Annotated in this window: 875 protein-coding genes, 10 tRNA genes, 7 pseudogenes and 1 riboswitch (2 of these 893 cut by a window edge); of the genes and pseudogenes, 457 read left to right on the top strand and 435 right to left on the bottom strand. The window is 65.5% G+C overall.

Annotated elements, in window-relative coordinates:
- Positions 1 to 283, top strand: partial view of an alpha,alpha-trehalase TreF gene (treF, locus tag M0208_RS07745; RefSeq protein ID WP_258891138.1) — the end only. 1,358 nt of this gene lie to the left of the window's left edge; only the last 283 of its 1,641 coding nucleotides appear in the window; its start codon lies beyond the left edge, outside the window; the stop codon is at positions 281 to 283.
- Here the strand turns inward: treF and M0208_RS07740 are convergent, their stop codons facing one another.
- Together M0208_RS07740 and M0208_RS07735 are read right to left on the bottom strand one after the other, a co-directional pair.
- A complete protein-coding gene (locus M0208_RS07740) occupies positions 284 to 1,567 on the bottom strand; it encodes a cytochrome P450 (RefSeq protein ID WP_258891137.1) in 1,284 nt (427 codons plus the stop codon).
- Positions 1,568 to 1,606: 39 nt separating this feature from the next.
- Positions 1,607 to 4,993 carry an error-prone DNA polymerase gene (locus M0208_RS07735; RefSeq protein ID WP_258891136.1) on the bottom strand — a complete coding sequence of 1,129 codons (3,387 nt, stop codon included), beginning with the start codon at positions 4,991 to 4,993 and terminating at the stop codon, positions 1,607 to 1,609.
- A gap of 44 nt (positions 4,994 to 5,037) precedes the next feature.
- Here M0208_RS07735 and M0208_RS07730 point away from each other — a divergent pair, with 44 nt between their 5' ends.
- Both M0208_RS07730 and M0208_RS07725 read left to right on the top strand, forming a co-directional pair.
- Positions 5,038 to 5,328 (top strand): type II toxin-antitoxin system Phd/YefM family antitoxin, encoded by a 291-nt coding sequence (locus tag M0208_RS07730; protein ID WP_258891135.1) that lies wholly within the window; start codon positions 5,038 to 5,040, stop codon positions 5,326 to 5,328.
- Positions 5,328 to 5,732, top strand: coding sequence for a type II toxin-antitoxin system VapC family toxin (locus M0208_RS07725; RefSeq protein ID WP_258891134.1), 405 nt, complete (start codon positions 5,328 to 5,330; stop codon positions 5,730 to 5,732). The genes M0208_RS07730 and M0208_RS07725 overlap by 1 nt, the downstream gene beginning before the upstream one ends.
- Before the next feature lie 5 nt (positions 5,733 to 5,737).
- On the opposite strand, the gene M0208_RS07720 is transcribed toward M0208_RS07725, so the two are convergent.
- Positions 5,738 to 7,738 carry a DNA polymerase Y family protein gene (locus tag M0208_RS07720; RefSeq protein ID WP_258891133.1) on the bottom strand — a complete coding sequence of 667 codons (2,001 nt, stop codon included), beginning with the start codon at positions 7,736 to 7,738 and terminating at the stop codon, positions 5,738 to 5,740.
- Positions 7,653 to 8,408, bottom strand: a complete 756-nt coding sequence (locus M0208_RS07715; protein WP_258891132.1) for an ImuA family protein — start codon at positions 8,406 to 8,408, stop codon at positions 7,653 to 7,655. Before M0208_RS07715 ends, M0208_RS07720 begins: the two co-directional genes overlap by 86 nt.
- Positions 8,409 to 8,723: 315 nt before the next feature.
- Between M0208_RS07715 and M0208_RS07710 the strand changes: the two genes are divergently transcribed.
- Entirely contained in the window at positions 8,724 to 9,044 is a 321-nt protein-coding gene (locus M0208_RS07710) for a hypothetical protein (RefSeq protein WP_258891131.1), read from the top strand.
- A 43-nt stretch (positions 9,045 to 9,087) separates the two neighbouring features.
- Here the strand turns inward: M0208_RS07710 and M0208_RS07705 are convergent, their stop codons facing one another.
- On the bottom strand, positions 9,088 to 9,384 hold the full coding sequence (locus tag M0208_RS07705) for a hypothetical protein (RefSeq protein WP_258891130.1): 297 nt from the start codon (positions 9,382 to 9,384) through the stop codon (positions 9,088 to 9,090).
- 258 nt (positions 9,385 to 9,642) lie between these two features.
- Between M0208_RS07705 and M0208_RS07700 the strand changes: the two genes are divergently transcribed.
- From M0208_RS07700 to M0208_RS18475, 6 genes are all read left to right on the top strand, one after another.
- Positions 9,643 to 10,926: a 3-methyl-2-oxobutanoate dehydrogenase (2-methylpropanoyl-transferring) subunit alpha gene (locus M0208_RS07700; protein ID WP_258891129.1), complete on the top strand. Its 1,284-nt coding sequence runs from the start codon at positions 9,643 to 9,645 to the stop codon at positions 10,924 to 10,926.
- Positions 10,927 to 10,967: 41 nt separating this feature from the next.
- Entirely contained in the window at positions 10,968 to 11,972 is a 1,005-nt protein-coding gene (locus M0208_RS07695; protein ID WP_258893193.1) for an alpha-ketoacid dehydrogenase subunit beta, read from the top strand.
- Between the two features lie 6 nt (positions 11,973 to 11,978).
- The gene (locus M0208_RS07690) at positions 11,979 to 13,346 is read left to right on the top strand and encodes a dihydrolipoamide acetyltransferase family protein (RefSeq protein WP_258891128.1); all 1,368 of its coding nucleotides are present in this window, start codon (positions 11,979 to 11,981) and stop codon (positions 13,344 to 13,346) included.
- A gap of 157 nt (positions 13,347 to 13,503) precedes the next feature.
- Entirely contained in the window at positions 13,504 to 13,713 is a 210-nt protein-coding gene (locus tag M0208_RS07685; protein WP_258893192.1) for a cold-shock protein, read from the top strand.
- A 75-nt stretch (positions 13,714 to 13,788) separates the two neighbouring features.
- Positions 13,789 to 14,010 (top strand): hypothetical protein, encoded by a 222-nt coding sequence (locus M0208_RS07680; RefSeq protein ID WP_258891127.1) that lies wholly within the window; start codon positions 13,789 to 13,791, stop codon positions 14,008 to 14,010.
- A gap of 549 nt (positions 14,011 to 14,559) precedes the next feature.
- Positions 14,560 to 15,114 (top strand): hypothetical protein, encoded by a 555-nt coding sequence (locus M0208_RS18475; protein ID WP_309546990.1) that lies wholly within the window; start codon positions 14,560 to 14,562, stop codon positions 15,112 to 15,114.
- A 6-nt stretch (positions 15,115 to 15,120) separates the two neighbouring features.
- Here the strand turns inward: M0208_RS18475 and M0208_RS07670 are convergent, their stop codons facing one another.
- The 5 genes from M0208_RS07670 to M0208_RS07650 all read right to left on the bottom strand — a co-directional run bounded on the left by M0208_RS07670 (position 15,121) and on the right by M0208_RS07650 (position 19,290).
- Complete coding sequence (locus tag M0208_RS07670) at positions 15,121 to 15,267, bottom strand: lmo0937 family membrane protein (RefSeq protein ID WP_258891126.1); 147 nt, start codon at positions 15,265 to 15,267, stop codon at positions 15,121 to 15,123.
- A gap of 179 nt (positions 15,268 to 15,446) precedes the next feature.
- A complete protein-coding gene (locus tag M0208_RS07665; protein ID WP_258891125.1) occupies positions 15,447 to 16,643 on the bottom strand; it encodes an acetyl-CoA C-acyltransferase in 1,197 nt (398 codons plus the stop codon).
- Positions 16,644 to 16,655: 12 nt separating this feature from the next.
- Positions 16,656 to 17,219 (bottom strand): alpha/beta hydrolase-fold protein, encoded by a 564-nt coding sequence (locus M0208_RS07660; RefSeq protein ID WP_408988141.1) that lies wholly within the window; start codon positions 17,217 to 17,219, stop codon positions 16,656 to 16,658.
- Positions 17,220 to 17,484: 265 nt separating this feature from the next.
- Positions 17,485 to 18,177 carry an NTP transferase domain-containing protein gene (locus M0208_RS07655; RefSeq protein WP_258891123.1) on the bottom strand — a complete coding sequence of 231 codons (693 nt, stop codon included), beginning with the start codon at positions 18,175 to 18,177 and terminating at the stop codon, positions 17,485 to 17,487.
- A gap of 6 nt (positions 18,178 to 18,183) precedes the next feature.
- Complete coding sequence (locus M0208_RS07650) at positions 18,184 to 19,290, bottom strand: inositol-3-phosphate synthase (RefSeq protein ID WP_258891122.1); 1,107 nt, start codon at positions 19,288 to 19,290, stop codon at positions 18,184 to 18,186.
- A 122-nt stretch (positions 19,291 to 19,412) separates the two neighbouring features.
- On the opposite strand from M0208_RS07650, the gene M0208_RS07645 reads away from it, so the two are divergent.
- Both M0208_RS07645 and M0208_RS07640 read left to right on the top strand, forming a co-directional pair.
- Complete coding sequence (locus tag M0208_RS07645) at positions 19,413 to 20,285, top strand: CDP-alcohol phosphatidyltransferase family protein (protein WP_258891121.1); 873 nt, start codon at positions 19,413 to 19,415, stop codon at positions 20,283 to 20,285.
- 57 nt (positions 20,286 to 20,342) lie between these two features.
- Positions 20,343 to 20,873: a superoxide dismutase family protein gene (locus M0208_RS07640; protein ID WP_258891120.1), complete on the top strand. Its 531-nt coding sequence runs from the start codon at positions 20,343 to 20,345 to the stop codon at positions 20,871 to 20,873.
- Positions 20,874 to 20,891: 18 nt separating this feature from the next.
- On the opposite strand, the gene M0208_RS07635 is transcribed toward M0208_RS07640, so the two are convergent.
- Positions 20,892 to 22,457, bottom strand: a complete 1,566-nt coding sequence (locus M0208_RS07635) for an MFS transporter (RefSeq protein ID WP_258891119.1) — start codon at positions 22,455 to 22,457, stop codon at positions 20,892 to 20,894.
- Positions 22,458 to 22,500: 43 nt separating this feature from the next.
- On the bottom strand, positions 22,501 to 23,043 hold the full coding sequence (thpR, locus tag M0208_RS07630) for an RNA 2',3'-cyclic phosphodiesterase (protein ID WP_258891118.1): 543 nt from the start codon (positions 23,041 to 23,043) through the stop codon (positions 22,501 to 22,503).
- A 124-nt stretch (positions 23,044 to 23,167) separates the two neighbouring features.
- Here thpR and M0208_RS07625 point away from each other — a divergent pair, with 124 nt between their 5' ends.
- From M0208_RS07625 to M0208_RS07610, 4 genes are all read left to right on the top strand, one after another.
- On the top strand, positions 23,168 to 23,917 hold the full coding sequence (locus M0208_RS07625; RefSeq protein WP_258891117.1) for a Bax inhibitor-1/YccA family protein: 750 nt from the start codon (positions 23,168 to 23,170) through the stop codon (positions 23,915 to 23,917).
- 74 nt (positions 23,918 to 23,991) lie between these two features.
- Positions 23,992 to 24,771 (top strand): transglutaminase family protein, encoded by a 780-nt coding sequence (locus M0208_RS07620; RefSeq protein WP_258891116.1) that lies wholly within the window; start codon positions 23,992 to 23,994, stop codon positions 24,769 to 24,771.
- A gap of 60 nt (positions 24,772 to 24,831) precedes the next feature.
- Entirely contained in the window at positions 24,832 to 25,104 is a 273-nt protein-coding gene (locus M0208_RS07615) for a hypothetical protein (RefSeq protein ID WP_309546989.1), read from the top strand.
- 189 nt (positions 25,105 to 25,293) lie between these two features.
- On the top strand, positions 25,294 to 25,845 hold the full coding sequence (locus tag M0208_RS07610) for a hypothetical protein (protein ID WP_258891115.1): 552 nt from the start codon (positions 25,294 to 25,296) through the stop codon (positions 25,843 to 25,845).
- Here the strand turns inward: M0208_RS07610 and M0208_RS07605 are convergent.
- The 4 genes from M0208_RS07605 to M0208_RS07590 all read right to left on the bottom strand — a co-directional run bounded on the left by M0208_RS07605 (position 25,842) and on the right by M0208_RS07590 (position 27,798).
- Positions 25,842 to 26,570, bottom strand: a complete 729-nt coding sequence (locus tag M0208_RS07605) for an extensin family protein (protein ID WP_258891114.1) — start codon at positions 26,568 to 26,570, stop codon at positions 25,842 to 25,844. The genes M0208_RS07610 and M0208_RS07605 overlap by 4 nt on opposite strands.
- On the bottom strand, positions 26,570 to 27,328 hold the full coding sequence (locus M0208_RS07600; RefSeq protein WP_258891113.1) for an NUDIX domain-containing protein: 759 nt from the start codon (positions 27,326 to 27,328) through the stop codon (positions 26,570 to 26,572). The genes M0208_RS07605 and M0208_RS07600 overlap by 1 nt, the downstream gene beginning before the upstream one ends.
- A 31-nt stretch (positions 27,329 to 27,359) precedes the next feature.
- Positions 27,360 to 27,650 (bottom strand): putative quinol monooxygenase, encoded by a 291-nt coding sequence (locus tag M0208_RS07595; RefSeq protein WP_258891112.1) that lies wholly within the window; start codon positions 27,648 to 27,650, stop codon positions 27,360 to 27,362.
- 72 nt (positions 27,651 to 27,722) lie between these two features.
- Positions 27,723 to 27,798 (bottom strand) — tRNA-Ala (locus M0208_RS07590).
- 242 nt (positions 27,799 to 28,040) lie between these two features.
- Between M0208_RS07590 and M0208_RS07585 the strand changes: the two genes are divergently transcribed.
- Both M0208_RS07585 and M0208_RS07580 read left to right on the top strand, forming a co-directional pair.
- Complete coding sequence (locus M0208_RS07585; RefSeq protein WP_258891111.1) at positions 28,041 to 28,943, top strand: DUF2171 domain-containing protein; 903 nt, start codon at positions 28,041 to 28,043, stop codon at positions 28,941 to 28,943.
- Positions 28,944 to 29,074: 131 nt separating this feature from the next.
- Positions 29,075 to 30,061 (top strand): NADP-dependent oxidoreductase, encoded by a 987-nt coding sequence (locus M0208_RS07580; RefSeq protein WP_258891110.1) that lies wholly within the window; start codon positions 29,075 to 29,077, stop codon positions 30,059 to 30,061.
- A 2-nt stretch (positions 30,062 to 30,063) separates the two neighbouring features.
- Here M0208_RS07580 and M0208_RS07575 read toward each other — a convergent pair whose 3' ends face one another.
- Positions 30,064 to 30,537 (bottom strand): NUDIX domain-containing protein, encoded by a 474-nt coding sequence (locus M0208_RS07575; RefSeq protein WP_258893190.1) that lies wholly within the window; start codon positions 30,535 to 30,537, stop codon positions 30,064 to 30,066.
- A gap of 7 nt (positions 30,538 to 30,544) precedes the next feature.
- Positions 30,545 to 31,450 carry a neutral zinc metallopeptidase gene (locus M0208_RS07570; RefSeq protein WP_258891109.1) on the bottom strand — a complete coding sequence of 302 codons (906 nt, stop codon included), beginning with the start codon at positions 31,448 to 31,450 and terminating at the stop codon, positions 30,545 to 30,547.
- 108 nt (positions 31,451 to 31,558) lie between these two features.
- Here M0208_RS07570 and M0208_RS07565 point away from each other — a divergent pair, with 108 nt between their 5' ends.
- The 3 genes from M0208_RS07565 to M0208_RS07555 are packed head-to-tail and all read left to right on the top strand — an operon-like array spanning position 31,559 to position 34,184.
- A complete protein-coding gene (locus tag M0208_RS07565; protein ID WP_258891108.1) occupies positions 31,559 to 32,695 on the top strand; it encodes a patatin-like phospholipase family protein in 1,137 nt (378 codons plus the stop codon).
- 25 nt (positions 32,696 to 32,720) lie between these two features.
- A complete protein-coding gene (locus M0208_RS07560) occupies positions 32,721 to 33,506 on the top strand; it encodes a 3-hydroxybutyrate dehydrogenase (protein WP_258891107.1) in 786 nt (261 codons plus the stop codon).
- Between the two features lie 45 nt (positions 33,507 to 33,551).
- A complete protein-coding gene (locus tag M0208_RS07555; protein WP_258891106.1) occupies positions 33,552 to 34,184 on the top strand; it encodes a DUF4893 domain-containing protein in 633 nt (210 codons plus the stop codon).
- On the opposite strand, the gene M0208_RS07550 is transcribed toward M0208_RS07555, so the two are convergent.
- Together M0208_RS07550 and M0208_RS07545 are read right to left on the bottom strand one after the other, a co-directional pair.
- The gene (locus M0208_RS07550; protein ID WP_258891105.1) at positions 34,177 to 34,764 is read right to left on the bottom strand and encodes a hypothetical protein; all 588 of its coding nucleotides are present in this window, start codon (positions 34,762 to 34,764) and stop codon (positions 34,177 to 34,179) included. The genes M0208_RS07555 and M0208_RS07550 overlap by 8 nt on opposite strands.
- Positions 34,765 to 34,777: 13 nt before the next feature.
- On the bottom strand, positions 34,778 to 35,731 hold the full coding sequence (locus M0208_RS07545) for a cation diffusion facilitator family transporter (RefSeq protein WP_258891104.1): 954 nt from the start codon (positions 35,729 to 35,731) through the stop codon (positions 34,778 to 34,780).
- Between the two features lie 61 nt (positions 35,732 to 35,792).
- Here M0208_RS07545 and M0208_RS07540 point away from each other — a divergent pair, with 61 nt between their 5' ends.
- Both M0208_RS07540 and M0208_RS07535 read left to right on the top strand, forming a co-directional pair.
- Positions 35,793 to 36,041: an AbrB/MazE/SpoVT family DNA-binding domain-containing protein gene (locus M0208_RS07540; protein ID WP_258891103.1), complete on the top strand. Its 249-nt coding sequence runs from the start codon at positions 35,793 to 35,795 to the stop codon at positions 36,039 to 36,041.
- Between the two features lie 2 nt (positions 36,042 to 36,043).
- Positions 36,044 to 36,427, top strand: a complete 384-nt coding sequence (locus M0208_RS07535; RefSeq protein WP_408988084.1) for a type II toxin-antitoxin system death-on-curing family toxin — start codon at positions 36,044 to 36,046, stop codon at positions 36,425 to 36,427.
- Positions 36,428 to 36,589: 162 nt separating this feature from the next.
- Here the strand turns inward: M0208_RS07535 and M0208_RS07530 are convergent, their stop codons facing one another.
- Positions 36,590 to 38,185: an isocitrate lyase gene (locus M0208_RS07530; protein WP_258891102.1), complete on the bottom strand. Its 1,596-nt coding sequence runs from the start codon at positions 38,183 to 38,185 to the stop codon at positions 36,590 to 36,592.
- A gap of 34 nt (positions 38,186 to 38,219) precedes the next feature.
- Positions 38,220 to 38,375, bottom strand: a complete 156-nt coding sequence (locus tag M0208_RS07525) for a hypothetical protein (protein WP_258891101.1) — start codon at positions 38,373 to 38,375, stop codon at positions 38,220 to 38,222.
- 191 nt (positions 38,376 to 38,566) lie between these two features.
- Here M0208_RS07525 and M0208_RS07520 point away from each other — a divergent pair, with 191 nt between their 5' ends.
- On the top strand, positions 38,567 to 39,967 hold the full coding sequence (locus M0208_RS07520) for a short-chain fatty acyl-CoA regulator family protein (protein WP_258891100.1): 1,401 nt from the start codon (positions 38,567 to 38,569) through the stop codon (positions 39,965 to 39,967).
- Here the strand turns inward: M0208_RS07520 and M0208_RS07515 are convergent.
- Positions 39,964 to 40,713 carry an RES family NAD+ phosphorylase gene (locus tag M0208_RS07515; protein ID WP_258891099.1) on the bottom strand — a complete coding sequence of 250 codons (750 nt, stop codon included), beginning with the start codon at positions 40,711 to 40,713 and terminating at the stop codon, positions 39,964 to 39,966. The genes M0208_RS07520 and M0208_RS07515 overlap by 4 nt on opposite strands.
- A complete protein-coding gene (locus M0208_RS07510; RefSeq protein ID WP_258891098.1) occupies positions 40,685 to 41,062 on the bottom strand; it encodes an MbcA/ParS/Xre antitoxin family protein in 378 nt (125 codons plus the stop codon). The genes M0208_RS07515 and M0208_RS07510 overlap by 29 nt, the downstream gene beginning before the upstream one ends.
- A gap of 187 nt (positions 41,063 to 41,249) precedes the next feature.
- Between M0208_RS07510 and M0208_RS07505 the strand changes: the two genes are divergently transcribed.
- The 3 genes from M0208_RS07505 (at position 41,250) to M0208_RS07495 (ending at position 47,554) form a co-directional block, all read left to right on the top strand.
- Positions 41,250 to 45,812, top strand: coding sequence for a Calx-beta domain-containing protein (locus M0208_RS07505; RefSeq protein WP_258891097.1), 4,563 nt, complete (start codon positions 41,250 to 41,252; stop codon positions 45,810 to 45,812).
- A gap of 332 nt (positions 45,813 to 46,144) precedes the next feature.
- Positions 46,145 to 46,795 (top strand): opacity protein, encoded by a 651-nt coding sequence (locus M0208_RS07500; RefSeq protein ID WP_258891096.1) that lies wholly within the window; start codon positions 46,145 to 46,147, stop codon positions 46,793 to 46,795.
- A 345-nt stretch (positions 46,796 to 47,140) separates the two neighbouring features.
- Positions 47,141 to 47,554: a biopolymer transporter ExbD gene (locus M0208_RS07495; protein WP_258891095.1), complete on the top strand. Its 414-nt coding sequence runs from the start codon at positions 47,141 to 47,143 to the stop codon at positions 47,552 to 47,554.
- 12 nt (positions 47,555 to 47,566) lie between these two features.
- Here M0208_RS07495 and M0208_RS07490 read toward each other — a convergent pair whose 3' ends face one another.
- From M0208_RS07490 to M0208_RS07460, 7 genes are all read right to left on the bottom strand, one after another.
- Positions 47,567 to 47,974, bottom strand: a complete 408-nt coding sequence (locus M0208_RS07490; protein ID WP_258891094.1) for a type II toxin-antitoxin system VapC family toxin — start codon at positions 47,972 to 47,974, stop codon at positions 47,567 to 47,569.
- A complete protein-coding gene (locus M0208_RS07485; RefSeq protein WP_258891093.1) occupies positions 47,971 to 49,056 on the bottom strand; it encodes a hypothetical protein in 1,086 nt (361 codons plus the stop codon). The genes M0208_RS07490 and M0208_RS07485 overlap by 4 nt, the downstream gene beginning before the upstream one ends.
- A gap of 2 nt (positions 49,057 to 49,058) precedes the next feature.
- Positions 49,059 to 49,778: an MT-A70 family methyltransferase gene (locus tag M0208_RS07480; RefSeq protein ID WP_258891092.1), complete on the bottom strand. Its 720-nt coding sequence runs from the start codon at positions 49,776 to 49,778 to the stop codon at positions 49,059 to 49,061.
- A gap of 105 nt (positions 49,779 to 49,883) precedes the next feature.
- Positions 49,884 to 50,945 carry a ribonucleotide-diphosphate reductase subunit beta gene (locus M0208_RS07475; RefSeq protein WP_258891091.1) on the bottom strand — a complete coding sequence of 354 codons (1,062 nt, stop codon included), beginning with the start codon at positions 50,943 to 50,945 and terminating at the stop codon, positions 49,884 to 49,886.
- Positions 50,946 to 50,970: 25 nt separating this feature from the next.
- Positions 50,971 to 51,486 (bottom strand): hypothetical protein, encoded by a 516-nt coding sequence (locus M0208_RS07470; protein ID WP_258891090.1) that lies wholly within the window; start codon positions 51,484 to 51,486, stop codon positions 50,971 to 50,973.
- A complete protein-coding gene (locus tag M0208_RS07465; RefSeq protein WP_258891089.1) occupies positions 51,462 to 51,662 on the bottom strand; it encodes a hypothetical protein in 201 nt (66 codons plus the stop codon). Before M0208_RS07465 ends, M0208_RS07470 begins: the two co-directional genes overlap by 25 nt.
- Entirely contained in the window at positions 51,659 to 51,970 is a 312-nt protein-coding gene (locus M0208_RS07460) for a hypothetical protein (RefSeq protein ID WP_258893188.1), read from the bottom strand. The genes M0208_RS07465 and M0208_RS07460 overlap by 4 nt, the downstream gene beginning before the upstream one ends.
- Before the next feature lie 155 nt (positions 51,971 to 52,125).
- On the opposite strand from M0208_RS07460, the gene M0208_RS07455 reads away from it, so the two are divergent.
- Entirely contained in the window at positions 52,126 to 52,368 is a 243-nt protein-coding gene (locus M0208_RS07455) for a DUF2171 domain-containing protein (protein ID WP_258891088.1), read from the top strand.
- A gap of 564 nt (positions 52,369 to 52,932) precedes the next feature.
- Here the strand turns inward: M0208_RS07455 and M0208_RS07450 are convergent.
- Positions 52,933 to 56,709: a CHAT domain-containing protein gene (locus tag M0208_RS07450; protein ID WP_258891087.1), complete on the bottom strand. Its 3,777-nt coding sequence runs from the start codon at positions 56,707 to 56,709 to the stop codon at positions 52,933 to 52,935.
- 327 nt (positions 56,710 to 57,036) lie between these two features.
- Between M0208_RS07450 and M0208_RS07445 the strand changes: the two genes are divergently transcribed.
- From M0208_RS07445 to M0208_RS07435, 3 genes are read left to right on the top strand one after another with little or no spacing between them, the layout of a single operon-like run.
- A complete protein-coding gene (locus M0208_RS07445) occupies positions 57,037 to 57,405 on the top strand; it encodes a hypothetical protein (RefSeq protein ID WP_258891086.1) in 369 nt (122 codons plus the stop codon).
- On the top strand, positions 57,398 to 58,870 hold the full coding sequence (locus tag M0208_RS07440; protein WP_258891085.1) for a GMC family oxidoreductase N-terminal domain-containing protein: 1,473 nt from the start codon (positions 57,398 to 57,400) through the stop codon (positions 58,868 to 58,870). The genes M0208_RS07445 and M0208_RS07440 overlap by 8 nt, the downstream gene beginning before the upstream one ends.
- Positions 58,871 to 58,899: 29 nt before the next feature.
- Positions 58,900 to 59,934 (top strand): NAD(P)-dependent oxidoreductase, encoded by a 1,035-nt coding sequence (locus M0208_RS07435; RefSeq protein WP_258891084.1) that lies wholly within the window; start codon positions 58,900 to 58,902, stop codon positions 59,932 to 59,934.
- Here the strand turns inward: M0208_RS07435 and M0208_RS07430 are convergent.
- From M0208_RS07430 to M0208_RS07395, 8 genes are all read right to left on the bottom strand, one after another.
- Complete coding sequence (locus M0208_RS07430) at positions 59,918 to 60,658, bottom strand: HAD family hydrolase (RefSeq protein ID WP_258891083.1); 741 nt, start codon at positions 60,656 to 60,658, stop codon at positions 59,918 to 59,920. The two genes, M0208_RS07435 and M0208_RS07430, sit on opposite strands and share 17 nt — an antisense overlap.
- Positions 60,659 to 60,670: 12 nt before the next feature.
- Positions 60,671 to 61,663, bottom strand: coding sequence for a UbiA family prenyltransferase (locus tag M0208_RS07425; protein ID WP_258891082.1), 993 nt, complete (start codon positions 61,661 to 61,663; stop codon positions 60,671 to 60,673).
- Between the two features lie 2 nt (positions 61,664 to 61,665).
- Positions 61,666 to 63,252: a glycosyltransferase family 39 protein gene (locus tag M0208_RS07420; RefSeq protein ID WP_258891081.1), complete on the bottom strand. Its 1,587-nt coding sequence runs from the start codon at positions 63,250 to 63,252 to the stop codon at positions 61,666 to 61,668.
- A gap of 311 nt (positions 63,253 to 63,563) precedes the next feature.
- Complete coding sequence (locus tag M0208_RS07415; protein ID WP_258891080.1) at positions 63,564 to 65,480, bottom strand: ribonucleoside-diphosphate reductase subunit alpha; 1,917 nt, start codon at positions 65,478 to 65,480, stop codon at positions 63,564 to 63,566.
- A gap of 549 nt (positions 65,481 to 66,029) precedes the next feature.
- Complete coding sequence (locus M0208_RS07410; RefSeq protein WP_258891079.1) at positions 66,030 to 66,815, bottom strand: MipA/OmpV family protein; 786 nt, start codon at positions 66,813 to 66,815, stop codon at positions 66,030 to 66,032.
- Between the two features lie 56 nt (positions 66,816 to 66,871).
- The gene (locus M0208_RS07405) at positions 66,872 to 67,588 is read right to left on the bottom strand and encodes a haloacid dehalogenase type II (protein ID WP_258891078.1); all 717 of its coding nucleotides are present in this window, start codon (positions 67,586 to 67,588) and stop codon (positions 66,872 to 66,874) included.
- The gene (locus M0208_RS07400; RefSeq protein ID WP_258891077.1) at positions 67,585 to 69,105 is read right to left on the bottom strand and encodes a S10 family peptidase; all 1,521 of its coding nucleotides are present in this window, start codon (positions 69,103 to 69,105) and stop codon (positions 67,585 to 67,587) included. Before M0208_RS07400 ends, M0208_RS07405 begins: the two co-directional genes overlap by 4 nt.
- Before the next feature lie 47 nt (positions 69,106 to 69,152).
- Positions 69,153 to 71,789 carry an EAL domain-containing protein gene (locus tag M0208_RS07395; protein WP_258891076.1) on the bottom strand — a complete coding sequence of 879 codons (2,637 nt, stop codon included), beginning with the start codon at positions 71,787 to 71,789 and terminating at the stop codon, positions 69,153 to 69,155.
- A gap of 102 nt (positions 71,790 to 71,891) precedes the next feature.
- Here M0208_RS07395 and M0208_RS07390 point away from each other — a divergent pair, with 102 nt between their 5' ends.
- Genes M0208_RS07390 through M0208_RS07365 form a run of 6 tightly spaced genes read left to right on the top strand, consistent with a single transcriptional unit; the run spans position 71,892 to position 76,424 of the window.
- Entirely contained in the window at positions 71,892 to 73,415 is a 1,524-nt protein-coding gene (locus M0208_RS07390) for a fumarate hydratase (RefSeq protein WP_258891075.1), read from the top strand.
- Positions 73,412 to 73,669, top strand: a complete 258-nt coding sequence (locus M0208_RS07385) for a type II toxin-antitoxin system HicA family toxin (RefSeq protein WP_258891074.1) — start codon at positions 73,412 to 73,414, stop codon at positions 73,667 to 73,669. Before M0208_RS07390 ends, M0208_RS07385 begins: the two co-directional genes overlap by 4 nt.
- Positions 73,666 to 73,896, top strand: a complete 231-nt coding sequence (locus M0208_RS07380; protein ID WP_258891073.1) for a type II toxin-antitoxin system HicB family antitoxin — start codon at positions 73,666 to 73,668, stop codon at positions 73,894 to 73,896. Before M0208_RS07385 ends, M0208_RS07380 begins: the two co-directional genes overlap by 4 nt.
- 31 nt (positions 73,897 to 73,927) lie before the next feature.
- The gene (locus tag M0208_RS07375; RefSeq protein WP_258891072.1) at positions 73,928 to 74,563 is read left to right on the top strand and encodes a DUF969 domain-containing protein; all 636 of its coding nucleotides are present in this window, start codon (positions 73,928 to 73,930) and stop codon (positions 74,561 to 74,563) included.
- Positions 74,560 to 75,465: a DUF979 domain-containing protein gene (locus M0208_RS07370; protein WP_258891071.1), complete on the top strand. Its 906-nt coding sequence runs from the start codon at positions 74,560 to 74,562 to the stop codon at positions 75,463 to 75,465. The genes M0208_RS07375 and M0208_RS07370 overlap by 4 nt, the downstream gene beginning before the upstream one ends.
- Complete coding sequence (locus M0208_RS07365; protein ID WP_258891070.1) at positions 75,462 to 76,424, top strand: DUF2891 domain-containing protein; 963 nt, start codon at positions 75,462 to 75,464, stop codon at positions 76,422 to 76,424. The genes M0208_RS07370 and M0208_RS07365 overlap by 4 nt, the downstream gene beginning before the upstream one ends.
- On the opposite strand, the gene M0208_RS07360 is transcribed toward M0208_RS07365, so the two are convergent.
- On the bottom strand, positions 76,421 to 76,726 hold the full coding sequence (locus M0208_RS07360) for a hypothetical protein (RefSeq protein ID WP_258891069.1): 306 nt from the start codon (positions 76,724 to 76,726) through the stop codon (positions 76,421 to 76,423). The genes M0208_RS07365 and M0208_RS07360 overlap by 4 nt on opposite strands.
- A gap of 150 nt (positions 76,727 to 76,876) precedes the next feature.
- On the opposite strand from M0208_RS07360, the gene M0208_RS07355 reads away from it, so the two are divergent.
- From M0208_RS07355 to M0208_RS07310, 10 genes are all read left to right on the top strand, one after another.
- Positions 76,877 to 78,283 carry a cytochrome ubiquinol oxidase subunit I gene (locus M0208_RS07355; RefSeq protein ID WP_258891068.1) on the top strand — a complete coding sequence of 469 codons (1,407 nt, stop codon included), beginning with the start codon at positions 76,877 to 76,879 and terminating at the stop codon, positions 78,281 to 78,283.
- A 4-nt stretch (positions 78,284 to 78,287) separates the two neighbouring features.
- A complete protein-coding gene (gene cydB, locus M0208_RS07350; RefSeq protein WP_258891067.1) occupies positions 78,288 to 79,295 on the top strand; it encodes a cytochrome d ubiquinol oxidase subunit II in 1,008 nt (335 codons plus the stop codon).
- Positions 79,252 to 79,404: a DUF2474 domain-containing protein gene (locus tag M0208_RS07345; RefSeq protein WP_408988140.1), complete on the top strand. Its 153-nt coding sequence runs from the start codon at positions 79,252 to 79,254 to the stop codon at positions 79,402 to 79,404. The genes cydB and M0208_RS07345 overlap by 44 nt, the downstream gene beginning before the upstream one ends.
- Positions 79,405 to 79,539: 135 nt before the next feature.
- Positions 79,540 to 80,388 (top strand): TorF family putative porin, encoded by an 849-nt coding sequence (locus tag M0208_RS07340; protein ID WP_258891066.1) that lies wholly within the window; start codon positions 79,540 to 79,542, stop codon positions 80,386 to 80,388.
- Between the two features lie 124 nt (positions 80,389 to 80,512).
- A complete protein-coding gene (kdpF, locus tag M0208_RS07335; protein ID WP_258891065.1) occupies positions 80,513 to 80,602 on the top strand; it encodes a K(+)-transporting ATPase subunit F in 90 nt (29 codons plus the stop codon).
- Positions 80,603 to 80,615: 13 nt separating this feature from the next.
- Positions 80,616 to 82,319, top strand: coding sequence for a potassium-transporting ATPase subunit KdpA (gene kdpA / locus M0208_RS07330; protein ID WP_258891064.1), 1,704 nt, complete (start codon positions 80,616 to 80,618; stop codon positions 82,317 to 82,319).
- Positions 82,320 to 82,335: 16 nt separating this feature from the next.
- Positions 82,336 to 84,372: a potassium-transporting ATPase subunit KdpB gene (gene kdpB, locus M0208_RS07325; protein WP_258891063.1), complete on the top strand. Its 2,037-nt coding sequence runs from the start codon at positions 82,336 to 82,338 to the stop codon at positions 84,370 to 84,372.
- A gap of 127 nt (positions 84,373 to 84,499) precedes the next feature.
- Positions 84,500 to 85,081, top strand: a complete 582-nt coding sequence (gene kdpC / locus M0208_RS07320) for a potassium-transporting ATPase subunit KdpC (protein WP_258891062.1) — start codon at positions 84,500 to 84,502, stop codon at positions 85,079 to 85,081.
- Complete coding sequence (locus tag M0208_RS07315) at positions 85,078 to 87,738, top strand: sensor histidine kinase KdpD (RefSeq protein WP_258891061.1); 2,661 nt, start codon at positions 85,078 to 85,080, stop codon at positions 87,736 to 87,738. Before kdpC ends, M0208_RS07315 begins: the two co-directional genes overlap by 4 nt.
- Positions 87,735 to 88,424 carry a response regulator gene (locus tag M0208_RS07310; RefSeq protein ID WP_258891060.1) on the top strand — a complete coding sequence of 230 codons (690 nt, stop codon included), beginning with the start codon at positions 87,735 to 87,737 and terminating at the stop codon, positions 88,422 to 88,424. Before M0208_RS07315 ends, M0208_RS07310 begins: the two co-directional genes overlap by 4 nt.
- Before the next feature lie 114 nt (positions 88,425 to 88,538).
- Here the strand turns inward: M0208_RS07310 and M0208_RS07305 are convergent, their stop codons facing one another.
- Complete coding sequence (locus M0208_RS07305; RefSeq protein ID WP_258891059.1) at positions 88,539 to 89,708, bottom strand: alpha-hydroxy-acid oxidizing protein; 1,170 nt, start codon at positions 89,706 to 89,708, stop codon at positions 88,539 to 88,541.
- A 100-nt stretch (positions 89,709 to 89,808) separates the two neighbouring features.
- On the opposite strand from M0208_RS07305, the gene M0208_RS07300 reads away from it, so the two are divergent.
- From M0208_RS07300 to M0208_RS07275, 6 genes are all read left to right on the top strand, one after another.
- Positions 89,809 to 90,033 (top strand): DUF1272 domain-containing protein, encoded by a 225-nt coding sequence (locus tag M0208_RS07300; protein WP_258891058.1) that lies wholly within the window; start codon positions 89,809 to 89,811, stop codon positions 90,031 to 90,033.
- Positions 90,030 to 91,181 (top strand): bifunctional hydroxymethylpyrimidine kinase/phosphomethylpyrimidine kinase, encoded by a 1,152-nt coding sequence (gene thiD, locus M0208_RS07295; RefSeq protein WP_258891057.1) that lies wholly within the window; start codon positions 90,030 to 90,032, stop codon positions 91,179 to 91,181. Before M0208_RS07300 ends, thiD begins: the two co-directional genes overlap by 4 nt.
- Entirely contained in the window at positions 91,169 to 91,765 is a 597-nt protein-coding gene (locus M0208_RS07290) for a ribonuclease HII (protein ID WP_258891056.1), read from the top strand. The genes thiD and M0208_RS07290 overlap by 13 nt, the downstream gene beginning before the upstream one ends.
- A gap of 176 nt (positions 91,766 to 91,941) precedes the next feature.
- Positions 91,942 to 93,072: a site-specific DNA-methyltransferase gene (locus tag M0208_RS07285; RefSeq protein ID WP_309546988.1), complete on the top strand. Its 1,131-nt coding sequence runs from the start codon at positions 91,942 to 91,944 to the stop codon at positions 93,070 to 93,072.
- Positions 93,073 to 93,223: 151 nt separating this feature from the next.
- Positions 93,224 to 94,288: a dihydropteroate synthase gene (gene folP, locus M0208_RS07280; protein WP_258891055.1), complete on the top strand. Its 1,065-nt coding sequence runs from the start codon at positions 93,224 to 93,226 to the stop codon at positions 94,286 to 94,288.
- Positions 94,285 to 95,169, top strand: coding sequence for a bestrophin family protein (locus M0208_RS07275; RefSeq protein WP_258891054.1), 885 nt, complete (start codon positions 94,285 to 94,287; stop codon positions 95,167 to 95,169). The genes folP and M0208_RS07275 overlap by 4 nt, the downstream gene beginning before the upstream one ends.
- 179 nt (positions 95,170 to 95,348) lie before the next feature.
- Here the strand turns inward: M0208_RS07275 and M0208_RS07270 are convergent, their stop codons facing one another.
- Both M0208_RS07270 and M0208_RS07265 read right to left on the bottom strand, forming a co-directional pair.
- Complete coding sequence (locus M0208_RS07270) at positions 95,349 to 96,092, bottom strand: SDR family NAD(P)-dependent oxidoreductase (RefSeq protein ID WP_258891053.1); 744 nt, start codon at positions 96,090 to 96,092, stop codon at positions 95,349 to 95,351.
- A gap of 19 nt (positions 96,093 to 96,111) precedes the next feature.
- On the bottom strand, positions 96,112 to 97,533 hold the full coding sequence (locus M0208_RS07265) for a sigma-54 dependent transcriptional regulator (protein ID WP_258891052.1): 1,422 nt from the start codon (positions 97,531 to 97,533) through the stop codon (positions 96,112 to 96,114).
- 138 nt (positions 97,534 to 97,671) lie between these two features.
- Here M0208_RS07265 and M0208_RS07260 point away from each other — a divergent pair, with 138 nt between their 5' ends.
- From M0208_RS07260 to M0208_RS07225, 8 genes are all read left to right on the top strand, one after another.
- A complete protein-coding gene (locus M0208_RS07260; protein ID WP_258891051.1) occupies positions 97,672 to 97,806 on the top strand; it encodes an aa3-type cytochrome c oxidase subunit IV in 135 nt (44 codons plus the stop codon).
- A 4-nt stretch (positions 97,807 to 97,810) separates the two neighbouring features.
- A complete protein-coding gene (locus M0208_RS07255; protein ID WP_258891050.1) occupies positions 97,811 to 98,932 on the top strand; it encodes an NAD(P) transhydrogenase subunit alpha in 1,122 nt (373 codons plus the stop codon).
- A gap of 30 nt (positions 98,933 to 98,962) precedes the next feature.
- Entirely contained in the window at positions 98,963 to 99,181 is a 219-nt protein-coding gene (locus M0208_RS07250) for a type II toxin-antitoxin system HicA family toxin (protein WP_258891049.1), read from the top strand.
- On the top strand, positions 99,178 to 99,393 hold the full coding sequence (locus M0208_RS07245; RefSeq protein WP_258891048.1) for a type II toxin-antitoxin system HicB family antitoxin: 216 nt from the start codon (positions 99,178 to 99,180) through the stop codon (positions 99,391 to 99,393). Before M0208_RS07250 ends, M0208_RS07245 begins: the two co-directional genes overlap by 4 nt.
- A 27-nt stretch (positions 99,394 to 99,420) precedes the next feature.
- Entirely contained in the window at positions 99,421 to 99,720 is a 300-nt protein-coding gene (locus M0208_RS07240; RefSeq protein WP_258891047.1) for an NAD(P) transhydrogenase subunit alpha, read from the top strand.
- 39 nt (positions 99,721 to 99,759) lie between these two features.
- A complete protein-coding gene (locus tag M0208_RS07235) occupies positions 99,760 to 101,226 on the top strand; it encodes an NAD(P)(+) transhydrogenase (Re/Si-specific) subunit beta (RefSeq protein WP_258891046.1) in 1,467 nt (488 codons plus the stop codon).
- Between the two features lie 127 nt (positions 101,227 to 101,353).
- The gene (locus tag M0208_RS07230) at positions 101,354 to 102,268 is read left to right on the top strand and encodes a hypothetical protein (RefSeq protein WP_258891045.1); all 915 of its coding nucleotides are present in this window, start codon (positions 101,354 to 101,356) and stop codon (positions 102,266 to 102,268) included.
- 41 nt (positions 102,269 to 102,309) lie between these two features.
- Positions 102,310 to 102,385: transfer RNA gene (locus M0208_RS07225), tRNA-Val, on the top strand.
- On the opposite strand, the gene M0208_RS07220 is transcribed toward M0208_RS07225, so the two are convergent.
- The gene (locus tag M0208_RS07220; protein ID WP_258891044.1) at positions 102,386 to 102,949 is read right to left on the bottom strand and encodes a helix-turn-helix domain-containing protein; all 564 of its coding nucleotides are present in this window, start codon (positions 102,947 to 102,949) and stop codon (positions 102,386 to 102,388) included.
- 91 nt (positions 102,950 to 103,040) lie between these two features.
- Here M0208_RS07220 and M0208_RS07215 point away from each other — a divergent pair, with 91 nt between their 5' ends.
- Genes M0208_RS07215 through M0208_RS07200 form a run of 4 tightly spaced genes read left to right on the top strand, consistent with a single transcriptional unit; the run spans position 103,041 to position 105,779 of the window.
- Positions 103,041 to 103,502, top strand: a complete 462-nt coding sequence (locus tag M0208_RS07215; protein WP_258891043.1) for a DUF6456 domain-containing protein — start codon at positions 103,041 to 103,043, stop codon at positions 103,500 to 103,502.
- A gap of 9 nt (positions 103,503 to 103,511) precedes the next feature.
- Positions 103,512 to 104,453, top strand: a complete 942-nt coding sequence (dapF, locus tag M0208_RS07210) for a diaminopimelate epimerase (RefSeq protein WP_258891042.1) — start codon at positions 103,512 to 103,514, stop codon at positions 104,451 to 104,453.
- 10 nt (positions 104,454 to 104,463) lie between these two features.
- Complete coding sequence (gene fdhD, locus M0208_RS07205; protein WP_258891041.1) at positions 104,464 to 105,240, top strand: formate dehydrogenase accessory sulfurtransferase FdhD; 777 nt, start codon at positions 104,464 to 104,466, stop codon at positions 105,238 to 105,240.
- A complete protein-coding gene (locus tag M0208_RS07200; protein WP_258891040.1) occupies positions 105,237 to 105,779 on the top strand; it encodes a molybdenum cofactor guanylyltransferase in 543 nt (180 codons plus the stop codon). Before fdhD ends, M0208_RS07200 begins: the two co-directional genes overlap by 4 nt.
- Here the strand turns inward: M0208_RS07200 and M0208_RS07195 are convergent.
- On the bottom strand, positions 105,740 to 106,498 hold the full coding sequence (locus M0208_RS07195; RefSeq protein WP_258891039.1) for an N-formylglutamate amidohydrolase: 759 nt from the start codon (positions 106,496 to 106,498) through the stop codon (positions 105,740 to 105,742). The genes M0208_RS07200 and M0208_RS07195 overlap by 40 nt on opposite strands.
- A gap of 26 nt (positions 106,499 to 106,524) precedes the next feature.
- Here M0208_RS07195 and M0208_RS07190 point away from each other — a divergent pair, with 26 nt between their 5' ends.
- Positions 106,525 to 107,430, top strand: coding sequence for a transglutaminase family protein (locus tag M0208_RS07190; RefSeq protein ID WP_258891038.1), 906 nt, complete (start codon positions 106,525 to 106,527; stop codon positions 107,428 to 107,430).
- A 13-nt stretch (positions 107,431 to 107,443) separates the two neighbouring features.
- On the top strand, positions 107,444 to 108,262 hold the full coding sequence (locus M0208_RS07185) for a transglutaminase family protein (protein ID WP_258891037.1): 819 nt from the start codon (positions 107,444 to 107,446) through the stop codon (positions 108,260 to 108,262).
- 135 nt (positions 108,263 to 108,397) lie between these two features.
- On the opposite strand, the gene M0208_RS07180 is transcribed toward M0208_RS07185, so the two are convergent.
- The 3 genes from M0208_RS07180 to M0208_RS07170 form a co-directional block, all read right to left on the bottom strand.
- Positions 108,398 to 108,700 (bottom strand): hypothetical protein, encoded by a 303-nt coding sequence (locus M0208_RS07180; RefSeq protein WP_258891036.1) that lies wholly within the window; start codon positions 108,698 to 108,700, stop codon positions 108,398 to 108,400.
- 21 nt (positions 108,701 to 108,721) lie between these two features.
- Entirely contained in the window at positions 108,722 to 110,236 is a 1,515-nt protein-coding gene (locus M0208_RS07175; RefSeq protein WP_258891035.1) for a murein L,D-transpeptidase, read from the bottom strand.
- A 121-nt stretch (positions 110,237 to 110,357) separates the two neighbouring features.
- A complete protein-coding gene (locus tag M0208_RS07170; protein WP_258891034.1) occupies positions 110,358 to 110,999 on the bottom strand; it encodes a L,D-transpeptidase family protein in 642 nt (213 codons plus the stop codon).
- Positions 111,000 to 111,157: 158 nt separating this feature from the next.
- On the opposite strand from M0208_RS07170, the gene M0208_RS07165 reads away from it, so the two are divergent.
- Positions 111,158 to 111,415, top strand: coding sequence for a hypothetical protein (locus M0208_RS07165; RefSeq protein WP_258891033.1), 258 nt, complete (start codon positions 111,158 to 111,160; stop codon positions 111,413 to 111,415).
- Here M0208_RS07165 and M0208_RS07160 read toward each other — a convergent pair whose 3' ends face one another.
- From M0208_RS07160 to M0208_RS07150, 3 genes are read right to left on the bottom strand one after another with little or no spacing between them, the layout of a single operon-like run.
- Complete coding sequence (locus M0208_RS07160; protein WP_258891032.1) at positions 111,416 to 112,363, bottom strand: aldo/keto reductase; 948 nt, start codon at positions 112,361 to 112,363, stop codon at positions 111,416 to 111,418.
- Positions 112,360 to 112,515: a hypothetical protein gene (locus M0208_RS07155; RefSeq protein ID WP_258891031.1), complete on the bottom strand. Its 156-nt coding sequence runs from the start codon at positions 112,513 to 112,515 to the stop codon at positions 112,360 to 112,362. The genes M0208_RS07160 and M0208_RS07155 overlap by 4 nt, the downstream gene beginning before the upstream one ends.
- Before the next feature lie 36 nt (positions 112,516 to 112,551).
- Positions 112,552 to 112,875 (bottom strand): hypothetical protein, encoded by a 324-nt coding sequence (locus M0208_RS07150; RefSeq protein WP_258891030.1) that lies wholly within the window; start codon positions 112,873 to 112,875, stop codon positions 112,552 to 112,554.
- A gap of 259 nt (positions 112,876 to 113,134) precedes the next feature.
- Between M0208_RS07150 and M0208_RS07145 the strand changes: the two genes are divergently transcribed.
- From M0208_RS07145 to metH, 4 genes are all read left to right on the top strand, one after another.
- Positions 113,135 to 114,094, top strand: a complete 960-nt coding sequence (locus tag M0208_RS07145) for a metalloregulator ArsR/SmtB family transcription factor (protein WP_258891029.1) — start codon at positions 113,135 to 113,137, stop codon at positions 114,092 to 114,094.
- Entirely contained in the window at positions 114,091 to 115,032 is a 942-nt protein-coding gene (metF, locus tag M0208_RS07140; RefSeq protein ID WP_258891028.1) for a methylenetetrahydrofolate reductase [NAD(P)H], read from the top strand. The genes M0208_RS07145 and metF overlap by 4 nt, the downstream gene beginning before the upstream one ends.
- Before the next feature lie 10 nt (positions 115,033 to 115,042).
- Positions 115,043 to 116,089, top strand: a complete 1,047-nt coding sequence (locus M0208_RS07135; RefSeq protein ID WP_258891027.1) for a homocysteine S-methyltransferase family protein — start codon at positions 115,043 to 115,045, stop codon at positions 116,087 to 116,089.
- 134 nt (positions 116,090 to 116,223) lie between these two features.
- Entirely contained in the window at positions 116,224 to 118,875 is a 2,652-nt protein-coding gene (metH, locus tag M0208_RS07130) for a methionine synthase (protein WP_258893185.1), read from the top strand.
- A 12-nt stretch (positions 118,876 to 118,887) separates the two neighbouring features.
- On the opposite strand, the gene M0208_RS07125 is transcribed toward metH, so the two are convergent.
- The 5 genes from M0208_RS07125 to M0208_RS07105 form a co-directional block, all read right to left on the bottom strand.
- Positions 118,888 to 119,838, bottom strand: coding sequence for a homocysteine S-methyltransferase family protein (locus M0208_RS07125; RefSeq protein ID WP_258891026.1), 951 nt, complete (start codon positions 119,836 to 119,838; stop codon positions 118,888 to 118,890).
- 347 nt (positions 119,839 to 120,185) lie between these two features.
- Entirely contained in the window at positions 120,186 to 120,794 is a 609-nt protein-coding gene (locus M0208_RS07120; protein ID WP_258891025.1) for a flavodoxin family protein, read from the bottom strand.
- A gap of 37 nt (positions 120,795 to 120,831) precedes the next feature.
- A complete protein-coding gene (locus tag M0208_RS07115; protein WP_258891024.1) occupies positions 120,832 to 122,130 on the bottom strand; it encodes a M20/M25/M40 family metallo-hydrolase in 1,299 nt (432 codons plus the stop codon).
- A gap of 176 nt (positions 122,131 to 122,306) precedes the next feature.
- Positions 122,307 to 123,719, bottom strand: coding sequence for a type I glutamate--ammonia ligase (glnA, locus tag M0208_RS07110; protein ID WP_258891023.1), 1,413 nt, complete (start codon positions 123,717 to 123,719; stop codon positions 122,307 to 122,309).
- Positions 123,720 to 123,764: 45 nt separating this feature from the next.
- Positions 123,765 to 124,103 (bottom strand): P-II family nitrogen regulator, encoded by a 339-nt coding sequence (locus tag M0208_RS07105; protein WP_258891022.1) that lies wholly within the window; start codon positions 124,101 to 124,103, stop codon positions 123,765 to 123,767.
- Between the two features lie 325 nt (positions 124,104 to 124,428).
- Between M0208_RS07105 and M0208_RS07100 the strand changes: the two genes are divergently transcribed.
- Both M0208_RS07100 and M0208_RS18555 read left to right on the top strand, forming a co-directional pair.
- Positions 124,429 to 124,950, top strand: a complete 522-nt coding sequence (locus tag M0208_RS07100; RefSeq protein WP_258891021.1) for a hemerythrin domain-containing protein — start codon at positions 124,429 to 124,431, stop codon at positions 124,948 to 124,950.
- Between the two features lie 337 nt (positions 124,951 to 125,287).
- Positions 125,288 to 125,431, top strand: a complete 144-nt coding sequence (locus M0208_RS18555; RefSeq protein WP_408988083.1) for a type II toxin-antitoxin system HicA family toxin — start codon at positions 125,288 to 125,290, stop codon at positions 125,429 to 125,431.
- Positions 125,432 to 125,511: 80 nt separating this feature from the next.
- On the opposite strand, the gene M0208_RS07095 is transcribed toward M0208_RS18555, so the two are convergent.
- Together M0208_RS07095 and map are read right to left on the bottom strand one after the other, a co-directional pair.
- Complete coding sequence (locus M0208_RS07095) at positions 125,512 to 127,674, bottom strand: PQQ-dependent dehydrogenase, methanol/ethanol family (RefSeq protein WP_258891020.1); 2,163 nt, start codon at positions 127,672 to 127,674, stop codon at positions 125,512 to 125,514.
- An 85-nt stretch (positions 127,675 to 127,759) separates the two neighbouring features.
- The gene (gene map / locus M0208_RS07090) at positions 127,760 to 128,584 is read right to left on the bottom strand and encodes a type I methionyl aminopeptidase (protein WP_258891019.1); all 825 of its coding nucleotides are present in this window, start codon (positions 128,582 to 128,584) and stop codon (positions 127,760 to 127,762) included.
- 51 nt (positions 128,585 to 128,635) lie between these two features.
- On the opposite strand from map, the gene M0208_RS07085 reads away from it, so the two are divergent.
- From M0208_RS07085 to M0208_RS07060, 6 genes are all read left to right on the top strand, one after another.
- Positions 128,636 to 129,394 (top strand): molybdopterin-binding protein, encoded by a 759-nt coding sequence (locus M0208_RS07085; protein WP_258891018.1) that lies wholly within the window; start codon positions 128,636 to 128,638, stop codon positions 129,392 to 129,394.
- Between the two features lie 55 nt (positions 129,395 to 129,449).
- Positions 129,450 to 132,449, top strand: a complete 3,000-nt coding sequence (gene ileS, locus M0208_RS07080; RefSeq protein WP_258891017.1) for an isoleucine--tRNA ligase — start codon at positions 129,450 to 129,452, stop codon at positions 132,447 to 132,449.
- On the top strand, positions 132,446 to 132,973 hold the full coding sequence (lspA, locus tag M0208_RS07075) for a signal peptidase II (protein WP_258891016.1): 528 nt from the start codon (positions 132,446 to 132,448) through the stop codon (positions 132,971 to 132,973). The genes ileS and lspA overlap by 4 nt, the downstream gene beginning before the upstream one ends.
- Positions 132,966 to 133,457: a DUF3035 domain-containing protein gene (locus tag M0208_RS07070; RefSeq protein WP_309546987.1), complete on the top strand. Its 492-nt coding sequence runs from the start codon at positions 132,966 to 132,968 to the stop codon at positions 133,455 to 133,457. The genes lspA and M0208_RS07070 overlap by 8 nt, the downstream gene beginning before the upstream one ends.
- A gap of 211 nt (positions 133,458 to 133,668) precedes the next feature.
- Positions 133,669 to 134,610 (top strand): nitronate monooxygenase family protein, encoded by a 942-nt coding sequence (locus M0208_RS07065; RefSeq protein WP_258891015.1) that lies wholly within the window; start codon positions 133,669 to 133,671, stop codon positions 134,608 to 134,610.
- Positions 134,603 to 135,391: an enoyl-CoA hydratase/isomerase family protein gene (locus tag M0208_RS07060; RefSeq protein ID WP_258891014.1), complete on the top strand. Its 789-nt coding sequence runs from the start codon at positions 134,603 to 134,605 to the stop codon at positions 135,389 to 135,391. The genes M0208_RS07065 and M0208_RS07060 overlap by 8 nt, the downstream gene beginning before the upstream one ends.
- A gap of 129 nt (positions 135,392 to 135,520) precedes the next feature.
- Here M0208_RS07060 and M0208_RS07055 read toward each other — a convergent pair whose 3' ends face one another.
- Positions 135,521 to 135,799: a chorismate mutase gene (locus M0208_RS07055; RefSeq protein ID WP_258891013.1), complete on the bottom strand. Its 279-nt coding sequence runs from the start codon at positions 135,797 to 135,799 to the stop codon at positions 135,521 to 135,523.
- 67 nt (positions 135,800 to 135,866) lie between these two features.
- On the opposite strand from M0208_RS07055, the gene M0208_RS07050 reads away from it, so the two are divergent.
- Positions 135,867 to 136,877, top strand: a complete 1,011-nt coding sequence (locus M0208_RS07050) for a polyprenyl synthetase family protein (protein WP_258891012.1) — start codon at positions 135,867 to 135,869, stop codon at positions 136,875 to 136,877.
- 402 nt (positions 136,878 to 137,279) lie between these two features.
- On the opposite strand, the gene M0208_RS07045 is transcribed toward M0208_RS07050, so the two are convergent.
- Positions 137,280 to 138,275: a phosphatase PAP2 family protein gene (locus M0208_RS07045; protein ID WP_258891011.1), complete on the bottom strand. Its 996-nt coding sequence runs from the start codon at positions 138,273 to 138,275 to the stop codon at positions 137,280 to 137,282.
- 380 nt (positions 138,276 to 138,655) lie between these two features.
- Here M0208_RS07045 and M0208_RS07040 point away from each other — a divergent pair, with 380 nt between their 5' ends.
- Positions 138,656 to 138,892, top strand: a complete 237-nt coding sequence (locus M0208_RS07040) for a hypothetical protein (RefSeq protein ID WP_258891010.1) — start codon at positions 138,656 to 138,658, stop codon at positions 138,890 to 138,892.
- Positions 138,893 to 138,950: 58 nt separating this feature from the next.
- Here M0208_RS07040 and M0208_RS07035 read toward each other — a convergent pair whose 3' ends face one another.
- The 3 genes from M0208_RS07035 to M0208_RS07025 are packed head-to-tail and all read right to left on the bottom strand — an operon-like array spanning position 138,951 to position 142,598.
- Positions 138,951 to 139,883, bottom strand: a complete 933-nt coding sequence (locus tag M0208_RS07035; RefSeq protein WP_258891009.1) for a cation diffusion facilitator family transporter — start codon at positions 139,881 to 139,883, stop codon at positions 138,951 to 138,953.
- Positions 139,883 to 141,544 (bottom strand): DNA repair protein RecN, encoded by a 1,662-nt coding sequence (recN, locus tag M0208_RS07030; protein WP_258891008.1) that lies wholly within the window; start codon positions 141,542 to 141,544, stop codon positions 139,883 to 139,885. Before recN ends, M0208_RS07035 begins: the two co-directional genes overlap by 1 nt.
- A gap of 58 nt (positions 141,545 to 141,602) precedes the next feature.
- On the bottom strand, positions 141,603 to 142,598 hold the full coding sequence (locus tag M0208_RS07025) for an outer membrane protein assembly factor BamD (protein WP_258891007.1): 996 nt from the start codon (positions 142,596 to 142,598) through the stop codon (positions 141,603 to 141,605).
- A 114-nt stretch (positions 142,599 to 142,712) separates the two neighbouring features.
- Here M0208_RS07025 and M0208_RS07020 point away from each other — a divergent pair, with 114 nt between their 5' ends.
- Entirely contained in the window at positions 142,713 to 143,540 is an 828-nt protein-coding gene (locus M0208_RS07020) for a class I mannose-6-phosphate isomerase (protein WP_258891006.1), read from the top strand.
- Between the two features lie 97 nt (positions 143,541 to 143,637).
- Here M0208_RS07020 and M0208_RS07015 read toward each other — a convergent pair whose 3' ends face one another.
- Positions 143,638 to 144,105, bottom strand: a complete 468-nt coding sequence (locus M0208_RS07015) for an OsmC family protein (RefSeq protein WP_258891005.1) — start codon at positions 144,103 to 144,105, stop codon at positions 143,638 to 143,640.
- A gap of 41 nt (positions 144,106 to 144,146) precedes the next feature.
- Here M0208_RS07015 and M0208_RS07010 point away from each other — a divergent pair, with 41 nt between their 5' ends.
- Complete coding sequence (locus M0208_RS07010; protein WP_258891004.1) at positions 144,147 to 145,373, top strand: glycosyltransferase; 1,227 nt, start codon at positions 144,147 to 144,149, stop codon at positions 145,371 to 145,373.
- Between the two features lie 53 nt (positions 145,374 to 145,426).
- On the opposite strand, the gene M0208_RS07005 is transcribed toward M0208_RS07010, so the two are convergent.
- The 4 genes from M0208_RS07005 to yajC are packed head-to-tail and all read right to left on the bottom strand — an operon-like array spanning position 145,427 to position 148,726.
- A complete protein-coding gene (locus M0208_RS07005; RefSeq protein ID WP_258891003.1) occupies positions 145,427 to 145,795 on the bottom strand; it encodes an Mth938-like domain-containing protein in 369 nt (122 codons plus the stop codon).
- A gap of 4 nt (positions 145,796 to 145,799) precedes the next feature.
- Positions 145,800 to 146,768 (bottom strand): protein translocase subunit SecF, encoded by a 969-nt coding sequence (gene secF / locus M0208_RS07000; RefSeq protein ID WP_258891002.1) that lies wholly within the window; start codon positions 146,766 to 146,768, stop codon positions 145,800 to 145,802.
- 13 nt (positions 146,769 to 146,781) lie between these two features.
- Positions 146,782 to 148,383, bottom strand: coding sequence for a protein translocase subunit SecD (secD, locus tag M0208_RS06995; protein ID WP_258891001.1), 1,602 nt, complete (start codon positions 148,381 to 148,383; stop codon positions 146,782 to 146,784).
- A 1-nt stretch (position 148,384) separates the two neighbouring features.
- Positions 148,385 to 148,726 carry a preprotein translocase subunit YajC gene (yajC, locus tag M0208_RS06990; RefSeq protein WP_258893184.1) on the bottom strand — a complete coding sequence of 114 codons (342 nt, stop codon included), beginning with the start codon at positions 148,724 to 148,726 and terminating at the stop codon, positions 148,385 to 148,387.
- A gap of 135 nt (positions 148,727 to 148,861) precedes the next feature.
- Here yajC and M0208_RS06985 point away from each other — a divergent pair, with 135 nt between their 5' ends.
- The 4 genes from M0208_RS06985 to M0208_RS06970 all read left to right on the top strand — a co-directional run bounded on the left by M0208_RS06985 (position 148,862) and on the right by M0208_RS06970 (position 151,298).
- Positions 148,862 to 149,173: a putative quinol monooxygenase gene (locus tag M0208_RS06985; RefSeq protein ID WP_258891000.1), complete on the top strand. Its 312-nt coding sequence runs from the start codon at positions 148,862 to 148,864 to the stop codon at positions 149,171 to 149,173.
- Positions 149,174 to 149,252: 79 nt separating this feature from the next.
- Positions 149,253 to 149,329: transfer RNA gene (locus M0208_RS06980), tRNA-Pro, on the top strand.
- 58 nt (positions 149,330 to 149,387) lie between these two features.
- Positions 149,388 to 150,167 (top strand): metallophosphoesterase, encoded by a 780-nt coding sequence (locus M0208_RS06975; protein WP_258890999.1) that lies wholly within the window; start codon positions 149,388 to 149,390, stop codon positions 150,165 to 150,167.
- Positions 150,168 to 150,353: 186 nt separating this feature from the next.
- Positions 150,354 to 151,298: a hypothetical protein gene (locus tag M0208_RS06970; protein WP_258890998.1), complete on the top strand. Its 945-nt coding sequence runs from the start codon at positions 150,354 to 150,356 to the stop codon at positions 151,296 to 151,298.
- Between the two features lie 126 nt (positions 151,299 to 151,424).
- Here the strand turns inward: M0208_RS06970 and rpoC are convergent, their stop codons facing one another.
- A complete protein-coding gene (rpoC, locus tag M0208_RS06965; RefSeq protein ID WP_258890997.1) occupies positions 151,425 to 155,729 on the bottom strand; it encodes a DNA-directed RNA polymerase subunit beta' in 4,305 nt (1,434 codons plus the stop codon).
- A 79-nt stretch (positions 155,730 to 155,808) separates the two neighbouring features.
- Positions 155,809 to 159,990 carry a DNA-directed RNA polymerase subunit beta gene (gene rpoB, locus M0208_RS06960; protein ID WP_258890996.1) on the bottom strand — a complete coding sequence of 1,394 codons (4,182 nt, stop codon included), beginning with the start codon at positions 159,988 to 159,990 and terminating at the stop codon, positions 155,809 to 155,811.
- A 260-nt stretch (positions 159,991 to 160,250) separates the two neighbouring features.
- Between rpoB and M0208_RS06955 the strand changes: the two genes are divergently transcribed.
- Positions 160,251 to 161,555 carry a hypothetical protein gene (locus M0208_RS06955; RefSeq protein ID WP_258890995.1) on the top strand — a complete coding sequence of 435 codons (1,305 nt, stop codon included), beginning with the start codon at positions 160,251 to 160,253 and terminating at the stop codon, positions 161,553 to 161,555.
- A 131-nt stretch (positions 161,556 to 161,686) separates the two neighbouring features.
- Complete coding sequence (locus tag M0208_RS06950; protein ID WP_258890994.1) at positions 161,687 to 163,624, top strand: CocE/NonD family hydrolase; 1,938 nt, start codon at positions 161,687 to 161,689, stop codon at positions 163,622 to 163,624.
- 102 nt (positions 163,625 to 163,726) lie between these two features.
- Here the strand turns inward: M0208_RS06950 and M0208_RS06945 are convergent, their stop codons facing one another.
- A complete protein-coding gene (locus M0208_RS06945; RefSeq protein ID WP_258890993.1) occupies positions 163,727 to 164,083 on the bottom strand; it encodes a hypothetical protein in 357 nt (118 codons plus the stop codon).
- On the opposite strand from M0208_RS06945, the gene M0208_RS06940 reads away from it, so the two are divergent.
- On the top strand, positions 164,082 to 164,849 hold the full coding sequence (locus M0208_RS06940; protein ID WP_258890992.1) for a hypothetical protein: 768 nt from the start codon (positions 164,082 to 164,084) through the stop codon (positions 164,847 to 164,849). The genes M0208_RS06945 and M0208_RS06940 overlap by 2 nt on opposite strands.
- Positions 164,850 to 165,126: 277 nt before the next feature.
- Here the strand turns inward: M0208_RS06940 and rplL are convergent, their stop codons facing one another.
- Together rplL and rplJ are read right to left on the bottom strand one after the other, a co-directional pair.
- Positions 165,127 to 165,504 carry a 50S ribosomal protein L7/L12 gene (gene rplL, locus M0208_RS06935; protein WP_258890991.1) on the bottom strand — a complete coding sequence of 126 codons (378 nt, stop codon included), beginning with the start codon at positions 165,502 to 165,504 and terminating at the stop codon, positions 165,127 to 165,129.
- 60 nt (positions 165,505 to 165,564) lie between these two features.
- Entirely contained in the window at positions 165,565 to 166,080 is a 516-nt protein-coding gene (gene rplJ, locus M0208_RS06930; RefSeq protein ID WP_258890990.1) for a 50S ribosomal protein L10, read from the bottom strand.
- Between the two features lie 400 nt (positions 166,081 to 166,480).
- Between rplJ and M0208_RS06925 the strand changes: the two genes are divergently transcribed.
- Positions 166,481 to 168,946, top strand: coding sequence for a PhoX family phosphatase (locus tag M0208_RS06925; RefSeq protein WP_258890989.1), 2,466 nt, complete (start codon positions 166,481 to 166,483; stop codon positions 168,944 to 168,946).
- Between the two features lie 36 nt (positions 168,947 to 168,982).
- On the opposite strand, the gene M0208_RS06920 is transcribed toward M0208_RS06925, so the two are convergent.
- The 6 genes from M0208_RS06920 to rplK form a co-directional block, all read right to left on the bottom strand.
- Complete coding sequence (locus M0208_RS06920) at positions 168,983 to 169,435, bottom strand: YaiI/YqxD family protein (RefSeq protein WP_258890988.1); 453 nt, start codon at positions 169,433 to 169,435, stop codon at positions 168,983 to 168,985.
- Entirely contained in the window at positions 169,432 to 171,189 is a 1,758-nt protein-coding gene (locus M0208_RS06915; protein ID WP_258890987.1) for a DEAD/DEAH box helicase, read from the bottom strand. The genes M0208_RS06920 and M0208_RS06915 overlap by 4 nt, the downstream gene beginning before the upstream one ends.
- Positions 171,190 to 171,332: 143 nt before the next feature.
- Positions 171,333 to 173,909 (bottom strand): HWE histidine kinase domain-containing protein, encoded by a 2,577-nt coding sequence (locus M0208_RS06910; protein ID WP_258890986.1) that lies wholly within the window; start codon positions 173,907 to 173,909, stop codon positions 171,333 to 171,335.
- A 2-nt stretch (positions 173,910 to 173,911) separates the two neighbouring features.
- Complete coding sequence (locus tag M0208_RS06905) at positions 173,912 to 174,460, bottom strand: biliverdin-producing heme oxygenase (RefSeq protein WP_258890985.1); 549 nt, start codon at positions 174,458 to 174,460, stop codon at positions 173,912 to 173,914.
- A 208-nt stretch (positions 174,461 to 174,668) separates the two neighbouring features.
- A complete protein-coding gene (rplA, locus tag M0208_RS06900; protein WP_258890984.1) occupies positions 174,669 to 175,361 on the bottom strand; it encodes a 50S ribosomal protein L1 in 693 nt (230 codons plus the stop codon).
- Between the two features lie 4 nt (positions 175,362 to 175,365).
- Positions 175,366 to 175,797 carry a 50S ribosomal protein L11 gene (rplK, locus tag M0208_RS06895; RefSeq protein WP_231028459.1) on the bottom strand — a complete coding sequence of 144 codons (432 nt, stop codon included), beginning with the start codon at positions 175,795 to 175,797 and terminating at the stop codon, positions 175,366 to 175,368.
- A gap of 277 nt (positions 175,798 to 176,074) precedes the next feature.
- On the opposite strand from rplK, the gene M0208_RS06890 reads away from it, so the two are divergent.
- The 5 genes from M0208_RS06890 (at position 176,075) to M0208_RS06870 (ending at position 178,187) form a co-directional block, all read left to right on the top strand.
- Positions 176,075 to 176,548 carry a helix-turn-helix transcriptional regulator gene (locus tag M0208_RS06890; protein ID WP_258890983.1) on the top strand — a complete coding sequence of 158 codons (474 nt, stop codon included), beginning with the start codon at positions 176,075 to 176,077 and terminating at the stop codon, positions 176,546 to 176,548.
- A 40-nt stretch (positions 176,549 to 176,588) separates the two neighbouring features.
- Positions 176,589 to 176,954, top strand: coding sequence for a hypothetical protein (locus tag M0208_RS06885; protein WP_258890982.1), 366 nt, complete (start codon positions 176,589 to 176,591; stop codon positions 176,952 to 176,954).
- Positions 176,955 to 177,032: 78 nt separating this feature from the next.
- A complete protein-coding gene (locus M0208_RS06880) occupies positions 177,033 to 177,449 on the top strand; it encodes a hypothetical protein (RefSeq protein ID WP_258890981.1) in 417 nt (138 codons plus the stop codon).
- A gap of 46 nt (positions 177,450 to 177,495) precedes the next feature.
- The gene (locus M0208_RS06875) at positions 177,496 to 177,960 is read left to right on the top strand and encodes a MarR family winged helix-turn-helix transcriptional regulator (protein ID WP_258890980.1); all 465 of its coding nucleotides are present in this window, start codon (positions 177,496 to 177,498) and stop codon (positions 177,958 to 177,960) included.
- Between the two features lie 29 nt (positions 177,961 to 177,989).
- Positions 177,990 to 178,187: a hypothetical protein gene (locus M0208_RS06870; RefSeq protein ID WP_258890979.1), complete on the top strand. Its 198-nt coding sequence runs from the start codon at positions 177,990 to 177,992 to the stop codon at positions 178,185 to 178,187.
- Between the two features lie 87 nt (positions 178,188 to 178,274).
- On the opposite strand, the gene M0208_RS06865 is transcribed toward M0208_RS06870, so the two are convergent.
- The 7 genes from M0208_RS06865 to M0208_RS06835 form a co-directional block, all read right to left on the bottom strand.
- Positions 178,275 to 178,496: a type II toxin-antitoxin system VapB family antitoxin gene (locus M0208_RS06865; RefSeq protein ID WP_258890978.1), complete on the bottom strand. Its 222-nt coding sequence runs from the start codon at positions 178,494 to 178,496 to the stop codon at positions 178,275 to 178,277.
- A gap of 185 nt (positions 178,497 to 178,681) precedes the next feature.
- Positions 178,682 to 179,218 carry a transcription termination/antitermination protein NusG gene (nusG, locus tag M0208_RS06860; protein WP_258890977.1) on the bottom strand — a complete coding sequence of 179 codons (537 nt, stop codon included), beginning with the start codon at positions 179,216 to 179,218 and terminating at the stop codon, positions 178,682 to 178,684.
- Positions 179,219 to 179,235: 17 nt separating this feature from the next.
- Positions 179,236 to 179,433, bottom strand: coding sequence for a preprotein translocase subunit SecE (secE, locus tag M0208_RS06855; RefSeq protein ID WP_258890976.1), 198 nt, complete (start codon positions 179,431 to 179,433; stop codon positions 179,236 to 179,238).
- A gap of 154 nt (positions 179,434 to 179,587) precedes the next feature.
- Positions 179,588 to 179,959 (bottom strand): hypothetical protein, encoded by a 372-nt coding sequence (locus M0208_RS06850; protein WP_258890975.1) that lies wholly within the window; start codon positions 179,957 to 179,959, stop codon positions 179,588 to 179,590.
- Positions 179,960 to 180,087: 128 nt separating this feature from the next.
- A tRNA-Trp gene (locus tag M0208_RS06845) sits at positions 180,088 to 180,164 on the bottom strand.
- A gap of 36 nt (positions 180,165 to 180,200) precedes the next feature.
- Entirely contained in the window at positions 180,201 to 182,555 is a 2,355-nt protein-coding gene (locus M0208_RS06840; RefSeq protein ID WP_258890974.1) for a bifunctional diguanylate cyclase/phosphodiesterase, read from the bottom strand.
- Positions 182,556 to 182,776: 221 nt separating this feature from the next.
- Positions 182,777 to 184,513 carry a fatty acyl-AMP ligase gene (locus M0208_RS06835; RefSeq protein ID WP_258890973.1) on the bottom strand — a complete coding sequence of 579 codons (1,737 nt, stop codon included), beginning with the start codon at positions 184,511 to 184,513 and terminating at the stop codon, positions 182,777 to 182,779.
- Positions 184,514 to 184,621: 108 nt separating this feature from the next.
- Here M0208_RS06835 and M0208_RS06830 point away from each other — a divergent pair, with 108 nt between their 5' ends.
- From M0208_RS06830 to M0208_RS06810, 5 genes and pseudogenes are all read left to right on the top strand, one after another.
- On the top strand, positions 184,622 to 185,161 hold the full coding sequence (locus tag M0208_RS06830; protein WP_258890972.1) for a regulatory protein RecX: 540 nt from the start codon (positions 184,622 to 184,624) through the stop codon (positions 185,159 to 185,161).
- A 147-nt stretch (positions 185,162 to 185,308) separates the two neighbouring features.
- A complete protein-coding gene (locus M0208_RS06825) occupies positions 185,309 to 185,818 on the top strand; it encodes a cold-shock protein (RefSeq protein ID WP_258893183.1) in 510 nt (169 codons plus the stop codon).
- Between the two features lie 2 nt (positions 185,819 to 185,820).
- Positions 185,821 to 186,309: a DUF192 domain-containing protein gene (locus M0208_RS06820; protein WP_258890971.1), complete on the top strand. Its 489-nt coding sequence runs from the start codon at positions 185,821 to 185,823 to the stop codon at positions 186,307 to 186,309.
- Positions 186,310 to 186,389: 80 nt separating this feature from the next.
- A complete protein-coding gene (locus M0208_RS06815; RefSeq protein WP_258890970.1) occupies positions 186,390 to 186,782 on the top strand; it encodes an NADH:ubiquinone oxidoreductase subunit NDUFA12 in 393 nt (130 codons plus the stop codon).
- Positions 186,783 to 186,976: 194 nt separating this feature from the next.
- A pseudogene (locus tag M0208_RS06810) lies at positions 186,977 to 187,210 on the top strand (DUF2155 domain-containing protein); the annotation flags it as partial.
- 35 nt (positions 187,211 to 187,245) lie between these two features.
- Here the strand turns inward: M0208_RS06810 and aat are convergent.
- A complete protein-coding gene (gene aat, locus M0208_RS06805) occupies positions 187,246 to 187,944 on the bottom strand; it encodes a leucyl/phenylalanyl-tRNA--protein transferase (RefSeq protein ID WP_258890969.1) in 699 nt (232 codons plus the stop codon).
- 23 nt (positions 187,945 to 187,967) lie between these two features.
- Positions 187,968 to 188,678: a ParA family protein gene (locus M0208_RS06800; protein ID WP_258890968.1), complete on the bottom strand. Its 711-nt coding sequence runs from the start codon at positions 188,676 to 188,678 to the stop codon at positions 187,968 to 187,970.
- A gap of 138 nt (positions 188,679 to 188,816) precedes the next feature.
- On the opposite strand from M0208_RS06800, the gene M0208_RS06795 reads away from it, so the two are divergent.
- Complete coding sequence (locus M0208_RS06795; RefSeq protein ID WP_258890967.1) at positions 188,817 to 189,095, top strand: DUF1294 domain-containing protein; 279 nt, start codon at positions 188,817 to 188,819, stop codon at positions 189,093 to 189,095.
- Between the two features lie 6 nt (positions 189,096 to 189,101).
- On the opposite strand, the gene M0208_RS06790 is transcribed toward M0208_RS06795, so the two are convergent.
- Positions 189,102 to 190,559 carry an ATP-binding protein gene (locus M0208_RS06790; RefSeq protein WP_258890966.1) on the bottom strand — a complete coding sequence of 486 codons (1,458 nt, stop codon included), beginning with the start codon at positions 190,557 to 190,559 and terminating at the stop codon, positions 189,102 to 189,104.
- Positions 190,560 to 190,658: 99 nt separating this feature from the next.
- Here M0208_RS06790 and M0208_RS06785 point away from each other — a divergent pair, with 99 nt between their 5' ends.
- Together M0208_RS06785 and ruvC are read left to right on the top strand one after the other, a co-directional pair.
- Positions 190,659 to 191,402, top strand: coding sequence for a YebC/PmpR family DNA-binding transcriptional regulator (locus M0208_RS06785; protein WP_258890965.1), 744 nt, complete (start codon positions 190,659 to 190,661; stop codon positions 191,400 to 191,402).
- 244 nt (positions 191,403 to 191,646) lie between these two features.
- Positions 191,647 to 192,135: a crossover junction endodeoxyribonuclease RuvC gene (ruvC, locus tag M0208_RS06780; protein ID WP_258890964.1), complete on the top strand. Its 489-nt coding sequence runs from the start codon at positions 191,647 to 191,649 to the stop codon at positions 192,133 to 192,135.
- Here the strand turns inward: ruvC and M0208_RS06775 are convergent.
- Positions 192,132 to 192,839, bottom strand: coding sequence for a folate-binding protein YgfZ (locus tag M0208_RS06775; RefSeq protein ID WP_258890963.1), 708 nt, complete (start codon positions 192,837 to 192,839; stop codon positions 192,132 to 192,134). The two genes, ruvC and M0208_RS06775, sit on opposite strands and share 4 nt — an antisense overlap.
- 52 nt (positions 192,840 to 192,891) lie before the next feature.
- Between M0208_RS06775 and M0208_RS06770 the strand changes: the two genes are divergently transcribed.
- Positions 192,892 to 194,217 (top strand): dihydroorotase, encoded by a 1,326-nt coding sequence (locus tag M0208_RS06770; RefSeq protein ID WP_258890962.1) that lies wholly within the window; start codon positions 192,892 to 192,894, stop codon positions 194,215 to 194,217.
- On the opposite strand, the gene M0208_RS06765 is transcribed toward M0208_RS06770, so the two are convergent.
- Positions 194,218 to 195,141 carry a Gfo/Idh/MocA family protein gene (locus M0208_RS06765; protein ID WP_258890961.1) on the bottom strand — a complete coding sequence of 308 codons (924 nt, stop codon included), beginning with the start codon at positions 195,139 to 195,141 and terminating at the stop codon, positions 194,218 to 194,220.
- Between the two features lie 85 nt (positions 195,142 to 195,226).
- Between M0208_RS06765 and M0208_RS06760 the strand changes: the two genes are divergently transcribed.
- On the top strand, positions 195,227 to 197,044 hold the full coding sequence (locus M0208_RS06760; protein WP_258890960.1) for an IlvD/Edd family dehydratase: 1,818 nt from the start codon (positions 195,227 to 195,229) through the stop codon (positions 197,042 to 197,044).
- Complete coding sequence (locus M0208_RS06755; RefSeq protein WP_258890959.1) at positions 197,045 to 197,893, top strand: SMP-30/gluconolactonase/LRE family protein; 849 nt, start codon at positions 197,045 to 197,047, stop codon at positions 197,891 to 197,893.
- Between the two features lie 50 nt (positions 197,894 to 197,943).
- Here M0208_RS06755 and M0208_RS06750 read toward each other — a convergent pair whose 3' ends face one another.
- Positions 197,944 to 198,204 (bottom strand): hypothetical protein, encoded by a 261-nt coding sequence (locus M0208_RS06750; protein WP_258890958.1) that lies wholly within the window; start codon positions 198,202 to 198,204, stop codon positions 197,944 to 197,946.
- A 185-nt stretch (positions 198,205 to 198,389) separates the two neighbouring features.
- Entirely contained in the window at positions 198,390 to 199,115 is a 726-nt protein-coding gene (locus M0208_RS06745; RefSeq protein WP_258893182.1) for a FadR/GntR family transcriptional regulator, read from the bottom strand.
- A 114-nt stretch (positions 199,116 to 199,229) separates the two neighbouring features.
- Between M0208_RS06745 and M0208_RS06740 the strand changes: the two genes are divergently transcribed.
- Together M0208_RS06740 and M0208_RS06735 are read left to right on the top strand one after the other, a co-directional pair.
- A complete protein-coding gene (locus tag M0208_RS06740; RefSeq protein WP_258890957.1) occupies positions 199,230 to 200,114 on the top strand; it encodes a 2-dehydro-3-deoxygalactonokinase in 885 nt (294 codons plus the stop codon).
- Entirely contained in the window at positions 200,111 to 200,749 is a 639-nt protein-coding gene (locus tag M0208_RS06735; RefSeq protein WP_258890956.1) for a 2-dehydro-3-deoxy-6-phosphogalactonate aldolase, read from the top strand. The genes M0208_RS06740 and M0208_RS06735 overlap by 4 nt, the downstream gene beginning before the upstream one ends.
- On the opposite strand, the gene M0208_RS06730 is transcribed toward M0208_RS06735, so the two are convergent.
- The 5 genes from M0208_RS06730 to M0208_RS06710 all read right to left on the bottom strand — a co-directional run bounded on the left by M0208_RS06730 (position 200,727) and on the right by M0208_RS06710 (position 208,076).
- A complete protein-coding gene (locus tag M0208_RS06730; RefSeq protein ID WP_258890955.1) occupies positions 200,727 to 203,234 on the bottom strand; it encodes an ABC transporter permease in 2,508 nt (835 codons plus the stop codon). The two genes, M0208_RS06735 and M0208_RS06730, sit on opposite strands and share 23 nt — an antisense overlap.
- A gap of 10 nt (positions 203,235 to 203,244) precedes the next feature.
- On the bottom strand, positions 203,245 to 205,716 hold the full coding sequence (locus M0208_RS06725; RefSeq protein ID WP_258890954.1) for an ABC transporter permease: 2,472 nt from the start codon (positions 205,714 to 205,716) through the stop codon (positions 203,245 to 203,247).
- A gap of 127 nt (positions 205,717 to 205,843) precedes the next feature.
- Positions 205,844 to 206,524, bottom strand: coding sequence for an ABC transporter ATP-binding protein (locus M0208_RS06720; RefSeq protein WP_258890953.1), 681 nt, complete (start codon positions 206,522 to 206,524; stop codon positions 205,844 to 205,846).
- Between the two features lie 11 nt (positions 206,525 to 206,535).
- A complete protein-coding gene (locus M0208_RS06715) occupies positions 206,536 to 207,852 on the bottom strand; it encodes an efflux RND transporter periplasmic adaptor subunit (protein ID WP_258890952.1) in 1,317 nt (438 codons plus the stop codon).
- Entirely contained in the window at positions 207,852 to 208,076 is a 225-nt protein-coding gene (locus tag M0208_RS06710; protein WP_258890951.1) for a hypothetical protein, read from the bottom strand. The genes M0208_RS06715 and M0208_RS06710 overlap by 1 nt, the downstream gene beginning before the upstream one ends.
- Before the next feature lie 148 nt (positions 208,077 to 208,224).
- On the opposite strand from M0208_RS06710, the gene M0208_RS06705 reads away from it, so the two are divergent.
- From M0208_RS06705 to mtnP, 3 genes are read left to right on the top strand one after another with little or no spacing between them, the layout of a single operon-like run.
- Positions 208,225 to 209,592 carry a sigma-54 dependent transcriptional regulator gene (locus M0208_RS06705; RefSeq protein WP_258893181.1) on the top strand — a complete coding sequence of 456 codons (1,368 nt, stop codon included), beginning with the start codon at positions 208,225 to 208,227 and terminating at the stop codon, positions 209,590 to 209,592.
- Positions 209,582 to 210,901 (top strand): PAS domain-containing sensor histidine kinase, encoded by a 1,320-nt coding sequence (locus M0208_RS06700; protein ID WP_258890950.1) that lies wholly within the window; start codon positions 209,582 to 209,584, stop codon positions 210,899 to 210,901. Before M0208_RS06705 ends, M0208_RS06700 begins: the two co-directional genes overlap by 11 nt.
- Entirely contained in the window at positions 210,898 to 211,773 is an 876-nt protein-coding gene (gene mtnP / locus M0208_RS06695) for an S-methyl-5'-thioadenosine phosphorylase (protein ID WP_258890949.1), read from the top strand. The genes M0208_RS06700 and mtnP overlap by 4 nt, the downstream gene beginning before the upstream one ends.
- Before the next feature lie 373 nt (positions 211,774 to 212,146).
- Here mtnP and cas2 read toward each other — a convergent pair whose 3' ends face one another.
- The 7 genes and pseudogenes from cas2 to M0208_RS06660 all read right to left on the bottom strand — a co-directional run bounded on the left by cas2 (position 212,147) and on the right by M0208_RS06660 (position 216,076).
- Positions 212,147 to 212,488 carry a CRISPR-associated endonuclease Cas2 gene (cas2, locus tag M0208_RS06690; RefSeq protein WP_258890948.1) on the bottom strand — a complete coding sequence of 114 codons (342 nt, stop codon included), beginning with the start codon at positions 212,486 to 212,488 and terminating at the stop codon, positions 212,147 to 212,149.
- Positions 212,485 to 213,426 (bottom strand): type II CRISPR-associated endonuclease Cas1, encoded by a 942-nt coding sequence (gene cas1, locus M0208_RS06685; protein WP_258890947.1) that lies wholly within the window; start codon positions 213,424 to 213,426, stop codon positions 212,485 to 212,487. Before cas1 ends, cas2 begins: the two co-directional genes overlap by 4 nt.
- Positions 213,427 to 213,457: 31 nt before the next feature.
- Positions 213,458 to 214,381, bottom strand: a pseudogene (cas9, locus tag M0208_RS18550) (type II CRISPR RNA-guided endonuclease Cas9); the annotation flags it as partial.
- 226 nt (positions 214,382 to 214,607) lie between these two features.
- The gene (locus tag M0208_RS18545; protein ID WP_408988139.1) at positions 214,608 to 215,135 is read right to left on the bottom strand and encodes a helix-turn-helix domain-containing protein; all 528 of its coding nucleotides are present in this window, start codon (positions 215,133 to 215,135) and stop codon (positions 214,608 to 214,610) included.
- 283 nt (positions 215,136 to 215,418) lie between these two features.
- The gene (locus tag M0208_RS06670) at positions 215,419 to 215,559 is read right to left on the bottom strand and encodes a hypothetical protein (protein ID WP_258890944.1); all 141 of its coding nucleotides are present in this window, start codon (positions 215,557 to 215,559) and stop codon (positions 215,419 to 215,421) included.
- Between the two features lie 13 nt (positions 215,560 to 215,572).
- The gene (locus tag M0208_RS06665) at positions 215,573 to 215,803 is read right to left on the bottom strand and encodes a DDE-type integrase/transposase/recombinase (RefSeq protein ID WP_258890943.1); all 231 of its coding nucleotides are present in this window, start codon (positions 215,801 to 215,803) and stop codon (positions 215,573 to 215,575) included.
- A gap of 81 nt (positions 215,804 to 215,884) precedes the next feature.
- The gene (locus M0208_RS06660; protein WP_258890942.1) at positions 215,885 to 216,076 is read right to left on the bottom strand and encodes a transposase; all 192 of its coding nucleotides are present in this window, start codon (positions 216,074 to 216,076) and stop codon (positions 215,885 to 215,887) included.
- Positions 216,077 to 216,333: 257 nt separating this feature from the next.
- Here M0208_RS06660 and M0208_RS06655 point away from each other — a divergent pair, with 257 nt between their 5' ends.
- The 8 genes from M0208_RS06655 (at position 216,334) to M0208_RS06620 (ending at position 234,841) form a co-directional block, all read left to right on the top strand.
- Complete coding sequence (locus M0208_RS06655) at positions 216,334 to 219,390, top strand: hypothetical protein (protein ID WP_258890941.1); 3,057 nt, start codon at positions 216,334 to 216,336, stop codon at positions 219,388 to 219,390.
- Positions 219,387 to 222,881: a DUF6603 domain-containing protein gene (locus tag M0208_RS06650; protein ID WP_258890940.1), complete on the top strand. Its 3,495-nt coding sequence runs from the start codon at positions 219,387 to 219,389 to the stop codon at positions 222,879 to 222,881. The genes M0208_RS06655 and M0208_RS06650 overlap by 4 nt, the downstream gene beginning before the upstream one ends.
- Positions 222,878 to 225,670: a hypothetical protein gene (locus tag M0208_RS06645; RefSeq protein WP_258890939.1), complete on the top strand. Its 2,793-nt coding sequence runs from the start codon at positions 222,878 to 222,880 to the stop codon at positions 225,668 to 225,670. The genes M0208_RS06650 and M0208_RS06645 overlap by 4 nt, the downstream gene beginning before the upstream one ends.
- Complete coding sequence (locus M0208_RS06640; protein ID WP_258890938.1) at positions 225,667 to 229,839, top strand: hypothetical protein; 4,173 nt, start codon at positions 225,667 to 225,669, stop codon at positions 229,837 to 229,839. The genes M0208_RS06645 and M0208_RS06640 overlap by 4 nt, the downstream gene beginning before the upstream one ends.
- 1 nt (position 229,840) lies before the next feature.
- The gene (locus M0208_RS06635) at positions 229,841 to 231,571 is read left to right on the top strand and encodes a hypothetical protein (RefSeq protein WP_258890937.1); all 1,731 of its coding nucleotides are present in this window, start codon (positions 229,841 to 229,843) and stop codon (positions 231,569 to 231,571) included.
- A gap of 575 nt (positions 231,572 to 232,146) precedes the next feature.
- A complete protein-coding gene (locus tag M0208_RS06630; RefSeq protein WP_258890936.1) occupies positions 232,147 to 233,349 on the top strand; it encodes an FAD-dependent oxidoreductase in 1,203 nt (400 codons plus the stop codon).
- Between the two features lie 405 nt (positions 233,350 to 233,754).
- Positions 233,755 to 234,222: a hypothetical protein gene (locus tag M0208_RS06625; RefSeq protein WP_258890935.1), complete on the top strand. Its 468-nt coding sequence runs from the start codon at positions 233,755 to 233,757 to the stop codon at positions 234,220 to 234,222.
- Between the two features lie 298 nt (positions 234,223 to 234,520).
- On the top strand, positions 234,521 to 234,841 hold the full coding sequence (locus M0208_RS06620) for a DUF1905 domain-containing protein (RefSeq protein WP_258890934.1): 321 nt from the start codon (positions 234,521 to 234,523) through the stop codon (positions 234,839 to 234,841).
- Positions 234,842 to 235,094: 253 nt separating this feature from the next.
- Here M0208_RS06620 and M0208_RS06615 read toward each other — a convergent pair whose 3' ends face one another.
- Complete coding sequence (locus M0208_RS06615; protein WP_258890933.1) at positions 235,095 to 235,520, bottom strand: hypothetical protein; 426 nt, start codon at positions 235,518 to 235,520, stop codon at positions 235,095 to 235,097.
- Positions 235,521 to 235,877: 357 nt separating this feature from the next.
- Between M0208_RS06615 and M0208_RS06610 the strand changes: the two genes are divergently transcribed.
- From M0208_RS06610 to M0208_RS06590, 5 genes are all read left to right on the top strand, one after another.
- Positions 235,878 to 236,333: a DUF4126 domain-containing protein gene (locus M0208_RS06610; protein ID WP_258890932.1), complete on the top strand. Its 456-nt coding sequence runs from the start codon at positions 235,878 to 235,880 to the stop codon at positions 236,331 to 236,333.
- The gene (locus M0208_RS06605) at positions 236,330 to 237,712 is read left to right on the top strand and encodes an FAD-containing oxidoreductase (protein ID WP_258890931.1); all 1,383 of its coding nucleotides are present in this window, start codon (positions 236,330 to 236,332) and stop codon (positions 237,710 to 237,712) included. Before M0208_RS06610 ends, M0208_RS06605 begins: the two co-directional genes overlap by 4 nt.
- The gene (locus M0208_RS06600) at positions 237,709 to 239,367 is read left to right on the top strand and encodes an FAD-dependent oxidoreductase (RefSeq protein WP_258890930.1); all 1,659 of its coding nucleotides are present in this window, start codon (positions 237,709 to 237,711) and stop codon (positions 239,365 to 239,367) included. Before M0208_RS06605 ends, M0208_RS06600 begins: the two co-directional genes overlap by 4 nt.
- 38 nt (positions 239,368 to 239,405) lie before the next feature.
- Positions 239,406 to 239,690, top strand: a complete 285-nt coding sequence (locus M0208_RS06595) for a UBP-type zinc finger domain-containing protein (protein WP_258890929.1) — start codon at positions 239,406 to 239,408, stop codon at positions 239,688 to 239,690.
- 244 nt (positions 239,691 to 239,934) lie between these two features.
- Complete coding sequence (locus tag M0208_RS06590; RefSeq protein WP_258890928.1) at positions 239,935 to 240,813, top strand: alpha/beta fold hydrolase; 879 nt, start codon at positions 239,935 to 239,937, stop codon at positions 240,811 to 240,813.
- Positions 240,814 to 240,984: 171 nt separating this feature from the next.
- On the opposite strand, the gene M0208_RS06585 is transcribed toward M0208_RS06590, so the two are convergent.
- Positions 240,985 to 241,401 carry a hypothetical protein gene (locus tag M0208_RS06585; protein WP_258890927.1) on the bottom strand — a complete coding sequence of 139 codons (417 nt, stop codon included), beginning with the start codon at positions 241,399 to 241,401 and terminating at the stop codon, positions 240,985 to 240,987.
- Entirely contained in the window at positions 241,373 to 241,840 is a 468-nt protein-coding gene (locus M0208_RS06580) for an alpha/beta fold hydrolase (RefSeq protein ID WP_258890926.1), read from the bottom strand. Before M0208_RS06580 ends, M0208_RS06585 begins: the two co-directional genes overlap by 29 nt.
- Positions 241,841 to 242,200: 360 nt before the next feature.
- Here M0208_RS06580 and M0208_RS06575 point away from each other — a divergent pair, with 360 nt between their 5' ends.
- The 17 genes and pseudogenes from M0208_RS06575 to M0208_RS06495 all read left to right on the top strand — a co-directional run bounded on the left by M0208_RS06575 (position 242,201) and on the right by M0208_RS06495 (position 263,192).
- On the top strand, positions 242,201 to 242,812 hold the full coding sequence (locus tag M0208_RS06575; RefSeq protein ID WP_258890925.1) for a TetR/AcrR family transcriptional regulator: 612 nt from the start codon (positions 242,201 to 242,203) through the stop codon (positions 242,810 to 242,812).
- A gap of 321 nt (positions 242,813 to 243,133) precedes the next feature.
- Positions 243,134 to 243,544: a hypothetical protein gene (locus M0208_RS06570; protein ID WP_258890924.1), complete on the top strand. Its 411-nt coding sequence runs from the start codon at positions 243,134 to 243,136 to the stop codon at positions 243,542 to 243,544.
- On the top strand, positions 243,541 to 244,803 hold the full coding sequence (locus M0208_RS06565) for an efflux RND transporter periplasmic adaptor subunit (protein ID WP_258890923.1): 1,263 nt from the start codon (positions 243,541 to 243,543) through the stop codon (positions 244,801 to 244,803). Before M0208_RS06570 ends, M0208_RS06565 begins: the two co-directional genes overlap by 4 nt.
- Positions 244,804 to 244,866: 63 nt before the next feature.
- Positions 244,867 to 248,040, top strand: a complete 3,174-nt coding sequence (locus tag M0208_RS06560; protein ID WP_258890922.1) for an efflux RND transporter permease subunit — start codon at positions 244,867 to 244,869, stop codon at positions 248,038 to 248,040.
- Between the two features lie 10 nt (positions 248,041 to 248,050).
- The gene (locus M0208_RS06555) at positions 248,051 to 249,454 is read left to right on the top strand and encodes an efflux transporter outer membrane subunit (protein ID WP_258890921.1); all 1,404 of its coding nucleotides are present in this window, start codon (positions 248,051 to 248,053) and stop codon (positions 249,452 to 249,454) included.
- A gap of 294 nt (positions 249,455 to 249,748) precedes the next feature.
- Positions 249,749 to 250,842, top strand: a pseudogene (locus tag M0208_RS06550) (VirB4 family type IV secretion/conjugal transfer ATPase); the annotation flags it as partial.
- On the top strand, positions 250,842 to 251,669 hold the full coding sequence (locus M0208_RS06545; protein ID WP_258890920.1) for a type IV secretion system protein: 828 nt from the start codon (positions 250,842 to 250,844) through the stop codon (positions 251,667 to 251,669). The pseudogene M0208_RS06550 and the gene M0208_RS06545, both read left to right, overlap by 1 nt.
- Positions 251,663 to 252,976 carry a TrbI/VirB10 family protein gene (locus tag M0208_RS06540; protein WP_258890919.1) on the top strand — a complete coding sequence of 438 codons (1,314 nt, stop codon included), beginning with the start codon at positions 251,663 to 251,665 and terminating at the stop codon, positions 252,974 to 252,976. Before M0208_RS06545 ends, M0208_RS06540 begins: the two co-directional genes overlap by 7 nt.
- Before the next feature lie 19 nt (positions 252,977 to 252,995).
- Positions 252,996 to 253,973: a P-type DNA transfer ATPase VirB11 gene (gene virB11, locus M0208_RS06535; RefSeq protein ID WP_309546985.1), complete on the top strand. Its 978-nt coding sequence runs from the start codon at positions 252,996 to 252,998 to the stop codon at positions 253,971 to 253,973.
- 630 nt (positions 253,974 to 254,603) lie between these two features.
- A complete protein-coding gene (locus M0208_RS06530) occupies positions 254,604 to 254,933 on the top strand; it encodes a hypothetical protein (protein ID WP_258890917.1) in 330 nt (109 codons plus the stop codon).
- A 5-nt stretch (positions 254,934 to 254,938) separates the two neighbouring features.
- On the top strand, positions 254,939 to 255,145 hold the full coding sequence (locus tag M0208_RS06525) for a DUF3489 domain-containing protein (RefSeq protein ID WP_258890916.1): 207 nt from the start codon (positions 254,939 to 254,941) through the stop codon (positions 255,143 to 255,145).
- A gap of 2 nt (positions 255,146 to 255,147) precedes the next feature.
- Positions 255,148 to 255,576: a DUF2924 domain-containing protein gene (locus tag M0208_RS06520; RefSeq protein WP_258890915.1), complete on the top strand. Its 429-nt coding sequence runs from the start codon at positions 255,148 to 255,150 to the stop codon at positions 255,574 to 255,576.
- The gene (locus M0208_RS06515) at positions 255,573 to 257,240 is read left to right on the top strand and encodes a recombinase family protein (RefSeq protein WP_258890914.1); all 1,668 of its coding nucleotides are present in this window, start codon (positions 255,573 to 255,575) and stop codon (positions 257,238 to 257,240) included. The genes M0208_RS06520 and M0208_RS06515 overlap by 4 nt, the downstream gene beginning before the upstream one ends.
- 391 nt (positions 257,241 to 257,631) lie before the next feature.
- Positions 257,632 to 257,895, top strand: a complete 264-nt coding sequence (locus M0208_RS06510) for a DksA/TraR family C4-type zinc finger protein (protein WP_258890913.1) — start codon at positions 257,632 to 257,634, stop codon at positions 257,893 to 257,895.
- Positions 257,896 to 257,975: 80 nt separating this feature from the next.
- Complete coding sequence (locus M0208_RS06505) at positions 257,976 to 258,464, top strand: globin domain-containing protein (RefSeq protein ID WP_258890912.1); 489 nt, start codon at positions 257,976 to 257,978, stop codon at positions 258,462 to 258,464.
- A 719-nt stretch (positions 258,465 to 259,183) separates the two neighbouring features.
- Complete coding sequence (locus tag M0208_RS06500) at positions 259,184 to 260,662, top strand: ATPase domain-containing protein (RefSeq protein WP_258890911.1); 1,479 nt, start codon at positions 259,184 to 259,186, stop codon at positions 260,660 to 260,662.
- 7 nt (positions 260,663 to 260,669) lie between these two features.
- Positions 260,670 to 263,192 carry an ATP-binding protein gene (locus M0208_RS06495; protein WP_258890910.1) on the top strand — a complete coding sequence of 841 codons (2,523 nt, stop codon included), beginning with the start codon at positions 260,670 to 260,672 and terminating at the stop codon, positions 263,190 to 263,192.
- A 462-nt stretch (positions 263,193 to 263,654) separates the two neighbouring features.
- Here M0208_RS06495 and M0208_RS06490 read toward each other — a convergent pair whose 3' ends face one another.
- From M0208_RS06490 to bamE (M0208_RS06460), 7 genes are all read right to left on the bottom strand, one after another.
- Positions 263,655 to 264,098: a hypothetical protein gene (locus tag M0208_RS06490; RefSeq protein ID WP_258890909.1), complete on the bottom strand. Its 444-nt coding sequence runs from the start codon at positions 264,096 to 264,098 to the stop codon at positions 263,655 to 263,657.
- Between the two features lie 85 nt (positions 264,099 to 264,183).
- On the bottom strand, positions 264,184 to 265,410 hold the full coding sequence (locus M0208_RS06485) for an RNA polymerase sigma factor (protein ID WP_258890908.1): 1,227 nt from the start codon (positions 265,408 to 265,410) through the stop codon (positions 264,184 to 264,186).
- Complete coding sequence (locus tag M0208_RS06480; protein WP_258890907.1) at positions 265,410 to 265,769, bottom strand: YciI family protein; 360 nt, start codon at positions 265,767 to 265,769, stop codon at positions 265,410 to 265,412. The genes M0208_RS06485 and M0208_RS06480 overlap by 1 nt, the downstream gene beginning before the upstream one ends.
- A 77-nt stretch (positions 265,770 to 265,846) precedes the next feature.
- Entirely contained in the window at positions 265,847 to 266,719 is an 873-nt protein-coding gene (locus tag M0208_RS06475) for an alpha/beta fold hydrolase (protein WP_258890906.1), read from the bottom strand.
- A 354-nt stretch (positions 266,720 to 267,073) separates the two neighbouring features.
- Complete coding sequence (locus tag M0208_RS06470) at positions 267,074 to 267,268, bottom strand: hypothetical protein (RefSeq protein WP_258890905.1); 195 nt, start codon at positions 267,266 to 267,268, stop codon at positions 267,074 to 267,076.
- Positions 267,269 to 267,359: 91 nt separating this feature from the next.
- The gene (locus tag M0208_RS06465; protein ID WP_258890904.1) at positions 267,360 to 267,761 is read right to left on the bottom strand and encodes a hypothetical protein; all 402 of its coding nucleotides are present in this window, start codon (positions 267,759 to 267,761) and stop codon (positions 267,360 to 267,362) included.
- Between the two features lie 3 nt (positions 267,762 to 267,764).
- On the bottom strand, positions 267,765 to 268,076 hold the full coding sequence (gene bamE, locus M0208_RS06460; protein WP_258890903.1) for an outer membrane protein assembly factor BamE: 312 nt from the start codon (positions 268,074 to 268,076) through the stop codon (positions 267,765 to 267,767).
- Positions 268,077 to 268,180: 104 nt separating this feature from the next.
- Between bamE (M0208_RS06460) and M0208_RS06455 the strand changes: the two genes are divergently transcribed.
- A complete protein-coding gene (locus M0208_RS06455; RefSeq protein ID WP_258890902.1) occupies positions 268,181 to 268,414 on the top strand; it encodes a helix-turn-helix domain-containing protein in 234 nt (77 codons plus the stop codon).
- Between the two features lie 10 nt (positions 268,415 to 268,424).
- Here the strand turns inward: M0208_RS06455 and terL are convergent, their stop codons facing one another.
- The 9 genes from terL to M0208_RS06410 form a co-directional block, all read right to left on the bottom strand.
- Positions 268,425 to 269,879: a phage terminase large subunit gene (gene terL, locus M0208_RS06450; protein ID WP_258890901.1), complete on the bottom strand. Its 1,455-nt coding sequence runs from the start codon at positions 269,877 to 269,879 to the stop codon at positions 268,425 to 268,427.
- Positions 269,876 to 270,250, bottom strand: a complete 375-nt coding sequence (locus M0208_RS06445) for a DUF5681 domain-containing protein (protein ID WP_258890900.1) — start codon at positions 270,248 to 270,250, stop codon at positions 269,876 to 269,878. The genes terL and M0208_RS06445 overlap by 4 nt, the downstream gene beginning before the upstream one ends.
- Positions 270,247 to 271,632 (bottom strand): DNA methyltransferase, encoded by a 1,386-nt coding sequence (locus tag M0208_RS06440; protein WP_258890899.1) that lies wholly within the window; start codon positions 271,630 to 271,632, stop codon positions 270,247 to 270,249. Before M0208_RS06440 ends, M0208_RS06445 begins: the two co-directional genes overlap by 4 nt.
- Positions 271,633 to 272,537: 905 nt before the next feature.
- Positions 272,538 to 272,759 (bottom strand): AlpA family transcriptional regulator, encoded by a 222-nt coding sequence (locus M0208_RS06435; RefSeq protein ID WP_258890898.1) that lies wholly within the window; start codon positions 272,757 to 272,759, stop codon positions 272,538 to 272,540.
- The gene (locus M0208_RS06430) at positions 272,756 to 272,974 is read right to left on the bottom strand and encodes a DUF2274 domain-containing protein (protein WP_258890897.1); all 219 of its coding nucleotides are present in this window, start codon (positions 272,972 to 272,974) and stop codon (positions 272,756 to 272,758) included. The genes M0208_RS06435 and M0208_RS06430 overlap by 4 nt, the downstream gene beginning before the upstream one ends.
- 1 nt (position 272,975) lies before the next feature.
- Entirely contained in the window at positions 272,976 to 274,178 is a 1,203-nt protein-coding gene (locus tag M0208_RS06425) for a TrbI/VirB10 family protein (RefSeq protein ID WP_258890896.1), read from the bottom strand.
- Positions 274,175 to 275,104, bottom strand: coding sequence for a P-type conjugative transfer protein TrbG (gene trbG, locus M0208_RS06420; RefSeq protein WP_258890895.1), 930 nt, complete (start codon positions 275,102 to 275,104; stop codon positions 274,175 to 274,177). The genes M0208_RS06425 and trbG (M0208_RS06420) overlap by 4 nt, the downstream gene beginning before the upstream one ends.
- Entirely contained in the window at positions 275,101 to 275,913 is an 813-nt protein-coding gene (gene trbF, locus M0208_RS06415) for a conjugal transfer protein TrbF (RefSeq protein ID WP_258890894.1), read from the bottom strand. The genes trbG (M0208_RS06420) and trbF (M0208_RS06415) overlap by 4 nt, the downstream gene beginning before the upstream one ends.
- Positions 275,913 to 276,359: a hypothetical protein gene (locus M0208_RS06410; protein WP_258890893.1), complete on the bottom strand. Its 447-nt coding sequence runs from the start codon at positions 276,357 to 276,359 to the stop codon at positions 275,913 to 275,915. The genes trbF (M0208_RS06415) and M0208_RS06410 overlap by 1 nt, the downstream gene beginning before the upstream one ends.
- 50 nt (positions 276,360 to 276,409) lie before the next feature.
- Here M0208_RS06410 and M0208_RS06405 point away from each other — a divergent pair, with 50 nt between their 5' ends.
- Positions 276,410 to 276,541: a hypothetical protein gene (locus M0208_RS06405; protein WP_258890892.1), complete on the top strand. Its 132-nt coding sequence runs from the start codon at positions 276,410 to 276,412 to the stop codon at positions 276,539 to 276,541.
- A 299-nt stretch (positions 276,542 to 276,840) separates the two neighbouring features.
- On the opposite strand, the gene M0208_RS06400 is transcribed toward M0208_RS06405, so the two are convergent.
- The 9 genes and pseudogenes from M0208_RS06400 to M0208_RS18540 form a co-directional block, all read right to left on the bottom strand.
- Positions 276,841 to 278,613: a ParB/RepB/Spo0J family partition protein gene (locus M0208_RS06400; protein WP_258890891.1), complete on the bottom strand. Its 1,773-nt coding sequence runs from the start codon at positions 278,611 to 278,613 to the stop codon at positions 276,841 to 276,843.
- A 93-nt stretch (positions 278,614 to 278,706) separates the two neighbouring features.
- Positions 278,707 to 279,177, bottom strand: a complete 471-nt coding sequence (locus M0208_RS06395) for a DUF2958 domain-containing protein (protein ID WP_258890890.1) — start codon at positions 279,175 to 279,177, stop codon at positions 278,707 to 278,709.
- On the bottom strand, positions 279,174 to 280,139 hold the full coding sequence (locus M0208_RS06390; RefSeq protein ID WP_258890889.1) for an ArdC family protein: 966 nt from the start codon (positions 280,137 to 280,139) through the stop codon (positions 279,174 to 279,176). Before M0208_RS06390 ends, M0208_RS06395 begins: the two co-directional genes overlap by 4 nt.
- A 165-nt stretch (positions 280,140 to 280,304) precedes the next feature.
- Positions 280,305 to 280,541: a hypothetical protein gene (locus M0208_RS06385; protein WP_258890888.1), complete on the bottom strand. Its 237-nt coding sequence runs from the start codon at positions 280,539 to 280,541 to the stop codon at positions 280,305 to 280,307.
- A gap of 50 nt (positions 280,542 to 280,591) precedes the next feature.
- The gene (locus tag M0208_RS06380; RefSeq protein ID WP_258890887.1) at positions 280,592 to 280,807 is read right to left on the bottom strand and encodes a hypothetical protein; all 216 of its coding nucleotides are present in this window, start codon (positions 280,805 to 280,807) and stop codon (positions 280,592 to 280,594) included.
- Positions 280,808 to 280,891: 84 nt separating this feature from the next.
- Entirely contained in the window at positions 280,892 to 281,200 is a 309-nt protein-coding gene (locus M0208_RS06375; protein WP_258890886.1) for a hypothetical protein, read from the bottom strand.
- Positions 281,201 to 281,348: 148 nt separating this feature from the next.
- Positions 281,349 to 281,657 (bottom strand): HU family DNA-binding protein, encoded by a 309-nt coding sequence (locus tag M0208_RS06370; RefSeq protein ID WP_258890885.1) that lies wholly within the window; start codon positions 281,655 to 281,657, stop codon positions 281,349 to 281,351.
- 340 nt (positions 281,658 to 281,997) lie between these two features.
- The gene (locus M0208_RS06365; RefSeq protein ID WP_258890884.1) at positions 281,998 to 282,534 is read right to left on the bottom strand and encodes a DNA -binding domain-containing protein; all 537 of its coding nucleotides are present in this window, start codon (positions 282,532 to 282,534) and stop codon (positions 281,998 to 282,000) included.
- A gap of 46 nt (positions 282,535 to 282,580) precedes the next feature.
- Positions 282,581 to 282,751, bottom strand: a pseudogene (locus tag M0208_RS18540) (transcriptional regulator domain-containing protein); the annotation flags it as partial.
- Positions 282,752 to 282,783: 32 nt separating this feature from the next.
- On the opposite strand from M0208_RS18540, the gene M0208_RS06360 reads away from it, so the two are divergent.
- From M0208_RS06360 to M0208_RS06315, 10 genes are all read left to right on the top strand, one after another.
- Positions 282,784 to 283,197 carry a hypothetical protein gene (locus M0208_RS06360; protein WP_258890883.1) on the top strand — a complete coding sequence of 138 codons (414 nt, stop codon included), beginning with the start codon at positions 282,784 to 282,786 and terminating at the stop codon, positions 283,195 to 283,197.
- Complete coding sequence (locus M0208_RS06355) at positions 283,194 to 283,391, top strand: JAB domain-containing protein (RefSeq protein WP_309547031.1); 198 nt, start codon at positions 283,194 to 283,196, stop codon at positions 283,389 to 283,391. Before M0208_RS06360 ends, M0208_RS06355 begins: the two co-directional genes overlap by 4 nt.
- A complete protein-coding gene (locus tag M0208_RS06350) occupies positions 283,391 to 283,636 on the top strand; it encodes a hypothetical protein (RefSeq protein WP_258890882.1) in 246 nt (81 codons plus the stop codon). Before M0208_RS06355 ends, M0208_RS06350 begins: the two co-directional genes overlap by 1 nt.
- Positions 283,637 to 283,716: 80 nt before the next feature.
- On the top strand, positions 283,717 to 284,352 hold the full coding sequence (locus M0208_RS06345; RefSeq protein WP_258890881.1) for a hypothetical protein: 636 nt from the start codon (positions 283,717 to 283,719) through the stop codon (positions 284,350 to 284,352).
- 25 nt (positions 284,353 to 284,377) lie between these two features.
- Positions 284,378 to 284,788, top strand: a complete 411-nt coding sequence (locus M0208_RS06340; protein WP_258890880.1) for a hypothetical protein — start codon at positions 284,378 to 284,380, stop codon at positions 284,786 to 284,788.
- 11 nt (positions 284,789 to 284,799) lie between these two features.
- The gene (locus tag M0208_RS06335; protein WP_258890879.1) at positions 284,800 to 285,366 is read left to right on the top strand and encodes a hypothetical protein; all 567 of its coding nucleotides are present in this window, start codon (positions 284,800 to 284,802) and stop codon (positions 285,364 to 285,366) included.
- Between the two features lie 263 nt (positions 285,367 to 285,629).
- Positions 285,630 to 286,247 carry an RNA polymerase sigma factor gene (locus M0208_RS06330; protein WP_258890878.1) on the top strand — a complete coding sequence of 206 codons (618 nt, stop codon included), beginning with the start codon at positions 285,630 to 285,632 and terminating at the stop codon, positions 286,245 to 286,247.
- A complete protein-coding gene (locus M0208_RS06325) occupies positions 286,244 to 287,233 on the top strand; it encodes a FecR domain-containing protein (RefSeq protein WP_258890877.1) in 990 nt (329 codons plus the stop codon). The genes M0208_RS06330 and M0208_RS06325 overlap by 4 nt, the downstream gene beginning before the upstream one ends.
- Positions 287,234 to 287,312: 79 nt before the next feature.
- Positions 287,313 to 289,865, top strand: a complete 2,553-nt coding sequence (locus M0208_RS06320; RefSeq protein WP_258890876.1) for a TonB-dependent receptor — start codon at positions 287,313 to 287,315, stop codon at positions 289,863 to 289,865.
- Positions 289,865 to 292,054 carry an Atxe2 family lasso peptide isopeptidase gene (locus tag M0208_RS06315; RefSeq protein ID WP_258890875.1) on the top strand — a complete coding sequence of 730 codons (2,190 nt, stop codon included), beginning with the start codon at positions 289,865 to 289,867 and terminating at the stop codon, positions 292,052 to 292,054. The genes M0208_RS06320 and M0208_RS06315 overlap by 1 nt, the downstream gene beginning before the upstream one ends.
- Here the strand turns inward: M0208_RS06315 and M0208_RS06310 are convergent.
- From M0208_RS06310 to M0208_RS06265, 10 genes are all read right to left on the bottom strand, one after another.
- Complete coding sequence (locus M0208_RS06310; protein ID WP_258890874.1) at positions 291,940 to 293,733, bottom strand: asparagine synthase-related protein; 1,794 nt, start codon at positions 293,731 to 293,733, stop codon at positions 291,940 to 291,942. The two genes, M0208_RS06315 and M0208_RS06310, sit on opposite strands and share 115 nt — an antisense overlap.
- Entirely contained in the window at positions 293,730 to 294,362 is a 633-nt protein-coding gene (locus M0208_RS06305) for a lasso peptide biosynthesis B2 protein (RefSeq protein ID WP_258890873.1), read from the bottom strand. The genes M0208_RS06310 and M0208_RS06305 overlap by 4 nt, the downstream gene beginning before the upstream one ends.
- 68 nt (positions 294,363 to 294,430) lie before the next feature.
- Positions 294,431 to 294,559, bottom strand: coding sequence for a benenodin family lasso peptide (locus M0208_RS06300; RefSeq protein WP_258890872.1), 129 nt, complete (start codon positions 294,557 to 294,559; stop codon positions 294,431 to 294,433).
- 249 nt (positions 294,560 to 294,808) lie between these two features.
- Complete coding sequence (locus M0208_RS06295) at positions 294,809 to 295,045, bottom strand: hypothetical protein (RefSeq protein WP_258890871.1); 237 nt, start codon at positions 295,043 to 295,045, stop codon at positions 294,809 to 294,811.
- A gap of 269 nt (positions 295,046 to 295,314) precedes the next feature.
- The gene (locus tag M0208_RS06290; protein ID WP_258890870.1) at positions 295,315 to 295,758 is read right to left on the bottom strand and encodes a MarR family transcriptional regulator; all 444 of its coding nucleotides are present in this window, start codon (positions 295,756 to 295,758) and stop codon (positions 295,315 to 295,317) included.
- A 343-nt stretch (positions 295,759 to 296,101) separates the two neighbouring features.
- Positions 296,102 to 296,524, bottom strand: coding sequence for a hypothetical protein (locus M0208_RS06285; protein WP_258890869.1), 423 nt, complete (start codon positions 296,522 to 296,524; stop codon positions 296,102 to 296,104).
- A 31-nt stretch (positions 296,525 to 296,555) separates the two neighbouring features.
- Complete coding sequence (locus tag M0208_RS06280) at positions 296,556 to 296,879, bottom strand: hypothetical protein (protein WP_258890868.1); 324 nt, start codon at positions 296,877 to 296,879, stop codon at positions 296,556 to 296,558.
- 42 nt (positions 296,880 to 296,921) lie between these two features.
- Positions 296,922 to 297,392 (bottom strand): LuxR C-terminal-related transcriptional regulator, encoded by a 471-nt coding sequence (locus tag M0208_RS06275; RefSeq protein ID WP_258890867.1) that lies wholly within the window; start codon positions 297,390 to 297,392, stop codon positions 296,922 to 296,924.
- Positions 297,393 to 297,469: 77 nt separating this feature from the next.
- Positions 297,470 to 298,150, bottom strand: a complete 681-nt coding sequence (locus tag M0208_RS06270) for a GntR family transcriptional regulator (protein WP_258890866.1) — start codon at positions 298,148 to 298,150, stop codon at positions 297,470 to 297,472.
- A 295-nt stretch (positions 298,151 to 298,445) separates the two neighbouring features.
- Entirely contained in the window at positions 298,446 to 298,931 is a 486-nt protein-coding gene (locus M0208_RS06265) for a hypothetical protein (protein ID WP_258890865.1), read from the bottom strand.
- Positions 298,932 to 299,624: 693 nt separating this feature from the next.
- On the opposite strand from M0208_RS06265, the gene M0208_RS06260 reads away from it, so the two are divergent.
- The 7 genes from M0208_RS06260 (at position 299,625) to M0208_RS06230 (ending at position 307,385) form a co-directional block, all read left to right on the top strand.
- Entirely contained in the window at positions 299,625 to 300,356 is a 732-nt protein-coding gene (locus M0208_RS06260; RefSeq protein WP_258890864.1) for an ImuA family protein, read from the top strand.
- Positions 300,277 to 301,827 carry a DNA polymerase Y family protein gene (locus M0208_RS06255; RefSeq protein ID WP_258890863.1) on the top strand — a complete coding sequence of 517 codons (1,551 nt, stop codon included), beginning with the start codon at positions 300,277 to 300,279 and terminating at the stop codon, positions 301,825 to 301,827. Before M0208_RS06260 ends, M0208_RS06255 begins: the two co-directional genes overlap by 80 nt.
- 31 nt (positions 301,828 to 301,858) lie before the next feature.
- Positions 301,859 to 305,191 (top strand): error-prone DNA polymerase, encoded by a 3,333-nt coding sequence (locus M0208_RS06250; RefSeq protein WP_258890862.1) that lies wholly within the window; start codon positions 301,859 to 301,861, stop codon positions 305,189 to 305,191.
- Positions 305,192 to 305,256: 65 nt separating this feature from the next.
- Entirely contained in the window at positions 305,257 to 305,706 is a 450-nt protein-coding gene (locus M0208_RS06245) for a hypothetical protein (RefSeq protein WP_258890861.1), read from the top strand.
- Between the two features lie 13 nt (positions 305,707 to 305,719).
- The gene (locus M0208_RS06240; protein WP_258890860.1) at positions 305,720 to 306,037 is read left to right on the top strand and encodes a hypothetical protein; all 318 of its coding nucleotides are present in this window, start codon (positions 305,720 to 305,722) and stop codon (positions 306,035 to 306,037) included.
- Positions 306,034 to 306,690, top strand: a complete 657-nt coding sequence (locus tag M0208_RS06235) for an SOS response-associated peptidase family protein (RefSeq protein WP_258890859.1) — start codon at positions 306,034 to 306,036, stop codon at positions 306,688 to 306,690. Before M0208_RS06240 ends, M0208_RS06235 begins: the two co-directional genes overlap by 4 nt.
- 38 nt (positions 306,691 to 306,728) lie before the next feature.
- Complete coding sequence (locus tag M0208_RS06230; protein WP_258890858.1) at positions 306,729 to 307,385, top strand: SOS response-associated peptidase; 657 nt, start codon at positions 306,729 to 306,731, stop codon at positions 307,383 to 307,385.
- Positions 307,386 to 307,651: 266 nt separating this feature from the next.
- Here M0208_RS06230 and M0208_RS06225 read toward each other — a convergent pair whose 3' ends face one another.
- Positions 307,652 to 308,137, bottom strand: coding sequence for a BLUF domain-containing protein (locus tag M0208_RS06225; protein ID WP_258890857.1), 486 nt, complete (start codon positions 308,135 to 308,137; stop codon positions 307,652 to 307,654).
- A gap of 342 nt (positions 308,138 to 308,479) precedes the next feature.
- Between M0208_RS06225 and M0208_RS06220 the strand changes: the two genes are divergently transcribed.
- The 3 genes from M0208_RS06220 (at position 308,480) to M0208_RS06210 (ending at position 311,005) form a co-directional block, all read left to right on the top strand.
- Entirely contained in the window at positions 308,480 to 308,746 is a 267-nt protein-coding gene (locus M0208_RS06220; protein WP_258890856.1) for a hypothetical protein, read from the top strand.
- A gap of 39 nt (positions 308,747 to 308,785) precedes the next feature.
- A complete protein-coding gene (locus M0208_RS06215; RefSeq protein ID WP_408988138.1) occupies positions 308,786 to 309,397 on the top strand; it encodes an alpha/beta fold hydrolase in 612 nt (203 codons plus the stop codon).
- Positions 309,398 to 309,718: 321 nt separating this feature from the next.
- The gene (locus M0208_RS06210; RefSeq protein WP_258890855.1) at positions 309,719 to 311,005 is read left to right on the top strand and encodes a serine hydrolase; all 1,287 of its coding nucleotides are present in this window, start codon (positions 309,719 to 309,721) and stop codon (positions 311,003 to 311,005) included.
- A 272-nt stretch (positions 311,006 to 311,277) separates the two neighbouring features.
- Here the strand turns inward: M0208_RS06210 and M0208_RS06205 are convergent, their stop codons facing one another.
- From M0208_RS06205 to M0208_RS06195, 3 genes are all read right to left on the bottom strand, one after another.
- A complete protein-coding gene (locus M0208_RS06205; protein WP_258890854.1) occupies positions 311,278 to 313,188 on the bottom strand; it encodes a calcium-binding protein in 1,911 nt (636 codons plus the stop codon).
- Positions 313,189 to 314,226: 1,038 nt separating this feature from the next.
- The gene (locus tag M0208_RS06200) at positions 314,227 to 317,199 is read right to left on the bottom strand and encodes a TonB-dependent siderophore receptor (protein ID WP_258890853.1); all 2,973 of its coding nucleotides are present in this window, start codon (positions 317,197 to 317,199) and stop codon (positions 314,227 to 314,229) included.
- A 97-nt stretch (positions 317,200 to 317,296) separates the two neighbouring features.
- Positions 317,297 to 317,824 carry a TonB family protein gene (locus tag M0208_RS06195; RefSeq protein ID WP_258890852.1) on the bottom strand — a complete coding sequence of 176 codons (528 nt, stop codon included), beginning with the start codon at positions 317,822 to 317,824 and terminating at the stop codon, positions 317,297 to 317,299.
- Between the two features lie 479 nt (positions 317,825 to 318,303).
- Between M0208_RS06195 and M0208_RS06190 the strand changes: the two genes are divergently transcribed.
- Together M0208_RS06190 and M0208_RS06185 are read left to right on the top strand one after the other, a co-directional pair.
- Positions 318,304 to 319,365, top strand: coding sequence for a sensor histidine kinase (locus M0208_RS06190; protein WP_258890851.1), 1,062 nt, complete (start codon positions 318,304 to 318,306; stop codon positions 319,363 to 319,365).
- Positions 319,366 to 320,160: a LytTR family DNA-binding domain-containing protein gene (locus tag M0208_RS06185; RefSeq protein WP_258890850.1), complete on the top strand. Its 795-nt coding sequence runs from the start codon at positions 319,366 to 319,368 to the stop codon at positions 320,158 to 320,160.
- 125 nt (positions 320,161 to 320,285) lie between these two features.
- On the opposite strand, the gene M0208_RS06180 is transcribed toward M0208_RS06185, so the two are convergent.
- From M0208_RS06180 to M0208_RS06130, 11 genes are all read right to left on the bottom strand, one after another.
- Positions 320,286 to 320,639: a hypothetical protein gene (locus M0208_RS06180; protein WP_258890849.1), complete on the bottom strand. Its 354-nt coding sequence runs from the start codon at positions 320,637 to 320,639 to the stop codon at positions 320,286 to 320,288.
- Between the two features lie 801 nt (positions 320,640 to 321,440).
- A complete protein-coding gene (locus tag M0208_RS18535) occupies positions 321,441 to 321,692 on the bottom strand; it encodes a DUF6894 family protein (RefSeq protein WP_408988082.1) in 252 nt (83 codons plus the stop codon).
- A complete protein-coding gene (locus M0208_RS06170) occupies positions 321,664 to 322,038 on the bottom strand; it encodes a hypothetical protein (RefSeq protein ID WP_258890847.1) in 375 nt (124 codons plus the stop codon). Before M0208_RS06170 ends, M0208_RS18535 begins: the two co-directional genes overlap by 29 nt.
- Positions 322,039 to 322,191: 153 nt before the next feature.
- On the bottom strand, positions 322,192 to 323,088 hold the full coding sequence (locus tag M0208_RS06165; protein ID WP_258890846.1) for an SDR family oxidoreductase: 897 nt from the start codon (positions 323,086 to 323,088) through the stop codon (positions 322,192 to 322,194).
- Positions 323,089 to 323,238: 150 nt separating this feature from the next.
- Positions 323,239 to 324,075: a glycosyltransferase family 2 protein gene (locus M0208_RS06160; protein ID WP_258890845.1), complete on the bottom strand. Its 837-nt coding sequence runs from the start codon at positions 324,073 to 324,075 to the stop codon at positions 323,239 to 323,241.
- Positions 324,072 to 324,668, bottom strand: coding sequence for a nodulation S family protein (locus tag M0208_RS06155; protein WP_258890844.1), 597 nt, complete (start codon positions 324,666 to 324,668; stop codon positions 324,072 to 324,074). The genes M0208_RS06160 and M0208_RS06155 overlap by 4 nt, the downstream gene beginning before the upstream one ends.
- The gene (locus tag M0208_RS06150; protein ID WP_258890843.1) at positions 324,658 to 325,335 is read right to left on the bottom strand and encodes a PIG-L deacetylase family protein; all 678 of its coding nucleotides are present in this window, start codon (positions 325,333 to 325,335) and stop codon (positions 324,658 to 324,660) included. The genes M0208_RS06155 and M0208_RS06150 overlap by 11 nt, the downstream gene beginning before the upstream one ends.
- The gene (locus tag M0208_RS06145) at positions 325,329 to 326,429 is read right to left on the bottom strand and encodes an acyl-CoA dehydrogenase family protein (RefSeq protein ID WP_258890842.1); all 1,101 of its coding nucleotides are present in this window, start codon (positions 326,427 to 326,429) and stop codon (positions 325,329 to 325,331) included. Before M0208_RS06145 ends, M0208_RS06150 begins: the two co-directional genes overlap by 7 nt.
- Entirely contained in the window at positions 326,426 to 327,457 is a 1,032-nt protein-coding gene (locus M0208_RS06140) for a glycosyltransferase (RefSeq protein ID WP_258890841.1), read from the bottom strand. The genes M0208_RS06145 and M0208_RS06140 overlap by 4 nt, the downstream gene beginning before the upstream one ends.
- A complete protein-coding gene (locus M0208_RS06135) occupies positions 327,454 to 328,365 on the bottom strand; it encodes a glycosyltransferase family 2 protein (RefSeq protein ID WP_258890840.1) in 912 nt (303 codons plus the stop codon). Before M0208_RS06135 ends, M0208_RS06140 begins: the two co-directional genes overlap by 4 nt.
- A complete protein-coding gene (locus M0208_RS06130) occupies positions 328,362 to 329,480 on the bottom strand; it encodes a glycosyltransferase family 4 protein (RefSeq protein ID WP_258890839.1) in 1,119 nt (372 codons plus the stop codon). The genes M0208_RS06135 and M0208_RS06130 overlap by 4 nt, the downstream gene beginning before the upstream one ends.
- A 210-nt stretch (positions 329,481 to 329,690) precedes the next feature.
- On the opposite strand from M0208_RS06130, the gene M0208_RS06125 reads away from it, so the two are divergent.
- The 10 genes from M0208_RS06125 (at position 329,691) to M0208_RS06075 (ending at position 338,263) form a co-directional block, all read left to right on the top strand.
- Positions 329,691 to 330,296: a Dps family protein gene (locus M0208_RS06125; protein WP_258890838.1), complete on the top strand. Its 606-nt coding sequence runs from the start codon at positions 329,691 to 329,693 to the stop codon at positions 330,294 to 330,296.
- Between the two features lie 231 nt (positions 330,297 to 330,527).
- A complete protein-coding gene (locus tag M0208_RS06120) occupies positions 330,528 to 330,947 on the top strand; it encodes a hypothetical protein (RefSeq protein ID WP_258890837.1) in 420 nt (139 codons plus the stop codon).
- Positions 330,948 to 330,985: 38 nt separating this feature from the next.
- Positions 330,986 to 331,867: a cation transporter gene (locus M0208_RS06115; RefSeq protein WP_258890836.1), complete on the top strand. Its 882-nt coding sequence runs from the start codon at positions 330,986 to 330,988 to the stop codon at positions 331,865 to 331,867.
- Positions 331,868 to 331,966: 99 nt separating this feature from the next.
- Positions 331,967 to 333,190, top strand: a complete 1,224-nt coding sequence (locus tag M0208_RS06110; protein WP_258890835.1) for a PHB depolymerase family esterase — start codon at positions 331,967 to 331,969, stop codon at positions 333,188 to 333,190.
- Between the two features lie 93 nt (positions 333,191 to 333,283).
- On the top strand, positions 333,284 to 333,859 hold the full coding sequence (locus M0208_RS06105) for an SRPBCC family protein (RefSeq protein WP_258890834.1): 576 nt from the start codon (positions 333,284 to 333,286) through the stop codon (positions 333,857 to 333,859).
- Entirely contained in the window at positions 333,856 to 335,043 is a 1,188-nt protein-coding gene (locus M0208_RS06100; protein ID WP_258890833.1) for a zinc-dependent alcohol dehydrogenase, read from the top strand. Before M0208_RS06105 ends, M0208_RS06100 begins: the two co-directional genes overlap by 4 nt.
- A gap of 11 nt (positions 335,044 to 335,054) precedes the next feature.
- Positions 335,055 to 335,840, top strand: coding sequence for an SDR family oxidoreductase (locus M0208_RS06095; RefSeq protein ID WP_258890832.1), 786 nt, complete (start codon positions 335,055 to 335,057; stop codon positions 335,838 to 335,840).
- 342 nt (positions 335,841 to 336,182) lie between these two features.
- Positions 336,183 to 337,283 (top strand): spore photoproduct lyase family protein, encoded by a 1,101-nt coding sequence (locus M0208_RS06085; RefSeq protein ID WP_258890831.1) that lies wholly within the window; start codon positions 336,183 to 336,185, stop codon positions 337,281 to 337,283.
- A gap of 101 nt (positions 337,284 to 337,384) precedes the next feature.
- Positions 337,385 to 337,888 carry a ferritin-like domain-containing protein gene (locus M0208_RS06080; protein ID WP_258890830.1) on the top strand — a complete coding sequence of 168 codons (504 nt, stop codon included), beginning with the start codon at positions 337,385 to 337,387 and terminating at the stop codon, positions 337,886 to 337,888.
- Positions 337,889 to 337,945: 57 nt separating this feature from the next.
- Entirely contained in the window at positions 337,946 to 338,263 is a 318-nt protein-coding gene (locus M0208_RS06075; protein ID WP_258890829.1) for a hypothetical protein, read from the top strand.
- A 55-nt stretch (positions 338,264 to 338,318) separates the two neighbouring features.
- On the opposite strand, the gene M0208_RS06070 is transcribed toward M0208_RS06075, so the two are convergent.
- From M0208_RS06070 to M0208_RS06055, 4 genes are all read right to left on the bottom strand, one after another.
- A complete protein-coding gene (locus tag M0208_RS06070) occupies positions 338,319 to 339,323 on the bottom strand; it encodes an SDR family oxidoreductase (protein WP_258890828.1) in 1,005 nt (334 codons plus the stop codon).
- Positions 339,324 to 339,368: 45 nt separating this feature from the next.
- The gene (locus M0208_RS06065) at positions 339,369 to 339,866 is read right to left on the bottom strand and encodes a DUF3429 domain-containing protein (protein ID WP_258890827.1); all 498 of its coding nucleotides are present in this window, start codon (positions 339,864 to 339,866) and stop codon (positions 339,369 to 339,371) included.
- Positions 339,863 to 340,216: a DUF4440 domain-containing protein gene (locus M0208_RS06060; protein WP_258890826.1), complete on the bottom strand. Its 354-nt coding sequence runs from the start codon at positions 340,214 to 340,216 to the stop codon at positions 339,863 to 339,865. Before M0208_RS06060 ends, M0208_RS06065 begins: the two co-directional genes overlap by 4 nt.
- Positions 340,217 to 340,299: 83 nt before the next feature.
- Positions 340,300 to 340,560, bottom strand: coding sequence for a DksA/TraR family C4-type zinc finger protein (locus M0208_RS06055; protein WP_258890825.1), 261 nt, complete (start codon positions 340,558 to 340,560; stop codon positions 340,300 to 340,302).
- Between the two features lie 158 nt (positions 340,561 to 340,718).
- Between M0208_RS06055 and M0208_RS06050 the strand changes: the two genes are divergently transcribed.
- Positions 340,719 to 341,450, top strand: coding sequence for a Crp/Fnr family transcriptional regulator (locus M0208_RS06050; protein WP_258890824.1), 732 nt, complete (start codon positions 340,719 to 340,721; stop codon positions 341,448 to 341,450).
- Positions 341,451 to 341,833: 383 nt separating this feature from the next.
- Here M0208_RS06050 and M0208_RS06045 read toward each other — a convergent pair whose 3' ends face one another.
- Positions 341,834 to 342,055: a hypothetical protein gene (locus M0208_RS06045; RefSeq protein WP_258890823.1), complete on the bottom strand. Its 222-nt coding sequence runs from the start codon at positions 342,053 to 342,055 to the stop codon at positions 341,834 to 341,836.
- A 228-nt stretch (positions 342,056 to 342,283) separates the two neighbouring features.
- Between M0208_RS06045 and M0208_RS06040 the strand changes: the two genes are divergently transcribed.
- Together M0208_RS06040 and M0208_RS06035 are read left to right on the top strand one after the other, a co-directional pair.
- Entirely contained in the window at positions 342,284 to 342,814 is a 531-nt protein-coding gene (locus M0208_RS06040) for a PRC-barrel domain-containing protein (RefSeq protein WP_258890822.1), read from the top strand.
- The gene (locus tag M0208_RS06035; RefSeq protein ID WP_258890821.1) at positions 342,811 to 345,930 is read left to right on the top strand and encodes a helicase-related protein; all 3,120 of its coding nucleotides are present in this window, start codon (positions 342,811 to 342,813) and stop codon (positions 345,928 to 345,930) included. The genes M0208_RS06040 and M0208_RS06035 overlap by 4 nt, the downstream gene beginning before the upstream one ends.
- Before the next feature lie 86 nt (positions 345,931 to 346,016).
- Here the strand turns inward: M0208_RS06035 and M0208_RS06030 are convergent, their stop codons facing one another.
- Together M0208_RS06030 and M0208_RS06025 are read right to left on the bottom strand one after the other, a co-directional pair.
- Positions 346,017 to 347,288, bottom strand: a complete 1,272-nt coding sequence (locus tag M0208_RS06030) for a phage integrase central domain-containing protein (RefSeq protein WP_258890820.1) — start codon at positions 347,286 to 347,288, stop codon at positions 346,017 to 346,019.
- Between the two features lie 181 nt (positions 347,289 to 347,469).
- Positions 347,470 to 347,560, bottom strand: a tRNA-Ser gene (locus tag M0208_RS06025).
- 111 nt (positions 347,561 to 347,671) lie between these two features.
- On the opposite strand from M0208_RS06025, the gene M0208_RS06020 reads away from it, so the two are divergent.
- Positions 347,672 to 348,583 carry a peptidylprolyl isomerase gene (locus M0208_RS06020; protein WP_258890819.1) on the top strand — a complete coding sequence of 304 codons (912 nt, stop codon included), beginning with the start codon at positions 347,672 to 347,674 and terminating at the stop codon, positions 348,581 to 348,583.
- 349 nt (positions 348,584 to 348,932) lie between these two features.
- Here the strand turns inward: M0208_RS06020 and M0208_RS06015 are convergent, their stop codons facing one another.
- The 7 genes from M0208_RS06015 to M0208_RS05985 all read right to left on the bottom strand — a co-directional run bounded on the left by M0208_RS06015 (position 348,933) and on the right by M0208_RS05985 (position 358,244).
- Positions 348,933 to 349,514, bottom strand: a complete 582-nt coding sequence (locus M0208_RS06015; RefSeq protein WP_258890818.1) for an ABC-type transport auxiliary lipoprotein family protein — start codon at positions 349,512 to 349,514, stop codon at positions 348,933 to 348,935.
- 8 nt (positions 349,515 to 349,522) lie between these two features.
- Positions 349,523 to 350,488 carry an MlaD family protein gene (locus tag M0208_RS06010; protein WP_258890817.1) on the bottom strand — a complete coding sequence of 322 codons (966 nt, stop codon included), beginning with the start codon at positions 350,486 to 350,488 and terminating at the stop codon, positions 349,523 to 349,525.
- Positions 350,489 to 351,349, bottom strand: a complete 861-nt coding sequence (locus M0208_RS06005) for an ABC transporter ATP-binding protein (protein WP_258890816.1) — start codon at positions 351,347 to 351,349, stop codon at positions 350,489 to 350,491.
- Positions 351,349 to 352,455 carry an ABC transporter permease gene (locus M0208_RS06000; protein WP_258890815.1) on the bottom strand — a complete coding sequence of 369 codons (1,107 nt, stop codon included), beginning with the start codon at positions 352,453 to 352,455 and terminating at the stop codon, positions 351,349 to 351,351. The genes M0208_RS06005 and M0208_RS06000 overlap by 1 nt, the downstream gene beginning before the upstream one ends.
- 67 nt (positions 352,456 to 352,522) lie before the next feature.
- Entirely contained in the window at positions 352,523 to 353,728 is a 1,206-nt protein-coding gene (locus M0208_RS05995; RefSeq protein ID WP_258893179.1) for a DUF445 domain-containing protein, read from the bottom strand.
- 118 nt (positions 353,729 to 353,846) lie between these two features.
- Complete coding sequence (locus tag M0208_RS05990) at positions 353,847 to 357,062, bottom strand: efflux RND transporter permease subunit (RefSeq protein ID WP_258890814.1); 3,216 nt, start codon at positions 357,060 to 357,062, stop codon at positions 353,847 to 353,849.
- Positions 357,063 to 357,068: 6 nt separating this feature from the next.
- Entirely contained in the window at positions 357,069 to 358,244 is a 1,176-nt protein-coding gene (locus M0208_RS05985) for an efflux RND transporter periplasmic adaptor subunit (protein WP_258890813.1), read from the bottom strand.
- A 227-nt stretch (positions 358,245 to 358,471) separates the two neighbouring features.
- Here M0208_RS05985 and M0208_RS05980 point away from each other — a divergent pair, with 227 nt between their 5' ends.
- Positions 358,472 to 359,200, top strand: a complete 729-nt coding sequence (locus M0208_RS05980; RefSeq protein WP_258890812.1) for an SIMPL domain-containing protein — start codon at positions 358,472 to 358,474, stop codon at positions 359,198 to 359,200.
- A 69-nt stretch (positions 359,201 to 359,269) separates the two neighbouring features.
- Here M0208_RS05980 and M0208_RS05975 read toward each other — a convergent pair whose 3' ends face one another.
- The 3 genes from M0208_RS05975 to M0208_RS05965 form a co-directional block, all read right to left on the bottom strand.
- Positions 359,270 to 359,542: a GlsB/YeaQ/YmgE family stress response membrane protein gene (locus M0208_RS05975; RefSeq protein ID WP_258890811.1), complete on the bottom strand. Its 273-nt coding sequence runs from the start codon at positions 359,540 to 359,542 to the stop codon at positions 359,270 to 359,272.
- Between the two features lie 90 nt (positions 359,543 to 359,632).
- Positions 359,633 to 359,932, bottom strand: a complete 300-nt coding sequence (locus M0208_RS05970) for a DUF1153 domain-containing protein (RefSeq protein WP_258890810.1) — start codon at positions 359,930 to 359,932, stop codon at positions 359,633 to 359,635.
- Between the two features lie 105 nt (positions 359,933 to 360,037).
- Positions 360,038 to 360,232 (bottom strand): hypothetical protein, encoded by a 195-nt coding sequence (locus tag M0208_RS05965; protein WP_258890809.1) that lies wholly within the window; start codon positions 360,230 to 360,232, stop codon positions 360,038 to 360,040.
- Positions 360,233 to 360,404: 172 nt separating this feature from the next.
- Between M0208_RS05965 and mnmA the strand changes: the two genes are divergently transcribed.
- Positions 360,405 to 361,508, top strand: a complete 1,104-nt coding sequence (gene mnmA / locus M0208_RS05960) for a tRNA 2-thiouridine(34) synthase MnmA (RefSeq protein WP_258890808.1) — start codon at positions 360,405 to 360,407, stop codon at positions 361,506 to 361,508.
- Positions 361,505 to 361,765, top strand: a complete 261-nt coding sequence (locus M0208_RS05955) for a UvrB/UvrC motif-containing protein (protein ID WP_258890807.1) — start codon at positions 361,505 to 361,507, stop codon at positions 361,763 to 361,765. Before mnmA ends, M0208_RS05955 begins: the two co-directional genes overlap by 4 nt.
- 143 nt (positions 361,766 to 361,908) lie before the next feature.
- Here M0208_RS05955 and M0208_RS05950 read toward each other — a convergent pair whose 3' ends face one another.
- The 3 genes from M0208_RS05950 to pdxH are packed head-to-tail and all read right to left on the bottom strand — an operon-like array spanning position 361,909 to position 364,234.
- On the bottom strand, positions 361,909 to 362,703 hold the full coding sequence (locus tag M0208_RS05950) for a PhzF family phenazine biosynthesis protein (RefSeq protein WP_258890806.1): 795 nt from the start codon (positions 362,701 to 362,703) through the stop codon (positions 361,909 to 361,911).
- Positions 362,700 to 363,647 carry a cation diffusion facilitator family transporter gene (locus M0208_RS05945; protein WP_258890805.1) on the bottom strand — a complete coding sequence of 316 codons (948 nt, stop codon included), beginning with the start codon at positions 363,645 to 363,647 and terminating at the stop codon, positions 362,700 to 362,702. The genes M0208_RS05950 and M0208_RS05945 overlap by 4 nt, the downstream gene beginning before the upstream one ends.
- Positions 363,644 to 364,234 carry a pyridoxamine 5'-phosphate oxidase gene (pdxH, locus tag M0208_RS05940; RefSeq protein WP_258890804.1) on the bottom strand — a complete coding sequence of 197 codons (591 nt, stop codon included), beginning with the start codon at positions 364,232 to 364,234 and terminating at the stop codon, positions 363,644 to 363,646. The genes M0208_RS05945 and pdxH overlap by 4 nt, the downstream gene beginning before the upstream one ends.
- Before the next feature lie 84 nt (positions 364,235 to 364,318).
- Here pdxH and M0208_RS05935 point away from each other — a divergent pair, with 84 nt between their 5' ends.
- The 13 genes from M0208_RS05935 (at position 364,319) to M0208_RS05875 (ending at position 376,814) form a co-directional block, all read left to right on the top strand.
- Positions 364,319 to 364,570, top strand: coding sequence for a type II toxin-antitoxin system ParD family antitoxin (locus M0208_RS05935; protein ID WP_258890803.1), 252 nt, complete (start codon positions 364,319 to 364,321; stop codon positions 364,568 to 364,570).
- On the top strand, positions 364,558 to 364,848 hold the full coding sequence (locus M0208_RS05930) for a type II toxin-antitoxin system RelE/ParE family toxin (RefSeq protein WP_258890802.1): 291 nt from the start codon (positions 364,558 to 364,560) through the stop codon (positions 364,846 to 364,848). The genes M0208_RS05935 and M0208_RS05930 overlap by 13 nt, the downstream gene beginning before the upstream one ends.
- Positions 364,849 to 364,912: 64 nt before the next feature.
- A complete protein-coding gene (locus tag M0208_RS05925; protein ID WP_258890801.1) occupies positions 364,913 to 365,800 on the top strand; it encodes a Ku protein in 888 nt (295 codons plus the stop codon).
- 106 nt (positions 365,801 to 365,906) lie between these two features.
- Positions 365,907 to 368,396: a DNA ligase D gene (ligD, locus tag M0208_RS05920; RefSeq protein ID WP_258890800.1), complete on the top strand. Its 2,490-nt coding sequence runs from the start codon at positions 365,907 to 365,909 to the stop codon at positions 368,394 to 368,396.
- 167 nt (positions 368,397 to 368,563) lie between these two features.
- Positions 368,564 to 371,041 (top strand): circularly permuted type 2 ATP-grasp protein, encoded by a 2,478-nt coding sequence (locus tag M0208_RS05915; RefSeq protein WP_258890799.1) that lies wholly within the window; start codon positions 368,564 to 368,566, stop codon positions 371,039 to 371,041.
- Complete coding sequence (locus M0208_RS05910) at positions 371,038 to 371,928, top strand: transglutaminase family protein (protein WP_258890798.1); 891 nt, start codon at positions 371,038 to 371,040, stop codon at positions 371,926 to 371,928. The genes M0208_RS05915 and M0208_RS05910 overlap by 4 nt, the downstream gene beginning before the upstream one ends.
- A gap of 56 nt (positions 371,929 to 371,984) precedes the next feature.
- On the top strand, positions 371,985 to 372,923 hold the full coding sequence (locus M0208_RS05905; RefSeq protein ID WP_258890797.1) for a DnaJ C-terminal domain-containing protein: 939 nt from the start codon (positions 371,985 to 371,987) through the stop codon (positions 372,921 to 372,923).
- A gap of 5 nt (positions 372,924 to 372,928) precedes the next feature.
- On the top strand, positions 372,929 to 373,906 hold the full coding sequence (locus M0208_RS05900) for a YihY/virulence factor BrkB family protein (RefSeq protein ID WP_408988081.1): 978 nt from the start codon (positions 372,929 to 372,931) through the stop codon (positions 373,904 to 373,906).
- 28 nt (positions 373,907 to 373,934) lie between these two features.
- Entirely contained in the window at positions 373,935 to 374,738 is an 804-nt protein-coding gene (gene fabI, locus M0208_RS05895; RefSeq protein ID WP_309546984.1) for an enoyl-ACP reductase FabI, read from the top strand.
- Complete coding sequence (locus M0208_RS05890) at positions 374,735 to 375,133, top strand: hypothetical protein (RefSeq protein ID WP_258890796.1); 399 nt, start codon at positions 374,735 to 374,737, stop codon at positions 375,131 to 375,133. The genes fabI and M0208_RS05890 overlap by 4 nt, the downstream gene beginning before the upstream one ends.
- Complete coding sequence (gene aroC, locus M0208_RS05885; protein WP_258890795.1) at positions 375,130 to 376,197, top strand: chorismate synthase; 1,068 nt, start codon at positions 375,130 to 375,132, stop codon at positions 376,195 to 376,197. Before M0208_RS05890 ends, aroC begins: the two co-directional genes overlap by 4 nt.
- Before the next feature lie 83 nt (positions 376,198 to 376,280).
- Positions 376,281 to 376,604 (top strand): hypothetical protein, encoded by a 324-nt coding sequence (locus M0208_RS05880; protein WP_258890794.1) that lies wholly within the window; start codon positions 376,281 to 376,283, stop codon positions 376,602 to 376,604.
- A gap of 18 nt (positions 376,605 to 376,622) precedes the next feature.
- A complete protein-coding gene (locus M0208_RS05875; protein WP_258890793.1) occupies positions 376,623 to 376,814 on the top strand; it encodes a hypothetical protein in 192 nt (63 codons plus the stop codon).
- 9 nt (positions 376,815 to 376,823) lie between these two features.
- Here the strand turns inward: M0208_RS05875 and M0208_RS05870 are convergent, their stop codons facing one another.
- The 5 genes from M0208_RS05870 to M0208_RS05850 all read right to left on the bottom strand — a co-directional run bounded on the left by M0208_RS05870 (position 376,824) and on the right by M0208_RS05850 (position 382,671).
- A complete protein-coding gene (locus M0208_RS05870; RefSeq protein ID WP_258890792.1) occupies positions 376,824 to 378,113 on the bottom strand; it encodes an adenylosuccinate synthase in 1,290 nt (429 codons plus the stop codon).
- A gap of 156 nt (positions 378,114 to 378,269) precedes the next feature.
- Positions 378,270 to 379,358 (bottom strand): ATP phosphoribosyltransferase regulatory subunit, encoded by a 1,089-nt coding sequence (locus M0208_RS05865; RefSeq protein WP_258890791.1) that lies wholly within the window; start codon positions 379,356 to 379,358, stop codon positions 378,270 to 378,272.
- Complete coding sequence (locus M0208_RS05860; protein WP_258890790.1) at positions 379,355 to 379,753, bottom strand: endonuclease domain-containing protein; 399 nt, start codon at positions 379,751 to 379,753, stop codon at positions 379,355 to 379,357. Before M0208_RS05860 ends, M0208_RS05865 begins: the two co-directional genes overlap by 4 nt.
- A 46-nt stretch (positions 379,754 to 379,799) precedes the next feature.
- Positions 379,800 to 381,377, bottom strand: a complete 1,578-nt coding sequence (gene serA, locus M0208_RS05855) for a phosphoglycerate dehydrogenase (protein ID WP_258890789.1) — start codon at positions 381,375 to 381,377, stop codon at positions 379,800 to 379,802.
- 112 nt (positions 381,378 to 381,489) lie between these two features.
- Entirely contained in the window at positions 381,490 to 382,671 is a 1,182-nt protein-coding gene (locus tag M0208_RS05850) for a phosphoserine transaminase (RefSeq protein ID WP_258890788.1), read from the bottom strand.
- A gap of 245 nt (positions 382,672 to 382,916) precedes the next feature.
- Here M0208_RS05850 and M0208_RS05845 point away from each other — a divergent pair, with 245 nt between their 5' ends.
- Together M0208_RS05845 and M0208_RS05840 are read left to right on the top strand one after the other, a co-directional pair.
- Positions 382,917 to 383,537 (top strand): extensin family protein, encoded by a 621-nt coding sequence (locus M0208_RS05845; RefSeq protein WP_309546983.1) that lies wholly within the window; start codon positions 382,917 to 382,919, stop codon positions 383,535 to 383,537.
- Positions 383,538 to 383,547: 10 nt separating this feature from the next.
- Positions 383,548 to 384,435: an LOG family protein gene (locus M0208_RS05840; protein WP_258890787.1), complete on the top strand. Its 888-nt coding sequence runs from the start codon at positions 383,548 to 383,550 to the stop codon at positions 384,433 to 384,435.
- 128 nt (positions 384,436 to 384,563) lie between these two features.
- Here the strand turns inward: M0208_RS05840 and M0208_RS05835 are convergent, their stop codons facing one another.
- Positions 384,564 to 385,262, bottom strand: coding sequence for a cytochrome c family protein (locus M0208_RS05835; protein WP_258890786.1), 699 nt, complete (start codon positions 385,260 to 385,262; stop codon positions 384,564 to 384,566).
- Positions 385,263 to 385,369: 107 nt separating this feature from the next.
- Between M0208_RS05835 and M0208_RS05830 the strand changes: the two genes are divergently transcribed.
- Positions 385,370 to 386,260, top strand: a complete 891-nt coding sequence (locus M0208_RS05830) for a prephenate dehydratase (RefSeq protein ID WP_258890785.1) — start codon at positions 385,370 to 385,372, stop codon at positions 386,258 to 386,260.
- Positions 386,261 to 386,321: 61 nt separating this feature from the next.
- Entirely contained in the window at positions 386,322 to 388,433 is a 2,112-nt protein-coding gene (locus M0208_RS05825) for a S9 family peptidase (RefSeq protein WP_258890784.1), read from the top strand.
- Positions 388,434 to 388,559: 126 nt separating this feature from the next.
- On the opposite strand, the gene ubiA is transcribed toward M0208_RS05825, so the two are convergent.
- Positions 388,560 to 389,411: a 4-hydroxybenzoate octaprenyltransferase gene (gene ubiA / locus M0208_RS05820; RefSeq protein ID WP_258893175.1), complete on the bottom strand. Its 852-nt coding sequence runs from the start codon at positions 389,409 to 389,411 to the stop codon at positions 388,560 to 388,562.
- A 131-nt stretch (positions 389,412 to 389,542) separates the two neighbouring features.
- On the opposite strand from ubiA, the gene M0208_RS05815 reads away from it, so the two are divergent.
- Genes M0208_RS05815 through M0208_RS05795 form a run of 5 tightly spaced genes read left to right on the top strand, consistent with a single transcriptional unit; the run spans position 389,543 to position 392,771 of the window.
- On the top strand, positions 389,543 to 389,950 hold the full coding sequence (locus tag M0208_RS05815; protein ID WP_258890783.1) for a DUF2147 domain-containing protein: 408 nt from the start codon (positions 389,543 to 389,545) through the stop codon (positions 389,948 to 389,950).
- 38 nt (positions 389,951 to 389,988) lie between these two features.
- Positions 389,989 to 390,111 (top strand): hypothetical protein, encoded by a 123-nt coding sequence (locus tag M0208_RS05810; protein WP_258890782.1) that lies wholly within the window; start codon positions 389,989 to 389,991, stop codon positions 390,109 to 390,111.
- 13 nt (positions 390,112 to 390,124) lie between these two features.
- Positions 390,125 to 390,862: a 16S rRNA (uracil(1498)-N(3))-methyltransferase gene (locus M0208_RS05805; protein ID WP_258890781.1), complete on the top strand. Its 738-nt coding sequence runs from the start codon at positions 390,125 to 390,127 to the stop codon at positions 390,860 to 390,862.
- 4 nt (positions 390,863 to 390,866) lie between these two features.
- A complete protein-coding gene (locus M0208_RS05800) occupies positions 390,867 to 391,364 on the top strand; it encodes a topology modulation protein (RefSeq protein WP_258890780.1) in 498 nt (165 codons plus the stop codon).
- A gap of 33 nt (positions 391,365 to 391,397) precedes the next feature.
- Positions 391,398 to 392,771, top strand: coding sequence for a glutamate--cysteine ligase (locus M0208_RS05795; protein WP_258890779.1), 1,374 nt, complete (start codon positions 391,398 to 391,400; stop codon positions 392,769 to 392,771).
- A gap of 121 nt (positions 392,772 to 392,892) precedes the next feature.
- Here the strand turns inward: M0208_RS05795 and M0208_RS05790 are convergent, their stop codons facing one another.
- Positions 392,893 to 394,101: an isoprenylcysteine carboxylmethyltransferase family protein gene (locus M0208_RS05790; RefSeq protein ID WP_258893174.1), complete on the bottom strand. Its 1,209-nt coding sequence runs from the start codon at positions 394,099 to 394,101 to the stop codon at positions 392,893 to 392,895.
- Positions 394,102 to 394,237: 136 nt separating this feature from the next.
- Here M0208_RS05790 and M0208_RS05785 point away from each other — a divergent pair, with 136 nt between their 5' ends.
- Positions 394,238 to 395,149, top strand: coding sequence for an alpha/beta fold hydrolase (locus tag M0208_RS05785; protein WP_258890778.1), 912 nt, complete (start codon positions 394,238 to 394,240; stop codon positions 395,147 to 395,149).
- Positions 395,150 to 395,283: 134 nt separating this feature from the next.
- On the opposite strand, the gene M0208_RS05780 is transcribed toward M0208_RS05785, so the two are convergent.
- From M0208_RS05780 to M0208_RS05765, 4 genes are all read right to left on the bottom strand, one after another.
- Positions 395,284 to 396,390, bottom strand: a complete 1,107-nt coding sequence (locus tag M0208_RS05780; RefSeq protein ID WP_258890777.1) for a DUF3667 domain-containing protein — start codon at positions 396,388 to 396,390, stop codon at positions 395,284 to 395,286.
- 62 nt (positions 396,391 to 396,452) lie between these two features.
- On the bottom strand, positions 396,453 to 397,700 hold the full coding sequence (locus M0208_RS05775; RefSeq protein WP_258890776.1) for a cytochrome P450: 1,248 nt from the start codon (positions 397,698 to 397,700) through the stop codon (positions 396,453 to 396,455).
- 55 nt (positions 397,701 to 397,755) lie between these two features.
- A complete protein-coding gene (locus M0208_RS05770) occupies positions 397,756 to 399,006 on the bottom strand; it encodes an ABC transporter permease (protein WP_258890775.1) in 1,251 nt (416 codons plus the stop codon).
- Positions 399,003 to 399,926 (bottom strand): ABC transporter ATP-binding protein, encoded by a 924-nt coding sequence (locus M0208_RS05765; protein WP_408988080.1) that lies wholly within the window; start codon positions 399,924 to 399,926, stop codon positions 399,003 to 399,005. Before M0208_RS05765 ends, M0208_RS05770 begins: the two co-directional genes overlap by 4 nt.
- Before the next feature lie 61 nt (positions 399,927 to 399,987).
- On the opposite strand from M0208_RS05765, the gene queG reads away from it, so the two are divergent.
- Positions 399,988 to 401,148 (top strand): tRNA epoxyqueuosine(34) reductase QueG, encoded by a 1,161-nt coding sequence (queG, locus tag M0208_RS05760; RefSeq protein ID WP_258890773.1) that lies wholly within the window; start codon positions 399,988 to 399,990, stop codon positions 401,146 to 401,148.
- 1 nt (position 401,149) lies between these two features.
- Here queG and M0208_RS05755 read toward each other — a convergent pair whose 3' ends face one another.
- Together M0208_RS05755 and M0208_RS05750 are read right to left on the bottom strand one after the other, a co-directional pair.
- Positions 401,150 to 401,518 carry a hypothetical protein gene (locus M0208_RS05755; RefSeq protein ID WP_258890772.1) on the bottom strand — a complete coding sequence of 123 codons (369 nt, stop codon included), beginning with the start codon at positions 401,516 to 401,518 and terminating at the stop codon, positions 401,150 to 401,152.
- Positions 401,515 to 402,183: an EI24 domain-containing protein gene (locus M0208_RS05750; RefSeq protein ID WP_258890771.1), complete on the bottom strand. Its 669-nt coding sequence runs from the start codon at positions 402,181 to 402,183 to the stop codon at positions 401,515 to 401,517. The genes M0208_RS05755 and M0208_RS05750 overlap by 4 nt, the downstream gene beginning before the upstream one ends.
- A gap of 92 nt (positions 402,184 to 402,275) precedes the next feature.
- Here M0208_RS05750 and M0208_RS05745 point away from each other — a divergent pair, with 92 nt between their 5' ends.
- Genes M0208_RS05745 through M0208_RS05735 form a run of 3 tightly spaced genes read left to right on the top strand, consistent with a single transcriptional unit; the run spans position 402,276 to position 406,006 of the window.
- Positions 402,276 to 403,274, top strand: coding sequence for an adenosine kinase (locus M0208_RS05745; RefSeq protein ID WP_258890770.1), 999 nt, complete (start codon positions 402,276 to 402,278; stop codon positions 403,272 to 403,274).
- Entirely contained in the window at positions 403,267 to 405,714 is a 2,448-nt protein-coding gene (gene hrpB / locus M0208_RS05740; protein ID WP_258890769.1) for an ATP-dependent helicase HrpB, read from the top strand. Before M0208_RS05745 ends, hrpB begins: the two co-directional genes overlap by 8 nt.
- A gap of 10 nt (positions 405,715 to 405,724) precedes the next feature.
- Entirely contained in the window at positions 405,725 to 406,006 is a 282-nt protein-coding gene (locus M0208_RS05735; protein WP_258890768.1) for an ETC complex I subunit, read from the top strand.
- A gap of 123 nt (positions 406,007 to 406,129) precedes the next feature.
- Here M0208_RS05735 and M0208_RS05730 read toward each other — a convergent pair whose 3' ends face one another.
- From M0208_RS05730 to M0208_RS05715, 4 genes are all read right to left on the bottom strand, one after another.
- Positions 406,130 to 406,666 (bottom strand): NUDIX hydrolase, encoded by a 537-nt coding sequence (locus M0208_RS05730; protein WP_258890767.1) that lies wholly within the window; start codon positions 406,664 to 406,666, stop codon positions 406,130 to 406,132.
- The gene (locus M0208_RS05725) at positions 406,663 to 407,331 is read right to left on the bottom strand and encodes a TPM domain-containing protein (RefSeq protein WP_258890766.1); all 669 of its coding nucleotides are present in this window, start codon (positions 407,329 to 407,331) and stop codon (positions 406,663 to 406,665) included. Before M0208_RS05725 ends, M0208_RS05730 begins: the two co-directional genes overlap by 4 nt.
- A complete protein-coding gene (locus M0208_RS05720) occupies positions 407,331 to 408,179 on the bottom strand; it encodes a YgcG family protein (RefSeq protein ID WP_258890765.1) in 849 nt (282 codons plus the stop codon). Before M0208_RS05720 ends, M0208_RS05725 begins: the two co-directional genes overlap by 1 nt.
- Positions 408,180 to 408,270: 91 nt before the next feature.
- On the bottom strand, positions 408,271 to 408,852 hold the full coding sequence (locus M0208_RS05715; RefSeq protein ID WP_258890764.1) for a LemA family protein: 582 nt from the start codon (positions 408,850 to 408,852) through the stop codon (positions 408,271 to 408,273).
- 112 nt (positions 408,853 to 408,964) lie between these two features.
- Between M0208_RS05715 and mscL the strand changes: the two genes are divergently transcribed.
- Positions 408,965 to 409,393: a large conductance mechanosensitive channel protein MscL gene (gene mscL / locus M0208_RS05710; protein WP_258890763.1), complete on the top strand. Its 429-nt coding sequence runs from the start codon at positions 408,965 to 408,967 to the stop codon at positions 409,391 to 409,393.
- 11 nt (positions 409,394 to 409,404) lie between these two features.
- Here mscL and M0208_RS05705 read toward each other — a convergent pair whose 3' ends face one another.
- The 12 genes from M0208_RS05705 to M0208_RS05650 are packed head-to-tail and all read right to left on the bottom strand — an operon-like array spanning position 409,405 to position 420,380.
- Positions 409,405 to 410,052, bottom strand: coding sequence for a hypothetical protein (locus M0208_RS05705; RefSeq protein ID WP_258890762.1), 648 nt, complete (start codon positions 410,050 to 410,052; stop codon positions 409,405 to 409,407).
- Positions 410,049 to 410,510 carry a hypothetical protein gene (locus M0208_RS05700; RefSeq protein WP_258890761.1) on the bottom strand — a complete coding sequence of 154 codons (462 nt, stop codon included), beginning with the start codon at positions 410,508 to 410,510 and terminating at the stop codon, positions 410,049 to 410,051. The genes M0208_RS05705 and M0208_RS05700 overlap by 4 nt, the downstream gene beginning before the upstream one ends.
- Positions 410,507 to 411,853, bottom strand: a complete 1,347-nt coding sequence (locus M0208_RS05695) for a FliI/YscN family ATPase (protein WP_258890760.1) — start codon at positions 411,851 to 411,853, stop codon at positions 410,507 to 410,509. Before M0208_RS05695 ends, M0208_RS05700 begins: the two co-directional genes overlap by 4 nt.
- Positions 411,850 to 412,455 carry a FliH/SctL family protein gene (locus M0208_RS05690; protein WP_258890759.1) on the bottom strand — a complete coding sequence of 202 codons (606 nt, stop codon included), beginning with the start codon at positions 412,453 to 412,455 and terminating at the stop codon, positions 411,850 to 411,852. The genes M0208_RS05695 and M0208_RS05690 overlap by 4 nt, the downstream gene beginning before the upstream one ends.
- Complete coding sequence (locus M0208_RS05685) at positions 412,452 to 412,961, bottom strand: hypothetical protein (protein ID WP_258890758.1); 510 nt, start codon at positions 412,959 to 412,961, stop codon at positions 412,452 to 412,454. The genes M0208_RS05690 and M0208_RS05685 overlap by 4 nt, the downstream gene beginning before the upstream one ends.
- Positions 412,958 to 413,752 (bottom strand): type III secretion system inner membrane ring lipoprotein SctJ, encoded by a 795-nt coding sequence (sctJ, locus tag M0208_RS05680; RefSeq protein ID WP_258890757.1) that lies wholly within the window; start codon positions 413,750 to 413,752, stop codon positions 412,958 to 412,960. The genes M0208_RS05685 and sctJ overlap by 4 nt, the downstream gene beginning before the upstream one ends.
- Positions 413,749 to 414,147: a hypothetical protein gene (locus M0208_RS05675; RefSeq protein ID WP_258890756.1), complete on the bottom strand. Its 399-nt coding sequence runs from the start codon at positions 414,145 to 414,147 to the stop codon at positions 413,749 to 413,751. The genes sctJ and M0208_RS05675 overlap by 4 nt, the downstream gene beginning before the upstream one ends.
- Positions 414,148 to 414,174: 27 nt before the next feature.
- A complete protein-coding gene (locus M0208_RS05670; protein WP_258890755.1) occupies positions 414,175 to 414,486 on the bottom strand; it encodes a hypothetical protein in 312 nt (103 codons plus the stop codon).
- Positions 414,487 to 414,524: 38 nt separating this feature from the next.
- Positions 414,525 to 415,640 (bottom strand): hypothetical protein, encoded by a 1,116-nt coding sequence (locus tag M0208_RS05665; RefSeq protein WP_258890754.1) that lies wholly within the window; start codon positions 415,638 to 415,640, stop codon positions 414,525 to 414,527.
- The gene (gene sctC / locus M0208_RS05660) at positions 415,637 to 417,649 is read right to left on the bottom strand and encodes a type III secretion system outer membrane ring subunit SctC (RefSeq protein ID WP_258890753.1); all 2,013 of its coding nucleotides are present in this window, start codon (positions 417,647 to 417,649) and stop codon (positions 415,637 to 415,639) included. The genes M0208_RS05665 and sctC overlap by 4 nt, the downstream gene beginning before the upstream one ends.
- A 12-nt stretch (positions 417,650 to 417,661) precedes the next feature.
- Positions 417,662 to 419,650 carry a flagellar biosynthesis protein FlhA gene (locus tag M0208_RS05655; RefSeq protein WP_258890752.1) on the bottom strand — a complete coding sequence of 663 codons (1,989 nt, stop codon included), beginning with the start codon at positions 419,648 to 419,650 and terminating at the stop codon, positions 417,662 to 417,664.
- A 10-nt stretch (positions 419,651 to 419,660) separates the two neighbouring features.
- Positions 419,661 to 420,380, bottom strand: a complete 720-nt coding sequence (locus M0208_RS05650; RefSeq protein WP_258890751.1) for a lytic transglycosylase domain-containing protein — start codon at positions 420,378 to 420,380, stop codon at positions 419,661 to 419,663.
- 489 nt (positions 420,381 to 420,869) lie between these two features.
- On the opposite strand from M0208_RS05650, the gene sctU reads away from it, so the two are divergent.
- Genes sctU through M0208_RS05615 form a run of 7 tightly spaced genes read left to right on the top strand, consistent with a single transcriptional unit; the run spans position 420,870 to position 425,451 of the window.
- Positions 420,870 to 422,021: a type III secretion system export apparatus subunit SctU gene (gene sctU, locus M0208_RS05645; protein ID WP_258890750.1), complete on the top strand. Its 1,152-nt coding sequence runs from the start codon at positions 420,870 to 420,872 to the stop codon at positions 422,019 to 422,021.
- A complete protein-coding gene (gene fliO, locus M0208_RS05640) occupies positions 422,022 to 422,345 on the top strand; it encodes a flagellar biosynthetic protein FliO (protein WP_258890749.1) in 324 nt (107 codons plus the stop codon).
- Positions 422,342 to 423,346 carry a FliM/FliN family flagellar motor switch protein gene (locus M0208_RS05635; protein WP_258890748.1) on the top strand — a complete coding sequence of 335 codons (1,005 nt, stop codon included), beginning with the start codon at positions 422,342 to 422,344 and terminating at the stop codon, positions 423,344 to 423,346. The genes fliO and M0208_RS05635 overlap by 4 nt, the downstream gene beginning before the upstream one ends.
- 5 nt (positions 423,347 to 423,351) lie before the next feature.
- Positions 423,352 to 424,038 carry a type III secretion system export apparatus subunit SctR gene (gene sctR, locus M0208_RS05630; RefSeq protein ID WP_258890747.1) on the top strand — a complete coding sequence of 229 codons (687 nt, stop codon included), beginning with the start codon at positions 423,352 to 423,354 and terminating at the stop codon, positions 424,036 to 424,038.
- A gap of 15 nt (positions 424,039 to 424,053) precedes the next feature.
- Entirely contained in the window at positions 424,054 to 424,323 is a 270-nt protein-coding gene (gene sctS / locus M0208_RS05625; protein WP_258890746.1) for a type III secretion system export apparatus subunit SctS, read from the top strand.
- Between the two features lie 7 nt (positions 424,324 to 424,330).
- Positions 424,331 to 425,107, top strand: a complete 777-nt coding sequence (gene sctT / locus M0208_RS05620) for a type III secretion system export apparatus subunit SctT (protein ID WP_258890745.1) — start codon at positions 424,331 to 424,333, stop codon at positions 425,105 to 425,107.
- Positions 425,104 to 425,451 carry a helix-turn-helix transcriptional regulator gene (locus M0208_RS05615; protein WP_258890744.1) on the top strand — a complete coding sequence of 116 codons (348 nt, stop codon included), beginning with the start codon at positions 425,104 to 425,106 and terminating at the stop codon, positions 425,449 to 425,451. Before sctT ends, M0208_RS05615 begins: the two co-directional genes overlap by 4 nt.
- A gap of 4 nt (positions 425,452 to 425,455) precedes the next feature.
- Here the strand turns inward: M0208_RS05615 and M0208_RS05610 are convergent, their stop codons facing one another.
- Together M0208_RS05610 and M0208_RS05605 are read right to left on the bottom strand one after the other, a co-directional pair.
- Complete coding sequence (locus M0208_RS05610) at positions 425,456 to 425,749, bottom strand: hypothetical protein (RefSeq protein ID WP_258890743.1); 294 nt, start codon at positions 425,747 to 425,749, stop codon at positions 425,456 to 425,458.
- 113 nt (positions 425,750 to 425,862) lie between these two features.
- On the bottom strand, positions 425,863 to 426,498 hold the full coding sequence (locus M0208_RS05605; RefSeq protein WP_258890742.1) for a hypothetical protein: 636 nt from the start codon (positions 426,496 to 426,498) through the stop codon (positions 425,863 to 425,865).
- 201 nt (positions 426,499 to 426,699) lie between these two features.
- Here M0208_RS05605 and M0208_RS05600 point away from each other — a divergent pair, with 201 nt between their 5' ends.
- The 5 genes from M0208_RS05600 (at position 426,700) to M0208_RS05580 (ending at position 430,230) form a co-directional block, all read left to right on the top strand.
- Positions 426,700 to 426,924 (top strand): hypothetical protein, encoded by a 225-nt coding sequence (locus M0208_RS05600; protein WP_258890741.1) that lies wholly within the window; start codon positions 426,700 to 426,702, stop codon positions 426,922 to 426,924.
- A gap of 88 nt (positions 426,925 to 427,012) precedes the next feature.
- A complete protein-coding gene (locus M0208_RS05595; RefSeq protein ID WP_258890740.1) occupies positions 427,013 to 427,522 on the top strand; it encodes a hypothetical protein in 510 nt (169 codons plus the stop codon).
- Between the two features lie 76 nt (positions 427,523 to 427,598).
- Positions 427,599 to 428,450 carry a hypothetical protein gene (locus tag M0208_RS05590; RefSeq protein ID WP_258890739.1) on the top strand — a complete coding sequence of 284 codons (852 nt, stop codon included), beginning with the start codon at positions 427,599 to 427,601 and terminating at the stop codon, positions 428,448 to 428,450.
- A gap of 74 nt (positions 428,451 to 428,524) precedes the next feature.
- The gene (locus M0208_RS05585) at positions 428,525 to 429,844 is read left to right on the top strand and encodes a phage tail tip lysozyme (protein ID WP_258890738.1); all 1,320 of its coding nucleotides are present in this window, start codon (positions 428,525 to 428,527) and stop codon (positions 429,842 to 429,844) included.
- On the top strand, positions 429,841 to 430,230 hold the full coding sequence (locus M0208_RS05580) for a hypothetical protein (RefSeq protein ID WP_258890737.1): 390 nt from the start codon (positions 429,841 to 429,843) through the stop codon (positions 430,228 to 430,230). The genes M0208_RS05585 and M0208_RS05580 overlap by 4 nt, the downstream gene beginning before the upstream one ends.
- A gap of 58 nt (positions 430,231 to 430,288) precedes the next feature.
- Here M0208_RS05580 and M0208_RS05575 read toward each other — a convergent pair whose 3' ends face one another.
- Positions 430,289 to 430,681 carry a hypothetical protein gene (locus tag M0208_RS05575; RefSeq protein WP_258890736.1) on the bottom strand — a complete coding sequence of 131 codons (393 nt, stop codon included), beginning with the start codon at positions 430,679 to 430,681 and terminating at the stop codon, positions 430,289 to 430,291.
- Positions 430,682 to 430,752: 71 nt separating this feature from the next.
- Here M0208_RS05575 and M0208_RS05570 point away from each other — a divergent pair, with 71 nt between their 5' ends.
- Complete coding sequence (locus tag M0208_RS05570) at positions 430,753 to 432,039, top strand: F390 synthetase-related protein (protein WP_258893173.1); 1,287 nt, start codon at positions 430,753 to 430,755, stop codon at positions 432,037 to 432,039.
- On the opposite strand, the gene M0208_RS05565 is transcribed toward M0208_RS05570, so the two are convergent.
- The 6 genes from M0208_RS05565 to M0208_RS05540 are packed head-to-tail and all read right to left on the bottom strand — an operon-like array spanning position 432,015 to position 437,898.
- Positions 432,015 to 432,992 (bottom strand): aromatic ring-hydroxylating dioxygenase subunit alpha, encoded by a 978-nt coding sequence (locus tag M0208_RS05565; protein ID WP_258890735.1) that lies wholly within the window; start codon positions 432,990 to 432,992, stop codon positions 432,015 to 432,017. The genes M0208_RS05570 and M0208_RS05565 overlap by 25 nt on opposite strands.
- Positions 432,989 to 434,101 carry a GNAT family N-acetyltransferase gene (locus M0208_RS05560; protein WP_258890734.1) on the bottom strand — a complete coding sequence of 371 codons (1,113 nt, stop codon included), beginning with the start codon at positions 434,099 to 434,101 and terminating at the stop codon, positions 432,989 to 432,991. Before M0208_RS05560 ends, M0208_RS05565 begins: the two co-directional genes overlap by 4 nt.
- Positions 434,098 to 435,219 (bottom strand): hypothetical protein, encoded by a 1,122-nt coding sequence (locus tag M0208_RS05555; protein ID WP_258890733.1) that lies wholly within the window; start codon positions 435,217 to 435,219, stop codon positions 434,098 to 434,100. Before M0208_RS05555 ends, M0208_RS05560 begins: the two co-directional genes overlap by 4 nt.
- Positions 435,216 to 436,046: an MBL fold metallo-hydrolase gene (locus M0208_RS05550; RefSeq protein WP_258890732.1), complete on the bottom strand. Its 831-nt coding sequence runs from the start codon at positions 436,044 to 436,046 to the stop codon at positions 435,216 to 435,218. The genes M0208_RS05555 and M0208_RS05550 overlap by 4 nt, the downstream gene beginning before the upstream one ends.
- Positions 436,034 to 436,984 (bottom strand): NAD(P)-dependent oxidoreductase, encoded by a 951-nt coding sequence (locus tag M0208_RS05545; protein WP_258890731.1) that lies wholly within the window; start codon positions 436,982 to 436,984, stop codon positions 436,034 to 436,036. The genes M0208_RS05550 and M0208_RS05545 overlap by 13 nt, the downstream gene beginning before the upstream one ends.
- Entirely contained in the window at positions 436,981 to 437,898 is a 918-nt protein-coding gene (locus tag M0208_RS05540; protein WP_258890730.1) for a 3-oxoacyl-[acyl-carrier-protein] synthase III C-terminal domain-containing protein, read from the bottom strand. The genes M0208_RS05545 and M0208_RS05540 overlap by 4 nt, the downstream gene beginning before the upstream one ends.
- A gap of 122 nt (positions 437,899 to 438,020) precedes the next feature.
- Between M0208_RS05540 and M0208_RS05535 the strand changes: the two genes are divergently transcribed.
- Both M0208_RS05535 and M0208_RS05530 read left to right on the top strand, forming a co-directional pair.
- Positions 438,021 to 439,688: a hypothetical protein gene (locus M0208_RS05535; protein WP_258890729.1), complete on the top strand. Its 1,668-nt coding sequence runs from the start codon at positions 438,021 to 438,023 to the stop codon at positions 439,686 to 439,688.
- A gap of 63 nt (positions 439,689 to 439,751) precedes the next feature.
- Positions 439,752 to 440,501 carry an ankyrin repeat domain-containing protein gene (locus tag M0208_RS05530; RefSeq protein ID WP_258890728.1) on the top strand — a complete coding sequence of 250 codons (750 nt, stop codon included), beginning with the start codon at positions 439,752 to 439,754 and terminating at the stop codon, positions 440,499 to 440,501.
- 160 nt (positions 440,502 to 440,661) lie between these two features.
- On the opposite strand, the gene M0208_RS05525 is transcribed toward M0208_RS05530, so the two are convergent.
- The 5 genes from M0208_RS05525 to M0208_RS05505 all read right to left on the bottom strand — a co-directional run bounded on the left by M0208_RS05525 (position 440,662) and on the right by M0208_RS05505 (position 443,114).
- Positions 440,662 to 440,738 (bottom strand) — tRNA-Arg (locus tag M0208_RS05525).
- A gap of 53 nt (positions 440,739 to 440,791) precedes the next feature.
- Complete coding sequence (locus M0208_RS05520; RefSeq protein ID WP_258890727.1) at positions 440,792 to 441,163, bottom strand: hypothetical protein; 372 nt, start codon at positions 441,161 to 441,163, stop codon at positions 440,792 to 440,794.
- Between the two features lie 2 nt (positions 441,164 to 441,165).
- Positions 441,166 to 441,828 (bottom strand): endonuclease III, encoded by a 663-nt coding sequence (gene nth, locus M0208_RS05515; protein ID WP_258890726.1) that lies wholly within the window; start codon positions 441,826 to 441,828, stop codon positions 441,166 to 441,168.
- Complete coding sequence (gene dapB, locus M0208_RS05510; protein ID WP_258890725.1) at positions 441,825 to 442,553, bottom strand: 4-hydroxy-tetrahydrodipicolinate reductase; 729 nt, start codon at positions 442,551 to 442,553, stop codon at positions 441,825 to 441,827. The genes nth and dapB overlap by 4 nt, the downstream gene beginning before the upstream one ends.
- Before the next feature lie 213 nt (positions 442,554 to 442,766).
- Entirely contained in the window at positions 442,767 to 443,114 is a 348-nt protein-coding gene (locus tag M0208_RS05505) for a VOC family protein (protein ID WP_258890724.1), read from the bottom strand.
- A 66-nt stretch (positions 443,115 to 443,180) separates the two neighbouring features.
- On the opposite strand from M0208_RS05505, the gene M0208_RS05500 reads away from it, so the two are divergent.
- On the top strand, positions 443,181 to 443,882 hold the full coding sequence (locus tag M0208_RS05500) for an NAD-dependent deacylase (protein WP_258890723.1): 702 nt from the start codon (positions 443,181 to 443,183) through the stop codon (positions 443,880 to 443,882).
- Positions 443,883 to 444,058: 176 nt separating this feature from the next.
- On the opposite strand, the gene era is transcribed toward M0208_RS05500, so the two are convergent.
- From era to lepB, 3 genes are read right to left on the bottom strand one after another with little or no spacing between them, the layout of a single operon-like run.
- On the bottom strand, positions 444,059 to 444,949 hold the full coding sequence (gene era, locus M0208_RS05495) for a GTPase Era (RefSeq protein WP_258890722.1): 891 nt from the start codon (positions 444,947 to 444,949) through the stop codon (positions 444,059 to 444,061).
- Positions 444,946 to 445,707, bottom strand: a complete 762-nt coding sequence (gene rnc / locus M0208_RS05490) for a ribonuclease III (RefSeq protein WP_258890721.1) — start codon at positions 445,705 to 445,707, stop codon at positions 444,946 to 444,948. Before rnc ends, era begins: the two co-directional genes overlap by 4 nt.
- Positions 445,644 to 446,465, bottom strand: coding sequence for a signal peptidase I (lepB, locus tag M0208_RS05485; RefSeq protein ID WP_258890720.1), 822 nt, complete (start codon positions 446,463 to 446,465; stop codon positions 445,644 to 445,646). The genes rnc and lepB overlap by 64 nt, the downstream gene beginning before the upstream one ends.
- Positions 446,466 to 446,574: 109 nt before the next feature.
- On the opposite strand from lepB, the gene pgi reads away from it, so the two are divergent.
- From pgi to M0208_RS05470, 3 genes are all read left to right on the top strand, one after another.
- A complete protein-coding gene (gene pgi, locus M0208_RS05480; protein WP_258893172.1) occupies positions 446,575 to 448,071 on the top strand; it encodes a glucose-6-phosphate isomerase in 1,497 nt (498 codons plus the stop codon).
- Entirely contained in the window at positions 448,071 to 449,420 is a 1,350-nt protein-coding gene (gor, locus tag M0208_RS05475) for a glutathione-disulfide reductase (protein ID WP_258890719.1), read from the top strand. The genes pgi and gor overlap by 1 nt, the downstream gene beginning before the upstream one ends.
- A 308-nt stretch (positions 449,421 to 449,728) precedes the next feature.
- Positions 449,729 to 450,019, top strand: a complete 291-nt coding sequence (locus tag M0208_RS05470; RefSeq protein WP_258890718.1) for a hypothetical protein — start codon at positions 449,729 to 449,731, stop codon at positions 450,017 to 450,019.
- A gap of 535 nt (positions 450,020 to 450,554) precedes the next feature.
- On the opposite strand, the gene M0208_RS05465 is transcribed toward M0208_RS05470, so the two are convergent.
- The 3 genes from M0208_RS05465 to M0208_RS05455 all read right to left on the bottom strand — a co-directional run bounded on the left by M0208_RS05465 (position 450,555) and on the right by M0208_RS05455 (position 451,780).
- The gene (locus M0208_RS05465; protein WP_258893171.1) at positions 450,555 to 450,965 is read right to left on the bottom strand and encodes a vgr related protein; all 411 of its coding nucleotides are present in this window, start codon (positions 450,963 to 450,965) and stop codon (positions 450,555 to 450,557) included.
- Between the two features lie 67 nt (positions 450,966 to 451,032).
- On the bottom strand, positions 451,033 to 451,326 hold the full coding sequence (locus M0208_RS05460) for a hypothetical protein (RefSeq protein ID WP_258890717.1): 294 nt from the start codon (positions 451,324 to 451,326) through the stop codon (positions 451,033 to 451,035).
- A gap of 10 nt (positions 451,327 to 451,336) precedes the next feature.
- Positions 451,337 to 451,780, bottom strand: coding sequence for a copper chaperone PCu(A)C (locus tag M0208_RS05455; protein ID WP_258890716.1), 444 nt, complete (start codon positions 451,778 to 451,780; stop codon positions 451,337 to 451,339).
- Positions 451,781 to 451,940: 160 nt separating this feature from the next.
- Here M0208_RS05455 and dnaK point away from each other — a divergent pair, with 160 nt between their 5' ends.
- Entirely contained in the window at positions 451,941 to 453,848 is a 1,908-nt protein-coding gene (gene dnaK, locus M0208_RS05450) for a molecular chaperone DnaK (RefSeq protein ID WP_258890715.1), read from the top strand.
- Between the two features lie 149 nt (positions 453,849 to 453,997).
- Complete coding sequence (gene dnaJ / locus M0208_RS05445; RefSeq protein ID WP_258890714.1) at positions 453,998 to 455,113, top strand: molecular chaperone DnaJ; 1,116 nt, start codon at positions 453,998 to 454,000, stop codon at positions 455,111 to 455,113.
- A 171-nt stretch (positions 455,114 to 455,284) separates the two neighbouring features.
- Here the strand turns inward: dnaJ and M0208_RS05440 are convergent, their stop codons facing one another.
- The 4 genes from M0208_RS05440 to M0208_RS05425 form a co-directional block, all read right to left on the bottom strand.
- Complete coding sequence (locus tag M0208_RS05440; RefSeq protein WP_258890713.1) at positions 455,285 to 456,055, bottom strand: SDR family oxidoreductase; 771 nt, start codon at positions 456,053 to 456,055, stop codon at positions 455,285 to 455,287.
- A gap of 120 nt (positions 456,056 to 456,175) precedes the next feature.
- Positions 456,176 to 457,366 (bottom strand): acyl-CoA dehydrogenase family protein, encoded by a 1,191-nt coding sequence (locus tag M0208_RS05435; protein WP_258890712.1) that lies wholly within the window; start codon positions 457,364 to 457,366, stop codon positions 456,176 to 456,178.
- Positions 457,363 to 458,478, bottom strand: coding sequence for an acyl-CoA dehydrogenase family protein (locus tag M0208_RS05430; RefSeq protein WP_258890711.1), 1,116 nt, complete (start codon positions 458,476 to 458,478; stop codon positions 457,363 to 457,365). Before M0208_RS05430 ends, M0208_RS05435 begins: the two co-directional genes overlap by 4 nt.
- Positions 458,475 to 459,812, bottom strand: a complete 1,338-nt coding sequence (locus M0208_RS05425) for an NAD(P)/FAD-dependent oxidoreductase (RefSeq protein WP_258890710.1) — start codon at positions 459,810 to 459,812, stop codon at positions 458,475 to 458,477. Before M0208_RS05425 ends, M0208_RS05430 begins: the two co-directional genes overlap by 4 nt.
- 109 nt (positions 459,813 to 459,921) lie before the next feature.
- On the opposite strand from M0208_RS05425, the gene M0208_RS05420 reads away from it, so the two are divergent.
- Both M0208_RS05420 and M0208_RS05415 read left to right on the top strand, forming a co-directional pair.
- The gene (locus M0208_RS05420; RefSeq protein WP_258890709.1) at positions 459,922 to 461,259 is read left to right on the top strand and encodes an amidohydrolase; all 1,338 of its coding nucleotides are present in this window, start codon (positions 459,922 to 459,924) and stop codon (positions 461,257 to 461,259) included.
- A 34-nt stretch (positions 461,260 to 461,293) separates the two neighbouring features.
- Positions 461,294 to 461,680, top strand: a complete 387-nt coding sequence (locus tag M0208_RS05415; protein WP_258890708.1) for a VOC family protein — start codon at positions 461,294 to 461,296, stop codon at positions 461,678 to 461,680.
- A gap of 8 nt (positions 461,681 to 461,688) precedes the next feature.
- Here M0208_RS05415 and M0208_RS05410 read toward each other — a convergent pair whose 3' ends face one another.
- Genes M0208_RS05410 through M0208_RS05400 form a run of 3 tightly spaced genes read right to left on the bottom strand, consistent with a single transcriptional unit; the run spans position 461,689 to position 464,397 of the window.
- The gene (locus M0208_RS05410; protein WP_258890707.1) at positions 461,689 to 462,645 is read right to left on the bottom strand and encodes an endonuclease/exonuclease/phosphatase family protein; all 957 of its coding nucleotides are present in this window, start codon (positions 462,643 to 462,645) and stop codon (positions 461,689 to 461,691) included.
- A 55-nt stretch (positions 462,646 to 462,700) separates the two neighbouring features.
- Positions 462,701 to 463,936 (bottom strand): MBL fold metallo-hydrolase, encoded by a 1,236-nt coding sequence (locus tag M0208_RS05405; RefSeq protein ID WP_258890706.1) that lies wholly within the window; start codon positions 463,934 to 463,936, stop codon positions 462,701 to 462,703.
- 11 nt (positions 463,937 to 463,947) lie between these two features.
- Positions 463,948 to 464,397 (bottom strand): DUF2721 domain-containing protein, encoded by a 450-nt coding sequence (locus M0208_RS05400; RefSeq protein WP_258893170.1) that lies wholly within the window; start codon positions 464,395 to 464,397, stop codon positions 463,948 to 463,950.
- 81 nt (positions 464,398 to 464,478) lie between these two features.
- On the opposite strand from M0208_RS05400, the gene M0208_RS05395 reads away from it, so the two are divergent.
- The gene (locus M0208_RS05395; protein ID WP_258890705.1) at positions 464,479 to 465,585 is read left to right on the top strand and encodes a GNAT family N-acetyltransferase; all 1,107 of its coding nucleotides are present in this window, start codon (positions 464,479 to 464,481) and stop codon (positions 465,583 to 465,585) included.
- Here M0208_RS05395 and M0208_RS05390 read toward each other — a convergent pair.
- Positions 465,582 to 466,238: a TetR/AcrR family transcriptional regulator gene (locus M0208_RS05390; protein WP_258890704.1), complete on the bottom strand. Its 657-nt coding sequence runs from the start codon at positions 466,236 to 466,238 to the stop codon at positions 465,582 to 465,584. The two genes, M0208_RS05395 and M0208_RS05390, sit on opposite strands and share 4 nt — an antisense overlap.
- Positions 466,239 to 466,333: 95 nt before the next feature.
- On the opposite strand from M0208_RS05390, the gene M0208_RS05385 reads away from it, so the two are divergent.
- Complete coding sequence (locus M0208_RS05385) at positions 466,334 to 467,389, top strand: phosphotransferase family protein (RefSeq protein WP_258890703.1); 1,056 nt, start codon at positions 466,334 to 466,336, stop codon at positions 467,387 to 467,389.
- Here M0208_RS05385 and M0208_RS05380 read toward each other — a convergent pair whose 3' ends face one another.
- The 5 genes from M0208_RS05380 to M0208_RS05360 form a co-directional block, all read right to left on the bottom strand.
- Positions 467,390 to 468,790, bottom strand: coding sequence for a trehalose-6-phosphate synthase (locus tag M0208_RS05380; protein WP_258890702.1), 1,401 nt, complete (start codon positions 468,788 to 468,790; stop codon positions 467,390 to 467,392). It lies immediately after the preceding gene.
- Positions 468,772 to 470,553, bottom strand: a complete 1,782-nt coding sequence (locus M0208_RS05375; protein ID WP_258890701.1) for a glycoside hydrolase family 15 protein — start codon at positions 470,551 to 470,553, stop codon at positions 468,772 to 468,774. The genes M0208_RS05380 and M0208_RS05375 overlap by 19 nt, the downstream gene beginning before the upstream one ends.
- On the bottom strand, positions 470,550 to 471,272 hold the full coding sequence (gene otsB / locus M0208_RS05370; RefSeq protein WP_258890700.1) for a trehalose-phosphatase: 723 nt from the start codon (positions 471,270 to 471,272) through the stop codon (positions 470,550 to 470,552). The genes M0208_RS05375 and otsB overlap by 4 nt, the downstream gene beginning before the upstream one ends.
- 102 nt (positions 471,273 to 471,374) lie before the next feature.
- Positions 471,375 to 473,186: a DUF885 family protein gene (locus M0208_RS05365; protein ID WP_258890699.1), complete on the bottom strand. Its 1,812-nt coding sequence runs from the start codon at positions 473,184 to 473,186 to the stop codon at positions 471,375 to 471,377.
- Between the two features lie 116 nt (positions 473,187 to 473,302).
- The gene (locus tag M0208_RS05360; protein ID WP_258890698.1) at positions 473,303 to 475,534 is read right to left on the bottom strand and encodes a TonB-dependent siderophore receptor; all 2,232 of its coding nucleotides are present in this window, start codon (positions 475,532 to 475,534) and stop codon (positions 473,303 to 473,305) included.
- A gap of 66 nt (positions 475,535 to 475,600) precedes the next feature.
- Here M0208_RS05360 and M0208_RS05355 point away from each other — a divergent pair, with 66 nt between their 5' ends.
- The 4 genes from M0208_RS05355 to paoC all read left to right on the top strand — a co-directional run bounded on the left by M0208_RS05355 (position 475,601) and on the right by paoC (position 480,535).
- Positions 475,601 to 476,659 carry a phytase gene (locus M0208_RS05355; protein WP_258890697.1) on the top strand — a complete coding sequence of 353 codons (1,059 nt, stop codon included), beginning with the start codon at positions 475,601 to 475,603 and terminating at the stop codon, positions 476,657 to 476,659.
- Between the two features lie 92 nt (positions 476,660 to 476,751).
- Positions 476,752 to 477,390 (top strand): aldehyde dehydrogenase iron-sulfur subunit PaoA, encoded by a 639-nt coding sequence (gene paoA, locus M0208_RS05350; RefSeq protein WP_258890696.1) that lies wholly within the window; start codon positions 476,752 to 476,754, stop codon positions 477,388 to 477,390.
- Positions 477,387 to 478,334, top strand: a complete 948-nt coding sequence (locus M0208_RS05345; protein ID WP_258890695.1) for a xanthine dehydrogenase family protein subunit M — start codon at positions 477,387 to 477,389, stop codon at positions 478,332 to 478,334. Before paoA ends, M0208_RS05345 begins: the two co-directional genes overlap by 4 nt.
- Positions 478,331 to 480,535, top strand: a complete 2,205-nt coding sequence (paoC, locus tag M0208_RS05340) for an aldehyde oxidoreductase molybdenum-binding subunit PaoC (RefSeq protein ID WP_258890694.1) — start codon at positions 478,331 to 478,333, stop codon at positions 480,533 to 480,535. The genes M0208_RS05345 and paoC overlap by 4 nt, the downstream gene beginning before the upstream one ends.
- A 128-nt stretch (positions 480,536 to 480,663) precedes the next feature.
- Here the strand turns inward: paoC and M0208_RS05335 are convergent, their stop codons facing one another.
- The gene (locus tag M0208_RS05335) at positions 480,664 to 481,527 is read right to left on the bottom strand and encodes a lysophospholipase (protein ID WP_258890693.1); all 864 of its coding nucleotides are present in this window, start codon (positions 481,525 to 481,527) and stop codon (positions 480,664 to 480,666) included.
- Positions 481,528 to 481,631: 104 nt separating this feature from the next.
- Here M0208_RS05335 and M0208_RS05330 point away from each other — a divergent pair, with 104 nt between their 5' ends.
- Positions 481,632 to 482,459: an acyl-CoA thioesterase II gene (locus M0208_RS05330; RefSeq protein ID WP_258890692.1), complete on the top strand. Its 828-nt coding sequence runs from the start codon at positions 481,632 to 481,634 to the stop codon at positions 482,457 to 482,459.
- A 234-nt stretch (positions 482,460 to 482,693) separates the two neighbouring features.
- On the opposite strand, the gene M0208_RS05325 is transcribed toward M0208_RS05330, so the two are convergent.
- Positions 482,694 to 483,149 (bottom strand): very short patch repair endonuclease, encoded by a 456-nt coding sequence (locus tag M0208_RS05325; RefSeq protein ID WP_258890691.1) that lies wholly within the window; start codon positions 483,147 to 483,149, stop codon positions 482,694 to 482,696.
- 142 nt (positions 483,150 to 483,291) lie between these two features.
- Between M0208_RS05325 and M0208_RS05320 the strand changes: the two genes are divergently transcribed.
- Positions 483,292 to 485,622 (top strand): sensor histidine kinase, encoded by a 2,331-nt coding sequence (locus M0208_RS05320; RefSeq protein WP_258890690.1) that lies wholly within the window; start codon positions 483,292 to 483,294, stop codon positions 485,620 to 485,622.
- Positions 485,619 to 486,572 carry a response regulator gene (locus tag M0208_RS05315; RefSeq protein ID WP_258890689.1) on the top strand — a complete coding sequence of 318 codons (954 nt, stop codon included), beginning with the start codon at positions 485,619 to 485,621 and terminating at the stop codon, positions 486,570 to 486,572. The genes M0208_RS05320 and M0208_RS05315 overlap by 4 nt, the downstream gene beginning before the upstream one ends.
- A gap of 9 nt (positions 486,573 to 486,581) precedes the next feature.
- Here M0208_RS05315 and M0208_RS05310 read toward each other — a convergent pair.
- A pseudogene (locus M0208_RS05310) lies at positions 486,582 to 487,781 on the bottom strand (DNA cytosine methyltransferase); the annotation flags it as partial.
- An 848-nt stretch (positions 487,782 to 488,629) separates the two neighbouring features.
- Between M0208_RS05310 and M0208_RS05305 the strand changes: the two are divergent.
- The gene (locus tag M0208_RS05305; protein WP_258890688.1) at positions 488,630 to 490,696 is read left to right on the top strand and encodes a ParB/Srx family N-terminal domain-containing protein; all 2,067 of its coding nucleotides are present in this window, start codon (positions 488,630 to 488,632) and stop codon (positions 490,694 to 490,696) included.
- Positions 490,697 to 490,838: 142 nt separating this feature from the next.
- Here M0208_RS05305 and M0208_RS05300 read toward each other — a convergent pair whose 3' ends face one another.
- A complete protein-coding gene (locus M0208_RS05300; RefSeq protein WP_258890687.1) occupies positions 490,839 to 491,162 on the bottom strand; it encodes a YnfA family protein in 324 nt (107 codons plus the stop codon).
- A 121-nt stretch (positions 491,163 to 491,283) separates the two neighbouring features.
- The gene (locus M0208_RS05295; protein WP_258890686.1) at positions 491,284 to 491,586 is read right to left on the bottom strand and encodes a hypothetical protein; all 303 of its coding nucleotides are present in this window, start codon (positions 491,584 to 491,586) and stop codon (positions 491,284 to 491,286) included.
- A gap of 44 nt (positions 491,587 to 491,630) precedes the next feature.
- Between M0208_RS05295 and M0208_RS05290 the strand changes: the two genes are divergently transcribed.
- Entirely contained in the window at positions 491,631 to 491,951 is a 321-nt protein-coding gene (locus M0208_RS05290; RefSeq protein WP_258890685.1) for a DUF736 domain-containing protein, read from the top strand.
- 124 nt (positions 491,952 to 492,075) lie between these two features.
- Here M0208_RS05290 and M0208_RS05285 read toward each other — a convergent pair whose 3' ends face one another.
- Positions 492,076 to 492,510 carry a MerR family transcriptional regulator gene (locus tag M0208_RS05285; protein WP_408988079.1) on the bottom strand — a complete coding sequence of 145 codons (435 nt, stop codon included), beginning with the start codon at positions 492,508 to 492,510 and terminating at the stop codon, positions 492,076 to 492,078.
- A gap of 26 nt (positions 492,511 to 492,536) precedes the next feature.
- On the opposite strand from M0208_RS05285, the pseudogene M0208_RS05280 reads away from it, so the two are divergent.
- A pseudogene (locus M0208_RS05280) lies at positions 492,537 to 492,803 on the top strand (efflux RND transporter permease subunit); the annotation flags it as partial.
- Positions 492,804 to 492,842: 39 nt separating this feature from the next.
- Here M0208_RS05280 and M0208_RS05275 read toward each other — a convergent pair.
- Entirely contained in the window at positions 492,843 to 493,505 is a 663-nt protein-coding gene (locus M0208_RS05275) for a cation transporter (protein ID WP_258890683.1), read from the bottom strand.
- 221 nt (positions 493,506 to 493,726) lie between these two features.
- Positions 493,727 to 494,671 carry a hypothetical protein gene (locus tag M0208_RS05270; RefSeq protein ID WP_258890682.1) on the bottom strand — a complete coding sequence of 315 codons (945 nt, stop codon included), beginning with the start codon at positions 494,669 to 494,671 and terminating at the stop codon, positions 493,727 to 493,729.
- A gap of 86 nt (positions 494,672 to 494,757) precedes the next feature.
- Here M0208_RS05270 and M0208_RS05265 point away from each other — a divergent pair, with 86 nt between their 5' ends.
- Entirely contained in the window at positions 494,758 to 495,006 is a 249-nt protein-coding gene (locus M0208_RS05265; RefSeq protein WP_258890681.1) for a hypothetical protein, read from the top strand.
- On the opposite strand, the gene M0208_RS05260 is transcribed toward M0208_RS05265, so the two are convergent.
- Together M0208_RS05260 and M0208_RS05255 are read right to left on the bottom strand one after the other, a co-directional pair.
- On the bottom strand, positions 495,003 to 495,740 hold the full coding sequence (locus M0208_RS05260; protein ID WP_258890680.1) for a hypothetical protein: 738 nt from the start codon (positions 495,738 to 495,740) through the stop codon (positions 495,003 to 495,005). The genes M0208_RS05265 and M0208_RS05260 overlap by 4 nt on opposite strands.
- Before the next feature lie 3 nt (positions 495,741 to 495,743).
- Positions 495,744 to 497,030 (bottom strand): hypothetical protein, encoded by a 1,287-nt coding sequence (locus tag M0208_RS05255; protein WP_258890679.1) that lies wholly within the window; start codon positions 497,028 to 497,030, stop codon positions 495,744 to 495,746.
- A 151-nt stretch (positions 497,031 to 497,181) separates the two neighbouring features.
- Here M0208_RS05255 and M0208_RS05250 point away from each other — a divergent pair, with 151 nt between their 5' ends.
- Positions 497,182 to 497,841 (top strand): TetR/AcrR family transcriptional regulator, encoded by a 660-nt coding sequence (locus tag M0208_RS05250; protein WP_258890678.1) that lies wholly within the window; start codon positions 497,182 to 497,184, stop codon positions 497,839 to 497,841.
- A gap of 88 nt (positions 497,842 to 497,929) precedes the next feature.
- Here the strand turns inward: M0208_RS05250 and M0208_RS05245 are convergent, their stop codons facing one another.
- Entirely contained in the window at positions 497,930 to 498,598 is a 669-nt protein-coding gene (locus M0208_RS05245) for a hypothetical protein (RefSeq protein WP_258890677.1), read from the bottom strand.
- Positions 498,599 to 499,342: 744 nt separating this feature from the next.
- On the opposite strand from M0208_RS05245, the gene M0208_RS05240 reads away from it, so the two are divergent.
- Entirely contained in the window at positions 499,343 to 500,185 is an 843-nt protein-coding gene (locus M0208_RS05240; RefSeq protein WP_258890676.1) for a DUF932 domain-containing protein, read from the top strand.
- A gap of 166 nt (positions 500,186 to 500,351) precedes the next feature.
- Here M0208_RS05240 and M0208_RS05235 read toward each other — a convergent pair whose 3' ends face one another.
- On the bottom strand, positions 500,352 to 500,579 hold the full coding sequence (locus M0208_RS05235) for a helix-turn-helix domain-containing protein (protein WP_258890675.1): 228 nt from the start codon (positions 500,577 to 500,579) through the stop codon (positions 500,352 to 500,354).
- A gap of 169 nt (positions 500,580 to 500,748) precedes the next feature.
- Between M0208_RS05235 and M0208_RS05230 the strand changes: the two genes are divergently transcribed.
- The 11 genes from M0208_RS05230 (at position 500,749) to M0208_RS05180 (ending at position 509,094) form a co-directional block, all read left to right on the top strand.
- Complete coding sequence (locus tag M0208_RS05230) at positions 500,749 to 501,021, top strand: DUF2285 domain-containing protein (protein ID WP_258890674.1); 273 nt, start codon at positions 500,749 to 500,751, stop codon at positions 501,019 to 501,021.
- Positions 500,997 to 501,386 (top strand): transcriptional regulator domain-containing protein, encoded by a 390-nt coding sequence (locus M0208_RS18470; protein ID WP_309546982.1) that lies wholly within the window; start codon positions 500,997 to 500,999, stop codon positions 501,384 to 501,386. Before M0208_RS05230 ends, M0208_RS18470 begins: the two co-directional genes overlap by 25 nt.
- Positions 501,268 to 501,948 (top strand): DUF2285 domain-containing protein, encoded by a 681-nt coding sequence (locus tag M0208_RS05220; protein ID WP_408988137.1) that lies wholly within the window; start codon positions 501,268 to 501,270, stop codon positions 501,946 to 501,948. The genes M0208_RS18470 and M0208_RS05220 overlap by 119 nt, the downstream gene beginning before the upstream one ends.
- Positions 501,949 to 502,078: 130 nt before the next feature.
- On the top strand, positions 502,079 to 502,345 hold the full coding sequence (locus tag M0208_RS05215) for an AlpA family transcriptional regulator (RefSeq protein WP_015459426.1): 267 nt from the start codon (positions 502,079 to 502,081) through the stop codon (positions 502,343 to 502,345).
- Entirely contained in the window at positions 502,342 to 502,848 is a 507-nt protein-coding gene (locus M0208_RS05210; protein ID WP_258890671.1) for a DUF2840 domain-containing protein, read from the top strand. The genes M0208_RS05215 and M0208_RS05210 overlap by 4 nt, the downstream gene beginning before the upstream one ends.
- Positions 502,845 to 503,390, top strand: coding sequence for a S26 family signal peptidase (locus M0208_RS05205; RefSeq protein WP_258890670.1), 546 nt, complete (start codon positions 502,845 to 502,847; stop codon positions 503,388 to 503,390). Before M0208_RS05210 ends, M0208_RS05205 begins: the two co-directional genes overlap by 4 nt.
- Before the next feature lie 36 nt (positions 503,391 to 503,426).
- Positions 503,427 to 503,759 (top strand): DUF736 domain-containing protein, encoded by a 333-nt coding sequence (locus M0208_RS05200; RefSeq protein ID WP_258890669.1) that lies wholly within the window; start codon positions 503,427 to 503,429, stop codon positions 503,757 to 503,759.
- Between the two features lie 151 nt (positions 503,760 to 503,910).
- Positions 503,911 to 504,675 carry a lytic transglycosylase domain-containing protein gene (locus tag M0208_RS05195; RefSeq protein WP_408988136.1) on the top strand — a complete coding sequence of 255 codons (765 nt, stop codon included), beginning with the start codon at positions 503,911 to 503,913 and terminating at the stop codon, positions 504,673 to 504,675.
- Between the two features lie 235 nt (positions 504,676 to 504,910).
- The gene (locus tag M0208_RS05190) at positions 504,911 to 506,671 is read left to right on the top strand and encodes a DUF3363 domain-containing protein (protein WP_258890667.1); all 1,761 of its coding nucleotides are present in this window, start codon (positions 504,911 to 504,913) and stop codon (positions 506,669 to 506,671) included.
- A gap of 14 nt (positions 506,672 to 506,685) precedes the next feature.
- Entirely contained in the window at positions 506,686 to 508,659 is a 1,974-nt protein-coding gene (locus M0208_RS05185) for a conjugal transfer protein TraG (protein WP_258890666.1), read from the top strand.
- A 9-nt stretch (positions 508,660 to 508,668) separates the two neighbouring features.
- The gene (locus M0208_RS05180) at positions 508,669 to 509,094 is read left to right on the top strand and encodes a CopG family transcriptional regulator (RefSeq protein WP_258890665.1); all 426 of its coding nucleotides are present in this window, start codon (positions 508,669 to 508,671) and stop codon (positions 509,092 to 509,094) included.
- A 227-nt stretch (positions 509,095 to 509,321) separates the two neighbouring features.
- Here the strand turns inward: M0208_RS05180 and M0208_RS05175 are convergent, their stop codons facing one another.
- From M0208_RS05175 to M0208_RS05135, 9 genes are all read right to left on the bottom strand, one after another.
- Positions 509,322 to 509,714 carry a hypothetical protein gene (locus M0208_RS05175; RefSeq protein ID WP_258890664.1) on the bottom strand — a complete coding sequence of 131 codons (393 nt, stop codon included), beginning with the start codon at positions 509,712 to 509,714 and terminating at the stop codon, positions 509,322 to 509,324.
- A gap of 205 nt (positions 509,715 to 509,919) precedes the next feature.
- Entirely contained in the window at positions 509,920 to 510,066 is a 147-nt protein-coding gene (locus M0208_RS05170) for a hypothetical protein (RefSeq protein ID WP_258890663.1), read from the bottom strand.
- A gap of 135 nt (positions 510,067 to 510,201) precedes the next feature.
- The gene (locus M0208_RS05165) at positions 510,202 to 510,546 is read right to left on the bottom strand and encodes a hypothetical protein (protein ID WP_258890662.1); all 345 of its coding nucleotides are present in this window, start codon (positions 510,544 to 510,546) and stop codon (positions 510,202 to 510,204) included.
- 14 nt (positions 510,547 to 510,560) lie between these two features.
- Positions 510,561 to 510,728 (bottom strand): hypothetical protein, encoded by a 168-nt coding sequence (locus M0208_RS05160; RefSeq protein WP_258890661.1) that lies wholly within the window; start codon positions 510,726 to 510,728, stop codon positions 510,561 to 510,563.
- A 3-nt stretch (positions 510,729 to 510,731) separates the two neighbouring features.
- The gene (locus M0208_RS05155) at positions 510,732 to 511,127 is read right to left on the bottom strand and encodes a RidA family protein (protein WP_258890660.1); all 396 of its coding nucleotides are present in this window, start codon (positions 511,125 to 511,127) and stop codon (positions 510,732 to 510,734) included.
- A gap of 94 nt (positions 511,128 to 511,221) precedes the next feature.
- Complete coding sequence (locus tag M0208_RS05150; RefSeq protein WP_258890659.1) at positions 511,222 to 512,115, bottom strand: pirin family protein; 894 nt, start codon at positions 512,113 to 512,115, stop codon at positions 511,222 to 511,224.
- 37 nt (positions 512,116 to 512,152) lie between these two features.
- Entirely contained in the window at positions 512,153 to 512,983 is an 831-nt protein-coding gene (locus M0208_RS05145; RefSeq protein WP_258890658.1) for an alpha/beta fold hydrolase, read from the bottom strand.
- Positions 512,980 to 513,741 (bottom strand): MoaF-related domain-containing protein, encoded by a 762-nt coding sequence (locus M0208_RS05140; protein ID WP_258890657.1) that lies wholly within the window; start codon positions 513,739 to 513,741, stop codon positions 512,980 to 512,982. The genes M0208_RS05145 and M0208_RS05140 overlap by 4 nt, the downstream gene beginning before the upstream one ends.
- 186 nt (positions 513,742 to 513,927) lie before the next feature.
- Positions 513,928 to 514,533, bottom strand: coding sequence for a hydrolase (locus M0208_RS05135; RefSeq protein ID WP_258890656.1), 606 nt, complete (start codon positions 514,531 to 514,533; stop codon positions 513,928 to 513,930).
- A 195-nt stretch (positions 514,534 to 514,728) separates the two neighbouring features.
- Between M0208_RS05135 and M0208_RS05130 the strand changes: the two genes are divergently transcribed.
- The 12 genes from M0208_RS05130 (at position 514,729) to M0208_RS05075 (ending at position 525,520) form a co-directional block, all read left to right on the top strand.
- Positions 514,729 to 515,622 carry a LysR family transcriptional regulator gene (locus tag M0208_RS05130; RefSeq protein WP_258890655.1) on the top strand — a complete coding sequence of 298 codons (894 nt, stop codon included), beginning with the start codon at positions 514,729 to 514,731 and terminating at the stop codon, positions 515,620 to 515,622.
- Between the two features lie 311 nt (positions 515,623 to 515,933).
- Positions 515,934 to 516,920, top strand: a complete 987-nt coding sequence (gene trbB, locus M0208_RS05125) for a P-type conjugative transfer ATPase TrbB (RefSeq protein WP_258890654.1) — start codon at positions 515,934 to 515,936, stop codon at positions 516,918 to 516,920.
- Positions 516,917 to 517,249, top strand: a complete 333-nt coding sequence (locus tag M0208_RS05120; protein ID WP_258890653.1) for a TrbC/VirB2 family protein — start codon at positions 516,917 to 516,919, stop codon at positions 517,247 to 517,249. Before trbB ends, M0208_RS05120 begins: the two co-directional genes overlap by 4 nt.
- Entirely contained in the window at positions 517,249 to 517,521 is a 273-nt protein-coding gene (locus tag M0208_RS05115) for a VirB3 family type IV secretion system protein (RefSeq protein WP_258890652.1), read from the top strand. Before M0208_RS05120 ends, M0208_RS05115 begins: the two co-directional genes overlap by 1 nt.
- Positions 517,518 to 520,007 carry a conjugal transfer protein TrbE gene (gene trbE / locus M0208_RS05110; protein WP_258890651.1) on the top strand — a complete coding sequence of 830 codons (2,490 nt, stop codon included), beginning with the start codon at positions 517,518 to 517,520 and terminating at the stop codon, positions 520,005 to 520,007. The genes M0208_RS05115 and trbE overlap by 4 nt, the downstream gene beginning before the upstream one ends.
- On the top strand, positions 520,004 to 520,762 hold the full coding sequence (gene trbJ / locus M0208_RS05105; RefSeq protein ID WP_258890650.1) for a P-type conjugative transfer protein TrbJ: 759 nt from the start codon (positions 520,004 to 520,006) through the stop codon (positions 520,760 to 520,762). Before trbE ends, trbJ begins: the two co-directional genes overlap by 4 nt.
- 5 nt (positions 520,763 to 520,767) lie before the next feature.
- A complete protein-coding gene (gene trbK-alt / locus M0208_RS05100; RefSeq protein ID WP_258890649.1) occupies positions 520,768 to 521,070 on the top strand; it encodes a putative entry exclusion protein TrbK-alt in 303 nt (100 codons plus the stop codon).
- A gap of 1 nt (position 521,071) precedes the next feature.
- A complete protein-coding gene (gene trbL / locus M0208_RS05095; protein WP_258890648.1) occupies positions 521,072 to 522,382 on the top strand; it encodes a P-type conjugative transfer protein TrbL in 1,311 nt (436 codons plus the stop codon).
- A 3-nt stretch (positions 522,383 to 522,385) separates the two neighbouring features.
- Positions 522,386 to 523,069, top strand: a complete 684-nt coding sequence (gene trbF / locus M0208_RS05090; RefSeq protein ID WP_258890647.1) for a conjugal transfer protein TrbF — start codon at positions 522,386 to 522,388, stop codon at positions 523,067 to 523,069.
- On the top strand, positions 523,066 to 524,082 hold the full coding sequence (gene trbG / locus M0208_RS05085) for a P-type conjugative transfer protein TrbG (RefSeq protein ID WP_258890646.1): 1,017 nt from the start codon (positions 523,066 to 523,068) through the stop codon (positions 524,080 to 524,082). Before trbF (M0208_RS05090) ends, trbG (M0208_RS05085) begins: the two co-directional genes overlap by 4 nt.
- Positions 524,079 to 525,299, top strand: coding sequence for a TrbI/VirB10 family protein (locus M0208_RS05080; protein ID WP_258890645.1), 1,221 nt, complete (start codon positions 524,079 to 524,081; stop codon positions 525,297 to 525,299). Before trbG (M0208_RS05085) ends, M0208_RS05080 begins: the two co-directional genes overlap by 4 nt.
- A complete protein-coding gene (locus M0208_RS05075; protein ID WP_258890644.1) occupies positions 525,296 to 525,520 on the top strand; it encodes a DUF2274 domain-containing protein in 225 nt (74 codons plus the stop codon). The genes M0208_RS05080 and M0208_RS05075 overlap by 4 nt, the downstream gene beginning before the upstream one ends.
- Before the next feature lie 15 nt (positions 525,521 to 525,535).
- On the opposite strand, the gene M0208_RS05070 is transcribed toward M0208_RS05075, so the two are convergent.
- The 4 genes from M0208_RS05070 to M0208_RS05055 form a co-directional block, all read right to left on the bottom strand.
- A complete protein-coding gene (locus tag M0208_RS05070; protein WP_258890643.1) occupies positions 525,536 to 525,844 on the bottom strand; it encodes a hypothetical protein in 309 nt (102 codons plus the stop codon).
- A 31-nt stretch (positions 525,845 to 525,875) separates the two neighbouring features.
- Positions 525,876 to 526,799 carry a LysR family transcriptional regulator gene (locus M0208_RS05065; RefSeq protein ID WP_258890642.1) on the bottom strand — a complete coding sequence of 308 codons (924 nt, stop codon included), beginning with the start codon at positions 526,797 to 526,799 and terminating at the stop codon, positions 525,876 to 525,878.
- Between the two features lie 156 nt (positions 526,800 to 526,955).
- Entirely contained in the window at positions 526,956 to 527,363 is a 408-nt protein-coding gene (locus M0208_RS05060; RefSeq protein ID WP_258890641.1) for a hypothetical protein, read from the bottom strand.
- A 10-nt stretch (positions 527,364 to 527,373) separates the two neighbouring features.
- On the bottom strand, positions 527,374 to 528,045 hold the full coding sequence (locus M0208_RS05055; RefSeq protein WP_258890640.1) for a hydrolase: 672 nt from the start codon (positions 528,043 to 528,045) through the stop codon (positions 527,374 to 527,376).
- Between the two features lie 136 nt (positions 528,046 to 528,181).
- Between M0208_RS05055 and M0208_RS05050 the strand changes: the two genes are divergently transcribed.
- Positions 528,182 to 529,096, top strand: coding sequence for a LysR family transcriptional regulator (locus tag M0208_RS05050; RefSeq protein ID WP_258890639.1), 915 nt, complete (start codon positions 528,182 to 528,184; stop codon positions 529,094 to 529,096).
- Positions 529,097 to 529,224: 128 nt separating this feature from the next.
- A complete protein-coding gene (locus tag M0208_RS05045) occupies positions 529,225 to 530,652 on the top strand; it encodes an alginate export family protein (RefSeq protein WP_258890638.1) in 1,428 nt (475 codons plus the stop codon).
- A 3-nt stretch (positions 530,653 to 530,655) separates the two neighbouring features.
- Here the strand turns inward: M0208_RS05045 and M0208_RS05040 are convergent, their stop codons facing one another.
- From M0208_RS05040 to M0208_RS05030, 3 genes are read right to left on the bottom strand one after another with little or no spacing between them, the layout of a single operon-like run.
- Entirely contained in the window at positions 530,656 to 531,231 is a 576-nt protein-coding gene (locus M0208_RS05040; protein ID WP_258890637.1) for a TMEM175 family protein, read from the bottom strand.
- Positions 531,228 to 531,989, bottom strand: a complete 762-nt coding sequence (locus M0208_RS05035; RefSeq protein WP_258890636.1) for a hypothetical protein — start codon at positions 531,987 to 531,989, stop codon at positions 531,228 to 531,230. Before M0208_RS05035 ends, M0208_RS05040 begins: the two co-directional genes overlap by 4 nt.
- Entirely contained in the window at positions 531,986 to 533,218 is a 1,233-nt protein-coding gene (locus M0208_RS05030; RefSeq protein WP_258890635.1) for a hypothetical protein, read from the bottom strand. Before M0208_RS05030 ends, M0208_RS05035 begins: the two co-directional genes overlap by 4 nt.
- Before the next feature lie 152 nt (positions 533,219 to 533,370).
- Between M0208_RS05030 and M0208_RS05025 the strand changes: the two genes are divergently transcribed.
- The gene (locus M0208_RS05025; RefSeq protein ID WP_258890634.1) at positions 533,371 to 534,222 is read left to right on the top strand and encodes a pirin family protein; all 852 of its coding nucleotides are present in this window, start codon (positions 533,371 to 533,373) and stop codon (positions 534,220 to 534,222) included.
- Between the two features lie 55 nt (positions 534,223 to 534,277).
- On the opposite strand, the gene M0208_RS05020 is transcribed toward M0208_RS05025, so the two are convergent.
- The 11 genes from M0208_RS05020 to lnt form a co-directional block, all read right to left on the bottom strand.
- Positions 534,278 to 535,234, bottom strand: coding sequence for a DUF5996 family protein (locus M0208_RS05020; protein ID WP_258890633.1), 957 nt, complete (start codon positions 535,232 to 535,234; stop codon positions 534,278 to 534,280).
- Positions 535,231 to 536,175 carry a glutathione S-transferase family protein gene (locus tag M0208_RS05015; RefSeq protein WP_258890632.1) on the bottom strand — a complete coding sequence of 315 codons (945 nt, stop codon included), beginning with the start codon at positions 536,173 to 536,175 and terminating at the stop codon, positions 535,231 to 535,233. The genes M0208_RS05020 and M0208_RS05015 overlap by 4 nt, the downstream gene beginning before the upstream one ends.
- A 26-nt stretch (positions 536,176 to 536,201) precedes the next feature.
- Positions 536,202 to 536,840 (bottom strand): CDGSH iron-sulfur domain-containing protein, encoded by a 639-nt coding sequence (locus M0208_RS05010; protein WP_258890631.1) that lies wholly within the window; start codon positions 536,838 to 536,840, stop codon positions 536,202 to 536,204.
- Positions 536,841 to 536,870: 30 nt separating this feature from the next.
- Positions 536,871 to 537,881: a hypothetical protein gene (locus M0208_RS05005; RefSeq protein ID WP_258890630.1), complete on the bottom strand. Its 1,011-nt coding sequence runs from the start codon at positions 537,879 to 537,881 to the stop codon at positions 536,871 to 536,873.
- Positions 537,878 to 538,798 carry a LysR family transcriptional regulator gene (locus M0208_RS05000; RefSeq protein ID WP_258890629.1) on the bottom strand — a complete coding sequence of 307 codons (921 nt, stop codon included), beginning with the start codon at positions 538,796 to 538,798 and terminating at the stop codon, positions 537,878 to 537,880. Before M0208_RS05000 ends, M0208_RS05005 begins: the two co-directional genes overlap by 4 nt.
- Positions 538,791 to 540,383, bottom strand: coding sequence for an MFS transporter (locus M0208_RS04995; RefSeq protein WP_258890628.1), 1,593 nt, complete (start codon positions 540,381 to 540,383; stop codon positions 538,791 to 538,793). The genes M0208_RS05000 and M0208_RS04995 overlap by 8 nt, the downstream gene beginning before the upstream one ends.
- Before the next feature lies 1 nt (position 540,384).
- Positions 540,385 to 541,011 carry a glutathione S-transferase family protein gene (locus tag M0208_RS04990; RefSeq protein WP_258890627.1) on the bottom strand — a complete coding sequence of 209 codons (627 nt, stop codon included), beginning with the start codon at positions 541,009 to 541,011 and terminating at the stop codon, positions 540,385 to 540,387.
- 321 nt (positions 541,012 to 541,332) lie between these two features.
- Positions 541,333 to 542,541 carry an integrase family protein gene (locus M0208_RS04985; RefSeq protein ID WP_258890626.1) on the bottom strand — a complete coding sequence of 403 codons (1,209 nt, stop codon included), beginning with the start codon at positions 542,539 to 542,541 and terminating at the stop codon, positions 541,333 to 541,335.
- Between the two features lie 128 nt (positions 542,542 to 542,669).
- Positions 542,670 to 543,350, bottom strand: a complete 681-nt coding sequence (locus tag M0208_RS04980; RefSeq protein WP_258890625.1) for a tRNA (guanosine(46)-N(7))-methyltransferase TrmB — start codon at positions 543,348 to 543,350, stop codon at positions 542,670 to 542,672.
- Positions 543,351 to 543,981: 631 nt separating this feature from the next.
- Positions 543,982 to 545,205 (bottom strand): methionine adenosyltransferase, encoded by a 1,224-nt coding sequence (gene metK / locus M0208_RS04975; RefSeq protein ID WP_258890624.1) that lies wholly within the window; start codon positions 545,203 to 545,205, stop codon positions 543,982 to 543,984.
- 41 nt (positions 545,206 to 545,246) lie between these two features.
- Positions 545,247 to 546,824 carry an apolipoprotein N-acyltransferase gene (lnt, locus tag M0208_RS04970; protein ID WP_258890623.1) on the bottom strand — a complete coding sequence of 526 codons (1,578 nt, stop codon included), beginning with the start codon at positions 546,822 to 546,824 and terminating at the stop codon, positions 545,247 to 545,249.
- Positions 546,825 to 546,990: 166 nt separating this feature from the next.
- Between lnt and M0208_RS04965 the strand changes: the two genes are divergently transcribed.
- Positions 546,991 to 547,422: a VOC family protein gene (locus tag M0208_RS04965; RefSeq protein WP_258890622.1), complete on the top strand. Its 432-nt coding sequence runs from the start codon at positions 546,991 to 546,993 to the stop codon at positions 547,420 to 547,422.
- Entirely contained in the window at positions 547,419 to 547,721 is a 303-nt protein-coding gene (locus M0208_RS04960) for a polyhydroxyalkanoic acid system family protein (protein WP_258890621.1), read from the top strand. The genes M0208_RS04965 and M0208_RS04960 overlap by 4 nt, the downstream gene beginning before the upstream one ends.
- Positions 547,722 to 547,847: 126 nt before the next feature.
- On the opposite strand, the gene M0208_RS04955 is transcribed toward M0208_RS04960, so the two are convergent.
- The 16 genes from M0208_RS04955 to M0208_RS04880 all read right to left on the bottom strand — a co-directional run bounded on the left by M0208_RS04955 (position 547,848) and on the right by M0208_RS04880 (position 563,894).
- A complete protein-coding gene (locus M0208_RS04955; protein WP_258890620.1) occupies positions 547,848 to 549,191 on the bottom strand; it encodes a sorbosone dehydrogenase family protein in 1,344 nt (447 codons plus the stop codon).
- Positions 549,192 to 549,309: 118 nt separating this feature from the next.
- Positions 549,310 to 551,529 carry a catalase/peroxidase HPI gene (katG, locus tag M0208_RS04950; protein ID WP_309546980.1) on the bottom strand — a complete coding sequence of 740 codons (2,220 nt, stop codon included), beginning with the start codon at positions 551,527 to 551,529 and terminating at the stop codon, positions 549,310 to 549,312.
- Positions 551,530 to 551,647: 118 nt separating this feature from the next.
- Positions 551,648 to 552,553, bottom strand: coding sequence for a hemolysin family protein (locus tag M0208_RS04945; RefSeq protein WP_258890619.1), 906 nt, complete (start codon positions 552,551 to 552,553; stop codon positions 551,648 to 551,650).
- Position 552,554: 1 nt separating this feature from the next.
- Positions 552,555 to 553,061: an rRNA maturation RNase YbeY gene (ybeY, locus tag M0208_RS04940; RefSeq protein ID WP_258890618.1), complete on the bottom strand. Its 507-nt coding sequence runs from the start codon at positions 553,059 to 553,061 to the stop codon at positions 552,555 to 552,557.
- Positions 553,058 to 553,468 (bottom strand): type II toxin-antitoxin system VapC family toxin, encoded by a 411-nt coding sequence (locus tag M0208_RS04935; protein ID WP_258890617.1) that lies wholly within the window; start codon positions 553,466 to 553,468, stop codon positions 553,058 to 553,060. Before M0208_RS04935 ends, ybeY begins: the two co-directional genes overlap by 4 nt.
- The gene (locus M0208_RS04930) at positions 553,465 to 553,755 is read right to left on the bottom strand and encodes a hypothetical protein (protein ID WP_258890616.1); all 291 of its coding nucleotides are present in this window, start codon (positions 553,753 to 553,755) and stop codon (positions 553,465 to 553,467) included. The genes M0208_RS04935 and M0208_RS04930 overlap by 4 nt, the downstream gene beginning before the upstream one ends.
- On the bottom strand, positions 553,752 to 554,750 hold the full coding sequence (locus M0208_RS04925) for a PhoH family protein (protein WP_258890615.1): 999 nt from the start codon (positions 554,748 to 554,750) through the stop codon (positions 553,752 to 553,754). The genes M0208_RS04930 and M0208_RS04925 overlap by 4 nt, the downstream gene beginning before the upstream one ends.
- 287 nt (positions 554,751 to 555,037) lie before the next feature.
- Positions 555,038 to 557,428, bottom strand: a complete 2,391-nt coding sequence (locus M0208_RS04920; RefSeq protein ID WP_258890614.1) for a M10 family metallopeptidase C-terminal domain-containing protein — start codon at positions 557,426 to 557,428, stop codon at positions 555,038 to 555,040.
- Positions 557,429 to 557,620: 192 nt separating this feature from the next.
- Positions 557,621 to 558,940, bottom strand: coding sequence for a tRNA (N6-isopentenyl adenosine(37)-C2)-methylthiotransferase MiaB (gene miaB, locus M0208_RS04915; RefSeq protein ID WP_258890613.1), 1,320 nt, complete (start codon positions 558,938 to 558,940; stop codon positions 557,621 to 557,623).
- Positions 558,941 to 558,979: 39 nt separating this feature from the next.
- Positions 558,980 to 559,756, bottom strand: coding sequence for a 1-acyl-sn-glycerol-3-phosphate acyltransferase (locus tag M0208_RS04910; RefSeq protein WP_258890612.1), 777 nt, complete (start codon positions 559,754 to 559,756; stop codon positions 558,980 to 558,982).
- A 104-nt stretch (positions 559,757 to 559,860) separates the two neighbouring features.
- Positions 559,861 to 560,283: a Fur family transcriptional regulator gene (locus tag M0208_RS04905; protein WP_258890611.1), complete on the bottom strand. Its 423-nt coding sequence runs from the start codon at positions 560,281 to 560,283 to the stop codon at positions 559,861 to 559,863.
- A gap of 66 nt (positions 560,284 to 560,349) precedes the next feature.
- Positions 560,350 to 560,934: a GNAT family N-acetyltransferase gene (locus tag M0208_RS04900; RefSeq protein ID WP_258893168.1), complete on the bottom strand. Its 585-nt coding sequence runs from the start codon at positions 560,932 to 560,934 to the stop codon at positions 560,350 to 560,352.
- A complete protein-coding gene (gene tsaB, locus M0208_RS04895) occupies positions 560,823 to 561,455 on the bottom strand; it encodes a tRNA (adenosine(37)-N6)-threonylcarbamoyltransferase complex dimerization subunit type 1 TsaB (RefSeq protein ID WP_258890610.1) in 633 nt (210 codons plus the stop codon). The genes M0208_RS04900 and tsaB overlap by 112 nt, the downstream gene beginning before the upstream one ends.
- Positions 561,456 to 561,566: 111 nt before the next feature.
- The gene (locus tag M0208_RS04890) at positions 561,567 to 562,160 is read right to left on the bottom strand and encodes a malonic semialdehyde reductase (RefSeq protein WP_258890609.1); all 594 of its coding nucleotides are present in this window, start codon (positions 562,158 to 562,160) and stop codon (positions 561,567 to 561,569) included.
- A gap of 37 nt (positions 562,161 to 562,197) precedes the next feature.
- Positions 562,198 to 562,770, bottom strand: a complete 573-nt coding sequence (locus M0208_RS04885; protein ID WP_258893167.1) for a NifU family protein — start codon at positions 562,768 to 562,770, stop codon at positions 562,198 to 562,200.
- A 206-nt stretch (positions 562,771 to 562,976) separates the two neighbouring features.
- Positions 562,977 to 563,894 (bottom strand): aspartyl/asparaginyl beta-hydroxylase domain-containing protein, encoded by a 918-nt coding sequence (locus M0208_RS04880; protein WP_258890608.1) that lies wholly within the window; start codon positions 563,892 to 563,894, stop codon positions 562,977 to 562,979.
- A 137-nt stretch (positions 563,895 to 564,031) separates the two neighbouring features.
- Here M0208_RS04880 and M0208_RS04875 point away from each other — a divergent pair, with 137 nt between their 5' ends.
- A complete protein-coding gene (locus M0208_RS04875) occupies positions 564,032 to 566,962 on the top strand; it encodes a pitrilysin family protein (protein ID WP_258890607.1) in 2,931 nt (976 codons plus the stop codon).
- Positions 566,959 to 567,588, top strand: coding sequence for a hypothetical protein (locus M0208_RS04870; RefSeq protein WP_258890606.1), 630 nt, complete (start codon positions 566,959 to 566,961; stop codon positions 567,586 to 567,588). Before M0208_RS04875 ends, M0208_RS04870 begins: the two co-directional genes overlap by 4 nt.
- A gap of 11 nt (positions 567,589 to 567,599) precedes the next feature.
- Here the strand turns inward: M0208_RS04870 and M0208_RS04865 are convergent, their stop codons facing one another.
- From M0208_RS04865 to M0208_RS04855, 3 genes are all read right to left on the bottom strand, one after another.
- Entirely contained in the window at positions 567,600 to 569,378 is a 1,779-nt protein-coding gene (locus tag M0208_RS04865) for a long-chain fatty acid--CoA ligase (protein ID WP_258890605.1), read from the bottom strand.
- A 152-nt stretch (positions 569,379 to 569,530) separates the two neighbouring features.
- Positions 569,531 to 571,216, bottom strand: a complete 1,686-nt coding sequence (gene ggt, locus M0208_RS04860) for a gamma-glutamyltransferase (protein WP_258890604.1) — start codon at positions 571,214 to 571,216, stop codon at positions 569,531 to 569,533.
- Between the two features lie 45 nt (positions 571,217 to 571,261).
- The gene (locus tag M0208_RS04855) at positions 571,262 to 572,290 is read right to left on the bottom strand and encodes a quinone-dependent dihydroorotate dehydrogenase (protein ID WP_258890603.1); all 1,029 of its coding nucleotides are present in this window, start codon (positions 572,288 to 572,290) and stop codon (positions 571,262 to 571,264) included.
- A gap of 406 nt (positions 572,291 to 572,696) precedes the next feature.
- Between M0208_RS04855 and M0208_RS04850 the strand changes: the two genes are divergently transcribed.
- The 15 genes from M0208_RS04850 to glgX all read left to right on the top strand — a co-directional run bounded on the left by M0208_RS04850 (position 572,697) and on the right by glgX (position 591,061).
- Positions 572,697 to 573,413, top strand: coding sequence for an AraC family transcriptional regulator (locus M0208_RS04850; protein WP_258890602.1), 717 nt, complete (start codon positions 572,697 to 572,699; stop codon positions 573,411 to 573,413).
- A 211-nt stretch (positions 573,414 to 573,624) separates the two neighbouring features.
- A complete protein-coding gene (locus M0208_RS04845) occupies positions 573,625 to 574,068 on the top strand; it encodes an SUF system Fe-S cluster assembly regulator (RefSeq protein ID WP_258890601.1) in 444 nt (147 codons plus the stop codon).
- The gene (gene sufB / locus M0208_RS04840) at positions 574,068 to 575,540 is read left to right on the top strand and encodes a Fe-S cluster assembly protein SufB (protein WP_258890600.1); all 1,473 of its coding nucleotides are present in this window, start codon (positions 574,068 to 574,070) and stop codon (positions 575,538 to 575,540) included. Before M0208_RS04845 ends, sufB begins: the two co-directional genes overlap by 1 nt.
- Positions 575,541 to 575,626: 86 nt before the next feature.
- The gene (locus M0208_RS04835; protein WP_258890599.1) at positions 575,627 to 576,019 is read left to right on the top strand and encodes an endonuclease domain-containing protein; all 393 of its coding nucleotides are present in this window, start codon (positions 575,627 to 575,629) and stop codon (positions 576,017 to 576,019) included.
- 2 nt (positions 576,020 to 576,021) lie between these two features.
- Positions 576,022 to 576,765: a Fe-S cluster assembly ATPase SufC gene (sufC, locus tag M0208_RS04830; RefSeq protein WP_258893166.1), complete on the top strand. Its 744-nt coding sequence runs from the start codon at positions 576,022 to 576,024 to the stop codon at positions 576,763 to 576,765.
- A gap of 136 nt (positions 576,766 to 576,901) precedes the next feature.
- Positions 576,902 to 577,987 (top strand): SufD family Fe-S cluster assembly protein, encoded by a 1,086-nt coding sequence (locus tag M0208_RS04825; protein ID WP_258890598.1) that lies wholly within the window; start codon positions 576,902 to 576,904, stop codon positions 577,985 to 577,987.
- Entirely contained in the window at positions 577,984 to 579,219 is a 1,236-nt protein-coding gene (locus tag M0208_RS04820; RefSeq protein WP_408988078.1) for an aminotransferase class V-fold PLP-dependent enzyme, read from the top strand. Before M0208_RS04825 ends, M0208_RS04820 begins: the two co-directional genes overlap by 4 nt.
- Positions 579,216 to 579,674: an SUF system Fe-S cluster assembly protein gene (locus tag M0208_RS04815; protein WP_258890597.1), complete on the top strand. Its 459-nt coding sequence runs from the start codon at positions 579,216 to 579,218 to the stop codon at positions 579,672 to 579,674. Before M0208_RS04820 ends, M0208_RS04815 begins: the two co-directional genes overlap by 4 nt.
- Positions 579,674 to 580,027: an iron-sulfur cluster assembly accessory protein gene (locus tag M0208_RS04810; protein ID WP_258890596.1), complete on the top strand. Its 354-nt coding sequence runs from the start codon at positions 579,674 to 579,676 to the stop codon at positions 580,025 to 580,027. The genes M0208_RS04815 and M0208_RS04810 overlap by 1 nt, the downstream gene beginning before the upstream one ends.
- A gap of 89 nt (positions 580,028 to 580,116) precedes the next feature.
- Complete coding sequence (locus M0208_RS04805) at positions 580,117 to 582,549, top strand: glycogen/starch/alpha-glucan phosphorylase (protein ID WP_258890595.1); 2,433 nt, start codon at positions 580,117 to 580,119, stop codon at positions 582,547 to 582,549.
- A complete protein-coding gene (gene glgB / locus M0208_RS04800) occupies positions 582,546 to 584,699 on the top strand; it encodes a 1,4-alpha-glucan branching protein GlgB (protein WP_258890594.1) in 2,154 nt (717 codons plus the stop codon). Before M0208_RS04805 ends, glgB begins: the two co-directional genes overlap by 4 nt.
- 22 nt (positions 584,700 to 584,721) lie before the next feature.
- A complete protein-coding gene (glgC, locus tag M0208_RS04795) occupies positions 584,722 to 585,981 on the top strand; it encodes a glucose-1-phosphate adenylyltransferase (protein ID WP_258890593.1) in 1,260 nt (419 codons plus the stop codon).
- Positions 585,982 to 586,138: 157 nt separating this feature from the next.
- Entirely contained in the window at positions 586,139 to 587,575 is a 1,437-nt protein-coding gene (glgA, locus tag M0208_RS04790) for a glycogen synthase GlgA (protein ID WP_258890592.1), read from the top strand.
- Positions 587,572 to 589,188 (top strand): alpha-D-glucose phosphate-specific phosphoglucomutase, encoded by a 1,617-nt coding sequence (locus M0208_RS04785; protein WP_258890591.1) that lies wholly within the window; start codon positions 587,572 to 587,574, stop codon positions 589,186 to 589,188. Before glgA ends, M0208_RS04785 begins: the two co-directional genes overlap by 4 nt.
- A gap of 130 nt (positions 589,189 to 589,318) precedes the next feature.
- On the top strand, positions 589,319 to 591,061 hold the full coding sequence (gene glgX, locus M0208_RS04780; protein ID WP_258890590.1) for a glycogen debranching protein GlgX: 1,743 nt from the start codon (positions 589,319 to 589,321) through the stop codon (positions 591,059 to 591,061).
- Here glgX and M0208_RS04775 read toward each other — a convergent pair.
- From M0208_RS04775 to M0208_RS04745, 7 genes are all read right to left on the bottom strand, one after another.
- A complete protein-coding gene (locus tag M0208_RS04775) occupies positions 591,058 to 591,768 on the bottom strand; it encodes an HAD-IA family hydrolase (RefSeq protein WP_258890589.1) in 711 nt (236 codons plus the stop codon). The two genes, glgX and M0208_RS04775, sit on opposite strands and share 4 nt — an antisense overlap.
- A 10-nt stretch (positions 591,769 to 591,778) precedes the next feature.
- A complete protein-coding gene (gene cbbX / locus M0208_RS04770) occupies positions 591,779 to 592,660 on the bottom strand; it encodes a CbbX protein (protein ID WP_258890588.1) in 882 nt (293 codons plus the stop codon).
- A 129-nt stretch (positions 592,661 to 592,789) separates the two neighbouring features.
- Positions 592,790 to 593,212, bottom strand: coding sequence for a ribulose bisphosphate carboxylase small subunit (locus M0208_RS04765; RefSeq protein WP_258890587.1), 423 nt, complete (start codon positions 593,210 to 593,212; stop codon positions 592,790 to 592,792).
- 11 nt (positions 593,213 to 593,223) lie between these two features.
- Entirely contained in the window at positions 593,224 to 594,678 is a 1,455-nt protein-coding gene (locus M0208_RS04760) for a ribulose-bisphosphate carboxylase large subunit (RefSeq protein ID WP_258890586.1), read from the bottom strand.
- Positions 594,679 to 594,689: 11 nt separating this feature from the next.
- Complete coding sequence (gene fba, locus M0208_RS04755; protein WP_258890585.1) at positions 594,690 to 595,769, bottom strand: class II fructose-bisphosphate aldolase; 1,080 nt, start codon at positions 595,767 to 595,769, stop codon at positions 594,690 to 594,692.
- A 12-nt stretch (positions 595,770 to 595,781) separates the two neighbouring features.
- Positions 595,782 to 596,654: a phosphoribulokinase gene (locus M0208_RS04750; protein ID WP_258890584.1), complete on the bottom strand. Its 873-nt coding sequence runs from the start codon at positions 596,652 to 596,654 to the stop codon at positions 595,782 to 595,784.
- Positions 596,654 to 597,703, bottom strand: coding sequence for a class 1 fructose-bisphosphatase (locus M0208_RS04745; RefSeq protein WP_258890583.1), 1,050 nt, complete (start codon positions 597,701 to 597,703; stop codon positions 596,654 to 596,656). The genes M0208_RS04750 and M0208_RS04745 overlap by 1 nt, the downstream gene beginning before the upstream one ends.
- A 117-nt stretch (positions 597,704 to 597,820) precedes the next feature.
- On the opposite strand from M0208_RS04745, the gene M0208_RS04740 reads away from it, so the two are divergent.
- Entirely contained in the window at positions 597,821 to 598,747 is a 927-nt protein-coding gene (locus M0208_RS04740) for a LysR family transcriptional regulator (RefSeq protein WP_258890582.1), read from the top strand.
- 18 nt (positions 598,748 to 598,765) lie between these two features.
- Here the strand turns inward: M0208_RS04740 and M0208_RS04735 are convergent, their stop codons facing one another.
- Both M0208_RS04735 and M0208_RS04730 read right to left on the bottom strand, forming a co-directional pair.
- Positions 598,766 to 599,887 carry a glycosyltransferase family 4 protein gene (locus tag M0208_RS04735; RefSeq protein WP_258890581.1) on the bottom strand — a complete coding sequence of 374 codons (1,122 nt, stop codon included), beginning with the start codon at positions 599,885 to 599,887 and terminating at the stop codon, positions 598,766 to 598,768.
- Positions 599,888 to 600,051: 164 nt separating this feature from the next.
- Positions 600,052 to 601,488 carry an FAD-dependent oxidoreductase gene (locus M0208_RS04730; protein WP_258890580.1) on the bottom strand — a complete coding sequence of 479 codons (1,437 nt, stop codon included), beginning with the start codon at positions 601,486 to 601,488 and terminating at the stop codon, positions 600,052 to 600,054.
- Positions 601,489 to 601,708: 220 nt separating this feature from the next.
- Here M0208_RS04730 and M0208_RS04725 point away from each other — a divergent pair, with 220 nt between their 5' ends.
- Complete coding sequence (locus M0208_RS04725) at positions 601,709 to 602,785, top strand: hypothetical protein (protein ID WP_258890579.1); 1,077 nt, start codon at positions 601,709 to 601,711, stop codon at positions 602,783 to 602,785.
- On the opposite strand, the gene M0208_RS04720 is transcribed toward M0208_RS04725, so the two are convergent.
- From M0208_RS04720 to rph, 3 genes are all read right to left on the bottom strand, one after another.
- Positions 602,751 to 602,824: transfer RNA gene (locus M0208_RS04720), tRNA-Gly, on the bottom strand. The genes M0208_RS04725 and M0208_RS04720 overlap by 35 nt on opposite strands.
- Positions 602,825 to 602,974: 150 nt before the next feature.
- Complete coding sequence (gene rdgB, locus M0208_RS04715) at positions 602,975 to 603,601, bottom strand: RdgB/HAM1 family non-canonical purine NTP pyrophosphatase (protein WP_258890578.1); 627 nt, start codon at positions 603,599 to 603,601, stop codon at positions 602,975 to 602,977.
- Complete coding sequence (gene rph / locus M0208_RS04710) at positions 603,598 to 604,311, bottom strand: ribonuclease PH (RefSeq protein ID WP_258890577.1); 714 nt, start codon at positions 604,309 to 604,311, stop codon at positions 603,598 to 603,600. The genes rdgB and rph overlap by 4 nt, the downstream gene beginning before the upstream one ends.
- Positions 604,312 to 604,407: 96 nt before the next feature.
- Here rph and hrcA point away from each other — a divergent pair, with 96 nt between their 5' ends.
- Genes hrcA through M0208_RS04685 form a run of 5 tightly spaced genes read left to right on the top strand, consistent with a single transcriptional unit; the run spans position 604,408 to position 607,864 of the window.
- The gene (gene hrcA / locus M0208_RS04705) at positions 604,408 to 605,451 is read left to right on the top strand and encodes a heat-inducible transcriptional repressor HrcA (RefSeq protein ID WP_258890576.1); all 1,044 of its coding nucleotides are present in this window, start codon (positions 604,408 to 604,410) and stop codon (positions 605,449 to 605,451) included.
- A 32-nt stretch (positions 605,452 to 605,483) separates the two neighbouring features.
- A complete protein-coding gene (grpE, locus tag M0208_RS04700) occupies positions 605,484 to 606,017 on the top strand; it encodes a nucleotide exchange factor GrpE (protein ID WP_258890575.1) in 534 nt (177 codons plus the stop codon).
- On the top strand, positions 606,018 to 606,236 hold the full coding sequence (locus M0208_RS04695) for a hypothetical protein (protein ID WP_258890574.1): 219 nt from the start codon (positions 606,018 to 606,020) through the stop codon (positions 606,234 to 606,236).
- Between the two features lie 18 nt (positions 606,237 to 606,254).
- Complete coding sequence (locus M0208_RS04690) at positions 606,255 to 607,478, top strand: threonine synthase (protein WP_258890573.1); 1,224 nt, start codon at positions 606,255 to 606,257, stop codon at positions 607,476 to 607,478.
- Positions 607,479 to 607,522: 44 nt separating this feature from the next.
- Complete coding sequence (locus M0208_RS04685; RefSeq protein ID WP_258890572.1) at positions 607,523 to 607,864, top strand: hypothetical protein; 342 nt, start codon at positions 607,523 to 607,525, stop codon at positions 607,862 to 607,864.
- A 161-nt stretch (positions 607,865 to 608,025) separates the two neighbouring features.
- Here the strand turns inward: M0208_RS04685 and M0208_RS04680 are convergent, their stop codons facing one another.
- From M0208_RS04680 to M0208_RS04660, 5 genes are all read right to left on the bottom strand, one after another.
- The gene (locus tag M0208_RS04680) at positions 608,026 to 609,981 is read right to left on the bottom strand and encodes an acetyl/propionyl/methylcrotonyl-CoA carboxylase subunit alpha (protein WP_258890571.1); all 1,956 of its coding nucleotides are present in this window, start codon (positions 609,979 to 609,981) and stop codon (positions 608,026 to 608,028) included.
- A 144-nt stretch (positions 609,982 to 610,125) separates the two neighbouring features.
- Positions 610,126 to 610,602 (bottom strand): nuclear transport factor 2 family protein, encoded by a 477-nt coding sequence (locus M0208_RS04675; protein ID WP_258890570.1) that lies wholly within the window; start codon positions 610,600 to 610,602, stop codon positions 610,126 to 610,128.
- Between the two features lie 10 nt (positions 610,603 to 610,612).
- Positions 610,613 to 610,963, bottom strand: a complete 351-nt coding sequence (locus M0208_RS04670) for an endonuclease domain-containing protein (RefSeq protein WP_258890569.1) — start codon at positions 610,961 to 610,963, stop codon at positions 610,613 to 610,615.
- A gap of 137 nt (positions 610,964 to 611,100) precedes the next feature.
- Positions 611,101 to 612,702 carry a carboxyl transferase domain-containing protein gene (locus M0208_RS04665; RefSeq protein ID WP_258890568.1) on the bottom strand — a complete coding sequence of 534 codons (1,602 nt, stop codon included), beginning with the start codon at positions 612,700 to 612,702 and terminating at the stop codon, positions 611,101 to 611,103.
- Positions 612,703 to 612,848: 146 nt separating this feature from the next.
- Complete coding sequence (locus M0208_RS04660) at positions 612,849 to 613,970, bottom strand: isovaleryl-CoA dehydrogenase (RefSeq protein ID WP_258893164.1); 1,122 nt, start codon at positions 613,968 to 613,970, stop codon at positions 612,849 to 612,851.
- Between the two features lie 110 nt (positions 613,971 to 614,080).
- Here M0208_RS04660 and M0208_RS04655 point away from each other — a divergent pair, with 110 nt between their 5' ends.
- Entirely contained in the window at positions 614,081 to 615,481 is a 1,401-nt protein-coding gene (locus M0208_RS04655) for an amino acid permease (RefSeq protein WP_258890567.1), read from the top strand.
- Between the two features lie 36 nt (positions 615,482 to 615,517).
- On the opposite strand, the gene acnA is transcribed toward M0208_RS04655, so the two are convergent.
- Positions 615,518 to 618,205, bottom strand: coding sequence for an aconitate hydratase AcnA (acnA, locus tag M0208_RS04650; RefSeq protein WP_258890566.1), 2,688 nt, complete (start codon positions 618,203 to 618,205; stop codon positions 615,518 to 615,520).
- A gap of 316 nt (positions 618,206 to 618,521) precedes the next feature.
- On the opposite strand from acnA, the gene M0208_RS04645 reads away from it, so the two are divergent.
- The 8 genes from M0208_RS04645 to M0208_RS04610 all read left to right on the top strand — a co-directional run bounded on the left by M0208_RS04645 (position 618,522) and on the right by M0208_RS04610 (position 626,933).
- Positions 618,522 to 619,412, top strand: coding sequence for a sulfotransferase domain-containing protein (locus M0208_RS04645; protein WP_258890565.1), 891 nt, complete (start codon positions 618,522 to 618,524; stop codon positions 619,410 to 619,412).
- 9 nt (positions 619,413 to 619,421) lie between these two features.
- A complete protein-coding gene (locus M0208_RS04640; RefSeq protein WP_258890564.1) occupies positions 619,422 to 620,765 on the top strand; it encodes a lipopolysaccharide biosynthesis protein in 1,344 nt (447 codons plus the stop codon).
- Positions 620,766 to 621,041: 276 nt separating this feature from the next.
- Positions 621,042 to 621,758, top strand: coding sequence for a DUF2490 domain-containing protein (locus M0208_RS04635; protein ID WP_258890563.1), 717 nt, complete (start codon positions 621,042 to 621,044; stop codon positions 621,756 to 621,758).
- Positions 621,759 to 621,867: 109 nt separating this feature from the next.
- Positions 621,868 to 622,437 (top strand): hypothetical protein, encoded by a 570-nt coding sequence (locus M0208_RS04630; RefSeq protein ID WP_258890562.1) that lies wholly within the window; start codon positions 621,868 to 621,870, stop codon positions 622,435 to 622,437.
- Entirely contained in the window at positions 622,434 to 623,483 is a 1,050-nt protein-coding gene (locus tag M0208_RS04625; protein WP_258890561.1) for an OmpA family protein, read from the top strand. The genes M0208_RS04630 and M0208_RS04625 overlap by 4 nt, the downstream gene beginning before the upstream one ends.
- Positions 623,480 to 624,643, top strand: coding sequence for a serine hydrolase (locus M0208_RS04620; RefSeq protein ID WP_258890560.1), 1,164 nt, complete (start codon positions 623,480 to 623,482; stop codon positions 624,641 to 624,643). The genes M0208_RS04625 and M0208_RS04620 overlap by 4 nt, the downstream gene beginning before the upstream one ends.
- Before the next feature lie 287 nt (positions 624,644 to 624,930).
- Positions 624,931 to 626,157 carry an NAD(P)/FAD-dependent oxidoreductase gene (locus M0208_RS04615; protein WP_258890559.1) on the top strand — a complete coding sequence of 409 codons (1,227 nt, stop codon included), beginning with the start codon at positions 624,931 to 624,933 and terminating at the stop codon, positions 626,155 to 626,157.
- On the top strand, positions 626,154 to 626,933 hold the full coding sequence (locus tag M0208_RS04610) for an SDR family NAD(P)-dependent oxidoreductase (RefSeq protein ID WP_258890558.1): 780 nt from the start codon (positions 626,154 to 626,156) through the stop codon (positions 626,931 to 626,933). Before M0208_RS04615 ends, M0208_RS04610 begins: the two co-directional genes overlap by 4 nt.
- 15 nt (positions 626,934 to 626,948) lie before the next feature.
- Here the strand turns inward: M0208_RS04610 and M0208_RS04605 are convergent, their stop codons facing one another.
- The 3 genes from M0208_RS04605 to M0208_RS04595 all read right to left on the bottom strand — a co-directional run bounded on the left by M0208_RS04605 (position 626,949) and on the right by M0208_RS04595 (position 631,479).
- A complete protein-coding gene (locus M0208_RS04605; protein WP_258890557.1) occupies positions 626,949 to 627,560 on the bottom strand; it encodes a glutathione S-transferase family protein in 612 nt (203 codons plus the stop codon).
- Positions 627,561 to 627,621: 61 nt separating this feature from the next.
- A complete protein-coding gene (locus M0208_RS04600) occupies positions 627,622 to 629,382 on the bottom strand; it encodes a diguanylate cyclase (RefSeq protein ID WP_258890556.1) in 1,761 nt (586 codons plus the stop codon).
- Between the two features lie 48 nt (positions 629,383 to 629,430).
- Positions 629,431 to 631,479, bottom strand: a complete 2,049-nt coding sequence (locus M0208_RS04595) for an NAD(+) synthase (protein ID WP_408988077.1) — start codon at positions 631,477 to 631,479, stop codon at positions 629,431 to 629,433.
- Between the two features lie 92 nt (positions 631,480 to 631,571).
- On the opposite strand from M0208_RS04595, the gene M0208_RS04590 reads away from it, so the two are divergent.
- Positions 631,572 to 634,442, top strand: coding sequence for a PAS domain S-box protein (locus M0208_RS04590; RefSeq protein ID WP_258890554.1), 2,871 nt, complete (start codon positions 631,572 to 631,574; stop codon positions 634,440 to 634,442).
- On the opposite strand, the gene M0208_RS04585 is transcribed toward M0208_RS04590, so the two are convergent.
- The 8 genes from M0208_RS04585 to M0208_RS04550 form a co-directional block, all read right to left on the bottom strand.
- Positions 634,439 to 635,740: an ectonucleotide pyrophosphatase/phosphodiesterase gene (locus tag M0208_RS04585; protein ID WP_258890553.1), complete on the bottom strand. Its 1,302-nt coding sequence runs from the start codon at positions 635,738 to 635,740 to the stop codon at positions 634,439 to 634,441. The two genes, M0208_RS04590 and M0208_RS04585, sit on opposite strands and share 4 nt — an antisense overlap.
- Before the next feature lie 60 nt (positions 635,741 to 635,800).
- On the bottom strand, positions 635,801 to 636,463 hold the full coding sequence (locus M0208_RS04580; RefSeq protein WP_258890552.1) for a glutathione S-transferase family protein: 663 nt from the start codon (positions 636,461 to 636,463) through the stop codon (positions 635,801 to 635,803).
- Positions 636,464 to 636,502: 39 nt separating this feature from the next.
- Positions 636,503 to 637,603: a redox-regulated ATPase YchF gene (gene ychF, locus M0208_RS04575; protein ID WP_258890551.1), complete on the bottom strand. Its 1,101-nt coding sequence runs from the start codon at positions 637,601 to 637,603 to the stop codon at positions 636,503 to 636,505.
- A gap of 82 nt (positions 637,604 to 637,685) precedes the next feature.
- Entirely contained in the window at positions 637,686 to 639,569 is a 1,884-nt protein-coding gene (locus M0208_RS04570; protein WP_258890550.1) for a hypothetical protein, read from the bottom strand.
- A 237-nt stretch (positions 639,570 to 639,806) separates the two neighbouring features.
- On the bottom strand, positions 639,807 to 640,388 hold the full coding sequence (locus M0208_RS04565) for a TIGR02466 family protein (protein ID WP_258890549.1): 582 nt from the start codon (positions 640,386 to 640,388) through the stop codon (positions 639,807 to 639,809).
- 1 nt (position 640,389) lies between these two features.
- The gene (pth, locus tag M0208_RS04560; protein ID WP_258890548.1) at positions 640,390 to 640,962 is read right to left on the bottom strand and encodes an aminoacyl-tRNA hydrolase; all 573 of its coding nucleotides are present in this window, start codon (positions 640,960 to 640,962) and stop codon (positions 640,390 to 640,392) included.
- Between the two features lie 140 nt (positions 640,963 to 641,102).
- Positions 641,103 to 641,807, bottom strand: a complete 705-nt coding sequence (locus tag M0208_RS04555; protein ID WP_258890547.1) for a 50S ribosomal protein L25/general stress protein Ctc — start codon at positions 641,805 to 641,807, stop codon at positions 641,103 to 641,105.
- A gap of 235 nt (positions 641,808 to 642,042) precedes the next feature.
- Positions 642,043 to 642,939 carry a TraB/GumN family protein gene (locus tag M0208_RS04550; protein WP_258890546.1) on the bottom strand — a complete coding sequence of 299 codons (897 nt, stop codon included), beginning with the start codon at positions 642,937 to 642,939 and terminating at the stop codon, positions 642,043 to 642,045.
- A 139-nt stretch (positions 642,940 to 643,078) separates the two neighbouring features.
- Between M0208_RS04550 and M0208_RS04545 the strand changes: the two genes are divergently transcribed.
- The 3 genes from M0208_RS04545 to ppdK all read left to right on the top strand — a co-directional run bounded on the left by M0208_RS04545 (position 643,079) and on the right by ppdK (position 649,248).
- Positions 643,079 to 643,918, top strand: a complete 840-nt coding sequence (locus M0208_RS04545; protein ID WP_258890545.1) for a glycine--tRNA ligase subunit alpha — start codon at positions 643,079 to 643,081, stop codon at positions 643,916 to 643,918.
- Between the two features lie 139 nt (positions 643,919 to 644,057).
- Positions 644,058 to 646,511 (top strand): glycine--tRNA ligase subunit beta, encoded by a 2,454-nt coding sequence (gene glyS, locus M0208_RS04540; RefSeq protein ID WP_258890544.1) that lies wholly within the window; start codon positions 644,058 to 644,060, stop codon positions 646,509 to 646,511.
- 70 nt (positions 646,512 to 646,581) lie between these two features.
- Positions 646,582 to 649,248 (top strand): pyruvate, phosphate dikinase, encoded by a 2,667-nt coding sequence (gene ppdK, locus M0208_RS04535; protein WP_258890543.1) that lies wholly within the window; start codon positions 646,582 to 646,584, stop codon positions 649,246 to 649,248.
- Between the two features lie 7 nt (positions 649,249 to 649,255).
- Here ppdK and M0208_RS04530 read toward each other — a convergent pair whose 3' ends face one another.
- The 8 genes from M0208_RS04530 to M0208_RS04495 all read right to left on the bottom strand — a co-directional run bounded on the left by M0208_RS04530 (position 649,256) and on the right by M0208_RS04495 (position 656,927).
- Positions 649,256 to 649,663 (bottom strand): hypothetical protein, encoded by a 408-nt coding sequence (locus M0208_RS04530; RefSeq protein WP_258890542.1) that lies wholly within the window; start codon positions 649,661 to 649,663, stop codon positions 649,256 to 649,258.
- Positions 649,664 to 649,763: 100 nt separating this feature from the next.
- Positions 649,764 to 650,765 (bottom strand): type II secretion system F family protein, encoded by a 1,002-nt coding sequence (locus M0208_RS04525; protein ID WP_258890541.1) that lies wholly within the window; start codon positions 650,763 to 650,765, stop codon positions 649,764 to 649,766.
- A 4-nt stretch (positions 650,766 to 650,769) separates the two neighbouring features.
- Positions 650,770 to 651,747, bottom strand: coding sequence for a type II secretion system F family protein (locus M0208_RS04520; RefSeq protein ID WP_258890540.1), 978 nt, complete (start codon positions 651,745 to 651,747; stop codon positions 650,770 to 650,772).
- Positions 651,748 to 651,800: 53 nt separating this feature from the next.
- Positions 651,801 to 653,081 (bottom strand): pilus assembly protein CpaE, encoded by a 1,281-nt coding sequence (locus M0208_RS04515; protein WP_258890539.1) that lies wholly within the window; start codon positions 653,079 to 653,081, stop codon positions 651,801 to 651,803.
- A gap of 1 nt (position 653,082) precedes the next feature.
- Positions 653,083 to 653,739, bottom strand: a complete 657-nt coding sequence (locus M0208_RS04510) for a CpaD family pilus assembly protein (RefSeq protein ID WP_258890538.1) — start codon at positions 653,737 to 653,739, stop codon at positions 653,083 to 653,085.
- The gene (locus M0208_RS04505; RefSeq protein WP_258890537.1) at positions 653,739 to 655,352 is read right to left on the bottom strand and encodes a type II and III secretion system protein family protein; all 1,614 of its coding nucleotides are present in this window, start codon (positions 655,350 to 655,352) and stop codon (positions 653,739 to 653,741) included. Before M0208_RS04505 ends, M0208_RS04510 begins: the two co-directional genes overlap by 1 nt.
- 1 nt (position 655,353) lies before the next feature.
- Positions 655,354 to 656,400: a Flp pilus assembly protein CpaB gene (cpaB, locus tag M0208_RS04500; protein ID WP_258890536.1), complete on the bottom strand. Its 1,047-nt coding sequence runs from the start codon at positions 656,398 to 656,400 to the stop codon at positions 655,354 to 655,356.
- Positions 656,401 to 656,453: 53 nt separating this feature from the next.
- Positions 656,454 to 656,927: a prepilin peptidase gene (locus M0208_RS04495; RefSeq protein ID WP_258890535.1), complete on the bottom strand. Its 474-nt coding sequence runs from the start codon at positions 656,925 to 656,927 to the stop codon at positions 656,454 to 656,456.
- 52 nt (positions 656,928 to 656,979) lie between these two features.
- Here M0208_RS04495 and M0208_RS04490 point away from each other — a divergent pair, with 52 nt between their 5' ends.
- Genes M0208_RS04490 through M0208_RS04480 form a run of 3 tightly spaced genes read left to right on the top strand, consistent with a single transcriptional unit; the run spans position 656,980 to position 659,192 of the window.
- On the top strand, positions 656,980 to 657,915 hold the full coding sequence (locus M0208_RS04490) for an alpha/beta fold hydrolase (RefSeq protein WP_258890534.1): 936 nt from the start codon (positions 656,980 to 656,982) through the stop codon (positions 657,913 to 657,915).
- Complete coding sequence (locus M0208_RS04485) at positions 657,912 to 659,003, top strand: FAD-binding oxidoreductase (RefSeq protein ID WP_258890533.1); 1,092 nt, start codon at positions 657,912 to 657,914, stop codon at positions 659,001 to 659,003. Before M0208_RS04490 ends, M0208_RS04485 begins: the two co-directional genes overlap by 4 nt.
- A gap of 15 nt (positions 659,004 to 659,018) precedes the next feature.
- A complete protein-coding gene (locus M0208_RS04480; protein ID WP_258890532.1) occupies positions 659,019 to 659,192 on the top strand; it encodes a DUF1508 domain-containing protein in 174 nt (57 codons plus the stop codon).
- A gap of 1 nt (position 659,193) precedes the next feature.
- Here M0208_RS04480 and rnhA read toward each other — a convergent pair whose 3' ends face one another.
- From rnhA to ispH, 3 genes are all read right to left on the bottom strand, one after another.
- Positions 659,194 to 659,646, bottom strand: a complete 453-nt coding sequence (rnhA, locus tag M0208_RS04475; protein WP_258890531.1) for a ribonuclease HI — start codon at positions 659,644 to 659,646, stop codon at positions 659,194 to 659,196.
- Entirely contained in the window at positions 659,643 to 660,596 is a 954-nt protein-coding gene (gene thrB, locus M0208_RS04470; protein ID WP_258890530.1) for a homoserine kinase, read from the bottom strand. The genes rnhA and thrB overlap by 4 nt, the downstream gene beginning before the upstream one ends.
- A gap of 178 nt (positions 660,597 to 660,774) precedes the next feature.
- On the bottom strand, positions 660,775 to 661,725 hold the full coding sequence (gene ispH / locus M0208_RS04465; protein WP_258890529.1) for a 4-hydroxy-3-methylbut-2-enyl diphosphate reductase: 951 nt from the start codon (positions 661,723 to 661,725) through the stop codon (positions 660,775 to 660,777).
- A gap of 109 nt (positions 661,726 to 661,834) precedes the next feature.
- On the opposite strand from ispH, the gene M0208_RS04460 reads away from it, so the two are divergent.
- The 5 genes from M0208_RS04460 (at position 661,835) to gcvPB (ending at position 667,333) form a co-directional block, all read left to right on the top strand.
- The gene (locus M0208_RS04460) at positions 661,835 to 662,479 is read left to right on the top strand and encodes a hypothetical protein (RefSeq protein WP_258890528.1); all 645 of its coding nucleotides are present in this window, start codon (positions 661,835 to 661,837) and stop codon (positions 662,477 to 662,479) included.
- 80 nt (positions 662,480 to 662,559) lie between these two features.
- A riboswitch (glycine riboswitch) is annotated at positions 662,560 to 662,662 on the top strand.
- A gap of 153 nt (positions 662,663 to 662,815) precedes the next feature.
- On the top strand, positions 662,816 to 664,000 hold the full coding sequence (gene gcvT, locus M0208_RS04455; protein WP_258890527.1) for a glycine cleavage system aminomethyltransferase GcvT: 1,185 nt from the start codon (positions 662,816 to 662,818) through the stop codon (positions 663,998 to 664,000).
- 1 nt (position 664,001) lies between these two features.
- Entirely contained in the window at positions 664,002 to 664,373 is a 372-nt protein-coding gene (gene gcvH, locus M0208_RS04450) for a glycine cleavage system protein GcvH (protein ID WP_258890526.1), read from the top strand.
- A 27-nt stretch (positions 664,374 to 664,400) separates the two neighbouring features.
- Complete coding sequence (gene gcvPA / locus M0208_RS04445; RefSeq protein WP_258890525.1) at positions 664,401 to 665,759, top strand: aminomethyl-transferring glycine dehydrogenase subunit GcvPA; 1,359 nt, start codon at positions 664,401 to 664,403, stop codon at positions 665,757 to 665,759.
- Complete coding sequence (gcvPB, locus tag M0208_RS04440; RefSeq protein WP_258890524.1) at positions 665,756 to 667,333, top strand: aminomethyl-transferring glycine dehydrogenase subunit GcvPB; 1,578 nt, start codon at positions 665,756 to 665,758, stop codon at positions 667,331 to 667,333. Before gcvPA ends, gcvPB begins: the two co-directional genes overlap by 4 nt.
- 2 nt (positions 667,334 to 667,335) lie before the next feature.
- Here gcvPB and M0208_RS04435 read toward each other — a convergent pair whose 3' ends face one another.
- Both M0208_RS04435 and M0208_RS04430 read right to left on the bottom strand, forming a co-directional pair.
- The gene (locus tag M0208_RS04435; protein WP_258890523.1) at positions 667,336 to 669,078 is read right to left on the bottom strand and encodes a DUF885 family protein; all 1,743 of its coding nucleotides are present in this window, start codon (positions 669,076 to 669,078) and stop codon (positions 667,336 to 667,338) included.
- Between the two features lie 31 nt (positions 669,079 to 669,109).
- Complete coding sequence (locus M0208_RS04430; protein WP_258890522.1) at positions 669,110 to 670,036, bottom strand: DMT family transporter; 927 nt, start codon at positions 670,034 to 670,036, stop codon at positions 669,110 to 669,112.
- Positions 670,037 to 670,095: 59 nt separating this feature from the next.
- On the opposite strand from M0208_RS04430, the gene M0208_RS04425 reads away from it, so the two are divergent.
- From M0208_RS04425 to M0208_RS04415, 3 genes are read left to right on the top strand one after another with little or no spacing between them, the layout of a single operon-like run.
- Positions 670,096 to 671,640, top strand: coding sequence for a proline--tRNA ligase (locus M0208_RS04425; RefSeq protein ID WP_258890521.1), 1,545 nt, complete (start codon positions 670,096 to 670,098; stop codon positions 671,638 to 671,640).
- Positions 671,640 to 672,065, top strand: coding sequence for a hotdog fold thioesterase (locus M0208_RS04420; protein ID WP_258890520.1), 426 nt, complete (start codon positions 671,640 to 671,642; stop codon positions 672,063 to 672,065). Before M0208_RS04425 ends, M0208_RS04420 begins: the two co-directional genes overlap by 1 nt.
- Positions 672,055 to 673,095, top strand: coding sequence for a TrkA family potassium uptake protein (locus M0208_RS04415; protein ID WP_258890519.1), 1,041 nt, complete (start codon positions 672,055 to 672,057; stop codon positions 673,093 to 673,095). Before M0208_RS04420 ends, M0208_RS04415 begins: the two co-directional genes overlap by 11 nt.
- A 9-nt stretch (positions 673,096 to 673,104) precedes the next feature.
- On the opposite strand, the gene M0208_RS04410 is transcribed toward M0208_RS04415, so the two are convergent.
- Both M0208_RS04410 and glpD read right to left on the bottom strand, forming a co-directional pair.
- The gene (locus M0208_RS04410; RefSeq protein WP_258890518.1) at positions 673,105 to 673,512 is read right to left on the bottom strand and encodes a lysozyme inhibitor LprI family protein; all 408 of its coding nucleotides are present in this window, start codon (positions 673,510 to 673,512) and stop codon (positions 673,105 to 673,107) included.
- 18 nt (positions 673,513 to 673,530) lie between these two features.
- Positions 673,531 to 675,012 carry a glycerol-3-phosphate dehydrogenase gene (gene glpD, locus M0208_RS04405; protein WP_258890517.1) on the bottom strand — a complete coding sequence of 494 codons (1,482 nt, stop codon included), beginning with the start codon at positions 675,010 to 675,012 and terminating at the stop codon, positions 673,531 to 673,533.
- A gap of 53 nt (positions 675,013 to 675,065) precedes the next feature.
- Here glpD and M0208_RS04400 point away from each other — a divergent pair, with 53 nt between their 5' ends.
- The 10 genes from M0208_RS04400 (at position 675,066) to M0208_RS04355 (ending at position 684,239) form a co-directional block, all read left to right on the top strand.
- Entirely contained in the window at positions 675,066 to 677,270 is a 2,205-nt protein-coding gene (locus tag M0208_RS04400) for a ribonuclease R family protein (protein WP_258890516.1), read from the top strand.
- Positions 677,267 to 678,097, top strand: coding sequence for a subclass B3 metallo-beta-lactamase (gene bla, locus M0208_RS04395; RefSeq protein WP_258890515.1), 831 nt, complete (start codon positions 677,267 to 677,269; stop codon positions 678,095 to 678,097). Before M0208_RS04400 ends, bla begins: the two co-directional genes overlap by 4 nt.
- Entirely contained in the window at positions 678,094 to 678,501 is a 408-nt protein-coding gene (locus M0208_RS04390) for a GNAT family acetyltransferase (RefSeq protein ID WP_258890514.1), read from the top strand. The genes bla and M0208_RS04390 overlap by 4 nt, the downstream gene beginning before the upstream one ends.
- A gap of 6 nt (positions 678,502 to 678,507) precedes the next feature.
- Positions 678,508 to 678,849 (top strand): ArsC family reductase, encoded by a 342-nt coding sequence (locus M0208_RS04385; protein WP_258890513.1) that lies wholly within the window; start codon positions 678,508 to 678,510, stop codon positions 678,847 to 678,849.
- A gap of 42 nt (positions 678,850 to 678,891) precedes the next feature.
- The gene (locus M0208_RS04380; protein WP_258890512.1) at positions 678,892 to 679,332 is read left to right on the top strand and encodes a hypothetical protein; all 441 of its coding nucleotides are present in this window, start codon (positions 678,892 to 678,894) and stop codon (positions 679,330 to 679,332) included.
- A 24-nt stretch (positions 679,333 to 679,356) separates the two neighbouring features.
- Positions 679,357 to 680,217, top strand: coding sequence for a 3-methyl-2-oxobutanoate hydroxymethyltransferase (gene panB, locus M0208_RS04375; protein WP_258890511.1), 861 nt, complete (start codon positions 679,357 to 679,359; stop codon positions 680,215 to 680,217).
- 78 nt (positions 680,218 to 680,295) lie between these two features.
- Positions 680,296 to 680,997: a tetratricopeptide repeat protein gene (locus M0208_RS04370; protein ID WP_258890510.1), complete on the top strand. Its 702-nt coding sequence runs from the start codon at positions 680,296 to 680,298 to the stop codon at positions 680,995 to 680,997.
- On the top strand, positions 680,997 to 682,319 hold the full coding sequence (locus M0208_RS04365; RefSeq protein ID WP_258890509.1) for a PQQ-binding-like beta-propeller repeat protein: 1,323 nt from the start codon (positions 680,997 to 680,999) through the stop codon (positions 682,317 to 682,319). Before M0208_RS04370 ends, M0208_RS04365 begins: the two co-directional genes overlap by 1 nt.
- A gap of 32 nt (positions 682,320 to 682,351) precedes the next feature.
- Complete coding sequence (der, locus tag M0208_RS04360; protein ID WP_258890508.1) at positions 682,352 to 683,719, top strand: ribosome biogenesis GTPase Der; 1,368 nt, start codon at positions 682,352 to 682,354, stop codon at positions 683,717 to 683,719.
- Positions 683,720 to 683,801: 82 nt separating this feature from the next.
- Entirely contained in the window at positions 683,802 to 684,239 is a 438-nt protein-coding gene (locus M0208_RS04355) for an Hpt domain-containing protein (RefSeq protein WP_258890507.1), read from the top strand.
- Between the two features lie 16 nt (positions 684,240 to 684,255).
- Here M0208_RS04355 and bfr read toward each other — a convergent pair whose 3' ends face one another.
- From bfr to M0208_RS04335, 4 genes are all read right to left on the bottom strand, one after another.
- Positions 684,256 to 684,750, bottom strand: coding sequence for a bacterioferritin (bfr, locus tag M0208_RS04350; protein ID WP_258890506.1), 495 nt, complete (start codon positions 684,748 to 684,750; stop codon positions 684,256 to 684,258).
- 103 nt (positions 684,751 to 684,853) lie between these two features.
- Complete coding sequence (locus tag M0208_RS04345) at positions 684,854 to 685,024, bottom strand: bacterioferritin-associated ferredoxin (protein WP_258890505.1); 171 nt, start codon at positions 685,022 to 685,024, stop codon at positions 684,854 to 684,856.
- Positions 685,025 to 685,099: 75 nt separating this feature from the next.
- On the bottom strand, positions 685,100 to 686,311 hold the full coding sequence (locus M0208_RS04340) for a DUF418 domain-containing protein (RefSeq protein WP_258890504.1): 1,212 nt from the start codon (positions 686,309 to 686,311) through the stop codon (positions 685,100 to 685,102).
- A gap of 371 nt (positions 686,312 to 686,682) precedes the next feature.
- Positions 686,683 to 687,489: a class I SAM-dependent methyltransferase gene (locus M0208_RS04335; protein WP_258890503.1), complete on the bottom strand. Its 807-nt coding sequence runs from the start codon at positions 687,487 to 687,489 to the stop codon at positions 686,683 to 686,685.
- Between the two features lie 41 nt (positions 687,490 to 687,530).
- Here M0208_RS04335 and M0208_RS04330 point away from each other — a divergent pair, with 41 nt between their 5' ends.
- A complete protein-coding gene (locus M0208_RS04330) occupies positions 687,531 to 687,725 on the top strand; it encodes a hypothetical protein (protein WP_258890502.1) in 195 nt (64 codons plus the stop codon).
- Here the strand turns inward: M0208_RS04330 and M0208_RS04325 are convergent.
- Positions 687,719 to 688,879, bottom strand: a complete 1,161-nt coding sequence (locus M0208_RS04325) for an aspartyl protease family protein (protein ID WP_258890501.1) — start codon at positions 688,877 to 688,879, stop codon at positions 687,719 to 687,721. The two genes, M0208_RS04330 and M0208_RS04325, sit on opposite strands and share 7 nt — an antisense overlap.
- Before the next feature lie 75 nt (positions 688,880 to 688,954).
- On the opposite strand from M0208_RS04325, the gene M0208_RS04320 reads away from it, so the two are divergent.
- Positions 688,955 to 689,620: a hypothetical protein gene (locus M0208_RS04320; RefSeq protein WP_258890500.1), complete on the top strand. Its 666-nt coding sequence runs from the start codon at positions 688,955 to 688,957 to the stop codon at positions 689,618 to 689,620.
- 184 nt (positions 689,621 to 689,804) lie between these two features.
- On the opposite strand, the gene M0208_RS04315 is transcribed toward M0208_RS04320, so the two are convergent.
- A complete protein-coding gene (locus tag M0208_RS04315) occupies positions 689,805 to 691,340 on the bottom strand; it encodes a CpaF family protein (RefSeq protein ID WP_258890499.1) in 1,536 nt (511 codons plus the stop codon).
- A gap of 258 nt (positions 691,341 to 691,598) precedes the next feature.
- On the opposite strand from M0208_RS04315, the gene M0208_RS04310 reads away from it, so the two are divergent.
- The 4 genes from M0208_RS04310 (at position 691,599) to M0208_RS04295 (ending at position 695,603) form a co-directional block, all read left to right on the top strand.
- Positions 691,599 to 692,708, top strand: a complete 1,110-nt coding sequence (locus M0208_RS04310; RefSeq protein WP_258890498.1) for an RcnB family protein — start codon at positions 691,599 to 691,601, stop codon at positions 692,706 to 692,708.
- Positions 692,709 to 692,863: 155 nt separating this feature from the next.
- Entirely contained in the window at positions 692,864 to 693,331 is a 468-nt protein-coding gene (locus M0208_RS04305; RefSeq protein WP_258890497.1) for an MAPEG family protein, read from the top strand.
- A complete protein-coding gene (locus tag M0208_RS04300; RefSeq protein ID WP_258890496.1) occupies positions 693,331 to 694,605 on the top strand; it encodes an amidohydrolase family protein in 1,275 nt (424 codons plus the stop codon). Before M0208_RS04305 ends, M0208_RS04300 begins: the two co-directional genes overlap by 1 nt.
- Positions 694,605 to 695,603 (top strand): alpha/beta fold hydrolase, encoded by a 999-nt coding sequence (locus M0208_RS04295; protein WP_258890495.1) that lies wholly within the window; start codon positions 694,605 to 694,607, stop codon positions 695,601 to 695,603. The genes M0208_RS04300 and M0208_RS04295 overlap by 1 nt, the downstream gene beginning before the upstream one ends.
- On the opposite strand, the gene M0208_RS04290 is transcribed toward M0208_RS04295, so the two are convergent.
- The gene (locus M0208_RS04290; protein ID WP_258890494.1) at positions 695,600 to 696,742 is read right to left on the bottom strand and encodes a hypothetical protein; all 1,143 of its coding nucleotides are present in this window, start codon (positions 696,740 to 696,742) and stop codon (positions 695,600 to 695,602) included. The two genes, M0208_RS04295 and M0208_RS04290, sit on opposite strands and share 4 nt — an antisense overlap.
- 249 nt (positions 696,743 to 696,991) lie before the next feature.
- Here M0208_RS04290 and rpsL point away from each other — a divergent pair, with 249 nt between their 5' ends.
- From rpsL to M0208_RS04105, 37 genes are all read left to right on the top strand, one after another.
- The gene (rpsL, locus tag M0208_RS04285; protein ID WP_176495415.1) at positions 696,992 to 697,363 is read left to right on the top strand and encodes a 30S ribosomal protein S12; all 372 of its coding nucleotides are present in this window, start codon (positions 696,992 to 696,994) and stop codon (positions 697,361 to 697,363) included.
- A gap of 50 nt (positions 697,364 to 697,413) precedes the next feature.
- The gene (rpsG, locus tag M0208_RS04280; RefSeq protein WP_258890493.1) at positions 697,414 to 697,884 is read left to right on the top strand and encodes a 30S ribosomal protein S7; all 471 of its coding nucleotides are present in this window, start codon (positions 697,414 to 697,416) and stop codon (positions 697,882 to 697,884) included.
- A gap of 99 nt (positions 697,885 to 697,983) precedes the next feature.
- On the top strand, positions 697,984 to 700,080 hold the full coding sequence (gene fusA, locus M0208_RS04275) for an elongation factor G (RefSeq protein ID WP_258890492.1): 2,097 nt from the start codon (positions 697,984 to 697,986) through the stop codon (positions 700,078 to 700,080).
- A 107-nt stretch (positions 700,081 to 700,187) separates the two neighbouring features.
- Entirely contained in the window at positions 700,188 to 701,381 is a 1,194-nt protein-coding gene (gene tuf, locus M0208_RS04270; RefSeq protein WP_258890491.1) for an elongation factor Tu, read from the top strand.
- Positions 701,382 to 701,646: 265 nt separating this feature from the next.
- Entirely contained in the window at positions 701,647 to 701,955 is a 309-nt protein-coding gene (gene rpsJ, locus M0208_RS04265) for a 30S ribosomal protein S10 (protein ID WP_258890490.1), read from the top strand.
- Positions 701,956 to 702,160: 205 nt separating this feature from the next.
- Positions 702,161 to 702,913: a 50S ribosomal protein L3 gene (gene rplC, locus M0208_RS04260; protein WP_258890489.1), complete on the top strand. Its 753-nt coding sequence runs from the start codon at positions 702,161 to 702,163 to the stop codon at positions 702,911 to 702,913.
- Between the two features lie 2 nt (positions 702,914 to 702,915).
- Positions 702,916 to 703,545, top strand: coding sequence for a 50S ribosomal protein L4 (rplD, locus tag M0208_RS04255; protein ID WP_258890488.1), 630 nt, complete (start codon positions 702,916 to 702,918; stop codon positions 703,543 to 703,545).
- A complete protein-coding gene (locus M0208_RS04250; protein WP_258890487.1) occupies positions 703,538 to 703,855 on the top strand; it encodes a 50S ribosomal protein L23 in 318 nt (105 codons plus the stop codon). Before rplD ends, M0208_RS04250 begins: the two co-directional genes overlap by 8 nt.
- 1 nt (position 703,856) lies before the next feature.
- Entirely contained in the window at positions 703,857 to 704,708 is an 852-nt protein-coding gene (rplB, locus tag M0208_RS04245; protein WP_258890486.1) for a 50S ribosomal protein L2, read from the top strand.
- 1 nt (position 704,709) lies between these two features.
- Positions 704,710 to 704,985: a 30S ribosomal protein S19 gene (gene rpsS / locus M0208_RS04240; RefSeq protein WP_258890485.1), complete on the top strand. Its 276-nt coding sequence runs from the start codon at positions 704,710 to 704,712 to the stop codon at positions 704,983 to 704,985.
- Complete coding sequence (gene rplV / locus M0208_RS04235) at positions 704,985 to 705,362, top strand: 50S ribosomal protein L22 (protein WP_258890484.1); 378 nt, start codon at positions 704,985 to 704,987, stop codon at positions 705,360 to 705,362. The genes rpsS and rplV overlap by 1 nt, the downstream gene beginning before the upstream one ends.
- A complete protein-coding gene (gene rpsC / locus M0208_RS04230; protein ID WP_258890483.1) occupies positions 705,362 to 706,072 on the top strand; it encodes a 30S ribosomal protein S3 in 711 nt (236 codons plus the stop codon). The genes rplV and rpsC overlap by 1 nt, the downstream gene beginning before the upstream one ends.
- Before the next feature lie 3 nt (positions 706,073 to 706,075).
- Entirely contained in the window at positions 706,076 to 706,510 is a 435-nt protein-coding gene (gene rplP / locus M0208_RS04225) for a 50S ribosomal protein L16 (RefSeq protein WP_258890482.1), read from the top strand.
- A gap of 1 nt (position 706,511) precedes the next feature.
- Entirely contained in the window at positions 706,512 to 706,715 is a 204-nt protein-coding gene (gene rpmC / locus M0208_RS04220) for a 50S ribosomal protein L29 (protein WP_258890481.1), read from the top strand.
- 10 nt (positions 706,716 to 706,725) lie between these two features.
- Positions 706,726 to 707,016, top strand: coding sequence for a 30S ribosomal protein S17 (gene rpsQ, locus M0208_RS04215; protein WP_258890480.1), 291 nt, complete (start codon positions 706,726 to 706,728; stop codon positions 707,014 to 707,016).
- A 71-nt stretch (positions 707,017 to 707,087) separates the two neighbouring features.
- On the top strand, positions 707,088 to 707,456 hold the full coding sequence (gene rplN / locus M0208_RS04210; protein ID WP_258890479.1) for a 50S ribosomal protein L14: 369 nt from the start codon (positions 707,088 to 707,090) through the stop codon (positions 707,454 to 707,456).
- Complete coding sequence (gene rplX, locus M0208_RS04205; RefSeq protein ID WP_258890478.1) at positions 707,456 to 707,773, top strand: 50S ribosomal protein L24; 318 nt, start codon at positions 707,456 to 707,458, stop codon at positions 707,771 to 707,773. Before rplN ends, rplX begins: the two co-directional genes overlap by 1 nt.
- The gene (gene rplE / locus M0208_RS04200; RefSeq protein WP_258890477.1) at positions 707,766 to 708,347 is read left to right on the top strand and encodes a 50S ribosomal protein L5; all 582 of its coding nucleotides are present in this window, start codon (positions 707,766 to 707,768) and stop codon (positions 708,345 to 708,347) included. The genes rplX and rplE overlap by 8 nt, the downstream gene beginning before the upstream one ends.
- A 41-nt stretch (positions 708,348 to 708,388) precedes the next feature.
- Entirely contained in the window at positions 708,389 to 708,694 is a 306-nt protein-coding gene (gene rpsN, locus M0208_RS04195; protein ID WP_258890476.1) for a 30S ribosomal protein S14, read from the top strand.
- A gap of 10 nt (positions 708,695 to 708,704) precedes the next feature.
- The gene (gene rpsH / locus M0208_RS04190; RefSeq protein ID WP_258890475.1) at positions 708,705 to 709,100 is read left to right on the top strand and encodes a 30S ribosomal protein S8; all 396 of its coding nucleotides are present in this window, start codon (positions 708,705 to 708,707) and stop codon (positions 709,098 to 709,100) included.
- A complete protein-coding gene (rplF, locus tag M0208_RS04185; RefSeq protein ID WP_258890474.1) occupies positions 709,100 to 709,633 on the top strand; it encodes a 50S ribosomal protein L6 in 534 nt (177 codons plus the stop codon). Before rpsH ends, rplF begins: the two co-directional genes overlap by 1 nt.
- Entirely contained in the window at positions 709,630 to 709,986 is a 357-nt protein-coding gene (gene rplR / locus M0208_RS04180; protein ID WP_258890473.1) for a 50S ribosomal protein L18, read from the top strand. Before rplF ends, rplR begins: the two co-directional genes overlap by 4 nt.
- A 3-nt stretch (positions 709,987 to 709,989) precedes the next feature.
- Positions 709,990 to 710,787, top strand: coding sequence for a 30S ribosomal protein S5 (gene rpsE, locus M0208_RS04175; RefSeq protein ID WP_258890472.1), 798 nt, complete (start codon positions 709,990 to 709,992; stop codon positions 710,785 to 710,787).
- Positions 710,788 to 710,792: 5 nt separating this feature from the next.
- Entirely contained in the window at positions 710,793 to 710,969 is a 177-nt protein-coding gene (gene rpmD, locus M0208_RS04170) for a 50S ribosomal protein L30 (protein ID WP_258890471.1), read from the top strand.
- 99 nt (positions 710,970 to 711,068) lie between these two features.
- The gene (rplO, locus tag M0208_RS04165) at positions 711,069 to 711,611 is read left to right on the top strand and encodes a 50S ribosomal protein L15 (protein WP_258890470.1); all 543 of its coding nucleotides are present in this window, start codon (positions 711,069 to 711,071) and stop codon (positions 711,609 to 711,611) included.
- A 217-nt stretch (positions 711,612 to 711,828) separates the two neighbouring features.
- Entirely contained in the window at positions 711,829 to 713,193 is a 1,365-nt protein-coding gene (gene secY, locus M0208_RS04160; protein WP_258890469.1) for a preprotein translocase subunit SecY, read from the top strand.
- Between the two features lie 32 nt (positions 713,194 to 713,225).
- Entirely contained in the window at positions 713,226 to 713,873 is a 648-nt protein-coding gene (locus M0208_RS04155; RefSeq protein WP_258893163.1) for an adenylate kinase, read from the top strand.
- A gap of 51 nt (positions 713,874 to 713,924) precedes the next feature.
- Positions 713,925 to 714,470, top strand: coding sequence for an SRPBCC family protein (locus tag M0208_RS04150; protein WP_258890468.1), 546 nt, complete (start codon positions 713,925 to 713,927; stop codon positions 714,468 to 714,470).
- A gap of 110 nt (positions 714,471 to 714,580) precedes the next feature.
- Entirely contained in the window at positions 714,581 to 714,742 is a 162-nt protein-coding gene (locus tag M0208_RS04145) for a hypothetical protein (protein ID WP_258890467.1), read from the top strand.
- Positions 714,743 to 714,997: 255 nt separating this feature from the next.
- Positions 714,998 to 715,366, top strand: coding sequence for a 30S ribosomal protein S13 (rpsM, locus tag M0208_RS04140; protein WP_258890466.1), 369 nt, complete (start codon positions 714,998 to 715,000; stop codon positions 715,364 to 715,366).
- 112 nt (positions 715,367 to 715,478) lie between these two features.
- Entirely contained in the window at positions 715,479 to 715,868 is a 390-nt protein-coding gene (rpsK, locus tag M0208_RS04135; protein WP_258890465.1) for a 30S ribosomal protein S11, read from the top strand.
- Between the two features lie 101 nt (positions 715,869 to 715,969).
- Positions 715,970 to 717,031, top strand: coding sequence for a DNA-directed RNA polymerase subunit alpha (locus M0208_RS04130; protein ID WP_258890464.1), 1,062 nt, complete (start codon positions 715,970 to 715,972; stop codon positions 717,029 to 717,031).
- A gap of 112 nt (positions 717,032 to 717,143) precedes the next feature.
- Positions 717,144 to 717,566, top strand: coding sequence for a 50S ribosomal protein L17 (gene rplQ / locus M0208_RS04125; protein WP_258890463.1), 423 nt, complete (start codon positions 717,144 to 717,146; stop codon positions 717,564 to 717,566).
- A 374-nt stretch (positions 717,567 to 717,940) separates the two neighbouring features.
- Positions 717,941 to 718,360: a hypothetical protein gene (locus M0208_RS04120; RefSeq protein ID WP_258890462.1), complete on the top strand. Its 420-nt coding sequence runs from the start codon at positions 717,941 to 717,943 to the stop codon at positions 718,358 to 718,360.
- A gap of 269 nt (positions 718,361 to 718,629) precedes the next feature.
- Complete coding sequence (guaA, locus tag M0208_RS04115) at positions 718,630 to 720,183, top strand: glutamine-hydrolyzing GMP synthase (protein WP_258890461.1); 1,554 nt, start codon at positions 718,630 to 718,632, stop codon at positions 720,181 to 720,183.
- 178 nt (positions 720,184 to 720,361) lie between these two features.
- Complete coding sequence (locus tag M0208_RS04110; RefSeq protein WP_258890460.1) at positions 720,362 to 728,410, top strand: autotransporter outer membrane beta-barrel domain-containing protein; 8,049 nt, start codon at positions 720,362 to 720,364, stop codon at positions 728,408 to 728,410.
- 327 nt (positions 728,411 to 728,737) lie between these two features.
- Positions 728,738 to 729,904, top strand: a complete 1,167-nt coding sequence (locus M0208_RS04105) for a hypothetical protein (protein WP_258890459.1) — start codon at positions 728,738 to 728,740, stop codon at positions 729,902 to 729,904.
- A gap of 5 nt (positions 729,905 to 729,909) precedes the next feature.
- Here M0208_RS04105 and M0208_RS04100 read toward each other — a convergent pair whose 3' ends face one another.
- Complete coding sequence (locus M0208_RS04100) at positions 729,910 to 731,361, bottom strand: lipopolysaccharide biosynthesis protein (protein ID WP_258890458.1); 1,452 nt, start codon at positions 731,359 to 731,361, stop codon at positions 729,910 to 729,912.
- 180 nt (positions 731,362 to 731,541) lie between these two features.
- On the opposite strand from M0208_RS04100, the gene M0208_RS04095 reads away from it, so the two are divergent.
- Positions 731,542 to 732,357, top strand: coding sequence for a glycoside hydrolase family 16 protein (locus M0208_RS04095; protein ID WP_258890457.1), 816 nt, complete (start codon positions 731,542 to 731,544; stop codon positions 732,355 to 732,357).
- On the opposite strand, the gene M0208_RS04090 is transcribed toward M0208_RS04095, so the two are convergent.
- Together M0208_RS04090 and M0208_RS04085 are read right to left on the bottom strand one after the other, a co-directional pair.
- The gene (locus M0208_RS04090; RefSeq protein WP_258890456.1) at positions 732,354 to 733,574 is read right to left on the bottom strand and encodes an MFS transporter; all 1,221 of its coding nucleotides are present in this window, start codon (positions 733,572 to 733,574) and stop codon (positions 732,354 to 732,356) included. The two genes, M0208_RS04095 and M0208_RS04090, sit on opposite strands and share 4 nt — an antisense overlap.
- A 44-nt stretch (positions 733,575 to 733,618) precedes the next feature.
- On the bottom strand, positions 733,619 to 735,865 hold the full coding sequence (locus M0208_RS04085) for a beta-glucosidase (protein ID WP_258890455.1): 2,247 nt from the start codon (positions 735,863 to 735,865) through the stop codon (positions 733,619 to 733,621).
- Positions 735,866 to 736,059: 194 nt separating this feature from the next.
- Between M0208_RS04085 and M0208_RS04080 the strand changes: the two genes are divergently transcribed.
- The 6 genes from M0208_RS04080 (at position 736,060) to M0208_RS04055 (ending at position 745,021) form a co-directional block, all read left to right on the top strand.
- Positions 736,060 to 739,098 carry a TonB-dependent receptor gene (locus M0208_RS04080; protein ID WP_258890454.1) on the top strand — a complete coding sequence of 1,013 codons (3,039 nt, stop codon included), beginning with the start codon at positions 736,060 to 736,062 and terminating at the stop codon, positions 739,096 to 739,098.
- A gap of 87 nt (positions 739,099 to 739,185) precedes the next feature.
- Complete coding sequence (locus M0208_RS04075) at positions 739,186 to 740,724, top strand: tryptophan halogenase family protein (protein ID WP_258890453.1); 1,539 nt, start codon at positions 739,186 to 739,188, stop codon at positions 740,722 to 740,724.
- On the top strand, positions 740,721 to 741,437 hold the full coding sequence (locus M0208_RS04070) for a SapC family protein (RefSeq protein ID WP_258890452.1): 717 nt from the start codon (positions 740,721 to 740,723) through the stop codon (positions 741,435 to 741,437). Before M0208_RS04075 ends, M0208_RS04070 begins: the two co-directional genes overlap by 4 nt.
- Entirely contained in the window at positions 741,430 to 742,461 is a 1,032-nt protein-coding gene (locus M0208_RS04065) for a cupin-like domain-containing protein (protein WP_258890451.1), read from the top strand. Before M0208_RS04070 ends, M0208_RS04065 begins: the two co-directional genes overlap by 8 nt.
- Entirely contained in the window at positions 742,458 to 743,960 is a 1,503-nt protein-coding gene (locus M0208_RS04060; RefSeq protein ID WP_258890450.1) for a tryptophan halogenase family protein, read from the top strand. Before M0208_RS04065 ends, M0208_RS04060 begins: the two co-directional genes overlap by 4 nt.
- A gap of 8 nt (positions 743,961 to 743,968) precedes the next feature.
- Positions 743,969 to 745,021: a LacI family DNA-binding transcriptional regulator gene (locus tag M0208_RS04055; protein WP_258890449.1), complete on the top strand. Its 1,053-nt coding sequence runs from the start codon at positions 743,969 to 743,971 to the stop codon at positions 745,019 to 745,021.
- 25 nt (positions 745,022 to 745,046) lie between these two features.
- Here the strand turns inward: M0208_RS04055 and M0208_RS04050 are convergent, their stop codons facing one another.
- From M0208_RS04050 to M0208_RS04010, 9 genes are all read right to left on the bottom strand, one after another.
- The gene (locus M0208_RS04050) at positions 745,047 to 746,867 is read right to left on the bottom strand and encodes a family 43 glycosylhydrolase (protein ID WP_258890448.1); all 1,821 of its coding nucleotides are present in this window, start codon (positions 746,865 to 746,867) and stop codon (positions 745,047 to 745,049) included.
- Positions 746,868 to 747,542 (bottom strand): DUF6445 family protein, encoded by a 675-nt coding sequence (locus M0208_RS04045; RefSeq protein WP_258890447.1) that lies wholly within the window; start codon positions 747,540 to 747,542, stop codon positions 746,868 to 746,870.
- 60 nt (positions 747,543 to 747,602) lie between these two features.
- Positions 747,603 to 750,605 carry a TonB-dependent receptor domain-containing protein gene (locus M0208_RS04040; RefSeq protein ID WP_258890446.1) on the bottom strand — a complete coding sequence of 1,001 codons (3,003 nt, stop codon included), beginning with the start codon at positions 750,603 to 750,605 and terminating at the stop codon, positions 747,603 to 747,605.
- A 199-nt stretch (positions 750,606 to 750,804) separates the two neighbouring features.
- A complete protein-coding gene (locus tag M0208_RS04035) occupies positions 750,805 to 752,331 on the bottom strand; it encodes a tryptophan halogenase family protein (RefSeq protein WP_258890445.1) in 1,527 nt (508 codons plus the stop codon).
- Between the two features lie 413 nt (positions 752,332 to 752,744).
- On the bottom strand, positions 752,745 to 753,425 hold the full coding sequence (locus M0208_RS04030) for a TetR/AcrR family transcriptional regulator (protein ID WP_258890444.1): 681 nt from the start codon (positions 753,423 to 753,425) through the stop codon (positions 752,745 to 752,747).
- Between the two features lie 46 nt (positions 753,426 to 753,471).
- Positions 753,472 to 755,118 (bottom strand): long-chain-fatty-acid--CoA ligase, encoded by a 1,647-nt coding sequence (locus tag M0208_RS04025; RefSeq protein ID WP_258890443.1) that lies wholly within the window; start codon positions 755,116 to 755,118, stop codon positions 753,472 to 753,474.
- A complete protein-coding gene (locus M0208_RS04020; protein WP_258890442.1) occupies positions 755,115 to 756,134 on the bottom strand; it encodes a phosphotransferase family protein in 1,020 nt (339 codons plus the stop codon). The genes M0208_RS04025 and M0208_RS04020 overlap by 4 nt, the downstream gene beginning before the upstream one ends.
- Complete coding sequence (locus M0208_RS04015) at positions 756,122 to 756,862, bottom strand: SDR family NAD(P)-dependent oxidoreductase (RefSeq protein ID WP_258890441.1); 741 nt, start codon at positions 756,860 to 756,862, stop codon at positions 756,122 to 756,124. The genes M0208_RS04020 and M0208_RS04015 overlap by 13 nt, the downstream gene beginning before the upstream one ends.
- A gap of 1 nt (position 756,863) precedes the next feature.
- A complete protein-coding gene (locus tag M0208_RS04010; protein WP_258890440.1) occupies positions 756,864 to 759,092 on the bottom strand; it encodes a TonB-dependent receptor in 2,229 nt (742 codons plus the stop codon).
- A gap of 253 nt (positions 759,093 to 759,345) precedes the next feature.
- Here M0208_RS04010 and M0208_RS04005 point away from each other — a divergent pair, with 253 nt between their 5' ends.
- The 7 genes from M0208_RS04005 (at position 759,346) to M0208_RS03975 (ending at position 766,464) form a co-directional block, all read left to right on the top strand.
- Positions 759,346 to 760,113 carry an SDR family oxidoreductase gene (locus M0208_RS04005; protein ID WP_258890439.1) on the top strand — a complete coding sequence of 256 codons (768 nt, stop codon included), beginning with the start codon at positions 759,346 to 759,348 and terminating at the stop codon, positions 760,111 to 760,113.
- Positions 760,114 to 760,197: 84 nt separating this feature from the next.
- Positions 760,198 to 760,950 carry an SDR family NAD(P)-dependent oxidoreductase gene (locus tag M0208_RS04000; RefSeq protein WP_258890438.1) on the top strand — a complete coding sequence of 251 codons (753 nt, stop codon included), beginning with the start codon at positions 760,198 to 760,200 and terminating at the stop codon, positions 760,948 to 760,950.
- 40 nt (positions 760,951 to 760,990) lie between these two features.
- Positions 760,991 to 762,298: an acyl-CoA dehydrogenase family protein gene (locus tag M0208_RS03995; RefSeq protein WP_258890437.1), complete on the top strand. Its 1,308-nt coding sequence runs from the start codon at positions 760,991 to 760,993 to the stop codon at positions 762,296 to 762,298.
- Complete coding sequence (locus tag M0208_RS03990; RefSeq protein ID WP_258890436.1) at positions 762,295 to 762,756, top strand: nuclear transport factor 2 family protein; 462 nt, start codon at positions 762,295 to 762,297, stop codon at positions 762,754 to 762,756. The genes M0208_RS03995 and M0208_RS03990 overlap by 4 nt, the downstream gene beginning before the upstream one ends.
- A 40-nt stretch (positions 762,757 to 762,796) precedes the next feature.
- On the top strand, positions 762,797 to 763,603 hold the full coding sequence (locus M0208_RS03985) for an alpha/beta fold hydrolase (RefSeq protein ID WP_258890435.1): 807 nt from the start codon (positions 762,797 to 762,799) through the stop codon (positions 763,601 to 763,603).
- Between the two features lie 24 nt (positions 763,604 to 763,627).
- Positions 763,628 to 764,731: an NADH:flavin oxidoreductase gene (locus M0208_RS03980; protein ID WP_258890434.1), complete on the top strand. Its 1,104-nt coding sequence runs from the start codon at positions 763,628 to 763,630 to the stop codon at positions 764,729 to 764,731.
- A 56-nt stretch (positions 764,732 to 764,787) separates the two neighbouring features.
- Complete coding sequence (locus M0208_RS03975) at positions 764,788 to 766,464, top strand: NAD(P)/FAD-dependent oxidoreductase (protein ID WP_258890433.1); 1,677 nt, start codon at positions 764,788 to 764,790, stop codon at positions 766,462 to 766,464.
- Between the two features lie 24 nt (positions 766,465 to 766,488).
- Here the strand turns inward: M0208_RS03975 and M0208_RS03970 are convergent, their stop codons facing one another.
- Positions 766,489 to 767,061 (bottom strand): phosphatase PAP2 family protein, encoded by a 573-nt coding sequence (locus M0208_RS03970; protein ID WP_258890432.1) that lies wholly within the window; start codon positions 767,059 to 767,061, stop codon positions 766,489 to 766,491.
- A 174-nt stretch (positions 767,062 to 767,235) separates the two neighbouring features.
- On the opposite strand from M0208_RS03970, the gene M0208_RS03965 reads away from it, so the two are divergent.
- The gene (locus M0208_RS03965) at positions 767,236 to 768,456 is read left to right on the top strand and encodes a hypothetical protein (RefSeq protein ID WP_258890431.1); all 1,221 of its coding nucleotides are present in this window, start codon (positions 767,236 to 767,238) and stop codon (positions 768,454 to 768,456) included.
- 3 nt (positions 768,457 to 768,459) lie between these two features.
- Here M0208_RS03965 and M0208_RS03960 read toward each other — a convergent pair whose 3' ends face one another.
- The 8 genes from M0208_RS03960 to M0208_RS03925 all read right to left on the bottom strand — a co-directional run bounded on the left by M0208_RS03960 (position 768,460) and on the right by M0208_RS03925 (position 775,829).
- Positions 768,460 to 768,987 carry a hypothetical protein gene (locus tag M0208_RS03960; protein WP_258890430.1) on the bottom strand — a complete coding sequence of 176 codons (528 nt, stop codon included), beginning with the start codon at positions 768,985 to 768,987 and terminating at the stop codon, positions 768,460 to 768,462.
- Entirely contained in the window at positions 768,984 to 770,057 is a 1,074-nt protein-coding gene (locus M0208_RS03955; RefSeq protein ID WP_258890429.1) for an NAD-dependent epimerase/dehydratase family protein, read from the bottom strand. Before M0208_RS03955 ends, M0208_RS03960 begins: the two co-directional genes overlap by 4 nt.
- Positions 770,054 to 772,144 (bottom strand): DUF362 domain-containing protein, encoded by a 2,091-nt coding sequence (locus M0208_RS03950; protein ID WP_258890428.1) that lies wholly within the window; start codon positions 772,142 to 772,144, stop codon positions 770,054 to 770,056. Before M0208_RS03950 ends, M0208_RS03955 begins: the two co-directional genes overlap by 4 nt.
- Before the next feature lie 6 nt (positions 772,145 to 772,150).
- Entirely contained in the window at positions 772,151 to 772,768 is a 618-nt protein-coding gene (locus M0208_RS03945) for a hypothetical protein (RefSeq protein ID WP_258890427.1), read from the bottom strand.
- Position 772,769: 1 nt separating this feature from the next.
- Positions 772,770 to 773,357 carry a hypothetical protein gene (locus tag M0208_RS03940; protein WP_258890426.1) on the bottom strand — a complete coding sequence of 196 codons (588 nt, stop codon included), beginning with the start codon at positions 773,355 to 773,357 and terminating at the stop codon, positions 772,770 to 772,772.
- A complete protein-coding gene (locus M0208_RS03935; RefSeq protein WP_258890425.1) occupies positions 773,354 to 774,130 on the bottom strand; it encodes a hypothetical protein in 777 nt (258 codons plus the stop codon). Before M0208_RS03935 ends, M0208_RS03940 begins: the two co-directional genes overlap by 4 nt.
- A 12-nt stretch (positions 774,131 to 774,142) precedes the next feature.
- Positions 774,143 to 774,652, bottom strand: a complete 510-nt coding sequence (locus M0208_RS03930) for a hypothetical protein (RefSeq protein ID WP_258890424.1) — start codon at positions 774,650 to 774,652, stop codon at positions 774,143 to 774,145.
- Between the two features lie 73 nt (positions 774,653 to 774,725).
- Positions 774,726 to 775,829: a Gfo/Idh/MocA family protein gene (locus tag M0208_RS03925; RefSeq protein ID WP_258890423.1), complete on the bottom strand. Its 1,104-nt coding sequence runs from the start codon at positions 775,827 to 775,829 to the stop codon at positions 774,726 to 774,728.
- Between the two features lie 298 nt (positions 775,830 to 776,127).
- On the opposite strand from M0208_RS03925, the gene M0208_RS03920 reads away from it, so the two are divergent.
- Positions 776,128 to 779,202, top strand: coding sequence for a TonB-dependent receptor (locus M0208_RS03920; protein ID WP_258890422.1), 3,075 nt, complete (start codon positions 776,128 to 776,130; stop codon positions 779,200 to 779,202).
- A 149-nt stretch (positions 779,203 to 779,351) separates the two neighbouring features.
- Here M0208_RS03920 and M0208_RS03915 read toward each other — a convergent pair whose 3' ends face one another.
- The gene (locus M0208_RS03915; RefSeq protein ID WP_258890421.1) at positions 779,352 to 780,266 is read right to left on the bottom strand and encodes a sugar kinase; all 915 of its coding nucleotides are present in this window, start codon (positions 780,264 to 780,266) and stop codon (positions 779,352 to 779,354) included.
- Between the two features lie 174 nt (positions 780,267 to 780,440).
- Between M0208_RS03915 and uxuA the strand changes: the two genes are divergently transcribed.
- Genes uxuA through M0208_RS03895 form a run of 4 tightly spaced genes read left to right on the top strand, consistent with a single transcriptional unit; the run spans position 780,441 to position 785,774 of the window.
- A complete protein-coding gene (gene uxuA / locus M0208_RS03910) occupies positions 780,441 to 781,625 on the top strand; it encodes a mannonate dehydratase (protein WP_258890420.1) in 1,185 nt (394 codons plus the stop codon).
- A gap of 2 nt (positions 781,626 to 781,627) precedes the next feature.
- Complete coding sequence (gene uxaC, locus M0208_RS03905; RefSeq protein ID WP_258890419.1) at positions 781,628 to 783,037, top strand: glucuronate isomerase; 1,410 nt, start codon at positions 781,628 to 781,630, stop codon at positions 783,035 to 783,037.
- Positions 783,034 to 784,419, top strand: coding sequence for a mannitol dehydrogenase family protein (locus tag M0208_RS03900; RefSeq protein WP_258890418.1), 1,386 nt, complete (start codon positions 783,034 to 783,036; stop codon positions 784,417 to 784,419). The genes uxaC and M0208_RS03900 overlap by 4 nt, the downstream gene beginning before the upstream one ends.
- A gap of 50 nt (positions 784,420 to 784,469) precedes the next feature.
- On the top strand, positions 784,470 to 785,774 hold the full coding sequence (locus M0208_RS03895; protein WP_408988135.1) for an MFS transporter: 1,305 nt from the start codon (positions 784,470 to 784,472) through the stop codon (positions 785,772 to 785,774).
- 148 nt (positions 785,775 to 785,922) lie between these two features.
- Here M0208_RS03895 and M0208_RS03890 read toward each other — a convergent pair whose 3' ends face one another.
- Genes M0208_RS03890 through M0208_RS03875 form a run of 4 tightly spaced genes read right to left on the bottom strand, consistent with a single transcriptional unit; the run spans position 785,923 to position 790,775 of the window.
- Positions 785,923 to 787,182 (bottom strand): Gfo/Idh/MocA family protein, encoded by a 1,260-nt coding sequence (locus tag M0208_RS03890; RefSeq protein WP_258890417.1) that lies wholly within the window; start codon positions 787,180 to 787,182, stop codon positions 785,923 to 785,925.
- Positions 787,163 to 787,984 carry an FAD:protein FMN transferase gene (locus M0208_RS03885; protein ID WP_258890416.1) on the bottom strand — a complete coding sequence of 274 codons (822 nt, stop codon included), beginning with the start codon at positions 787,982 to 787,984 and terminating at the stop codon, positions 787,163 to 787,165. The genes M0208_RS03890 and M0208_RS03885 overlap by 20 nt, the downstream gene beginning before the upstream one ends.
- A 38-nt stretch (positions 787,985 to 788,022) precedes the next feature.
- Positions 788,023 to 789,342, bottom strand: a complete 1,320-nt coding sequence (locus M0208_RS03880) for a Gfo/Idh/MocA family protein (protein ID WP_258890415.1) — start codon at positions 789,340 to 789,342, stop codon at positions 788,023 to 788,025.
- 14 nt (positions 789,343 to 789,356) lie between these two features.
- Positions 789,357 to 790,775: a DUF1080 domain-containing protein gene (locus M0208_RS03875; protein ID WP_258890414.1), complete on the bottom strand. Its 1,419-nt coding sequence runs from the start codon at positions 790,773 to 790,775 to the stop codon at positions 789,357 to 789,359.
- Positions 790,776 to 790,784: 9 nt separating this feature from the next.
- On the opposite strand from M0208_RS03875, the gene M0208_RS03870 reads away from it, so the two are divergent.
- Positions 790,785 to 791,765, top strand: a complete 981-nt coding sequence (locus tag M0208_RS03870; RefSeq protein ID WP_309546978.1) for a FadR/GntR family transcriptional regulator — start codon at positions 790,785 to 790,787, stop codon at positions 791,763 to 791,765.
- 432 nt (positions 791,766 to 792,197) lie between these two features.
- Here the strand turns inward: M0208_RS03870 and M0208_RS03865 are convergent, their stop codons facing one another.
- Entirely contained in the window at positions 792,198 to 792,680 is a 483-nt protein-coding gene (locus M0208_RS03865) for a carbamoyltransferase N-terminal domain-containing protein (protein ID WP_258890413.1), read from the bottom strand.
- Between M0208_RS03865 and M0208_RS18530 the strand changes: the two genes are divergently transcribed.
- Positions 792,640 to 792,942, top strand: coding sequence for a DUF2147 domain-containing protein (locus tag M0208_RS18530; protein ID WP_408988076.1), 303 nt, complete (start codon positions 792,640 to 792,642; stop codon positions 792,940 to 792,942). The genes M0208_RS03865 and M0208_RS18530 overlap by 41 nt on opposite strands.
- Here M0208_RS18530 and M0208_RS03860 read toward each other — a convergent pair.
- Together M0208_RS03860 and M0208_RS03855 are read right to left on the bottom strand one after the other, a co-directional pair.
- Positions 792,888 to 793,451, bottom strand: coding sequence for an OsmC family protein (locus tag M0208_RS03860; RefSeq protein WP_258890412.1), 564 nt, complete (start codon positions 793,449 to 793,451; stop codon positions 792,888 to 792,890). The two genes, M0208_RS18530 and M0208_RS03860, sit on opposite strands and share 55 nt — an antisense overlap.
- Positions 793,452 to 793,474: 23 nt before the next feature.
- Positions 793,475 to 794,380 (bottom strand): diiron oxygenase, encoded by a 906-nt coding sequence (locus tag M0208_RS03855; protein WP_258890411.1) that lies wholly within the window; start codon positions 794,378 to 794,380, stop codon positions 793,475 to 793,477.
- Between the two features lie 307 nt (positions 794,381 to 794,687).
- On the opposite strand from M0208_RS03855, the gene M0208_RS03850 reads away from it, so the two are divergent.
- A complete protein-coding gene (locus M0208_RS03850) occupies positions 794,688 to 796,511 on the top strand; it encodes an alpha/beta fold hydrolase (protein ID WP_258890410.1) in 1,824 nt (607 codons plus the stop codon).
- Positions 796,512 to 796,645: 134 nt separating this feature from the next.
- Here M0208_RS03850 and M0208_RS03845 read toward each other — a convergent pair whose 3' ends face one another.
- The 4 genes from M0208_RS03845 to M0208_RS03835 are packed head-to-tail and all read right to left on the bottom strand — an operon-like array spanning position 796,646 to position 800,511.
- A complete protein-coding gene (locus tag M0208_RS03845) occupies positions 796,646 to 799,003 on the bottom strand; it encodes a TonB-dependent receptor (RefSeq protein WP_258890409.1) in 2,358 nt (785 codons plus the stop codon).
- On the bottom strand, positions 798,990 to 799,958 hold the full coding sequence (locus tag M0208_RS03840; RefSeq protein WP_258890408.1) for a FecR domain-containing protein: 969 nt from the start codon (positions 799,956 to 799,958) through the stop codon (positions 798,990 to 798,992). The genes M0208_RS03845 and M0208_RS03840 overlap by 14 nt, the downstream gene beginning before the upstream one ends.
- Positions 799,959 to 799,973: 15 nt before the next feature.
- On the bottom strand, positions 799,974 to 800,129 hold the full coding sequence (locus tag M0208_RS18525) for a sigma factor-like helix-turn-helix DNA-binding protein (protein ID WP_408988075.1): 156 nt from the start codon (positions 800,127 to 800,129) through the stop codon (positions 799,974 to 799,976).
- Entirely contained in the window at positions 800,116 to 800,511 is a 396-nt protein-coding gene (locus M0208_RS03835; RefSeq protein ID WP_258890407.1) for an RNA polymerase sigma factor, read from the bottom strand. The genes M0208_RS18525 and M0208_RS03835 overlap by 14 nt, the downstream gene beginning before the upstream one ends.
- Before the next feature lie 354 nt (positions 800,512 to 800,865).
- Here M0208_RS03835 and M0208_RS03830 point away from each other — a divergent pair, with 354 nt between their 5' ends.
- Entirely contained in the window at positions 800,866 to 802,269 is a 1,404-nt protein-coding gene (locus tag M0208_RS03830) for a hypothetical protein (RefSeq protein WP_258890406.1), read from the top strand.
- Between the two features lie 105 nt (positions 802,270 to 802,374).
- On the opposite strand, the gene M0208_RS03825 is transcribed toward M0208_RS03830, so the two are convergent.
- Together M0208_RS03825 and M0208_RS03820 are read right to left on the bottom strand one after the other, a co-directional pair.
- The gene (locus M0208_RS03825) at positions 802,375 to 803,904 is read right to left on the bottom strand and encodes a class I adenylate-forming enzyme family protein (RefSeq protein WP_258890405.1); all 1,530 of its coding nucleotides are present in this window, start codon (positions 803,902 to 803,904) and stop codon (positions 802,375 to 802,377) included.
- A complete protein-coding gene (locus M0208_RS03820; protein ID WP_258890404.1) occupies positions 803,894 to 804,775 on the bottom strand; it encodes an amidohydrolase family protein in 882 nt (293 codons plus the stop codon). Before M0208_RS03820 ends, M0208_RS03825 begins: the two co-directional genes overlap by 11 nt.
- A gap of 152 nt (positions 804,776 to 804,927) precedes the next feature.
- On the opposite strand from M0208_RS03820, the gene M0208_RS03815 reads away from it, so the two are divergent.
- The 7 genes from M0208_RS03815 (at position 804,928) to M0208_RS03785 (ending at position 812,186) form a co-directional block, all read left to right on the top strand.
- Positions 804,928 to 807,180 (top strand): TonB-dependent receptor, encoded by a 2,253-nt coding sequence (locus M0208_RS03815; protein ID WP_258890403.1) that lies wholly within the window; start codon positions 804,928 to 804,930, stop codon positions 807,178 to 807,180.
- On the top strand, positions 807,180 to 807,995 hold the full coding sequence (locus M0208_RS03810) for an alpha/beta fold hydrolase (RefSeq protein ID WP_258890402.1): 816 nt from the start codon (positions 807,180 to 807,182) through the stop codon (positions 807,993 to 807,995). The genes M0208_RS03815 and M0208_RS03810 overlap by 1 nt, the downstream gene beginning before the upstream one ends.
- A 2-nt stretch (positions 807,996 to 807,997) precedes the next feature.
- Positions 807,998 to 808,636 (top strand): DUF1330 domain-containing protein, encoded by a 639-nt coding sequence (locus tag M0208_RS03805; RefSeq protein ID WP_258890401.1) that lies wholly within the window; start codon positions 807,998 to 808,000, stop codon positions 808,634 to 808,636.
- Positions 808,633 to 810,654, top strand: coding sequence for a dehydrogenase E1 component subunit alpha/beta (locus M0208_RS03800; protein WP_258890400.1), 2,022 nt, complete (start codon positions 808,633 to 808,635; stop codon positions 810,652 to 810,654). Before M0208_RS03805 ends, M0208_RS03800 begins: the two co-directional genes overlap by 4 nt.
- Positions 810,654 to 810,890: a biotin/lipoyl-containing protein gene (locus M0208_RS03795; protein WP_258890399.1), complete on the top strand. Its 237-nt coding sequence runs from the start codon at positions 810,654 to 810,656 to the stop codon at positions 810,888 to 810,890. The genes M0208_RS03800 and M0208_RS03795 overlap by 1 nt, the downstream gene beginning before the upstream one ends.
- A 44-nt stretch (positions 810,891 to 810,934) precedes the next feature.
- Positions 810,935 to 811,690: a helix-turn-helix domain-containing protein gene (locus M0208_RS03790; protein ID WP_258890398.1), complete on the top strand. Its 756-nt coding sequence runs from the start codon at positions 810,935 to 810,937 to the stop codon at positions 811,688 to 811,690.
- 94 nt (positions 811,691 to 811,784) lie between these two features.
- Entirely contained in the window at positions 811,785 to 812,186 is a 402-nt protein-coding gene (locus M0208_RS03785) for a hypothetical protein (RefSeq protein ID WP_258890397.1), read from the top strand.
- A gap of 36 nt (positions 812,187 to 812,222) precedes the next feature.
- Here the strand turns inward: M0208_RS03785 and M0208_RS03780 are convergent, their stop codons facing one another.
- The 4 genes from M0208_RS03780 to M0208_RS03765 all read right to left on the bottom strand — a co-directional run bounded on the left by M0208_RS03780 (position 812,223) and on the right by M0208_RS03765 (position 816,577).
- The gene (locus M0208_RS03780) at positions 812,223 to 814,451 is read right to left on the bottom strand and encodes a glycoside hydrolase family 36 protein (RefSeq protein WP_258890396.1); all 2,229 of its coding nucleotides are present in this window, start codon (positions 814,449 to 814,451) and stop codon (positions 812,223 to 812,225) included.
- A gap of 388 nt (positions 814,452 to 814,839) precedes the next feature.
- Entirely contained in the window at positions 814,840 to 815,265 is a 426-nt protein-coding gene (locus M0208_RS03775; protein ID WP_258890395.1) for an isoprenylcysteine carboxylmethyltransferase family protein, read from the bottom strand.
- A gap of 80 nt (positions 815,266 to 815,345) precedes the next feature.
- Positions 815,346 to 816,449, bottom strand: a complete 1,104-nt coding sequence (locus M0208_RS03770) for an NmrA family NAD(P)-binding protein (RefSeq protein ID WP_258890394.1) — start codon at positions 816,447 to 816,449, stop codon at positions 815,346 to 815,348.
- A gap of 2 nt (positions 816,450 to 816,451) precedes the next feature.
- Positions 816,452 to 816,577, bottom strand: coding sequence for a hypothetical protein (locus M0208_RS03765; protein WP_258890393.1), 126 nt, complete (start codon positions 816,575 to 816,577; stop codon positions 816,452 to 816,454).
- Between the two features lie 147 nt (positions 816,578 to 816,724).
- Here M0208_RS03765 and M0208_RS03760 point away from each other — a divergent pair, with 147 nt between their 5' ends.
- Positions 816,725 to 817,291, top strand: coding sequence for a TetR/AcrR family transcriptional regulator (locus M0208_RS03760; protein ID WP_258890392.1), 567 nt, complete (start codon positions 816,725 to 816,727; stop codon positions 817,289 to 817,291).
- Between the two features lie 10 nt (positions 817,292 to 817,301).
- Here the strand turns inward: M0208_RS03760 and M0208_RS03755 are convergent, their stop codons facing one another.
- The gene (locus tag M0208_RS03755; RefSeq protein ID WP_258890391.1) at positions 817,302 to 818,723 is read right to left on the bottom strand and encodes an efflux transporter outer membrane subunit; all 1,422 of its coding nucleotides are present in this window, start codon (positions 818,721 to 818,723) and stop codon (positions 817,302 to 817,304) included.
- Positions 818,724 to 818,771: 48 nt separating this feature from the next.
- Here M0208_RS03755 and M0208_RS03750 point away from each other — a divergent pair, with 48 nt between their 5' ends.
- From M0208_RS03750 to M0208_RS03735, 4 genes are all read left to right on the top strand, one after another.
- Positions 818,772 to 819,395: a TetR/AcrR family transcriptional regulator gene (locus M0208_RS03750; RefSeq protein WP_258890390.1), complete on the top strand. Its 624-nt coding sequence runs from the start codon at positions 818,772 to 818,774 to the stop codon at positions 819,393 to 819,395.
- An 84-nt stretch (positions 819,396 to 819,479) separates the two neighbouring features.
- Complete coding sequence (locus M0208_RS03745; protein ID WP_258890389.1) at positions 819,480 to 820,550, top strand: efflux RND transporter periplasmic adaptor subunit; 1,071 nt, start codon at positions 819,480 to 819,482, stop codon at positions 820,548 to 820,550.
- Positions 820,547 to 823,660 carry an efflux RND transporter permease subunit gene (locus M0208_RS03740; protein WP_258890388.1) on the top strand — a complete coding sequence of 1,038 codons (3,114 nt, stop codon included), beginning with the start codon at positions 820,547 to 820,549 and terminating at the stop codon, positions 823,658 to 823,660. The genes M0208_RS03745 and M0208_RS03740 overlap by 4 nt, the downstream gene beginning before the upstream one ends.
- Before the next feature lie 124 nt (positions 823,661 to 823,784).
- A complete protein-coding gene (locus M0208_RS03735) occupies positions 823,785 to 824,072 on the top strand; it encodes a hypothetical protein (RefSeq protein ID WP_258890387.1) in 288 nt (95 codons plus the stop codon).
- A gap of 322 nt (positions 824,073 to 824,394) precedes the next feature.
- On the opposite strand, the gene M0208_RS18520 is transcribed toward M0208_RS03735, so the two are convergent.
- From M0208_RS18520 to M0208_RS03715, 5 genes are all read right to left on the bottom strand, one after another.
- A complete protein-coding gene (locus M0208_RS18520) occupies positions 824,395 to 824,592 on the bottom strand; it encodes a DUF6538 domain-containing protein (protein ID WP_408988074.1) in 198 nt (65 codons plus the stop codon).
- A 422-nt stretch (positions 824,593 to 825,014) separates the two neighbouring features.
- Complete coding sequence (locus M0208_RS03730) at positions 825,015 to 825,908, bottom strand: plasmid partitioning protein RepB C-terminal domain-containing protein (RefSeq protein ID WP_258890386.1); 894 nt, start codon at positions 825,906 to 825,908, stop codon at positions 825,015 to 825,017.
- Positions 825,905 to 826,798 carry a plasmid partitioning protein RepB C-terminal domain-containing protein gene (locus M0208_RS03725; protein ID WP_258890385.1) on the bottom strand — a complete coding sequence of 298 codons (894 nt, stop codon included), beginning with the start codon at positions 826,796 to 826,798 and terminating at the stop codon, positions 825,905 to 825,907. The genes M0208_RS03730 and M0208_RS03725 overlap by 4 nt, the downstream gene beginning before the upstream one ends.
- Positions 826,795 to 828,366, bottom strand: coding sequence for a recombinase family protein (locus tag M0208_RS03720; RefSeq protein ID WP_258890384.1), 1,572 nt, complete (start codon positions 828,364 to 828,366; stop codon positions 826,795 to 826,797). Before M0208_RS03720 ends, M0208_RS03725 begins: the two co-directional genes overlap by 4 nt.
- 965 nt (positions 828,367 to 829,331) lie before the next feature.
- Positions 829,332 to 829,481 (bottom strand): hypothetical protein, encoded by a 150-nt coding sequence (locus M0208_RS03715; RefSeq protein ID WP_258890383.1) that lies wholly within the window; start codon positions 829,479 to 829,481, stop codon positions 829,332 to 829,334.
- Positions 829,482 to 829,872: 391 nt separating this feature from the next.
- Here M0208_RS03715 and M0208_RS03710 point away from each other — a divergent pair, with 391 nt between their 5' ends.
- From M0208_RS03710 to M0208_RS03700, 3 genes are all read left to right on the top strand, one after another.
- A complete protein-coding gene (locus M0208_RS03710) occupies positions 829,873 to 830,535 on the top strand; it encodes a uracil-DNA glycosylase family protein (RefSeq protein WP_258890382.1) in 663 nt (220 codons plus the stop codon).
- On the top strand, positions 830,532 to 831,989 hold the full coding sequence (locus M0208_RS03705) for a hypothetical protein (protein WP_258890381.1): 1,458 nt from the start codon (positions 830,532 to 830,534) through the stop codon (positions 831,987 to 831,989). The genes M0208_RS03710 and M0208_RS03705 overlap by 4 nt, the downstream gene beginning before the upstream one ends.
- 90 nt (positions 831,990 to 832,079) lie before the next feature.
- Complete coding sequence (locus tag M0208_RS03700; RefSeq protein WP_258890380.1) at positions 832,080 to 832,271, top strand: DUF6771 family protein; 192 nt, start codon at positions 832,080 to 832,082, stop codon at positions 832,269 to 832,271.
- Positions 832,272 to 832,526: 255 nt separating this feature from the next.
- Here the strand turns inward: M0208_RS03700 and M0208_RS03695 are convergent, their stop codons facing one another.
- The 4 genes from M0208_RS03695 to M0208_RS03680 all read right to left on the bottom strand — a co-directional run bounded on the left by M0208_RS03695 (position 832,527) and on the right by M0208_RS03680 (position 835,436).
- Positions 832,527 to 832,940: a hypothetical protein gene (locus M0208_RS03695; protein ID WP_258890379.1), complete on the bottom strand. Its 414-nt coding sequence runs from the start codon at positions 832,938 to 832,940 to the stop codon at positions 832,527 to 832,529.
- Positions 832,941 to 833,334: 394 nt separating this feature from the next.
- The gene (locus tag M0208_RS03690) at positions 833,335 to 834,132 is read right to left on the bottom strand and encodes a site-specific integrase (RefSeq protein ID WP_258890378.1); all 798 of its coding nucleotides are present in this window, start codon (positions 834,130 to 834,132) and stop codon (positions 833,335 to 833,337) included.
- Positions 834,133 to 834,153: 21 nt separating this feature from the next.
- A complete protein-coding gene (locus M0208_RS03685; RefSeq protein WP_258890377.1) occupies positions 834,154 to 834,504 on the bottom strand; it encodes an Arm DNA-binding domain-containing protein in 351 nt (116 codons plus the stop codon).
- 284 nt (positions 834,505 to 834,788) lie between these two features.
- Complete coding sequence (locus M0208_RS03680) at positions 834,789 to 835,436, bottom strand: hypothetical protein (RefSeq protein ID WP_258890376.1); 648 nt, start codon at positions 835,434 to 835,436, stop codon at positions 834,789 to 834,791.
- Positions 835,437 to 835,462: 26 nt separating this feature from the next.
- Between M0208_RS03680 and M0208_RS03675 the strand changes: the two genes are divergently transcribed.
- Together M0208_RS03675 and M0208_RS03670 are read left to right on the top strand one after the other, a co-directional pair.
- Positions 835,463 to 836,413 carry a DUF262 domain-containing protein gene (locus M0208_RS03675; RefSeq protein WP_258890375.1) on the top strand — a complete coding sequence of 317 codons (951 nt, stop codon included), beginning with the start codon at positions 835,463 to 835,465 and terminating at the stop codon, positions 836,411 to 836,413.
- Between the two features lie 62 nt (positions 836,414 to 836,475).
- Positions 836,476 to 837,066 (top strand): hypothetical protein, encoded by a 591-nt coding sequence (locus M0208_RS03670; protein WP_258890374.1) that lies wholly within the window; start codon positions 836,476 to 836,478, stop codon positions 837,064 to 837,066.
- 251 nt (positions 837,067 to 837,317) lie between these two features.
- On the opposite strand, the gene M0208_RS03665 is transcribed toward M0208_RS03670, so the two are convergent.
- Positions 837,318 to 837,393: transfer RNA gene (locus tag M0208_RS03665), tRNA-Thr, on the bottom strand.
- A gap of 154 nt (positions 837,394 to 837,547) precedes the next feature.
- Between M0208_RS03665 and M0208_RS03660 the strand changes: the two genes are divergently transcribed.
- Entirely contained in the window at positions 837,548 to 838,801 is a 1,254-nt protein-coding gene (locus M0208_RS03660) for a hypothetical protein (RefSeq protein ID WP_258890373.1), read from the top strand.
- Between the two features lie 72 nt (positions 838,802 to 838,873).
- A complete protein-coding gene (locus tag M0208_RS03655) occupies positions 838,874 to 843,496 on the top strand; it encodes an NAD-glutamate dehydrogenase (protein WP_258890372.1) in 4,623 nt (1,540 codons plus the stop codon).
- Positions 843,497 to 843,634: 138 nt separating this feature from the next.
- On the opposite strand, the gene M0208_RS03650 is transcribed toward M0208_RS03655, so the two are convergent.
- The 6 genes from M0208_RS03650 to cobT all read right to left on the bottom strand — a co-directional run bounded on the left by M0208_RS03650 (position 843,635) and on the right by cobT (position 851,304).
- On the bottom strand, positions 843,635 to 844,771 hold the full coding sequence (locus M0208_RS03650) for a PepSY domain-containing protein (protein WP_258890371.1): 1,137 nt from the start codon (positions 844,769 to 844,771) through the stop codon (positions 843,635 to 843,637).
- 210 nt (positions 844,772 to 844,981) lie between these two features.
- Positions 844,982 to 845,665: a Fe2+-dependent dioxygenase gene (locus tag M0208_RS03645; protein WP_258890370.1), complete on the bottom strand. Its 684-nt coding sequence runs from the start codon at positions 845,663 to 845,665 to the stop codon at positions 844,982 to 844,984.
- Between the two features lie 19 nt (positions 845,666 to 845,684).
- Positions 845,685 to 848,132: a TonB-dependent siderophore receptor gene (locus M0208_RS03640; protein WP_258890369.1), complete on the bottom strand. Its 2,448-nt coding sequence runs from the start codon at positions 848,130 to 848,132 to the stop codon at positions 845,685 to 845,687.
- Between the two features lie 54 nt (positions 848,133 to 848,186).
- Complete coding sequence (locus M0208_RS03635; RefSeq protein WP_258890368.1) at positions 848,187 to 849,194, bottom strand: bifunctional helix-turn-helix transcriptional regulator/GNAT family N-acetyltransferase; 1,008 nt, start codon at positions 849,192 to 849,194, stop codon at positions 848,187 to 848,189.
- A gap of 32 nt (positions 849,195 to 849,226) precedes the next feature.
- The gene (locus M0208_RS03630; RefSeq protein ID WP_258890367.1) at positions 849,227 to 849,475 is read right to left on the bottom strand and encodes a ribbon-helix-helix domain-containing protein; all 249 of its coding nucleotides are present in this window, start codon (positions 849,473 to 849,475) and stop codon (positions 849,227 to 849,229) included.
- Positions 849,472 to 851,304, bottom strand: coding sequence for a cobaltochelatase subunit CobT (gene cobT / locus M0208_RS03625; protein ID WP_258890366.1), 1,833 nt, complete (start codon positions 851,302 to 851,304; stop codon positions 849,472 to 849,474). Before cobT ends, M0208_RS03630 begins: the two co-directional genes overlap by 4 nt.
- A 127-nt stretch (positions 851,305 to 851,431) precedes the next feature.
- On the opposite strand from cobT, the gene M0208_RS03620 reads away from it, so the two are divergent.
- Together M0208_RS03620 and M0208_RS03615 are read left to right on the top strand one after the other, a co-directional pair.
- A complete protein-coding gene (locus M0208_RS03620; RefSeq protein ID WP_258890365.1) occupies positions 851,432 to 852,379 on the top strand; it encodes a hypothetical protein in 948 nt (315 codons plus the stop codon).
- A complete protein-coding gene (locus tag M0208_RS03615) occupies positions 852,339 to 852,746 on the top strand; it encodes a hypothetical protein (protein WP_258890364.1) in 408 nt (135 codons plus the stop codon). Before M0208_RS03620 ends, M0208_RS03615 begins: the two co-directional genes overlap by 41 nt.
- Positions 852,747 to 852,759: 13 nt before the next feature.
- Here the strand turns inward: M0208_RS03615 and cobS are convergent, their stop codons facing one another.
- Together cobS and M0208_RS03605 are read right to left on the bottom strand one after the other, a co-directional pair.
- Positions 852,760 to 853,764: a cobaltochelatase subunit CobS gene (gene cobS / locus M0208_RS03610; protein ID WP_258890363.1), complete on the bottom strand. Its 1,005-nt coding sequence runs from the start codon at positions 853,762 to 853,764 to the stop codon at positions 852,760 to 852,762.
- 62 nt (positions 853,765 to 853,826) lie between these two features.
- Positions 853,827 to 854,519: a helix-turn-helix domain-containing protein gene (locus M0208_RS03605; protein ID WP_258890362.1), complete on the bottom strand. Its 693-nt coding sequence runs from the start codon at positions 854,517 to 854,519 to the stop codon at positions 853,827 to 853,829.
- 65 nt (positions 854,520 to 854,584) lie between these two features.
- Between M0208_RS03605 and M0208_RS03600 the strand changes: the two genes are divergently transcribed.
- The 8 genes and pseudogenes from M0208_RS03600 (at position 854,585) to M0208_RS03565 (ending at position 859,013) form a co-directional block, all read left to right on the top strand.
- The gene (locus M0208_RS03600) at positions 854,585 to 855,022 is read left to right on the top strand and encodes a VOC family protein (RefSeq protein ID WP_258890361.1); all 438 of its coding nucleotides are present in this window, start codon (positions 854,585 to 854,587) and stop codon (positions 855,020 to 855,022) included.
- 107 nt (positions 855,023 to 855,129) lie between these two features.
- Positions 855,130 to 855,834, top strand: coding sequence for a glutathione S-transferase family protein (locus M0208_RS03595; RefSeq protein ID WP_258890360.1), 705 nt, complete (start codon positions 855,130 to 855,132; stop codon positions 855,832 to 855,834).
- Positions 855,831 to 856,124, top strand: a pseudogene (locus tag M0208_RS03590) (DUF1428 domain-containing protein); the annotation flags it as partial. The gene M0208_RS03595 and the pseudogene M0208_RS03590, both read left to right, overlap by 4 nt.
- A gap of 18 nt (positions 856,125 to 856,142) precedes the next feature.
- Positions 856,143 to 856,556: a DUF1428 domain-containing protein gene (locus tag M0208_RS03585; protein WP_309547030.1), complete on the top strand. Its 414-nt coding sequence runs from the start codon at positions 856,143 to 856,145 to the stop codon at positions 856,554 to 856,556.
- Position 856,557: 1 nt separating this feature from the next.
- Positions 856,558 to 857,340: a VOC family protein gene (locus tag M0208_RS03580; RefSeq protein ID WP_258890359.1), complete on the top strand. Its 783-nt coding sequence runs from the start codon at positions 856,558 to 856,560 to the stop codon at positions 857,338 to 857,340.
- Between the two features lie 11 nt (positions 857,341 to 857,351).
- Positions 857,352 to 857,849, top strand: a complete 498-nt coding sequence (locus tag M0208_RS03575) for a VOC family protein (RefSeq protein ID WP_258890358.1) — start codon at positions 857,352 to 857,354, stop codon at positions 857,847 to 857,849.
- Complete coding sequence (locus tag M0208_RS03570; RefSeq protein ID WP_258890357.1) at positions 857,846 to 858,328, top strand: SRPBCC domain-containing protein; 483 nt, start codon at positions 857,846 to 857,848, stop codon at positions 858,326 to 858,328. The genes M0208_RS03575 and M0208_RS03570 overlap by 4 nt, the downstream gene beginning before the upstream one ends.
- Complete coding sequence (locus M0208_RS03565) at positions 858,321 to 859,013, top strand: dihydrofolate reductase family protein (protein ID WP_258890356.1); 693 nt, start codon at positions 858,321 to 858,323, stop codon at positions 859,011 to 859,013. The genes M0208_RS03570 and M0208_RS03565 overlap by 8 nt, the downstream gene beginning before the upstream one ends.
- On the opposite strand, the gene M0208_RS03560 is transcribed toward M0208_RS03565, so the two are convergent.
- Positions 859,010 to 859,603: a J domain-containing protein gene (locus M0208_RS03560; protein ID WP_258890355.1), complete on the bottom strand. Its 594-nt coding sequence runs from the start codon at positions 859,601 to 859,603 to the stop codon at positions 859,010 to 859,012. The two genes, M0208_RS03565 and M0208_RS03560, sit on opposite strands and share 4 nt — an antisense overlap.
- 44 nt (positions 859,604 to 859,647) lie before the next feature.
- Between M0208_RS03560 and M0208_RS03555 the strand changes: the two genes are divergently transcribed.
- From M0208_RS03555 to M0208_RS03535, 5 genes are all read left to right on the top strand, one after another.
- The gene (locus tag M0208_RS03555) at positions 859,648 to 859,938 is read left to right on the top strand and encodes a BolA family transcriptional regulator (protein ID WP_258890354.1); all 291 of its coding nucleotides are present in this window, start codon (positions 859,648 to 859,650) and stop codon (positions 859,936 to 859,938) included.
- Positions 859,935 to 860,642: a glutathione S-transferase gene (locus M0208_RS03550; protein ID WP_258890353.1), complete on the top strand. Its 708-nt coding sequence runs from the start codon at positions 859,935 to 859,937 to the stop codon at positions 860,640 to 860,642. The genes M0208_RS03555 and M0208_RS03550 overlap by 4 nt, the downstream gene beginning before the upstream one ends.
- Complete coding sequence (locus tag M0208_RS03545) at positions 860,639 to 861,082, top strand: NUDIX hydrolase (RefSeq protein ID WP_258890352.1); 444 nt, start codon at positions 860,639 to 860,641, stop codon at positions 861,080 to 861,082. The genes M0208_RS03550 and M0208_RS03545 overlap by 4 nt, the downstream gene beginning before the upstream one ends.
- Positions 861,069 to 861,971, top strand: coding sequence for a pirin family protein (locus M0208_RS03540; protein ID WP_258890351.1), 903 nt, complete (start codon positions 861,069 to 861,071; stop codon positions 861,969 to 861,971). The genes M0208_RS03545 and M0208_RS03540 overlap by 14 nt, the downstream gene beginning before the upstream one ends.
- A gap of 67 nt (positions 861,972 to 862,038) precedes the next feature.
- A complete protein-coding gene (locus M0208_RS03535; RefSeq protein WP_258890350.1) occupies positions 862,039 to 862,554 on the top strand; it encodes a DUF2141 domain-containing protein in 516 nt (171 codons plus the stop codon).
- Positions 862,555 to 862,668: 114 nt separating this feature from the next.
- Here M0208_RS03535 and odhB read toward each other — a convergent pair whose 3' ends face one another.
- From odhB to M0208_RS03470, 13 genes are all read right to left on the bottom strand, one after another.
- Positions 862,669 to 863,892: a 2-oxoglutarate dehydrogenase complex dihydrolipoyllysine-residue succinyltransferase gene (gene odhB / locus M0208_RS03530; protein WP_258890349.1), complete on the bottom strand. Its 1,224-nt coding sequence runs from the start codon at positions 863,890 to 863,892 to the stop codon at positions 862,669 to 862,671.
- A gap of 47 nt (positions 863,893 to 863,939) precedes the next feature.
- A complete protein-coding gene (locus tag M0208_RS03525; RefSeq protein WP_258890348.1) occupies positions 863,940 to 866,909 on the bottom strand; it encodes a 2-oxoglutarate dehydrogenase E1 component in 2,970 nt (989 codons plus the stop codon).
- Between the two features lie 76 nt (positions 866,910 to 866,985).
- Positions 866,986 to 867,870 carry a succinate--CoA ligase subunit alpha gene (gene sucD / locus M0208_RS03520; RefSeq protein ID WP_258890347.1) on the bottom strand — a complete coding sequence of 295 codons (885 nt, stop codon included), beginning with the start codon at positions 867,868 to 867,870 and terminating at the stop codon, positions 866,986 to 866,988.
- On the bottom strand, positions 867,870 to 868,460 hold the full coding sequence (locus M0208_RS03515; RefSeq protein WP_258890346.1) for a hypothetical protein: 591 nt from the start codon (positions 868,458 to 868,460) through the stop codon (positions 867,870 to 867,872). Before M0208_RS03515 ends, sucD begins: the two co-directional genes overlap by 1 nt.
- A gap of 10 nt (positions 868,461 to 868,470) precedes the next feature.
- Positions 868,471 to 869,433 (bottom strand): malate dehydrogenase, encoded by a 963-nt coding sequence (mdh, locus tag M0208_RS03510; RefSeq protein ID WP_258890345.1) that lies wholly within the window; start codon positions 869,431 to 869,433, stop codon positions 868,471 to 868,473.
- Positions 869,434 to 869,574: 141 nt separating this feature from the next.
- Positions 869,575 to 869,850 (bottom strand): outer membrane protein assembly factor BamE, encoded by a 276-nt coding sequence (gene bamE / locus M0208_RS03505; RefSeq protein WP_258890344.1) that lies wholly within the window; start codon positions 869,848 to 869,850, stop codon positions 869,575 to 869,577.
- Positions 869,851 to 869,915: 65 nt separating this feature from the next.
- Complete coding sequence (locus M0208_RS03500; protein WP_258890343.1) at positions 869,916 to 870,701, bottom strand: DUF6973 domain-containing protein; 786 nt, start codon at positions 870,699 to 870,701, stop codon at positions 869,916 to 869,918.
- 69 nt (positions 870,702 to 870,770) lie between these two features.
- Positions 870,771 to 871,880, bottom strand: coding sequence for a cell division protein ZapE (gene zapE / locus M0208_RS03495; protein WP_258890342.1), 1,110 nt, complete (start codon positions 871,878 to 871,880; stop codon positions 870,771 to 870,773).
- A 1-nt stretch (position 871,881) separates the two neighbouring features.
- Positions 871,882 to 872,331 (bottom strand): PaaI family thioesterase, encoded by a 450-nt coding sequence (locus M0208_RS03490; RefSeq protein ID WP_309546977.1) that lies wholly within the window; start codon positions 872,329 to 872,331, stop codon positions 871,882 to 871,884.
- The gene (locus tag M0208_RS03485; protein WP_258890341.1) at positions 872,328 to 873,110 is read right to left on the bottom strand and encodes a succinate dehydrogenase iron-sulfur subunit; all 783 of its coding nucleotides are present in this window, start codon (positions 873,108 to 873,110) and stop codon (positions 872,328 to 872,330) included. Before M0208_RS03485 ends, M0208_RS03490 begins: the two co-directional genes overlap by 4 nt.
- A gap of 8 nt (positions 873,111 to 873,118) precedes the next feature.
- Positions 873,119 to 874,510, bottom strand: a complete 1,392-nt coding sequence (creD, locus tag M0208_RS03480; protein ID WP_258890340.1) for a cell envelope integrity protein CreD — start codon at positions 874,508 to 874,510, stop codon at positions 873,119 to 873,121.
- 213 nt (positions 874,511 to 874,723) lie between these two features.
- A complete protein-coding gene (locus M0208_RS03475; protein ID WP_258890339.1) occupies positions 874,724 to 875,350 on the bottom strand; it encodes a ClpP family protease in 627 nt (208 codons plus the stop codon).
- A 36-nt stretch (positions 875,351 to 875,386) separates the two neighbouring features.
- Positions 875,387 to 876,355, bottom strand: a complete 969-nt coding sequence (locus M0208_RS03470; RefSeq protein WP_258890338.1) for a C13 family peptidase — start codon at positions 876,353 to 876,355, stop codon at positions 875,387 to 875,389.
- Between the two features lie 103 nt (positions 876,356 to 876,458).
- Here M0208_RS03470 and M0208_RS03465 point away from each other — a divergent pair, with 103 nt between their 5' ends.
- From M0208_RS03465 to M0208_RS03455, 3 genes are read left to right on the top strand one after another with little or no spacing between them, the layout of a single operon-like run.
- Positions 876,459 to 877,055 (top strand): 2-hydroxychromene-2-carboxylate isomerase, encoded by a 597-nt coding sequence (locus M0208_RS03465; RefSeq protein ID WP_258890337.1) that lies wholly within the window; start codon positions 876,459 to 876,461, stop codon positions 877,053 to 877,055.
- 28 nt (positions 877,056 to 877,083) lie between these two features.
- Positions 877,084 to 877,350: a hypothetical protein gene (locus M0208_RS03460; protein ID WP_258890336.1), complete on the top strand. Its 267-nt coding sequence runs from the start codon at positions 877,084 to 877,086 to the stop codon at positions 877,348 to 877,350.
- Positions 877,344 to 877,664: a type II toxin-antitoxin system PemK/MazF family toxin gene (locus M0208_RS03455; RefSeq protein WP_258890335.1), complete on the top strand. Its 321-nt coding sequence runs from the start codon at positions 877,344 to 877,346 to the stop codon at positions 877,662 to 877,664. Before M0208_RS03460 ends, M0208_RS03455 begins: the two co-directional genes overlap by 7 nt.
- A gap of 264 nt (positions 877,665 to 877,928) precedes the next feature.
- Here the strand turns inward: M0208_RS03455 and sdhA are convergent, their stop codons facing one another.
- Genes sdhA through sdhC form a run of 3 tightly spaced genes read right to left on the bottom strand, consistent with a single transcriptional unit; the run spans position 877,929 to position 880,554 of the window.
- Positions 877,929 to 879,731 (bottom strand): succinate dehydrogenase flavoprotein subunit, encoded by a 1,803-nt coding sequence (gene sdhA, locus M0208_RS03450; RefSeq protein ID WP_258890334.1) that lies wholly within the window; start codon positions 879,729 to 879,731, stop codon positions 877,929 to 877,931.
- Positions 879,731 to 880,114: a succinate dehydrogenase, hydrophobic membrane anchor protein gene (gene sdhD / locus M0208_RS03445; RefSeq protein WP_258890333.1), complete on the bottom strand. Its 384-nt coding sequence runs from the start codon at positions 880,112 to 880,114 to the stop codon at positions 879,731 to 879,733. Before sdhD ends, sdhA begins: the two co-directional genes overlap by 1 nt.
- Positions 880,114 to 880,554 carry a succinate dehydrogenase, cytochrome b556 subunit gene (gene sdhC, locus M0208_RS03440; protein ID WP_408988134.1) on the bottom strand — a complete coding sequence of 147 codons (441 nt, stop codon included), beginning with the start codon at positions 880,552 to 880,554 and terminating at the stop codon, positions 880,114 to 880,116. Before sdhC ends, sdhD begins: the two co-directional genes overlap by 1 nt.
- A gap of 172 nt (positions 880,555 to 880,726) precedes the next feature.
- Between sdhC and M0208_RS03435 the strand changes: the two genes are divergently transcribed.
- Genes M0208_RS03435 through M0208_RS03420 form a run of 4 tightly spaced genes read left to right on the top strand, consistent with a single transcriptional unit; the run spans position 880,727 to position 885,220 of the window.
- The gene (locus M0208_RS03435) at positions 880,727 to 882,070 is read left to right on the top strand and encodes a methyl-accepting chemotaxis protein (protein ID WP_258893158.1); all 1,344 of its coding nucleotides are present in this window, start codon (positions 880,727 to 880,729) and stop codon (positions 882,068 to 882,070) included.
- 50 nt (positions 882,071 to 882,120) lie between these two features.
- Positions 882,121 to 883,491: a methyl-accepting chemotaxis protein gene (locus tag M0208_RS03430; RefSeq protein ID WP_258890331.1), complete on the top strand. Its 1,371-nt coding sequence runs from the start codon at positions 882,121 to 882,123 to the stop codon at positions 883,489 to 883,491.
- Between the two features lie 27 nt (positions 883,492 to 883,518).
- Positions 883,519 to 884,214: an SDR family NAD(P)-dependent oxidoreductase gene (locus tag M0208_RS03425; protein ID WP_258890330.1), complete on the top strand. Its 696-nt coding sequence runs from the start codon at positions 883,519 to 883,521 to the stop codon at positions 884,212 to 884,214.
- A complete protein-coding gene (locus tag M0208_RS03420; protein WP_258890329.1) occupies positions 884,204 to 885,220 on the top strand; it encodes a 50S ribosomal protein L11 methyltransferase in 1,017 nt (338 codons plus the stop codon). The genes M0208_RS03425 and M0208_RS03420 overlap by 11 nt, the downstream gene beginning before the upstream one ends.
- Positions 885,221 to 885,223: 3 nt before the next feature.
- Here M0208_RS03420 and phhA read toward each other — a convergent pair whose 3' ends face one another.
- Complete coding sequence (gene phhA / locus M0208_RS03415) at positions 885,224 to 886,087, bottom strand: phenylalanine 4-monooxygenase (protein WP_258890328.1); 864 nt, start codon at positions 886,085 to 886,087, stop codon at positions 885,224 to 885,226.
- A gap of 35 nt (positions 886,088 to 886,122) precedes the next feature.
- Between phhA and M0208_RS03410 the strand changes: the two genes are divergently transcribed.
- From M0208_RS03410 to hutC, 4 genes are read left to right on the top strand one after another with little or no spacing between them, the layout of a single operon-like run.
- The gene (locus M0208_RS03410; RefSeq protein WP_258890327.1) at positions 886,123 to 886,776 is read left to right on the top strand and encodes a TIGR02117 family protein; all 654 of its coding nucleotides are present in this window, start codon (positions 886,123 to 886,125) and stop codon (positions 886,774 to 886,776) included.
- A 21-nt stretch (positions 886,777 to 886,797) separates the two neighbouring features.
- Positions 886,798 to 888,486, top strand: coding sequence for a copper resistance system multicopper oxidase (locus M0208_RS03405; protein WP_258890326.1), 1,689 nt, complete (start codon positions 886,798 to 886,800; stop codon positions 888,484 to 888,486).
- Positions 888,483 to 889,382, top strand: a complete 900-nt coding sequence (locus tag M0208_RS03400) for a copper resistance protein B (protein WP_258890325.1) — start codon at positions 888,483 to 888,485, stop codon at positions 889,380 to 889,382. Before M0208_RS03405 ends, M0208_RS03400 begins: the two co-directional genes overlap by 4 nt.
- Positions 889,373 to 890,086, top strand: coding sequence for a histidine utilization repressor (gene hutC, locus M0208_RS03395; RefSeq protein ID WP_258890324.1), 714 nt, complete (start codon positions 889,373 to 889,375; stop codon positions 890,084 to 890,086). The genes M0208_RS03400 and hutC overlap by 10 nt, the downstream gene beginning before the upstream one ends.
- On the opposite strand, the gene M0208_RS03390 is transcribed toward hutC, so the two are convergent.
- Complete coding sequence (locus tag M0208_RS03390; RefSeq protein ID WP_258893157.1) at positions 890,076 to 891,422, bottom strand: formimidoylglutamate deiminase; 1,347 nt, start codon at positions 891,420 to 891,422, stop codon at positions 890,076 to 890,078. The two genes, hutC and M0208_RS03390, sit on opposite strands and share 11 nt — an antisense overlap.
- A 64-nt stretch (positions 891,423 to 891,486) precedes the next feature.
- Between M0208_RS03390 and hutI the strand changes: the two genes are divergently transcribed.
- The 5 genes from hutI to M0208_RS03365 all read left to right on the top strand — a co-directional run bounded on the left by hutI (position 891,487) and on the right by M0208_RS03365 (position 896,772).
- Positions 891,487 to 892,692, top strand: coding sequence for an imidazolonepropionase (hutI, locus tag M0208_RS03385; RefSeq protein WP_258890323.1), 1,206 nt, complete (start codon positions 891,487 to 891,489; stop codon positions 892,690 to 892,692).
- Positions 892,689 to 894,212, top strand: coding sequence for a histidine ammonia-lyase (hutH, locus tag M0208_RS03380; protein ID WP_258890322.1), 1,524 nt, complete (start codon positions 892,689 to 892,691; stop codon positions 894,210 to 894,212). The genes hutI and hutH overlap by 4 nt, the downstream gene beginning before the upstream one ends.
- Positions 894,209 to 894,994 carry an N-formylglutamate deformylase gene (gene hutG, locus M0208_RS03375; RefSeq protein ID WP_258890321.1) on the top strand — a complete coding sequence of 262 codons (786 nt, stop codon included), beginning with the start codon at positions 894,209 to 894,211 and terminating at the stop codon, positions 894,992 to 894,994. The genes hutH and hutG overlap by 4 nt, the downstream gene beginning before the upstream one ends.
- Positions 894,991 to 896,646, top strand: coding sequence for a urocanate hydratase (hutU, locus tag M0208_RS03370; protein ID WP_258890320.1), 1,656 nt, complete (start codon positions 894,991 to 894,993; stop codon positions 896,644 to 896,646). The genes hutG and hutU overlap by 4 nt, the downstream gene beginning before the upstream one ends.
- A gap of 52 nt (positions 896,647 to 896,698) precedes the next feature.
- A tRNA-Gly gene (locus tag M0208_RS03365) sits at positions 896,699 to 896,772 on the top strand.
- A gap of 25 nt (positions 896,773 to 896,797) precedes the next feature.
- Here the strand turns inward: M0208_RS03365 and M0208_RS03360 are convergent.
- Together M0208_RS03360 and M0208_RS03355 are read right to left on the bottom strand one after the other, a co-directional pair.
- The gene (locus M0208_RS03360) at positions 896,798 to 897,346 is read right to left on the bottom strand and encodes a tetratricopeptide repeat protein (RefSeq protein WP_258890319.1); all 549 of its coding nucleotides are present in this window, start codon (positions 897,344 to 897,346) and stop codon (positions 896,798 to 896,800) included.
- A 143-nt stretch (positions 897,347 to 897,489) separates the two neighbouring features.
- Positions 897,490 to 897,575 (bottom strand) — tRNA-Tyr (locus M0208_RS03355).
- 153 nt (positions 897,576 to 897,728) lie between these two features.
- Here M0208_RS03355 and M0208_RS03350 point away from each other — a divergent pair.
- On the top strand, positions 897,729 to 899,327 hold the full coding sequence (locus M0208_RS03350) for a M20/M25/M40 family metallo-hydrolase (RefSeq protein WP_258890318.1): 1,599 nt from the start codon (positions 897,729 to 897,731) through the stop codon (positions 899,325 to 899,327).
- The gene (gene rlmB, locus M0208_RS03345) at positions 899,327 to 900,085 is read left to right on the top strand and encodes a 23S rRNA (guanosine(2251)-2'-O)-methyltransferase RlmB (protein ID WP_258890317.1); all 759 of its coding nucleotides are present in this window, start codon (positions 899,327 to 899,329) and stop codon (positions 900,083 to 900,085) included. Before M0208_RS03350 ends, rlmB begins: the two co-directional genes overlap by 1 nt.
- Before the next feature lie 281 nt (positions 900,086 to 900,366).
- Here rlmB and M0208_RS03340 read toward each other — a convergent pair whose 3' ends face one another.
- Positions 900,367 to 900,684 carry a 2Fe-2S iron-sulfur cluster-binding protein gene (locus M0208_RS03340; protein ID WP_258890316.1) on the bottom strand — a complete coding sequence of 106 codons (318 nt, stop codon included), beginning with the start codon at positions 900,682 to 900,684 and terminating at the stop codon, positions 900,367 to 900,369.
- 78 nt (positions 900,685 to 900,762) lie between these two features.
- Here M0208_RS03340 and M0208_RS03335 point away from each other — a divergent pair, with 78 nt between their 5' ends.
- Positions 900,763 to 901,392 (top strand): DNA-3-methyladenine glycosylase, encoded by a 630-nt coding sequence (locus M0208_RS03335; protein WP_258890315.1) that lies wholly within the window; start codon positions 900,763 to 900,765, stop codon positions 901,390 to 901,392.
- Positions 901,393 to 901,536: 144 nt separating this feature from the next.
- Here M0208_RS03335 and M0208_RS03330 read toward each other — a convergent pair whose 3' ends face one another.
- Genes M0208_RS03330 through M0208_RS03315 form a run of 4 tightly spaced genes read right to left on the bottom strand, consistent with a single transcriptional unit; the run spans position 901,537 to position 904,756 of the window.
- On the bottom strand, positions 901,537 to 901,953 hold the full coding sequence (locus M0208_RS03330; protein ID WP_258890314.1) for a DUF2147 domain-containing protein: 417 nt from the start codon (positions 901,951 to 901,953) through the stop codon (positions 901,537 to 901,539).
- A 49-nt stretch (positions 901,954 to 902,002) separates the two neighbouring features.
- Positions 902,003 to 902,782: a tyrosine-protein phosphatase gene (locus tag M0208_RS03325; RefSeq protein ID WP_258890313.1), complete on the bottom strand. Its 780-nt coding sequence runs from the start codon at positions 902,780 to 902,782 to the stop codon at positions 902,003 to 902,005.
- Between the two features lie 55 nt (positions 902,783 to 902,837).
- Positions 902,838 to 903,536, bottom strand: a complete 699-nt coding sequence (locus M0208_RS03320; protein ID WP_258890312.1) for a hypothetical protein — start codon at positions 903,534 to 903,536, stop codon at positions 902,838 to 902,840.
- On the bottom strand, positions 903,533 to 904,756 hold the full coding sequence (locus M0208_RS03315; RefSeq protein ID WP_258890311.1) for a toxic anion resistance protein: 1,224 nt from the start codon (positions 904,754 to 904,756) through the stop codon (positions 903,533 to 903,535). Before M0208_RS03315 ends, M0208_RS03320 begins: the two co-directional genes overlap by 4 nt.
- 196 nt (positions 904,757 to 904,952) lie before the next feature.
- Here M0208_RS03315 and M0208_RS03310 point away from each other — a divergent pair, with 196 nt between their 5' ends.
- A protein-coding gene (locus M0208_RS03310) for a TonB-dependent receptor (RefSeq protein WP_258890310.1) crosses the window boundary here: on the top strand, positions 904,953 to 905,136 show its start. 2,186 nt of this gene lie beyond the right edge of the window; 184 of the gene's 2,370 nt are visible here — the first part of the coding sequence; its start codon is at positions 904,953 to 904,955; the stop codon falls past the right edge of the window.

Here is a 905,136-nt window from a genome sequence, read left to right as displayed (position 1 = left end):
CGACACCGGGCAGCAATGGGACAAGCCCAACGGCTGGGCGCCGCTGCAATGGGTCGCCGCCGATGGCCTGCGGCGTTACGGCCGCGACGATCTGGCGCAGCAGATCGCGTCGCGCTTCGTCGCCACCGCCGAGCGCGAATATCGCGCGTCGGGCAAATTGCTCGAGAAATACGACGTCGAACGCAGCCGCGCGGGTAGCGGCGGGGAATATCCGACACAGGACGGCTTTGGCTGGACCAACGGCGTGATCCGCGCCTTTCAGGAGCGCTATGCGATTCGTTGACTAAGAACGAGCGCGGTAACGGATCGGCATCCGCTTCATGCCCGATACGAAGCTCGATCGTGTCCACGCCGGTTCGCCGGTCAGTTCGAACCCCTCGAACCGCGCGAACAATTCCTCGAACAGGATGCGAATTTCCATCTTGGCGAGATGCTGCCCCAGGCACAGATGCGGGCCGTAGCCGAACGCAAGATGCTTGCGCGCCTCCGCCCGGTCGACGCGAAAGGCGAAGGGATCGGCGAACACCGCTTCGTCTCGGTTCGCCGACGGATAGGCCATCACCAGCCCGTCGCCAGCCTTGATCTTCACCCCCGCCACCTCGGTGTCGCGGGCGGCAGTGCGGAAGAAATGCTTCACCGGCGACGACCAGCGGATGAATTCGTCGACCGCGTTCGGCAGCAGCGACGGATCGGCGCGCAGTTTCGCCATCTCGTCCGGGTTGCGGATCAGCTCCAGCATTCCCGCCGACGACGACGAACTGGTGGTGTCGTGTCCGGCCGCCGCGATGATGAGGTAATAGCTCATCGCCTCCAGATTGCGCATCGGCGATCCGTCGGTCAGCGTCGCATTCGCGATGATCGTCGATACGTCGTCGCGGGGATTGGTCTTGCGGTCGTCGGTGATCCGGTCGCACCAGGCGTTGAACTCCGCGATCGTCGCGAACAGCCCCCCGACGTTCTCGGGCCGCATCGTGTCGGGATCCTGCGCGCCAAACACCTCCTGCGTGATCTTCATCAGGAACTTCTCGTCCTCGGGCGGCGCACCGAGCGTCATCATGATGACCCGCAGCGGAAACCAGATCGCGACGTCGGCGGCGAAATCGCACTCGCCACCCAGCGCCGCCATATGGTCGACGCTCTGCCGCGCAAGCGTGCGGATCTGATCCTCCAGCCGCCGCATGTGCTTCGCCGAGAAATACCCCTGCGTCATGCTGCGAAAGTGCCGGTGGTCGGGATTGTCCATGCTGACCAGGTTGCGCGTCAGTTTGTCGCTGCCGCCGGTCATCGCCTTCACCCGTTCCTCGTCGGCGATCGACGACAGGGTCAGCCGCGGGTCGTTCAGGAACGTGTCGGTATCGAGCTCGACGCGGATGATGTCGGCGTGGCGCGCGACGGTCCAGAACGGGCGATATCCCGCGGGTTCGCACCAATAGACCGGGGCCTCATCCCGCAACGTCTTGAAGATCGCGTGATAGCGTTCCTCATGCGCATAGCTGTCCGGATCGACGATCGCGGCGTCGAATGCGGCCTTATCGGACGGGTCCGGGACGAGTGCTGCTGCGGCCATGACGCTCTCCTGTACGGGCAGACTAAGTCATGCGCTTTATCAATGGAAGTCGTGGCTGCGGATCGGGATCACGTCCTCAGGCCGTTCGCGGAAATGGTAGTCGGTGCGGCCTTTCGGACGCCAGCCCGCATCGCCGCGATCGGGCGCGCCAGGATGCGTCGCGCTATCGCCGGGGGAGGTCATTCGGGGAAGATCGATGTCGCCGACCTGCCTGAGCAGCGGCGTCAGATCGGTGATGAGGTCGGCGATCACATGGATCACGATCCCCTCCTTCTGCACGCGGCCCTTGATGCTGACCATCGCGGCGGACATGACGGTGCGGCGCTGCGCCTCGAACCGGTCGGGCCACAGGATGCCGTTGGCGATGCCGGTCTCGTCCTCGATCGTGATGAACAGAATGCCCTTCGCCGAGCCGGGGCGCTGCCGTACCAGGATGATCCCGGCGACCTCGACGTGCCGCCCGTCCTCGGTGGTGGAGAGATCACCACAGCGGGTCATCCGTCGCCGCGTCAGTTCGCCGCGCAGGAAGCTTAGCGGATGTGCGCGCAGCGTCAGTTGCGTCGCGCGGTAATCCTCCACCACCTCGCGCCCCGCGGTCAGGGCCTTCAACGTGACCGACGGCTCCCGCCGCTCGATCGTCGCGAGTAACGGGAGCGGCGTTTCGCCCAACCCCTTGATCGCCCAGAGCGCCTGCCGCCGGTCGAGCCCGAGCGCATGAAACGCATCGGCAGTCGCCAGTTTCTCCAGCGCGGCGAGCGGCACGCCCGATCGCCGCCAGACGTCCTCGATCGAGATGAACCGCCGCTCCTCGCGCGCGACGAGGATGCGGCCGGCGTGATCGGCGGACAGCCCGGTGACGATGCGCATCCCCAGCCGGAGGGACAATGTGCACGCTTTATTGTTCTTACGATCGTCATCCCGGCAAAGGCGGGGATCCATCGTCGCTGCACTATCGATCCCATTACTGATGACGTGATTATGGATCCCCGCTTTCGCGGGGATGACGGGGTCGGACGACAGCAATTTGGTATCCCATTCGCTCTCCAGCGCGCACACCGGCCGCACGTCGACGCCGTGGTCGCGCGCATCGCGGACGATCTGCGCAGGTGCGTAGAACCCCATCGGTTGCGCGTTCAGCAGCGCGGCGCAGAATATGTCGGGGTGGTGGCATTTCATCCAGCATGAAGCGTAGGCGATCTTGGCGAAGCTGGCCGCGTGGCTTTCGGGAAAGCCATAGCTGCCGAACCCCTCGATCTGCTTCACCAGCCGTTCGGCGAAATCCTGTACGATGCCGTTGTTCAGCATACCGGCGATCAGCGGCTTCTGAAACTTGCCGACGCCGCCGGTCATTTTGAACGTCGCCATCGCGCGGCGCAGTCCGTCGGCCTGGAGAGGGGAAAACCCGGCCCCAAGAATGGCGACCTGCATCGCTTGTTCCTGAAACAGCGGCACGCCCAACGTCTTCTTCAATACCGCGCGCAGTTTCGGGCTGGGATATTCGATTGCGACCTTTCCTTCGCGCTGCTGTTCTCGGCGTTTGAGATAGGGATGGACCATGTCGCCTTGGATCGGACCGGGACGTACGATCGCTACCTGGATTGCGATGTCGTAGAAATTCTCGGGTCGCATCCGCGGCAGCATCGACATCTGCGCGCGGCTTTCGATCTGAAACACCCCCAATGTATCGGCGCGACAGATCATCTCGAACGTTGGCTTGTCGTCGCGCTGGAGGATGTTCGCGTCGAGCGTGATGTGTTGGTTCTTGTGCTGCGCGAGCAGATCGAACGCGCGTCGCATGCAGCCGAGCATTCCGAGGCCGAGAATATCGACCTTCATGAAGCCGAGTTCCTCGATATCGAGCTTCTCCCACTCGACGACGCGCCGATCGACCATCGCGGCGGGTTCGATCGGCACCAGATGATCGAGCCGGTCGCGGGTGAGTACGAAACCACCGGGATGCTGCGAAAGATGCCGCGGCGTGCCGAGCAATTGCTTCGCCAGATCCAGCGTCAGCGCCAGACGCCGTTCGCTGCGGTCGAGATTGAGTGCGGCCACGTGCGCGTCGGGCACGCCTTCGTTCGACCAGCCCCACACCTGACCAGCGAGCGCGCTCGTCACATCTTCTGAAATGCCGAGCGCCTTGCCGACTTCGCGTACCGCGCCGCGCGTGCGAAAGCGACTGACGACCGCGGTCAGCGCGGCGTGATCGCGGCCGTAGGTGTCGTAGATCCACTGGATCACTTCTTCCCGGCGTTCGTGTTCGAAATCGATATCGATGTCGGGCGGCTCGTTGCGCTGGCCGGAGACGAAGCGTTCGAACAGCAATTCGTGCTTCACCGGATCGATCGATGTGACCTTCAGCACATAGCAAATGAGCGAATTGGCCGCCGATCCGCGACCCTGGCAAAGAATTTTCTGGCTGCGCGCATATTCGACGATCGAGTGGACCGTCAGGAAATAGGGCGCGTAGGAAAGCCTGTGGACGAGCTTCAGTTCCTTGTGGAGCAAGCGGCGGTAGGCGCGCGGTTTGCCGCCAGCGAACAGCTTTTTCAACGCGTCCCACGCCATCCGTTCCAGCGCACGCTGTGGCGTCTGGCGGGTCATCACGCGCTCGTCGGGATATTGATAGTCGAGTTCGCGAAGCGAGAAGGTGCAGCGCTCGACGATCGCTTCGGTCGCGGTGATCGCTTCCGGATGGTGGCGGAAGCGGCGCGCCATTTCGCGCGGACTTTGCAGATGACGATCGAAACTTCGTTCGCGGCGATGTCCGAGGTCGTCGATCGTGCATTTCTGCCGGATTGCCGTGACGACGTCCTGCAGCATCCGTTGGTCGGGCGAATGATAGAGCACGTCGCAGGTGGCGAGTGGGGTCAGTCCGAAACGTTGTGCAGCTTCGTCTAGGCGATGGAGTCGCAGGGCTTCACCCGAACGGCGATAATGTGTCATGCAGACGTGACCGCGCCGACCGAAAACGTCGGCCATCCATCGTAGAGGGCGATCTTGCGTGCAGATGTCGCGGAGGTCTGGGACGAGCGCCGCGACCAGGCCGTCGGCGTGCGCGGCGACGTCCTCCCAGTGGAGGAAGCATTGGCCCTTCTCGCCGTGCTGCGGATCGGCGCGCGCCTTGCCGAGCGTGAGGAGGCGGGTGAGGCGGCTCCAGGCCGCGCGGTCCTCCGGCCATACGAGCAATGAGGTGCCATCGACGAGGTCGAGGCGGCAGCCTGCGACCATCCGCATCGGTGTGCCCTGCGCGCTGATCTGCTCCGCGGCGACGAGGCCGCGGACGACGCCCGCGACCGAATTGCGATCGACGATGCCGAGCGCGGGGATGCCGAGTTTGGCGGCGGTCTCGAACAGATCCTGTGGGGCCGACGCGCCGCGCAGGAACGAGAAATGAGTCGTGACCTGGAGCTCGCTGTACTTCACGGCCCGAAATGACTATGTGAGATGGTCAGTTGAAAGGATGGATCATGGGCAAGATGGTTCCGGCGACCGAATTCAAGGCAAAATGCCTTGGACTGATCGACGAGATGGAGCGCAACGGTGAATCGTTGACAATAACGCGGCGCGGGAAAGCGTCGATCACGCTTATGGCGCAACGCGAGCAAGCGCCGCGCATCGCCAGCATCTTCGGTTGTATGAAGGGCACGTTCACCGTGCACGGGAATCTCGACGAACCGATCGATCCTGATTGGGAAGCGAAATGGGAAGCGAAGTGGGACGAGCGCGGCTTGCCCGCACCGCCAGGTGATCAGCGCTGATGATCCTGCTCGACACGCAGGTTTTGGTCTGGCTGGTCGGTGATGATCGGCGGCTGGGCAGAGAGGCAAGATCATCGATCAAACGCGATACTGAGCGCAGGGTGTCGGCGATGGTTTCATGGGAAATCGCGATGCTGGTCGACAAGGGACGGTTTACGCTGGAAATGCCGCTTGGCTCCTGGCTCGATACGAGCATTCGTAGCGTCGGCGCATACGAGGCCGCAGTGACGGGCGCGATGGCGCGCGATGCAGGTAGTCTGCCGGGAAGAATTCACGGTGATCCGTGTGATCGCATCATGATCGCGACGGCGCGGGCGTTGTCCTGTGCGCTTGTCACTTCCGATGAAAAGATTCTCCATTATGCCGCGCAAGGGCATTTGACGGCGATCGACGCGCGGCGCTGAACGTATCACCCGAACGCGCCGTGGATGAACCAGGTCAGGTCGCCGGTTTCGGGGCGCATGCCGTCGCCGCGGCGGAACAGCCAGAAGCGGCGGCCGGTGGCGTTTTCGACCGCGAAATAGTCGCGCACTGCGTCGCGCTCGGCGGTGCTGCGCCACCATTCGCCGGTGATCCGTTCCGGGCCATCGGCGCGCACGACCTCATGACGCACGCCGCGCCAGGTGAAGCGGCGCGGGGGCTGATCGGGTAACTCCGCCATCACATGGTCGATCCGCTCGGGGCGGCGAAGCAGCCGGGCGGGGCGTGGCCAGCGCGGGTGCCAGGGGTGATCGGCGGGGCGATCGTCGAGGCGGCGGACGTCGTGCAGCCTGAGCACGAGGGCGTCGCGGTCGGGCGGGTCGAGCGGCGGAAGCGGCGCAACGCTGCGTTCGGGCACGTCGCTTTCGACCGGACGGTGCCGCCATAGCCGGGCGGGGCCGATGCGGTTGGCGAGCGTGTCGACCAGCGGGGCGAGATCGGGGGCGTGGTCCTTTGCCAGTTGCGCGCCGAAGGGTTCGGCCCCGAGCGGGTCGGCGCGGCGGACGTGGAGCGCCAGCGCGTCGATGCCGTAGCCGGGGTCGACCTCTTCGATGCGGCGCGCGATCAGGCGCAGGATGTGGGGCGCGTCGCGAGTCGGGCGGGCGAGGCCGATGCGGAGCGTCTGCGTGGTCGAATCGACGCGTTCGGCGACGAACAGGATCGTGCGGGCGCCTTGACCGGTTTTCGCGAGGGCGAGCGTCAGGTCGGTGACAAGACCGGCCAGCCAGTGGCCGATCGCGTCCGCCGTGGCAATCGGTTCGGCGAAGCGGCGCTCGACGTGGATCGCGGTCGGCGGGACGACGGGATCGAGCGGTTCGGCCGCGGCGCCGGTCGCCTGATCGAGCCGCTGTACGATCGCGCGGCCGAAGCGCTGGACGAGCGGGGCGCGGGGAATGGCCAGCAGCTCGCCGATCGTGTCGACGCCGAGCCGGGCGAGCAGGTTGGTAGCGGTGGGGTCAAGGCGGAGCGCGGCGACGGGGAGCGGAGCGAGGTGGGGGAGGTGTTCTCGCGCGCCAATCAAACAAACGCCGTCATTCCTGCGCAAGCGGGAACCCATGGCGGAGTGGCTGTTAGGAAGCACGTCGGTGGTATTGTCGGCGGCCGCGGGCCGTGGGTTCCCGCTTGCGCGGGAATGACGTTGGGCAGGGAAACGCGCGAACGCCCAGGCCGCGCCGGTGGTGTCGGCCACCGCGATCCGGGCGCGGACGCCTGCCCGCGCCAATAACCGCACGATCCGGCGCGCCATCTTTTCCTCGCCGCCGTGGAGGTGCGCGACCCCGGTCAGGTCGAGTAACAGGCCGTCGTCGTCGGAGATCGCGACCACCGGGCACCAGCGGCGGGCCAGCGTGGTGGCCAGGCGTTCAAGGTCGGCGCGGTCGCCCTCAGGGTCGGCATCGTGCACGATCAGGCCCGGGACCGACGCGCGCGCCTGGGTCAGCGCCATGCCGGGGATCAGGCCCAGCGCACGCGCGGCGGGGCTGGCGGCGGCGATCTCAATGCGGCTGCCGATCTTTTGCGCGGTAACGAGCGCGGCGGGGTTGGCGGCCACCGGTGATCTGGGCGTTGCCGGGGCGGCATGTGTAGCGGGCGAGACCCAGCCGCTCGCCTTGTTGCCGTCGTCGCCGGGCAGGCGCTTGAACGGTATGCCGGCGGCCTCGCTGCGCCGCCCGAGTTCGCGCATCGGGGGGCGTTGGTGTGCGGGGAGCGATTCGATCTGGCGCGCCACCTCCGCCCGCGCCCATTTGGCGCCGGGACGCCAGCCGGTGTTGCGCGGGGCATCGCACTGCGCTGCGCGTTCGGCGGCCGCGCTGGCTTCGAGCGCGGCGAGGTCCACGGGCGGCCGGTCAGGCGGCGGCGCGTGGCGTCGCCCGGCCCGCAGCACGCGATCGATCGACCAGTGCGGCAGGTAGAGCGAGGCGACCCGTTTCATCGGCAGCCTCCAGCGTGAGTTCGAAGGGATCGCCGCCGCGCTGGCGGACGAGGTTCAAGGCCCAGCGCGCGCGGCCGATGCCCTCGACGGGGAGCGGCGACGACGGGGCCGACGCGACGCGCCAGCGGGTGATCGCGGCCGACGGCACGCCGAACGGGTCGGCGCCTTCACGCGCATGGCGTTTCATCAGCAAAGCGATCGTGCGGCCGCCCTCCGCGGCGAGCTGCAGGCGGCGGGTGGAGGCGGTCGCGGCGCGCTTCGCCTCGCCGATTACCGCGCCGAGGCCACGGTGGCGCAGGCCTTCTTCCATCAACGCCAGCAGCTCGGCATCGTCGGCCGCCTCGGCATAGATCACGCGTTCGGGCGACAGGCCCGATTGATAGAGGCCGGGCGCGAACAGGTCGCGGCGGCGCACGACCCACAATACTGGTCCCCAGGCGCGCGCCGCGATCCCGGCCATGAACAACGTAGCCGACGCATCGTCGCCGGGATCGGGGGTGGCGGCGGCGATCTCGTGCAGCGCATCGAGCCTGAGGCCGCCGCTGGCGAGCCGCTGGTCGAGCGCGGAAACCCCGAACGGCAGCGTCTCGCGACGCTTGTGTCCGTCGCCCTCGATGGCGCGCAGCGTCTCGCGAAGTTCCTGTATGACGCCGGGGTGGGACACTGACACGGGTGGGCACGACTCGGGCTGGGGGACGATTGTTCCTACTTTGTTCCTATCGTGGCGGGAGTCAATCGCTATCCCAATGTTGAGAATGTTGAGACGATGGCGGGTTGTCGGGCCGGTCGCGCCGCGCAGCCGGATGCGGCCAAAGTTCACACAAGTTCACACGAAACGCGCCTTCCGGATGATGCTGACCGGCGATGTGAAAGAGCGTGATGTCTAGGCGTCTCGGGGGAGATAACATGGGTGCCGGTCTGTAGGAAAGCGCGCGTCTGATAACGCCTACTTGCGGACATTCGTTGGCTGGACAATGTTCCCGCCATGAGCCTGATCACACCCGGTCGCATACATGGCGTCATCGCTGCGCTTGCACTTCTCGCTTTCTTCGTGGTTCCGCCACAAATTGAGCTACACGGCACTGCTTGTAGTGTTTTGTCGTTTGCGCAAACCGGTTGCGAAGTTGGTGTGCGGGGCGTGTTTCGTGGAGCAATTCTATACTGCCTTATCGCGGGGTATCTAACCAGTCGCATCTTAGGTCGCGAGCCCGTTGTGGTAGCGAGAATTGCGCCCGTCATCGCTTGCGCCGCCGTCATTCTCTTCGCACTGCCGCTTTGGATCGGGCTGCGTGCTGCTTTCTGGTGATCGCCGGAATGTCCGCCTCCCACCAATAACCGGCATCCCCGCGCTACGCTCCTGCCGAGCGCCAGGCGTCGTCGCTCCAGGCGCGGATCGATGCGGCTTCGGCGGTGATCGCGGCCATTCCAATGTGGCGGTAGTGGCTGTTCCAGATCAGGGCGTCGACCAGCAGGAAACCGATGGCGGCGATCAGGAGCCAGGTGATGAGGCCAGGTCCTTCGCGCTGTTCGGGGGCCTTGATCGACTCCGCGGCGAGGCGGCGGTCAGTTCCGCTGCGGCGGTCGGGGCCGCGATATTGTGCGCGGTTGTCGGCGATACGGCGATCGGTGGCTTGTCTGGGCGTCATGGTCAGTGACTTTCGAAAGCTTTGTGGGCTTACGGTAGCAGGGTGGGGTTAATGCCGGGTGTGTGGTGGGGAGTTCATCACGTCGGGCCGGACACGGGAGTAAATCCCGTGTCGTCGGTCGCGGCTTTGGCCGCGCCGGCCGGGCCGGGTTCTGCGCGGCGCTTGCCGCGCTGAACCCGGCCCTAGTCATATCACTTGAAACTTTCTAACAGGCTCCCTCGCGTTTACCGGACCCCTTCGAGTCCATCTGGAGAGAGCATGGCCGCGGACACCCGCACCAATCTGCAACCGCTGTCGCTGCACGTGCCGGAGCCGAAGTTCCGCCCCGGCGATGCGGTCGATTTCGCGGCGGTCGACGTGCCGCCTGCCGGGTCCGCGCGGCGGCCCGATACTGCGGATGCGGCGAGCGGGTTCACCGATCTGGCCTATACGCTCGTCCGCGTGCTGGATGACGACGGGCGGGCGGTGGGGCCGTGGGATCCCAAGCTCAGCCCCGATCGGCTGCGTGCGATGTTGCGGCACATGGCGCTGGTGCGCGCGTTCGACGAACGAATGTTCCGCGCGCAGCGGCAGGGCAAGACCAGCTTCTACATGAAATGCACCGGCGAGGAGGCGGTGGCGGTGGCGGCGGCCTATGCGCTGGACCGCGACGACATGTGCTTCCCGTCCTATCGGCAGCAGGGCCTGCTGATCGCGCGCGACTGGTCGATGGTCGACATGATGAACCAGATCTATTCGAACAAGGGCGACCGGCTGCAGGGCAAGCAATTGCCGATCATGTATTCGGTGAAGGAGGCCGGGTTCTTCTCGATCTCGGGCAATCTGGCGACGCAATATCCGCAGGCGGTGGGCTGGGCGATGGCCAGCGCGGCGAAAGGCGATACGCGGATTTCGGCGGTGTGGTGCGGGGAGGGTTCCACCGCGGAGGGGGATTTCCATTCCGCTTGCACGTTTGCATCTGTCTATCGTGCGCCGGTGATCATGAACGTGGTCAACAACCAGTGGGCGATCAGCAGCTTTTCGGGCTTTGCGGGGGCGGAGGCGACGACCTTTGCGGCGCGGGCGGTGGGCTATGGCATCGCCGGCCTCAGGGTCGACGGGAACGATGCGCTGGCGGTCTATGCCGCGACCTTGTGGGCGGCCGAGCGCGCGCGGACCAATGCCGGGCCGACGTTGATTGAGCATTTCACGTACCGCGCGGAGGGGCATTCGACCTCGGACGATCCGGGGCAGTATCGCTCGGCGGGGGAGCCGAATGCGTGGCCGCTGGGCGATCCGATCCGGCGGTTGAAGGATCATTTGATTGCTCTCCGCGAATGGGACGAGGAGCGGCACGTCGCGCAGGACAAGGAGCTCGCCGAGGCGGTGAAGGCGGCGCAGAAGGAGGCCGAGAAGAACGGCATCCTGGGGCACGGGCTGCACCAGCCGCTGGATACGCTGTTCGACGGCGTGTTCGAGGAGATGCCGTGGCATCTTCGCGAGCAGCAGGCGCAAATGCTGGCCGAAGAGACCGCGAGCGGTCGGCCGTGGGACCGGAAGTGAGCGTGATGGCCGAAGCGGGCGAGGCGGGCGAAACCACCCGCATGAACATGATCCAGGCGATCAATTCCGCGATGGACGTCGTCATGGCGCGCGATCCGGACGTGATCGTGATGGGCGAGGACGTCGGCTATTTCGGCGGCGTGTTCCGCGCGACCGCCGGGCTGCAGGCGAAATACGGCAAGCGGCGCGTGTTCGACACGCCGATCACCGAATGCGGCATCATCGGCGTCGCGGTCGGGATGGGGGCGTATGGCCTCAGGCCGGTGCCCGAAATCCAGTTTGCCGACTACATCTACCCGGCGCTCGACCAGCTTGTGTCGGAGGCGGCGCGGTTGCGGTATCGGTCCGCGGGGGAGTTCACGTCGCCGATCACGGTGCGTTCGCCGTTCGGGGGCGGCATCTTCGGCGGGCAGACGCACAGCCAGTCGCCCGAGGGCATCTTCACGCATATCTCGGGCGTGAAGACCGTCATTCCCGCGACGCCGTATGACGCGAAGGGGCTGCTGATCGCGGCGATCGAGGATAACGATCCGACGATCTTCTTCGAACCCAAGCGCATCTACAACGGGCCGTTCGATGGGTATTGGGACAAGCCGACGCAGAACTGGTCGCAGCACCCGGCCGGTGAGGTGCCGACCGGTTACTACAAGATCGAACTGGGCAAGGCGAAGGTGGTTCGCGCGGGCGAAGCGCTAACGATCCTGGCGTACGGGACGATGGTGCATGTCTGCCTGGCGGTGATCGCCGAGGCGGGCGTGGATGCCGAGGTCATCGACCTGCGCACGTTGGTGCCGCTCGACATCGAGACGATCGAGGCGTCGGTGAAGAAGACCGGGCGCTGCATGATCGTGCACGAGGCGACGCGGACGTCGGGCTTCGGATCGGAGCTGTCGGCGATCGTGCAAGAGCGGTGCTTCTATCACCTGGAGGCGCCGATCGAGCGCGTGACGGGCTTCGACACGCCGTATCCGCACAGCCTGGAATGGGCGTATTTTCCGGGGCCGGTGCGGATCGGCGAGGCGCTGAAAAAGATTCTGAAGGACTGATTGTCGATGGCGCGTTTCACTTTCAAGCTGCCGGATATCGGCGAGGGCATTTCCGAGGCCGAGATCGTCGCGTGGCACGTGGCGGTCGGCGACCGGGTCGAGGAAGATCAGCAGATCGCCGACATGATGACCGACAAGGCGACGGTCGAAATGGAATCACCGGTGTCGGGGACGGTCGTCGAGCTGGCGGGCGAGGTCGGCGATCAGGTGTCGATCGGCGCGGCGCTGGTGGTGATCGAAACCGATGCGGCGGACGTGTCGGCAGAGGAGGCGCCTGCGCTGGGGGCGGTTTCGGGCGGGGTGAAGGCTGCACCCGCAAGCGCTGCGCAGGCCGAGACGGCGGAGCAATATGAGGCGGAGAATCCGGGGGTTGAGGATGCTCAAGTCCTCCCCGGAACGGGGAGGGGGACCGCCGACGAAGTCGGTGGTGGAGGGGCAGCCACAGGCGATGGCCCCGTTGGGCTGCCCCTCCACCGTCCTGCGGCCGGTCCCCCTCCCCGTGCCGGGGAGGATTTTAAGGCACTCGCCTCGCCCGCCGTGCGCGCTCGCGCGGCGGACCTTGGCGTCGACTTGTCGCAAGTAAAGTCCGACTCCGACCGCATCCGGCACGCCGATCTTGACGCATTCCTGCGTTATGGTTCGGGGCAGGGCTACCACGCGCCCCACGCCAGCCGCGCGCGCGACGACGAGCAGGTCAAGGTCATCGGGATGCGGCGGCGCATTGCGGAGAACATGGCGGCGTCGAAGCGCAATATCCCGCATTTCACCTATGTCGACGAAATCGACGTGACCGCGCTGGAGGCGATGCGCGCCGACCTGAACGCGAATCGCGGGGGGCGGCCGAAGCTGACGATGCTGCCGCTGCTGATCGTCGCGATCTGCCGCACGTTGCCCGAATTCCCGATGCTCAATGCGCGGTATGACGACGAGGCGGGCGTGGTGACGCGGTCGGGCCGCGTCCATCTCGGCATGGCGACGCAGACCGATGCGGGGCTGACCGTGCCGGTGATTCGCGATGCGCAGGATAGGAACGTCTGGCAGCTCGCGACCGAGATTACCCGGCTGGCCGAGGCGGCGCGGGCGAACAAGCTGGCGCCGACCGAGATGGGCGGGGGGACGATCACCGTCACGTCGCTGGGGCCGCTGGGTGGCGTGGCGACGACGCCGGTCATCAACCGGCCAGAGGTCGCGATCATCGGGCCGAACAAGATTGTCGAGCGTCCGGTGTTTCAGGGTGACGACATCGTGCGTGCAAAGCTGATGAACCTGTCGATCAGCTGCGACCACCGCGTGGTCGATGGTTGGGACGCGGCAAGCTACGTCCAGGCGCTGCGCAAGTATCTGGAAACGCCGGTGCTGTTGTTCGCGGATTGAGGTGGAGGTTGCGGTTTCGGGTCCGCGCGCCTATATACACCTTGCAAGAGTCGCATATCGACGGGCTACGGGCGCTTTGCGGCTCCTTCTTCCTTCTTTCCCTGCACCACTGCACCCGGTGGCCGACATTCGGCCGCCGATCGAGAAGGAATTCAATATGGCTACCGGCACCGTCAAGTTTTTCAACGCCGACAAGGGCTATGGCTTCATCTCGCCGGATGGCGGCGGGAACGACGCGTTCGTGCACATCAGCGCTGTAGAGCGTGCGGGCATGATCACGCTGAGCGAGAACCAGCGCCTGACCTACGAACTCGAAGAAGATCGTCGCGGCAAGATGGCTGCGGTGAATCTCTCGGCGGCTGACTAAGCCTGCCACATGACGGCGGCTCCTGAAAAGGGGCCGCCGTTTTACTTTTGTCCCCAGCTTTCAGGAGTATCGCACATGGCCGACGACGCCCATTTCTACCGGGTCCGCGCGGATGCCGAGCGTGCGAATGCCGAAGCTGCGACGCTGGACAACGTGCGCGAACGCGCCGATCGCGCCGCACGGTCGTGGGAAGCGATGGCGGTACGCGCCGAACGCACCCGCGTGATGCGCGAAACCCGCGAGGCCGCAACGATCGCGGCGCGCGAACATGCCTCGGACGAAGCCGTCAGCGGCTGAACCACGCCCGACGCACGCTTCGCGTCGTTAGATCGTCATGCGTAAATCCGGATTGTCGTTGCGAGGAGCGTAGCGACGAAGCAATCCAGGGTGGTGGGCGAAACACTGGATTGCTTCGCTACGCTCGCAACGACGATGTGCTACATTTAAAGCAACCCGCTATAAAGCCAGACTAGGTTGCCGCGTCGCGCTCCACGCTTCAGAGCGCGCGCATGACCGATCAAACCCGTAGCGGCCTGTTCCTCGGCATCGGCGCGTATGCGCTGTGGGGAATCCTGCCGCTGTATCTCAGACTGTTGAACGGCGTTCCGACATTGCAGGTGCTGGCGCACCGCGTGGTGTGGTCGTTGCTGCTGCTCGGCATCGTCGTAATTGTGGCGAAGCGGGTCGGCAGTATCCGGGCGGCGGCGCGGGGGCGGACGTTGCTGCTGCTGGCTGCCAGCGCAACGCTGATCGCGGTCAATTGGCTGGTCTATATCTGGGCGGTGCAGAACGCGCACGTACTGGAGGCGAGCCTAGGCTATTTCATTCATCAATCCTCTGGTCAACGTGGCGCTGGGCATGGCGGTGCTGGGCGAGCGCATCCGGCGCTGGCAGGCGATCGCGGTGGGAATCGCGGCGGCCGGAGTCGCGGTGATGGCGTTCGCGGGCGGCGGGGCGATCTGGATTTCGCTGTCGCTGGCGGTCAGTTTCGGGCTGTACGGGCTGATCCGCAAAATCGTCGCAATCGACGCGCTTGGCGGGCTGACGATCGAGACCTTGCTGCTAGCGCCGCTGTGCCTGGCGGTGATCGTTTACGCGGGCGCGAGCGGGGACGGCGCGTTCGGGCAGACGCGTGGCCTCGACGCCTTGCTGGTGCTGGCGGGCGCGGTCACCGCCGCGCCGTTGCTGATGTTCGCCGCGGCGGCGCGGAAGCTGCGCTACGCGACAATGGGCCTGCTGCAGTACATTGCGCCGACGCTGCAGTTCCTGCAGGCGGTATTGCTGTTCGGCGAGGTCGTGCGGCCGGTGCATATCGTCACCTTCGGCCTGATCTGGGCCGGATGTGCGCTCTATGCGTGGGATAGCCTGCGCGCGAACCGCACGCCTGTCTTCGCCGTCTGATCGGCGTCAGACCCCGCGGCGGCCGGTGAACAGTTGGTACAGGCCGACGATTAGCGCGATCACGAGCAGGATGTGGATCAAACCGCCAGCGACGTGAAGGCCGAAGCCGAGCAGCCACAGGACGAGCAGGATGACGACGACGGTCCACAACATGGTGATGCTCCGGTATTGATTTCGCTTATAGAACGATGATCGTACCGGGGGCGTTCCGTTGTCGCGCAACATTTTGTTACATGGGCGCGACGCGGCAAAGCCGCGTCGTCGGACGGCGCTTGAGCGCCGCCGGCCGGTCGCGTAGCCGCGGGCTCGATCGAGCTTTGCTCGACCTTGCGCTACGCGACCTCAAACAATCCCGCCGCGCCCATTCCGCCCGCGGTGCACATCGACACCACGACATAGCGCACGCCGCGCTTGCGGCCTTCGATCAGCGCGTGGCCGACCAGGCGGCTGCCGGTCATGCCGAACGGGTGGCCGACCGCGATCGCGCCGCCGTTGACGTTGTATTTCGCGGGATCGATGCCGAGGTGATCGCGGCAATAGAGGCATTGCGACGCGAACGCCTCGTTCAATTCCCACAGGCCGATGTCGCCGACCGACAGCCCGGCGCGGTCGAGCAGCTTGGGGATCGCGAAGACCGGGCCGATGCCCATTTCGTCGGGCTCGCACCCCGCCGCCTGGAAACCGCGATAGATGCCGAGGATTTCCTTGCCCTCGGCCTTTGCTGTCGCATGGTCCATGACGATCTGCGCCGCCGCGCCGTCGGATAGCTGGCTGGCGTTGCCCGCGGTGATGTTGCTGCCGGGGCCGGTGAATTCACCGCCCGCCCAGACCGTCTTCAGGCCGCGCAGGCCCTCCAGTGTAGTGCCCGCGCGGATGCCTTCGTCCTGCGCTATGGTGATGGTTTCGACGCCGGTCTGCGCTCCGCTTTTGTCGAACAGCGCCTTTTCGACGGTGATGGAGGCGATTTCCTCGGCGAACGCGCCCTTCGCCAACCCTTCGGCGGCGCGCTGCTGGCTCATCGCGGCATATTCGTCCTGGCGCTCGCGGCTGATGCCGTAGCGGTCGGCGACGATCTCGGCGGTTTCGATCATCGGGATGTAGGCGGCGGGGACTTTTTCCGTGACGCTCTTATTGACGTAGCGCGGCGCGTCCTTCGTCACCGTGAAGCTGATCGATTCCATGCCGCCTGCGAGCGCGACGTCGATGTCACCCGCGATGATCGAGCGCGCGGCGAGCGCGACGGCGGTAAGGCCCGAGCCGCATTTGCGGTCGAGCGTGAAGGCGGGGACCGAATGCGGGAGCGCGCCCGCAAAGATGGCCATGCGCCCGGCGTTGCCGCCCTGCGTGCCGAACTGGCCGCCGACGCCCCAGAACACGTCGTCGATCCGCGCGGGATCGATCCCGGCGCGTTCGACCGCGGCGTTCATGACGTGGCCCGCGAGCACCGGCGCTTCGGTCGCGTTGAAGGCGCCGCGATAGGCCTTGCCGATGGCGGTACGGGCGGTGGCGACGATGGCGGCTTCGCGCATTTTCGAGTTCTCCTATTGTTTCGGGGCGGGCGTAGCGCGGCGCTGTTCGAGGAACCAGCGGTAGAGCGCGTCGCCGCGGTACGACTGGTCCCAGCTATTGTGATTGGTCGCCGGGAAGATCGTCAGCACGGGCTGTGCGGTCAGGCCGGGGCATTGCCGGATCGCCTCGACCATCGCGAAGCTGCCGATCGGGCGGACGATATCGTCGTTGTCGCCGTGGAACGCCCACACAGGCATATCCTTCAGGCGACAGGCGATGGCGGAGTTTCCCGTGCCCGCGACGGGGGCGACCGCGGCGAACAGATCGGGGCGCTCGGCCGCCCAGCGCCACGCGGCGTGCCCGCCGCGGCTGAGGCCGGTCAGGTAGATGCGGTTAGGGTCGACGCGGTAGTCCTTGCGGACCTGTTGCAACAGGCGGCCAAGTTTCGCGGTGTCCCAGTCGCCGTCAGCTTCCAGCAACGGCGAGACGAGGATGAAGGGGAAGCCGGGATGCGTCGCGACGATTTCGGGCGGGCCGTGGAGCTTCACCTTCTCGACATCCGCGCCACGTTCGCCTGAGCCGTGTAAGAAGATCATCAGCGGCCACGCCTGTTTGCTGGCGGAATAGCCTTTGGGGATGAAGAGTTGGTACGGGTAATTGCCGGGCGTGACGGGGGCCTGCGGGGTCTGGCCCTCGACGACGCGGTCGGCGGCGAGGGTCGGAGCGGCGAGCAGGGCGAGGGCGGTCAGGAACCAGCGCATTGTACCTCCATCGGCGGTGAGGGTGCTATTGCGGGATGCGAAGATCGGGACAAGGTAAAGCTTGCACTCCTCCCCGTGCCGGGGAGGATTTAGCAGGTCGTCAGGCCAGCGCTTCTTCCGCCTGCGCCAGCGCCTTGGGGTCGTCGACGTCGAGCCACCAGGCGTCGCCGATGTCGACGGTGCGTGCGCCGCCGGTTGCGGCCAGCGCCTCGACCCCGGCGGAGATCGAGCCTGCGCCGCCGTCGGCGATCGAGCGGCGGAGTGCGTCGTGGAAGTTGCCGTCGACCTTAAACACGCCGCAATCGAACGCGTCGTAGTCGGGCAAATGCTTGCCGATGGCGACGATGCGGTCGCCATCGGTACGAACACGCGTGACGTCGTCCATGTCGACGAGCGGATTGTCGAGGCGGCGGTCGATCGCCAGCGTCAACGCCGCGTGGGGTGCAGCGATCGTGGCGGCGACGATCGCGGGGTCGAACAGGTGATCGGCCATCATTAGCAGGTGCGGTGCGGGGCCGAGCGCGTCGGCACCGGTCAGCACCGAATGCCCGTTAGCCAGGCTCCAGTCGGGGGTTCGGACGCAGGTGATCGAGGGGTCCAGCACCGCCAGATGCGCGGTCAGACGGTCGCCCTCATGCCCCGTTACGACGACGAAGCCGGTCGCGCCGCCCGCGCGCGCAGCCGCGATCACGCGGTCGATCAGCGCGACGCCGTCGACCAACGTCAGCGGCTTGCTGGGCGAAACCTCGCGCAGCCGGCTGCCATAGCCGGCTGCGACGATCAGTGCTTTCACGTAAGCTTACTCGGCGGCGAGCCGGGCGTCGCCGTGGATGAAGTCGTCGGTCATCTGCGCCGCGACGTCATCGGTATATTGCAGCGGCGGGTGCTTGCAGAAGAACGCCGACGGACCGTTCAGCGCGCCCGACACGCCGCGTTCCATCGCGACCTTCACGCAGCGGATCGCATCGACGACGACCGCGGCCGAATTCGGGCTGTCCTCGACCGACAGGCGCAGTTCGAGGTTCATCGGCACGTCGCCGAACAGATTGCCCTCGAGCCGAAGGAAGCAGAGCTTGTTGTCGTGCAGCCACGGGATGTAGTCCGACGGGCCGACGTGGATGTTCTCGTCCGCCAGCCGCTCGGCGATCACCGCCTGCACGGCTTCGGTCTTCGATTCTTTCTTGCTCGCGAGCCGCTGACGGTCGAGCATGTTCATGAAGTCGGTGTTGCCGCCCGTGTTCAGCTGATAGGTGTGATCGATCGTCACGCCGCGCTGGCCGAACAGGTTGCTGAGCACGCGGTGGACGATCGTCGCGCCGACCTGCGCCTTCACGTCGTCGCCGATGATCGGCAGTCCGGCATCGGCGAAACGCTTTTCCCATTCCGGGCGGCTGGCGATGAACACCGGCATGCAATTGACGACGCCGACGCCCGCCTCGAGCGCGCATTCCATGTAGAATTCGGTCGCTTCCTGGCTGCCGACGGGCAGGAAGTTGACGAGGATTTCCGCGCCGGATTCACGGATCGCGGCGACGATCTCGGCGCGCGACGCGTCGCGCGTCTCGTCGATCTCGAACCCGCGGTCGTTAGCGGCGGTCAGCATGTGCGGCGCGACGCCGTCGAGCTTCGCGCCCATCTTCACGATCGTGCCGGTCTTCGGCACGTCGGCGTGGAACACCTTCGTGCAATTGGGCTTGGCGAAGATCGCCTCGCCCAGATCGAGGCCGACCTTGCGGGAATCGACGTCGAACGCGGCCACGAAATCCAGGTCGGCGACCTTGTACCCGCCGATATCCTCATGGATAAGACCGTGAGAATTATTGCTGCCGGCGTAATGATATTTGCCCTGCACGAGGCTGCTCGCGCAATTGCCCACACCGATAACCGCAACCTTGATCGTCGTCATTGAACCCCACTTGCCGGACGTGTCCGACGGATGACATTTGAATTGCGGTGTCGTGACAGATGCGCGACGCCTGTCAAGCGAACGCATCGGGTGGTATACGCGCAGCAAGGGGACAAAGACGCGTGGCGACGATCGAATTGACGGCGGGTGTGACGGGAAAGCCGCGCGAATTGCAGGGCTTCCTGAACCGCATCGTTTACCATCCGGCGGCGAGACGGCTGGCCGCATTGCTCGCGCCGACTCCGGTGACGCCGAACATGGTGTCGGTCGCAGGGGCGGCGATGGTGGTCGCGGCGGGGATTCTGTACGCGATCGTCGGGGGCGCGCTGGGGATTGCGCTGGGGTTCGCGCTGCATGTGGCGTGGCACGTCGTCGACGGGGCCGATGGCGATCTGGCGCGGATGACCGGGCGCGCGTCGCCGATCGGCGAGGTGGTCGATGGGCTGTGCGACTATGGCGGGCATCTGGTGCTGTACCTGCTGCTGGGTGCGTTGCTCGACGATACTTTTGGCTGGGTGGCGTGGGTGCTGGCGGTGGGCGCGGGTCTGTCGCGGGTGGTCCAATCGGTGTTCGCCGAAAGCTCGCGCCGGACGTATCAATGGTGGGCGTACGGCGTGTCGTGGCTTGGACAGAACCGTGCCGCGCAGGGCGGGATCGGCGCTGCAGGGCGGCTGTACGTGTGGATCTCCGAAGCGGTGACCGGGCCGACGCAGCGCGTGAACGCGCTGGTGGCGAGCGCGGAGCATGACCCGATCGAGCGGCGGCGGATCGCAATGCTTGCGCGCGAGGCGGGTCGATCGACCCTGCCGCTGCAACAGGCGCTGGGGGCGAATCCCCGGACGATCATCCTGGGCGTCAGCATGATCGCGGGCAGCCCTTTGTGGTTCTTCCTGGTCGAGATCGTCGTCCTGAACGCGGTGCTGACGGTGGCGTTCCTGCAGCAGGCGGCGAGTTGTCGGCGGCTGGTCGGCCTGATCGCGCGCGGGCGCGAATGAGCAGCGGAACCTGAGCCCGTCTTTCGGGTTCGTCGATCCATAACAGGAGGATATGCGATGCGGACGATCATGCTGATGGGTCTTGGCGCGCTCGCGCTGGCGGGCTGTAACGAGGACAAGATCGAAACCGGCGCGCCGGTGGCGGGCGGCGCGAAGGCGGTTGCGATGCTGAAGACGGCGGCCGGTGTGGATGTCGGGCGCGCGACCGCGACCGAAGTGGCGGGCGGCCTGCGCTTCACGATCGATGCGAAGGCGATGCCCGCGGGGACGCACGGCGCGCACGTCCACATGGTCGGACGCTGCGACGGACCGGGCTTCGAAAGTGCAGGCGGGCACTGGAACCCGACGAGCATGAAGCACGGGTCGATGAACCCGCAGGGTCCGCATGAGGGCGACCTGCCGAACCTGATCATCGACAGCGGCGGGCGCGGGACGATCGGCGCGACCATTCCGAACGCTACGATGGCCGGGCTGATGGATGCCGACGGCGCGGCGATGGTGGTGCACGCTCAGGCCGACGATCTGATGACCGATCCGTCGGGGAACAGCGGCGCGCGGATCGCGTGCGGGGTGTTTCAGCCGTCGTGAGGTGAGTTGGGGAGCCGGTTAGATCGGCTCCCCGGCGGCGCGCGCGCGGGCTTCGCGCGTCGCCTCGGCCTTCGGGACCAGTCTGTAGGCGGCGATCCCCGCGGCGAGGGTGATCGGGACCGACAGCAGCAACGAGAGCATGCCTGTCGATAGGCTGCCGCTGAGCGTCGACACGCGGCCCGCGAGATACGGGCCGAGCGCAAGGCCAAGCAACGTCGTGCCGATGAAAAAGGTTGCGGTAGCGGTGCCACGCATCCGTGGCAGCACCAGATCCTGAGTCGTGGCCGCGGCGCTGCCGAGCGCGAGGCTGGCGGTGAACTGGGCGAGGAACAGGCAGACGTAGAGCGTCACGGGCGACGTCGTGGTGAAGCCCAGGATCACGAACGGCACCGGCACGACCGCGCCGAGGATGACCATGATCAGACGTCCGGCGGGGTTGGTCTTGCGTAGCCGATCGCCCACGATGCCGCCGACCGTGACACCCAGGAAACCCGACAATGCGCCGCTGCTGCCGATGATGAGGCCCGCCTCTGCAGGCGACACGCCCAGCACGCGCATCGCATAGGGCGCCGCCCAGAAACCCGAGGCGTAGCTGACAAAGGCGTTCAGGCCATAAGCGACGACGGTGCACAGGAACGCCGGGGTTGCGATGATCAGCGCGAAGGTCGGCGGATCGCGGCGCTTCAGCGTGCTGCCCCAGGAGAAGACGGCGTACACGCCGAGGCCGACCGCGGTCCATTGCGTGATCGGTTCGCCGATCGAGACGAGAAACGCGACCGCGGCCACGACCAGTCCCGCGGCGAGCAGGTTGATCGCGATGCCGCGCGGCCCGCCGCGGATCGCGCCGATCAGGGTCAGCGGTGGGATGATGGTGATGAGGTCTTCGACGAAGGCGCGGAACGGGGCGGGGTGTGGTTCCTGATGAAGACCCTCCGATTGCCCCCGGATCGGCTCGCGCAGGGTTGCAATCCACAAAGCGAGCAGCAGGCCGGGAATGCCTACCGCCATGAATGCGGCCTGCCAGCCGACCAGCCCCAATGGTCCGCCTCCAGGGTAGGCCGCGTTCCAGCGCTGCACGACGAGGCCGCCGACGAACAAAGACGCGCCGCCGCCGACGTACAGCCCGGCGGAATAGATCGACAGTGCGGTTGCGCGCAGCCGTTTCGGGAACCAGTCGGAGATCAACGAATAGGCCGCGGGGCTGGCGGTCGCTTCGCCAATGCCGACACCGATGCGCGCGGCGGCGAGGTGCCCGCCGGTTTTCGACAGCCCGGAAAGCGCGGTCATCGTGGACCAGAGCGCGAGGCCTGCGGTCATCAGCCGGACGCGGTGCCAATTGTCCGCCAGCCGCCCGAGTGGGATGCCGAACAGCGAATAGAATACGCCGAACGCGGTGCCGTAAAGAAAGCCGAGATCCTCGTCCTTCAAGTTCAGGTCGCGCTTGATGTCCTCGGCCAGGATCGAGATCACCTGCCGGTCGACGAAATTGAGGATATAGACCAGGAACAGGATCGACAGGACGTACCAGGCGTAGCCGGTGGCCCTGTAGTCGTCGCCGCTCGCATTGTGTGCGTTGCTGGCCATATCCGCTCCCTGACGCCTTACCGGCCCTGCGCCTAACAGAGCTTCAGCCGAGCGGCCAGCGGGCGATCGCGTCGTACCGCGCACCTTCGCGGCCGAGGTGGCTTTCGTAGAGGATCAGATGGGGAAGGGTGAACGGTTCGCTGTTGAGCGACGCGTGATCGGCGACCCAGCGTTCGATCGCGGGACCGTGGCCCATGCTGCGGGGCAGCCGGGCGAGTGTGATGTGCGGCAGATAGGCGCGGCGCTCGGGGTCGAGACCGACCCGGACCAGCGCCTGATCGACCTTGCGGTGGAGTGCGGCGAGCGCGTCGCCGGGTGTGACCGCCGCCCAGAGCGTGTCGGTGCGCCCGCGTTGGTCGAAGCGACCGACACCGGCGATGCGCACCGTCGGGACGGGAGCGACGATCGATGCCAGGACGGCGGCGACGTCCTCCGCCACCGGCCGCTCGATCGCGCCGATGAAGCGCAGGGTGAGATGAAGTTGATCATCGTCCTGCCAGCGCGCGCCCGGCACGCCGCCCATCGTCGCGGTCAGAGTCTCGCGGATAACGGGCGGGGGACGGAGGGCTATGAACAGGCGGTGCATGGAGTTCTTTTGTAACGAAGATTTGCTGGACCAGGGCAAGCGGCGGGTTCGCTTGAAAAATAGCCCATCGCGGGCGATATTGCGACGCATCCGGCATGAAGCCGGGTGAAGGAGCGAATTCAAGATGGCAAACTGGTCCGACCCTCGGCCGAGCGCGACCGCCTTCGGGGCGAGCGTTCCGGGCACGCGCGGGGCCGCGTTCGATGCCGGCCTGCGCAAGTATATGCTTTCGGTGTACAATTACATGGCGTCGGGCGTGCTGCTGACGGGTATCGTCGCGCTGCTGTTCGCCAGCGGCGGCGTCGATTCGATGGCTGCGCAGGTGTTCATGGCGCCGGGCATTCTGAAGTACGTCATCATGTTCTCGCCGTTGGCGTTCATCATGGTGCTGAGCTTCGGCATCAACAAGCTGTCGACCGGCGCGGCGCAGGCGATCTTCTGGGCGTTCGCGGCCGTGATGGGCCTGTCGATGTCGACGATCTTCCTGCGCTATACGGGGTCGTCGATCGCGATCACGTTCTTCGCAACCTCGGTCGCGTTCCTGTCGCTGAGCATCTACGGTTACACCACGAAGCGTAACCTGCAGGCGTTCGGCACGTTCCTGATCATGGGCGTCGTCGGCCTGATCGTCGCGTCGCTGCTGAACCTGTGGTTCCAGTCGAGCGCGTTCTCGCTGGTGATCAGCGCGATCGGCGTGCTTCTGTTCGCAGGCCTGACCGCGTACGACACGCAGCGGATCAAGGGGATGTACGATTACGTCCAGGGCACCGACATGATGGGCAAGGCCGTCATCATGGGCGCGCTGTCGCTGTACCTCGATTTCGTGAACATGTTCCAGTTCCTGCTGGCGTTCATGGGCGGCAGCCGCGATTAAGCGATAACCCTGAACGAACGTGTCGGGGCTCGGCGGGACAACCCGCCGGGCCCCTTCTTTTTTGGAATTGCCCGATGCGCCTGTCGATCGACGTTCTGCTCGACTACGGATTTGCCGCGCCCGCCGACGTGCTGTTGCAGATCGAGGTAGCGGCGTCGTGGGATCAGCGGCTCGAATCGCAGTCGCTGGTGATCCATTCGGACAATCCGATCCGCGCTGTGCCGGGCGATGGCGGGATCGGGCAAAGGTGCTGGGCGCGCGGCGAGGGGCGGCTGGTGGCGGAGTATCGCGCGGTCGTCGCGATTAACCGACCGCGCGTGCGGCTGGACGGCTATGGCGCGACGCCGGTGCGAGACCTGCCGGGGCCGGTCGTGTCGTACCTGTTGCCCAGCCGATATTGCGAATCCGACCGGCTGGAGAATTTCGTCGGCCAGACGTTCACGGGGCTGACGGGCGGCGCGATGGCGGCGGCGCTGGCCGATTGGGTGCGCGAGAACATCGCCTATGAGATGGGCGCGAGCGATCCGCGCACCGGCGCGATGGAAACCTTTGCCGAGCGCCGCGGCGTGTGCCGCGATTTCGCGCATCTGCTGGTCGCGATGGCGCGGGCGGCTGAAATCCCCGCGCGCTGCGTGTCGGCCTATTCGCCCGGCGTCCAGCCGCCCGATTTCCATGCCGTCGCCGAATTGTGGCTCGACGGCGCATGGCGCCTGATCGACGCGACCGACATGGGCGGCTGCGGCGACATCGCGCGCGTGTGTGTCGGGCGCGACGCGACCGACATCGCGTTCATGACCGTGTTCGGGGCGGCGGAAATGCATCGGCAGCGCGTGACGGTGACGGCGTTGGATTGAGCGGAACGCGGCGCGCAGGCGTTCGTTCTGCCACCGTATCAAGCGTTGGGAGAGGCGAACATGAGCGCGATTGACGACAATATTGATGACCGGGCATTGGACAGCCTTTCCGTAGCCCCGGCAGCCGAGGGCCACGCGAGTGACGCAGGGCGTGACAAGTCGATCGCGCGACGGCTGGAGAAGCATCCCGAAAGCAAGGATGCGCGGCTGGACAATGCGCTGGATGAATCGATGGACGCATCCGATCCTCCCGCCAGCACGCAGCCCGGCCGCGACGAGCCCGCACCATCGTCGGGTTACGACGAGGAAGCGGAGCGGCAGCAGGACAGTTGAATATTGTTGCGCAAACGCATCACCTGATTTGCTTTCCTGTCGCGCAATCTCGCTTCATCGCATTGTATGTTGCGGCGCGTCATGATCTCTGACTCTATGTGAACGCCGGGCATCGCGGCGTTAAGGGGCGCGTTAACCATATTGGCGCATGATGCCTTGGCTCGGAATTGTCCGGGGCGGGGTGTTGCTATGGGTGCCAAGATGAAGCCGGCCGATGGCGCGATGACATTGGCCGAGATGAAGGAATTCGCAGGGTTCGCCGCGGCGACGCAGCGCTATATCCGGCGCAGCCTGGACGTGGGTCTGGAACGCGAGGACGCGATGGTGCGCTGGTCGCGCGACGTGGTCGAAGCGGCCAGCATCCGCGCGCAGGCCCGGCATTACGCCAGGCTCGACGAGATTCGCGCGATCGTTCCCGATGACAGCGGGCTGGACGCGATCGAGCCGTTCCTGGCTCCGCTGGTCACGATCAGCGCGTTCGATCTGGGGCAGGGGCGCATCACGCATTTCTCGGCGTACCGCTTCCTGTACGAACGGCTGATCGGCGCGTCGGTGCGGCCGTGGCTGCCGGGCGCGTTCTGCGCGGCGGCGGCCTTGCCGCACCTGCATCCCGAAGCGCGGCGGAAATTGCTGCAGTCGATCAGCGAGGCGGCGGCGACTGCATCGGGCTGGTCGTCACGGCAACCGGTATTCTATCCGCACTGGGTGGAGAAGGTCGGCGCGGACGCGCTGCCGAACTAACGGCACGCGCGCCAGCCCATCGCGCCGCGGTTCGCCTGATCGAGGTGGAGGTGATCGCGGTGCGCGGCGTTGTAGTCGGGCGACAGCGTGGTGGCGAACACGTCGCACCCGCCGTCGCGGACGTCACGGAGGAACGACGCTTTCGGGCCGGTGTCGGACCAGTCTTTCAAGACGCTGATCCGTTTGCCATCCGATAGGCGAAAGCCCGCAACGTCGATCGCGTCGGCGGTGGCGTGCTGGCTGAAGTCGCCCGACGAACGGCCGTACAGGCGACGGCAATTGTAGCTGCCGAGATGGTCGATCGTCGTAACGCGCGCGCCGAAATGGCGCTGGGCGGCGGGTTGAACGATGTGCCATTCCCACAATGCCAACGCCGCCGCGACCGGGCAGGCGACGCCGAGGTTCGCGGGTGCGAAGCCGATCCGGCGCGCCCCACCGGCGGCGAAGCGCACGCCGTCGCTATAGCCGCACTGGCCTTCGGTCACGGCCGGCAGGACGGTGTAGTCGATCCCGGCCTTATCCATCAGCGACCGGCATGTCGCGAAATCGTCGCCCAGCGCGGCGAGTTTGCGCCCGGTGAACATGCCGATCGGTTCGCCGAGATCGAGCGCGGTCCACGGCAAATCCTGCGGTCGCCCGCGGGCGACGCTCCACAGGAACAGGGCGATCGCGGCGATCAGCACGAGCGCGACGAGCCAGCCCGTCGCGCGCCGGATGCGCCTCATCAGCCGCGCATGGCGCTCGAGATCGCCTCCGATGTGACCGGATAGCCTGCATCATCGGGAATGCAGAGGTGCTGCGCGCCGTCGCGGTCCTCCGCCCACGGCGTGATCGTCACGACCGGCGTCGCCTCGGCGTGCGCGACGGCATCAGCAAAGCTGTCGAACTGTGCGAGCCGTTCGAGATTGCGGCGCGTCGGGAAGATGATCGCCAGCTTGCCCGCATCGGCATCATCCAGGATTTTTTGCGCGGTCGCCCAGACCAGCCGTACGTTCTCGGTTTCGTCGACGGTGGCGCACGGCGCGCCGGCGGGCAGCTGTGCGAGATAGAAGCGCGTGTCGAAGATGCGCATATGCGCGTGCGCCGGACGCCAGCGCGCGAATGGGGTCAGCGCGTTCAAGTTCAGCATCGCGCCCGCGTCGGCCAGCGCCTGCGCGAACGGAGCGCCGTCGTGCAGCGCCGCGCGAAGGGCGATCAGCGTGTCGGCGGTCGGCATTTCGGCCAGACCGATCGGCAGCCCAGCCTCCTCGATCGTCTCTCGCACCGCCGCTATCCGCGCGGCTGTTTCGTCAGTACCGCCGTGAAGTTCGGCGAGCGCATGATCGCCGGGATCGATCCGCCCGCCGGGAAACACCATCGCGCCGCCCGCGAACACCATCGCCTTCGCGCGTTCGACCATCAGCAATTCGGGCGGGCCGTCTGCGCATTCGCGGAAGATCACCAGCGTGGCGGCGGGAATCGGATCGGGCAGCGTCTCAGTCATGCGACTTACCGTAGCGGCGGCGGCGCTGCTGTCACGCACTCGCGACCGGATAGATGTCGGGTCCGGTCGATGCGGCGGCGTGCGCGCGGATCGCGGCGATGAACGCGCCCGATGCGGGAACGCGGAAATGCGCCTCCAGCGCAGCCCGGTCGCGCCAGCGTTCGAGGAAGATCAGCCGCAGCGGATCGTCGCAGTCGACCGCCACCTCATGACTGATGCAGCCGTCCTCCGTGCGCGATCGGTGGGTGTGATCGATCGCCGCGGCGCGCAGCAGGTCGAAGGTATCTGCGCGCGAGGTGACTGTGCCGATGACGATAATCATGCCTGAACCCCTATGGTTGGCAGGTATCATCGCGGCGCATTGCGCGGCGTCAATGGCGGGAAAATGGAGGGCTGGTGGAGCCGAAGGGAATCGAACCCTTGACCTCTGCAGTGCGATTGCAGCGCTCTCCCATCTGAGCTACGGCCCCGCCCTCCGCCCGGTTTCGACCGGCAAATCCGCCATTAGCGAGCCTGCAGAAGCGATGCAACAGCGTCGTTTGCAGATGCAAAACCGCCTCTGCGACCAGTCGCGCGGATGGTGCGACGAAGGTCCGATGCGGTTCCGTAACGATCGGAACCAACACGCTTTTCATTGCTTCTTTGGCGTATCGGCGAGCGGGCCGACAGAGCCTGGCACGTCGTTCGCAGCAGGAACGAAGGAGCAATGGTGATGGGTTACGAACGCTATCCGCGCGGTAACAATCCGCAGGGCGACCGCTACGACCGTGATGATTATGGCCGCGACGATCGTGGCGCGCGCTACGACCGCGAATATCGCGACCAAGGCCGCGCGCCATATGGCCAGCGCGAATATGGCAATGCCGGTTACGCGCAGCGCGATCGGTTCGGGCAGCGGGGGCGCGATGATTATCGTACCGCTTATGGTCAGCACCGCGATCGCGGCGAGCAGGATCGCTTTGCTTACGGTCAGGAACGTGGCCGCGACTACGGCCGCCAGCCGCAGGGTTATGATTACGATGAACGCGGGTTCTTTGCGCGCGCCGGAGACGAGGTGCGCTCTTGGTTTGGGGACGATGAGGCCGAACGGCGGCGTGAGGCCGATCTGCGCTATGACGATCGCGGTTACGACGCGCGTTCCGGCGCCGATCGCGATTCGGATTATCATGGCTGGCGGCGCGGGCAGATCGCGGCGCTCGACCGTGACTATGACGAATATCGCCGCGAAAACCGGTCGAAGTTCGAAAACGAATTCGCGACGTGGCGCACCACGCGTCAGGGCCAGCGCGATCAGTTGGGCAAGGTCGAGGAGCATATGGATGTCGTCGGGTCGGACGGCAGCCACGTCGGGACGGTCGATAAGGTGCGCGGTGACCGCATCCTGCTTACCAAGAGCGACGCCGACGCCGGCGGACGGCACCATTCGATTCCGTGCGGCTGGATCGCGGCGGTCGACGCCAAGGTGACGCTGGCGAAGACCGCCGATGAAGCGAAGAAGCATTGGAAGGACGAGGAGCGCAAGCAGGCGCTTTTCGGCGATCGTGACGACGGTGCCGCCGATCGTGGCGATGCGCAGGGGCGGATGCTGAACCGCAGCTTCTCCGGCACCTATTGACGGAATCGCGCCGCTTACCTCCCTCCGAGCGGGCGCGGCGAGGCCCCGGACGGCGACGTCCGGGGCCTTTGCTTTTGCGCGCGACTCGGCCATACCGCGCGCTCGAAAACCAATCCAAGGGAGAGTCGAATATGCCGCGTGCATGGAGCCTGAAGGCGCGTCCGCAGGGAATGCCGAAACATACCGACTTCGCGATCGTCGAATCGGCGTCGCAGCCGCTGGGCGACGGCGAGGTGCGGATCGCGAACAGCTGGTTGTCGGTCGACCCGTACATGCGCGGGCGGATGAACGACGTGAAAAGCTATGTCCCGCCATTCGCGCTTGGTGAGGCGATGCAGGGCGGCGCGGTCGGCGAAGTCGTGGAGAGCAACGTGCCGGACATGCCGGTTGGGACCAAGGTGCTGCACATGCTCGGCTGGCGCGACGAAGCGGTGCTTCCCGCGGCGCAGGTGCAGAAATTGCCCGATCTGGGGGCCGACGATCAGGCTTTTCTCGGGCAGCTGGGGATGCCGGGGATGACCGCGTATTTCGGGTTGCTTGAGGTTGCGGGCGCGAAGGCCGGCGACACGGTGTTTGTCTCCGCCGCCGCCGGCGCGGTCGGATCGACCGTCGTTCAGATCGCCAAGGCCAAGGGCATGACCGTGATCGGCTCCGCCGGCGGCGCGGAGAAATGCGACTGGGTGAAGTCGCTCGGCGCGGATGCGGTCGTCGATTACAAGGCGGGATCGGCCGCCAAGGGACTGATGGCGGCGGCTCCGAACGGCATCGACGTCTATTTCGACAATGTCGGCGGCGAGCATCTCGATGCGGCGCTGTTGGCGGCGAACATGCACGCACGGTTTGCGATCTGCGGAATGATCGACATCTACAACGACGGGCAGGCGCAGGAATTGCGCTATCTGGCCAAGGTGATCGGCGCGCGGCTGCGCATCCAGGGCTTCATCGTCAGCGATTTCATGGACCGTGCGGCGGAGTTCTATGCCGACATGGGCAAGATGATGGCGGCCGGGCAATTGCAGCGGCAGGAGACGGTCCATGAGGGGCTGGATGCGATGCCCGACGCGTTCATGGGATTGTTCACCGGCGGCAATACGGGGAAGATGCTGGTCAAGGTCTAAGGCTACCAGTCGCCCGCGCCGACGCTGTCTGACCGATACTCGGCGAGTCGGCGGCGGGTCGCGGGCGACGTGTCGGGCGGCGGCGCACCGATCGTGAACCATTCTACGGCGGCGATTTCGCGCGGGTCTGCGATCCGGACCGCGCGCGCCGCCGCTTCATCGAGACGGACGATATAAACCAGCACGTTATCGTCGCGGCCTTCGCCGGCTGCGTGATAGGCACCGAGGATGCGTTCAGTGCTGTAATGGTCAATCCCGAGTTCTTCCCGCAGTTCACGGGCGAGCGCGGCGGGATAGCCTTCGTCGCGATCGACCCCGCCGCCGGGGAGATACCAAAGGTCGGTGTAGGTGTGGCGGACCAGCGCGATACGGCCGTCCGGATCGACAACAATAGCGCGCACGCCCAGGGTTCGTGCGCCGGTCAATCGCAACAACCGGCGGCGCACGGGCGCGAGCACCCGGTACGCCGACGCCATCGCCACGTCAGACCGCGCCCTTCAGCGTGTCGCACACCGCGGGATCGCCGCTTTGCAGGCCGCGCTGGAGCCATTCCTGGCGCTGCGCCGATGATCCGTGGGTGAAGCTGTCGGGGACGACGCGGCCCTGCGATTCCTTTTGCAGCGTGTCGTCGCCGATCGCCTGCGCGGCGGTCATGCCTTCCTCCAGGTCGCCCGGATCGAGCCGGGTGCGGTTCTGCGCCGCCCACACGCCGGCGTAGCAATCGGCTTGCAGCTCCAGCCGGACCGACAGCGCATTGCCCTCGGCTTCGGTCGCGCGCGCCTGGGCGCGGCGGACCTGATCGGACGCGCCGGTCAGCGTCTGGATATGATGGCCGAATTCGTGCGCCATGACGTAATTCTGCGCGAAATCGCCGCTCGCGCGGAATTTGGTTTCGAGCTCGCGGAAGAACGAGGTATCGAGATAGATGCCCTGATCGGACGGGCAATAGAACGGCCCCATCGCAGATTGCGCCGCGCCGCATCCCGACTGGCCCATGCCGCTGTAGAAGACGAGTTTGGGCGCAGTGAAGCGCTGGCCCGATTTGGCGAACAGCACCTCCCACGTGTTGTCGGCTGAGCTGAACGCGTTGCACGCCGCGCGGCTCGACGCGTCGACCGCGCACGCGCTGGTCGCACCGCTGCCTTCGCCCGAGCGCTGACCGGTTTGCGTGGTGGGTGCGCCGCCGCCGCCGAACATGCTGCCGATATTGCCGAGCCCGCCGAACACCGCGAGCAGGATCAGCACGACGACGATCCCGCCGCATCCGAAGCGGCTGCCGATCATCGGCAGCAGGCCGAGCAGCAGGCCGCCCCCGCCTCCACCGCCGCCGAAGCTCTGGCCGCGCTGGTCCTCGACATTGATGTTCGGATCGAAATCGTCGAGGCGCATCGCACTGGTCCCTTTTCGTTACTCGTCCGGCATGAATGCGCGAAACGATGCGGCGGTTGCAACCTGTGTGGTTGATCGTGCGCGCCGGGCGGCGCATGGGAGCGCGCGATGGCAGATGTCGAACCGAAGGTACGCCGCCGCGCGAAGGCGATTCCACTTCCCGATCAGGTCGCATTGGTGCTGCAGGGCGGCGGCGCGCTGGGCAGTTATCAGGGCGGCGTGATCGAGGCGCTGTCCGACGCGGGAATCGAGCCGGATTGGGTCGCGGGCATCTCGATCGGCGCGATCAACGCCGCGATCGTCGCCGGAAACCCGCCCGAACGCCGCGTCGCGCGGTTGCGGGAGTTCTGGGACCAGACGACTAGCTGGCTGCCGAGCTTCCCGATCCTGCCGGACGACCGGGTGCGCGAATTCGTCCACGAATGGTCTGCAGGATTTGTCGCGCTGGCGGGCGTGCCGGGGTTCTTCGGCCCGCGTTTCGTGCCGCCGATGCTGGCGGTGCCGGGATCGTGCGAGGCGCTGAGTTTTTATGATTCGACACAGTTGAAGGGCACGCTCGATCGGCTGGTCGACTGGGATCTGGTCAACGACGGGCCGGTCAGGCTGTCGGTCGGCGCGGTCGATATCGAGAGCGGGAACTTCCGCTATTTCGACAGCGCCGACGAACGGCTCGACGCGCGGCACGTCATGGCGTCGGGCGCATTGCCGCCGGGCCTGCCGCCGGTCGAGATCGACGGACGCTGGTATTGGGATGGGGGATTGGTGTCGAACACGCCGCTGCAGCACGTGCTGGATCACCAGCGCGAGGGGATGCTGGTGTTCCAGGTCGATCTGTTCGCCGCCGCGGCCGATTTCCCGCACACGATCATGGACGTGATGGCGCGGGAAAAGGAGATCCGTTTCTCCAGCCGGACGCGGCAGGTGACCGATCAGTTGATGCGGTTGCGCACGGAACGCGAACTGGTGCGGAAGGTGCTGGCCAAGCTGCCCGACGCGTTGCGCAACGATGGCGACGTGCGCGCGCTGACCGCGATGGCGGCGGAGCAGCCAGTCAGCCTCGTCCACCTGATCTATCGCGCCAACGCCTGGGAAGGCGGATCGCGCGACTATGAATTCTCGCACCGAACGATGCGCGAACACTGGGTCGCGGGGCAGGCCGCGGTCGAGGCGACGATGGAGAATGCCGAGATCGTCGCGGAGAACGTCCTGACCGGGCGTACCGCTGCGTTCGACCTGGCGCGCTGATCTAGCACATTACGAGGAGTTGCAGATGTTCCTGAAGGGCAAGACCGCGATGGTCACCGGTTCCACCTCCGGCATCGGGCTCGCCTACGCCAAGGCGTTTGCGGCCGAGGGTGCCGCGGTCGTCATCAACGGTTTTGGCGATGCCGACGCGATCGAGCAGGAACGCGCGGCGTTGGCCGAGACGAGCGGTGCGGGCGCGCTGTACGATGCCGCCGACATGACCAAGCCCGAGGCGATCGCGGCGATGGTCGCGCGCTGCCATGCCGAACTGGGCGGGCCGGACATAATCGTCAACAATGCGGGCATCCAGCACGTCAGCCCGATCGACGAGTTCCCGATCGATAAGTGGGACGCGATTCTGGCGATCAACCTGACCAGCGCGTTTCACATGATGCGCGCCGCGATTCCGTTGATGAAGACCAAGAAATGGGGGCGGATCATATCGACCGCCTCGGCGCACAGCCTGGTCGCGAGCCCCAACAAATCGGCCTATGTCGCGGCCAAGCATGGCATCGCGGGGCTGACCAAGACGGCGGCGCTGGAGGTTGCGACCGACGGCATCACAGTCAATTGCATCTCGCCAGGTTATGTCTGGACGCCGCTGGTCGAGAACCAGATCCCCGACACGATGAAGGCGCGCGGGCTGACGCGCGAGCAGGTGATGAACGACGTGCTGTTGTCCGCGCAGCCGACCAAGCAATTCGTGACCCCCGAACAGGTCGCGGCGTTCGCGCTGTTCCTGTGCCGTGACGAAGCGGCATCGATCACCGGCGCAAACCTGAGCATGGACGGCGGCTGGACCGCGGCGTGATGCGGGTATAGCTTGGTCGCATAACAGAACGGGATCGCGGTTTTCATGAGGATGTTCTGCGCGCTGGCGCTGATCGCCGGCGGCGTCATGTCCGGATGTGGCGGCGGCGGCGATCGGCCTGCGACAGTAGCGACGGCTGCTGCGCCGCTCGACTGGCGCAAGGTTGCGACACCGGCGGATCGCGACCGGTTGCGCGACTGGCGCACCGCGTGGGTCGACGCCTTCGACCGTGCAAAGCAGGATGGCGCGGCGCAGCAGATTGCGGCGCAGGGGGCGTTGTTTGCGCCCGACCGGTCGCTGGCCGGGCCGGTGCCGCCCGCGGGCGACTATCGCTGCCGCGTGTTCAAGCTGGGGTCGAAGGGGAAGGGGCCGGATTTTGTCACCTATCCGCCGTTCGCATGCCGGGTCGACGATGAGGGCGGGGTGTCGGGGTTTCACAAGACCGGCGGGTCACAGCGGCCGGTCGGGCTGATCTTCGACGCCGACAGCGGGCGTGCGGTATTCCTGGGCACGATGGTGATCGGGGACGAGGTGCGCGCGATGGAATATGGCATGGACGCGTCGCGTGACATGGCGGGCTTCGTCGAACGGGTCGGCGCGGCGCGGTGGCGGATGGTGCTTCCCTATCCGCGCTTCGAATCGACGCTCGACGTGGTGGAGATCGTCCCGGTCAGTTGACCGCGGCGGCGACTGCAGGGGCGAGCGGCGGCAGGGTGGCGAGATATTCCTTGCCGTGGCGGTCTATTACGGTGACCTGCGTGGCGTTGGCGGCGGCGACCGCCTTCAAATAGGACCGCGGTTTCTTCATCAGCTTTGGAAAATCCAGCGTACGCAGCCCGGCGCGACGCGCGGCCTCCGCAACGAAATGGACGCAGTTGCGCGTGTTCATCCGGTAGGTCGGATCGCCCTTCACCGCATCCCATTCGTCGACCAGCGCCCGGATCGAGGTATATTGCGCGTCGGTCAGCACCAACGCGAATTGCGCGTCGCTGCCGTTCATATAGCCGGGCTTGGCGATGTCGATGCGGCCCTTCACCGGCCCCCACAGGATCGCGGGGCTGATCGACTGCGGCGTGAAGCCGTAGTTCAGGTCGACCGGCGCGCCGCCCGCGTCGGGCGTGCCGCGCAGCGTGAAGAAGGCGTGCGGGAAACTGTTGCCGAGCTCGTGGCTCCAGAAAGTGATCGTAACCGCGGCCTGTGCGGGAATGGCGACGATCAGGAACAGCAGCGCCGACAGGCTGGCAAGGATATGCGACATGCGCGCGATCATGTCACGCAGGCGGCGTCGTCTCAACCACGAGCGTCGCATTCTCGCGCTTTTCCGGACGGATGTAGATCGACACGAGCGTCGGTTCGGCGGCCTTTAGTTGCGTTTCGATCTGCTCGATCAGCGTTTCGGCATCGCCCATTGTCAAATCGTCGGCGAAATCGGCGCTGATTGCGGCGAAAACGCTTTCCGGCCCGGTGTGGATCGTGCGGACGTGGTTCACCGATGTGACGCCGGGGCTGGCGGCGACGATCGCGCGGACGCGCTCGATGACGGCGGGATCGGCGCGCTCGCCGATCAGCAGTCCCTTCGCCTCGCGCGCCAGCAGCACCGCGACGACGCCCAGCACGCCGCCGATGACGATCGAGGCGATACCGTCGATCCGGCCGTCGTCGAACTGGTGGCTCGCCCAGACGCCGATACCCGCGACGACCAGCCCGACCAGCGCCGCCGAATCCTCGAACAGCACGATGAACCCGGTCGGGTCTTTCGACCGCCGCACCGCTTGCCACCAGCTTTCAGGGCCCTTGGTGCGGGCGAAGGCGCGCATCGCGATGACCCATGACGTGCCCTCCAGCGCAAAGGCGACGGCGAGGACGATGTAGTTGATCGTCGGGTCGAACAGCGGCTCGGGTTCGACGACGTGCAGATATCCTTCGTAGATTGAGACGACCGCGCCGACCCCGAAGATCAGGATCGCGACGACGAAACTCCAGAAATAGAGTTCGCGCGCGTAGCCGAACGGGTGGATCTTGTCCGCCGGTCGCTTCGCGCGGTGCTGACCCCATAGCAGCAGAACCTGATTGAAGCTGTCGACGACCGAATGGACGCCCTCGGTCAGCATCGCCGACGATCCGGTGATCCCCGCGGCAATGAACTTGGCGACCGCGATGCCGAGATTCGCGAGCAGCGCGGCGACGATGACGATGGTGGATTCGCGCTGCGCGGGTTGGGGCATCGGTTCATCTAAGCCCTTGTGTCGCATTGAGCTAACCGCCAACTAATGTTATAACAAGTGTATGAACGCACCCTTCCTCAAACCGCCTCGCGCGCTCAAGGTCATCAAGGTCGGCAATTCGCTGGGCGTGATCCTGCCGAAGGAGGTGCTCGCCAAGCTCGGCGTCGAGATGGGCGATGCGCTCGATCTGGTCGATGAGCCAGACGGTTTTCGCGTACGGCGGCATGATGCCGTATTTGCCGAGCAGATGAAGGTTGCGCGCGAGGTGATGAAACGGCGTCGCGACGCGCTGGCCGAACTCGCCAAATAATCGTGAATTGGATTTGGGTCGAGGTGGACGTCGCACTTGCAGCGCATGACGAGCAGCTGTCCGAACATGGCGGCGCTGCCGGGCTGCGGGACCGTTCAATGCTGGAAAGCGCGATGGCGCGGCCGCAGAATCTGGTGGCGTATGGCGAGCCGGACGTGGCGGACCTTGCGGCGAGCTATGCGTTCGGGATAGCGAAGAACCATCCGTTCGTCGACGGCAACAAGCGGACCGCGCTGGTCGTCAGCGAAACCTTTCTGGCGCTGAACGGATATGCGCTGAATTGCGATGACGTGGCGATGGTCGTGACGTTCCTGTCGCTTGCGGCGGGGGAAATGACGGTCGACGAGCTTGTGGGGTGGTTCAGGGCGCACATCGTTCGCGGCTGATGGGGAAATGCCCGCCGGTGGTTTGAACCACCGGCGGGCACCTTTCCTCCCCAGGAACTTTGGCCGGTAGCGACCCGGCATAGCCGTGTCGTCGGTCGGGGCTTTCGCCCCGCCGGCCGGGCGTGATGCGGGCGTGCCGCAGCGTCTGCTGCGGCTACTGCATCACGCCGCGAACTGATTCATCGTGTTGTGCGTGCCGCCGGCCTTCAGCGCCGCCTCGCCCGCGAAATATTCCTTGTGATCGTCACCGATGTCGCTGCCTGACATGTTCTGGTGCTTCACGCAGGCGATGCCTTCGCGGATTTCCTTGCGCTGGACGCCCTTCACGTAGCCGAGCATCCCCGCGTCGCCGAAATACTCCTTCGCGAGATTGTCGGTCGACAGCGCCGCGGTGTGATAGGTCGGCAGCGTGATGAGGTGGTGGAAGATGCCCGCCCGCGCCGCCGCGTCTTTCTGGAAGGTGCGGATGCGTTCGTCGGCTTCGTCGCCGAGCACGGTGCCGTCATAGTCGACGCTCATTAACCGCGCCCGGTCATAGGCCGACACGTCCTGACCCGCCTGTTGCCATGCGTCAAACACCTGCTGGCGGAAATTCAGCGTCCAGTTGAAGCTGGGGCTGTTGTTGTACACCAGCTTGGCGTTCGGGATGACCTCGCGGATACGGTCGACCATCGACGCGATCTGTTCGATGTGCGGCTTTTCGGTTTCGATCCACAACAGGTCCGCGCCGTTCTGCAGCGAGGCGATGCAGTCCATGACGCAGCGATCCGCGCCGGTGCCTTCGCGGAACTGGAACAGGTTCGACGGCAGGCGCTTCGGCCGCAGCAATTTGCCGTCGCGGTTGAGAATCACGTCGCCGTTGCGCGCGGTCGCCGGATCGATCTCCTCGCAATCGAGATAGCTGTTGTATTGATCGCCGAGGTCGCCCGGCTCCTTGCTGACCGCGATCTGCTTGGTCAGGCCCGCGCCGAGAGAATCGGTGCGCGTGACGATGATGCCGTCCTCGACGCCCAATTCCAGGAACGCGTAGCGGCAGGCGCGGACCTTCGCGAGGAAGTCCTCGTGCGGGACGGTGACCTTGCCGTCCTGATGCCCGCATTGTTTTTCGTCGCTGACCTGGTTCTCGATCTGCAGCGCGCAGGCACCCGCCTCGATCATCTTGCGCGCCAGCAGGTACGTCGCCTCGGCATTACCGAACCCGGCGTCGATATCGGCGATGATCGGCACGACGTGGGTTTCGTGACTGTCGATCGCGTTCAGCAGGCGTTGCGCCTCGACCTCGTTCCCGGCGTCGCGCGCGGCGTCGAGTTCGCGGAACATCATGCCCAGTTCGCGCGCATCAGCCTGGCGCAGGAACGTGTAGAGCTCCTCGATCAGCGCGGGAACGCTGGTCTTTTCGTGCATCGACTGGTCCGGCAAAGGACCGAAATCGGAGCGCAGCGCGGCGACCATCCAGCCGGACAGGTACAGATAGCGACCTTTTGTCGTGCCGAAATGCTTCTTGATGCTGATCATCTTCTGCTGGCCGATGAAGCCGTGCCAGCAGCCGAGCGACTGGGTATACGCGGCCGGATCGGCGTCGTAAGCGGCCATGTCGCGGCGCATGATCGCGGCGGTGTAGCGCGCGATGTCGAGTCCGGTCTGGAAGCGGTTCTGCAACCGCATACGCGCGACGGCCTCGGCATCGATGCCGTCCCATGTGCCGTTTTGGCTCTGGATCAGCTGGCCGATCGTGGTGCTGTGGTCTTGATAGGTCATCGAAAACGCCCCCGGAAAGTCGAAAGAGGTTGGCTCAGCCGAGGCGGCCGAGGCGGTGGTACAGGTTCGAGAATTTGGCCGAACGCGGTTCGTCGGCAATTTTCTTGATGTAGTCGCCGACCGCCTCCTTCATCAGCTCGAAATCTTCGGTGGAGAAGACGGCGCGGCTGCGTTGCGGGGTCGGGTCCATGTGATTTCCTGTCGATAACAATACAGATGATGATCCTAAAGAGCGCACCGAACGCCTTGCGACAATGCGCTATTCCGTCATCATAGTGTCACAGGGTATCATCGACTGGCTCTGTCAGATGTAGCTATGTCAATTATTGACAACGCTCATCGCGCGGCGCTTTATCGGTTCGGAACCGGAGGGAGCGCGGCATGGCCGATCGCAAATTGATGGCGGGTCACGTCGTACGGCGATTGCGACGGCAGCAAGGGCTGACGCAGGCCGGCATGGCCGAAACGCTGGCGATTTCGCCGAGCTATCTCAATCTGATCGAGCGCAACCAGCGGCCTTTGACCGCCGCGTTGCTGGTGAAACTGGCCGAGACGTTCGACTTCGATCCGCGCGCGCTGGCCGCGGGGGAGCCCGGCGGCGGTGCGGCGGCGGTGCGGCGGCGGCTGGCCGATCCGTTGTTTGCCGATCTGGAGATCGACCGCAACGAGGTGGAGGAATGGCTGGCCGCCGCGCCCGGCGGGGCCGAGGCGTTCGCGCGCGCCTTCGATCGTATGTTGGCGGGTGGCGGGGCGGCGTTGGTGGCGGATGATCCGGTCGCGCCGGTGCGACGCGAGATCGAGCGCTGGCGCAATCATTTCGCCGATCTCGATGCGGCGGCGGAGACGCTGGCGGACGAACTGCGGCTGGGGGCGGGCGACCTGTACGGCGCGATCGCCGAGCGCCTGCGGGTGAAGCACAGCCTGACGATCCGCGTGCTGCCGGTGGAGGTGATGCCGGACATGCTGCGGCGATTGGACCTGCACGCGCGACAATTGCAGTTGAGCGAGTTGCTCGACCCGGCAAGCCGCACCTTCGCCGCTGCATTCCAGTTGGCGCAGATCGAAGCGCGCGGCGAGATCGAGGCGCTGGCGCTCGGTGCCGGGTTCGCCGATCGTGCGTCCGACCGGCTGTATCGCCGCCACCTGTCGAGCTATTTCGCGGCCGCGGTGATGATGCCCTATGCGCGCTTCCTGCGCGCGTGCGAGGCGACGGGGTATGACATCGAACTGCTCCAGCGGCGGTTCGGCGCAGGGTTCGAACAGGTCGCGCACCGGCTGACGACGTTGCAGCGCGTCGGGGCGCGGGGGTTGCCGTTCTTCATGATTCGCATCGACCGCGCCGGGCAATCGTCGAAGCGTTATGCGGGCGCGAGCGGCGCGGCGCTGGTGGAGGCGGACGGACGGTGTCCGTTGTGGCATCTGCACCGCGCATTCGACCGGCCGGGCAGTCTGGTGGTGCAGTTGGTCGAGATCGAGGGCGTCGGAAGCGATACGGGCGCGCGCTGGCTGACGATGGCGCGGACGGTCAACCCGCAAGGTCGGCGCTACGGCGCGGTAGCGGCGGAGTTTGCGATCGGGATCGGGGTGGCGGCGGAGCTGGCGGGGAGCGTCGCGGCTGCGCGTGGGTTCGACTTGAGCGGCGTGGTGATGCCGATCGGGCTTGGCTGCCGCGCCTGCGTCCGCCCCGATTGCCCGCAGCGCGCCGCCGCCCCCGCGGGCCGCGCACTGACCGTCAACGAACGCGAACGCCGAATGACCGCGCTGACCTTTGCAGGGGATTAGGGCGGCGAAAGTCCGAAGGTCGCGAAAGTGAAGGCGTACCGCTCGTTCGACGGGAAGGCAGCGAAGGCGGTGAGTTGCCCCGCCTCGTAGCGGAAGTGCCACGTCTGCTCGATCGTCGGGGCCGCGCTGGCGAAGACGGCGGGATCGAGCAGGGCCAGGTTCGCGCGGTGATCGGGGTCGCGCACCGATGCGTAGCGGATCGCTTGCGCTGCGATCGCCCGGGCGCAGGCCGCGAAGTCCTGACATGCGGCGTAATCGGCGGGGTCGGTCCACAGCGCGCGCTGCACGTCGAACGGCGGCGCGGTGAGATCGAGCGCGCGATCGACCGCGACAGGCACGGTGAAGGCGGAATGCTCTACGACCGTGCTGGGTGGCCGAAATCCGGGCGAGCGCGAGAAGAACAGCAGCCGCCAATACGCCGTTTCGGCTATCGCGGTGGCGATATCTTCGGCCGCGTAGAAGATACCGGGGCGTTCGGTCGCGCGGCGAAACCGTGACGGCTTCGCATGACCATAGCGAAACGGCGTCGCGAGTAGATAGTGCAGCCCGCGGGCGGCGTGCGGCATCACCGGCTTCACCTCTTCGACCAGATTTTCCAGCAGCGCCTGATCTTCGCGCGTCGCGGCGAGGCGGTTGGTCGAGATGCGGTGCTGCGCTTCGACCAGCCGCGAGACCGGCCCGGCGTAGGCACGGAAATCGGCAGCGGTCGGGACCGAGTCAGACCTGCGCGCGGTGGTCGTCGACATAGTTCGCCACCGCGTCCAGCCCGCGGATCGACCGGATCAGGTCGATCGGCCGTCCGTCGAGGTCGAGATTGGGACTGTGCAGCCATGACGTGGACGCGGCGTCGTCACTGCCCATCAGCGCATCCAGGCTGCGGAACAGGCGGATCAGATATTGCCCCAGCTCGAATGCCTTGCTCGAACGATCGAGTTCGAAACCGCCCGACCGCAACCGAGAGGCGGTTGCGGGCGAAAGTCCGAGGATCGCGCCGAGTTGCGCGTTGGTCAGTTTCCAGCAGGTGGCGACGCGCGACACCGCTGCAGTCAGCACGCGGTTTTCATCGTTTCCCTGCCATGCCTGAACCGTCGCCATCGCGTTCTCCAGAATGAAATAGATTGAATGCGATTATAGGAATGACGCGAGAGTCTGACAAGTCAGCGTCGGTGATGCAATCAGCGTGTCACACAGCCCCCCTAGGCGCAATTCGGATGATCTGGCGAGCGGCGTGGCGCTTGATTCCTGCCTTCACCTGCGCGAGCATTTTCTTCGGGGATTTCCAATGGCGGCCAATATCTTCTTCAACGAAATCCATTACGATAACGCGGGCGGCGATGTCGGCGAAGGGTTCGAGCTGGCGGGGATCGCCGGGACCGACCTGACCGGCTGGCGCGTCGTATTCTACAACGGCAGCGGCGGGGCGAGCTACGACCAGATCAATCTGTCGGGGATCATTCCCGACAGCCAAAACGGTTTCGGCACCTTGTCTTTCCTGCGCGCGGGGCTTCAGAACGGATCGCCCGACGGCATCGCGCTGGTCGACGCGGCGGGCGTGGTCGTGCAGTTCCTGTCGTATGAAGGCGTGATGACGGCGACCAACGGCCCGGCCGCGGGGCTGACCAGCACCGATATCGGCGTGATCGAGAACGGCAGCGACGCGGTCGGCTTCACGCTGCAATTGAAGGGTAGCGGGACGCAGGCGAGCGATTTCACCTGGGCCGCGCCGTCGGCTGGCAGCTTCGGGGCGGTGAATGCGGGGCAGGCGTTCGGCACGGTCGCGGCGGCCAACGGCACCCTGTCAGTGGCCGATGCTTCGGTGACCGAGGGCGATGCCGGGACGCGCGACCTGGTGTTCACCGTCAGCCGTACCGACGGCAGCGTCGGCGTGGTGTCGGCGACGTGGACGGTCGCGCTCGGCAGCGCCAGCGCCACCGATCTCGCGGCGGCTGCGGCCCTGTCGGGAACGGTCAGCTTCGCCGATGGCGCGACGACCGCCGAAATCCGCGTCCCCGTGCAGGGCGATGCGGTGTTCGAGGCCGACGAGACGCTGACCGTGACGCTCTCCGCCGCGACCGGCGGCGCGGCGCTGGGCGATGCGGTCGCGACCGGCACGATCCTGAACGACGATATCGCGCCGCCTGCTCCGATCGCGAACGTCTTCATCAACGAAATCCACTACGACAATGTGAGCGTCGATGCGGGCGAGGCGATCGAGGTTGCTGGCACTGCGGGCACCGACCTGACCGGCTGGTCGCTGGTGCTGTACAATGGCAACGGCGGCGCAGCGTACAAGACGATCGCCTTGTCGGGCACGATCGACGACGAACAGAACGGCTATGGCGCGCTGTCATTCGCGGCGGCCGACATCCAGAACGGCGCGCCCGACGGCATCGCATTGGTCGATGCGGCGGGCCGGGTGGTGCAGTTCCTGTCGTATGAGGGCGCGTTCGTCGCGACGAGCGGCGCGGCGACCGGCCTGACCAGCAATGACATCGGCGTCGCCGAAGAACCCGTTCCCGCCGCAGGTTTCTCGCTGCAACTGACGGGCAGCGGCGCGAGCGCGGCGGACTTCATCTGGACGACGGCGAGCGACGACAGTTTCGGGACGGTCAACGCCGGGCAGAGCTTCCTGTCGCCGACCGGCACCGGCGTGCTGCGGATCGCGGATGCGAGTGTGGTCGAGGACGACGCGGGGACGATCAATCTGGTGGTCACGGTGTTCCGCGCGGGCGGGTCCGCGCTGGCGGCGACGGTCGATTATGCGGTGACGCTGGACGGCACCGCCGATGCGGCGGACCTGTCGCCCGGCGCGGTGCTCAATGGCACGCTCAGCTTCGCGGCGGGTGAGACGAGCAAGCAGATCATCATTCCGGTAGCGGGTGATCTGGTCGGCGAAGGTAATGAGACGCTGACCGTGACGCTTGGCGCGACCACCGGCGACGTGGTGATCGAAGACGGTCAGGCGACCGCCACGATCGTCAACGACGATCCCGTCACGCTGTCGATCGGCGCTATTCAGGGCGCGGGCCACACGTCGGCGTTCGTGAACCAGATCGTGCTGACGACCGGCATCGTGACCGCGGTCGACAGCAACGGCTTCTACCTTCAGTCCGCGACCGGCGACGGCGATGCGGCGACTTCTGACGGCATCTTCGTCTTCACCGGGGCAGCGCCGAGCGTGCTGGCGGGCGATGCGATCGCGGTGCGCGGGACGGTCGGCGAGTTCACCGGCGGCGCGGGCGGGCTGTCGGTGACGCAGATCGGCGCGCCGACGATCACGGTCGAGAGCAGCGGCAATGCGCTGCCCGCCGCGGTGCTGATCGGGGCGGGCGGGCTGCTGCCGCCGACCGACACGATCGACGACGACGGCTTCACCAGCTTTGATCCCACCACCGACGGCATCGATTTCTGGGAATCGCTGGAGGGGATGCGCGTCACGATCGACGCGCCGCAGGTAGTGTCGAACACGACCAATTTCGGTGAGACCGACGTCGTCGCCTCGCTGGGCGTCGGCGCGACCGGCGTCAACGACCGCGGCGGAATCACGATCTCCGACGGCGACTATAACCCTGAGAAAATCCAGATCGACGACGACAGCGCGATCTTCGCGGGCTTTACGCCGGGCTATTCGATCGGCGACCAGTTGAGCAGCGTCACCGGCGTGCTCAATTACTCGTTCAATTACTACGAGGTGCTGGTGACCGAGGCGGTCACGGTGACCAAGGACGTGACGCTGGAGCGCGAGGCGACTACGCTGTCGGGCGACGCCAACAATCTGTCGATCGCGACCTACAATGTCGAGAACCTCGATCCGGGCGACAACAAGTTCGACGTTTTGGCAGGCAACATCGTCTACAGCCTCGGCGCACCCGATATCGTCGCGCTGCAGGAAATTCAGGACGCGGACGGCGCGGGGACGGGCAGCGACCTTTCGGGAACGGTCACCGCGCAGGGGCTGATCGACGCGATCTTCGCCGAATCGGGCAAGCATTACGCGTATGTCGAGGTCGCGCCGAGTGCGCCGAACACGACCGGCGGTGAGCCGGGCGGCAATATCCGTAACGGCTACCTCTACAACATCGACCGCGTTTCCTATGTCGAGGGTAGCGCCGAGCTGATCGCGGGATCGGCCTATGCCGGCAGCCGCAGTCCGCTGGTCGCGCAGTTCGGCTTTGCCGGGCAGACGATCACCGCGATCAACGTCCACTTCACCTCGCGCGGCGGCAGCGATCCGTTGTGGGGCGATACGCAGCCGCCGGCCAATGCGGGCGACGCCGCGCGCACCGCGCAGGCGGCGGGGGTGAAGGCGTATATCCAAGATCAACTCGCGACCGATCCGTCGCTGAACGTCGCGGTGCTGGGCGACTGGAACGGCTTCTATTTCGAGGATGCGCAGACCCAGCTGACCGATCCGGCCAAGGGCGGCGTGCTGACGAACCTCAACAGCCTGCTGCCCGAGGAAGAACGCTACAGTTATATGTTCGAGGGCAATGCGCAGGCGCTCGACAACATCCTGGTCACTGGCGGACTGGTCGGCGGCGCGCAGTTCGACGCGGTGCATATCAATGCACAGTTCGGGGCCGCTGGCCGCGCGACCGATCATGATCCGCAGCTTGCATTGCTGCGGCTGGGCGCGGCGCCGACCGATGTGGTCATCAGCAACGCCAGCGTCGCGGAGAATCTGGCGGCGGGCGCGGTGGTCGGAACGGTGTCGGCAACCGATACCGCGAACGACACGCTGACCTACGCTCTGATCGACGATGCGGGTGGCCTGTTCGCGATCGACGCCGCGACGGGTGTGGTCACGACGACCGGGATGCTCGATTTCGAGGCGTTGGCCGCCGCCTATGCGATCACCGCACGCGCGACCGACAGCGGCGGGCTGAGCACCGACAAGGCGTTCACGATCTTCGTGACCGACGTCAATGAGGCACCGGTCGCGCAGGGTGATCAGGTCGCGGTGAACGAGGATGCGACGACCGGCAATCTGTGGGGAACGTTGCTCGCCAACGACAGCGACCCCGACGCCGGGCAGACGCTGGCGATCAGCGCGGTCGACACGACCGGTACGCTCGGCAGCCTGCAGTTCGATCCCACGACGCAGACGCTGCGCTACGTCGCGGACAATGACGCGTTCGATGCGCTCGCGCCCGGTGCGACCGCGACCGATCGCTTCACTTACACCGTGACCGACGGGGCCGGTCTGACGAGCACCGCGACGGTCGACCTGACCGTGACCGGCGTCGCGGACGGCGTGACGAAATACGCGCCGTTGTTCGGCGGGACGGTGACCGGCACCGCGGGCGAGGATACGCTGCGCGGGCTGCTGGGCAACGACACGCTGAACGGACTGGGCGGGCATGATCTGCTGATCGGTGGCCTTGGTCGCGACAAGCTAAATGGCGGCGATGGCAACGACGTCCTGTTCGGCGATCTGGGCGACGACACCCTGTCGGGCGGCGCGGGGAAGGACGTGCTGTTCGGGGGCCTCGGCAACGATACGCTCTCGGGCGGGACCGGGGCCGACATGTTCCATTTCGGGCGGTTCGACGGCAGCGACACGATCACCGATTTCGATACGGCGCTCGATCGGATCATCCTGGACGACGGGATTTCGTTGCAGCGTACGAAGGTGCAGGACGTCAACCGCGACGGCGCGGCCGACCTGACGCTGACGTTCAGCCAGGGCACGTCGATGACGTTGCTGGGTGTGAACAACGCCGCCGCGGTCAAGTTCGCCGCGCCCGATTTCTATTCGGACCATCAGCCCGGCCTCGGCGGCCTGTTCGACACGATCGGCGATTTCCTGGGCCAGCGGCTGGCCGAGGTTCATGCCTGGCCATGAGGTAAACGAGCCGCGTTTAACGCCTGCCGCGCGCGGATGAGCGGCGGTAGGTCACGCCCTTTACGTGGCGTGTTCCGGCGATCGACGCCGCATTGATGGTCGCAATGCGGCGCTTTCCCCACGCCGCCTTATCCTCGCCACGGTTCGTTCACAGCAGTGACAGGAACCGTGACGGATCGGCAACAGCCTTGGATTTCTGCGGAAAATTGCCATGCCGCGGTGCAACAAACAGCGTGCCCTACCTATTTAGCAAGTCCCCGGACCGGCCGGACAGTCGCCACAGAACGGCCAGAGCCGCGCGGCCGGGGATGATGACAATAAAGGTAGATTTCATGCGCAAGTTCCCCCTCGTCCTCGCCGCTGCGGCGACATTCGTCGCCGCTCCCGCCTTCGCGCAGGACGCCAGCTATCCCGCGACGCCCGCCCCGGCCGAAACCTCGACCGACATGCAGACCGCATCGCCCGACACCGCGACCGCACCCGATGGCACGCGCGCGTTCGGCATCGATCCGTACGTTGGCATCATGGGCGGCTGGGAGCAGTTCGACAGCGAGCCGAACCCTGCGGGAATCGCGGGCGGCACGCGCGGCAACAAGCTGAACGGCAGCCTGGTGCAGGGCGTCGCGGGCTTCAACGTGCCGCTCGGCCCGGTGTTCGTCGGTGCGGAAGGCAATGTCGCCAAGGGCATTTCGGGCGACATCGACTGGGAATATGGTGCAGCCGGCCGGTTCGGCCTGCGCGCGGGCGAGAGCGGCCTGTTCTATGGCAAGGTCGGATATCAGTGGGTGAACTTCGCCAAGCGCGCGGACAAGACGCGTGACTTCGACGACATCACGTACGGCGTCGGTTTCGAGGTCGGTCCGAAGGACATCGGCCTGCAGGGCCTGACCGGCAACGCGGGCTTCCGCCTGCGCGGCGAAGTGTCGACCTTCGGCAGCGCGCACAGCTTCCGCCCGATGTTGGGTATCGTGACGCACTTCTGATCGGTCGCCCGATCGGGTTGCACGAGGGGCGGGGCCAGCGATGGCCTCGCCCCTTTTTTCGTGCCGCGAATATTGAGAATGTTGAGACGATAGCGCGTTTTTTGCGGCTCCGGCGGGGCAAAGGTTCCGAAGGTTCCGGGAAACGGTGTTTTCGGCCGCGCTGGAGCGGGGCGGCGGTTGGAGGGGATCGGCGCGGCGAGGGGCGGCGGTGGTCATCGGAACGACCACATCACAGGTTTTCCAACATTTCCAGTGCGGTGGTGCGGTCGCCGTCCGGACGCGGGCCGCTTGACAAGATCGCGGGGTCGTGACGGTATGTTGTCACATCACAAGGGAGAGTGAGCCATGCGCCGTTACGCCTCCACCCATGCCGCGACTTTCGACGAACCGCTGGGCAGCATCAACATCACCCCGCTGATCGACGTCCTGCTGGTGCTGCTGGTGATGATCATCCTGACCATCCCGATCATGGCGCACGAGGTGCCGATCGACCTGCCGCAGCCGGGTCCGAAGGCGGGCGTGCCGCAGGTAGTCCACCGGCTGGCGATCGCGCGCAGCGGCGCGGTGTCGCTCGACGGGCGCGCGGTGACGGGCGGAGAACTGCCGGGGTTGCTGGCGGCGGTGCGCGCGGACCGGCAATCGGTGCTGGTGATGAAGACCGACCCGGAGGCGCGCTACGAACGCTTCGTCGAAACGATCGCGGTGGTGAAGCGCGCGGGCATCACGCGGCTGGGGTTCGAGGGGGAGCGGGGGGAGTGAGGACGGGTACGTCTATTTTTGCGGCGTAATTAGCTCGACAGTGGGAAAGTAAGCGCGAACCTTCTGCGGATCTCTGGTTAACAGAGGTGCCCGCTCGGTGTCAGCTAGCGCGCCTATGAAAAAATCCGGAAGGACGTTTGTCTTTGTGCCTTTACTTTGCCGATATCGCAAATAGGCTTTTCCTGCGCGAAACAACACTTGGTTGGAGTATCCGCAGCGAACAAAGGAAAACTGGTTCAGGGCTTCATCGGCATGTTCCTCCGTATCCAGCGCAATCGAGAATTCACTATATACTGCGTCAGATACTATGACAGGGCCCGACACTCGGGCTTTCTCGATCTGCGTCAGGCTCCACGCATGGTGTTCAGAGTTCGCCTCCAAAAGATCAATCAATACGCTGGTGTCGACGTATGTTGTCATTCGCCCCTCGTCAATTTGATAAGTTCGTCGCTTGAAATCTGTGGTTTAATGCCTAGCTCATCTAGAGAGCGAAGAGCGTTCTCGGTTTGAGACTTTATATATGCCTCAATGTCAAAATCATCTAAATTCTCCGCATCGAGGAGTTCAAAACCGGCGGAATATTTAGCCAAGATCTTACATATTCTGGGTATCGCATTTCGTGCGGTCGGGTTTGTCGGATGAAATACACCTACAGTGCCAAGTTCGGTTGGTTCGTTCGGTATCAGGCCGGGAACTAGCAATCTTTCCCGATCCTGCACCGCCTCTTCGACAAACCGTGACCTTCCGCCGCACACCGCGTAAAGGCTCGTAAAGTAGCTCGTGGCAATGTCCTTCGCGATACTACGCTTTCCACCAAGAGCGCCAAAGCCGCTTCTCATCAACTCGCCCATCAAAGCAGCGTCTGCCAGTTTTCCGGTGCTGATCTGATCTGGGCGAACGGTGCGGTCGAGCGCGAGAAATAAAGCGCTCAGCCACCATCGTTCTGGCTTTGGCGAGCGATAGTCGCCGAGGCGGCCAATTTTGTATAAATAATTCAGGTTAGTTGCTAATTTTCGGGTTGTTTGACCAACGTAGCGATTATCGTCCGACACAAATCGTTCAATATCATCAGCTGAAATCCGTGTTGTGTCCCACTCAAAAGTTGGTCCAACACGGTCGGCGATATAGTGGTAAGCCCAGAGAGCTGGTCGTCCTTGAAAAGGTGTAGCACTTTTCCAGCGCCCTACATTGCTAAAATTAAACGCAAATAAGGCAAGCCTGTCAAAATGCGCACTATGACGAAAATTGAGTGCCTGAAAAACTAATTCATCGACTACGACAAAATCGACACCAGATCTTACTTCATTGTAAAGAAAGAAATTTAGAGCAATATAGTCCGGTCGGCCGTAATGACGCACGCGCTCGCGAAATTTAGCCCGCGGTACGTCGAATATGTCATCAGCGAAACCTGCCCTTATCATCTCATGCAAAACTTTAAGGCCGTGGCTTTCCGGACCCCAGCTAAAATTCTTAGTGAAGCTACCTGGGTGCCATTCCTCCATCGTTAGTCAAAGTCCGCAATTCTTCGTTCTTCAGTACTATTGTGGGCGTATGTTTTCCAAGTCGGTTCGTAATTATCATCCGCCTGATCACCCCAAACGGTCCAGTTCCGACGCGTCCCACGGCTAAACATTTCAAGCCTTGGCTTGAAGCTGCAATCTTCGATGATCTTATATTGCTCGTCTGGTTTGCGACTATGCTCGCGCTTTCGCGTTTGCATCATGTTGACCTGACTTCTACCTGGTGCAAGTGTACGAGCGTTTTTTCCTCGGACACCGAACAGCAGGATTTCGGTGACGTTACGGAAGTAAAATCCTACGCCGCGTCCGTCCGAACCTCCGTCTTTTCGCACCTTGTGCCAGACAATGTTTGAAATATAGCGAAAGCCCCATGCGTCCATTACGCGCAGTCCATCGGGCAACAATGCGTTTGGAACCCACAGATACAGGTGAGCGGGATCTGCCGCGATGTCCGCAACCGGCAACGCGCAAATTTCGTCGAGCTTCATCGTACCATAGCGATTAAGCCTTTTATGTTCGGGGGCGATTTTGCCGGTGCGGTTCTGAAACTGCCACGGCGGATCGGCCAAGATAGTCCCGAACTTCTTCTTACCCGCGGTTGCTAGGAGGTCGACGACCGGGGAGATGTGACCTTCTGGATCGAGCATTTTGTCACCTACGACCAGTTTCGACTGGGGAATACGTTCGCTTTTGGTTCTGGTCAACCGGCATGGGCAAAGCCTATGCCGTCGGTCGGCGCTGTAGCGCCGCCGTCCGGACGTGCCGCGGATTCGCTTCGATTTAGCTGCCCTAAATCGTCGCGCGGCACGTCACTCCGCCGCAACCCCAGCCCGCGAGAACATATCCCCGCCCGCATCCCCCGCATCCTCATTCGCCGCGGGCTTCCCCACCTTCGCCTTCTGGCGCTTGTCGAACGAATCCCACACGTCGTTCCACTGACCCTTGGTCGCGGCCTTCGAATATTCGGTCGCGCGTTGTTCGAAGAAATTGGCGTGCTCCACGCCGTTCAGCATCGGGGCGAGCCACGGGAGGGGGTGTTCGTCGATCATGTAGATCGGCTTCAGCCCCAGTTGGTTCAGCCGCCAGTCGGCGATGAAGCGGATGTACTTCTTGATCTCCTTGGGAGTCATGCCGTTGACCGGACCCATTTCGAACGCGAGGTCGATGAAATTGTCCTCCAGCCGGATCGTCGTCTGGCACACGTCGGCGATGTCGTCCTTCACCGCCTTGGTCAGGCACTGGCGCTCCTGGCAGAAGGTGTGGAACATCTTGATGATGCCTTCGCAGTGCAGGCTTTCGTCGCGGATCGACCAGGTGACGATCTGTCCCATGCCCTTCATCTTGTTGAAGCGCGGGAAGTTCATCAGCATCGCGAAGCTGGCGAATAGCTGAACGCCTTCGGTGAAGCCGCCGAACATGGCGAGCGTGCGGGCGATGTCCTCGTCATTGTCGACGCCGAAATTCTGCATGTAATCATGCTTTTCCTTCATCTCGGCATATTCGAGGAAGGCGCCATATTCACTTTCGGGCATCCCGATCGTGTCGAGCAGATGGCTGTAGGCGGCGATGTGGACCGTCTCCATGTTGCTGAACGCGGTCAGCATCATCTTGATCTCGGTCGGCTTGAACACGCGGCCGTATTTCTCGTGGTAGCAATCCTGCACCTCGACGTCGGCCTGGGTGAAGAAGCGGAAGATTTGCGTGAGCAGATTGCGTTCGTGGTCGCTGAGCTTCTGCGCCCAATCACGGCAATCCTCGCCCAGCGGCACCTCTTCGGGAAGCCAGTGGAGCTGCTGCTGACGCTTCCAGAATTCGAACGCCCAGGGGTATTCGAACGGCTTGTACTGCTTGGAGGCTTGGAGGAGGGACATGAGTGAAATCCAGTACAATAATGAATTACAAAAATGCAGAAACTATTGATGCATGATTTGCTGCAAGAGATATTACTCTTTCGTAAAAAGAAGCTTTATCTTGCTTCGGAGCTTGTTCAAAACTCTTTATCGCCTCTAATATATTTCCTATTTCTTTATAAGATGCGCCATTATTTTTTAGATCACTGATAAGTTTCTTGGATTCGGCGAAATCTCTAGAAAAGCCAGATCCATTTGAATTTGAGTGAAGATTCTTTATGCTAACGTTTGAATTTCCGGTAATGCTAACGCCGTCACCATAATTCTCGTCAGTAAATATGTCCTCCATGTGAATAATAGCATCACCACTTATCGAGAGACCGCTCATTGCTACATTAGAATGAGGGTATTTTGAAATAGATATACCGTTTCCCCCGGAACCAATCACGCGCAAATTCTTGAAAACAACTCTTCTCTGATTAAAGGACATTGAAAATCCCCTCAATTGATAATCACAGAACAAATGAGAAATATTCTTCAGCCGTCCGTACTCCACCGCCACATCGCGGCGGCGGAGAAGGCTAGGACGACGCCGAGCGACAGCGCCATGATGCCGACCATTCGGAAGACATAGACCTTCGCCGGACCCGCGGGCCGCGCGAGCGCTAGCAGCAGGCCCGCGCCGAGCAGGCTGAACACCGCCGCGACCGCGAACATGATCGTGATCTGCCAGCTCATCGGCGGACGGTCCGGTTGACGTACACCGTACGGGTGCTGCGTGCGCCGACGCCGAGGAACACGATGCCGACGAAATAGCCGAAATCATACCAGCCGCCGTTGTTGGGCACGGCATAGATCGCGTAATCGGGGAAGAACAGCGACAGTCCCCAGGCGACGGGGAAGATGAAGCCGTGCCACAGGCCCAGCAGGAAGCCGGGCGTGCCCGGCGTATGCGCGACCGCGCTCGACGCCTGTGTTGCGCAGGCGGTGAGGAGGAGCAACGCACCGGCGGCGCCTCCCTTCGTCGTCCCCGCGAAAGCCGGGATCCATCGCCGCCACTGCCCGCGTGCAGTGATCGCGGGTGATGGGTTCCCGCTTTCGCGGGCATGACGGACTTGACGATCGGTCACGCCGCCGCGCTCCATGCATCCAAACCGAGAGTGTGTCGTTTCATTGCCGCATCAACGCATGGAGACGCGAAATGGCCGACACGAGTGGAATCCGCGAACATATGGAAGTCATCGGCGCCGACGGCGTCCATGTCGGGACCGTCGACAAGATCGAGGGCGACCGCATCAAGCTGACGAAGAAGGACAGTGGGCAGGGTAGTCACGAAGGGCATCACCATTTCATTTCGACCGGACTGGTCGCCGAGGTAGAAGGCGACAAGGTGCGGCTGTCCGCCAACGCCGACGTCGCCGTGACGTTCGAGGAGGAAGCGTAAGAGGCCGGGACGGACGTGCGCATCAGGCATCTTCCGAGTGAAGAAACTGCGTGCGCACGACCGTGCGGCGGCCCGGGCGGGTTAGCGGCCGCACCTCATCGGCGAGACGCGGCGGCGCCGCCCGAAGGCGGCGTTATGGATGCAGGCTCCGAAGCCAGAATAGCCATGTTCACTCCCCCGAATTGAGCCCCCGAATCGATCCGTCGCGCGACGTTCCGACGCCGTTTGCGGCGTTCCGGCCGCAACAGCCGTACTCGCCGATTCTCTACGATATTACCGCGCCGTTAGCTACCTGTTTCTTGCCGCGAGACGCATTCTGGCATGGTGCGAATTTCCCACAAATTGGGTCGTACCGCGTGACGCGGCACAACATCCGGTATCTGGCGGCGATCAGCGCGCGCGACCGGCGAGGCGTGAGAATGACCTTTCACCCCCGCGCAATCGCACCCCGGCGAGCGACCATTACGCCGCAAATCCGGTACTGCAAGCGCGGTGTCGCCGAACGGACACCGGCTTCCTCCGTTGCTCGCGCACGGCTGGCTTTTCGATGGCGGATTCGGCCGATCAGGACGCCATCCGCCACCGGGCCAGTTCGTCCTGCTCCCGCTCGCGCACGCTCGCGAAACCATGCACCAGATAGCGCATGAAGCGATGTTCGTTCCCCGCGTCGACATTCTGGTGCGCCGCCACCATGCCGTCGTAGAGATAGTCCTCGCACGCCAGGACGGAGAACCGGTTTCGCGTCGCGAGGACGCCCGACACCAGCGCGGCGGTCCAGGCGAGGTCGTCCGGCGACGCCCGTTCCACCGCGTCGAGGATCGCGATCCCGCGCGCGCCGAGCGCAGCCAGCCGCTCGGGAATCTCCTTGTATGCGCTCTCCCACGGCACCGCTTCGAGTTCCGCAAGGACCGAGGCCACCTCCGCATCGAAGCCGAGCACCTGCCGCCGCCACGGTTCGCCGCCGACGATTATCCTGTCGCTGGCGATATCGTCGATCAGCGCGGCAAGGGTTCCGGCCTGGCCCTCGGCCACATCCGCGGCCAGGAAGGTGGTGGCCTGATGCGACCAGAGCCACCAGGCCAGCGCGGTGATCATCGGCCGGGCGACGTCGAAGTCCGCATCCCCGATCGCGCCGATCGCGATGAGTTTGCGCGTCACGATCTCAGCATAGTCGCTCGCCTCCGCGGTGTCCTCGAAACGGTTGGGATGGCCTGCGATCACGGCGTTCCACAATATGTCGTCGGCGTCCTCCTCGACATCGCGCGGTTCGACCGGGCGGAACTCCATCTCCTGCGCCTGTTCGACCGCCAGCTTGACGTCGAAGAATGCGTCCACGCTGCCCGAATCGTCCGGGGGACCGTGGTGCTGCAATTCGAGCCCGCGCGCCGCCAGATCGTCTCGGCGCAGCGCCGAGCGCAACCGGGTGAGGGCCTGCGTCCAGCCGAAATTGTCGTTGTCGACGGCGTCGAGATGGGCGATCGCGTCGGCCATCCACGGCTTCATGTTGCGGTCGTCCTGCATGTCCATCGCGAACGAGGCGCGTATATAGCGGAGCATCGCCATGGCGCAGGGATGGTGCAGTTCGTCCGCGAGTTCGATCGCGTGGCCGATCGCGTCCATCCGGCACTCATACGGTTCGTCGGCGGTGACCTTGGCGAAACCGTTGACGAGATCGAGCGCGGCGGCCTCACGCCGTCCGCCGGTGAGGATCGAGTCGATCAGAGACTCGTCGTTCAGCGCCGCAAGCCGCGCATCGTCGTCCCGCCCGTCGAAATAGGCGTCGAGAAACGCGCCCACGGCGTCGGCCCCCTCCGCGGCCCCGCTTCCGAAGGCGCAATGATCGGCATCCCCGAAGAGGATGACGCTGGAAACAAGCGCGGGATGCCATTTTTCGGACACGCGCCGTCGTGCCGACAGGAGCGCCTGGCCCACGTTAAGCCCGAGCGCCTGGTCGTAGAATGCGAGTGCGACATCGGCGGATACCTCGTCCAGCACCGACCCGGTGTTCGCCATCACGGCGGGCGCGCCCAGTTCGGCGAGGGTAAAGGCCAGACCGCGCGCCTGCCCACCGCCGACATAGCGCGTGCGGCCGAGATCGCAGGTGCTGAGGTAGACGAACGGCATTGATCGCCGCGGCCGTGCGAGCAGATCGTCCACGGTCAGCCGGTCCTTTGGCGACAGCACGAGAAATTCGGTGCCCACCGCCTGCTCGCCATGCGCTGCGATATGGAGCGCATCGACCCACGGCAGGCGATCGATCACGAAATCGGCGGCTAGCCGTTCTTCCGGGATATCTGGCGCATCGATGCCGTGCGCGCGGAGCAGGTCTCCGACGCTCGCGCGTTCCGCTTCCGCGGCTGGCAACGGACGATCCGGATCGCCGTGCGGGGCGGCCAGAACGAGCGCCCGGCCGACCGACGGACGCGCGATGCGCGTGTCGAACGCCCGTGCGAGTTGCTTGAGCGATCCGTGCCTGACGACCACCGCCGAGGCGAGCAGATAGGCGTTCCCGTCGTGGATCATCTCCCACGGTTCGGACGCGTCCGAACCGCGGAAATCGGGCGCGAGGTGAAGGACTTCGGCCGCGGCGATCGCTTCGCGAACCGCCGTCGGCAATGCCCACCAGGCCGCCTCGGCCGGTTGGCGGACGGGGTCGAAAGTCTCACCGCCCGCCGAGAGTTCCTCCGGCGCGCCATCGACCGCGTCCGCCAGATCCGCGAACGCCGCGCTCAGCGCCGCGTCCTTTGGCTCCACCTGGATGCCGCGTTCGGTGACGAGGATGAAGAAGCCGGTCTCCGGCGTCGCGTCGTGCGAGATCACCGCCACCGCGCCGGCGCGCCCGGCGATTCCCTCCGCGGCGCGGGACAGCGTGTTTCCCAGGCGCGCGAAGCCCGCGCACAGTTCCTCGTTCGGTCCGTCGAGGGGCAGGTCTTTCGTCAGCCCGAGCGCCGACGGCAGGTCGACGACGCGCAACAGGTCTAGCAGGACCGACAGGGTCTGCAGGTCTTGTTCGGTCTCGATCCGTTGCTGCGCCAAACGGCGGCCGGCGACGGCGGCGATCAGCGGATCGAACTGGCTGCGATAGCGCAGGTCGTGCAGCGCCTCCGGGTCCGCGCGCCACGCCGCTTCGAACACCAGCAGGAACATATCGCTCATCGAGTCCGCGAAATCCTGATCTGCGTCTCCGACCGCCAGTTGCCGCGCGAACTCCCCGATCGCGAGCGCCTGGCCGACGGCGGACGCGGCCTGCCCGAGTATCTGGCCGACCGTCGCGTGGAGCAGCGCGACGGACCCGGCCGCGTCGCCGATCCGCGCCATGCTGTTCGCCTTTGCGATCCGGGTGACCAGCGCCCACAAGGCCACCATCGCGGGATCGGCCTGCACCTGGCTCAATTGCGTCAGCGAGGACCGCAGCGCCGGATCGAGGCCCTCCAGCATCGCGGCGGATCGCGCCATCACCTTGGCCGGGGCGTCCGTCGCCGCCTGCGTAAGGAACGCCCCGAATTCTTCTCCGCGTTCCGGATCGAGCCTCGACAGAGCTGGCAGCACGAGGATCGGATTGACCGCGGTCGCCAGGCCGTGGCGATCGATCGCGTCCCTCATCGTCGCCAATCCGTCGGCATCGGCCGCATTCGGATCGGTCCGGAAAGCCCCGAGCAGCGCCCGGACAAAGCTGTCGTCGAATTGCTGAAGCGCCATTGCCGCGATGCCGTCGCCGTGGCCGTCGAGCGTGCCGTCGTCGGCGGGACCGAATATCTGGTTGGTCCATGCGGTTGCGATCGTCGCGCGCGCCGACTCATTCTGCATCAACGGCGAGAGGAGGGAATCCGCCGCGCGGAAATCGGGGAGCGCCAGAATGTCCTCTCGTCCGTATTCCTGCAGTTCCGCGCGCAACAGAAAGGCGCGCGCCAGCAGGAATTGCGCCAGGAGATCTTCGTGCGGCGCGTCCCCCAGCCGCCGGATCGCCCGCCCGATGCTGTCGAGACCCGGCAGGCGCTCACCACCCAGTTTTCGCGTCTCGGCCATGAAGATATGCAGCAGCGCGGCGGGGGCGGGCACCGGCCGCAGTTCGGGCGCGACAAGATCGGCGTCCAGTCCGGAGCGTACCGCATCGGCGATGATCGCGGGCCAGCCGGCATTCCAGTTCGCCATGACGAACCGCACCGCCAGCTGCCGCGTCTCCGCCGCATAGGTCGAGTCGCGCTCGAGCATGTGGGCAAGCGCACGCGCCGCCCGGGCGAGCGCGTCCCTGTCCCGCCTGCCGGAGTGGAGAAATTCACCGAGCGCGGCGAAATGCTGGTCGACCCAGACGCGCGCCGCGCGGTTCCCGGGATATCGCATGACGCCACTTCCCTGAGGCCCGACCATCGTCCGATCCTGCGATTCGCATTATACTATGGATTTCCGTGGTGGCGAACGGGCGGACACGGCGAACAGGCGAACCAACAACGCGAGGAGGCCGCTACTATCAGGAATTGCCACCGACGCCCCTGAAGTGCCGTTCCACCTATTCCGATGCGCCACCGAACCGATCCTGCCCCCATTGCGGGCCGCCACCAAAGTCACGAACATGGCCGCTACTCGCAAGGACACCGCGATGGCCGTATGTCCCCCCACCGATCCGACAGCCCGGCGATCGCGCCCCTTCGGTTGTCTTCACACGTCGCGATGCTGCTGAACTTCGAACGCACCATCGCTGCGTTCGCCGACACCAAAGTACGGCAGCGGCGGGCGGGCGCCGAAAGCGCGCCGGGCGAAGCCGACGCGGTCGCGCAGTTCCTGATCGCGGTGCATGGACGCTTGCCCGATTATCTGCGGACGCCGTTCCACATCCTGACCCTGGTCTTCGACGCATGGTCGATCCCGCTTTCGGGCCAGCCGTTCCACAAGCTCGATCCGGCCCGGCGCGCCGCGCAGGTACGGGCATGGGAGGGGTCGCGGCTGGAGGTGCGGCGGCGTCTGATGGAGTTCTACGGCTCGCTCGCGCTGTTCGGGCTGTACTCCGAACTCTACGGCCGGGACTATCAATATGACTGATGCGAATGGCCCCGGCGCTGTCGGGTCGCGCCTGACCGCGGACGTGGTGGTCATCGGATCGGGTCCGGGGGGGGCGGTGACCGCGACACTATGCGCCGAGGCGGGCAAGTCGGTGTTGCTGGTCGAGGAGGGCGAGGATCTGCCGCTGGAATCCGCGCCGCATTTCTCGCGCGAGGAGATCATCCAGAAATACCGCAACGCCGGGATCAACATCGGGCTCGGCAAGGCCAAGCTCGCCTATGTCGAGGGGCGGTGCGTCGGCGGCGGGAGCGAAATCAATCGTGGCCTGTATCACCGCATCCCGGACTATGTGCTGGAAGGCTGGCGATCGCGTTTCGACGTCGCCGACCTGTCGCCGGAGGGCCTTGTCGCCCATTTCGACGCCTGCGAGGCCACCGCCCGGGTGGAATATCTGCCGGGCGAGGCGCCGCTGATCTCAACCCGGTTGCATGACGGCGCGATCAGCCTGGGATGGAATTCGATCGAGGTTCCCCGCCTTTATGCCTATGCCGATCAACGCAACGACGGCGCGCCTGGACGCAAGCAGTCTATGTCGGCGACCTTCGTGCCGCGCTTTCGCGACGCGGGCGGGCGATTGATCTCAAGCACGCTGATCAAGAGCGTGTCGCGCACGAACGGAAAATGGACCGTCCGGGGCAGCCACACCCCCGCCGGGCAGTCGGCCCGGGCGATCGAACTCTGCGCGACGACGGTGTTCGTGGCGTGCGGCGCGGTGCAGACGCCGGTGCTGCTGCGGCGGTCGGGAATCAAGCGCAATGTCGGCAACTCGCTGCGTTTCCACCCGATGTTGAAGGTGGTCGCGGAGTTCGACGAGGAGGTGAACCTTCCCGGCGAACTGGAGCCGGTCCACCAGATCAAGGAATTCGATCCGCGCTTCAGCATGGGATGTTCGATGAGCAAGCGACCCGCGCTGGCGATGGCGATGGCGGCGCATCCGGAGCGCATTTCCGAGGTTGACCGCAACTGGCGGCGGATGGCGATCTACTACGTTCAGAGCACCGGCGGCGTTGGGACCGTCCGGTGCCTGCCGGGATTTCGCGATCCGCTCGTCAGGGTCAGCCTGACCCCCGCCGATTTGGACGAACTCGCCGATGGGCTGCGGCGGCTGGCCGAGGTGCTGTTCGCGGCGGGCGCGGTGAAGGTGTATCCGAGCATCCCCGGTTACCCGATCCTCCGGTCGCCCGCCGACATCGGGACGCTGCCCGCAACGCTGTCGCCCGCACAGGCCAACGCCACCGCGCTTCACCTGTTCTCGTCCTGCCCGATGGGCGAGAACGAGGCGCTGTGCGCCGCCGATTCGTACGGCAAGGTGCATGGCGGCGACGGGCTGTACATCGCGGATTCGTCGCTGTTGTGCGGGCCGACGGTGGTCAATCCGCAGGGCACGGTGATGGCGATCGCGCACCGCAACGCGCTGAAGGCCATCAGCGACGGCTTTCGTTAGCTGAAGCGCGGCATGATCGGGAGGGGAATGTGAGACATTTGATCACCGGGGGCTCCGGGTTCATCGGTAACCTGACCGCGCGCCGCCTGCGCGAGCGCGGCGACGAGGTACGCATCCTGGACATCTGGGAGGATTCATCGCGTCCCGCGGACATCCGGTTCTTCAACAGTTCGGTGCTGGACCGCGATGGCGTGGCGGCAGCGATGGAGGGGGTGGACATGGTCCACCACAATGCCGCCCTGGTGGCGCAAACCGACGCCGGCAAAGAATATTGGAACGTGAACGTCGAAGGTACGAGGATCGTGACCGAAGAGGCGGCCAAGGCGGGCGTGTCGCGGCTGGTGCACGTCAGCTCGACTGCGGCCTACGGCATCCCCCCCAAGGGGGCGATCACCGCGGACACGCCGCTGCGCCCGGTCGAACCCTATGGCAAATCGAAGCTGGCGGGCGAGCAGATCGCGGAAGAATTGTGTGAAAAGAACGGCATCTCGCTCATCACCATCCGGCCGCGCGCCACGCTCGGCGCGGGGCGTCTGGGCATATTCCAGATCCTGTTCGAATGGATCAAGGACAACCGCAACGTTTATGTGATCGGCAGCGGCGACATCAAGTTCCAGTTCGTTCATGCTCACGACCTGATGGATTTCTATATGCTGGCGATGGATGCCGGGAAGTGCGGCACCTACAATGTCGGCACCGACGATTTCGGCACGTTGCGCGGCGATCTGGAGGGGCTGATCGATCATGCGCGAAGCCGGTCGAAGGTCAGGAGCCTGCCCGAAGCGCTGACCATCAACACGCTGCGCGCGCTGCACGCGCTGCGTGTCTCGCCGCTCGTGCCGTGGCATTATCTTACCTATCACAAGGAATGTTATTTCGATGTCGCGCCGCTGCTCGAACTCGGCTGGCGACCACGATATTCCAATGCGCTGATGCTGCGGGAGAGCTATGATTCCTACGTGGCGGGCGTCGATCGCGCGCCGGTGGTGGGCGCGGTCGCGGGCTCTCCGCATCGGTCGCCGCTCGGGCAGGGCGCGCTGTGGATCGTCAAGCAGTTTTCGTGACGCCCAGCGGGCCGACGCCGCGGGGCGGCGCGCCGAGCAGCGGGCGGAACAGCGCGTCGCCGAACGATCCGAAACAGTCGACGCCGGCGTGCGGACGGCGCGACAGGATCAGCGCGCGCATCCCGGCCCGCGCCGCCACCGCTCCATCGCGATCCACACGATCGCCGATCAGCACCGCGCGCCGCGGATCGACCTCGGCCAGCCGCATCAGCTTGTCGAGGCCGGTCGTATCGGGCTTCAGCCTGGCCACATCGGGATCGGTCGCGGCGACGATGAAATCGGCGCGCAGGCCAAGCGCGGCGAGTTTGTCCGCGGCGGGATAGTCGGACAGGATCCCGATCCTTCGGCCGGTGCGGGCGATCGCGCCGAACAATTGCTCGATCCCGGGCCGCCGGCAGGCTGCTAGGTAAGGCAACGGGCGCTGTTCCATCCATTCGGCAACCAATGCGCGCACCCTGGCCGCCTCGCATCCGCGCCGCGCGGCGGGAATTTCATACTGAGTCGAAAGGAAGTCGCCCGCCTGCGTATCGGCCAGCATCTCGCGGGTATGGCGAAACGCGCGCAGCGTCAGCACCGTGTCGAGGCTTCGGTCGCGGGCGCTCGCGCGGAGGAGTTCCATCAGCATCCGCGCGCGCAGTTTCTTCTGGTCGTACAGCGTCCCATCCATGTCGAAGACGACCAGATCGATTTCGTCCCAATCGAGCGAAGCGTTGAAGGACGGCATGGCCCGGAGCGATCAATTGAGCCGGATCAGATAGGGCGTGGAGAGTTGTTCGAGATCGGGAACGTCGATGAAGGTCGCGAGCACCACCGTGAGCACCGCCAGACCCGTCGCCGCCACCAGCCGTTTCGACCGGAACAGCCGTTCGGGCCGCTGCGCCACCGACCCCTGCCGGAACGCCAGCCACAGATAGATTGCGAACAACGCCGCGATGAAGGGAAAGGCCAGGATATATTCGACGCGGTATTTGATGAGGAAGACCGCCATGAAGAAGGCGGAAAGCATCGCGTAGAAGAAGCATGATACGGTGAGGTTCTCGCTCGTGTATTTCCGGAACGACTTGCGGTAGAGATGCAGCGTCTCGACGCCCTGTCCGGCGACGACGTCGCGATATTCGGACAGGCGCTTCGCCCCCATCAGAAATGCTCCGCCCGACCAGTAAGCGAGCAACAGGCTGCTGGGGGGCAATGTCGCCGGAACCACCATCGCCCAGCCCAATATCAGGCGGATCGGGTTGTTCACCGATTCGCTGATTACATCGAGAAAGACCCGATCCTTCGTCCGGATCGGCGAGACATTGTACAGGATGCCCGACAATACGAACATCGCCGAGGCGACGAAGAACATCCCGCCCAGCGGATAGGCCAGCGCAAGGCCGGACAGCGCCAGCACAGCATATTCCAAGTACACTAGCGCCGGTGAGAGCGCCCTGTGTACGGCGGTGCGTTGCGATTTGACCGGGTGGAACGCGTCGAACGATCGATCCAGCCATTCGTTTATCGTGTAGTTTGCCGACGCGATCAGCACCGCGCTGGCGAAACCCAGCAAGATCGACAGCGCCGAGAAATTATCCAGCGCCGGATTGAAGACGAATGCCAGCACCAGACCGGGTATGATGAAGACGTGCTTCGTCATGTGATCGAAGCGCGCGATCGCTATGTAGTCCTTGAAAGACGCGCGTTCAAGCGGGGCCGCGGAGGGCGGGGCGGCGAGTTCGTTCGCGTTCATTGCTATCCCCCCTGCGGTCGATTGTCCGGCGGTGGCGCTTGTCCCGCGCGCGGCGGGGACGCCGGTCCGTAGATCCGGCCGTCGGGTTCGCGCCGGATCAGCGCGGGGCGGAGCGCGCGGACGACCTCCGCCTCGGTCATCGTGTAGAAGCGCCAGTCCACGCCATCTAGGAAGACGATGTATCCGTTGCCCGCGGCCAGGCTGCGGCGCATCCTCTCGATGACGTCGCGCACCGTGTTGGCGGGGTCTTCGCGACCGGTTCGCGGATGGGTCTTCATCGGGATGAAGGCGGTCTTTCGCGGGGTGAGGTAATTCAGCGCGTCCGGCGCGTTGCTGAAGATCACGGCGTCGGCGGGCAGCGCGGCGACCGCGCCGACGACCGGCGAACTCGTCCATTCGACCCCCGAATAGCCGATGCCGCGGACGTAATTCTCGCGGGTGCGGTCGGTGGTCCGGACCAGATGGCTGGCGATGACCAGCGTCGCCAGAACCGCTAGCGTCCAGAGGACCAGCCGGTTCGGGTGCGTCGACGACCAGGACGCAGCGGCGCAGATGCCGACGATCGTCAGCGCGATGTAGAGCGGCAGCACGTAGCGGCCATCGAAGGTGAGATTGGCTTCGATGCTGATCGCAAGAACCATGAACGGGATGTACGCGGCGACGAACAGCGCCCAGATCACGGGAATCGCCTGATCGCCCGGGCTGTCGCCGCTCGCGACTGTGCCCAGCACCCTTCGACCGTGTCGGACGGCCAGCCACCCGACGACGCCGGTGACGCCGAAAAGAAACGCGATGCGCGCCGCTGCGGGGATCTGTCCCGGCAGCAGGAAGGTGGAAAGTGCTTCCACACCGCCCCACCAGACCGAGAAATCGGCATTGCCGTTGAACGCGAATGCGCGCCCGGTGGATCGCCCGGTGGTCAGTTCGCTGACGATGGCCCAGCCAAGGAAGATGACGCCGCTGACCACGGCGAGCACGCCGATGTCGATGAACCGGCGGCGGAGCGCACGGCGCGGATCGAACAGCAGGACCGCGGCCATCGCGATCGCCATCGGCGCGGCGGTGAAGCGCACCAGCATCGCCAGCCCAAGCGCCAAGCCGCACGCCAGCAACCAGCCGTTTCTCCCGCTTTCGAGGTACTCGAGAAACGACAGCACGACGACGAGCAGCGCGAACAGGAATACCGCTTCCGACATGGCGACCGCGTGCAGGCCGACGAATTGCGGCGACAGGACGATCAGCGCGGTGCCGGCAGCGGCGTAGGCGGGCTTGCCCGCGCCGCGGAGCAAGGTGCTCCATAACAGCCATGTGTTGGCCGCGACGAACACCAGCGCCAGCGCCCTCGCGCCACTGAGAAAGGACGTGCCCGACGCCCTGATCAGATCGAGCAGCCATGTGTAGAGCGGAGCGTCGTAGGACATCGGCCCCAGCCGCATGTAGCGGGTGGTGTCGGGCAACACGCCGATGCCGCGATGGGTATTGAGCAGGAAGATGACGATGGATGCGGAAACGAACAATATCCCGATCATCCAGGTCGAGAGCCTGACGCCTGTTCCAGCCCTGACCCCGAGTATCCCGGCTTCCGCCATCGGCCCGCTCCCGAAGGACGTAGGAATTCGACGACCCAGATTGTCCGTTGTGACCCGCCCGCATCCGTCGGAACCGCGCGGCGAACCGCGCACGTCCCTAAGGTACCGTCCTGGAACTAGGTCGGATTAACCGTCTTCAGACACTGCTCTTGTGGATTAGCGGATGACTATTTCTGGGTGTCATCGATCGCGCCGGAACGCAGTGCGGCCCGTACCGACCCGGATGTCGGTACGGTTCATGCGAAATGGCGGGCGGATCGTGGATCGCCCGCCAGCCTCGCGGCCGGTCTAGGTTCTGGCGGCGCGTCCCGTCACTGACACGCCAGGCATTCGTCGTAATCGGTGGTCGCGAATTCGTATTTCGGCTTGTCGATCGTATTGTCCGCCTCGACTCCGCCGGCGAACCCGGCGCGCTGGACCGATTTCGAGCGGAGGTAATAGAGCGACTTGATGCCCAGTTCCCACGCGCGGAAGTGGAGCATCAGGAGATCCCATTTCTCGACATCGGCGGGGATGAACAGGTTCAGCGACTGCGCCTGATCGATGTACGGCGTGCGATCGCCCGCCAGTTCGAGCAACCAGCGCTGGTCGATCTCGAAGCTGGTCTTGTAGCAATCCTTTTCTTCCGGCGTGAGGAAGTCGAGGTGCTGGACGCTGCCGCCCATCTCGAGGATCGAATTCCATACGGCGTCGGAATTCTTGCTCTTTTCCTTGAGCAGTTTCTCCAGATACGGATTCTTGACGCTGAACGAGCCCGACAGCGTCTTGTGCGTGTAGATGTTCGCCGGGATCGGCTCGATGCACGCGCTGGTGCCGCCGCAGATGATGCTGATCGAGGCGGTCGGGGCGATCGCCATCTTGCAGCTGAACCGCTCCATCGCGCCGGTGTCGGCGGCGTCGGGGCAGGGGCCGCGTTCGATCGCGAGCTGCATCGAGGCCTCGTCGGCCTGCGCCTTGATGTGCTTGAACATCCGAAGGTTCCACGACTTCGCCATCGCGCCCTCGAACGGCAGGCCGCGCGCCTGGAGGAAGGAGTGGAAACCCATGACGCCGAGGCCGACCGAGCGTTCGCGGCTTGCCGAATAGGCGGCGCGCTCCATGCCCGGTTCGTGACGGTCGATGTAATCCTGCAGGACATTATCGAGGAAGCGCATCACGTCCTCGATGAAGCCCTTTTCGTCCTTCCACTCGTCCCAGGTTTCCAGGTTGAGCGACGAGAGGCAGCACACTGCGGTGCGATCGTTGCCGAGATGGTCGCGGCCCGTGGGCAGCGTGATCTCGCTGCACAGGTTCGAGGTCGACACCTTCAGGCCCAGCTCGCGGTGATGCTTGGGCATGTTCGAATTCACATGGTCGGCGAAGACGATGTAGGGCTCGCCGGTCTGGAGCCGGGTCTCGACCAGCTTCTGGAACAGCGAGCGCGCGTCGAGCGTGGCGCGGATCGCATTGTCCTTGGGACTACGCAGATGCCATTCGTCGCCGTTGCGCACCGCCTCCATGAACGCGTCGGTGATGAGTACGCCGTGGTGCAGGTTCAGCGCCTTGCGGTTGAAGTCGCCCGACGGTTTGCGGATTTCGAGGAATTCCTCGATCTCGGGGTGGTTGATGTCGAGATAGACCGCGGCCGACCCACGGCGCAGCGACCCCTGGCTGATCGCCAGCGTCAGCGAATCCATCACGCGGACGAACGGGATGATGCCGCTGGTCTTGCCGTTGAGGCCGACCGGCTCGCCGATGCCACGGACGTTGCCCCAATAGGTGCCGATCCCGCCACCGCGCGACGCGAGCCAGACATTCTCGTTCCAGGTGTCGACGATGCCGTTCAGGCTGTCGGGGACGGAGTTCAGATAGCAGCTGATCGGCAGGCCGCGCCCGGTGCCGCCGTTCGACAGTACCGGCGTCGCGGGCATGAACCACAATTTCGATATGTAATCGTACAGCCGCTGCGCGTGCGCGGCATCGTCGGCATAGGCCGAGGCGACGCGGACGAAGAGATCCTGATAGGTCTCGCCCGGCAGCAGATAGCGGTCGTTCAGCGTGTCCTTGCCGAAATCGGTCAGCAGCGCGTCGCGCGAATGATCGACATCGACCGGGTAGGGGGTCGCGATTCGCTTCGATCCCACGCCTTCGCCGGCGTTCGTTCCGGGGGTAGCGGAACCAGTGCCGCTGTCGCTGGCCGTTAGTGCGTCGGTTGCCATATTCGCCTCGTTCGCGTCCCTGAAGTCCATCGTCTCGCTCCCCCGCCGTGCCCGGCTACGTTCCCGGTCCGTTCGAATCGGGGGCGAACCCCCATCCTATACGAGGCGCATCCATCGGGTGAGAACAAAATGCGCCCGCACCCTCACCGAAAGGGCGCAAAAAGGCATTGCCGCGATATAGGGTCGCGACGGTTGTTCTACCAGCGATTGGGTTCGCCCCCGAACTCAACCCCAACAGATTGTGCCAAAGTGTCGGGGGCCGCAAGACGGTAAATGATGGGTTGACGCCACGGTTCGTCGCATCGGTGATTCGTTTCGTCGTGGTGAAAATTCACGACGCGCGGACTTCCGCCGCGTTCAGAGAATACAAGGGAACGGGCCGGGAACAAAAATATTTTGGAGCGCGCGAGGTGCGTCCATGCACGACACCTACTCCTCCCCTGCAAGGGGAGGTGGCAGCGCGCAGCGCTGACGGAGGGGTGTTACCCTATAGAGAGGTCGACACCCCTCCGGCGCTACGCGCCACCTCCCCTTGCAGGGGAGGATTAAACGTAAGTGCGAACTTGAACGAGTTCGACTCTAATCGCGGACCGCGCCGAAGGTGTAGCTGAGGGCGATGCCGCCCGACACCTGGTTGCGCGAACCGAAACGGCGGACGACGGGCGAATCGCCCGCGTCCTCAACCAGCCGGTCGTATTTCACAAAGCCAAGCGCGCCGATGCGTGGCGTGAACTGATACATCAGGGCGGTGGTGGCGCCGGCCGCTTGCAGGCCGCCATCGGGGCGATACGCGGGCAGACCGGCCGCTGCGGCATCGGCAGGCGCGATGCCGAAATAGGCGCGCTGATAACGGCCGTCGGTCAACGTCACGCGCGGCCCGATCGAGAAAACCCAATTGTCGCCGTCGCGCGCGATATAGTCCGCGCTGAGGTTCGCGACGAAACCGTCATGTCCGCTGACAGCCTGCCGCGCCTCGGCCCGCACACGCACCGCGGGGATAAGCTGATATTGCGCATAACCGCCGAGTTCGACGCCGAAACCGACCTTCGGCAGCGCGCCGTCGGTGTCCTTGCGCGAACGCTTTCCTTCGAAGCCGAGCGATCCACCGGCCGAAAAGCCGTTCGCCGACACCAGTTTCAGATTGAAGCTTTCGTCCGGCGCTTCGAACGCGAACGGATCGTCGCCACGGGCGCGCGCGACCGAGATGTAGGGAGACAGGGTAACGCTCGACGATCCCGGATAGTCGGGCGAGAGCTGCGGTCCCAGGATGACGCGAGTCCGACGCGGGCTATCGTCGTCCTGTGCGTGCGCGGGTGCAGCGGACACGATGACGAGCGATGCGGCGGCGAGAGCGAGGATTTTCATACGCTTGCCGCTATCGCGATCGGGCCGTCGCCGCCAGCGATTTTCGACATCCGCGGTCAGCAATCCATCGCGTCCGCCAGTTGTTCCAGGCTGTCGACGGCGTACTCCCAATCCTGTGCCTGATCCGCGTCGGGTGCGACGCGGCCACCATATTCCTGCGGCCGGTGGATGAAGGCGGTTTGCAGGCCGCAGGCGCGGGCGGCGGCAAGGTCGCTGTGGTGCGCAGCGACCAGACACAGATCGGACGGCGCGATCTGCAGGATGTCCGCCATCCGCGTATAGGCGGGCAGGGCAGGTTTGTAGGCGCGCGTCACCTCCGCGCCCATGATCGCATCCCATGGCAAGCCACCGCGTCGCGCCATCTCCAGAATCAATGCGATGTTGCCGTTGGAGAGCGTGACGATCGGGAAGCGCGATTTGAGGCGGGTGAGGCCGGGGACCGAGTCGGACCACGGATCGAGCCGCCGCCATGCGTGCGACCAGTCGGTGAGGGTTTGGTCGTCGAGCGTCGCCGGGTCGATGTCGTAGTGGCGGAGCAGGTCTTCGAGCATTTCGCGGTGGAGCGTGTCGAGGATGATGAAGCCGCGATCGCCGTTGTTGACGCTTTCCATCGCGGGGACGTAGCGACGACGCCAGCCGTCGGCGAAGCGATGCGGGTCGAGGTCGGAGCGACCGAGTCGCGCAAGGAACGGCGCGGATTCGCGCGCGATGCTGGTGCGCCAGTCGACCACCGTGCCGAAGACGTCGAAGGCGAGGACTTTGGGAAATGTCACCTTGCGCGGATGAACGCGCGGATGTCGGCGGAGAGTTTGCGCAGATCGTTTTCGCGGACGTACATCATGTGCCCGGCATTGTAATAATGCCACTGGATGCGCCCGTCGTTGGGGATACCGGTGCGATTCAGCGAATATTCCGCGCCGAAGAACGGCGTCGCGAAATCGTAATAGCCTTGCCCCGCGAACACGCGTAGCCCGCTGTTCTCCCGCATGGCGCGGCCGATGTACGGTGCGACGTTCAAATAACCTTCGCCGCCGCGCGGGCCGCCGATCTTCCAGTCCCAGTCGCGCACCCCACCGATCGAGGAATAGACGAGGTCGGGGGAGTATTTCAGCCCCTCACGGCTCCACTGGTTCATCGCCGCGGTGTACGCGCCGTCGATCGCATAGAAGCTGGGGTCGTTGTCGGGCTCCTCCCCGGCATTGTCGTAATCCTTGCCGGTGTAGCGCGTGTCGAGGCGGCCGATCGTCAGGCCGCGGTCGCGCAGCAGTTCCTTGTAGAAGCGGCCCGGCGACAGGCGCAGGTCGGCGCGATCGAGATAGGCTTCCGATACGCCGGTGAACCGCGCGAGTTGCGGACGGATCGCGGCGCGTTCCCCCGGCGTGATCGCGTTCCCTTTCAGCAACGCCGACGCATAGGGGCCGATCGCGAACGCCTTCGCCTCTGCGACGAACTGTTCGACCGTGGCGGGCTTGTTCGGCACCTTGTCATGATACCAGGCGGTCGCCGCCATCGACGGCAGGTTGGTGACATAGCCGAGTTCGTTGCCCGGCGAATCCGCGGCGGCGGAGAAATCGAGGATCGACGAGATCAGGATGATCCCGTTGATCGCGACATCGGTGTAGCTGCCTTCCAGTTCGTTGATGACCGCGGCCGAGCGCGTTGTGCCATAGCTTTCGCCGCCGATGAACTTCGGCGCGTTCCAGCGGCCGTTGGCGTCGAGCCACAGCCGGATGAACTGCGCCATCGATTTCGCGTCCTTGGTGACGCCCCAATAATCCTTCGGGTCTTTTTTGCCGAGCGCGCGGGAAAAGCCGGTGCCGACGGGGTCGATGAAGACGAGGTCGGTCACGTCGAGCAGGGATTCGGTATTGTCGATGATCGGATAGGGCGGCGCGCCGTCGTCCTTCGCGTCCGACGGGATGACCACGCGCTTCGGCCCGAACGCGCCCATGTGCAGCCATAGCGATCCCGAACCCGGACCACCGTTCCACAGGAAAGTGACGGGGCGTTTGGGATCGACCGCGCCGTCCTTGACGTAACTGTACGAGGTGATCGCGGCGAGCGGCTTGCCGTCCTTGTCCTTCAGATACGTCTCGCCCGCGGTCGCGCGGTAGCTGATCCGCGCGCCGCCGAAATTGCCGCTATGCTTCGTGACCGACACGACGGGAGGCGGGATCGGTGCGTCGGCCGCCTTTTCGCTTTTCGCCGCAGGCTTGTCGTCGGCGTCCTGCGCCAGCGCCGCGGTCGAGAGCAGCAGCGCGGGCAGCGCGAGCGCGGCGGTCAGTTTCATCGGATGCGTCCCCGGATTTAGATTGTATCCGGCCGGGGGTAGGCCAATCACCCCGCCCGGCGCAACGCCTTGGGCGGGGCGTTCAACCGTTCCAGGTTAAAGCCTTCGGCGAACTCCAGACCCGCCTTGCCATCCCTGGTCCAGCGGACCGTGGCGGGGAACAACTGGCTGTCGATCAGCTCGATCAATACGTCGACGCCGATCGCCTCGTCAGGGAAATCGACGCCGTCGATCATCGCGCCCGACGACGATATGTTGCGGATGCGGACCTCGCCCGTTTCGTCACCGATCGCGATCCGGGCCGAGCGCAGCATCGTCGTGCGCTGTCCCCGGCTGACCTTGTACCCGATCGCGCTGGCCTTGCCGCCCGCTGCCGCCAGTTGATCGAGCACATCGGCGGCGCGTGCGGGGCGGCCATAGACGTAGCCCTGGATGTGGCTGCACCCCAAACTGCGGATCAGCGCGATCTCATCCTGCTGTTCGACCCCCTCGGCGGTGGTCTCCATGTAGAGCGTGTCGGCGAGCGTCACGATCGCCTTGATGATCGCGGCGTTGCGGTTGCCGGGCTGGATCGCATCGCGCACGAAGCTCTGGTCGATCTTGATCTTGTCGAACGGCGCCTTTTTCAGATAGCCGAGGCTTGAATAGCCGGTGCCGAAATCGTCCAGCGCCAGCCGGACCCCGATGCCCTTCAACGCCGCGAACATCGCATCCGTCGCGTCGCCGTCGTTCAGGAACACGCCTTCGGTGATCTCCAGTTCTAGCCGCGACGCGGATATTCCGGCGGCGGCGATCGCGTTGGTGACGATCGCGGGCAGCGAGGTGTGCGCGAACTGGATCGGCGAGACGTTGACCGCGACCCGCACGTGGTCGGGCCAGGTCGCCGCCTCGGCGCAGGCGGTGCGGAGCGCCCATTCGCCGATTGCGCCGATCAGTCCGCATTCCTCGGCGACCGAGATGAAGTCGGCCGGGCTGACGCTGCCGCGCGTCGGGTGATCCCAGCGCAGCAACGCCTCGTATCCCACGATCCGTTCGTCGGCGGTCGACACGACCGGCTGATAAGCGAGGTGGAACTGGTTGCCGGCCAGCGCGGCGCGCAGATCGTCCTCCAGCCGTTTGCGATGCTGCGCGCCGGCGAGCAATTCGTCGCGGTAGAAGCGGTGGACGCCGCGCCCATCCCCCTTCGCCGCATAGAGCGCGAGGTCGGCGTTGCGAACGAGCGATTCGGCATCGTCGCCATGTTCGGGCGCGATCGCAACGCCGATCGAGCAGCCGATCGTGACCGGCGCGCCTTCGATCACATATGGTTGCGACAGCGCCGCGATGATCGAGCGCGCGAGCTGGCCCAGCCGGTCGCGATGGCCCTCGCGCGGAACCAGCACCTGGAATTCATCGCCGCCCAGCCGCCCGACCAGCCCCGCGTCGCCGACCGTCCGCTGCAACCGCTGCGCGACCTGCTTCAGCAGTTCGTCCCCGATATGATGGCCGAGCGTGTCGTTGACCGCCTTGAACCGGTCCAGATCGAGCAGGAACAGCGCGGTCATCCCGCGCGCGGCGTTGGCGGGCGACAGCGTCTGATCGATCGACAGCCGCATCCGCTGACGATTGGCGAGGCCGGTCAGGCTGTCGAACAGCGCGAGGCGGGTGATCTCCGCCTCCTGCCGGCGCTTCTCGGTCAGGTCGCAGCCCGAACCGATGAAGCCCTGAAACCGGCCGCGTTCGTCGAGCACCGGGCGGCCGGAGATCGACCACCAGCGATCGGGCGCGCCGTCGAACGCCGCGCGGACCGAATAATCCGCAAAACCGGTGCGCGACGACAAGTGGAAGGTCAGCGTGCGTTCGGTTTCGTGGAGGGTCGAATCGACGCGGAAGACGTTGCTCAGCCGTTCGCCGATCGGCTCCACGCCTAGCCCGGCGATCTCTCGCGCCACCTTCGCGGAAAGATAGGTCAGGTGGCCGAAGCGGTCACTTTGCCAGAACCAGCCGTTGCCGTGCGCCTCATATTCGCCGACCAGCCGCGTCGCGAGCCTTCCGGCATCCACGGCGCTCCTTCGCCTGGCGATTAGCAGCCGGTCGCGCGCGGCAACGCGCCCGATGCCTGCAGCAAGTGCACCCGCCAGCGTCAGGGCCAGCGCCGCTGCGACGCCGAAGCCGGTGGTTGCCGGAACCATCAACGCCAGCGCGGTCGAAAACGCGAGCGATGCCGCGCGTACCGCATGAAGCGCGATCGCGACGATCACGATCGCGCCGAACGCCGCCACCGCGCCGCTCAAGCGGAACTCTGCGTTCGGCAGATCGTGCGCGGCGCTCAACGCCAATGACAGAAGGATGCCGAGTACGGCCGAAAGTGCGGCAAGCGTCGAATTGCGGTGATGGCTGGGCCATTCGCGCAACTTCGGTAGGGTGACGACCGCCCAGATCGCAAGTCCGATCAGCGCAATCGGCACGCCGACTAGTATGATGTCTTGCGCCAGCATCGCCGATTGCGAGAGCGCCGTGGCCAGGAAGATCGACGGTCCAACTAACAATGTCAGCGCCGCGACCGGCCAGAGCGAGGCGACCTCGCCCAGCGCGGCGTCACGCGCGTCGACGATCGCTTCGTCGTGATCCGCGATCAGGCCGAGCGCGTCCGCCAGCCCCCGCGGCGACGTGATCGTGTGGACGCTGCGGCGGACAATTCCCATCCGCGGTGTCTAGCGCCGCCGCCGTTCGCGATTGGTTAGCGCCAATCCCTAATTCGTCTTTACGAATTGATGCGGGGCGCGGGCTGCGGCAAGGGTGCGGCCATGACGACGATGATCCGGCAAGCCGATGTGATCGAGAGCGTGGCCGACGCGCTCCAGTTCATCAGTTACTATCACCCGATGGATTATATCCGTGCGCTGGGCGAGGCTTACGAGGCCGAGCAAGGCCCGGCCGCGAAGGACGCGATCGCGCAGATCCTGACCAATAGCAGGATGTGTGCGGAGGGGCATCGCCCGATCTGCCAGGATACCGGAATCGTCAACGTGTTCGTTAAATGGGGCATGGATTGCCGGTTGGACGACACCAGCCGGTCGCTGCAGGAGATCGTCGACGACGGCGTGCGCCGCGCGTACTTGCATCCCGAGAACAAATTGCGCGCGTCGGTGCTGGCCGACCCGGCCTTCACGCGGCGCAATACGAAGGACAATACGCCGTGCGTGCTGCACGTCGAGATGGTGCCGGGGGCGACCGTCAGCATCGACGTCGCGGCGAAGGGTGGCGGGTCGGAGAATAAGTCCAAGTTCAAGATGATGAACCCCAGCGATTCGATCGTCGACTGGGTGCTGGAGATGCTGCCGCAGATGGGGGCGGGCTGGTGTCCGCCGGGGATGCTGGGGATCGGCATCGGCGGCACCGCGGAGCATTGCGTGCTGCTGGCGAAACAGGCGCTGATGGAGCCGATCGACATGGGCCCGCTGAAGGCCCGCGGGCCGCGCAATGACATCGAGGCGCTCAGGATCGAGATTTTCGACAAGGTCAACGCGTTGGGGATTGGCGCGCAGGGGCTGGGCGGTCTGTCCACGATCCTCGACGTGAAGATCAAGGATGCGCCGTGTCATGCGGCGGGCAAACCCGTCGCCATGATCCCGAACTGCGCCGCGACGCGTCATGCGCATTTTACGTTGGACGGGTCCGGCCCGGCGTATCTCGAAGCGCCGAAGCTGGACGAATGGCCCGACGTGAACTGGACGCCCGACAAGGCCGCGATCCGCGTCGATCTCGACACGTTGACGCCGGAGGTGGTGCAGGGCTGGAAGCAGGGCGACCGGCTGCTGCTGAATGGCAAGATGCTGACCGGGCGCGACGCGGCGCACAAGCGGATCAAGGACATGCTGGACGCGGGCGATTCCCTGCCGGTCGCGTTCAAGGGCCGTGTGATCTATTATGTCGGCCCGGTCGATCCGGTCGGCGAGGAGGTGGTGGGGCCGGCCGGCCCCACCACCGCGACGCGGATGGATAAGTTCACGCGCATGATGCTGGATCAGGGTCTGCTGGCGATGGTCGGGAAGGCCGAACGCGGCGCGGATGCGACGAAGGCCATCGCGGAGGGCAAATCGGCGTATCTGATGGCGGTCGGCGGCGCGGCGTATCTGGTGGCGCGTGCGATCAAGGGATCGAAGGTCGTCGGCTTTGCCGACCTTGGGATGGAGGCGATCTACGAGTTCGAGGTGTCGGATTTCCCCGTGACGGTCGCGGTGGATAGCGAGGGCAACAACGTCCACCAGCTCGCGCCATTGGTGTGGCGGGACAAGATCGCAAAGGAACGGCTGTTGGCCCCGGCATGACGCGGATTGCAAAGCTCTACGATCGGCTGGCGTCCGGCAGCGCGATCAGTTTCGATGAGTTCGAGCGATTGCTGCGCGCATTTGGGTTCGTTCTTGGTCGCACAAGCGGCAGTCATCGCATCTACAAGCGAACTGACGTTCATGATCGGATCGTGGTTCAGCCAAAAGGTAAGGCCGCCAAACCCTATCAGCTGCGGCAGTTCCTTGATATCATCGAGTCCAACGGCCTGACGCTGGACGGGAACGACGAATGACCCCGCGCTATCATATCAACGTATTTTGGTCGTCCGAGGATGATTGCTGGATCGCGGACGTGCCGGACCTTCGGTATTGCAGTGCGCACGGCACGACGCCTGACGAGGCGGTCGTGGAGGCGCAGGTCGCGATAAACCTGTATCTGGAAAGTCTCGCCGCCCACGGCGATCCCATCCCCGAACCGCGCTATCGCCCCGCGATCTACGCTGCCCGCGCCGCCGCTTGAGCATCCGTCGATCCGCTAATCTTTCGCGCTGATGCTGGTACTGCTCGGCATCGCGGTCATCGCGCTCGGGTTTTTGCTGCGGTTCAATCCGATGCTGGTGATCGCGGTGTCGGCGCTGGTGACGGGGCTGGCGGTGGGGCTCGATCCGCTGGCGATCCTGGCGGCGTTCGGGAAGGCGTTCAACGATACGCGCTACGTCACCGCGATATATATCGTGCTGCCGGTGATCGGGCTGCTCGAACGGCACGGGTTGCAGACACGCGCGCGGGCGTTGATCGCCGGGTTGAAGGGCGCGACGACGGGGCGGTTGCTGATCGCATATCTGGCGTTCCGACAGATCACCGCCGCGCTGGGCCTTACATCGGTCGCGGGACACGCGCAGACCGTTCGCCCACTGATCGCGCCGATGGCGGAGGCGGCGAGCGATGGCGCTGATCCGGAGCGCATCAAGGCGATGGCCGCGGCGACCGACAATATCGGGCTGTTCTTCGGCGAGGACATCTTCATCGCGATCGGATCGATCCTGCTGATGAAGGGCGTGCTTGAGGGGTATGGCATCGTGCTGGAGCCGCTGCAGCTGTCGGTCTGGGCGATCCCGACCGCGATCGCGGCGTTCCTCATCCACGGGTTCCGGCTGTGGCTGCTCGATCGCAGGCTGAAACGATGATCGGGCTTAACTTCGTCTATCTGGTAGCGGGGCTGACCTTTATCGCGTTCGCGGTGCTGAGCGTGCGCGATCGGCGCTGGTCGAACGCCTTGTTCTACGCGCTGATCGCGGCGAGCTTCCTGGTCGGCGATCGTCTGGGCGATATCGGTAACGGGATACTGGTGCTCGCGTTGGTCGCGATTGCGGCGACCGGACAGATGCGGCGGAGTACGCCAGAGGCGTCGCCGGAGCGGCTGCGTGGAAACCTGATCTTCGTGCCCGCGCTGATCATCCCTGCGACCGCCTTGCTGGGGACGCTGGCGTTCAAGGAACTGCCGGGGCTGGTCGATCCGAAGCAGGCGACGCTGGTGGCGCTCACGCTAGGCGTGCTGCTGGCGATCATGTTCTGCTACGTCTGGCTGCGGCCCGGCGTCACCGCGCCGTTCGCGGCGGGGCGGCGGTTGATGGATGATGTCGGCTGGGCGGCGGCGCTGCCGCAGATGCTGGCGAGCCTCGGCGCGGTGTTCGCGCTGGCTGGCGTGGGCGAGGTCGTCGGACGGGTGATCGGCGTGGCGATTCCGGAGGGCAGCGTCGTCGGCGCGGTGATCGCGTACGGCGTCGGGATGGCGCTGTTCACGATCGTGATGGGCAACGCCTTTGCGGCGTTTCCGGTGATGGCGGCGGCGGTCGGGATACCGCTCTTGGTGCAGGCATATGGCGCTGACCCGGCGCCGGTGGCGGCGGTGGGGATGCTCGCGGGGTTCTGCGGGACGCTGATGACGCCGATGGCGGCGAACTTCAATCTGGTGCCTGCGGTGCTGCTGGAACTGAAAGACCCGAACGGCGTGATCCGCGCGCAGATCCCGACCGCGCTGCCGCTGCTGGTGTTCAACATCGCCTTGTTGTGGTGGGTCGTCGCATGAAGTTGACCGGGGAAATGGCGGCGGGTTTCGCGCGGTTGACGCTGTCGCACATCGGGCAGCGTTATCCGTTCAAACTGGATCAGGTGCTGACCGGGCCAGACGATTTGGTCGAGCCGCACGTGCTGCACCCGATCTTCCACGGCAGCTTCGACTGGCATAGCTGCGTGCATGGATGGTGGCAGTTGCTCACGATCGCGCGGCTATTTCCGGGGCTGCCCGAGGCCGCTGAAATACGCGCGCGGGCGGATGAGATGCTGGTTGTGGAGAAGGTCGTCGGCGAACTGTCGTATCTGTCGCGGCCGGGGGCGGCGGGGTTCGAGCGGCCCTATGGCTGGGCATGGGCGGTGGCATTGCATGGCGAGGCGGCGCGGCATGACGCGGGGTGGGGCGCGGCGCTGGAGCCGTTGGCGCGGGCGTTCGCCGCGCGGTTTGCGGCGCATCTGCCGAAGCTGACCTATCCGATCCGCGTCGGGACTCACTTCAACACCGCGTTTGCGCTGGTCCTCGCGCGGGACTGGGCGGTCGAGCATGACTTGGCATTGGCCGCGCTGATCGACGACCGGTCGCGCGACTGGTTCGGGGCGGACCGCGGGTGTCAGGCGTGGGAGCCGGGCGGGGACGAATTCCTGTCGCCCGCATTGTGCGAGACATTGCTGATGCGGCGCGTGCTGGGGAGCGGGTTTGGCGACTGGTTCGCGGCGTTCCTGCCCGGCTTGGCTCACGGGAAGCCAACGACGCTGTTTACGCCCGCCACGGTATCGGACCGCAGCGACGGGAAGATCGCGCATCTCGACGGGTTGAACCTCAGCCGGGCTTGGTGCTGGCGCGGGTTGCGGTTGGACGAACCGTGGGCCGAGGCGGCGGCGGAGCGGCATCTGGCGGCCAGCCTGCCGCATCTGGCGGACGATTACATGGGCACGCATTGGCTGGCGACGTTTGCGCTGCTGGCGCTGATTTAATTTACCGTCGTCGGAAAGCCGGTCGGCGGCCGCAATCCTTCCCGCTCCGACGCCGGAACCGGCGCGCTCGGATCGGGGCGGAAGGCGTCGGGCGCGCGGTTCGTGCCGGGCCGGGCGGCGTCGAACGACAGATCCGACGCTTCGTGCTCCGCGTTGGCGGGACTCAGCGCTTCCTTTATGCGGCCGCGGAACAGCGTGCCGATGGCTAGTGCAGCGGTGCCGATCAGCGCGGCGCCGATCGTGCGGTTGCGGATATGGTGATCGGCCTTGAAGCGGCCGTGGCTATCGCGGGCGGGTTCCATGCGCGGTTCAACGATTTCGCCCGCGCGGTGTTCCCATGAGCGATGCGCCTGCAGGTGGTGCACCTGCAATTATTGCACTCCAAAATCGGGCCGCGAGCGCCTAGAGATTGGTCGGCGGAGCGTTCGTCCGTCGACCCCACGGGAACGACCATGTTCGACACCCTCGATCCGGTGCTGCTGGCGCGCATCCAGTTCGGCTTCACCGTCAGCTTCCATTTCATTTTCCCGTCCTTTTCGATCGGGTTGGCGAGCTATCTCGCGGTCCTCGAAGCGCTATGGCTGAAGACGGGCAAGGAACTGTACCTCGACCTGTTCAAATATTGGGTGAAGATCTTCGCCGTCGCATTCGCGATGGGCGTCGTGTCGGGCATCGTGATGAGTTACCAGTTCGGCACCAACTGGTCGGTGTTTTCGACCAAGGCCGGACCCGTCATCGGCCCGCTGATGGCCTATGAGGTGCTGACCGCCTTCTTCCTGGAGGCCGGATTCCTGGGCGTGATGCTGTTCGGGATGAGGAAGGTCGGGAAGGGCCTGCACTTCGCCGCGACGTTGATGGTCGCGCTCGGCACGTTCATCTCCGCGTTCTGGATCCTCAGCGTGAACAGCTGGATGCAGACGCCGACGGGGTTCTCGATGAACGCCAAGGGCCAGTTCCTGCCGTCGGGGCCGTGGCTGGACATCATCTTCAACCCGAGTTTCCCGTATCGTCTGGTCCACACCGTGATCGCCGCGTACCTGACGACCGCGCTGGTGGTCGGTGCGGTCGGCGCATTCCACCTGCTGCGCGACGCCAGCAAGCCGCACGCGCGAAAAATGTTCTCTATGGCGATGTGGATGGCGGCCTTGGTTGCGCCGGTGCAGATTTTCGCGGGCGACGAACACGGCCTCAACACGCTGAAGCATCAGCCCGCGAAGGTGATGGCGATGGAGGGGCATTTCGACAGTCACCCGGACGGCGCGCCGCTGATCCTGTTCGGTCTGCCCAATCAGGCCGAGAAGCGTGTCGATTATGCGGTCGAAATCCCGAAGCTGTCGTCGTTGATCCTGAAGCATGATCTGGACGCGCCGCTCGCTGGGCTCGACACGATCCCCGACGATCGCGAGCCGCCAGTGGCGGTGGTGTTCTGGTCGTTCCGGGTGATGGTGGGGATCGGCTTTGCGATCCTTGGCCTCGGGCTGTGGAGCCTGTTCGCGCGCGTCCGCGGCAAGCTGTACGACTGGCCGTGGCTGCACCGCGCGGCGCTGACGATGGGACCGGCCGGGTTCGTCGCGGTGATCGCGGGCTGGATCACGACCGAGGTCGGGCGGCAGCCGTTCACGGTTTACGGCCATCTGCTGACCGCGCAGTCGCATTCGCCACTCGCCGCGCCCGCGGTGGCGGCATCGCTGACCGCGTTCGTTTTGGTCTATTTCGCGGTGTTCGGGGCGGGCACGTGGTACATACTGAAGCTGATGAGCGCGCCAGCTCATCCTGGCGAGAGCGAGCCCGACGCAACGCCGACGCGGACCGCTGGTATCACTCCTGCGCCCGCGCGCAACCAGCCGGCGAGGGCCTGATCCGATGGGAGTCGATGTCGACCTGACCGTGGTGTGGGCGTTCATCATCGCCTTTTCGGTGTTCCTGTACGTCGTGATGGACGGGTTCGATCTGGGCATCGGCATCCTGTTCCCGGTGTTCGACGTAGGGGAGGAGCGCGATCAGGCGATGAATTCGATCGCGCCGGTGTGGGACGGGAACGAGACGTGGCTGGTGCTGGGGGGCGGCGGGCTGTTCGCCGCATTTCCGCTGGCCTACGGCGTGATCCTGACCGCGACCTATCCGCTGATCATCGCGATGCTGCTGGGGCTGGTGTTCCGCGGCGTCGCGTTCGAGTTCCGCTGGCGCGACCCGCGCCACCGCGTATTGTGGGATGCGGCGTTCACCGGCGGTTCGTTCCTGGCGGCGTTCGCGCAGGGCGTGACGCTGGGCGCGTTGCTGCAGGGGGTGAAGGTGGTCGATCAGGCCTATGTCGGCGGGTGGCTGGATTGGCTGTCGCCGTTCTCGATCCTGACCGGGCTGGGCGTGGTGGCGGGCTATGCGCTGCTCGGCGCGACGTGGATGATCTGGCGGATCGAGGGCCGCGCGCAGGAACATGCGAAGCGGCTGGCGCTCTATGCGGGAATCGCGACATTGGTGGCGATCGTCGCGGTCAGCGCGGCGACGCCGTTCCTGCAATTCGAATATTGGAAGCGCTGGTTCGCGATGCCGGGCGTGCTGGCCACCGCGCAGGTGCCGTTGCTGACGGCAATCGTCGCCTTCCTGTTCTTCCGCAAGCTGAAGGCGGGGTCTGAATGGGCCCCGTTCGCGCTGGCGCTTACCTTGTTCGGGCTGTGCTTCGCGGGGCTGGGGGTCAGCATCTTCCCCTATATCGTCCCTGACCAGATCACGATCTGGGACGCCGCCGCGCCGGAGAAGAGCCAGATATTCATGCTGGTCGGCACCGCGTTCATCATGCCGCTGATCCTGGCTTACACCGCCTGGGCCTATTGGGTGTTCCGCGGCAAGGTCGGGCTGGACGGTTATCACTGAGGAAGCGCCCCTGTGGCGGCGGCTGGCGTGGCTGGCCGCGATCTGGGCGATGAGCGTCGCGGCGCTGGGCGCGGTCGCATGGGTGATCCGCACGTGGCTGATGGGGTGAGTTGACGCCTTTCATTCCTCCCCGTGCCGGGGAGGAATTACACTATGCAAATGCTATGCGGATCGGGCGCGTTCGCTCTCGAAGCGAAACGCGAAACACGCCTAATCGGCCATCCTCACCGTTTGAGGATTCCCCATGAAGTCCGTCGTTCTCGCGACCGCCCTGTCGGGCATGGTCGCCGTTTCCGCTCCCGCTTATGCACAGGACACCGCGCCGCCCTCGCCCGTAACCGTTACCGGATCGGTCGCGATCGCGTCCGACTACCGGTTCCGCGGCGTGTCGCAGTCCGACAAGGAAATGGCGATCCAGGGCGGCATCACGCTGACCCACGAAAGCGGCCTGTACGCGGGCGTGTGGGGATCGAACCTGTCGGGTTGGGGCACGTTCGGCGGCGCGAACATGGAACTGGACCTGATCGGCGGGTACAAGGCGAAGTTGGCCGACAACGCCACGCTCGACGTCGGCCTGGTCTGGTACATGTATCCCGGCGGCGCGGACAAAACCGATTTCGCCGAACCCTATATCAAGCTGACCGGCACCACGGGTCCGCTGACGCTGACCGCGGGCGTGGCCTATGCCCCCGCGCAGCAGGCGCTGGGCAATTGGTATTTCACCGGGGCCGATGCCGCCGCCGGCATCTATAACGATCCGGGCGACAAGGAGGACAACCTCTACGTTTCGGGCGACGGCGCGCTGGCGATCGCGGGGACGCCGCTGACCGCCAAGGCGCATATCGGCTATTCGGACGGCAATCCGGGGCTCGGCCCCAACGCCACCAGCGTCGCGCCGACCGGCAAATACGCCGATTGGTCGCTGGGCGTCGACGCCACGTACAAGAATCTGACGGTGAACGTGTCCTATGTCGACACCGACATCAGCGCGCGCGACGCGGCGCGCATCCAGCCCAGCTTTTCCAAGGGGCAGGACGGCGTCGGGTCGATCGCCAACGGCGCGGTGGTCGCGTCGCTGACCGCTGCCTTCTGAATCATCGTCTGAACAGGGAACCGGAACCATGCAGGATATTCTCTGGATCGGCGTGATCCTCGGGCTGTTCGCCCTGACGCTCGCCTACGTCCGATTGTGCGACAACGCTTGAGGGAATGAAATCATGACCTTCGACATGTGGCTCGCGGCGCTGACCGCTTTCGGCCTTCTCGCCTATCTCGTGGTGGTGCTGATCCGCCCCGAGCGTTTCTAGAAAGACGCATTCGATGACCATCCAGGGCTGGATCCTGATCCTCGGCTTCGTCGCCATCTTGCTGGCGCTGACGAAGCCGGTGGGGACGTGGCTGTTCGCACTCTATGAGGGGCGGCGAACGCCGCTCCATGTCGTCCTTGGGCCGGTCGAACGCGGCTTCTACAAACTGGCGGGGATCGATCCGAACGCCGAGCAGAGCTGGCGGCGGTATGCGGTTCACATGCTGCTGTTCAACGTCGTGCTGCTGCTGTTCACCTATGCGGTGCTGCGGTTGCAGGGCGTGTTGCCGGGCAATCCGCAGGGGCTGGCGGGCGTGCCCGATCATCTGGCGTTCAACACCGCGGTCAGCTTCACCACCAACACCAACTGGCAGAGCTATGGCGGGGAATCGACGATGTCGAACCTCAGCCAGATGCTCGGCCTGACGATCCACAATTTCATGTCGGCGGCGACCGGCATTGCGCTGGCCTTCGCACTGTTCCGCGGCTTTGCGCGGCGTGAGGCGAAAGCGATCGGCAATTTCTGGGCCGATGCGACGCGCATCACCTTGTATCTGCTGCTGCCGGTGTGCGTGATCTACACGATCTTCCTGATCGCCAGCGGCGTGCCGCAGACGATGGCGGGGGCGATCGACGTCAACACGCTGGAAGGCATGAAGCAGTCGATCCTGCTCGGGCCGGTCGCGAGCCAGGAAGCGATCAAGATGCTCGGCACCAACGGTGGCGGCTTCTTCAACGCGAACTCTGCGCATCCGTTCGAGAACCCGACCGCGCTGACGAACCTGATCCAGATGCTGTCGATCTTCACGATCGGCTTTGCCCTGACGTGGACCTTCGGCAAGGCGGTCGGCAACACGCGGCAGGGCTGGGCGATCCTCTCGGCGATGATCATCCTGTTCGTCGCGGGCGTGACCGTGACCTATTGGCAGGAAGCTGCAGGCAACCCGATCCTCCACAATCTCGGCGTCGCCGGGGGCAATATGGAGGGCAAGGAAGTCCGCTTCGGCATAGCCGCATCGGCGCTGTTCTCGGTGGTCACCACCGCCGCATCGTGCGGCGCGGTGAATGCGATGCACGACAGCTTCACCGCACTGGGCGGCATGATCCCGCTGTTCAACATTCAGTTGGGCGAAGTCGTCATCGGCGGCGTCGGCGCTGGCATCTACGGCTTCCTGCTGTTCGCGATCCTGGCGGTGTTCGTCGCCGGGCTGATGGTCGGGCGCACCCCGGAATATGTCGGCAAGAAGATCGAGAGCCGCGAGGTGAAGCTTGCGGTGCTGGCGATCGCCGTCCTGCCGCTCATCATCCTCGGCTTCTCCGCGATCAGCGCGGTGCTGCCCGCCGGGCTGGCGGGGCCGCTCAACAAAGGGCCGCACGGGTTCAGCGAGATCCTGTACGCCTTCACCAGCGCGGTCGGGAACAACGGGTCGGCCTTTGCGGGTCTGACCGCCAACACGCCGTATTACAATTCGCTGCTGGGTATCGCGATGTGGGTCGGGCGCTTCTTCATCATCGTACCGATGTTGGCGATCGCCGGTTCGCTCGCCGCGAAGAAGTACACGCCACCCAGTGCCGGGTCGTTCCCGACGACGGGCGGACTGTGGGTCGGGCTGCTTGTCGGCATCGTCCTGATCCTGGGCGGCCTGACCTTCCTGCCGAGCCTCGCGCTCGGACCCATCGCCGATCATCTTGCGATGATCAGCGGCCAACTTTCGTAAATCGGAGCGCCTGGACATGGCCCGCACAGCGACCGCGTCGCTCTTTACCGCCGATCTGATCCTGCCTGCGATCAGTGACGCCTTCCGTAAACTTTCGCCCCGGCAGCTGATCCGAAATCCGGTGATGTTCGTCACCGCTTGCGTCGCATTGCTGATGACGATCCTGCTCGGCATCGGCAGCCCGACGCTGACCGTCGGCTTCCAGCTGCAACTGGTCGTATGGCTGTGGCTGACGGTGCTGTTCGGCACCTTCGCCGAGGCGATTGCCGAGGGCCGCGGCAAGGCGCAGGCGGCAAGCCTGCGCGGCACCAAAGCCGAGTTGCGCGCGAAGCTGCTGACCGGGGTCGGCGACACGTGGGAGCTGGCCCCCGCCAGCCGCCTGTCGGTCGGCGACGTCGTTCTGGTCGAAACGGGCGACCTGATCCCGTCCGACGGCGAGGTGATCGAGGGCGTCGCCAGCGTAAACGAAGCCGCGATCACCGGCGAGAGCGCGCCTGTGATCCGTGAAGCGGGTGGCGATCGATCTGCGGTGACCGCGGGCACGCGCGTCATCTCCGACCAGATCAAGGTCCGCGTGACGGTGGAGCCGGGCCAGGGCTTCCTCGACCGCATGATCGCGCTCGTCGAAGGCGCGGAACGGCAGAAGACCCCGAACGAGGTCGCGCTGACGATCCTGCTCGTCGGCCTGACGATCATCTTCCTGATCGCGGTCGGCACGATCCCCGGTTTCGCGACCTATGCCGGGGGTGACGTGCCCGTGGCGATGCTGGCGGCGTTGCTCATCACGCTGATCCCGACGACGATCGCGGCGTTGCTGTCGGCGATCGGTATCGCGGGGATGGACCGGCTGGTGCGTTTCAACGTGCTCGCCAAGTCCGGTCGCGCGGTGGAGGCGGCGGGCGATATCGACGTGCTGCTGCTCGACAAGACCGGGACGATCACAATCGGCGACCGGCAGGCGAGCGAATTCCGCCACGTCGCCGGATCGAGCGACAGCGAACTGGCCGAGGCGGCGTTGCTCGCCAGTCTCGCCGACGAAACGCCCGAGGGCCGATCGATCGTCGTGCTGGCGCGCGAGAAGTTCGGCGTCACCACCGCGGCATTGCCCGACGGCGCGGAAGTGATCCCGTTCACCGCGCAGACCCGCATCTCGGGCGTGCAGATCGGCGGTTCTTTGGTCCAGAAGGGCGCGGTCGATTCGATCCTGCGCGCCAATCCCGGCGTCGGCGAAACCGCCGCGGCGACCGAACTGCGCCGCATCACCGACGAGATCGCACGCGCCGGCGGCACCCCGCTGGCGGTGGCGAAGGACGGCCGGTTACTCGGCGCGATCTTCCTGAAGGACGTGGTGAAGGCGGGCATCCGCGAACGCTTCGGCGAACTCCGCGCGATGGGCATCCGGACGGTGATGATCACCGGCGACAACCCGCTGACCGCCGCGGCGATCGCGGCCGAGGCGGGGGTCGACGATTTCCTCGCGCAGGCGACGCCCGAGGACAAGCTGGAGCTGATCCGCAAGGAGCAGCAGGGCGGCAAGCTGGTCGCGATGTGCGGCGACGGCACCAACGATGCGCCCGCGCTGGCGCAGGCGGACGTCGGCGTCGCGATGAACACCGGCACGCAGGCCGCGCGCGAGGCGGGCAACATGGTCGACCTCGACAGCGATCCGACCAAGCTGATCGAGGTGGTGGGGCTCGGCAAGCAATTGCTGATGACCCGCGGCGCGCTGACGACCTTCTCGGTCGCGAACGACGTGGCGAAGTATTTCGCGATCATCCCGGCGATCTTCGTCGCGCTGTATCCGGGTCTCGGCGTGCTGAACGTGATGGGTCTGGCGACGCCGCAATCGGCGATCCTGAGCGCGATCATCTTCAACGCGCTGATCATCCCGGCGCTGGTGCCGCTGGCGCTGAAGGGCGTGACGTACCGGCCGATGGGGGCGGGGCCTTTGCTGGCTCGCAACCTCGGAATCTACGGGCTGGGCGGGCTGGTGGCGCCGTTCGTGGGGATCAAGATCATCGACCTGCTGGTGTCCGGAGTAGGGTTGGCATGATCTCGCTTAAGCACCTCCCCGGCGAAGGCCGGGGCCCAGTCGCACCGTCCCATCGGGCGACAGCCCGCCAGTCGCGACTGCAACCCAACCGGGCCCCGGCGTTCGCCGGGGTGGAAGGAAACTGACGATGAGCTCCGACTTCACCTCCGCCGTGCGCCCCGCGATCGTCATGACGATCCTGTTCGCACTCCTGCTCGGGATCGGCTATCCGCTGGCCATGACCGGTATCGGACAGGCGATCTTTCCCGGCGCAGCGAATGGCAGTCTGGTGCGCGACGGCGACCGCGTGATCGGGTCGACCGTCATCGGGCAGGCGTTCGTCTCGGACCGCTACTTCCAGACCCGGCCGTCGGCCGCGGGCAAGGGCTATGACGGGCTTGCCTCGTCGGGCTCCAACCTCGGCCCCGCGAGCCAGGCGCTGACCGACCGCGTGAAGCCCGATGTCGAAAAGCGTCGCGCCGAAGGTGTGACCGGGCCGCTCCCCGCCGACCTCGCCACCGCGTCCGGCTCCGGCCTCGATCCCGATCTGTCGCCCGCCGCCGCATTGGTGCAGGCCGCCCGCGTCGCCCGCGTCCGCGGATTGCCCGAGGCGCGCGTCCGCGCGCTGGTCGAGCAGTCGGTCGAAACGCCGCTGTTCGGCATCCTCGGCGAACCGCGCGTCAACGTGTTCGAACTCAACCGCGCGCTCGATCGACTGAGTAAGGGTTGAGCGACCGCGACCGACCATCGCCCGAGGCCTTTCTGCGCGCCGCCGCGCAGGAAGGTCGCGGGCGGCTGAAGATATTCCTCGGCGCCGCGCCCGGCGTCGGCAAGACCTACGAAATGCTCTCCGAAGGCTCGGCGCGCCGCCGTGCCGGGATCGACGTGGTGGTCGGTGTGGTCGAGACGCACGGCCGCGCCGAGACCGCCGCGCTGACCGTCGGGCTGGAGACGATCCCGCGCGTCCAGATCGAGCACCGCGGCCATGCGCTGGGCGAAATGGACATCGATGCGCTGCTGGAACGCGCGCCCGCGCTCGCCCTGGTCGACGAACTCGCGCATACCAACGCGCCGGGCAGCCGTCACCCGAAACGCTGGCAGGACGTCGAGGAACTGCTCGCGGCGGGGATCGACGTCTTCTCCACCGTCAACATCCAGCACATCGAGAGCCTGAACGACGTCGTCGCCAGCTTCACCCGCGTCCGCGTCCGCGAAACGGTGCCCGATCATGTGCTGGAGATGGCCGAAATCGAGGTCGTCGACATCCCGCCCGACGAGTTGATCGAGCGGCTGAAGGACGGCAAGGTCTATCTGCCCGAGGAGGCGACGCGCGCGCTGGCGCATTTCTTCTCCAAATCGAACCTGTCGGCATTGCGCGAACTGGCGCTGAGGCGGGCAGCGCAGGCGGTCGATGCGCGGATGCTCGACGAACTGCGCGCGGGTGGGCTGGGGGGCACGTGGGCGGGGGCCGAGCGGATCGCGGTGGCGGTCAGCGAGCTGCCCGGCGCGGACGGGCTGGTGCGCGCCGCCAAGCGCATGGCGGACGCGCAGCGCAGCCCGTGGACCGCGGTGCATGTCGAAACGCCCCGCTCGCGCGCGCTGGGGGCGGAGGATCACGCGCGGATCGCGACGGTGATGAATCTGGCGACGCAGCTTGGCGGCGAGGTTGCGACCGTCCCCGCGGTGTCGGTGCTCGAAGGGCTGAAAACCCATACGCTGGAAGCGCGCGTGACGCAGCTGATCGTCGGGAAATCGGTGCGCTCGCGCTGGTTCGAGCTGCGCCACGGATCGGTCGTCGACCGGCTGGTGCGCGAGACGCCGGGCGTCGCGGTCCACGTCCTGCCGTTCGATGCGCCTGCGCGCGCTCCGGTCCGGCGACGCAAGTCCGCCGTCGAATGGGGCAGCCGGTCGGGCTATCTGTGGACGCTGGCGATGGTCGCGGGCGTCACGGCGGGCGGAAGCGCGCTGTCGCATTTGCTCGACCTCGGCAACGTCGCCTTGCTCTATCTGCTGCCGGTGATGGTCGGCGCGAGCCTGTTCGGCCTGCGCACCGGATTGTTCGCAGGTCTTGCGTCCAGCCTGGCGTACAATTTTTTCTTCCTGCCGCCGGTGGGGACATTCTCGATCAACAATCCCGAGAATGTCGTGTCGGTGTTCGTGCTGCTGGGCGTGGCGATCGCGACCAGCCAGTTGACCTCGCGAGTGCGCGCGCAGGCCGATCTGGCGGCGTCGAGCGCGCGATCGAATGCGGCGCTCGCGGGCTTCCTGCGGCGGCTGGTGCCGATCGACGACCGGGTGGAGGCGGCGGGGGTGATCTGCGGGGAGATCGGGCGGACCTTCGCCGTGCGCACCGTGCTGCTGGAGGCGGGCGCGACCGGCCTGACCGTGCTTGCCGCGCGCGACGCCGACGTGCGGATGGAGCCGATCGAGCTGGCGGCGGCGCAATGGGTGCAGGACACCGGCCAGCCCGCCGGTCGCGACACCGCGACGCTGACCGCGTCCGACTGGCAGTTCCGCCCGCTGGGGGCCGAGGGGAAGCCGATTGCCGTGCTGGGGATCGCGCGCGAGGAGGGCGGCGACCCGCTGCGCGCGGACCAGTTGCCGCTGCTGATGGGGCTGATTGACCAGGCATCGTTGGCGCTGGAACGCCTGCGGCTGGCGGAGGAGATGCGCGATGTGGATGCGGTGCGCGAGCGTGACCGGCTGCGTGCGGCGTTGCTGTCGTCGGTCGGCCACGATCTGCGCACGCCGTTGACGGCGATCCTCGCGGCCACGGCGGAATGGCGCCGCGCCCCCGCGCCCGAACTGGTCGACACCGTCGCGCAGGAGGCGTTGCGGCTCGACCGGTTCGTCGCGAATTTACTCGACATGGCGCGGGTCGAGGCGGGGGCGATCCGGCTGAACGTGGAGGCGATCGATCTGACCGACGCGATCGGCGCGGCGGTGCATGACGCGCGCGTCGCGCTGGGCGGACATCCGGTGACGCTGGAGGTGCCACCGAACCTGCCGCTGGTGCGCGTCGACGCGCAGCTATTCCATCATTGCCTGCTCAACCTGCTCGACAATGCCGGGCGCTACGGCGATCCGGGCACGCCGGTCACGATCCGCGGGGCGCGGACCAGCAATGGCATCGATCTGGCGGTGCTCGACGAAGGGCCGGGCTTGCCCGCAGAAGGCGGCGGCGCGGTGTTCGACACGTTCCGGCGGTTGCGCGGGTCGGATCGCACGGCGGGCGGGACGGGGCTTGGGCTGGCGATCGTGAAGGGATTTGCGGAGGCGATGGGATTGAGCGTGGCGGCGGCGAACCGGAGCGACGTGCAGGGCGCGCGGCTGAGCCTGATCTTTCCCGATGCGTTGCTGGTGCGTGAGCGCGAGGAGGAGGCATGAGCGGGCACCGCGTGCTGGTGGTCGACGACGAAGTGGCGATCCGGCGGCTGTTGCGCAGCGCGTTGACGCGGGTCGGGTATGAGGTGGTCGAGGCGACGAACGCGCGCGAGGCGCTGGACGTCGCCGCGGCCGAGCGGCCCGCGGTGATCCTGCTCGATCTCGGCCTGCCCGATCGCGACGGGCTGGAACTGGTCACGCTGCTGAAGCGGTCGGGCGAGGCGGCGGTGCTGGTCGTGTCGGCGCGCGAGGATACCGAGGACAAGGTCGCCGCGCTCGATCTCGGTGCGGACGACTATGTGACCAAGCCGTTCGATACCGAAGAACTGCTGGCGCGGGTGCGCACTGCATTGCGCCACGCGGTTGCGCCGTCGTCGGGCGAGGCGGTCGTGAAAGCGGGTGCGCTGACGTTCGATCTGGTCGAACGGCGCGTGACGCGCGGCGGCGAGGACGTGCGGCTGACGCGCAAGGAATTCGCGGTGCTGGCGGTGCTCGTCCGGGCAGGCGGCCGCGTCGTGACTCATCCCAAGATGCTCGAGGCCGGATGGCCCGACGTCCACGACCGCCACGTCGAATACCTCCGCATCGTGATGCGCAACCTGCGGCAGAAACTGGAGGAAGACCCCTCGCAACCGGTGGTGCTGACGAACGAACTGGGCGTCGGTTACCGGCTGGTGATCGATCCGTAGAAATCCTCCCCTGCACGGGGAGGTGGCAGGCGAAGCCTGACGGAGGGGTGTCACCCTCTCGACAGCGCGATACCCCTCCGGCGCTGCGCGCCACCTCCCCTTGCAGGGGAGGATTTATCTTTGGCGCACGGCCCCCGCCGCGCGCACCGCGGCGACGCTGGGATAGCCGTTGACCGCCATCAGCAAATCCGCCTCCGCCAGGATGCAGCGAAGGACATGCGCCGCGCCCTCCGCGCCGCCCAACGCGAGGCCGTAGCTGTACGGCCGCCCGATGCCGACCGCGCGTGCGCCGATCGCCAGCGCCTTTACGACATCCGTGCCAGACCGGATTCCGCTGTCGAACAGCACCGGCACGTCGCCCGCGCTCGCGACGACGTCCGGCAGCATGTCGATCGCGGCGATTCCGCCGTTCGCCTGCCGCCCCCCGTGGTTCGAACAATAAATCGCATCCGCGCCGTGATCCACCGCGCGCCGCGCATCGTCGCCGTGGCAGATGCCCTTTAGCACGATCGGCAGCTTCGTAATCGATTTCAGCCACGCCATGTCGTCCCACGTCAGCACCTTGCCGAACGTCGCGCCCCACGTGCCGATCGCGGCGGCGAGGTCTTCCGATGGTGGCTTGGCCAGCATCTTGCGAAACACCGGATCGACGAAATAATTGGTCAGCACATGCCCGCGCAGTTGCGGGAAATTGGCGGTGTTCAGGTCGCGCGGCCGCCAGCCGGTGACCCAGGTGTCGAGCGTCACGACGATCGCCTTATAGCCCGCCGCCTCGGCGCGCCCGACCAGGCTCTCGGCCAGCGCCTTGTCCTTCGGCGTATAGAGCTGGAAGAACGCCGGGGTATCGCCGCATGCCGAATACACATCCTCCAGCGGATCGTTCGACAGCGTCGAGGCGCACAGCGGCACGCCGGTCACGGCGGACGCACGCGCGGCGGCCAGGTCGCCGTGCTGGTCCTGCGTACACATTCCCGTCACGCCGATCGGGGCCATGAAGATCGGGGTCGGCAGCTTCATCCCGAACAGTTCGATCGACAAATCGCGCTGGCGGCAATCGACCATCATCCGCGGCACCATCCCCCAGTCCGAAAAGGCGGCGGCGTTGCGGCGCTGGGTATGTTCGTCGCCGCACCCGCCCTGCACGTAGCTGAGCGTGCCCGGCGGCAGCGCGGCGCAGGCGCGCGCCTCCAGCGTGGCGAAATCGACCGGGATCGTCGGCACGACGCCCGACAGGCCCGCGCCGTAGATCTGGTTCTGGAGATCGCCGTAATGGGGCATCCGCATCCTCTCTTTCGTGGTTGCCCCTCTGTCCGATGCGGGCGCGCGGCTGTCGAGTCCCGCCTGTCCGCTTTCATCACGGCTGCGCGTGCCCTAAACAACGATCATGCTGGACATGCGCCCCGACTGCGAACGCTGCGGCGTCGATCTGCCCGCCGATGATGCGGGCGCGTTCATCTGTTCGTTCGAATGCACGTTCTGCGCGGATTGCGCCGATGCGCTGGATGACCATTGCCCGAACTGCGGCGGCGAATTGCTCGATCGACCGGCACGGGTGGGGGATGCGCTGAAGCGGCATCCGGCGTCGACGACGCGACACTTCAAGCGGTGACGCCCAAGAGAAAAGTGGGGCGCATCCTGATTGTCGCCGGATCGGATTCCGGCGGCGGCGCGGGCATCCAGGCCGACATCAAGACCGTCACGATGCTGGGCGGCCACGCGATGACCGCCATCACCGCGATTACGGCGCAGAATACGCTGGGTGTTCAGACGGTGCATCCGGTACCGACCGACATGGTCGTCGCGCAGATGCGATCGTGCATCGACGACATCGGCGTCGATGCGGTGAAGATCGGCATGATCGGATCCGCCGCGACCGCGCATGCGGTGGCGGATGTGCTGGAGGGATTGGATGTGCCGATCGTCTTCGATCCCGTCATGGTGGCGACGTCGGGTTCGGTGCTCGCCGACGCCGACACGATCGCGGCGTTCGGTCGCCTGATCGCGCTTGCCACCGTTATTGCGCCAAACCTACCCGAACTTGCGGCGTTGGGCGGCGAAGATGCGGTTCGCGCCACCGGCGCGGCGTTGCTGGTCAAAGGCGGGCACGGCGTCGGCGAGTTGATCGAGGACCGCCTGATCGCCGCCGATGGTGTCGAGACACGCTGGTCGTCGCCGCGCATCGATACGCCGCATACGCACGGTACAGGCTGCACGCTCGCCAGCGCGATTGCGGAGGGGCTAGGGCGCGGCCTTGCTTTGCGGGCCGCGATCGATCGTGCGCGATTGTTCGTGCGGATGGCGCTGCACGAAGCGCCGGGGCTGGGCGGGGGGCATGGGCCGATGGGGCATCAGGAAGTGCGGCTTGATTGCAACCTTGGCGGCGCGACGCTCAACCAGATCACTTTGCCTGCGACCGACCACGCCGCATCGTTCGCCTTTTACCGTGCGCTCGGCCTGATGCCGATCGTCGACAGCGAGGGGCGTTATGCACGGTTCGAAAGCGCAGGTGGGACAACACTGTCGATCGAGACGGCGGAAGAGATTGGGGGGCGGCCCGTCGTGTTCCTCGAATGCGGCGACTTGGACCGCGCGGTCTTGGCCGCGCGCGCCGCCGGGATCACGGTCGACGACCCGGTCGATCAATCGTGGGGCTGGCGCGAGGCGCGGTTGTTCGATCCTGCGGGCAACGCGCTCTGTCTCTACACCGCTGGCGAGAATCGCCGCTTCCCGCCATGGCGTCTTCGATGCCCGGACTGAAACACGAACGCCTGTATCTCGCGCCGGTGGCTGGCGTGGACGAGGCGGGGCGGGGGCCGCTGGCCGGGCCGGTGGTCGCGGCGGCGGTGATATTGCCTGCGCGGGGACATCCGCGAGGGATCGACGATTCGAAGAAATTACCTGCCGCCGAACGCGCGCGGCTGTGCGCGCGGATCACCGATTGCGCGCAGGTCGGCGTCGGGATCGTCGAGCCGGGGGAGATCGATACGCTCAACATCTTCTGGGCGACGATGAAGGCGATGACGCTGGCGGTGGAGGCTTTAGGCTGCGCGCCGGGGCACGTGCTGGTCGACGGCAACCGCCTGCCGCGCTGGGGCTTCGCCGCGACCGCGATCGTCGGAGGGGATGTGGTATGCCGCTCGATCGCCGCCGCATCGATCGTCGCGAAGCACACGCGCGACACGATCATGATCGCCGCAGCGGAGGCGCATCCCGAGTACGGCTGGCATTCGAACAAGGGCTATGGCGCGCCCGATCATCTGCGCGCGCTGCGCGAATATGGGCCGACGCCGCTGCACCGGCGCAGCTTCGCGCCGGTCGCCCAACTGGTTCTGCAATTGTGAGTCTTTCGCGCCACACCACCACCGGTTGAGTCACGCCGCTGAGCGGGACTCAACATCTGGGCGGGGCCGCGGAATGTTCCGCCGCGTTAACCGTTTCGTAACCGAAGCCGTTAACCAATGTTTGCTTGACGGATTCCGCCCTGTCCGCATTTTCGGATGACAACACGGGGGACTGCATGGGGGTTATCGAGAAAATCGCGCCGCGGCGCGCGAGGGTGGTGGAGTCTCCGCCCGCGCTCCCGCTCGACCAGATCCTGCAGGGCGATTGCATCGCAGCGATGCGCGCATTGCCCGCGAAGTCGGTCGACATGATCTTCGCCGATCCGCCATATAACCTTCAGCTCGGCGGCGACCTCAACCGGCCGGACGGCAGCCATGTCGATGCGGTGACCGACGATTGGGACAAGTTCGACAGCTTGGCGGTTTATGACAAATTCACCCGCGCGTGGCTGGCCGAGGCGCGGCGCATCCTTAAGGACGACGGCACGCTCTGGGTGATCGGCAGCTATCACAACATCTTCAAGGTCGGCTCGGCGATTCAGGATCTGGGATACTGGATCCTGAACGACATCATCTGGCGGAAAGCTAACCCGATGCCGAATTTCCGCGGCACGCGCTTCACCAACGCGCATGAGACGCTGATCTGGGCGTCGACCGGCGAGAAGGCGAAATACACCTTCAACTATCGCAGCATGAAGACGCTGAACGACGAACTGCAGATGCGCAGCGACTGGGAATTCCCGATCTGCGGCGGGCAGGAACGGTTGAAGAAGGACGGCCACAAGGTCCATCCGACGCAGAAGCCCGAGGCGCTGATCTACCGCATCCTGCTGGCCTGCACGAAGCCGGGCGACGTGGTGCTCGATCCGTTCTTCGGCACGGGCACGACCGGCGCGGTGGCGAAGCGGCTCGGGCGGCGCTGGATCGGGATCGAGCGCGAAGGTAATTATATCGATGCCGCCAAGGAGCGGATCGCCGCCGCTTTGCCGCTTGACGAAAGCGCGCTGGCGACGATGCAGTCGCCGCGCTCGCAGCCGAAGGTCGCGTTCGGGGTGCTGGTCGAGAACGGCTATCTGATGCCGGGCGCGGTGCTGACCGATGCGAAGCGCCGGTTCCGCGCGACGGTGCGGGCGGATGGCTCGTTGCTCAGCCTGTGCGGGGCGACCGGATCGATCCACAAACTGGGCGCGACGCTGCAGGGCGCGCCCGCGTGCAACGGGTGGAGCTTCTGGCACCACGAGGCGGCGGGGGCGCTGACGCCGATCGACAGTCTGCGGCAGACGTATCTGCTGGCGACGCAGCCGTAGAACGAGGGGCCTCGCTCATTCCAAATCCGTCATCCCCGCGAAGGCGGGGATCCATAATCACGACGTCCTGCGATAGAACCGCTAGTCCGGCGACTATGGATCCCCGCCTTCGCGGGGATGACGGTGGTTTTGTGTGTAAGGTGGAATACGAATGACCCTCCACCTCCGTCCCACGCAGTTCGTCGATACGCCGATGACCCTCCCCGACGGCGCGGTCGCGCGGCTCGCCGGGGGGATGCAGTGGTTTGCGGCTTATGAGGTCATTGAAGACAACCAGCGGCGGACGGTGTCGGTCGCCGATGTCGCTTCTCTTGGCGACCGCGCCGAGGCGCTCCACACCCGCATCACGGCCCCGCGTCCGCCGTTGACGCTCGGCGGGCGCACCCTGCGGTTCGATCAGCCGCAGGTGGCCGGTATCCTCAACGTCACGCCCGACAGTTTCTCCGATGGCGGCGCGCATTATGACGACCCCGCCGCCGCCGCAGGCGCGGGGGCGGATATGGCGGCGGCGGGGGCGGCGCTGATCGATGTCGGGGGCGAATCGACGCGGCCCGGCGCGCCGCTCGTCTGGGAAGAGGATGAGGCGAAGCGCGTCGCGCCCGTCGTCGAACGGCTGGCGGCGGGCGGCGCGCTGGTGTCGATCGATACCCGAAAAGCGCTGGTGATGGAGCGGGCGCTCGCCGCCGGGGCGGCCATCGTCAACGACGTGTCCGCGCTGTTGTGGGATGCGCGCGCGTTGGCGGTGGTGGCGGATGCGGATTGCCCGGTGATCCTGATGCACTCGCCCGATCCGGCGAGCGGCCCGCATGGCGGAATCGGGTATCGCGACGTGGCGATCGAGGTGCTCGACTGGCTCGAGGCGCGGGTCGACGCGGTCGTCGCGGGCGGGGTCGACGCCAAGCGGATCATCGTCGATCCGGGCATCGGTTTCGGCAAGTCGCTGAACGACAATCTCGCGCTGCTGAACGCGTTGCCGCTGTTCCACGGGCTTGGCTGCCCGATCATGCTGGGCGCGAGCCGCAAGCGGCTGATCGGCGCGCTGTCGAACGAAGCCCCCGCCGCCGACCGGCTCGGCGGATCGATCGCGCTGGCGCTGAAGGGAGCGGAGGCCGGAGTGCAGTTGCTGCGCGTCCACGACGTCGCCGAAAGCGTGCAGGCGCTACGCGTGTGGCGCGGGCTAAGGGATCGCGCGCTGGTCGGAGGAAATTCGGCATGATCGTCGGTTCGTCGCCACGCCTCAGCCAGATCATCCGCGAGGTGTGGAAGCCGCTGGCGATCCTGTTCGTGTGGGATGTCGCGGTCACGGTCACCTACTTCGTGCTGCCGTTCAAGGCGCCGTCACTGCCGCTGACATTATTCGGTTCGGCGCTGGCGCTGTTCCTCGGTTTTCGCGACACGTCGGCCTATCAGCGCTGGTGGGAAGGACGCGTGCTGTGGGGCGCGATGATCAACGCCTCGCGCAGCCTTTCGCGCGAGGTGCGCAATTTCCTGCCGGGTGACGAGATGCGCGACCTGCGGCGGTCGATCGTGCTGCGGCAGATCGCTTATGTGAACGCGCTACGCTGCCAGTTGCGCCGACAGCCGGTGCAGGAGGAAGTGCTGCGCTTCCTGTCGGGCGGGGAGGCGGAACCGGCGCTGAAGCGGAGCAATATCGCCAATGGCCTGCTCGACGGCGCGGGGCGGCGGATCGACGATGCGCGGCGACGCGGCTGGATCGACACGATCTTGCAGGCGCGGATGGAATCGACCCTGGTCGATATCGCGAACGCGCAGGGCGGGATGGAGCGGCTGAAGAACACGCCGCTGCCGAACCAGTACCGCTTCTTCCCGACGTTCTTCACGCATCTGTTCTGCGTGTTGCTGCCGATCGGGCTGGTCGAGACGCTGGGCTTTGCGACGCCGCTCGGCTCGACGATCGCGGGGCTGATGTTCCTGGCGGTGCTGCAGATCGGCGAGGATCTGGTCGATCCGTTTTCCAACACCGTCCACGACGTGCCGCTGACCGCGATGTGCCGGACGATCGAAATCGACCTGCTCCAGTCGATCGGGGACGATGCGCCCGAACCGGTGGTGCCGGTGAAGGGCGTGTTGTGGTGAGATACGTTTGAAAATTCGCGAAAGAGCGAATTTCATGCGGTGCCAGCCCGCTCCCCCTCGGGGCCCCCGCAAAGTAATACTTTGCGGGGATGCCCCTCCCGACCTCCCAGCAGGATACCGTGTGGGAGGCCGGGAGGGGGAGCGGGCTGGCACCGCCTCATCGGCGTGAGCCGATCAGGCTAAAGCGTATAACCCCCATCGCTGACCAGCACGCTGCCGGTGATCGTCGCCGCGGCGTCGGACAGCAGGAAGGCGATCTGCTGGGCGATTTCCTCCGCCTTCGCATAGCGGCCCATCGGGGTGGCCATCGCGGCGAGTTCGGCGAAGGCTGCGTCGCGGCCGATCGCGGCGGCGCGGTCCGCGAACATCGGCACGGCGTCCCATACCGGCGTCTCGACCCCGGCGGGCGCGATCGCGTTGACGCGGATGTGCGGCGCGGCTTCCTTAGCGGCGATCTTCGCCAGCTGGATCGCCGCGGCCTTCGACGCGCCGTACGCCGCGACGCCTGGTTCGGGTTTGATCCCCGCGGCCGACGCGACCACGACGATCGCGCCGCTTTGCATCGCGCGCATCGCGGCGCGCAGGGTCAGGAATGCGCCGTCGAGATTGACCGACAGGATGCGTCGCCACTCCTCGAACGCCAGATCGGGGATCGCGCCCGCGCCCGCGACGCCCGCATTGACCACCGCCGCGTCGATCCCCGCGAGCCGCGGCGCGGCGGCGTCCCAATAGGCTTCATCGCGCACGTCGCCCGGCAACAGGTCGATCGTGCAGGGAAGGTCGATCCGCGCGAGCGCGTCGGCGTCCGCATCGGCCAGGATCAGCCGCTTCGCTCCCTGCGCCGCGAAATGCTGTGCGGTCGCCAGCCCGATGCCCGAGGCGGCGCCGGTGATCAGTGCGGTGCGGTGATGAAACGTCTGCATCCAGACGCTTTGCCGCGGGTCAGGCGGCGTTGTCGATCCCGAGTTCGCCAAGCTTGCGGTAGAGCGTCGACCGTCCGATGCCGAGGCGGCGGGCGACCTCCGTCATGCGGCCGCGATAGTGACCAATCGCCAGACGGATGACGTCGGCCTCGATCTCCTCCAGCGCGCGCAGATTGCCGTCCTCGCGGAACAGCGTGACGCCGCCGGACGTCGCCATCTGCGCGGTCACGGGCAAGCGCGTGACGCGGCCGCTGAGACTGGCGATCTGCGGGAAATCGAGCCGCGTCAGCGCGTCGCCCTCACACAGCACCGCGGCGCGGAACAGCGCGTTCTGGAGCTGGCGGACGTTGCCGGGCCAGTCGTATTCGACCAGCAACGCCAGCGCATCGTCGGTGATGCCCAATTGCCGCAGCCCGGGCTGGCGCGCGATGCGGGCGAGCAGGTGGCGGGCGAGCGCCGGTATGTCGCCGGTCCGTTCGCGCAAGGGCGGGATCGTCACCTGGACGACGTTCAGGCGGTAATACAGGTCTTCGCGGAAGCGCCCGGCCTCCACCTCGTCCAGCAGCTTTTTGTTGGTGGCGGCGATGACGCGCACGTCGACTTGCCGGGGATGCCGCGCGCCGATCGGCTGGACGTCGCCCGATTGCAGCAACCGCAGCAGCTTCACCTGCGCGTCGAGCGGCATCTCGCCGATCTCGTCGAGAAACAACGTGCCGCCGTCGGCGTCGCAGAATTTACCGATCTTGCGCTCGAACGCGCCGGTGAATGCGCCGCGTTCGTGGCCGAACAATTCGCTTTCGACCAGATTCGCCGGGATCGCCCCGCAATTGACCGAGATCATCGCCTTCTTGGCGCGGGGAGAGGCGGCGTGGACCGCCTCGGCGATCACCTCCTTGCCGACGCCGCTTTCGCCCTCGATCAGCACCGCGATGCGCGCGCGCGCGGCCTTGGCGGCGATGGCGAGCGCGGCGCGGAAATCGGGGGAGCTGCCGACGATCTCGTCAAACGCGAGCAACGCCGGGATCTTCTCGGTCAACGGACGGAGTTCGCCCGCGTTGGTGCCGGCGATCGCGGCGTCCAGCGCCTGCAGCAGCCGTTCGGGGGCCAGCGGCTTGACCAGGAAATCGGTCGCGCCCGCCCGCATTGCGTCGACCGCAGCCGCAACCGACCCGTTCGCGGTCAGCATCATGATCGGCAGCGCGGGGCGGCGCGCGCGCAGTTCGGCGATCAGCGCCGCGGCGTCCGAATCGGTCCCCCAATGGTCGAGCATGATCGCATCCAGCTGCATCCCGTCCTGCGTGCCCAGCATCGCGATCGCCATTTCATGATCCGTCGCGAATATCGAACGCCATCCGCCGCGCGCGGCCAGCGCCGCCACCAGCCGCCGCTGCGCAGGCTCCTCATCGATCAGCATCAGCAGGCGCTGCCCGTTGCGCGTCATTGTCGTTCCTGTCCCGGTCCCAGACGACGGCATAGCGCGTGCAGGTAAAGGCCCGCTTAAGCAGCGCAGAAGCGGCTTGAGGGTAAGCGGCCTCCCGGATAAGGATCGCTGCGATATCGACACGCGAAGAGGATCGAAATGGCCGACGAAACCGTCAAACGCGATGACATGAAGGCGCATCTGTCGACCTACGCCAGCATCATGAACCTGCTGAAATGGGGCACGCTGGGCTGCGCGATCGTCGCCGCCATCGTGATCTGGCTGATCGCCTGACCGCATGAAGATCGCCGTCCTCAAGGAGAATGTCGACGGCGAACAGCGGGTATCCGCCACGCCGGAGACGGTGAAGAAGTTCATCGCGCTCGGCGCGACGCTGGCGGTGGAGGCGGGGGCGGGCGAAAGCGCCTCGATCGCCGATCAGGCCTATGCCGATGCAGGCGCGAGCGTGGGGGACCGCGCGACGACGCTTTCCGGGGCGGAGATCATCCTCGGCGTGCAGGGGCCTGACGCCGCGTCGCTGGGCGGCGCTGCGCCGGGCGCGTGGCTGGTCGCAGGGCTGAACCCGTTCGGGGAGCGCGCCCGCGTCGATGGCTATGCAAGCGCGGGACTTGAGGCGCTGGCGATGGAATTCATGCCGCGCATCACGCGCGCGCAGTCGATGGACATCCTGTCCTCGCAGTCGAATCTGAGCGGGTACAAGGCGGTGCTGGACGCCGCGGCCGAATATGGCCGCGCCTTTCCGATGATGATGACCGCGGCGGGCACGGTCAGCGCGGCCAAGGCGTTCGTGATGGGCGTCGGCGTCGCGGGCCTGCAGGCGATCGCCACCGCGCGGCGGCTGGGCGCGCAGGTCTCCGCCACCGACGTGCGGTCCGCGACGAAGGAGCAGATCCAGTCGCTCGGCGCGAAACCGGTCTTCGTCGAGAATGTGAAGGGGATCGAGGGCGAGGGCTCGGGCGGTTACGCGGGCGAGATGAGCCCCGAATATCAGGCCGCGCAGGCCGAACTGGTGTCGGCGCACATCGCCAAGCAGGACATCGTCATCACGACAGCTTTGATCCCCGGCCGCGCCGCGCCGCGGCTGATCTCCGACGCGCAGATTGCGACGATGCGGCCGGGCAGCGTGATCGTCGATCTCGCGGTGGAGCAGGGCGGCAACGTCGAGGGTGCGGTGGCGGGCGAAATCGTCGTGCGCCACGGCGTGAAGATCGTCGGCCACCGCAACGTGCCGTCACGGCTGGCGGCGGATGCGAGCGCGTTGTTCGCGCGGAACCTGTATAATTTCCTGTCGACCTTCTGGGACAAGGATGCCGGGCGACCGGTGCTGGACGAGGAGATCGGCGACGCGGTGCGGCTGACCAAGGGTGGCGCGGTCGTGAACGCGCGGCTGTTGGGATAGGTGGCGGGTGCGGACAAGCTCCTCGCTGCGATGCGCGCCAATCCGCGGGACTGGCGGATCGGCGATGTCGAGCGGCTGTGCAGCGGGTTCGGCGTCGCTTGCACGCCGCCGCGCAAGGGGTCACATTACAAGGTGTCGCACCGGTCGATGCCGATGATCCTGACGATCCCGGCGCATCGCCCGATCAAACCGGTCTATATCCGCGAACTGGTCGCGTTCGTGGACGCCGTTCGGGAGTCTGAAGCATGAAACCGCAGGATTATGAGGTCGACATCGCGCCCTTGTCCGCGGCTGACGGCGGCGGGTTTGCAGCGATCGTGCCGGAGTTACCGGGATGCCGTTCCGACGGCGAAACGCCGCATGAGGCGCTGACCAATGCCTATGACGCGATCGCTTGCTGGATCGAGGCGGCGGAGGAAATGGGTCGCGCGGTGCCGCAGCCGCGACGCGCAGCGGCCTGACGCGGCCGGATATTCCAAGGGGGAAACATGGACTTCATCGCGATCCTGTCGATCTTCGTCATGGCCTGTTTCGTGGGCTATTACGTCGTGTGGTCGGTCACGCCCGCGCTGCACACGCCGCTGATGGCGGTGACCAACGCGATTTCCAGCGTCATCATCGTCGGGGCGCTGATCGCTTCCGCTGCGGCGGGGAGCGACAGTGCGAAGTGGCTCGGGCTGCTCGCGGTCGTGCTGGCCAGCGTCAACATCTTCGGCGGTTTCGCGGTCACGCACCGGATGCTGGCGATGTACAAGAAAAAGGATCGGCCGGTTCCGGCGAAGCACTAAGGCGCGCGGACGGAACGGGCTGAGGCAATCGGGGGCAGGATGGAACATACGACCGCAGTGAATCCGTGGGTGGCGCTGGCGTATCTGGTCGCCGGGGTGTGCTTCATCCTCGCGCTGCGCGGGCTGTCGTCGCCGGTGTCGAGTCAGCGCGGCAATCGTTTCGGCATGATCGGCATGGGGATCGCGGTCATCACCACGCTGGTGACGCACATTCCCGGTACGACGACGTTGATCGGTGACGGTGCCGGATTTGCTTTCCAGCTTGATACGATCACGCTCCTCCAAGTTATCGCCGCCATCGGTATCGGCGCTGCAATCGGCATCGTGACCGCGCGGCGGATTGCGATGACCGATATGCCGCAGTTGGTCGCCGCCTTCCACTCGCTGGTCGGGTTGGCGGCGGTGCTCGTCGGGGTCGCCGCATATCAAAATCCGGAAGCTTTCGGCATCCTCGGCGCGAACGGCGAAATCCTGACCGTCAGCCGCATCGAAATGGGTCTGGGCGTCGCGATCGGTGCGATCACCTTTTCCGGTTCGGTCATCGCGTTCCTGAAGTTGAACGGCAACATGGGCGGTGCGCCGATCATGCTGCCGGGGCGGCACGTCATCAATCTGGGCGTGCTCGCGGGCATCCTCGGGCTGATCGCGTATTTCACGCTCGACCAGAGCCCTTGGGTGTTCTGGACCGTCACCGCGCTCAGCTTCGCGATCGGTTTCCTGCTGATCATCCCGATCGGCGGGGCGGACATGCCGGTCGTCGTGTCGATGCTGAACAGCTATTCGGGCTGGGCTGCGGCCGCGATGGGCTTCACGCTGCACAACACCGCGATGATCATCACCGGCGCGCTGGTCGGATCGTCGGGCGCGATCCTCAGCTACATCATGTGCCGCGCGATGAACCGCAGTTTCATCAGCGTGATCGCGGGCGGCTTCGGCGCGGTCGCCGACGCCAGCGGCGGCGAGGCGAAGGAACAACGCCCGTGGAAGCGCGGCTCGGCCGAGGATGCGGCATTCCTGCTGAGCCAGGCCGAACAGGTCATCATCGTGCCCGGTTACGGCATGGCGGTGGCGCAGGCGCAGCATGTCCTGCGCGAGATGGGCGATAAATTGAAGGACCACGGCGTCCGCGTGAAATATGCCATCCACCCCGTCGCGGGGCGGATGCCGGGGCATATGAACGTGCTGCTGGCCGAAGCGAACGTGCCGTATGACGACGTGTTCGAGCTGGAGGACATCAACAGCGAATTCGCGCAGACCGACGTCGCCTTCGTCATCGGTGCGAACGACGTGACCAATCCGGCGGCGAAGACCGACAAGACCTCCCCCATTTACGGGATGCCCGTGCTGGACGTGGAAAAGGCGAAGACCGTGCTGTTCATCAAACGCTCGATGGGCGGCGTCGGTTATGCCGGGGTCGACAACGACGTCTTCTACATGGACAACACCATGATGCTGCTGGCCGACGCGAAGAAGATGGTCGAGGAAATCGTCAAATCGCTCGATTGACCGGGAACGGATTGGGGCGTTCACCGCTGTGGCGACAAGCCTCCGGAATGGAGCGACAACGCTCGCACCATTCCGGTTTCGTGCGCAGTTTGCGGTAATCGGGAGAAACAGGATCGCTACCGAAGCCATGATCGATCATGCGCACATGCGGGCCGCGATGCTCGCCGCGGTCGTCGCGCCATCCGCGGCGATGACCAATGCCGTCGGATATTGCGGCGGACGGCTGTCGGTGGTCGGCTGGGATCAGGTGGTCGACCGGATGGATCAGCAGGCGCACGATCCGATCATCCTGCTCGATGCGCAGGGGGTTTCCGACGAGATACTCGCGTCGACGCTCTACCGGATCGACGCCATCGCGACCGCGCGGCGATTGAACATCGTGGCCGCGCTGTCCGAATCGCAGATCGATATCGTCAGCGCCGGCCTGGTCGGTCGCGACGTGCAATTGCTGTGCACGCCGGGCGAGGCGGATTGGGTCGGTGCGCTGACGATCGCGTGGATCGCGGACGATCGCGTGGCGTTGCACGACCCGTTGCGGGAGGGCGAAGCGGAGCGGCTGGCGCGGCTGAACGAGGAAGTGGCGCGGATCGCCGAAGTGCTCGCGCGCCTCAGCCGCCGCGACGATGCGCCGCGGTCGAGCCCCGGCACCGTCACCGATGTCCGAGCGGGATTTACGGGGCGGCCCGCGCTGTCCGACATTGCCGCCGAGGACGTGCGGAAGATCATCCGCGCGCGGCGGCTGCGCGACCGTTTCTTTGGCGAAGGCCTGTTCGAGGATCCGGCATGGGACATGATCCTGGACCTGTATGCCGCGCATCTGGCGCGGGCGCAGGTTTCGGTTTCCAGCCTGTGCATTGCCGCTGCAGTTGCGCCGACCACCGCGCTGCGCTGGATCGCCAAGCTGACCGACGCGGGATTGTTCGAACGTCAACCCGATCCTTTCGATCGCCGCCGTGCGTTCATGGCGCTGTCGCCGCGCGCGCTGGACGCGATGCATCGCTACGTGCTGGCGACGCGCGACGCTGGCCTGCCGGTCGCTTGAGGGTTGCAGCGACGGCGCAGCGGTGGCATCGGGCGTGCCGGGGGCGCTTAGCTCAGTTGGTAGAGCATCTCGTTTACACCGAGAGGGTCGGCGGTTCGAGCCCGTCAGCGCCCACCATCACAATCCCCGGATCAGCCTGACCGCCTGCGCCAGCCACGGCGCGTCGGCGATCACCTGTTGCCGCGCGCCGGGACCGGGCGGGAGCAGGTTCAGTTTCGTCCCCTCCAGCGCGATCAGCCGGCCGAAGGCGAAGCGGCCCGCCGGGCGCGGCACCAGCACGTCGCGGTTGAGCGCGGCGGCGAAGGCATCGGGGGCGAGGCGCGCGCACCACAATTCGTCGCCCGCGCGGTAATCGCCGACGCTGGCGGAGACGACCACCGCGATCAGGCCGGGCGCGGGCGTGGGGGCGATCACCGTCGCGGCGCGGCGTGGCGCATGAGCGCCGTCGGGACCGAGCAGGGCGGCGACCGCGATGTCGGGGCGGTCGGGCAGGGTCACCAGATCGGCCGCGGTGACGCCCAGCGCGCCCGCGATCCGGTTGAGCCACGCGACCGACACGCCCCGCGTGCCCGTCTCCAGCCGCCCGATCTGTTGCGCGGTGGTCGGCGGGTCGCACGCTTTGGCGACCTCTTCCAGCGTCAGGCCGCGCGCGCGGCGCACTTCACGGATGGCGGTAATCATATGCACTCCACAAGAACCGTATCGGTTAAATAACTTTCCTACAATCGTGCCGCTATGGCAACCCTGCTTGCGACTCGAACGGGAGAGAGCGATGCGGGAACTGGTGGAGCGCGGGATCGACGCCCAGGGTGTGATTTCGGCGAAGGGTGTGCGGGGACGCAGCGTGACGGTGAACCTGGCCGAATCGCCGCTCGGCTGGTTGCGGTCGCGCGGACTGGTCGACGCGCGGCAGTTCGAGGCCGGGGAGCGGTTGCGGGGCGATTATGAAAGGGCGTCGATCGCCCCACGCGTCACGATGAGCTGGACCGCGCGGGTGGACGGCGGCGGCGGCGACGGCCTGACGCCGGGTGAGGCGCAGGTTGCGGCCAAGCGCCGCTTCGACGCGGCGATCGCGGCGACCGGACCGGGACTGAGCGACGTGCTGTGGCGCGTGGTCTGCGCGGGGGAGGGATTGCCTGCGGCCGAAAAGGAGCTCGGCTGGCCTGCGCGATCGGGGCGAGTGGTGCTCGGCCTCGCGCTCGATCGGCTGGCGGATCATTACGGGCTGCGCTAGTTCGCTGCGATGCGGTTCGACATCATCAAATGCCACGGATCGGGCAACGATTTCCCGTTGGTCGACGCGCGCGGGATCGACCTGGCCGACGACGAGTGGGCGGTCGTCGCGCGCGCGCTGGCGGACCGGCGCGGGTGTGTCGGCGGCGACGGGCTGCTGGCGCTGACCGGCGATCTGGGTTTCCGGATGTGGAACAGCGACGGATCTGAGGCGGAGACGTGTCTGAACGGCGTGCGATGCGTCGCGCGGCTGGCGTTCGAGCGTTTGGGGATCGACGCCGCGACGCTCAGGCTGCGCACGTCGGCGGTGGCGGTCACGCGTGCGGCCGACATCGCGCCGGGCGTCTACACCATCCGCGAAACCGCCGGACCCGCGACGCGCGACGTCACAGCCTGGCCGCTGACGGGCGAAGGCGCGGAGATCGTCGAGCGGCCGATCGCACAGCTTTCGTCCTCGCGCCCCTTCACAGCCGTGGCGATCCCGAACCCGCATCTGATCGCGTTCGTCGACTCGATCGACGAGGCTGAGCTAATTGGGATCGGCTTGGCGTGCGAGGCCGCGCCCGGCTGGCTGCCGAACCGCGCCAACGTGTCGTTCGTGCAGGTGCTGGACGCGGAGGCATTGTTCGTCCGCACGCATGAACGCGGCGTCGGGCTGACCGACAGTTGCGGCAGCGCGATGGCGGCGTCGGCGCACGCCGCGGCGCTGACCGGGCGGATCGGCTGGGGGCGGGAGGTGACCGTCCGCAACCGCGGCGGCATGATCCGCGCGCGCGCCGATGCCGATGGCATGGTCACGCTGAACGGCAATGCGACGTTCGAATGGGACGGCGCGGTCAGCGTCGATCTGGCGACCGGCATCGCGGGCGACCTGACGATCGCGCGCTGGCGCAACGATGAGATCGCGGCCTGGGCTGCGGTAGTGGACGAACGGTCCGCTGCGGCGTGCTGATGCGCCCGGCATGACCGGCGCGCGCGACTTCGGTTTCGTCCGACGCGCGGCCGATGGGACGACCGCGCCGATCGATCGTGCGGTCGCGGTGGAGATGCCGGTCGCGATCGAGTTCAACGGCATCGGTTATGCGGTGCTGATGGCGACGCCGCAGCATTTGGAAGATCTGGCGTTCGGTTTCGCCCTATCGGAGCGGTTGATCGACCGCGCGGGGGACGTGCTGGACGTGGTGGCGCATCCGGCCGCTGCCGGGGTCATCGTGCGCGTCACGCTGGCGAAGCGGGTCGCTGGCCGGATCGCCGATCGCGTGCGGCACCGGGCGTCCGAATCGTCGTGCGGATTGTGCGGGATCGAAAATCTTGAGCAGGCGCTGCGGCCGTTGCCGCGCGCCGTACGGACGTGGGCTGGCGACGAGGATGCACCGTTCCGCGCGCTAGCTGCGCTGGACGCGCTGCAACCGTTGGGAGAGGCGACGCGCGCGGTTCACGGCGCGGCGGCGTGTGCGGCGGACGGCGCACCGTGGCTGGTCCGCGAGGACGTCGGGCGGCACAATGCGTTCGACAAGCTGATCGGCGCGATGCTGCGGCGCGGGCAGGACTGGGACTGCGGATTCGCGCTCCTGACGTCGCGTTGTTCGTATGAACTGGTGGAGAAGGCGGTGCTATCGGGCTGTCCGATGCTGGCGACAATCTCCGCCCCGACGACGCTGGCGATCGAGCGCGCGGCGGCGGCGGGGCTGCGCTTGCGCGTGCTGGTGCGCGGCGATGCGTTGCTGGCGATTCCATGAGGACGCTCGGTGCGATACTGGCCGGCGGACGATCCCGGCGCTTCGGCAGCGACAAGGCGGTGGCGCTGCTGGATGGCGTGGCGCTGATCGGGCGGGTGATCGCGGCGCTGGGGCCGCAGGTCGATGCTCTGGTCGTGTGCGGGCGGACGATCGACGGGTATGATTGTGTCGCCGATCGGCCCGGTCCCGATCTCGGGCCGCTCGGCGGGCTGAGCGCGGCGCTGCACTACGCGCGCGCGAACGGGTTCGATCGGGTCGTCAGCGCGCCATGCGACGCGCCGTTTCTGCCCGTCGATCTGGTCGCGCGGTTGGCCGAGCCGCCCTGCTACGTCGCGGCGATGCCGGTGATCGGATTGTGGCCATCCAGCCTTTCGGAGACGCTCGACCGGCACCTCGCGACCGCGGATGACCGCTCGATGCGAAGCTGGGCGGTGATCGCTGGCGTGCGCTCGGTCGACCTCGGCGCGCTCGACAACGTGAATACGCCCGCCGATCTCGATCAACTGGCCAGCGCGGTGCGCAGCGCGTCCTCGATATAGGTCGCCCAGCGTTCGATCCCCGCCGCGTCGCCAAGCAGATCCTGCCGCACCTCGATCTCGACATAGGGCCGCGCCGGATAGGCGTGGCGCGGGATGGTGTAGTCGATCGAATCCATCCGGTACGGTTCGTTGTCGCCGACGGTCGGCGACGGGTCGGCCTGCAGCGCGCGCAGAAACGCGTGCGCGAAACGCGTGTCGCCGCGGTCGTGCAGCACCCCGATCTGCCACGGGCGTGCCTCTCCGCGCATCGCGGGCGTGAAGCTGTGCAGTGCGACCAGCACCGTTTCCCGCCCCGCCGCATCCCGCGCCGCCAGCCCATCGCCGATCGCGCGATGATACGGCTCGTGGATCGCCGCGACCCGCTTGGCCTTCGCCGCATCGTCGAGCGCCTGATTGCCGGGGATGCGCGTCCCGTCGCTGACCTCCGGCATCGCATCGATCGCATCCGGCGCGCGGTTGCAGTCGATCACCAGCCGCGAATACACCTGATGCACGAACGCCGCATCCATCCGCGCCGCCAGCACTTCGCCCAAGCCCGCGATGCCGATGTCCCAGCCGATGTGCTGCGCCAATTCCGCGTCGGACAATCCCAGCGACCCTAATACGCCCGGCACCAGATTTCCCGCATGATCGCCGATCAGGAGGAACGGGGAGGCCCCGTGCGGGTTGGTGATGCGAACCGGCGCGGGATCGTCCTGCTTCAGCATTTGGTTCCTCATCTCCATCGTGCAACACGGGAGCCACGATGCCGCTCCTTACCCTATCGCACGTCACGACCTATACGTATCGCCAGCCGGTTTCGTTCGGCGAGCACCGGATCATGGTCCGCCCGCGCGAGAGTTATGACCAGCATCTGATCGACGCGACGCTGACGATCGATCCCGAACCCGCCGACATCCGCTGGTTGCAGGACGTGTTCGGCAATTCGGTCGCCATCGCCACGTTCGATCGGCGCGCGAAGCAGCTGACGTTCGATAGCAAGATCAGGCTCCGCCACGAACCGGCCGAATTGCAGCACGTCGATATCGAAGAATATGCGCGGGTCTATCCGTTCACCTATTCGTCGGAGGAGATGCCCGACCTGCTGCGCTCGATCGAGCGCCAGCATCACGATCCGCTGCGCCGGATCGATGAATGGGCGCGGCGGTTCCTGAACACCAGCGGCCCGACCGACACGCTCGGCATCCTGTCGGACATGACCAAGGCGATCCGGCGCGAATTCACCTATGTCGCGCGGGCAGAAAAGGGCACGCAATCGCCGATCGAGACGCTGGAGCGGCGCAAGGGCACGTGCCGCGACTATGCGATGCTGATGATCGAGGCGGCGCGGGCGCTGGGCTTTGCGGCGCGCTTCGTCTCAGGCTACGTTTATTCGCCCAGCGCGCGCGAACGGCGCACCGGCGGGGGGAATACGCACGCCTGGGTGCGGGTATATCTGCCGGGATCGGGCTGGGTCGAATTCGATCCGACCAACGGCATCGTCGGCAACCGCGGGCTGATCCGCGTGGCGATCGTGCGCGATATTTATCAGGCGGTGCCGATTTCGGGAACCTGGAGCGGTTTCCCGGGTAGTTTCATCGACATGGACGTGGCCGTCGACGTGACGGTCGACGATGCGGTGGCGGCGCGGCCCCGGTCGGTGTCGGCGTAGGGAGTAAGAAGCGATGTTGATCCGCGCCGGTTACGACATCCGCTACGAAACCGACGTGCCGACGCCGATGATGGCGATGCTCAGCCTGCATCCCTCGCGCAGCAAGGATCTGCGCACGCAGCACCGCATCGTCACCACGCCCGACGTGCCGATGTACGATTATCTCGACGCTTTCGGGAACGTCTGTACCCGGATCACGGTGCCGGAGGGCGGGCTGACGCTCAGTTGCGATTTCACGATCGAAGATTCGGGCGAGCCCGACCGGATCACGCGCGACGCCGCCCAGCATCCGGTGCAGGATTTGCCCAACGACATTCTCGTGTACCTGCTCGGCAGCCGGTATTGCGAGACCGACCGGCTTTCGGAAACCGCGTGGAGCCTGTTCGGGCATATCGCGGGTGGGTGGGACAAGGTGCAGGCGATCGTCGACTTCGCCCACGATCATGTCGAATTCGGTTACCACCATGCGCGCCCGACCAAGACCGCGTGGGACGCGTACCAGGAAAAGCAGGGCGTGTGCCGCGATTTCGCGCATCTGGCGATCACATTGTGCCGCTGCATGAACATCCCGGCGCGGTACTGCACTGGATATCTGGGCGACATCGGCATTCCGCCGGTCGACGCGCCGATGGATTTCTCGGCGTGGTTCGACGTGTATCTGGGCGGCGAGTGGCATGTGTTCGACGCGCGCCACAATCGTCCGCGGATCGGGCGGCTGTTGATGGCGCGGGGCCGCGATGCGACGGATACCGCGCTGACGACGACGTTCGGCCCGGCACGGCTGGTCGGGTTCGACGTGCATACCGATGAGGTGGCGGAGACTTCAGGCTGAGGGCGCTCCCGTAATCCTCCCCTATAAGGGGAGGTGGCGCGCGTAGCGCGACGGAGGGGTGACACCCTCTCGATAGCGCGATACCCCTCCGTCAGGCTTCGCCTGCCACCTCCCCTTGCAGGGGAGGATTTTGAGCTATCGCTGCTCGGCGGCGTCCGCAGGCTGTTCCTGATCGCGGTTGGCGCGGGCGGTCATGCCGGTGGCCGAGGCGTCGTCGAGCATCTGTTCGTCGGGCGCGGCGGCGGCCTCCGGCGGCAGCGTCTCGGTCGGGCTGGGGGTGGGCGACGGGCTTGGCTCGGGCGTCGGCTCGGCCACGACCGGCGGCGGCGTGGGGGCGAGTTCTTCCACGTTGGTGTCCGCGGGCGGATTGTCGGTCTTACCGCCCGAACAGGCGGAAAGGGTCAGCGCGACGGCGGCGAGGCTCAGGATCGTCTTCATGTAATGCCCCTTAGCGGCCGATCAGCGCGCCGCCAATGTCTGTACCGCGGATCGCGCCTCGATCTTGCCCGCCAGCGTCCCGTCCCATTTGTACGGATCGTCGCGGAAGCTGACCTGTCCCGCGGCGTTGGCGAAGGCGGTCCAGTAGAGCAGGTACACCGCGACCGGCGTCGCCATCTTCGCGCGCACCGTCTTGCCCGCGGCGACGGTCTCGTCGATCGCCTCGGGCGTCCATTCGGGCGTGGTGCGCATCAGCAGCTTGGCGAGATCGGCGGGTTTCTCCAGCCGCACGCAGCCGTGGCTGGCCAGCCGGTCGAAGCGCGAGAAGCCGCTCTGCGCGGGCGTATCGTGCAGATACACCGCGAACGCATTGTCGAAGTCGAACTTGTACCGTCCCAGCGCGCTGCGTTCGGACGATTGCTGCAACCGCTTGCCACCGCCGCCGGTATCGATCACGCGAAAGCCGTTGCGCCGGAGATAGCCGGGGTTGGCGCGTTCCTTCGGCCACAATTCCTTCGTCGCGATCGACGTCGGCACGTTCCACGGCGGATTCAGCACCACGCTGTGGATCGCGGACACCAGCATCGGCGTCTCGTCACCCGGACGGCCGGTGACCGCCTTCATCGACTGGATCGGTTGGTCGCCGTCGAACACGGTCAGCACCGCGGCGGCGATGTTCACCTGCACGCGGTCCTTTTCCAGCTGCTGCGGCAGCCAGCGCCAGCGTTCCATGTTCGCCATAATCTGCCGGATGCGCGCCTCGACCGGCACGTTCAGCGCGGTGATCGTCTGCGGACCGACCTGACCTGCGGGATTCAGGCCATAGCGACGCTGCGCGCGGCGCACCGCGTCGAGCAGCGCCTGGTCGAACTTGTCGCCGGTCGCGGGGAGGGCGGTGTCCTCGACCGCGAGCCGCTTGCGCAATGCCCCGGTGGCCGCGCTGCTGCTGCCGAACTTCAGCGCGGTCCCAACCGCCAGCGGCGCCCAGCCGCCGGCCGCGGCGATCTTGCGATAATTCGCCAGGCCCGCGACGAGCGTGTCGTAGCCGGCATAGGGTGGTGGAAGCGACGCGACCCATGCCGCGAGCCGATCGCGCCTAACCGCGTCGGTGAAGCCGGGCAGCGGATCGTAGACTTGCGGTCTGATGCCCCAGTCGCGCTGGAAATCTGCGGTGTCGAGCCGCCCGACATGGACCGCGTGCGCATGATCCAGCGCCGCGCGGACCAGCGCATCGCCGACCGGCGGCGGGGTGGTGGCGGCGCGCTCCCGCAGCCCCTGCGCCAGCGAATCGCGCGCGATCAGTTCGGCGAGCTGCGTCGCCTGCGTTTCGCTCAGCGTCGGCAACGGCGCGGCGGGGGGAACGATCTGCACCGGGACGGGCGCAGGCGCGATCGGCGGCGGCGTCACCACGGTGGGCACGGGCGCGGGCAGGGGTGGCGGCGTGACCTGCGCCGATACCGGCAGCGCGGTCACGATCAGCGTGACGGCCAGCACGCCGCTGATGATCCGGTCCGGCGAAACATTGCGCGACGTCATGACGATACCCTTCGAGCCGATAACCCGGCTCGCTTTGCATCAGCCAATGAAGCCGTGCGATGAACCGCTCGCCGCGCTGCCTATGCCGGTCGTCGATGCGCTGCAAGCGGCGCGGCACACATCACGCCGCGGTGATCGGCTTTCCGACGTCCAGCTTCTCGCCGCGCGTCACGATCACCTTGTCGCCCAGCTTGACCGCGGCGAAAAGTTTCTTCGCGAACGGCTTCGGCACGCCGATGCAGCCGTGCGTCATATACCCGTCCTCCACCTCGCTCGCATGGATCGAGATGCCGTCGTTGGTCAGCCGCAGCATGTACGGCATCGGCGCGTGATAGATGTTGGAGACGTGATCAGCGTCCTTCTGCGTGATCGGATAAACGCCCAGCGGGGTCGGCTTCGCATCCGCCCCGAACAGGATCGCCGCCGCACCGATCTCATGCCCGTCGCGGAACACGCTCAGCACCTGCGCGGCGAGGTCGACCGTGATGACGATCGTGCCCTTGCCCGGCGCGGCGCTCTCATCCCAATGCGCGTCGCCCATCTTCAGCGGGCCGTCGATCGGCAGGATGCTCTTGACCGCATAGGCCGCTGGATCGGTTGCAGGCGCGGCTGGTGTCGATTGATCAGACTTGAGGGGCGGAACGGCCTGACTGGCCAGCACCCGCCGCCCGCCCGAAAGAACCGTCGCGGCCGTGGCGAGCGTCCCCCATGCGGCGAGAAACCCGGCCATCGCCATCGCGGGAATGCGGAATCGCGGTGCCATGACGCACGTCATCGCATGAATTGGTTGCGCGCGGGTGAATGTGACCGGCCCTCGCATTGAACGCGTATCGGCCCTATATCGGTTTCATCGCATTGCTTCAGCCAGCATCGGTGCGACTGAGAGATACGCGCGCTCCCGCTATAGTCGAGGAGCCATGCATGGCCGATACGCAGACCGCCGCCAATCAGAACGTCCCTGCCCCGTCGCGCGCGATGAACGTCGACGCCGCGCGCGCCGACGTGATCGCGATGTGCGCGAAACATAAAGCGACGATCAGCACGATCGAGGATCTGATGTCCGGCGGAACGCGCGTCGTACTGATGAACGGCACCGATGCAGCGGTGATCCGCAAGGCATTCGGCAAGAAGGTGATCGCCGGAGAAGTCGTGCGGACCCGCTGGGTCCGCAACGGGTAACTAAGCCCCCGCGTCGGTCAACCGCGCCAGTTGATCGTCGCTCAGGTCGAGCGTCATTGCGGGCAACAGTTCCTCGATCTGTTTCGCGCTGGTGGCGCTGGCGATCGGCGCGGTGACGCCGGGTTGCGCGATCAGCCACGCCAGCGCGATCTGCGCCAGCGTCGCACCGGTTTCGGCGGCCACGCTGTCCATCGCGTCCAGTACCGCCTTGCCCTCGCCCTCCAGCAAATCGCCCATCCGGCCGCCGCGGACGCTCTTCGAAAGATCGTCGCGCGTGCGGTACTTGCCGGTCAGGAAGCCCGAGGCGAGTCCGTAATAGGGCACGACGCCGATGTTTTCGATGACGCAATAATCCTGCAATTCACCCTCGAACTTGTGGCGGCTGACCAGATTATATTCGGGCTGGAGCACGTGATAGCGCGGCATGCCGGCAGCCTTCGCCGCGTCGTTGGCCGATTTCAGCCGTGCGGCGTGGAAATTGGACGCGCCGATCACGCGCACCTTGCCCGCGTCGACCAACCGGCCGAACGCTTCCAACGCGGCGTCCTGCGGCGTATCGTCATCGTCTTGGTGCGCGAAATACAGGTCGATCCGGTCGGTGCCCAGCCGCTTCAGCGAAGCCTCGCACGCTGCGGCGATCCGCGCGGGCGCGAGCTTCTCGCCGCCTTCGCCCGGCAGCATTCCAACCTTGGTCGCGATCTGGACCGCATCGCGTTGGCCGCTGACCTTCAGCCATTCGCCGATCATCGTCTCAGATTCGCCGCCCTTATGTCCTGGCACCCACGCCGAATAGACGTCGGCGGTGTCGATCATCGTCCCGCCGCCCGCCACGAACGCGTCCAGCACGGCGAAACTTGCGTCGCGGTCGGCGGTCCAGCCGAACACGTTGCCGCCCAGCACCAAAGGTGCGATTTCGAGGTCGGTCGAACCCAGGCGGCGGTTGGTCATTCGACGTCGCTTTCGTTCAGAGCGGCGGCGGAGACGCTGTTCGCATCGAGCATCGCCGCTGCATCGTTCAATTGCTGCTGCTCATCGGCGGTGATCGCGCCGGGCGCATCCGGTTCGGCCGAACAGGCCGCCAGGAAAAGGAGGGACGCCATCAGCGCCCCTCCCACAGGTCGGACAAGCGACAAGGCTTAGTCCTTCAGCTTTTCGCCCGTATCTTTCAGCGCTTCGCCGGTGGCGTCGGCTGCGCGATCGGTGCCGTTGGCGATCGCCGCACCGGTGCGATCCGCACCGCGTTCGATCTTGTCGCCAGCGTTGTCCAGCGTCGCTTCGGCCGAACCGAGCGCACGGTCGCTGGCGGCTTCGACGTCACGCGCCGCTTCGCTGGTCGTCGCGCTGACATCCGAACCAACCGCATTCGCGGCCTCGGCGCTCTCGTTCTGGGCCTTCTGGCTGCACGCCGAAAGGCCTGCAGCAGCAACCAGCGCAAGGCCGGCGGTCACGAAAAACTTCATCGATACTCTCCCTGTCGATACCACGCGGACGATTAGGTCCGGCGCGCATCAACGCTAGCCGGGTCGATTTGGGTCCGCAACGTGTGGTTTGACGCCCTCTCGGGCGTGAGTCGGTGCCAGCCCGCACCCCCACCCGACCACCCATCAGGATACCGTGTGGGTGGTCGGGTGGGGGTGCGGGCTGGCACCGACTATCGGCGTGAGCCGATCAAACACACCACATTGACCTCATATAAAGATATCTTTATATGTTGCTTCGATGACCGTCGCCCTCGACATCTTTCGTGCACTCGCCGATTCCTCGCGGCTCCGGATCCTGCGCTTGCTGCGCTCGATGGAGCTGTCGGTCGGCGAACTCGCGCAGGTGCTGGGGCAGAGCCAGCCGCGCGTGTCGCGGCATGTGAAGATCCTGTGCGACGCGGGACTTGCCGAACGCCGCAAGGAAGGCAGCTGGGTGTTCGTGGCGCTGGGCGCGGAGGCGCTGGTCGCGCCCGTCGCCGATGCGCTCGATCGCTGGGATGTGGCCGCGCCCGATCGCGAAGCAGGGACGGACGCGGCGCGGCTGGCCGCGGTGCGCGCCGATCGCGCGGCGTCGGCGGCGCAGTGGTTCGAGGCGAAGGCCACCGAATGGGACGCGATCCGCTCGCTCCACATCGCCGAAAGCGAGGTCGAGGCGGCGATGAGCGATGTGCTCGGGAGCGCGCCGCTCGGCCGGCTGATCGACATCGGCACCGGCACCGGCCGCATGATCGAATTGTTCGCGCCGCACGCGCAGACCGCGCTAGGGATCGATCGCTCGTCCGAAATGCTGCGTCTGGCGCGTGCGAAAATCGGCGAGCGCGGGCTCGACAATGCCGAGTTGCGGCAGGCCGATCTGTATGCGCTGCCGATGGCGGACGGTGATGCCGACGTGGCGATCATCCACCACGTGCTGCATTTCGCGCAGCAACCCGGCGCGGCGATCGTCGAGGCGGCGCGCGTCCTGCGGCCCGGCGGGCGACTGTTGATCGCCGATTTCGCAGCCCACGACCGCGAGGAACTCCGCACGCGCGATGCGCACGCGCGGCTGGGGTTCTCGGACGCGCAGATCGAGGGCTGGTTCGCCGCCGCCGGGCTGACGTGCGCGCGCACCGAGACGCTGGAGGGCGGCGAACTGACCGTGAAATTGTGGCTCGGCCGGAAAATCGGCGCGGCCCTGCATGAGGTGAAGGCGGCATGAGCTTCTCGATCAATCAGCTCGAAGAGGCGCGCCGCGCGCTCGACGCGCCGCTCTACGCCGACGTGGCGGGCGACATCGCGGTCAGCTTCGAATTCTTTCCGCCCAAGACCGAGAAGATGGAGGCGACGCTGTGGGATTCGGTCGCGACGCTCAGCCCGCTCGGGCCGCGCTTCGTGTCGGTCACGTACGGCGCGGGCGGATCGACCCGCGAGCGCACCCACGCGACGGTGGCGCGGATCGCCCGCGAAACCGATATCCCCGCCGCCGCGCATCTGACCTGTGTCGAGGCGACGCGCGAAGAAATCGATCAAGTCGCGCAGGAATATTGGGCCGCGGGCGTGCGGCACATCGTCGCGCTGCGCGGCGATCCGCCGGTCGCGGGCGCGCGCTATCAGGCGCACCCCGGCGGCTATGAAAACGCCGCGGCACTGGTCGCGGGGCTGAAGCGGCTGCATCCGTTCGAGATTTCGGTCTCGGCCTATCCCGAATGCCATCCCGATTCGGCCAATGCCGCGGCCGATCTCGACAATCTGAAGCGTAAACTGGATGCAGGCGCGAGCCGCGCGATCACGCAATTCTTCCATCAGCCCGACACGTTCTTCCGCTACCGCGATCAGGTCGCGGCCGCGGGGATCGACGCCGAAATCGTGCCGGGGATCATGCCCGTGACGAACTTCGCCGCGGTGAAACGGATGAGCGCGATGTGCGGCACCGCCGTGCCCGACTGGATGGAGCGGCTGTTCGCCGGACTCGAGGATCATGCCGAGGCGCGCCAACTGGTCGCCGCGACGCTGGCCGCCGAACTGTGCCGGAAACTGTACGCCGGCGGCGTGAAGACCTTCCACTTCTACACCCTCAACCGCGCCGAACTGAGCTTCGCGATCTGCCACATGCTCGGCGTTCGGGCGAAGGCTGCGGCACAGGCTGAAGCTGCTTGAGGATCATCAGATGACAGCACGCGAACGACTGAACGCCGAAGCCACGAAGCGCATCCTGATCACCGATGGCGCGTTCGGGACCGAGATTCAGAACTGGAAGCTGGCCGAGGCCGACTATGCCGGCGATCTGGGCCTCAGCCACGATCAGAAGGGTAACAACGACATCCTAGCGCTGACCAGGCCCGAGGTGCCCGAGGCGATCACGCGCGCGTATCTGGAGGCGGGGTCGGACATCGTGTCGACCAACACGTTCAGCGCCAACGTCATCAGCCAGGCCGATTACGGGGCGGAAGCCCTGGTCGCGGACATCAACATCGCCTCCGCGCAGATCGCCCGACGCTTGGCGGATGAATATGCGGCGAAGGACGGCCGTCCGCGCTTCGTCGCAGGGGCGATCGGGCCGACCAACAAGACGTTGTCGCTGTCACCCGACGTCAACGATCCGGGTTTTCGCGAGATCACGTTCGACTATTTGAAGGACGTGTACCGCCAGCAGACTGACGCGTTGGTCGCGGGCGGGGTGGACTTCATCCTGATCGAGACGGTGTTCGACACGCTGAACGCGAAGGCGGGCGTGATGGCCGCGATCGAGGCGGCGAACGACCTGGGCCGCGACCTGCCGATCATGCTGTCGATGACGCTGACCGATCTGTCGGGGCGCAATTTGTCTGGCCACACGGTGGAGGCGTTCTGGCATGCGGTGCGGCACGCGAAGCCGGTGACGATCGGGCTGAACTGTTCGTTCGGCGCGGAACAGCTCCGTCCGCACGTGAAGGTGCTGAGCGATATCTGCGACACGCTCATCATGATCTATCCCAATGCCGGTCTGCCCAACGAGCTAGGTGAATATGACGAGATGCCGGATACGACCGCGGGGCTGGTCGGCGAATGGGCCGATGCGCATCAGGTCAACGTGCTCGGCGGCTGCTGCGGGTCAACGCCCGCGCATATCGCGGCGATGGCGGCGCGGGTGAAGGGCGTGGCGCCACGGCAGGTGGTGACGCCCGCGGTGCGCACGCGGTTGGCCGGGCTGGAACCGTTCACGATGGCGGCGTGATCCTTCTCCCTCTCCCCCTCCGGGGAGAGGGTGCCGAGCGAAGCGAAGGCGGGAGAGGGGCCTGTCACCAGCGATACGGACTGCCCCTCTCCCCGACCCTCTCCCCAGAAGGGGAGAGGGAGAAGAAAGTGCCAATGACCCAATCCTCCACCAGTTTCGTCAACATCGGTGAACGCACCAACGTCACCGGCTCGGCCGCGTTCAAGAAGCTCATCATGGCGGGCGACTACACCCGCGCGGTCGAGGTCGCGCGGCAGCAGGTGGAGAACGGCGCGCAGGTCGTCGACGTCAACATGGACGAAGGCCTGCTCGATTCCGAAGAGGCGATGGTTACGTTCCTGAAGCTGATCGCCGCCGAACCCGACATCGCGCGCGTGCCGTTCATGATCGACAGTTCTAAGTGGAGCGTGATCGAGGCGGGGCTGAAATGCGTCAGCGGCAAGCCGATCGTCAATTCGATCAGCATGAAGGAGGGGGAGGACGCCTTCCTCCACCACGCGCGGCTGTGCATGGCCTATGGCGCGGCGGTCGTTGTGATGGCGTTCGACGAGGTGGGGCAGGCGGACACCCGCGAACGGAAAGTCGAAATCTGCGCGCGCGCCTATGACCTGCTGACCGGCATCGGCTTCCCGCCCGAGGACATCATCTTCGATCCCAACATCTTCGCGGTCGCGACGGGGATCGAGGAGCATAACAATTACGCGGTCGATTTCATCGAGGCGTGCAAGGACATCAAGGCGCGATTGCCGCACGTCCATATTTCCGGCGGCCTCTCGAACCTCAGCTTCAGCTTCCGCGGCAACGAACCGGTGCGGAAAGCCATGCACAGCGTGTTCCTGTACCACGCGATCCCCGCGGGGCTGGACATGGCGATCGTCAACGCGGGCCAGCTTGACGTGTACGATACGATCGACCCCGAATTGCGCATCGCGTGCGAGGACGTGGTGCTCAACCGTGATCCCGAGGCGGGCGACCGGCTGGTCGCGCTCGCCGAAGAGTATCGCGGGACCGATGCGGTGGCGGAGAAGGCTGCGGCCGAATGGCGCAGCCTGGATGTCGGCAAACGGCTGGAATATGCGCTGGTCAAGGGCATCGATGCGCACGTCGTCGAGGATACCGAGGAATGCCGTCTGCTCTACGCGCGCCCGATCGAGGTGATCGAAGGCCCGCTGATGGACGGGATGAACGTCGTCGGCGACCTGTTCGGCAGCGGCAAGATGTTCCTGCCGCAGGTCGTCAAATCCGCGCGCGTGATGAAGAAGGCGGTCGCGCACCTGCTGCCCTTCATCGAGGCGTCGAAAGAGCCGGGCGCGAAGGGCAAGGGCAAGATCGTGATGGCGACCGTGAAGGGCGACGTCCACGATATCGGCAAGAACATCGTCGGCGTCGTCCTGCAGTGCAACGGCTTCGACGTGGTCGACCTGGGCGTGATGGTGCCGTGGTCGAAGATACTGGAGGCGGCGAACGAGAATGACGCCGACATGATCGGGCTGTCGGGACTCATCACGCCGTCGCTGGACGAGATGGTGACGGTCGCGGAAGAGATGAAGCGCGCGGGCATGACGATGCCGCTGCTGATCGGCGGCGCAACGACGTCGAAGGTGCATACCGCGCTGCGCATTTCGCCCGCTTATGACGGGCCGATCGTGCATGTGCTCGACGCGAGCCGCGCGGTCGGCGTGGCGACGACATTGGTCAGCGACACCGGGCGCGACGCCTATGTCGCGGGGATCGCCGACGATTACGAAAAGGTCCGCGTCGCGCGTGCGAACAAGGGCCAGAACGACCTGCTACCGCTGGCCAAGGCGCGCGCGAACCCGTTCGTCGCCGACATGGCGCTGAAGCCGCCCGCGCCGTTGAAGCCCGGCGTGCACGTCTTCCGCGACTGGGATCTCAGCGACCTGCGCGAGCTGATCGACTGGACCCCGTTCTTCCGCGCGTGGGAACTGGCCGGCAATTATCCCGCGATCCTCGACGATGCGGTCGTCGGCGAAAGCGCGACGTCGCTGTTCGCCGACGCGACCGCGATGCTCGACCGGATCGTCGCCGAGAAATGGCTGACCGCCCGCGGCGTCGCGGGGCTGTGGAGTTGCGCGCGGCACGACGACGACGTGATCGTCGACCTGCAGGGCGACTTCAACGCGGAGGAACTGCGCGGGCTCGATCACCTCAATCTGGTCGAGGGCACCGACGTCATCCGCCTGCCGTTCCTGCGCCAGCAGATCGCCAAGCGCGAAGGCCGCGCGAACATGTGTCTCGCCGATTTCGTCGACCCGAAGGGCGACTGGATCGGCGGATTCGCAGTGTCGATCCACGGCATCGAACCGCATCTGGCGCGGTTCAAGGCGGGAATCGACGATTACAGCGACATCCTGCTGAAGGCGCTGGCCGACCGCCTGGCCGAGGCCTTCGCCGAACGCCTGCACCAGCACGTCCGGCAGGAACTATGGGGCTATGCCCCCGACGAACAACTGACCAACGAAGCGCTGATCCGCGAGCAATATCGCGGCATCCGCCCCGCGCCGGGCTATCCCGCGTGTCCCGAGCACAGTTTAAAGACCCAGTTGTTCGAAATGCTCGACGCGCACCACGCCACCGGCGCGACGCTGACCGAAAGCTTCGCGATGCTCCCGACCGCGGCGGTCAGCGGCTTCTACTTCGGACATCCGCAGGCCGAATATTTCGGTGTCGCGCGCATCGGCGAGGATCAGGTGGCGGACTATGCCACGCGGCGCGGCGTGGATGTGGCGCAGGCGACGCGGTGGTTGCGGCCCAATCTGGACTAACGCCTGATCGCTTCACTCATTTGTCACGGCGGGGCCAAGGCAGGCTTCGGCGATCGCGGTGACGTGGCGCAGGTCGGTCCCACAGCAGCCGCCCAATATCGTGATCGTCGGAACGCGGCGGCAGAGGTCGCCATATTGCGCCGCCAGTTCCGCGGGGTCGCCGATATCGAGTTCGGTCATCGCATCGAGTTCGGCATGGCTGCACCGCGACGCATTGGCGCGCACGCCGCGGATGCGGGCCGTCCATGCCATGTCGGGCTCCAGCACCGATGCGAAATGCGTCGGATGCGCGCAATTGATCATGTAATAAGCGGGATAGGCCGCAGTCGCGTCATCGACGGCCTTCACCGCATCGGCCAACCTGTCGCCGGTGGGCAGCGCGCCATCGGTTTCGACCGTGAAACTGATCGCGACCGGCGATCCCAATTCCTGTGCCGCGCGGGTAAGACCGATCGCTTCGGGCACGTTGGTCATCGTGATACCTGACAGCATATTCGCACCCGCGGCGACCAGTACGCCTGCCTGATGCCGATGATAAAGCTCAGCCTCGTCGACACGCATGATCCGGCCAGGATCGTATCCGTCACCGCGCGGTCCGATGCAGCCGCTCACCACGATGTGCGGCACCGCCGAGCGCCAGGTATCGCGCAGCCGGACGAGCATCTGCACGGCTTCATGATTTAGCCGGTCGAGTTCAGGGTCGGTAAGGCCAAGCGGCCCGGCCCAATCGGGGCTGGCCCGCCAGGTCGCACTTTCGAGGATCACCCCGATAAGCATCCGCTCGGCCAGCTTCAGGAATCCGGTAAAATAATCCTCCAGCGCCCGCCGACCATCCTCGGTCCTGAGCAACACCACCGACGCGAAATGCGGCAGGTCGATGCCCCTGTTGAACAATATGTCCGTCTCAAGACCCGCATCGGTCAGGAACGGGTGATAGAGTTGGGGAAGTCCTGCATTGCTCATCATATGGTCCGGACCCTCGGCGGCATGGCGACTCGAAAGGTAATGGCGGACATTCAAGATACGCGAGCAGTCGGGGCCGGGGAAGTTCACGAAGGTACGCGCTGCTGAAGCAAACATGCGCCCGGAACATTGTTACCAAGGGCGGAAGCCGTGATCACGTTTTCCTACACGATGCCGATCTGCTAAAGGTCGCTCGCTGTTTCTCATCGCTGGATCGTCGCAAGCCGTAATCGCGCTCGATGCGAGTGCGCAATGCGTTCTAGGACTAACCTTAGCCTAACCTTCCGCAATTTTGCGTGTCGTTACCATCCCCCTCCAAGACCATTTCCGCTTGTGATCGCCAAACCTCACCCCGCGCCCGGCAACGGCTCCGCCTTGAGCAATTTCGCCAGATGCGCCGCGTTCGTCGCGACCATGCTCGCGGTCTTCGTCACTTTCTCTGGCGTCTTCTCCAAATCCTTGAAATCGACCGACCCCATCGCCTCACCGACCCAGTAACACGCGGCGACCGGCGGGATCGTCCAACCCGTGTCGTTAAGTGACTGAAATATCTGCGCCGAGGACCAGTGCGCGCCGTCCTCGTTGCCGACGATCGCGGCGACCGCGACCTTGCCGTAGCTCGGCATCCGGCCTTCGTCGTCGGTTTCGTCGAGGAACGCGTCCATCCGTTCCAGCACGCGTTTGCCGATGCTGCCGAGTTGCCCCATCCAGATCGGGCCGCCGAAGATCAATATGTCGTGGGCGAGGATTTTCTTGCGGATCGCGGGCCACGCGTCGCCGTCGCCTTCGTCGCTGGTGACGCCGGGCTTTACATCGTGTTCGGCAATGCGGATCGTTTCGGTGACCTCGACGCCGACCTTGGCGAAGGCCTTTTCCAGCACGGCGATCATCGCGTCGGTCGATGATTCGCCCTTGGCCTTGAGCGTGCAATTGATTGCGATCGCCTTGATCGGCATTATTTCTCTCCGGGCTGGAATGCCCCCGAGAGACGCGTCAGCGCGGGCGCAGTTCCTTGGACAGGCGGCTGATCAGCACCGCGCTGCGCAACGCCTGCCGCGGCAGGCTGGTCAGGTCGACCCACTCGCCCTCCGCATGCGCACCCCCGCCGCTCGCCCCCATCCCGCCCATCGTATCGGCGTCGGCCGCGACGAAGCTGGAATCCGCAGCCCCGCGCTTCGCCGGATCGTATTCGCTCATTTCAGGCAGCCCGAGATCGCGGTTCGCGACGTTCAGCTTGGCGAGCAACGCGCGGTTCGCGGCGGTCGGCGGCATCGAGGGATAACCGTCGAAGAACGCGAGTCTGGCATCGGTGCTGGGCAGATGCTTCGCGACGATCGCCGCCATCTTCGCCTTCGCGCCCGCATCCTGCTCCGGTGTAAGCCCGCGCAGGTCGCCGCGCGCCACCGCCCGCGCCGCGACGATGTTGGTCTTGCCGGTCACAGTCGCATTGACGCCCGCCTCGTCCAGCGCCGCCGGTGTGCCGCCCGCGATCACCCCGACATTGTAGGTCAGATTCGGCTCGGGCAACTCGCGGCGGAAATCGTCGATGATGCGGGCGAGTTCGTAGATTGCGCCGTAACCAAGCGTCTCGCCGAAGATGCCGCTCGAATGGCCGGTCTTGCCGCTCGCGACGATCTCCCAGCTGTTGGAACTGCGCCGTGCGGTCGTGCCGAAATCCTTGCCGCCTTCGGTCGCGACATTCTCATATTCCAGCGCGACGTCGGCCCATTTGCCCGCCGCGACCAGATCGCGCCGCGCCACATCCTGCGGCGTGCCGGTCTTCTCCTCGTCGCCGGTCAGCATGACCTTGATGTCGGCGGCCTTGAGCGTCCCAGCCGCTTGCATGGCGCGCAGGGTGGCGACGATCACCACTAGCCCGCCCTTGTCGTCCCCCACGCCGGGGCCGATGGCGCGCGTGCCCTCGCGCTTGAAGCCGGTGAACGGGCTGTCGGGCTCGAACACGGTGTCGAGGTGGCCGATCAGCAGCACGCGTTTGCCGCGCCCGTTCCCTTCATGCGTCGCGACGATATGCCCCGCGCGGCCGGTCGCCTTCATGTCGATCCATTCGACCGTGAAGCCGAGCGGTTCGAGCTCGGCGCGCATCATGTCGCCGACCTTCGTGACGCCCGCGATGTTCAGCGAACCGCTGTTCTGGGTGACGAGTTTCTCGAGGAGGGCTTCGTGGCGGGGGGCTTCGGCGGTGACGGTCGACTGCATGCGGGATTCGGGTGGGGTGAGTTTCGCGACGGCGGGGGTGGCGAGAATGAGGGCGGCGAGGGAGAGGAGGCGCATTGGGGGAGGCTAGCGCGGGAACGGGAAAAGTAAAACGGGCGCCGGTGGTCCCGACGCCCGCTTGTTCTGGTCAACGCCGCGGCAAAGCCGCGTCGGTCGGGGCTTTAGCCCCGCCGGCCGACAGCGGCTGTGCCGCCGGACTTCGTCGGCGGCAGTGGCGCGGGCGTGGCCGCGCCTCAGCCGCTGTAGTACATATCATACTCAACCGGGCTAGGCGTCATCTCCCACCGAGCGACCTCCGCCCGCTTGATCTCGACATAGGCCGCGATCTGGTCGGAGGAGAACACGTCACCCTTCAACAGGAAGTCGTGATCCGCCTCCAGGCAGTCCAACGCCTCACGCAGCGAACCCGATACGGTCGGCACTTCGGCCAGTTCGGCGGGGGGCAGGTCGTACAAATTCTTGTCCATCGCTTCGCCGGGGTGGAGCTTGTTGAGGATGCCATCCATCCCCGCCATCATCAGCGCGGCGTAGGCGAGATACGGATTCGCCAGCGCATCGGGGAAACGCACCTCGACGCGCTTCGCCTTCGGGCCGGTGCCGTAGGGGATGCGGCACGAGGCGGAACGGTTGCGCGCCGAATAGGCGAGCAGCACCGGCGCTTCGTAACCGGGGACGAGCCGCTTGTAGCTGTTGGTCGACGGGTTGGTGAAGGCGTTGACCGCCTTCGCGTGCTTGATAATGCCGCCGATGAAATACAGGCACATGTCGGACAGGCCCGCGTAACCGTTGCCCGCGAACAATGGCGTCTTGCCGTTCCAGATCGAGAAATGCGTGTGCATCCCCGAACCGTTGTCCTCCTTGATCGGCTTCGGCATGAACGTCGCGGTCTTGCCGTAGGCGTGCGCGACCTGATGCACGACGTATTTGTAGATCTGCATCCGGTCGGCGGTGGTGGTCAGCGTGCCGAAGGTCAGGCCCAACTCATGCTGCGCGGCGGCGACCTCATGGTGATGCTTGTCGCACGGAAGGCCCATCTCGATCATGGTCGAGACCATCTCGCCGCGGATGTCGACCGCGCTGTCGACCGGGGCGACCGGGAAGTAACCACCCTTCGCACGCGGGCGGTGGGCGAGGTTTCCACCCTCATATTCGCGGCCCGAATTGCCCGGCAGCTCGATGTCGTCGATCTTGTAGTAACTGGTCGAATAGCTGTTTTCGAACCGGACGTCGTCGAACATGAAGAATTCGGCTTCCGGCCCGACATACACCGTGTCGCCGACGCCGGTGGTCTTCAGATAGGCCTCGGCGCGCTTCGCGGTCGACCGCGGATCGCGCGCGTAGAGTTCGCCGGTCGAGGGTTCGACGATGTCGCAGATCACGATCAGCATCGGGGTCGCCGAAAACGGATCGGTGTAGACCGCGTCCAGATCGGGCTTCAGCACCATGTCGGATTCGTTGATCGCCTTCCAGCCCTCGATCGAGGAACCGTCGAACATCAGTCCGTCGGTGAATTCGTCCTCGCCCATCAGCCCGGCGACCATCGTCAGATGCTGCCACTTGCCCTTGGGATCGGTGAAGCGCAGGTCGATCCACTCGATCTCCTCGTCCTTGATCTTCTTCAGGACGGATGCGGCCGTATTCGCCATGTTATTTAGTTCCCTAGCTGTATGTATTGAGTGAAGGGCGTAAAATCAGATCGCGTCTTCGTTGCGCTCGCCGGTGCGGATGCGCAGCGCGGTTTCGACGGGCATGACGAAGATCTTGCCGTCGCCGATGCGGCCGGTCTGCGCGGCTGCGGCGATCGCCTCGACCACGCGGTCGACCAGGCCGTCCTCGACGACCACTTCCAGTTTCACCTTGGGGAGGAAATCGACGACATATTCGGCCCCGCGATAGAGCTCGGTATGCCCCTTCTGACGGCCGAAGCCCTTCGCCTCGGTCACGGTGATTCCGGAGACGCCGACCTCGTGCAGCGCCTCCTTCACCTCGTCCAGCTTGAACGGCTTGATGATCGCTTCGATCTTCTTCACGCGTGTGTGTCCACCCCGGTATGACCCTCGCCCGTGCGTCGAGCTTGCACTGAACGTGCCAGTCGGCGCGCGCGAGGGCAAGTGCGGGACTCGTCCGTGTGAGCGGGTCAACGACTGCCTAACGATTGGGCAGCGGGATTGAGTGTGCCGGTTTGTGGGGCACATCGCAGATGCTGCGCCGACATGCCGCCTCCGCCCGTTACGGCACTGATCCAGATCAGCGAAACAGCCCAGGAACAAATGCCCGCTCCCGCAGGTTGAGCGAGTTCGAGAAAATCCTTTCCAAAAAAGCAGATAGGCCAGCCCGATGTCCATGCTCGACCAGATGATCGCCGCCGTGACTCCGCCGGAAAGCGACGCAGACCGCGCCGAGGCGCGTGCCAAGGCGCAGGCGACGGCTACCCCCGGTGGATGGTTCGCGATGATCCTGGATCATCATGTGCTGCTCGAAGATGCGTTCGCGGCGACCAAGGCCGCCGGAGACGCGAGCGCGCGGACTGCGGCGCTGAAGCGACTGGGCGTGATCCTGACCGGTCACGCCATCGCCGAGGAAGCGGTGATCTATCCGGGGCTCGGCGAGGCCGGTGAGAAGGGTCATGCCGAGCTGGGCTATAACGAGCAGGTCATGGTCAAGATGCAGATGGCGATGCTCGAGAAACTCGACCCGATGAGCCAGGATTTCCTCGACAAGCTCGAACATATCCGCGGCGCGGTCGCGCACCATATGTACCAGGAGGAAGGTACTTGGTTCGTCGAACTGAGCGAACAAGCGCCAGCTGCCGACCAAGCCATGATTACGAAACGGTATCAGGAAGAATGGTCGCGCTACGTTGGTGCAGAAGCCTGACACGGCGCCAATATGGAGCGTCGCGCACCCGGCGAGAGGGAGCACCGCGGTTCGCTTGGGCGGGACATCCTCTTTCCTCGGGTTGGCTCAGAAGAGCGCTGGCCGAGCAAGCATATGCTTTAGACTAGAAGGGTGATTTCTATGCAGGTCACAGCGGACTCAATCCGGCGGTAGAAGGGGGTTCACCGCACTAAACCCCAAACCGGCTGTGTCAGCGAAGGAGAAACGATCGAAGAGGCGGTTGCTAACCTGCTCGAAGCAGTGGTGCTGTATCTGGAGAAACTTCTGATCGAGATCGTCGGGCCACCCGTGGTGACCGGTTTCTCGATCGGCATAGATGCATGACTATCCGGTTCTGTCGGGCTCGGAAATCGTACGGGCGCTGGAACGGCTAGGCTTTGTAAAAGTGCGGCAGCGCGGCAGCCAAGTTGTGCTGCGTCACGGTGGCGCTGGCTGCGTGTGCCACTGCACCGCGAGGTGAAGCGTGGCACGCTTGGCGGCATCGTGAGGCAGGCAGGAGTGACGCCCGAGGCGTTTTTGGACGCGCTGCGGCGCTACGCTTCATCGCGGTGCCCTTTGCCCGCCGCCCAGATTCTGCTGCGCCCAGTTCGCCTCGTCGATCACGTACAGCCGCACCAGTTGCGCCTGTTCGGGCGTCATCACCTTGGCGAAGCTGACCATGCCGTTCTTCGCCAGCGCGCCGTCGATCAGGATTGATTTCCACGCATCCGCGTCCCCCAGCGTCGCCGAGCGCTGCAGGTTCGGCAGCACGCCGCCGCCGCCCGCGCTCGCGCCGTGGCAGACCTGACAATAGCGGCCGAACAGCAATTGCCCTTCACCGATCTGCGCAGACGTGCCGGTCGAGGCGGGTAGGGCGACCGGGGATGAATCCTGCGGGGTGGTCGCGGGCAATTTGCCCTTCGCGGCCAGCTTGAAGACGATCAGCCGCGGCACGTTCGGCACGTCGCGCGCTGCGCCGATCGCATAGCCGATCGACAGCGGCAGCGCGCCGCCACGCCCGGCGAGGATCGCGATATATTGCTCGCCGTTCACCAGATACGTCGCCGCGCCCGCCATCACGCCGGTCCCGACTGGATAGCTGAACAACTGCTTCCCGGTGTCGGCGGCATAAGCGCGGAACTCGCCCAGCGCGGTGCCCTGAAACACCAGATTGCCCGCGGTGGTCATCGTCCCGCCGTTCCACGCGACCGGATGCTTCACCACCCAGCGCGGTTTATTGGCGACCGGATCCCACGCCACCAGCGATCCCGTCGCGCCTGCGGTCGCGGCCTTCACGGTCGCGGCGTCGCGCGGATACATCGCGTTGCCCAGATCCTGCCCGACGTTGAACCCGATCGGCTTGGCGGCATCGAGCGCGGAGGAGGGGTTGAGGTATCCGGCGCCGACCTGTTGCGCGGGGATGTACGCCAGCCCGGTCTTCGGGTTGAAGCTCATCGGCTGCCAGTTGTGCGCGGCGATCGCGCTGGGGATCGCCACGAACGGCTTGCCGGTCTTGTAGAAGCGCGCCTCGGGATGTTCGATCGGGCGGCCGCTGGAAATATCGTAGCCGCTGGCCCAGTTCACGACGTCGATGAACTTCCCCGCGTTGATCAGCTTTCCGTTGGTCCGGTCGACGACGTAGAAAAAGCCGTTTTTCGGCGCCTGCATCAGCACTTTGCGCGGCTTCCCGTCGATCGTCAGCGTCGCCAGATTGATCGGCTGCGTCGCGGTGAAATCCCACGTTTCGCCCGGCGTCTCCTGATAATGCCAGACATATGCTCCGGTTTCCGGCTTCAGCGCGACGACCGAGGACAGGAACAGATTGTCGCCCTGACCCTCGCTGCGCAGCCCGTGATTCCATGGGCTCCCGTTGCCGACGCCGAGGTACAATTGGTCGAGTTCGGCGTCATAGACGATCGAATCCCATACGGTCCCGCCGCCGCCCGACTGCTTCCACTGGCCGTTCTTCGACCAGGTCGGCGAAACCTTCGCCATCGCCGCGTCGGACGCTTCGCCGTCCTTCGCGCCGGTCGGGTTGGGGACGGTGTAGAAGCGCCATTTCTTCTTGCCCGTCGCCGCGTCATACGCGGTGACGTAGCCGCGCACGCCGAATTCCGCGCCGCCGTTGCCGATGATGACCATGTCCTTCACCACGCGCGGGGCGCCGGTGATCGTGTAGGGCTTGGCATTATCGGTGGTCTGCACCGACCAGTCGGGCTTGCCGCTGTCCGCGTTCAGCGCGATCAGGCGGCCGTCGATCGTCCCGGCATACAGCCGCCCCTTCCACGCCGCGACGCCGCGGTTGACGACGTCGCAGCACGCCTGCGCCCCCTTGTCCTTCGACACGCCGGGGTCGTATTCCCACAGCTTCTTACCCGACGCGGCGTCGAACGCGAACACCTTCGACCACGGGCCGGTGACGAACAACTTGCCGTCGATCACGACCGGCGTCGCCTCCTGCCCGCGCGCATCGGGCATGTCGGCGTACCAGGCGACGCCAAGCTGGTTGACGTTCCCGGCGTTGACCTTGGTCAGCGGGGAGAAGCGTTGTTCCTGGTAATTATACCCGGTCATCGCCCAGTCGCTGCCGTCGCCGCCGGTGGTCAGCAGCGCGCCGTCGACCTTCGCCACGCCGGTCTTTCCCGCCTTTTGCGCATCGTCGCCGACGAAGTTGACGCTGCACCCCGCGAGAAGCGCCGCCAGCAGCGCCGAACCGATCCGCATAACCCTCTCCCCGCCCCGCTTGCCGGATGCGCGGGGCAATCGTGACGCAGAGCGCGGTGGAAGGGAAGGGGGTAAGCCGCTCCGATTAATAAGGCGGCTTGTCGAACCCGCCGGGCGACGCGGTGAATATCTCGCAGCCGTCTTCGGTGATGCCGATCGAATGTTCGAACTGCGCCGATAGCGACCGGTCGCGCGTCACCGCCGTCCAGCCGTCGTCGAGCAGCTTCACGTCGGGCCGCCCGATGTTGATCATCGGTTCGATCGTGAAAATCATGCCGGGCTTCAACTCCGGTCCGGTGCCGGGACGGCCGACATGGACGACTTCCGGCGCGTCATGGAACAGGCGTCCCAGGCCATGCCCGCAGAAATCGCGCACCACGCCGAACCGGTGAGCCTCGGCATGGCGCTGGATCGCGTTCGCCACGTCGCCCATGTGGTTGCCGGGCCGCGCCTGCTCGATGCCGAGCATCAGGCATTCGTAGGTTACTTCGACCAGCCGCTTCGCCTTCAACGGCACGTCGCCGATCAGGTACATCCGCGACGAATCGCCGTGCCAGCCGTCCAGGATCGGCGTTACGTCGACGTTGACGATATCGCCCGACCGAAGCGGCTTGTCGCTCGGGATGCCGTGGCACACGACGTGGTTGATCGAGATGCAGGTCGAATGCGTGTAGCCGCGATAGCCGAGCGTCGCGGGGATGCCGCCGTTCGCTTTTACGAAATCGAAGATCATCCGGTCGATCTCGGCGGTCGTCACGCCGGGGATCATGTGCGGGACGATCATGTCGAGCGTCGCGGCGGCGAGCTGCCCCGCCTTCATCATGCCGTCGAACGCATCGCGGCCGTGGAGCTTGATGGCGCCGGTCCGCCCCATGGGCGCGTCGCTGGTGACGGTTACGTAATCGGTCATGGAGGTGGATATAACGTAGCGGGGCGGATTTTGCGAGGCTATGCGGAACCTATGCAGCACGAACGCATCTGGACCGCCGCGCTGATCGTGATCGGCGATGAAATCCTGTCGGGCCGCACGCAGGACAAGAACGTGTCGCAGATCGCCTTGTGGCTGAACGTGCAGGGCATCCGGCTGGCCGAGGTGCGTGTGGTGCCCGACATGCAGGACGCGATCGTCGAGGCGGTGAATGCCCTGCGCGCGCGGAACGACTACCTCTTCACCACCGGCGGAATCGGCCCGACGCACGACGACATCACGGTCGATGCGATCGCCGCCGCGCTGGGCGTCGGCGTTGAACATCACCCGAAAGCGGTCGCGGTGCTGGAGCGATATTACGCGACCCGCGGCGGCGCGACCGAGGCGCGGCTGCGGATGGCGCGCGTGCCGGAGGGCGCGGACCTGATCGAGAACCGCATGTCGGGCGCGCCGGGCATCCGCATCGGCAACATCTTCGTCATGGCGGGCGTGCCTCACATCACCGCCGGGATGCTCGACGCGCTGACCGGCACGCTAGAGGGCGGCCGCCCGGTGGTGTCGCGGACGATCGGCTGTTGGGTCGCAGAGAGCGAGGTCGCGGATCTGTTGGGCGCGGTGGAGAAGGCGCATGCCGGGGTGGCGATCGGCAGCTATCCGTTCTTCCGCGAGGGGCGGACGGGGGCGAATTTCGTCGTGCGCTCGCCCGATGCGGGATTGGCGGATGCGTGCGTCGCGGCGCTAACCGCGGCGCTGGGGGACAAGGGGTATCAGGTGGTAGCGGAGGGGATCTGACTTCGGGCGCGCCATAGTGACGCCCGCGCATTCCCGCGCTAATGCCCGCGCACCCATGACCGACAGCACCGAACAGAAGCGCGATTACCGCGACACCGTCTTCCTGCCGAAGACCGACTTCCCGATGAAGGCCGGCCTTGCCGCCAAGGAACCCGCGATCCTCGATCGCTGGGCGAACATCGGCGTGTACGATCGCCTGCGCGAACAGCGCGCGGGCAAGCGGCGCTACATCCTCCACGACGGCCCGCCCTACGCCAATGGCGACATCCACATGGGCCATGCGATGAACAAGGTGCTGAAGGACATCATCGTCCGGTCGCGCACGCTGATGGGATATGACGCGCCCTACGTCCCCGGCTGGGACTGCCACGGCCTGCCGATCGAATGGAAGGTCGAGGAAGCGTATCGCGCGAAGAAGCTGAACAAGGACGACGTCCCCGTCGCGCAATTCCGCGCCGAATGCCGCGCTTATGCCGAAAAATGGGTCGCGGTGCAGCGCGCCGAGTTCGAGCGGCTGGGCGTGATGGGCGACTGGGCCGACCCGTATCTGACGATGAAATACGACGCCGAGGCGACGATCGTCGGCGAATTGCTGAAGTTTGCGGAGAGCGGGCAGCTGTATCGCGGCGCGAAGCCGGTGATGTGGTCGCCCGTGGAAAAAACCGCGCTGGCCGAGGCCGAGGTCGAATATGAGGACGTGGTGTCGACCCAGATTGACGTCGCGTTCGAGATTGTGGATGCGCCGAATGCGCCCGAACTGGTCGGCGCGCACGCGGTGATCTGGACGACCACGCCGTGGACGATCCCGGTGAACCAGGCGCTGAGCTATGGGCCGGAGGTTGAGTACGTCGTTGTCGAGGCGAGTTGGGGTCTCGAACTGACAGACGCTTCGTTCGAGAACGGTGCCAACGTCATCAACAAACGGCTATTGATCGCGGAGGCGCTTTTGCCTTCCGTGGCTAACCGCCTGGGCTTTACCAGCAGCACGGAATCGTGGCGTGGCAAGGGTTCCGACCTCGCCGGAGCAACCGCGCGTCACCCGATGCATCACTTCGGCGGGTTCTTCGCGAAACCCCGCCCGTTCCTGCCCGGCGATTTCGTCACAACCGATGCGGGCACGGGCCTCGTTCACATGGCGCCCGACCACGGCGAGGATGATTTCCTGTTGTGCAAGGCGTACGGGATCGATCCGGTGTTCGCGGTCGATGGGGCGGGGATGTTTCGCGGCGACTGGGCGTGGCTCGGCGGGCAGGGGTCGGTCATCAACAAGAAGTTCGTCGCCAGCGACGGGCCGATCTGTTCAAATTTGCGCGCGGCGGGGGCGTTGCTCGCGGCGAGTGACGATTTCAAACACAGCTATCCGCATTCGTGGCGGTCGAAGGCGAAGGTGATCTTTCGCGCTACGCCGCAGTGGTTCATTCCGATGGACGCTCCTGCTCCCCCCTCCCCTTCAGGGGAGGGGCCGGGGGTGGGGTGTCTCAGTCTCACCGAGACCGACGCGCCCGTGGAGAGACCCCACCCCAACCCCTCCCCTGAAGGGGAGGGGCTTACGCTAGGCCACGCCCAGGGCAACGCCGCCACCCTCCGCGAAATCGCGCTCGACGCGATCGAGCGGACGACTTGGGTGCCCGCGCGCGCGGAAAACCGCATCCGATCGATGGTGGAGGGCCGCCCGGACTGGGTCATTAGCCGCCAGCGCGCATGGGGGGTGCCGATTGCGCTCTACGTCCACCGCGCGACCGGCCAGTATCTCAACGACAGCGCGGTCAACGACCGGATCGTCGCGGCCTTCCAGGCGGGCGGGGCGGATGCGTGGTTCACCGCGGACCATCAGGCGCTACTGGGCGACAAATACGACCTCGCCGACTACGAACCGCAGAACGACATTCTCGACGTGTGGTTCGACAGCGGCTCCACCCACGCCTTCGTGATCGAACAGCGTTACGGCGAGGGCGTCCGTGCGGACCTCTATGTCGAAGGGTCCGACCAGCATCGCGGCTGGTTCCAGTCGTCGTTGCTCGAATCCGCCGGCACCCGCGGGCGCGCTCCGTATGATGCGGTGCTGACGCACGGCTTCGCGCTGGACGACAAGGGGCGGAAGATGTCCAAGTCGCTCGGCAACGTCGTCGATCCGCTGAAGATCATCGGCGAGAGCGGCGCGGACATCCTGCGCATGTGGGTCGCCTCGACCGATTATTTCGAGGATGTGCGGATCGGCAAGGAGGTGCTGAGCACCGCGTCCGACGCGTATCGCAAATTGCGCAACACGTTCCGCTATCTGCTCGGCGCGCTCGACGGGTTTTCGGAGGCCGAGCGCGTGGCCATCGCGGAGATGCCCGAGCTGGAGCGGTACGTCCTGCACCTGCTCCACGCGCTCGACCGCGACCTGCGCGACGCGGCGGAGAAGTATGAGTTCAACCGCTACAACCGGCTGCTTACCGATTTCGCGAACGAGGATCTGTCGGCGTTCTTCTTCGATATCCGCAAGGATTCGCTTTATTGCGACGCGCCAACAGACGCGAAGCGCCGCGCGTACCGGACCGTCCTCGACACGCTGTTCCACGCGTTGGTCCGCTACGCCGCGCCGGTGTTGTGCTTTACTGCGGAAGAGGTCTGGCAGGCGCGGTATCCGAGCGACGACCAGTCGGTGCATTTCCTGACGTGGCCGGATCAGGTCGGGAGCGCGGATCAGGCGCTGGCGACAAAATGGGATCGCGTTCGAGAGTATCGATCCGCGGTAACTGAAGCCATCGAGCCATTGCGGCGTGACAAACTTGTTCGCTCAAGTCTTGAAGCCGACGTTTTCATGGACGTAGATGGACATGATCAGGTGGAATTACTTCAATCGGTAGACTTCGCAGAAATCGCGATCCTGTCCAGCATTCGGATGGATGCGAACGTGAGCTCCGGCGATTTCCACGCTGATCCGCGCACTAAAGCATCGATAAGCGTGACGACGACTCGATTTTCGAAATGTGGCCGCTGCTGGCGGCACCTGCCCGAAGTGACCGAAGACGGCGCCCTCTGCGCGCGCTGTGAGAGCGTGGTCCCATGAAGCGCGCTATTCCAACGGTCGGCCTCACCGTCGCGGTCGGTTTGTTCATCGCCGATCAGCTGACGAAATGGATCGTCACCGGGCCGCTCGGGATCGACTATCTCGGCGCGTACCGCGAGATCACGTCGTTCTTCGACCTGCGCTTCGTGCAGAACATCGGCGTCTCGCTGGGCCTGCTGCGCGCCGAGAGCGACATCGCGCGCTGGGCCTTGGTCGCAATGACCGGGGCGATCGCGATCGGCGTGTGCGTGTGGATGTGGCGCGAATCGAACCGCGCGGATCAGGTCGCGCTCGGCTGCGTGCTGGGCGGGGCGCTGGGGAATATCGTCGACCGGGTGCGGTTCGGCTATGTCGTCGACTTCGCCGATCTGCACATCGGGGAATGGCGGCCGTTTTTGGTCTTCAATGTCGCCGACGCGGCGATTACGATAGGCGTGCTCATCCTGCTGGTCCGCGCATTGCTGATCCGCGAGAAGCCGGGCAAGGCGTCGGCAAATGAGCCTGTGGAGAAATTCAATGCGTAAGTTCGTGATTGCCGGGGCCGGAATCGCCGCGCTCGTGACGCTGGCCGGTTGTGGCAAGAGCGGTTTCGACCGTGCGCGTCCCGACGAATTCGCGGTCGCGCGGCAGCCCTCGCTGATCATCCCGCCCGATTTCGCGCTGGTCCCGCCGACGCCCGGCGCGGCGCGGACGCAGCAGACCAACACGCAGGGCCAGACGCTGGAGGCGCTGTTCGGCGGCGCGCCGCGTAATGCTGCAGAGGCGGCGACGGTCCAGGCGGCGGGCGGCGATTCGGCCGACGCCGGCATCCGCAGCCAGGCGGGCGATCCCGACACCAACGTCGTCGACAAGGGCCAGACGACCCGCGACATCGTCGCTGCGCCGGAAGGCGACGGCCAGGACGCTCGGGCGGCAGCGAATACGGGTGCGAATGCGCCTGCGCCTGCCGCTGCGACACAACAGCCTGCGCCGAGCCCGAGCCCGACCCCGCCCGCTACGCCGAAGTAAGCCGATCCTCCCCGGTACGGGGAGGTGGCGCGCCGAAGGCGCGACGGAGGGGGCTTTCCGCGAGCGGAACCCTTGCGGCCCGCCCCCTCCACCAGCTTCGCTGGTCCCCCTCCCCGTGCCGGGGAGAATCGGGTAAGTCGATCGACTGAATCGGCTTCCCTTCATCCCCCCGCCATGCCACTCCCGCGTCAACCAAACGGGGAGAGGCTGGATGGCGCTACGCACGCGCATCACCGATATGCTGGGGATCGAAAAGCCGATCATCCAGGCCGCGATGGGCTGGATCGCGCGGTCGCGATTGTCGTCCGCGGTGTCGAACGCGGGCGGGATGGGGATCATCGAAACGTCCTCGGGCGAACTCGACGCGGTGCGCGAAGAGATCGTCAAGATGCGGACCCTCACTGACAAACCGTTCGGCGTGAACGTCGCCCAGGCCTTCGTGCGCGACCCTGCGATCGTCCAGTTCGTGATCGATCAGGGCGTGAAGTTCGTCACCACCTCGGCCGGCGATCCGATGAAATATACCCGCATGCTGAAGGATGCGGGGCTGACTGTTTTCCACGTCGTCCCCAACCTCGCAGGAGCCTTGCGCGCGGTCGAGGCGGGGGTGGACGGCCTGATCGTCGAGGGCGGCGAGGGCGGGGGGTTCAAGAACCCGAAGGACGTGTCGACGATGGTGCTGGTGCCGCAGGTCGTCGCCGCGGTCGACGTGCCGGTTGTCGCGGCGGGCGGGATCATGGACGGCGCGTCGATGGCGGCGGCGTTCGCGCTGGGCGCGGAGGGCGTGCTGATGGGCACGCGCATCCTGTCCTCGGCCGAATGTCCGGTGCACGATAACTGGAAGCAGGCGATCATCGATGCCGATGCGACCGACACCGTGTTCCTCAACCGCAGCGGCCCCGGTCCGGCGCTCCGCGCGCTGCGGACCGAACGCACGACCCGGATCGAGAAAGAAGGATCGCCCAGCATCTTCGGCGAGTTCGCCGATACGCAGGCGGTGTATTTCGGCGGTGATCTGGAGGCCGGAATCGCGTTGACCGGACAAGTCGCGGGGCGGATCGACGCGGTGAAGCCGGTCGCGCAGATATTCGACGAGACGATGGCCGAATATGAAGCGGTCGTCGCGCGCATGGCGGGAGGATTGCATGGCTGACATCCGGTACGAGGTATCCGAACAGGTCGCGACGCTGACGCTCGACCGGCCGGAGCGGATGAATACGATTTCGGGGCCGATGCTCGACGAATTGTCGGAAAAGCTGCTGCGTGCGGGCGACGACCCGGCGGTGCGGGTGATCGTGCTGACCGGGACGGGCCGTGCGTTCTGCGCCGGGCTGGACCTGAATCAGGCGACGAAGGGTGAGGGGATCGGATCGTCCAGCGCGGCGTCACCCGCCACGATCGACCTGCGCAAAGCCCCGCCGACGGTGCTGGCCGCGCTCGACAAGCCGGTGATCTGTGCGCTGAACGGGTCGGCCGCGGGCTACGGGATGGACCTCGCACTCGGCTGCGACATTCGCGTGATGGCCGATGGGGCGAAGCTGGCCGCGGCGTTCGTGAAGCGCGGGATCGTGCCCGAATCGGGCGGCACGTGGTTTCTGCCGCGGATGCTGGGGTGGGCGAAGGCGGCGGAGATCATCTTCACCGGCCGCACGTTGCTTGCGGCTGATTGCGTGGCGGAGGGCTTGGTCAACGTCGTCGTGCCTGCTGATCAGGTGGCCGAGACGGCGCGCACGATGGCGTTGGAGATCGCCGCGAATGCGCCGCTGGCGGTGCAGGCGGCGAAGCGGATGATGCGAATGGGGATGGACGAGACGTTCGAGACGCACGTCCAGCATGTGTATCTGCAACTGCTCCCGTTGTTCCAGACGCAGGATTTCCGCGAGGGGATGATGAGCTTTCTGGAGAAGCGGGAAGCGCGGTTCGTGGGACGCTAAATCCTCCCCGGTACGGGGAGGTGGCAGCGCGAAGCGCTGACGGAGGGGTGTCACCCTCTCGATAGCGCTACACCCCTCCGTCAGGCCTTCGGCCCGCCACCTCCCCTTGCAGGGGAGGATTAGCGCGATCTAACCCCGCAACCGCTCATGGTGCCGGATCACCTCATCAATGATGAAGCGCAGGAATTTCTCGCTGAACTCCGGGTCCAGTTCGGCCTCCTCGGCCAGCCGCCGCAGCCGCGCGATCTGCGCGTCCTCCCGGCCCGGATCGGCGGCGGGCATGCCCGACTCCGCCTTGTGCCGTCCCACCGCCTGCGTCACCTTGAACCGTTCCGCCAGCAGGCAGACGAGCGCGGCGTCGATATTGTCGATGCTCTTCCGGTAACCCCGCAAAACGTCGTCCGGCATATGGTTGGCTCCCACGGTCGCTGCGGGACTTGCGTTGGACAAGGGGCGGGGCCAAAGCAAGCCGCAGATGACCGCCACCATCCACCGCCTAAATAACCGGGCACCGTCGCTCGAGCCGATGATCCAGCTTGTCGCGGGCGACATGAACCTGGTCAACGCTGCGATCCTGAACCGGATGCAGTCCGAAATCCCGCTGATTCCGGAGCTTGCCGGGCATCTGATCGCGGGCGGAGGGAAGCGGCTGCGCCCGATGCTGACGCTGGCGAGCGCGCGGTTGCTCGGCTATTCGGGGACGCGCCACCACCGGCTGGCCGCCGCGGTCGAATTCATCCATACCGCGACCTTGCTGCACGACGACGTGGTCGACGGCAGCGACCTGCGCCGCGGAAAGCGCACCGCCAACATCATCTGGGGCAATCCGGCGAGCGTGCTGGTCGGCGATTTCCTGTTCTCGCGGTCGTTTGAGCTGATGGTCGAGGACGGGAGTCTCAAGGTGCTGAAGATCCTGTCGAACGCCTCCGCGGTGATCGCGGAGGGCGAGGTGAACCAGCTGACCGCGGTGCGCCGGATCGACACCGGCGAGGACCGCTATCTCGACATCATCAACGCCAAGACCGCGGCGCTGTTCGCGGCGGCGTGCAAGATCGCCGCGGTGGTGGCGGAGCGGCCGGACAGCGAGGAAGCCGCGCTCGACGCCTATGGCCGCAATCTGGGGATCGCGTTCCAGCTGGTCGACGACGCGATCGACTACACGTCGGACGCGGGCACGATGGGCAAGGACGCGGGCGACGATTTCCGCGAGGGCAAGATGACGCTGCCGGTGATCCTGGCGTACGCGCGGGGATCGGAGGTCGACCGCAAGTTCTGGAAGGACGCGGTCGAGGGGCGGCGTGATTCGGACGAGGACTTCGCGCACGCGATTGGGCTGGTGCAGGCAAGCCGAGCCGTCGACGACACGATGGCCCGCGCGCGCCACTACGGCCAGCGCGCGATCGATGCGCTGGGCGTGTTCGGCGGCGGCAAGGCGAAGGACGCGATGGTCGAAGCGGTCGAGTTCGCGGTGGCGCGGGCCTATTGAGCCGCTGCGCGGCCCAACAGGCCCGCGGGGCCGACGGGTCGGCGAACGGCCGACCCGTCCGACGACGGCTTCGCCGTCGGCGTGTTTCCGGCGGAAGGTTAGGCTAAGGTTAGGCCAAGAACGCGTTTTCTCGCGCTTCCAACCCTTCCCCTAAAGCGGAGGGGCTTTGCGTGCATCTGACCGTCACGACCCGCGAATGTTGAGAATGTTGAGACGCTGGCGCTGTTTTCGTCGCGAATGTTGAGAGCACCGATCGGCGCGCTCACGTGGAAGGTAATCGACGAAGTGAAAGAGCGTTCGGCAGTCGGCGAGTCCTACCAGATCGGAACCATGTAGGAAAATGCAACGACCGGCGCGATTGCATCCGCGTCACTCGGCTCCCGTGGGTCCGTAGTCCGACGATCACACGTGCTTTCTTCGCCTTTGCCACCCTGCCCATAGCCATGGTGATTTACGGCCTGTCGATTCTGCTCGCGGCCGCGCCGGAACATCCAATGGCCGGTCGCTGACTTTGATCGCCGCGACCGCAAGCAAGAGGCCGGCCGCGGTATCGACCAGATAGTGGCTGCCGACGGTCGGGGTGCTGGCGACCATCGCTACGTTCAGCACGACGAACGGCGCGGCGACGGGGCGGGGGAGCGCCAGCGCGGCCCAGCCCAGCAACACCGCGCCCGCGGTGTGAAAGCTGGGAAAGGCGACCAGACCGGTCAAATTCGCCGCACCGATCGTGGAGAGCGATCCGTCGCGCAGTCCCGCCAGCACCTGCGGCGCATGCCAGCCGGGGGCGGCGGCGGTCAGCAGGTCGCTGGACGCCGGGGTGAAGCCGAAATGCACGTAGGGGCCAAGCGCCGCGACGAACGGAAAGATCGCCGCGCAGACGATCAGCGCGAAGGTCCAGCCGAACACCAGACGCGACAACCGCTCGGTGCGGCCGGTGGCGGCAAGCAACGCGACCAGCACGAAGGGCTGCCACCCCAGCGTGCCGTACGCGCCGCGCAGCAACGACGACAGCGTGGGCTGGCTCTCCATCCAGCGGTGCAGTGCGGGCCAGGCGGCGCCGAACAACAGAGTGTCGGCGCGCGCGAGGGCGGCGTCCTGCAACGGCAAGGCGCTGGTCGCGAACAATGCGGTAAGCACCGCCGTCGCGACGCTGCCCGCGAGCATCACGACACTGGCGTCGATACCCGCAGCAATGCGTCCAAAGCCGCGCCCGCGCGCCAGAAACGCGATCGCCAGCGCAAACGTCGCGACCGCGGCCACGGGGTTGAGGTCGGTCCCGTCATAGCCGAAGCTCAGCCACCAGCCGAGTGCCAGTGCGACCGCGTACATCGCCCCGACCAACCGCCAGGCGGCGGCGTGCGGCATGCGCTGGCCAGTGATGGGTGGAAGCGGCGGCATGATCGGTCGCGTTATGCCGCGATAGGGTTAAGGGTGGCTTTCGGCGCGGGGCGGCGTGATCGGCCGTACGGCGTGCCAAAGTTCACACAAGTTCACACGGTATGTGACCTCGGAGCGTTGTTCGCGCCCGACCAAGGCCCGCCAATGTCGAGAGCGCCGATCGACGTGCTCGCGCGGAAGGGATCGACGAAGTGAAAGAACGTTCGATAGCCAGCCAGCCCTAACCTAACAGGGTCGCATCGTGTAGGAAAACGTGATGACGGCTTTCGCCCACTTGCGGATACTCGACTTGAAGGGGCGCACTCCTGAAACTTGCCGTTGACCGCCGTAGCCTGCGGGACGCACTATGCCGACTGGACGCGCGTTAAAGGGCAATTGTGGTGTCACAAACCTACGACGGCTTCGGACGTGAAACAGACGAAATGGGGCACATCAAGGACCCCGCCGAGCGCTATCAGGTATTCATGCTAGGGCTTTACGACATGCTCGCCGATGCTGGCGACTACGGCTACTCACCGGACGCTTGTCAGATGCTGGATCAAGCTCGCTTAGCCTTCATGGATGAGTTCGAGGCGCGTCACCCCGGTTACGGAAAAGGCCGAGCCGTGTGGCGCTGATTGCCTAATTCTCCCGATAGCTGCCGGTCCGTTTTCCACCAACATCGGCCATAGTCCCTCAGCCCGCTCCAACCCCACACCCCGCCCCATCCGTCTCCACCTGCAACGTCGCGTGGCCGATCGCGAAGCGGGCGTGGAGCATTGCCTGTGCTTCGTTCAGAAACGCGTCGCCGGGATGGCCGGCGGGCATCAGGAGGTGGGCGGTCAGGACGGGTTCGGTGGTGGACATTGGCCAGATGTGGAGGTGGTGGACGCGGGCGACGCCCGGAAGCTCCCCCAGCGCCGCCAGCACCGCGTCGTAATCGATCCCGCGCGGGACGGCGTTGAGCGCCATTTCGGTCGTTTCGCGGAGCAGGCCCCAGGTCTGCCAGAAGATCAGTGCGGCGATGACCAGGCTGACGACGGGGTCGATCCAGCCCGCGCCGGTCGCCCAGATCGCGATGCCTGCGACGACGACCCCCGCCGACACCGCTGCGTCGGCGGCCATGTGTAGGTATGCGCCGCGGATGTTGACGTCGCCCTTGCGCCCGCGCGCGAACATCAGCGCGGTGGCGGTGTTCACCAGGATGCCGATCGCGGCGATGGCGGAGACGGTCAGGCCGGGGATGGCGGCGGGCTGCCAGAAGCGCTGCACCGATTCGAGCACGATCGCGCCGAGCGCGACCAGCAACAGCAACGCATTGGCGAGCGCGGCGAGGATCGTCGAGCTTTTCAGGCCGTAGGTAAAGCGCTTCGACGGGCGCTTGCGCGCCAGCGTCGCGCCGCCCCATGCGACCGCTAAGCCGAGCACGTCGGACAAATTATGCCCCGCATCGGCCAGCAGCGCGACCGACCCGATCCACAGCCCCGCGCCGCCCTCGACCAGCACATAGGCAAGGTTCAGCGCGATGCCGATCGCGAAGGCGCGGTCCCAGCGTGCAGGGGCGTGGGAATGGCCGTGCGCGTGGCCGTGGTCATGCCCGTGCGCGTGGGTGTGCGCGTGCCCGCTCATCAGACGGTCTCCAGCAGGCGGTTGGCCTGCGCGCGGGCTTCGTCGGTGATCGACGCGCCCGACAGCATCCGCGCGATCTCTTCGCGGCGTTCGGCCACGCCCAGCGAACGGACGCCGGTGCGGGTGACGATGCCGTCGTGGCTCTTGGCGATCAGCAGATGCGCGCTCCCTCGCGCGGCGACCTGCGGGCTGTGCGTGACGACCAGCAACTGCGCGCGGGTCGCCAGCCGCGCGAGGCGTTCGCCGATCGCGGAGGCGACCGCGCCGCCGACGCCGCGGTCGATCTCGTCGAAGATCATCGTCGCCGCCCCGCCCTGTTCGGCCAGCGCGACCTTCAGCGCGAGGATGAAGCGCGACAATTCGCCGCCGCTGGCGATCTTCGTCAGCGGCGCGAACGGCGCGCCGGGGTTGGTCGAGATTTCGAATTCCACGCGGTCGCGGCCGGATGCGCCCCAGCCGTCCTCCGATGTCGGCGCGATGGCGGTGCGGAAACGTGCGGCATCCAGCTTCAGCGGCTTCAGTTCGCCCGCCACCGCGGCGTCGAGCCGTGCGGCGGCGGCGGTGCGCGCCTCGGTTAATGTAGTGGCGGCCTTGGTATAAGCAGCGCGCGTCGCAGCGACCTTCGCCTCCAGCGCGGCGATGCCTTCCTCGCCCGCGTCGAGCCGTTCGAGCTTGCCGCGCAGGTCGGCCGCCAGGTCCGCCAGATCGTCGGGCTGGACGCGGTGTTTGCGCGCCATCGCGCGCAGCTCGAACAGCCGCGTCTCGTCGTCGTCGAGCGCGTTGGGATCGAAGGCGAGCGCGTGGCGCGCCTCGATCAACCGCTCCTCCGCCACCGCGCCCTCGATCACCGCGCGGTCGACCGCGGCGAGCGCATCGGCGAGCGCCGCATGATCCGGCCCGATCCGATCGAGGATGCGCGCCGCCTGCCGCAAATGCGACAGCGCCCCGTCCGACCCCTCCAGATGCGCCTCCACCGCGCGCAGATCATCGGCGATCTTTTCGGATCGCTGCATCAGGCGGCGGCGGTCGGCGAGCGTTTCCTCTTCGCCGGGTTCGGGGGCGAGCTTGCCGAGCTCGGCGACCGCGTGTTCGAGCCATTCGCGGTCGCGCGCGGCGGTGTCGATTTCCGCGCGCGCCGTGGCCAAAGCGCCCTCCGCAGCGCGGAACGCGGTCCATGCCGTCGTGGTCGCGCTGGTGTCGATCCGCCCGAACGCGTCGAGCAACGCGCGATGGCCGGCGGGCGCGAGCAATCCGCGGTCGTCATGCTGGCCGTGGATCTCCACCAAATGGCGGCCCAATTCGCGGAGCAGCGCGGCGGAGGCGGGCTGATCGTTGACGAACCCGCGGCTGCCGCCGTCGGCCTTCACCAGCCGCCGGATCATCAGCGGCTCGCCGGGTTCGCGCTCCAGCCCGTTTTCCTCCAGCAACGCCCATGCGGGGGAGGCGTCGGGCAGGTCGAAGCTGGCGGTTACAGCTGCCTGCGTCGCACCGTGCCGCACCAGTCCGCTGTCGCCGCGCGCGCCGAGCGCCAGGCCAAGCGCATCGAGCAGGATCGATTTTCCCGCGCCGGTTTCGCCCGTCAGCACGCCCAGACCGGCGTGGAAATCGAGGTCCAGCGCCTCGATCAGGACGACGTCGCGAATGGCCAGCGCGGTCAGCATCGCGTTCGCCTAGCCGATTTTCGGAACGAGCGACACGTTTTGTTCCGTTGGGTGTACCCTAGCCGTTGGGCGAACCCGGTGGCGTGCCGGTCGGGGTCGTGGGTCTGGGGGTCGTGCCCGTGTTCGTGCCGCCAGCGCCGCCGCTGGTCGTCGCGGGCGTCGGCGCGCCCGGCGCATCGGCGGCGGGGGTGGGCGTGTCGGTGGTGCCGGGGATCGAGGTTGCGGGGCGGGTGCCGACCGGGATCACAGGCTGGCCCGGCGGCAGCGGGGCGATCGCCGTCACCGGATATTCGCGCATCAGTTTGTACGCGCGTTCGTACCAGTCGGTTTCGGGATAGTTCGCGCCGAGCACCGCCGCTGCCTTTTCCGCCTCGGGCCGCACGCCCAATGCGAGGTACGTCTCGGTCAGCCGCATCAGCGCCTCGGGCGTGTGCGTCGTCGTCTGGTAATTGTCGATGACCTTGCGGTAGCGCAGCGTCGCGGCGAGCCACTGGCCGCGGCGGCCGTAGAAACGCCCAACCTCCATCTCCTTGCCCGCCAGATGATCGCGCACCAGGTCTGTCTTCAGCCGCGCATCGGCGGCGTAGCGTGAATTGGGATAGCGGCGGACCAGTTCGCCCAGCGCATCCTGCGCCTGCGTCGTGATCTTCTGATCGCGGGTCACGTCGCTGATCTGTTCGTAATAACTGAGCGCGATGAGGTAATAAGCATAAGGCGCGTCGCGGTTGCCGGGATGGACCGACAGGAAGCGCTGCGCCGACTGGATCGATTCGGTGTAATCGCGGTTGAGGTAGTAACTGAACGCGCCCATCAGCTGCGCGCGGCGCGCCCAGACCGAATAGGGATGCTGGCGCTCGACCTCGTCGAACAATGCCGCCGCCTGCTTGTACTGACCCTTGTCGAGCCGTTCCTTCGCCGCGGTGTAGAGCGTACCCACGTCGCGCGCGACATAGGGCAGGTCGCCCTTGGCCGAATTGCGGGCGCAACCCGCGATCGGGAGCGCGAGGGCGGCGATCAGCGAGATCGCGAGCGGGCGGAACATGGTGGTACGCATCGAAGGCGCTCTTAGCGCAGACGCGCATATCGTAACAATGGCCTTCGCAACCGCAACCGACGCGTGCGGACAGCGTTTCGTCTGCTCGCTTCCTCGCATCGGACACGCACCGCCATGACCGCCACCTTGCTGACCACGAAACGCGTCGAAAAGCCGTGGGGCCGGCATACGCTGTATCCCGGCTTCCCCGATCCTGCGCCCGATGCCGAGCCGATCGGCGAAGTGTGGTTCGAGGCGCCGAAGGGCGTGCGCGATCCCGATTTGCTCATCAAATACCTGTTCACCAGCGAAAAACTGTCGGTGCAGGATCATCCGTCGGATGCCGAGGCGCAGAAACGCGGGCTGCCGCGCGGCAAGGACGAATGCTGGCTGATCCTGGACGCAGAACCCGATTCGACGATCGCGATCGGTCCCAAGGTGACGATGACCGCGGACGAATTGCGCGAATCGGCGCTGGACGGGTCGATCGAGGACAAGCTCGACTGGAAAAGCGTGAAGGCGGGTGAATTCTATTATTCGCATTCGGGCGTGATCCATGCGATCGGCGCGGGGCTGACCGTGATCGAGGTGCAGCAGAATTCGGACACGACGTACCGGCTGTACGATTACGGCCGCCCGCGCGAACTGCATCTGGACGACGGCGTCGCGGTGGCGGACCTGGAGCCGTGGGTCGCCCCGCCGATGCCGGGCGAAGTGAGCGAAGGCCGTACGATTTTGGTGGAAGGGCCGAAATTCGTGCTGGAGCGCTGGGGCGGCGGCACGCGTGACGTGGTGCTGCCCGAGGGCGTCGACGGCTGGCTGGTGCCGGTGAAGGGCGCGGGCACGATCGGCGGGATCGGCTGGATCGCCGGGCAATGCGTGCTGATCGACGGGACCGAGACGCTGGAGGCCGACGCGGGCAGCGATCTGTTGTTCGCGTATCCGGGTGATACGCGGATTTAGGAGCACCACCTCCGTTCGTGCTGAGCGAAGTCGAAGCACATGAGTCCCATGCCCTTCGACTTCGCTCAGGGCGAACGGGTTAGGTGCGCACGCGGATTTAGTTTTCCTCATACGTCGCCGCATAGTCGACTGGGAAATTCACCGATCGCGCGATGAAGCAGACGGCGTGGATGCGGTCGTGGATCGCGTCGGCTGTGGTCAGGTCGGTGCCGGCGGGCATGACGATGTGGGGTTTGAGCGTTGCGCGGAGGAAGCGGCCGGCGCCGTCGGGGGTGGTTTCCCCGACGCCGACGGGATCGTCGCGGTAGGATTGGACCGCGATCCCGGCTTCGCTGGCGAGGTGCAGATACCACAGCATGTGGCAGGCGGAGAGCGAGGACAGCAGCAGGTCTTCGGGGTTGGGCAGCGCCGGATCGCCGCCGAGCAGCGGATCGTTCGAGCAATGGATCGGCGGTTTGCCGGGTGTCGCGATCGTCCATGTGCGGTCGTAGGCGCGGTAGGCGCTGGTCCCGGTTCCGCGATTGCCGGTCCATTCAATGCGCGCGGTGTAGTTGTGCTGTGCCATCCGTACGGTCTTAACGAACGCGCGTTATAGCGCGAGCGGATATGCTGCGTGTGCTGACCTTGTCGACCCTGTTCCCCGATGTGACGCGGCCCAATTTCGGGGTGTTCGTCGAGCGGCAGACATTGGGGCTGGCGGCGCATCCCGATGTCGCGCTGACCGTCGTCGCGCCGGTCGGGCTGCCGCCGCGGCCGCTGTCCCGCCATGCGCATTATCACGGGCTGGCGGGGTTACCGGCGCGCGAGACGTGGAAGGGCCTGGACGTGCATCGTCCGCGGTTTCTGTCGGTGCCGGGGACGGGGGGGCGGTTTCATGCGGCGGCGCTGGCGCGCGCGGTGCGGCCGATCCTGACCGCGACGCCGGTCGATGTGATCGACGCGTCGTTCTTCTTTCCCGATGGGCCAGCGGCGGTGGCGTTGGGGCAGGAACTGGGCGTACCGGTGTCGATCAAGGCGCGCGGGGCGGATATCCATCATTGGGCGCGCGCGGCGGCGACTGCGGGGCAGGTGCGTGGCGCGGGGATGGCGGCGGACGGATTGCTGGCGGTGAGCGCGGCGATGCGCGACGACATGGCGGCGCTCGGCATCCCGGCGGAGAAGGTGCTGGCGCATCATACCGGGGTCGATCTCGATCGGTTCGCGCCGGTCGATCGGGTCGCGGCGAAGGCGGCGCTCGGGGTGACGGGGCCGCTGGTCGTGTCGGTCGGCGCGCTGATCCCGCGCAAGGGGCATGATCTGGTGATCGATGCCGTGGCGGGGCTGCCCGGCGTGACCTTGCTGATCGCGGGCGAGGGGGCTGAGCGGGAGGCGCTGGAGGCGCGGATCGCGCGGCTGGGACTGGCGGAGCGGGTGCGGTTGCTGGGGGCGGTGCCGCATGGGGAACTGCCCGCGTTGATCGGCGGGGCGGACGTGATGGCGCTGGCTTCTTCGTCCGAGGGGCTGGCGAATGCGTGGGTCGAGGCGCTGGCGTGCGGGACGCCGGTGGTGATTTCCGATGCGGGCGGGGCGCGCGAGGTGGTGACCGGGCGGGATGCCGGGCGGATCGTGGCGCGGGAGGCGGCGGCTGTTGCGGCCGGGATTGCGGAGGTGCTGGCCGATCCGCCGGGGCAGGGGGCGGTTCGGGCCGGTGCCGAGCGGTTTACATGGGAGGCGAATACGACGGCGTTGTATGCGCATTTGAAGGGGTTGGTTGAGATGCGGGGAACCCATCTAAATCCTCCCCTGCAAGGGGAGGTGGCGCGCAGCGCCGGAGGGGTATCGCCCTCTCGATAGCGTGTCACCCCTCCGTCAGGCTGCGCCTGCCACCTCCCCTTGCAGGGGAGGATTTATAGCAGCGGATACAGCGCCGCCGCCACCATCCGGCCTTCACCGCGCAGGACGGCCCAGGCGCGGGCGGCGGCGCGGCTGTCCATCGGATCGATGCCGATGTTCTTCGCCTCCAGCGCCCTCACCAGAGCGCGGGGCGGGCGGGCTAGGGTCGCGCCGGTGCCGAGCAGGATGAACTCAGGGCTTGAGCCGAGCAACGGCTCCAAGTCGTCGATCGTCAGCGCCTCCAGCGGCGGCGGGATCCACGAATCCGCGCGCGTCGGGGTCATCAGCAGCGCGGGGTAGTAACCGTCGTCGATGCGGAAACCGTTCGGCCCGATCGCGGCGATGATCGGGCCGTCGGTACGTCCCGCGCGATCCATCCGCATCGGATCAGCGCTCGGTACGCGGCCCGACGCGTTCGGCACCTGCGATCCCGCTGGCTTTCGCTCCCTCGGGCTGCGCGCGCAGGCCGAGCGTGATCAGCAGCGAGGACGAGACGTAGATCGATGAATAGGTGCCAACGACGATGCCCAGCGTCATCGCCGCGGTGAAGCCGCGCAGGACGTGCCCGCCGAGGAACAGCAGCGCCAGCAGCGCGAGCAGGATCGTGACCGAGGTCATCACGGTGCGCGGCAGCGTCTCGTTCACCGACAGGTTGATGATCTCGCGCATCTCCATCTTGCGGTAACGGCGCATGTTCTCGCGGATACGGTCGTCGATGACGATCTTGTCGTTGATCGAATAGCCGATGATGGTCAGCACCGCGGCGACGATGTTGAGGTCGAATTCGAACTGCGTCAGCGCGAAGAAACCGAGCGTCATCAACAGATCGTGGACGATGGCGACAATCGTCGACACGCCGAACTGCCATTCGAAGCGGAAGATCGCGAACAGGCCGATGCCGAGCACGGCCAGGACGACGGCGAGGATGCCGTTGCGGATCAGCTCGCCCGATACCTTGCCCGACACGGTCGAGTAGCGGAGGAACGTCGCGCCGGGGAATTCGCGGTTGAGCGCGGTTTCGACCTTCTTCACCGCGGCGTTGGTCGCGCCCTCGTCGCCGCCCGACTGGACGGGCAGGCGGATCGTGACCTGGTTGGCGACGCCGAACTGCTGCAGCGCAGCCTCGCCCACGCCCTGCGAATCGACGACGGCGCGCACGCGGTCGAGATCGGGGGGCGTGGCGAAGCGTTCCTCGATCATCAGCCCGCCTTCGAAATCGACGCCGAAGTTCAGGCCCTTGTACACCGTCAGGCCGACCGCGAGGACGGTCAGCAGCAGGGTCAGGCCGAACGCCCAGCCACGCAGCCGGACGAAATCGATGTTGGTGTCGTCGGGGACGAGTTTCAGGAGTTTCATGGTTCCGCTCGCCTCAGATATTGATCGTCTTGGGCTTGGCGCGGCGCAGCCAGCCCGCGACGAGCATCCGGGTGAAGGTCACCGCGGTGAACACGCTGGTCGCGATGCCGATCAGCAGGACGACAGCGAACCCCTTTACCGGGCCGGAGCCCAGCAGGAACATGATGATGCCCGAAATCGCGTGCGTCACGTTCGCCTCGAAGATCGTCCGGCTCGCTTCCTTGTAGCCCAGTTCGACCGACTGGACGATGCTGCGCCCACGGCGATGTTCTTCGCGGATGCGTTCGTTGATCAGCACGTTGCAGTCGACCGCGGTGCCGATCGTCAGGATGAACCCCGCGATCCCCGGCAACGTCAGCGTCCCGTTGATCAGCGACAATACGCCCAGAATGACGAAGACGTTGATGACGACCGCGAGGTTCGCATAGATGCCGAACCGCCCGTAGGTGACGAGCATGAACGCGACGACCAACGCGACCGCGACCGACGAGGCGAGGATGCCCGCGCGGATCGAGTCGGCACCCAGATCGGGGCCGACGGTCGATTCCTCCACCACCTTCAATGCGATCGGCAGCTTGCCCGAGCGGAGCGCGATGGCGAGTTCGTTCGCGCTTTGCGTCGTGAAGCTGCCGCTGATCGACGCGCGTCCGCCCAGGATCGGTTCGTTGATGTTGGGGGCGGAAATGACGCTGTTGTCGAGGATGATCGCGAACGGCTTGTTCGTATTCTCCTGCGTCACACGCGCGAAACGCCTGCCGCCCTGGCTGTCGAAGGTGATCGCGACCTGCGGCTCGTTCGTCTGTTGGTCGAATTCCTGCCGCGCATCGGTCAGCTGGTCGCCCGAGATGATCGTTGATCGCTTGACCGCGATGAACGGCACGCCCGACGGATTACCCGGATAGGGCAGTATCTGACTGCCGATCGGGGGACGGTTGCTGGTCAACTGCTCCGTCGTCGCGGTCTCGTCGACCAGCTTGAATTCGAGCTTCGCGGTCTTGCCGAGCAAGTCCTTCAGCGCCTGCGGGTTCTGGAGGCCGGGCACCTGCACGACGATGCGGTCGGTGCCCTGCCGCACGATCGTCGGTTCGCGCGTGCCGAGTTCGTCGATGCGGCGGCGGACGACTTCGGTCGCGTCGCCCATCGCGGTGTCGATCGCCTGCGTGATCCCCGCGCTGGTCGGGGTCAGGACGAAGCGGCTGGTGTCGACCACCGCAATGTCCCATTGGCGCTGCCCCGTCATGCCGGCGCCGGTGCCGGTGATCGACAACAGGCGTTCGCGCGCAGCATCGACCTGTGACGGATCACGCAGCAGGAACGACAGGCGGCCACCACGCGTGGAAATGTCGCCGATCTCGATCCGCGGATTCTGGCGGCGCATCTCGGTCGAAACCTGTTCGCGCATCGCCTCGATCCGGCTCGCGGCGACATCGTCGGTCTCGGCCTCGAGCAGCAGGTAGCTGCCGCCCGCCAGATCGAGCCCCAGATTGATCCGCGGCACCTTGAAGCCGAGATTGTCGGTCAGCCGGGCGGGCAGCAGGCTGGGGATCGCGAGCGCCACCAGCACCGCGAGAAATCCCCAGATCCAGACGACCTTCCAGCGCGGGAAGTCGAGCATCTCAGTCGTTCGCCGGTTTGGAACCGAGCGGCGTGATCTCGGACAGCGTCATCTTCACGACCTTCACGCGGGTATTCGGCGCGATCTCGACCTCGACGAACTTGTCCTCGACCTTGGTCACCTTGCCGAGCAGGCCGCCCGCGGTGACGACGCTGTCGCCCTTCTTCACCGCCGCGACCGACGCCTGCAGCGCCTTCATGCGGCGTTGCTGCGGGCGGATCATCAGGAAGTAGAAGACCACGAAGACGAGGAAGAGCGGCGCGAGGCTGAGGAACGACGAAAGTCCGCTCGACTGGGCGGCGGCGCCACCCGCGGCCTGCGCGTAAGCTGGGGAAATCACGATGCGACACCTTGCAACGATAGGGGCACGGACGCCGGAGAGACGTCCGTGTGAAGCGTGCGCCGCTACCATCCATGCGGGGTTGGCGCAACACGCGGCGCGCGGCTAAGCCGGGTGTGTTAGTGGAGAGGAAGACGCATGACGATTCTGGTGATGGGGCACGTGAAGCTGGCCAAGGGCGAGGGGGAGCGTGCGCGTCCAATCCTGACCGAGCATATGGCGGCGGTGGCGCAGGAGGAGGGGTGCGAGGAATATACCTTTTCCTTCGACGCGACCGACCCCGATCTGGTGCGTGTCGCCGAGCGGTGGACCTCGGCCGAGGCGCTGGCGGCGCACGGCCAAGCCGATCATCAGAAGGCGTTCGGACGTCGATTGCGCGAGTTTACGGTCGAATCGTCGAAGGTCGATGCGTGGGACGGGCAATTCTGGCGCAACCTGATCGGCGGCTAGTCGGGCTTGCGTCGCGGGCGCAGGGCGCGTAACGCGCCTCCCTCGGGACGTGAGGCCAATGGCGTCGCGTTCCGCCGGTCGGGGCGTAGCGCAGCCTGGTAGCGCATCACACTGGGGGTGTGGGGGTCGCAGGTTCGAATCCTGTCGCCCCGACCAATTTTTTCCGTAAAGGCGCGCGCATGGACCATATCGGGGCTGGCGCGTTGGTGTGCCGATGAAACTCTTCCATGTCAGCGATGTGCATTTCGGCGCCGAAGACCCCGCCGCAATCGCGTGGTTCGCCGATCTCGTCGCGAAGGAACGTCCTGACGCCGTCATCATGACCGGCGACCTGACGATGCGCGCGCGGGCGCACGAATTCGACGCGGGGGGCAAATGGCTCCGCGCGCTGAAGGTGCCGGTCACGATCGAGGTCGGCAATCACGACATTCCCTACTACTGGGATCCGCTGCGGCGCTTTCTCAGCCCCTACAAACGCTATGGCGCGGCCGAACGGATGATCGAACAGCCGCTCGACCTGCCGGGCGTTTCGATCATCCCGCTGAAGACCACCGCGCGCGCGCAGTGGCGTTGGAACTGGTCCAAGGGAAAGGTCAGCCCAAAGGCGCTGCAACGCGCGCTCGACCTGATCGCCGATGCGCCGAAGGACAATCTGATCTTCGTCGCGGGGCATCATCCGCTGATCGACGGCGGCGCGAAGGGCACGGCGAAGACGAAAAACGGCGACGAGGCGCTGGCCGCCCTTGCCGATGCGGGTGCGCACGCAATCCTCTCAGGCCACGTCCACGACCCCTTCGACATCGCGATCACGCGGACGGGGTGGACCGTGCGGCTGATCGGCGCGGGCACCTTGTCCAAGCGCATTCGGCACTCGCCGCCGGCGTTCAACGAGATTCGGGTGGACGGCGGGCGCTTCGAGACGTTGGTGCGGACCCTATCGGACGAGCCGAAGCACCACATCAGCGAGACGGTGGAGGCGGGGGCGACGGGGTAGGGAAAGATTGCTCGTAACTTCGTTGCCGCCCTTGCGGCATGGTGCGCCTATTCTGTTTGCGATGGATCTGAGGACGAAGATCGATACTTAAGCCTGTCCGACATATGCTGCTATTGGTAGTGGGAAGGGATGCTCGCACTCCTTCACAATAAGACGGTGCAATCGCTTAGCGGATGGGTCGGTCTCTTGACGGCCGCGTTTGCGTTGCTGGGCAAATTAACCCCCCAATGGCTGGGCGCACTAACGTGGCCCCAAGCAATTGTGATTGGCATCGCGGGCGCCTTTACCGCGACGTTCGTGTTCGCACTCGCTCTAGCGATCGGAGCTTACGGTTTTAGGCTTCTTCGACCGATTCAGATGGCCGCGCCCGGTCAAGCAGAGGCGACTAGTGGACGGTACGATGAAGCGCATCTTATCGCCCGCGTGAACGAACTCGCACGCTTGGTCCGCGCCGTGATCGATGACTACCAGCGAATGAGTGCGGTGGAGGCTCGATTTAATGACGCACTAGATGGGCTCAAAGCGGCAGTGCAAATCGAGTTTAGGGAGGTACGCGCGGATATTATTGTGATTGAGCGCAAAGCCAACGAGTCAATCGATTTGACGGAAAAAGTCGAGCAAGTCCGTGTAGATGGAGCTACAAACCGTAAAGATTTAGATCGGATAGAACGGCTTCAAAAAGATGAACGCGAGCGTCGCCTTGGTTCTTTCCATGCGATCGGCACGCGAGAGCGCCTGACTGACTTGGAAACTGCTATCGTGCAGGACGCGGCAGATCTTTATGACCAACTTAAGACGGGTGAAATCTACGATGATTCTAAGTGGCAGCAATGGGAAAATATACACGCCCATTGGAAGTCGGTACTTGATGAATGGCTAAATTCTGCGACATGGTATGGCCTAGCAGTTAAAGAGCGAACTCTCTTTGTTGATGATGAAAAGTACGGTCTAGATTGGTCGGTGTCCGAAACGCAATTCCCGAGCGCAGAGGCAGTTCGTCGTTTCAAGAAGTTCCGAATCATTCATGCGCAATGGGAATCTGTTGTGCCAAGCGTCAAATCTGGTTTGCAAAGCGTAGCTTACAACGGCTTAACTGATTTGGAGGCAAGAAGTGGTCGGCCAGCGGGATGACGCTAGAACGTGTCTTGATAAACTGCTTTAGGTAAAGGCCCTCCCGTGCTGGGGAGCAATTAGAAAAAGCCCCGCCGGATCGCTCCGGCGGGGCTTTGTCATCTCAGGCCTGCACTAACGCAAGGATCACTCCTTGATCAGATACTCGCCCGCGGCTTCGTCGCTGCCGTCGCCCGAGGGGACGACGGTGGCCAGCGGGTCGTCGCCGGTGCCTTGTTCGTCACGGACCGACCGAGCGGCTTCCGCTTCGCGTTCTTCGGCCGCGCTGTTGGCGGTCGCGACCGAGGCGGCGAGCATCGCCTCCTGCAACTTGCGCTGCTGGACGCGGAGAGCCGCGTCGCGTGACGATGCCGCCACGCGCAGGCGGTTCAGACCCGCGCCGGTGCCCGCCGGGATCAGGCGGCCGACGATCACGTTCTCCTTCAGGCCCATCAGCGTGTCCTGCTTGCCCTGGACCGCCGCCTCGGTGAGGACGCGGGTGGTTTCCTGGAACGATGCCGCCGAGATGAAACTGCGGGTCTGCAGCGACGCCTTGGTGATGCCCAGCAGGATCGGCTTGCCCTGTGCAGGCGTCTCTTTCTTGCCGAGCTTGGCGTTCACTTCGTCCATCTCGTTGCGGTCGAGCTGTTCGCCCACCAGCAACGTCGTGTCGCCGCTTTCGATGATCTCGACCTTTTGCAGCATCTGACGAACGATCGTCTCGATGTGCTTGTCGTTGATCTTCACGCCCTGCAGACGATAGACTTCCTGGATTTCCGACACGAGATATTCGGCCAGCGGCTCGATCCCCATGACTTCCAGAATGTCGTGCGGATCGGGCGAACCGCCGATCAGATTGTCGCCGCGCTTGACGTAGTCGCCTTCCTGAACGTCGATCACCTTCGACTTCGGGACCAGATATTCCACGACCTCGCCGCCGTCCTCGGGCTGAATCCCGATCTTGCGCTTGGCCTTGTAATCCTTTCCGAACACGACCCGGCCGGAGACCTTTGCGATGATCGCATTCTCCTTCGGCTTGCGCGCCTCGAACAGCTCCGCGACGCGCGGCAGACCGCCCGTGATATCGCGGGTCTTGGCCGATTCACGCGCCACGCGGGCGACGACGTCGCCGGCCTGGACCGTGCTGTTGTCCTCGACCGAGAGCACCGCGCCCGATGCGAGCATGTAGCGCGCGGTTTCGCCCGAACCCTCGTCGAGCAGGGTGATGCGCGGACGCAGATCCTCCTTCGACTTGGTCGTCGCGCGATATTCGATCACCACGCGCTGGGCGATGCCGGTGGCTTCGTCGGTGACTTCGGTGAGCGTCTTGCCCTCGATCAGATCCTGATACTTCACCGTGCCGCCGGTTTCGGTGATGACCGGCATGGTGAACGGATCCCATTCGGCCATCCGGTCGCCCTTGGTGACGATGTGGCCATCATCGAACAGGACGTACGCACCGTAAGGGATACGATCGACCGACAGTTCGCGGCCGTCCATGTCGCGGATGACCATCTCGCCCGAACGGGACAGCACGACGCGACGGCCGCGCTGGTCCTCGATCACGCGCAGGTCGCGGAACTCGACCGTGCCGTCGGCATGCGCCTCCAGATTGGACTGTTCGTTCAGCTGCGCCGCGCCGCCGATGTGGAACGTCCGCATCGTCAGCTGCGTACCCGGCTCGCCGATCGACTGCGCCGCGATCACGCCGACCGCCTCGCCGATGTTCACCGGCGTACCGCGGGCGAGGTCACGCCCGTAGCATTTGCCGCACACGCCGATCTTGCTTTCGCACACCAGCGGCGAACGGATCTTCATCCCCTGCACGCCGGTCGCTTCGATCTGCACGACCATCGGCTCGTCGAGGAGCGTCCCCGACGGGATGAGGACCGCGTTGGTCTTCGGATCGACCACGTCCTCCGCGGTCGTGCGACCGAGGATACGTTCGCCGAGCGAAGCGATGACGGTGCCGCCCTGGACGATCGCCTTCATCTCCAGCGCGCGTTCGGTGCCGCAATCCTCCTCGATGATGACGCAATCCTGCGACACGTCGACGAGGCGGCGGGTGAGGTAGCCCGAGTTGGCGGTCTTCAACGCCGTATCCGCGAGGCCCTTGCGCGCGCCGTGGGTGGAGTTGAAATATTCAAGGACGGTCAGGCCTTCCTTGAAGTTCGAGATGATCGGCGTCTCGATGATCTCGCCCGACGGCTTGGCCATCAGCCCGCGCATACCCGCAAGCTGCTTGATTTGCGCCTGCGAGCCACGCGCACCGGAGTGCGCCATCATGTAGATCGAGTTGATCGGCTTCTCGCGACCCTTGTTCGGGCCGTCCTCGTATTTCTTGACCGCCTTGATCTCGTTCATCATCGAATTGGCGACCTTGTCGCCGCAGCTCGACCAGGCGTCGATGACCTTGTTGTACTTCTCCTGGTGCGTGATCAGGCCGTCCTGATACTGCTGTTCGAAGTCCTTGACCGTGTTGCGCGTGTCGTCGACCAGCGCGACCTTGTCGCCCGGAATGATCATGTCGTCCTTGCCGAACGAGATGCCGGCCTTGAACGCGTGCCGGAAGCCCAGCGCCATGATCGCATCGGCGAACAGCACGGTCTCCTTCTGCCCGGTGTGACGATAGACCTCGTCGATCACGTCGCCGACGTCCTTCTTCGTCAGCAGGCGGTTGACGGTGTCGAACGGCACCTTGCTGGACTGCGGCAGGCATTCGCCTAGCAGCATACGGCCCGGCGTCGTCTCGAAACGCTTCATATACTGCTTACCGGCTTCGTCGGTCTGCGGCACGCGGCTGATGATCTTTGTGTGCAGCGTCACCGCACCCGCGTTCAGCGCCTGATGCACCTCCGACATGTCGGAAATCAGCATCCCCTCGCCGGGTTCGCCTTCCTTCAGCATCGACAGATAATACAGGCCCAGCACCATGTCCTGCGACGGCACAATGATCGGCTTGCCGTTGGCGGGCGACAGGATGTTGTTGGTCGACATCATCAGCACGCGCGCTTCCAGCTGCGCTTCGAGCGACAGCGGAACGTGGACGGCCATCTGATCGCCGTCGAAGTCGGCGTTGAACGCCGAGCAGACGAGCGGGTGAAGCTGGATCGCCTTGCCCTCGATCAGGACCGGCTCGAACGCCTGGATGCCGAGACGGTGGAGAGTCGGTGCGCGGTTCAGCATCACGGGATGCTCGCGGATCACCTCGTCCAGGATGTCCCAGACTTCCTTGCGCTCCTTCTCGACCCACTTCTTCGCCTGCTTCAGCGTCATGCTGAGGCCCTTGGCGTCGAGGCGCGCGTAGATGAACGGCTTGAACAGCTCGAGCGCCATCTTCTTCGGCAGGCCGCACTGGTGCAGCTTCAGTTCCGGACCGGTCACGATGACCGAACGGCCCGAATAATCGACGCGCTTGCCGAGCAGATTCTGGCGGAAGCGGCCCTGCTTGCCTTTCAGCATATCGGACAGCGACTTCAGCGGACGCTTGTTGGCGCCGGTGATCGTGCGACCGCGACGGCCGTTGTCGAACAGCGCGTCGACCGCCTCCTGCAACATGCGCTTTTCGTTGCGGACGATGATGTCCGGCGCGCGCAGCTCCATCAGCCGCTTCAGGCGGTTGTTGCGGTTGATGACGCGGCGATACAGATCGTTCAGATCCGACGTCGCGAAGCGGCCGCCGTCCAGCGGCACCAGCGGGCGCAGCTCGGGCGGGATGACCGGCACGACTTCCAGGATCATCCACTCCGGGCGGTTGCCGGAGTCGATGAAGCTTTCGACGACCTTCAGCCGCTTGATGATCTTCTTGGGCTTCAGTTCGGACTTGGTGACCGCCAGCTCTTCCAGCAGATCCTTTCGCTCGCCCTCAAGGTCGAGCGATTCGAGCATGATGCGCACCGCTTCAGCGCCGATTCCAGCCGAGAACGCGTCCTCGCCATATTCGTCCTGCGCCTCGAGGAGCTCGTCCTCGGTCATCAGCTGATACTTTTCGAGCGGGGTCAGGCCCGGCTCGATCACGATATACGCCTCGAAATACAGCACGCGCTCGAGCTGCTTCAGCTGCATGTCGAGCAGCAGGCCGATGCGGCTCGGCAGCGACTTCAGGAACCAGATGTGCGCGACCGGAGCGGCCAGCTCGATATGGCCCATCCGCTCACGGCGGACCTTCGAGACGGTGACCTCGACGCCGCACTTCTCGCAGACGATGCCCTTGTACTTCATGCGCTTGTACTTGCCGCACAGGCATTCGTAATCCTTGATCGGACCGAAGATGCGCGCGCAGAACAGGCCGTCACGCTCGGGCTTGAACGTGCGATAGTTGATGGTTTCGGGCTTTTTGATCTCGCCGAACGACCACGACCGGATCTTGTCCGGGGACGCGATGCCGATCTGGATCTGGTCGAAGGTCTCCGGCTTGGCCACCGGATTGGCGAAGTTGGTCAGTTCGTTCATTTCAAATCCTCGGAAGAGGGAAATTTATTAGCCGGGGCAGGAGAGGCCTCTGCCTTCGGGAGGCAGAGGCCGATCACCCTTATTGCGCCGCGATCTGTACGCCGTCGGAATCGAAGCCCAGTTCGGCGGTCTTCAGTTCCACGTTCAGGCCCAGCGAGCGCATTTCCTTGACGAGCACGTTGAAGCTCTCCGGAATGCCGGCCTCGAACGTGTCGTCGCCCTTGACGATCGCCTCATAGACCTTGGTGCGGCCGACCACGTCGTCGGACTTCACCGTCAGCATTTCCTGCAAGGTATACGCCGCGCCGTAGGCCTGGAGTGCCCAGACCTCCATCTCGCCGAAGCGCTGTCCGCCGAACTGCGCCTTGCCGCCCAGCGGCTGCTGGGTGACGAGCGAGTACGGCCCGATCGAACGCGCGTGGATCTTGTCGTCGACCAGATGGTGCAGCTTCAGCATGTAGATGATGCCGACGGTCACCTGACGGTCGAACTTGTCCCCGGTGCGCCCGTCGTACAGGTCCGACTGACCCGACGTGTCGAGCCCCGCCAGCGCCAGCATGTCGGACACGTCGGCTTCGTGCGCGCCGTCGAACACCGGCGTGCCCATCGGGATGCCCGGCGACAGGTTCTTGGCCAGCTCGATGATCTCCTGACCATCGCGCGCATCGATATCCGCGGCGTAATGGTCGCCGTAGATTTCGTGCAGCCGCGCCTTCACCGCCTCGGGCATCGCGCCCGCCTTGGCGTCCGGATTGGCGTCGCGCCACTCCTCCAGCGCGCGCCCGACCTGGTGCCCCAGTTCGCGCGCGGCCCAGCCGAGGTGGGTTTCGAAGATCTGCCCGACGTTCATGCGGCTCGGCACGCCCAGCGGGTTCAGCACCAGATCGACCGGCGTTCCGTCGGCCAGGAACGGCATGTCCTCGGCCGGCAGGATGCGGCTGATGACGCCCTTGTTGCCGTGACGGCCGGCCATCTTGTCGCCCGGCTGCAGCTTGCGCTTCACCGCGACGAAGACCTTGACCATCTTCAGCACGCCCGGCGGCAGCTCGTCGCCGCGCTCCAGCTTCTCGCGCCGATCGTGGAACTTGTCCGTGATCAGCTTGGCGGCGTCGTCATATTGCTGCTTCACCGCTTCCAGGTTCGACTGCATGGCGTCGTCGGCGACCGCGAACTTCCACCATTCGTGGCGGTCGACGCTTTCGAGCATCTCGGAATCGATGACCGCGCCCTTCTTCGGGCCGTTCTTCGGCACCGCGGTAGCGGTCTGGCCGAGGAGCATTTCGCGCAGGCGGCTCCAGGTCGCGCGGTTCAGGATCGAACGCTCGTCGTCCGAATCCTTCTTCAGCCGCTCGATCTCCTCGCGCTCGATCGCCATCGCGCGCTCGTCTTTGTCGATGCCGTGACGGTTGAAGACGCGCACGTCGACGACCGTTCCCGACACGCCCGGCGGCAGACGCAGCGACGTGTCGCGCACGTCCGACGCCTTTTCGCCGAAGATGGCGCGGAGCAGCTTTTCCTCCGGCGTCATTGGCGATTCACCCTTGGGGGTGATCTTGCCGGCCAGGATGTCGCCCGGCTCCACTTCGGCGCCGATGTAGACGATGCCCGCTTCGTCGAGGTTGCGCAGCGCTTCCTCGCCGACGTTCGGGATGTCGCGGGTGATGTCCTCCGGCCCGAGCTTCGTGTCGCGGGCCATCACCTCGAACTCGTCGATGTGGATCGACGTAAACACGTCGTCCTTCACGATCCGCTCGCTGATGAGGATCGAATCCTCGTAGTTATACCCGTTCCACGGCATGAACGCGACGAGCGCATTGCGCCCCAGCGCCAGCTCGCCGAACTCGGTCGAAGGACCGTCGGCGATCACGTCGCCCACTTCCACGACGTCGCCGACCTTCACCAGCGGACGCTGGTTGATGCAGGTCGACTGGTTCGAGCGCTGGAACTTCATCAGCGTGTAGATGTCGACGCCCGACTTGCCGGCGTCGACTTCGCCGGTCGCCCGGATCACGATACGCGCCGCGTCGACCTGATCGACGATGCCCGCGCGCTTCGCGCCAATCGCCGCACCCGAATCGCGTGCGACGGTTTCTTCCATGCCGGTGCCGACGAACGGCGCCTCGGCGCGCACCAGCGGCACGGCCTGACGCTGCATGTTCGATCCCATCAGCGCGCGGTTGGCGTCATCGTTTTCCAGGAACGGAATGAGCGACGCCGCGACCGAGACGAGCTGCTTGGGGCTGACGTCCATCAGCGTGATGTTGTCGGGCAGCGCCATCAGGAAATCGCCCGCCTGACGCGACGACACCAGTTCTTCGGTGAAGCCGTTGTCGGCGTCTAGCTCGGCGTTGGCCTGCGCGATCGTGTGCTTGGCCTCCTCCATCGCCGACAGATACACCACGTCGTCGGTGACCTTGTGGTCGACGACCTTGCGGTACGGCGTCTCGATGAAACCGTATTTGTTGACGCGGCTGAAGCTGGCGAGCGAGTTGATCAGGCCGATGTTAGGGCCTTCCGGCGTCTCGATCGGGCAGATGCGGCCGTAGTGCGTCGGATGGACGTCGCGGACTTCGAAGCCCGCGCGTTCGCGCGTCAGACCACCCGGTCCAAGCGCCGACACGCGACGCTTGTGCGTCACTTCGGAGAGCGGGTTGGTCTGATCCATGAACTGCGACAGCTGCGACGAGCCGAAGAATTCACGCACCGCGGCGACAGCTGGCTTCGCGTTGATCAGGTCGTTCGGCATCACGGTCGACACGTCGACCGACGACATGCGCTCCTTGACCGCACGCTCCATGCGCAACAGCCCGACGCGATACTGGTTCTCCAGCAGCTCGCCGACCGACCGCACACGACGATTGCCGAGGTTGTCGATATCGTCGATCTCGCCCTTGCCGTCCTTCAGGCCGACCAGCGTCTTGATGACCGCCAGCAGATCCTCGGTGCGCAGCGTCGTGACGGTGTCCTCGGCGTCGAGGTCGAGGCGCATGTTGAGCTTCACGCGACCCACTGCCGACAGGTCGTAGCGATCGGGATCGAAGAACAGGCCCGCGAACAGCGATTCCGCGGTTTCCAGCGTCGGGGGTTCGCCGGGGCGCATGACGCGGTAGATGTCGCTGAGCGCCTGTTCGCGCTCCTCGGCCTTGTCCGCCTTCAGCGTGTTGCGAATCCACGGACCGGTCGACACGTGATCGATGTCGAGCAGTTCGATCCGCTCGATCCCCGCCTTGTCGAGCAGTTCCAGGTTCTCGGCGGTGATTTCGTCACCCGCCTCGACATAGATCTGGCCGGTCTTTTCGTTGATCAGATCGTACGCGCTGTAGCGGCCGAAGATCTCTTCGGTCGGAATCAGCAGGTCGGTCAGGCCGTCCTTCGCCGCCTTGTTCGCGGCGCGCGGGGAAATCTTCTGACCAGCCGGGAAGATCACTTCGCCCGACTTGGCATCGACGATGTCGAACAGCGGCTTCTGGGCGCGCCAATTCTCCGCCGCGAAGGGGATTTCCCAGCCGCCCTGGCCGCGCACATAGGTCACGCGGTTGTAGAATTCGTTCAGGATCTGCTCGCCGGTCAGGCCGAGCGCGAACAGCAGCGCCGTCACCGGCAGCTTGCGCTTGCGGTCGATGCGGACGTTGACGATGTCCTTCGCGTCGAACTCGAAATCGAGCCACGAACCGCGATACGGGATCACGCGCGCCGCGAACAGGAACTTGCCCGACGCGTGCGTCTTGCCGCGGTCATGGTCGAACAGGACGCCAGGCGAGCGGTGCATCTGCGAAACGATGACGCGTTCGGTGCCGTTGATGAAGAACGTGCCGTTCTCGGTCATGAGCGGCATGTCGCCCATGTACACGTCCTGCTCCTTGATATCGAGCACCGAGCGGGTTTCCGTATCGGGATCCACCTCGAACACGATCAGGCGCAGCGTAACGCGCATCGGGGCGGCGTAGGTGATGCCGCGCTGACGGCATTCCTCGACGTCGAACTTCGGCGGTTCCAGCTCGTAATTGACGAAATCGAGCTCGGCGGTGCCGGCGAAATCGCGGATCGGGAACACGCTGCGCAGCGTCTTTTCGAGGCCCGAGACATAGCCGATCGACTGATCGGAGCGCAGGAACTGTTCGTAGGATTCGCGCTGAACCTCGATCAGGTTCGGCATCTGCACCACTTCGTGGATGTTGCCGAACACTTTGCGGATGCGCCGCTTTGCGGTGCCGCTTTCAGCGCGCCGCCCTGCGGTGCTGTCGATCGCCTTGGTCGCCATGTAGCTATCAGCCCTCGTCAAATATCACGGGCGCATAAAGCGACGCAAAAAGGCCGCACGTCGATTCCGGGAACGGATGACGGCAGCCTGATAGCGTCGTGAAACCACCAGTCCCAATTCGTACGACACGCTGCGCGACGGCGCGTCATTTCCCGAAACTGTGGTGAGGGACGCGATATAGGAGCCGTGTTGGAAAGCGTCAACCGCCCCCCAAGGCTCTGAACGCGGAACCGTTTCACCATATTCGTTGTTGAGGCGATATGAAACAGGAGAGACTTCCCGTCCGCGCCGCCCTGATGCTGTCAGCCGCCGCGCTCGTTTCCACCCCCGTCTTGGCGCAAGTCGCCGCACCTGCGGAGCAGGCGGCGCCGGTCACCCCGCCGCCGGTCACCGCCACCGCACCGCCGCCGTCGACGGGTTCGGGCGAAAGCGCCACGCCGGTGAATCCCGAAGCCGCCGCGCAGGCCGCTGCCGAGGACGCCGAGCGGCGCCCCCAGGCTCGGTCCGCCCGCCGGGCCGCGATCACGCCGAGCGGCGCGGTCAGGCGCACCAACGCGCCGTCAAACCCGGAACCAGCGCCGCCTCCGCCACCCCCGCCGCCCCCTCCGCCGCCCGAGGCCCAGAACGTGCCGGCGCAGACCCCGCCTGTCCCCGTCGAGGATCCGAATGCGGTTACTGAGGTTGGCAACACGACCGCGGCGGCCGAGCAGCCGCAGGAACAGGCCGCCGAGCCGACTCCGGCCGCCGAACCCGGCCCGCCGATGTGGCCGCTGGCGTTGCTGGCGCTGCTGATCGTCGTCGGTGGCGTGTGGTTCCTGATGGCGCGCCGTCGCAAGGCCGCGGTGGAGGACGAATGGGCGACCCCACCGCTCGCCGCCGAACCGGTGGTGCATCGCGAACCGGTGATCGAGCGTCCGATCGTGCAGGAGCCGATTCGCTCCGCTCCGGTCGCTCCGGTCGTTGCAGCCGCGGCGGTGGCCCCGATCGCTGCGGACGTCAGCGATGTGGCGCCGGTCGCCGCTGAAGATGCGTCGATCGAAACCGCGCACAAGGACGACGTCGCCGCGCTGACCGCCGCCGACACGGTCGGCGACCGTCCGTGGCTGGAATTCGCGATGCGTCCGGTCCGTGCCGGCACCAGTGCGGACGAAGCGCTCGTCGAGATCGAACTGACCGTCGCCAATGCGGGCAACATGGTGGCGGAGGATGTCCGCATCTCGACTTTCATGCTTCCTGCGGGAAATGACGGCGACCTCGATCAGATGCTGGTCAAGGGCGACGATACCGTTACGCCGCAGACGATCGCGGCGGGCGAGGGGACGCGCGTCGACGCGACGCTCGCCATGACCCGCGCTTCGCTTCCCGAGGGCGGTACGTTCCAGCCGGTGGTGGTCGCCGATGCGCGCTATCGCCTGCCGGACGGCAGCGAGGGCCGCACCTCCGCGGCATTCCTGGTCGGTGGTCTGGCCGAGGACGGCACGACGATCCAGCCGATCGACCTGGAAGGACGTCTGCTTCGCGAGGACGTGAGCGCGCAACTCTACCGCGACCCCGTCCGCATCTGATCCGAACCGGGGAGCGATACGCGACCCGGGAAAGCCCGTCCCTGAAAAGGGGCGGGCCTTTTCGTTTGTTGATCGCAGCCACATGACGGGCGTAAGCGATTGCGCTTGCTGTTCCGAAGGGTCGTGTCCTGATGCGTAAGACGTTCCTGCTCACCTGCGCCGCGCTGATCGCGGTCGTGCCCGTTTCTGGACCCGTCGCCGCGCAACAGGCATCTGCACTTGCGGGCGACATCCCCGCGAAGTTCACGCCCCCGACCGACGCCTACGACTATGTGAAGCGCGAGGTGATGATCCCGATGCGCGACGGGGTGAAGCTGCACACCGTCATCATCGTGCCGAAGAATGCGACGAACGCCCCGATCCTGCTGACCCGCACGCCATACAATGCCAGCGGGCGCGTCAGCCGCATGGACAGCCCGCACATGATCTCCGCGCTGCCACAGGCCGACGAACCGTTCGTGCGCGCGGGCTACATCCGCATCTTCCAGGACATTCGCGGCAAATACGGGTCGGAGGGTGACTACGTCGTCACACGCCCGGTCGTCGGCCCGCTGAACCCGACGAAGACCGACCACACCACCGACGCGTACGACACGATCGACTGGCTGGTGAAGAAGGCGAACCTGCCCGAAAGCAACGGCCGCGTCGGGATGCTCGGATCGAGCTACGAAGGTTTCACCGTCGTCATGGCGCTGCTCAACCCGCACCCCGCGCTGAAGGTGACCGCACCCGAAAGCCCGATGATCGACGGCTGGATGGGCGACGACTGGTTCCACTATGGCGCGTTCCGGCTGGCCAACATCGGCTGGCTCGGTTCGCAGACCGGCTACAAGGGCGAGGGCAAGGAGCCGCCGTCGGGCATCTACGACGATTACGAACAGTTCCGCCGCGTGGGCTCTGCCGGGGATTGGGCGAAGAAATCAGGCTACGACCAGCTGCCGTACTGGCGGCGGTTCCAGTCGCACCCGGCGTACGATTCCTTCTGGCAGGGGCAGGCGCTCGACAAGCTGCTCGCCGCGAACCCGTCGAATGTCCCGACGATGTGGGAACAGGGGCTGTGGGACCAGGAGGATATGTACGGCGCGATCACCACGTGGGAGGCGCTGAAGGCGAAAGGCAAGGGGGCCAGCAACTTCCTCGTCATGGGGCCGTGGCGGCATAGCGGGGCGAATTACGACGGATCGGCGCTGGGCGATTTGAAGTTCGACGGCGACACCGGGGCGCAGTGGCGCGAACAATATCTGTTCCCGTTCTTCGACCAGTATCTGCGCGATGGCCGCCCCGCGTTCACGCCGCCGCAGGCGCTGATCTACAACACCGGCGAGAATCATTGGGACAAATTGTCCAACTGGCCGCTCGCCTGTGAGACGGGCTGCGACGCGCCGTTGAAGCCGATCTACCTACAGGCCGAGGGCGGTCTCGGTTTCGGCACCAGCGCGAAGGGCGGCGACAGTTATGTCGCCGATCCCGCCAAGCCCGTCCCGCATCTGTCGCGCCCGGTGAATTTCGGCGACGGCCGCTGGGGTGCATGGCTGGTCAGCGATCAGCGCCACGCCGACGGCCGCCCCGACGTGATGACGTACCAGACCCCGCCGCTGACCGAGGCGGTGCGCGTATCGGGCGCGCCGATCGCGGACATCTTTGCGAAGACGACCGGCAGCGACGGCGATTTCGTCGTGAAGGTGATCGACGTCTATCCGGACGAGGTCGCGAACACGCCGAAGATGGGCGGATACCAGCTCGCCGTCAGCCTTGACATCTTCCGCGGCCGGTATCGCAACAGTTTCGAAAAACCGACCGCGATCCCCGCGGGCAAGACGCAGCGCTACAAATTCCGTCTGCCGACCGTGAACCATGTGTTCCAGCCCGGCCACCGCATCATGGTGCAGGTGCAGTCGTCGCTGTTCCCGCTCTACGATCGCAATCCGCAGACCTTCGTGCCGAACATCTTCCTCGCCAAACCGCAGGACTATCGCAAGGCGACGGTCACGCTGGAGCGTGGCGGGGCTGCGGCGAGCGCGGTGTGGCTGCCGGTCGTCGCGACCGGTCAGCCGCAGGCGAAGCCTTGACGGTCGGACCGGGTTGGGCTTGGCGTCGGTGATGCGTAACGTGAATTTCGCGCGGCTGGTGGGCGGCGTCTGTCTTGCGGCTCTTTCATTGCCGGTTGCCGCTCAGGATGCGCCGGGGACGATTCCGGGGCTCGGCAATTTCAGCCTGCCCGCGTCGCAGCCCACCCCGACGCCGACCCCCACGCCCGGCCCGCCGCCGCTGGTGCCGCCGGTCTCGGTAACCCCGAGCGTTACACCGCGGCCGACGCCGACGCCGACGCCCCGGCCGAGCCCCAGCGCCGCGGCGATCACGCTGCCGACGTTGCGGCCGAGCGCAACCCCGACGCCGCGCGCGCCGGTCGCGAGACGCGCACCATTGCCCGCCGCTACTGTGCCAGCGACGGCTCCGACCCCGGCTGAAGCCTCAGCCGTTGCGCCTGCTGAAATCGCACCGGCTCCAGTCGAGACGCCTGCGGCCATGCCGACCGCTGCAACGACGCCGCCACCGGAAGGCGGGTTTCCCATCTGGCTGATTCCCGCCGCGCTGGTCGGTATGGCGGTGTTGATCGGCGGCGTGATGTTCCTTCGCCGCCGCCGCGCCGAGGACGCGTGGGAAGAGCCGGTCGTCTACGTCGCGCCGAAGCCGGAACCCGAACCGCTGCCACCCGCAATGCCGGAAGCTCCAACCCCGGCCGCCGCATCAGCTCCGCGCTTTCTAACGCCGCCCCCGCCGTCCGCCCCGGTGGTGCTGCCGTCGTCGCTGACGATCGAAGCGCCGAGCGTCCGGCGCGCCGGGATCAACCTGATCACCGCCACCGCCGATGTCTCGGTCGTGCTGCGCAACGATGGCGCGGAGCCGCTGCGCAACATCCGCGTCGAAATCCGCCTGACCAGCGCGCAGCCGGGCCAGGACGCCGCGCTCGCCGCCCTGTTCAGCGGGCCGATCGAACGCCTGTTCACGCCCGCATTCGATCTCGTGCCGGGCGCGGAAAAGACCGTCCGCACGCTCAGCACGATGGCGCGCGACGCGATCACCGTGCTGCAGGCGGGGGAACGTCCGATGTTCGTCCCCGTCGTCGCGGTCCGCGCGATCGAGTCTGGCCCCGATGGCGAACGCCAGGCGATGGCGGCGTATGCGCTGGGCGTCGAACGTGCGGGGTCGGAGAAGCTCGGGCCGTTCTGGCTGGATCAGCCGCCGCGGATGTACGACAACATCGGGGTGCGGCCGCACGCGGTGCGGCGGTAGGCACTACCGAAATCCTCCCCTGCAAGGGGAGGTGGCGCGCAGCGCCGGAGGGGTGTCACCCCTATTGATAGCGCAACACCCCTCCGTCAGGCTTCGCCTGCCACCTCCCCTTGCAGGGGAGGATCAGATGAAAAAAGGGCGGCCCCGTTGCTGGGACCGCCCTTTTTCTTGGCGGTGATCGGCGAAGCCGATCACGTCGGTCGCGGGCTTTCGCCTGCGCCGGCCGGCCTTGCGGGTCTCGCGGACTGGCGTTGCCAGCCCGCGTGCCCGCTGCGGCTTACTTGATCTCGACGGTTGCGCCGGCGGCTTCCAGCTGCGCCTTGATCTTCTCGGCCTCTTCCTTGTTGACGCCTTCCTTGACGGCCTTGGGAGCCGATTCGACCAGCGTCTTGGCTTCGGTCAGGCCGAGCGCGGTGATCGCACGGACTTCCTTGATGACGTTGATCTTCTTGCCGCCGTCGCCGGTCAGGATCACGTCGAACTCGGTCTGCTCTTCAGCTGCCGGAGCGGCTGCGCCGCCGCCGCCAGCCGCAGGTGCTGCAACCGCTGCTGCGGCCGAAACGCCCCACTTCTCTTCGAGCATCTTCGACAGCTCGGCGGCTTCGAGGACGGTCAGTGCGCTCAGGCTGTCAACCAGCGCGTTTAGGTCTGCCATGTGTATTCTCCATTCGTATCGATAAGTTCAAATGCGGTTGTCCCTAGGGACAAGCTGCAATCAGGCTGCTTCCTTCTCGGCATAGGCCGAAAGCACGCGCGCGAGTTGCGCCGCGGGGGCCTGCGTGATCGTGGCGATCTTCGTGGCGGGCGCCACGAGGAGACCGACGATCTTGGCACGCAGTTCGTCCAGCGACGGCAGAGTGGCGAGCGCCTTCACGCCCTCCACGTCGAGCGCGGTCGCGCCCATCGCCCCACCCACGATTTCGAACTTGTCGTTCGTCTTCGCGAATTCGACCGCAACCTTGGCGGCTGCGACCGGGTCGGTCGAGGTTGCGAGGCCGATCGGGCCGGTCAGCATGTCGCTGATCGATCCATAGTCGGTCCCGTCGAGCGCGATCCTGGCAAGCTTGTTCTTCGAGACCTTGTAGCTGGCGCCGGCGTCACGCATCTTGTTCCGCAGCACAGTGGACTGTGCGACGGTCAGGCCGAGGTTGCGGGTGACGACCACCACGCCAACTTCGGCAAAGTTACGATTCAGCTCGGCGACGGCCGCGGTCTTCTGCGCACGATCCATGCCATTCTCCACGTTTTGAGATCACCGCGGGGCGGCGATCCCGGTTACAAACCGGACGCACGAAACCGTGCCTCCGGGTGTCCAGCGATGGGGAATGGCTTGCCGATACGAATCGGCGAACGGACGCCCGTCGAAACGAGCGCGCGAAATCCTGTCCCCGTCTCGGCGGGAAATTAAGCGACGGCAAACCCGGCGCACCCACTGTCTCGGACGGCGTTCGCCAACCCAAGGGCGGGCGAACAAGCGCGGGTCATTAGCGGATTGTGCGCAAAGGTCAACCGAAGTCACGAGTCTCCGAACCGTCACGTCACTGCCATCGGACTGCCACGCGCACGCAACGCAGGCGTCACGCGCACCCGCCACAGCTTGCCCAACGACGGACCGGATACCGGGGGGCAATATGACGATTCTCGACGCGACGCTCAGCTATGACGATGGCGATATCGACACCAACCGAAGCAGCAATCCGCACCTGAACGACATGATCTCGTCGCGTTATTCGCGCCGCCAAACGCTGATGGGCGGGTTGACCGCGATGACGACCGCGGCGTTTGGCGGCGTGCTGCTGGCGGGTTGCGGCGACGACGGGCAGGGGCCGCAGGCGGTCACGGTGTCGGCCGGGCAGACGCTAAACACCACCGCGGGCAAGACCGTGACGCTGACGGGCATCGCCAGCACGAACGCCACGACGGTCGGCTGGACGCAGGTCAGCGGCCCGGCGGTGACCCTGGCAAACGCCAACACCGCTAACGCCAGCTTCACTGCACCCGCCGTGGCAGCGAGCACCGCTTTCGTGTTCCGCTTCACCGGCACCAGTCCTGACGGCCCGAGCCAGTTTGCCGATACGACGGTGACGATCGCGCCCGCGACGCTCGATTTCGCGGCAGTGGCGAAGAACCGCAACGACATCGTCACGGTGCCCGCGGGCTATTCGGTGACCGTCCTGTATCGCCTCGGCGATCCGATCGCCGCAGGCGTCAGCGCGTACGCCAACGACGGCCGCGACGACACTTTCTTTAAGCGGGCGGGCGATCACCATGACGGAATGAGTTTCTTCGGCCTCGCCGCCAGCGGCAATACGCCCGATTCGAACAACAGCCGCGGCGTGCTAGTGCTCAACCACGAGAACATCACACAAGGGTATCTCCACGCCAACGGGCCGACTGCGGGCGTGCGTCCCGCGGCGGAGGCGTTGAAGGAGATCGAATGCCACGGCGTTTCGGTGATCGAGGTCACGCGCGGCTCGGGCGGCTGGACCTACAACCAGACCTCGGCGCTCAACCGCCGCGTCACGCCGAATACGGTGATGGCGTTCAGCGGCCCGGTGCGTGGAGCCGCGGGACTGCGCACGGCCTATTCGGCGGACGCGACCGCGGGCCGCGGCACGATCAATAACTGTGCGAACGGCTACCTCCCGTGGCGCACCTATGCGACCAACGAGGAGAATTGGGCGGGCTATTTCCGCCGCGACGTGGGCGACGCCGCGGTCCGCACCGCTGCGGGCAACGCAAAGCAGAACGTCAGCCTGGCGCGATATGGCATCCCCGAGGCGCGCACCGGCAATTACGGCTGGTCGACCGCGGTTGCGACGACCGCGGGCGACACGACCTTCCGCCGCTGGAACGCCACCGCCGACGCGACGCTCGCCGCCGACGGTACCGCCGATTTCCGCAACGAGCCGTTCCAGTTCGGCTGGGTGGTGGAGATCGATCCCTATGACCCCGCCTCTACGCCGCGCAAGCGCACTGCGCTCGGCCGGATGAACCACGAGGGCTGCGAACCCGGCCGCACGATCGCGGGCGTGAAACCGGCGTTCTACATGGGCGACGACGCGCAGAACGAATATATCTACAAGTTTGTCTCCGCCACGCCGTGGTCGGCGGCAGACGCCAGCGCGAGCGACCGACTTGCGACCGGCGACAAATACCTCAATTCCGGCACGCTCTACGTCGCCAGGTTCGCCGCCGACGGGACGGGCACGTGGCTCCCGCTGGTCTTCGGGCAGGGGCCGCTGACGGCTGCGAATGCGGCCTATGCCTTTGCGGACCAGGCCGACGTGCTGATCAACGCGCGACTGGCGGGCGATGCGCTGGGCGCGACGCGGATGGATCGTCCGGAATGGACCGCGGTCAATCCGGCGAACGGCGAGATGTATTGTACGCTGACCAACAACAGTTCGCGTACGGTGGCGAACACCGATGCCGCCAACCCGCGCGCCTATGTCGATCCGAAGGTCACCAGCGGCGCGACGACCGGCAACGCCAACGGTCACATCATCCGCATCCGCGAAGCGGGCGACACGACCGAGGCGCTCAGCTTCACCTGGGATGTGTACGCCTTCGGTTCGGGCTCGGACCTGGATGCGACCAACATCAACCTGTCGGGGCTGGACGCGAGCAACGATTTCTCCTCACCCGACGGCCTGTGGTTCAGCCTGCCAAGCAACGTCGGCGGGCAAAGCGCGCCGATCATGTGGATCCAAACCGACGACGGCGCGTACACCGACGTCACCAACTGCATGATGCTGGCCGCCATACCCGGCCGCGTCGGCGATGGGGGCACCAAGGCCATCACCAACACGATCGGCGGCGCGACCGGGACCGCCACCGCGCGTGTCGGCAAGGCACCGGGCGCGACGCTGAAGCGCTTCCTGGTCGGCCCGAAGGAATGCGAGATCACCGGCATCACCTCGACGCCGGACGGCAAATCGCTCTTCATCAACATCCAGCATCCCGGTGAAGGCGGCAGCCCGGCGAACATCACGTCGAGCTGGCCGGCGTCGCAATCGGGCCAGGCCGGCACCAGCCGTCCACGCTCCGCGACGATCGTGATTACCAAGGACGACGGCGGGATCGTGGGGCTTTGATGCGATAGGCCGCCAGCGCCATAAGGCGCTGGCGGCCTATCGCAGCCGCACCAGCGCGGTATCCAGCGCCTGCAGGAACCGGGACCGGTCAGCCTTTCTGAACGCCGCAGGTCCGCCAAGCTGATCCCCGCCAGCGCGCAGATCGGCCATGATAGCGCGCGTCGCGATCGCGGCGCCGATCGACGCCGTCGTGAACTCGCGGCCGGTCGAAGACAATACGATCGCGCCCGCCTTCAGGCAGCGATCGGCGAGCAATATGTCCGCGGTCACTACTATCGTTCCCGGCCCGGCCTGTTCGGCGATCCAGTCGTCCGCGGCGTCGAACGCGTCGCTCACCACCTGCCGCGTCACCAACGGATGCACGGGGATGCGGAAATGGCTGTTCGCGACGATGACGACCGGCACCTCCAGCCGCCACGCCACGCGGTAGATCTCGTCCTTGACCGGGCAGGCGTCGGCGTCGACCAGGATGCGGCGCGAGACGTTCATCCCCGCGGACGGGCACCCTGTGGCCGGGGACCACGCGGCGCGCCGGTGGGCTTGGCGCGATAGGGGGCTTTGCGCGGTCCGGCGTGCGGACGCTCACCGCCGCCGCCATTGGCGCGGGTCAGCGGTGCGGGAGCACCCTGCATCGGTTCGATCATCACGCCATTCTCGTCCTCGCCCTCGGCATTGGCGGTCGCCTTCACCGCTGCTGCAAAGCGCGCGGCGATCGCGCGGGGAATCTGGAACTGCGTTTCGGTCTGGCCGATGCGGATCGCGCCGATCTCGTTTTTGGTCACGTGCCCGCGACGACAGATTAGCGGCAGCACCCAGCGCGGATCGGCATTCTGCCGCCGGCCGATGTTCATGCGGAACCACGCGATGTCGTCGAAGCCGGGACGATGCGCGCCGCGCTCGGCCTGCGGCGCGCCTGCACCCTGGCCCTGCGCAGGCGACCGGTCGATCATCTCCTCCGGCGCAGGCATCGACGCACGGTGCGCATGGACCAGTGCTGCGGCGATCTCCTGCGGGGTCTTCTGCGCTAACAACTGCTCGGCCAGCGCGGCGTCGTCCTCGTCGATCTCTACCGGCGCGAGCAACGTCGCCAGCAACCGTTCGCGGTCCTTCGCGCGAATATCTTCCGCAGTCGGCACACCCGCCCATTCCGCCGCGATCTTCGCCCCGCGCAGCATCCCCTCGACCCGGCGACGGCGTGGATAGGGGACGATCAGCACCGCCGTGCCCTTCTTGCCCGCCCGCCCGGTACGGCCCGAACGATGCTGCAACACCTCGGCATCGCGCGGCATCTCGACATGGACGACCAGTGAGAGGCTAGGCAGATCGATCCCGCGCGAGGCGACGTCGGTCGCCACGCATACGCGCGCGCGCCGGTCACGCAACGCCTGCAACGCCGCATTGCGTTCGTTCTGGCTATGCTCGCCCGACAGCGCCACCGCGCCGAAGCCACGCTCGACGAGACTCGCGTGCAGATGCCGCACATTGTCGCGCGTTGCGCAGAACAGCATCGCGGTTTCCGCCTCGTAGAAGCGCAGCAAATTGATGACCGCGTGCTCGATGTCGGACGGCGCGACGGTCACCGCACGATAGGTGATGTCGCCATGCCCGCGATCCTCGCCAACGGTCGAAATGCGCAGCGCATCGCGCTGATACGTCCGGGCCAGCCGCACGATCGGCTGCGGCATCGTGGCGGAGAACAGCATCGTGCGCCGTTCCTTCGGCGTCGCGTCGAGCAACGTCTCCAGATCCTCGCGGAAGCCCATGTCGAGCATCTCGTCGGCCTCATCGAGCACCGCGACCCTCAGCGACGACAGATCAAGCGCACCGCGCTCCAGATGATCCTTCAACCGCCCCGGCGTGCCGACGACGATATGCGTGCCCTGGCTCAGCGAACGCCGCTCGCGGCTGGCGTCCATCCCGCCAACGCACGTCGCGATCCGCGCGCCTGCGCCCGCGTATAGCCACGCCAGCTCCTTCGCGACCTGCAACGCCAGTTCGCGCGTCGGTGCGATCACCAGCGCCATCGGCAGTCCCGGCGGCGGCGCGCCACCACCGGTCAGCAGTTCGTCGCCCATCGCCAGTCCGAACGCGACGGTCTTGCCCGAACCGGTCTGCGCCGACACCAACAGGTCGCGGCCGTGCGCATCGTCGGCGATGACCGCCGACTGGACGGGGGTGAAATCGGTATAGCCACGCGCGGACAGCGCCTCGCCGAGCGAGGGGGGCAAAGTATCAAAGGACATGGGTATCTCAACAGCTCTGAGCGGGCGGGCTCTGGGGGGCGGCACAGTGCGCAACCACAAGCGCGAGGCACCACAAGTAAGTCTCCCTAGCGGAATGGCCGCGAAAAGGGAAGTGCAGCGTTAGCGGGTGACGCGGCGATCGGCTATCCAACCTCTTCCCGCATCCCCAGCAGCTCCTCGATCGCGCGCGCGACGTTTTCCAGCGTATAGGGCTTCTGCACCACCGTACGCCCGCGGTGGTCTATCGGCAGTTGCGCCTGTTCGCCATATCCGGTTGCGAACAGGAACGGCACGTTCAGGTCCATCAGCCGGTCCGCGATCGCGAAACTGTTGCGGTCGCCTAGGTTGATGTCGAGCATCGCGACGGTGGGGCGCTGGTTTTCGATCGCATCCAGCGCTGCGTCCACCGTGGCGGCGGTCGCGATCGTCTCCGCGCCCAATCGCGTAATGATGTCCTCCGCATCCAGCGCGATGATCAGGCTGTCCTCGACCAGCAGGACGTCGCGCCCCGCCAGCATCCGCGGCGGCGGCGTTTGCGGGTGCCCCTTCGCTGGCCGGGGATATTTGATCGCGGGGCCGGTGACATTGCGCGCTTCGGACACGTGGCGCGCAGGAATGCGGAATTGCGCCTCGACGCCGTCTGGATTGTACTCGACGTTCGCCGATCCGCCGAGATCATAGGGCACTGACCGGTCGATGATCGTCGTGCCGAATCCCTTGCGCGTCGGCGCCTTCACCGGCGGGCCGCCATGTTCGCACCATGTCAGCACCAGATCGCCCGCCGGATTGCGTTCCCAGCTGATCTTCACATGCCCGCCGGGCACCGACAGGCTGCCGTATTTGGTCGAATTGGTGACCAGTTCGTGCACCACCAGCGCCATCGTCGAATAGGCTTGTGGGTTCAGCATCACCGGCACGCCTTCGGACACCACGCGCTCGCGCTCGTCGACGAATGCCGCGGCTTCGGCGTCGATCAGCGCCTGCATCGGGGCCGGCCCCCAGTGATCGTCGGTAATCTGGTTGTGCGCGCGCGCCAGCGAATGGATGCGCCCGTCGACGACCTTGACGAAATCTTTCACTGCCGGCTCGCTCGGCTGCGACTGGCGGATCAGCCCGCGGATTACGCCCAGGATGTTGCGCACGCGGTGGTTCAACTCGGCGATCAGCAATTCCTGCCGTGCGCTCGCCTGCTGGCGCTCGGCCGACGCCTCGTCCGCCAGCCGCAACACGACCTCGATCAGCGTCGCGCGCAACGTTTCGGCGACGCGTAGTTCGGACGCGGTGAACGGCAGCGATCGGCCCTGCACCAGTTCCTTCCATTCGGCGAAGCTTTCGCGCGGGGTCAGCCGCGGGCCATTCGGGCCATAATCGACCGGCTTGTGCGGATCGCCCGCCCAGCGCACCGACCGGACCAATTCGGACCGGAACAGCACGACGTAATCGCGCGGGGAGCGCGAAATCGGGATCGCCAGCATCCCTGCGGCGGACTCCGCGAAACTCTCAGCCCCCGGCACGATCGATGCGATATTGTCGGTCGCATAGACCTTGCCCGCCGCGGTGCCATTCAGCGCGCGGATGATGCGGCGGAAATCTTCGGTCGGTGGCGTCACACCCGAAAAGGCGTAATTGCCCGCGATCCACACGCCGACGCCGTCGGCCGCGATCGCGTGCGTCAGGATGTCGCCCAGCCAGTCCGGATCCTTCAGCAGCGTCTCGTCCGACGCGACCGCACCCAGCAACTGATCCGAGATATCGCGCGCGCGCCGTTCGAATTCGACCGTCGCCTGCCGTTCACGGCTTTCCAGCCGCATCGCGAACATCTGCGCGAACAATTCGCTCACCGATCGCCGTTCGAAGCTCGGGCAATGCGCCGAATAATGGTGGCAGGCGAACAGCCCCCACAATTTCCCCTCGACCAGGATCGAGATCGACAGCGACGCGCCGACGCCCATGTTCTTCAGATATTCGATGTGAATGGGCGATACCGCCCGCAGCAGCGACAATGAAAGGTCCAGCGGCTGGCCCGCCTCGTTGCGCGCGGGGACGATCGGCACCGGTACGGCGTTCACGTCGGCGATGATTCGCAGCAGGTTGCGCTTGTACAGTTCGCGCGCCTGTACCGGAATGTCGCTGGCGGGATAGCGCAGCCCCATGAACTTGCCGATGCCGGGCTTGGCGGCTTCGGCCACGACTTCGCCCGATCCGTCGGCGGCGAAGCGATAGACCATCACGCGATCGAACCCGATCAGCGCGCGCACCTGTCGTGCGCCTTCGCGGAAAAACGTCGGCATGTCCTCGCATTGGTCCAGCCGGGTGATCATCGACCGCACCATGCCGGTCGCGTCGCCATGTTCGCCCGACGACGGTTCGGCCTCGATCACCACTTGCCCGCCCGAAAGGTGGATCGCGACGTCGAACGGCGTTCCGCCCGCAATCAACACGCAATCGAACAGCCGCTCGATCGCATCCGCCCCGCGCAGCATCGCCGCCCGGTTTCGCAAGTCGTGGATCGCCGACCCGGCGAAGACCTCGCCGATCGGTGCGCCGATCAGCTCGTCGGGCGTCTTGCCGACGAACGTGGCGACGTTTGCCGACGCGCGGGCGATCATCCAGTCCGCGGTCAGCGCCAGCAGGAATCCGATCGGCTGGATCGCGCCCAGGATATGGATCGGTTCGCGATCGCAATTGGTCAGGTCGACCGGCCCGAAGTCGTTTGCCAAGCTTATGTCACCTTCAGGAATTGTCGCGCCTTGCGCTCGAATAACGTGAAAACCTGCGCTGCCGCGTTGATCGCGATCAGTCGCGCGGCGTCGGTGTCCAGCCGCTCGTCCAGCACAGCCATCAGCCGCCGCCACGCCGCCGAATCGCTTGCGCCCAGAAACGCCGTCGGGAAATCCGCGGGCACCGATCGCTTCAACAGCGCACCGCCCAGCCGCGACCCTTCCAGCACATAGACCGCGCCCAGCATCGCCGCTGGGTCGTCGAACGCCAACGTTGCATCGGATTCAGGTGAGGTCCGCCCCAGCGCAGCCAGATCGGCGCGCAATAATGCCCCCCGCTCGCGCGCTGCCCAATCGGGCAGAATCCCCGCGATGCCGCCCTTGGCCAGCGCCTCCTCCACCGGCAGATGCGCCGCGGCCTGCGCCATCAGGAAGCACCCGTAGTGATCGCGGTCGGCCAGGTTCGCGCTGGAAAACGCCGCGTCGACCCGTTCGTGATGATCGGATGTGGCGGCCCGCAACGCCGACCGCGCACTGACGCTGGCACTCATGCCTTGCGTCCTATCGCGTTTCACCAGCGACTCCAATCACAAGAAAAGGGCCGGGATCGCTCCCGGCCCTCGATCAGTCTCGTCGGCCACGGGACGGGAGTAAATCCAGTCCCCGTCGGTCGCGGCTGGCCGCGCCGGCCGGCCTGTCGCGTGCTTCGCTCCGGCGAAGCACCGGCGCGTAGCGTGCCGCTACGCGCCTCGCTCGGGCTTACGCGCCCACCACCTCGGCGGTATCGACCTTGATCCCGGCACCCATCGTGCTGGAGATCGCGACCTTCTTGACGTACTTGCCCTTTGCACCCGACGGCTTGGCCTTCACGACCGCGTCGACCAGCGCATCGAAGTTGCGGCGCAGTTCTTCCGCGGGGAAGCTCGCCTTGCCGATGCCCGAATGGATGATCCCGGCCTTTTCGACGCGATATTCGACCTGGCCGCCCTTGGCGTCCTTGACCGCCTGCGCGACGTTCATCGTGACCGTGCCCAGCTTAGGGTTCGGCATCAGGCCCTTCGGACCCAGCACCTTGCCCAGCCGCCCGACGACGCCCATCATGTCCGGGGTCGCGATGCAGCGGTCGAACTCGATCTTGCCGCCCTGGATGATCTCCATCAGGTCTTCGGCGCCGACCACGTCAGCCCCGGCCTCACGCGCCTCGTCGGCCTTCGCACCCTTCGCGAACACGCCGACGCGGACGGTCTTACCCGTACCGGCCGGGAGCGTCACCACGCCGCGGACCATCTGGTCGGCGTGACGCGGATCGACGCCCAGGTTCAGCGCGACTTCGATCGTCTCGTCGAACTTGCTCGTCGCGCCCGACTTCGCCAGCGCGATCGCCTCGTCGATGCCGTGCAGCTTTTCGCGGTCGACCGTGATCGCCTTCTGCTTCTTGCTCAAATTAGCCATGATCTCAGCCCTCCACCACTTCGAGGCCCATCGCGCGGGCGGAGCCTTCGATGATCTTGGTCGCAGCCTCGATGTCGTTGGCGTTCAGATCCTTCATCTTCGCGGTCGCGATTTCGCTGAGCTGCGAACGCTTGATCTTTCCAGCGCTCACCTTGCCCGGTTCCTTGGAACCCGACTTCAGGTTCGCGGCCTTCTTGATCAGATACGTCGCGGGCGGCGTCTTCGTCTCGAAGCTGAACGAACGATCGGCATAGACAGTGATGACGGTCGGCAGCGGCGTGCCCTTTTCCTGATCACCGGTCGACGCGTTGAACGCCTTGCAGAATTCCATGATGTTCACGCCGCGCTGACCCAGCGCGGGGCCGATCGGGGGTGAAGGATTGGCGGCGCCGGCGGGCACCTGCAGCTTGATATAGCCGGTAATCTTTTTGGCCACTGTCACTCACTCTCTAGTTGGGCTCTGAGCGCAACAGCGCCCCGCCCGGTTCAAGTTTAGCGGTTCAGACGATCGCGAACGATCTCCCGCGGGGGTTTTCCAACGGATGTGGAAGGTGGCGCGCATAGCGGATGCGCGTGCGCCTTGCAATGTGGGAAATCCCGTCCCTGCGCAGCGATGTGCCCATTCGCCAATCGCGGAGGTTTTTGAAGGACAAGCCGCTCTAAACGTTAACCAGCAATTGAGCCATTGCGCGGTGTCGTTCACTGTCGGGAGCATGGACGACACCCGATTCGACGCGCTGAGTCCCAGGCATCGCGATTGCCTGAGGCTGGTGCGCGCACGGATGCGGACGAAGGAGATCGCGCTCGAACTGTCGATCGCGCCATCGACGATCGACGGCTATATCGCCGAAGCGGTCCGCATAATCGGCGCGCGCGACCGGCGCGAAGCCGCGATGCTGCTGGAGCAGCACGAAGCGAAACTGACCCCCGATCAATCAGGGGGTCAGTCTTCCCGGGTAGCACCGGCCCCGGTTCCCCCCGCACCAATCGATCCGCCGGATGAGGTGGCCGACTGGCGGTCCAGCCTTCCAATCCGACGGAAGGGTGCGCGCTACAATGACCTGAGCATGGCGAAACGAATGGCGTGGATCGTCGGCCTTGCCCTCCTGATGCTGATCGCATTCGGGCAACTGACCTCCGGGCTCAAGGTCGCGAGCGATCTCATCGGCGCACGCGGAGACCAGTGATCGATTACCCGGTCCCGGACCGGGCAGAGGGGTTCTTTCAATGTCCATCGTTCAAACCGTCAATTCGGTGTCGCCTTCCGACAATGTCGCTCGTCTGCTGCACGAACTGGAACATCACATCGATCAGGCGCTCGCGTGCAGCGGCGACCTCGCCGCGGCCATTCCGCGCGCGCGTCTCGACGAGAAGCTGTCGGCCGTCGTCGGGCAGCCAATCATCGCCTATGTCGCAAAGGCGATCATGGCGATCGGCGAAGCGCGCGGGAACGTCGTGCAGTCGCACCTTCACCTGGAGCGCGTCGCCCGTTCCGAAGGCATCGACGTTCGCGCCTGGGGCGAAGAACGGCCGAAGCCGGCCAATCCTGCCTTCATCGGTGCGGACGGCAGCCACCTCAGCGTCGCCGCTTGAACAGCGCCGACCCGGCCCGATGCCTTTCGTCGACATTGGGCCGGGTCGGTGACCCTGATCCTGGTTTTCAATCTAATCTTGGTGGTCTCATGCGGCTTCGCCTTTTGGAAGGGCGGCGCGCCCGAACGGTGGGCGGCTCTCGCCTACTGCCTCGCCGCGCTCGTCACCTATATAATTCCGACGCGGTTCTGGACGGCGTTCGAGTCCCTGGACGCGCCGCTGCTGGCGATCGACATCGCGATGCTGGCGATGCTGGTCGCGCTGACCGCGCGGGCGAACCGCTACTGGCCGATCTGGGCCGCGGCGCTTCAACTCGTTCTTGTGACCGTCCATCTGGCGAAGGCCTACAGTCCGACCATTCTTCCGGTCGTGTATTTCGCGGTGTCGTCGCGCATCGCGTACGTCATGCTCGTGTTGCTGGTCGTGGGCACGGTTCGCCACATCCAGCGGGTCCGGCGGTTCGGCGACGACCCGAACTGGACACCCGTAAACTAGGCCAGGCCGGCAAGCTGGGCCGGACCCAGAAGCTGGGCACGACCTCGTGACCGCGCCATCGCTCAGCCGGGCGGAACTCGACCTGTTGCCCGCGTCCATCAAGGGCATGCTGAAGACGGTCGAAGCGGCGAACGGCAACGGGACGGCCTCGGCCATGCGATTCGAGGAAGCGCGTTGTCTGGCGGCGGTGAAGCGGGAGATCGCGCTGCGCCGCCGGCGCGGGCTGGTGTTCGCCGACGCGCCGGGACTGTTCGCCGAACCGGCGTGGGACATCCTGTTGTCGCTGTACGTCGCGCGAAACGAGAAGCGCCGCTGCTCGGTGACGTCAGTCGCGCCTTCGGCCGGCATACCGTATACGACGCTGCTTCGGTGCCTCAGCGTTCTCGCATCTGCGGAGCTTGTCAGCCGGTCCGGCGACGCGGTGGATCGTCGGCGATCGAATCTGGACATCACGGACCGCGGCCACGATCTGATCGTGCGGTGTTTCTCGGAGCAAACAAAAAGTTTGTGATCGGATGAAGTCCCGGCATAGTTTCGCGGATGGACGCAAAACCACCCGACAGAGATTCGCTGGCGCTGCAGGTTCGCGCCGCTTTGACGACCGCCGACGCACTGCGCATGGCGGATGTCGCGCTGTACCTGAACGAAGCGCTGGTGATCCTGGACGGCGTGGGCGACGCGGGCGAGGCAGGCGACGGCCTCTTGATCTGCGATCAATCGGACGAAGAGGCCGCGTAACGGAACCAGCCGGTTGGGCGGATCTTCCAGCCCTTGGCATAACCGGCGCGCCGGTATGCAGGCGAGTGATGACCGCAAGTTTCCGGCTCAGCTCGGCAGATGCGCCGCTATACCAAGGCTCTGCGCCGCCGCCGTCAATCGCGTGTCGCGCGTCCAAAGCGTTGTACCCGGCATCAACATCGTGCTGGCCAGCAGATGTGCGTCGACATAGCCGATGCCGGTGCCGAACAGCGCGGTCTTCTCGGTGATGCCAGTGTGGTCCTGCGCCTTCGCGACGAGATCGTCGTCGAGCGCGATTGTTGTGCGCATGGTTAGGCTCCGTGATGAGGCACGGAATACGGCATCGGGTGATGCTGTTGTCGATGCTTTGAGGCAACTGAGGGAGAACGCGGGCAAAGCCCTCGTATCTCGTCGGACGGGTTCGCATGCTGCGACCCGCCGACCGGTCTGGCCCGTCTCGCGCCTAGCTTCGCTACGCGCGCGCATGCTGCGACCTACTTGCTGCGCTCGACCTGCTCGAAATCCAATTCCACCGGCGTCGCGCGCCCGAAGATGGACACCGAAACCTTGACCTTCGCCTTGTCGAAATCGAGTTCCTCGACCGTGCCGTTGAAGCTGGCGAAGGGGCCGTCCAGCACCTTGACCGCGTCGCCGATCTCGTAGTCGACCTTGATCTGCGCCTTGGGCGCGGCCGCCGCCTCTTCCTTGCTGTTCAGCATGCGGGATGCTTCGGCGTCGCTGACCGCCTGGGGCTTGCCCATGCTGCCGAGGAAGCCGGTGACCTTTGGCGTGTTCTTGACCAGGTGATAGACTTGGTCGGTCATTTCCAGCTTGGCGAGGACGTAACCGGGCATGAACTTGCGTTCGACCGCGATCTTCTTGCCGCGGCGCGCCTCGGTCACGGTTTCGGTCGGAACCTCGATCTGCTCGACCAGCGTGTCGAGGCCCATGCGCGTCGCCTCCGCCATGATGGCGTCGCGCACCTTGCCCTCGAAACCCGAGTAAGCGTGGATGATGTACCAGCGGGCCATGCGTGTCGTTTCCTGAACTATTGGGCCAGGCGCACGAGCGCCTTGACGATCGCGTCGAACACCGAATCGACGCCGAGGAAGAAGATCGCGAGGATCGTGGTCATGATGACGACCATCACGCCGGTCATCCATGTTTCCTTGAAGCTCGGCCACACGACCTTCCTGGTCTCGGCGCGAACCTGCTGGATGAATTCTACCGGGGACGTCTTCGCCACGTGTCTTCGCCTTGAGTTGTCGTGCCCGTGCCAGACATGGAACCGCCACCGCTTTCCCTGCGAGAGTGGGAAACCGGCGTGCCCTTCCGTGCTGTCGGATGGCGTGCGCAGATAGCGCCGTCGCGGGGGGAACACAAGTGGGCGCGGGCGGCGGCTACTTCCATTCCGCTGGTTGCAGCACGCCGTCCTTGTTCTTGTCGGCCAGCGCGAAGCGTTCAGTGACCGACTGTTCCAGCTCGGCGCGGGTGACGCGCTGATCCTCATCGGCGTCCATACGCTTGAACTGCTTGCGATAGCGCGGCGGCAGCGTCGCGAGGTCGACCACATTATCGCTTTCGGGATCGCGCTGCGCAAAACTGTCGCGCTGTCCCTGCCTGAATTGCTCGATCGACAGCGACTCCTTCGTGGGGGCCGCCGCGGTTTTGCGCGTGGGAGAGGGGGAGGCGGCGGCGTCGGGCGCCGTTGTTTGCTCCGAACACCCCGCCAGCGCCAGCGCCGCCCACAGGGCAAGCCACGCCTTCGTCATCGCACCGCTCTCCGCCTTCTTTATTCGCGGGAGAGTAGCGCGAAGCGAACGTCAGGCGATTGCGAAATGTGGGTAGCGGCGGTCGCGATGGAGGTGGGTGGACCGGCGCAGAACCTGGGACTGCAGCATGGCAGGGGAGCTCGGACTCGAACCGAGGGCCTTCGGTTTTGGAGACCGACGCTCTAACCAACTGAGCTACACCCCTACGTGGCGAGCGCTCTGACAATTGCCCCCGAAAGTGTCAAGCCGCGCGGGCGTCGGGGCGGTGTTGCTGCGCCAGGCCGCGCGCCTCCTCAACGGGGAGCGGTCGGCCGAAATAATAGCCCTGGATCTTGCTGCAGCCGAGTTCGCGGATCATCGCCAGTTCGGTTTCGGTCTCCACCCCTTCGGCGATCGTCGCCATACCGAGGCTGCGGGCGAGCGCGACGACCGCGCAGATGATCGCCTTCGCCTCGCGTCCACCCTTCGACGCGGCGGTGACGAAGCTGCGGTCGATCTTGATCGAGGAGAACCGCGTGCGGCTGAGGTAGCCGAGGCTGGAATAACCGGTGCCGAAGTCGTCGAGGCTTAGGCGGACACCCATATCGAGGATACGCTCCAACACCTTTACGGCGCCGGTGCCCTCGCGCATGAACACGCTTTCGGTCACCTCAAGCTCGAGGCGGCTGGCGGACAGGCGGTTGGACGACAGCGCCTGTGTCACGACGGTCACGAAATTGGGGTTGTGAAGCTGTTCGGGCGAGACGTTCACCGCGATGCGGATGTCGTCGGGCCAGCGCGCCGCCTCTTCGCAAGCGGTGCGCACGACCCATTCGCCGATCGGCCCGATCAACCGTGCCTCCTCCGCCAGCGGCACGAATTTCGCCGGGCTGACCGATCCGAACTGCGGGCTGGTCCAGCGCAGCAAAGCCTCGAATCCGACGAGCGCGCCGGTGACGGCATCGACGACGGGCTGATAATTGAGGTGCATTTCGCCGTTTTCGAGCGCGCTGCGCAGCGCGATTTCGAGCACGCGGCGTTCCTCCGCATCGGCGTGGAGTTGCTGTTCGTAGGCGTGGAACACCCCGCCGCCCGCGTCCTTCGAGCGATAGAGCGCCAGGTCGGCCGAGCGAACCAGGGTCTCGGCGGTGCGGCCGTCGCGCGGCGACACCGCGATGCCGAGCGACGCGCCGATCCACAGCGTATGCTGGTCGATCTCATAGGGCTGCGAAAGCTTTTCGATGATGGTGCGCGCCAGCCCTTCGACCCGTTGGCTGTCGGTCGCGTCGCGCACCACGACCGCAAATTCGTCGCCGCCGAGCCGGCCGATCAGTTCGTTGTCGGTAACGAGTTGCGCGAGGCGTTCCGATACGCGACCGAGCAGCCGGTCCCCGATCGGGTGGCCGAGCGTGTCGTTGACCGCCTTGAACCGGTCCAGATCGATCATCATGAAGGCGCAGCGCGAGCCCCATTTCCCGGCCTCGCCCATCGCGCGTTCCAGCGCTTCGTTGACGTGCAGCCGGTTGGGTAGGCCGGTGAGCGTATCGAAACGGGCCATGCGGTTGATCTTGTCGGCCGACGCGCGCTGTTCGGTGACGTCGGAACCGACCCCGCGGAACCCGACGAACGCCCCGCGATCGTCGACCCGCGGGGAGGCCGTGAGTTCCCACCAGCGTTGTTCGCCGCGCGCCGCGACGGGCATCGCCAGGTCGCGGAAACTTTCCCGTTTCTTCAGCTTGTTGGCAAGCGTGCGCAGCCCCGCCGCGAAATTGCCGGCCTCCCACGCCGGCCCGGCGAGCGCCTGCAGCAGCGGCAGGCCCTCCAGCGTGGCGGATTCCACCCCCAGCGCATGGGCGAAACGCGCGTTGACCCGGACGATGCGGCGCTGCGCATCGGTTTCCCAAAGCCAGTCCGCGCCATGATCCTCGAACTCGCCAAGCAGCAGGCTGACGGTTTCGTCGCGCTCCGACAGCGACAGTTCGGACCCGCGCAGCAGGACCAGCGCGCGCGCGCGCGTCACGCAGGCGACGATCAGCAATGTCGCGAACAGCAAGGTCGCGGCGGCCGGGACATAGACCTCGTGCAGCACGAGCGGGACCGTGACGGCGAGCGCGACGCCGCCGATGAAGGCGACTGCGGCGAGCACGAGCGAGGCCATCGCCACCGCCGCGGCGGTCATCAGCACCGACAGCACCATCCACAGGCCGAGTGCGGTTTCGGGATCGGCGGTGGCCCCGAACAGCAACGGCGGCACGCTCCAGACGGCGGCGAGCGCAATCCCCTCCAGCGCGGTGTCGCGCAATTCCGTCAGCGCGGCGTATCCCGCCTCCAGATGTCGGGTGCGCAGCCGCTTGATCGTAATGACGACCGCAACCAGCGCGACCGCGCCGCCCCATACGCCCAACTGCCACAGCGGGACGCGTGCGGCGAACAGCATCGCGACGATCGCCGCGCCCACGACGTTGGCGGCGAGCATGAACAAGGCGAGCTGCCGTCCGGCGTATAATTGCGTCGCACGGATGCGCGACCAGCGGGCGGGATCGTCGTCTTCCCGCAGCCCGAGCAGCGGCCCGAGCGGAACGGCGGGGTGGCGAACGGCGGTTTGAGCGATGGTCACGTCGCGATGTTAGCGCGAAGGCGGTTTCGCAATCGTTTCGGGGCAAGATTGCGGAAGGATTAAGATGAGCGATCGATCCCCGTCTTGCGGAGGAGGATTGATTGTCGTGGCCTCTATCGCTCGGTTCGACGCCACGCCGTCGGACGTGACCGGCGTTGCCGGTCTCGCCGCCCGCCTTGGCGAGACATGGGATTGCTTGCGCAATCCCATGTCGCCCGCAGCTACGCTGCGATATCGTACGGCTTGATGTCGCCGCTGAGGTACAGGTTGCGCGCCTTGGCGCGGCTGAGCTTGCCCGATGAGGTGCGGGGCAGCGTGCGCGGCGGGATCAGTTCGATGACGCAGTTCATGCCGGTCACCGAACGCACGCGGTCACGGATTTCGTCGTGCAGGCGGCGGCGCTCGGCGTCGTCCGAGGTGCGGCACTGGACGAGGACGGCGGGGGTTTCCTCGCCGCCCGGCGTGGTGATCGCGAAGGCGGCGATGTCGCCCTGCTTGAAGCCGGGAAGCTGCTCCACCGCCCATTCGATGTCCTGCGGCCAGTGGTTGCGGCCGTTGACGATGATCATGTCCTTGGCGCGGCCGACGATGTAGATGTAACCGTCGCTGAGATATCCCATGTCGCCGGTGTCTAGCCATCCGTCGACGAGACAGGCGTCGGTCGCGGTTTCGTCGCGGAAATAGCCGACCATCACCGACGGACCCGTGCACCAGACCTTGCCGATCGCACGTTCGGGAAGCGGCGTGCCGTCTTCTTCGCGGATCTGGATCGTCATGTCGCGAACCGGCTTTCCGCAATTGACGATCGCGCGGTAGCGTTGCGGGCGATCCTGTCCGGCGGGGACGCCCGACAATTGCGTTTCCTCGACCAGCTCGACTCGGATGCCCTCGCCCGGCGGCATGATCGAGACGGCCAGCGTCGCCTCGGCGAGGCCGTAGCTCGGCAGAAAGGCGCTGGCCTTGAACCCGGCGTCGGCGAAGGCGTCGACGAAACCCTGCATCACGTCGGGGCGGATCATGTCGGCGCCGTTGCCCGCGAGCCGCCAGCGCGACAGATCGAACCGGGCCGAGGCCTTCGTCACGCTCGACATGCGGCGCGAGCAGATGTCGTAGCCGAAGGTCGGCGAATAGCTGATCGAGGTGCCGGTATTGCGGCTGATCATGTCGAGCCACGCGAGCGGGCGGCGCGCGAAATCCTCCGTCTTCAGATAATCGGTCGAAACCTGATTGGCGATCGGCGACAGGAAACAGCCGACAAGGCCCATGTCGTGATACCACGGCAGCCAGGAGATGCACCGGTCGCTGTCGATCAATTCCATCCCGTGGCTGTGCGCCGCGAGGTTGTTGAGCAAGGCGTGGTGCGTGATTGCGACGCCGTGCGGAAAGCGTGTCGAGCCGCTGGAATATTGCAGATACGCGATGTCGTCGCCGGTCGCCTGCGGCAGCGCGACTTCCGGCGCGGGCCGAGCGAGCAGGTCGGCCCAGTCGACGCCCTTCGTTCCCGCGATTTCCGCCGCGGTCCCCGCCATTTCCGCGAGTTCTGGCGGATAGATCAGCATCACCGGATCACAGCTGGAAAGTTGAACGCGAAGCTGATCGATATACGAATCCTTGCCGCCGAAAGACGTGGGCAGCGGCAGCGGCACGGGCCAGGCCCCGGCGTAGATCGTGCCGAAGAACAGCGCCGCGAATTCGGCGCTGGTTTCGGCGACCAGCGCAACGCGATCCTCGGGCTGTACGCCCGTCGCGATCAGGCGGTAGGCCGCGGCTTTCGCATCGCGCTGCAGTTCGGCGAACGCATAGGGTCGCGTCAGCGCGCCGCGCGCATCGTGGAAATTAAGACCGCGCGCGCCTTGCGCCGCATAGTCGAGCGCTTCGCCCAGCGTCGCGAAATCGGCGAAGCGGCGCGGGAGCGCGTCCTCGGTCGGCGTGGGCGTGGTCGGTGAATCGATCGTCATGGTCGTCGTGCCTTGAGTGCGATGCGACAAGCGCACCTTCGGTTACTGACGGCTCTGCGAGGCTTGCGCGTTCAAATTCGGTTGCGACTGTGGCAACAACATGGCGCGATGTCCCGAAATACCTCCCCCGAACGCGCCCGAACCGTGCCGCCGCTCGATTCGGCGGCGCTGGACCGGCTGGCGCTGCGCTATGTCGAGCGGTTCGCGACGACGCGGGGCAAGCTGACCGACTATCTCAAGCGGAAAATTCGCGAACGGGGCTGGGACGGCCCGGCGGGCGATCCGGCGGCGGTGGCGGAGCGGATGGCGGGGCTGGGTTACGTCGACGATCGCGCCTTTGCGGAGGCGCGTGCGCGGTCGCTGGCGCGGCGTGGGTATGGGCAACGCCGCGTGGTGGAGGCGTTGCGCCATGCGCGGGTCGGGGCGGAGGATTCCGTAGCGGCGCTGGCCACCGACGACGAGGCTGCGCTGACGGTCGCGCTGGCGTTTGCGCGGCGGCGGAGGATCGGTCCGTATGCGGCGACGGTCCCCGACGATCGCGACCGGCAGCGTCAGCTCGGCGCGATGCTGCGTGCGGGGCACGATTTCACATTGTCGCGGCGAATTGTCGAGACGCCGCCCGGTGGCGATGTGGAAAGCCACGGTTGAGCCGCCGCGATGTTTTGAATGTTGTGCGGCGCGGCAACCGTGCTAGCGTGAATTATCCGGGGGAATGTGGATTACGTGCGTACCGACCCGCCTGAAAACGCGGCCGACCGCGACGATACGACCGTCGATGGCGCGGGCGTCGACGGGATGCGCGTGGCGGGCTCGCTCAAGTGGTTCGACGTCACCCGCGGGTTCGGCTTCCTGGTGCCCGACGCGGAGTTCGAAGGTGCCAATCTGGGCGACGTGCTGATCCATTTCAGCGTGCTGCAGCCGCTGGGCCGCCGCAGTCTGCCCGAGGGAACCCGGATCGAGGCGATCGCGGTCTTGCGCGAGCGCGGCTATCAGGCGCGCGAGATCCTGACGATCGACACTTCCACCGCGATCGAGGTCGCGCCGGTGCGCGCGATCGACCGGATCGATCCGGTCGCGCTGATCGACGATGCGGGTGAGTGGGAGCCGGTCACGGTCAAATGGTTCAACCGGCTGAAGGGTTATGGTTTCCTGGTGCGCGACGCCGCGCCGGGCGATATATTCGTGCATATGGAAACGCTGCGCCGCGCCGATATCGGTGAGGTAGAGCCGGACCAGCGGCTGCGCGCGCGCGTAGTCGAAGGCCGCAAGGGGCCGTTGGCGGTGAGCGTTTCGCTGGAGGATTAACGATGAGATTGCGGATTCTGGCGGCGGCGGCGCTCATCGCGCTGACGCCTGCGTGCACCGGGGGCGACGCGGTGGCGTCGACCGGCAACGAAGCTGCGACCGCGGCGAAGGCGGGGTTGGCGAAGGTGACGATCGCCAGCACGAACGGCGCGCACGTCTTCAAGGTCGAGATCGCGAAGACGCCCGAGGAGCAGTCGCGCGGGCTGATGTATCGCACCAACATCCCGAAGGATGCGGGGATGCTGTTCGCGCCGTATCCGGCCGAAGGCGGGGGGCCGCGTGAGGCGAGTTTCTGGATGAAGAATACGCCGAGCACGCTCGACATCATCTTCATCCGCGCGGACAAAACGATCGCCCGGATCGCGGAGAATACGGTGCCGTTTTCCGAAACGCCGGTGCCGTCGGGCGAACCGGTGGCGGCGGTGCTGGAGATCAACGGCGGGCTGTCGGCGGAACTGGGCATCGCCGAGGGCGATCGGGTTAATTGGTAAAACTCCTCCCCGTGCCGGGGAGGAATTGAGGCGATCAACGATTGAAGCCCGTACGGCGACCCGCTAAGCGCGGCCCCACGATGGGCATCAATCTCAATCCTTTCACCTGGTGGAACGGGGCTACGATCGGCACCTGGTTCGGCCTGCGCGGCAAGACGATCGTCGGCGAGGATGCGCTCGGCAACGTCTATTGGCAGGGCGGGCGCGACACCGCGGGCAATCCGCGGCGCTGGGTGATCTATAACGGCCCGAACGATTCGAGCCGCGTCTCGCCCGAATGGTTCAGCTGGCTGCATCATCAGGTCGACGACGTGCCCGACAAGTCCTTGCCGCCGCAGCGGCGCTGGGAGAAACCGGCGCTGGCCAACATGACGGGCAGCGCGCTCGCCTATCGCCCGGCAGGCGCGATGGAGAAGGGTGGACGCCGCGCGGGCGCGACCGGGGATTACGAAGCGTGGACGCCCGAGGGGTGAAACGCACGCTGGCCGCCGGCGTCGCCGCCGCCGCGATCCTGGGTGTCGGCGTATGGCAGTTCGGAGCCGACGCTGCACCGAAGGGCGCCGTCACGACGAGCCGCGCCGTGCCCGCGCCGCGTCCGCCGCAGGACGACGGCAATGTGGTGACGGTAGACGGCGAAGGCGAGACGCTCGATTCCGGCACGACGCCGATGGGTGAGCGCGTGGCGATCGTCGGGCTGCTCAACAAGCGCAATGGGGTCAGCCGCGACGTGACGCTGAAGCCGGGGCAGGCGATGCGCGTCGGCGACACCGTCGTGCGGCTGCGTGCGTGCGAACAAACCGCGCCATGGGAGGTCGAGCAGCTTACCGGCGCGTTCGTCCAGCTCGACGTGCGTGCAGTCGATCAGAAATGGCGGCGGGTGTTTTCGGGCTGGCTGTACAAGGAACGCCCGGCGCTGAACGTCGTCCAGCACCCTGTCTATGACGTGTGGGCCAAGAGCTGCACGATGGCTTTCCCCGCCAAGGGGCCGGACACCGACGTGCTCGCCGCGCCATCCACCGCCCGGAAATCCGCCCCGCCAGCGGCCCAATCGGGTCCGGCGGAGGAGCCCGAGGCGGATAACCCCGAGAGCGAATCGGCCAGCAACGCCATATAATCGGCGCGCGCGATCTCGACCGCACCGAGCGAGGCGAGGTGATCGGTCATGAACTGGCAGTCCAGCAGCGTGAACCCGCCGACCCGCAGCCGTGCGACGAGCGCGGCGAGCGCGACCTTCGACGCGTCGGTCGCGCGGCTGACCATGCTTTCGCCGAAGAACGCGCGGCCGAGCGCGAGGCCGTAGAGTCCCCCGGCCAGACGGTCGCCGTCCCAGCATTCGATCGAATGCGCATGGCCGGCGGTGTGGAGGCGGCGGAAGACCTGTTCGATCGAGGCGTTGATCCAGGTTTCGGGCCGGTCGCTCGCGCTTTCGGCGCAAAGCTGAAGGATGTCGCCGAACGCGCGGTCGGCGGTGATGCGGAAGCGATCCGACAGCAACGTCTTGCGGAGCGATTTCGAGAGGTGGAACCCATCGAGCGGCAGGATCGCGCGCTGGCGTGGCTCGACCCAATAGACGCCCGGCGCGTCCCGCCCGTCGGCCATCGGAAACACCCCGACCGAATACGCGCCCAGCACCATCGCCGGATCGAGCGGGTCGAAGGCTAGGAAGCGAGACGTTGCTCGATCCTCCGCCAGATGTCCGCGAACGCCGCCGCAGCGGGCGAGCGCGCGGCGATATCGCCGACCGCGCGGTGAGTGGCCGCGGCGGATTCGATCACGCTGGCCATCGGGATCACCGGCCAGTCGGGGCGGCGGGCGAGAGCCTCGGCGTGCAGCTTGCGGCGGCGATCGACCATCGCGTGGACCGGCATCGTCGGGGTGCGCCCGCCGAGATGACGCAACACCTCGTCATAGGCGCGCTCGGCGAGCGGGGAGGGGACGACGGGGATGACGATCAGATCGGCGGCGCGCGCGACCTGATCCGCGGTTTCGGTAAGGCCGGGGGGGCAATCGAGGATCACGCGGTCATAGTCGCCGAGCGACGCAATCAGTTTCTGCAGCCGCTTCTTCTTGTCCATCTCGCGGAACAGGTGATCCAGTTCGCGCAGCGACGCATCGGCGGGCAGCAGGTCGAGCCGTTCGACACCGGTCGGGCGGATCAGTTTGCTGGGCGCGACATCGCGTGAGAACATCGCATGCGCCTTTTCGCGCGGCGGTGTGACGCCCAGCATCCACCCCGAGGCGGCCTGCGGATCGAGATCCCACAACAACGTCCGCCGCGCCGATCGCACCGCCGCCGTCCATGCCAGATTGACCGCTAGCGTCGTCTTCCCGACGCCGCCTTTCAGACTGTAGATCGCGATCGTCGTCATGGGCAAAGGCTAGTAGGCGCGTTGGGGCGGGTAAAGGCGGCGGGCGATAAAAAGCGGCGACTGCGACCGGATTGATATCACGGCTTTCCGCAATTGGCGGCAACGGGTGCTTAACGCATCCGGTGCGACACCGCCGGAATGCTATGGTTGCTCGCCCTGCTGTCACTCATCGGCATCAATGCGGCTGCCGTCGCGGCATTCGCCATCGACAAGCGGCGCGCGATCGAAGGCGAATGGCGGATCGCGGAATCGACGCTGCTGACGCTGGCGCTGATCGGTGGAAGTCCCGGCGCCCTGTGGGCGCGGGCGCGGTTTCGGCACAAGACGCGCAAGCAGCCGTTCGCGACACAGCTGGACCTGATTGCGATGATACAATCCGGACTTGTGTTCGGATTGGCAGCGGCGTTTTTGATCTGAGCGGGTTCAGGCTGCTTCCGACGCCGCCGTTGTCCAGCCCAGCCGCGGGATGGTGATCGAGCGTTTGCCGGACAGGTCGGTGCGGCACACGAACAGGTTGCGGCTTTCGATGTAGGTCACCAGACGCCGCACGCGGCCGAGCGAGCTGGTACCGTAGGTCTCGGCGATCGCGGCGTCGGGCGGGCAGGGATCGCCGTCGCGCGCGGCCTTCGCGACCAGCAGGAACGCGCCGAGCATGTCGTCGGGCAATGCGCTGGCCAGCGTCAGCGCCTCGGTCCATGCGGGATCGGACACGTCGAATACGCCGGCGCGCGCGCAACTCAGGCGGCGCGCGAAGCCTGACAAATCGAGCGCGGGGCGGGGGAGGCCGGCCATGCGGCAGCGGACCTGAAAATCCTGGAACAGCACCGATGCCGGACGCAATCGCGCCTCCGCATCGGACACGATCGCGCGCAGCACGTCGGCGTAGATCGCCTCCACCTCCTCGTCCGATCGCGCGGGCTCATTGGTCGCGGGGGCCGGGGCGGGGCGCGACAGGTCGGCGATCAGTTCGTCGGCGGGCACGCGGCGCGGGCGCGGGTCGAAGGTCATCGGCAGCGTCGGGGCGTCCTCGACCGCTACGAACAGCAATTCCTGCAGGTCGGGCCGCGGTGCGGACGGGAGCGGGGTGAGTTTGGGCGAACCGCTGCGCGTGCTGGTTTCGACCGCGCCGATCTTCACGGTCAGCGGGCGGCGGCTGATCGCGGGGCCGAGCGCGAGGAAGGTGCCGCGCGCGAGGTCGCGGATCGCCTCGGCCTGACGCCGTTCCATGCCAAGCAAGTCGGCGGCGCGCGCCATGTCGATGTCGAGGAAGGTGCGGCCCATCAGGAAGTTGGACGCTTCTGCCGCGACGTTCTTGGCGAGTTTCGCTAGCCGCTGCGTCGCGATCACGCCCGCGAGGCCGCGTTTGCGGCCGCGGCACATCAGGTTCGTCATCGCGCCGAGCGACGCGCGGCGCACCTCCTCGGTCACGTCCCCGCCGGTGGTGGGGGCGAATAGCTGTGCCTCGTCCACCACCACCAGCGCCGGGTACCAATGTTCACGCGGCGCATCGAACAGCGCCGACAGGAAGGCGGCGGCGCAGCGCATCTGGCTCTCCGCCTCCAAGCCCTCGAGGCTCAATACGGCCGACGCGCGGTGTTCGCGCAGGCGGCCCGCGAGCCGCGCGATCTCGCGTTCGCTATAGTGGGTCGCCTCGATCACGACATGGCCGTAGACGGGACCGAGGGTTACGAAATCGCCCTCGGGGTCGATCACGATCTGCTGCACCTGCCCCGCGGATCGTTCGAGCAGGCGGCGCAGCAGGTGCGACTTTCCCGACCCCGAATTGCCCTGCACGAGCAAGCGGGTGGCGAGCAGTTCCTCTAGGTCGATAGGGACCGGCGCGCCTGAAGAATCAGCGCCCATGTCCACCTGGATCGTCATGGGGCAGCGTTTGGCCGATCGATGGGGGGTGGCGCAAGGGTTGATGGATGGGGCGAGGCGCGCCTAAGAGCCACGGCATAATCCCCCGCAGAGGCGACCATGGCAGGCCATTCCAAGTTCAAGAACATCATGCACCGCAAGGGTGCGCAGGATAAGAAGCGTTCTGGCGCGTTCTCCAAGCTCAGCCGCGAAATCACCGTCGCGGCGAAGATGGGCCTGCCCGATCCCGACATGAACCCGCGGCTGCGCGCCGCGGTGAACGCGGCCAAGGCGCAGTCGGTGCCGAAGGACAATATCCAGCGCGCGATCGACAAGGCGAGCAAGGGCGATACCGAGAATTACGAGGAAATCCGCTATGAGGGGTTCGGCCCCGGCGGCGTCTCGCTGATCATCGAGGCGCTGACCGACAACCGGAACCGCACCGCAACGAACGTGCGTACCGCAGTGTCGAAGAACGGCGGCAATTTGGGGGCGAGCGGATCGGTCAGCCATGCGTTCGATCGCGTCGGGCTGATCAACTATCCGGCGGGTGCGGGGGATGCCGAGAAGGTGTTCGAGGCGGCGCTGGAGGCTGGCGCGGAGGATGTGACGTCGGGCGAGGACGGCCACGAGATCTGGACTGCGGTGGGCGATCTGCACGAAGTCGCCAAGGCGCTGGAGCCGGTGCTGGGCGAAGCCGAGGGCGCGAAGCTCGCGTGGCGGCCGCAGACGATGGTCGAGGTGGAGGAAGGCGACGCCGCGACGTTGTTCAAGCTGATCGACGCGCTGGACGACGACGACGACGTGCAGACCGTGTGGGGGAATTACGATGTCTCCGACGCGGTGATGGAGAAACTGGGCTGATCTTGGTTCACGCGAAGGCGCGAAGGCGCGAAGACCTTTGTTCGCGCAGAGGCGCGGAGACGCAGAGAGGATTCGTTTCGTTCTTCTACTGCGCGTCAGCGCAAACACTTGATCCTTGGGCTGCCGCAGGGAATTTGTTCTCGCTGACGCGAGGCAGCAGTCCTGAGCGATACGCCTCCGCGTCTCTGCGCCTCTGCGCGAACAAATCTTCCTTCTTTGCGCCATCGTGCCATCGCGTGAACCAATGATCATTCTCGGCCTCGACCCCGGTCTCGGGACCACCGGCTGGGGCGTGATCCGGGCCGAGGGCAACCGGCTGTCGCACGTCGCCAACGGGCGGTTGAAGACCGACAGCGCGGCGACGCTGGCGCGGCGGTTGTCGCATCTCGATGCGATGCTGGCCGCGCTGATCGTCGATCATGCACCCGACGCCGCTGCGGTCGAGGAGGTGTTCGTCAACGCCAATCCGCAATCGACGCTGAAGCTGGGGCAGGCGCGAGGCGTCGTGCTGTTGTCGGTCGCGCGCGCGGGGATCGAGCCGGGCGAATATGCCGCGCGGCTGGTGAAGAAGGCGGTCGTCGGCGTGGGCAACGCGGAGAAGGCGCAGGTCCATGCAATGGTGGCGCGGTTGCTGCCCGGCGTGAAGATCGACGGGCCGGATGCGGCGGATGCGCTGGCGGTGGCGATCTGCCACGCGCATCATCTGGCGAGCGCGCGGCGCGGAGTGGGTTAGGCGGCAAGCGCGATGCCTAGCCAGTCGGGGACGATCGCGTCGCCCAGCGCCTCCACGCGGCGGTGTTCGACCATGAGGTGCAGGTCGGGATATGTCGTGCGCGTGCGGTCGCCCGGCTCGCCCAGCGGGGCGACGACCAGGCGGCGGTTGACCTTTGCGCGATGGTGCATTCGCGCGGTGTTTTCCTGTCCGACGTAGCAGCCCTTGGCGAAGCTGACCCCGTTCAGTTCGCGGGCGTTGCATTCGAGCCAGAGCGTTTCGCCCGCTCCAAGTTCCGCGACGCCTTCGGTCACGCCGAGCGCCAGACGGTGCGCCAGCCATCCTTCGGCGGGGTCGGACGGTGCGGCGATCCAGCGTTGGCCGAGCGCGGCCAGCCGCGGGTCGGGCACGCCTGTGTCGCCATCCTTCGACCAATGCACCGCCAGCGTTTCGTCGCGCGCGATGACGATCGGCCGACGGAGGCGGTACATCGACAACCGCCGCGCCAGCGCCTCGGCCTGCGCGGCCTCGCAATCGATCAGGATATCGTCGCCGTCGTCCCACAGGATGAAGTCGAACAGCGCCTTGCCCTGCGGGGTGAGCAGCCCGTTCCACGACGGAAACGGCCCGTTCGCGTCGTTCGTGACGAGGCCCTGGAGGAAGCCGCGCAGGTCCTCGCCCGACAAGCGGAGGACGGCGCGGTCGGCGAGCGTGGTTGCATTCATGCGCGCAAGGTAGGAGTGAGGCGGCCGACTGTCATCCCGTTCGGAGATCGATGTGGCGACCTGTGATCTGAAGCTGACCGGCGGCACGGTCCACACTCCCGGCGGGCCGGTGACGGCGGACGTGGGCGTCAGCGGCGGGCGGATTGTCGCGATCGGCGGCGTCGGCGACGCGGGACGGACGATCGACTGCACGGGCCTGGATATCCTGCCCGGCGTGATCGACACGCAGGTGCATTTCCGCGAGCCGGGGCTGGTCCACAAGGAAGACCTGGAGACCGGCAGCGTCGCGGCGGTGATGGGCGGCGTGACCGCGGTATTCGAGATGCCGAACACCAAACCCAATACTGATTCGGCCGCCGCCATTCAGGACAAATTGGACCGCGCGAAGGACCGGATGTGGTGCGATCACGCCTTCTATGTCGGCGCGACGAACCACAATGCGCGCGATCTGGCCGAGCTGGAGCGGTTGCCGGGGACGGCGGGGGTGAAGATTTTCATGGGCGCGTCGACCGGCGATCTGTTGGTCAGCGAGGATGCGCGGCTGGCCGAGGTGCTGGCCTCGGGGCATCGCCGGGTGGCGATCCATGCCGAGGACGAGGAGCGGATGAACGCGCGGCTCGATCATCGGATCGACGGTGATGCTGCGTCGCATCCGGTGTGGCGCGACGACGAAAGCGCGATTCTGGCGACGCGGCGTATTCTGGCGCTGGCGCGGTCGGCGCGGCGGCGGGTGCATGTGCTGCACGTGACGACGCCGGCGGAACTCGAACTGCTCGGGCGGAACAAGGATATCGCGAGTTGCGAGGTGACCCCGCAGCATCTGACTTTGGCGGGGGAGGAGGCCTATCCGCGGCTGGGCACGCTGGCGCAGATGAATCCGCCGATCCGGTCGGGCGCGCACCGCGACGGGCTGTGGCATTGGTTGAACCAGGGTGTGCCCGACGTGATCGGCAGCGATCACGCGCCGCATACGCTGGAGGAAAAGGGAAAGCCCTATCCGGCGAGCCCTAGCGGGATGCCCGGCGTGCAGACGTTGCTGCCGTTGCTGCTGACGCATGTCGCGGAGGGGCGGCTGACGCTGCAGCGCGTGATCGAGCTGACCAGCGCGGGCGCGCAGCGGATCTTCGGGATCGTGGGGAAGGGGCGGATCGTCGCCGGATACGACGCCGATTTCACGATCGTCGACCTGAAGAAGCGCTGGGAGGTGACCGACGACTGGCTCGCCTCGCGCAGCGGCTGGTCGCCGTTCACGGGCATGACGCTGACGGGCAAGGCGATCGGGACGATCGTGCGCGGGCGCGTGGCGATGTGGGAGGATACGCTGGGGGAGGCGGCGGACGGGCAACCGATCCGGTTCGAGGCGGTGGAGTTCGGGTAACTACCAGTCGAACAGTGGTGCGGACGTTCGATCGCCTATGCGCAGCGCATCGGTGACGAGGCGGAGCGGGGCGGTGTCCACGTCGCTCTCCCCGCGCGCGATGAGGTCGGCGAACTGGCGGTAGAGGCGGATATATTCCTGATCCGCGCCGCGTGTCATCCGCCCATCCACGGCGAGCACATTGCCGCCTTCGCGCAGCGTCAGCACCCCGCCGTTGGTGTCGACGACGATGTCCCATGTCTGCTCGCCGGATTGCAGGAAATCGAAATCCGCCGCGACCGTCGCGGCACCGGCGGTCATCGCCAGCGTCGCGGCGATCGGCGATGCGCGATCCTCCGGTATCGCCAGTCGTGCGGCGTCGATCGTCAACGGGTCGGGCAGCAGCGCGGTGACGATCGACAGCGCGTTGATGCCCGGATCGAACACGCCGAACCCGTCCGGCCCAAGAATCCAGTCCTGACCGGGATGCCAGCGGCGGATATCTTCCTTCCACGTCACCGTCACCCGATCGATCCGCTTGCCGCGCAGCCATTCGCGCGCGGGCGCGACGCCGCTTGCTTCGCGCGAATGCCAGGTGGCGAACAGCGACACCCCGGCGTTCGCGGCACGGGTCGCCAACGTCTCGACGTCGGCAACGGTCGCTGCGGGCGGCTTTTCCATCATGACGTGCAGTCCCGCGTCGATCGCGGCGGCGACGATCGGCGCGCGCACGCCGGGCGGGGTGCAGATCGATACCGCATCGACCGAGTGCGCAGCGAGCAACGCCTCGAGCGTCGCGAAATTCGGCGCACCGTCGACGCCGCGGTATGGGTCGACCGTCGCGAGCAGCGCGAAGTCGGGATTGTCCGCAAGCGCGGGCAGATGCTGGTCGCGCGCGATCTTGCCGACGCCGACCAGCGCAATCCGGATCGCATCGTTGCGCATCAAGCGTCCTTTTATATGATAATTGTCTTTGTAGCAGCGCGACGCTGCGCTATCAATCGGTCGTAATCTGATCGGGAGGGGTGACATGGTCGACGGAGCGGACGGGTCCGCAGGGCGCGCGCGCCATGAAACCGGCCTTCGTTCGCGCGCCTGGTTCGACGATCCTTCCAACCCCGACATGACCGCTTTGTATGTCGAGCGGTATCTGAATTACGGGCTGAGCCTGGAAGAACTGCAGTCCGATCGGCCGATCATCGGCATCGCGCAGACCGGCAGCGACCTTGCGCCGTGCAACCGCCACCACATCGTGCTGGCGCAGCGCGTGAAGGAGGGAATCCGCGATGCGGGGGGCATCCCGATCGAATTTCCGATCCATCCGATCCAGGAGACGGGGAAGCGGCCGACCGCGGGGCTGGACCGTAACCTCGCGTACCTCGGGCTGGTCGAGGTGCTGTACGGCTATCCGATCGACGGCGTGGTGCTGACGATCGGCTGCGACAAGACGACGCCGGCGTGTCTGATGGCGGCGGCGACGGTGAACATTCCGGCGATCGCTTTGTCGGTCGGACCGATGCTCAACGGCAATTACCAGGGGCAGCGGACAGGATCGGGGACGATCATCTGGAAGGCGCGCGAGCTGCTGGCGGCGGGGGAGATCGACTATCGCGGCTTCATCGAACTGGTCGCGTCGTCCGCCCCGTCGACCGGTTTCTGCAACACGATGGGCACCGCGACGACGATGAATTCGCTGTGCGAGGCGCTGGGGATGTCGCTGCCCGGATCGGCCGCGATCCCCGCGCCGCACCGCGACCGTCAGCAATGCGCGTGGGAGACGGGGCGGACGATCGTCGAGATGGTCCGCGCCGACCGCAAGCCGTCGGACGTGCTGACGCGCACCGCCTTCCTCAACGCGATCCGGGTCAATTCGGCGATCGGCGGGTCGACCAACGCGCCGATCCACCTGAACGCGATCGCGCGGCATGTCGGGGTCGAACTGACGCTGGCCGACTGGGAGAGCCACGGCGCGGACGTGCCGTTCATCGTCAACCTGCAGCCCGCGGGCGAATATCTGGGTGAGGACTTCTATCGCGCCGGCGGGGTGCCCGCGGTGATGGGGCAGTTGCTCGACGCCGACATGATCGACGGTAGTGCGCTGACGGCGAACGGGCGGACGGTGGCGGAGAATGTCGCGGGGCAGGCGTCGCGTGATGACGATGTGATCCGTCCGCTCGATCGGCCGTTGAAGGACAATGCGGGCCTGACGGTGCTGCGCGGCAATCTGTTCGACGCGGCGGTGATGAAATTGTCGGTGATTTCGGACCAGTTCCGCGCGATGTATCTGAGCGATCCCGACGATCCGGATGCGTTCACCGGCACCGCGATCGTATTCGATGGGCCGGAGGATTATCATGCGCGGATCGACGATCCGGCGAGCGGGATCGACGACCGGTCGATCCTGATCATGCGCGGCGCGGGGCCGATCGGCTATCCGGGTGGGGCGGAGGTGGTGAACATGCGCCCGCCCGCGGCGCTGATCCGGGCCGGTATCCACGCGCTGCCGTGCCTGGGCGACGGGCGGCAATCGGGGACGAGCGGGTCGCCATCGATCCTGAATGCGAGTCCCGAGGCGGCGGTCGGCGGGGGTCTGGCTCTGGTGCGCACCGGGGATCGCATCCGCATCGACCTGAACACCAACCGCGCCGACATGCTGGTCGACGACGAGGAAATCGCGCGGCGGCGATCAGCGCTGGCGGAGACGCCCTATGATGGTCCCGCATCACAAACGCCGTGGCAGGAAATCCACCGTGAAATTACCGGGCAGTTCGATACCGGCGCGGTGATCGAGAGCGCGGTCAAGTATCAGCGCATCGCCGAGAAGGGGCTGCCGAGGGATAGTCACTAGATGGTGCGGGTAATTCCGGGCAGCGGGCGGTCGATCCTGGGCGAGGGGCCGTTGTGGTCGGCGCGCGAGAATGCGGTGTTCTGGGTCGATATCCTGGGCAAGCGCGTGAACCGCCTGTCGCTGGCCGATGATGCGGTGACGGGATGGGATATGCCCGAGCCGATCGGCTGGGTGATCGAGCGCGAACGCGGCGGCTTCATCGCCGGTTTGGCGAGCGGGTTCGTCGAGCTTGATCTGGACCCGCTGGCGATCCGGCCGATCGTCGATCCCGAGCCGGACGTCGCGACCAACCGCATGAACGATGCGAAGGCCGATGCGATGGGGCGCATCTGGGCGGGGACGATGCCGTTCAGTTGCGAGGGCGACAGCGGGGCGTTCTACCGGCTCGATCCCAACCGTAGCTGCACGCGTGTAGATGGACCCTATTGCATCCCAAACGGCCCGGCGATCGCGCCTGATGCCGACATGATGTTCCACACCGATAGCGCGCGGCGGACGATCTATCGGATGGCGATCAACGACGATGAAAGCCTCGGCGCGCGCGCAACGCATATCGTGTTTCCGCCCGAATGGGGCAGCCCCGACGGCATGACGCTCGACGCCGACGGGCATTTGTGGGTCGCGCATTGGGGGACGGGCAGAGTCAGCCGCTTCGACGCGGATGGTGAGCGCGAGCGTTCTGTCGCACTGCCCGCATCGCAGATCACCAGCATGACCTTTGCGGGACCGGCGCTGGACCGGATGTTCGTCACCTCCGCGGCCGACGGCGTGGATGAGGCGAACGCAGGCGCGTTGTTCGAGGTGGATCCGGGGTGCAGGGGGCTGCCGACGCAGCAGTTCGGGGGCTAGTTTCAAGACCCGCCCGCCAGTGAAGGCGGGCGGGGTAGCATCACCCGACTTTAGTTGCTGTCGGAATCGTCGTCTTCTTTGTCGCTGATCAAGAGCACCGCAGCGGCGGCGATGCCGACAAGGATAGCGCCGGCGGCGATCGGACCGATGCCGGAGCCTGCGAGGCGATTCGACTTGCCCGCAGGCGTACCGGCGCGGGTCGCCGACGACAACGACAGCTTGCTGGCAGGATTTGCAGTAGCGGCGCTCGCCGCGATCGGAGCGGCGGTCAAGGCGAAGACCGAGGCGCCCAGAATGATGGATTTAAGCATGGAGATACTCCCGAATTTGGTTCCGCGACATAGTGCCACGAGCCACCCAACGCCTCAGAACTGATTTCTATTCCCGTCGGTTCCGATAAATATCCGATCCGATCATTAGTTTTTCCAACGGCAACATTCGGAGAACCGGTCATTTCACGGCAAAGGCGCGCCATCCCGTTTCCGGGTACTGGCCTTCACTCCGCCGCGATCAGTTCCAGCACATCGCCGATGATACGGCGCATCGCCACCCGCGCGCCTTCCACGTCGCGGGCTTCGATGGCGTCGGCGACGGCGGCGTGGTCCTCGACGTTGGCGCTGCGGCCCTTGATGCGATTGGTGAAGCGGATCGAGGTGCGCAATGCGGTCGCGACGACCATCTGGAACTGGGCGTAGAACGGGTTGTGCGAGGCGCGCAGGATTGCGACGTGGAAGGCGATGTCGGCGTCGAGCGGGTCGCCGTCGCCGTCCTCCGCCGCCTCCATCCGTTCGAGCCCGGCGCGGATTGCGGCCATGTCGGCTTCGGTGTGGAACGTCGCCGCCAGCGCCGCCGCCTCGGGTTCGATCGCGATGCGCAACTGGTTGAAATGGCGCAGCAGTTCGACCGAGAATTTGCGTTCGAGCAGCCAGCGCAGCACGTCGGTGTCGAACAAATTCCAGTTGCCCGCGGGTTGCACCACGGTGCCCTGTCGCGGGCGCGCGCTGACGAGCCCCTTGGCGGTCAGCATTTTCACCGCCTCTCGCGTGACCGACCTGCTGACGCCATGCGCCTTGGCGATCTCCGCCTCGGTCGGGAAGGGGCGCTGTTCGTAGCGTCCGGTGACGATCGCGCGACCCAGCGTGTCGAGCATCCCGTGCGTCAGGTTGCGGCCCAGTTCGCTGCGGTTGCCCGCGGTTTCCGTGTCGATCGCCTCGCTCACCATCGCGCCGTTCTGACGCAGGCCGCGCTTACTGTCACGCGCCAACCGCGGGTGGACAGCGATATTTTATCGTATAAATGAACGCATAGTTCGAACGGATGATGGGGAGACGCGCCGATGGCCGATCCGGCGGGAGCGCATGATCCGTTCATCGCGGTCGATTGGGGAACCACGAACCGCCGCGCGTTCCTGATCGAGGGCGGCGCGGTGGTGCGCACCGAGCGCGACGATCGCGGCGCGGCGGTGGTGGAGGATTTTCCGGCCGAGGTCGCGGGGCTGCGAGCGCGGCTGGGCGATTTGCCGATGCTGCTGGCGGGCATGGTCGGATCGAACATCGGCTGGCGTGCGGTGCCCTATATCGCTGCGCCCGCGGGACTTGCGGTGCTGGCCGCGGCGCTGGAGCCGATCGACGGGCGCACTGCGATCGTGCCGGGGCTGTCGTGCCGCGACGGCGGGCGCGCCGACGTGATGCGCGGCGAGGAGGTGCAGTTGTTAGGGGCGGTCGCGGCGGGGATGGTGCCGGCGGATTCCTTGCTGTGTCAGCCGGGCACGCATTGCAAATGGGCGGTGCTGGAGCGCGGCGAGATCGTGCGGTTCACCACCGCGATGACGGGGGAGTTGTTCTCCCTGCTGCGCGCGCACGGGCTGCTCGCGCGGCAGATTGGCGGTGCGGTAAACGACGGTGCGGCGTTTCGCGAGGGCGTTACCGAGGGTGCGCGCCGTGATCTGGCCGCCAGCCTGTTCGGCATCCGCGCGAGCGGCCTGCTGGGCTTGCGCGATGACGCCGATGCGGCGGCCTATGCCAGCGGGTTGTTGATCGGCGCGGACGTTGCGGCGCGGATCGACGAGGCGGCCGCGCGCACGGTTCATCTGCTCGCCGACCCTGCGCTCGGCGCGCTGTACGCCGCCGCGATCGAGACGCTGGGCGGGTCCGCTACGATCGTCGACAGCCATGCCGCATTCGTCGCGGGCATCACGCGTATCCGGGAGCTATCCGCATGACCCATCTCGCCGCCTTCGACGCCGCTTTTGCCAAATGTCCGCTGATCGCAATCCTGCGCGGCGTGCGGCCGGGCGAGGTCGAGGCGATCGGCGAGGCGCTGGTCGATGCGGGCTTCGCGATCATCGAGGTTCCGCTGAATTCTCCCGATCCGCTCGACAGCATCGCGCGGCTGGCGACGCGTTTCGCGGGGCGCGCGGTGATCGGCGCGGGGACGGTGCTGCGGGTGGAGGACGTGGCGGCTGTGGAGGCGGCGGGCGGCACGTTGATTATTGCGCCCAACGCCAATCCGCGCGTCATCGGCGAAGCGGCGGCGCGTGGACTGGTGGCCCTTCCCGGTATCGCCACCCCGACCGAAGCCTTCGCCGCGCTGGACGCGGGCGCGGCGGCGCTGAAACTGTTTCCGGCCGAGGGGGCGAGCCCCGCGACGCTGAAGGCGATGCGCGCGGTGCTGCCGACGGGGACGCGCGTCCTGCCGGTCGGCGGGATTGCCGCCGAGGGCCTTGGACCGTGGCGCGCGGCGGGAGCGGCCGGTTTCGGCCTAGGCTCCGCGCTCTATGCGCCCGGCCTGTCGCCCGCTGCGGTGGCGGAGCGGGCGGCCGCGTTCGTCCGCGCTATTCGTAGCGCAGCGCCCTGATCGGGCTGGTCCGCGCGACGCGATAGGCGTGGGCGGAGATGGTGCCGATCGCGATGACCAGCGCCAGCGCCCCCGCCAGCAGGAACGGCGTCGGGGTCAGCGCGATGCGCGTGTCGAAGCCGTTGAGCCAGCCGCGCATCAGCCACCACGCCGCGGGCCACGCGATCACATTCGCCAGGATCACCGGCTGGCTGAACTGCCAGACGAGCAATCGCACGATGTCTCGCGTGCGGGCGCCCAGCACCTTGCGGATGCCGATCTCCTTCGTGCGGCGTTCGGCGGTGAACGCGGCGAGGCCGAACAGCCCGAGGCAGCCGATCACGATCGCCAGCAACGCGAAACCGGCGAAGATGCGCGCGCGGGCGGCGTCGGCGGCGTAGAGCTTTCCCACGATGTCCTCGCTGAAGCGGCCGTCATAGGGGACGTCGGGGAACAGGCGTTTCCACAGCCCTTCGATCCGGATGTTGACCGCGGCGGGATCGGCGCTCTGGTAGCGCACCAGCAGCGCGCCGTGCCCGGTCGATTCGTAGCGGAAGGCGATCGGGTCGAGCGGGTCGCGGATCGAGCGGAAGCGGGCGTCGGCGACCACGCCGATGATCGTCGTCGGCATGACGCCGCCGAAGTCCGCGTCCACGGTGGTCAGCACCTGTTTGCCGATCGCGTCCTGCGGGCTCTTGAAGCCCAGCCGCTTCACCGCGAGTTCGTTGATGACGACGTTGATCCCGCGCGCGACCAAAGCGCGTTCGGCGGCGGGCTCCTGCGGGAAGGGGGTGGTGGAATCGTCGGCCGGGCGATTGCGGTCGAAGGTCCGCCCGGCGAGCAGGCGGATGCCCATCGTCTTGAAGAAATCGGTGTCGACCGAATAGCTGCCGATCGTGACCGGCTCGCTGCTGCCCGGTATCTGCACGCCGTTGTTGGTGTTGTTGCGCGTGGCGATGCCGATCCCGGTGCGGCCGACCGACACGACGCCGTCGGTGCGCCGCAGTTCGTTGATGAAGGTGTCGATCATCGGCCAGGTCTGACGCCGTGCGATACCCTCGATTTGGATCAGGCCGTGGCGTTGATAACCGGGGTCCGACGTGCGCGCGAAGACGGTTTGCGCATAGATCACCGCGGTGCAGATGATCAACGCGATCGACACCGCGAATTGGCCGACGACCAGCACGTTGCGCAGCCGCCCGGACCCTTGCGCGTCGCTGGCGGACTTGTTCGCCTTCAGTACGGTGGCGGGCTGGAAGCGCGAGAGGAAGAACGCGGGGTATGCGCCCGCCGCGATGCCGACCACCAGCACGAGCGCGACGATCGGCAGCAATGCGCCGCCTGCGCCGAGATAGTCCAGTTTCAGGTCGGCCTGCAGGAAATTCGCGACATAGGGAAGGGCGAGTTCGACCACCGCGAGCGCGATGATCATCGCGACGGCGGCGATCAGCAATGCCTCGCACAGGAACTGCACGATCAGTTGGCGGCGGCTGGCGCCCAGTACCTTGCGCAACGCCACTTCACGCGCGCGCTGGCTGGCGCGGGCGGTGGCGAGGTTGGTGAAATTGACGCACGCCATGCCGAGGATCAGCAGCGCGATGACCGCGAACGTGACGATCGAGCGCTTGTCGTTGCCCGGCGTCATCGCGCCGTCCTGCGCCTTGCCCAGGTGGATGTCGCGGATGTTGACGAGCGCATAGTCGCTCTCGTCGCCCTGATTGTAGCGTTGCGTGCCGGCGATCTCGTCCCGGATGTTGCGCTTTTCGAACGCAGGCATCTGCGCGTTCAGTTGCGCCACGTCGGCGCCGGGCTTCAGGCGGAGATAGACCCAGCCCGATTGCCAGCCCCAGTTGGTCAGGAACTGCGGCTGTTCGGCGTTGTATGCGGCCATGTCGATCTGCGCGACGAACGTGACCTTCATGTGCGACTGGCGCGTCGGGCCATCGAGCACGCCGGTGACCGTGAAATCCATCTGCTTGCCGCGGCTGACGAGCGTCAGCGTCTTGCCCATCGCGGCGGCGGGGGCGCCGAAGAAGCGCGTGGCTTCATTGGTGCTGAGCACGACCTGACCCGGACGCGACAGCGCGGTCGCGGAATTTCCGATCAGGAAGGGGAGGCGGACGATGTCGAACAAATTGCCGTCGACGAACTGACCGTCCTCGATCGCATAGGCCTGACCGTCCTTCAGCGCGGTCGGACCGACGCCCATCGAATAGACGGCCTTTTCGATCTGCGGGAAATCCTTTTCGAGCGCGGCCTTGCTGACATAGGCCGCCATCTGGAGATTGCCCTCCTCGCCGGTCTGACGATCGCGGTAATAGGTCTGGAACTGATACGCGTTCTCTGCGCCGGGGAGTTGTTTGTCGAAGCCCGTTTCGTAGCGCACGAACAACAGGATCAGCAGGCACGCGGCCATGCCGATCGCGAGGCCGAGGATGTTGATCGCCGCATAGGTGCGGTTCTTCATCAGGGCGCGGACGCCGACGGTCAGGTAATTGCGCCACATGGTCAGGCTCCTATTCGTAGCGGAGGGCGTGGATCGGGTTCAGGCGGGCGACGCGCAGCGCATGTCCGGCGACAGTCGCCAGCGCGATGGCGAGCGCCAGCAGCCCGGCGAGCGCGAAGGGCGTCGGCGTCAGCGCGATGCGCGCGTCGAAGGTGTTCAGCCAGTCGCGCATCGCCCACCACGCCACCGGCCACGCGATCAGGTTGGCGACGACGACGGGCTTCGAGAATTGCCACGCCAGCAGCCGGACGATGTCGCGCACCTTCGCGCCCAGCACCTTGCGAATGCCGATCTCCTTCGTCCGGCGCTGCGTGGCGAAAGCGGCCAGACCATAAAGGCCTAGGCAGGCGATCAGGATCGCGAGCGCAGCGAAGGTCGCGAACAGCGCGCCGCGTGCGCGTTCGGCGGCGTAGGTTTCGCCGACGATGTCCTCGGCAAAGCGGCCCTCGAACGGGATTTCCGGCTCGAAGCGTCGCCATACCTTGCCGATCCCCGCCATCACCTCGGCCGGGCGGGCGGCGGCGTAGCGGACGATGACCTGGCTCGTCTGGGCCGTGTCATAGACATAGACAATCGGTTCGATCTCGTCGCGCGGGGTGCGGATGCGCGTATCCTCGACCACGCCGACAACCGTCGCGGGGATGAGCGCGGCGTCGATCGACACCTCGATCGGCATATTCACCGCGGCACCCAGATCGGCATGTCCCAGCAACCGTGCGGCGGCGCGGTTGACCACGACGTTGATCGCGCGGACGGAGACCAGTGCGCCTTCGGCATCGCGTTCGACCCGGTCGCCGGCGAACCGGTCGGCAAGGCCGCGGCCCGCCAGCAGGCGCATTCCCATCGTATCGAAGAAGGCGCTGTCGATCGCATAGCGGCCGAAATTGAGATCGGAGCCACCGCGATACCGGACCGTTACGTTCGACTTGTTGGTCGCCGCCAGCGCCAGATTGGTTCGTCCCGCCGCCACGACGCCGGGGATCGCCAGCAATTGCGGCCGCGCCGCGTCGAATTCACTGCTACTGCCGGCAAAGCGCCACGCCGAATCGACCTGGATCAGCCCGTCGCGACGATAGCCCGGATCGGTCGTCGCGATGAAGCGCGTCTGCGACCAGATCACCCAGGTGCTGGCGATCAGCCCGATCGCGATGGCGAATTGCAGCACGACCAGCGCGGCGCGCAGCCGCCCGCTGCCGGGCGTTTCGGCCGCGGCGCGGTTGGCGCGCAGCACGGTCGCGGGGCGGAAGCGGCTGAGCAGGATCGCGGGATACAGGCCGCCGGCGAGCGCCGTCACCGCGAACAGCGCGAGCGCCGGAAGCATGATCCCGTGCGCGCCGAGATAGGAGAATTGCAGGTCGGCGCCGGTCCACGCCGCCACCCAGGGCGTGGCGAGTTCGAAGATCGTGCAGGCCAGCAGCATCGCCAGTCCGCTCATCAGCACGGTCTCTCCGAACAGCTGCGCGATGATCTGCCGCCGCGATGCGCCAAGCACCTTGCGCAGTGCGATTTCCCTCGCCCGCCCGGTCGCGCGTGCGGTCGTCAGGTTGACGAAATTCATCACCGCCATGCCGAGGATGAGCATCGCGACGACCGCGAACGTCGCCAGGGTGCGTGGATCGCCGCCCGGCGTCAGCGCGCCCTGCTGCGCCGCGCCCAGATGGACGCCGGTGATCGGCATGAGTTTCAGGGCGAGGATATCGGCTTGCGACGACAGCCTTCCGCCGACGTTCTGCGGCGCGATCACGCGCTTCTCCCACGCGGGTAACGCAGCGTTGATCGCGGCGGCGTCGGCACCGCGCCGCAGCTTCAAATAGTGGTGCTGACTCATCGCGCCCCAGCCCTTTTCGGATTCGGGCCATGTCGCGAACTGGCTCTGGTCGTTGCGGAACAGCAGGTTCAGCTTCAGCGTCGAGTTCTTCGGCAGATCGCGCAGCACGCCGGTCACGCGGTAATCGCGCTTGCCCTCCCCGGCGCCCAGACTCATCGTCCGCCCGAGCGCTTTGGTCGTGCCGAACTGCCGCAGCGCCTCGGTCTGGGTCAGCACGATCGCATTGGTGTCGGGCAGCGCGGTCGCGCCCGATCCTTCGACAAAGGGAAGCGAAAAGATGCTGAAGAACGTCGGGTCGACCGTCGCCGACGGGATGAACACCGGGACACCGCCGCGCGTCGTCACGGTTGGGCCGGTGCGCACGACGGTGATCGCCTCGACCTGCGGGAAGCCGCCCGGCAGCGTGTCGCGGATGGGGAAGGGGCTGGACTGCGACCGCGTGACCGGCTGTCCCGGCTCATTCCACGTCGCCTGCACCTGATAGACGCGGTCGCTGTCGGGCAGCCAGCTATCGTAGCTGCGTTCGTAACGGATGTAGTTCAGGATCAGCAGGCACCCCGCCAGCCCCAGCGCGAGCCCGCCGATATTGATGACGGCATAGGCGCGATTCTGCGCCAGAAGGCGGAGCGCGAGGGTCAGGTTATTGCGCCACATGGTCATGATCCCTGTGCGTTCCTGTTCCCGATAACTACCGTCCGTCGTTGCGAGCGCAGCGAAGCAATCCAGTGTCCGGCACGCTGCGCTGGATTGGTTCGCTGCGCTCGCAACGACGGATCGGTGCTCAAGCCGCCCGCCGCCGTTCCTGGAGGATGTGGCCGTCGAGCATGTTGACGACGCGGGTGGCGAAGTCGGCGTGGGCGGGGGAGTGGGTGACCATCACGATCGTCGATCCTTCCGCGTTCAGGTTTTGCAGCATCCGCATCACGTCTTCGCCGTGTGCGGTGTCGAGGTTGCCGGTCGGTTCGTCGGCCAGGATCAGCTTGGGGCTGGCGACGAGCGCGCGAGCGACCGCGACGCGTTGCTGCTGACCACCCGACAATTGGCTGGGGCGGTGGCGGGCGCGGTGCGCGATGCCGACGCGGTCCATCACCTCGTCGGTGCGGCGCTTGCGGTCGGCAGCCGACACGTCGTGGTACAGCAGCGCAAGTTCGATGTTTTCGCGCACCGACAGTTCGTCGACCAGATTGAAGCTCTGGAAGATGAAGCCGATCGACGCCTTTCGCACGTCGGCCAGTTGCGCTTCGCCCAGCCCGGCGACTTCCTGACCGTCGAACGAGTACGAGCCGCTGGAGGGTGAATCGAGCATCCCCATCAAGTTCAGCAGGGTCGATTTGCCGCAGCCCGACGGTCCCATGATCGCGACGAATTCGCCGTCGGCGATGTCCAAGTCGATCGCGTCGAGCGCGGTCGTTTCGACGGTGTCGGTGCGGTAGACCCGCGAGAGCGCACGCATCTGGAGCATTTGTGGTCCTTTCATGAGGTCGCGAGGTCGAGCCGGTCCTTGTCGGCGAAACCGGTGTAGGGGGAGGTGACGACGCGTTCGTTGTTGTCGAGCCCGTCGAGCACCTCGATCGAATCGGCGTTGCGGCGGCCGAGACGGACCTGGCGTTTCACCGCGCTGTGGCCGTCGGGGGCGAGCACGAAGACCCAGTTGCCGCCGGTTTCGTTGTAGAAAGCGCCGTTCGGAATGAGCTTCGCAGGCTGCGCGTCGCCGAGCGTCAGTTTCGCCTGCAAGGTCTGCCCGCGCTGGAGATCGGCGGGTTCGCCCTGCGTGAAGTGCAGGTCGACCTGGAACTGGCCATTCTGCACCTGCGGATAGATTTTGGCGACCTTTGCGGCATAGGTCTTCGTGCCGACCGTGACAGTCGCCTTCTGGCCCAATTGGACGCGGCCGAGGTAGAATTCGTCGACTCCGCTCATCAGTTTGTTGCGGCCGGGGCTGTCGATCTGTCCGACGCGTTCTCCGCGCGCGAGCGACTGGCCGACCTGGATGCTGAAGCCCGACAATTGCCCGGCGACCGGCGCGCGCAGGTTCAGCGCCTCCAGATTGGCGCGTGCGAGGCCGAGGCTGGCGCGCATCGACTGGCTCGAGGCGCGGGTCTGCGCGAGCTGGCTCGATTGCAGGCGTTCGTCGGTGGCGCGGCTGCGTTCGAGTACCGCGAGGCGGCGGCGTTCGTAGTCGTAGGCGTCGCGCGTGTCGTCGAACTGGCGGCCGGCGACGAAGCCGCGTGCGGCGAGCGGGCGTTCGCGCTCGAATTGCCGCCGCATCTTCGTCGCAGCGAGTCCGGCCTCCAGCAGCGAGCGTTCGTTGGCGAGGCGGGTCTGCGCCAGCGCCAGTTCCTGGCTGCGCATGTTGTTGATCTGCTGTTCGACCTCGGTCTGGCGGGCGAGGGTGGAGAGTTGCAGTTCGGCGTTCGACAGCACCGCGATCAGCTGACCCTTGGCGAGCGATGCGCCGTCCTCCGCCACGACCTCCTCGACGCGGCCGCCTTCGATCGCGTCGAGATAGACGGTCAGCAGAGGGGTGACGCGCGCACGCAAGGGTACGAAATCCTCGAACACGCCTTGCTTAACGGGCGAGATCGTCAGGCGGTCGGCGGGGATGGTCTGCGACCCGGCGCTGGGCGCGAACCACCAGAAGGCGGCGATCAGCAGCATCAGCAGCGCGACGCCACCTACGATCTTCGTGCGCAACGGCAGGCTGCGCCTGGTGACGACGCGGTCCATGCCGCTGCCGCTGATCGCGGCGCCGCCCGCCGCCGGTTCGGTTTTCAGGCGCAGCACGCTCATCAGGCGATGCTGCCGATCGACAAAGTCAGCCCGGCTGGCTGTGCATTATCGGACACGAATGTCCGGAATCGGACAGGGCCGGTTTCCAGCAGGACCGAAATGCGCGCGGTGGTCAGCTCGACCTTCGCCTTCGGACCAGGCGACAGCATCGCGGTCAACGCGATCGCGGCGGCGATCACCGCCAGCGCCGTGCGCCTGCTCGCCCTGATATCGCGGTCCGCCATCACTCGTCTCCCACCGGGTTTTGCCCTTGTGCCAGATACTCAGCAGGAAGCGTGCCAGAGCGAGAAGCTTGTCGACTACAGTTGTTTTCGTTATTGGCACGGTTATTGATTGTCCGATTCCGGACAGTGATTGTACGAAAGCGAACAGATGGGTGCGGGGGCGGAATTCGATCTGTGTCTGGTGGTCGATGACGATCAGGACATTCTGACCTCGATCAGGCTGTTGTTGCGCGGACTGTTTCGCGAGGTCGTGACGCTGACCGATCCGGCGGATGCCGCCGCGGTGGTGGCGACGCGGCGGCCCGACGTAGCGCTGCTCGACGCGAATTACGGGCGTGGCGCGACCGATGCGAGCGAGGGACTGGCGCTGCTCGATGCGTTGCTGGCGGCCGACCCCGATTTGATCGTGGTGATGATCACCGCGCACGCCGGGGTGAAGGTGGCGGTGGAGGCGATGAAGCGCGGCGCGACCGATTTCGTGTCGAAGCCGTGGGACAATGCGCGGCTGCTGGCGACGGTGCGCACCGCCGCGGCGCTCCGCCGGTCGAAGCGGGGCACGCCGCCGCCTGTGCCCGCGGCGGGGGGATCGCCGCTGATCGGCGCGTCGCCCGCGATGGCGCGGGTGCATTCGCTGGTCGAGCGCGCCGGGCCGACCGACGCCAACGTGCTGGTGCTGGGCGAGAATGGCACCGGGAAGGAACTCGTCGCGCGCGCGCTGCACGCGCATTCTAGGCGCGCGGGAAAGCCGATGCAGACCGTCGATCTGGGCGCGATCGCCACCGAACTGATCGATTCGGAGCTGTTCGGCCATGTGAAGGGCGCGTTCACCGATGCACGCAGCGACCGCGTGGGGCGAATCCAGGCCGCGAACGGCGGGACATTGTTCCTCGACGAGATTGCGAACCTGCCGCTGCATCTGCAGCCCAAATTGCTGACCGTGCTGGAACAAAGGCAGGTGACGCCGGTCGGCGCGAACAAGCCCGTGCCGGTCGATATCCGCGTGATCGCAGCGACCAACATGACGCCCGCGATGCTGCGCGACGACCGCCATTTCCGGCAGGATTTGCTGTTCCGGCTGAACACGGTCGAGATCGAGTTGCCCCCACTTCGTGAGCGGCGCGAGGATGTGGCGGCGCTGATCGACCATTACCTCGATCATTATGCGCGCCGTTACGACCGCCCCGCGCCGCGATTGACCGCGGAGGCGCTGGCGGCGCTGACTGCGCACGACTGGCCGGGGAACGTGCGGGCGCTGCGTCATGCGATCGAGCGCGCGGTGATCCTGGGGGGCGACACCCCGCTCGGCCCGGACGATTTTCCGATCGGCGCGCCGTCGCCGCGGATCGCGACGGCGGCGGTGGTGACGCCGCCGGTCGACTATAACCTCGACCGGGTCGAGCGGCGGCTGGTCGAGGAAGCGCTGAAGAAGCACGGCTACAACATCTCCGCCACCGCGACCGAACTGGGCGTTTCGCGCGCCGCGCTCTATCGGCGAATGGAGAAGCATGGGCTTTGATCGGCGCTTCACGCTGGTCCTGATCGCATGGATCGCAGCGATTTTCGGGGCGCTGCTCGGCTTCTCGCTGGCGCTCGAAACGCCCGGGCTGGCGGCGGTGCGGATTGTCGCGGGGTTGCTGGTGGCGGGCGCGGGGGCGGGGCTGTGGCGGCATGTGACGCGGACCAATCGGACGCTCGCGCGCTTCATCGAGGCGCAGCAGCACGGCGACTTCGCGACGCGCTTCGATGCACGCGGCGGGGCAGGATTTGCGGCGCTGGGCGTGGCGCTGAACGGCGCGATCGAGCGGTTGCGGCGCGAACGCGAAACCGGCCTGCAGGAGTTGCGGTTTCTGGAGGCGCTGGTCGACGACCTGCCCGTCGCATTGCTGACGATCGACGACCCGCACGGCGTGCGGCTGGCGAACAAGGCCGCCCGACGTCTGTTCGCAGGTTGCGAGGGCGTACGCCCGGACGATTTCGCGATATTTGGCGCGACCTTTGCGGCGCGGCTGGCCGACACGACGCGCGATGGGGCCGAACTGGTCATCCTGCGGCTGCCGGGCGGCCCGCACCGCGCGATCCTTCGCGCGGCGACGCTGGTGCGGCTCGGCGCGCGGGTGCGCGCGATCACGGTCGAGCCGGTGCAGGGTACGCTGGACGCGGTGGAAATCGCCGCTCAAACCGATCTGGTGCGCGTCCTGACGCACGAGATCCTCAATTCGCTGACCCCGGTCACGTCGTTGTCGGCGACCGCCGCGGCGATGTTGGAGGGCGATACGGCTGATGTAACCGCGGCGCGCGAGGCGGTGGCGACGATGGCGCGGCGGACTGCGGGGCTGCACAGCTTCATAAACAGCTATCGCGCGGTGTCCGCCGCGCCCGAGGTGCGGCTGCAGCATTTCGCCGCCGCGCCGTTCGCCGAGGAACTGGCGCGGCTGATCCGCGTCGACTGGCCCGACCTGACGCTAAGTACTTCGATCGACGACGGCCTGCTGCTGCGCGCCGACCCCGATCTGCTGGCGCAGGCGCTGATCAACCTGCTGCGCAACGCCGCGCAGGCCGCCGGGCCGAGGCCCGATGCGCAGGTGATGCTCTCGATCACGGCGCGGGAGGATGCGGTGACGATCCTGGTCGAGGACAACGGCCCCGGCGTACCGGAAGCGTTGCGGCGCGACGTGTTCCTGCCGTTCTTCAGCACGCGCAGCGACGGCAATGGCGTGGGGCTGAACCTGGTGCGGCAGATCGTCGTCGCACATGGCTGGTCGATTGACGTGGTCGACCGTGCAGGCGGTGGCGCGTGCTTCAGGATTGCAGGGGACAGACCGTGACGAGCGAATGGACGATCGGGATCATCGGCGGGTCGGGCCTGTACGCGATCGACGCGCTGGAGGAGGCGGAATGGCGCGCGGTCGCAACACCGTGGGGTGATCCGTCGGATGCGATCCTGCACGGCCGGATCGGCGGGGTCGCGGTGCGTTTCCTGCCGCGTCATGGCCGCGGCCACCGCATCCCGCCGGGCGAGGTCAACACGCGCGCCAATATCGATGCGCTGAAACGCTGCGGCTGCACCGACATCCTCGCGATTTCGTCGATCGGGTCGCTGCGCGAGGAGCTTGCGCCGGGGCGGTTCGTCGTCGTCGACCAGTTCATCGACCGGACCGTGCAGCGTCCGGCGAGCTTTTTCGGCACCGGCATGGTCGCGCATGTCTCGATGGCCGAACCCGTGTGCCCGCGCCTGTCGGGCTTCGCGGCGGTAGCGATTCGCGACGCGGGCGGGGTGGCGGCGACCGGCGCGACCTATCTGGCAATGGAGGGGCCGCAATTCTCAACCCGCGCCGAAAGCCTGTTGTTCCGGCAGTGGGGCGCGGACGTGATCGGCATGACCGCGATGCCGGAGGCGCGGTTGGCGCGCGAGGCGGAGTTGCCCTACGCCTTGGTCGGGATGGTCACCGATTACGATTGCTGGCGCGACGCGGCGGCATTCGTCGAGGTGAGCGAGGTCATCGCGCAGATGGGCGCGAACGGCGCGGTCGCGCGGCGGCTGGTGCAGGCGTTCGTCGCGTCGTTGCCGGTCGAACGGACCGCGTCGCCGCTCGACACGGTGCTGGATCACGCGCTGATCACCGATCCCGCGGCGCGCGATCCCGTGGTATTGGCCCGGCTCGATGCTGTTGCGGGGCGCGTTTTGCGCCGTAGTTGAATTGGGCGGTTACAGTCCTGAGATTTCTAAATAATACGAGTTTTTTCAAGTAAAAAATATCGCTGTAAGTAATTATAATTTTATTCTACTTGTAAACCACACGATTTTTTGTTCTACAAAATAACTTGAATTTACTGCTGTTGGCTTGCGATTTCTGAACTGCCGGGCCTCTCCAGTGACGTGATGCGGCGATCGAGGCGTTGCTGTTGGCCTGCGATTTCTGAACTGCTAGGCCTCCACGTCTCGGACATCGCAGCCCGCGCCGGTTGCTGTTGGCCTGCGATTTCTGAACTGCTAGGCCGGATGTGGCTTCAACTCGTTCAACTTGAACGAAAAAACGCCACATTCGGTCCGGTAGAAACGGCGCGCCGAATCAGAACAACGCCAGCTGATCCGGATTTTTTCTTGGCCGCTTGCGACGTTGGCTGGAGAAGCGGACGATGTTTTCATACTGCTTGTCCGTGAATGTGAGGACGTGGATCTCACCCTTTTCGGGCAGATTGCGTTCGATTCGCTTGATGTGCGAATCGTAGCTTTCCCGGCCGTTGCAGAACCTGGCATACACCGAAAACTGACTCATCTCGAATCCCTGGTCTAGCAGGAACTCGCGAAATTTGGTCGCCTCGCGCGATTGCTGTTTGGTGCCGACGGGCAAGTCGAACATCACGAAAATCCACATCAACCGGTAGCCGCTGAGGTGCGCGCCATCGCTCATTCGTCCCCTGACGATCCTGGGAACGGATCGAGCGGGCGGGTCAGCGCAGCCCATTCCATCAGTGTGGGCGGGACGAACAGCGCCAGATCGGATGTATTCATTTCGAAACTACGGGCGAGCGACTGCGCCAGCCGCTGCGCCGCGACGGAAACAGGCGACATCTCGGCTCCGATGCGGACATCGAACGCAATCAGCCGGGCGAAACGGCGCTTGATTTCGGGATCGAGCGCCTCGACACCCTGGCCGAGCATCGCGACAACCAGCGCGTCGACGAGCGGGCGGAACGGCTCGACCAGATCATCCGCCAGCGCGAAGGCGTTGCCGCGATTGGCGTGGAAGATGCCGATCGTCGGATGCAATCCCGCGGCGATGACCGCCCGCGCGACGGTCGCGCGCATCACCGCATAACCGTAATTGAGCAACGCGTTGGCCCCGGCCGCATCGCGATCACGGCGGAAATCGGGCCCCATCAGCGCGGGCCAGTAGCGGCGTGCCGCCTGCGCCTCGAGATTGTCTGGATCGCCCGATCGCACCCGCCGGGCGATCAGGTCGAACGCGGTGGCCCCGGGGGCATCGTGGAAGGCGAGCAGCGCGCCCTGCATCGCGATCTTGGCCATCACGACGCGCCGCCACAGCTGCTTGGCGAGCGGCTTCCCCGCATCCCACTGCGCGCGCATCCGCCCGCCCTGTGCGTGAAAGCCCTCAATCGGCAACGTGACCGCGACGGGGTGGTGGTGCGTGTTGCAGAACACGATTGGGCTGCCGCGCTCGGCCAGCGCGGCGACGAGGTTGCCGGTCCATGTGCAGCCATGCGCGTGGAGAATGACCGCGTGGACGTCGTCCAGCGCGACGCGGCCGACCTCTTCGCGATCCTTCGCTACGATCAGGAAGCCGCGATAGGCAGAGAGGTGCAGCAACGACCGCGGCGTCGATCGCATGGTGGCGGTGATCGAGCCGGTTCTTGGGCGCGTTGCTGTGTTTATTTTCTACCGCAGGATAGTTGTGGTCGAGCAATATGTCGTTCAGGCCCCACAATCGCCGCAGCATCGCTGTCATCCGACCGGGGATGACATAGACGCTGCCCTCTTCCTTGGTCGCGTACAGGCTGCCGAGATAGCGCCCGGCCAGACGTGCCAGGTATTGCGTGTCGGTCAGTTGCCGCGCCAGGAAGCCGCCGTCCTTCTCCACGCGCGCCATCGCATCGGGGCCGAAGCGCCATTGCTTGGATTTGTGCAGCCGCGCGACCTGCTCAGAAATCGTTTCCCAACGGTCCTCGTCGTGACCCCACTTCTCGTACGGCGTGCGGTTGCCCTGGGGGTAAAAATCATACTCCTGAGATTGGCTTCCCATGCGGACACGAGCACTCTCATTGGAGTCCAGTCGCGTCTTCAGAAAAGCGCCAAGAGTCCTCTTCCTTTCGTCGGGAATGGCCTTCTCCATCTCGACGTCCAGCTTCTTGCTTGCGCTAGCGATCTTGCCGTCCTCGCCATCGGCGACTTTGCGTTCGGCCTTGCGGTTCGATTTGAATCCGCGCCGCTGGTTGAGGTGAAACAATGCGCGGCCGATCTCGTGCGGGGTCAGCGCCGCGTCGAGCGCCTTGGCGCGCAGCACATACGGATCGAGCGCGGCGACCAGCTTCGCCTCGTCGGCATCGGCGGGCATCAGGCTGTGCGCGATCAGCGCCTCCAGAAACGCCGAGCGCCGTCCGATATACCGATCCCGCCGCCGCCGCGCCGCGCGCGCCTCGCGACGATCGACCGCCAGCGACGTGCCGGACTGCGGATCGCGCCCGTCGGAAAAGATGCGCACGCCGATGTCGACGATTCGCGTATCGTCCTCGGTCAGGCACCACCCGATGCTGTTCGTGCCGATATCCAGACCAAGCCGCCGCATACGTCCCCCAATTTTTCTTTTTGTTCGATCAGGCAGATACGTGTCGGATCACTCCGAAAGCAATTGACTTCCGGTCCGTTTCGGCAGATTGTAATGAAGTTCAGAAATCGCAGGCCGGCTGTTAACAAGCAGTTTGACTGCACCAAATAAGGGCCAAGCTACGGCCTCGCCTTTTTTGTTTCTGGCGTTTTCGCTCCATAATCGCCGCTCCAAATCGTGATGTCGTTCAACGGCTGATGCGCCGCATACCGCCGTGGAGCGATCGGCCGCCGGATCGGCGAGACACGGCCGGCGAAACCGCGCGGTCGGCGATCGTCATCCCCCGAAATGTTCGCGGATGTAGGTTGCGGTTTCGCGCGGCGTGTTCCTGGGTCGAATTGCCCGATCGTACGAAGAAGCGTTCGGCGGAGACGTTACGCGCGTCCCTTGTGCTCACGAACACATGCGAGGGCGATCGATCGATGTCGATCCGGCACACGGCCGCATCGTCGTGTTCGGGAAAACTGATGCGGATTGGCGCGGCGCGATAAGCCTGTCCGAAATGATTCGTGACCAGGTTCGTCAGGTGCAACTGCATCTTGTCGCGATTGCCGCCAAGGCAGTCATAGTCACGCTCCAGCCCGGTGATCGCGCCATCGTCCGCAACGCCGATCAGCAACGTTCCGCCGACACGGTTGGCGAACCCGGCCAGCGTCTTGATCGCGACGTCCTCCAGCTTCTTGTTCTGGACACCCGCAGCAACATCCCACCGCAGCGTTTCCTTGAATTCGAGCCGTTCGTGTTCGCCCTCGGCGATCAGCGTCGCCAGTGGCGATGGCGGTTTGATCGGCGGTGCGGCGACCGGGGCCTCGCGCCGGTAACCAGCACCCCGTTCCTGCGATCGATCCAGCCCTTTTCGATCGACGCGGTGACGATGTCACCGATCAGCTTACGCAACTGGCTGCTGGTCGCCTTGAACCCGATCGCGCGCGAAGGTGCTGTCAGTCTAATGCGAACCGCTCTCCCCATGATGCACGTCGGGCTATGGGGGCAGGGGGCTAGCTCGCGATGATCTGCCACTCCGCCAAGGCGGCGGAGCGTCGTTCCTTGTAGGTCTTTCGGTCGACAAGATGGCGTTCGAGGCTGAAGTGATTGTGGAGGTTGGCGTGGACCGAGGCGAACTTCTGTAGCGAGCCCATTCGCCTAACCGGTTCATCGCGCGCTCTCGTCGTCGAAACGGCAGGTGGCTATTTTCCACCCTGTTGTTGGCCCAGCGGCCGATCTCCTGTTTCTTGCGGCAACCAGCTCATCCATTGCCGCGCCGTAGCTCCGCAGCCCGTCGGTGGTGATCTTCTCGGGCGAGCCGTGACGCTTCAGCGCCTTTTTTATGAAGGCGAGTGCTGCTGCCTTATCGCGGGTCTTGCTGACGAAGCTTTCGAGCACCTCGCCCTCGTGATCGACCGCTCGCTACAGATACACCATCTCGCCGTTCAGCTTCACGTACATTTCATCGAGATGCTACCGCTAGTGGCGGAATCCGCGCATGCGGCTGACCCGCTGCCGCCGGATCTCGCTCGAGAACATCGGACCGAACCTGTTCCACCACATCCGCACGGTCTCATGGCAGATGTCGATACCGCGCTCGAATAGCAGGTCTTCGACATTCCGTAGCGACAGCGGGAAGCGCACGTACATCAGCACCACCAGCCGGATCACCTCTGGCGACGGATTGAGTAGCGAAACGGACTATCGGGCTTGCGCGGGCGGGGCATCCTCCAGCGCTAGCGAGCGCAGCTTACCAAGCGGTGCATTTGGGCTGACAAAGCCCCTCCGGCCAACCCGACGCGGTTTGCGGACTATGGGCGGCGTTAGTCGCTATTTTATAGCGGCTTTCGCTTCATTTGGCTGCGGGAGTGACAAAATAGGCCACATACTGCATATATAGGCCGACGTTGTGGCGTGAGGGATGCGCCATGGAACTGCCGCTTGTCCTTGCCGGACCGATACTCCGCCGGGTTGATCCGGGGTTGGTCGCCGTATGGATGGCGTTCAGCGAGCCGGTTGAGCTAATCCTGCGCGTGTGGGAGGGCCGGGTCGCTTTCGACACGACCAACGACGTGTTCGCAAGCAGCGATGGTCCGCACGATCCCTCAGCGCCGCCCCCGCGGCCTGGCACCAAGGCGGTTCGCGTCGGCGAGCGCCTTTACCTGGGGATGGTGACCGCGCGAATCCCGCCGGCGTCGGGCAAGAGCTTTCAGCCCAATCTGCTCTATTCGTATGACGTGCGAGTCATCAAGCTTCCTCCCGGGGGCGTTCCGCCCGCCGCAGGCGAGCCGGTACGCGGTCTGGGCGAACTCGGGATGCTCGAAACCCGGATAACGAGCGGCGTCGAGGTCCCGCCGCTTGGCTACGCCGACCGAATGCTGCCAAGCTTTGCATTGCCCCCGTCAGAGCTGGATGATTTGCGCATCGCATACGGATCGTGTCGCCGGCCACTGTACGACGATGGCGACGCGCTGGCGTGGATCGACGGGCTGCTGATATCGAGCGTTGGCGATCCGCGCGGGCGCGTTCACCAGCTGTTTCTCGGTGGCGACCAAATCTATGCCGACGACGTCGGTCGGCTGATGATGCCGCACGTCATCGACCTGGGCGTCCGATTGATCGGGCGCGATGGCCCTGACGGCCCGGCGATCGAGCGGATCAAGGTCGGCCAGGTCATGAAGAAGACTGCCGCGACGGTTGATCCCGAGACGCCTTGGACGGCCTACACTGCCGAGACCGCCACCGAAACCGCCGCGGCGGGCGACCTTCCCGCGGGCTCCGAACACTTCCCGCCAGGCAACCGTCTGAAGTTGACCCAGCACAGCGCCCAGTTCACCAGCGGCGATGGCGACAATCACCTGATTTCGTTCGGTGAGTTTGCCGCGCTCTACCTGATGGTATGGAGCCCCGCGTGCTGGGGTGAGACGGTGACCGGGGCGGAAGTCCAGACGTTCGATCCGGCGTCTTCGACTTCATTGACGTGGCTCAAGAAAGACGAAGAGTTTGGAGAAAAGGACCGTATTGTCCTTGTCGACCCGCAATTCCCCGAGCCCGACTTTCGCGACATTCGCGTTCAGGACATCGCGCGCCCGGAGCCCGGGATCGAAAATTCCGGTCTCGCGAATCCCAAATATCCCGAGCGCATCCCCGAACACCTCTTCGGTCCGCCCGACCCGCTTCCCAAAGCGCTTTCCGCCGAAGACGCCAGGAAAAAAGAAGAGGAGGACAAAAAGAGAAGGCCCGACGCCAAGGCCCGGACGATCCGTGCGCGGCGCGACAGTCACCGGGTTCATCGCGACTTCCTGCTCGGACTCGGCAAGGTTCAGCGGGTGTTGGCCAACGTCCCAACCTACATGATCTTCGACGATCACGATGTGACCGATGATCTGTTTCTCAATCCGCTGTGGCGCCGCCGCGTGCTGGGTTCGCCGCTCGGCCAGGTCATCCTGACCAACGCCATGCTCGCCTATGCGCTGTTCCAGGACTGGGGCAATGATCCGCGCCGCTACGACCAGGCTACCGACGCCGATCATCCCAATCTCGGCAAACAACTCCCGGGTGACCTTTTGGTCCGCGCGCCCGCCTATTTCGCTGAAGGCCAAAGCACCGGACCCGACCCTGCCGTCTTCGGTGAACTTGCCGCGATGTTCGGTCACGACATCGATAATCAACCAGACCTCGACGGCCGTTTTCGCACGGGCAAGCCGCCGCTGACCTGGCATTTCAGCGTCGACGGGCCGAAGCATCAGGTGGTCGCGCTCGACAACCGTACGCGCCGTTCGTTTGCGTCCGAAATCGGCCCGCCGGGGAACGTCTCGCCCGAAGCACTGGTCGACCAGCTGCCGCAACGCCCGCTCGAAGCGGGCCGCGAAGTGCTGATCGTGATTGCGCCGCTGCAAGTGATCGGCCCCGGCGTGCTCGACGAACTGGTGTCGCCCGCAATCTATCGCATCTTCGATGCAGCAAAGTCGAAAGATTTTGCCGGCCAACAGGTCAGCGGTTCGCGCCAGATGCCCGGCACTAATCCCGACGCGCTCGAGACCTGGGCACTCGAGCCGCTGGCATTCGAGCATCTCCTCAAACGCCTCGCCGAGTTCCAGCGCGTGGTGCTGCTCTCGGGCGACGTCCACAATTCGACCGGCAACGTGATGAGCTATTGGCGCGGCACGGCGCAGCGTCCCGCGCGGATCGCCCAATTCACGTCGAGTGGCTTCAAGAACGTGATGCCGGTCTACCTTCGCGCGCTCGACCGCAGCGCGATGCTGCTGCAAGAACTGCTGCGGGCGAAGATCGGGGTCGAGCGCTTCGGGTGGGATCGCCCGGCCGACGAACTCGTGCTGCTGCCAGAGGGGCGAAGCACCGACGATCTCGTTGCGGCTACCCGCGCCAAGCTGCTGCGCAGTCCGGTGCTGCTGCCCGCGCACGGCTGGCTTGATGACAACCGGCCCGACATCGACATTCCGCGCCTCGAATTGAGCAGCCGCCTGAACCCGGCCAAACCGCCCGACTGGCGTTGGCGAGTGCAACCCCTGCTCGACGAGCGCGCCGATCGCGACATACTCGACGACCCCCAATTCGAGAAGCATCGGCCGCCGCCGATCCAGGCCAAGGCGATCGACGATGCGGCGATCGAGGCGCAACTGGCCGATCCCATGGAGGTTCTCGCCGCGCTGCAGACGATTTCGGACCGCCACCAGGCCGCGCTCGGACGGATGCGCAACGCGCGGCAGATGCTGTTCCGCTCGAACTTCGGGATTTGCCGTTTCGAGACCGAAGACGGAGCAATTTCGGCGGTCCATGAGGTCTATACCGAGGGTATCGATCCTGAGACCCGGCTGCGGGTGATGGATAGATACATGGTCCAGAAGGCGCCGCTCGGTCCGCCCAAGGACGCACCACCGCGCGCGGACGATGAGCCGCCTCCCGCTCGGCTGCGCGTCGCGGCGATCGAGCCGGTGCCGGTCCCGGCAGCGCCGCAGCCATGAGCGAGCGCCCGCTCCTCCAGCGCCTGGCAGGGCTGGTGGCGGATCTGGCAGGCGACGTGGCCGACTTCGCCGCACCGGAAGTCCGCGAAGCGGTGCTCGCCGACCTTGGGGGCAGGCCAGACACAGAGGGCACCGTGGTGCTGCCGCCCGCAGTGCTTGACGCGGTGAAGAGCTATCGCGACGCGGTCGACCCGGACGCCCAGGCCGACGCCGAAGCCATTGCCAACATCGCGGTCCTGCTGGGTACGATCATCGACCAAATCGAGGCTTGGGACGCCGGCTGGGCGGCGCGAGGCGAAGCGTTCGCGCACAGCCTGTTGGACCTGGTCGGGAGCAACTACGTGCGGCGCAAGAGTCCGCGATTGTTCCTCGTGCTTCAGGCGATCGTCACCGCGATCGAACTGACCGATACCCACGGGCCGGGCGCGCGGGGCGAGGCGCAGCGCTCCTACGCGCGCTTCTGGAATGCCATGAAAATCATCTTCAAGTTCGTGTGGAATCCCGGCCGGACGCTCGACGACCTCGACGACCTCGACGACCTCGACGATACGGCCGCGGGCGCGAGCGGAAGCACGCTCGTCACTGACCGCGACAAGAGTTTCCTGGTGGTTGACGGCGCGCTCCGCGGACTGGTCGCCGCGATCGCGGTGTACGACCAGACCAAAGACAGCAGCGAGCATCGCCAGAACATCCTGGGTGACGTCATTGTCGGCTGGGATGCGGCTGCGCTCGATGTCGATTCCCTGGTGCGGCCCACCGCCGCCGACGTCGTTTCGGGACGGATGGTGTCGGCCGAAATCGTCCGCGCAGCCGACGCGGATGAGGAAAAGGTCCGACTTAGTTGGCTATACTTGCCGCGCCGTCTCGGCGTCCCGCCGCGTCCCCATCAGCTGTTTCTGGCGCTCGGCGGCGAGATGGCGATCGACCAGGCGATCAATCCCGACCGAGACGACGGCGAGCCGGAGTGGCGTTTCCGTGTCGACGTCCGCAGCGATGCCGCCGCCGCTTGGCTGATCTCGGGCACCGATTCGCAAGCGACCGCGACCGCGGTGACGTCGCAAGTCGCGGTCAGCTGGACCGTCATCCCCAACGAAGCGGGCGTTTCCTACACCCTCCACACCTGGCCCAAGCGCCTCGGCATGCGGATCGAGTTTGGACCGCTTGCCGCCGCGCTGACCTTGTCCGGGGGCGGCGCGCGATTTCTGGTCCGCGCCGACCGTTCGGCGCTCGTCATCGATGGCGAGAGCCGCGATTCGTTCATCCGCAAGCTGCTCGGCGGCAAGCCGTTCCGCTATCCGTTCGGGTTCGCGCTCGGGTATGATTCGCAGCTCGGCTTCATCCATGAAATCCACAAGGCGTCGAGCACCGATGCGGCGGGTGCCGAACCGCCGTTCGACTCCTCCGGTCCGGCGGGCCCGCCCGACCTGGCGATGACCCTGCCACTGGGCGGCGGCGACACGCTCGGTTTTCTCAACATCCACGAAATCATCCTGCGCCTGGCGTACAGCGACGCCACCGCCCCTCAGACCGGCTGGGCGATCGCCGCGGGCGTGCTGGTCACCTTCAGCACTACGCTCGGCCCCGTTTACCTGCGCATCGACCGCCTCGGCCTGGGCGCGACCGTCGACACAATAACCCCATCGGCGGAGCGCAACTTGCGTCTGGTCCAGGCCGGGTTCGACGCCGCTGCGCCGCAAGGCATCGCGATCCAGCTCGATACCGGGCCGATCAGCGGCGGGGGTACGATCCAGCACGATCCCGCTACCGGCGACTATGTTGGCGCGCTGGTGCTCCGGCTGGGCAAGACGATCGCGCTGAGCTGCATCGGGCTGGCCTCGACCAAGGACCGCGAGGGCAATCCCGAATCCTCGCTGATCCTGATCGGCACGGTCGAGCATCTCGATCTGCATGCCGGCCCGATCGTATTCGACGGTTTCGGCCTGCTCTATGCCGCCGACCGGCGGGTCGACGAGACCGCGATCCGCGCCGCGCTGCCCACCGGGCAGCTGCGCCACATCCTGTTCCCCGCCGATCCGGTTAAGCACTTGCCCGAACTGACTAGTGCGCTGCGAACGTTCTTTCCGGTCCAGCACGGCGTCCACTGCTACGGCATTCTTGTGAAGCTGTATTTCGGCGCGGGCCGTCCGCTGATCCGCGCCGACCTCGCGCTACTGCTCGAGCGCGATTCGACCGCAGACAAGTCACGGTTGATTCTGCTCGGACGGATTTCATCCGAGCTGCCTCAGGACAAGAACGCGATTCTGCGCCTCAACCTCGACGCGATCGGGGTGTTCGACCTTGATACCAAGGAAGTCGCGGCCGACGCGGTGCTTTACGAATCCAAGCTCTGCGGGCGCTTCGTGTTGACCGGCGCCGCTGCCTTCCGGCGCAAGTCCGGCGAAGGGTTCGCGCTGGCGGTGGGCGGCTTCAACCCCCGCTTCCAGCCGCCGAGCGGGTTTCCGATGCTGCCGCGGATTACGATCGCGCTGACTGCGGGCGATAATCCCAAGCTGATCGTCGAGGCCTATTTCGCACTGACCTCGAACACGCTTCAGTTCGGCGCCCGCGCCTCGCTTTATGCTTCCGCTTACGGCTTCAGTCTTGAAGGCTACGTCGGCTTCGACGTGCTGATCCAGCTGTGGCCACCGCATTTCATCGCCGACTTCCGCGCCGGGGTGCAGCTTAAGCGGGGTAGCCGCAACCTGTTCAAGGTCGATGTCCGCGGCGAGCTCGAAGGTCCGATCCCGCTGCGGCTGGCAGGGAAGGCGACCTTCGGGATCCTCTGGTGGGACTATACCGTCGGGTTCGACAAGACGCTGATCGGCGGCTCGAACAGTGTCGTGACCGAGGCTCTCGACGTACTCGCCGAAGTTGTCGTGCGGCTGTCGCTAGTGGCCAGCTGGCGGGCCGAGCCGCTGCCGCTCGCCGCGCAGATCGTCAGCGTGCGGACCGGCGCAGGCGCGGCTGACACGCTGCTGATCCATCCGCTCGGGCGGTTGGAAGTGCGCCAAGGGGTGGTGCCGCTCAACCTTGATCGCGACATCGACCGAGTCGGCGCGTTCGTGCCCACGGGCGCGGCACGCCGCTTTGCCATCACCGCCGCCGCCGTCGGCGGCGGAGCGGCAGGCACCGAACCGGTTTTCGATGACTTCGCGGACGGGCAGTTCTTCGACATGACCGACGCCGAGCGCCTCGCCGCGCCCGGTTTCGTGCGGCGCGAGGCCGGGGTCGCGTTCGGTCTCGACAGCTATCGCACCGATGCCGCCGCGGCGGTGACCTCACCGTTCGGGTACGACGAGATCGTCGTCAACGACAACGGCGAGCCGGTGTTCGTGGGCGATCCCGAGCCGTTGCCGCCCCGGGTCTTCGAGCTGGCTTTCCGGGTCGGCGCCGCAGCGCGCGCGGCGACCCGGACCGGGCGCGCGGGACGCTATGCCGAGGCGGTGCTGGCCGATGCGCCGCGGCTCGAACCGTTGCGGCGGCGGGCATGAGCGACCCCGCGCTCGTCTTCCTGCCGTGGGTCGCGCGCGGCGGTGCGATCGCACTACCCCCGGACCCGAGCGGCGGCCATCCCGCCAGCCGGGTGACGGCGACCGCCGAGGTCACGCTCAACGACACCGCGAAGGCGAGCATCCCGGTGCAGTTGATGGGGCCGGGCGAGGTCGTCGGACTCGTCCACCAGCAGGTTATCCGCACCGAGCCGGCTCCGGGTGTGCGCACGTTCGAATCGAACTATCTCGCAGGAATCGAATTCGACGAGCCGGCGCTGCCGTGGCTCTTCACCCCCGCTTCGGCCAACGCCGCCAGGCTGCGCCCTTGGCTGTGCCTGGTGGTAGTAAAGGCGGGACCCGGCATCCGGCTCGACGTGCCGGGGACGGGAACCTTGCCGGTGCTGCGTATCGGGCCGCCCGCTTTGCCCGAGGAAGAACTGCCCGACCTCGCGGACTCGTGGGCCTGGGCGCACGGGCAAGTCGCACCGCAGGGGGCCGAGGGCATCGCCGCCGCGCTCGGCGGCGATCCGGCGCGCAATCTCTCGCGGCTGGTCTGCGGGCGGCTTCTCGCCGCGCAGACCGAATACCTGGCCTGCGTCGTGCCCACGTTCGAAGCGGGACGGCTGGCCGGACTGGGGCGGGATCCAGGCGCCGCCGAAGGCCCGGCGTGGAAACGCGCGGACGGCATGGGGCCGGTCGAGTTACCAGTCTACTATCACTGGCGCTTCGGCACCGGAGTGGAAGGCGATTTCCAGGCGCTGGCGCTGAAAATCCGTGGCCGTTTGCCCGAAACGGGGTTCGGCTCGCGCCTGATCGACCTGTCGAACGCCGGCGTCGGCCTGTCCGGGATCGATGGCGCGCACGTGCGGCTTGGCGGCGCGTTGCGCCCGCTCGATACCGCGCCCGAGGCGTGGAGCGATCCCGCGCTCGCGCCGCGCTTCGCATCCGCTCTGATCGGAATTCTTAACGCGCCGGATCATGCGCCCGCCACCAGCCCGCTGCTCGCGCCGCCGCGCTACGGGGCGGCATACCGGCCGACGGCGGGATCCGCGTTGGGGTCGGCCGACTCCACTGGATGGTATGAACAGCTCAACGTTAACCCCGCCAACCGCATGGCCGCCGCGCTCGGCGTCCGGATCGTCCAGCGCGATCAGGAGGTGCTCGTCGCCTCGGCTTGGGATCAGACTGCGGACATGCGCCCTGCGACCGCGCTGGCGCAGCTGGCCGACGTCGGGATCGCGATCGCACAACGGATCCACCAGCGTCACCTGGAGCCGCTGGCGCCCGAAGCCGGTATGTTCGTGGTCGCCCCGTTATTGCGCCGGCTTGCGCCCGGAAGCGCGCCGGGCGAGACGGCGCTCGCCGCGATGCTCGGCGATGGTGGGCTCGCGGCGCGCGGTTTGAGCCCGGCGATCCGCCGTGCAGCCCGAATTCGCGGCCCGGCGATGCGCCGCGCGGCGCGCGGTGCGGACGGACCCCCGGCGCTCGCACTCGCAACCCGCGTCGCGACGATCGTCGGGGCACGCCGGGCGCGCATCGACGTCGGTCCCCTCGGCACTTTCGAGGTGCTCGGCACAGGCGCCCCCTCTGCGCTCGAGGGCGCGTGGGCGCTGATCCGCCCTGAATCCTTCGGCGCCGCGCCGCAGCAGCCGGAGTTCTCCATCCGTCCACCCGATCTTCAAGGCACGGGTCTGCGGCCGGAGGTCATTGACCCGGTGACCGTCGCTACCGGTGCGCGCGCGATCGGTAGGGCCCGAGCGCGGATGCTGGCGGCGATGCGCGCACGCCTGCCCGGCGGAATAGATCCGCCGGACCCGCCCGACCCGCCTGATCCGCCGGATCCTCCGCTCCCTCACCCCCGCCCACGCGACAGCATAGACGCGAAAGCTTTTCGAGCGCTCGCGCCCGCCCACCTCGCCAAATTCCTCGCGCTTCCCGCGCCAAGCGGCCCAGCCACCGCGATTGTCGATATCACCGCCGCCTTCCATCAGGTGGTGGCAATGGCGGCGCCGCGCGCAACATTTACTGCCGCGCTAGGCAGTGTGCTGACAGTCTCTCAAGGTGCAGACGGCAGCGGTGAAAGCCCGGGCGAGCCGGCTCCGCCGATCCCAGCCGTGCTGAGCCCGCGCTTTGCCGCGCCAATGGCGAACGCGCTCGCCGAGTTTGGCCAGGAGTGGCTGTTGCCCGGGCTCGATGGCGTCCCCGCCAACACTGCGCTGGCGCTGGTCACCAACTCGGCGTTCGTCCAGGCCTATATGATCGGGCTCAATCACGAATTCGGCCGCGAGCTCCTGTGGCGCGAGTTTCCGGCGCCGCTCGACGCGACCTTCTTCGACCGCTTCTGGGACAGCGCGGTCGATCCGGACGCGCCACCCGATCTCGAACCGCTCGCCGCGCGCGGGGATCGCGCGCTCGACGACGATGCGGCGCCCGGCGATCAATTCGTGCTGTTGCTGCGCTCCGAACTGCTCCGCCGCTTTCCCGACGCCATCGTCAGTGCGAAGAAGGGCAGTGAAGTCCGCACGCCGGCGTTTACCGGAGCGCTGGACCCCGACGTGCGCTATTTCGGCTTTCCGATCCCGGAAAGCGAAGCCGCGGAGTGGTCGATCGTGATCGCCGAACAGCCCAGCGCGCCGCGGTTCGGCTTCGAAGTCGGCGAAGCGCCTTCGGGGGTTAGCCATGCTCCGGCGCCCGATGCGACCTCTGCGGCGCTCGCCGAACGGCTGCGCCAACGTCCGGCGCGGATCACGATTCCGGTGCGGGTGCTGATGCGGAAAGACCCGTCATGAGCGAAGCGCCGATCGATCTCGGCCCGCTGATCGCAGATGGCGGCGCGAGCAACCCCGCCTCGGCGTTACTCTTGGCCGCGGCCGGCGACCCGCTGCTGCTGTTGCCCGTTCGCCTCGAGACCCGCTTCGCCGAGAGCGCGACGGGGGAGACCGAGCTGCTGGTGCGGGTCTATCCCGACCAACTTCACGTCGATGCCCACGATCCCAGGCTGACGCCCGGCGAAGCGGCGGCGGGCGAGGCGTTCTGGCTCGCCGACTGGCGCGCCGGCAGCGATCCCGAGCGACGCAGGCGGGCGTGGCAGGCGCTCGCCGGGCGGCTCGATCCGGCGCGCGCCGGTTGGGTGGCGCGGGCGACTCAGCCGACCAACGCGGCTGCGCGGCCCGACCAGGCCGTCGCCGACGGCGATCCCCCCGCGGTCGAGCCCGTTTTCCCCGCCGTCACGCTGAGCGAGCGCGCAGCCACCCCGGCCGCCCGCCTGCTTCCGGCGGCATGGACCGCGACCGCCTTCGCCGGCGGCGGGATCGCCGTCGTCGCCACCGGCAAGCCGATTGCGTCCGACCCCGCGGTCGGGCCGAATCTCGATGCCCCGCTGGTCGATCCGGCGAGTGAGGCCGACCCCGACAGCGAAGTGGCCGCGGTCGACGAGGGCATGAACTGGCTGGTCGACTTCGCTGAAGCCGAAAGGATCGGCATGGCCCTGCGCCTCAACGTTGCGGGTCCGGTCGACCTGCTGCTGGTCGCGGGCGTCCGCGACGGCGGGGCCGACGCCGGTGCGGCGGGCCTTGCCACGCTGCTCGATGCGCAGCGCTTCACCGCCGGGCTCGGCTTCGTCGCCGCCGGAACACCGACCAACAACGCCAGCGAAACGTCCTCGGGATGGTCGAGCGCGGAACCCGGCAAGCTAGGCGCGCTGGCGGGCAGTGCCGCGGACGGGTCGGCGGCGGCGATCACCGCGCGCGCGCTCGGCATCGGCGACGCTCACCTGATTGGGCTTCCCGGCGGCGAGCGCGACGTCGGCGAGACGCTGGCGGTCGCGGTGGCGCGGACCCTTTGGCCCGCGACCTGGGGCTATTGGCTGACCCAGTTCGTCGGGATTGGGGCGGGCGGGTTGCGGGCGGAGGATTGCGAGTGGGCGCGCGACCATGCCGAGCGCTTCGTGCGCCCCGGCGGCCCGCTGCCTGTGGTCCGGATCGGGCGCCAGCCGTACGGCGTGCTCCCGGTGACCGCGTTGACCCGGTTTATTGGCGAGCCCCGCGAGACCCGGCTGGCGGCGATCGTCGCCGGGCTGATCGGGGCGGGCTGGCGGCCCGCGCTGGGCAAAGTCGCGCGGATCGGGCGCGGCGACGCCGCTAGCGACCTGCTCGATGTGCTGCGCTCGGACGCGGTGTCGAGCGCGGTGACCCTGCGCCGCGCCTTCGGGCCGACGTTCGCCGCGAGCGCGCTCGACTTTCTCGGCCGGGCAGTGCCCGCAGAAGACTGGCTGGCGATGGCGCGGCGGACCCGCGCGCTGACCGCGGCGGCGGGCGTGCCCGCGGAGATTTTCGCCGCGCTTACGCTGTACGAGCCGACCGGATGGCCGCTCGACCTGCCGCTGGTCGGCGAGAACCATGCCGCAGTGCTCGCCGATATGCTCGCCGCCGATGTCGACACGCTCGCCGCCGCCGCAGCGGAGCGGCCGGCATCGGTGCTCGCCGCGCTGGTCCGCCAAAGCCTGCTCCGCGAGCACGCCGCCGCTGCCGAGCGCCTGATCGTCGACCCCGCCGTCGCGGCTTCAAGCGACAGCGAGGTCTTCGGGTTCGCCGCCGGGCCGCTGGGATGGGCCGCGCAGCGCGACCGCGATGTCGGCGGCGCGACGGTTCGCGCGCGGCTGGCGGCTGGCATCGACCCGGCGCGGGCGGAGATCGAGGCGTTCCTGGCCGCGGCGCGCACGGTCGCGGCGGCGAGCGTCGATCAGCTCGGTTCCGCCGTCGCCGGCACGCTCGATGCCGCGTCGCACCGGATCGACGCCTGGGCAACCTCATTGGCGACGCGTCGGCTCGCAGCCTTGCGCGACGGAACCCCGACCGGCGTGATGGTCGGGGGATACGGCTGGGTCGAGGGGTTGCGTCCCGATCCCGCGGAGCCGGTCGGCGAGCCGGTTGCCGGAGAGCCGGGCACGTTGCTGCGCGCCGCGGACGACCCCGGCTTCCTCCACGCTCCGTCGATTCATCAGGCTCAGGTCGCGGCGATGCTGCGCAACGTCCATCTCGCGCACGGCGGGGGCGCGAACGATCCGTTTGCGATCTCGATCACGTCGCAACGGGTGCGGCTGGCGCAACGCATCTTCGACGGCGTCCGCGCCGGACGCAGTCTTGGCACGGTGCTCGGCTATCTGGTCGAGCGTGACTTGCACGAACGCGGGCTCGATGCCGCGGTCGACAACGCCCGCGATGTCGCCCCGCTCCCCGGCCATGAAACGCTGCCACCGGCAGCGCGGCGGCTCGACGGACTGAAGCTGCACGAGCTTTGGGCGGACAGCGAAGAACACGCGATCGATCATCTCGTGACCAACATCCCGGGCCAGGAAGCGCGCGACAGAGCGAAAGGCGTGCTGCGCCGGTTGAACGTGGCGGTCGATGCCGCCGCTGACTTGCTGCAGGCCGAGCAGGTCCATCACTTCGCCCGCGGCAACATGGCCGCCGCGGTCAACACGCTGGGCGACATCGACCGCGGACTGACGCCGCCTCCCGAGCTCGACTTCGTCCGCACGCCGCGCAGCGGCATCACCGTCACTCACCGCGTCGCGATCCTGCTCGCGCCCGATGCTACGCCGGCCGGGGGCTGGGCCGAAGCGGCGGCATCGCCACGCGCGCAAGCGGAACCGGCGCTCGACGCGTGGCTGGCGCGCTGCCTCGGCCCGGTCGAGGGCAAGGATCTCCACCTTATCGACGGCGACGGTGCCGAGCAGGCGGTGCCGCTGACCGGCCTCGGGCTTACCGCCTCGGACTTCGTCCGCCTTGCCGGGGGTGGCGAGGCGGGGTTTGCGGAACTCGGGGCGCGGGCAGCCCGCGCGGCGCCGTCGCCCGAGCGGTTCGGGCGCCCGCGGCTGGGCGGCGGCCGCGACTTGCCAGACCTGCTCGAGCTGGGCCGGTCGCTGAGCCTGCTGCTGGGCGTCGCCAGGCCGCTCGACGGTGCGCGGCTCCAGCCACCGCACGCCGATCCGTCGGCCGGGATCGACCTCAACGAACTCGCCGCGCGGGCCGCGCAGGTGGAGCAGGCGATTCGCTCGACCCTTGCTGCGCTCGACGCGGCGTTGGCGGGCACCGACGCGGCGGCGGTCGACTCCGCGCTCGCCGCGAGCTGGGACTTCGCGGTGGGCGATCTCGCGGTCCCGGCAGTGCGCGACGGGCCGTCGCTGCGCGGCGCCGCCGAACGTGCCCGCGCCGCGCTCGCCGCACGGCTTCCCGAAAGCGGCGCGGCGGCGCCTTCGTCCGCCGACGGCCCCGAGCCGCTTATCCAGCGCGCGCAGGCGCTGCTCGGGCCGGGTGCGGTGGTGCTTCCCCGCTTCGTCGTGGTCGATGCCGCCACGCTTGTCGCGTCGCGCGACGACCCCGCGCTGGCCGGAGAAGAGCCGCTGGTCGCCGAGACCTGGCTGACCCGGCTCGAGCGCGTCCGCGAGCCGCTGATGCGTCTCGGCATCGCGCTGCGCGAAGCCGAGACGATGGGCGGCGCGCCGCTCGCGCTGAGCCTCGCGCAAGTGCCGTTCAAGAGCGGCGACGCCTGGAACGGCCGCCCGGCGCCAGTCTATGTCGACGGCGCCGCCTCGCTGGTGCTGGTGAACGGCGAGGTCCTGGCCCCCGCCCAGCCGCTCGCCGGGCTGCTGATCGACGAATTCACCGAGTTCGTGCCCTCGCCCAGCGAAACCACCGGCATCGCATTCCGTTTCGAGCCGCCGCAGGCGATGGCCCCGCAAGCGCTGCTTCTCGCGGTGCCGCCGGTGATCGGCGAGGCATGGACGGTCGCAGGGCTCAACCAGGTGCTGCTTGAAACGCTCGAGCTGGCGCGGCTGCGGGCGCTCGATCCCGAAGACCTCGATCTGGTCCGTCAGTTCCTGCCCGCGACAGTCCTGCCGTTCAACACCGACGGCGATGTCCCCTCGACCAGCCCCAACGCGCTGAGCGGAGCATAGGATGGCATCGATCACGACTTTCTCCCGCCTTGAGCCGCAGCCGCTCCGGAGCGACCTTGCGGCGGGGGCGGCGGCGCCGGTGCACGACCCGCTGTGGCTGCTCGCGCGGCAATGGCAAGTCGGCGAGTTCGCAGGGCACGACGGCGGCAATCCGATCGTCGCCCGCTGGCGCGGGGTCGCAGCCCCGCCGACACGCTTCGTCGCCGGGCCGATCCCGCCCAATACCGCATTGAGCGCCCCGCGCTTCGCCCCCGACGCGGCGCCGCTGGAAGCGATCATCGAGCGCGTCACCGTGCCGCTCACGCCCGAAACCGAAAGCCCCGCGGGGCTGCGGCTGGCGATCGATGCCGGACGGCACTTCCTCGCCCTGCTGGCGCGCCAGCGGACGTCGCAGGATTACCGCGCGGACTTCGTCGCCCGCTACGCGCTCGAACACGTGCCAGAGGCGCAGCTGGCCGTACTCGATTCGGCAACCGCCTCTTACGCCCGCCTGCACGCCGGGCGGAGTCCCGACGGCCGCCGGCTGCTGGCCGAACTCGCCGGCCGTGACGTGCCCCGGATCGACCGGGCAATCGATCCGGGGGACATCGCAGAGGTCAGGGAAGCATCCGCTTTCTGGCGCAAGTGGCTGGGGGCGCTATTTCACTACGCTGATCCCGAAGCCGCGTGCTGGCAGCCGGCGCGCTTCGAATACACCGCCTCGCTGGCCGGGCGGCGCTCGCCCGACCAATTCGGCGAGTCCACGCTCACCGCGCATCGCTATGACCGCGACACAGTCGACTGGTACGAATTCGACGTCAACGGCGAGGTCAATCTCGGCACCCAGCCCGCCGAGGCGGGGGCGGCGGTGACGCGCACCGTCGTCCCGGCGCCGGTGACCGCGCCTGGCCTCCCCGCGACGCGCTTCTGGGAGTTCGAGGACGGCCGCCTAAACATCGCCGCTATCCACCCAGCCAGCACCGATCTCGCGCAGGTCCTGCTCGTCGAGACGCTCAGCGGCTACGGCAACGACTGGTACGTGATCGGCGTCGACCTCCCGGTCGGGCGGCTGATCGCCTCGTCCTCGCTGGTCGTTGTCGACACGTTCGGGGCGAAGACCCTGCTGCAGCCCGCGGGCGTGAACGGTACGAGCCGCTGGGGTCTGTTCCGCCACGCGATGCCGGCCGACAGCGACGAGGCCGAAGGCGCGGCGATCAGCAACCTCCTGTACCTTGCGCCGCGGCTCGCCCAGCCGCTGATCGGCCCGGTCGTCGAGCAAGTCACGTTGACCCGCGACGAGCAGGCCAACATCGCCTGGGCGATCGAGCAGATGCGCGAATCGCCGCTGCAAGCCGGCGTGCCGCTGTCCGACGCCCGCCCGGCGGAGTTGACCGGCGACCCGCAGGCCCCGCCGCAATATCGGCTCTTCCGCCACATGCCGCCGCAATGGGTGCCGCTCCTGCCGATTCGCGCCGGTCCTGATGAGCAGATCATGCTGGCTCGCGGTTCGGTCAGCGACGAAGCTGGCGGCGGGCAGCCGGTGGGCAGCGTGACCGCGATCCTGGCGGGCGACGGCAGCGGCGCGCTGCTTATCCCGGAAGAAGAAGTGCCCGACGACGGCCTGGTGGTGCAGCGCCATTACCAGGCGGCGCGGTGGAGCGATGGCACGCTCCACGTCTGGGCGGCCTATCGTGCGCGGCCTGCGGGGTCGCTGCCATCAGCCAATTTGCGGTTCGACACCGTCGGCGTATGAGTGTCTGGCTTTCTCCATTTAGCGTTCACTGAACAAACTTTACATGCGATTTTGCGAGGATTCACTCACGCAATACTAGTCTATGGTATCAACTGCTATTCGGAAACGGCGGCCGAATGAATGGCCCCTGCAGCGTTGCTTATTTTGGAAGCATGCCAGCGAGTTCCTGACCATGTTCGCTCGTTCGCAGCAACGGTATCCGTGACGGCAATATGTCTGCTCTTTTGCAAGCTTCGCCGTCCGAATGGCCGCGCAGTCCGTTCTGGCCGTCAAGCGCAGTCATCGACCATCTGCGGTTTCGAACAACCTCATCAGTTTGCGTGAATAGACGGCCGCTGTCGCGAGGCGCCGATCGGACGTGAGTGCCCGAGTATGCGTCCAATAAGTCAGGTCTTGAACTGTTCGAAGGCTCCCGATCGCCGGGGTGGCCTGAATCAATACGAGCGGAAAGTTGGCGGGTCGGCTCGATCGAAGCTCGTCAATTTCGACGACATCGGCAGGTTGGAGCGTTGGCGGAACCACGATATTATAACCGTCGGTGCCGCCATTGTCCGCGCCGACGCAAGGGGAGCGGTATGACTGTCGAGCCTGTCCAGCTGTGCATCGTTGGCGGTGGTCCGGCAGGAATTATGGCAGGTTACCTCTTTGCACGCGCGGGCGTGCGTACGCTCGTGCTGGAGAAGCACGACGACTTTCTCCGCGATTTCCGCGGCGACACCGTTCATCCCTCGACGCTCGACCTATTTGGGGAGCTCGGCCTGCTGGAACGTCTGCTCGCGCGTCCGCACGCGAAGGTAGAAACGGTGTCAGCCGTGCTCGGCGGCCGAACCTATCGCATCGCAAATTTCAACCGCCTACCGCCGCCCGGCCGGTTCATCGCGATGATGCCGCAATGGGAGTTCCTTGACTTCCTGGCCGGCGAGGCAGCGGCTCTGACTGCATTTACCCTGCAGATGGGGAGCGCCGCGACGGAGCTGGTCCGGCGCGACGGCCGGGTCGCTGGCGTACGTACGGCGACGGGCGACACGATCCGTGCTGACTACTTGATCGCCGCCGATGGGCGAGGCTCGCTCCTGCGGCAGGCGGCGGATCTTCCGCTCCAAGATCTCGGCGCACCGATCGACGTCTTCTGGTTCCGCGTGCCGAAACAGCTGACTGCCGAGAATCGCACCCAAGGCTTTATCGATCACGGGCATATGGTGGTCGTGATCGACCGCGGTGATTACTACCAATGCGCGCGGGTGATTGGAAAGGGCGAGGCGGACGCCGTTCGCGCCGCCGGTATTGAGCGCTTCCGCTCCGACGTTGTCGCGACCGCGCCGGTGCTCGCCGACGCCATGGATACGGTCACCTCTTTTGACGACGTGAAGCTACTCAGTGTCTCGCTTGACCGGCTAAGGCGTTGGCACACGCCTGGGCTGCTGGCGATCGGCGACGCGGCGCACGCCATGTCACCGGTCGGCGGCGTAGGCATTAACCTGGCGATCCAGGACGCGGTCGCTGCGGCCAACTTCCTCGCCGCGCCGCTCGCGGCCGGCCTGCCGGTCGACGCGCTTGCGGCCAAGGTGCAACAGCGCCGGATGCTGCCGACCCGGTTCATCCAGGGGTTACAGCACGCTGTCCACGAGCGGGTCATCGGCGCGGCCTTTCGCAACCAGACGCCTCGCGCCGGCGCGCTGCTCCGGCTGGTGAGCAGGGTGCCGGCACTCCAGTCGATCCCGGCCCGCATCCTCGGACTGGGCTTCCGGCGCGAGTACATCCGCTCACCGGTAGCGTAGGAAGCGTTCCCGTTTGTTCCGTCCGCCGTGTCCGACGGAATACCCATATGAACGGGCGTCTGCTTCGGTGAACCCGCCGATCAGTGCTGAATGTCCAGATGTGGATCCTCAGGACACCTTTCGCGATTTAACCGGGCGTCCCAAGCGCAAATAGAAAACGGCTGCTGCCACGTCCCATCAAATGCGATCCAAACCAATTTTGGGCACGCGCCAACGGTGGTGGCCGAACGGGCCGACTGCCGAACGACCTCTCAATCAGAAAAATGTGACCTCGCGCTATTCACGCGCAGCGCGAACTTTTCACGATCTCTTCACGCTCTCTGTCCGCCTGCGCTCACGCGCCCAGGCGCAGAAGTGACTTGTCCGATGAACAACGTTGGAAGCGAAACTCGAAGGGACAGGGACATGAAGCAAATCGTTATCGGCCTAATGAGCGGACTGGTCACTGCGACACTGCTGTTCGCCAGTACGTCGGTCAACGCCAGCCCGGACCGGCTCCAGGGTTGGGTGAAGGCCACCAACAAGAAGATCGAAAGCCGGATGGTCTATCCGTCCAACGGCGAAAGCGGGATTGTCGTCGCGACGTTCCAGCGTAGTCAGGATGGCCGGCCCGTCGCGATCTCGATCCGTTCGGCTAGCCCGACGATGGCGCGCGCCGCACGGCTGACGCTTAACAGGATCCACGATCTGGCGCCGCTGCCAGCGGGGTACGAAGGACGGCGTATCCGGATGCAATTGCTGATCGGAGATTCGATAGCAGCCGTCGATTATTACGCACAACGCAAGGAGTTGCTGGCGGCGGCGAAACAGAACAACGTGCAGCTCGCGGCGCGACTGCAACCGGTGCAGGTCGCGGCCACCCGACCGCGGTGACGAATACCGGACGTTCCAAGGGGGCGGGGGGGGTGGCAACGCTGCCCTCGCTTTGCCGCGTAGGGCGACACTTTCGTGATGGCATCGCCGGTCCCGGCTTAATAGACCATCACGAATTGCTTCGGGAAAATACTCTTGGAACCGCGATGAACGAAAGCCCGGTTTTGGAAGCTGCATGAGGGTAGATGAACGGCCGAGAATGGGTCGCAACCGCCAGCTTCCGCCCGTTAGGCAACGACCGGCACCCGCCCCGTCCGCAACGCTTGCTTCATTGCGCCGCTCAGATGATCATTGCCACATGCATGCCGGAGCCGCTCCTCTCCTAGACATCGTGTTCGAGGCGGCGGTAATTGAGTGGCGTGGGCCCGCTCCCTTCTACTTCGTCGCCATACCTTCCGAGCATCTCGGTGAGGTAAGCTATGCCGCGCGTGAGGCGAGCTACGGCTGGGGCTGCGTTCCGGTCACGGCCAGTATCGCCAGCGCATCGTTCGAAACCTCGCTTTTCCCGAAGGACGGCGGCTATCTGCTACCGCTGAGGGCTGCGGTGCGGGTGCAGGCCGGTATCGCGCCCGGCGATAACGTTTGCGTTCGCATGCGCATCGCCCGCGTCGGTGCCTAACGGTCAGGCCGGGAGGAGCGGCTGTGGCATCAACAAACCGCATGAACGAGTGACCGAAATTGGGAAGCCGATAGGATGCCGTAAACGTCTTCTCCTGGGTCTCATTCGCCTCTCGCAAAGGTAATTCGGACGGTGTCTGATGCCCGGCAGCAGCTCGCCGCTGAAAACGATATCACCGCGACGGCTGGTATGGCGATCAGCGGGATGGCGGGTCGAGACTTCTGATGGGGACAATACGCAAGTAAGGCGACGCCTAGTTGTTGCTGGCAAGCGCGTCGAGTAGCGGAGTTAGTGCAGCGTCCAACCGCTTTGCGGTGCGCTTCAGCTCCACGGCCTGCGCCGCCGCTCCGCCCGCAACTGCCCCCGCCTTGGCGAGCGCTTGACGGGAATCGTGATGAAAATGCTCTTCGAACCGCGGATCGTCCCGCTGTGCCAGGTCGCGCAGCGTATCATCCGGGCGGATGTGAGCGTCGGGCGCAACCAGTGGTCCCGCCGGTCCAACCCGCGTATCGAGCAATATCCCGATTAAATGTGTGAGTGCGCGTGCGCCTGCATCCTGTAGAAGCGGGTTCTGGAGCGCGGCAGCAGCCTGCCGGGGCGTTAAGCGGACGGACTGGTGAGGATGGGCCATAGCAGGCGACGCGACAGCGAGCAGGGCGGCCGCAAAGGCGATACGCATCATAACCTCCATTGACTCAAACCGGTCTGCGAAAAAAACCACCATTGAGATCTGAGAAAATATATCCTTTCGCGCGCAATCACAATGGAATGTCTTGTCTGGACCGCTCGCCCAGTCTTGCGTTGTCGTAACAACTGAGGAGGCGGGCGGACGAGACCGTAGAGGTCTAGGCGACCTGAACGAGCGTCCGGTGTCAGGAAATGAACGAGGGTGCTGGAACCGCGGCTTATGGGTCTTCTCGACGATAATTGGGTCATCTTACTGAGGCGTGGTGGGTGCTCACAGGTTGGCAGACCGTTGACGGCGATATCGCGCCGTGAAACGCTCAGATCTTGAGCAGCATCGGGAAGACGGCAGATGATCTTTCTCGCACTCGTCATCGGCATCGTTGCTGGATTGAGAGCGATGATGGCGCCTACCACCGTCGCCTGGGGTGCCGCACGCGGGCATCTGGGTATCGACGACAGCTGGCTCACCTTTCTTGGCTGGCGCTATACGCCGTGGATTCTCACGCTGCTGGCGATCGGTGAATTGATTACGGATCAGTTGCCCTCGACGCCAAGCCGCAAGGTGCCGGTTCAGTTCGGGGCGCGTCTTCTAAGCGGTGGCGTTTCCGGCGCTGCGATCGGGTACGGCACCGGATCCTGGCTGCTCGGGCTGGCGCTGGGGCTGATCGGCGCGGTGATCGGAACGCTCGGCGGCGCGGCGGTGCGCGCGCGTCTGGCCGCCGCTTTCGACCGCGACTCTCCGGCGGCGTTCGTCGAGGATGCCGTGGCGATCGTCGCCGCCGTGCTTATCTATACCGCGCTGTGACGCGCGCGTTCGATGCGATCATCGTCGGCGCGGGGCAGGCCGGGCCACCACTTGCAGCCCGGTTGACCGGCGCAGGCATGACGGTCGCGCTGATCGAGCGGCATCTGGTTGGCGGCACCTGCGTCAACACGGGATGCATGCCTACCAAGACGATGGTCGCCAGCGCCTATGCCGCGCAACTGGCGCGGCGCGCAGGCGATTTCGGGGTGCGGGTGGGTGATGTCAGCGTCGATATGAAGGCCGTCACGGAACGCGCGCGCGGCGTAACGCTGAATGCCCGTACGGGCGGCGAGCAATCGCTCGAAACGATGAAGAGACTAACCTTCCTGCGCGGTCATGCCCGCTTCACCAGCCCCTGCGTCATCGCGGTCGGCGAGCAGGAGCTTACCGCGCCGCGCATCTTCCTCAATGTCGGGGGCCGCGCGAGCGTTCCCGATATGCCTTGCGTTGGCACGGTACCACATCTCGACAACACCGACATGGTCGCCATTCAAACGACGCCCGAGCATCTGGTGGTGGTCGGGGGCAGCTATGTCGGCCTCGAATTCGCGCAGATGTTTCGTCGCTTCGGCGCAGAAGTGACGATCGTCGAACGCAACGATCGGCTGATCGCACGCGAGGATCCGGAGATTTCCGACGCCATCGGCGGGATACTCGAAGGCGAGGGCATTGCCGTCCGTACCGGCGCGGAGTGCATCGCCTTCGCCGCGCATGACCGCGGCGTGGCAGTGTCGGTCGATTGCCGCGACGGCGAGCCGTCTGTGGTGGGCAGTCACGTTCTGCTCGCGGTCGGCCGACGCCCCAACACCGAAGATCTCGGCCTCGACCGCGCCGGTATCGCAACCGACGCGCGCGGTTACATTGTCGTCGACAATATGTTGCAGACGAGCATGCCGGGCGTCTGGGCGCTGGGCGATTGCAACGGTCGCGGCGCCTTCACGCATACCGCCTATAACGATTTCGAAATCGTCGCAGCGAACCTGCTCGACGGCGCGCACCGAACGCTGGCCGAGCGCATTCCCGGTTATGCGCTTTACACCGATCCGCCGCTTGGCCGCGTTGGCATGACCGAAGCCGAAGCGGTTGCATCGGGCAAGCGCGTGCTCGTTGCCAGCCGTCCCATGACCAAGGTCGGCCGTGCCATCGAAAAGGGCGAGACGAACGGCCTGATGAAGGTCGTCGTCGATGCGGATACGCAACGCATCTTGGGCGCGGCGATCCTCGGCACCGGCGGCGACGAGGCGATCCACGGCGTGCTCGACATGATCAATGCCAACCAGTCGATCGATACGCTGCGCTGGGCGGTGCCGATCCACCCGACCGTCTCCGAACTGATCCCGACCTTGCTCGGCGACCTCGCCCCGGCCGCCACGTCGTGAGCACGCTCGACACGCGGCGGGATCAGATGTTCCCCGTGCTTGATCCGGCACAAGTGGGAACAGCGAAACGCTTCGCCAGCGGTCCAGCGCAGCACTTCGCGCCAAATTCACAGATCTATGCGATCGGCGAAAAGGAAGCGCCCGCCTGGCTCGTGCTCGAGGGTACGATCGACGTCATCCGTCGCGACGGGCTGTCGCACGAGGCTTTGATCACCACGCACGGTCCGAGCCAGCTGTCCGGCGAAGTCAATCAGCTCGCCGGCCGGCCCTCGTTGGCGGCCGGCAGGGCCGGGCCTGACGGATGCACCGCACTCCCGTTTGACGCCGCGCACCTGCGCGCCTTGATGATCGGTTCGGCCGATGTTGGCGAGATCATCATGCGCGCGTTGATCCTGCGGCGCGTCGGGCTGATCGAGGAAGGTGGGTCGGGCTCGATACTCGTCGGCGTGCCGGGCAGTCGCGACCTGACGCGCATTCAGGGCTTCCTCAGCCGCAGTGGCTATCCATTCCTCGTCCTCGACGCCGCATCGAATGAGGAGGGTCGCGCGCTGGTCGAACGACTCGGCGTTGCACCGGATGATCTGCCGCTGATGGTCTGTCCCAACGGCACAATCCTCAAGCGGCCCAGCGATGTCGAGGTGGCCGCCTGCCTCGGCATGACCGCCGACCTCGATCCGGACAAGCGGTACGATGTCGCGATCGTCGGCGCAGGGCCGGCCGGGCTTGCCGCGGCGGTCTATGCGGCGTCCGAGGGGCTGTCGACAATCGTTCTCGATGAACGCGCCATGGGCGGGCAAGCCGGAGCCTCGGCGCGCATCGAGAATTATCTTGGTTTTCCGACCGGCATTTCCGGTCAGGCGCTCGCCGGCCGGGCCTTCAACCAGGCACTCAAGTTCGGTGCCGAGATGGCGATCCCGCTCACGGTGTCACAACTTGTTTGCGACACGCCGGACGCGTCGCTCGCCCTCGACACCGCCAGTGGACGAGTGTGCGCGCGCACCGTCGTTGTCGCTTCCGGCGCCCGCTATCGACGCCCGCAGGTGCCCGATATCGACCTTTTTGAAGGTGCCGGCATTTCCTATTGGGCCTCCGCCATCGAGGCGAGACTATGCGCGGGAGAAGAGGTGGCGTTGGTCGGCGGCGGCAATTCGGCCGGTCAGGCGATCGTGTTTCTCGCACCGAAAGTTAAGCGCCTGCATGTCGTGGTCCGCCGACCGCTCTCGGCGACGATGTCGCGCTATCTGATCGATCGGATCGCGGCGTTGCCAAATGTTGAACTTCACGTCGGTGCCGAAATCGCAGCGCTGGAGGGCGATCGTGAGAGCGGGCTCACCGCCGCGGTGTTCCGCCAACTTTCCAATCGTGTCTCCAGTCATCATGCGATGCGCCATCTCTTCCTTTTCATTGGTGCTGATCCCAACGCCGGGTGGCTACAGGGTTGCGTCGAAACCGACGCCAAGGGTTTCGTGCTGACCGGGCAAGCATGCGCCGGTGACGCAAGGCAGACCAAGCGCACTACGCTGCCGCTCGAAACCAGTCGTGCGGGCGTATTCGCCATCGGCGATGTCCGCGCGGGATCGACGAAGCGCGTTGCTGCCGCCGTCGGCGAAGGTGCGGCGGTTATCGCGCAAGTCCATCTGGCGCTCGCGGGCTGACAGTCAGAGAGGAGAGCATCATGCAAGGCTGCTGTCACTTGGAAGCGATCGACGATGTCATCCCAAGCGCGCGGGGGTGCGAGGAGTGCCTGCGGATTGGCAGCCGCTGGCTGCATTTGCGGCTCTGCCGTATCTGCGGCCACGTGGGCTGCTGCGATGATTCGCCGCATCGGCACGCCACAGCGCATTTCCACGCGACCGCGCACCCCATCATCGAAGGCTACGACCCGCCGGAAGGCTGGGGCTGGTGCTACGTCGACGAAATGGTCGTCGAACTTCCCGACCAGACTCGCCAAATCGGGCCGATCCCGCGATATTTCTGAAGGAGCCCGACTGCCTAAGAATTTTCATCTCGGCGACGGTGATGAACGGACGGATTGTTGGACGCCGGCGGTCAGCCGCGCTGTTCCCTCATCGCGAAGGCGCGGGATTTCTGGTATGAGATTTCGGTCTTCGCGACCGACTCCGACGCGTTTTCCGGACCCCTGTCATCGCCCGTCATCGGCTTCGGTCAGCAGACGCAGTGTCGGCCCTGTCGGTCGGCTTCCCTCATGGAAGGGCATCGCCATGACAACGATCACCACCAGAGATGGCACACAGTTGTTCTACAAGGACTGGGGTTCCCGGTCCGCTCAGCCGATCATGTTCCACCATGGCTGGCCGCTCAGCGCCGACGACTGGGATAACCAGATGCTGTTCTTCGTGGAGCACGGCTACCGCGTGGTCGCGCATGATCGGCGTGGCCACGGCCGATCCAGCCAGACGTCGGAGGGCAATGAGATGGACACATATGCCGCCGATGTCGCTGAACTCGTCGCGGCGCTAGATCTGCGGAACGCGGTTCATATTGGCCACTCGACCGGCGGCGGCGAAGTGGCGCGCTACGTCGCCCGGGCCGAGCCAGGGCGCGTCGCCAAGGCGGTGCTGATCGACGCAGTGCCACCGATCATGCTCAAGACGGACGCCAACCCGGGCGGCACGCCGATGGAGGCGTTCGACGGCTACCGCGCAGCCGTCGCGTCCAACCGTGCCCAGGCCTATATCGATGTGCCGGCTGGCCCCTTCTATGGTTTTAATCGACCGGGCGCGAAGGTCAGCCAGGGGATCATCGACAATTGGTGGCGGCAGGGCATGATGGGCAGCGCGAAGGCCCAATATGAGTGCATCAAGGCTTTCTCCGAGACGGACTTCACTGAGGATCTGAGGGCCATCGCGGTGCCGGTGCTGGTGATGCATAGCGAGGACGATCAGATCGTGCCCTATGCGGACTCGGCACCGTTGACGGTCAGTCTGCTGCGCAACGGTACACTCAAGACCTATGCCGATCTGCCGCACGGATTGTGTGCGACTCATCCCGACATCGTGAATCCGGACCTTCTTTCGTTCATTCGCGAGGACGACGCGCAATCACGCGATGAAACGATGACGATGCATATCATGGCATGATGCGTTGCGGGCTCGACCGCGAGGTCGAGCCCGTTTCGATTGCCGTACGGTCAGCGTGAAGTACGAGGCAAAGTCATTTCGTCTTGTCCAAAAATGATCGCACCATCGTCACCGTCGCGGTAGGATTCTCCTCCATGATCCAGTGACCAGAGTTCGGAATGACGCCTTCAGTTACGTCGCTGGTTCAGTTACGTCGCTGGCCGCGGCGCGCATCACCGTCGCCATCATCGGGCCGAACGACTTCTCCCCGCCGATCGCGAGCACCGGCATCGAAAGCTTTCCTTTTGCCGCCAGGAACGCCCGGTTGTCGATCGCGTCCTGGTCGGTCGCGTCCTGGTCGAACGCGGCAAACTGCGCGAACCCCGCATGCATGGCCCCCGGCATCGCATAGAGCTTCGCATAGTGTTCCCGCGATCCTTCAGTGAAGTGCGTCGGCGTCGCCGAAAATTCGTTCCAGAAGCGATCGAGGTATATACGTTCGCGCCCTGCTACGAGCCGCTCCATGTCCGGTCCGCCAAACCGGAAATGCCAGAGCAGCGAATTTTTTGAGAATCTCTTCCTACGGGCCGACGCCGGGAACGGGCGCATCGATGAGCACAAAACGGCGCACGCGTTCGGGATGCAACGCTGCGAAAGCAAACCCCACCATGTTGCCGATGTCGTGGGTGACAAGATCAGCCCGCCGGATTTTTAGCCGGTCAAGCACGTCGACTATATCACCGGCCTGTGTTTTCTTGTCGAACCCGCTCACCGGCTTGGAAGACAAGCCAAGATCGCGGAGGTCTGGAACGACTACGGTGTGATCGCGCATCAGGTCGGCGGCCATCGGTGCCCACATGTCGCCCGTTTCGCCATAGCCGTGAAGCAGCACGACCGCCGGTCCCTTGCCACCGACCCGGACGTGAATCGTCGCGCCGTTGGTCGCGATTTCCTCCGCATGAAAGCTGGCGGGAAATGGGGGGACCTGTGCTGCGGTGGGAACCGCGACAGATAAAATAGCGGAGACGACGCAAATGAGACCGCGCATCACCGACTTCCCCTCAGCCGCAAATATCCCGCATTGAGTACCAGAATTTCAAGCATTCCAAAAAGGATCTTCGGGTTCGTGGTTCGGGCGAGGGTTTCAGCCGAAAACGGCGGTCCGCTATCGGCTAAATCAAGCCAAAAGCGAAACATGAATGAACGTCCGGTTCCGAGAACCGTACAGTTGCGGCTGAATGTCCATCCCTGGATCCAATCGGTTAGAACTTGATCCTTACGATGGTTTCTGATCGCCGGGATCACCTGAATTAACTCGCGCCAAGGTGGCTCGTTGACGAATCAATCAATTCAGAACAAATCTGTGCACGCTTGCCATTTTTTCCAGCGGACTTATATACCGTCCGTTATGGAAACTGCCGTCCTTCCTGCCCCCAAGGGGCGTCCGCGCGAATTCTGCGTCGATGCGGCGCTGGCGGCGGCATTGGGCGTGTTCTGGTCGAAGGGCTATGAAGGCGCGTCGATGACGGATCTGACGTGCGCGATGGGCATCACCAAGCCCAGTCTTTACGCCGCATTCGGCAACAAGGAAGCGTTGTTTCACAGGGCGCTCGACCTCTACGAGGCCGAAAAGCTGGCCTATACGCGCGAGGCGCTAGAGCAGCCGACGGCGCGCGCGGTCGCGGAATATTTCATGCGCGGCGCGGTGGATGCCCAGACGAGCAGTTGCGATCCCAAGGGCTGCCTGGGCGTGATCAGTACGAACGCGTGCGGCGTCGAGGCCGAATCGATTCGTGCCGATGTCATTGTGCGTCGCGCCTCGTCGCAGGCGGCGCTGGTGGAGCGGTTCGAGCGCGCCAAGCGCGAGGGCGATCTGCCTGACCATGTCGATGTGCAGAGCCTGACCGCCTATCTCTACGCGATACTGCAGGGGATGGCGGTGCAGGCGGGGTCGGGGGCGACACGCGCAGATTTGGAGCGGGTCGTCGACATGAGCCTGCTCGGGTGGCCCGGCCGTTAAGGTCAGCCGATAAAAAATACTACCGCTCGGTACAAAAGACCTTGACGCGACGCAGCATGATTTCTATACCAGTCAGTATAGAAGATGGGGCGTCGCAGCGGCGACCCGGCTGAAGGAACCCGCGATGCGCTATCATTGTCAGATCGAGGCCAGACCCGCCCCCTGATTGCAGGGCGCATTCGACAGTCCAGTAACAATTAGCGACCCGCGGGCTCACGCTTGTGTGAGGCCGCACCAATGCGCTCGCCCGCCACGTTCCACCGACGGCACCCGTGCCGCCGATCGGATCACTGCGCCGCGCCACCAGCATGAGGGAATATCATGGCCTATATCGATTTCGCGAGCGAGACCGGCGGTCTGTCCGGCGCAGCGTCGACATTGCCGGTTATCCTGCCGCGCCACGATCCGCTTCCCGACGAGGAGATTGGGCTCGGCGCGCTGGAATGGGCGGTCGTCGCGATTGCGCGGAACGATCGGCTGTCCTCGCTGCGGCAGCCCGGCCGAATGGCGATGGCGCTCGGCACGGTGTTCGGCGCGAAGCACAATCCGCGGCTGGCCGATCCGAAGCTGGAGGCGCTGCGGCGGATGGCGGTGCTGAGCTGGCATTATGGATACACCGTGCCCTCGAGCGAACTTCGCGCCTTCACGTCGGCCGGTTTCACGACCGATCAATATGAAACCCTGCTCGCCAGCATCGGCTCGGCGCGCATCAATCGAAAGCCGCGTCGATGAACATGCTTTCCAGAATAGAAGCAGCGCCGGTCACGGTGGATGCTTCGCCACGCCCGCGCCGCCCGCTGTGGCAACGCGCCGGGCTGGTCGTCGTGCCGATCGCGGTGATCGCCGCCAGCGGGATCTTCATCGATCGCGACGGACCGGCGGTCGCCGCACCGCCGCCGCCGACGGTGACGGTCGCGTCGCCTCTGGTCCGCTCGGTCAACGAATGGGACGATTATGTCGGCCGGTTCGAGGCCAGCAAGTCGGTCGAGGTGCGCCCGCGCATCTCGGGCGCGGTCACCGCGATCCACTTCACCGACGGCGCGATTGTGCAGAAGGGGCAGTTGCTCTTCACCATCGATCCGCGCCCGTACACCGCGGCGCTGGCCGAGGCGCGTGCGGGGCTGGCGAGCGCGCAGAGCGATCTCGCGCTGGCCCGCGCCAACCTCGATCGCGCCAACCGGCTGGTCGCGGACGATGCGGTCTCGAAAAGCGATGTCGACCAGCTGACCGCGCGTTTGCGTGCGGCAAGCGCGTCGCTGGCCGCGGCGCAGGCGCGGGTGCGCGCACGGTCGCTCGACGTCGAGTTCACGCAGATTCGCGCGCCGATCGGCGGGCGGGTCTCGGACCGGCGCATCGACGCAGGCAATCTGGTCGCGGCGGGTGACACCAACGGCACATTGCTGACGACGATCAACGCGCTCGACCCGATCTACTTCACGTTCGACGGGTCGGAGGCGCTGTTCCTGAAGACGAAACGCGCCCAGCAATCGGGCGCGGTCGCGTCTCCGGTCGAGGTGAAGCTGCAGGACGAGGGCGATTATCGCTGGAACGGGCGGCTCGATTTCACCGACAATGCGCTCGATCCGCGATCGGGCACGATCCGCGGCCGCGCAGTGCTGGCCAATCCCAAGCTGTTCCTGACGCCGGGCATGTTCGGCAACATGCGGCTGTCGAGCGGCGGGACGAGCAGCGCGCTGCTGGTGCCCGATGCGGCGATCCAGACTGATCAGGCGCGCAAGACCGTGCTGACCGTGGCGCGCGACGGCACCGTCGCCGCGAAGCCGGTGCAGCTCGGCCCGGTCGTTGACGGCCTGCGTATCGTGAAGACCGGCCTTGCCGCGGGTGACCGCGTGGTGATCAGCGGCACGCAGATGGCGATGCCGGGCGCCAAGGTGACGACGCGCATCGGCCGGATCGCGCCGATGAATGCCGCCGTCGCGCCCCCCGGCGGCGCGCCGACGATCGGCGAAGCGACCTTCGCCGCGCGGTAACGCGTACCGACAATATCCGGCGATCCGTCGGCTCCGTTTCATCCTCTTTTCGGGGAGCATATCATGCGCCTGTCGCGCTTCTTCATCACGCGTCCGATCTTCGCCGGCGTCATCGCCGTCGTGATCACCATCGTCGGCGCGCTCGCTTACTGGGGCCTGCCGGTGTCGCAATATCCCGACATCGTGCCCCCGACCGTCACCGTAACCGCGACCTATCCCGGCGCGTCGGCGGAAACGGTCGCGGAGACGGTCGCCGCGCCAATCGAGCAGGAGATCAACGGCGTCGACAACATGCTCTACCAGAGCAGTCAGTCGACCGGCGACGGCGTCGTCACGATCACGGTCACGTTCAAGATCGGCACCGATCTGGATGCCGCGCAGGTGCTGGTGCAGAACCGCGTGGCGATCGCGGTCCCGCGCCTGCCGACCGACGTGCAGCGGCTGGGCGTGGTGACGCGCAAGACCTCGCCCGACTTCCTGATGGTCGTGAACCTGATCTCGCCCGACAATTCGCTCGATCGCGGCTACATCTCCAACTACGCGCTGACGCAGGTACGCGACCGGCTCGCCCGGATCGACGGCGTGGGCGACGTACGGCTGTTCGGCGCGCGCGATTATTCGATGCGGGTGTGGGTCGATCCCGGCCGCGCCGCGTCAATGAACCTGACCGCGGGCGAGATCGTCGCGGCGTTGCGTGCGCAGAACGTGCAGGTCGCCGCGGGAACGCTCGGCCAGCCGCCGTACAATCAGGGCAATGCATTCCAGCTGAACGTCGAGACGCAGGGGCGGCTGACCGATCCGGCGCAATTCGGCAACGTCATCGTCCGCACCGATCCCGATGGGCGGCAGGTCCGCGTGCGCGATGTCGCACGCGTCGAGCTGGGCGCAGCGGACTATAACTCCAACACCTATCTGTCGGGTAAACCGACTGTGATCGCCGCCGTGTTCCAGCGCCCCGGCTCCAACGCGCTCGCCGCCGCCGAAAAGGTCAGCGCCGAGATGGAGGCGATGTCGAAATCCTTCCCCAAGGGCCTCGATTATCGCGTCATCTACAACCCGACCGAGTTCATCGCGCAATCGGTCGATGCGGTGATCGAGACCCTGTTTGAGGCGATGATCCTGGTCGTCCTCGTCATCCTGGTTTTCCTGCAAAAATGGCGCGCCGCGATCATCCCGATCGTTGCGATCCCGGTGTCGCTGGTCGGCACGTTCGCGGTGCTGGCGGCGGTCGGTTATTCGCTCAACACCTTGTCACTGTTCGGGCTGGTGCTGGCGATCGGCATCGTCGTCGACGACGCGATCGTCGTGGTCGAGAATGTCGAGCGCAATCTGGCGCGGGGCTTGTCCCCGTTACAGGCGGCGCAAACCTCGATGGACGAAGTGTCGGGCGCGTTGGTCGCGATCGTGCTGGTGTTGTGCGCGGTGTTCGTGCCGACGTTGTTCCTTACCGGACTGTCCGGCGCCTTCTATCAGCAATTCGCGGTGACGATCGCGACCGCGACGGTGATCTCGCTGATCGTGTCGCTGACGCTGTCGCCCGCGCTCGCCGCGATCCTGTTGCGCGCGCATGAATCGGAGGCGTCGGGCAATCGCGTGCAGCGTGCGTTCCGTGCCGCAGGTGATCGCTTCAACCGCGCATTCGAGCGGCTGAGCGATGGTTATGCGCGGCTCACCGCGCGGCTGGTCGCACGGCCGAAGCGGATGATGGTCGTCTATGCCGGTCTGATCGCGGCGACCGGCGCTTTGTTCTGGGCCACGCCGACCGGCTTCATCCCGGCGCAGGACCAGGGCTATTTCCTGACCGTCGTGCAGCTTCCCGCGGGCGCTTCGGTCGAACGCACCGACGCCGTGGTGCAGAAGGTCGCCAAGCGCATCCTGCCGCTGGCGGGCGTAAAGGGCGCGGTGATGCTGGCGGGTTTCGACGGCCCGTCGCAGACGCTCGCGCCCAATGCCGCCGCGGCGTACATCCCGCTCAAATCGTTCGAGGAGCGCGGGAAGCTCGGCGTCACCTTCGCCGGGATCATGGAGGAGGCGCGCAAGGCGACCGCCGACATCGACGACGCACGTATCCTCGTCATCCCGCCGCCGTTGATCCAGGGCATCGGCTCGGCTGGCGGCTACCGCATGATCGTGCAGGACCGTCAGGGCGGGAGCTATCAGCAACTCGGCGCCGAAACCGCCAAGCTGATCGCCAAGGCGAACCAGACCGATGGCCTCGCGCAGGTCTTCACGTTCTTCGACACCGCCACCCCGCGTGTCTTCGCCGATATCGATCGCGCGAAGGCCGATCTGCTGGGCGTACCGCCGGAGCGGGTGTTCGAGGCGTTGCAGGTCTATCTCGGCAGCGCATTCGTCAACGACTTCAACCTGCTCGGCCGCACGTACCGCGTCACCGCACAGGCCGACGCACCGTTCCGCGCGACGACCGCCGACATCGCGAACTTGAAAACGCGGTCGAATTCGGGCGCGATGGTGCCGATCGGGTCGGTCTCGACGTTCCAGGACCGGACCGGGCCGTACCGCGTGACGCGCTACAATCTGTTCCCCGCGGTCGAGGTCGATGGCGATACCGCGCCGGGCTATTCGTCGGGCCGGTCGCTGGTGGCGATGGAGAAGCTGGCCGCGGATACGTTGCCCAAGGGTTACGGCAGCGAATGGACCGGCATCGCGTTTCAGGAGAAAGCGGCGGGCAGCACGGCGGCGATTGTCTTCGCGCTGGCGGTGGTATTCGTCTTCCTGGTGCTGGCGGCGCAATATGAAAGCATCGTCCTGCCGCTGTCGATCATCCTGATCGTGCCGATGTGCTTGCTCGCCGCGATGGTCGGCGTGAATCTGCGGGGCATGGACAATAATGTCCTGACGCAGATCGGGCTGGTCGTGCTGATCGCGCTCGCCGCCAAGAACGCGATCCTCGTGGTCGAGTTCGCCAAGCAGGCGGAAGAACAGGACGGCCTGTCCCCGGTCGAGGCGGCGGTGCGCGCCGCGCAGGACCGGCTGCGGCCGATCCTGATGACCAGCTTCGCCTTCGTGCTCGGCACGGTGCCGTTGCTGATCGCGACCGGGGCGGGGGCGGAACTGAGGCAGGCGCTGGGCACTGCGGTGTTCTTCGGGATGCTCGGGGTGACCGGGTTCGGCCTGCTGTTCACGCCGACCTTCTACGTCGTCTGTCGCGCGCTGGGTGATCGGCTGCAACGCCGGCGCCCGCGTCCCGACGCACACCTTCAGCCTGCAGAATAAGGAGGATATCATGCCTCGTTTCCTGATCGCTTCCGTGTCCGCGCTGGCGCTCGCCGCCTGCGCCACGGGGCCGGACTATGTCGCGCCCAAGCCTCCGCAAAGCGCGTCCGCCGCGTTCATCTCGACCAGCCCGGCGGCGACCCTCGCCGCGCCCGCGGAGGATTGGTGGCAGCTCTATCGTGATCCGGTGCTCGATGGCCTGATCGGCGATGCGCTGGCGGCCAACACCGACATCCGCGTCGCGGTCGCGCGGCTGGCGAAGGCGCGCGCCGCGTTGCGCGAGGTGCGCAACGACCGCACGCCGCAGGCCAATCTCGGCGCGAGCGCGACCTACGGCCGCTATTCCGCGATCCAGACCCCGCCTGGCGCGAACCGCGAGGACTGGACGGTCGATACCGGCCTCGACGTGTCGTATGAGGTCGACCTGTTCGGCCGCATCAGCCGCGGTGTCGAAGCGGCACTTGCGGATGTGGGGGCAGCGGATGCCGACGCCGATGCGGTGCGCGTCTCGATCGTCGCCGAAACCACCCGCGCCTATGCCGATGCGGCCGCCGCCGCCGAACGGCTGGCAGTGGCGCAGCGCATCGTCGAACTGCTCGATCGATCGCTGAAGGTGACGCAGCGGCGGGTCGAGGTGGGGATGACCACCCCGCTCGACAGCGCGCGGATCGCCGCGTTGCGCAACCAGCGGCAGGCCGATGTGCCGTCGATCGCGGCCGAGCGGCAGGCGGCGCTGTTCCGGCTGGCGATGCTGACCGGGCGTACGCCGCAGGATCTGCCGGCCATCGCGGCCGAGCGCGGCACGACGCTGCGGCTCGATCAGCCGATCCCGGTCGGCGATGGTGCGGCGCTGCTCGCGCGCCGCCCCGACGTGCGCGCGGCCGAGCGCCAGTTGGCCGCCGCGACCGCGCGGATCGGTGTCGCGACCGCCGATCTCTATCCGCGCATCACGCTGGGCGGATCGATCGGGTCGACCGGCACGGGGCTCGGCAATCTGTTCGGCGGCGGGCCGCTCAACTGGCTGCTTGGGCCGTTGCTGAACTGGAACCTCAATCAGGGCAAGGCGCGCGCGCGGATCGCCGGGGCGGAGGCTGACAGCCAAGCCGCGCTCGCCACGTTCGACGGGACCGTGCTGACCGCGCTGGAGGAGACCGAAACCGCGCTGTCCAATTATGCCAAGGCGCTCGATCGCCGCACCGCGCTGCAGGCTGCGCGCGACCAGGCGGCGGTGGCGGCGCGGATCACGCGCGCGCAGCAACGCGAGGGGCAGATCGACAGTCTGGCGCAGCTCGACGCGGAGCGCACCTTCGCCGATACCGAAGCCACGCTCGCGTTGGCCGACGCGCAAATCGCCCGAGCCCAGATCGACCTGTTTCGCGCGCTTGGTGGTAATTGGCGTGGGGCGCAAACCTAAGAACCCGTTCGATGATATCAGAAATAGACCCGACGCCTGCTCGAATGATCCAGCCTGCAGTTCCTGACGATCATGCTTCGTCGGGTCGGCTACGCCTATGCCGACCTCTCGCCATGTGGCTTACACACGCCGACTTGCTGACAAGATATGGCTCCTAACGCGAGCAGATACACCCGCTGAGGTCACTCGCGAACTTAAAGCGCATTGGGCCGACGCGCGGACCTGACCCTTCGCATCGCGAAGGCGACTTACCCTGCGTGAACTAAGCGCTCCAGCCACTCATCGAGCATTTGGACCGCGGCGGGGCCGTACTTCTTCAACTTCCACCAGGGCGACCTCGGCAACTTCACCGTCATCGGCCCGTCGGACTCGGGCAAGACCGTCGTGGTCAACTTTCTGCTTGCGCAGGCGCGCAAATACGATCCGCGCATCGTATTCTTCGACAAGGATCGCGGTGCCGAACTGTTCATCCGGTCGATCGGCGGCCGCTACGATGTGCTGCGGCCGGGAACATCGTCGGGCCTCAACCCGCTCCAGCTCGACGACACACCCGCCAACCGCCAGTTCCTGATCGACTGGCTGGCGCTGCTCGCCGGCAGCGCGGATGTTGAAGAACTCGGGCAGATCAAGGACGCGATCGACGCCAGCTTCGCGCAGCCGCGCGAGTTTCGTCGCCTGCGCCACATCGTCGAACTCTTCCGCGGCGGGCACCGCCCGCACGCGAGCGATTTCTGGTCGCGGTTGCGGCCGTGGTAGGGCGACGGCGAGCGTGCGTGGCTGTTCGATAGCGCCGAGGACCGCACCGATCTCGCCGAGCGCTCGGTCGGGTTCGACATGACCAACATCCTCGACGATCCCGCGGTGCGGACCCCGGCGATGATGTACCTGTTCCACCGCGTCGAGGAACGGCTCGACGGCAGTCCTGCGATCATCGTCGTCGACGAAGGCTGGAAGGCGCTCGACGACGATGTGTTCGTGCGCCGGATCAAGGATTGGGAAAAGACGATCCGCAAGCGCAACGGGATCGTCGGTTTCGCCACGCAAAGCGCGCAGGACGCGCTGGAGAGCCGTATCGCAAGCGCGATCATCGAGCAGGCCGCGACGCAGATTTTCATGGCCAACCCGAAGGCGCGCGCCGAGGATTATGTGAACGGGTTTGGCCTGACCCCGCATGAGTTCGAACTGATCCGTTCCCTGACAGCGCGCGCTGCTTCCTGATCAAGCACGGCAACGAAAGCGTGGTCGCGCGACTCAACCTCAGCGGTGAACATGAACTGCTGACGATCCTGTCGGGGCGCGAGCGCACCGTCCGCCTGCTCGACGAGATCCGCGCCGAGCACGGCGAGGCGCCCGAAGCGTGGTACGACACGCTGATGGAACGCGCCTGATGCCCGCCGCCTGTCAGGCGATCCCCAGTCCCGAGACGTTCGCACCGGGCATGATCGCGTTTCTCGACTGCCAGGCGCAGACGCTAGGCGCGCAAGGCTATCAGGCGCTCGCCGCCCCCGGATCGACCGCGTCTATCCTGCTGACCGGCATGATCACGCTGCTGATCGCGGTGATCGGCTATCGCATGTTGCTTGGCCACGTGCCCACGATCCGCGACGGCGTGCTGACGTTCGTCAAGATTGGCGTCGTCCTGGTGCTCGCTACCAGCTGGCCAGCGTATCAGATTCTCATCTACGACGTGATCCTGCGCTCGCCGGCGGAGGTCGCCGCAAGCATCGGCGGCGCGAGCGGGTTGCAGGGTACGACGGGCGGCCTCGCGTCGCGGCTAGATGGGGTCGACCAGGCGCTCAAAACGCTGGCGATCGCTGGGGTTGTCGCGCCGCCGCTTGGGGCCGACGGCACGCCGCAGATACCGTCGGTCGCACCGTCGCCGTTTCTCGGGTTCGACAGCTTTGCGCTCGGCTGGTCGCGCGTGGGGTTCCTGGTCGGCACGCTGGCCTCGTTAGCGATCGTGCGGATCATCGCGGGGCTGTTGCTTGCGCTGGGGCCAGTGTTCGCGGTGTTCCTGCTGTTCGATGGCACGCGCGGTCTGTTCGAGGGTTGGCTGCGCGGGTTGATGGGAGCCGCGCTGGCGGCGCTCGCGATCTCGATCGTACTCGGGGTCGAGCTTGCTTTTTTCGAACCGTGGCTGTCGACTCTGCTCGCGCGGCGCGCGTCCGATCTCGACATCATCGGCGCGCCGCACAGTTGCTCGCGGCGATGCTGATCTTCGGCATCGCGCTGTTCGCGACCCTGTTCGCGCTCGCCAGGGTCGCGATGAGCTTGCGCATCCCGAGCTGGCATTTTGGCGGGGCGGAAGTGTCAGAACGATCGCACGCGCCTAGCGTCGGTCAGCCAGCACACGTTGTCGCACCACCGCCGGTCGAGAGCCGCTCGCGCGCCGCCGCCGTCGCCGACGCGGTCGCGATCAGCCAACGAAGGGAAGAAATGATCGCATCTGGATCGACCACAGCGAGTAGCGGAGGCGGCCGCTATATCAGTCCTGCTCAAGCAATATTAGTTACTGGAAGGGGGTCTTCAACGGCCGTGGCATCACCGCGGCGCACCAGCTACCGCGTCTCGGATGGACGACGGCGGGCGCTGACCGCGCCTGCGGTTGTCGCCCTTACGGTCCAACGGGCGCCTTTCGAGGCACCGCCGCCCTTGTACATTCCGCCCGAGCCGAGGTTTGTGTCGCCGCCTGTGATTGAATCGGCGGCACTGCCGCAAGCGGTACCTCTACCGCGGGAGCCACGCCAGCAGACCGTTGTCCCGACCATTCAGCAACAACCGCTACAACGCGTGGACTATGCTCAACCGCCGATTGTCGAGCGGCCGCAACGGACTGGTGGTGGCGCGACGTTAGTGCTCGACACATCGCAGCCGCGATCGGGAGCCGCAGATGGCGAACCAACGGCCGCGGCCAGCCCCTTGTCCGAGAACAACGCGAACGCCAGCCGAACACGTGCAGGTACGATCGCCAACCGCACGATGACGGTGCCGCAGGGAACGATCGTCCCCGCGGTTCTCGAAACCGCGTTTAACTCGACCCGCGCTGGTTTTGCGCGCGCGCTCGTTCAGCGCGATGTGCACGGGCTTGACGGCAGGCGAGTGCTGATCCCACGCGGTAGCCGCCTGATTGGCGAGTATCGCTCCGACGCGGCCGCCGGGCAAAAGCGCGCGCTGATCAACTGGACGCGGTTGATCCGTCCCGATGGCGCAACGATCGCGATCGGATCACCAGCGACCGATCCAGTCGGCATCGGCGGGATCAAAGCCAAGGTCGACAGCCACTTTTTCGCGCGGTTCGGCGGCGCGATACTCCAGTCGGTGCTCGACGTCGGGGTTAATCTAGCGTCGCGGTCGGTGGATAGCCCGGTGATCGTCGCGCTCCCCGGATCGGTCCAGGGCACGACCGCCACGATAACCCGCCAGACCGACATCCCGCCGACTCTGAGCGTTCGCCAAGGTACGAGCGTCAGCGTGTTCGTCGCGCGCGATCTCGACTTTACTGAGGTCGAGAGCAGGCGGTGACGCAGACCGCCGTCGACGAATGGGTGTATCTGCGCAGCTGCCTTGCACCCCTTTCTGCCTGCGCTCGGGCGGAGCGATGTCACCGACATATACGTCAACCGGCCCGGCGAAATGTGGCTGGAGACGCTTTGGCGGGGCGACCGAGCGGCATGAGATCGCGGAACTAGACGAAACGACATTGCTGCGGCTCGCGCGGCAGGTCGCATCATACAATCATCAGGGCATCAGTCGCGAACACCCGTTGTTGTCGGCGGGTCTGCCCGACGGGTCACGGATCCAGGTTGTCGCGGCTCCGGCGACCCGCGGGCCCATGGCATTGGCGATCCGCAAGCACGTCTCGACGAACCTGACGCTCGAGCACTATATTACCTCAGGATCGTTCGACGATGTACAAACGCAATCCTCTGCGACGCAGCCGATTGTCGAGGCAGTCGCGAAACTGGTCGACCGCGGCGAAATCGCCGAGGGGCTCCGCCAGGCGGTTCGTGGGCGGCTTAACGTCCTCATCTCGGGCGGGACGTCGACTGGCAAGACGACGTTCCTCAACGCCCTGATCGGTGAGATTCCTGCGCAGGAACGCCTGATCCTGATCGAGGACACCGCCGAGCTCCGACTGCAGCATACTAACGCGATCGGTCTTCTGGCAGCGAGGAGCGCGCTGGGCGAGGCCGATGTTACCACAAACGACCTAGTGTCCGCATCGCTGCGGATGCGGCCCGATCGCATCATCCTCGGCGAGCTGCGCGGGCGCGAGGCGTTCGCGTTTCTTCGCGCGGTCAATACGGGTCATCCCGGATCGATGACCACGATCCACGCTGACAGCGTCGATGGGGCGGTCGAGCAGCTAGCGCTGTTAATCCTGGAGGGCGGAACAACGCTGAGCCGTGCCGATATCGCGCGCTATGTCGGGGTCACGATCGACGTGTTCGTTCAACTTGCGCGCGATGAGCATGGGCGGAGAGTGTCAGAATGTCGCGTCGGCGTACCTGATCGGTAATGCTATCGTAGCGCACCGCTGATTATTGACTTGGAATCTCAGCGCCCCAGAGCGATTACCTCCGACGCCGACTTCGGCCCGCGCTTCTGTGGCGCAAGTGTGCGGGTGCGCGCTGCGAGATTGGAAATCCACGCGGCGTAACTGATCGGCCGATGTCGCGCGCGGCCGTGATCGGCGTGCAAGGATCGCCCGGGACCGTCAAGACCACGACCGTGCTCGCCGCCTACGGTACTGTCAGACTAAGCCGGATATGGTTCGTTCCGCCCGTTTGGCCGCTTCCGCGCGCCGAAGCATGAGAACGATAATGCGTCGCGTCGAGAACGAAGTGCCATTTTCTGCCGCTAAAGGCGTCAACTAACCAACTTGGAGAATGGCGGTGCATTTGGTTTGACAGCACCCTCCTTGGTTTCGGCAGGCGGGATGTGCCGATGCGTTCGAGCAGCCGACGATGGTAGAACCAGTCAATCTGCATCCGATCCGCCCATTTCATTCGACTTCGCTGCAACAGCAAGCATTGGTGCTGGTGTGAACGGGGCCGCGAACAGCGCGGCTCCTGCCCCGGCCGGGTGATCGGCGGGGCTCTGGGTGGTGGGGCCGACGATGGTGTTGGTCCCGCTCCGGAGACCATTCATGGCCAAGAATCTCAAACTCACTGACCTCCAGCTGATCCTGCTATCGGCCGCCGCCGCGCGCGACGATGGCAATGTGTTTCCGCTGAAGGACTGCATCAGGGACAAGACCGCCGAGGTGGCAAAGGCGATCACCCCGCTACTCAAGCATGCGCTTGTGGTCGAACAGCCTGAGACCGTTCTGGTCCGCGTCTGGCGCGAGGACAGCGATCAGCGGATCGGCCTCGCCATCACCGATGCGGGGCGCGGCCTGATCGACAACGCCGGACCGGATGTGCCGAAGACCACGCGATCATCGTCGAGAGCTCACCGCTGGTCACGGTCAGCGTGACGAGCGTGCTGCGCAGCGGCAGCAAGATTGAGCAAGTTATCGAACTGCTGCGCCGCGACAAAGGCGCAACCCCGATCGAGCTGATCGAAGCGACCGGCTGGATGGCGCATACCATGCGTGCGGCGCTCACCGGGCTGCGCAAGAAGGGGCATCAGATCGAGCGCAGCAAACGCGACGAGACGACCTGCTATCGCATCATCGCGGTGGTGTAAGCATGACGATCGCACAGAATAAGCTCGATGTCAGCCTGGCGGCGCTGGCGACCATGTCGTCGGCGCAGCTGCGCGCGCAGTGGGTCAGCGTCACCGGTCAGGTCGTCCCGAAGGTCAGCCCGGCGATGCTGCGGCTGGCGCTCGGCTGGGAGATCCAGGCCAAGATGTTCGGCGGACACAGCCGGGCGACGTTCGGCAAGCTGACGCAGCTGGCGGCGGCCAGCACGAGAACCTCGCCCGCGGTGCCCGGCATGCGGCTGGTCCGCGAATGGAACGGCGTCGTGCACATCGTGACAGTCGGCGAGGACCGGGTGATCCGCTGGAATGACCGCGACTGGAACAGCCTGAGCGAGGTCGCGCGCGCGATCACCGGCACGCGCTGGTCGGGCCCAGCGTTCTTCGGGCTGAAGCAGAAGGTAAAGGCGGCATGAAGCGGGTCCGCTGCGCGATCTACACGCGCAAATCGAGTGAGGAGGGGTTGGAGCAGGACTTCAACAGCTTGGATGCGCAGCGCGAAGCGTGCGCCGCCTATGTGCTGAGCCAGGCGTCCGAAGGCTGGACGCTGCTCCCCGAGATTTATGACGATGGCGGCATCTCGGGCGGTACGCTCGAGCGCCCCGCGCTCCAGCGGTTGCTCGCCGATGTCGCAGGCGGGCGGATCGACACGATCGTGGTCTACAAGGTCGACCGGCTGACCCGCTCGCTGCTCGACTTCTCGAAGCTGGTCGAAGCGTTTGATGCGGCGGGCACCAGCTTCGTCAGCGTCACCCAGTCGTTCAACACCACGACCAGCATGGGACGGCTGACGCTCAACATGCTCTTGAGCTTTGCGCAGTTCGAGCGCGAGGTCACCGCCGAGCGGATCAGGGACAAGATCGCGGCCTCGAAGGCGAAGGGCATGTGGATGGGCGGCACGCCGCCACTTGGCTACCGGCCGGACGGGCGCAGCCTTGCCATCGTCGAGGAGCATGCCGCGATCGTGCGCGACATCTTTGCGCGCTACATCGCGACCGGCAACGTCCGGCTGGTCGCCGAGCAGCTGGCACGAGAAGGGATCGGCGCACCGGTGCGCACGCGGATCGGTAGCGGCAAGGCGTTCGGCGGGGTCGTGTTCACGCGCGGGCAGATCCATGCGTTCCTCAAATGCCCCGCCTATGTCAGCGAGGTCCATCACAACGGGCACGTCTATCCTGCCCTGCATACAGCGATCATCGATCGCGCGACCTGGGACGCTGTTCAGCACCGGCTTGACACGCATGTCCGCGGCGAGCGGCGCGCTGCCCGCGCGGCAAGCCCGAGCCTGCTTGCCGGGTTGATCGTCGATGCAGCCGGGGTTCCGCTGATCGCGACCCATGCCTGCAAAGGCAAGGTGCGATACCGCTACTACGTCAGCCGTGCCGTGCATCACGGGGGCGGTGATAACGAAGCGGGGGTTCGGATCCCCGCGCTCGAGATCGAGACCGCGGTCGCACGGACGATCTCACGCGCGTTCGATGATCCGCTGGCGCTGGCGGCGACCCTCGGGCTCATAGTCCGCCCGGCGGACATCCATCCGCTTACCAAACGCAGCGTGGATGTAGCCCGGCATGCCGCGAAGAGCGACCGGGCCGTGCTGCGCGCGATGATTGCGCGGGTCCGAATTCACGACGACGCGGTCGAGATCGACCTCGCGACCGCAGCGGTCGCGGCGCACTTGCAGCTGAGCGCAGGTAGCGAGGCGCTCGCGGTCACCACATTGCACTCGGCGCTGCGGCTGACCCGCACCGGCGGCGCGGTGCGGCTGGTGCAGGCCAATGGGTGCGCGCCTGCCGCGGTCGTCGACGTGTCGCTGATCGGGCTGGTTATCAAGGCCCGGCGTTGGTGGGGCGTGCTTCGCGAGGGCGAACTGGGGCTTGTGGAACTTGCCGCGAAGGAGAGGATCAGCTCGTCCTATCTGACCCGTGTGCTGCGGCTGGCGTTCCTTAGCCCCGCGGTGGTCGATGCGATTCTCGCGGGCGCACTGCGGACCGGAGTATCGGCGCGCACGGTAACGCTGGACACGATTATCCCGGCGTGTTGGCAGCAGCAGCGAATGCTCCTGCTGCCGGCGGCATAATACCAGTTCCGCGCGTTATGACTTGGGCGACAATGCGGAATTGCACTGCTGCGATGGCCGGGCGCTAGCCGGGTCCGCTGCTGCTATTGCCGCGCAATCCATAATCAGCTTGCAGGACCGTATCGCTGCGCCGGGTGTTAGGGTAAGCGCCATCCCGCGCGGCCCATCAAGGATCACCAATCCGGCCTCCGTATTCACGCGAAACGCGTCGTCATGAATTTCCATCGTCGGAGCACTCGGTCTTGGGTTGGGTGATGTCCCGATAAACGCGCAGGATTGGGCTTCGTCCCTTTCCCGGTACGCCAGACGTACTGACCCAAATCAGTCCATCGGGTCGAGCCCAGTTGCGCGCTTGATACAAGATGGTCACGACATGAGCAGGAGCGAACCAGTGGCGAGTGGCTGGGCTGGCGATGGCGCCGTGCAGGATCAGATTGAGGACACGGTCTCGGATGCCGTGATGGCCGCGCGCTTACGAATGCCGACCGGCCTCGGCACACCGTATTGCGTCATGTGCGGTGAGGATATTCCAGAACCCCGTCGCCAAGCCCTTCCGGGGGCCAGAACCTGCATTGGTTGCCAAGCGTCTCAGGACGCTGATCGGCGGGCTGGAGGGATCAACCGCCGGGCCAGCAAGGATAGCCAGCTTCGTTAGGAGTTAGGAATACCGCTAGACATGGCGATTGATTAATGATGGCAGTCTCCGACCATCAAGGTCGAGGGCGATCAGGCCGCTTGCGCACATCGCTGGCACTGAAACTTTCCTACATCGCGCAGTCCTGGAGGGTTATGCGACAAGAACAGGTTGAATTGATCCGGCGGAGTTTCGAGATGGTTTTGCGCGCAGGGGATCAGGCGTCCCTCGCGTTCTATAACCGGCTGTTCGAGCTCGCACCCGAAACCCGAAGCCTCTTCAAGGACGACATAGCAGAGCAGGGACGCCTGCTGATCGCCGCGCTCGCCAGGATCGTAACTGGCCTTAGCCACCAACAGGATGTTCTTCCCGCACTTCGGGAGTTAGCCGTTCGTCACGTCGCCTACGGCGCGAGAGCGGAGCACTATCCGATGGTTGGAGATGCATTGCTCTGGATGATCGACCGCATCTCAAGCCCGGAGGTCGATCTGCCAACGCGGGAGGCTTGGCGGGCTGCTTACGATCTGGTGGCCCGGGCGATGATCGAGGCGGCACACGGGAGCGCCGAACACGATCGACGGGCGATCTAGCCACGGCCGCGCAGGCGACGGCAAAAAAGGCCCGGCCATTTCTGACCGGGCCAGGAGAAACCCATGCTCTGGGTCGGCACTTACAATCGCGGGGACCCATCGTTCCGTAATTTACTGAATAAAGATGCTCGCTGATCGGCTCAGGCCTTAGCAGCGAGGCAGGCTCTCGGTGAACGCACAGAAATTTCTGATCTTGCGGGCTCCTGAAGCCGAAGCGGCCGCGACATACGATGTAGCGCAAACAGAAGCGCGCGACGACGATACCCGCTGGGTAAATTAGCGCATGCTGCCTATGCGGCGAGCCGTCAGGATTGTGGGAGTAGATGATTACTCTTGCTGATAACAAATGAAATTGCCGCGCGTTAGATTCTGATGGCGAGCACGCGAAACTTTTCCAAGCTATCGCAGTCCCGGGCTGGATCGAGCGGGCCGCGGGCGAAAGACGATTGGCGGCGGCGATTGGTGGATGCGGACCAGCCGACTTCAAGCGCTCAGATGGTCTGAGCGGCCGCTCGTCCATCGAATCCAGGGCCGCAGCGGCGCGCTTCATTTCAGTCGTACCGCATCGACGAAACATCGACTGAGCGCGCCGCTGGTCGCGATCAACCGGCTGTGTTTGCTATTGTCCTAAGGACAGTTCTGACATTCGTCGATTGACGCGAGGCAAGGCTTTGACGAAGCCGAGCTGATACGAGTTTGTCGTGAAGAGGCGGGGATTGATGACGAACCACACGACCGGCGTTGCTGGGCTGGACGAAATACTCGCTGGCGGCCTCTCGGAAGGGCGCCTGTTTTTGATCGAAGGTAGTCCCGGAACAGGCAAGACCACGCTTGCCAGCCAGTTCCTGCTGGCAGGAGCCGAAGCGGGCGAAAAGGGTCTCTACATCACGCTTTCCGAAACCGAGGAAGAGTTGCGCGACGGCGCTGCATCGCATGGCTGGACGTTCGGTGAGGGCTTCGAGGTGTTCGAACTCGTGCCGCCGGAAAGCCTGCTCGATGATCAGCAGCAGCAGAGCTTGCTCTACTCGTCAGATCTCGAACTTGGCGAGACGACCAAGCGCATATTTGAAGCGTTCGAGCGGGTGAAGCCGTCTCGCGTTGTGCTCGACAGCCTGTCGGAAATCCGACTGCTGGCGCAAAGTTCGCTGCGGTATCGCCGCCAGATCCTCGCCCTGAAGCATTACTTCTCGCATCACGAGGCGACCGTGCTGATGCTCGACGACCTCACCGCCGATGTGCTCGACAAGACCGTGCACAGCGTCGCGCATGCGGTCATTCGCCTCGAGGAACTATCGCCCAATTACGGCGCCGAACGTCGGCGGATGCGCGTGCTCAAATACCGAGGTCGCCGCTTCCGCGGAGGCTTTCATGACTTCGTGATCGACACCGGAGGTATTCGGGTCTTCCCTCGACTCGTTTCATCCGAACACCACACCAAGTTCAGGCGTGAGACGGTCCCAATCAATAACCCGGAGATAAACGGGCTGCTCGGGGGTGGATTCGAACGTGGCGCAAGTACGCTGATCCTCGGGCCAGCCGGTACGGGCAAGTCGTTGCTGACCCTGACCTTCGTCCAATCGGCCATCGAGCGTGGCGAAACCGCGGCGATGTTCGTTTTCGACGAGGAACTGGGTCTTCTGTTCGAGCGCTCGAAGGGGCTTGGCATCGACCTGCAAGCGATGGTGGACTCCGGCAAACTCGTGATCGAACAGATCGACGCAGCTGAACTAACCCCCGGCGAATTTTCCGAACGGGTCCGGGTTCGCGTCGAGAAGAATGGCGCACGTACGGTCGTGGTCGACAGCCTCAATGGCTACCAGGCGGCCATGCCCGAAGAACAGGCGCTGATCCTGCACATGCACGAGCTGCTGCAGTATCTGAACAGGCAAGGCGTCACGACCTTCCTGACGGTCGCCCAGCACGGCCTCGTCGGCGACATGAAATCGCCGGTTGATGTGACTTACCTTGCCGATACGGTGATCCTGCTGCGCTATTTCGAGGCCTTGGGTCGGGTCCGTCGCGCGATTTCGATCGTTAAGAAGCGGACGAGCGCACACGAGGACACCATAAGGGAATTCATGATCGGCGGGAATGGCATCACGCTGGGCGAACCACTCACCGGCTTCCAAGGCATCCTGCGTGGCGTGCCCGACCTGGTGGGGGACGCGTCCGGGCTTCTCGACATGAAAAAAGCGTGATGTCGTTTTGAACCGCACAAGTTCGGAAGGCGCCATCATCCTAGCGCCGCACGGTCGCGATGCCGCCGTCGCCGAGGCGATGCTGCGAGAAGCTGGTTTGGATGCGGCGGCAGCTGCGGATGTACCGTCGCTCGCAAAGGCGTTGCGCGACGGTGCCGGGTTCGCCATCGTCACGGAGGAAGCGATGCGCGGAGCCGATCTGCGCGAGCTTGCCGCTTTCCTGGCGGACCAAGCCGAATGGTCCGACTTTCCGTTCATCGTGCTCACCGCCCGTGGCGGCGGACTGGAGCGCAATCCCGGTGCCGTGCGGCTGCTTGAGACACTGGGAAATGTCACCTTTCTCGAACGACCATTCCATCCGACGACGCTGATCAGCCTGGCCCGTGCTGCACGACGCGCGCGTTTGCGTCAGTACGAAGCGCGCGCCCGACTGGAAGACATTCGGGAGGGGCAGCAGCGGATGCGCGTGGCGCTCAGCGCTGGCGGACTTGGAGCATGGTCGCTCGAGCTTCAGAATACGACACTAGCAGCATCTCCGGAGTGCAAAGCGCATTACGGGCGCAACGGCACCGACTCGTTCAGCTATGAAGAGCTGCTTGATGCCGTCCACCCGGACGATCGCGCGCGGATGAGGGCAGCGGTGCAACGCTCGCTCGAATCAAGCGCGGACTACGATATTGAGTATCGCTGCGTCTGGCCGGACGGATCAACGCACTGGGTGCAGGTCAACGGCCGACTGGAGTATAGCGTCGCTGGACGACCGCTACGCATGGTCGGGGTATCGCGAGATATCACGGCACGGCACCGGACCGAAAGCCGCCGAGCCGCCTTGTTGGCACTCGGTGATGGATTGCGTCAAACGCTCGACCCCGAGGCGATGTCGTTCATCGCTGCCGAGATTCTCGGCAAAACCTTCGGCGTGAGCCGATCCGGGTACGGGATCATCGATCCGGTGGCGGAAACCATCACGGTCGAGCGCGACTGGAACAAGCCGGGGACCGATAGCCTGGCCGGGGTTCTCAACTTTCGCGATTATGGATCGTACATAGAGGACTTGAAGCGCGGCGACGTTGTTGCGATCGCCGATGCGCGAACCGATCCGCGCACCGTCGACGGTGCCGCGGGTTTGGAAGGCATTCATGCCCGTGCATTCATCAACATGCCGGTGGTCGATCATGGCGATTTCGTCGCCCTGCTCTATCTCAACGATAGGAATGCTCGCGAATGGAGCGCGGACGATCTGACGTTTGTTCGCGACGTGGCGGACCGGACCCAAGCCGCCATTGAGCGGCGCTACGCCGAAAATTCACTTGCCGAACTAGCGGAGTCGCTTGAACGACAGGTCGAGGAACGAACGCGCGAAAGTGAGGAGGCGCAAGAGCAGCTTCGTCAGGCGCAGAAGATGGAGGCGGTCGGTCAGCTGACCGGCGGCCTGGCCCACGACTTCAATAATCTTCTGACCGGGATCTCGGGCGGCCTCGAGCTGATCAAGCTCCGCGTCGATCAAGGCCGCTCCGGAGAGATCGGCAAATATCTCGAGATGGCGCATTCTGCGACGAAGCGCGCCGCTGCGCTCACGCACCGTCTCTTGGCCTTTTCGCGCAGACAGACGCTCGACCCGAAGCCGACCGGGATCAATCGGCTGATCACAAGTATGGACGAATTTCTGCGCAGGTCAGTTGGTCCAGCGATCGAGCTGGAAGTCGTCGGCGCGGCCGGCCTGTGGACGACGCTGATCGATCCCAACCAGCTTGAGAACGCCCTGCTCAATCTGTGCATTAACGCGCGCGACGCGATGCCTGACGGCGGCCGGATCACGATCGAAACAGCGAACAAATGGCTTGATGAGAAGGTGGCGCGCGAGCGCGACGTGCCCGCAGGCCAGTATGTCGCGCTGTCGGTCACGGACACCGGCACGGGTATGTCACCCGATACGATCAGTCGTGCCTTCGATCCGTTCTACACGACGAAGCCGCTCGGTGAGGGCACCGGGCTTGGCCTCTCGATGATCTACGGGTTCGTTCGGCAATCGGGCGGGCAGGTCCGCATCTATTCCGAGGTTGGGCAGGGCACGACGATGACGCTCTATTTCCCGCGTGCCTATGCGGACGACGAGACGGAGCACAATCGTGAGGGGCGGCTCGCGGACTTGCCGTCGGCCGATGGCGAGACGGTGCTGGTCGTGGATGACGAGCCGGCCGTACGGGCGCTGATCACCGACGTGCTTGGCGATCTCGGTTACAAAACCATCGAAGCGTGCGACGGACCCGAGGGGCTGGCGTTGCTTAAGTCGCGATCGGCGATTGAGCTGCTTGTGACCGACGTCGGGTTGCCAAAGGGCATGAACGGGCGCCAACTTGCTGACGCGGCCCGCGTCGATCGACCCAGCTTGAAGGTGCTTTTCATCACCGGGTATGCCGAAAACGCGGTGATCGGCAATGGTCAGCTCGAACCCGGGATGCATGTCCTCACCAAGCCGTTTGCTATGGATGCGCTGGCAAATCGGGTTCGCGAGTTGATCGCAAACTAAGTTCGGTTGCACTCGGCACTCGTTGGCGGCTGTGCGCCTTCAATCCCAGCCATTCGACGGGTCAAGCCGCCGTTCGTTCAGGCGTCGTCGTCGGCCACGATTTTGGGGAAGCTGCCTGTCCGCTTTCGGGCATTCATACGCGCAAGCGGACGATCGTTCATCAGGCAAGCAGCGACCGCTTTGCGCCTCATTTTCAGACGTTCAGGCTAACCTCGGCGAAGCCCGAAACCTGCCGTCTGTTGATCCGGCCCGAATTGTCGACGGGAACGACCGACATTAGGACATTTATGTCAGGCGGCTATCAGGATCCCCGCAGCGGATAGCTGCCGCTTGCTACGCCGCGAGCTGTCCCGAAAACGATCGAGAAGCGGGAAAGCGTACCTATTCTCGAAACCCGTCCCGCAGGATGAAACGGGGAAAGCAGCCTACGAAGTTTGGTGTCGCGATCCCCGCCTCCGCGGATCATGCGAGCAGCGCGTGCTGGCGCGCCACGATACTCGCCCCAGACAGGCCGAGGGCGATCACCACCACCACGATCAGGATCGCCATCTGGCCATCGATCGCCTCGAACACCCCATAAACATAGTCACCTTCGAACAGTGCGACGTAGCCGGCCAGCGACGCGGCCAGCACCGTCACTGCAGCGGCGCGGCGCAGACCCAGCAGGACGCTGCCAATAAGGCCGCCGATGCTACCAAGCGCGAAGGCCAGCTTCATCCAGAGTGGGAGGCCGTAGTAGAGGTCCGCCGCCGGGGCGCTCATCCCCTTCATCATCAGGCTCTCGTTCGTCTGCGTGACGAAGTCGGCGAGTTGCACGATGCCGAAAGCGTTCCAAGCGACGCCCAGACTCGCCACGATCAGCAGCCATGCGGGCGCCTTGCCGCGTTCGATCGCACTCTGGTTCATGTCGGTCCTCCATCGTTGACGTAGCGATGTGCGGCGGGCGCACGTCGTTTCGACAGCGGGGAAGATGATCGCACGACTATTCTCGCTAACCGTCTCGATATCCCTCCGTCAGCAGGAAGCGGCGGATGCCGTTATCGCTGCTTAGACCCGCGGCACGGGATGCCGCCTCGCGAGCGGCAGACGCCTGTCCGCTCAGCCACAGGATCCGCGCGCGCGCCGCCCACCACGGCTGATAGGTCTCCGCGCCGCCGATTGCGTCCAACTGCGATAGCGCCGCGTCGGTATCGCCGTTTTCCGCCACCGTGACGGCGCGTGCGACGAGGACGCCGGTAGTGGGGGCGAACCGAGACAGCAGGTCGTAGAGCCGCACAAGCGGGGCTTGCAGGCGCTCTCCGGTCATGCGCTGCTCCGCGTGGAGCGACTGGATCGCGGCCTCGGTCTGGAAACGGCCCGGCCTTGCCGCGCCGGCGGCGGCGCGGAGGGTCGCCTCGCCTTCCACAATCATCTCGCGCGACCACAAGGTCACGTCCTGATTGCGCAGCGCGATGAAACCGCCGTCGGGACTGCGCCGGGCCAGCCGCCGCGCCTCGCAGTGGAGCATCATCGCCAGCAAGCCGAGCGCCTCCGGTTGATCGGGTGCCAGCTGCACCGTCAGCCGCGCGAGCCAGATTGACTCGTCGGCGAGGCCCGCCAGCTTCGGGTCAGCGCCGGCCACGTCGTCCCAAGCCGTGCCGTAGGCCGCGTAAATCGCGGAGAGCACCGCCGACAGCCGCTGCGGAATGTCCGCCATTTCCGGAATGGTGAAGGCGATGCCGGCGTCACGGATGCGGCGCTTGGCGCGCACCAGACGCTGACCCATCGCGGCGGGCGCTACGAGGAAGCTTGCGGCGATCCGTGCGGCGTCGAGGCCGAGCACGGCCTGGAGCATCAGCGGGGCCTGGGCGTCCGCCGCGATCGCCGGATGCGTGCACGCGAACATCAGCTTCAGCCGGTCGTCGCCATAGTCGTCAGCCGTCGCGTCGGCCCGTTCATCCTCCAGCATCCTGACCACCGCCGTGTTGCGGTCTGCGGTGTGGTGCCGTGCCGACGCGTGGCTGGCGCTCCGCCGGGCCACGGTCAGCAGCCAGCCGACCGGATTGGCCGGCACGCCGTCCCGCGGCCACTGCGCAATGGCGGCGGCGAACGCGTCGGCCAGCGCGTCCTCCGCCGCGGCGATGTCGCGGGTACGCGCGGCAAGGATCGCCAGCAGCTTGCCGTAGGAGTCGCGGGCCGCGAGCGTCGCCCGTTCGACGGCGTCGCAGGCCGCGTCCATCAGGCGGCAGGCGGCGGCAGCACCGGGCGAATCTCGACCGAGCCCGCCGTCACGCACGGCGCACGCGCCGCCCATTCGAGCGCGGCGTCGAGGTCCGGTGCATCGAGGATAACGTAGCCGCCCAGCATCTCCTTGGTATCGGCGAACGGTCCGTCGACGACGTGGCGCGTACCGTTCTCGACGCGCAGCGTGGTCGTGACCTCCGGCGGCTGCAGCCCGTTGCCGCTGACCATCGCCCCGGATTGCGCCAGCGCACCCATATAGGCATTCCAGCCGCCCCAATACGCCTCGGCCTGCGCAGGGTCAGAGCGCTTGCCCAGTTCCTCGGGAGTCTCGTTGAACAGCAGCATGTAGTGCATCGGAATTGCCTTTCGCCTGATGATGTCCGTCTGTCGACGGACTGTCGATGGGTGAGCGTGATTGCACGTGCTCATCGTCATGTGCGGCAGGGTGGGTGTGTTTCGACAGGATTCAGATTTCGGCGCGGATCACGTCGATGACAGCCGCGGGTCGTTCGAGGTCGGGACACGCCTTGGTGTCGTCGATCAGCGTGAAGGGGATTTTCGGCCTCAGCGCGGCGAGCCTGCGTCCCGTCGCCACGCCAACCTGCGTTTCGCGCGCGCCTCAGCAACGGCGCGATGTCGTATCGCAGGCTGCCGTTGGCGAAGGGTAGCGCCGACCATGCGGCATTCTCTCGGCGGGCGTTGAACAGGAAGGCGTCGACGATCCGGCGGGTGACGAGGGCCGGGTCCGCAAACCCTTCCTGTCGCAGCCATCCGCCGATGAACGCGCGCCGGTGGAACAACAGCCGGTAGAAAGTGAAGCCCGCCGCCGGTCCGGCGAACGGCGTAATGGTCGTGCGCGCCAGCGGCCCGAACGCATCCTCGCCGAAGTCCTTACCGCTCGATGGCGTCAGCAGGACCAGCCTGGCGAACAGGTCGGGCCGGCGCTCCGCCAGCGCCAGCGCAAACCCGGCCGCCAGCGACTGGGCGATGACGATCGCCGGGGTGCCGAGGTCGTCGAGCAATGCTTCCAGTGACGCGACATAATCGTCGAACAGAATGAAGCGCGACGGGTGGTCGGAGGCGCCCCAGCCGACCCAGTCGGGCACGACGACGCGGTGTGTGCCGGCAAAAGCCGCCGCGACGAAGATCCAGGTCCAGGACGATGCGCCACCTCCGATACCGTGGAGGAAGACCAGGGGCACGCCGTCACCGGACTCGTAGACAACACTGCCGCCGGGCGGTGTCGGCAGCGTCTGTGACGTGAACCCCGCCGCGAGCGGCTGGGTATCGATGTGACGGCTCATGTCTGCAACGGATTGGGGCACAGCGTGGATCAAGGCGGGCTTCGGCTCGGCGGCGACTTCGTGGTTAGGAGGTTGAGTACGGGCGCCGGGCCCCCTTAGCTGCTTAAGCCTCCTGCACGGCGTGGAATCCCTGTCTGAGCACGTCATTTAACGGGAACGGCTGCCTCCACGCCCACGTGGGCTATCGAGCGCACAGCTGCGGCGTTCAACTGCGTAAAGTTGGCCTTAAAATTGAATTTAGTGGGTCGGCCGATCAAACCCCGAGTAACCGCCCTGACGCAAAATCCGCGTCGCCACAAAGTAGCGTTTTGAGAGGTTGACGACGTCACCTTAGGTGGTTCTTTGTTCGATCAATCAGTGATCCCATCGTCGTAATACAACCGCGGCTGCTTCAGCTAGCCTAACGATATCGCCACCCGCGATCGCAAGCTGGGTAATCCGCTCATGGGTCTGAACTAAATCGCGCACTAACGCTGTTTCGATTGTATCTTCCATGATCATACCGGCGAGCGTGCACAGTCGGTCGATCGTTTCGTGCGCATGGTCCATATCACCTCCGCGGCCAGGAGCCGCCACCCGGAATGGAAGTCCATATCCAGCTTTTGCTGGAACGGAATTAGAGGCGTCAAAAGCCATATTATCAGCAGGACCGTCGCCAAAGCTCCGTCATTGCTTCGGTGCCGATCTCGCCCTCGACTGTCACGGTGCCACCAGCCACAAATCGCTGCGTACCGGCCATGCCACCAAATCCATTTCTTGCATTCACTTTACCGCACACGACGGACGGGCTGTTTCCAGCAGCCGGAACGACGCGCACGTCGCTAAATTCAGCCGATGACGGATCACGCAGGTGCTGCTTCACCAGAGTCTCAGCAGCCGCCCGGTAGATAGCAGTGCTGGGTACGCCAGGCTGATCGGCCGCGCTCCGGCGCGAGCAGGTAGAGAACCCGATCAGCACTAGCAAGAGCAGAATTGCAACGATTACCAGGCGCGCTTTAATGGCGTCGCCGGGGGGCGGAGGTGCTGGATCAAGAGTTGCCATCGCCTACCGGATCTCAGTGTTCGTCTGGCTGACCAGGCCGATGTATTTCCCGTCGGCACTAAATATCAGCAGCACCGAACGCGCTCGGGCGGTGCCGAGCATCGTTCCACGAGAATGAACCCACATTAGCTGCTGGCGCCCGTCAGGCAGGCTGGCGGTGGTCGTCGGGCGACCCAGCCGCGCGACCACCTCCGCCTTCGCCATCCCAGGTGTCAGCTGATCCACCACGGCCGGGTCATAATCCGGCCCCATCGATACGCAGGCGCCGAGCGTGGCTGCCAGCCCGATCGTGATAATCTTCCCGAACTTTCGCATCTGCGCTCCTTAATGTCGTCGATCAGTGACACAGGTGATGCTTGGCGACGCCAGGAAGTCAACGAGAATGTCTCTGATCGTCTGTAGATGGATCGTCGACATCGATGTCTGTCGCTGGCGTGGATATTCGCCAGCGCCTCGCGACCAATATGAAGCGGCTTCGCATCGAGCGGGGGTGGTCGCAGGAGCGCTACGCATTCGAGGCCGGCATACACCGAACCTACGTATCCGATCTCGAACGCGCTGCGCGGAACCCTTCGCTCACCATTCTTGATCGACTTGCCGTGCCGCTGGGCGTACCAGCGTCACAGCTTATCGAGGCGATCCCCGAGGAATGAGTGCGGCCCGTTAAAGATACCGGAGGCCGAGCAAGAGATCCGTCAGCGTTTCGGGTGTGGGGTCCTCCACGAGGTCGAGGCCGTGGTAGATGAATCCAGTTTGCCCTCGATCTCGCGACCAATTGAGATACTGGCTAACGCTGTCAGCCTGATCGTCATGACGGGCGTTAGGAAACTGCAGCAGTTCTCGCTCTAAGTCGGTCAGCCAGGCAGCGTCGAGCGGAAACACCACTTGGCCCTTTTCGAAATAATAACTGGCTGACGAGAAGCGTGTTTCTTTGTCGCCTTTAGGACGCAGTTCCGTGGGGTAGATATGTTGCGCGCGGAGGTAGGCGTTCAGGTTCGAGCCGGAGCCCTGCGCTTCGACCAGCGTGAAGTCGGGTCGAAACCGCTCGTTTAGCATGATCGCGTCGTCGACGAGCTGCGGCAGATCCTTCTTCACCCGGTGCACATGGAGCAAATAATGGCTGTCATGCTGCTCGCTCCACACAGTCGCTACCGAAAAATCCGCCTCGGGCACGCCCTTGATTGCGGTGTCCCACGAAATCGTCACGCGCCTTTCGCCGCGCGGCGGTACCGTGGTGTAGCGCGGCATGCCGGCGAGTTTCAGATTATTGCCTTTGTCCGGGACCGGGTCCTGCTGCATTTGCGCTGCAAATCCGTGCGCCGAATATAGCGCACGCGTCTCATCAATAACCTCCGCCGGTTCGTGTTCTGGGTGAAGCAGATCACCTTCCCGGCGATGGTGGATTCGCCCATGCCAAAGCTCATAGTCTTCGTCGCGGGGCGCAACGGCGGGCAGAATCAGGCGCTCGAACCGCGGCTGATCCATGAGAAATCCGGTCAGATCGTCCTCGTGCAATCGCTGCATGACAAGCACGATTTTACCATTTGCCTTGTCGTCGAGCCGGCTGTGAAGCGATTCGCGGTAAAGCCGGATCGCCTTTTGACGCGCCACTGGCGAAGTGATTTCGTTAGCCGGCAGCGGATCGTCGATAATGATATAGTTGCCACCATGACCGGTTAACCCCGCCTCGAGCGACGAGGCCTTACGCCCGCCCCCAGCGGTGGTCTCCATTGCGTCCTCAGCTGTCTTACTGAGTACGGTGTCGGGAAATATGTGGCGGTACCAATCGCTCTCCATCACTCGCCGACATTCGCGGCCGAACCGGTTAGCCAGATCGGCCGAGTGCGACACACATAGGAATTTCGCGCCGGGATCGTGCCCCAAGACGAACGCGGGGAGCGCGACCGACGTAAGCATCGACTTAAGCCCCCTGGGAGGAGCGTTGATAATCTGACGCTTGACCGTTCCACGGCGCACTTTCTCCAGACACCAGGTCATCGATTCGATGCTCCAATTGTCCTTGAACTCCTCGGACGGGTTGAGCGTCTGGAACACGCGCGTGTTAAACGCGTGGAAGTCGGCGCGCAGGACGGCGTTGACGACTTGAGTATCAGTCATTTTTCAGGTGTTCCTTTCATACGGCGCGCGAGGAAGGCGGCGATGATCGCCTCGTCGTCTGCGTCGGCCGGGGAAGTTGCGGGGTCTGCGGTCTCGTCGACGGGCAGCCGCACGAGCAGCTGGAGTAGCTGCGCGACCGCGCGTGCGTCCCCCTTGATCGAACGTGCGACTAATCCTCTTATGAGCGCACGTTGTTTGGTGAGCCTAAGTGGTCGGCCACCCTCGGTGACCTGCACGGTCGCGGCCATCTCCTCCGCGAGGTCAGTTACGAGATTGCGCTGCCCCTTCTTGCGGCCGCTCGGATTGCCGCTCTGCCCTTTCGACCACTTCGTGTGGTCGGGCGGGCTCTTGTATCCGACCTTCTTCGTCATAGCCCCGCCACCGCTTGATCGAGGCGGAGCGCGCCGCGCTCGGTCATGACCTCGGCAAACGTCCGGCCGTCACCGTTCAGCGTTGCCGCCCTGCCTGTGAACCGTTCCCAGCGGCGGACCGCGGTATCGACATAAAGCGGGTCAAGCTCGATCGCGGCTGCCCGCCGCCGCGTGCGTTCGGCAGCGATGATGGTGGTACCCGAGCCAGCGAATGCGTCGAGCACCAGACCGCCGCGGTTTGAACAATCGCGGATCGCGTCGGCGACTAGCGACACCGGCTTGACCGTCGGATGGCTCGCGAGTTCCTCGTTGCGCTGGCGCCCGAAGCTGTTCAACCCCGGGTAGCGCCAAACATTCGTCCGGTAACGGCCGAATTTACCGAGCTGCACATTATTTATGTGCGGCGCGTTGCCCTTCTTGAACACGAAAACTAGTTCATGTTCGGAGCGGTACAGGGATCCCATCCCCCCCGAGCCCTTAACCCATACGCACATATTCTTGAGCTCGTCGTAGGCCGAACCGCCTGCTTCGAGCAGCTCGCCGATATGGCGGAAGTCCATGCACACGTAGTGGATCGAACCATCACGGCTGAACTTAGCCATCAGTCCGAGCGCTGTGCTTAAGAAGTTGGTGAACTCCCGCGACGACATTTCGCCCGCGGCCATGGCGAACTCACGGTGGCGCACTCTCCCCAAACCGCTCACATTCTTATCGATTGGGACATTGTAAGGCGGATCAGAAAAAATCAGGTCGGCTAGCTCGTTGCCGAGCAGCTGGGAAAAGCTTCCCGCCGACAATGCGTCGCCGCAAAGCAGGCGATGGTCGCCAAGCATCCACAGATCGCCGACGGATGATACCGCGGCCGCATTCGGGTCGATCGGTTCCACCACGTCCGCCGGGTCGGGGGCGCTACTGCGGCTTGTGGTCGCCGACTGATCGAGTAACAGGTCGATCTCCGCAGTCTCGAACCCGGTCAGCTCAACGTTAAAGTCGAGCATTTCCAGGTCGGCCAAGGTCGCAGACAATATTTCGAGGTCGAACGTCGACATGTCACCGATCTTGTTATCGGCGATCGCGAGCGCCATTCGTGCTGTGTTAGTCAAACCATCGATTTTGACGCACGGCACCCGCTCGAGCGGCACCGATGCGGCCGCCTCGAGCCGCGCATGCCCAGCAATCACCTGCTGTTTTTCATCGATTAGAAGTGGGTTGGTGAAGCCGAACTCGCGGATATTGGCCGCAAGCAGCGTGATTTGCTTTTTGGAGTGTTTGCGGGCATTTTTCGGGTCGGGCGTGAGCGCCGCAACTGGCAGATACTCGATCTTCAAAAATCGCTCAGCGCGTCTCACATGCGGTGTTTTTTTTGCTATCAATTGGGCCATCTGAAATCCCTCGGATCGGCCAAACAAAAGCGTCGGCCGATACCTTTCAATTTTTATCGGGCGGATCGCAGAGCCGATGCTCCTGGCCCACGGGGATTGAGTTAACCGGCCGGTGTTTTTTCGACTTTCGCGTGCGGGTTAAAACGCGCCGCGACGTCGAGTTGAAGTTGCCTGCTCCGATGTGTCGATTGCGTGCAGCGGCTAGAAAAATTCCCTGCTCGACTCCATGCATCAAGTGCGCAGAATTACCGGCCTACGGGGGATCGTATCGTCGCGGTGTGTCCGCGGCGCATGCTCGCTCGCAAGTTTCCCTGCAGGTTACCCTGCACGCACGGATTTTCGCGCGCTGACTGCGTAGTTTTGCCCGGGGATTTGACGCCGCGGAGAGCGGCTTGTGGATTCGGTACTGGCTGCAAGGGCCGTAGAGAACGCGGACTAAAGCGGTCCCGTTTGGTCGGCGGAGAAATTCTCTGTGCTACCATTCAACGTGGAAAAGCCGCGGAACTGCGCCCAATTCAGCGAATTCTCGCTAGGCGCGACAAATGTGCTGACCAGCTGGCGGAGCGGGAGGGATTCGAACTAATCAGCTAAACGACTAATTTGCCGCGTTTCTGATCTATCCCAATTTCCGCGATACCTCGGAATGTACCTCGTCAACCTTTCCGCCTGAAAACCGTTACTTGTCGGCTCAGTTCGGTTCCCGGTCTGGTAATCGAACCCACGATACAAAGCAAGTGCGGAAGCACCTAAACCGCGGCGATTCATCACGCGCCGGGGCCTTGAAAACATGGGGCGTTGTACGGGCTCAAATCCATGACAATGCTACGGAGTAAGTCATTCTCTTTGGCTGCCGCGGAAAGTCTGGCGGGATGTTGCCGTCGACTAAAGCGAACCGGAAGCGATGATCAAACCTTGCGCTTTTTTCCTTCGAAGCCGTCTTTCACATCATCGATCCAAGCGACAACCTCCAGATTGCTCCATCGCGAAGCGGACGGCGAAATTTTATAGGGCGCTGGAAACTTGCCCTCAAGGATCAGCCGGTAGATCATCGACTTGCCTAGGCCGACGCGTCGCTTGACCTCGTCGAGTTTAACGAAGCGATCGGGAAGTTCTGGGTCGACACTCATTTTCTGGTCGATCGGTTGCGAGCGAAGGCGCGATCGCTCTCAAGGAATGCCGCAAGCATCGCGGGCACCAGTTCGACGATCGGTTCCTCGACGCCGTAAATCTCAGCGTAGATCGCGGCATAGCTTTGCAGGGCGGCTTGTAGGTCAGGCGTTATCGTCAACGAGATCTTGACCGGAGTGCGGTCTGGCAGTTTTCCAAGCTTTAGTTCGGGCATGTCAGCCTCCGACGCCGCGCCACGGCGCAAAAATGAGATCCTTGTGGACGACGAGCCGAACGGTCGCGCCGGGCCGGATCGTGATCGTCGGTTGGATGTCGAGATTGCGCGACGTGAGCTGCTCGCCGGCGCGCGACACATTCTGCTGGGTGGATTCGCGGATCGCCTGGACGAGATCGCTCTCGCCCGTGACCGTCAGCTCGGACCCGACTCCGAGCACCGTGGCCAGCGCGACACCCTTGAGCAGCGCCCAGGTGTGGAAATCGACCTTGTCCTGCAGGCCGGCGTAGCCCGAAGCATCGGTTGCCGGGACATTGTCGATCCGAAGCGAGCTGCCGTCGGGCATTATGATCCGTTGCCACACGATGAGCGCACGCTTCTGCCCGAAGGCGACCACGCTGTCGTACCTGCCGATCAGCCGCGATCCCTGTGGAATGAGCAGGGTGCGTCCCGTCGGGCTATCGAACACCTGGCTCGTCACCTGTGCCGTCACCAGTCCTGGAAGATCGGACCGCAGGCCGGTGATCAGGCTAGCCGCGATCACGCTGCCCGCCGACAGCAGATATGGCGACGGGGCTGCCGCCAGCGCGTGCGGATTGATGTCCCCGGAGCGATCGAGCGTGCCGACGAACTGGGCCTTGCGCCCCTGGTCATTCGGGTCCCGGCCGGGGTCGATGGCTTGGCCCGATGCCTCGGCCGCCGGGATCGTCGGCGTTGCCGCCGCGTCGGCTACGCCAGTCGGTGATGTGGCGGTGCGGCCTCGCACCAACACCCCCGATTGGCGAGCGGCCCTCAACTCCGAAAGCCGGCGCTCCCGTTCTTGCGCCGCCGACTGGCCCGACGGATCATTGGCGGTGCCGGTCTCCATCGCCATTCGGCGCTGGCTTTCGAGGATCGGCCTGCCCAGGTCACCGGGGAGCGGTGGGCCGAGTTTCGGAGTATCGCCATAGGTTGCCGGCAAGCTGTTCAGGGTGTCGGTCGATGGACGGTTGCTCGGCTCGGACAGTTCCGGGCGGTCTGAGATCGAGCGGAAGACGCGTGGTTTCAGCGCGATCCATGCGACGACGACCAGACTGACGGACCCGAGCGCGGCGACGGCGATAATCACGCCGCGACGGAAGCGGATCGCGCGTGCGGGTTTGGTCCGGATGGCCAACGTCTCGGGATCGAGTTTCAGCGCAGGGGAGGCGGGTACGTCGCTCATGAGCGCTTTCCCTTTCGCGAGGGGGTGCCGTCACCGATGCGCGCAATACGGACGATCTGCTGCTTCCTGGTGCCAAGCCTGAGCTCGGCCACGTCGAAGATTCGATCGACGATGTAGAACCGGCCGCGGACACGGTAATTGACCAACTCGGCGTCGCCGGTCGGCCCGACGACGAACAGGGGCGGCGCATCGCCGACGGCGATGCTGACGGGGAACTCGACAAACGTCTGCCGGCCATCGTCGAACGCACGAAGCGGCCGCCACGCAGCTGCGTCGCCACTGATCGCGTAGTTGAAATGAAGGCTGTCGACCGCCAGTCCTTCGGAAACAGGGGCCGCTGCCGCGGCCTGGTCGGCAGCCCGGCGCAGGGCGATCAGCTGGTCGGCTGGGTATGTCCATGACAGGGCAGCCATCGCGGTGCGCGACGTTGCGGTGAGTTGGAGGTGGTAGCTCCGCCGATCCGTCGTGACGACGAGGTTGGTCGCGAGGCCGGAGGTGAACGGCTTCACCAGGACGTGCGTCCGCTTGTCCGCGCCGGTGCCGCTCGTCGTGTCGCCGATGACCCACCGGACTGTATCGCCGGCCGCCACCGCCACAAGATTCTCGCCGGGCTGCAAGGCAATGTCGGTGACGGCGCCGGGCGCGGTGTAGACTTGGTAGATCGTGCCGTCGCTGAACGGGAATACCTGGACCGCATTCACGAAGCCCTGTGCCAGCGGCTCCAGCGTGGCTGCACGATTGGCAGCAGCGACACGCGCCACCACCGGGTTGACGCGCTTGCGGGCGATCGCTCGCCGAGTTGGCTGCTTCGGCGCTGGCGATGCCGTGGCAACGGCAATCGGCTCAGACGATGGCTGAGACCTGGTTTGAGCCGGCGCTGACGTCGCGACTATCGCGAGGGCGGACACTGCGAGAACGAGCTTCATGGGCGTGACTCCTGGGCAGGCTGTGTGGGAGCAGCGAGATTGGGATCGAGGGGAGAGTCGAGCGGCAGGCCTGCCGGGGCCGGCGGAGGAGGAGTAGGCGGCGGCGCCAGGCGCGACTGTGCTGGAGGATCGAGTTCCCGGCTCCAGTCCACAGCATCGACATAGATGCCAAGGGGGTTCTTCCGGAGCGTGTCCGCATCGGTGGGGGCCCGCATCACGACGGTCAGGATCGCCGTCCAGCGCTGCGTCCCGGCCTGCGCACCGCGTTCATAGGCGGTTTCGGTCCATTTGACCTGGAAGGACCGGTCCGACGCGCGCACCACGCTTGTAACCTGAACCGACACCGTCCGCTCGCCGATATTGGCGAAGGGATCGGCGGTTCGGGCATAGTCGCCGAGAAACTGTGCGCCGCGCTTGGTGGTGAAATCATACGCTTCGAGCCAGTTTTGGCGAACCAGCACCGGATCGAGCGATCGGCCGCGGACGTTCGCGATGAAGCGCGAGAGATGCCATGTGATCTGCGAGTCAGTGGGACGATAGCCGGCTTGCGCTTCCGAGACGGCGCGCGCCTCGCCCAGCCGGTCGACCTCCACGACATAGGGCGTGATGCGGCTCTGCACCGATTGCCACACGAGAGCTGACGAGAGACCGCCGGTAAGCGCAAGGCACCCGAACGCCATCAGGCGCCAGTTGCGCGCTTGCACGCGGGCGGAGCCGATCCGATCGTCCCAGACTTGGCCGGCACGCTGATACGGCGTCTCCGGCTCCGGGGTTTGTCCGTAACGCTGGACGGCGCGCTTGAAGATCATCAGTCGTCCCTTTCCTTGATGTCGGGGGTGGCGGAGGCGCCGCCACGATCGCCTTGCTGCACGGCGTGCAGAGCGACCTGGCGGTGATGTCGGGCGGTCTGTTGGCCACGCATCGCTCGTGCCCAGGCGGGGGCACCGTCGGCGTTGCCGGATGGTGATGGTTCAGCCCGGCCGCCACGGTTGAGGGCATTCCAGGCCGCAGCCCGCCCGTGCGAAGCGGCTTCGCCCAGGCCGAGCGCGCCGGAGGCACGCTCGCGGGCGGCATTGCCGACGGCGCGCGCCACGCCGCCAAGGCCAGCCGGCATCGTCGGTGATGACGCGGTGTCCTTGCCAAACGTGTAGGCAGTCGACGCTGCCGATCCCATCGCGGTGCCGGCCCGCACCGCACCGAGTGCCGCACCGCCGAGCGCTCGCGCCCCGCCAACGGCTGCGCCGCCGGCAAGCATTGTGATCCCGGCCGCGCCGACGGTCGAATATTCGGTTCGAGGGCGCGCCGATGTGGCGAAGCTACGTGCCGCAGGCGCGTGCGCTGCTCGCGTCGATCCGTTCAGCAGCGCCCGCGGGCAGCGACGCCGAGCGTTGGCGCACGATGATCGAGGCCGCGCTCGCCGACGGCGACGGCAGCTAGGTCCGCTGGTTGCGATGATCGGTATGTGAGTGCATCCCGCTGGTCTGGCGGGGCGGCGCGCTGGCGCGCCGGATCGCCTGCCGCATGGCCGTGCGCCCAGCGGGCGCACGGCCATGCGGCGCGATTTTTTCCGACCGATGTCGGGCGGGGCACGACGCCGCCGCGCGCGTCGACACGGGCGACGACCACGCGAAGCTGGCGAAGTTCTCCCGTGGGAGAACGCTCCGGCGAGGGCGGAAGGCTCGGGTGGACAGCGCGTAGCACGGTCCACCCGATAACCCCCGCCCGCTTGCGGTCGCTCACGCGGCTTGCGCAAACGGCTCCTGCCCGGCGTCGGGGTCCGGCGCTGGGGGCCGCGCCGCTTCGACCTTTGCGTGGGCGGCGACGGTGGCGACGCCACCGCGCGCGGTATAGGCCGACGCCGGGAAACCCAGCCATCTGGGCACCCAGCGTTCGACCTTGGTCCGCCCGTCGCTGCCGTCGAGATGATCGCGCACGATGCGCTTCAAGGTCTTGGTCTTCTCGCCGATATTGGCGGCAGCGACCGTCTCGCCCGCGACCTCGGCGACGATCCGGGTCAACACTTCCTTGTCGCGGATCAGGTCGAAGAACGCCGGTTCGGCCTGCCACCAGTCGGCCATGTCCACGTCGATCTGCGTCCCGAGCGCGGCAACGGCAGCGCTGCCGCTCGCCAGTGTCTCGCCCATGACGACCGTGATGATCTCCATGAGAATGGCGTCGGGAAGGTCGATCAGGCGCAGGAAGATGGCCGCGACGCCGTCGTCGTCGCCGTTGCCGCCGGTGACGGTCGGCTCCTCGGGCGAGAAGTCGAGCACCGCCAGCACCGCGCGGCGGCGCTCGTCGAACACCGTCTTGCCGCGACACGTCTCCACGCTTTCGCGCACCTCGTCGTTGCGGGTCGCTTGCGGTTCGGGCGACACGCGCCACAGCTGCGATCCGCCGATCGCGTGCGCCACCAGCATTCGCAGCGCGATGCCCGGATGCCCGAACAATGCGGCGCGGACGGCGGCGTGACGATGCAGGTCGAGATAGGTCTGCATGGTCGCGGTGACTTCGGGCCGCGCGGGTTTGGCGGGGTCCGGGCCGTCGCCGCGCGCGGCGCGCCGGGCCTCATTGGCGGAGAGATAGCCTTCGTGGAAGACGACCTCGCCGGTCGAACGTACATCGACATAGACGCGTCCGCCCTTGCGCTTGCCCGCCTTCTCATACTCCCACGAATGGAAGTGCTCGGATGGCGGCACGACCACGACATCGCTCCAGCCTTCCGCGAGGTAGGTTGCGCGGCGCGCCGCGATGGCGTCGTTCTGCGCGGTCCAGAACGCATCGGCGTCCGCGAAATAGCGGTCGTCGCCGAACAGGTCGGAGACGACCCCGCCCGTGAACGTATCCACGTCGAACAGCGCGAACCGCGCCGGAATCGACTGCCCGCCGAACAGCCATGCCTTCAACTGGTGTCCGGTCGGCACGTAGCCATCGGGGTCGTCGAACAGCGCCAGCCAGCTGCGTTGCTGGCTCTTGCTGGCGAGCGTCAGGTGGCGGACGGTCGCGCGGTCGATCTTGTCCGCCGCGTAGAGGTTGCGGATGCGCGGCAGCAGATTGCCGAGCGCGAGCACGCGGCGGATGGCGAGCGCGGGCAGCCCGAACGTCTCGGATATCTCCTCGGGGGTGCGCCCCTCCTTCACCAGCCGGGTGAACGTCTCCCACTGCGTCACCTCGTCGGCGTCGAGCCTGGCCAAGTTCTCGATCAGCGACGCCTCGATCGCGGTCGCATCGTCGTTCTCGTCGAGGATCGCGCAGGGCAGTGCATCGCCGACCGGAAGGCCTTGGGCCGTCCGCTCGCCGTGTACCAGTTGGGCGGCGTGGAAGCGCCGCCGCCCGGCGACGATCTCGTAGCGGTCGGGCGCGCCGTTGGCGCGGACGATCAGCGGCTGGAGGATGCCGCGCTTGCGGACGGTCGGCAGAATGTCGGATACGTCGGGTGCCTTCTTCGCATAGCGCATGTTGGCCTTGCTGACCGACAGCTTGCCAAGCGGGATGAAGTCTAGTTTCATGGTATCAGCTCCTTCGTGAGCGCCGGTCCCGGTCGAGAGTGGATTCGCGGGCGGGACCGGTCGGTGATGGCGGCGGAGCGCGCCGCCCGCGCGTCAACCGCCATCCGGGCCGCCCGAACGGTACGGAAGGTCTTGCGTGCTGCTGATCTCCTGCGACGGGTCCGGGCCGGGCGGCGATCCGCCTTGGGTGGCGCGGCGCAACAGGGTTTCGGCCCACAGGATCGAACCGGCGCGACGCGCCGACGCGACCCAGACCGAAAGCGCGACGGTGCTGGCAAACGTCAGGTCGCGCTCGATCCCGAGGCCGAACGGCAGGCGCACCGCGGCGATCTCGGACAGGCTGAAGCAGTCCAGTTCGGGGCAGCCGAAGCCGAGGTCGGCCAGCCCGAACAGCGTGTCGCCATCCTCGGCCAGTGCGGTCGCCAGCCACGTCGCCGCGCCGAGCGGATTGAACAGCTTGACCACCGGCGGCGGGTCGAAGCGCCGTCCCTGTTCGTCACAGGCGCGGCGCGCCATGCCGTTGGCGCGGAGCGTAAGGCGCAGGTCGGGGGGCAGGAGAATCATGCCGCGATCCTCCCGTCCATGCGCGCGGCCTGCGCTTCGCCGTGACGCGCCAGCAGCCAGTCGGCGGCCTTGGTCGCGGCGCTCGCGGCGCGGAAGATCGCGCGATTGTCCTCGCGCAAGACGTCGAGCCACGACGCGATATAATCGGCGTGGCGCACGGTCGGCACGATGCCGAGCGCGGCGCAGAGGAAGGCCGATCCCATTTCGGCGATCAGTTCCTCGCGCGCATAGTCCTTGCTGCCGAAGCCGCTCTTCAAGTCTCGGTTGAGGCGCTTCGCGTGGCCGGTGGCATGGGTCAGTTCGTGCAGGCAGGTCCGGTAATAATTCACCTGCTCGAAAAAGGCCGGCTGGGGCGGCACCTGAACGACATCGAGCGAGGGGACATAAAAGGCGCGTGTCCCGCCGATGCGGAAGTCGACCCCCGAGGCGGCGATCACTTCTTCGGCGACGGGGACGATCTCGCGTTCGGGGAGGGGCGCGGGATCGGACGCAAGTCCTTCGCGCAAGCCCTCGCATTGTGCGACATTGAAGACGGTGAAGCGCTTGAGGAACGGCACCGCCTTGGCGGCGTCGCCCTCGCGCGCGGCGCGCTCCTTCTCGGCCTCGGGGGTGAAACGATCGGCATAGACGACGCCTTGCCCGTGCTCGCCCTTACGGACCCGCCCGCCCGCGGCCTGCGCCTGCGCGAAGGTCAGCCACGATTGCGAGGGCCAGCCGTGCGCGATGACCGCGCCCCACAGGATCAGGATATTGACGCCCGAGTAAGCGCGTGCGGTGAGCGCGTTGCGCGGGAGGCCGGGTGCGGCGCCGCCCGCCATTCCCCACGGCTGGACCCACGGCACGCGCCCGGCCTCGAGGTCGGCAATGATCTGGGCGGTGACTTCGTCGTAGAGGCTGGGCCGGTCGGCCTGTTGCCTGTCCCTGCGCGTCTGCCGCGCGCGCGTCCTCCGTTCTTTCGCCATCGCTCGCCTCCACCGCCGCCCAAAAACCCGAGCCTCCCCCGGAAGCGGGGGTGGGCGGCAAGCAGCGACCGGAAAGGCCCGCACGCGGCGGGCAGCACCCGAAGGGGCGGAACGCGAGTGGAGCAGCCGCGCCGCAGGCGCGGCTTGCAGCCCGCCAAGGCGGGCCTAGGAGGAAGCGCCGCCCACTCCCGCGCCACCGGGAGAGGCCACCACCAGCGCCGCCGCGCAAGCGGCGACCGTAAGGCTCGCGCCAGCGATCGTCACCGCCAGGCCGAGACCCGCCGGGGGCTCGGCGGCGAGCACGCTGACGGGCGAGCCGTAGAGCGCGGTCGCGCCATGGCGCGAGGAGCCATGTGCCAGCACCGGTTGATCATAATATTGGTCGAAAGCTGCGACGGTCACTGCGCCGCGTTCGATCCGAGATGCTTGTCAGCCCGCCGAGCGGGGGGCGATCAGGCGTGACGGTCGCTTTTCACGGTATGCACGGGCGGACCCTGACATGCCCTGACCTTGACCAGCGCGTCGGCGTAACGTTCGGCCAGACTCAAATGGACGCGCGCGATCGCCGGATCGGTGCACCTGGCGGCCGCGGCGCGCTCGACCGCTTCGCGCCGCTCGTAATATTCAAACCTGTCCCAGTCCGGCATGGCGACGCCTGTTCTGCTCACCGCGATTGGCGTATCCTACGCCCGTTGGCGGCGGTCTTGAAGACGACAAGGGGCTGTTCCGGCGAAAACCACCAATTACCGAGTTCAACCGATGCCGTACGGTGGACGGACATCGTATCGGACCCGCGAGAAGACCACCGGGTCCGACCAGTTACCGCTATCGACCGACCCGGTCATGGTCTCGATCACGCCATCGCCGACGGCGCGCACGACGCACGTCTGCTCGCCCAGCAGGATCCGGTAGCCGCCATCGTCGGCGGCGCAATAGGATCCGACCGGAATGCCAACGGCGCTCAGGACGACGCCGTCGGCAAACGAGTAGACGTGGTTGTCAGGACCGATTGGCTCCTCGCCGACCAGCATACGCCAGTCTCCCGCAATGCGATCGGTCATCGACCGAATCCGAACAAGGCGGCGCTGGCGATCGCTGCGAGCGCAACCACAGACAAGAAGCGACGGAGGATTTTCCATCCAAGCCGAGCCTTGCGGTCTGCATCGATCGCGTGACGCCAGTCGCCGTACAGCTTTTCGCCCGCACGCGTCATGCGGTCGCGCCAGGTTGCGCAACGTCGGCCCGAAGCGCTTGTCCGCGCCGGAAGAAGACCAGGCTGCGCGACGGCAAATCGAGCGGGTCGCCGGACCTGGAACTCTTCGTCGTGCGCGCGGTGCTTGACCGGACCGGGAAGGCGCCAAAGCCGCGACGCTCGACGCGGCCTCCCTTCGCGAGGTGGGCGATCGTCGCCTCGAACACGAACTTGACCGCGTCGTCGGCCACACGTGCGTCGCCCACATCGGCGGTCACGCTCGCGATCAGGTCCGACCTCACCATGATGCGCGGCGTGCGGGTCATCGACAATTCTCGAACGGGGGGGCACTTCGCCACGCAATACCGCAGAGATTGATCGTGGCACGTCCGCTGCCGTCGGGCCGTCCTCGTCGCGCGCGCCGTGCGTCTACGATCGAACGGGTGCGGAATGCGTACGCCATGTTCCGACGGTAGCTGCAACGCGCCGGCGTGCAAGCATGAGATAATGGTCGGGGCAGACCGAACTCACCACCGTGCGCGGAAAAAAGCCATTTGACCGTCACGCCAAGGCGCGGTGGCGAGGGCATCGGCAATGCGTGGATGTTGGAGACCATCATCGACACGGGGGTGTCCACGGCTACCCACGACCCGACTATGTCCGAGGTCAGGTTAAACAGCCAAGCACCCCGGCGGGACCGAGCGCCAGGAGTCGTCGCGCGAGCACGACCCGTCGACGAATTGCGGACTTGTGATGCTCGCCGTCACCGGGCCAATCCCCGGAACGGTGGCCGTCAGCGGAGAGGCCACCGGCGATGCCCGCCAGGCTCGCGCCCTGCGCCAGCGCGTCGGCGATCCGCAACGCCTCGATGAGACGGGGGAGGCGACGGTCGGGCGGGGGCGGCCGGCGGCCCGGATCGCGCATGCCGCCAAGTCGAAGCAGGCGGTCGAGCGACGCCAGCTGACGCGGCGTGCAGGCCGCAAGCTCGACGTGGGCACGGAGATCGGCGGGGCCATGCAATACTGTTCCAGCGATCACATCGAGCCGCAACAAACCACCCGGCAGGTGGATGGCGACATGCTCGGTCCCGTCGTTGTCGACCACGACGTCGAAGCGATGCCGTGTCAGGTCGAACGAGGCCCTTGGGCGGGGTCTCGCGGTCACCGACAGGACGCCGGGATCGATCGCGGCGGTCCAGACCACGCGCGCACGGTCGAATGGTTGCGTACCGGATTCGGCGAAAATGCAACCCCCAATGCGCAGCGAACGCAGGCGCGGCGGACAGGAGAGCGCCCTTGATCGTCGCACCAGGGGCGACCGGGAAGGCCGGGTGGCGCCTGGCGACTTCCCACGCGAGCGCAGGTCGTCCGGCAGCCAGCAGGCGGTGATAGTCGCTCCCGGACCGCCAGTCGTATTGCACGTCGCGACTACGATCGGCGGCATGCAGAGGCCGTGGCCGTCGTCCGAGGGCTGGCGGCGCGCGCGTCGCCGGCGAAGGCACGCGACGATCGCGTCGGCAAGGTGCTCCGGGAGCAACGGAGAGGCCCGCGTCGATCGCCCGGACTGGTTGTGACCAGCGCTACCGGCACCGATCGTCTGCACCCTAAACCCTCGTCCATGGAAGTTCTCTCTGAGCGGACCGAGCAACACTGCTCCTCGCAGGAGAAGACCAGCGCCGGAAACCGGCCTCAACCGATTGGCGTCCTTCTCCGGCTGGCACGCGATTTTCACGCGATGAGCGCGATCGCCGGAGCGCAAGTCGCGATGATTGCTGCGGTTGACGATGCATTCTGTGATTTCGTGCGATCTTGCGAGCGGCCGCGGCGGTGTTCGGCGCAGAAGTACCGGTTCCACAGTGACGTCTGAGCGTTCGGTTTCAACGGTGCGACCGGAGCCTCGTCCACAACCACCCGAGCGGTGACCCGTCGCGGAGCAGATCCGACATCGAAATGACCCGTGCAGGCATTAATGCGCGAAAACGACTGGGGATCTGCGGACACGAGCACATCATGATTGGCGCGAGCGGCAACGTCAGTCTGCCATCGCGGGGTTTGATTTGATGCGCAACGCGGCGCGGCATGCCGACGATCGCGTCGAGTCGCTGATCGTCTGTATCCTTGCGCTGCCCACGCCTCTGATCCGCAGGCTCGCGCATCAAGTCAGCGATCAACTTGATTACCTTGATGGCGATTCTGAATTTGAGGACGACGGAGACGCCGAAGCACTCGACGAGCGTGAACCGAATGATGTGCATTGTCGGGAAGCGTTGCGCGGCGTCGATCGGGTTAGCGCAGCAGGACGTTGACAAGGTACGGAATTACTCGTCTCTGATGCCATCGGTCATGGGGATGGCCGAATCAGAAGGGGGCTTCAATGTACAGGGTCGTGATCGCGCTTTCGGGCGCGCTTTTGGTTGCGCCGGCGATCGCGGGCGCGCAGGTGGTTCCGGTGACGCCGACCGCCGCGCCGATCGTCGTCGGGGCGCCGGTGCAGGATGTTCTGCGTAGCGGAACGTCGGTTTCGCTGACGATGAGCGAACCGCTGACCACCAAAGGCAAGAAGCTGCGCGTCGGCCAGCGGTTCCAGATGGCGGTCGCGGAGCCGGTCATGGTCAACGGCCAGATCGTTATCCCTGCGGGGAGTCCAGCCACCGGCGAAGTGACCGAAGTGCGCAACAAGGGCATGTGGGGCAAATCCGGGGCCATCAACGCGCGCGTTCTCTACGTCCGTGCCAACGGCCGACAGATCCGCCTGAGCGGACAGCTAGATGACAAAGGTAAGACCGGGACCGCCGGCGTCATCGGCGCCGTCGCGCTGCTTCCGATTGCCGGTTTCTTCACTACAGGGACGAGCGCGGCCATTCCGCTCGGTGCGCCGGTGACGGCGTTTGTCGATGAGGATCTGCCGGTCGCCTTCGCCGGTGGTGCGCCCGCGCCGATGAATGTTCCGATCGCGGCTCCCGCACCCGTCGCGGTATCCGCCCCAGCGCTCACGCCGGCAGCGGCGATCGTCAAGAAGTAATGATCCGCAACGAAAGGCATTCGCAATGAAAATGATGATGGTCGCACTGCTGGCGGCAGCCTGCGTAAGCGCGGCTTCCGCTCAGACCGCTCCCGCTTCCACACCGGTGGCGCCCACGCAAACCTCGCTTGTCAACGAAGATGTAGGCGTCCCGGTGTTTCCATACGACATCACCGATCGGCCGTACAAAGTGCTGGGCGAGGTAAAGGCCGGGGTCCGCAAGGCGACGATGTTCAGCAAGTCACCGTCACAGGAGAAAATCTACCGCGAGCTGTGGGAACGCGGTCAGAAGCTCGGTGCGGACGCGGTCATCAAGGCGAACTACGGCAACGCGCACGTCACCGCGGTAAGCTGGGGCAAGACGAATGCCACCGGGACGGCGATCAAGTTTCTCGCACCAGGTGAGGTCGCTCCGGCCACCCCGCCGACCCGGTGACCTCCGGTCGATTGAGGACCTTTCGTCCGGCGTCGGCGGCTGCCGCGCTGCTTGCATTGTGCGCGGGCACGACGTTGGCGGCGCAGCCGGTGGCGACGAATCTTATTGTTGCGCGCCCCCAAACGATTCTGCTGACCGCTCAGACCCCGGTCGAACTGATGGTCACGAAGGAAGTGACGGGGCGAACAGCAAAGCCAGGCGAGCGGTTCAAGCTGCGGGTCAACAAGGCGGTCGTCGTCGATGGCGCAACCATCGTGCCGATCGGCGCGACCGCCTGGGGCGAAGTGCTCGCGTCCAGCGGCACAGGGATTGCCGGCGGCAAAGGGCGCCTCAGCTCTCGCCTTCTATACATCGATGCCCCGGGCGGTCGGATCGAAGTGTCGGGAACGCAAGGGCATGAAGGCGACGGCAATACTGCTGGCGTCGTGCTCGGCGTACTGAGCTTCGGCGTCCTCGGGCTGCTCAGCAAGGGCACCGACGCCCGGCTGAAGGCTGGTGATCTTTTGACCGGCTACGTCGTCGGGGATCATTCCTACACGCCCGACGGCGTTCTCATCGCCGCAGTCCCGCACGGCTGACTTGCAATCTTGTCGAGCCGCGAGCGCTAGTCGGCGCAAAAGATAAAATGCGACTGATTGATGCGCCTTGCTTCTTCGCGCCATAAACGAAGGTGACCGCTATTGCAGCGAGCCATGCGATACGGCACCATGACGACAGGCCAAGGCGTCGTCTCGCTGCGATAGCCTCGGCTTGGCAATTCACTCGCGCCCGACCTTGAGGGTCTGGCGGCAGCTCCGGGCATCTGGCGCAGGCCAGGCAGGCCCGCCGACGCGGAAACGCGGTGCGTGCCAGCACCGCTTTATGCGCGAGTGATGTATGTTTCCAGGCTTCACGCCCGAGAGCGGCCAAGGCAACGATTGCCGTATCGACCGTGGTTGACGGTGCAAACCGGGCCCGCGTGCCGCGCGCCACGACTTGGCTTTCAGACCTGTTCCGCGCGGAGCAGCCGCGATTGGCGCGGTATCTTCGTCGGCGGATCCATGATGCCGACGAGGCGGCGGACCTGTTGCAGGAGGCCTTCGCCAGGCTCGCGTCGGTCCGGCACCCGATCCCGCTGCGGCGACCCGAAGCGTATCTGCAACGCATCGTCCGAAACCTCATTGTCGATCGCACGCGTCGCCGCGGTCCGCGCGGCCTTGATCACGTCGCGCTCGACGATTGCACGTTGCCAATCGTGCCGCCCGAACAGGAACATGCGATCAAGGCGCAAGACCTGATGCGTTGCTATCGTGCCGCGCTCGATGGCCTGACCCCCCGCACCCGCGAGGTATTTCTGCTGCACCGCGTTGAAGAAACCACGTACGTCGATATCGCTCGCAGGCTGGGTATCTCCGTCGCTACGGTTGAATATCATATGACGCGCGCACTGATCCATCTCGACGAGGCGCTCGGGGAATGAGCGAAGACACGAATCCGTCAGTCGGGCGTAGCCAGCTGCGCGCGGAGGCCGCGGCATGGTTCGCGCGCATGCGCGGTCCGGAAGCCGGACTCCACCACGTCGCGTTCGAGCAATGGCTGGCTCGCGGTGCGCTCCATCGCCGCGCCTATAACCGGATCTCGGAGATATTTTCGGCCGGAAAGCTGCTAAAGGAGCCGCCCGCACCATCGAAGCGATGGTCAACTCCCCTTTTGATTGGCGCTGCGCTTCTGCTGGCGGCGGGACTGGCGCTTGCCACGATCGTCCGGACCCTGCCGTACGAACCGGCCGCCCGAGCGTCTGACGACGGCGCCCAGTTCGTGAGCGTCACCGGACAGTTGCGCCGTATCGCGCTCAGCGACGGCTCGATCGTTACGCTGGACAGCGACAGCCTTGTTACCGTGCGGTTCGATGCCGGAACCCGACTGCTTCAGCTCGAACGCGGCCGCGCGCGGTTCGACGTGAAGCACGAGCGGCGGCGGTTCGTCGTCATTGCCGGCGATACGCGCGTCACGGCGCGCGGAACGGTCTTCGACGTAAGGTTCCGTACGCCCGATGCGATCGATGTCGATCTGCTGCGCGGCGCGGTTGAGGTGGTGCGAACGCCCGTCGAGAAAAGCGCTGCGGCGCGCGTGGATCGCATAGTGCTGCAAGCCGGGCAGACGATCGCAAGCCGCGCCGACGGCACGCTGTCGCCGCCCGCGCCCCGGCTCGAGGCGCCGTCCTGGACATCGCGGCTCCTGGCGTTCGATCGCACGCCGCTCGCAGACGTGATGGCGCAGGCGAACCGCTACAGCGTCGACAAAATCGTCGCCAGCGACGGCGAGATTGCAGCGCTGAGGCTGTCCGGCACGCTGCGCGTCGGCGAGACAGGGCAACTGGCGGAGCGGTTGGCCACGCTCTTCGACCTCGATGTCGACACGCGCGCGCCGGGCCGCATCGTCCTGCGTCGTCGCACGCAAAAATAAATCGTTCGAACCCCTAGGGTGGCCGTGGATCGTCGCGTCGATCTCCCAAGACGCCAATCATGGCGCAGGGGAGGTTCAAATGAAAAAGCGGCTCTTGGCGACCGGTTGTCTGCTCGCGATGACGATCGGGCTGGGCGGTCGGGCGTGTGCGCAGACCAACGCGAAGACGGTCGCCTTCGCGCTTGAGCCGCAAGATCTCGATCGCGCGCTCGTCGAGGTCGGAAGGGCGACAGGCCGGGAGATCATCGTCGCAGCCGACGCGGCCAGCGGTAAACGCGCCCCGCGACTTGTTGGCCGGCTATCCGCAGACGACGCCATCCGCCGTCTGATCGCGGGGACTGATTTGATCGCTGAATTCCGCGACGACGTCGTGCTGATCCGCGCGGCGGCCACTGCCGGTGCTGGCGCGGCCGCCACCAGCGATGTCGTCGTGACGGGTACGCGGATTCGCGGCGGCGTGTCGGCGTCCCCGCTGAAAGTGCTCAGCGCAAGGCAGATTCGCGATGCCGGGCAAAGCGATCTGGGCGAGGTAGCGCGCAGCCTTCCGCAGAACTTCAACGGCGGCCAGAATCCTGAGGTTGGCGTTGGCGCGCCGGGCGACAATCAGAACCTCGACGCGGCATCCAGCCTGAACCTGCGTGGTCTCGGGGGCGATGCGACGCTGACGTTGCTCAACGGCCACCGCCTTGCCTATGACGGCGCGGCCCAGGCGATCGACATTTCCACGATCCCGCTGGCGGCGGTCGAGCGGATCGAGATCGTGCCCGACGGCGCCTCGGCGCTCTATGGATCGGACGCGGTCGGTGGCGTCGCGAACGTCATCCTCAAGCGCGATTTTCGCGGCTTCGAGACGAGCGCGCGGATTGACGTGCCGACGGAGGGCGGCGGGACCGAGCAGCAATATAATGCGACGGCCGGGACGGTCTGGCGCGGCGGGGGCGTGCTTGCGACGTACAACTTCAATCAAAGCGATCAGATAACCGCCGGACAACGCAATATTACGCAGCGCCTCGCGCCCACGACGACGCTGCTGCGCGAGCAACATCATCACAGCGCGCTCGTCAACTTTCATCAGAAGGTCGCGCACAACGTGACCTTTGAGCTCGATGGTCTGTATTCCCATCGGCGTTCGTTCGGGACGACGCCGTTTACGCTCGATGGCGATTCCAGGGACTTTGGTGTGGAAAGCTACAGTCGCACGGAGTCCTATTCGATCGCGCCAAGGCTTATCGTCGATCTCGGCGAGGCGTGGCAGGCGACACTGCAAGGGGTCTATGCGCGCACCAACGTTGCCTATGAGAGCCTTTACTACTCCTCAGGGACCGTGTTTCTCCAGTTCTCCGGATGCGCGTGCAACCGCCTGGCAACGGTCGAAGCGAGCGCCGAGGGCGCCTTGTTCGCCTTGCCCGGCGGAGAGGCGCGTCTTGCGTTCGGCGGCGGCATCCGGAACGCCGCCTATCACTATACGCGGCTCGGAAGCGCGGACTTCGATCGCGAACGCCACACGGTGTTCGGCTATGGCGAACTATCGCTGCCGCTGGTATCGGCCAGCAATGCGACGACCGGCCTCCGCCAGCTCTCGCTAAGCGTCGCCGGACGTTACGAGAAATACGGCGGCCCAAGCGGTGTTCTCAGCCCGAAACTTGGTATCGTCTACGCGCCGAGCGATGGCATCGACGTGAAAGCTACCTGGGGTCGATCGTTCAAGGCACCGACGCTCAACCAGCAATATTCCCCAAGTTTCTTCAATCTCATCAATGCCAGCGATCTCGGGTTCGTCACCTTTCCGCCGCCATCGACGATCGCGATCGTCGATGGTGGCAGCGCTACCCTCAGGCCAGAACGCGCAAGGACATGGTCGGCGACGATCGACTTCCACCCCGTGGCAGCGCCGGGCGCACGGTTCAGCATTGGCTATTTCAACGTCGACTTTACCGACAGGGTCCAGTTGCCGATCGACAGCCTGTTCGGCTCACTCGGCAACCCGATCTACGCTGCGTTCATCCTGGCGTCGCCGAGCGTGACGCAGGTCAATGACGCCATCGCGGCGACGAGCGCCGGTTTGCAGAACCAGACCGGCAGGCCCTTCGATCCGGCGGAAGTGGTCGCGATCGTCGATCAACGCTACCGCAACGTCGCTCGCGAGAAGGCCTCGGGCGTCGATGTCGCGGCCAGCTATACGCACCAGATGGAGGGCGGCCGGTCGATCGCGGTGACGATCGATGCGAGCCATCTGACGAGCAGCCGCGTCCTTATTCCCGGGCTTTCGCCGGTGCAGCTGGCGGGCAGGATATTCTACCCGCCGCGATTTCGCGGTCGTGGCGGCCTGACGTGGACGAGTCCGCGGCTGACGCTCGCGGGTTATGTGAACTACGTCGGCGAAGTCGATGATCGACGCGCTGCCACGCCGCGGTCGGTGTCCGGTCAAACAACGGTCGACGTGGCGCTCCGCGCCCGGCTCGCGGAGCAAGGTTGGCTGAGCGGCACCGAATTGGCGCTGTCGGTCCGCAATGCGCTCAATGATCTGCCCTCTGCGATCAACACCGGGTTCGCTTATGCGACGCCCTACGATTCTACCAATTATTCGGCGGTCGGTCGCGTCATCGGCGTTCAGCTCACGCGGCGATTCTGATGATGCGGACGTTGTTAGGACGTTTCGGCGCGCGTCTTGCCTTCGCGCTCGCCGCTGGCGCGTTCGCCTCGATGGCTGGGACAGCCCACGCGTGCTCGCCGTTTTCGCCTGCCAGCCGATCCGCGGGCGGCGCGGCAGTAACGCCCGGCGATCTCGTGGCGTTGCGCGATGTCGGCCAGAGCGACGCCAGCCAGACACAGGGGACTGCTTTCGGCATCTCGCCCGACGGTTCGCGGATCGCGCTTTTGGTCCGGCGTGGCGATGTCGCAAGCAACACCTACTGCCAGGCCCTCGTCGTTGTCACGATCGGATCAGCTGGAGGACCGAAGATCATCGAGGTCGACGCGCAGCCGGTCGGATGGGCACCGAATACGCGAGGATGGGCGATACCGAACGGCGCCTTTCGACCCAATCCTCCCAAATGGTCGCCGGACGGCCGTCTGGTGGCCTTCCTGAAGCCCGTCGCGGGCAAGCAACAGGTGCTGGCGATCGATCTCGCGAGCCGCGCGGCGAAGCTCGCGACCGCGGCGGCGGGCGGCGTGGACGATTTCGCCTGGACGCCAAGCGGAACCGCGATCGTCTACGCAACCAGGCCGGGGCTTCCGGCCCACGAAGCGGCGGTCAAAAAGGAGGCGCGAACCGGCTTTCACTATGACGATCGGATCTCGCCGATGTTCGCGCTGCGGCCGATGATACCGAGCAACCTCGGCATCGCCTATCGCGTCGAGTCTGTTGGTCAAGCCGACGAACGATCGGCAACCGCGACCGAGCGAGCGCTGGTCGATCCAGAAACAGTCCCCGGTCGGCCGGCCGGTGCCTTCGCCTTTGCAGCGGATGGGTCCGGTCGCCGGGCCGCGCTGATGGCGAGCGACCCGGAGCGCTTCTGGTTTTCGGCGCGGATTCTAATCAGGGAAAACAACAGCATTGCCGAAAAATGCTTGCACCCGACCTGCAGAGGCCTGCTTTTCAACGTATGGTTGACGGATGGTGCCGTCATCTACCTGCGGCGTGAGGGATGGGCAGACAGCCTGACGGCGATCTACCGGTGGCAGGCAGGGCAGGTGCCTCGGAGACTGTTCGCCACCGAGGACGCGTTGACGGGCTGCACGATGACCGAATCGCGTCTGGTTTGCGGTCGCGAAGCATCGCGTCAGCCGCGTCGTCTCTGGACGCTGGATACCGTGACCGGGGCGCAGGATATTATCTTCGACCCTAACCCCGGATTTACTGGCCACCGCCTCGCCCGGGTCGAGCGTCTGCGCTGGCAAAGCCTTGGTGGTGCCGAGGGCTACGGTGATCTTGTCGTGCCGGGCGGACCGCCCCCGACGCAAGGCTTTCCGATGATCGTGGTCCAGTATCGAACGCGGGGATTTCTACGCGGCGGGGTCGGGGACGAATATCCCATCTTTGCGCTGGCGGCGCGCGGTTTTGCGGTGCTGAGCCTCGAGGAAGCCAGCTTCGACCGCTATGTAGCGAGCGATCCGGCGACCAGAGTCACCGCGCAATCGTATCGCGCCGCAGAACGGGACAATGGCGAGCGCCGTCTGCAGCAAGCAAATCTCGAAGCGGGCGTCGCCGCTGCACGCGGCAGGGTCAGGATCGATATGGCCCGGCTCGGCGCGACCGGTATTAGCGATGCGGCATCGAGCGCCGTCTACGCGCTTGCGACCAGCAATCTCTTCAGCGTTGCGGCGCTTGGAACGCCGGTGATCGACCCAACGGTCTTGGCGTTGGGCGGGCATTCGCTGCAGCGGCAGTTTCGTGAGCTGGGCTATCCCCCGTTCGCCGGCGATCAAGGCGCGTTCTACCGGCCAATCGCAATGGTCCCGAATGCCGAGCGCTTCCGCGTGCCGATGTTGTTTCAATGGTCCGCGACTGAATATCTCGGCGGCATGGTATCGATGGCGGCGCTCGAGGAAGCGCGCGTGCCGGTCGACCTGTATATCTATCCCGGCGAATACCACGTGAAGTCGCAACCCGCGCACCGGCTTGCGGTCTACGAACGCAATCTCGACTGGTTCGACTTCTGGCTCAACAATCGGGAAACTGCCGATCCAGAAAAGCGCGAACAATATCAGCGCTGGCGCGCGCTTCGCGACCAGGCTTGCGCAGCGACACCGTTGGCACGGATAGCGCTCCAGCTCTGCAACCAGGCTTCCACGTCGACGAGTGCTGACAGCCGGGGATAGTGCGTTGCTCGGAGCGGCCCTTCATGCTCCAGCGCCGACGTTACCGCTTTTCGATCGATCAGCCCGTGTGCGGCCAGCTGCCCCTCGAGCAGCATCTCGCGGATGGTGTCATGGTGAGCGGTCATCACCTGAATTTCGAACGCGTCTGGACCGCCCTTGCTTGTCCGGTCGATAACCATTCCGGGCAAATGGTCCCGGAACGCGGCGCGCGCGACCGCGCGATTGACACCCCCCTCGCACCATATCCATGTCGGCACGCGTAGACAGACTTCCATCACCTGCTGCGACATGAGCGGAGCGACGACCGGCACGCGACGCTCCGGTTCGATTGCCTCAAGATAATTCTGTATCCTGATGAGCGCGGCGACATGCGCGCGCTTGCCAGGCAGTGTCCTCGGCGGGACAGCGTCGAACCATGGGTGGTCTGACCACGGATCGGCCAGCGCCAGGGCATCACTCGTGAGGAAGCCTGCATCGCGGTGCCAACGGTAGCGGCCGTGTTCGATCAACATTTTGCGGAGCGCGGCGCGTTTGACGCGGCCGTTCGAGACCTTCGTCAACCGCGCGACATCGCCAAGCGTAGCACGGCTCGACCGTCCGGGACCGCGAACAAGCAGGCTGTCCAGATACGGTGTGCACGACGTCAGGTAACAGAACACATTGTCGCCGCCGCCGCCATGGAACAGCGCGTCGGCGCCGCAGTCGACCGATGCGTTGCGCCAGATGTGATCGATTGCCTGTCCGAAGAGCCGTGCCGTGGGGCGCGGAAGACGAGCGGCATTTGATCGGCGCGGGTCGATCGTGTCGATGTGAAGCGATCGTTCGATCAGCGGCACGGCGCAATAGTCGGCAGCCGCACGCGCGTACTGCCGTTCGTCGCCGATCGGCTCGTCGGTCATGATCGTCACGGCGGCGATTGTGTGCGCCTGTGCGGCCGCCAGAACGATTGACGAGTCCAATCCGCCGGACAGGCTGACCAGCGATCGTGGATAGCGCCTGCACCAACCGGCAACCGTATTGAGTGTCGCGCGACGGACAAGTTCGATCGCGTCCTCACGTTCGTCGATCCTCAGTTCCGGCACCGTGAATCGCCACGGTTGCCAGATCGGATCGACACGGGTCTCACTCGGGCGCACGACGAGCCGCTCGCCGGGCATCAGCTCGCACAGGCCGGCAAGACAGGTTTGGCGGTTGCGGCGTTCGGGCCATAACAGATGGCCGACGACGGTCGTCCAGTCGAAGTCGACCCTTCGGTAGTTATCGATCCAATCCCGGGGCTGAGAGGTGGCGACGGTTACGCCGCCGTATTCGGACCAATAACAAGGCACTTCGCCCGACGGATCGCGGATGATCGAGACGCCACCATCGGGATCGGAGATGATGGCGACGAATCCGCCCCAGAACTGCGCAAGAAGCGAAGCGCCCCCGCTGTCATGTGCCGTGGCGCTCGCCGGTCGATCGATGGTCGCGACTGCCTCTCGCCCCGACCGATCAAACATGGTGCCTATGGCGACGCCATCGCCACCCATCATCGCGACGATGTCGGTTGGCGCGGTAGTCAACACCAACAGACCAGGCCGGTCGACAGCGACTTGATAGCCAGGCCTCACGCGTTTCCGCTCTTCCGCAAGCGCGTCGCTTCCATCCGGCGACATGATCGCAATGTAGTCGGTGGTCATGGGAGAATGACAATCGGGGTGAACGGCGCAATCCGATCGATATCGTCGTTCAGGATGCAGTCTCCCGTCTGGACCCAACAATGGGCTTCGAACGGGCTCGTCTTGACGCCGATCACCAACTGGACGTCGCAGCCCCTGGCGCGAGCGCACCGTACGAGCGCAAGCGAGCGCGTCAGGCACGCGTCGGCGGCGCTGAGATGCTGATCGAGCCAGCGTTGCGCAGCAATAACGCGCGCCAAATCGTTCTCATGCGCATGACGGCGGCGGCGCATCCGAGTAATGCGGGCGAGCGTGCGCTCCAACCCGACAACCCGAAGCAACACCGACGCTTTCGCGCGCTCCAGAATCGCATCGAGCCGGTCGCGCAACCTCAACTTTGACATTGGGAGCGCCGCGCTGTTGTCGGCTCGTGGCCGCCAGTGTGATGGGGCCGCCATCATGGCCAGGAAGACATCGCGTCGTGCGATAACACCCGTCGCCTCGGCCAAGCGATGCCGAGCGTCGATCCCGATGTCCAAGCCGTCCAGCAGGTCAATCAGACTCTGGTTTTCCCGATCTGGCAAAGCAAAGTAGCGATCCGCCTCTTGGTCGAGAAAAATCGCGTGACCGCGCGTGATGGCGAGCGACAATATTCTGGGCGGGGGGTGGGGCATCCGTCGTGGCCTTGGGCGCGCCGAAAAACGACGCGCCCGTTCGGTCAGTCGGTCGAGAGGCCGGTGCCCACCTTCAGGCCGGCGACATCACGCTCGATGAACCCCGCGCCCTTGGTCTCGCGGCTGGCCCGGCCGAGATCGACGATCCGTCGGCTTTCGTTCGTGCGCTTCATGACTAAGTCCTTCTGCTCAAACGTCGCAGGGATGCGACACGAGCAACGTCCGCGCTTTTGCGACGATCACAAAGCCGATACGCTGTCAATTCGGCCCTAAATCAGTCATGGAAAGTAGACATTGCAGGCAGCAATAAGATTTTTCATTTACACGAAGTGTTAAAACGTTGCGGCTTTTGTAATTTCGATACGTTCCGCCACGTTGCTCGACCGTCCGACCGAGCAACGCAACAAGTTACGGGCGCGCAACTAATTTCTGCGCTCCGAATGCAGGATGATCTCGAAGGCAAAGATCGTCGCCGCATCGGCCTGATCGGGCAACTCTCCAAGCCGCCGCCCATTTTGATCGATCAACGTGAAACGGTGGCCGGGTGGGGCTCGATGGTCGATGCGAACGGTCGCACCCAATGTTGCGAGATCTCCGTTCAGCGCCTCGACGAACTCGACAAACAGCCTGTCTTCAACCCGCTGCATCTTGTTCTCCACCGCCCGTGCCCAGCCGGCGACGTGAGCTTGAGCCCGCGTCGACGCTGAGAACCGGGTGTTGGAAACCTAAGACTAGCAAAGGCGCGAACGCCTTTAGGCCGGGTGGCCCTGGACATACACGTCCGCCACCCGGTCGCCTCGAAGCTCCGGCTCTAGTCTTGGGGTTTCCACGCCCCACGCCCCGCTAGGGACGCGCGGACACCATAGTCGATCGTAGTGCTGCAACGCAATCAGGCGGCTGGCGGTGGCGTGGTATCCGTCAGCATCAGTCAGCCCTTCAGGACCTGCCATTGCCGCAACAGACCACCAATTCGCTCGAATAGATCGCAGGACAGGCGCACGAACGTGCGGCGGCCATCATGCGGATCTCGCTCCGCAACAAGATCGCCGTCGCGAACGAGCCGGCGGATTCGTCGGAGCGCCGTGCTTTGGGAAACGTTGGCGGCGACGATCAGGCTCGATGTTGCGACTTTCTCGCCATGTACCTGCGCTGAAAACAGGTCGAGCATGATATCCCAGCTGGGGTCGGCGAAATGATGTGCACCGAGCACATCCTCGCGCTTGCGCCTCTGACGAAGAATCCAGGTCGCCAAAGCAGCCTCCGCAAGAAAGCGCGAGCGGAGATTATCGGACAACTGCCCATTTCTGGAGTCATCGAGGGTCACGGTCGTGGAAACACTCGGCGGTCTCGCGCGCGAGAACAGGGCGCGCATCGTACCGCGCGCGGCTGACCGAGCGAGGACACCGATGCTGTCGCGGTCGCTACGGCGGTGGTGCAAGCATGGCCCTTACTCGGCGGCAATCCGAACTGGCGCATCGGCGGGTCGATCTACCGACCCACGGGCGTGGCGAGACATCGCCAAGACGAGCGACTTACGCTGTTTCCGATGTTGGCTTCAGCTGGCGGGTGTGCCCACCGGTCCATCCTCCACTGAAGAGAGTGCGCTTGCATCGAGTGCCGCGAAGCGCTGGCGTGCAATGTCGTGAAGAGGGTGGATGCTGCAATACCGCATCGGTAGTTGACGGTGGTCCACTTGGAGAATATTGTCGGCGGGTTCAGCTCATTTGCGACCGCCGTCGCCAGTGGCGCCATGACCCGACCGTCAGCAGCACAAGGCCAGGGTCGGCGGTCATCGCGCTGTTCGCGAGATAGACCGTGACATTCGTATCCGTGTTGAGCGCGCGTGCTACATGGGCGATCACCGAGTAAGCATGCAATGCGGTCAACCATATCGGCCAGTACCTGTCCGAACGCAGCGCGACCCGGCCCAAGCCGACAAGCAGCAGGACGTCGGTCGCAAACAACGCAGGCTCAAAGTTCGCGAAGTGCGCGAGCGGCTGCCATGCGACGAGTTTGGAGAAGCAGGTCGCGGCAAGGAGCATCCCCGCGACCTGCTTTTCGGGTCGGCCCCCGATCAGGAATGCTGTGGATACCGCAGTGGCAAGCAGCGAGTAGAAGACCACTACATGCGTCGGCATCATCCGGATCGATGGCCCATCTTCGTGGCAGTCACGCGCCAGCGGGCATCTTGGGACAGTCCCATTGATCGCCATACATCCTTTCCGCGTCGACATTTGTCTTCAAGAATTCAAGGCAGTCCGCGTGCAGCGTCACCGTGTCGCCGCGCAACTGTCCGAGCTGGACGCCGAGGTCCAAGTTGCGCTTCAACAGCCCGTGCCCCTGTGCTGCGGCAAGTCCGGCGCGTCCCCGCGCGTCCAACATCGCCAGTGTTACGCTGGCATTGTCGGCGATGGCGCGGTCGATCTGATCCTCCATTGATCGTAGCGGATGGCGCGGTGCCGCCAGATGGGCGATCTTCAAGCTAGTCTTCATCGACGATCCCTTCGGTACGATTTTCCAGCCCATTCGGAGGGATCACCGAAGCAGACGCTCCATCGGTTTCACATAGACCGTGTAGATCGCGACCGCGATGGCGACGCCGACGACCAGCGTCACCAAGAGCGCGACAATCCACAGCAGCCGGGCGTGAGCCGGGAGGCTGTTCGGTGCCCCGTCGATCGGGCGCAGCGGCAGAAAGCCGTCGCTTTTGGCGGCGTCATCCCGTCTCTGCGGTTCCGGTGGTACGATCAGTTCGGGAGGAATTTCAGGTACCGAAGGTCGATACCTCGAATTTCGAGAGGGGTCTTCAAATCTGGCTAAAGCGTCCGCGGCAGCGCGACGCCCGGGCGCACCAAGGATCTGAACTGCCTCGGTCAGGTAGGTGTTCACGGAATTCTCGCTCAGCGACAACTCGCGCGCGATCTCCTTTAGCCGGAACCGCTCGCGGTAGAGCCTGAGGACTTTGCGATGGCGCTCGGCAAGGAGTGGAAGCTGACTATCGTCCATGACTGGTATCTGGCGCGAATTACCGCACAATGACAGACACAAGGGCGTTCAAGGCGCGCACCGCCACCTGCCCGATCTCATTCGTCTGAGGCCACGATGTGCTTGCGTGCCGCTAGCCAGGCGAGTTGTGCGGCGTGGGCCATGCGCCGGCGGTGGTAGGCTCTGAGGCAACGTCGCAAGCTCGCGGCAGAGCCGGAAGTCATCGCGGCGCGCATCGTCTCAATCTCAACGGCGACATCAGGAAAAATTTCCTGTTCGACGAGACGGAACGCTGCCAGTCGCTCGCCGAGGCGACTTAATATCGCAGCAAATTCGGTATTCCCGGGTGCTCGCGCGATGGCATCAAACAATTCGTCGTAGTCGCCATCCTCGTCCCAGACTTGGGGTGCCTGGATGTTGGCGATCGTTTCCGGTGGTGCCCAATCGATCGCGAGCAGCAGGAGACGGGCGTGTACTTCGAGGAGGGCCCGCAGGTGAACTTCCGAGATCAGCAGCGGGCGCATGCCGCCGCGCGGGTGAGATTCTAGCAGTCCTTCGCCGAGCAATCGCATCGCCGCTTCTCGGACGGGTGTCGGCGACACCTCGAACTCGTGAGCGATTTTCGCAATATCCAACCTTGCATGTGACTCGATTGCTCCGTCGACGAGCGCGGCCTTCAGCCGCACGTAAACCGCCTCGCTCGTGCCGCCTCCCTGCGTCATTGCATCGCCCTTTGATGCCGAACTGTCGCCGATCTCGGCGCGGCGGCCGCGCGCCAACCCAGGTAGGTTTGTCGGCGCAGCTTAATGGGCGCGAGAACCCCGCGGCACGCAAGCACAATTGGTTTCGAATTGATCCTTTTCCTGAACGGACGGTCGCCTCGACCACCTCGTAAGGTCGTCTACGGGCGAGATGCTGCGATGGGTTGGCAGCCCTGAACTTTTGCTAAATCAGCTTCTACTTGCGGTGGACTGATCACTTACCCGCGTAATCTCAGGTGTAGCCGCCCACGTCGAAAAGGGCGGCAGTCGGGATACGCGAGGACGTCTTTTGTCGCTGATGCTGCGTCCAAATTTAGGCGTGTTCATGCCGACGGCCTGTCGGGTCGAAGTCGCCAAGCTTTTCCTCACGTTCGATCAGATCGGTGATGTGATGAGCCACGCGCTGTGCGACGAATCGAGCGGCCTGCGGACCCCACCGAGGATCGATCCTGTCGCTGTTGCCGCCAAGCGCCTGATCGAGTGCGTCCGGTAGCGCGTTGACGAATGTTTCCAGGAAAGCTGCAAGGCCGGACAATGCCCATTCGCTCGCCAGGTCCTGCCGACCGTAAAGTGCGAGCGTTAGTGCGCCGCGCGCAGGCAGGCCCGCCGCATCGAGCAACGCCAGCGCCTCGCTGGACGTCATGCCGCGCGAGCCACGCAATGCTCGCGAGATCTGATCCTTGCTGAGGCCCGCTCGCGGTACGAGGTCGCGTTGACGCTTACCGGACCGGGTGATGAGCATCGTCACGACCTGACGAAGCGTGTCGAGGTCGTGATCGGGGAGCGGATTGAGTGGCACGGTCAACCTCCATCCTATTCTTTCGAGCGTACAAGACGCACTGAAGAGAGTAGGGAAGTCACCAAATGTTGGAGCGATGATTGGTGCCAAATTGACCGCGACATGGCCGGGCGTTTCGCGTGCCACCGAAATGTGCGAGTAAGTTCAACATCTCAACACCGTTTGGGCGATTTCGCGGCGTCAAAGGCGACTCCGGCTAGTGGATATTTCTAATATTCGCGACGAATATAGCGGAAATAGCGAAGGTGATATGCGCGGCGTTGCGCTCGCGCACGCACCTTTGGTCTTCTTCAACGCTTGAAAGTTGGCATGCCGCTGTTCGCGGACGGCTGAGGCATCGCGTCACTCCGTGATCGCAAACGGCCCGGCAAGCGGTTGGCCGGGGCACTGAAGGTAGCTACGGTGGTCGCCGGTCCGGATGACGCGACGGCCGGGTCAGGATGATCCCGCCGACCCAAACCCAGATCGGCAAGGCTGCGATTGGCGAGGACGGCAGGACAACAGACAGAACGAAAAAGGTCGATCGAAAATCGGGCGTTGCCGACGAAAAATAATTGCTGCGCCGAAATCGCGCCGTTTCCGCCTTGCGGTGACTTCTCGGTGTCCGACGGGCCGCGATGATCGGATTGACATCGATGTGCCGTTCGGAACAAAAAAGGAACGAATCAACCGTTCCTGAGTCTGTCCGATGCCATGCACCATGTCACTATCCTCGCTGAACTGCGCGCTCGCATCGCCGTGGTCGAGGGGCCGCAGACGCATCGTGCGGCCATTCCGTTCGGAGTCGAGATGCTCGACCAGCGGCTCCCCGGCGGCGGTCTTGCGACGGGCGCTCTGCACGAGGTGGCAGGGAGTCCCGAACTGGCCGACGATGCGAGTGCGACGATCTTTCTCGCTGGAATCCTCGCACGCACCGAGGGGCCCGTCTTCTGGTGCCTGCGCTGGCGCGACCTGTTCGCGCCGGCGCTGCATCTCGCCGGACTTCATCCGGACCGCGTGATTCACGTCGAGGCGGGCAGCGACTCGGGCGTCCTGCTCGCGATGGAGGAATGCCTGCGGCACGCCGGCATCGCCGGCGTCGTTGGCGAGGTCACCAAATATCCGACCACCGCCTCCAAACGGCTCCAGCTGGCGGCGGAAGGATCGGGTGTCACCGCCTTCGTCTTCCGCCGCGCGTCGAAGATCGAGGTCGCGGCCGAAGGCACGGCGGCGGTCACCCGCTGGCGCATCACCGCCGCGCCGAGCGAAGCGCTCGGCATCCCGAGCCTCGGCCGGCCGCGCTGGCAGGTCGCTCTCGAACGCGTGCGGGGCGGCGAGCCGCGGCAATGGATCGTGGAGGGATGCGATGCGCAGGGTCGTATCGGTCTATCTACCGCACTGGTCGACCGACCGGTTGCGGCGGAAGACCGCCAAGCCGCCGCCTGACGCGCGCGCGCCGTCCGCGCCGCTGGTGACCGCGCTGGCCGAGCATGGCCGACGCGTCGTCGCCACCACCGACGCGGCGGCGCGGGCGCTCGGCATCGCGCCCGGCATGACCATCACCAAGGCGCGATCGTTCACCCGCGAACTGGACGTGATCGACGCCGACCCCGCCGCTGATCTCGACGGCCTGCGCCGACTCGCGCTGTGGGCCGGGCAGCGGTACGCACCCATTGTCGCGCCCGATCCGCCCGACGGGTTCTGGCTCGACGTAACCGGCTGCGCCTCGCTGTTCGACACCGAACGCGCGCTGATCAAGGATCTGCATCGCCGGATCGCGGGGTTCGGACTTGCGGTGCAGATTGCCGTCGCGGACACGGCCGGTTGCGCCCACGCGGTCGCGCGGCATGTGCCGGCCGGGCGGCCGATTACGATCGAGCCGGGCGACCACCGCAAGGCGATCGCCTTGCTGCCGATCGCGGCGCTTCGCGTCGACGTCGGCTTGGTCGATGGGCTGCGCAAGCTGGGCTTCGAACGGATCGAGCAACTGATCGGCACCCCGCGCGCGCCGCTCGCCAAGCGGTTCGGACGGACGCTTCACCGTCGCCTCGACCAAGCGCTCGGGTTCGTCCCCGAGCCGATCGAGGCGATCTTTCCCGAGTACCTCCCGTGCTGCCGACGGGGGTTCATGGAGCCGCTCGTGACCGCCGAAGCATTTGGTCAGGTGATCGCCGATCTGGCCAGTGACATCGCCGAGCAGCTCGTTTGCATCAGCAAGGGCGCGCGGCGTCTCGACTGCTATTTCCACCGTGTCGATGGGCACAATCAGGCGATCCGGATCGGCACCGCCGCGCCATCACGCGACGCCGCCCACCTCGCCAAACTGCTTGCCGCGAAGATCGAGACGATTGATCCGGGCCTCGGCATCGAAGCGATGACCCTCGTCGCGCCGCTTGTCGAGACGCTGGGCGCCCTGCAGGGCGAAGGTCTAGAAAGCGTGGCCAAGCGCGGCCCCGACCTCGCCGGGCTGGTCGATGCACTCGCCAACCGGTTCGGTCAGGGCCGCCTGTACCGCACGATCCCGCAGGCAAGCGCGATGCCCGAACGCTCGATCGCGCGCGCGCCCGCACTGTGCGTCCCCGGGGGCGCGACATGGCACGACGATCTGCCACGCCCGAGCCGGATGCTGAACCCACCCGAGGCGATCGACGTGACTGCGATGCTGCCCGACCATCCTCCTGCGATGTTCGTGTGGCGCGGGAAACGGTTCCGCGTCGCGCAGGCCGATGGCCCGGAGCGGCTGTACGGCGAATGGTGGCGCGACGCCGGGATCGAGATCGACCGCCCCTATACCGTTCGCGACTATTTCCAGGTCGAGACCATCAGCGGAGGCCGCTACTGGTTGTTCCGGCTCGGCGACGGTGAAAATGCGGCGACCGGCGCGATGCGCTGGTTCGTCCACGGTGCGTTCGCGTGACGAGACAACTGCGGATGGGTGTAGCGATGTGATGTGTGCGGAACGCGATGACGACGGCGCATCTCGGTACGTCGAACTGCAGGTCACAACCCATTTCAGTTTCCTGCGCGGCGCCTCGTCGCCCGAGGAACTGTTCGCCGCGGCCGCGGTGCTCGGTCTCCCCGCGCTCGGGATCGTCGATCGCAATTCGGTCGCCGGGATCGTCCGCGCATGGGATGCCGAGAAGACCACCGGCGTGCGCGCGATCGTCGGCTGCCGGCTCGACCTGACGGACGGCACCGCGCTGCTGATCTATCCGACGAGCCGGACCGCCTATAGCGGGATGTGCCGGTTGCTCAGCGTCGGCAAGGGCCGGGCCGGCAAGGGCGCGTGTCACCTGGGTTGGGACGACGTTTCGGAATGGAGCGATGGGCTGATCGCGATGCTGGCGCCCGATCGCGCCGACGCCGCCACCGAGGCGGCGGTCGCCAGGACTAGGCGCATCTTCGGGGATCGCGCCTATCTCGCATTGGCGATCCGGCGTCATCCACGCGACGCCGTCCGGCTGCGCGATCTGGCGGCGATCGCGGCGGCGGCGCGGGTGCCGACCGTCGCGACCGGCGATATCCTCTACCATGCGCCCGACCGCAGGCTATTGCAGGACGTCGTCACCTGCATTCGCGGGAAATGCACGATCGACCAGCTCGGCGACCGGCGCGAACGCGTCGCCGACCGGCATCTCAAACCTGCGGCGGAAATGGCGCGGCTGTTCCGGCGTTATCTGAAGGATACCAGCCCGGTGGCGCGCAGCGTCGAGCTGGCCGCGCGCTGCACGTTCAGCCTCGAGGAGCTGAAGTACCAATATCCCGACGAAACGCGCGTGCCCGGCCGCACCCCGCAACAGGAACTCGAGCGGCTGACTTGGGCCAAGGCGCCCGAGCGTTATCCCGAGGGTCTCGACGGTAAGGTGCGCGCTCAGCTCGAACACGAACTGCGGCTGATCGCCCAACTCGACTATGCGCCCTATTTCCTGACCGTCCACGCGATCGTCGCGTTCGCGCGCAGCCGCGACATTCTGTGCCAAGGCCGCGGCTCGGCGGCCAATTCGGCGGTCTGCTACGTGCTCGGCGTCACCTCGATCGACCCGGTCCGGTCGGAATTGCTGTTCGAGCGGTTCGTCTCGGCCGAGCGCCGCGAGCCGCCCGACATCGACGTCGATTTCGAGCACGAGCGCCGCGAGGAAGTGATCCAGTGGATCTACGAGACCTATGGCCGCACGCGCTCGGCGCTGACCGCGGTCGTCACCCGCTACCGCGCGCGCGGGGCGGTGCGCGAGGTCGGCAAAGCGCTGGGACTGAGCGAGGACGCGACCGCCGGCCTCGCGTCCTCGGTCTGGGGCTGGAGCCGCGAGGGCGTCGAGGAGAAGCATGCCGTCGAACTCAACATGGACCTCGGCGACCGCCGCCTGGCGCTCACGCTCGATCTGGCGCGGCAGTTGATCAACACGCCGCGGCATCTGTCGCAGCATCCCGGCGGGTTCGTACTGACCCGCGACCGGCTGGACGAGCTGGTGCCGATCGAGCCCGCCGCGATGGAAGATCGCCAGGTCATCGAATGGGACAAGGACGATATCGACGCGCTGGGCTTTATGAAGGTCGATGTGCTCGCACTCGGCATGCTGTCGTGCATGCGCCGCGCCTTCGAGTTTCTCGAAACCGACAAGGGTCTGAAGGTCGATCTCGCGACGATACCGGCCGAAGACCCGGCGACCTATGCGATGATCCGCAAGGCTGACACGCTGGGCGTGTTCCAGATCGAGAGCCGCGCGCAGATGGCGTCGATCCCGTTGATGGCGCCGCGCACCTTCTACGACCTCGTCATCCAGGTCGCGATCGTCCGGCCCGGCCCGATTCAGGGCGACATGGTCCATCCCTACCGCCGCCGGCGCAACGGCCAGGAGGAAGTGACCTATCCAACCCCGGAGCTGCGCCGCGTGCTCGAGAAGACGCTCGGCGTGCCCCTCTTTCAAGAGCAGGCGATGCGGGTCGCGATCGAATGCGCTGGCTTTACCGCCAGTGAAGCCGATCTGCTGCGCCGCGCGATGGCGACCTTCAAGCTGACCGGCGGCGTCTCGCATTTCCGCGACAAGCTGATCGAAGGCATGGTCGCGCGCGGGTACGAGCGCGCGTTCGCCGAGAAGACGTTCAAGCAGATCGAGGGATTCGGCTCCTACGGCTTTCCCGAAAGCCACGCCGCGAGCTTCGCGCTGATCGCCTACGCTTCGTCGTGGATGAAATGCCATCATCCCGACGCTTTCTGCGCGGCGCTGCTCAACGCGCAGCCAATGGGCTTCTACGCGCCGGCGCAGATCGTCCGCGATGCCCGCAACCACGGCGTCGACGTGCGGCCGATCGACGTCAATGCGAGCCGCTGGGATTGCACGCTGGAAGACACCGGTGGGTCCTACAAGGCGGTGCGGCTCGGGCTGCGGATGGCGCGCGACCTGGCCAACGCCGATGCGGCCGCGATCGTCACGGCGCGCGGCGACGATCCGTACACGTCGGTCGAGGAAATCCAGCGCCGCGCCGGAGTCGGTCGCGGCGCGCTCGACCGGATCAGCGATGCCGATGGGTTCGGCTCGCTCGGCGCGGGCCGGCGCGCCGGGCTATGGGACGTGAAGGGGTTGGGCGATGCCGCTCTGCCGCTGTTCGCCGCGGCGGACACGCGCGACGGTCGGCTGCGGCAGGAGGCGATCGAGCCGACGGTGATGCTGGCGCCGATGGGCGAAGGGGCCGAAGTGGTCGAGGATTATCGCGCATCGGGCCTGAGCCTGCGGGCACACCCGCTTGCGTTCCTGCGTGACGAACTGACGGCGCGCCGCATGATTACGTGCGCGGAACTCCATTCGGTCAGGGACGGTCGCTATGTCGAACTCGCCGGGATCGTCCTCCTTCGCCAGAAGCCCGGCTCGGCCAAGGGGGTGATGTTCATCACGTTGGAGGACGAAACCGAGGTCGCCAATCTCGTCGTCTGGACCAAGATTTTCGAGGCCAACCGCCGCACCGTATTGGCTGCATCGATGATGGGGGTGCGCGGCCAAGTGCAGCGCGAGGGCGAGGTCATCCATGTGATCGCCCGACGGCTCGACGATCTGTCGCCGTTGCTGGCCAGCGTCGGCGGACGGGCGGACGTCGCCAATATTTATCGCATGGCGCGCGCCGACGGCGCGAAGAATGGCGGCGGTCCCGATTACCGTGACCCCGCGGAACGACCGCTCGGCAAGGGGCCGCGCGACATCTATATTCCCGATCTCCGGCTGGGGTCGGGCATCATTCCGGGCCAGCCGACCGAGGGGATCAAGGTCAAGCCGCGCGACTTCCGTTGATCAGACTTTTGTTTGTTCGTCATTTGTTCTATAAAGCAGTCGACTCGACGGTGCTGGAGTGCTTCGTGGGAAAGATCGACGACATGCGTCATTGGCTTGCTGCCGAGACTTCAGACGAGGAACGCGCCGCGATCGAGCGGCGGGTGAATCCGCCCGGCGGCGGGCTTGCCGCCCTGAATGTGGTCGCAATTACCGGTCTGCAGATGCGCGCCGCGATCGAAGCTATCCAGCATGTCCCGGTGCGCAGCGATGCCGACGTCGTCGACCACGCACGCATCCTGCGCGCGTTCGCGCAGGAATATGGTTTTTCGGAAGACGCCGGAGCTGCCTTCCACGCCCGCGCGATCGCGATGGACACATGGTGCCACCGCCATGATCCATTTGGCCAGACCGATGTCGCCGCCTTCTTCGAAGCCGGCGCGACCTGTCCGCTGATCGAGACCGATGAGGGCGTGGTGTTCGATCCACAGATATTTGGCGATCTCATCGTCTTTATCGCCGAGTTGCCGTTTTAGAGAGGAATGCGAGTTGAGCCGGCTGTGGGACACGCCTGAATTCTGGGCCCGTGCCGAGGCTGACGAGGTGCTGCGCGATTATCCGGACACCGACACGCGTGCGCTCGCCGATATGTTCGAGCGGACGCGCAGCGGGTACGACGGCGATCCCGATCTCGCCCGCGCTATCGTCGGTGAGCTGCGCCGCCGTGCTGATGCCGGTATCCGGTTCTGGCCCATCGGCCCGTCGTTGGTCCCGCCGCACCCAACAACGCCGCTACACGACGGCGCGGCGACGGCTCGTGATCGGTCGCTGTCGAGTTGCGGCAGTTCCGCCGGGTTGCCGCGATGACCCGATTGTATTCGCTGGCGGCGTGCCTGGCGGATATCGAAGCGCAATTCGGTGCGGGTGGAAGCGACATCGTCGTTCCGACCGAAACGATCGAAGGCGATCCGGGATTGGTCGTGCTGGAGCGCGACGGCCGGCGGCTGCTCAAGTCGATGAGCTGGGGATTTCCACGATTGACCAGCGAAATGCGGCTGCGCGGCGATCCGCCCGGCCGAATCGGCTTGGTCGCCGACCTCACCAATCCGATGTGGGACAAGCTCGTCGTCGATCCGCGCTACCGCTGTCTGATCCCGCTCACCGATTTCGCTAATCCCCACGGCGATCCCGGTGCGAAGAAGCGCAGCTGGTTCTCAGTAAAGGGCGAGCAGCTGCTCGCCTGGGCGGGCTTTTGCCGCAACACTCTGGAATTTGGGCCGGTCTATACCGGCATGACGATGACCGCCAACGCGGTGGTCGAACCGTACAACGACCGGATGCCCGTTCTGCTCGGTCCTGCCGAATACGACCGTTGGCTGCACGGCGCGATCCAGGACGTCATCGGTTTCCAGTTCCGGCCTCCGGTCGGCGCGGACCGGATGACGATCAAGCACACCGACGATCTTTGGAAAAGCGGCAAGGTGCCGCCCAGTTTCCTGCCCCAGCCGACGATGCTCTGACGGGATGCGGCGCCGACGTTTCGTGATAAGCTCTCTCGATGTGCAACCTATACACCGTCCGTAAGAGCGCCGCCGAAGTCGCCGCGCATTTCGGCGTGTCGGCGCCGGACCAGCAATTCAACGCACCCGAAGAAAGCTATCCTGGTTCACCTGGCCTCGTGATCCGGGAGCAGGACGGCGTTCGGGTTCTGCAGTCCATGACCTGGGGCTTTCCGCTGCGCCTGAAAGGCATGAAGCCGGACTCGAAACCCAAGCCCGTCAATAATATCGCCGATGTCCGCAAGAATATGTGGATCGGACTCGCCCGCAAGGCCGAATGGCGATGCCTGATTCCTGTGACCGGCTTTGCCGAGGCCGAGGGACCGAAGGGGGCGAAGACACGCACCTGGTTTAGCGTTAAGGGTCAGGCCATTTTTGCTTGGGCCGGGCTATGGAGACAGAGCGCGGAATGGGGCGACGTGTATTCGGGCGTCATGACCAACTGCAACGAAGCGATCCGGCCGGTCCACAACCGGATGCCGGTGCTGTTGCAGCCTGACGAATATGATCAATGGCTGCGCGGGGAATTCGACGATGTGCTGGCTTTTCAGGAGCGGTGTTTTCCCGATGCTCTGATCGTGATGGAGCGGACATCCGAGCTTTGGTCGAAGCGGCCTGCAACCTCAGCGAATGTCGGAGTGAATTTGTTCGGTTAGTTGGCTCGATTTGGGGGAGAGTTTGGACGACCGCCACCCTGCAATTTTGGGTGGCCAAACACGGAAAGCGGACCTTCGTTCAGCGAGCTATCGGAGCCCAAAAGACCCAAATCCGGCCGTTCATGCTTCCTTTGCAGAGCCCCGCTTCGGACGCTCATTCGGGAGGCTCTTCCGCACGTCCACGCGGCAACAGCAGTCAATTGAGCCGTGAAAACTATGGTCCTTCCAGTGCCTAGGCTCGGGGGCGGATCGGCTCAAACTGACAGTTACTGATCTGATTGGCTGCGCCCCAACGACTGTAGCGGCCCCGAAGCGAGGTGCTTGAGAATACGCCTCAGTGCAGCGGCGTTGTGTTCGTCTTCAGCGCTCCCGAGCGCGTCCTGCAGTACCGCGCGGATGTCGTCGGCTTCTACCCGCTCCATCTCCCAATTGGGATACAGCCGCTCCCGCTTGCCCTCGCTGCGATCCAACGCGACGACATCGTAATGGCGCGGGTCGCGGTGCAAACTCGCGATCAGATTCTCTATTTGGGCGGGTGCTCCTTCGATCCATTGAAAGAAAACGCCGCTGCCAAAGACCAGAACGCCGGTGATGGCATGGGTGAGATTGCTGCGTTGAGCTAGCTCGACAATACGGCCAACCTCTTGGTCGTCAGCGCCGTCGGCGGCACGACTGCAGTAGAAGAAGGTGGCAAGCACGGGAGCGGGATCATTTAAATCAGCGCCACGTGGAAAACCGATTTCGTCGAGCATGGGAGGGCTTGCCTTGTCTAAACCGGGGCAGGACATACCGCCCGGTAAGTGAAGGTTAAGTTAGAGCATCGATCTTATTCGCGTAAGGATGCATTGAATCACCGCTCCTCTCAGACGAGCGCTAACTGCATTCAAACACCAGCCGCGCAACGGCTTCTATCGGCCGACCCCTGTGACGGTCCTTACCACCAAAAAGACCCAAACACGGCCGCTCATCGCCGATTGCCGGGTCCCCAACTTCAAACACCTGTTCATACTGCCAATGTGTACAAACGGCCGAAAAATGGCAGTTTGGACAGTCACTTCGTGGGGTTGTATTGGCTCCGTATGTTCTGCTCAGATATGAAGCCAAGCGTTGGCGCGACCTCGATCACGGCCGCGCCAGAGGCGCGTGTGGATGCGAACGACTTCGTCGTCATCGACGTGGAAATCGCCTGTTCCCGCGTCAGCAGCATATGCCAGATCGCCATCGTCGGTTTCCGAAATGGGCAGATCACGTTCGAATACGAGGCGCTGATCGACCCGTCGGCGATGGGCGAAGGCTTTCCGTTGCTGCAACCAGCGGTTTGGTTTCACCAGATCGACGACGTTTGGGATTCGGTCGCCTAGGGGCATTGGACCACCGAGGCGGTACGGCATCACCGGCTTATTCGTAGCCATCTGCGTGGCGTCGGTCGATCGGACCACGAACCACCACGGTGGACGTTCGACGCGCTTCTCAAAGATTTTGCCGCAGTGGTCGATCAGTCGGGCGTCGACCGGTTCGATATCCTGGGCCTGTCGCACGGCGCGCTGGTCGCAGTTGCCTATGCCGCCCGGCAGCCCGACCGCGTCCGAAAACTCGTGCTGTACGGCGGTTATGCCGCAGGGTTCGAAGTGCGCGGCGATCCCGAAGAAATCAAGCGCCGCAAGTCGCTGCTCAACATGGGTCGTATCTACCGCGACGGTAACCGTGAGGTGTTCGGCCGCATGCTTGGCGCACTGTACTGGCCCGGCGCGCGCGACACGATGATTGATTGGTTCAGCCAGCGTTTGAGCACGATCATGGGCCTGAACGAGTCGCTTCAGGAGGTCTTTCGCTCGCTCGATCTGCGTGAGGAATTGGGCTGGATCACCGCCGAAACTCTTGTCGCGCACAGTCTCGGTGACCGGATCATACCGCACTCATGCGCCGAAGAGATGGCGACACCGATCCCGCGCGCAGAACTAATGTCGCTGGAAAGTGGAGATCATATGCTTTTGGCATATGAGCCTGAATAGCTGAATTTTGCAGGCAATTTGCACAGTAGCATTTCGTCGCCATAGTCATTCAGCCGTCGATCGCGTTATTAGCCTGCGGTCACCGAAACTCGGAGTCGCCGAGATCGTTCTGTGAGAAATAATCGGAAGAATGTCGTTGTTGGACTAGGTTTTGGCGTCTCCGTGGTCTGTCACCGATCATCGACTTCGCGTTGGCGTTTTGATCCCGCGGCTTGCGGCCTACGGGCTTGCGGTCTCGCTGACCGGCCAAACTGGATTCGCGCAACCTTCCAAGCGACACACAATCCCGCTAACCGCGTAAGAAGGCGTTGAGGGTCGTTCATGAAATCACTGCTTCTGTGCGTTGCGGCGTTTGTTCTGGCGATTCCGTCCGCTACGCACGCTGACGCTCCGACGGGTGCCACAGCGGTGTCGAGCAAATTTCGGATCGATAAGGCGCGAATCGATCGAGCGCTTGCCGACATGGTGTCCAGCGGGCGTGCCGTGGGCGTCTCCGCCCTGCTTTGGGAGGACGGCCGCGAGGTCTATTTCGGAACCGCGGGTCGAGCCGATCGCGAGGCCCAACGCCCCATGCGACGCGATACGCTGGTCCAGATATATTCCATGACCAAGCCGGTCACCGGTGTCGCTTTAATGAAGCTGTGGGAGCAGGGAAGATTCAGACTCGACGATCCGCTTGCGCTCTATCTGCCCGAATTCGGTCAGACCAAAGTGTTCGCGGGCGTCGATGCGGCGGGCAAACCAGTCTTGCGGGCACCAGATCGTTCCATCCTGATTCGCGACATCCTTCGACACACCGCTGGCTTCGGCTACGGCGCTGGAGAAGATTATCCTGGGATGGAATGGTCGCGGTTCGACCCCTTGAAAGCCGATCATGATCTGGCCGAGTTCGGCCGCCGGCTTGCCAAGGTGCCATTGCTTTTCGATCCAGGTCGACGGTGGCACTACAGTGCCGCAGTAGATGTGCAGGCTCTTCTTGTTGAAAAACTCACGGGAGTTCCGTTCGAGAGCTACGTCCGCCAGCAAATCTTCGCGCCGCTTGGCATGAGGGAAAGCGCATGGACGCAACCCGAAAATCGCTTCCCCAGACTTGCCGCACTGTATGAAAAAAGCTCGGATGGAAAACTTCAGCGAGTATCCGAGCAGGAGCAGCGCGGCCTGAATTTTACTTCGGACCGAAAGCTCACGATGGGCGGCGCCGGGATAGTCTCGTCGGCCGACGACTATATGCGCTTTGCGCGCATGCTGTTGAACAACGGCAGCCTCGACGGCGTGCGCATACTCAAGCCATCGACCGTAAAGCTTATGGCTACCGATCAGCTCGACCCCCTCGTTACGGAACGCTCGTGGTTGCCCAGCAAGGGCAACGGAGGGTTCGGTATCGACTTTTTCGTCCGCACCGGTCAGCCGAGAGTCGCGAGCGAAAACCGAGGTGCTCTCGGCGAGTATTTTTGGGACGGAAGGGCCTCGACGCTATTCTGGGTTGATCCCGTAAACAATCTCACCGCAGTCTTCCTCGTACAGGTCTTCCCCTTTGACGGTACGCTCCATCGAGACTTCCGGCGCGCGGTGTACGGCGACTCCTATCTCGGGCCGAAGGGCGACTGACTGCTCGTGGCTGATTGGTCCGGTTCAATCTCGGATTGGCTGGGAAATCAACGCCTGCCGAGAACGCGAAGTGCGGTCGCTCCCGCAGCCGCGCAGCGCGCCAACGATCCGACCCCGGCGAGATCGGCCTCGCCACATCACTCGTCTTCATCTGACGAGCTAACGTACCACCGGCATCGTTTCTGGGAGCGCAAGTCAACGGGCATCCATTATTGCCTGAATTGGCTCGGCCCACACTCTCGGCGAAGCATGATTGCTCACGCCGCGATCGCTTAAAATAAAATATCCGACGCGCTAAAAGCCGTGACGTTCATTACTGTGATGACGCCGCCATTGAAATGCAGCTCGGCATTGCCATCAACATAAAAGATCTGAAGCCCGCCATTGGTAGGGTCGGCAGCTTCGGTCGCTCGTAAATCGATCACATCATCATTGTCGGGACGTTGCCCGAAGTCCCAGATGACGTCTGAGCCGGACAACCCGGTAAACACGAAGCGGTCGTTGCCCCCACCGCCCCATAGCTCGTCATTGCCGTCGCCTCCATCGAGCTTATCATCGCCATTCGCTGCTGCCACGCCAGCTCCCGAACCGCCATCGCCATACAGTTTGTCGGCACCACGTCCGCCCAGCAATATGTCGTTCCCGCCCCGTCCGCCCGCGGTAATTGTGACCGCATCACCATATAAGGTGTCGTCGCCATCACCGCCGAACAGGCGGTCGTTTGCACCCCGGCTGCCCGCCGAGATGACACCGACGTCGCCGTAAAGGGTATCGTCCCCGAGCTCGCCGTAGATCGCATCGCTCTGCCAGCCGCCAAACACTCTGTCGTCACCCCCGCCGCCGTAGAGCGCGTCTTCGCCCTTGTCGCCGAACACCAGGTCCGCGCCAAAACCCGCAAAGATCGCGTCGACGCCCTTTTCGCCGCTGATCTGGTCGTCGCCGAATCCGCCGGTCAACTGATCATTGCCGCCGGTTCCCTTGATCTTCTCCGCTGGCGGCGCGCCGTCCGCCGCAAAGAGCTGAACTTTGATCCCGCCATCAGAGCCCAGATCGGCCTCGTCGCCGGTCCAGGCGACCGCAAAGCGATCGCCGCCCAAGCTCGTAACGCTCGGATCTCCGCTGTTTATAACGGAGGGCGCGTTGACCTGAAACTCTTCGTCGAACCGCGCGCCATCCGCGTCGAACACCTGTGCGCGGATTGTCGACGCAGGTGCGGGTACGCCAGGCGCCTCGGCCCCATTTTGCCAAACAATGACAAATCGTCCGCCAGAAAGCGCGGCTACATCGGGGTTGAACTGATCGGCGGCGATCCCGGTGTTGACGGTGAAGGCGTCTGTTACCGCCTGGCCTCCGACGTCGAAAATTCGGGCCTTAACATCCGCGCCGGGGTCGCTGACCGGATCGTCCCCAAACGTGCCATCGCACCACACGACGACGAAATTGCCATTCGATAGCTGGGTGATGGAGGAATCCGGTTGGCCGCCCTTGGCATCGCCGATCTCAAAGGTCACGCCGCCTGTCCCATCGCGCCGAAGGATTTGTGCGTAGAAGGCAGGCGTACCGCCTTCCATGGCGTCCGCTTCGTCCCGGTAGCCAAACCACGTCACGACAAAATCCGTGTCGGATAGTGTCGCCACCGCCTTGGTGTCGACGCCGCTGTCCCAACCGTAGGAAAAGCGCGATTGGACCACGCCGGTGGAAAACCGCACTTCGCCCTCGCCGCTGGATTCGCCGCCCCAAACGGTCACGACGCCGCCGTCCCTAAAGGACGCAACCTCGGGGACGCGGTGATAATAGTCATATTCTGTAAAGAGCTCAGGCCCCGTCGCCTTTCCGTTTGCATCAAGATATTGAGTGTTCACCGACGTGCCCGGCAGGCTATTTTCCTCGCCGCTGCTATAGGCGATCGCGAATCCGCCATCGGCACGCGCCGTCACTGATGGACTGAACTGGGAGTCGGTGGTGAGTTTGTTGACTCGAAACTCGTTGGCGATCACCTGCCCGGGCAAGAGCGCGCGCGCCTGTATCTCGAAATCGAGATTGTCCAAACCACCCGATCTGAACTCGCTGCGCCAAGTTACGACAAAGCCGCCATCGGCGGCGCCTCCGATGTCAGGCGTGTCCTGAATACCGAAGGTGTTGCCAATGTTGACAAGGAACTCGCTGCCAATTCTGAACGGCATTTAGCTCACTCCTATTTTTCGCTACGCCAAAAGGCGTTCGGTAAGCGGGCGCATGCGCTGGCCGGAACGACTCGGTATCGCAATCGTGTCGGTGTTGGCAGATCGACCAAGGTACGAATGAGCCGCGCTGCGCGCTTTTTGCGATCAATCAGTGGTCGGGGCGTAAGACTTACCCTGCATCGTCAGGTTGGTGATCGCGTGCCGGGGCTACACCGTTTGGACTGGAGAGTTTGATCGATAGCAGATTGAAAGCCAAACGCTTTGGGACCGGACGCTTGATATTAACGTCATCTCGGCCGTTCTTTCTAACTCCCGGGCGCTTCCTCTCAAGCACCAGCACACTGGCCACGCAAAGGCCAAATATCCCGCCTGCAACTGTCGTCGTCAAAGCCCCGGCCACACGTCTGAAGTAGTGCTTGCCGAACAGCGAGTTAGTTGCATGGAGATGAAAACGTGCTTTTGGAAGTACGCTTGCTAGACGAATCGATTATAGCATCCTCGTTCGCGGTCGGGCAGTTCCCCCTTTTCTCGCAAGTCATGGAGCTGAAACAAGCAAATCGGCGGGCGAAGGTGGGGATGGAGGTTGAGTATGCAGGAGATTTTGGGTCCAAGATGAAACACGGGTTTAAGCCGCGTATGGGTCCCCAGCATTAATCCAGAATATTCAGTTTCTGCGCTTCTTCGTACAGTCGCGTAAACAATGCCCACATTCGACCCGTACAGTTTGCGAGTTTTTATGGGCCACGGGAGTCCGCTTTGAGCAAGCCGACGAGCGGTCTTGCTCCAGAACGAGCCAGTTGTTGGCATTCAGCGCCGTCGTGCGGCTTCCCGAAACCGGACGCTCATTCAGGCTCTGATTTCGACTCGGTTTGGCCCTCAGCCGCCCTTCTGTTTTGAGGGCGAAGTCTGCAAACAAGTAGCCGTAGATTTCGAAGCCGAAGCGCCGCTCAAGTCCGTCTCAATGAGACATCCGCCAAGAAATCGGCTGGGACTTCCTTGCTTGGCGAGGTTGTCGAGACAACACGCTAGGCGACTTTCCTAGTTCGACGAAATCTGCACCTTGGCGCCGGCGTAGATGAATCGTCCGACGCCTGACACCGGATAGAACAGGCTGGCGAAATCCGGTTGCTGGTCGAATACATTATTGGCACCGACGTAGAAGGTGAAGCGATCACCCGCGTCGACGCTGACCTGCACGTCATGCTCCCACCGCGGCTTGATGTAGAAATATTGTGGGTCAACGTAATCCGGGTCGCCGCCGCTGGTGGTGCGTTCGAAACGCAGCGTCCTGCCGAAATAATTGAGGCCGTAGTTCACCGTGAGCGGTCCATTGGTCCACGTCGCGTCGAGGTTGACCAGCCATTTCGGGGCCGCTCCGCCGTTGGTCGTGAGCGACTGGTTGCGTTCATTGGTCGGCGTCGCGCCGGGCGACCCGATGAATGTCAGCCGATCGAGATAGCCGCCGACCGCACGCAGGTTGAAGGTGCCGATATCACCGATGGTGAAGCGGTAGTTGAGGTTGAGATCGATACCGCGGGTCCGGAAATCTGCGACATTCTGCGGGATCAGCGTGAAGTTCGTGATCCGGCCCGGCGTCGCGCCGCCGACCGCACGGGTCAGGCCGGGGCAGAATTGATTGTCGAGTGTCGCCTGATCGACGCACAGTTCGGACAGCCGTTGCGCGGTGACCGTCGTAATCGCGTTGGCAAGCTTAATGTCATAACCGTCGATCGACGCCGACAGACCGGGCAGGAACCGCGGGCGCAGCACGATGCCGACCGTCTTGGTCTTCGCCGTTTCCTCGATCAGATCGGTGTTGCCAGCCTGATTGCCGGCCACCGAAGCCGAATTCGGGTCGACAAACGTCACCGGGTCGGCCCCGGCGGCGGTCAGCAGCGCCGCGCAATTGGCGGTGCGGCTAGGCGCACCGTTGTTGATGTTGGCGATGTCGCACGGATCGTTGATGAACTGGAACGTCTGGTTCGCCGGGTTGAACAGCTCGCCGATGTTCGGCGCACGCACCGCTTCCGCATAGGTGCCGCGAAAGCTGATGTCGGGGATCGGCGACCACCGGGCGTCGACCTTCCACGTCGTCGTGCGGCCGATCGTGCTGTAATCGGAAAAGCGGATCGCCGCCCCGAAGGCGAGTTCGTCGGCGAACGGCACGTGCTTCAGCAGCGGCGCGTTCAGCTCTGCGAAGATTTCCTTCACGTCGAAATGGCCGCGGGACGGGCTCAGGACATTGTTGAAGGTGAAGCCCGCGGTATCCTCCGGCGCGGGGGTCGAACGGCTGGCCTCGCGACGATATTCCGCGCCGATCGCGAAGCTGACCGGGCCACCGGGCAGCGCGAAGAGTTCGCCGAAATCGCCGCTGATCGATCCCGACAAGACGTGTTGCGTCAGCCGCGATCGCGCGGTGCTGGTGGTCGTGACGAAGGCGACCGCAGCGGGACTCGGCGATCCCTCGCCGAACAGGTTGAGCGACACACAGCCGCTGTTCGGACCGGGCGTGAACGATCCGAAATTGGTGATCCCCGGATTGGCGAAGGGCTGGCCGGGAAGCGCGGTCGGGTCAAGGTTCGACCGGCAGGTGACCGCCCCCGTCGCCGGATTGACCACCGCATCGACCGCCGAATAGAAGCGGTCGTTGAAGCGATTACCCAGCTGGTTGTTGTTTACCTTCGTTTCGCCATGAACATAGCTGACCTCGAACCGCGCGTGATCGGTGACCTTGCCGTCGAACCCGACGACCGAGCGGATCGTCCGGCGGGTAATATCCTCACCGCGAGTGCCGAGATCGAAATTGTCGCGGTTGACCAGCACGCCCTCGTTCGCGATCGCGATGTCGCGCAGCGAAGCGGGCAGATACGGGTTGTCGGGCTGGATCAGCACCGAAAAATCGAATGTCGGCTGGCTGATCGAAAAACTCTTCGTGTGGACATATTTGCCCTCCACGAAGAAGTTCACCGCTGGCGTGATCGAGACATGGCCGAGGGCGTTGACCGAATGACGCTCGATCGACGGCAGCAGATCGCCGATATAGTCTGCGCGCGGCGTTCCCGACCCGCCCTGCTGAAAGAATGGCGGGGCGAAGCGCCCCGGATCCCACGGTGATCCATCGAAGTTGAAATCGGGGACCCCGTCAAAATCGCTGTCGATGCCGCCACCCCGCGCGCTGTCGAAGAAGCGGACGTCGGTCAGCGGAATGTTGTCGGGAACGTTGGGATCGTCATCAGGATCATCGGGATTATTCTGGAAGGTCGTACGATTGCGGCTCAGGTTGCGCGTGCGCCTTTGCGAGTCGAGCCGGTCCTCCTTGCTGTATTCGTAGTTGAGCGCGATGTTGCCCGTGTCTCCAACGAAGTTGCGCCCCACGGTGATCGAGGCGAAGCGTTTGCCCGCGTCGCCGCGTTCCGAAATTCCGGCCTGCGCACGCGCGGTGATCCCGTCGAAATTGCGCTTCAGAACGAAATTGACGACCCCGGTCACCGCATCCGCGCCATAGATTGCGGACGCGCCGCCGGTCACGATGTCGACGCGGTCGATCAGGTCGACCGGAATGGTGTTGACGTCGACGTCCGCACCGCCCGGTACGGCGGCAACATGGCGGCGACCGTTGACTAGCACCAGCGTGCGGTTCGTGCCGAGGTTGCGCAGGTTCAGCAGGTTGATCCCGGTCGTGCCAATCCCGGCGTTCGAGCCAGCATTCGCGTTGCTGTCGGACGACCCGATCAGCGCGGGCGTCTGGGTCAAAAAATCGGTGATGTTGGTCTTGCCCGACTGGTCGATCTGCGCCGCGCCGAACGACTGGATCGGATTGGGCAATTCATAATCCGGACGCGTGATGCGCGTGCCCGTCACGATGATGTCGGACGTTTCGTAATCCGGGGCCGCCGCTACAGCGCCGATCTGATCCAGGGCCTGATCCGGAATTGTCTGGGCAAGGCAGACGGTGGCAAGCGCAACGCTCGCCACTGAACTGCCGAGCATGATCGCCGAAGCCCTTGGCATCTTCAATCGCCCCCATTCAAAACGCACTGGCGCCCCCCTGCACGCACTGCCTGCCGGTGAACGGGGCGACCTGCGGCCGTCCCCGCCAACCGCGCCATCACCCCACCGGTGGCATCAGGCTCACCCCCATCGCAACCTGTGCGCTCCGGTTGCCGAACCACGCGTTTCGTCGGTCGGCGTCATCGCGGATCGCGGCGACCTGCCGATCATAGCTGCTCTGATCTTTCGCGAAGAGCAGCACCGCCTGATAGCGTTGCCCGTGATCCAGCCCTTCGGCGAGCGGATGCAGCGTCGGAATCTGCTTCACCGCGCGCAGCGCCGCATTGTCGATTTCGCGGAAACCCGACGAATCCCGCAGCGTTACCGCGGTAGGTTTTCCGTTGTCGCCGCACAAAAAGCTGACGCGCACAACCCCTTCGCGCGGTGTCGCGCGGGTCAGATAGCTCGGATAGTTCATCCGACTTTCGAGTACGTTCGTCATGCGCTTCGACCATTGTGGAAAGGTCATCCGCTCGCCGACGATGACGATTGATTTGTTCTGTTGGGATTTGTCCTGTGGTTTCGCCTGTGTCGGCGTCGCCGCCAGCATTCCACAACCAATGGCGAGATATAGCGCGATTTTCATGGCACATTCCCCAAGCCCGGCGTCGATCTCGCGATACGCACAAGGAGCAATGCCCTGGGTCATCATCGCGCTCTCGGTCGACTGAAGCGCTCCCGTCGATCGCCGATGGAAGTCGCATCGCCGCTTGTACGCCCCGAAACCATCATTGCGACCGAAGTGCTGCGACCTTCCTATAATTTGCACCGAACGACACGACCACGATGAACGACCTTTTTAGTGTTATGGATTGATAATACACCTTAGCCCGTTGCCGAGTTCGGTCCCCGTTTGATCACGGTCGAGACTCGAACGGATCGTTTGACCGCATATACGGGTCGTTCGTAGCGGCGCGGCGCGTCGGCAGACCGAGTGCGGCGCTCCGCAGCATCGCGCGCCGCCGATCGAATAGATGGGCCATTGTGTCCGGTGCGTCCTGCACCTTGTCCGACACGTTGCCGGATACGTCTTTTTGTCTCATCTTTGGGAACATGATCATACAGATGATCAGAACGCGCATGTCGGCGTCGGCCGGTACGACCTGGACGATCCTGCTGTTCTGGATCGCCCAATATAGCCTGCTGACGGCGCAGCAGATGCTGATGGAACCCAAGGACGACGCTTCCTATCTCTTGCCGCGCGCCTGTGTAACACTGATTGGGATAACGTTATCTTTCGTGATCGCCGCCGTGCTGCGACGGTATCGGAACGTCGCGCCGCGCGGGCAGATCGTCGTCACCGTGATCGCCGCATTGCTCGCGTGCGTGCTCCATGCCGCGGGCAACTTCGCGATCTTCGATCTGTTCATGCGCGACGTGAATCGAATGGAGGCCGATCTTGCGAGCTATTTCATGGCGGTCATACAGTGGTTTTGGTGCTATGCGGCGCTGTCGGGATTGCTGCTGGTCCTGTCGTACAGCTTCCAGGCTGGCCAACGCGATCGTCGCATCGCGCAACTGCGGCACGAGGCGGATACAGCGCAGATGCGCGCGCTCCGGTATCAGCTTAACCCGCACTTCATGTTCAACACGCTGAATTCGGTGGCGGCGCTGATCGGGCGACCCGACGCGCGCGCCGCCGAAGCAATGGTCGAAAACCTCGCCGATTTCCTGCGCGCGTCGCTCTCGCTCGATCCGCAGGACGACATCGCGCTGGCGCGTGAGATCGAACTGCAATCGCTCTACCTCGGTATCGAATCGGTTCGCTTCGCCGAACGATTGCGGATCGAAATCCAGGTGAGCGAGGATGCGGGTCGCGGACTGGTGCCGAGCCTGATCCTTCAGCCACTGGTCGAAAACGTCCTGAAATACGCGGTATCACCCAGCATGTGTCCGGTCATTCTGGTCATTGCGGCGCGGGTGGAGGCGGGGTTCCTGAAGATCGCGGTGCGTAACAGTGCCGGCGACGGCGTCCCGCGCAGTCCGCGCGGCACCGGCGTCGGTCTCGCCAACGTAGAAGCACGCCTGGTCGCCCGCTTCGGTGACGCCGCGGTATTTCGGCCCTACAAGGGTCGCGACGGCGGCTTCACGGTGGATTTGTCGATGCCTTATGTGGTGGCGGCATAGATGCTTCGCGCGGTGCTGTGCGACGACGAGTCGCTGGCGCTACACCGGCTCGTCGACATGCTCGGACGGTTGCCCGACATCGCGGTCGTGGCGCTCGCCGACAATGGCCAGGCCGCGCTGGCCGCGATTGTGGAGCATCGGCCCGATGTCGTCTTCATCGATATCGAAATGCCCGCGCTGGACGGGTTTGACGTCGTCGAGCAGCTCGCCAGGGATGGCGTCACGGCACCGCTGATCGTGTTTGTGACCGCCTATCCGCAGTTCGCGGCACACGCCTTCGACAGTGGGGCGATCGATTTTCTGACGAAGCCGGTGCGGCTGGGCCGGTTGGAAAAGACGCTCGCACGGGTCGGACGCGCGATCGAGGATCGCACCGCGCAGGAGCGGCTGCATGAGATCGCGGGCCAGCTCGAACAGCTGCGCGACGAGCGCGAAACCCACGCGCACCGCAGCCGGTATCTGTGGGTATTGCGACGCGGGGAGATGGTGCGGGTCGATCTCGATGCGCTGCTGTGGGTGCAGGCGGAAGGCGAATATGTGCGGCTCCATCTGGCGGAGACCAATCATCTCCACCGCGAACCGATCGGGACGCTGCTCAACCGGCTCGACCCAACGCGCTATGTCCGTATCCACCGGTCCTACATCGTCGATCGCGACCGCGTGGTCGCGGTGCGCCGCCGCGCCACGGGTAGCTATCTGGTGCGGATCGTGAGTGGCGAGGAGTTCCCGGTCGGTCGCAGCTATCGTGCCGAAGCGAGGGCGATGATCGCGGGCGCGCAGCAAGCGGACGGCTGATAGCGCGCTTGGACGCTTCAGCTTGAACATTGAGCCATGACGGCTTTTTTGGGCCGGGCGAATCGAGCCGATCGCCAGCACCGGAACGACGGCAGGTGTGGTTAGCGGTCATCGGCCGATCTGAGCTAATCCAGCGTTTGATCGGTCGGCGGTGACAACGCACGCAGACTCTCTATCTCGCGAGCAGTTCGCTCGGCCGGGTCAGTTGCAATCGCCTCCAAGGTTGTTACCCGCTCTTGAAGCCAAGTAACGAGCGTGCGGAGACGTTCGTTCTCGTCGTCAACTGTCTTGAGCGTGACCACGGGTTTTGCCTGCGTATCAACGAAAAGCTCGACAAATCCACAAACTGTGCAGCGCTTGGAAGTCAGATTGGCGGACTTCGCGCCTAGACCCATCATCACTTTCCAGAAGCCGGGCTCTCCATCCATCCATTTCACTCGCCCGCCGGTATCTGGGAGAAATGGGAAGCCCTCGGTCATTCGCCCGCGGCACTTGGGACAGTCCGCCATGCCAAAACTCCGTCACTAGCGCTTGAAGCGAATAGTGCACTTCCCGACAGCAAAAGAGCAAGGGTAATGAACGTCATAAACCGGGCGCTCGCTGCCCGACCAGCTCTTAATAAGCGGAACGGCGGCTATCGACACCTCGCCCGCCAAAAGCGGACCGACGGCAAATTCCTAACGTCGGTCATTCCGGCGGCCGTCCCGAACGACATGAACAAATGGCGTGTTTCATGATCGCCGATCAGGGCGAACAGCGAATTATAGGGCGCGTAGCTGCCGCTGCGGTCGGGCTGAACGAACGGCTAGACGAGCTCCGTCGCCTCTTAGCAAGGGACAGGCTCGTTTCCACCAAAGCGACCTTTAGACTTGCGAGTCAGTCGCTCGCAATTCCGCGTTCCGTTCGACACAGAACTCTTTTATTGGTCGGCCGGGCTCCTCAACGTTCCGGATCACACGTTGAGGGCAAGCAGCGTTGGTATCGCGGGTGATGCGATTGATCTCGATTCGGAACCTGAAAGGTGACGATTGCCAATTATCAGGCAGACGTTGCGTTCAGACGACCCGTCTGGCTGCAACAGATCTTCGGTTGGTCGCGCAGGATGAATTTAGCCGACGATTATTGAACATATCAGGCCACGTCGCGGTCAGCGTAATCCACATCATCAGGAGTCGAAAACCTTGGTTAGCGAGAGGACTTGCGCGCCGATGCGGTGATGCGGGTGTCCTTTGCGACGGTACCACCGCCAGAATGGAGACGTAGCGATGGCGCAATTGGTGTCAATTCGGGATAAACCCGGTAACGGCCACCGCGTCGCTGAACCTTACGACCATGACAGATACGTCGTGCTCGTCACAAACCTCGATGTGGCACGACAGGCAGAGTTTTCCCTTCCTGATCTCCGAACACATGATGTCGCGCGCTGCTACTACTGCGGCGGACCGCACGCCATCGAGATCGGCGCGTTCAATACCGTCCTCATCGGAAACGACGTGACCGCACTCATGTAGATGAAAATAAAAGCGAGCCATGTGCACTCAGCGTGTAGAGGCAGTAAAATATCCGTGTGTTAACATCGATCAACGGAATAAATGCTATCTCGACCGATTGCGAAGATGCTTTATCGATATCGGGCAGCCAGACCATGTCGCTGCGTCGGGTCCTGCATCCTTTCGCCCGAAAAAGCGCGGCGGTAGCTAGGTTTAAATAAAACCACGCATGTGTTGAAGACATCGGCGAAAGCTGGTCGTGGCGGACCAACGCTACGCGCGAGGTGCGGCACAAGGCGCTGCAGGTGGCGCAAACGCGTGTGCAAACCGCCTTGAACCGACTGACGCCGAAAGATGAAAACATGACCAACGAGCTCGCATCGGCCATTCAAAGAGCAGGATTATAGCGGTATCATGAAGCGACGTAGCACGCGTAGTCGGGCTCGGTGCGCGCGGTCCAAGATCAATCCTGCGCAATCCCTAATAGCCGACCCGCTTCAATAAGCCGGCCGACGGATGGACGGACGGCCTAAGATTTCGGTCATATTACGCCCGTTCCACCGTTTGCGCCGAACACGCTGCCGGTGGTGAAGCTGTTGCCCTGCTCCGCGAGCGTCACGTACAGTCCGGCGAGTTCGGCTGGCTGCCCAGCGCGGCCAAGCGCCGTATCTTGCCCAAATTCCGGCAATTTCTCCTGAAATTGTCCGCCCGACACCTGAAGCGGCGTCCATACCGGCCCCGGCGCGACGGCGTTCACCCGTATGCCCTTTTCCGCGAGCTGCTTGGCCAAGCCCTTGGTGAATATCTCGATCGCCCCCTTGGTCGTGGCGTAATCGAGCAGTTCGGGGACCGGATTGAAGCTGTTCACGCTGGCGGTATTGATGATCGTTCCGCCCCGGGGCATCGTCTCCGCAGCGCGCTTCGATAGATAAAACATCGCGTAGATATTGGTCTTCATCGTCCGATCGAACTGCTCGTCGGTGATATCAGCGATGGATTTCTGCGCCTGCTGGTAGCCGGCATTGATGACTAGGATATCGAGCCCGCCCAGCTGCGCCTCGGCATCGCCGATCAGTTTCCGGCAGAATGTCGCATCGGTCAGATCGCCAGGCAGCTGGATGAGGTCGAGACCCTGCTTTTCCAAAACAACCTTCAGATCATCCGCATCGGGTTGCTCGTCAGGATGATAGTTGATCGCGACCGTCGCTCCTTCGCGCGCGAAGGCGATGGCCGCGGCACGGCCGATGCCGGAATCGCCACCCGTCACCAGCGCCTTGCGGCCCGTCAGCCGACCAGTGCCTTCGTAACTCTCTTCGCCGCAATCGGGCACGGGGTTCATGTCGCGCTGCAGGCCCGGCCAGGGTTGTGGCTGCTCGGCGAAGCCGTCGCTGTGATATTTGTCCTGCGGATCGATCAGCGTCTCGGTCAGGTCGGTCATGGCGCGCTCCTTTGATGAGAGGATAATCGACGAGCGACAGGTAGGTTTCGCGCGAGAAGAATTGTCTTCGATCCGCCGCTGTTGGCGGGCTCTCTCAGCCGACAATATGACGCCCGATAATAGACCTCGGCACGCTTCGACATGGACGTTTCAGGAGCGACGGGCCTGCTCGATCTCGTCGCGCGTAGGTACTCGCAGCACCGAAAGCTCGTTATCGTCGAGCGCGACCAGTCCGACCCTTTCAAATTCTGCCAGCCATCCTTCCATCGGCCACACGCCCCATTGCGAGCGAAACTGCCGAGCGTTGCGGACGATGTCGTCAAAGTGCTGGAGCGGCGGATCAAACACCGCGTGATGCTGGTGGCAGGCGACCGCGCCGCCGACAAACAGCAACGGCACCTTCGCCGCATTGGCGCGAAAGCCAAAGTCCGTGTCCTCCGCGCCATAGCCGGTGAACCGCTCGTCGAACCCGCCCAGCGCCTCGAACCGAGCACGACGAACTGCGAAAGCAACCGACCAGAAAAGGCCGGGATTGGGTTCGCGCCGGATGCCGGTGGCTGGGAACATGCGCGCCGGATGCGGTTGGCCCGCGTCGAGCAACGTGGCGTCGGTCCAGCTGCCGCGCGTGTCGTCAGGGCCGAGATAGCGAACATCAGCGCAGATCAACGCATCGTGGTCGACGAGCGCGGCGTGCAGCGTCGCCAGACAATCGGTGAGAGGAATGCAATCGACATCGAGGAACAGCAAATGCTCTCCATTCGCGACGGCGGCAGCTCGGTTGCGCGCCACCGCCAACGGCAGGCCTTCTGTCTCCAGCCGTATCATACTGATCGGAAAATCGGTCGATGGCGGCGCGAGCCACACATCGCTCATGTCCACGACTACCAGTTCGTCGGGGCGGCGCGACGAACGCCGCAGTCCTTCGACCAGATTGTCAAAATGCGCTTGGCGGTTGCGAACGATCGTCAGTACGCTGAGATCGGTCATCGGCGTGCCCATAGGTCAAGCCGGTAACGGTCTGCGCGTTCGGCGCGGGCGACGGTTATCGCATCGCCGAGCAGGCGCTGCAATTTGGACGTCGCCCCGTCGCCGCTCTGCGGATAATCGGTTTCTTCGGTGAAATGGACCAGCAGGATGCGCCCGCCGGCGGCGACGTGGTCCCGCAGCCATTCGCCACACTCCGCCAAGTCCTCGTCGCTCCAATAATAGGCCACTTCGGACAGCACGACGAGGTCAAGCATAGTGATCGTCGGCGTCTGAAGTGGAAACGTCATCCGTTCAAAACGAACCTGCGGCAGTGCGGCGCACCGCTTGCGCGCCGCTTCGATCGCCGCAGCAGCGATATCGATCGCGAGCAGATCGGTGCATAGCGGCGCCAGCTTCCGCGTCAGCACCCCATGCGCGCAGCCAATCTCCAGCGCCGACGCATAGCAACGGTCCGCGAGCACCGCGATCGTCCGCGCGAACTTCGCCGCCTCGTAATCGCTGCTGGCGAGGGACCACGGATCGTCGTTTCCAGCAAAAATGCCGTCGAAATAAGCGGCGTCGAGACTACGGCTAGGGAGACGATCAATGGACATGGTGCGCTCCGTTCAGGTGGAGGACGTCGGTCGCGGGCATCCGCCATGCGGCGCGCGCGACGCGAAAGCCGGGGCCGAACGCCGCGCTGGTCTGGCTGCGATGCGCCATCAGGGCGTGGCGGCGCATGCCCGGCGGCATCGCGCACGTCCGCAGCGTCCGGCGCGCATGGCGCAGCGCCGGGTCGCTCCACACCCGGTACTCGAACAGCGCTACCGATCGCCGCGCGGCGCGCACCGCTGCGCTGGCGATCGCCTGGAATGCCGCATGGTCGCAATGCCGCTCCTCCGCGCCAGTGACCGCCACCGCATCGACCCGGCGCGACCGGATCAGCGCCGCCAGCGCGCGGACGGTCGAGCGCCACGCCGCGCTGTCCGGGCGATGCGGATGCGCGTCGGGCCAGCCGAGAAAGACCGGCGTCGCCGCGACGCCCAACCGGCGCATCGCCAGCCCCGCCTCTCGCCGCCGCAACCGCGCGAGCCGCCCGCCGCCGCCGGGATGCGACGCCGCGCCGTCGGTAAGATAGACGATTCCCGCCAGCCGCCCCGCCGCCGCGGTTTCCGCGACCAGCGCCCCCGCGCCCAGCGTCTCGTCATCGGCATGCGGTGCCAGCACCAGCCACCGGGCGGTGGCAAAACGGCTTTTCGCCAGCGATTGCGCGATCACCATAATGGATCGTCGCCCCAGCAATCGCGATCGATCCAGTCGCGCACCGCGGCGTCGCGAACCTGGTCCGGTCCGGCCTGACGCAGATACAGGCTGAGGTCGCGGATGATCTTGTCGACGCGCTGCCCCGCGAACGCGCTGCGGGTGCCGATCAGGCGCGTGGCATATTCCATCGCGTCCAGACCGGCGCGCTCGACCACGCCGCGCGTCATCCGCGCGAACGACGCCGCGTCGCAATCCTCGCGCGCGGCGCGGATCGCGGCTTCGCGCACCCACAGCCACCCGGTGCGCGTCGCGACGATGGCATGACCGAAGGCGGCGCGTGTCAGCGGATCGGACCGCGCCTTATCGCTCAGCATCGCACGCGTTTCGGCGAGCAGCGCCTCGATCCCGCCAAGCTGTACCGCGGTGAAGCGCCAGGCGCCGCTGGTGAAGCGTGGCTCGCGATCGTAGTCGCCCGGCGCGCCCAACAGCGCGCGGTCGTCGATCGGATAACCGGTCAGGTCGTACAGCCCGCTCATGCTGGCGCGCATCCCGCGCACGCGCCATCCGCTCGCGTCGGTGCGCGTCGCATCGTCGGCGGCGACGATGGCGAGCCGCCGGTCGCCCGTCGCGGGCCGGACGGTGATGACGGCATAGGCGATGCCGCCCGCACCGCTGGCGAAACTCTTCGCGCCGTGCAGCCTGCGCCCGGCCGCATCCTCGACCAGCGCGACGCCCGGCGCGGGTTCGGTCGCCCACACGCCGAACACCGCATCCCGGTCCAGCGCATCCGCCAGCCACGCATTCTGGTCCGGCGTCGCATACCAGTCGAACAGCGCCAGCGCGTTGACGTGGCCCTCGAACAGTCGTCCGACGCTCAGGTCGCCGCGACCGACGCGGCGCAACGCGTCGAACATCGCGCGATGCCGCGCGTCCGCATCGGCGAACGCCTCTCCTGCCGCCGCCACCGGCGCGAACCGCCGCAGCAATCCAGCGCGCGCCAGCACCGCGATGCTGTCGGCGGGATAGGCGGGCACGTCGTCATACCCGGTGCCGAGCCGCGCAAGATCGGCAACCAAAGGATCGTCATGTAACGGCACCAAAGGTCCAGTCATGCGCGACCGCCGTCGGCGAGCGAGATCAGATAGTCGGCGGCATGTTCGGCACCATTCGGATCGTCCAGCGCCGCCGCGGCGGCAGGGTCGATCCGCTCCGCGGCGGCGATCAGCGCGCGCCAGTCCGCAGTTCCAACATCATCGCACGCCACCGCTGCACCCGCCGCGACCAGACCGCGCGCATTCGATCGCTGCTCATCGAACGGGCGCGGCTCGGGGATGCACACGAACGGTCGGCGCGCGGCGATCACGATGCCGAGGACGCCGTTGCCCGCGCTGCCGATCACGACGCCTGCGCGCGCGATCCGCGCCGCCGCATCGTCGACCCAGCCAAGGATCGTCAGGTTCTCCGGCGCATTGGCGATGCCCCGACACGCGCCGATGACGCTCCACCGGCGATCGGGCAGCGCCCGCGCCGCCCGCGCCCAGTCCGCACCATCGGTCGACGATCCGCCCGCGCCGACGACGACCAGCACCGATCCCTTATCGATCGTCGCCGCAGCGGGCCGGGTCACGATACCCGGACGATACGCCGTCTTGTCCCTTACCCATCCCGGCGTCGCCGGATCGTCCAGCGCCGCGGCGAACGGCGCGACGATACCGGTCGCGGCGCGGAACGCCTGCAGATGCGGCACATCGTCGCGCCGGCCGCCAAGTCGCACGCAGACCGTCGACACCGAGGCGAGCCGCGCCAGCATTGCGATGTCGCACGACACGTCGACTACCATCAGCGCGGGTCGCGCGTCGGCAATCCACGCGGTGATCGCAGCGACGCGGCGTCGAATGCCGCCGTGATCGATGGGCGCGTAGTGCAACGCCTCGGGCCGGCTCGCATCGCCATCCGCGCCGTCGAACGCGGTATCGATCCGGTCGTCGGGAAGGTCGACGAACGGGTGCGGTCCGGTGCGTCCGGAGAGGTCCGTCCCCAACAGCGTGAAACGACCCGCGGCCCGGTCGGCGATTGCCAGCGCGCGCGCGCGATGCCCCACGCCGTGATGATGGACATAATAGCCGATCGGTCGATTCATCGCGGCAGTTCGATATCCGCGGGCATCGACGGCAGCCGTTCCTCGCGCGCCAGCATCGCAGCGACGCCGGTGCGCGCACGCTCGTCGCGCCTCCACGTTGCGCGCCGTCGCCAGTGATCAAATCCAGTCACCCGCGGCACCTCGCCGTGCGCGATCGTGTCGGACAGCTGCGCCATCGCCATCGCCATCCCCCCAGCCGCGCGCCCCACGGTCCGCGCCGAAACGCGGGTCCAGACCGCCATCGGGTGCGCCAGACGCCCGCCCGCTGCGACCGCCGCGATTACCAGAGCGCGATCCTCGCCACACGCGATCGCGGGGACGCCGCCCGCCGCTTGATACAGCACGGCGTCGATCGCAAGACTCGCGCCGGTGTGATCGCCGTGCCGCGGCGGCGGATCATGCGGGGACGGGTCGATCGCATCCTCGATGGCGCGCACCGCGGCCCAGTAACGATCGTACCGCGCCCGCATCGCCACGACATCGGGCGCGATCGGCTCCGCGTCGTCGAGCACGATCCGTCCACCGACGATGTCCGCCCCCTCGGCGATCGCCGCCAGGTTGGCCGCGATCCAGTCGCTCGGCGGACGGCAATCCGCATCGGTCGACAGCAATACCCCGCGCCCCTCGACCAGCATTAACCCCGCATCCATCGCGCGCCGTCGCGCTGTTCCCACATGGGCCACGTCGAGCGCCAGGGCGCACTCGTCGATCCGCACATCCAGTCGCGGCGCGTGGCGCGCGGAGACCTCAGCCACGACCGCGACGCTGTCGTCGTCGCTATTGTTGATGCACAGTGCCACCGCAATCGGCCCCGGGAGCGTCTGTGCCGCCAGCGCATCGAGCAGGATCGGCAGCCGCGCCGCTTCGTTGCGCGCGGGCACGCAGACGCAGAATCGCCTGTCGCTCACGCGTGGCCCAGCAACGTCAGCACGGGCGTACCCTTCGCGATCCGCACCTGCAACGCCGGTTCGTGCAGCGCGACCATCTCGCGGTACAAAGCCTCGTACCCGTCGATCATCACGTCCGCATCGCAGATCGCCTCGGCGCGCGCGCGGCATGCTTTCCGATCGAGCGTCATCGCTTGAAGTGCGGCGTCGGCAAGCGACGCAACGTCGTCCGGCGTCGCCAGCACGCCGCTGTCCGCATCCAGCAAGCTGGGGATCGCACCCCGTGCGAAGGCTGCGACCGGGGTGCCGCACGACAACGCCTCTGCCACCACCAGCCCATATGGCTCGTCCCAGCACGGCGTGCACAGAAACGCGCGCGCGCCAGCGATCAGCCGCGACAGGCTTTTGTGGTCCAGATGCCCGACATGCCGCACCGCATCGCCCAGATGCGGCGCGACTTCGGTCGCGAAATAGGCCGGATCGGATACCGGCCCCGCGATCCTGAGCGGCAAGCCCACCCGCCGCGCCGCCGCGATCGCCAGATGCGCGCCCTTTTCGGGCACGATGCGACCGTACCAGACAAGATAGGGCTCGGGGTCCGGCATCGCGCGATACGGGAAGCGATCCAGATCGATGCCATTGCCCACCACGCGGTCGATCGCGACGATCGGCGACCACATCGTCCGGATCGCATCGGATACCGCGACGAAGCGCGTCGCCTCCGCACGGCACAGCCGAATGCCGCTTTCCAGCCAGCAGAACGGCGGCGTGTGCAGTGTCGTAACCATCGGCATCGGCAACGTGTCTGCCATCGCGACCGGCAGATAGTGCAGCGAATTGTTGTGCACGATGTCGAAGTCGCTGCGGCGTAACTCGGACATCAGCCGGAGATAGGCATGATGCTCGCGAAAGAACATGATGTCGCTCGCTTCCGCCACCCCGGCCGCATTCAGCGTCGTCTCGTCGCAGATCGCCGCCAGGCCGGTCGCCGGATCGGACCGCGTCGAGGCGTACAGCGTCACGTCGTGGCCGCGCGCGCGGAACGACGTCGCCAGCAAATGCGTGTGCATCTCCAGCCCCCCTGCGAACGGCTCGATGATCGCATGCTTCAAGTGGGCGATGATCGCGATCCTCATACCCGGCGTCTCTCCGTTAAATAGGAAGTGCGGGCGCGTAACGAACGACCGCGCGTGTTTGGGTCCGTCACTTAAAGTGAATCGTACCGACCCAGATTAACCTGCGACAAATTATCAGTGACTCGCAACTCGGCGACCGGCGATGCGGACCTTTCAGCGCATAATGTCGTTGACGACGATCCCTAATCGATCAGCCGAACAGGACAGCAAATGGCCCGCAAACCCGGAAAACCGGCTTCATCCGAGGCGTCCCGCGAAGCGCAGCCGCAGTACAAGGTCGAATATCGCGAGATCCAACCCTACGGCACGCTCAAGCAGCTTCCGCTCGCGCTGAAGAATAATGCACGAACGCAGAGCGTCGCGACGCTCAACCAGGTTCTGGCCGACACGATGACGCTGCGCGACCTGTACAAGAAGCATCATTGGCAGATGTCGGGGGCGACCTTCTACCAACTCCATCTATTGCTCGACAAGCATTACGAAGAACAGGCCGCGCTGGTCGACATGATCGCCGAACGCATCATGGCGCTGGGCGGGATCAGCATAGCGATGGCGCCCGATGTCGCCGAAATGACGAAAATTCCGCGTCCGCCGAAGGGACGCGAGGATGTTCCGACCCAATTGTCACGGCTGCTGGAGGCGCATGAGATCATCCTGCGTCAGGCCCACGAAGGCGCCGGGGCGGCGGACGAAGCGGGCGACGACGGCACGAATGACCTGCTGGTCAGCAACGTCATCCGCACCCACGAACCACAGGTCTGGTTCATCGCCGAACACCTTGCCGCGACTGACCTTGTCAGACCCGATTCTCGATGACGGATATGCTTGGCCGCCATTGAGAGGCCGTTTCCGTGATTGCATGATAGCTCGCCTCTTGGCACCCGCCGATCGCGTCTATCGTGATGCGGTTATCATCTGTCGTGTAAGGCGACATCTCGTTCGCGTTGAACGGATTCGAAAGTCGCCTGCTTGACGTGATTGAGGTCATTGTGAGGTGGTCGCCGACGATGGTAGGGACGATCGATGCGGCGTTGCTGGCTCTTTTCGGTGATCGCGATGACCGCCGCGTGCTCGAATTATCCTGACGATATTGCTGGAACGTCCGAACATGTTCGCGCGTCCCGGACAATCCGGGTGGGTATTGTAGCCTCCGGCCAAGGTCATGCCGATGCAACTGTGATTGACGTGTATCTGGCACGGATCGAAACCGTGACGGGGGCACGGCGTTTGCTCAAACGGGCGGCGGCCGAACCGCTGCTGGCCAGCCTCGAGAATGGCGACCTGGACATCGTGATCGGTGAATTTGCCGATGACACGCCCTGGCTTACGGAGGTAGCTTTCGTCGATCCACTGGCGGAACGCGTGGTAGGAAAGCGCACCATCATCCTCGTCCCTGTCGCTCGGAACGGCGAAAATCGCTGGATCATGCTGCTCGAAAAGGCAGTACGCGAAAGTGAAGGCTTGTGAGCGAGCGAGCAGGGCACCCCGCCGCCATTCGCGCTGATATGGAAGCGGCGAACCGACTGGAATGGTGGAACGTCGCTTGGACCCTCAGCATCATCCTCGTGATGGGATTGAGCATGGGCAGCAGCCAGGCAATGCGAACGGCCTGGATCGAGGACACGCTCGGACTTGTCCCACCGATCGTCTTCCTGATCGCCGCGCGGTTCGAAAAACGATCGTCGAATGCCCGGTTCCATTACGGCTTCGATCGGGTGAACGGCTTGGGCTTTCTGATCGCCGCCGTCGCGCTGGCGGCTGTCGGCGGACTGCTTCTTAAGGATGCGGCAACGGCACTGCTAGCCGCGGAGCACGTCACGATCGGGTCGGTCCGGGTTGGCGGCCACGACATCTGGCTTGGATGGTTCATGCTCGCGGCCCAGGCTTATGCGACGATCCCTCCGCTGATCATCGGCCGGAAGGAACTGCCGCTCGCCCAACGTCTCCGTGACAAATTGCTTCATACCGATGCGCTGATGAACAAGGCGAACTGGCAAACCGGCGTCGCCGGCTTTCTCGGCGTCGCGGGCCTCGGAATGGGCTGGTGGTGGGCTGACGCGACAGCGGCGGCGCTGATCTCGCTCAGCATCATACTCGACGGCTGCAAGGCGCTGCGCATCGCGACGTCGGAACTGGTCGACGGCGTACCCAACGCTCTCGATGCGGCGCACCTGTCCGATGAGGCAAGGGCGGTGTCCCAGGCATTGCGCGCGCGTTTTCCCGCGTCGCAGATCCTGTTGCGCGAAACCGGACGCTATATTCGAGCGGAGGTGGTCGGCGCCGTTCCCCCCGCAGACTTTGATTCCGAGACGCTGGCCATTCCGGGCTTGGAGGATCGTTGGAGGCTCGAAAGCATCGCGTTTCGACCGTCACCTTCGGCGCACTGACTGATAAGACCCTACGTCTTTATTGTGCAGCGCAGCAACGAACCGGTTTCTCGTTGGTTCGGTATTACGCGAGCCTGTCGCTTGCCATGAGGACTCTACATGACCGGTCTCGGCACGACGATCGCACAGCTGGCGACCTTACAACGAGCGCGATTGCGCGGACACGTCACGGCACCGAACAACCGTTTAAGCAGCTTGGCGCCGTTCGGATCAAACCCGGGTGTGCTGCGCGCACATTTTTATGTCCCCGCGAATCTTCGGTCCGGGGCGGCGCTGGTGGTGGTGTTGCACGGATGCACTCAGACCGCGGCGGACTATGATCGTGGCTCGGGCTGGTCGCAGCTCGCCGATGAACACGGCTTCGCTGTGCTTTTCCCCGAGCAGCAGGCGGCCAACAACGCGAACCTCTGCTTCAACTGGTTCGCGCCGACGGATATTCGGCGAGACGCTGGCGAGGCATTCTCGATCCGACAGATGATCGCCGCGATGATGTCAGCGCACGACGTCGATCCGTCTCGTGTATTCGTGACCGGCCTTTCCGCCGGTGGCGCAATGGCTTCGGTCATGCTCGCGACGTATCCGGATGTCTTTGCTGGTGGGGCGATCATCGCCGGCCTCGCGTTTGGCGCGGCGCTGTCGGTCACCGACGCGTTTGCGCGTATGCGCGGCCAAGGTTTTCCGCCTGATGCAAAGTTGGCGGCTTTGGTTCGCGATGCGTCGTCGCATTCCGGACCGTGGCCGCGGATTTCCGTGTGGCAGGGCAGCGCCGACGGAACGGTCGCGCCGTCAAACGCCGACCGCATTGTCGCCCAATGGCGTGGCGTTCACGCGCTGGCGGCGAATCCGGATAAGCACGATATCGTGGACGGCGCGACGCGGAAACGGTGGATTGACCAAGCCGGGCATGATGTTCTCGAAGTTTATGAAATCGCCGGGATGGGTCACGGAACACCGTTGAAGACCGTTGGCGGCGACGCGTGCGGCGCGGTTGGTCCCTACATGCTCGAAGCCGGAATTTCCTCGTCTCGACAGATCGCGCGCTTTTTCGGTCTGTTGCAGCATTCGACCATTCAATCGGTCCACGCCATGCCGACCAGCGATTCCGTGACGCGGCGCGCGCGATCCGAGGCGCCGGGGCGAACAAGTGCGACGGTGCTGACGCCGGTCGAATTGGCGATGCCCGCGGGCAGGGGCGTAGAAGCGATCATCACGGATGCGCTGCGTGCGGCCGGTTTGATGCGACAGCGATCCAGCAGCCGGCAGGTTAGATGGGCCGCCATTGGTGCGCTGTTCATGCAGTCCACGCTCTCGAAAACAGACTGATCCACATTACAACGCGGGTTTGGCGAGGATCGACGGAGGAACCTAGTCGAGCGCCGTTCGCTCCAAACACTCAAGCTACCTGGAGCGATAAACATGGGTGCCTCCCATAACGATGATGCACCGACAGCGACGACGAAGCGTGGTGACGCCATAGGCGATCGATCGAGCGACGCGACGTCGCCGGGCGATACTGTCGCTGCGAGCGCCGTGACGATCAACCGACCCGTCCGTGAGGTCTTCGAGTATTTCCGTGACTTTGCGAAGCTGCCGACGTTCATGGACAACGTGGAACGGATCGACGTGCTCAGTGCCGATCGGTCGCACTGGGTCGTGAAGGCGCCCGCCGGCAAGACGGTCGAATGGGACGCGCGGATCACTGAGGAGGTCCCTGATCAGTTGATCGCCTGGACGTCCGAGCAGGGCGCCGACGTTCCCAATTCGGGGCGGGTCCAGTTCCGCGACGCAGGTGCGCGCGGTACGATCGTTACTGCGACAATCTTCTACGATCCACCCGCAGGCTTCATCGGCAAGATTGTCGCCAAGATGTTCCAGCGAGAGCCCGCGATCCAAGCACGCCGCGACCTGCGCCGGTTCAAGCAATTGATGGAAACCGGCGAGATCGCGACCGCCGCGAACACGCGCAAGCAATTCGAAGAGGAAACGGCATGAGAGCGCTGGCATGGCACGGCAGGCATGACGTTCGCGTCGACACCGTAGACGATCCCGAGATCCTTAACCCACGCGACTGCATCATTAATGTGACTGCGACCGCTATCTGCGGGTCCGACCTGCACCTGTATGACGGGTACATCCCGACCATGCAGTCGGGCGACATCCTCGGCCATGAATTCATGGGCGAGGTGGTTGAGACCGGACCGAAATCGACGCTGAAGAAGGGCCAACGCGTCGTCGTTCCGTTCACGATTGCGTGCGGCAGCTGCTACCACTGCGGCAAGCATCAATATTCCGCGTGCGACAACGGCAATCCGGCCGACAATCAGGATCTCGGCATGGAGCTGTACGGACAGCCGATGTCGGGACTGTTCGGCTACAGCCATCTGACCGGCGGTTACGCTGGCGGGCAGGCAGAGTACGTTCGCGTGCCGTTCAGCGATGTCGGTCCAATCGTCATCCCCGATGGCGTCGAGGACGAGAAGGTGCTGTTCCTGTCCGACATCCTGCCGACCGGCTGGATGGCGGCGGAGAATGCCGACATCGAACCCGGCGACACCGTTGCAGTCTGGGGCTGCGGCCCGGTTGGCCTGTTTGCGATCCAGTCAGCGTTCCTGATGGGCGCCGACCGCGTCATCGCGATCGATCATTTCCCGCACCGACTGGACCTCGCCAAGAGGTTCGGCGCGGAGACGATCAATTTCGAGGAAAGCGCGACGTATGATGCGTTGATGCTGATGACCGGCGGGATCGGCCCCGATGCGGTCATCGACAGCGTCGGCCTCGAGGCGCATGGCTTCTTCGTCGACAACGTCATCGATCAGATCAAGAAATCGACCTTCCTCGGCACCGACAGGATCCACTCGATCCGTCAGGCGATCGTCGCATGTCGCAAGGGTGGTCGCGTGTCGATGCCCGCGGTGTACGGCGGGATTGTCGACAAATTCCCGCTCGGCGCCTTCATGGAAAAGGGTTTGACGCTAAAAACCGGACAGACCCATGTTCAGCATTATATGCCCGCCCTGCTGAATGCGATCATGGAGGGGAAGATCGATACGACCTTCCTGATCTCGCACCGCATGGACCTCGAGGACGCGCCCAGGGGCTACAAGATGTTCCACGACAATCAGAATGAAGTGACCAAGGTCGTGCTGAAGCCCGGCTTAGGCGTCGCTGCGTAAGGAGAGACGACATGGCCAATAAATACGCGATTATCACCGGTGCATCGACCGGGATAGGGTTCGAGCTCGCCACGCTTGCAGCGAAGAACAGCTACGACATTCTCGTCGTCGCAAACGAGCCGCTGATCGACGCCGCCGCGGCCGATTTCAGGCAGTTCGGTACCGATGTGCAGTCGGTGAACGCCGATCTGTCGACGATCGACGGGGTCGATGCGTTGCTGGCCGCCGCTAGTGAACGGCAGATTGACCTGCTGTGCGCCAACGCCGGGCAGGGTCTGGGGCACGCGTTCCTCGATCAGGCGGTCGCTGACTGGCGGATGGTGGTCGACACCAATATCACCGGCACGATCTATCTGCTGCAAAAGGTGTTGCCCGCGATGGTTGCGCGCAACGACGGCAAGGTGCTGGTGACGGGATCGGTCGCGGGCTACATCCCAGGCGCGTTTCATGCCGTCTACAACGGCACCAAGGCGTTCGTCGACAGCTTCACCGAGGCGCTGCGCAACGAACTCAAGGGCTCGGACGGCGTCACGCTGACGACGCTGATGCCGGGTCCGGTCGACACCGAGTTTTTCGACCGGGCCGACATGCTGGACACGTCGGTCGGGGCTGATCCGAACAAGCGCGATCCGGCCGATGTTGCGAAGGACGGCTGGGACGCGGTGATGGGCGGCAAGGCGTCGGTATTCTCGGGGCTGAAGACCAAGATCCAAGGCGTGCTGGCCAATGTTACGCCGGGGTCGGTGCTTGCCGAACAGCATCGCAAGATGGCGGAGCCGGGAAGCGCAACGGACTGATCCGCCGGTTACGAAATATCCGGTCACGCCCGATGGCCGGTATTTTGTGGTGCGCGGGCGGCTCTGGCGAACGTCCGACCCGTCGCTCGCCCGGGAGACGCGTGACGAACTTGTGCATGCGCTGATGGAGGCGCGGCGCAATGTGGGGACCGCGCGCCGCACTAAAGACAGTGCTGCCGAAACCGAGGCGCGCACTCGCGTCGACGCAGCCAAGCACGGGCTGGGGGAGCGTGGCCCGGTATGGTGGACTGACGGCGCGCCTGATCTGAACCGCCGCGGCGTACGCACGACTGGCTATGCTGAGTGGTATGCTTTAATCTGCCCCGACGATGATGCGAACCCATGACGGGCAACGCGGACGTTACCGCGAAGAGCGAGATTGCGGTCGGCAGACCGTGGCGCCCGAAGCGCGTCCTGATCACCCGATCGGCGCTGGAATGGCAACATGGTTGCGACATCGCCGAACGTGCGGCCGCGCTCGGTATCGATGTTCAGACGCTGTCGACCGACCGGCTGTCGCTCGCTCTTCCAGACGACGAGCGGCAGGCCTATGCCGCCGCCAAGCAGACCTTGGCGATCGTCGTCGCGCCGCCGTCGAAGCGTCGCCTGCAACCGATCGCGCCGTCGGCGGACTGGCGGATCGACCTTGCCGAGGGGTGTCCGGCGCATTGCAGCTATTGCTATCTCGCCGGGTCGCTGAAGGGGCCGCCGATCACGCGCGCCTATGCCAACCTGCCCGAAATCTTGGCTGAAATTCCCACGCACATTGGATGTGGAACGGTCACGTCGCGCTCGGCGCGCCGCGCGCACGAAGGAACGACGTTCGAGGCGAGCTGCTACACCGATCCGCTTGCGCTCGAACATATTACCGGATCGCTTTCGGCCACGATCGCGTGGTTCGGCGCATTGGACGCGAACGCGCAACTACGCTTCACCAGCAAGTTCGACGCCGTGGGTCCGTTGCTAAACCTCGGTCATCACGGTTGCACGCGGATGCGCGCGTCGGTGAGCCCGGCGCGATACGCAGGCTTTGAAGGCGGGACCAGTCCGGTCTCGGCGCGGCTGGCCGGGCTCGCCGCGATGGGCCACGCCGGCTATCCGATCGGACTTACCATCGCGCCGATCATCGTCGCCGATGGCTGGGAGACGGCCTATGCCGAGCTGATCGGACAGGCCGCTCGCGCGCTCAGTGCGATACCGGCGCCGGATCTGACGATCGAACTGATCACCCACCGCTATTCGCCGACGTCGAAAGCGGTGCTCGATGGCTGGTATCCGGGGTCGGCGCTGACGATGGACGCGGTCAACCGCACCGAGAAGCGTACCAAGTTCGGCTCGGTCAAACACGTTTATGATGCCGATACGATGCGCGCGTTGCGCGGCTTCTTCGAAACGGAGATCGCCCGCGCGCTGCCCGCCGCGCGTATCCTCTATTGGACCTGACGCAATAGGCACTGATCGAGATCATCGTGCGGAACCGACCGGCTCGCAGAAGCGCTGACCGGTTAAGGCCGTGCGTTCCGCCCGGCGACAGGAGCCTCTACATGTCGACCCCCGAAGACCTGAGCGACGTCTACGTCGATGAATTGAAGGATTTGTGGTCCGCCAACGATCAGATGCTGAAGGTGCTTAAGAAGATCACCACCAAGGCGAGCGATGCGTCGCTGAAGGACATGCTGACCAGGTCGCACGCGGGCATCACCGCACATACCGCGGTGCTGAAGGAATTGATCGCCGGGCAGGACGAAAAGGTCTCGAAGGAGCATTGCAAGGGCATGGAGGGACTGGTCACCGAGGCGACCAAGCATGTGATTGAGGAGGGTCCGAAAAAGGGCCCCGTGCTCGATGTGATCATCATCGCGCAATATCAGCGCATGACGCACTACGGCATCGCCGGGTTCGGCACCGCGGCCGCCTACGCCAAGGCGCTGGGCCTGAAGGATGACGCCAGGAAGCTGCGCGACGCCACCAAGGAGATTTACGGCGGTGACGAATATATGACGAAGCTGGCCGAAAGCAGCGTCAATCTGCAGGCCGAGGACGCCTGATACATTACCGTCCGCCCCGGACGGGCCGGGGCGGATGACGACCAAAAGGAGATTATCATGGGCATCATGCTGACCGCGACCTTCGGTACCCGCCGCGAAGCCGAAATGGCCGTGGAACGGCTCGTCCAAGAGTTCGATCTCGATCGCGCGGCAATTTCCTTATCGACCGAGGGTGAAGAAAATAGCGCAGGCGAAGATCAGGCGGGTTCGGACAATTCGGCCGATCGGCTTGGCGACGGTGGGCGCGACGACGCCGCGTTGCGAGGCGCGATCGTTGTTACCGCCGAGGTGGTCGACGAAGACGCTGCGGAAAAGGTCCGCTCGGCATTCGGCGAGTTCGACGCCGAGGGCGTCGTCGAGACCGATCAGGTGTAAAACTGAAGCGGCCGAGCCGCGATGTTTCGCTAACCGTTAGGACCGCTGCGATAACTCAACGCGCTGCGCGCAGCAGTCGGTAACTGCCTAGTACTGCCAGGAAGGCGAGGCTTACGGCGGCGGTGCGCTTCGGTCGAACACGCATCGACGTGTACAGACTGCGCCGCGCGACATGGCCGTGGGTGTCACCTTCCACCAACGCCGGCGTGCTGGGTACGTGCAGGTTGTCAGGGCGCCGGGTCGGCGGATTCGCGGTCTTAAACAGTTGCCGTCCCAGCAGCGCCGCGCCGAGATCGGTTACACCTGGCAGGATTTGCGCGAAGACGCTGCCGAAGCGCGCCGAACCGCCGACGAACAGGTCGCGGACTTGATGTTCAGCGGCGTACAGGATTGTCTCCGCGACATCGCTCGGACGGTAGAAGGGCGGCGGCATCGTCGCCTGCCGGTCGAGTAGGTTGCGTTGATGCTGCAACACCGGGGTCGCGATCGGAGCAGGCTTGATCAACGTCACCGAAACCGGTCGCCGATCCATCATAACTTCGATCCGTAACGCATCGGTATAGCCCTTGATCGCCTGCTTCGACGCCGAATACATTCCCATGAATGGCGCAGACACGTCGGACGTGAAGCTACCCAGATTGATCAATGTCCCGCCCTGCCGCTCGAGATACGGGAGCGCCGCCAGGCTGCCATGGACCACGCCCCAGAAGTTGACGTCGAACAATCGTCGCGCATCGGCCTCGGGCAGCGTTTCAAGTGGCGATGCGATCGCCACGCCCGCGTTGTTGATCCAGCAATCGATCCGCCCGAACGCACCGATCGCCCGCTCGGCAAGCGCGTTGACCGCCGCGGCGTCGGACACATCGCACACGACCGCCAGCGCTTGACCACCGTCATGCTCGATCGCTTCGGCGAGCGCGTTCAGCACTCGCTCCCCACGTGCGGCGAGGACGACGCTGGCGCCACGCGACGCGGCCAGCAGCGCGGTCTCCCGACCGATACCGCTCGACGCGCCGGTTATGACGATCACCTGATCGGCGATCGGCTTCAACTTGATCAAAACGCTAGGTCCTTCCTTGTAATGCTGAGTCCTGAGGGACGACCTCTAAGCGAAATAGCCGATCCAGAGTGTGAGTCCGCCGAGTCCGACCGAAAGCGGAACCCTTAATTTCAGCCACCAGTTTGGACATAATCCTGCGGCGGCAAGACTGTAGTCAACCGCGAGCGAGGCCAGCAACGAGCCGCCCAGTAAGGCGAGCGAAGGCCCGGGCCATCTAGCGCCGACCGCCCAGGGCAGCGTTGACGCTAGCGCAATCAGCGAAGGCGCGATCGCGGCGCCCCAGACCCAAGCGGGGATCACGGCCCGCGCCTGCGCCGCCAGACCCCACCACATGCCGCCGAGGAAGCTCAGGATCAGCGCTGCGTAGGCATAGCCGAGCGCCAGCGCGGTAAAGCGGCTTTCGGGATTCCCGACAAGAAGCACCGTCAGCGCCCATAGCTGCGGCAGCAGCCCGGCATATCCTAGCCACTTCGCAATTGGTGGCATCCTTAAGCCACCGTCGATGTGCGGGATTGGTCGTTGTCGCCAAAGACGGCCGGTCATGCCGCCAGCGGCGTCTGCTGATGCTGGACCCCCTGCCAGTCGTCGTGCGCGCGACGACGATACGTCGAGGTTCGACGAGCGACATATCGCTCGTCATCGCGGCTCGCCGCAATATGATAGGCGACGACGATCAACCCTTCGTCTGGCCGAGCTGTTCGCTGTCCAGTCAACACCACCTTGGTCCAACGAGGCGTAGATGCGACCGCAGTGATCGCCTGCTCGCCGCTGAACACAAGAGACGGGATCGGCAGAACAATGAGGCAGTTTTCGTCAATCAGACCTTGGTAATGCTCGGCCGTGCCTGTCCACAGGCCCTCTTCAAATTCCCAAACGCGGTCGTCGTCCATCATGACCCTTCCAATGTCATCGCATCAAGAGGCGAAGAGGGACGATCGTTCCCGCGACATGAAAGATCGCACGGCTGCGAACTCGCTCAGCGCAGTTGGCTGTCCTTGCTGCCGCGCCGGTTGAATAGTTCGCTCGCGGGACGATCGCGTCCACTCTGGCAGGAAACGCACGTTCGTACGCCCGGGACCGCCTGCCTCCTTCCCTCCGGAATATCGTCGCCGCAAACCGCGCACTGCGGCTCGCTTTCGCCCGTCGGCATCCGGGAACGGGCCGCCGACACCGCGTCCATAACGGTGTCGTCGATTTGATCCTGCACCGCACCGTCTCGCGTCCAGCCGCCGGCCATCGTCGTCTCCACCTGTGCAACTTGACCATCAATATGGGCAATGCGTGGCCCGCTTTCCAGTCGATCTGCATACTCCCGATCGCGCGTCGGCTTCTAAGGCGATGCAGCCTTGTCCGACGAGGATGTCGCCGCGTAGAAAGCGTACAAGGGGTGAACAAATGACGCTGACCACTGATTTCCTGCGCGGCCGCGGCCGATCGGCGATAAGTACGGAAGAGAAAGCGGTGCTTGAGGCCGCGGTCGAGGACGTGAAGACCGTTCCTGCGCGGAAGATCGTCATCCGGCGTGGCGACCGGGTCCACTACAGCACGTTGCTGCTGTCGGGGACGATGTGCCGGTACATGGACGCGCGCGATGGATACCGGCAACTGGTGGCGTATCAGGTGCCGGGCGATTTCGTCGACCTGCACGGCTATCCGCTGCAACGGCTGGACCACGACGTCGCGACGCTGAGCGAATCGCGCATCGCGTGCGTTCCGCATGAGCGGCTCGATGCGATCGTGCGCGATTATCCCAATCTTGCGCGGATGCTGTGGTTTTCGACGCTGCTGGATGCGGCGCTGCATCGCGAGTGGATTTTCCGGCTCGGACGTCTCGACGCCGGGGGCCGGATCGCGCACTTCCTGTGCGAGACGCATGACCGGATGGCGGCGACCGGCCGAGCGCATGACGGCGTTTTCGCGCTGCCGCTGACGCAGCAGGACATCGGCGAGGCGTGCGGCCTGACCAGTGTTCACGTCAACCGGACGCTGCGCAAGCTGCGCGAGGACGGGCTGGCGGACGTGGCGCGTGGCAAGGTGCAGATCATCGACCGTACAGCGCTGGTGCGATTGGGCGAGTTCGATCCGGACTATCTGTATTTGGAAGAAGGACCGTGGGCGGCTGGCTGAGAATGGAATGCGCGCGCGACAAGCGAATTCTCTTACCGTCAAAACCGATATGCGGACAAACCCGGATGAAGTATCACGCGACGCGACAGATATTAAGCTATTGAAAAAGCTCAAAATCTGATCACTGACGGGATGCGGTGACGGGAATTATGCGGCTGATCTAAAACAAATGCCGTCACTTTCCCCTGAATATGCACGATACGTCGATTGCTGCATATCTTAGCCAGTCGAATTACGATCGGACCAGTTTAGTTCACCCAAGTTCTGAAACGTCTTCACGCCATAATACAGGTTCGGGCAGGTTAATTTATCATCCTAGCTAAACCAGATATTTTCGGCTCTTCCAAATTTCAAAAGAGCTGCTTCAGTCCGGGGGGCGACCCCTACGACTTTTGAAACAAGCGATCCGGTGCCAACAATATCGCCACGGCGCTGATGGCTGCGGCGGCGCTAATCGAAGCGGTCAGAATGGGCAGAAACGACCAGCGCGATCGTTTGGCTTGCCCAATCTCATTCGGCACTTCCGTGTTGCGCTTGATATGTGGCGGCTCCTGCAACGGATATGGAGATTGATTGCCGATAGGGACCGGGGGTGTATGCGACATTGGGCTATCCTTTGATTGCGCACGAAGAACGTCATTCAGCCCGCGAGGTTCAAGTCGAAGCGTGAATTCCTCCTAACCTGCGGCAAATTTCATGATCCGACCGCAACGCCCAAGGTTCATGCGCGTTCGCCCGATCCAGATGACAGGCCGCGATCCGCGGCGCACCGGAATGGTCGAGAGGATAGCACGCTGAACGATTTCGCCGGATGGATTGCGCCAATCGCGACCATGATCGCCGCGATGATGACCGCCGCCAATCTGGGCGCGCGTGTGACCGGTTGGGGCTTCGTCGTGTTCACGATCGGCTCGATCTGCTGGGCGACGGTCGGGCTGACGTCAGGACAAACGAACCTGCTGGCTACAAATGTCTTTCTTACCCTGGTCAATCTGGTCGGCATCTGGCGCTGGCTAGGACGACAGCGCGGGTATGAGGATGGGGGCCAATCAGCCAAGGCGGCCAGTCGCAAGTCCTCCGCGCCGACCCTGTTTACCGCAACCGGCATCGCCGGCATGGCGGTCGTCGACACGAACGAGAGTCCTGTCGGCAAGGCAGTCGAGGCGTTGATCGAATGCGAGTCCGGCACCGTCAGCTATATCGTCGTCGCAACCGGCAAGATCGGCGGGATCGATGAACAGTTGCGGTCGGTCCCGCGCGATTGCCTCACGTTCGGCTGCGACAAGCTCGTACTTGAGATGTCGCGCGCCGCGTTTGACGCGCTGCTGCCGCTGGAGACGGGCGACTGGCCGGCGGCGGCATGAACATCGCTTTCATCGCCACGCGCATCGCCGATACCCTGAAGACCGATGATATCGTCTACTTGGCTGACGATCAGCAAGTGGCCGAGGCTCTCTCTGCGGCTGTTCAGGCGCTCGTTCCGGGCGGTCTTGTCTATCACGTCGGGTCCAGCGATGCACTGCCTGGGGACGTCGCGCCCGCTTCCCCTGCCAATGCCGGCCATCGTGTCGCAACGCTGCGCGCGTTGCGACTGGTTCAGCAGAACAAGAGCCGCGCGCGTATCGCGTGTATCATGAGCGGGGAAGCCGCCGCGCACCGGTATCCTAGGCCAGAAGCGTTCGATACCGCGCCGCCGGTCCTGAGCGTTGGCGATTTGATCGACGGCGAACAACTTGCCGCGACGATCGACGCGCTGGGATATTTCGCCGACGACCGCGTCGACGAACCGGGCGAGATGGCGATCCGCGGCGACGTGATCGATATTTTTCCCGCTGACGCGGCACTTCCCGCGCGCATCGACATCGCCGACAATCACGTCATCGCGATCCGCTCCTACGATCCGACTACGCAGCGTACCGTTGATGAGTTGGAAGAGGTCGAGATCGGCCGCGCCGCGGAACCGCCGCTCGAAGACGCCGTCTCCATTCTTGATCACCTTTTGCCCGGCGTGCTCGGCCTGTCTGACCAGGCGGACAAGCGCCGTCAGCGGTTCGTTGCGCTGGCGAAGGACGCAGCGCGCAGCGCAGACGCGCGGATCGATGCGATCGACGATGATCGTTGGGCCGCCGCCTGCAAGGACTGGCACTCGATTGCTTTCGACGCCGAGGGTGCGACCGTTCCGCGATTTGCCGAGGCGCGGTCGCCGCTCGCGGCACTGGCGCGCTTTGCAAAGCCGTTGCTGGCCGACGGACGCGTCTTGATGCTTGCGGGCAATCGCCGCGACATCCGCTTCCTGCGCCCGAAACTTGCCAAGCGCCTGGCGCTGGACATGCCGGACGTCACGGGCTGGGCCGCGATCGAGACGCTCGCTCCGGGCGACGCGGCTTGCATCGAACTGCCCGTCGACGCTGGATTCGTCGATGCCCAACGCGTGTTGATCACCGCCGCCGACGTGATGGGTAGCCGCGCGCTGATCGGGGGCGAGACGTCGCCGGCGGCATTGCCCTGGGCCCGTACCGGCGCTGAAATCCGCGTCGGCGATGTCGTCGTTCACGAAGATCACGGCGTAGCACTGGTCCACGGTCTGGAAGCCGCGCCCGGAGCGGACGGCGCGCCGACCGAGATGATCGCGCTAGAATACGCAGGCGGCGGGCGGCGGCTGGTGGCGATCGACGATGCCGACCGCATCTGGCGCTACGGCGCGGATGCGGACGCGGTGACGCTCGACAAGCTCGACGGCTCATCCTGGCTGAAGCGGCGTGGCGCGATAGATATCGCGATCGCCGAAAGCGCCAAGGGTCTCGCCGCGCTGGCGGAGGCGCGCGCTGCGCTCACTGCCCCCGTCATGGTTCCCGACGCCGCAGCATATGAACGCTTCGCAGGCGGCTTTCCGTTCAACGAAAGCGGCGACCAGACGAAGGCGATCGCTGCCGTCCGCGACGATCTAAGCAGCGGTAAACCGATGGATCGCTTGATCATTGGCGATGTCGGATACGGCAAAACCGAGGTCGCATTGCGGGCTGCTGCACTGGCCGCGCTTGCCGGTTATCAGGTCGTCATCGCCGCGCCGACGACGGTTCTCGTCCGCCAACATCTTGAGAGTTTCCGGCGGCGCTTCGCCGCGTCCGGCATCGCGATCGGCGGCCTATCGCGCGTGTCGAGCGCCACGGAGAAGAAAGCGGTCAAGGCGGGCCTCGCCGACGGATCGATCCAGATCGTCGTCGGCACGGGCGCGGTAATGGCGAAGGGCGTCAGTTTCGCAAAGCTGGGATTGGTCGTGGTGGATGAGGAACAGCGTTTCGGTGCCGCCGACAAGGCACGGCTGCGCGGATCGGGCGAGACGCACCTCCTAACCCTTAGCGCCACACCGATTCCGCGCACGCTGCAGATGGCGCTGATCGGCTTGCAACAGATGTCGATCATCGCCACACCCCCGGCGCGGCGTCAGCCGATCCGCACCAGCCTCGATCATTTCGACAAGGTCCGTTTTCGTACTGCGCTGATTCGCGAGAAGGGGCGCGGCGGGCAAAGCTTCGTCGTCGTGCCGCGGATCGAAGACATGGCCGGGCTAGCGCAGTCGTTGCACGACCTGCTGCCCGAGCTGTCGGTGATCCAGGCGCACGGCAAGATGCCACCCGCCGAAATCGACGACGCGATGGTCGGGTTCGCGGACGGCAATGGCGACGTACTGCTGGCGACGAACATTATCGAGGCCGGGTTGGACGTGCCACGCGCGAACACGATGATCGTATGGCGGGCCGACTGTTTCGGCTTGGCGCAATTGCACCAGCTTCGCGGCCGCGTCGGTCGGGGCGGTCGCCGTGGACAAGTAATCATGCTGACCGAATCGGACAACGCGATCGGCGAACGGACCAAGAAACGGCTTCGCACACTCGCTACTTTCGACCGGCTGGGCGCAGGGTTCGACATCAGCGCGCAGGATCTCGATATGCGCGGCGCGGGGGATCTCTTGGGCGAGAATCAGGCTGGACACATCAAGCTGATCGGTCTCGACCTGTACCAGCATCTACTCGGTTCCGCCTTGCAACGGGCGCGGGGCGAGACGATCGAACGCTGGTCGCCCGAGTTGAATCTGGGGTCCGCTGGCAGCCTCCCGGCAAGCTGGATTCCCGAGGCCGACGTGCGGCTGACGCTCTACATCCGGCTGTCGCGGATCGAGGACGATGCAGGGTTGGAGGCATTCGAGGAAGAACTGCTCGACCGCTTTGGTCCTCTGCCGCCCGAATCCGAGACGTTGCTTGCCCGAGCGCGCGTTCGTCATGCGGCGCGGACGATGCGGGTCGAACGGATTGATGCCGGCCCTGCGGCCATCGCGTTGACCCCGCGACGTGATTTCGATGGCGACTTCGCTGGTGCCGGATTGAGCGACAAGAATGGTCGCTTTCTGCTCGTCGAAAGAACCGACGACGCAGGGCGGATCGATCGCATACAAACGCTGCTTGAAAGTCTCGTTGCTTGATGACGTAATTGTCAGCCACCACTACGCAAACCTAGGATTGGTGCAGTTAGGCAGGCGGCGAGTGATCGCCGGCGCCGCGGCCTTGGTCATCCGCCAACAATCTTTGATGGTCGCGTGACAAGAATTACGGGGTCTGGCAGCCCGTCACTCAGCAGGTCGGCCCAGATGGTCGCCAGCTCGCGCCGCCGTGGCATATAGGCCGCACGATTGTAGGCGCCCTCAACTTCCTCTTTGGGGACATGCGCCAGCATGAGGTCAATCACCTGCCTATCATGATCCTTGCCGTGCCTCTCGGCCCACTCATTCATGATGGTCGAAAAGGCTGCGCGAAACCCATGCGGCACATGATGGCCGTGATAGCCGGCGCGATTGAGCAGATAGCCAATCGCATTTTCGCTCATCGGCCGATGTACATGCCGATTGCTCGGGAACAAGAGATCTCCTTGCCCCGTCAGCGGCCGCAACGCCCGGAGAACGTCAAGGCATTGCGGCGTGAGCGGCACGAGATGATCGCCGTTCACTTCATCCTTCCGGTCAAGATCGCCCTTCATGCGCGAGGAGGGAATCCGCCAGAGCGGCAGCTTCCCGCATAAATCTTCTAACTCCCCCCAGCGCGCGCCGCGCAGTTCGCTGGGACGCACGGCCGTCAGCGCCAGCAGGCGAAGTGCCAGCCGGGTGATGGGTCGGGCGCGATCCTCCTCGGCGGTGATGATCATCCGGCGCAGCGGCGCGAGTTCGGTGATCGCGGGCTGGCGCCCTTTGCGAATTGGCTTCAGGACCTTGCCGAGCTTCTCGGCCGGGTCGGTCACCACGATCCCTTTGGCGATGCCGTAGACGAACACCGCGGAAATTCGTTGCCTGATGCGCTTGGCGGTCTCGATCGATCCGCGGGCTTCGACCTCCCGCAGGACGCCGAGCACGAGCGGCGGGGTCAGTTGCGCGATCGGCAGGCTACCGATCGTCGGGAAGACGTCGCGGTCGAGGCTGCGGATAACATCAGCAGCGTGAACCTTCGCCCATTGTGGCTTCGCGTTTTCGTACCATTCGCGAGCGACGCGTTCGAACGTCTGTCGGCCGGCCTCGAGGTTCGCCTCGATTTTCAGCTTTCGTGCAACGGATGGATCGAGGCCTTCAGAAAGTATCGACCAGGCGTCGTCGCGCTTGGCGCGCGCATCCGCTAACGACACGAGCGGATAGGCCCCGAACGCCATTGTCTTGTTCTTGCCGTCGTAGGTGTAATTCCAGCGCCAGAGCTTGCCGCCGCTTGGCGCAACGAGCAGGAACAGCCGGTTGGCGTCGGCGAGCTTGTAGGATTTGGGGCGCGGTTTTGCCGTGCGGACCTTCATATCGGTAAGCATGTCCAGCTCCTCGAGATACCTCGTTTTTCGACCGCCGATACCTCGTTTTGGTCCCTCCGTATCACTGGAGGGCCATGGACGGGCATGGACAGCCGCGGCCGAACCGGTCGACTAAACGTCAGTATTCAGGAGGAAAAAGTCGATCCCAGCGGTCTTTTGCGGACTGCTGCGGAACAGCCGGTGGCGGAGCGGGAGGGATTCGAACCCTCGATACGCTTTTGACGTATACTCACTTTCCAGGCGAGCGCCTTCGACCACTCGGCCACCGCTCCGCATTTCGCTGGAAGAGGGCGCGTAGCGGGGGTGGTGGGGTTTCGCAAGCCGCGGCGTGGTGGCAGGGTGGGGGGATGAGAGCTTTCGCCATTTTGCCCGCCGTTTTGTTGATGGCCCAAGTACCAGCGCCCGCGCCGCCGCCGCCTGCTGCGCCGCTTGCGCCGTCGGAGATCGTCGCTGCCGCGCCTGCAGCCGATTGGACGCCGATTGCGGCCGGCGACCTGCTGGTGATGGACCTTGCGCCGGGGGCGAACGGCGCGCCGCGGCGGGTGGTGATCCAGTTGATGCCTGCGCCGTTTTCTGAAGGGTGGGTCGGCAATATCCGCAAGCTGGCCGCGGCGCATTGGTGGGACGGGACGAGCGTCAACCGGGTGCAGGACAATTACGTCGCGCAATGGGGCGATGCGACCGAGAAGAAGGCGTTGCCGGGTGGTTTGGCGGTGCCGACCGAAGACGACTACGTCGTGCGGCGCGAGTTCGGATCGCCGCGGTCTCCAGTAACGCGTGCTTTAGGGCCGGGTAACGACGTCAACAGCTATGCGACGGTCTACAAGGGCTTTCCGCTGCAGACGATGGGCACGCCGGATTCAGTCACGAGTTGGCCCGTCCACTGCTACGGCATGGTCGGGGTCGGGCGGAACCTGTCGCCGGATACCGGATCGGGCGCGGAGCTTTATACCGTGATCGGGCATGCGCCGCGGCATCTGGATCGCAATATCGCGCTGGTCGGGCGGGTGGTGGAGGGGATCGAGCATCTCTCCAGCCTGCCGCGCGGGACCGAGGCGCTGGGGTTCTACAAGACCGCCGCGGAGCGGACGCCTATTCTGCGCGTGCGGATGGCGGGCGAGTTGCCGGTCAGCGAGCGACCGCGGTTCGAATATCTTTCGACCGAGAGCGCGACGTTCGCACGTTATGCCGAGGCGCGGGCGAACCGGCGGGATGCGTTCTTTATCCGGCCCGCTGGCGGGGCGGATGTGTGCAACGTGCCGGTACCGGTGCGGCGGGCGAAACAGGCGCGCTGACCGCCAAAGTTCACAAAGTTCACACCAACAAACGGGTTGCGGCCGGCGGGGCGGTTGCGGCGAATGTTGTCAATGTTGAGACGCCGGCGCTGATTTTGCGCGGGGGCGTCAACATTTGGAGGGGTAGTCTGGTCGTGAGAAAGAGCGCGGGTCCGAGAAGGATCGGCGATTGGTCTAACCCGTTGTTCGACTTGTAGGAAAGCGACAAATCTTGCTTTCGTCATTCCCGCGAAGGCGGGAATCCATCGTCGCTGGTCAAGCAGCATCAGCCGTCAGCGTCGTGACTATGGATCCCCGCCTTCGCGGGGATGACGAGAATGGGTTTGCGGATCGCACCCGCCCGCTGTCCTTACCGCCCCACCCAGTCCGCGACTTCGGCGGCGACCTGGTTCGCGCCCTGATTGAGCGCGGTGCCGACCGTCGTCGGGTCGACTACGGCGACGGGAACCTTCGCCTCGAAACGGCGCTTTTCCACGGTGCCGCCTTCGCCGCGGATCAGGGCGGCGTCATACGTCACTACTGCGCTCTGCGTTGCCGCGTCGACGCCGAAGCTGCGCAGTTCGCCCGACAGACGCGCGCCGGGGTCGGCGAAGGATTGCGCAGGGCTGAGCACGACGCGGCTGGTACGGGCGGCGATCGTATCGGACAACAGGCGCGCGAAGAGGCGGGCGGGGGGCTCGACCCAGAGCGCGTCCTTTACATAGGCGACCGACGTGGGCGAGGCCTGCACCGGCACACGCGCGGTGGTCAGGCTTTGCGGGGTGGCGGGCACCTGGATCGTGATCGACTTCGCGGTCGCGCCATTCTGTACCTGTCCCACGGGCACCATCTGCGTCGCGGTCAGATCGAGAAGTGACGCGGGCGGCTTCGCGCCGAAGCTGATGCACGCAGAAAGCGGCAGGAAAGCGAGCAGGACTGACAGCTTTTTCATCTTATGCCTCACTTGCTCGGCTTGTAGTCGGGAAGCTTCTGCTGGCCGATCAGCGATCCTGCGCCGTTGCGGTCGACCTTCTCCGCGACTGACGACAGTGCCGCCGACATCGTTCGCAGGTCGTGGACCAATTGTCCGACCTCCGGGATCGTCTGCTTCGAGAACGCCTTCAGGCCCGGACGCGCATCCTCGACCGCGCCGTTGAGCGAGTCCGCGCTCTTCTTGGCGGACAGGATCGCGCCATTGAGGTTGGCCATCGCGGGCTTGATGTCCTCGGCGATCAGGCCGTTGGTGGTCGCGGCGAGCTGGCCGATCTGTTCCGAGGCGACGCCCGCCTGCTGGATCGCGACGCGGGTCTGCGCCAGCGTCGCGGCGATTTCCGGTCCGCGATCGGCGAGCGCATCGGTTAGGCGGTTGGTATTGTCGAGGATGCCGGCGATCGACGCCTGATTCTTGTCGGTCAGCAACCCGGTCAGCCGTTCGGTCAGGGTCGACAGGCGTTCGAGCAATTGCGGCGCGGAATTCAGGATCGCGCCGAGGCCGCCGGTGCGGGTCGGGATGACGGGCACGCCTGCGGGGCATTCGCTGAGCGGGTTCGCCTCCGGGCAGACGATCGGCGCGGCGCCCTTGCGCGCGCCGTCGAGCGATACGGTCGACGTGCCGGTGAAGCTGCCCTGGATCGTCGCGGTCGTGCCCTGCAGGATCGGGATGTCCTCGTTGACAGCGATGCGCACGCGAACGAACTGCGGATCGGGTTTCCACAGCGTGATGTTCTTCACCTGTCCGGCGGGGACGCCCGAGAAGGTGACGGCGGATCCCTTTGCAAGGCCGTCGACCGATTGTTTGAAGAAGATGTCGTAATCGCGTTCATCCGCGCCGCCCAGCCGCGCGATCCACACCGTGAACAGCGCCAGCACGGCGAGCAGGATCAGCACGACCGCGCCGACCAGCACATGGTTCGATCGGGTCTCCATCTATCGCGTCCCAGCTTTCATAGACTCGGCCTTCATGGTTTCTTCGCTGCGGGCCTGATGGCCCTCCTTGGCGTCGATCGCCGCACGGCCGCGCGGGCCGTTGAAATATTCCTGGATCCACGGATGGTCCGTGGCGAGCAACTCGTCGATCGTCCCGATCGCGATGACCTTCTTGTCCGCCAGCACCGCGACGCGGTCACAGATGGCGTAGAGCGTGTCGAGGTCATGGGTGATGAGGAAGACGGTCAGCCCCAACGTCTGCTGCAGCGAGCGCGTCAGTTCGTCGAACGCCGCCGCGCCGATCGGATCGAGCCCGGCGGTCGGTTCGTCGAGGAACAGCAAATCGGGATCGAGCGCGAGCGCGCGAGCCAGGCCGGCGCGCTTCTTCATGCCGCCCGACAGTTCGGAGGGGTATTTCGGACCGGCTTCGGCGGGCAGGCCGGTCATCACGACCTTGTACGAGGCGATCTGATCGAGCAGCGCAAGGTCGAGGCCGGGGTAGAATTCGCGCAACGGCACCTGGACGTTTTCGGCCACGGTCAACGTCGAGAACAACGCGCCGCCCTGAAACAGCACGCCCCAGCGTTTGCGGATGTCGATCGCGTCGGTTTCCTCGCGGCCGATCGTCGGTTCGCCGAACACGGTGATGTTGCCCGCGTCCGGGGTCTGCAGCCCGATGATCGAGCGCATCAGCACCGATTTGCCCGTGCCCGAGCCGCCGACCACGCCAAGGATCTCGCCGCGACGGACGTCCAGGTCGAGGTTGTCGTGGATCACCTGTTCGCCGAAGCTGTTGCGCAGGCCGCGCACCTCGATGATGTGTTCGCGCTCTTTGCCGGCCTTGTTCTGTTCGGCGGCCATCAGTTCCACCCGATCCAGGTGAAGAACACCGCGAAGAACGCGTCGAGCACGATGACGAGGAAGATCGCCTGAACGACCGCGGACGTCGTGCGATTGCCGACCTGTTCGGCGTCGCCCTCCACCTGCATCCCCTGGAAACAGCCCGACATGGCGATGATCGCGCCGAACACCGGCGCCTTTACGAGGCCGACGTACAAATCGGTGATCGGCACGACTTCACGGATGCGCTGGATGTAGGTGACGGGGGGAATGTCGAGCTGGAGCCACGCGAGCAGCCCGCCGCCGATGATCGCGACCATCGAGGCGTAGAAGCCGAGCAGGGGCATCAGCACGATCGCGGCGATCGTCCGCGGCAGCACCAGCGCCTCCATCGGGGAGACGCCGATCGTGCGCATCGCGTCGATCTCCTCGGTCAGCTTCATCGTGCCGAGCTGCGCCGCAAACGCCGATCCGGAGCGACCCGCGACCATGATCGCGGTCATCAGCACGCCGAGTTCGCGCAGCGTGATGCGGCCGATCAGGTTGATCGTGAACACCTCCGCGCCGAACTGCCGCAGCTGCACCGCGCCCTGTTGCGCGATGACGATGCCGATCAGGAAGCTCATCAGCCCGACGATGCCGAGTGCGGAGACGCCGACCACCTCGAATCGCTGGACCGTCGCGTTGAAACGGAAGCGGCTGGGGTGGCGGATGACGTTGCCGAACGCGATCACCGTCGCGCCCATGAAGCCGAGCAGCCCCAGCATCGTGCGCGCGGCGGTGACGGTCGCATCGCCGACCTCGCCCATCACGCGTGTGAAGGGGGTGACATATTGCGGGCGCATGGCGACGGGCTTGTCCGCGGCCTGCACCTGTTCGAGCAAATTGCGCTGGCCGTCGGACAGGCCGTCGATCAACGCGCCCTGTTCGGTGGCGAAGCGGTGGACCACCCATGCACCGATCGTATCGATCCGGTCGATGCCGGACAGGTCGAGGCGGTCGACCTTGCCCTTATAGGCTTCGAGCCGATCGGGGAGGGTGCCGATCCGCGCCAGCGACAGGTCGCCGGTGAAGCGCAGCGTCCCGCCCGCGGTCGAATCTTCGCTGAAGTCGGCCATCGCGGTCATCGCCGCCTTCCTTGGTCGAAAGGCGCGGCGACGGCAAGCCGCTCGTATCGCGCGACGAAACGAGGCGTCAAAGCGCGAGGTCGATCGCGTGGATCAGCAGCCCGACAAGACCGCCGACGATCGTGCCGTTGATGCGGATGAACTGCAGATCCTTGCCCACCGCATTTTCCAGGCGGCGGGTGATCGTGTCGGCGTCCCAGCTGTGGACGGTTTCGGACACGAGTTTGACGATCGTGTCGCCGTAGTCGGCCGCTGCGCCGACCGCGGCGCGGCGTACGAAGCGATTGATCGTGCGTTGCAGGCGGACATCCTGTTGCAACGTTTGCCCGAGTTGCTTCAGCGCATCGCCGACACCGCCCGCCAGCATCCGTTCGGGATCGCGCGCGATCCGCAGCATGGCGGCGCGGGCCTGTTCCCACAGGCCGTTGATCCAATCCTGCATCGCCGGGTTTTCGAGCAATTCGGTCTTCAGCGCCTCGATCTTCCCGCGCATCGCTGGATCATTCTGGAGGTCGGCGGCGAGCGAGGTCAGGCCCTCTTCGGCCTTTCCGCGCAACGGATGGTCGGGGTCGGCGGCCATGTCGGCGATCATCTTGTTCAGGCCGTCGATGATCTTGTTCGACAGCGTCTCGTCGAGGCCAGTCCAGCGCAGGATCGATCCGGCGCGGTCGTGGACCATCGCGCGGACTACGGTCTCGTTGGCCTCCAGCACGCGCCCGGCCCAGCGGATGATACCCTCCAGAATCGGCAAATGGCGGTTCTCGGCGATCGCGGCCTGCAGCGCGCGGCCGAGGACGGGGGCGAGATCGATGCGGCGGACCTGCTGCACCATCGCGCCGCGGATCATGCCGCCGAGCCGTTCCTGATCGAGCGATTGCAGCACCTCTACCGCCAGGCGCGAGGTGCCGCGGGTGAGGCGCTTGCTGCCCGCGGTTGGATTGGCGAGCCAGCGGCCGGCGGCGGATGCCAGATCCAGGCGGCTCATCCGGCGCGCGACGACGCGCGGGATGAGGAAGTTATCGCGCAGGAAGGAGGCGAGCTGGTCGCCGATCCGGTCCTTGTTCCGCGGGATGATCGCGGTGTGCGGGATGGGGAGGCCGAGCGGGTGGCGGAACAGCGCGGTCACCGCGAACCAATCGGCCAGCGCGCCGACCATCGCGGCCTCTGCAAAGGCCTGGACGAAACCGAGCGCAGGATGCTGACCGTGCAGCGCGCGGGCGATCAGGAACACCGCCGCCATCGCGATCAACAGGCCGGTCGCGACGCGCCGCATCCGCACGAGCCCGGTGGGCGGCGGCTCCTGACGGGCGCGTCGGCGGACGATCGGGTTCATCGCCCCGACAATCCCCGAAAACGGGGATTGTTCAAGCGTGCTGCTATTCCGCAGGCGCTTATTCGGCAGGCTGGGTGCCGTCGTCGCGGTAGCCGATCCGTCCCGCCGGACCCGCGATCGCGCCGCCGCCGGGTGCATGGTCGATCGCGGGTACGGCGTCGTCGCCGGGCTTGTAGGTCAGCAGGCGACGGCCCAGCCACGGCCCGACGCGGCGTTCGACGCCGACCGCCAGACTGAAGACCGCAGGCACGATGATCAGCGTCAGCAGGGTCGACAGCGCGAGGCCGCCGATCACGACAACGCCCATCGGCGCGCGCCACGCGCCGTCGCCCGACAGCGACAAAGCGGTCGGGACCATGCCCGCGATCATCGCGACCGTCGTCATCACGATCGGCTGCGCACGCTTGTGCCCCGCATCGACGATCGCGTTATAGACGCCGACGCCCTTGCTCATCTCCTCCAGCGCGAAATCGATGACGAGGATCGAGTTCTTCGCGACGATACCGAGCAGCATGAGGATGCCGATGAACACCGGCAGCGACAATGCATGGCCAGTCGCCATCAGCGCCAGCAGCCCGCCGAGCGGGGCGAGCGCGAGCGACCCCATGTTGACGAGCGGCGGGAGCAGGCGGCGGTAGAGCAGGACGAGGACCGAGAACACGAGGAAGATGCCCGAGACGACCGCAATGGCGAAGCTGATCAGCATCTCCATCTGCCATTTCGCCTGCCCGACGCTCATCCGCTGCACGCCGAGCGGCAGGTTCTTCATCGCCGGCAGTTCGTTGACCTTCTTCATCGCGTCGCTGAGCACCAGGCCGGGCGACAGGTCCGCGCCGATCGTTAGCTGGCGCTGCTGGTTCAGCCGGTTGATCTTGGTCGGACCCGAGCCGAAGCCGATCTGCGCCACCACCGACAGCGGCACCGAACCGCCGCTCTGCGTCTGGACGGGCAGGTTCTCGATCGTGGCGAGGCGCGAACGCGACGACTGGTCGAGCGCGACGCGGATCGGGATCTGCCGGTCGCTGAGCGAGAAGCGCGCGCTGTTCTGGTCGATGTCGCCCAGCGTCGCGATGCGGATCGCGCTGGACAAGGCGCTGGTCGTGACGCCCAGGTTCGCGGCGAGATCGAGCCGTGGCCGGATGACGATTTCCGGGCGGTTCAGGTCGCCCGCGATGCGCGGCGCGAGCAGGCCCTGCAGCCCGGACATCTCACGCACGATCTTGTTCGCGGTGTTGCGCAGCTCGACCGGATCGTCGCCGCCCAGCGTGATCGATACGTCGCGGTTGTTGTCGCCCCAGCCGAACTGCGACTGGAAGTTGACGCGCGCGTCGGGAATCTTCGCGAGTTCGGGGGCCAGCGCGCGTTCGAATTCGGTCGACGTCTTGTCGCGCTTTTCCTTGAACTGCGCCGTCACGCGGCCGTTGCCGACGAACGCGCGGGTATAGACCGTCTCGACCTCGGGCTGTTTGCGGAGAATGTCGTAGACCTGCGTCACGACGCCCTGCGTCTGCGCGAGCGTGGTGCCCGGCGCCATCGTGATCGTCACGGTGCTGCGTTCCTGATCGGTCGCGGGCTGGAACTGCATCGGCAGCGCGGTGAAACACCAGATCGTCGCAAGGAACGCAAGGCCGCCCATGCCCATCACCCAAACGCGGTGATCGCGCAGGTATGCGGTGGCCTTGTGATAACCGCCGCGCGCGCGCGCCGCGTGTGCCTTCGATGTGACCAGCGTCCAGCGCAGCACCTTCATATACACGTCCATCAGCCAGCCTTCGCCGTGCTCGGCGTGACCGAAGGATTTGAGAAAGTAGGCGGCGATCATCGGCGTGATGAGGCGCGCGACGGCAAGGCTCATCAGCACCGCGACGACGACGGTCAGGCCGAAGTTCTTGAAGAACTGACCCGACACGCCGGGCATCAGGCCGACCGGCAGGAAGACCGCGACGATCGCCATCGTGGTGGCGAGCACGGCAAGGCCGATCTCGTCCGCGGCGTCGATCGACGCCTGATACGCGCTTTTACCCATGCGCATGTGGCGGACGATGTTCTCGATCTCCACGATCGCGTCGTCGACCAGCACGCCTGCGACGAGACTCAGCGCGAGCAAGGTCATGCTGTTCAGCGTGAAGCCCATCAGGTCCATGAACCAGAAGGCGGGGATGGCCGAGAGCGGAATCGCGAGCGCCGAAATGGCGGTCGCGCGCCAGTCGCGCAGGAACAGGAACACGATGAAGACCGCGAGCACCGCGCCCTCGATCATCGCGTGGATCGCGCTCTTATATTGCTCCATCGCATATTTGGAGCCGTTGATGCGCATCTTGAACTTGACCGCCGGGTTGCGCTTTTCAAGCGATTCCAGCTTTGCCTTCGCATCCTTGAACACGGTGACGTCGGACGCGCCCTTCGCGCGCTTGAAATCAAAGCTGAGCACCGGGCGGCCGTCGACCGACGCGGCGGAACGCTGTTCGGCGTAGAGATCGCGCACGACGCCGATGTCGCTGAGCTTCACCGTCCGCCCGTCGCCGACCGTGATCTGCGTCTGGCCGAGTTCATAGGCGTTGCGGGCGTTGCCGAGCACGCGCAGCGATTGTTCGGACCCGGCGATTTCGGCGCGGCCGCCCGCGGCGTTCAAATTCACCTGGCGCAATTGCTGATTGATCTGCGTCGCGGTCAGGCCCTGCGCGGCGAGCTTCGCGGGATCGAGGATGACGCGGATTTCGCGATCGACGCCGCCGTTGCGCTCGACCGAGGCGAGGCCGGGGACCGACAGCAGTTCCTTCGCGACGGTATTGTCGATGTACCAGCTGAGCTGTTCGACCGTCATGTCGGTGGCGATCGCGGAGAAACTGCCGAGATCGTCGTCGTTGATCTTCACCCGGCTGACCTGCGGCTCCAGGATGCCTTCGGGCAGGTTGCCGCGTTCCTGCGTGATCGCATCGCGCACTTCGTTGACCGCGCGATCGACCGGCGTGCCGATGTCGAGCTGGATAATCGTCGTCGAATTGCCTTCGCTGACGAACGACTGGATTTCGTCGACGCCCTCGATGCTGCGTGTCGCGGCTTCGACGCGCTGCGTGATCTGGGTTTCCAGTTCGCTCGGCGCGGCGCCCGGCTGGCTGATCTCCACCGCCACCGCGGGGAAATCGATGTCCGGTTCCTGGTTGATGTCCATGCGGTAGAAACTGACGATCCCTGCGACCGTCAGCATCAGGAACAGGACGATCGACGGGACCGGATTGCGGATCGACCACGCGGAGATGTTGCGGAAACCCATGTCGCGTCAGCCCTTTTTCGTCACCGGTGCGATCTTCTGCCCCGGGTTGAGGAATGCGCCTGCCGACAGCACGACGCGTTCGTCGCCGCCCAGACCATCGGCGATCGCGACCGTCGTGTCGGATACCGTACCGAGCCGCACGCCTCGCCGCTGCACCTTGTTCTGGGCATCGACGACGTACACGAAATTGCCCTGATCGTCGCTCATGATCGCGGATTGCGGCAGTTCGGGCTGGGTGCTGGTGCCGCCGACGATCGTGGCCGAGGCGAAGCCGCCGGGGCGGAGCGCCGGATCGTAGCTGAGCGCGACGCGCGCAATGCCTTGCCGCGTTTGCGGATCGATGATCGGCGCGACCTGCCACACTTGCCCGCTGAATTTCCGCACGTCGCCGACCGGAGTCACGGTAGCGCGCGCGCCGGGACGCAGCGTCACGAGGTCGCTTTCGGCCAGTTGCGCGCGCATCTCCATCTCGCCGCCCTTGGCCATGCGGAACAGGATGCCCGAACCTGCACCGATGATCTGGCCGGGTTCGACCTGACGCGTCAGGATCAGGCCCGCTTCGGGGGCGCGGATGTCGAGCCGGTCGTTGCGCGCGCGTTGTTCGGACGCGGTGGCCTGCGCGACCTTAACGCGGGCGGCGGCGGCGTCGCGCGTGGCTATACGGCGCTGGACGTCGGCCTGGCTGATGAAGCCGCGCCCGACGAGTTGCTGCGCGCGGTCGAGTTCGGCCTGCGCGAGGACGAGGTCGGAGCGCGCCACGCCGATCTGTGCGCCGAGACTGGCGGCGGTCTGTGTCTGGACGGAGCGATCGACCAGCGCGAGCACCTGGCCCTTGCGCACCCACTGGCCGGGTTCGACTAGCACGCGCGTGACCATCCCGCCTTCGCCCGCGACGCCGACCGGCATTTCGCGGCGCGCGGCGAGCGTGCCCGTGGCGCTGATCGCGCGATCGACCGGCTTGCGGCCGGGAACGACGACGGTGACGGTCGGCATCTGGTCCGCGGGCGCAGTCCCGGCCTTGGGCGCGGCGCTCGATCCCGACATCATCGACCAGGCGATGGCTGCCACCACCAATATCGCGACGACCGCGCCGATGATGATCCAGCGACGCCGCCGCGAACCGTTCTCGGGCGATTCGAGCATCAGACGCTCGCCGTCCAGATTTCCGGTTTCGTAGTTCATGCGCGTCACTTTCCCCATCCCGACCATGAGCGCCGGGCCGGTCGGTGACCCATTCGCTACGACGTGTATTATCGAAATAAATCACCGGCCTCAAGAGGCCGATTTTTCCCCGCGCGGCCCTTGCCAGATTCGGGCATCGTTCTCAAGCGATATACCCGTTCAGCTACGGTTGATCGTTTCGCAGGCAGAGCGGCGGAACCGATGTGAAACAGGGAGTTACCGATTCGATGCGCACGACCCTTATGCTGGCGGCGATGGCCGCCGCCCTTCCTGCTGCGAATGCCGGTGCGCAGGGTGCGCCGCCGATCGCGACGACCCCGGCCGATGCGACGTTGCTGGAGGTCAGCGCGATCGGGCGGACCGTCCGCACGCCCGATGTGGCGACGATCCGTGCTGGGGTGGTGACGCAGGCGGCTACCGCCGGCGCGGCGTTGTCCGAGAACTCAAACCGGATGGCGCGCGTCGTCGCGGCGCTGAAGGCGGCGGGCGTCGCGACGCGCGACGTGACGACCAGCAACGTCGGCCTCAGCCCGCAATACCGCTATGTCGAGAACCAGCCGCCGAAGATCACCGGCTATCAGGCGACGAACACCGTCACCGTGAAATTCCGCGACATCGCCAAGAGCGGCGCGGCGCTGGATGCGCTGGTGACGGCGGGCGCGAACCAGATCGACGGGCCGGCGATGTCGATCGACCGCCCCGAGGCGGCGCTGGACGAGGCGCGCACCGATGCGGTGAAGAAGGCGCGGGCGCGGGCCGAACTGTATGCGCAGGCGGCCGGGCTGCGGGTAGAACGGATCGCATCGATCAGCGAAAGCGGCGAGAATGCGGGAGAAGGGCCACGCCCGCCGATGCCGTATATGGCGCGCGCGGTGGCGCAGGATTCGGCGACCGTGGTGCTGCCCGGCGAAAGCGAGGTCACCGCGACGTTACTGGTGCGGTTCGTGCTTCGCTGATCCTTACACGAAAACGGCCGCCCGATTTCTCGGGCGGCCGCTTTTTCGTCAGTCGGTATGCGGTGCGGATTAACGCACGCGACCACGACGAACGAGGTTCACGATCGCGAGCAGGATCACTGCACCGACCAGCGACACCAGGAACGAGGTGATGGTCAGACCCGAATCGTTGATGTTCGCGCCGCCGATGCCGAGCGCGCTGCCGACGAAGCCGCCGATGAACGCGCCGACGATGCCGACGATGATGTTCAGGAAGATGCCCTGTTGTGCGTCGGTACGCATGATCATGCTGGCGATCCAGCCGATGACACCGCCCACGATGAGCCAGATGATGAAATTCATGAGAAACTCCCCTGCGTTAGCCCGACCACTTCCGGGCGCTGGGTCAAATACTCGCAGGGGGAATAGTTTGTTCCGTGTCCGTAACCTCAATCAGTATTTCTGTTGGCGTTCGTACAGCGTCTTGTAGTGCTGGATGCGGGTCACGCGCAGGCCGGGCATCCCGGAACGGTCGATCGCGCGCTGCCAGCCGGCGAATTCCTCGACCGTCAGATTGTAGCGTTCGCACACCTCGTCCACGCTCAGCAGCCCGCCGTTGACGGCGGCCACAACTTCCGCCTTGCGGCGCACGACCCAGCGCGTGGTGTCGGACGGCGGCAGGCTGTCGAGCGTCAATGGCTCGCCAAGCGGGCCGATGACGCGGGCGGGACGTATCTTCTGGTTCTCGATCATACTCAACCTCGGTTCGGGGCGGGGGGCCCCCTCTCCAATTCCAATATCGCCCGTTGTAGCGATGCGGATTCAACGCCGACTAAAGGGCCACGGTAAACAGACCCTTCATTCGTTCTTCCACTTCAACAATGTCCGCGCGACCGGGCCGTTGAATGCGCCGTCGACTGGCGCGAACAGCGCCGTCTCGAGTGCAGGCCGGGTGGCGCAATGATGCTCCAGCGCGGTCGGCGATGCGGCCTGACGTGCGGCGATATGCACCATCAGCACCGCCAGGTCGGGCGGCAGGACGGTGACGGCCACGTCCTTGTCGAACCGGGAAAAGCTTAAATCCACACGCACCCTTCACGCGAACACCGTCGTTCGAGTCGGGTGATAGGGGGTTGTGCTGAAGGTCCGGTAAAACCGGCTGAAACGCTTCCTTCATGGAGGTTACTTTGCGCAAGGAGCCGCGAGCGCCTATCTGAGCGCGATCATGGATGTAACGGATTTTCAGCTGGGCGGATCGCTTGCGGGCAAGCGCATTGTCGTCGCGATGTCGGGCGGGGTGGACAGCTCGGTCGTCGCGGCGCTGGCGCATGCGACGGGCGCGGAGACGATCGGCGTGACGTTGCAACTGTACGATCACGGCGAAGCGGTCGGCCGCGCGGGATCGTGCTGTGCGGGGCGCGATATCCGCGATGCGCGCGCGGTGTGCGACCGGCTGGGGATCGCGCATTACGTCTTCGATCACGAGAGCAGTTTTCGCGAGACCGTGATCGACAAGTTCGCTGACGAGTATTTGGCGGGGAGGACGCCGATCCCGTGCGTCCAGTGCAACATGGGGCCGAAGTTTACCGATCTGTTCGCGCTGGCGAAGGATCTGGGGGCGGATTGCCTGGCGACCGGGCATTATGTGCAGCGCGTCGAGGGGGCGGACGGGGCCGAACTGCACCGCGGGGCGGACCCGGCGCGGGACCAGAGTTATTTCCTGTTCGCGACGACTCGCGATCAGCTCGATTTTCTGCGCTTTCCGCTGGGCGCGTTGCCGAAGGCGCGGGTGCGCGAGATTGCGGGGGAGCTGGGGCTGGGCGTGGCGGGGAAGCCCGACAGCCAGGACATCTGCTTCGTGCCCGACGGCGACTACGCCGGGCTGGTGAAGAAACTGCGGCCCGAGGCGGATACCGCGGGCGAGATCGTCGATCTGGCGGGACGGACGTTGGGGCAGCATCGCGGGTTGATCCACTTTACCGTGGGGCAGCGGCGCGGGCTGGAGATCGGCGGCGTGCCGGAGCCGCTGTACGTGGTGCGGCTGGAGGCTGCGGCGAAGCGCGTCGTGGTCGGGCCGCGCGCGGCGCTGGCGGTCAGCGCGGCGCGGATCGAGCGGATGAACGTGCTGGGGCCGCTGCACGGCGCGCTGACCGCGAAGGTGCGGTCGATGGCGAAGCCTGTCCCCGCGCGGATGGTCGGCGAGCGGTTGGTGTTCGACGCGCCCGAATATGGTGTGGCACCGGGACAGGCGGCGGTGCTGTACGATGGCACCCGCGTGCTGGGCGGCGGCTGGATTGCGGAAACCGAAGCGGCCTTGGTCGCGGCGTGACGATCGACGAACTGCAGCGTGCGATGGAGGCCGCTGCGGCGGCGCTGGATTTCGAGGAAGCGAAACGGCTGCGCGACCTGATCAGCCTGGCGCGATCGTCGGGGGCTGATCCCGCGGCGATCGATCCGGCGGGGCTGACGCGGCAGGAGCCGGGCGCGATGGGGCTGGGGACGAGCCAGCAACGCCTGACCCCACCCCCGGGCTGGACGCCGCCGAAGAAGCCCGATCCGATGACCAGGGGCAAGCGGCGGCGTTAGTATTCTTGGCTACCACCCCGGCGCAGGCCGGGGTCCAGTTACGAAACCGCCGATCCTGAGAGGTTTGCCCGCGCCAACGTTGAACTTGGCAACTGGGCCCCGGCGTTCGCCGGGGTGGTGCTATTGCTTTGTAGTGACTGGGCCTACGGCAGCAGGAACGTGCCCTCGATCAAGGTGACGCACGCGCCGCCGAGGATCACGCGGTCGCCTTCCAGCCGACAGGTCAGCCGTCCGCCGCGCGGGCTGGCCTGGAAGGCGGTGAAGTCGTCGCGGCCGAGTTTTTCGGCCCAGTAGGGCGTCATCACCGCGTGCGCGGACCCTGTCACCGGGTCTTCGTCGATGCCGAACGCGGGAACGAAGACGCGGCTGACGATGTCGCTTGTTTCGCCGCGGGCGGAGACGATGACGACGATCGGGCCTTCGTTCGCCAGCGCGCGCTGGTCGGGTTGTGCCGCCAGCACCGCGGCTTCGCCGGCGACGATCACCAGCGCATAGCCCTTTTCATGCCACAGCGTCTCGATCGCGGCGACGCCGAGCGCGGCGACGATGCCGTCGAGCGGCTTGGGAGCGGGCGCCCAGGCGGGGAGCGCCATCCGATAGCTCGCGCCGTCACGCGCGACTTCGAGGATGCCCGCCTGCCGCGTGCGGAAGCGTACCTTGTCGAGCGTGGTATCCGACGACAGCACGAAATGCCCGCTCGCCAGCGTCGCATGGCCGCACAGCGCCACCTCGGCGGCGGGGGTGAACCAGCGCAGGTCGAAATCGGCTTCGTCATCCTTCGCGGGAATAATGAAGGCGGTTTCGGCGAGGTTGTTTTCCTCCGCGATCGCCAGCAGCGTGGCGTCGTCGAGCCATTTCCCGAGCGGCATCACCGCCGCGGGATTGCCCGTGAACGGCGCGTCGGCGAAGGCGTCGATCTGCGCGAAGGGGATTCTCACAGCCTTTTCCCGAACCAGTGCGGCGTGACGTCGGCCTCCACAAGCGGATTGTCGGTGTCGACATGACCCTCGGGATCGAGGTGGATTAGCACCTCCACGCGGGGGAAGACGTCGCGCAGGCGGCGTTCGACGTTTTCGACCACGTCATGCGCCGCGGCGACGGTCAGGTTGCGGTCGACCTCCATGTGGAATTGCGCGAAATCGTGTGCGCCGGCGCGACGCGTGCGGAAATCGTGGATGCCCTTCAGGCCGGGCGAGCGCGCGGCAACGTCGAGGAAGGCGGCGCGCTGATCCTCCGGCCATTCCTTATCCATCAGCATGTCGATCGCCTGGCTCGATGCCCGGAACGCGCCGAGGACGAGCCACAAGGCGATGGCGATGCCGAACACCGGATCCGCGCCCGACAGGCCGACCATCTGGTCCAGCACCAGCGCCGCGATGACCGCGACGTTCAGCAGCACGTCGGACTGGTAATGGACATTGTCGGCCAGGATCGCGACCGAACCGGTCTGACGGATGATGCTGCGTTGATAGGCGAGCAAGGCGAAGGTGGCGACGATCGCGACCAGCGACACGGCGATGCCGAGATTGGCATCCTCGTTCACCGCGGGATTGTTGAAGCGTTCGATCGCGCGCCACGCGATGCCGATCGCGGAGACGGTGATGAGCACGACCTGAAACAGCGCCGCCAGCGCCTCCGCCTTGCCGTGACCGAAGCGGTGATCGTGGTCGGCAGGCTCGGCGGCGAGCTTCACGCCATACAGCGTGACGAGGCTCGCGAGCAGATCGAGCCCGGTGTCGGCGAGCGAGCCGAGCATCGCGACCGACCCGGTATGCCACGCGGCAAACGCTTTCAGGCCGAGCAGGAAAACTGCCATCGCGACGCTGGCGATCGCGGCGCGCATCGCGAGCGGGATGATCCGGCGGCGTTCGTCGCGGGTCATGGGTAGAGCATCCCTTTGGTCCAGCCCCCATCCGGGCCAGCGCCGTCGCGGGTGAAGACGCGGCGTTCGTGCAGGCGGTGCGCGCGGTCCTGCCAGAATTCGAGTCGCTCGGGGGTAACGCGATAGCCGCCCCAGAACGGCGGGCGCGGCACGTCGGCGCCGTCGAAGCGCGCCTGCATTTCGGCGAAGCGCGCCTCGAACGTTTCGCGGTTCTCGAGCGGCCGCGACTGGTCCGACGCCCACGCGCCAAGCTGAGAATCGCGGCTTCGGGTGGCGAAATAGGCGTCGCTCTCGGCGTCGGTCACGTGCGTCACCGCGCCCTCGATCCGCACCTGCCGCCGCAGCGACTTCCAATGGAAGAGCAGCGCCGCCTGCGCGTTCGCCGTCAAGTCGCCGGCCTTGCGACTGCCGCGGTTGGTGTAGAACACGAAGCCGTCCGCGCCGTGGCCCTTCAACAACACCATGCGCACCGACGGCCGCCCGCCCGCGTCAGCGGTGGCCAGCGCCATCGCGTTGGGGTCGTTCGGCTCGCTCTCACGCGCCGCAGCATACCAGTCGTCGAACAGGGTGAAGGGATTTTCGAACATTTCAGAAGCCATATCGAATTCGGCAGCCTGTATCCACGATTGATCCTGTGTGCCGATGGAGCCATATTCAGTGCAGGAGCAGCTATGTCCCGAAGTCTGAAACTGAAGCCTGAAGACGAAGCAGGGATCGACCAGATGGTCGAATCCGGCCGCTACTCCTCTCGCGAGGCGGTTGTTTCCGAAGGTCTGCGCCTCGTTCGTGAACGAGAAGACTGGTTGGCGATGGTCGAAGCCAAGGTCGATGAGGGTCGCGCGGAAATCGCGCGGGGAGAAGGGCTGACGTTGGATGAGGTGTTCGAGCCGCTCCGTGAGCGGTATCGTAATTGGCCGCGCTGACCTTTGCGCCACGTGTTGCCGATGATCTGCGCGAGATTGGCGACTGGATCGCGCAGGATAATCCTGAACGTGCGATCACCTTCATCGAGGAATTGACCGCCGCTTGCCAAAATCTGATGGATTTCCCGTTGGCTTATCCGCCAATTCCCCGCTTCGGACTTACTACGCGGCGGTGCAATCACGGCTCCTACGCGATCCTTTATGATGTGGCCGACGATGTCGTGAAGATACTCGCTATCGTCCACGGCGCGCGCGACATCGATGTGATGGGATTCTGATCGCCGGAACGACTCGTCGCGCGGGGGATTGAATCGGCTTCGTAACGGTCGGGGACAATGCACGATGGCTGCACGCGCTTATTGGCAGGGCCAGATACGGCTCGCGCTCGTCTCGATCCCGGTCGAAATCTATTCCGCGACACGGTCGGGCGCGAGCATATCGTTCCGGCAGATTCATGAGCCGAGTGGCAAGCCGATCAGTTACGAAAAGGTCGTGACCGGCATCGGCCCGATCGACACTGACGAGATCATGAAGGGATATCAGGTCGAGAAGGGCGAATATGTCCTGCTGGATCAGGATGAGATCGACGCGGTGAAGCTGGAATCGAAGAAGACGCTGGAGCTGACGCAGTTCGTCGACGCCGACGAGATCGACGTGCTGTATTACGAAAAGCCCTATTTCGTGGTTCCCGCCGACGATCTGGCGGAGGAAGCGTTCATCGTGCTGCGCGAGGCGTTGAAGCGGACGAAGAAGGTGGGGCTGGGGCAGCTCGCGATGCGCGGGCGGGAGTATGTCGTCAGCCTGAAGCCGTGTGGGCGCGGGATGGTGCTGGAGACGCTGCGCTACGCCGACGAGGTGCACAAGGCGCAGGGGTATTTCCGCGATATTCCCGATGCGAAGCCCGACGGCGAATTGCTCGACCTGGCCGAGGCGTTGATCGCGAAGAAGACCGCGAAGTTCGATCCGGCGGAGTTCCACGATCGCTATGTCGATGCGCTGAAGGGGCTGATCGAGCGCAAGCGGAAGTCGAAGACGAACCGGAAGATCATCGACGACAAGGATGATGGCGGGGGGCGGTCTGGGTCGAACGTGGTCGATTTGATGGCGGCGCTGAAGAAGTCGATGGAGAAGGGCGGGCGGGGAGCTGCGGCGAAGGCTCCGGCGAAGAAGGCGGTGGCGGCGAAGAAGGCGGTGGCGGCGAAGAAACCTGCGGCGAAGAAGCGTGCGTGAACCACATCGGTCATTCCCGCGAACGCGGGAACCCATCTCCAGCACGTTCCGCCTGGCATGTTGCTGGCGATGGGTCCCCGCTTTTGCGGGGATGACGGCGGGTTAGGTGGCTATCCGCGACCCGCTCGCCGCGTACAACGCCAAGCGCGATTTCGCGAAGACCGCCGAACCAGCGGGCACGCTCGCGCCGGGGAATGGCAATTCCTTCATGGTGCAGAAGCACGACGCGACGCGGCTGCATTGGGATTTGCGGCTGGAACTGGACGGCGTGCTGAAAAGTTGGGCCGTCACGCGCGGGCCGAGCCTCGATCCGGGCGAAAAGCGGCTGGCGGTGCGGACCGAGGATCATCCGCTTTCGTATGCGACGTTCGAGGGGACGATTCCTCCACAAGAATACGGCGGTGGGACGGTGATGCTGTGGGACCGAGGTACGTGGTCGCCGATCGCGGGAAAAAGCGCGAAGGATCTGGATAAGGGGCATCTGCACTTCGTGCTGGATGGCGAGCGGATGAAGGGGGAGTGGTTGCTGATCCGGCTGAAACCGCGGGGCAAGGAGACGCGCGAGAACTGGTTGCTCAGGAAGATCGACGATGCGGCGGCGGGGGGTACGGATGTGCTGGTGGAGACGGCGCTGACGAGTGTGGCGACCGGGCGGACGATGCTGGAGATTGCTGAAGGTAAGGGGGCGAGCGCGAAAAGCCCTGCCAAAAAGCCGTCACCCCCGCGCAAGCGGGGGCCCATCGTCAGAGCCCAGTCAAAGCTGCGCGCGCCGGAGATGGGTTCCCGCGTTCGCGGGAATGACGCGGTTCCTTCGTTTTCCGCTCTTCAACTCTGCACCCTCGTAGACGCGGTCCCGACTGGTTCGGAGTGGCTGCATGAAGTGAAGTATGACGGCTATCGCGCGCTAATCGCGATCGACGGTGGCAAGGCAACGGTGTTCACCCGCACTGGCCTCGACTGGACTGACAAGTTCGCCGCCATTGCAAAGGCCGCCGCGGCGCTTCCCGTAACCACCGCGCTGATCGATGGCGAGATCGTCGCGTACAAGGATGGGCGGCCCGATTTCTCGACCTTGAAGGATGCGATATCGACCGCGGGGGACATGACGTTTTTCGCGTTCGACCTGCTGACCCTCGATGGCGAAGACCTGACGAAGCTGCCAAACGTCCAGCGCAAGGAGCGGCTGCGTCCGCTGATCCCGGACTCCGATCGCCTGCAGTTTGCCGAGCATATCGTCGGCGCGGGCGAGCAATTGTTCGAGACGATGTGCCGTGAGGGATATGAGGGCGTCGTCTCGAAGCGCGCCGATGCGGCCTATGCGGGAAAGCGGACGAAGAACTGGCTGAAGATCAAATGCACGCGGCGGCAGGAATTCGTGATCGTCGGGTGGCTGCCCTCGGAGAAAAGGGGCGGGTTCAAATCGCTGCTGCTGGGCGTGAACGATGACGGCAAGCTGCGCTATGCGGGGAAGGTCGGGGCGGGCTTTACCGCCGATCGGATGGAGGAACTACGCGGGCAGCTCGACCGGTTGGCGAGGAAGACGCCGACCGTCGAGGCTCCACGCGTGGCGGTGCGGGGGGCGAAATGGGTGACGCCGAAGCTGGTCGCCGAAATCGCCTTTGCCGAGACGACACCCGACGGCGTGCTGCGGCATTCGAGTTTCCTCGGGCTGCGCGGCGACAAGCCCGCCGAGGAAGTCGTGGTCGAAACGCCGGTCGCGGTCGATGCGCCGGCGACGAGCGTAAAGATCAGCAACCGCGACCGCGTGATCTTTCCCGAGGGGAAGACGACGAAGGGCGATCTGGCCGACTACTACGCACAGGTGGCGGCGATCATGTTGCCGTGGACCGCGAACCGCCCGGTCAGCCTGGTGCGCTGTCCGCAGGGGCGGGGAAAGCAGTGCTTTTTCCAGAAACATGACGCGGGATCGTTCGGCGAGCACGTCCACAAGGTGCCGATCCGCGAGAAGGACGGGTCGACCGAGGATTATCTGTACGTCGACAGCGCCGACGGGCTGGTTGCGTGCGTGCAGATGGGGACAATCGAGTTCCACGGCTGGGGATCGCCGGTGGCGACGCTGGAGCAGCCCGACCGGCTGGTGTTCGATCTCGATCCCGATGAGGGGCTGGATTTCGGCGATACCAAGAAAGCGGCGGAGCATCTGAAGAACCAGCTGGCCGAACTGGGGCTGACGAGCTTTCCGATGCTGTCGGGGGGCAAGGGCGTGCACGTCGTCGTGCCGCTGCGGCCGGATGCAAAATGGCCCGCGGTGAAGGATTTCGCGGATCGCTTTGCACAGGCGTTAGCGCAAGCCGAGCCCGAGCGGTTCGTCGCGACGATGTCGAAGGCGAAGCGCAAGGGGCGGATCTTCATCGACTGGCTGCGCAATCAGCGCGGGTCGACCGCGATCCTGCCCTATTCGGCGCGCGCGCGGGAGAACGCGCCGGTCGCGGCACCGGTGTCGTGGAGCGAATTGCGCGACATCGGTACTGCGGCGCGCTGGGGCGTAAGGAATGCGGCGGAACTGATCGAGCGGGCGAACGGGCGGGCGCTGGCGGGATGGGGTGTGGCGGATCAGGTGTTGCCGGATTTGTGAAGCACCCGTCATTCCCGCGAAAGCGGGAACCCATCTCCCCCACGTGCCCGGACCGACGCACCGGTGATGGATCCCCGCTTTCGCGGGGATGACGGGAAGTTTCATGTTGCACCCCAGCATCGCATGTCTAGGGTCCGCGCAGCACGCCACGACAGGGGAGTCGGCGCTTGGCGACGCAGCCGGTCCTTTTCGATGCCGCAACCCACGCCCGGCGCTGGATCGACGATTATTGCGCGCATTCGACCGGCGGCGACGTGCTGTGCGCCGATGCCGACCCCGCGTGGACGGCGATGTTCGAGGAGCTGTCGGCGGAGGTCGGCGACGATTTGGGCCATGCGCGCGAGCGCGCGCAGCGGCACGCCGCGGACATCGGGACAGGGTTCCGCATCATCGGCGAGGCGGATGAGCGGCCGTGGCCGTTGTCGCCCGTCCCGCTGCTGATCGCGGCAGACGAATGGGACGGGATCGCGCGCGGCATTGTCCAGCGCGCGGAATTGTTCGAGACGATCGTCGCCGATCTGTATGGCCCGGCGACGTTGGTATCGCGTGGCTTGGTCCCCGCTGCGCTGGTGACGGGCAGCCCGTTCTTCCTGCGACCGCTGGTCGGGCTGGAGCCGCCGGGGGGCAAGCATCTGCATTTCGTCGCGGTCGACCTGGGGCGCGGGCCGACCGGCGAATGGCGCGTGCTGGCGGATCATCTGCGCGCGCCGTCGGGGGCGGGCTATGCGCTGGAGAACCGGCTGGCGGTGAACCGCACGATGGGCGGATTGCAGGAACGGCTGTCGGTGGCGCGCCATGCGCCGTTTTTCGCGTCGTTTCGCGACGGGCTGGCCGCGCTGTGCCGCCGCAGCGATCCGCGGATCGGGTTGCTGACGCCGGGGCGGTACAACCCGAGCTATGCCGAACAGGCGCATCTGGCGCGCTATCTCGGGCTGCTGCTGGTCGAGGGGGCCGATCTCGCCGCGCTGGAGGACCGCGTCTATGTCCGCACGATCGGCGGGCTGAAGCGGATCGACGCGTTGTGGCGGCGGCTCGATCCGCGATTGCTCGACCCGCTGGCGTTCGACACACATTCGCAGATCGGGGTGCCGGGGCTGATCGACGCCTATGCCGAGGGGAACGTCCTGCTGGCCAATGCGCCCGGCGCGGGCGTGCTGGAGGCGCCGGCGTGGAACGCGTTCCTGCCGGGACTGGCGACGCGGCTGACCGGCGATGACCTGCATCTGCCGAACATTGCGACGTGGTGGTGCGGTGGGAAGCGTGAGCGCGAGCGGGTGGTGGAGGAGTTCGACCACCTGCTGATCGGCAGCGCGTTCGGGGCTGCGACGTTGGGGCTGCCGGGGGATGCTTCGGTCGCGGGGGCGGAGTTGTCGCTCGAACAACGCGCGAGGTTGCTGGCCGATATCGCGCGGCGACCGCAGGATTATGTCGGGCAGGAGATCGTCCGGCTGTCGACGATGCCGGTCGTCGCGGGCGACGCATTGGTCGCGCGGCCGTTCACCCTGCGCGTGTTCGCGGCGCGCGGTCCTGATGGCGAATGGACCGTGCTGCCGGGCGGCTTCGCGCGGATCGGCGAACATCCCGATCCGCGCGCGGCGGTTATGGGGGAGGGCAATTGGTCCGCCGATGTATGCATTCACGGCGCGGAACCGGTCGTGCCGGTCTCGCTGCTGCCCGCGCCCGATTCGCATCATGTGCGGCGCAATCCGGGGACGTTGCCGAGCCGGGTGGCGGACAATTTCTTCTGGTTGGGGCGCTATCTGGAGCGCGGCGAGGCGTTGCTGGCGGCGATCCGCGTGATGCTGGGCAATTCGATCGACGCCGACGGCGGGGCGGCGCTGGGGCCGGAGACGGTCGGCAAGCTGGTCGGGCTTATCGTCGCATCGGGCGCCGCGCCGGCGCCTGCGGGGTTGCGGCGGAGCGATCTGGCGCAGTTCGCGCGCACCGCGATGGAGGCGGTCGATGGCGGGTGGCAGTCGGTCGCGATGATGAACCGCCATGCGCAGGCAATCGGCGAGGGGTCGCGCGACCGGTTGTCGGCGGACATGATCCGCCTGCTCGACGCGCCGTTTCCGACGCAGCGCGGGATGCTCGATCGCGCCGGCACGCTGCAGCGCCGCTATGCCGCGATCGCCGGGCTGTCGGGCGAGCATATGGGGCGGACCGCGGCGTGGCGGTTCCACGATCTCGGGCGGCGGATCGAGCGCGCGGCGGCGATCACGCGGGCGACGCGCGCGTTCGGGCTGCCCGGCGCGTCGCTCGACGATCTGTCGACGTTGCTTGACCTGGGGGACAGCCAGATCAGCTATCGGCAGCGCTATCTGACCGGAATCGCGCGCGTGCCGGTGGTGGATCTGGTGGCGCTCGATCCGGGCAATCCGCGCGCGCTGGCGTTTCAGGTCGAGGCGATCTGCGAGCATCTGAAGGCGTTGCCGGTGCTGGAGGATGACGGCATGGCCGAGCCACAGCAGGAAGAGGCGACGCAATTGACCGCGCGCGTTTCGGTGGCGACCGCCACGACGCTGGACGTGGAAACGCTGAACGATGTGGAGCGGCGGCTGGGGCGCGTGTCCGATGCGGTGGCGCGGCGGTACTTCCTGCAGGGCGCGGAGCCGCTTCGGGCCGGGGGCCTTACGCTGGCGTGATCTACGATATCGTCCATGTGACCCGCTTCGATTACGGCGCGCAGGTGAAGTTTGCGCGCTGCAACCTGCGGCTGAAGCCGATCGACTGGCCGGGACAGCGGCTGGAGACGTATGAGTTGCAGGTCACGCCGTCGGGCCGGCTGTCGCCTGCGCACGCCGAGGCGGGGCTGGCGAACGTCACGCGGCTGGTGATCGACGAACCGGTGCGGCGGCTGACGATCGAGAGTATCGCGCGTGTGGCGGTCGACCGGCTGGTGCCGGTGCCTGCGGCGGATGATCCGACGCTGGGTGAGGTTGCGGCGCTGGCGCGGGACAGCCGCGATCTGTCGGCGGCGGGACCGGCGAGTTACCTGTTTCCGTCGCCGCTGATCCCGCTCGATCGCGATATCGCGGCATGGTGCGCGAGCGATCTCGATCCCGGCCGGCCCGCGCTGGAGGCGGGGATCGCGCTGGCGCGGCGGATTCAGGACGAATTCGAGTTCGACGCCGCCGCGACGCTGGTCGACACGCCGCCGCACGAGGCCTTCGCGCAGCGTCGCGGAGTGTGTCAGGACTTCGCGCAGATCATGATTTCGGGGCTGCGCGCGGCCGGGCTGCCCGCGGCCTATGCCTCGGGCTACATCCGCACCATACCACCGCCCGGCCAGCCGCGGCTGGTGGGGGCGGATGCGACGCACGCGTGGGTCTTGTTGTGGTGCGGGCCGGTGCGCGGATGGATCGGGCTCGATCCGACCAACGGCATCTGGATGGCGGGCGACCATGTCGTGATGGCGGTCGGCCGCGACTATGCCGAGATCGCGCCGGTAGATGGCGTCGTGCTGGGATCTGGCGCGCAGTCGATGGACGTCAGCGTCGACGTCGCGCCGCAAGAAGAGCTGGTTGCTTGATTGCGCTTTTCGCGGGATCGCCCCACATAGCGAGGTAATACACCAACGGGGACCAGATGGCCGATCCTTATCAGACCTTAGGCGTAGCGCGTGGCGCGTCCGAGGCCGACATCAAGAAGGCGTATCGCAAGCTCGCCAAGGAGCTGCATCCCGATCGCAACAAGGACAACCCGAAGGCGTCGGAACGGTTCAGCAACGTCACCAATGCGTACGATCTGCTGAACGACAAGGATAAGCGCGCGCGCTTCGATCGCGGCGAGATCGATGGCGACGGCAATCCGGCGTCGCCATTCGGCGGCGGGTTTCAGGGCGGGGCGCGGCCGGGGGCGGGCGGCTTTCGCGGACAACAGTTCGATTTCGGCAACGGTGCGGAAAGCCCCGACGTGTCGGATATCTTCGAAGGGCTGTTCGGCGGTCGCGCCGCGGGTGGGGGCGGTTTCGCCAGTGGTTTCGGCCGTCGCCAGCCCCCGGCGAAGGGCGCGAACGTTGCGTACAAGCTGCGTGTGCCGTTCATCGATGCCGCGGCGCTCAGCCCGCAGCGAATCACGCTGTCGGACGGCAAGACGATCGACCTGAAACTGCCCGCGGGCGTCGAGGACGGGACGCAGATGCGGCTCGGCGGCAAGGGCGACCAAGGGCCGGGCGGCGCTGGCGACGCGATCGTGACGATCGAAATCCAGCCGCACCGTTACTTCACGCGCGACGGCGACGACGTGCGGATCGACCTGCCGATCAATCTGGCGGAAGCCGTCACGGGCGGACCGGTGAAGGTGCCGACGGTCGAGAAACCGGTGATGCTGAACGTGCCGAAGGGCGCGACATCGGGCAAGACGCTGCGGTTGAAGGGCAGGGGTTTCCACAAGAAGGGCGGCGGTCGCGGCGATCAGCTGGTCACGCTGATGATCGACATTCCAGCCGACGATTCCGCTTTGACTGATTTTGTCGCGACTTGGGGCGGCAAGGAAGGGAACCCGCGCGCCGCAATGGGCGTCTGAACGGCGTGACCCAGACCACTACCCCGGCCGTAATTGACGCCCCGCTTACCCTGACCCCCGAGGATCGCGGTCGCCACCGTGGTCAGGCGCGGCTCCGGCTCGATCGACAACTCGCGCATCTGCGACCCGGCAGCTACGCTTTCGAGGTTCTGAAGCGGGCTGCGCTGGGCGTCTATACCGACGGGTTTATCCACGCCGGCAACCTTGCCTATCTGGCGCTGATGACGGTGTTTCCGTTCTTCATCGTCGCCGCGGCGGTGCTGTCGCTGGTCGGGCAGAGCGCGGAGACGCAGCGCGCAGTCGCGTCGTTCCTCCACGTCCTGCCGCCCAACGTCAGCGACATCTTGCGCAAGCCGATCGCCGACGTGCTGGTGGCGCGGACGGGATCATTGCTTTGGCTGGGCGCGCTGGTCGGGCTGTGGACCGTGGGCAGTTTCGTCGAAACGATCCGCGAAATCTTCCGTCGTGCCTATGGCACGCGCAGTTCGCAGGCGTTGTGGCGCGCGCGGCTGGGCTTGAGCATCGCGATCGTCGCGTCGGTCATCCTCGCGCTGCTGTCGTTCCTGGTGCAGGGCATATTGGTCGCGGCGGAGCAGTTCATCTATCGCCTGCTGCCGTTCGCGCAGGACGCGGCGGGGTGGATCGGCCTGTCGCGGATCATTCCCGGACTGGTGATGTTCGGCGCGCTGTACCTGTTGTTCTATAGCGTGACGCCATCGAAATACCGCTACACCGACAGCCGCAAATGGCCGGGCGCGTTGTTCACCACCGCGTGGTGGGTGGGGATGACCGCGGGGCTGCCCTTGGTGTTGTCGCAACTCGGCGGATACGATCTGACCTATGGCAGCCTGGCGGGTGTCGTGGTGATGCTGCTGTTCTTCTATCTGATCGGATTGGGCCTGGTGTTCGGGGCGCATCTGAACGCGGCACTGGCGGAACCGCCCGAAGCGGCGCTAGAGGAAGCGACGAACAAGGCGGCGTGAGCGCGTCGTAAAGTCGAAGGGCAATTGCGTGAACGGTTTGATGGCAGGCAAGCGTGGGCTGATCATGGGGCTCGCCAACGACAAGTCGCTGGCCTGGGGGATCGCCAAGAAGCTGTCCGACGCGGGCGCGGAACTCGCGTTCAGCTATCAGGGCGCGATGATGGAAAAGCGCGTCCGCCCGCTGGCCGAGCAACTGGGCGTCGCGCGGCTGTACGACTGCGACGTTTCCGACATGGGCGCGCTCGACGCGACCTTCGCGGCGCTGGCGGCGGACTGGCCGACGATCGACTTCGTCGTCCACGCGATCGGCTTTTCCGACAAGAACGAACTGCGCGGCGGATACATCGACACCAGTCTCGACAATTTCCTGATGACGATGAACATCAGCGTCTATTCGTTCGTCGCGGTGGCGCAGCGCGCGGCGAAGATGATGAACGAAGGCGGGTCGTTGCTGACGCTCAGTTACTACGGTGCCGAAAAAGTCATTCCGCATTATAACGTCATGGGGGTCGCGAAGGCGGCGCTGGAGACGAGCGTGCAGTATCTGTCGGTCGATCTGGGGCGGCAGGGCATCCGCTGCAACGCGATCTCTGCGGGGCCGATCAAGACGCTGGCCGCCAGTGGCATCGGCGATTTCCGGCTGATCCTGAAGTGGAACGAGCTGAATTCTCCGCTGAAGCGCAACGTCACGATCGAGGATGTCGGCGGCGCGGGGCTGTACCTGCTGAGCGACCTGGCGAGCGGTGTGACGGGCGAGACGCATCACGTCGACGCGGGGTATAACGTGATCGGCATGAAGGCCGAGGACGCGCCGGACATCGCGTTGGTATGAGCGGGGCGCTCGCCAAATTGGGATGGAAGCCCGGTATGACGCTGCGCGGATACCGTTGTCCGCCCGAACTGGCTGAGACACTGGCCGATACGGGAACGACAGCGGAGCCGGATATCCTGATCGCGTTCGTTCCCGATCGCGCGGCGGTGGCGGAGGCCTTTGCGTGGGCGCGCTTGCTTTACCGGCGCGGCGCGCGACTGTGGTTCGCCTATCCCAAGAAGAGCGGCGCGCGCGCCAGCGATATTTCGCGCGATGCGGGATGGGAAGAGTTGGCAGCGGCGGGTTATCTTCCGGTGACGCAGGTGGCGCTGGACGCCGATTGGTCGGCGTTGCGGTTTCGCGAGCGTGACGAAATCCCGAAGCTGACCCGCGCGTCCGAACGCGGGGCGGCATGAGCTTCAACACCTTCGGACGCGTCTTTCGATTCACGACGTGGGGCGAATCGCATGGACCTGCGCTGGGCGCGGTGGTCGACGGGTGCCCGCCGGGGATTGCCCTTTCCGAGGCCGATATCCAGCCGTGGCTCGACAAGCGTCGGCCCGGCACATCGCGCTTCACGACGCAGCGGCGGGAGCCCGACGCGGTGCGCATCCTGTCGGGGGTGTTCGAGGGACGGACGACGGGGACGCCGATCAGCCTGATGATCGAAAACGTCGACCAACGATCGAAGGATTATTCGGAGGTCGCCAAGGCCTATCGTCCCGGCCATGCCGATTACGCCTATGACGCGAAATACGGGTTTCGCGACTATCGCGGCGGCGGGCGTTCGTCGGCGCGCGAGACCGCGGCGCGGGTGGCGGCGGGGGCGGTGGCGCGGCTGGTGATCCCGCAGGTCCGCATTCGCGGCTGGGTGGAGGCGATCGGCGGGGACGCGATCGATCCGGCCAATTTCGACGCCGCGCAGATCGATGCCAATCCGTTCTTCTGCCCGGACGCCGCGGCGGCGGCACGCTGGGAGGCGAAGGTAGACGCGGCGCGCAAGGCGGGGTCTTCGCTCGGCGCAGTCGTGGCGTGTGAAGCCGTCGGCGTGCCAGCGGGCTGGGGCGCCCCGCTCTATGCCAAGCTCGACAGCGAACTGGCCGCGGCGTGCATGTCCATCAACGCGGTGAAGGGGGTGGAGATCGGCGACGGGTTCGCGGCAGCCGCGCTGTCGGGCGAGCAGAATGCGGACCCGATGCGGCCGGGGCAGGGCGGTCCCGAATTTCTCGCCAATCATGCCGGCGGGATCGCGGGCGGGATCGCCACGGGTCAGCCGATCCGCGTGCGCGTGGCGTTCAAGCCGACCAGCTCGATCCTGACCCCGGTCGAGACGATCACGCCCGAGGGCGAGGCCGCGGAAATCGCGACGAAGGGCCGTCACGACCCGTGCGTAGGCATCCGCGGGGTGCCGGTGGTGGAGGCGATGGTCGCGCTGGTGCTGGCCGATCAGTTCCTGCTGCACCGCGCGCAGATCGGCTGAGTCCGTACGCAGCGAGACGAATCGAGCCTTATCCGCGACCTGCGTCTGCACGGCGGTCGATCCGCGCGGAACCTTGCGGTAAGATGAGTCGTCTGTTCATCATGCTGACGCGTCTGGTTCTTTCGGCCATTGTGCTAACTTCCGCTGTCCCGGCGATGGCGCAGGTCGGCCGCATTCCGCCGAACGCAATTGATCGCGCGACGGCGGTGGATGATGCGCGGCGAGCCGCGATTGCGGACGCGGCGACCGCTGATCGTGAACGGGCCACGCGCGACGCGCGTGATTCGGCGGCGCGCGTCGGTCCCGTGCAGCAATCGACCATGACCGATCGCGTCTCCGGTTTGAATGGCGCCCTTGCCCCGGCCACGACCGCATCGACTGCGCCGTCGCCTGCAACCCCAAACTGATACCGAAAGGATTTATTCATGCGTATCGCCACCACCGCCAGTGTCGCGTTGCTCGCCCTGTCGACCGCAGCGCTCGCACAGGTCGCCAGCCCGCACCACGGCTCCGACACGATGCAGAACAACACGTCGAGCAGCAATATGACGATGCCCGATACGATGACGAACAATAGCGCGACGCCCGACAACGGCGCCGTACCGCCCGGCGAGTAAGCCGCTCACTCAGTCCGCGAACGGGTCGCGCACCAATATGGTGTCGTCCCGTTCGGGGCTGGTCGACACCAGCGCGACCGGGCAGCAGATCAGCTCCTCGACGCGGCGGATATACTTGATCGCCTGCGCCGGGAGGTCGGCCCAGCTTCGCGCGCCTGCTGTCGATTCGGACCAGCCGTCCATCACTTCATAGACCGGCTCGACCGCGCCCTGGTCGGCGGCGTGCGCTGGGAAATAGTCCAGCGTCTCGCCGCGCAGTCGATAGCCGGTGCAGATCTTTACCTGATCAAACCCGTCGAGCACGTCGATCTTGGTCAGCGCGATCCCCGTTATCCCGCCGACTGCTGCGGACTGTCGCAGCAACACGGTATCGATCCAGCCACACCGCCGCTTGCGACCCGTGACGGTGCCGAATTCGTGGCCGCGCACGCCCAGCTTTTCGCCGACCTCATCGTCCAGTTCTGTCGGAAAAGGCCCCGATCCGACCCGCGTCGTATACGCCTTCGCGATCCCCAGCACGAAGCCGACCGCCGCCGGGCCAAGCCCCGATCCGCCCGCTGCGGTGCCCGAGATCGTGTTCGATGACGTAACGAACGGATACGTGCCGTGATCGACGTCAAGCAGCACGCCCTGCGCCCCTTCGAACAGGATGCGCTTTCCGCGCGCGCGGGCCTCGTTGAGGTCGCGCCATACCGGTTTGGCGAACGATAGCACGAAATCGGCGATCTCGCGTAGATCGGCGATCAGGCGGTCGCGATCGATCGGCGCTTCGCCGAACCCGGCGCGCAGCGCGTCATGGTGTGCGGTCAGGCGATCGAGCTGCGGGCCGAGATCGTCGAGATGCGCCAGATCGCACACCCGGATCGCGCGGCGGCCGACCTTGTCCTCATAGGCCGGGCCGATCCCGCGCCGCGTGGTGCCGATCTTCCCCGCGCCGCTCGCATCCTCGCGCAGCGCGTCGAGGTCGCGGTGGAAGGGGAGGATCAAGGCGCAGGTGTCGGCGATGCGCAGCGTATCGGGCGTGGCGACGACGCCCTGTTCGCCCAGCCGTTCGATCTCCGCCTTGAGCGCCCACGGATCGAGCACCACGCCGTTGCCGATGACGGACGGCGTGCCGCGCACGATGCCCGAGGGCAGCAGCGACAATTTGTAGGTCTTGTCGCCCACGACGAGCGTATGGCCGGCGTTGTGCCCGCCCTGGAATCGCACGACGACATCGGCGCGCTCGGCGAGCCAGTCGACGATCTTGCCCTTGCCCTCGTCGCCCCACTGCGCGCCGATGACTGCTACGTTGGCCACGTTCGAACTCCACTTATCCGCTCATCCTGAGGAGAGGCTGAGCCTGTCGAAGCCTCGTCTCGAAGGACGAACCGGGCGCGTCCTTCGAGACGCCATTTCGACAAGCTCAATGGCTCCTCAGGATGAGCGGGAGGAGCCAGAGATATTTCGGTGGCTCTACAGCGCGCGGGCGTCGCCATCCACCCATAGATGCGTGCAGAGTTGTGCTTCGGGCGTATCGCCCGGCTCCAGCGCGGCGACGGTGACCCAGCCCGCCGCGCGCATCGCGGCGCCAGCGTCGGCGGGGGTGCCGAGCGGGAGGAACAAGCGGCGTCGCGCGGGCGTCGCATCACCGATCAGCGCGTCGGGATAGAGCGAGAAGCCCGTCGCGGCTTCCTCTGCGCCGCTTTCGTGCATAACCGTGTAGGTACCGCCACGCCCGACCTCACGCGTGCTGCCGTGGGCGAACAGCGAGAAACCGAGCCAGGTCTGATATTCGAAGCCGTGGCGTTCGGTTGGGTCGAGCGTCAGCGTGACGCGTCCGTTCAGCGATTCGGCGATCTGCTCCAGTCCGTCGAGCCGCGAGACGAGCGCGCCGGTCGCATCAAACGCGCGCAGCCGCTCTATCGCCTGCGCGAACGGCCCCGCGGCGGCGATCAGCGGGAGGTATTCGGGCGCAATCTGTGCCACCCCGCCCGCATCCTTGGCGTCGAGCCGGTCGCGCAGCGCGTCGATGTCGTCGACCGGCATCGCTGCGGCCAAGGTGTCGACCAGATCGGGCAGGGTGAAATCGATCGACAGCCCGGTCGCGCCTGCGGCCGCCAGCGCATCGACCGCGACCGTCACGACCTCACGCGCGGCGGCGACCGAGTCGAGGCCGATCAGTTCGCACCCGATCTGACGCAGTTCGCGCGGCGGGTTCAACTCGCTCGCACGCAGTTTCAGCACCGAACCGGCGTAGCTGAGCCGCACCGGGCGCGGGTGATGCGCCATGCGCGTCGCGGCGATCCGTGCGACCTGCGCGGTCAGATCGGGCCGAATCGCCAGCGTGCGCTGCGACACCGGATCGACGAAACGCACCGCGTCATGCAGCGCGCCGGTCTTCAGCCGCGTGCCGAGCGCATCGGCGAATTCGGCCAGCGGGGGATCGGCGCGCTCATAGCCGTGGCTCCGCGCCGCGCCGATTATGCGCGCCTCCACGTCCGCCGCCGCGTCGGCGTGCGGCGGGAGGCGATCGCGGAAGCCTTCGGGGAGGAGTGCGGTCATGATCTTTTACTCTCCCTCTCCCCTTCGGGGAGAGGGTCGGGGAGAGGGGCAGTATGCAATGCGGTGAGAATCGCGGCGAGCACCGCGGGTTCGTTAGCCATAACCTCGGCATTCGTGAAGCGAATGACGCGGTATCTTTGAGCTTCAAGCCACGCCGTGCGGCGCTCATCGTGAGCCTCGCTTCCGGCGTGCGTGTCCCCGTCGACCTCGACGATCAGCTTGGCGGATCTGGCGACGAAGTCCGCAATGTACGGGTCGATCACGACCTGGTGAACGAATTTTAAACCGTTCAATCGGCTTGCACGCAGGTGATACCAGAGGCGCGCTTCGGCTGGAGTGGGGTTGCTGCGCATGGCCTTGGCACGCGCGAGTAACAGTTCGTTCGTTCGCGGCACTGCCCCTCTCCCCGACCCTCTCCCCGGAGGGGAGAGGGAGAATGTGCTAGAAGCTCAGCCCCATTGCGGTCTTCACGCCGGGCAGCGCCTTCACCTTCGCCAGCAGGTCCGCGGTCACCGGATCGTCGACCGACAGCAGCAGCACCGCTTCGCCACCCGCCTGACGGCGGCCGAGGTGGAACGTGCCGATGTTGACGTTCGATTCGCCCAGCGCGGTGCCCAATCGCCCGATGAAGCCTGGCGCGTCTTCGTTGACGACATACAGCATGTGCCCGACGAGATCGGCCTCGACCTTGATCCCGAACAGTTCGACCAGCCGCGGGGCGGCCTCGCCGAACAGGGTGCCAGCGACCGAGCGTTCGCCCGCGTCGGTCCTCACCGACACGCGGAGCAAAGTGTGGTAATCGCCCTCGCGCTCGGTGCGGACCTCGCGCACCTCGATCCCGCGTTCGCGCGCCAGGACGGGGGCGTTGACCATGTTCACGGTGTCGGTCTGCGTGCGCAGGAAACCGGCGAGCACCGCGGACACCATCGGCTTCTGGTTCAGCTCGGCCGCCGCGCCTTCGCTGTGAATCGAGATGCGCCCGATCGCGCCGTGCGTCAGCTGTCCGACCAGGCTGCCGAGCTTTTCGGCCAGCGCCATGTACGGCTTCAGCCGAGGCGCTTCCTCGGCCGACAGGCTCGGCATGTTGAGCGCGTTGGTGACCCCGCCCGAGACGAGGAAATCGGCCATCTGTTCGGCGACCTGGATCGCGACGTTGACCTGCGCCTCGGTCGTGGATGCGCCGAGGTGCGGGGTGGAGACGAAGTTCGGCGTGCCGAACAATGGCGAGGCCTTGGCGGGTTCCTCAACGAACACGTCCAGCGCCGCGCCGCCGATATGGCCCGAATCGAGCCCGGCCTTCAGTGCGGCCTCGTCGATCAGCCCGCCGCGCGCGCAGTTTATGATGCGCACGCCCTTCTTCGTCTTGGCGAGCGCCTCGGCCGACAGGATGTTGCGCGTCTGGTCGGTCAGCGGCGTGTGGAGCGTGATGAAGTCGGCGCGGGCGAGGAGGTCGTCCAGCTCGACCTTCTCGATCCCCAATTCCAGCGCGCGTTCGGGCGACAGAAACGGATCGAACGCGATCACCTTCATCTTCAGGCCGCGCGCCCGATCAGCGACGATCGAGCCGATGTTGCCCGCGCCGATCAGCCCCAGCGTCTTGCTGGTCAGCTCGACGCCCATGAAGCGGTTCTTTTCCCACTTGCCGGCCTGCGTCGACACATCGGCCTCGGGCAATTGGCGGGCGAGCGCGAACATCAGCGCAATGGCATGTTCGGCGGTGGTGATGCTGTTGCCGAACGGCGTGTTCATCACGACCACACCCTTCGCGCTGGCGGCGGGGATGTCGACGTTGTCGACCCCGATCCCGGCGCGGCCGACGACCTTCAGATTGGTCGCGGCGTCGAGGATCGCCTTCGTCACCTTGGTCGAGCTGCGGATCGCGAGGCCGTCATAGTCGCCGATCATCGCGGCGAGTTCATCGGGGGTCTTGCCGGTGATCTCGTCGACCTCGACCCCGCGTTCGCGGAAGATCTGCGCGGCTTTGGGGTCCATTTTATCGGAAATGAGGACTTTGGGCATTGGTTGTATCCTTGCCTTGACCGTCGTCCCCGCGAAAGCCGGGATCCAGCTCCTGCGGGAGCGGCTTGCGGTACGGTCGGGAGATGGGTTCCCGCTTTCGCGGGAACGACGATTAAGAGCGGTGCTGGGCTTCCTGCTCAGCGGCCATCACCGTTGCGTAAGCCCAGTCGAGCCAAGGACCGAGCGCGACAATATCAGCGGTGTCGACCGTCGCGCCGCACCAGATTCGCAGTCCGGCTGGCGCGTCGCGGTAACCCGCGATGTCGTACGCCGCACCTTCTGCTTCCAACAGCGCCGCCATTTTTTTTATAATTGCCTCATCGGCCAAATGGACAATGAGGCAGACGCTCGTCTTCGAGCGGATGGCTGCGTCGGCCGCCAAATGATGAAGCCAGTCGCGTTCTTCGACGATTTTGTCGAGCGCCGCCGCGTTGGCGTCACTCCGCGCGATCAGGCCGCCCGCGCCGAGCGATTTCGCCCATTCGAGGCTCCAGATCGCATCCTCGACCGCGAGCATCGAGGGGGTGTTGATCGTCTCGCCCTTGAACACGCCCTCGGTCAGCTTGCCCTTCGACACGAGGCGGAAGACCTTCGGCAGCGGCCAGACGGGGGTGTAGGTTTCCAGCCGCTCGACTGCGCGCGGGCCGAGGATCAGCACGCCGTGCGCGCCTTCGCCGCCCAGCACCTTCTGCCAGCTGAACGTGGCGACGTCGATCTTGTCCCAGGGCAGATCATAGGCGAACACGCCGCTGGTCGCGTCGGCGAACGACAGCCCTTCGCGGTCGTCGGCGATCCAGTCGCCGTCCGGCACGCGCACGCCGCTGGTGGTGCCATTCCAAGTGAACAGCACGTCGTTCGACCAGTCGACCGCGTTCAGGTCGGGAAGCTGACCATAGTCGGCGCGGATCACGGTCGGATCGATCTTGAGTTGCTTGACCGCGTCGGTCACCCAGCCTTCGCCGAAGCTTTCCCAGGCGAGCGCGGTGACCGGGCGCGCGCCAAGCATCGTCCACATCGCCATCTCGAACGCGCCGGTGTCGCTGCCGGGGACGATTCCGATGCGGTGCGTATCGGGGAGTTTCAGCAATTCGCGCATCAGGTCGATGCAATATTGCAGGCGTTGCTTGCCGATCTTCGAACGGTGCGAGCGGCCGAGCGATTCGGTCGCCAGGTTCACTGCGGTCCAGCCGGGCGGCTTGGCGCAGGGGCCGGAGGAGAAGAAGGGGCGGGCCGGTTTGGTGGCCGGCTTCGCGGCGGACGCACGGGTGGCGTCGGCCAGGGTCGAATCAGTCATGTCAGTCTCTCCTTACAGAGAGCACGCGCGGCGTTGGGACCGCGTGGCCCGTCGACGGCCCTAGCGACGGGGGGGCGGGGTGGCAACTGGCGATATTCGGTTCATCGCGCGCCCGACTCCGTTCGCCCTGAGCCTGTCGAAGGGCTGCTTTCCACTTTCCCGAACGTCGGCAACAAGAAGAACGGTGCTTCGACAGGCTCAGCACGAACGGGGGTAGTGTGTCGTTGCGTATTCTGGTGGGAGGCGTGTCGCTGCTTCTCGCTGCCTGCGGGCGGTCCGAGCCGCCCGCAAAGCCCCCTCCCGCGAAGCCGCTCGCCGGCCCGAGCATCCGCGAGACCGCGCAATGCCTGGCCGATTTGCGTCAGATCGGGGTCGCGTACCGGGTGTTGCCTGACAAGGATTTCGGGAACGGCTGTGGGCTGGTCGGGGCGGTGCAGCTGGTCGAGATCGGGGTGCCCGTCACCGGGATCACGGCGCTGCGTTGCGGACAGGCGCGGGCGTTCACGACGTGGGTGCGCAATGCGCTGGCCCCGGCGGCGTATCAGATCCTCGGCAGCGAACTGGCGCGGGTCGAGGGGATGGGGAGCTACGCGTGCCGCAACGTCGTCGGCACGCGCAACGGCAACCGGCGTTCGGGCCACGCGATCGCCAATGCGGTCGACGTCGGCGCGGTGGTGTTGCAGGACGGGCGGCGGATCAGCGTGCTGCGCGATTATCGTTCGGCCGACCCTGCTGTGCAGGAATTCTGGCGCGCGGTTCATGCGTCGGCGTGCAAGCGGTTCGGAACCGTCCTGAGTCCGGATTACAACGCGGCGCACCGCGATCACTTCCACCTTGAGGATGACCGCGCGAGCTTTTGCCGCTAATCGCGGGCTAATGACCGATACCAAAGTACCGTCGCGGGTGTTTCCGCGCGCTCGCCAGGATGCCGCCACCGCAGACGCCGGCATCTCCACCCCGCAGACCGAGAGCCCGGCGTACAAGCTGGCGTTCCAGGACATGGATTTCCTGCTGCGCGAGGATCTGCGTCCCGTGCGTTTCCAGCTGGAATTGCTGAAGACCGAATTGCTGCTGGACGAGGCGCATATCGGGTCGACCTTCGTGATGTACGGCTCCGCGCGCATTCCCGAGCCGTCGAAGGCGCAGGCGATGCTCGACATGGCGACCGACGAGCAGGGCCGCCGCATCGCCGAGCGGCTGGTCGCGAAGTCCAAATATTACGACATGGCGCGCGAACTCGGGCGGCTGGTGTCGAACTTTCCGCGCGATGAGGCGGGCAAGCGGCATTTCGTCGTGTGTTCGGGCGGCGGGCCGTCGATCATGGAGGCGGCGAATCGCGGTGCGTCGGACGTCCACGCCGAATCGATCGGGCTGAACATCGTCCTGCCGCATGAGCAGGCCCCGAATCCTTACGTGACGCCGGCGCTGTCGATGCAGTTCCATTACTTTGCGCTGCGTAAGATGCACTTCCTGCTGCGCGCGCGGGCGCTAGCGGCGTTCCCGGGCGGGTTCGGGACGTTCGACGAATTGTTCGAACTGCTGACGTTGATCCAGACCGGCAAGGTGAAGCCGATCCCGGTGCTGCTGTTCGGGCGCGAATTCTGGGAAAAGGTCGTGAACTTCGACGCGCTGGTCGAGGAAGGTGTGGTCAGCGAACGCGACCTGGGCATCTTCACCTATGTTGAGAGCGCGGCCGAGGGCTGGGCGGTGGTGCAGGATTTCTACCGCAAGCGGCAGGAACAGGAACCGACGCCGCCGGAGTGAGGTCCGCTAGATCCTCCCCTGCAAGGGGAGGTGGCGCGCAGCGCCGGAGGGGTGTCGAGCCATCGAGAGGGTGTCACCCCCTCCGTCAGGCCTGCGGCCTGCCACCTCCCCTTGCAGGGGAGGATTTTTTACTTCCCCGTCTGCTTCGCCGCGGCCGGATCGACCGAAGGCGCGCCGGTGGCGGGGGTGCCGGTGTTGGCCAGGTCGCCCGTTTCCGCGCCGGTCGCATTCGCGACCGCGTCCGCAGCGTTGCCGCCTTCGGCGGGGGCCGCGGCATTGTCGGCAGGGGCGGCGCCCGCTGCCGGAGCCGCGGGGAGCGGCAGGTTTGAGCCTTGCGCGTTCAGGTATACGATCACGTTGGCGCGATCCTGCGGGTTCGACAGTCCTGCGAAGGTCATCTTCGTGCCGTTCGCGAACTTGCGCGGCGACGTCAGCCACGCGTTCATCTTGTCGAAGTCCCAATTGCCGCCGACGCCCTTCAGCGCGTCGGTGAACGCGTAGCCGCCCTTGCCCGCGCCGATCGCCTCACCCATGGTGCCGTACAGGTTTGGGCCGACGCCGTTCGCGCCGCCCTGGTTGATCGTGTGGCAGGCGGCGCATTTCTTGAACACTTCCGCGCCCTTCGCCGCGTCGGCGGTGCCGAGCAGGCTGGCGATCGGCACTTCGGCCGCCGCGCCGCCGCCGGCCTCCGCCGCCGCTTCGACCGGATAGCCGAATTTCTCGACCTCGCCCGAATGGAAGACCATGCCGCTCACGATCGCGCCGCCCAGCGCGACGATGCCCGCGCCCAGCACCCAGCCCGCAATCGTGTTGTTCCGATCATCCATGTCGTGCAATCGCCCCAGAAGGTAAGTCGCACGCCCCATAGAAAAGCGTGTCCGTATCGGCAAGCGCGCTTGAAGCCGGAAGGTTGCGTGGCTTAACGACGATCGGGATGGACAATTTCGCTGCGCCCGCCCGCCCGATCGTCGCCCGCATGACCGCCGCCGCCGCCGCGGCACCCGAGCGCACGGTCGCTTTTCAGGGCGCGCCGGGGGCGAACAGCCATGTTGCGGTGACCGAGGCGTTTCCCGATGCGCTGCCGCTGCCGTGCTTCGATTTCGCCGATGCGATCGACGCGGTGAAGGACGGGCGGGCGGATTGCGCGATCATCCCGATCGAAAATTCGCTCCACGGCCGGGTTGCCGACATCCATTTCCTGCTGCCCGAATCGGGGCTGGTCATCACCGGCGAGCATTTCCTGAGCATCCGTCATGCGCTGATGGGAACTGGGACGCGCGACAACGTGCGTGAGGCGATGAGCCATCCGCAGGCGCTGGGGCAGTGCCGCCACTGGCTGAAGGCGCACGACATCCAGCCGGTCGCCTATCCCGACACCGCGGGCGCGGCGGCGGTGGTGGCGGAACTGGGCGATCCGGCGCGCGCGGCGCTGGCCCCGCCCGGCGCGGCGGCGATCTATGGCCTGAACCTGCTGGCGACCGACATTGCGGATGCCGAGCACAATACCACGCGCTTCGTCACGCTGGCGCGCGGCGGAAGGCCAGCGACAGGGGAGGGGCCGTGGATGACGACGTTCATCTTCGAAGTGCGCAACGTCCCCGCCGCGCTGTACAAGGCGATGGGCGGCTTCGCGACGAACGGCGTCAACATGACGAAACTGGAAAGCTACCAGCACGGCGGCAGCTTCGCCGCGACCGAATTCTATTCGGATGTGGAGGGAAAGCCCGGCGACGAACCGTTCGACCGCGCGATGGAGGAATTGGGCTTCCATTCCAAATGGGTCCGGGTGCTCGGCACGTACCGGCAGGTGCGCAAGCGCGGATAGCTTGCGTCGATCCTGCCAACCACTAGCGTTCGCTTCAGAAACGAATCGAATGGGGTAGGGCATGACGAAGTGGATAATGCTGGCCGGAGCCGCGCTGGTCGTGGCGACGAGCGTGAGCGCGCAGACCACCCAGCAACCGCCACGGGCGGCGAAAAAGCCGTTCATGGTCAAATCCCCGAACGGCGCGCGCGAGGACGATTATTACTGGCTGCGTGACGACACGCGCAAGAACCCCGAGATGCTGGCGTATCTAAATGCCGAGAATGCCTATGCCGACGCGCAGCTTAGCAGCCTGAAACCGCTCCAGACCAAACTCTATGACGAGACGATCGGCCATATCAAACAGGACGATTCGTCGGTCCCGTATCGCAAGAACGGATATTGGTACGAAACGACCTTCGCCACCGGCGCGCAATATCCGGTGATCCAGCGCCGCAAGGGCGAGAAGACCGCCGCCGCGGCGGTGATGTTCGATCAGCCCGTGATGGCCAAGGGGCACGCCTTCTTCGCACTGAGTGACTGGGCGGTCAGCCCCGACAACAAACTGGTCGCGTGGGCGGAAGATACCGTCGGCCGTCGCCAATATGTGCTGAAGGTAAAGGATCTGGCGACCGGCGCGGTGCTGGCCGACACGGTCACCAACGTCGAACCCAACCTGATCTGGTCGGGCGACAACAAGACCGTATTCTATATCGAGAAAGACCCGGTCACGCTGCGCGGCGCGCGGGTGAAGGCGCATGTGCTCGGCACGCCTGCCAGCGCGGACCGTCTGGTCTATGAGGAGAAGGACGACACCTTCTACATGGGGATCGGGCGCACCGCCGATGACCGGTTCGTCTGCATCGGCGTGCAGAGCACGGTCAGCGCCGAACAGCGCTGCGCCCCCGCCGCTGCGCCGGCGAACTTCACCGTCATCGCCCCGCGCGTCCGCGACGTGCTGTATTCGACCGAGCACAATCAGGGGCGCTGGCTGATGCGCACCAATAAGGGCGCGCCGAACTACAAGATCACGACGATCGCCGATGCCGATATGGCGAAGGGGGCTGCGTGGCGCGATCTCGTCCCGACCAGCGAGAGCGTATTCATCGAAAGCTTCAAGCCGTTCGACGGCTTCGTCGCGATCGAACAGCGCGAAGGCGGCAACAAGATGCTCCGCCTGCCGACCGATGCGGGGAAGAGCGTGCCGGTCAAGGCTGACGAACCCGCCTTTGCGATGGGAATCGACGTGAACGAGGAGCCGGGGACGCCGTGGGTGCGCTACACCTACGGCTCGCTGGTCACGCCAACCACCACCTATGAGGTAAACGCGCAGACCGGCGAGCGGCGCGTGCTGAAGGTGCGGCCGGTGCCGGGCTACGATCCTGCGAAATACGTCACCGAACGCGTCTGGGCGCCCGCACGCGACGGGACGAAGGTGCCGGTGTCGATCGTCTATGCGAAGGGCGTGAAGCGCGACGGGACCGCTCCGATGCTGCAATATGCGTACGGCAGCTATGGCAATTCGACCGATCCTGCGGTCGATCCGGGCCGGATCGAGTTGCTCGATCGCGGCATGGTCTATGCCATCGCGCATATCCGCGGCGGGCAGGAGATGGGACGGCGCTGGTATGACGACGGGCATCTGCTGAACAAGAAGAACAGCTTCACCGACTTCATCGACGTGACACGCTATCTGGTGGCGCAGAAATATGCCGCAAAGGGCCGTGTCGCGGCTTTGGGCGGCAGCGCGGGCGGGTTGCTGATGGGCGGCGTCGCGAACATGGCCCCGGCCGATTACAAGGTTATCGTCGCGCAAGTGCCGTTCGTCGACGTGGTGACGACGATGCTCGACGCGTCGATCCCGTTGACGACCGGCGAATATGACGAATGGGGCAACCCGGCGAACAAGCAGTACTACGATTATATGCTGAGCTATTCGCCGTACGATCAGGTCGCGGCGAAGGCATATCCGGCGCTGTTCGTCGGCACCGGGCTGTGGGACAGCCAGGTGCAATATTACGAGCCCGCGAAATGGGTCGCCCGGTTGCGCGAGAAGAAAACCGACGCGAACCCGTTGCTGTTCCGGGTGAACATGGAGGCGGGGCATGGCGGGAAATCGGGCCGGTTCGAACGCTATCGCCAGAATGCCGAGTGGCAGGCGTTCATGCTGAAGGAACTGGGGGTCGCGGGGTAGGGGGGCCATCAATCCTCCCCTGCAAGGGGAGGTGGCGCGCGCAGCGCGTCGGAGGGGTGTCGACCTCTCGATAGCGTGACACCCCTCCGTCAGGCTTCGCCTGCCACCTCCCCTTGCAGGGGAGGACTACAGGATCGTCCCCACCACAGCGCACGCCAAGAACATCAGCAACCCCGCGAACCGGTTTGCCCGGAAACGGGTGAGGGCGCTGGCGCTGTCGTCGGGGATTAAAGTCGCCACCTGCCACGCGAAATGGCCCGCTACCGGCAACAGCGCCGCAAGCGCCAACGGGTCGGGGCGGACGTGCCACAACGCCGCCGCCCACAGCGCCAGCGCCAACGCGTAGAAGCCCGCGACGCCCGGCCGCACCGCCTTCCCCATACGCAGCGCCGACGACCGGATGCCGATCATCGCATCGTCCTCGCGGTCCTGCAGCGCGTAGATCGTATCATAACCGATCACCCACGCAATCGACCCGGCGTAGAGCAGCACGCCCGGCACCGCGAGCGCCCCCCACATCTCGCTCCACCCCACCAGCGCCGCCCACGAAAACACCAGCCCCAGCCACGCCTGCGGCCACCACGTAATGCGCTTCATGAACGGGTAAGCTGCGACCAGCGCGAGGCTCAGCAGCGCGACGACCGCGGCATAGGGACGCAACTGGAGCAACACGATCAGCCCGATCAGGCACAGCGCCACCAGCCACACCCACGCCGCCTTCAACGACACCATCCCGCTCGGTAGCGGACGGCTGCGGGTGCGCGCGACGCTGGCGTCCAGATCGCGGTCGACGATGTCGTTATAGACGCATCCCGCGCCACGCATCGCGATCGCGCCCAGCAACAGCCACAGGATCAGCCCGAACCGGCCGATCGCGCCGCCCGCCAACGCCACGCCCCATGCGCCGGGCCAGAACAGCAACCACCAGCCGATCGGCCGGTCGAACCGCGCCAGCAGTGCGAGCCCGCGCAGCTGCATGGGAAGCGCGGCGACGAGGCCGCGATGTTCGCTGTCGGGAACGATTTCGGTCACGTGGCGCTTGGTAGAGCGCCGCGCTACACACCGCCAGAGCCCTGAATCCGCCATCATCGTTCGTCAGGATCGAGTTCATGTCCGTAAAGCTTGTCGCCAGCCTCGCCCTCATGCTCTCCGCCACCAGCGTCGCGGCGGCCCCGCCCGCGAGCGGGCTTGGCGGAACGTGGCGCAACAAGGCCGACAGCGTGCGCATCCGCATCGCGAAATGCGGCTCGGGGATGTGCGGAACGGTGATCCAGGCGAGCGAAAAGGCGAAGGCCGACGCGGCGGCGGGCGGGACCGAGCAATTGGTCGGCACACGGTTGTTCGAGGATATGGAGCGCGATCAGGACGGCCTGTGGTACGGCCAGGTGTACGTTCCCGACATCGCGCAAAGCTTCGAAGGCACGATCGAACAGGTCGACCGCGATACGCTCGTCGGCACCGGCTGCCTGTTCGCCGGGATCGGCTGCAAGACGCAAACCTGGCGGCGCGTCCGCTGATCCATCTATCCGTCGCGGTCGGCCGGTTCGTCGAGGCGTTGTTCTATGCGATCCTGCGCGTGGCGGGGGTGGTGACGCTGGCGGTGATCGGGGTGGCGCTGATTGGGGCGCTGTTGTTCTTCACCGCGCGCTGGATGATCGCGCGGGGGCGGAAGCGGTGATAGGGCCGCATTGATGCCCGCCACCCCCGCCTGGCCGCCGCGCTCCACGCCGCGCCTGTTCGTCGCTACGCCGCTCGCGCCTGGACCGCTCGGGATCGATGGGCCGCAGGCGCATTACCTCGTGCAGGTGATGCGGATGAAGGTCGGCGATCCGGTGCGGCTGTTCGACGATGCGACCGGCGAATGGCTGGGTGTCGCGGCCAGCGTCGGAAAGCGCGACGTGACGCTGGACGTGACCGAGAAGCTGGCCGAGCGCGAGGCAGTGCCTGACCTTTGGCTGTGCGCCGCGCCGCTGAAGAAGGGTCGCGTCGACTGGATGGCGGAGAAAGCGTGCGAACTGGGCGTCGCGCGCTTCGTCCCCGTCGTCACGCGGCGCACGGTGGTCGACAAGCCCAATACCGAACGGCTCCGCGCGCACATGATCGAGGCGGCGGAACAATGCGGGCGCACCGCCTTGCCCGAGGTTGCCGAGCCGGTGAAACTGACGGCATTGCTGCGCGACTGGAATGATACCCGCGCGCTGTACTTCGCCGACGAACTGGGCGGCGCGCCTGCAGCCGAAGCGATGAAACACGGCCCCGCGGCGATCCTCATCGGCCCCGAAGGCGGTTTCGACGATGCCGAACGCGAGGCTATTCGCGGTACGCCGGGCGCGGTACCGATCGCGCTCGGCCCGCGTATCCTGCGCGCCGATACCGCAGCCGCAGCGGCGGTCGCGATCTGGATGGCGCAAATGGGCGACTGGCAGTGAGGTGATGCGCCGGGTGATGATCCTCGGCTCGCCCGGCAGCGGCAAATCGACCCTCGCCCGTCGTTTGGGGAAATTGCTGGACGTTCCGGTCTTCCACCTCGATCGGGTATATCACCGGCCCGGATGGACGCCGCCGCCCGATGGCGAATTCGCCGACGATGTCGCGCGGATCGCAGGCCTGCCGGCATGGGTGATCGACGGCAATTATGCGAGCACCGCCGCGTCCCGGCTGCGCGCCGCGGACACGATCATCTATCTCGACGTGTCGCGCCGCCTGGCGATGGCGCGCATCCTGCGACGCATCGTCCTGCATTACGGCCGCCAGCGCCCCGACAGCGCGGAGGGCTGTCCCGAACGATTCGACGCCGAATTCCTGCGTTATGTCTGGAACTGGGAACGCGACGTCGCGATGCGGGTGCGGTGGCTGCTCGTCGGCTTCCCCGGGCGGACGATCACGCTCGCCTCGAAACGCGACGTTCGCCGCTTCACAGCATCCCTCTAGCGCACCGCTTCGCACCCTACTAAGTCCCGCGCCATGACGACGAAAACCGTTTCAAAGGGCAACGTGACGATCATCGAATCGCGCGACCAGCTGATCGAGAGTTTCGCGCGCGGGGAGAAGCCGAAGGACCGCTGGCGGATCGGCACCGAGCACGAGAAGTTCGTGTATGCGACGAGCGACCACCACGCGCCGTCCTATGACGAAGCGGGCGGGATCCGCGCGCTGCTGGGCGAGCTGGAGCAGCATGGCTGGACCCCGGTCGAGGAGGGCGGCAACGTCATCGCGATGGCGGGCGCGGACGGCAGCATCAGCCTGGAACCCGCCGGTCAGTTCGAGCTGTCGGGCGCGCCGCTCGACAATCTGCATGAGACGTGCGCGGAGACCGGGCGGCATCTGGAGCAGGTGAAGGCGGCGGGCGAGAAGCTCGGGATCGGGTTCCTGGGGCTGGGGATGTGGCCCGACAAGACCCGCGCGGAGCTGCCGATCATGCCCAAGGGGCGCTATGCGATCATGCTGCGGCATATGCCGCGCGTCGGGTCGCTGGGGCTCGACATGATGCTGCGCACCTGCACGATTCAGGTGAATCTGGATTACGAAACCGAAGCCGACATGGCGAAGAAGTTTCGCGTTGGCCTCGCGCTGCAGCCGCTGGCGACCGCGTTGTTCGCCAATTCGCCGTTCACCGAAGGGAAGCCGAACGGATTCCTGTCGTTCCGCAGCCATATCTGGTCGGACACCGATCCGCACCGCACGGGGATGCTGCCATTCGTGTTCGAGGATGGGTTCGGCTACGAACGCTATGCCGACTATGCGCTCGATGTGCCGATGTACTTCGTTTACCGTGACGGCCGGTATATCGATGCGGCGGGGCTGTCGTTCCGCGATTTCCTGCGCGGTGAACTGTCGATCCTGCCGGGCGAAAAGCCGTCGCTGGAGGATTGGACCGACCATCTGTCGACCGCCTTTCCCGAGGTGCGGCTGAAGACGTTCCTTGAAATGCGTGGCGCGGACGGCGGTCCGTGGAACCGCATCTGCGCGCTGCCTGCGTTGTGGGTCGGGCTGCTGTACGATCAAGGCGCGCTGGATGCCGCGTGGGACATGGTGAAGGACTGGACCATCGACGAGCGGCAGGCGCTGCGCGATGCGGTGCCGAAGCTGGGGCTGTCCGCACCAGTGCCGGGCGGGCGGCAGTTGCGCGACATCGCGGGCGAGGTACTCGACATCGCGCATTCGGGGTTGGCGGCGCGGGCGCGGGAAAACCGGTCGGGCGATAACGAGACGGGCTTCCTCGATCCGCTGCGCGAGATCGTGCGGTCGGGAAAGGTGCCGGCCGAGGTTTTGCTGGAGCGCTATCACGGCGCATGGGCCGGGGACGTGTCGAAGGTGTACGACGAACTGACGTTCTAGGTTCTAATCCTCCCCTGCAAGGGGAGGTGGCTCGCGCAGCGAGACGGAGGGGTGTCACCCTGTCGATAGCATGACACCCCTCCGGCGCTACGCGCCACCTCCCCTTGCAGGGGAGGATCTATTAGCTAGCTTTTCGCCCCATCACCCACGCAAAGAACCGCGGCACCGGTCCGTTGCGCGCCATCCACGCGCTGTAATCCTGATACGCCGGGTCGGCCCCCAGATGCCGTTCCTCGGTCCGTGCGCGCCAGTAATAGATGCCGCTGACCGCGCCCAGGATCAGCGTCGCGCGCGCGGCGTCGACCATGCTGCCGGTGGTCAGCAGCGGGATCGTCGACAGCCACCAGAACAGGTTCTTCGACAGATACGCCGGGTGCCGTGACCAGGCATATGGCCCGTGCGTCAGGATGCCGCGGTGCGTGAGGTTGGAGAAGCGCATCCCGAACGCAACCGTCGCCCACGCGTAGATCGCGGTCAGCGCGACCAGCACTGCGCCCATCACCGCCAGCGCCACCGGATGGCCCTGCAGCCAGTAGGTCCATTCGGCGGTGCCGGGGTGATAATCCAGTGGCCCGCCGTCCTCCATCAGGATGAACGGCGGATAGCACATCAGCGCCGCCATCCACGCCGCCGCATAAGGATTGGCGGTGCGGATATGCGAATCGAGCGGGCGCATCGTCAGCAGGTAGCCGACGGTCGCGAACGCCACGTCGATCACGAACATGAAGGTGATCAGCCACTGCGCCAGCCGCACGGGATCCGCGAGCAGCCCGAAGCTGGGCGTGCGGACGAAATCGCCGAACCCCGGCGGCACGATCGCCACCATGAAGGCGAGGAAGAATGCCTTCACGCCCCACGAGCGGAGGTGGTTGAAAATCGCCTCCTTGTCGGGCTCCCCCGTCCCCATCAGCCATGCGCCGAGGCTCCACGCGCCGTCCTTCGGCTCGATCAGGTAGCGGTCGAGCCACAGGACATAGGGGATCGACAGCACGAACAAGGCGGGCGCGAGGGTCTGGAACAGCTCCATCGCGAACAGGAAATTGCCACCCCAATAGAAGCGCCCGGTCGCGTAGATCAGCGTGATCCCGGCCCAGGTCGCCCACAATCCGGCAAGCTTGGTCAGGCTGATGTCGAGCGTGTCTTTCAGCGGCTTGGGACTCGCCCAGTCGATCCCGGTCGAGGGATTGCGGTGAACCTTGTCGACGAACACCGACCACGCGATCATCGGCAGCGCGCAGGCGGCGACGTTGACGAGCGCCGCATAGGAGCCGTCCATCCCGTAATGCCGCGCGACCATCGTCCAGGCGATCAATCCGGCGAGTCCCGCCATGCCGACGCCGTGAGACACGGCGGACGTGGGACGCGGATCGGCGCGGGTGGCGCTGGCGAGGGCGGAATCGTGGTACGTCACGCGTGCGGAGTAGCGCGGCAATGGTAAGCATCGCGTGAAGCACTAGGGGACGCACATGGATTGGACGCCGAGCTGGGCGCCTGCGCCCGACAGCGGGATCACGGTCCGAATGCAGGAGGCGGGGGGCCTCCGGTTCGAACTCGCGGAGATGGGGGCGGGCGATCACCTCGCCTTGTGCCTGCATGGTTTTCCCGAACTGAGTTTCTCGTGGCGGTTCCAGATGCCGCTGCTGGCGGGGCTGGGATATCGCGTGTGGGCGCCGAATTTGCGCGGCTATGGCGCGTCGTCGCGGCCCGTGGGGGTGGACGCCTACGCGATCGAATCGCTGCTCGGCGACATGGCGGCGCTGATCGATGCGAGCGGAGCAAAGCGGGTAACGCTGATCGCGCATGATTGGGGCGGGGCGCTGGCGTGGATGTTCGCGATCCGGAAAATCCGTCCGATCGAACGGCTGGTGGTGATGAACCTGCCGCACCCGGCGCGCTTTGCGGAAGGGCTGAAGACGTGGAAGCAGCGGCGGAAAAGCTGGTATATCGCGTTCTTCCAACTGCCGTGGCTGCCCGAAGCGATGCTGACCCGCAACCGCGCCGCTGCGATTCGGCGGATGTTTCGCGGCATGGCGATCGACAAGACGCGTTCTCCCGCTGACGTGCTCGACGTGTATGCGAACGCCGCGCTGCGGCCGGGTGCGGCGACCGCGATGGTCAACTGGTATCGCGCCGCGGCGCGCGGCGGGAAGGGCGCGCTGGGGCGCGGCAAGCCGGTGGTCGATGTGCCGACCCTGGTGGTGTGGGGCGATGAGGATGCGGCGCTGGGCGTCGAACTGCTCGACGGCACGGAGCGGTTCGTGCCCGACCTGACAATCCGGCGATTGCCGGGCGTGTCGCACTGGGTGCAGCAGGAAGCGCCCGAAGCGGTGAATGCGATATTGGAGGAATGGTTGCCCCACCCCATCCGTTCGTCCTGAGTAGCCGCTGACCTTGTCGAAGCGGCGTATCGAAGGACAGGCGTCCGGGCATGTCCTTCGATACGGGCCTTCGCCTTCGCTCAGTCCCTACTCAGGACGAACGGGTTGGGGATGACTGGCCGCTTCTTATCCCCTCAATCCGCGACCCCCAGATAGATCAGCAGCACGACGAAGAACGTCGTCGTCACCAAGGCAAAGTTCAACATCCAGAACGTGCGCCATAACGCGCCCGCGCGCGACAGGCGGTACGCGCCCTTCAACTGACGATAGATGTGGAACGGCGGGATCAGACCGGCGGCGGTCCACAGCATCCAGACCGGCACGCCGATCGCACCGAGCAGCGCCAGCACGATCACCAGCAGCGACATGAACGTCAGCGAATAGGTCGCGAAGATCGCATGGTCGTACATTCCCACGTCGCGGCGGAAGGGGAACAGGATCCAGATGAACGGCAGCGAGATCGGGATCAGCGCCCAGCTGAACTTATACGCGCTGGTCTTCACCTTGTAGAGCAACAGCTTGGGATTTTCCTTCGCGTGGTTGAACTTGCGTTCCAGCCAATTGTCGTTGCTGGCGGGCGGTGCGCCCTCGGCGTTGAAGGTGGTCGGCGCGGGCAGGATGCGTTCGGCCTGCGCCAGATCGTCGCGCGCCTTCAGTGACGCCGCGACGCGCTTCTCCAACCTGACGATACGATCGGCGTCGGGCGCGGTGTCGGCGCGTTCCTTCGCCAGCGATTTTTGCGCCGTCACCAGCGCGGTCTGCGCGCGCGCCTTTTCCTCGGCCAGCTTCGTACGCGCTTCCATCATCCCAGCCGCCACGCCGGGTTTCAGGAAATCCGAATCACCAAAGCTCCAGCCGGGCAGGTTCGCCACTACGGTGAACATCAGGAAGACGGTGAACAGGAACAATGCGATCGGGCTGACGAAGCGCGCGCGTTCGCCCGCGATATAGCGCCGCGTCAGTTCGCCGGGCTTCAGCGCGAGCAGCGGCAGCGTGTGCCAGATCTTGCCTTCGAAATGGAACACCGCATGACCGATGTCGTGCCCGATCGCGGCCATCGTGCGGTGGACGTGTCCGGCCTGGCCGCACGCGTGGCAATGCCGGCCGACCAACGGCGTCCCGCAATTCAGGCACGCGCCGTGCGCCTCCTCGCCGTGCGCTTCTCCGGCACGCGGTTCGACGCTGCGCGCGAGCAACGCCCCCGTCGCCAGATCACCCGCCGCCTCAATGCCCCCCGGCATATCAATTCCCCGCTTTGTCCGGCGGCACGGTTACCGCGCGGCGGCGGTCAGGCCAAGCCGCCTCAGTATTTGCTGATCTCGACCGGCAGTTTGCGGAAACCGTGGACGAAGCACGCGGCGACGCGTTCGGGTTCGCCGACCACGTTGATGCGCATCCGGCGTTTCGCCATCTCCTCCAGCAGGATCGCGATCTGCATCTCGGCCAGCCGCGCGCCGACGCAGCGGTGGATGCCGTGCCCGAAGGCGAGGTGGCGCCGCGCGTTCGGGCGGTCGACCTGAATCTCGTCGGCATTGTCGCCGAACACGCTCTCGTCGCGGTTGCCGGAGATGTACCAGAGCGCCAGCTTGTCGCCCGCCTTGATCTGCTGCCCGCCCAGTTCGGTATCCGCGGTCGCGGTGCGGCGCATATGCGCCAGCGGGGTCTGCCAGCGGATGATCTCGCTGACCGCATTGGGGATCAGCGCGGGATCGGCCTCCAGCTTCGCGCGCTGGTCGGGATACTTGTCGAGCCCGTAGGCCAAACCCGACATCGTATTGCGTGTCGTGTCGTTGCCGCCGACGATCAGCAGGATCAGATTGCCGATGAATTCGTGATCGTCCATTTCCTTCATCGCGTCGGAATGGATCATCATGCTGATCAGGTCGGGCGTCATCGGCTTGTCGACCTTCTGGTTCCACAGTCCGCGGAAATACATGCCGCATTCGAACATGTGCTCCAGCCTTTTGGCGCGCAGGTCGGGGTTCTTGATGATCTCGATATCGCCTGCCCAGTCGGACCAGAAGGTCAGCTTGCGGCGGTCCTCCCACGGGAAATCGAACAGGATCGCCAGCATCTGCGTGGTCAGTTCGATCGATACGGTGTCGACCCAGTCGAACTCCTTGTTCCAGTCGAGCGTGTCGAGGATGTCGCCCGTCCGGTGGCGGATGTCGGAGGACATACGCTGCATCTCGGACGGCGTGAACGCCGGGGAGACGGTGCGGCGCTGGCCGGTGTGGACCGGGCGGTCGCGTGCGATGAACATCGGCATCTTGATCGCGTTCGGGTCGCCCTGATCGAAATTGGCGAGGCTGATCCCGCCCGCTTCGGATGAATAGAGTTCGGGGAGCGATTCGACCTCGACGATCGGCTTGTAGGTGCTGACCGACCAATAGGGACCGAAGTCGCTATGCTCGACCCTGTGCACCGGGGCCTCGGCGCGCAGGCGGGCGAAGGGTTCGCGCCAGACATCGTCGCGGTAGAGTTCCGCGCGGCTTACGTCTAACGGATCGACCGCGAAGGTCTCGGTCGCGTGCTGCGCCAGCGTCGCCATGGTTCTCTCCTGCCTGCTTATTTGGTTGCAAGAGAAAACCTAACTGACACGCGTGTCAATGGCTTTGCGGCAAGTCCGTTCGGGATCGCGAGAAAAGCTTCGTCCACGCACCCCTGGCGCTGCCCGATTGCAGCACCCCGCGACGGAACAGCCGCGCGCCGACGGTGATGAAGATCGCCACCCACAGGAATTGCCAGGCAAGCGCGGCGACATGCGGCCACAAAGCGGGCGAGTTGGCGGCGCGGCCGGCCATGGCGAAGGGGGAGGATAGCGGGAACACTTCCGCCAGCAGGGCAATTCCGCTGCCGGGGTTCGACGCCGCGGCGGACGCCAGGCCGAACATCGCGACCTGCAGGATCGTGATCGGCAGCGACAGCATCTGGATTTCGCGCATCGTCGACGCCTGCGCGCCGACGCCGAGGAAGACCGAGCCGAGCAGCAGATACGCGGTGGTAAAATAGGCGACGAACAGCAACGCGAACGGCCCGAAGCCAACCGCGGGGGCCAGGTTCGCGATGCCCCCCGCCGCGCCCGCGGGCAGCAATGCGCCGATCTGGCTGACGATCGTGCCCCAGAATCCGACGAACAGCACCGCGACGCCGAACATCCCGAGCAATTTGCCGAGGAACACGCTTTCCAGCGGCACCGCGGCGGCGAGCACCTCGATCACCTTGTTGTTGCGCTCCTCCGCCATCGTCCCGACGACTTGCCCCGACAGGAACAGAGTCAGGAAGAAGATACCGAACACCGCGAGGAAGGCAGATGCGTTGCGCCCGCCGAGCGACGGTGTCGTGCGCCCGGCCTGGATGAGGATCGGTTCGGACAGATCGCCGCCGACCCGCTGCGCGCGTGCCGCCTGTTCGGCCAGCGTGGCAAGGTAGCGCGCGTCGCGCTTGCCGCGCGGCGTGTGCAGGATGTGCGGGAGCGTCAGGCCACCCGCCATCACCGCGGCGACGTCGGCACCCTTCGAATCCAGCGCGGCGCGGGTCTGTGCCAGCATATCGCCGGTCGGCTGCTCGACGAACACCACCGGCGGGCGCGCCTCCTCCCCGAATAGCGCGCGCAGCTTCGTATCCGCCTGAAGGATTGCGATGCCGTCGCGGTCGCTGGCGATCACAACCAGGCGTTCCTTGTCCGCCGAGCCCGCTGCGACGCTGGCCGCACCCATCCCGCCGATCGCGCCGAACGATCCCATGATGACCGGCGCGAACAGGAACAGCAGGAACACGGGCGTGAAGACGGTGGCGAGGAAATCGCGGCGTGCGATCGTCAGCGTCTGGCGCAGGCGGCGGCGAAACTTGCTCATGCCGCGCCCTCCGCCGCGCTTTCGCCGACAATCCTCACAAACGCCTCGTGCAAACCGGGGCGTTCGATCGACAGGCCGGAAATGCCGTAGCCTGCGTCGATCAGCCGCTTCAGCAACGTCTCGATCCCCTCGCGCGGCAATTCGAACCGCCACGAATCGCCGTGCAGCACCGCATCCGCAGGAAGATGCTCGCGGATCGCATCGTCGGGGAAATGCGGCACGTAATGGACCTGTTGCGGCAGCAGCGCGCGCGCCTGATCCACGGTCCCCTCGAACCGCCGCTTGCCGCCCGCGATGATCGCCAGCCGGTCGCACAGCCGCTGCGCGTGCGCCATGACGTGGGTGGAGAACAGGATCGTCGCGCCGCGATCGCGCTCGGCCAGAATCAGCGCCTCCAGTCGTTCCTGATTGACCGGATCGAGGCCCGAGAACGGTTCGTCGAGCACGATCAGATCGGGCTGGTGAACGACCGAGCCGAGCAACTGGACCAGCTGCGCCATGCCCTTCGACAATTTGCGGATTTTCTGGTCGACCGCGTGGCCCAAGCCATTCGCTTCCAGCAACGTCACCGCCCGCGCGCGGCCCTCGCGCCACGGCAGCCCGCGCAGCGCGCCCATGAACGCGATCGCCTCCTTCGCCTTCATCGCCGGGTACAGCCCGCGTTCCTCGGGCAAGTAACCGACGCGGTCGCTGGCGTCGCGCGGGTGGCTCTGGCCGAGCATCGTACGGGTGCCTTCGTCCGGCTCGATGATGCCAAGCAGCATCCTGAGCGTCGTCGTCTTGCCCGCGCCGTTCGGCCCCAGCACGCCATAGATCGCGCCCTGCGGCACGATCAGGTCGACGCCGTCGACCACGCGGCGGTCTTCGAAGCGTTTGACGAGGCCGCTGGCGGTGATCGCGGGATGGGAAGGGGGCACCAACGTCCGTTCGGTTAAAGCTGAAGGGTTGGGAAGCCCCGTGGCAGCGTGGTAGCGGGGCGGCGTGGTGCAAGACAAGCTGGAAGCGCGGATCAAGTCGAAGGCGGCGGAGCTGGGCTTCGCCGCGTGCGGGATCGCGCGCGCCGATGCCGCGCCGCGCGCGGCCGAGCGATTGCGGCAATGGCTGGCCGAGGGGCGGCACGGCGACATGATCTGGATGGAATCGCGCGCGCATCACCGGGAGTCGCCCGCCGGGCTGTGGCCCGAGGCGCGGAGCGTGATCGCTTTGGGCATGAGCTATGCGCCCGCCGAAGAACCGCTGCGGTTGGCGTCGGAGCGCGGGATCGGGCGGATTTCGACCTATGCGCAAGGGGCCGACTATCACGATGTCGTGAAGAAGGCGCTGAAGGCGCTCGGCCGCTGGCTGGCCGCGGATGCGGGATGCGATCTGAAGGTGTTCGTCGATACCGCGCCCGTGATGGAGAAACCTCTGGCCGAGGCGGCGGGGCTGGGCTGGCAGGGCAAGCACACGAACCTGGTGTCGCGCGATGACGGCAGCTGGCTGTTTCTCGGCGCGATCTACACCACGCTGGCGCTGGACCCCGATGCGCCGGGGCGCGACCTTTGCGGATCGTGCGACGCGTGTCAGCGCGCGTGCCCGACCGATGCTTTCCCCGCGCCTTACCGGCTCGATGCGCGGCGCTGCATTTCATACCTGACGATTGAACACGCCGGGCCGATCCCGGAGGAGTTTCGCGTTTCGATCGGCAATCGTATCTACGGCTGCGACGACTGCCTGGCGGTGTGCCCGTGGAACAAGTTCGCCGCGTCAGCCCGCGCGAACATCGCGTTCGCGGCGCGTGCGGAGCTGGCGGCACCGGCGCTGGGTGATCTGCTGGCGCTGGACGATGCGGGGTTCCGGCAGGTGTTCGCAGGATCGCCGATCAAGCGCATCGGCCGCAGCCGGATGATCCGCAACTGCCTGATCGCGGCGGGGAATAGCAGGGATGCGGGGCTGCTGCCGGTGGTGGAGCGGTTGCGCGGGGATGCGGATGCGGTGGTGCGCGACGCGGCGGAGTGGGCGACACAGAAACTCCTCCCCGGAACGGGGAGGGGGACCGCCAGCGAAGCTGGTGGTGGAGGGGCAGCCACGAGCGACAGCCTTGCTTGGCTGCCCCTCCACCAGCCTGCGGCTGGTCCCCCTCCCCGTGCCGGGGAGGAATAGACTACCGCCCCCCCTCGCGCCGGGTCAGCGCCGCCACGCAACTCGCGCGGTCGATCGCGCTGCCGTCGGGTTCGCGCGCGTCGACATACGTCACGCGCGGATCGCCCTCGCCCTTGGGATACAGATACGCGTCCAGCACGCAGATCCCGCTCTTGAACTGCAGTTTCCGCGCGGTTCCTTCGCGCACATCCAGGTCGGGCTGGCCGAACAGGCCGGTCAGCGCCGCGGCGTTCTGTCCGATCACGCGCTCCAGCCCCAAAGTGGTATAGGGGATCGGCACCGGCGCGGCGCGCTCCGGCGGGGGCGTCGTGGCCGTCGCGACACACGCCCCCAGCGTTCCCGCCGCGGCCAGTCCCAAAATCGCCTTCATGTGCGGTTCCCGTGAAACAGATGCGTCGCCATCGCCGCGCCCAAGACCGGCGCAAGGATGTTGAGGACCGGAACCACGAACAGGCCGGTGCCGGCAAGCCCGAGCAGGAAGCGCCGCGCGCCGTTCGTCCGGCGCCACTCCCGCATCGCCGCAGCGTCCATGTGCCGCGCCGCGACCATGTCCCCCAGATCGCGCCCGAGCAGGAACGCGTTGGCGGCGAAGAACAGCGCCGCAGTGCCGATCCCCGTCGCCAGCAGAACGATGTAGAGCGGCAACAGCAAAAGGTTCACCCCGACGAACCGCGCCGCCGACCGCAGCCCCATATTGAGCGAGCGATGCAGCGGCACCGCCCGCGCGCTGGCCACCGCTACAGGATAATGTTTCGCCTCGACCGCGGCGACCACATCGTCGGCCAGCACCCCGATCACCAGGATCGCGACCGCGCGGAATAGCAGCCACAGCGCCAGCACGGTCACGACCAAAGCCGCGGCGGAGGCGAGCGCGCCGCCGTACGTCCAACTCGCCAGCAACGCCTGCGTCCCCCACCACACGCCTGCGCCGAGGACCACGAAAATGACGAGGGTCAGCGCAAGGCTCTTGGCGAGCACCGCCAGCACCGGCCGATCACCGAGTTGGCCGAGCGAAAGGGCGAACGCGCGGAACATCGCGTGTGGATGCGACGCGGGCCGCGGTTGCGCAACCCCGCCGCGCCATCTAGGCCCCCCGCGCATCATCCACCCGCACCGGGAAATCATCCTTGACCAAACCTGCCCATGACGTCGTCGCGATCGGCAACGCCATCGTCGACATCCTGTCGCAATCCGAAGACGCCTTCCTCGCGCAGGAAGGGATGGCGAAGGGATCGATGCAATTGATGTTCTCGCCCGAAGAGGCGGATGCGCTGTACGCGAAGATGGGGCCGGGGATCGAGGCGTCGGGCGGGTCGGCGGCCAACACCGTCGCGGGGATCGCGGCGCTGGGCGGCAAGTGCGGCTTCATCGGGCAGGTCGCCGACGACCAGCTGGGCGAGGTATTCGCGCACGACGTCCGCAGCGTCGGGATCGATTTCGGCACGCCCGCACGCGCCGGCGCGCCGACCACCGCGCGCTGCCTGATCTTCGTCACGCCCGACGGGCAGCGCACGATGAACACCTTCCTCGGCGCGTCGCAATTCCTGCCCGCCGCCGCACTCGACCGTGATCTGATCGCCGACGCCGCGATCCTGTATCTCGAAGGTTATCTGTGGGACCCCGAGGAACCGCGCGCCGCGATGCGCGCCGCGATCGACATCGCGCGGGGGGCGGGGCGGAAGGTCGCGTTCACGCTGAGCGACACGTTCTGCATCTCGCGCCACGGCGGCGATTTCCGCACGCTGATCGCGGACGGGCTGATCGACATCCTGTTCGCCAACGAAGCCGAATTGCTCGCGCTGGCGGAGGTCGAGGATTTCGATGCGGCGGTCGCCAAGATTGCCCCGCAGGTGCCGACTCTGGTCGTGACGCGCAGCGAGAACGGTGCGATCGCGCTGCAGAACGGCACGAAGGCCAGCGTCGCGGCGGAGCCGATCGCGAAGGTCGTCGACACGACCGGCGCGGGCGATCTGTTCGCGGCGGGCTTCCTGCATGGTCAGGCGCAGGGTTGGGATCTGGAAAAATCGCTGCGCCTCGGCGCGATCTGCGCGGCCGAGATCATCAGCCATTTCGGCGCGCGCCCGCAGGTCGACATGAAGGCGCTGGTCGCCGAGAAGCTTGGATAACCCGCTACCGATAAATGCGGTTCTGCCCGACCTGCTCGCGGCGTTGCGCGAGCGGTCGAACGCGGTGCTAGTCGCGCCGCCGGGGGCGGGCAAGACGACCAGCGTCGCGCCCGCGCTGCTGAGTGAGGACTGGTGCAGCGGCGAAATCCTGCTGCTCTCCCCGCGCCGTCTGGCCGCACGCGCCGCCGCCGAGCGGATGGCGTCGATCGCCGGGGAAGCGGTCGGACGGACCTTCGGCTATGCGACCCGGCTCGACAGCAAACGCTCCGTCGCGACGCGCGTGACGGTGGTGACCGAAGGTATCTTCGTCGCGCGCATCCAGAACGATCCCGAACTTAGCGGCGTGTCCGCGGTGCTGTTCGACGAAGTCCACGAACGCAGCCTCGACGGCGATTTCGGCCTCGCGCTGGCGCTCGACGCGCAGGGCGGGTTGCGGCCGGACCTGCGGCTGATCGCGATGTCGGCGACGCTGGACGGCACACGGTTTGCCGCGCTGATGGGCGGTGCGCCGGTCATCGAGAGCGAAGGCCGCAGCTGGCCGCTCGAACTACGTCACATCGGCCGCAACGCCGAAGCGCGCATCGAGGATTCGGTCGCCGCCGCAGTGCGCCGCGCGCTGGGCGAGGCGGAGGGCGGCGTGCTCGCCTTCCTGCCCGGCGTCGCGGAGATCGAGCGCACCGCCGAACGGTTGGAGAGCATCCCCAACATCCTACTCCACCGCCTCCACGGCACCCTCGACCCCGCCGCGCAACGCGCTGCAATTCGGGCGGAACCCGGCGACTTGCGGAAAGTCGTGCTGGCGACCTCGATCGCCGAGACCAGCCTGACGCTGGACGGCATCCGCATCGTCGTCGATTCGGGGCTGGCGCGCCGTCCGCGCTACGATCGTGCGGCGGGGATGACGCGGCTGGTGACCGAACGCGCGAGCCAGGCGGCGGCGACGCAGCGCGCGGGCCGCGCGGCGCGGCAGGGGCCGGGGGTGGCGTATCGATTGTGGGAGGAGGCGGCGACCGCGGGCCTGCCGCGCTTCGATCCGCCCGAGATACTGGAGGCGGATTTGTCGGCCCTGGTGCTGGCGTGCGGCATCTGGGGCGTCGCCGATCCGCGCGATCTGGCGTGGATCGATTCGCCGCCCGAGGCCGCGGTGGCGGAGGCGCGCGCGCGGCTGGCGGCGCTGGAGGCGATCGACACCGACGGCCGTCCGACCGCGCACGGCCGTCAGATTGCGGCGCTGCCGATGCCGCCGCGGCTTGCGCATATGCTGGTGCGTGCGGGGGAGATGGGGCTGGCGCGTGTCGCGGCGGAGGTTGCGGTGCTGCTGGGTGAGCGTGGGCTGGGGGGCGGAGACTCTGATCTGGAGCTGCGCTTGCGGCGGTGGCGGGGGGATCGGTCGCCGAAAGCGCAGGCCGCGCGGAAGCTGGCGGAGCGGTGGAGCAAAGCCATTGCGCCCGCAGTGGGGACTGGGTCGGGGGAAGGCGTGGGTGTCTGTCTCGCGCTCGGCTTCCCGGACCGGATCGCACGGCGGCGCGACGCAACCGGCGAACGCTGGGCCTCGGTCGGCGGGCGCGGGTTCAGGCTCGACCCGACGTCGCCGCTTGCCTCGGCGCAGTGGCTGGCCGTCGCCGAGACGCAGGGGATGGCGGCGGGTGCGCGTATCCTGTCGGCGGCGGCAATCGACGGCGAGACGGTCGAACGCCTGTTCGCCGACCGGATCGAGACGCGGCGCACCGCCGATTTCGATCCCGCGACCGGCGGGGTGCAGCCGGTGCGCGAGCGACGGCTCGGCGTGATCCGACTGTCGAGCGGGCGGGACACCGAGGCCGACCCGGCGACGATCGCGGCGGCGCTGGTCGAGGGGGTGCGCAAGCATGGCCTCGATCTGCTGCCGTGGAGCGATGGCGCGCGGGCGTTGCGGACACGCGCCGCGTTCGCGGGCGTGGCGCTAGACGATGCGACGCTGCTCGACCGGCTCGACGAATGGCTGCCTGCGCTGGTCGAGGAGCGGCGGCGGCTCGATGCGATCCCGCCGGGCGCGCTGACCGAGGCGATTCGCAACCTTCTCGGCTGGGACGTTCTCCAGCTGATCGATCGCGTCGCGCCTACCGCCTTCACCAGCCCGGCGGGTAGTAGCCACGCGATCGACTACGCCGCGGAGGGCGGGCCGAAGGTCGAACTGCGCGTGCAGGCGTTGTTCGGGCTCGCCGAGCATCCAGTGGTGGGGGAGGGGCGCGTGCCGCTGGTCCTGTCGCTCACCTCCCCCGCCAGCCGCCCGATCCAGACGACGCGCGACCTGCCGGGCTTCTGGGCGGGAAGCTGGGCCGCGGTCGCGAAGGAAATGCGCGGTCGCTATCCGCGGCACCCGTGGCCGGACGATCCCGCGTCCGCATCCGCGACGCTGCGCACGAAAAACGCTGATGCACGGCGTGGGCAATCGCGATAAGGGCGTATCCATGTCCACCGCCCGTATCTTTCAGCGCCCCAAGAACGCCATGCAGTCCGGCAAGGCGCGCACTGATTTGTGGACGCTCGAATTCGCGCCCGCGGAAGCGAAACAGCCCGATCCGCTGACCGGATGGGCCGGAAGCGGGGACACGCGGGAGCAGGTGAAGCTGTCGTTTCCGTCACAGGAGGCCGCGGTCGCTTATGCGGAGCGCGAGGGGCTGGCTTATGTCGTCACCGCGACGCCCGCCAAGAAGCTGAAACTACAGGCCTACGCGGATAATTTTCGTTGATTCCCGATCCTCCCCTGGAAGGGGAGGTGGCAGGCCGAAGGCCTGACGGAGGGGTGTAACCCCATCGAGAGCTGGACACCCTCCGGCGCTACGCGCCACCTCCCCTTGCAGGGGAGGATTTCGTCAGGCGAGAATCTTACCCGCCAGCAGCAGCAACATCTTCACGTCGATCGCGAGACCTTCTACGCGCTTCGCCGCGACGAATGCCGCCACATCGGCCCGCGGCACCAGGTGGACCGTTATGTTCTCCTCGTCCGATCCGCCGCCATCACTGACCTTCGTCAGGTCATGCGCGCGGACCAGGGTGAAGCCTTCGCTGACCATTCCCGGCGATGAATGGAACATCCCGAGCGGTTCGATCCGTCCGGCGCGATAGCCGGTTTCCTCCTCCAGTTCGCGCGCTGCGGCGAGTTCGAGCGACTCGCCCTCTTCCTCGTCGCCGATCAGCCCGGCGGGCAGTTCGAGGCACGCGCGGCCCAGCGGCACGCGAAATTGCTCGACCAGGATCACCTCGTCGGCGGGGGTGATCGCGACGATCACCGCCGCCTCGATCCCGCGATTGCGTGCGGCATATTCCCATTTGCCGTCCTTCATCGCGCGGATGAAGCGGCCTTCCCACATTATCTCGGGCCGTCCACCCTGAGCCTGTCGAAAGGTCATAGCTCGATCAGCCGGTCGGGCAGTTCGTTGGTATCGCCTTCGCTGCGCGGGAAATGCTCGGCCAGCACCTTGCCGATCGCGGCCACCGCATCCGCCATGCCGTCCGCGGGGCGACCGTCCTTCACCGCGACGATCAGCGCCGCCATCGCCGCGCCCCATTCGTCCTGCGACACGCGGTCGTGGATCGATGCATCGGCGATCAACTCGGCGCGGTGTTCGCCAAGGCTGAGGTACAGCAGCACGCCGGTCGCGGCGATCGTGCGCTTCTCCGCCCCGGTGCGGAACAGCGTCAGTGCCCGTGCCCGGACGCGCCTTGCCTTCGTGCCCTTCGGAGTCAGCGCCAGCCGCAGCGCGGGCGCGGCGAGGATCAGGCGGATCAGCAGGAACACCGCGGCGGAGACGATCAGCGCGATCGTCAGTGCGGCGCTGATCCCGACCACCGGATTCCACGGGTCGACGATCGCATGAATGCGTTCGACCGACGCCGGGAAGGTCGCGAGCAACGCCACCGCCAGCAGCATCGCCAGCAACGCCCAGTGCAGCGCGACATCGTGATAGGCGTCGGACTGACGCGCGACGATCGTGACGATCTCGCCATCGGTCTGCGCCTCGGCCGCGGTGACCGCGGTGGTGACGCGGGTGTGATCTTCGGGGGTCAGATGCATCACCAATCCCCCGACGCACCGCCGCCGCCGAACGATCCGCCGCCGCCGCCGGAGAAGCCGCCGCCACCCCAATCGCCACCGCCGCCGCCGCTCGAACCACCGCCCCAGCCGCCGCCACCGCCGCCGCTACGCCCGATCTCGTTGGCGATCGTCCACAACACGATCGGCAGCGCGCCACTTCCGTCGCCGCCGCGATAGCGCTGCCCCCGCTTGCCGCCGCGCATGAACGACAGGCCGACGAACAGCAGCACCATGCCCCAGAAGATCAGACCGATGGGTATGCCGCCGTCGCCGCGCGACGCGCGCGCATGGGTCTTGTCGAATTCGGCGATCGCGGCATCGGCGCGCGCCTTCTGTTCCTCGGGCGCGGCGCGAAGCTGCGTGATGATCGCATCGGTCCCGGCGGTCAGCGCGCCCGCGATGTCGTTGTTCGCGCGCAGCCGCGGCATCATCTCGGTGTTGATGATGACGCTGGACAGCGCGTCGGTCAGGATCGGTTCGAGGCCGGTGCCGACCTCGATCCTCGGCCCGCGCTGGCCCTTCGGATTGCCCGGCACGATGAACAGAATCGCGCCGTTGTTCACGTCGCGCAAGCCGACGCCCCAACTGCGCCCCAGCCGATAGCCATAATCGGTCAGCGGATAGCCGCCGGTGTCGGGGATCGTCGCGACCACCAATTGCCGCTTGGTCTCATTCTGCAGCGCGTCGAGCTTCTGCGTCAGCGCAGCTTCGGCTTCGGGCGGCAGGACGTTCGCCGCGTCGACGACGAAGCCGGTGAACTTGGGGAAGGTCTGGGCGTGCGCCGGTGATGCGAACGTCAGGAATGCCGCTGCCAGGGCAGATACCAACCCAGCTAACGACCTCGACCAGTAACTAGCCGGTCGCAACTGGACCCCGGCTTTCGCCGGGGTGGTGCTCTGTTCGGATGTCACGTCTGGATCAGCTGCCGAAATTCACCGTCGGCGCTGTCTCCGAACCGGGCGTCGTCGCCTGGAACGGCGTCATCGGCTTCGCGCCGTAGAATACCTTTGCGCCGATCGCGTCGGGGAAGGTGCGGATGCGCGTGTTGTAGGACTGCACCGCGGTATTGTAATCGGTGCGCGCGATCGTGATGCGGTTTTCGGTGCCCTCCAGCTGGCTCATCAGCGTGGTGTAATTCCCTTGCGATTTCAGCTCGGGATAGGCCTCCTGCAGCCGCTGCAGCGACAAGGTAACCGCGCTCTGCGCGCGTTCGTAGTTTGCGACCTTGGCGGGATCGGTCAGGTCGTCGCCGCTCAGTTTCACCTGATTGGCCCCGGCGCGCGCCTGCGTCACCTCGACCAATATGTCCTTTTCCTGCGCGCCCGCGGCCTTCACCGTGTTGACGAGGTTGGGGATCAGATCGCTGCGGCGCTGATACTGGTTCTGCACGTCGGCCCAGCGCGCCTTGGCGTTCTCCTCGGCTGTCGGCACGGAGTTCAGGCCACACCCGGCGAGCGAAACCGCGATCACGGGCGCGAGAGCGGCGAAACGAAGCGACATCAGAATGATCCTCCAACGGTCTGTATCACGCATATAGGACACCATCGGCGCTTGGCGAAGGGGCAATCGACGATTAGCCTGTCAATTGAGGCAATGGCGAAGGGACTTGCAGATGTTGCAGGAGTTCAAGACGTTCATCGCGCGCGGCAACGTGCTCGATCTGGCGGTGGCGGTGATCATCGGCGCGGCGTTCGGCAAGATCGTGACGTCGCTGACCGAAGACGTCATTATGCCGGTGATCGGCAAGCTGTTCGGCGGGCTGGATTTCTCCAGCTATTTTGTCACGATGGGTCCGGTTCCCGCCAATCTTGCCGGATCGACCGACTATGCCGCGCTGAAGAAGGCCGGCGTGCCCTTGCTCGGTTACGGCGAATTCATCACGCAAGCGGTCAATTTCGTGATCGTCGCGTTCATCATCTTTTTGCTGGTCCGCGCGGTGAACCGCATCGTGCCGAAACCCGAAGCGGCACCGGCCGCTGATCCCGCCGATGTCTTGTTGCTGCGCGAAATTCGCGACGAATTGAAGGCGCGGCGAGTCTGATCCGTTGCGGATCAGGACATGACGCCGGACGGCAGGACCGCAAACGATCCGACGTTCAGCCCGGCATTCGACAGATGTTCGTCCAGCCCGTCGGGCGAAAACGCGCCGCTGCCGCTCGCCATGCCGACCGAGATGTCGAGTGAGCCCGCGGCATTGCGGATCAGCAGCGCGTCGGTGGCGGGCCAGGCGTCGGCCCCGAACTTCACGCGCACTTCCTTTGCGCCCTTGCCGTTCTCGCGCGTCCACAGATCGGCTAGCATCTGCGCGAAGGCGCCGGGATCGACCTGCGGCGACGGCATCATCGCAAGCATCACGGGCGGCGGGGGCGCTGCCTGGCCCGGCAAGGCCAAACCTTGTCCGTCGGCCTGACGCTCCGATTGCTGGCGTTCGGCGACCTTGCGATCGAAGGCGGCGCTCATCGAAGCGTCGGCGGGTTTGCGATCCGCCTCCAGAGGCAGGCCCTTGGCGAGCGTCGCCTTGCCCTGTTTCCCCGGCGGCCCTTCGAACTTCATCCCGTCCGGCTTCATCTTCGCGCGCGCCGCGGCGAAGGCGTCGCTCATCGCGCGGACGTCGTCGGGTTGGGTCGGACGCGACGCCTGCGGGCGCGCGGCCGGGCGTTGTGCGGGGGCAGTGTCGTGGCTGCCGCTCACCTGAGTCATCGAAACCTCCTGATGTCTTCCGCGTCGAGCGCGGTGCGTTCCTCGTCCTGCCGGTCGATCCGCCGCGCTAGATCGCCGAGTTGATCGGCCAGCACGTCGTGGCGCGCGCGCGCCACGATCACCGCGGTGCGCCGCCCGCGTTCGACTTCCAGCTTCTTGTGCTCCTCATCGCGCGCATCGGCGAGCGCTTGAATCGCGATCGAGCGCTGGAAGCGCCGCTGATCGAGCACCGCGAGCAACCGTTCGGCCTCGGCCGGATCGGCGGCCAGCCCGGCACGCGCGACATTGTGACTGGACGCCGCGATATCGGCGGCGCTGTCGGCCTCGGCGCGCATGCGTTCGGCGGCGAGCGTTGCGGCGCGCGCTTCGGCCAGCGCATTGGCGGCGGCGCGCATCCGGACCTCGCGCAGCCGGACCAGATCGTGCGCCTGGCGCTGACGATCCATCAGCGCGCTCATCCGCCGACGCTCCTGAGCAACAACAGCGAGGAGGCCATCGGCGCGACTTTCGTCGCGTCCTGTCGCAACAATGCCTCGATTTCCGGCTTGGCGGCGATCGCGCGGTCGGCGACGGCGTCGGCCCCGGCGCGATATTCGCCGACCTGGACGAGAAATTCGATCTCTGAATGCTTCGCCATCAATGCACGGACCTGTGTCGCGGCGGTCTTGTGCGCCGGTGTCGCAAGGCGCGGGAACAGGCGGCTCAGGCTGCCCAATACGTCGATCGCCGGATAATGGCCGGCCGATCCCAGCTTGCGCGACAGCAGGATATGCCCGTCGAGGATCGAGCGGACTTCCTCGCCGACCGGATCGCCGCCGTCCTCATCCTCGAGCAACACGGTATAGACGCCGGTGATCGACCCCGTCGCGTCATTGCCCGCGCGCTCGAACAGTCGCGGCAGTTCGGCGAAGACCGATGGGGGAAAGCCGCGCCGTATCGCGGGTTCGCCCGCCGCCAGCCCGATCTCGCGCAGCGCACGCGCAAACCGCGTGACCGAATCCATCAGCAGCAGCACGCGGCGGCCCTCGGCGCGAAACCCTTCCGCGATCGCGGTCGCGTGGTGCGCCGCGCGGACGCGCTCCATCGCGGCGCGGTCGGACGTGGCGCAGACGATGATCGAGCGCGACAGCCCGTCCGCGCCCAGCGCATCCTCGATGAATTCGCGCACCTCGCGCCCGCGTTCGCCGATCAGCGCGATGACGATCACTTCGGCCTTGGCGAAGCGCGCCAGCATCCCGAGCAGGGTCGATTTGCCACCGCCCGCCGCCGCGAAGACGCCGATACGCTGGCCCTCGCCGAGCGTCAGCAACGTGTCGATCGCCCGCACGCCGGTTTCCATCGGCCGGTCGATCAGCGCGCGTTCCATCGGCTGCGGCGCGGCGGCGTGGAGTGGGCGGTGCTTGAGGCCCGCGGGCAGCGGCCCCTTGCCGTCGATCGGCCGGCCACGGCCGTCGAGCACGCGGCCGAGCAAGGCGTCGCCAAAAGGAACACGGTCCTCGCCGCCGCGCACCAGCACCTCTGCGTCGGGGGAAAGACCGCGCACGTCGCCCAGCGGAGTCAGGATCGTGGCGTTTCCCGCGATCCCGACAACCTCCGCCATCACGCTGTCGCCCGACGTCGGTTCGATGATCTCGCACGTCTCGCCGATCCGCGCGGCGATGCCGGTCACCTTCAACGTCGTGCCCAGCACCTCGACCAGCCGCCCGCGCCGCTCGACCGTGACGGTGCGGCCGAGCGAGGCGATCAGGTCGTCGATCGCGCCAGAAACGGGGGGCGATGGCTGAACCGTGTCGAGCGTCATTTGGTCAAGCCCCACGCGCGTTCGAGCTGCGCGATCTGCGTGTCGAGGCCCGCGTGCGTGCGGCCGAGCGGGGTCGCGACGACGCAATCGTCGGGGGCGAGGGTGTCGTCGGCCTCGACCGCGATGTAGCGCAGCCCTGCGAGCCGTTCGGTAACCCGTACGACGACCGTGGGATGAACCCGGACGGTCGCGGCAGTTTCAGGCGCGACTTGCGCGGCGGCCTGCGCCGCGATGCCCGCGATCATATCGGGTGCGCCGATCGTTCCTGCGATCCGTCGGACGACCTCCAGCGCGAGTTTGGCGAGGTCGGCGCGCTGCGCTTCGGCCCGCACCGCGTCTTCCTGCGCCAGGCGGAGCAGTTCGTCGCGGATGCTCGCCTCGCCCGCGGCGCGGCCTTCGGCATGGCCCGCGGCGAATCCTTCCTCGCGCGCCGCCGCCAACGCCGCATTGTGCGCCTCCTGCGCGTCGTCGCGCAGCGTCGTCGCGGCGTCCAGCAACGCCGTCACGTCGCCGAACCGCGTCACGTCATCGGCGGGGACGATCGGATCGTCGGCCAGCAGAGTGGCGGCGCGATCGGCGTGGAGGAGGAGAAAGTTGCTCATGCCGCTTCCTCCGCCGCCCGCGCTACGCAGAACTCGGCGAGCGCCGACGGCACGGACGTATCGTTGTCGGGCGCCCAGTCGAGATAGGCGGCGAGCGTCGTGGGAAGCGCGGCGCGCATCAACGCGAACCCTGTCGCCTCGACATCCGCCGCGACGATGGCGGGGATGCCAGCGCCGGGCACGTCGCGCGCCAGTCCGATCGCCCAGTCGAGCGTCGTCTCATCGGCCAGTCGCGCCAAATCACCCAGCCAGTCGCCGTCGATCGACGCATCGATCGCGGGAGCCATCGCCAGCAACGCGGCGCGACGAGCGATGCCGGTCTGCTCCTCGCGGGGCAGACGAAGCCAGTCAGGCGCGGCGACCAGGTCGGCGAAACAGCCCTTCGGATGCTCGGCCACCGGCCCCAGCAACGCCGCCGCGCGCCGTTCTCCGGCGTCGCGCGATAGTTCGACCAGATCCTGCCCGATCGCGGCCAGCGCCGCACGTTCTGCGGCGGCGGCGCTCACGGCCCGACCTCATGCTGCACCACGTCGCGCCGCGCCGCCGAGGCGCGCCGCTGCTGCCAGCGCCGGAAGCCGGGATAGCCGAGCGCGCCGAGCGCCAGGATGCCGCCGAGGATCGCCAGCCCGCCCAGTTGCAGTCCGGAATCTCCATTTGACGGTGCCGCCGCCGCGACTGGCATCGGCTGCGCGGGGAAAGTTTCCACGCTTACATTTTCGTATTTCAGCCCCTCGATCGAATTGACGATCAGCGCCTTCACCTTGCCGACCTGCGCGTTGATGTCGGTGCCGGGGCGATATTTGATGAATACCGACGCCGAGGCCAGGGCCTTGGTTTCGGCGAGCGGTGCGTCTTCGGGCAACGCCAGATGCACGCGCGCCTGTACGACGCCGTCGATTTCGGTCAGCGTCCGCGACAGTTCCTGGGACAGGCCCCAGTTGAGGCGTGCTCGTTCCTCGGTCGGCGAGGATACGAACCCCTCCTTTTTGAACAAGCTGCCCAACGTCGCGAAGTCCTGCCGCGGATAGCCCTGCGATTGCAGCACCTCCACTGCGCGGCCGAAATCACTCTTTGCGGTGGAGATATTCCACCCCGTCTCGCCGCCGTCGTCCTTCGATGCGTCGATCCCGGCGCGTTGCAGCACCGCGATCATTTCGTTGGCCTGCGCTTCCGACAATTTGCCGTAAAGTTCGGCGCGGCCGCAGGCGGCGAGCAGGACGAGGCCGAAGCCGGCGAGCGCCAGACGCAGCCGTTTCCGCCAGTCGTTCATCATGTCCTCTCGCCGCCCGATCGTCACGATTGCTGCCGGAACAATTGCTGGATGCCGTCCGACGTGCGGTTCGCAATGTTGGACGTCAGCTGGCAGTGGAACATGAATTCGTGGCACTTCATCGTCAGATTGACGACCTCGCCGGGCGTCATGTCCGCACCCTTTGCAGAGGCGGCATTGGCGTATTCGGCGACGCCCTTGGCCTCGCCGTTCACCTTTTCCAACTGCGTGAACATCGCCTTGATCGCCGGCGGCAATGCGTCCGAACCGCCGATACCGTTTGCGCCGCCCGCCGTCATCGACGACTGGAAGCTGGTGATGTCGGCAATCGACGCGCCAGGGCCGGCCTGGATCGTCTCGGGCGGGGGCATCGCCCCTGCACCCATCCCTGCGGCGGACGCCGCAATGGCTTCGATCGACATGATCGTTCTCCCTTAACCTCTCGAAGATCAGCCCTTGCGCGCCATTGTTTCCAGCGCTTTGCCGACGCTGTCGATCGAGCTGGACGAGCTGTTCGACAGGAAGCTCATCTTGAGCGATTCGGCGGTCAGCTGCGTGATCTGCGACGGGTTGTCGCCGCCCTGGCTGACCGAATTCGACATCTGTTCGATACGGTTCGCCTGGCCGTCGAGCGTCTGGCCCCATGCGTCGGCCAGCGCCTCGAACCAGGTGCCGGGATTCTCGCCCTTGTTCATGCGGTTGCCGGTCAGGGGGGCGGTGGCCATCGTGCTGAGGCCGCTCGTGATGGTATTGTTGGACATCTACTTGCTCCTTCTTGCTTCAGGTCAGTGTGTAACGCTCAAAACGTCAGTCGGGTCTCACGCCCGTTCTTTTCCAGGAACACGGTGTTCCCCTGGATCGTCACCAGCCGGTGGCCGCTGGGCATCATCGCGCCCGCGAAATAGCGTGCGCCGTCGACCGTCTGGATGAATGAAGGATCGCCCGCGACCACGGTCGAAACCTTCTTGGTCGCGTCCTGCACGGTCTTCAGCGGGATTTCCTCGACCGGCGGCAAATCGTCGCGCAGCGCCAGGCGAGTGAGGCCGCGCACGTCGCCGCGTACCGCCTGCATCAATTTCTGTTCCTGCTCTGGCTCCAGCGGCGTCACGCGCAGCTCGACCGCCGTGCGCGCGATCGGCCGCGCCACCGCCTGCAAGCCCTGAATGCGCGCCACATCCGCGGCGGCGCGCGCCAGTTCGGCGCTTGTCTGCACCGCGAGCGTTCCGTCGATCCCGGTGCCGCGCAGCGTCTCGGTCGCCTTCGCGCGTTGCGCCTCATTGCTGACGACGCCGGTGACGGTCAGGCGATCGCCGTCCTGATGCGCCTTCAGGCCGGTGAGGCCGGCGGTCCGCATCGCGCGCTCCACCCGCGTCGCGGGATCGCCGCGCAGGTTCAGCGCATCGACCACCGGCATCGCGACGCTGGCCAGGATCAGGAACCCGACCACCGCGACGATCATCGTGATGCGGCTGCGCGTGAAGACGCCCTCCAGCCCGGCCCCCGCGCGGCCGACCGCGGCGAGCGCATGATCGCGCGCGCTGGGCGGCATTTCGGGCGGGGTAGGGACCATCGCGACCAGGCCGGTGGCGTCGCTCCAGCGGTCGCTGTCGCGGTCGCCCCAGGCGAGCGCGACGCCGCCGATCGTGAACGGGACGTACGGGGGGAGCAACGCCGTCCCGCCCGCCTCGACCGTGGAGCCGAGCAACGTCGCGCTGCCTTCCAGCACGTTGATCTGCGCGCGGGCTTCGGTGTCTAGCGTCAGGTCGACCGCAATGCCCTTCGTGGCGGAATCGCGGATCACCACGTCCTGCCAGAACTGATGTCCGATCGAGACTGTGCCCGCAGCCGGGAGCGCGCGTTCGGTCCCGGCCAGCCGACCGTTCAGCACGCGCAGGATGGGCGTATCGACGCTCACCGCATCATGCTCCCGGCGGGCTGGGCCGTCGTCGCGGGCGGCAGCGGCGCGGTCTGCATCGGCGTCACGGGGGTCGGCGATACCTGCGTCGACGAGGTGACGGTGGTCGGACCGACCCGCGCGCCGAGCGACACCAGCCGCGGCGTGATGAGGAACAGGCGTTCGGTGCGCGAACGGTTGCGCTGCTGAGTCTTGAACAGATTGCCGAGCAAAGGAATGTCGCCCAGCAACGGAATCTTGGTGACGTTGTCGCTGTCGGCGTCGATCGTCATGCCGCCCAGCAACAGGCTTTCGCCGTCCAGCACCATCGCCTGCGTCGAAACGCTCGCGCGGTCGACGATCGGGATGTTCTCGACCATCGAATTGGGACTGATGCTGCCGTCCTCGATATTGACCATCATGCGGATGCGCGTCTGGTCGTGATCGCGGAACACGTGCGGGTTGACGCGCAGCACGGTGCCCGCGGTCACGTTGAACAGGTCGACTTCCTCACGGCCCGCGACACGGACGTAGAAGGTGCGTGTGCGGTCGAATACCGCCTCCACGTTCGACAGCGTCATGATCTGCGGACGCGATACGACACGCGCGACGCCCTTGTTCTCCAGCGCGGTGACACGGCCGAGGAACTCGCGCTGGCTGCCGATGATCGTGGAGATCGTGCCTCCTTCAGCGGAGGGCGTGATGTTCGTCGTATTGTCACGGCGAGATTGACCGTTCCGCAACAGCCCGAGATCGTCGGCGGTGCCGTTGCCGAACAGGAACCCGAACCCGCCCGACCCGAAGCGCCAGTTGATGCCCAGCTTGCGCGCCTTGTCGGTGTTGATGTCGATGATCGTCGCCTCGACCTCAATCACCTGCGGTTCCACGTCGAGCGCGCGGATCAGCGAATCATATGCCGCCATGCGCTCGGGCACGTCGCGCACGATGATCGCGTTGAGATAGGGGTTGGGCTCGATCCGCACGATGTCCGACGTCAGCGGCGCGGCGACATCGCCGCCGCTGTAGCCAAGCACATCGCTCTGCCCCGGATATTGCCCCGGCGTCGGCAGGCCGAGCAAAGGCGTCTGCGCCAGGTTGGGCGCAACCGAATCGAGACCGTAGCCCTTCAGCCGTGGCTGGCTTTGTCGCACGAGTCGCGCGCCTAGCTGGTTCGACGACGTGCCCGACAGTGCGCTGCCGCCGGGGCGCTGGTCCAGCACCAGGTTCTGCACGATCGTGGCAAGGCCGGGAAGCCGCAGTTCGCGCCCGCCGGCGGTGGTCACGGTGTCCTCGGCGCGCGCGTATTTCAGATAGAAGACGCGGAATTCGAGCGGCTGGACGGCGGGCGGGGGCGGTGCGAAACCATAGCCGCCGCCGAGCGGTGCGCCGGGGCCGGTCGCCGCGCTCGCGCCCGATCCCTGCGCCATGCCGCTGACCTGCTGGATGAAGCGCGGCGTGCCGCTGGCGACGAGATTGCCGTCGGCCGCGATCCGCACGTAGTTGCGCCGGTCGTTCAGACGCTGCGACGTGACCTGCCGCGCGACCCGCTGCGCGGTCGCTTGCCCGACGTTCAGCGTCTGCACCTGCACTTCGTTCGCGGCATAGACGTAGAGCGCCGCGCCGTCATCATAGCTGATCAGGTTGAACGCGCGCGCGATGTCGGAGAAGATCTTGTTCACGCCGCCGCGGAACACGCCATTGACGGTGCCGGTCAGGTTCGGACTTGTTACGACGGGGCGACCGACCCGACCGAACAGGTCGCGCAGGAACGCCGACACCGGCTGATCGCGCGCGGTGACGGTCAGGTCGCCGGCGACCTGCGCCGGGCTGGGGGCGGGTGCGCTGGTCGGGACCGACACGTTCGATCCGGCCTGGATCGCGGCGGGAACCGCCTGCGTCGCAGCCGGAATGAATTGCGACGCCAGCACGGGCGAAGCGCCGACCGCGGGCGCGGACAACCACGCGGTCGCGGCGACCGATAGCGTCAATGCGCTGCTTGTCGTCAGAATAGGCAAGCGACCAAAATTCATCTGTTATCCCCGTTATTCGGCCATTGCGGCCGGCTGGTCGTCATGCCCGAGCGCCGATGGCGGCAGCCCGATCTGACCCACCACATCCAGGCGGGTCATCGACGACAGTTCGTTGAAGGCGAGCACCGGAAGATCGAACAGATCGGGCTCGATAAGCTTGCGCATCGCGCGCCGCACCTCGAACGAGGTGACGACGGCGTTGGCGCCGGTTTCCTGCGCGAGGGCGGCGATCGTCTCGACCAGCGCCTGCGCGACGTCGGGCTGGATCGCGAGCCGCTCGACACCATCGACGACGCGCGTCGCATCGCGCACCATCGCCTCGAGTTCGGGCGTGACGACGAGCGCGCGGACCTGCCCCTCGGGCGCGGCCGAATCGAGCAGATAGCGTTTCAGCGCGATGCGCGTCATGTCGGTCAGGCGCGGCGTCTCGCGTTCGGACTGCGCGGCCTCGGTCAGCCCTTCCAGCACGTCGCGCATGTTGCGCAAAGGCACTTCTTCCTCGGCGAGGCGGCGGAGCACTTCGGCAATCTTGGCGGCGGGGATCGCGCGAACGGCCTCCTTGACGACTTCAGGATAATCCTCGCCGATGCGATTGAGCAGCGTTACCGCCTCCTGCACGCCCAGGAAACGCGGCAGGTTGCGACGGATCACCGCTTCGATCGCGGCGACCAAGGCCGCGGCGTCAGAGCGTTCGCCGTGACCGACGGGCAATTCGTAGGCCAGCAACTGCCATGCCGGGCGCTCGCCCGGCGCGAGGAAATGGATCGCGAGCCGCGGCAGCGGCACGCCGGAGCGATATTGCAGCCGCTCCAGCATCTCTGCCAGTGCAGCGGCCATCGCCTGGCTTTCGACCGCGGGCGGCTGCGGACCAGACAGTTGAAGCAGCAACGGCACGACCGGCTTCGGCGCGGCGGGTTCGGCGAGCAGGGTGGTCGGTTGCGGCGCTTCCTTGCCGCGCGCGATGACCTTGCGCAGCGGGCCGGCGTGGCGGATCATGTGCGGAGCGAGGCGCGGGTGCATGAATGCGCCCGACAACAAAGATGCGGCTCCAAGCCCCAGGAACACCGCCGCTGGGAAACCCGGCACGAGCGCCATCAGAAAACAGATCGCGCCGACGAAGATCAGCACGCGCGGATTGGCCGAAAGCTGGCGGTGGATCGCCTGTCCCAGGTTCGCGTCATTCTCCTCGTCGGTCGAACGCGTGACCATCAGGCCCGCGGCCATCGCGCCGAGCAGCGCGGGGATCTGCGCGACCAGTCCTTCGCCGATCGTCAGGATCGAATATTTCTGGGTTGCGGCGCCCATCTCCATGCCCTGTTGCATGACGCCGATGGCCAGGCCGCCGATCAGATTGACGACGACGATCACGATCGAGGCGATCGCGTCGCCCTTCACGAACTTCATCGCGCCATCCAAGCTGCCGTGGAGCTTCGATTCCAGTTCCAGCACGCGGCGGCGGCGGCGCGCCTCGTCCTTGTCGATCAGCCCGGACCGCAGGTCGCTGTCGATCGACAATTGCTTGCCCGGCATCGAATCGAGGCTGAAGCGCGCGGCGACTTCGGCGACACGCTCCGCGCCCTTGGCGATGACGATGAACTGCACGACGGTGATGATCAGGAATACCACCAGCCCGACGACGATGTTGCCGCCCGCGACCATCTTGCCGAAGGTCTGGATGATGTGCCCCGCGTGCCCCTCGGTCAGGATCATGCGCGTCGTCGCGATCGAGAGCGCGAGCCGGAACAATGTCGACACCAGCAGGATCGACGGGAATGACGAGAAATCGAGCGAATTGCGGATGTAGAGCGTGGTCAGCAGCAGCATCATGCCGAACGTGATGTTCACCGCGACCAACGTATCGATCAGCAGCGTCGGCAGCGGCAGGATCATCAATGCGACGATCGCGACCACGCCCACGACCAGGACGAGGTCGGCGATCCGCGCCGACAGCCTGGTCGGCAGCGCAGCGCCGCTGCTGGCAAGATAGCGTTGGACGCTCATGCCCGGGCTCCTAGCGCGCCGCGCCGGAGACGGTGCCGCTACGCGAGGCGGCATAGCGCGACATCACCTTGCCGACGTACCCCTGCGTTTCGCGGTAGCGCGGGATGCCCTTGTACTTCACGACCGCGCCGGGGCCGGCGTTATACGCCGCGACCACCAGCGGCACGTTGTTGCCGAACTGGCGCTGGAGCTGCTTGAGATATGCCGCACCCGTGCTGAGCGCGAGGCCGCGATCGTTGAGCAAAGCGCGCGGATCGCGCACGCCGAGGCTGCGCGCGGTGCCCGGCATCACCTGCATCAGACCGAGCGCGCCCTTGTTCGATACGGCGCGTGGATTGCCCGCCGATTCAGCGGTGACCATCGAGGCAAGCAGGTGAGGATCGATCCGGTAGCGATGGCCGATTGCGGCGACGAGCGCGTCGTTGCTGGCTCCGCCTGACCTTTGCACCTGGCGGACCGCTGCGGCGAGGCGCTTGCGATAGCCAGGCATGGAGATCGACACCGGTCCCGAGCTTTCCGGCACGACGACCGCGGATGCTGGCGTGAACGAGGTGGGATTGGCCGCGGCGGGGGCGCCGCAAAGCTTGGCGGCTTCACTAAATCGTCCGCCGAATGCGCCGCCTTCGCAGGTGCCCGCGCTGGCCGGGACGGCATAGAACGCCACGGACGCAGTCAGCACCACGCCAGTCAGTGGCAAAAACCCGTCAATCTTGATCCGACGCTTCGACATGGACCACCGCTCCTTCGCACCCACGCCTGAATCCGGCATGAGTCGTTCTGGTTACCGCGGGGTCCTGCGATACGGGCGACGATCGCCCGGCCCCAACCTGATGCAACATCAACGCGTTAGATGGAACCCGCGTCTCTTCGACTGGTCGTGCTATTTGGGCGGCTTGTCCTGAAATGCGGCCGGAATGTGTCTGGTTAATGCCACGCAGCAACATTTCGGCGACCCGCGGAAAAGCTGGCGTTCCGTCTGAGTCGCCCCCCATATCGCGTTGTACAATGACAGTTTTCTGACGGATCGTTACGGGTCCGACGAATTGACATAGGTTGTTTTCGCCCCGATTATCATGACGTCGAACACGCAAACGGGTCCTGCGGTACGACTTCATACGGGCGGTTCACCGCCCTGGCTGACGAAGACGATCGTCCTGGCGCGAAACGTGCCGGATGCGCGCCACCGTGCGCCCATCCGGCTCATCAATCGGAGCGCCCAGTGGCCGGAAAGAACGACGGCGGCGACAAGACGGAGAAGCCGACACCGAAGCGGCTGGCCGATGCGCGCAAGAAAGGCGACGTCGCCAAGTCCAAGGATGTGACGGCGACCGCGACCTTGTTCGTGTGGCTGATCGTGCTGGTGTTCGGCGCGGGCTTCGCGGGGACGCGGATCGCAGCCTTGTTCGACCAGGGCTTCGTCATCATCGCCTCCGATCAGCCCTTTGTGCTGTCCGCCAAGTCGCTCGGCTGGAGTGCGCTGTTCGCGCTGCTCGCCATTTCCGCCGTCGCCTTGATCCCGGCTGCGATCACCGGCGTGCTGGCCGAATTTCTGCAAGCGGGCGGCGTCTTCACCACCGAGAAGATGAAGCCCGAACTGAGCAAGCTGAACCCCGTGGAGGGGTTGAAGAAGATGTTCAGCATGGACAATCTGATCGAGCTGCTGAAGACGATCGCAAAGGCGGTGCTGATCGTCTTTGTCATCTGGCTGGTGCTGCGCGGATCGCTGGCCGATATCCTGGAAAAGACCGGCCCCTTGCTCCAGCCCGCCGCCGAGAGCGACGGGCGCGCGGCCGCTGCGTCGGTGCTGTCGTTCACCGGCGAACTGGTGCGATCGGCGTTGCTGTGGACCTTCGCGGTATTCCTGATGGTCGCGGTGCTCGATCTCGGCTGGCAGAAGCACAGCTTCCTGAAGAAGATGCGTATGTCGATGCGCGACATCCGGCAGGAATCGAAGGAAAACGAGGGCGATCCGCTGATCAAGGGCAATCGCCGCCAGCTGCACGAGGAATGGGCGAACCAGAATTCGGTCGGCGCGGCGCGCGGTGCGAACGTGCTGGTCGTCAACCCGACCCACATTGCGATCGCGATCGACTATGACATCGAAAGCTGCCCGGTGCCGGTGGTGACCGCCAAGGGCGAAGGCCCGCTGGCGCAGGCGATGCGCGAGGCGGCGGAAGAGGCTGGCGTGCCGATCATCCGCCACGTCCCCGTCGCGCGCAAATTGTATGAAGACGCCGCGGTCGACGACGTGATCCCGCGCGACATGTTCGAGGCGATCGCGCAGATCATCCTGTGGGCGAAGAAGGTCCGCACCGGCGACGCGCCCAACAACACAGATCTCGGCGAACGAACGCTTCAGGAGAGCAACTAAATGGATTCGACGATCGGCACCGCGTTGTCCGGGCTGCTCGGCATGGTGATCGCGCTGGCGGTCGTGCTGGGCCTGGCCTGGGTGTGCCTGAAATTCCTGCGCCAGTGGCAGGAGCGCGGGATGGGTCGGCGCGAGGGCAACCCCACCCGGCAGTTGCGCTTCGTTCGCGCGCTCGCGGTCGGGCAGCGCGAACGGCTCATGCTGGTCGAGGCGGAGGGCGAATTGATGCTGATCGGCGTGTCCGCGGGATCGGTGAATTTATTGAAGAACTGGGGTGCGGGGTCTGCGCCGCCGCCGGATAGCGTAACGGAGCGTGACGCATGAGCCGCCATCACGCACCGCTTCGCGACCGGCTTCGCTCGATCGACGCAGGCCGCGCCGAACGCCAGACGCAGTTGATCGCCGCGCTGACCGCGCGTGCGGTCGACGACGATACGCTTACGGCGCGGGTCGCGTTCGAGCGCGACCGCCGCGCGGCCGCGGCGTGGATACGTTTCCGCGCTGACGGCGCGCCGGTCTATCTCGCGCCGCTGCTTGTCGATGGCGCGCTGGCGCGGCTGGCGCGCGGCCATGAAGGCCCCGATCCTGCGGTCGCCGCGGCGCTGCTCGCCAGGATCGAACCTCTGGTCGTGGCGATCGAAGCGGCGTTGGGCGCAGAACTCTTTCCCGACGGGCTCGATACGTCCGATCCCTCGGATTCCATCCTGTTGCGTATCGATGCTCATGGCGCGGGCGGGGCCGTCCGCCACCGCCTGCTCGTCGCGTTTCCGCCCGAGGGGCCGGTCGCGGCGCCGGTGTTACCACCGGTCATCCCGTCTTCGCTTGGCGCGCTGCGCTGGCGCTGGACGGCGACGTTTAACGGCCCGCCGCTGCGTGCGATTCGCGTCGCCACGATCAGGGCGGGCGACATGATGCTGCTCGGCCTGCGCCCGTTGGTGGCGCGGGTGAAGCTGCCGGGGCGCGGGCCTGCGGTTGCCGGGCGGATCGATCTTATCAGGGGAAATATGACGTTGCAGAATGATATCGTCGAAGACCCCGCCGCGGGGCGCGAACCGATCGCGCCCGCATCCGACACACAGCCCATCGATTGGGATGAACTGCGCGTGCCGACCGTCATAGAGATCGATGGCGCGATGGTGTCGGCCAGTGAAGTCGCCGCGCTTGGCGGTGGCAGCGTGTTGCCGCTGCCGGCGGGCAACGGCACGCTCGCGGTCCGCGTGATCGCTGGCGGCACGCTGATCGGCAGCGGCGAACTGGTGGCGGTGGGGGAGGGTTTCGGCGTCCTCTTCACCACTGTCGTCGCCGACAACGAAACCAAGAGCTAAGGCCGATGGACCTGTCGACCTTCACGCCGGGCTCCGCGCTCGTCGTCGTCATCGCGCTCGCCATCGCGCCGTTCTTTGCGGTGATGGTGACCAGCTTCACGAAAATCGTCGTGGTGCTCAGCCTGTTGCGCAACGCGCTGGGCCTGCAGCAGGTGCCGCCGAACATCGTGCTGAACGGCCTTTCGCTGATCCTGACGCTCTACGTCATGTATCCGGTAGGGCAGCAGATGCAGGACGCCATCGCGCAGAACCCCGCGCAACAGCAGATGCAGATGCAGGAGGGCGGCGGCGCGTTGTCGTCCACCAACACGATGCTGAATTCGATCGAGGCGGGGAAGGAACCGTTGCGCGGATTCCTGCTGAAGCACAGCAGCCCGACCGAGCGTGGTTTCTTCCTGAAGACGGCGCAACGCGTCGGCGACCCGAACCGCGCCGCGGAGATGACCGACCGCGACTTCATCGTCGTGATCCCGGCGTTCGTGGTGCGTGAACTGAGTCTCGCGTTCCAGATCGGATTCCTGATCTTCCTGCCGTTCCTGGTCATCGACCTGGTGATTTCGAACATATTGCTCGCGATGGGGATGATGATGCTGTCCCCCACGACGATATCGCTGCCGTTCAAGTTGCTGCTGTTCGTGCTGGTCGATGGATGGGTGAAGCTGAGTCACGGACTGGTGCTGAGTTATGTGTAGCGCGGGGGCGGCGGCGTGAACGGTGATTTCGTCAGCCTGACCAATGACGCCTTGTGGCTGGTGCTGGTATTGTCCGCGCCCCCGATCGTCGTCGCGGCGATCGCCGGGCTGATCGTCGCGGTTATCCAGGCGGCGACGCAGATCCAGGAACAGACGCTGCAATATACCGTGAAGTTCTTCGCGATTGTGCTGACCCTGTTCCTGACGGCGGCGTTGCTCGGCGGGTCGCTGTACCGGTTCAGCGACCGCATCTTTACCGAGTTCCCGGCGATGATCCGCAAGTGACAAGGTCGTGAACGGCTGGGCCGATCAAGTCCTGCTGCTCGGCGTCGCGACCGCGCGGGTCGCGGCGACGTTTTTCCTGCTGCCGATGTTCTCCAGCGAAACTGTCCCCGCATTGGTGCGCAATTCGATCTTCGTATCGCTTGGCGTCGTCAGCCTGGCGATGCAGCCGCCGCTCGATATTTCGATGCTGGGGCCGGGGCAGTGGGCGACGATCCTGATCAAGGAAGTGTTCGTCGGGCTGCTGATCGGTTTCTTCTTTGGATCGGTGCTGTGGGCGCTGGAGGCGGCGGGGCAGATCATCGATACGAAGGTCGGCGCGACGCTGGCGCAGGTCGTCGATCCGCTGTCCGGTCATCAGACCTCGCTGAACGGCGCGTTCCTCGGACGGCTGGCGGGGGTGGTGTTCGTGTCGATGGGCGGGCTGTCGCTGCTGCTGCGCGTCATCATGGAAAGCTACGCCTTGTGGCCGGTCGCCGCGCCGATGCCCGCGCTCGATCCGCGCGGGCTTGGCATCGTGGAGGGCGAATTCGGGCGAATGATGGTGCTGGCGACACTTTTCGCCGCACCCGTGCTGACGGTGCTGTTCCTGATCGACGCCGGACTGGGACTGATGAACAGATTCGCCCAGCAATTGAACGTCTTCACCCTGTCGTTGTCGATCAAGGCGTTCGCAGCGACGTTCCTGCTCCTCCTGTTGCTAGGCAGCTACATCACCGCGATCATCCGCGACATCGCCAGCCGCCCAGCGGTGATCAACGCGATCCTCAAGGGCCTGGGCGGATGAGCGAGGCGATCGAGGACGAACGCCTCGCCGCGATCGCCGAGTTGCTGCGCAAGGCTGATGCGATGCCCGGATCCGCCGCACCGGTGGCGATCGGCGAGCATATGGTGGAGGCGGCGCGCGTCCCGAAACGCCACCGCGAGACGTTGCTCAAGCTGACGCCAATGGAACTGACCTGCATCCGCTTTCTGGGATGGGGCCGCTCCAACCCCGACATCGCGACGTTGCTGCTGATTTCCGAGAACACCGTGCGCGTCCACCTGTCGAACGTCACGCGCAAGCTGGAATTGGACGGAATGCGCGAACTGGCCGCGCTGGCCGGACTATTGTTCTATCCGGCGGACTGACGCGTCAGTAGCGATAGCCCGCTTGCCGGCAAGCCGCTGCGAGCCGGGTCACGCGAGGACTGTTGGGGCCGTAACGCGCACTCAAACCCGGCACCGATTCGCAGTAAGCGCGCGATTTTGCGCTAATCTGGAGGCCGTTGGGCGCGCGCACCGTCGATCGTGCGCCACCGCGTTCCGCATATCCGTCCGCCATCGATGATTGAACTTGAGTGCGCGACAACGCGCCAAGGTCCACTGCACCCGGCATGTCCTGTGCAAGCGCCGGGGTCACTGCAAACAGGCCCAGCGAAAGCAGCATTCCGGTTCTCATCATGATAAGCTCCCGTGAAAGTCTTGCTGTTACAACAAAAAAGCGGCCGGGTTGTTTCCAACCCGGCCTTCGTAAGTGGCGGATACGCGATGAACCGAGGCTTACTGCTTCGACGCCATCCGTCCCATCGACTCGCCGACCGTCTTGATCGCGTTGCTGGTCGCGTTCATCAGCATGCCGAACTGCTGCGAAACCACGCCGAACTCCGCCGACAGGCCCGGAGTATCCTTGGTGATGCGGCTGGCCATATCGGTCATTTCGTCGCCCAGCTGATCCAGTTGCTGGCCGAGCACCTTGGCCATGGCCATCAGCCAGCCCTGCGCGCCGCCTGCGCCGCCCGCGCCCTTGCCCTTGCCTTGCTTGGCTTCCTTGAACTCGTCGCTCTGGCCCATCCGTTCGACCGTGTCGCGGATGAAATCCTGCGTCGCTCGCTGTTGATCGGCGATGTCGCGCGGCGACGCTCCGGAGGCGAGGCCCGCCTCCTCAATCGACGCATTGACCGACTGGCCCAGGTTGTTGGCGAAGCCGCCGATATCGCCCGTCGAGCCGGCAAACGACGTTTGCGCCATATCGATCACCGACTGCGGCAGACCAAGCTGCTGTCCCATTTGCTGGAGCATCTGTTGACCGATGCGCGAAAACACTTGGGCAGCCAGCTGGGTCATCATGCCGCCTGCGGGGCCGAGCGCCGCGGTGGCCAACAGCGAAGCGGGATTGAAACCGTTGATACCGAACATGGGTGTCTCCATTCGAAATCTGCAGCCTCATCGCTCTCATCGCTGGAGGCTTGGTGGGCGGCGGCACGTCGCGCCGTCGATGGTCCTTATGGCGTGTTCCTCGGACCTGCGCGCTCAGCGTTCCGACTAGACCGCCTAATCGCTTCGACTAGTGCCGTCCGCGTTCCGCGCGCGTACGAGTTCCTTTGAATGGAGTTGGTTATGAGCATCAATATCGGCGTGCGTGCAGGCGATATCGCGATCGGGACATCGTTGATGGCGCGCGGCGAACGCACGCAACAGGTTGTGGATGACGCGAGCCGGACGTTGTCCGATACGCTGCACAACACTTGCTCGGACGATGCTCGCCGATTGGATCGCCCAGGTGCGCTGGAAACATTGCTGATGCAGCCCGGTCCGCTCGATCGGCTGGCGGCGAGAGAATGACGGCTAATCGCTTCGATTATGGCGTGCCCGCAAAGGTTGCGCGAAAAGACTTTCGAGAGTCGCAGCATCGCGACCGACAGGAAAGACCATGAACGGAATCGATCGCCTTTCGTCCGCCCCGCCGCTCTCCGCGCTCGACGCGGGGAGCGGCGGGGTTGCCCGCACCGCCGCCACGCAGGCGATCGGCGAGATCGGGCACCGCGCACTCGCCTGGGTCGGCGCGATTGGCGGCGATAGCGCCGGATCGGCGGCGTGGGCCGAGCGGGCTGGTGCGACTGGCGGGTTTTCGCCCGACGCATCGGTGCTGGCGCAGCGCGGCGACGTGTACGGCCTGAACGACATGGCGCGCGGGATCGCAGGCCAGTTTGGCGCGACCCCGACGCAGGAAGGCGAATTACGCCGCGCAATGGAGGATTTCACGCGCGCCGCGGTGATTCAGGTTGCCGGGCTGTCGGGGCCCGATGGGGCGCGACAGGTGGCCGGGCTCGGCGATGCGCTTGACGCGGCCGCGGCCGGTGAAGCGGGTGGCGGCGTCGATGAGGTCGTCGCGCGGCTCGAAACTGCGACCGCCACGCTTTCTCGCGCTAATGGCGGTTGACGCGGGAACCGCGGTGCGGTTCGTGCGTGGTGACGTCCAGGGCGTAAAGGGCGCCTTATCAACGGGAAGGGTCGCCATGTTGCTTCGCGCACTGTCCATCGCCACTGCCGTGATCGCAGCACCCGCGGTCGCGCAGAGCGGCGGGATCGCGGTCATCACATCGGGCAGCGAACAGGCGTTGCAGGTCGGTGGAACGGTCGTGTCGCGGCCGTTTGGTGCGCAATTGGTCGACCGGGTCAGCGTCGTCGGCACGTACCGCAGCGGTCCGCGCACCTTCCATCTGGTGCGCGGGGATGCGGGTGGGGATTGCCCGGCGCGCTATGTCGTCGTGACGCGCGAGGCGGATGGCGCTCCCGCCGCGACCGAGCCGTTCGGGACGTGCAGCAAGGGCGCGCGCGCGGAGGCTGGCCGCACCGGTTTCGCCGTTGCGATGCCGGCCACCGCCGCGGGCGGTCCGTTGGTGCGGTTCCGCTATGACGGTGGCGCGATGCGGCTGGAAAATGCCGCGCCAGCCGCCGGGGTGGCGAGCAGCGACGGGGCGGCGGGCTACGGCGCGCGCTCGGCTTCGACGTGCCGGACGCCGACCTCGGCCGATCCGGCGACGCAATCCGCGGTGGTGGCGGAGTTCGAACAGAATTACCCGATCGAATATCGCAAGATTTCGACGCTGAAACGCACCGAGATCGATACCGACGAACTGCGCGCGACGGTCACCGGCCTCGCCTGCCTCGCGCGCTGGCCCGGCGCGGAAGAAGTGGTTCCGGCCGCGGCGACCCCGCTGTTCGCTAGCAAGCGTCACGGTCCCGCCGCCTTCGCGCTGATCGACACGATCGCGCGCGATCCGCTGTCCGACGTGAACCTGCGTGCCGCGGTACGCGCGTTCGGCGCCGAGATGACCTACCGCGTCGACCGGCGCGAGCCCCTCTAAACGTTTCGATTAGCGACGGCGCTTTCGGCTCGCGGTAAATTGCTTCCGACACGACAGAAATCGGGAGCGGCATGATGACCGTCAACGCAGTCCAGCGCAGCGCAGAGCCTTCGGGCGGCGGTTCTTCGAGCGGCTATATCGTGAAGGCGGGCGATACGCTGTCGGCAATCGCGCAGCGTAGCGGCGTCACCCTGCAGTCGCTGATCAACGCCAACCCGCAGATCCTGCACCCAGACCTGATCCGACCGGGCCAGCATGTGTCGATCCCCTCGGGCGGCGCGGCTGGCGGTGGGAGCTACACCGTCAAATCCGGCGATACGCTGAGCGCGATCGGCGCGCAGCACGGGGTCAGCTGGCAGTCGATCGCGCAGGCCAACAACCTGTCAAACCCGAACCTGATCCTCCCCGGCCAGACGCTTTCGATTCCCGGGCGCAGCGGCGGAACCGGGAGCAGCGGCGAGGTCGGCGGGACCGGCGCCGCGACGCCCGGTGGCGGCACGGGCAATGTTGCGGAGATCGCCGCTAAATATCTCGGACAGAACGCGTCGTCGCTGAAGGGCAATACGCGCGACAATCTGCCGATGAACGCGAACGTCCCCTCCAACGTCTGCTGCGCGAATTTCGTGTCGGCGGTGCTGACCGAGGCGGGGCAATTGCCCGGCAACCTGCATACTGACTCGGTCGCGACGCTGAACTCGACGCTGCGGTCACGCGGCTGGACGCCGGTCCCGGCGAGCGAAGCAAAGCCGGGCGACGTCGTCATCATCCAGGGAGGCGGTGTGTCGCATACCGAGATCGTTTCCGGCCCCGGCCAGATGATCGGATCGAACAACGTCAATGCGGACGGTACGCAGCGGATCAGCCCCGGCGACCTGTCCTGGGCGCTGAGCAAGGGGGGCGTGATCCTGCGTGCGCCAGCCAGCGAACGGACGCAAACCGACGGCGCGACCGGCGCAGACGGCCCCGCGGCCACGGGAACCGGATCGCGGCAGGACAGGATCGACCAGGCGACGCGCTTCTTCGAAGGGCAGGGGTGGAGCCACGCGCAGGCGATCGGCATCGTCGCCAATCTCGACGCCGAAAGCGGGATGGATGCGGGCATCCGTCAACACGGCGGCGGGCCGGGCTTCGGCCTGGCGCAGTGGGAAAACCCGCGCCAGCGCGACTTCGCGGCTTGGGCGGGCAAGGACATCCACCAATCGACGTTCAACGAGCAGTTGCGCTTCATCCAGCACGAGCTGACGCACAGCGAGCGTGGGGCGGGAAATGCGTTGCGCGGCGCATCGACCGCGCGCGAGGCGGCTGAGATCGTCACGCGGCTGTACGAACGCCCCGCCGACACTGCGGGCGAGGCCGCACGTCGCGGTCAGCGCGCCGCCGATATGGCGCGGTGAGGAACGGCTTCATCGGGAACGGCGTTTCCACCATCATGAAACGCGTGTTCCTGATCGTCCAGCTTGCGATCGCCGCTCCCGCGGTGGCGCAAAACCGCACCCCCGCCACCGATACCGTGCGCTGTTCGCTGAACTACGCCCCCGATCGCACCTGCCGCCTGACCGATACGGTCGGCCGCGGTGGCTATCACCGAATGGTATTCGCGATCGGCGGTCGGCAGTTGACCTTCGTCGGCAAGAAGCAGACCGGCTGGTGGGCGGGAAAACTGAACGGCAAGCCCGCGATGGGATATGAGCGCAATCGCGGCAATGTCGTCTTCAGCACCTATGATCTGTCGACCAGTTTTTCCTGGTGGTATCCGTCGAACGCGCATGGGACCTACTGATCGGCTAGCTGAAAATGGATGCCGTGAGGCGTCAGCCGAGAATCAACGACCCGCGGCGTCAGCCGAAAATCGCAGGTGGCGCGCCATAGCGCGTCGACCAGTCCGCCCACGCCACATCGGTCGGCCCGATCGCATGCGCGACGACGCGCCATTCGGTCCCGCTACGATGAAGCAGTGCGGCGTATGTCCGCGAAACGACACCGTGCGCCGCATCGTCCGCGCGCGGCGTGCCGGTATAATCGATCGGAACGCCGTCACGCTCCTCCATGTCGGCATGAAGGAACGCCCAGTCGCCCGACAAGCCCAGCTTCCTGACCCGGAACAGCACGGGCTTTCCCAACGCCGCGGCGACGGGTTCGCGCGCACGATCGAGGATCGCGCTGCGTGTTTCCTTGTCGACCGGCGCCGTCGCCGCCGCTGCTATCGCCATCGCCGTCCATCCCGTCATCATCTCCGCCACCATAGCGTTCTGTCGTTACGGTCAACCGACTGGCGCGGCGGGGAGTTCCCGGTTTGAGGCGGATGACCGGGATGATGGTGGCGGCGCGAGCCTATGCGTTGGCGCGGTGGCGGACGCGGACGCTTACGTCGCGCGCAGCGGTCGAACGCTATCAGGCGCGGCGTCTGGTGGTGCTGGGGCAGCATTTGCGGGAAGCGATCCCATTCTACCGCGATATCGATCCGGACGCTTTCGCTACGTGGCCGGTCGTCGACAAGAACATCCTGCTGGCGAACTTCGCCGCGATGAACGCGGCGGGCATTTCGCTCGACCGCGTGCGCGACGCGTTGGGTCGAGGCGAGACGGTGGTCGACGGCCATGCGATCGGCCACAGCACGGGGACGAGCGGCAACCGCGGCTATTTCGTTGTCAGCGAGGCGGAGCGGTTCGTGTGGCTGGGCACGTTGCTGGCGAAGGCGCTGCCCGATGCCCTGTGGCGGCGGCACTGCGTGGCGCTCGCGCTGCCGGGATTTTCGCGGCTGTACGGATCGGCGGAGGGCGGGAGCCGGGTGACGCTGAGGCTGTTCGATCTGGCGGAGGGGGTGGATGCGTGGGCTGACAGGCTTGCGGCGTTCGCGCCCGACACGATCGTCGCGCCGCCGAAGGTGTTGCGGCTGCTCGCCGAGCAGGGCGCGTTGACTGCGACGACGATCTTTAGCGCAGCGGAGGTGCTCGACCCGCTCGACGAAGCCGCGATCCTCGCCGCGACCGGGGTGCGTGTACGGCAGATCTACATGGCGACCGAGGGGCTGTTCGGCGTGTCGTGCGCACATGGCATGCTGCATCTGGCGGAGGATGTGGTTCATTTCGGCTGGGAGCCGAGCGCGCCGGGCAGCGATCTGGTCCAGCCGGTCGTCACCGACTTCACGCGGCGTGCGCAGGCGATGGCGCGGTATCGGATGAACGACCTGCTGGCGCTGAGCGATCGTCGTTGCGCGTGCGGATCGGCGTTTCGTGCGGTCGAACGGATCGAGGGGCGGCGCGACGACCTATTCTGGCTGGCGGGGACGGACGGCGCGCCGCATCCGGTGACGCCCGACGTATTGCGCAACACGCTGATCGACGCCGACCGTGCGATCGCCGATTTCCGCATCGTCCAGACCGGCGCGTCGGCGATGACGGTGCGATTGCTAGTCGGGCAAGGCGACGATCTCGCGGTGCAGACGGCGTTCGCGCGACTGGCGGCGCGGATGGCGCTTACGCCGCTCACGGTAACGATCGACCGCGGGATCGACGTGCCATTCGATGCGAAATTGCGTCGCGTACGTCGGGAATGGTCGCCCGATCAGAGCAATACGCTCGTCTCGTAGCGCGACGGCGGTGGCGGATTGCCATTCGCGAACCCCCAGATCGCCGGACCGAGGAAATCGAGTGGGCCGATCGCATACGCCCCCTTGCGATCCGCTTGCCGCGACAGGATGCGGCGATCCTGCGCCAGGATCGGGCGGTGGAACGCCTTCAGGAGTATGCGCTTTAGCGATGCGGGCAGCCGCCCGCGCGGCGTGGCGAAATGCGCCCACGGTCGCGTCGTCGCCGCATCCTCTGGCACGAAGACCACCGCGATCGAAAGGCGCAGCCCGGCGGGGCCGGTAAACGCGACCTCGCCGATCGTGGGTGGGTAAAGTCGCCCGATGCTGGTGGTGCGATGCCCCTCGAACAATCGCGGGATCAGGCCGGTGGCGCGTGTTTCCTCGACATACGTGGTGCTCGCGCCGTCGTTCGTGACCTCCACCGTCACCGCGACCAGCTGGCGCTTGTCGGGCGCGCGCACGATCCACGGGTGGACGTGATGCGGATGCGCGGGGTCGAGGTGATTCTCCAGCGCATCCAGCACACGCGCTCGCGACGCCGCGACCGGCCACCAAAAGCGATCGAGCGCTTCGTCCTCCATCGCCGCCGGTAGCACGGGGAAAGCGCCGTCACCCAGCGTCGTCCAGACCATTCCGGCGGCGATGCGCACCGGCAGGGCAGCGGCCGAGACCGCCGTAACGTCGCGCGATCCAGGCACCGCGCGGCACACGCCGCCATCGCCGAACGCCCAGCCGTGATACGGACAGATGATACGGCCATTCGCGACGCGTCCTTCACTCAAAGGCATGCCGCGGTGCGGGCAGCGGTCGTGCAGAACGACCGGATCGCGCTTACCCGCGAACACCACCAGCGGCTGGCCGAGCAAGCGGCGCGCGACCGGCTTTCGCCCGAGATCGCTGAGGCGCGCGAGCGGATACCAGCCGTTGGCGATGGCGACCGGCCAGCCGCTCATAGCCCGCGCCGCCGCATCATCGGTACGGCATAGCGTTCGAGCAACGCGGCAAGCGCGCGGATCGCCGCGCGACGGTGCGGGGAAAGGTGCGCGACGTACATCGCCCAATACTCGATCACGCCGTGCGCGCCGCGCAGGCGTTTGAACTCCGCTGCCCCGGCCGATCCGTGCAATCGCAAGCCGCGCTCCATCGCGGCCTGCCCGAACAGCCACGAGGCGATACGGTACAGTCCCGCCGATCGCGGTGCGCTGATGTCGTACCCGACGACGGGCGGCGTCACGACGTCGCCGCGTGCGAGCAACCCCGCGACCGCCATGATTTGCCCGTCCGGCGCGCGGGCGACGCGGTAATCGATCAAGCCGCTCACCAGCGTTTCGGCAACAAAGCGCGGCGTAAAGACCGGGTTCAGCGCGCTGTATTTGCCGACGTAGAGCTGGTGGTAGAGTTCGGCGATGCGGCCTGCGTCGGCGGCTGCCGCGGGTTCGAGACTGAGCCCCGAGCGTGCGATCAGGCGGCGGTCGTTGCCGTAATCGTTGCGCGATTTCCAGTCGCGCGCGAGGTTGTCCGTCACCCAGATCTGACGCGACGGGATCATCACCCAATCGTCGTCGCGTGCTGATGCGGCGAGCGCGGGGCTCGACCAATCGTCGACCGATCGGATCGCGAGGATATGATGCGGAAAGCGTTCGGTCAGCGCGGCGCGGACCCTGGGCAGGTCCGCGCCGTCCCAGTCGCCGTGCAGGTTGGTCGATAGCAGCCAATTGTCGATATGGACGATGCGGTTGATCCCTGCCGCCAGCAGCAGCCTGCCCGCGGCGCGGATCAGCGGCGACAGCAATGCGCCGCCCCGTACCCCGACCAGCTCCATCTCGCGCAGGCCGTAGAGGATATACGCGCTGTGCGGCAGGCAGACGTAGCTGTCGCCGACCGCACCGTCGTTGACCGTGACCGGCAACACGCGGCCGTCGCTGGCGAGCGCGAGCCACCGCGTCCGCACGTTCGACGCCATCGCCCGCGCACCGCCGTGCGCAACCGCCGCGATATATGATCGTTCGGCGGGCGGAATCGGGGGCCAGATGGCGTTCGGGTCGGCGGGGTCGAAGATCATCCAATCGGCTCGCCGTTCCATTCGATGTCGTCGGTCGTCTGGCGCGTCGGGCTGCGGTGACGGGTTAGGCCGAGCGCCGCGAAGCGCGCGGCGTCGACGATCGCTCCAATTGCGGGCCAGCGATCGCCGGGTCGGCCGATCGCGTCGGTCCCTTCGCGCCACGTGCGCGCGAACTGCGCGATCCGCCCGGTGACAAGCGACGTCGGCGCGCCGAGCAGCGCCATGGCGGGCGACAGGTGGCGGCGCGTGCCGAGTGGTGGCGCGGGCTGAGGTTCGCCGATGATCGCGCGCGCCAGCGTTTCGCCATCGTAGAGATGCACCCCGCTCACCGCGCGCGGGTTGCACTCGATCGGGACCGCCTCGCCGTTCGCGGTCAGGATCAAGTCGAACGACAGATGCCCGGTCATGCCGGTCGCCGCGGCGATCCTGCGCGCGACCTCGACCGCCGCAGGGCAATCGATCGCCTCGAACGCATAGGCCGCCGACCGGCCATGGCGCAGCGTCGGGCGATAGACGACCGCCGTCGTCACGACACCCGAGACGACCGCCGACCACAGGCACACCTCCTCGCCTGCGACGTACTCCTGCGCGACCCAGCGATGGTCGGGCGACGGTTTTACACGCCGCACGTCACGCGGACGGATCAGCGTCGCGGCGGCAAAGCGCGAAAATTCTGGTTTCAGCACCAGCCGCCCAAGGTCCAGCCCGGCAAGTTGCGCAGGATCGGTCAGCAACTGCGTGTCCGGCACGCGCACCCCGGCCGCGCGCGCCAGCCCGACGAACGCGCTTTTGGAATGAAGCGCGCGCAACGTCGCGAGCGGCGGCGCGAACACCGGATACGCCCCGTCCGCCGCGGCGACGACGTAGAACACCTCCTCGCACGTCGGCACGACCAGCGTCGCGCCCAGCCTGTCGACCAGCGCCGACAATTCCTCCCGAAACGCCCCAAACTGGTGCCGCGGCGGCGGCAGGCGATGCACCGGAAACCCCGACCGCGACCAGCACGCCGCATAAGCCGCGACCGAATCCGCCAGGTGCACGTCATGCCCTGCCGCGCGAAACGACCGCGCGATATCGAGCGCCACTGGCGCACGCGCGCCGGTCACCAAGATGGTCACGCCCACTCGCTCGCGCATTCCGGACAATGCGACGGTGTCAGCCGGATGTCGGGATTGCGCACACGCAGTCGATGCAGGTCGTGCAGCGTCGCGCGGGTTGCGGCGGGGTCACCCAGCAGCGCCATCGTCAGCCGCGGCGGCGGCATGTCGCGGCGGATTGCATCGCTCGACCACGCCGCGTCGGCGACCAGCATGTGCAGCCCCGCATCCTCGCGCAGCGCCAGCCCCCAATGACCGGGGCAATGGCCGGGCAGGGGCAGCGCGAGGAACGATCCGTCGCCCAGCAGATCGGCCCCTTCAACGAACGGCGCAAGATCGGCGGGCAGCGGCACCCGCGGCGCATCCTCGAACCACCGCGCACGCGTCAGGAAATCGAGCGGGGCCAACGCGCGCAGCATCCCCTTGCGCACCGACCCCAGTCGGCTCCCCGCGCACATCGCATCATATCCGGCGCGCGCACAGTGGATCGCGGCGTTCGAAAAGCGGTGCGTGCCCGCCATGTGATCGGCGTGAAAATGGGACAGGATCAGGTGGCGCACGTCGCCCGGCGCAACTCCGGCCGCCGCCAATTGATCGGCCAAGGCCTCCCGTGGCCCAAGCGTCGGCGGGGTCGTCCAGCGGTACAGGCGCTCCGGAAACGGCTCGGTCGCGGTGAAGAAGGCGGGATCGTAACCGGTGTCGAAGACGATTGGCCCTTCCTCTGGGTGAACCAGCAGGAACGCGAGCGCCGGAAATTCGACCGGCCGCCAGCGCCCGTCGCGGATCGCCATGCGCTGGGGGTGGCGGCAGAAGCCGACGCGAAAGCCGCGCAACGTTACGCGGCGCATATCGCCTCCAGCGCGTGGTCGATCGCATCCTCGGGCGAAATGCGTGGCGTCCAGCCAAGTCGGTCGCGCGCGGCGGAGAGATCGAAGGTCTGCGACCAGCCGAGCGTCATCACGCCATAACGCGTAATCAATGGCTCGCGGCTCGTGATGCGCCCGATCGCCTCCAGCGCGCCCGCACCGGCCATCGCCAGCGGGCGCGGCAGGTTGGCGATCCGTGGCGTCAGGCCAAGGCGCGCGGTGATGCGCGTCACGATCCAGCGCACGCTGCGCGGTTGTCCGCCCGAGATGTTGAACGCCGCCCCCCCGACCTCTGCATCGGCGGCAGCGATCAGCGCCGTCGCTATATCGCGCGCGTCGGTCAGCTCGACCAGCGCCGCCCCGCCGCCGGGCAACGGCACGCGCCCCTGTCGGATCGCGCGCATCAGCCGTGGGAGCAGCACCGCGTCATGCGGCCCGACGATCGCGCGCGGCCGCAATACGATCGTCCGCATCGCCGGGCTGTCGGCAGCAAGCACAAGCCGCTCGCCCTGCCATTTCGTGCTGGCATAAGCGCTGGCAAAGCGCGCCGCGGGCGGCGATCGTTCGGTCAGATCGAGCCGTTCGCGTGCCTCGGCATAGATCGACGGCGTCGAGACGTGGACGAGACGGCGGCATCCCGCCCGCGCCGCCGCTTCAAGCAGCCGGGCGGTGGCATCCATGTTGATCGCCGCGAAATCGCGCGGGCGGCCCCACGGCGATGAGAGGGCCGCGAGGTGGAACACAACATCTACTCCATCCGCCAGTGTCGCCGGGATCGGCTGCGTCAGATCGAGCGGGATGATGCCGTCGCCCGTACGCCGTCCGGTCGCACGCACCTGCCATCCCGCCGCGACGAGCGTCGGAACGAGCGTTCGACCCAGCCCGCCGGTCGCGCCCGTCACCAGCGCCAGCCGCGTCACCAGCGCACCAATATGCCGCCGAGCGTGATCCCCGCCGCACTGCCGACCAGCAGCACGGTCGACCCCGGCGTCAGCCGTCCGGTGGTCGCGGCGACGTGGAGCGCGTGCGGCAGGCTGGTCGCGACCTGATTGCCGTGCTCCCCGAAGATGTCGACGATCCGGTCCCGGTCGCCGCCCAGGACGTGCGACAGGTGATCGATCGCGGGCGCGCTCGCCTGATGCGGGACGATCAGGTCGATCTCGTCCGCGCGCACGCCTGCCGCACCAAGCAGCCGATCGAGAAATGCCGGGAACAGCCGTGCGGTCTTCCGGTAGAGCGCGGGGCCATCCATCCGGAACCGCGTCGCCGCGAGAAATTCGTCGTGGTCGCCGCGCGGGTCGACGCGCGTGCCGCCCGCGTCCAGCCGGCACAGATCGGCATGGTCGCCGTAACTCTCGAACCGGCTGGCAAGCACGCGATGGTCGCCCGCCTCGACCGCCAGCGCCGCCGCACCGTCGCCGAAGATCGGGCCAAGCGCCAAATCGGCCGGATCGACCGCCGCGCTTGGCATATCGGCGGTGACGATAAGCGCCCGACGCCACTTGCCCGCGGCGATTCCCGTCACGGCCAGATCGAGCGCGAGCAGCCCTGAAAGACAGGTCGCATTCACGTCGAACGCAGCGACGCCCGATGCACCGATCCCCAACCGCCGCTGGACGAGGATGGCGGTGCCGGGGATCGGTTGTTCCATCACGCTGCACGCGCCGATCAGCACGTCGAGGTCCGCGGCGCGCCAGCCCGCACCGGTTAGCGCCTGTTCGGCGGCGGCGGTCGCCATTGCCGACGTGGTTTCGTTCGCTCCCGCGATGGGTCGCCCGTTCCGCACCGTCTTCGGCCGATAGTTGCCGCTCCCGGCGAGCGCGAACCCTGTCATGCGCGCAATCATGCGCCGGGGTGGCGGCGTTCTGCAAGCGCGGCCTAGTCATTCCGATTATGGCCGGCAGGCCAGACAAGGCGCACAACCGCCACGGATTATAGGAATAAGAGAGGAGCATCATGCTCGATCCCGTCCGTCAGGCCGCGCCGCCGCCACCCCCCGTTCCGCCGCAGGTGCCGACGCGCCCGGCGAGCGCGGTCGCGCCCTACGTTTCGGGCTGGAATCCCCCGGCGGTGCCCCCCGCCGCCCCGGCTCCGGCGCCCGCGCCGGAGCCGAAAGGGTTCCTCAGCAGCCTCGGCAGCGCGATCTCGAACGGCGACATCCGCGCGGTGGCCAGCACGGTACGCGACGGCATCGGCGACGCGACCGAAGCAGGCCGCAACGGCATCACCAGCGCGGTCAACTGGACCGGCGAGACGATCGGCCAGGGCGCGGATTTCGCGCGCAGCCAGATCACCGGCGACGATTTCCTCTCGCAAGGGCTGCGCGGCGCGATCACGGGCGCGGAGAGCATCACGCGCTTTCAGGTCGGCGTCGCGGGCGGCGTATTGCGCGAAGGCGTCAGCCTGGTCGGGACGGTCGGGCAACTCGGCATGACGCTGGCTGAGGCGCAGGTATCGGCCGAGGCGCGGCAGGAACTGACCGATACCGTCGTCGGCGCGGTGCGCAGCGGCGCGGGCGTGACGGGGAATTATCTGTCCAGCGTCGCGAACGACCCGAGCCGGTTGGGTGGTGACCTGAAGGGCGCATGGGATGCGACCAGCGGCTTCGTCGGCGACACCGCCAATCGTTACGGTCAGGCGATCGCCGAGGGGCGCACCGAGGAGATCGGCCTGGATGTCGGTATGGTCGCGACCTATGTCGTGCCGGTCGGCGGCGGTCCGGCGTGCGCGCTGCTGGGCGGTGCAGCGCGCACGACGGCGGAAGGCGCGGCGCGGGGCGTGACCTCGACGGTCGTGCGCGAGGCCGCACCCGGGCTGACCCGCATTGCCGCGAACGATGTCGCGGGCGTGGCGCGGACGGCGGCGAACGATACCGGCCCGCTGCTCGGTCGGGCGAGCGATCTCGCCCCCGCCGGGCGCGACATTCCGGCCGAGGTGCTGCACGCGAAGGCCGAGATGGCCGGGTTCGTCTATGGCCGTGGCGCTTTGCCTGCGGGGACGCGCCAGGTCACCGACGCGAGCGAACTCGCCCGGCTGAACCTCGATTCGACCATGCTCGACCGCGGGGCGTTCCATGCTGAGGTCTATGCGACCGGGGCGACTGGATCGGAGGCCTATACGGTCGCCTTCCGCGGATCGGGCGGTCGCGTCGGCGACTGGGTGACAAACGCGCAGCAGGGCGTCGGCCTGCCGTCGAATCACTATGCGCAGGCGCTGGAAATCGGCCGCTCGATCGCGCGCGCCGATCCGGCGCTGGACGTCAGCTTTGTCGGCCATTCGCTCGGCGGCGGACTCGCCTCGCACGCCGCGAACGCGTCGGGGCGTGAGGCGATCACCTTCAACGCCGCGGGGCTGCACGGCGCGTCGCGCGCCGAGGGCGCGGCGGTCGCGGCCGAGAACGGCTTGCGGACGGGCACCGCCGACAATTTCGCGGTGCCGGGCGAGTTCCTGACCACCGCGCAGAACGTCATCCCGTTCGTATCGCGCGCGTTCGGTGAGACGCACGCCTTGCCCCTCGTCCGGCCGGAGGGGTTGGGCGCTTTCTCGCAATATGGTCCGCTCGGCCCGATCAACCGCCACATGATGAACTGGGTGCTAGCCAGCACCGCCTCGCGCCTTCCCTGACGCTTGACAGTCGCGTTCGCGCGCGGCTCTTGAACGCCGGGTCGGACCGCGCGAGGATAAGCGATGGATGAAGTATCGCGCGCGGCGTTCGTGGATGGAGCCGACCTGCCGACGACGGCGGAATTGCTTGGGTCCGAAACGCTCGGGGGGTCTGGGCGGGAACTGGTCGCCGCCCTTCTAGCCCGCGACTCTGGCCGCGTGGTTCATCTGATCGATCGCGACCCTAAATTGCTGGAGGTCGTCGCCGCCGACCGTTCAATGCTGGAGGTGGCGGTCGCGACCGGGGACATTGCGCTGGTCGACGTGTTGATCGCGAAGGGCGCGGCGCTCGATGGCGCGAGAGACGGCGGACCGCTGGTGTTGGCCCTCCATGCCAACGCGCCCGGCATTGCCCACGCGCTATTGACCGCCGGAGCCAGCCCGACCCCCCCTGATAATCCGCTGGCGGCGTTTCGCGCGGCGATCGCGCTGGGATCGGCAGGCGGCGTACGGCTGCTGCTCGATTTTGGGGGCGACCCCGACACACGCGGTGGGCTCGATCGCCGACCGCTGCACATCGCGCTCGACATGGAGCAATTCGGCATCGCGGAGCTGCTGATGTCGCGTGGGGCGGACCTATGGGCGGTCGATGCTGGTGGAGCCAATCTGGGCACTGCAGTGACGACGCCGATGGTCACGAACGATCCGGCGGAACGCGATTCGCAAATCAGGCTGGCGGCGCGGGCGATTGAGGCGGGCTGGCCCGATCCTTCTCCAACCCCTCAGGCAATCCGCGCCATGTCGCTCGCCGGAGCATGGCCGCCGAAACGCTGATCGCGGCGGGCTGGACAAACTGGTCGGGTAGGTGCGGGTGGCGGGGGCGGGGCATTCGTTCATCAGTCTAGCGCGAGACGTAAGGTCGTGCTTGGCGCAACCGGGAAAACTCATGCCTCCCGTTTACGAGCGCGACCCTGCGCGGCGGTCGCCGGAAACATGGCGCACCCAGCAGGATTCGAACCTGCGACCTCTGCCTTCGGAGGGCAGCGCTCTATCCAGCTGAGCTATGGGTGCCTGGAGGGGTCGCCTAGCAAAGCGGCGGGCCGCGCGCCAGTCCTACTTCGCCCCTACTTCGCCAGCGTCACCGGCTGAAATTCTGCCAGGCCGCAACTGGCGCCGCGCATCATCGGGGCCTGTTGCAGGACGGTGATGATGTCCTGCTGACACAATTGGCTGAGCGAGGTCGCGTAGGAGAAGCGGCGTTCGAAGTTGAGGCCGGGGCAGCCCTGCGGCAGCGTCACGCGATACGTCTTGTTGCCCAGCATCCGGAAATCGATGATCCGGTCGCTGCGCACCAGGCTTTCGCGGATCGAGCGGAGCGGGATGCAGCTTTCGGCTTTCCCGATCGGCGTGGCGGCGGGGATTTCGTTGCGGTCGCGTGCAGCGCCGGGCGATGCGATGGCAGCGACGGCTAAAGCGGCGAGGACGGGGATTCGCATAGTCACTCTCCCTTCCCGGCGGCGGCTTTCGGGGCCGGGGTCTTCGGTTTGAACGCGCACAGATCGCTGACGATACACCGCCAGCATTCGGGCCTGCGCGCCTTGCACACATATCGGCCGTGCAGGATTAACCAGTGATGAGCGTGGAGGCGGAACGGCTGCGGCGTCGCCTTGTCCAGCTTCAGTTCGACCGCGAGCGGGGTCTTGCCGCGGGCGAGGCCGGTGCGGTTGCCGATGCGGAAGATGTGCGTATCGACCGCGAAGGTCTCCGCGCCGAACGCGACGTTCATTACCACGTTCGCGGTCTTTCGCCCGACGCCGGGGAGTTTTTCGAGTTCGTCGCGGTTCGCGGGTACGTCGCCGCCGTGGTCGGCGATCAGCGCCTCGCTAAGCGCGATGACGTTCTTCGCCTTGGTGTTGAACAGGCCGATCGTCTTGATGTGGTTCTTCAGCGCCGCTTCGCCGAGCGCGACCATCTGTTCGGGGGTCTTCACGCGTTCGAACAGCGCGCGCGTCGCCTTGTTCACGCCCGCGTCGGTCGCCTGCGCCGAGAGCACCACCGCGACGAGCAGCTGGAAAGTGTTGCCCGATTCCAGTTCGGTCTCGGGGTGGGGGTTGGCTTCGGCGAGACGGCGGTAGAATTCGAACGTGTCGGCCTTTTTCAAAGCCCCAGCACCTCGGCCATCTGGTAACGGCCGGCAGGTTTGTCGGCGAGCCACAGCGCGGCCTTGATCGCGCCGCGCGCGAAGATCGTGCGGTCCTCTCCGCGGTGGCCGAGTTCGATCCGTTCGCCTTCGCCCGCGAACACGACGAGGTGATCGCCGACAACGGTGCCGCCGCGGAGCGACGAGAAGCCGATCGTCCCTTCGCTGCGCGCGCCGGTCAGCCCCGCGCGGCCGTCGACGCGGGTGTCGGCGAGCGTGGTTTCGCGCCCCGCGGCGGCTGCCTCACCGAGCAGGATCGCGGTGCCCGAGGGGGCGTCGACCTTGTGGCGGTGGTGCATCTCGGCGATCTCGATATCCCATTCGGGGCCAAGCCGCGCGGCGGCGTCGCGCACCAGGATGCCGAGCAACGTGACGCCCAAGGAGGTGTTGCCGGTCTGCAGCACCGCTACGCGGGCGGCGGCGGCGTCGATCGCGGCGTGGTGCGCCGCGGTCAGTCCGGTCGTTCCGATGACGATCGGCGTGCCCGCCTCGACCGCGGCGGCCAGATGCGATTCGATCGCGGCGGGGGTGGAGAAATCGACCAGCACGTCGGCGGCGGCGGCGAGCGGCGCGGGATCGTCGCCCGCATCCACCCCTCCAGCGATGGTCGCACCTTCGTCCTCGGCGATCGCGGTGATCACCCGGCCCATACGCCCTGCGCTGCCGTAGATGCCGATCGCGGTCATGCGGCGGAGGCCGAATGTTGAGGTGAATGTTGTGAATGTTGAGACGCTGGCGCGCTTTTCGCGGGCGTCGGAACTTGAGTGGGGTGGGATTTGGGGGGCGTCGTCATCACGAGGGCGCTCATGACATAGATCGGGGGCTGTAGGACAGGGCCAATCCCTACCCCTACCCCTACCCCTACCGTACCCATTCATGACGACAGGACGCGTCGTAAGTCAGTTGTCGACGACATTTACAAGATTTCCGGCGGGGTCGCGAAAAAAGAACCGGCGGAGACCCCATGCTTCCGTCACCGGGCCGTAGACGACGGCCGCGCCCGTGGCACGCACAGCAGCTTCGGTGGCGTCGAGATCGTCTACGCCGATCGAAATCACGGGCAATTCTGTCCCGGAACCACCCTCGTACGCAGTGTGTAGTTCTATCTTTTGGGGCTTTGTTCCGACGAGAAAAGCGATCCAACCCATATCGAGGGCGAGATCGAGCGCGAAGACCGCTTCATAAAATCTGGCAAGCGCGACTGGGTCTGGCGCAACGAGGTTGGCGACGATCCTGGTGACAGCCATAGCTTCGGTGACCCTTGTGGGCGGGTGGCGCTTTCCGCGATCGCGACGCGGCTGTACCGTAAGACCATGGCAGATATTCGCAACATCGTGGTGTTGACCGGCGCTGGTGTCTCCGCCGAGAGCGGAATCGCGACGTTTCGGGGGCCGGGGGGCCTGTGGGAGGGGCATCGGGTGGAGGATGTGTGCACGCCCGAGGCGTTGGCGCGCGATCCGGAGCTGGTGCATCGGTTCTACGATCTGCGGCGGGCGGCGTTGGCGGGGGTGGTGCCGAATGCGGCGCATCTGGCGTTGGCGCGGCTGGATGCGGCGTGGGCGGGCGAGTTGCTGATCGTTACGCAGAATGTCGACGATCTGCATGAGCGCGCGGGCGCGACGCGGCTGTTGCATATGCATGGGGAGTTGCGGTCGGCCTCGTGTGCTTCTTGTGGGGGGCGGGAGGCTTGGGAGGACGAGTTGCCGCCCGGCAGCGGATGCACCTTATGCGGGGCGGCGGCGCTGCGGCCCGACATCGTGTTCTTTGGTGAGATGCCGTATCAGATGGAGCGGATCGAGGCGGCGGTGGCGGGGTGCGATCTATTCGTGTCGGTGGGCACGTCGGGGGCGGTCTATCCGGCGGCGGGGTTCGTTCAGATGGCGCGCTATCATGGCGCGACGACGCTTGAGTTGAACCTGGAGCAGTCTGCGGGGAGTGCGTGGTTCGATACGACACGGCTGGGGCCGGCGGGGGAATTGGTTCCGGCTTGGGTGGATGAGGTTCTCGCGAGATAAGACCTACGCAAATTCTATTCCTCCCCTGCAAGGGGAGGTGGCAGCGCGAAGCGCTGACGGAGGGGTGTCACCCTCTCGAGAGGTCGACACCCCTCCGGCGCTCCGCGCCACCTCCCCTTGCAGGGGAGGATTTTCTTGCTGGCAGAACCTGATCTTTTTCGATTCTATGCCCGCATTCACTCCACCCAGTCGAGTCCGATGTCCTTGTAGGTATCGCGGTCTTCGTCCCAGCCGGGCTTCACCTTGACGTGGAGGTAGAGGTGGACTTGGCGGTCGAGTAACGTGCCGAGTTCGGCGCGGGCGCGGGCGCCGATTTCCTTGATGCGGGCGCCGCCCTTGCCGAGCACGATCGCGCGCTGGGTCGGGCGTTCGACTAGGATCTGCTGGTGGATTTCGGTCGAACCGTCGGCGCGGTCCTCGAATTTCTCGGTTTCTACCGTGGCCGCATAGGGAAGTTCGGCGTGGAGCTGGAGGTATAGTTGTTCGCGCGTCACCTCTGCGGCGAGCGCGCGTTCGCTGGCGTCGCTGACCTGATCGGCGGGGTAGTGCCACGGCCCCTGCGGCATCGCGGCGGCGAGCGTGCGTTTCAGTTCGGGCAGGCCATCGCCGGTCGTCGCGCTGATGAAGAAGGTTTCGGCGAACGGGACGAGCGCATTGAGGCGTTCGGCGTGGAGCAGCAGCTTCGGCTTGTCGGCCAGATCGACCTTGTTGAGGATCAAATATTTGGGTTCGGGGCGGGGGGCGAGGCCTTCGGCGATTTCGGTGACCTTCGGCCCGAGCCCGCCCTTTGCATCGACGACCAGCGCGAGCACGTCGGCCCCTTCGGTCCCGCCCCATGCCGCGGCGACCATCGCGCGGTCGAGGCGGCGTTTGGGTTCGAAGATGCCGGGAGTGTCGACCAGCAGCAACTGCGTCTCGCCCTCAATCGCGACGCCGAGCAGTTTGGCGCGGGTGGTCTGCGCCTTGGGGCTGACGATCGCGACCTTTTGCCCGACGAGCGCGTTGACGAGCGTGGATTTGCCCGCGTTGGGCGCGCCGACGACGGCGACGAGACCGCAGTGGGTCATGATCTGATCTTCTTTGATTTCGAGGCGCGGGGGGCTGCGGCGAGTTCGGCCAGCAACGCCTTCGCCGCAGCGGTTTCGGCCTCGTGTTTACTCCCGCCCTCCGCCACGGCGCTGGCAGACGTGCCGAGCATCACGCGGACGGTGAAGTGCGGGGCGTGGTCGGGGCCGGAGCGGTCGTCCACCACATATTCGGGTGGCTTGCGGTTGTTCGCCGCGGCCCATTCCTGCAGCTCGGCCTTGGGGTGTTTGGGCGCGGACGAGCGTTGGTCGAGGTGGTCGGTCCAGAGCGTGCGAATCGCGGTGCGGGCGGCGTCGAGACCGGCTTCGCGGAACAGCGCGCCGATCAATGCCTCCATCACGTCGCCCAGCACATTGTCGCTGTCGAACGCGCCAGCATCGCGCGCCTGTTTGCCGAGGCGAAGGTGCTGTGCGACGCCCGCCGACCGCGCGACATCGGCGCAGGTGACGCGCGATACCAGCGACGCGACTCGGCTGGCGAGCTGGCCCTCGCGTTCATTCGGGAAAACCTCGAACACCCATTCGGCGATGACGAGGCCGAGCACACGATCGCCGAGGAATTCGAGGCGTTCGTAGTTTACGTCGGATTTGCTGCCGTGGGTCAGTGCGCGCTCGAACGCGGTCAGGTCGACCGGGGTGTGGCCGAACGCCTCAGCGATCCAGGGCGCGATGGCGGTCAAAAACCGCCCCCGATCCGCTTCCACCGTGCCGCCGAGAACCACGTCCACGGCAGCAGCCATTCGGCCGATCCGTCGGTCGAGAAGAACATCACCGCGGCCTTGCCCTCCACCCGGTCGAGCGGGATGAAGCCCATGCCCTGCGGCGGGGCGAAGCGGCTGTCGGCCGAATCATCGCGGTTGTCGCCCATCAGGAAGATGTGCCCGGCGGGGACGGTATAGACTTCGGTATCGTCGGCGACGGGGATGTCTTCCTGGTCGAGCACTTCGTAGGATTTGCCCTCCGGCAAAGTCTCGCGGAAGCGCGGGTAGCGGCAGACGGGCTGGTCGTTCGCCACGTCCTGAAACTGCGGGCCGCATTTGTCGGGGCCGAAATTGGGGCTGAGCGGGAAAACGAAATCGGCGATGCGCTGCTTCGGGATCGCGCGGGCGTTCAGGATCAGCTGGCCGCGGCGCATCTGCACGGTGTCGCCGGGCAGGCCGATGACGCGTTTGATCACGTCATGGTCGTCGGGTTCCATCGAGCGGAAGACGACGACGTCGCCGCGCGTGGGCGCGCTGCCGAACAGGCGGCCGTCCATCGGGAACGCCCCCCACGGAAGCGACCAGCGCGAAAAGCCGTAATTCCATTTCGACACGAACAGGTAATCGCCGATCAGTAGCCGGGGCAGCATCGATTCGCTGGGAATCGAGAAGGGCGAAAAGATGAAGCTGCGGAAGATCAGCACGATGAGCGCCAGCTTCAGCAGGAAGCGGATCGTCTCGGTCGTTTCCGATTGGGCTTTCCCGGAACGGGGCTTCGCGGATGTGGTCTTGGCCATGATCGCGGCCTTCACGCAGGGCGCGGGCCTCGTCAAGCGGGGTGGCGCGCGGAACGCTTCGGCACTACCGGCGGTTCGCCCGGATTACACGAGCTACGAGGTGAGCGACATGGCGGACTGGTCGGCGATCGAGGCACTGCCTCAGGTGAGGCTGGAGCAATTGTTTGCGGACGATGCCGGGCGGCTCGACCGGCTGTCGCTGGACGTTGCGGGAATCCATTTCGACTGGTCGAAAACGCATCTGACCGCGGACGCGGTGGCGGCGTTCGAGGCGCTGGCGAAAGCGCAGGATCTGGCGGGCAAGCGCGAGGCGATGTTCGGCGGGCAACACGTCAACGTGACCGAGGACCGCCCGGTCGAGCATACCGCCGAACGCGGCGAGGGCGCGCCCGAGAGCGTGAAGCGCGCGGCTGGATACCATGCGCGGATGCGGACGCTGATCGACGCGATCGAGGCCGACGCGCTGGGGCCGGTGCGGCACATCCTGCACGTCGGGATCGGCGGATCGGCGCTGGGGCCGCATCTGCTGGTCGACGCGCTGGGGCGCGAGTCGGACCGTTACGACGTGGCGATCGTGTCGAACGTCGACGGTATGGCGCTGGAGGATGTGTTCGAACGCTTCGATCCGGCGGCGACCTTGCTGGTAGTGGCGTCCAAGACCTTCACCACGACCGAAACGATGATGAACGCCGAAAGCGTGCTGGCGTGGATGACCGAGGATGGGGTGGAAGACCCCTATGGCCGCGTGATCGCACTGACCGCTTCGCCGGAGAAGGCAGTGGAATGGGGCGTCGACGAGACGCGGGTGCTGCCGTTCGGCGAGGGCGTCGGCGGGCGGTATTCCTTATGGTCCTCGATCGGCTTTCCGGCCGCGATCAAGCTGGGGTGGGACCAGTTCGAGGAATTGCTGGAGGGTGCGGCCGAGATGGACCGGCACTTCCGGCTGTCCGCGCTGCACGAGAATGCGCCCGCGATGGCGGCGTTCGCGGACCTTTACTACACGCAGGTGCGCGGGGCCGAAACGCGCGCGCCATTCGCCTATGACGAACGGCTGCGGTTGCTGCCGAGCTATCTCCAGCAACTGGAGATGGAATCGAACGGCAAGAGCGTGGGCGTGGACGGTCGGCCGATCGGCCGCCCGACCGCGCCGATTACCTGGGGCGGCGTCGGCACCGACGCGCAGCACGCGGTGTTCCAGCTGCTCCATCAGGGCACACACCTGATCCCGGTCGAATTCCTCGCGGTGATCGAGGCGGGCGATACGCTGGACGAGGAACATCACCGGCAATTGCTGCTGAACGCCTTTGCGCAGGGCGCGGCGCTGATGAAGGGGAAGGCGAACCCCGACAATCCGGCGCGCGCCTATCCGGGCGACCGGCCGTCCTCGACGATCCTGCTGGAGCAACTCGACGCGCGGACGCTGGGCGCGCTGATCGCGTTCTACGAGCACCGCGTGTTCGTGAACGGCGTTCTGCTGGGGATCAATTCGTTCGACCAGTTCGGCGTCGAACTGGGCAAGGAAATGGCGAAAGAAGCGGCCAAGGGCGGGGGCGATTTCGACCCGTCGACGACCGACCTCATCAAGCGTGCGGGGCTGGAAGCATAATGAGCGACTACGACTACGACCTGTTCGTCATCGGTGCAGGGTCTGGCGGCACCCGCGCCTCTCGGGTGGCGGCGGCGCATGGGGCCAAGGTTGCGGTGGCGGAGGAGTATCGCGTCGGGGGGACGTGCGTCATTCGCGGGTGCGTGCCGAAGAAACTGCTCGTCTATGGCGCACACTTTGCGGAGGATCTGAAGGACGCGAAGCGGTTCGGCTGGCAGGTGCCGGACGAGTGCGAATTCGACTGGAAAACATTGCGCGACAACGTGATGGAGGAGGTCGACCGAATCAACGGGGCCTATACCGATACGCTGGAAAGCCAGGGGGTGGAGATTATCCACCAGCGCGCGACCGTCTCCGGGCCGAACGAAGTCACGCTGGCCGACGGGACCAAAAAAACCGCGGGGAAAATCCTGATCGCGGTAGGGGCGCATCCGTCGGTGCCGACCTGTCCGGGGCATGAGCACGGCATCACCTCGAACGAGGCGTTTCATCTGGAGGCGGTGCCGAAGCGCGTGCTGATCGCGGGCGCGGGCTATATCGCCAATGAGTTTGCAGGCATCTTCCATCAGCTTGGCGCGCACGTCATCCTGATCAACCGGACGAAGGAAATCCTGCGCGGTTACGACCAGGCGATCCGCGACCGGTTGCTGCAGATCAGCCTGATGAAGGGGCTGGAATTCCGTTTCGACGCCACGTTCGAGGGGATCGAGAAGGGCGAGGACGGCTGCCTGACGGTCAGCATGAGCGGGCATGAGCCGGTGACGGTCGATCTGGTGATGTTCGCGACCGGGCGGGTGCCGAATACGGAAGGGCTGGGGCTGGAGACGGCCGGGGTCGAGCTGGACGAGAAGGGCGCGGTGAAGGTCGACGAGGATAACCGGTCGAGCTGCGACAGCATCTTTGCGGTCGGCGACGTCACCAACCGCGTGCAGCTGACGCCGGTCGCGATCCGCGAGGGGCAGGCGTTCGCCGACACGTTCTTCGGGGACAAGCCGACCCGCGTCGATTACGGCTGTATCCCCGCCGCGGTATTCAGCCACCCGCCGCTCGCCGGGGTCGGCATGACCGAGAGCGAAGCCAAGCAGAAACTGGGGTCGGTGCGCGTCTATTCATCCGATTTCCGCCCGATGAAGAACGTGCTCGCGGGCCGCGACGAACGCGCCCTGTACAAGATGGTGTGCGACGGGGAGACCGACCGCGTCGTCGGCATCCACATGATCGGCCCTGACTGCGCCGAGATCATCCAGGCCGCGGCGGTGTGCGTGAAGGCGGGGCTGACCAAGGCGCAGTTCGACGAGACGGTGGCGCTGCATCCGACGATGGCAGAGGAGTTGGTGCTTATGCGGTGATGGGCGGGTGCGCGCGGCAGATGGTCGACTGTTCCCACTTGCGCCCGAAAACGGTCGCGGAATAGCGCGTCGGAGATGAACGTCTCCGCGGAAGGTTAGGCTAAAGTTAGGCCAAGGCGGCATTTCGGCGTGCGCCAAAAGTCGCGATAAACTCGCACCTGCGCACGTATCCGCACGCGGCGGTGGGTTGTCGTCGTCCAGCGATGAGAAATAGCCAGAAGCCCCTAGCAGATCGGCATCATGTAGGAAAACGCGGATGACCGCTTCCGCCCACTTGCGGTCGATCGCTCATTACCCGACATTGGCCCATGCGATGGGCCGACCTTCCGACAGCCGTTGTTGTATCAGCGTGGGGCTATCTGTTGATTGCGGGCATCGGCGGCTTGTTGAGTATCAAAGCGCAGCATGTTCCCGGCTATCCAGCTTCTGGCCAAGTGATTCAATATGCTGGCTTACCCGCTCTGTTCCTGCTCCTACTTATCGGCGCGGTCATTCTCTCCCGTAAGGCGCGGTGGTTCTATGACCTATATCCATTCGCGATAGGTTTTGTCGGTTTTCTGCTCTTCCCCTTCGTAATGTTCTGGGGCGGCGGCGTCTGAACAGCACCGAGAACGAACGGCAGCTAACCACCCACCTATTGCCATTCCGGCACTGGCGATCGGCACGACCTCCCCGAAAGCCGCCCGGCTGCTATCGGGCGGCAAAGCGGCCTGATCGCAAACGCCCAATAGCGGACTTGCGATTATCTATTTCGTGTGCCTGATGCGAGCAGGAAACAAGCGGGTGAAGAACATGGTTCGAGATAAGCGACTGCTCGCGGCAATCATATTATTCGGCGCTTCCGCTATCGGGACGATAGTCCAAGCAGCTATAGTAAGCAGTTACGTTGAAGTTATTATTTCCGGTAATTGGACGGAGTTTATCAGGCTCCACGGGTTAAAGCCAGTTGTGGAGCCCGGTGCAATTTGTTTGGATCGATGCGTTGGGGAGCTTCCATTTGCTTTCGGCTGGATGGGAATTGCGTTCTTCGTAGCCGGGTTCGTTTTATTGATTTGGTGTTGGCGCACACCCATCTCATCATGAGGAACTTGGCCAGCTAAAGCGGACTGGCCGCTTTCCCACCTATACCTGTCGCTACTGGTGCCCGAACGGCAGCACCCCCTCATACGTCGCCAGTCCCGGTGCCCCCGCCACCGTCGCCCCCGCCCTGAGCAAGAACGCATGCCGCACGATCTCCGCTTGCTGCTCGATTCCGTATCGTTTCAGCGGCCAGCCGGGGACGAAGCTGTAGTGGTAGCGGCAGAAGGGGTGGCGGGCGAGGGGGAGGTAGAGGCCGCGCTGGTGTTGCCAGACGTGGCACATTTCGTGGATGAACAGGCCCTGGTCGGACAGATGCGCGCAGGAGAAATCGTCGCGGCACAGGTCGCCCTTCGGGTGGAAATGAAGGTGTCCGGTCGGGGCCATGACGACGTGCCGCGGCTGGAAGAACGCCCATTTGCGCTGGATTATGCGCACGGGGGCATAGTCGATCGCGTCGCCGTACATGGATCGTGCGAGGTCGATCTCGCCAGGGGTGAGGGGGCGGCGGTCGTTGTTCACGGAAAGTTGGGGCTCACGGAAAGCTGGGCAGCGTGGACATGGCGTCGAACACGCTCTGCCCGCTAATTTTCACGCACAAGCGGTCGATCCACCACGCGACGAACCCGGCGGGGATGAAGCAGATGATGACCGACACGACGCCCGCAAAATCGCGCTCCGCGACGGGAACGAGCGGTTCGATCAGGCCGAAGACGAACGGATAGCAGAACGCGCCGACGCCGAAGCCTGCCGCGGTTTCGATCACGAAGAAGATCAGCAGGATCAGGCAGCCGCCGGGGTTGAACCCGGGCTTGGTCGGGTCGTTCACTTTGCGTCGTTCATTTCTTCGGCGGCGGATCGCCCGCGGCGATGACGCGGGCGTCCTGCTGGATGCGCAGGGCGTCGGCGAAGGTGTAGGTGAAGGTGATCGCCGCGCCGGGCTTCACGCTCGGGTTCACGTCGAACAGCATGACGTGTTTGCCGCCCGGTGCGAACCGCACCGTCTGCAGCGCGGGGATCGGCAGCGATCGGACCGCATCCATCGTCATGCCGCCGCCCGCCGCCATCTTCGATTCGTGCATTTCGGTCCTGATCGCAACGTCGGTGGAAACGCTGATCAGCGTGGCGTCGGTGGGACCACCGTGGATCGTGAAATAACCCGCCGCCGGGCGTCCCGGAACCGCGGCAAGACGGACCCAGGCGTCGGAGACGTAGAGCTGCTTTTCCTGCGCGCATCCCGCCAGCGCGGCGGCAGCGAGGGCCAGGGTGACCAGATGACGCAAGGCAGGAAACTCCCAATCCGGAACAGCGATGCGAACCTACGACGCCGATAATCTTGCGGCAAGGCGAACCACCCCTATATCGCCAGCAGCAGGATGGTTGCGGCGCTGTAACGGCCCCGTGACCGCCACGAGTTTATATTGCAGGGGCTAAGGCACACACATGGCTAAAGTTATCGGTATCGACCTCGGAACCACCAACAGCTGCGTCGCAGTGATGGAGGGCGGAAAGCCCAAGGTGATCGAGAATGCGGAAGGCGCGCGCACCACGCCGTCGATCGTCGCCTTCGCCAAGGATGGCGAGCGGCTGGTCGGCCAGCCGGCCAAGCGCCAGGCGGTGACGAACGGCGACAACACGATCTTTGCGGTGAAGCGTTTGATCGGCCGCCGGTTCGACGATCCGATCACCAAGAAGGATACCGAACTGGTCCCCTACACAATCGTGAAGGGTCCGAACGGCGACGCATGGGTCGGTGCTGGGGGCAAGGATTATTCGCCGTCGCAGATCAGCGCCTTCACGCTGCAGAAGATGAAGGAAACCGCCGAGAGCTATCTAGGCGAGACGGTGACGCAGGCGGTCATCACCGTGCCGGCGTATTTCAACGACGCGCAGCGCCAGGCGACCAAGGACGCCGGGCAGATCGCGGGCCTGGAAGTGTTGCGCATTATCAATGAGCCGACCGCGGCGGCGCTGGCGTACGGGCTGGAGAAGCAGGACGGCAAGCTGATCGCGGTCTATGACCTTGGCGGCGGCACGTTCGACATCTCCGTGCTGGAAATCGGCGACGGCGTGTTCGAAGTGAAGGCGACCAACGGCGACACGTTCCTGGGCGGCGAGGATTTCGACAACAAGGTCGTGCAGTTCCTGGCCGACGAGTTCAAGAAGGCGGAGGGCATCGACCTCGCCAAGGATAAACTCGCGCTGCAGCGGCTGAAGGAAGCCGCCGAAAAGGCCAAGATCGAGCTGTCGTCGGCGGCGTCGACCGAGGTCAATCTACCCTTCATCACCGCCGACCAGAACGGCCCGAAGCATCTGGTCAAGACGATCACCCGCGCCGACCTGGAAAAGCTGGTCGAGGATCTGGTGAAGCGGACGCTGGACCCGTGCAAGAAGGCGCTGGCCGATGCGGGGATCAAGCCCGAGGACATCAGCGAAGTGGTGCTGGTCGGCGGCATGACGCGGATGCCGCGCGTGCGTGAGGTCGTGAAGTCGTTCTTTGGCAAGGAGCCGCACACCGGCGTGAACCCCGACGAGGTCGTCGCGATGGGTGCGGCGATCCAGGCGGGCGTGCTGCAGGGTGACGTGAAGGACGTGCTGCTGCTCGACGTGACTCCGCTGTCGCTGGGCATCGAGACTTTGGGCGGCGTGTTCACGCGGATGATCGATCGCAATACGACGATCCCGACGAAGAAGGCGCAGACCTACTCCACCGCCGACGATAACCAGGGCGCGGTGACGATCCGCGTGTTCCAGGGCGAGCGCGAGATGGCCGCGGACAACAAGATGCTCGGCCAGTTCGACCTGGTCGGCATCCCGCCAGCGCCGCGCGGCGTGCCGCAGATCGAGGTGACGTTCGACATCGACGCCAACGGGCTGGTCAACGTGTCCGCGAAGGACAAGGGCACCGGCAAGGAACAGCAGATCCGCATCCAGGCCAGCGGTGGCCTGTCGGACAGCGACATCGACCAGATGGTCCGCGACGCCGAGAGCTTCGCGGAAGAGGACAAGAAGCGTCGTGCGGCGGCCGAGGCGAAGAACAATGCGGAGTCGCTGATCCACACCACCGAGCGCCAGCTGGCCGACAACGGCGACAAGGTGGACGAGGCGCTGAAGACCGAAATCCAGGCGGCGATCGACGCGGCGAAAGCGGCGGTCGAGGGCGGGGATCCCGAGGCGATGAATGAAAAGAGCCAGGCGCTCGCCACGGTCGCGATGAAGCTGGGTCAGGCGATCTACGACAAGCAGCAGGCGTCGGAGGCTTCGCCGTCTGCGGATGCGGGTGACGAAGCGCCGAAGGAGGACGTCGTCGACGCCGAATTCTCGGAAGTGGACGACAACCAGAAGGCCTGAACCGTGCTGAGCAACCGTCATCCCCGCGAAAGCGGGGACCCATCTCCCACACTCTCCACATTGTGGCGCGCAACCGAGATGGGCCCCCGCTTTCGCGGGGGTGACGGCTTGTTTGTTTATGTGCCGTGCGTACGGGGCGGGGGCCCGGAATGACCGAAATCGATTATTACGAACTGCTCGAATGCGAGCGGACCGCCGACGCCGGAACGATCAAGTCATCGTACCGCAAGCTCGCGATGAAATTCCATCCCGACAAGAATGCGGGCTGCAAGGACAGCGAAGCCAAGTTCAAGGCGGTGTCGCAGGCGTATGACGTCCTGAAAGACCCGCAGAAGCGCGCGGCGTACGATCGCTTCGGGCACGCCGCGTTTCAGAACGGCGGCGGCGGACAGGGCGGCGCGCAGGATTTCTCGGGCTTCTCCGACATCTTCGAAAGCGTGTTCGGCGAATTCATGGGCGGGCGCGGCGGCGGCGGGCGGCAGCAGGCGCGGCGCGGCGCGGACCTACGCTACGACATGGAAGTCACGCTGGAAGAAGCGTACCACGGCAAGGATACGGAGATCACGATCGACGTTTCGGCGTCGTGCGACACCTGCCACGGATCGGGTGCTCGCGCCGGCAGCCGGCCGCACGCGTGCAACACCTGCGGCGGGCACGGCAAGGTGCGCGCGCAGCAGGGTTTCTTCGTGGTCGAGCGCGCCTGTCCGGTGTGCAACGGCGCAGGGCAGGTGATCGACGATCCATGCCCGACCTGCCGCGGCGACGGCCGGGTCGAGCGGACCAAGACCTTGTCGGTGAACGTGCCGCCGGGCGTCGATGAAGGCACACGGGTGCGCCTGACCGGCGAGGGCGAGGCGGGGCCGCGCGGCGCGCCTGCGGGTGATCTTTATATTTTCCTGCACGTGAAGCGGCACAATCTGTTCGAGCGCGAGGGCACGACATTGTTCGCGCGCGCGCCGATCAGCTTCACCACGGCGGCGCTGGGCGGCACGCTGGAAATTCCGGGGCTCGACGGCGAACACCACGAAATCCGCATCCCGGCGGGCATTCAGTCGGGCAAGCAACTGCGCAAACGTGGCGCGGGGATGCCCGTGCTGCAGGGCCGCGGGCACGGCGATCTGGTGATCCAGATCGAAGTCGAGACGCCGACCAAGCTGTCCACCCGCCAACGCGCATTGCTGGAGGAGTTTCGCGAGACCGAGACGGGGGACGAATGCCCGGACAGTCAGGGGTTCTTTGCGAAGATCAAGCAGGCCTGGGGGTAGGGGGCAGGAACGGCCGGATCCTGTCGCGCTTGATCCTCCCCTGCAAGGGGAGGTGGCGCGCAGCGTCGGAGGGGTGAAGACCTCTCGATGGGGCGACACACCCCTCCGTCAGCGCTGCGCGCTGCCACCTCCCCTTGCAGGGGAGGATTAGGTTATTGAACGCTGATCGGGTCAGCCCCCCGCCATTCCCGCCTTCAGCCGCTTGCGCAGCCTTCCAGGCATGAAACGTTGCGCGAACCGCGCCTGTTTTCCCGCCTTGCCGACGATATACTCGCGTTCCGCGCCGTGCGCGGCTTGCCAGATCACGTCGGCGGCTTCTTTGACGGTATAGACCGGCTGCCCCGCGGTCGCATCACGGATCGTGCGGTTGGTGCCTGCTGACCCACAGTCGAGGATCGGGGTTTCTACGAAATATGGCATGACGCACGCGACATCGACGCCGTGGCGCGTGAACTCGGCGTCCAGCGCCTCGGACAACCCGCGTACTGCGAACTTCGTGGCGGAATAGACCGCGAGGCCGGGGGAGCCGACGATTCCCGCGACCGATGCAACGTTGATCAGGCGGCTGCCCGGCGTCGCCTTCAGGTGCGGCAGCGCGGCGTACGCACCGTTGATGACGCCCTTCACGTTGATGTCGATCTGCAGGTCGGCTTCGTCTGGCGACACTTCCTCGAACATTCCGAACCGCGCGATGCCGGCATTGTTGAGCAGCACGTCGAGCCGCCCGCCCGATGCGGCGACGAAGCCGTCGAGCGCAATTTGCCACTGTGCGCGGTCACGCACGTCGAGCGGGGTGGTGAAGGCGCTCAGTTCTTCCCCGACGCGCGCCATTCCCGCAGCGTCGATGTCGCCGATGCCGACGAACCAGCCTTCGCGCCTGAAACGACGCGCAGCAGCGAGGCCGATGCCCGATGCGCCGCCGGTGATGAAGATACCGCGCATTCTCCCTCTCCCCTTTGGGGAGAGGGTCGGGGAGAGGGGCACGATCGCCACCTTTCCGCACTGCCCCTCTCCCGGTCTCGCTACCCCCGACCCCCCTCTCCCCCGCCGGGAGAGGGAGATTTACCCAGCCCGCACCTCCCGGAACGGGATCGTGCGGTCGACTTCAGGTTCCTTCGGCAGGCCCAGCACGCGTTCCCCGATGATGTTGCGCTGGATCTGGTCGGTGCCGCCGCCGATCGACGTGAAATAAGCGTTGAAGGTCAGGAAATTGGCGTCCTCCGCGCGCGGATGATCGGGGCCTTCGAGCAGACTTTCCGGCCCCAGCAGCGCGGTGCGGACGCGTGCCTCTTCGTGCAGGATGCGGCTCATCGCGAGTTTGCCGAGCGACATGATCGGGGATGACGTGCCCTGCGCCATTTCCGCCTTCGCGCGCTGCGTGTTCAGTTTGTTGAGCATCCGGTAGCCGATGACGCGCGCCACATCCTGCCGGATCAGCGGATCGCCCAGCTTGCCGGCTTCCTTCGCCAAGCCGAGCAACGAAAGGTCGCCCTTCGGCCCGCCCGCGCCGCTGCGCGGCCCGCGCGCGGCGTCGCCCATAACTGATCGTTCGTAGGCCAGTGCGGTCTGTAGCACGCTCCAGCCACCATTGAGCGGGCCGAGCACGTTCGCCGCGGGGACGCGCGCATCGGTGATGAACACCTCGTTGAAATGCGCTTCGTCGGTGACCTGGCGCAGCGGGCGGACCTCGACGCCCGCCTGCTTCATCGGCAGGAAGAAGAAACTGATCCCCCGATGCTTCGGTACGTCCCAGTCGGTGCGTGCGATCAGCATGCCGTAGTCGGCGGACGCCGCCCCGCTGGTCCAGACCTTTTGCCCGTTGATGACGTAATCGTCGCCATCCCGTTCGGCGCGGGTGCGGATCGCGGCTAGGTCCGATCCCGCGCCGGGTTCGGAATAGAGCAGGCACATGCCGACCTCGCCCGCCAGCAGTTTCGGAACGATTTCGTGTTTGAATGCGGGCGTTGCGTGGGCGAAGGCCGTGTTGGCCCACAGGTTCGTGCGGTCCTGTCCCGCGCCCGGTGCGCCGGCCGCTGCGAAGGCGCGTTCGACGATCTTCGCCTGATCGTTGGTGTAATCGCGGCCATACCAGTCGGCGGGCCAGCGCGGTGTCGCGTAACCCGCGTCGCGGACCTTGGCAAGCCACGCGCTACGCGGATCGCGGCCGAACTGTTCGGTCGCGGGCGGTAATTCACCGGTCCAATTGTCAGCCAACCACGCCTCGACATCGGCCTTGATCTGCGCGTCGGTCATGCCTGCACCTCCAACGCGCGGATGAAGCGTTCGCGCCAGTGGTCGGGGGTGCCGAACAATATCGCGTCGGCGCGCGCGCGGCGGAGGTAGAGGTGCGCGGGGTGATCCCAGGTGAAGGCGATACCGCCGTGCATCTGGATCGCGTCCGCGGCGACCTTCACGAAGGCGTCGGCGCAGGCGAAGGCGGCGAGCGCGATGGCCGAATCCTTGTCGGGTGCGTCGTCGGCCAGCTTCTGCGCGGCGTTGCGCGCGGCGGAGGTGGCGCTTTCGACCTCGATCAGCAGGTCGGCGGCCATGTGCTTGATCGCCTGGAAACTGCCGATCGCGCGGCCGAACTGGTGGCGGGTCCGGGCATAGTCGACGGTCATGTCGAGCAACCGCCGCGCTGCGCCCGCCTGTTCGCCTGCGAGTGCGACGATGGCGAGGTCGAGCGCTGGTTTGACCGCCGCAGCGTCGCCGATCCGGGAGGCGGGGCCGTCGAGGCGCACGTCGGCGAGGCGGCGGGTGTGGTCGAAGGTGGGGAGGGGGGTGATCGTCGCGTCGCTCGCCTCGACCAGAAATACGCCGTCGTCGGTGGCGAGCAGGATCAGGTCGGCGATCTGGGCGTCGGTGACGAAGCGGGCGGTTCCGGTGAGGCGGTCGCCCGCGACACGAACGTCGCCTGCGCCCGTCCAGTCGTTTGCGCCCGAGAAGGCGACGGTGGCGATCCGCGCGCCGCTGGCGATGTCGGCGAGCGGCGCGGTGTGTCCGCAGGATTGCAATAGCGCGGTGGCGAGCGCGGTCGACAGGAGCGGGGCGGGTAGGAGGCTCGCGCCGGCTTCCTCCATCACCAATTCGAGTTCGACCGGGCCGAGGCCTGCGCCGCCGTGTGCGTCGGGGATGGTCAGGCCCGGGAGGCCGAGGTCGGCGATCGACCGCCACAGAGCCGGGTCATGGCCGCTTTCGCTGTCCATGATGCGGCGGACGTCGGCTTCGGTGCAGCGGTCGGCGAGCAGGCGGCGGACCTGGTCGATCAGGGCGGTCCGGTCTTCCGCAGATAGCGAGGATGGCGGAGCGCTGGCGGGCAGTGGGTTCCCGCTTTCGCGGGAATGACGCAGCAGGGTATCGGTCACGCGGCTTCCTTTCGCACGCCGGCCTTTGCGCGGCGTTCGCCCTTGGCGACTTCCTTGTGCAGGTCCGCCACGTAGCGTGCGAAATCGACCTGGATCGTGTGGCGGGTGGACTGGTAATAGTCGCCGAGTTCGACCTTCTCGTCCTCCGCGGTGATCCGGCGCATCTCGTCCGGTGACGGGAGCGCGTAGCGGCCCGAGAGGAACCCCGCCGCCAGTTTCGATTGCTGTTCGGCGAAATTGACGAGCGTCGGCAGCGGCTGGGCGAGGCCCATGAAGAACAGGTCGTCGATGCCAGGGATAAGCATCCGTTTGTACAGCGGGAAGCGGTTATCCTTGTCGGGCTTGAGCGCGGGATCGTCGAAGAACGGGAAATTGATGCGGTACCCGGTCGCGTAGATGATCGCATCGACCTGTTCGACGCTGTCATCGTCGAAGCGTACGCGTGTTCCCTCCAGCGCCTTGATGTTCGGCTTGAATTTTATGTCGCCCGAGCCGGCACGGTTGAGGAAATCGCCCGACACGGACGGATGCGCGTCGAGCGGTTCGTGATCGGGCGCGGGGAGGCCGTAATCCTCCATCCGGCCGACCAGCTTCTTCACCATCCGCCGCGCGAGCGCCTTGCCGAGTTTGCGCGGCATCCACAGCGGAAGCGCGGATTTATCCATCGGCTTGCCGCCGGCATATTTGGGCAGCACCCACACCCCGCGCCGCGCGGCGACCCACAGGTTCGCGGCGAGATGGCGCTGCGAAAGCTCGCTGGCGATATCCATCGCCGAGTTGCCCATGCCGACGACCACCACGTTTTTGCCGCGCAGGTCGACCGGGTCATACGGGTCGCGATAATCGTGCGCGTGGAAATGCGGATTGTCGAACGTGCCCGGATAATCGGGGATCTTCGCGTCCCAATGGTGGCCGTTGCAGACGAACAGGGTTTCGTAGTCGCGCGTCTCTCCGGTCGACAGCGTGACCGACCAGCCGCCGCCCGCGCGTCGCGCCGCCGTTTCGACCGCCGTGTTGAAGGTGATGTGAGGCCGCAGATCAAAGTGGGCGACGTAATCCTTGAAATACTGGAATAATTGCGTGTGGCTGGGGAAATCGGGCCAGCCTGCGGGGACCGGATAATCCTCGAACGCGAGGCGCCATTTCGACGTGTCGATATGCAAGCTCTGGTAGCAGGCGGAGCGGTTGTTGGGGTTGCGATAATACCAGTTGCCGCCGATCTCGTCGGACATTTCGAAACAGTCGAACGAGATGCCCTCGTCCTTCAGCCGCTTCGCCGTCGTGAAGCCCGAACAGCCCGCGCCAATGATGCAGGCGCGTTTTGATTCGCCCATATCCGCTCTCCCACAGCGCCCTTTGTGCGGCGACCATAACCAAAGTTATGATACCCGGTTGGCTCGCCAAATCAATGCGGATAGGCTTGTGTCCGAAAAGGGGAATCAGATGCGCCATATCCTGCTGTTCGCCACCGCCATGACGATGGCGGCTCCGGCCCAGGCCGCACCCGATTACGCCGCCGCGGTGAGGGCGGATTACGACAAGGATTTGGGTGCGCTGTGGGATTATTTCCACCGCAACCCCGAACTGTCGTTCCGCGAGACGAAGACCGCGGCGCGGATGGCGGCGGAGCTGAAGAAGGTGCCCGGCATGGTCGTGACCGAGAAGGTCGGGCAGACCGGCGTCGTGGGCGTGCTGAAGAACGGCGCGGGGCCGGTGGTGCTGGTGCGCGCCGACATGGACGGCCTGCCGGTGGAGGAAAAATCGGGCCTGCCCAACGCGTCGAAGGTGCGGCAAATCGGCGTCGACGGGGTCGAGACGCCGGTGATGCACGCCTGCGGCCACGACACGCATATCGTCGCGATGGTGGCCACCGCGCGGCGGCTGGCGGCGCTGAAGGATCGCTGGAAAGGGACGCTGGTGTTCATAGTCCAGCCCGCCGAGGAACGCGTCGGGGGCGCGAAAGCGATGGTCGAGGACGGGCTGTATACGCGTTTCCCCAAGCCGCAATATGCGCTGGCGTTCCACGTCGCGGCGGACCTCGAATCGGGTAAGGTCTCCGCGTCGGAGGGCATTCAATATTCGTCGTCGGATTCGGTCGACATCACAATTCCCGGCATCGGCGCGCATGGCGCGTCGCCGCAGGCGGGTAAGGATCCGGTATATATGGCGTCGCAGCTCGTCATCGCGCTGCAGGGGCTGATCAGCCGCGAACGCCAGCCGCTCGATCCCGGCGTCATCACGGTGGGGTCGTTCCATTCGGGGCTGAAGCACAACATCATCAGCGACCAGGCGAAGCTGCAGGTGACGGTGCGCGCCAATGACGAGGAGACCCGCGCGAAGCTGATCGCGGGGATCAAGCGCGTCGCGCGCGGCGTGGGCGTGCTGAACGGCATGCCCGAAGACAAGATGCCGGTCGTCAATGTGATCGAGGGGACACCGACGACGATCAACGATGCGGCGCTCGCCAAACGGCTGAACGCGGTGATGGTCGAGAATTTGGGCGCCGCGAATGTCGAGCTGTTCGAACAGACCGGCATGGGGGCGGAGGATTTCGCCTATCTCGTCCAGCCCGACACCGGGGTTAAAGGCTATTATTTCGCGGTCGGCGGCACGCCCGCAGCGGCGTTCGCGGCCGAGAAGAATGGCGGCCCCGCGGTGCCGTCGCACCATTCGCCGTTGTTCAAGATCGCGCCCGAACCCGCGATCGTGACCGGCGCGACCGCGATGACCGCGGTGGTGCTGGACCTGATGAAACCGGGTGCGCAGGCTACGGCGCGCTGATTAGATTGCATACGTCATATAATGGGAGAGTGTGATGATCGGTTATGCGACACTGGGCAGCAACGACATCGATCGTGCGTTAGCGTTCTACGACGCCCTTCTGCCGACGCTCGGCGGAAAGCAGCTGATGCAGTTGCCCGACGAACAGAAGCTGACCTTTTACGGCGTGGATATGGACAAGCCGATGCTGGGCGTCGGCAAGCCTTATGACGGCGGCAGCGCGACGCCCGGCAACGGCACGATGGTCGCGCTGGCGGCGGGCGATCGTGGGCAGGTCGACGCGGTGCACGCCAAGGCGATCGAACTAGGCGGAACGGACGAGGGCGCGCCGGGATTGCGTGCGCCGGAGGAAATGGGTTTCTACGGCGCGTATTTCCGCGACCTGGACGGCAACAAGCTGTGCGTCTTCAAGCTCGGGTAGCGCCGCGATCAATCGCCGCGTTTGCGCTGGATGATCTGATCGAGCAATTGCCCGTCGATGTCGGTCCTGATCTGGACCCAGAGCGGTAGGTGATCGGATAGCTGATAGGTGAATTGTTCCTTCGTGAGATCGGGGAACAATGGTTTGTGATCGCTGGCGTAGAAATCGAGCACGCCGCCGGCCAGCGTGAAATCATCGGCGAAACGGGTGAGGTGCATGATCTGGTCGTAGCGTTTGTCGCGCGCCAGGTTCGATCCGAATTCGTCCTTCAGCAGCGCGCGGGGGATCGTCAGGCCGGTCGAGGTCAGCGCGGCGAACATCGGACTGTCGCGGCCGGGGATGTTGAAATCGCCCATCACGATCCAGTCCTGATCCTCCCCCGCCTTGGCGTCCATCTTGGCCGCGATCCAGTTCGCCACGCCGCGGATTTCCGCCTCTCGTGCGACATCGTCGTCGCCCCAGCGGATGTGGACGGTCAGCGCCAGGAAATCGTAATTCCCGGCCTTGAATGAAGCGATATACGGCGCGCGCCACCAGCCGCTGTCGGCGACATATTCGGTGCCGCTTTTCTTGCGCGGGGGACTGGCCTCCGCCGCCAGCCCGTTGAAGGAGCAGGCGCGGCGATCGTAGAGATAGCAGATGCGCTCACGGTTGCCCCCCGCGTCGAGAATCGCATCCGAATAGACGGCGTCCCAATATGGCCCGAGGATCGGCAGTATCCGTTCGAGATCCTGCAGCCGGTCGCGCAGTTCGACGACGCCGACCAAGTCGAACTGGCCGATAATTTCCGCGATGTAGTGGATTGCGGCTTCGCTGCGGCGGCGGCGGCCGAACTCGCGGATGTTCCAAGTGGCGATGTTGAGCGTTTCGTCGAGTTGCGACGGCGGTATCTTTGCGGTTTCGATGCGACGGCGCAGCAGCTTCAGCCCCTCGGCGATCTCCAGACTGACGTTGCCGTGAAACATGGCAGCTTTCCCCAGATGCGGACGATAGCAGAGTCGGGTCTGCGCGGACAGCGGATCAGCGGAGCGCCTTGATCTCCGGCCGGTCCGCGCACGTCGCTAGCAGGCTTTCGTCCGGGCGCTGCGTCGGCGCGGTGTAGAGTGCGATCTCGACGGGCTCGCCGAACGCCGCGGGCGCGAAGCGCGCGGGATCGCCGCCGGTGCAACGCAGCAGCAGGTCGAGCATCCTCGGTGGCGTCTCACGCTCCTCGTAGCTGAGCCGGAACGTGCCCCAATGGATCGGTATCGCGCGCGCGGCTCCAAGCCGGTCGAACACGCGCACCGCGTCGATCGGACCGATATGGCTGCCCGAGCCCATCTGACCCGGCACGAAGCGGAACGCGCCGATCGGGATCAGGGCGAGGCGTATCGGTCCAAGCGCCGCGGCCTCGGCGGGCCATTTCCCGTCGCCGAGTCCGGTGTCGCCCGCGAAGAAAAGGTTACCGCCCGAGGGAAGCGTGACGACGAAGCTGGACCACAGCGCCCGGTTGCGGTCGGCGAACCAGCGGCTGCTCCAATGGTGGTTGCGCATGACGAATACCGAGAGGCGATCTCCGGGGCAGGCGCCGTCCGGATCGCACTGCGGAATTCCGCGCTCCGTTCTCCAGCCGTCGCCCCCCAATACCTCCGCCTCTCCCCAGTCGAGCGCGGTTGCCCGGGCACCGACCTGCGCGATGATGCTATCGTTGCCAAGGCTGGTGACGATGCGCGGTTTATCGCGCTCCCACAGTTGCTTGAGCGTCGCTTTGTCGAGATGATCATAATGATTGTGGCTGACCAGAATCAGGTCGATCTTGGGCAGGTCGTTCAGCCGCACGCCGGGCGCGGCGACGCGTTTCGGGCCGAGGCCGAGCGGTCCGGCGCTGTTCGCCCATACCGGATCGGTCAGGATGTTCAGGCCCTGCGTCTGGATCAACACGCTGGCATGGCCGACCCACGTCACCACCATCCGCTCGCCCTCTATCCGTGCGGCGGGCTTTGTCGGGGTCACGGGAACCGAGGCGGGCCACGGCGGACGCCCGTCGCTGCCGGTGAAATACCGCCAGAAGAACCCCGCGCGGCTGCCGCCGGTCGGCGGGGCGAGCGTATCGTCCACGCCATCGGGATTGAAGAAGCGCGCGCCGTCGAAATGGTCGCTTTCCCGCCCGTCGTAATAGATCCGGTCGAGGAAGCGCGGGACGATCGTGATTGCGAGCGCCGCCGCGACGATCAGGAACAGCAATGTCGCGCCGACGAGCTTCAGGACTAGCGGCAAACCGGCTTCCTTTATTTCAGCAGTTCGTCGCGGACGTGGATCGCGCCCAGCGAGACGCGCACCTCGAACATGAAGCAGATCAGGCTGGCGATCAGCAGCGTCATCGATCCGATGAAGGCGACCGCGACATATTGGCCGATGTGCAGGCTGGCGAGTTCGGCGATGAACAACAGGGCGACGACCGCGCACGTCAACACCGCGCTGCTGACCGCCAGGAAAAGCGCCCAGTTGATGATCGAGATGCGGCGGTCGAGCAACCGCAGCTCCCACACGTGACGGTCGTGTTCCGGTCCGGTCGTGCGGGGGTGCAGGCCTTCCAGCGTGCGCGCGCGATCGACGACGCGCGACAGTCGGCCGGCCAGCACGTTCAGCAGCGCGCCGATGCCCGCGAGCATGAAGACGGGACTGAGCGATAGCTGGATCGTCTGCGCGATCGTCGAGACTTCGGGGGAATATTGCAGCACGGAAAAATCTTTGGCGGTCGCGCGGTGCGGGGGCAAGTGCGAACCGGTCGGTAACCTTGGTTCGCTATGGCGTTCGCGATGACCAAGGCCCTGTCGCTCGCCGAATTCACGCGCCTGCCGCGCACCGTGCGCGCGCATCTGGTCGACGGGCTGTCGACCGCGATCGATCGCGTGGCGGAGGCGGGACCGGCCACGCACGCGTTCCTGCGCCACCAATGGTATGTCGCGGCGCTGGCGGCCTACGGCGGCGCGGCGCGAACGTTGGTGGTGACCGCCGAAGACACGCCGGTGCTGACGCTGCCGCTGGTCGCGGTCGGGCATCCGGCGTTGAGGCTGGCCAGCGTGCCAGGCTGCTATTGGCCGTTCCGCGGATTCGGGCTGGCGCTTGATGCGGGGGACGAGGCGCTCGACGTAGCGATAGAGACGCTGGCCCGGCATATTCGCGCGATGCGGGTCGGGCCGGTCTATGATGGCGATCCGTCGGTCGCGGCGCTGGTCGCGGCGGCGCGGGCGAAGGGATGGAAGGTGATCGACCGGTTCGTCGCCGAACGCTTTGCGCTGGATATGGCGGGGCAGGAAGGCGCTTGGCCGCGCGGATCGACGCTGCGCAAGAACCGTTTCCACGAAAAGCATCTGGCGGCGCATGGCGCACTCAACTGGCGCTTTGTCGGCGGGGCGGACTGGCCTGACGGTTTTGATGCGTTGGCGGAGGTCGAGCGGGTCAGCTGGATCGCGGACCTGACCGACGGCAGCGATGCGAAGTTCACCGATACCGGGCACGGCGCGTTCTGGCGCGCGGCGGCGGCGGATCCCGTGCTGGCGCGGATGATGCGCGCGGCGTTGCTGACGGTGGACGGCAAGCCAGCCGCGTTCAGTTTCGATCTCGATGCGGGCACGTTGAAATACGCGATCGCAAACAGTTACGATCCGCAGTTCGCGAAACATTCACCAGGGAAACTGCTATACTATCGCAATCTGGTCGACGCGCAGGCGCGCGGGATGACTGAGGTCGATTGGGGCGCGGGGGACAGCGGCTACAAGCGCACGATCGGCGCAACGCCCGCAGGTGAAATCCGCGACTGGTTGTTCGTGCGGCCGGGCGCCATGACGCTGGCGGCGCGGTTGCTGTCGCCGTTGTGGCGGCGACGGCCGCCGACCCATGCGGCGATCCTGCGGCGGGGTTAGCGCAACGGTCCGCGCAGGATCGCCTCCACCGTATCGATCAGCCCCTCCAGCGCTTCGGGGCGGCTCCAGAAATGGTGATCGCCGGTGTCGCTGGCGTCCAGCGCGGCTTCGCGGGCGGCCAGCAACGTCTGCAACGAGAGGCCTGCGAAGAGGATGCGTTGATTGACGATGGGTGTCGGCAGATGCCCGAGCAGGCGGTGGATGTGCGCCATGTAGCGCGCGTAACCGATCGAGGCGTCGCCGCGCACGGTTTCCCTGAACCACTGACGGCGTTCATTCTGGACGCCGACGATGAAGCGGAAATAGGTTTCGTTCTCGCCCGTCTCGCCGGCCAGGTCTATGTTGGGCAACACCGCCGCCCGGACGATCGCGTGCAGGCCGGGTTCTCCCGCCGCCTCCGCCGCGTCAAGCATCACGCGGCGGCCTTCGTCGATCAGTTGCGCGCCGTCGATCAGCAATTCGCGCAACAGATCGTCCTTGCTGCCGAAATAATAATGCACCGCCGCTGCGTTGCGCTGGCCCGCCGCCTCGACGATTTCGCGCATCCCGACCGCCGCGATGCCGCGTTCGGCGAAGAGGCGGCGTGCAGCGCGCTTCAGTTCGTTGCGGGTCGCGCCGCCGCGCGTAAGCGTTTGGGTTCGGGCGAGGTCCATGCGGTGGAGCATCGTCGATCCGTCCGCACTCGGCAAGCCACTCGACTTAGATCGGGCGGGTGGTTACGCCCGTTGAAACAGAGCGGGAGAGATGCGTGGGACTGGCGCATGATCGCGAGGCGTGGCGCGAGTTGATCGACCTCGACGCGCTGTCGCGGTGGATGAACCGCGAGGGGCTGGGCGCTGGGCCGATCGAGGATGCCGCGACGCTGGGCGGCGGCACGCAGAACATCCTGCTGCGCTTCGTTCGTGCTGGTCGTGAATATGTCCTGCGCCGTCCGCCGCGCCGCCCGCGGCCCGAGAGCGACGAGGTGATGCGGCGCGAGATGAAGGTGCTGGCCGCGCTGCGCGGGACCGATGTGCCGCATCCCGAATTCATCGCCGGGTGCGGCGACCCGGCGGTGCTGGGGACGGCCTTCTACCTGATGGAGCCGGTCGAGGGCTTCAACGCGACCGTCGCGCTGCCGACGCTTCATGCGGGCGACGCGGCGCTGCGGCGGCGGATGGGGGAGGCGATCGTCGACGGCGCGATCGCGCTGTCGCGGATCGATCCGCATGAGCGGGGTCTGGGCGATCTCGGCAAGCTGGACGGATGGCTCGACCGGCAGGTGCCGCGGTGGCGGGCGCAGCTTGACGGCTATGCGAAGTTCGATGGGTGGACCGGGCTGGAGGCGCTGCCAGATGTCGATGCGATCTGTGCTTGGCTGGAGGCGAACCGGCCCGCGACGATGCAGCCGGGGCTGATCCACGGCGACTATCACCTCGCCAACGTCATGTACCGCAACGATGCGCCGGAACTGGCGGCGATCGTCGACTGGGAACTGGCGAGCCGCGGCGATCCGCTGCTCGATCTCGGCTGGCTGACCGCGACGTGGCGCGACCCCGACGAGGCCGAAACGCGGGTGTCGGTGACGCCGTGGGACGGGTTTCCGTCGCTGGAGGAAATCGTCGACCGCTACCTTGGCGCGACCGGGCGCAGCGCGGCGGATGCGCATTGGTACAGCGTGCTCGCGCCGTTCAAGCTGGGCGCGATCCTGGAGGGCAGCCACGCGCGCGCCTGCGCCGGGCTGACCCCGAAGCCGATCGGCGATGCGCTCCACGCGCACACGATCTCGCTGTTCCACCGCGCGCTGCGCCGGATCGGGCGATAGTCAGGCGGGCGTGCATTCTTCCGCCAGCAACGCGTCGGTGAAGGTCTTGCGCCACCACGACACGTCCTGCGTCGTGATCGATTCCATCATCGCGGACCAGCGGCGGATGCGTTCTTCCTTCGGCATTCGCAGCGCCAGCAGGATCGCGTCGGAGATTTCCTCTGCGCTGTATGGATTGACCAGCACCGCATCGCGCAATTGCTCTGCCGCGCCCGCGAAGCGCGACAGGATCAGGACGCCGGGATCTTCGGGATTCTGCGCCGCGACATATTCCTTGGCGACGAGGTTCATCCCGTCGCGCAACGGTGTGACGAGTCCGATCTTGGCGGCGCGATAGACCCCGGCCAGTTCGTCGCGGCCGTAGCCCTGGTTCACGTAGCGGATCGGCACCCAGTCGGTATCGGCGTGCGCGCCGTTGATGCGGCCCGCCAGCCGCTCCAGCGAGCTGCGGATTTTCTGGTAGCTGCCGACTTCGCCGCGCGATGGGGGCGCGATCTGCAGCAGGAACACTTCCTTGCGCTCCTCGGGATGTTCGACGAGGAAGCGTTCGTAGCCGAGGAAGCGTTCCTCCAGCCCCTTCGAATAATCCAGCCGGTCGACGCCGACGATCATGTCGCGCCCGACCGAACTGTCGCGCATCCGGCGATAGGCGAGGCGGCCCTTCACGCTGGCGGCGAGATCGGCGAATTCCTGTGCGTCGATCCCGATCGGGCAGGCGATGACGCGAAGGGTCCGATCGTCGAGCGTCACGACGCCGTCTCCGACGTTCGCGCCGAGTTCGTCGCGGACGAAATCGACGAACGCCTGCAGCCATTCGTCGGTATGGAAACCGATCACGTCATAGGCGAACAACGACCGCACCAGGGCGCGCGCCTCGGGCAATATCGACAGCAACCGGCGCGGGGGCCACGGGATGTGGAGAAAGAAGCCGATGCGGTTCTTGCAACCGCGCTTGCGCAATTCCTCGCCGAGCGGAAACAGGTGATAATCCTGAATCCAGATTGCGTCGGCCGGATCGATCAGCGGGACCGCGGTGTCGGCGAAGCGTTCGTTGACGCGTTTGTACCCGCCCGCGAAATCGCGCTCATATTCGGCCAGATCGACGCGGTAATGGAACAGCGGCCAGAGCGTGCGGTTGGCGTAGCCGTTGTAATATTCGTCGATGTCCTGATCCTCCAGGTCGATCGTCGCGGTCGTCACGCCCTGATTGCGTTGCAGATCGATATGGCCGGTGAATTCGTCGGTGCGCTCACCCGACCAGCCGAACCAGATGCCGCCGGTCTCGCGCAGCGCGGACGACAGCGCGACCGCGAGGCCACCCTGCGCGCCGGTTTCGGTCCCCTTGGGAGCGGAGACGCGGTTGGAGATGATGATCAGGCGGCTCAGCGGATCGAACTCCACGGTTTGCTCAGCAACGCGGCGCAGTTGATCATGCCGACCAACGAGTACGTCTGCGGGTAATTGCCCCACAATTCGCCGGTCACGGGGTCGATATCCTCGGACAGCAATCCGGCGGCGGTGCAACGCCCTAGCATCTCCTCGAACAAGGCGCGCGCATCGGCGCTGCGGCCGGTGAAGTGCAGCGCCTCGATCAGCCAGAAGGTGCAGACGTTGAACGCGGTTTCGGGCAAGCCGAAATCATCCTCGGTCGCATAGCGCAGCATGAACGATCCGCGGCGCAGCCCCTCTTCGACCGCCGTCAGCGTACCCTGGAAACGCGGATCGTCGGGGGTGAAGAACCGCAGGTCGAGCAACTGGATCAGGCTCGCGTCGAGGTCGTCGCCCGCGAAGGTCGCGGACATGCGGTTGGTGTCGGCACGCCATGCCGCCTCCTCAATCCGCGCGCGGATGCGGTCGGCGCGGTCCTGCCAGAAATCGTGTCGCTCGGTCAGGCCGAGCGCAGTCGCAGCGTTGGCGAGGCGGTCGCACGCCGCCCAGCACATCGCGGAGGAATAGGTGTGGACGCTTTGCCTTGTGCGTAGCTCCCACAGTCCCGCATCGGGGGCGTCGTGATGCTCCCACGCGCGTTCGCCGACGCGTTCGAGCGACTCGAAATCCTCCACGCCCGCGACGCGGAACATCCGGCGGTCGAAGAAGGCGTGAACGCTGCACAGCACGATCTGGCCATAGGCGTCGTGCTGGATTTGCTCATAGGCCTGATTGCCGACGCGCACCGGTCCCATGCCGCGATAGCCGGGCAGGGCGGGGGCGACGCGTTCCTCCAGCACCGCCTCGCCGAGCACGCCGTACAGCGGCTGGATATGCCCGCCCGCCGCGCCGTCGACGATGTTGCGGAGGTATTCGAGATAGCCCTCCAGCACGTCGAGCGCGCCGAGTCGGTTCAGCGCCTGCACGGTATAATAAGCGTCGCGCACCCAGCAGTAGCGATAGTCCCAGTTGCGCTGCGACCCCGCATGTTCGGGGATCGAGGTGGTCAGCGCCGCCACGATCGCACCGGTCTCCTCATGCTGGCACAGCTTCAGCGTGATCGCCGAGCGGATGACGACGTCCTGCCATTCGAGCGGGATGGCGAGGCCGCGGACCCATTCTTGCCAGTGGTGGACCGTTTTCGTCAGCATATCGTCGACGCTGGCCGACAGATCGCCGACGAAGCTTTCGTCGGGGCCGAGGAAGAAGTGCAGCGGACGTTCGACGCGGAATGCGCGTTCCTCCGTCACCATTCCGATCGGGGCGGTGGTGCTCAGCCGCAAATGGTCGTCGCCGAGGCGGAAGCGGACGTGGTTCGATCCGGTCGTGCGTTCGCCGTTCGACTTGCCCCAATCGGACGTCGGGCGCAGCGATACGCGGATGCGCGGGCTGCCCGCGACCGGGCGGACGATGCGCGCGAAAGCGACCGGGCGATAGCTGCGGCCCATGCGTTCGTGGCGCGGGCAGAAATCCACCACCTCGATCGCGTTGCTCGCGGCATCGGTGTGGCGCGTGACGAGGACGGGGGTGTTGCGTTCGTAGCGTTGTTCGGTGCTGACGACGCCTTCAAGCTCGATGCTCCAATAGCCCGCCGCGGGTTCGTCGCCGCCGAGCAGCGCCGAGAACAACGGATCGCCGTCGACGCGCGGTGCGCAGCCCCACACGAAGCGGCCGGTACGGTCGACGAGCGCGCTGACCTGGCAATTGCCGATCGGCCAGAGATCGAGGCTGGTCATGCTGTTTCCAGCCAGTCGAGCGTCGCGGCGACATCCGGCAGGCGATACGCGGCGGCGGTCGGGCGGGGCGCGCCGACCAGGATGCCCGCGCCCCCCAGCGCTGCGGCGGCGACCATCGCTGGCTCGTCGGTATCGTCGTCGCCGATGAAGACGGGTTTCGCGCCAGCCATCGCAGGGGTTTCCATAAGGCGGCGCAGCGCGCTGCCCTTGTCCGCGCCGCCGACGCGCAGTTCGACCATCATCTTGCCGGTCTGCAGGTGGAGGCCGGTCTGTGCGGCGAGGTCGGACGCCAGCGCCTGAGCGTCCGCTTCGTGGGCGGGTGCGGTGCGGTAGTGGAGCGCGGCGCCCAGCGGTTTTGCCTCGACCAGCAGGCCGGGGCGGGTTTCGGTGAATTGATGCATTGCAGCAAGAATACGATTGAGCGCGGCGGGTCGTTCCGTTCGCGCCAACGCTCCGTCCGATCCGCGCACCTCCAGACCGTGACTTCCCGCGATTGCGATCGGCAGGTCGCCGAACAGGGCAAGGATCCCCGCGACCGGCCGCCCGCTGATGATTGCGATGCGGCCGTTCAATTTTGTCGCAAGGCCCGCAATCAGTGTGGCGAGCCGCTCATCGACGGCCGCGAGATCGGGCGTGGGGGCGAGATCGACCAGCGTGCCGTCGAAATCGAGGAACAGCGCCGCGCCCTCGAGCAGGTTGGCGGGAGGCGGGGGGAGCATGACGGCAGAATTCACGACGTGACGGGTCTCAACAAAAAAGGGAGCGTCGGTAGCCCGACACTCCCCTAATGCGCGAACCGTTACGTTCGTTTCGCTGCCGTGCTATTTTCCGCCGGCAGCGATCCAAGTATCGATCTTCTTTTCCAGCACCGGCATCGGCAGAGCGCCCGTGTCCAGCACCTGCGCATGGAACTTCCGCGGATCGAACTTCGCGCCCAGATCCTTTTGCGCCTTCGCCTTCAACCGTGAGATCGTCAGCTGCCCGACCTTGTACGCCAGCGCCTGTCCGGGGATGGCGATATAGCGTTCGACCTCGGCGGTGGCGTCGGTCTTACCCATGGGCGAATTGTCGAGCATGTATTTGATCGACTGATCGCGGGTCCAGCCCTTCGCATGGATGCCGGTGTCGACCACCAGCCGCATCGCGCGCAGCATCTCGTCGTTCAGCCCGCCCATGCGCTGATACGGATCGGTTTCGACGCCGAGTTCCTTGTGCAGGCTCTCCGCGTACAGCCCCCAGCCCTCGGCGTAGGCGGTGTTGCCGCCGAAGCGCATGAAGGCGGGGAGCGCGGCGTTTTCCTGTGCCAGGCTGATCTGGAAATGATGCCCCGGCACCGCTTCGTGCAGGTACAGCGTCTCCATCGTCCACAGGTAACGCGACGGTAAGTCGTAGGAATTATAGTAGAATACGCCCGGCCGCGATCCGTCCGGCGTGCCGCCCTGATACGAACCGCCGGCCTCGGTCTTTTCCTTGAATGCGGGGACGGCGCGGATTTCGAGCGGGGTCTTGGGGATCAGCGAGAATTGTTCGCGCACGCGCTGATCGACGCGCTTGCCGATGGCTTCGTAACCCAGCCGCACCTGATCCTTCGACGCCGGCTGGAATTTCTTGTCGGTGCGCAGATAGGTGAAGAATTCCGGCAGCGTGCCCTTGAACCCGGCGGCGGTCTTCTGCGCCTCCATCTCGCGCAGGATGCGCGCGACTTCGGAGAGTCCGAGCTGGTGAACCTCCTCGGCCTTCAGCGGCAGCGTGGTGTTCGATTCGATCAGATATTCGTACAGCTTCGGGCCGCCCGGCATCTGGCCCAGCCCGACGCTGTCGCGCGCGGCGGGGCGGTATTCCTTGCTGAGGAAATCGCGCATCCGCTGATGCGCGGGCAGGATCACCTCGCGCACCTGTTTCGCATAGGCCGCGCGCAGTCGGGTCTGGTGGGCGGTGCTGATCGTGGCGGGGAAGGTCTTCACGGGCGCGTAGAAGACCGATCCCTCGATCCCTTGCGCGATCAGATTGTCGAACTGGCCGATCATGTTGTCGACGACCAGTTTCGGCTGGACGACGCCCGCCTTCATGCCTTCGCGGAAGCGCACGATCGCGCGGTCCATGATCTGCGCATATTCGACGTTGCGCTTCAAGTTGTTCTCGTAATCCACCAAAGTCTTGAACGGCGCAGCGCCGGTGCCCGAGGCGAATTCGGGATAAAAGGTCTGATAGCCGAAGAAATGATCGATCGGACGGACAATCGTCAGCGCGACGATTTCGGGCGTCAGACCGCGCAGTGCGATCTCGGTCTGGTTCTGGAACACGTCGTAGGCGATCTGGTCGGTGGGCGTCAGCTTCGTGCGGTCGATCGCCTTAAGGCGCGTCAGGTCGCTTTCGCTCGCGGCGCGTTCGGCGTTGATGTTGGCGTCGGTCAGGTAGTCGCCGAGCCGGTCGGCGTAGCGCAGGTCGCCGCGGAAGATGCCCGAGATCGGATTTCGCTTCAGGCTGGCTTCGTCGCTTTCGTGGAACAGCGTCTTCAGCTTCGCATCCTCCGGCCCGTCGCCCGGCATCGCGACGGGGGGCGGCACCTGCTGCGCAACGGCGGGTGTGGCGGTGCTGGCGAGGAGCAGGAGGGCGAGAGCGGTCGAACGCATGAACAGCACCTTTGGTCGGGAGGAATGCCGCGCGGGATATGCCTCTCGCCGCGTTGCCGCAACGGGAAAGTGGCTTAGCGGGGTAATACGGTCACTGCTCCCCGACACGGGGAGGATCAGAATGCAGCGCGCAATGTTACCTGGTACAAAGGCCCGGCGTTCTCGCGTTCGAGCTCGAACTCGTCGACGTCGCCCGCGGCGCGATTGGCGAGGATTTCGTCGTAGCTGTCGCCGTCGTACTTGCGGTAATCCTCCGATTTCGTGCGGCGCAGGATGTCCTGGACCGAGAAACGCAGCACGAAATTCTTGCCGAAGCGCTTTTCCGCGAACGCCTCGAGATCGACGCCGTAGCGCAGGTCGACGGTTTCGTCGAAGTTCGACGCCGATGCCTTGCTGCGGCCCGATACGGTCGCGCCGAAGCTGGCGTTCGCGGCGCGGACGGTCTGGATGAAGCCTGCGTTGTAGATGTGGTGCGGCTGGTTGTTGAACTGGCGCTTTTGCCCGGTGAACGGGTCGGTCACTTCGCTGTCGAGATAGGTGTAATTGGCGAAGATGCCGGTGTCGGGCGCGCCGATCGCGGTCAGCGGCGCGGAAAGGTCGATCTCCAGGCCCCAGGTCTTGCCGTCGCCGATGTTCTGCGGCGTGAACAACTGCCCGTCGCCATTGTCGCCGATCGCGACCAGTTCGATCACATCGGTGATGTCGCGATAGAAGGTGTTGATGCCGATGATCCCGCGCCCGCCGAGGCGGCGTTCGTAACCGACGTCCAGCCCCCACGCCTTTTCGTTGCGGAGCGAGGGATTGCCGCGGGTCGCATCGTCGTCGCCGGGTGTTTCCTCGTCCTCGAACGGTGAGATGAAATCATAGTTCGGGCGGCGCACGGTGCGTGCGAGCGAGGCGCGGAACTGGTCGTTCGCGGTCGGCGCGTAGCGCAGGTGGAGCGACGGATTCAGCGTTTCGGCCTTGAAGTCAGTCGTCGGCACCGCATCGCCGCTGACGGTGCGACGCGTGATTTCGTACCGCACGCCCGCGTCGATCGTGAATTGCGCGGTCGGCTCCAGCGTGACGCGCGCATAGGGATCGTAGCGGTTTTCCTCGATCTTGAAGATGCCGCTCTGGAAATCGCCGTCGTTCAGCCCGTTGCGGTTCTTGCGGAACAGGTCGATGCCGACCTTGAAACGGGCGTTGCTCTCGCCGAAACCGAGATTCACCGTGCCGCTATATTCGTCGTCCTTGATGCCGATCGTCGTGATCTCGTCGAGTTCGAGGTCGGTCAGGTCGTCGGCGTTCTCGCCCACCATCACGGTCGCGGTCGTGTTCTCGCGGTAGCCGGACCAGCCCGCGGCGAGGCCGAGGTCGACGCCGCCGAGCGGGATCAGCGCGTCACCGGTGATCGTGTAGGTCTGCTGGTCGATCTCCTCCAGTTGCGTCTCGATCCCGTCGAAATCGAGGTCCGGCCCCTCGAACATGGTCGAGGATTCGAACTCCTCGCGGTCGGTGTCGACGAAGAAGCCCTGCAGCCGCACGAACCCGCGGTCGCCGAAGCCGTGACGAATCTCGGCGCTGCCCGACAGGTCGCTGCCGTCGCGCGTGTCGCTCTGCAGTTCGGTGTTGTTGAACACCGGATTTGTCTCGTCGAGCGGGCCGCTGGTCACGTCGTCGAAGCGCAGCGACACCTTCTTCTTCGGGTTGCGGCGTTCCTGATAATTGACCGCCGCCCAGAAGGTCGTGTCCTCGCCCAGTCGCCCGGCATAGGCCCCGGCGAGCGACGGGCGGACCTTGCCGTCCTTGTTGATCAGCGCGCCGGCCTTTGCGAAACCGCCGTCGAAGGTCGCGGCTTCCTTGGTGACGATGTTGAGCGATCCGGCGACGCCTTCGCTCGGCTGATCGGCGCGCGGGGAGCGGACGATCTCGATCTTCTCGACCAGCTCGGCGGGGATGCGATCGACGAAGAAGCTGCGGTCGGCCTCGCCGCCCGGCGCGCGACGGCCGTTGATCAGCACCTGCGTATAGCCCGCGGGCAGGCCGCGGAACTGCGGGCCGTCATATTCCAGCACGTCGGAGGTGAAGGTGACGCCGGGCACGCGCTTCAGCATCTCACCGACCGAGACGGGTTCGAAGCGCTGGAAGTAATCGAGGTCGTAGGAGAGGACCGGATTGGGATCGGCGGTGCGGTCGCGGAACTGGATCGTGCCATTGACGATGACGTCTGCGGAGGTTTCGGGGGCGGAGGTTTCCTGGGCGGGCGCGGGGGCTGGCCGATCGGCAGGAACGTCCTGCGCCTGCGCGACGGATAGCGTCAGCGGCAGCGCGGCGGCGCCCAGCGCGAGCCTGGTGATCAGCTTCATGTCTTTCCCCCGTCATCGCGCTGTCGCATTCCGATGCGAGCGCAGGTTTTCCGTTGGGAGACGAAGATGACACCCGCCCTACCGAACCGCGTCAGCTGTGTGACACTGGCGCTGGCCGTCGTTTTGAGTGGGTGCGCGACCGCGCCGCCGACATGGGAGGCGATCGCCGCGCGCAGCCCGGCGCCGGTCGTGACCGCGTCGCGCGAGACCGATGCGGTGGCGACCGCGAATGCCGATGCGGCGGACGATCCCGCGATCTGGCGCAACGGGGCCGATCCGGCGCGCAGCCTGATCGTCGGCACCGACAAGAAGGCGGGGCTGAACGTCTATGACCTGACCGGCAAGCAGCGCAGCTTCGCCGACGCGGGGCGGGTGAACAACGTCGACCTGATCGCGGACCAGATCGCGGGCGAGGCGGGGGTGCTGGTCGCGGCGTCCGACCGCAATGATGTGCTGGCGGCGAAGGTCGCGCTGTTCCGGCTGGATACCGCGGCGGCGACGTTGGTGCCGCTCGGCACGGTCGGCGCGGGCGCGGGCGAGGCGTATGGAATTTGCCTCGCCGCGCGCGGCGGCGGGGTCGATGCGTTCGTGGTGCTGAAGGACGGGACGATCAACCAAGTCGCGCTGGATCTTTCGGGCGCGCGACCGGCGGGGCGGATCGTGCGCACGATGAAACTGGCGACACAATCCGAAGGGTGTGTCGTCGATGCGCGGACGCAACGGCTGTACGTGGCCGAGGAGGACGCCGGCATCTGGCGCTTCGATGCGCGCGCCGATGGGCCGACGACCGCGATTCCCGTCGCGAAGGTCGACGGGCGCAATCTGGTCGCCGATGTCGAGGGGCTGGCGCTGGCGGGCAAGTGGTTGGTCGCGTCGAGCCAGGGCGATAACGCTTATGCGGTTTATGATCTGGCGACCGATGCGTACGTCGGGCGCTTCCGGATCGGCGCGGGGACGCTGGGCGCGACGAGCGAAACCGATGGGATCGAGGTCGCGATCGGCGATTTCGGCCCCGATTTTCCGGCGGGCGTGATGATCGCGCAGGACGGCGACAACGCCCCGAACGCGCAGAACTTCAAGGTGGTCGACTGGCGGCAGGTGGAAGCCGCGATCGCACGTAAATGATCTTCATTCGCAACTGGAACTGATTCTCCCCGCCTGCGTCTTCCCTTGTGACGCGCCATCAGGCGCGAAGGGCTTGGGAGGCCTTTTCCAGCATGAACGAAGCAGGCGATTTCCGCGTATCGCGACGGGGAGTGATGGGCGGCGGCGCGGCAACTATCGCGCTGACCGCGACGCCCGCAGTGGCGATACAGACCCCGGCCGCTCGGCCAGAAACGGTGACAACCATGAAAGTGACGCTGAAGGTCAACGGCAAGGCGCGGAGCCTCGAGGTCGATACGCGGACGACATTGCTCGACGCGCTGCGCGAAAATTTGAAGCTGACCGGCACGAAGAAGGGCTGCGACCACGGCCAGTGCGGTGCGTGCACCGTCATCGTCGACGGGCGGCGGATCAATTCGTGCCTGACGCTGGCGGTGATGCACGACGGCGACGACGTGACCACAATCGAGGGCCTTGGCACGCCCGATAAGCTGCATCCGATGCAGGCCGCGTTCGTCAAGCATGACGGATACCAATGCGGATACTGCACGCCGGGGCAGATCTGTTCGGCGGTGGCGGTGCTCGACGAGATCAAGGCGGGCATCCCGAGCCACGTCAGCGGCGATATCGTCTCCGCGCCTGCGATGAACGCGGCGGAGATGCGCGAGCGGATGAGCGGCAACATTTGCCGCTGCGGGGCTTACTCCAACATCGTCGATGCAATGTCCGAAGTGGCGGGGGTGAAGGCATGAAGGCGTTTACGTACGAGCGTGCGAAAAGCGCGCAGGACGCCGCGGTCTTGGCATCGCGCACGCCCGGTGCGAAGTTTATCGCAGGCGGCACGAATCTGCTCGACCTGATGAAGCTGCAGATCGAGACGCCGCAGCATCTGATCGACGTGAACGGGACGGGGCTCGACAAGATCGAACCGACACCCGACGGCGGGCTGCGGATCGGCGCGATGGTGCGCAACACCGATCTCGCCGCCGACGCGCGCGTGCGGAAGGATTACGGCGTGCTGAGCCGCGCATTGTTGGCGGGCGCGTCGGGGCAGTTGCGCAACAAGGCGACGACCGCGGGCAATTTGCTCCAGCGGACGCGCTGCCCGTATTTCTACGATACGACGCAGGCCTGCAACAAGCGCGCACCGGGCAGCGGCTGCGCGGCGATTGGCGGGTTCAGCAAGGGGCTGGCGATCGTCGGCGGTAGCACGTCGTGCATTGCGACACATCCCAGCGACATGGCGGTGGCGATGCGCGTGCTCGACGCGACGGTGGAAACGGTGACATGGAGCGGATCGACACGCTCGATCCCGATCGCCGATTTCCATCGCCTGCCCGGTACGACGCCGCAGACCGACACGACGCTGGCGGCGGGGGAGGTCATCACCGCGGTGACGCTGCCCAAGCCGATCGGCGGGACGCACATCTACCGCAAGGTGCGCGACCGCGCGTCCTACGCCTTCGCGCTCGTATCGGTCGCCGCGGTGATCGAAGCCGGGCGCGGTAGGCTCGCGATCGGCGGCGTCGCGCACAAGCCGTGGCGCGTCGAGAGCGCCGAGGCGCGGCTGCCCGAGGGCGCAAAGGCGACCGCCGCGGCGCTGCTCGCCGGGGCCAAGCCAACGACAGACAATGCGTATAAGGTCGCGCTCGTCGAACGCACCATCGCCAGCGTGATCGAGGAGTCCCGCGCATGAAGTTCGACCAGCCCGCAGGGCAGAACCCGATCGACCGGATGCGCGTGATTGGCAAGCCGATCGACCGCATCGACGGGCCGCTGAAGACCACCGGCACCGCGCCTTACGCGTATGAACGCAACGACGTCGCGCCGAACGCGGCGTACGGCGTGATCGTCGGCAGTGCGATCGCGACGGGCAAGATCAATGCGATCGACACCACGGAGGCGAAGGCCGCGCCGGGCGTGCTGGCGGTCGTGACCCACACCGATGCGGGCAAGCTCGGCAAGAGCGACGACGGCCCTGCGCGCTATCTCGCCGGGCCGGAGGTGCAGCATTTCGATCAGGCGGTCGCGGTGGTCGTCGCCGAGACGTTCGAACAGGCGCGCGCCGCCGCGAAGCTGGTCCGCGTCGATTATGCGCGCGGCAAGGGCGCGTTCGACCTGAAGGCGGCGAAGGCCGGCGCGCCGATCGCACCGTCTACGCAGGCGCCGGCAGAAAGTTCGGTTGGCGATTTCGCGGGAGCGTTTGCGAAGGCCGCGGTGAAGGTCGACCAGACCTACACCACCCCCGACCAGAGCCATTCGATGATGGAGCCGCACGCGACGACCGCGGCGTGGACCAATGACGGCCTGACTTTGTGGACATCGAACCAGATGATCGCCTGGGCGGTGCGCGATCTGGTCAAGACGTTCGGCTTGCCGAAGGAAAAGATCCGCGTCCATTCGCCGTATCTCGGCGGCGGGTTCGGTGCGAAACTGTGGATCAGGTCTGACGCGGTGATGGCGTCGCTCGGCAGCCGGGCGATCGGTGGACGGCCGGTAAAGGTCGTGCTGGCGCGGCCGCAGGTGATGAACAACACCACGCACCGCCCGGCGACGATTCAGCGCGTGCGGATCGGCGCGGACAAAAGCGGCAGGATCACCGCGATCGGGCACGAAAGCTGGTCGGGCGATCTGGCGGGCGGCGGACCGGAGGCGGCGGTGCTGCAGACGCGGCTATTGTATGCCGGGGAAAACCGCATGACCGCGCTACGGCTGGCGGTGCTTGATCTGCCCGAGGGCAATGCGATGCGCGCGCCGGGCGAGGCGGTCGGGCTGCTAGCGCTGGAAGTCGCGATGGATGAACTGGCGGAAAAGTTGGGGATGGACCCGATCGAACTGCGCATCATCAACGATACGCAGGTCGATCCCGAGAAACCGGAGCGCAAATTCTCTCAGCGCGACCTGATCGGCTGCCTGCGGACGGGCGCGGAGCGGTTCGGCTGGTCCGCGCGCAACGCCAAGCCTGGCCAGACGCGCGACGGTCAATGGCTGGTCGGGATGGGCGTGGCGGCGGCGTTCCGCGACAACATCACGATGAAATCCGCCGCGCGCGTCGGGATCGACAAGAAAGGCGTGGTCACCGTCGCGACCGACATGACCGATATCGGCACCGGCAGCTACACGGTCATCGCGCAAACCGCGGCCGAGATGATGGGCGTGGAAATCGACAAGGTCGTCGTGCTGCTGGGCGATTCAAGCTTTCCGGTATCGGCAGGGTCGGGCGGACAGTGGGGCGCGAACAGTTCGACCGCGGGTGTCTATGCCGCGTGCATGGATTTGCGAAAGCGCGTCGCGACGCAGTTCGGTTACGATCCCGAAACTGCAGTGTTCGAGGACGGCCGGGTCAAATCGGGCAACAAGAGCAAGCCGCTGACCGACGCCGCCGGACTGTCGGCGGAGGATGCGATCGAGTTCGGCGATCTGGGGAAGACCTATGCGCAATCGACCTTCGGCGCGCATTTCGTCGAGGTCGGCGTCCATGCGATGACCGGCGAGGTGCGCGTGCGCCGTATGTCGGGCGCGTTCGCGGCGGGACGGATTCTGAATCCGAAATCGGCGCGCAGCCAGGTGATCGGCGCGATGACGATGGGCGTCGGCGCCGCACTGATGGAGGATGCGGTGGTCGACAAGCGCTTTGGCTTCTTCGTCAACCATGACCTTGCCGGATACGAAGTGCCGGTCCACGCCGACATCCCGCATCAGGACGTGTTCTTTATGGACGAGGTGGACGACAAATCCTCCCCGATGAAGGCCAAGGGTGTCGGCGAACTCGGCATCTGCGGCGTCGGCGCGGCGGTGGCGAATGCGGTGTACAATGCGTGCGGGGTGCGGGTGCGCGATTATCCGCTGACGATCGACAAGATCATCGGGAAATTGCCTGCGCTGACGGTGGCTTGAGGCGGGCGATACGATCATCTTTACCCGTTCGTCCTGAGTAGGGACTGAGCGAAGGCGAAGGCCCGTATCGAAGGACACGCCCGGACGCTTGTCCTTCGATACGCGTCTTCGACAAGCTCAGCCGCCACTCAGGGCGAACGGGAAAAGTAGTACCGCCCCAGCCAGTCGCGTAAGTCGGCCACCACCTCATCGCGATTGACCTCGTTCAGCATCTCGTGGCGGCCGTCGGGATAAAGCCGGTCCTCCACGTTCAGCCCGGCCGCGCGATAGCGGTCGACCAGCGGCTGCCAGCCATGCAGGACGCAGTGCAGCGGATCGTGATCGCCGGAAAAGATGTAGATCGGCAGCGTCTTTGGGATGCGATCGACCTCATCAGACAACCTTCCTGCCTCGGCGCGGATCGTTTCGAGCGATCCGGGCGTGAGCGAGAAGCCGCACAGGGGGTCGGCGACATATTCGTCGACCGCACCATCGTCGCGCGACAGCCAGTCGAACGCGGTGCGCGCGGGCGCGAAGGGTGAATTGAGCATCGCCGCGATCGCATCCGGATCGTCGACCGGCGGCGGCACATGATCGACCGCGACCGCGCCCGACAGCACCAGCCCGTCGAGCGTGTCGCCGTGATCGACGACATAGGCCTGCGCGATCATCGACCCCATCGAATGGCCGAGCAGCACCAGCGGCAGCCCCGGATGCGCCTCGCGCGCAGCACCGACCAGCACGCGTAGGTCCGCGACCACGCCCGGGAACCCGCCCGAACCGAAATCACCTTGGGTGCCGTCGGCCAGCGCGGCTGCCCCGTGCCCGCGGTGATCGATCGAATAAACCGCCCAGCCGTCCGCGATCAGCGGGGTCAGCGGTTCGCGGTACCGCGCCCCGTGCTCGCCCATGCCGTGCGCGACGACCAGCACACCGCGCGGTGTGCCTGCGGTCCAGCATCGCGCTGCTTGCGTGGAATCGATCGCGACGGCGTGTTCGACGATATCGCTCATGTCTCTCTCCCGGCCTTTTGCGACAGCCTAGATCGCGTATGAGAAACGGTCGATAGCCTCGTTTTCCGCTCGACAGACTGCGCGACCGGATGGGAAGGGCGGGCATGAGCCAGACCTTTCTCGGCGTCGAGCCGACCGACGATCCGCACCGTTTTCGCCTCCCCGTCACGAACCGCATCTGCGTCGGCCCGCCGGGCAACGTTTTCCTGTTCGGCGGCGCGGGGCTGGCCGCGGGGGTGCTCGCCGCCGAACGCGCGACCGGGCGGGGGATCGTGTGGGCGAGCGCGCAATTCCTGTCGTATGCGCGCGAAGGCCAGTCGCTGGATGTCGGCGTCAGCGTGGTGCAGGCGGGGCGCAACGTCAGCCAGGTCGGCGTCACGCTGGCCGAGAGCGGCAACACGATCCTGACCGTCAACGCCGCGCTCGGCGACCGGCCCGGCCAGCCCGAGGCGCAATGGACCCCTACGCCCGACATGCCGCCGCCCGACGAATGCGCGCCTTGGTCGCTGTGGCCGAAGCAGGATGGCGGCGCGTCGATGAACGATCGGCTGGAGGTGCGAATGCTCCCCGGCCGCTACGGCGCGGTGCCGCGCGACGGGACGCCGAGCGTCGACGGGCGGATGCGGATGTGGATGCGTGCAACTGATGACGTGACGGTGGACGCGGCGATGCTGGCGATCTTCGCCGATTACGTTCCGTCCGCGGTGGCGGCGGCGTTCGGGCGGCCGGGCGGCGGCAACAGCATCGACAACAATCTGCGCGTGCTACGGGTCGTGGCGACGCGCTGGGTGTTGTGCGACGTGGTGATCGACGCCGCCGCGCGCGGCTTCGCGCATGGCGACGTGCGGCTGTTCGCTGAAGACGGCACGCTGATGGGGGTCGGTAGCCAGTCGATGATCGTCCGCTTCGTGGAGGATCAGCGCCGGACGTAGGTGAAATACCACACCTCGACTGCCAACATTGTTTAAGTTACTGATATGTAAAGCAAAAATATCACTCCTCACGGCTCCGTCTGGTCGGTGGCAATCACCCAGCAATCACCAACCGTCGTACAAGTGGCGGTCTGCGACGCGACATTGCGGAAACAGATGCATCGGGCGAGCATCGGTAATTTGATTGACGGATTAAGCCTGATCTTCGGCGTGAAGGCGAGATCGCGTTGGTCATCAGCTCACCGGACGGGGCACGGCCATCGCCTTCGCGTAAGCGGTAATTTCCCGCTTTACCCTTTCCGTCGTCAAGGCCAATCGCTCTTTTGAGCCTAGCTCGCACTCCCAGGCCACGACCACCTTCCAGCCGAGTGCTTTGAGGTCGCCGGTAGCCTTCTGGTCGCGGGCGACATTGCGCTCGAATTTCCTTGCCCAGAATTCGGCATTGGATTTTGGCGTGGACGCCACGCGGCACCCGTCATGCCGGTGCCAGAAGCACCCATGCACGAAGACCGCCGCCCGGTGCTTCGGGAACACCATATCCGGGCGGCCTGGAAGATCGGCGCCTCCCAATCGAAATCGCAGGCCGAGGCGGTGGAGCGTGCGCCGTAGCACGATTTCTGGCTTAGTGTCGCGTGACCTGATGCGCGACATCCGGATCGAGCGCTCCTCTGCTGTCATGAAATCTGTCAAATCCGAGCTCCGGCCTGGCTAGCTTTGCAAGCTCAGATAGGCATCAAATCGTGCGGGTCGAGTGTCTGATAGCGAATGCCGGAGACCTCGCTCTCGACTCACCATTGTCTCGCGCGCGCCTGTGGCTAAGGTGCGCTGCCAGATGACAACGCAAGAATCTTTCCGGGTTAGCTCACACCTCAAGGACATCATCGGTCGCGATCTGGTGACCAACGAGTTCGTCGCGATATTCGAACTCGTCAAAAACTCGTTCGACGCCGGAGCAACAAGGGTAGATATCGAGTTTGATCCCGATGAGCGGTCGATAACGATCGTCGACGATGGTCGTGGAATGTCCGCGGCTGATATTCGCGGCAAGTGGCTGTTTGTCGCCTATTCAGAAAAAGCGTTGGCCAGCGCTGACGACTATAGGGACAAGATCAGGCCAGCGGGTCAGTACGCGGGTAGCAAAGGGATTGGGCGCTTCGCGTGCGACACGCTTGGCGAACATCTCTCGCTTTACAGCCGAGCAGATGGTGCCAAGTCGATCGTCAAATTGGACATCGACTGGACGCTCTTCGAGCACGACAGCACGGAGGAATTCCAGACCGTGGGCGTCCAGCTAGGGACCGCTACGCGATTTCCCGGGATTGCGAATGCCAAACCCCCCGGTGATCACGGGACAGTGTTGGTAATCAAAGACACCCGGCAGGATTGGGACACATCGACGGTAAGCCGGCTGCGCCGGGACCTAGCCAAGCTTATCGATCCCTTCGGGACGACGAGTCATGTCCCAGTCTCGACTTGGTTCCTCGACGGAACTGACGAGATGATCGAGGGGGTCGATGGGCCGGTTGGCAACGAGATCGCCGATGTTCTCCGTGAAAAGACCAGCCGCATCGACGTCTCAATTGAAAACGGCAAGATCGACACGACACTCTTCGACCGCGGTCGCAAGATATACGCAATACGCGAGACTTCGCCATACGATGAATTGGAGGGTGCGCGTGTCGACGGGCAAATCTATTTCCTAAACCGCTCGGCGAAGCATACATTCACGTCGCGCATGGGCCTACGCTCGGTGGAGTTCGGTAGCGTATTCTTGTTCCTTAATGGCTTTCGTATTTCACCGATCGGCGACGAGTTCGATGACACGCTCGGACTGAACCGCAGGAAGCAGCAGGGGCAGTCGAGATACTTGGGCACTCGCGACATCATTGGACGGGTCGACGTAACCGCCCGGCCAAAGATGTTCCGCGAGGTTTCCAGCCGTGACGCCGGGTTGGTCGAAGACGCGCGTTCTCGCGCGCTTTACGAAGCCATTCGACGCCACATGATTTTTCGCCTGGAGCGTTATGTCGTCGGCGTAAACTGGCAGGACAAGCGCGATCAGGATCGTGATACGCCGGAAGGTCTCGAGACCGATCTGGCGCGGGAGCGTATCCTCGGCATCGTGGGCTCGCTTGCTAGGTACAAGGACATCGAGGTCGTCTACTACGATGACGAAATTGTCCGGGTCGCTGACGATCCGGATCAGATCACGGACGACGCTCTCAAGGCAATGTCACACCTCGCCGAAAGCCGGGGGGATGCTTCGCTTCTCGGGCAAGTCGAGGACGCACGGCGCAGGATCGCGGAGCTAAAGGCATCGCGCGCGGAAGCTGTTGCGGTCGCGTCGCAGGCGATGGAGGAGCGCGCTCGTGCCGATGCGAGGATTGCGGCGCTTGAACAACAGGCAGCCTTCCTTGGCAGCAGTCAGGACGTGGACGTTGAGCGTATCCAGCTCTTAATGCACCAAGCGACCATCCACCTTGGACACGTTCGATCCGCAATCGCCAACGCGGCCTTCGAGGCCCGGAATGTCCTCGACGCCGCCGTTATGCCCGAAGGATTGCACGATGCGGACGATTTTGAAGACTTGCTCGCGAGCATCCGCCAGTCTGCGCGCAGGGTCTCCGCGTCGATCGCGGGCGCGAGCCTATCAGGCGACCGTCTTCGAACGGTTTTGTCGTTCGCCCCAAACATCCGCGTCGACCTTGAAACCGACAAGGTCAACGGGGACATTCTTCGATTCCTGGCCGAATATTTCGATGTCCGCCTCGCTGGCGTTCCCGGAATGCCGAGCGCCACGTTCACGTCATCGCCCGACCTCACGCTCGAGCGCGAGTTCTCACCCGTCGATATGGCGGTCTTTGTCGACAATCTCATGGACAATGCCCGCAAGGCAAAGGCCAGCAAGGTCGAGTTCAAAGTTTCGAAAAAAGGCCAGAACGCCATCGTCATCAAAGTGACCGACGACGGCGTAGGCATCGACCCACGCCGCATCGATCCGTCAAAAATTTTCGAGCGCGGATATACAGGTTCAAGCGCGGGAACCGGTTTGGGCCTCTATAGCGTCCGGCAGATTCTCGATAGCATGGATGGCTCGATCCAGCTCGTAGGGGACGGCACGCGCGCCGATTTTGAGATTGTAATGCCGGGGAGCAAAGAATGAACCTTGATCTTGGTATCCTCTGGATCGAGGATTCCTATAGCGCCCAAGAGGAAGCTGAGCTTAGGCGTCGAGTTCAGGAAGCAGGGTTTATTGCGCGGATTGCCACGATACCGAACGGCGCGGACATCGAGGCACACGCGCGCGAGAACCAACTCTTCCATCGCTATGACCTCATCCTACTTGACTACCGGCTGAAGGATGAAAACGGTGACGACCTCGCGCCTAAGGTGCGGTCGCTCTTCCCATCGACGACGATCCTTTTCTATTCGGGAAGTGCCGGGGATGCGGAGCTCCGGCGCTTGATCGCCGACAAGAATGTCGAGGGTGTCTATTGCAGCGTCCGCGACAATTTTATTCGCCGTGCCGGCGAGCTGATTGACCAAACGGCTCAGGCACTCAACCGGCTCTCTGGGATGCGTGGCCTCGCCATGAGGGTCGTGGCCGAATGCGATGACATCATGAAAGCGGCAGTGATTTCGATGAACGCCCGCCACGACGACTGCGCCAGCAAAATTGACGATCTAGACGCCAATGTCCTGAAAGACTTGGATGAGACCAAGGGCAAGTATGAGCGAGCGCAGAAGGTCGGCCTGCCAGAACGGATGGCCACCCGCGCGGTCGATAGCGCAAAGCTTTTCATGCACTTTCGGCGACTGACCAAGATAGTCGCCGGCGCAGGCGCCGCCTTCGGGCTAGATGATCAGGGAGTCGAGCGATTGCGTGAGCTCCGAAAGGCCAGCGCCAACTATGATCCAAAGGTCTTGGGCCGACGCAACGTGCTTGGGCACGTCATGGAGGTCAAAGGCGATACCGGTTGGGTTTTACAAGGCAGCAACGAGATCAGCATCAACGACTTCGCTGATATCCGCCGCGACTTTGCTGCTCACATCGACGCCCTTCGCGAGATGACCGCCCTCGTCACCACATTGGACCGCCAAGAGACCGCGTAGGGTCTCGCCGAGCGCTTCCGCCAACAACGGCGGCACTGCGTTGCCGACCTGCGTGAACCGTGGGCAAGCGTCCTTTCTGCGACTCCCGCCCGTCGTGTATGGCCCCTTGAACGAAAACCAATCCGGGAATGATTGCAGCCGTGCGTGTTCGCGCACGGTCATGGCGCGAGGTTGGGCGTAGTGGATGAGGTCGTCAGGCAGCGTGCTAATTGTCGGGGATGTAGCCGCCGGGTCGAGCGGAGTAGTCGATCGCTTGCGGATGCCCAGTCGCTCGCGATCGCTCGGCCGTAGGCACACTCCCCGTTCGCAACTATCAAGGATGTCCCGCATGCGGCTCGTTGCAACGGCGCTGTGCCGGGGCAGGCGCAGGTCGCTTGGGGCAAGCGGAGCATCTTCCCTCATGAGCCGTTGATAAGGCGAGAGCGCATCAACCGAACGGCGAAGTGACTTGAAACCCAAGTGGCCCCATTCAGCGTCGGGCGCTGTTTCCGTGCCGCCTTCGTCAAGGTCGGAAATCGCATCGAGTGCGCTCGTATGCCCCGGACCTAGCCCGCGCTTCGCGAGGAAAGCCTTTCGTGCGACGCGCAGCCGCTCCATCGGGTCTATCCCCGGCAGGCTTCCTCGTGGCGCAGCGATCAACACAAACCGGGGACGGCGCTGGGGCACGCCCCAATCCGACGCGCGCAGGATTTCTGCCCATGTCTGGTAGCCCAACGATTCCAGCTGGCGCCGGGCAAACTCACTGTACGTCCCGCCCGTGCGGTGCTTCATTGACTGGAAGCCCACGACGTTTTCCAATAGAACCAAGCGTGGCCGCACGGCCTCGACATAGCGGAGGTAGACATCGACCATCTGGCTTCGTGGATCATCGGGCCTTCGGAGGCCGTTCATGCTGAAGCCTTGGCACGGCGGCCCCCCTGCGATCAGGTCGACGTGTCCGCTGAGGCTCGAAAGCTGCGTCGAGAAACGGGTCAAGACCTCCTGTGCTGCCCACGGCTGCTGAGGTAGCCAGTCGGGCCAGTCGTGAATTGTGCCTTGACCGTGGAGAAGGTTCGACTTGTAGGTAGCGAAGGCATCAGGATGAGCCTCTACCGCGAACCTAGATGTCCAGCCCGCATGATTGAGTCCAAGTGACAAGCCTCCACATCCTGCAAATAGGTCGATGAAGGTTGCAGTTGTCACTCGATCCAGACCCCTTTTTCGCCGCATAGGCGGCCTGGACACCCGGCGTCCAGGAGGGGGTGCTATCGAGTCAAGTTTTATTTTTCGTGTTGCATGTCGGTAACACGCCTTTTCGGGCGTTCTCCCTTGCGCCCCGCGTTGGTTCGGCGGACTTGCAATCGTCTCGCCCGACACGCGAAATATGGCTTTCGAATTAATGCTTGGTGGAGTTGGCACCTGCGGGCAAGCCCGCACCGCGCTCTACTCCGCAATCCCGTCTGCGCGGGCTTGCTCCACCGAGCCGCCTGCGGCGTCTCAGCCTATCGGTGACGATCGCTGGCGCAAGGGGAGCAGGCGGCCGGAAAATGAGCGGGGGGCTCTAAGGACGCGCTCTTTCCCGCGCTGCGCGCTCCTGAGGGCGCGGCGTTTTCGTGCTGACCCGCTGGCGCTCTCGCCTCTCTCCTTACGGACGGGCGGCGGTCTCGCGCTCGCTGCGACCGGCGGGGCTGCGTCTGCGGCGCAACACCCTTGGTCTCCGCTCGGCTCGCCGCCACGCCGTCCGCCGCGTCGCGCCGTTGCGAGAGCGCCGTTGTTCGTTGAGGCGCCTTCGGCGCATTGATCGGTGAACCCGTCCAGCGGGTTCGCTGTCCTTGTAAGCTGCGGAGATCGGGCCAGGGCTGCGCCGTCCCGATCGCGTCTGGTCGTTGCACTCCCCGTCATTGGGGTGGGCGGTCGCTTCCTTTAGGCCCGCCGCGCCGGGCCGCAACGGGCGTTGCCCGTCCTCCACTTCGTTCCGGCCCTTTGGGTGCTGCCCGGCTCCGTCGGCGGGCCTGCCGGTCGCTCTTTCGCCGCCCACCCCATTCCGGGGGGTGTGTGGTTTTAGAAGGAGAAGTGTGATGAACGCTGCCATTCAAACCGCAGCCGTTGAGCCTGTGTCGGGCGTCGAAATCTTCGTGCCGCTGAACAAGCTTAAAAAGTCCCCCAAGAACGCGCGCAAGGTGCCGCACAGCGAGGCGACCATCGAGGCGCTGGCGGGGAGCATCCAGCACAAGGGCATGATCCAGAACCTTGTGATCGAGCCGGAGGTCCGCGAGGACGGCAGCCCGACCGGCTGCTATCTCGTTACCGCTGGCGAGGGCCGCAGGCTGGCGCAGTTGCTTCGCGCCAAGCGCAAGCAGATCAAGAAAACGCAGCCGGTCCGCTGCTATCTCGACACCGAGAACGACCCGGCGGAGATCAGCCTGGACGAGAACGTCACCCGCGAGGCGATGCACCCGGCAGACCAGTTCGAGCGGTTCCGCGAGTTGTCCGAGAACAAGGGTTGGGGCGCGGAGGAGATCGGCGCGCGGTTCGGCGTGTCGGTCAATGTGGTGAAGCAGCGGCTTCGCCTTGGCGCGGTTTCGCCCAAGCTGTTGCAGGTCTATCGTGAGAACGGCCTGACGCTCGATCAGCTTATGGCGTTCGCCATCGCCGAGGACCACGCCCGGCAGGAGCAGGTGTTCGAGAACCTGCATTACAACCGCGAACCGTGGATCATCCGCCGGGACATGACGGCGGGCAACGTCCCCGCCAGTGATCGCCGCGCGGCGTTTGTCGGCATCGACGCGTATGTCGAGGCGGGCGGCACCATCATCCGCGACCTGTTCAGCGACGATAGCGGCGGGTTCTTCGAGGATGCGGGCTTGCTCGATATGCTCGCCGTGGAGAAGTTGCGCGAGATCGCGGGCGAGGTGAAGGGCGAGGGCTGGAAATGGGCCGAGGCGCATATCGACTATCCCCACGCCTACGGCTTCCGGCGCTTCTACCCGCAGCCGGTCGCGCTGTCCGATGAAGACGAGGCGCGGTTTGAGGCGGCGTCGGTCGAGTATGACCAGCTTGTCGAGGGCTACGACTCGCTGGACGAAATGCCCGAGGACGTGGCGGCTAAGGTCGCGGCGCTGGACGCCGAGATTGATGCCATCAGCGCCAAGCGTTCCGCCTACGACCCGTTGGTGATCGCCAACGGCGGCGTGTTCGTCATCCTCAATCACGACGGTGCGGCGCGGATCGAGCGTGGGTTCGTTCGGCCCGGGGACGAGGCGCTGGCGGACCCGCAGCCCGAGCCGGGAGCCGAGGGCGATGTAATGACCGGCGAGGACGAGCAGCCCGAGGAGGGCGACGAGGACGTGCAGGAGATCGGGGAGGAGGACGAGGAACCGGGCAAGCCTATTTCCGACAGCCTCACCCGCGACCTGTCCGCCTACCGAACGCTGGCCTTGCGTGTGGCGCTTGGCGAGCGGCCCGACCTGGCTATGATTGCCCTGACCCACACGCTGACGGCGCAACTGTTCTACAGCTACGCGGAAGCCGGTTGCCTTGAGGTTCGCCCGACCGTGACCCCCTTGGGGAGTCATGCGGACGGGATCGACGACACGGCGCTGGCGGCGCGGGCGAGCGAGGCGCATGAGGCGTGGGCCGAGCGGATGCCGCGTGACGTGGCGGACCTGTGGGGCTTCGTCGTCGGGCTGGACGAAGAGCGGCGGACGGCGTTGCTCGCGCATTGCGCTTCCCGCACCGTCAATGCGCTGCGGCTGCCGTGGGACCGCAAGGCAAGGGCGTTGCAGACCGCCGACCGGCTGGCGACCGCGTTGGCGCTGGACGTGGCGAAGGACTGGACGCCGACGGTGGACAGCTACCTTGGCCGCGTCACCAAGGCGCATATCGTAGAGGCTGTGACCGAAGGCGTGTCCGAGGATGCCGCCCGCCGCATCGCGGATATGAAGAAGCCGGATATGGCGGAGGCTGCCGAGCAGCTTCTGGCCGGAACCGGCTGGCTTCCCGCCGCGCTGCGGACGCCGGGGCCGGAGCAGGCCGAGGTGGTGGAAACCGAGGGCACGGGAGCCGAGGTGCAGCCGTCCGACGCGGAGGCACCCCCTTCCAAAGCGGAAGACGGCGAGGTGTCTTACGCGGTTGCCGCCGAGTAACGGCATCGGGCCGGGGTCGCGCGAGCGGCCCCGGTTCCTTCACCCCGACATAAATCGGCCGCGCGCCCGGACGGCGCGCGGCCGATCGTCATGGAGCGAAACGGCGCGCTCGCCGGGCCACGGCCCGGCTCGCGCGAAAGGGTCAGGCGGGGCGCAGCCCGATCAGGATCACGTTCGCGCCGAGCAGGCAGACCGCGGCGCCAATTGCATCCCAGCGATCGGCGCGCGGCCTCTCGACCGACCACAGCCCGATCAGCGGCGCGACATATACGCCGCCATAGGCGGCGTAGGCACGGCCCGCCGCTGCGCTGTCCACCAGCGTCAGCAGACACGCGAACGCCGCCAGCGAGGTGAGGCCCGGCACGATCCAGATCATCGACTTGCCGGACCGGAGCCACGCCCAGAACGCGAAACACCCGGTGATCTCCGCGACCGCAGCGGCGACATAGCCGAACGGCGTCGTCATCCAGCTAGACCTCCTCTGTGTCGGCCAGCCCCGCAGGCATCGACACTTCCCGTCGCACCGACACCGTCAGGCCAACTATGCTCCGCGTCATCGCCTTGGCGCTGTCCGTCAATCTCTGGCGTTAGCTCGCCGTTGCGCCCGGCAGGATGCGCCGATGGAAGAACCTGCCGTTGCCGGCCGTGGCGTCGATGCTGCATCTATGTCGCTGTCCTTCCTCGCGCGCCACCACGCGGCCTCTCGATTGGCTTGGTCTAACCGGGGCCAGCTTCGCCTCAAACCGGCCTGGCGCAACGGCAGCGCGCGGCTTTTTTCCGCCGCCTTCGGCTTTGCATCGCGAAGCAAAAAAGCCGCGCGCCGCCGTCCTCCACTGCGTTCCGGCCGCGAGCGGTGCGCGTCCGATCGTCCCCGCTTCACCGATCGCCATCGAGGCCGCGGTGGTCGTGGCCCGAGAACGAAAGGAACTTCGACATGGCGATCATCGGCACCTTCACCCTCGCCGCCAACGGCAACTTCACCGGCACCATCAAGACTGCCTTCCTCAACCTCAAGACGACCATCCGCCCGATCGACAAGGACAGCGACAAGGCGCCCGACTATCGCGTCACCGTCGGCACCTTCGAGTTCGGCGCGGGCTGGAAGAAGACGAGCCGCGAACAGCGCGACTATGTGTCGGTCAAGCTGGACGATCCGAGCTTCTCATCTCCGGTCTACGCGATGCTGGTCGAGACCGAGACAGTCGGCGAATACGCGCTGATCTGGTCGCGGCCCGCCCCGGCCAAGAAGCGCTGACCGGATCGCGACGCCCCGCCTTCACCGGCGGGGCGTTCGTTCTGCTGCGCAGCGCCGATTAGCTGATCGAGCATCGGCAATGGCTCGGCGTCGCGCTGGCAGACTGCAATGTAGATGGCGGCTTCTAGCTGTTCGGCTTGGACGCAGAAGGGGTTTCAAGAGATGGTGCGAGCGCCTTGATAATGCGGCAATCAGCCACGGTATTCCGCGAGCAGGAGTCGATTATGGCATCCAGCTCGCTCGCGAGTGCTGTCAGATTCGCGATCTTGCGCGCAATGGCGTCGCGTTGCTGGTTCGCAATCACGTCCACGGCCATGCGGGATTGATCGCGCCGATCGGCCAGTCCCATCAGCTCGCGCACCTGGTCGATCGAGAAGCCAAGATCGCGGGCACGACGGATGAAGGACAAGCACCGCAGATGTTCTTGTTCATAGGTCCGGTAATTGGCGGCCGAGCGCGTCGGTGCGGGTAGCAGCCCAATTTGTTCGTAATAGCGGATCGTTTCGACCTTGGTGCCGGTCGCACTCGCCAGTTTCCCGATCGTCAGTTTCTCAACCACGGCGCTTGACCCTCTAGCGACCACAGGGTGCATTGCAGCGGCTCCGACCCGTTGTGATGACGGCGCTGGTCGCGTCGCTGGGATTCTTGCCGATGGCGCTGAGGCATGGCGCGGGGGCCGAGGTCCAGAAGCCGCTCGCGACCGTCGTGATCGGCGGTCTCATATCGGCGACGCTACTGACCTTGTTCGTGTTGCCGACGCTCTATGCGCGGTTCGGCCGCCGCGAGCTGCCCGCAGTGTCCGCTCAAGAAGGCGGGAACGTTGAACCGGCACGCGCGGCGCTTTTGCCGTAGAAGGCAGTGATTACCCGCCCATTAGCTTATCGTTGGCGATTATGTTGAGGCGCGGTGTTCCTTGCGCGCGGCTTCCCATACTTCCCGTGCCGCGTCTGCGTTCATCAGCGCAATGGCAAGCCCGACGATCAGATCGGGCCAAGCCGAGCGCCATAGCGTCGCGGTGACGATGCCGGCCGCGATAATCCCCACGTTGGCGAGTGCGTCGTTGCGCGCCGATAGGAACGCCGCCCGCGTCAGGCTTCCGCTATGATGACGGAAGCGAGCGAGCATGAAGGCACACGTCAGGTTGACGGCGAGCGCGCCTAGCCCGGCGAGGGAGAGGGGCAAAGGATCGGGAGCAATGGGCACATTGAACTTCGCCCATGCGGTCCAGATCGTCGCAAGGCCCGGCACGAGCAGGATCAGCGCCAGCCCCATGCCGACGCGGGCGCGATTCCGGGCCGACCACCCGAGGGCGGCGAGGATCAGGAGATTGACAGAGGCATCCTCTAGGAAATCGACCGAGTCAGCGAACAGCGACACCGATCCGATCGCAGTAGCGACCGCGAACTCGATACCGAAATAGGCGAGGTTCAGGAGTGCGACGAGACGAACCACCGGGCGTAAGCCGGATGTAAAGATTGCAGCATCTTGGTCCATGTTCACGTCCTTACCAGCGAGCGGGTGCGCGATCGTTGCGCGCAGCAGGCCCAGACACATCATGCCCGATGGAGTCGGTGCCTTATTTGTTCGGAGCGACTACCGCGCCGAGCTTAAAGGTGCAGCAGTTTTGGACCTTGAAACGACCAGCTCGTTGTATTGGAACAGACCCGAGATCGCAGCGGCACGGACGGTCAAGTTTTTTCGGAATCGGTCGGTTCGGGTGAGCACCCGCCGACAAGCAGACAGGCAAGCGCAAGTCGGACCAAGCGCATTTCGGCCTATTCGATCCGCTTGGCGGCCATCTGATAGGCGGCGGCAACACTCGTCTGCACGGGTTTTCCGTCGCGCAGCACCGTCAGACGGGCACCCGGCGCGGTGTTATCGGCCGAGGCGCTGACCCGGTAGGTCCAAGGGGCTTTCCGAAACTCATAGACCTCATGGCCAGGGTCGGCGGGGACGAGCCGGCCACCATGAACCACTGTCGACGGGGCGCTCGTTGCGCCCCCGCCCACATCGACTATCTTGCCCGGCTTGGCATAATCGAAACTGCGATAGGTGTAGCTGCCACCTTCGTCCGCGATCACCAGCACCGATCGCTTGCCGTCGACCAGCAGAACACGCCCCCGCGGCTCCCAGCGACATTGGGTGGACTCCGCCTTGTCGGTGATGCCGCTGAGCGTCGGCAAGGTGGTCGTGTCCGCATCGCCCAGCATACCAGGATTGATCGAGTGGACGGATCCGAACGCGCTTCCGTCCGGTCGCTCGATTGCGCGCATGATCTGCCCCGCGCCCGGATCGTCGTCGCCGAGTCGCACCGTCTCGCGTGTCGTGCGGAAATCTGGCTTGCGATAGGTCCACAGCGTCGACAGGCCCTTGGCGTTCGGTGTCGTCACCATCTTGATCCGATCACCGCCCACGCCATCGCAGAGGAAGAGGACCGGTTCCCATTGGTCCTCGACGCGCTGGTAGGCCGCGTTAAACAGCGCGCTTGGCGCGGGCTTCGCGCGGGGCAGCGAAACGCCAGCGGCATTGGTGCCGGCAGTCGCGTTCGAGCTGGCGTCCGGCCCGGCCGCACCGGCACCGGATGGCGAGGGCGACGCCGCCTGATTGCCGCGCTCCGGCGAAGCGGCATCAGCGCTGACGTCGTTCGAAGACGAACCGCATCCCGCGAGAGCAAAGACCAATATTAAGGCGACTGATGGCCGACAGCGTTCCGTCATCATGTTTTCCTCGCACTATTTGTTAACACCGTCCCGAGAGCGGCCCAGGTTAGAATTTCGCGTGAGGAGCGCCGTCCCCCGATACCGGCTTGATCGACGAGGTTCGCATCTCGATTTCGCCTTTGCTCATTTCAACAACGCGCGGAGACCATTGTCGCCTTGCAGAGCTGGCGGGCGATCATCGCCGGCGACGAGATTGTGGCGGCGAACTGCGAGGCGATCAAGGGGTGCAGCAAGGCGGCGATAAAAGCCCGCGAGGCGGTGCGATGCTCGATCAAAATAGAGAATACCCAATAACCATCAGGGGTTATCCGGCGATGAAGAAAGAAGAAGTCTAGCGGATTGTAAAGCTGGGATCGACCTGAGAAGCCGGTGCTACCTCGTCGTCCGGTGTTTGTTCAAAACCACCCGCGATGGTGTCGCCGCAGGGAGTCTCGGCGTTTGGGTGAACACGTAGATGATATCGTCCACGGCGCCACAGCCTGTCCGGCGTGAACCTCCATTCAGTCTCCTCGATCGTAAGTTCGGCGGTGCCTGGAACCCGCAAGCCCCATGCGTCAACTACCGCGATCAAATTGCGGGCGTGAAAATCCATTCTCGTGTCGAGCGCAACCCGCAGCGGGTCGCGCGTCGCCGATCGCAGGGCCATTATTCGCCAGCGAGCAGGCTCGGGCGCTTGGCATCCTCCAACGACAACCGTCCATGATTTGAGCGTTTCGCCGCCGAACGCAAGATCGACCCGCTCTCCCGGGATCAGGGCAAAACCTTGATCGCGGTTCGCGATCAGACCGGATTTTACGCGCGCGGGATCAAGGAGCAAGGTCAGCACCTGGCCATCGGGTGACCACAAATCCTGTTGCAGGAAGGCTCCTGCAATCGGCGTTCCCGTCCGGTCGTACAGCAGTGCGTCGGCAACGGTCATCGCTTCCGGCGGCTGCGCGAAGACAATGGTAATCCGCAACACCCGTTCGGGCAGAGTTGGCCCGGAGGGATAGACGGCCGCTGGCCGGACCACGGACATCCGACCAGCAGGGTCACGCACGCCGGTCATCGTCTGACTGCCGGTTCTCATTCTTTATCCAGGCTTGCGAATAAGGTCAGGATAGCCCTCGTCCACCTTGAGCATGTTCTGCATCGGCAAGGTGTTTTTAACTTGGTTTGGATCGGAATAGGCGTAGTCCGGAAACAGATATTCCGACACGTCGAAATCGGAGAGGCGAAAAACCAGAGTCTTATTGATCGATACGAGCTGGGCTTTACCGGTGGCCAGATCGCGTCGCAAAGCCACAAGGAATTTCTGATCCTGATCAGCGATTCGGATCACGCCGGCAGTCGCGGCACCGATATGCTTCACGCCGGCGATTTCACCAAACGGGGTTGGTGCTGAATGACCCGGTCCGGCATTAGCCTCCCCAACGGAAGACATTGGTACGATGCTCGACTCGCGAAAGAGATTCGCGACCATCAGATAGCTTTCCGGCTTCTGCGTCTGAAAATTGAAGGCGCTATAATTAATCAGGTTCACCGGAATGCCGGCATAGCCCATCTCGGCGATCGTCTTCCCTTTTACATGGGCGCCGTCTTTGAGTGCTTCGAGCGGGATCGTGACGAGCGGCGTGCAAAGATAGGCGGCGACTAGATAAGGCGATCCGCCGAGGTCGGCGAAAGTCATCGCGCGGATCGGCGCACGCGTCTCCATTTGATTATGAACGGTGTGGTACATCTCTACCGAGATCATCTCGGCCTTTGCATCGAACGGGTATGGAAGAATGCGTAGCGTCGAAGCAAAATCCTGGTTCGACAGGCCAGCGAGATACAGCTTGCCGTTACGCCAAACCATGTCGGTCACCGTGAAGCTCCGACCCGGAATTTTTCCCCAGAAGGTCAATTCTTTGGAAGGCGACGCATCGAGCGCGGCGCTCGTTGATTTGAGTGCGGCAAGATCGAGCGGACGCACTTTTCCGTCCGCCGTGACGGCAACGATGCCCGGCATTTTCTTTGGCCCCAGCGACAGCGCGACGTACACTTCGGAGCTGCCCGCGCGAGCGGTCATATCTTCCAGCACGAAGGATTCATCGCCGAATGCGTTCCGGAGCGGTGTGTCGAGATCGTCGATATTGAACGAAGCGCCCGTCGCGGGCGCAGCGCTCGCTACGCTAAGCGCGTGGACCTTCGAGTTGACCCAATCGGCAACAAAGAGCGTGTTGTTCGGACCAAAGGCTATTCGGGAAACGGAGCCGATCGAACCAGTTTTTTGCACGATTCCAGCCTTTTTTGATTTCGCAGTCGCCGCGATCGCTCCGAACGATGCAACCGTACCGATGGCCCCCGCGAGAACGGTGCGGCGCTTGACGTGGTTCATTTCCGCTTTCTCCGATTTGAACGAACGGTGAATTGTCGACGAAAACGTCCTTCAGCCTTGGCTCTCGATCGACGCGAATTACCAAGCACGCCAATCTGCGATATCATATACTGGACTTATAAGTCTAGTATATGACGGAACATTGAAAAGAATGCCTGATGCCATCTTGAATGAGCGGTCGCCGAGGGGGCGACCGAAAGACGCCAAGAAGCGCATGGCGATCCTGAGCGCCGCCAAAGCCATGTTTTTTGTCAAGGGGTTCGAGGCTGTCTCGATGGAAGCCGTGGCCGAACAAGCCGGCGTGGCGCGGATGACGATCTACAGTCACTTCAACGATAAGGAGGCGCTATTCACGGCCGTCGTGCAGAGACAGGCAGCGCTGCTTTCGCAATCGCTGACCAATCTCTCTCTGGCCGATGTCAACGAAAACGCAGATAGCGTGACCCGAATGGCCGCCGATCTCACCGCTTTCGGTTTGTCTTTGCTTGCCTTTCTATCCGACGCCGAGACTCGGTCCTTCAACCGACTGATCGACACTCAGGCGCGCCTGTTTCCTGGGTTGGCCAAGGCGTTCGTCGATTCCGGCCCGAAAGCCGTCATGGCCCGACTGTCGGAGCGTTTGGCATCTGCTTCGCAGCACGGCGTCGCGCGGATCGACGAACCGGATCGCGCGGCCTGCCAGTTCATAGGAATGCTCCGCAGCATCGAAGCGTTGGCGACCTTGGCCGGCTGGACCGGACAACCCGACGATGGGCGTATCCGGACGCATGTCGAAGACTGCGTTGATCGGTTTATGCGCGCCTTCGGCTGAATGCTTTAATCGATGCTATTGATGACGATTCTAAACCGAGCTTCGATGGGGATAGGCGTTGCCCCTCCCTCGTTTTGGATGGAGCTGGCTAACGGGCGAGACACACCTCCCCTGACCAGAGGTTAGTGATGATCGCCGCTGGCTTGTCAGAGTCGAGTAAGCCGTTGAGTGGCCCGGCGCTGAATTCGCTTCCGAGACTCGATCGGGTGATTTTGTAATCATAGGCGTCGAGTGTCGATCGACTTGCACCCGGCCCGACACCGGCCATGGTCGTGATCGAGCCCTTGGCGCGTCCATCCAGCGACCACCCTGCAAATTTATCGTTGCGGAACGTGAGTCCGAGGCCGTCGGCCCAGTTCGCATAGTCTGCTCCGCAGTCGGCATTTCGACCTTTCGCCGCTTCGCCGCGGAGGGGCTCGAGAACAGCAAGGACATCGCTTTTTCCAAGCCCGAACGACAAGGCTCGAGTCGCGCCGGTACTGGCGTCAACCAGCCGCAATCCGTCACCGTCGACCGACAACTTCACGTTGGCAGCGCGGCGATCCCTAGCGACAGTCGCCGCGCCGTTCGGTAGTTCAGCGGCATTCTTGGCGTCAATCGGCTCGGACGCATCTCCATTTTCCATCGGCGCATTCGGATTAACCTGATTTGCAATCACCTCATTGCGCGGTTCCTGATTACAGCCCGCGACGGCGGAAAGCGTCAGCGCCCAAAGGATGTTGCTGAAGCGCAAGCGCAGCAGGCTCATCTTAGTCATTCAATCCTCCTGGAGTTTTTCTGGTCGGCAGACGCATCTTCGATCTGGGCGATTCCGCTATCCTATGAGTCGGGTAGTTCGCGATCAATCGCGCTCCTGAAGGAAGCACACCATCGTGCGAGCGGTGGTCATGGTCGTGAGTTGACCTGCGCTCTGCCTCAACCGCTCGGACAGCGGGAGATCGAGGCTCGGCGTTTGCCCACTCTCCCGCGAACGAACGATTGCTGGGGATGGTGGACACAATAGGACCGAGCAGCCGGATAGCGGCCATTCCTCTCTCGAAACCGTCCCTTGTTTGCTTCTCCGAAATCGGGCTAACTCGCGTCGAGTTTTCTGAGAACACCCTTGCTAGTCTGCTACGCCCGCGTTTTCAGCCAGATGGCCAGCCGGCGATGATGCAGAACATGACGGCATAAGGTGTTCACGCGTCCAGCTCTAAGGCGCGCGCGCTAGTCACCTGATCGCCATATGTCGCACGCGAGGCGGGCCGATCTTTGCGGGAGCTGCCGGTTAGGCAGCCGCGCATTTGTCCGACGCGCCGACCGTGTGGGCTGGCGCGCCGCGGTGCTTGGGGCTCCGCCCCCAGCGCCCTTCGGAGCGGCTTCCGCCCAGCTTCCTCCGCTGCGCTCCGTGCAGCCGGTTCCCCGCGAAGCCGCCCACTCCGGTTGCACCCCCGGTCTCGCCGACGGGCAGGGTTTCAGCGCGGCGCTTCGCTGCGCGAAACCCAAGCCCAAGGAGGCCAAAATGCACTACCAGCTTGCCACCCGGTTCGGCCGCAACGCCCACCAGATCAGCGGGCGCGAGGTGCTCGACAATGAGGCGCTCTATCGACACGTCCCGTCCATCTTCGCCCGCGAGGCACACGACAGCCGTTCCGAGCGGTATGTCTATGTGCCGACCATCGACATTGTGGAGGGGCTGCGCCGGGAAGGATGGTTCCCGTTCTTTGCCGTCCAATCCGTCCCTCGCGACGGCAGCCGCCACGGCCACGCCAAGCACATGCTGCGCCTGCGCCGGGATGATGGGATCGGCAAGCCGGAGGCCGCCGAGGTCATCATCGTCAACAGCCACGACGGGACCAGCGCCTATCAGATGTTCGCCGGGATGCTGCGCTTCGTTTGCACCAACAGCATGATCGCGGGGGAGCGGTTCGAGGAGGTCCGCGTTTCGCACAAGGGCAACATCCAGCATGAGATTATCGACGGCGTTTATACCGTCGCGGAGGACTTCCCGCGCCTGATCGACGCGAGCGAGACCATGAAGGACGTGCAGCTTTCCCAAGATGAGCAGCGTTTGCTCGCCGAGGTCAGCTTGGTCGCCCGCTACGGCGAGGACGAAAGCCCGCTCCGTCCCGAGCAGATCATCGAGCCGCGCCGCCGCCAGGATGTTGGGCGTAGCCTCTGGACGACGTTCAACGTGATTCAGGAGAATGTCGTTCGGGGCGGGTTGCAGGGGCGCAAGCGCAACGCCGAAGGCCGCATCCGCCGCAGCCAGACCCGCGCGATCAACGGCATCGACCAGAACGTGACGCTCAACCGTGCGCTCTGGACGCTTGCCGAGGGAATGCACCGCTTGAAGGCGGCGTGAGCCGCCGCCGCAGGGCCGGGCTTCCCGGCCCTGCGGAACTGCCGACCCGACACCGAACTCACCGACTCACAGATCGCGGCGGCCGCGCGTCCCAAGGTCCGCGCGGCCGCCGCTGGATTCGCGCTCGCCGGGCTGACGCCCGGCTCGCGCTTAGGAACTTTGAAGATCAGTCAGGGTCGGCTTCATCAGCGTTGGCGACAAGATCAGCCGGCGTGGCGCCAAGCGGGGACGCCAGATGGAACAGCGTCACCACGCTCGGATTACGCTTGCCGCGCTCCAGATCACTCACATATTGCTGTGTATATCCCGATAGCTCGGCAAAACGCTCCTGGGTGAAGCCCTTCTCCTTTCTCAATCGGGCGAAGTTCATCCCCACAAGGCGGCGCATGTCCATACGCGCGAGGCTGGACGATACATCCGATACGGTTTATCCCATATAAGGTGTATCGACCGCGCACTGTCATCCGTCGCTGTCAAAGGTGCATCGAACGATGCACGACTTGCGCATCACTGGCGCGAGGATTTGAGCTAAACTGGTTAACGAAGAACAGGACGTGCGCGCCATGAGCACCAGCCACTTCGACGACCGCGCGCCGGAAGTATCGCAACTCACGGCCTATGATGAAAGTCACCTCATCGACTATTTGCGCTTGCTCGACGCGGACGCCGAAGGTGCCGACTGGCGCGAGGTCGCTGCGTCTATTCTTGGCGTGGACGCCACCGCCGATCCGCACAAGGCCAAGGCGATGCACGCTAGCCATCTCGCCCGCGCCCGCTGGATGACAGAAGTCGGCTACGCCCATCTTCTCGGATGCAATGCGCCGCTAACCCGTTAATCTTTGGTCCGTTTTGGAGCAACTGGATCACCAATGCCGCCGCGTTGTCGGCATGGTTGTGCGCGGTCTTGGCGCTATCGCGCAAAGCTGGTTATTCCATTCTCGCACCTCTTACCCGCGCGAAGCGCGGCCTGGAGGTAGCAATGCCAACGCCGCAACGACGGCGCCAGCGACGCGACGGCGGTCTGTCCGACGCGATCGGGCGCGCCGACATAGCCGCCGAGTTCCTTCGGCGAAACCGGACATATCGCGCCGAACACGCGCAGATGCAGCAACGCATCGCGGACGGCGCCGTCGCGAAGAACGCCGCCGAGGCGGCGTTCGCGCGGCGCTGGGGGTTGTCCTTTCGCCACTGCGCCGGATAACCTTGCAGACCCGGTTGTTTGGCGCCCGGAGCTGACCGCCGTCACGGTTATATTCGACGCCGCACCGGATGGATTCGAGATCGCCGCTCCGGTCGACCCGCGCGCGCTCGGCGCGTTGCTCGCCGACCTGGCCGGGGTCGAGGGACGCCATGTCATCGTCGCCGATGCGGCGGGCGAGCATCGGTTATGGCTGCGGGATCCGACGCCGGGCCGACCGCTCGCGGCCGTCGTCCCGCTCGATAAAGATTTCATCACCCGCATCGCCAGCCTGCTGCGCTTCCATCGCCGCCTTCTCGGCCGGGCGGCGGGGCCGCTGCCTCGTGGCTGGCCGCTTACCGCCTATCGGCTGGCACGCCTCGACCTGATGCTCCGCGCGCTCGACCTGCGCCACGGCGGCGCAACCTACCGCGAGATCGCGGCCGAGCTGGGGCGCGACGACGCGACCAAGCTGTCCGCCAGCGACTGGAAAATGTCGGCGTCACGCTCATTCGTGGTGCGCCTGGTTCGCGACGGCATCGCCATGATGAACGGTGACTACCGCAAAATCCTCCGTATCCGCTGATCCGAGCCCCATGCGGGATACCCTTTAGGGGGTGGTCGCATCCGTGCAGCCGCACATCTTCATACCCCACCCGACCGCCTTCCTTCTGACAATTACGCCTCCTGCCGCCACTGCCCGCAGGAGCCGTCACTTGTCCGATACGCCCACCAACCTGCCGCCCCGCTTCCTGCGCACGCCGGAAGCCGCGCGCTTTCTCGGCCTGTCCGGCCGCACCCTCGAAAAGCACCGCTATTTCGGGACAGGCCCGGCATACCGCCGGATCGGCGGCCGGGTGGTCTATTCGGTCGATGATCTGCGCGCCTGGGCCGACATCGGCATCAAGCACTCGACCTCCGATCCGGGACAGGACGACCTCATGCCGCGCGCGGATTCGGCCATCGCCCGGAGCCGGCGATGACCGTCCTGCCGTCGCCCATGCGGCATCGCCAGCCGTCCGACGACGGCATGACCCGCGTCGAGTTGACGTGGATCGAGAAGCGGATCGAGCACTGGATCAGGTTCGGCCGTGTCGCGGTCGACGAGATCGTCGATCGCCGCCGCCGCATCGTCCGCTTCCGCCCCGGCGCGATCTTCGCGTTCGTCCGCTGGGCGGCGAACGACTACGGCACGGTCAGCTCGCGCATCGACATCGTGCGCGCGGTCGGCGCGAACGAGCCGTTTACGACGCTCCCGTTCGTGCGGCCGGGCGGGAACATCCTGCTCAAGATCGAGGGCTGGCCCAAGGTCAGCCAAGTGCTCGCCGCGATCGACGCGACCGAGGCGGCCGGCGTCGATCCCTGCGACGCCGCGCCGGATCATTGGCGGCACGTCCACAACCGCATCGCTGCCGGACAACCGCCGCGCCCCTACACGCTGGAGCGCCATCGCGCCTGGCTCAAGCGCCGGGAGATCGAACGATGAGCCGCCGGACATGGGCTATTGCGACGGCCTCCGCCGCGTCGCTGTTCGGCGCGTCGTGCGCCGCGATTGCGGTGCTCGACCCGCTGCCGCGCGTCGTCTGGAACGCCAGCGCGAGCGCGCCGATCGGGCTCTATCGGATCGAGCCGCTTCCCGATCCGCCGAACCGAGCATTGGTCGCCGTGACGCCGACACCGGCGCTGGCGCGATGGCTGGCGGAGCGCAGCTATCTCGGCGAGCGCGTGCCGCTGCTGAAGCATGTTGCGGCGCGGCCAGGGCAGATCGTGTGCCGCATCAACGCAGTGGTGAGCGTCGATGGGCGGCCCGTCGTCGTCGCCCGGCAGCGTGACGGCCGGGGCCGGCCGCTGCCGGTCTGGCAAGGCTGCCGAACGCTGCGCGCCGGCGAGTTGCTGATGCTCAACCCCGAGCATGCCGACAGCATGGACGGTCGATATTTCGGTCCGCTGCCCGCCTCGACCGTGCTCGGCCGCGCCGTCCCGATCCTAACCCGCGACTCCCCGACCGCGCCGCTCGTGTGGCGCTGACCCGCTTTCCCAACTGCCAACCCAAAGGAGATTCCCATGCAGATCGGCAGCTTCTTCCGCACCGCCAACGGCTACGAAGGCATCATCGAGACGGCGACGCTCGACATTCGTATCTCGATCGTACCCGCCGAGCAGAGCGACGCCGACAAGGCGCCGGACTGGCGCGTCCACCGCGGCGATGGCGAAGGCCCGGAGATCGGCGCGGGCTGGAACGAGACCGGCGAACGCGCGGGGGATTACGTCTCGCTGCGCATCGACGATCCCGCTTTCGCGCAGCCGATCCGCGCCGCGCTGTTCCAGAGCACCGCCGACAAGTCGGCTTGGTCGCTGCGTTGGAACCGCCCGCCGAAGTCGCGCGAGCAGGACTGAGCCCGTGCGCTTCCCACTCATCCCTCTGTTCGCGGGAAAACCGTCTCATCCCTTCGTCCCGCTCTGTCGCAGGCCGGCCGGGGCGCGCAGCGAAGGTCAAGGGCGGCCGAAGGCCGGCGCTTCGCGCGCACCCTTTACCGCAGCGAGCACGCTGGCAGGCTGGCGGTGGAGCAGAGTCGGATCGGCGGTCGTTGTTGCCGTTTTCCTGCTGTCCGGCGGTGCGGCGTCTGTCCCGGCGTTGGCGCAAGATATGCCGGCCGCGCGATCGACGGCCATCGCACCGTATGCCGGTCATGTCGCCGAGGCCGCGCGTCGCTTCGGTATTCCCGAGGCTTGGATATGGGCCGTGATGCGCGTCGAGAGCGGTGGCAACTCCCGCGCCGTCTCGCGCGCAGGGGCGATGGGCTTGATGCAGATCATGCCCGCGACCTGGGCCGATCTTCGCGCGCGGCACGGCCTCGGTCCTGATCCGTTCGACGTGCGCGACAACATCATGGCGGGCGCGGGGTATCTGCGCGCGATGCACGACCGCTACGGTAACGCCGGGGCGATGTTGGCGGCCTACAATGCCGGGCCGGGCCGCTACGACGATTATCTGTCGCGCGGCCGTCCGCTGCCGCCCGAAACGGTCGGCTACGTCGCCCGGCTCGCGCCGATCACGGGCGCATCGGGCACGGTGGAGGTGGCGGCGACTGCTACGCCTGATCCGTTCGCATGGCGTCGTGCGGCGCTGTTCGTTCGCACCGCCAGCACCGCGGCGGAAGCTGTTGCCGCGCAGTCGGACGGCGAAGAAGCTGCGTCCGAACTGCCGACCGATCAACCGACATCGGGTGACCTTCGCTCCGTCGCTCCCTCTTCCAGCGATCCGGCCGACACGCTGTTCGTGTCCCGCGCCCGCGCGGGCCGACCGCAATGATCGGCCTGTCGCCCCCTTCATCCGTCCGAAGAAAGGGCGCTGGGAAGGAGGAAAACGGCAGAGACAGACGAGGGCAAGATATAAGCAGCGCCCCGTTCAGCCGAAAAGCCAAGGCTTTTCCGTGGCTTCACGCGGGGGCGTCGGTCGGCGCGCGTGCCGCGCGGAAGGGAAAATCCAGCAATAACAACGCCTCGAATGGCACCATAGGCCATTTTCGGCCGAAGGCCGCCCTGCCGTGAGCGAGGACAGCGAGTTCCGCGTCCGGCCGGGCAAGGCCAAGCGTAGCAAGGCGCAAGGCCGCAATGCCCGCGGCCTAGTCGCCGAAGTGCTCCGCGTCGCCGCGATCCATAGCGGCGGCCGGCGTGGCAGCGCCAGCGGCGCGCGCCGGGGCGCGCGATCGACCTTCGGCCGGGGACGCACCGCGTTCGCTCGCAGCCGCCTGTTCGGCTCGGGCCGCCGCGTCATGGTCAAGATGCTGCCCGTGACCACCCGCAGCCGGGGTGGCTGGCGCTCGGCGCCGCTGTCCGCGCACGTCGGCTATTTGAAGCGCGAAGGCGTCACCCGCGACGGCTCGCCGACGCGGATGTTCGACGCGGCCGGCGACAACGCCGACGATCGCGGTTTCACCGAGCGGTGCAAGGATGACCGGCACCATTTCAGGGTCATCGTGTCGCCCGAAGACGCCGCCGAGCTGACCGACCTGCGCGAATACACGCGCGACCTCATGCGTCAGATGGAGGCGGACCTGGGGACGCGGCTCGATTGGGTCGCGGTCGATCATTGGAACACCGACAATCCGCACGTCCATCTGCTCGTGCGCGGCGTTACCGATCAGGGCACCGATCTCGTCATCTCCCGCGATTACATCAGCCACAATCTCCGCTCGCGCGCGCAAGACCTGGCCTTCGCCGAACTAGGGCCGAAGCCGGAGCATGAGGTGCAGCGCGCGCTCGACCGCGAGGTGACGGCCGAGCGCTGGACCCGGCTCGATTCCGAGATCCAGCGCTCCGCCGACGAGCTGGGCGTGATCGACCTGCGCCCCGAGCGGCCCGGCCCGGACGATCCGCGCCTCCGCCGCTTGATGATCGGCCGGTTGCAGCATCTGGAGACGATGGGGCTCGCGGCCGAGGGCGATCCGGGCCAATGGGCGGTGGCTGAGGGCGCGGCGGCGAAGCTGCGCGAGCTGGGCACCCGCGGCGACATTATCCGCACGATCGGCGCGGCGCTCAAGGATCGCGGACAGACCCGGCCGCTCGACAGCTACGCCGTTGTCAGCGGCCCGCCCGAGAAGCCGATCGCTGGCCGGCTGATCGACAAGGGATTGCACGACGAACTGACCGGCACGGCCTATGCCGTTATCGACGGAACGGATGGCCGCACACATCATGTCCGGCTGCCCGGCATCGAGGCGCTGGAGCATAGCCCCAAGCTCGGCGGCATCGTCGAACTGCGCGGCGTCGGCCGACCCGGCGAGGAAAAGCCGACGCTGATCCTCGCCACGCGGTCGGACCTCGACCTTGCTGCACAGGTCAAGGCGCCCGGCGCGACCTGGCTCGACCATCGTCTGATCGAGCGCGGCGCCGATGTCGCGGACGGCGGATTCGGCGCGGAGGTGCGCAAAGCGATGGACGCGCGCACCGATCATCTCGTCCGCGAGGGATTGGCGCGTCGCTTCGGCGACCGCGCGGTGTTCGAGAGCGGAATGCTCGACACGCTGCGGAAGCGCGAGTTGGACTCCGTAGGCGCGAAGATCGCGGGCGAGACCGGGCTTGCCTACCGCCCCGCCGCGTCGGGCGAGAAGATCGCCGGCATCGTCCGCCAGCGTCTTGCGCTCGCATCCGGCCGCTTCGCCATGATCGACGACGGCCTCGGCTTCCGGCTCGTGCCCTGGGCCAGCACCCTCGAACAGCAGCTCGGCCGTCAGGTGTCCGGAATCATCCGCGCCGGCGGCGGCATCGACTGGACGCTCGGCCGGAAGCGCGGCCTCGGCATCTGAATCAGGAGAACTCCGTGTCCGCGACCAAGATACTTTGGGGCCAGATCATCATCGTGTTCCTGATCGTGCTCGCCGGAGTGTGGGGCGCGACGCAGTGGACCGCCGCCGCACTCGCCTACCAGCCCGAGCTGGGGCCGCCGTGGTTCGCGGCTTTCGGGTGGCGCATCTATCCGCCGCCGGCCTATTTCTGGTGGTGGTTCAGCTTCGACGCCTATGCGCCCGACATCTTTAAGACCGGCGCGTTCATCGCCGCGTCGGGCGGGTTCGTGTCGATCGCCGTCGCCATCGGCATGTCGGTGTGGCGCGCACGCGAGTTGAAGAACGCCGAGACCTACGGCTCGGCACGCTGGGCGACCGAGCGGGAGGTGCGCGCGGCCGGATTGCTGGGGCCGAACGGTGTCATGCTCGGCAGGCTCGCCCGCAACTATCTCCGTCACGACGGCCCCGAGCATGTGCTGTGCTTCGCCCCGACCCGTTCGGGCAAGGGCGTCGGCCTGGTCGTGCCGTCGCTGCTGACCTGGCCGGCATCGGCGATCGTCCACGACATCAAGGGCGAGAACTGGACGCTGACCGCCGGTTTCCGAGCGCGGCACGGCCGCGTGCTGCTGTTCGATCCGACCAATGCGGAGTCGGCCGCCTACAATCCGTTGCTGGAGGTGCGGCGCGGCCAATGGGAGGTCCGCGACGTGCAGAATGTTGCCGACGTTCTGGTCGATCCCGAAGGGTCGCTGGAGCGCCGGAACCATTGGGAGAAAACCTCCCACTCGCTGCTGGTCGGCGCGATCCTTCACGTCCTCTATGCTGAGGCCGATAAGACCCTAGCCGGTGTCGCCGGGTTCCTCTCAGACCCGGGGCGCACGATCGAGCAGACCTTGGCCGCGATGATGGCGACGCCGCACCTTGGCGATGCCGGGGTGCATCTCGTTGTCGCCAGCGCGGCGCGCGAACTGCTGAACAAGTCGGACAACGAGCGATCGGGCGTTCTGAGCACCGCCATGTCGTTCCTCGGCCTCTACCGCGATCCCGTCGTGGCGCAGGTGACGCGAGCATGTCAGTGGCGCATATCGGATCTGGTCGAGGGGGATCGGCCGGCGACGCTCTATCTGGTCGTGCCGCCCAGCGACATCTCGCGCACCAAGCCGCTGATCCGCCTCATTCTCAACCAGATCGGGCGCCGGCTGACCGAGGAGCTGACGCCCAAGGGCAATCGCCATCGCGTGCTGTTAATGCTCGACGAGTTTCCGGCGCTCGGCCGGCTCGACTTCTTCGAATCCGCCCTGGCGTTCATGGCGGGCTACGGCCTCAAGGCATTCCTGATCGCGCAGTCGCTCAACCAGATCGAGAAGGCTTACGGCCCGAACAACGCGATCCTCGACAACTGCCATGTCCGCGTGAGCTTCGCCACCAACGACGAACGCACCGCCAAGCGCGTGTCGGATGCGCTCGGCACCGCCACCGAGATGCGGGCGATGAAGAACTATGCCGGGCATCGCCTGTCGCCGTGGCTCGGGCACCTGATGGTGTCGCGGTCGGAGACCGCTCGCCAGCTTCTCACTCCCGGCGAGGTGATGCAGCTTCCGCCCGACGACGAGATCGTCATGGTGGCGGGCGTCCATCCGATCCGCGCGAAGAAGGCTCGCTACTACCAGGATCGCCGCCTGTCCGAGCGGATTGCGCGGGCGCCAGCGCCGCAGGCGGCCAAGGTCAGGCCCGACGATTGGACCGGGCGGCAGGCATCCGCCGATCCGAAGCAGGTCGCGCGCATCGTCCGTGACGCGGAGGACGCGGCCAATGGTGGGCTGCGCCGCGAGCCCGAGTTGCCTGAGCATGTCGCAATCGCGCCCGAGACCCCGCCGCCGGCGGCCCAGGAGTTCGCGATCGTCGACGACGAGCAAGACGACGCGGCCTGGCAAGCGGCGGTGCGTCGCCGGATGCAGGGGCTCGCTCGGCAGGCGTCGCTCGATCCGAGCGACGGTATCGACCTGTAGGGGACAATCATGCGTGTCAGGCTCAACGTCTATTTCCCGCCCGCGCTCGCCAAGCAGGTGGATGAGCTGGCGATCCGCCGCCGCATCTCGCGCTCAGCGATCGTGGAGGCTGCCGTGGCGTCCTACCTTTCGCCAGACGGCGCCGACCGGATGGAGGCGGCGTTCGCCCGGCGGCTTGATCGCTTGTCGCGTCAGGTCCAGCGGCTTGAGCGCAACACCGGGCTCACGACCGAAGCGCTAACGCTGTTCGTGAGGTTCTGGCTGTCCGTCACCCCACCGCTGCCAGACGAAGAACAGGCGGCCGCACAGGTTAAGGGGCGCAAACGATACGAGGGCTTTGTCGAGACGCTCGGCAGGCGTTTCGCCAGCGGCAAGACGTTGATGGACGAGATCCCGGAAGATGTCTGGCCGAAACAAGAGCATGCGCCAGATTGAAAACGAAAGTCTGTCAGGGTGAAAGCTCACCTCAGAAAGCACCGATAGGCGGTCAAAGCCGACGCAGTTAGGTAATCTTTAGAGCGGACATTATGAGTCGGGGTTCTGACCCTTCTGGCGCTGCAGAAACCGCAGGTGGCTGTACCGCGCGACCACCTTCTTCGCCGTATCGCCCGGCTTCTCGACATGAGTGAGTTGAAGGCGGCTGGCGCAATACAGGCCGCAGTTTATAGTTCCGCGCCTTTGGCGGCCCACGCTGCCATTTCACCATCTGCGATCGTCAACGAAACGCGCCAGCGGTCAGTACGGCGCAGGATATAGACGTGCTCCCATTCGGCGACGAGTTCATCACCCTCGCCGAGCATTCGGTATGCCAAGCGTGCTTGAGCGACATTCGGGAAGAGTTCATTCGCGGCAAGCAGCGCCCCCACGGGCCGAACGATGCCCTGCTCGCGGTAGAAATCCATCAACGTCACGCAGTGGTCACGAAACGCCTCCCGTTGCATCGCGAAGTTGCCGGTTGGCGATGGGAACAGTCCAACAGCGTCCCAAAGCTCGCTGAGCGCGTCGGGCTCGTTACGGGCGAACGCTGCGACATATTCGACAAAGAACCCGGCCATTTCCTCTTGGAAAGTCAATGATCGTCCTTTCGGATAAACTAGTGTGCTTGTTCAGGGGCGGCGACCTTCATGAGGCTGACATTTGGCTCAACAAGCTCTACCAATGCCGATCCTCGGCAATTCTAACAGCTGGCAGCTTGCCGATCAGCAAGGCTACCGCGGGTGCGAGGATACCCTTTCCATAGGGTGATCTTGCACAATGCCGTTACGCGTTCAGCATACGCTTGAAAAAATAGTGCAGCACGAAATGCCCGGGGGATACAACCGTCACTAGCTCCCAGCTCTGACTACCCAACTCGCTCAGCTTGGCCGAGTCGAGCCGCTCTTCGATCGCCAAATATTCCCATTTCATATGATCTCTCCATCCAAGTTCGCCGCGCACTACGAGCACGATGCCAAAGGCCGTCTCGACCTCTGCCGCTCGGCTACAATATTGGGTCTCCAGCGCTGTTTCCGTACCGGACTGCGGCGTTAGCGCGGACAACGGTCATCGCTGGCATTCGCGCCGGTCCGGGTCACGATCGCAGCGCTGCTTGCGCGCACGATCGGCCATGATTTGAGCATCTCTGGCGATCTCAGTTGTCAGGCGGGTTTTCTCCAGTTCTTCGATCTGCTTCAGGTCGCGCCGACGCTGCTGCGCGAGCATGCAGTCATTATAGGCGGGGGAGCCATAGCGTGCGCCGAAGCTCGAGCAGGTGTTCCCGTCTTCCGCTAGATTTACCTGTCGCCGCTCGGCGCCCGACATACAGCCGGCCAGGCTGATGCCTAGCAAGGCGACAAGACCGAGCGACAGTGTGGATTGAAGGGCGTGCAAGCTGGGTCGATCTTTCATTCTGTTTGTTTCCTTCAGTGGACTTTATTCCATTGGTGCGACCCGTTGCGCCGTGACTGCGGGCGGCTGAAGCGCCGAAAGAGCATTTCAACAGCGAGGCGATGGGAAACGAGTGGCGCAGGGAGATCTGTCGATTTGCCGACCGCGACGAGCAGGACGAGCGGGTCGTACAGCGTCAGCATGGCTCAAGATTCGGGGATGCGCGCAATGACCTTGATCTCGAAATCAAATCCAGCGAGCCAATTCACCCCGACCGCTGTCCAGTTCGGATAAGGAGGATCACCAATCACCTCCTCGCGAACAGCCATGACGGTTTCAAACTGAGCCTCGGGGTGGGTGTGAAAGCTAGTCACGTCGATGACATCGGCGAACGTGCAGCCAGCCGCCTCCAGCACCGCCGCAAGGTTCTGGAACGCCAGCCGGGTTTGAGCCTCGAACTCCGGCTCGGGTGAGCCGTCTTCACGGCTTCCGACCTGTCCAGAAACGAACAAGAGATCCCCTGAGCGGATCGCGGCGGAATAACGGTGCTGATCGTAAAGTTCGTGGCGGTTGACCGGGAAGATTGCTTGCCGTTGGGACATGATGAGAATCTTTCGAACAAGGGGTCGGCGCGAGGCGATGATGCTTTTGACCGCTGGTAAATTATACGTCGGCGATAGCCTCGGGGCGGACTCTTCATGACATTGCCGGTACAGGCGGAGCCGGCTCGTCCGGCAGCGGAATGAACTCCTGATCGTCGGCATCCGGCAGTTTCATCCGTCCCGCCTTCCAGTCCGATGCCGCCTGCGCGAGCCGGTCCTGCGAAGACGACACGAAGTTCCAGTAGATGAAGCGTTCGCCGACCGGCTCGCCGCCGAGGACCATGATCGTCGATGTCTCCAGCGCCCGCACGCTCGAAGCAGCCTTGCCGAGCACCAGCAACCTGCCAGCCTCGTAGCGCCTTCCATCCGCTTCTAAGGTGCCCGTCGCGATGTAGAGCGCGCGCTCCTTGTGACCGCTGGGGATCTCCGCAATCGCGCCACGCGCAATATCGAGATGCGCGTAGAACAGCGGCGAATGCGTTGTAGCGCCAGCCGTCAGACCGTAGGCGCTTCCGGCGATGAGGTGGCCGACCACCCCGGCTTCGTTCCACTGCGGAAGATCGCTCCCCGCATGATGCGAGAAGGAAGGCGAGGTCTCTTCCATCTCAACCGGCAACGCGACCCAGGCCTGGATACCGTGAACGCGATCGCCCTGCGCCCGCGCGCGCTCGAAGCGCTCACTATGCGTAATGCCGCGACCGGCGGTCATCCAGTTGACCTCATGCGGCCGGATCGCTTGGTCGTAGCCGAGGCTGTCCCGATGCATGATCTCGCCGGCGAACAGATAGCTTACGGTCGACAGGCCGATGTGCGGGTGCGGGCGGACGTCCACGCTGCGGTCAATGCCGGGCGCGAGGTCCATCGGCCCCATATGATCGAAGAAAATGAAGGGGCCGACCATGCGCCGCTTCGCAAAGGGCAGCACGCGCCCCACCGCGAGGCCGCCGCCGAGGTCGCGACGCCGCTGCTCAATCACCATTTCAATCATACTGCCTCTCCTGACCGGGCCGGGCCGTCGGCTCGGGTCATGCTTTGATGAACGCCAGCAGGTCGGCGTTGATGAGTTCGGGGTGGGTGGCGAACAGGCCGTGCGACAGGCTCGGATATGTCTTCAGCATGCCGTTCGGCAGCAGCTTGATCGCCTTGCGGGCGGACGCGTCGATCGGAACCACCTGATCGTCTTCGCCATGCATCAGCAGGACAGGCAGCGAGACCGCTTGCAGATCCTCGGTAAAGTCTGTTTCGGAGAAGGCGACGATGCAGTCGTACTGGGCCTTTGCGCCGCCCATCATGCCCTGCCGCCACCAGTTCCGGATCAGCCCTTCGCTGACCTCCGCACCCTCCCGGTTGAAGCCGTAGAAGGGGCCGGTCGGGACTTCGAGGAAGAACTGCGCGCGGTTGCGGATAAGCGCTTCGCGAAAGCTGTCGAACACCGCCATCGGCAGGCCGCCCGGATATCGCTCCGTCGCCAGCATGATCGGCGGCACTGCGCCGATGAGAACGGCTTTCGCGACGCGACCAGGCTCGCTGCGGGCGACGTAGCGGATCACTTCGCCGCCGCCGGTCGAATGCCCGACGTGGACTGCGTTCTTAAGGTCGAGCGCTCGGGCAAGCTCCGCGACGTCCGCCGCGTAGGTGTCCATGTCGTTCCCCGTGTCGGTCTGGTCGGAGCGCCCGTGACCGCGCCGGTCATGCGCGACCACGCGATAGCCCTCGCCGAAGAAGAACAGCATTTGGTTGTCCCAGTCGTCCGCGCTGAGCGGCCAGCCGTGGTGGAAAACGATGGGCTGAGCGTCCTTCGGTCCCCAATCCTTGAAAAAGATCCGGGCGCCGTCCTGCGTCGTGATCGTCGTCATGGCTTTCGTCCTTTGCTCTTTGGAGTCGGCAAGGATTGAGCGAGCCCTTCGTCGGAATCGAACATCGCGACGCCGCCCAAGGCCATCGTCACTGGCACCTCGTCCTGCAGGACGTCCCAATGCTCGGCCAGCTTGCCGTCTTCGATCCGGAAAAGGTCGACCACGACCTGCGGCACGTCCGCCCAACCACGAATGCGGCCGTGAATGGCGACGAGATCGCCTTCGGCGACGATCAGCCCGGGCTCGTAATAGACGTCCTGCGACAGACCGGCGACGAGGGTTTGCAGGGCATCGCGTCCCTGCGGAATGCTGGGATTGTGCTGGATGTAGTCGGCAGCGTAGTGCTGCTCCACCGCCGAGACATCATGGCGCTGGAAAAGCGAGGTCATTGCCTCGATTACTAACGCCTTGTTCCGCTGTGGACGATCGTCCGAGACCCGTTGCGCGGGCCGGGTTACCGAGATCGGACCGGTCATCCGAATGAACTCGCCGCTTGGCAGCGTGGCGAATGAATGAACTAGGCCGCGGTCATAGTTTTGGACGTTCGTGACGGTCGCCCCGTCCTTTTCCTGCCAACTTACAGCGAAGATGCTGTTGCCGAGGGGAACGACCTGAATATCGACGGTCTCGGTCCGGGCTAGCGGCCCTTCCTTGATCTCGAACCGTAGTTGGGTAGCTGAGAGCAGGGTCAGGCTCACCTCGAAATTCGGATAGGCGACGTCCATTTCCTGTCCGATGGGAAAGTGCTCCATCGTCATTTTCACAGTCCTTTGTACGTGGCGGTGGAGTGCGAGGTCCGAGCAGCGCCAGTCGTGGGAGCGATGGCGACCGGAGCTGCGCCCAGGTTTACGCAGTCGGCCGGGTGAAACGGGGACGACGCAGCCCGATGACCGATCAGTCTGGTCGGAGCAGATCGCTCATGGTCCTCGGCATCCCCGCCATAATCATCCCGCCTCGGCCGGCACCGGGGTGTTGAGCAGCTGCTGCTCCCAGAGATAGGCGATTGCGCTGCCGCCAATGTGATACTTTAGGGCGTCGTTCAGGTCGGTCGCAGTCTCGGTCCGCGCCCAGTCGCGTTGCCATTCGGACGCCAAGGCCAACCACGTCATCATGTTGATGCCGGCCGCGATCATGCGCTGGATAGCAACTTCATGTGCCTCGATCGACGTGCCCCCCGAAGCGTCGGTGATGACCGTCACGTCCCAGCCCTCGCCCGCTGCCTGGATCGCGGGCATGGCGACGCAGATTTCGGTCCAAAGGCCCGCGATGATCAGCTGCTTGCGGCCGGTTGCTTTCACTGCGTCAACGACCGTCTGATCCTCCCAGGTGTTGATGAAGGTCCGGTCGATCACCTCCTGGCCCGGAAACACTTCGGTGATATGCGGGAAGATCACGCCGCCGCGAGCAGCGATGACGCTGGTCAGAATCGTGGGCACCCCGAACACCTTGGCGACCTTGGCGAGCGCCGTCGTGTTGCTGACTACGGCCTGCGGATCGTGGCTGTTAAGGTTTGCAAGCTGATACGGCTGATGATCGATCAGGACGAGCACCGAATCTTCGGGACGAAGAAGCGAATTGAGGCCGTTGCGAAAGGTCATGACAATCCTCCGTCATAATGCGTTGGAACTGGTTGTTTGACGGCGTGCGCCTTTCACGGCGCCACCTGGACGAACCTTGTCATTCCTATTTGCGATGCGGTAGCGTCCCCTTCTGACTAGCTGTGTCGCGGAAAACGGAACGCCAAGTTGGATATCGAAGAGCTAGAGACGTTTGTGGCAGTTGCCGATGCCGGCGGCGTCTCGCCCGCTGCCCGCCGGCTCGGCGTCTCCAAGTCGATCGTCAGCCGGCGGCTTTTTCGGCTTGAAGCGGAGCTCGGTGTTCAGCTCCTTGCCCGAACGACCCGTGGCGCGGCGCTGACGGAGGCCGGGGCGATGTTCCGGGACCATGCGGCAAGGGTTGCTGCCGAGATCGACGTGGCCAGAGAAACGATCCTGCCCGCTGGCGAGCTTCGCGGACGCTTGCGGATCGCTGCGCCACTTTCCTTCGGTCCGACGCACTTCGCCCCCGTGATTGCGGAAATGGCAAAGCAGCACCCGGAGTTGCACGTTCATACCTGCTATACGGATCGCTTCGTCGATCTCATCGCGGAAGGTTATGACTGCGCGATACGGGTCGGCTATCTGCAGGACTCGAACCTGGTTGCAAGACGAATTGGGCCAATCTTCGGCAAGCTCGTCGCAAGTCCCGCGTACATCAAGGCGCACGGGGCGCCGGCGACGCTGGACGAGGTGGTTGATCATCAAGCACTCATGCAGGGCACCGAAACCTGGCAATTCATGGATGGGAACAAGATCGTCACGGTTCATCCGCAGGGTCGCTTCAAGGCAGACAACGCAGTTGCTCTGATCGCCGCCGCGACAGCCGGACTCGGGATCGCGTGGCTTCCTGACGGCCTCACTAATGAGTATGTCGCGTCCGGCGCGCTGGTGCCGGTAATGACCGCTTATCCGCCACCGCCAGCGGGCGCATATGTCGTACGCCCGCCGGGTCAGCATCCGTCGCGGAAGATACGAGTTCTTATCGAACTGCTGATCGCTTGCTTTGCAAATTCGCCGCAGGACGCGGAAGCCGCGCCGTAGTTTTGGGATAGCGTTCCGGAACCTGCGACGCCGCGCGCTGCCCAATGGGCCTAGCGCTACCCATCGCGAGACGGCAGTTTCATCTCTCGCCGGCAATCGACACATCGAGTCGTGGAGCAGGCCGTTCGGCGATTGGCAATCAGGCTTGGCGCGCTCGCATCGTCAGCGAAGCAAATCCGCCCTCGGCAACGTATCTACCGCCCCCTTTACTACGCCGGAAACTAGCTGTTGCGAGCCGACTGTTCCTGCGTCTCTTGATGTGCCCCGACAGCCGGGCGGCGGTTCGCCCGGTCCTTTGCAGGGGCCAGTCGTTGACCATCCACCCGATCCGATCCGAGGCAAAATCCCGCGGGGCGCGGATGCTCCGCACCGCGCTCGGGCCGTCGATCGCGGGATGGCTGGACGATCCCGCCGTCATCGAAGTGATGCTGAACCCCGACGGCCGACTTTGGCTCGATAGGCTCAGCGAAGGCATCAGCGATACAGGCGAGCTGCTGAGCGCTGCCGATGGCGAGCGCATCGTCCGCCTGGTCGCTCACCATGTCGGCGTCGAGGTTCACGCCCGATCCCCGCGCGTATCGGCCGAGCTGCCGGAAGGTGGCGAGCGGTTCGAGGGTCTGTTGCCGCCCGTCGTCGCGGCGCCGACCTTCGCTATCCGAAAGCCCGCCGTCGCCGTGTTCACGCTCGACGACTATGCGCACGCCGGCATCATGTCGGCGGCCGAGGCCGAGGCGTTGCGCCGCGGCGTCGTGACCCGCACCAACATCCTCGTCGCGGGCGGCACCGGCGCGGGCAAGACCACGCTGGTCAACGCTCTCTTGGCGGAAGTCGCCAAGACGAACGACCGCATCGTCCTGATCGAAGACACGCGCGAACTTCAATGCGCCGCGCCCAACCTTGTCGCCATGCGCACCAAGGACGGCGTGGTGTCGCTGTCCGAGTTGGTCCGCTCGTCGCTGCGACTGCGCCCCGACCGCATCCCCATCGGCGAGGTGCGCGGCGCCGAGGCGCTCGACCTCATCAAAGCCTGGGGTACGGGCCACCCTGGCGGTGTCGGCACGATCCACGCCGGCACCGCGCTCGGCGCGCTCCGCCGGATGGAGCAACTTATCCAGGAGGCCGTCGTCACTGTCCCGCGCGCGCTGATCGCCGAGACGATCGACCTGATCGCCGTGCTGGTCCGCGACGCGCACGGCCGCCGGCTGACCGAGCTGGCCCGCGTCGAAGGGCTTGACCCCGCGACCGGTGACTACCGCCTCGCACCGCTCACCACCCCCCAGCCCGGAGACCTGCCATGATCCATGCCCTTCGGCATGGCGCACGCCGCGCCATGCTCACCGCCACCGCCAGCGTGATCGCGCTGACCTTCGCCGTTCCGGCCCATGCCGGCGGCTCGTCGATGCCGTGGGAAGCGCCGCTCCAGTCGATCCTCGAAAGCATCGAGGGACCGGTGGCGAAGATCATCGCGGTGATGATCATCATCATCACCGGCCTGACACTGGCGTTCGGCGATACCTCTGGCGGCGCGCGCCGACTGATCCAGATCGTGTTCGGCCTGTCGATCGCTTTCGCCGCCAGCTCCTTCTTCCTGAGCTTCTTCAGCTTCGGCGGCGGGGCGCTGGTCTGATGCCGGACGTGGCCGAACCGATCGCCGGCTACCTCGCCCCGGTTCACCGGGCGCTGACCGAGCAGATATTGCTCGGCGGCGCTCCGCGCTCGCTCGCCATCGTCAACGGGACGCTGGCGGGCGCGATCGGCCTCGGCCTGCGCCTGTGGATCGCCGGCTTGGTCATTTGGGCCGTCGGCCACGGACTGTCCGTCTGGGCCGCCCGCCGCGACGCGCAATTCGTGGACGTGGCCCGGCGCCACCTCCGCTACCCGACATGGATGCGGCCATGATGAGCTTGCGCGAATATCGCAGCAAAGCTGCGAGCCTTCCCGACTTCCTGCCTTGGGCCGCGCTGGTCGGCGAAGGCGTCGTGCTGAACAAGGACGGCTCGTTCCAGCGCACCGCCCGGTTCCGCGGCCCCGATCTCGACAGCGCCACGCCCGCCGAGCTGGTCGCCACGACCGCGCGGCTCAACAATTCGCTGCGCCGTCTCGGGTCCGGCTGGGCGATCTTCGTCGAGGCACAGCGCACGCCCGCGCTCGACTATCCGGAAGGCCACTTTCCAGATCCTGTGTCGTCGCTGGTCGAGTTCGAGCGCCGCGAGCAGTTCCGCGAGGAAGGCGCGCACTTCGAGAGCCGCTATTTCCTCACCCTGCTGTGGATGCCGCCGGCCGAGGAAGCCGCGCGCGCCGAAGGCTGGCTCTACGAGGGCCGCTCCACATCCGGCGTCGATCCTTGGGAGCTGCTGAAAGGATTTACCGATCGCAGCGACCGCGTGCTGAACTTGGTCGAAGGCTTCGTGCCCGAGGTCCGCTGGCTCGATGACGCCGAGACACTGACCTATCTGCACAGCACGGTTTCGACGCGCCGCCAGTGCGTTCGCGTGCCGGAAACGCCGATGCACCTCGACGCGCTTTTGGCCGACGAGCCGCTGACCGGCGGACTCGAACCGAAGCTCGGCGATCATCATCTCCGCACGCTCACCATCGTCGGTTTTCCCAGCGTCACGTTCCCCGGCCTACTCGACGAACTGAACCGGCTCGCCTTCGAGTATCGCTGGGCGACCCGCGCGATCATGCTCGACAAGACCGATGCGACCAAGCTGCTGAGCCGCATCCGCCGCCAGTGGTTCGCCAAGCGCAAGTCCATCGCCGCGATCTTGAAGGAGGTGATGACTAACGAGGCGTCGGTCCTGATGGACAGCGACGCCTCAAACAAGGCGGCCGACGCCGACACCGCCCTGCAGGAGTTGGGCGCCGACTATGCCGGCATGGCCTACGTCACTGCCACGGTGACGGTGTGGGACCGCGATCCCGCTATTGCCGCCGAGAAGCTTCGGCTGGTCGAGAAGGTCATCCAAGGCCGCGACTTCACCGTGATACCCGAGGGCATGAACGCGATCGAGGCGTGGCTGGGGAGTCTTCCCGGCCACACCTACGCCAATGTCCGCCAACCTCCGATTTCCACGATCAATCTCGCCCACCTGATCCCCCTGTCAGCAGTATGGGCGGGGCCGGAACGGGACGAGCATTTCGGTGCGCCCCCCTTGCTCTATGGCAAGACCGAAGGCTCGACCCCGTTCCGGTTTTCCCTTCACGTCGGCGATGTCGGCCACACTCTGATCGTCGGGCCGACCGGCGCCGGCAAGTCGGTGCTGCTCGCCCTCATGGCGATGCAGTTCCGCCGCTACGAGAACGGCCAGATCTTCGCCTTCGACTTCGGCGGCAGCATCCGTGCCGCCGCGATCAGCATGGGCGGCGACTGGCAGGATCTCGGCGGGATGCTCGCCGATGGGACCGGCGACGGCGTGCAGCTCCAGCCGCTGGCACGAATCGACGATCCGGCCGAACGCGCTTGGGCGGCCGAATGGCTGGCGGCCATCCTTGCGTCCGAAGGCGTCGCGGTCGATCCCCAGGCCAAGGAGCACCTATGGTCGGCGCTCGGCTCACTTGCGTCCGCGCCGATCGGCGAGCGCACACTGACCGGGCTGGCCGTGCTGTTGCAGTCGCAGCAGCTCAAACAGGCGCTCGCCTCCTACTGCATCGGCGGGCCGTGGGGCCGTTTGCTCGACGCGGAGGCAGAGCGTCTCGGCGAGGCGTCGGTGCAGGCGTTCGAGACCGAAGGCTTGGTCGGCGCCGGATCGGCCGCCGCCGTCCTGTCCTATCTGTTCCACCGGATCGAAGGGCGGCTGGACGGCTCGCCCACGCTCATCATCATCGACGAGGGCTGGCTGGTCCTCGACAGCCCGGACTTCGCAGCGCAGCTCCGCGAATGGCTGAAAACTCTGCGCAAGAAGAACGCCAGCGTGGTGTTCGCCACGCAGAGCCTCGCCGACATCGAAACCTCGAATATCGCGCCGGCCATCATCGAAAGCTGCCCGACGCGCATCTTCCTGCCCAACGAGCGCGCGGCCGAGCCGCAGATCGCCACCATCTACGAGCGGTTCGGCCTCAACGCCCGCCAGATCGAAATCCTGAGCCGGGCGACGCCCAAGCGCGACTATTACTGCCAGTCGCGGCGCGGCAACCGGCTGTTCGAGCTGGGGCTGGGCGAAATCGCGCTGGCCTTCGCCGCGGCGTCTTCCAAGACCGACCAGCTCCGCATCGCTGAGCTCGTCGAGACCCACGGCCGCGAGCGCTTCGCCGCCGAATGGCTGCGCCATCGCGGCCTGGCCTGGGCGGTCGATCTTCTTCCCGAACCCCAACCCGATCCGCTGGCCGGTCGCCGGGAAGATGCCGGCCAGCTCCCCCTTGCCCTGAAGGACATGACCCCATGAAACCCAATATTCTGCGCCGCGCCATGTTGGCCGGCGCCATCGCCACGTCGAGCATGATCGGCATCACCGCCGCCACGCCGGCGTACGCTCAGTTCGGCGGGATCGTCTATGATCCGACCAACTATGCGCAGAACGTGCTGACGGCCGCCCGGTCGCTCCAGCAGGTCAACAACCAGATTCAGCAAATCCAGCAGCAGGCGACCAGCCTCATCAACGAGGCGCGCAACCTGGCTTCGCTGCCATTCAGCTCGCTCCAACAATTGCAGCAGCAGGTGCAGCGCACCCAGCAGCTTCTCGGCGAGGCGCAGCGCATCGCCTACGACGTGCAGAACGTCCAGCAGGTGTTCAACGGCCGCTACAAGGGCGCGGCGCTCACCGGCACCCACGCGCAGATGGTCGCCAACGCCAACGCCCGCTGGGAGGATAGCGTCGGCGCGTTCGAGGACGCGCTTCGCGTTCAGGCCGGTGTCGTCGGCAACATCGACGGCGCGCGCACGACGATGGACGGCCTGGTTACGTCCAGCCAGTCGGCGACGGGCGCGCTTCAGGCGGCGCAGGCGGGCAACCAGCTTCTGGCGCTGCAATCGCAGCAGCTCGCCGACCTGACGGCGCTGCTCGCCGCGCAGGGTCGGGCGCAGGCGCTGGACTCGGCGCGTAACGCCGCCGTCGAAGCCGAGAGCCGCGAACGGCTCCGCCGCTTCCTCACGCGGTCCACCGGCTATCAGCCGGGTAACGCCCGCATGTTCCACGACTGATCGTCATGGACAGCAAGCTCCTCGCGCGCATCGGCGCCGTCGTCTTCATCGCCATCGCCATCACGATGACGGCGGTCGAGATGAGCCGTCCGCCCGAGCCACCGCGCGCGGGGCCGGCGGCCGTCGCCGAGACATCGGCGACGGACCCGCTGCTGATCGAGTTGCGCCGCTGCCAGTCGATCGGCGCGGCCGGGGCGAGCGACCCTGATTGCCTGCGCGCCTGGGCCGAGAACCGCCGCCGGTTCCTCGCGCCCGGCGCGCGTCCCGCTGCCCGCATCGCCGATGGCGCCACCCCACAGGAGAATTGATATGGGCGGCACCGGCGTCGTCGATCGCTTTTTGGATGTCTTCACCCGCTACATCGACAGCGGGTTCGGCCTGCTCGGCGGCGAGGTGGCGTTCATCGCCACCACCCTGATCGTCATCGACGTGACCTTGGCCGCCCTGTTCTGGACGTGGGGAGAGGGCGACGACATCATCGCGCGCCTCGTCAAGAAAACGCTGTTCGTCGGCGTCTTCGCCTACATCATCGGTAACTGGAACAGCCTGGCACGCATCGTCTTCGAGAGTTTCGCCGGGCTCGGCCTCAAAGCATCGGGCACCGGCTTCACCGCCGCCGAACTGCTCCAGCCGGGCCGCGTCGCCCAAGTGGGTCTGGAGGCGGGTCAGCCGATTCTGGAATCCATTTCAGACCTGATGGGCTGGGTCGCGTTCTTCGAGAACTTCATCCAGATCGCGGTGCTGCTGATCGCCTGGCTGCTGGTCATCCTCGCCTTCTTCATTCTGGCGATCCAGCTCTTCGTCACGCTGATCGAGTTCAAGCTGGCGACGCTGTGCGGCTTCGTCCTCATTCCGTTTGGACTATTCGGCAAGACCGCCTTCATGGCCGAGCGCGTGCTGGGCCTGGTGATCTCGTCGGGCATCAAGGTGCTGGTGCTCGCCGTCATCGTCGGCATCGGCTCGACCTTATTCGACGAGTTCCGCGCCGGGTTCGGCGGCGCGCAGCCGAGCATCGAGGACGCGCTGGCCGTCGCGCTCGCCTCACTGTGCCTTCTCGGGCTCGGCATCTTCGGCCCGTCGATCGCCAATGGCATCGTTTCGGGCGGCCCGGCGCTGGGCGCAGGGGCTGCGGCGGGAACCGTGCTCGCTGGCGGCGGCGCGCTCGCCGGTGGCGCCGCTGCCGCCCGCCTCGGTGTTGGCGCGGCGGCGGGTGCAATCGGCGGCGCTGCGCGAGGCGCGGCCTTCACGTCTGGCGCCGCCAACAGCGCTTATGCGCTCGGCTCCGCCGGCAAGACCGGCGCGGCCGCAGTGACCAGCGGTGCTGCCGGAGTCGGTCAAGCGGCGGTCGGCGCTGCCATGTCGCCGCTCCGCAAGGCGGCCGCCTCGCTTAAGGACAGCTACCGCTCCGGCGGCCGCGCCACCGTCACCGCCACGGGCGGGACCATTTCGGGCGGCAGCTCCACGCCGTCGCCGGACGCGCCGACCGGCGCGCCCGCCTGGGCGTCCGCGATGAAGAACCGCCAGACCATGACCCACGGCGCGACCATCGCCGCCCACACGCTGCGCTCCGGCGATGGCGGCGGCAGCGGCGCTTCCGTCGACACCAGCCAGAAGGATTGATCCATGTTCAAGCGACCGAGCATCCGCTACGGCCAGACGCCCGAGCCGGCCACACCCTATCAACGCGCGGCGCAAGCATGGGACGACCGCATCGGCTCGGCGCGCGTACAGGCGAAGAACTGGCGGCTCGCCTTCTTCGGCACGCTGGCGCTCTCGGGCGGTCTGACTGGCGGCCTGGTCTGGCAATCGACGCGCGGCCATGTCGTCCCCTGGGTCGTGCAGGTTGATCGGCTGGGCGAAGCCCAAGCCGTTGCGCCGGCTGAGGCCGGCTATCGTCCCACCGACCCGCAGGTCGCGTTCCATCTCGCCCGCTTCATCGAGCAGGTCCGCGCCATCCCGGCCGATCCGGTGATCGTCCGTCAGAACTGGCTCAGGGCTTACGACTTCACGACAGATCGCGGCGCGCTTGCGCTCAATGACTATGCGCGGGCCAACGATCCGTTCGCCAATGTCGGGCGGGTGCAGGTTGCGGTGGAAGTGTCCAGCGTCATCCGGGCATCGTCCGACAGCTTCCGCGTCGCCTGGATCGAGCGCCGCTATCAGGATGGCAGCCTCGCCGCGACCGAGCGCTGGTCGGCGATCCTCACCATCGTCGTCCAGCCGCCGCGCACACCCGACGCCCTGCGCAAGAATCCGCTCGGGGTTTTCGTAAACGCCCTCAACTGGTCGAAGGAGTTGTCGCAATGACCGGCATACCCATCCGCCGCGCGGCCGCGGCCGCGCTGCTCATCTCCGCATCCACGCTCGCCGGCTGCGCCACCACATCGGCCAGGCCGCCCATGATTGCCCTTGACGATCCGCCCCCGGCGATCGTGGCGACGCCCGCGGCCGAGCCGCCCCGCGCCGTCGAGATTGTGACGATCCCCAAACCACTGCCGCTGCCCGGCCAGTTGAAGCCGGTGACGGAGAGTCCGCGGCGGGCGGAACCCGCCGATCCGCGCCGCCGTGTCGGCGACGCCAACGACGCCGCGCGCATCCAGCCGGTGCGCGACGGCTTCCTCAACGCCATCCAGCAATATCCGTGGACCGACGGCGCGCTGTATCAGGTCTATGCCGCCCCCGGCCAAGTGACGGACATCGCGTTACAGGAGGGCGAACAGCTCGTCGGGCCGGGGCCGGTCGCGGCCGGCGACACCGTGCGCTGGATCATCGGCGATACCATCAGCGGCAGCGGGCCAGCGGCGCGGGTGCATATCCTCGTCAAACCGACCCGGCCCGACCTCGCCACCAACCTGGTCATCAACACAGATCGGCGCACCTATCATCTCGAACTGCGCGCGACCCCGACGACCTACATGGCATCGGTCTCTTGGACCTATCCGCAGGACCAGCTCATCGCCTTGCAGGGCCGCAACGCGGCCGCTGCTGCCGCTGCGCCAGCGGCGACCGGCGTGGACGTGTCCGCGCTCAATTTCCGCTACCGGATCGAAGGCGACCGCGCGGCGTGGAAGCCCGTTCGCGCGTTCGACGATGGCCGGCAGGTGTTCGTGGAGTTTCCGGCGGAAATCTCGCAGGGCGAGATGCCGCCGCTGTTCGTGACCGGCGCGGCCGGCGACGCGGAGCTGGTCAACTACCGCGTTCAGGGCCGCTACATGGTGGTCGATCGCCTGTTCGCCGCCGCCGAGCTGCGCCTGGGCGATCGGCGCACCGAGCAGCGTGTCCGCATCGTGCGCGACGATGGACGAAGGGGGCGGCCGTGACCGACAGCCATGATCCGCCCGTGGAGGATCGGCCCGCCCCGCAGTCGGCTCGCCCTGATCCGGCCGCGTTCCAGCTTCGCGGCGATCCGCCTCGCGTCATGCGGCTCTCCCGTAGAGCGCTCGCCGTCGTCGGCGTCGCTGCCGGACTCGGCATCGGCGGTTCGCTGATCTATGCGCTGCGGACACCGGGCGAGAGGACGGCGCAGGAACTCTACAACACCGACAACCGCGCCACGTCCGAGGCGATCACGTCCGGGCCGCGCGACTATGCCCAGGCGCCCCGGCTCGGCCCACCGCTTCCTGGCGACCTCGGCCGCCCGATCGTGTCGGCACAACAGCGCGGCGAGGACGTTCCCGTGCCGCCGATGGGCGCGCAGCCCGGCCCGCCCGATCCGCGCGCGCAGGCGGTGGAAGCCGCCCGGCAGCGCGCGGCGCAGGAACGCGATGCGGCCCGCACCAGCTCGGTCTTTCTTGGCAGCGGCGGCGCGCGAGCGGGTGCGGAGCCGGTCTCGACGCCGGGCTTGCCGGCGCCTTCCGCGCAGGAACCGGCGCAGCAGACGGCGCAAGGCGACCAAGCCAGCAAGCGCGCCTTCATGGCGCAGGCAGCCAACCAGCGCACCGTCAGCGTTGAGCGGCTTACGGCACCAGCATCGCCAAACATCGTGCAGGCCGGCAGCATTATCCCGGCCGCGCTCGTCACCGGCGTCCGTTCGGACCTGCCCGGCCAGATCACCGCGCAGGTGACGGCGAGCGTCTATGACAGCCCTACCGGACGCATCCTTCTCATTCCGCAAGGCGCGCGACTGATCGGCGAGTATGACAGCGAGATCGCCGCCGGGCAGACCCGCGTACTGCTCGCCTGGGACCGACTCATCATGCCGGACGGCCGTTCGATCGTTCTCGAGCGTCAGCCCGGCGCCGATGGTGCGGGATTCGCGGGCCTACAGGACCGCGTCAACCAGCATTGGGGCGATCTGCTCAAGGCGGCGGCCGTTTCGACGCTGCTCGGGGTTGGGACCGAGCTGGGTGCGGATAGCGAGAACGACCTGACCCGCGCCCTGCGGCGCGGCTCGCAGGATACCATCAATCAGACCGGGCAGCAGATCGTGCGGCGGCAACTCAACGTGCAGCCGACGCTCACCATCCGGCCCGGCCATCCGCTTCGCGTGATTCTCACCCGCGACCTTGTGCTCGAACCGATCGGAGGAACGCGATGACGAAGTTGAAGCTGGGGCCGTTGGCCGACGACCGACCCATCAAGCTGACGGTCGAACTGCCCGCCGTCGTTCACCGCGATCTCGTCGCCTACGCCGCTGCTCTCGCGGCCGAGACGGGCGGTGAGCCGGTTCCGCCGGAGAAGCTCGTTCCGCCCATGTTGGCGAAGTTCATGACAAGTGACCGAGGGTTTTCGCGACGTCGTAGCGGCTCGAACGACTGAGCAACCGCAGTGCCATCAGTTGCCCAAGAACCGCTTGCGGCGCTCCTGCGCGTCGACCTTGATGATCGCTTCTTCGGCGGTCAGGCATTCGCCACCCCGCACCGAGCCATCGCGGCATCCGGCGACGACCTGCCGCGCCTCGTCGATATTCGCCACGAAATACTGCGTGCCGCGCGCCTCGCTTGGTGCCGCAGCTACAGGAGACGGGATGGCGACGGGGGCTGTCTGCTGGGTCGGCGCGATGGCCGGCCGCAGAAAAAATCCACCCGCGAAACCGACAAGCAAAGTGACGAGCACGACGATAACTGTCTTGCCTTGCGACATGGCGGTAACTCCCCGACTGACCTACTTTAATCTACTGGAATTGCTGCGAGAAATCAAAAGACAGGGCATAGCGCGCCTTGATGAATCCAAGAAAACGGCGCAGCGCCGGGTTGCCGTTGTCATCGCGCCAGCAACCGGAATAGCCAGTGAGGGCCGGCCCCTGCTCGCCATGTATCGGTCGATAGACGACATCAGGATAGCGCGCGCCGGTAGAACCCTCGCAGACGATGCTCACGACGGCGCTGCCGCCGAGAACGCTTAGCACTGTCTCGCGGCTCGACTGGAGCATTCGGATGTGGGGTTTGCTGCCCGAGACTGCCAGACGCCCCAGCGCCATGTCTCGTATCTCCGGGCCGGGATCGGCGGCAGGCAGCAGGAACCGCTCGCCGCGAAGATCCGTCCAGTGAACCACGTCGCGTTCCGCCAGCGGATGCGACGCGGGCAATGCGACTAGCATCCGCTCGCTCCATAATGGCTCGCAACGAAAGCCGTCATGGCCGGCCGCACCCATGAGTATCGCGATGTCGATCTCTCTGGTGTCCAAGCCAGCGAGGAGGACGCTGCGGTCGGCTTCGACGCATTCGATCTCTACATCAGGATGCGCCTCACGCCAGTTTATCAGCGTCGCCCGCAGATTGCCTGCGGAGACAGAACTGTTGTGCCCGAGTCTAAGGCCACCGGCGCGGCCCTGTCCGGCCGCTCGCATCATCGCCACCATCTTGTCCGCCGTCGCGACCATCGTCTTTGCGCTACGAAGAAAGCTGCCGCCTGCCAGCGTTATGGTCACGCCCGCTCGTGAGCGATCGAAAATCGGCATCCCGATCGAGCGCTCCAGTTTGAGTATGGCGCGACTCAGCGTCGATTGCTCAATATCGAGTGCGCGGGCAGCACGGTAAAAACTCCCATGATCAGCTGCCGCTAAAGCGTAGCGGAGCTGACGGATATCAAACGACATTCGATGCCCCGGGTTCGACGTGTCGAAATGTCACGCACCGAGACGTGAGCTTTGTATCGCCCGAATAGATCTCAGGAATCACATCGGCACGAACATCACATAGACTCGAGCAAAAACTCTGCACTGTCCACGCACAGGCGCTGCTATCAAAACAAACTATGATCGTTGCCTAAACAGGGCGACCGTAGAAAAGCCCAACCCCAGAATCCAAAATATTGGTCCTGCCAAGCCGGGCCACATCGGCACATGTCCCGGCATCAGCACGAAGAAGATGAAGCCAAGGTCGGCGACGCTGACTGCTGCTAAGTTGATCCACCAGCCGCGGACATCGTTGCGCCAGTTCAAACCGACTGCGGCAAGAATCGCGATGATCGAAAACCACAGCAGGTTCCACGCATCCTGCAGAACCCGCCCGCGCTCCATGCCCTCCGGCATCGACTGTCCGAGTTGATACACCGACCAAGCCGCCTGGAAATGCAGCAGCGCCCAGATACCGTATGCGATAGCGCCCGCGCGGGCTAACCACGAAGCCGTGGCGGGCGAAGCGTAACTCGATTGCGGCATAGTCGCCCTCCTAGACGGTCTTGAGGCCCTGCGAGGCGAACTGCTTTAGCGCGATTTCTGTCGCCCACGGACCGCCATTGGCCTGGCCGATACTGACCATCGCCTCGGTCGTCTCGGCGCGCGCCCAGTCGCGCTGCAATTCGCATAGCACGCCTATCCAGCAGACCGGCTGTGCGCCCGCCTGTTCGCAGCGCCGCAGACCGCTTTCGTGCGCCGCGACAGACGTCCCGCCCACCGCGTCGGCAGGCACGAAGACTTCGTAGCCCGCGCGCAGTGCGTCGGTGCAGGGGAAGGCCAGGCAAACCTCGGTCCACAGGGCGCCCATGATCAGCTTCTTGCGCCCGGTCGCCTCGACCGCCTTCACGAAATCGGCGTCCTCCCAGGCATTGATGCTCGATCGGTCGATCCACGTCGCGCCCGCCATCGCGTCCTTGAGTTCGGGAACGGTGTCGGGATTGAGTCCGCTTTCGACCCCAACGGTGGAGAGCACCATCGGCAGGCCGTATGCCTTGGCGGTCTGCGTGAGTGCCACCGCATTGCGGATCAGCGTCAGGCTGTCCATCGAGCGGATCGTGTTAACCTGCGGTGGCTGGTAGTCGATGAGCACCAGCGCGGCGTTTTCGGGCGTCAGCAGAGGATCGCTCGTGGGATCGCGGCGGGGTTGGCTCGTCATGACGATCATCTCCAGGTCAGGATTTCGCAGCCACGCTAGTCGCCCCACCGTTCTCCGAAAGGTGTCGAATGCAGCACGCATTGTTCTCCTGGGATTGACGATTACCTCGACAGGTTTAGGCTCGACACCGTTCCGGAGAAGCACTTTGGCCGATCGATTTGAAGATCTTCGTGTGTTCGCCGCGGTCGTCGAAGCTGGCGGGTTTGCGGCCGCCGCCGATCGGATGAACATCGCCAAGTCGGCGGTCAGCCGACGGGTCCGCGAATTGGAGGATCGGCTCGGAGCACGCCTGCTCGACCGGACGACGAGGAGTATGCATCTGACGGACGCGGGTCGGGTCTTCCACGACCGTGCGCGGACGCTGTTAGCGCAGCTCTACGACGCCGAAGAGGAAGCATCAGGCATCGGCGGCGGGCTTCGCGGCGTGATCCGCATCGCCGCGCCCGTCTCGTTCACGACCCATTGCCTGGCACCAGTCGTCGGCAGATTCCTGGACCGCCACCCCGTGGTCGAACTTGCAATCGATACCGACGATCGGATGGTCGATCTGGTGCGCGACGGCTTCGATCTGGCGATCCGCATCGCCCGTCTGGCCGATTCTGCCTTGATCGCCCGACGGCTGACAGTGATCCGCCACGTCTGCGTCGCCGCACCGGCGCTGCTCGCGCGCCTCGGCAACCCCGAAACGCCCGCTGACCTCAGCCGATTTCCGGGTATCGTCTATTCCAACGTCGATACGGCGCACTACTGGACCTTCGCCGATGGCATCGTCCCCGCGGTTTCTGCCCGGCTTGCCTTCGCGAATGGCGACGCCGTCAAAGCTGCGGCAGTCTCCGGTCTAGGGGTCGCGGTGCTTCCGACTTTCATCGTCCACGACGCGGTGCGGAGCGGCGAGCTCGCGATCGTTCTTGCTGGGCACATGCGACCGCCGATCGCCGTGCATGCGCTTCACGCAACAGCCCGTAACCAATCGGCGCGGGTTCGTGCCTTCATCGATTTCCTCGTCGAGACCTATGCGGGCGACCCGTTTTGGGACCGAGGGCTCATCGAGGCCGCCTAGGTCGCTCAGACGGCAACGCTGCGTTCTCGTGAACACGGCTCATGGGTCTCGCGTGCACACGCTAGCCTCGGCCGATGCTTTCGCCCGCCGTCCGCTTCGTTCTGTTGCGTTTCTCGTCGGCGGCGCTGATGCTGCCGATCGCCCAAGCCACCTATGCTCAGCAACAGATGCCCGTGACGCCCGGTCCGGCCGATCGCGAGTCCTCCGGCGATCATTTCGAGCGCACGCCGGAACACGGCAGTGCTGACGTGCCTGCTCAGCGGCCATCCTACAAACTCGGCCGGTGGCTCGAAGATTGGCGTGCGCTAGCCGACCCAGAGCTTCGGACCGATCCGTTCGATGCCGTCAAATATATTGCGCTCGGAACCGATGGTGGCGCGCATCTGACGCTGTCGGGCCAGCTACGGGAAGAAGCCGTCGGGCAGTCCAATGCGCTTTTCTCCAATGCTGGCGACGTCTGGGGCCTGCATCGGCTCTATCTGGGCGCGGACCTCCATGTCGGGCAGGCACGCATCTATGCCGAACTCGGCAATGCGGTTGCCATTGGCCGGCGGGGCGGCCCTGGCCCGACAGATGAAGATCGGCTCGATCTTCAGTTGGCCTTCGCCGATTGGCGATTGCAGGCAGGCGGGGTCGAATGGGTGATTCGGGCCGGACGGCAGGAATTGGCGTTCGATCCGACGCAGCGGTTCGTCGGCGTGCGCGAAGGACCAAATCTCCGCCAGGCGTTCGACGCGATGCGGCTGAACGCGCGGGTCGGTGACGTGCACGTCTCGGCTTTCGCCGGCCGTCCCGTCCGATACCGGCCAGGCGTCTTCGACGACGCCGCAAACGATGCTTCCGCGTTTCGCGGCCTTTATGCCTCCAGAACCTCGGGACAAATGTGGACTTCGCTTTATGTCTACGGATATCGCCGCGACGCCGCGCGGTTCGGGGCGGTTGAGGGGCGTGAGAGGCGGACCGCCTGGGGAGCCCGCATTGCCGACCGCGTCGGCAATCTCGATTTTGATGTCGAAGCCATGGTCCAGCGCGGCACAGTCGATCGGACGCCGGTTCGGGCCTGGGCGATCGCCGCGCTCGCGGGCTGGACGTTCCATCGCGCGCCTTGGGCGCCGCGGGCGGGCATTCAGCTCGACCTCGCCTCGGGAGACCGCGATCCTTCCGACAACCGCGTCGGCACGTTCAACCCGCTTTTCTACAAGGGCAATTATTTTACCGAGGCGCCGATCGGCTCGCTCGCCAACGTCCGGCATCTGAAGCTGAGCTTGTCCGCGCGGCCAACAAAAGCGACGACAATGAGTGTCAGCGCCGCCGACCTAGCGCGCACGCGAAGCGGCGATCTCGTCTATCTCGCTCCGCTCGTGCCGCAACCGGCGAGCGCAGCCGCAGCCGGCCGGCATATCGGCGGCTATGTTCAAGGGCTGGTGTCTCACCAGTTCTCACGCCACCTGTCGGTATCGCTCGAAGCCGCGCACTTCGAAAGCGGCAGCGCGATGCGGCGCGTCGGCGGGCGGAACGTCGATTTCGCCAAGCTGACCGCCAATTTCCTGTTCTGACGATCAATCCGGGACGAAATAGGCGAGCGCCGGCACCGCGAGCAGGAGAGCGGCGATCGGCGCGCTGATGAACGCCAGTGGGATCGCCGCCGCCATAGCCACCATCGCCGCCAGATTCTTGATCGTCCGCCGCCGGGTCGACGCGCTGACCTCCTCGACATGGGCGTTTGAACCAAAGAGTTGACGTTGCAGCAATAGAAAGGCCGTTGCCACTAGCATCGAGAGGCCCGCATAGATCGCGAGCGCGAACGGTGCGCCGCGAGTTTCGCCCATATAGGCCGTCGTCACCGGGAACAGCGACAGCCAGAACAGCCAATGGATGTTCAGCCACAAGGTCCGGTGGTCGATCCGGGCGCAGGTCTTCAGCAAATGGTGGTGATTGACCCAGTAGATCGCGACCATGGTGAAGCTCAAGGCGTAGGACAGGAAGATCGGCCAGGTCGACAGCAGCGCGTGCATGTCCGCTTCTTCCGGCGCCTTCAGCTCAAGCACCATGATTGTGATGATGATCGCGATGACGCCGTCGCTGAACGCTTCCATCCGCCCGGCGGTCATCAGACCTTCGTCCTGCGCGCTCACGGCCGGTTATTCCCGCCAGTAGGTTGGAAGGCTGGGCCGTCGGGAACGGAAGACGTCGCGCCAGGAGAATGCTCGAAATCTTGGCCCGGGCGGTTGCCCGCCGGATCTTCGAGGTCGGGTGCGGCGACCACGACATAGCGTTCGGCCTGCCAAGCCGATCGCGGTGTAAAGCGCCATACGGCTTCTCCCTTGACCAGTTGCCCCGTCCCCCCAACGCGGCGGCCGCCGGCGTCGCGAACCGCAATCAGGTTGTCGCCAAGCGCGTCGACGGGCTCGTCCAGTTGAACAATGACGGCCTCGCGGGTTCCGCTTCGCGGCGCCGTCGTCCTCCACCTGCTCGGATCGGGCGGTGCGATGTCGGGCGGAACGACCGTCCACCCGCCAATGCGCCGACCGTCGAAAATCAACGACGCCTCGTCACCCGGAATCAGGGCGCGACCCAAGCTCTCGTTTGCGGCAAGCCCGGTCTTCACGCGGCCGGGGTGCATCAGCACGGTCAAGGTTCGTCCGTCGGGCGACCACAATTCCTGATCGAGAAACGGTTCCTCGATCGTGCTGCCGTCGCCGCGAACCAGCGACAGGCGCGGGAGCACCGGCCCTTCCGGTGGCCGTGCGAAGGCGATCGACAGACGCAGCAGGTTCGCCGGGATCGACGCCCCTGTCGGACGTGCGACGGGGGCGTCGGGGGGCGCCGGTTGGGCGGTCGCAGGAATGGCGACCAGTGCAGCCGCCAAAGCGAGGAAACTGGCCGCGATCACTGCTTCACGTCGCCCGCGAAGCCCTCCTCCTTCTTCAACGTGTCCTGGACGGGCTTGATGTACTTAGTCTGGAACTCGCTCTTCGAATAATCATAGGAGGGGAAATTATACTCGGAAACGAAATCCGAGAGACGGAACTGGAACGACTTGTCGAAAGTGACGAGTTGGGTCGTGCCGTGCTGCACGTTATTGCGGACCACGAGCAGGAACTTGTCGTCGAGGTTGTCGGCGCGCACGACGCCGGCGAACGGAACCTGCTGGCCCTCCGGACCTTTCATCTGTCCGAACGGAACCGGCTTCGACAGGCCGGGCTGCGCCGCCGCGGCGGCAATCGAGTCGAGCGGGATCATGTTCGCGCTGCGCTCGTAGTTGGCGAGCAGAAGGTAAGGCGTGACCTTCCCGTCCTGTCCGGTCTGGGAAAACGAGACCATATCGGCGGGCGTGTTGCCGTAACCCAGCTCGGCGATGGTCTTGCCGGTCACTCGCGCGCCGTCCTTCAAATCGGCGATCGGAATGGTGACGAGCGGGGTGCAGGTGTAGGCCGCGACGAGATGGGGCTGCCCGTTGAGCGTTGCGAAGGCCATCGTCCGGATCGGCGCGCGCGTTTCGATCTGGTTGTGCGAGGCGTGATACATCTCGATCGAGCTGGTCGTCGAACGGCCGTCGAACGGATAGTGCATCCGGCGCAAAGTCGATGAGAAGGTCTGGTTGGACAGGCCCGCCACGAACAATTCGCCGTCGTGCCATTTCATGTCGGTGACGGTGAGGCTGCGCGCCGGGATGCGCCCCCAAAAAGACGTGCCGCCCGCAGTGGGCGCGTCGCCGATCGGGGCGACCGATTCGCGCAGTGGCTTGAGGTCGATGCGGCGTGCCGTTCCGTCGGCCGAGACCGCCAGAATGGCCGGGGTCCGCGCCGCGCCGTATTCGACCGCGACATAGGCCTCTCCGGTGCCGGGCCGCACGGCCATATCGACGACACGCGGCCGCACCCCGCCAAGCGCCTTGGCCAGCGCACCTTCGAGATCGAGGATGTTGAACGGCGGCGCCGCCTTTTTGGCGGCTGGCGGCAGTGCGATGGCGTGGATCGATGCGCCTTTCCAATCGGCGGCGAACAGCGTGTCACCGGGTCCGAAGGTGATGCGCGAAACCGACGAGAGCGATGCCGCTCCGGCGGGCGCGGCGGTGGCAAGTGAAGCGGCGCACAGCGCCGCGATCGTCAGTTTCTGCATCGTGTCTCTCCCAGCGGGTGCGGATAGTGCGAGGCTGCACGATGCATTCTTGAGGCAGCAAACATCAGCCACGCTGTGGTGAACGCAGCGTTCTGATCTGCACGCCGCCACGATCGCCGCGGCGTGGTAGCCGGGGGCAAAGGAGCTAAAGCATGTCTCAGGCGGAGCGGGGGCGGACAGTCGCCCGGATCGTGCAGCGCGAAGCGGCGACCGAAGGGGCAGGCGTCAGTATCAATCGCGTGATGCCCATTGCCGCGCTCGACACTGTCGATCCCTTCCTTTTGCTCGATGAAATTCGCTCGGACGACCCTGGCGCCTATCTGGCCGGGTTTCCTCCGCACCCGCATCGCGGGATCGAGACGATCACCTATATGCTGGCGGGCCGCATGCACCACCGCGATAGCACGGGCGGGAATGGCGTTATCGGCGCGGGCGACGTCCAATGGATGACGGCAGCGCGCGGTATCATCCACTCTGAAATGCCCGAGCAGTCCGATGGGCTGATGTGGGGCTTTCAGCTCTGGCTCAACATGCCCGCAGCCGAAAAAATGGCGACCCGCTCAAGCTATTTGGAACTCGCCACCGACGCGATTCCGACGGTCGAGGGCTACCGCCACCGGGTGCGCGTGATCTCCGGCGCCTATGGAGGCAAGAGCGGACCGGCCCCGGAGCGCACCGTGTCACCAACCTATCTCGACGTGGCGATCGACGCGGGCGGATCGTTCGCGATCGATCTTCCCGATGGACACTCGGCTTTTGCCTATGTCTTCGACGGCGAGGCCAGGATTGCTGGCACCGCCATCCCGAACGGCGGGACCGCCATACTTTCCGGCGACGGTCCAGTGTCGATTGCGAGCAATGCCGGCGGCCGGCTCCTGCTGATCGCAGGGAGGCCACTGCGCGAACCCGTCTTCCGGGCAGGTCCGTTCGCTATGGCCAGCGCCCGCGACCTCGAGCAGGCATTCGAGGATTTGCGTTCGGGGCGGTTCCTCGAGCCTGCCTAAGCGGAGCCGCTTCGGACGCTCGCAGACCGATCCGACGGGAATCAGGCCGCATCAATCAACCGCTACGAGCTGTGGACGCCCGTGGCCGTCGCGGGCGACCCAGTTCACATTGCTGATCCCTGTCCCATCCGGCCAAACCGGCAGCCGCTTCGAAACTGTCTTCCAAGAACCGCATGAGCGCTTCTTCCGGGTGCTCCGCGGATCGAACGGCGTCATAGGGAAGCAGCCATTCGCCGAGTTCCTTTGAAAACCGCGCCTCGCCGGGCCGGACGTCCGCTTCGCCAAATCCGTCGGGTGCCGGATAGGCGTAGGAATAGAACGCTGCCTGCGGATTCTGCGCGTCCCCAGGCCAAAATCCGGCGCTGCTGACTTCGCGATCATAGGCCTCCCGCGCGACCGCGTCCGGGAGCTCGGGCACGCCTCCTGGATGGAGCGGCGCCTTACGCCCGGAAAAGCGCGTGACGGCGAGATCGAAGCTGCCCCAGAAGAAATGAACCGGGCTTGCCTTGCCGGTGAAGCCGGTCCGGAAGCGCTTAAACACGCGCTCGATGGACAGAATGGCGCGCCACCATCGCCGGACCTCGGCGGCATCATAAGCGGCGTGGCTCACGTCCTCGGCGAAGGGAACCGCGCCGGCAATCTCGTTCGGGCGCCCGTCGAAACTGGAATCGAGTCCGATCGCGCGCAGCTCGCTGATCAGATTAGCGTGGAACGCCGCGACACTCATCGGCTCCAGCGCGAACCCGCCGCGCCCGCCGTCTGCCGTCCGGAGCAGCAGATGCGATTCCGCGAAGTCGAACTCGATTTCGAACGGCGTGCCTGCGCCGTTGACCAGAGAGGTCGTCAGGCCGCGCGCCGACACATAAAGCGGGACGTGCCAGCTGTGATTGAGCCAGGGCTCGTGCGCGAGGCGCACCTTGCCCACCATCTGCGTCCACAAATGCAGCGTTGCGAGCGTGTCCGCCCAACTTGCGTAATCGAGAGCGGGCCAATGTTCGGGGTGACGTGTCATGATGGGGCTCCGAGATGCGTGCGGCCGCTCGCCGCTGTGAAGTCAACCGGCGGGCCAAGTGGCACGATGCCGCTCGGATTCACCCAGCGCTGGCTGCCGTAATAGTGGCGCGTGATCTGCTCGAGATCGACCGTTTCGGCGATGCCCGGCAGCGCGTAAACGTCGCGCAGCCAGCCCGAGAGATGTTCCAAATCCCACAGATGCGCGAGATTGCATTTGAAGTGACCGTGATAGACCGCGTCGAACCTGACGCAGGTGGTGAACAGGCGGATGTCAGGTTCGGTCAGCGTATCGCCCATCAAGAAGCGACGGGTTGCGAGACGCGCATCGAGTTCGCGCAGCATGTCGAACAAGGGAACGACCGCCGCCTCGTATGCCTCCTGCGAGCCCGCGAACCCCGCCCGATAAACGCCATTGTTGACCGTTTCGTACAAGCGGTCTTGCAGGGCATCGATCTCCTGCGCGAGGTGAGCGGGGCGAAGCGCATAGGCCGGGTCCGCCCAAGCGCCGAAATCCTCGTCGAGGATGCGCACGATATCGCCGGATTCATTGTTGACGATGGTGTCGCGTTCGCGGTCCCACAGCACCGGCACCGTCACGCGGCCGGTGTAGTCAGGCGCCGCCCGCGCATAGATCTGGTGGAGGAACTGCGAACCGAACAGCGGCTCCGGTTCCGGCGCGAAGGTCCAGCCGTCTTCGAGCATGTCGGGATGGACGATCGACATGCCGACGACGTCCGTCAGCCCTTTGAGCGTGCGCGCCATGTTGGTGCGGCTCGCCCAGGGGCACGCGAGCGAGATATACAAGTGATAGCGGCCTTTGTCGGGAGCGTGGCGGCCGTCCACGGTGAGCCGTTCGCGAAAGACCGTGTCCGGACGCTTGTAGGCGCCGGCATTGCGCGTCGCGTCCTGCGTCCAGCGTCCATCGATCAACATGCCCATAATATCATCTCCAATGGCGTGCCCGATCAGGCGGCGTCGCTGAATCCCACTCGCTTGTGGCTTCCGTCGCAAAATGGCTTGGTCGCGGACGCGCCGCATCGGCACAGAAACGCGCTGTCCCGGCGATCGATCGTCCGGCCTGTGCCGCTGACCAGCTCCAATGCGCCGTCGACCTTGAGCGGTCCGTCGGGAAGCGGCGTCACCGTCAACGGGCCGTTGCGGACGGGCAGAGCTTCGGATTCCCGGCTCGGCGGCTCCCCGGTGGCTTCGAACCCAGCTTCGTGATGGCTGCCGTCGCAAAAGGGTTTCGCACGCGAAGCGCCGCAGCGGCAGAGCGTGCGCCGCATACCCTCGGGACGACCCGCGATCTCGAGCGGCGCATGAAACGCGTAAGGACCATTCTCGCGCAAACGGATCAGATTGACGACCGGCGCGGGTTCGGGCGGCCCAGCGTCGCGGCGCACATAACCGATCGCGCCCGAAGGGCAGGAATGGGCGATCTCAACCAGAGCTCCCGCATCTGCACGTTCGGGATGGATCCAGCGGCCGTCGGCGTTCGGAACGAAAACATCGGGGCGACCGAGCACGCACATGCGCGAATGGATGCAGCGCCTGCCTTCGAACGTGACGTCGACGTTCGGGCCTTCGTAGATTTCCTTCTCCATTCCGTCGTCCTTTCATATTCTTGGGGGTCGTCACCCCGTTTGCCGACTGACCGAAACGAACAAGATGAGGCCAAGGCCGTAGATCGCGATCATCGGGAAGGCCTCAGGTCCGACCCCCAACAAGCGGCGCTGCGTCCGTGCCGCGAGCGCCGCGGCGAACGCTGCGGTCATCAATGCCCCCGTCGCGCACAGCACGAGCAGGCCCGGTCCAATCGACGCGAACGCCGATGCCCCAGCAACAACTGACGCGGCGGTCAGAAGGACCGGCAAAAAGGCGTTGCCGCCCAGAATATCACTCGCGGCCAGCTCATGTTCGTCCTGACGCGCGGCGGCGATCCCGGTCGTGATTTCCGGTAGAGAGGTCACCGCGGCAAGAACGGTCGCGCCGAACAAGGCGCCTTCCCATCCGATCCGAACCGCGAGCGCGCTCCCGGCTGCCTCCAGGCCGACCCCGCCTGCAAGCGTAGCCAGCGACGCGGCGGCGAACATCGCGCCAGCTTTGGCGCGTGTCTTTCTTGCTGCGGGATCGGTCGGCGGACCGTGGGGCCGCATTCGCGCGAGAAGCGCCACGCCCGCGATCCACACAGCGGGAACGATCACGTCTCCTACGCTCAAGGCCCCGAACCGTGGGCCGGCCACGCTGAGTGCGCCGAGCGTCGTCGCCGCCATCATGGCGATCACCAGCAGCGCCTCGATCTGGACACCAGGCGTTGCTGCCCGGGTCGCCAGCGGGGCTCCCGCGCGAACGCCCCAGCGGTCGATAACGACCAGGACAATGGTCTGCACCGCGATGCCGCCGAGCACGTTTCCGACCGCCATCGACAGATCGCCGCGCACCGCAGCCGACAGGACGATCGCAACCTCGGGTAGATTTGTCGCGATTGCCAACAGCAGCAGCCCGCCGAGCGCTTCGCCAAGTCCCAGCTGCAGCGATAATGCGTCGGTTGACCGTGCAAGTGGCGCGCCTGCCATCCAGACGAGAACCGCGGAGACTGCGAACAATACGCACACCGCGGCGGTCGACCACGCAGCGACCGTCATGGCCGGGCTCCGCGTTCGAAGACGCGGTCCCAGGCGGGCTTGTCGCCGAACGTCTCGACCAGAAAGTCGATGAAGAAGCGCAGCCGCGCGGGCATGTGGCGCGCGGCGGGAAACACGGCGTGCATCGCGATGGGTTCGCGCACGTGTTCGTCGAGCACCGTTTCGAGCGCGCCGCGGGCGACCGCGTCGGCGACGATAAAGGTCGGAACGTAGATCAGCCCCGCACCGGCGACGGCGGCTTCGCGCAGGGTGTCGCCGTTGTTCGCCCGCAATATGCAGGCGGGGCGCGCGACCATTCCCTCCTTGAACGTCCAGTAAGCATCGGAGACTTTGAGCGAATATTCGATTCCGTGGTGACGGCTCAGGTCTTCGGGCTGCTCCGGCCGGCCCTGCGCCGCGAGATAGGCAGGGCTCGCGCAGACGACATGCCGGATTGTGACGATCCGGCGCGCGACAAGATCGGAATCGGGCAGCGCGGCGATCCGCACCGCGAGATCATGACCATCGTGGACAATGTCGACGAACCGGTCGCTGACGTCGAGTTCGATCGCAACGCCGGGATGGCGACGCTGAAACTCGACGATCGCTGGCGCCATGCAGTGAATGGAAAAGCTGACCGGAGCACTAATCCGTAAAGTGCCTTCGGGGCTGTCGTTGGCCCCGCGCACCGCCTCGTCCATTTCCTCAAGCTCGGCGAGGATCGCTCGAGCGCGTTCGGCATAGCCGCGCCCTGCTTCGGTCAGGCTGACGTTGCGCGAGGTGCGCTGGACGAGGCGAACGCCAAGACGCTCCTCGATTTCCCGGACGCGGCGGCTGACCGCCGATTTGACGATGCCGAGCCGGTCCGCGGCCGATGCGAAGCCTCCGGTCTGCGCGAGTGCGACGAACGTGCGCAGGTCTTCAAAGCGGTCAAGCATAGTCTGCTCGGCTTTTGCTTCGCTCGCGCAGCAACGTAGTTTTGGCCGCGCTCCCCGCCATTGCGTTGACGCGACTTTCCGCCGCTGCGTCTGCAACCGTTCGCCGATCGGTTTGCCGCATATGCTCGGTCCAGCTTTCGACCACATAGCTTTCGCGGTGGAAGCTCGGGTCGGCAGGATCGGTCCAATGACGCCAAGCGAAGGCGCCTGTGCGCAGGCGGCTTTCACGCAGCTCAGCCATGGCCGACCCAAAGGCTTCGCTCTCTTCGGCATCGATCCGATAGTCGGTCGATACCAGCACGGCGCCATGATCTTCGCCGGGCGCGAGGATCAGGCCAGGCTCTTGTGAAGCGGCTGGCGAAAGGTCGAGGTCGGTTCCTCCGATAGACAGGCGCGCCAGCAGCGGCGCTGCGGCCAAGCCGGCAACCGCTGCCACGATCAACGCTTCGGGGACGCCGACCAGGTCGGCAAGCTTCCCCCAGACAAGACTTCCCGCGGCGAACGCCCCAAAATAGGCAACCACGTAAAGCGCGAGCATGCGGGCGCGCACCCAGCCCGCGACAGCGTTCTGAATGCCCACGTTCAGCAGGGTAAGGACGGTGATCCAGCCTGCACCGAACAGCGCGACCGCCGCCATGGCGAGCGCCTCGCTCGCAACGACCGCCAGCGCGCCGCAGGCTGCCGCGCAGACAATGTTTGCCGTAGCGAGGAGGCGTGTCCCGAACAGCTTCCGCAGCTTCGTAAGCATGAGTGCACCCGCCACCGCTCCGACGCCGAGTGCACCAAGGAGCGTGCCGTATCCGCTCGCCCCGAGACCGAGACGATCGGAAGCGATCAACGGGAGGAGCGCCCATGGTGCGCTTGCGATGGCGAAGAAAACAATCGCCTGACGCAAGATCCGGCGAACGCCGGGCGCATGTCGGGCGTATCGCACGCTCGCCCGCGTCGCGCCGAGGAAGTGCTCCGGGGGCAGGCGGCGCGGCTCCGGGGGCCGACGCCACGCCGCAAGCGCCCAGACGACAGCGAGGGTCGAGGCGGCGTTGATCGCGAAGGTCGCAGGCGCTCCGACGGCTGCCACTGTGACGCCGCCGAGCGCCGGACCGATGGTGCGCGCGATGTTCATACCGATGCTGTTGAGCGCCACGGCCGGCGCGAGCCCGTCGCCGCTCGCCAGTTCGGGGACGATCGCCTGAAATGCCGGCGCGGAGAACGCCGCGCCCAAGCCGATGGCAAAGGTCGCTGCCAAGAGCACTGACGGCGGCGCCGCGCCTGCAAACGCCAGGGCCGCCAGCACGGCGGCCGCCGCCGCCGCCCAGAGGTTGGCGGCGATGAGCAGCTTTCGGCGATCGACGATGTCGGCAAGGACGCCCGCCGGAAGCCCGGCCAAGAACAGCGGCACCGAGCCGGCAGCCTGAAGTGCGGCAACCAGCGCGGGGTTCGCGCCGGTCTGCACCAGAGTCCAGGTCGCCCCGACCGTTTGCATCGCGGTTCCGACGCTCGATACAATACTCGCCACCCAGAGCGCTGCGAACGTCCGGTTTGCTAGCGGGGCCAGAAGCCCGGTCTGCGCGGTCGTTGCGGCCACGTCAGCTTTCGATCAGCCCCTCGTCGCGCATTGCCCGCTCGACTCCGGGGTCCGCGAGCATCCGTTCATGATGGGATTTGACCGCTGGCCAATCGGCAAGACCCCCTGGAAGAATCGAGGACGCCCAGCGGATCATCGGCACCGAGTAGGCGTCAACATAGGTTCGGGTGTCGCCGACGATATGCGTGCGGCCGTCGAGATGCGCTTGAAGCAGATCGAGCCGTTTGCGGACGAGCGCGGTTCCGGCCTCGCGCACTTTGGCGAGCGAGGCTTCGTCGTCGGCCGTCGTATAGCGCTGGGGCATGAACACGGGGAAGAACGCCGGGTGGACGTCGCCGGTGAAGAATGCCGACCAGCGCCCGAGATAGGCTTGACCGAGCGGCGTTTCGTCTCCCGCAAGCCCGGCATCGGGGTGGGTGTGCGCCAAATAGCCGAGGATCGCCGAACATTGCGTCAGCGGGGCGCCGTCACCTGTGTCGAGCGCGGGGACCTGGCCAGCCGGGTTGAGTTTTTGATATTCCGGGTCGGACGGATTGACCCGCACCGCCTCATAGGGCTCGCCCAACCATTCGAGGACGATATGGACCGACAGCGAGCAAGCGCCCGGCGCGTAATAGAGCGTGTTCATCGATCATCTCCCGATCTTCTGTCCCGCAAGCCTAGCAAGCCGTGGAGAGCGCGTCGGCGGCGACCGTGTGAACACATCGTTCTCGTATCGAGAACGCCGGCAACGTCGGGGTTTTAGGTTCTCACATGATCGTAGCGGAATAGACGCCAAGAGGCACGACCGTGCAAAGAGCGGCATTGGGATGCGGCGCTATGGTAGTACAAACGGCGACACATATTCGTTATGTTTATCCTGTGTGGGGAGCCCGGAAGGATTCGAACTGAAGTCGCGCGGGGCGCTGCTAGAACGCGACTCGCGACCAGCTTACGGACTTATGTCGGGCTACTTTCGAGCTGACTCGATGGCGCGGGACAGGTGATCGTTCCAAATCGATAGCGCTTCACGCTTTTCAGGTTTCCAGTCGTGACGCTGATAGATCCCTGCCACCCCTGACCGCGAACCACCGACATGGTTGAGCACCGCTTCGGTCACCTCAAACCGAACTCCAAGCCTCTGAAATCCTGTGGCGAGCGTCCGCCTGAGGTCATGGAGACGCCACGGCAACATAAGGTTGCCCCCGTCTTTTGAGATTAGCTTGTCGAGCTTAGCTTTGCCCTTGGCATGTGCAGTGAACGCGGCACCTGTGGCGGTCGGAAACACACGGCCGCGACTTGGCCACTTTTCATCACCGGCCACATCATCGAGCTCAGCGATAGCAAGATTGTTGAGAGGGATGGTCGTCGGCTCGCCATTTTTGGTTCGATCGCCTGACAGCCGCATTTCGCGCTCCGCCCGGTCCAGTTCCTGCCAGTGAAGACCACTGATCTCCTCTCGGCGCTGGCCGGTGACAATCAGCAGCCGAACGATCGGTCCGAAGCATCGATGGCACTCCGGCGCCTGCATCCAAACCCTCGCCAACTCGCTATCGCTCAGCCACCGTTCGCGAGCCTTGACCGCTTTTGGCGTCTCCATCCCCTCCATCGGACTTCTATCAATGTCGCCGCGGCTCACTGCCCATCGAAACAGGCGCCTCACCACGGCGAAGACGTTGCGGCGATTGGCTGCCTGCTCACGCGGCATGCGATCGAAGACGGCAACGACGTCGATACGAGTGATAGCGGGGAGGGCCTTGTCCCTTAGCACCGGCTTGACGTGGAGTTGCAGCGATCGAGCTACGAGCATCGACCATCCTTTGCCCTTGCAGCTCGCTGCAAACCGATCGGCGTAGTTTGAAAACGCCAGATCGACAGCCTCGCGGCGTCGCTGCTTATCAGATTCGACCGGGTCGATGCCCTGATCGACGAGGCGAAGGAGCCTTGTCGCTTCCTCGCGAGCGGTGAAGGGCGTCCAAGGCGAGCCATGCCCGCCGATCGTGTAGCGACGTGTTTTCGCCTCCCGTCCGCCCATGCGATACTGGACGACGTAGGACGCCGAGCCGCCCGCACTCATCTTCAGCCCGAACCCCTTCAGTTCGTCATCCCAGAGGAAGCCGGTAACGGTGCCTGCCTGAAGCGCGTCGAGGGTCCGCTTGGTGATTTTTCCGGTGGCCATGACGAACCTCATGTACCAGAAAAGTAATCACCCAGCAATCACCGAAGCGGAAACGGGCGGCGGCAGGCGGCGGCGCGTTTCGGCGTAAGTTATTGATATAGATTGAAATTGAACGCTAAGCCATTGGCCTAAATCCGCAGGTATCGGAAGTACCAGACCTCATGCCCGTGCCGCCGCGCTTTCCGTTCGTAGCGCGTTTCGGGCCAGTCGGCGGGGCGGGTGAGGAAATCCTGCGCGCACGTGGCCTGCCACACGAAATCGTCGCGCTCGCCCATGATCATCATCGCCCAGCGGCAATAGGTCGGGTCGTCGGTGCCGAGCCGGAACTCGGTTCCCGGTTTCAGCTTTGCCGCGATCAGATCGAGCGGGCCGTGGTTGACCATCCGGCGTTTCGCATGACGCGCCTTCGGCCACGGATCGGGGTGGAGCAGATACACGCGCGACAGGCTGGCGTCGGGCAGGCGCTCGAGCACCTCCAGCGCATCGCCCATATGCAGACGGACGTTGGACAGGTCGCCATCGCGGATATGCCCGAGCGCGCCGACCACGCCGTTCAGGAACGGTTCGCAGCCGATGAAGCCGGTGCCGGGATGCGCCGCGGCCTGCCCCGCAAGATGTTCGCCCGCGCCGAAGCCGATCTCGACCTGCAGCGGGCGATCGTCGCCGAATAGCACGGCAGCGTCGAGCGCGCCGGTTTCGGGTACCGACACACGCGGTAACAGATCCTCGACCAGCGCAGCCTGCCCCTGTCGCAACGCATGGCCCTGTCGCCGGCCATACAGGCGGCGGATCGTCGTCGGATCGTTCATCGACCGCGCTCTAGGGACTTTCTGCGCCGGGCGAAACCGGGTCGACCACGTTCGGGACCGCGACGTTCAACCGCTCGTCGGCTTGGCCTAAATCCCGGCCGAATGTGCACCCGGATTCTTCCAAAGTTCACACAAGTTCACACGAAACGTGTCCTCCGAGTGATCCTGACCGACAATGTGAAACAGCGCAAAAGCTAGCATTCCGTGCGAGATAACACGGGCGCCAGTCTGTAGGAAAGTGGCGGGTCCGCGGCTGGGAACGCCCTATAGCAGTCCTTACGATCTAACGGTATGTAGGGACTCGTAGTAGGAGAGCAAGCTTGAGCACGGCGGTTGTGATCACGATCGGTGCGGCTGTTCTCGTCATGCTGCTGGCCGCCGATTTCCTGTTCTATCGCTTGATGATCCGGTCGCTTTTCAGATTGGTTGATCTGCTGCCCCCTTACCGGCCCGGGGGGCGCTATCGTTCTCAATCAATGCCGGAGAGGTATACTTCGCTACGAGAGCCACGGAAGGGCAGCTAACCACCAACAACGGCCTTTGACAGTGAGACGATCGAGACAGAAATCCCGCCGGTGCACCCGTGCACCGGTGCACCGGCAGGATTCTTGGTCGCCGCAAGCGGTTGGGTTCAGGCGGCGACGGCTGCCTTCAGCTTGTCGACCAGATCGGTCTTTTCCCACGTGAACAGATCGCCTTCCGGCTCGCGCCCGAAGTGACCGTAGGCAGCGGTCTTGGCGTAGATCGGGGCGTTCAGCTTCAAATGTTCGCGGATGCCCTTGGGGGTCAGGCGGACGAGCTGCGGCAGCACCGTCTCCAGCGTCGCTTCGTCGACCGTGCCGGTGCCGTGCGTGTCGACGTAGACCGACAGCGGCTCGGCGATGCCGATCGCGTAGCTCAGCTGGATCGTGCAGCGCCGCGCGAGGCCCGCCGCGACGACATTCTTCGCCAGATAGCGCGCGACGTACGCAGCCGAGCGATCGACCTTCGTCGGATCCTTGCCGCTGAACGCGCCGCCGCCGTGCGGGGCCGCGCCGCCATAGGTATCCACGATGATTTTCCGCCCGGTCAGGCCCGCGTCGCCATCCGGCCCGCCGATCTCGAACTGGCCGGTCGGGTTGATGTACACCTTCGTTTCGTCGGTGATGAAGCCGTGGGGGAGGATGTCGCGGAAAGCCTCCATCACGTAGTCGCGCAGCACGGCGTATTTCGCGGGGTCGGCGTTGTCGCCCTTTTCGCAATAACCCGCGGCGTGCTGGGTCGAAACCACCAAGGCGGTCGCGCGGACCGGTACTTCGTTTTCGTACTGCAGCGTGACCTGGCTCTTGGCGTCGGGCTCGAGGAACGGGGCCGCGCCCGAATGGCGATCCGCGGCCAGCCGCTCAAGAATCTTGTGGCTGTAGTATAGCGTCGCGGGCATCAGGCCGGGCGTCTCGTCGGTCGCATAGCCGAACATGATGCCCTGATCGCCCGCGCCCTCATCCTTGTTGCCGCTCTCGTCGACGCCCATCGCGATATGGGCCGATTGCGGGTGGAGGTTGTTCGAGAAATCGAAGGTTTCCCAGTGGAATCCGTCCTGTTCGTAGCCGATCCGCTTCACGGTATCGCGCACCGCTTTCTCGATCTCGGCCTCGACGCCGGGCGCCCAATTGCCTGCGGTGTCCATGATGCCTTCACCACGGATTTCGCCAGCGATGACGACCTTGTTGGTGGTCGTCAGCGTCTCGCACGCGATGCGCGCCTGCGCGTCTTTGCCGAGAAACAGGTCGACGATCGAATCGCTGATCTGGTCGGCGACCTTGTCGGGATGGCCTTCGGAAACCGATTCGCTGGTGAACAGGAACGACTTGCGCATGAAAACTCCGCAGCTGATATAAAGAAAGCTTTATATCAGCCTTACCGGGCGCGCCGCCGGATGGCAACCGCCACGGCGAGCAGCAATAGCGCGACGATCGCCGCCGCCAAATTGCCGAGACGCGAGAATAATGTCGGGGGCAGCGGCTGGGGCATTGCGATGTCGATCGCGCCCGCGGTCTTGTGCGGGATGGTGGCGAGCAGGCGGCCGTCGGCTGCGATCACCGCGGAGATGCCGTTGGGCGTCGCGCGGACGATCGGCAGCCCTTCCTCAATCGCGCGCATCCGCGCCTGCGCCAGATGCTGCGGTGGCCCCCACGTGCCGAACCACGCGTCGTTCGACGGGTTGAAGATGATCCGTGGGCGACGCGCCTCGTCCACGACTTCGCCCGAGAAGATGATCTCGTAACAGGTCTGCACCCCGATCGCGCCGAAGCCGGGGAGAGGGATCGCACGCGGACCCGGCCCCGGAATGAAATCGAAATCGCCGGGAACGAGGCGGGCGAGGCCGAGCGGTTTGAGCAGCCACGGCATCGGCAGATATTCGCCGTATGGCACCAGATGCGCCTTGTCGTAGCGGCCGACGATCTTCGACTGGGGATCGACCGCGAACACCGCGTTGGTCGCGCTGACCGCGTCGAGCTTCGCATCGAACTGCAGCGTCGTGCCGCCGGTCATCAGCCGGTCGCGCGGGCCGAGCAGCGACGCCATGCGCCAGCGGATCAGCCGCGGGCTGACCCCGCCATAGGAGTAGGCCGGATAACCGTCCTCGATATAGTCCCGCACGACGCCCTCGGGCCACAGGATCAGACGCGGGACGGGGCCGGGTCTGCCCGACAGCGCCGACATCTTGGCGAGCAGCAATTCGCCGTCGCTTTCGCCGCGCTGATCCTGGCTGACGTTGGGCTGGACGACGCGCAGGCGGAGTGCGGGGTCGGACGGCGGCGTGCGGTCGCCGCCCAGCGCGATCGCGGCGATCACGGCGACGGCGGCGCTGATCGCGGGCAGGGTCCAGCGCCTGTTCGCCAGCAGCAGCAACGCGCCGCTCGCGACGATCGTCAGCCCCGACAGGCCGTAAGTGCCGACAATGGTCGACAGTCGCGCGACGCCAAGCACCGGCAGCCAGATCACGCCGAGCGGATCCCACGCGTAACCCGTGAACAGCGTGGAGCGCAGCCATTCGGTCGCGATCCACGCCGCGGCGGAGGTGAGGACATACGCCGCGTCGGGTGTCCGTCCGCGAAAACGCCACGCCAGCCCCGCCCCGATCGCGGGATAGACCGCGAGGTACAGCGCCAGCGCGAACGGTGCGAAATAGCCGAGCGCGGGCGGCATCTTGTCCTGGAACTCGAACGAATGCTGGAACCAGTTGTCGTTGATCGTGAAATGTCCGACCCCGAACGCCCACCCACGCCACAGCGCCTGCTTCAGCGTCGGCGCATCGTGGATCAGCCACAGCAACGCGGCAACGGCGATGAGCGTGAGGGGCCACAATTCGAGCGGCGCGAAGCCGCACGCGGCGGCGGCGCCGATGAGAACGGCGGCGAGGGCTGGATAGCGGGTTACGATCGACACTTTCGCTCCTTGCCGTGGGCGCGTTGCGGGAACAAGTCGCCGCATGTCAGCCCACCCCGGCGAAAGCCGGGGCCCAGGTATACCGCGCTTGATGGTGAGCGATTCGCGCACCCGATGAGAGGTCGAAACTGGACCCCGGCCTTCGCCGGGGTGGAATTAGGTTCGGCGCATAGGGCGTGACGGACCTTCAGGAACGGTGTATCACGTCTGCATGACACTCCGCCCGTTCCACCTCGCCTTCCCGGTTCATGATCTCGCCGCCGCGCGCGCATTCTACGGCGGCATCCTCGATTGCCGCGAGGGTCGGAGCAGCGACCATTGGATCGACTTCGACTTCCACGGTCATCAGATTGTCGCGCATCTCGATCCCGCTGCGAAACCAGCGGGCGTCACCAATCCGGTCGACGGCCACGACGTGCCCGTACCGCATTTCGGCATCGTGCTGACGATGCACGACTGGCAGGCGCTGGCGGACCGCGTGGAAGCAGCCGGTGTGGGCTTCGGCATCGCCCCGCACATCCGGTTCAAGGGCCAGACGGGCGAACAGGCGACGATGTTCTTCCGCGACCCGTCGGGGAACGCGCTGGAATTCAAGGCGTTCGCAGACGATTCCCGATTGTTCGCCACGGAGAGTGCGGCATGAGCGTACCGATCGAAGTAGACCTGCCGCACAAGCTGGGCCGGGCAGAGGCGAAGCGGCGGATCGGGGAGGGGTTCGGCAAGCTCGCCGATTTCGTCCCCGGCGGTTCGGTGACCGCGCATCACTGGACCGGCGATACGCTGGATTTCACAGTCGAAGGGCTGGGGCAGCGCGTCTCGGCGCGGCTCGACGTGCAAGATGCGAACGTCCACGCGATGTTCGACCTGCCGCAGTTCATGGCGCTGTTCGCGGACAAGATCCGCGCGAAGTTGCAGCGCGAAGGGCCGAAACTGCTGGAGTAGCGCCAAGCCGCACGTGCGCAGCAAAGCTGCGCGCGAGACGGCCAAGCTGGGACGGCGAGCCGGCCAGTGATGGCCGGCGCGTCCGACGACGCGGCTTTGCCGCGGCGGTATCCTATTCCCGTCCTTTTACCGCGCCGCCACCTTCGCGCCCGTGCTGACCCGCCAGATCACGTTCCCCACATCGTCCGCCACCAGCAGCGCGCCCGTCTTGTCCGCGATCACCCCGACCGGGCGGCCCTGCGCCTTGCCGTCCGCATTCAGGAACCCGGTCAGCACGTCGATCGGCTTTGCGCCCTTCGTCGGCCACCCGCTGGCGTCGAATGGCACGTACACCACCTTGTACCCCGACACCGGCACGCGGTTCCACGACCCGTGTTCTCCGATGAATGCACCGCTAGCGAACCGTCCGCCCAGCTTCAGGCCGTCAGCAAACGTCAGCCCCAGCGCCGCGACGTGCGGCCCCAGCGCGTAGTCGGGGCGCTTCGAATATTGCTGCAATTGCGGGTTGGCGGGCTCGACGCGCTTGTCGGGATAGCCGCCCCAATAATACCACGGCCAGCCGAAGTGATCGCCCAGTTCCACTGCGGTCAGATAGTCGGGGACGATATCGGACCCGAGCATGTCGCGTTCGTTCACCACGGTCCAAAGCTGCTTGGTCGTCGGATTCAGCGCCATGCCGTTCGCGTTGCGCACCCCGGCGGCATAGACGCGGAAGGTTTTCTCCTTCGGCCACACCTGCAGGATCGTCGCGCGATTGCGTTCGGCGTCAAAGCCGTTTTCGGCGATGTTCGACGACGATCCGACCGATACGTACAGCGTCCGCCCGTCTTCGCCCGCGATCACGTTGCGCGCCCAGTGATTGCCGCCGCCGGGCAGCTTCACGACCGTTTCTGGCTTGGCGGTGATCTTCGTCATGCCATCTTTGTACGGCACGCGGACCAGCGCGTCGGTATTGCCGATGTAGAGCTGGCCCTGGAACAGCGTCATCCCGAACGGCGAATTGAGGCCCGTCATGAACACCGAGCGCTGTTCGGCCACGCCGTCGCCATCGGCGTCGCGCAGCAGGGTGATGCGGTTGGCGGACGGCACGCCCGCGCCCGCCTTGCCCATCAACCACTTCATCACCGCGCCAGTGATGCCGCCGGCCTTGCGCGGCGGGGAATTGCTTTCCGCGACCAGCACGTCGCCGTTGGGCAGGCGGTAAAGCCAGCGCGGGTGATCGAGTCCGGCGGCGAACGGCTGAACCGTCAGGCCCGCCGCGGGGATCGGCTTCGCGCCATTCTGCCAGCCGACGACATCGGCGACCTTGATGGTCGGGATCATCTGACTGCGGGGTGCGGTGATGCTGGGCCGTGCGCCGGTGACCGCGGCGAAATCGACCTTCGCCTTGTCGGGCCAGCCGAGCCACACGAAGATGACGACGCCCGCGAGAGTGATCAGGCCGAGGACGATCAGGATGTGTTTACGCATGACGCGACGGTAGGGGCGAGGCGGCCCCAAAACAATCCTCCCCCCGACGCCGGAGCATCGGGGGGAGAAGTTTGCGGCGCGCCAAGGGGGGAGGGTGCGCGCCGCGGGGAACGACGTGTCAGACGAAGGCGGGTTCGTTCTTCGTCTTGGGAAGTTCGAAGCGATCGGCGTCCATCACCTTCGTCCACGCCTTTACAAAGGCATCGACGAACGCAGGTTCGGCATCGTCGGTGGCATAGGCCTCGGCCAGCGCGCGCAGCTGCGAATTCGATCCGAAGATCAGGTCGACGCGGCTGCCGGTCCATTTCTGTTCGCCGGTGCGACGATCGCGTGCGACGAACACGCCCTCGTCGGTCGGCGACGCTTCCCACCGCATCGTGATGCTGGTGGTCAGCAGGTTGCGGAAGAAATCGTTGCTGAGCGTGCCGAGACGGTCGGTGAACACGCCGTGCGCCGAATCATTGTGGTTGGCGCCCAGCACGCGCAACCCGCCGAACAGCACGGTCATCTCCGGCGCGTTGAGCGTCAGCAGGTGCGCACGATCGACCAGCAGTTCCTCCGCCGAATAGACCGACGATTCGCCGACGTAGTTGCGGAAACCGTCCGTCTTGGGCTGCAGCGGCTCGAACGAATCGGCATCGGTCTGCTCCGCGGTGGCGTCGGTGCGGCCCGGGGTGAACGGGACGGTCACGTCGTGGCCGGCCTTCTTCGCCGCCGCCTCGATCGCCGCATTGCCGCCGAGCACGATCAGGTCGGCGAGCGACACCGTCTTGCCGCCCGCGTTGAAGTCGCGCTGGATGCCCTCCAGCGTCGCCAACGCCGCCGCCAGTTCGGCCGGCTCGTTGACCGCCCAGTCCTTTTGCGGGGCGAGCCGGATGCGCGCACCGTTCGCGCCGCCGCGCTTGTCGCTGCCGCGGAAGGTGGAGGCCGACGCCCACGCCGTCTTCACCAGCCGCGATATCGACAGGCCGGAATCGAGGATCTTCGCCTTCAGCGCCGCCGCATCCGCGTCGTCGATCGTCGCGTGATCGGCGGCGGGAACCGGATCCTGCCAGATGCGCGGTTCGGCCGGAACCTCGGGGCCGAGCAGGCGGACGAGCGGCCCCATGTCGCGGTGTGTCAATTTGTACCACGCCTCCGCGAATGCCTTGGCGAACTGGTCCGGATTCTGATGGAAGCGGCGCGAAATCTTCTCATATTCGGGATCGAGCCGCAGCGAGAGGTCAGTCGTCAGCATCGTCGGGCGATGCTTCTTCGACGGGTCGTGCGCGTCGGGGACGTCCTCCGCCGCGCCGACCGCGACCCACTGCTTCGCGCCTGCGGGGCTGGTCGTCAGTTCCCACTCATGCCCGAACAGATTGTCGAAATACAGGTTGGTCCATTTCGTCGGCTCCTGCGTCCAGGTGACCTCCAGCCCGCTGGTGATCGTGTCGCCGGCATTGCCGCTGCCGAAGCTGTTCGCCCAGCCCAGCGCCTGCAGCTCGATACCCGCACCCTCGGGCTCGGGGCCGACGTGATCGTCGGGCGGGGCGGCGCCGTGGGTCTTGCCGAAGGTGTGGCCGCCCGCGATCAGCGCGACCGTCTCCTCGTCGTTCATCGCCATCCGCGCGAACGTCTCACGGATGTCGCGCGCCGCGGCGACCGGATCGGCGCTGCCGTTCGGCCCCTCCGGGTTCACGTAGATCAGGCCCATCTGGACCGCCGCCAGCGGATGCGCGAGATCGCGGTCGCCGCTGTAGCGCTCGTCGCCCAGCCATTCGCGCTCCGCACCCCAGTTCACGTCGGTTGCGGGTTCCCACACGTCGGCCCGACCGCCGCCGAAGCCCGCGGTCTGGAAGCCCATCGATTCGAGCGCGACGTTGCCGGTCAGCACCAGCAAATCGGCCCACGAAATCTTGCGGCCGTACTTCTGCTTGATCGGCCACAGCAGCATCCGCGCCTTGTCGAGGTTGGCGTTGTCGGGCCAGCTGTTAAGCGGTGCGAAACGCTGCTGTCCTGCGCCCGCACCGCCGCGGCCGTCACCGATCCGATACGTCCCTGCGGCGTGCCACGCCATGCGGATGAACAGCGGGCCGTAATGGCCGAAATCGGCCGGCCACCAATCCTGCGATTCGGTCATCAGCGCGGTGATGTCCGCCTTCACCGCGGCCAGATCGAGCGACTTGAATTCATCGGCATAGTCGAATTCCGGGATCATCGGATCTCCCGCCGGAGGGTTCTGATGCAGGACCGAGATGTCGAGCTGGTTCGGCCACCAGGTCCGGTTGGTCATGTCGAACAGGACCGCGGCCCCGTCCATCTTCCCGCCGCTCATCGGGCACTGGGCTTCGACGTTCATACCATCTCCAATTTTATGCGTGTCTGAATCTCGCGGCTCTTATGCCACGGCGGTTGTCAGTGATGAAATGGATTAGTCCGCGCGCAGTGATCGAACGGGTGATAATTGCGATGGGCGGTCAGTCGCCCTCGGGTTCGGGCCTGGGCGGGTGCAGTCGCAGACGGTTGATGCGGCGTTCGTCGGCGTCGATCACCTCAATCCGCCAGCCGCTCGGGTGATCGATGCAATCGCCCGCCTCCGGCACACGCCCCGCCAGCACCGCGGTCAGCCCGCCGATCGTGTCGACGTCGCTGTCCGCGACCGCGAGCCGCGCATCGACCGTCTCGCCGACGTCCTCCAGCTCGGCGCGCGCGTCCACCTCCCACGCGCCGCCGTCCAGCGGGATCAGCAGGATTTCCGGCGCTTCGTCATGCTCGTCCTCGATCTCGCCGACGATTTCCTCGATCAGATCCTCGATCGTGACTAGGCCTTCGGTACCCGAATATTCGTCGAGCACCACCGCCAGATGGACGCGCGTCTGGCGCATGTCGGCCAGCAGATCGAGCGCGCCGCGTGACATCGGCACGAACAGCGGCTGACGGATCAGCGCGGCGATGTCGGTCGGCGGCGGCGCGTCGGCGGCCAGGATCGCAAACACGTCCTTGATGTGGACCATGCCGATGATCGTATCCAGTCGCTCGCGATAGACCGGCAGGCGGCTGACGCCCGCATCCGCCAGCACCGCCACGACCTCGGCGAAGCTGGTCTTTTCCTCCACCGCGATGATGTCCGCGCGCGGCACGCCGACATCGCCCGCATCGCGTTCGCTGAAATGGAGCAGGTTGCGCACCATCTGCCGCTCGAGCGGGGTCAGGTCGCCTTTCGCATCGGGGGTCGGATCGCCTTCGTGCCGGTCGATCGCCTCTTCCAGTTGCCCCCGCAACGTCTCGTCATGTTGTTCGCCGAAGATCAGGGTCTTCAACCCGCGCCAGATGCCGCTTTCATGGGAGTCGCCGTTGCCGGCGGTACTTCGGTCTTCCGACACATCAGTCCTCTATCGCATAGGGATCGGCGATGCCGAGAACGGCCAGCGCGTCCCGCTCGATCGCCTCCATCGCATCCCCCTCATCGTCGTTCAGATGGTCGTAGCCTAGCAGATGCAGCGTGCCGTGCACCAGCAGGTGCGTGGCGTGCTGCGCGATCGGGATTCCCCGCTCGGCCGCCTCGACTGTGCATACCCCGTGCGCCATGACGATGTCGCCCAGCAATACCTCCCCGTCGTCGCTATTCTGGCTGACGGTGGCGATAAGATCGGACTGCACCATCGGGAAGGACAGCACGTTGGTCGGCTTGTCCCTCTGCCGGTATTGCTGGTTAAGCGTATGAACCTCGTCGTCGTTGGTCAGCCGCACGCTGATCTCCACGATCGCCGCGGTGGTGAGCAACGCACCATGCGGGGTCTGCGCGATCGCGGCGCGTGCCGCCGAGGTGGCAAGCGCTTCCCAATCGCCGTCCGGCCACGGCTCTTCGCGGGTCAATTCGATGTGGATCATGTCAGCGTCGCGTCCTTCAGATCGGTCTCTGCGAAATCGTCGCCCTTGAAAAGGATCACGCCGCCCGCCGTCTTGGCGCACGCATAGGCGAAACAGTCGCGCATGTTCAGCGCCGCCGCGTGCACGCCTTTGCCAAATTTCTGATGCGCATCGAGCGAAAGTTCCGCTTCGCGCGAGCCGATAGCCATCACCTGGATTTTCGCGTCGCGCAGGAAATCGGCTACCAGGGCGCGCGCTTCGTCCCATTCGAGATCGCGCACGCGCGCGACGGCGCGGACGGTTTCCCAGATCGCGACGGGGGAAGTGAACCGATCTTCCTTCCACCCGATTCGGTCCGCGAAATGTCGTGCTTCAGGTTCGCGTGCTATTATGGCCACCAGCGCGGAGGCATCGACGAAAAGCGTCATTCCTCGTCGTTGAGCGAATCATAGAAGCGCTTGTCCGCCTTAAGTCCGGACGGCAATGGCATCGGGTGCTCGTTCCAGAACCGCCGCAACCACTCGGGGGCAGGCGACGCTAGCGAATGACGATGCGCGTAGTCGGCGATCGCCAACGCAACGATCTCGTGCATCGGCGTTCCCCGTTCGTCGGCAAGTCGCGCGATCGCCCGTACGAGTTCTTCATCCTCGATGAGAAAAGGAGCGGAGAGCGCCTGCTGTTCGGCGCGGGTCGGAGGGGGCAGGGGCGCGTTCATGGCTCGGTCCCCTCATACGCCTCCACGATCCGCCCGACAATTGGATGACGCACCACGTCGCCCGCGGTGAAGCGGCAGAGCGAGATGCCCTCCACCCCCTCAAGTCGCGTCGTCGCATCGGCCAGGCCCGATGCGCCGACCCCGCCGGGCAGATCAGTCTGCTTCGGGTCGCCGCAGATCACCATCCGGCTGTTCTGGCCGAAGCGGGTGAGGAACATCTTCATCTGCGCCGGGGTGGTATTCTGCGCCTCGTCCAGGATCACGAACGCGTCGGCCAGCGTCCGACCGCGCATGAACGCGATCGGCGCGATCTCGATCTCGCCGCTGGCGATCCGCCGCTCGACCTGTTCGGCGGGCAGGCAGTCGTGCAGCGCATCGTACAGCGGGCGAAGATACGGATCGACCTTTTCCTTCATGTCGCCCGGCAGGAAGCCCAGCTTCTCGCCGGCCTCGACCGCGGGGCGCGAGAGGATCAGCCGCTGGACGCTGCCGGTGATCAGTTGCGCCACCGCCTGCGCGACCGCGATATAGGTCTTGCCGGTACCCGCCGGTCCCAGCGCGAAGATCATTTCGTGCGAGGTCAGTTCGCGCATGTAGTGCGCCTGTGCGGGCGTACGCGGGACGATCGTCTTCTTGCGCGTGCGGATCATGATCGCCGGCGCGGGGCCGCGTTCGGCGTTGATGATCCCGTCCAGCGTCGGTTCGGCGGCCATCGCGATCGACGCGTCGACCAGGCCGGTGTCGACCTCTTCGCCGCGCTGGATACGTTGATAGAGGTCGTTCAGCACGTCGCGCGCCAGCGCCACCTGTTCGGCGGTCCCCTCCAGCCCGATGCGGTTGCCGCGCGCAGTGATGTACACGCCCAGCCTGTTTTCCAGCGCGACCAGATGCTGGTCATACTGACCGAACAACTGCGCGAGCAACTGCGGCTTGTCGAACAGCAGTTCGACGCGGGCGCGATCGCCCGATTGAGCGGGGACGGGTTTGCGGCTCATGCGGCTCCTGTCGGCTGGGGTTCGGCGCGGCGGCGGGTACGGCGACGAGCCTGACGACCGCAAAGCGCGGTGATGTCGCTTTTCCGTCGATGGTCGATCCGGCATCGCATCCGTGCTGATCCTGCAGCGTTACGCGGCGTGCGAACAGCGAATTCTCGGGCAGGTCACGGGAAAGTCGCGGGCCGTTGCGCCGATGCCGCACCTGCCGCCACGGGCGGGAGGAAATCTGCGCCGGACAAAAAAAGGGGCACCGAACCCGGCGCCCCTTTTCCCTTGCTCGTCGTCGTTCAGAAGATCGCGGTGTCGATCTGCGTCAGCACATCCGGTGCGAAGAAATGGCCGGTGTGCATCATCGTCATCGTCGGCGCAGACGAACCGCTCGATACGAAGGCCGCCGCCAACGACGAAGCGCCTGCTTCACCGGCAAATGCGTTCGGCACGCCGAGGACGTCGGGCGAAAGGATACCCGCGGCCGGAGTGCGTGCGACCGATGCGCCGCGACCGAAGTCGACGTCGGCGACACCCACCGAGGAACCCTCGACGCTATAGACGTAGTAGGTCGTGCCGCCGTTGACGACGGTGCCGTCGAACTCGAACGTATTGCCCAGCGACGGCGCGATACGGATCGTCGCGGTGCCGTTCGGCAGGTCGAGCACGCCATCGCTGTCGAGCGTCAGCGAACCAAGCGCGCTGGTGGTGACGATCAGGTCACGCGCGGTCACCGTCAGTCGATCGTCTCCGGTCGGCACGGGCGCACCGGTGTCGAAGAAGAAGATGTCGCTCACTGCCGCATCGCGCGTGCTGGCCAGATTGTCGTCACTGGCCGTGCTGATCGCCAGGTGCTGCCGATCGCCGGCCACCGGCGCGCTGGCGCGATTGCCGTAATAGAACAAGCCGTCCTGTTCGCCGAGATACGATAGCCCGAACGAGGTGTCGGTCCCGACCAGTGCGACCCGGTCGCCATCGCTGCGGTCCAGCGAAAGCGTGCCGTTGGCGGCGGGATTGATGATGCCGTCACGGTTCGGATCGAGCAGGCGTTTGTCGACCGCGATGAAGTCGTCGGCCGAGAAATCCTCGATCCGGTCGACCCCGGTGGCGTCGTTGGTGTGGAACACGAACAAGTCCCGCCCTCCGCCACCGCTGAGACGATCGTTGCCCAATCCGCCTTCGATCACGTTCTTGCCGCTGTTGCCGGCGAGCGTGTCGGCGAAATCGGAGCCGACGAGGTTCTCGATGCTGATCAGCGTGTCGTTGCCCGACGCGCCGGTCGCGCGACCGGTCACCAGGCTGGCGCGTACGCCCGCGGTTGCGGTTTCGTAGCTGACCGTGTCGCTGCCCGCGCCGCCATCGATGCGGTTGGCGACTTCGTTGGCGATGATGAAATCGTCACCGCCGCCGCCGACCGCATTCTCGACCGTGACGCCATAGGCGATCGAGATGTTGTCCTTGAACAGGCCATTGGTCAGCCCGAGTTGCGCCTTCAGGTCTTCGTAGAAATCGAACGTCGCCTGCGAACGCGCCGCAAAGCCGAGCGCCGCGCGGTTCGCGTTGACCTCTTCCAGCGTCAGGAACTTCTCGGTCCCGCCGCCCGACGAGAACGACCCTGCGTTCAAGTTGATCAGCGACGGCGTATTCCAGCCCGAGAAATCGAGCGTGTCGTTGCCGCCCGCGTCCCAGATCGAGACGATCGGCCGCGTGTTGACCGTGAAATCGTACGCCGAACGACCGGCGGTCGAATTGAAGCCGTAAACCGTATCGCCGGTGCGCGTGGTCATGTCCGCACCATAGATCGCCTGGATCGCCGCAATGTCGTGCACCAGCGGGGTCGCGGCATAAGCGAAGTTCAGCAGCGTGAAGTCGACATGCTGCGCGCCCGTCTCGTAAGCGTCGAAATAGCTCATGATCGAATATTGCAGCGAATCCTGCGCGAAATACGCGTCGTTCGCATAGGTGATCGGATCGGGCACGCCGTCGCCGTCGTTGTCGTCGGTCGCGTTATAGTCGCCCGGATGGCTCAAACCCAGCGCATGGCCCAGTTCGTGGACCATCGTAGTCTTCGAATAATAGCTGTCGGCGATCGGGAAGAAATTCGATGCCACGCCGCCATCGATCCACACGTCGCCGCCCAGACGACCGATTTCGTCGAAATCGTAGAAAGCCGAGTAAGCGTCGTCATACACGTCACCGAACGGCAGGTATGCGTAGGCCTGCGCGCCGCCGGTGTTCGTGTTGCCGAACGTGATGTCGGCGTTGGCCGACTTCGTTTCGCGCAGCGAGATGTTGATCAGGTCATCCCACAATTTGATGCTGTCGCGCGCCAGATCGGCCTGCGCCCCGGTGAACGCGCTGAAGTTGAACACTTCGCTGAACGCGCTCGTACCCGTCGCATTGACGTAATAGCTGTTGTCCATCTCCTGCTGGTTCAACCAGAAGCCGAAGTTCAGGACACCGTCGTCCAGCTCGCCGTAATTGTTGAGGTACCACGACTGGCCGGTGCGGTTCAGGTTGTCGGAGATCGCGTCGACGTCCCAGATCGTCTTGTTGGCATAGGTGCCACCGGCGTCGGGATCGAGCGACGCGGCGAGCGTCCATTCGTCGCTGCCCGCCAGATGATGCGTCGCCCCGGCGGCGCATGACGCACACTGACATGCCAGATTGGTTACGTCGATCGAGTTCATTTTAAGCCCCTCTTGCCTATCCCTGACCGCGTCGCCTGTGGCGTCGTCGCTTGTATGCGATGATCGATTCGGCAGCCGCAGTGATGTAATTATCGTTTTGTAACAATAGTCACGATGGCGATAGCTTCGGCGACGCCAGAAGAAGTGTCAAGAGGCGGTTTACTATCGATTTCTTGCAATCGGCGAGGTTGTTCAGGGCTGGATCCGGCCGGTGACCGCGTTCGGCCCCGCCGCCGTGATTTGCACGCGCACCATATCGCCGATCGCCGCGTCGGCGATGACGTGAACCGAGTTCAGCCATGGCGATTTGCCGAGCATCTGGCCGGGGAGTTTCCCGGCGCGCTCGATCAGCACGTCGCACGTCCGCCCGACGGTCGCGGCGTTGAACGCCTGCTGGTCGCGGTTCAGCGCCGCCTGCAGCCGCTGGAGCCGGTCATCCATCACCTCGGGCGCGATCTGGTCCGCCATCTCCGCCGCGGGCGTGCCGGGACGCGGCGAATATTTAAAGCTGAACGCCTGCGAATAACCGACCGCGTCAACCAGCCGCAGCGTCTCGGCGAACTCCGCCTCGCTCTCGCCGGGGAAGCCGACGATGAAGTCGCCCGACAGCGCGATGTCGGGCCGCGCGGCGCGCACGCGGTCCAGCACGCGCAGATAGCTGTCGGTCGTGTGGCTGCGATTCATCGCGCGCAGCACGCGGTCGCTGCCCGATTGCACCGGCAGGTGGAGGAACGGCATCAGCGATCCGATGTCGCGGTGCGCATCGATCAGGCCCTGCTTCATGTCGTTGGGATGGCTGGTGGTGTAGCGAATCCGCGCCAGCCCCGGCAATTTGTCGAGTGCGCGGATCAGGTCGTGCAATCCCCGTTCGCCATCCTCCCAGGCATTCACGTTCTGCCCCAGCAGCGTGATCTCCTTCGCGCCCGCGTCGATCAGCGCGCGCGCCTCGTCCATGATCGCGGCGAACGGACGGCTGACTTCCGCGCCGCGCGTGTAGGGGACCACGCAGTAGGTGCAGAATTTGTCGCATCCTTCCTGCACCGTCAGGAAGGCGCTTGGCCCGACGCGACGGCGGGCGGGCATCGCATCGAACTTCGATTCGACCGGCATATCGGTGTCGATCGCCGCCCCGCCCGCTACTGACCGCGCGACCAGCCCGGGAAGGTTGTGGTACGCCTGCGGCCCGACCACCACGTCGACCTTCGCGCGCCGGACGATCTCCTCGCCCTCGGCCTGCGCGACGCAGCCCGCGACCGCGATCATCGGCGCGCGGCCTTGCTTGCCCGCCACTTTGCGCAGCCGCCCGATGTCCGAATAGACCTTTTCGGTCGCGCGTTCGCGGATGTGGCAGGTGTTGAGCACGATCAGGTCCGCATCGTCGGCATTGGCGGAATGCGTCAGGCCATCGGCGGCCATTAGTTCGGCCATGCGTTCGCCGTCATAGACGTTCATCTGGCAACCGAACGACTTGACGTGAAAGGTCTTCGGCGCGGTCTTGGTGGTGGGGTTCATCGCGCGCCCCTATCAAATCGGGCCGCCGAAGGGGAGGGGTCAGGCCACCTCTTCGATCCGTCGCCGCGCCTCCGCCGCCACCGCCTTACGGCCGGGGAAGTCGCGCGGGTCGAACGGGTCGCAGAAATGCAGCGTCGCGGTGAAACTGCCGCGGCGGCGCAGAACGCGCCCGGCGTGCGACGCGCCGGTTTCGTCGCCGACCCACGCCAGCTCGGTCGTCGCGTCACCGTAGTCGATCCGCAGCGGCTGGACGAGCACGCCCGGCGGCGGCGGATCGAGCACCGCCAGCAACGCCGCCTTGAACGGCAATAGCGTCACGCCGTCGCCGGTCGTACCTTCGGGAAAGATCGTGATCGCCCACGTCTCCGCCAGCGCGTCGCGCAACTCGTTGATCTGTTCCGCCACGGCCATCCGGTCGTCACGGCGCACGAACAGGGTTCGGTTCAGCGTGCAGAGCCAGCCGATGACCGGCACGGCGCGCAATTCCCACTTCGCGACGAACGCGCTGCCGTTGCGTCCGGCCAGGATCGGAATATCCATCCAGCTGAGATGGTTTGACACGAACACCACGTCGCGGCGCAACGACGTCCCGATCGTCCGCCGCCGCGCCCCGACGATCCACCCGACTGCGCCGAGGAAGAGCATGGGCCACGGGGAGGTGAAGCGGAAAAGGCGCCAAACGAAGTGCAGGGGCAGGGCGAGCAGGAGGGCGGCGACGAGGGCGAAGAGGCGCGCGGCGAGGCGGATGTTGCCGATCACGTCTTTCGCGCCAAGGAAGAAGCTATCTCCCCGGCGAAGGCCGGGGTCCAGTCGCACCGAAATTGGTGATAGCGACACACCGTCACAACGACTGCTTGCCTAACTGGACCCCGGCCTTCGCCGGGGAGGGTGCCGAAGGTGTGATGGTCGCAGACTACGCCTCAACTCGGGCGGCTGAGGCTGACCCCGTACAGCTCCATCCGGTGATCGACCAGGCGGAAGCCCAGCTTCTCGGCGATCGCCTTTTGCAGCTGTTCCAGCTCGGGATCGACGAATTCGATCACCTTGCCCGTCTCGACGTCGATCAGATGGTCGTGATGCGCCTCGGGCGACGGTTCATACCGTGCGCGGCCATCTCCGAAATCGTGGCGGTCGAGAATGCCTGCCTCCTCGAACAACCGCACGGTGCGATAGACCGTCGCGATCGAGATGCCCGGATCGATCGCGGAGGCGCGGGCATATACCTTCTCCACGTCGGGATGGTCCTCTGCGTCGGACAGGACGCGCGCGATGACCTTGCGCTGTTCGGTGATACGCAGGCCCTTTTCGTGGCACAACGCTTCGAGATCGATGTTACGGGGCATGACGGCAATATAGGACGGAATGCTTGTTGCGAAAAGTGCCAACGACTCGCAACAAGCCGAAATGAGTCAGGCAAGCGCCACGGCATAGCTGTGCGCGTCATACGACTGCCCGGTCTTCCCGCGATAATAGCCGCGCCGTTCGCCGACCTTCGCGAAGCCATTCGCGATATAGAGCGCGATCGCATCGTTGTTCGCGCGCACCTCCAGATGCAGTTTGACGACGCCGCGCCCGCGCGCCTCCGACACCACGCTCCGCAGCAGCGCCGCCCCGATCCCGCGCCGGCGAAACGCGGGGGCGGTGGCGATCAGCAGCAATTCGGCCTCGTCCAGGATCGCGCGCGACAGGGCGAAACCTGCGACCTCCCCATCGGCGCGCGCCAGCGTCAGCCACACGCCGGGCATAGCGAGGATGCCGAGGCACTGGCTGCGCGTCCACGCCTCGCCGAAGCGCGGATCGAATGCGACGTCCATTACCGCTTCCACCGCGCCAAGATCGGCCGCGCTGCCGGTGTGCAGCTCGATCATGCGCAATACGGTACTCATGCGCGGGGCACCGGGATCTTCGCATCGGGCGCGCGGCCGTACATCGGGCGCGGCGGCAGCGTGACGAACGCGTCGGGCAGCAGCAGAGCACGCGCCGCGTCGGGCAATGCCTCACGCGCATCGACCGCCGGATCGATCGCGGTGAGCCAGCGCGCGCCGCTGCCATAGGCTGGACGTCCGGCAAGCGCGACGAGCGCATCGGCGGGGAGCAGCGACACGAGCGCATCGGTCGCGACCATCGGTCCGGTCGAGGGGGCGGCAAATCCCTGCATGAAGACTTCACCGTGCCCGCCTTCCAGCACCACCGCAAGCGTGGACGGCACGTCGTCCTCGAACGCAGCGGCGGCGATCAGCGCCAGCGACGAATAACCCGCAACGCTGGTGCTCCAGCCGAACGCCAGCCCGCGCGCCGCGGCGATCCCGACGCGGATGCCGGTGAAGCTGCCGGGGCCGACATCGACCAGGATATGCGCCGCCCGCCCGCCATCGGGCAATTCGGCGATCATCGGCAGCAATCGTTCGGCATGGCCACGCTCGACCGTCTCATGCGCGCGCGCGATCAGAGCGCCGCGTTCCAGCAGTGCGACCGAACAGGCTGCGGTGGCGGTATCGATGACGAGGGTTTTCACTTCTTCTCCCTCTCCCCTTTTGGGGAGAGGGTAGGGGAGAGGGGCGTGATCACCAACCTGTCCGCACTGCCCCTCTCCCCGGCCCTCTCCCCGGAGGGGAGAGGGCGAGAGCTATGCAATCCGGTTAAACTTCTCGAATGCGGGACGCGGGCTACGCTCGAAGATCGTCGCGGGATCGAGGTGACCCAGCGTCGAGATGAAGTTCACCTTCACCGCGGGCGTATCGGCGAAGAATGCCGCATTCACCTTGTCCGCGTCGAACCCGCTCATCGGGCCGGTGTCGAGGCCCAGCGCGCGCGCCGCCATGATGAAATACGCGCCCTGCAGCGACGAATTGCGGAAGGCGCTTTCGCGGCGCAGCGCTTCGTTGCCGTCGAACCAGCTCTTTGCGTCGGCATGCGGGAACAACTCGGGCAGATGTTCGTGAAAATTGTTATCCATGCCGATCACCACCGACACCGCGGCCTTGCGCACCTTGTCGGCATTGGTCGCGCTGGCGCAGTCGGCCAGCCGGTCCTTCGCCTCCTGCGAAACGCACCAGACCATCCGCGCGGGAAGCTGATTGGCGCTGGTCGGACCCATCTTCATCAGATCCCAGATCGCGCGCAATTCATCCTCGCCGACCGGCTGATCGGTATAGCCGTTCGCGGTGCGCGCGGTGCGGAACAACTGGTCGAGCGCGGCCGCGTCGAGGGGCTTCGTCATCGTACTGGCTTTCTGGGATTTTCGGGAAAAGCGCGGGTTAGACCGCGCGGACCTCGGTCACTTCGGGCACATAATATTTCAGCAGCTGTTCGATCCCGTTCTTCAGCGTCGCGCTGGATGACGGGCATCCCGAACAGGCCCCTTGCAATTGCAGGAACACCTTGCCCCGCTCGAATCCGCGATAGACGATGTCGCCGCCGTCGTTCGCCACCGCCGGGCGCACGCGCGTCTCGATCAGTTCGCGGATTTGCGCGACGATCTCGGCGTCCGCCGGGTCGTCCGTCGGGATCGGTTCGTCGGCAGCCACGCTGAAATCGGCGCTGGGGCCGTTGAACAGCGGCATCTGCGCGGTGAAATGGTCCATCAGGATCGCGAGCACGTCAGGCTTCAGGTCGCGCCATTCGGACCCCGGCCCGGCCGTCACCGAAACGAAATCGCGCCCGAAGAACACGCCTGTCACATCACCCAGGCTGAACAGCGCGTTGGCCAGCGGACTCGCCTCCGCTTCCTCGGGCGTCGCGAAATCGCGAGTGCCGCCGTCCATGACGGTGCGGCCGGGCAGGAATTTCAGCGTGGCCGGATTCGGCGTGGTTTCGGTTTCGATCAACATACGCGTCATGTGGCCCGCTAGAGGGCCACGATCAAGCTGGCGGGCGGAAACGAATCCTTTCCGCGTGTTTGTTTGCGGTTCGGCCAAGGCCGAACCGAGACGGTGCGAGCCCGCTCCCCCGCCCCGCCTCCCATTCAGGATACTCTGTGGGAGGCGGGGCGGGGGAGCGGGCTGGCGCCGTCTATCGGTGTGAGCCGATCAAACGCTCAGACATCCATCTGCTTCACCGCCGCATTCCAGCTCGAGATGTTCGCCCGGGCCTCCTGCACGAACGCCGATCGCCGCACGAAACCAAGGAAGAAATCGGCGAACCATTTGCCCGGATTGCGCAACGGCCGCTCGAACTGGACCAGCAGCACGACCCGCGTGCCGCTCGTGTCGTTCCACACCTCATGCTGGTACGTGTCGTCGAACACCAATGTCTCGCCCTCGGCCCAGCGCACGATGCGGTCGTGGACGCGCATCCGAACGTCGCCGTCGCGCGGCACGATCAGGCCCAGGTGGCAGGTGATCAGCCCCTTTGTCACGCCGCGATGCTGCGGGATGTGCGTGCCCGGCGCCAGGATCGAAAAGAACGCGCTGTTCAGCCCCGGGATCTGCTCGACCACGGCCTGCGTCCGCGGGCAGCGCGCCAGATTGTCCTCGATCGGAAAACCATATCCCCACAGGAAGAACGACCGCCATTTGTCGACCTCCGCGATCGACCGGTGATCGGGCGAGATCGTCGACAGGCTGGGGGCGGCATTGCCGCGCAGCGCCACCGCCAGCGCCTCGTCGCGGATCGCCTGCCAATTGTCGCGCAACACTTGGGTCCAGGCGAAGTCGCGCATGTCGAGCACCGGTTCGTTCGACACCAGCGAAGACGACGCGATCAGCCGATCGAACAGCCCGCGCAGATGCTTGCCGAACCGGATGATGAACGGGCGGCCCTTCTCCGGCGCCATCGCCACGCCGCTGACCGGCGCGCCCGATATGACGTTCAGATCGGGCACCATCACCGGATCGGCGCGCGCCTGAACGTCGCGATCCTGCCATAGTGCCGCGCTGGCTTGCTTGCTGTCGGTGCTCACGGTTCTCGTCCGCTTCTTCGCCGCCGCATCGTTCGCGGTCTGCGCGTGTGACATGATGTGCGCCTGCGAAACCACAAGCGCCGCTTGGTCCGGTTACCCGCGATTCGGGTCCAAAAAGTGGCGATGATGCGGAAATCGAAAGATACATCGGCATGGTGGCGGGCCGGGACCGGCGTCGCTACAAAGGGCGCATGACGTTCCCCAAGCGCGCGCTCTCGAAGCCGCTCGTCCTTGCGCTCCTCCTCACGACGGTCGCGCTTCCCGCTCTGGCACAGCGCAAGCCCGCGCGCCCGCCCGCTGCCGCCCCGGCCCCCGCGGCGACCCCCACGCCGATCAAGGTCGACACGTCGCCGTGGCTGTTCAAGGGGTCGGACATTCCGCCCGATCCGGCGTGGAACTTCGGCACGCTGCCGAACGGCCTGCGCTATGCGATCCGCCGCAACGGCGTGCCGCCGGGGCAGGTCGCGGTGCGCGTGCGGATCGACGCCGGGTCGCTGAACGAGACCGACGATCAGCGCGGCTATGCGCATCTGATCGAACATCTGTCGTTCCGCGGATCGAAATACGTGCCCGATGGCGAGGCGAAGCGCGTCTGGCAGCGCTTTGGCGCGACTTTCGGATCGGATTCGAACGCGCAGACCACCCCGACGCAGACGGTTTATAAACTCGACCTGCCCGGCGCGACCGAGGCGAAGCTGGACGAGAGCTTGAAGATCTTCTCTGGCATGATGGAGGAACCCGGCATCAACACCGCCGGCCTCACCGCCGAACGCCCCGCCGTGCTCGCCGAACAGCGCGAAGCCCCCGGCCCGCAGGTGCGGCTATATGACGCGCGCAACGCCTTGTTTTTCGCGGGTCAGCCGCTCGCCGACCGCTCGCCGATCGGCACGATCAAGATGCTGGAGGCCGCCACGCCGGAAAGCGTGAAGGCGTTCCACGACAAATGGTATCGCCCCGCGCGCACGGTCGTCGTCATCTCGGGCGACATCGATCCCGCGGTCGCCGCCGATCTGGTGGTGAAGCATCTTGGCGGCTGGGCGGGGAAGGGGCCTAACCCGGCCGATTCCGATTTCGGCAAGCCCGATCCGAAGGCGCCGACCACCGCGACGATCGTCGAACCCGCGATCCAGCCGCTCGTCATCCAGGCCGTCGTCCGCCCGTGGACGTACCGCGACGACACGATCGACTTCAACCAGAAGCGAATGGTCGATTTCATCGCGGTCCGCGTCATCAACCGCCGCCTCGAAACCCGCGCGCGTGCCGGCGGCAGCTTCCTGCAAGCGAGCGTCAGCCTCGACGACGTATCGCGCTCGGCGAACGGCACCTTTACCGCCATCCTCCCGATCGGCGACGATTGGGAGGCCGCGTTGAAGGACGTCCGCGCGGTGATCGCCGACGCGATGGCGACCGCCCCGACACAAGCCGAGATCGACCGAGAATTGGTCGAATACGATTCCGCGATGAAGAACGACGTCGCGACCGCGCGGGTCGAGGCGGGGACGAAGCAGACCGAGGACATGGTCGGCGCGCTCGACATCCGCGAAACCGTCGCCGGGCCGCAGGAGAGCTACAACATCTTCCTCGGCGCGAAGCAGAAGAACCTGTTCACCCCCGCCGCGGTGCTCGAATCGACCAATCGCGTGTTCAAGGGCGACGCGACGCGGGCGCTGCTCAACACCCGCGTCGCCGATCCTGGCGCGACCGCAAAACTCGCCGCCGCACTGGAGGCCGACGTGAAGGGTCTGGCGGGCAAGCGTGCGCAACAGGCCGAAGTCAATTTCGACAAGCTCCCGTCGCTCGGCAAGCCCGGCACGGTGACGACGCGCGAAACGGTCGCCGATCCGGGGATGGAAAAAATCGTCTTCTCCAACGGCGTGCGGATGCTGATGTACGCCAATGCGTCGGAAACCGGCCGCGTCTATCTGCGCGTACGTTTCGGCAATGGATATGCGGGCCTGCCCGCGAACAAGCCGACCCCAGCCTGGGCCGGTGACATCGCGCTCGTCGCGGGCGGCATCGGCAAGCTAGGGCAGGGCGATCTCGACACGCTGACCGCCGGACGGCGCATGGGGCTGGACTTCGACATCGCCGACGACGCCTTCACCCTCAGCGCGCAGACGACGCCGGGCGACTATGCCGACAACCTCCGCCTGATGGCGACGAAGCTCGCCGCGCCGGGCTGGGATCCTGCCCCCGTGGCGCGCGCGCGTGCGCTGATGTTGTCGGGTTATGCCGGGCTGGAAAGCTCGCCCGATGGCGTGATTTCGCGCGATCTCGACAATCTGTTGCGCGGCGGCGACCCCCGGTTCGGAATGCCGAAGCAGGAACAGGTCGCAGCCCTGACTCCAAAGGACTTCCGCAAGTTCTGGGAGCCGTTGCTGGCGACGGGCCAGATCGAGGTCGACGTCTTCGGCGACGTGAAGCCTGAAGAAGCGGTGGCGGCAGTCGCGAAGACCTTCGGCGCGCTGAAACCCCGCAAGCCCGCGACAGCGTTGGTCCCGGTGCGCTTCCCCGATCACAATGCGACCCCGCTGGTGCGCACGCACAACGGCGCGGATACGCAGGCCGCGGCAGTGATCGCCTGGCCGACCGCGGGCGGCTCCGCCGACATCGCGGAAAGCCGCCGGCTCGACATCCTCGCCGCGATCTTCGCCGATCGCCTGTTCGACCGGCTGCGCTCGGTCGCGGGCGCCAGCTACAGCCCCAGCGCGGCGAGCCAGTGGCCGGTCGGTTTGGCAGGCGGCGGCCGCCTGATCGCGGTGGGTCAGGTCGCCCCCGCCAACGTCGATTTGTTCTTCAAGCTGAGCCGCGAAATCGCCGCGCAACTGGTCGCGACGCCGGTCGACGCCGACGAACTGAAACGCGCGATCGACCCGCAGATGCGCTTTCTGGAACGCGCCTCCACTGGCAACCAGTTCTGGCTGATGCAGACCTCCGGCGGCACCTATGACGCGAACCGGCTGGCGAACGTGAAGACGCTCGTCACCGATTATGTCACCATCACCCCGCAATCGCTGCAAGCTACGGCTGCGAAATATCTGCAGCCGACGAAAGACTGGACGATGGCGGTGATCCCGAAAACCGCGCCTGCGGGCACGGCGGACGGCGTGGCGAAACGGTGAAGGTCGCGCTATGCATCCCGTGCCACGGCGATACGAAGGCGGACTTCACCTTCTCGCTGGCGCGGATGATCGCAACGACGTTGACGCTGGGCACGGGAATCGAACTGGAGACGCTGATCGCGCGCAGCTCGATCCTCGTTCAGTCGCGCACCCGGCTGTTCGAGTGGTCGCGCGACTGGGGCGCTGACAAGATCCTGTGGCTCGATTCGGATCACACCTTTGCACCGCAATCCCTGCTCCGGCTGCTCGGGCATGACTTGCCGATGGTGGGGGCGAATTACCGTCGTCGCACCGAACAGGTCGTGCCTTCTGCGGTAAGGCGCGACGGAAACGGCTGGTCGCTGGTCAACACCACACCCGAAAAAGCGCGCGCGGATGCGATCGAGGAGGTCGACCGGATCGGCTTCGGCTTCGTGCTGATGGATGTGCCGGCGATCATCGCGGCGCTGGGCGATGCGCCATATCCGCTGTTCGAGACGCATTCGCTGGCCGACGGCACGTTCGTCGGCGAAGACTCGCTGTTCTGCGATCGGCTACGTGCGGCGGGCGTCCCGATCCATGTCGATCATGGCCTGTCGCTGACGATCGGCCATCTAGACGAACGGACGTTGTTCTTTCCGCGTTAGGGCGGGCCGGGCTAGCTCTTGTACAGTCCGTCCAGCCGCTCCCCATATACCTGCTTCAGCACATGCCGCCGGATCTTCAGGCTCGGCGTCAGTTGCTCGTTCTCGATTCCAAACGGCGCATCGGCCAGGATGAAGCGCCGTACGCGTTCGATCACCGACAGATCCTTGTTCGTGCGCTCCACCGCCGCGCTGATCGCGGCGCGATAGGCGGGGTTGTCCGCCAGCGTGGCGAAGTCGCATTTCGATCCGTTCGCGGCGCACCATTCCTGGGTCCATTCGGGATCGGGCACGATCACCGCGACCATATACGGCTTGCGGTCGCCCGCGATCATCGCCTGCACGATCTCGTTCTGGAGGGTCAGCATACCCTCGACCTTCTGCGGCGCGACATTGTCGCCCTTGTCGTTGATTATCAGGTCTTTCTTGCGGTCGGTGATCCTGATCCGCCCGGCCGCGTCGATCTCGCCGATGTCGCCGGTGTGCAGCCAGCCGTCCTGCAGCACGCGTGCAGTCTCCGCCTCGTTGCGCCAGTAACCGTGCATCACCAGTTCGCCGCGCACCAGGATTTCGCCGTCCGCCGCGATCTTCACCTCGGTATCGGGCAGCGGCGGCCCGACGGTATCCATCTTCACGCCGGTCTTCGGCCGGTTGCATGAAATCACCGGAGCCGCTTCGGTCTGGCCGTATCCCTGCAACAACAGGATGCCGAGCGATTCGAAGAACAGACCGACCTCTGGGTTCAGCGGCGCGCCGCCTGCGATCATCGCCTTCATCCGGCCGCCGAACTTCTTCGCGATCTTGCGCTTGAACAACGCGTCGACAATCAGCCCGCGCGGCCGATCGAACAGCCCCATCTGCCCGGCGCTGCGCTTTGCTCCGACATCCAGCGCCATGCCGAGCAACCGTTTGGGCAGCCCGCCCTGCTTCTCGATCGCCTTGCTGATCCGCTGGCGCAGCACCTCGAACAGCCGCGGCACGACGAACATGATCGACGGGCGCACTTCCTCGATGTTCGCGGCCAGTTTCTCCAGTCCCTCGGCGTAATAGATTTGCGCACCCAGCCCGATCGGGACGAACTGGCCGCCGGTATGTTCGTAGGCGTGCGACAGCGGCAGGAACGACAGGAACACCTCGTCGTCCCAGCCGATGTCCTCGGCGATCACCGCCGCGCAGCCCGCGACATTATGCAGGATCGCGCCGTGGTGCTGCATCACGCCGCGCGGGGAGCCGCCGGTGCCGCTGGTGTAGATGATGCAGGCCAGGTCGGTGCGCTTGGCGCTAGAATCGATCGTCGCCGGCTCGGCGGGATGATCCGCGATCAGTTTGTGCCAGCCGTGGCAATCGATCGAATTAGGCGTGCGGATCGTCTCGATTCCGATCACCATCTGCGCGTGGGTCGAGCGCACGACCGCGGGCAGCAAAGTGGTCGCCAGTTTTTGCGTCGACACGATCACCGCGCGCGCGCCGCTGTTTTCGATGATGTGCGCGTGATCGCGCTCGGTGTTCGTCGTATAAGCGGGGACGGTCACGCACCCTGCCGCCATGATCGCCAGATCGCTGATGCACCATTCCGGGCGGTTTTCGCTGACCAGCATCACGCGGTCGCCGGGGTTCAGCCCGATCGCGCGTAGCCCCGTGGCGAGGCTTGCGACCTGGCGCGCGGCCTCGGCCCAACTCGTCTGCTGCCACGCCCCGCCGCGCTTCGCCCACAGGAACGGCGCGTCACCCTTCTCCTTCGCCCGCGCGAAGAACATCGTGACCAGATTGGGAAATTTCTCGAGCGTCCGCATTGGTCTCTCCTGAGCGCGCCTGCTTCTTATTCCGCTCATCCTGGGGAGAGGCTGAGCTTGTCGAAGCCTCGTCTCGAAGGACGGCCTGGATTGTGCCCTTCGAGACGCCATTTCGACAAGCTCAATGGCTCCTCAGGATGAGCGGGTTCTGGTCACTCGCTCAACGCCGTTCCCACACCACGCGGATCGGCCGCGCCCACCCAGCCGGTCGTGGTCAGTTCCGCCGCATTGGCCTTCAGCGGCAATCGCCCGACCGACACCTTGTGCCCCAGTTTCTCCAGCGCCGGCTTCATCGCCTCCAGCCGCGTGCCCTGTTCCAGCACCAGCCCCTCGCGGTTGAAATACACCAACGGTTCGCCGATCGAATCGCGCGCGTTCAGTCCCCAGTCGAGATGTGCGACGATCGCCTTCGTCACCTGCATGATGATCGTCTTGCCGCCCGCCGCGCCGACCGTGAAAACGGGTTTCCCGTCCTTGTACACGATCGTCGGCGCCATCGACGACAATGGCCGCTTCCCGCCCTCGACGCGGTTGGCGACTGGCGCGCCATCCTTTTCCGGCGCGAAGGTGAAGTCGGTCAGTTCGTTGTTCAGCGCATAGCCGTTGGCGAGCAGCTGGCTGCCGAACGGCCCCTCGATCGTCGAGGTCATCGTCGCGACGTCGCCCGCCCGGTCGACCGCGATGAAGTGCGTCGTCCCCGGCACCTCGCGCTGCTCCGCCGCCGTCCGCGGCGGTGCGCCGGGCGGCGTGCCCGCGTCATAGGCCGACAGCGTCTTCTCCTCGGCGATCAGCCGCGACCGGCTGCCGATATAGCCACGGTCGATTAGCCCCGCGACCGGCACCGACACGAAATCGGCGTCGCCCAGATATTTCTCGCGGTCGGCATAAGCGAGCTGCATCGCCTCGCCGATCAGATGCCATGCGACGGGCGAATCCTTGCCCAGCGCCTTCAGGTCGAAGCGTTCCAGCATCCCCAGGATCTGCAGCACCGTCGTCGCGCCCGAAGACGGCGGCCTCATCCCGCACACACGGTAGCCGCGGTATTCGCCGCAAACGGGCGCGCGCTCCTTCGCCTGATAGGCGGTCAGGTCGGCCGCGGTCATCTCGCTGGGATTGAGCTTGCTCGTCGTCACCGCCGCCAGCAGCGCCTTGGCATTGCCGCCGGTGTAGAAAGCGTCCGGCCCATCCTTGGCCACCTTGCGCAACAGCTTTCCCAGCGCGGGGTTCTTCACAGTCGTTCCCTGCGTCAGCCCCGTGCTGCCATATTGCGCCGCGGTCGCAGGGAAGTTCTTCCACAGCGGCGACACCCGCGTTGTCGCCTCCGCCATCGGACGCGTCACCGCAAAGCCCCCCTCGGCCAGCCGGATCGCGGGCTGGAACAGCGCCTTCCACGGGAGCTTGCCCCATTTCTTCGACGCCAGCGCGGCCAGCCTGATGTTGCCCGGCACGCCGACCGCCCGCCCGCCCTGGAACGCCTCGATGAACGGGATCGGCTTGCCCGCGGCATCGACGAAGCGCCGCGGCGTCGCCCCCGCCGGGGCCTTCTCCCGCCCGTCGATCGTCTCCAGCTTTCCGCCCGCGCTCTGATGCAGCAGGAACCCGCCGCCGCCGATGCCCGACGATTGCGGCTCGACCACGGTGAGCGCCAGCATCATCGCGATCGCCGCGTCGGATGCCGACCCGCCCTGCCGCAGGATCGCCTGCCCCGCCTCGGTCGCGCGCGGATCGGCGGAGGTGACGATGCCCCCGCCAGGCGCTCGCGCCTGCGCACTTACTGACGAGGGTGCGAGGGCGGGGAGGGGGGTGAGGAACGCGACCAGCGCAAGAACAGGCTTCATGGCGCGCGACCCTAGCCGCGCGGTCGCGCTAGGCAAGCCGTAACGTCAGTCCGCGCCGACCGCGTCGGAAACGCTCGCGAACCCATCGCGCTTCAACAGCGCCGCCAGGTCGCGCAGCAGCCGGTTCGCCAGCCCCGGCCCCTCATAGACGAGCGCGCTGTACACCTGCACCAGGCTCGCCCCCGCACGGATCCGCGCGTAGGCCTCCGCTCCCGAATCCACGCCGCCCGCCGCGATCAGCGTCATCGCGCCACCGGTGGCCTTGCGGAAATCGCCCAGCCGCTCGCGCGCCAGTCCCGCCAGCGGCGCGCCCGACAGCCCGCCAGTCTCGCCCGCATTGGCCGATCGCAACGCGGGCCGCGACACCGTCGTATTCCCCACAATCAACGCATCGATCCGGTTGTCGATCGCCGCCCGCGCCAGTTCGTCGACCTGCGCCGTGGTCAGATCGGGCGCGACCTTGAGGAATAACGGGGTCTTCCCCCGCGCGACATCGCACGCCGCCAGCAGATCGTTCAGCGCCGCGCCATGCTGCAGGTCGCGCAGGCCGGGCGTGTTCGGGCTGCTGATGTTGATCGTTACATAATCCGCAACGGGCGCCGCCGCCGTCACCCCCGCCACATAGTCCGCGATTCGGTCCACCGCGTCCTTGTTTGCCCCGACGTTGATCCCCAACACCCCCGCGCGCCGTACGGGAATTCGCGCCAGTCCCGCCGCCAGCCCGCCATTGTTGAACCCCATCCGGTTGATGACCGCACGATCCTCGACCAGCCGGAACAGCCGCGGCCGCGGGTTGCCGTCCTGCAGCAGCGGGGTCAGCGTCCCCACCTCGACACATCCGAAGCCCAGCGCGTGGAACCCCGGCACACCCTTCGCATCCTTATCCGCCCCGGCGGCGAGCCCCAGCGGATTGGCGAAATCGATCCGGGCCACCCGGGTCGTTAGGACCGAATCGGTCACACGACTCGCGAATGGCGCACCAGCCCGCGCCCAAGCGGCCAATCCGGCGATCGTCAACGCATGCGCGCGCTCGGCATCAAGAGAAAACAGGATGGAACGGGCGCGAAACGACATGATGACAGCGGCTTGCGGCGGCGCGCGCAACAAATCAACCCTAAGCTAGGTTGTAAGAAAATAACGTGCGCCACGTCGTATCCGTACAATACTATTCGGACGAACTAGTGTCTAAAGATCGTGCGACCCGAAGGGCTTCCAATCCAGGAGGCTCTTTCCTCAGCCCGGCCCGCCTCGGCGGCCGGGCTCTTTTCTTTTAGGCCTGTTCGCGCTAGGGAGAATGCGTTGAAACCGGGACGAAGTTCCCGGAAGAAGCGGGGCGCGAACAGTGACGGACATCAGGCTGGACTACCGAGTCCCGGCGGACGACCTGAAACCATTTGTTACACTCTTCTATCATTTTGTTGCGCCTATCCCGCAGTTCGAGGATCTCGAGCGCGCCGACCACGCGCAGCTTCGCTTTCGCTTGAGTGGGGGGGATGCCAGTTACACCTTCCCCGACGGCACCATTCAGGAATCGCCGCCGATGCACATCGTCGGCCCCACGTCGGGCGCGATATTGACGCGCGCTCAGGGGCCGTTGCTGGTCGTCGGCATGGGACTGCAACCGGCGGGCTGGGCCGCGCTGCTCGGCGTCGACGCGTCGGCGATGCTAAACAGGGTGCTCGACGGCCCGGCGATCTTCGGTCCCGCCATGGCGCGCGCCGCCGATGCGATGCTCGCTGTCGCCGGAATCGACGAACGGATCGCCATCGTCGAGGCGTTCGTGCGCGGCTCGATCGCGCGCGCCGACGGCCGCACGCTGGATTTCGCGCGGCAGATCGACGCATGGCTGGCGGGCAGCCCGTCGCCCGATCTGGACGATCTGGTCGCCGCGACCGGGCTGTCGCGGCGGCAGGTCGAACGCCGCTGCAACGCGCTGTACGGCGCCCCGCCCAAGGTGCTGGCGCGCAAGTATCGCGCCTTGCGCGCCGCGGTCGCGCTGGCCAACGGGGAGGCGACGCTGGACGAACTGATCGACCACGGCTTCTACGATCAGTCGCACCTGATCCGCGAGATGAAGCATTTCACCGGCCTGACGCCGCGCCAGATGCGCACCGAACCGAACCTGTTGGCGCAACTGACGATGGCGCAGCGCCATGCGCTGTCGGGGCAGGTGTCGAGGCTGATCTCTGATACCTGACGCCGACGCCAAGCTCTAACGAAGCTGGAGCGCGGCATACCCATCGGCAGCGCGGACGGCGACGCTACAGCGTCGCCCGGCAAAACCTGTCCTGAGCGCCTGCGTTTGCACGCAGTCGAAGGGCGGCTTTGCCGCGATGCGCTTGACCCGGGCCGCACGAGGCCCCATTTGCAATCGGACAAGATCGATCCGATTTGAGAACCGCTCGCAAATGCGCCTTTCTTCCCTAGCCGACTATGCCGTCGTCCTGATGAGCGCCGCGGCGCGCCATTGCGGTGGTGCGGGTCGTCTGAACGCGACGCTGCTGGCCGACGAGACCGGTGTGCCGCTTCCCACCGCGCAGAAGCTCGTCAGCCGCCTCAGCGCAGCGGGTCTGATCGAAAGCACGCGCGGCACCGGCGGCGGCTTCCGCCTCTCGCGCCCGCCCTCCGCGATCACGCTGGCCGAAATCGTCGAGGCGGTGGAGGGGCCGATCGCTCTCACCAGTTGCGTCGACGCGGGCGATCACGATTGCTGCATCGAGGGCAGCTGCCGCGTGAAACCGCACTGGAACGCCGTCAACGACGCCGTCCGCGGCGCATTGGCGGGCGTGACCCTCGCATCGCTGTCAGCGGCGCCAATAAGATTACCCGTGCGCGAGGAGGCGCACGCATAATGGCCACCAAGAACGCCGAAGCCTATGCCGCGGTCGCGAAGACCTACGAATGGGGTTTCAGCTCGGATATCGAGCAGGAATTCGCCCCCAAGGGCCTGTCCGAAGACACGGTGCGCTTCATCAGCGCGAAGAAGGGCGAGCCCGAATGGATGCTCGACTGGCGGCTGAAGGCGTATCGCCTGTGGCTGACCATGACCCCGCCCGACTGGGCGAAGCTGAATGTGCCCCCGATCGATTATCAGGACGCTTATTATTACGCCGAGCCCAAGGCGAAGCCCAAGATCGGCAGCCTGGACGAAGTCGATCCCGAAATCCTGCGCGTCTATGAAAAGCTCGGCATTCCGATCGGCGAACAGAAGGTGCTGGCGGGCGTCGAGGGCGCCGAACTCCCGCGCCGCGTCGCGGTCGATGCGGTCTTCGACAGCGTTTCCGTCGCGACCACCTTCCGCAAGGAACTCGAATCCGCCGGCGTGATCTTCCGCTCGATCAGCGAGGCGATCAAGGAATATCCCGACCTCGTGCGCAAATGGCTGGGTAAGGTCGTGCCGCAGCGCGACAATTACTTCGCCACGCTCAACAGCGCGGTCTTCAGCGACGGCACGTTCGTGTACATACCCGAGGGCGTCCGCTGCCCGATGGAGCTGTCGACCTATTTCCGCATCAATGCCGAAAACACCGGCCAGTTCGAGCGTACATTGATCGTCGCCGACAAGGGCAGCTACGTCAGCTATTTGGAGGGCTGCACCGCCCCGATGCGCGACGAAAACCAGCTCCACGCCGCAGTCGTCGAACTCGTCGCGATGGACGATGCGGAGATCAAATATTCGACCGTCCAGAACTGGTATCCCGGCGACGAGAACGGCGTTGGCGGCATCTACAATTTCGTCACCAAGCGCGCACTGTGTCAGGGCCGCAACAGCAAGGTCAGCTGGACGCAGGTCGAAACCGGCAGCGCGATCACTTGGAAATACCCGTCCTGCGTGCTGGCGGGCGACGGCAGCGTCGGCGAGTTCTATTCGGTCGCGGTCACCAACAACCGCCAGCAGGCCGACACCGGCACGAAGATGATCCACCTCGGCAAGAACACCCGCTCGACGATTGTGTCGAAGGGCATTTCCGCCGGTCGCTCGGACAATACCTACCGCGGCCTGGTGCGCGTCGCCCCGACCGCGGAAGGCGTCCGCAACTTTACCCAATGCGACAGCCTGCTGCTGGGCGACCAGTGCGGCGCACACACTATCCCCTACATCGAGGTTCGCAATCCCTCGGCGCAGATCGAACACGAAGCGACCACCAGCAAGATCAGCGAAGACCAGATGTTCTACGCCATGTCCCGCGGCCTGGATTCGGAAGCCGCCGTCGCCCTGATCGTCAACGGCTTCGCGCGGGAAGTGCTGCAGCAGTTGCCGATGGAGTTTGCGGTCGAGGCGCAGAAGTTGCTGGGTATTTCACTCGAAGGCTCGGTCGGATGATGTGGACTGTAGGCGATCAAGCAAGACAACAAAACTCCCCTCCTCTTCAGGGGAGGGGCCGGGGGTGGGGTCTCTCCGCAAATACCTTGGCTGAATTGAATCGCCGCGCCGCCGAAATGCGTAAAAACCCCACCGGACCCGAAAAGCGTCTATGGCTCGCCCTGTCCAACAGCCAGCTGGAAGGCGCCAAATTCCGCCGCCAGCAAGTCATCGGCTGGTTCATCGCGGATTTTGTCTGCCCGAGCGCCAAGCTGATCGTCGAAGTCGACGGCGACACGCACGACGAGGCTAAAGATCGCCTGAGGGATGATGTCCTCGCAGCGCAGGGCTATCGCGTGCTGCGCGTGACCAACCATGAAGTGATGTCGAATATCGAAGGCGTCGCCTGGATGATCGCGAACGCGCTGAACGGCAGCGTCGAGCGCGCGGCGAAACCCCACCCCAACCCCTCCCCTGAAGGGGAGGGGGTAGTAGGATGACGATGCTTAAAATCACCAACCTCCACGCCGAAATCGACGGCAAGGAAATCCTCCGCGGCCTGACGCTCACCGTGAACGCGGGCGAGGTCCACGCGATCATGGGGCCGAACGGCGCGGGCAAGTCCACGCTCGGCTACGTCCTCGGCGGTCGCCCTGGTTACGAGGTCACCGCGGGTACCGTCACGTTCGACGGCCAGAATTTGCTCGATCTCGCCCCCAACGAACGCGCCGCCGCGGGGCTGTTCCTCGGCTTCCAATATCCGGTCGAAATCCCCGGCGTCTCCAACGTCCAGTTCCTGCGCGAGGCCCTCAACGCACAACGCGCGGTCCGCAGCGAGAAGCCGCTGTCGGGCGCCGAATTCCTCAAACTCGCGCGCGACGAAGCGAAGAAGCTCGACATGGACGCCGAGATGCTCAAACGCCCGGTCAACGTCGGCTTTTCGGGCGGCGAGAAGAAGCGCAACGAGATGGTGCAGATGGGCGTCATCGACCCCAAATTCGCGATCCTCGACGAAACCGACAGCGGGCTCGACATCGACGCGCTGCGCATCGTCGGCGATGGCATCAACCGCATCATGCGTGCGCCGGATAAAGCGGTGCTGCTCATCACGCATTACCAGCGCCTGCTGGAATACGTCAGGCCCGATTTCGTCCACGTCCTGGATGGCGGCGTGATCACCCGCACTGGCGGCGCGGACCTGGCGCACGAACTGGAGCGTGAGGGCTACGCGGGGGTGGCGGCGTGATGACCGTATCGCAAATCCTCCCCTGCAAGGGGAGGTGGCGCGCGCAGCGCGACGGAGGGGTGTCACCCTTCGTTACTAGCGGCGACACCCCTCCGTCAGGCTTCGCCTGCCACCTCCCCTTGCAGGGGAGGATTTGATGGAATCCCTAACCCTCCCCAGCACGCGCGAGGAATTGTGGCGCTGGTCTGATCCGCAAGCAATCATGGCCGCGGCGGCAACATCGCGTGATGTTGCGCACACCCATGCGCCAATATCCGCAACCTTCCTCGACCTTCCCGGCGACCGTATCGTCCTCGTCGACGGGGTGCTGGATCAGGCGCGTTCGATCCTCGTCCGCGTGACCTTCGCCAACATCCGCGCATCGGACCATCCGCTGGCCGCCCGCGCCACCGGCCCCGGTTGGCGGCTCGACCTGCCCAAGGATGCGGTCGCCGATCCCGTCCAGATCATCCATATCGCGACCGGGGCTGAAAACCACGTCCCCGCCGAAATCACCCTTGCCGAAGACGCCGTCGCCACGGTCATCGAGACCTTCACCGGAACCGGCTGGACCAACCGCCTGACCCGCATCACGCTCGGCCATTCCGCCCGCTTGATGCGCTCGATCCGCCTGCTCCAGCCCGACGGGTTCGTGTCCCTGCGCGACGAAGCCGACCTCGGCCAGGGCGCCAGTTTCGTCCAGACCGTCCTCGGCGCGGGCGACGCGGGCAGCCGCATCGACGCCGCGGTCGTGCTCAGCGGGGAGGGGGCCTATGCCGAATATGGCGGCGCGCTGCTGACCCGCGCCGACCAACGCCAGGAATGCGCCGTCCGCGTCCGCCACGCCGCCCCGAACGGCCAGTCGCACCAATTGTGGCGCGCGGTCGCCGCCGACAAATCCACCGCCAGCCTCGCCGCCGCGGTGGAGGTCGCGCGCGACGCGCAGAAGACCGACGGCGAACAATCGCTCCGTGGCCTGCTCCTCGCGCGCACCGCGACCGTCAACCTGAAGCCCGAACTCGAAATCTTCGCGGACGACGTGAAATGCGCACACGGCGCGACGGTCGGCGAACTCGACGCGAAGGCGCTGTTCTACATGGCCAGCCGCGGTATCCCCGAGCCGCGCGCGAAGGCGCTGCTGACGCGCGCGTTCGTCGCCGATGCGCTCGACCGCATCGCCGACGAGACGGTGCGCGACGCCTTCGCGGCCGATGCGGACGCGTGGCTGGAGGCTGCGTTGTGAGTGTGATCTTGGCCTCACCTTCCACTAACCTTCCGAGCGCTCGCCCGCTCGATACGCTTGCCGATTTTCCGGCGATCCCGGCGGGCTGGGCCTACCTCGACACTGCCGCCACCGCGCAGAAGCCGCAGCCCGTGATCGACGCGATCACCCGGGGCTACGACACGACCTATGCGACGGTCCACCGCGGCGTGTACCAGCGTTCCGCCGACATGACGCTCGCCTACGAAGCCGCGCGCCGCACCGTCGCCGATTTCATTGGGGCGTCCCCCGACGAATGCGTGTTCGTCCGCGGCGCGACCGAGGCGATCAATCTCGTCGCGCAATGCTGGGCGGGAACGCAATTGAAAGCGGGCGACCGCATCCTGCTCAGCCAGCTCGAACATCACAGCAATATCGTGCCGTGGCAGATGGTCGCCGAGCGCATCGGGGCGGCGATCGATGTGATCCCGCTCACGCCCGACCATCGCATCGATCTCGATGCGATGGCCGCGATGCTCACCCCGCAGCACAAGCTCGTCGCGCTGGCGCACGTCTCGAACGTCCTCGGCTCGGTCCTCGATGTCCGACGCGCCGCTGACCTCTCGCACAAGGTCGGCGCGAAGATTCTGATCGACGGATGCCAGGCGGTCCCGCGGCTACCTGTGAACGTGCGCGATCTCGACTGCGACTTCTACGTCTTCTCCGGGCACAAACTGTACGGCCCGACCGGCATCGGCGTGCTGTGGGGCCGAGCCGATTTGCTTGACGCGATGCCGCCCTATCAGGGCGGCGGGGCGATGATCGACCGCGTGACCTTCGCGAAGACCACCTACGCCCCCCCGCCAGGCCGGTTCGAGGCGGGCACGCCGCACATCGTCGGCGTCCTCGGTCTCGCTGCGGCGATCGGCTATGTCGAAAGCATCGGTCTCGACCGCATCCACGCACACGAAACCGCGCTGGTGAAACAGACCCGAGACGCGCTGTCGCAGCTCAATTCGATCCGCTTGTTTGGGCCGGACGACAGCGCGGGGATAGTCAGCTTTTCGGTCGAAGGGGTGCATCCGCACGACGTCGGCACCATCTTGGACGAAGCGAAGGTCGCGATCCGCGCCGGGCATCATTGCGCGCAGCCGCTGATGGAGATGCTGGGAGTCGATGCGACCGCGCGCGCCAGCTTCGGGGTGTACAACGGTCCGCAGGATGTGGAAGCTTTGGTGCGCGGACTTGAGCGAGTAACGAGGATTTTCGGATGAGCGACAGTATTCGCACCGAGGAAGTTTCGGGCGTCGACGCCCCGCCACGCGCGCGCGTCGAAACCGCGGCCGAGACGTTCGAGCGCAAGCGCGACTATCTCGAAGGCTTCCTCGCACAGAAGCCGCAGGTCGAATCCGCCGCCGAACCCGGCGGCGCGCTGTATGAGGCGGTGGTCGATGCGCTGAAGGAAATCTACGACCCCGAAATCCCCGTGAACATCTACGACCTCGGGCTGATCTATGGCGTCGAGGTCACCGACGACGGTCACGCGGTGGTCAACATGACGCTGACGACCCCGCATTGCCCGGTTGCGGAATCGATGCCCGCGGAGGTCGAACTGCGCGTCGGATCGGTCCCCGGCATTGCCATCGCCGACGTGAACCTCGTGTGGGATCCGCCTTGGGATCCCGCCAAGATGTCGGACGAAGCGCGGTTAGAATTGGGGATGCTCTGATGGCCACGACGCTCCGCCAGCGCCCCGCCGCGCTGAACCTGACCGACACTGCCAACGCCCGTATCGCGGATCTGATGGCGCGCGCGCCTGAGGAAGCGATCGGGGTGAAGCTGTCGACCCCGAAGCGCGGCTGTTCCGGCCTCGCTTATTCGGTCGATTACGTGACCGAGGCGAAGCCGTTCGACGAAAAGATCGAGACCCCCGGCGGCACGTTGTACGTCGACGGCGGATCGATCCTGTACCTAGTCGGATCGACGATGAACTGGGTCGAGGGCGATTTCACCGCGGGCTTCGTGTTCGATAACCCCAATGCGAAGGGCGCGTGCGGCTGCGGCGAAAGCTTCACCGTCTGAAATAGCGCGTTCTACATACGTATGGCGCGTGACTCTCGCCCGCGCGCACCGCTAGACTGTCCATCGCCATCTGACGGGGACAGACGACAATGAACGTTACCGCTCTCGCCACGAGCGCCCCGCCGCGGTCGCCGCTTGCCGACCGGCTGGTCGACAATCTGATCCACCGCATCGGCAAGGACGAACGCGCCGCCCTCCCGCACGACTGGCTCGCCGCGACGATCCTGACCGTGCGCGACGACATCATCGACCGGTGGATGGCGTCGACCCGCGAAACGCACGCGGCGAAGTCGAAGCGCGTCTATTACCTCAGCCTGGAGTTCCTGATCGGCCGCCTGCTGCGCGATGCGATCGCCAACCTCGGGAAGAACCGCGAAGTCAGCCAGGCGCTCAGCCAGCTCGGCGTCGACCTGGCGGAGATCGAGGAGATCGAGCCCGACGCCGCGCTCGGTAACGGCGGGCTCGGACGGCTGGCGGCGTGCTTTATGGAGAGCCTCGCGACGCTCGACCTGCCCGCCTACGGCTACGGCATCCGTTACATGAACGGGATGTTCCGCCAGCGGATCGACGACGGCTGGCAGGTGGAACTGCCCGAAAACTGGCTGGCGCACGGCAATCCGTGGGAGTTCGAACGTCGCGAGAGCGCGTACTTCGTCGGCTTCGGCGGCGAAGTGACCGGCAATGATGCGGGGCAGGTGCACTGGAAACCCGCCGAGGCGGTCGAGGCGGTGGCGGTCGACACGCCCGTGGTCGGGTGGCGCGGCAAGCGGGTGAACACGCTGCGGCTGTGGACCGCGGTGTCGCTCGACCCGATCAAGCTCGACAAGTTCAACGCGGGTGACCACGAAGGCGCGCTGGCTGGCCAGGTGCGCGCCGAAAGCCTGGTGCGCGTGCTCTATCCGGCGGACTCCACCGCGTCAGGGCAGGAATTGCGGTTGCGGCAGGAGTATTTCTTCTCCTCCGCCTCGATCCAGGACATCGTCCGCCGCCACATCCAGTATTTCGGCGACGTTCGGACCTTGCCAGACAAGGCCGCGATCCAGCTGAACGACACGCACCCCGCAGTGTCGGTCGCGGAACTCATGCGGCTGCTGATCGACCATCACGACCTTGCCTTCGACGAGGCGTGGGAGATCACCAAGGCGACCTTCGGCTACACGAACCATACGTTGCTGCCCGAAGCGCTGGAAAGCTGGCCGCTGCCGTTGTTCGAACGTCTCCTCCCGCGGCACATGCAGATCGTCTATGCGATCAACGCGCGGGTGCTGCGCGAGGCGCGGAAGGCCGACGGGATCGACGACGAAGCGATCGGCGCGATCAGCCTGATCGACGAAGGCGGAGAACGCCGGGTGCGGATGGCGAACCTGGCCTTTGCGGGATCGCACAGCGTCAACGGCGTCGCGGCGCTGCATACCGACCTGATGAAGCAGACGGTCTTCGCCGACCTGCACAAGCTGTACCCGGCGCGGATCAACAACAAGACCAACGGCATCACGCCGCGCCGCTGGCTGTTCGAATGCAATCCCGGCCTGACCCACCTGATCCGCGATGCGATCGGCGAGGAGTTCCTCGACGACGCGGCGGCGCTAACCGCGCTCGCGCCGTTCGCTGAGGACGCCGCCTTCCGCGAACGCTTCGCCGAGGTGAAGCGCGCGAACAAGGTCGCGCTGGCCGCGCATATCAAGGACCGCATGGGCCTGCGGCTCGATCCCGACGCGATCTTCGACGTGCAGATCAAGCGTATCCACGAATACAAGCGCCAGCTGCTCAACATCATCGAGACGGTCGCGCTGTACGACCAGATTCGCAGCCACCCCGAACGCAACTGGACCCCGCGCGTGAAGCTGTTCGCGGGAAAGGCGGCATCGAGCTATCACAATGCGAAGCTCATCATAAAACTGGCGAACGACGTCGCGCGGCGGGTGAACGGCGATCCGTCGATCGGCAAATTGCTGAAGGTCGCGTTTCTGCCCAATTACAACGTCAGCCTGGCCGAACGCATCGTCCCCGCCGCTGATCTGTCGGAACAGATTTCGACCGCAGGGATGGAGGCGTCGGGCACCGGCAACATGAAATTCGCGCTCAATGGCGCGCTGACCATCGGCACGCTGGACGGCGCAAACGTCGAGATCAGGGATCACGTCGGGGACGAGAACATCATCATATTCGGGCTGACCGCGGACGAGGTCGCGGCGAAGCGCGCCGACGGCTACGAACCGCGCGCCGTGATCGAGGGCAGCCGCGAACTGGCGCAGGCGGTGAACGCCATCGCGTCCGGCGTGTTCTCCCCCGATGATCCCAACCGTTACCAAGGCCTGATGGCCGGGCTGTACGAGCACGACTGGTTCATGGTCGCCGCCGATTTCGACGCTTATGCCGCCGCCCAGCGTCAGGTCGACGCACGCTGGGCCGATCGCGACGCCTGGCGCGCGTCGGCGATCCGCAACGTGGCGCAGGTCGGCTGGTTTTCGTCCGACCGGACGATCGGCGAATATGCGCGCGACATCTGGAACGTGCTGTGAAGCCGCCGAAGGGCGCGCTGAAGGCGTTGCTGGCGGGGACGCACGCCGATCCGTTTTCGTTGCTCGGCCCGCACGCCGGGCCGAACGGCACCTTCGTGCGCGTGTTGATGCCCGGCGCAGAGACGATCGAGGTGCAGACGCTCAAGGGCAAGAAGATCGGCACGCTCGATCGTGTTGACGACGCCGGGTTGTTCGAGGGCGTGGTGACGGGCGATCCGGCACCGGTGAAATACAAGGCGGCCGCCGGCGAGGCTGAATGGCTCGTCGTCGATCCCTACAGCTTCGGCCCAGTGCTCGGCCCGATCGACGATCAGTTGATGGGGGAGGGGACGCACTTCCGCCTGTACGACAAGCTCGGCGCACATCTGATCGACCACGAAGGCGCGACCGGCTTCCACTTCGCGGTGTGGGCGCCGAACGCGCAGCGCGTGTCGGTGGTTGGCGACTTCAACGACTGGGACGGCAAGCGCCACGCGATGCGCAAGCGCGCCGACACCGGCGTATGGGAAATCTTCCTGCCCGGCATCACACCCGGCGCGGCGTACAAATACGAGATCGTCGGTGCTGATGGACTGGTCCAGCCGCTGAAGGCCGACCCCTACGCCTTCGCCTCCGAACTGCGCCCCGACACCGCATCGGTCACCACCGCGCCGTCGCAACACGTCTGGGGCGATGCCGATCACCGCGCCTATTGGGCCGCGGTCGATCCGCGCCGCGTCGCGATCAGCATCTACGAAGTGCATCCCGGATCGTGGGACCGCGACACGCACGGCTGGTTCCTGACCTGGGACGCACTGGCCGACCGGCTGATCCCATACGTCGTCGAGATGGGCTTCACCCATATCGAGTTCCTGCCGGTCAGCGAACATCCGTACGATCCCAGTTGGGGGTATCAGACCACCGGCCTCTACGCTCCGTCGGCGCGGTTCGGCGATGTCGAGGGCTTCGCGCGCTTTGTCGATGGTGCGCACCGAGCGGGGATCGGCGTGCTGCTCGATTGGGTGCCCGCGCATTTCCCGACCGACGCGCACGGCCTCGCGCGGTTCGACGGCACCGCTCTCTACGAGCATGACGATCCGCGGCTCGGCTATCACCCCGACTGGAACACCGCGATCTACAATTTCGGGCGGCGCGAGGTGTCGTCGTTTTTGGTCAACAACGCGACCTTCTGGGCCGAGCATTACCATGTCGACGGGCTGCGCGTCGATGCGGTCGCATCGATGCTGTACCGCGATTATTCACGCGCCGCAGGCGAATGGATCCCGAACAAGGAAGGCGGCCGCGAGAATTGGGAGGCGGTCGCCTTCCTGCAATCGATGAACAAGGCGGTGTATGGCCAGCACCCCGGCGTGTTCACGATCGCCGAGGAATCCACCGCCTGGCCCGGGGTGACGAACCCGGTCCATGAGGAAGGGCTCGGTTTCGGCTTCAAGTGGAACATGGGCTTCATGCACGACACGCTGAAGTACATGGCGCGCGAGCCGGTGCACCGCGTGCATCATCACGAGGACATCACCTTCGGCCTGATGTACGCCTTCACCGAGAATTTCGTCCTGCCGATCAGCCATGACGAGGTCGTCCACGGGAAGGGATCGATGCTCGCCAAGATGAGCGGCGACGACTGGCAGCAATTCGCCAATCTGCGCGCTTATTACGCGATGATGTGGGGCTATCCCGGCAAGAAGCTGCTGTTCATGGGGCAGGAGTTCGCGCAACGCCGCGAATGGAGCGAGGAACGCGCGCTCGACTGGAATCTGCGCAACTCGCAGGCGCATGACGGGGTGCGCAAACTTGTCCGTGATCTCAACCGACTCTACCGCGAGCGGCCCGCGTTGCACGCGCGCGATTGCGAGCCGGAAGGGTTCGAATGGCTGGTCGTCGACGATGCGGCGAACTCGGTCTTCGCGTGGCTGCGCAAGGCGCCGGGCGAACGGCCGATCGCGATCGTGTGCAACATGACACCGATCGCGCGCGCGCCTTACCGCGTGCCGTTGCCGCACGATGGGCGCTGGCGAGAGGTCATCAATTCGGATGCGCACGATTACTGGGGATCGGGGCTGGGCAACCTCGGCGGCGTGACCGCAAAGGACGGCGCGGCCTTCGTCACCCTGCCGCCGCTTGCGACATTGATGCTCGAATACGCCGGATAACAAGAAGAACAGGAGCGAGAGGATGGATCAAAGAAAAGGGCAACCGCTCGCACGCGACGCGATGGCCTATGTACTGGCGGGCGGGCGCGGCAGCCGGTTGTTCGAGATGACCGACGCGCGCGCCAAGCCAGCAGTCTATTTCGGCGGGAAATCGCGCATCATCGACTTCGCGCTGTCGAACGCGATCAATTCGGGCATCCGCCGCATTGGTGTGGCGACGCAGTACAAGGCGCATTCGCTGATCCGCCACCTGCAGCGCGGCTGGAACTTCCTGCGTCCCGAACGCAACGAAAGCTTCGACATCCTACCCGCCAGCCAGCGGATCAGCGAGTTTCAATGGTATGAGGGCACCGCCGACGCGGTGTTCCAGAACATCGACATCATCGAAAGCTACGGCGTCGAATATATGGTCATCCTGGCGGGCGACCACATCTACAAGATGGATTACGAACTGATCCTGCAGCAGCACGTCGATGCGGGCGCGGACGTGACCGTCGCCTGCCTGGAGGTGCCACGGCTGGAGGCGGTAGGGTTCGGCGTGATGCACGTCGATGCGAAGGACCGGATCGTCGATTTCGTCGAAAAGCCCGCCGATCCGCCCGCAATGCCCGGCAATCCCGAGGTCAGCCTGGCCTCGATGGGCATCTACGTCTTCCAGACCAAGCGCCTGTTCGAGGAATTGCGCCGCGACGCCGCGGACCCGAATTCCAGCCATGATTTCGGCAAGGATATCATCCCGCATTTGGTGAAGACCGGCAAAGCCGTGGCGCACCGTTTCTCCGACAGCTGCGTGCGGTCGTCGTACGAATCTAGCAGCTATTGGCGCGACGTTGGCACGGTCGAGGCTTATTGGGCGGCGAATATCGATCTGACCGACGTCGTGCCGCAACTGGATCTGTACGACCGCAGCTGGCCGCTGTGGACCTATTCGGAGATCACGCCGCCAGCGAAATTCGTCCACGATATCGATGGCCGGCGCGGGTCTGCGGTGGCGAGCCTGGTGTCGGGGGACTGCATCGTGTCCGGCGCGTCTATCCACCGCTCACTGTTGTTCACCGGCGTCCGTGCGCACAGCTTCGCGATGCTCGACGAAGCGGTCGTGTTGCCGCACGTTCACGTCGGGCGCGGATCGCGGTTGCGGAAGGTAGTGATCGATCGCGGCGTGGTGATTCCCGACAGCCTGGTTGTGGGTGACGATCCGGTGATCGACGCGCATCGTTTCCGGCGGACGGACAGCGGGGTGTGCCTGATCACGCAGTCGATGATCGACAAACTGACGTGAGATTGGCCTCTTCAATTCCTCCCCGGAACGGGGAGGGGGACCGTTCGCGAAGCGAATGGTGGAGGGGCAGCCACAGGCGACAGTCCTGCTTGTCTGCCCCTCCACCAGCCTGCGGCTGGTCCCCCTCCCCGTTCCGGGGACGAATTGGGGAGGATTTATGATCCGCGCCCTCTCGGTCGCCTCCGAGGCCTATCCCCTCATAAAAACCGGCGGACTCGCCGACGTAGTCGGCGCGCTGCCCGCCGCGCTCGCCGCGCACGAAGTCCAAACCACGACGTTGCTCCCCGGCTACCCCGCGCTCGCTCTCTCCATCAAAGGCGCACGCGCGATCCACCGCTGGCGCGACCTGCTCGGCGTCGAGGCGCGGTTGTTGAAGGGCGAGATCGACGGCCATCCTTTGCTGGTCCTCGACGCGCCGCGCCTGTTCGCGCGCGGCGGCGGCCCGTATGGCGACGCAACCGGAACGGACTGGCCCGACAATTGGCGGCGCTTCGCCGCTCTGGGTCGCGCCGCGGCAGAGATAGCGCGTGGGGCAGTGAAGGGGCTGACCTTCGACATCCTCCACGCGCACGACTGGCAGGCGGCGATGGCCCCTGCGTATCTCCGCTACACCGCCGCGCCGGTGAAGTCGGTCGTCACGATCCACAACATCGCCTTTCAGGGCCGGTTCGAGGCCGCGATCTTTCCCGACCTCGGCCTGCCGGCCGCGGCGTTCGCGATCGACGGCGTCGAATATTACGGCGGGGTCGGTTTCCTGAAGGCTGGGCTGGAGGCGGCGGATGCGATCACCACCGTCAGCCCGACCTACGCCGACGAAATACTCCGTTCCGAATTCGGCATGGGTCTCGAGGGGTTGATGACGACGCGCCGGGAACGCCTTCACGGCATCGTCAATGGCATCGATCCCGCCGTGTGGAACCCCGAAACCGACCCCGCACTCCCCGCCCGCTACACCCACCGCACCCTCCCGCGCCGCGCCGCCAACAAGCGCGCGGTGGAGCGCACGTTCGCGCTGGAGGCCGGCGACGGCCCGATCTTCACCGTCATCAGCCGCCTGACTTGGCAAAAGGGGATCGACGTCCTTGCTGACTGCCTCGACGATCTGGTGGCGCGCGGCGGGCGGCTGGCGCTGCTCGGATCGGGTGATGTGACGCTCGAACACGCCTTCCTCGATGCCGCGGCGCGACATCCCGGGCGGATCGGCGTGCGCATCGGTTACGACGAACCGTTGTCGCACCTCCTTCAAGGCGGCGCGGACGCGATCCTGATCCCGTCGCGGTTCGAGCCGTGTGGGCTGACCCAGCTCTACGGCTTGGCCTACGGGTGCGTGCCCGTCGTCGCGCGGACCGGCGGCTTGGCCGACACGATTATCGACGCCAACGACGCTGCGCTCGCTGCGGGCGTCGCGACGGGGATCCAGTTCGACGGCGTGACGCGCGAGGCCCTGACCGCCGCGATCCGTCGCGCTATCCGCCTCCATGCGTCGCCCGCCCACTGGTGCACGATGCAACGCCGCGGCATGAAGGCGGACTTCTCATGGGGGACTAGCGGCGCGCGCTACGCGGCGCTCTACAGGGATTTGCTGCAGCGATGATCGAGACGGTTTCCACGACGCCCTACACCGATCAGAAGCCCGGCACGTCGGGGCTGCGCAAGAAGGTCCGCGTGTTTCAGCAGCCCAATTACGCGGAAAACTTCATCCAGTCGGTATTCGACGTGGTGGAGGGCACGGCGGGCGCGACGTTGGTGATCGGCGGCGACGGGCGTTACCTGAACCGCGAGGTGATCGCCCGCGCGATCCGCATGGCCGCTGCGAACGGCTTCGCGCGCGTCGTGGTGGGGCAGGGGGGCATCCTGTCGACGCCGGCGGCAAGTCACCTGATCCGCCTGCGCAGCGCGATCGGCGGGCTGGTGCTGTCGGCCAGCCACAACCCCGGTGGCCCGGACGAGGATTTCGGAATCAAGTACAACGTGTCGAACGGCGGCCCTGCGCCCGAAAAGGTGACCGAGGCGATCCACGCGCGGACGCTGACGATCGATCGCTATCTGACCGTCGACGGCGCGGTCGACCTCGACACGCTCGGCGAAACCACGCTGGCGGGCATGACGGTCGAGATCGTCGATCCCGTAGCTGACTATGCCGCGCTGATGGGAACCCTGTTCGACTTCGCCGCAATCCGCGCGTCGGGCCTGACGATGGCGTTCGACGCGATGAGCGCGGTCACCGGCCCCTATGCGACCGAAATCCTCGAACGCCGCCTGGGCTTCGCGCCCGGCACCGTGCGCAATGGCGTACCGCTGGAGGATTTCGGCGGGCATCATCCCGACCCGAACTTGGTCCACGCGAAGGAGCTGTACGACACGATGATGGCCCCCGATGCGCCCGATTTCGGCGCGGCGTCGGACGGCGACGGCGACCGCAACCTGATCATCGGGCGCGGGCGCTTCATCACCCCGTCGGACAGCCTCGCGATGCTCGCCGCGAACGCGCATCTCGCGCCGGGCTATGCCGCGGGATTGAAGGGCGTCGCGCGATCGATGCCGACCAGCGCCGCCGCCGATCGCGTGGCGGAATCGCTCGGAATCCCGGTTTACGAGACGCCGACGGGGTGGAAGTTCTTCGGCAACCTGCTCGACGCGGGCATGGCGACGATCTGCGGTGAGGAGAGCGCGGGGACGGGATCGGATCACGTCCGCGAGAAGGACGGGCTGTGGGCGGTGCTGCTGTGGCTCAACATCCTCGCGGTGCGGAAAATGTCGGTGGATGATCTCGCGCGCGATCACTGGACGAGGTTCGGTCGCAATTACTACGCCCGCCACGACTACGAAGGCGTCGACACCACCGCCGCCGATGCGCTGATGGCCGAACTGCGCGGCAAGCTGGCGAGTTTGCCTGGCACATCTTTCGACACTCTGACGGTCGAGGCCGCCGACGACTTCGCCTATGAAGATCCGACCGACGCATCAATCAGCCGCAATCAGGGCGTGCGCGTGCTGTTCACCGGCGGCAGCCGCGTCGTGTTCCGCCTTTCCGGCACGGGCACCAGCGGCGCGACGCTGCGGGTGTATCTCGAACGATACGAAGCGCCGGACGGCGATCTTGATGCGGACACGACCGTGATGCTGGCCGATATCGCCGTCTCAGCGGATGCGATCGCCGGAATCGTGCGGTACACCGGCCGCAGCGCGCCAGATGTCGTCACCTGAATTCCTCCCCGGAACGGGGAGGGGGACCGTCGAAGACGGTGGAGGGGCAGCCAGGCAAGACTGTCGCTTGGGTCTGCCCCTCCACCAGCCTGCGGCTGGTCCCCCTCCCCCGTTGGGGGAGGAATTGGGTATGCTTGTGGCGAAGAACGGCGCGATCTTTACCGTCCGTGCTCCCCGGGCGGAAACCGTATGGTTATGCCTCTTCAGCGACGAAGCCGAAACGCGTCACACAATGACCCGCACCGGTGATAACTGGACGCTCGAGGTCGAAGGAATCACGCCCGGCCAGCGCTACGGCTACCGCGCTGCCGGTCCCGCTCCGCACGACGAGACCAAACTCCTCGTCGACCCCTACGCGACCACGCTGGACCGTCGCTTCACCTGGCATCCCGACCTTGCCACGCCCGGCGCGGAGACGGCGCACTTCGTGCCTAAAGCACTCGTCACTGCATTACTCGCTCCCGTTCCCGCAGCCCCGGCGTACTTCCACCAGGGCGGTCTGATCTACGAACTGAACGTCCGCGGCTTCACCATGCTGCACCCCGACGTACCCGCCGAACAACGCGGAACGGTCGCCGCGCTCGCGCATCCGGCGATCATCGCGCACCTGCTGAAACTGCGGGTCGCCGCGGTCGAGCTGATGCCGATCGTCGCGTGGATTGATGAACGCCACCTCGCGCCGCTCGGCCTGACCAACGCCTGGGGCTACAATCCGGTCGTCCCGATGGCGCTCGATCCCGGTCTGTGTCCCGGCGGCCTGCCCGAACTGCGCGCGACCATCGAAACGCTCCACGCCGCAGGCATCGGGGTGATCCTCGATCTCGTGTTCAATCACAGCGGCGAAAGCGACCTGGACGGCCCGACGCTCAGCTTCCGCGGTCTCGACGACGCGGCCTATGCCCGCGATCCCGACGGCGACCTCATCAACGACACCGGCACCGGCAACACCTTCGACTTCGCCAACCCGGCGGTCCGCGACCTCACGCTGGCGACGCTGCGCCATTTTGCCGAGCAGGGCGTCGACGGCTTCCGTTTCGATCTCGCGCCGGTCATCGCGCGCGGTCCCGGCTTCGATCCCGCCGCGCCGATCTTCGACGCGATCGCCGCCGATCCGCTCCTGTCCACGCGCGTGATGATCGCCGAGCCGTGGGACATCGGACCCGGCGGCTATCAGCTCGGCAACTTTCCCGCGACCTGGCTCGAATGGAACGACCGCTTCCGCGACGACGTCCGCCGCTTCTGGCGTGGCGGCGGCGATGCGGGGACGCTCGCGACGCGGCTGTCCGGCTCACCCGACATCTTCGGGGATGAACGAACGCGGACGGTGAACTTCATCGCCGCGCACGACGGCTTCACCCTCGCCGATCTGGTCAGTCACGCCGAGCGCCACAATCACGCGAATGGCGAAGATAATCGCGACGGCCACGCCGACGAAATCGCGTGGAATAACGGTGTCGAGGGACCGAGCGACGACCCCGCCATCATCACCGCGCGCGCCGCCGACAGCCGCGCCCTGCTCGCCACGCTTTTCGCCGCCCGCGGCACGATCATGCTGACTGCAGGTGACGAATTCGGTCGCACCCACGACGGCAACAACAACGCCTATGCACAGGACAATCCGACGACGTGGCTGGACTGGACGGGGCGCGACCTCGCGTTGGAAGACTATGTCGCTGGTCTGGCCTCCCACCGCGCCGCGCATCCCGAATTTTCCGAGCCGGCGATACGCCACGATGCAACATGGCGGCGGCTGGACGGCGCTGAGATGAACGCCTCTGATTGGGCCATGAGCGATGGATTCAGACTGGATATGTCAGGCGCAACCGTCACGATCGACCGCGTGAACCGATTTGTCAGGTTAGACGACGCCTAAACCGCCGCGGCCATCTGCGTCAGCAGTGCGCGCAGTTCTGCGATCCCAACCCGCCCGTTGTCGTCGGCAAGACTCTCGCGCACCAGCGCCGCGCCGTCGAAGTGCTCACCGATCGTGTAGCGCGAAAGGGTGACGACGGTGGCGATGCCGCAGGCGCGCGCCGCTGCAAGTCCGTTGGCCGAATCCTCGATCGCCACGCACGCCGGTGCGCGGAGACCAAGCGCGGCCAGCGCGCGACGATACACCTCCGGATCGGGCTTCTTAGCTGCGACGTCCTCGCCGCAGATCACCGCAGCGAACCCGTGCATCGCTTTCGGTCCGAAAATCCGGTCGAGCAAAGCAATCAGATTGGATCGACTGGTGGTCGTGGCGATCGCCGTTGCGATGCCATCACGGCGCGCCTCGGCGATCAGCTCGCGGACGCCTGGCCGCGGCGCCACCGCGCCGCTCGCGATAAGATCGGCATAGAGCTGGTTCTTGCGCACGTGCAGCGCCGCGATCACCGCTGGATCGGGGGACACGCCGATTTCGGTCATGTGGCGGCCAATCCGCTCGCGCCCGCCCGTCGTCGTCAGCAGCGCGGTATAATCGTCGGGCGACCAGCACCACGCGTAACCCGCCTCGGCGAATGCCAGATTGAACGCCGCGCGATGCGTCTCCTCGGTCTCGGCCAAAGTCCCGTCGACGTCGAAGATGATCGCCTGCAAGGGCACCGCGTCAGGCCGCTTCCTCGTTCGCCCCGAACACGCGGCTTGCGCGAATGTCCTCAGGCTCGATCGTCGAAAGCTGCTCGGCGGTGACCGCCGCAGGCGCATCGAATAGCCGCACCGCCTGCCGCAGCCGGGCGCGATCGAGCGCATTGCGGATCGATCGCGCGTTGGCGAAATGCGGCTGCGCACGGCGCAGCGCGACATATTCGCCCAGAGTATCACGCGCCGCGTCCGACAGGCGATAACCTTGCCCGTCCAGAATCGTATCGGCGATCACGACCAGCTCGCCGTCCTCATAATCGGGGAAATCGATATGATGCGCGATGCGGCTGCGGAAGCCGGGATTGCTGGAAAAGAACGTCTCCATCCGCTCGGCATAACCGGCGAGCACGACGACCAGGTCGTCGCGCTGGTTCTCCATCACCTGCAGCAATATCTCGATCGCCTCCTGCCCGTAATCGCGTTCGTTTTCGGGGCGGTAGAGGTAATAGGCCTCGTCGATGAACAGCACGCCGCCCATCGCTTTCTTCAGCACATCCTTCGTCTTGGGCGCGGTGTGGCCGATATATTGCCCGACCAGATCGTCGCGGGTCACCGACACCAGATGTCCGCGCCGCACATAGCCGAGCTTGTGGAGGATTCCCGCCATCCGCAGCGCGACGGTGGTCTTGCCGGTGCCGGGGTTGCCGGTGAAGCTCATGTGTAAGGTCGGGGCTTCGGTCGATATGCCGAGTTTCTGGCGCGCGCGATCGACCAGCAGCAACGCGGCGATCTCCCGGATCCGCCGTTTGACCGGCGCGAGTCCGACGAGCTCGCGGTCGAGCTGTGCCAGTTCCTCGTCCAGCCCGCTCTCGGCGTAATCGCGGCGGAGGTCGATAGCGTCGTTCATAAATCCTCCCCGGGACGGGGACGGGGACCATGCGAAGCATGGTGGAGGGGGCTATCCACTAACGATGCGCGTCGCTGAGAGCCCCCTCCGTCACGCTGCGCGCGCCACCTCTCCGTGCCGGGGAGGATTTTACGCATACCGCTCGCCCTCGGGCTTCAACGCCGCATACGAACGCGTGGTGTAGGCGATCTGCCTTCCCCTGGTCTCCTGCCGCTCCAGCGCGAAACCGGGTTCTTCCGCCGGACGATCGGTGATGAACGACAGCCGCAACGATTCCCAGCCATAGGTGCTGTCGAACGCCGACATGCGGATGTAGTTCGATCCGGCGTGGGCGGTGCGGCAGTCCTTCAGCGCCATCATCACCCCCGCCGCATCGGGCACGTCGAACATCGGGATGCCCCACATCTCCCAATAGGTGTTCCGCGGGTGCGGGTCGTCGGTATATTCGATGTTCACGGCCCAGCCGTGATCGAGGCAATATTGCACCTGCGCGGTGATCTGATCGTCGGTCAGGTCGGGCAGGAACGAGAAGGTGCCTTGCGTGATGCGCATCGTCTCTCTCCTTAAGCGGCCGTTGCGGTCGGGACGAAATCGGCGGTGTCGGTCGACGCGTAATTGAACGACACGTCCTTCCACGTCTCGATCGCGGCACGCAAAGGCCCGCACCAGCGTGCCGCTGCGGCCAGGATGTCCGGCCCTTCGGCCAGATAATCGCGGCCCTCGTTGCGCGCCTGGATCATCGCCTCCAGCGCGACGCGGTTGGCGGTGGCTCCCGCCTGGATGCCCTGCGGATGGCCGATCGTGCCGCCGCCGAACTGCAGGATGCAATCCTCGCCGAGATAATGGATCAACTGGTGCATCTGCCCGGCATGGATGCCGCCCGAGGCGACCGGCATGACCTTGTTGAGGCTTGCCCAATCCTGATCGAAGAACAGCCCGTGTTCGAGGTTTTGCGGCGTAAAGCCTTCTCGTAACGTGTCGTAGAATCCGGCGATCATCAGCGGATCGCCCTCCAGCTTGCCGACAACGGTGCCGGCGTGAAGGTGATCGACCCCCGCCATCCGCATCCATTTGCAGATCACGCGGAAGTTCATCCCGTGGTTCTTCTGCCGCGAATAGGTCGAATTGCCCGCGCGGTGGAGGTGCAGGATCATGTCGTTGCGCCGCGCCCATTTCGCCATCGACTGGATCGCGGTGTAGCCGATGACGAGATCGATCATGACGATGCACGATCCCAGTTCCTTGGCGAATTCGGCGCGCTCGTACATCTCCTCCATCGTGCCGGCGGTGACGTTCAGGTAATGGCCCTTGACCTCGCCGGTCGCGGCCTGCGCCTTGTTCACCGCCTCCATCACGTAGAGGTAGCGGTCGCGCCAGTGCATGAAGGGCTGCGAATTGATGTTCTCGTCATCCTTGACGAAATCGAGACCGCCCTTGAGCGCCTCGTACACCACGCGACCGTAATTGCGTCCCGACAGTCCGAGCTTTGGCTTGGTCGTCGCGCCGAGCAGGGGGCGGCCGAACTTGTCCATCCGCTCGCGCTCGACGACGATCCCGGTGGCGGGGCCTTGGAAAGTCTTGAGGTAGGCGACCGGGATGCGGATATCCTCCAGCCGCAGCGCCTTCAGCGCCTTGAACCCGAACACATTGCCGATAATTGACGCGGTCAGATTGGCGATCGATCCGCCCTCGAACAGGTCGAGATCATAGGCGATCCAGGCAAAGAATTGCCCCGGCGTCCCCGGCACCGCGTCGACGCGATACGCTTTGGCGCGGTACAGTTCGCACGCGGTCAGCCGGTCGGTCCACACCACCGTCCACGTCGCGGTGGAGCTTTCGCCCGCCACCGCGGCCGCCGCCTCGATCTCGTCCACGCCGTCCTGCGGCGTGATCCGGAACAACGCGATGATGTCGGTATCCTTGGGGACGTAATCGGGTTCCCAATAGCCCATCTTGGCATATTCCATGACGCCAGCGGCATAGCGCTTCTTGGGATCGATCGTGGTGTGCACGTTCATCAGAGGTCTCCTTATGCGGCGTGAGCGACGTGTGTGTGAGGGTCGAGCGATCCGGACGCGTAGCGCCGCGCCATATCGGCGATCGGCACCACCGTGATTTTGCTGGCGTTCCCGGCGGTCCCGAACGCCTCGAACCGCGCGCGGCAGATGCTCGCCATCGCGTCCATCGAGGGTTTGAGGAATTTGCGCGGATCGAACTCCGTCGGCTGAGTCTGTGCGATGCGGCGGAATTCGGCGGCCGCGACCAGGCGCAGGTCGGTGTCGATGTTGACCTTGCGCACGCCCATGCGGATGCCCTTGACGATCTCGTCTACCGGCACGCCGTAGGTTTCGCGCATCTCCCCGCCGTAGTGGTTGAAGACTTCCTGCCATTCCTCCGGCACGGAGGATGACCCGTGCATCACGATATGCGTGTTCGGCAGCCGCGCGTGGATGCGTTCGATCACGTCCATCGCCAATATGTCGCCGTTCGGCTTGCGGCTGAACTTGTACGCGCCGTGGCTGGTGCCCAGCGCGACCGCGAGCGCGTCGACCTTCGTTTCCGCGACGAACCGCTCCGCCTCGTCGGGGTCGGTCAGCAGCATCGAATGATCGAGCGCACCCTCGAAGCCATGTCCGTCCTCGGCCTCGCCTTGCCCGGTTTCCAGCGAACCGAGGCAGCCCAATTCGCCCTCGACCGACGCGCCGACCATGTGCGCCAGCCGCGCCACTTCCGCGGTGATCGCGACGTTGTAACCGTAACTCGCGGGCGTCTTGGCATCCTCCTCCAGCGATCCGTCCATCATCACACTGGTGAAGCCGTGCTGGATCGCGGTCATGCAGGTGGCGACGTTGTTGCCGTGATCCTGATGGATGACGATCGGTATGGCGGGAAACATCGCCTCCAGCGCCTCCATCATCTTGGCGAGCATGATGTCGCCGGCATAGGACCGCGCGCCGCGGCTGGCCTGCAGGATCACCGGCGCGTCGCACGCCTGCGCCGCCTGCAAGATCGCCAAGCCCTGTTCCATGTTGTTGATGTTGAACGCCGGGACGCCGTAATCGTGCTCGGCCGCGTGATCGAGCAACTGGCGTAGCGTGATGCGGGCCATCTCAATTCTCCTTCACGACATCCGCCGCTGGCGGTCGACCAGCTGCAGGATCAGCGGGGTCAGGATCAGCTGCATCGCGATGTCGAGCTTGTTGCCGGGCATCACGATCGAATTGGGGCGCGACATGAACGACTGCGGCACCATCGACAGCAGATAGGGAAAATCGATCCCGCGCGGGTTGGCGAAGCGGATGACCAGCATCGATTCGTCGGGGGTCGGGATCCATCGCGCGATGAACGGGTTGGACGTGTCGACGATCGGCACGCGCTGAAAATTGATGTTCGTCTGGCTGAATTGCGGCGTGATGTAGCGGACGTAATCGGGCATCCGTCGCAGGATCACATCCATCACCGCTTCGGCGGAATAGCCGCGGGTGGCGCGGTCTCGGTGGATCTTTTGAATCCACTCCAAATTGATGACGGGGACGACCCCGATCTTCAGGTCGGCGTGCTGCGCGATGTTGACGTCCTCGGTCACCGCGCAGCCGTGCAGCCCTTCGTAGAACAGCAGGTCGCTCGGTCCGAAATCGCGCCAGTCGGTGAAGGTGCCCGCGTCCTGTCCGTGCGCCGCGGCCTCGTCCGCATCGTGGATGTATTGCCGCGTCTGCCCTTTGCCCGTTGCGCCATAGTCCGCGAAAATCGTCTCCAGCCGTTCGAGCTCGTTCGCATCGGCATGGAAATGCGTGAAATTGGGATTGCCGAGCCGTTCCTCCTCGGCGACCTTCGCGGCCATATCGGCGCGGTTGTAGCGGTGGAAGGCGTCGCCCTCGATGAAGGCGGCCTCGATATGCTCGCGGCGGAAGATCTGTTCGAAAATGCGCTTGACCGACGTCGTGCCCGCGCCCGACGATCCGGTGATCGAAATGATGGGGTGGCGCGCGGACATCAGGCCCTCAGCAGCCCGCGCTTGCCGAACAACGGCGCGCGGTCGGCCATCTGGCTGGGGAGCGTGTGATAGCGCGCGATGCGCGACACCTCTGCGGTCGATCCGAACACGAACGGCGTTCGCTGGTGGAGTTCGGTCGCGGCGACGTCCAGGATCGGATCGATCGGATTGAAGGCCAGCCCGCCGGCCTGTTCGATCAGCATCGCGATCGGATGCGCTTCGTACACCAGCCGCAGCCGCCCCTTGCCATAACCGCGCCGCCGATCGCCCGGATACAGGAACGCGCCGCCGCGGATCAGGATGCGATATGCTTCCGCCACCAGCGAGGCGAGCCAGCGCATGTTGAACTCGCCTTCGCGCGGGCCGTGCCCGCCCTTGATGCAATCGTCGAAATACAGCTGCACGGCCTGATCCCAATGCCGGTAGTTCGACGCATTGATCGCGAATTCGCGCGTCTTGGACGGGATTTCCTTTGCAGCACTGGCGAGCCGGAAGCCGCCTTCGGCGCGCGAATGGATGAAGATGTGCGTGCCTGCTCCCAGCGTCAGGACCAGCGCGGTCTGCGGTCCGTAGATCAGGAACCCCGCGGCGAGCTGTTCGCGACCGGGACGCAGGAAACTGGCGAGGGGGTCGGCTTCCGGATCGCCCGTAACCGTGCGGATCGAGAAGATCGTCCCGATCGACACATTGGTGTCGATGTTCGACGATCCATCGAGCGGATCGATCGCCAGCGCCAGCGTTCGATCACGGTCGATCAGCACCGGCTCGGCCAGTTCCTCGGACGCATACAGCGCCACGGGCGACTGCCGCATCGCGCCGAGAAATCGTTCGTCGGCGAGGATATCGAGCCCGCGCTGTTCGTCACCATCGCTGTTCGCCGCACCAACCGGATCGGCCAGCGACGCACCGATCGGACCTTCTGCGATTGTCGCCGCGATCGTCAGTCCGGTTTCGGCAAGAAGCGTGATGGTGGCGGCGACTTCCGCCGCGCTCGGCTCGCCCGAGGCGGCATGGCGCGCAAGGTGTGCGTCGAGGCTGTACGCCGTCATGCCCGCTCTCCCATCCGCGCCATTTTGGCGTCTCGATAAGAGCAGAAGGCCAGTCGCACCGACCTAAGTAAAGTTCAATCTATTTACTTACTTCCTAAAATAATTTTATCCTATGCCATGCGTGGCGTCACCCTGCGGCAATTGCGCGCAATCCTCGCGGTCAACCGGCTCGGCAAGATCAACCTTGCCGCGCGCGAACTCGGCCTGACCGCGTCCGCCGTTACCTTGCAGGTCCAGGCAGCCGAAACAGAGGCCGGACAATCGTTGTTCGCCCGAACCAAGGAGGGTCTCCGCGCCACCGACGCCGGCCGCGTGATGATCGCGGCGGCGCAGGCGATCGAATCGCGGCTCGGCCAGCTCGCCGACGAACTGTCGGCGGTGCGCGGCGCGGGGCAGGGGACGCTGCGGCTGGGTGCGGTCTCGACCGCCAAATATTTCGCGCCCAGCATGGTCGCGGCGTTCATGGCCGAGTTTCCCGGCATCGACGTGCGCCTGATCATCGGCAATCGCGCCGCGACGATCGCAGCGATCACCGAACAGAATGTCGACGTCGCGCTGATGGGCCGTCCGCCGCGGCAGGTCGCGGTGCAATCCTATCTGATCGGCGAACATCCGCTCGTCATTATCGCGCCGCCTGGCCATTCGCTGGCGCAGGCTAGCGGTATCGCGAAGAGCCGGATCGCGGAGGAGACTTTCCTGGTGCGGGAGCCCGGCTCCGGCACGCGCACCTCGCTCGAACTGTTCTTCGGCGACATGCCCGGCCGGCTCGACAGTCTGGGGCTTGAGTTCGGCTCCAACGAATCGATCAAGCAGGCGGTGATGGCGGGGCTGGGCGTCGGTTTCATTTCGGCGCACACGATCGCGACCGAAGTGGAGTTGGGCCGGCTCGTCATCCTCGACGTGATCGACACGCCCGTGCGGCGTCAGTGGTTCGCGGTCAGCCGGAGCGATCGATCGCTTTCCCCGGCGATGGCGGCGTTCCGCAGCTTCGTCGCGCGCCGCGGCGGCGAATTCCTTCCCGCCGTCGTGCAGCCGGCACACTGAGCGGCTGCCGCCGGCCGGCTATGCGTCCGAATCCAGCCCCATCGCCCTCAGCAAGATCCGGTTCACGTTCTCGACCGCGAAGCGTCGCGTCGCCATGTCCCGCGAACTGGCGCCCATCGTTGCCGCAAGCGAGGGGTCGCGGCAGAATTGCGCCATCGCCTCGGCGAGCATCGGAACGTTGCGGACCGGCACGATGACGCCGTTCACCCCGTCCTCCACGGTTTCGCGGCAACCCGGCGCGTCGGTGGTGACGATCGCGCGCCCGGTCGCCATCGCCTCCAGCACCGTGCGCGGAATACCCTCACGATAACTGGGCAGGACGAAGACCGAACACGCCGCCAGATGCGGGCGGACATCGCGGGTCTCGCCGAGATATTCGATGATTCCATCGGCGCGCCACTGCGCCAGCTCGGTCGGCGAAATCGCCGCCGGGTTGGGATCGAACGGTCCGAGCAACTGAAAACGCGCCGTGGGATATTGGCGGCGGACGATCGCCGCCGCGGCGACGAACTCCCGCAATCCCTTGTCGTGCAGCAGGCGCGCGATCAGCAGAAAGACCATTTCGCCGCCGGGCACCGGCTGTTGCGAAAAACGGACGATGTCGACGCCGGACCCGGGCACCAGCACCACCTTGTGCCGATCGTCGATGATCACGTTGCGCAGCAGATCGTCGCGGTCGTCGGTGTTGAAGGCGATGACGGTCGGCGCGTTCGCCACCGCCGTCCGGTACAATTGCGCCACCATGCGCCGCAACCATGGACGCCGTCCGGGATCGGAAAAGACGTAGCCGAGACCGGTGACCATCGGGAAGAACCGTCCCCGGCGCAGGATGCGGTGGGCGATCCCGGCATAGATGATCGGCTTTTGCGTATAGGCCAGCGTGACGTCGGGACGTTCGCGTCGCAGCATCCCAACGAGCGCCAGCAGCGTCCTAGCATCCTCGAACGGATTGAGATTGGCCCTGCTCAACGGGAAGGATCGAAAGCGCACGCCCATCGCCGAAAGTTCGGCGGTGACAGACGCATCTTCATCGGGCGCGCAGGCCAGAACCTGGTGCCCCGCCGCCACCATCCGCGCGATCAGCGCACCACGGAAATTGGTGAGCGAGTAGGCAAGACTGGCGATCACCACGATCTTCATATCACACCACACCCGCCAGGCGTCGCGGTGCTCTACCGATCCCGGAATAGCCCACCGGCTAATCACTAAAGTCCCGTTCGGTCCGGCGCAATGGCGGGGAGTCTGAACGTGTCCGACCGGAGATATGCGATCCATGCGCCGGTGTCCGCTCGTGGATCCTTACATCACGGCGTCGGATTCGATGCGGAATAGCTTTGCGTCGGATCGGCGCGCCGATCGAAACTTCGCCGATCGTCCGACAGGACCGATTCCGCGGCCATCAGGCCCGCGAACATCGCCCAGTCGGTGCCCGGACGATTGACGTGATACAGGTTGGCGTACGGCCGGATGTGCTCCAGCATCTGCGACCGCGCATCTTCCTGCGCCTCGCGCCAGCTGGCGGCGGCGTTGCAGCGATCGAGCCGCAACAACATCGTATCCGATACATGCGTCGCGTCGATCAACGCACTGCCGGCGCATTCCGCGATCGCCAGACGTATCCATTCCGCATCCGACCGATCGAGACGCAGATCGTCGGAATCGAGGAAGAACTCGACGCACAGCGCGGTCCGGCCGGGCGGAACCATGTCGCCACCGAACGCCGCATAATTCGTGATCCGGCCGCAGTTCAGCGACGTGTCGTTGACCTCGAGCCAGGCATGCGGGAACCGTGGCGCTTCATCCAGGAACAGATACGCCAGAACGACGGTGCGCTGGCGCGGCGGCGGGGCGTTCCCGGTCGCGCCGCCCAGCAGCGCGACGAGCTGTTCGATCTGCAGGCTGGAGATCAGATTGGCTGCCGGGATCCAGACGCGCTCGGCCCCGGTCCGCACCACGATCCCGGTTATACGCCGGCCGTCGCTTTCGATCCCGACGACTTCGGAATCGAAGTGCACTTCCCCGCCCGCGCCGGTCAGGCGGTCCATCAGCACTTCGCAGATCTGGCCCGAACCGCGCGCGGGGTGTCGCCAGCCGCGCTGGCGTGAAGCGCCGCCCTGCGCGGCGAGCTTCACGCCGTCCGCGATGGCCGCAAACGAATATGATCGGGCCGCTTGCCCATCCGCGTGCAGCGTCGGAACGGGAAGGTCGGACCATTGCTGGCCGCGAAACTTCTCCCAATACCCTTGCGCCAGCGCGCGGGCGAAATTCGCACCCGCGCGCTGGCGCCAATATTCCTCGTAATTCCGCGGCTTTCGAAAACCGGCGAGCAGCCAGGCGCGACCAAGATCCAGTCCGCCCGACAGGAAGGAGGCGATCGGCATCCCGCGCCGCACGCCGCGAAACGAACTCGACATTTCGATGATGCGCCCGGCGTAGAGACTGCCCACCCGGTGCGGATATTCGCGATAGTCGTCGCCCAGCAGCGTGCGCCACAACGCGTCGACTTCGGGGATGCGTGAATAGAGTTCCTTGCGACCGAGATCGACGACGAATTCGCCGCGCCTGATCGATCGCATCATCCCGCCGGAGCAGGGCGATCGCTCGAACACGATCGGTTCCAGACCCGCCTCGGCCAGCCGCCAGGCGGCCGCCAGCCCCGACGGACCGGCGCCGATGATCAGCGTATGCGCGCGCTGCGTAAAGACCGATCCTGCTTCGGACGAGGCACGTGCGCTGGCCACAGGGTTCGCCTCTCACGCTCGCATTCTGATAGCCCGACCCTGCTACGAAACCCGTTGAGATTTATCAGCAATCATAGGGCGGCATTGGCGCATAAGGGAAAGACGCTACCGCCTTTGGGGATGGTCCACCGCCCGATGGCGCAATTGCCGCCAGTGTGTCCAACCCGTATTTCCGGACATCGACCCTGCTCCAGAGGCGCTGTTCGCGACGAATGTCTCCATGACCTCGCCTTCGCACTTCGTCATCTCGCTCGATCTCGAACAGGCATGGGGGATGGAGGCCGAAAAGGCGCTCGGCAAACAGCGCGCCAGCATCCTGGGCGCGCGTGACGCGATTCCGCGGATCCTGGCGCTGGCGGAACGGCATGGCATCTGTTGCACCTGGGCGACGGTCGGCCTTTTGTTCTTCGACGACCGCGACGAACTGCTCGATTCGTTGCCTGCGATACGGCCGGCCTATGACGATCTCGCACTGTCGCCATATCCGCGGATCGGCGGAATCGGCCGCAACGAGCGGGAGGATCCGCTGCATTTCGGCCGATCGCTCATCCGCTCGATCCGCGACTGCCCGGGGCAGGAGATCGCCGGGCATACGTTTTCGCATTATTACTGCCTCGAGGACGGCGGCGATCCCGCCGCGTTCGAGGCCGACCTTGCGGCTGCGCACCGCGCCGCGGCGTTGCTGGATATCGAATTGCGCAGCATCGTGTTCCCGCGCAATCAACTCCGTCAGACCTATCTGCCGCTATGCCGGGATAGCGGCTATCGCAGCTATCGCGGCAATCAGCGATCGGCGCTGCACCGCAGCCGTCAGCGTCGTCAGGAAACGCGCTGGTCCAGGGTGCTGCGCGCGGCGGACAATTATCTGCCGCTGTCGCCGCGGCCGGATGTGAACCGGCCGCGACAGGCTGACGGCATGGTCGACGTCGCCGCCAGCCGATTCCTGCGTCCGGCATCCACGCCGCCGCTAAACCGGCTGCAATTGGGACGGATCCGCCGCGAGATGACGCACGCCGCCACGCACGGGGGGCTGTTTCATCTGTGGTGGCACCCGCAGAATTTCGGGCACGGCGCCGACGCCAATCTTCGCGTGCTCGGCGCGATCTTCGATCATTATCGCCGGCTCGCCGACGATCACGGAATGGTCAGCGCCACGATGGATCGGGTCGCGCGATCGGCCGGCGCGGCGGTGCTTCGGCCAGCCATCTACCCGGGCAGCGCATTTTCGGTAGAGAGGGCCGTTACTGGTACGGAGATCGGTGTGGAGCGGGTGAAGGGAATCGAACCCTCGTCGTAAGCTTGGGAAGCTTCTGCTCTACCATTAAGCTACACCCGCATCACGTTCGCATCGCACGATTAATTGCGACTTCGGCCCGTCGAAAGTCCCACATTCTACAGCCGACAGCTCGCGTCACCGGTGCCTAGCGCGGTCGTCGGTACGGTGCAAGCGGCGTCCGTCCGGCCTGGCGACGCTGCGCCCTTGCTCTCAGAAGACCGCCGCGACCATCTGCCGGAACGCTTCCGCGCGGTGGCTGATGGCGTGCTTCGCGTCGGGGTCCATTTCGCCGAACGTCTCGCTGCCGTCGACCGGCAGAAACATCGGATCGTAGCCGAAACCCTGATCACCGCGCGGTGGCCACACCAACGTCCCGTCGACGCGGCCTTCGAACCATTCGATGTGGCCGTCGGGCCACGCGAGCGCCAGCGCGCAGACGAAATGCGCGTCGCGCGGCGCATCGGGGGTGCGGGCGAGATTGTCCTCGATCAGTCGCATCGCGAGGCCGAAATCCTTCGCCTCACCCGCCCAGCGCGCCGAGAAGATGCCCGGATCGCCGCCCAAAGCTGCGACGCACAGCCCGCTGTCGTCCGCCAGCGCGGGGAGGCCCGACAGGTCGGCCGCGGCGCGCGCCTTCAGTTCGGCGTTCATCACGAACGTGGTGCCGGTCTCCTCCGGCTCGGGCAGGTCGAGCGCGGCGGCCGACACGGGCTCGACGCCGTAGGGAGCAAGCAACGCCTCGATCTCGCGCACCTTGCCCGGATTGTGGCTGGCGATCACCAACCGTCCGGGCTTCAGCTTGCGGATCGCCTGGGGGGCGTCACCTTCGCCGCTCATGAGACGGCCTTCGCCTGCGCGGCGAAGATTTCGGTGCAGCCGATGCGCGACAGGCGCAGCAGGCGGAGCAGCGCCTCCTCGTCATAGGTCGCGTGTTCGGCGGTCGCCTGCGCCTCCGCGATGTGACCGTTTTCGAGGAGGACGAAGTTCGCGTCCGCGTCGGCATTCGAATCCTCGTCGTAGTCGAGGTCGAGGACCGGCGTGCCTTTGAAGATGCCGCAGCTGACCGCGGCGACCTTTTGGCTGAGCGGGTCGGAGGTCAGCTTGCCGCTCGCCAGCAAACCGTTGATCGCCAGCCGCAACGCGACCCACGCGCCCGAAATCGAGGCCGTGCGCGTGCCGCCGTCGGCCTGGATCACGTCGCAATCGAGCGTGATCTGACGCTCGCCGAGCAGGCTCATGTCGGTGACGGCGCGCAGCGAACGCCCGATAAGCCGCTGGATTTCCTGCGTCCGGCCGGACTGCTTGCCTTTCGCCGCCTCGCGCGACCCGCGGGTATGCGTGGCGCGCGGGAGCATCCCGTATTCGGCGGTCACCCAACCCTGACCCTTGCCGCGCAGGAACGGCGGCACGCGTTCCTCGACGCTGGCGGTGACCAGCACCTTCGTGTCGCCGAAGCCGATCAGCACCGATCCCTCGGCGTGACGGGTGAAACGCGGTTCGATCGTGATAGTGCGCATCTGGTCTGGCGCACGGCCGCTGGGGCGCATGATATTCTCCATGAAACTCGAGGGGCCGCCCTAACCGCGCGCGTCGTCCCGCGCCAGCCCGTTGCCCGCACGTTCGCCGCGCCCTAGATCGGTCGTATGGCCGTGACGCCCCCGATCGCCGAGCTGAACGACCGTGCGCGCGACATCTTCCGGCGTGTGGTCGACGGCTATCTGGAAAGCGGGCTGCCGGTCGGGTCGAAGACGCTGGCGCTCGCGGGCCTCAATCTCTCTCCCGCCTCGATCCGCACCGTGCTTCAGCAGCTCGAGGAGTCGGGCCTGCTCGCCTCCCCGCACACGTCGGCGGGGCGGATGCCGACCGATCTGGGGCTGCGGCTGTTCGTCGACGGGATGATGCAGGCGTTGGAGCCATCGGCCGACGAACGCGCGCAGATCGAATCGCGGGCCGGATCGCGCGGGCCGGTAGAGGAGGCGCTGGCGGCGACCACCGCCGCGCTGTCAGGCCTGTCGGCGTGCGCCGGGCTGGTGATGGTGCCGAAGCGCGAACAGGTGCTGCGTTCGATCGGGTTCGTGCCGCTGTCGCACGCACAGGCGCTGGCGGTGCTGGTCAGTGAGGACGGCGGGGTAGAAAATCGCGTCATCGACCTGCCGCCCGGCGTCGGCGCGTCGGCGCTGGTCGAGGCGGGGAACTACATGTCCGCGACGCTTTCCGGACTGACGTTGGTGCAGGCGCGCGCGCGAATCGACGCGGAGTTGACGCAGAACCGCGCGGCGCTGGACGGTGCGGCGCGGGCTTTGGTCGAACAGGGGCTGGCGGTGTGGAGCGAGGACGCGAACCGCCGCCCGGTGCTGATCGTGCGCGGGCAGGGGCGGTTGCTCGACGATGCCGCGGCGGCCGATCTGGAACGGGTGCGCGACCTGCTTGACGATTTGGAGGGCAAGCAGGAGATTGCGGCGCTGCTCGATTCGGCGCGCGCGGGCGATGCGACGCGCATCTTCATCGGTGCGGAGAACAAATTGTTCGCGCTCAGCGGGTCGTCCGTCATCGCGAAACCGTTCCGCGGCAGCGACGGGCGCGTGGTCGGCGTAGTGGGCGTGATCGGCCCGACGCGGTTGAACTACGCGCGCGTCGTGCCCATGGTGGATTTCACCGCTGCAACGCTCGCCCGTCTGATGGGTTGAGCATGGCGACAAACAGGGATCACAGGATCAGAATGACCGAAGAGAATAACGCCGACCTGCGTGAGGAAACCGCCGAGGGTGCGCCTGAAGTCGCCGAGCATGACCGCGTGGCCGAGCTCGAAGCGCAGCTGGTCGAAGCGAAGCAGGCGACCTTGTACGCGCAGGCCGAGGTGCAAAACGTGCGCCGCCGCGCAGAAAAGGATGCGATCGACGCGCGCGCCTATGCCGCGACCGCATTCGCGCGCGACGTGCTGAGCGTGAATGACAATCTGGAACGCGCGCTGGCGTCGATCCCGGAGGAACTGCGCGGCGACGACAAGTTCAAGGGGTTGGTCACCGGGCTGGAGGCGACCGGTCGCGAGCTGAACAGCGTGTTCCAGCGCCACGGGCTGACTCGGATCGAGGCGATGGGCCAGCCGCTCGACCCGAACCGTCACCAGGCGATGCTGGAAATGCCGAGCGATCAGGCTGCGGGCACGATCGTGCAGGAGATGCAGTCGGGCTGGATGATCAAGGACCGGCTGTTGCGGCCGGCGCTGGTGGGGGTTGCGAAGAAGGGAGACTGAATGCCAACGCATGATCATTCGCCGCGACGTTTGAGCGTCGAGCGTTTGCTACGCGCCCAGGAACGCGCCGGTTTGCGCAGGCTTGTCGCGCGTTTCAAAAAGCGCGACCGCAAACCGAAACGTCCCGCGGACGATGGCGGCGAAGGCGTGCCGGTCGAACCGAACCGGCCGAACAATCTGACCGGCGGCGCGACCGCGGCGCTGGAGTTTGACGATTAGCTTCGGCATGGCGTCGCCATGAACACCAACCTTACCACCGAACGCCCGACCTTCGTCACGCATCTCGAATGCTCGATGACCGGCGAGCGGTACGAGGCCGACCAGCTTCACAATCTCTCGCGCGTCGGGCGGCCGTTGCTGGTCCGCTACGATCTGGACGCGGTGAAGGCGGCGTGGCCGCGCGATACGCTCGTAACGCGCGAAACCGATCTATGGCGGTGGCGCGAATTGCTACCGGTGCGCGACACCGCGAACATCGTCAGTCTCGGCGAGATCGAGACGCCGCTCGTTCCCATCCCGGCGTCGGGCGGGGCGACCGTGCTGGTGAAGGACGAGGGGCGGCTGCCGACGGGCAGCTTCAAGGCGCGCGGGCTGGTGATGGCGGTGGCGATGGCGAAGGAACTGGGCGTCACGCGGATCGCGATGCCGACCAACGGCAATGCGGGCGCGGCGCTGGCCGCCTATGCCACGCGCTGCGGGATCGAGACGATCGTGTTCTGCCCCGACGATACGCCGGAAGTGAACGTGCGCGAGATCGCGTTGCAGGGCGCGCGGGTGTGGCGCGTCAACGGGTTGATCGACGATTGCGGGGCGATCGTCGCTAAGGGCGCGGCCGAGGGGCGCTGGTTCGATTTCTCGACGTTGAAGGAACCATATCGGATCGAGGGCAAGAAGACGATGGGCCTCGAACTGGCCGCGCAATTCGGCTGGAAGCTGCCGGATGCGATCTTTTACCCGACCGGCGGCGGCACCGGGCTGATCGGGATGTGGAAGGCGTTCGACGAGCTGGAGCGGCTCGGCTGGATCGGCCCGGAGCGCCCGCGGATGTATGCGGTGCAGGCGAGCGGCTGCGCGCCGATCGTCCGTGCGTTCGAGGCGGGCGAGGAGCACGCCGAACGCTGGGAGGACGCGTCCACCGTCGCAGCGGGCATTCGCGTGCCGAAAGCGGTCGGCGATTTCCTGATTCTCCGCGCGGTGCGGGAGAGCGGCGGGCGCGCGCTGGCGGTGGGTGATCCGGCGATTTTGCGCGCGGTGGATGACTGCGCGAAGAAGGACGGGATGTTGCTGTGTCCGGAGGGCGGGGCGACCTTGGCGGCGTACAAACAGGCCCTGGCCGATGGGGTGGTCGATGAGGATGAGCGAGTCGTGCTGTTCAACTGCGCGACGGGGCTGAAATATCCGATGCCAGCGGCGGATCGGACGCTGGATCGGCATAAAGAGATCGATTTCGGGGCGTTGTAGAAACGTGCTTGCCGGGAGCGAAGGCTGGGCGCATCATCTTCACTATGCTCCCGATTCTGCTGCTGCTGGCCGGGGCCGACGATGGCGCGATGGAGCGTTACCAGCGGATGACCGCGGCCGAACCGCGTTGCGTGTATGATCCCACTTCGACCGATGTGACGGTGTGCGGGCTGCGCAACGCCGATCGGTTCCGGGTGCCGTTCGTCGGGTCGGAAGAGGGCGACCCGGCGATCCAGGATGTGCCGAGCGAGCGACGGCGGATGCTCAATCGACGTAGTCCGGTGGAGGAATTGAACCTGTTCCTGGTCGGCGGCGGGATGGCCGGGGTGACGGTCAGCACGCGCGGCGGTGTGAGTGGGTACGAGACGCGGAAGCTGGCACCTTGATCCCGTACACCACCCCGGCTCTCGCCGGGGAACGCAAGACATATATTACGCCAGCCCCCGTCGTTGCGAGCGCAGTGAAGCAATCCAGTGCAGCGCGCGAGAAACTGGATTGCTTCGCTGCGCTCGCAACGACGGCTGGGCGAGGTCGACGAGTGTATGCATCACCCCTCCGCCCGCTCGATCCGCACCAGCAACGCGCCTTCGCTGACCTGACCGCCGGGGTGGGCGTTGAGTTCGGCGACCGTGCCGTCGAACGGCGCGGTCAGGCTGTGCTCCATCTTCATCGCCTCCAGCGTGACGAGTTTCTGCCCCTTGGCGACCACATCCCCCGCAGCGACCTCCACCGCGATCAGGCGACCGGGCATAGGCGACAGGATCGCTCCGTCGGCCGCGCCGACGATAGCGTCACCTCCGGCGCGCGCCGGGTTAAGCACGAATGTCGTGCCGAAGTCGTCTACAAGCCAGCCTTCGTCGACGCGTTCGGCCCACGGATTGGGACCAGAAAAGTCCGGGTCGAACACAATTTCGTTCACCGACGAACCGGTGCTCAAGTGAAGTCGAGTAGGCGCGCTTGGCGCGCTAAGCCGTGTCCCGGCTTGTGCTGACCACGGTCCACTGTCGCGCCTGGAGCCAACATCGTAAATATCGGAGGGACTACCGCCGCGGTCGTCGTCGAAGATCAGACTGGCAACCGCTTGCAACGCACCTTCGCTCGGCGCTTCGGTGCCGACGAGGATGTCACTTTCGCGAGCGAGGAACCCTGTGTCTATGCCTCCCGCCACGAACGCAGGATGACGAAGCGCCGATGCGAGGAATCGCGCATTGGTCCGAACTGGCCAACAGGTCACTGTTTCGCAATGGTGCTCAAGAGCCGTCACCGCCTCGTCGCGATCCGGCCCTGTGGCGATGATCTTGGCCAGCATCGGGTCATAGAATGGTGTGACCTCATCTCCACGGCTATACCCTGTCTCAGTTCGGACCGGCCAACGTCGGCTTGACGATGGGAGCTTGAAGTGGCGCAGCGGCCCGACACTTGGGAGAAACCCCGTTGCCGGGTTTTCCGCATAGAGCCTTGCCTCGATGGCCCAGCCGTTGATGCTGAGTTCGTCCTGCCGTTTCGGCAACGGCTCACCACTCGCGACGCGCAATTGCCATTCGACCAGATCGACGCCGGTAATCTCCTCGGTCACCGGATGTTCGACCTGCAGCCGGGTGTTCATTTCCATGAACCAGATGCGGTCGGCGCGCAGGCCTGAGCCCCCGTCTTCTCTATCAGACGTGTCGGCGATGAATTCGATCGTGCCCGCGCCGACGTAGTCGACCGCCTGCGCGGCCTTTACCGCGGCGGCGCAGACCGCCTCGCGGGTGGCGGGGTCCATGCCGGGGGCGGGGGCTTCCTCGATCACTTTCTGGTGGCGGCGCTGAAGCGAGCAGTCGCGTTCGAACAGATGGACGACGTTGCCGTGGGTGTCGCCGAAGACCTGCACCTCGATATGACGGGGCGAGAGGATGTATTTCTCGATCAGCACCTGCGTGTTGCCGAACGAGGATTCGGCCTCGCGCTGGCATGATAGCAACGCATCGGCGAAATCGGCGGGCACATCGACGCGGCGCATCCCCTTGCCGCCGCCGCCCGCGACCGCCTTGATGAGGACGGGATAGCCGACCTTCTCCGCCTCCGCGGCGAGCCGGTCGGGGGATTGGTCCGCGCCGAGATACCCCGGCGTCACGGGGACGCCCGCGGCGATCATGCGCTCCTTTGCGGCGTCCTTCAGCCCCATTGCGCGGATGCTGTCGGGGCGTGGGCCGACCCAGATCAGCCCGGCGTCGATCACGCTCTGCGCGAAATCGGCGTTCTCGCTGAGGAAGCCGTAACCGGGATGGATCGCCTCCGCGCCGGTATGCTTCGCCGCGGCGATGATCTTGTCGCCGACCAGATAGCTTTCGCGCGCAGGGGACGCGCCGATGTGGACCGCTTCGTCGGCCTGGCGGACGTGCAGCGCCTTCGCGTCGGCGTCGGAATAGACCGCGACGGTGCGGATACCCATCGTGCGCGCCGTTCGGATGATGCGGCAGGCGATCTCGCCGCGGTTGGCGATCAGGAGCGATTTGATCATGCTGCGGCGCCGTCCGATTTTGGGCGAATGTTGAGAATGTTGAGACGCTGGCGCATTTTTCCGCCGTGTCTCAACATTGGGATGGAGGGATGCGGCACGATCATCGGGAAAGCATAACCGAAACTGAGCGTTGTAGGACAGCGTTCACTGCGTCGCGCATCCCGTCGTGCGTTGAGACCAGGTGATGTTCGCGATCTTCCAGCTTCCTGCGTCACGGACCAGATCCCAGTGGTTGGTGCCGCAATGATGCGGTTTGCCGTCGATCGTGAAGGTGAACGACGCCCACACCATTGCGACGTCGCCGTCGATCTCGATCGCGGGCATCCCCTGCGTCTCGCGCACCCGTTCGGCGCCGGGCTTGAAATTGGCGAGCCAGTCGGCCCACGTCATGCGGCGGACTTGCCGCGTGCCGTCGGGCTTTTCGACCGCGACCGTGGCGCTGCCGCCGGGGAGGAGTTGCGCCTCGACCGCCGCGCGATCGTGCGTGGGGATGGCGGCGAGGACCGCGGTGACGGGAGCGAGCACTGCCGCCTCCTGCGCGCCGGGGGGCGGGAGCGGGTTGGCGGGCGGGAGCTTGTCTGAGGACTGAAGCGCGGCGGCAAGGAGCAGGGAGAGGATCATGGTGTGTCCTTCAATTCCTCCCCGGAACGGGGAGGGGGACCGTCCGCAGGACGGTGGAGGGGCCCCGCTCTCGGCAAGCGGTGACGATGCCGGTGATGACCGCGTCGAGATTGCGGAGTATCGCCGTGGCGGGAACACGAAGCGTCAGATAGCCAGCGGCCGCCAGGCTCGCATCACGCGCAACGTCGAATTGCGGTTGATCACCGCGGTTGTGCGCCTCGCCATCGACCTCGATGACCAGCCGCGCGGCCATACAGGCAAAATCCAGCGCGAGCTTGCCATTGGGATGCTGGCGCCGGAATTTGAAATCGCCTGGGCGCTGGCGGAGTTGTTGCCACAGCAAGACTTCCGGCAGTGACATCTCGCGACGAAGTCTGCGGGCGCGTTTGACCGTCTTTATGGGCGCTGTGAAGGGGCGGGGTGGGCCCCCTCCACCACCCGCCGAAGAGGCGGGCGGTCCCCCTCCCCGTTCCGGGGAGGAATTTGCTTCGTTATCCCTCACATCCGGAACACGCCGAACCTTGGCGTCTCCGGGATGGGGGCGTTTAGCGTCGCGGCAAAGGCCAACCCTAACACATCGCGGGTCTGCACCGGGTCGATGACGCCGTCGTCCCACAGGCGGGCCGTCGCGTAATACGGGTTGCCCTCATCCTCGTATTTCTGGCGGATCGGGGTTTTGAAGGCTTCGGCCTGCTCGGAGGTCCAGTTCTCGGCGTCGCGGTGGACCGTCGCCAGCACGGACGCGGCCTGTTCGCCGCCCATCACGCTGATGCGGGCATTCGGCCAGGTGAACAGGAAGCGCGGGGAATAGGCGCGGCCGCACATGCCGTAATTGCCTGCGCCGAAGCTGCCGCCGATCAGGACGGTGATCTTGGGAACGGTCGCGGTGGCGACGGCCGTGACGAGTTTTGCGCCGTGCTTGGCGATGCCCTCCGCCTCATATTTCCCGCCGACCATGAAGCCGGAGATGTTCTGGAGGAACAACAGCGGGATGCGGCGCTGGCAGGCGAGTTCGATGAAATGCGCGCCCTTCTGCGCGGATTCGCTGAACAGTACCCCGTTATTGGCGAGTATCGCAACGGGGATGCCCCAGATGTGCGCGAAGCCGCAGACGAGGCTGCTGCCGTAAAGCGATTTGAACTCGGCGAACTCGCTGCCGTCGACCAGCCGTGCGATAATTTCGTGTACGTCATAAGGCGCGCGCACGTCTTGGGGTACGATGCCGTACAGGTCTTCGGCGTCGAATTTGGGCGGACGCGGGTCGCGCAGATTGACCGGGGTCTGGAGCTGCGGCGCGAGCGTCGAGACGATGTCGCGGACGATCGTCAGCGCGTGTTCGTCGTTTTCGGCGACGTGATCGACGACGCCCGATTTGCGCGCGTGGGTGTCCGCGCCGCCCAGTTCCTCGGCGGTGATGATCTCGCCCGTCGCGGCCTTCACCAGCGGCGGCCCGGCGAGGAAGATCGTGCCCTGATTGCGGACGATAACGGTTTCGTCGCTCATCGCGGGAACGTACGCGCCGCCTGCGGTGCATGATCCCATGACGCAGGCGATCTGAGGGATTTGCTGCGAACTCATCTGCGCCTGGTTGAAGAAGATACGGCCGAAATGCTCGCGGTCGGGGAATACCTCGGCCTGATGCGGCAGGTTCGCGCCGCCGCTGTCGACCAGGTAGATGCAGGGCAGGCGGTTCTCCAGCGCGATCTCCTGCGCGCGGAGGTGCTTCTTGACGGTCAGCGGGTAATAGGTGCCGCCCTTCACGGTGGCGTCGTTGCACACGATCATGCACTGGCGGCCCGAAACGCGGCCGATGCCCGCGATCATGCCCGCGCCGGGAATGTCCTCGCCATACACGCCGCCCGCGGCGAGCTGGCCGATTTCGAGAAATGGAGAGCCGGGGTCGAGCAGGCGTTCGACGCGTTCGCGCGGGAGGAGTTTACCGCGCGACGTGTGGCGCTCGCGCGATTTCTCGTTCCCGCCGAGCGCGGCGGTGGCGACGTCGGCGCGGAGTTGCTCCGCCAATGCGCGGTTGTGCGCGGCGTGGGCGCGGAAGGTATCGCTGTCGGGGGACAGGGCGGTGGTTAGGGTGGGGGCGGTCATCTAAAAATCCTCCCCGGAACGGGGAGGGGGACCGTTCGCCTCTTCGGCGAATGGTGGAGGGGCAGCCAAGCAGGACCAGCGCTTGGGGCTGCCCCTCCACCACTTCGTGGTCCCCCTCCTCGTTCCGGGGGGGAATTGCGGAAGGCTCATACCCCAGCCCCGATCAGTTCGCGGCCGATCAGGAAGCGGCGGATTTCGTTCGTTCCCGCGCCGATGTCGTACAGCTTCGCGTCGCGCAGGAAGCGTTCGACCGGCCATTCCTTGGTATAGCCCGCGCCGCCCAGCGCCTGGATCGCCTCCAGCGATGTCTTCACTGCATTCTCGCTCGCCAGCAGGATCGCGCCCGCGGCGTCGAAGCGCGTCGTCTTGCCCGCATCGCAGGCGCGCGCGACGGCATAGACGTAGGCGCGGGCGCTGTTCAGCGCGACGTACATGTCGGCGATCTTGGCCTGCATCAGCTGGAAGCCGCCGATCGCTTGCCCGAACTGCTTCCGCTCGCGCACGTACGGCAACACCACGTCGAGGCACGCCTGCATGATGCCGAGCGGCCCGGCCGCCAGCACGGTGCGTTCATAGTCCAGCCCGCTCATCAGCACGCCGACCCCGCCGTTCAGCGGCCCCATGACGTTGTCGGCCGGGACTTCGCAATCCTCGAACACTAGCTCGGCGGTGTCGGACCCGCGCATGCCCATCTTGTCGAGCTTCTTCGACACGCTGAACCCCGCCATGCCGCGCTCGATCAGGAAGGCCGTGATGCCGCGTGGCCCGGCCGCGCCGTCGGTCTTGGCATAGACGACCAAAGTGTCGGCCTCGGTCGAATTGGTGATCCAGAATTTGGTGCCGTTCAGGACGTAGCGATCGTTGCCGCGCAGTTCGGCCTTCAGCTTCATCGACACGACGTCGGAACCGCTGGCGGCCTCCGACATGGCGAGGCTGCCGACGTGTTCGCCAGAGATCAGTTTGGGCAGGTATTTCGCCTTCTGCTCGTCGTTGCCCCAGCGGCGGATCTGGTTAACGCACAGATTGGAATGCGCGCCGTAGCTGAGCCCGATCGAGGCCGAGGCGCGCGACACTTCCTCCATCGCGACGCAATGTTCGAGATAGCCGAGGCCGAGGCCACCCCATTCCTCCTCGACCGTGATGCCGTGCAGGCCGAGCTCACCCATTTCGGGCCACAAGGAGCGATCGAACTTGTTGTCCTCGTCGATAGCCGCGGCCTTCGGCGCGATGCGATCGGTGGCGAAGCGGTGCGTTGTTTCGCGGATCATGTCGGCATTGTCGCCGAGCGCGAAGTCGAGGGCGGTGTCCAACTGTCTCTCCCAACGCATCGTTGCGTCTGTTACCAGCGGGCGAATAGCGAAACGCATCGGGGGTGCCAATGAGTCTGTTCCGTCGCAAGATCATCGTGCCGCAACCGCCGGAGAGCGCGCTGGCGCGAACTTTGTCGTGGCCGCATCTGGTGGCGCTGGGGGTCGGCGCGATCGTCGGGACGGGCATCCTGACGCTGATCGGGGTCGGGGCGGACCGGGCGGGGCCGGCGGTGATCCTGTCGTTCGCGATCGCGGGCGCGATCTGCGCATGCGCGGCGCTGGCCTATGCCGAAATGGCGACGATGATCCCGGCGAGCGGATCCGCCTACACCTACAGCTATGTCGTGCTGGGGGAGGTGATCGCGTGGGTGATCGGGTGGTCGCTGATCCTGGAATATTCTTTGGTCGTGTCGACCGTGGCGGTGGGGTGGTCGGGCTATGCCAGCGCGTTGCTGACGCCGATCGGCTTTCCGGTCGCGCTGACCAACGGGCCGGAACTGGGCGGGCTGGTGAATGTGCCCGCGATCTTCATCATCGCGGTGGTCGCGGGGCTATTGATGTTCGGGACGAAGGAGAGCGCGACGCTGAACGCGGTGCTGGTCGTCGTGAAGATGATCGCGCTGGCGGTGTTCGTGTTCGTCGCGTTGCCGTATTTCTCCGCCGCCAACCTTGAGCCGTTCTCGCCGTTCGGGTTCGCGGCACACGCGGTCACGACGGCGGACGGCAAGATCGTCGAGCGCGGGGTGATGGCGGCGGCGGCGATCATCTTCTTCGCCTTCTACGGCTTCGATGCGATCTCCACCGCGGCGGAGGAGACGAAGAATCCGGGGCGCGACCTGGCGATCGGGATCGTCGGGTCGATGGTCGCGTGCGTCATCATCTACATGCTCGTCGCGGTCGCGGCGGTGGGGGCGCTCAACTTTAGCCGCTTCGCCGACAGCCCCGAGCCGCTGGCGCTGATCCTGCGCGAACTGGGGCGGCCGGCGTTCGCGACGTTCCTGGCGGCGAGCGCGGTCATCGCCCTGCCGACGGTGTTGCTGGGGTTCCTGTACGGGCAGAGCCGCATCTTCTTCGTGATGGCGCGTGACGGGTTGCTGCCGCAATCGCTGGCGAAGGTGTCGCGGCGGGGGACGCCGGTGCGCATCACGTTGATGACAGCGGCGCTGGTGGCGATCATCGCGGGCGTCATGCCGATCGATGCGATCGCGGCGCTGGCGAACGCGGGCACACTGGCGGCGTTCGTCGCGGTGTGCGTTTGCATGCTGGTGATGCGTCGGCGCGAACCGGACGCGAAGCGGACGTTCCGGACGCCTGCCGCGCCGGTGGTGGGGACGATCGGGATCGTCGGGTGCGTGTACCTGTTCTTCAGCCTGCCGCAGACGACGCAGCTGTATTTCCTGCTGTGGAATGCGTTCGGGCTGGTGGTGTATTTCGCGTGGGGGCGGCGGCGGGCGTTGGCGGTCGGATGACGGGTGCGGAGGGGCGGTCGCCCCTCCGCCCGGCGATCAGGCCGCGAGCTTGCGCAGGACGTACTGCAGGATGCCGCCGCTCAGGTAATATTCCAGTTCGTTGACGGTATCGATCCGGCAGCGGGTCTGGAAGGTTTCGGTCGTGCCGTCGGCGCGGGTGAGAGTGACCTCCACGTCCTGACGCGGGCGGATGGCGGAGACGCCGGTGATGGTGAAGGTTTCGTCACCGGTCAGGCCCAAGGTCTGGCGCGTCACGCCGTCGGCGAATTGCAGCGGGAGGACGCCCATGCCGACCAGGTTCGAGCGGTGGATGCGTTCGAAACTTTCGGTGATGACGGCCCGGACGCCCAGCAAATTGGTGCCTTTTGCCGCCCAGTCGCGGCTGGAGCCGGTGCCGTATTCCTTGCCCGCGATCACGACCAGCGGCGTGCCGTCGGCCTTGTGGCGCATCGCGGCGTCGTAGATCGGCATGACCTGACCGTCATAGCGGCTCATGCCGCCTTCGACGCCGGGGACCATCTCGTTCTTGATGCGGATGTTGGCGAAGGTGCCGCGCATCATCACGTCGTGATTGCCGCGCCGCGCGCCGTAGCTGTTGAAGTCGGCCTTGCTAACCTGATGTTCTTGCAGGAAGGTTCCGGCCGGACTGTCGGCCTTGATGCTGCCGGCGGGCGAGATGTGATCGGTCGTGATGCTGTCGCCGAGGATCGCGAGCGGCTTGGCGTCGATGATGTCCATCACCGGCGCGGGGGTCATCGTCATGCCGTCGAAATACGGCGGATTGGCGACGTAGGTGCTGCCCGCCCGCCAGGTGTAGGTGTCCGACCCCTCGACCTGGATCTCGCGCCATTTCGCGTCGCCGGCATAGACGTTGCCGTAGCGGGCGCGGAACATATGGTCGTCGATGTTGGCGGCCATGAGCTCGGATATTTCCGCATTGGTCGGCCAGATGTCGCGCAAGTACACGTCCGCGCCGTCCGTTCCCTGACCGATCGGCGTGTCGATCATGTCGGTGGTGACCGTGCCGCGCAGCGCGTAGGCGACCACCAGGGGGGGCGAGGCGAGGAAGTTCGCGCGCACGTCGGCCGACACGCGGCCCTCGAAATTGCGGTTGCCCGACAGGACCGAGGCGGCGACGAGGTCGTTTTCGTTGATCGCGGCGCTGATCGGCGCGGCGAGCGGCCCGGAATTGCCGATGCAGGTGGTGCAGCCATAGCCGACCAGGTTGAAGCCCATCGCGTCGAGGTCTTCGGAAAGCCCCGCCTTGTCGAGATAGTCGGTCACGACTTGGCTGCCCGGCGCGAGCGAGGTCTTCACCCACGGCTTCGGCTTCAGGCCAGCAGCGCGCGCCTTCCGCGCGACCAGCCCAGCGGCGACCAGCACCGAGGGGTTGGAGGTGTTGGTGCAACTGGTGATCGCCGCGATCACCACGTCGCCGTCGCCGATGTCGTGATCAGCACCCTCGACCGCGACGCGCATCGGCTGTTCGCGGTGATAGAGCTTGTGCAGGTCGCCGTTGAACACCTCGTCGACGGTATCCAGCGACACCTTGTCCTGCGGGCGCTTCGGCCCGGCGAGGCTCGGCACGACCGACCCCATGTCGAGTTCGAGCGTGTCGGTGAAGACGGGATCGGGCGCGTCGGCGTAGCGCCACATCCCCTGCGCCTTGGCATAGGCTTCGGTCAGCGCGACCGTCTCGTCGGGGCGGCCGGTCAGGCGCATGTAATCGAGCGTTTTGTCGTCGACCGGGAAGAAACCGCACGTCGCGCCATATTCGGGCGCCATGTTGGCGATCGTCGCGCGATCGGCGAGCGTCATCTGGTCGAGGCCGGGGCCGTAGAATTCGACGAACCGCCCGACGACGCCCTTCGCGCGGAGCAATTGCGTGACGGTCAGCACGAGGTCGGTCGCGGTGATGCCTTCGCGTAGCGCGCCGGTCAGCTTGAAGCCGACGACCTCGGGGATCAGCATCGAGACGGGCTGACCCAGCATCGCTGCCTCCGCCTCGATCCCGCCGACGCCCCAGCCGAGCACGCCCAGGCCGTTGACCATCGTCGTGTGGCTGTCGGTGCCGACGAGCGTGTCGGGATAGGCGATCATGTTCGCGCCGCGCGCATGGTCGCCTGTTTCGGTCGAGGACCACACCGCCTGTCCGATATATTCCAGGTTCACCTGATGGCAGATGCCGGTGCCCGGGGGCACGACCTTGAAATTGTCGAGCGCCTTCGATCCCCATTTGAGGAATTCGTAGCGTTCGAAGTTGCGCGCATATTCCAGTTCGACGTTGTCGCCGAACGCTTTCGGCGTGCCGAATTCGTCGACCATGACGCTGTGGTCGATGACGAGGTGGACGGGCACCTGCGGATTGATCTTCGCGGGGTCGCCGCCGAGTTTCGTGATGGCATCGCGCATCGCGGCGAGATCGACGACGCAGGGCACACCGGTGAAATCCTGCATCAGCACGCGGGCGGGGCGATACTGGATTTCGCGATCGCTGCGGCGTTCCTGCTGCCAGTCGACGATCGCCTGCACGTCGGCCTCGGTCACGGTCACGCCGTCCTCGAAGCGGAGCATATTCTCCAGCAGCACCTTCATCGAAAACGGCAGGCGGCTGATGTCGCCGAACTTCGCCTCTGCGGTGGACAGCGCATAATAATCGTACGTCTTACCGCCCGCGTTCAGCGTGGTGCGGGCCTTCAGCGTGTCCTGTCCGATGGCGGTCATGTGCGTACGTCTTCCCTCTGCGGACCGCCGCGCCAGGGGAGGCGGCTGGGGAAGCCGCGCGGGCGCAGGCGGGGTTGGTTGCGGCGGGCGATAGCAGCGAGGGCGCGTGGGGGGAAGGGTGGGGTTGGGGTGGGCGTTCAGGCCCGCCACGACGCGCCGTTCATCGACCGCACCGTCATGACTCGCGGGGCCGCTGCCGACGATGCATCGAAAGGATAGCCCAAAAGGAGGGTCGGGCCGCCTCCATATTAGTACGTCGCCAGCGCTCCCGCCGGGGTATGTACGCCCAGTGAGCGGGTTCCGGTCAAACAGGTTTGTGGACCTTTTCAAGCGGCCTGCGCTCGGCATCCTGGCGGCCTATCGCCACCGTCGCCTGCGATCGGCGGTGAGCCGTTGCGATGCGTTGCTAATGTCCTATCCGAAGTCCGGCCGAACATGGTTACGGTTCATCCTGGCGACGTACTTCGCCGTCCTGCTGGAGCAGTCCGGAGAGGTCGATCTTTTCACGATGTTCAAGTTCCTGCCGAATCTGGCGTGGGACCATGTTCGCGGCCTGCCCGCCGCCCACGTCCAGAAATTGAAGAAGGCCGGATTGCCGCTGATCGCGGTCACCCATCAGCCCGACAGCGACGTCCTCAGCAAAAGAATACCCGTCATCTTCATGGTCCGCGACCCGCGCGATGTCCTGGTATCGTCCTATTTCCACGCGACGCGCCACCGCCATCGCTTCGAAGGCGATATCGACGAATTCGTTCGCGATGCGGAGCAGGGGCTGCCGCACCTGATCCGATACCTGAATCGATCGGCGGCGTTCCTGCAATCGTCGTCATACCATGTCGTTTCCTACGAAGAGCTGACGGCCCGGCCGATCCCGGTCGTCGCCGACCTGCTGCGTTTCCTGGGGCAGGTGCCGAACCCGGAGTCGATCGGGCGTGCGGTCGCGGCGGCGGAGATCGACAAGATGCGAAAGATCGAGGTGCGCAGCGGCATACCCGGTCATCAATATGATCGTAGCGATCCCGAAGCGTTGCGCGCGCGGCGCGGCGTCGTCGGCGGCTTCGGCGATTATCTGAGCCAGGAGACCCTTGCCTGGATCGCGACCACCTGTGCCGACACGCTCAGCCCGGCCGCGGCCAGGCTGGTCGAAAAGAGCCGGTCGATCGGTTCTGCGATCGATCGGCACGACGACGTGGTGACTGCGATCTAGGTGCGGACATTGGCCGGTCCTTTCCACAAGGCGTTCTGGCGCGGCGGGACGCGGTCGCGGCTGGTGAACATCGGTCATCTGCTGACCGGCAACGCCGCCAATATCGTGATCGGGTTGCCCGCCATCATACTGACGGCGCGCGCGCTCGGCCCCGCAAGCTACGGCGTCCTTGCCCTCATCCTGACCTATGCGCAGGTCATCAAGCGGATCGCCGACTTTCAGGTCTGGCAGCCGCTGATCCGGTTCGGCGCGAGCCTGGACGTGATGGATGACCGTGAAAAGCTGATGGCGCTGCTAAAATACGGCGTGCTCTTCGACCTGTGCAGTTCGGTCGGATCATGGCTTTTCGCGATGCTCGGCATCCTGGCCGCGATCGAACTGTTCGACCTGCCGCGCGAAACCGTCGCCATGATCGCCATCTACGCGACCGTTCTCTTGTTCAACATCAACGGATCGCCGACCGCCATATTGCGGATGGCCAACAAGTACCGGACGATAGCCTATGTCCAGTTGATCGCCGGGGTGCTGAAGCTGTTGCTGTGCGGCGCGGCGTATCTGGCGGGGGCGGGCGTCCTGACCTTCGTCTGTATCTGGGCGCTCACCGACAGCCTGGCCCCGCTGCTGGTTACCGCAGCCGCAGGCATGGCGTTGCGGCGCCAGCGGCTGCACCGCTTCTATCGCGCCGATCTGAAAGGCCTTTTCACGCGCTTTCCGGGCCTGTGGCGGTTCACGTGGTCGGCAAACTTTTCAGGCACGTTGTGGTCGAGCGCGCAGATGATGGACACGCTCCTGGTGGGTTGGCTGACCGATCCGGCGTCGGCAGGCCTTTATTATTTCGCGAAGCGTATCGCCCGGTTGGGTCAGCAGGCGGCGGCGCAGGTGCAGGCGGTCGTCTATCCCGACATAACCCGGTTGTGGGCGGCCGCGCGATATGATGCGTTTCGCCGCCTGGTGATGCAGACCGAACTGATCGTCGCCGGGTTCGGCCTGTTGCTGTTCGCCGCATCGGTGGTGCTTGGCGCACGGATCATCGCGTGGACCGCCGGCCCTGAATTCGGCGGCGCGGCGCCGCTGTTGATCGTGCAGAGCTTCGCGTTGATGCTGACGATGAGCGGTACGGTGATGCGGTCCGCGCTGTTGGCGATGGGGCGGGCCGGAGCGGTGCTGCTGATTGTCGCGGTCGCTACGCTGGCGTTCCAGGTGACAGCGATCGGCCTGTTGCCGGTGATGGGGCCGATGGGTGCGAACGTCGCACACGTCGTTCTGGGTGTGATCTGGCTGATGGGACTGGGCATCGCGTTCCGCCGCGCATTGTCGACGGTGAGCGAACCAGAGGCGGCGACGACGGTCTGATTGCGGCCGGATTTTCCATTTTCCTGCAGACCCCTGACTGCGATATATGGTCCGCCTCTTTCAACGCCGGGGGGCGCTCGCATGAAGCACGCAGTTTCGGCATCGCCATGACGGGTGGACGCCCGCGCGGCAGGTGGAGTTTCTGGCGGCGCTGCGCGAAACGGGGGGTGCGCCCAACGTGCGTTCGCACGTCCGGGCACCGTAGCGTCGATCGATATTCCCGCGCGGGCGGTCCTGCGGTATGGGCGCGCCTCTTTCATGCCGAGGGGGCAGATTATGGCGCAGGATCGGACGCTGCCGCGGCGTCGCGGCGCGTGGCTGGCGGCGTTGCTCGCACCGCTGCTCGCGGCGGAGCCTGCGCGGGCGCAGCAGCAGGACGAGCAATTGTGGCTGCAGGTCAACACCAACGTGCCGCTGGCGCCGAAGCTGCGCATCACGCTGGAGCAGATCGCGCGCTTCGGGGATCGCGCGGACGGGCTGTTCCAGACCGAATTCGGCGGCATCCTGGGCTACAAGGTGGCGGACAATGTGGAGCTGGGCTTCGGCTATCGCGCGGTCGGGGCGCATAACGGCAATAATGCCGACGACGAGAACCGGTTGCGCCAGCATGTGATCGCGACCTTCGGCCCGGTCACGACGCGTTTTCGCATCGACGAGCGCTTCAGCCCGGCGGGCGACGAGATCGGTTTCCGTATCCGGCCGCTGGTGCGGTACAATCACGCGCTGCGGCCGAAGGGGCTGGCGTTGTTCGTCAGCCATGAGAGCTTCTATCTGCCCAACAGCACCCGCTGGGGGCAGGTGCGCGGGTATGAGCGGATGCGCAACATCCTGGGCGTGACGGTGCCGATCGGCCGACATCTCAGCGCCGACGCGGGGTATCTGAACCAGTACCGCGTCGGACGGCGTGGCGCGCGGGCGCAGATGGATCATGCGCTGAGCGTGCAGCTGACGATCAACATCGAGGGGCTGAGCGCGCCGAAGGCCGACGACTAAGCGGTTGAACGCGCACGATCCGTGCTTGATTTTCGGGCGGCGCGACGCGATCAATCGCAGCCTTGACTGGCGGGGCGAACCTCCGCGGCGTATCGGGAGGGAGTATCGCATGACGGTTTCCAGGCAACTGGCGTTCGCGCTCACGGGGCTGGCGCTGAGCGCGTGCAATCCGCCCGCGGCGAATGACGGCAATGCAGCAGCAGTGGCCGAAGGCGCGACGGCGGGCGCGGGCGCGGTGCAGCCTGCGGCGACGGTCTCGCTGTGGAACAACGGGCAGGCCAAGCCGCTGGAAATTCAGGTCGCGCATCCGAACGGCGTTGTGCTGCAGGTGACGTCGCTGCAATCGCGCGCCACCGATACCGCAGTCGGCGTGCGGGTGATCAACGGACGCAAGGACGAGATCGACCTCAATCGCTGGACCAACAACCGCGAAGGGTTCCTGCTGCTGGAATCGGGGGAGCGGCTGTATCTTTCGCCGCCGACCACCAACCCGCGGCTGACGGTGCCGGCGGGCCAGACGTTCGAGGGCGAACTGGTGTTTCTCGGGCGGCTGCCCGCGGTGAAGAGCGGCGTGCTGGTGCTGAACGAGGACAGTTCGACCGACAGCCAATACAGCACGAACCCCGGATTTCGCATCGACCTACCGCTGGGTCAGGCCGCGGCGGGGGCGGCACAGTGAGGCGGGGCGTATTACTGGCGGGCGTCCTGGCGCTGGCCGCGTGCGACAACGGGCTGGTGTCGTTCGGCGGCGGCGACGGCGCGCCAGTGAATGCGCAGATCGCGCACCGCAACGGGGCGGTGTTGCAGGTCAAGTCGGTGCGCACGTCAGGCGAGCGCGTGTTGGTGTCGGTGCGCGTGATGAACGGGCGCGACCGGGAGATCGACCTGAATGCGGGGACCGACCACAGCTATATCGTCACCGACAGCGGCGAGAAATTGATGCTGGTCAAATCGCCGACCAACGCCGATCTGGCGGTGCAGCCGGGTAAGATGATGGACGGCGCGCTGGTGTTCGCGGGCAAGCTGCCGTCGTCGGGCCGCGCGACGCTGATCCTGAATTCGCACGACAGCGGCGACAATCAGTACAGCACCTATCCGCGGTTCGAGGCGGCGCTGCCGCTGGACGGCGCAAATGGCGGGGATATTCCGGAAGTGTCCGCGCTGTCGAATATGCAGAACGTGCCCGCGTCGAAGTTCGGGCTGGCGGCGGCGGGCGGATCGAGCTTCGGGCAGGCCGGACGCGCCACCAGCAGCCTGCAGGCGGTGGAGAAACTGAAGTCCGAACTGGGCGCGGTGGAAACCGACCGCGGGACTGTGGTGTCGCTGGCCGGCGACGTGACGTTCGATTTCGACAAGGCGACGATCCGTCCGGATGCAAAGGGCACGCTGGACCGGCTCGCCGCGCTGATCGCGGCGGGCGGCGAGGGCGAGATCGCGGTCGAGGGGCATACCGACGCGCGCGGCGACGACGCCTACAACAAGAAATTGTCGGAGGACCGCGCGAAGGCGGTGCAGGCGTATCTGGTCGAAAAGGGTGTGGCGGCGACGCGGTTGCGCACGATCGGCCTGGGCGAAATGCGGCCGGTCGCGCCGAACGCCAAATCCGATGGCACCGACGACGAAGCCGGGCGGCAGAAGAACCGCCGGGTCGAGGTGATCCTGCCGAAGCAGGCGGGCGCGCCGTCGCCCGCCGCTTCGCCGTCACCAGCGGCCACGGCGGGATGATCCTGCTGGCGGCTGCGCTGGCGGCGGCGCCGGTGGCCGAAGTGCGGGTGGCGTTCGATCGCCAGGGCGAAACCGCGGTCGCGACGCGAGGTCTGGCGGATGTGGCGGCGGGGCGAGCGGTGACGGCGGACGATCCGGCGCGGGTGGCGTCGGTGTCGAAGCTGGTGGTGGCGATCGCGGTGCTGCGGCTGGTGGAGGCGGGGACGCTCGATCTGGATGCGGATGTTTCCGATCGGCTCGGGTGGCGGTTGCGCAATCCGGCGTTTCCGGATGCGCCGATCAGCTTGCGGCAGTTGCTGTCGCACACGTCGAGCCTGACTGACGCGGTCGATTATGTCCTGCCGCTGGATGCCGAGCCGCGGGTAGTGCTGGGCGATGCGAAGGCATGGGATGCGGATCACGCGCCGGGGACGTACTTCCGTTACACCAACTTCAACTTCCCCGTGATCGCGGCGGTGATGGAGCGGGCGACGGGGGAGCGGTTCGACCAGCTGATGGCGCGGCTGGTGCTGGAGGCGTTCAAGCTGGAGGCGTGCTTCAACTGGGACGCGTGCAAGGCTGACGCGGCGGCGCGCGCGGTGGTGCTGTACGCCGACGGGAAGCCAGTGAAGGACGACAATCAGGCAAAGAAACCGGCGTGTTCGGTAACCCCGGCGCGCGACGGGTCGTGCGATCTGTCGAAGTGGCGGGCTGGGGCGAACGGCGCAATCTTCTCCCCGCAAGGTGGCTTGCGCATTTCCGCGCGGGGGTTGGCGCGGGTCGGGCGAATGTTGCTGAATGGCGGGACGCTGGATGGGGTGCGGGTGCTGACGCCCGCGTCGGTCGCGTTGCTGTCGGCCCCGGCGTGGACCTATGACGGGACGAACGGCGATCCGGGGAGCGATACCGATACCGGCGCGGTGAAGGCGGCGCTGCATTGCCGCTATGGCCTGGCGACGATGATCCTGGCGACACCGCGTGACGGGTGCGGCGACGATCCGTTCGGCGATGGGCGGCAGCGGTGGGGCCATGCGGGCGACGCTTACGGCCTGCAATCGGGGCTGTGGATCGATCCCGCGCGCGGAACGGGCGTGGCGTATTTCGCGACCGACGTGCCGGTCGAACCGGGAAAGCGATCCGCCTTCACGCCGACCGAGGAGCGGCTGGCGCGTGGGCGTTAGGGTCTGAACTCAATTGGAACGCGGTCGTGACGGAGCCGAATTTGGTGTTGGGCTAGGAGCAACGAGGGAGCGATGCTGAAGCATCGTGACCGAGGCGCGACGACGCCCGGCGCCAAATTCGGCCCGCCGCTGCGCGGTCGCCCGTGGAAAGCCGCCGAACGGCGTCGCTTGCTTGCGCGTAGCTTCAGCTACGCGACGGCGCTGCGCTCCTTGTCGGCGGCTTTCCACGGGCGATCACGATCCGCGTTCCAATTGAGTTCAGGCCCTAGGCTTGCGATAGGGGGAACATGACGGAGCGATACGACGTCCTGATCGTGGGGGCCGGGCACGGCGGGGCGCAATGCGCGATCGCTCTGCGGCAATTGGGGTTCGCCGGATCGGTCGCGATGGTGACCGAGGAGGACGATTACCCTTACGAACGCCCGCCGCTGTCGAAGGAATATCTGGCAAAGGACAAGCCGTTCGAGCGGCTGCTGATCCGGCCGCCCGCCTTCTGGGACGAGCGGAACGTCGGCGTGTTGCGCGGAAGGCGGATCGTGTCGGTCGATGCGGCGGCGAAGTCGGTGACCGACGCGACCGGCGCGGCGATCGGCTACGGAACATTGGTGTGGGCGACGGGCGGCGCGCCGCGACGGCTGTCGTGCGGCGGGGCCGATCTGGCGGGGGTCCATGCGATCCGCACGCGCGCGGACGTCGATACGCTCGAGAGCGAACTGCCGGGCGTGGAGCGCGTCGTGGTGATCGGCGGCGGCTATATCGGGCTGGAGGCGGCGGCCGTGCTGACCAAGCTTGGCAAGCACGTCACGGTATTGGAGGCGCTCGACCGCGTACTGGCGCGGGTGGCGGGGGAGCCGCTGTCGCGCTTCTACGAGGGCGAACACCGCGCGCACGGCGTTGACGTGCAACTGGGCGTGGGGGTCGATTGCCTGCTGGGCGAAGGCCGCGTCCGTGCAGTGCGGCTGGCGGACGGGAGCGAGGTTCCGGCCGATCTGGTCGTCGTCGGGATCGGGATCGTGCCCGCGGTGCAGCCGTTGATCGCGGCGGGCGCGAGCGGCGCGAACGGCGTGGACGTGGACGGCGCGTGCCGCACCAGCCTGCCGGATGTATTCGCGATCGGGGATTGTGCGGCGCATGAGAACGGATACGTCGACGGTGCGCGGATCCGGCTGGAATCGGTGCAGAACGCCAACGATCAGGGGACGTTGGTCGCCAAGACGATCGTCGGGCAGGACGCGCATTACGATGCGGTGCCGTGGTTCTGGTCGAACCAATATGATCTGAAGCTGCAGACCGTGGGGCTGTCGACCGGCTACGACGCGCTGGTGACGCGCGGCGACGTGGCGGCGCGGAGTTTCTCGCTGGTCTACCTGAAGCAGGGGCGCGTGATCGCGCTCGATTGCGTCAACGCGACGCGCGACTATGCGCAGGGACGCAAACTGGTGATGGAGCGCGCGGTGATCGATCCGGCGCGGCTGGCGGATACGGGCACACCGCTGAAGGAGATGCTGGCATGACGCCCGTGCCACCGATCGACACCTCGCTCGGCGGCAGCGCGGCGCTGGTGACCGGCGCGGCGAGTGGGATGGGACGCGCGACCGCGGTGCTGCTGGCGCGGGCGGGCGCGTCGGTGGCGGTGACCGACGTGACGCTGGAGGCTGCACAGGCGGTGGCGGACGAAATCGTTGCGGAGGGGTTTGCGGCGCAGGCGTGGGCGCTGGACGTCAGCGACGCCGCGGCGATTTCGTGCGTGGTAAATCAGGTCGCGACGACGTTCGGTGGGCTGGCGGTGCTGGTCAACAATGCCGGGATTTCGGCCAATCTTGCGGTCGACGCTGATGAATATGAAGCCCAATGGAACCGGCACATCGCGATCCTGCTGTCGGCGCACCAGCGCGCGATCCGCGCCGCGCTGCCGCATCTGCGCCGCGCCGCGCACCCACGGATCGTCAATATCGCATCGACCGAAGGGCTGGGCGCGACCGCCGGGTTCAGCGCCTATTCGGCGGCGAAGGCTGGGGCGATCGGTCTGACGCGCAGCCTTGCGGTCGAACTGGGCAAGGGGGGCATCACGGTCAATTGCATCTGTCCGGGGCCGATCGACACGGGAATGACCGCGAGCGTTCCCGATGACGCGAAAGCGACCTATGCGCACCGGCGAACCGCGCTCAGGCGCTATGGTCGGCCGGAGGAGGTGGCGTTCGTGACGCTCAGCCTGTGCCTGCCCGCGGCGAGTTACGTGACCGGCGCGGTGATCCCGGTCGACGGCGGGTTGATGGCGCGGAACGCCTGACGGTCAGGCTGATCCTCACCCCGCGAACGCCGGGCGCGCCTTCAACCGCTCATACCATGCCGCCAGATTGCCGTGCGCCGCATCGAGCGGCTGGCCGATACGGCTGCCGAATTCGACGAACGCGAACAGCAATATGTCGGCGAGCGTCAGGCGGTCGCCCGCGATATAATCCCGCCCCGCCATCTGCGCGTCGATGAAGGCCAGGCCGTCCTGCGCGCAGGCCTTCATCCCCGGCGACGCCTCCGGCACGCAGCGCAGCCGTTGTTCGAACATCTTCAGGCCCTCCGCGCCGCGAAAGCCGAAGGTCATCGGCGACGTGACCGTCAGGTCGATACGGCGCACCCACATCCGGGTCGCGGCGCGCTGCGCAGGCGTCGCGCCGATCAGCGGCGGTTCGGGATGCAGTTCATCGAGATATTCGCAGATCGCGGTGATCTCGCTCACGACATCGCCGTCGTCCAGCATCAGCGCCGGTGTGGTGCTTGCCGGATTGGTGCCGGTGTAGGGCGCGCGACGGTTGTCGCCGGCCATGATGTCGACCTTCTCGGTCGGCAAGTCGACGCCCTTTTCGGCAAGGAAGATCGTGACGACACGCGGATTGGGGCCGATCGACGTATAGAGTTTCATGGCTGTCCTCTCCGGCTTGCGCATCACGTCGTGACGCGGGCCGCGGGCAAAGGCAAGCGTCTCAGGCGGCGAGCGCCAGCCGGTCGCGCCCGGCGTCCTTGGCGCGATACAGCGCGGTGTCGGCGGCGTGCAGCACGGCGTCGTCGGCGTCGCCGGCGCGATAGGATGCGACCCCGCCGCTGACCGTCACGGCGATCGTGCCGCTGTCGACCGAACAACGTGTCGCGCCGACCGCCGCGCGCAACCGGTCGCATACCAGCCGCGCCTGTTCGATCGATGCGTCGGGCAGGACGACGGCGAATTCTTCCCCGCCCAGGCGTGCGACCATGTCCTGATCGCGCACCGCGGCGCGTGCGATGGCGGCGAAGCGGCGCAGCACCTCGTCGCCCGCGGCATGGCCGTGGCGATCGTTCACCAGCTTGAAATGATCGAGGTCGAACACCGCGACGCAGCCGCCCGTGCCGGTCGCGACCTGCCGCGTCAGTTCGGTGCGAAACGCGATCCGGTTCGCCAGACCCGTCAACGGATCGGTCAGCGCGGCGCGCGCCAGGCTGTCTTCATGTTCCTTGCGGTGGGTCACGTCGCGCACCGCGCTGACCAGGCCGGTCACCACGCCGTCGTCGTCCAGCACCGCCCGCGTGCGGCTTTCGAACCAGCGTTCGCCGCTGCGCGTCGGGGCGCGATATTCGCTGACCGTGACGCGCATCGGATCATCGACGGTCGCCGCGATCATCTCGCGCATCTTGTCGACTTCGGTCGCGTCGACCAGCACCGATACGTGGCGGCCGACCAGCGCGTCCGGATCATGCCCGCCGATCTCGCGGATCGACGATGATACGAAGCGCAGCCGTCCGTGGATGTCGATGTTGATGATGATGTCGGTCGTGTTGTCGGTGACCATGCGGTAGCGCGCCTCGCTTTCGCGCAGGCGGCGGAACAGTTCCGCGCGGCGTTGCAACTCGGCGTTGGCGGGCAGCACCGTCAGCATCGTCGCTGCGATGAAGAATTGCAGGAACTGGATGCGGGAGCCGACATCGCCGTCCATCAGCGCGATCGGCCCGTGGCCGTTCAGCGTGAATGCGCCGCCGATCAGGGAAACGACCACGATCGACGCGGCGGTCGACAACGCGCCGCCGCGGAACGTGGCGAGCACGATCGGCAGCATCGGCAGGAATAGCAGGGGCATGCGATCCTGCGCGAAGGTGATCAGGCTGACCAGCGCCACCAACGTCAGCAGCATCGCCAGCTCGACCAGCTTCGCGCGCCGCGTATTGCGCAGCAGCCGCGCCGCTTCGCCGCGCAGGATCATCACCGCGATCGGCATGAAGGCGAGCGTGCCGAGCGCATGGCCGCTGTACCAGTGCAACGCTTCGGGCAGGAAGGCGCGGCCGTAGAGCAGGTGGATCGTGGCCCCCGCACCGATCGCGCCGGCCAGAGGCCCCGCCATTCCGGCCGAGACAACGAAGGCGATCAGCCAGTGGTGCGTGTCGTTGACGGTTCGACCGCCGCTGAGCCGTCGCAGCAGCGCCGCGCCGAGGACCGCCTCCGCGACGTTGACGACCGCCAGCGGAAGCGCCGCCGTTGCGCCGAAGCCGAACAGGGTGGTTGCGGCTGCGCCCGCGATGAAACAGGCCGCGATCGATGCGGGCCATCGCGACGTCTTCTGCGTTACCAGCCGGGCGGTCAGCACCGCGGTCGCGATCCACAGAAAGGCGACCCCGCCGTCGAAGCGCGTGCCGGCGATCGTCACGGCGGCGGCGGCGAAATACACTGTTCCCAGCGCGATCGCTTCCGCAACCCTGTTGTACCTGCGCCTCGCCATCCAACCGGTGATAGGGCGACAGGGTAAACGGCGGGTTTCGCCGCTAGGTTAATGCGGTCCGTTTTGCGTAAGTTCTGCAAGCCACGCGGCCGCGGTCCCATCCGACGGCGCGCGCCAGTCCCCGCGCGGCGACAGCGCGCCGCCGGCCGACACTTTCGGGCCGTTGGGCAGCGCCGATCGCTTGAACTGGCTGGTCTGGAAGAAGCGCGTCAGGAAGCGTTCGAGCCAGTGTGTGATCGTTTCAATCTCATACGCCGCGCGGCCGTTTTCGGGATATCCGGCGGGCCAGTTTCCCGCGGCCGCATCGCGCCACGCGTGCCAGGCGAGGAAGGCGATCTTCGACGGCGCGAGGCCGCGACGGATGACGTAATGCGTGAAGAAGTCGTTGAGCGCGTACGGCCCGATCTTGCTTTCGGTGCTCTGGATCGCGCCGTCGGCCCCGGCGGGGACCAGTTCGGGCGAGATTTCGGTGTTCAGGATCGCTTCCAGCACCGTATCGGTTTCCCGGTCGTACTGGTCGGTGGCGATCGCCCAGCGGATCAGGAACTGGATCAGCGTCTTCGGCACGCCGGCGTTGACGCCGTAATGGCTCATGTGATCGCCGACACCGTAGGTGCACCAGCCGAGCGCGAGTTCGCTGAGGTCGCCCGTGCCGACGACGATGCCGTGGCGCTGGTTGGCCAGGCGGAAGAGGTAATCGGTGCGCAGGCCCGCCTGAACGTTCTCGAACGTCACGTCATACTGCGGTTCGCCGTCACCGAACGGGTGGCCGATATCCTCCAGCATCCGGCGCGCGGCGGGGCGGATGTCGATCTCCTCCGCGGAAACGCCCAGAGCGCGCATCAGCGTCCAGGCATTCGATTTGGTGCCGTCGCTGGTCGCAAATCCGGGCATCGTCACGCCGAGAATGTCGGTCCGCGGGCGGTCGAGCCGGTCGAGCGCCTTCGCCGCGACGATCAGCGCGTGGGTCGAATCGAGCCCGCCCGATACGCCGATCACCAGCCGCTGCGAGCCAGTCGCCACCAGCCGCTTCGTCAGCCCCTCGACCTGGATGTTGAACGCCTCGTAGCAATCGGCGTCCAGCCGTTCGGGGGTGTCGGGGACGAACGGGAAACGGCGGATGTCGCGGCGCAGGCCGATGTCGGCGAAATCGGGCTTATGGTCGAACGCGATGCGGCGGAAGCGCGTCTCGGGGTGGTGCGCTAGCGCGGCGGCGTCGTTGAAGGTGCCAGTGCGCAGCCGTTCCTGCAACAGCCGTTCGCAATCGACGTCGCGGATCAGCAGGTCGGGTTCGCGCGGGAAGCGGGTCGACGCGCCAATCAGTTCGCCCAGTTCATGGATCGTGCCCTGACCGTCCCACGCCAGATCGATCGTGCTCTCGCCCGGCCCGGCGGCGGAATAGACATAGGCGCAGATGGCGCGCATCGATTGCGCCGCGGACAGCGTATCGCGGTCGCGCGCCTTGCCGATCGTGACGTTCGACGCGGACAGATTGCAGCAGATCAGCGCCCCCGCCAGCGCGCCCAGCGTGGAGGGCGGGGTGGGGGACCAGTAATCCTCGCAGATTTCGACGTGGAAGCTGAAATGCGGCAGGTCGTGCGCGGCGAAGATCTGGTCGGCCCCGAACGGCACGTCTTCGCCGTTCAGGTCGATCGTCAGCCCGGACAGCCCCGCGCCGCTCGCGAACAGGCGCTTCTCGTAATATTCGCGGTAGTTGGGCAGGAAGGTCTTTGGCACGACGCCCAGCACGCGGCCGCGCGCGATGACGACTGCGGTGTTGTAGAGCCGCGCGTTCCTGACCAGCGCCGCACCGACGATCAGCACCGGTTTCAGCTTCGCGGTCGCCGCGACGATCGCCGCCAGCGCGTCGCGCGTCGCACCTTGCAACGCCGATTGCAGGTGAAGGTCGTCGATCGCATAGCTGCTGACGTTCAGTTCGGGAAAGACGACCAGATCGACCGCTTCGTCGTGCGCGCGTTTCGCCAGCGCGATCGTCTCGGCGGCGTTGGCGGCGGGATCGCCGACGCTGGCGATCGGCGTCGCAGCGGCCACGCGGACCATGCGGTGATGGTGGATCGATCGGAAGGCGGCTTTCATGGCCATGTCGATTAGCGCGGAAGTTGGCGGCGCGCCACCGATCGGGCTTTGAGCGGCACGCTTGCTAGTCTAGTCAGCGCCTTGCGATGGAAATGACAGACTCATCAGCGGGTGCAGGCGCGACGATGTTCGCGGGCGGCGGCGCCATGGGCGCGCTGATCTTGGCGCATGACTGGGCGTCGACGCCATTGGGGCCGATCGCGGGCTGGCCCGAGACATTGGTCAACGCGGTCAGCATGGTCCTACCCGCCAGCGCCGAAATCGTCATGTTCTGGGGACCAGAGTTCTTCGCCTTCTACAACGACGCTTACGCCCCGACGATCGGCACGAAGCATCCGGGCGTGCTCGGCCGTCCGGCGCGTGAGGGGTGGTCGGAACTGTGGGATGACCTTGGCCCGTTGCTGCAGCGCGTGCATGACACGGGCGAAACGTTCGCGGCGAAGGATCGCCCGTTCCAGATCGAACGCGCGGGGTATCTGGAGGAGGTGTTTTTCGACGTCTCCTATTCCGCGATCCGCGAACGCGGCGGTGAAGTTTGCGGTATCCTGTGCATCGTGTCGGAGACCACCGAGCGCGTCCGCGCGGCGCGAGCGATCACCGCGGATCGCGAACGGCTGCACGAGATGTTCGATTCCGCGCCCAGCTTCATGGCGGTGCTGCGCGGACCCAACCACGTCTATGAGCTCACGAACTCTTCCTACCTGCAACTGATCGGCAAGCAGCGCGAGGATGTGATCGGAAAGCCGATCCGTGAGGCGCTGCCCGAACTGGCCGGACAGGGTTATGTCGAATTGCTCGACAATGTCGTTGCGTCGGGACGACCGTATCGCAGTGACGGCGCGAGCGTGACGTTACGGCGCACGCCCGACGCCGGCATGGAAGAACGGATCGTCGATTTCATCTTTCAGCTCCTGACCGATGCGACGGGCGCGGTGACGGGGGTGTTCATCGAGGGGACCGACGCGACCGACCGTCACGTCGCGGAGACCGCGCTGAACGTGAGCCGCGAATCGATGGATCTGGCGACCGAGGCGGCGGAAATCGGGACATGGGATCTCGATCCGCGGACCGGGCAACTCGACTGGTCGGATCGCACGCGGGAGATGTGGGGCGTGTCGCCGGGCGTGCCGATCACGATAGAGGATTTCTGGGCCGGGGTGCATGCCGACGACATCGCAGCGACCGAAGTCGCGTTGGCCCGATCGCTGGATTCGGCGGTGCGCGCGGCGTACAGCGTCGAATATCGCGTCATCGGGGCGGAAAACGGCGCCTTGCGCTGGATCGCGGCGCGCGGGCGCGGCTTCTTCGAGGGCGATACCTGCGTGCGCGCAGTCGGCACCGTCGTCGACATCACCGCGGTGAAGGCGCAGCAGGAGGTGCTGCGCGAAAGCGAGGAACGGTTCCGCACGCTGGCCGACAGCCTGCCCGCCCTGGTGTGGATCGTCGATCGATCGGGGCAGGTGCTGTTCGCCAATCGCGGGTTCGAAACGATGCTGGGCATTCCGGCGGAAACCGCGATGAAGGTCGGTTGGCTGGCGGTGGTTCCGCCCGAACACCATGAGCTGTTCGAACGGTCGCGCGCGTATCGCATGGCCAATCCCGGTCCTTACGGTGGCGATATCCGCGTCGTGACGGCAGCAGGTGAATCGCGCTGGATTCACACCGAGATGCGTCCGCGGATGCTGGCGGGCGCGTTCGCCGGCTATGTCGGTTGCGCGGTCGACGTGACCGAGGCGCACGCGGCGGGCGAAGTGCTGGAACACCGCGTCGCCGAACGCACCGCCGAACTGGTCGAACAGATCGCCGAACGTGAACGCGTCGAAGCCGAATTGCATCAGATGCAGCGGTTGGAGGCCGTGGGGCAGCTGACGTCGGGCGTGGCGCATGATTTCAACAATTTGCTGACCGTCGTGCTGGGCAACGTGCCGCTGATCGAGCGCGCGGTGCGCGGCGCGAACCTTGATCAGCGCACGTTGCAGCGGCTGGACAACGTGCGCACCGCGGCGGAGCGCGGGGCGGCGCTGACCGCGCAATTGCTGGCCTTTTCGCGGCGGCAGCGGCTGGAGGCGAAGGTCGTCGACCTGAACGACACGGTCGAAAAGATGCGTGAGCTGATGCGCAGTTCGCTGGGCGGCGCGATCGAGGTGATGACCGAGCCGACCGCCGATTTGTGGCCCGCGCTGGTCGATCCGACGCAGATCGAACTCATCATCCTGAACCTGGCGATCAACGCGCGCGATGCGATGCCCGACGGCGGCACGCTGACCGTGTCGACCGCCAACATCACGCTGGACGCGCCGAAACGGCCCGAAGAACCGCCCGCGGGTGAATATGCCTGCGTGTCGGTCGCCGATACCGGTACGGGCATGAGCGACGATGTGCTGGCCAAGGCGTTCGAGCCGTTCTTCACGACCAAGGACGTGGGCAAGGGATCGGGACTGGGGCTGGCGCAGGTCTATGGTTTCGCCAAGCAATCGGGTGGCGGCGTGCGGATCAATTCGACGCCGGGCGAGGGCACGACGGTGTGCGTGTATCTGCCCCGCGCGATGGCGGCGGTGGATTCGCCGGAGGAAACGCCGACCGTCGAGCCGCAGGGATCGATCGCGGGACGGACGATCCTGGTGCTGGATGACGAGGATGCGGTCCGCGCGGTGACCGCCGATGCGCTGCGCGACGCGGGCTGCCGCGTGATCGAGGCGGCGGACGGCGCGTCGGCGCTGGACGCGCTGGCGGCGGAGCAGACCGTCGACTTGGTCGTCGCCGACTTCGCGATGCCGGGCATGACCGGCGCACGCTTTGCCGATCATGCCCACGAACGCTGGCCCGCGCTGCCGGTGATCTTCGTGACCGGTTACGCCGATCTCACCGCGATCGAGGGCGTGGCGGAAGACCGCATCCTGCAAAAGCCGTTCGCCAGCGGCGCGGTGGTGGAGGTGGTGCGGCGCGTGCTGGAGCGATCCTAACGGGCCATCACGCCGCGGAACGGGCGATCGTCGCCGTCCAGACCGGCCCCCACGGGTAGCCCCAGCAGATCGCGCAGCAGCGGCGCGACGTCGACATTGTCGAACGCCGCGACGCGCTTGCCCTTCGCGAACGCCGGACCGGACGCGATGAACAGCGCGCGCATGTCGGGCAGGCGGTTGTCATAGCCGTGATTGCCTCCGGTCCACGGCTTCGCCGGCGCGGTCTTCACCGTCGTCCAGCCGTCCGCCGCCAGGCAGAAATACGGCGGGATGCGCGGGTTGCGGCCGTAGGCGAAGTGCGCGGGGATATTGTCTTTCCGCCAGCATTCCATGTGCGCGTGCGGTTTCAGCAAGGCGGCGTCGACCGCGGCCTCGCGGCCCGGCGTGGCGACGAAACTGGCGTAAGGCCCGGCTTCGACGATCCGTGCGTCGGCGGGGGCGACGACCTTGTCGAGCGCGATCGTGCGGTCGCTGGAGGTCGCCGCCATGCCGTGGTCGGCGACGATCACCAGATTGGCCTGCTGGCGTAACCCGGCCAGCCCCGTCACCAGTTCGCCGATCTGCGCGTCGACATCGGCGACCGCCTGCGTCGTACGCGGATCGCCGGGGCCGAACGTGTGTCCTGCTGTATCGACGGTGTCGAAATACAGCGTGACGAAGCGCGGGCGCGTCGCCGCCGGACGCCGCAGCCAGTCGATCACCGACCGCACGCGCTGCGCGCCGGGAATGACCTGATTGAACTGCTGCCAGTCGTGCGGGCGCGTGCCGCCGGTCACGTCGTTGGGCCACGCCTTCGCGCGCGTCCCGCCCCACGCGACGTTCGCGCCGGGCCAGAACATCGTCGCGGTCGGGATGCCGGCCTTCTCCGCGGTCACCCAGATCGGCTCGGCCGCGTTCCACCAGAACGGGTCGTCCGAGGCCATCGTGAACGGCTCTTCGGGGTGCCCCGCATCCTCGAAATTGTTGGCGACGATGCCGTGGTGGTCGGGGGTGAGGCCGGTGACGATCGACCAGTGATTGGGGAAGGTCTTCGACGGGAAGGACGGCCGCATCGGCCCGGTCACGCCCTCGTTCGCCAGTCGCGAAAGATTGGGCGTCACGCCGCGATCGAGATAATCGGGCCGGAAGCCATCGATCGAGATCAGGATCGTAACGGGCGCGCCCGTTTCCGCTGCCGCTGCGACCGCCGCGTTCGCGGCGGGCGCGGGCTGCGTGACCGGGGTCAGCGCGGGCGGGGTGTACGGGTAGGCGCACGCGCCGAGCGCCAGCGCCGCGGCGAGGGTAAGACAACGGATCATGCGCGCGTCCCTAGCCCCGCTGCATGACGTGCGAAAGTCCTTGTGCTGTGGCCCCCCCGCTCAGCCGAGCCTCGCGAGAAATTCGCGTTCGCCCGCGATCACCGGCGCGAAACTCGAGCGGGCGTGGATCGCATCGATATACGCCATCGCGCGCGGCCAGCGCGCCGCGTCGGGCGTCACGCCGACGTGCGCGATATTCACGAACGGGGAGGCGACCGCGATATCCGCCAGCGTGATCGCATCGCCGACCAGGAAGCCGTCGTCGGGGACGATGCGCTCCAGATAATCCATGATCGGCGGCAGTTCGTTGTCGATCGCGTTGACGGCCGCCGCCTCGTCGCCCGGCTGTTTCAGGAATTTCGGCGCGACGATCCGGTTGAAGAACACCGCGCCGCCCATTTTCGTCACGATCGTGTCGGCGAATTCCTCGAACCAGATCACGCGCGCGCGGGCGACCGGATCGGCCGGGATCATCACCGGTTCGGGGTGTTTCGCCTCCAGATAGGCGATGATCGCGGTCGAATCCGAAATCGTGAAATCGCGCCCCCCATCTGCGCCGGGATCGCGAAAGCCCGGCATCTTCCCGAACGGCGAACATTCGACGAAGTCCGGCCCGCCCTGTCCCATGCCCGCCGCGACCAGATCGAACGAAAGACCCTTCTCCGCGCCATAGGCCAGCACCTTGCGCACGAAGGGCGACAGGCTGTTGCCATAGAGAATCATGCGTCCGCTCCCGATCGTTTCGGGGGCGAGACTACGCGCTCAGACGTTGAACCGGAACAGCAATACGTCGCCGTCGTGGACGACATATTCCTTGCCCTCCTGCCGCAATTTCCCTGCGTCGCGCGCGCCGCTTTCGCCGCCCAGCGCCACATAATCGTCGAACGCGATCGTTTCCGCCCGGATGAAGCCGCGTTCGAAATCGCTGTGGATCGCGCCCGCCGCCTGCGGGGCCTTTGCGCCGACCTCCACGGTCCACGCGCGCGCTTCCTTCGGCCCGACCGTGAAGAAGGTCAGCAGGTGGAGCAATTTGTACCCCGCGGTGATGACGCGGGCGAGGCCGGTTTCCTCCAGCCCCAGTTCGGCCAGGAATTCGCCGCGGTCCTCGACCGGCATCGTCGCGATCTCCGCCTCGATTGCGGCGGAGACGACTACCGCTTCCGCGCCCTCGGCCTTGGCCTTCTCGAACACCCGCGCCGAGTGCGCGTTGCCGTTCGCGGCGTCGCCCTCGTCGACGTTGCAGACGTACAGCACCGGCTTGGCGGTGATCAGCTGCGCCTGCGCGAAGACGCGAGCTTCCTCGATGTCCTTCGGCTGCGTCAGTCGCGCGGGCTTCCCCTCGCGCAGCAATTCCAGCGCCTGTCCCAGCACCGACGCGCCGATCTTGGCTTCCTTGTCGCCCTGCTGGCCCTTCTTGATCAGGTTCGGGACGCGCTTCTCCAGGCTTTCGAGGTCGGACAGCATCAGCTCTGTCTCGACCGTCTCGGCATCGGCGATCGGATCGACCTTGCCCTCGACGTGGGTCACGTCGCCGCCATCGAAACACCGCAACACGTGCACGATCGCGTCGACCTCGCGGATGTTGCCGAGGAACTGGTTGCCCAGCCCTTCGCCCTTCGACGCGCCGCGCACCAGCCCGGCGATGTCGACGAAGCCCAATTGCGTCTCGATGATCTTCGCCGAATGCGCGATCGCGGCGAGTTTATCCAGCCGCGGGTCGGGCACCGCGACGTTCCCGACATTGGGCTCGATCGTGCAGAACGGATAGTTCGCGGCCTGCGCCGCCGCGGTCTCGGTGAGCGCGTTGAAGAGGGTGGACTTGCCCACATTGGGCAGGCCCACGATGCCGCAGCGGAAACCCATGGTCGTTCCTGTGATCGGGGAGTTGTTGCGGGGGCCGATACAGGCTCGGCCCCCGCTACGCTACCCCGGCGAAACGCGTGCGCTACCGTTCGGGACGATCCCGCCCGCCGCCGCGCTCGCCGCCGCCGCCGTGCTCGGCGCGCGGCTGCTGCTGACGCGCGGCGCGTTCCTGCTGGCGAGCGGCCTGTTGTTGCGCGCGCGCCTGATCGCGCTGCGCCGACTGCTGTTGCTGACGGGCAGCCTGCTGCTGGCGCTGGGCGGCCTGCGCCTGCTGCCGTTCTGCGCGCTGGGCCTGCTGCGCCTGCTGGCGTTGTGCAGCCTGCGCCTGCTGACGCTCGGCGCGCTGGGACTGCTGCGCCTGCTGGCGTTGTGCAGCCTGGGCTTGCTGACGCTCCGCGCGCTGGGATTGTTGCGCCTGCTGACGCTGCGTGGCCTGGGCCTGCGAACGCTCGGCGCGTTGGGCTTGCCGCGCTTGCTGGCGTTGTGCGGTTTGCGCCTGTTGGCGCTCGGCGCGTTGCGTTTGCTGGGCGCGCTGACGCTCCTGCGAACGCTCGGCCCGCTGCGCGCGCTGGCGTTCGGCGGCTTGCGCCTGCGTCCGCTGCTGACGTTGCGCTTGCGCCTGTTCGCGTTGTTGACGCTGAGCCTGCGCGCGCGCGTCCTGCTGACGCTGTCCCGCCTGGTCGCGCTGACGCTGGGTCCGCTCAGCCTGCTGGCGTTGGCTGGCCTGCCGACGCTCGGCGATCTGCTCGCGGCGCGCGGCCTGCGCCTGCTGGCGGTCAGCGCGCTGCGTTTGCGCCTGCTGGCGCTGGTCGCGTTGCGCCATTTGTTGCTGACGGCGATCCTGCCGTGCGCGCTGGTTTTGCAGATCGTTGCGCCGGTCGTCACGCCAATCGTCGCGCCGGTCGCCGATCGCGTCGCGGCGCGCCAAATTCTGTTGGCGTTCCGCGATCTGCTCGCGGCGCTGCGCTTGCCGTTCGGCCTGCGCCTGCCGCCGCGCGATCTGCTGCTGGCGGTCGCGTTGCTGTTCCGCCTGCTCGCGGCTCTCCAGTCGGACCGGCGCATAGCGGCGCTCGTCGCGCGCCCAATCGGCGCGCTGCCAGTTCGCCGGGATCGCGCGCGGCGGCGCGGCGCTGCGGAACTCGTTCCGCTGCCAGTTCGCATAGCGCCGCGCATCGGCCTCGCGCCGGACCGATTCCTGCTGCCAGTAGGTGCGCTCGCGCGGCTCGTAATTCTGGCGATACGACGCCCATTCGGGCTGACGCTCGACCGCTCGACCCCAGTTGCGGCGCGATTGCAGGATCACCGGCGCGCGGTTCGCCCAATTCGCGGCGATCACCGGGCGGCGGCGCTGGCGCGACGCGCGGTACAGATCGCGCCCGCGCACAAGATAGCGCGACGCATAGGTCACGCGCGGCCCGTAATCGGCCCACGGCACCACGCCGCCATCGTCGTCGTACACCACCGCCAGCTGGCCGTTATCATAGCCATAGCCGTAATCGGGATCGCGCACGAAATAGGGCTGATCCGCGCCGGGGCGGTAGAAATACTGGCGATAACCGCCGTCGATCGGCTCCGCGAAGACCTGGCTGTCGTCATAGCCCTGCCACGCCCAGGGATCCGAATCGCCATAGTCGAAACCGTAATCGGGCGGCGCATCGCCCAGCGCGTCGCTGAAGCCATAGGCCTGATCGGCATAGGCGTACTGCGCCTTGTCGTTGGCGACGCGCACGGTGCGGATTGGCGCGACGTCGGGCAACGCCGACGCGCGCGGCGCATAGCTGACGGGGGTAGCGTCACCCGTAGTCAGCGGCAGCGTGGCGGGAAGGTCGGGTAGTCGTGCGCTACCGGTCGCGCTCTGATCGACCGTCGCCTGGGTCGCGCGGTCGCACGCCGATACCGACAGAGCGGCGGCCAGCGCGGCGGTGGCTAGCCCTGCGCGCAGGCGAAAATTGCGTCGAATACTCATGGCACCGTAACTCCTTCGATGCTTGCTCGATCCGCGTGATAGGGCAGCATTCCTGAACCGGCCGTGCCGCGTCGGTTCATCGCAGGGCAGGTTTCAGTCTATTTGACGAAGTTAAGGCTCGATCGTCATTCCCGCGAGGGCGGGAATCCATAATCGCTGCACAGGGTTATGGATTCCCGCCTTCGCGGGAATGACGGAGGCTTCTTGTCAGAGCAAAGATCCAGATCGCCCTATCAATCACCGATAGTTGAAGCTGATGCTGATCCGGTCGTCCTTCGCCGCGCTCGGCGTCACCTCGTGCCGCAGCCAGCTTTCCCACAGGAACACGCTGCCCCGCTGCGGCTCGGCATAGACGAACGTGTCGGGTCGCAGCGGTGCGGCCATCATCATCGGCAGCCGCGGGTCTTCCAGTTTCAGCGCGCCCGACCCCGGCGGGACCGCGACATAGAGCGTGCCCGACACCACACTGTGCGGGTGGATATGCCCCGAATGCGTCGCGCCCTTGCGCATCAGATTGACCCACAGGCTGTCGAGCTTCAGCCGCTTGCCGCCCAGGTCGAACGCGCATTCCTTCGCGAACGCCGCGACGTGGCGGTCGAGCAGCCGCTTCAGATCGGCAAACGCCGGATCGCGGGTCGGCAGGTCGTTCAGCGACGCGTAGCTGGTGTAGCCGACATACCCGTGCGCCTTCGACCACGCCCGCCCCGCGCGATCGTCGGCCGCCAGCGCGCGGACCGACGCGTCGAGTTCGTCGAGCAGCGCGTCGTCGTCCAGCGCGGCTTCGTAGAACAGGGTGGGGAACAGCGCGCGGACCGCCACGTCAGGCGTCCTGCAATCGCAGCGCGACGTCGTTCATGAAGCGCACGTCGTCGCCCTTCGCCAGCCATTCCGCCTCCGCCGCCACCGCGCCGAGCAGATCGGACAGCGCGTCGATCTCACTCTTGGCGTAATTGCCTAGCACATGGCCGGTCACGCGGTCCTTGTGCCCCGGATGACCGATGCCGATCCGCACGCGGCGGAAATCGGGGCCGAGATGCTGGTCGATCGAACGCAGGCCGTTATGCCCCGCGGTCCCGCCGCCCTGCTTCACCTTCACCTTCATCGGCGCGAGGTCGAGTTCGTCGTGGAACACGGTCAGGGCGTCCATGTCGAGCTTGTAGAAGCGCAGCGCCTCACCGACGCTGCGCCCGCTGTCGTTCATGAAGGTTGCGGGCTTCAGCAGCAGCACCTTGCCGCCGCCGATCCGCCCCTCCTGCAGCCAGCCCTGAAATTTCTTCTGCACCGCGCCGAAGCCGTGCACCGCCGCGATCGCGTCGACCGCCATGAACCCGACATTGTGCCGGTGCATCGCATATTGCGCGCCGGGATTCCCGAGGCCGACCCAGAGTTGCATCGTGTTCTTCTCCCTCTCCCCTCCGGGGAGAGGGTTGGGGAGAGGGGCAGTGTACCGCGCACGGCCGCTGCCGAACTGCCCCTCTCCCGCCCTCGCTACGCTCGGCCACCCTCTCCCCGGAAGGGGAGAGGGAAGTCCGATCACTCCGGCTTGGCTTCCTCGTCGCCCTCGGCAGCGTCGTCGCCACCTTCGGCGGTCTCGCCTTCGGCCTCGGCCACGGCTTCTTCATGCTCTGCGGCCTGCGCTTCGGCGACTTCGGCGTCGAGCGCCTCGTCCTCGGCGGTCGGCACGGTCGGCGGCACGATCGTCGCGATCGTGAAGTCGCGGTCGTCGACCGCGGGCTCGACGCCCTTCGGCAAGGTCACGTCAGAGATGTGGATCGAATCGCCGATCTCGCGACCGGCCAGGCTGATCGTGATCTCGCTCGGGATGTTCGACGCGTCGCACACCAGTTCGACTTCGTGGCGGACGACGTTCAGCACGCCGTTGCCGGTCTTGATGCCGGGCGCTTCTTCTTCGTCCACGAACACCACGGGCACCGCGACCGTCACGGTCGTGTGCGCCGAGATGCGCAGGAAATCGACGTGCACCGGGCGATCGGTGACGACGTGGAACGCCACGTCCTTCGGCAGCGTGCGCTGGCCGTTGATCATGCACACGGTGGTCATGAAGTGGCCGGTGTTCAGCGCCTTCATCAGCGCCTTTTCCTCGATATGGATCGCGGTCGGCTCTTTGTTCTGGCCGTAGATCACGGCGGGCACGCGGCCTTCGCGACGCAGCGAACGGGAGGCTCCCTTGCCAACCCGGTCACGCGTCTCGGCTGCGAGCGTCAATTGGTCGCTCATCAATATTCTCCGAAACGTAAGTGTACCTTCCGCGCCACGCCTCCAGGGATGACCATGACCGGAAGCGGGCGCGCATAGCGGGGGAGGGCCGGGAAAGCAATCCTCCCCACTCCTCCCCGGCACGGGGAGGTGGCGCGCCGAAGGCGTGACGGAGGGGCAGCCAAGCAGGTCCGTCGCCTGAGGCTGCCCCTCCACCGCTTCGCGGTCCCCCTCCCCGTGCCGGGGAGGATTTAAGTTAGTACCGCACCCGCACCGCCTGCAGCTTGTACCGCTTCAACTGCTCCTGCACGCTGCCCGGCCCGGCCAGATGCCCGGCCCCGACCGCGATGAACACGCGGCCCGGCGTGCGCATCCGCTCCGCGATCCACGCCGCCCACTGGCTGTTGCGATTGGTCAGCAACGCGCGCGCGACCTCGGGCGAATCTTTCAGCGATGTGTTCATTTCCGCGGCCAGCGCATCGGGATCGCCCGCTGCCCAGTTCGCGACCATCTTCTCCATTGTCTCCGCCGCCTTGGGCAGTTCGTCGATCGTGCTTTCCAGCAGCTTCATCTCGCCCGCATTCGACAGGCCGTCGAACACCGACATCTGCCCCTCGAACGTCTCCAGCCCCATGACCTGCTTCTTCTGCCGCTTCGCCGCCGCGGTCAGGATGCCCTCCGGCCCGTTGGCGGGATCGTAGCCGAGCTTGCGCACCGGCCCGATCGACAGGCTGATCGCGGCGAACCACGGCCGCATCCGTTCGAACTGCGCGGCCTGGTATCCATTGTCGGTGATCGCCTTGTCGAACACCGCGCGCTTGTCCGCGGGCAGGCGCTCGCCAAGGCCGGGTCCGGGCGGGGTAAAGGCCTTTTCCATCACCACGCGGGTCTGCGTCTCCTGATCGGGTTCGACCATTTCGAGCACCAGCGTCCCCGACCGGTCGAACGCCTTCTTCACCGCTTCGTCGAACCACGTCATGCCGGGTTTCAGGACGTGGATCGTGCCAAACAGATAGATCGTCGTGTCCTTGTCGCGCAAAACCCACAGCGCGGGATCGGCGTCCTTGGTGACGACGGGCGCCGGCTCGGCGCACGCCGGCAGCGAGAAGGACAGGCCGACCAGCGTCAGCACCGAAGTGATCGAACGGAACAAGTGCGGGAGACCTTCCTGTAAGCGCCAGCCCCCATCTAGTGCGGGCCTTGCCTGTTGGCGAGCCATCCGCCATTGCCCGCCCGCGATGAACGTCCCCTCAACAACTACGGAAAACGTGAAGCCGCTTTCGTTTCAGGCGATGATTCTGCGGCTCCACCAATATTGGTCAGATCGCGGCTGCGTGATCCTGCAGCCGTACGACATGGAAATGGGCGCGGGCACGTTCCATCCCGCCACGACGCTGCGCGCGCTCGGCCCGGACACCTGGAACGCCGCCTTCGTCCAGCCCTGCCGCCGCCCGACCGACGGCCGCTATGGCGAGAACCCGAACCGGCTGCAGCATTATTACCAATATCAGGTGATCCTGAAGCCCAGCCCGCCCGATTTGCAGGAACTCTACCTCGGCAGCCTGTCCGCGATCGGCGTCGACATGAGCCTGCACGACATCCGCTTCGTCGAGGACGATTGGGAATCGCCCACACTCGGTGCCTGGGGCCTCGGCTGGGAGGTGTGGTGCGACGGGATGGAGGTGACGCAATTCACCTATTTCCAGCAGATGGGCGGCTTCGACATGAAGCCCGTCGCGGGCGAACTGACCTACGGGCTGGAGCGTCTGGCGATGTACATCCAGAACGTCGATAATGTGTACGATCTGGCGTTCAACGATGCCGGCGTATCGTATGGCGACGTGTTTCTCGAGAACGAGAAGCAGATGTCGACGTGGAACTTCGAGGTCGCCGACACCGACACTCTGTTCGACCTGTTCCGCAAGGCGGTCGCCGAAAGCGAGAACTCACTAGCCGCCAAACTCCCGATCCCGGCGTACGAACAAGCGATCAAGGCCAGCCACACGTTCAATCTATTGCAAGCCCGCGGCGTCATCTCCGTCGCCGAACGCCAAGCCTACATGGGCCGCGTCCGCGACCTCGCGAAGGCAAGCTGCCAGGCCTGGATGGATCGCAACGGGTGGGCAGCGTGATGGTCCTTCTAAATCCTCCCCGGAACGGGGAGGGGGACCGCGAAGCGGTGGAGGGGCAGCCACAAGCGCCACACCTGCTTGGCTGCCCCTCCGTCAGCCCTGCGGGCTGCCACCTCCCCGTCCCGGGGAGGATTTGAAAATGACCGATTTCCTCCTAGAACTCCGCTCTGAAGAGATCCCCGCGCGGATGCAGGCGCGCGCGCGTGAAGACCTTGCGAAACTCTTCGCCGCAGAACTCGCCAAATCCGGCTTGAGCGCAACCGGGACCGTGACCTACGCCACCCCCCGCCGCCTCGCACTCATTGCCCGCGGCCTCCCCGCCGCGACGCAGGCCGTAAGCGAGGAAATGAAAGGCCCAAAGACCGCCGCTCCCGCACAAGCGCTGGAAGGGTTCCTCCGGAAAACCGGCCTGACCCGCGACCAACTGACCGAACGTGACGGCGTCCTCTACGCGATCACCGAAAAGCCCGGTAGCGCGACCGCCGACGTGCTGGCCGAGGCGATCCCCGCCATCGTCCGCGCCTTTCCCTGGCCCAAATCGATGCGCTGGGGCGCGGCCTCGACCACCACCGAGAGCCTGAAATGGGTCCGCCCGTTGCAGGGCATCGTCGCGCTGTTCGGCGACGACGTGGTGCCGTGCGCAATCGCCGGGATAATCAGCGGCGCGGCGACGGTCGGCCACCGCTTCCACCACCCCGGCGTCATCACGATCGGCAACGCCGCCGATTACGCCGAGAAACTCCGCGCCTGCCACGTCATCGTCGACCAGGACGAACGCCAGTCGATCATCGCGATCGGCGCGCAGATGGCCGCGGCGAAGGCGGGCCTCACGCTCGTCCGCGACGAAGGGCTGCTGATCGAGAACGCCGGGCTGACCGAATGGCCCGTGCCGCTGCTCGGCCGCTTCGACCAGGAATATCTGACCGTCCCGCCCGAGGTGATCCAGCTGACGGCGCGCGTGAACCAGAAGTATTTCGTGTGTAACGATGCCGAAGGGCGACTGGCCAACGCCTTCATCTGCACCGCCAACATCGACGCCACCGACGGCGGCGCGACGATCGTCGAGGGCAACCGCAAGGTGCTCGCCGCGCGATTGAGCGACGCGCGCTTCTTCTACGACACCGACCTGAAGGTGCCGCTGGAAGACCAGGCGGAGAAGCTGAAGAAGATCGTCTTCCACGAAAAACTTGGAACGGTCGCGGACAAAGTCGACCGCGTCGCGAAACTGGCACGATGGCTGGTGGAAGAGGGGATAATCTCATCCTCCCCTGCAAGGGGAGGTGGCTCGCGTAGCGAGACGGAGGGGTATCACCCTCTAGATAGCGCGACACCCCTCCGGCGCTCCGCGCCACCTCCCCTTGCAGGGGAGGATCGAGTAGAACTCGCCACCCTCGCCGAACGCGCCGCGCGCCTGTGCAAGGCCGACCTCGTCACCGGCATGGTCGGCGAATTCCCCGAACTCCAGGGCCTGATGGGCGGCTATTACGCCACCGCGCAAAACGAAGACCCCCGCGTCGCCGCCGCGATCCGCGACCATTACAAACCGGTCGGGCAGGGCGACGACGTCCCCACCGCGCCCGTAACGGTCGCGGTGTCGCTGGCGGACAAGCTGGATACGTTGGCGACTTTCTTTTTCATCAATGAAATGCCGTCTGGTTCGCGCGACCCATACGCGCTCAGGCGAGCTGCTCTAGCCATCATTCGGATTATTGTTGATCTCAATATCAGGCTCGAAATCGGAAACGCCGCACAGTTCAGCCTTGCGATCTTTGCCGGTCGCTCGCTGGGGAATATACAGGCGGACAAACTTGAGAATGTTGTCGCCGTGCTCCGCGCTGCTGGCGTGAAAGTGGACGCAGAGGACATTCAGTCTCTTTCGGCCAACTTGCTTGATCAGGCTGCCGGCGAAGAGGGACAGCGCAAATTTTTCGTTGAGCCGACAGAACGTGCTTTGCGGAGCATGATCAGCTTCTTCGCCGATCGCCTGAAAGTCCAGCAACGCGAGGCAGGCGTCCGCCACGACCTGATCGACGCGGTGTTTGCACTCGGTGGCGAAGACGATCTCGTCCGCCTGCTCGCCCGCGTCCGCGCGCTGCAGGCGTTCGTCGGGACCGCGGACGGAGCGAATTTGCTCGCGGGATACAAGCGGGCGGCGAATATTTTGAAGAAGGAGGGGTATCCCACCCTCATAACATCCACCGTCACCCCCGCGAAGGTGGGGGTCCATAATCACGACGGCCCGGATGTAGCCGATGGATCAGCGACTATGGATTCCCGCATTCGCGGGAATGACGACGGTGGTGAGGCGATCGACGCGCCGAAACAACTTTCCTACACGCCCGAAAAAGCGGAAGCGGACCTAATCACCGCGCTCGACGCCGCCGAACCCGCCGCCGCCCACGCGGTCGCGGACGAGGACTTCGCCGCTGCGATGACTGCGCTCGCCACGCTGCGTGCGCCGATCGATGCGTTCTTTGAGACCGTGACCGTCAACGATCCCGACCCCGAAATGCGGGCCGCTCGGCTCGCGCTGCTTGCACGGGTTCGTGCTGCAGTGCACAATGTCGCCGACTTTTCGAAGATCGACGGATAGCGCGTTGGCCTAACCTTAGACTAACTTTCCATTTCGCCTCCCCGGCAAATCAACGACTTAGGGATTGCAGATGACGCAATACGTGTATCGCTTCGGTGGCGGCGTGTCGGATGGGGGGAAGGGCGACAAGAACCTGCTCGGGGGCAAGGGCGCGAACTTGGCCGAAATGGCTTCGATCGGGCTTCCCGTCCCGCCCGGCTTCACGATCAGCACCGAAATGTGCGCGACGTACTACGACGAAGGCGAGCAATTCCCACAAGGCCTGCGCGATGAGGTTGCAAACGGTATCGCGCATATCGAACAGGTTACGGGCAAGACCTTCGGCGACGCCGCAGACCCGTTGCTCGTCTCGGTCCGCAGCGGCGCGCGCGTGTCGATGCCGGGGATGATGGACACCGTCCTCAACCTCGGCCTGAACGACCAGACCGTCGAGGGCCTCGCCGCCGCCTCCGGCGACGCGCGCTTCGCCTGGGACAGCTACCGCCGCTTCATCCAGATGTACGCCGATGTCGTGCTCGAACTCGATCACGGAAATTTCGAGGAAGCGCTTGAAATTACCAAGGAAGACCGCGGCTTCTACCTCGACACCGAACTCTCCGCCGACGATCTGAAGGCGCTGGTCGACGAGTATAAATCGCTCGTCGAAGAGGAATGGGGCAAGCCCTTCCCGCAGGATGTGCACGATCAGCTCTGGGGCGCGGTCGGTGCGGTGTTCGGGTCGTGGCAGTCCGAACGCGCGAAAGTCTATCGCCGTCTCAACGACATACCCGCAAGCTGGGGCACCGCGGTCAACGTGCAGGCGATGGTGTTCGGCAACATGGGCGACACCAGCGCCACCGGCGTCGCCTTCACCCGCGATCCTGCCAAGGGCGACCGCGCCTACTATGGCGAATTTCTGATCAACGCGCAGGGCGAGGACGTCGTCGCCGGCATCCGCACCCCGCAATACCTCACCACCGCGGCGCGCGAGGAAGCGGGCGCAAAGCCCGCCGCGATGGAGGAGGCGATGCCGGAAGTGTACGGCGAACTCGCCGCCGTGTTCGACCGGCTCGAAACGCACTACCGCGACATGCAGGACATCGAATTCACCGTCGAACGCGGCAAATTGTGGATGCTCCAGACGCGTTCGGGCAAGCGCACCGCGAAGGCCGCGCTGAAGATCGCGGTCGACATGGCCAACGAAGGGCTGATCACCCGCGACGAGGCGATCCTGCGCGTCGACCCCTCCGCGCTCGACCAGTTGCTCCACCCGACGCTTGACCCGGACGCGACGCGCGACGTGCTGACCAAGGGGCTCCCCGCGTCGCCCGGTGCGGCCAGCGGCACCGTGGTGTTCGACGCCGACACCGCCGAACGCGCCGCCGCCGACGGGCAATCGGTGATCCTGGTCCGCACCGAAACCTCGCCGGAGGACATCCACGGGATGCATGCGGCAAAGGGCATCCTGACCGCGCGCGGCGGTATGACCAGCCACGCCGCCGTCGTCGCGCGCGGCATGGGGCGGCCGTGCGTCTCGGGCGCGGGCACGCTCTCGATCGATGCGAAGGCCAAGGTCTTTCGCGTCGGCACGCGCGAGGTGAAGGAAGGCGAGACGATCACGATCGACGGCGCCACCGGCGAGGTGATGTACGGCGCGGTCGCCACGATCCAGCCCGAACTCTCGGGAGATTTCGGCACGTTGATGGAATGGGCCGACGTCATCCGCCGCCTGAAGGTCCGCGCCAATGCCGAGACCCCCGGCGACTGCAGCACCGCGCGCGAATTCGGCGCGGAGGGGGTCGGGCTATGCCGCACCGAGCATATGTTCTTCGACGCCGCGCGCATCACCGCGGTGCGCCAGATGATCCTGGCGTCGGACGAGGCGGGTCGTCGCGCGGCGCTCGACAAGCTCCTGCCGGAACAACGCAGGGACTTCGCCGAAATCCTTGAAGTCATGGCCGGTTTACCCGTGACGATCCGCCTGCTCGATCCGCCGCTGCACGAATTCCTGCCGCATGAGGAGGCGGAATTTGAAGAGGTCGCGACCGCCGCCGGGGTCGATATCGAGGTGCTGAAACGCCGCGCGGCCGAACTGCACGAATTCAATCCGATGCTCGGCCACCGCGGTTGCCGCCTCGGCGTGACCTACCCCGAAATCTACGAAATGCAGGCGCGCGCGATCTTCGAAGCGGCACTGGATGTGGCCGAAAAATCCGGCGACGCGCCGATTCCCGAAGTGATGATCCCGCTCGTCGCGACCAAGCGCGAACTCGATCTGATGAAGGCAGTGGTCGACAAGGCCGCCGAAACCGTCTTCACTGAACGTGGCAAGCGCATTGAGTATCTCGTTGGAACGATGATAGAATTACCGCGTGCTGCGTTGCGCGCTGGCGAGATCGCCGAGGCGGGCGAGTTTTTCTCGTTCGGCACCAACGACCTGACGCAGACCACGCTCGGCGTCAGCCGCGACGACGCTAGCCGCTTCCTGGGCGCGTATGTCGAACAGGGCATCTACGCGCGCGATCCGTTCGTCACGCTCGATATCGAGGGCGTCGGTGAACTCGTGAAGATGGCCGCCGAGCGGGGCCGCGCGACGCGGCCCGACATAAAGCTCGGAATCTGCGGCGAACATGGCGGCGACCCGGCGTCGATCGCGTTCTGCGAGGAGGTCGGGCTCGACTACGTCAGCGCCTCGCCTTATCGCGTCCCGATCGCGCGCCTTGCGGCCGCCCAGGCGGCGCTCCGCGCGCGGGGATAGGAGGCGCCTAGCCGTTCACGCCCGAGCGGCTTTTCCAGTCGAACCAGCCGCGGCCTGTGCCGGTGCGGACGGGACGCTCGGTGTGCACCACGTCGACCGGCCGGTCGCGCTCGACGGTGCGATCGCGGGAAGCGACCGGTGCAGCGGGGACAGGGGCCGCCTTCACCAGCCGGGCGTTCTCGCGTTCGATCTCGGTATGGCGTGCGTTGGCGTCGGCGATGCGCGCGTCATGGTCCTTGCGGGCCTGCGCGATCTGACCATCGTAATCCTTGCGCGTGGCGGCATGGGCCTCGCGTTCGGTGGCGTAGCGGTCCTTCCACTTGCGCCCACCGGGATGGCTGGCCAGCCCGAAGAGCCAGCCGGCGACCAGCGCGACCGCGAGCGCGACCCATTGTGTGGTGGTGGTGAAAAGCATCGTGGCACTCCTGTTACGGGAGCATAACGATGATGCGACCAAGGCGTTCCTGCCGAAAGACGCAGTGAGGGCGGCCCCGGAATCTACCGGACCGCCGACCTCACACGCCGCCGTCGATGAAAGCGTCCTTGATCGAACACGCGGCTGGTCCGAGGATGACGACGAACAGCACGGGCAGGATGAACAGGATCAGCGGCACGGTCATGATCGCCGGCAGGCGCGCGGCCTTTTCCTCGGCGCGCATCATGCGCTCGTTGCGGAATTCGGCCGACAGAACGCGCAGCGCGGACGCGAGCGGCGTGCCGTATTTCTCGGTCTGGATCATCGTCGTGACGACGCCCTTCACCGCATCGAGATCGACGCGGGCGGCGAAATTCTCGAACGCGGTGCGGCGATCGGTCAGGAACCCCAGCTCGATCGCGGTATAGGCGAATTCGTCGCCCAGTTCGGGATAGGCCTTGCCCAGTTCCTTCGCCACGCGGTGGAAGGCGGCGTCGACGGTCAGGCCTGCCTCGGCGCAGATCACAAGCAGGTCGAGCGCGTCGGGCAACCCCTTGCGGATCGCATCGCTGCGCTTCTTGATCTTGTTTTTCAGGAAGATGTCGGGCGCTTTGTAGCTCAGGATGAAGCTCATCGCGACCAGGCCGTACCGCTTCAACGGCGACCAGTCGGCGAAGCTATCGGTGCCGTATACGATGTACAGCATCAGCCCGCCGATCACGATCGGCAACACCATCCGGCCGAAGATTACGCCGACCGCCCAGTCTTTCGACCGGATGCCGGCCTGCAGCAGCTTGCGCTGCGCATCCTTCAACTGGCTGTCCTGCAACACGCGCAGCGCCGACAGCAGGTCGCGGATGCGATCCGCATTCTCGCTTTTCTGGACCAGTTTCGCGCGGCGCTTGCTGGTGGAGGCGGTGATGCCTGCCTTCAGCTGTTCGCGGCGATCGTTCAGCGCCTTCACGCGCTTCGCCATCGGATCGCGGACGCTGACCGCGGCATAGACCGCGATCATCACCGCAAAGGCGGCGACCGCGGACAGCAACGTCGCCACCCACAAAACGTCCACGCCCAGCAGCGTCGGTCCTGATGTCTCGCCCATCGCGTCAGATCTCGAAGTTGATCATCTTGGCCATGATGAACGCGCCGATGGCCATCCAGATGATGCCCCCGCCGCCCGCCACCATCAGCCGCTGATCGGTGAAGAATGTCTGCATGTATGCGCCGTTGATGAACCAGATCATCACGAAAACGATGAAGGGAAGCGCGCCGATGATGTAGGCCGACGCCTTCGATTCGGACGACATCGCCTTGATCTTCAGCTTCATCTGCCCGCGCTGCCGCAGCACGGTGGCTAGGTTCTGCAGCGTCTCGGCAAGGTTGCCGCCGGTTTCGCGCTGGATCGCCAGCGTGATGACGAAGAACTGGAATTCGGGCGTGCCGAGCCGGTCGGCGGTTTCCTGGAGCGCCGCGTCCATCGAGCGGCCGATTTTCATCTTGTCGCTGACCGAACGGAATTCCTCTCCGACCGGACCCGCCACTTCCGCTCCGACGACCGACATGGTTTCGGTGATCGGCAGGCCCGAACGAAGCCCGCGGACCAGCAGTTCGAGCGCGTCTGGGAACTTCGCGGTGAATTTCCCGACGCGGCGCTTGATGAGGAAATTGACGGCCAGATGCGGAATGCCCAGGCCGAGGATCAATCCGATAAACAATGCCAGCAGGATCGGCAGTCCGAGGATCAGGCCGAACCCAAAGCCCACAAACGCGGTAATGCCGAGCGTTGCGGTGCCGTACTGCCCGACGGTCCACGTCTTGCCCGTCATCGCCAGCCGCTTCTTCAATTCGGCGGGCTTGGGCAGATAACGCATCGCTGCGATGTCCGCCTTCGTCGCGCTCTTGCCGGTGATGCGGCGCATCTGCGCCTCGACCGCACCCGTCGCGAAGGTCGAATGACGTTCGCGCAGCGCGTTCAGCCGACGTGTGCCGGCGCGTTGCGGCGAGGGGCCGGCAAAGGCGAATGCGATCATCGTCAGCACCGCGACGGCGCCGATCGATATCAGGAACAACGGCAACATCGGCATTGCGGCCTCACGCCTTTCGTTTCACCGGCGTGCCCCGTGACGGGGACGCGCGGTCACTTCGCTTTCTTCTCGCCCTTCTTGGGGAGAAGACCCTTCAGATCGGTGAACTTGCCAAGCAACGATCCGCCCTTTGCGCCGCCTGTCGGAGCGCCGCCGTCATCGCCGACCGCGCACAGCCGTTTCGCCAGATCGGCGATCGGTGCGACGGTCTTGGACGTCTTTCCGGCTTCCGCGAACGGCTTGCCGAGCTTGGCCGCCTGCGCCGCCAGCTTCTGATCGAAGCCGATGACGTAGTCGATCTTGCGCTCGATCGAGCTTTCGAAGTCCTTGCGGGTGATTTCCAGCTGCGTGCCGGGATGAACCCGATTGGCGGCGACGATCACCTGCGTCTGGGGCGCGTTCGATTTCAGCCACGACAGGATGCGGATGGCATCGCGCGCCGCAGCCAGCGTCAGTTCGGTCACGACGACCGCGCATTGCACGTCGCTGATCAGGTGCGGATGCTGGACCAGCATTGCGCGCGGTAGATCGGTGACGGTGCATTCGAACGCCGACCGCATCTCTTCCTGCAATTGGTAGAATGCCGCACCGTCGGTGACGATCGGCGAGTTGATCGGCGCTTCTGCGCTCAGCACCGCCAGTTTGTCCGACGCCCGCACCATCGCGCGTTCGATGAACAGGCCGTCGATCCGGCTGGGGTTTTCGATCGCATCGGTCAGGCCGCGGCCGGGTTCCAGATCGAGCGCCAGCGCGCCGGTCCCGAAATGAACGTCCAGGTCTAGCAGGGCGGTAGTGCGCTGCTCCTTCTCACTCATCAGCCAGGCGAGCGAGGTGGCGATCGTCGACGCGCCGGCACCGCCGCGCGTTCCGATGATCGCGACCGAATAATGCGGGCGGTCGGCGCTCGCATCGACCAGCTTCGGCGCGTTCAGCAGCGCCTGAGCGTGCGTGAACGTATCGCGCAACGCGTCGGCGCTCAGCGGCTTCAGCAGGTAATCGTGGATCCCGCTGGCGACCAGATCGCGGTACAGGCGCACGTCGTTGACCTGCCCGCCGGCGATCACGATCGTACCGGGTTCGCACACCTCGGCCAGTGCGTTGATGTCGTTTAGCGGATCACCGGATTCGGCGAGGTCGACGAACAGGATCTGCGGGCTCGCCGATACCGACAGCGACTGGACCGCGTTGCGCAGCCCACCCTTGTGGACCTTGTCTGCGGACCAGCCGAGTTCGGTGACCACCGGACGCAGTTGTTCGGCGGTCGCCTCGTCACAGACATAGGCGACGAAGGGATCGCGAGTGGCGACGCCGGCGGGTTTCCAGGGTGCGTTCATATCACTTGCCTCCCGCGCTTTCGGCCTTGACGGCCGTGCCGCCGCCGCCGGTCGGGGCAGCCTTGCGGAAAATGTCGATCGCGCGGTTGCCGATCGCGGCGTCGTAGACGTCGCTGCCGGGCGCACCGCGCACCAGATCGGTCGGATTGGCGATCATCGCGGCCAGGTTTGAATTGACCGAACAACCCTGGTTGGACGATGTGTTGCTCTCGAATTCGGGCTCGCGCGTCCGGCTGAAATCCGGGCACCCCGGCACGCTGGCCTTGGCGCGGCTGACGACGATCCGGACCGTACCGGGCGTGATCGGCGCGCCGGTGACGGGCGCGTCATCCGATACGAGCAAACCGAAGCGCGCCGCCTGCGCCGCCACGTCGGCGCGGGTATCGCTGTCGGATGCGGGATCGTCGATCGCGATCCGGTCGCCGTAACCGAGTTTCAGTGATTGCATCCAGCCGGACAGCCGTTGCGCCTCGCCGGAAGCGAGACCACCGGGTCCGGCGTTCACGTCGAACGCGTAGTCGATACGGCTGACGACCGGCTGATGAACCGATTCGAGCCCGCGGTTCGTGGTGCCGCCGCACCCGCCGATCAGCAGGGCGGGCAGGGTGGCGAATAGGAGCGTGCGCTTGAGCATGACGATGTCCCCGAGATGCGGCATCAGTTGATCGAGAAGCCGGGCGCAGGTGTCGCGCCCTTCTTGTCGTAGGGCTTGGTCGCCTTGTGATCGGCGTCCTCGCGGCGCTTTGACGGCGATCCCGGCTCAAGCGGCGCACCGGCAGGGGCGACCGCGCCGATCGCCGGCGCGGCGGGCGGACCCGCTTCCATCGTCGGCTTCGGCCGGCTGCCGCCGGTCGTACCGCCACCAAGCTGGCCGAACAGCACGCGATCCAGATCGGTCGGCGCTTTATAGCCGTCGGTCGGCAGAACGATGTCGTTCGCGTTGACCGGCTTCACCAGATATGGGGTGATGACGATCACCAGTTCGGTTTCGTTGCGCTGAAAGGCGTTTGAGCGGAACAGCGCGCCCAAAATCGGCACGTCGCTGACGCCCGGCGTTTTGTCGATCGAGTTGTTGTGATTGTTCGACAGCAAGCCGGCGATCATGAAGCTCTGACCCGAACCCAGTTCGACCGTCGTTTCGGTGCGACGCGTCGTCAGGCCAGGCACTTGAGATCCGCCAATCGAAACCGCATTGGAATAATCGAGCTGCGATACCTCCGGACGGACACGCAGCGAAATGCGGCCATCCGACAACACCGTCGGCGTATAGGCCAGGCTAACGCCATATTGCTTGTACTCGACCGACACCGCGCCCAGCCCCTGACTGATCGGGATGGGAATCTCGCCGCCGGCCAGGAACGTGCCGGTTTCGCCCGACAACGCCGTAAGGTTTGGATTGGCGAGGCTTGTCACTTGGCCAACCCGCTCGCCCAGATCGAGCGCGCCCAGGATATCGAGTCCGAGAAACTTGGTGAGGCCGCCGATCGTGGTTCGCTGACTGCCCGGCGTGATCGAGGTGCCGGGCCTCAAAACGACCTGACCAGTGGTCGGATCGATCGTGTAGCCCTGCACGCTTTGCCCGATGCCCAGCGGCAGGTTGCGATCGGTAGTATAGAAGCTGGCGGGCGGGCGGCCGCTGCCGACCCCAAACTTGAATCCGCCGGTGCCGTCGATCGTGGTCAGGTTGCTGCCGATGTTCTTGACGAAGCTGCGGCTCACCTCGGCGAAACGCACCTGCAGATTGACCTGCAGCGGGGTCGCGGTCTTCAGGCGGCTGATCACTTTCGTTTCACCGCCCACGAACGCCGCCACCAGCCGTTCGGCTTCCGACGCGTCATCGGGATTGGCGACGGTGCCGGTCAGCAGGACGACGCCGTTCATCGTCGTCGCCGTCACCTGAGCGTCGGGCATCGCGAGCGCCAGCATCTGGCCCAGCGAGTCGTAATTGTTCCCGACCCGAACGGTAGCGGCGTAGACGACCGCGCCCGATTTCGACGTGGCGGAGATCGTCGTTTCACCACCCTTCTTGCCGAAGACGTAGAGCTGCGTCGGTGAACGCACCTGCACGTCGGCGATGTCGGGATTGGCGATGAAGATGTCGCTCATCGGCTTGGCCAGCGTGATCAGCTTGCCGCGGTTGGTCGCGACCTGAACAGTCGCCCCGCCGGTGGCCCCTGCCTCGGCGGGGGCTGCGGTCGGCGCGCCGAGCATCCCGGCGCTGACGAGCGCGACCGCGAGCGGCCAGCCGATCGGCTTCATACGAATGCGCATCTCAGTTCTTCCCCCCGACCGGCACTTCGGTCACGTTGTTGCCGCGCGCGATGCGCACGACGGGTCCGGCAGCGCGCACGACGGCGCCGGGATAAGAGGCCGCTGGCGCAGCGCCGGCGGCGGCAGGCATCGCGGACATGTCGACGTTCTTCCCTGGCACCGAACGGCGCTGAAAACGTGACACGTCGGCCCCGACCGCAAAGGTCGAATTGCCGGTCTGCGGTGCGCTGGCGAGCTGCAGCAGCATCGCCTTTTCAGCCTTCGGATCGGAACCCTCCGGCACCTTCACGTCGCCGCTGGCGATCGCCTGTTCCAGTTCGGCCTGATTGTCCGCGATCGAGCGCAGCGACAGCGAGATCGAGCCCAGCGTCTGCGCCACCGCAATCTGTTCGGCGATCTTCGGCGTCGCCTCCACCGTCACCGTCGAAAAGGTGCGGACGACGGTGTTGCCGGTTTCATCCTTGTCCTGGCTGGTGCGCTGATCGGTGGCGAGTACGCGCATATTGCGCATGATCGTCTCCGACGCCTTCAGTGGCGGTCCGTCGCCGCCACCGGCGACCGTCTGGGTCAGCAGGAAATCGATCCGGTCGCCCGGGAACACGAAGCCAGCGACCGAGCTTTGCGCGGAGACGGGCACCGTGACGGCGCGCATTCCCGGCCCGAGAGCCGCCGCCAGGAAGCCGCGATCGCCGGGCTTCACCAAAGCGCCCTGCGTGATCGGCTGACCCGCGGTGACCGCCTGGCGCACCACCGTGCCGACGATATTCTTCATGTCGAGTTCGGGGCCTTCCTGGAAATAGGCGCCCTCGACGAGCTCCTTCGGCCAGGGCTGAAACTTCAGCGCGGTCGCGTCGACGATCGTGCCGACCGGCAACGCGCGGGTGGCGACCAATACCTTCGGGCCGTCGATCACCGGGGCCGGAGCCCCCGCAATCGAGGCGTTCGCCTGCGGGGTCGAACTGCCCATGATCAGCGTACGGGCGAAGAACGCCGTGATCGCCGCCACAATCAGCGCCCCGACCAGCAATATAACCTTGCGAGTATCCATGACTCATCGTGCCTTTCGACGAACGCGCGCCGGTGTTGGTCCAGCATTCATTATTAGGTGAATTGGTTAAGAAGCGGTTCGCGAAGACTGATAAGTCCTGCGATCGCGATGGCGACGCCGTAGGGAATCTCTAAAACCCCTTTGCCGCGCCTGAATTTGTGTTCGATCAGCATGATCAACGTCAGCACGCCGCCGATGACCGACATGATCATCAGCATCGCCAGCAGCGGCGCCGGCGGCAACCACAAGGCGAGCGCGCCGATCATCTTCACGTCGCCGCCGCCCATCTGGCCGAAATGGAACGCGACACAGAAGAAGCCGAAGACCAGCAGCGCCAGCCCTAGCTGCACCGCCATGTCCGGCCACGGCGACAAGCCGACCGCCGACCACCACAAGGGGGCCAGCAGCGCGATCGCCGCGTTCTTCCAATTGGCGATTTCCCGCGTGCGCGCATCCTGAATGCCCGCCGAAACGAGCAGCAGCACGAGCGCCGCGGGAAGCCCCCACACAAGAATGTCCCACCCCATTTGACCGTATGACTAGACGGAATGGCTTGCCAAACCGTAACCACGGCGACGCATGACCATTCAGGCCCCGATCAGGCGCGCGATTCCCGCCGACGCGACCGTCTCCACCTGGAGCGCGCCTGACGGCTGGCGGCTCCGCCGATTTGACTGGCCACAGCGCGAGAGACCGGCGCGGGGTGCGATCCTGTTCCAGGGCGGCCGCGGCGATGTGTTTGAAAAGTATCTGGAAAGTTTCGGGCATTGGCATGATGCCGGATGGTCGGTCACGTCGCTCGACTGGCGCGGGCAGGGCGGCTCGGGACGGCTTTCGAACGATGCGCACGTCGGACACGCGGAGGATTTCGATCTCTGGATCAGCGACCTCGCGTCGTTCTGGCGCGAGTGGGATGCGGTCGCGCTGCGGGTTGCGATCGGGCATTCGATGGGCGGCCATTTGATCCTGCGCGCGCTGACCGAACAGGCGATTCGGCCCGATTCGGCCGTGCTCGTCGCGCCGATGCTGGGGCTGAAAGCGCCGCTGGGGGCGGTGATCGGCGAACGCATTGCGCGGTTCATGCGCGCGCGGGGCGATCCGGCGCGCGCCGCGTGGAAAAAGAACGAGCGACCGGGCCTCAGGCCCGATCGCCAGACTCTGCTGACCCACGACGCGACGCGCTATGCCGACGAGCAATATTGGTTCGACCGGTCGCCAGAGATCAAGCTTGGCCCGCCGAGCTGGGCGTGGCTGACCGAGGCGTTCGCTTCCACCCGCACGCAACGCGCCGACCCGCGACTGGGATCGATCGATACGCCGGTGCTGATGCTGGTGGCGGAAGCCGACGGGCTGGTCGACGCGAAGGCCGCGATCATGCTGGCCGAACGCTTGCCCAACGCCGAGCTGCTGCGCTTCGGCCGCGAATCGGCGCATGAAATCCTCCGCGAGGCCGATCCGGTGCGAAACCGCGCGCTCGAAGCGATCGACCGGTTCCTGACGACAAACGCATCTTGAGCTACGACATCGCCATCGTGGGTGCCGGGATCGCCGGGGCCACGCTCGCCGCGGCGATCGGATCGCGCGCGCGTGTGCTGTTGCTCGAGGCGGAGGATGCTGCGGGGTATCACGCGACCGGGCGGTCGGCGGCGTTCTGGTCCGAAACCTATGGCGGGCCGGGCATCCAGCCGCTGACCTCCGCGTCCGAAGCGCCGCTGAAGGCGGGCGGGTTCCTGGAACCGCTCGGCTCGCTGCACATCGGGCAAGCGTCGGACGCCGCGCTGGCGGACGCGTTCATGGCCGAGTTCGATGGGACCGGCGTCGCGCTGGAACGGGTCGATCCGGCCGGGTTCGTGCCGGGACTGCGCGACGGCTGGACGATCGGCGTGCGCGAGCCGAGCTGTGCGTACATCGACGTCGCCGGGCTGCACGCCGACGCGCTGGCGACCGCGCGTCGGGCGGGAGCGACGCTGGCGCTGAACGCTGCGCTGCAGTCCGCGACTCGCGCTAACGGCCGGTGGCGGATCGTCACCGGCGCGGGTGAGTTCGAGGCGGCGGTGCTGGTGAATGCGGCAGGGGCGTGGGCCGATCCGGTCGCGGTCGCCGCCGATGTCGCGCCGCTCGGCATCCAGCCGTACCGCCGCACCTTGGTGCAGCTACGCAGCGATCCCGCCGCGCCGACGGAGATGCCGCATGTCGCGCATCTTGGCGGCGATTTCTATTTCAAGCCCGAGTCGGGCGGGCGGCTGTGGCTCAGCCCGCATGACGAGACGCCGTGCGACCCGACCGATGCGCAGCCCGAGGAGTTGGACGTGGCGATCGCGATCGACCGGTTCGAACACGTCGTCGACTGGCGGGTGACGCGGGTCGAGCGCAGCTGGGCGGGCCTGCGCAGCTTCGCGCCCGATCGCCTGCCGGTGTACGGCTTCGACGCCCGCAGCCCCGGCTTCTTCTGGTTCGCGGGGCAGGGCGGCTTCGGCATCCAGACGGCCCCCGCCGGCGCGGCGATCGGCGCGGCGCTGCTGCTGGGCGATGCGTCGCCGAATGGACTAGATGCTAACCGCTATGCGGCGACGCGATTCGGAGATAGCGTGCACCTACCGTAACGACGGAGAGCGACGATGGCGCACAAGTTCGTGATCGAGCAGAACAAGAAGGGCGAGTATGTCGCCAAGTTCAAATACAACAGCGAGCTGATGTTCTGGACCGAAGGCTATTCCAGCAAGGCCGCGGCGAAGAGCGCGATCGAATCGATCAAGAAAAATGGTCCGGGGGCGGAAATCGAGGACGGTTGAGCTAGGCTCTCCGTCCCGCCACGACCGCGGCGTCGCTGGCCAAACGATCGGCGCGCTCGTTTTCGGGGTGGCCGGCGTGGCCCTTCACCCATTGCCAGTCGATGCGGTGGCGTTTCGCGGCGTTCAGCAGTTCCTGCCACAGCTCGGCGTTCTTGACCGGTTTCTTGTCGGCGGTGCGCCAGCCGTTCTTCTGCCAGCCTTTGATCCACTTCGTCAGCCCGTCCATGACGTAGCGGCTGTCGGTGGACAGCGTGACGTGGCACGGCCGCGTCAACGCCTCCAACGCGCGGATTGCAGCGGTCAGCTCCATGCGGTTGTTGGTCGTCGGATTCTCGCCGCCCGACAATTCCTTCTCATGCGCGCCCATGCGGATCAGCGCGCCCCACCCGCCGGGGCCGGGATTGCCTTTGCACGCGCCGTCGGTGAAGATTTCGACTTGCTGAAGTTCGGTCACGCAAACGCTTTCGGATGGGCGTCGTACCAGTCGAGGCGACGCAGATATGCCAGCGGGTCTTTCCGGGTCACTAGCGCGTCGGCGGGAGTGTTGAGCCAGTCCCACGCACGCGTCAGCAGGAAGCGGATGCACGCCCCCCGCGCGAGCACCGAGAGCGCGGCGCGTTCCTCGGGCAGCAGCGGGTGCGCCGTCTCATACCCCGCGACGATCGCGCGGCCGACGGCGGGGTCCAGCGCGGCGCCATTGTCGTCGAACGCCCATGACGTATGCATCACCGCCAGATCGTAGGCGCGCAGGTCGGTGCAGGCGAAATAGAAGTCGATCAGGCCCGTCACCCGTTCGCCGAGCATCAGCACGTTGTCCGGGAACAGATCGGCGTGGATCGCGCTGACCGGCAAGTCAGCGCGCCATTCGTGCTCGACCGTCGCCAGCGCCGCATCGACGCGATCGAACAGCCCGGGCTCGATCTGGTCGAGCGAGCGCCCGCATTGGTCGAGCAAAGGCCGCCAGCCCGTGACGCCGAGCGTGTTGGGGCGGGTCTCGGTGAAATCGGCAACCGCATTGTGCATCGCGCCCATCGCTTCGCCCGCGGCCCGTGCTTGCGTCGGGGAGGGTAAGGACAGCGACACGCCGGGCAGGAACTTGATCAGGCACGCCGGACGGCCTTCCAGTTCCTGGATCTCGATGCCGCCGCGGTCCTTGATCGCGGGCGGAACGGGCAGGCCCTTTGCGTTGAGATGATCGAGCAGCGCCATGAAGAACGGCAGATCATTCGACGCGACGCGCTTTTCGTAGAGCGTCAGGATGAAGCGCGCCTGCGTGGTGTCGACGAGATAGTTGGAATTCTCCACCCCCTCGGCGATGCCCTTCGCCGACACCAGTTCGCCGACGTCGTAGCGCGACAGGAACAGGGCGAGCGATTCGGCAGGGACGTGGGTGTAGACCGCCATTCAGCCGCCAACCGTCGAAGATTGCGGGCAAAGGTTCCGAAGGTTCCGGGAAACGGACAAGAGCGTCCCCCTTTCCTTGTCGAACGGAGCGGGGTCGAACGGCGCGGACGATTGTCGATGGGCGGGCGGCATATGCGTCGCCATCGCAGAATCGAAGCCTGTAGGACAGCCTTCCGATTCAGGCGGCTTCTTCGAGCCCGCGCGGCAGCTTGAACGCGATCGTCTCGCGCGTCGTCTCGACCTCGCGCTCGGCAACCGCAAAGCGCGTCGCCAGCCGATCGACCAGTTCGCGCACCAGCAATTCGGGGGCAGACGCGCCCGCGGTGATGCCGAGCGTGCCGACGCCGTCCAGGAACGCCCAGTCGAGATCGGTAGCGCGCTGGATCAGCGCGGCGCGGACGCCTTCGCGCTCGGCCACTTCGACCAGCCGCAGCGAATTGGACGAATTGGGCGCGCCGATCACCAGCACCGCGTCGCACGACGCCGCGATCGCCTTCACCGCGGCCTGCCGGTTCGACGTGGCGTAGCAGATGTCGTCGGCTTTCGGCGCGACGATCGTCGGGAACCGCCGCAGCAATACCGCCATCACCGCGGCGGTATCGTCGACCGACAGCGTCGTCTGGGTCAGGAAGGCGAGGTTATCGGGATCCGCGGGCTCAAGCGATTCGGCGTCCTCGACCGTCTCGATCAGCGTGATCGTCCCCTCCGGCACCTGACCGAACGTGCCGATCACCTCGGGATGGCCGGTATGGCCGACGAACAGGATGTGGCGCCCCGCAGCGACCAGACGTTCGGCCTGGCGATGCACCTTCGACACCAGCGGACAAGTGGCATCGAGATAGTCGAGCCCGCGCGCCTGCGCATCGGCAGGCACCGATTTGGGCACGCCGTGCGCGGAAAACACGACCGGTGCGCCATCGGGTACCTCGTCCAGATCCTCCACGAACACCGCGCCCTGCGCCTTCAGCGTATCGACGACGAACTTATTGTGGACGATTTCGTGCCGCACGAACACGGGCGCGCCATGCTTCTCGATCGCGAGTTCGACGATCCGGATCGCGCGGTCGACGCCCGCGCAAAAGCCCCGCGGGGCGGCGATCAGCAGGTCTAGGGCTGGCTTGTCGGACATGCTGCAGCGCTTACGCCATTGCCGCCGCGCGCGGAAGACGGTTATGGAAGCGCGCCGATGGGGCCGTGTCCGCACGGTCCCCTGTTTCGTATCCGCATAAGGTGCCGCCATGATCCGCCACGCCGCTCTCCCCGTCGCCGCGCTCGCCCTGCTGGCGGGCTGCAACAAGTCGGGCGAGATCAATATCGAGCGCGGCGTCGGGATCACCGCGGTGCGCTCCGCCTGTCCCGTCGTCGCCGTCCCCGCAGGAACCGGCGACATCACCGTCTTCGATCCGCCCGCCAGCCGCGACGCCAATGCGATCGACGTGACCGCGGCGATCAGCAACGTGCGGTCGACCTGCGACGATACCGGTGCGGAAGTCGTCACCAACGTAACCTTCGACGTGCGCGCGCGTCGCGCCCGGGCGGAGGGTCCGCGCGAGGTGGTCCTGCCGTATTTCATCACGATCGTGCGCGGCGGGAACGCGGTGGTCGCCAAGCGCGTCGGCCGCGTCGCGATCCAGTTCGAGGCGGGGCAGGCCATCGCCTCGGTCAGCGGTCAGGCGAGCGCCAACGTCAGCCGTGCGGCGGCGACCTTGCCCGAAGAGGTGCGCAAGAAACTGACCCGCAAGCGCAAGGCGGGCGACGAGGATGCCGCGGTCGACCCGCTGACCGCGCCCGACGTTCGGCAGGCGGTGCTGTCCGCGACGTTCGAGGCGCTGGTCGGCTTCCAACTGACGAACGACCAGCTGAAGTATAACGCGCAGCGCTAATCTTCTCGCACCTGCAACAAGCCGATTGACTCGAATCCGGCGCGCGGTCACACACTGAGGCGTCGATGCGGGGCAACCGGCATGGGCGCGCGGGAGAGCGCGGGTGGTCCTTTCAGGGCACGTCCGCCGCCGAAGGAGCAACCACCCCGGAATCTCTCAGGCAACAGGGACCGCGCGGCTCAACGACACTCTGGAAAGCGGTCTTCCTTTCAGGGAAGACCCACCGAAGGTGTAAACCGGGTTCGTCCCGGCCAAAGCTCTCAGGTTCCGTGACAGAGGGGGTCCGATCCAAACCGTACCCATGCGGACGATCGCCCTTTCGACGGAAGACCGGCCATGAGCGACCTGACCCACGATCCGATCGATACCGCCGAGATCGACATTGGCCGTCCCCCTGATGACGAGGACGACGACGCGCCTGTTACGCAAACGCTGCCGCTCGACGCTTGGCACCGCGCGAAGGGCGGGCGGATGGTCGAGTTCGCCGGCTATCACATGCCCGTTCAATACGAGGGCATCATGGCCGAGCATCTGTGGATGCGCGAGTCCGCTGGCCTGTTCGACGTAAGTCACATGGGCCAGCTGACCTTTACCGGGGATGGGCTGGTCGCCGCGCTCGAGGCGATGCTGCCCGCCGATATCGCCGGTCTGGCGATGAACCGCGCGCGCTATTCGCTGCTGCTCGATGAGAACGGCGGCATTCTCGACGACCTGATGCTGACGCGGCAGGCCGAAGATCGCGTCTACATGGTCGTCAACGGCGCGACCAAATACGACGATATCGGGCACATGCTCGATTTCCTGCCCGACGACATCACGCTGAATCTGATGGAGGATCACGCGCTGCTCGCTCTGCAGGGTCCGAAGGCGGTCGACGTGCTCGCGCGGCTAATCCCCGGCGTCGACGCGCTAGTGTTCATGCAGGCGGCGGCGTTCGCATGGGCCGGGCATGACCTCTGGATCAGCCGATCGGGCTACACCGGCGAGGACGGGTTCGAGATTTCTATCCCCGCCGATGCGGTCGAGGCGTTTGCCGACGCGCTGACCGCCGAACCCGAGGTGAAGCCGATCGGCCTCGGCGCGCGCGATTCGCTGCGGCTGGAGGCGGGGTTGCCGCTGTACGGGCATGATCTCGATCCCGACACGACGCCGGTGATGGCCGACCTCGGCTTCGCGCTGTTCAAGCGCCGCCGCGAGGAAGCGAATTTCCCCGGAGCGGCGCGCATTCTGGCCGAGCGTGAAAGCGGTCCGATCGCCAAGCGCGTCGGGTTGCTGGTCGAAGGCCGTCAACCGGTGCGCGAGGGCGCGACCGTGCTCGACGCCGACGGGTCGGACGTGGGCCGTGTCACCAGCGGCGGCTTCGCGCCCAGCGTTGGGGCGCCGATCGCGATGGCCTATGTCCCGCTCGCGATGACGACGCCCGGCACGCAAGTTCAGTTGGCGCAGCGCGGGAAGGTCCATTCGGCGACCGTCACCGCAATGCCCTTCGTCCCCCACAATTACTTCCGCGGAGTGAAATGACATGAGCCGATATTTCACCGAAGACCATGAATGGATCGACGTCGATGGCGACATCGGCACGGTCGGCATCTCCGACTACGCACAGGGGCAGCTGGGCGACATCGTGTTCGTCGACGTGCCCGAGGACGGAAAATCGCTGACTAAGGGCGACGAGGCCGCGGTGGTCGAATCGGTCAAGGCCGCGTCCGACGTCTATTCGCCGGTGTCGGGCAACGTGCTGGAGGGCAATCCCGCACTCGCCGACGAACCCGCGCTGGTGAACAGCGACCCGGAAGGGGAGGGCTGGTTCTTCAAGATTACGCTGACCGACCCGGCCGAGCTCGAAGAACTGATGGACGAGACCGCTTACGAGGCGTTCGTCGCGAAGCTCTGACACACAACACCGTTCAGAAAGAACGTCATGCGCTACCTGCCTCTGACCGACACCGACCGCGGCGAGATGCTCGCCGTCATCGGCGCGCCCTCGATCGACGACCTCTTCGTCGACGTGCCCGAAATCGCGCGGCTGGACGGGCCGATCCACGATCTGCCGATGCACGCCAGCGAACTGGCGGTCGAACGGCATATGTCGGCGCTGGCGAGGCGGAACCTGTCGGCGGGCGAGGCACCGTTTTTCCTCGGTTGCGGCGCGTACAAGCATCACGTGCCGGCCAGCGTCGATCACCTGATCCAGCGCGGTGAGTTCCTGACGGCCTACACGCCGTACCAGCCCGAGATCGCGCAGGGTACGCTGCAGATGCTGTTCGAATTCCAGACGCAGGTCGCGCGGCTGCTCGGCACCGACGTCGCCAACGCATCGATGTACGACGGATCGACCGCGTGCTGGGAAGCGATCGGCATGGCGCGGCGGATCACGAAGCGCGGCAAGGCGATCCTGTCGTCCGGGCTGCACCCGCACTACGTGTCGGTCGCGAAGACGATGGCGAAATACACCGGCGACGCGCTGGAAACGAGCGCCCCGACGCTGACCGCCGACACCGATATCGACACGCTGATCGCGGCGATCGATGCCGATACGTCATGCGTCGTCGTGCAATATCCCGATATCCTCGGCCGTATCGCCGACCTGCGCCCGCTGGCCGACGCGTGCCACGCGCACAAGGCGCTGCTGATCGCGGTGGTGACCGAGCCCGTAGCGCTGGGCGCGATCATGTCACCGGGCGAGATGGACGCGGATATCGTCGTCGGCGAAGGCCAGTCGATCGGCGTCGGACTGCAGTTCGGCGGGCCATACGTTGGCCTGTTCGGATGCAAGGACAAATATGTCCGCCAGATGCCGGGGCGCTTGTGCGGCGAGACGGTCGATGCCGATGGCCGCCGCGGTTTCGTCCTCACGCTCTCGACGCGCGAACAGCATATCCGCCGCGAGAAGGCGACGTCGAACATCTGCACCAACAGCGGCCTCTGCGCGCTGGCCTTTTCGGTCCACATGACATTGCTGGGCGAGGCTGGGCTGCGCGCGCTGGCGGCGACCAATCACGCGGGCGCGGTGGCCGCGGCGGAGCGGCTGGCGCAGGTGCCGGGCGTGCGCGTTATCAACGAGACGTTCTTCAACGAATTCACGGTCGATCTTGGGCAGGAGGCGCGGCCGATCGTCCGTGCATTGGCCGACCGGGGCATCCTCGCGGGAGTATCGCTCGGTCGGCTGTATCCGGGAGAGGACGCGCTCGCTAACGGGCTGGTGATCGCGGTTACCGAAACCACGACCGCGGAGGATGTGGAAACGCTCGCCGCGGCGCTGCAGGAGGTGCTGGCATGAACGCGATCAACCAGAGCGGCTGGCGTCCGACCGCACCGCAGCAGGGAAGCAGCGCCGCCCCGACCTTCACCGGCAACAAGGGACTGATGCTGGAAGAAGCGCTGATCTTCGAGATCGGCGACACGCACACCACGGGCGTGGAGGTCGCCGAACCGGTCACCGCGACGACAAAGCTCGGCAATCTCGCGCGGACCGCGCCGATCGGTCTTCCCGGCTTGTCGGAACCCGAAACGGTGCGCCACTACACCCGCCTCAGCCGCCAGAATTATGCGATCGACCTCGGCCTGTTCCCGCTCGGCAGTTGCACAATGAAGCACAATCCGCGCTTGAACGAAAAGGTCGCGCGGCTGCCCGGCTTTGCCGACATCCATCCGCTCCAGCCGGTCGACACCGTGCAGGGTGCGCTCGGCGTCATCAACGAACTGGCGGTATGGCTCATCAAGCTGACCGGAATGCACGGCGTTGCGATGAGCCCGAAGGCGGGCGCGCACGGCGAACTGTGCGGCATTCTGTGCATCAAGGCGGCGCTGGAGGCGCGCGGGGAGGGGCATCGCAAGGTCATCCTGGTTCCCGAAAGCGCGCATGGCACCAACCCCGCGACCGCCGCCTTCGCGGGCTTCAAGGTCGAGGACATTCCCGCGACCGCCCAGGGACGGGTGGACACCGCGGCGCTGAAGGCTCGGCTCGGCCCGGACGTGGCCGGGGTGATGATCACCAATCCCAACACCTGCGGTTTGTTCGAACGCGATCTGAAGGCGATTTCCGACGCGGTCCACGCCGCGGGCGGCTACGTTTATTGCGACGGCGCGAACTTCAACGCGATCGTCGGGCGCGTCCGCCCCGGCGACCTCGGCATCGATGCGATGCACATCAATTTGCACAAGACCTTTTCCACCCCGCATGGCGGCGGCGGGCCGGGATCGGGGCCGGTGGTGCTGTCGGAGGCGCTGTCGCCGTACGGCCCGCTGCCGTTTACCGAACGTTACGCCGACGGCCACATAACCCTGGTCGAGGAAGAGACGGTCGGCGACCGCCACCCTGACAGCTTCGGCCGGATGACCGCGTTTCACGGCCAGATGGGCATGTTCACGCGCGCGCTGACCTACATCCTCAGCCACGGTGCGGACGGCCTGCGGCAAGTTGCCGAGGATGCGGTGCTGAACGCGAATTACATCCTGCGCAGCCTCGACGGCGTGCTCGACGCGCCGTTCGGAGACAGCGGCCCGTGCATGCACGAGGCATTGTTCAGCGACGACAACCTCGCCGACGGTTTCTCAACGATCGATATCGCCAAGGGGCTGATCGACGAGGGGTATCACCCGATGACGATGTATTTCCCGCTCGTCGTCCACGGCGCAATGCTGGTCGAACCGACCGAAACGGAGTCGAAGGCCGCGCTCGACCAGTTCATCGGCGCGCTGCGCAGCGTCGCCGAACGCGCGAAGGCGGGGGACAAGGCGCTGAAGACCGCACCCCACTTCGCCCCAAGGTCACGGCTCGACGAAACGCTGGCGGCGAGGAAGCCCGTGCTGGTTTGGAAGGAGCCCGTGCCGGTGGCGGAGGCGGCGGAATAGCCTTAGCTTGCGGGTGCGAGATCTTCGGACGGATACGGACCCGCCCCACCCTCTGCGACGAACCGGTCGATCCGCGACTCCAGTACCGGCATCGGGACCGACCCGAGAGACAGGACCGTATCGTGAAACGCGCGGATATCGAATTTCGCGCCGAGCGCCTTTTCCGCCTTCACGCGCGCTTTCTGGATTGTCAGTTCGCCGATGTAGTAGCTCAGCGCCTGTCCTGGCCAGCCGATGTAGCGGTCGACTTCGGTGGTGATCTCGTGCTCCGACAATGCGGTATTGTCGCGGAAGTACTTCTGCGCCTGCTCGCGCGTCCAGCCCTTTGAATGGATGCCGGTGTCGATCACCAACCGCGCGGCGCGCCACATTTGGTAGCTGAGCATCCCGAAGCGTTCGTAGGGTGTCCGGTAGAAGCCCATCTCGTCACCCAGCCGCTCGGTGTAGAGCGCCCAGCCTTCGCCGTAAGCCGAGATATAACTGTTGCGGCGGAACGGCTTCAGCGCCGTGTTCTCGGCCGCCAACGGGATCTGGAACGCATGTCCCGGCGCGCTTTCGTGCAGCGTCAGCGCGGGTAGCTGGAACAGCGGGCGTGACGGCAGATTGTAGGTGTTGACCAGATATGTCCCCGGCCCGCCACGCCCCGCGGTGTAGAAGGGCGCGATGTCTGGCGGCACCTCGACGATCGCGAACCTTTGCCGGGGAAGGCGACCGAACCACTTCGCGGCCATCCCGTCGAAGCGTTTGGCGTGCCACGCGGCCTCCTTCATCAACTGGTCCGCGGTCCTGGAATAGAATTGCGGATCGGTGCGTAGGAAGTGCAGGAACTCAGGGAGGTCGCCCTTGAACCCGGCGTCGTTCTTCACGCCTTCCATCTCGGCGCGAATTTTCGCCACTTCGGACAGACCGAGCCGGTGGATCGCGTCGGGGGTCATGTCGAGCGTGGTGAAATTGCGAATGCGGCTGCGGTAATAGGCCGCGCCGTCCGGGTATTTCTCCGCCGCCAGCTCCTGCGTCAGGCCGGGGAAATAGCGCGTGCGCAGAAAGGCGAGCAGCGTCTTGTGCGCGGGGATGATTCGGTTCGCGATCGCGCGCTTCGCTTCGGCCTGTAGCGCCGCGCGGTTGGCCATCGCCGCAGGTAGTTTGGCGAAGGGTTCGTAATAGACAGTCTTGGTCGGATCGATCGCGGTGGCGATCGCCTCGACCGATTTCTCGCGTCCCTGCATCACGATCGCGGGCGGGGTGAAGCCGCGTTTCAGTCCGGCGTCCAGATTGTCGGTTTGCTGCGCCAGATACCGCGGCACCTCGCCCAGCCACGACAGATACGCGCGATAATCACGCTCGCCGTTCGCGAAATCGCCGCGCGCGACATAATGCAGGTCGGACCAGAAGGCGCTGTCGCCGTTGACCGGTTTCTCCCATTCGCGGAACTTCTCCTCGTCGATCAGCGCCGCGATCTGCGCGCGATAGACCTGCCAGTCGGTCAGCGTGTCCGGCGAAAGCCGCGCGCGGTCGATCGCGTCGAGCTTCGCCAGCACGTCGGTCCAATACGCCAGCCGCCGCGCGTGCGCCGGGGCGGAGACGTCGGGCAGATGTGCGTCCACCGTGCCGGGCGGACTGTCCGCGATCCGCTCCGCCTGTCGCCACGCCCATTCGGTCCGCCAGATGTCGTCGAACGTGGCGTCAGGAGATGGGGCCGCCGCGATGAGCGCGAACGGGGCGAGCAGGGCGAAGGAGCGATGCATCGGCGGACCGTGGCCGAAGCGCGACGCTGCTTCAACCTTGCGGGATCGCGGCGCGCGTTTCCTCCTGCCGCCGCCGATGTTCGCGCCAGACGATGTAAAGCCCTGACCCCACGATGATCGGTGCGCCGATCCACGTCGCGGCGATCGGCAACGTGCCGAAGACGAGCCACCCGAACAGCGTCGCCCACAGGAGCGCGGTATAGTCCATCGGCACGACCAGACTGACAGCGCCGCGGTTGAGCGATTCGGTCATCGCGATCTGCGCCACGCCGCCGATCGCGCCTATGCCCAACAGGATCGCCCACGTCGCTAGGTCATGCACCTGTGCGAAGAACGCATAGGCGATGCCCAGCGGTAGCAGCGACAGCGTGGAGAACCAGAAGACCGTGGTCAGCCCCGGCTCCGTCTTGCCGATCGTGCGCAGCAGGATCGACACGCTGGCGGTCAGGAGCGCGGCACCCATCCCGGTCAGCACGCCGAGCGGCGGGATATGACCGCCGCCCCACGGCTGCGTGACGATCATCACCCCGACAAACCCCGCCAGCACCGCCGCCCAACGCCGCCACCCGGTCGGTTCGGACAACACCACCGCGCCGAGGATCGTGGCGAAGATCGGCATCGAGAAACCGATCGTCGTCGCCTCCGCGAGCGGGAGCAGCAACAGGGTGGTGAAGGTTAGGGCCATCGCGCCGAGCCCGATCGCTGCGCGCAACACGTGCGCCGGGAAGCGGCGGGTGCGCAGCGATGCGAATCCCGGCCCAGACACGACGATCGTCGTCACCACCAAAGCCGCTCCGAATTGCCGGAAGAACAGGATTTCGGCCAGCGCCGCGCCGTGGGCTTCGGCCAGCTTGATCGCGACGTTCATCACCGCGAACAACACGACCGAGGTCAGGCGCAGCGCGATTGCGGGGAGGATGCTGTCCGGTCTGTTCACCGGCCGGGCAATGGCGGTCACTCGCGCGCGAAACAAGTTCGGGGTGACGAGTGAAGGCCGCGCCGCTATCCGCTGGCCGCATGATCAAACGAGCCCTTTCCGTCACCCGCGAAGCTGATTTCGCGGCCTGGTACCAATCCGTCATCGCCGAGGCCGATCTGGCCGAGGAATCGGGCGTCCGCGGCTGCATGGTCATTCGGCCGTGGGGTTACGGCATCTGGGAACGCATCCAGCGGCTGCTGGACGACCGGATCAAGGCGACGGGGCATGAGAATTGCTATTTCCCGCTGTTCATCCCGCTCTCCTATTTCGAGAAAGAGGCCGAGCACGTCGAGGGCTTCGCCAAGGAGATGGCGGTCGTCACGCACCACCGGCTGATCGCGGACGGCAGGGGTGGGCTGGTCCCCGATCCCGCCGCCAAGCTGGAGGAGCCGTTGGTCGTGCGGCCGACCAGCGAGACGGTCATCGGCGTGGCGTTCGCGCGCTGGGTGCAGTCGTGGCGCGATCTGCCGGTCCTCATCAACCAATGGGCGAATGTCGTGCGCTGGGAGATGCGGACTCGGATGTTCCTGCGCACGTCCGAATTCCTGTGGCAGGAGGGTCACACTGCGCACGCGACCGCCGACGAGGCGCGCGAGGAAACTTTGAAGATGCTCGAGGTGTACCGCGAGTTCGCGGAAACCTGTCTCGCGCTGCCGGTAGTCGCGGGCGAAAAGCCCGAGAACGAACGCTTCCCCGGCGCGGTCGCGACCTATTCGATCGAGGCGATGATGCAGGACGGGAAGGCGTTGCAGGCGGGCACGTCGCACTTCCTCGGCAACAATTTCGCCAGCGCGCAGAATATCAGGTTCCAGAACGCCGAAGGGCAATTGGAACTGGCGAACACTACGAGTTGGGGAGTGTCGACGCGGATGATCGGCGGGGTCATCATGGTCCACGGCGACGACGACGGCCTGCGCGTACCGCCGCGGATCGCGCCGTGGCAGGTGGTGATCGTGCCGATGTTGCGCGACACGCCCGAGGACGCCGCGCTGATCGATTATTGCAAAGGGCTTCAAGCCGATCTGGCGCGGCAATCCGCGCTGGGTGAACCGGTGCGCGCGCTGCTGGACCTGAAACCCGCCAAGGCCGCGACGAAGCGTTGGGGTTGGGTGAAGAAGGGCGCGCCGGTGATCGTCGAGGTCGGCGGGCGCGACATGGCGGGCGGCAACGTATCGGTCATCCGCCGCGACCGGCTGTATCAGGACGGCGGCAAGCTGGACAGCGCGGTGGTGGCGAAGGCCGATTTCGTCGGCGACGTCACGACGCTGCTGGAGGGCATCCAGACCGCGCTGCACACCGAGGCGACCGATCGGCTGAAAGCGAACATCGCACCGGTTGAGGACTGGTCGGGGGTCGAAGCGATGTTCGCCCCGACCGCTTCTGGCACCGACCGTCCCGGCTGGGCCGACGTGCGCTGGTCGAAACCGACCGGCGCGGCGCTCGACAAGGTGGTGGAGCGGTTGAAGGCGCTGAAACTGACGATCCGCAATGCGCCGATCGGGCAGACCGGCGACGATCACGGTCCGTGCATCTTCACCGGCGACCCCGCGGTCGAACGCGTGCTGATCGGGCGGTCATACTGATGGCGATCTGGCAACAGGCGTTCACGCTCGACCAACTCACCGCACTCGGCGCACACGCCTTGCCGGGACTGGTGGGAATCGAGTTCACCGAATTCGGCGATAACTGGATGCGCGCGCGGATGCCGGTCGATGCGCGGACGCACCAGCCCTTCGGGCGGCTTCACGGCGGCGCGTCGGTCGTGCTGGCGGAGACGGTCGCGTCGGTCGCGGGCAGCATGGCGGTGCCGGACGACAAGGTGACGGTCGGGCTGGAGATCAACGCCAATCACCTGCGCCCGGTCATGTCGGGGTACGTTCACGCCATCGCGACCGCCGAAACGCTTGGCCGCACGACGCAGGTGTGGACGATCAGGATCGAAAGCGACGACGGCAAACTGGTCTGTCTGTCGCGCATGACCGCCGCCGTCATCGCGCGTGCCGGATAAGGTCGGTCAGCCCACGGCACCGCGCTTTTTTCGGCGTGGGCGGCTATCGGAACGCGGTACGCTGGCGCTACGCGGGTTCGCGGTCATCGCGCTGATCGCGATCGCGCTGGGCGGGCATTGGTTCGACCGCGCGGGACTGAAGGACAATGTCGACGGGCATGTCTCGTTCGTCGACGTGGTCTATTTCACGGCGATCACGGTGACGACCGTGGGCTATGGCGACATCATTCCGGTGACCGATCGCGCACGGTTGTTCGATACGTTCATCGTCACGCCGATCCGCATCTTCATCTGGCTGATCTTCCTGGGATCGGCCTACAGTTTCGTCCTTCGGCAGGGTTGGGAAAGGTGGCGCATGGGGTTCGTGCAGCGGAGCCTTTCGGGGCATAGTATCGTCTGTGGCTTCGGTTCGACCGGTTCTTCCGCGGTTGCTGAACTTCTCGCCCGCGGCTGTGCGCCCGAGACGATCGTCGTCGTCGACGAAAACGCCAACAAACTGCGCGAGGCGGAGGCGCTGGGCGTGGCGACGGTCGAGGGCGACGCCAGCCACAATGCAGTGCTGGAGGCGGCGGGGATCGATCGCGCGCGCGCGGTGATCGTCACGCCGGGACGCGACGACAGTGCGATCCTGATCATGCTCAGCGCGCGTCGGCTCGCCCCGCATATCCCGGTCAGCGTCGGCATCCGCGCGACCGAGAATGAGGAGATCGCGCGCGAGGCGGGGGCGGACGTCATCATCAATTCGATCAGCCTGGGCGGGCAATTGCTGGCCGGATCGACCGCGGGGCCGAACATCGCCGATTATGTCGCCGATCTGGTGACGCGCGGCGGGCGGGTCGAATTGCGCGAACGCACCGTGACCGCGGAGGAATGCGGCTGCGACCCGGCGTCCTTACGCGACCGGCAGATCGTCCGCATCTACCGTGACGACAAGCCGATCGGTTTCTGGGAAGAGGCGGCGCGCCGGCTGGAGCCGGGCGATCACGTGATCGAGATCGTTCCGGCCAGAACCGCCGACCACGATGGTTGAACTACCGCGTCATTGATACTTTTCGAGCCAGATGATGCGCTCGATCGTCTTGTGCAGGATCGTACTGGAATACTCCAATCCGGCCGCGCTGCCGCCTCCTGCGCGATCGCCCGCGGCCTTGGCGGCAATGTCGCGGCTTTTGATCCAGGCGCCTTGCGACTGGCGCAGTTTCGCCTTTCTGCGCGTCGACAGGCGGTTCATCGCAGCCTGGTACGCCTGATTGAGGTGCCCGTCCTGACGATGGTTCTCTTCGCCCAGACAGCTCATCATCGCTGATGTGACGCCCTTCGCCGCGTCCCCGCTCGCCTGACACTGATTATAGGTTGAACTGAGCCTCTTCTCCGCTTCCGGCGACCATTGTGCCGCTGCGCTGGCGGCGACGCCCGCAAAGGCGAGGAGCAAGATGGCCTTACGCATGAAACTATCCTTCAATCCTCAAACGCGTACCGGCTCGACAGGCTCCTGAGTCGCGAACCAGTCCGCGACGCGCGCGCGTTCCCCGGCGGTCAGGCGCAGGCCGATCTTGCTGCGGCGATCGAGCGCGTCGTCGGCGCTGATCGCCCATTCGTGGTCGCGCATCCAGCGGGCCTCCACCTCGGTCAGCCCACCGCCAAGGTCCGCGCCCATGCCGGCCTCATCGCTGATTCCGGCCAGCATATCGGCGAGTTGCGCGCCGTAAGCGTGCGCCATCCGTGCCGATCGCTGTTCGCCAAGGAACGGCCACGTCGCATGAACCTGCGCGAGGAAGATCGGAAAGTCGGCGATTGCGCCGCCGGGAAACACGCGCGCGCGGGTGACCGGATGTGCGTTCAAGCCAAGCGCAGGGGCGAGTTTCTCCATCGCTTCTTCGGCCAGATGGCGCGCGGTGGTGATCTTGCCGCCGAATACGCTGAGCAGCGCGGGGCCGTTGGTGTCGAGTTCGAGCACATAGTCGCGCGTCACCGCTCGCGCCTCACTCGCACCGTCGTCATACAGCGGGCGGACGCCGGACCAAGTGGAGGTGACGTCGGCGGGCGTGATCTGGCGCACGAAATGCCGGTTCGCGGCCTCGCACAGATACGCGATCTCTTGCGGATCGATCTTCGCATCCTCGGGCCGTTCGACCGGCATGTCGGTCGTGCCGATCTCGGTCTGCCCCTGATACGGAATCGCGAAGACGATGCGCCGGTCGGGCTGTTGCAGAATGTACGCGTGGTCGCCGTCGAACAGTTTCGGCACGACGATGTGGCTGCCCTTGACCAGCCGGATGCCCGCCCCCGCATTGACCCCGGTCTTGCCCAGCGCCTCGACCACCCACGGCCCCGCCGCATTGACGATCGCGCGGGCGCGCACCTGTTCCGCGCCGTCCAGCGTGGCCAGCCAACTATCGCCATCGCGGCGCGCGCCGGTAAAGGCAGTGCGGGTACGAATGTCCGCGCCGTTGGCCGCCGCATCGACCGCGTTCAGCACGGTCAGTCGCGAATCGTCGACGAAGGCGTCGGAGTAGACAAAGCCTTTCCCGCCGCCCTTCAGCGGCTCGACATAAGCAGTGTCCTTCGCCTTCAATCCGCGCGAACGCCGCAGCGTCATCCTCCCGCCGAGAAAATCGTAGAGGTACAGCCCCAGCCGGACGAGCCACCACGGCCGCACGGCATTTTCGTGCGGCAGGACGAAACGCAGCGGGCGGATGATGTGCGGCGCGGCCTTCACCAGCCGCTCGCGTTCCCTGAGCGATTCCGCGACCAGCTTAAATTCGTAATATTCGAGATAGCGGATGCCGCCGTGGATCAGCTTGCTCGACGCCGACGAGGTATGGCTGGCCAGATCGTCGCGCTCGACCAGCAGCACCTTCGCGCCCAGCAGCGACGCTTCGCGCGCGATTGCGCACCCGTTGATGCCGCCGCCGATGATCAGCAGGTCGTATGTCGGCGTTGTCATGGGGTCAGTTCTTAGCGGGTGACGGTGGGCGCGCGAAACCCTATCTCGTGACGATGCGAAAGCCAAAGGCCGGGCTGCCCAGCCGCCAGCAAATCCTCGACTTCATCGAATCGTCCGATGTGCCCGCGGGCAAACGCGAAATTGCGAAGGCGTTTGGGCTGACCGCACAAGAGAAGATCGCACTCAAGGCGCAGCTGAAGGACATGGCCGACGAAGGCCTGATCGATTCGGCCCCCGGCCGCGCGTTCCACAAGATGGGCGGGCTGCCCAAGGTTACGGTGCTGCGCGTGGTCGATGTCGACGACGGCGGCAATATCTGGGCGGTGCCCGATCGGTGGGAGGCGGATACGCCTCAGCCAAGGTTGCGTGTTCGCGAACGGAAGCGCGGGAGTCTGGGCGTCGGCAACCGGCTGCTCGCGCGGACCGAGGAAGCCGGAAACGGCTGGATCGCGCATCCGATGAAGGTGCTGGCGGCGAGTTCCGAACAGCTGATCGGCGTGTTGCGCGCCGAGGGTGACCGGTTGTGGTTGCAGGGCATCGACAAGAAGGAACGGCGTGAGTTCGCGGTGTCCGATGCGGGCGATGCGCAGGCCGGCGATCTAGTGCTGGCGGAAAAGGCCGGGCGACCGCCGCGGATCACCGCGAAGGTGGTGCAGCGGCTGGGCGATCCGTTCGCGCCGCGCAGCTTTTCGCTGATCGCGATCCACAAGCTGGATATCCCGGACGTGTTTTCGGAAGAGGCGCTGGACGAGGCTGAGCGGGTGGCTAAGCAGCCGCTGGGAGAGGGCCGCGAAGACCTGACGCACCTGCCGATCGTCGCGATCGATCCCGCCGATGCGCGTGACCATGACGATGCGGTATGGGCCGCGCCCGACGACGATCCGGCAAACGTGGACGGGTGGAAGGCGATCGTCGCGATCGCCGACGTATCGTTCTACGTCCGGCCCGGATCGGCGCTCGATCGCGAGGCGCGGCGGCGGGGGAACTCGGTTTATTTCCCCGATCGCGTCGTGCCGATGCTGCCCGAAGTATTGTCGGCGGACGTGTGTTCGTTGAAGCAGGGCGAGGATCGCGCGGCGCTGGCGTGCCATCTGCAGATTTCGAAATCGGGGGTGCTGAAGGGGTGGCGGTTCAGCCGCGCGGTCGTGCGGATCGCGGCGAATATCGCCTATGAGGATGCGCAGGCGGCGATCGATGCCGGTGCGGGACCAATGCTCGACGCGCTCAATCCCCTCTGGGCCTGCTGGCGCGCGCTGGCGAAGGCGCGGGATGCGCGTCAGCCGCTCGAACTCGATCTGCCCGAACGCCGCGTTGTGCTGGACGAGAAGGGGCGGATCATGTCGGTTGCGCCGCGCGAACGGCTCGATTCGATGCGCGTGATCGAGGATTACATGATCGCCGCCAACGTCGCCGCGGCGAAGGCGCTGGAGGCGAAGAAAGCGCCGGTGATGTACCGCGTCCACGAACCGCCGAGCCGCGAAAAGCTGGTCGCCCTGAAGGACTATCTCGAGACGTTCGACGTGCCCTTCGCGCTGGGGCAGGTCGTGAAACCAGCGACATTCAACCACATCCTCGACCGCGTGGGCGACGCCGATTTCCGGCCGCAGGTGATGGAACAGGTGCTGCGCACGCAGACGCAGGCCTATTATGCGCCCGCCAACCACGGGCATTTCGGGCTGGGCCTTGGTAGCTACGGGCATTTCACGTCGCCGATCCGGCGCTATGCCGATCTGGTCGTTCACCGCGCCTTGGTCGCGGCCTATGCGCTCGGGCCGGGCGGCCTTGCGCCCGATGGCGGGGAGATGGAGCGGATCGGCACGTCGATCAGCCAGCTCGAACGCCGCGCGATGGAGGCCGAGCGCGACACGATCGACCGCTATGTCGCCGCATTCCTGGCCGAGCGCGTCGGGCAGGTGATGGAGACGCGAATCACCGGGGTCACGAACTTCGGCTTTTTCGCGACGGTCGAGGGGATCGGTGGCGACGGGCTGATGCCGGTGCGTGACCTGGGCGGCGAATACTTCCGTTTCGACGAAGGTGCGCGGACGCTGACCGGGGAGAACAGCGGCGATCAATATGCGCTGGGGCAGCGGCTGGAGATGCGGCTGGCGGAGGCGAATCCGGTGTCGGGCGCGCTGCGGTTCGAGCTGCCCGAGGGAAAGGGCGCGCTGCCGACGCGCGATCGCAGCGGCAAACCACGCCCGCTACATCGCCGCGGCCGCCCGGCGAACATCCGGCATCAGGGGAAGAAGAGATGACGACGATGCGGTTTGGTCTGGCTTTGGCGGCGCTGGCGATGGCCGGACCTGTGGGGGCGCAACTCGATCCGCCCGCGTGGACCCGCCCGATCGCGCCGTTCAACCTGATCGGGCCGGTCGACTATGTCGGGACCGAGGGGCTTGCCGCCTATCTGATCCACACGCGAAGTGGCGCGATCCTGATCGACGGAACGATGCCGCAGAACGCGGCGGCGATCGAACGAAGCGTCATCGCGCGCGGGGTCAAGATACGCGACGTAAAGTATCTGCTGCTGAGCCATGCGCATTTCGACCACGCCGGGGGTCTGGCGGCATTGAAGCGCGCGAGCGGTGCGAAGCTGGTCGTCGGCGCTGGGGACGCAGCGGCGGTGAACAGCGGCATTCCGCCCGGCGAAACCAACTATGGCGTGATCCGCTTTCCCGCCGCGAAGGTCGATCGCGCGATCCGCGACGGGGAGCGCGTGACGCTGAGCGGTGTGACGCTGACTGCGGTGGCGACACCGGGTCACACGCCGGGCTGCACGAGCTGGACGATGCAACTACCGGGACCGAAGCCGCTGAACGTGCTGTTCGCGTGCAGTGTCACGGTGGCGGGCAACAAGTTGGTTGGAAACAAGGCCTATCCCGGCATCGTCCCGGATTTCCGCCGCAGTTTCGATAGGCTCGGCGCGATGCAGGCCGATGTGGTGTTGCCGTTCCATCCCGAATCGGTCGACCTAATGGGACGAAAGGAGCGCAGCGCGCTGGTCGATCGCGCGGTGTTGCCGAAGATGGTGGCGGACGCGCGTATTGCGTTCGACGCGGACCTCGCCAAGCAATCGAAGTGATCGCCGAGGCTCGGGCGGAGGACGCTGCGGCGGTCGTGGAGCTTTGGGAGCGGTGCGGATCGACGCGGCCGTGGAACCCGCCGCAGCGTGATTTCGATCTGGCGCTGGCGGGCGCGACGTCGGCGGTACTGGTCGCGCGTGACGGCGATACGATCGTCGGGAGCGTGATGGTCGGTTTCGACGGGCATCGCGGCTGGGTCTATTACCTCGCGGTCTCGCCCGATCGACGCCGCGAGGGCTTGGGCCGCGCGTTGATGGCGGCAGCGGAGCGATGGCTGCGCGAGCGCGGCGCGCCGAAGCTGCAATTGATGGTGCGCGACGGCAACGACGATGCGCTGAGTTTCTATCGCGCGCTGGGATTCATCGATCAGCCGGTTGCGGTGCTTGGCCGTTTCCTCGATTGAGCGGGCATGACGATCCTGTACGGCATCCCGAATTGCGACACGGTGAAGAAGGCGCGCGCTTGGCTTGCCGAGCATGAGGTCGCCTACACCTTTCACGACTACAAGAAGGCGGGGGTCGACGAGGACGAACTGCGGCGTTGGGTCGATACGCTGGGTTGGGAGAAGCTGCTCAACCGGCAGGGCATGACATTCCGCAAGCTCCCCGATGAAGACAAGACGGATGTCGATACTGACAAGGCGATCCGGCTGATGCTGGCCCATCCCTCGGCGATCCGGCGGCCGGTGATCGTCAGCGGCGATGCGATCATCGTCGGTTTCGATCCCGCGCGATATCTTGATTTGCGTTAGACGAAAGTCCGGCGCATCCTTTCGAAAAAGAAGGGGTACGCAATGTCAGATTTTCGTCGCCCGGCGCCGCCGTGGTTCCGCATCGTTGCGATCATCCTGATCCTGTGGGGGCTGATCGGCTGCTGGTTCTGGTACACCCAATTCCGGTACGGAGCGGAATCGTGGGGGCCGGACATCACCGATTGGGACCGCGCCTTCTACGCCGCGCTGCCGGGCTGGTACAATGCGGTGTATTTCGTCGCGGTCGCTAGTGGTGCGGCTGGTGCGGTTGCTTTGTTGCTGCGATCTGGGCTTGCCGTGTCGTTGTTCGTCGTGTCGCTGGTCGCGGTGATAGTGATGTTCGGCTGGACCTTCGTCGCGACTGACCTGATCGCGCACAAGGGATTGCTGGTCGCGACGGGCTTCCCGGTCTTCATTGCGGTGGTCGCCGCGTATCAGGTCTGGCTCGCGAGGAGCGCGAAGGCGCGGGGGTGGATCGCCTGACGACGGCGGGCTAGACCCGCGCCCATGTCCACCACCTTCACGATCGACACCTCCACCAGCCGCGCGACGCCCGTCGCCGCGCCGATGAAGCGGCTGACCGTTCCTGCGATCCGCGATCGCAAGGGGAAGGAACCGCTGGTGATGCTGACCGCATACACGGTCCGCATGGCGCAATTGCTCGATCCGCACTGCGACATCCTGCTGGTCGGCGACAGCCTGGGGCAGGTGATCTACGGCTTTCCGTCGACGTTGCAGGTGACGCTCGACATGATGTGCGCGCACGGCGCGGCGGTGGTGCGCGGCAGTTATCATTCGGTGGTCGTGATCGACATGCCGTTCGGCAGCTACGAGGCATCGCCCGAGCACGCCTTCGTCTCCGCCTCACGAATCATGAGCGAGACGGGCGCGGCGGCGGTTAAGCTGGAGGGCGGGCAGGCGATGGCCCCGACGATCGCGTTCCTGTCGCAGCGCGGAATTCCGGTGATGGCGCATATCGGGCTGACCCCGCAGGCGGTGAACGCGCTGGGCGGATATGGCGCGCGCGGACGGACCAATGCCGAGCATGACCAGATCATCGCCGACGCGCGCGCGGTCGCCGACGCGGGCGCTTTCGCGATCGTCGCGGAGGGCGTGATCGAGCCGCTGGCGAAATCGATCACGGCCGAGGTTTCCTGCCCCGTAATCGGCATCGGCGCGTCGGCCGATTGCGACGGGCAGGTGCTGGTCGCGGAAGATATGCTCGGGCTGTTCGAGCGCACGCCGCGGTTCGTGAAGCGCTATGGCGACATGGCGGCGCATATCTCCGCAGCCGTCGAGACCTATGCGTCGGAGGTCAGATCGCGCGCGTTTCCGACGCCGGATCAGACGTATCAACCGAAGAAGTGACCGCGCTTCCGTTTCGCGCGGCGCACCGCTAAGAGACCCGCTTTCCCGATCCCCCCAGTTCCTGGTCCGGAGTGTCCCTTGGCTCTTACGCCGCAAAACAACGAAGCGTTCCTGCGCGAAGTCGACGAAGAATTGCGCAAGGATCAGGCGACGCAATTCTGGCAGCGCTATGGCAAATGGCTGATCGTCGGCGTCATCGCGGCGCTGGCGGCGTTCGCGGGCGTGCTGTTCTGGCAACACCAGCAGAAACAGAATGTCGGGCGCGAGGGCGAGAAGCTGCAACTGGCGTTCGACGATCTTGCGGCGGGCAAGGTGGATGCCGCGGGCAAGCCGCTGGCCGAACTCGCGACATCGAAGTCGGACGGGTATCGCGCAGCCGCGATCTTCAGCCAGGCGGATATCCTACTGCAAAAGAATGATCTGAAGGGCGCCGCCGCCAAGTTCGGAATGATCGCGGGCGACACGTCGCTGGCGAAACCGTTCCGTGACCTTGCTCTGATCCGCCAGACCTATGCCGAGTTCGACACGATCGCGCCTGACCGTGTCGTGTCGCGGCTGAACGGGTTAGCGGTGCCGGGCAATCCGTGGTTCGGCAGCGCGGGTGAACTGGTCGCCATCGCTTACCTGAAGCAGGGCAAGCGCGATCAGGCGGGGCGGCTGTTCGGACAGATCGCCAGCAGCGAGAGTGCGGCGCCGTCGATCCGTCAACGTGCGGTTCAGATGGCGGGCGTACTTGGGGTGGATGCGGTTCCGGCTGCAGAACAGAGCAAGGCCAAGTGATGAAGAAGACGATAGCCGCGCCGGTAATGATCGCGGCGATGTTGGCGGTCAGCGGCTGCGGCATTTTTAAGGGCGGCGGCAAGAAGACCCCGACGATCGGCAACCGCGTACCGATCCTGGTGTCCGAGAACGATGCCGAGGTCGACAAGACATTGGCCGATGTACAAGTGACCCTGCCCGCGCCGACCGTGAACGAGGCGTGGGCACAGCCGGGCGGCAGCCCGTCGAAGGCGATGGGTCACCTTGCGCTCGGCGACAGCCCGGTACGGCTGTGGAGCGCTGCGATCGATGGCGGGTCGAACCGCCAGCGGCTCGGCGCCGCGCCGGTGATCGCCGACGGCAAATTGTTCGTGGTCGATGTGGATGCGAACGTCCATGCTTTCACCGCGGACGGCGGGTCAAAATTGTGGACCGCGTCGCTGACGCAGAACGACGAAAATCGCTCGGCGCGGTTCGGCGGCGGTGTCAGCTATGACGAGGGCAAGGTCTTCGCGACCGATGGGTTAGGCGATGTCGTCGCGCTGAACGCAGCCGATGGTGCGGTCGTGTGGCGCGCCAAGCCCGGCGGGCCGCTGCGCGGTGCGCCGACCGTCGCCAACGGTCAGGTCTATGTGCTGAGCCAGGACAACCAGCTGTTCGCGTTGACCGTGGCCGAGGGCAAGGTCGAATGGACGCAGTCCGCCAGCCTCGAGACCCAGGGCGTGTTCGGCGTCGCGGCGCCCGCCGCGGAATCGGGCACGATCGTCGCAGGATTTTCCAGCGGCGAGTTGAACGCGTATCGCTACGAGAACGGCCGCACCTTGTGGCAGGACGCGCTGTCGCGCACGTCGATCTCGACCTCGGTATCGAGCCTGTCGGACATCGACGCCGATCCGGTGATCGCCGACGGCCGCGCCTATGCGGTCGGGCAGGGCGGTCGCATGGTCGCGGTGGAGATCGCCACCGGCCAGCGGCTGTGGGAGCAGAATTTCGCGAGCATCTCGACGCCGTGGATCGCGGGCGAGTGGCTGTTCGTCATTACCGACGACGCGCGGCTGATCTGCCTGTCGCGCGCCAATGGCAAGGTGCGGTGGATCACGCAGCTGCGCGGGTTCAAGAACGAGAAGAAGAAGTCGAACGCCTACACCTGGTTCGGCCCGGTGCTGGCGGGCAACCGGCTGTGGCTGACCAATTCGGCGGGCGAACTGGTCGCGGTATCGCCGACCGACGGCAGCAAGGGCGCGACGATCGAGGTGGGTGAACCGATCACCCTGCCGCCGGTTGTCGCCAACCAGACGCTATACGTACTCGACCAGAAGGGCCGCGTTTCCGCCTACAGGTGACGGCGCGTGCGATAGCGGGTAGGGGCACGCGAATGTCCCGCCTCCCAGTCGTCGCCATCGTCGGCCGTCCCAACGTCGGTAAATCGACGCTCTTCAATCGTCTCGTCGGTAAGAAGCTGGCGCTGGTCGACGATCGCCCCGGCGTGACGCGCGACCGGCGGGAAGGCGACGCGCATCTGCTGGGCCTCGATTTCCGCATCGTCGACACCGCGGGGTACGAGGATCATGACGCGCAGACGCTGCCTGGCCGGATGCGGATGCAGACCGAGGCTGCGGTCGCGTCGGCGGACGTCGCACTGTTCATGATCGATTCGCGCGCGGGCATCGTGCCGCTCGACGAGGAAATCGCGCGCTGGCTGCGGGGCTCCAAGACCCCGATAATGCTCGTCGCGAACAAGGCCGAGGGGCGCAGCGGCGATCAGGGCATCCTGGAATCGCTCTCGCTGGGCTTCGGCGATCCGGTGCAGATGTCGGCTGAGCACGGCGAGGGCGTCGCCGATCTGTTCGAGGCCTTGCTGCCGCACATCGAGGGCAAGGATGCGCCCGAGGAAGAGGAATTCGACGAGGCCGATCTGGATGCGCCGCTGAAACTGGCGATCGTCGGAAGGCCGAATGCGGGCAAGTCGACGCTGATCAACAAGATCCTGGGCGAGGACCGGATGATCACCGGGCCGGAAGCCGGGATCACGCGCGATTCGATCGCGATCGACTGGGAATGGCCGAGCCCCGACGGGCGGCTGCGCAAAGTGCGGCTGATCGACACCGCGGGGATGCGCAAGCGCGCCAAGGTGCAGGACAAATTGGAGAAGATGTCGGTCGAGGACGCGCTGCACGCGGTCGACTTCGCCGAGGTCGTCGTGCTGTTGCTCGATGCGACGCTGGGACTGGAGGCGCAGGATCTGCGGATCGCCGACAAGGTGCTGCAGGAGGGCCGCGCGCTGGTCATCGCGCTGAACAAATGGGACGTGGCGGAAAATGCGTCGTCGCTGTTCAACGGAGTGAAGCGCGCGCTGGAGGACGGTCTGAGCCAAGTGAAGGGCGTGACGGTGATGACCGTGTCGGGCGCGACCGGAAAGGGCATCGACCAGCTGTTGCAGGCGTGCTTCGACACGCGTGAGGCGTGGTCGCGGCGTGTGGGGACGGGTGAGCTGAACCGCTGGTTCGAACGTGCGACCGACGCCAATCCGCCGCCCGCACCGGGGGGCAAGCGGATCAAGCTGCGCTACGTCACGCAGGTGAAGACCCGCCCGCCTAGCTTCGTGATCTTCGGCACGCGGGTCGACCAGCTTCCGGCCAGCTATCAGCGCTATCTGATCAACTCGATGCGCAAGGATTTGAACTTCGGCGCGGTGCCGATCCGGCTGACGCTGCGCGCGCCGAAAAACCCTTTCGACAGCTGACGCTTACCTCCTGTTTACGGACGCCGCGTAGAACGATCGGGAAGTCCCCGCGCCGGGCCGTTGCGCAGGGAGGGAGAAACACGTGTCGTTCGAAGGCAGCACGCTGGTCGACTGGAATGCCTTTACCAAGGCGCGGGCGGAGCTGGGCGCCGGATTCGTGCGCATTCTCGGCTATTTCCGCGAGGACGGGGTAAAGTCGGTCGCCGCGATCGAGGCCGCGATGCGGACGCAGAGCGCGGTCGCGATGGTCATTCCGGCGCATACGCTGAAGGGCGAATCGCGTCAGTTCGGGGCGGAGCCGCTGGCGGCGCTCGCCGAGGCGATCGAGACGATGGCGCGCGATTGTGTCGAACGGCACGACACGCCGGCCACCGCGATCGAGGATATCGTGAAGCTGCGCCCGCTGTTCGAACAGACGCTGGCGCTGCTGGAGCGCGAGGCGAATCCGTTGGCAGAGCGAAAGCAGCCGGCGGCAGGATTCGGGCGGCGTCCGATGGCGGGAGGCTTCGGGCGGGCCTGAACCCGCCCGTCCATGACTATTCCGCGCTCGGTTTATCGTGTTCGCTGATCGAGTTCAGCTGGATGTAATTGTGTAGCCCCATGCGTTCGATCATCTCGAACTGGCGCTCCAGCGTGTCAACGTGTTCTTCTTCGCTGGACAGGATCTTCGCGAACAGATCGCGGCTGACGTAGTCCTTCACTTCCTCGCAATAGGCGATCGCGCCTTTCAGCTGGCCGACCGCTTCGATCTCCAGCGCGAGGTCCGCCTTCAACACTTCCTCGACCGTCTCGCCGATGCGCAGGCGGCCGAGCAGCTGGAAGTTGGGCAGGCCGTCGAGGAACAGGATGCGCTCCGACAGCAGGTCGGCATGCTTCATCTCGTCGATCGATTCGTGGCGCTCGAATGCGGCGAGTTTGTACACGCCCCAATGGTCCAGCATCCGGTAGTGCAACCAATATTGGTTGACCGCGGTCAGCTCGTTCTTGAGTGACTCATTCAGATATTCGATGACGCGCGGGTCGCCCTTCATGGTCGTACAGCCTTATCGTTGAAGGCTATATGATAGCGCGTCATGCTGCCCTGCGGCAACACCGAAAATGGCGGATTTCTGCGGGTTTCAGAACTTGAGAACGCTACGCAGCCGCGCGTTCTTCGTCGATAATGGCTCGCGCGAACGTGACGCACTGGCCGCATTTCGGCTGGCGGCCGAGGGTGCGATAGGCCTGGCAAGCGGTCGTCGATCCGGCGCGGGCGGCGTCGCGGACCTGGCATTCGCGGATATGATTGCAGACGCAGACGACCATGTATGCTCCCTCTCGCTAGCAAGAGAGATAGCGCTACTGCGAACCGGTCGCAAGCATTTTTGCGCATGGTTCGCATTAGGATCGCTCGGTTCGTCGCATCGACTGAACTTCCGCTCGCGCCACAGAGCGCCACAGCCATTCGAGTGGGCCGTAGGCGAATCGGTCGAGCCACGGTTTCGACCACAGCAGCATGACCGTCCACACCGCGGGCGCGACGAGGTAGAGTTCGGCGCGGGACAGGCGGGCGAACTGGTGTAAGCCAGTAAACAGCAGCAGCATCAGGACCGACGTACCGAGATAGTTGGTGAAGGCGGCGCGCCCGACCGCCACGATACGTGCGGTGATCGCGCCGCCGGGACGCAGCAGCAGGATGAACAGCGCGGCGTAGCCCACCGTCGCCAGCAGGCGGAACGGTGCGGTGATGACGATCGAAGCGAGATAGACGCGCCGCTGGTCGAAGCCGTGCGCGATCGTGTCTAGACCCAGCGCGGCGTAAGCGGGCAGCGCGATCCCGAGGCAGATCAGTGCGGTCCGTCGGTACGCCGCGCGGCTCCACGCGCCGGTCAGGAAGCCCGAGCGATATCCCGCCATCCCCAGCAGCATCGCGCCGAGCGTCTGCGGGCCGAGCACGAGCGCGAAGGCGAACGGCGACATCGCGTGGTTCCAACGCCACGCAAGCGCATCGGCGAAGGAACCACGGAAGGCGGCGATCTCCGCCAGCAGATCGGCGCGGGGCGGGACGCCGAAACTGGCGGCGAAGGCGTTCCATACTTCCCGCGCCTGCGGGGTCGCACGCCCCGCACTGTCGAACAGCGCGACTGCGCCGCCTGCGCCGAGGAGCATATCGGCAAGCGTGAACATCAGCGCGAGGGCGACGAGCCAGCGCGTGCCGAGCCGGACGAAGAGGAATGCGGCAGCGCCGACCAGCGCATAATGCGCAAGGATGTCGCCCCACCAGATCAGGTACAGATGGAGGCAACCGAGGGCGAACAGGACGGCCATCCGCGCGAAATGGACCGGTGCGGCGCGGTCGCCTGCACGGTCGATGACCAGCAACATCGATGCGCCGAACAGGAGCGAGAACAGCCCGCGCATCTTGCCCTCTACCGCCACGAAATTGACGAACCAGACGGCGCGATCGAGGCCGTCGGACCCGCCCCAGGCGAGCGGGGAGAAATAGGCGGCCTCCGGCAGACCGAAGGCGGGGAGATTGGCGAGCAGGATGCCCATCACCGCGAGGCCGCGGAGGAAATCGAGCGTGGCGATTCGGGGCGTGGCGGCCGTCATGCGCGGAAGGTTGCGGATGTTGGCGCTGACGATAGCGGGACGTTGCGGATGTTCGCTGAAACGTGCTTCGAAGCTGGCTTGATCGTCCCGCCGGAATTGCCGGTTTTCGTGTTTCGCCAGATGGTTGAATGTCCGATGTCACCGAAGATGACGCATAGATGCTGCATCGCTGGTCCGTTTCGGTAGCGGTGACGATGGCTATCTCACGGCGAGCCACCGGTAGGAAAGCGAATTAGTAGGACGCGATCGGTTCGCCGACCGCGCACGAGGCGCGGACGTCGCCGGCGTGGGCGGCCGAAGCCGAGGAGGGCGTGGCCCCGGTCGGCGACCGTCGCGTCCAGGCGGAACCCAACGGGGCCGCGAAGCCAGTCTTACGTGGCAGGCTTCACGAACTTCAGCGTCATCCGGTCGCTCTCCCCGATCGCGACGTATTTCGCGCGGTCGACGTCCTTCAGGCGCAAGGTGGGCGGCAGCGTCCACACGCCCTCCGGATGGTCATGCGTGTCCTTTGCATTCGCGTTGACCTTCGATTCGGCCGCCAGCTTGAATCCGGCGCTTTCCGCCAGCTTCACGACCGTCGACCGCTTGATATAGCCGCTGGTCTTTTCCTTCGCGGTGTCCATCGCCTCGGGCAGCCGGTGATCGACGACGCCCAGGGTGCCGCCTGGTTTCAGCGCAGCGAAGAACGCCTTGAACGCCATAGCGGCGGTCGCCGGATTGTCGCCCATCATCAGATTGTGGACGTTGCGGAAGGTCAGCACGACATCCGCGCTGCCCGGTGCGATGGTGCTGGCGCCGGTCGCCGGATCGATCGTCGCGACGGTAGCTGGTCCGAACCACGCGGCCTTGGCGGCGACCATCTTCTGCGCGCCCTCCGCGCCGCGTGGGGAGGTCAGTCCGACATATTTGCCCTTGCCCTTCACCAGTGGTGCGAGGATTTCGGTGTACCAGCCGCCGCCGGGGCTGAATTCGACGACGGTGTCGGTCGGCTTCACCCCGAAGAAGGCGAGCGTTTCGGCCGGGTGGCGGTATTTGTCGCGCGCGCGATTTTCTGCCGAGCGCTGCGGATCGGCGACGGCGGCGGCGATCCCGTTCGATGGGGCGGGGGCAGTCTGGGCAACCGCGGCGACGGCGACGATCGCGCTGGCGGCGATGGCGAGGATGTGGGTCTGGCGCATTGTTTCTCTCCCGACGATATGGCGCGAGGATTGGAGGACGCGTGGCCGACGTGCAAGCGATGCTTTGGAGCGGGGCGGCGGCCCTTGTAACGGTCGCCGTCTTTGCGGGCTGGCGCGAACATCGCCGCGCGCGCCGCGACGATGTCGATGCGGTCGGCATGATCGCATGGCCGACGGTGCAGATCCTCGCGCTGATCGCGCTCGCGGTGCTCGGGCTATTCGCGCTTCATCAATAGAAGGCGCGCAGCGTCAGCCGCCGATTACCGCCGCCGCATAGCCCCAGATCGATCGTCCGCCCCGGCGCGTCGACCTGCCAGCGTGCCGCATAGCCCGCCGTCACCGATACGCCGTCGACGCGGCAGATCGCCTCGCCGGGACGCCAGCCGCTGGTCGCCGCCGGACTGTTCGACATGACGTGGACGACGCGCAGGCGATCGGGTTCGGCGGTCAGGATCAGCCCGCTGGTCGACCGTTCGGGCGGGCGGCCGACGTCCGGGCCGGCGCGCAGCACCATGCGGCCCGCGGCCGGATCGAGCAGCACGCGGTAATCGCGCAAGAATCCCGATCCGATCCTACCCGCCGCCTGGATCGTGTCGGAAAAGCCGCCCGGCGGCTCGATCAGCACCTCGACGTTGCGCGCCACGATCGGTCCGACACGCAGTTCGGGCACGATCCCGATCCGGGCGGTCGCGGGACCGGCGAGACCGACGTTCAGCGCGCTGCTGGTCGGCACGCCGGTCAACCGCGCCGCCTGCCACCCTGCGCTGGTCACCGTGATCGCCGCGCCGTCGCCGGTATCGACCACCATCGGCCGCAGCCGCGTGCCGCCCAAGGTGACTTCGGTGAGATACAAGGTCCGTGCGCCACCGATCGTCAACGGGGCGCTTACGCCCTGGAACGGCAGCCGCCCGGACGGGATCAGCCGGAAGCGCCGCGCGGCGTAATCGATGTCGAGCGCATGGCCTCCGGTCAGGTCGCGTCCGACCAGCAGATCGACGCCCGCTCCGGTCACGCCGACCGGCAACGCCGCCACCGCCAGCCCGCCGCTGGCGCGCGACAGTCCGCCGATCGCGATCCGCCCGACACTGGCCCAGCCAAGATCGACCGCCCCACCGATCGCGGTCGCCTGACCGATCGATCGTCGCCTGATCTTTGCGGCGTCGGCATAATGCTGCGCCAACACCGAATAGCTGACGCCGGTGTCGAGGATCGCCGTCACCGGGCGTTCGTCGATCGTCGCGGTGAAGCGGATCTGGTTGGTCGCGGTCAGCGTGAACGGCACCCAGCGCGCCTCGGCGTCTGCGCTGAGCGTCACCGGATTCGTCTCGGCCGCCGCCGGTCCCGCAGCAACGAGCAACGCACAGAGCGGGACGATGAGGAACCGGAACACCCGTGCTGCAATAGAGCGCGCGGATCGGCGCGGCGAGGCGTATCGTGCCCGCATGGCCGCTGCTATTGCTCCGTAATGAGACTGTTGATCTTCGGGGCGACCGGCATGGTCGGGCAGGGCGTCCTGCGCGAATGCCTGAACGATGCGCGGGTCGATGCGGTCGTCACGATCGGCCGTGCGGGATCGGGCCGCAGCGACCCGCGCCTGCAGGACATCGTGCTGCCCGACCTGTTCGCGGCCGTCCGGAACGAATCCACGCTGACCGGCTTCGACGCATGCTTTTTCTGTCTCGGCGTTTCGGCGGTGGGGATGAGCCAGGCGGATTATACGCGCGTCACTTATGATCTGACGCTGGCGATCGCCGAACCGTTGGCGCGACTCAATCCGGGCATGACGTTCATCTATGTGTCGGGAACGGGGACCAACCCGCACGGCCGCGCGATGTGGGCGCGGGTGAAGGGGCGCACCGAGGACGCGCTGTCCGCCTTGCCGTTCGGCGCGGCCTATATGTTCCGCCCCGGCTTCATCCAGCCGCTTCACGGGATCGTGTCGAAGACCGGCTGGTATCGCGCGATCTACGCGCTGACCGGGCGCGTCGCGGGTCCGCTGGGGCGCGCATTTCCCGGTCTGGTCACCACCACCGAAAAGGTCGGCCGCGCGATGATCTCGGTCGCGCGGAACGGCTATCGGAAGCCGATCCTGGAGAATGCCGACATCAACGACGCTGCCATGCAAAACTAAGGCGCTTCCGCATTTATCAAATCCTCCCCTGCAAGGGGAGGTGGCGTGCGGAGCGCGACGGAGGGGTGTCGCCAGTGCGATCGAAACATATCCTCACCACCGGTGACACCCCTCCGTCAGGCCTTCAGCCTGCCACCTCCCCTTGCAGGGGAGGACAAAGGTTTCGCGTGCGCAGCCATACAACCTAAAGGCACGCCTCCAGAAACGCCGCGTCGAAGCCGAACTGACGCGCCTTATCGAGCGAATAGGGGCGCAGGCCCATCGCGCGATATTCGCCGATGATCTTTCCGTCGGCGCTCTCGTCCAGATATTCGAACTTGAACAATTCCTGCGTCACGATGACGGGGCCTTCCATGCCGATCACTTCGGTCACGTTCGTAACGCGGCGTGAACCGTCGCGCAGCCGCTTCACCTGGATGATCATGTCGACCGAATCGGCGATCTGGCGGCTGATCGCTTCCTTCGGCACCTTGATGTCGGACATCATCACCATGTTCTCCATCCGCGCGAGCGCTTCGCGCGGGGAGTTGGAGTGGAGCGTGCACATCGAACCGTCATGGCCGGTGTTCATCGCCGCGAGCATGTCGAAACATTCCGAGCCGCGAATTTCGCCCAGGATGATCCGGTCCGGGCGCATACGCAACGCGTTCTTCACGAGATCGCGGATGCTGATTTCGCCCTGACCTTCAAGGTTGGCGGGACGCGTTTCGAGCGGCAGCCAATGCGGCTGTTGCAACCGAAGTTCCGCCGCGTCCTCGATCGTCAGCACGCGTTCGCCGGGGTCGATCATCTTCGACAAGGCGTTGAGCATCGTCGTCTTGCCCGAACCCGTACCGCCCGAAATGACGACATTGAAGCGGCACGCGCCCGCGATCTTCAGCGCGGTCGCCATCTTGGGGCTCATCGACCCAAAGCCCGCCATCATGTCGAGCGTGATCGGTTTCGCGGAGAATTTACGGATCGAGATCGCTGTGCCGCGCAGCGACAGCGGGGGCACGATGACGTTTACGCGGCTGCCGTCCTTCAGGCGCGCGTCGGCGAGCGGCGTGGTCTGGTCGACGCGACGGCCGACCGAGTTGCAGATGCGCTGCGCGATCTGGAACAGATGCTCCTCGTCGCGGAACTGGATCGGAGCCAGCTCCAGCTTGCCTTTGCGCTCGACATAGGTCTGGTCCGGGCCGTTGACCATGATGTCGGTGATGTTCGGATCGGCGAGCAATTCCTCGAGCGGCCCGAGCCCGAGCAATTCGTCGACCAGCACCTTTTCCAGCGCGAATTGTTCGCGCCGGTTCAGCGTCAGCTTCAGCTCGGCAAGCACCTCGCCGATGATCGGGCGGAATTCCTCGGCGAGTTCATCCTTGCCCAGCGTCGCGGCGGCTTCTGGATCGACGCGTTCGAGCAGGCGCGGGAGCACCTGTTCCTTGATCTTGTGGATCGACTGTTCGAACCCCTCGGTGCGGCTGCTGCCCGCCTCTCCGCTGGCGTTTTGGCGATCGGACAGGCGCTGCATCGCGTCGATCGGCGCGCCGGGCATAGTGCCGGGCAGGTCGCCGTCGCTTTCGCCGGGCATCGCGCCATGAACCGCCAAAGCATCGAGCGGCGGGAATTGTTCGCCACCCTCCGGGCGCGCGGGGCCACCGCCCTGCATCGGCCGGGCCACCCCGAATCCGGTGCGCGATCCGCCCCCGCTCATTCCATTCCGACGCCCGAACGCGCTCATGCCCGACAGTCCCTTTCGTTCGAAGGTGCAGCGGTAACCGCGAAGGCTTTAGGAATGCCTAAGGGTCTGTTTGGAAACTCGCGAAAGGATGAGGTTGTAGGCGGCGCCAGCCCGCTCCCCCCTTCCGACCGACCCAATGTCGGCGTGCCCCGTTACGGGACACCTCTCACGCTGGCGAGCGATCGGGGCGGATGGTAAGCAACTCGTGAAGGACGCGGGTGTTTTTACGCCCGATCGGTCGATCAGGGAGACGGGACGATGCGTAGCTTGATGGTGGCGACCGCGCTGCTGGCGATGGGAACCGCGACGGTTGCGAGCGCGGGCGAGCGCGTCGTTTCGCGCGGCGGCGGGCACGGCGGGATGAAGGCTGGCGGCTGGCAGGGGCAGCGCGGCGGAACGTGGAACCAGGGTGGCTGGAACCGAGGCGGCTGGAACCGGCCGGGCGGCCATGTTCGTCCGCGCTGGGGCGGTCACGTCCAGGGCCGCTGGTGGGGCGGTCATCGCGCGCCGGGCGGTTGGGGCGCGTATCGCCGTCCGGTCCGCGGCTGGGTGCTGCCGAGCTATTGGATCGCGCCGTCATGGTACGTCACCGACTGGTCGGGCTACGGCCTGCCGCAACCACAGCAGGGCTATACCTGGTCGCGCTATTACGACGATGCGGTGCTGGTCGACGGTCGCGGTTCGGTCCACGACACGATGGGCGGGGTCGACTGGGACAGCGTCGACCCCGACGGCGTGGATTATGCCTACGACGATCGCGGCTATGACGACGGCGTGGTGTATGACGGCCGGGTCTATTCGGGCGGCGCTGCCGGCGCGCCATATCCCTATCCGGAACCGCGCCGTGATGCAGGGCTGGGCGGGGCGGCGATCGGCGCGGTCGCGGGCGGCGTCGCGGGCAATGTGATCGCGGGGCGCGGCAACCGGCTGGGCGGCACGCTGATCGGCGCAGGCGTCGGCGCGGTGGCAGGCTATGCGATCGACAAGGCCGAGGACCGTGGGGCTGAAGATCGCGGACGCCGCGGCCCGCCGCCGCCCGGTTATGGCGCAGGCTACCCGCCGCCGCGTGCTGGAGGGCCGGGCTATCCGCCGCCGCCGCGCTATCATCAGGGCAGCACGGTGATCGGCAGCGGGACGACCGTGGTGACGTCCGGGTATCCGGGTGGCGGCTATCCGGGAGGCGGCTATCCCGCCGCGGGCTATTACGCCAACGGATACTATTATCCCGGCCCGACGATCACCACCGTGACCGTCCAGTCTCAGCCCGTCGTCACCACCACGACCGAGGCATGGGAAACCCATCGCCGTCCGGCAAAGGTGTGGCGGAAGAAGACGTGGCGCGCCGGACCGAAATGCATCTGCCGCTGACCTGATCCGCCGGGGGGACGGATGACGCCGCTTCGCTCACATGGGCGAAGCGGCGTTTTTTCGTAAGCCGCCCTCGATCGGTAGTTTCGGCATCGTCATGGCTTTTCTCCACGGGAAATTCCGGCCATGCTGCAACGGACCGGGGGACAAGTCTAATGCAGGTGCTGGGAATTTTGTGGCCGACGCTCGCGCTGGTGGCGCTGGTGTTCGTTGTCTGGTTCACGCTGTTTTTCCAGCGGACCGCGCATATGAAGCGCAATCCGCCGACCGCTGAAACCTTTGCCGACGGCGATTCCTCGCTGCGCTATTTCCGCCCGGTCGAGATGCCAGCGAACAATCTCGCCAATCTGTTCGAGATGCCGGTGCTGTATTTCGCACTGGTGCCGGTGCTGCTGCTAACGGCGCAGGCCAATCACATTCAGGTGGTGTTCGCGTGGATCTACGTCGTGGCGCGTGTGCTGCACAGCTACATCCATATCGCGGTGAAGAACGTGCCTGCGCGCTTCCTGGTTTATGCGATTTCGGTCGCAGCGCTGATGGCGATGTGGATCGGCTTTGCGGTCGATCTGGTCGCGGCGGCCAGTGCGTTCGATGCGGCTCATGCCGGTTTGGGAGTCGTTTGATGCGTAATATGTTGCTCGCCACCGCCGCGCTGTTCGCCGCCGCGCCCGCCGCCGCCGAAAGCGTCGTCGTCACCGCTGCGCGGTTGCTCGATGTGGAGAAGGGGGTGATCCTGGCCGAGCCGGTGATCGTCGTCACCGACGGCCGGATCGCGTCGGTCGTCACGCGGAACGGCCCGCGGCCGAACATTCCGGCGGAGGCGAAACGCGTCGACCTGGGCGACGTGACGCTCGTCCCCGGCCTGATCGACATGCACGTCCATCTCGATTCGAGCCCGCTCTACGGCGGCTATACCGGGCTGCAGTTCACCGACGCCTTCTGGAGCGCGATCGGGGTCGGCAACGCCGCGGCGATGCTGAAGGCGGGGTTCACGACGGTGCGCAACGTCGGCAGCGAGCATTACGACGACGTGGCGTACAAACAGGCGATCGAGGAAGGTCTGATGATCGGCCCGCGCATCGTTCCCGCCGCCCACGCGCTGGGCGCGACCGGCGGGCATTGCGACAGCACCTTCTTCCCGCCGTCGTTCAACCAGCGCGGCAAGGCGGTCGGCGACAGCCCCGACGAATTGCGCGTGCGGGTGCGCGAGCAGCGCAAATATGGCGCGGAGGTCATCAAGGTCTGCGCGACCGGCGGCGTCTTCAGCCGCAACACCGAACCCGGCCAGCAGCAATTGTCCGAAGCCGAACTCCGCGCGATCGCCGACGAGGCGCATCAATGGGGCCTGAAGGTCGCTGCGCACGCGCACGGGGCAGCCGGCATCAAGGCGGCGATCCGCGGCGGGATCGACACGATCGAACACGCCAGCCTGATCGACGACGAAGGCATCCGCCTGGCGAAGGAGCGCGGCGCGTATCTTTCGATGGACATCTACAACACCGAATACACGCAGGCCGAGGGCAAGAAGAACGGCGTGCTGGAGGACAATCTGCGTAAGGACCGCGAGGTGGCGCAGATCCAGCGCGACAATTTCCGCAAGGCCAATGCAGCTGGGGTGAAGATGGTGTTCGGCACCGACGCGGGCGTGATGCCGCATAAGGATGCGGCGAAACAGTTTCGGGTGATGGTGCAATATGGGATGACCCCGCTGCAGGCGATCCGAGCCGCCACGGTCACCGCCGCCGAGGCGCTAGGGCGGACGCGCGACGTGGGGGCGATCGCGATCGGGCGCTACGGCGACATGGTCGCGGTGCAGGGCGATCCGCTCGCTGATGTGGCGACGCTGGAAAAGCCGGTCGCGGTCATCAAAGGCGGCGTGCCCGTGAAGCTCGATTGATGCGGTCGATCGTTGCGCTGGCGGGAATTGCCGGATTGTCGATCGGGGCCGCACCCGCGCCGCCCGCCGTTCCCGATTTCGGGAGCGACCTGGAACGCTTCACCTATCCGTGGCCGGTCGAACGGATGACGTTCGACGTCGTCGGGCAACCGGCGAACATGGCGTATATGGACCTTGCCCCGGCGCGGCCGAACGGGCGCACCGCAGTGCTGCTGCACGGCAAGAACTTCTGCGGCGCGACGTGGGGATCGACCGCGCGGGCGCTGCGCGATGCGGGATACCGGGTCATCATCCCGGACCAGATCGGTTTCTGCAAATCGTCGAAGCCGCGCGCCGGCCAGTACAGTTTCGAGATGCTGGCGAACAACACCCGCCGTCTTCTCGAAGCGCGCGGCGTGACGAAGGCGACCGTCGTCGGCCATTCGATGGGCGGGATGCTCGCGATGCGCTACGCGATCATGTTTCCGAAAAGCGTCGACCGGCTCGTGCTGGTCAATCCGCTCGGCCTGATCGATCGCTCGGAAGAGGGGCTGCCCTACACCGATGTCGACACGCTCTGGGCGGGGGAGAAGAAGACCAGCTACGCCTCGATCAAGGCGTATCAGCAGGTCAATTATTATCATGGGACGTGGAAGCCCGCCTACGATCGCTGGGTCTGGATGCTGGCGGGGATGTATCAGGGCGCGGGCCGCGACGCGGTGGCGTTGGCGCAGGCCAAGACCAGCGAGATGATCAAGACCCAGCCGGTCGCGCACGAACTCTACCGCATCGCGCCGCCGACGACGCTGATCGTCGGGACGCTCGACAAGACCGCGTTCGGCCGTGCGCAGATGCCCGCGTCGCTCCGCGGATTCCTGCAGGCGATCCCGCAAGTCGCGCCGATCGCGGTTCGCAAGATGCCGAACGCCAGGCTGGTGCAACTCGATGGCCTCGGTCATTCGCCGCAGGTCGAGGATCCGGCGCGGTTCGAGAAGACGCTGCTGGCGGCGATTCGCTAGACCCGTCGCGCCAGCATCGGATTATCGTTCGCCGCGCGGGTCAGTAGCGCGCGCGCGACCATGATGGTCGCCGCGATCATCGGCACTGCGCCGATCGCCGCTAGGCCGCCGATACCGCTCATGTACGCGAACAGCCCGAACACCGATCCGGCCTGCACCAACGCCGCGACCGTCCAGCTGCGCCGATCCGGCCACGCCAGCGCGATCGCCAGCGACAGGATGTCGGCAAGGAAGAAATATCGCTCGTGCATTCGCGGCAGCAGCCCGACCACGATGAGCGGCGCGAGCAGCGCGGCGTTGGCGAGCGCGCGGCCGTGCAGTGGCGTCACCGAGAACCACGCGACATAGGCGGCGGTCGCCCCGAGCGCGGCGGCGAGCGCCAATCCGCCCAGCGGGATCGCGTCGAGCGCCGGATAGGCGTCCACGATCATCCACAGGTTCGGCGCGTTGAGCGCGAGGCTGGGGTCGTAGTCGGCTTGGCGCATATAGATCGTCGCGAGGTCGAAGGCGGGCCAACCCGCGACCCACGCCGGCAGCAACGTCGCGACCCACACCGCGGGTGCGGCGAACCATAGCCGGAACGGCACGCGGCGATGGATCAGCAGCGCCAGCACGAACGGCCCGAAGAATGCGGCCTGCAGCTTGAACCCCAGCGCCAGCCCGCACCACGCGAGCATCGCGGCGTGGTTCCGCCGGTGCGCGCAGGCGATCGCCATGACGCAGGCTGCGGCCCACATCGCATCGCACTGTCCCATCAACGCCGCGTTGATGAGCGTGGACGGCAGGATCAGGACTAGCGCGGCCCCCGGCAATGCGCGATCGCCGCTTCCCCACGCATGCAGCAGATGCCACATCGCGCCGGTCAGCGCGATCGTCCCGGCGACCGACACCAGCTTGATCAGCGTGATCGTGTCGACCCATTCTGCGAACAGCGTCGCGCCGGACAGCAGATACAGATAAAGCGGCGCATAATTGGCGAACGGCTCGGCGAAGACCGCGACCGGCCCGGTCGCGCGGATGTGATCGAACCACGGAATCAGGAACGTCGCGATGTCCGCCCCGTTATAAGGCCACAGCCACCAATGCGCGGCGAGCGCGAGCGACAGAGTCAGGGCGAGCGGGGGCAGGGGGCGGGCCATCGCGCATCCTCATGCCCGATCATGGTTGCGCGGCGGTTAAGGCGGATCGACGCCGCGGCCATTGACCTCCCGTCCCGCGCTACGTATAGGCGCGCCCGTCTATCGGAGACTTTCCGGCGGACACGCTTGAACATTGCTGGATGCATCAAGGGCCCGGGCGGTCGGTGACGACCACCCCACGGTCCTTTTCGTATTCCACGTAGCTGTTAGGGCTCCAGCAAAGTAACCCTTTGAAAGGTGAAGGCTTCAATGCCAACGATCAACCAGCTGGTCCGCAAGGGCCGCGAACAGCAAAAGGCCAAGAACAAGGTCCCTGCAATGGAAGCGAACCCGCAGAAGCGCGGCGTTTGCACCCGTGTGTACACGACGACCCCGAAAAAGCCGAACTCGGCATTACGCAAGGTGGCCAAGGTTCGCCTGACCAACCAGCGCGAAGTCATTTCGTACATTCCGGGCGAAGGCCACAATCTCCAGGAGCACTCCGTGGTCCTGATCCGTGGCGGCCGTGTGCGCGACCTTCCCGGCGTTCGTTATCACGTCCTGCGCGGCGTGCTCGATACGCAGGGCGTGAAGGATCGCCGCCAGTCGCGTTCCAAATACGGCGCAAAGCGTCCGAAGTAAGCCGGTCGGGCATCCGATCACCAAAGGCTGAAGTTTAGAAGGAATATCAGATGGCTCGTCGTCGTCGTCCCGAAAAGCGGGAAATCCTGCCTGATCCCGTGTACGGGGATGAGGTTCTGTCCAAGTTCATGAATTCGGTGATGCTGGACGGCAAGAAGTCCGTCGCCGAAGGCATCGTCTATTCGGCGATGGAAGTCGTCGAGACCCGCGCCAAGCGCGAGCCGATCGGCGTGTTCCATGACGCGCTGAACAACATTAAGCCGGGCATCGAGGTACGTTCGCGCCGCGTCGGTGGCGCCACCTACCAGGTGCCGGTCGAGGTGCGTCCGGAACGCGCGCAGGCGCTGGCGATCCGCTGGCTGATCACCGCCGCGCGTGCGCGGTCGGAGAACACGATGTCGGCGCGTCTGTCGGGCGAATTGCTCGATGCGTCGAACAACCGTGGCAACGCGGTGAAGAAGCGCGAAGACACGCACCGCATGGCCGAAGCGAACCGCGCGTTCAGCCACTACCGCTGGTAATGGGCATGCCGGCCTTTTCGCCGGCGCGTCTTAACACTATATCGCGGGGAGCCGGGGCTGCGTGCTCCCGCTCCCCGCATCGCTAAGGAAGCACCGATCATGGCCCGCAGCCATCCGCTCGACCGTTACCGCAACATCGGCATCATGGCGCACATCGACGCCGGCAAGACGACGACGACCGAGCGCATCCTCTATTACACCGGCAAGTCCTACAAGATCGGCGAAGTGCACGAAGGCACTGCGACGATGGACTGGATGGAGCAGGAGCAGGAGCGCGGGATCACGATCACGTCGGCTGCGACGACGTGTTTCTGGGCGGCTGAAGAGGGTAAGGGCCCCGAGCACCGCATCAACATCATCGACACGCCGGGCCACGTCGACTTCACGATCGAAGTCGAGCGTTCGCTGCGCGTGCTCGACGGCGCGGTCGCATGCTTCGACGGCGTTGCGGGCGTGGAGCCGCAGTCGGAAACGGTGTGGCGTCAGGCGGACAAGTACGGCGTGCCGCGCATGTGCTTCATCAACAAGCTGGATCGCACCGGCGCCGATTTCTACTTCTGCGTTGATTCGATCATTGAGCGCCTGGGCGCGCGTCCTGCTGTGCTGTATCTGCCGATCGGCATCGAGGGCGGCTTCAAGGGCCTGGTCGATCTGGTCGAGAACCGCGCGATCATCTGGCTCGAAGAGAGCCTGGGTGCGAAGTTCGAATATCAGGAAATCCCCGCGGACATGGCCGAAAAGGCCGCCAAGTATCGCAGCGACCTGATCGAGATGGCCGTCGAATTGGACGACGACCTGATGGAAGCCTATCTCGAGGGTAACGAACCGAGCACGGCCGACCTGAAGAAGCTGATCCGCAAGGGTACGCTCGCCATGGCGTTCGTGCCGATCGTGTGCGGCTCGGCGTTCAAGAACAAGGGCGTCCAGCCGCTGCTCGACGCCGTCGTCGACTATCTGCCGTCCCCGCTCGACGTTCCCGCGATCAAGGGCCTGAAGCTCGACGGGGAAACGCCGGACGAGCGTCCGTCGACCGACGAGGCGCCTTTCTCCGCCTTGGCGTTCAAGATCATGAACGACCCATTCGTCGGCACGCTGACCTTCGCCCGCATCTATTCGGGCAAGCTGGAAACCGCGTCGATGGTCACCAATTCGGTGAAGGACAAGAAGGAAAAGGTCGGTCGCATGCTGCTGATGCATGCGAACAGCCGTGAGGACATCCAGGAAGCTTTCGCGGGCGACATCGTCGCGCTGGCGGGGCTGAAGGACACCACCACCGGGGACACGCTCTGCGCCGCCAACGCGCCGATCATCCTGGAGCGGATGGAATTCCCCGAGCCCGTCATCGAGCTGTCGGTGGAACCGAAGACCAAGGCCGACCAGGAAAAGATGGGCGTCGCGCTCAATCGTCTGGCGCGCGAGGATCCGTCGTTCCGCGTGTCGTCCGACGCCGAGAGCGGCCAGACCATCATCAAGGGGATGGGCGAGCTCCATCTCGAGATCCTGGTCGACCGCATGAAGCGCGAGTTCAAGGTCGAGGCGAACGTCGGCGCGCCGCAGGTGGCGTACCGTGAATACCTCGGCAAGAAGGTCGACATCGACTATACGCACAAGAAGCAGTCGGGCGGCTCGGGCCAGTTCGGCCGCGTCAAGCTGACCGTAATTCCGGGCGAGCGCGGATCGGGCTTCCAGTTCTTCGACGAAGTGAAGGGCGGCAATATTCCCAAGGAATATATTCCGTCGGTCGAGAAGGGCATGCGCGAGACGGCGGAAACCGGATCGCTGATCGGCTTCCCGATCATCGATTTCGAGGTCCATCTGTACGACGGCGCATATCATGACGTCGACTCGTCGGCGCTGGCGTTCGAAATCTGCGCGCGTGGCGCGATGCGTGAAGCCGCTCAAAAGGCCGGTATCAAGCTGCTCGAGCCGATCATGAAGGTCGAGGTCGTCACACCGGAGGATTATCTGGGCGACGTCATCGGCGACATGAACAGCCGCCGTGGCCAGATCCAGGGCACCGACAGCCGCGGCAACGCGCAGACGGTGGAGGCGATGGTCCCGCTGGCGAACATGTTCGGCTATGTGAACCAGCTACGTTCGTTCACGCAGGGCCGCGCGCAATATTCGATGCAGTTCTCGCATTACGACGAAGTGCCCGCGAACGTCGCCGAAGAAGTGAAGGCGAAACTGGCTTAAGCGCTTTCACGCGTAGGGCTGGCATAACGATCAACCAGCCGCTAAGGGGCCGCGTTCGCGTGGCCCCCGACGGCGGCACCGACATTCGACTCAGAAGGTAGGAAACAATGGCCAAGGCAAAATTCGAGCGGAACAAGCCGCATCTCAACATCGGCACCATCGGTCACGTCGACCACGGCAAGACGTCGCTGACCGCGGCGATCACCAAGGTGCTGGCCGAGACGAGCGGCGGCGTGGCCGTCGATTTCGCCAACATCGACAAGGCGCCCGAAGAGCGTGAGCGCGGCATCACGATTTCGACCGCGCACGTCGAGTATGAGACGGCAGCACGCCACTATGCGCACGTCGATTGCCCGGGCCACGCCGATTATGTGAAGAACATGATCACCGGCGCGGCGCAGATGGACGGCGCGATCCTGGTCGTGTCGGCCACCGACGGCCCGATGCCGCAGACCCGCGAGCACATCCTGCTGGCGCGTCAGGTCGGCGTGCCGACGATGGTCGTGTTCATGAACAAGGTCGATCTGGTCGACGACGAGGAAATCCTCGAGCTGGTCGAGATGGAAATCCGCGAGCTGCTTTCGAAGTATGATTTCGACGGCGACAACATCCCGGTTATCAAGGGTTCGGCGACGTGCGCGCTGTCGGGTTCGAACGACAAGCTCGGCAAGGAAGCCGTGCTCGAGCTGATGAAGGCGGTCGACGAGTATCTGCCGCAGCCCGAGCGTCCGCTCGACAAGCCGTTCATGATGCCGATCGAGGACGTGTTCTCGATTTCGGGCCGTGGCACGGTCGTCACCGGCCGCGTCGAGACCGGCATCATCAAGGTCGGCGAGGAAGTCGAGATCGTCGGCATCCACCCCGAAGTCCGCAAGACCACGGTCACCGGCGTCGAGATGTTCCGCAAGCTGCTCGATCAGGGCCAGGCCGGCGACAACGTCGGCGCGCTGATCCGCGGCGTGGGCCGTGAAGAGGTCGAGCGTGGCCAGGTGCTCTGCAAGCCCGGCTCGATCAAGCCGCACACCGACTTCGCGTCGGAAGTGTACGTGCTGTCGAAGGATGAAGGCGGCCGTCACACGCCGTTCTTCGCCAACTATCGTCCGCAGTTTTACTTCCGCACCACGGACGTGACCGGCACCGTCGAACTGCCCGAGGGCACCGAGATGGTGATGCCCGGCGACAACGTCGCGCTCGGCATCAAGCTGATCGCGCCGATCGCGATGGATGTCGGCCAGCGCTTCACCATCCGTGAGGGTGGCCGGACCGTCGGTTCGGGCATCGTGAGCGGCATCACGAAGTAATCCGCGAACAGGCCGTTTAACGGCCTGTCGCAAAACAGCCGCCCGGCGCGCCGAAAGGTGTGCCGGGCGGTTGCCTTTTTATGAGGGTGTCGCTAAGCGCCGCCCTTCGCATTTTAGAAAACAGCAAGAGGCGGCCAGTTAGCCGTCATCCCAGCGAAGGCTGGGATCTCCGGGTAGAGCGTATTCCGCTAGCCCCATGAGACCCCGGCCTGCGCTGGGGTGACGGTTGAATGAGTTGCCCCGCTCTTTCGCATCGGTAGGGACTATGGACAGCAACATCCGCATCCGCCTGAAGGCGTTCGACCATCGTGTGCTCGATCAGGCCACCGGTGAGATTTCCGACACCGCACGCCGCACCGGCGCGCTAATCCGCGGTCCCATTCCCCTGCCGACGCGCATCGAGAAGTTCACGGTCAACCGTGGCCCGCACGTCGACAAGAAGAGCCGTGAGCAGTTCGAGGTCCGCACCTACAAGCGGATGCTCGACATCGTGCAGCCGACCCCGCAGACGATCGACGCTTTGATGAAGCTCGACCTCGCTGCCGGCGTTGACGTAGAGATCAAGCTCGCCTAAAGGCGCGTCTCCCGCGGTCGACCTGACCGGTCCCGCGTGATTCGACATTGAGATACCGCCGGCCGCTTCGGCTGCCGGGCAGCGTCTCCCGTCACGTTTTTGCGTACTGCAGGAACACCAGCCCGGGACGGGGGCACGCTTCGCACATCCGGGCTGACACGCACGTGAGGAATGGTCCTTGCGTGCCTCTGTGAGGAGTTTGGTCATGCGTACCGGCGTGATCGCGAAGAAGATGGGGATGACCCGCCTGTTTCAGGACGACGGTCGGCACGTGCCGGTCACCGTTCTGCAGATCGAGGCGCTGCAGGTCGTTTCCCGCCGCGAACAGAATACCGACGGCTACACCGCCGTCCAGCTTGGCGCAGGCGTCGCCAAGGTGAAGAACGTCGCCAAGCCGCAGCGCGGCCATTTCGGCAAGGCCGAAGTGGAGCCGAAGGCGATCGTCCACGAATTCCGCGTGACCGAGGATAACCTCCTCGATGTCGGCGCAGAACTGTCGGCGGATCACTTCGTCGCAGGCCAGATGGTCGATATCCAGGGTCGTACGCAGGGCAAGGGTTTTGCCGGCGGCATGAAGCGCTGGAACTTCGGCGGCCTGCGCGCGACGCACGGCGTCTCCGTCAGCCACCGTTCGCTCGGTTCGACCGGTCAGCGCCAGGATCCGGGTCGCGTCTTCAAGAACAAGAAGATGGCCGGGCACATGGGCGACAAGTATCGCACCCAGCAGAACCTCGAGATCGTCGGCACCGACGTCGAGCGCGGCCTGATCTTCGTCAAGGGCTCGGTCCCTGGCTCGAAGGGCGGCTGGCTGTTCGTCAAGGATTCGGTGAAGGTGAAGGCTCACGCCGACGCTCCGTATCCCGCCAGCCTGAAGCAGGCTGCCAATACCAACACCGCTGCTGATACGCCGGCCGAAACCTCGGACGCGCCTGAAGCGACCGACGGCCAGGAGGGCTGAACGTGAAGGTCAAGATTTCCTCCTTCGACGACAAGGCGAAGGCGTCGGACGTCGAGCTCAACGACGAGGTCTTCGGCCTCGATCCGCGCGCCGATATCCTGCACCGCGTCGTCACCTGGCAGCTCGAAAAGCGTCGTGCCACTGCACGCGGCACGCGTGAGCGCTCCGACGTGGCTCGCACCGGCAAGAAGTTCGGTCGCCAGAAGGGCGGCGGCACGGCGCGTCACGGCGATCGTCGCGCACCGATCTTCGTTGGCGGCGGTAAGGCGCACGGCGCCCGCGTCCGCGACTTCAACCCGTCGCTGAACAAGAAGATTCGCGCGCTGGGTCTGAAGATGGCGCTGTCGACCCATGCCAAGGCAGGGTCGCTGGTCGTCATGGACAGCCTGGCCGTGGCCGAGAACAAGACCAAGACGCTGCTGAGCGACTGGGCGAAGCTCGGCTTCGGCAAGACCGCGCTCGTCATCGACGGCGACACGGTCGACACCAGCTTCGCGCTGGCGGCGGGCAACGTCCACACGATCAACGTGCTGCCTGCGGTCGGCGCCAACGTGTACGACATCATCAAGGCCGACACGCTGGTGCTGACCCGCGCCGCGGTCGAAAAGCTGGAGGCGCGCTTCAATGGCTAAGGCCCCGCAGAAGGCGATCGACAACCGTCATTATGACGTGATCGTCGCGCCGCACATCACCGAGAAGTCGACGCTTCTGTCCGAACAGAACGCCGTCGTGTTCAAGGTGGCTAACGATGCGTCGAAGCCCGAAATCAAGGCCGCCGTAGAGGCGATCTTCGGCGTGAGCGTGCTGAACGTGAACACGCTGGTCCAGAAGGGCAAGACGAAACGTTGGAAGGGTGCTCCCTACCAGCGTTCGGACATGAAGAAGGCGATCGTGACGCTCAAGGACGGGCAGTCGATCGACATTACCGAGGGGGCCAAGTAAGATGGCACTCAAGCATTATAACCCGACGTCGCCCGGCGTCCGCGGCCTGATCCTGGTCGACCGTTCGGCGCTGTACAAGGGGCGTCCGATCAAGGCGCTCACCGAGGGCAAGAACAAGACCGGCGGCCGCAACAACAAGGGCCATGTCACCTCGCGCGGCATCGCGGGCGGTCACAAGCAGCGCTATCGCATCGTCGATTTCAAGCGTCGCAAGTGGGACGTCGAGGGTATCGTGGAGCGGATCGAATATGATCCCAACCGCACCGCCTTCATCGCGCTCGTCAATTATGGCGAGACCGACGGGAAGTCCGACGTCGCCTATATCATCGCTCCGCAGCGCCTCGGCGTCGGCGACAAGGTGATCGCGGCGAAGAAGACCGACGTGAAGCCGGGCAACGCGATGGAGCTGGGTTCGGTCCCGGTCGGCACGATCGTTCACAACGTCGAGATGAAGCCCGGCAAGGGTGGTCAGATCGCACGGTCGGCCGGCACGTATGTGCAGGTCGTCGGTCGCGACAAGGGCATGGTGATCGTTCGCCTCAACTCGGGCGAGCAGCGCTATATCCACTCCAATTGCATGGCGACGGTCGGCGCGGTGTCGAACCCCGACAACCAGAACCAGAACTTCGGCAAGGCCGGACGTTCGCGATGGATGGGCAAGCGTCCGCTGACCCGCGGCGTCGCCAAGAACCCGGTCGACCATCCGCACGGCGGTGGTGAAGGCCGGACCTCGGGCGGCCGTCATCCGGTCACCCCGTGGGGCAAGCCGACGAAGGGTGCGCGCACCCGTCACAACAAATCGACCGACAAGATGATCATCCGGTCGCGTCATTCGACGAAGAGGAAGGGCTAACATGGCTCGTTCAGTCTGGAAGGGCCCGTTCGTCGAACTGAGCCTTCTGAAGAAGGCCGAAGTGGCGCAGGACGGCGGCGCACGTGCACCGATCAAGACGTGGTCGCGTCGCTCGACGATCCTGCCCCAGTTCGTCGGCCTGACGTTCAACGTCTATAACGGGCGCAAGTTCGTGCCGGTGAGCGTTAACGAAGACATGGTCGGCATGAAGCTGGGTGAGTTCGCGCCGACGCGCTACTTCCCCGGCCACGCCGCGGACAAGAAGGGCAAGCGCTGATGTCCAAGCCTCAGTCCCCCCGCAAGGTCGGCGAGAAGGAAGCCCTCTCGGTCGGCACGCAGATCCGTGGTTCGGCGCAAAAGCTGGGCCTGGTCGCCGCACTCATCCGCGGCAAGAAGGTCGGCGATGCGATGAACATCCTTCAGTTCTCGACGAAGGGCATGGCGGTCGACGCGCGCAAGGTGCTGGCCTCGGCCATCGCCAATGCTGAGAACAACCACAACCTCGATGTCGACGCATTGGTCGTCGCCGAGGCGTCGGTCGGCAAGTCGATCACCATGAAGCGCTTCGCGACGCGCGGCCGTGGCAAGTCCACCCGCATCCTGAAGCCGTTCAGCCGTCTGCGCATCGTCGTGCGCGAGCAGGAAGAAGCGTAATGGGTCACAAGAGCAATCCCATCGGTCTGCGCCTGCAGATCAACCGCACCTGGGACAGCCGCTGGTTCGCCGAAGGCGCGGATTATGGCCGTCTGCTGGTCGAGGATCTCAAGATCCGCAACTTCATCATCAAGTCGCTGCCGCAGGCCGCGATTTCGAAGGTGGTGATCGAGCGTCCGGCCAAGCTGTGCCGCATCTCGATCTTCGCGGCGCGCCCCGGTGTCATCATCGGCAAGAAGGGCACCGACATCGAGAAGCTGCGCAAGACGATCGGTGCGATGACCGCGTCGGACGTCTCGCTCAACATCGTCGAGATCCGCAAGCCTGAGGTCGACGCCAAGCTCGTCGCACAGGGCATCGCCGATCAGCTCGAGCGTCGTATCGCCTTCCGTCGTGCCATGAAGCGCGCGGTGCAGTCGGCGATGCGCCTGGGTGCAGACGGCATCCGCGTCGCGTGCGGCGGCCGCCTTGGCGGCGCCGAGATCGCGCGTTCGGAGAGCTATCGCGAAGGCCGCGTGCCGCTCCATACGCTGCGTGCGAACATGGATTATGCCGAAGCGCAGGCGCACACCGCATATGGCGTGTGCGGCGTGAAGGTGTGGATCTTCAAGGGCGAGATTCTGGGCCACGATCCGATGGCGCAGGACCGGCTGATGATGGAAGCGCAGACTTCCGGCGTGCGCCCCGCGCGCGATGACCGCAGGAACTAAGTCATGCTGCAACCAAAGAAGACCAAGTTCCGCAAGGCCTTCAAGGGCCGGATTCACGGCGACGCGAAGGGCGGCACCAGCCTGAACTTCGGCTCCTACGGGCTGAAGGCGATGGAGCCCGAGCGGATCACCGCACGTCAGATCGAGGCGGCCCGCCGCGCGATCACGCGTCACATCAAGCGCCAAGGGCGTTTGTGGATTCGCGTGTTCCCGGACGTTCCGGTGTCGGCGAAGCCGGCCGAAGTCCGCATGGGCAAGGGCAAGGGCAGTCCCGAATATTGGGCCGCCCGCGTCAAGCCGGGCCGGATTTTGTTCGAGCTGGACGGTGTCGAGGGCAAGATCGCCGCAGAGGCGTTCGAGCGGGCAGCGATGAAGCTGCCGATCAAGGTGAAGGTCGTCGCCCGTCTTGGCGACACCTCGCATCTCGGAGGCGAGTAACATGGCGAAGACCGATTTCGTCGGGAAGACCGACGACCAGCTCAGCGAGAGCCTGGGCCAGCTGAAGCGCGAGCAGTTCAACCTGCGCTTCCAGTCGGCGACGAACCAGCTCGAAAAGCCGAGCCGCGTGCGCGAAGTCCGTCGCGACATCGCCCGCATCAAGACCCTGCAGGCGCAGCGCACCAGCGCCGCGCCGGCGAAGTAAGGAAACTATCATGCCGAAGCGCGTGCTGACGGGGCTGATCGTCTCCGACAAGGGCGACAAGACGGTTGTGGTGAATGTCGAGCGCAAGGTCCGCCACGCGCTGTACGGCAAGATCATCCGCCGTTCGAAGAAGTATCACGCCCATGACGAGGCGAACGAATACAAGCAGGGTGAAACCGTGCGGATCGAAGAGACCGCGCCGATCTCCAAGCTGAAGACCTGGAAGGTCGTCGACCGGGTCAACACCCACGCGACGCCCGAGCGGGTCGAACTCGAGCCGGACGCCTCGGCGTCGGTGTAAACCTCTTTGGTTTTTTATTAGGGCGGGTGCCGGTCAGCAATCGGCCCCAAAGTTGAGAAGGATACGGATCGATGATCCAGATGCAGTCCAATCTCGACGTCGCTGACAACAGCGGCGCGAAGCGGGTGCAGTGCATCAAGGTGCTTGGCGGGTCCAAGCGCCGGGTAGCCGGAGTTGGCGACATCATCGTCGTCAGCATCAAGGAAGCACAGCCGCGCGGCAAGGTGAAGAAGGGTGACGTGCATCGCGCCGTCATCGTCCGCACCCGCAAGGACATCCACCGCGCCGACGGATCGACGATCCGTTTTGACAGCAACGCCGCCGTCCTGGTGAACAAGAACGAGGAGCCGATCGGCACCCGTATCTTTGGCCCGGTCGTGCGCGAACTGCGCGGCAAGAAGCACATGAAGATCATCAGCCTTGCGCCGGAGGTGCTGTAATGGCCGCTGCCCGCATCAAGAAGGGTGACAAGGTCATCGTCCTGTCCGGCAAGGACAAGGGCAAGACCGGCACCGTGACGCTCGCCATGCCGAAGGACGGCAAGGTCGTGGTCGAGGGCGTGAACATCGCCACCCGCCACACCAAGCCGACGCAGGGCGATCCGCAGGGTGGTCTGAAGAAGACGCCTGCGCCGCTGCACATCTCGAAGGTCGCGCACGTGACCGCCGACGGCAAGCCGACCCGCGTTCGTTTCGAGACGCAGGACGGAAAGAAGGTCCGCGTGGCCGTGAAGACGGGGGACAAGATCGATGGCTGATTACAAGCCCCGCATGAAGTCGATGTACGACGACACGATCGTGAAGGCGATGACCGAGAAGTTCGGTTACGCCAACGCGATGGAAGTACCGCGGCTCGACAAGATCGTGATCAACATGGGCGTCGGCGAAGCCACCCAGGACAAGAAGCGCGTCGAACAGGCCGCTTCCGAAATGGAGCTGATCGCCGGCCAGAAGCCCGTGATCACGAAGGCGAAGAAGTCGATCGCGCAGTTCAAGCTGCGTGAAGGCATGCCGATCGGCGTGAAGGTCACCCTTCGCCGTGAGCGGATGTACGAATTCCTCGATCGCTTCATCACGATCGCACTGCCCCGCGTCCGCGATTTCCGCGGGCTGAACCCGAAGAGCTTCGATGGTCGCGGCAATTACGCCTGCGGCCTGAAGGAGCAGATCGTGTTCCCCGAAATCAACTATGACCGCATCGACAAGGTGCGCGGCATGGATGTGATCGTGACGACGACCGCGAATACCGACGACGAAGCGCGTGAGCTGCTGCGTCTGTTCGGCTTCCCGTTCCCGCGCGAAGATGAAGCAGAAGAGAAGAAGGCGGCATGATCCGCGCTTCTGTCCTGAACTGAAGAAGAGAGCTTAAGTCCATGGCGAAACTGAGTTCCGTGAACAAGAACGAGCGTCGTAAGAAGCTCGTGAAGCAATATGCCCCCAAGCTTGCAAAGCTGAAGGCGATTGCCAACGACACCTCGCTCGACGAGACCGAGCGCCTGATCGCGCGCCTGAAGATGGCGGAGCTGCCGCGCAATTCGAACCCGACGCGGGTTCGCAATCGCTGCCAGCTCACCGGTCGGTCGCGCGGCAATTATCGCAAGTTCGGCCTCTCGCGCATCATGCTGCGCGAGCTGGGCAACAAGGGGTTGATCCCCGGCCTGACGAAGTCGAGCTGGTAAGGATACAGAGATGGCAGTGACCGATCCCGTGGGTGACCTGCTCACCCGCATCCGCAACGGACAGCGCGCGAAGAAGGATTCCGTCCTTTCGCCGGCGTCCAAGCTGCGTATCCGCGTGCTCGACGTGCTTCAGCGCGAAGGCTACATCCGTGGCTACAGCGATGAAGAGATGGGCCCCGCCAAGGGTGTCCGCATCGAGCTAAAGTATTTCGAGGGGCAGCCGGCGATCAAGCACGTCGCGCGCGTTTCGAAGCCCGGCCGCCGGGTCTATTCTGGTTCGCAGGATCTCCCGCGCGTCATGAACGGCCTCGGTATCACGATCGTATCGACGCCTCGCGGCGTTCTGTCCGACGCGGAAGCGCGCGAACAGAATGTCGGCGGCGAAGTGCTCGCGGAGGTGTTCTGATGAGTCGCATCGGCAAGAAGCCGGTCACCGTGCCTTCGGGCGTGACCGCGACGATCGAGGGCAAGCAGCTAAACGTGAAGGGGCCGAAAGGCGTCCTGACGCTCGTGCTGCGCGACGAGATCAAATACACGCTCGAGGATGGCGGCATTTCGGTGCAGCCGGCCAACGAAACCAAGCAGGCGCGCGCCTTCTGGGGCATGCAGCGCACGATGGTGCAGAACCTGGTGACCGGCGTAAGCGACGGTTTCACCAAGAAGCTGCTGATCACCGGCGTCGGCTACCGCGCCGCGGCACAGGGTCGTAACCTGAAGCTGCAGCTCGGCTACAGCCACGATGTCAACATCGCGGTGCCGGAAGACCTCGAAGTGAAGACGCCCGATGCGACCACGGTCGAGATTTCGGGCGCCGACAAACAGAAGGTGGGCCAGTTGGCCGCCGAGATCCGCCGCTGGCGCAAGCCCGAGCCGTACAAGGGCAAGGGCATCAAATACGACGGCGAGTATATCTTCCGTAAGGAAGGGAAGAAGAAGTGACCAAGGGCCTTTCGCTTTTCGAGAAGCGCCGCCGGCGCAATCGTACCGCTCTCCGCGCTCGCGCGGGAACCCGCGCGCGCCTGTCGGTGCATCGTTCGGGCAAGCATATCTACGCGCAGGTCATCGATGACGTCGCTGGCGCCACGGTCGCTTCGGCATCGTCGCTGGAAAAGGACGTGCGCGGCACGTCCGGGGCGAACATCGCCGCTGCGTCCGAAGTCGGCAAGCGCGTCGCCGAAAAGGCGAAGGCGGCTGGCGTGACGCAGGTCGTGTTCGACCGCGGCGGCTTCCTGTTTCACGGCCGGGTGAAGGCGCTGGCGGAAGCCGCGCGCGAAGCCGGACTGGAGTTCTAAGACATGGCTGACGAAAACAACACGCCCGCTGCTCCGGCGGCAGAGGCTCCGGCCCAGGAAGCGCCGCAGCAGCAGGCCCCGCAGCAGAGCGGCGGCTATCAGGGCGGCGGCGGCGGTGGTCGTGGCCGTGGTGGTCCCGGCGGCGGTGGCGGCGGTGGCCGTGGCCGTGGCGGTCCCGGCGGCGGTGGCGGCAACCGTGGCGGTCGTGACGGCGGTCGCGGTCGTGACAACCGTGGCCGTGGCGGCCCCGGCAGCGACGACGGCGGCGAAGAACTGATCGAGAAGCTGGTTCACATCAATCGCGTCTCGAAGACGGTGAAAGGCGGCAAGCGCTTCGGCTTTGCGGCGCTCGTCGTCGTCGGCGACGGCAAGGGCCGGGTCGGCTTCGGTCATGGCAAGGCGCGCGAAGTGCCCGAAGCCATCTCGAAGGCGACGGCTGCAGCCAAGAAGGCGATGGTCCGCGTACCGCTGAAGGAAGGCCGCACGCTGCATCATGACGGCGACGGTCACTTCGGCGCAGGCCGCGTGACGGTCCGGTCGGCCCCGCAGGGCACCGGTATCATCGCCGGCGGTCCAATGCGCGCGATCTTCGAATCGCTCGGCGTCGCCGACGTCGTGACGAAGTCGGTCGGCACGTCGAACCCGTACAACATGATCCGCGCGACGTTCGAGGCCCTTGGCGAGCAGACCTCGCCCAAGGCCGTCGCGCAGCGCCGCGGCAAGAAGATCGCCGACCTGCTGGGTCGCGGCGGCGCGGACAAGGACGTCGCCGAGGCGCAAGCCGACGCGATCGTGGAGTAAGCGATATGGCCACCATCAAGATCAAGCAGACCGGCTCGCCGATCCGCCGCACCTCCGATCAGCGCGCGACGCTGATCGGCCTGCGCCTCAACAAGATGCACCGTGTCGCGGAGCTGGAGGACAGCCCCGAAGTCCGCGGCATGATCCGCAAGGTGCAGCACATGGTCGAAGTGCAGGACTAAAGGTCCGCCGCTTCTACCTAGTGACAAATACGGGGAAGGGGGCTAACCGGCCCCCTTCCTTTTTCCATAGCGCGACAAAAGCGAAAGCGAGTGCATATCATGAAGCTGAACGAAATCCGCGACAATGCGGGCGCCCGTAAATCCAAGATGCGCGTCGGACGCGGCATCGGTTCGGGCAAGGGCAAGACCGGCGGACGCGGCGTCAAGGGCCAGAAGAGCCGCGAAGGCGTGTCGATCGCAGGGTTCGAGGGCGGCCAGATGCCGCTCCACATGCGGTTGCCGAAGCGCGGCTTCAACAACATCTTCGCCAAGGATTATGCCGAGGTGAACCTGGGCGCGATCCAGAAGGCGGTCGACGCGGGCAAGATCGAAAAGAACGCGACGCTGGACCACGAGGCGCTGAAGGCCGCCGGCCTGGCGCGCGGTGGCAAGGACGGCGTGCGCCTGCTCGCCAAGGGCGAACTGACCACGGTGCTGTCGTTCACGGTCGCGGGCGCGTCGAAGGGCGCGATCGAGGCGGTCGAGAAGGCTGGCGGCAAGGTCGACGTGATCAACCTGATCCCCGCCGCCGAAAAGGCTGCTGCGAAAAAGGGCGTGAAGTACAAGGAACGCCAGGCGCACAAGGCGTCGTTCAAGGCGTAACTTGCAACTGCTGTCATTCCCGCGAAAGCGGGAACCCATCTCCCGCGCGTTGTCACAAGCTGCATATCCGGGTGATGGGTCCCCTCTTTCGCGGGGATGACGAACAGGGGCATTAGACAAGCGCGCTCTCGCGCCTATATGAGCGGCGGGGCGGGTCATATCGCATCCCGCCGCTTTTCGTTTCGCCGCTATTTCCGAGTCCAAGGTACACAGACGCATGGCATCCGCAGCCGACCAGATGGCGCAAGGCATCAGCCTGTCGAAGTTCGCGCAGGCGACCGATCTCAAGAAACGGTTGTGGTTCACGATCGGCGCGCTGATCGTGTTCCGCTTGCTCAGCTATGTGCCGCTGCCGGGAATCGATCCGACCGCGCTCGGCCTGCTCAGCGCGCAGACCCAGGGCGGCGTGCTCGATTTCTTCAACACCTTCTCGGGCGGGTCGCTCAGCCGGATGTCGCTGATCGCGCTGGGCGTGATGCCGTACATCACCGCCTCGATCGTCGTGCAGCTGGCGACGTCGCTGTCGCCGACGCTGGCCGCGATCAAGAAGGACGGCGAATCGGGCCGCAAGAAGCTCAACCAATACACTCGCTACGGCACCGTCGCGCTGACCGCGGTGCAGGGTTATTTCATCGCCGTCGGGCTTGAGACACTGGGCGCGACGCAGGGCCTGCAGGCGGTGATCGAGCCGGGCATGCTGTTCCGCGTGGGTGCGGTCATCTCGCTGATCGGCGGCACGATGTTCCTGATGTGGCTGGGTGAACAGATCACCAGCCGCGGCATCGGCAACGGCATTTCGCTGATCATCATGGCGGGCATTGTCGCGCATCTGCCGACGACGCTGATCAACCTGCTCGAGGGCGGTCGTTCGGGCTCGATGAGCGCGTTCACCCTGATCGGCATCATCGTCGCGGTCGTCGGTCTCGTCCTGCTGATCTGCTTCATGGAGCGCGCGCAGCGCCGCATCCTGATCCAATATCCGAAGCGCGCGACGCAGCGCGGGATGCAGGCCGATCGGAGCCATCTGCCGCTGAAAATCAACACCGCGGGCGTCATCCCGCCGATCTTCGCGTCCTCGCTGCTGTTGATGCCGCTGACGATCACGCAGTTCGCCGGGCAGCGCGCCGCGGGCGAGAGCACGTTCGGCGACATCATCATCACGCTGAATCAGTATCTGCAGCACGGATCGCCGGTGTACATGGCGCTGTACGCCGCGGGCATCATCTTCTTCTCGTTCTTCTACACCGCGGTCGTGTTCAACCCGGAAGAGACGGCGGAGAATCTGAAGCGCTACGGCGGGTTCGTGCCGGGCATTCGTCCAGGCAAGAACACAGAGGTCTATTTCGATTACGTGCTGACGCGCATCACGGTGATCGGCGCGGCGTATCTGACCTTTATCTGCGTGGTGCCCGAATATCTCGTCTCGGCGCTGTCGATCCCGTTCTACCTTGGCGGCACGTCGCTGCTGATCGTGGTCAACGTGACGATGGACACCGTGACGCAGATCCAGTCGCACCTGCTGGCGCATCAGTACGGCGACCTGATCAAGAAGGCCAAGCTCAAGGGCGGCCGCCTCCGCTAACCTCCACTGAACGAATGGGAGTGCGTTCGGCCGTGAACATCATATTGCTTGGTCCGCCGGGTGCGGGAAAGGGGACGCAGGCGGCGCGGTTGGAGGCTGACCGCGGGATGGTCCAGCTATCCACCGGCGACATGCTCCGCGCCGCGGTGAAGGCGGGCACGCCGGTCGGGCTGCAGGCGAAATCGGTGATGGAGGCGGGCGAACTCGTCTCCGACGCGATCGTGTCTGCGCTAATCGGCGAACGGCTCGATCAGGGAACCGGCAACGGCGCGATCTTCGACGGTTATCCCCGCACCGCCGCACAGGCCGATGCGCTCGACAAGCTGCTCGCCGAACGCGAGGCGACGCTGGATTTCGTGATCGAGCTCGCCGTCGATGAGGATGCGCTGGTCGAACGCATCGTCGGCCGCTTCACCTGCGCCAACTGCGGGGCGGGCTATCACGACAAATTCAAGCAGCCGAAAGTCGCCGACACCTGCGATGTGTGTGGGCATCACGAGTTCAAGCGCCGTCCGGACGACAACGAGGAAACCGTCCGCACGCGGATGACCGAATATCGCGCGAAGACCGCGCCGATCCTGCCCGGCTACGAAGCGCGCGGGCTGGTATACCGCGTCGACGGCATGGCCGACATCGCGCACGTCACGCAGGCGATCGAGGACATTCTCGACCGCAAGTGACATTGCCTTCCCTACCCCTGCGCGTATCGTAGCGGGGAGGGGGGCAGGACGATGCGGATCATTGTCGGGATCATCGCGCTGGGGCTGGCGACGTCCGTCCAGGCGGAGGTCGTGAAGGCCGAACCCGCGGGTTTCGAAACCGCCGCCACGGTGACGATCGCCGCGCCGCCGCAGGTCGTGTGGGACACGCTGCGGTCGCCGACGAAATGGTGGAACGCCGAACACACCTATTCGGGCGACGCGAAGAACCTCTACATCGATTCGCAGGCCACCGGCTGTTTCTGCGAGAAGATTCCCGGCGATACGCCGACGACGCGCGGCAGCGTCGAACACGCGCGCATCGTCTATAGCCAGCCGCCGAAGATGCTCCGCCTACAGGGCGCGCTCGGCCCGCTGCAGGCCGAGGCGGTGACGGGAACGATGACCTTCACGCTGACGCCCGAGGGAGCCGGCGCGACGAAGGTGACGCTGACCTATGTCGTCGGCGGCTATATTCGCGGCGGCGCGGAAAAGATCGCGCCGCTGGTCGACAAGGTGATGACGCTCCAGCTCGACGGGCTGAAGGCAGCCGCAGTCGCCACGCCGCCCGCGACATGACGAACTTGTCATGATCGTGTCACCACGCTGATCGCCGCCACGGCGTAGCACCGGACTCAGGGCTGGCGGTCACTCCCTCTCCGCCAGCCCCCCGTTAAGGAGAGAATCCGATGTTGCGTTATCTTGCCCCGATCGCCGCGCTCGCAATGGTCGCCAGCCCCGCGTTCGCCGCCACCAAGACGGTCGAAACCCACAAGGTCGCCAAGCCGACCAAGGCCAAGAAGGTCCACGCCACCAAGGTGACGACCACGAAGACCAAGACGACTTCCTGAATCGGCGCCCTGGCTCCCGTAGGGTCGCCGTGGTCGGCAGGAAGTCCGCTTCCTGCCGGCCAATTCGTTTCATGCATCCGCGCGCTTGACAGCACGTCGACGCGCGCTTACCTGAAATTCACTCCGACATACCGGTCCCGGCGGCGCTTCTTGGCGTGCGCCGCAATCGTGCGTCGGGGCGATAGTCTGTTTTGGGCGAAGAGATAGCGTGCGTGGCAGCCATGCCGGACGCTGTGGAGCTAGGAGAACAATTTCATGGCACGTATCGCGGGTGTCAACATCCCGACCAACAAGCGCGTGGTGATCGCGCTGACCTATATCCACGGCATCGGCCCGACGAAGGCGAAGGCCATCACGACCAAGCTGGAAATCGCGCCCGAGCGCCGCGTCCAGGATCTGACCGATCAGGAAGTGCTGCAGATCCGCGAAGCGATCGACGCCGATCACACCGTGGAAGGCGATCTCCGTCGCGAAACCGCGATGAACATCAAGCGCCTGATGGACCTGGCCTGCTATCGCGGTCTGCGTCATCGCAAGGGCCTTCCGGTTCGTGGCCAGCGCACGCACACCAATGCGCGCACTCGCAAGGGCAAGGCCAAGCCGATCGCCGGTAAGAAGAAGTAAGTTCAAGGACTTACCAATTTTCGGCCGGTCAGGTCGGCGCGATTTAGGGCTAACCTTAGCCTAACTTTCCGCGCTCCGCCCGGCTCTTGAGAGACAAGGTCAGGAATACCGAATGGCACGTGAACCGCAGCGTATTCGCCGTCGCGAACGCAAGAACATCACCGCCGGCGTCGCCCATGTGAACGCCAGCTTCAACAACACCATGATCACGATCACCGACGCGCAGGGCAACACCATTTCGTGGTCGTCCGCGGGCATGATGGGGTTCAAGGGGTCGCGCAAATCGACGCCGTACGCCGCGCAGGTCGCTGCGGAAGACGCCGGCAAGAAGGCCGCCGAACACGGCGTGCGCACGCTGGAAATCGAAGTGAAGGGTCCGGGGTCGGGCCGCGAATCGGCGCTTCGCGCGCTGCAGGCGGTCGGTTTCCAGATCAGCTCGATCCGCGACGTCACCTCGATCCCGCACAACGGCGTCCGTCCTTCCAAGCGTCGTCGAGTCTGATCTCGGGCGTTTGATCTCCGACCCCCGGCTGACGAGCCGGGGCGTCTTTCTCTCCCGGCCGGTGCCGCCCCCGCACTGGCCCAACACCAGGGGACTTGAGCTTGTCCGTCAATGCAAAGAACTGGCAGGAACTGAAGAAGCCCAATTCGCTCGAAAAGAAGAGCGGCGATGGCAAGCGCAAGGCGACCTTCATCGCCGAACCGCTCGAGCGTGGCTTCGGTCTGACGCTCGGCAACGCGCTGCGTCGCGTGCTCCTGTCGAGCCTGCAGGGCGCGGCGGTGACCTCGATCAAGATCGAGAACGTGCTGCACGAGTTTTCGAGCCTGGCCGGCGTCCGTGAGGACGTGACCGACATCGTCCTGAACGTGAAGCAGATCGCGATCCGCATGCAGGGCGAAGGCCCGAAGCGGCTCCAGCTGTCCGCCACCGGCCCGGCCGAGGTGAAGGCCGGCGACATTGCGGTCAGCGGCGATATCGAGGTGATGAACCCCGATCTGGTCATCTGCCATCTCGACGACGGCGCGACGCTCAACATGGAGCTGACCGCCGACATCGGTAAGGGCTATGTGCCTGCGACCGCCAACCGCCCGGCCGACGCGCCGATCGGCCTGATCCCGGTCGATGCGCTTTACTCGCCGGTACGTCAGGTGTCGTACAAGGTCGACCCGACCCGCGTCGGGCAGGATCTCGACTACGACAAGCTGACGCTGACGATCGAGACCGACGGCACCGTCACCCCGGAGGACGCGGTCGGCTACGCTGGCCGCATCCTGCAGGACCAGCTAGCGCTGTTCGTCCACTTCGACGACGCGATCGTCCAGCGTTCGGCTCCGGTCGGCATGGCCGCGCCGCAGCCGTCGGGCGACATGACCAGCGATACGCAGCAGATCAACCGTTACCTGCTGAAGAAGGTCGACGAGCTCGAACTGTCGGTGCGTTCGGCCAACTGCCTGAAGAACGACAACATCATCTATATCGGCGATCTGGTCGGCAAGACCGAAGCCGAGATGCTGCGTACCCCGAATTTCGGCCGCAAGTCGCTGAACGAGATCAAGGAAGTGCTGTCGTCGATGGGCTTGCGTCTGGGCATGGAAATCCCCGGCTGGCCGCCTGAGAACATCGAAGAGATGGCGAAGAAATTGGAACAGGAGATCATGGGTTAACCCTGTGATCGTCTTAACATTCTCAACATTGGGGTTTTGGCGGTGGCCCGTTTCGCACCGCCTGGTCTGGGGTTTCCGTAAAACGGCCCCTTAACGAACGAAGGAAATACCAATGCGCCATCGTGTAGGCGGCCGTAAGCTTCAGCGGACCTCGGCCCACCGCATCGCCCTGTTCCGCAACATGAGCGCCGCGCTCATCAAGCACGAACAGATCACGACCACGGTCGCCAAGGCGAAGGAGCTTCGCCCGTACGTCGAAAAGCTGATCACGCTCGCCAAGAAGGGCGGCCTGTCGAACCGCCGCCTGGCGCATTCGCGGTTGTTAGACGAAACCCAGCTGATCAAGCTGTTCGACGTGCTGGCCACGCGCTACGCCGACCGCAATGGCGGCTACACCCGCGTCATTAAGGCCGGCATCCGCATGTCGGACGCGTCGCCGATGGCGATCATCGAATTCGTCGATCGCGACGTCAGCGCGAAGGGGCAAGATTCGGGTCCGGTGATGTCGGATGAGGATTTCGACGAGGCGGCGTAGCGAGGCGGCCAAGGCGTAGCGCAGCTACGCCGAGGCTCAAGCCTCGTCCGGTCAGCGGCGCTCAAGCGCCGGCTGACGGCGCGGCTTCGCCGCGACGGACATGAAGGGCCGCTCCAGCGATGGGGCGGCCTTTTCGCTTCGCGGGAGCGGCTATGGATGATCGTCTGTGACTGCTTGCGCTCAGAATCAGCCTTTCCAATTCGACAGGTCACACGCAGAAGGCTGTCGCTTTTCGGTCCGCGCTTTCCGACTTCTTGAGAGATGGGGTCGGCGTCAGCCGGTCGCGCCGCTCTGGGGGCACAGCGAATAATACATTCCCTCAAAGGGTTTTGGTAACCGGTACTGCGTAAAAAAAGACCAGCTAAAACCGGGAAATGCGATCGATGCTTCGATTGACGCTAGTGACGACTTTGATGTTGATGGGCTGCGCGAATGTATCAGCATTAACTTATAACCCGAACAGCGACGTGCATTGTCATGCCCTCGCGGTCTATTTTCAACGCCATGCCATAGGCGATCTCAACCGGCAGGGGAAAATCGATCCAGGCATCTTTTCGACCATAGTCGTTAGTGAGTGGTACCGTGCAAAATGGCTCGAACAAGCCGACGAGCAGATCGAAATGACGATCGTGAAGCCATTGTATGAGAAAATCGGGTCGGATTTCGAGGCTAGCAAGCGCGCGTGGGTTGGATGTTCTGATCGAGCAACAAACAATCAGGCGTTCGAGTCCTACGCGCGAGCGCTAACGTCGAAAATGAAGGAAGACGCTTGGTGGAAAAGTCTTAGCCGATAGAGTTGCGCTTTCCTACAGCGCCTCGGTATGCGACCAATCGCGCATGCCGAACGATCGCCAATCCTGTCTTATCGAAGACCAGCAACGAACCCCGGCAAAAACCGCGCCAGCGTCTCAACATTCTCAACATTCGCGCCCTCGGCGACAACGCGCGCTCCTTCTCCATCGCGCCGCGGCGAAGCCGCGCCGTCGGACGGGGCCGTAGCCCCGCCGGCCGCGCTTGGCCCTAAGCCTTTCGCTCGCGCGCGAGCGGGGCTAGGGCCTGCGCGATGGACCATCCTGACAGCATCCTCATCGTCGATTTCGGCAGCCAGGTAACCCAGCTGATCGCGCGCCGCGTGCGCGAGGCAGGGGTCTACAGCGAGATCGCGCCGTTCCAGCACGCCGCCGAGGCCTTCGAACGGATGCAGCCGAAGGGCGTGATCCTCTCGGGCGGCCCCGCCTCGGTCGTCGATCCCGACAGCCCGCGCGCGCCGCAGTCGGTATTCGACAGCGGCGTGCCCGTCCTCGGCATCTGCTACGGCCAGCAGGTGATGACCGCACAACTTGGTGGTCGCGTCGACAAGGGGTTCTCGGGCGAATTCGGCGAAGCCTTCGTCGAGGTCGATTCGCGCTGCGCCCTGTTCGATGCCTTGTGGCACGAGGGCGAACGCCATCAGGTCTGGATGAGCCACGGCGATCACGTCGCCGCGCTCGCACCCGGCTTCAAGCCCGTCGCCTCGTCGAAGGGCGCGCCGTTCGCGATCACCGCCGACGAAGAACGCCGCTATTACGGCCTGCAATTCCATCCCGAGGTCGTCCACACCCCCGACGGCGGCAAGCTGATCGCCAATTTCGCGCGCCACGTCTGCGGCCTGTCCGGCGACTGGACGATGGCGGAGTTCCGCCAGACCAAGATTGCCGAAATCCGCGCGCAGGTCGGCAAGGGGAGGGTGATCTGCGGTCTGTCCGGCGGCGTCGATTCTGCGGTCGCCGCAGTGCTGATCCACGAAGCGATCGGCGAACACCTCACCTGCGTCTATGTCGACCACGGCCTGATGCGCGCGGGCGAGAGCGAGCAGGTCGTCAGCCTGTTCCGCGGCGCTTACAACATTCCGCTGATCCATGTGAACGCCGAAACCCTGTTCATGCATGGTCTGGCCGGGGTCACCGACCCCGAGGCGAAGCGCAAGTTCATCGGCAAGACCTTCATCGAAGTCTTCGAAAACGAAGCGAAAAAGATCGGCGGCGCGGAGTTTCTGGCGCAGGGTACGCTTTATCCGGATGTGATCGAGAGCGTCAGCTTCACCGGCGGTCCGTCGGTGACGATCAAGAGCCACCACAATGTCGGCGGCCTGCCTGAGCGGATGAACATGAAGCTCGTCGAGCCGCTGCGCGAATTGTTCAAGGACGAGGTCCGCGCGCTCGGCCGCGAACTCGGGCTACCCGAGATTTTCGTCGGGCGGCATCCGTTCCCCGGACCCGGGCTAGCGATCCGCATCCCCGGCGAAGTCACGAAGGAACGCTGCGACATCCTGCGAAAAGCCGACGCCATCTATCTGGAAGAAATACGCAATGCCGGGCTGTACGACACGATTTGGCAGGCGTTTGCAGTGCTGCTGCCGGTGAAGAGCGTCGGCGTGATGGGCGACGGCCGCACCTACGATTCGGTGCTCGCTCTTCGCGCTGTGACCTCGACCGACGGCATGACCGCTCAGGCGTTCCAGTTCCCCGGCGATTTCCTCCCCCGCGTCGCGACCCGCATCGTCAACGAGGTGAAAGGCGTCAATCGCGTCACCTACGACTATACATCGAAGCCGCCCGGCACGATCGAGTGGGAATGAAGTGGACGCGCCGTTTTGCGCCATACTCGCAGCCCACACGAACGCACTCCTGACTGCGGATAGCGAGCGTAATGGCCTGCTGGACACGGTGGAAAATCGCGTGCTAACAGGAGCCTAACCGCCGCGGGGGGAATTGCGGCGGTGTTGCGGGGGTTGCGTTTTCATGAATCACGTTGGTGTGCGGTCGGTTTGGCCGCGGATGGTGTCGCTCGCGCTCGGTTCCAGCATGGCCGCCATCGCCGCGGGTACTGCGGCCCCCGCATTGGCGCAGTGCGCGCCCGATCCGACGGTGGCGAACGGGACCACGAACTGCGCGGGGACAGACGCGGACGGCCTGCGGATTGACGGCGCCAATTCGACCGTAATCGTAGAGGCGGGGGCCACGGTGCGGCCCGGTTCGGCGCAAGCGGCCGTGCTGGCTCAGTCGACGAGCGGAACGCTGGTGGTGCGCGGCGCGATCCTAGGCGCTGACAGGCCCGGCATGCTCGGTCTGAACGGGTCGCCGCGTTCGACTGTGTGCGATCCGTACGCCGGCGCGTCGGTCGGATACTGCCCGTCGCCGACGATCATCTTCTCCCCACAATCCTCCACGACGGTGACCGTCGACGCTGGCGGTGTAATCGACGGTACGGCGGCGATCCTGCTGAGCCGGCCGACTGCGGCCGATACGGGTTTCGTCGCTGCCACGATCACCAATTCGGGGCGGCTCACCGGCTCGGCGGGGCCAGCGGTGGTCGCTGGACCGAACACACGGATCGACCGGCTGGAAAACCGGGCTGGCGGGTTCATCGGCGGCGTGTCGGGCGACGTCTCCGCACTGACGAACGCGGGAACGATTGATGGCGGCGCTCGAGCGGCGATCGCCGCAGCCACGCCGTTCTTCTCCGCAGTCTCGGTGACTAACAGCGGCCTCCTCACCGCCGCGAGCGGCGAGGCCACCCTGTCCAGCGCGGGCACACTGTTCGCGACGAACACCGGGACGATCCGCAATACTGGCAGCGGCCCGGCGGTCCGGTCTGGCAGCTTCGCGTCGATGACCAATGGGGCGACGGGCACCATCGCCGCCGCAACCGCCGCTGGCGTGGCGCTCCTGATCGGCGACGGACTTTCTCTGACGAACAACGGAAGCATCATCGGTTCGATCGTGGTGAGCGCAGGCGGATCGCGGCCGACGACGATTGACACAACGCTGGGCACGATCGCGGGCGACGTCAGGCTCGACCGGACCGACGACCGCCTGATCGTACGCTATGACCGGACGACCAACCGGACGTCCAGCATTTCGGGCGCGATCGACGGTGGCGGCGGAGTCGACACGCTGCAGTTCAGGATCGACGGCGACGCGACGCTGGACGCGTCGACCATGCCGCTGAATTTCGAGCGGCTGGAAGTGCAACTAGCGAACGCTCCGGCCGTCACGCTGGCCCCGGGCTTCAACGCGACGGGCGGTTTGCAAGCCATCGGCGACGGCGTGGTCACCAACAGGGCGGCCCTGACGGCCACCGTCGGCCCGGCGATAAGCCTGTTCGGCACGGGGACGACAACCCGGCAAGCAGTGTTGGTCAATGAAGGCGGCATCGCGCTCAACATGGCGCCAAACCCGTTCGCAAGCGTCAGCGCGGTCGTCATCGCGACCGGTTCGCTCGACAATCGTGGCGCCATCACCGCGACAGGCGGAAACGGCGTGAGCGTGTCCAGCTTCAGCGGCGGCACGTCCACAAACAGCGGCAGGATCACCGCCACGGGAACCGGCGCGACCGTCTTCGGCGTCCTGAACAACAGCGGCACGATCGAATCGTCCGGCGGGGTCGGACTGTCGCTCAGCGGATCGGGCGCTTCGGGCGTCGCATCGGTCAACACCGGCACGATCTCCGGCGCGACGGCCGGCGTACGCGTGTACGGCGGGAGTTTCGAGAACAGCGGAGTCGTGTCGGGTGCGACGGGCGTGCTGTTCGAGTTCGGCGGCCTGTTCGTGAACGCCGCGGCCGGGGTGGTGAGCGGAAGCACGGCGGGTGTGCGCGGTGATGGCTATAGCATGACGACGTTCGTCAACCGCGGTCGTGTCGAAGGCGCGGTGGACATGACGGCGGGCGGCGCTAGCGGGTCGCAGGATCGCTTTGTCGACGAGGGCGGCGTCGTGACCGGCGCTATCCGGCTGGGCGGCGGCGACGACCTGCTGGTTACCGATCTGGTGGCCATTGCAGGCCGGCCGCTGGCCGGCGCTACCGGCGGAGTAGACGCCGGGGCCGGGACTGACACGATCAGATACCGCGTGCGTGAGACGGCGAGCGCTGTCGCCAGCGCGCCGGCGAGCTTCGAGATATCGTCCTACGAACTCTCGAACGGCGCGACGCTGACGCTAACTGCGCCAGCACCGCTATCCACTGGCGTCGGCTTTGCTGGCGAGGGTGTAGCCGACCTTGCGGTCGACGTTTCGCTGACCGACAAGGCGGCGCTGGACCTGACGTTGATCCCGTCAGACCAGTTGGTCGGAACCGCACCCTTCAAGGCCAACGCGCTGGACGTCACCAGCCGCGGCGCGCTCAGCCTGACGGTGGTGGACGGCTCGTTCGTGAGCGACCTCACGGCGGTGCGCGCAGGCGGTGCGCAGTTCGAAAATGCCGGATCCATCACCGTCAAGAGATCGTCCACAAGCAGTCAGGCGGCGTCGGCGGTGTCAGGCGGGCAGTCGTTCTACTTTTCAGAAGCCTCCGTGCTTAATTCCGGCACGATCACGCTTGATGGCGCAAATCTGACCGGCGTGCTGGGCGTAGCCCAATTCACCAATACGGGACGCATCACGGGAACCGGCGGTCCCAGCGTGACCGGAGTCTCGGGGGTGAGCAACGTCGTGAACAGCGGCGTGATCGAAGTGAGCGGTACGGGCGTATCATTGCCCGGCTTTTCGGGCGGCCCCGGAACACTCGTCAACTCGGGTTCGATTGCAAGCACGAGCGGCGTCGCGGTGCGCGGCGCTGCGTTCGGCTCGCTGATCGACAACCGGGCGGGCGGGATCATCGCCGCGCGCGTCGCGATCGTCGCGGAGGGGAGCACGGTCTTCAACGCGGGCACGATCACGGGGATGGTCCAGTTAGGCGCGTCGCCCTTCGGTGGCCCCAGCTTCGCGTCCGGCGCTTTCGTTTCGGCGGGCGGTACGGTCCAGGGCGACGTGCGGTTCGGCGCGGGGAACGACCTGTTCCTTCAGATCGGGGACGCCACCGGCGTTACCGGCGTCATCGACGGCGGTGACGGATTCGACGTCTATGGTCGAGGGTATTCGGGGAGCGCCACGGTTGCGCTGGGCACGCTTGGCGGTCTGAATTTCGAAGCGGAGTTGGTACAGGCGCGCGGCGCGGATTCGGTGGTGACGCTCACCGCTGACGCCCCGGTGGAGCAGGACGTGTTCGTGGGTGGAGACGGCCGGATCGTCAACCAGGCGACGGTGAACGCGTTGGTGACGACGGAACCGCCCCTCTATGGCTACGGCTTCTTCGGGCAGGAGGCGCTGAAGGCGATCGGACTTGACCTGGCGCTGGCGGAATTCCGCAACGAAGGCACGTTGAACGGCGGCTTCTACGGGCAGGTGCGCAGCTTCATCAATACCGGCACGGTCGGCTTCACGCCGGACGAAGACGGCGGGGTCAGGATCGACGGCACGGGCGACGTTTCGTTCGACAATTCGGGAACGATAGCCGGCTCCGACGGGGCGGTGGGCGTGGACATGAATCAGGCCACGCGCGTGTCGATCGTCAATAGCGGGGCGATCGACGGCGGCGTGTATGGCGAGGTCTCCTTCGCCGGCGAAACGCCCGGCCGCGTCACGGTCGCCAATAGCGGAACCATCTCCGCGGCGGCTGACTCGTTTCCGGCGCTCGACCTGTACGTGAAAACGTTCGAGGGCGCGGGCTCACTATTGCTTACCAATGAAGGTCAAATCTCTTCGGCTGGAGCGCTCGGCGTGCAGATCAGCATCGACGGAGACAAGGACGGCGGTTTCGCCATCGTCAACAACGGACTGATCGAGGCCACCGGCGCGGGCAGCAACGAAAGCGTCTTCATCTTCGATGGCATGACCGCGCGCGAGGTGACGACGTTCACGCCCGGGCGGGCGCTCTCCATCTATGGCGGCGGCGGCGCGGGCGGCACCGTCGTCAATTCAGGCGTAATCGCGGCGACCGGAGCGGACTCGGTCGCGCTGCTGACGACCCGGACGGCGCTTTTGCTCGAAAATTCGGGTTTGATCCAGGGCGGTGCCGGGGTAACGCGGACGCCGTCCGACTTTCCGATCACCATCTTCGACACGTTGCCCTATCTGGCTGGCGCGGTGCAATCGTTGCACACGTTTGATGACCGGATCCGCAACACGGGCCAGATCGTTGGGTCGATCGACCTTGGGGCGGGTGCCGATCGGATCGAGAACCGGGGTCTGATCGACGGCGCGGTGTTCCTGCGCGCGGGCGACGACCGTTACCTGCAGGGCGCCGGCGGCAGCCTGACGGGCGTGGTGGACGGCGGCGACGGAACCGACGTGATTGAGATAGATGCGGTCGGCGGCGGCACCGTCTCGGCGGAGCGGTTCGCGAACTTCGAGCGGCTGACGCAGTCGGGTGCGGGCGCGGTCGCATACTCGGGCGCGTTTTCGACCCCGACGCTGGAGCTTTCCGGCGGGACGATGCGCGTTGAGGCCGGGCGAAGCTTCGCCACGGCAGGTGCGGTCGCCGTGATGGGATCGGACGCCGCAGAGAGCGTCGAGGTCGCGGGCACGTTGGGCGCGGTGATGCTGGGCGGCGGCGACGACCTGTTCGTTGAGATCGGCGAGGGCCGGGCGACGGGACTGGTCGACGGGGGCGAGGGTGTGGATCAATATCGCGTGACGCTGGCCGGCGACCGTGCGGGGCTGTCGGCAAACACCGGCTTCGAGCGGCTCGGCGTGGACGGCGCGGGCACGCTGTCACTAGTGCTTCAGCAGAATTTCGAATCGGCCTCGCTGTCGGGCACGGGACTTGATCTTCTGTTGGACGGCTTCGCCATTAACGCAGTCGACGGCTCCGCCGGATCTGAGCGGCTTGGTGTGGACGGCGACGTGGCGCGCGTGTCGATGGGCGACGGCGACGACTCGGTGCGGCTCGGCGGCACGACCTTTGCCGGGCTGTATGACGGCGGCACGGGCGTCGATTTGCTCCGGTTCGCCGGAAGCGGCCCGGCTACGCTGTCGGGCGTTGCGACCGGTTTCGAGACGGTGACGGTCGATGGCGGCGCGCTGCTGGTCACGGGCGCGCTGGGCGCAACCACCGTGTCGTTCGGCGATGGGGCACAATCGCTGACGGTCGCGGACGGTGGCCGATTACAAGGCGCTTTCGATCTTGGAATGGGCAACGACCGCTTCCAACTCGCTACGGGCGGCTTGCTGGCGGGATCGGTAGCGGGCGGCGCTGGCCGCGACGCGGCGTCGGTGTCGCTGGCGGGCGACCGCGCGTTTGGCGCGAACACGCTCACGGGGTTCGAGCTGCTGTCGGTCGACGGCGTAGGCACGTTGTCGCTGACCCTCGACCAGAGCCTGGAAGCGATAAGTCTGAACGGCGTCGGGCTGGACGTGCGGCTGGCCGGCTTCGTGATCGGTGCGATCGAGGGCGGCGCGAATGCGGAACGCTTAGTGTCGGACGGCGACGTCGCACGCGTCGCGCTGGGGGCGGGAGACGATTTCCTTTCGATCGGCGGTGGGACGCTGGCGGGCGCATATGACGGCGGCGCAGGTACGGACACGCTGCGTTTCGTCGGCGCGACGATGCTGACGGGCCGGGCGGTCGGGTTCGAGGCGCTGGCGTTGGATCAGGCCACGACCCTCACTGTGCGCGGCGTGCTGGGCGCGGTGGGAGAGCGCTTGGCGGCGGGCGATGGCGCGGACGCGATCGTCAACGCCGGCCGGATCGATGCTTCGCTCGACCTGGGCGGGGGCGACGATTTGTACGCCGAAACGGCAGGCGCGGTCCTGGGCGGCGCGGTCGATGGCGGCGCGGGCACCGATCTGTACCGGGTCACGCTGGCGGGCGACCGGACCGGATTGTCGACGCACAGCGGCTTCGAGCGGTTGCTGGTGGACGGCGCGGGTACGCTGTCGCTGACGCTTCAGCAGGGCTTCGAGCGGGTGACGCTGAGCGGCGTAGGGTTCGACGCCCGGCTGAACGGCTTTACGATTGGCGCCGTCGAGGGCGGTTCGGGCGCCGATCGATTGCTGGTCGACGGCGACGTCGCGCGGGTCGCGATGGGCGGCGGCGACGATGTGGTGGCGATCGGTGCGGCGACCGTGGCGGGAAGCTATGACGGCGGGGCGGGGACGGACTGGCTTCGGCTAACGCGCGCGTCGACGCTGACGGCGGGACGGGCGACGGGCTTCGAATTCCTGTCCTCCGAAGCGCCGGGCGGGCTGACGTTGACGGGCGGCGCGTTCGCATTCGGCCAGATCGATGCGATTGGCGATCTGCGCATAGCAGCCGATTCGGCGCTGTCGGGTGCGGTGCGGTTCGGCGGTGGCGACAATCGCTTCGAAATCGCGGGCGGCTATGCAGGTTCGGTCGCAGGCGGCGCGGGCAGCGACGTCATCGAGATATCGGGCGGTTCGGCGGCGACACCGGTGGCGTTCGGGTCGATCACGGAGGTCGAGGCCTTCCGGATGACGCGCGGTTATGCGACGCTATCGGGCACGGGCGCATTGGGTTCGGTCGACCTGTCGGGCGGGCGGCTCGTCGGGCTTGCGGGTTCGGTGATGACGGCATCGGCATTCACCGTGCGGCGGGGCGCGACCTTTGGTTCGGCGGGCAGGGTGAGCGGAAACGTCGCCATCGCGGGTACGCTGAGCCCGGGTGCGTCGTCGGGAACCATGACGGTCGACGGGAACGTCGCGCTGGCGGGCACGTCGGTGTCGGTGTTCGAGATCACGCCGATGGCAAGCGACCGGCTGGTCGTAAACGGCGCGGTCTCGATCGCGAACGGTGCAACCTTGCAGATCGTGCCGACCGGGCAACTGCTGCCGGGCGCGTCGCTCGATCTGATAACGGCGACGGGCGGGATTACGGGCTCGTTCATAAACGTGGTGAAGCCCGATTCGCTGTTCGGCTTCTTAGTGCAGCAGAGCGGGCGCTTGTCGTTGCTCGGGCAGTTCAGGAACGACGCGTCGTTCACCGGCCAAGTGGGGCGCACGATCGACTATACCAACGCCGTTCTGGTCAGCGGGCGCGCTAACGCGGCGCTGCTGGCGGCGGCGCCGGGCCTGGTGGGTGCGAACGGAACGTCGAACGCGGGGGCCTTCGCGCTCCTCGCGCCGGAGGCCTACGCCTCGGCGCGCCAGGCGGCGGTGGAGCAGGGCCTGACGCTGGCGGATGCCGGCCGCTCGGCAGGGTTTGCGAGCCGACGCACCGAGCCGGGGCTGTTCACCTTCGGCCAGTCTTCGGCCGATCAGCGGACGCTGCGCGCGGACGCGGATCGCGGCGCCGCGCGGGCTAGGTTCGGCGGCTACGGACTGTTCGGCGGTCTGGGTTATGCGGGCGATGATTGGTCGCTGGGCGGATTCGCCGGTTATCTCGACGGGCGGCAGCGACTGGATGGACGGGGCGCGACGACCGAGATCGAAGGCGCGACGTTCGGCGTGCACGGCCGGGCGGCATTCGGCGCGTTCGGGCTGATGGCGACCGCAGCCTACGCGGCGACCGACGCGGATACACGCCGCGCGCTGCCGGGCGGATCGGCACGCGGTAGGTACGACCTCACGAACCTGACGCTGGACGTGGCGGTTACCTATGAGGCTGCGATCGGCGGCGATTGGGCGCTCAAGCCCCGGATCGGCGGCACGGTGGTGCGGGTGCAGGGCGACGCGGTGGCGGAAACGGGCTCGACGGCGTTTGCGGCGCAGGTGGGGAAGGGCAGCGATACCGCGGCGTTCGTCGACGGAACGGTGACCGTCACGCGAAGCGGGTCGGTCCGGCCGTTCGCCACTTTCGGTCTGCGTTATCAGGCGGCGGGGCGAGCGAGTTCGGCGTTAACCGGTTTTGGCGGAGGCGGGCTGGGATTGGTCGTCGAAGGTGCGGAACGTGCGCGCTTGCTGGGCACGGCGGCGCTGGGCGTCGAGGCGGACCTGCAATCCGGAGTGACGCTGTCCAGCGCGGTCGCGGCGGAGCGCGGCGAGGACGACCGGCGGGAGAGCGCACGGATCGGCGTGCGCTTCGCTTTTTAGGATTGCGGGAGGGGCCGGGCCGGACAGGCGCGCTCGGCCCCGCCTGATCTCACGATCAACCGGACCCTAGCCAACCGTCGCAGCGGGTTGCGAACGTCAGTCGGTCAAGCTGCGGTATGGACAATAGACAGCGCTTGCGAAGTACCTCCATCGGTGAGCGCGTCGGCAAAATATGCGTGGGAAGTCCCTCAATTCGCAGCGCCATTGTGGCGTAGAACGATGTAACCGCGGAGTCGCCAAATTGTCCCAAAGGCAAGCGGCCGGGAGCGAATCACGCATATGGACAGGATCGAGGTACGACTCGCGGAAACACGATCAGCCGGGTCGGTGCGCAGGACCGCTTCGTTCGATCGGACCGAAGTCTGGTGGGAAATCGATGGTCCTGACGAGGCGCTGCCGCAACCGCTCGATCGACACGACCTTGCCGCGACGGCGCTGATCTTCAAGGCGATGGGGACGGGGCGGGACTTGCATGTCGATGGCCCCGTGTCGCGGTCGCTGCTGGCGGGGCTCGAAGAGCTGGTCGCGTCGTGGACATTGTGGCGACCCGATCTTTACCGGCCTGTCCGGATTAGCGCGACCATCGAACTGCCTGACGACAGGAGCGGCGGCAGGCTTCCCGATCATGCGGTCGTCGCGTTTTCGGGCGGCGTCGACAGCGCCTTTACGACCTGGCGCCACGTCAGCAAGCGCGCGTCGAGAAGCAACCGGACGCTGGGTGCGGCGCTATTCGTACACGGGCTCGACATTCCCCTGACGCATGAGCAGCAGTTCGAAGACGCCTTCTCCTGCGCCGCGCAGACTCTGGCGTCGATCGACGTTCCGCTGGTGAGGATGCGCACCAACTGGCGGCACGTCGCCTCCAGGGTCTGGCAGATGGAGTTCGGGGCCGGCCTGTCCAGCTGTTTGCGGAACTGGCAGGGAACATTTGGCGCGGCGCTGATCGGCGCCGACGAAGACTATGCCAATATGGTCATTCCGTGGGGATCGAACCCGATCACCTTTTCGATGTTGTCCTCGCCCGACTTCCCGATCGTTCTGGACGGCGCCGCATTCGGCCGGACCGAAAAGGTGCAGGGCATCGGTGATTGGCCGGAATGCCTCGCCAATCTTCGGGTGTGCTGGCAGAACGCTTCCGCCCGCGCCAATTGCGGGCAATGCGAGAAATGCATCCGCACCAAGCTGAACTTCATGGCGCTGGGGCAGGAACCTCCGGCATCGCTGCCCGGCAGACCGTCGACAGCGCAGATACTGACGATGCGGACGAAGAATTCGGTGCAGGTTTCGTATCTGCGGGAGATCGTCCGCACCGCGAAAGGGCGCAATACCGGTGGACGATGGTATCGCGCCGTACAGTTCGCGATCATGTGGAATTACCTGCTGAACTGGGCGCCGCGAATGAAGCGGGTCATTTTCCCGAGACGGCGGCTACCGCCAAGGCCGGAGAACAGCGCGATCGGAACGATGTCCCCGTTGCGTGCGCGGTCGGGCTGATCGCGCTATTTTCCGCCGCGGACCTTGGCGATCCCATGCCGTACCAGCGCCTGAATCTCGCGTTCGGGACCGGTCGGCTTTCCCATCCAGGCCCACAGGGCGATCGAGGTGGCGACATAGCTTCCCGCGCCGATCAGGAGCAGGGTCGCGATCTCGGCGAGCAGATGCGCGATGCTCTTACCCGGTGGGAACACATGCCCCGTCAGCCAGACGACGGCGCTCATGACGATGACGGCGACGATGCACCGCATGTTGGCCGCAAGCTGCGTGCGCACCGGCAGCGCGATGAGCGCCCTGATCATGGCCATGTTGACCACGGTCGAGACGATCCCGGTCAGCACGCGCGCGATGACCACGCCCTGCAGCCCGGCCAGATACATTCCAGCGATGATCATGGGCAGGCGGATGCAGAACAGCTGGGTGTCGCGCTTAAACAGCAGCTTCGTCGCGCCTAGGGACATCCCGAGCGGCGCCACCTGCGATCCGATGGTCTGCACTGCGATGATCGCGGCCATCGCCTCGATCACCGTAGTCGCAGGCAACCACTTTTCGCCCATCGTCAAAAGCACGAGCGGTTCGGCGATCAGCGCCATGCCGACGCCCAGCGGCAGCGCGATCGCGGTTATAAGCGCCTGCGACCGTTGATACGCGCGCCGCAGCCGTTCGGTATCATGAGAAAATCGGGCGAAAGCCGGAAAGAGCGTCTGGGTCAGCGGCAACGTAGCTTCGCGGCTCGGAAGGATCGCCAGGTTGTTGCCGACCGTATAATATCCCAGGTCCGTGCTGCCCAGAAACTTGCCGATCAAAAGCTGGTCGAACCGCCAGTTGATCGTGTTGATCACCTGGCTCGCCGTCAGCCAGACCGAAAAGGACCATAGTTCGCCGGCATGCCGGAAGCCCGGCTTCGGCCGGAACGGCAGCACCGTGTAGGAGATGGCCACTTGCGCCACCTGGCCGGCGATCGTTCCGACGATGAGCGCCCAATAGCTCCGGTAGATCAGCGCCACGGCGATGCCGACGATCACGCCGATCAGTTTCTGGGAGACGTTCAGCATGAAGTCCTGCCAGAAGATCAGTTCCTTCTGCAGCATGATCCGTCTGGGATTAGCGAGGCCGCTCAGGAAGACGCTGAATGCGAAGGCGTACATGACGTTCGCCAGCCGCCCGTCGCCATAGAATGCCGCCGTCGCGGGCGCGGCCGCTGCGAACAGGCCGCCAAGCACCAGTCCGCGTAGCGTATTCAATGTCCAGGCGGCATGGAAATGGTCGATCGTCGGCTCGCGATGATGGACCAGCGCTTGCGACAGCGACAGGTTGGTGACGGCCTGGAGAATGGCCAGCATCGTCGTGCCGAGCGCAACAAGGCCGAAGTCGGACGGCAATAGCAGCCGCGCCAATACGATCGTCGAGAGGAAGCCCAGCGTGTTGACGATGCCGCGCGATGCGCTGATCCACATGCTTCCGCGGGCAAGACGCGCCGAAAGGTTCTGCACAATCGCTTCCTGCCTCGCGTGCGCCGGGATACGATCCGCGTAATAAGGAAGCTTGAGTGACGCAACGACGATGATGGCGAGCGTAGGAGCGAAAGAGCCGATCCAATGCTCGTGGGCAAGAGCCGGAAGGGATAAGGAGTTCGCATGAATATATTGCTGTATGTCGCTCAAGTGGCTTCGTTAGGCGCGACGAATTTCACGGTTGATGCGCCGTTGGCGGCACCAACCGCCGCGCCCACGTTTGTCGACGAATTCGATGCGACGATGATCGATCGCATGAAATGGCGCTTCGACACGTCGCGCAACGCCGCCGGATGGTACAATAACGAGCGCCAATATTACGCCGAGGCGCGCCGTGAGAATGCGCGGATCGAAGACGGCGCGCTGGTCATCGAGGCGCGTCGCGAGACGCTTACGAAGGCGCGGTTCAGCGACTGGGGCGGGCAGGCATATACCTCGGCGAAACTGGTGACGCGTGCGCCGCTCGGTTACGGTTTCTACGAGGTTCGCGCGAAGTTGCCGTGCGGGCGTGGCGCGTGGCCTGCGATCTGGATGTTGCCGTCTACCGGCACCTGGCCCGACATGGGCGAGATTGATATTATGGAGATGGTCGGCTGGGACGCGAACGTCATCCATGCAACGCTCCATACCGGCGCGTTCAATCACGCGAAGGGGACGCAGCGCGGTGCGCAAAGGCGCGTGGCGACGGCCTGCACCGCATTCCACAGATATCAGCTCGAATGGCGCGCGGACACGATCACGGTCGGTGTCGACGGGCGGGCCTATATGCGCGTGAAGAACGACCAGCCGGGCGGCGCGGCGGCGTGGCCGTTCACGCGCCCGTATGAGCTGATTCTCAACCTGGCGGTGGGTGGCGATTGGGGCGGGAAGAAAGGGATCGATGACCGCGCTTTTCCGCAGCGCCTGACGGTGGACTACGTGCGCTACTGGAAACGCTAACGCCGCCCGCGCACTGCGAGGATCGCCACGCCGCCGCCGAGGGTTAGGACCGCGAGCATAAGCATCACCGCGTCGAAATCGCGCGGTGTCGCGAGCAGCCAAGCCAGCATAGGACCGAGCAATGCGGGTAGGGTGTTGGTCAGGTTGAGCAGGCTCAGGTCGCGCCCGCGGTGCTCTGGAGACGGCAGCAACTGCATCGCGAAGGCGGAATGCAACGCGAGGAACACCGCCGACCCGATTGCATAGACGCAGAAACCCGCTGCGCCCTCGGTCCAGTCGTCAGCAATCGCCATGCCGAAAATCCCGAGCGCAGCGACGGCAGCGGCGGCCAGCAGGAAGGGCTTACGGCGGCCGGTGCGGTCGGACAGCCGCCCCAAGAGTATCGCGATCGGCAGCGGCAGGATGAAGGCGATCGTCAGCAGATGCCCGATGCGCGGCGCGAGGATGTCTGGCGGAATGTCCGGCGCGACGCTCTCGAAATAATAGAGCAGGTAAAGCGACAGCACGGTGCCCGCGACCTGCACGAGCAATCGCGCGCCCCACGCGGTCAGCAGGTCGCGGTGAAGCATCCGTTCGGGAATGATCGCCGGTTCATCGGCCCGAACCGCACGGGTCAGCAGCAGCGGTGCGAGGCACGCGGCCACGGCCGCGGGGACGATCGCGAAGCGGGCCGCATCGCCCAGCATGGCCGTTCCGATCAGCAGTGCCGACACGCCTGAGGCGACTGGCGCACCGAGCGCCAGCAGGCCACCCGCGACCCCCTTTTGCGCATCCGGAATCTCGTCGGCCATGATCGCCATCAGCGGTGCGAGCAACGCGTTCACAGCGAGTTGGAAGATCACCACCGACAGGATGACTGTCGACGGCGATGTCGCCAGCGAAATGCCGATATAGGATGCTGCGGTCGCGACGATGCCGATCGCCATCCCACGCCGTCGCCCGCCGCCGCGCGCGACCGCGCGGTCGCTGAGTATCCCGAACACGATGTTCGATACGCTCGCCGCCAACGCCCCCGCGATCACGCTGCCGGTTAGCACGTCGATCCGCGCCTCGCCCGCCACGCGTTCGATCTTGAGCGGCAGCAACAGGCTGAGCAGCGGCAGGTACGAGATGACGCCGCCGGCATAGGCCAGCGCGTACGTCAGCAGGAACGCGGTCGACCGGCGCGATGCCGCTAGGGATGGGGCCGCGGAGGGGTGAGCGGAGTGTTTGGACATCGCCGGGATAGCGGTCTTGCCCGCTATCCCGGCGATCGGCAAATCTACGGCTTCATCGTCGCCGGATCGAGCGTCAAGGTGCGGACGATCGCGCGGTCGGTCGCGTCGCGGGCCAGCGCCACACGATAGGTGCCACCCGCGATCCGCCAGCCGGGCAGCTTCGTGTCGTAATCCGCGACGATGCGGGGTTCCGCGGTCAGCGTGATGCGACGCACCTCGCCGGGTTTTAGCGTCACGCGAGTGAACGCCGCCAGCCGCATCGGTGCGGCAGAGCCTTCGCGTGCGACATAGACCTGCGGCACGTCCGCCCCTTCGCGCTGGCCGGTATTCACGACGTCGAACGAGATGCCGAGCGACTTGCCCCCGGTCACCACCGGGTTGCGATACGCGAAACTGGAGTAGCCAAGCCCGTGGCCGAACGCGAACAACGGGCGCTGGCGCTTCTTTTCGTACCAGCGATAACCGACATCGGCCCCCTCGACATAATCGATCGGGAAGCTTTTTAGGTCGTAGCCCGACGCGTTGGCAGGATTGGCCGCGGCCTGCGCCTCCAGCGAGGTCAGCGTGTCGAGCCCGACCGGCGCCGGTCGCGGGGCCTGCGCTGCGCTGGCGGGGAAAGTGATCGGCAGGCGGCCTGACGGGTTCACGCGCCCGGTCAGGATATTGGCGATCGCCTCACCACCGCGCTGCCCAGGATACCAGGCCTGCACGACCGCGGGGACCGCGGCCAGCCACGGCATCAATACCGGCCCGCCCGTCTCCAGCACCGCGACCGTCCTCGGCTGCGCGGCGGCGACCGCGGCGATCAACGCATCCTGATGATCGGGCAGGCGCAGGTCGGGCACGTCCTGCGCCTCGGTGGTCCATTGCGTCGCGAAGACGATCGCCATGTCGGCGTTGCGCGCCGCGTCGACCGTCTCGTTCAGGTTGCGGCCGTCGACATAGGTGATCTTCGCCTGCGGCATCGCCTTGCGCAGCGCGGCGAGCGGGGAGGACGCGTGATAGGTGATGCGCGCGAATGAGGAGGCTGCCCCGGTACTGAGCGCGATCTCGACCGGCGCGCCGCCGACCGAGCGGACCTGGCTCGACCCGCCGCCCGACAGGACACCCAGGTCGGCCGCGCCGCCGATCACCGCGATCCGTTTTGCGGTGCGCGCGATCGGCAGCAGCGCGCCGTCGTTCTTCAACAGCACGATTCCCGCCTCCGCGGCGCGCTGCGCAGCGTCGGCGTTCTTCGCATACGGGATCGTCGGCGCGTGTGTGGGAACCGGCGCGTCATACGCTCCGGTCTCGATCAGCCCGGTCAGGTAGCGCGCGACCATGTCGTCGAGCCGCGCCATCGGAACCTCGCCCTTCTCCACCGCCGCCTTCAACGGCGCGGAGAAATAGAGCGCCTTGTCGAGTTCTTGCCCGGATTGCTGATCGAGTCCCGCGTTCGCGGCCTTGGCGGTCGAATGGACCCCGCCCCAGTCGCTCATCACCCAGCCCGGATAGCCCCAGTCGCGCTTCAGCACGTCGTTCAGCAACCGCGCATTCTCGCACGCCCAATCACCCTGCACCTTGTTGTAGGCGCACATGACCGATCCGGGATTCCCCTTCTCGATCGCGATCTGGAAGGCGAGCAGGTCGCTCATACGCAGCGACGCCTCGTCGATCCGCGCGTCGGCGACCATCCGGCCGGTTTCCTGCGCGTTCAGTGCGAAATGCTTGACGGTGGAGACGATGCGGTTCGACTGCACGCCAGCGATATGCGCGCCGCCGAGCGTGCCCGCGAGCAACGGGTCTTCGCCGAGATATTCGAAGTTGCGGCCGTTCCATGGATCGCGGGTCAGGTTGACCCCGCCCGCGAGCAGCACGTTGAAGCGTTTCGCGCGCGCCTCGCTGCCGATCATCGCGCCGCCCGCGCGGGCGATCTCGGGATCGAAGCTGGCCGCGGTGGCGAGGCTGGAGGGCAGCGCGGTCGCGACGTCGCCCTTGCGCTGTTCGACCTGGTTGGCCACCCCCAACGACGCGTCGCTTTCGCGCACGATCGGCACGCCGAGCCGCGGGATGCCGTCGATATGACCGGCCGAGGGGATCAGGTCGTTCGCGGTCTTTCCCTTGGCGAAGGGCGGGAACAGGCCGTGGACCAGCGCGATCTTCTCCTCCAGCGTCATCTGCGCGACGATCGAGTCGGCGCGCGCGCGGGCTTCGTTGCGGACGGCAGTTTGCGGTTCGCGCGCCTGAGTCGCCGCCGCCAACCCTGCGATCACGGTCGCGCCGAGCAGCGCCGCGTGGAAAACCTTCGTCATCCTCAACCCCTTCGTTTGCCGCTGTAACGTTGCGCAGTGCGCGGCCCACGCAAGGAGGAGCATATTCTGGGAACGTTCACAATATGTGAGGTGGGCGGCGTCGGCTACTTGACAATCGACGTGGTTTGACGGAAGTGAACGTTCTCAATGAGGGCGCGGGCATACTGCGCCGATGGTGTATGGGAGGGGTTATCATGCGGAGCTTCAGGGCGCGCACGCTGTCGAAGATGGCGATCGGGGTTTCGGCGCTGGCGATCGGCGGCCTTCCAGGCGCTGCTTTCGCGCAGGACGCGGCAGCGACGATGGGCAACCCCGGACCGTCCGAAATCCAGCCCCAACCCCCCGCCGACGCGCCCGCAGGCGAGGACGACATCGTCGTCACCGGCATTCGCGCCAGCCTTCGCCAATCGGTCGACATCAAGCGCGACGGGCAGGGCGTGGTCGACGCGATCTCCGCCGAGGATATCGGCAAGTTCCCCGACACCAATCTGGCCGAGTCGCTCCAACGTATCACCGGCGTGTCGATCGACCGTTCCAACGGCGAAGGATCGACCGTCACCGTCCGCGGTTTCGGACCGGAGTATAACCTGGTCACGCTGAACGGTCGGCAGATGCCGACGTCGTCGCTGGGCGACGGCGCGAGCCCGCCAGCGTCGCGGTCGTTCGATTTCGCGAACCTGGCGTCCGAAGGGATCGCCGGGGTCGAGGTGTACAAGACCGGCCGCGCCGCGGTGCCGTCGGGCGGAATCGGGTCGAGCATCAACATCCGCACCCCGCGCCCGCTCGACAAGCCGGGCCTGCGCGGCAGCATCGCCGCAAAGGGCGTTATCGACACCTCGCAGAACGGCAAGAACGACATCACGCCCGAAGTGTCGGGTATCCTGTCGACGACGTTTGCCGACGATCGCATCGGCGTGCTGTTCAGCGGTTCGTACCAACGCCGCAAGGCGAGCACGAACACCGCGAGCGTCGGTTTCCGCGACGGTTTCTTGGGATCGGAAAACAACTGGGGCACGCTGGCGCAGCCGGGGACGCCGGGTGCGGCCAACATCACCAACCGGCCGGGTCCGACCGACGTCTATGAAATCCCGCAGAGCGCAGCCTATGAATTGGTCGACATCGATCGTGAGCGCATCAATGGCCAGTTGGTGCTGCAGGCCAAGCCGACCGACACGCTGACCGCGACCGCCGATTTCACCTATTCGAGCAACAAGTTCGAGGTGCGCAACAACAGCGTCGGCATCTGGTTCAACTTCGGCGACACGCGCAGCGCCTGGACCGACGGCCCCGCGGCCGGGCCGGTCTTCTATTCGGAGAATTTCGCGCCGGGCAAGGATCTGTCGTACAGCGGCTCGCTGGCGGCGAACAAGAGCATCAACAAGTCGCTGGGCGGTAACCTGACGTGGGATGCGCCGGGCGGCGTCACCGTGTCGCTCGACGCCCATCACTCGACCGCGGAATCGAAGCCGACCAACAAATACGGCAGCAGCACATCGATCGGGAACGCGATCTTCGGCGTGCAATCGCAGGCGGTCAATTTCGAGAACGACCTGCCGATCCTGTCGTACACCATGTACCCCGGCATCGATCCGCTGAATCCCGCGCTGATCACGCCGACCGGCAATTCGTTCCGCAACGCGTATTTCAAGGACCGCATCAACCAGGTTCAGTTGAAGGGCCATTACGACCACGACGGCGATTTCCTGGACAGCATCGATTTCGGATTCTCGTACGTCGATAACAAGGTGCGGTCGGCCTACGGCTTCATCCAGAACGACACGTGGGGCGGCATCGGCCCGGCGTCGGACATCCCGGACGACCTGTTCACGCAGGTGAGCGTGCCCGACAAGTTCAAGGGCGTGGATGGCGCGGGCACGGCGGGGATGATCCCGGCGTTGTACAGGTTCAATTTCGAGAACATGGCCGATCTGCTCGAAAGCAAATACGGCATCTGCAGCAATCCGCAGACCGGGGCGGCGCAGGCGGGCACGTGCCGCGCCAGCTTCACCGTCGATCGCCGCATCCGCGAAAAGACGATCTCGCCCTATATCCAGGCCAATCTGAAGTTCGACGTCGGATCGATGCCGGCGCACATCATCGGCGGCGTCCGGTATGACCAGACCGTGGTCGATTCGGCGGCGCTGGTGCCGGTGCCGGTCGGCACGCGCTGGGTATCGGCCAACGAGTTTGCGGTGATCTATTCGGCGGACAGCGACTTCACGCGGTTCAAGGGAAGTTACCAGAACTGGCTGCCCGCGATCGACGTCGATATCGAGCCGATCGACAACGTGAAGCTGCGTGCTTCGTACAGCCATACCATCACGCGCGCCGACTACGGCGTCCTGCAGGGCGGGCGGACGATCGATTCGAACCCGCGCATCGGTGGCGGCACGGGCAGTCAGGGTAACCCGGGGCTGATTCCGTTCAAATCGAAGAACATCGATCTGTCGGCGGAATGGTATTACGATCGCGAAAGCTATATTTCGGTCGGATATTTCACCAAGGACGTGCAGAATTTCATCGGCACGACGCAGATCAACACGCCCGCCTTCGACCTGCGCAACCCGGCGTCGGGGCCGCGCGCCCGCGCGGCGGCGGCGGCGCTCGGCACCACCGACACGATCCGGATTCGCGACTATATCCTGCGCAACAATCCCGATTCGTCGACCGTGACGGGGACGACGACGGTCGGTGGCGTGACGTATCTGACCGGCGATATCTTTGGCGTGGCGGCGGACGATCTGTTCAATTTCCAGATCAGCCAGCCGTTCAACAGCGATCAGACGGCGAACATCCACGGCTGGGAATTCGCGATCCAGCACCGCTTCTGGGAAACCGGGTTCGGGACGATCCTGAACTATACGATCGTCGATGGCGACGCGACGTATGACAATACGGTCGATCCCAACATCGGCCAGTTCGCGTTGAGCGGCCTTAGCGACAGCGCCAACGCCGTGCTGTACTACGACAAGGGCGGATTACAGGCGCGCGTGGCGTACAATTGGCGCGCCGAATTCTATAACGGCGGCGCGTTCGATCCGACCTATGTCGAGGCTTATGGACAGGTCGACGCCAGCGCCAGCGTCGAGTTCAAGAAGGGCCTGACGGTGTTCGTCGAGGCGATCAACCTGACCGGCGCGGGTCGACGCGGGCATCGCCGGTCGGACAATTTCGCGACCTTCGCAGCGCCGGGCGACGCGCGCTATTCGGGCGGCGTGCGGTTCAGCTTCTGACGCTGGCGGGCCACGCTCCGGCGGAGGGTGGCCTTTCATGGCGGCGGGCGGCAGAACAGGAGCATGACGGGGATCGGGACACGCGGCGTGGACACGGCAGTCGCTGAAATCGTGATCGTCGGCGGCGGCACTGCAGGGTGGCTGGCCGCGTGCCTGATCGCGGCGCGCGCGAACCCCACCGCGGCCGCGCCTTTGCGCGTGACATTGATCGAGTCCCCCGACGTGCCGACGATCGGCGTGGGGGAGGGGACATGGCCGACGATGCGCCGCACGCTGGAGCGGATCGGGCTGTCGGAGGTCGACTTCCTGCTGGCGTGCGATGCGTCGTTCAAGCAGGGATCGCGCTTCGACGGGTGGCGCACCGGTGCAGCGGGCGACAGCTATCTCCATCCGTTCACTGCGCCGGTGACCGGCGAGCCGCGCGATGTGGCGGCGGCTTGGCGGGATGGCGCATTCGCCGATGCCGTGTGTTCGCAGGCGGCGGTCTGTGCGCTCGACCTCGCCCCGCGACAGCGCGCGATGCCGGACTATGCGGGGGCGCTGAACTACGCCTACCACCTTGATGCGGGGAAGCTGGCGGCGATGCTCGCGCGTCATGCGACCGCGCGGCTGGGCGTGCGGCACGTCCGCGATCATGTCGTCGCGGTCGATCGCACGGATGATGGCGACATCGCCGCGGTCCGCACGCGTGCGAACGGCGCGATTGCGGGCGACCTGTTCCTCGACTGCACCGGGCACGCGGCGCTGCTGATCGGGGGCGAATACGGCGTGCCCTTCGTCGATCGTAGCGACGTTCTGTTCAACGACCGCGCATTGGCGGTGCAGGTGCCGGTCGCACCGGACGCGCCGATCGCGTCGCAGACCAACGCGACCGCGCACCCCTCGGGGTGGATCTGGGACATCGGGTTGCCGACGCGGCGTGGGGTGGGGTGCGTATACGCCTCCGCATTTGCGAGCGACGACGATGCGGCGGCGACGCTGGAGGCGTATCTGCGCCGTACGGCGCCGGGGTCCGCGATCGATCGATCGGCGTTCCGCCACCTGACATTCCGATCCGGGCATCGCGAGCGGTTCTGGGAGCGCAATTGTCTGGCGATCGGGCTGTCGGCGGGCTTCCTGGAGCCGCTGGAGGCGTCGGCGATCGTGCTGATCGAATTGTCGCTGGATGCGCTGCTCGACAATTTTCCGGCGACACGCGACGTGATGCCGATCCACGCGCGGCGTTTCAACGATCTGTTCCGCTATCGCTGGGACCGGATCGTCGAGTTCCTGAAGCTGCATTACGTGCTGAGCCAGCGCGACGAGCCGTACTGGCGCGCGCACCGCGATGCGGCGTCGATCCCCCCGCGGCTGACCGAATTGCTGGCGCTGTGGCGGCATCAACCGCCGTCGCACGCCGATTTGCCGATGCAGGACGAGGTGTTCCCGGCGGCGAGCTATCAATACGTCCTGTACGGCATGGGTTTCCCAGCGCCGCGCGATTTTGCGATCCGCTCGACCGGGCGTGACGCCGCGACGGCGGCGATGCGGCAGGTGGGACAGCGCGCGCGCACGCTCGCCTCGACCTTGCCCACCAATCGCGCCTATCTCGACGCATTGCACCTCTCCGAAAGCGCCGCCGAGTGACGAACCACGCGATCCTGACTGCCGAAGAACACCGCGACCTGCGCGTGCGCACCGATCGCGGCGTGGCGCTGGGCGATGCGGTGATGAGTTGCATCACCGTGCCGAGCGAATTCCGGCAGGTGCAGAACGATTATCCGATCCTGTTCCGTCGCAACCCCGAGCGCGACGATTTCGCCGCGGTGGCGCTGTTTGGGTTCGAGGCGGGAGAGAATCTGTTCCTCGACGGCGATCGGTGGGACGCCGATCACCAACCGCTCGCGATTGCGATCCAGCCCTTCCTGATCGGGGCGAATGCCGCCGGCTTCGGCGACAAGCAGGTGCACATCGACCTCGCCTCGCCGCGGATCGGCACCGGCGAGGGGACGCGCGTGTTCGCTGCGGACGGGCGGCCGACGCCGTATCTGGAATCGATCGCCGAACAGCTGGGCGCGCTGGACGAGGGCTATCAGGGGGCGGGCGCGTTCTTCGCCGCGCTCAAGCGCCACGATCTGCTAGAGCCGCTGACGCTTGAGGTGACGCTGGACGACGGGGCGATCAACCGGCTGGTCGGTTTCCACGTCATCGACGAGGATCGGCTGCGCGCGCTGGACGCCGCGGCGCTCGGCGAATTGCATGATGGCGATCATCTGATGCCGATCTTCATGGCGCTCGCCTCGCTGGCCAACCTTGGCAAGCTGATCGCGCGCAAGAACCGGCGGATGGCGCATGGCTGAGGCCGATCCCGGCGTGGTCGACGCGATCGCGCGCGTGCCCGAGGTGACAGTCGCCGACGCCGCCGCTCTGGACGCGCGGCTGCGGACCGCGGACACGCCGTTCGTCGTGCGCGGTCTGGTGGCGGACTGGCCGCTGGTGCGGGCCGGGCGGCGCTCCGCGAAAGACGCGCGCGACTACGTCCTGCGCCACCACCGCGACCGGCCGTTCACCGTCGCGGCGGGCCAGCCGGGCAGCGACGGGCGGCTGTTCTACGACGATGCGATGGCGATGAACTTCCGGACGCTGACCGCGAAGCTGCCCGACATCTTCGCGAAGATCGACGCGGTCGAGGGAACGGCGGATGCGCTGCCGATCTATCTCGCCTCGATCGACCTGCACGAATTCTTCGACGGGCTGCACGAGGCGAACCACGTCGATCTCGGCGATCGTACCCTGATCGCGAGCATCTGGATGGGGACGCGGACGCGGATCGCGGCGCATAACGACGTGCCGCACAATCTGGCATGCGTGGCGGTCGGACGGCGGCGGTTTACGTTGTTCCCGCGTGAGCAATTTCGTAATCTCTACCTTGGCCCGGTCGATAATACGCCCGCGGGGCGCGCGGTCAGCATGGTCGATTTCCACGCCCCCGATTTCGCGGAGTATCCGCGGTTCAGGGAGGCGCTGGATCATGCGCAGGTGGCGGAGCTGGACGCGGGTGACGCGCTCTACATCCCGGCGCTGTGGTGGCACCATGTCGAGGGGCTGGCGGCGTTCAACGTGCTGGTGAATTACTGGTGGCGCGACGCGCCGCGCTGGCTGGGCCAGCCGCAGGATGCGCTGAACCATGCGATGCTGGCGATCCGCGACCTGCCCGAGGATCAGAAGAAATATTGGCGCGATCTGTTCGACTACTACGTGTTCGAGAATGACGAGGCGGTCGTCGCGCATATTCCCGAGCAAGCGCGCAGCGTGCTCGGCCCGCTCAACACCGAAAGCGCGGGCCGCATCCGCGCCTTCCTGCTACGGGCGCTCAGCCGATGAACGGCGAGCACCGCCTGCGCCGCGTCGTGATCGCGGGCGGCGGCACCGCCGGGTGGATGGCGGCGGCGGCGATCGCGCGGACGATGGGGCGGACGGTCGAGCTGACGCTGGTGGAATCGGAAGCGATCGGCACGATCGGGGTCGGCGAATCGACCATCCCGCCGCTCGTCACATACAACCGGCTGCTCGGCATCAACGAAGCCGATTTCATGCGCGCCACGCAGGCGACGTTCAAGCTGGGCATCCGGTTCGACGGTTGGAAGAATGTCGGTGACAGTTACTTCCATTCGTTCGGGGCGACCGGCAAGGATCACTGGTCCGCGGGATTCCAGCATTTCTGGATGTATGGGCGCGAGAAAGGGCATGACCGGTCGTACGACGATTATTGCCTGGAGCTGATCGCGGCGCGCGAGGGGAAATTCGCGCATCTGCCCGACGACCGCATGAACTACGCGTATCAGCTCGATTCCTCGCTCTACGCCAAGTTCCTGCGCTCGATGGCCGAAGTGGACGGGACGAAGCGCGTCGAGGGCAGGATCGCGTCAGTCGAACTGAACGGTGAGAACGGCGACATCGCCGCCTTGGTGCTCGATTCGGGTGCGCGGATCGAGGGCGACCTGTTCCTAGACTGCACCGGGTTTCGCGCGCTGCTGATCGAACAGTCGCTGCACGCCGGGTTCGACGACTGGACGCACTGGCTGCCGTGCGATTCGGCGATCGCGGTGCAGACCGAGAGCGTGCGCCCACCCGTCCCGTTCACCCGCGCGATGGCGCATGATGCGGGATGGCAATGGCGCATCCCGCTGCAGCACCGCGTCGGCAACGGCATCGTCTATTGCAGCCGGTATCTGTCGCGCGACGCCGCGCAGGACCGGTTGCTCGGCAATGTCGAGGGACGCGTGCTGACCGAGCCGAACGTGCTGCGCTTCGTCACCGGCGCGCGGCGGCGGCAATGGTATCGCAACTGCATCGCGATCGGGCTGTCGGGCGGGTTCATGGAGCCGCTGGAATCGACCAGCATCCACCTGATCCAGCGCGCCATCCTGCGGCTGATCCGGATGATGCCGTTGCGTGAGATCAGCGCGTCCGACGTCGCCGAGTTCAACGACCAGCAGAATCAGGACATGGCGCAGATCCGTGATTTCCTAATCCTGCACTATAAAGCGACCGAGCGCCGCGACAGCGCGTTCTGGCGGCAATGCGCGGCGATGGCGGTGCCCGATACGCTGGCGCAGAAGATCGAGCTGTTCCGCGAGAGCGGCCGCGTGTTCCGCAAGAACGAGGAATTGTTCGCGGAGAACAGCTGGGTGCAGGTGATGATGGGGCAGGGGATAAGCCCTCGCGCCTACCACCCGGTCGCGGAGAAACTGACCGACGATGAACTCGCGCGATTGCTGAAACTGTTGCGCGACGAAGTGACGCGGACCGTCGCGAAGCTGCCCGAACACGGCGCCTATGTGGTGCAATATTGCGGCGCCGCGCGCGCCGTCGCGGCCTGAACCGAGCGATGGCGCGTCGGCGGCAGGCAGTGACGATCAAGCACGTCGCGGCGGATGCAGGCGTGTCGCTTCAGACCGTCAGCCGCGTCATCAACAACGAACCCAATGTGCGCCCGGCGATGACGGAGCGCGTCCGCGCGTCGATCGACAAGCTGGGCTACGTGCCCTCGATCGCGGCGCAGCGGATGGGAGGATCGCGATCGTATCTGATCGTCGCGCTGAACGACCGCGAACGCACGATCGCCGACTGGCGCAACCGCGAAGGTGTGGACTGGGTCGACCAGATGCTGCTGGGCGGGATGCTGACCTGCGCCGAATATGGCTATCGGCTGATCGTCGAGCTGGTCGACACGCACAGCGACCATATCGAGCGCGAGCTTATGGCGGCGATCGCCGCGCTGCAGCCCGACGGCGTGATCCTGACCCCGCCGCATTCGGAGAATCCGCTCATCACCCGGCTGCTGGAGGAGCACGGCATCAGCTTCGCGCGGATCGGGTCGCTGCAGCCGGGTGCGGGCTTTGCGCTGACGATGGACGACGAACGCGCCGCGCGGCTGGCGACCGAACATCTGGTGGAACTGGGCCACCGCCGGATCGGGTTCATCGCGGGATCGAGCGAATACGAGCTGAGCGGATGGCGCGTGAACGGATGGCGCGACGCGATGGCGACCGCCGGGCTGTCGACCGGCGACCTGCTGGGAGAGGGCGATTTCACCTACGCTTCCGGGCGAAACGCGGCGCTACGTTTGTTCGACACACCCGAGCCGCCGACCGCGATCATCGCTAGTAATGACCAGATGGCGCTCGCGACGCTGCAGCTGGTGCGCGAACGCGGGCTGGACGTGCCGCGCGACGTGTCGATCGTCAGCTTCGACGACACGCCGATCGTCCGCTTCGCCCATCCGCCGCTTACCGCGGTGGTCCAGCCGATCGCGGAGGTGACAGCGCGTGCGGTGGAACTGATCATTGCGGAGCAGGCGGGCCGGGAGACGCCGGGCGCGCCGGTCGTGGTGCCGGCCAGCCTGACCGTGCGCGGGTCCACCGCCGTTCGACCAGATTGATCGTGCGACGCGCGGAACGACCCTGCTAACGCACGGCCACCGTGTTGCTCAGCTCGGAAACCCCGGCTTCGTTGAACGCCTCCACCGCGACGTGATAACCGACCCCGACGTTCAGCGACCGCAGCGCGAGCGATCCCTTGCCCGCCTTCACCGCGTCGTCGGCGAACAACTGATACGTCAGCGTCAGGCGATCGGGCCGCACGCCCCAGCGCACATTGTAGCCGGTCGCGCCGGGCGCCGCCGTCCATGTCACGCGCGCGTTGCGCTGATCCTTTTCGCGCACCGCGGTCACCCCGCCCGGCGCTGACGGCGCAGCGCCGTCCGCTTTCCCGAACACGCGGATGTCGCTGATCGCCAGGTTCGCCGCACCGACGTGGCCGTGGACGTAGCGCACGAAACGCGCGCGGACCGGTTTCGCCAGTTCGAAGTAGGCGTTCGGGCGGTCACGGCGCGGCGCTTCGGTTTCAGCCACCTTCCGCCAGCTTTTTCCGTCCCCAGACGCCTCGACGCGGAATTCGGTGTAGATGTCGGGGGCGTCGCCGAACCGGCCCGATTTATAGTCCGCGAAATTCACCTGCAATGCGCGCACTTCTTTTGCGCGGCCGAGGTCGAGCGTCAGCGTCTCCCCCGCCTTATTCGCCCCCGCGACCCAGAACGTGCGCGGGTTCTCGTCGGTCGCTCGCGCGGCCGCAAACTCGCCCATCGTCGATGAGGCGGTCGCCATGGCGCGATATGACAGCAGCATCCAGCCGGTGAACAGCGCCTCCGGATCGGCGTTCGGTCCGTCGGGCGCGTAATGCGGGAAGTCGCCGAAGCGGGTCGACACCATCATCTGTCCGTCGGGATAGAAATGCGCCGGCCACATCCCGATCCGCCGCTCGAACGTCCAGTTATACCCGATCCACGGCGTACCCGTGTTCCACCAGTTCCCGTTGTTGTCCTGAAACGTGGAGCCATGCCCCGCGCCCTCGACGAACCCGCCGGGCTTGTACGCGACCGGATTGTACGGCGCATATTCGAACGGCCCCATCGGCGATTTCGACACGTATGTGCCATTGCCATAGACGTTATATTCGGTCCCCGGCGCGCCGTACTGGAGGTAGTAGCGGCCGCCGACCTTGGTCATCCACGCGCCCTCCATGAAGGGCTTGATCGGCGTGCCGTTGGGGAGGGTCCCCGAATGATCCTGACCGAAACGCTCCCAGCCGTGCTTGCCGGGTTCGAGCCCGAACAACGGCTTGGGCTTCCCGATGTACGACAGCCGGTTCTTCGGATCGAGTTCGATCGCATAGAGTGGGAAGACGTTCGACGAATTCCAGTACATATACCAGCGCGCGTCGTCGTCCTTGAACAGCGCCGGATCCCACGGCCCCGGCGGCACCTGACCGGGCTTCATACTATCCTCGAACCCGGACCGCACCATACCGGGCAGCGGCGGCAGGCGGCGGGTGAGGAACTCCAGCTTGCCCGTCTCAGGCGCGTCGCTGACCAGGATCACGCCCTGATCGGTCATCGACGGCATCAAATACAGCCGCTCCCCGTCCGACCACGCGGCGGGCGCGACGATGCCGCGGAACGGCCAGCGCGACGGCGTGATGAAGGTCCAGGTCGCCAGATCGGTCGACCGCCAATAACCGTCGGCCAGCGTCTGAAAGAGGTAATAGGCGCCCTTGTGCCGCACGATCGCGGGGTCCGCACCTGTCCGGTACGAAATCTGTTCGGGGGTCTGTTCCCAATTGTAGCGGTAATCGATGTCGATCGGGTTCGCGTAGGTGCGCTTGCCCGGCGGCGCGGCGACAACAGCGCTAGCGACGGTGGCGAGCAGGCAGGCGGCGAGAATGCGCATCTAATGTCCTTGGATGAATAGGTTCGCAGTCAGCCGGCCGATGCGCGGATCGGCGCTGAAAATCATGTCTTCGGGAATGAGGCCCGAATGGAGCAGCCGCCCCGAATAGATGACAAGCCGGTCCACGACACCCTCGACCCGGCCGATCTCCTCGAAGGCGGACGTGGAACCGTGGATGTAGCCGCTGGAAGCCGCTCCGGCGCGTTTGGCCTCCACGATGAATGCGTCGACGTTGATCGCGTCGACTGCTTCTATCCCCGTCGCACGCTGACGGAAGAAAGCGGTGCCCGTGTCCGGCGTGTCGGACAGATAATGCATCACCGCGAGATGTTTCGGGTCGAGCGAATCGAAATGCGGCGCGCGTTGCGCGGGCAGTAGCAACGCGGGCGACGCGGTGACGATCGAGAAGCTCGCCTCCGCGACGCGGAACGAATCGATGTCGAATGCGCCACCGACGAACGGCGCGACGGCCTCCAGCGTGCGCTCGAAATAGGCCCAGCCGTCACGATCGGCGGGGGTAAGCGTGCGGCGAACGCCGGGATAGTAATTGCCCGCACGCGGGAACGGCGCGAGCGCGGCGGCCAACGCCCGCACCCCCGCGACGTCGCCGGAAAAGCCGTCGACAACCACCACCGGATGACGCCCGGTCCCGACATGGCGCAGCGCAGGCGTCATCGGTGGGCGGTCTCCACAAAGAAAGCGGGGCCGCATGACGGCGGCCCCACATGGGTAACGTCAGAAGCGATACTTCAACCCGGCTTGGAAGCTGCGTGCATAGCCGGTGGTGCCATTCTCCTCGAGCGGCGGGTTCTCGCCACTGCCCGCGCCCCATGTCGAATAGGTGCGGTTCACCCAGTCGAACACGTTGAACACCGACAGATCGGCGGTGACATCGTGGCCCCACGGCAAACGGAACCGCTTCGACAGGCGCAGGTCGAGATTCTTGTAGGCAATGTCGCTCTTCGGGCTGAACACCCCGCCCTCATTGAAATAGGTGCAGCCGCCGCAATTCGGCGGCTTGATGTCGAAGCGGACGTTGCCGAAGCGCGGGCCTGACGCGAGGGTAAGCGTACCCGATAGCTGGAAGTCCAACGGCAGGTCGCCGATTCCGGTTGCGACCAGACGCCACCGCTCGAGTCCTCCGGTCGGTTGCCAGCCGAACGCATCCTGTCGCCCGGCGTTGAACATCTCGGCTTCGCCGAACGCGCGGCCGACATTCGACTTCGCATCGGAAATGGTCAGCGCCGACGTAAATCCCCAGCCCGATTCGCGCGAATACGTCTTTTCAGCGGTCAGGAAGAGCGCGGTGTAGCGTTGCTCACCATTCGACGAACCGATGTTGAGGCGGCCAGTATAGCCGGGCACGAACATCTCGGGCGTCATCGCCCCGGGATCGCGAATCCACGCGTCGCCACCGTCGGTATACAGGCCGTTCGCCTGCCGATTGCCGCGGACGTAGGTGAACGCGTCGTGCGAACGGTTATGGGCGATCGCCGCGGACAGCTGCACTTCGCCGAGCCGCTTGCGGACGCCCAGCGTGAACTGATCGGTATAGGGCACCTTTGCGTCGTTGTTGATCACCCAGATGTCGCCCGAGAGTCCCCCGGTCGCCACCGCGGACCGCAGCGCCGCGGGGTCGCGGAACGCCGGGTTCCAGCGAAACACGCCGCCGCCGCCCGCCGAACCGGGGGCCGTCGGCGTCCCGGCGGGACAGGCCGGCAGGCCGGTATCGCCGCAGAACGTGACGTTCACATCGCTGCGGATGTTGTTGAAGAGCCGCTCAAGACTGGCGGAGTAGAAGATGTTGCGATCGTAATAGCGCCCAGCGCCGGCGAAGAGAATAAGATCGCGGTCACCGCGAACGTCATACGAGATGCCGATACGCGGCTGGAACGCCCCCAGGAACGGGTCGCGCTTCGTGCCATCGGAAATGTAATTCTCCGGGTCGATCCCCGCCGCTTGCCACGGCTGATAGTTGCGCAGCGCATTGGCGACCTTGGCGGGCGTGACGTATCTGTTGTTGAAACTGTTCGACTCGTAATCCCAACGCAGACCGTAATTGAGCGTGAAATGCTCGTCGATCGTCCAGTCGTCCTGAATGAAAATACCGATCTGATTGGTCTTCGCCTTCAGTGGGGCCGGGGGAAGAAGCGAGATCGTCGCGGCATAAGGAATGCTCGTATCGACGCCGGTGAAGTTCGGGGCGGCGAACCGGTACTGACCATTCGAGAAGGCGTCCTCGATGCGCGACAACGACACGCGCGCAAAGCGGGCGCCGGTTTTCACGACGTGGTTTTCCCATCCGGTGTAGGTCGTGTTGTTTCGAAACGTATACGAATCCTGATCGTTCGCCTGCTGGAAGGAATTCGCGCCAAAGAATAACAGATCGCCACCGCCCGTATTGTTGACGGTGATTAGATACTCTGGTCCCTGCGTGATCGTCGGGGTGCCGGTAAAGCTGGAGAACTTGCTAAGCGTCAATTCGTTCAGCCAATTTTCGCCGCGGTGGTTCCATTCAAGCTGATAATTTTCGCTCTGGGTACCGATGTTGCGGCCGTTTTCGAACGCGCGGTTGCCGCCATAGTCGCGCAGATCGGTTTCCTCGCGCCGGAAGTAGCTGGCGTTGATCGTGTCCGCGTCGGTCGCGAACAGGCTCAGCTTTCCGAAATAGAGATCCTGCTTGAACTCGGCCGCGAAGGTGCCGGAAAGCAGACCGGCGAGCTGTGGCGGAATCCCCGCGCCCGTGGTCACGATGATCGCGGGATTGGTGCGTCGCGTGCCTTCATAGGCCGCGAAGAAATGGAGCTTGCCCGGGATGATCGGACCGCCGAGATCGCCGCCGAATTCGTAGCGCTTGTAGTCAGGCTTTTCGTTGTAGCATGTGTCCGATGCGTTGTTGGGGCAGGCGAAGCCCGGATTGTTGGCCTCGCCCTTCCGTTCGAAGAAGGGGCGACCGTACCATGCCTTCGGGATGAACGTCCCGAACACGCCGCCGTGGAACTTGTCGCCGCCGGTTTTCGTGATCGCGGTGATGATCGCCGAACCCGCCTGTTCGAACTCGGCCTTGTAATTCTGCGTCTCGACGCGGAACTCCTGGATCGCCGACTGCGGAAACGGATTGCCGCCCGAAAAATTCTGCCCCGCGACACCGCCAAAGCCCACGTTGTTCTTCTGGCTGGTGCCATCGATGAACACGTTGATATTGTCGGAACTGTTGCCGCCCGACTGGATGCGGGCGTTGTTGACGTCGCTGCTCAGCGTCACGCCGGGGGCGAGCGCGGCGAAGTTCAGGAAGTTGCGCTGAGTCTGCGGCAGCGTCTCGATCTGCTGCGTCGACACACTGGTGCCAATCGTCGCAGTGCGCACCTCGGCTCGATCCCGACGGCCGCTGACGACGATGTCGCCGCTGGTATCTGCGGTTTCGGGTGTGAAATCGACGGTGACGATCTGCGCGACGGGGACGGTGACGTTCTGCGTCGCCTCACCGGCTTTCACGCTATACGCCGACGGTCGCAGTCCGACGATCGTGAAAGTGCCGTCTGCCTTGACCCGCGTCGTAACACTGCGTCCGGTAGTCGTGTCGGTCGCGGTGACCGTCGCTCCCGCGGTCGCGCCGCGGCCTTGGATCGTGCCGACGGTTTGCGCCGCAGCGGGCGCTGCGACCATCACGCCGGTCGCCATCGCGAAAGTCGAAATCCCGAGCGCAAGGCTCGAACGCGTCGTGAAACCCTTTGCCATCTTCATCCCCTCCATTCGCTGTAACCGGTTACACTGCCGATCAAGCATTTATTGGCATACGTATGCGAGGCGTCGTTCAAAGACCGGATCGGCCAGATCGGTCAACTGATTCGATGATGACTGCGGCGCGCTGGCGACGTTTCACGACGAAATGTTGCTGCCAGGCCACAGTCGACCGGAAACGCGTCATGATCCACGTTCAGGCCGCGATCGGCGGGGCTTTGCAGTGGCGCGCGATGAAGGCGGCGTGGTCGGGCATCGCGTTGGCGCAATCGTCGATCACCTCCTCCACGTCCCGGACGAAGCCGGCGACCTCGGCGTCAGGAATCATGTCGACGACAGGGTCGTATCGTGCACGCAATCCCTGTCCCAGCAGCACCTGCACCCAGCTTTCTTCGCGGAACAGCTCCGCCTTCCCATGCTGGAAAAAGCGCGCCGAGGAGGCGAACAGATCGAGCCGTTCGGTCAGCGAGTCGGGCACGTCCATATGCTTCACATAGGCCCAGAACGGCGTGTCCTCGCGGTTCGTCACCTTGTAGTGCGCGATGATGAAGTCGCGGACGTCGGCATATTCGAAGTCGGTCTGACGATTATATTCCGCACGGTTCGCATTGACGTCGGGCGCGTCGAAGCCGCGGCCGGGGAACAGCGCGATCAGCCGCAGGATCGCGGTCTGCACCATGTGAATGCTGGTCGATTCGAGCGGCTCCAGAAACCCGCTGGCCAGCCCGATCGCGACGACGTTCTTCTCCCACGACCGGTGGCGCTTGCCCGGCGTGAACTTCACCGGCCGCGGGTCCGCCAGCGCGCGGCCGTCGAGGTTCGCCAGCAGCATCCGCGCCGCATCGTCGTCCGAAATGTGCTGGCTGGCATAGACGTGGCCGTTGCCGATCCGATGCTGCAACGGAATGCGCCATTGCCACCCCGCCGTCCGCGCGGTCGATCGGGTATAAGGGGTGAGCGGCGACACGCTTTCGCACGGCACCGCCAGCGCGCGGTCGCACAGCAGCCATCTGCCCCATTCCTCATACCCGACGCCCAGCGCCCCGCCGATCAGCAGCCCGCGCATCCCCGAGCAATCGACGAACAGATCGCCGTCGATCGTCCGCCCGTCGGCGAGCACGACATGGTCGACCGATCCGTCGTCAGGCTTCGTCACGACCCCGGTGATCCGCCCTTCGATCCGCTCCACCCCGCGCGCCTCGCTCTGCCCGCGCAGGAAGCGCGCGAACAGCGAGGCGTCGAAATGATAGGCATAGTCGATGTCCGCCATCGGCGATCCGGGATTGCGCGGGTCGGGCATGCAGAACCGGTTGCGCCGCGCGGCGAGGCAATTGAGCGCGTAGAAATCGAGGTGCTTGGCCTCGCCCTTCGCGGCCTGCTTCAGCCACAGGTGATGGGCGCGCAGCCAAAGCATGTCCTGCCCGATCTTGCCGAAACCATGGATGTAGCTGTGGCCGGGCGCGCGCCAGTTGACGAATTCGATCCCCAGTTTGAACGTCGCCTGCGTCGCGCGGATCATCTCCACCTGATCGAGCCCGGCGAGCTGCGCGTAGGTCCTGATCGCGGGGATCGTCGCCTCGCCGACTCCGATCGTGCCGATCTCGTCGGATTCGATCAGCCGAATCTTGAATCCCGTCAGCAGTTTCGACAGCAACGCCGCGGTCATCCAGCCCGCCGTGCCGCCCCCCACGATCATGATCGTCCGTACCCGCGCGTCGTCCATCGCATCCTCCTGCCGCGCCTTCTGGAACCAGGGACGCCCGCGCGTCCAGAGGGGACGGCGCGCGGGGCGGGGTCAGGAAAACAGTTCTCCATTATGGCGCGACATTGTCTGGGGGGCCGCGCAGTCGCGTCGCGGACTGCCGCGATCGCGCTAATTTTTTGGTAAGAATCCATCTGCGGCGGATTTTCTCTGCGGCTCGGGCCTGCCCAGCACCGCCAATATCGGTGACGGATGAGCCGAAGACGCACCGGTACCTGCGCTCGCAAGATATAATTCGTCGTTCGCGCCTTCATCCTGTCGCTCCCGCGCTCGTTGTGAGCGCGAAGATCTAGGGCGTGCTCGTCTGGCGCAAACCTGCTGCGGCGCGAGCGACCTGAAAGCGGAACGCGACCCCGCGGGAGCCGCGGTGGCGGTTATTTGTTTGCTTGCAGCAGAGCGGCCGACGATTTGGCCCGCCCGCCCGATCGATGCTGCACGGCCAGCGTTTCGAGCGAGGTTTGCCGGTAGAGGCGGAAGCTGCCGGGAATATCCACCGCCACCGGATCGACCAGCCATTGATAAATGGTGCCGAAGATGAACGAGCAGAACTGGATCGCGGTCAGCGCCGGATCGACGTCGGGGCGGACCACGCCGTCCTTGATCCCCTCGCGTAGCCAGCGTTCGGCGTCGCGGCGGTAGGCGGCGTGATGTTCGGCAAGACGGACGCGCAGATCGTTGTGGCTGCTGATCGTTTCGTACCACAATATGTACATCGCCTTCATGACGACCGATTGGGTCAACAGGAAATCTTCGACCGCATCAAGCGCGGCGAGATAGGCCGGCAGGCCGGTCCGGTCGCCGACGAACCGGCCGAGTTCTTCGACCCAGGTCTTGTTGAAATTGGTGACCAAATTGCCGAACAGCGCTTCCTTCGATCCGAACCGGTTGCTCGCAAGCCCGCGACTGTAGCCCGCGCGCTCTCCGATATCCTTCAACGTCGTGTTGTGGGTGCCCGATTCGAAGATCAGCGCGACGGCCGCCTCGTACATTCGCGCATCGGATATCGCGGTCCGTTCCGCTTGGGTCATCCGGGCAGGCTTGTCTGGCTTGGTCATCGTGCGGCGTAGGTTCCCGTTGTGAACGCGGTTGAAGCCCGCGTCGTTATAGAATTGCCTCCTCGCGCACATAGCGGATTGTGCCATCCGCGACGGCGGCGCGGAGCGCGCGTTTGTCGATCTTTCCGACGCTTGTCCGCGGCAAGCTGGACACTTCGGCCCAATATTCCGGAACGCAGAACTTCGGCATGGTCGTCATCAACCGGCCGCGCAACGCTGCGGGATGCAGGCTATCCGGCGTGGTTGCAACGATCAGCGCGAGCGGACGCTCCTCCCACCGTGGATCGGGCACGGCGATGACGGCGACCTCGGCCACCTCCGGAAGGCTGGCGAGGCGATTTTCGATATCGACCGAGGATACCCATTCGCCGCCCGATTTTATGATGTCTTTCACGCGGTCAGTGATCTGGACATAGCCGAGCGGGTCGATCGTGCCGACGTCGCCAGTGCGCAGCCAGCCGTCGGGGGAAAGCACGTCAGCAGATTCGCGGGCATGGTATCCCCGCGCAATCCATGGGCCGCGCAGTTCGAGCGCGCCGACCGCCGAACCGTCCTCGGGCAATCGTTCGCCGTCATCGTCGACGATGCGTACTTCGACGCCCGGCACCGGGCGGCCGCTCTTCGCGCGCCAGTCCAATTCCTGCTCGGTCGGCGTGCCGAGCGGGGGGTGCGACAGGACGCACAACGGGCTCGTTTCCGTCATGCCCCAGCCCTGCACGACCGGGATGTTCCACGTCTCGCGAACCCGCTCGATCAACGCGGGCGAAACGGCGGAACCGCCTGACACGATAACGCGAAAGCACTCCATCCCGATCGGTGCGGTGGCGTGTTCGCGGAGCAGGTCGTTCAGGATGGTCGGCACGGTCGACACGAAGGTTGGCCGTTCCGCTTTTATCATGCGGCGCACCTTGCCCGGCTGCAGGTGCGGTCCAGGAAGGATGAACGTGCTGCCCGCGAACCAGCCGCTGAAGGGCAGGCCCCATGCGTTGGCGTGAAACATCGGTGGCAGGAGCAGGATGCGGTCCGACTGAGAAATGGCGAACGTGTCAACGCCCATCGACGCCAGACTGTGGGCGAAGATCGACCGGTGACTGTAGACGACGCCCTTGGGGTCGCCCGTCGTGCCTGACGTATAGCACGCGACCGCGGCGCTGTTTTCTTGGATGTCCGGCCAGTCGACGAGCGGTGCCTGATCGCCGAGCAGCGCGTCGTAACAGATCACGCGACCCGCAAAGTCGGGCAGGTCGACCATTTCGCCGACCAGGATCACGGCCTCCAGCGACGGGATCGAACCGAGTATGTGAGCAATCTGGCCGATCAGGCTGGCGTCCGCGATCAGCACGCGATCCTCGGCGTGGCGCGCGATGTAGCCGATCTGATCGGCGGAGAGCCGGACGTTCAACGTGTGCAGTACGGCCCCCATCGCGGGCACGGCCAAATAGGCTTCGAAATGCGGCTGGTGATTCCAGCAATACGTCGCCACCCGGTCGTTCGCGCGGACGCCGAGTGCGGCCAGCGCCGCCGCCAGCCGCGCGGCACGATCGGCCACCGCCGCATAGGATGCGCGGCTGAACCCCGATCCGTCGAACGACACGATCTCGGCCCGGCCGTGCAGACGCGCGCCGTGCCGCAGGATCATCTGCGTCGTCATCGGAAAGGCCATCATCGTCGGCTGCATCTCGGTGCTCGTCATCGGATCAGCGCCGCCGCTTCGGCGAGCAGGGCGGGCACGTCGCGTTCGAGCCCGCGCGCATAGGCGCTGTCGACTGCGCCCTTCCGGTACAGCACGAATGCGCCCTCCACGATCGCCGCCAGTCGCCAGAAGGCGAAGACACGATACCAGTCGAGGCGCTCCGACGACAGGCCGGTGCGGTCCGACCAGCGGTCCGCGAGCACGCGCGGATCGACCACGTCGCGACGGTTGGAAATTCGCTGGACGAAGTGGAAGCCCAGCGACGCCATATCTTCCCGCCGCCAAAACATGAGCAACAGGCCGAGATCGACCATCGGATCGCCGATCGTCGCCATTTCCCAATCGATGATCGACCGCAGCACCGGCCTGGCCGGATCGAACAGGCAATTGTCGAGATGATAGTCGCAGTGGACAATCCGCGACGCGCCGTCCGTCGGGAGCGTGGCGAGCAGCCAGCGCGCGATCATGTCCAGCATCGGCAGCTCGCGGACCGAGACCTCCGCTCGCAGATCGTTCCAGCGGTGAATCTGCCGCGTCAGGAAATCGTCCGGACGCCCGCAACCGGCGGGAAGGCGTGTCTGCCAGTCGATCGTATGAACCTGCGCGATTCCGTCCACCAGTTCCCGGCCGATCGTATCGACCGCATCCGCCGACGCCGGATAGGCCGCGGGCAGCGTGTCGGTCAGCGCCACCCCCTCCACGAACGCGGACACCGCAAACGGTACGCCGATCACCGCCGGGTCGTCGCACCAGGCGATCGCTCGCGGCACGGGCGCCACGTCGCCGATCGCGGCGAGCAGCCGGTACTCGCGCGCGATCCCCGCTCCAGCCTTTGCCGACACCGCCTGCTGCGGGGCGTGGCGCAGGACCATCGCTCCGTCCGCGCTCTCGATCAGACGCGTCACGTTGGCATTGCCGCCCGCCAGCAACCGCCCCATCCGCGCGTCCGAAATACCGGCCTCTCGCGCCATCCAGCGCGCGAAGCGGTCGGCTTCGTCCGGCGCTACAGCGCGCACATCAACCCGCCGTCAGTGGCGACCACCGACCCGGTCATATAGGGCGATCCGGCGACCCAATAGACGACCTCCGCCAGTTCCTCCGGCGTGCCTTCCCGCTTCAGCGGTATTCGCGCCACGACGCGCGCACGGGCACGCTCGGATATCCCGGCGGTCATTTCGGTCGAGACGAACCCAGGCAGCACCAGATTGACCCGGATGCCGCGCCGCGCGAGTTCCACCGCCAGCACCTGCGTAAGGCCTGCGAGCCCCGCCTTCGATGATCCATAGGCGCTGTCGCCGACGAACCCGCGAAAACCTACGACCGCGCCGACGTTTACGATCGAACCGCCGGCCGGCATGTGCGGCAATACCGCCCGGACGGCATGGAACGGCCCCGACAGATTGGTGGCGAGCACGTCGTCCCAGTCACCGACGCTGATCCTGTCGATCAGGTCGCCGCGATGTAGCCCGGCGTTGTTGACCAGAATGTCCACGCCGCCCCACCGCGCCGCCACCGTGTCGACGGCCGCCCGGACCGACGCGACATCCGACACGTCGGCGCGCAGGCCGATCGCCTCGCCGCCGACCGTCCGGGCGACCGCCTCGACACCCTCGCCACGTGCGAGCAGCGCGACGCGGTCGCCCCGCGCCGCCGCCCCGTGCGCGATGGCGAGTCCCAGACCACGCGAGGCACCCGTGACGATCCAGCGCCGCGGCGGCGGAGCGCCTGTCGCGTCGGGCTCCATGTCAGAAAGTTTGCGTCAGCGCGATGCCGTAGGTCCGCGGCGTGCGCGGCGCCGCATAGCTCCACAAGCCCTGCACGTCGAAACCGATCGACCAGCCATCCTCCTTCAACAGATTGCGCACGAAGCCGGAAAGCATGGTCTTTCCGACCTTGTAGCTGATCGAGGCGTCGACCAGATCCTGACCGGGATTTCGCAGCGCCGGATTGTTCAGGAACGTCATCTCGTGCGCGCCGAGATAATGCCATGTCCCCTGCAGATATGCGGTGCCGGGGCCGATCTCCCGCTCGTAATTGGCGCTGAGCGTCCAGTTCCATTTCGGCGCGCGGCGGAATTTCAGGCCGCTGTTGTCGGTAACGATGCCGTCGCTGTCCACGTCGGCGACGAAATTCTTGTACTTGGCATCGAGGTAACCGACGTTGCCGTTCAGCGTGAACCCGTCGAACAGCAATGCGGTGACGTCCAGTTCGACGCCCTTCACGGTCGCGGTGGCGGCGTTCAGGATGCGCGTTTCCTGCCCGGTGCCGACCGGGGCGGGCACGCTGAATTCCTCCTGCTTGTCCTTGTAATCCAGTTTGAAGATCGCGCCGTTCACGCGCAGGCGGCGGTCGAGCAGTTCGGCCTTCACGCCGATCTCGTAATTGTCGACCGTTTCGGGCTGGTACGGCGTGCGGGCGGCGTTCTCGGTCGCCGGGCGTCCGGTGAAACCGCCGGTGCGATACCCGCGCGACCACAGGCCATAGGCCAGCACATCGTCGGTCGGCTCGAAGCTCAGCGCAACCTTCGGCGTGAATTTCTTCCAGCTGTCCTTCACCGGATCGTCGTAGAAATCGAACCCCAGATCGCGCACGCCCTGGGTTTTCTTGTCCTTGGTATAGCGGCCCCCGAGGGTCAGCTTGAACCAGTCAGTGAAACGGTAATCCACGTCGAAGAAACCGGCGTAGGATTTGTTCGTCTGACGCACGGTCTGCGGCAGCGCCAGCACGGTATCGGGCACGACGAAGCCGATATAGCTGACCAGATCGATCCGGTACGCCGAGTCCCAATAGTATAGACCCGCCACGAAGCTGAGCGGACCGCCGCCGCCTTTCGTCAGGCGCAGTTCGTGCGTGTCCTGATGATAGCGCGCCGGCCGGTCGGTGTGGAACAGGGTCAGCGGCGTCGCGTCGAAATCCTGCGTGATCGCCTCGTCGGTTTCGTACCGGCCGTAGATATATTGAAGTTCCAGATCGGCGGTCAGGTCATATTTGACCTTCGCGATGAACAGGTTGGTGTCGAAGAACGCGTTCTTGTTCAGCGGCCCGTTGCTGATCGATTGATAGCGATCGCCCTGCTGCGGCACGCCGAATGCGGGCGAACACTGGTTCAGCACCGCGCAGAACAGGTTGGACCGCGCGATCGGCGGCGCGCCGAGCAGCGAGGTCGGCCCCGATACGTTGGAAAGCTGCGGCGGATCCTGATCGGTATTCTGGTCGTCAAAGCTGAACGATAGCTCAAGCCCCGGCGTCGGTGTCAGCAGCAATTGCACGCCGAGCGCGGTGAAGTCCGACCGCTGCCCGTCCTGGTTCTGCAGCGTGTTGTAGATATAGCCGTCGGTCTTCTTGCGCGCGCCCGAGAACTTTACCGCCGCCCAGTCGGTCAGGCCGAAGCTGACGACCCCTTCCAGATCGAGCGAATCGTAATTGGCATAGGTCGCGCGGACTTTTCCGGTCAGTTCCTGCGTCGGGCGGGACCGCGTGAGGTTGATGACGCCAGCGATCGCGTTGCGTCCGAACAGCGTCCCCTGCGGCCCGCGCAGCACCTCGACCCGGTCGATGTCGATCGCCTTGATCAGGCCGCCCGAACTGGTGCCGAAATAGATGTCGTCCAGCACGATGCCGACGGTCGGGTCGATCGCCTTTTCCACGTCGGCCACGCCGATGCCGCGGATGGCGGCGGAGGCGACGCCGCCCGGTCCCTGTTGCGTGTCGTCGATCAGCACGTTGGGCGCGGCATTGGCGAAATCGCGCACGTCGGAATCGAACCGTTGCGACAGCTCATTCGCCGACAGCGCGCTGACCGAAGTGGAGACATCCTGCAGGTTTTCGACCCGCTTGCGCGCGGTGACGATGATATCCTCCAGCCCGCCGGCGGTCGTGGGCGGCCCGGCGGTCTGCTCGGATGCCGATCCGGCGGCGGCGGTAGTGCCGGGCGCCTCCTGCGCGAACGCGGGCGCCGCGGTCAGTGCGGCCAATGCGGCCGAACCATTCAGGGCGGTTCGGAAAAGACAGGTGTGACGTCGGAACATTGGTTTTCCCCTCCTTGACGCCGTGTCGACGGACCGGTGCTTGCGAGGGGGCCGAGAGTCGTTCGTGCGACGCCCGTGCCCAGCACCATATCCGCCGGTTCTCCGGTACGGATGGTGATATAATGCTTGTTGACGTCTAGCAAGTGTGTTTTACAGACCGCGAAACGTCAGCCCGGATCAACGGCGTTGGGAGAGCGGAATGGGGCGGGTCGAGGGTATGGTCGCGATCGTGACCGGGGCCGGATCGGGCATCGGCCGGGCCGACACGATCCTGCTGGCAGCCGAAGGCGCCACGGTCATCGCCACCGACATCGACACGGACGGCGGCCGCGTTACGGTCGATCGCGCCGGCCCCAACGCGCACTTCGTGACGCAGGACGTGACCGACGAACAGGGCTGGATCGACCTGATCGCCGATGTAGAGGCGCGCTTCGGCCGGCTCGATATCCTCATCAACAATGCAGGCGTGGTGTCGTTCGCCACGGTCGAGGACGCCGGTCTCGACGATTTCCGTCGCATGAACGCGGTGATGGCGGAGGGCGTATTCCTCGGCTGCAAGCACGCCATCCCGGCGATGCGTCGCGCCGGTGGCGGATCGATTATCAACATGGCGTCGATCGTGACGAAGGTCGGTTTCCCGATCTTCTTCGCCTATACCGCCGCCAAAGGCGCGGTGGAGGCGATGAGCCGGTCGATCGCGATGCACTGCCAGGAAACCGGCTCCGGCATCCGCTGCAACACCATCCACCCCGGTGCGATCGAGACACCGATGATGGCGCTGGCCGAGGGCCGGCCGGGCGAGGAACGGCCGGTCGCGGCGGGTGCCTTGCCGCAGGGCGCGATCGGCGCGGCGGAGGACATCGCGCAGGCGGTGCTGTTCCTCGCCAGCGCCGAATCGCGCTTCATCACCGGCATCGAATTGCAGGTCGACAATGGCTGGCACGTGCGTTCTGGCGGGCCGACCTGATTATGTTACTTGTTATGATCTAGTAAGTGAGTTAGTCGTTAATACGAGCCGGTTGGAAAAGCTGCGCCGTGGGAGAGAGTGACGATGGCGGATCGGATGGCCGGCAAGGTGGCGCTGATTTCCGGGGGCGCCAGCGGTCTCGGCGCGGCGCAGGCGGTGCTGTTCGCGCGCGAGGGTGCCAAGGTGATGATCGGCGATCTGCAGGAATCGCTCGGCGCCGAAATCGTAACGCAAATCCGTGACGCGGGGGGTGAGGCGGCGTTCATCCGCCTGGACGTCACCAGCCTCGACAGCTGGACCGCGGCGGTCGACGCGACGATCGCAGCCTTCGGCAGCCTGACGACGTTGGTCAACAATGCGGGCATTTTCCATCCCGGCGGTGTCCGCAGCGAAAGCGAAGCGGGCTGGGCGAAGATGATCGCGGTCAACCAGACCGGGCCTTTTCTCGGCATGAAGGCGGCGGCGGAAGCGTTGCTGGCGTCGGGAAATGGCGCGATCGTCAACATATCGTCGCTGTACGGCCTGATCGGCAGCCCCGATGCGATCAGCTATCACGCGTCCAAGGCGGCGGTGCGGGTGATGGGCAAGGGCGCGGCGCTGGAATTTGCGCGGGCGGGCATCCGCGTGAACACGATCTTTCCCGGCCAGATCAAGACCCCGATCCTCGGCGACATCACGCCAGAGCAAGATGCCGCGATCAAGGCGTCGATCCCGATGGGCGACGTCGGCGATCCGATGGACATCGCGTACGGCTCGCTGTTCCTCGCTTCGGACGAGGCGCGTTACATCACCGGGGCCGAACTGTGGATCGATGGCGGCTGGTACGCGGGGCACTGATCCTTTTCACCTGAGGCCGCGGGTGCGGCCGGAGACCAAGATGGCGTGGGATTTTTCGACCGACCCCGACTTTCAGGAACAGCTGGACTGGATGGGCACGTTCGTCCGCGAGGAGGTGGAGCCGCTCGACCTGGTGTTCCGCGCGCCCGCCGCACCGTTCGATCCGAAATCGCCCGCGCGCGCGATCATGAAGCCGTTGCAGCGAATCGTGAAGGAACGCGGGCTATGGGCCTGTCACCTGGGACCGGAACTGGGCGGGAATGGCTTTGGCCAGTTGAAGCTCGGGCTGATGAACGAGATTCTCGGCCGCAGCCGTTTCGCCCCCACCGTCTTCGGCACGCAGGCGCCCGATACAGGAAATGCCGAAATCCTCGCCCGCTTTGGCAGCGATACGCAGAAGGCGCGGTATCTGCAGCCGTTGCTCGATGGAGACATCGTGTCCTGCTATTCGATGACCGAGCCGCAGGCGGGTGCCGATCCCGGCGAGTTCACCTGCGTCGCCCGGCTGGACGGGGACGAATGGGTGGTCGACGGCGAGAAATGGTTCGCCAGCCACGCCTGCGTCGCCGAATTCCTGATCGTCATGGCCATCACCGACCCCGACGTGCCGGTGCACGAAGGGTCGACGATGATCATCGTGCCCGCTGGGACGCCGGGCATGCACATCGTCCGCAACACCGCCGTCGGCCCGAAGGACGAATTGGGATCGGGCGTCCAAGGCTATATCCGGTTCACCGATTGCCGCGTTCCGGCGGACAGCAACCTTGGTCCGGTCGGGGCGGGGTTCAAGGTGGCGCAGTCGCGGCTCGGCGGCGGGCGCATCCATCACGCGATGCGCACCGTCGGCATGCTGAACAAGGCGATGGACATGATGAAGGAGCGTGTCGTCTCCCGCATTACGAAAGGCGAGCGGCTGGCCGACAAGCAGATGGTGCAGGAAAAGATCGCCGACAGCTATACGCAGATCCTGCAGTTCCGCCTGCACGTGCTGTACGCGGCATGGCTGCTGGACCGCGACAAGGCCTATACCCGGCCCGTCCGGCGCGAGATTTCGGCGATCAAGGCGGCGATGCCCGGCGTGCTGAAGGACGTCGTCTATCGCGCGCTGCATCTGCACGGATCGCTCGGCATGTCGAATGAAACGCCGCTGATGGACATGTGGCAGTACGTCCCCGAAATGGGCATCGTCGATGGCCCGACCGAGGTGCACAAGGTCTCGGTCGCGCGCGACGTGCTGCGTGACGTGCAGCCCTCGCCCGGCGTTTTCCCGACCTATTTCGTGCCCGACACCCGCGCCGCCGCCGAGCGCAAATTCGCCGCGTTTCTTGAAAAGGAGGTTGCCGCGTGACCGACGCTTTGCTCGCCCGGATCGATCAGCTGGAAAGCCGCTTCGCGATCCTGGATTTGACGTCCGATTACTGCCTGGGCTTCGACAAAAGGGATTGGGAGCGCTTCATCGGCATCTGGTGGGAAGATGCCGTATGGGAGGTTGGTCCACCGTTCGGCAACTTCGACGGGCATGAGGGCATCACGCGCGCCGTCCACGACATCCTGTGGCCGGCATGGAAACAGTCGACCCACTATAACACCAACCTGCGCGTCACGTTCGACGGGGCCGACCAGGCGAGCGGGGTCAGCGACGTCGATTGTATCGGCACGACGGCGGACGGGCAGGCGCAGACCGTGGCGGCGACCTACACCGACGATTTCGAGCGCCGCGGCGGCGTGTGGAAGATCGCGCGCCGCCACGTGAAGATGCATCATTTCAGCCCGCTGGTCGGCATCACGCTGTCGGCGCCCGCCTGAACAGACGCGCGACCGAGCACGAAGCCCGCAGGAGAGACGCATGGCCTTTATCGATGCCGAAGACGGCCGACAGGTCTATTATCAGCACCATGCCGGGCCGGGACGCCCGGTCGTCCTCATCCACGGCTGGGCGATGTCGTCACGCGCCTGGGCGGGGACGATCGATCGCCTGCGCGCCGCGGGGCACGCGGTGGTCGCGATCGACCACCGTGGCTGCGGGCGATCGGACCATGATTTCGCCGATACGTCGATCGACGCGCTGGCGGGCGACGTCGTCGCGGTCGTAGAGCAACTCGGGCTTGATGGGGTGGTGCTGAACGGCTGGTCGCTCGGCGGTGCGGTTGCAGTAGCGGCGGCCGATCGGCTCGGTGACCGTCTTGCCGGGCTGGTGCTCACCTGCGGCGCTACGCCACGTTACACGCAGGCGAGCGATTTTCCGTATGGCGGCACGGCGGAGGCGGTTCGCGGCACGCCGCAGGCGATGGCGGCGGATCGTGCCGGGTTCTTCATGGGGATCGCGCAAGCTGTTTGTGCGAAGCCCGTAGGGCAGCCCGTCATCGACTGGATGTGGGCCATGTTCATGGACAGCGGCCCCGGCGTCGGCCGGTCGATCGTGGATCTCGCCGATCTCGACCAGCGTGCGGTGCTCGCGCGGCTCGACGTACCTGTACTTTCGCTCGTCGGGAGCGCGGACGCGATCGTGCCGCCGGAGATCGGGATGCAGGCGGCGGAAATTGCGCGGCACGGCCGCCTGGTCACCTTCGAGGGCAGCGGCCACGCGCCGTTCGTCGAGGATCCCGACGCCTATCACGACACGCTGATCGGCTTTCTGGCGGACCTGCGATGATCGCTATCCTGAAAAGGCACTTCCATGCTTGATTCGCTGATGGTTCCTTTCGCGTACAAGTCGCTGAAGCTGGCCAACCGTTTCGTGATGGCGCCGATGTCGCGCTATTTCGCGCCGGGGGGTACGCCAGGGCGAGAGATCGCGGATTACTATCGCCGCCGCATCGACGGCGGTGTCGCGGGGGTCATCACCGAAGGCGTCGCGGTGGACGTGCCCGGCGCGGTCGCCGCCGACGCGGTCCCGCATTTCCACGGCGAGCGCCCGCTTCAGGGATGGCAGCACGTTGTCGACGGCGTTCACGCGAGCGGCGGCGCGTTCATCCCGCAGCTCTGGCACGTCGGCGGCTGCACCGATTTCAACTTCCCCGACTCCCCGCATGATCAGTTGGTCAGCCCTTCCGGCTTGGTAGGGCTCGACATGCCCGGCGGACGGCCGATGACAGAGGAGGACATCGCCGACGTCATCGCATCCTTTGCGCGCGCCGCGCGGGATGCCGTCAGGATGGGTTGCGACGCCATCGAGCTTCACGGTGCGCATGGGTATCTGTTCGACCAATTCTTCTGGGACGTCACTAACAAGCGAACAGATGGCTATGGCGGATCGGATATCGGAGCGCGGGCAAGCTTTGCCGCCGAAACCGTCGCCGCGATCCGCGAAGCCGTGGGGCCCGACCTCGCGATCATCTTCCGCGTCTCGCAGTGGAAGGTGTACGATTACGACGCGCGCTTGGCCCGCGACACGGCGGAAATGGAGCAGTGGCTGACGCCGCTGGTCGATGCGGGTGTGGACATATTTCACGCCTCCGAACGCCGTTTCTGGGAACCCACGTTTGAGGGGAGCGACCTGAACCTTGCAGGGTGGGTGAAGGCGGTCACGGGCTGCCCGACCATCACGGTCGGGTCGATCGGACTGTCGCGCGATCTGATGGCGGATTTTGTCGAAGGCACTTCGCAACCGGAGGTCGAGAAACTCGACGACCTGCGCCGCCGGTTCGAACGCGGCGATTTCGATCTCGTGGCGGTCGGCCGCGCGTTGCTGAGCGATCCGGAGTGGCTGCGAAAGGTGCTGGCCCATGATCTGACCGACCTGAAGCCCTACGCCCTGGAAACCAAAGACATTCTTTACTGAGGGTTCGACCCGCACCCAATCGTCCGACCGAAATCGCCTGCGCCAGGAGAAACCAGATGAGCACTACCGTCATCCGTACCGATGAAGCCGCGCAGGGCCGGAAGCCCAAGACAGATGGCGTGGATTTCGACGCCATTTGCATCGGCGCTGGGTTTGCCGGACTCGCTGTGCTCCATCATCTCGGCACGCTGGGCCTGTCGGTCCGCGTGTTCGATCGCGCGTCGGACGTCGGCGGCACCTGGGCGTGGAACCGCTATCCCGGCGCGGCGACCGACAGCGAAAGTTATTATTACTGCCTGACCTTTTCCAAGGAGCTGTTGCAGGAATGGAAATGGACCAAGCGGTATCCGGGCCGGGAGGAAACACAGAATTATCTCCGCTTCATTGCCGACCGGTGCGACATGTGGCCGAACATTCAGCTGAACACCGAAATCGTCGAGGCGCGGTATCTTGCCGATCGAGCCTGTTGGCAGGTCGACACTGCGGGCGGCGAATCCTTCACCTGCAAGTATTTTATCAGCGGGATGGGCATGATTTCCGAACCGGTGATCCCGAAGATCAACGGCATGAAGGATTTCAAGGGGCCGCTGTTCCATTCCTCGCGCTGGCCGCAGCAGCATCTGGACTATGCGGGCAAGCGCGTCGGCATCATCGGCGCGGGAGCGACGACCGTGCAGATGTTGCCGGTGGTCGCCGAAACCGCGGCGAGCGTGACGGTTTTTCAGCGCACGCCGAACTACGTGCTGCCTGCGATGCAGCAGGACATGACGCCGGAGTGGGACCGGAGCATCAAGCAGAATTACGACGATATCGTCGCCAAATGCCGCAAGCATGTGTTCGGCATGGCGTTCGACAGCCCGGTCGGCCGCAACGCCGTCGACACGCCCGCGGAGGAACGGCAACGGATATTCGAGGAGAAGTGGACCGGAAGCTTCCGCTGGGTATTCGAAACGTTCGACGATCTGCTGAGCAGTCCGGAGGCCAACCGGATGGCCGCCGACTTCATAGGCGCGAAGATGAGGGAGCGGGTGAAGGATCCGGTCCTGGCGGAAAAGCTGACGCCGTCATTCGACGATTATCCGCTCTTCGCCAAACGCCCGCCGCTCGACCACGGCTATCTTGAAGCGTTCAACCGGGACAACGTTCAACTGGTGGACATAAAGAACGCCGAACCGCTGGTCGAAATCATCGAGACCGGCGTGCGCACCACGAAGGGCGACTACGACTTCGACATTATCGTCCTGGCGACCGGCTTCAAGGCCTATACTGGCGCGCTGGAGGCGTTTCCGATCCGAGGCAGTAGTGGCCAGACGTTGCAGGAAAAATGGCGGGCGCAGTCGGAAAGCATCATGGGGGTCTGCGTGTCGGATTTCCCCAACATGTTCGTGATCACGGGTCCGCAGGCGCCATTCGCCAACCTGCCAACCTCGATCGAGCAGAACGTTATCTGGATCACGCGCTGTATCGACAAGATGGAGCGTGAAGGCTTCGACGTGTTCGAACCGCGGCGCGAAGCCGAGCAGGCGTGGTCCGCGCAGACCGCCGACATCCACGGGCAAACGCTGATGGCGCAGGGCGACAAGGTGAATTCATGGATGATGGGCGCCAATCGCGAGGACAAGCCGGCGCGGGTGCTGATCTATTTCGGCGGTGCGGGCCTTTACTATGATACGCTGGACAAGTCGGCCGATGGAGGCTTTCCCGAACTCGAGTTCAAGAGGCGCGGCGACTGAGCCAGGCTTGATCGCGTTCCGTCCTCAAGAGAGCCAGATCAGTCCCGGCCCCGCTATCACGCTTCCCAGCAGGGCGCCGGCAAGTACGTCGGTGGGATAATGGTGACCTGCGGCGATCCTGGCCCAGCCGATCAGGATCACGGTGGCGATGGCCGGGGTGGCGATCGCAGGCATCGCCACAGCAAGCGGCACGAACGCCGCCGTCGCCGTCATGGCGTGCCCGCTGGGGAAACTGTAACGGTCGAGCGGCTTCAGCAGCGAGGCGATCGAGGGGTCGCAATCGAACGGCCGCCGTCGCGCGCAACGCGTCTTTATTCCGGGATAGATCAGATGCGCGCAGAGTACCGAACTGGTGGCGATGATGACGCCGGCTAGTATCGGTCGGCCAAAGAACAGCAAAAGGATCGCGGCGACGATCGGATAGAGGCTGCCGTTGGACAGGCGATTCAGGACGATGGCGACATGGCGAACCGCTTTGCGCTCCATATGGCCGACATAGCGGCGCACGTGATCCAGTTCACGCGCGTCCAGCCGTTCGAAGAAATCGGCCAGCGATCCGTCTCGCGCCGCCCGTTCCAGCCCGATCCACCGTCGCATCGAAGCCCCCCTGCTGCAATGTGCCCCTCGCGCGACTCCTGTTTTCTTCGATCTTAACATAGCACAATGCGGCGCGTCGGTGCAGCCGTTCCGAATCGTGCGTGGGGGACCGTTGCGCCTGCGCGACGATTACGCGACTATCCGCCGTCCAAGCCCGTGGAGCGGGGGGAATCGATGCGGGGCTATCCTTACGCTTTCTATGTCGCGCTGGACGGCAACGGGATCAACGGCCTCGAAGGCATGGCGGGCATGTGCCTGTTCCTGTTCGATCCTGCGGGCGACCGTTTTGCCTGGAAGATCGAATATTACGACGGTGTCGCCGCGGGTCATGCCTGCATGGTCAACCCGGGCGGCACGACCGGCTTCCTCGGTAATGCCGGGCAGCACCTGTTGTTCTTCGACGCGAAAACGCTGGCGGAAACCGCGCGCATCTCGACGCTGCGGTTCGAGACGCCTGCGACGTCGCTGCACGGCAGCACGCATCTCGCTTGGCTCGACGACCGGCACTTCATCACCGCAATCGGCAGGCATTTCTATCGCTTCGCGCTGGACGATCTCGAAAATCCCGAACGACTGGAGCCGCACGGCGTGAAACTGCCGCACGCGATGAAGCTGACCGCGTCGAAGCGTTACCTCTGCTATGGATCGATGGACGATCCGAGCCGCGGCCGTCGCGGCGAGGCGAGGCATGTCGGCATCCGCGACATGCAGACAGGCGAGATTCGCATCGTCGATCTGCCAGCAACTTGCTGGCACGTTCTGCCGCACCGCAGCGAGGAACTTTTCTACGCCATTTCGTTCCGCGTCGCGCCGCAGGACCGCGTCGACTGGCATCAATGGGGCATGGCGTATCTGAAGGAATATGTGTTCGAAATCGATGCGACGCGCGGGGCGGTGCGGCGGCATTGGGCGACCGGGCGCGAGACGCCGGCGCATATCAATTCGGATATCACGTCGTCGGATAGCGAACTGATCTTCTGCAATGGCGGGAGCCAGTCGATCCTGTTTGTCGAATTGGCCGATCTGGCGCGCCACCGGATGATCGACGAGCGGCCCGACATCGCGGAACTCGCCAAAAGGCCGCGCGAGGTGGCGACGCAGGTGTTCGAGACATTCGTGCGCGGCAATGTCTTCAGCAACTCACAGCATTTCCTGGGCGCGCTCCAGGTCAGCCGTGGCTCGCTGCTCGATTCGGTTTATGCCTGTCAGCTCTCGGCCGACCAGAGCCTGTTGTTCACGGCCAATCGCGGGCTGAACCACATCACCATCTACGATTATCCGTCGAGCGCGCTGCGCCTGCGGGTGCCGATGCCGCCGCTGCAGGAATTCGTGCCGACGCTGTCGCCGTCGGCCGACCCGCGGCTGGGATTCCATCATGCTGCGCTGGTGGGGTGACGCTCAGTCGAGCAGCCCCGCCGCCGCATCCGCCGTATTGCGAAAGTTCTTGGGGATCAGCGTGCCGATGAGCAGCTCGATCGCCGCCGCTGCGGGGCGGCGCCATGCCGCAGGCACACGCATCAGCGCAGATGCGTCGATGTCGAGCCTGCCCTCGAAGGTCGCACGCGTGCCGCGGCCGCCCATCGCCGGTTCGAACCGCGTCTCGCCTTCGCAGCTTATCGCTTCCGCCATGAAGTAGGGTTCGATCCGCCAGCGGCAGTGCGTCAGATCCGCCGACCAGTCCGCGTGATCGAGCCAGCCAAGCATATCGGGCGTGATATGACCGTTGAGCGCGGCGGGCAGCTTCGGGTTGACCCGCCATTCGTTCACCAGCTTTACGCCGCCGCAGGGCTGCTCGACACGGGCGACGGCGCGGATGATTTCCACATCGTCCAGCGCCGGCGCGATTTCGGGCAGGCGATCGCGGATCGCGGGTGCCACGCGGGTCAGCGGCTGACGCAGGCCGACGAGGCAGTGGAACGCCTTCATGCAGCGAACCTCCGCTCGATCTTCGCGGCGGCGGCGCGGGCGGTCTGGACGGGGCGGGCGAGCCGCATTTTCATGCGCGTCTCGCGTGCAACATGCGCGCTGGCGGCGAGCCAGGCGATCGCTTCGGCCAGCGCGTCGGCGGCGGGGCGGGGGGCATAGCCGAGCGCGGCGGCGCGATCATGGCTATACCAATAATAACGGCCGACCATCTTGGCCTGCGCGCGCGTCGCGAGCGGTGGTTTGCCGGTCACCCGCGCGCGTGTCTCTTCGGCGAGCGCGATCCAGTAGCAGGCCGTGGCGCTCGCTGTCTCACCCGGCGGCGCGACCCCGGCGAGCGTCGCGATCCGTTCGTGGATGTCGCGCCAGCCGAGATTTTCGGAGCCGAGCACATAGCGTTCACCCGGCGCGCCGCGTTCGGCCAGAAGGATATGGCCACGCGCGACATCGCGCACCGAGACGATGTTGCAGCCGCCCGCCCAGGTCAGTTGCAGCGGATCGGCGAGATAGCTGGTGATGACGCCGTTGCTGGGCCCGAGCGACGTGCCGAACGCGCCGACGCTCATCGTCGGGCAGGCGATCACCAGTTCGACACCCAGCCGTTTGGCGACGCCGATCGTCTCGCGTTCCTGCGCGATCTTTGCGAGGACATAGGCGGGCTCGTCGGCGTCGTCCTGCGCTGTTCGCGCTTCGTTGCGGACGTCCGGGGTGTAGGACGCGCCGAGCGTGACCGACGACGAGGTCATCACGACCCGGCCGATGCCGGCGTCGCGCGCGGCGGCAAGCACGTTGCGGCTGCCCTCGACCGCGGTGCGCGCGAGATCGTCTGGCGCATGGCCCCAATAAGCGAAGTGAACCGCGGTATGGAAGATGACATCACAGCCGACCGCCGCCGCTGCGAGCGACTGCGGGTCCAGCACGTCGCCATATTCAAGCCGGACCGGAAGCCGCGCGATGTGCGACAGGTCGCTGGTCGGACGCACGAGGCCGACGACTTCATGGCCGTCATCAAGCAGTTCGCGCAGCAGATTGGCGCCGATCAGCCCGTTGGCGCCGGTGACCAGCGCCCTCACTGAACTAGCCCCGCATCGACCCGCGCCGCGTGCTGCAGATCGGCAAGGATATTGCCCATCGCGCGCGTCTTGCTGGGCGTCGTCGTGCGCGGTGCCGCCTCAAAGTGGCGGAAGCCGTCGTCGTCGATGCGGATCGGCTTCGGTTTGGTGTCGGGACGCTCGCCTAGCGATTTGATCCAGCCGATCAGGTCGAGATCGTGACTTTCGCCGAGCGACTTCACGAACTCGGTGATCCGTTCGATCGGCAAAGGCTCGTCTTCCTCTGCCCAGGCGCGGCCGATATGGATGTCGCGGCCCTCGGCGACCGCCTCCAGATTGGCGAAGGTGCGGCGGAAGAAGCGGCGATAGGCGTCGGTGACGAGGAATTGCTTGAGCGTCGGAAAGAGATCGAGGTCGATCGCGGCGAGCAGCGGGGGCAGACGGAAGAGCTGGCGGCCCCAGATCGTGACGAGCGTGTCGTCGCCGAGCGCTTCGAAGGTCACGATGCCGTCGTCGGCGATGGCGGAATCGTTGGCGCTCTTGACCGTCTTCCACACCATCTGCTGGCGGCGCGGGGCGTATCCGACCGCCTCGATCTTGGTCACATCGATGACCTCGCCGCCGAACAGGATCGAATAGTTGGGCTGCGGCAGATAGAGGTTGCGCTCGACCTGCCGGGTAACGCGGCCCGCGTCGTCACGCGCGACGACGATCGCGCTGCCGCCGATATAGTCGTTCATAAACTGGATGGTGCGGTGGATCTCGACCGCGTCCACGAAGGTGTCGAACGCGATCGGGTAGCGCCGCACGCCGTCGAACAGGATCGCACCGTCGTGCGACCGCCAGCGCAGGCCGGTCGCATCGGCCGGGATGCCGCAGAGCAGGTCGACGAGCGGCAGCAGCTCGCCGGCGATCCCGTTGAATGCTGCATCGGACACCGAAGCGGGATCGATGTTGACCGGGGCGTCGATGCGGTGGAGCGAATCCTTGTCGAAATGCGTCGCCCAGGCGGCTTGTGCGGCGGCGAGCTGCCCGAGCCAGAAATTGAACAAGGCAAGCAGGTTGGCATCCTCGGCACCGTCGAAGAACGGGGCGAGCGTGGCGTTGGCGCGATCGATCGCGGGGTTGGAGAAGGGGAACAGATCTCGGTCGACCGCTTGGAGCAGCGGCCGGACCGAACGGTCGATCGCGACCGACTGACGCCGAAGCCGGTTGGATTCGATCAGCAGCGGATCGACGTTGATCCAGCCGGGATAGGGACCGAGCGCACCCATCGTGCGGACGCCGGCAAGCAGGCCGGGCTTGCGAAGACCCGGCGCAGCCACGCGCGAGACGTAGGGATCGAGCCCCATCAGGACCGCGCCGTGATGATCGGCGAGCGCCGGATCGGTGGCGGCGATGATGGTGTCGGTGACGATCGGCCGCGGCGACCGCCCGCCGCCATTGCCATGCGCGCTGACGACCGCGTCGATCAACGCGAGATCGACCGGCGCGCGATCGAGCAAAGCCGCGACGACCTCACCGGGATCGCGCCGCAGCCGGTAGTGATAGTCCTTGTCGGTCAGCGGCAGCACGCCCAGCAGCGTGGTGAGGCAGAGCGCATAGCCGTCATCCTCGTCGCTGCGGTTCGCGGCGAAGACGATGCGCAGATCGGCTTCTAGCCATGCACGCGACAACGCGGTTCCGGCGAGCGGGCTGGTGTCGGGGAAAGCACCTTCGACAACATCGTCGGCGAAGTCGATCACGTCATACGGTCGGCCCTTGGGCGTTTCGTAGCGATAGCCCAGCAGGTCGGCGACCATGAACGGATCGCGATTCTCGAGCCACAACGCGCTGCTGTCGCGCGTCGCGCCGACATCGACCCGGGTCGCGCCGGAATCGAACAAGGCGTCAATCAGATGCTCGACCAGACGCGGATCGGTTGCCGTCGGCGATCCGGCCGCAAACGCATCGAGCGCAGGCGCGATGATTGCGGTGAAACCGGTCTTCGCCCTCTTCACTTGGGCGACGATGCGCGCCCGGAAACCCACCTGATCGAGCGCGCGATCCAGCAAGGCGGCAGGTGCCGCGCCGGGCGCACGGACGATGACGACGGCGCGGCCGGGCACGCCGGTTCAGTTTGCCGGGGTGACGATCAGGTGGACTCGCACGATCATGTCGTCGAACCCTTCGACCGCCACGTTCGACCGGTAACTGACGCCGGGCTTGAACTTTCGCGGATCCAGCTTGGCGCTGACCGTGACCGTCTGCTCACCGCACGCGGCGATGGAGAACTTGGCCGGCGCGAAGACCGGTTTCGCTTTCACGTCGCGCTCATCGTCCAGAAAATTGGAGGCGGTGAAAGCGATGTCCGCCGCGCTGTCATGCGGGTTCTCCAGCACGAAGTCGCGGCTCGCCACGCCGCCGCTCGGCCCCGACATTTCTATGTCGATCACCGGGGACGACCGTGTTTCTTTATCCACTGCGGTCGACAGGCCGGCGGCACGCGCCACGGCGGAGACATAGTCCGTCGCGAGCTGGAACGCGTCGGCCGGATAGCGGGCCGCTTCCTCCATCGCCAGCTTCGCATAAGCTTGCGCTGCGGCGCGGCCGCTGGCCCGGCCGTTGCCATAGTCGGCGAGGATGCGGCCGTAGCTCTGCACCGCCGACAGTCGCTGCGTCGCCCAGCGCCGTGCGAGCGACGACGTCGTGCGGCTCAGCGAACCGGCCGCTTGGGAGAAATCGGTGGCCATGTCAGCAGCACCCGCAGCGGCAATCGACGACATAGTCGTCGCAATCGCGCGGCAGCACCGCCACCGCGATGCGGATCGGCCGAATATCGCAGCCCTTCACTCGCAGATCGGCATAGGCGACGGCGCATTGCCTGACGTCGCCGGTGCGCTGGTTATCGTCGGTGCCGCCACCGCCGATTTCGATAACCAGCACCACTCTTGCCTCGCCGCACGGCTCGAGCTTGAACGAGGTCGGCCCGGCGATCTGGCCGCTGATCTGGACGCCGTCCACATTGGTCCAGCTCGACAGTTCCAGCTCGATATCACGCTCACGCCGCCAGTGGTTTTCGATGGTGATCGGAACGACCCGGCGCTCGCCCACGCGCGCCTCGACGAGCAGATCGCTGTCGGCAACGCAACAGCGGCAACTGCAATCGTCCGGTGCGCATTTCGCGCAGCAATCGCCTTTGGCGGGGCGGCGATCGAGCATGCCGGCGACGCCGGTTCGCCAGTTTTCGTACGCGTCGGCCCAAGGTTGCAGCATGTCCTTCGCCATTCGGCCCAGGTCGGTCCCGGCGGGCTTTTCTCGAACGATTGCGGTTCGCATCATGTCGAAGCTCCTCGTTTTCGTACGCGGGGCCGCTCTTCCTGCGGCGGCTTCGTCGCGGTGACGGCTACCAATTCGAGATCGACGGTATAGACCGGTATGAAGGCGCGGTAGCGACCATTCGGGGACAGGCCTTCGGGCAGGGTCACGCGCACCGCTGCCGTCTGGGTCGCTCCCGGATCGATGCGCATCGTCCCGTCGGCCATCGCGAGCGTCACGGTCCCGGCCTCGCGCATTGCGCGCCGCGTCCGGGTTCCGATCGTCCTGGCGAACAGGTCCGCAAGCCGCTGAAGCGCATCGCCCGTGTCGCGCTCGATCCGGTCGGGGAAGATCGCGATCTCCTCGCCAAGCGGATAGTCGCCGCTTAGGTCGATCGTGAGCGGGACGTTGCCGCGATTGTCGATCGCGATGACCGCCTCCTGCTGCACTCCCATCGCCAGGTCGATCACCACTGGCTGCGGCCGAATGGACAGATCGACCGTCTCGACGACGTCGATCACGACCGGTCGCGCGACCCCGGCAATCTCCACGCCGCCTTCGTAGCGGCCCGGCGGCGTCGCCGGATCGAGCCGGAGCCGGATCTGGCCTCGCATCACCCCGATCGAGCGCGCCGCAAGACCAATGCCGGACGCATCCGTGACGCCGGTCAACGACGCCTGTAGCTGCGGTTGGGATTGATTAGCCTGGGTAACGACCGGCGCGCGCAACGACGATGGCGCGCCCGAGAACCGAAGCGGTCGATCGGCCGGCCAGTCGACAGGATCGATCGTGGCCATCGCCCTCGTTCCTCAATCGCCAAGCCGGATACGAACGCCGTCGCTTCCGGCGCCATGATGGGCGGATTTCGGACGCGCCGGAGTCGGATGAGCGGACGCGGTCTTCACGATCCGGGTTTGGCGATCGGGTTCGCTGACGAGGATGTTGGCTTCACCCTCCAACGTGATGCCGAATATCTCGATGCCGAACAGAGTCAGCCCGACATGCTGGCGATTGGGCAGGCATATCCGCGTCGCCGGCAGCGGCCCGAGCGACAGGCGCAGGCATTGATCGACCACCACCGGCTGAAGATCGATCCCGGCGCGAAGACCCAAATCGGCCGTAGCGTTGGTGCGGATCGGCTCTGGGATGCTGAAAGCGAACTTGCCGTCGCTCTTAAACGTGTCCGGCAGCTTCAGCGTCGTCTCGGTCTTGATCGGATCGGGGATCGCAAGCTTGATGTCGTCGAGGCCGTTGACCGCGACGGTCACCGGCCCGCTGTTGATCGCGATCGGTTCGTAAACGACTTCGATATCGGCCATCGTCGCACTCCCTGCGAACCTCGGCACCGCCACAAATGTATCGCAAAGCGACGATCGCCGCAACGCATGCTGCCTATTTGGCCCGGATCGCACGAGCCTCCGCAGTCAGCGAAAGTTCGGCGGCGAGCAGCGCCCCTTCCTGATCCTGCGCCGTGGACGTGCGCTCTACGATGTCGCTGACGAATTGCGGGCCGAACGGCAGCGGCACTTTCGAGCAATCCAGATAGCGCGTGCCCTTGCGATCGGCGATCAACAGATGGTTGCCGCCCGGCCGTCCCGCAATGTCGACATACTTCCGCAGCTCGATGTACCCTTCGGTGCCGAGGATGAAGAGGCGGCCGTCGCCCCAGGTCGGCAGGCCGTCCGGCGTGAACCAGTCGACGCGGACATAGCCGGCGCCACCGTCGCCGCTCAGCATCATATCGCCGAAATCCTCGAACTGCGGATGCCCGGGATTGCCGAAATTACCTGTCTGCGACGCGACGACGTGCGCGCGCTTGCTGCCGGTCAGATAGACGAATTGATCGGCCTGATGGCTGCCGACGTCCGTCAGGATGCCGCCGTTGCGCTTCGGATCCCAGAACCAGTCGGGCCGGGTCGGCGCGGCCAATCGATGAGGTGCGAGGTTTACCGTCTGGATCACGCGGCCGATCGCGCCATCGTGGACGAGCTGACCCGCCATGACCGCTGCGGGCACCTCGAGCCGCTCGGAATACATGATCCCGAATATGCGGCCGGTTTCCTTGATCGCGCGGCGAACATCCGCAAGCTGCCGCAGCGTGGTCATGGCAGCCTTGTCGCTGAGATAGTCCTTTCCAGCGCGCATGACCCGGATGCCCAGCGGCGCCCTCAGGTTGGGGATGGCCGCGCTGCAGACCAGTTTGATCGTGCGGTTTTCGAGGATTTGATCTTCCGCCCGCGCCAACGGGATGTCGCCGTATCGTTTGCGGAACGTCGCGATCTGCTTCGGATCGGTCGCATAGAAGGCGGAGAGAACGCCGCCGCCGCGGATGATCGCGTCGGTGATGCCGTAGATGTGATTGTGATCCAGCCCGATCACGGCAAACGGGACGCGGTACTTCGCCTCCGGTGCGGGCCGGGCGATTGCGCCCTCGGTCGGCGCATCGCCACGCGTGACCGATTGAGCAAGTGCGTCGGCGGCGAAGCCGGCAGCCAAGCCCGCTGTAAGGCCAAATCCTAAAATTGTGCGTCGGTTCGTATCTTCCAAAGCCGTCATCCCCTCAGATGATAATCCGTTTGCCAGTCGGCGCGGATGTGCTCGTCATGCCGATGGGCGGCAACTGACCCGCAGCCCTTCGATAACGTCAATAGATTTTGGTCCGGCCACATACAACAGGATTGTCATGCCTAACCGACAATGATACCTGACCGACCAGCGATAATTACAAGACCATCATCAGGAATAGAGCCCCGGCCGCGGAGCCTCTGCGGGATTGGGTACAGGGAGAGGGAATTTGAACCGCAAAAGCTGCGATAAGCGCCAACTGCTTATCTCGACGAGCTTCATCGGCTTGCTGCTCGCCGCGCCTGCCTCGGCTCAAGTGGCCGGACAAGCACCAACGCCGTCAACCGGCCAGACAAGCGAAGAGGGGCGCACCGCTCCGCCTCAACCCGATCCGACTCAAGCCAGTTCGCCGCCAGCCGATCCGGCCGAGGCCGATCCGTCGTCGCAACAAGCGGACATCGTCGTCACGGGCTTCCGCGCCTCGCTGAACAGCGCGCTGAACCTGAAGCGGAATGAAACCGCCGCGATCGACAGCATCGTCGCCGAGGACATCGGCAAGTTCCCCGATTCCAACCTGGCCGAATCGATGCAGCGGATACCCGGCGTGGCGCTGTCGCGCGGCGACGGCGGCGAAGGGCGCAACATCTCGGTCCGTGGCCTTGGCGCGCAGTTCACCCGCGTGCGCATCAACGGAATGGAGGGCGTGTCGCAGGTTAGCGGCAGCGACATTCGTGGGGGTGTCGCCACCGGTCGTTCGTTCGACTTCGTCACATTCCCGACCGAAATCTTCTCCGCGCTGTCCGTTCGCAAGACGCTGTCGGCGGATGTCGAGGAGGGGTCGCTGGGCGCGACCGTCGATCTGCGCGCGCCCAAGCCGTTCGATCAGAAGAAGGATTTCACCTTTTCGGGCACCGCACGCGGCATCTACAACGACATCAGCAAGAAGGTCGATCCGCGCCTGTCCGCGCTGGTCGCAAAGAAGTTCGGCGACACGTTCGGTATTCTCGGCAGCGTCGCCTATTCGAAACGGCATATCGACGAATTCGCCTATTCGGCGGTCGATGTCGTGCCGACCACCGTTTACGGTCAGGCGCAGCCGGCGGGCACTGCGAATGCCGGCGTAATCTTTCCGTTCTGCACGCCGGTCGGGTATGTTTACAAGGGGGCGCCGGTGACGAGCCCCGTTGTCGGCTATACCCAGCCGAACGGTACGCCGATCGGTTCGGACGCCAACAATTGCAGCACCGGCAATCCGCGCACCGGCACGCAGGCGGCCTATGATTATATCATGAGCCGCACCGGCGTGAACGGCCGTCCGGGTGGCGGCGTGTTCCTGCCGCGTCTTCCGCGACCGGTAAGAAGCAGTCAGGATCAGGAGCGTCTCGCCGGCACCCTGACGCTGCAGTGGAAGCCGACCGACGACACCGATATTTCGGTCGACGGACTTTATTCGCGCTTCAAGGTCGACCGCCTCGACCAGTATTTCGATGCGCGTTCATTCGGCCGCGCGATTTCGAACAACGGACAGCCGTTGACGTCCGTTCGCGAGATCGAGGTCGACGATAACGGGTCGTTGGTCCACGGCCTGTTCGATGGTGTCGATTTGCGTTCGGAGATGCAGAGCGAGCGGTTCACCTCGACGTATCGGCAGGTCAATCTGAACATCGATCACCGCTTCTCCGATACCTTTCGAGTCTTCGGCCTGGCCGGGATCAATCAATCGAAGCTGGACGTCAACCGCCTGCAGGTTGCGATCGATTCGAATGATACGCGCAACTTCTCGATCGATTTCCGTGACAACGCGGATGTTCCAAAAATCGGTTACGGGATCGACATCACGAACCCTGCGCTGTTCCAGTACGGCCCGCCGCTGCCGAACGGAGACCAGCGTGGCCAGCTGTCGAACTTCATTCGCCGCAACACGATAACCAGCAAGACGTTCGAACTGAACGGCGAGTGGGAGGCAGCGCCCGACTTCACGGTGCAGGTCGGCGGCCAGTATCGCACGAACAAATATACCGCGCGTGAGCGACAGCTCGCAACCAATACGCCACTCAGCCTGCCAGCCGGCGTCTCGCTGTCCAGCTTCACCTCCGTAACCAGCGGAGTCGGCAAGAATCTGGATGGACTGTTGCAGGATTTCGTCTCGATCGATCCGGACAAGTTTCGCAGCGCGGCCAATCTCGACAGCTACGTTTACTGCAGCATCGATTGTGCGAAGGGGACGTTCGGCGGAGTCGAGGAAAAGTACGGTTCGGGCTATGCCATGGTCAAGTTCAACACCGAGAATACATTGCCCGTTACGCTCCGTGGTGACGCCGGGGTGCGCTATGTCCACACAAAGCTCGACGCCTACGGTCCGATCACCACCGCCGCGCCGGCCGGATCGCTGTATCCGTCGCGCTTCGTCATTTCGGAGGTCAGCCGCAGCTACGACGACTGGTTGCCGTCGGCCAATCTGGCGCTGGACGTAACGTCCAACCTGATCGCGCGCGCCTCCGTCGCCCGTGTGATGTCCCGTCCGGCTTACGGTCAGCTCATACCGGCGGGGTCTGCCAATCTCGTCATCCAGACCGCGTCGTTCAGCAATCCTTTCCTTGAACCGATCCGCGCCAACACGTTCGATGCGGCGCTTGAATGGTATTTCGCGCCGGGTTCGCTGATCTCGGTCGCCTATTTCTACAAAAACATCGAGACCTACATCCAGACGACGAGCCAGCAGGTCGCGTTCCAGGACATCGGCCTGCCGCTGACCCTGCTGAACGGCACACAGCTCCGCCCGACCGATCTGTTTACGGTCCAGCGCAGCAACAACACGCCGGGCGGGCCGTTGCGGGGGTTCGAAGTCAATTTGCAATTGCCCTTCAGCTTCCTGCCGGGGGCGCTCAGCAATTTCGGCGCGCTCGGCAACTTCACCCGCGTCCGCTCGAACATCAACTACGTCATCTCGCCGACGCTCTCTCGCACGGCGCCGCTGGTCGGCCTGTCGCCGGAAACCGCGAGCGGAACGCTGTATTACGAGGACGATAAATTCAGCATCCGGTCGACCGTGAACTACCGGGCGGCGTTCCTCACGGCGGTGCCAAGCGGCTCGGTCGACGCGGACTCGACCTCAAACGCGAGTTCGATCTTCGTCGACGCGTCCGCCTCGTACAACATCAACGAGAACATCAAGCTGATCGCCGAAGTGTCGAATATCACCAACGAAACCAATCGCCTCACCGTCGACACGGTGCGGCAGGATCCGCTGTACACGTCCTATTTCGGTCGCACCTATGCGCTGGCGGTCAACTTCCAGTTCTAGGTGGAAACGGCATCGGCCAGCTCTGGCCGATGCCGCGGCGGCCGGGCGTCGCCGGGTCATGCCGTTGTATGGGGAGGATCACGGTCGCCATGACCGATCGCAATAGTGAACGTAACGGCGACGCGGGCGGACCAGCCGGTCCTGGCCGGTCACTCTTGATAGGGCGCGTCGGGCGCGCTGGCCGGGACCGCGCCGGGCCGCATGATGACCCATCCCGCAAGCCGGTGCCCGACGCGCGCGGCATCGTGTGGCGCGATGCCCGCCAGTCTTGCGTGAAGATAACCGGCGTTGAAAGCGTCGCCCGCGCCGCTGGTGTCGATAGGCGTCAGCACCGCCGACGGCGGCACGATCTCATTGTCGACCAAGCATCCCGCACCGCCCAGTTTCACCACGATCTCGCGCGCGCCGAGCGCGCGCCACCGGTCGCGGACGGCTGCCGCATCACGTGCGTTTGCGGGAAGATCGGCGAGCGCGATGTCGTCGTCGATCGTCGGCAGCCCGATGTCGGTCAGCGCGATCGCCTGGTCGCAGGCCGCGCGGGCCGTAGCGGCGCTTTCCCAAAGGCGCGGGCGATAATTGTTGTCGAACGCCACTCGTCCGCCACGCGCGCGAACCCTGTGACACAGGTCGAACAGCGCCGCCCGTCCTTCCGGCGGCAGGATCGCGAGGCTGATGAGCGAGAATACCAGCAGATCGGCGGTTTCGGCCGCGGCGATCATGCGGTCTACGCCGGGCAACGCGAAAAGCTGACGCGCCGCGCTCTCACCGCGCCAATAGCCGAAGCTGCGCTCGCCCAGCGGATCGGTGCTGATCGCATACAGTCCGGGCTGGCGATCGGGATCGGTCAGGATCAACGATATGTCGAGACCCTCGGCAGACCATGCGGTGCGCAGCGTTTCGCTGAACGCATCCGCGCCCAATGCGGTCGCATAGGACACGCCGCGGCCCAACCGCGCCAGATGGATCGCGGTATTGAGCGTGTCGCCGCCATGACCCAGCCGCCAATGCGCGCCGACCCGCGACAGTTCGAGCATCCCCTCACCGACAACGACGATCCGCGCCATTATTTTCCCTTCAGATATTCCAAGGCCGGTAACGTTGACGAACGTCGCGGGCGATGAATAATCTTGCCTTACCAATTCGCGCGCACTGGTACACCACTTTTACATCTGTTAGGGCAAAACGTGCCGAATATGTGCTGCGGCGTCGATGAGGGGAGGGAAGGCAAGTCCGTGTTGATGACGGAGACGATGCGCTGGTTCGGGCCGACCGACCCGGTTCGCCTGCGCGACATCCGCCAGGCGGGCGCGTGTGAGGTGGTGACCGCGCTGCACGACGTGCCGAACGGCCACATCTGGGATTGCGACGCGATTGCCAGCCGCAAAAGCGAGATCGCGGCGGCGGGCCTCGGCTGGACCGTGATCGAGAGTCTCAGCGTCCACGAAGACATCAAGACGCGCGGGCCGGACTGGGATCGGCTGATCGGGAATTATCGCCAAAGCCTCGTCAACATCGCGGCGTGCGGGATCACCGTCGTCACGTACAATTTCATGCCGCTGCTGGACTGGACACGGACCGATCTGGCCTGGCCGATGCCCGACGGCGCGCTGGCGCTGCGGTTCGAACTGGAGGCGGTCGCCGCCTACGATGTTTATATCCTGCGCCGCCCATACGCCGAGCGCGACTATGATGCGGCGACGCTGGAGGCTGCCGCACGGCGCTTCGCCGACATGTCGGATGAGGAGTGCCACACGCTCGAACGCACGATCATCGCGGGGCTGCCCGGCAGCGAGGAAAGCTTTACCTCGCCGGAATTTCTGCGTGCGATCGAGGCCTATGCCGATGTGGATGCCGATCGCCTACGCGACAATCATGTCGCATTCCTGGAAGCCGTATGCCCGGTCGCGGACGATCTCGGCCTGCAACTTGTGGTCCATCCGGACGATCCGCCGTTCCCGATCTTCGGACTACCCCGCGTGGTCAGCACCGAGGACGATCTGGCGACATTGTTCGCGCGGGTGCCCAATCGGTCGAACGGCCTGTGTTTCTGCGCCGGGTCGCTTGGCGTGCGGGCCGACAACGATCTGCCGGGGATGGTGGAGCGGCTTGGCGACCGGATCGGGTTCCTCCATCTGCGTTCGGTCCAGCGTGAACCGCGTGGCGCGTTTCACGAGGCGACGCACCTTGGCGGCGACGCGAACATGAGTGCGATCGTCGCTGCGGTCCACGCGCTTCAAATGCGCGAAGGCCGGTCGATTCCGATGCGCCCGGATCATGGTCACCAGATGCTCGACGACCTGAGTCGGCTGACCAATCCCGGCTATTCGCTGATCGGGCGGATGCGCGGTCTCGCCGAATTGCGCGGTCTGGAACGCGGCATCGCGCACGCCATGTCGTCGATCCGCCAGTTGCAGGAGGCCTGAACATGGCCCGTCCGCTCCGTCTCGATCCCGATCGCCTGTTCGCCAGCGATCCCGACCAGCGCGCGATCGCGCGGACGATATACGGTGAGGTCGCGACGTTGCCGATCGTATCGCCCCACGGCCACACCGATCCGCGCTGGTTCGCTACCGACGAAGCGTGGAGCGATGCGACGACATTGCTGCTGTCGCCGGACCATTACCTCTACCGGATGCTCTACAGCCAGGGCATCGCGCTCGACCGGCTCGGCGTTCCGTCGCGTGATGGCGTTCCGGATACCGATCCGCGCGTCGCGTGGCGCACATTTGCCGAAAACTATCACCTGTTCCGCGGCACGCCTTCGCGGCTGTGGCTCGATCATGTCTTCGCCGAGATGCTCGGCTTCGACGTCCAACTCGATGCTTCGACCGCCGACCATTATTACGACGCGATTGGCGAGAAGCTGACGACCCCCGCGTTTCGCCCGCGTGCGCTGTTCGACCGGTTCGGGATCGAGTTCCTCGCCACCACCGAAGGCGCGGATGCCGATCTGTCGCATCATCACGCGATCCGCGCGTCGGGCTGGGGCGGGCGCGTGGTGACGACGTACCGGCCCGATGGCGTGATCGATGTCGAGCATGAGGCGTTCCGCCCGGCGATGGCGCGCTTCGCCGAATTGACCGGCGAGGACGTGTGGCGCTGGCCGGGCTATCTCGCCGCGCACCGCAAGCGCCGCGCCGATTTCCGCGCCGCGGGGGCGACCGCGACCGATCACGGCCATCCGTCTGCGCGCACCGCCAATCTGTCGCCGGTCGAAGCGGAGGCGCTGTTCGCGCGCATTACTACAAACCCCACGCCGGAGGACGCCGACCTGTTCCGCGCGCAGATGCTGACCGAAATGGCGCGGATGTCGGTCGAGGATGGCATGGTGATGCAGATCCATCCCGGTTCCTTCCGCAACCACAATGCCGCGCTGTTCGACAGCCACGGGCGGGACAAGGGCGCGGACATCCCGATGCGCGCCGATTTCGTGACCGCACTGAAACCGATGCTCGATGTCGTCGGGAACGAACGCGATCTGACGATCATCCTCTTCACGCTCGACGAGACGACCTACGCGCGCGAACTCGCGCCGCTGGCCGGGCATTATCCGTGCCTGAAGCTTGGCCCGGCCTGGTGGTTCCACGATTCGCCCGAGGGGATGCGCCGGTTCCGCGAGATGACGACCGAGACTGCGGGCTTCTACAACACCGTCGGTTTCAACGACGATACGCGCGCGTTTCTGTCGATCCCCGCGCGGCACGATGTCGCGCGCCGGGTCGATTGCGCTTTCCTAGCAAAGCTGGTCGCCGAACATCGGCTGGAGGAGTGGGAAGCGGTCGACGTCGCGCACGAACTGACCAACGGGCTCGCGCGGCGGGCGTATAAGGTGTGAGGCTGTCCGCCGTCACGGTCGATCGCCTGCCGTCGGCGGTGGTGCGTCCGGACTATGATCGCGCGGCGCAGCGCGCGGGCATCGTCCATCTCGGCATCGGCGCGTTCCACCGCGCGCATCAAGCCGTCTACACCGACGCCGCGATGACGGGCGGCGATCGCGATTGGGCGATCACTGGCGTGTCACTCCGCTCGCCCGTCGTGCGCGATGCGATCGGCCCGCAGGACGGACTCTACACGGTCACAGAACGCAGTGCGGATGGCGCGCGCTCCTCACTGATCGGCGCGGTGCGGGACGTGATCGTCGCGCCCGAAGCGCCTGACGCGGTGGCGCGCGCACTTGCGTCGCCCGACACGCGGATCGTCACGCTGACGGTGACCGAGAAGGGCTATCACCGTCTGCCCGACGGAGCGCTCGACGTAGCAGTGATGGAGCGCGCGGAGGGTACGATCTATCATCATCTTGCGCGTGCGCTGGCCGACCGCCGCGCTGCCGGGCTGCCGGGACTGACCCTGTTGTCATGCGACAATCTTGCCGACAACGGCGGCGCGCTATCTGCCGCGCTGACGAACTGGCTCAATCGGATCGATCCGGCGCTGGCGGTTTGGTTCGCCGCAGAATGCAAATGTCCCGCCTCGATGGTCGACCGCATCGTCCCCGCGCCTTCGCCGAACGACCTCGCGGATATCGCGCAAATACTGAATATGCAGGACACGGGAGCGGTCGTCACCGAACCGTTCCGGCAATGGGTGATCGAGGATCGCTTCGCTGGCCCACGCCCGCGCTGGGAACTGGGCGGCGCGGCCTTCGTCGCCGATGTCGCGCCGTACGAAGCCGCCAAGCTGCGGATGCTGAACGGCGCGCATTCGGCGCTGGCCTATCTCGGCCTGCTGGCGGGTCACGCGCATGTCCACGAAGCGATCGCCGATCCGGCGATCCGAACAGTCATCGAGCAATTGATCCGCGACGAGGCCGCAGCCAGCCTCGACCCTGCGCCCGGGCAGGGTCTGTCCGCTTACGCCGCGGCGCTGCTCGCGCGCTTCGCCAATCCGGCGTTGCCGCACCGGCTGGCGCAGATCGCGACCGACGGATCGCAAAAGATCGTCCAGCGCTGGCTTGAGCCGCTCGCGGTCAATCAGGCACGGGGTCGGACCTGTCCCGCCACGTTGCGTGCGCTCGCCGCATGGATCGTCCACGTTCGTGGCGACGGTGAACCGGTCGCCGATCCGATGGCCAATAAACTTGCCGTCATCTGGGCCGGAGCCGGGCGCGAAGGGATCATCGATGCGCTGTTCGGCCAGCACGGCCTTTACGCCGCGCCGTGGCATCCGAACGACGAAGACAAATCAATCCTGACGCGAGCGCTTCACGCGCTCGGCTGAGAAATAAAAGCGGCGCTGGACGCCGAAACGGGAGAAGGTGCGTGAACATATTGCAGGACGTCGGGGGTGCTCAGACCAACCCCGCGTTACGCCCCGCCGGCAACGTCCGCTGGGTGATCTGTGCGCTGCTCTTCTTCGCGACGACGATAAATTACATCGACCGCCAGATCATCGGTATCCTGAAACCGACGCTGCAGGGCGAGCTGGGCTGGAGCGAGACCGATTACGGCACCATCGTCTTCTGGTTCCAGGCAGCCTATGCGATCGGCCTGCTTGCCTGCGGGCCGTTGATCGATCGGATCGGTTCACGCCTCGGTTATGCCGGGGCGATCGGCATCTGGAGCCTCTCGGCGATGGCGCACGCGCTGTTCCGCACTGCGGGCGGCTTCGCGATCGCGCGCTTTGCGCTCGGTCTGGGCGAATCGGCCAATTTCCCCGCCGCGATCAAATCTGTCGCCGAATGGTTTCCGAAGAAGGAACGCGCGCTGGCCGCGGGCATCCTGAACGCCGGGGCCAATGTCGGGGCGATCGCCACGCCGATCGTGGTGCCCGTTCTGGCGATAAACTATGGCTGGCGCGCGGCGTTCATCGTCACCGGGTTGCTCGGCTTCATCTGGCTGATCGCGTGGCTGTGGTTTTACCGCGCCCCGGCCGAGCACAAGAGTGTATCGGCCGAGGAACTCGCCTATATCAACTCCGACGCGCCGACCGATGCGGAGGAAGCGCGCATCCCGTGGCGCAGGCTGTTCCGCTACCGCGGCACCTGGGCTTTCGTCACTGCAAAATTCCTGACCGATCCGGTGTGGTATCTGTTCTTGTTCTGGCTGCCCGACTTCTTCGCCAAGCGCCACGGGCTGGACCTCAAGACCTTCGGCCCGCCGCTGATCGCGGTCTATCTGCTGGCGGATGTCGGCAGTATCGGTGGCGGCTGGCTGTCGTCGGCGCTGATCAAGCGCGGCTACAGCGTCAATGCCGGGCGCAAGCTGGCGTTGCTGGCCTGCGCGCTGTGCGTCACCCCGATCATCTTCGCCAGCACGGTGTCCAGCCTGACCGCGGCGGTCGCGATCATCGGGCTGGCCGCAGCGGCGCATCAGGGCTGGTCGTCGAACCTCTACACGATGGTGTCGGACACCTTCCCGCGGCGTTCGGTCGCATCGGTGATGGGGATCGGCGGCGCGGCGGGCGCGGTCGGCGGCATGATCATGGCCAAATATGTCGGCCATGTGCTCGATACCGTCGGCAGCTACCTGCCGGTATTCCTGTGGGCGGGCAGCGCATATCTGGTCGCGCTGGCGATCGTCCACCTGCTGGTGCCGCGCTTCGATCCCGATGCGGATGCCAAGGCTATGCGCTGATCCAACTCCCCGTTCGTCCTGAGTGGCTGCTGAGCCTGTCGAAGCGACGTATCGAAGGACCGGCGTCCGGGCATATCCTTCGATACGGGCCTTCGGCTTCGCTCAGTCCCTACTCAGGACGAACGGAGGTAGATGGAACGTCTCCGACTTACGCGCTCATCACCAGCGACGAGGGCCAGTCGATCGCGCGCCGTTCGTCCATCGCCTGTTCGCCGAGCAGGGATGCGATCGACGCGTGATACGCCTGGCGCAGCAGCCCCGGCACCGGCACGCCCGTCTTCACCGCCTCGCCGAACGCCTCGAACTGCAGCATCGTCTCGTCATATTCGCTCCAGCCGAGCGAGTCGCCGGGCGTCGTGATCGGCAATTCGGGAAACCAGGTCGCGCCGCCGATCGGGATCGTCCGCACGCGGTTCTTCTGCACGTCGGTGCCGAGCTGGCGGAGCGCGGGCACGCGCGGCACTTCCTTGAAGATGCGGCCGAGTTCGGGTTCGATCGTACCCTTGTGGCCTTGGATCTGTTCCTCGCACCCGTAGCGTGCGTTGTTCAGCAGCGAGGTGTAGATGAATTTCCGCCCGCCCGGATATTCGTAGATCAGCGCGACATGGTCATACACCTCGCGCCCGTCCTTCCAGAAACAGATGCTCCCCGATCCCATCACGCGCGTCGGCAGCGCATCCATGAACCAGTTGCCGACCTGGATTTGGTGCGTACACAATTCGGTCATCAGCCCGGCCGAGCTTTCGCGGTACAGTCGCCAATTGAGCTTGCGCTCCAGCCCGCTGCCCGGCGGAACCGCGCGGCGCCAGTCGCGATTGCGATGCCAGCTCGCGCGAATCTGCGTGATCGTGCCGATCTCGCCCGCCTTCGCGCGCGCCAAGGCATTCAGATAGGTCGGGTTGAACAGCCGCTGATGCCCGATCTGCAGGATGCGCCCGCTGGCGCGCGATCGTTCGACCATCTTCGTGCAATCGCCGGTGGTCCGCGCCATCGCCTTTTCGCACCACACATGCAGACCCGCGTCGAACGAATCGAAGGCGTGACGCGCGTGCAGATTGAGCGGGGTCGCGATGACCACCGCGTCGAGGCCCTTCGCATCGAGCATCGCGCGATGATCCGAATAGGTGGGAGTGCCCGCCGGAAGCAGCGCGCGCGCCTTGTCGAGGTACGGCTGATAATCGTCACAGATCGCGGCGATCGTGCAGTTCTTGGTCTTCAGGATGTTCTGGATCAGGGCGCGGCCGCGATCGCCGGTGCCGATCACGCCCAGCCGGATGCGCTCCCGCCCCGGCTCGGCCGCGATCGCGCCCGCCCAAGGCGCAGCGCTCGCCATGCCGACCGCGGCCGACGCCTTCAGCACGCGATCGATGAACGACCGGCGGCTGAGATCAAATTCCGTGTCGGCCATGGCGGCGCAAATCCTTTATATCGGTCGATGAGATAGTATGCCCGAAGACGAAGCGGCGGTCGCGTTCGTCACCGATTAGGCGCGCGCGTTCGGCATCATCGGCGATCAGCAACGCGGTGCTCATCGCTTCGGCTCGCGCACCCGATCGTTCGACGGCGATCGCGGTGCGCGGCGTGGCGACGACCTCACCCGTGTGCGGCCGGACGGTCGGGCTGCGGCCGGGGGCGTCGGCGTGGGCTCCGATCGTGGACGAGATCGACAGCGCTTCGTCCTCCAGTTCCAGTTCGACCAGAAAGCTGTCCGGCATGGTCGGATCGGGGATGCCGACTGGCCAGCGCACGTCGAGCGGATGCCGTCCGACGACCGCGATCGAACTCTCGCCCGCCGACAGGAACGCCGAGACGACCCCTGCGTCGCGCAACACCGCAACCGCACGATCGAGCGCGTAACCCTTGCCGAAACCCCCGAAGTCTAGCGCGAGTGGACGCGTTGTGCTGATCCGCGCCGCGGTTGCGTCGAGCGTTATCGAGGCCCATCCGCCCGTTCTCGCCACATCCGCGGCGGGATCGAACAGGCCGCCGGTCAGCGCGACCAACGGGTCCACTTCGGCAAGCGCTGCAAGCAGGATCGGGGCGTCGATCGCCGCACTCTGCCCGGTGGCAAGCCGCTCGTTCAGCGCGGTCGCGGGGGAGGGGCGGTGGATCGTCAGCGCATCGTCGACCGCCTCGACCGCGGCGCGCGCGTTCGCCAGCGCATCGGCGTCGCCCACGCCGAACACGTGCAGTTCGACGCGCGTGCCCATCGCCGCGAACCGCTCGACGCGGGTTTTTACAGCGGACGTCAGACCTTAACTTCCCAACCGGGTTGATAGTCCAGCGCCCACAGTTTCATCGCCTCGGGACTAGTTGGCTTGCCGGTGGTCGCGTCGATCTTGAGCGTGGATTTGGTGCGGTACGCCATGTTCCCGAGATGACAGGTCGTAGTGCTGATATGCCCCTCGCGCACCGGCGAGGCGAGGTCTCGCGCACGCCCACGGATCACGTCGACGAAATTGCTTGCGTGCAGGATGTCGAGCGCGCCTTCGCCCATAGTGCCGGTCGTTTCGGACGTCCCGTCGGCCGCGACCAGCATCTGCTTCACCGGCTTGTCGGCTAGATCGAACAGCTGGAATCCATTGCGATCGACGAGCGCATGGCCCTTCGTGCCGAGCAGCACCACACCGCGCCCGCGGCCATAGCGCTGCAGCGAGTTGCAGCTGTGCCCGTCCCACGTGATCTTGCGGCCGCCTGCGTATTCCAGCTTCAGCGCCAGTGTGTCGTACATTTCCCAATCGTCGTCGCGGTGGAAATGCCGCGCGCCCTCGGCAGACACGGTTTCGGGATAGGTGACGCCCATAAGCCAGCGCGCGACGTCCACCTCGTGCAGTGCGTTGTTGCAGATTTCGCCGGTGCCGTACTTCCAGAACCAGTGCCAGTTGTAGTGGACCAGGTTCGATCGATACGGCCCGCGCGGCCGCGGCCCCTGCCACATGTCCCAGTCGAGATTGGCGGGCGGCGCGATTTCCTGCCCGCGCCCGATCGTCTTTCGGTTGTTGGCGTACCAGGTCTGCGCTTCGTACACCTCGCCCAGTTCACCAGCGTCGATCAGTCCCTTCAGCGCGATCGTCTCGACGCTCGATCGTTGCTGGTTACCCATCTGAAGCAATCTCTTGGTGCGCTTCGTCGCCGCGATCAGCGCCTCGCCCTCGGCCGGGGCCATGCCGATCGGCTTTTCGACATAGACGTGGTGGCCCGATTCTATCGCGTCGATCGCGAGCTTCGCATGCCAGTGATCGGGGGTCGCGATCGTCACGATGTCTACCGCCTTGCGATCGAACAAGCGGCGATAGTCGCGCTCGGTCTTCGGCGCGGGAAGCCCGCGTTTGGCGAACGACTCGAGCCGCTTCGTCAGCACGTCCGAATCGACGTCGACGATATGCGTCAGCGCGCAATTGGGCGTCTTTGAAAAGGCCGCAACGTGCGCCATGCCGCGAGAATTGACGCCGATCGTTGCGACGCGGAGCCGGTCATTCGCGCCCTTGATCGCAGCATAGCTTTTCGCGGTCGTGGCTACGCCGATCGCCGCGCCGATTCCGCCCAGCATGGTCCGGCGATCGAGCATGTTGTTATCCCCCGTCACAGTTCGCGAATCTTGATCGAGCGGAAATCGACCTTGTTGCCGTGATCCTGCAGCAGGATCGGCCCCTTTTCCCACTCGCCGAAATACTTCCATTTCTTGTACTTGCTCTGCGCTACGAGCGCGCGGAATGCGGGCGAGCCGCGTTCGTATTCGACCATCTTGAAGCCGTTCAGCCAATGTTCGACGTGCTTGCCGCGTACGATCAGCACGGCGCGGTTCCACTCGCCCGGCGGGTTGAAGCGCTTCCCCGAGGCATCGGGATCGGACAGGTTGCGCGCGGCGATCAGGTCGTAGAGCGACGCCAGGGTCCGGTTCCCGTCGCGGCCCATCTTGGCGTCCGGATGGCGCTCGTCATCGAGCAATTGATACTCCAGCCCGATCGCTGAGCCATCGCCCTTCAGAAGGTTGGGATCGACGAAATATTTGATCCCGCTGTTGGCGCCCGGCGCCAGCCGGAAATCGACCGACAGCTCGAAATTCGAATAGTCGCGCGTGGTGATGATATCGCCGCCGAACGTCGCCTCCGCCCCGCCCGACTGGCTGACCGACAGCAGGCCGTTCGTCGTCGTCCAGCCCTTCGTCGGGAAACGGTCAAGCTTCGCGCCGCGCCATCCGGCGCTGGTCTTGCCGTCCCACAACAACTTCCAGCCCGCGCGGCGTTCGGCCTCGGTCAATTGGTTCGACACCCAGTCCTGTTGCGGCAGCGCGGTGGCGGGCAACGCGTGCGCGGCGGGGTTGGTGGTGATGATGCGGATGTTGCGGAACCGCGCTTCCAGCCCCGCCATCGCGGGATCGTCGGGTACGGCGTGGACCTGAAATGCGATGAAGCCGCGCGCGTCGGCGTCATCGACGATGTCCGCGGCCGGCACGCCGTTCACCCAGGTGCGGATGCGGTTGCCGATCGCCTCGACCCGGTAGCTATTCCAATCGCCCGAGCGGAAGGCGTCGTGTGCGGCCTTGTTGCGACCCAGTGTGTAAAGCCATTGGCGACGCTGCTCGTCGTAGATCCCGCCGCTCCAGCCACGCCGCGACGGATCGATCTCGGCCTGATAGCCGAACACGACGCCATTCTTGTAATCGGAGCGACTTTGCCCGCGGATCATCACCCCCGAGTTAAGCCTCGGATCGGTCTTCGCCTCATATTCCAGGATGAAGTCGCCATATTGCGCATCGGAGACGAGCCAACTGTTAGGCGTTTTCAGAATCGAACGGCCAACGAGTTCACCATTTTCAACCGTGTAACTCGCCTTACCACCCATCTTGGTCCAGCCAGTCAACGCGGTGCTGGGGACGAGTACTCGCCACCTTGCTGAGGTTGCCGATTGCGCCTGTGCGCTCCAAATGCCCGCGACTGGTAGCGAGGCGACCGCCAGCAGCAGGCCCGTCAGTTTCAGCGCGCTTCGCACGGATCCCATCCTCTCGTCATGTTCGCCGCCCTTTGGATGACGCGGCACTTTAACTTTATTGACACTGCCTATATAATGGTCGGGCCACATGCAAGCGCAGTGTCAGGCCTAATTGGCGTGCCAGCAGGTTTTTCGTGTGCTATCCTCCACGCTATGCGTATGCGTGGGTGCGACGCTGGCGGGATTATCGACATGATTCGGGATGCACTTATCCAAACATTTGGCAATCCCGGGGCGGGGGCGGGGCTGCAAGCCGACGGTCGCAAACTTTATCAACAGGTTGCGACCGCAATCGCCGCGGCCATCCAGCGCGGCGACTATCAGCCCGGACAACGCATCCCGTCGGAACGCGAATTGGCCGAAGAACATAAGGTCAGTCGTCCGACGATCCGTGAAGCGACGATCGCGCTGGAAGTGATCGGTCTGGTGCGGTCCCGGCATGGATCGGGCATCTACGTTGTCGACAACCCGCCCACCGAAGCGGCCACGACGGAACTCGACATCGGCGCTTTCGAGCTGACGGAGGCTCGGCGATTGTTCGAAGGCGAGGCCGCGGCGCTTGCCGCAGTGTCGATCACCGATGAGGAACTGGTCACGCTTGGGACGTTGATTGTTGCGATGGAGCGAGAGAATCAGCAGCATGTCAGCGGCGAGCACGCCGATCGCGAGTTCCACGTCACGATCGCCCGCGCGACGCGTAACTCTGCGGTAGTCGGGGTCGTCGAATCCTTGTGGGACGCGCGCTACAATTCGCCCCTGTGCGCTCATATGCTGGAGCGTGCGCGCAGCGTCGGCGTGCAGCCGCGCGTCGATGAACATCAGGTGATCTTCGATGCGCTGCAACGGCGCGACCCGATAGCGGCGCGCGCGGCGATGCGCGATCACCTGAAACGTGTAATCGAGGGCCTGCTGCTGGCCACCGAAAACGACACGCTCGATCGCGCGCGCGCGGAAGTCGAAGCAAAGCGAAACGAATTGGCGCGCCGCGTCGCGGTTTGATCGTCGGCCAAGCTGTTCGACGAATTTGCCCTTCCAGTAAATGCCTAGCGCTACCGCAAGGCTGCAGTCCGACGATCTCGCCGAGAAACATTTCAGAGGTTTCGGTAGCCTACGGCTGCCGCTCAATAGTACACGACGTCTGGCTTATGGGAGCGTTATGGGGACTGCGGCCTGAACTATGCGATTGCCGTCAGAGGCCAGAACGGGAATGATGCGCCATTTGGACCGCCGGTTCTCGCATAGTCCTCTACGGGGTTGGCCGAAAAGACGCTTTTCCGAGGGTTTGGGAAAGCGGTGCGTTTACAGGACTCGAAGCGGATTCTTAAATATCTAAAAATGCGTGTTATAAGGGATTAACTGGATGAAGCCCCAGTTCGGCCCTCATTTATATTAGCCCTCGTTGATCTTGAAACCAAGATACGCGGTAAATGCCTAATAGAAGAGCCCGAGCGAATGCGGAAAGCGGACCTCGCGCAGCAGCGACAGGTCGACCGATCCGTCGGCGCGCTTGATCCCGCGCTCGACCGTCAGCGTCGCCCATTCGCTCACCCCATCCGCGGTCAGGATCGCGGCTTCGTCGGTCGGCGCGGGGAAGAATGCGGCGGCGGCGTGCGACAGATTGTGTTCGGTGAACATCACCTTCGCCGCCGGTATTTCCAGTTGCGACGCGATGATCCCGCGGACCCACAGCTTTTCGCCGACCATGTTCTTCATCGCCCGCGGGAAGGCGCGCCACGACAGCGGGAAACTGCGCAGCAACGTCATCAGCACGCGCTCGAACTTCAGCCCTGGTCGTTCGTAGAAGACGACCGCGTCGAGATCGCCCGGCGCCAGTCCGGCGTGATCCAGGCACCATTCGATCGCGGGAACGCGGGTGCTGAGCGATTTTCGGGCTGCGGACGGCCAGTGGCGCAATTGGCGCGCCTACGATCCGAAAAGCGGCCGCAGCTATCGCCCCAGCCTTCGGCTGGAGAGCAAAGACCTACTCATTGTAACAGGGTGTGTCGCCTTTTCTGCCGGACACGCAGGTGGACCCGAAGCCGTTGATCGCCGGTTTGCCGGGTGCAGCGAAAGAGCCCTCCCGCACGCGACGGGAGGACTCTCTCGACCGACCGCGCCGGATCAACGAACGGTCAGCTTCCCGTTCATCCGGACGGGCCGGTTGATGTTGAAGTAATTGGGCGACGTGGCCATCACGTTCTCGTGGATTTCCGCGAACTGCGCCGCGGTGCCGTCGCCCTTGATGCGCACGTCATAGTCGATCGCGCGGTATCCGGCGGGCACGTCGGCGCTGAGGCCGAGGAAGCCGCGCAGGTCGAGTTCGCCTTTAGTCTCGATCTCCAGCGATTCCAGTTCGATCCCGCGCGTGGCGGCGCCCGCGACATAGCCGACCATCATGCACGCATTGACCGCGGTCATCAGCAGCTCCTGCGGGTTGGGCGCGGCGTTGTTGCCGAGCAGTTCGTTCGGTTCGTCGGCCAGGATCGTGAAATCGCGCTCGATCCGCTCACCGCCCAGCGTGACCGCCTCGACTGTGGTTTCGCTGCGGGTCTGACCCTGCCAGCGGCTGGTGACATGAAAGGCTACCTTCGCCTGCGCGGGGTCCGCCTGGATCGCTTCGACGACCTCGCCGAGCGCCGCCAAATCGATGTCGTTGACGGTCTTGTCTTTTACATTGTCCAACATTGCTCTTCTCCTCTGCTTGATAATCAACCGAATTGCGGGGCGGCGGCGGCCACGCGGGCGCGCGCGCCGGGCGAGATCGTCGCCAGCGTGTCGACGAACTGGTCGTGGACCATGCCCGAACCGAGATAGGTCCAGCGTGCGGCCTGGTGCTGCTGCGCGATCAGCGCGGCCCGGTCGGCGACAGGATGGCCGATCGCCTGTTCGAGTGCGGCGACGTTGAACTCGGCCTGCTGTGCGAGTGCGGCATCGATGAACGCGCCGATTTCGAGATATTCGTCGGTCGCCGCCAGGATCGCTGGTTCGCCCCGCGCGTCGGCCAGCGCCAGCACCATCAGCGTGTCGATCTTCGCGTGCTGCGCCTCTTCCATCCAGTGACGGCGCAACAGGCTCTTGAACAGCGGATCGATCGCGCCATCGTCGCGAACGCTGTCCAGATAATGGCCCTGCGTCATCCATTCGATGTGCAGGATCGCCATCGCCACCGCGAGCGGATCGTGCCGCAGCACCTCCGCCGCGATCGCCTCGGCCGGGCCGATCACCTGGCACGGTGTGCCGAACCCGGCGGCGAACGCCTGCTGGAAACGGCGAAACAGCTGGATGTGCTTCGCTTCCTCGCCCGCAAACTGCAGCAACGCGCGGACGCGATAGTCGTCGGTGTTGAGGAGCGGCCGGGCGTGATCGAGCACGAACGGCAGGATGAACTCTTCGATCACGCCAAACAGGCTGAGATATTGATGCCCGCTGATCTGGTTGAGCAGCAGCCGTTCGTGCGGGTCGAGTCCCGGAGCGATGTCGGTGCGGGCCAACGCCTCGGGCATGAACCGGGCGGCGAAATCGAGCCGGTCGTCCGGCCCGAACACGTCATCGAGCCGCCATCCGGCGCGCTCCGCGCTGGCGAGCACGTTCTGATACGTGAATTCACGGTACATGGTCGTTCTCCGAGAAAGAGAATCAGGCGTGACCGAACGGAGCGAGCGCGCCGATCAGCGCAGTGCCGCTACAGACCAGCGTGCAGAAGCTGACGATCAGTCGCTTTCGGGTTTCGGCGGACAAGTAAGTCTTCACGATGATATACTCCCTTGATTGGCAAAGATTTATATCTCCCGCCGCTGCGCGACCGGATGATGCGACCAAGGTTTTTTTTGTTGCGGCTGAACTACCGCCGCCGCGGCAAGGATTGAATGACCCGCCACCCGAATCATTTGATCGAAACGCCGGAAAGCGCGACAAGCGGGCATGGACGTGCTGAGCGACATTCTGTCGTCGATGCGGCTGAGCGGGGGCGTGGTGATCGACGCCGAGCTGAGCGGACCGTCGTGCCTCGTCTCGCAATTCACGAAGGAGCATTACGCCAGTTTCTTCGCCGAACCCGCGCACGTGATCGCCTATCATTACGTACGATCGGGGCGGATCTGGGTCGAGGTTCCCGGCGAGACCGCGGCGATCGCCGAGACGGGCTGCATCATCCTGCTGCCGCGCAACGACAAGCATTTGATCTATTCCGAGCCCGGCCTGCCGCCTGTGGAGTCGGAAACGCTGATCGAACCAGGGCTGAATGGTGAACCCGCCCGCATCCGGATCGACGGAGCGGGCGATCAAACCTCGCTCTATTGCGGGTTCCTCGGCAGCACCTCGCCCGAGAACGAGTTGCTTCACAGCCTGCCGAGCGTGATGCTGATCCAGGCGCGCGACGGCGCGTCGGACGAATGGCTGGAAAGCTCGCTGCGTTTCGCAGCCGGGCGCGCGCCGCCATCGGTCGTCGCGCGGCTGACCGAATTGCTATTCGCCGAAGCCGTGCGGCGCTACATTGACAGCCTGCCGGAAGGACAGGGCGGATGGCTGAACGGCCTGCGCGATCCCGCGGTCGCAAAGGCGCTGTCGATCATCCACAGCCGTTATGCCGAGGATCTGGACGTGACCGGGCTGGCGCGCGAGGTCGGGATGTCGCGCTCCGCCTTCGCCGACCGGTTCACCGCGCTGATCGGTGAATCCCCGATGCGCTATTGCGCGCGCTGGCGGATGCGGATGGCGGGGAACTTGCTGCGAGATGGCCGGCAGAGCAGCAGCAATGTCGCGTACGAAGTCGGCTTCAATTCCGAAGCCGCGTTCACGCGCGCCTTCAAACGCGAATACGGCGAACCGCCGGCGACCTGGCGGCGCAGGGTGGCAAAGGCGAATGGCGCGGACGCGCTGGATGAACCGACAAATTTGCTGGCGAAGGCGAAGGCGGGTGAACGTACCGGAATCTGCGTGTCGGCCGACGGCACCCATATCGCCTGGTCGGCGATGGGCGAAGGCTTTCCGTTGCTGCAACCGGCGGTGTGGTTCCACCAGATCGACGACGATTGGGATTCGGTTGCCTGGGGGCATTGGACGACCGAAGCCGTGCGGCATCGCCGGCTGATCCGCAGCGACCTGCGCGGCGTCGGCCGATCGGAACGGGAGCCGCCGCGGTGGACGTTCGACGCGCTGCTCGACGATTTCGCCGCGGTGGTCGAGGCGTCGGGTGTCGACCGGTTCGACATCCTGGGCGTATCGCACGGCGCTTTAGTCGCGCTTGCCTATGCTGCGCGGCACCCCGAACGCGTCCGAAAGCTCGTGCTTTATGGCGGTTACGCCGCCGGTTTCGAGGTACGTGGCGACCCGGAGGAGATCAAACGCCGCAAGTCGCTGCTCAACATGGGCCGCATATACCGCGATGGCGATCGCACGGTGTTCGGGCAAATGCTCGGCGCGCTATATTGGCCGGGCGCGCGCGGCGCGATGATCGACTGGTTCAACCAGCGTCTAGGCACGATCATGGGGCTGAACGAGTCGCTGCAGGACGTCTTTCGATCGCTGGATTTGCGCGCGGAACTGGGCCGGATAACGGCGGAGACGTTGGTCGCACACAGCCGGGGCGACCGGATAATCCCGCATAGTTGCGCCGAGGAGGTTGCGACGCTTGTTCGCGGCGCGCGCTTGCACCTGCTGAATAGCGAAAATCACGTGATACTTGCCCAAGAAGCAGCCTGGCCCGTCTTCGCCCGCGAGCTACAAACCACCTTCTCGCCCGAGTGATGTCCTGAACGTTAGGCCAAGATTCATTGTTTGGGCATCCAGGAGAGTATGACGGCGATGGCGGCCGCAGTGCGGCTTCGAAGAACTCTCCGCAACAGGACCGATCCGCCCGGTCATCCCGCGGACAAGCTTCGTCAAAAATTTGCGCTCAGACCCATTCGAACCGTTCGTGGCCGGAGTGGAGTCACTTGCCGGCCCTCCGCAAGAGTGAACGGGTTGCCGAACGAAAAGCGGTTACCACGCGCATTCGCGATATTGCTTACATCGAGCGTCACGCCGAAATCCCGGAAAGCAAGTCTGGCGCCCAGCGCGGCTTCGGCGATGTCGCCCTGCTGTCCCTCGACCGGCGAACCGACGCCAAGTTGCGATTCGCCCGAATACCGGATCGCAGCGGTCATCGAGAAGGCGAGCGTGCGAGACAGTTCGGACCGGAAATGAACCGCGGCGCGCGCGCCGTTATCGGGGATGTTGGGCAAGGTCCGTTCGTCCGCCGCTGCGAATTCCTGGACAGGAGAGGATAAGGCGCTCTTGTTGACGAACACGGCCAAGTCGAAGTCGAGCAGCGGCGTCGCCCGCCACCATCCCTCCACCTCGACGCCGTCGATACGGCCATCGCCCAAGTTGGTCGTGAAGGGGAGTCCAAACCTGTCGACCAAATCGGCCTGGATATCGTTCCACGTCGTATGCGAAACCGCAGCTTCGAGCGCGATCCGGTCTGCGCCGCGACGCCCCCACCGAAACCCCGCCTCCACGGCGTTGACGCTGTCCGAGACAAGGCGGCGACCTGCGGGCTTCGCGCCGAAGGCCGTCGTACCCAGCCCGCCTGCGCGAAAGCCTTCTTGATAACGGGCGTAGAGCAGGAGTTTTTCCGTCGACCGCCAGGTCAATGCGAGCGTGGGCAAGGCGCGCGCGTCGCGTCGATCCGCCTCGATTGTCTGGTTGACGACCGCGCCGGAAAAGGAGCCGCGCAATCTGGAATAGGTCAGCCTGCCGCCGATCGTCGCGAGCAGCCGCTGCGTCAGCGGTTGGCCGTATTGCCCGAACAGCGCGATCTCGTCGGTCTGGTTGCGGACCGTCGACAAGCGTTTGGGCTCGGCGGGCCGTCCCAGATCACGTGCAACACGGTTGATATCGTGAACGAAGCTTGACCCTATCACCCACCCTTCGCCACGGAAATCGGGTTGCGACAGCCGGATTTCTTGGGACAGCATCTTGATATGCGCGTCCTCGACGTAGATCTGCGGCCCCCTGGCCCCACGAAAGCCGCTCGCGTCGAACCTGGTCTCGAGCGCATGGTTCACCAAGCTGGTGGCCGCGACGAGCTCCATTGAGTCCCATTGCTTTCGCACGGTTGCGTGCAGGAGACGGTAATCGTTGTCGAACGGCTGCGCGAGACGCGATCGCCGGGTCAGCGGCGGCCCGCCGCGCACGGCGTAGCGCCCATCGCGCACGGCGATGTCCTGGAAAACGCCGCCGATCTCGATCTGCCAGCTTTCGCCCGCTTCCAGCAACACCGTGGCCCTGCCGCCGCGTATCGTGGTTGAGTTGATGTTGCTCAAGCGACGGCGAAGGTCGTCGATGTAGCCCGCGTCCCTGCTCGCATAACCCACCGCCCTTAGCGCCAGCCGGTCACGAACGATTGGCAAGTTGACCATCCCCGACGTATCCCAGCCCCATCCACCATGGGCGGTCGACGATACGCCAGCGGTTGTGGCGACCGAGATTTTGGCGGTGTCCGGCGGGGTCGGGACCAGGCGCAGGATGCCGCCGAGTGATCCCGTACCGTAGAGCGTGCCCTGCGGCCCCTCCAGAAGTTCGACGCGCGCGATATCGACGAGCTGGAGGTCAGGGTCCGGCGCGTCGAAGGTCAGACGGACATCGCCCAGATACTGGCCGATGATCGATTGGCTCGGGCCGTTGAAGCTGCTGTCGGCGACACCGCGGATGAAAAGCTTGTTTCTGCCCGGACCAAGGCCCGTCGAGGCAAGGATGGGCAACCGGTCAAGAATGACTTCGCTACCGCGCATCCCAAAGCGACCGGCGTCCGCGCTCGTAAGCTCCAGCACTTTGACGGCGCCGCCGAACCGGTCAAGTGCGGTGCCCTGTTTGCTGCCGGTGACGATAATGTCATCCTGAACGGGCGGCGGAAGCGCTTGGTGACGCGGTGGCGGCCGAGCGCGTGCGCGTAAGGCGCGCGCACGGACGATGCGAACCGTACCGCTTGTAACGAATACGTACGTGTATCCGCTTCTCGCCAGCAATCGTTCCAGCGCCGCGCGGACGGGCATTGCACCTCTTACCGGCAGCGATCGAATGGCGGCCAGCCCCGGATCGCTGGCGTCGATACCGATACGCGCCTGCTCGGCGAGGGAAATCAAAGCCGCGTCGAGTCTTCCACCCGCAATCTGGAACTGCACCCCGTCTGCGGCGCAACATGGCGCGGGCACGACGCAGCATACGGTCAGCGCAAGGAACGCGTCAGGACGACGCATTCGCATCGATGAGCCAGCCGCCGTCTTTCCGGTGCGCGTGAAGGCCCAGCATGGCGGCGAACTCGCCGACGGTCCTTGCGTGATCATTTCCAACGCGCAGCGAACCGGTGAAGGAGCGGGCTGCGTACGAAGGCGCGATCCGGACATTCACGCCGAGACTGCGCGACAGGTCGCTCGCCACGAGGTCCAGCCGCTCGCCTTGATAGCTGAGTTGCCCGCGGCGCCATCCCGCCATCGTCCCGGGATCGCTCCGGGAGAGTCGATGGCGACCGCCCTGGGTGATCGTCAGCGCCTCGCCGGCGGAAAGCGCGATCCGTGTGGTGGCGGGATCGACGATAACGCTGCCCTCGATAGTTTTAACCGACAGGCCGACATTATCGCGGACAACATTGAACACCGTGCCGGCATCGCGCAGTTGATGATCGCCGACCGTGACCGTGAACGGTCGAGCAGCATCGTGACCAACCGTAAAGGTCGCTTCTCCGACAGCCAATTCAGCAAGGCGCGGGTTTCGGCGGTCGAGAATGAGGCGCGTGCCGCCGTTGAGGTCGATTGCGTCGCCGTTGCCGACCACGATTTTTCTTTGTTCGCCAACGCGGGTGGCAACTTCGTACCGGGTCGACTCTGCGGCCGGCCAAATGAATGCGATCAGTCCCAGAGAGATAGTTGCGGCGGTAAACGCTGCGGCGACGGGCCAGCGGAACGGGGTTCGACGGGCCATATCCGAGGGCCTATTTGCCGTGTCGCGACAAACTGCCTTGAACGCACGGTCGACGCTTATTTCATGCTCGACGAGCTTATCGACCGCAGCGACACGGTCATAGGCGAGCGATCGCTTCGGCGAGCCGTCAAGCCATCGGGTGAAAGCCGCCCAGTCGGCGTCATCGCCGTCGCGCAGCCTGATCCGCCACCTGATCGCCTCATCCAGCGCATCTTCCTGAACGGGTTCAGCCATGCTTGTCCTTTACGGCTAGAGACGTCGCGACAAAGGCTTATCCGCCTCCAATCGCGCCTGCGCGTCGACGACGGACTTGTACGCCTTGTAGACGTGTTTCTCGACGGCGCTGACGCTTATGCCAAGCGCGGCTGCAATCTCCTTTTGAGGCTTACCTTCAAGGCGGAACATTCGAAATATTTGAACAGTCCGTTCCCGGCAGCAGGCCAAGCGCTTGCGATACGAGCGCAAGTCGCTCGCGCGCCAGCAAGGTTTGTTCGGCGGACGGGCGCTCGTCTTTTTGAAGGTCTGCGCCAGTCTGCGCCAATGCCCACTCCCGCTCGCGGATTGCGCGCCGCTCTGCCGAATGCCGGATGTCGAGCAACAGATTATCGGCCATACGATAAAGATAGGCCCGCGGCTGGGCGACCGGCCCGATGATATGTGTTTCAAGGCGCAAGAACATTTCCTGAAGCAAGTCCTCCGCTTCGTCGCGCGGCACGCCTCGGACTGACAGAAATCTAAGCAGGGCGGTACGGCTGTCGAGCAGTATCGCCGTCAGGCCGCCGTCCAAGACTTCCGGGATGGGATGAATAACAAGTCCCCTCACCGACACGATGGCCTTGCTGCTTAGGTCGGGAGACTAACATCGTTCGGTGCGCCGGACAACGCTGGCGCTTTGGGCAACATCGCGACGATCACGCGATCGGCGAAGCAGGGCAGCTGTTCTCGCTCTGATTTTTTCGGGTGAGCTCGGCTGCATCCTTCTGGCGAACGCGCTCAAGGGAACGATCACTGCGGTGAATGAGAATATTTGTGCTGTGGGCGCTGACAACCGGCGTCGTCTTACCAGCGATAGACCGAGAAGGACCGAGAGAAGGGCTTCGTTTGACCAGCTCACTCGGTTTTACGGTCGAAGGAGGAACCGATGCCGACACTCCCCAAATTCAATCCAGCTCGCTTCCGTTCAGGAGAGGCGATCGACAATAAATATTATCCGCTCACGCCGGGAACGGTGTCGGCGTTCGAAGGAGTGGACGCTCACGGGCAGCCGGTCGAGGCCAACGACTTTTTCACCACGGGGCTGACGCGGAACATATTGGGCGTAAAGACGACCGCGGTTCGTGACACTGCTTATGATGAGGGACGGCTCGCGGAAGAGACGATCGACTTCTTCGCTCAGGACAAGCGAGGTAACGTCTGGTATTTCGGTGAGAAGGTGACCAATTACGTCTATGACGATGATGGGAACTTCATCGGCACCAATCAGAACGGATCATGGCTCGCGGGCCAGGCTGGAGCGCTTCCGGGCGTGGTGATGCCCGCGACGCCAAAGGTCGGTCAATCGTTCTACAATGAGTTCGCCCCCGGCGTCGCATTGGACGAGACGCTCATTGCCGATCGCCACGTACGCATCAATACACAGACAGGTCACTACAATACGTTGAAGACGATCGACAGCACTGCGCTCGAACCCGGGATAAAAGAGTTCAAATACTACGCGCCGGGCGTAGGGCTTGTTCGCGTCGAGGAGGAGTTTGACAAGAACGGCGTTCCCAATCTTGTGAACGAGCTTCGCGACACGATACACGCCGGATCAAGTCATCCGCCAGACGGAGCGGAGGTGGTGAAGCGGCACGACTTCATCAGTGACGGCGAGGCTCGCTGGGTCACGATCCTTTCCGAAGACTCAAAACTATCGAATTCGATTGGTTACTACACGTTCGACCGGTCAACCGGCGTTATTGGCGAAGGCGGTATTCTATTCGCTGACTCGGACCACGTAGGATCCAACGAAAGCGGCCGCATTCGCGTGGCGGATGGACAAGGCATTGGGTTGTTTGTTGTACCTGACGGTGCCGATCTGGGCGTCGACCTGACAGAATACCGCGAGGGCGGTCTGTTCTTCGAGAATATGCTTACCGGCAAGCCCGCGCGCCTGTCCGACGGCATGGCGCCGATCGTCACGGACGCCGATGGCGATGCCCTCCCGATCCCCATCTTTCACGCGCTCGGTGCAAAGCACGGTGCAAACCTCCTCAATCCCGGGCTGGGACTGCAGGCGGTTGAATGGGACAATGACTCGCGGTCCGGCGAAGGAACGCTTGTTCTGGGGTTCGAGGACCAGCGCGCAACGCAAAAGGGATATGATGGCGACTTCAACGATATCGTAATCGCGTTTTCCAGCAACAAAAAGGGCGAGGAAGACAAGGTAGAACTGCTCCGCGATACAGGTGGCGAAGACGCGCCGCCAAGTTTCGATTTGGCCGTCAGCGAACCGCCGCATCAATATTGGACCGGTCAGACTAACCTGGAGCCCTTGTTCAGTTAGCGCAGCCGATCTTGTGGGGATGGCAAGGGGCGATGTCGCGCCGGGATGCGGACGCACGCGAAGCGCCAGTTCAGCGCGCACGAGGCGGGTGCTCGCTGCTCGAATCTAACGTTCGATCGCAGCGAACATATCCTTCAGCACATTTTTCAGCACCTTGCCGCCTGCGGTTCGAGGCAGTTCGCTCACGAACGAAGTCCTTCGAGGAACCTTGTAGCCTGCGAGCCGTGATCGGCAGGCCTGCAATATCCGAGCTTCGCCCGGTCCGCCGTCCGCGCTTTTCACGACGACCGCGTGCAGTACCTCGCCCCATTCCGGATCGGGATCGCCGATCACGGCGACTTCGCGCACGCCTTCCATCGCGCCGATAACGTTTTCGATCTCGCGGGGGTAGACATTGATGCCGCCGGTCACGACCATATCCTTTTTCCGGTCGACGATCGTAATGAACCCGTCGCCGTCGCGCCGCGCGATGTCGCCTGCGGTGACCCAGCCGTCGACCATCGCCTCGCGCGTTTCGTCGGGACGACGCCAATAGCCGTTGAACGCGGTCGGCCCCCGACAGAACAACTCACCCGGTGTGTCGGTCGCGACGATCGCGCCGCTTTCGTCGCGCAGCTCGATCGCCATGTTGGCGAACGGGAGCCCGACGCTGTCGGATTTGCGTATCAAGTCCGGCGGGCGGATGTTGGTGACGATGCCTGCCTCGGTCGATCCGTAGGTTTCGTGCAGCAGCCCCGCGCCGAAATGATCGATCACGCGGCGCTTCAGATGCTGCGGCAAGGCTGCAGCGTTGGAGATGATCGCGCTCAGCCGATGGTCATGATACGTGTCCAGCGTCGCCTGCGGCAAATCGAAAATTCGCGCCAGATGCGTCGGCACCACGAACATTCCGCTGATGTCCCGACGAGAAAGGCGCGCGAGGATCGCCTCGGGGTCGGAGTGATTGAACAACGTTGTCGTCCCGCCGAAGAACAGCGGCGCGACCGCGAAGACGAACCCGGCCCCGTGACACATCGGCGCGAGCGCGAGAAAATGATCGTCCGCGCCGAAGCAGCCATATTCCGCCGCCATCGCCAGAAACGTGAGCGCGCGCGACCGGTGCGACAGCAGCACGCCCTTGGGCCGCCCCGTGGTGCCGGAGGTGTATGCGAGCGCGAACGGATCGGTTTCGTCCGGTCGATGCGCCGCGCGCGCGTCACCGACGCCGGCGATCAACGCTTCATAGCTTTCGTCGATCACCTGGATCGCCAATTCGCGTCGCCAGTTGGGATCGATCGCTGCGAGGCAATCGGGATGGACGATGATCAACCGCGGCGTGCAATCGTCGAGGACGTCGCGGAGTTCGGCGGTCGTCAGGCGCGGTGTCAGCGTCGCGACGATCGCGCCGATGTCCGACAGGCCGGCGACGATCTCGACATAGGGCAGGCAATTGGGCGCGATCAGCGCGACGCGATCGCCCGGACGAAGCCCAAATTTCTCGCGCCCGACGATGGCGATCCGCGCCATGTGGGAAACCAGAGCGCCGTAACTGAGCGATGCCTCACCCAGGCGAAGCGCCGGCCGTTGCGGTCCGCGCGCGGCGGCGCAACGGATGCCGCGGCCGATCGTCAGCGGTTGATAGCCGTCAGGCGGCATCGTCGCTTTCCAGGCGAGCAGCAAGGCCGGGAAACACGCGCAACGCATTGCCGCGCATGACCTTTGCCAGACTGTCTGGCCGCAGCCCGAGCGCTTCGACTTCGGCGACGGCGCGACGGGGATCGATCACCGGCCAATCGGTGCCGAACAGCACTTTGTCGCTGCCGTAACTGTCCATATAGCGCACCAGCGTGGGCGGCAGATGCCTGGGCGCATAAGCGTCGATCCCGATGAAGACGCGCGCGTGCTTCCATGCCATCGCGATCATTTCGTCGGCCCAGGGAATGCCAACGTGGATGCCGATAATCGTCAGATCGGGAAAATCGATCGCGACCTGATCGAGCAGGATCGGCCTCGCGACCGAGGGCAGGCGGACGTCTTTCTGGTAGATCAGATTCTGGCCGACCTGCAGCATGAACGGAAGGTCGAGTTCACAGCACTTGGCGTAGATCGGATACCAGCGCGCGGCGTCGGGCGGCAGCCGGAACCAGTGCGGATAGGCGTGCACACCGACGAAGCCGAGCGCGGCGGCGCGCTCCAAATCCCGCAACTGCGCCATACCGCGTGTCGGATCGGCCCCGGCTAGCCCCGAAAACCGCGTCGGGTGCCGATCGCACCAGCGCGCGACGGTGTCATAGGAAATCTCGAACGAGCCGCGCCAGTTCGGGTCGCCCGCGCGCACTGCGACCAGCAGCGAATGCGCGACCCCCGCCTCATCCATGATTCGCACATAATCGTCGATATCCACCCCGCCGCGCATCGCGGCGGGCATCCGCACCTGATCCATGAACGCGGCGTCGAAGCCGGTCTGTCCGGCGGCGACCTGTTCGGGTCCGAACAGGTTCACGACAATGTCGATTGCCTGAGTCATGCGGCCATCTCCACATTCATCACTTAACAGCCCGCTATGCAGTTCACAAGAGTGAACGATCTGGACAGTGACATGAACTATGGTTGACACGCGGCTTGGCATGTGATGGATTACGGCCAAGCAGATGCGCACCCTGAAGCCGGGAGGTCGTTATGCGAAGTCACGCAAAACTGTTGGCGACCGTGTCGCTGGCGATCACCGCGACGCGGCCCGCGTGGGCGCAGGACGCACCGCAAGAGCAGCCGCAACAACCGCCGCAGGACGCAACGACGCCCACGTCGGACATCGTCGTTACGGCGCAGCGTCGCGAGGAATCGCTGCAGGACGTGCCGATCTCGATCACCGCTTTGTCGGGCGACACGCTGACCGCGGCGGGCATCCAGGATACCGAAAGGCTGTCGACGCTCACGCCGGGCCTGCTGGTCCAGCGTTCGGTGGTCGGCAAGATCAGCATCCGCGGCGTCGGCAACGAGAATTACACGATCTCCGGCGATCCCGGCGTGGCGGTCCATTCGGACGGCGTTTATGTCGCGCGCGCCGCGGCCGGACTGTTCGACCTGTTCGACGTCGCCCGTGTCGAGGTGCTACGCGGCCCGCAGGGTACGCTCTACGGCCGCAATGCGACCGGCGGCGTCATCAACGTCATTCCCAATTATCCGAGCGACAAGTTCGAGGGGCGCGTCGCGGCGGAATACGGCAATTACGATGCGTTCCGCGTCGAAGGGATGGTCAATGCGCCGCTGGGCGGCTGCTGGGCGGTGCGGATCGCGGGACTGGGCAGCTGGCGCGACGGCTTCACGCGCAACACCAATGCGTCGCGCTCGCGCGGTTTCGATCGGCTGGACAGCAAGGACGTCCTCGCCGGTCGCGGACAGATCGCCTATGACGGGGACAGCGCGTTCAAGGCGCGGCTGTCGGTCGAATATCTCGGCGACGACAGCAATCTGCCCGCGTACAAATACCTCAATCGCCCGGATGCGCTGCCGACCGCCGATTTCGGCGGCGGCGCGAACGCGTTCGATCGGCGCTTTCGCCGCACGGTGAACCAGGGCTTCGAGCTCGACATCCCGGGCACCAATCGCACCGTCGGCAGCGACGACGACGTGTTCAAGACCAACCAGTTCGGCGCCGCGCTCCACATGTCGTACGATTTCGGCGGGGTCACGCTGTCGTCGATCAGCGGCTATCGCAGCACGCAGTTCAACTGGCTGAACGACGGCGACGGCAGCGACGTCTTCTACGTCAATTACATCCAGCAGGACGACACCGACCAATATAGCCAGGAACTCCAGCTGAGCGGCCAGAGCGGCAGGTTCGAATGGCTGATCGGCGGCTATTATTTCCATGAGAGCGGCGACAGCTTCATCGCGCTGCCGTTTCCCTTCGGGGCGAATTTGCCGTTCTACATCCTGATCGACGGCACCGCGAAGACGCGCGTGCTGGCGGGCTTCGGCGAGCTTCGCTGGCAGGCCACCGATCGGCTGAAGGTCACGCTCGGCGCGCGCTACAGCGACGAGAAGCGCAAGGCGCGCTACCGCTACGAAATCAACTTCGGCACGCCGTTCGTCGCCAATCCCGATCTGAGCGATACGTTCAATGCGTTCACGCCGCGCTTGGTGGTCAATTACGAGGCCACCAAGGACATCAACCTGTACGCGTCGGCGACGCGCGGCTTCAAATCGGGCGGCTTCAACCTGCTGGCGATCCAGCCGGGGTTCGAACCCGAAAAGGTGTGGTCCTATGAAGCCGGTTTCAAATCGACGATCGGCGGCATCGCGACGCTCAACGCGAACGTGTTCTATGCCGATTACAAGGACATTCAGGTCGGGCAGATCGTCAACCTGTCGTCGGTGCTGACCAACGCCGCCGCGGCGACGCTGAAAGGGGCTGAGGTCGAGCTGTCGGTGCGGCCGACCGACGTGTTCGATCTCGGCGCGACGATCGCCTATCTCGACGCGAAATACGACAAATTCTGCACCGGCGATCCGACCCAGCCGGCAGCACCCGTCAGCGCGGGCTGCGACCCCGCCAATCCGATCGACCTGAAGGACAACCGCTTTCCACGCGCGCCGAAATGGACGCTGACCGGGACTGCCGCCTACACCATTCCGATCGCCCGCGGCGGGCTGACGCTGCGCGGCGACGTCCGATATCAGTCGAAGACGTTCTTCACGCAGTTCAACCGGCCGTTGATCGCACAGAAGGGCTATACGATCGTCAATGGACGCGCGACATGGACGGCGCCGGACGACCGCTTTTCGATCGGCGCGTTCGTCAACAATGTGTTCGACAAGACGTATTTCACCGAGATCCTGGAATCGGGGGCGTTCAATCCGCAGCTTGTCGCGCAGGGCTATGTTGCGCCACCGCGGACCTATGGAATCACGGCTGCGGTCAGTTTCTGATGGCGCATCACTTCCTCTCCGACGGGACGCCGCTTTGGTATGAGGAGCGCGGCGCGGGACGGCCGCTGGTGCTGCTGCAGGGGCTGCAGTTTCCGGGCGGTTATTTCTGGCAGCACAATGTCGACGCGCTGGCCGCGGACAATCGCGTGGTCATGCTCGATCTGCGCGGGCAGGGGCTGTCGGGCAAGCCGATGGCGGGGCACACCATCGCGCAGAACGCCGCGGACCTCGCCGAATTCCTGGCCGCGCTCGATCTGCGCGACGTGTTGCTCACGGGCGTCGCGTTCGGCGGGCTCGTGATCCTCGACTATCTCCAGCATCACGACGTCAGCCGGTTGCGCGCGCTTTGCCTGTGCGAGATGACGCCGCGCCTGATGTCGGCGGACGGCTGGGCGCATCCGACCTTCGGCGATTTTCCCGAAGCTGCCGCGGCGGGTTATGCCGACAGCGTGCGCGCCGACCGCGCGGTGCTGGACGGTTTCCTGCACGCCGCATTCGCCGATCTGCCCGATCCGGCGACGATCGCGGAGATGAAGGCGCAAATGTATCTGACGCCAACCGCGACGGTCGCGGACCTGATCGACGATATGGTCAGGATGGATTTCCGCGACATGCTGCCGTCGATCGGTCTGCCGACGTTGCTGCTGTATGGCCGCAAGAACAATCCGGTGATGCCAGGCGAGGTCGGCCGTTGGATGGCCGGGCGCATTCCCGATGCCGAACTGGTCGAGCTTTCCGGCGGCGGGCATAGTCCGTTCTGGGAGGATTCCGCGGCGTTCGACACTGCGTTGAACGCATTCAGCGCGCGGCATTGAGCATGTCTGCGCCCGCCTTCCTGACGCTCAAGACGACGGCCGATGCTGCGCAGCATTGGCCGGCCGCGATCGTTGCTGCGCGGGGCGATGTGCTCGCAGCGTCCAGCGCAGACGATGTGCGGCCGCTCGAACCGGGGACCATCCACACCGGACTGATCATCGCGCGCTTCGCTTTCGCCGAGGACCGCGACACCTTCTGGGCGTCGCCCGATTCTGCGAGCCTTGCCGCCGCCGACCCCGCGCTCGTCGCTTTGTCCTGCGCGGGCATCGCGTGGGAGGGCTGGCCGGGCCATTCGGTGCCGACCATCGCTACGGTCGACGTGCCCGACGCAGGCGCGCCGCGCGCGTATATGGTGATCGAGGGGACGGGCGAGGATCAGGCGCGGATGGATGCGTATCGCGACGTGATCCTGCCGATGATGCGCGAGCGCGGCGCTTATTACGTCGCGTTCGAACTGGGCGGCGACGTGCGCGTGCTGGCAGGCGAATGGGGCGAGGGCATCTTCGCGATTTCGCGCTGGCCGAGCCTCGCCCATGCCGAGGAATTCTGGTTCAGCGATCGCTATCAGAATGTCGCGGTCCCGATCCGCACGGGGGTGGGGCGCTTCCACGTCCAGATCGTCGAGGGGTTGGCGGGATGACGATGACGGCGACGATCGACGCGGCGACCGCGCTCGAAATCTACCGGACGATGGCGCGGATCGCGGCGACCGACCAGCGCATCCAGCAGGGGCTGGCGGCGGGCGACCTGCAGTTTCAATATTATCCCTGCGGTGGGCAGGAGGCGATCCCGGCCGCGATCGCGCCACTGCTGACGCGCGAGGACAAGGCGGTCATCACCTATCGCTGCATCCACGATATCGTCGCGAAGGGCGCGCCGATCCGCGAGATCATCGCCGAAATGTACGGCCGCGAAACGGGGATGTCGAAGGGCAAGGGCGGACCGATGCACCTGTCCGATCCCGACAGCGGGCTAATGGTGACGACGGGGATCGTCGGCGCGGGCGCGCCGATCGCGGCCGGCATTGCGCTTGGCGAGCAGTTGAAGGGTTCGGGCAATGTCGTGACGTGCAGCTTCGGCGACGGCGCGGCCAATATCGGCGCGGTGCATGAGGCCCTAAACCTGGCTGCGCTGTGGCAGCTGCCGATCGTGTTCGTCTGCCAGAACAACCTCTACGCCGAATATACCAGTTTCGCCGCATCGACACGCAGCCCGACCATCGCGGGTCGCGCCGAAGGATATGGCATGGCGGGCGAGCGCGTCGACGGGACCGATCCATTCGCGGTCCATGCCGCCGCCGCGCGCGCCATCGCCCGTGCCCGCGGCGGCGAGGGGCCAACCTTGTTAGAATGCGTCGCGCACCGGTTACAGGGGCACAGCTTCGGATCGGAAGAGGTTCACATGGATGCCGCGGCGCTAGCGGCGGCGCGTTCGGCCAACCCGGTGAAGATGTTTCGCCAGCGGCTGATCGACGACGCGTTGACGGAGGCGGCGGCGCTGGACGCGATCGACGCCGCGGTCACGGCGGAGATCGACGATGCGCAGGCGTTCGCGGACGCCTCTCAGTCGCCGCCCGCCAGCGAACTCTATGTCGATGTGTTCGCGAGCGCGGACGACCTGCCGGACGCCGAACCGCGCTTCATCGCCGCAGCGCCGATACCCGACTCCGACGGGCGCAGGATCACATTCGGCCAAGCGGTGAACGAAGCGCTCGACATGGCGCTGGCCGCCGACGCCCGCGTGATTCTGCTGGGCGAGGATATCGAAGATCCCGCGGGCGGCATCGTGAAGGCGACCGCAGGCCTGTCGACCAGGCATGGCCGAGACCGCGTGCGCGGCACGCCGATTTCGGAGCAGGCGATCGTCGGCGCGGCGATCGGCGCGAGCTTGGCCGGGTTTCGCCCGGTCGCAGAGATCATGATCGTCGACTTCGCGATGGTGTGCATGGACCAGATCGCGAACCACGCCGCCAAGCTGCGCTATATGTCGGGCGGTCGAACCAGCGTCCCGATCACGCTACGGATGCTGACCGCGGGCAATGTCGGCAGCTTCGGCGCGCAGCACAGCCAGTCGCTGGAGGCGTGGTTCGCGCATATTCCGGGGCTGAAGATCGTCGCGCCGAGCAACCCCGTCGACGCCAAGGGCATGTTGCTGTCGTGCATCGACGATCCCGATCCGTGCATCTTCCTCGAAGCGATGCGCTGCTATTTCTCGCCGGGGCTGGTCCCGGCGGGAGACTATCGCGTGCCGCTCGGCAAGGCGGCGGTCGCGCGGCCGGGTAGGGATTTGACGATCGTGGCGTGGAGTTGGGCGGTGCAGGAGGCGCTCGCCGCGGCCGACCTGCTGGCGGTGGATGGCGTCGAGGCCGAGGTGATCGATTTGCGCTCGATCGTGCCGCTCGACATGGCGACGGTGCTGGAATCGGTCGGGCGCACCGGCCGCGCGCTGATCGTCCACGCCGCGGTCGAATTCGGCGGTTTCGGGGCCGAGCTGGCGGCGCGTATCCAGGAAGCGGCATGGGGGCGGCTGAAGGCGCCGGTCGCCCGGCTCGGCGCGCGCTATACGCCGATCCCGTTCGCGCAGAATCTGGAGGCGATGCATTTCCCTGGCGCTGAGGGCATCGCCGCGAAGGCGCGCGCCGTGATGGCGGATCGCTGATGGCGAAGGTGACGCTGAAACTGCCCAAGCTGGCGGCGTCGATGCAGGAGGGCACGATCGTCGAATGGTTGGTCGTGAGCGGCGACCGGGTCGAAACCGGGCAGCCGCTGTACGTAATCGAAACCGAAAAGACCTCGACCGAGATCGCCAGCCCGGTCGCGGGCGCAATCAGCCTGATCGCCGAGGCCGGGCAAGTCCACCGCATCGGCACGCCGATCGCCACCGTCGAGACCTGACGATCACGGTGGCCGGGTCGCGGCTTCGTGGATAGAGGGGCGGCATGTCCCAGGAACTCGTGAAGTCGGCGGCGCGCGCGCTCGACATATTGGAAGTGTTCGCCGCCCGGCGCGAGCCGCTGACGTCGTCCGAACTGGGCGCGGCGCTCGGCTATCCCAAATCGAGCCTCAGCGTCCTGCTGCGCAGCCTGGTTGCGCAGGGCTATCTGAGCGTCGGGCCGTCGGACCAGAGTTTCTTCCCGACGCTGAAGCTGGCGCGGCTGGGCGACTGGATCGCAGGCGCTCTGCTGGGGTCGGAAATGCTGCTGCCGACCCTGGCGCAATTGCGTGACCTGACCAGCGAGACGGTGACGCTGACTGCGCCCGCCGATCTGCAGATGCGGTGCCTGCACGCGTTGATCGGCACGCATCCGATCTCGCTGCAGGTCGAGGAAGGCTTGATGTTCCCGTTGATCGGAACAGCGATCGGGACGGCATGGATGTCAGCACAGAATGAATCCACCGTGCGTGACCTGCTCAGCCGATGGACGAAGCAGTCGAGCGCGCGCGGGCGACCTGCGCTGGATGCGATCGAGGCCGCGATCGCCGATGCCCGCGCGTCGGGCTACGCGACCGCTTACGATGTTGTGCTCCCCGATACTGGAGCGATTGCGATCCCGATAAAGACCACGGGGGAAGGCGAAACGTTGGTCGTGGCGGTAGCAGGACTAAGTCACCGCATCCGCCGGAACGAAGCCAAGATCGTGCGTACGATGCGTCAGCTTCTGCAGGCGGAGACAGCCACTTGGCGAGCAGCGTAAGTGCGCGCGTCCCGCGACGGACCAGGGATCGACATCCTGGCTGCCGCCCATCCATGCGGACGGTACTATCGTCATCGCGACGCTTTTCGCGGAGTTGAACGAGCATTGGAGCCTACCGCCAGCAGCAAGCGACCCGGACGGTTTGCCCAAGGCCCATCTGCCGGAGCCCTTCGTCTTCGCTCACGGCTATTGTCCGCTGATTATGGCGGACAGTGCCGATTTCCGAGAGTCGCGCAGGTATGTCGGCGATCTCCTGTTGGATGAGCCGGACGAAGATGACGGCGATACCGAGCAGGCCAACGCCGCATTTGCCGAACGCTATCCCAACTATCGCACTTGCAAGCAGTGGCGCCAGATGCGGGTGGACGATCGTGCGCGCGTCGTCCTCAATGCGGACGAATTACGCGAAGAGCTCGCGTGCGATGCTTTTGCCCTCAGCATCACTCTGGAAAACTGCAAGCGGCAAGAGATCGATGCGCGACGCGGGTTCGAATGATCGCCAAATGGCGGCTTATGGGTCGAGCCAACCGAATCAGATTTCGGTCCGCTCATAGCCCGCCTTCGTGACCCGCCGAATTTCGAACAACTGACCGGCAATCGGTTTCTTCAGTTCCCAGTCGAACCCGGTCAGCTTCAGCGCGGAGCCCGTCATCCTGGTGACGAGTTGGCCGTCGAACGCGCGGACGTCGTAACGCGCGGCCGGGTCGAGCCAGGCGATCGTGACGCGGCGCACCGGCTCGACCGCATTGTGTCGAAAGACGCCGACAATGCCGCCTGAGCGACTGTCGGTGTTGATCCGCTGAAACCCGTCCCAGCCGCCCTCCTGCGGCTCTCCGAACCCCGGTAGATCTTGCCGGAAGCTGAAGATGTCGTGCCGTTCCGCCATCGCCGCCAGCCAGTCGGCATAGTGGCGGCAGCGCGCTAGCGTCGCGGGCGGCATTGTCCGCGGGTCGCCGAGGACGATCGGGAGCAAGCCGGCAAGCGACATCAGGTGGAGTTCGTACCCAGCGTCGTTGAGCTTGGAATTGCCGATCACCAGCGCGGTCGCCGGCATCGCCGGTGAGCGCCACCACACCATGTTGCGAACGCGCAGATCGTTCTGCGCTCCGGGCTCGTTATAGTTCGACAGCCAGTTGCCCTCGGCGTGCTGGAGCATTGCATAGTCGATTAGCTGCAACCCGCCCATCGCCTCGAACGTGCAGTCGATGAACACCTGCGGATGCTTTGCGTGGATTTCATCGAACACTTGCCACATCACGTCGAAATTGACCGACAGCGACTCTGCATGGTCGCGGTGGCCAGGATGGTTCGCCGCATAGCAGCCGGCCTTGCGCGTGTCGTATTGGTACGGACTGCTGACGACGGCGAAGTCGAGCTTGAGATATTCGAGGCCATATTCCTCGGTCAGCCGCAGCAGGACGCCCTTGATATAGTCGCGCCAGCCGGTGCTGAAGCACGCGGTCATATATTCGTTCTCATCGCCCTGCATCGCATAGTGCCGCCCGTCGGCATTACGCGCGAACCACTCGGGATGCGCCCGGTACACCGCACTCGCCGGATCGGCAGAGCCGATAGAAACCCATATGCCGGGCTTCATGCCGAGCGCCTTGATATGGTCGATTACCGGTTTCAGGCCGTCGGGAAACTTGGCCCGATCGATGCCCCAGTCGCCGTAGCTGTCCTGCCAGCCGTCATCGATCACGAACTCCTTGATTCCCGCCACGGCCGCCGCGGTGGCCAGGCTCATGACCAGTTCGGCGTCGATCTTCTTCTGAAACGGCTCCCACGTATTGTAGACGAAGCTCGGTTTGACCGGCAGGCGCGAGAGGCGAATGTCCATATGCCGTCGAACAAAGTCGGGCACGACGGTGTTGAGAACGTCTTCGAAGCGCGGTGTATCTGCATAGACGATGGCGAACGTGCGCGGCGCGGTGAAGCGCGCGCCCGGCTCTATCCAGCGGCGGAACGGCAGGCCAGCGTCCTTTCGCGCAAGACCCGCTTTGAATGTCCGGCCATCAGCAAAGGCCGCGGTGTACTTGTTCACGCCCGCCGCTTCATTGCCGAGGACGACGCCCTCGCCCCAGTCGGGATTGTGCAGCGCGACCAGCGCGTCCTGCCGCCCGCCGACGAACGGGATGAGCGACTTGCGACGACCATAGTCGCTATAGACCCAGCTCATCGTCGCGGGCCAGTAGAAGTCGAAATTGAAACATTCGACATCGATATTCTCAAGCTTCAGCGGGGTGCCCGTCAGATTGCGGACGGTCAGTGTTTTCCGGACGACGGGCAGACCAGGGTACAGCAGGTAGCGCAAGGCGACTTCCACCCGCGCGTCGTTGCTCCGAAGAATAATGTCGACCCCGCGGCTCTGCAGCGCGTCCTGCACGTCCGTGATCGCGTCGAGCGTCCAGCCGGACTTTCCGGAATAGAGAGTGTCGTTGGCGAGAAAGCCGAACTCGTCCGCTTCGGCGCGAAACTTGTCGCTCTCGCCGGTAAAGTATCGCGAACGCCGCGCTACCGTGCGGAAGTCGGTCGTCCCGATTGTGGATCGTGTGGCGCTCGGCAGCTGGATCCTCCGGCTGACAACGCCGTTCGAAAGGATGAGCCGATCACCCTCGCGCCGGGCAATCGCGACTGGCGCGCCGTCATCCAAAGCTGTCCATGCCGACGCCGGCGACGCTGCTGTCGCTGCTGCAACGCCTATCGTCCCGGCGAGATACTGGCGCCTCGTCGGGTTAAGGAAGCGAAAAGTACGGTCCATCTCTCGGCTTCCTGACAACGCTGCTCCGGGCGCGGCCGGAACGGGCGAACGGCATGAACGAACGTGTGGCTTTAGAGATTTAGAAAGCGCGCGTGAATGCCCGAGCTTGCCGCATTGCGATCTTGAACTGGTCCGGTGGCAAACGCGTAACGCGGTTTTTCGCCGCCCTCGGCACGAACGTAAGATCCTTGCGATTGAGTCCGCGGTCACATTCATCGCGCGGGACATGTGAACGAGCGTCCGCGCCCTTGGAAAGCGGTTTGGTCGAGCTGGGCGTCCATTTCTGCGTCGTTCCCGACCCAAAGTTGCCCGTCGGCTATCGTCCAGCCGAACTTGATTGCGGCGACCTGGTTGGACTTGTGAAAGGTGCGATCGGCCGCGCAGAAAGCTAGAGCCAGCGCCGCACCCTAGCGCAATAGGTAGTGAACGCATCGCCGAACTTGGTATGCATCGCCCGCTCTTCAGGTAGGATCTGAAAGCGTGACGTGAACAGCGCGAAGCCGAGCGGACCGAGCAATAGCCATGCGTTCGAGAGGCCACAGGCGAGCGCGACAAGCAGCGCGGTCAGGGCGACGTACATCGGATTGCGGGTGACCGAATAGATGCCTGTCGTCACCAGTGCCGACGCCTGATCGATCCTTACCGGGTTGATCGTCGTCTGCGCGCGACCGAATGCCGCGAAGGCGCTGCCGCCGAATATACCTGCAACCAGCAGCACCAGGGCTGTGATCCCATACCGGGCGGGCGGGGCCAGGTGGATCGTTGGTGTGACCGACGAGGCGACAAGCATCGCCATACCGACAAATACGGTCATAATCGGCGGGGGTATGCGATTGTCCAGTGGAGTCGGCATGAGATCTCTCCATTACACGTATTCGGCCAAGCTGGATCGATTCAGGCGCGCACGGCTCGCGGCGCGAACGCAGGCTGGGGCGGCGACTGATTCTGCGCGCTGTGTTCCGCGCGCCAGTCGGCATCGTCTATCGACAGGGTCGGATTGGACGGGGCGGGAAAGCCTTTCATCCGGTCCCACCGATCCAGATCGTAGCCGCGATAGATGGGCGTGAGATTGAATTTCAAGAAAGCCTTCATCCGATTGCCGAGCGTCTGGCGGGCAAAGGGCGTCGCTGCATAGCGGAGCGCGGTCGTCTCGAAGCTCTCGGCGGGTCTCCCGGTTAGTTCCGCGACGACGTCGGTGACGCCGCCGTCAAGTGCGAAGGTGCCGCGTTTCATTTCTTCGACGTAATAGCGAAAGCCGCTGATCTCCAATGGATCGATCCGTTGTTGCCGGGCGACCTTGCAGAACATCCAGAACGGCAGGTTGAGCGTGACCAACCGGTGTTCGACCACCTTGGCGACGATACCAGCCATATCGCGGCCGGACAGCAGTTCGGGACCAGTCGGCCGATAGCGCATTCCGGCGTGCCGATCCGGTTTCATCAGCAACGCGGCGACAACTCGCGCCATGTCCTCGTTCGATACGGGCGCCGCACGACCGGCGCCGGTCAGAACCGGGAAGATGCCGAGGAGCGCCGCAAAGTCGAAAACGCGCAGGAAATTGTCGGCGAACATCCCCGGATTGACGATGATGTGCGCAGTATCCGGCAGTGCGGCGAAAAGCTGATCCGTCAGCCACGTCTGGCGCGTCATAGTCGCCGGGTGCGACGGCTGCGACAGCCACTGGCTCATCTGCACCACCGCCTCCAGCTTAGCCTCCCGCGCGGCGATGGCAAAGGCCGCCGAGGCCTGAATCATGTGCGTGTGGAAGACCGGAAGATAATAGGCGCGCTGAACGCTGCGCAATGCGTCGGCCATCTGGTTGGCGTCGAAGATGTCGGCGATCACCGTTTCTACGCCGCGCCGATCCAGCGCTGCGCTTCGGGCATCGCGCGCGCGGACGAGCGCTCGCACCGGAAACCCCTTGTCGAGCAGCAGGTCGACGACGGCTTGCCCGGTCTTGCCGGTCGCACCGGTGACCAGAATCTTGGGGAGCGCCATGGTTAATGATCCTGCCTGACGGACGCCTCGAGCAACGCGATGCGGCGTTCGAGAGTCGTGACGCGCCCATCGAGATAGGTGACGCTGTCCAGGTCAGCCGCCTCGGCCCAGGCGGTCAGGGCGGCCACGAACCGCCTCAACCGCGACGGGAGCGTTATATGCCCTTTGACTGTCATATCTCGACATCCTCGACTCGTTAGATGACAATGATCATCTATTTGCTTGGATGTCAATCATCAGCTAAATGCGCAAGCGGCTTTTTAAAGGAAAGATCGATGCGCCAATCGCGCGAAGCGAAGGCCGACACACGCGAAGCGATCGTCGCGGCGGCGTCGCGGATGTTGCGGGAACGGGGGATCGACCGCACCAGTGTCGCCGACGTGATGCAGGCGGCGTCGAAGACGCATGGCGGGTTCTATCGCCACTTCGACACGAAGGATGCGCTGCTGTCGACCGCCCTGTCCGCCGCCTTCGGCCAGATGACGCGATATCTGGAAGCCGGGCTCTCTGAGACGGGCTCCATGCCCGTGCTGCCCGCCTTCGCAGACCACTACCTCTCAGACGCCATGGTCGCGAATGTCGGCGATGGCTGCCCGGTCGCCGCACTATCGGGGGAGGTTGCGCGCAGCAGCGGCGAAATCCGGCAAGGCTTCGGCGTGGGCGTGCGCGGCTTCATCGATACGCTCGCGGCTGCTCTTGACGGCGCGCCTGAAGATCGCCAGCGCCGCGCCGCGCAGGCATTTGCGATGGCGGCGGGCGCGGTGATGATCGCACGGGCCAGCGACGCCGAAACGGCGGCGGAGGTGCTGGCCGCCGCTCGCGCCGGGGTCGCCGCGATCTGATCCCGGGACGTCAGATCGATTTCCATCCGCCGCCCAGCGCGCGGAACGTCGCGACGGCGGCGCGCGCGGCATCGGCGCGGGCGGACGATGCGCTGTCCTGCGACGCCTGCAACCGACGTTCCGCATCCAGCGCCTCGATCAGGCTGACCGCGCCCGCCCGGTAGGCGAGCCGCGAGGTGTCGCGCGCCCGCGCCAGCGCGACGACGCTTCTGTCGAGCGCCGCCGCTTGCGCCTGGCTGCGCGCGAGGGTCGAGAAGCCGTTTTCGGCTTCGCTCGCGGCGCGCAGAACGGCCAGGCGGTAATTCGCGACGGCCTCGCGCGTCTGCGCGCGCGCACGATCGACCGCAGCCCCGGTTCGCCCGAAATCGAGCAACGGACCGGAGATGCCCGCGTCGGCCGCGCCGCGCGACGCCGATCCGGTGAATAGGTTGGAAACGCCGCCCGAAAGCAACCCGGCGAGCGCACCGATCGTGACTTTGGGATAACGTTCGGCGAGCGCTTGCGCGGTGCGCGCATCGGCGGCGGCGACCGCGCGCTCGGCCGCCACGAGATCGGGGCGGCGGAACAGCAAAGATGCCGGTCCGGCATCCCCGGCGATGATAGGTGCGGCCGGAATGGCGGCAGCGCGGATTTCGGCGGCTGAAAAACCGGGCGCACGTCCGGCCAGCAGGTCAATGCGGTTGAACGCGACCTCGCGCGCGGCCTCGATCGCCGGGATGGCGGATCGCGCCGTCGCGAGATCCGCCGCCACCTGATCGACCTCGAGCCGCGCGGCGACACCGCGCGAGAAACGCAGGCGTACGAGGCCGTCGAGACTGCCGAGCGTTGTCGCGCGATCGCGCGCGATCGCCAGTCTGACTTCGAACTCGCGCGCATTGAGATAGGTGGTGGCGATTTCGGCGGCGACGGTCAGGCGCGCGCCCGCAAGGGCGGCGTCCGCTGCGCTCAGGTCGGCGAGGGCGGCACGCCGTCCGGCCGCCAGCGAGCCGAACAGGTCGATCTCCCACGAAGCCGCCAGGGTGAGGCCGTATTGCTCGCTGGTGCGCTCGTAACCCGGAAACCGTGAAACAAAGCGGCCGGATGGATCCGCGATCGACTGGCGCTGGATCGCGCCTGATCCGACGGCCGCGATCAGCGGCAACGATTGCGCGCGCGCCGAGCGAACGCCCGCGGCGGCTTGCTCCAGGCGCGCCGCCGCGATTTCGACCTCTAGACTGCCCGACAGCGCCTCGTCGATCAGGCGGTCGAGCACCGGATCGCCGAACGCGCGCCACCAGCGGTCTTCGACCCGGATTCGCGCTCCGGCCGGTTGTAATGCCTCGTTGCGAAACGCATCGCCAAGCGACACGCTGGGGCGCACATAGTCGGGATGGCCCGCGCACGCGCCTAGCGGCAGGGCGACGAACAGGATCGAGGCGAGCGTCGGGCGCATCTGGACGTGTCCTTGAATTGTTTATAGTGACAGGATACGTCTAGTTTCATGAAAATCAAGAGTGAGGAACTGGCCACGCGCAAGCCCGGACGTCCGGCGATCGACCGCCGCGAGGAAATCCTCGATGCCGCCGAACGGCTCTACGACCGGGTCGGGTTCGAGAAGACGACGATCGGCGACATCGCGCGCGATCTCGGCATGTCGTCCGCCAATCTCTATCGCAGCTTCGCGAACCGCCAAGCGATCGACGAGGCGATCGCGGCGCGCAAGCTCGTCGTACTCGAAGATGTCGCGTGGAGCGCGGCGCGAACGGCGTCGATCGACGCGCCTGCGGCCCTGCGCGGAACGGTGCTCGCGGTCATGCGGCAGTCTCTGGCGCTGTTGTTCAGCGAGGAGCGGATGCACCGGCTGTGCGCGGTGGCGACGCAGTCTCGCTGGCCGGTCGTCGAAAAATTCGTTCATGACCTGCGGGGCGCGCTGCGCCACATCGTGATCGAAGGGCAGAACGCCGGGACGTTCGCCGCGGGGGATCCGGACCGCATCTCCGGTGCGTTGTTCGCGGCGCTCAGCAAAGTCTGGCACCCGGCGATGCTGGAAACCTATCGCACCGACGACCTCGAGGCGGAGGCCCAAGCGCTCTGCGACCTCCTTCTCGTCGGACTGAAAGTATAATAATAAAAAACATCATTATTCATCTTTATCTTTGGACGGGCGAAGTTTAAGCACGAGTCGGTCTATCGCGACTCGGAGAAGGTGATGTCCCCGTCCCCACGCATCCCCGGCGCCCTTGTCGGCGTCCTTCTTCTCGCTGGATGCGGCGCGGGAACGGCGAAACCGGACGCTGACGCGCCGCTCGTCAGCAGCGTGGTGACCGGCGCGGCGAAGGGTCGCGAGACTCGTTATACCGGCACCATTCATGCCCGGATCGAGAGCGATCTCGGTTTTCGGGTCGATGGCAAGATCGCCTCCCGGCTGGTCGATCCCGGCGCAACGGTGCGGCGGGGGCAGGTGCTGATGCGCCTCGACTCGTCCGATCTTGCGCTGACGGCGTCTGGCGCTACCGATCGCCTGCGCGCGGCGACCGCCGATGCGGCCAGGGCGGCGGCAGACGAGGCGCGGCTGCGCGGTCTGGTCGAGGCAGGCGCGGTGTCGGGATCGTCCTATGATGCGGCGATCGCGGCCAAGCGCATGACCGCCGCCAATCTGAGCGCGGCGCGTGCGGCGGCGAAGGCTGCAGGCAACCAGCGGCGATATGCCGCGCTGATCGCCGACAGCGACGGTGTGGTGATCGACGTTCTCGCCCAGCCGGGCCAGGTCGTCGCAGCGGGTACGCCGGTGGTTCGCTTGGCCAAGGCCGGGGCGCGCGAGGCGCTGGTCGCGGTTCCCGAAACCGCCCGGTCTGAGCTGCCGACCGTCGCGACGGCGCAGATATACGGTGCCGATGCGCGCTATCCGGCGCGTCTGCGCGAGGTTGCGGGCGGGGCCGATCCGATGAGCCGCACCTATGCTGCGCGTTACACGCTGGAGGGCGACGGCGCCGCGGCGCCGATCGGCGCGACGGTATCGCTCAGCATAACGCGAGGCGGCGCGGACGCCATCCAGGTGCCGCTTGGCGCGCTGTACGATCCTGGTAGCGGCGTGGGCGTCTGGGTGATCGGGCAGGACCGGCGCGTGCGCTGGCAGCGGGTACGGGTCGATGCGTGGCGCGACGAGGCCGCTCAGCTCGCAGCGGGCGGGCTGCACCCCGGCGAAAGGATCGTCGCGCTTGGCGCACAGCTGCTGCGAGAGGGTGAACGGGTTCGGCTCGTGGCTGCGTCGCAGCCATGAGCCGGTTCAACCTGTCCCAGCTGGCGGTGAAGGAATCGTCCGTCACGCTGTTCCTGATCATCGCGATCGTCGCCGCGGGGATCATCGCCTTCTTCCAGCTCGGTCGCGCGGAAGACCCCAGCTTCACGATCAAGGTGGCGACCGTCACCGCCGTGTGGCCGGGCGCGACCGCGCAGGAAATGCAGGATCAGGTCGCCGACCGGCTGGAAAAGCGCTTGCAGGAACTGCGCTACTACGACCGCGTCGATACGCAGGCGCGGCCCGGCCAGGTCAACATGACCGTGTCGCTGAAGGACACGACCCCGCCGTCCGCGGTCGCCGACGAGTTCTACCAGATCCGCAAGAAACTCAGCGACGAGGCGGTCAAGCTGCCGCGCGGCGTTATCGGCCCGATCGTCAACGACGAATATTCCGACGTCTATTTCGCGCTGTTCGCACTGCAGGCGAGGGGTTTGCCCGAACGCGGTCTCGTCGCCCGCGCCGAGGCGATCCGCTCGCGGCTGCTCGCGACGCCCGGTGTAAAAAAGGTGACGCTGATCGGCGAGCAGAACCAGCGCATCTTCGTAAACCTGTCCTACCAGCGGCTTGCGACGCTCGGACTGGGGCCTAATGCCGTGCTCGACGCGCTGACCGCGCAGAACGCGCTGGCGCCGTCGGGCGTGGTCGAGACGAATGCGCAGAGCGTGCAGCTGCGCATGAATGGCGCGTTCGACGATCTGGACGCGGTACGCGCGACGCCGATCGTGGCCGCGGGACGCGCGTTCAAGCTCGGCGACATCGCCGACGTCCGGCGCGGCTACGAGGATCCGCCGACCTATCTCGTCCGTCATGCGGGAGCACCCGCGCTGATGCTCGGCGTCGTCATGCGCGAGCGGTGGAATGGCAGCAGGCTGGGCATCGATCTCGGCGCGGCCACGACCGCGATCCGCGCGACCTTGCCGCTCGGGCTCAGCTTCACGCAGGTTTCCGATCAGGCCCGCAACATCGCCGAGGCGTATGGCGAGTTCATGGTGAAGTTCGCGGTCGCACTCGGCGTCGTGATGCTCGTCAGCCTGATCGCGCTGGGCTTCCGCGTCGGGCTGGTGGTCGCCGCCGCCGTGCCGCTGACGCTCGCGGCGGTGTTCGTCATCATGCTGGCGACGGGGCGCGATTTCGACCGGATCACGCTGGGCGCGCTGATCCTGTCACTGGGTCTGCTGGTCGACGACGCGATCATCGCGATCGAGATGATGGTCGTGAAGATGGAGGAAGGGCTAAGCCGCGCTGACGCGGCGACGTTCGCCTGGGGCGCGACCGCCGCCCCGATGCTGGCCGGCACAATCGTGACCATCATCGGCTTTCTGCCAGTCGGCTTCGCGCAATCGACCGCGGGCGAATATGCTGGCAACATCTTCTGGATCGTCGGCTTCTCGCTGATCGTCTCGTGGCTGGTCGCAGTCTATTTTACTCCGTATCTGGGGGTTAAGCTGTTGCCGGAGATCGAGCCGGTCGCGGGCGGCCACAACGCGATCTACGCCACGCCGCGCTACGAACGGCTGCGCGGGTGGATCACGACCTGCGTGCACCGGCGCGGCGTGGTCGTGCTGGTGACACTCGCGGCATTCCTCGTTGCAGGCATGCTGCTTGCGGTCGTCATCCCCAAGCAGTTCTTCCCGTCGTCCGATCGCCCCGAATTGCTGATCGAGGTCTATATGCCGCGCGGGACCGGCATCGCGCCGACGCGCGCGGTGGTCGAGCGGATCGAGGCCGACCTGCGCGCCAGCACCGAGGCGCGCTCGGTCGACAGCTTCATCGGCACCGGCGCGCCGCGCTTCTTCCTGTCGCTCAACCCCGAACTTCCCGACCCATCCTTTGCCAAGATCGTGGTGCAGACGCCTGATGAGCATGCGCGCGACGTGCTGCGCGCGACGATCGAGGCGCGGATCGCGGCCGGGCGATATGCGGCCGCGCGCGTGCGCGTGTTGACATTGCTGTTCGGGCCACCGGTGCCCTATCCGGTCGCGTTCCGCGTGTCCGGGCCGGACCCGGCGGTGCTGCGCCAACTCGCGGTCAAGGTCGCCGGAATCGTCCGCGCCAACCCGGACGTCCGCGGCGTGAACCAGGACTGGGGCGAACGCGCGCCCGCCGTCCGGCTGGTGTTCGACCAGCAGCGGCTGCGGCTGATGGGGCTGGACCCCGCGACCGTCGCACGGCAGGTCACGGCGCTCGTCTCCGGCGTCACGGTCAGTCAGGCGCGCATCGGCGACCGCGTGGTCGACGTCGTGGCGCGGACCCCCGAAGCCGAACGACGCGGCCTCGGCAATCTCGGCGATCTCACCATCGCCAACGCCGCTGGACAGGCGATTCCGCTCAGCGCGGTCGCACGGCTCCGGCCCGAGTTCGAAGATCCCGTGCTGATCCGCCGCGACCGTGCGCCGACGATCAGCGTGCGCGCCGATGTTCGGGCGGGCGTGCAGCCGCCCGACGTCACCGCGGCGATCATGCCAAGGCTGAAGAGTCTGATCGCCGGTCTGCCCGACGGCTATGCGCTGACACCTGCCGGATCGGTCGAGGAATCGGGCAAGGCCAACGCCGCGCTCGCGCCGATCTTCCCGATCATGGTGTTGCTGATGCTCGCGGTGATCATGTTTCAGACCCGTAGTTTCCGCATGACCGGCCTCGTCTTCGCGACCGCGCCGCTCGGGCTGGTCGGCGCCGCGCCGTCACTGGTGCTGATCGGCGCGCCGTTCGGGTTCAACGCGATTCTCGGGCTGATCGGCCTCGCCGGCATTCTGATGCGCAATACGCTTATCCTGGTCGATCAGATCGAGCTCGAAAAGGCGCGCGGACTCGACGACCGCGCGGCGGTAATCGAGGCGACGGTTCGCCGCGCCAGGCCAGTGCTGCTGACCGCGCTCGCGGCCGTATTCGCGTTCCTTCCTCTGACACTGTCGAGCTTCTGGGGACCGCTCGCGATCGTGCTGATCGGTGGAACATTAGTTGGAACAGCGATCACGCTGTTCTTTCTGCCTGCGCTCTACGCATTGTGGTTCAGGGTAAGCAAAACGCTTATTGAACGCAATATTCCTGATCCCATTTACACAAGGTTCAAGGCGTCAGAACTTGCGTAAGCAAGCCTGGTTCCTAGTCTTATTATATCATGAGTCGGTTAGATGATTTAATGCACCGGTCAATCGCATCAGATTGGAAGTGAATCGGCCGAGTCGAAGGCCGCCTGCTTCACATCTTAGCGGGGTGGGCCTACCCGGCCTGCCGAAATGGTCGCTGACTGCGGGTGGCGATGCGCTGCCGATGGCGGGACTGGGCGGGGATGTGTTGCTCCACGCCGACGCGATCGCCAAGACGCGTCATTTCGGCGACCCGACGGGATCGCGCTTCACGACGATCACCGGCTACGCGCTGGCCAACTGCAGGATCGGTTTCCGCAGCGCGCAGGGGTGGGAGCAGGCGGTTCTCGCGCGCAACCTGTTCGACCGCGACTATATCCAGAACCTGACGATCAGGCGGGCAATTCCGGGCTGATCCTCGCGACGCCGAGCGACCCGCGCACGATCGGGGTGACGTTTCGCGCGCGGCAGTAAGCGTTTCAAGACACCATCGACCGCACGACTTCGCTGAGCATCGGGCAAACCCCTCTTGTCAGGGCAGGCATCTCGGCTTCGGCATCGTATCGTCATGAACGTTGCCCGATAGACGATACGACTCGTGGCGTAACGACTGACCGTTGGATCAACGAGGTATCGCTAGTAAACCTCGCCAAAGGTTTGTCCCGGCAAGCTCGGAGCGGTTGGTATCGAACTCAGCGGCTGGCGCGGTTCAGCGGGAAGGCATGGCATCACGTCTGCTAGCCGCCCAGCAACTGGCGCTGAACGTCGGATGCGATCGTCGTCACCAATCGTCGAGCGACGGCAAGAGAGGCTGTCTTCAGCGATCTTTTGATCCGCGAATTTCCCAAGATTCCATAAAGATCAACGGGCATTCTGGTTCGATACTGGTAGATTGCACCTCGTCGCCACAGTCCAGATGGCCATTTGGGCGACATCGATGGTGACAGTTCGGCTCGGACTCTAATCGAGCGATCTGATGAGATTAGGTGTTTTTTAGCAGTGTGTCTGGGCGACAGTCGCATGTCTCGGTCATCAGATACCGTTCTCTAAACGATTATTCCGAAGATTTCCGGGACGATGGTGCCGCTTACAGGACTCGAACCTGTGACCCCCGCATTACGAAGGTTACTCACGATCGAGAAAATATCCATTAATTCGAGTTAGTTATCGTGTGAACCAGTCCCGTTTTATGTGCTAACCCACGACGTTCCCAAACTCGGCAGAAATCAGATTAGGGCGGCGTCCTACTGAAAGCACTTTGGTAGGAGGGCCGACGCAAAATCGCCCCCCTCTATACCCCTGAACGGCGGCTCAGTTCGCACGCTCGATGTATGGCTTCTACAAGGACTGCGATCCATCACGCTGCTTCCTGCAACTCCGTCAGCTTCTGAAATTCAGAAAGTATATCAGCATGGCGATGTGCGAGATGGCGGACCACACGTGCGTTGCCGAGCAGTCGGTTCACGTATCCCACAGCCAAAACAAGATCGAGGTGATCGGCTCCATAGTTTTCCGCAACAAGCTTGAACTCTCGGTCGATGTTTTCAGACTCGCGCTGCATCACCGCGATTTCATCCTCGGTGAGGCCCCTGGGTCGCCGCGGGCGTCCTTCAACCAAATCGCCTTCTTGGGTCGCAGCTACCAAGGATTTGGCATAGCTGACCGAGTATCGGTTCATAGCGATCATGGCTTGAACGGCTTCAATTTGTCGCAGGGGCTTTAAAAAGCGAAGCTCTGTAAAAACGTGGATAGGGACGTGCTTGTCTCCGAGCAGCGCTGCCGCTTCGGGACAAATCCCGACTAGCAAATTTCGCTTTATCCTTATGTTGGCGATGTTGACGTTAAGTGCCCGTGCCAATCTCTCCTCCGATACGCCTTTTTTGACAGCGTTCAGAATCATCCGGTGCTCTTGAATAGTGGCGATGCGGCTAACCCGCTTGTTATATGTGAAAGCTTCGTCGTCGAGTGCGACCAAACAAATGACATCGTTCTCGCCACGTTCGCGCATAATTGCGATGCGTAGGTGCCCGTCAAGCAGGTGAAATCGAGTCCGATCCTGACGGTCTCGCGTCACGACGGGTGGCTCGATGATACCGACCTCGGCAATCGAAGCAGCTATCTGTCCGTATTTTATCGAGTTCCTGACCGCCGCTGTGACCTCTCTCAGCGGGAAGATCGCCTCAATCGGAAGGCGCACGCTCACCTCCTCGAAGCCGATCTTTACGGGAATCGTAGGACGTTTCGGGGTCATGGAGCGGCCCTCAAACCAGATAACCGAGCGGCGAGCACCGCTGGCATCGTCGCCAAATCCTCGTCCTCTAACAGGCCCAGGAAATGCTCATCCTTCGACAGCCGCTTTAGCGCTTCAGTGATCAGCATCAGCCGATCAGCGGTGGCGTTTGCGCGCCGGATCATCTCGCGTTTTCGGGCCACATCCTCTTGATAGGCACGTACCAGCCCGGCCGACGAAAGGCGCGGCGTTTGATGGGGGCCCGTTGGGGCTAGTCCTTTCCCTCGCCGTCGGCGCGCTTCGACGATATTTTTCGCAACAATCAATTTTTTGCCGCGTAGCTGCCCGCGTTCATAAGCGAGTTGCAGGGCTCGTTGTACGTCGTGGTCTTCGGCTTCCGCGATCTCGACGGCGACGCTCAGCGGCATCGCCTTAGACTCGACCGAACGCAGCAATCGCTGCTCACCCTTCTCCAAGAGTCTCGTGACGCCGTTCACATACTCAACGGAAAGACCAGTTTTGCGGGCGATGTCGGCGGCCGCATAGCCGCGTTCGCGCAGTCGGCCTATATCCTGCAGCAAATCGATAGCTTGATGCTGGCGACGAGCGCAATTTTCAATGAGGCTTGCGATCAGGCAGTCCTCCGGATCGGCGGTGACCACCAAAGCAGGCACCTCCCGCTGGCCCAATGCCTCGTAAGCTTCCAGTCGCCCTTGGCCGCAAACCAAATCGTAGAACGGACCGTCTGCCTGAATGCGACGGGTTACCGTGATAGGACGCTTCAAACCTATCTGAGCGATATTGTCGACGATCTCACGAAACCCGTGCTTGTTGCGAGTTCTCGGATTAACGACGACGATCCGGTCTAGGGGAATCCACTCTATGCGCTGCGAGTCTGTATGCGTTGTCATGCGACCCTCCGAAGTGGTTCGCGCGAAGCCAATCTATAAAAGGGGTCGAGCGTATCGAACCGGTAGGCATCGAACGACAGTCCGTTATGCTCGGCGAGGCGAAGGGTCGCATCGCGCATATCGAGACGTGGTAGGATGTAATAATCCTTCGCGACCTCATTTGCCTCGTCCATCCGGATCGCAACGGTCAGGTCCGGCTTTAGCGCGGTGTCAAATCGGAGCTTCCATCGAAGGGAGCCACCAGCCGTGGCAAAACATCGAACGACGATGATCGAGGCGGTGAATTCGCTGTTGATCGTGAGAATGTCGGACGACGGGTCCCGTTTGATGTCGCCACCGGCCGCGCAAAGTCCCAAGATCGCCTCTTCCACGACGCTTGGGTGCATCTGGCGCAGTGCGCGATTCACCTCGAGATAGCGGTAATCATTTCGGGGTACGAAACCCACCAGCGTGTAGGCACGTAGGAGGCTTCCAAAACGAGCTCTAAATGTGCTGCTAGATGGAGCGGTCGCCGCCTCATCGACAATAAGTCCAGTCAGAACGCCCTTCTCGACTAAGATCGAGCGAAGGCTGTCTAGCATCTCAGCGTCGGTGAGACGTTCGGACCGTTTGGCAATAATCTTCTGGGCCGCAATGAAGGCCTCAGTATCCACAATGGACGGAAAAACGCCTTCCGCGCGCACCCATTCGCTCGGGTCATTCGATGCGTAATTTTGCTTAAGCTTAAAGGACGTTTTCGCCCACACATTGTTGCCGATATACTTCTCGTTGATCAAAAGCTGATGGACGGTGCCGCGCGTCCATCCACGATCAAGGTCTGAGAGTACGCCGCGTTCATTCAGAATATTTGCGATCTCAGTTTCGGTACGGCCGTAGGTCGTGAATAACGAATAAACCTCTCGCACAACGGCGACTTCTTCAGGTGGGCCGAGGCTCAAGACCACCCGATCGGTCGCGATACTTTTGTGTTCGCCGCGGGAAAGTTCTGCCTTGGGATTTCCGTCTTGATCGACGAGCAGCCGCCGCAACCCGTATCCCGCCATACCGCCCTGCCGGTAGCCAAGCCGAATCAAGTTTGCCTGACCTGCAAAAACTTTGACCGATAACTCGCGGCTGTACTCGCCAGCCATCGCGCGTTTGACCGTTTTGATTATCGAGGAACCTATGCTCCCATCGTTCTCAAACTGCTCTGCGCAATAGTGGACGGCGACTCCAGCTTGCCTGCAACGCAACTCGTACGAAGCAGCCTCGTCCGGGTCTTGAAACCGGCCAAACCGGCTAACATCATAAACGATCAGATCGGTGAAATCCGCCTTACCGCCTTCTACATCCGCAAGAAGCGTTTGAAGGCCAGCGCGCCCCCCGATGTTCAGCCCGCTCTTTCCGTCATCCGAATAAGTGCGAACAATCTCGAAACCACGGTGATCGGCATAAAGCTGGATCGCGGCGGCTTGGTTGTCAGTCGAATACTGCTGATGCTCGGTCGACATTCGCACGTAAATAGCCGCCCTGCGCCGAGGTGGCGGGGCCTCGTCGCCGTCAGTGGGATGGTTCCAATTGATTACCATTGCCGACCTATGTGCTGACGCGGCGTAGAGCCTTCACCGTTAGCGCGGAAGGAGCGGCAGGATGCTTCCTAAAACCGGCAGGAGTCTTCCCAAGAGACCGAAACGTGTTTCCGACGCGGTTTATGTGGCCCGAATAAGTGAGGCGTTACGTGGCACGTTGGGCTCCAGCCGTCGCGCGACCAAGACGGTCGTTCGATGGACTGGTGCTTGTGATCGCACCGCCCGAACATGGATAAACGGCGATGGCGGACCGAGCGGCGTGCACCTTCTAGCCCTCGCGCGTGAAAGTGATGACGTCTGGGCTGTGGTGCAGGAACTTGCTGGGCGGGAGGCAGCGTTACTAGATAGTGACCTTCACGCGATCGAGGTCGCGCTCGCAAAGGCCAGCGGAGCGTTCCAAATCCTTCGTCGGCAACGGGGAGGCGCACCCTAGCGGTTCAAAGATGGCGACCTTCCGTTCCGTTTTTGTTCTTTCCTACTCCGCTCCGTTCTGACACATACTGGAGAAAGGAGTCGCGCTATGATCGTTCTCGATCCCGCTATGCTGGCCGCCGTCGCAGCATTCGTCACAAGCTGTTCTGCGCTGATTTGGTCGCTTCGGCGCAAATCGTAACGAGCTAGGCGTGAAGTGCCTTTGCGCTTCGGCCGCCAAGGCCGAGGAAAACGGCTTGTAGCAATTTTCGCATACCGCTGAGCATCATTCCCCAAGCTCGCTACGGGTGCTCAACTCATACTTGCAACGATCTCCCGCGCCGGGGACAGTTAACATATCCAAGAGACCGTCCACCGGTCGCGTTGAGCATGGAACGGCTGGCAAGTAGATGGTCCTGTCGCACCAACGACAGTTCGTCGAACCTACGCCCGTCGGCGCTGTAGCCCAAGGCAGCGACACCACGCTCGCGTCGGCGCTATCGTCTATCACTCGCCACGCAGCGTTAAAGGCAGGGTCAGTTTCAAAACCGGCACTATGCGAAGTCTCCCAGCTTTTCAGCATCGTCGTCCGGCAGACCCGACGCATCGTCGTCCATTGGTGGTTGCTCAGGCTTAGCCACGTCGTCTGCTTCGGTCGGCAGGACGCCATCATCGTCGGCGGGATTTTTAGCGGGGTCAGACATTCTAATCTCCTCAATCGTCCAACGCGCAGTTCGGCAAAAGGGGCCGCATCATTTCACCGCCAAGATAGGAGCCGCCGGGCGCTCGTTAGCGAAAAGCTCGCTGTCGGTCTCCCGGGCGATGCAACCCACAGGCCTGCCGCAGCCCTAAGAGCTAGAGGCAATCACGTAGAATGCCGTACAAACCTAGTAGAAAACAAAAGTACGAATACGCGAGACGCAAACCGAATTCCCGAGGTAAACATCTGTCATCGGAAGTGGCCAAAGCGCAGCCGGCGGTCGCTAGTAACACCGGCAGAGTGGGCTCGATTACCTTGTCGTGTGACCATTCCTTCAACGCCGGGCTGGCGTGACAGTTCGGAGAGACGGACATCATTCTTGGGAGTCACAAGTCATGTCGCAGGTGCTCATCAACGCATTCCACAATACCGCAAATCTCAAGCGCGACGCTGTGTTCGACGATCAGCGTCTCATGCCTATTTGCGCGCAGCACGATGCGCTGACCGCCGCGCCGGGCTGGATCGGCAAGAACTGGCGTCCAGGCGGCACGCTGTTAATGGCGATTAATCCAGGCGGCGGCGGCGATACCTATCGGATCAACCCCGCGGACGTGACGCTGTACGGTCTTATCCGGCGATTCCGCGACGCGGCCTCTAGCGACGAGCGCGCGGCGGGCCTTCGGGCGTTGTCGGACGCATGGATCGGCATCCAAGCGACGCACAATATTCGGCGGGTGGTCGATGCGGTCCTCGATGCCACTGGTAGCGACGCTTCACAGGCTGCGTTTCTAAACGTGGTTCCTTTTCGCACTCGCGGTGACAGGCCGGCGCGTAGTGCAGAGTTGCGCCGCGCATGGCTGATCTCGACGCAGCAACAGGTTGCGGCACTAGCACCCCGGCGCATCGTTGCGCTTGGTTGTAAGGCGTATGACGCTCTGGTCGCGGCCGGGGCGGATCGGTCGCACGATGTCGTCCTGCTGAAGCGCGCCATCGGCGACAGTCGCATTACGCCGCAGGCGAAGGAAGTGCTCACCCGTTTGCGGGAGGAGCGGGAGTGAGCGTCCATCCCTTCCCTCGGAAAGGTGAGAAGCGCGAACCGTCGAGCCTCGTTCCAACCCTAAACGAAGATATCATCAAGCGCGTCGAGGAACGGTTCGAGGCGGCTAGTCCAGGCGATAAGGCAACTGTCTGGAAGCTGAGGAAGAGGTTGCCGAGCGAGCGGCGCGACCTGATTACATTGGCGCGCAATCTCGACGCGATGCTCGGCAAGCTGCGGCGCGGCGGGAAGGTTGAAGCGTTGGCCGCCGCCGGTTTCTCGGGCGACGAGCAAAGCGGCTATCGCGGCAATCTGACCATTCCGGAAACCGTCGATCAGGTCGACGGGGATCGGCTCCGCAGACTAACTCCTCGCGTGGACCGCTATCTGAACGTTGCACTTGCTATCGCCGGCGATCGAAGGATCGCGATAGAACGGCTGTTCCGCGGCACCTCGTTTGACGTTCAACACGCGAACGAAGATCGAGATTGGGCGGATCGCTTGTCCCGGGCACTCGAGGTAATGGCGGGAAGGGTCGACGCTCGGTCTGGTTTGAGCAAGCTCTTCGATCAGCTATCGAGCGACAATGTCTGCCTGACGGGCGCGGCGGGCCTGGACCTTCGGATTACCAATTGGCTGTCAGAGACCTTCCATAAATTCGATTTCGCGACGGGCGGGGCGGTCGACGGATCCTGGCGGTATGATCGCAGCGAGGATGGGACTCCCCGGTGCGGCGCACCGCTCTTCTGCCCTAAGATTGCTCTGGCTCGTCGGTCCCATGACTGGTCTTCCAAGGTGTTCGCACTGGTGGAGCGAGACGGAACCAAGCTCGATCATCCGGGGCAGATCACGATCCGGGCGGCATCCACCACGTACCTTGCGCTAGTTCCGATCGCCAGTTCGTTGACTGTCCCTTCCACGATCGCAGCATGGCTCATGGAGCGGCCAACGGCCTCGATTCAAGGACGGACGGGCGACACGATCTGGCGAATTTGCCCCGAAGGTCGCGGATACACTATGTGGACAGACAGCGGGGTTTGGTCGCTCGGTGCCGATTCGATCGAAAGCTCAGATTGGCAAGCCCATTTGTTCCTTGATCAGAGTGCCGCCGCCTACGAAAACCCTGACCTCGGTTCAGGTTCGTGGTGGTGCATGCCCGCGACGGCCGGGAACATGCGCAAGCACCTCTCGGCTGAACCGCAAGAAATGCTTCTGCGCTCGCCGCGACCGAAAATTAACTTGAGCCGGGTCGCACGCGACGTGGACGAGTGGGAAGAGCTTGACCGCAATCTGGTGGATCCCGCCATCTACGCACCACTAGGCAGTACTGCCGCCAAGATTCAAGAAGGCCTCGCAACGGGGGCTCTCGCCGATCAAATGACGGAGGAGGTCGAAACGCTGGCAGCGGCGAGACAAACATTGAAGCGTCGGCTGAGAAGCGGCTGCGACATCGCGAACCTCATGCTCGCGCCTTAACCCTGTCGTGCCGGCAACTCCGACTGCGCATTCTCCGGGCGGTCCAGATTTTCCGCTAAACGAGCCGGATCAAAACAGGAACAAAGAGGCATGGATATGCCCAGCCCCTTCATGCTCGCCCAGATGGTCCTCAGTGCGCCGGGATGGGCGCGAGTCGGTATCACTGCTCCGGATGAACGCCTTCGCGAAGAGGCGGCGCTGGAACTGGGTACGCTGATCGCGGATCGGCTCGAACGACCGTTCGTGATCGTCCCGGATGGGCAGTTGCCGCTGCCGCTATAGGGCGGACGACCTAGGACCGCGGCGCAGGCGGTTCAGTGGTGGCATCGAGATGCTCCAAGCCGTTTGTACACCAGATCGAAGCAGACCGCGTCTAAGAGGGCGCGGCAAACGCTGCCGACTAAACCGTCAGTCGGCCAACCGGCCCGGCGTTTTCGCCTCTTCAGCGAGCTTGTAGCCTAGAAGAATCGAAAGGTGACATAGCGGTTACCCGAACGTCCCATCCGATTAAAGATGGGACGCCCGGGCTCGTCGGGATTAGTCGAGTAGGCTGTAGTGCCCGTCCGAATTGCATCGCCAGAGAGGCGTCTTGGACCGCCCAGCTGCGCTATAAGTCAACACCGAGCCGACGTGGCCGCGCTTGAAGCCGAAGGTTCTCGCCACCGCAATGATCCAACCGGCTGTATCAATGCCTTCGCAAATGCAGGCGGTGATTACGTTCACAAGCCGCTCGTTAACGTTCGTTCCGGGTCCACTGGCATCGAGCATCTCTTCGACATTAGACCTGAAAGCGGCCATATCTTCGTCAGAAAGCTGCCCAGTGGACTGGGTTCCGACAGCGCCCGCCTGGACAACCGGAATAATTGGTGGGTGATCGGGCGACTTTGGGATCCTGATATGAAAGGTGCCAGATACCGTAACTTCCGACACGCTGTTTGCTGTATTGTGCATTATATAACCTCCTAAATATGAATTGCTTCCTTCGCTGGTAATTAGATCCGGGCCGGTATCCAATACCGAACATTTCCTAAATAGGCCAATATTTATGTCGGTCTAGCCCAGATGGATCTAAGTTATTCACAATTAACTTCGAAAGACGATTGGCAAAGGATATATTTATTTTAACCCCTGAACTCTCATAAAATAGGAAGGCGAAGCGGCTAGCTTTTTATGTGCCTCAAACCTTATCGCGCTTGATGCAATGAAACGCTTGGCAGAGCGATTAGTCCGAGGAAAATCGGGTCGGACCTCGGCGCATCAGCGCACAGGATAACCCCGCCGAAAAAAAATTTGGGCCCGACCCATCCACCAGCAATATGCCAGCGAATGGGTCGGGGAAGGGGAATTACTTAGCTTGAGCCCAATCGATGCTCTGTTTCGAAGCTCCCGCTTCCACGGCGGCCAGCAGAGTGTCATTGGCCAAATGGGAGTACCGTTGCGTACTCTGATAGCTGGCGTGACCCAGCACCTTGCCGACCGCGAACAGGTCGACACCCGAGTTGATCATGAACGACGCCGCCGAATGGCGCAGGTCATGGATGCGCAGGTCGTCCAGTCCCGCATCGCGCCGCGCTTTCTGCCACGCGTGCTTGATCGTCGTGAATGGCTTCAGCGTGTCCGGGTTCGGCAGCAGGTACGGACACCGCCCGACCCGATGCAGTTGCACGATAATGTCGATTGCCGCTTGCGATAGCGGCACGTGTCGTGACTTTCCGGTTTTCGATGTCGGGATTAGCCAGGCACGCCGATCAAGGTCGATGTGGGCCCATTCCGCTTTCAGGAGCGCGGACACCCGTGCGCCGGTCAGCAACAGCAGTCCTACGATGGACGGCAGCAGCGTGTTGCGCGAGTCCACCACCGCCCTTTGCAGCCGACGGGCCTCTTCGACAGTCAGGAAGCGTTCCCGTGCGTTGTTGATCGGCGGACGGCGAATGCCGACGATCGGATTGCGGGTGACGCCGGGGGTGCCCCAAGTCAGCGCAAGCGAGAAAGAGCGTCCGAACGTGACCCGGATTTTCTCGACCGTGGCGGGTGCCAGACCGCTAGTCGCCTTTTCAGCAAGCCATACCGCAACGTCCTGTTGGCGAATGTCAGTCAGGCGAACCTTGCCCCAACGCGGAACGATGTGCCGCCGGACATACATTTCAGTGGTGCTGTAGCTGCGTTAATACGTCTTCGCATGGGCAAGGTGCTGTGCGGCAAGCTCGGCATACGTCGGTACTGCCCGAAGCTCTTCCTTCGCTGCCGCGGGGTTGCCGCCGAGCGTGATCTCCGAACGAAGGCGCTTGGCCTCCTTACGGGCCTGCTCGAACGTGATGTCGCCGTAGGCACCAATGCGATGCTGGCGTTGGCGATCGTGCGCATCTTGGTAGCGCATATAGAAGGTCCGTCCACCGGAGGATCGCACTTCAAGGACGAAACCAGTCGTGATCGTGTCGTAGTACGTTTCCTTGTTTTTGCCCGTTGGGCAGGAGGCGGTGAGGCAGAACGTGTTATCCAGTTTAGCCTTTGGCATGATGTGGTTTCCTAGTTTGTGTGGGTTGAAGCCCCGACCGCGCAGAAGCCCGCTGGACGCGGAGGATCGGCGGCGATGGGGAAGTGCCCTGCACGGGCGAAGTCGCGTCGGGTGGGCCGTCAGGAGGGCAAGTCGGATGCCCCCGGCTGGCACTCCGGATTGGGGAGGTGCCGCGCCGAGGGAGGCCGATCGCCGGAAAGCTGGAGAGGTGGCGGGGACCTGGAATTCTGGGGCTCTGGTCTCCGCCCCCCAACTTTCGATGCTGCGGACTGTTAGTCCTTAGCTTAAGTCAACGGGGTGTATTCCCGCTTGCCGTGACCGCCGGTAGCGAAGGTCCATTTGTGCACTGCGGGATCATCGCCGGTGTAGCGCTCGATGATCGTAACGACCCGATTACGCCCGATACGCTCGGTGCAACTGACCGCTTTGGCCAACAGCATTTTCGACCTGATACCATTCGCAATCTCGCGTTCGATTGCTGCGATAATGGGAGTGTCGGATCGCACTTCCGACTGGCGGAACAGTTCGGTCAGTTCCTCGTCGCCTACCTTGCCGACTGAGGCGAGGACCGAGGCGTAAGATTGCCCTTCCTCGATCGAGTAGGAGTACGCTGCTGTCGAGGCGACATTTCCGCGGCGCTTGATGTTTTCGAAAGCCACCACCCTTCGGCCTTCGTCCTTTTCGACCTCGTCGAGCATGAACGCACAATCGAAATCCTCAAGCAGGTCCGTGGTGCCGGAATGGACCCGCTTCCCATCTGAGCTTCGGTTTTTGTTGGTGTGTGCCAGACCGACATAGGTTCCGCCCTTCATCACGAACCGCCGGATCGTGTCGCCGAATTTGCGGGCTTCGGTCTTGTCCATAAGCGAAACGAATTTTTTGATCGTGTCGGCCACGATGCAAAGTCCGTTGACCTGATCGTTATGGGTCATGGTGGTGATGGTGTTGACGAAGCGGGTTGTCTCAAACCCCCGATGCACAACTCATTTTGGCAGAGGCCCCGGGACGCCGTGGATCATTTATAGTGATTGATGGAAAGCAGAGACTCCTCGCAATTAGACGTTTTGCATCTATTGATAACAGTGATCAATTCAAGCCGTTACGTTTGAGTGGTTTAACTGAACTAAAACACCTGAATAAAAAGACTTACTCTAATCTCAGAGACGAGCTTAATTTATCTGATGACCGCAGTGCATTTGATAACGCTAGTATCAGAACGATTGTTATAAGAAATTGGCAACACGAGGCGTATCTTTACGAGGTATTTTTACGGATAAATACCGGTAGCGTACAATTATCGCCGCAAGAACTTCGTCAGGCATTAAATGCCGGGCCGTTCTCCGGATACGTGGATGATTCTTCTGCGCAGTCTGACGGATTGAAGGATGCATTAAATCTTAAATATCCGGACTTCAGAATGCGCGATGCAGAAATACTATTGCGGTTTATAGCGTACAGAAACTTTATCTCGTCGCATAATGGAAACCTAAAACTATTTTTAGATAATGCGACAAAGACATTAAATGCTCAGTGGACGAACCAAGAAAACGAAATTCGCAATCAAGTCTCGGAGATGGAACACGCTTTTATCTTTACAAAACGCGCGTTTGGAAGTGACCATTTTCTGAGAAAGTGGAATGGCGATGAATTCGAGCCGAAAAAGAACCGTGCTGGCTTTGATATAATGTTGCATTACTTTTCCTACCCGGAAGTAAGGTCAGCCTTGGAGGGCAAAATATCAGAGATTAAACCTGCTTTTATAAAGTTATGTAACGATGAGACGTTCCGAACGGCTCTTGAAACGACCACTAAATCGTTGACGTCCAACAGAATGCGTTTTAACCGCTGGGGCGAGGCACTTGAAAATGTGTCTGGAATAAGCTTGGCCCATATCAAGTTTCTGGCGTAGTTATGCCGTCAGTTGAATTCCAAATCCTTCATCATGCAGTTGCAGTCCTCAAATAAGACTTGATGGACTTTTCTCCCAGCCCAACCGTTCCCTATTCAAATGCGAGTCTCTTAAAATGTCAGGCATTTGTGGTGTTTTCACATGCGGAAATGCAATCATATTGGGAAGCAGTAACGCGACGAATTTTAAGTGAAGCCGAGGATAGGTGGAAGAATTCGTGCGTTGTTGATCGCGTCCTGGCAGCACTGGTAGCGTTTCGACAACCCGAGCGGGTTTCAGTCCCTCTCGATCCGCTTGCCCCTCACAGCGGGGGTAATTTTGAAAAGATCGTGGAACAAGCAATAAAAACTCAGGCCAATGTCGTTGGCGAGAACAACGGTATTAAACGTAAGAATATTGCTGATCTCCTTGTGCCACTGGGGGTATTCCCCGGGGATCTTATCGAGACAATGTTGATACAGCTCGATCGAACTGGCAAAGCTCGCGGCGATATGGTTCACAAGTCTAGCAAAGTCTCTCTTCGTACTATTCGAGACCCCTTCGCAGACGAAATGAAAGATATAGAGGAGTTGATAGCCGAGATTGAGAAATTCGATTGCAGGTTAGAATCGCTTAATCTTTTGTCTCGCCCCGAAGCGCATATCAACCCGTGAGCCCGACCCGAACGAGGGCAGCGTCGGCGAGGCGACGGTCGAGATAGGCGGGGCCGAGCGTAGTATTCAAACGCCGGAAAGCGACTTTTGACCGTGCCAGCCGAGGTGCTCGCCACGTGCGCAGCGAGGCAGGGGGTGGCGTGGGCCTTGTCTCATCTGTCCCACCCAAAGCGCCCCACGCAGTACCCAAACACGGACCCACCCGGAAGGCACTTCCGCCGTATGTCACTGTTCTTGCCTGCTGAAAGGGGTGGTGCCGCTTACAGGACTCGAACCTGTGACCCCCGCATTACGAATGCGATGCTCTACCAGCTGAGCTAAAGCGGCCCGTGCCGTGCAGTGCTGCACGTCGAGGGAGCGGCGCGTAGCAGGTGATTTGGGCGGCTGCAAGCGCGCCGGTAATTCGCGGCCTTTACGCGGTCTTTACCACATGGCGGGCACAACCGCCGCTCGAACAATCGCCCCCGAGGGACAGTTGCGCATGGATACCGCCCGCGGCCTGGATCAGGCCCGACACGATGCCGATAACGACCCGACCGAGGGCGGCGTCGGCGAGGCGACAATCGAGATCGGTGGCGATGAGCGCCGGATGCACGTCCGCGCCTATAACCACTGGGTGTCGTTGCTGAAGGGCCGCGCCTATCCGTCGATCGAGGATCTTGATCCGGCCTCGATCGCCGATTTCGGCCCGCATAGCGTGCTGCTGGATTTCTCGCGCGGGATCGAGGATCCGGCGATCCAGTATCTGGGCCGTGCGCTGCGGGAGGAATGTTCGCTCGACCATTCGATCGCGCATATCTCGCAGGTGCCCGCGCGGTCCTTGCTGTCGCGGCTGACGGACCATTACCTGCAGATCATCGCGAATCGCGCTCCGATCGGGTTCGAAGCTGAGTTCGTCGCGTCGCGCGGCAACAACACGATGTATCGCGGCATCCTGATGCCGTTCTCATCCGACGCGGATTCCATCGATTACATCTACGGCGTGATCAACTGGAAGGAACTGGTCGCGCCGGCCGAGCAGGCTAAGCTCGACGCGGAGCTGGCGGCGGCGGTGCGAACCGCGCCGCGTGCGAGCGAGACGCCCGCGGTCTGGGCCGATGGGCCAAGCGCCGGGGTGGCCGAGGATGCACCGTCCGAGGTGGAGGAAACGACGGAAGCAATTCCCGAATCGCTCGCCGATCGGCTGGCGATCGCGCGCGAGACCGCGGCGGTGGCGCGGGCCCACGATACGCGCAGCCGCGCCGCTTTGTACCGCGCGCTGGGCCGGGCGCACGACTTCGCGCTGACTGCGGCAGAGGATGCCGAGGGATTGGCCGAACTGCTCGACGACGCCGGCATCTCAGCGCAGGCGCGCGCGCCGATGACGCCCGTCGTGAAGCTGGTGTTCGGCGCGGATTACGACAAGACGCGGGTGACCGAGTTCGCCGCGGTGCTGACGCATGCGGCGCGCGTCGGCGTGCTGACGGGCGAACTGGTCGAGTTCATCGATGGCTTCCCCGGCGGAATCAAGGGTGTGGTCGCCGCGGCGCGTGCGGAACGTCGCCCGGTGGTGCGCACGCCTGCGCCGCGGTGCGATCGTGCGGCGATCGCGAGCGTAACGGTGCCGACGAGCGCGGCGACGGGCGAGTTCGTCCTGCTGGTCGCGCGCGCCGCGGCCGACGGATCGCTCGACGTGCTCGGCGCGGTCGAGAATGACGCGAAACTTACCGCGCGCGCGGTTGCCGCGCTCGGGTAAGTTTCGAGCGCTTCTGCGCCGAAACAGCGGTGGGGGTTGAGCGCGAACCGCGGCGGGGGCATAGACCCCGCCATGTCGAAATCGTCTCTCAAGTTACTATCGCAGGCCCTCGCCGAGCGGCTGACCAAGGGCGCTTTGCCGGGCGAATTGCACGGCTTTGGTCCGGCCGAGCAACAGGAGGCAGCCGCTTTCCTGACCGCGACCGCCGAGCGACGCGAGAGCGGGACCGCGGCGATTGCACTGGAATCAATGCCCGGCGACGGCGCGGCGCGGCGGATGCGGCTGGCGATCGTCAACGACGATATGCCGTTCCTGGTCGATTCGATCGCAGCCGCAATCGGCGCGCATGACATTCCGATCGACCGCATCATCCATCCCGTAGTGCCCGTAACACGCGACGCCGACGGCGTGCTGACCGGCGTTGCGGACGGCGCGTCGACGCGCGAATCGATGATCTACATCGAAACCGAGCGCGCCGATGCGCGCATCCGGCGCGACTTGGTCGATGACCTGACCGGGTCGCTGGCCGACGTGCGCGCCGCCGTGAAGGACTGGCGCGCGATGCAGGCGACGCTGGCGGCGGACGCAGGCGAGATTGAGGATACCGGTGGCGATGCCGAAGGCGCGGCGCTGATGCGCTGGTTCCTCGACCGGCACTTCACCTTGCTGGGGCAAGAGCGCTGGCTGGAATCCGGCGGCGTGGACGGTGAACCGCTGGGACTGGCGCGCGCCGCGCATGAACCGCCGTTGCTGGCCGATCGATCGCGCCTTCTGGCGCTGGATTGGTTCCGTGCCGGACAGCAGGCGCCGTTGCTGATCAAGTCCAGCTTGTTGTCACCGGTGCATCGCCGCGTCCCGCTCGACCTGATCGTCACACCGATCCGCAACGGGGCGAAGGTTACTGGACTGTCGATCCATGCCGGGCTGTGGACCAGCGCCGCGCTGAACGCGCCGCCGCGTGCGGTGCCGGTGCTGCGCCAGCGGCTGGCCGAGTTGGAGGCGAAGTTCGCGTTCGATCCGGGCGGCCACAATGGCAAGGCACTGACGCACGCGCTGGCCGCGCTGCCGCACGATCTGGTCACCGCATTCGACGGCGAGGCGCTGGAGGCGCTGACGCTCACCGCGATGAGTCTGGCCGATCGCCCGCGCCCGAAACTGGTGCTGGTGCAATCGTCGCTCGGGCGCCATCTGTTCGCATTCGCGTGGCTGCCGCGCGACGACCTCACCACCGCGCGGCGCGTAGCGATCGGCGAGATGCTGTCTGAGGCGGCGAACGGCGCGATCTTGAACTGGTCGGTCGCGATGGAAGACGGCACGACCGCGATGCTGCGCTATACGATCGATCTGCGCGGCGAAGGGCGGATGCCCGATGCCGAGGCGCTCGACGCGCGGCTGGCGAAGATGGTGCGTGGCTGGGTGTCGGATGTCGAGGCGGCGCTGGCGGAACATATCCCTGCGGCGCGCGCGGCGCGGCTGGCGATCCGCTGGGCGGCGGCGTTTCCGCCCAATTACCGCACCGTCAGCACCGCGGAGGAGGCGGCCGAGGACATTCTTCGCGTGTCCGAACTCGCCGACGCGGCCGACCGTTCGGTCCTGATCTACCCACATCTCGGCGGGGACGATCGGCGGCTGAAAATTTACAAGACGCATGGCGCGTTGCCGTTGTCGGACGCGGTGCCGGTGCTGGAGAATTTCGGGTTCCGCGTGATCGGCGAACTGCCGACGCGGTTGCGCGAGGACAGCGACAGTTTCGTGCATGACTTCGTCGTTCAGGCCGAAGGCGCGGCGCTGGACCATGACCGCGTCGTGTTGGAGGATGCGATCGCCGCGGTGCTGAAGGGCGCGGCGGAGAATGACGCGTTCAGCCGGCTGATCCTGGCGGCGGGACTTACCCCGCAGGCGATCGTTCTGTTCCGCGCATGGTTTCGTTACCTGCGGCAGGCGGGGATGAGCTACGGCCTGACGACGGTCGTCGACGCGCTGGCGCGTGCGCCCGAACTGGCCAAGGCTCTGATCGCCCGCTTCACGATGGCGCATGATCCCGCCGCGAATGGTGACACGGCGGCGTGCGATGCGGAGATCGCCGCCGGGCTGGATGCGATCGTGGCGATCGACGACGATCGTATCCTGCGCAATTTCAAGGCGGTCATCGCGGCGACGTTGCGCACCAACGCCTTCGCGCCCGCCGCCGCCGAAGCGCTGGCGTTCAAGCTGGACAGCGCGAAGATTCCGGGCCTGCCCGCGCCGCTGCCGTGGCGCGAGGTTTGGGTATACTCCCCGCGCGTCGAGGGTATTCACTTGCGCGCTGGGCCGGTGGCGCGCGGGGGCCTGCGCTGGTCCGACCGGCGCGACGATTTCCGCACTGAGATCCTCGGCCTGATGAAGGCACAGCGTGTGAAGAATGCGGTGATCGTACCAACCGGCGCGAAGGGTGGTTTCTATCCCAAGCACCTTCCCGCGCCCGGCGACCGCGACGCATGGCTGGCGGAGGGGACCGAAAGCTATCGCATCTTCATCCGTACGCTCTTGTCGATCACCGACAATATCGTCGCGGGCAAGGTCGTCCATCCAGATGGCGTGCGCGTTCATGACGGCGAAGACCCGTATTTCGTGGTCGCCGCGGACAAGGGCACCGCGACGTTCAGCGACGTCGCCAATGCGCTGGCACTGGAACGCGGCTTCTGGCTGGGCGACGCCTTCGCCAGCGGCGGCAGCGTCGGGTACGATCACAAGGCGATGGGCATCACTGCGAAGGGCGCGTGGGTGTCGGTTCAGCGCCATTTTGCGGAGCGCGGCGTCGATGTGCAGAACGACGTGATCCGCGTCGTCGGCTGCGGCGACATGTCGGGCGACGTGTTCGGCAACGGAATGCTGCTCAGCCAGACGCTGAAGATCGTCGCGGCGTTCGATCACCGCCATATCTTCCTCGATCCCGATCCCGATCCGGCGGCAAGCTGGGCCGAGCGCGCGCGGATGTTCGCGCTGCCGCGGTCGAGCTGGGCGGATTACGACAAGGGCCTGATTTCAGCGGGCGGCGGGGTGTTCGCGCGTGATGCGAAATCGATCGCGCTGACCCCGCAGGTGAAGGCGGCGCTCGACCTGAATGTCGATGAGATCGAACCCGGCGCGTTGATTTCCGCAATCCTGAAGGCGCCGGTCGACCTGATCTGGTTCGGCGGCATCGGCACCTATGTGAAGGCTGCGTCTGAGGCGAACAGCGCGGTCGGCGACCCGGCCAACGATCGCCTGCGCGTCGATGCCGAAGAATTGCGCGCGATTTCGATCGGCGAGGGCGCGAATCTGGGCGTGACTCAGGCCGCGCGCATCGCGTTTTCAGGCCGGGGCGGGCGGATCAACACCGACTTCATCGACAATTCGGCGGGCGTCGATTGTTCGGACAATGAGGTGAACATCAAGATCGCGCTGAATCGCGAGATGACCGAGGGGCGGCTGTCGTACGAGGATCGCAACATCCTGCTCGGCAGCATGACAGACGACGTTTCGGCGCTGGTGCTGGAGGACAACCGCCTGCAGACGCTCGCGCTGTCGATCGCCGAGCGTGACGGCGCGCACGCGCTGCCCAGCTACGTCCGCGCGATCGAGATTTTCGAGGCGGCGGGGCGGCTCGATCGCCGGGTCGAGGGGCTGGCGGGGAATGAGGAACTGCTGCGCCGCGGCGTCGAGGGCAGAGGCCTGACGCGCCCCGAGCTGGCGGTGCTGCTGGCGACCGCGAAGCTCGCGTTGCAGGATGCGATCGAGGTCGCCGGGCTGGGCGCGGACGCGACTCTTGCGCCCGATCTCCACGCCGCCTTCCCGCACGCGATGCGCGAACGTTTCGCCAAGGCGATCGACAACCACCAGCTGCGCGGCGAGATCGTCGCGACGAAGCTGGCCAACCGCATCGTCAACCGCATCGGCATCCTGGTTCCGTTCGAGCTGGCCGAGGAAGAAGGCGCGGCGCTGGCCGACGTTGCGGCGATGTTCGTCGTGGTCGAGCAATTGTACGATCTGTCGGCCCTGTGGGGCGGAATCGAGAGCGCGGCGATGCCCGAAAGCGGGCGGCTGGCGCTGTTCGAGAGCGTCGCGAAGGCAGTCCGCGCGCAGGTCGCCGATCTGCTGCGCGTCGTCGCGCCGGGCACGCAGCCCGCGGACGTGCTGAAACGCGTCGGGAAGGGTGTGGCAAAGCTCGATGCCCAAGCAAGCGAACTGCTGCTGGAGGAGGCGCGCGCGGAGAGCGGACGGATCGCAGCGTCGCTGACGGCGGAAGGTGCGCCCGAGGCTCTGGTTGCGCGCGTCGTGCGGCTGTTCGAGATGGACGGTGCGATCGGCCTCGTCGATCTCGGCGCGCGGTCGCGGACCGACGAGACGCAATTGACCCGCGCCTATACGCGGCTGGGGCAGGCGCTGGGGCTCGACTGGGCGCAGGCGAGCGCGGGGCGGCTATCGCCGGCCGATCCGTGGGAGCGGCTGATGATCGCCGGGCTGGTGCGCGAGTTCGAGCAACTGCGGCTCGAATTCCTCGGCCGCGACGGCAAGGGCGCGCCCGACAAGCGCGTCGATGCGTGGCTGGCGGAGAACGATGCGCGCGTCGCGCAGTTCAACGCGGTCGTGGACCGCGCGAAAAGCGCCGCTGCGCCCAGCGCTGCGATGTTGGCGCAGGTCGCGGGTCAGGCGCGAGTGCTGTTGGGGCGGTAACAGAAATTCTTCCCCGGAACGGGGAGGGGGACCGCCCGCTTCTTAAGCGGGTGGTGGAGGGGCAGCCACGAGCGCTGGTGCTGCTTGGCTGCCCCTCCACCACTTCGTGGTCCCCCTCCCCGTGCCGGGGAGGAATGATTACTCCGCTGCGACCACGTCGCGCTGTGCGCGTTGTCTGGCGGCAAGGTCGCCCTTCCACCCGCGCGCACGCCACCACATGATGATGCCGGTGACGCCGAGGATCGCGGGGAGCAATCCGCCGAGGAAGATCACGACCTGCCAAACGATCCCCATGTCGGTGCCATCGTGGATGCGCCGCATCAACCGCGCGACGCCGCCTTGCTGGCGTGGCGGGGCGAGCGCGGCGGTGCCGCTGTCGTCGGCGACGCTGACGCCGATCGGCCGGCCGGTCCCGGCGAAGGCGATGGTCCAGTCGGGCTTCAGGTCGGTCGGCCACGTCACCGAACGCAACTCGCCACGGCCGAGCGGCGCGGCGCGGCCGAGCGCCTCCATCAGCAGCGTCGCCGGGGCGTCGAGCGGCCTGGCGCGCATCAGCGCGGCGCGATCTGGCCCACGTTGCGGCCCGCGCGGGCCTTCGCCGACCAGGCCGCCGAAGAACGCCGGGAAACTGATCCACGCGCCCGTCAGCGACAGCACGAACAACGGCAGCGCGACCCAGAAGCCGGTCAAATAATGCAGGTTCGTGTCGGTGTTGCGGTGACGTTTCCAGCGCAATCCACGCGCCCAGCGCCCGACCGTCGGCCACCACAGCCACAGCCCGGTGACGCACGACACCATCATGAACACGCCGATCCAGCCGACGATCTGCCGCCCCATTCCCGGCACCATCAGGCTGCCGTGGAGCACATGTAGCACGCGAACCAGCCCCGCGCGGCTGTCCGCGACATCCAGCACACGCGCGGTCGGCGGATCGAGGTACAGCATCGTGCGCGACGGCGGTCCGGCCTGCGGCTTGTCCGCCGGTGCGCGCGCGGCGGCGACGATGATCGGGCCGCCGTGGTCGTCGGGCAGGCTGATCTGCGCGACGCGCTCGCCCGGCGCCAGGCGCGCCTTCGCGGCGTCGAGATACGCTTGCGGCGAGAGCAGATCGTCGCCGCTCGTCGCGAAGCGCTGCGGATTGACGAGTTCGTCGAGCGCGTCGTGCCACACCAGCGCCGCGCCGGTCACCGAAATCGGAATGATCAGGATCGCCAGCAGCAGCCCGATCCACTTATGGACCTGAAACCACGTCCGCCGCATCGCCAGCTTGTTCATTCCGCACACCCCGCCGTCAGTCTCTCGCCGCTGGCATAGGGGCTATTGCAAGTCAATCGCATACAAGGATGAAGTCGCTTTTCGATCCTCCCCTGCAAGGGGAGGTGGCAGGCCGCAGGCCTGACGGAGGGGTGTCACCCTATCGATGGCGCGACACCCTCCGACGCGCTGCGCGCGCCACCTCCCCTTGCAGGGGAGGGTTTGAAAGGCTCACGCGTCGGCCCAACGACGGAGCAAATTGTGGTACACCCCGGTTAGCTGGATCACCGCGGGGTCGGCCTGGCCCTTGGCGGCCGCCACCGCCTGCACCCCGCGGTCGAGATCGAACAGGATGCGCCGCGCGCCGTCGTCGCGGACCATCGACTGGACCCAGAAGAATGACGCGGTGCGGACCCCCCGCGTGACCGGTGTCACGCGATGCAGGCTGGAGGCGGGGTACAGGACGAGGTGCCCGGCGGGGAGCTTCACGCTCTGTTCGCCGTACACATCCTCGATCACCAGTTCGCCGCCGTCGTAGCTGGCGGGATCGTCGAGGAAAAGCGTCGCGGACAGGTCGCTGCGCAGGCGGAAATCGCTGCCGCGCTTCAGCCGGATGGCGTTGTCGATATGGACGCCGAAATCCTGCCCACCCTCATACCGGTTGAACAGCGGCGGGAAGACTTTCGCGGGGAGCGCGGCGGCGACGAACAGGGCGGTGTGGGACAGCGCGTCGAGCACGATCTCTCCCGCCTCGCGCGCAGCCCCGCAATCCTCCGGCAACTGCCGGTTGCGCTTGGCAAGCGCCGCCTGCGGGCCGGAGGTTTCGTTGCCGTCGATCCAGTCCGCCGCGTCGATGATCGCATGAACCTTCGCGACCGTGGCGAAGTCGAGAACGTCTGGAATCGCGATCAGCATGAGCGCGGGCGTAGCGGGATCAGAAGCTGTAGAACAGGCTCAGCACCGCGCTTCGCCGATCGCCCGGCGTCGCCCAGCCGCCGGTGATCGCGCCGTTGTTCGCCCCCGTCGTGCTGACGTTGTTCCGGATGCCGGTGACGTATTTCTCGTCGGTGAAGTTCTGGATGTTGAGCTGCGCAGTCAGACCGCCGCCGAACGTGTAAGCCACATATGCGCGGTGGATAAGGTAATCGTCGGCGCGATATTGCGGGGTGTCGATCGTCGTGGTCGTGGTCACCACCCGCACGCGGTTGTTCAGCGCGAAGCTGCCTTGGTAGGTCAGGCCGTAGCCGACCTCGAGACCGAACGGGAGTTTGTACGTCGTGAACAGGCTGCCCGAATGGTTTGGCGTCTGGAGCAGATCCTGCCCGGCCTGCGCGTCGAATACGCCCGCGGCGCGATCGCGGTTCGAAATGCTCTGGCGGACCGAGCCGTCGAGATAGGTGTAATTGGCGAAGATCGTCCATGCGGGCGTCACAGCGCCGGACACGCCGAGCGCGATGCCGTCGACCCGGCTCTTGCCGTCCAGCACCTGCAACCCTGCGGGCAGCGAGGGATCGTTCGACGGCACGCGGAAATTGCTGCGTTCGTTGCGGAACACCGCGGCGGTCAGTTCCAGCCTGCGGCCGAACACTCCCGCCTTCACCCCCGCTTCGTAATTGCGTGCGCTTTCCGGCGCGGTCGCGCAGGGGTCTGCCCCGCCTGGAACTGTAGGAACGCCGCAGCCGAGCCGGACGGTCGCCGACGACGGGGTCTTGGCGTTGCCGTAACCGGCGTAGATGCTGACGTCCTGCACCGGATGGAATACACCGCCGATACGGTAGGAAAAGAGCTTCTCGCGGCTGGTTTGGGACGTTCGTAGAAGGTCTGTCAGCGGCGCGGTTCCCGGCGGCACGAACTGCAACGGCAGCGCGCGGAAAGTACCCCGGTTATATTCCCAGCGGACGCCGCCGTTGATCTCGAAATAGCGCCCGATTTCCAGCGTATCGAACGCATATACCGCGAGGTTGCGGGTTTCGGCCTTCGACTGCGCGGTGATCGTATAGTTGATCGGGCCAGTGTAGGTCGTGTCGGGATTCGACAGGCTGATCTGCGGCAACAACACCGGCGCACCGGCCGCGTTGCGCGGCAGCGAAGCGGTGGTGATCGCATAATCCTCGATGGCGCCCTGCACGCCGACATTCAGCGTGTTATGGAAATTGCCGTCGCGCTCCCCGCTTTCGATGCGCAAATCGGTCTGGTTGGTCAGGAGCTGGTTCTCCTGATCGCGCACCAAACCGCGCGGGCCGGACGGCTGGAAGAAGCCGGGCGGGACCGGGACCGTGACGGTCTGCAGCGGGCCGTCATTGATCGAAACGTTCGTGACCGTCGCGTTGCAGGCGATGCCGGTCGTCGCCGCGCCGTCCGCGCCGAGCGGCTGGAGGCCGTTCGCGAGGCAGAACGTCCCCTGCGGCGCGCTGGTCTGGCTATACTGGCCGACCCGCTGCCAGCGGGTCAGGTTGCGGACGCTGATCTGGTCGCTCACCTGATGCCGGAAAGTCGCGGTCAGGCGGTCGACCGTCTGTTCCTGCCGGTCGAGATTGACGATGCCGTAATAATCGGAGCGATCGACGCCGGGCAGCACGCCGTCCGCCACGCCGCTCTTGAAATACGGTACGCCGTAGATCGGCGTGTTCTCGTCCTCCTGATGGACATAGGCGAGCGTCAGGCTGGTCGGACTATCGATGCCGATCGTCACCGCAGGCGCGACGCCCCAGCGCTTGAATTTCTCGACATCGCGGCCGGGCACGTCGTTGCGGTGATAGGCGGCGTTCAGGCGGACCGCGATCAGGTCGCTTGCACGCACGTTGCTGTCGATCGCGCCACGGTAATATTCGTCGGTGCCGACCGATCCCTGCACGATCGTGAGAGTCTCGGGCGTCGGCACCTTGCTGACCAGATTGATCGTGCCGCCGACGCTGCCCGATCCGTTGAAGACCGAATTCGCGCCGTTATAGACTTCGATCTGCTGCAGGTTGAACGGGTCGGTGCGGCTGTATTGCGCGCTGTCGCGCACGCCGTCCTGCGTGATGTCGTTGCTGGCGCTGTAACCGCGCAAGTTGATCGAGTCGCCATAACCACCGCCGCCTTCGCCGGCGCCGAACGTGATTCCGGGGATCGTCTGCAGGACGTCGCGCAACGTCTGCAGATTCTGCTTGCGGATCACCTGATCGCTGACGACGGTGATGGTCTGCGGCGTGTCGAGGATGGCGGACGTAGCCTTCGGGCTTTCGACCTGCGGCGGGGGAACATCCTTCGTGCCGTTCACCACCACGTCATCGCGGTCGGCGACGCGGCTCTGCGGCGTGGCGGGCGCTTCGGCGAAGGCGGGCGCGGTGGCGATGAACCCGACGCAGGACAGCGCGAGATACGGCAGGTTGGTCGGCAAATCTTATCCCCTTACGGGGAGGTGCGCTATTGAGAGTCGATCGCACTGTCAACGCTAATGCGATCCAGTCGCACCTTTGTCGTAAAATGTATCGTGTCCGGCAAATCGCATCGCCACGTCGCAACGCGCGTAACGCGCCCCGTAATCGCGCCCGATCGCAGCGTCATGCACGAAGCCCAGTTTCTCGTAGAGATGGATCGCGGGTGCGCATATGCTGCTGGTCAGGAGATACAGCAGGTCCGCGTCCAGTTCGCGTGCGCGGCGCAGCATGGCGCGCAACAGGAATTCGCCCGCCTTGCGTCCGCGCGCGGCTTCGGTGACGCCCATCTTGGTCAGTTCGAAACGTCGCTCGCCGGTGCGTTGCAACGCGCACGTGCCGATCACGCCGACCCCGTCGGCCTCGACGAACAGGATGTCGCCGCCCGGCGCGATGATCCGCTCGCGCGGGTTTTCCAGCACCTCGCGATCGGTCGGCTCCAGCGTGAACATCGCCGAAATCCAAGCCGCGTTGATGTCGTGGAATGCGCCTGCCAGCGTATCGTCGAACCCGCGGATCCGCAGCCCCGACGTCGCGCCGTCCGCTGCGCGCCGGTCGAGCGGTGCGGCGCGCAGGCCGTCCTCCAATGCCCCGATCTGCGTCAGAAATGGGCCGGCCTGAACGCCGCACAATTCGGCGACTGCGCTCTCTACATGCGGCCACACCTCGCGTTTCGATTGCAGCATCGCGACGCTGCCCGCCTCGGTCAGCACCAGCGCCTTTTGCCGCCGATCCTGCGCGGTTGGATGCGTCGCGATGAAGCCCAGTTCGATCAGCCGCGTCACCCCGCGCGTCACCGCCGGCTGGCTCATCCCGATTGCGCGCGCGATATCGCCGACGGTCGCCGGGCCATCGCGGTCGATCGCGGCGAGTACGGGATAATGCGTCGGCTGAATCGGCAGCCCCGCGGCCTCGACGATCCGCGCGACATCGGCCTGCATCCGCTCGCCCAGCCGCTTCAGCCGACTGCCAAGAAACAATAGTCCGTCGTCCGCCAGAATATCGCCGGTCACCGTCATCTCCATAGCACGTTATATAACATGTTATGGAGATGTTGCTAGAGCGTCAAGCGTACGTCGAGCAGCCACGTTCGCAACGCGCTGGCCAAATTGGGCGGGTCGTCGGCAGTGATCCGCATTGCGTCGATCTCCGCGATCAGCGCGTTGAGGGGGAGCGCGCGCGTGGCGGCGGCGCCTTCGAGCGCGGTCCAGAAAGCGGGCTCCAGGCTGATCGAGGTCTGGTGCCCGGCGATCGTGACCGATCGCTTGACCGGGCCTCGGAAACCGCCCGGTGGCGCTACGATCATTCCGTATCGAACAGCGCGGCGAGCTGTTCGATGATCGTGCCGCCCAGCTGATCGGCATCCATGATCGTCACCGCGCGCTGGTAGTAGCGCGTCACGTCATGCCCGATGCCGATCGCGACCAGCTGCACCGGCGATTTCTTCTCGATCCAGTCGATCACCTGCCGCAGATGGCGTTCGAGATACGATCCGCTGTTCACGCTGAGCGTCGAATCGTCGACCGGCGCGCCGTCGGAAATGACCATCAGGATGCGGCGTTCCTCGGGCCGCGCCATCATCCGCGCATGCGCCCACAACAGCGCCTCGCCATCGATATTCTCCTTCAGCAACCCCTCGCGCATCATCAGCCCGAGCGAGTTGCGCGCGCGCCGCCACGGCTCGTCGGCCTTTTTATAGACGATATGGCGGACGTCGTTGAGGCGGCCCGGCTGTGGCGGGCGGCCCGCGGCGAGCCAGGTCTCGCGCGCCTGCCCGCCCTTCCAGGCACGCGTCGTGAAGCCGAGGATCTCGGTCTTCACCCCGCAGCGTTCCAGCGTGCGCGCGAGGATGTCGGCGCTGATCGCAGCGATCGAGATCGGACGGCCGCGCATCGATCCCGAATTGTCGATCAGCAGCGTGACGATTGTGTCGCGGAACTCGGTCTCGCGCTCTACCTTGTAGCTGAGCGAGCTGCCGGGGCTGACGATGACGCGCGCCAGACGCGCGGCGTCGAGCAATCCCTCCTCCTGGTCGAAATCCCACGACCGGTTCTGTTGCGCCATCAGCCGCCGCTGCAGCCGGTTGGCGAGTTTCGACACCACCGCCTGCAGATGGACGAGCTGCTGGTCGAGATAGCCGCGCAGCCGGGCGAGTTCGTCGGCGTCGCACAATTCGGTGGCGGCGATCACCTCGTCGAACTGCGTCGTCCACGGCTTGTAGTCGAAGTGCGGGCTGAAATCCGCGAACGGGCGGTTGGGGCGGACGGGCTGCATCCCTTCCTCGCCGTCGTCGCCGGGTTCGCCGTCCATGTCGTCGAACTGGTCGTCGCCCTGATCCTCGCCTTCGCCCTCGGCATCCTCGGCGTCGCGTTGCTCGCCGCGCGAATCGACCTGCGATTCGCCCTCCGAGCCTTCGCTTTCGCCCTCGTCGCCGTCGTCCTGATCCTGGCTGTCGGTGCCTTCATCCTCGTCGCCGCCGCCCTCGTCGGTGTCCTCGGGCACCTGGTCGCCCTCGACCAATTCGAGGTCTTCGAGCAATTTGCGCGCAAGGCCCTGGAATGCGCGCTGATCGTCCAGCGCGAGCGCGAGCGCGTCGAGGTCGCCGCCCGCCTTCTCCTCGATCCAGTCGCGCACCAGCGACAGGCCCTTGTCGGCGGCGGCGGGGGCTGGGGCGCCCGTCAGTCGTTCGCGCACCAGCAGCCCCAGCGCAGTCGAAAGCGGCACCTCGTCGCGCGTCCGCGCCCGCGTGATCGGATCGCTGCGCAGCCGTACGTCCAGCGCGGTGGCCAGATTGTCGGCGATCCCGGCATAACCCTTCGACCCCAACGCCTCGACCCGCGCGCCCTCGACCGCATCGAACACCGCCCGCGCGACCGCGTCCTGCGGCGCGGCGCGGCTGTGCAGCGCGGTGTCATGATGCTTCAGTCTTAAAGCGAAGCCATCCGCGAATCCGCGCGCCTCCGCGACCTGATCTGCGGGCAGCGCGCGCGCGGGCATCGGCACCTTGATGTGCTTGCCCGACTGCACCGGCGCATCGGCGGTAAAGGCCAGCTCGATCTCCGGCTCGTCCGCAAGCGCGCGGCACGTGCCGCCGAGCACGGATTTGAAGCGATCGAGCGGTGTTTCCTGCGCCATTGCGCATGGCTTTAGGGCGACACGCCCTGCGCGCACAAGGCCGCGCCGCGGCGCAGCTAATCGTTTCGCTTAGAGCCGCGTATGGCGTCAGGCGTTAGTGAGACCGGATCGACTGAGGAGAGATCAGGTGAGTATCGCGATCGATCGCGCCAGCGGTTCTTCCCCGCTGACACAGCCCACGCAGACAAACACCGCCGATCCGGCAGGACACGCAAGTCGGCTTGTCGCGGGTGCACAGACTCCGCTGGGCACCGATCTGTCGAAGATCCACGCCGACATCGCCGAGTTGGCGCGGCACGACCCCGCCTTCGCCCGCGACACTCATGCCGCGGTCGCACAACAGTTGGACCCGGTGGATGCCGGCAATTTCCTGTCGGGCATCTTCGACAAGATCGGCGATTTCTTCGGCGGTCTGGTCGGCAAGGTTCGCGAAGCCGTTCAGGAAGCGCGCACCGAGGGTACGGACGGAAAACCCGCAACGAGCGGCGTTGATCTCGCCACCACCCCCGCGACACCAGCCGATGCGCCCGCAACGATCAATTTCTCGCGCTCGGCGCAGGCCACGTTCGATCAGCAATGGGCCGACAGCTTCCCCGGCGGCAGCGCGAAGGAACAGGGCGGGACGCTCGTCTTCGACAAGACGACGGGCCAGATCGACGTCATCAACATCGGCGGAAACGGCAGCACGGCGGGCACGTTCACGCCCGATTACACCATTCCCGATCCGTCGAAGACCGGGCTGCTGGGTGTGTTTCACACTCATCCCTACGATTCGGGCGATACCGGAATCTCGTTCAGTGGCGCCGACGTCGCGGTTATGATCAACGAAGACCATCCGCTGATCATGGCGCAAAGCGGCGATCGTCAGTTCGTGATGATGCAAACCGAGCAGACGCCCGCCAACGTGGACTATACGAAGCTGAACAACGATCAGAACGCGCGCATTTCCGAACTGGTCGGCGAGGGGCAGAGTTTCGCCGACGCGGCGAGCCAGGCCGCATCGGAGGTCGCAACCAAATATCATCTCGCTTATTATGAAGGTTCGAATGGGCAGCTATCGCGCATCAATCCGTAACACGACGCTGGCGGCGACGATCGCCGCGTGCTTCGTGCTGCCCGCCTGTGGCGACGCCACCCCCGCCATCGCGCAACGCAAGGCTGATCCCATGACGACGACCGACACCGCCAGCACAGCTACGCAGCACGCCGCCGCGGGCAAGAAGGCGCTGGACAGCGGCGACTATGCGACGGCCAACGCCGAATTCGATCGCGCCATCGCTGCGATCGGTGACAGCTATGTCGATACGAAGGCGATCGACGATACGGGCGTGCAATTGACCTTGGCGCAGTCAAAGGTTGGCAAGGGCGATCTGGCCGGCGCCGCGAAGGTGAAGGCGCAGGTGGTCCGCGCGCGCCTGGAACAGGTCGAGCGCGCAAAATGATCGTGCGGCGTCGTCAGCTTTTACCGACGACGCTCTCCGGCAAATCCTTCCCGAACACGCGCTGGTAATATTCCGCAACCAGCGGGCGTTCCGCCTCATCGCATTTGTTGAGGAAGCTCAACCGGAACGCGAAGCCGACGTCGTTGAAGATCAGCGCGTTCTGCGCCCAAGTGATGACGGTGCGCGGGCTCATCACGGTCGAGATATCGCCGTTGATGAAACCCTTGCGCGTCAGATCGGCGACGCGGACCATGTTCTCGACGGTCTTCTTGCCCTCGGGCTTGTCATATTCGCCGGACTTGGCGAGCACGATCTGCGCCTCGGTCGCGGCGGGCAGATAGTTCAGCGTGACGACGATGTTCCAGCGGTCCATCTGGCCCTGGTTGATCTGTTGCGTGCCGTGATACAGCCCGCTGGTGTCGCCGAGCCCAACCGTATTGGCGGTCGCGAACAGCCGGAAATAGGGGTTCGGGCGGATCACGCGGTTCTGGTCGAGCAGGGTCAGTTTGCCCTCCGTCTCCAGCACGCGCTGGATCACGAACATCACGTCGGGGCGGCCAGCGTCATATTCGTCGAACACCAAAGCGGTCGGGGTCTGCAACGCCCACGGCAGCAGCCCTTCGCGGAACTCGGTCACCTGCTGCCCGTCGCGCAGCACGATCGCGTCGCGCCCGACCAAGTCGATGCGGCTGATGTGCGCGTCCAGGTTGATGCGGATGCACGGCCATTTCAGACGCGCGGCGACCTGTTCGATATGCGTCGATTTGCCGGTGCCGTGATAGCCCTGCACCATCACGCGGCGGTTGTGCGCGAAGCCCGCCAGCACGCTCAATGTCGTGTCGGCGTCGAACACATAGGCCGGATCGAGATCGGGCACACGTTCGTCCGCCTCGCTGAACGCGGGGCATTCCATGTCGGAATCGATTCCGAACATTTCGCGCACGCTGATCATCTTGTCAGGCGCGTCCATGATCGTCGTTTCGCGACTGTCGGGCTGGGTGTTGGAGATATCGGTCATCATCGCCTCGAAGCTGGCCTTACGCCTTAGGGCAAAGCGATCGACTTACTCAACCACTGCGATCAAGCGATCTTCTCGGGAAGGGCGAACAGATCGACGAAACGCTGCGCCGCGGACAGATCGCCCTCCACCGCCAACGTGCCGCCCGCGCCGTCGCGGCTGAGCGGCACCTTCCCGTAGATCGTGTGGCGCATCGCCATCGTGTCGCCGGTGAAGATGACGTCGGGGTGCCCGGTTTCGCCGCGGACGATCGTCAGACCCGCAGCACCCGTGTGGACCACGAACACATCGGCGGGAAAGCGGAAGGCGATGGTCAGTTCGGTCTGTGTGGCGCGCTCCGGATCGACGAGCGTCTGAAGCGACATCATGGCCGAGGCGCTCGACATGAACAGCATCGGATCGTGCCGCGGCGAACGCGCCGCCCACCGCCCGAGATCGCGCATCAGCGGCGCTGCTTCATGGCCCCATTGGGTAAGTTCATACACCTGGACATTGGCCGGAGAGGGAAGCCGTCGCCGAACCACTATTCCGGCCGCCTCCAGACCCTCAAGGCGCTGGGTCAGCACGTTGGCGCTGATCCCGGGCAGGTTCGCCTTGATCTCGCCGAACCGGCGCGGCCCGAACACGAGTTCACGCATGATGAGCAGTGACCAGCGTTCGCCGACGAATTCCAGCGCAAGGGCGGTGCCGCAGGCGTCATCATACCAACGCTTTGTCGATGCTTCCGCCCCGTCGGTCACTTTTTCTAACTTCATGGTTGTTTTTTGTAACCTAGTCGGGCAGAAAATGCAAACACCGAGTCGCAAAGGAGTGATTGGTCATGACAAAGATGATCTTCGTGAACCTGCCCGTCGCCGATGTGGCGAAGGCGACCGCCTTCTACGAAGCGATCGGATGCTCGCAGAACCCGATGTTCTCGAACGAGCAGGCCTCCGCGATGGTCTGGTCGGACGCGATCAGCTTCATGCTGCTCGATCGCGCCTTCTATTCAACCTTCACGACCAAGCGGATCATCGACGCGAAGGCGGAAAGCGGTGTGCTGATCGCGCTGTCGCAGGACAGCCGCGCCGCGGTCGACGCGATCACCGAGAAGGCGTTGGCCGCGGGCGGGCGCGAGGCGCGCGAGAAGCAGGATCTGGGGTTCATGTACGGCCGCGCGTTCGAGGATCTCGACGGGCACACGTTCGAACCGGCATTCATGGACATGGCCGCCGCCGAACAGACGATGGGCCATCAGGAACCGGCCGGAGCGAAGTGACATGACCGCCGCCCGCAGCATCCTGATCGGCGTCGTCGCCTTTGCGACCACCGTCATAATGATCGCCGCACAAGCGGCGCATAATATCGCCTGAGAGGAGAGAGAAGATGCGTCCCACCATCACCGCGTTCGACTGGGTGCCCGATTTCGCAAAGGGCCAGGTCCGCGACCTCCGCGTCCGTTGGGCGCTGGAGGAAGTCGGTCAACCGTATGACGTGCGGTATCTGCCGCAGGGTGCACAGAAAGCGGGCGACCACCGCGCGCGCCAGCCGTTCGGGCAGGTGCCTACCTATGAGGAGGGCGACCTGACGTTGTTCGAATCGGGCGCGATCGTGCTGCATATCGCAGAGACACACGACGGTTTGCTGCCGCCGGATCGCGCTGGACGTGCCCGCGCGACTGAATGGGCCTTCGCCGCGCTCAACACGGTTGAGCCGCCGATCATGGACCTGGCCTTCGTCACCTTGTTCGAGGCCGATCAGCCGTGGTCCAAACCGCGCAAGCCTGCGGTCGAGGCGCGCATCGATGAGCGGTTGAAGGAATTGTCCGACCGGCTCGGCGACCGGCAGTGGCTTGACGGGGACGGCTTCACTGCGGGCGATCTGCTGATGGCGGCGGTGCTGCGCATCGTCGAGGGCGAGGGGCTGATCGAAAAATACGGCAATCTGACTGCTTACGTACAGCGCGCCACCGCGCGACCGGCGTTCCGGAAGGCGCTGGCGGATCAAATGGCCGGGTTCACCGGCGCGCCGCCGCCCGAATTCGCGGCGTGGCAGGAAAAGATGAAGCAGAGCCAAGGAGAGATGGCATGACCTATGTGCAGGGGTTCCTGATCCCGGTTCCGACCGGGAAACAGTCGGCATATCGCGAGATGGCCGAAAGCGCCGCGCCGTTCTTTCGCGAACATGGCGGCAAACGCATTGTCGAAACGTGGGGCGATGACGTGCCCGACGGCAAGCAGACCGACATGAAGCGCGCGGTGAAGGCCGAGGACGGCGAAGGCATCGTCTTTTCGTGGATCGAATATCCCGACAAGGCGGCGTGCGATGCCGCCAGCAAAGGCATGGAATCCGACGAGCGGATGAAGCCGCCCGCGGATATGCCGTTCGACGGTAAGCGGATGATCTATTCCGGGTTCGAAACGATCCTGGATACAGGGGGCGGCTCGTTCGGTTATGTCGACGGCTTCGTTGCGGCGGTGCCAAACGCAAACCGGCACGCGTATCTCGACCACGCGAAGGAAGCGGCCGACGCTTTCAAACGGCTCGGCGCGACCCGGCTGGTCGAGAATTGGGGCGTAGACGTCGCCGATGGGATGGTCACCGATTTCAAGAAGGCGGTGGCGGCGAAGGATGACGAGACCGTCGTCTTCAGTTGGGTCGAATGGCCCGACAAGGCGACGCGCGACGCCGGGATGTCCGCGATGCAGGACGATCCTGCGTTCCGCGACATGCAGATGCCGTTCGACGGCAGCCGCATGATCTTCGGCGGCTTCACCCCGATCCTCGACACCGATCAGCAAAAGGAGGCGTGAGATGGCCAATCCCAACGGTACGCCGATCTGGTTCGAACTGACGACCGACGATCAGGCGAAATCGAAGGATTTCTACGCGAGCGTGATGGGCTGGGCGATCGCGCCGTCGCCGATGGACGAGCATGGCGACTATCTGCTGGCCAACGCGGCCGATGGTGAGGGCGTCGCGGGGATCATGAAGCCGCCGCCCGGCATGGCCGGTGTCCCCGGATGGACGATCTATTTCGGGGTCGACGACGTCGATAAGCAGGCCGACGCGGTCAAGGATGCGGGGGGCGCGGTGCATTTCGGGCCGATGGACATTCCCGGCGTCGGCCGCTTCGCCACCTGTGCCGATCCACAGGGCCTTGTGTTCAACATCATGCGCGGGAACAGCCCGGAAGATTCGACCGCGTTCAAGCAGATGGCGGGCGACGCCGGGCTGGGCCACGGCGTATGGATCGAACTCGCCACGCCCGATCCCGATGCGGCGCTCGGCTTCTACGGCAGCCTGTTCGGCTGGTCCAAGCAGGGCGCGATGCCGATGGGACCGATGGGCGATTATACGTTCATCGGCCGCAGCGAAGCGGACCGTCCGGGCGCGATAATGTCGAGCACAACCACCAACGCTCCGGCGCGCTGGAACATGTATTTCCAGGTCGCCGACATCGACGCCGCGATCGAGACTGCCAAACAAGGCGGCGGCACGGTGACAGGACCGGATGAAATTCCCGGTAGCGATTATTCGGCCAACGTCACCGACCCGCACGGCCAGCAGGTCGGCATCGTCGGGCCGCGAAAATAAGGAGAGAGAGGATGCCGAGCGACAAGATCGTGACGTGCCTGTGGTTCGACGGGCAGGCGCGCGAGGCGGCGGAATTCTATGCTGCGACTTTCCCCGACAGTCATGTCGGCGCGCGTAACGCGTCGCCGAACGACAACCCTTCGGCAAAGCAGGGTGACGAGCTGACGGTCGAATTCACCGTGCTCGGCCAGGCATTCATCGGCCTCAACGGGGGCTCGATGTTCAAGCCCACCGAGGCGGTCAGCTTCATGGTGATGACCGAAAACCAGGAGGAAACCGACCGTTACTGGAACGCGATCGTGGGGGGCGGTGGCGCGGAGAGTATGTGCGGCTGGTGCAAGGATCGCTGGGGTTTCTCGTGGCAGATCACGCCGCGTGCGCTGATGGCCGCGACCACCGGTTCCGACAAAGCGGCGGCCAAGCGCGCGATGGATGCGATGATGACGATGAAGAAGATCGACATCGCGACGATCGAACGGGCGCGGCGCGGCGAGGAGGTGGCGGCATGACCGGCGCCGGACACGAACTGGTCATCGAACGCGTGTTCGATGCGCCGCGTGACGTGGTGTGGCGCGCGGCGACCGAGCATTTCGCCGAATGGTGGTGCCCAAAGCCGTGGCGCGCTGAGCCGCTCGCGCTCGAATGGCGCACGGGCGGGCGGTTCTCGATCGCGATGCACGGCCCCGACGGCGAACGCCACGGCGGCGACGGCATGCTGCGCGAGGTGACGCCGGGCAAGCGCTTCGTATTCACCAACATGCTGGGCGAAGACTGGACGCCGCAAAGCCCGCAGCCGGTCGGCATCGTCGGCGAGATGAGCTTCGCCGACGCCGGTGATGGCCGCACATTGTACCGAGCGCGGGCGCTGCACTCGAGCTCGGCGGATCGCGACGCCCATGCGGAGATGGGCTTCACCGAGGGCTGGGGCATGTGCGCCGATCAGCTCGGGGATGTCGCGAAACGGCTGACGGAGAAGGCCGATGCGTAGGATCGTCGGCAGTGCGTTCCTGTCGCTCGACGGCGTGATCCAGGCGCCCGGCGGGCCGACCGAGGACTGGACCGGCGGGTTCGACCTCGGCGGCTGGCTGTTCGGCTTTGACGACCCGGCCATCGGGGACGTGGTCGGCGGCCTCTTCTCTCGCCCTTATGCCCTTCTGCTGGGCCGCAAGACCTACGACATCTTCGCGGCCTATTGGCCTTATGTCACGGGCGAGGAAGCGGAGTTCGCAGCATCGCTCAACCGCGCGGACAAGCACGTCCTGACGCATGGGACCGCGCCGCTGGAGTGGGAAAACAGCCACCGGATCGCCGATGTGGAGGCGATCGCGGCGCTGAAGGAAACCGACGGTCCCAACCTGCTGATCCAGGGCAGCAGCACGCTGTACCCGCTGCTGCTGCGCGCCGGACTGCTCGACCGGCTGACCACGCTTACCTTCCCGATCGTGCTCGGCAAGGGCAAGCGGCTGTTCCGGGAAGGCACGCCGAGCGGCACGTTCGCGCTTGCCGAGCATCAGGTGTCCGCGATGGGCACCGTGATCGCGACGTATGAGCCGGCGGGCGAGGTCCGCGTCGGGTCTTTCGCGCCGACCGTCTCGTCCGCGCGTGAAGAGGCGCGGCAGGAGCGGATGAAGCATGAGGATGCGGCCCTGCTCGATGCGGCCGACCTGGACTAGGCGAACGCCGGAGCCTGTTTCAGTTGTTGATAGGCGCTGATGACCTTCGTCAGCATATCCTCATGGCTCCGATCGCCGCCGTTGCGATCGGGGTGATAGCGGCGGACCAACTCGGAATAGCGTTTGCGCAGCGCCATGCGGTCCGCGTCCGCTGCCAGTCCAAGGATGCGGAGCGACTCGCGATCCTGCCCTGACAGCGGCTTGCCGTCGCTGCGTTCGGGCGCGGCCGTGCGGCGAAAGCGCGCGCCGATCGCGTCGAGCGGATCGGTGAAGGCGGACCAGCTCGGGCCGGGGTCGGTTCCGGCGTGCGCGAAGGCGCGGGTTTCGCGCTCCCATCCCGCCAGCGGACGCTGCGCATGGTGGATTTCGTCGGCGGTCATGCCGTCGAAGTAATTGTAGCCCGAATTGAACGCGCGGACGTGTTCCAGGCAGAACCAGCGGAAGCGCGACGGGCCTTCCCCTGCGCCCGGCCCCTCCAGCGGCGGCGCGCGAAACTCGCCCGCCTCTTCGCAGCCGCCCGTGGCGCATGGCCGGTCGCCCTCGATCCGGCCGTGGAACCGCGCATTCGGTCGATCTTTGCTCCCGCTCAACTTAACCTTCCCGAAACCCGCGCGAAACGGCCTATATAGGGCGTATGACACAGCCTTCCACCGGACCCGTCGCCACCGAAATGACGACCCGCCTCACCACCGCCCTCAGCCCGTCCCGGCTGGAGGTGATCAACGAAAGCGCGCAGCACGCTGGCCATATGGGCGACGACGGATCTGGCGAGAGCCATTTCCGCGTCGTCGTCGAAAGTGCGGCGTTCGCCGGGCTTTCGCGCGTGGCGCGGCAGCGCCTCGTCAACCAGGCGCTCGCCGATCTGCTGCGCGAAAAGGTTCACGCGCTGGCGATCCGCGCGACCGCCCCGGGGGAAGCTGCATGACGTTGAGGCTGTGGTACTGGCCTTCGATCCAGGGCCGCGGCGAATTCGTCCGGCTGCCGTTGGAGGCGGCGGGGATCCCGTATAAGGATTGCGCGCGGGCGGTGGGGGAGGAGGGGCTGCTCGCCGACCTGAACGATCGCACAGGCCACACGCCGTTCGCGCCGCCGTACATCGATCTGGACGGGATGACGATCGCGCAGGTCGCCAATATCCTGTTCTACCTCGGCGAATTTCACGGCGTCGGCCCGACCGGCATCGCGGATCGGTACTGGGTTCACCAGTTGCAGCTGACGATCGCCGATGTCGTGGCGGAGGTCCACAACGTCCATCACCCGGTCGCGATGATGGATTATTACGACGACCAGAAGGCCGAGGCGGCGCGCGCGGCGAAGCAGTTCCGTGACGGGCGATTGCCGAAGTATCTCGGGCATTTCGAGGATGCGGCGGGCACGGTCGCCGGCGACTGGCTGACCGGCGACGAATGGAGTTATGCGGATACCTCGCTGTTCCAGCTGGTCGAGGGGCTGCGCTATATGTTCCCGCAGCGGATGGCGGCGATCGAAGGCGACTATCCCGGGGTGATCGCAATCCGCGACCGGGTTGCCGCGCTACCGCGCATCGCCGAATATCTGGCGAGCGAGCGGCGAATTGCGTTCAATACCGACGGCATCTTCCGGCACTATCCCGAGCTGGACGCGGCGTGAGGCAACCCCGTCCGGCGGCGCGCATCCTGTTGGTCGATAAGGCAGACCGCGTCCTGCTGTTCCGCTTCACGCCGCCCGACGATCGTGCGCCGTTCTGGTGTACGCCGGGCGGCGCGATCGATCCGGGCGAAAGCTATGCCGCCGCGGCGCGGCGCGAATTGCTGGAGGAAACCGGGATCGATGCCGATCCGGGGCGCGAGATCGCGCAGCGGCACGTCGATTTCCTGACGATCGAGGGCGCCGAGGTCAGCGCGGACGAACGCTGGTTCCGCGTGAACGTCGATGCGCACGAGGTCGATGCTGCGGGTCACACCGAACTCGAGCGGCAGGTGATGACGACGTGGCGCTGGTTCGCGCGCGACGAGGTCGCGGGCTGGCCGGAGATGATCTATCCCGCCGACCTGACCGATATGCTGGAGGCGAGTGATGAGCCGCGATGACCTGATCGAGCAGACGCTGACCCCCGTCACGCACGATCTGGGCGGGTTCAAGGTCCACCGCACGCTCCCACATCGCGACCGCACGATGGTCGGGCCGTTCCTGTTCTTCGATCAGATGGGGCCGGCGCATCTGCCGGCGGGGGAGGGGATCGACGTCCGCCCGCATCCGCACATCAACCTGTCGACCGTCACCTATCTGTTCGATGGCGCGATCGATCACCGCGATTCGCTCGGCACGCTGGCGACGATCAGGCCCGGTGCGGTCAACCTGATGACGGCGGGGAAAGGCATCGTTCATTCCGAACGGTCGCCTGCCGAGGTGCGAGCTGGCGGCCCCGCATTGTCGGGCATCCAGACCTGGCTCGCGCTGCCCGATGGGTGCGAGGAAATCGACCCGGCGTTCGAACACGTTGCGGCCGAAACTCTGCCGTTGATCGAGACTCCGGGGGCAGTCGCGCGGGTCATCATGGGGACATTGTGGGGGCAGACGGCGCCAACCACGACCTATGCGGGCACGATCTACGCCGACATCGCGCTGTCGCCGGGCGGGAGCGTGCCGATCGACGCGGCGGCGGACGAACGCGCCGTGTATCTGGCGGAGGGCGAGGCCGAGCTGGAGGGAATGAAACTCGAACCGCGGCGGCTGTACGTGCTGCGCCCCGGTATCTCGGCGACGCTGCGATCGACGCGCGGCGGCCGCGCGATGCTGGCGGGCGGGGACGCTTTCGCCACCCCGCGCCATGTCTGGTGGAACTTCGTCAGCTCCTCGCGCGACCGTATCCAGGAGGCGCGCCGCGCATGGACCGCAGGCGAATTTCCGCGCGTACCGGGCGACGAAAAGGAATGGATTCCTATCCCCGGCGAACCGAACACGGTCAGCTATCCCTGACATCCTGGCACCTCAGCGACGCGCTACGGCCCATTTCCCGCCACATCGTGCTGGCAACCCGCACGCTATGACCATCCGTCTTGCGATCCTTTCGAGCGCCGTTCTGCTGGCGAGCGCCGCGCCCGCGGGCGCGCAGATCCTCGGCCCCCATGCCGCACGCTGCGCGCCCGGCGCGGGGCCTGCGGTGTTGGCGACCGTCACGGGCCTCAAGAACCGCAACGGTACGATCCGCCTGCGGCTGTTCGGCGGCAGCACCTCGACCTGGTTCGACAAGAAGAAGTATCTGGTCCGCATCGAGGTGCCGACACCCGCGTCGGGGCCGATCCGCATCTGCCTGCCCGCGCCCGCGCCGGGCACCTATGCGGTCGACCTGCGCCACGACGCGAACAACAACAACGACACGGACCGCGCCGACGGCGGCGGCGCGTCGGGCGATCCGCAAGTGTCGCTGTGGGACATCATTCTGGGACGGAAGCCATCCCCGAAGATCACGGGCTTTCACGTCGGGCAGGGCGTCACCAACGTGACGATCACGACGATGTACGTCAGCGGGACGAAGCTGAGACCGGCGAGTGCGCGTTGATTTTGATCGGCTCACGCCGATAAGTCGGTGCCAGCCCGCTCCCCCGCCCCGCCTCCCATAACAGTATAATTGAATGGGAGGCGGGGCGGGGGAGCGGGCTGGCACCGCGAAAGATCAAAGGTCGATCAGAATCCGCGTCGGGTCTTCGATCGCATTCTTCAGCGCGACCAGGAACGTCACCGCCTCGCGACCGTCGATCAGGCGATGGTCGTAGCTGAGCGCCAGGTACATCATCGGGCGCACGACGACCTGCCCGTCGACCACCACCGCGCGATCCTCGATCCGGTGCAGGCCCAGCACCGCGGATTGCGGCGGGTTGATGATCGGGGTCGACATCAGCGACCCGAACACGCCGCCGTTGGAGATGGTGAAGGTGCCGCCCTTCATCTCGTCCATCTTCAGCGTGCCGTCCTTGGCGCGCTTGCCGTAGTCGCCGATCGTCTTCTCGATCCCCGCGACGGTCAGATCCTGCGCATCGCGGATCACCGGCACGACCAGCCCGCCCGGCGCCGACACCGCGACCGAGACGTCGACATAATCGTGATACACGATCTCGTCGCCCTCGATCGAGGCGTTGACGTTGGGGATGTCCTTCAACGCCATGCACGCGGCCTTCACGAAGAAGCCCATGAAGCCGAGGCGGACATTGTGCTTCTTCTCGAACAGATCCTTGTACTTCGTGCGCGCCTCGATGACCGCGGTCATGTCGACGTCGTTGAACGTCGTCAGCATCGCGGCGGTATTCTGCGCTTCCTTGAGCCGCTTCGCGATCGTCTGACGCAGCCGCGTCATGCGGACGCGTTCTTCCTTGCGTCCGGTCGAGGAGGCGACCGACGGAGTCGCAGGTGCAGCAGCGGGTTCCGGAGCAGTCGCAGGCTTGGACGAAGCGGCGGCGGCGACGTCTTCTTTGGTCAGGCGGCCGTCCTTGCCGGTGCCCTTGATCGTCGCGGGATCGACGCCGTGTTCCAGCACCGCGCGCCGCACCGACGGGCTGAGCGCAGCGGGAGAGCCGGTGCTTTCGGCGGCAGCAGGGGCAGGGGCCTCAACCGGACTTTCGGTCACCGCGGGCTGCGGCGCTTCGGCCTTCGCAGGCGCGCTATCCGCCGCGTCGATCGTCGCAATCATCGCGCCAACCTGCACGGTATCGCCAACCTGCACCGCGTGCTGGCCCATCACGCCCGCGACGGGGGAGGGCACCTCGACGGATACCTTGTCGGTTTCGAGGGCGGCGATCGGCTCATCCGCAGCGACCTTGTCGCCCGGCTGCTTCAGCCATTCGCCGAGCGTCGCCTCGGTGATCGATTCGCCCAGCGTGGGTACGGTTACTTCGGTCGCCATGTCATTCTCGCTTCATCGTGGCGCACCGAAGCGCGCCACATGGATTGTCAGCTCGCGGCCTTGCCGGCCTTCTTCACGCTTTCGGATTCACGCGCGCGGCGGATTTCCTGGCGCACATTGTGCCCCAGCGCATCTGCGACCAGCGCGCCCTGCTCCATCTGGTGGCGCTTCATCAGGCCCGTCGCAGGCGAGGCGGCGGCGGTGCGGCCGGCGTAGCGCGGGCGCGACACCGTGCACTTCGCCTGCTGCAACGCGCCTTCGATGAACGGTTCTACGAAGAACCAATAACCCTGGTTCTTCGGTTCTTCCTGCGCCCAGATCACTTCTTCAAGGTTCGGCATCCGAGCCATCCGCGCCGCGAGCGGTTCGCCGGGGAAGGGATAGAGCTGTTCGACGCGAACGATCTGCGTATTCGTGTCCCCCGCCGCGTTTCGCGCCTCGATCAAATCATAGGCGACCTTGCCGGTGCACAGGACGAGCCGCTTCGTCTCCGCGTCCTTCGCACCGTTGGTGTCGGACAGAATGCGCTTGAAATGCGTGTCGCCCAGGAAATCGGCAGCGCTACTGACCGCCAGTTTGTGGCGCAGCAATGACTTCGGCGTCATCACGACCAGCGGCTTGCGGAAGCCGCGGTGCATCTGGCGGCGGAGCAGGTGGAAGAAGTTCGCCGGGGTCGTGCAGTTCGCGACCTGCATGTTGTCGCCGGCGCACAATTGCAGGAAGCGCTCGGGTCGCGCCGAGCTATGTTCCGGCCCTTGTCCCTCGTAACCGTGCGGCAACAGCATCACGAGGCCGTTCGCGCGCAGCCATTTGGCCTCGCCCGACGCGATGAACTGGTCGATCATGATCTGCGCGCCGTTGGCGAAATCGCCGAACTGCGCCTCCCACAGCACCAGGGTCTTCGGGTCGGCCAGCGCATAGCCGTATTCGAACCCGAGCACGCCATATTCGCTGAGCGTGCTGTCCAGCACCTCGAACGTCCCATGCGGGATCGTCCAGAGCGGAACGTATTTGTGCTCGTCGGTCTGATCGACCCACACCGCGTGACGCTGGCTGAACGTGCCGCGGCCCGAATCCTGCCCCGACAGGCGGACGCCGTAGCCCTCCGAAAGCAACGATCCGAACGCCAACGCCTCGCCCGTCGCCCAGTCGAAATTCCCGCCCGACGTAAACATCTCGCGCTTGGCGTCGATCACGCGCGCCAGCGTCTTGTGGATCTGGATCGTGTCGGGAACGGTCGTCAGCGTGCGGCCGATCGAATCGAACAGTTTGCGTTCGATTCCCGTATCGACGTTGCGCCGCGCGGTTTCCGCATCCGCGGGCGTGTGCAGCCCCGACCAGCGGCCGGAGAACCAGTCCGCCTTGTTCGGCTTGTACGACGTGCCCGCCTCGAACTCGCCCTCCAGCAGGGTCGTGAACTGCTTCACATTGTCGTCGATCCACGCCTGATCGATCACCTTTTCGGCGATCAGGCGCTTGCCATAGATTTCGCTGACCGGCGGGTGCGACTTGATCGCCTTGTACATCAGCGGCTGGGTGAAGCTCGGTTCGTCACCCTCGTTGTGGCCGAAGCGGCGATAGCACCACATGTCGATCACCACGTCGCGGTGGAATTTCTGGCGATATTCGATCGCCATCTTGCACGCGAACGTAACCGCCTCTGGGTCATCCCCGTTCACATGAAAGATCGGCGCCTGGACGCCCTTCGCGACGTCGGACGGATAGGGCGACGACCGCGCGAATTGCGGGCTGGTCGTGAAGCCAATCTGGTTGTTGATGACGAAATGCAGGCAGCCGCCGGTATTGTAGCCGCGTACGCCCGAAAAGCCGAAGCATTCCCATACGATGCCCTGACCCGCGAACGCCGCGTCGCCGTGGATCAACACCGGCAGCGAATTGCAGTGATTTTCCAGATCCTTCGCGATCGTCTGGATAGCGCGGACCTTGCCGAGCACCACGGGGTCCGCGGCCTCGAGATGGCTCGGATTGGCAACCAGCGACATATGGACCTTCTGCCCGTCGAACTCACGGTCGGTGCTGGTGCCGAGGTGGTATTTCACGTCGCCCGACCCGCCGATGTCGTCGGGGTTCGCGCTGCCGCCGGCGAATTCGTGGAAGATCACGCGCAACGGCTTTGCCATGACGTTCGCCAGCACGTTCAGCCGCCCGCGATGCGCCATGCCGTAAACGATCTCGTTCACGCCCATCGCGCCGCCATATTTGATGACGCTTTCGAGCGCGGGGATCATCGATTCGCCGCCATCGAGCCCGAAACGCTTCGTCCCGACATATTTGCGGCCGAGGAACTTCTCCCATTGCTCGGCCTCGATCACCTTCGACAGGATCGCCTTCTTGCCGAGCGGGGTGAATTCGATCGCCTTGTCCTTGCCCTCCATGCGGTCCTGCAGGAAGCGGCGCTCCTCGACGTCGGCGATGTGCATGTAATCCAGCCCGACATTGCCGCAGTAATTGGCGCGCAGGATGTCGACGATCTCACGCACGCTCGCCCATTCGAGGCCCAGGGTGCCGCCGAGGTAGACCGGGCGATCGATGTCGGCGTCGGAAAATCCGTGATAATCGGTCTTCAGGTCGGCGGGCAATTCGCGGGTGGCGTTCAGGCCAAGCGGGTCGAGGTTAGCCGCAAGGTGCCCGCGCACGCGGTAGGTGCGGATCAGCATCTGCGCGCGGATTGCATCGGCCGCGGCCTTGGTCACGTCGGCCTGCGCGGGGGCGGGGGCAGCGGCGGCAGGTTTCGGCGCACCGCCCTTTGCGGGCTTGGGCGCAGGCTCCATCTGGGTCGGGTCGAGCGCAGCGGTCAGGTCGTCGGTGCTGCTGAGCGGCCACGATTTGCTCGCCCAGCTAGGGCCAGTCAGTGCACCTTCGAGCCCCTCGAAGAAACCGCGCCAGCCGGGCTCGACCGAATCCGGCGATTCCTTGAACCGCGCGTATAGCGAATCGACGAACGCGGGGCTGACGCCGCCTGCGATGTCCGAGAAATCCTGGCCTTCGTAGCCCATGACGCAGCGTCCTTCGGGCATCCTGGGGAGGGAATGCCGTTTGGGCTCCACGGGCATTCCGTGGAGCCGGTTTCACTTACCCCTTCAACACTTCCAGCAACGTCGAGCCGAGTTCGCTGGGGCTCGCTGCGACCTTGATGCCCGCGGCTTCCATCGCCGCGATCTTGCTTTCGGCATCGCCCTTGCCGCCCGAGACGATCGCCCCGGCATGGCCCATGCGACGTCCCGGCGGTGCGGTGCGGCCCGCGATGAAGCCCGCCATCGGCTTCGACCGGCCGCGCTTCGCCTCGTCCTGCAGGAACTGCGCCGCCTCTTCCTCGGCCGACCCGCCGATTTCACCGATCATGATGATCGACTCGGTCGCGTCGTCGGCCAGGAACAGTTCGAGCACATCGATGAAGTTCGTCCCGTTGACCGGATCGCCGCCGATGCCGACTGCGGTCGTCTGCCCCAGGCCCGCATTCGACGTCTGGAACACCGCCTCATAGGTCAGCGTGCCTGAACGGCTGACAACACCGACCGAACCCTGTTTGAAGATGCTGCCGGGCATGATGCCGATCTTGCATTCGCCGGGCGTAAGCACGCCGGGGCAGTTCGGGCCGATCAGCCGCGACTTGCTGCCCGACAGCGAGCGCTTAACGCGCACCATGTCGAGCACCGGAATGCCTTCGGTGATGCACACGATCAGCGGCACCTGCGCGTCGATCGCCTCCAGGATGGAGTCCGCGGCGAAGGGCGGCGGCACGTACACGACGGACGCGGTCGCGCCGGTCGCGGCGACCGCCTCGGCGACGGTGTTGTAGTTCGGCAGACCGAGGTGCGTGGTCCCACCTTTGCCGGGCGTGACCCCCGCCACCATCTGCGTCCCGTAATCGAGCGCCGCCTGCGTATGGAAGCTGCCGGTATTGCCGGTCATCCCTTGCGTGATGACCTTGGTGTTCTTGTCGACGAGGATTGACATTAAAGCTGCCCTTTAACTCGAAAAAAATCCGGAACCATCAAGCTTGATGGTTTCGTGTAGTTTTCTAATTTTGACGGCCTTACCGTCAGATAATAAAAGCTACTTATAGGGTAATCACATTTAAAATCCGCATATAATCTAAGAAATGATTTTCCAAGTAGATAGCAAATGCGTATTTCGAATGATTGTGGATATTCCATTATTAATTGAACAAATGTGCTAGACCATGAACGACTCAAGTCAATTACATCTTTTTGATCTCGTTTAAACGCCGACAAACTCTTAAATCGAGAAAATTCAACAAAAAGTTCCATGCCGTTTACAAAATGCAGCAAGAACTCACGAAACTGTGTCCAATTTTCCTTTAAGTACGGAGAGAGTTCAGAGTTGCCCACTTTTTCCCGCAAATCCCGTGGTAAACTATCTAGGTACAGATACGCCAAGCCAGCGCATAAGTCGTTAGAGAGGTTGGCTCGGAGTTCATCCGGCGATGAATACAAATCTATTTTTTGGACGTTACGCAGAAGCACGGTTTTGATGTCATAATCTGTGACCGGTAGCCACTCATCCCATCGTGCGCCCAACACCATGTGATATTCCCTAGCTCAGGCTTCCGTCGATCCCCCGGCACGCCGCCAGCAGTTCCTTCACCGCATCGACCGACACGCCGAGGTTCTTCTTCGCCTCGTCGTCCAGCTTGATCTCGACGATCTGCTCGACGCCGCCCGCGCCGATCATCACCGGCACGCCGACGTAGAGCCCGTCGAGGCCGTACTTGCCCTCGACGAACGCCGCGCACGGCAGGACGCGCTTCTGGTCGTAGAGATACGCCTCCGCCATCGCGATGCCGCTGGTGGCTGGCGCGTAATAGGCCGATCCCGTCTTCAGCAGCGCGACGATCTCGCCGCCGCCCGCGCGGGTGCGGGCGACGATCGCGTCGATCTTTTCCTGGGTGGAGAAGCCCATCTCGATCAAATCGGGGACGGGGATGCCCGAAACGGTCGAATAGCTGATGACCGGAACCATCGTGTCGCCGTGCCCGCCCAGCACGAAGCTGGTCACGTCCTTCACCGACACCTTGAATTCGTCGGCGAGGAAATGGCTGAAGCGCGAGCTGTCCAGCACGCCCGCCATGCCGACGACCATGTGGTGCGGCAGGCCGGAGAATTCGCGCAGCGCCCACACCATCGCGTCGAGCGGGTTGGTGATGCAGATCACGAACGCATCGGGCGCGTTGTTCTTGATACCCTCGCCGACCGCCTTCATCACTTTCAGGTTGATGCCGAGCAGATCGTCGCGACTCATGCCGGGTTTCCGCGCCACGCCTGCGGTGACGATGATGACGTCCGCACCTGCGATATCGGCATAATCGTTGCTGCCGGTGATCGTGCCCGAAAAGCCTTCGACCGGGCCGCATTGCGACAGGTCCAGCGCCTTGCCCTGTGGCACGCCTTCGACCACGTCGAACAGCACGACGTCGCCAAGGTTCTTGAGCGCGGCAAGGTGCGCGAGCGTCCCGCCGATGTTACCGGCGCCGATCAGCGCGATCTTCTTGCGGGCCACTTCGCTCTCCTCCACGGTCGTGCGGGCGCGGCGACAAGGGGGCAGCCGCGCTGTTCGCCCGACGCGTTAGGCGCGTCTTCGCGAACGCACAACCATGAATTCGACTATCTTTGCAACTAAGAAACAGTTGCAATAAAGGCTTTAGCTGCGGCGTACACCCGTCGCGGTGACGACGCCCGCGGTCGAGTAATCGACCCGGAACGTCTCGAAGCTCGGGCCGGAGCGACTGCGGCCAAGATAGTAGATATCGGCCGCCGGGCCGGTCGAATCGGGGTCGCCGAGCACCGATCGCACCTGATCGCGGGTCGCGCCGACGCGCACTCCGGCGTCGTCGATCCCCGACACCATCGCGCCACGCTTGCTCTCGCCGTCGTAGTTACCGCGTTCGGCGGCCCAGCCGGCCTTGTCGAATGTCATTCCTGCGCCTCCACAGGCGGCTGCCGTCATCAGCAGCGCCGCGCCCAAGATCGATCGCCGCGCAGTCACGAGCTGGTATAGGCGTCGCCGTCGGGGGTTCCGATCTGTCCCCCTTCGCCGACCGTCGGGTCGGTGACGCCGTGATCATTGCGTGCCACCTCGTTACTGTAGGCGAGGTGACCCGACCGGTCCACCACCACCAGCCGCCCGTCATTCAGCGCCTGCAGCGTCGCATCCGCCAGTTCCTCGGGCGAGGCGCCGGGATTCTCCGCCGCGATCTGACGCCCGACTTCGTTATTGTAGAGATCCATCGCCTCGCGCACCGCCGGGTTGCCCGGCGCGCCTTCGTGCGCGGTGGCGAATTGCTGCGTCCATTCCGCGCCGTATTCCGACGTCATCCGCGCATTCCAGTAAGCGTGGCGGAAGGCGTCGGTGTGGCCGTCGTTGGTAGGATAGGCGTCGCGTGCCTGTTGCTGCTGTTCCGCCGGTAGCCGCGCGATCTGCGCCTCGGCGTGGGGCGGGATCGATGTAGCCAGCGGCACACGCGCTTCGGACGTGTCGAATACTTCGGTGAGCATGTCGTCGAAGCCCTTCAGCCCCAGCAGCCCGCGGTCGCGGGTCAACTGGTCGAGCAGCTTGCCCTCGGTCGCGGTCACATTCTGCGTCCCGCCCAGACCGCCAAGCGAAATCCAGCCGAACGCCTTCGCCGAATACTCGATCATCTCCTCGGTCTGCACCTGATAGTCGCGCTCGATCTGCGCGGGATCGGTGCGGCCGACGCCGCCTTCGGGAAGAGCGTAGCGGGCGGGCGGGGAGGCGCTGACGGAAGTGGCCCCGATCGACTGAAGCACGGGTCGGTCCTTTCGGTGATATTCCCCGAAGATGGACCGGCGCGCCGACGGTTTCGATAGTCGTTCCGACTACGTCGCGCTCGTTTCGCCGTGGCCTTCGCTCAGATAATCCTCCGACCGCATCTCCTCCAACCGGCTGACCGTTCGTTGGAATTCGAACCGCCCGTCGCCCGTTGGATAAAGCTGGTCGGGCTGCGCGTCGGCGGCGGCGAGCAGCTTTACCTTATATTCGTACAGCGCGTCGATCAGCTGGACGAAGCGCGCCGCTTCGTTGCGGTTTTCCGGGCCGAGCACCGGGATGCCGACCAATATTACGGTGTGGTACCGCCGCGCGATCGCGAGATAGTCGGCCGCCCCGCGCGCCTCTCCACACAGTTTCTTGAACGCGAAGACCGCCACGCCTTTCAGCGATTTGGGCACGCGGAGCGTCCGTCCCTGCACAACGATCGACTCCTCGGGCACGTGATCGCGATCCTCCGGCGGATAGTCGGTCAGGCGGAAGAAGTCGGCGGACAGTTCCGCGGTCGCCTCCACGCCATTGGGAACCAGCCAGGTGTCGACCTGCCCCAGCCGGTCGCGGCGGTAATCGACTGGGCCGTTCAGCGCGAGCACGTCGAGGCGCTGTTCGATCAGCGCAATGAAGGGCAGGAAATGTTCGCGGTTCAGGCCGTTCTTGTAGAGATCGGACGGCGCGCGGTTGGACGTGGTGACGATTGTCGTACCGGCTTCGATCAGCGCGATGAACAGCCGCGACAGGATCATCGCGTCGGGCGAATTGGTGACCATCATCTCATCGAACGCGAGCAGCTTCGCTTCCTCGGCGAGCGCGGCGGCGACGGGGACGATCGGATCGCCGGTTTCCTTGCGCCGTTCGATCGCGATCCGGCCGTGCACCTCGATCATGAACTCGGCGAAATGAACGCGGCGTTTTGCGGTTATGTCGACCTGCGCGAAGAACAGATCCATCAGCATCGACTTTCCGCGCCCCACACCGCCCCACAAATACACGCCGCGGGGTGCCGCCGACTTGCGGAAGCGGGCGAGAAGACCGCGTTTCGATGGCGTCTCGAGCGCCGTAGCGAGCGTATCGAGCCGTGCCGCCGCGGCGGCCTGCTCGGGGTCGGGACGAAGTTCGCCCACGGTGACGAGCGCCTGATAGGCAGCAATGACCTTAGTCATGTTACTTCGCGGTGGGCTTGCGGATGGTGCCCGAAAACTCGGTCACCACGTCGTCGCCCTGCACCACCAGCCCGCGCAGGAACAGCAGCCGCCCGGTTTCCTTCAGCAATTCCACGCGCGCCTCGATCGGCTCGCCAATCCGCCCGCCGCCGATGAAGTGGGTGTTGAGGTCAAGCGTCACCGCCGTCCCGGCCGAAATCAGCCCGAAGCTGCGCGCCGCGGCGAACAGCGCGACATCGATAAAACCCAGCAACGCGCCGCCATGCACCCGGTCGCCCAGATTGGAATGCTGACGCCCCGGCGTCATCCGCACCCGCGCCACGCCTTCCTCCACGCGAACGATCATGTCGCCGAGAAACGCGTTATAGCGCGTCGCGTCCTTGAAGCCCCATTTCATCCAGCCGGGATGATCGGGATGCTCCTCGTACAGAAACTCCTTGGCGTCGCTCAAAGAACGCGCTCGACTTCCATCTTCTTGATCTCGGCGATCGCCTTCGCCGGGTTCAGCCCCTTGGGGCACGCATTTGCGCAATTCATGATCGTGTGGCAGCGATAGAGGCGGAACGGATCCTCCAGCGCGTCGAGCCGCTCGCCGGTCATCTCGTCGCGGCTGTCGGCGAGCCAGCGATACGCCTGCAACAGGATCGCCGGCCCCAGGAACTTGTCGCTGTTCCACCAATAGCTCGGGCACGACGTCGAACAGCACGCGCACAGGATGCATTCGTACAGCCCGTCCAGCTTCGCGCGATCCTCCGGCGATTGCCGCCGTTCCTTGCCCGCGGGCGGCGGGGTGACGGTCTGCAGCCATGGCTTGATCGAGGCATATTGCGCGTAGAAATGCGTGAAGTCGGGGACGAGATCCTTGATCACGTCCATCGCGGGCAGGGGGGTAATCTTCACCTCGCCCTTCACGTCGTCGATCGCGGTGGTGCAGGCCAGACCGTTCTTGCCGTCGATGTTCATCGAACACGACCCGCAGATGCCTTCTCGGCACGACCGGCGGAAGGTGAGCGACGAATCCTGCTCCGACTTCATCTTGATCAGCGCGTCCAGCACCATCGGGCCGGTCTCGTCCAGGTTCAGCTCGAACGTGTCGTAGCGCGGGTTCTCGCCCGAATCGGGATCGTAGCGATAGACCTTGAACGACTTCATCCGCCCACCCGGATGGGGCGACTTGTGCGCCTTGCCGCGCTTGACCTTGCTGTTCGCGGGCAGAGTGAATTCGGCCATGTCGTCCCTTATCCGTCGGTCGATTGCGGAACGGTGCGCAGACCACTCCAGTCGAGGTTGCGGGTCAGGTACATGATGCCGGCCAAGGCCGCAAACAGGAGAATCGACCCGATCAGCAACGAATACGCCTCCAGGCTGAGCAGGATGTAAAGCACGCCGTACAGCGCCGCGAGCAGTCCCGCGACATAACCGCCGCGCCGCCAGCTTTTCAGCACCGCCGCGGAATAGGCGGTCAGCAGCCCGATGATCGCGGCGGCCGCCAGCACATAGGCCGCAGCGAACCCGATCACCTCGGCAAACGCCAGCAGCATGACGAAGAACAGCACCAGCCCCGCGCCGACCAGCAGATATTCGACCGTCGCGACGCGCACGCCCGCGATCACGTCGAACATCAGGAACGCCATGAAGGTGAAGCCGATGAACAGGAACCCGTATTTCACGCTGCGATTGACCTGCGAATACAGGTCGACCGGCGAGACGAGATCGACCCGCGCCTCGTAATCGCCTGCTGGCGCAGCAACCATATAGCGGTCTGCGCCAACCGCTGCGCGTGCATCAGGTTGAGCGGCGTCGTTGGATACCAGCGAACGTCCTAGCGCCAGATTGCCCACACGCCACATCGCAGTAAAGCCTTCGTCGCTCACCTTGTGCGTGGTCGGCAGGAACCCCCCCTGAAAGCTTGGGTGCGGCCATTTCGACGTGACCGTCCAGCGCGTGTCGCCCGCCTGCGGGGCGAGCGCGAGCCAGCCGTTGCCGCGGAAGGCGAAGTTGAACGTCGCGGTCATCGGGCGTTCGCGGATCGAGGCGGCGTCGAGCCAGGTGAAGAAGCCCGATCCCCCGGTCGCAGGCGATCCCTTGCCCGGCTGCAGCACCAGCCGCCGCCCGTCGATGCTGACGCTGGGCGGCGTGCCGAACAGACCGCGCGCGTCCTTCAATCCAAACCGGAGTTCGGCGCGGTCGTACGACAGGCGATCGGCGGTGATCCCCAAGCGGGCGAGATCGGTCGGCAGCGCGAACCGCGCAGTCCCGCTCGCGGTCGCTTCATACACCACCGCCTCGTAGATCGACCGCTTGCGGCGTTCGGGGGTCAGGTCGGTGCGCAGATCGGCCTGTTCGGGGGCCAATGTCAGTTCGCGCCACACGGTGTTGGTGCGCGCGACCTGCCGCCCGCCCTCGGTGACGGTTTCGGTCACCTGTTCCTGATAGGGAAGGACGAGCACCGGCCCCGCGATCGTCTGCGGCCCGCCCCAACCCTCGGCGATCGACGCACGCGCGGTTTCGGACTGGCTCTGGCGATCGTACACCAGCAAATAGACGGTGAAGAGCGGGATCGCGAGCAGCAGCGCGATCAGCACCGCCATCATCAGTTTACGGCCGGGCGTGGGATTCTCTTGCGACACGGTGCGACCTCGTTTCAGCGACGAACCGTGCCCGGATAGCGCCGAATTGAGAGAGTGGCAATCCAGATTGCCTGATTCTCCCAATCTACACCTCCCCGGCGAAGGCCGGGGCCCAGTCGCGATGACGTAGGAGAGGCTCGACCCGCTGCAACATCATCCGTTGCGACTGGACCCCGGCCTTCGCCGGGGAGGTGCGCTTGGGTTGGCCGTGGCTTAGATCACATCGAGCACCAGCCCCAGATCGCGCGCTTCCTCGGCCTCGATATACCAGTTCGACGGCGCCTTCTGTTTCAATTCCTCGATCGTCACGCGGCTGCCCGCGACGATCGCCTCGAATCCCTCGTCCTGGATCAGGATCGACTGTTCGATCTCATGCAATTTCGCCCGCAGCACCTCGGGCAGGGTGGAGAGCGGGCCGGACAGCTGGATCGTCGATTGCATCGACCGTTCGTGGATCATCAGCCGCGTGCCGTGCGTCAGAAACCGGCAGCCGACCGGCACCGCGCTCATCAGCGTCGCGCCCGCAGAATAAACCGCGACCTTGCCCAGAAACAGCGTCTCGCGCCCGCTATAGTCGCGCAACAGCCGGATATCGTCGCCCATCGCGCGCGCCATTTCGGGATCGCCGCCCAAGGTCGTGATCGACAGGACGATCGGGCCGTCGGCGGGGGCGGCGGCAAGTTGATCCTTGAAATGCGCGTACATCAATTCGTTCACCGGCCCGTGCAGCCGGATGTGCGGGGTCGCGAGCAAGGGATAGCGTTGCGCGCGATTCCCTGCGGTGTCGGCCGCGGCCTGTTCGGGTGTTTCGGGGTGGGCGGCATGGGGCGTATCGGTCATGGCGCGGCGAACCGACGCCGGGCCGCGGAGTTCCCGCTATTTTTTTGCCAGGACGTTGATCGCGGGCGTGCCGACCGGCGCGGAGGCGGCGGGCAGCGCGCGTTCGAGCGCGGCGATCCACGCCTTCGCGCCGTCGCCGATCGACACTTGCGGTTCGGAAGGCTTCAGCTTGCCGGTCTTTTCCCACGACGCGACCAGGGCGCCCGCCTCGCTCGCCGCCGCTGCCAGCGGTTGCGGCTTGCGCAGCGCCTGATTGATCAGCGCGTCGCCGAAGAAGGTCCAGTCGCTGTCGGCCTGACAGCCGAAACTGGTGCGGTCGGCCGACGACGCGGTCAGGATCGCAGTGGTGTCCGACGACAGCGTCGGCACGAACACGCCCGAATAACACGCGCTGATGATGAGCAGCCGGTTGCGGATGCCGAGCGTCGATAGCTGCCCCCACAGTCGCGACGGCGAGATCGCGCCATATCCCTGATCGCCGTCGTTATAGTAGAGGCCGAACGGCACGCCGTGCGACGTGGTGTAGAGGACCAGCACGTCTTCGGCGTGGTCCATCTGTTCGGCGACGCGCGCCAGCGCGAGCGACAGCGATTGCGGACTGCCCATCGGCCGGTCGCTGTCGCGTGCACCGTCGGTCCCGGCGAGCAGGATCGCGCGGCCCTTCGCGCCATAGCGGCGGGTGAGCACGTCGAACGCAGCGCGCGCCTCGCGCCCGAACACCGCATCGCTGTCCAGCGCGGCGACGACGACAAACGCGTCGACGGTCCCTTTGCGCTGCGGCCCGATCGCGGCAATCGCGGCGGTCAGACGGCGATGTTCGGCCAGGCTCCACGCCGCGGGCCGGTCGCGCTCGACCATGATGCCGAGGTCCGCCTGCGCCAGCGCCTCGCGGCCATCGCCCGCCATGATCGGCGGCGGCTGCTGGGTGTGCTGTATCGGCTGGTACGTCTGCGCGGACGACGAAGCGGCGAGCGTGGCCAACAGCAACGACAGCAAAGCCTTCACGCGCGATCCCCTTTCGCGCGACTGTCGCGGGCGGGCGTCCGTTTCGCAAGCGCTTGTGGCTTGGCGCGACCTAAGCAAAGCTTGGTCGCAAAAGGAGGGGCATGTGATCGAATTCTTTTTCGACGTGTCGAGCCCGTGGACGTGGCTGGCCTTCGAAAGCATCCAGCCGCTTGCGGCCGAAATGGGCGTGCCGATCGCATGGAAGCCGATCCTGGTCGGTGGCGTGTTCAACACGGTCAACGGATCGGTATACGAAAGCCGCGCCCATCCGGTCCCGGCGAAGGCGCGCTACATGAAGAAGGATCTGGCCGATTGGGCGCGGCTGCAGGGCCTGACGATCAACTTCCCGCCCAGCGTCTTTCCGGTCAACAGCGTAAAGGCGATGCGCGCCTGCTGCTGGCTGGGGCAGGACTGCGTGCCCTTCGCGCGGCGCGCATTCGAAGCCTATTGGACCGAAGACCGCGACATCTCGCAGGAGGCGGTGCTGGCCGAGATCGCTCGAGACGTCGGGATCGATCCCGAAGCCCTCTTCGCCGCCATCGCGACCGACGCGGTAAAGGCCCAACTCCGCACCAACACCGAAGAACTCATCGCCCGCGGCGGCTTCGGTTCGCCGACGATCTTCGTCGGCGGCGGCGACATGTATTTCGGCAACGACAGGATACCGTTGGTGCGGGCGGCGGTAGCGCGATTGTTATAACCTTGTGGTAACAGCGAGGCGCTGCTAAATGAGGACCATGCAAACCGCGCTACGCAAGATGGGAAACTCGACCGGGATCATCGTTCCGCGAGCGATCCTAGGTGAGATCGGCCTTGCCATCGGTGCGGAAATCGACCTGCGCGTGGAGAACGGCAAGTTGATCGGCACGCCCATTGCCTCTGGCGCACGTGCGGGCTGGGCCGAAGCAGCGGCGATCGTGGCGGAGCACGAAACCGAAGACGAAATCGCCTGGCGCGCGTTCGCTAACGAGGACGACAGCGACCTGACGTGGTGAAGCGCGGCGAAGTCTGGCTCGTCGCGCTCGACCCGACCGTCGGCAGTGAGATACAAAAGACGCGCCCCTGCGTGATCGTCTCGCCCGATGAAATGAACGCGCATCTCCGAACCACGATCGTCGCGCCGATGACATCGGGAAGCCACCCCGCGCCGTTCCGCGTTCCGGTGCGATTCCGGCGGAAAGACGGGTTGATCCTCCCCGATCAGATGCGGACGGTCGATCGAAAGCGGCTGACGGCGCGGCTGGGCCGGATCGACGCGGCGGCGATGCGCGCATTGCTGGAGGTTTTAGGACAGATGTTTGCGGCGTAACGCAGAAGACTAGTCTCTAATCAAATATGTTTCGCGTACCGCCCCGTTTATATAACCTTCGCACCATTTCTCCGAACCAACGCCCTGCACGCTATTTGCGCGAACGACTTTATCAGGCCAGTTCTTTCTCCCACGCGCAATCATTTTCCCGAGAAGTCTTGAATGAGATATTCCGGGATCCTGCGCAACAAATCCGCGGATAATATCCATTACGCTGCCGGGCGTCGCCGCTAGTTTCGGGCCTAATCTGTAGTGACCTGCCACTCAATAAACCCGCTTCTTCGGCTTGATATACTCCACGTCGTCGGTGAGCGTGTAGTCGTGGACCGGGCGGTAATCGATGTTGGTCGCGCCGCCGGTGCCGCCCCAGCCTTCGAAGGTGGTGATGGTGTGCTTCATCCAGTTCGCATCGTCGCGGTCGGGATAGTCTTCGTTGACGTGCGCGCCGCGCGATTCCTTGCGGTTGGCGGCTGAATCGATCGTCACTTTCGCCTGCGCGATGAGGTTGTCGAGTTCCAGCGTCTCGACCAGATCGGTGTTCCAGATCAGGCTGCGGTCCGTCACGCCCACGTCGGTCATGCGGCCGTAGATCTCGGCGATCTTCGCGGTGCCCTCGTTCAGCAGCGCATTGTCGCGGAACACCGCGCAATGCTTCTGCATCGTGCGCTGCATGTCGAGGCGGATGTCGGCGGTCGGCGATCCGCCGCTCGCGTTGCGGAACTTGTCGAGGCGGCCGAGCGCCATGTCCTCCGATCCGCCCGGCAGCGGGTTGTGCGGGGTCAGCGGCTTCAACTGGTCCTTGATCCGCAGGCCGGTGGCGCGGCCGAACACGACCAGGTCGATCAGCGAATTGGAGCCCAGGCGGTTCGCGCCGTGGACCGATACGCACGCCGCTTCGCCGACCGCGAACAGCCCCGGCACGACCGTATCGGGATTGCCGTCGACCAGGTTCACGACCTCGCCGTGGAAGTTCGTCGGGATGCCGCCCATGTTGTAATGGACCGTCGGCGTCACCGGCAAAGGCTGCCGCGTCAGGTCGACGCCGGCGAAGATCTTGCCCGTCTCGGTGATGCCGGGCAGGCGTTCGTGCAGCACCTTCGGGTCGATATGGTCGAGATGGAGGAAGATGTGATCCTTCTCCTTGCCCACGCCGCGGCCCTCGCGCATTTCCATCGCCATCGAGCGGCTGACGACGTCGCGCGACGCCAGATCCTTGGCGCTGGGGGCATAGCGTTCCATGAACCGCTCGCCCTCGGAATTGGTCAGATACCCGCCTTCGCCGCGCGCGCCTTCGGTGATCAGCACGCCCGCGCCGTAGATGCCGGTCGGGTGGAACTGGATGAACTCCATGTCCTGCAGCGGCAGCCCGGCGCGCAACACCATCCCGCCGCCGTCGCCGGTGCAGGTGTGCGCAGATGTGGCGGAGAAATAGCAGCGCCCGTAGCCGCCGGTCGCCAGTACCGTCTGGTGCGCGCGGAAGCGGTGGATGCTGCCGTCGTCCATGCACAGCGCAATGACGCCGCGGCAGACACCGTTCTCCATGATCAGGTCGAGCGCGAAATATTCGACGTAGAAGTCGGTGTCGTACTTCAGGCTCTGCTGGTACAAAGCGTGGAGCATCGCGTGGCCGGTGCGGTCGGCGGCGGCGGCGGTGCGCTGGACCGGCGGCCCTTCGCCCATGTTCTGCATGTGGCCGCCGAACGGGCGCTGATAGATCGTGCCGTCCTCGTTGCGGCTGAACGGCACGCCTGCGTTTTCAAGTTCATAGACGGCGGCAGGGGCCTCGCGCACCATATACTCGATCGCGTCCTGGTCGCCGAGCCAGTCCGATCCCTTGACGGTATCGTACATATGCCAGGTCCAGTGATCGGGCGAGTTGTTGCCGAGACTGGCCGCGATCCCGCCCTGCGCGGCGACGGTATGCGACCGCGTCGGGAACACCTTCGTGATGCAGGCGGTCTTCAGCCCGCTCTCCGCAATGCCCATCGCGGCGCGCAGGCCCGAACCGCCCGCGCCGACGACGACCGCGTCATAGGTGTGATCGATGATCTTGTACGCGGCAGGCATCAGGCGGCTGCTCCAAGGGCGACCTTCAGGATCGCGAAGAGGGCGGTGGCCGCGACCGCGGCGACGAAGACGTTCAGCAGGACGATCGACACGACGCGCCCGGCGTCATGCATGTAGTCCTCGATCACCACCTGCAGCCCGAGGCGGAAATGGTAGCAGACCGACACGATCAGCAGCGCCATCGGCACCGCGACCCACGCCGACGACAGCCAGGTCACGACGGCGGCATGATCGTATCCCGGCAGCCGCGCGATCGAGATCATCAGCCAGCTCATCAGGAACAGGTTCGTCCCCGCGGTCAGCTTCTGGTGCCACCAGTGATGCACGCCTTCATGCGCGGACCCGAGCCCGCGGACGCGGCCGAGCGACGTTCCCGATCCCATCACTTCACCCCCAGATAAAGCCAGAACACGATCGTCAGCAGCGTGGAGGCGACCATCGTCATCATCGCGAAGGTCTTGTTCGCCTTCAGCTCGAACGCCGCGCCGGTATCCATGACCAAGTGGCGGATGCCGCTCATCATGTGCTGGAACAGCGCGAAGGTGAGCCCGACCCCGATCACCCAGCCAAGGATGTTCAGCCGTCCATCGCCGTAGGTGAAGGTGTCGACGAAATTCGCATAGGCAGCCCCGCCCGCGGCGATCGCGGCGAGCCACCATACCAGCAGCGCCATGCCGACGGTCGCCATGCCGTCGCCCGTCGCGCGGTGCAGGATCGACACCAGCATCGCCGCGCTCCAGCGGTAATGGATCGCGAACGGCCCGCTGAACAGGTGCGGGCTGCGCGGCCGGGATTTGGGGCGGTCTGGAGTGGAAGCCAAGATATGCGTCCTGTGCGGTGAGCCGACGGTTCGGCGCGGTCTATGCGGTCACGCAGGCTGCGATGCAACCCGCGGGCAGACCCTAACCGCGCCTTAACCATTGCAGGCGTAGCTCCAGCTCAGAACCCGAACGACGGAGCATTCCACCTTGTCCAGCGACCAGACGCCCAGCGATCTGCCAGTTCCCGGATCGATCGCTGCCGCGGTCGATCTGACCGCGCGGCTGCGCGCGTTCGATTTCGACGGAACGCTGGCCGACGCCAGCCGCCAGGTGTGGGAGGTATTGCTCCCAGAAATCCGCATGGTGTCGGAGGCATATTGGCAGCAATGGCTGCGCTGCTTCGCCGACGAACGCGTGTGGGCGCCCGCCGACAATGCGAAGATGATCGATGTCGGCTGCGTGTTTCTGGAGAACCGGTTTCTCGGCACGTCGGCGCGCGCGTGGATCGAATCGGTCGAACGCTCGGTCGCCGCCGCCTACACCGCCGACGTGCAGCCGATGGCGTTGCTGTCGATGATCAGCGCCAGCGACCGCGCCGCGCTGGAGGTGCTGATCCGCCGGGTCACGCGTGACGATCCCCGTCTGCCGGGAATGATCGACACGCTCATGCGGCTGTCGGCGATGGAAGGCGAAATCACCGTCGCGATCTACAACGAATACCGCAAGCACAGCGCACAGGTCGCGCGCGACCGGCTGGCGGCGGAGTTCCGCCAGGGTATCGCCGCGACGGTGCAGGAAGCCACCGGCGAGGGCGGATTGCTGCGCGTGCAGGCATCGGGCGCGTCGTCGTCGGCGCGCGGCGTGCTGGGCAAGGCGAGCGAAGTCGCCGCCGCAGCCGAGCAATCCGCGGTCGCGATGCGCGACGCCGCCTCCACCGCGGCGGGCCTGATCCGCGCGATCGAGGACGCGCGCAGCGAGGTCGAGGTAGCAGCCGAGATCGCCACCCGCGCCAGCGGCCAGGCCGGGCAGGCGGTCGGCATGAGCGAAACATTGTCCGATCACGCCAAATCGATCGAATCGATCCTGGGCCTGATCCGCGACATCGCCGGACAGACCAACCTGCTGGCGCTGAACGCCACGATCGAGGCGGCGCGCGCGGGCGACGCGGGGCGCGGGTTCGCGGTGGTGGCGCAGGAGGTAAAAAGCCTCGCCAACCAGACCGCGCGCGCGACCGACGATATCGCTGGCAAGATCGCGGCGATCCAGTCCGCGACGCGCATCACGGTCGACACTAATGCCAATATCAAGGCGACCGTCACCGAGGTCCAGGAATCGGCGACGCGCATCCGCCGCGCGATGGAGGCGCAGGCGCAGACGGTCACCGCGATCACCGCCGCGGTCGATGAAACCGCGTTGGCGGCGGATTCGATGTCGAACACAATCGCTGCGATCCGCGAGGATACCGAAACGGTCGCCAGCGAGATCGATTCGCTTGGCGCGGGGTTCGATTCGCTCGCGGGCCGGCTGGGCGCGCTGCAGGACGGCGCAGGAGAATTCGCCGCCAAGGTCGCGGCCTGACGGAAACGAACGTCGCCGGCAGCGCGACGCGAACGAGGCAGGGGATTGAGATGAGCGACAATAGCAGCCTGGCAATGGGCGCATGGAGCGGCGACGAACGCAGCCTGACGGAGCACGTTCGCGACTATCGCTGGGATGCCGCGGTCCTGGCGGGCTTTGCCGAGATCAGCGCGATGCTGAACGACGACGATTGGCATGATATCGCGGCGTCGTTCTGGGCGCGCTACCTGGCGCTTGATGCGACGACCCATATCCGCGGCCACTTCACCGACGAACTGCTGGCCAAGCGTACCGCGCGCAGCGCCGAATATGCGCGGATCAAATACGCCGATCCCCTGGGTGAGAAGTGGCATTCTTTGGCCATGCGGCACGCCGCTGACAGTCAGGCGTCCGGCATACCGCTGCCGGCGCTGCTCGCCGCGATGGCCAACGCTTATTCGAAGACGCTCGAACGGATCGAGGGCAAGCTGGCGGGCGACATCACGCGAATGCGGCAGCTGAGCGACTATGTTCTGCGCATGGCCCTGGTCGAAGCAGACGTCATGGCGTCGCATCTGGGGCATGCCGATGCGGCGCGCGCGCGCGATGAGCGTGTCGTGCGGGCAGCGGCGTTCCGGGAACAGATCGCGGGTGCGATCGACGGCGCTGCGGCGCTGGGCGAACGCGTGCGGGTCAAGGCGGCCGACACGTCGACGACCGCGCGCGCAGTGATGACGCGCGCGAGCGAGGTCGCAGCGGCGGCGGAACAATCGGCGGTCGCGATGCGCGATGCGGCGACGACTGCGGCGGGCCTGATCCGCGCGATCGAGGATGCGCGTGGGGAGGTGGAGGCCGCGGCGGGTATCGCGACGCGAGCCAGCGCTCAGGCGGGCGAGGCGGCGAGCACGTCGGCGGCGCTGAGCGATCATGCGCAGGGAATCGAATCGATCCTGGGACTGATCCGTCAGATCGCCGGGCAGACGAACCTGCTGGCGTTGAACGCGACGATCGAGGCGGCGCGGGCGGGCGATGCGGGACGCGGGTTCGCGGTGGTGGCGCAGGAGGTGAAATCGCTCGCCAACCAGACCGCGCGCGCGACCGACGACATCGCCGCCAAGATCGCCGCGATCCAGGCGGCGACGCGCGCGACGGTCGACACCAGCGCGGCGATCGAGGCGACCGTGGGAGAGGTGCAGGAATCCGCCGCGCGTATCCGTCGCGCGATGGAGATGCAGGCCGTGACGGTCGGCGCGATCACCGCCGCGGTCGACGAAACCGCGCTCGCCGCCGATTCGATGGCGGGCAACATCGCCGCGATCCTGCACGACGGAACGCGTTACGCGACCGACATCGACGCGCTGCGCGGCGAATTCGCGGCGATCGACGATCGGCTTGCGGCGCTGAAGGGTGCGGCGGAGGGATTTTCCGCCGACGTGGCGTAAGCCGCCGCGCGTCGTTATGGCGCGCGCATGACCAATATCCTCCTTACCGGATCGTCGCGCGGCATCGGCGCGGCGATCGCGCAGGCGCTGTCCGTTCCGGACTTGACGCTTGCCGGGCACGGCACCGCAAGCGGTATCGCCGCCGATTTCGATACGCCCGACGGGCCTGCGCATCTGTGGGATACCGCGCTGAAGAAGCTCGGCAGTGTCGATGTGCTGATCAACAATGCCGGGATCTTCGAGGCGACGCCGATCGATCTCGACGATGCCGAATGGCTGGCGGGCTGGGAGCGCACGATGCGAGTGAACCTCACCGCCTCGGCGACGCTCTGCCGTCTGGCGGTGAAGCATTGGCAGGCGCGGGGGTGTCCGGGGCGGATTGTCAACGTCGCCAGCCGCGCGGCCTATCGTGGCGATTCGCCTGCGCACTGGCATTATGCCGCGTCGAAGGCGGGGATGGTCGCGATGACCAAGACCATCGCGCGCGGCTATGCGAAGGACGGCATCCTCGCCTTCGCAATCTGTCCCGGTTTCACGATGACGGGGATGGCGGAGGATTATCTCGACAGCCGCGGCGGCGACAAATTGCTCGCTGACATCCCGCTCGGGCGCGTGGCGATGCCGGAAGAGGTCGCGGAAATGGCGCGGTGGCTGTCGCTGGATGCGCCCGCCTCGATGACCGGCGCGGTGCTCGATGTGAACGGAGCAAGCTATGTCCGATAGGCGTCATCCGACGGCTATCGGACCGGCCGGCGATGCCGCGGTCGCGGCGTCGACCGACGGCCCGGCGACGGCCGGGTCGGCGGGTTCGTGGAAGGTCACTTTGCCCTGCACCCGCACAGAGGCGGAGGCTATTGATGCGGCAGATGATCTCGCGATCGACGCAGTGCTGATGACGACCGAGGAGGTCGAGGACGACATCGAACACTGGCGGCTGGACGCTTATGTCGAGGGTGCACCGTCGGCCGCGCTGATCGAGGCGATCCGCGCCCTGGCGCCGAGCGCGGGCGATGTCGCGCCGGTCATCGTCGCGCTCGACGATGCCGATTGGGTCGCGATGAGCCAGTCCGGGCTGGAGCCGATCCGCGAAGGCCGCTTCGTCGTCCACACCAGCGCGTATCCGGTCGAGGCGTCACCGGGCGGGCGAGCGTTCCTGATCGATGCGGGTCAGGCGTTCGGGACCGGACACCACGGCACGACCTCCGGGTGTCTGGCGATGCTCGACGGCTTGGCGAGCGAGCGTTTCACGAACGTCATCGACCTCGGCACCGGTACCGGCGTGCTCGCCTTCGCCGCACGGCATCTCTGGCCTGACGCGATGGTAACCGCGACGGACATCGACGCCATCGCGATCGACGTGACGCGCGAGAATATGGTCGCGAACGATATGGCGGACATCCACCTGATCGTCGCCGATGGCGCGCGCGATCCTGCGATCGAGGCGGACGCGCCTTACGACCTGATCATCGCCAACATCTTGGCCGGGCCGCTGATCGCGATGGCGGCGGAGGTCGCCGCGATCGCCGCACCGCGCGCGATGATCGTGCTGGCGGGGCTGTTGTCGAAACAGGCGGGCGATGTAGTCGACGCCTACGCCGCGCAAGGCTGCGTCGAAACCGCGCGCGACGTGCGCGGGGACTGGACGATCCTTGGGCTCACAGCGCCTGAAACGCGCGTCGCTGGCCAGCAGAGCAACGCCGATCGCGGGGCCTGGGCGACCGATTCCTGACGGTTATCCGGCTGCCTTCTTCTTCGCATATTCCTGCGTTCCGACCGAGATCACGCGGTCGTCCGGCATGATCTGACCGACCGGAATATCGCGCTTCTCCTTCAGCCCGGCATAGAGCGGCGCGAAGTCGGTTTCGACGGTCACGCGCAGAAGTTCGTCGAACGACGGGATGACGAAATAATTCTGCTGGAAATCGTCAATCCGGTAGTCGGTTCGCATCACGCGCGCGAGGTCGAACGCGATGCGGTTGGGGCTGGCGTCGTCCAGCGCGAACTTGCTCTCGGCGAAGCTGGAGACGATTCCCGATCCATATATGCGCAGGCCCTCCGGCTCGGCGATCAACCCGAATTCGACGGTGTACCAGTATAGGCGACCAAGGTATTTCAACGCATCCAGGCTGAGCGCACGCTGCCCGCCTTGACCATAAGCGACGAGATAATCCGCGAACACCGGATCGGCGAGCATCGGGACGTGCCCGAACACGTCGTGGAAGACGTCGGGTTCCTGCAGATAATCGAGCTGGTCCGGCCGCCGGATGAAATTGCCCGCAACGAAGCGGCGGTTGGCCATGTGATCGAAGAACACGTCGTCCGGCACCAACCCCGGCACCGCGACGACCTGCCATCCGGTCAGCTTCATCAGCCGTTCGCTCAGTTCCTCGAAATCGGGGATGCCGGGTTTCGACAGCTTAAGCACGTCAAGCCCGCGCAGATACGCGTTCGATGCGCGTCCGGGCAGCAGCTTCGCCTGCCGCGCGAACAACGTGTCCCAGGTCGCGTGGTCCTGTTCGGAATAATGCGCCCAGTCCTGCGGGATGGTCCAGTCGGTCGTGGCGGGGGGCGTTTCGAGGTGCGCGGTATCGTTCATCGGCCTAGCATAGGGTTTTGCGGGACAAGTAACAAATGCGATCACTTCGGCGGCGTTACCGGTTCGCGCTGGGTGTCGTGGCGCTGATCGGCGCGTATCCGCTCGCCGGTCTGGCGGGGGGCGCGATCCCCAGCAACGCCGGGTGGCGCGCGGCGGATAACGGCGTGACGATCTATATCGAAAGCAACGGGGTCCACGTCGGGCTGATCGTTCCGAAGGTCGCGGCGGGTGTGGACTGGCGGTCTTCTTTCCCGCCGCGCGACCTGACCGATCCGCGCTACGCCGCGCACGATCACGTCGCGATCGGCTGGGGCGAGCATGACTTCTTCCTGAACACCCCGACCTGGGCCGACATTTCGCCGCGCACGATCGTGGCGGCGGCGGTCGGCAGTAACCGGACGTTGCTCCACGTCGAACATATCGCAGCACCGCACGTCGGCGGCGACGTTCGCGCGGTCGTGCTGCGGCCGGTGGAATATCGTCGGCTTGCGGCTTATGTCCGTGCGACCCTGGTCGAGCGCGGCGAACATCATCCCGGTTATGCGGGGTATGACGTATTCTATCCGGCGCGTGGGCGCTATGACGCGTACCGGACGTGCAACGCCTGGGCGGGCGATGCGCTGCGATTTGCGGGCGTTCGCGTCGGCGCGTGGACGCCGTTCCCCGCGACGGTCCTGTGGTGGTTCTGATCTGGAGTTCTTGCGTTTCCCATGACCCACAGGATCGATCGACGCGGGTTGCTGCGCGGTGCGGCGCTCACGGCTGCCGCCGCGCCGCTGTCTCCGGCATGGGCGCAAATTGTGTCGCCCGGCATCGTCGCACCACTGCCGACCGAGATCGGCCCCGACATCGCGCTGCGCATCGCTCACCAGATGATGGCGGTCGACGGCCGGCAGACCCACGCGATCGGCATCAACGGCCACGCCCCTGCGCCGCTGATCCGGCTGCGCGAAGGGCAGAACGTGCGGTTGTCGGTGACCAACGACCTCGACGAAGATTCATCGATCCATTGGCACGGACTGCTGGTGCCGTTCCAGTACGACGGCGTGCCCGGCGTCAGCTTTCCCGGCATCCCGCCGAAATCGACCTTCGCCTATAAGTTTCCGGTCCGGCAAGCGGGGACGTACTGGTATCACAGCCATTCCGGGCTGCAGGAACAGATGGGGCATTACGGCCCGATCGTCATCGATCCCGCAGGCGCCGACCCGATCGCGTCGGACCGCGAACACGTCGTGATGCTGTCCGACCACAGCCCGCTGCATCCGCACGCGATCTTCCGGAAGCTGAAGCAGCAGGGCGGGTATTTCAACTATCAGAAGCAGACATTGGCCGACCAGTTTCGCGGCGAAGGACAATCGGGCAAGGAGCGCCGCGACTGGGGCGCGATGCGGATGGACCCGAGCGATGTCGCCGACGTGACCGCATCGACCTACACCTATCTCGTCAACGGCCACGGCCCGCGCGACAATTGGACCGCGCTGTTCCGGCCCGGCGAGCGGGTGCGCCTGCGCTTCGTCAATGCGTCCGCCATGACGACGTTCAACGTCCGCATCCCCGGCCTCAAGGTCACGATCGTCCAGGCCGACGGACTGAACGTGCGGCCGGTCACGGTCGACGAATTCCAGATCGCGGTCGCCGAGACATACGACGCGATCGTCGAACCCGCCGACGACCGCGCCTATACCCTGGTCGCCGAAAGCATCGACCGGTCGGGCATGGCGCGTGCGACCCTCGCCCCGCGCGCCGGCATGACGGCCGAGGTTCCGCCGCTACGCAAACGCCCGCTCGCGACCATGAAGGACATGGGGATGGGCGCGATGGCCGGGATGGCGGGCATGGACCATTCGATGCGCGACCTCTCCGCCGCGCCCGAGGTGAAGAAGACCGCGACCGTCCAGACGATCTCCCCCATGCCGGTCGATCGCACCGGCGAACCGGGGCAGGGGCTGGAGGACGTCGGCCACAGGGTGCTGATCTATCGCGATCTGATCGCGGTCGACCGCAACCCCGACCCGCGCGCGCCCGATCGCGCGCTGCGCATCCATCTGACCGGCAATATGGAACGCTATATGTGGGCGTTCGACGGCGAGAAACTGAACGAGGTGAAGGAGCCGATCGCCTTCCGGCAGGACGAACGCGTGCGGGTGACCTTGGTCAACGACACGATGATGGGGCACCCGATCCACCTGCACGGCCATTTCTTCGAACTGGTCACCGGCCACGGCGATCACGCCCCGCGCAAGCACACCGTCAACGTCCAGCCTGGCGGCACGGTGACCTTCGACGTCACCACCGATGCGGTCGGCGACTGGGCGTTCCACTGCCACGTGCTCTATCATATGCACGCCGGGATGATGCAGGTCGTCACGGTACGCCCGCGCGACGGGACGGCGGCGTGAGGGGTGTGCTGCTGCTTGTCGGCATGATCGCGCTGGCGGGCCCGGCGGTCGGGCAGACGATGGATCATTCGACCATGCCAGGCATGAAGACCCCCGCGCCGAAACCTCCTGCGCCACCCGCCGATCCTTCCTGTCCGCCCGAGCACGCCGCGATGGGGCACTGCACCCCAGCCGCTCCCAGCGGAGACCACACCGCGCCGCCCCCCGGCAACGCGCCCGCGCCCATCGCGCCTGCTCCGACCTATGCTGACCGCGTCTGGGGTGCAGCGGCGATGCAGGAATCTCGCGAGACATTGCGCCGCGAACATGGCGGCGGCACCTTTTCGCAGATGATGGTCGACATTGCCGAATTGCAGATCCGCGACGGCCGCGACGGCTTCCGCTGGGAGGGCGAGGGCTGGTTCGGCGGCGACATCGACCGACTGGTGGTGAAAACCGAAGGTGAGGGATCGTTCGGGCAGCGGCTGGACGATGCCGAGGTCCAGGCGCTCTATTCGCGCGCGATCGGGCCGTATTTCAACCTGCAGGGCGGCGTGCGGCAGGATATTCGCCCTACGCCGTCACGCACCTATGCCGCGATCGGGGTCGAGGGCCTTGCACCATACTGGTTCGAGGTCGAGGCGCACGCCTTCGTCTCGACCAAGGGCGATCTGCTCGGTCGGTTGGCCGCCAGTTACGATCAGCGCATCACCCAGCGGCTGATCCTGCAGCCGCGTGCGGAACTCAATTTCGCGGCGCAGGACGGCGCGGGCCTGAGCGATGCCGAACTCGACCTGCGGCTCCGCTACGAGATCAAGCGCGAATTCGCCCCCTATATCGGCGTGTCGTGGGCGAGCGCAGACGGCGAGGATCGCGACGGGCTGAACCTCGTCTTCGGCGTCAGGGCGTGGTTCTGACCGCTGCGGCCCCACGCTACGCCGCGATCAAGCGGCATCTGCTGGACGCGATCCGCGACGGCGCGATGCGGCCGGGTGACCGGCTGCCGTCGGAGGCCGAGCTGGTCGCCATGTTCGGCGTCTCGCGCATGACCGCGAACCGCGCGTTGCGCGAACTGCAGGCCGAGGGGATCGTCACGCGGCGCGCGGGCGCGGGATCTTTCATCGCCGAGCCGGTGCCGATCGGCCACGTCATCGAAATCCGCAACATCGCCGAGGAAATCCGCGGCCGGGGCCACGACTATCATGCGGCGGTCGTGCAGAACCTTGCGCTGGAGGCCGACGCGCGCACCGCGGCGCTGCTGGAGGTCTTGGCGGGCACGCCGGTATTCCATTCGATCATCGTCCATCACGAAGCGGGCATGCCGCTGCAACTGGAGGATCGCGTCGTGCTGGCCGCTGTCGCGCCCGATTACGGCGCGCTCGATTTCACCGCGACCACCCCGAACGACTATTTGACCCGCGTCGCGCCGATCGAGCGTGTCGAACACCGCGTCCGCGCCGAACTGCCTGATGCCCGCACGCGCGACCTGCTCGATCTGAAAGCGGGCGATCCGGTGCTGGTGATGCTGCGCCAGACGTGGAGCGGCGGGCGGATCGCCAGCCACGCGCGGCTGACGCATCCGGGGCGGCGGTTCGAGCTGGCGGCGGCGTTTACGCCGTAAGCAGCCGCGCCGCCACTTGCGCATAGCGGCGCTCGATAGCGTCGCGGTGGACGTGCCGTCCCTCGCTAACGATCCGCCGTCCACCGCGCCACACCGCATCGACGCCGCGCGTGCGTGCGAAAATCCAGCGGTCGAGGATGGTGTCGCCGGTCGCTGAATCCTCTGCGAGCGCGACAATATCGGCGGGCGCGCCGACCGCGAGACCGCCGATCGCGCCGAGTGCCTGCGCACCCCCCGCCAGCGCCGCATCGAACAGTGCCCTTCCGGTCGACCGCCCATCCTGCGCCAGCACCGCGCGACGCCGCAGCGTCAGGCGCTGGCCATATTCCAGCAGCCGCAGTTCCTCCGCCGCATCGATCCGCACGTTCGAATCGGTCCCGATCCCGAACGCGCCGCCCCGTGCCAGATAGTCGGCGGCGGGAAAGATGCCGTCGCCCAGATTCGCCTCTGTCACCGGACACAGCCCGACGACCGCGCCCGATGCGATGATCCGCGCGAGTTCGCTCTCTTCGACATGCGTCGCGTGGATCAGGCACCAACGTTCATCGACCGGTGCGTGATCGAGCAGCCAGTCGACCGGCCGCTGCCCCGACCAGGCGAGGCATCGCTCCACCTCGCGCACCTGTTCGGCGACATGGATGTGGATCGGTGCGCCGTTCGCCAGCGTCACCAACCGGTCCAGTTCGTCGGGGGCCACCGCGCGCAGCGAATGCGGCGCGACCCCGACGATCGTGTCGGGCAGCGACCGGACTGCGGCGCGGCTCGCGTCGAGCAGGCGCGCGAACCCGTCGAGGTCGTTCACGAAGCGGCGCTGCTGCGCGGTCGCCAGCGCGCCTCCGAAATCGCTGTGCGCATAGAAAACCGGCAACAGGGTCAGCGCGATGCCGGTCTCGTCCGCCGCCGTCGCGATCGCCGCCGCCATCGCCGCCAAATCGTCATAGCCGCGGCCGTCGGGGGCGTGGTGCAGGTAATGGAATTCGCCGACGCGGGTGAACCCGGCCTCGGCCATCTCGACATAGGCCAGTGCGGCAATTGCGGCGACGTCGTCGGGGGTCAGCCGCTCGACCAGCCGGTACATCAGCGTCCGCCAGCCCCAGAAATCATCCTGCCCCGGCGCACCGGGCGCTTCGGCCAGCCCCGCCATCAACCGCTGGAAGGCGTGCGAATGGAGATTGGGCAGGCCGGGCAGGGCGACGGCGTGACTCTCGTCTTCGGCCGCGGCGCTCACGTCGCGCTCGACCCCGGCGATACGGCCATCGGCGATCGTGATGCGCACGCGCTCGGCCCAGCCGTCGGGGAGCAATGCGCTGGCAAACCACAATGTCGTCACGCTCATTTCCTCCGTCGCTTCATCGATGCCAGTATTGCCATCAGTTGTATAGACAGGTACGTGATCGAGCATGAGATGCGACACGATCTGGCGGGGCGCACGGCTTGCGACGATGGCGTCCGACGCGTCGGGAATCGGCCGAATCGAAGACGGCGTTATCGCCGCCAGCGACGGACGGATCATCTACGCCGGGGCGGCTGCCGACGCACCTGCGCTCGATGCGGCAACCGTCCACGATTGCGCGGGACGCTGGATCACGCCGGGCCTGATCGACTGCCATACGCACCTGATCCACGCCGGCAGCCGCGCGCGCGAATTCGCGATGCGGCTGGACGGCGTGTCGTATGAAGAGATCGCGCGGGCGGGCGGCGGCATCCTGTCAACGATGAACGCGACGCGCGCGGCGACCGAGGCCGACCTCGTCGCGACCGCCCTCCCGCGACTCGACGCGCTGATCGGGGAGGGCGTCACGACGGTCGAGGTGAAATCGGGCTACGGCCTGACGCTGGACGACGAACGCAAGATGCTGCGCGCGGCGCGGGCGTTGGGCGGAGCACGCGACGTTCGGATCGCGACGACCTTCCTCGGCGCACACGCGGTCCCGCCCGAATATTGCGGTGACGCCGACAGCTATGTCGATCTGGTCTGCGACACGATGATCCCCGCGGTCGCGGCGGAAGGGCTGGCCGATGCGGTCGACGCCTTCTGCGAGAGTATCGGCTTCACCCCGGCGCAGACCGATCGCGTGTTCGCGGCGGCGCGCGCGCATGGCTTGCCGGTGAAGCTCCACGCCGAACAACTGTCCGCCCTCGGCGGCGCATCGCTCGCGGCAAAACACGGCGCGCTGTCGGCCGATCACCTCGAATATGCGACCGACGACGATGTGGCCGCGATGGCGCGCGCCGGAACGGTCGCGGTGCTGCTGCCCGGCGCATATTATTTCATGCGCGAGACGAAGCAGCCGCCGGTCGCCGCGCTCCGCGCCGCCAATGTGCCGATCGCCATCGCCACCGATTGCAACCCGGGAACCTCGCCGCTGACCTCGCCGTTGCTGGCGATGAACATGGCCGCGACCTGCTTCCGCCTGACCGTAGACAAGGCCCTACGCGGCATGACGATCAACGCCGCGCGGGCGCTGGGGTTGGCTGATGAGATTGGTTCGCTGGAGGTCGGCAAGGCGTGCGACCTCGCGATCTGGGACGTCGATGACCCCGCCGAGCTGGTCTATCGCATCGGCTTCAACCCGCTCCACGCGCGCATTCGGAATGCTAAATGATCCTTACTCCTGCCTGCGTTTCCTATGACCAATGGCGCGCGGTCTATGAAGGCGCGGCATTCACGCTCGACCCGGCGTGCCGCGCTGGCATCGAAGAAAGCGCCGCCGCCGTCGCCCGCATCGTTGCGCGCGGCGCGCCCGTATACGGCATCAACACCGGCTTCGGAAAACTCGCGACCGTCAGGATCGAGGCGCACGACCTCGCCACGCTCCAGCGTAATATCGTATTGAGCCACGCCGCGGGCGTCGGTGATCCGATGCCCGCGGACGTCGTGCGGCTGATGATGGCGCTGAAGCTGATGAGCCTCGCGCAGGGTGTCTCGGGCGTGAAACCCGCGACAATTGCATTGCTCGAAGCGATGCTCGAACATGGCATGACGCCCGTCATTCCATCGCAGGGGTCGGTCGGTGCGAGCGGCGATCTTGCGCCGTTGTCGCACCTCGCCGCGGCGATGATCGGGATCGGCGAGATCGTTCGCAATGGCGTTGCGAAGCCTGCGGCCGAGGCGTTGGTGGATGCGGGATTGGCCCCGCTCGAACTCGGCCCGAAGGAAGGGCTGGCGCTGCTCAATGGCACGCAATTCTCCTGCGCCTATGCGCTCGCCGCGCTGTTTTCGGCCGAGCGGCTGTATCGCTCCGCATTGCTCACCGGCGTCGTCGCGACCGAGGCGGCGAAGGGATCGGACGCGCCGTTCGACCCGCGCATCCACACCGCGCGCGGGCACGCCGGACAGATCGAGACCGCCGCCGCGCTTGGCCGCATGATGGAGGGATCGGCGATCCGCGCCTCTCACCGCGAGGGCGACGAACGTGTGCAGGATCCCTATTGCCTGCGCTGCCAGCCGCAGGTGATGGGCGCGGTGCTCGATCTGCTGCGGCAGGCGGGTGCGACGCTGCTGATCGAGGCGAACGGCGTGTCGGACAATCCGCTCGTCTTCGCTGAAACCGACGAGGCGCTGTCGGGCGGCAATTTCCACGCCGAGCCCGTCGCCTTCGCCGCCGACATGATCGCGCTGGCGCTGTGCGAGATCGGGAGTCTCTCCGAACGCCGCGTCGCGATGCTGGTCGATCCGGCGCTGTCGGGTCTCCCTGCGTTCCTGACCCCGCGGCCGGGTCTCAATTCGGGTTTCATGATTCCGCAGGTCACCGCCGCGGCGCTGGTCAGCGAGAACAAGCAGAAGGCGTATCCCGCCAGCGTCGATTCGATCCCGACCTCGGCCAATCAGGAGGATCACGTGTCGATGGCGGCGCACGGCGCGCGGCGGTTGATCGGGATGGCCGCGAATGTCGAGGCGGTGCTGGGGATCGAATTGCTGACCGCTTGCCAGGGGTGCGATTTCCACGCCGGCCTGACGTCGAGCACGGTGGTCGAGCGGGTGCGCGCCTTGCTCCGCGCCGATGTGCCGACGCTGGAGGACGATCGCTACATCGCGCCGGACATGGCGGCGGCGATCGCGATGGTCGCAGACGGTCGACTGGTCGCTTGCGCCGATGCGCTGCCGGGAATTGTGGCGGCGTGAGCTGGCTCCACGTCGCGCGCGCCGATACGCCGCTGATCCTGGCGTTTCCGCACGGCGGGACGTATTTGCCCGAGAGCGATTTCCGATCGGACTGGATCGCGCGGCGCGACACCGACTGGCACATCGCCGCGCTGTACGATGGGCTGGTTGAGGCGACCACGATCCGCACCGACATTTCGCGCAGCATCATCGACGTGAACCGCGATCCGTCGGGAGCGTCGCTCTATCCAGGGCAGGCGACGACCGAATTGTGCCCGACGACCACCTTCGACGGCGATCCGCTTTACAGCGATGGTGCTGGCCCGGACATCGCCACGCGGCGGGAACGCTGGTTCGACCCCTATCACGCCGCGCTCGCCGCAGAGGTCGCGCGGCTCCGCAAGCTCTATGACCGCGTCGTCGTATACGATTGCCATTCGATCCGCAGCCGCATCCCGCGGTTGTTCGACGGCGAATTGCCCGAACTCAACATCGGCACGAACGGCGGCGCGACCTGCGATCCGGCGTTGACCGAAGCCGTGGCCAAGGCGGCGAGCGCGCGCAGCCACGTCGTCGATGGCCGCTTCCGCGGCGGCTGGACGACCCGCCACTACGGCCGTCCGTTGGAGGGCATCCACGCGATCCAGCTAGAGATCGCGATCCGCGCCTATCTCGACGAACCCCCTGAGATAACACCCGAAAACTGGCCGCCGCGCTACGACCCCGACCGCGCTGCGCCCCTACGCCGCGACCTCGCCCGCATCCTGAACGCCGCGCTGAACTTCGCGAAAGGCCCCACATGACCCGCCTCGACAACAGCCGCCATATCGTCGCGCCGACCGGTCCGATCCGCAGCGCAAAGAGCTGGCAGACCGAGGCGGCGCTGCGGATGCTGATGAACAACCTAGACCCCGCGGTCGCCGAAAACCCCGCCGAACTGGTCGTCTATGGCGGCATCGGCCGCGCCGCGCGCGACTGGGACAGTTTCGACCGGATCGTCGAGACGCTGCGGCGGCTGGAGGATGACGAAACCCTGCTGGTCCAGTCGGGCAAGCCGGTCGGCGTGTTCCGCACGCACAAGGATGCGCCGCGCGTGCTGATCGCCAATTCCAACCTCGTGCCGAAATGGGCGACGTGGGAGCATTTCCACGAGCTCGACGCGAAGGGTCTGGCGATGTACGGCCAGATGACCGCGGGATCATGGATCTACATCGGCACGCAGGGCATCGTGCAGGGCACGTACGAGACATTCGTCGAGATGGGCCGCCAGCATTACGGCGGCGACCTGTCGGGGCGCTGGATCCTGACCGGCGGGCTGGGCGGGATGGGTGGCGCGCAGCCGCTGGCGGCGGTGATGGCGGGCGCGTCGTGCCTGGCGATCGAATGCCAGCCGAGCCGGATCGAAATGCGGCTGGCGACCGGCTATCTCGATCGGCAGGCGGAGACGCTGGACGAGGCGCTGGCGCTGTTGACGGGGGCGAACGCGCCGGTTTCGGTCGGGCTGGTCGGCAATGCGGCGGAGATTTTTCCCGAACTCGTCCGGCGCGGCGTTCGTCCTGATGCGGTAACCGACCAGACTTCGGCGCATGATCCGCTCAACGGCTATCTGCCGGTCGGCTGGACGCTCGATCGCTGGGCGCGCGAGCGCGAGAGCGACCCCGCCGCGGTCGAACGTGCGGCCAAGCAATCGATGGCGATTCACGTTCGCGCGATGCTCGATTTTCAGAAGATGGGCGTGCCGACGTTCGATTACGGCAACAACATCCGGCAGGTCGCGTTCGACGAAGGCGTCGCCGACGCCTTTGCCTTCCCCGGCTTCGTCCCGGCCTATATCCGTCCCTTGTTCTGTCGCGGCGTCGGGCCGTTCCGCTGGGCCGCGCTGTCGGGCGATCCGGAGGACATCGCGCGCACCGATGCGAAGGTGAAGGAACTGCTTCCCGACGACGCGCACCTTCACCGCTGGCTCGACATGGCGGCGGAGCGCATCCGCTTTCAGGGCCTGCCCGCGCGTATCTGCTGGGTTGGTCTCGGCGATCGCCACCGGCTCGGCCTGGCGTTCAACGAGATGGTTGCGAGCGGCGAGTTGAAGGCCCCGATCGTGATCGGCCGCGACCACCTCGATTCGGGATCGGTCGCCAGCCCCAATCGGGAGACTGAGGCGATGGCCGACGGATCGGACGCGGTCAGCGACTGGCCGCTGCTCAACGCCCTGCTCAACACCGCGTCAGGCGCGACCTGGGTGTCGCTGCACCACGGCGGCGGAGTCGGCATGGGCTATTCGCAGCATTCCGGCATGGTCATCGTCGCCGACGGCACCCCCGATGCCGCACGCCGGCTGGAACGCGTCTTGTGGAACGACCCTGCGACGGGCGTCATGCGCCACGCCGATGCGGGTTACGATATCGCCCGCGACTGCGCGCGCCAGAAGGGTCTCGACCTGCCGAGCCTCGCCTGACGGTTGACCGATCGCCCGCCTCTGTGGCAGGCGACCCCCGCGATGCCCTTGGGCGGGTATAGTACAATGGTAGTACAGCAGCCTTCCAAGCTGAATACACGGGTTCGATTCCCGTTACCCGCTCCACCCCTCCGACGAAGCGCTGCGCCGATCAGCGTTTGCCGAACGAGCGCATGAACTTCTTTTTCTTGCGTTTCGGCAGATCGGGCTGAGGTTCGGGTTCCGGCGCAGTCTCCGCGATCGGCGTTTCGGACGCGGCGGCAGGGGCGAGTTTCGCTTCGATCTGCGTGCGAAGCTCGACGAAGCTGTCATCGTCGGGATGCTGCGCGATCCCCGCGTTGACGACCTCCAACGCCTCCGGATCGCGGCGCAGGCGCTGCAGCGTCGAGATCACCCGCTTGCGCGCAGCGACCGCGGCCGGATCGATCGACAGCGCGCGGCGGCCTTCCTCCACGGCCTCGTTGTATTTCCGATGCATCATCATCACCGCGGCCAGGTTCGCATGCGCCTCCGCGGTCGGCTCACCCTCGGCCAGCAGTTCGCGGATGGTGTCGCCCGCGTTGGGCCGGTCGGAACGCATCAGGATGCGCATCTTGTGAGTCAGCGCGACTTTCCGCGACGGACCGGTCAGTTCCGGCTCCACCACCGCCAACGCGGCGTCATAGTCTCCGCTGCGGATCAGATCCTTGACGTTCTTCATGCTGTCCCATCGCCTCTGGTTGTCTTGCCCGGCCGTCGACCGAGCGCGCCGCGCCTATACGCCGGACGATGCGGCGAGTCGCGTTACCGTGCGGCGTTGCACGAAATTTACCGGATCGGGTGGTCGGCAGGTATCGCTGCTATTGGTGGACAGGGCTGGATTCGAACCAGCGTACGCTTGCACGGGCAGATTTACAGTCTGCTGCCTTTAACCACTCGGCCACCTGTCCCCAGGGTTGCGTCGAAACGCGTCGCTTCGTGAAAGCGAGGGCGCCCCATGCCGAAGCGCCGCTCGGCTGTCAACGCGCGTCCACACCGCTTGCGCGCACGACCGCCGCGGCATAGCGTCGTGCGCAACGAATATCGCCAAGGGGTCTCAATCGATGCGTCCATTCCTGTTTGCCGCGGCGGCGTTCGTCGCGGTCCCTGCACTCGCGCAGGACGCGGGGCAGACCGCGCGGATCATCGACGAGGGGATGAACCACAGTCAGGTGATGACGACGGCGCAGCATCTGAGCGACGTGATCGGCCCGCGCCTGACCAATTCGCCGCAGATGCGCGTGGCGGAAGGCTGGACGCTGGCGAAGTTCACCGAATGGGGCCTGAAGAACGCGCGCAAGGAGGGTTTCGATTTCGGCCGCGGCTGGTCGATCGACGGATCCAGCGTGCGGATGACGACGCCGCGCGTGATTCAGCTGACCGCGATCCCGATCGCGTGGACCCCGCCGACGAACGGCACGCTGACTGCGCCGATCGTCGTCGCGCCGATGGAGAAGAAGCGCGATTTCGCGCAATATCGCGGGAAACTGACGGGCAAGATCGTGCTGGTGTCACAGCCGGGAAATGCCCGCGACCTGACGAATCCACGGTTCAAGCGCTACACCGGGGACGACCTCTCGAAACTCGACCAGTTCGATCAGCCGAAGAACGATCCCGCCGCCGACGCCAAGGAACTGCGCGAGAATTTGTTCGAGGTCGAACGCGACGCGTTCCTGAAGGCGGAGGGCGCGGTCGGTTATGCGACGATCTCGTACCGTGACGGCAAACTCGTCCACGGCGAAGGCTATATGTTCGAGACGGGCAAGTCGCCGTCGATGCCGGGCGTGCAGATCGCCGCTGAGGATTATCGCCGCCTCGCCCGCCTCGCCAAGATCGGCCCCGCGCCGGCGCTGGAGATCGTCAGCCAAGTCAAATACGACGACAGCGACCAGCAGGGCTACAATATCCTCGCCGACATTCCGGGTGCCGACGCCAAAGCCGGTTACGTCATGGCCGGCGCGCATCTCGACAGTTGGGTCGCGGGCGACGGCGCGACCGACAATGGCGCGGGCAGCGCGATGATCATGGAGGCGGCGCGCATCCTGTCGGCGATGGGCGTGCGGCCGAAACGCACGATCCGCTTCGCGTTGTGGAGCGGGGAGGAGCAGGGGTTGTTCGGCAGCATCGCCTATGTCGAAAAGCACCTCGCAACCCGCGGCAGCCCGAACGACCCCAATACGACCGGCCTGTCGCGCTATTTCACGTGGGACAAGCGTTGGCCGATCACGCCGCAGCCGGGCTATCGCGACCTGGCGGCGTATTTCAACATCGACAATGGATCGGGCAAACTGCGCGGCATTTATGCCGAGAACAATCCGGCTGCGGCGAACATCTTTCAGGAATGGATGGCGCCGTTCCGCTCGATGGGGATGACGCAAGTCGCGACCGCGCGAACCGGCGGGACCGATCACGTTTTCATGCAGTCGATCGGCGCGCCGGGCTTCCAGTTCATCCAGGATCCGCTCGATTACGATTCGGTCACGCACCATTCGTCGGCCGACACGTACGACCACCTGCGTGCCGAAGACATGCGGCAGGGCGCGACGATCCTCGCCGCCTTCCTGCTGAACGCCGCCAATGCCGAAAAGGCGCTGCCCCGGCCGCCGCTGCCGACGAAGCCTGCGGTCACCGATCCCTTCGCATACCCTGAGAGTGACGACTGATGGCCAAGCGTGGACACCGGCCGAGCCAGGCGCAGGGCAACCGCCCGCGCTTCTGGGGACGTCATGCCGTCACCGCGGCGCTCGCCAATCCAGAGCGCACCGTGCGGAAAGTGTGGGGCACGCGCGAGGCGCTCTCGTCGCTCCAACTGCCGCCGGTGATCCCGATCGTCTATGCCGAGGTCACCGATCTCGCGCGGCTGGTGCCCGGCGACGCGCCGCATCAGGGGCTGGTGATCGAGGTCGATCCGCTGGAGGACGTGTGGCTCGGCGAACTGCTCGATCAGGGCGCGCAGGATCCAGAGGATCGTCCGCGGCCGTTGGTGGTGCTCGATCAGGTCACCGATCCGCATAATGTCGGCGCGATCATGCGCTCGGCCGCGGCGTTCGACGCGCTCGGCATCGTTACGCAGGACCGCCATTCGCCGCCCGAATCGGGGGCACTGGCGCGCGCCGCATCGGGCGCGCTGGAGGTCGTGCCGTGGGTCCGCGTCGTGAACCTCGCGCGCGCGCTGGACGAAATTCGCGATGCGAACTTCTGGCGCATCGGGCTGACCGGCGCGGCGCCGCAGACGTTGTCGGTTATTCTCGGCGAACAGAAGAAGGTCGCGATCGTGCTCGGCGCGGAGGGCGAAGGGATGCGGCAGAATACCGAAACGCACTGCGACGAACTGGCGAAGCTGCCGATCTCGGGGCGGGTGGAGAGTTTGAACGTGTCGAACGCGGCAGCGATCGCGTTGTACGCGGTGGCGGCGCGGTAGAAAGGTCGCGAAACTACTTTCCTACAAGACCGCACCTGCGATATTGTCGGAACTGGTCTTTCACATCGCTGGTAGCATGCTTCCTCGACGCGATTCTATCTTGACGTTTTCGGACTAGATTCAGGCGTGCGAAAATGCGTTCTTGGACTAACCTTAGCCTAACCTTCCGTGCGGCGACGGCGGCAAAGCCGCCGTCGGACGGGTTCGGCGATGCCGACCCGCCGGCCGTGCCGGACGCTGCGCTTAGCGCATCGGCGCGGGCGTGGCCGCGCCTGCGTCCGTCAGTCCTCCTCGGCCACCGTCACCCGCAACCCGTCCAGCGCGTCGGTGAACTCGACCTGGCACGACAGCCGCGAATATTCGTTCCGGTCGCCGGACGATTCGAGCAGGTCGTTCTCGTCCTCGCTCATCGGTTTCAGTTTGGCCGCAAATTCCGGGTCGACATGGACGTGGCAGGTGGCGCAACTGCAGCAACCGCCGCACAGCGCCAGGATCTCGTCGATCCCGGCATCGCGCGCGACCTCCATCACCGACAGGCCGGCCTCGCCCATGATCTCGCGTTCTTCCCCATTGCGCGTCACGACGATAAGCTTCGGCATCATGCTCTCCCGAAAAATTCCCCCGCCCCATGCCGTCTCCTTGGCGAGCCTGCAATGGGCCAACAGGCGAAGCCTCAAATGGGCCTGAACGAAGCGCAACTCCGCGGCAGCCTCGATGCGCTGGCGCTCAGCGAGCCTGCGTTCGCCGCGGCGCTTGCCCGTGTCGGCTATCCCGCGCCACGTATCCGCGACCGCGGCTATGCCACCTTGCTGCGCACGATCGTCGGTCAGCAGGTCAGCGTCGCCGCGGCCGATTCGGTCTGGCGCAAGCTGGAGGCCGCGGTCGGCGATCCGACCAAGCCCGACAATATCGCCGCCGCCAGCGACGAAACCCTGCGCGCGTGCGGCTTCTCGCGGCAGAAATCCTCCTACGCCAAAAGTCTGGCGGAGGAGGTCACGAGCGGACGGCTCGATCTGGAAAACCTGCCGGAGGACGACGAGGAAGCGATCGCCGCGCTGGTACGTGTGAAAGGGATCGGGCGCTGGTCGGCCGAAATCTATCTGTTGTTCGCCGAGGGCCGAGAGGATGTGTGGCCAGCGGGCGACCTGGCGGTGCAGATCGAGGTCGGACGTATCCTGGGCCATGACGCCCGCCCGAGCGAGAAGCTGACCCGCGATCTGGCGGAGGCATGGCGGCCGCACCGCGGCGCGGCGGCGATCTTCGCATGGCATCATTACGGTGCAGGGGCCGACGCCGCGCCGGTGTGAAACTCAATCCTCCCCGGCACGGGGAGGGGGACCGTTCGCGCAGCGAATGGTGGAGGGGCAGACCCAATCAACGTCAGCCGTTTTGGCTGCCCCTCCGTCAGCCCTGCGGGCTGCCACCTCCCCGTTCCGGGGAGGAATAAGAGCTTAACGCGCCACTTTCCACGTCTGCGTCTGGCACAGGAACGCGATGCAGCCCTGCACCTTCAGCGATCCGTCCGCATTGCGCGTGACGATCGACTTGTAGCTTTTCCCGTTGCGCGGATCGTAGATCTTGCCGCGCCAGTCGTCGCCCTTGTCGACGAAGCCCGACAGCACCGCCATGCCGACGATCGGCCGCGTGCGCAGCGCGGCGTCCTTGTTGTTGACGTCGGTCGCCGGTGCTCCGGGTTTCGCCTTCAGCACGCGCGCAATCCGGCCGCAATATTGCTGGCCGCACGGGGCGACCTCGACCATCGCCGCCCCGTCCTCGGTCAGATAGCGTCCGCTGATCGGCGTCGCGGCGTAGGCGGTGGCGGGGAAGGCGATGGCAGCTAGGGCGGCGGCGGTGATGCGGCTGTTCATGGTCCGGCTCTATCCAATGAAGCGGATGAACTGACAATGCACGATTTGTTCAGGCGAGCAGCCGCTCCGCCAGCGCCTCGCGTCGCGAGGCGTCGACGCCAAGAACGGTTTCGGCATAGGCCTCGATCGTCGGGTATCGATCGAGGATCGCCGCGGTCGCCGTCTCCAGGTACATCGGGTCGACCGACATCAACGTGATGATCGCCTCGTCACTCATTCCCGCGCCATAGCGCGCGCGGATCGATCCGGCGGCCGACGCGATCCGGCGCTGCGGATTTCCGGCGATGTTCGTCAGGACGTAGTCCGCCATCACATCGTCCTCATGCACCCCGAGCAGCCGATGAAGCAGCGCCACCGCCAGGCCGGTGCGATCCTTCCCCGCCAGGCAATGCAGCAGGCTCGGTCCGTCGCGCGTCGCCAGCGCCTCGAAATACAGCGTGATCGATCCGATCAGCACGGGGCGAAACGGCATCGCGGCGTAAAGCTTCGTCATCGCCGCCTTCGCCTGATCTGCCGTGGTGATGCCGCGCCCGGCCTCCTCGTGCGGGGCGAGTTCCGACCCTGCGGTTTCGCCCGGCGCGAACAGCACCAGCCCACCGAACTGGTCGTGACGCAGGCACGGCATCTCTCGCCGTTCGCTGTCGCCGCGCAGGTCGATCACGGTCGAAAGGCCAAGTTCGGACACCGCGGCAAGGTCGGCCGGGGTCGCGCCGCCATGCTGGCCGGACCGCCACAACGCGCCCGTCTTCAATCGCCCGTCACGCGCTTGATAGCCGCCGTAATCGCGGAAGTTGTGGATGCCATCTAGGTTCTTGACGCGGTCGATCATGGCGGTCCCGCTACCGCATCGACATGACATTGTCGCTACCGATAAGCGGAGCGACTTAGCCCTCTCCGCTGTACTTTATTTCCAGATACCGGCTGCGCGTGGCGAGCGAGTCGAGGTCGCCCTGCGCCAGTTGTTCGCTCATCTGCCCGATCTCGCGCTCGATCACCTCCAGCCCGTCGACCAATTGCCGGTCGGGCGTCTTGCCGTTGCGGGGGACGCCGCGCATCTCGCGCGGGACGCGTTGATAGTCGCGGACGAATTCGGGCAATTGTTCGCCCACCAGCCGCCGGATTTCTCCGGCTGCGGGCGTGTCATCGTCGAGCGCGGCGAGCTGGACGCCTAGCGTATCCAGCCGCACGCCGATCCGGTCGGCGACCATCACCGCAGGCGCGGGGAGGGCGGCGCGTTGCGAATCGAGCCAGCGCCCGGTTTGCGCGGGCAGCGTGCGCAAATCGGCCTGACGCAGCCGTTCGGGCGGCAACGCCACGTCCTGCGGATAGATCGCCAGCGCCACCGTCGCCGCGATCAGCAGCGCCATCACCGCCAGCGCGCCGAACATCCCGAGCGGAATGAACAGCCCGATCACCGTCGCAGCGAGGAGGATCGCGGCGTCGGCCACCGCTATCCGCGTCACCCGCTTGCGCAAGCCGCCGCCACGCGAACGTCGGCGCGTAGGAACTACGTCGTACCGCGCGCCGGTGATCCGTTCGTAGGCGGCGCGCGCCGACGCGATCGTGTCGTCGGTATCGCTCACACCGACTCCAGCTTGAACGTGTCGGGCGACGACGACAGGCGGTTCTGCGTCGCACCCTCGGCGCGCGCGATATAGCCCTTCGACTTCTCGACCTCGCCCGACAGCGCGTCGACCGTCGTTTTCATCGTGTCGAGCGCCTTCAGCTTGAACGTGTCGATCGCGTCCATCGTGTCGTAGATGTTCTGGAACGCGCGCTGCAGCGTCTCCAGCGGGATCGCCGACGCGGCGGCCTGTTCGTGGATCTGCGCGGTCTGGCTGCGCAGCAGCTTGCCGGTCGAATCGATGATCCCCGCGGTCGTGGTGTTCAGCGCGGTGATCTGTTCCAGCACCAGTTTCTGGTTCGTTAGCGCCTGCGCCACCGTCACCGCGGTGCGAAGTGCCGCGACCGTGGTGGTCGAAGCGCGATCGACGCCCTTCACCAGCTCGACGTTGTTCTTCTTGACCAGATCGAGCGCGAGATACCCCTGCACCGTGACCGCCATCTGCGTCAGCAGATCCTGCGTGCGCTGGCGGGCGTAGAACAACGCGGTCTCGCGGATCGCCTTGGCCTTGGCGGGATCGCTGTGATCCAGTTCGTTCGCCTTGTCCTCCAGCTTCGCGTCCATCGTCTTCGACAGATGGATCATCTGTTCCAGCCGCCCCATCGCGGTCCACAGATTCGCGCGTTCGGTATCGATCGCGGCATTGTCCATCAGCAGCTCGTCCTTGCCGCTGGCAAGGCTCTTCAGGATGCTGCTGATGTGCGTCTGCGACGATTTGTAGCTGTCAAAGTAATTGCGCATCTTGTTGCCGAACGGGATGATCCCGAACAGCTTCTGCGGCGCGGTCAGATTGCCCTTCTTGCCGGGATCGAGATCCTCGACGACGCGGCGGAGCTGGGCGAGATCCTTGCCGACGCCATTCTCCTGATCCATCGCGCGGACCGGGCGATCGAGGAAACGGTTCGACTGGCCCGCCGCTTCGCGGATTTCCTTCGCGCCCATCGCGGTGATGGCGTCGACGCGCTTGCCGAATTCGGGCGAGTTCACGTCCTGCGCGACAAGCTGATCGATGAACCCGTCGACGCGCTCCTCCAGCTTCGATTTCGTGCCTTGGTCGACGGGAACCAGACCAGACGCCTTCTCGGCCGACACCGCCGGCACGGGGCTGGGCGGGGTCAGGACGAGATCCTGTTCAGCCGTTGCAGGCTCGCTAGTCGTGATCGGGGGTGTCGTCGCCATTCCATTCCTCCAGCGGTCGCGTGTCCGATTCTGGACGCGATCACGCCCTGCTTCAAGTGTGTTGCCAATATAATACGGATGCTCGGCGCGTACAGGGCGTAAATGAATGCCCGTGTCATCGATCCGCAACGCGCCCGTCGCGGAACTGCCTTCGACCGCTCCTAATCGCTGCGATGCACAAAAGGGGTTCTTCAACATGACCAGACTGTTCGCGCGATCGGCGCTATCCACCTTGCTCGCCTGCTGCTCGACCGGCGCGTTGGCTCAAGCCACCGAAACGCCCGCGCCGGACAGCAGCAACGACGTGGTCGTGACCGCGCAGAAGCTGGAGCAACGGATCGAGGATGTGCCGTTGACCGTCACCGCGGTGACGCAGGATC

This window comes from Sphingomonas sp. SUN019, assembly GCF_024758705.1.
Taxonomy (GTDB): Bacteria; Pseudomonadota; Alphaproteobacteria; order Sphingomonadales; family Sphingomonadaceae; genus Sphingomonas.
This window is presented reverse-complemented; position numbering and strand designations above follow the sequence as displayed.

What these genes read in the sequence shown, in the direction of transcription:
- M0208_RS07740 (WP_258891137.1), bottom strand. Translation starts at nt 1,567, where the DNA reads ATGGCCGCAGCAGCACTCGTCCCGGACCCGTCCGATAAGGCCGCATTC.
- M0208_RS07730 (WP_258891135.1), top strand. Translation starts at nt 5,038, where the DNA reads ATGGGCAAGATGGTTCCGGCGACCGAATTCAAGGCAAAATGCCTTGGA.
- M0208_RS07725 (WP_258891134.1), top strand. Translation starts at nt 5,328, where the DNA reads ATGATCCTGCTCGACACGCAGGTTTTGGTCTGGCTGGTCGGTGATGAT.
- M0208_RS07720 (WP_258891133.1), bottom strand. Translation starts at nt 7,738, where the DNA reads ATGAAACGGGTCGCCTCGCTCTACCTGCCGCACTGGTCGATCGATCGC.
- M0208_RS07710 (WP_258891131.1), top strand. Translation starts at nt 8,724, where the DNA reads ATGAGCCTGATCACACCCGGTCGCATACATGGCGTCATCGCTGCGCTT.
- M0208_RS07705 (WP_258891130.1), bottom strand. Translation starts at nt 9,384, where the DNA reads ATGACGCCCAGACAAGCCACCGATCGCCGTATCGCCGACAACCGCGCA.
- M0208_RS07700 (WP_258891129.1), top strand. Translation starts at nt 9,643, where the DNA reads ATGGCCGCGGACACCCGCACCAATCTGCAACCGCTGTCGCTGCACGTG.
- M0208_RS07695 (WP_258893193.1), top strand. Translation starts at nt 10,968, where the DNA reads ATGAACATGATCCAGGCGATCAATTCCGCGATGGACGTCGTCATGGCG.
- M0208_RS07690 (WP_258891128.1), top strand. Translation starts at nt 11,979, where the DNA reads ATGGCGCGTTTCACTTTCAAGCTGCCGGATATCGGCGAGGGCATTTCC.
- M0208_RS07685 (WP_258893192.1), top strand. Translation starts at nt 13,504, where the DNA reads ATGGCTACCGGCACCGTCAAGTTTTTCAACGCCGACAAGGGCTATGGC.
- M0208_RS07680 (WP_258891127.1), top strand. Translation starts at nt 13,789, where the DNA reads ATGGCCGACGACGCCCATTTCTACCGGGTCCGCGCGGATGCCGAGCGT.
- M0208_RS07670 (WP_258891126.1), bottom strand. Translation starts at nt 15,267, where the DNA reads ATGTTGTGGACCGTCGTCGTCATCCTGCTCGTCCTGTGGCTGCTCGGC.
- M0208_RS07665 (WP_258891125.1), bottom strand. Translation starts at nt 16,643, where the DNA reads ATGCGCGAAGCCGCCATCGTCGCCACCGCCCGTACCGCCATCGGCAAG.
- M0208_RS07660 (WP_408988141.1), bottom strand. Translation starts at nt 17,219, where the DNA reads ATGATCTTCTTACACGGCTCAGGCGAACGTGGCGCGGATGTCGAGAAG.
- M0208_RS07650 (WP_258891122.1), bottom strand. Translation starts at nt 19,290, where the DNA reads ATGACGACGATCAAGGTTGCGGTTATCGGTGTGGGCAATTGCGCGAGC.
- M0208_RS07640 (WP_258891120.1), top strand. Translation starts at nt 20,343, where the DNA reads ATGCGGACGATCATGCTGATGGGTCTTGGCGCGCTCGCGCTGGCGGGC.
- M0208_RS07635 (WP_258891119.1), bottom strand. Translation starts at nt 22,457, where the DNA reads ATGGCCAGCAACGCACACAATGCGAGCGGCGACGACTACAGGGCCACC.
- thpR (WP_258891118.1), bottom strand. Translation starts at nt 23,043, where the DNA reads ATGCACCGCCTGTTCATAGCCCTCCGTCCCCCGCCCGTTATCCGCGAG.
- M0208_RS07625 (WP_258891117.1), top strand. Translation starts at nt 23,168, where the DNA reads ATGGCAAACTGGTCCGACCCTCGGCCGAGCGCGACCGCCTTCGGGGCG.
- M0208_RS07620 (WP_258891116.1), top strand. Translation starts at nt 23,992, where the DNA reads ATGCGCCTGTCGATCGACGTTCTGCTCGACTACGGATTTGCCGCGCCC.
- M0208_RS07615 (WP_309546989.1), top strand. Translation starts at nt 24,832, where the DNA reads ATGAGCGCGATTGACGACAATATTGATGACCGGGCATTGGACAGCCTT.
- M0208_RS07610 (WP_258891115.1), top strand. Translation starts at nt 25,294, where the DNA reads ATGGGTGCCAAGATGAAGCCGGCCGATGGCGCGATGACATTGGCCGAG.
- M0208_RS07605 (WP_258891114.1), bottom strand. Translation starts at nt 26,570, where the DNA reads ATGAGGCGCATCCGGCGCGCGACGGGCTGGCTCGTCGCGCTCGTGCTG.
- M0208_RS07600 (WP_258891113.1), bottom strand. Translation starts at nt 27,328, where the DNA reads ATGACTGAGACGCTGCCCGATCCGATTCCCGCCGCCACGCTGGTGATC.
- M0208_RS07595 (WP_258891112.1), bottom strand. Translation starts at nt 27,650, where the DNA reads ATGATTATCGTCATCGGCACAGTCACCTCGCGCGCAGATACCTTCGAC.
- M0208_RS07585 (WP_258891111.1), top strand. Translation starts at nt 28,041, where the DNA reads ATGGGTTACGAACGCTATCCGCGCGGTAACAATCCGCAGGGCGACCGC.
- M0208_RS07580 (WP_258891110.1), top strand. Translation starts at nt 29,075, where the DNA reads ATGCCGCGTGCATGGAGCCTGAAGGCGCGTCCGCAGGGAATGCCGAAA.
- M0208_RS07575 (WP_258893190.1), bottom strand. Translation starts at nt 30,537, where the DNA reads ATGGCGTCGGCGTACCGGGTGCTCGCGCCCGTGCGCCGCCGGTTGTTG.
- M0208_RS07570 (WP_258891109.1), bottom strand. Translation starts at nt 31,450, where the DNA reads ATGCGCCTCGACGATTTCGATCCGAACATCAATGTCGAGGACCAGCGC.
- M0208_RS07565 (WP_258891108.1), top strand. Translation starts at nt 31,559, where the DNA reads ATGGCAGATGTCGAACCGAAGGTACGCCGCCGCGCGAAGGCGATTCCA.
- M0208_RS07560 (WP_258891107.1), top strand. Translation starts at nt 32,721, where the DNA reads ATGTTCCTGAAGGGCAAGACCGCGATGGTCACCGGTTCCACCTCCGGC.
- M0208_RS07555 (WP_258891106.1), top strand. Translation starts at nt 33,552, where the DNA reads ATGAGGATGTTCTGCGCGCTGGCGCTGATCGCCGGCGGCGTCATGTCC.
- M0208_RS07550 (WP_258891105.1), bottom strand. Translation starts at nt 34,764, where the DNA reads ATGTCGCATATCCTTGCCAGCCTGTCGGCGCTGCTGTTCCTGATCGTC.
- M0208_RS07545 (WP_258891104.1), bottom strand. Translation starts at nt 35,731, where the DNA reads ATGCCCCAACCCGCGCAGCGCGAATCCACCATCGTCATCGTCGCCGCG.
- M0208_RS07540 (WP_258891103.1), top strand. Translation starts at nt 35,793, where the DNA reads ATGAACGCACCCTTCCTCAAACCGCCTCGCGCGCTCAAGGTCATCAAG.
- M0208_RS07530 (WP_258891102.1), bottom strand. Translation starts at nt 38,185, where the DNA reads ATGACCTATCAAGACCACAGCACCACGATCGGCCAGCTGATCCAGAGC.
- M0208_RS07525 (WP_258891101.1), bottom strand. Translation starts at nt 38,375, where the DNA reads ATGGACCCGACCCCGCAACGCAGCCGCGCCGTCTTCTCCACCGAAGAT.
- M0208_RS07520 (WP_258891100.1), top strand. Translation starts at nt 38,567, where the DNA reads ATGGCCGATCGCAAATTGATGGCGGGTCACGTCGTACGGCGATTGCGA.
- M0208_RS07515 (WP_258891099.1), bottom strand. Translation starts at nt 40,713, where the DNA reads ATGTCGACGACCACCGCGCGCAGGTCTGACTCGGTCCCGACCGCTGCC.
- M0208_RS07510 (WP_258891098.1), bottom strand. Translation starts at nt 41,062, where the DNA reads ATGGCGACGGTTCAGGCATGGCAGGGAAACGATGAAAACCGCGTGCTG.
- M0208_RS07505 (WP_258891097.1), top strand. Translation starts at nt 41,250, where the DNA reads ATGGCGGCCAATATCTTCTTCAACGAAATCCATTACGATAACGCGGGC.
- M0208_RS07500 (WP_258891096.1), top strand. Translation starts at nt 46,145, where the DNA reads ATGCGCAAGTTCCCCCTCGTCCTCGCCGCTGCGGCGACATTCGTCGCC.
- M0208_RS07495 (WP_258891095.1), top strand. Translation starts at nt 47,141, where the DNA reads ATGCGCCGTTACGCCTCCACCCATGCCGCGACTTTCGACGAACCGCTG.
- M0208_RS07490 (WP_258891094.1), bottom strand. Translation starts at nt 47,974, where the DNA reads ATGACAACATACGTCGACACCAGCGTATTGATTGATCTTTTGGAGGCG.
- M0208_RS07485 (WP_258891093.1), bottom strand. Translation starts at nt 49,056, where the DNA reads ATGGAGGAATGGCACCCAGGTAGCTTCACTAAGAATTTTAGCTGGGGT.
- M0208_RS07475 (WP_258891091.1), bottom strand. Translation starts at nt 50,945, where the DNA reads ATGTCCCTCCTCCAAGCCTCCAAGCAGTACAAGCCGTTCGAATACCCC.
- M0208_RS07465 (WP_258891089.1), bottom strand. Translation starts at nt 51,662, where the DNA reads ATGAGCTGGCAGATCACGATCATGTTCGCGGTCGCGGCGGTGTTCAGC.
- M0208_RS07455 (WP_258891088.1), top strand. Translation starts at nt 52,126, where the DNA reads ATGGCCGACACGAGTGGAATCCGCGAACATATGGAAGTCATCGGCGCC.
- M0208_RS07450 (WP_258891087.1), bottom strand. Translation starts at nt 56,709, where the DNA reads ATGCGATATCCCGGGAACCGCGCGGCGCGCGTCTGGGTCGACCAGCAT.
- M0208_RS07445 (WP_258891086.1), top strand. Translation starts at nt 57,037, where the DNA reads ATGCTGCTGAACTTCGAACGCACCATCGCTGCGTTCGCCGACACCAAA.
- M0208_RS07440 (WP_258891085.1), top strand. Translation starts at nt 57,398, where the DNA reads ATGACTGATGCGAATGGCCCCGGCGCTGTCGGGTCGCGCCTGACCGCG.
- M0208_RS07430 (WP_258891083.1), bottom strand. Translation starts at nt 60,658, where the DNA reads ATGCCGTCCTTCAACGCTTCGCTCGATTGGGACGAAATCGATCTGGTC.
- M0208_RS07425 (WP_258891082.1), bottom strand. Translation starts at nt 61,663, where the DNA reads ATGAACGCGAACGAACTCGCCGCCCCGCCCTCCGCGGCCCCGCTTGAA.
- M0208_RS07420 (WP_258891081.1), bottom strand. Translation starts at nt 63,252, where the DNA reads ATGGCGGAAGCCGGGATACTCGGGGTCAGGGCTGGAACAGGCGTCAGG.
- M0208_RS07415 (WP_258891080.1), bottom strand. Translation starts at nt 65,480, where the DNA reads ATGGACTTCAGGGACGCGAACGAGGCGAATATGGCAACCGACGCACTA.
- M0208_RS07410 (WP_258891079.1), bottom strand. Translation starts at nt 66,815, where the DNA reads ATGAAAATCCTCGCTCTCGCCGCCGCATCGCTCGTCATCGTGTCCGCT.
- M0208_RS07400 (WP_258891077.1), bottom strand. Translation starts at nt 69,105, where the DNA reads ATGAAACTGACCGCCGCGCTCGCGCTGCCCGCGCTGCTGCTCTCGACC.
- M0208_RS07395 (WP_258891076.1), bottom strand. Translation starts at nt 71,789, where the DNA reads ATGGGAATTGTCCGCCGCAGCGTCCACACGATCACGTCGCCGCGGGGG.
- M0208_RS07390 (WP_258891075.1), top strand. Translation starts at nt 71,892, where the DNA reads ATGACGACGATGATCCGGCAAGCCGATGTGATCGAGAGCGTGGCCGAC.
- M0208_RS07385 (WP_258891074.1), top strand. Translation starts at nt 73,412, where the DNA reads ATGACGCGGATTGCAAAGCTCTACGATCGGCTGGCGTCCGGCAGCGCG.
- M0208_RS07380 (WP_258891073.1), top strand. Translation starts at nt 73,666, where the DNA reads ATGACCCCGCGCTATCATATCAACGTATTTTGGTCGTCCGAGGATGAT.
- M0208_RS07375 (WP_258891072.1), top strand. Translation starts at nt 73,928, where the DNA reads ATGCTGGTACTGCTCGGCATCGCGGTCATCGCGCTCGGGTTTTTGCTG.
- M0208_RS07370 (WP_258891071.1), top strand. Translation starts at nt 74,560, where the DNA reads ATGATCGGGCTTAACTTCGTCTATCTGGTAGCGGGGCTGACCTTTATC.
- M0208_RS07365 (WP_258891070.1), top strand. Translation starts at nt 75,462, where the DNA reads ATGAAGTTGACCGGGGAAATGGCGGCGGGTTTCGCGCGGTTGACGCTG.
- M0208_RS07360 (WP_258891069.1), bottom strand. Translation starts at nt 76,726, where the DNA reads ATGGAACCCGCCCGCGATAGCCACGGCCGCTTCAAGGCCGATCACCAT.
- M0208_RS07355 (WP_258891068.1), top strand. Translation starts at nt 76,877, where the DNA reads ATGTTCGACACCCTCGATCCGGTGCTGCTGGCGCGCATCCAGTTCGGC.
- cydB (WP_258891067.1), top strand. Translation starts at nt 78,288, where the DNA reads ATGGGAGTCGATGTCGACCTGACCGTGGTGTGGGCGTTCATCATCGCC.
- M0208_RS07340 (WP_258891066.1), top strand. Translation starts at nt 79,540, where the DNA reads ATGAAGTCCGTCGTTCTCGCGACCGCCCTGTCGGGCATGGTCGCCGTT.
- kdpF (WP_258891065.1), top strand. Translation starts at nt 80,513, where the DNA reads ATGACCTTCGACATGTGGCTCGCGGCGCTGACCGCTTTCGGCCTTCTC.
- kdpA (WP_258891064.1), top strand. Translation starts at nt 80,616, where the DNA reads ATGACCATCCAGGGCTGGATCCTGATCCTCGGCTTCGTCGCCATCTTG.
- kdpB (WP_258891063.1), top strand. Translation starts at nt 82,336, where the DNA reads ATGGCCCGCACAGCGACCGCGTCGCTCTTTACCGCCGATCTGATCCTG.
- kdpC (WP_258891062.1), top strand. Translation starts at nt 84,500, where the DNA reads ATGAGCTCCGACTTCACCTCCGCCGTGCGCCCCGCGATCGTCATGACG.
- M0208_RS07310 (WP_258891060.1), top strand. Translation starts at nt 87,735, where the DNA reads ATGAGCGGGCACCGCGTGCTGGTGGTCGACGACGAAGTGGCGATCCGG.
- M0208_RS07305 (WP_258891059.1), bottom strand. Translation starts at nt 89,708, where the DNA reads ATGCGGATGCCCCATTACGGCGATCTCCAGAACCAGATCTACGGCGCG.
- M0208_RS07300 (WP_258891058.1), top strand. Translation starts at nt 89,809, where the DNA reads ATGCTGGACATGCGCCCCGACTGCGAACGCTGCGGCGTCGATCTGCCC.
- M0208_RS07290 (WP_258891056.1), top strand. Translation starts at nt 91,169, where the DNA reads ATGCCCGGACTGAAACACGAACGCCTGTATCTCGCGCCGGTGGCTGGC.
- M0208_RS07285 (WP_309546988.1), top strand. Translation starts at nt 91,942, where the DNA reads ATGGGGGTTATCGAGAAAATCGCGCCGCGGCGCGCGAGGGTGGTGGAG.
- folP (WP_258891055.1), top strand. Translation starts at nt 93,224, where the DNA reads ATGACCCTCCACCTCCGTCCCACGCAGTTCGTCGATACGCCGATGACC.
- M0208_RS07275 (WP_258891054.1), top strand. Translation starts at nt 94,285, where the DNA reads ATGATCGTCGGTTCGTCGCCACGCCTCAGCCAGATCATCCGCGAGGTG.
- M0208_RS07270 (WP_258891053.1), bottom strand. Translation starts at nt 96,092, where the DNA reads ATGCAGACGTTTCATCACCGCACCGCACTGATCACCGGCGCCGCCTCG.
- M0208_RS07265 (WP_258891052.1), bottom strand. Translation starts at nt 97,533, where the DNA reads ATGACGCGCAACGGGCAGCGCCTGCTGATGCTGATCGATGAGGAGCCT.
- M0208_RS07260 (WP_258891051.1), top strand. Translation starts at nt 97,672, where the DNA reads ATGGCCGACGAAACCGTCAAACGCGATGACATGAAGGCGCATCTGTCG.
- M0208_RS07255 (WP_258891050.1), top strand. Translation starts at nt 97,811, where the DNA reads ATGAAGATCGCCGTCCTCAAGGAGAATGTCGACGGCGAACAGCGGGTA.
- M0208_RS07250 (WP_258891049.1), top strand. Translation starts at nt 98,963, where the DNA reads ATGCGCGCCAATCCGCGGGACTGGCGGATCGGCGATGTCGAGCGGCTG.
- M0208_RS07245 (WP_258891048.1), top strand. Translation starts at nt 99,178, where the DNA reads ATGAAACCGCAGGATTATGAGGTCGACATCGCGCCCTTGTCCGCGGCT.
- M0208_RS07240 (WP_258891047.1), top strand. Translation starts at nt 99,421, where the DNA reads ATGGACTTCATCGCGATCCTGTCGATCTTCGTCATGGCCTGTTTCGTG.
- M0208_RS07235 (WP_258891046.1), top strand. Translation starts at nt 99,760, where the DNA reads ATGGAACATACGACCGCAGTGAATCCGTGGGTGGCGCTGGCGTATCTG.
- M0208_RS07230 (WP_258891045.1), top strand. Translation starts at nt 101,354, where the DNA reads ATGATCGATCATGCGCACATGCGGGCCGCGATGCTCGCCGCGGTCGTC.
- M0208_RS07220 (WP_258891044.1), bottom strand. Translation starts at nt 102,949, where the DNA reads ATGATTACCGCCATCCGTGAAGTGCGCCGCGCGCGCGGCCTGACGCTG.
- M0208_RS07215 (WP_258891043.1), top strand. Translation starts at nt 103,041, where the DNA reads ATGCGGGAACTGGTGGAGCGCGGGATCGACGCCCAGGGTGTGATTTCG.
- dapF (WP_258891042.1), top strand. Translation starts at nt 103,512, where the DNA reads ATGCGGTTCGACATCATCAAATGCCACGGATCGGGCAACGATTTCCCG.
- fdhD (WP_258891041.1), top strand. Translation starts at nt 104,464, where the DNA reads ATGACCGGCGCGCGCGACTTCGGTTTCGTCCGACGCGCGGCCGATGGG.
- M0208_RS07200 (WP_258891040.1), top strand. Translation starts at nt 105,237, where the DNA reads ATGAGGACGCTCGGTGCGATACTGGCCGGCGGACGATCCCGGCGCTTC.
- M0208_RS07195 (WP_258891039.1), bottom strand. Translation starts at nt 106,498, where the DNA reads ATGAGGAACCAAATGCTGAAGCAGGACGATCCCGCGCCGGTTCGCATC.
- M0208_RS07190 (WP_258891038.1), top strand. Translation starts at nt 106,525, where the DNA reads ATGCCGCTCCTTACCCTATCGCACGTCACGACCTATACGTATCGCCAG.
- M0208_RS07185 (WP_258891037.1), top strand. Translation starts at nt 107,444, where the DNA reads ATGTTGATCCGCGCCGGTTACGACATCCGCTACGAAACCGACGTGCCG.
- M0208_RS07180 (WP_258891036.1), bottom strand. Translation starts at nt 108,700, where the DNA reads ATGAAGACGATCCTGAGCCTCGCCGCCGTCGCGCTGACCCTTTCCGCC.
- M0208_RS07175 (WP_258891035.1), bottom strand. Translation starts at nt 110,236, where the DNA reads ATGACGTCGCGCAATGTTTCGCCGGACCGGATCATCAGCGGCGTGCTG.
- M0208_RS07170 (WP_258891034.1), bottom strand. Translation starts at nt 110,999, where the DNA reads ATGGCACCGCGATTCCGCATTCCCGCGATGGCGATGGCCGGGTTTCTC.
- M0208_RS07165 (WP_258891033.1), top strand. Translation starts at nt 111,158, where the DNA reads ATGGCCGATACGCAGACCGCCGCCAATCAGAACGTCCCTGCCCCGTCG.
- M0208_RS07160 (WP_258891032.1), bottom strand. Translation starts at nt 112,363, where the DNA reads ATGACCAACCGCCGCCTGGGTTCGACCGACCTCGAAATCGCACCTTTG.
- M0208_RS07155 (WP_258891031.1), bottom strand. Translation starts at nt 112,515, where the DNA reads ATGGCGTCCCTCCTTTTCCTGGCGGCCTGTTCGGCCGAACCGGATGCG.
- M0208_RS07150 (WP_258891030.1), bottom strand. Translation starts at nt 112,875, where the DNA reads ATGAAGTTTTTCGTGACCGCCGGCCTTGCGCTGGTTGCTGCTGCAGGC.
- M0208_RS07145 (WP_258891029.1), top strand. Translation starts at nt 113,135, where the DNA reads ATGACCGTCGCCCTCGACATCTTTCGTGCACTCGCCGATTCCTCGCGG.
- metF (WP_258891028.1), top strand. Translation starts at nt 114,091, where the DNA reads ATGAGCTTCTCGATCAATCAGCTCGAAGAGGCGCGCCGCGCGCTCGAC.
- M0208_RS07135 (WP_258891027.1), top strand. Translation starts at nt 115,043, where the DNA reads ATGACAGCACGCGAACGACTGAACGCCGAAGCCACGAAGCGCATCCTG.
- metH (WP_258893185.1), top strand. Translation starts at nt 116,224, where the DNA reads ATGACCCAATCCTCCACCAGTTTCGTCAACATCGGTGAACGCACCAAC.
- M0208_RS07125 (WP_258891026.1), bottom strand. Translation starts at nt 119,838, where the DNA reads ATGAGCAATGCAGGACTTCCCCAACTCTATCACCCGTTCCTGACCGAT.
- M0208_RS07120 (WP_258891025.1), bottom strand. Translation starts at nt 120,794, where the DNA reads ATGCCGATCAAGGCGATCGCAATCAATTGCACGCTCAAGGCCAAGGGC.
- M0208_RS07115 (WP_258891024.1), bottom strand. Translation starts at nt 122,130, where the DNA reads ATGCGCCTCCTCTCCCTCGCCGCCCTCATTCTCGCCACCCCCGCCGTC.
- glnA (WP_258891023.1), bottom strand. Translation starts at nt 123,719, where the DNA reads ATGGCGAATACGGCCGCATCCGTCCTGAAGAAGATCAAGGACGAGGAG.
- M0208_RS07100 (WP_258891021.1), top strand. Translation starts at nt 124,429, where the DNA reads ATGATCGCCGCCGTGACTCCGCCGGAAAGCGACGCAGACCGCGCCGAG.
- M0208_RS18555 (WP_408988083.1), top strand. Translation starts at nt 125,288, where the DNA reads ATGCATGACTATCCGGTTCTGTCGGGCTCGGAAATCGTACGGGCGCTG.
- M0208_RS07095 (WP_258891020.1), bottom strand. Translation starts at nt 127,674, where the DNA reads ATGCGGATCGGTTCGGCGCTGCTGGCGGCGCTTCTCGCGGGGTGCAGC.
- map (WP_258891019.1), bottom strand. Translation starts at nt 128,584, where the DNA reads ATGACCGATTACGTAACCGTCACCAGCGACGCGCCCATGGGGCGGACC.
- M0208_RS07085 (WP_258891018.1), top strand. Translation starts at nt 128,636, where the DNA reads ATGCAGCACGAACGCATCTGGACCGCCGCGCTGATCGTGATCGGCGAT.
- ileS (WP_258891017.1), top strand. Translation starts at nt 129,450, where the DNA reads ATGACCGACAGCACCGAACAGAAGCGCGATTACCGCGACACCGTCTTC.
- lspA (WP_258891016.1), top strand. Translation starts at nt 132,446, where the DNA reads ATGAAGCGCGCTATTCCAACGGTCGGCCTCACCGTCGCGGTCGGTTTG.
- M0208_RS07070 (WP_309546987.1), top strand. Translation starts at nt 132,966, where the DNA reads ATGCGTAAGTTCGTGATTGCCGGGGCCGGAATCGCCGCGCTCGTGACG.
- M0208_RS07065 (WP_258891015.1), top strand. Translation starts at nt 133,669, where the DNA reads ATGGCGCTACGCACGCGCATCACCGATATGCTGGGGATCGAAAAGCCG.
- M0208_RS07060 (WP_258891014.1), top strand. Translation starts at nt 134,603, where the DNA reads ATGGCTGACATCCGGTACGAGGTATCCGAACAGGTCGCGACGCTGACG.
- M0208_RS07055 (WP_258891013.1), bottom strand. Translation starts at nt 135,799, where the DNA reads ATGCCGGACGACGTTTTGCGGGGTTACCGGAAGAGCATCGACAATATC.
- M0208_RS07050 (WP_258891012.1), top strand. Translation starts at nt 135,867, where the DNA reads ATGACCGCCACCATCCACCGCCTAAATAACCGGGCACCGTCGCTCGAG.
- M0208_RS07045 (WP_258891011.1), bottom strand. Translation starts at nt 138,275, where the DNA reads ATGCCGCCGCTTCCACCCATCACTGGCCAGCGCATGCCGCACGCCGCC.
- M0208_RS07035 (WP_258891009.1), bottom strand. Translation starts at nt 139,883, where the DNA reads ATGAGCGGGCACGCGCACACCCACGCGCACGGGCATGACCACGGCCAC.
- recN (WP_258891008.1), bottom strand. Translation starts at nt 141,544, where the DNA reads ATGCTGACCGCGCTGGCCATTCGCGACGTCGTCCTGATCGAGGCGCTG.
- M0208_RS07025 (WP_258891007.1), bottom strand. Translation starts at nt 142,598, where the DNA reads ATGCGTACCACCATGTTCCGCCCGCTCGCGATCTCGCTGATCGCCGCC.
- M0208_RS07020 (WP_258891006.1), top strand. Translation starts at nt 142,713, where the DNA reads ATGACCGCCACCTTGCTGACCACGAAACGCGTCGAAAAGCCGTGGGGC.
- M0208_RS07015 (WP_258891005.1), bottom strand. Translation starts at nt 144,105, where the DNA reads ATGGCACAGCACAACTACACCGCGCGCATTGAATGGACCGGCAATCGC.
- M0208_RS07010 (WP_258891004.1), top strand. Translation starts at nt 144,147, where the DNA reads ATGCTGCGTGTGCTGACCTTGTCGACCCTGTTCCCCGATGTGACGCGG.
- M0208_RS07005 (WP_258891003.1), bottom strand. Translation starts at nt 145,795, where the DNA reads ATGCGGATGGATCGCGCGGGACGTACCGACGGCCCGATCATCGCCGCG.
- secF (WP_258891002.1), bottom strand. Translation starts at nt 146,768, where the DNA reads ATGAAACTCCTGAAACTCGTCCCCGACGACACCAACATCGATTTCGTC.
- secD (WP_258891001.1), bottom strand. Translation starts at nt 148,383, where the DNA reads ATGCTCGACTTCCCGCGCTGGAAGGTCGTCTGGATCTGGGGATTTCTC.
- M0208_RS06985 (WP_258891000.1), top strand. Translation starts at nt 148,862, where the DNA reads ATGACGATTCTGGTGATGGGGCACGTGAAGCTGGCCAAGGGCGAGGGG.
- M0208_RS06975 (WP_258890999.1), top strand. Translation starts at nt 149,388, where the DNA reads ATGAAACTCTTCCATGTCAGCGATGTGCATTTCGGCGCCGAAGACCCC.
- rpoC (WP_258890997.1), bottom strand. Translation starts at nt 155,729, where the DNA reads ATGAACGAACTGACCAACTTCGCCAATCCGGTGGCCAAGCCGGAGACC.
- rpoB (WP_258890996.1), bottom strand. Translation starts at nt 159,990, where the DNA reads ATGGCGACCAAGGCGATCGACAGCACCGCAGGGCGGCGCGCTGAAAGC.
- M0208_RS06955 (WP_258890995.1), top strand. Translation starts at nt 160,251, where the DNA reads ATGAAACAGGAGAGACTTCCCGTCCGCGCCGCCCTGATGCTGTCAGCC.
- M0208_RS06950 (WP_258890994.1), top strand. Translation starts at nt 161,687, where the DNA reads ATGCGTAAGACGTTCCTGCTCACCTGCGCCGCGCTGATCGCGGTCGTG.
- M0208_RS06940 (WP_258890992.1), top strand. Translation starts at nt 164,082, where the DNA reads ATGCCGACCGCTGCAACGACGCCGCCACCGGAAGGCGGGTTTCCCATC.
- M0208_RS06945 (WP_258890993.1), bottom strand. Translation starts at nt 164,083, where the DNA reads ATGGCCGCAGGCGTCTCGACTGGAGCCGGTGCGATTTCAGCAGGCGCA.
- rplL (WP_258890991.1), bottom strand. Translation starts at nt 165,504, where the DNA reads ATGGCAGACCTAAACGCGCTGGTTGACAGCCTGAGCGCACTGACCGTC.
- rplJ (WP_258890990.1), bottom strand. Translation starts at nt 166,080, where the DNA reads ATGGATCGTGCGCAGAAGACCGCGGCCGTCGCCGAGCTGAATCGTAAC.
- M0208_RS06925 (WP_258890989.1), top strand. Translation starts at nt 166,481, where the DNA reads ATGACGATTCTCGACGCGACGCTCAGCTATGACGATGGCGATATCGAC.
- M0208_RS06920 (WP_258890988.1), bottom strand. Translation starts at nt 169,435, where the DNA reads ATGAACGTCTCGCGCCGCATCCTGGTCGACGCCGACGCCTGCCCGGTC.
- M0208_RS06915 (WP_258890987.1), bottom strand. Translation starts at nt 171,189, where the DNA reads ATGTCCTTTGATACTTTGCCCCCCTCGCTCGGCGAGGCGCTGTCCGCG.
- M0208_RS06905 (WP_258890985.1), bottom strand. Translation starts at nt 174,460, where the DNA reads ATGAGTGCCAGCGTCAGTGCGCGGTCGGCGTTGCGGGCCGCCACATCC.
- rplA (WP_258890984.1), bottom strand. Translation starts at nt 175,361, where the DNA reads ATGGCTAATTTGAGCAAGAAGCAGAAGGCGATCACGGTCGACCGCGAA.
- M0208_RS06890 (WP_258890983.1), top strand. Translation starts at nt 176,075, where the DNA reads ATGGACGACACCCGATTCGACGCGCTGAGTCCCAGGCATCGCGATTGC.
- M0208_RS06885 (WP_258890982.1), top strand. Translation starts at nt 176,589, where the DNA reads ATGTCCATCGTTCAAACCGTCAATTCGGTGTCGCCTTCCGACAATGTC.
- M0208_RS06870 (WP_258890979.1), top strand. Translation starts at nt 177,990, where the DNA reads ATGGACGCAAAACCACCCGACAGAGATTCGCTGGCGCTGCAGGTTCGC.
- M0208_RS06865 (WP_258890978.1), bottom strand. Translation starts at nt 178,496, where the DNA reads ATGCGCACAACAATCGCGCTCGACGACGATCTCGTCGCGAAGGCGCAG.
- nusG (WP_258890977.1), bottom strand. Translation starts at nt 179,218, where the DNA reads ATGGCCCGCTGGTACATCATCCACGCTTACTCGGGTTTCGAGGGCAAG.
- M0208_RS06850 (WP_258890975.1), bottom strand. Translation starts at nt 179,959, where the DNA reads ATGACGAAGGCGTGGCTTGCCCTGTGGGCGGCGCTGGCGCTGGCGGGG.
- M0208_RS06835 (WP_258890973.1), bottom strand. Translation starts at nt 184,513, where the DNA reads ATGACGATCGATTCACCGACCACGCCCACGCCGACCGAGGACGCGCTC.
- M0208_RS06830 (WP_258890972.1), top strand. Translation starts at nt 184,622, where the DNA reads ATGTCCCGAAATACCTCCCCCGAACGCGCCCGAACCGTGCCGCCGCTC.
- M0208_RS06825 (WP_258893183.1), top strand. Translation starts at nt 185,309, where the DNA reads ATGCGCGTGGCGGGCTCGCTCAAGTGGTTCGACGTCACCCGCGGGTTC.
- M0208_RS06820 (WP_258890971.1), top strand. Translation starts at nt 185,821, where the DNA reads ATGAGATTGCGGATTCTGGCGGCGGCGGCGCTCATCGCGCTGACGCCT.
- M0208_RS06815 (WP_258890970.1), top strand. Translation starts at nt 186,390, where the DNA reads ATGGGCATCAATCTCAATCCTTTCACCTGGTGGAACGGGGCTACGATC.
- aat (WP_258890969.1), bottom strand. Translation starts at nt 187,944, where the DNA reads ATGGTGCTGGGCGCGTATTCGGTCGGGGTGTTTCCGATGGCCGACGGG.
- M0208_RS06800 (WP_258890968.1), bottom strand. Translation starts at nt 188,678, where the DNA reads ATGACGACGATCGCGATCTACAGTCTGAAAGGCGGCGTCGGGAAGACG.
- M0208_RS06795 (WP_258890967.1), top strand. Translation starts at nt 188,817, where the DNA reads ATGCTATGGTTGCTCGCCCTGCTGTCACTCATCGGCATCAATGCGGCT.
- M0208_RS06790 (WP_258890966.1), bottom strand. Translation starts at nt 190,559, where the DNA reads ATGACGATCCAGGTGGACATGGGCGCTGATTCTTCAGGCGCGCCGGTC.
- M0208_RS06785 (WP_258890965.1), top strand. Translation starts at nt 190,659, where the DNA reads ATGGCAGGCCATTCCAAGTTCAAGAACATCATGCACCGCAAGGGTGCG.
- ruvC (WP_258890964.1), top strand. Translation starts at nt 191,647, where the DNA reads ATGATCATTCTCGGCCTCGACCCCGGTCTCGGGACCACCGGCTGGGGC.
- M0208_RS06775 (WP_258890963.1), bottom strand. Translation starts at nt 192,839, where the DNA reads ATGAATGCAACCACGCTCGCCGACCGCGCCGTCCTCCGCTTGTCGGGC.
- M0208_RS06765 (WP_258890961.1), bottom strand. Translation starts at nt 195,141, where the DNA reads ATGCGCAACGATGCGATCCGGATTGCGCTGGTCGGCGTCGGCAAGATC.
- M0208_RS06760 (WP_258890960.1), top strand. Translation starts at nt 195,227, where the DNA reads ATGGTCGACGGAGCGGACGGGTCCGCAGGGCGCGCGCGCCATGAAACC.
- M0208_RS06755 (WP_258890959.1), top strand. Translation starts at nt 197,045, where the DNA reads ATGGTGCGGGTAATTCCGGGCAGCGGGCGGTCGATCCTGGGCGAGGGG.
- M0208_RS06750 (WP_258890958.1), bottom strand. Translation starts at nt 198,204, where the DNA reads ATGCTTAAATCCATCATTCTGGGCGCCTCGGTCTTCGCCTTGACCGCC.
- M0208_RS06745 (WP_258893182.1), bottom strand. Translation starts at nt 199,115, where the DNA reads ATGGTGAGCGAGGCGATCGACACGGAAACCGCGGGCAACCGCAGCGAA.
- M0208_RS06740 (WP_258890957.1), top strand. Translation starts at nt 199,230, where the DNA reads ATGGCCGATCCGGCGGGAGCGCATGATCCGTTCATCGCGGTCGATTGG.
- M0208_RS06735 (WP_258890956.1), top strand. Translation starts at nt 200,111, where the DNA reads ATGACCCATCTCGCCGCCTTCGACGCCGCTTTTGCCAAATGTCCGCTG.
- M0208_RS06730 (WP_258890955.1), bottom strand. Translation starts at nt 203,234, where the DNA reads ATGTGGCGCAATTACCTGACCGTCGGCGTCCGCGCCCTGATGAAGAAC.
- M0208_RS06725 (WP_258890954.1), bottom strand. Translation starts at nt 205,716, where the DNA reads ATGTGGCGCAATAACCTGACCCTCGCGCTCCGCCTTCTGGCGCAGAAT.
- M0208_RS06720 (WP_258890953.1), bottom strand. Translation starts at nt 206,524, where the DNA reads ATGCTCCAGATGCGTGCGCTCTCGCGGGTCTACCGCACCGACACCGTC.
- M0208_RS06715 (WP_258890952.1), bottom strand. Translation starts at nt 207,852, where the DNA reads ATGAGCGTGCTGCGCCTGAAAACCGAACCGGCGGCGGGCGGCGCCGCG.
- M0208_RS06710 (WP_258890951.1), bottom strand. Translation starts at nt 208,076, where the DNA reads ATGGCGGACCGCGATATCAGGGCGAGCAGGCGCACGGCGCTGGCGGTG.
- M0208_RS06705 (WP_258893181.1), top strand. Translation starts at nt 208,225, where the DNA reads ATGGGTGCGGGGGCGGAATTCGATCTGTGTCTGGTGGTCGATGACGAT.
- M0208_RS06700 (WP_258890950.1), top strand. Translation starts at nt 209,582, where the DNA reads ATGGGCTTTGATCGGCGCTTCACGCTGGTCCTGATCGCATGGATCGCA.
- cas2 (WP_258890948.1), bottom strand. Translation starts at nt 212,488, where the DNA reads ATGAGCGATGGCGCGCACCTCAGCGGCTACCGGTTGATGTGGATTTTC.
- cas1 (WP_258890947.1), bottom strand. Translation starts at nt 213,426, where the DNA reads ATGCGATCGACGCCGCGGTCGTTGCTGCACCTCTCTGCCTATCGCGGC.
- M0208_RS06670 (WP_258890944.1), bottom strand. Translation starts at nt 215,559, where the DNA reads ATGGGCTCGCTACAGAAGTTCGCCTCGGTCCACGCCAACCTCCACAAT.
- M0208_RS06655 (WP_258890941.1), top strand. Translation starts at nt 216,334, where the DNA reads ATGGAACTGCCGCTTGTCCTTGCCGGACCGATACTCCGCCGGGTTGAT.
- M0208_RS06650 (WP_258890940.1), top strand. Translation starts at nt 219,387, where the DNA reads ATGAGCGAGCGCCCGCTCCTCCAGCGCCTGGCAGGGCTGGTGGCGGAT.
- M0208_RS06645 (WP_258890939.1), top strand. Translation starts at nt 222,878, where the DNA reads ATGAGCGACCCCGCGCTCGTCTTCCTGCCGTGGGTCGCGCGCGGCGGT.
- M0208_RS06640 (WP_258890938.1), top strand. Translation starts at nt 225,667, where the DNA reads ATGAGCGAAGCGCCGATCGATCTCGGCCCGCTGATCGCAGATGGCGGC.
- M0208_RS06635 (WP_258890937.1), top strand. Translation starts at nt 229,841, where the DNA reads ATGGCATCGATCACGACTTTCTCCCGCCTTGAGCCGCAGCCGCTCCGG.
- M0208_RS06630 (WP_258890936.1), top strand. Translation starts at nt 232,147, where the DNA reads ATGACTGTCGAGCCTGTCCAGCTGTGCATCGTTGGCGGTGGTCCGGCA.
- M0208_RS06625 (WP_258890935.1), top strand. Translation starts at nt 233,755, where the DNA reads ATGAAGCAAATCGTTATCGGCCTAATGAGCGGACTGGTCACTGCGACA.
- M0208_RS06620 (WP_258890934.1), top strand. Translation starts at nt 234,521, where the DNA reads ATGCATGCCGGAGCCGCTCCTCTCCTAGACATCGTGTTCGAGGCGGCG.
- M0208_RS06615 (WP_258890933.1), bottom strand. Translation starts at nt 235,520, where the DNA reads ATGCGTATCGCCTTTGCGGCCGCCCTGCTCGCTGTCGCGTCGCCTGCT.
- M0208_RS06610 (WP_258890932.1), top strand. Translation starts at nt 235,878, where the DNA reads ATGATCTTTCTCGCACTCGTCATCGGCATCGTTGCTGGATTGAGAGCG.
- M0208_RS06590 (WP_258890928.1), top strand. Translation starts at nt 239,935, where the DNA reads ATGACAACGATCACCACCAGAGATGGCACACAGTTGTTCTACAAGGAC.
- M0208_RS06585 (WP_258890927.1), bottom strand. Translation starts at nt 241,401, where the DNA reads ATGCGCCCGTTCCCGGCGTCGGCCCGTAGGAAGAGATTCTCAAAAAAT.
- M0208_RS06580 (WP_258890926.1), bottom strand. Translation starts at nt 241,840, where the DNA reads ATGCGCGGTCTCATTTGCGTCGTCTCCGCTATTTTATCTGTCGCGGTT.
- M0208_RS06575 (WP_258890925.1), top strand. Translation starts at nt 242,201, where the DNA reads ATGGAAACTGCCGTCCTTCCTGCCCCCAAGGGGCGTCCGCGCGAATTC.
- M0208_RS06570 (WP_258890924.1), top strand. Translation starts at nt 243,134, where the DNA reads ATGGCCTATATCGATTTCGCGAGCGAGACCGGCGGTCTGTCCGGCGCA.
- M0208_RS06565 (WP_258890923.1), top strand. Translation starts at nt 243,541, where the DNA reads ATGAACATGCTTTCCAGAATAGAAGCAGCGCCGGTCACGGTGGATGCT.
- M0208_RS06560 (WP_258890922.1), top strand. Translation starts at nt 244,867, where the DNA reads ATGCGCCTGTCGCGCTTCTTCATCACGCGTCCGATCTTCGCCGGCGTC.
- M0208_RS06555 (WP_258890921.1), top strand. Translation starts at nt 248,051, where the DNA reads ATGCCTCGTTTCCTGATCGCTTCCGTGTCCGCGCTGGCGCTCGCCGCC.
- M0208_RS06545 (WP_258890920.1), top strand. Translation starts at nt 250,842, where the DNA reads ATGCCCGCCGCCTGTCAGGCGATCCCCAGTCCCGAGACGTTCGCACCG.
- M0208_RS06540 (WP_258890919.1), top strand. Translation starts at nt 251,663, where the DNA reads ATGCTGATCTTCGGCATCGCGCTGTTCGCGACCCTGTTCGCGCTCGCC.
- virB11 (WP_309546985.1), top strand. Translation starts at nt 252,996, where the DNA reads ATGGGTGTATCTGCGCAGCTGCCTTGCACCCCTTTCTGCCTGCGCTCG.
- M0208_RS06530 (WP_258890917.1), top strand. Translation starts at nt 254,604, where the DNA reads ATGGCCAAGAATCTCAAACTCACTGACCTCCAGCTGATCCTGCTATCG.
- M0208_RS06520 (WP_258890915.1), top strand. Translation starts at nt 255,148, where the DNA reads ATGACGATCGCACAGAATAAGCTCGATGTCAGCCTGGCGGCGCTGGCG.
- M0208_RS06515 (WP_258890914.1), top strand. Translation starts at nt 255,573, where the DNA reads ATGAAGCGGGTCCGCTGCGCGATCTACACGCGCAAATCGAGTGAGGAG.
- M0208_RS06500 (WP_258890911.1), top strand. Translation starts at nt 259,184, where the DNA reads ATGACGAACCACACGACCGGCGTTGCTGGGCTGGACGAAATACTCGCT.
- M0208_RS06490 (WP_258890909.1), bottom strand. Translation starts at nt 264,098, where the DNA reads ATGAACCAGAGTGCGATCGAACGCGGCAAGGCGCCCGCATGGCTGCTG.
- M0208_RS06485 (WP_258890908.1), bottom strand. Translation starts at nt 265,410, where the DNA reads ATGGACGCGGCCTGCGACGCCGTCGAACGGGCGACGCTCGCGGCCCGC.
- M0208_RS06480 (WP_258890907.1), bottom strand. Translation starts at nt 265,769, where the DNA reads ATGCACTACATGCTGCTGTTCAACGAGACTCCCGAGGAACTGGGCAAG.
- M0208_RS06475 (WP_258890906.1), bottom strand. Translation starts at nt 266,719, where the DNA reads ATGAGCCGTCACATCGATACCCAGCCGCTCGCGGCGGGGTTCACGTCA.
- M0208_RS06470 (WP_258890905.1), bottom strand. Translation starts at nt 267,268, where the DNA reads ATGGACCATGCGCACGAAACGATCGACCGACTGTGCACGCTCGCCGGT.
- M0208_RS06465 (WP_258890904.1), bottom strand. Translation starts at nt 267,761, where the DNA reads ATGGCAACTCTTGATCCAGCACCTCCGCCCCCCGGCGACGCCATTAAA.
- bamE (WP_258890903.1), bottom strand. Translation starts at nt 268,076, where the DNA reads ATGCGAAAGTTCGGGAAGATTATCACGATCGGGCTGGCAGCCACGCTC.
- M0208_RS06455 (WP_258890902.1), top strand. Translation starts at nt 268,181, where the DNA reads ATGTCTGTCGCTGGCGTGGATATTCGCCAGCGCCTCGCGACCAATATG.
- terL (WP_258890901.1), bottom strand. Translation starts at nt 269,879, where the DNA reads ATGACTGATACTCAAGTCGTCAACGCCGTCCTGCGCGCCGACTTCCAC.
- M0208_RS06445 (WP_258890900.1), bottom strand. Translation starts at nt 270,250, where the DNA reads ATGACGAAGAAGGTCGGATACAAGAGCCCGCCCGACCACACGAAGTGG.
- M0208_RS06440 (WP_258890899.1), bottom strand. Translation starts at nt 271,632, where the DNA reads ATGGCCCAATTGATAGCAAAAAAAACACCGCATGTGAGACGCGCTGAG.
- M0208_RS06435 (WP_258890898.1), bottom strand. Translation starts at nt 272,759, where the DNA reads ATGAGTGTCGACCCAGAACTTCCCGATCGCTTCGTTAAACTCGACGAG.
- M0208_RS06430 (WP_258890897.1), bottom strand. Translation starts at nt 272,974, where the DNA reads ATGCCCGAACTAAAGCTTGGAAAACTGCCAGACCGCACTCCGGTCAAG.
- M0208_RS06425 (WP_258890896.1), bottom strand. Translation starts at nt 274,178, where the DNA reads ATGAGCGACGTACCCGCCTCCCCTGCGCTGAAACTCGATCCCGAGACG.
- trbG (WP_258890895.1), bottom strand. Translation starts at nt 275,104, where the DNA reads ATGAAGCTCGTTCTCGCAGTGTCCGCCCTCGCGATAGTCGCGACGTCA.
- trbF (WP_258890894.1), bottom strand. Translation starts at nt 275,913, where the DNA reads ATGATCTTCAAGCGCGCCGTCCAGCGTTACGGACAAACCCCGGAGCCG.
- M0208_RS06410 (WP_258890893.1), bottom strand. Translation starts at nt 276,359, where the DNA reads ATGCTTGCCGGCGGCGCAGCCGTTGGCGGGGCGCGAGCGCTCGGCGGT.
- M0208_RS06405 (WP_258890892.1), top strand. Translation starts at nt 276,410, where the DNA reads ATGTGGCGAAGCTACGTGCCGCAGGCGCGTGCGCTGCTCGCGTCGATC.
- M0208_RS06400 (WP_258890891.1), bottom strand. Translation starts at nt 278,613, where the DNA reads ATGAAACTAGACTTCATCCCGCTTGGCAAGCTGTCGGTCAGCAAGGCC.
- M0208_RS06395 (WP_258890890.1), bottom strand. Translation starts at nt 279,177, where the DNA reads ATGATTCTCCTGCCCCCCGACCTGCGCCTTACGCTCCGCGCCAACGGC.
- M0208_RS06390 (WP_258890889.1), bottom strand. Translation starts at nt 280,139, where the DNA reads ATGGCGAAAGAACGGAGGACGCGCGCGCGGCAGACGCGCAGGGACAGG.
- M0208_RS06375 (WP_258890886.1), bottom strand. Translation starts at nt 281,200, where the DNA reads ATGACCGATCGCATTGCGGGAGACTGGCGTATGCTGGTCGGCGAGGAG.
- M0208_RS06370 (WP_258890885.1), bottom strand. Translation starts at nt 281,657, where the DNA reads ATGACCCGCACGCCGCGCATCATGGTGAGGTCGGACCTGATCGCGAGC.
- M0208_RS06350 (WP_258890882.1), top strand. Translation starts at nt 283,391, where the DNA reads ATGCGCAACGCGGCGCGGCATGCCGACGATCGCGTCGAGTCGCTGATC.
- M0208_RS06340 (WP_258890880.1), top strand. Translation starts at nt 284,378, where the DNA reads ATGAAAATGATGATGGTCGCACTGCTGGCGGCAGCCTGCGTAAGCGCG.
- M0208_RS06325 (WP_258890877.1), top strand. Translation starts at nt 286,244, where the DNA reads ATGAGCGAAGACACGAATCCGTCAGTCGGGCGTAGCCAGCTGCGCGCG.
- M0208_RS06320 (WP_258890876.1), top strand. Translation starts at nt 287,313, where the DNA reads ATGAAAAAGCGGCTCTTGGCGACCGGTTGTCTGCTCGCGATGACGATC.
- M0208_RS06315 (WP_258890875.1), top strand. Translation starts at nt 289,865, where the DNA reads ATGATGCGGACGTTGTTAGGACGTTTCGGCGCGCGTCTTGCCTTCGCG.
- M0208_RS06310 (WP_258890874.1), bottom strand. Translation starts at nt 293,733, where the DNA reads ATGACCACCGACTACATTGCGATCATGTCGCCGGATGGAAGCGACGCG.
- M0208_RS06300 (WP_258890872.1), bottom strand. Translation starts at nt 294,559, where the DNA reads ATGAAGCGCACGAACGAAAGCCGACGGATCGTCGATCTCGGCCGGGCC.
- M0208_RS06290 (WP_258890870.1), bottom strand. Translation starts at nt 295,758, where the DNA reads ATGCGCGCCCTGTTCTCGCGCGCGAGACCGCCGAGTGTTTCCACGACC.
- M0208_RS06285 (WP_258890869.1), bottom strand. Translation starts at nt 296,524, where the DNA reads ATGCCGACGCATGTAGTGGTCTTCTACTCGCTGCTTGCCACTGCGGTA.
- M0208_RS06280 (WP_258890868.1), bottom strand. Translation starts at nt 296,879, where the DNA reads ATGAAGACTAGCTTGAAGATCGCCCATCTGGCGGCACCGCGCCATCCG.
- M0208_RS06275 (WP_258890867.1), bottom strand. Translation starts at nt 297,392, where the DNA reads ATGGACGATAGTCAGCTTCCACTCCTTGCCGAGCGCCATCGCAAAGTC.
- M0208_RS06260 (WP_258890864.1), top strand. Translation starts at nt 299,625, where the DNA reads ATGCACCATGTCACTATCCTCGCTGAACTGCGCGCTCGCATCGCCGTG.
- M0208_RS06255 (WP_258890863.1), top strand. Translation starts at nt 300,277, where the DNA reads ATGCGCAGGGTCGTATCGGTCTATCTACCGCACTGGTCGACCGACCGG.
- M0208_RS06250 (WP_258890862.1), top strand. Translation starts at nt 301,859, where the DNA reads ATGTGTGCGGAACGCGATGACGACGGCGCATCTCGGTACGTCGAACTG.
- M0208_RS06235 (WP_258890859.1), top strand. Translation starts at nt 306,034, where the DNA reads ATGACCCGATTGTATTCGCTGGCGGCGTGCCTGGCGGATATCGAAGCG.
- M0208_RS06230 (WP_258890858.1), top strand. Translation starts at nt 306,729, where the DNA reads ATGTGCAACCTATACACCGTCCGTAAGAGCGCCGCCGAAGTCGCCGCG.
- M0208_RS06225 (WP_258890857.1), bottom strand. Translation starts at nt 308,137, where the DNA reads ATGCTCGACGAAATCGGTTTTCCACGTGGCGCTGATTTAAATGATCCC.
- M0208_RS06220 (WP_258890856.1), top strand. Translation starts at nt 308,480, where the DNA reads ATGAAGCCAAGCGTTGGCGCGACCTCGATCACGGCCGCGCCAGAGGCG.
- M0208_RS06210 (WP_258890855.1), top strand. Translation starts at nt 309,719, where the DNA reads ATGAAATCACTGCTTCTGTGCGTTGCGGCGTTTGTTCTGGCGATTCCG.
- M0208_RS06205 (WP_258890854.1), bottom strand. Translation starts at nt 313,188, where the DNA reads ATGCCGTTCAGAATTGGCAGCGAGTTCCTTGTCAACATTGGCAACACC.
- M0208_RS06200 (WP_258890853.1), bottom strand. Translation starts at nt 317,199, where the DNA reads ATGCCAAGGGCTTCGGCGATCATGCTCGGCAGTTCAGTGGCGAGCGTT.
- M0208_RS06195 (WP_258890852.1), bottom strand. Translation starts at nt 317,824, where the DNA reads ATGAAAATCGCGCTATATCTCGCCATTGGTTGTGGAATGCTGGCGGCG.
- M0208_RS06190 (WP_258890851.1), top strand. Translation starts at nt 318,304, where the DNA reads ATGATCAGAACGCGCATGTCGGCGTCGGCCGGTACGACCTGGACGATC.
- M0208_RS06185 (WP_258890850.1), top strand. Translation starts at nt 319,366, where the DNA reads ATGCTTCGCGCGGTGCTGTGCGACGACGAGTCGCTGGCGCTACACCGG.
- M0208_RS06180 (WP_258890849.1), bottom strand. Translation starts at nt 320,639, where the DNA reads ATGACCGAGGGCTTCCCATTTCTCCCAGATACCGGCGGGCGAGTGAAA.
- M0208_RS18535 (WP_408988082.1), bottom strand. Translation starts at nt 321,692, where the DNA reads ATGGCTCGCTTTTATTTTCATCTACATGAGTGCGGTCACGTCGTTTCC.
- M0208_RS06170 (WP_258890847.1), bottom strand. Translation starts at nt 322,038, where the DNA reads ATGGCCGATGCGAGCTCGTTGGTCATGTTTTCATCTTTCGGCGTCAGT.
- M0208_RS06165 (WP_258890846.1), bottom strand. Translation starts at nt 323,088, where the DNA reads ATGACCGACCTGACCGAGACGCTGATCGATCCGCAGGACAAATATCAC.
- M0208_RS06160 (WP_258890845.1), bottom strand. Translation starts at nt 324,075, where the DNA reads ATGACCGATCTCAGCGTACTGACGATCGTTCGCAACCGCCAAGCGCAT.
- M0208_RS06155 (WP_258890844.1), bottom strand. Translation starts at nt 324,668, where the DNA reads ATGTCCATTGATCGTCTCCCTAGCCGTAGTCTCGACGCCGCTTATTTC.
- M0208_RS06150 (WP_258890843.1), bottom strand. Translation starts at nt 325,335, where the DNA reads ATGGTGATCGCGCAATCGCTGGCGAAAAGCCGTTTTGCCACCGCCCGG.
- M0208_RS06145 (WP_258890842.1), bottom strand. Translation starts at nt 326,429, where the DNA reads ATGACTGGACCTTTGGTGCCGTTACATGACGATCCTTTGGTTGCCGAT.
- M0208_RS06140 (WP_258890841.1), bottom strand. Translation starts at nt 327,457, where the DNA reads ATGAATCGACCGATCGGCTATTATGTCCATCATCACGGCGTGGGGCAT.
- M0208_RS06130 (WP_258890839.1), bottom strand. Translation starts at nt 329,480, where the DNA reads ATGAGGATCGCGATCATCGCCCACTTGAAGCATGCGATCATCGAGCCG.
- M0208_RS06125 (WP_258890838.1), top strand. Translation starts at nt 329,691, where the DNA reads ATGGCCCGCAAACCCGGAAAACCGGCTTCATCCGAGGCGTCCCGCGAA.
- M0208_RS06115 (WP_258890836.1), top strand. Translation starts at nt 330,986, where the DNA reads ATGGAAGCGGCGAACCGACTGGAATGGTGGAACGTCGCTTGGACCCTC.
- M0208_RS06110 (WP_258890835.1), top strand. Translation starts at nt 331,967, where the DNA reads ATGACCGGTCTCGGCACGACGATCGCACAGCTGGCGACCTTACAACGA.
- M0208_RS06105 (WP_258890834.1), top strand. Translation starts at nt 333,284, where the DNA reads ATGGGTGCCTCCCATAACGATGATGCACCGACAGCGACGACGAAGCGT.
- M0208_RS06100 (WP_258890833.1), top strand. Translation starts at nt 333,856, where the DNA reads ATGAGAGCGCTGGCATGGCACGGCAGGCATGACGTTCGCGTCGACACC.
- M0208_RS06095 (WP_258890832.1), top strand. Translation starts at nt 335,055, where the DNA reads ATGGCCAATAAATACGCGATTATCACCGGTGCATCGACCGGGATAGGG.
- M0208_RS06085 (WP_258890831.1), top strand. Translation starts at nt 336,183, where the DNA reads ATGACGGGCAACGCGGACGTTACCGCGAAGAGCGAGATTGCGGTCGGC.
- M0208_RS06080 (WP_258890830.1), top strand. Translation starts at nt 337,385, where the DNA reads ATGTCGACCCCCGAAGACCTGAGCGACGTCTACGTCGATGAATTGAAG.
- M0208_RS06075 (WP_258890829.1), top strand. Translation starts at nt 337,946, where the DNA reads ATGGGCATCATGCTGACCGCGACCTTCGGTACCCGCCGCGAAGCCGAA.
- M0208_RS06065 (WP_258890827.1), bottom strand. Translation starts at nt 339,866, where the DNA reads ATGACCGGCCGTCTTTGGCGACAACGACCAATCCCGCACATCGACGGT.
- M0208_RS06060 (WP_258890826.1), bottom strand. Translation starts at nt 340,216, where the DNA reads ATGATGGACGACGACCGCGTTTGGGAATTTGAAGAGGGCCTGTGGACA.
- M0208_RS06055 (WP_258890825.1), bottom strand. Translation starts at nt 340,560, where the DNA reads ATGGCCGGCGGCTGGACGCGAGACGGTGCGGTGCAGGATCAAATCGAC.
- M0208_RS06050 (WP_258890824.1), top strand. Translation starts at nt 340,719, where the DNA reads ATGACGCTGACCACTGATTTCCTGCGCGGCCGCGGCCGATCGGCGATA.
- M0208_RS06045 (WP_258890823.1), bottom strand. Translation starts at nt 342,055, where the DNA reads ATGTCGCATACACCCCCGGTCCCTATCGGCAATCAATCTCCATATCCG.
- M0208_RS06040 (WP_258890822.1), top strand. Translation starts at nt 342,284, where the DNA reads ATGATCGCCGCGATGATGACCGCCGCCAATCTGGGCGCGCGTGTGACC.
- M0208_RS06035 (WP_258890821.1), top strand. Translation starts at nt 342,811, where the DNA reads ATGAACATCGCTTTCATCGCCACGCGCATCGCCGATACCCTGAAGACC.
- M0208_RS06030 (WP_258890820.1), bottom strand. Translation starts at nt 347,288, where the DNA reads ATGCTTACCGATATGAAGGTCCGCACGGCAAAACCGCGCCCCAAATCC.
- M0208_RS06020 (WP_258890819.1), top strand. Translation starts at nt 347,672, where the DNA reads ATGGCCCAAGTACCAGCGCCCGCGCCGCCGCCGCCTGCTGCGCCGCTT.
- M0208_RS06015 (WP_258890818.1), bottom strand. Translation starts at nt 349,514, where the DNA reads ATGAAAAAGCTGTCAGTCCTGCTCGCTTTCCTGCCGCTTTCTGCGTGC.
- M0208_RS06010 (WP_258890817.1), bottom strand. Translation starts at nt 350,488, where the DNA reads ATGGAGACCCGATCGAACCATGTGCTGGTCGGCGCGGTCGTGCTGATC.
- M0208_RS06005 (WP_258890816.1), bottom strand. Translation starts at nt 351,349, where the DNA reads ATGGCCGCCGAACAGAACAAGGCCGGCAAAGAGCGCGAACACATCATC.
- M0208_RS06000 (WP_258890815.1), bottom strand. Translation starts at nt 352,455, where the DNA reads ATGACCGCGATGGCCGACTTCAGCGAAGATTCGACCGCGGGCGGGACG.
- M0208_RS05995 (WP_258893179.1), bottom strand. Translation starts at nt 353,728, where the DNA reads ATGCGGCGCGTCGCGACCGGCCTGTTGATCGCGATGGCGGCGGTGTTC.
- M0208_RS05990 (WP_258890814.1), bottom strand. Translation starts at nt 357,062, where the DNA reads ATGGGTTTCCGCAACATCTCCGCGTGGTCGATCCGCAATCCGGTCCCG.
- M0208_RS05985 (WP_258890813.1), bottom strand. Translation starts at nt 358,244, where the DNA reads ATGAACTACGAAACCGGAAATCTGGACGGCGAGCGTCTGATGCTCGAA.
- M0208_RS05980 (WP_258890812.1), top strand. Translation starts at nt 358,472, where the DNA reads ATGCGCACGACCCTTATGCTGGCGGCGATGGCCGCCGCCCTTCCTGCT.
- M0208_RS05975 (WP_258890811.1), bottom strand. Translation starts at nt 359,542, where the DNA reads ATGAATTTCATCATCTGGCTCATCGTGGGCGGTGTCATCGGCTGGATC.
- M0208_RS05970 (WP_258890810.1), bottom strand. Translation starts at nt 359,932, where the DNA reads ATGATCGAGAACCAGAAGATACGTCCCGCCCGCGTCATCGGCCCGCTT.
- mnmA (WP_258890808.1), top strand. Translation starts at nt 360,405, where the DNA reads ATGGATGTAACGGATTTTCAGCTGGGCGGATCGCTTGCGGGCAAGCGC.
- M0208_RS05945 (WP_258890805.1), bottom strand. Translation starts at nt 363,647, where the DNA reads ATGACCCGCGACGAACGCCGCCGGATCATCCCGCTCGCGATGCGCGCC.
- pdxH (WP_258890804.1), bottom strand. Translation starts at nt 364,234, where the DNA reads ATGTTCGAAAATCCCTTCACCCTGTTCGACGACTGGTATGCTGCGGCG.
- M0208_RS05935 (WP_258890803.1), top strand. Translation starts at nt 364,319, where the DNA reads ATGTCCCGAAGTCTGAAACTGAAGCCTGAAGACGAAGCAGGGATCGAC.
- M0208_RS05925 (WP_258890801.1), top strand. Translation starts at nt 364,913, where the DNA reads ATGGCTGCACGCGCTTATTGGCAGGGCCAGATACGGCTCGCGCTCGTC.
- M0208_RS05905 (WP_258890797.1), top strand. Translation starts at nt 371,985, where the DNA reads ATGGCCGATCCTTATCAGACCTTAGGCGTAGCGCGTGGCGCGTCCGAG.
- M0208_RS05890 (WP_258890796.1), top strand. Translation starts at nt 374,735, where the DNA reads ATGAGCGGGGCGCTCGCCAAATTGGGATGGAAGCCCGGTATGACGCTG.
- aroC (WP_258890795.1), top strand. Translation starts at nt 375,130, where the DNA reads ATGAGCTTCAACACCTTCGGACGCGTCTTTCGATTCACGACGTGGGGC.
- M0208_RS05880 (WP_258890794.1), top strand. Translation starts at nt 376,281, where the DNA reads ATGAGTCGTCTGTTCATCATGCTGACGCGTCTGGTTCTTTCGGCCATT.
- M0208_RS05875 (WP_258890793.1), top strand. Translation starts at nt 376,623, where the DNA reads ATGCGTATCGCCACCACCGCCAGTGTCGCGTTGCTCGCCCTGTCGACC.
- M0208_RS05865 (WP_258890791.1), bottom strand. Translation starts at nt 379,358, where the DNA reads ATGACCGCACTCCTCCCCGAAGGCTTCCGCGATCGCCTCCCGCCGCAC.
- serA (WP_258890789.1), bottom strand. Translation starts at nt 381,377, where the DNA reads ATGCCCAAAGTCCTCATTTCCGATAAAATGGACCCCAAAGCCGCGCAG.
- M0208_RS05850 (WP_258890788.1), bottom strand. Translation starts at nt 382,671, where the DNA reads ATGACTGATTCGACCCTGGCCGACGCCACCCGTGCGTCCGCCGCGAAG.
- M0208_RS05840 (WP_258890787.1), top strand. Translation starts at nt 383,548, where the DNA reads ATGACCGATACCAAAGTACCGTCGCGGGTGTTTCCGCGCGCTCGCCAG.
- M0208_RS05835 (WP_258890786.1), bottom strand. Translation starts at nt 385,262, where the DNA reads ATGGATGATCGGAACAACACGATTGCGGGCTGGGTGCTGGGCGCGGGC.
- M0208_RS05830 (WP_258890785.1), top strand. Translation starts at nt 385,370, where the DNA reads ATGGACAATTTCGCTGCGCCCGCCCGCCCGATCGTCGCCCGCATGACC.
- M0208_RS05825 (WP_258890784.1), top strand. Translation starts at nt 386,322, where the DNA reads ATGACGAAGTGGATAATGCTGGCCGGAGCCGCGCTGGTCGTGGCGACG.
- ubiA (WP_258893175.1), bottom strand. Translation starts at nt 389,411, where the DNA reads ATGCAGCTGCGCGGGCTCGCACTGCTGGCGCGGTTCGACCGGCCGATC.
- M0208_RS05815 (WP_258890783.1), top strand. Translation starts at nt 389,543, where the DNA reads ATGTCCGTAAAGCTTGTCGCCAGCCTCGCCCTCATGCTCTCCGCCACC.
- M0208_RS05805 (WP_258890781.1), top strand. Translation starts at nt 390,125, where the DNA reads ATGCCCGCCACCCCCGCCTGGCCGCCGCGCTCCACGCCGCGCCTGTTC.
- M0208_RS05800 (WP_258890780.1), top strand. Translation starts at nt 390,867, where the DNA reads ATGCGCCGGGTGATGATCCTCGGCTCGCCCGGCAGCGGCAAATCGACC.
- M0208_RS05795 (WP_258890779.1), top strand. Translation starts at nt 391,398, where the DNA reads ATGACGACGAAAACCGTTTCAAAGGGCAACGTGACGATCATCGAATCG.
- M0208_RS05790 (WP_258893174.1), bottom strand. Translation starts at nt 394,101, where the DNA reads ATGGCGGGACTCGCCGGATTGATCGCCTGGACGATGGTCGCGCGGCAT.
- M0208_RS05785 (WP_258890778.1), top strand. Translation starts at nt 394,238, where the DNA reads ATGGATTGGACGCCGAGCTGGGCGCCTGCGCCCGACAGCGGGATCACG.
- M0208_RS05780 (WP_258890777.1), bottom strand. Translation starts at nt 396,390, where the DNA reads ATGCCGGGGGGCATTGAGGCGGCGGGTGATCTGGCGACGGGGGCGTTG.
- M0208_RS05775 (WP_258890776.1), bottom strand. Translation starts at nt 397,700, where the DNA reads ATGGCGACGCTGGCGCAGCACGCGACCGAGACCTTCGCGGTCGATCCG.
- M0208_RS05770 (WP_258890775.1), bottom strand. Translation starts at nt 399,006, where the DNA reads ATGAGCAAGTTTCGCCGCCGCCTGCGCCAGACGCTGACGATCGCACGC.
- M0208_RS05755 (WP_258890772.1), bottom strand. Translation starts at nt 401,518, where the DNA reads ATGAAGGCGATTTTGGGACTGGCCGCGGCGGGAACGCTGGGGGCGTGT.
- M0208_RS05750 (WP_258890771.1), bottom strand. Translation starts at nt 402,183, where the DNA reads ATGTTCCGCGCGTTCGCCCTTTCGCTCGGCCAACTCGGTGATCGGCCG.
- M0208_RS05735 (WP_258890768.1), top strand. Translation starts at nt 405,725, where the DNA reads ATGTCCACCGCCCGTATCTTTCAGCGCCCCAAGAACGCCATGCAGTCC.
- M0208_RS05730 (WP_258890767.1), bottom strand. Translation starts at nt 406,666, where the DNA reads ATGACCTTTCGACAGGCTCAGGGTGGACGGCCCGAGATAATGTGGGAA.
- M0208_RS05725 (WP_258890766.1), bottom strand. Translation starts at nt 407,331, where the DNA reads ATGCATCTGACCCCCGAAGATCACACCCGCGTCACCACCGCGGTCACC.
- M0208_RS05715 (WP_258890764.1), bottom strand. Translation starts at nt 408,852, where the DNA reads ATGTCGCTTCGTTTCGCCGCTCTCGCGCCCGTGATCGCGGTTTCGCTC.
- mscL (WP_258890763.1), top strand. Translation starts at nt 408,965, where the DNA reads ATGTTGCAGGAGTTCAAGACGTTCATCGCGCGCGGCAACGTGCTCGAT.
- M0208_RS05705 (WP_258890762.1), bottom strand. Translation starts at nt 410,052, where the DNA reads ATGACTCAGGTGAGCGGCAGCCACGACACTGCCCCCGCACAACGCCCG.
- M0208_RS05700 (WP_258890761.1), bottom strand. Translation starts at nt 410,510, where the DNA reads ATGAGCGCGCTGATGGATCGTCAGCGCCAGGCGCACGATCTGGTCCGG.
- M0208_RS05695 (WP_258890760.1), bottom strand. Translation starts at nt 411,853, where the DNA reads ATGACGCTCGACACGGTTCAGCCATCGCCCCCCGTTTCTGGCGCGATC.
- M0208_RS05690 (WP_258890759.1), bottom strand. Translation starts at nt 412,455, where the DNA reads ATGAGCAACTTTCTCCTCCTCCACGCCGATCGCGCCGCCACTCTGCTG.
- M0208_RS05675 (WP_258890756.1), bottom strand. Translation starts at nt 414,147, where the DNA reads ATGTCGATCGAAGCCATTGCGGCGTCCGCCGCAGGGATGGGTGCAGGG.
- M0208_RS05670 (WP_258890755.1), bottom strand. Translation starts at nt 414,486, where the DNA reads ATGTCCAACAATACCATCACGAGCGGCCTCAGCACGATGGCCACCGCC.
- sctC (WP_258890753.1), bottom strand. Translation starts at nt 417,649, where the DNA reads ATGAATTTTGGTCGCTTGCCTATTCTGACGACAAGCAGCGCATTGACG.
- M0208_RS05655 (WP_258890752.1), bottom strand. Translation starts at nt 419,650, where the DNA reads ATGAGCGTCCAACGCTATCTTGCCAGCAGCGGCGCTGCGCTGCCGACC.
- M0208_RS05650 (WP_258890751.1), bottom strand. Translation starts at nt 420,380, where the DNA reads ATGTCGAAGCGTCGGATCAAGATTGACGGGTTTTTGCCACTGACTGGC.
- fliO (WP_258890749.1), top strand. Translation starts at nt 422,022, where the DNA reads ATGGATTCGACGATCGGCACCGCGTTGTCCGGGCTGCTCGGCATGGTG.
- M0208_RS05635 (WP_258890748.1), top strand. Translation starts at nt 422,342, where the DNA reads ATGAGCCGCCATCACGCACCGCTTCGCGACCGGCTTCGCTCGATCGAC.
- sctR (WP_258890747.1), top strand. Translation starts at nt 423,352, where the DNA reads ATGGACCTGTCGACCTTCACGCCGGGCTCCGCGCTCGTCGTCGTCATC.
- M0208_RS05615 (WP_258890744.1), top strand. Translation starts at nt 425,104, where the DNA reads ATGAGCGAGGCGATCGAGGACGAACGCCTCGCCGCGATCGCCGAGTTG.
- M0208_RS05610 (WP_258890743.1), bottom strand. Translation starts at nt 425,749, where the DNA reads ATGCTGCTTTCGCTGGGCCTGTTTGCAGTGACCCCGGCGCTTGCACAG.
- M0208_RS05605 (WP_258890742.1), bottom strand. Translation starts at nt 426,498, where the DNA reads ATGTTCGGTATCAACGGTTTCAATCCCGCTTCGCTGTTGGCCACCGCG.
- M0208_RS05600 (WP_258890741.1), top strand. Translation starts at nt 426,700, where the DNA reads ATGAGCATCAATATCGGCGTGCGTGCAGGCGATATCGCGATCGGGACA.
- M0208_RS05595 (WP_258890740.1), top strand. Translation starts at nt 427,013, where the DNA reads ATGAACGGAATCGATCGCCTTTCGTCCGCCCCGCCGCTCTCCGCGCTC.
- M0208_RS05590 (WP_258890739.1), top strand. Translation starts at nt 427,599, where the DNA reads ATGTTGCTTCGCGCACTGTCCATCGCCACTGCCGTGATCGCAGCACCC.
- M0208_RS05585 (WP_258890738.1), top strand. Translation starts at nt 428,525, where the DNA reads ATGACCGTCAACGCAGTCCAGCGCAGCGCAGAGCCTTCGGGCGGCGGT.
- M0208_RS05575 (WP_258890736.1), bottom strand. Translation starts at nt 430,681, where the DNA reads ATGATGACGGGATGGACGGCGATGGCGATAGCAGCGGCGGCGACGGCG.
- M0208_RS05570 (WP_258893173.1), top strand. Translation starts at nt 430,753, where the DNA reads ATGACCGGGATGATGGTGGCGGCGCGAGCCTATGCGTTGGCGCGGTGG.
- M0208_RS05565 (WP_258890735.1), bottom strand. Translation starts at nt 432,992, where the DNA reads ATGAGCGGCTGGCCGGTCGCCATCGCCAACGGCTGGTATCCGCTCGCG.
- M0208_RS05560 (WP_258890734.1), bottom strand. Translation starts at nt 434,101, where the DNA reads ATGATCTTCGACCCCGCCGACCCGAACGCCATCTGGCCCCCGATTCCG.
- M0208_RS05550 (WP_258890732.1), bottom strand. Translation starts at nt 436,046, where the DNA reads ATGCGCCGCGTAACGTTGCGCGGCTTTCGCGTCGGCTTCTGCCGCCAC.
- M0208_RS05540 (WP_258890730.1), bottom strand. Translation starts at nt 437,898, where the DNA reads ATGACAGGGTTCGCGCTCGCCGGGAGCGGCAACTATCGGCCGAAGACG.
- M0208_RS05535 (WP_258890729.1), top strand. Translation starts at nt 438,021, where the DNA reads ATGCTCGATCCCGTCCGTCAGGCCGCGCCGCCGCCACCCCCCGTTCCG.
- M0208_RS05530 (WP_258890728.1), top strand. Translation starts at nt 439,752, where the DNA reads ATGGATGAAGTATCGCGCGCGGCGTTCGTGGATGGAGCCGACCTGCCG.
- M0208_RS05520 (WP_258890727.1), bottom strand. Translation starts at nt 441,163, where the DNA reads ATGCGAATCCCCGTCCTCGCCGCTTTAGCCGTCGCTGCCATCGCATCG.
- dapB (WP_258890725.1), bottom strand. Translation starts at nt 442,553, where the DNA reads ATGACCGCGATCGGCATCTACGGCAGCGCAGGGCGTATGGGCCGGGTG.
- M0208_RS05505 (WP_258890724.1), bottom strand. Translation starts at nt 443,114, where the DNA reads ATGGCTGTCACCAGGATCGTCGCCAACCTCGTTGCGCCAGACCCAGTC.
- M0208_RS05500 (WP_258890723.1), top strand. Translation starts at nt 443,181, where the DNA reads ATGGCAGATATTCGCAACATCGTGGTGTTGACCGGCGCTGGTGTCTCC.
- era (WP_258890722.1), bottom strand. Translation starts at nt 444,949, where the DNA reads ATGACCCACTGCGGTCTCGTCGCCGTCGTCGGCGCGCCCAACGCGGGC.
- rnc (WP_258890721.1), bottom strand. Translation starts at nt 445,707, where the DNA reads ATGGCTGCTGCCGTGGACGTGGTTCTCGGCGGCACGGTGGAAGCGGAT.
- lepB (WP_258890720.1), bottom strand. Translation starts at nt 446,465, where the DNA reads ATGGCCAAGACCACATCCGCGAAGCCCCGTTCCGGGAAAGCCCAATCG.
- pgi (WP_258893172.1), top strand. Translation starts at nt 446,575, where the DNA reads ATGGCGGACTGGTCGGCGATCGAGGCACTGCCTCAGGTGAGGCTGGAG.
- gor (WP_258890719.1), top strand. Translation starts at nt 448,071, where the DNA reads ATGAGCGACTACGACTACGACCTGTTCGTCATCGGTGCAGGGTCTGGC.
- M0208_RS05470 (WP_258890718.1), top strand. Translation starts at nt 449,729, where the DNA reads ATGCGATGGGCCGACCTTCCGACAGCCGTTGTTGTATCAGCGTGGGGC.
- M0208_RS05465 (WP_258893171.1), bottom strand. Translation starts at nt 450,965, where the DNA reads ATGTACGGCGACGCGATCGACTATGCCCCCGTGCGCATAATCCAGCGC.
- dnaK (WP_258890715.1), top strand. Translation starts at nt 451,941, where the DNA reads ATGGCTAAAGTTATCGGTATCGACCTCGGAACCACCAACAGCTGCGTC.
- dnaJ (WP_258890714.1), top strand. Translation starts at nt 453,998, where the DNA reads ATGACCGAAATCGATTATTACGAACTGCTCGAATGCGAGCGGACCGCC.
- M0208_RS05440 (WP_258890713.1), bottom strand. Translation starts at nt 456,055, where the DNA reads ATGCGCGGTATCTTCATCACCGGCGGCGCATCGGGCATCGGCCTCGCT.
- M0208_RS05435 (WP_258890712.1), bottom strand. Translation starts at nt 457,366, where the DNA reads ATGACCGACGCGCAGATCAAGGCCGATGTCGAGGCGTGGTTGGCTGAC.
- M0208_RS05425 (WP_258890710.1), bottom strand. Translation starts at nt 459,812, where the DNA reads ATGGGCGAATCAAAACGCGCCTGCATCATTGGCGCGGGCTGTTCGGGC.
- M0208_RS05420 (WP_258890709.1), top strand. Translation starts at nt 459,922, where the DNA reads ATGCGCCATATCCTGCTGTTCGCCACCGCCATGACGATGGCGGCTCCG.
- M0208_RS05415 (WP_258890708.1), top strand. Translation starts at nt 461,294, where the DNA reads ATGATCGGTTATGCGACACTGGGCAGCAACGACATCGATCGTGCGTTA.
- M0208_RS05410 (WP_258890707.1), bottom strand. Translation starts at nt 462,645, where the DNA reads ATGTTTCACGGCAACGTCAGTCTGGAGATCGCCGAGGGGCTGAAGCTG.
- M0208_RS05395 (WP_258890705.1), top strand. Translation starts at nt 464,479, where the DNA reads ATGACCAAGGCCCTGTCGCTCGCCGAATTCACGCGCCTGCCGCGCACC.
- M0208_RS05390 (WP_258890704.1), bottom strand. Translation starts at nt 466,238, where the DNA reads ATGGACCTCGCCCGAACCCAAACGCTTACGCGCGGCGGCGCGACCCGC.
- M0208_RS05375 (WP_258890701.1), bottom strand. Translation starts at nt 470,553, where the DNA reads ATGACCAGCCTCGATCTCTGGCCGATCGGCAATTGCCAGGTCAGCGCG.
- otsB (WP_258890700.1), bottom strand. Translation starts at nt 471,272, where the DNA reads ATGCTCCCCCCGCCTCCCGCCAACCTGCTCGAGGGCGCGGCGCTGTTC.
- M0208_RS05365 (WP_258890699.1), bottom strand. Translation starts at nt 473,186, where the DNA reads ATGCGTTCGACCGCTCTCGCCCTCCTGCTCCTCGCCAGCACCGCCACA.
- M0208_RS05360 (WP_258890698.1), bottom strand. Translation starts at nt 475,534, where the DNA reads ATGAAGCTGATCACCAGGCTCGCGCTGGGCGCCGCCGCGCTGCCGCTG.
- M0208_RS05355 (WP_258890697.1), top strand. Translation starts at nt 475,601, where the DNA reads ATGACACCCGCCCTACCGAACCGCGTCAGCTGTGTGACACTGGCGCTG.
- paoA (WP_258890696.1), top strand. Translation starts at nt 476,752, where the DNA reads ATGAACGAAGCAGGCGATTTCCGCGTATCGCGACGGGGAGTGATGGGC.
- M0208_RS05345 (WP_258890695.1), top strand. Translation starts at nt 477,387, where the DNA reads ATGAAGGCGTTTACGTACGAGCGTGCGAAAAGCGCGCAGGACGCCGCG.
- paoC (WP_258890694.1), top strand. Translation starts at nt 478,331, where the DNA reads ATGAAGTTCGACCAGCCCGCAGGGCAGAACCCGATCGACCGGATGCGC.
- M0208_RS05335 (WP_258890693.1), bottom strand. Translation starts at nt 481,527, where the DNA reads ATGAGCGATATCGTCGAACACGCCGTCGCGATCGATTCCACGCAAGCA.
- M0208_RS05330 (WP_258890692.1), top strand. Translation starts at nt 481,632, where the DNA reads ATGAGCCAGACCTTTCTCGGCGTCGAGCCGACCGACGATCCGCACCGT.
- M0208_RS05320 (WP_258890690.1), top strand. Translation starts at nt 483,292, where the DNA reads ATGACAACGCAAGAATCTTTCCGGGTTAGCTCACACCTCAAGGACATC.
- M0208_RS05315 (WP_258890689.1), top strand. Translation starts at nt 485,619, where the DNA reads ATGAACCTTGATCTTGGTATCCTCTGGATCGAGGATTCCTATAGCGCC.
- M0208_RS05305 (WP_258890688.1), top strand. Translation starts at nt 488,630, where the DNA reads ATGAACGCTGCCATTCAAACCGCAGCCGTTGAGCCTGTGTCGGGCGTC.
- M0208_RS05300 (WP_258890687.1), bottom strand. Translation starts at nt 491,162, where the DNA reads ATGACGACGCCGTTCGGCTATGTCGCCGCTGCGGTCGCGGAGATCACC.
- M0208_RS05295 (WP_258890686.1), bottom strand. Translation starts at nt 491,586, where the DNA reads ATGGCGATCGGTGAAGCGGGGACGATCGGACGCGCACCGCTCGCGGCC.
- M0208_RS05290 (WP_258890685.1), top strand. Translation starts at nt 491,631, where the DNA reads ATGGCGATCATCGGCACCTTCACCCTCGCCGCCAACGGCAACTTCACC.
- M0208_RS05275 (WP_258890683.1), bottom strand. Translation starts at nt 493,505, where the DNA reads ATGTGTCTGGGCCTGCTGCGCGCAACGATCGCGCACCCGCTCGCTGGT.
- M0208_RS05270 (WP_258890682.1), bottom strand. Translation starts at nt 494,671, where the DNA reads ATGATGACGGAACGCTGTCGGCCATCAGTCGCCTTAATATTGGTCTTT.
- M0208_RS05260 (WP_258890680.1), bottom strand. Translation starts at nt 495,740, where the DNA reads ATGAGAACCGGCAGTCAGACGATGACCGGCGTGCGTGACCCTGCTGGT.
- M0208_RS05255 (WP_258890679.1), bottom strand. Translation starts at nt 497,030, where the DNA reads ATGAACCACGTCAAGCGCCGCACCGTTCTCGCGGGGGCCATCGGTACG.
- M0208_RS05250 (WP_258890678.1), top strand. Translation starts at nt 497,182, where the DNA reads ATGCCTGATGCCATCTTGAATGAGCGGTCGCCGAGGGGGCGACCGAAA.
- M0208_RS05245 (WP_258890677.1), bottom strand. Translation starts at nt 498,598, where the DNA reads ATGACTAAGATGAGCCTGCTGCGCTTGCGCTTCAGCAACATCCTTTGG.
- M0208_RS05240 (WP_258890676.1), top strand. Translation starts at nt 499,343, where the DNA reads ATGCACTACCAGCTTGCCACCCGGTTCGGCCGCAACGCCCACCAGATC.
- M0208_RS05235 (WP_258890675.1), bottom strand. Translation starts at nt 500,579, where the DNA reads ATGGACATGCGCCGCCTTGTGGGGATGAACTTCGCCCGATTGAGAAAG.
- M0208_RS05230 (WP_258890674.1), top strand. Translation starts at nt 500,749, where the DNA reads ATGAGCACCAGCCACTTCGACGACCGCGCGCCGGAAGTATCGCAACTC.
- M0208_RS18470 (WP_309546982.1), top strand. Translation starts at nt 500,997, where the DNA reads ATGCAATGCGCCGCTAACCCGTTAATCTTTGGTCCGTTTTGGAGCAAC.
- M0208_RS05210 (WP_258890671.1), top strand. Translation starts at nt 502,342, where the DNA reads ATGACCGTCCTGCCGTCGCCCATGCGGCATCGCCAGCCGTCCGACGAC.
- M0208_RS05205 (WP_258890670.1), top strand. Translation starts at nt 502,845, where the DNA reads ATGAGCCGCCGGACATGGGCTATTGCGACGGCCTCCGCCGCGTCGCTG.
- M0208_RS05200 (WP_258890669.1), top strand. Translation starts at nt 503,427, where the DNA reads ATGCAGATCGGCAGCTTCTTCCGCACCGCCAACGGCTACGAAGGCATC.
- M0208_RS05180 (WP_258890665.1), top strand. Translation starts at nt 508,669, where the DNA reads ATGCGTGTCAGGCTCAACGTCTATTTCCCGCCCGCGCTCGCCAAGCAG.
- M0208_RS05175 (WP_258890664.1), bottom strand. Translation starts at nt 509,714, where the DNA reads ATGGCCGGGTTCTTTGTCGAATATGTCGCAGCGTTCGCCCGTAACGAG.
- M0208_RS05170 (WP_258890663.1), bottom strand. Translation starts at nt 510,066, where the DNA reads ATGAAATGGGAATATTTGGCGATCGAAGAGCGGCTCGACTCGGCCAAG.
- M0208_RS05165 (WP_258890662.1), bottom strand. Translation starts at nt 510,546, where the DNA reads ATGAAAGATCGACCCAGCTTGCACGCCCTTCAATCCACACTGTCGCTC.
- M0208_RS05160 (WP_258890661.1), bottom strand. Translation starts at nt 510,728, where the DNA reads ATGCTGACGCTGTACGACCCGCTCGTCCTGCTCGTCGCGGTCGGCAAA.
- M0208_RS05155 (WP_258890660.1), bottom strand. Translation starts at nt 511,127, where the DNA reads ATGTCCCAACGGCAAGCAATCTTCCCGGTCAACCGCCACGAACTTTAC.
- M0208_RS05150 (WP_258890659.1), bottom strand. Translation starts at nt 512,115, where the DNA reads ATGATTGAAATGGTGATTGAGCAGCGGCGTCGCGACCTCGGCGGCGGC.
- M0208_RS05145 (WP_258890658.1), bottom strand. Translation starts at nt 512,983, where the DNA reads ATGACGACGATCACGACGCAGGACGGCGCCCGGATCTTTTTCAAGGAT.
- M0208_RS05140 (WP_258890657.1), bottom strand. Translation starts at nt 513,741, where the DNA reads ATGACGATGGAGCACTTTCCCATCGGACAGGAAATGGACGTCGCCTAT.
- M0208_RS05120 (WP_258890653.1), top strand. Translation starts at nt 516,917, where the DNA reads ATGATCCATGCCCTTCGGCATGGCGCACGCCGCGCCATGCTCACCGCC.
- M0208_RS05115 (WP_258890652.1), top strand. Translation starts at nt 517,249, where the DNA reads ATGCCGGACGTGGCCGAACCGATCGCCGGCTACCTCGCCCCGGTTCAC.
- trbE (WP_258890651.1), top strand. Translation starts at nt 517,518, where the DNA reads ATGATGAGCTTGCGCGAATATCGCAGCAAAGCTGCGAGCCTTCCCGAC.
- trbJ (WP_258890650.1), top strand. Translation starts at nt 520,004, where the DNA reads ATGAAACCCAATATTCTGCGCCGCGCCATGTTGGCCGGCGCCATCGCC.
- trbK-alt (WP_258890649.1), top strand. Translation starts at nt 520,768, where the DNA reads ATGGACAGCAAGCTCCTCGCGCGCATCGGCGCCGTCGTCTTCATCGCC.
- trbL (WP_258890648.1), top strand. Translation starts at nt 521,072, where the DNA reads ATGGGCGGCACCGGCGTCGTCGATCGCTTTTTGGATGTCTTCACCCGC.
- trbF (WP_258890647.1), top strand. Translation starts at nt 522,386, where the DNA reads ATGTTCAAGCGACCGAGCATCCGCTACGGCCAGACGCCCGAGCCGGCC.
- trbG (WP_258890646.1), top strand. Translation starts at nt 523,066, where the DNA reads ATGACCGGCATACCCATCCGCCGCGCGGCCGCGGCCGCGCTGCTCATC.
- M0208_RS05075 (WP_258890644.1), top strand. Translation starts at nt 525,296, where the DNA reads ATGACGAAGTTGAAGCTGGGGCCGTTGGCCGACGACCGACCCATCAAG.
- M0208_RS05070 (WP_258890643.1), bottom strand. Translation starts at nt 525,844, where the DNA reads ATGTCGCAAGGCAAGACAGTTATCGTCGTGCTCGTCACTTTGCTTGTC.
- M0208_RS05065 (WP_258890642.1), bottom strand. Translation starts at nt 526,799, where the DNA reads ATGTCGTTTGATATCCGTCAGCTCCGCTACGCTTTAGCGGCAGCTGAT.
- M0208_RS05060 (WP_258890641.1), bottom strand. Translation starts at nt 527,363, where the DNA reads ATGCCGCAATCGAGTTACGCTTCGCCCGCCACGGCTTCGTGGTTAGCC.
- M0208_RS05055 (WP_258890640.1), bottom strand. Translation starts at nt 528,045, where the DNA reads ATGATCGTCATGACGAGCCAACCCCGCCGCGATCCCACGAGCGATCCT.
- M0208_RS05045 (WP_258890638.1), top strand. Translation starts at nt 529,225, where the DNA reads ATGCTGCCGATCGCCCAAGCCACCTATGCTCAGCAACAGATGCCCGTG.
- M0208_RS05030 (WP_258890635.1), bottom strand. Translation starts at nt 533,218, where the DNA reads ATGCAGAAACTGACGATCGCGGCGCTGTGCGCCGCTTCACTTGCCACC.
- M0208_RS05025 (WP_258890634.1), top strand. Translation starts at nt 533,371, where the DNA reads ATGTCTCAGGCGGAGCGGGGGCGGACAGTCGCCCGGATCGTGCAGCGC.
- M0208_RS05020 (WP_258890633.1), bottom strand. Translation starts at nt 535,234, where the DNA reads ATGACACGTCACCCCGAACATTGGCCCGCTCTCGATTACGCAAGTTGG.
- M0208_RS05015 (WP_258890632.1), bottom strand. Translation starts at nt 536,175, where the DNA reads ATGGGCATGTTGATCGATGGACGCTGGACGCAGGACGCGACGCGCAAT.
- M0208_RS05010 (WP_258890631.1), bottom strand. Translation starts at nt 536,840, where the DNA reads ATGGAGAAGGAAATCTACGAAGGCCCGAACGTCGACGTCACGTTCGAA.
- M0208_RS05005 (WP_258890630.1), bottom strand. Translation starts at nt 537,881, where the DNA reads ATGACGGTCGCTGCGTGGTCGACCGCCGCGGTGTGCGTATTGTTCGCA.
- M0208_RS05000 (WP_258890629.1), bottom strand. Translation starts at nt 538,798, where the DNA reads ATGCTTGACCGCTTTGAAGACCTGCGCACGTTCGTCGCACTCGCGCAG.
- M0208_RS04990 (WP_258890627.1), bottom strand. Translation starts at nt 541,011, where the DNA reads ATGAACACGCTCTATTACGCGCCGGGCGCTTGCTCGCTGTCGGTCCAT.
- M0208_RS04985 (WP_258890626.1), bottom strand. Translation starts at nt 542,541, where the DNA reads ATGGCCACCGGAAAAATCACCAAGCGGACCCTCGACGCGCTTCAGGCA.
- M0208_RS04980 (WP_258890625.1), bottom strand. Translation starts at nt 543,350, where the DNA reads ATGAACGATCCGACGACGATCCGCCGCCTGTATGGCCGGCGACAGGGC.
- metK (WP_258890624.1), bottom strand. Translation starts at nt 545,205, where the DNA reads ATGCGCAAGTCGTTCCTGTTCACCAGCGAATCGGTTTCCGAAGGCCAT.
- lnt (WP_258890623.1), bottom strand. Translation starts at nt 546,824, where the DNA reads ATGCGGCGACTTGTTCCCGCAACGCGCCCACGGCAAGGAGCGAAAGTG.
- M0208_RS04965 (WP_258890622.1), top strand. Translation starts at nt 546,991, where the DNA reads ATGACACTCCGCCCGTTCCACCTCGCCTTCCCGGTTCATGATCTCGCC.
- M0208_RS04960 (WP_258890621.1), top strand. Translation starts at nt 547,419, where the DNA reads ATGAGCGTACCGATCGAAGTAGACCTGCCGCACAAGCTGGGCCGGGCA.
- M0208_RS04955 (WP_258890620.1), bottom strand. Translation starts at nt 549,191, where the DNA reads ATGCGTAAACACATCCTGATCGTCCTCGGCCTGATCACTCTCGCGGGC.
- katG (WP_309546980.1), bottom strand. Translation starts at nt 551,529, where the DNA reads ATGAACGTCGAAGCCCAGTGCCCGATGAGCGGCGGGAAGATGGACGGG.
- ybeY (WP_258890618.1), bottom strand. Translation starts at nt 553,061, where the DNA reads ATGATCCACATCGAATTGACCCGCGAAGAGCCGTGGCCGGACGGCGAT.
- M0208_RS04935 (WP_258890617.1), bottom strand. Translation starts at nt 553,468, where the DNA reads ATGACGCTTTTCGTCGATGCCTCCGCGCTGGTGGCCATAATAGCACGC.
- M0208_RS04930 (WP_258890616.1), bottom strand. Translation starts at nt 553,755, where the DNA reads ATGAACGCGCCCCTGCCCCCTCCGACCCGCGCCGAACAGCAGGCGCTC.
- M0208_RS04925 (WP_258890615.1), bottom strand. Translation starts at nt 554,750, where the DNA reads ATGAGCCGCAAACCCGTCCCCGCTCAATCGGGCGATCGCGCCCGCGTC.
- M0208_RS04920 (WP_258890614.1), bottom strand. Translation starts at nt 557,428, where the DNA reads ATGAACTCGATCGACGTAACCAATCTGGCATGTCAGTGTGCGTCATGC.
- miaB (WP_258890613.1), bottom strand. Translation starts at nt 558,940, where the DNA reads ATGAACCCCACCACCAAGACCGCGCCGAAGACCTTTCACGTCAAGTCG.
- M0208_RS04905 (WP_258890611.1), bottom strand. Translation starts at nt 560,283, where the DNA reads ATGCCCCGTAACATCGATCTCGAAGCGTTGTGCCACGAAAAGGGCCTG.
- M0208_RS04890 (WP_258890609.1), bottom strand. Translation starts at nt 562,160, where the DNA reads ATGACGAAGCCCCTCGACGCGGCCGCGCTCGACCAGTTGTTCCGCACC.
- M0208_RS04885 (WP_258893167.1), bottom strand. Translation starts at nt 562,770, where the DNA reads ATGTTGATCGAAACCGAAACCACGCCGAATCCGGCCACGCTGAAATTC.
- M0208_RS04880 (WP_258890608.1), bottom strand. Translation starts at nt 563,894, where the DNA reads ATGTCACACGCGCAGACCGCGAACGATGCGGCGGCGAAGAAGCGGACG.
- M0208_RS04875 (WP_258890607.1), top strand. Translation starts at nt 564,032, where the DNA reads ATGACGTTCCCCAAGCGCGCGCTCTCGAAGCCGCTCGTCCTTGCGCTC.
- M0208_RS04865 (WP_258890605.1), bottom strand. Translation starts at nt 569,378, where the DNA reads ATGCGGACGCTCGAGAAATTTCCCAATCTGGTCACGATGTTCTTCGCG.
- ggt (WP_258890604.1), bottom strand. Translation starts at nt 571,216, where the DNA reads ATGAAGCCTGTTCTTGCGCTGGTCGCGTTCCTCACCCCCCTCCCCGCC.
- M0208_RS04855 (WP_258890603.1), bottom strand. Translation starts at nt 572,290, where the DNA reads ATGTCGTTTCGCGCCCGTTCCATCCTGTTTTCTCTTGATGCCGAGCGC.
- M0208_RS04845 (WP_258890601.1), top strand. Translation starts at nt 573,625, where the DNA reads ATGCGCCTTTCTTCCCTAGCCGACTATGCCGTCGTCCTGATGAGCGCC.
- sufB (WP_258890600.1), top strand. Translation starts at nt 574,068, where the DNA reads ATGGCCACCAAGAACGCCGAAGCCTATGCCGCGGTCGCGAAGACCTAC.
- sufC (WP_258893166.1), top strand. Translation starts at nt 576,022, where the DNA reads ATGCTTAAAATCACCAACCTCCACGCCGAAATCGACGGCAAGGAAATC.
- M0208_RS04825 (WP_258890598.1), top strand. Translation starts at nt 576,902, where the DNA reads ATGGAATCCCTAACCCTCCCCAGCACGCGCGAGGAATTGTGGCGCTGG.
- M0208_RS04815 (WP_258890597.1), top strand. Translation starts at nt 579,216, where the DNA reads ATGAGCGACAGTATTCGCACCGAGGAAGTTTCGGGCGTCGACGCCCCG.
- M0208_RS04810 (WP_258890596.1), top strand. Translation starts at nt 579,674, where the DNA reads ATGGCCACGACGCTCCGCCAGCGCCCCGCCGCGCTGAACCTGACCGAC.
- M0208_RS04805 (WP_258890595.1), top strand. Translation starts at nt 580,117, where the DNA reads ATGAACGTTACCGCTCTCGCCACGAGCGCCCCGCCGCGGTCGCCGCTT.
- glgC (WP_258890593.1), top strand. Translation starts at nt 584,722, where the DNA reads ATGGATCAAAGAAAAGGGCAACCGCTCGCACGCGACGCGATGGCCTAT.
- glgA (WP_258890592.1), top strand. Translation starts at nt 586,139, where the DNA reads ATGATCCGCGCCCTCTCGGTCGCCTCCGAGGCCTATCCCCTCATAAAA.
- M0208_RS04785 (WP_258890591.1), top strand. Translation starts at nt 587,572, where the DNA reads ATGATCGAGACGGTTTCCACGACGCCCTACACCGATCAGAAGCCCGGC.
- glgX (WP_258890590.1), top strand. Translation starts at nt 589,319, where the DNA reads ATGCTTGTGGCGAAGAACGGCGCGATCTTTACCGTCCGTGCTCCCCGG.
- cbbX (WP_258890588.1), bottom strand. Translation starts at nt 592,660, where the DNA reads ATGAACGACGCTATCGACCTCCGCCGCGATTACGCCGAGAGCGGGCTG.
- M0208_RS04765 (WP_258890587.1), bottom strand. Translation starts at nt 593,212, where the DNA reads ATGCGCATCACGCAAGGCACCTTCTCGTTCCTGCCCGACCTGACCGAC.
- M0208_RS04760 (WP_258890586.1), bottom strand. Translation starts at nt 594,678, where the DNA reads ATGAACGTGCACACCACGATCGATCCCAAGAAGCGCTATGCCGCTGGC.
- fba (WP_258890585.1), bottom strand. Translation starts at nt 595,769, where the DNA reads ATGGCCCGCATCACGCTACGCCAGTTGCTCGATCACGCGGCCGAGCAC.
- M0208_RS04750 (WP_258890584.1), bottom strand. Translation starts at nt 596,654, where the DNA reads ATGTCCGCGCGCCACCCCATCATTTCGATCACCGGATCGTCGGGCGCG.
- M0208_RS04745 (WP_258890583.1), bottom strand. Translation starts at nt 597,703, where the DNA reads ATGACGGCGTACAGCCTCGACGCACACCTTGCGCGCCATGCCGCCTCG.
- M0208_RS04740 (WP_258890582.1), top strand. Translation starts at nt 597,821, where the DNA reads ATGCGTGGCGTCACCCTGCGGCAATTGCGCGCAATCCTCGCGGTCAAC.
- M0208_RS04735 (WP_258890581.1), bottom strand. Translation starts at nt 599,887, where the DNA reads ATGAAGATCGTGGTGATCGCCAGTCTTGCCTACTCGCTCACCAATTTC.
- M0208_RS04725 (WP_258890579.1), top strand. Translation starts at nt 601,709, where the DNA reads ATGACCTCGCCTTCGCACTTCGTCATCTCGCTCGATCTCGAACAGGCA.
- rdgB (WP_258890578.1), bottom strand. Translation starts at nt 603,601, where the DNA reads ATGAGCGGCGAAGGTGACGCCCCCCAGGCGATCCGCAAGCTGAAGCCC.
- rph (WP_258890577.1), bottom strand. Translation starts at nt 604,311, where the DNA reads ATGCGCCCCAGCGGCCGTGCGCCAGACCAGATGCGCACTATCACGATC.
- hrcA (WP_258890576.1), top strand. Translation starts at nt 604,408, where the DNA reads ATGGCCGTGACGCCCCCGATCGCCGAGCTGAACGACCGTGCGCGCGAC.
- grpE (WP_258890575.1), top strand. Translation starts at nt 605,484, where the DNA reads ATGACCGAAGAGAATAACGCCGACCTGCGTGAGGAAACCGCCGAGGGT.
- M0208_RS04695 (WP_258890574.1), top strand. Translation starts at nt 606,018, where the DNA reads ATGCCAACGCATGATCATTCGCCGCGACGTTTGAGCGTCGAGCGTTTG.
- M0208_RS04690 (WP_258890573.1), top strand. Translation starts at nt 606,255, where the DNA reads ATGAACACCAACCTTACCACCGAACGCCCGACCTTCGTCACGCATCTC.
- M0208_RS04685 (WP_258890572.1), top strand. Translation starts at nt 607,523, where the DNA reads ATGCTCCCGATTCTGCTGCTGCTGGCCGGGGCCGACGATGGCGCGATG.
- M0208_RS04680 (WP_258890571.1), bottom strand. Translation starts at nt 609,981, where the DNA reads ATGATCAAATCGCTCCTGATCGCCAACCGCGGCGAGATCGCCTGCCGC.
- M0208_RS04675 (WP_258890570.1), bottom strand. Translation starts at nt 610,602, where the DNA reads ATGATCCTCTCCCTGCTCCTTGCCGCCGCGCTTCAGTCCTCAGACAAG.
- M0208_RS04670 (WP_258890569.1), bottom strand. Translation starts at nt 610,963, where the DNA reads ATGTCACTGCCGGAAGTCTTGCTGTGGCAACAACTCCGCCAGCGCCCA.
- M0208_RS04665 (WP_258890568.1), bottom strand. Translation starts at nt 612,702, where the DNA reads ATGACCGCCCCCACCCTAACCACCGCCCTGTCCCCCGACAGCGATACC.
- M0208_RS04660 (WP_258893164.1), bottom strand. Translation starts at nt 613,970, where the DNA reads ATGATCCGCGAAACAACGCACCGCTTCGCCACCGATCGCATCGCGCCG.
- M0208_RS04655 (WP_258890567.1), top strand. Translation starts at nt 614,081, where the DNA reads ATGAGTCTGTTCCGTCGCAAGATCATCGTGCCGCAACCGCCGGAGAGC.
- acnA (WP_258890566.1), bottom strand. Translation starts at nt 618,205, where the DNA reads ATGACCGCCATCGGACAGGACACGCTGAAGGCCCGCACCACGCTGAAC.
- M0208_RS04635 (WP_258890563.1), top strand. Translation starts at nt 621,042, where the DNA reads ATGGCGCAGGATCGGACGCTGCCGCGGCGTCGCGGCGCGTGGCTGGCG.
- M0208_RS04630 (WP_258890562.1), top strand. Translation starts at nt 621,868, where the DNA reads ATGACGGTTTCCAGGCAACTGGCGTTCGCGCTCACGGGGCTGGCGCTG.
- M0208_RS04620 (WP_258890560.1), top strand. Translation starts at nt 623,480, where the DNA reads ATGATCCTGCTGGCGGCTGCGCTGGCGGCGGCGCCGGTGGCCGAAGTG.
- M0208_RS04615 (WP_258890559.1), top strand. Translation starts at nt 624,931, where the DNA reads ATGACGGAGCGATACGACGTCCTGATCGTGGGGGCCGGGCACGGCGGG.
- M0208_RS04610 (WP_258890558.1), top strand. Translation starts at nt 626,154, where the DNA reads ATGACGCCCGTGCCACCGATCGACACCTCGCTCGGCGGCAGCGCGGCG.
- M0208_RS04605 (WP_258890557.1), bottom strand. Translation starts at nt 627,560, where the DNA reads ATGAAACTCTATACGTCGATCGGCCCCAATCCGCGTGTCGTCACGATC.
- M0208_RS04600 (WP_258890556.1), bottom strand. Translation starts at nt 629,382, where the DNA reads ATGGCGAGGCGCAGGTACAACAGGGTTGCGGAAGCGATCGCGCTGGGA.
- M0208_RS04595 (WP_408988077.1), bottom strand. Translation starts at nt 631,479, where the DNA reads ATGAAAGCCGCCTTCCGATCGATCCACCATCACCGCATGGTCCGCGTG.
- M0208_RS04590 (WP_258890554.1), top strand. Translation starts at nt 631,572, where the DNA reads ATGACAGACTCATCAGCGGGTGCAGGCGCGACGATGTTCGCGGGCGGC.
- M0208_RS04585 (WP_258890553.1), bottom strand. Translation starts at nt 635,740, where the DNA reads ATGATCCGTTGTCTTACCCTCGCCGCGGCGCTGGCGCTCGGCGCGTGC.
- M0208_RS04580 (WP_258890552.1), bottom strand. Translation starts at nt 636,463, where the DNA reads ATGATTCTCTATGGCAACAGCCTGTCGCCCTTCGTGCGCAAGGTGCTG.
- ychF (WP_258890551.1), bottom strand. Translation starts at nt 637,603, where the DNA reads ATGGGTTTCCGCTGCGGCATCGTGGGCCTGCCCAATGTGGGCAAGTCC.
- M0208_RS04570 (WP_258890550.1), bottom strand. Translation starts at nt 639,569, where the DNA reads ATGAGTATTCGACGCAATTTTCGCCTGCGCGCAGGGCTAGCCACCGCC.
- pth (WP_258890548.1), bottom strand. Translation starts at nt 640,962, where the DNA reads ATGCAACTCTGGGTCGGCCTCGGGAATCCCGGCGCGCAATATGCGATG.
- M0208_RS04555 (WP_258890547.1), bottom strand. Translation starts at nt 641,807, where the DNA reads ATGAGCGACCAATTGACGCTCGCAGCCGAGACGCGTGACCGGGTTGGC.
- M0208_RS04545 (WP_258890545.1), top strand. Translation starts at nt 643,079, where the DNA reads ATGATTCTGCGGCTCCACCAATATTGGTCAGATCGCGGCTGCGTGATC.
- glyS (WP_258890544.1), top strand. Translation starts at nt 644,058, where the DNA reads ATGACCGATTTCCTCCTAGAACTCCGCTCTGAAGAGATCCCCGCGCGG.
- ppdK (WP_258890543.1), top strand. Translation starts at nt 646,582, where the DNA reads ATGACGCAATACGTGTATCGCTTCGGTGGCGGCGTGTCGGATGGGGGG.
- M0208_RS04530 (WP_258890542.1), bottom strand. Translation starts at nt 649,663, where the DNA reads ATGCTTTTCACCACCACCACACAATGGGTCGCGCTCGCGGTCGCGCTG.
- M0208_RS04525 (WP_258890541.1), bottom strand. Translation starts at nt 650,765, where the DNA reads ATGGGCGAGACATCAGGACCGACGCTGCTGGGCGTGGACGTTTTGTGG.
- M0208_RS04520 (WP_258890540.1), bottom strand. Translation starts at nt 651,747, where the DNA reads ATGCCGATGTTGCCGTTGTTCCTGATATCGATCGGCGCCGTCGCGGTG.
- M0208_RS04515 (WP_258890539.1), bottom strand. Translation starts at nt 653,081, where the DNA reads ATGAACGCACCCTGGAAACCCGCCGGCGTCGCCACTCGCGATCCCTTC.
- M0208_RS04510 (WP_258890538.1), bottom strand. Translation starts at nt 653,739, where the DNA reads ATGCCGCATCTCGGGGACATCGTCATGCTCAAGCGCACGCTCCTATTC.
- M0208_RS04505 (WP_258890537.1), bottom strand. Translation starts at nt 655,352, where the DNA reads ATGCGCATTCGTATGAAGCCGATCGGCTGGCCGCTCGCGGTCGCGCTC.
- cpaB (WP_258890536.1), bottom strand. Translation starts at nt 656,400, where the DNA reads ATGGATACTCGCAAGGTTATATTGCTGGTCGGGGCGCTGATTGTGGCG.
- M0208_RS04495 (WP_258890535.1), bottom strand. Translation starts at nt 656,927, where the DNA reads ATGGGGTGGGACATTCTTGTGTGGGGGCTTCCCGCGGCGCTCGTGCTG.
- M0208_RS04490 (WP_258890534.1), top strand. Translation starts at nt 656,980, where the DNA reads ATGACCATTCAGGCCCCGATCAGGCGCGCGATTCCCGCCGACGCGACC.
- M0208_RS04480 (WP_258890532.1), top strand. Translation starts at nt 659,019, where the DNA reads ATGGCGCACAAGTTCGTGATCGAGCAGAACAAGAAGGGCGAGTATGTC.
- thrB (WP_258890530.1), bottom strand. Translation starts at nt 660,596, where the DNA reads ATGGCGGTCTACACCCACGTCCCTGCCGAATCGCTCGCCCTGTTCCTG.
- ispH (WP_258890529.1), bottom strand. Translation starts at nt 661,725, where the DNA reads ATGTCCGACAAGCCAGCCCTAGACCTGCTGATCGCCGCCCCGCGGGGC.
- M0208_RS04460 (WP_258890528.1), top strand. Translation starts at nt 661,835, where the DNA reads ATGATCCGCCACGCCGCTCTCCCCGTCGCCGCGCTCGCCCTGCTGGCG.
- gcvT (WP_258890527.1), top strand. Translation starts at nt 662,816, where the DNA reads ATGAGCGACCTGACCCACGATCCGATCGATACCGCCGAGATCGACATT.
- gcvH (WP_258890526.1), top strand. Translation starts at nt 664,002, where the DNA reads ATGAGCCGATATTTCACCGAAGACCATGAATGGATCGACGTCGATGGC.
- gcvPA (WP_258890525.1), top strand. Translation starts at nt 664,401, where the DNA reads ATGCGCTACCTGCCTCTGACCGACACCGACCGCGGCGAGATGCTCGCC.
- gcvPB (WP_258890524.1), top strand. Translation starts at nt 665,756, where the DNA reads ATGAACGCGATCAACCAGAGCGGCTGGCGTCCGACCGCACCGCAGCAG.
- M0208_RS04435 (WP_258890523.1), bottom strand. Translation starts at nt 669,078, where the DNA reads ATGCATCGCTCCTTCGCCCTGCTCGCCCCGTTCGCGCTCATCGCGGCG.
- M0208_RS04425 (WP_258890521.1), top strand. Translation starts at nt 670,096, where the DNA reads ATGATCAAACGAGCCCTTTCCGTCACCCGCGAAGCTGATTTCGCGGCC.
- M0208_RS04420 (WP_258890520.1), top strand. Translation starts at nt 671,640, where the DNA reads ATGGCGATCTGGCAACAGGCGTTCACGCTCGACCAACTCACCGCACTC.
- M0208_RS04410 (WP_258890518.1), bottom strand. Translation starts at nt 673,512, where the DNA reads ATGCGTAAGGCCATCTTGCTCCTCGCCTTTGCGGGCGTCGCCGCCAGC.
- glpD (WP_258890517.1), bottom strand. Translation starts at nt 675,012, where the DNA reads ATGACAACGCCGACATACGACCTGCTGATCATCGGCGGCGGCATCAAC.
- M0208_RS04400 (WP_258890516.1), top strand. Translation starts at nt 675,066, where the DNA reads ATGCGAAAGCCAAAGGCCGGGCTGCCCAGCCGCCAGCAAATCCTCGAC.
- bla (WP_258890515.1), top strand. Translation starts at nt 677,267, where the DNA reads ATGACGACGATGCGGTTTGGTCTGGCTTTGGCGGCGCTGGCGATGGCC.
- M0208_RS04385 (WP_258890513.1), top strand. Translation starts at nt 678,508, where the DNA reads ATGACGATCCTGTACGGCATCCCGAATTGCGACACGGTGAAGAAGGCG.
- M0208_RS04380 (WP_258890512.1), top strand. Translation starts at nt 678,892, where the DNA reads ATGTCAGATTTTCGTCGCCCGGCGCCGCCGTGGTTCCGCATCGTTGCG.
- panB (WP_258890511.1), top strand. Translation starts at nt 679,357, where the DNA reads ATGTCCACCACCTTCACGATCGACACCTCCACCAGCCGCGCGACGCCC.
- M0208_RS04365 (WP_258890509.1), top strand. Translation starts at nt 680,997, where the DNA reads ATGAAGAAGACGATAGCCGCGCCGGTAATGATCGCGGCGATGTTGGCG.
- der (WP_258890508.1), top strand. Translation starts at nt 682,352, where the DNA reads ATGTCCCGCCTCCCAGTCGTCGCCATCGTCGGCCGTCCCAACGTCGGT.
- bfr (WP_258890506.1), bottom strand. Translation starts at nt 684,750, where the DNA reads ATGAAGGGCGACCCGCGCGTCATCGAATATCTGAATGAGTCACTCAAG.
- M0208_RS04345 (WP_258890505.1), bottom strand. Translation starts at nt 685,024, where the DNA reads ATGGTCGTCTGCGTCTGCAATCATATCCGCGAATGCCAGGTCCGCGAC.
- M0208_RS04340 (WP_258890504.1), bottom strand. Translation starts at nt 686,311, where the DNA reads ATGACGGCCGCCACGCCCCGAATCGCCACGCTCGATTTCCTCCGCGGC.
- M0208_RS04335 (WP_258890503.1), bottom strand. Translation starts at nt 687,489, where the DNA reads ATGCGCCAGACCCACATCCTCGCCATCGCCGCCAGCGCGATCGTCGCC.
- M0208_RS04320 (WP_258890500.1), top strand. Translation starts at nt 688,955, where the DNA reads ATGAGACTGTTGATCTTCGGGGCGACCGGCATGGTCGGGCAGGGCGTC.
- M0208_RS04315 (WP_258890499.1), bottom strand. Translation starts at nt 691,340, where the DNA reads ATGAGCGCGTTCGGGCGTCGGAATGGAATGAGCGGGGGCGGATCGCGC.
- M0208_RS04310 (WP_258890498.1), top strand. Translation starts at nt 691,599, where the DNA reads ATGCGTAGCTTGATGGTGGCGACCGCGCTGCTGGCGATGGGAACCGCG.
- M0208_RS04305 (WP_258890497.1), top strand. Translation starts at nt 692,864, where the DNA reads ATGCAGGTGCTGGGAATTTTGTGGCCGACGCTCGCGCTGGTGGCGCTG.
- M0208_RS04300 (WP_258890496.1), top strand. Translation starts at nt 693,331, where the DNA reads ATGCGTAATATGTTGCTCGCCACCGCCGCGCTGTTCGCCGCCGCGCCC.
- M0208_RS04295 (WP_258890495.1), top strand. Translation starts at nt 694,605, where the DNA reads ATGCGGTCGATCGTTGCGCTGGCGGGAATTGCCGGATTGTCGATCGGG.
- M0208_RS04290 (WP_258890494.1), bottom strand. Translation starts at nt 696,742, where the DNA reads ATGGCCCGCCCCCTGCCCCCGCTCGCCCTGACTCTGTCGCTCGCGCTC.
- rpsL (WP_176495415.1), top strand. Translation starts at nt 696,992, where the DNA reads ATGCCAACGATCAACCAGCTGGTCCGCAAGGGCCGCGAACAGCAAAAG.
- rpsG (WP_258890493.1), top strand. Translation starts at nt 697,414, where the DNA reads ATGGCTCGTCGTCGTCGTCCCGAAAAGCGGGAAATCCTGCCTGATCCC.
- fusA (WP_258890492.1), top strand. Translation starts at nt 697,984, where the DNA reads ATGGCCCGCAGCCATCCGCTCGACCGTTACCGCAACATCGGCATCATG.
- tuf (WP_258890491.1), top strand. Translation starts at nt 700,188, where the DNA reads ATGGCCAAGGCAAAATTCGAGCGGAACAAGCCGCATCTCAACATCGGC.
- rpsJ (WP_258890490.1), top strand. Translation starts at nt 701,647, where the DNA reads ATGGACAGCAACATCCGCATCCGCCTGAAGGCGTTCGACCATCGTGTG.
- rplC (WP_258890489.1), top strand. Translation starts at nt 702,161, where the DNA reads ATGCGTACCGGCGTGATCGCGAAGAAGATGGGGATGACCCGCCTGTTT.
- M0208_RS04250 (WP_258890487.1), top strand. Translation starts at nt 703,538, where the DNA reads ATGGCTAAGGCCCCGCAGAAGGCGATCGACAACCGTCATTATGACGTG.
- rplB (WP_258890486.1), top strand. Translation starts at nt 703,857, where the DNA reads ATGGCACTCAAGCATTATAACCCGACGTCGCCCGGCGTCCGCGGCCTG.
- rpsS (WP_258890485.1), top strand. Translation starts at nt 704,710, where the DNA reads ATGGCTCGTTCAGTCTGGAAGGGCCCGTTCGTCGAACTGAGCCTTCTG.
- rplV (WP_258890484.1), top strand. Translation starts at nt 704,985, where the DNA reads ATGTCCAAGCCTCAGTCCCCCCGCAAGGTCGGCGAGAAGGAAGCCCTC.
- rpsC (WP_258890483.1), top strand. Translation starts at nt 705,362, where the DNA reads ATGGGTCACAAGAGCAATCCCATCGGTCTGCGCCTGCAGATCAACCGC.
- rplP (WP_258890482.1), top strand. Translation starts at nt 706,076, where the DNA reads ATGCTGCAACCAAAGAAGACCAAGTTCCGCAAGGCCTTCAAGGGCCGG.
- rpmC (WP_258890481.1), top strand. Translation starts at nt 706,512, where the DNA reads ATGGCGAAGACCGATTTCGTCGGGAAGACCGACGACCAGCTCAGCGAG.
- rpsQ (WP_258890480.1), top strand. Translation starts at nt 706,726, where the DNA reads ATGCCGAAGCGCGTGCTGACGGGGCTGATCGTCTCCGACAAGGGCGAC.
- rplN (WP_258890479.1), top strand. Translation starts at nt 707,088, where the DNA reads ATGATCCAGATGCAGTCCAATCTCGACGTCGCTGACAACAGCGGCGCG.
- rplX (WP_258890478.1), top strand. Translation starts at nt 707,456, where the DNA reads ATGGCCGCTGCCCGCATCAAGAAGGGTGACAAGGTCATCGTCCTGTCC.
- rplE (WP_258890477.1), top strand. Translation starts at nt 707,766, where the DNA reads ATGGCTGATTACAAGCCCCGCATGAAGTCGATGTACGACGACACGATC.
- rpsN (WP_258890476.1), top strand. Translation starts at nt 708,389, where the DNA reads ATGGCGAAACTGAGTTCCGTGAACAAGAACGAGCGTCGTAAGAAGCTC.
- rpsH (WP_258890475.1), top strand. Translation starts at nt 708,705, where the DNA reads ATGGCAGTGACCGATCCCGTGGGTGACCTGCTCACCCGCATCCGCAAC.
- rplF (WP_258890474.1), top strand. Translation starts at nt 709,100, where the DNA reads ATGAGTCGCATCGGCAAGAAGCCGGTCACCGTGCCTTCGGGCGTGACC.
- rpsE (WP_258890472.1), top strand. Translation starts at nt 709,990, where the DNA reads ATGGCTGACGAAAACAACACGCCCGCTGCTCCGGCGGCAGAGGCTCCG.
- rpmD (WP_258890471.1), top strand. Translation starts at nt 710,793, where the DNA reads ATGGCCACCATCAAGATCAAGCAGACCGGCTCGCCGATCCGCCGCACC.
- rplO (WP_258890470.1), top strand. Translation starts at nt 711,069, where the DNA reads ATGAAGCTGAACGAAATCCGCGACAATGCGGGCGCCCGTAAATCCAAG.
- secY (WP_258890469.1), top strand. Translation starts at nt 711,829, where the DNA reads ATGGCATCCGCAGCCGACCAGATGGCGCAAGGCATCAGCCTGTCGAAG.
- M0208_RS04150 (WP_258890468.1), top strand. Translation starts at nt 713,925, where the DNA reads ATGCGGATCATTGTCGGGATCATCGCGCTGGGGCTGGCGACGTCCGTC.
- M0208_RS04145 (WP_258890467.1), top strand. Translation starts at nt 714,581, where the DNA reads ATGTTGCGTTATCTTGCCCCGATCGCCGCGCTCGCAATGGTCGCCAGC.
- rpsM (WP_258890466.1), top strand. Translation starts at nt 714,998, where the DNA reads ATGGCACGTATCGCGGGTGTCAACATCCCGACCAACAAGCGCGTGGTG.
- rpsK (WP_258890465.1), top strand. Translation starts at nt 715,479, where the DNA reads ATGGCACGTGAACCGCAGCGTATTCGCCGTCGCGAACGCAAGAACATC.
- rplQ (WP_258890463.1), top strand. Translation starts at nt 717,144, where the DNA reads ATGCGCCATCGTGTAGGCGGCCGTAAGCTTCAGCGGACCTCGGCCCAC.
- M0208_RS04120 (WP_258890462.1), top strand. Translation starts at nt 717,941, where the DNA reads ATGCGATCGATGCTTCGATTGACGCTAGTGACGACTTTGATGTTGATG.
- guaA (WP_258890461.1), top strand. Translation starts at nt 718,630, where the DNA reads ATGGACCATCCTGACAGCATCCTCATCGTCGATTTCGGCAGCCAGGTA.
- M0208_RS04100 (WP_258890458.1), bottom strand. Translation starts at nt 731,361, where the DNA reads ATGTGGATCAGCGCATCGCGCGGCATCGTCAACACGCTGGGCTTCCTC.
- M0208_RS04095 (WP_258890457.1), top strand. Translation starts at nt 731,542, where the DNA reads ATGAATATATTGCTGTATGTCGCTCAAGTGGCTTCGTTAGGCGCGACG.
- M0208_RS04090 (WP_258890456.1), bottom strand. Translation starts at nt 733,574, where the DNA reads ATGTCCAAACACTCCGCTCACCCCTCCGCGGCCCCATCCCTAGCGGCA.
- M0208_RS04085 (WP_258890455.1), bottom strand. Translation starts at nt 735,865, where the DNA reads ATGACGAAGGTTTTCCACGCGGCGCTGCTCGGCGCGACCGTGATCGCA.
- M0208_RS04080 (WP_258890454.1), top strand. Translation starts at nt 736,060, where the DNA reads ATGCGGAGCTTCAGGGCGCGCACGCTGTCGAAGATGGCGATCGGGGTT.
- M0208_RS04065 (WP_258890451.1), top strand. Translation starts at nt 741,430, where the DNA reads ATGGCTGAGGCCGATCCCGGCGTGGTCGACGCGATCGCGCGCGTGCCC.
- M0208_RS04060 (WP_258890450.1), top strand. Translation starts at nt 742,458, where the DNA reads ATGAACGGCGAGCACCGCCTGCGCCGCGTCGTGATCGCGGGCGGCGGC.
- M0208_RS04055 (WP_258890449.1), top strand. Translation starts at nt 743,969, where the DNA reads ATGGCGCGTCGGCGGCAGGCAGTGACGATCAAGCACGTCGCGGCGGAT.
- M0208_RS04050 (WP_258890448.1), bottom strand. Translation starts at nt 746,867, where the DNA reads ATGCGCATTCTCGCCGCCTGCCTGCTCGCCACCGTCGCTAGCGCTGTT.
- M0208_RS04045 (WP_258890447.1), bottom strand. Translation starts at nt 747,542, where the DNA reads ATGACGCCTGCGCTGCGCCATGTCGGGACCGGGCGTCATCCGGTGGTG.
- M0208_RS04040 (WP_258890446.1), bottom strand. Translation starts at nt 750,605, where the DNA reads ATGGCAAAGGGTTTCACGACGCGTTCGAGCCTTGCGCTCGGGATTTCG.
- M0208_RS04035 (WP_258890445.1), bottom strand. Translation starts at nt 752,331, where the DNA reads ATGGACGACGCGCGGGTACGGACGATCATGATCGTGGGGGGCGGCACG.
- M0208_RS04030 (WP_258890444.1), bottom strand. Translation starts at nt 753,425, where the DNA reads ATGACCAAGCCAGACAAGCCTGCCCGGATGACCCAAGCGGAACGGACC.
- M0208_RS04025 (WP_258890443.1), bottom strand. Translation starts at nt 755,118, where the DNA reads ATGACGAGCACCGAGATGCAGCCGACGATGATGGCCTTTCCGATGACG.
- M0208_RS04015 (WP_258890441.1), bottom strand. Translation starts at nt 756,862, where the DNA reads ATGGAGCCCGACGCGACAGGCGCTCCGCCGCCGCGGCGCTGGATCGTC.
- M0208_RS04005 (WP_258890439.1), top strand. Translation starts at nt 759,346, where the DNA reads ATGGGGCGGGTCGAGGGTATGGTCGCGATCGTGACCGGGGCCGGATCG.
- M0208_RS04000 (WP_258890438.1), top strand. Translation starts at nt 760,198, where the DNA reads ATGGCGGATCGGATGGCCGGCAAGGTGGCGCTGATTTCCGGGGGCGCC.
- M0208_RS03995 (WP_258890437.1), top strand. Translation starts at nt 760,991, where the DNA reads ATGGCGTGGGATTTTTCGACCGACCCCGACTTTCAGGAACAGCTGGAC.
- M0208_RS03985 (WP_258890435.1), top strand. Translation starts at nt 762,797, where the DNA reads ATGGCCTTTATCGATGCCGAAGACGGCCGACAGGTCTATTATCAGCAC.
- M0208_RS03980 (WP_258890434.1), top strand. Translation starts at nt 763,628, where the DNA reads ATGCTTGATTCGCTGATGGTTCCTTTCGCGTACAAGTCGCTGAAGCTG.
- M0208_RS03975 (WP_258890433.1), top strand. Translation starts at nt 764,788, where the DNA reads ATGAGCACTACCGTCATCCGTACCGATGAAGCCGCGCAGGGCCGGAAG.
- M0208_RS03970 (WP_258890432.1), bottom strand. Translation starts at nt 767,061, where the DNA reads ATGCGACGGTGGATCGGGCTGGAACGGGCGGCGCGAGACGGATCGCTG.
- M0208_RS03965 (WP_258890431.1), top strand. Translation starts at nt 767,236, where the DNA reads ATGCGGGGCTATCCTTACGCTTTCTATGTCGCGCTGGACGGCAACGGG.
- M0208_RS03960 (WP_258890430.1), bottom strand. Translation starts at nt 768,987, where the DNA reads ATGAAGGCGTTCCACTGCCTCGTCGGCCTGCGTCAGCCGCTGACCCGC.
- M0208_RS03945 (WP_258890427.1), bottom strand. Translation starts at nt 772,768, where the DNA reads ATGGCCACCGATTTCTCCCAAGCGGCCGGTTCGCTGAGCCGCACGACG.
- M0208_RS03940 (WP_258890426.1), bottom strand. Translation starts at nt 773,357, where the DNA reads ATGATGCGAACCGCAATCGTTCGAGAAAAGCCCGCCGGGACCGACCTG.
- M0208_RS03935 (WP_258890425.1), bottom strand. Translation starts at nt 774,130, where the DNA reads ATGGCCACGATCGATCCTGTCGACTGGCCGGCCGATCGACCGCTTCGG.
- M0208_RS03930 (WP_258890424.1), bottom strand. Translation starts at nt 774,652, where the DNA reads ATGGCCGATATCGAAGTCGTTTACGAACCGATCGCGATCAACAGCGGG.
- M0208_RS03915 (WP_258890421.1), bottom strand. Translation starts at nt 780,266, where the DNA reads ATGGCGCGGATCGTCGTTGTCGGTGAGGGGATGCTCGAACTGTCGCGG.
- uxuA (WP_258890420.1), top strand. Translation starts at nt 780,441, where the DNA reads ATGACGGAGACGATGCGCTGGTTCGGGCCGACCGACCCGGTTCGCCTG.
- uxaC (WP_258890419.1), top strand. Translation starts at nt 781,628, where the DNA reads ATGGCCCGTCCGCTCCGTCTCGATCCCGATCGCCTGTTCGCCAGCGAT.
- M0208_RS03890 (WP_258890417.1), bottom strand. Translation starts at nt 787,182, where the DNA reads ATGGCCGACACGGAATTTGATCTCAGCCGCCGGTCGTTCATCGATCGC.
- M0208_RS03885 (WP_258890416.1), bottom strand. Translation starts at nt 787,984, where the DNA reads ATGGGCACGCGCGTCGAACTGCACGTGTTCGGCGTGGGCGACGCCGAT.
- M0208_RS03880 (WP_258890415.1), bottom strand. Translation starts at nt 789,342, where the DNA reads ATGCTCGATCGCCGGACCATGCTGGGCGGAATCGGCGCGGCGATCGGC.
- M0208_RS03875 (WP_258890414.1), bottom strand. Translation starts at nt 790,775, where the DNA reads ATGGGATCCGTGCGAAGCGCGCTGAAACTGACGGGCCTGCTGCTGGCG.
- M0208_RS03870 (WP_309546978.1), top strand. Translation starts at nt 790,785, where the DNA reads ATGTTCGCCGCCCTTTGGATGACGCGGCACTTTAACTTTATTGACACT.
- M0208_RS03860 (WP_258890412.1), bottom strand. Translation starts at nt 793,451, where the DNA reads ATGTTGGACAATGTAAAAGACAAGACCGTCAACGACATCGATTTGGCG.
- M0208_RS03855 (WP_258890411.1), bottom strand. Translation starts at nt 794,380, where the DNA reads ATGTACCGTGAATTCACGTATCAGAACGTGCTCGCCAGCGCGGAGCGC.
- M0208_RS03850 (WP_258890410.1), top strand. Translation starts at nt 794,688, where the DNA reads ATGGACGTGCTGAGCGACATTCTGTCGTCGATGCGGCTGAGCGGGGGC.
- M0208_RS03845 (WP_258890409.1), bottom strand. Translation starts at nt 799,003, where the DNA reads ATGCGTCGTCCTGACGCGTTCCTTGCGCTGACCGTATGCTGCGTCGTG.
- M0208_RS03840 (WP_258890408.1), bottom strand. Translation starts at nt 799,958, where the DNA reads ATGGCTGAACCCGTTCAGGAAGATGCGCTGGATGAGGCGATCAGGTGG.
- M0208_RS18525 (WP_408988075.1), bottom strand. Translation starts at nt 800,129, where the DNA reads ATGTTCCGCCTTGAAGGTAAGCCTCAAAAGGAGATTGCAGCCGCGCTT.
- M0208_RS03830 (WP_258890406.1), top strand. Translation starts at nt 800,866, where the DNA reads ATGCCGACACTCCCCAAATTCAATCCAGCTCGCTTCCGTTCAGGAGAG.
- M0208_RS03825 (WP_258890405.1), bottom strand. Translation starts at nt 803,904, where the DNA reads ATGCCGCCTGACGGCTATCAACCGCTGACGATCGGCCGCGGCATCCGT.
- M0208_RS03820 (WP_258890404.1), bottom strand. Translation starts at nt 804,775, where the DNA reads ATGACTCAGGCAATCGACATTGTCGTGAACCTGTTCGGACCCGAACAG.
- M0208_RS03815 (WP_258890403.1), top strand. Translation starts at nt 804,928, where the DNA reads ATGCGAAGTCACGCAAAACTGTTGGCGACCGTGTCGCTGGCGATCACC.
- M0208_RS03810 (WP_258890402.1), top strand. Translation starts at nt 807,180, where the DNA reads ATGGCGCATCACTTCCTCTCCGACGGGACGCCGCTTTGGTATGAGGAG.
- M0208_RS03805 (WP_258890401.1), top strand. Translation starts at nt 807,998, where the DNA reads ATGTCTGCGCCCGCCTTCCTGACGCTCAAGACGACGGCCGATGCTGCG.
- M0208_RS03800 (WP_258890400.1), top strand. Translation starts at nt 808,633, where the DNA reads ATGACGATGACGGCGACGATCGACGCGGCGACCGCGCTCGAAATCTAC.
- M0208_RS03795 (WP_258890399.1), top strand. Translation starts at nt 810,654, where the DNA reads ATGGCGAAGGTGACGCTGAAACTGCCCAAGCTGGCGGCGTCGATGCAG.
- M0208_RS03790 (WP_258890398.1), top strand. Translation starts at nt 810,935, where the DNA reads ATGTCCCAGGAACTCGTGAAGTCGGCGGCGCGCGCGCTCGACATATTG.
- M0208_RS03780 (WP_258890396.1), bottom strand. Translation starts at nt 814,451, where the DNA reads ATGGACCGTACTTTTCGCTTCCTTAACCCGACGAGGCGCCAGTATCTC.
- M0208_RS03775 (WP_258890395.1), bottom strand. Translation starts at nt 815,265, where the DNA reads ATGACCGTATTTGTCGGTATGGCGATGCTTGTCGCCTCGTCGGTCACA.
- M0208_RS03770 (WP_258890394.1), bottom strand. Translation starts at nt 816,449, where the DNA reads ATGGCGCTCCCCAAGATTCTGGTCACCGGTGCGACCGGCAAGACCGGG.
- M0208_RS03760 (WP_258890392.1), top strand. Translation starts at nt 816,725, where the DNA reads ATGCGCCAATCGCGCGAAGCGAAGGCCGACACACGCGAAGCGATCGTC.
- M0208_RS03755 (WP_258890391.1), bottom strand. Translation starts at nt 818,723, where the DNA reads ATGCGCCCGACGCTCGCCTCGATCCTGTTCGTCGCCCTGCCGCTAGGC.
- M0208_RS03750 (WP_258890390.1), top strand. Translation starts at nt 818,772, where the DNA reads ATGAAAATCAAGAGTGAGGAACTGGCCACGCGCAAGCCCGGACGTCCG.
- M0208_RS03745 (WP_258890389.1), top strand. Translation starts at nt 819,480, where the DNA reads ATGTCCCCGTCCCCACGCATCCCCGGCGCCCTTGTCGGCGTCCTTCTT.
- M0208_RS03740 (WP_258890388.1), top strand. Translation starts at nt 820,547, where the DNA reads ATGAGCCGGTTCAACCTGTCCCAGCTGGCGGTGAAGGAATCGTCCGTC.
- M0208_RS18520 (WP_408988074.1), bottom strand. Translation starts at nt 824,592, where the DNA reads ATGTCGCCCAAATGGCCATCTGGACTGTGGCGACGAGGTGCAATCTAC.
- M0208_RS03730 (WP_258890386.1), bottom strand. Translation starts at nt 825,908, where the DNA reads ATGACCCCGAAACGTCCTACGATTCCCGTAAAGATCGGCTTCGAGGAG.
- M0208_RS03725 (WP_258890385.1), bottom strand. Translation starts at nt 826,798, where the DNA reads ATGACAACGCATACAGACTCGCAGCGCATAGAGTGGATTCCCCTAGAC.
- M0208_RS03720 (WP_258890384.1), bottom strand. Translation starts at nt 828,366, where the DNA reads ATGGTAATCAATTGGAACCATCCCACTGACGGCGACGAGGCCCCGCCA.
- M0208_RS03715 (WP_258890383.1), bottom strand. Translation starts at nt 829,481, where the DNA reads ATGTCTGACCCCGCTAAAAATCCCGCCGACGATGATGGCGTCCTGCCG.
- M0208_RS03710 (WP_258890382.1), top strand. Translation starts at nt 829,873, where the DNA reads ATGTCGCAGGTGCTCATCAACGCATTCCACAATACCGCAAATCTCAAG.
- M0208_RS03700 (WP_258890380.1), top strand. Translation starts at nt 832,080, where the DNA reads ATGGATATGCCCAGCCCCTTCATGCTCGCCCAGATGGTCCTCAGTGCG.
- M0208_RS03695 (WP_258890379.1), bottom strand. Translation starts at nt 832,940, where the DNA reads ATGCACAATACAGCAAACAGCGTGTCGGAAGTTACGGTATCTGGCACC.
- M0208_RS03690 (WP_258890378.1), bottom strand. Translation starts at nt 834,132, where the DNA reads ATGTATGTCCGGCGGCACATCGTTCCGCGTTGGGGCAAGGTTCGCCTG.
- M0208_RS03685 (WP_258890377.1), bottom strand. Translation starts at nt 834,504, where the DNA reads ATGCCAAAGGCTAAACTGGATAACACGTTCTGCCTCACCGCCTCCTGC.
- M0208_RS03680 (WP_258890376.1), bottom strand. Translation starts at nt 835,436, where the DNA reads ATGACCCATAACGATCAGGTCAACGGACTTTGCATCGTGGCCGACACG.
- M0208_RS03670 (WP_258890374.1), top strand. Translation starts at nt 836,476, where the DNA reads ATGGACTTTTCTCCCAGCCCAACCGTTCCCTATTCAAATGCGAGTCTC.
- M0208_RS03660 (WP_258890373.1), top strand. Translation starts at nt 837,548, where the DNA reads ATGGATACCGCCCGCGGCCTGGATCAGGCCCGACACGATGCCGATAAC.
- M0208_RS03655 (WP_258890372.1), top strand. Translation starts at nt 838,874, where the DNA reads ATGTCGAAATCGTCTCTCAAGTTACTATCGCAGGCCCTCGCCGAGCGG.
- M0208_RS03650 (WP_258890371.1), bottom strand. Translation starts at nt 844,771, where the DNA reads ATGAACAAGCTGGCGATGCGGCGGACGTGGTTTCAGGTCCATAAGTGG.
- M0208_RS03645 (WP_258890370.1), bottom strand. Translation starts at nt 845,665, where the DNA reads ATGCTGATCGCGATTCCAGACGTTCTCGACTTCGCCACGGTCGCGAAG.
- M0208_RS03635 (WP_258890368.1), bottom strand. Translation starts at nt 849,194, where the DNA reads ATGGAGATGACGGTGACCGGCGATATTCTGGCGGACGACGGACTATTG.
- M0208_RS03630 (WP_258890367.1), bottom strand. Translation starts at nt 849,475, where the DNA reads ATGATCGTAGCGCCACCGGGCGGTTTCCGAGGCCCGGTCAAGCGATCG.
- cobT (WP_258890366.1), bottom strand. Translation starts at nt 851,304, where the DNA reads ATGGCGCAGGAAACACCGCTCGATCGCTTCAAATCCGTGCTCGGCGGC.
- M0208_RS03615 (WP_258890364.1), top strand. Translation starts at nt 852,339, where the DNA reads ATGAAGGTTCGAATGGGCAGCTATCGCGCATCAATCCGTAACACGACG.
- cobS (WP_258890363.1), bottom strand. Translation starts at nt 853,764, where the DNA reads ATGACCGATATCTCCAACACCCAGCCCGACAGTCGCGAAACGACGATC.
- M0208_RS03605 (WP_258890362.1), bottom strand. Translation starts at nt 854,519, where the DNA reads ATGAAGTTAGAAAAAGTGACCGACGGGGCGGAAGCATCGACAAAGCGT.
- M0208_RS03600 (WP_258890361.1), top strand. Translation starts at nt 854,585, where the DNA reads ATGACAAAGATGATCTTCGTGAACCTGCCCGTCGCCGATGTGGCGAAG.
- M0208_RS03595 (WP_258890360.1), top strand. Translation starts at nt 855,130, where the DNA reads ATGCGTCCCACCATCACCGCGTTCGACTGGGTGCCCGATTTCGCAAAG.
- M0208_RS03585 (WP_309547030.1), top strand. Translation starts at nt 856,143, where the DNA reads ATGATCTATTCCGGGTTCGAAACGATCCTGGATACAGGGGGCGGCTCG.
- M0208_RS03580 (WP_258890359.1), top strand. Translation starts at nt 856,558, where the DNA reads ATGGCCAATCCCAACGGTACGCCGATCTGGTTCGAACTGACGACCGAC.
- M0208_RS03575 (WP_258890358.1), top strand. Translation starts at nt 857,352, where the DNA reads ATGCCGAGCGACAAGATCGTGACGTGCCTGTGGTTCGACGGGCAGGCG.
- M0208_RS03570 (WP_258890357.1), top strand. Translation starts at nt 857,846, where the DNA reads ATGACCGGCGCCGGACACGAACTGGTCATCGAACGCGTGTTCGATGCG.
- M0208_RS03565 (WP_258890356.1), top strand. Translation starts at nt 858,321, where the DNA reads ATGCGTAGGATCGTCGGCAGTGCGTTCCTGTCGCTCGACGGCGTGATC.
- M0208_RS03555 (WP_258890354.1), top strand. Translation starts at nt 859,648, where the DNA reads ATGACACAGCCTTCCACCGGACCCGTCGCCACCGAAATGACGACCCGC.
- M0208_RS03550 (WP_258890353.1), top strand. Translation starts at nt 859,935, where the DNA reads ATGACGTTGAGGCTGTGGTACTGGCCTTCGATCCAGGGCCGCGGCGAA.
- M0208_RS03540 (WP_258890351.1), top strand. Translation starts at nt 861,069, where the DNA reads ATGAGCCGCGATGACCTGATCGAGCAGACGCTGACCCCCGTCACGCAC.
- M0208_RS03535 (WP_258890350.1), top strand. Translation starts at nt 862,039, where the DNA reads ATGACCATCCGTCTTGCGATCCTTTCGAGCGCCGTTCTGCTGGCGAGC.
- odhB (WP_258890349.1), bottom strand. Translation starts at nt 863,892, where the DNA reads ATGGCGACCGAAGTAACCGTACCCACGCTGGGCGAATCGATCACCGAG.
- M0208_RS03525 (WP_258890348.1), bottom strand. Translation starts at nt 866,909, where the DNA reads ATGGGCTACGAAGGCCAGGATTTCTCGGACATCGCAGGCGGCGTCAGC.
- sucD (WP_258890347.1), bottom strand. Translation starts at nt 867,870, where the DNA reads ATGTCAATCCTCGTCGACAAGAACACCAAGGTCATCACGCAAGGGATG.
- M0208_RS03515 (WP_258890346.1), bottom strand. Translation starts at nt 868,460, where the DNA reads ATGGTGTTGGGCGCACGATGGGATGAGTGGCTACCGGTCACAGATTAT.
- bamE (WP_258890344.1), bottom strand. Translation starts at nt 869,850, where the DNA reads ATGACATTCGACAAGGCCGGCTGGGCCGCCGAACGCGGTAACTACGAC.
- zapE (WP_258890342.1), bottom strand. Translation starts at nt 871,880, where the DNA reads ATGACTAAGGTCATTGCTGCCTATCAGGCGCTCGTCACCGTGGGCGAA.
- M0208_RS03485 (WP_258890341.1), bottom strand. Translation starts at nt 873,110, where the DNA reads ATGGCCGAATTCACTCTGCCCGCGAACAGCAAGGTCAAGCGCGGCAAG.
- M0208_RS03475 (WP_258890339.1), bottom strand. Translation starts at nt 875,350, where the DNA reads ATGACCGATACGCCCCATGCCGCCCACCCCGAAACACCCGAACAGGCC.
- M0208_RS03460 (WP_258890336.1), top strand. Translation starts at nt 877,084, where the DNA reads ATGAGGACCATGCAAACCGCGCTACGCAAGATGGGAAACTCGACCGGG.
- sdhA (WP_258890334.1), bottom strand. Translation starts at nt 879,731, where the DNA reads ATGCCTGCCGCGTACAAGATCATCGATCACACCTATGACGCGGTCGTC.
- sdhD (WP_258890333.1), bottom strand. Translation starts at nt 880,114, where the DNA reads ATGGGATCGGGAACGTCGCTCGGCCGCGTCCGCGGGCTCGGGTCCGCG.
- M0208_RS03430 (WP_258890331.1), top strand. Translation starts at nt 882,121, where the DNA reads ATGAGCGACAATAGCAGCCTGGCAATGGGCGCATGGAGCGGCGACGAA.
- M0208_RS03425 (WP_258890330.1), top strand. Translation starts at nt 883,519, where the DNA reads ATGACCAATATCCTCCTTACCGGATCGTCGCGCGGCATCGGCGCGGCG.
- M0208_RS03420 (WP_258890329.1), top strand. Translation starts at nt 884,204, where the DNA reads ATGTCCGATAGGCGTCATCCGACGGCTATCGGACCGGCCGGCGATGCC.
- phhA (WP_258890328.1), bottom strand. Translation starts at nt 886,087, where the DNA reads ATGAACGATACCGCGCACCTCGAAACGCCCCCCGCCACGACCGACTGG.
- M0208_RS03410 (WP_258890327.1), top strand. Translation starts at nt 886,123, where the DNA reads ATGCGATCACTTCGGCGGCGTTACCGGTTCGCGCTGGGTGTCGTGGCG.
- M0208_RS03405 (WP_258890326.1), top strand. Translation starts at nt 886,798, where the DNA reads ATGACCCACAGGATCGATCGACGCGGGTTGCTGCGCGGTGCGGCGCTC.
- M0208_RS03390 (WP_258893157.1), bottom strand. Translation starts at nt 891,422, where the DNA reads ATGAGCGTGACGACATTGTGGTTTGCCAGCGCATTGCTCCCCGACGGC.
- hutI (WP_258890323.1), top strand. Translation starts at nt 891,487, where the DNA reads ATGAGATGCGACACGATCTGGCGGGGCGCACGGCTTGCGACGATGGCG.
- hutH (WP_258890322.1), top strand. Translation starts at nt 892,689, where the DNA reads ATGATCCTTACTCCTGCCTGCGTTTCCTATGACCAATGGCGCGCGGTC.
- hutU (WP_258890320.1), top strand. Translation starts at nt 894,991, where the DNA reads ATGACCCGCCTCGACAACAGCCGCCATATCGTCGCGCCGACCGGTCCG.
- M0208_RS03360 (WP_258890319.1), bottom strand. Translation starts at nt 897,346, where the DNA reads ATGAAGAACGTCAAGGATCTGATCCGCAGCGGAGACTATGACGCCGCG.
- M0208_RS03350 (WP_258890318.1), top strand. Translation starts at nt 897,729, where the DNA reads ATGCGTCCATTCCTGTTTGCCGCGGCGGCGTTCGTCGCGGTCCCTGCA.
- rlmB (WP_258890317.1), top strand. Translation starts at nt 899,327, where the DNA reads ATGGCCAAGCGTGGACACCGGCCGAGCCAGGCGCAGGGCAACCGCCCG.
- M0208_RS03340 (WP_258890316.1), bottom strand. Translation starts at nt 900,684, where the DNA reads ATGCCGAAGCTTATCGTCGTGACGCGCAATGGGGAAGAACGCGAGATC.
- M0208_RS03335 (WP_258890315.1), top strand. Translation starts at nt 900,763, where the DNA reads ATGGGCCTGAACGAAGCGCAACTCCGCGGCAGCCTCGATGCGCTGGCG.
- M0208_RS03330 (WP_258890314.1), bottom strand. Translation starts at nt 901,953, where the DNA reads ATGAACAGCCGCATCACCGCCGCCGCCCTAGCTGCCATCGCCTTCCCC.
- M0208_RS03325 (WP_258890313.1), bottom strand. Translation starts at nt 902,782, where the DNA reads ATGATCGACCGCGTCAAGAACCTAGATGGCATCCACAACTTCCGCGAT.
- M0208_RS03315 (WP_258890311.1), bottom strand. Translation starts at nt 904,756, where the DNA reads ATGGCGACGACACCCCCGATCACGACTAGCGAGCCTGCAACGGCTGAA.